Raw genomic sequence first — 914,128 nt, forward strand, 5'->3', positions numbered from 1 at the left:
ACCACCCACGAATATATCGACGGGCGGCGCGTGCAGAAAGTAGATACCTTTCGCGTTTATGAGTCTTTCGAGCACGCCTTTACCGACTATGCCGGCCTGATCGGTAACAATCCGCGCTACGCTGGCGTGGTTAACGCGCCCGATGCCCAGCGCGCCGCGCTGGCGCTACAGCAGGGCGGCTACGCCACTGATCCGCGTTATGCCGCCAAGCTGGTGGCCGTGATGGATACCATGGGGCCGCTGTCAGATAACAGCCTGCTGGCCCAAGCACGCTAAGGCCCGGGCTTGCCGACGAGGCGTTAATTTGGCATTCAAGTTTTGTCGCGCACTGCCGATACCATAGCCATCGGCTTAAAGGATGACACCATGAGCATGTTTTCTACCGGGCTAAGCGGCCTCAATGCGGCGCAGAATGCTCTGCAAACCACCAGCAATAACATCAGCAACATATTTACGCCGGGCTATAACCGCGAAATTACCCAGCTGGGCGAAGGCTCGGCGGGATCCGGCGGCGTGCAGGTCAACGACATTGAACGCCAGTTCAACCAGTACGTGGCGACCCAGCTCAACAGCGCCAAGACCGAGTCCAGCGCGCTGGAAACCTACGCCTCGCAGGTGTCACAAATTGACAACCTGCTGGCCGACCGCGATGCCGGCCTGGCGCCGCTGATGCAGGGCTTTTTCTCGTCCATGGAAGATCTGGCCAGCGCGCCGTCCGACCCGGCAGCGCGTCAGGGCGTATTGGGTAGCGCTGATACGCTAAGCGCCCAGTTCCGTTCCTTTGACGGCTACCTGCAGGATATGCAGGACAACCTCAACGGCCAGATCAAGGATGAAGTCACCCAGATCAACAACACCGCCACACAAATTGCGGACTTCAACCGCGAGATTTCGCTGGCACGCGCGCGCAACGGCGAGGCGCCCAACAGCCTGCTGAATCAGCGCGATGAGCTGGTTTCCCAGCTTAACGAACGCATGGATGTGCGCCTGAACATTCAGGACGGCAAGACCTACAACATCAGCCTGCCCAACGGCCAGCCACTGGTGACCGGTACCGATTCGTTCAAGCTCGAGGCGGTGAAGTCCGAGAGTGACCCGCAGCGTACCGTGGTGGGCTACCGCGACGGCGGCGGCAACCTGGTGGAGCTTGAAGAAGACACCATCAAGGGCGGCTCGCTTGGTGGGCTGATGTCATTCCGCTCAGAAACGCTGGATAAAACCCAGAACCAGATTGGTCAGCTGGCCGTATCGCTGTCGGTAGCGTTCAACGAGCAGCACAAGCTGGGTGCCGATCTTGACGGCGAGCAGGGCGAAGACTTTTTTAATATCCGTGAGCCGCAGGCCTATGGTAATGCAGGCAATAGCGCTAAGGACCTGCTGACCTCAGCGGAGTTTGATACCGAGAATATCGACGATCTAGAGGCTACCGATTACACGGTTAGTTTTGAGAATGATGGCACCGGCACCGCTGTTCCTGTGGTGACGCGTAACGATAATGGGGCTGCGGTAGCGGCCGATTGGGATAATGGTAGCAACACGCTGTCTTTCGGCGGTGTCGAAATGACGCTCTCTGGTGCACCCGCGGCCGACGATACGTTCGAAGTAAAGCCCGTGCGCCGCGCCGGCGCGGGCATGGAAACTGAGTTTAGCGATCTCGATAAGATTGCGGCGGGTAGTTTTGTCGTAGCCGAAGGCGAGCTGGATGTGAGCAGCCTGCACGCGGCAAACGATCCATTCTCTCCCAATGCGGAATATAAGTTGACCGTCGAGGAGAGCGGTAACATGACTACGCTAGAGCCAACGGGGGCTAGCGTAGAAGTGGATGGCCAGCCCTTTAACCCCGCTACCGATGTATTGAGTGCTGGTGACAAGATTAGCATTGATGGCTTTAGCTTTACGCTGGACACGCTGCCAAGCGCGGGGGAAGAGGCGACTTTGACCATTAGCCAGGGCGACGCCGGCTCGGGCGATAACCGCAATGCGCTGGCGCTGCAGGATCTGCAAAGCGAAAACCTGGTAGGCGGCAGTGCTTCGTTCAGCGGTGCCTACGGCGCCATGGTCAGCGATGTGGGTAATCGCACCAATATCACTCAGGTCAATCTGGATGCCCGTCAGGGGCTGACCGATCAGCTTGAGGCCGTGCAGCAGTCGGAATCCGGCGTTAACTTTGATGAGGAAGCCGCCAATCTGATCAAGTTCCAGCAGTTCTACCAGGCCAACGCCAAGGTCATCAATACGGCGTCCACGGTGCTGGATACCATTCTCAACCTGCGTTGATAACCGGGAGTTTCAGTCATGCGTATTAGTTCGGTCACCATGTATGAACAAAGCGCTGCGTCGATCAACCGGCAGCAGGGTGAGTTTCTCAAGATTAGCCAGCAGATGGCGAGCGGCCGCCGGGTGGTTAATCCGTCTGACGACCCTCAGGCTGCATCGCGTGCCGTGGGCGTGGATCAGTCCAGGGCGGTGACCCAGCAGTATGCCGATTCGCGTATTTCGGCGCGCAACTCGCTGTCGCAAACCGAAAGCATCCTCAACAGCGTCAGTGACGCGGTCACCAGCGCCAAAACGCTGCTGATACAGGCATCCAGCGATACGCTGAGCGACGTTGACCGCGAGTCCATTGCCAGCGAACTGCACGGCGTTTACGAAACCATGATTGGCCAGGCCAATGCCACTGACGGCAACGGCCGCTACCTGTTTGGCGGCTACGCCGATAACGCCCCGCCGTTTGTTAAAGAGGCTAATGCCGATCCTGATGCCGCTCCTAATGTGAAGTACAAGGGCGACAGCAACGCCCGCGAGCAGCGCATCGACGCCTCGCGCAAAATGCCGGTCACCAGCAACGGCGAAGATATTTTTATGAGCGTCCCCAGCGGCGCGGGCTACGTGGCCGATGCACCCTCAAGCAATGAGGGTAGCGTTACCTTTGGTGGCCCCCAGGTAGCCGATGTCAACGACGATAATTACGGCGATAACTTTGCCGTCAGCTTCGATGATAGTAGCGGCGCAATGGAAGTGATCGTCAATAATCTAGATGACACCACGAATAATCCGGTAGTAAAGCAGGCTTATACCGGCAATGGTGAAGACAGCCAAACGGTTTCTTTCGGCGGCCTGGATATTACGCTTGAGGGCGAGCCGAAGTCTGGTGACACCATCGCCGTTTCAAAAGCGGGTAGCGATCAGCATCCGCCGGATCTTTTCAAGACGATGGAAGAGGCGATCCGCGTGCTGGAAGCGCCCAATGAAGACCCGCAGGCAACGGCCGATTTTCGTAATACGGTGAACACCGCGATGCGTGACCTGGATAACGCGCTGGATAACGCGCTGACCGTGCGCGCCTCGGCCGGTGCGCGCCTCAATGAGCTGGACGTGGTCGACGGCGTAGGCGCCAACCGCATGCAGAATTACGACCAGACGCTATCGAATCTGGTGGATCTGGACTACGTTGACGCGATTTCCGAGTACAGCCTGCGCCAGGTTGGCATGCAGGCCTCGCAGCAGGCGTTCGTGAATATCAAGGGCAGCTCGCTGTTCGACTATCTCTAGTGGCCGCTAGCCGTTGACGATTCGCCCGCAAAAAGCCCCGACTTGATAAAGCCGGGGCTTTTTGCTGTGGAACGTTCTGGCGACGCGGTTAATTGACCTGTGCGAGCAGTTCGATCAGCTCCTGCATAAAGGCCAACCCCTGGCTGAACAGGCGTTCCAGGAAATGCCCCAGATCCGTCATCAGCACCATCATCAGGGTCAGCCCCACGGTGAGCGAGGTGGGGAAACCGATATTGAAGACGGTCAGCTGGGGAGCCGAACGATTCAGAATGCCCAGCGCCAGGTTGATAATCAACAGCGCCCCGACCAGCGGCAGGGCAAGCAGCATCCCCGAGGCAAAGATGGTGCCGCCATAGCGTGCCAATAGCTCAAAGGCGTTGGCGTTGAGCGTATCCAGGCCGATGGGCAGCGTTTGAAAGCTCATCACCAGCGTCTCAAGCACCATCAGGTGGCCGTTTACGGCGAGAAACATCAGCAGCGTCACCATATAAAGAATGCGCGACAGGATCATGATATTGGTGCCGCTTGATGCATCAAAAAAGCTGGCGAAGGCAAGGCCCATCTGCAGGCCGATAAACTCGCCGGAAGCCTGCACCACGGCAAAGACGATGTGCATGACCAGACCGATGGCCAGGCCGATGACAATCTGCTCAACCATGATGCCAAACCCGGCCCACGACATCACCGCTATGTTCGGCATGGGCGGGAGAATCGGGGCAATGGTGATGGTGATAAGTACGGCCAGCCCCACCTTGACCCGGTTAGGGACGCTTGAGTGCCCCCATAAGGGCGATGCAGCCATAAACGCGGTAATGCGTGCGAACGGCCATAAAAATGCGACCAGCCAGCCCTGCAGCTGGTCAAAGGTGACTTCGATCACGCGCTACATCACCATGCTGGGAATATTGGTGAACAGCCGGAAGGTAAAGTCGGTAATCAACCCGACCAGCCAGGGGCCGGCAATCACCAGTACCGCGAAGACGGCGAGAATCTTGGGAATGAACGTCAGGGTCATTTCGTTAATCTGGGTGGCGGCTTGAAACAGGCTGATCAACAGCCCGGTCAGCAGCGCGGCCAGCAGCATGGGGCCGGCAAGAAACAGCGTAACGCGCATCCCTTGATACGCCATGCTCATTACCATTTCCGGGGTCATGGCAAGCCCTCCTTGAACGATAAACGCGGCGGCGCGCTACACCATGTAGAAACTTTCCGCCATTGAGCCAATGATAAGCTGCCAGCCGTCGACCAGCACAAACAGCATGAGCTTGAACGGCAGGGAAATGGTGATGGGGGGAACCATCATCATGCCCAAGGCCATCAGCGTACTGGCGACCACCAGATCAATAATCAGAAACGGAATGAAAATCGTGAAGCCGATCTGAAACGCCGTTTGCAGTTCGCTGGTGACAAAAGAGGGCAGCAGAATGCGCATGGGCAGATCTTCAGGGCCCTGCAGCGGGCCAATATCGGCCAGCCGGGCGAACAGCGAAATATCGGCTTCGCGGGTTTGCGCTAGCATAAACTCGCGAAACGGCTCCTGCGCCAGACGTAAAAAGTCTTCGAGGTTGATGCTGCCGTCGGTGAGCGGCACCCAAGCGGTATTGTAGACTTGGTCCAGCACTGGCGACATGATGAAAAAGGTCAGAAACAGCGCAATGCCGAGCATCACCTGGTTAGGTGGGGTGGCCTGGGTGCCCATGGCGGTGCGCAATAGGCTGAGCACGATGATGATGCGCGTAAAGCTGGTCATCATCAGCAGCATCGCCGGAAGAAACGCCAGCGAGCTCAGCAGCAGTAGCGTCTGCAGCGATAGCGACCACTTCTGGCCGCCGTCATCCAGCGGCTGGCTGACCATGCCGGGAATGGTCTGCGCGATGGCGGCGGTTGAAACCGCAAGCCCGGCCAGCAGCAGCATGACAAGCCCGGTGCGTCGGAGTATCAGCCCGGCCGGCGTATTGACGTGAAAGATGCGCGACAAGCGCGCAGGCACCCGAGTATTCATAGTGAAGTGTGAGTCGTTGAGCGGGGTGAGCCCGGATCGGCAGGGCGGGAAGCATGGCCTGACTGGCGCAACGCCTGGGCGAAGCGCGCGGAAAAACCCGATGCCGGCGGCGGTGCGCTGTGCGGCGTCTGCGCGGGTGCGGGGCGCTCGTGCAGTTTGTTAACGCGCCCGTTACCCACGCCCAGCACCAGCCAAGTGCCGTCAAGCTCCACAATCACCACACGCTCGCGCGTGCCGACGGCGGTACTGCTGATGACTTCCAGATGAGCACCGTGTTTTGCTTGTCGCTTGTTAAAGCGCTTGAGCAATACCGTACACACGAGAATGAGGGCAATAACAAACGCGAGGGCCGCGGCCGTCTTGCCCAGTGCCGCCATGCCCAGCAGCGCATCGCTGCTGCCAACGGCATTCAGCGTGTCACTTGACGCGGTGTCGGCGCTCATCGATTCAGCTTGTGTATACGCTCTGAGGGCGTAATGATTTCGGTGATGCGGATGCCGTACTTGTCCTCGATCACGACCACTTCACCCTGGGCAATCAGATAGCCGTTGATCAGAATATCCATCGGTTCGCCGGCCAGGCCATCAAGCTCGATGACTGACCCCTGGGCAAGCTCCAGCAGCTGCTTGATGGTCAGCCGGGTACGCCCCAGCTCAACGGTCAGTTTGACCGGAATATCCATGATCATCTCAAGATCACGGGATACGCCGGAGGCGTGTTCGGCGTTCAGCGGCGGAAATACATCGCTGCTGGCTTCTCTGGCCTGGGGCGCTTCAGTCGTTGCCTCAGGGGCGTCATCGCTTGCGGACGGCTCATCGGCAGCCTCCTGCTCGGCCATGGCGGCCGCCCAGGGGTCATCTTCTTCGGCAGCGCCGGTATCCTCGTTGACATCCTGTTCGGACATGGCGGCCGCCCAGTCGTCATCAGACACGTTCTGCGGGTCTTGAGCGCTGGCGTCGTCAGCGGAGTTCTGGTCGTCAGAAGGTGTCTGATCGTCAGGCTTGTTGGGATCAGTCATGCTTTGGATTCCTTGGCTTTCTGTCGCACCGACTGGGTGAAAGAGTCGTTGGACGATACGTTGTTCATGGCGGCATGGTCGAGCATTCGCTGGACGCGCAGAGCGCGTTGCTGGTTCTGGCTGCCAAACTTGCATTCCATCACTGGCACACCGTCAACGTTGGCCGTGACGGTGTCGGGAATCTCGACCGGCAGTACGTCGCCTTTCTTGAGCCCCATGATCTGGCCAATACGGCTGGAAATATGAGCGAACTCAGCGACCAGATCCACCTCGGGATGGCGTAGCTCGCTGGCCATGCGCCGGGTCCATGAGCCATCCTGGTCCTGATTGCTGTCGTTGATCGGGTTGGCGAGCAGGTCGCGCAGCGGCTCGATCATGGCGTAGGGCATGCACACCTGAAAGCTGCTGGCCAGATTGCCGACTTCAAGATTGAACTTGGTATTCACCACGATTTCATTGGGCGAATTGGTAATGTTGGCAAATTTTGACTGGACTTCAGAGCGCAAAAAGCTGATATCCAGCGGGTACACCACCTGCCAGGCTTGCTGGTAGGCGTCAATGGCCAGGTTGAGCATACGCTGGATAATGCGCTGTTCGGTGTTGGTAAAATCGCGCCCGTCGGATTTCGTCACAAAGCGCCCGTCACCACCGAACAGGTTGTCCACCACCATGAACACGAGGTTCGGGGGAAATACCACCAGGGCCGAGCCGCGCAGCGGCTTCATGGCGACGAGGTTCAGGTTGGTGGGCACCGGCACGTTGCGCGAAAACTCGCTAAAGCTCTGGTAGCGCACGGATTCAACGGTAATATCGGCGCTGCGCCGGATAAGATTGAACAAACCGGTGCGAAAATAACGCGCGAAGCGTTCGTTGATGAAATCCAGCGCGTGCAGACGCTCGCGTATAACGCGATGCTGGGTCGACGGATCGTAGGGACGAATACGCGATTCGTCGCTCTGCTGGGTGGCTGATGCCGCGGGTTCATCGTCACCGCTGACCCCTTTCAGCAGAGCATCAATTTCTTCCTGGGACAGTAAATCGTCCTGCGACATGATGGCTCCGGATGCGCGGGGTTATTGCACGATAAATTCGGTGAACAGCACTTCACGGAGATCCAGGTCGGGCTGGTTTTCCGCAAACGGCTTGTTCAGTCGGGCGATGATCGACTGTGAGAGCTGTTCTTTGCCGTCGGGCGTCGCAAGCTCGCTGGCCTGCTTGTTCGAGAGCAGCAACAACAAGCGGCTGCGTACCTGGGGCATGTGTTCGGCGAGGATCTCTTTGCTCTGCTCGTCACCGACCCTCAGGGTAATGCCGGTATACAGCAGGCGTGAACCGGTGCGATCTCCCGCGAGATTAACGGTAAACGGTTCAACCTTGAGAAAAATAGGCGTCTGGCGCACGGCCACTTCCTGAGCGGCGGCGTTGCCGCCCGCATTTTTATCCTGGCTCATTACCATGTAAATAGCTGCGGCTGCCCCGATTGACGAGAGCAGCACAAGAACCACCATGATCCAAAGCAGTTTTTTTGATCCGCCGCTTGATTCTGCCATTTATGTATCCTGTGTTCTCCGTGCGCAGGTAGAAGCATTATGCCCAATGCGCCAACGCTTGATGAAATGAACAGGCTCGCTAAGCGAGCCCATCTTTTAGCTTAGTGCGATTCGTCAAAAAAACGTGTGATGGCCTTCATGCTGGCGCATCAGGCGTACAGATCAACGCGCCCGTCAATGGCCAGCGTTTGTGCGCTGACGGGGAGTTCGTCGCTGCCGCTTTCGCCGTCACCGCTGATGCCGGATCCTTGCCCGGGCTGGCCGCTTTCAGCAAACGCCGATTCATCCTGGGTCTGCTGCTCGCCCACTGATGTATCACCCAGCGAGATACCCTGTTCGGCCAGCGCTTCGCGCAGCTGAGGGATCGCCTGTTCAACCACCTGGCGCACCTGAGCGTGGGCCGACAGGAAATGTGCCTGGGTGCCGCCGTGCTCGCTGACCTTCAGCGAAATGGACAGCGGCCCCAGCTCGGCCGGATGTATCTGCAGCTTTACCTGCTGCTCGCCACTGCGCTGGGTAAACTGCGCCAGCTGTTGACCAAGCTGCTGCGGCCAGGCGGCGCTGGTCAGGGGCGCAGTAACGCTTGCCTGAACGGGGGCTGCACCGGGCGTGGCATTGACTGATGCGCCCGCCAGTGCCGGCGGCATTGCGCCGGCCAACGGTTGCTGCGACTGTTGGCTGGACTCCGCGTTGGCCGTGGTCAACGCGGCCATGAGTGCATCCCCACTCACGGGGGATGCCGACACGTTAATGCTGGAAGGTGCCGGCGCGGCGGTGTTTAACATGGCGGTGCCGTCGGACGTTCCTGCCTGCCTGGCATCAGGCTGTGCCGAGCTCGCCTGAGCTGAGGTCTGGGCGGAAAGTAGCGCGCCACGCAACGCACTCGCGGATAGCGCCTCGCTACCAGTACCGACGTTCGCGGGTGCCTGAACCATCGCGGCAAGCAGCCCGGCCAGCGGTTCGGCCGGTGAGTCCTCAGCCTGCAGCAGGTCGTTCAGTGCCTGGCGCCACTGCGTCGCGTCAGCGTCTGTATCAGTGGATTCGCCGAACGTGGCCAGCAGATCCATACGCCGGGCGATTTCATCCAGCGCGGAGGCATCGGCCGGTGCCGTTGATTCGGTGCTGTCTGTGAGCGGCGGCAGCGCCCCGGCATCTTGCTCAAGCGTCGCGACCAGCGTTTGCAACGATTGCGCCATGTCGGGCTGCTGGCGGATTTTCTCGATCAGCGCCTGCATGTCGGTGCCTTGCAGCTGGGCGTCGCTAAGCCCCAGCGCCTTGAGCTGCTCGGTGGTCTGTTGACGAGTCGCTTGAGTATCGGGCCTGCCCTCACCGGCCAGCGGCCGTGAGCGGCTTATGTGTCCTTCGCCCGATAGCGAAGCCTGTCCTAACGCTTGCAAAAAACCGCCCGCCTCCGTGTTGGCTGATGGACTACTCTGACCAGACGTCGACGACTGCCCCTGGGGTGGCTGGGTAGCGAGCAAAGCATGAATGTTCATAGACAAATCCCTGTCGCCGTTAGTGCGACGTTTCTGAAGACCGGCGTGCCGTACGGCTGTTGACGAAATCGTCGTTGCTTTTTTGTTCTTGACGGCTGCGGCGTTGCTGAGCCTCGCGCAAGCGGCGTGCCGTCAGGGTGTCGTAGGAAGATAGCTTGCGCTGCTGCTGCCGCCAGTGTTCCTGGCTTTGCTCAACGCGCTGGTGCTGCTCGCCCAGCGCCTGACGCGCGCGCGCCAGCGCGGTATCCAGCGAGGCGAGAAACTGTTGATAATTGTACATGCTGGCGGGGTCGATACCCTGGCGCATGGCGGCTTGAAAGCGCTCGCTGTATTCGGCGCGGTAGCGCGTCAGCGCCTCAAGCTGGGCGTTGGTCTGCTGCTCGGATTGGCGTTCCTGGGCCAGCGTTTGCCCAGCCTGATCGCGGGCCTGCTGGGCCAGGTCGGTTAGCATTTCCAGCTGCGAACTGCTCATCCTTGCCCTCCTGGTGCTGCCTGCGCCTGCTGGCCGGCCACGGCGGCAAGCGCGTGTTGCGCGTTTTCTATCGTCGCACATTCATCAATATTCTGCTGGAGGAAGTGCTCCAGTTCGGGGAAGCGGTTGACGGCCTCGTCAAGCTGGGGATCGTGCCCCGGCGTGTAGGCGCCGACGCTGATCAGGTCACGATTGCGCTGATAGCGTGAAAACAGCTGTTTGAAACGCCGTGCCTGACGCTGCTGCTGAGCGCCGGTAATGGCCGTCATCGCCCGGCTGATGGAGGCTTCGATATCAATCGCGGGATAGTGCCCGGCTTCGGCAAGGCTGCGCGAGAGGACGATATGGCCGTCGAGAATAGCCCGGGCCGAATCGGCAATCGGGTCCTGCTGGTCGTCGCCCTCGGTCAGCACGGTATAAAAGGCGGTGATCGAGCCGCCGCCACGCTCGGCGTTACCGGCACGCTCGACCAGACCGGGCAGCTTGGCAAAGACCGACGGCGGATAGCCCTTGGTGGCCGGCGGTTCGCCAATGGCCAGAGCAATTTCACGCTGAGCCATGGCGTAGCGGGTCAGCGAATCCATGATCAGCAGCACGTTGCGGCCTTCATCACGAAAGTTTTCCGCCAGGCGCGTGGCGTAAGCGGCGCCTTGCAGACGCTGTAGCGGCGAGGTATCCGCCGGGGCGGCGACCACCACGGCGCGCCGACGGCCTTCGGGGCCGAGAATGTTGTCGATGAAATCCTGCACCTCGCGCCCGCGCTCGCCGATCAGCCCCACGACGATAACATCGGCCCGGGTGTAGCGTGCCATCATGCCCAGCAGCACCGATTTGCCCACGCCGGAACCGGCAAACAGGCCCATACGCTGGCCGCGTCCCACGCTTAACAGCGCGTTGATGGCGCGAATGCCCACGTCGATCTGGGTGTCGATCGGGGCGCGCGAAAGCGGGTTGAGCGGTGCGACGTTGAGCGTGGCGCGGGGGGCATCTTCGAGGCTTTCATAGCCGTCCAGTGGCGCGCCGTTGCCGTCCAGCACACGGCCCAGCAGGCTGTCGCCCAGCGGAAAACGCCGGGCGCTATGGCCGCTGTTTTCCCCCAGCGGAGATACGCGTGCGCCGGGCATCAGGCCGGAAATTTCTTCCAGCGGCATCAGGTAAAGTTTGTCGCTGGCAAAGCCGACCACTTCCGCTTCGGCCTGCTGGCGGCGGTTGCCCAGGCGGCCATCCATGCTGGGCAGCTCAATGTGACAGGCGCTGCCGACCGCGACCTTCAGGCCGACCACTTCAATCACCATGCCGGTCGCACGCACCACGCGACCGCTGATGCGATTGCGCGGCAGGCGTTCGACCCGCTGCCGGGTGCGGCGCAGCGCGGTATGCCAGCGGTTTTGGTGAGGGCAAGTGGTGCTTGTCATGGCATTAAAAGGCTTAAAGGCTCGAGTGTGTGGGGGAGGCGTCGCGCTTGCGCTTGCGCGTATTGATCGCCTGCCAGCGGCTTTCAAAGGTGGCGTCAAGGTCGCCCTGCGCGCTGGTCACGCGGCAGCTGCCGCGCCCCAGCTGGGCATCGGGCTGTAGTTTCCAGCCGGCTGCGTTCAACTCATCGCCGAGATGCCGGGCGACAAGATCATGATCGTCGGCATTCAGCCAGAGCCGTTGCTGGCCGACCAGCGGCGGCTCGGTGTGCAGCAGGTCTCGCACCACCCGCAGGATATACTCGGGGGATGCATCAAGCGCGTCGCCGGCCAGGTGCTTGCCGGTTTCCAGCGCGAGTTCGACGAGGCTTTGTGCAATGCCGTCGTCAAGCTGTTCAAGCGCGTCGGTAAATTGACGTGCAAGCGGCTCAAGAGGGGCAACGGCTTGCTGTATCTGCTGTTCAAGTTCTTGCTGTGCCTGCTCGCGCCCGGCGTCAAGCCCCTGCGCCTGACCCTCCTGACGGCCGCGCTCAAACCCCGCCTGGTAGCCCTCTTCTTCGGCTTTCCGGCGGACTTCGTCGTACAGCGCCTGACGTTTTTCGGCGTCGCGCTTGCGCGCCTGCTCTGCGGCTTGCCGGGCGGCGGCAGCGCGCTGCTGATGCTGCGAGGTCTGACTGCTTTGCCGGGGCTGAGGCGGCTGTTGCAACTCATCCATCTGCCAGCGCTGCCAGCTGCCATCGCGGTCAAACTCGGCAGCGGGGCGGTCGGTCTTGTGTCGATTAAATGCGCCCGATTTAGACATAGGCATCGTCTCCGCCGGCCAGTACGACTTCGCCGGCGTCGGCGAGTCGGCGCACGACTTGCAGAATGGCTTTCTGCTCGGTTTCTACCTGAGACACGCGGATCGGGCCGCGGGCTTCCATGTCTTCGCGGATCAGGTCGGAGGCGCGCTGAGACATGTTGCGCAGGAACTTGTCGACCAGCACGTCTTCGGCACCCTTGAGTGCCACCACCAGCGAGTTGGTGTCGACTTCCTGGAGCACCATCTGGATCGCGCGGTTGTCGAGGTCGAGCAGGTTCTCGAACAGGAACATTTCGTCGATAATTTTCTGTGCCAGATCTTCGCTGTGCGAGCGCACGGTCTCGATGGCGACCTCTTCCTGAGACGTGTTCATCAGGTTGAGAATTTCGGCTGCGGTACGCACCCCGCCCATCTTGCTGCGCTTGAGGTTCTGGCCGTCCAGCATGCTGCTGAGCACTTCGGTCAGTTCCTGCAGCGCGGCGGGCTGGACGCCGCTGAAGGTGGCTACACGCAAGACGACGTCGTTGCGCAGCTTTTCGTCGAACAGCTCGAGAATGTCGGCCGCCTGATGGCGTTCCAGATGCACCAGAATGGTGGCAATGATCTGGGGGTGTTCGTCGCGGATCAGCTCGGCGACCATCGAGGCTTCCATCAGGTTGAGCGCATCAATGCCTGAGTTTTCCCCGGTGGTTTCGAGAATGTCCTCGATCAGGCTGGTGGCACGCTCGCTGCCCAGCGCCTTGGTCAGCACTGAACGGATGTGTTCGCTGGAGTTGAGATTCAGCGCGACGAAGTCTTCGGTTTCATGCTGGAAGGCTTCAAGCACGGCTTTCATGTCTTCGTGGGAAACCTGCTGGAGACGCGTCATCTCCAGGCTGATTTCCTGTACTTCGTTGGCGCCCAGATATTTGAAGACTTCAGCGGCGCTGTCTTCATCCAGGGCGAGTAACAGAATGGCGCTTCTACGTGCGCCGCTCATTGCTTCGACTGCGCTCATTGGGAATTCATCCAGCTGCGAATGATCATGGCGACCATGCGGGGGTCTTCCTGGGCCATTTCGCGAAGATCATTGAGGTTGTGCTCGTAAAGCGATGTTTTACGCTTGCGTTGCGGCTTCTCGTAGGTTTCCTCGTCGCTCTCGGCGTTGTCGTCGGCGTCCGCCGCGTCGTCGTCCCCTACGCTGGTGCTGAGTGTGCCACCGGGTGCGGCGGCAACCAGCGGCTGCTGCGTGTAGCGCTTGATTAGCGGGCGCAGAATCAGCAGGTAAAGCAGCAGGGCGGCAAGCCCGACCAGCAGGTAGCGGCCAAGACTGGCGGCCATGGCCAGAATCTCGCGCTGCTGCCACCACGGCGTCACCGTCTCGTCTTCGACGAGCTCGGCGAAGGGCGTATTGACCACTTCGATGGCGTCGCCGCGCACCGGCGTGAAGCCCATGGCCTGGCGTACGAGGCTTTCAATCTGGCGCACTTCGTCGTCGGTCAGCGCGGTTTGTTCCCACTCGCCTTCGTCGTTCATTTCATCGCGGTAGTCGACGACCACGGCGGCGGTCAGGCGCTCGACCTGGCCGCGGCGATATTTGACGTGCTCAACGTTGCGGTCAACCTCGTAGTTGATCACGTCATCCTGATTGAGACGGCGCACCGCGTTGTTATTGGCATTGTCGGTTGCCTGAGCGTTTTGCTGATTGCCCTGCGGGTCGTCCTGTTGATCATCTGTCTGAGCATCGGCGCCATTGATCGGCGATATGGCCGTGCCCGGCGGGGTGTTGCTTAGCGCACCGGGAACGCCGGACGCCAACGGGTCGTCGCCGTCGAGCGAAACGCTGAACTGACGGCTGCGCACCGCGGCCTCGTTGGGCGGCTGATTGGGGCCGTAGGTTTCCGAAGTTTGTTCACGATGGGAAAAGTCGATCTGTGCGGCAACCTGCGCACGCACGTTCTCCGCGCCCAGAATGGGGGTGAGGATATTTTCGATACGCCGCTGGTACGAACGTTCGACCTCAGTGATGTATTTCAGCTGAGAGCCGTCGAGGTCGTTGTTTTTGCCGGTGTCGGCGGAGAGCAGCAGCCCGTCCTGATTGACCACTGTAACGTCGGCCGCGGCAAGCTCGGGGACGCTGCTCGACACCATATGCACGACGGCGCTGACCTGCCCCTGGCCCAGCACGCGGCCGGGTAGCAGCGTCAGTACCACCGAGGCTTTGGCCGGCTCACGATCACGGATGAAGACCGAGGGCTTGGCCATGGACAGGTGCACGCGCACGTCTTCCACGGGGCCGAGCGATTCAATCGAGCGGGCAAGCTCGCCTTCCAGGCCGCGCTGGTAGTTTACCTGCTCGGCAAACTGGCTGATGCCGAAGGCCTGATCGTCCAGCAGCTCGAGTCCGACGTTGCCGCCGCGTGGCAGGCCCTGTTCAGCCAGCTGCAGCCGCAGCGCGTGGACGTTTTCGCCGGGCACCATCAGCGCCTGGCCGTTATTGCTGAAACGGTAAGGTATGCCGCGGGTGTCCAACTCGGTAATGATGCGGCCGCCGTCAGTCTCGTCCAGGTTGCTGTACAGCACGCGATATTCGGGGCTGCTTGCCCACATCAGCAGCGCTGCCACCACGGCAATGCTTGCCGCCCCGGCAATAAGCAGGGCAACAAGCGGATTGCGACGTAGCTGCTGCATGAAGCGGCCAGCGGGTGACGCAGCGCTTTCGTTGTTCGCTGCGTTGGCGCTGTTTGAAGATGCTGTTGTCGTGTTCTGACGGCCTGCCGTTGCACCGGTTTCGCTCATGCTACCCTCCGGGTAAGCAAACAAAACCGGTGATGGTCAAGGCGCATCACCAAAGAAAGCATAGGCTATATCCGTCAATCGCGATTGTCCGCAAGCGTGAGTATCCGTAAGCATGAATATCTGCACGCTTAGTGGGGCGGAATTATGATGAACGCCATTATCCGGCGGTGCGTCCACCCCGAAGTAAGGAAAAGCCCCGGTTTTTATACGCATTTGTTCGTATAAGACTCATCCTACCGGTGTTAAACTTCCCCTATTATTCCATCTTTCAGCGTTTAAGGCATGTTTATGACGTCGCCCGCGATTCAGTCAGCGCTACAGCAAATGCAAAGCCTCGCTTCCCAGGCCAGTCAGTCGCCGTTGCAGGGCGCTCAGGCAGCGGATGCCGTGGATACGAAGCAGGGGAGTTTTGGCAGTGAGCTGGCGGCTTCGCTGCATCGCATCAACGAGCTGAAGCAAACCGCGGCAAGTCAGGCGCAGGCGTTTCAGTCGGGGGATTCAAACCTCGAGCTCAACGATGTCATGATGGATATGCAGAAGGCCAGCGTCGCATCCGAGATGGGGCTTCAGGTGCGCAACCGGCTGGTTTCCGCCTATCGCGACGTGATGAACATGCAGGTCTGAGTAGGCTTGCTGCCTTTCGGCAACGCTGTAAAGCACAAAAGTTGTCAGGCGCTGCGTGATTCACGCGGCGCCTTTTTTGTGGCGTGAGTGGAAGATCAGGCCTGTGAGGACAGGAGGTTGCCTTGCATTTCTCCCAGGCGTTCGGCAATGCGCAGGACTTCTTCAGCGGGAATCTGGCGAATCACCTCGCCTGACTGGCTATCTACTACGCGGGTGACAACGCGGGTGCGCTCGTCGCTGAGATCAAACTCCAGACCGTGCTGGCGCATGACGTCATTGATGCGTTGAATGGGCTCAACCAGCTCGGCAGGATTGATCGGCCGGTCCTGTGCTTCCGGAGAGCGCTGAGTCCCCGGTGCCGGCAGTTTTTCCAGCACGCCTTCCAGGCGCTGTCGCGCTGTGACGTCTTGCCGGGCGGGGGTCGAGAGCGTACTCGACGCATCAATAAACGGTGGGTGCATGATTCCTTCCTCTTGGATTTCCGTCTCGACAGTCAGGTGATTGAGTAACGTATCGCCAGACTGTCGCAAATAGGCTGTTTTTTATCGCGCAGCCGCATGAAACATATCGGCAGCGCTATCAAAAAGCTTTAGTATAAAACGTTTTTTTTGACAAGCTCGGGTTTATTGCTTTAGGGCATATGAGAGGCGGGGCAAGGGATGGAAGCGCGGGATAAACAGTACGAAACAGTGGGTGGAACGACGGAAATCGCTACGCTATTGAATGCGTTGATTGAAAGTGGCGGCGTGCTGCTGTGTCTTGACGAGCCAGAGACGCGGCCAGAGCCGATCGTACTGATGGAGCAGCATCCCGACCACATGCTGGTGATGGACTTGTCATCGGTTGAGCACTTGGTCATACGCTTGCAGGAAGGCGAAGGGTTTTTCCTGCGCGGGCAGGTCAAGGGCAAGATGGTGCGCACGCCACGGCTTACACTGACGGAGGTGCGCCGCGTTGGCGGGCGCTATTTGTGCTGCAGCGACTATCCCGCCTCACTGGGAGTGCTGCAACAGCGCGAGTCGTTTCGCGCTGAGCTGCGCATGGGCATGAAAGTGACGGCCACGCTGCTGGGGCAAAGCCATGAGGCGGTGCAGGGCGAGCTGCGTGACCTGTCACAGGCCGGCTGTCAGCTTGAGCTGCCGCTGGCGGCGAGCGGTATACTGACCGAGGCGCAGAGCTACCCCCTCAGGCTGGAGCTGGGCTTTCCGGACGGTACCCGTTTTGCCGTGCAGGGAACGGTGCGGCATCAGAACACCGACCCGGAGCAGCAGCTTTTGCGCGCCGGCCTGCGCTTTGCCCAATGCAGCGCCGATCAAGAGCGCCAGATATGGTATTTCGTCTGTGAAATTGAGCGTGAAGCCTCGCGCTACCATAAGGAAGCCAAAGGCGAGCGTCAGCCTTCCCCGCTATTTGAAACGCCGCAGAAGCGCCTGGCCGGTGACCATGTCGGGCGCCGCGAGTTTGCGCACTATGCAACGCCCGTGGCGCGGCGTCTGGCCAAGGTGGCGGCGTTTCTGGATGCGCAGATGCTGCTGTTGCAAAGCGGCAGTAACGTCGATTCGCGCCAGCTTTCACACTATGCCGACCGGCTGCTGTTGCTCCATGAAGAAGATCGCGAAGCGTTGCTGTTTGCCACGCGCTGCATGACTCGCGAACCGCTGCTGGTGCGCCATAGCCTGGCGGTAGCGGTGCAGCTGCTGGATTTGACCGGCGCCAATATGCCACGAGACGTGCGCAAGGCCATTGCCGCCAGCGGCATGGTCCACGACCTGGGCAAGGCGCTGGTGCCGCAGGTGCTGTTTCAGGCGGCCGCGTTTGATGCGCCGCATCGCCAGACGTTGCAAGAGCACGTGCCGCTGCTGCTGGAACGCCTGCGCGGCTGTCACTGGTTATCAGCCAATATTGCCCAGGCCGTGATTGGCGGCATTAATGAACGGATGGACGGCAGCGGCTATCCTCAGGGGATAACCGGCGAGCAACTCAACGAGCTGGCGCGCGCCGGCGCCGTGGTAGACGTAGTGGAGGCCATGCGCCGTGATCGCGCGGACCGTCCGGCGCGTACGGTGCAGCAAATTTATCGTCATCTGCTGCGCCATCCGCACCAGTTTGATCCGCGCTGGATCAAGCGCTATGTCGCACATTTCAAAACGCTGCCGGTAGGATCGCTGGTACGTTTTTCAAGCGACCAGCTCGCCTGGGTGCTGCGCGTGAATCAGCAGGGCAATCCGGTTGAAGTGCAGATCACGGCACGGCCGGAGCCCCCGACATCGAAGAATCTGGGCGAGATGGTCCGCGCCAACGTCACCGAGCGGCTGGGTCAGCCGGTGGGTGAAGTGGCGGTATCCACCTGATCCGCGAAAACTCAGGCAGTGGCTAAAGTCATAACGTAATCTGCCGATATATTCTTGAAGCCGGCGCGGGAGCGTCTGCCGGCATCAGTATTTTCCGGTCCGCCATTGTGGCGGCGGGTCTGACCCTCAGGAGGCGATGTTTATGACTTATTCTCGCGGTGCCACCGCCTATGGGCAGGGAGCCAGCGCCTACGCGCGGGTTGGCGTGGAAAGCGGCGTCATGTCAGCAAACCCCCATCAGCTTATCGTCATGCTGTTTGACGGTGCCAATACCGCCATGCGTGCGGCGCGTATTCACATGCAGGCGGGTAATACGGTGGAGAAGGGCAAGTCCATCTCCAGGGCGCTGGATATCATCAACAACGGTTTGGTGGCGGCGCTTGATCAGGAAAAAGGCGGAGAAATCGCCGAGCGGCTGGGCGCGTTGTACGACTATATTGCCCGACTGTTGCTGACGGCCAATCTGCGTAACGATGAAGCAAGCCTGGACGACGCCGAGCGGCTGCTTGACGATATCGCATCCGCCTGGCGCGACATTGGCCAGCCGCAAAGTGCATGAGGCACCCATGAACCCGTCTACGTCCGCCGATGATGCAATGACTCAGCAAACGCTGCTTGATGCCTATGCCACGCTGCTGGATAGCGCCGCGCATATGCACGAGCTGGCCAGCGCCGAGCAGTGGGCCGAGCTTATCGAGCAGCGCACCCAATACGTCATGCTGGTCGACAAGCTGCGGCACCTGGATGCCGGCGTTGCCCTGGATGCCGACGGGCAACAGCGCAAGGCCGAACTTCTCGAACGTATTCTGGAGCACGATGCCACGGTGCGTCGCCAGCTCGTGGCCAGGCGCGACGAGCTCAGCAAGCTGATTGACGTGTCTGAGCGCGAGCGTCGGCTGCATCGTGCCTATGGTCCGCAACAGGGAGCTACTGACGCTTTTTATACGCATCATGAAGATGATGTGAAGAGGACGACGTGAGTACCATCACGCCGCTGATTGATACCCTCCTGCATCAGGTGCTGGGCAAGGGCGGCAACGTCGCGCCGAAAGAGCTCAATGTGCCGGTGAGGCCGATCGATCCGGGGGACGGGCCACGCGCGCTACGCAGCGACTCGCGTCTGGACGCGCGCGCGGATCCACGGCTTGGCGAGCTCAACCGGCTGCCCCCACAGCCTGATGCCTTGCGCACTGCCGGGCGCGGAGATGGCACCGCAGCATCGGCGCCGGGTTCCACGCAGACCCACTTCAGCCCGGCGGCGCGCAGCATTGCTGACCTTCTGGTGCGTTTTCCTGCGCCGCCTTCCGTTCTGCGCACTCCGGCACCGCTGATGTCCACGGCAGAGCCGCCTGCCCCGCAGGTGCTGGCGCAGCGTATTGAAGCCAGCGTGCGCGACAGCGGTCTGTTTTACGAAGCGCATCTCAAGCGCTGGTTTCAGGGCGACATGCCGCGTCAGCAGCTGCTGCGTGAGCCGCAAATGCAGCCCGGTGTGCGTCCACTGCCGATGGCCGATCCCGCCGCAGCTGGCGCAAGGGCTGTGGCCCCGGCCAGCAGTGCGAGTGCTGCGCCTGCGCTGATACAAAATCCTCTGGTGGCCAATGCGCCACCGCTGTTGCTGCCGACACCGGTGCCGTTTATCTTGCCCGGCCACTCCCTGCCTGCCGCCGCATTGCCGACGTCAGCAGCCGGTGCGCAGGGCGGTTCGGGGCCCGTGCTGCCCGGCAGCGTATTGTTGCCGACGGTGGCAACGGCCAGTGGCCACACCGCGACAACTACCGCAGCGGCGATGCCTCCCCCGCAGAGCGCAGTGCCTCCTATGGAAGGCGCGCGTGCTGAGGTTGCGGGCATGCGGGATATGCTGGAAATGGCCGCGGCGCATAAATCACGCGACGTGGTGCATGAAAGCCTGCAAAGCCTGGTGCGCCAGCAGCTGGAAATGCTGGTGGCGCCCACTATCCGCTGGGAGGGCGATGTATGGGCCGGCATTTTTATGGCGTTGGTGGTCAATTTGCCCAAGCGTCCTGACGAGCAGAACGCTGAACAGGAATCCGCGCGGGATGAGTCCCAGGAGGGCTGGCAGTCGGACATACGGCTGGAGGTGCCCAGTCTGGGTGCTTTCGAAGCCTCCCTGCGCCTGTATAAAAACACGTTAAGCGTGGACTTGACCACGTCCAGCGCGGAGGTCCACGAGTGCCTGGAGGAGGGGTTGTCTCGGCTGGAAAACCGGCTGTCTGCGCTTGACCTGCAGCGCGTTAGCGTAAGCGCGCACTATCTGAGCGAGGCTGATGATGAGTAACGGTGAGGGGCGTCGTCAGGCCGTTGCGCTGGCGTATCAGGATCATGAAAGCGCGCCGCGGGTGGTCGCCAAGGGCTATGGTGAGCTGGCCGAGCGCATTATGTCGGAGGCAACGCGTCAAGGCATTTATGTTCACGATGCGCCAGAGATTGTCGCTTTGCTGATGCAGCTCAATATTGACGAAGAAATACCCGCTAGCCTTTATCAGGTTGTCGCTGAGCTTCTGGTGTGGGTGTTTGAGCTTTCCGGGGAGGGCGTGGCGCCGTTACGTTGACACTTGGTGGTTAGCCCTTGCATTGTAGGCCGCGTTTAAGGACATAATGTGCACGAACGCGCAATGACAAGAGCAAAAATAGCGCCAACTCCCATAGGACATCATGAGTCATACGAGCTTTTTCGACGAAATACAGGAAATGAACCTGGCCTACCTGCTGCTGGCTCAGCGCCTGCTGGGTGAAGATCGCGAGGCGGGCATGTTCCGCCTGAAAGTCGATGCCGATATGGCTGACCTGCTGCTGTCACTCAATGCCCGGCAGCTCACCCAGCTGGCCCGCAGTAATCAGCTGCTGTGCCGGTTCGGCCCCGTCAGCGCCGAGCGTCTGCGTCAGGTCACGCACAACCCTCGCGATCAGGGGCTGACCGGGCTGCATGCCTCGCTGCTGCTGGCCGATGCGTCGTTTGAAACGTTGACGGAAAGAGGCAGCAAGTGAGTCAGAAAAGCCTGATGGATGAAATGAACCAGGTACAGCTGGCCATTGAGCTCATCGAATTGGGAGCGCGACTTCAGGTGCTGGAAACGGAAACCGAGCTGAGCCGTACGCGGCTGATCCGGCTTTACAAGGAAGTGCGCGGCATGTCGCCGCCCAAAGGCATGTTGCCCTTTTCCGCTGACTGGTTTGTGACCTGGCTGCCCAATATTCACTCATCGCTTTTCTATAATATATACGTCAGCTTTTTAACCCGGACCTGCTGTGAGCGCATTGACGCTTTCGTCAAGGCGTACCGGCTTTATGATGAGCAGATAGCGCTGGATGGCGTGGAGCCCGTGCTGGGATTGACCCGGGCATGGACGCTGGTGCGCTTTTTTGAAAGCGATATATTGCAGCTGGCAACGTGCACGCGCTGCGCCGGACACTTTGTCACCCATGCCCATACGCCCACGCAGGAATATGTCTGTGGTATTTGCCAGCCGCCATCGCGGGCCGGCAAGACGCGCAAAACAAAAAATACCGTCCGATGCGATAAATAATTCAAGAACGGCGGCGTGAGGCCGACTTTATAGAGTAGAGCGCTATAGCAGACGAGCAGGGCGCTGCTCGCTGCGGCGTCGTTTCATGACAAGGGCTAAAGGATACCGCCTGTGATTCTTCTTTTAGGTTATGTAGTGGTACTGCTGTCGGTATTCGGCGGTTATGTGCTGTCCGGCGGGAGTCTGGGTCCCATCTACCAGCCACTTGAACTTTTGATCATCGGTGGGGCAGGGGTAGGGGCCTTTATTGCCTCCAATAACGGCAAGGCCATCAAGGCCACGTTCAAGATATTCCCCAAGCTCAAGCGTACCAAAAAATACAACCGTGCCATGTACATGGAGCTGATGGCGCTGCAGTTCAAGCTGCTGTCCAAGATTCGTCGCGAGGGTATGCTGGGCATCGAACGCGATATTGATAACCCTCAGGACAGCGCGCTGTTTCAGGAACACCCGCTATTGCTGGCTGACCCGCATATTCTGAACTTTCTGACCGACTATCTGCGCCTGATGGTCAGCGGCGGCATGGAGCCGATGGAAATCGACGAGCTGATGCTGCACGAGATCGAAGTCTTTGAGCAGGAAGCACATATTCCCATTGATGCCATTCACAAGGTGGGCGACGCCATGCCGGCGTTTGGTATCGTGGCGGCGGTCATGGGGGTGGTCAAGGCGCTGACCTATGCCGATGCCAGTGCGGCAGAGATGGGCGAAATGATCGCCCACGCACTCGTGGGCACCTTTCTGGGCATTCTGCTGGGCTATGGCTTTGTGATGCCGGCGGCCAGCCACCTGGGCTGTCAGGCCAAGGAAGCCGAAAAAATGCTCCAGTGCATTCGCGTCACCCTGCTGGCAAGTCTGCACGGCTATGCGCCACAAATTGCCGTTGAGTTCGGGCGCAAGGCGTTGCATAACGCTGAGCGGCCTTCGTTCTCCGAGCTTGAAGATTACGTCCGCGAGGCCAAGAAGGCAGGCAGTGCATGAGTCAGGGAGGAGACCGGCGCCCGATTATTATTCGGCGTAAAAAGGTGGTTCACGCGCATCATGGCGGTGCCTGGAAAATCGCCCTGGCGGATTTCATGACGGCGTTGATGGCGCTCTTTCTGGTCATGTGGATCCTCAGTTCGGCAAGTGAAGAGCAGCGTATTGGAGTAGCGGAATACTTCAGCACGCCGTTGGTCACTGCCATTACGGGCGGCGATGGCTCGGGCAGCACCAGCGTCATACCCGGCGGTGGCCCCGACCCTTCGCACAGCGCCGGTGAGCGCGCACGCATCGACGCCTTGCAGCGCACGCGGCCAAGCCTTGAAGAGCGGCGTTTTGTCCGCAACCTTCAGGAGCGCATAGAGCGCGCCATTGCCGAGGATGAAGAGCTGCGCCAGCTGCGCGACCAAATGCGCTTTGATCTCACCCGGGAAGGGCTGCGAATACAGCTTTTTGATACCGAACGGCGGCCGATGTTCAAACTCGGCAGCGATCAGGTGGAGCCGTATATGCGTAACCTGCTGCGCACCATGGCGCCACTGCTCAATGAATTGCCCAATGATCTGAGCATCAGCGGCCATACCGACAGCGTGGCCTATGCCGGTGGCTATCGCGGTTACAGTAACTGGGGGTTGTCCAGTGATCGTGCCAACGCCTCGCGGCGTGAGTTGCTTGAAGGGGGGCTGGATCCTGATCAACTGCTGCGCGTTTCAGGTTTTGCCGATCGTGTCATTTTGCCGGACACCAAGCCAAATGATCCGGCCAACCGGCGCATCGAACTTTTGGTACTGCTGCCGGAAATTGCCGAGGCCATTCGTCATCCGAACGTTATGGCGGAAATGCCTTCGCCGCTGCTGCCGTCAGAGCAGGAAGGCGTCGACGAATCCGGCGCGGCACAACAGGACGCGCCTGAGCCGTAGCCGGGCTTTGTGAGCAACGCCTCTTTCAGCATAAGCCTCTTTTGGCATAAAAAGATGACCTAGCAAGGTGGAGCAGCATGGATATAACGGATTTTTATGACACCTTTTTTGAAGAAGCCGAAGAGCTGCTGGCCGATATGGAGCAGCACCTGCTGGATCTGGATGTTGACGATCCGGACAGCGAGCAGCTGAACGCCATTTTCCGCGCCGCCCACTCGATCAAGGGCGGCGCAGGTACTTTCGGTTTCAGCGTGCTGCAAAAAACCACGCATATTTTTGAAAACCTGCTTGATTACGCGCGTAAAGGTGAGCTTGCGCTGCGTACCGACCTCGTTGATACGTTTTTAGAGGCTAAAGACATCATGCACGAGCAGCTCAATGCCTACCGCAGTGAGGCAGAGCCCGACCACGACACCTTCGAGCGTATTTGCCGGACCCTGCAGCAAATTGCCGTTGACGAAATGGGCATGGAGCTGGACGCCGGCGGTGCGCCTGCCGCCAGTGCCCCGCCCCAGGCCGAGCCGGAACCCGCTGCCTCCGCTGACGATCACGGCAGCAGCGCAACGCTACAGGTGGTGCTGCTGGGCGTGGGTGACAAAGATCGCATGCCACTGGTTGAAGAGCTTGAGCAGCTGGGTGACGTGCTGGCGCAGTCGGGCGATGACACACGCTATGAGGTGACGCTTGGCACCACCGCCAGCGCGGACGATATTGAAGCCGTGATGTGCTTTATTATCGAACCCGAGCAGATAGAAATAACGTCCTCTGCTGCACCCGAAACGAGCGCGCAGGCACTGCGGGTGCTGCTGCTGGGCGTGGATGAACACGACCGCACGCTGCTGGTTGAAGAGCTGGAGCAGCTGGGCAGCGTGCTTGAACAATCGGGTGATGACGCACGTTACGAGATAGTGCTAAGCGGCTCGACCAGCGCTGACGATATCGAAGCCGTGATGTGTTTTATCATCGAGCCCGGGCAGATCGAGATTACGTCGGCGGCGTCATCGGCCGACGATACGCCGCCGCCCGCACCTGCGCCGCCCGAGCCAGAGCCGCAAAGTGCTCAGCCGGAACCAACAGCAGCCCCCAAAGAGGCGCCGACGAAAGAAGCGCCGGCGAAAAAAACCAAGCCGAAAAAGAAAGCCGCAGCCGAGTCGTCGATTCGCGTCTCGGTCGACAAGGTGGACCAGGTCATCAATCTGGTGGGCGAGCTGATCATTACCCAGTCGATGCTTGATCAAACGGTCAGCGATCTCGACGACCAGTCAGTCGGCAACAGCGCGCTGCAAAACGGCATGAGCCTGCTGCAGCGCAACGCCCGCGACCTGCAGGAATCGGTGATGTCGATCCGCATGATACCGATGGAATTCGTCTTCAGCCGTTTTCCCCGCGTGGTGCGCGACACCGCCAGCAAGCTCAACAAGGACATCGAGCTGGTTACCGAGGGCAAGTCCACCGAGCTGGATAAAAGCCTGGTTGAGCGCATTACCGATCCGCTCACTCACCTGGTGCGCAATAGCCTGGATCACGGCATTGAAATGCCGGATGTGCGCGAAGCCGTGGGCAAGCCGCGCACCGGCAAGCTAACGCTTGCAGCGCGTCATCAGGGCGGCAACATCCTGATCGAGGTGAAAGACGACGGCGCCGGGATGGACCGCGACGTGCTGCTGAAAAAGGCGCGTGAGAACGGCCTGAACGTCAGCGATACCATGGCGGATGAAGATGTCTGGCAGCTGATTTTTTCACCGGGCTTTTCTACCGCCAAGGAAGTCACCGACGTCTCGGGCCGCGGCGTCGGCATGGACGTGGTCAAGCGTAATATCCAGGGCATGGGCGGGCGCGTCGAAATCCAGTCGAAAAAGGGCGAGGGCACCAACACGCGTGTGGTGCTGCCGCTGACGCTGGCCATTCTTGACGGCATGTCCATCAAGGTGGGCGCGGAAACCTTTATTCTGCCGTTGACCGCCGTGCTGGAATCGCTGCAGCCGACCAAAGAAGACATGTACGCGATGGCCGGCGATGACGTGGTGCTCAAGGTGCGCGACGAATACCTGCCGGTCATCGCCATTCACGAAGTGCTCGACGTGCAGGGCGCCATTACCGACCCGACCAAAAGCATTGCGGTCATCGTGCAGGGCGAAGGCCATCGCTACGCCATGCTGGTCGATGAGTTGATCGGCCAGCAGCAGGTGGTGGTGAAAAACCTGGAAGACAACTACCGCAAGGTGCCCGGCGTTTCGGCCGCCACCATCCTTGGTGACGGTAGCGTGTCGCTGATTCTGGACATCACCGCCCTGCACCGCCTGAACCGTGATCAGAAAGAAGCCGGCAAAATTGCCAATCACCCCACCCCGGTCTTGTCAAAGGAGGCTGAGCCGTCATGAGCCAAGCGAATAACGATGCAGTGCTGGCCGCTGCAGAAGCGGACAACCGCGAATTTCTGGTGTTTTCCCTGGGCGAAGAAGAATACGCCATCGATATCCTCAAAGTGCAGGAAATCCGCGGCTATGAAAACGTCACGCGGATTGCCAACGCGCCGGACTTCATCAAGGGCGTGACCAATCTGCGCGGCGTGATCGTGCCGATTGTCGATTTGCGCATCAAGTTTCGCCTGGAGAATGTCGAATACGGCGGTCAGACCGTGGTGATCGTGGTCAACGTGGGAGATCGCATCGTGGGTATCGTGGTGGATGGCGTTTCCGATGTGATGACGCTGACGCCTGACCAGATCAAGCCGGCGCCGGAGTTCGGGGTGACGCTGTCGTCCGACTTCCTTAGCGGCCTGGGCAGCCTGGATGACCGCATGCTGGTGCTGGTGGATATCGACAAGCTGCTGACCAGTGAAGAAATGGCGCTGGTTGACAGCACCCGCGAGCACTAGCGTTACGGCCGTTGCCACAGCAGGTCAAGCAATGGAACTGACGGACAAGGCGGTACTTCAGTGCCGTCATGCAGGGGTAAAGGCGGGTGATAGAGTTGATACGCAGCATAATGTACAACATGACGGTGCGGCTCAGCTGGGTGCTGGTGCTGGTCGCTTTTTCGCTACTGATCCTGCTCGCCTGCGGAGTAGGGTTTTATGCCCTTGACCAGAGTACGGAACTGCTGGCGGATGCGAGTGCGGCACGCCAGGCGGCGTTTGCTGAGCTGGCCGGGCGGATGCGCTGGCTGCTGGCGGGCGTGCTGGTGCTGACGGCGTCAACGGCCGTGATTGTGCTCTGGGGTGTGGTCGCCAACGTGCTGCGCCCGCTGGATCGTTTAGTGGGCTATTTCGAAAAGATGGCGCAGGGCGATTTAAGCCAGCAAGTGGCGTCGCCGGGCAACAATGAAATCGGCCGCCTGTATACCGCCATGCAGCATATGCAGGCGTCGCTATCGCAAACGGTGGGCGTGGTGCGCGACAGCAGCGGCTCGATTTATGCCCGCGCGGAAACCATTGCCGGAGGTAATAACGACCTCTCCGCCCGCACCGAACAGCAGGCCTCATCCCTTGAGCAGACGGCGTCCAGCATGGAAGAGCTGGCTTCTACCGTTGAGCACAACGCCGGTAATGCACGCCAGGCCAGCCAGCTGGCCGGCGATGCGACCCTCACCGCGCGGCGCAGCGGGGAAGAGGTCGGCGAGATTATTGATACCATGCAGGACATTAGCCAAAGCTCGCATCAGGTCGCGGATATTATCACCCTGATTGACAGCATTGCTTTTCAGACCAACATTCTGGCGCTTAATGCGTCGGTAGAAGCCGCGCGTGCCGGCGAGCACGGCCGTGGCTTTGCCGTGGTAGCCCAGGAAGTGCGTAGCCTGGCCGGACGCAGTGCCGATGCCGCGCGTGAGATCCGTACGCTGATCGATACGTCGCTTGGCAAGGTGGATGCCGGTGCCGAGCGCGTCAACCGCGCGGGCGATACCATGCAGACGCTGTTGGCGGCGGTGCAGCAGGTGAGCGACATCATGGATGAAATCGCCGCGGCCTCTGAGGAACAGAGCAACGGCATTCGCCAGGTCAATCAGGCCGTTACGCAGATGGATCAGGCCGTACAGCAAAATGCCGAGCTGGTGCAGCAGGCCTCGCACAGCGCCAACGAGCTTGAGCGCGATGCCTCGCGCCTGCGGGAAACCGTGGAGCGCTTTCGTATTGAGACATGCGAGCAGGATGCCCGGGAGCCCCGGCAGCTGCCGGTGCCCGCTACGCTACAGGAGTCTTTTTGAGCGAATTTTCTGCCAAAGCGGATGCTGGCGCCTGGGGAAGCGGTAGCCATATCGAGCGCGACCTTATCCTCACCGATGCTGACTTCCGACGTATCCGCGAGCTGATTTATCAGCGTGCGGGCATCGTGCTTGCCGAACACAAGCGCGAGATGGTCTATAGCCGTCTGGCAAAGCGCCTGCGGCATCACGGCCTGACGCGCTTTAGCGATTACCTGTCGCGCCTGGAGCAGCATCCCGAATCCCGCGAGTGGGAAGCGTTTACCAACGCGCTGACGACCAACCTGACGGCGTTTTTCCGTGAGGCGCACCACTTTCCCCTGCTGGCCGACCACCTGAAGCAGGCCAGCGGCCCGGTGAAAATATGGTGCGCGGCGTCGTCTACCGGTGAAGAACCCTACTCGCTTGCCATGACGTTGCAGGAAGCGCTGGGTGCGCGTGCCAGTCAGTCGAAAGTCGTCGCCACCGATATCGACACCGATGCGCTGCAAAAGGCACGCACCGGCGTATACCCGCTTGAGCAGGTGCGCAAACTTGATGAAGCACGTATCAAGCAGTTTTTCCAGAAGGGCACGGGGCAGCGCGCCGGCTTTGCCCGGGTGCGTGCCGAAGTGGCCTCGCTGGTGGAGTTCATGCCGCTTAACCTGCTGGCGCCGGGCTGGCCGATAGAAGGGCCGTTTGACGCCATTTTCTGCCGCAACATAATGATTTATTTCGATAAAAAAACGCAGGCGGAGATTCTTCGACGCTTTGCCCCGCTGCTCAAGCCCAACGGGCTTTTATTTGCCGGGCATTCGGAGAATTTTTCCTACATCAGTCCCGAGTTCAAGCTGCGCGGGCAAACCGTTTATACCCTGGCCGCCCATTCGTCGGCAGCCAGGTAGGCCGTCTGACAGACAAGCCGGGATTATTTCAGGGCATTTTTACCTGAGGTGGTCGTGAGTCTTGTCAGGTGCCCAAGTGAAAGGAGGCGTGCATTGAGCGCAACGAAAATAAAAGTATTGTGCGTCGATGACTCGGCGTTGATCCGTGATCTGCTGACCGAAATCATCAACACCCAGCCGGATATGGAGGTTGTCGCCGTCGCGCCGGATCCGCTGGTGGCACGGGATCTGATCAAACAGCACAACCCCGACGTCATCACGCTGGATGTGGAAATGCCGCGCATGGATGGCCTGGATTTTCTCGAGCGGCTGATGCGCCTGCGCCCGATGCCGGTGCTGATGGTCTCATCGCTGACCCAGTCCGGCTCGGAAATCACGCTGAAAGCGCTGGAGCTGGGCGCGCTGGATTTTGTCGCCAAGCCCAGTCTGGGTATTCGCAACGGCATGATGGAGTACGCCAACGAAATTGCCGAGAAGCTGCGCGCCGCCGCCCGCTCGCGCCCGCGCCAGGCGCGGCACAAGAACACGCCGGCCAAACAAGAGCTCAAAGCGCCGCTGACCTCGAGTGAAAAGCTGCTGATCATCGGCGCCTCCACGGGCGGTACCGAAGCGATCCGCGCCGTGCTTGAGCCTCTGCCGGCCAACGCGCCGGCCATTTTGATTACCCAGCATATGCCCGGCGGCTTTACTCGCTCGTTTGCCGAGCGGCTGAACCGCCTGTGCCGGATTACGGTGAAAGAAGCCACGGACGGCGAGCGCGTACTGCCCGGCCACGCCTACATTGCCCCGGGCGACCAGCACCTCAAGCTTGCCCGCAGCGGCGCCAACTACGTCGCACGGCTCGACAACGGCCCGCCGGTCAACCGGCATCGCCCGTCGGTGGACGTGCTGTTTCAATCGGCGGCCCAGCAGGCGGGCAAAAACGCCATCGGCGTCATCCTGACCGGTATGGGCAAAGACGGTGCTCAGGGGCTTGTGGAAATGCGTCGGGCCGGTTCGGCGACGCTTGCCCAGAACGAAGAAACCTGCGTGGTGTTCGGCATGCCGCGTGAGGCGCTGGCCGTGGGTGGCGCCGCGGAAGCGGTGGCGCTTGACGACATTCCCGGACGGTTGATGTCGCTGGTGGCGGCATCCGGTCAAGCTCAGCGCGTTTAACCCCCCGGCCAAGGAGAGCCACCTTATGCTTACGTTGCTACGCAAATTTCGCATCAGTCAGGTCATTAACGGCGTCATGCTGTGCTTCCTCGTTTGTCTGGCGATTATCGCCAGCCTGGGCTGGCTGGCCAGTCAGTCAGCGAACGATAGCCTGACGGCGCTGAGAAGCATCAATGCCGAGCATGTGGTTGCGGTGAACGAGTCGGGTGCCCGCATCGGCCAGACACGTGATGCGCTGGCCGACATGCTCGCCCGCCCGGACGCAGCCAGCCGCACCGCTATCAATAACGCCCTGACGCAGCTGGATGCAGCCGAGCAACAGCTGACGGCGATAACCGGCGGCCGGGGGGCGCAGCTGGTGACCGGTTATCAGGCTTCCCGGATGAATTTCGGGTTCGTGGGGCTTGCCGTGCTGGTGATGGCTTTCGCACTCATCCTGATGTTCTATCGAGGTATCCGCAAGGTGTTGGTGGTGCCGTTGCGCCAGGCTGTTGCCCGCCTGGAAGCGATTGCCCAGGCTGATTTGAGCGAAGATATCAAGGTGCTGAGCAGTAACGAAATTGGTCAGCTGTTTGCCACCATGCAAAAGATGCAGGCCAGTCTTGCCGGTATCGTCGGCGACGTGCGTGAGGGCAGCGGCGCCATTTACGGACGTGCCCGGGAGATCGCCGGCGGCAATGCCGATCTGTCCTCGCGTACCGAGGAGCAGGCAGCGTCGCTGCAGCAAACCGCGGCGAGCATGGAGCAATTGACCGCCACCGTGCGCCAGAACGCCGACAACGCGCGTCAGGCCAACGGCCTGGCACAGGAAGCCACGCAAACGGCCGAGCGCGGGGGCGAAGTCGTCGGCCACGTGGTCAAGACCATGCACGGCATTTCCCGGAGTTCGCAGCAGGTTGCCGACATTACCGGACTGATCGATTCCATTGCCTTTCAGACCAACATTCTGGCGCTGAACGCCTCGGTTGAAGCGGCCCGCGCCGGTGAGCAGGGGCGCGGTTTTGCCGTGGTAGCGGGCGAGGTACGCAACCTGGCCAGCCGCAGCGCCGACGCCGCCCGGGAAATCAAAACGCTGATCGACACCTCGGTCACGCAAATCAACGAAGGCTCGACGCTGGTGGAGCAGGCCGGTACGACCATGGACGAAACGCTGAAGTCGGTGCGCCGGGTGACCGACATCATGGACGAGATATCGGCGGCCTCGCAGGAGCAGAGCGACGGCATCGAGCAGGTGAGTCAGGCCGTGGGGCAGATGGATCAGGTCACCCAGCAAAACGCCACGCTGGTGCAGCAGGCCTCCATTGCCGCCGCGGCGATGGAAGATCAGGCCGGCCGGCTGGAAGACGCCGTGGCGGTATTCCGCCTGGCCGGGCAGGGCGCCATGCTGGCGCCTCAGGCTGGCTCGCCGACGTCGTTGCCGGGCGCGGAAACGTCCCGCGGGACGTCCGGTAATGTGAGAAACAATGCTAAAGTGGCGCGCAATGAGAACGGCGCGTCAACGGATGACCTTGACGAGTGGGAAGCGTTTTAACGACGTGTATACAAGACAGCCCGCTTGATTGAACGATGGGCGCCGGACGCGATGCGGCGCCTTTTCATGTCATGAATGCCGAGCCACAAATACCGGGTCATAAAAACCAAGCCATAAATACCAAGAGGATGAACAATGGCAGACAAGAACATGAGCTTTTTGGTGATAGACGACTTTCCGACCATGCGCCGCATTGTGCGTAGCCTGCTCAAGGAGCTGGGGTTTACCAATGTTGAAGAGGCAGAGGACGGTCAGGACGCGTTGAACAAGCTGCGCGCCGGCAACTTTGAATTTGTCGTTTCCGATTGGAATATGCCCAATCTGGACGGCCTGGAGATGCTCAAGGAAATCCGTCAGGATGATGCGCTCAAGGAGCTGCCGGTACTGATGGTGACCGCCGAGGCCAAGAAAGAAAACATCATCGCTGCGGCACAGGCCGGTGCCAACGGCTATGTGGTCAAGCCGTTTACCGCCGCCACGCTTGAAGAAAAGCTGAATAAAATCTTCGACAAGATGGGCAAGTAACATCGCGATGATACGGCGCCGGAAGAACAGGGAGACAACACCATGAGTCCGAATGAGCAGACCGGGTCTGCCCCGCTGTCCGACGAGGCCTCCGATGAGCTGATTCACCGCATTGGCAAGCTGACGCGCATGCTGCGTGAGAACATGCGTGAGTTGGGTCTGGATAAAGAGATCGAAAAGGCCGCTGAAGCCATTCCCGATGCGCGCGACCGCTTGCACTACGTGGCGGCGATGACCGAGCAGGCCGCCGAGCGGGCGCTCAACGCCGTCGATCGCGCCCAGCCCATGCAGGATCAGCTCACCGAGCGTGCCGAGGCGTTGGATACCCGCTGGGCGGAGTGGTTTGCCGCGCCGCAGGAGCTCGACCACGCCAAGGCACTGGTGAAAGATACCCGCACCTATCTTGGCGAGGTGCCCGACATGACCGCGGCGACCAGCAAAGAGTTGCTCGAGATCATGATGGCCCAGGATTTTCAGGATCTGACCGGCCAGGTGATCAAGAAGATGATGGACGTCATCCGCGAGATCGAGCAGCAGCTGGTTCAGGTGCTGATTGACAGCATGCCCGAGGCCCAAGCACGGCAAAGCATGCAGCGCAAGGCCGAGGATCAGTGGAAAAGCGACAGCGCGCGGCGCAACGAAGAGCTTTTGAATGGGCCACAAATCAACGATGATGCACCGGATATCGTTTCCGGTCAGGATCAGGTAGACGACTTGCTCGACGACCTGGGTTTTTAGCATCAAAACGACGATTGCGTCTGCTGGATGACCACGTGCTCAGCCGCCTTTATGGCGGCTGAGCACGTGTTTAGCGGCCTTTTTCATGGTGCACGTCAAGGCAGATAGCGATGGCAGATAGCGATAGCGACGACGAAAAAACCGAAGATGCCACGCCCCGACGCGAGGAAAAAGCGCGTGAAGAAGGGCAGGTGCCGCGCTCCCGCGAGCTGACCACGTTTCTGATGCTGCTGGGCGGGGTGATTGGCCTTTGGACCATGGGGTCGACGCTTTACAATCAGCTGGCCATGGTCATGGAACATGCCTTCGTGTTTGATCGCCGCCAGGCGTTTGACACCGCATCGATGCTGGTGGCCGCGCTGGATGCCGGCGAGCGCATGCTGTATGCCATGATGCCGCTGTTTCTGCTGCTCGTGGTGATTGCGCTGGTGGCGCCGGCGCTGCTGGGCGGCTGGCTGGTGTCAGCCAAATCGATGCAGCCCAAGATATCCAAACTCAATCCGGTGAAGGGTATCAAGCGTATTTTTGCCCTGCAGGCATTGATCGAGCTGGCCAAGGCGCTGGCCAAGACGGTGCTGGTGGGCAGCGTTGGCGCGGCCTTTCTGTACTTCAACATCGGCAAGTTTCTCGCGCTGATGAACCTGCCGGTCCATCAGGCGCTGGCCACCGCCCTGATGATGGCCGCTCAGGCGGCCGGACTGATGGTACTCTCGCTGATCGTGGTGATCCTGATCGACGTGCCGTTTCAGCTTTACAGCCACGCCAAGAAGCTGCGCATGAGTAAAGATGAGGTCAAGCGCGAACACAAGGAATCCGAGGGTGATCCGCAGGTCAAGGGACGCATTCGACAGCAACAGCAGGCCATGGCGCGCGGACGCATGATGAGCCAGGTCCCCGAGGCCGACGTGATTATCACCAACCCGACCCACTACGCGGTGGCGCTGAAGTATCAGGAAGGCCAGATGGGCGCGCCCCGCCTGATTGCCAAGGGCGCCGACGCCGTGGCCGCGAAAATACGCGAAGTGGGGGAAGCGTCGCACATCCCCCGGCTGGAGGCCGCGCCGCTGGCGCGCGCGCTGTATCAGCATGTGGATCTGGACGCCGAAGTTCCCGCGCAGCTGTATACCGCCGTCGCTGAAGTCATGGCCTGGGCGTATCGCTTGAAGCACGTAGCAGACCAAGGAGGCGATGTGCCCCCCACACCCGATAATCTTCCGGTACCGCCGGAAATGGACAGCCGCCAGAGCGGCGGCGAGGCATCGCCATGAGAAGCTTGACCCAGCTGTTGAATCAGCGCGACTGGATGGGCGATGTGCAGATGAAGCTGCTCGCCGGGCCGCTGCTGATCCTGATGATCCTGGGCATGATGATTCTGCCCCTGCCGCCTTTCGTGCTCGACCTGCTGTTTACCTTCAATATTGCGCTGGCCATTCTCGTGCTGCTGGTCAGCATGTTTGCTGCCAAGCCGCTGGATTTCGCGGCTTTCCCGGCTGTCTTGCTGTTTACCACGCTGCTGCGGCTGTCGCTCAACGTGGCCTCGACCCGCGTGGTGCTGATGAAGGGCCACGAAGGCGGCGACGCCGCAGGCAAGGTGATCGAAGCGTTTGGTACCTTTCTGGTCGGCGGCAACTTTGCCGTAGGGCTGGTGGTGTTTTTGATTCTTGTGGTGATCAACTTCATGGTCATCACCAAGGGTGCCGGACGTATCGCCGAGGTGGGCGCGCGTTTCATGCTCGACGCCATGCCCGGCAAGCAGATGGCCATCGACGCCGACCTGAACGCCGGGCTGATCGGCGAAGAAGACGCCAAAAAGCGCCGTGAGGAAGTCGCCCAGGAAGCGGATTTTTACGGCTCCATGGACGGTGCCAGCAAGTTTGTCCGCGGTGACGCCATGGCCGGCCTGGTGATCATGGTGGTCAACGTGATCGGCGGGCTGTTGATCGGCATGCTGCAGCACGGCATGAGCTTTGCCGACGCCGGTGAGACCTATACGCTGCTGACCATTGGTGACGGTCTGGTCGCGCAGATTCCGGCGCTGGTGATTTCTACCGCCGCGGGCGTCACCGTGTCCCGGGTCAACACCGATCAGGACGTTGGCCAGCAGATGATCAGCCAGCTGTTCAACCCGCAGGTGATGATTCTGGCCGCCGTGGTCATGGGGCTGCTGGGCATTATTCCCGGCATGCCCAATCTGGTGTTTCTCATCTTTACCCTGCTGCTGGCAGGGCTCGCCTGGTTTTTGATCAAGAACAAGGATCAGCAGCTGGTCGAACAGGACATGGCGGCCGCTGAACCGCCGCCGGCTCAGGAAACCCCGGAAGCCAGCTGGGACGATGTGCAGCTGGTGGATACGCTGGGGCTTGAAGTCGGACACCGCCTGATCCCGCTGGTCGATTCGCGCCAGCAGGGCGAACTGCTGGGGCGGATCAAGAGCGTGCGCAAGAAATTTGCCCAGGACGTCGGCTTTCTGCCGCCGGTGGTGCACATTCGCGATAACCTTGAGCTTGACCCGAATATCTACGTATTGACGCTGAAAGGCGCCGAGATCGGCCGCGCCGAAGCGCAGCCGGGCAAGTGGCTGGCGATTGACCCGGGGCAGGTGTCCGGCGAGCTGCAGGGTACGCCCACGCAAGATCCGGCCTTTGGCCTGCCCGCGGTGTGGATCGACAGCGGCCAGCGCGAGCATGCGCAGGTTTACGGCTACACCGTGGTGGATGCGAGCACCGTTATCGCCACCCACCTGAACCACCTGCTGCACCGCCACTCCCCGGAGATGCTGGGGCGTCAGGAAGTGCAGAAGCTGCTCGACAAGCTGGGCGACGAACAGAAGTCGCTGGTCGAGGAAGTGGTGCCCAAGGCGATTTCGATTACCGTCCTGCAGCGCATTTTGCAGCATCTGCTGGATGAAGACGTCTCCATCCGCGACATGCGCACCATTCTGGATACGCTGGCGGAATACGCGCCGCAGCAGCAGGACGCCGCCGAGCTGACCTCGCTGGTGCGGGTGGCGCTGGGGCGTGCGATTACCCAGCAGTGGTTTGCCGGTCAGGAAGCGCTCAGCGTGATGGGGCTGGATACCCAGCTCGAGCAGATTCTGCTGCAGGCGATGAACGGCAACGGCGCCATGGAACCGGGACTTGCCGATACGCTGATGAGCCAGACCGAGCAGGCACTCGCGCGTCACGAAAGTGCCGGCGAGCCGCCGGTGCTGGTCGTGCAGCATTCGCTGCGCGCGGTGCTGGCACGCTTCTTGCGCCGTCGCCTGCGCCATCTGGTGGTCATGTCTCAGGCAGAAATCCCCGATGATCGCACGCTACGCGTGGCCACGGTCGTGGGCGGCCAGCAATAACGGCCACCCGCCGCTAACCGCGGGCCGATAAGAATACAGGTTCACCCAGGCAAAGGATAAAGCATGAGCGTAAGACGTTTCGTTGGAGCCAGCAGCCGCGAGGTTATGCGCCAGGTGCGCGATGCGCTCGGCGATGACGCGCTGATTGTCGCTAATCGCCGCACGGAAGGCGGCGTGGAAATTCTGGCCATGGCCGATGCGGCCGTCGCCGGGCTGGAGCCGGCTGCTGCCGCGCCCGAAAAGACCGCACCTGTCGCCGACCATTCCACCACGGATCATTTCAGCACGGAACATTCGACCAAGGACTATGCCCGGCTTCACCGCCAGGCCCGCGCCGCTCAGGAGGAAAAGTCCCCCGCGCCGGCCGATCCGATGGCCGCCATGAGCGAGCGGCTGCTCAAGGAAATGCAGGACATGCGCGAGCTGCTGGCCAGTGGCGTGGCAAGCGCCCCCGAGGGCTGGGCCGCGCGCCTGCGTCAGCTGCTGTTTGATATCGGCTTCAGCGGGGAAATCGCCAGCGAGCTGCTGGCCACGCTGCCGCCGGACATCGCCGCGCTGCCTGACGACAGCGATCAGCCGCTGGCCTGGCTGCGCGAGCAGCTGATCAATAAGCTTGCCGTGCTGAACGAGGAAAACGCCTTTTTTGATCAGACCGGCATTGTCGCGCTGGTCGGCCCCACCGGCGTGGGCAAAACCACCACCACGGCCAAGCTTGCCGCGCGGTTTGTCATGCGCCACGGCACCGAGCCGGTAGCGTTGGTGACCACGGACAGCTTTCGTATCGGCGCCCACGAGCAGCTGCGCATTTACGCCCGCCTGCTGGATATCCCCATGTTCGCGCTGGACGCCGAACAGTCCATTGACGAACTGCTGGCGCAGCTGGCCGACAAGCGCTGGGTGATTATCGACACCGTCGGCATGAGCCAGCGGGATCAGCGCGTTATCGAACAGATCGCGCACCTGCAGGGCGGCCGCTCGCAGGTGCGCATGGCGCTGTTGCTCAACGCCGCCAGCCAGCCCGAGACGCTGGAGGAAGTGGTGCTGCGCTATCGTCAGGCCGCCCGCGCCGCAGGAGCCGGGCTTGACGACTGCATCATCAGCAAGCAGGACGAAGCCGGCCGGCTGGCGCCGGTGCTGGATATCATCATGCGTCACGGTATGCGCGTGCTGTTTGGCTCCCACGGCCAGCGGGTGCCCGAAGATATGGCCCTGGCCAGCGCTCCGGCGCTGATAGCCCAGGCGCTGGACAGCGCCGCGCCCCGTGTTGTCGGAGGCGATTCGGCGCCGCCCGCCGCGATTCGGCTGCCGCGCTGGTCGCAGGACGTACTCGGGCAGGGGCGGCGGCTGTCCTCGCTGCTCGAACGTTTGCGCGCCCGGGTGGGTGGCTTTGACGCGCTGGAACGCTGCTGGGATCTGGCGGCGTTGCCCAAAGCGGTGCAAGAGCCGCGCCTTGAACAGCTGCTTGATGACTATCCACCGGCCGGTGCGGCGCTGGGCATGCGCTGGTCGGCGCGGCGCAACGAGCGCGGCTGCGACTGGGCGATGCCCGACGTCGGCCTTGATCCGGACGGCGCCACGCTGGCGCTGCCCTGGTTGCAGCATCGCCAACCCGCCGGCTGGCAGGCGCGGCTGGAAGCGCTGACCGAACACAACGGCATTGCCGTGCATCTGCTGCCGGCGCTGCCCGATGCGCCAGCGCGAGACTGGCTGGAAGAAGGGCGGCTGACCTGGGTCAGCCAGGTCAGCGGCGCTCAGCGGGTCCACGCTGATGATCAGCGCACGACCCTGCGCAAGCTGTTCATGGAAAGCACGCTGACCCATCAGGTGGGCGTGCGGTTTCGCGCCCAGGCCATGCAGCTGTGGAATGTTTACGCTGAAGTGACCGACGACAACGGCACCGCCATGCTGGCGTGGTACGGCGAAGTGCGCGACCCGGAAAGCGCCCGCACCGTGGTGCGCCGCTACTGGCTGACGCCGCGCCGGCTGGGCGTCGAGGCGCTGTCGCTGCTGCTCACCCAGCTTCAGGGCGAAGGCCTTGCACCGCTGACCAAGCGCGCGTTCCAGCAGATCAAGGAGGACGACGGCGGCGATGTCAGCGCCGAAGTGCGCCTGCTGATGGCCAGCGGCGCGGCGGCGGTGGTCGGCCATCTGGACGCCGGCGAAGACGACGAAGCGGCAATCTTGCGCCGCGAGCTGCTGGCACTGCTTGGGTCCCGTCGGCGGCGGCGCGATACCGCGCTGCTGGATGCGTTGCTGTATGCGCTGATGGCGCGCGATGCCATTCGCCAGCTGGGTAGCGTCAGCCGGGAGGGCGTGGCGTGAGCAGCAAAACGACGGATCAGGCCGCCGGGCTGCGCCAATGGGCCAGCTTGCAGCGTCAACAACAGGCTGAAGACGGCGGGCACGAGGCACTCATGCCAGCTACGCCGGCAGCCGAAGCGTCTTCAACTGCAGTGGCTCCAGCGGCGCCTCCGGTAGCGTCAACCCGGGCCAAAACCGTGCTGATGGTGGTCGGGCTGCCCGGCCGTGGCCCGCGCCAGGCAGAGCGCGTCAAGGCGCGCCTTGAGCAGTGGGCGGCGCTGGGCCGGCGCTGGGCGGGCACGCCGGACGCCTGGGATGTGCGTCTGGTGATGCCCGATGATCCGGCGCTGCCCCGTTTGGCGCGCGAGCATGCGCGCTGGGCGCTCTGGGTCGACAGCAGCGCCGATGCTTTTTCCGATACTTACCGCACGCTGTGCCAGCTGGCGCGCGGCGGCGGCCCACGGCGATTGCTGGCGCTGCACGAGCCGCACTTGCCACGCGCCGGTTTGCTGGATAATTTACATGATGCGGCTCATGCTTACGTGGGGATAGAACTGCTTATTCTGGCTCAGTAGGTGCAAGCCCAAGAGAGATGCAAGCATCGGGTCGGCGAGCAAGGAGAGCACTTCATGCACTTGAAGCTGGCACGAGCTTTAATCGGCATCTGGCTGCTGCTGGCAGGGTTGCCCGCAGCGTTTGCAGCCACTGGCAGCTGGGTCGCCTCGGTGCCGGGCACCATGGTGGCGATGAGCGATCGCCCGGGCGCGTCGCAAAACGCCGTACCGCCTTCGGGTAACGCCACCGGCCGCGCGATAGAGCGCGTGCAATGGCGCTTTTCGCCCCCCGCCGGCAAGGCCGTGGAGGCCTGGCTATGTCATCCGCAAGGCTGCCTGGCGCTGGCGCAGCAACGCGGCACGACCCGGGCGTTTGCCGGCTATCGTGCCGATGTGCCGCTGCACTTTCGCTTTCGCTTGCCGTCCGGGCAACGGCCTTTTCGCGTGACGGGGTTGCAGGTCATCGTTAACTATCAATGATGTGGACGGAATCCAGGCAATACGTATCAAGGGCTTTGAGGCGAGTCGATGTATACAGCACAGGGCAGATACAAACAGCAGGATCAGCTGGGTCAATACATGCCGCTGGTCAGACGTCAGGCGCTGAGCCTGCAGGTCAGGCTACCGGCAAGCATCGAGCTTGATGATCTGATACAGGCCGGCACTGTCGGCCTGTTGGAGGCGCTGGGTCGCTTTGACGCCACCCAAGGAGCAAGCTTTGCCACGTTCGCCAGCCAGCGGATTCGCGGTGCGATGATGGATGAGTTGCGCACTCGCGACTGGCTGCCGCGCAGCGTGCGCCGGGCGGCACGCTCGATGGATGACGCGGTGCGTCGGCTCGAACAGCGGTTGGGCCGCGCGCCCGACGAGGCCGAGATTGCCGCCGCGTTGGATATGCCGCTGGCCGACTATCAACAGCTGCTGCACGACACCAACAGCGGCTATCTGCTGCCCTACGAAGAACTGGCGGTGGATACCGGCGAGCCGGCCGGCGGTGGTGGGAGCATCGGCCTGCCGTTTGAGGAGCTGCTCAGCCATCAGCAGCGCGCCGGGCTGACGGCCGCCATCGAAGCACTGCCCGACCGTGAAAAGCTGCTGATGGCGCTGTATTACCAGGAAGAGCTGAACCTCAAGGAAGTCGGGGCGGTACTCGGCGTGACCGAGTCCCGCGTCTCCCAGCTGCACAGTCAGGCGGTCAGCCGCCTGCGCGCCAAACTGCACGACCCGGCTTAGCCCTGTCGAGGAATAGCCGGCCGTGCAATGTATGCCAGCGTGCCCCGCGCACGCGTTTTGATCTTCAAGTACCCGGCGAGGAGCCGTCGATGAATCCTTCAACGCTGATTGGCATAGCTGCCAGCATTGTACTGCTGGTAAGTGTGCTGTTTTTCACCGCAGAATCCCCCGAAAGTTTTATTAACCTGCCGGGGTTTGCCATCGTCATCACCGGCACGCTGGCGGCAACGTTTATCAGCTACCCGCTGCGCGAAGTGCTGCGCGTGGTGCGCCTGGTGGCGGTGGTGTTCCGGCGCGAAAACACCTACGTGCGCGATGACATCAAAGAGCTGGTGGATATGTCGCGGCTGTGGTTCAAGGGTGACGTGCGCGCGGTGGAGGAGCAGCTGCAGTACACCCGCAACCCGTTTTTGCGCTCGGGCATCCAGCTGGTGATTGCCAACACCAAGGAACAGGAAATTTTCGACATGCTGCGCTGGCGCATCGCCCGGCTGAAAGCCCGGGAACACGCCGAAGCGCAGATTTTCCGCACCATGGCGACCTATGCGCCGGCGTTCGGCATGATCGGGACGCTAGTGGGGCTGGTCAACATGCTGGAAGTCATGGACGCCGGTGATCTGGACGTCATCGGCCCGCGCATGGCCGTGGCACTGCTGACCACTTTCTACGGCATTTTGCTGTCCAACCTGATTTTCAAACCCATCGCGGTCAAGCTTGAACGGCGCACCGAAGAGCGGCTGATCACCATGAACATGGTGCTCGAAGGGATTTCGCTGATCACCAAGCGCCGCCTGCCGTCGTTTATCGAAGAAACGCTGAACTCCTTTGTAGCCGACTATCACGACGAAATCCGCGACCCCGGAATGAAAGCCCAGACCCAGAAGGAATAGCGACCATGCTGGATCGTGATACACAGCGCACACTCGAAGCGTCGCCCGTCAGCGGCGGCGATGAGGAAAGCTGGCTGACCAGCTATCTGGACGTGCTGACGCTGTTGATCACGCTGTTCGTGCTGCTGCTGGCGCTGACCCCGCCCGGCGGCGGTGAAGACCGGGATACCCAGCGTCGGCACACCGCAAGCGCTATGCCGACGCTGTCGCTGGCTTCGCTGGCCACCGGCATCAAGCCGCGTCATAGCGGCCTGAGCCCGGCTTTTGCCGGCCTGAGCATCCCCGGCGTTGACGTTAGCGAGGGCCGTGAAGGCGTGACTTTGCGGATCGACGACAGCCTGCTGTTTTCCAGCGGGCGGGCGCAGCTTACCGATCAGGGGCGCGGAGTGGTGGCAAGCCTGGGCGAGGTGCTGGGGTCCTTCGATGGCCAGATCTCGATTGAGGGCCATACCGATAACGTGCCCATTGCCACGGTGCGCTTTCCCTCGAACTGGGAGCTTTCCGCCGCACGCGCCATTGCCGTGCTGCGCTATCTGAAAACCCGGGGGCTGGCGGTCACGCACATGCGCGCCGTGGGCTACGCCGATACCCAACCCATGCAGAATAACGCCACGCCGGACGGCCGCGCCGCCAACCGGCGCGTTGAGCTGGTGCTGCGCAAGCCCTCAGGGCCGGGAAGCGCGACGGCAAGCCTGTAGCGTTTTGTCAATGGCGTCGTCCGCGCCGTCCAGGCTGAAGATCATGTACCAGGGCTCGTCTGCGCCCTGCTCAAAGCCGAGGAATATCTGCTCTCCGGCATGCATGTCGTCCAGCAGGCTGTCTGCATCGTTCAAGTAGAAATGTGCGTAAAAGCCGTTGTTTTCCGGCTCGGTAAAAAACTCGGCCACGGCGGTGTGCAGCGTTTTGTCATCCACCCGTAGCCGCGCCGGTACGGTAGCCACCGTTTGCTCTTCCCCCTCCAGCGTCACCCGCATCTCCAGCCAGGGCATATCGCACACGCCGGGCGTGGCGTTGACGCTTAGAGTGGCATCGGCATAGCTTGTGCTTTCCACGGCGCGGAAATGGCGCTCGCCGCTCTCGAACTCAGCCCCCTTCTCAGCCCCGTTCTCAACCCCTCGCGCAGCGCCCCGCGAAAGCGTGACCGACTGCCAGTCGTCGTGCTGCACGGCATCGCTTACGTCAAACGACGCTGCCTGCTCCGCCCCGGCGATTAACGTACCGACCATCAGCGCAGCGACGGTCAGCCCCCGTGTCTTGAGTGTTGCCTGCTTTCTGCGTTGCCCCATTGCCCTTGCTGCCTGTGTTGTCGTGTGAGTCTGGTTCAGGCGTCGGTTTCCGCGCCTGCGATGAGATAGCGGGACAAGCCTATAACGCGGCGCGTCAGGACAAAAGCCAAGCGATTGTTTTGTCGGGCGATATTTCCAAAATACCTATATGTGGTAGTAAGTAGGTAATAAAATAGCTTATATAGTTATCGGGGCGCGGCTATACTTCACCGCGCTACACCTTATATCGCCCGCCATTCGGACCCACCCTGACTCCCCACGGGGAAGGAGTATTGCGCCATGAGTACTGCTGCCAAGGCTGTTACAACATCCAACGATGTGCCGCTGCAGGTACCTTCGCGGGAAATCTGGGATGCCAAATACCGCCTCAAGGATCGTCACGGCGTGCCGGTAGACGCCGATGTAAATGCCACCTTCGAGCGGGTCGCGCGGACACTTTCCGCGGTAGAAGGCGACGCGGCCAGCCACTGGCTACCCAAGTTTCGCTGGGCGCTTGCCAACGGCGCGGTACCCGCCGGGCGGATTCTCTCCAACGCCGGCGCAGAGGCCTACAAGCCGGCGGTGAGTTTGATCAACTGCACCGTGTCGCGCACCATCCGCGACTCCATGCGCGATATTCTGGATTCCGTGGTCGACGCCGGCATGACGCTGAAATCCGGCGCCGGCATCGGCTATGACTTTTCCACGCTGCGCCACAAGGGCGCGTTCGTATTTGGCGCTGGTGCGGGCACCAACGGCCCGCTGGCGTTCATGGATATCTACGACAAGATGTGCTTCACCGTCGCCTCGGCCGGTGGGCGGCGCGGCGCGCAGATGGGTACCTTCGACGTCGGCCATCCCGACGTGCGCGAGTTTATTCAGGCCAAGCGCGAAGCCGGCCGCCTGCGCCAGTTCAACCTGAGCCTGTTGATCACCGACGAGTTCATGGAAGCGGTCAAGCAAGGCGCTGACTGGCCGCTGGCATTTCCGCTGCATCCCGGCGAAAAAGACGATGTTCAGGCCGAGGATCTCATCTACCGTGACTGGCCGGTTATCGAAGACGGCTACAGCGTGGACGGCGAAGGCCGCGTGGCTTGCCGTATCGTTGAGGTGGTTCGCGCCCGCGAGCTGTGGGACACCATCATGGCCTCCACCTACGACTACGCCGAGCCGGGCTTTATCCTGATCGATCAGGTCAACCGTATGAACAACAACTGGTTCTGCGAAGACATCCGCGCGACCAACCCCTGCGTCACGGCGGATACGCGGCTGCATACCCAGTTCGGTCAGGTGCCGATTGGCGAGCTGTATCAGCGGGGCGAAGCGCTGCGGGTCAGCGTCGATAAAAGGGCGTTGGACACGGGCGATAAGGGCACCGAAACGCGCCCGGCCGTCGCGGTGTTCAAGACCGCCGATCAGGCTGACGTCTATCGCGTGACGACCCGCGAGGGCTATGAAATAAAGGCGACGGAGTGGCACGACTTTTATACCCAGCGAGGAAAAATTCCGCTGAAGGAGGTAAAGGTCGGGGATCAGCTCTGGGTGCAGTCGGGTAAAGGCCAGTTTGGCCCCGAAGGTAACGCGAAGCTGGGCACCTTGCTCGGGCTTATTGCCGGCGATGGTCATTTCACAAATCGCGGGAAGGGCAATGAAGCCGTGAGCGTCAACTTCTGGGGCGCGGATCGGACACTTGCCGCCGCGACGGCCGAATACGTCAACGAGTTGATCGCCCACTCCGCTAAAAACGGCCGTCAATGCCAGGTGGCGCCGGTCGCCGTCGCCGAGCGTCAACATGTGTTTATCCGCTCGGTCATTCTGGCACGGCTGCTGGAGCATTACGGCTTTACCAAGAATACCAAGCTCAAGGTTCCCGAAGTGGTCTGGCGCGGCAGCGAGGCTTGCGTCAAGGGCTACCTGCGCGGCTTATTTCAGGCGGATGGTACGGTACAGCGCGATGACAAGAATGCTTATTGCACGATTCGCTTGGCATCAGGTGAGCCGCAACTGCTTAAAGATGTGCAGATGCTACTCAGTAACATGGGTATCTTCTGTCGAATTTTGAAGCGCCGTAATGCGGGTAAGAGATGGCTTCCGGATGGGCGCGGTGGCCAGAAGGCGTATCAGTGTAAAGCCGATCATGAACTACTGATTGGATCAGATTCGCGAGACCGTTTCATGCAGGAAATCGGTTTCCTGACTGATACCAAGAATCAGAAGTATCAGGAGTGGCATAGCATGCGTTCGAGCGCCGTCAAAACGTCTTATACGACGACGGTAAAATCGATTGAATATATAGGGCGCGAGGCCGTTTTTGACACGACGCAAAATGATAAAAATAATCTAATTTTCAATGGGTTAGTGACAGGTAATTGCGGTGAGCAGCCATTACCGCCGGAGGGCGCCTGCCTGCTGGGGTCGATCAATCTGACGCGCTTTGTGATCGAGCCGTTTGGTGAGGCGCCGCGGTTTGACTGGGAGCGCTACCGTGAAGTCGTGGCGATCTTCACCCGCATGCTGGATAACGTGGTGGAAATCGCCGGCCTGCCGCTGCCCGAGCAGCAGCGCGAGATTGAAGCCAAGCGCCGCCATGGCATGGGATTTTTGGGGCTGGGCTCGACGATGACCATGCTCAGGATTCCCTACGGCTCGCAAGCGTCGCTTGAGTTCACCGAGGAAGTCAGCCGTCACCTGGCCATCGAAGGCTGGAAGCAGGCGCTTGAGCTTTCCCGCGAAAAGGGCATGGCGCCGGTGCTCGAGGAAGAGCATACGCTGACACCCAAGATGCTGCGCGAACGCCCGCAGCTGAAAAAAGACGGCTATGAGGTCGGCGACAAGGTGCCCGGGCGCATTCTTCACGCGCGCTATAGCGCCTACATGAAAAAAGTTGCCGCGCTCGAGCCTGAGCTGGTCAGCGCGCTGGCCGAGCACGGCGCGCGCTTTACCCATCACAGCTCGATTGCGCCCACCGGCACGATCTCGCTGTCCATGGGCAATAACGCCTCCAACGGCATTGAGCCGTCGTTTTCGCACCGTTACTACCGCAACGTCATCCAGACCGGTAAAAAGACCAAGGAACAGGTGGAAGTGGTCTCGTTCGAGCTGGCCGCCTACCGCCACTTCATCACCGCCGACGCAGTGGAAAGCGATCTGCCGGATTATTTCATCACCGCCGACAGCGTCACACCCGAGCAGCACGTCGCCGTGCAGGCCGCCGCCCAGCAGTGGGTGGACTCGGCCATTTCGAAAACGGTCAACGTGCCCACTGAGTTCCCCTTCGAGCAGTTTCAAGACCTGTACCTCCAGGCTTACGAAAGCCGCCTGAAGGGCTGCACGACCTTCCGCTTCAACCCCGAAGCGTTTCAAGGCGTGCTGGTACGCGAAGACGACCTGAAAAATACCACCTACGAGTTCGAGCTGGAAAACGGCGAAACCGTTGCGCTCAAAGGCAATGAAACGGTGCTTTACGACGGCGAGGAACACAACGCTGCCAACCTGTTTGATGCGCTGAAAGAAGGCACCTATGGCAAGTGGTAAGCAGGGCGTTATGACTTTGTCCGTTAATCCAGATTTTGTGGGGGAGCATCATGGCCGTTGAAATTACTTCAAAAATTGTCGGTTATCGCATCAAGCCGGACGCCGCGCCAGAACCTGAGCCGGCCTTGCAGGACGAAAACCCGCTGACGCTACGGATTGCGTCGCGCCCCGAAGGCACGCTGGAAGCCGTCTCAGAGAAAATCTCCTATGTCGGCGCGGAAGGCCGCAAAAAAGTCTATTTGCTGGTGTCGTTCATGCCGGTGGAAGGCGTGGTGGGCGGCAAGCGCGTGGTGATCGAGCGCCCGGTAGAGTTTTTCTTCCCCTCGGGCCAGCTCTCAAGCGAACACCAGTGGATCACCGCGACCATGCGCAGCCTGTCGCTGGCCGCCCGGGGCGGCTACGCCACCCAGGCGGTGGCGGATTTGCGTAAGGTAGCGTGGGATAAAGGCCTGGTGCGTTGCGGCTGGAACCGCCACGGCAAGCCGGTGTTTCACGACTCCGAAGTGGCGGCGATCGCCTGGTCGATCCAGCAGATTCTCTATCGTCGCGGCTTTCTGGATCAGGACGGCCATCAGGTGCCGGTGGAAGCGCTGGTCGAGCGCTACGCTCACCGCATGACCCACGGCCATGCCTGGCAGCCGCCTGCTGAAGATGCCGAGGCGCCGGTGGCGGACCCATTAGAGCCGAGTGACGGCGCCGACAAAAAATCGGCGGGAGCAGGCCCCGCCGTGGTGGGCCACTGCCCCGAATGTCGCGGTGAGCTGATAATGATGGACGGCTGCCCCACCTGTTACGCCGGCTGCGGCTGGTCGAAGTGCGGCTAACGCGTTAATCTCTGCGTTCTTTTCCCCTCGCCCCGGCGGGGGGAAGCTTTTTTACCCCCTGAGTCCGCGCCGGCCCGAGCGATGAATGCAACGATTACCCCACCTGGCCCGAGTGTTTCTGCTTCCCTTTCTGCTGGTTTCCCCGTGGCTGGCGGCGGATACCCTGTGGCTTGAAAACGGCGATCGTGTGACCGGCACGATAGTGGACAAGACGTCGGCGCGCTGGCGTATAGACACCGACTACGCCGGCGAGATCGAGATCGACGCCCGGCGGGTCGAGCGCGTAGCGCTTGACGAGCCGCCGTCGCCCAGCGTCAAGGCGATGAACGCGCTGGGCTTTGCCGTCCAGCCCAAGCCGCCCAGACCCGAACCGGCCGGGGATGACGCCGCCGCGTCGCCGACCGAGCGCCCGTTCAACGCCACCGGCGGCGTAGACGTGGCCTTCGAGTACGAGCACAGCACCGCCGATACCCGAGAGCTGGAGCTTGATCTGCGCCAACGCTTAGAGGTGGGGGCTTGGCGGCATAAATGGCAGGCCAGCTATCACCGCGAATATCGCGATGGCAAGCGGCGTGAAAACGACTGGCATCTGGCGTACTCGCCCGAGCGATTTTTCTCTGAGCGGCATTTTTGGCAGGGGCGTGTCAGCACCAACCGAGATTGGAACGAAGCGCTTGAGCGGCGTTTTTCCGTTGGCGTGGGGCCGGGTTACCAGCTGTGGGATAACGAACGCGGGGCATTTTCGCTGTCGGCATTGCTCACGCGCAACCGCTATCAGTACGCCGATCAGCCCGATGACAACTTCCAGACCGGCGTGCTGCAGTGGCAGTTTAATCGCTACCTGTGGGCAGACCTGCTGGAGCTTTACGCCAACGGCCGCGCGGGCCGTGCGCTTTCCCAGGCCACCAGTTTTTTGCTCGACGCGGAAACCGGCATGCGCTACCCGCTGACCGACTGGGCCTCGCTGCAGATGTCGGTGGAAACCGACTGGGTCGAAAACAGCGCCGAAGACCTGAGCGACACCACCTATAACGTGGGTATCGGCCTAAACTGGTAGCCCCGGGCGCTGGCTGAGCGTGCGGTGGCGCGCTTTCAGGCCGTCAAACAGGGCGTGGCGCAGCCAGCGGTGGCCGGCATCGGCGTGGTGGCGCTCGTGCCACACCAGCCAGTAGGCAAAGGAGGGTACCGCAAGCGGCAGCCGGCGCAGGGCCAGTGGCCAGTGGTCGGCCACGCTGGCCGCCAGGCAGCCCGGTACGCAGAGCAGCAAATCGCTGTGCTGGGTGGCGGAAAAACCGGCGAGAAAATGCGGCTGGCGCAGGCTCACCCGGCGTTTCAACCCGCGTTTGGCCAGCGCCAGATCCACCGCCCCGCGATCATCCCCGCCCATACTGATCAGTTGATGGTCGGCGTGCAAAAACGCCTCCAGGGTAAAGTCTGCCTCCGGCTGCAGCGCCAGCGGATGATCCTCACGCATCACGCAAACAAAGTGATCATGGCCGACTTCACGGCCGTGCACGCTGGCCGGCACCCGCTCGCCGGGCACGCACAGCGCCAGCTCCGGCCCGCCTTCATCCAGCTGCTGCTCGACTTCCCCGCTGCCGGACTGCACGTCCAGGCGCATATGCGGCGCCTGATGCTTCACGGTTTGCCACTGCGGCGCGAGGAAGGCGTGCATGCCATAGTCGGTGGTGGCGATGTGAAAACGGCGCGTGGTGCTCGCCGGGTCAAACTCGGGCGGTGCCAGCAGCGCGCCGAGTTCTTCCAGCAGCCGGGAAAGCGGCGGCCCCAACGCCTGTGCCCGCGCCGTGGGACGCAGGCCGCGGTGGGTACGGACAAACAGCGGGTCGTCAAAGGCCTGACGCAGCCGTGAAAGCGTGCGCGATACCGCCGGCTGGCTCAGGTTTAACCGCTGGGCGGCGCGGGTCACACTGCGCGAATCCAGCAGGGCGTGCAGGGTCACCAGCGCGTTGAGATCGTGGCGAGCCAGGTCGGCAAGGTGCATAGCGGTATCGCCTTGAGGTAGTGGAAGAGCGTTTCAAGCCCTGTCTTATCAGCATAACGCATAGTGCTTTTAAGTGTCTTGCATTGGCGTGATATGACGCTGCGGGCATAAAGTGTTGGCATTCACGCAGCGCCGGCGCTTAGTCGCCGGTGCCTGTGTTCTTGTCAATGCAAGGAGTGACCCATGCAAAGCCGCTATTTCACCATTAATGAACATCCGCAAGGATTGCCGACACGCGAGCTGTTCCAGCTGGAAGCTCTCGAGTTGCCCGCACTGGCAGACGGCGAAGTGCTCATCCGCAATAGCTGGCTGTCCGTTGACCCCTATATGCGCGGCCGCATGGACGGCGTGACCACCTACATCGAGCCGTTCACTCTGGGCGAGCCGCTTGACGGTGCTGCCGTGGGCGAGGTGATCGAGTCCCGCAGCGCGCGTTTCAACGCGGGCGACAAGGTGCGCCACATGGGCGGCTGGCGCGATATCGCCCAGCTCCCCGCCGAGCAGGTCGAGCCGCTGCCCGAATTTGACGTCCCCGAGCAGGCGTATCTGGGCGTGCTGGGTATGCCCGGCACGACGGCCTGGGTGGGGCTTAACGTGATTGCCGACATGCAAGACGGCGACAACGTGCTGGTGAGCGCGGCAAGCGGCGCGGTGGGTTCGCTCGCAGTGCAGCTGGCCAAGGCCAAAGGCGGCACCGTGGTGGGCATTGCCGGCGACCAGCACAAGCTCGACTGGCTGGAATCCAAAGGCATCAAGGCCGTGAGCTACAAGGGCAAGAATGCCCGCGAGCTGAGCGCGGCGCTGAAGGAGGCCTGCCCCGAGGGCTTTGACGTCTACTACGAAAACGTCGGCGGCGACTGCCTCGAAGCGGCGCTGGATAACCTGCGCGTTGGCGCGCGCATCGCCGTGTGCGGCATGATCGCCCGCTACAACGACGACGCCCCGGCCGCCGGCCCCGGCAACCTGGCCATGCTGCTGATCCGCCGCGCGCGTATGCAGGGCTTTATCGTGTTTGACCACTGGGAGCACCACGTTGATTTCGTCAACGAGTTTGGCCCGCGGGTGGCCAGCGGCGAGATCGACTATCAGGAAACCGTGATGAACGGGCTGGAAAGCCTGCCGGACGCTTTCCTCGGGCTCTTTTCCGGCGGCAATCAGGGCAAAATGCTGGTCAAGCTCTAAATTCAGGGCGCCAACGCCCTGCGCTTGACCTTTTATGCAGCCCGCCTCTATCGGGGCGGGTTTGGTTTTTCCTGTTTTTCCTGTTTCTACTTCTCAAGGACGCCTTATGGCACACGAATCGCTACTGACGCCGGTGAATCTCGGCAGCCTGACGCTACCCAATCGGATTCTCATGGCACCGCTGACCCGCGCGCGCACCCCCGAGAGCATTCCCGGCACGCTGCAGCAGACCTACTACGGCCAGCGCGCCGGCGCGGGGCTGGTCATCAGCGAGGCCACCAATATCTCGCCCACCGCCAAGGGCTATGTGTATACCCCCGGCATCTGGACCGACGCCCAGGAAGCCGGCTGGAAAGGCGTGGTCGACGCGGTTCACGCCAAGGGCGGACGCATGGCGCTGCAGCTGTGGCACGTGGGTCGCGTCTCTCACGAGCTGGTGCAGCCCGACGGTCAGGCGCCGGTGGCGCCCAGCGCGCTGAAGGGCGAGGGCGCCCAGTGCTTCGTCGAGTTTGACGACGGCAGCGCCGGCCAGCACCCCACCAGCACGCCGCGCTCGCTCGAGACCGAGGAGATTGCCGAGGTGGTGGATGACTATCGCCAGGCGGCGGTACGCGCCAAACGCGCCGGTTTCGACATGATCGAAGTGCACTCGGCCAACGCCTATTTGCTCAACCAGTTTCTGGCCACCGGTAGCAACCAGCGCAGCGACCGCTACGGCGGCTCGCTGGAAAACCGTGCGCGCTTCCCGCTGGAGGTGATCGACGCGGTGGCTGAAGTGTTCGGCGCTGAGCGCACCGGCGTGCGTCTATCGCCGTTTATCGAAATCTTCGGCCTGACCGACGATGAACCCGAAGCGATGGCGTTTTATCTGGCCGAGGAATTTGCCAAGCGCGGGCTCGCCTACCTGCACATCAACGAGCCCAACTGGGCGGGCGGCGATATCACGCTGACCGATGAATTTCGCCGCGGCTTGCGCGAGCGCTTCACCGGCAGCCTGATCTTCTGCGGCCATTACGACGCCGAACGCGCCGAGCGGATTATCGACGCGGGCATTGCCGATGCCGTGGCCATCGGCCGCTCGTACATTGCCAACCCGGATCTGGTCGAGCGTTTCCGCGAAGATGCGCCGCTCAACGAACCCGATCACGCCACCTTCTACGGCGGCGGCGCGGAAGGCTACACCGACTATCCGTTTTTGACTGACTCGCCGCTCTTACCGGCGAAAGAGCCCGCTACCGCTGACTAACGCATAGCGCCCCGCGGGGCGCTATTTTTTTGTCGCCGTCTTTTTTGTCGTGCGGGCGGCTTGCCGCTCGAGCATCGGTGCGAGGAAGCGGCCGGTGTGGGAGGCCTCCACCTTGGCCACCTGCTCGGGCGTGCCTTCAGCGATGATTTGGCCGCCGCCGGCGCCGCCTTCGGGGCCGAGATCAATCAGCCAGTCGGCGGTCTTGATCACGTCAAGGTTGTGCTCGATCACCAGCACGGTGTTGCCGTGGTCGCGCAGGCGGTGGAGCACTACCAGCAGCTGGCGGATATCCTCGAAGTGCAGCCCGGTGGTGGGCTCGTCGAGGATGTACAAGGTTTGTCCAGTATCGCGCTTGGCCAGCTCACGGGCGAGCTTGACGCGCTGCGCCTCGCCGCCGGAAAGCGTGGTGGCGCTTTGCCCCAGCTTGACGTAGGAAAGCCCCACGTCGAGCAGCGTTTGCAGCCGCCGGGCAATCGCCGGCACGGGGCTGAAAAATTCCAGCGCCTCTTCCACCGTCATCGCCAGCACCTGGTGAATGGTCTTGCCCTTGTAGTGAATATCCAGGGTTTCGCGGTTGTAGCGCTTGCCCCGGCAGACGTCGCAGGGCACGTAGATATCCGGCAGAAAATGCATTTCCACCTTGATCATGCCCTCGCCCTGGCAGGCCTCGCAGCGCCCACCCTTGACGTTGAAGGAAAAACGCCCGGGCTTGTAGCCCCGGGAACGCGCCTCTTGCGTGCCGGCAAACAGCTCGCGGATCGGCGTGAAAATACCGGTATAGGTCGCCGGGTTGGAGCGCGGCGTGCGCCCGATAGGGCTCTGGTCAATGTCGATGACCTTGTCCAGCTGGTCGAGCCCGTGAAGCGCCGTGTACGCCGCGGGCTTGAGCGTGGTGGCGCGGTTGAGGTCGCGCGCGGCGATCGGCATCAGGGTGCCGTTGATCAGCGTCGACTTGCCCGAGCCGGACACCCCGGTGACGCAGGTCAGGCAGCCCAGCGGCAGCGTCAGGGTGACGTCTTTCAGGTTGTTGCCGGTCGCCCCTTCGAGCACCAGCTGCTTTTCCGGATTGCCGGGAATGCGGTACGGCGGCACGGCAATTTCGCGCTCGCCGCGCAGGTACTGGCCGGTGAGCGAGTCGGGGGTGTTCATCACCTCCTCGGGGGTGCCCTGGGCGACGATTTCGCCGCCGTGAACGCCGGCGCCGGGGCCGATATCCAGCACGTGGTCGGCCGAGCGGATGGCGTCTTCGTCGTGTTCGACAACGATCACGGTGTTGCCCAGATCGCGCAGGCGCTCCAGCGTTTTCAGCAATCGGCCGTTGTCACGCTGGTGCAGGCCGATGGACGGCTCGTCGAGAACGTACATCACTCCGACCAGCCCCGCGCCGATCTGGCTGGCCAACCGAATGCGCTGGGCTTCGCCGCCGGAGAGGGTGTCGGCGCTGCGCTCAAGGTTAAGGTAATCCAGCCCGACGTTGACCAGAAACTCCAGCCGCGAGTGAATCTCGGTGACAATCTTTGAGGCAATTTCGCCGCGCCGGCCGGAAAGCTTCAGCTGGGCAAAATAGTCCCAGGCGTCGCCAATCGGCAGGCGCACCATGTCGGCGATGGTGTGATCGTCAACGAAGACGTTGCGCGATTCCTGACGCAGCCGCGAGCCGTGGCAGCGGGTGCAGGGCCTGACAGCCACGTAGCGGGCCAGATCATCGCGCACCATGCTGGATTCGGTTTCGTGGTAGCGGCGCTTGAGGTTGGGCAGCACGCCTTCGAAGGGGTGCTCGCGGGTGACCTTGCGCCCGCGGTCGCTGACGTAGGCAAACGGCACGGCGTCATCGCCGGTGCCGTTGAGGATAATCTCGCGCTCGTTCGAGCCAAGCTCCTGCCACGGCGTTTCCAGGGCAAAGTTGTAATAGCCGGCCAGCGCCTGAAGCTGGGTGAAATAGTAGATATTGCGTCGGTCCCAGCCCTTGATCACGCCTTCGGCGAGTGACAGCTCGGGATGACTGATGAGCTTGTCGGGATCAAAATACTGCTGCATGCCCAGCCCGTCGCAGCCCGTGCAGGCGCCGGCAGGGTTGTTGAACGAGAACATCCGTGGCTCGAGCTCGGCCAGCGAATAGCCGCACACCGGGCAGGCAAAGCGCGAAGAAAACGCCAGATCTTCCTGCCCGCCGTCCATGTAGTGGATCATCGCCGTGCCGTCGGCCAGCGTCAGCGCGGTCTCGAACGATTCGGCCAGCCGCTGGGCAATGTCGTCGCGTACCTTGAAGCGGTCGACCACGACGCTGATGTCGTGCTTTTTGCGCTTGTCCAGCGGGGCAATGTCGTCAAGTTCCAGCACCTGGCCGTCGATCAGTACGCGCACAAAGCCCTGAGCGCGCAGCTCGGCGAGCAGCTGCAGATGCTCGCCCTTGCGGCCCTTGACCACCGGCGCGAGTAGCATCAGCTTGGTGCCGGCGTCGAGGTTCATCACCTGATCGACCATCTGCGAGACGGTCTGCGCTTCGAGGTCTTCGCCGTGCTCGGGGCAGCGTGGCGTACCCGCGCGGGCAAACAGCAGGCGCAAATAGTCGTAGATTTCGGTGATGGTGCCCACGGTGGAGCGCGGGTTGTGCGAGGTGGATTTTTGCTCGATGGAAATAGCCGGCGAGAGCCCTTCGATGTGATCCACGTCGGGCTTTTCCATCATCGACAGAAACTGGCGCGCGTAGGTCGACAGCGACTCCACGTAGCGCCGCTGGCCTTCGGCATAGAGCGTATCAAAGGCCAGCGACGATTTGCCCGAGCCGGAAAGCCCGGTGATCACGATCAGCTTGTTGCGGGGCAGCGTTACATCAATCTGCTTGAGGTTGTGGGTACGAGCGCCCCTGACCAGAATGCTTTCCATCAATACCTCATAACGCGCGGCAAAAGAGCGAGTATACGGTTTGCCAAGGCGTTGGGGCAAAGCACATTGGCCTGTGCGGCGTATCGGCGTTTTCAGCGGCGGCGAAGCGCGCTAGAATGGAACGCTTTTCCTCTTTTTGCGCGCGGCGCGGTGGTACTGCCACTGGCGCACGCGTCTGATTCATCAACGTCGAGGCACTATGGCCAAGGTTTCTGCACTGCTGCTGCCCTCTGAGCGCCGCGCGATCAGCGGTTTGGCGGGGCTTTATGCCTCGCGCATGCTCGGGCTTTTCATGGTGTTGCCGGTGCTGGCGCTGTATGCCGACGGGCTGGCCGGAGCGACGCCGCTGCTGGTGGGTCTGGCGCTAGGCATTTACGGGCTGACCCAGGCCTGCCTGCAGATCCCTTTCGGGCTGATGTCGGATCGCTTCGGGCGCAAACGCATCATTGCTATCGGCCTGGTGCTGTTTGCGCTGGGCAGCACGGTGGCGGCGCTGTCCGACTCGATTGTCGGGATTATTGCCGGGCGCGCGCTGCAGGGCAGCGGGGCGGTGGCAGCGGCCATCATGGCGCTGCTGGCCGACCAGACCCGCGAGCAGGTGCGCACCGCCGCGATGGCCACTATCGGGCTGTCCATCGGCGTGGCCTTTGCCGTGGCCATGGCGTTGGGGCCCTGGCTTGCCGCCGAGGCCGGGCTTTCCAGCGTGTTCTGGTTTACCACCGGCCTGACCGGTGTGGGGCTGATCGTGCTGTGGCGCTGGGTGCCGGCCGCGCCGCGCCGTGTGAAACACCAGGACGTGGGCATGGACCGCCGCCAGCTGCGCAGCGTGATTACCCGGCCTGATCTGTGGCGCATTGATATCTCGATCTTCGCGCTGCACCTGGTGCTGATGGCAAGCTTCGTCGCGGTACCGCTGCGGCTGGTGGATGCGGGCATCGAGGCATCCTGGCATGGGCTGGCATATCTGGCGATCATGGGCGGGGCCTTTGTGCTGATGGTGCCGCTGGTGATCGTGGCGGAAAAAAAGCACTGCATAAAGCCGATCTGCCTGCTGGCGATCGGTACGATCACGCTAAGTCTGGCGGGGCTGGGGCTGCCGCTGTCTCACGGGACGGGGCTGTTTGTGCTGCTGCTGGCGTTTTTCACCGGCTTTAACCTGCTGGAGGCCACGCTGCCGTCAATGCTCAGCAAGCTGGCGCCGGCGGGCGCGAAGGGTACCGCCATGGGCGTGTATTCTACCGGGCAGTTTCTGGGCGCGTTTCTGGGCGGTACCCTGGGCGGCTGGCTATCTCACGCGTTCGGGTTGGATGCGGTGTTTCTGGGCTGCGCGGCGCTGGCGCTGGTCTGGTGGGTTATCATGTGGTCGATGCCCAATCCGCCACCGCTATCCAGCGAAATCGTGTCGCTTGACGCGGCCCACGGTGATGCGCTGGATACGCTGCTTGAGCGACTGGCCGAGGTGGCCGGGGTGGAAGACGTGATGCTGGCCTCCGAAGAGCGTCTGGCCTATCTCAAGGTCAACCGCCAGCAGCTCGACGAAGCGGCGCTGTCACGCCTTTTGACGCCGCCGGAAAAACATTCGTGATGCGTCCCGGTAACGCCGGTGCGTCACCCTTACATGACTCGTCAAGGAGCACCTGATGGCTCGCGGTATTAACAAAGTTATTCTTATCGGCAATCTCGGCCAGGATCCCGAGGTGCGTTTTACGCCCTCGGGCACGGCCGTGGCCAACTTAAGCGTTGCCACCACCGATACGTGGATGGATCGCCAGAGCGGGCAGCGCCAGGAGCGCACCGAGTGGCACCGCATCGTGCTGTTCAACAAGACCGCGGAAATTGCCCAGCAGTACCTCAACAAGGGCTCCAAGGTCTACATCGAAGGGCGGCTGCAAACGCGTAAATGGCAGGACCAGAACGGCCAGGACCGCTACAGCACCGAAGTGGTGTGCAACGATATGCAGATGCTCGATTCGCGCGGCGGCGGTGGCGGCGGCCAACAGGGCGGCGGCTATCAAGGCGGCCAGCAGCAGGGTGGCTATCAGAGTGGTCAGCCCCAGCAGCCTGCGCCCCAGCAGCCTCCTCAGCAACAACAGCCGCCACAGCAACAGCCTCAGGGCTACCCCAATCAGCAGCCTCAGAACGCCCCGCAGCAGGCGCCTCAGAATGCGCCCCAGCAAGGGCAGCAGGGCGGCGGCTTCGGCGCGCCGGACCCGGGTAATTTTGACGATTTCGACGACGAAATCCCGTTCTAGCAAAGACTTGGGTATCGTGTTTTAGATCAAAAAAAGCCCCGCTTTGCGGGGCTTTTTGGTGGGTGCGAAAAATCATGTTGCGCGCGTTGATGGCGATTTGAGGTAGCGGATAAAAGCGTCAATATCCATCGGCTTGGCGTACAAATAGCCCTGCCCCAGCGTGGCCTCGTGCTGTTGCATCAGCGCTTCCTGCGCGGGGGTTTCAATGCCTTCAATCACGGTGCGGCAGCCAAGCTCGCGGGCCAGCGTCAACACGGCGCGGCAAACCCGCAGGCTGTTGGCGTCTTCCGGCAGGTCCTTGACGAACTGGCGGTCGATCTTGAGAAAGTCAAAGCCGATAAACAGCAGGTATTCGATAGAGGCGTAGCCGGTGCCAAAATCGTCCAGCGAGAAACTGATGCCGAGATCGCGTAGCCGGCGGTGATTGTCCTTGAAGGCGTGATTATTGATGAGCTGGGTGGCTTCGGTGATTTCCAGGTCCAACCTGCCGGCGGGAAAGTGATGGTGCTGCAACAGTTGTTCCAGCCGCTGGCTGAAGTCGGGCTCGACAAGCTGCTGCGGCGAGATATTGATGCCCAGCCGGAAATCATCGTCAAGGGCGGGCAGCAGCGGGGCAAAGTCGGTCAGCGCCCGGCAGATGATTTCCAACCCAAGGGGGATGATAAGCCCGGTCGCTTCGGCTTCCTGCAGCAACTCGTAAGGGGCGGAGAGCTCGCCCCGGTTCAGGCGGAACAACGCTTCGCAGCCTTTGAGCGAGCCATCCTTCAAGCACACCTTGGGCTGGTAGGCGAGAGCAAAATTGCCGTCGGCAAGGCGTTCTTTCAGCAACAGCAGCGCCGCAACCTTGCGTTTTTGCCGATCGCCGGCCTCGGGGGAATAGGTGCGCAGGCACTGTTGCCCGGCGTGCTTGGCATTGGCAAGGCCGATGTGGGCAGCATGCAGCAGGGATTCCGGCGTGGCGGCATGCTCAGGTGCCAGCGCCATGCCGGCGGATAGCGTCAGCTCGATGGACGAGCAGCTTTTTTCGGCCTCAAGCGTGGTTTCGACGCGCAGCGTACCCGACAGCCGCGCTGCCAGGTTCTCCATATCGCGGCTGCGAAAACACATGGCGAAGATGTCGGCCTGCAGGCGATACAGCGGCGCGCCGTCATTGAACGCATGGCGCAGGCGGGCGGAGACTTCTTTCAAGGCGGCATCGCCAATGTCCTGGCCGTAGCGGTCGTTGACGCGGGAAAAGCCGTCGATATCCCAGATGACCAACGCCAGCTGGCCGCTACTCGATTCCAGCCCGGCCAATGCCGTGGCGAGGCGCTGAACCAGTTCGCGGCGGTTGTAGTCCTGGGTCAGCGGATCGAGCCGGGTTTGCTCGTCCAGCACGCGGTTGGCCTCGGTCAGCTCGTTCAAATAGCGCTCGCCACGGCTGGCGTGCTCGTTGTAGTGACGCACGAGCTGCTGGAGCTCGAACCCGGAGACGTCGAGATCAAGGGTGGCGAACGGCTGCCCGCGCCGCGCGTGCCGGCGAATGGTCTGGGTAATGGCTTGCAATGGGCGCCCCACCGAGGCGTAAAACACTGCGGCGACGAGAATGCCCAGCACCAGCGCCTGAATGCAGGTTAGCCAGAAGGTATTGAATAGCGCCGCGGTGGCCTTGTTGATCATGTGATCGAGATCAAAGTCGGCCTGCAGGCGGCCGACGTAGACCCCTTTCCGGGTGTTAAACGGCGAGGTGTAAAACAGGCGCTCGTCGCGCTTGGCCGGCAGGGCGCTAAAAAAGGCGCGCCTGATCAACGGCGTCAGAAACGCCGGTTCGGCCGGCTCGTGCCTGACGTGGCCGAATTTTTGTCCCTGATCGCTGATCAGGTCAATACGGCGGTAGGCCGGATCCTGCTGAAAGCTTTGCAGCAGGGCACGAACCGTTTCCGTATCAAGGTGATACAGCGCGAAGCGGGCCGGCTCCTGAATGAAATCAAGACGCTGATTGGCGATCTGATACTGTTCGTGGACTTCGTCGCGCATGTTGCCAAAGCCCAGCAGGCCGCCAAACACCAGGCCGCTGACGACCGTGAGCATAACCACCAAAAAGGTGAAGCGCGCGGTAAGCGAGCGGGTCTCCCGCCGATGTTCAGCGCGCTTCATGAAGCGTCCCGTGGCGGCGTGGCCAGCCGTTCAATACCGTGGTTGATAAAGCGCAGCAGCTGTTTGGCATTGGGCATATTGCGCGACACCATGATGTAGTAGCGCTCAAGGCTGGCGTGAGGAATCGCGCGCAGTTCCAGCGCCGCCGGCGAGGGAATCCGACCGTGTTCCCGAAGCCCCTGAATAATCTCGGAACGGGAGAGGGCGATATCGCAGCGTCCGGCAATCAGTTTGTCAATCAGCTGTGAGAGATCTTTGGCGCCCCGGTCTATGCCTTTGCCGGAAAGGTTAAACCCGACGTAGTTGAAGCCGGCGACGCCGCACACGCGATAACGATAGAGGTCTGTGGGGCGCGTGATTTCAGGGGCTTTCTTGTCGGCGCTGGCCATATAGAGGTACGCCGGAGTGTGGGAATAGTAGCTGTTACTGAAGTAATAATGTTTGGCTCGGGCGACGCTGTAAGTTGCGCTTAACACGGCCTGATGTTGCTTGCCTGACTGGGTACTTTGCAGGCAGCGCCGCCAAGGGATGGCGTCGAGCCGATAGCGCCAGGGGCTATCGGCAAACAAGCGGTCAAGCACGTCAATATCACGGCCTTGCCACTCACCGTCGCGCACATAAAAACGTGGCGGCCGGTCTTCGTTATCATGACAAAAGGTGATCTGGGTCGTATTGCTGCCAAACGTCTGCGACGCGGTTAGTGCGAGCAGGGCGGCGATAAGCCAACGGCGCATCCTTGTCTCCTGCGGTGCAAACACGCACTGCGACTATAGCGCATCCTGCCCCTGTCACGCACGTTCTCTGCGCTGCTGATCCTTGGCCAAGGTCTTAGTCCAGCGTTTGCACGCCACCGCCGTTGACGAACAGCACCTGCCCGCTGACCCAGCGGGAAATGGGCGCGGCAAAGTAGAGCACCGCACCGGCGATATCGTCGGGTTCGCCCAGCCGCTCAAGCGGGGTATGCGTGAGCATGGCCTTTTCGATATCCGGCGTGAGAACCGAAGCCAGCGCATCGGTGCGCACCGCGCCGGGGCCCACCGCGTTGACGCGGATCTCGGGGCCGTAGTCGTGGGCGAGATTCGCCGTCATGTGGTTGATCGCCGCTTTGGACGAGGCGTAGGCGCTGATCGCCGGACTCTTGTTGACCGAGCTCATGGAGGACATGTTGACGATGGAGCCGTCGCCCGCGGCGCGCATGTGTGGCGCGCACAGTTGGCACAGCCGCCAGATGCTGAACACGTTGAGCTCAAACACGCTGGCAAAGCGCTCAACGTCGATATCGTCGGGGCTTTCTTTGCCCGCGCCGCCGCCGCCGGCGTTATTGACCAGAATATGGAGGCCGCCAAAGGCCTCGAGGGTCTTGTCGATCAGCGCGCGCCGGTCGTCATCGTCGGTGACGTTGCAGGTAACCGCCAGCGCGTGGCCGCCCCGGGCTTCAATTTCATCGGCCACGCGGCGGGCGTTTTCCATCTTCAGGTCGGCAATCACGACGCTGGCGCCGTGGTCGGCCAGCATCAAACTGCTGGCGCGGCCGATACCGTTGCCGCCGCCGGTGACGATGGCAACCTTGTGGTTCAAATTCAGCAGATTAGCAGCGCTCATGGGCGGCTCCCTGGGGCGAGTAGATAATAGGGGTGGAAAGAGCCGTAAAACGGCGGATGGCGTCTAGTGGCGAATGGCGACTAGTACAGGTGCACGGCCTCAAAGTGGGCAAGCGGCGCGTTGTTCTCACCGCTTAGCGTCAGCGTCTCGCCGTCGATGTCCCAGCCGCTGGCCTGATTGAGGGCATTGAGAAACGCGCGCTCCGACCCTTGGCTGTCCGGGCAGGCCATCATGGTGGTGGCGACTTGTTTAAAAGCGATCTGCTCGCCGTTCATGGTGTAGCTTCCCATCAGCTGGTTGCAGCCGGTGGCACCGGCCACGCGGTGTTCCTCTTCATGCAGGACAAAATGCGCTTCGCGCTCGTTGTCCTGTGTGGCGGCCACGGTGCCCTGTTCAAGCGTTGTGAGCTTCCAGTAGGTGTTGGCAAGCGTGACATCCGGCGTGGCGGTATCGTCGGCGGGTGATGAATTGCCGGTGGAAGCGGCGCAGCCGGCCAAGGTAAGGGCAAGCCCAAGGCCCAGGGTGTAGCCCAGCGGTTTGATCATTGATGTCATGGTGATCCTTATTGTCGTATAGGGTCGATTAGATTAAGTAAGTTGCCCTTTATTAGAGCTTTTTTGCGGCCCAAGTTCAAAATATGGCGATAAGAATAGCCAGAAAAGTTATTTTGCCTGCTTGTCCGCTGTTTACTTTTTTGTCACAGAAAGTTGCCAGCGCTGCTGGCTCTGGCTTAGAGTAGCGGCTCTCGCTTGACGGGGTGCCGGTGATTCCGGCTGAGATAGCGCAGATGCCCGCCGTGTTGCCACGGCCGCATCCCAAGCGCTGGTCCCGTTGAACCTGATCCGGCTAATTTCTTCATCGCGTTTCGCGCGGTTCGAGGAAGGGTACCGGCGTAGGGATCAAGCACTGGTGCACTTCTGGTTCGCTGTTTTTCCGCCCAGTCTCCCCTCGCCTCCCTGGCCATTACCATGGGAGCTTTCTGTATGTCTAAAACGTCGCATTTTCTGGCCGAAACGGCCCAGGTGGACGCCGCCGCGATTGAGCCGCTGCCCGGCTCGCGCAAAGTCTACGTTGAGGGTTCGCGCCCGGATATTCGCGTGCCGTTCCGCGAGATTTCGCTGTCGCCGACCACCACCTCGGGGATCAACGAGGAAAACCCGCCGCTGCTGGTCTATGACACATCGGGCCCTTACTCCGACCCGGACGCCACCAACGATCTGCGCCAGGGGCTTGTTGAACTGCGCCGAGCCTGGATCGATGAGCGCGCCGACACCGAGTTTCTCGACGGCCCCACCTCCGATTTCGGCCGCCGCCGGGCGAGCGACCCGATGCTGGCGCAGCTGCGCTTTGACCTGAGCCGCACCCCGCGCCGCGCCCGAGAGGGCAAGAACGTCACCCAGCTGCATTACGCGCGCCAGGGCATCATCACGCCCGAGATGGAGTTTATCGCCATCCGCGAAAACCAGCGTCGTCAGGCGCTTTCCGCCGAATACGCGGGCAGCGAAGAGGTCGAGCGCATTCTGGGCCATCAGCATCCGGGCGAAAGCTTCGGCGCCAACATGGCCGAGGACATCACGCCCGAGTTCGTGCGCGACGAAGTCGCCGCCGGGCGAGCGATCATCCCGTGCAACATCAACCACCCGGAAACCGAGCCGATGATTATCGGGCGTAATTTTCTGGTCAAGATCAACGGCAATCTGGGCAACTCGGCGGTGACCTCGTCCATCGAGGAAGAAGTCGACAAAATGACCTGGGGGATCCGCTGGGGTTCCGACACCGTGATGGACTTGTCCACCGGGCAGAACATCCACGAAACCCGCGAGTGGATCATTCGTAATGCGCCGGTGCCCATCGGTACGGTGCCGATTTATCAGGCGCTTGAGAAGGTCAAAGGCGTTGCCGAAGACCTGAGCTGGGAGGTGTTCCGCGATACGCTGATCGAGCAGGCCGAGCAGGGCGTTGACTACTTCACCATCCACGCCGGTGTGCGCTTGCGCTACGTGCCGCTGACGGCCAAACGTGTCACCGGGATTGTCTCGCGCGGCGGCTCAATCATGGCCAAGTGGTGCCTGTTCCACCATCAGGAAAGCTTCCTCTATACCCACTTCGAGGATATCTGCGAGATCTGCAAGCGCTACGACGTGGCCTTCTCGCTGGGCGACGGCCTGCGCCCGGGGTCGATCGCCGACGCCAACGACGAAGCCCAGTTTGCCGAGCTTGAAACCCTGGGCGAACTGACGCGCATCGCCTGGCAGCACGACGTTCAGGTGATGATCGAAGGCCCCGGCCACGTGCCCATGCACCTGATCAAGGAGAATATGGATAAGCAGCTTGAAGAGTGTGACGAAGCGCCGTTCTACACGCTGGGGCCGCTGACTACCGACATTGCCCCGGGCTACGACCACATTACCTCGGGGATTGGGGCGGCGATGATCGGCTGGTACGGCTGCGCGATGCTGTGCTACGTGACGCCCAAGGAGCACCTCGGGCTGCCCAACAAGGACGACGTCAAAACCGGCATTATCACCTACAAGATCGCCGCCCACGCCGCCGACCTGGCCAAGGGCCATCCGGCCGCCCAGCGTCGTGATAACGCGCTGTCCAAGGCGCGCTTCGAGTTCCGCTGGGAAGACCAGTTCAACCTGGGCTTTGATCCGGATACCGCGCGCGAATTTCACGATGAAACCCTGCCCAAGGACTCGGCCAAGGTGGCGCACTTCTGCTCCATGTGCGGGCCAAAGTTCTGCTCGATGAAAATCAGCCATGAAGTGCGTGAGTACGCCGCGGCCAACGGCCTGACCGGCGATCAAGAGGCGGTAATGGCAGGCATGGAAGAACAGGCGAAGAAGTTTCGTGAAGAGGGCGCCGAGCTGTATCAGGAAGTCTAGCGCGTGACGCGTTAGCGTTGATCAGCGCCGCCGAATATCCGACGGCGCTTTTTTTATGCTAGAACGCCGGCAGCGCAGGCGCGGGCTGAGTTGCGTGTGACGCTGGCAAAGACTCGCCGGCCTCGCGGGGCAGGGTAAAGCGTGCCACGACCTGGTTGAGGCGGTCGGCTTCGTCCTGCAGTTGCAGCGCCGCCGCGCTTGCCTGCTGCACCATGGCCGCGTTTTGCTGGGTGGTTTGCTCCATATCGTTGACGGCGGTGTTGATTTCCTGAATGCCGCTACGCTGCTCCCGGGTGGCCACGTCGATTTCGTCCATCAGCGTGGTGACGTGCCTGACCGAGGCGATGATCTCGGTCATGGTCTCGCCGGCCAGGTCGGCCTGCCGGGCGCCGGCTTCCACCTGCCCGACCGAGGTATCAATCAGCTTGCGGATATCGGTCGCGGCCGTCGCGCTGCGGGTAGCGAGCTGGCGGACTTCATTGGCGACAACGGCAAACCCGCGCCCCTGCTCGCCGGCGCGCGCCGCTTCAACCGAGGCATTGAGCGCGAGGATATTGGTTTGAAAGGCGATGGAATCAATCAGCGCGATGATATCGGTGATTTGCTGAGAACTTTGACGAATTTCCTGCATCCGCTCGACTACGCTGTGGACCACCTGGCTGCCCTGTTCGGCTTTGCCGGCGGCTTCTTCGGCCACGCGGTGGGCCTGGGAGGCGTTGTCGCTGCTGCGTTCCATGGTCGAGGTCATTTCCTCGATGCTTGACGCGGTCTGGGTCAGGGACGCCGACTGGCGCTCGGTGCGCGCCGAAAGCTCCTGATTGCCCCGGGCAATGTCGCTGGCGCTGGCATAGACTTCGCCGCCGCTGGTGCGCACCGTGGTAACGGTGTTTAACAGCGAGTCCTGCATGTGGTTGAGCGCCATGAGCAGCTGGCCAATTTCGTTGTTGCCGCGGTTGGCCATGTGCTGAGATAAATCACCTTTAGCCATGATTTCAAAGTGTTGAATAACGCGCTTTATCGGACGGATCAAGTTGGCGCCCACGCCCCAATAGACCAGCACTGAAAGAGCGATGGCGATAATAAAGACGGCAATGATAATGGCGGTGGCGTAATAGATGACCGTGTCAAAGTTTTCCAGGCGCGTATTGCCCTGCTCTTCGATGGTGTGAAAAAAGCCGATCGCATCCTGATAGAAGCCGTCGTAAGCACGCTGCGCGGCGTCACGTTCGCCTTGATAAACAGAGGTGTTGCCCTGATAAAGCGCTGTGGCCTGAGGCTGCACATGGGTGGTCAGCAGGGCCTCAAAGCTGGTTTTGATAGGCGCAATAAGCGAGGCATGTTCAGGGTTGGCTGGCAGGTCGAGAAAGCTCTGGAACGCGCTTTCGGCATCACCCAGCTGCGCGCTGAGTCCGCCTGCCTCTTGCTGCCTGTCGGCTGTGCTGAACGATGTATCCTGCTCAATCAGCTCTTCATACAGGTGCGCCATGTCCAGACGGGCGCTTTGCAGCGTCGAGTTGGTACGGTTAAGCGCGGCCTGCTGGTTGACGTTGACTTGGGTCAACTGCTCGATGCTTTGCCGGCTTTGATCCACGGCATAAAGGCCGGTGCCGCTGAGTACCAACAGCAGAGTAAGAAACGCGAGCAGAACCAGTGTCCAGCTCATACGCATGGTCAGGTTGTCCCAAAATTGCATCAGCGGTGCCCTCCGGCAGCAAAACAGGGGGTAGTAAACAGGGGGGGGTGACATAAAAAATGCCGCGAACGCGGTAGGCGGAATAGGTGAGCGGCGTGTCGCCGTCCTATTCCGCCGCGCATTCACGGCATCATTGTCACTCACTTGTGTCAGCGCTTACCTGCGCCGGCACAAGGTTTGGCGTATCAGCTTGCGCCGTTCGTCTGCTTGTTTTGCGCAGCGGCTGCCTTGTTGGCTTCTTCATCCGCTTTGGCAATCGCCTCACGCTCTTTGGCCTCATCGGAAAGCGACTTGTTGGGCAGCGCAATGTTAAGCACAAAGGCGACGATAGCGGCGATAACAATCGGCGCGCCGCCAATGATGTTCCGCACAACTTCGGGGAACTGCGCGATGGCTTCGGGTACAGCCGCAATGCCCAGGCTCAGCGCCAGTGCCAGACCTACGATGGTCATGTTGCGTGCGGACATCTCGTCCTTCACCAGCAGCTGAATACCGGTCATGGTGATCATGCCGAAGACGGTAATGGTGGCACCACCGAGCACGGGGAACGGGATGGTGGTCATGACGGCACCAAACTTCGGGCTCAGGCCGGCAAGGATCATGAAGGCACCTGCGATCACCAGCACGAAGCGGCTGATAACCTTGGTCAGGGCGACGATGCCCACGTTCTGGCTGAACGTAGAGGTCGGTAGTGCGCCGAAGAACGAACTGAGGGTCGTGGTCAAACCGTTACCCAGCAGGCCACCGGTCAACTCTTTGGTTTTCAGCTCGCGGTTCATGCCGCCCACACATGTGGCGGACAGGTCACCAATCGTTTGTACCGAGTTGATCACGCATATTACCACCATCGAGGCGATCGCTGCGGCGTGAAACTCCATCTGGAAAGGCATGGCTTTCGGTGCCGCGAACCAGGCGGCCTCGCCAATGCTGTCGAAGTTGACCATACCCAGTGCAAGTGCGATCACATAGCCGACCACAATGCCCACAATGATGGCCGAGAGCTTGATCACGCCTTTACCGAACTGTGCGGCGATCAATACCGTCAGCAGGGTAATGCCGCCTACCGCCCAGTTCATAAGATCGCCGAACCCGTCGGCGGTCGGGTTGCCGCTGCCGGCCATGTACTTAATCGCCACGTCGTAAAGCGACAAACCGATAACCAGTACCACGGTGCCGGCCACGACCGGTGGGAACAGGTGACGGATGTACTGAATGAAGTAGCCCACGACCATCATCGTGATACCGCCGATCAGCTGGGCGCCGAGGATACCCTCGATGCCGTACTGGCCGCCTACCGCGATCAGCGTCGGTACGTAAGCGAAGCCCACGCCGAAGATGGCCGGCAACCGGGCGCCAAACTTCCAGACGCCGTAAAGGTGGAAGATAGTACATATACCGGAAGCGAGTACTGCCATCTGGATCAGCAGCAGTTTATCTGCCGGCGAGGCGCCGACAACGCCTGCCACAATGATGGGCGGCGTGATGACGCCAGCAATCATGGCGAGCAGGTGCTGTAGCGACAGCGGCAGTGCTTTCAGAAATTTGGGCTGACTATAGAAGTCAAACAGGGAGGTGCTTTTCGTCCCCGCCTGCTTTCCCAGCTCTGGGGACGCGTTGGCTTCACTCATGTGGAAGTCTCTCCATTTGTTGTTGTATGCAATACAAAGAGCAGTTTGTTTCATTAGGGTCGAGACACTGTACACAAAACGGCCGAGGAAACTAAATAAGTTTACCGAATTTTTTTGTGTACCAATAATCAGCCTCTGACGGGCCAAGGTCGCTTGCCAGCCGCGGCATAGCGTCGCTGATACGATTTTCCAGAATAAATAACTTGTTAAAACAGCATTTTAATATTTTTTTATGGCGGCTCGGCGGCTATGCAGAAGGATTGTGCTAAGGGCTGTAAGGAGGCACGATAGGCGCCATTGACCCCTTTTTTCGGGTCTTATCCTTTAGTCTAGTAGTGGTTTTGTATACAAAAAAACTATGATTGCATGCTGTTTGGTGGGTGGTTTGTCAGCACTGCCAGGTTATGACACCCGCTCATTCAAGCGGGTTGGAAAAGCGCAGAATCAGGTAATAAGGACACGACTATGGAAAAGCCGCACGATCAGGAGGAAGCGCGACTCAGCGCCGGGCGCCCCAAGCGCGTGGGCAAGAATGGTGACGGCGCCGAGCGCCACGAAACCATCTATCAAATCATCAGCGATGCCATTATCGAGCACCAGCTGCGCCCGGGCGCGCGATTGCGCGAAGACGCGCTGACTGAAGTGTTCAATATCAGCCGCACCGGCGTACGCAAAATTTTGCAGCGTTTGGCGCTGGAGCAGTTGGTGACGCTTACGCCGCGGCGAGGGGCAAGCGTGACCCGGCCAACGGCGAACGAAGCTCGGGACGTGTTCGCCGCGCGCCAGCTGGTCGAATGCGGTCTTATGCCGAAGGTAGCCCAACGCATTACCGCTGATGACGTGCGTGAGCTTAAGCAGATGGCAAGCGAAGAGCGCGAGGCGCTGAGCGTAGGCGAGCGGAGCCGGGCGATCAAACTGTCCGCCGCGTTTCATGAGCGCCTGGCGGAGCTTTCCGGCAATGCGACCATTGCCGACTTTGTGCGCCAGTTGTGTTCGCGTTCGTCGCTGATACTGGCCGTTTACGGCAGTACCGGACATTTGGGCTGCGAAACCCACGACCACGATGATTTGGTGGATTGTCTGGAGCGTGGCGAGGGGACTAACGCCAAGGCTTTCATGCAACGCCATTTAAAGGAAATCGAAGCGTCGCTTTCAATTGTGGAAGAAGAGGCGAGCGCGCCTGATTTACACCAGATATTTGGCCTGGACGACTGATACAGCGGAGTGGCTGATGAAATACGTGACGCTGGTTAACGCCAACACTAATGCCGGCATGACCGAGCATATGGCGCAATTAGCCCGTGCCCGACTCGGCGATACAGCGCGGGTTTCTGCGCTGACGGCGGCGAGCGGTGCCGCCTATATCGGCTCGCCGCGCACCTGTGCGATCGCCGCCGAGGCCGCCGCCGGGTTGGTCGAGCAATGCCTGGCGCCGCAACAGGACGGAGCGCCACGCCAGATGCCGGATGCATTTTTGCTCGGGTGCTTTGGCGACCCGGGGCTGGCCGCGGTGCGTGATATCAGTCCGGTGCCGGTGGTGAGTATGCTCGAGGCCTCGCTGCTGACGGCGCTACAGCTGGGCGAGCGGTTTTCCATCATCACGCCAGGGCAGCGCTGGCCGCGAATGATAGACGACACGCTTACGCAGCTGGGAGTGGCGCGTCACTGCCTGGGGATCGACGCCATTATGCTTGATGGTTTGCATCTGCCCGATCAGCAGGCGCAAACCGTGCCCACGCTGCAGCGGCTGGTAGACGCCCAGGCAGCCCGCTATGCGCCGTCGGTGATTATTATTGGTGGTGCTGCGTTGGCCGGGCTTCACGATGCCGTGGTGGCGCCGCCCGGTGTGCGCCTGTTGAACGCGTTCGACGCTGCGCTAGGCCAGGTGGCAGGAATGCTGACCTTGCCTGGCGGTGGCCAGGGTTAATTGCCAGGTCTCTTGAGCCTATTGCTCAAGTGTCTTTAACTCCTTGATTCTGTAGCTCGATATAACGAAGGTGCGGAAGCTTCTGGCTGCTTTTCCAAAATAATGGAAAATATTTCCACAAATTATTGACAGTCTTGCGTCTGACGCATATTTTTGAGTACAAGTACTGGGTACCGTTGTAATTACAGTCCTGGATACATGCAGTCCTAGGCAAAACAGGTTCTAGCGACAACAGTATTAATTACAGGAATGTTCCTGACGGCGGGACGTTTTTTACCGAGGTTACCTGGCGCGCCTGCATCAAGCGGCCAACAGGAACCTGACTGAGGAGAGTTTATAATGGCTAAAATGACTGCTGCTGAAGCTGCCATTCACGTGCTTAAGAAAGAAGGCGTGGACGTTACGTTCGGCCTGCCCGGCGCGGCGATCAACCCGTTCTACGCGGCAATGCGTAAAATCGGTGGTGTTGATCACGTGCTCGCGCGTCACGTTGAAGGCGCGTCGCACATGGCCGAAGGCTATACCCGCACCGAAGCCGACAACATCGGCGTGTGCCTGGGTACCTCGGGCCCTGCCGGCACCGACATGATCACCGGTCTGTACTCGGCCAGCGCCGACTCCATTCCGATTCTGTGCGTTACCGGCCAGGCGCCGGCAGCCAAGCTGCACAAGGAAGACTTCCAGGCGGTCGACATCACCGCGATTGCCGGCCCGGTCACCAAGTGGGCGACTACCGTACTGGAAGCGGCCCAGGTGCCGCGCGCTTTTCAGAAAGCCTTCCAGCTGATGCGCAGCTCGCGCCCCGGCCCGGTGCTGATCGATCTGCCGATCGACGTACAGATGACCGAAATCGAATTTGATCCGGACACCTACGAGCCGCTGCCGGCGTACAAGCCGAGCGCGAGCCGCCCGCAGATCGAAAAAGCGTTGGGCATGCTCAACGAATCCGACAAGCCGCTGCTTGTGGCCGGCGGTGGCATCATCAACGCCGACGCCGCTGCTCAGCTGACCGAGTTTGCCGAGCTTACCGGCGTGCCGGTTATCCCGACGCTGATGGGCTGGGGCACCATTCCGGACGATCACGAGCTGATGGCCGGTATGGTGGGTCTACAGACCTCGCACCGTTACGGCAACGCCACCATGATCGAGTCCGATTTCGTCATGGGTATCGGTAACCGCTGGGCCAACCGCCACACCGGCGACGTCGCCAGCTACACCGAAGGCCGCAAGTTTGTTCACGTCGACATCGAGCCGACTCAGCTGGGTCGTATCTTTGGTCCGGACTACGGCATCGTGTCTGACGCCAAGGCCGCGCTTGAGCTGTTCATCGAAGTGGCCAAAGAGTGGAAAGCCGAAGGCAAGCTGAAAGATCGCAGTGCCTGGGCGGAAGAGTGCCAAGAGCGGAAGCGCAACCTCACCATGCTGCGCAAGACCGATTTCAAGGAAACGCCGGTCAAGCCCCAGCGCGTTTACCAGGAAATGAACAAGGCGTTCGGCAAGGACACCCGTTACGTCACGGCCATCGGCCTGTCGCAGATTGCCGGTGCCCAGTTCCTGCACGTCTACAAGCCGCGCCACTGGATCAACTGTGGCCAGGCCGGCCCGCTGGGCTGGACCATTCCGGCCGCACTGGGTGTGCGTCGCGCCGATCCGACAACCGAAATCGTCGGTCTGTCCGGCGACTACGACTTCCAGTTCATGATCGAAGAGCTGGCGGTTGGCGCGCAGTTCAACCTGCCGTACATTCACGTGGTAGTGAACAACTCCTACCTGGGTCTGATCCGTCAGTCGCAGCGCGGTTTCGACATGGACTACCAGGTTCAGCTGGCGTTTGAAAACATCAACTGCCCGGAAATCAACGGCTACGGCGTCGACCACGTCTCCGTTGTTGAAGGTCTGGGGTGTAAGGCTATCCGCGTTACCGATCCCGAAGAAATCGCCCCGGCATTGGAGAAAGCCAAGCAGCTCAAGGACGAGTTCAAGGTGCCGGTCGTGGTAGAGATTATCCTTGAGCGGATCACCAACATCTCCATGAGCGGTAAAGGCTTGAGCAACGTCAACGAATTCGAGGATCTGGCCGAGATCGAGACAGACGCGCCGAGCTCCATCGCTGCCCTGCGCTAAGAAACGGCTATCACCCGGCACCGGCTTTGCCCGGTGTCGGGTGCTTTGACATACACGAAAAGACATAAGGAGATTTACATGGCTAAATTTGCCGCTAATCTCAGCATGCTGTTCTCCGAGGTTGATTTCCTCGATCGCTTCAAGGAAGCCGGCGACGCGGGCTTCAAGGGCGTTGAATATCTCTTTCCGTACGATTTCGAAGCTGCCGAGATCAAAAAGCGTCTCGACGACAACGGCCTTGAGCAGGTGCTGTTCAACCTGCCGGCGGGTGACTGGGGTGCCGGTGAGCGCGGCATTGCCTGCCATCCGGATCGCGTTGAAGAGTTCCGCGCAGGCGTTGACAAGGCCATCGAGTACGCCAAGGTACTGGGCAATACTCAGGTCAACTGCCTCGCCGGTATCCAGCAGGAAGGCGTCAGCGAAGAAGAAGCACGCAAGACGCTGGTGGAAAACCTGCGCTTTGCCGCTGACAAGCTCAAGGCGGCTGATCTGCTGCTGATCGCCGAGCCGATCAACACCCGCGACATTCCGGGTTTCTTCCTCAACCGCACCGAGCAGGCGCTGGCGCTGTTTGATGAAGTGGGCAGCGATAACCTTCAGCTGCAGTACGACATCTATCACATGCAGATCATGGAAGGCGACATTGCGCCGACCATCGAGAAGCATCTGAAGCGTATTGCCCACGTGCAGCTGGCCGACAACCCCGGCCGCCACGAGCCGGGCACCGGCGAGATCAACTATCCCTTCCTGTTCGCCCACCTTGAGAGCCTGGGCTACAGTGGCTGGATTGGCTGTGAGTACAAGCCCAAAGCCGGCACCAAAGAAGGTCTGGGCTGGTTGGAAAGCGCACGCTAAGCGATTTTTGCAACGCTTTTGCATGGCACAGGCCATACGCAAGGCGTTACGCGCAAGATGATAGACACGCTTCACGTAATACGATCACTGTGACAGGAGAGCTACTATGAGCAAGATCGGTTTTATCGGACTAGGCATCATGGGTCGCCCGATGGCAGGTCACCTGCTGGACGCTGGCCACGAGATCAACACCGTTGAGTTCGGTTCGTCGCTGCCGGCCGACCTCAAGGAAAAAGGTGCCAACGTTTGCGCCAACCCGAAAGAGGTTGCCGCGAAGTCTGACGTTGTCATCACCATGGTGCCGGATACCCCCGACGTTGAACTGGTACTGTTTGGCGAAGAAGGTGTTATCCACGGCCTCAAGAAAGACACCCTGGTTATCGACATGAGCTCGATTGCGCCGATTCCCACCCAGGAATTTTCCAAGCGCATCCAGGAAGCCGGAGGCGAGTACGTTGACGCCCCGGTATCCGGCGGCGAAGGCGGCGCGATCAACGCTGCGCTGACCATCATGGTCGGTGGCACCGAGAAGGGCTTTGAGCGCGCCAAGCCGATCCTCGAAGTAATGGGCAAATCCATTACCCATATCGGTGAAAACGGTTCCGGCCAGACCTGTAAGGTTGCCAACCAGATCGTTGTAGCGCTGACCATCGAAGCCGTTTCTGAAGGCCTGCTGTTTGCTTCCAAAGCCGGTGCTGACGTGGCCAAAGTGCGCGAATCGCTGCTCGGCGGTCTGGCACAGTCGAAGATTCTCGACGTGCACGGCGGCCGCATGATCGACCGCACCTTCGACCCGGGCTTCAAGATCAAGCTGCACCAGAAAGACCTCAATCTGGCACTGGAAGGCGCACGTACGCTGAACCTGTCACTGCCGGGTACGGCCAACGCCCAGCAGCTGTTCCAGGCCTGCGCCGCCAACGGCGGTGCCGACTGGGATCACTCGGGTATCGTCCGCGCGCTGGAAAAGCTTGCTGACCACGAAATCGGTCAGTAAGACAGGCGAGCCGGGCAGGCGGTTTGACCGCCTGCCCGCTGCGTCGGCGTGCGCCTTGTGCGCACGCCACCCCGTGAACACAGGCCGTTTCCTGGGCAAAGAAGGGCGGCCTGCGTCACCACGGCAGACACGGGTTGCGTCTGCCGCTGCTATTTATTGTGACTTGTGACTTTTCACCGGTGTCAGGCACCTCCCCCGTTTTATGACTTTCCTGATGCCGGTTTTTTTTGACCCTCTTCTTTGCTTTGCCTCTTGCCCCTTGCCCGAGGAGTTTGCCGGTGGCTGCACTTTCCCCTCCCGCCCTGGAAAACCTTATCGTGACGGGTTCGACCCGCACCAACGTTAATGATTTTTGCGCCATTATGGTGCTGCCGAGGTCCGTATGAATAACCATACTTATGTTCCCATTCGCCGCACAAAGATTGTGGCAACTTTGGGCCCCGCAAGCGATCGCGAGGGCGAGCTTGAACGCATGCTGCGTGCCGGCGTCGACGTGGTACGCCTCAACTTTTCCCACGGCTCGGCGGATGACCATCGTCGCCGCCTGACGGAAGTACGTGAGATCGCCGATCGTATCGGCAAAAGCGTGGCTGCGCTTGCTGACCTGCAGGGCCCTAAAATCCGCATCGCCCGCTTCAAGGATGGCGCCGTCGAGCTTGAAGAAGGCAAGCCCTTTGTGCTCGACATGGCGCTGGATAGCGAAGCCGGTGACGTGAATCGCGTCGGCTGCGACTACGAAACACTCGCCGAGGATCTGAACGTTGGCGACCGCTTGTTGCTCGACGATGGCCGCCTGGTGCTGGACGTTGACGCAGTAAAAGGCGACGAAGTCCACACCCACGTGATCGTCGGCGGTCGGCTGTCCAATAATAAGGGCATCAACAAGCTTGGCGGCGGCCTGTCGGCGCCGGCGCTGACCGACAAGGACAAAGAAGACCTGAAGACCGCGCTGGAGATTGGTGTGGACTACATGGCCGTGTCGTTTCCGCGTACCGCAGCCGACATGCAGGAAGCGCGCAAGCTCATGGGCGAGAAAGGCAAAGACATTGGCCTCATCGCCAAAATCGAGCGCGCCGAAGCCGTAGCCGATGACGAAACGCTGGACGGCATCATCAACGCCTCCGAGGCGGTCATGGTGGCTCGTGGCGATCTGGGCGTGGAAATCGGCGATGCGCAGCTGATCGGCGTGCAAAAGCGCATTATCAAGCACGCGCGCAGCCTGAACCGTGCGGTGATCACCGCCACGCAAATGATGGAATCCATGATCGAGTCGCCGCTGCCCACGCGTGCTGAAGTGTTTGACGTGGCCAATGCCGTGCTCGACGGTACCGACGCGGTCATGCTGTCGGCCGAAACCGCCGCCGGCGACTATCCGGTAGAAACCATCGAAGCGATGGACCGCGTGTGTCTGGGCGCCGAGCGCGAGCGCAGCACCCAGGAGTCCGGCCACCGGATCCACCAGGGCTTTACCCGCAGCGACGAAACCGTCGCGCTGTCGGCCATGTATGCGGCCAACCACCTTGAAGGCGTGTCGGCCATTGCCTGCATGACCTCGAGCGGCTATACCGCGCTGATTGCCTCGCGTATTCACTCGGGTTTGCCGATCATCGGCCTGGCCCACAGCGCGGTTGCCCAGCGTCGCATGGCGCTGTACCGCGGCGTGGTATCGTTTGCGTTTGACACCAGCCGCATGGAAGCGTCAGAGCTTAATGACAACGCGCTGGCACTGCTCGTGAAAGAAGGCATTACCCAGGTGGACGACCACGTGATCCTGACCCGTGGTGATCACATGAACGCCCACGGCGGCACCAACACCATGAAGATCCTCAGCGTGACGGCTGATCACCAGCGCGGTTAACCGGCGCTAGCGCCAGCGTAGTGAAGCGACGCCAAGGCAGTACTTTTCCCGCAAGTGCTGTCCTTTTACCGCCGTTCGGGGCTAGAATGCGCTGTTTTGCGATGACCTATGTGGAGAGTGCAGGATGAACCCCGTCTGGCGTAAAACGCTTTCGCAGTCTGCGCAGGAGCGCGGGCGCGTCAGCGATCAGGATATCGTTGACCATATTCGTGCGGCGGTGCTGATGCAGCGTTTGCCGCCGGATACCAAGCTGCCCGAAGTGACGCTGGGTGAGGTTTTCGGCGTCAGCCGCTCGGTGGTGCGCAAAGCGCTCACCCGGCTGGCCTCGGAGCACGTGCTGGATCAGCGTCCCAATCAGGTGGCGCGAGTCAGGGCGCCGACTATCGAGGAAACCCGGGAGACGTTTTCGGCACGCCGGCTGGTGGAAGGCGAGGCCGTGGCGCTGCAGGCGGGCAAGCTTGATGCCGAGGCACTGGCCACGCTTGAGCGCCACGTGGCGCTTGAAAAAGAGGCCTACGCCAAAGGCGACGAGCCGGCGCGCATCGAGCACTCGCTGAGTTTTCACCACCTGCTGGCCGCGCATGCGCCCAACCGCATTCTGAGTTCCATGCTCACCGACTTGATCATGCGCACCTCCATCGTGATTGCGTTATACAAGCGCCCAAGCCTGGGGTCGTGCTATCTGGAAGGCGACCATGCGCGGCTTCTTGAGCGGCTGGCAAGCGGCGATGCCGAGGCTGCCAGGGAAGGCGTGCATCAGCACTTGAATAGCCTGGAAAACCTGTTGGATCTATGTCCGCGACAGTCAGAAACTGATTTGATGACCATTTTTGGCGCTAATGCCACGTTGGGCTAGCGGCTTGGCGCGGAAAATCTGATCATTCAACCGTAAAAACGGCGCCTGCGAGCGCCGTTTTTTTGTGGCCATACGATGGGGTCTTTTGCGGATGTATCCTGTTGTGCTACATAAGAGTGACATCGGACGGGTGAGATTGTTGCCGTAATGCCGCTTTTTGTGTAATTTGTCCTTGTATACAAAAAATAGCGGTGTAAGGTATTGCTAAAGAAACGGCGTACGAGAACAGCCGTTACCGAGGTCTGGCTCGTCCTTGCAGTGGGCAAGCCACGGTACACAACGTGTGCCAGAGGCACTGTTTGAGCACCGACAATAAACGCAACAATATGGTGTAGCAGGCAGGGCAAGGGAGGCAGTCAGCGCCTGCAGCGCTGACCTCTACTCTTACAATAAAACAAAAGGGTATTTGATTGATGTTTAAAACCAAACATTCCGTGGCCGCACTGGTCGGTGCCACTACGCTTGCCGCATGTGCTTTTACTCAGGCCCAGGCAGCCACCTGGAGCGATACGTTCATCGGCTATCGCTACGGCACCCAGTTTACCGAGCCAAAAAATGCGAACGACGTGGAAAAGCATATTCTGCAGTTCAACTACGTGGGCGGCCACTCGTTGGGCCAGCAGTTTCTCAACATTGACATGCTGCAGTCTGACAGCGCTGACCCCATCAGCGGCGGCGACACCGGCGCGACCGAAGCCTATCTGACGTACCGCAACCAGCTGCACTACGGCAAGCTGTTCGGCGATGCGCTGGCCTTTGGCCCGGTGAAAGAAGTCGCGCTGACCGGCGGTTTTGATCTGAATACCAAGAACACCGCGTTTGCGCCGCGCAAGCGCCAGCTGGTAGTCGGGCCGACGTTCAAGTTTGACGTGCCGAAAGGTTTCCTCGATCTGAGCGTGTTTTATTCCCACGAGTGGAATCACAACGGCTTCAAGGACGGCGGCACGACCGTCGAGTTTGATGATTACTACCAGATCAATCTCGCATGGAAGTTTCCGTTCGAGGCGGGCCCTGTACCGATGAAGTTCCAGGGCTTCTATAACTACAACGGCGAAAAAGGTCTGGGCACCAAAGACGAGCAGCTTTCGCGCCCGTCGCTGATGGCTGACGTGGGCAAGCTTGCCTGGGGTGAAGACAACCGTCTCTGGGCCGGCGTAGGCTACGAATACTGGCGCAACAAGTTTGGTAACCATGGTGCAGACGGCGTTGACACCGATGCGGTAACTTTCCAGCTGGAATGGCACCTGTAACAGGGTGGCGTCTTAGCATTGCCAGGCTCGCGCTAGCTTGCTGACCCCCCCCCCGTTGCCTTGCGGCAGCGGGGGGTTTTTGTGTCTAACGGTCGCTATGACGGTTACGTCTTGCCGGCCTTAGTTGCCGCGGTAGGTCGAGTAGCCGTAAGGGCTCAGCAGCAGCGGGATGTGGTAGTGCTCTAGCGAGCCGTTGATCTCGAAAATAACCGGCACTTCGGGGAAGAAGGTTTCGGTATCGTGGTTGTTGAACCACTCGCCGGTGTCAAACGTCACGCGGTAGGTGTCGTTTTCCAGCGCCATGTCGTCCGGGTAGAGTGCGTTGATGCGGCCGTTGTCGCCGGTCACGGCGGCGTTGAGCTCTTCCCAGCCGTCGTCCTGTTTTTGCTCGAGTGTAACGTTGACGTCGGGGGAAGGCAGGCCGTTTTCGATGTTGAGCACGTGGACGCTCAAGGGGTTATCGGCAGCCATCGCAGTGCCGCCCATGGCGGCCAGCAGGGCGCCGGTGGCAAGTGTGGTAGTCAGTTTCATGCTCATGAGCAGATTCCTTGAAAAGTTATTCAAACATTATGCAGGGTGAAAGTATTATATCACTTCGTCGATAGCGTCAAGCGCGCAGCCTTCGTCAATGGCAGAGCCGCCGGCGCCGGCAACGCCGATAGCGCCGATGACCGCGTCATCCACTTTGACCGGTACGCCGCCGCCCAGCAGCAGTAATTCGTCCACGGTGTTGAGATTTTGCGATTCGGGGTCGTTACGGGCAATTTTTGACAGCTCGCGCGAGGCCGTCCCGGTGGACAGCGAGGTGAACGCCTTACGCTGAGCGGCGATGGTGTTGTGCGGGCCGACGTTATCATCGCGCTGCAGCGCGACCAGACGGCCACCCCGGTCAACCACGGCCACCACCGCGGTGCGCTCATCGTCGTGGCAGCTTTCAAGCGTTTTATCGATCAGCTGATTGGCAAGCGTCAGCGACATGTCTTTATGCTCAAGGACCGAGTCCGGTGCGGCAAATGCGAGGCCGCTGAACAGCGCGGCGGCGCATAGCGGAAGCTGGCTTAAACGTAAACGCATGGCGTATCTCCTGTGGTTTGAATAGCCCCAGTGTGCAATACCCCCACCTACGTGTAGATTGCGCACGGATTACGAATTTGTAATGCCTGACCGGTGCGTTACCCGTTAGCCTAGAGGCGGTAAAGAAGAGGGCGATGGGAGAAGGCGATGCGTATTCTGGTGGTAGAGGACGAGGCCAAGGCGGCCGACTATTTACGCTGTGGTTCCCCCGCGCCGACGTATCAGCGGGCTAGCATGCGTGGCTGCGCCTGTGTCGAGGTTTTATATTAAATTTACGAAATTAAGTCATAAGAATTTCGTATTTAATTCTATTTGAACATAAGCTGGGCGTGAGGCTATGATGGATAGCGTATAGATTAGCCAATGTCAGGAGTCAACGATGTCGCTACGTATTAATGCAACCGTACCGGATTTTGAAGCGCAGACCAGCCAGGGCAACATCCACTTTCACGACTGGATCGGTGACAGCTGGGCCATCCTGTTTTCGCACCCCAAGGATTTTACCCCGGTATGCACCACCGAGTTTGGCGCGGTCGCCAAGCTTGATGCCGAGTGGAAAAAACGCGGCACCAAGGTGATCGGCGTGTCAGTTGACGGCGTGGAAGACCACAAGGGCTGGATCAATGATATCGAGTCCTATAGCGGCAGCGACGTCAGCTTCCCGATCATTGCCGATGAAAAGCTCAAGGTATCCAAGCTGTTCGACATGCTGCCGGCCGAAGCCTACCTGCCGGACGGCCGCACCCCGGCGGACAGCGCGACGGTGCGCTCGGTATTTATTATCGGCCCGGACAAGCAGCTCAAGCTTTCCATGACGTACCCGATGAATGTCGGGCGTAATTTTGGCGAGATTCTGCGCGCCCTCGACGCGCTGCAGACCGCCGGCCAACACAGCGTTGCCACGCCCGCTGACTGGACCGTCGGCGAAGACGTCATCATTCCGCCGAACGTCTCTGATGATGATGCCAAGACCAAATTCGGCACGTTCGATGCGCCGTTGCCCTACGTGCGCAAGGCGAAGCTGCCGCAGTAAGCACCAGTCAGTAATAGCTGATACGAAAACCGCCTCGCATTTGCGAGGCGGTTTTTTAATGCCTGATCAGTGGTAGCCGTCGCCGACTTTCACTTTGCCGCGAAACACCCAGTACGACCAGGTGGTGTAGGCCAGGATAATGGGGATGACAAACACCGTGCCGATCAGCAGAAACACCTGGGATTCCGGCGAGGAAGCGGCGTCCCAGATGGTGTAGTTGGGCGGTACAATGACCGGCCACTTGCTGGCGATCATCCCTAAGTAGGTGAAAATGAAAAGCCCCAGCGCCATGATGAAAGGCCGGCCTTCGGCGCGGCGCTTCACCGCACGATAAAGCGCTGCCGCGCAGGCCATGGCGAGAATCGGAAATATCCAGATCAGGTGTATCTGGTTGAGCCAGCGCTCGCGCACGTCAACGCTGATCAGCGGCGTCCACAGGCTGACCACGCCGAACACCACTAACACGCCGAGCAGCAGTTTGGGCGTAATGGAATAAGCCCAGTCCTGCACGTGACCTTCGGACTTGAGGATCAGCCAGGTCGCACCCAGCAGCGCGTAGCCGGCCATGAGGCCAATGCCGGTGAGCACGCTAAACGGCGTCAGCCAGTCAAAGGCGCCGCCGACGTAGACCCTGTCCTCCACAGGAAAGCCCTGGATATAGGCGCCAACGACAGCGCCCTGGGAAAAGGCGGCGACCATCGAACCCCAGCAGAAGGCACGGTTCCACCAGTGGCGGTTTTTGTGCGACTTGAAGCGGAACTCGAAGGAAATGCCGCGAAAGATCAGCCCTGCGAGCATCAGGAAAACGCCGATATAAAGCGCCGGTAAAAACACCGAGTACACTAGCGGGAAAGCGCCGAGCAGGCCGGCACCGCCCAGCACCAGCCAAGTTTCGTTGCCGTCCCACACGGGTGCGACCGAGTTCATCATGACATCGCGCGAGGCTTCGTCCGGGGCAAAGGGGAAGAGAATCCCCAGCCCCAGATCAAAGCCGTCCATCAGCACGTACATGATGACGCCAAAGCCGATAATGCCGGCCCATACCAGGGTAATATCAAGGTTCATGACTTATCTCCCTGCAGGTCGTTGTCGTCAAAGGGCGTGTGCGCCGCGGAGAGCGGACGTTTGGCACGCTCCACTTCGTCGTGGGTTTGATCCGGTTCGGGCAGCATGCCGTTATTGATCACCCGGGTCAGGTAGTAAATACCCACCACGAACACCACCGCGTACACCGCCATATAGCCAATCAGGGTGAATAGCGCCATGCCGCCGGTCAGCGAAGGCGTCAGCCCCTCGGCGTGGGTCATTATGCCGTACACCAGCCACGGCGACCGGCCGGATTCAGTTACCACCCAGCCGGCGAGTACGGCCACGAAAGGCGCACCGATCATGCCCACCAGCGTTTTCAGATAAATCGGGCTGCGATAAACGCGTCCGCCCCGGCGTAGTGCCAAGCCGGCCAACGCTACGGCAATCATCGCCAGCCCCAGCCCGACCATCACACGAAACGCCCAGAACACGATAAACACCGGCGGCTGTTCTTCAGGGGGCACTTCATTCAGCCCCGGCACCGTGCCGTCGATGCTGTGGGTGAGGATCAGGCTCGCCAGATGCGGAATCTTCACCTCGAGGTGGTTGGTCTGGGCGTCTTTGTCAGGCAGGGCGAACAGCAGTAGCGGTACGCCGGATTGCGTTTCCCAGTTGCCTTCCATGGCCGCCACCTTGGTCGGCTGATGTTCCAGCGTATTGAGTCCGTGAAAGTCGCCGACAACGGCCTGTGCCGGTGCCAGGAACAGCAGCAGCCACAGGCACATGGAAAGCGCCTTCTTGTTGGCCTCGACATCGCGCTGGCGTAGCAAGAACCAGGCGCTAACGCCGGCCACCACAAAGCCGCCGGCCAGGAAAGAGGCTATGACCATGTGGGCGAAGCGATAACGGAACGACGGGTTGAAAATGGCTTCCGACCAGGAGGTGATATGAAAGCGGCCGTCAATCAGTTCATAGCCCACCGGTGTTTGCATCCAGCTGTTGGCAGAAAGGATCCAGAACGAAGAAATAAAGGTCCCCAGCGCCACCATGAGAGCGGCAAACAGGTGTGCGCCTTCAGGGACTTTACCCCGGCCGAAAAGCAGCACGCCGAGAAAGCCGGCTTCGAGGAAAAACGCCGTGAGCACTTCATAGCTCAGCATCGGCCCCAAAAAGTTGGAGGTGGCTTGGGCAAAGTTGCTCCAGTTGGTGCCAAACTGGAACGACATGACGATGCCTGAGACTACGCCCATGCCAAATACCACGGCAAACACTTTGGTCCAGAACAGCGCCAGGCGATCCCAAGCAGCGTTGCCGGTTTTGTAAAACAGGCCGTGCAGCAGGGCAATGTACGACGCCAGACCGATGGTAAACACCGGAAAAATGGCGTGAAACAGCACCACAAAAGCAAATTGCAGCCTGGAGAGCAGCAGCGGGTCCAGCTCCATTATGACCTCCCAGAGCGTGTTGCAAAGGTTTAAAAAGACGGCAACCGTGCGCTAAACGCTCAGCGTGTCCGGCGCATTAACGCGATTGAATAGGCGTATCACGATAATCAGGGTTATGCCAAAGGCGTATATCCTATAACCGCAGCTGTGCGTTTGTGCCATGGTGTATTGTCGCAGCGCTTTTATTCAGAATGCGGCTGTCCGTCGCGCAAGGTGAGCGTATGAGTGATGCCCGGCGGCGCGGCGTCAGTGTCTGCCTTATGTACAAGATAGACGACAGTGCGGCCGGAAAGCCACCGATGTAACGCCTGGGATAGCGCCTGTGCCGTGGACATGTCGACGCCGGAAAACGGCTCGTCGAGCACCACCAGGTCGGGGTCGCACAGGTAAAGCCGCGCCAGCGCGACACGGCGTGCCTGCCCGCCGGAGAGCTGGCGGCCGCCTTCGCCGACCCGCGTATCCAGCCCTTGGGGAAGTTCGCGGGCCCACTCGGCAAGCGACACCTGCTCAAGCGCCTGCCATAGCGTGGTGTCATCTGCCTCGGCGTTGGCCAGCCGCAGGTTGGCGGCAAGGCTGTCGTCCAGCAGCTCGGTCTGCTGGGTGAGCACGACCACGCGGCGGCGCAGCTCGGCGTCCGACCATGCCTCAAGGGCCGTGTTGCCCAGCGTGATGATGCCCTGAGAAGGGGAGAGCTGGCGCCCGAGCAGCGCGGCGAGAGTGGATTTTCCCGAACCCGATGCGCCTTCCACGGCCAGCCGTTCCCCGGGGGCGAGGCTTAACGATAGCCCGTCAAGCGCCGGCTGAAAGGCGCCGGGGTAGCGCACGCCGACGCCTTCAAGGCGCAGCGTGCGGGCGTTTTCCGGCGGCGTGTCCGGGGTAACAGCGGTGGGTGCGGGGCTTTTCTCGGTACGTTGCTCAATACGCTGCTCGGTCAGGCCGTTCAGGCGCTCGGCGGCGCCACGGGTGGCGCCAAACCAGGTAAACGCTGCGGGCAGCGCGGCGAAGGCCTCATTCATGGCCATGACCGCCATGGGCAGCATTACCATCACCGCCCCGCTAATGCTGCCCGCCTCAAAGGCCCGGGCGGCCAGCCATAGCGTGCCAAGCGTCGCCGTGCCGACCAGCCAGGCCTGGAGGGCGTTGCCCAGCGCGACCCAGCGGCCCAAGCGGCGCTGACTGTGGTGTAGGTGCGCTTCCAGCCGGTCAAGGGATCGTTGCTGGTGGGCCAGCGCGCCGTAGGCGTCTAGCTCGGCCAGCCCCTGCAGGGTTTCCATGACGCTGCCGCGCAGGGCTTCCAGTTCGTCAACGTGGCGCCGGCTGGCCGCCATGCCGAGGCGTGCCTGGCCCAGCGTGAGCCACAGCCAGCCCAACAGCAGCACGCCGGCTAAAAAACCGCCGGCCAACGGCACAAACAGCGCCGTGACGCCGCTCAGGATCGCCCCGGCCAGCAGCGCCACAGCGGGCGGCGCCAGCAGGCGTAAATACAGGCTGTCCAGGGTGTCGATATCGGCCGTCAGGCGGTTGAGCCAGTCGCTGGCGCGGCGGCTGGCAAGCGCATGGCTATCCAGCCCCGCCAGCACGCTAAACAGCCGGGTGCGCAGATCGGCCAGCAGGCGCAGCACCGTATCGTGGTTGTACAGCCGCTCCAAATAGCGGCTTGCCGTGCGGGTGACGGCAAACAGGCGAATCGCGCCGCCGGGCACATAAACGTCCAGCGTCGCCGCGATGCCGGCGGCAAATAGCAGGCCGGTAAGCCCGGTGGCGGTAATAAACCAGCCGGACACGGCCAGCAGCCCTAGCGCGGAAAACAGCGTCAGCGCCATGAGTAACGCACCCAGCCACAGCCGCCGCTGGCGGCTGGCCAGCACGATAAGCCAGGGGCGCAGCGTCGTGACCAAACGTTCTGGCTTATCCATGCGCGATCTCCTTAAGCCGGCCGTGATCGATGTGCCAGCGGCGCGTAGCAAGTTGTATCAGCGCCGGGTGATGGGTGGCGATGACCAGCGTACGCCCGGCGCGCGGAAGCATCGTGAGTGCCGCCATGACCGCCTGCTCGCTGTGCGCGTCCAGGCTGGCGGTCGGCTCGTCCAGCAGCACCAGGGGTGCTTCGGATAGGAAGATTCGCGCCAGCGCCAGACGCTGGGCCTGGCCGCCCGAAAGCCCCGACCCGCGCTCGCCGATGAGCGTTTCAAGCCCGTCGGGCAGGTGTTCGAGCAGCTCGCTCAGGTGGGCGCTTGCAAGCGCTTGATAAAGGGCTGCATCGCTTGCCTCAGGGGCTGCCAGGCGCAGGTTGTTGGCAAGCGTGGCGTGAATCAGCAGCGGGCGCTGGTCCATCCAGGCAAAACGCAGGTCACGCTGGCTTTGGCGCACGCCGTCATCGGGGGCGACAAAGCCTGCCAGCAGCTGCAAAAGCGTTGACTTGCCGCTGCCGGATGCGCCGGTCACCACCACGGTTTCACCGCGGCCAAGGCGTTGCGACACCGGCCCGAGCACCACCCCGCGCCCGGGGTGGGAAACGCAGGCGTCTGTTAACACCAGCAAGGCATCGGCGTCGGGTGCAAGCGCTGGCGGCGGTGTGTCACCGCGCGTGGCAGGCGGCGTCTGGTTTAACAAGTCGGCCAGGCGTTCGGCGGCGCCGAGCGCGGCGGCGCGGTCGTGGTAGTGCTGGGCAAGGCTGCGCAGCGGCTGAAAAAACTCGGGCGCCAGCAGCAGGATGAAAAGGCCGCTGAAAAGCGTCAGCTCGTCGGCAGGGCCGTAGCTTATATAGCCCAATAGCCCGAAACCGACGTAAATAGCCACCACGGCGATGGCCGCCGAGGCAAAAAACTCGAGCACCGCCGAGGATAAAAACGCCAGTCGTAGCGTGCGCATGCTGCGTTGCCGATAGCCGTCGGCGGCAGCGTGAACGCTGTGGGTGGCGCGCTTTGTCTGGCCGAAAAGTTGCAGCGTGGTCAGGCCGCGAACGCGGTCGATAAAATGCCCCGAAAGCCGTGACACGGCGGCAAACTGTTCGCGATTCAGGCGCTCGGCACCCATGCCCACCAGCGCCATGAACAGCGGAATCAGCGGCGCTGCAAGCAGCAGAAATATCGCCGCCAGCCAGTCCAGATACGCGCTGATCACAAGCACCATTAGCGGTAGCAGCACGGCTAGCACAAGCTGTACACGAAAGCGTGAATAATAGCCGTCCAGCGCCTCGATCTGCTCGACTACCTGATAGGACAGCGACGCGCTGTGGTAACCGGCGAGCCGTACCGGCCCGAGGCGTACCAGGTGATCAACAAGTCGCCGCCGTAGCCGCTGGCGCACGGCCAGCGAGGCCTGCTGGGCAAGATTTTCCTGCGCGTAGCTGAACAGGCCGCGCAGCGGCAGCACCAGCAGCCATAACGCAAACAGCGGGACCGTACGCGCTAACGGCTGATGGTTGACCAGCAGCGCGCTGACGATCCAGGCGAACAGCGCCGCCTGCAACAGCGTCAGGCTGCCCGCCAGCAGGCCGCAGGCAACGGCCAGATTAAGGCGCCGGCGCTGGGTGGCGGCAAGCTCGGTGAGCAGGTGTCTGGCGGAGAGGGCAGGCATGGCGGCTCCTGAATGCGGTGAACGCCTAGCCTAAGGGGTCAAACGCCGTGCGCCAACGGCTAACGTGCGGGTGCGGGCTTACACCGCGGCGTCGGAGTCGGCCTCAAGCACTTTGTTGCGGCCGAGATCCTTGGCCTGATAGAGCGCATCGTCCAGACGCTGTAGGCAGCGGCGGGCATCGTCGTCGGCGTGCAGAGTGGTCACGCTCAGGCTGGCGGTAATGCTGCCCACGACGCTGAAGTCGTGGTCGGCAATCAGCTGGCGCAGGCGTTCGGCCAGCTGCAGCGCCTCCTGCTGGCCGGAATCGGGCAGTACCATGACGAATTCTTCCCCGCCCCAGCGCGTCAGCATGTCGGGAATCCGCAGGCTGGCATCCAGCAGCGCTGTGAGCTCCACCAGCACGTCGTCGCCCACGGCGTGGCCGTAGGTATCGTTGACCGGCTTGAAATGGTCGATATCCAGCAGGATCAGCGCGGTAGATACCTGATTGCGCCGCAGCCGGGCCAGTGCCCGGCGCATTTCCTCGTCAAACCGCTGGCGGTTGAACGCGCCGGTCAGGTGGTCGGTCATGGCGTTGCGTGAAAGCTCTTCTTCCAGGCGTTTCTGCCGGGAAATGTCGCGCACGGTAGCCTGCAGCAGCGTATCGCCGGGAATATCGATACGGCTGAGCATGATCTCGGCCGGAAATTCGTGCCCGTTCAGCGCCTGCAGGCGCCACTCGAAAAGCGCCTGACCGTGGCGCATGGCCTGTTTGACGTACACGCTACCGAGTGCGCGGCTTCTTTTACCATTGGGCTGGCGGCCGGGGGAAAAATGCATCAGGCCCAGTGTGGGAACCAGCGCCTCGCTGTCCACCCCGAGCAGCGCCAAGGCGGCGGGATTGTAGTCGATGATCTTGTCCTGCTGGACAAAGACGATGGCCTCGCGGGACTGCATAAACGCAGCGCGATAACGCCGTAACAGCGACATGTCAGCGGATTCCGTGCGTTGAGTGTCGTTGGCTGAGATCACGCTTATATGCCTTTCCTGAATACGGGCCATTACCGGCTCCCTTCACCGCGTCACAGGTCCTGGCGAGACGGTGATACATTATTGTTGCGCTCGCCTTGTTTAACGAGCGGAGCCAAAGTGGCAGGTTAACCCTGAAGTATGCGCCGTGCCTGGTGCTCCGGCAAATTATTATGGGCGCATCAAGATCAGGGGCGGTGCTTGAAAAAGCTCAATATAGTTTAGTCGTGGCGAGTTGCAAGGTGTCTTTTGGTGGGCGTGTTTTCGTAGAAAAGGCGGCCAATTTCGCAAAAGCGAAGCGCGAGGGTTGGTTATGCTGAGGCAACGTTGTTATTGCTCAGCAAGGAGTTCGTCATGAGTCAGTGGATCAGCCCCGACCGGATCCGTGCGCGTTTTTCTCACGCCATGTCCACCATGTACCGCAACGAGGTGCCCCAGTACGGTGCGCTGTTGGAACTGGTGGAGGTCGTCAACCGCGAGACGCTGGCCGCTGATACAGCGCTTGCCGAACGGCTTGACGCCGCAGGTGACGCTCAGCGGTTGAGCGTCGAGCGTCACGGTGCCATCCGCGTGGGCACGCCCGCCGAGCTCGCCATGCTGCGCCGCCTGTTCGCGGTGATGGGCATGTTGCCGGTGGGCTATTACGACCTTTCCCAAGCCGGGGTGCCGGTGCACTCCACGGCGTTTCGTCCGGTCGACGACGACGCCCTGCGCGCCAATCCGTTCCGCGTGTTTACCTCATTATTGCGCCCAGAGCTGATTGAGTCGGCCTCGCTGCGCGAGCGTGCGCTGGAGATATTGCACGCGCGGGATATTTTCACCCCCGGCGTGAAAGCGCTGATTGAACGCGGCGAAGCGCAGGGCGGGCTTGACGAGCGTGACGCCGATGCCTTTGTGGACGAGGCGCTGGAAACGTTCCGCTGGCACAGCGATGCCACCGTAGACCGTGCGACGTATGAATCGCTGAGCGCCGAGCACCGGCTGATTGCCGACGTGGTGTGCTTTCGCGGCCCGCACATTAATCACCTGACGCCGCGCACGCTGGATATTGACGAGGTTCAGCGGCGCATGCCCGATTACGGCATCGAGCCGAAAGCTACCATTGAAGGCCCGCCGCGCCGGCGCTGCCCGCTGCTGCTGCGCCAGACCAGCTTCAAGGCGCTGGAAGAGCCGGTACGCTTTGCGGGCAGCGAAGCGGGTTCCCACACGGCGCGCTTTGGCGAAATCGAGCAGCGCGGTGTGGCGCTAACAGCCAAAGGACGGGCGCTTTACGACCGGCTGCTGGCCGACGCGCGCGAAGGTGCACCGGCGGCGGACAATGCTGCGCATCAGGCGCGGCTGGAGGCGGCATTTGACGGGTTTCCCGATGATGAAGCGGCGCTGCGCCGCGAAGGACTGGCGTTTTTCCACTATTGGCCGGCGCGCGACCGGGCGGCGGGGCTGAGTGCCAACGAGATCAACGCGGCCGGCGTGGAGACGCTGCTTGAGCGCGGCGCGCTCTGGGCCACGCCGATGGTGTACGAGGATTTTCTGCCGGTGAGCGCGGCGGGGATTTTTCAGTCCAATCTTGGCCAGACCCGTGGGGACGACGCCACGCCCGACGCGGAGCGCCAAGGCGAGAGCCAGGGCGGCCCGAATCAGGCGCAGTTTGAGGCGGCGCTGGGTGCTGCGGTAGTGGATGAAATCGCGCTGTATGCCGAGCGCGAGCGCGCTTCGCTAAACGCCGCACTTGAAGCACTGAAAACCGCATAAGCCAGAGCGGAGCGTGTCAGCCAGAGGGGAGGCACGACTACGCCATGCCCGGTAAGTCGGGCATGGCGCTTGGCCTGTAACGTCCGGCGTTAGCGCGCCGTTGCCGGGGCGCCAAGCAGGGAAGACGCGCTGACTTCGTCAGCCAACAGTTCAGCGGTAATCGCCGAGAGTGTCCAGCCCAGGTGGCCGTGGCCGGTGTTGTAGAACACCGTCGGCAGGCGTCCGGCGCCGACTTTGGGCAGCATGTTGGGCAGCATCGGCCGCAGCCCCGCCCAGGGCACCACGCGGCGGGTGCTGACGCCGGGGAAGCACTCTTCCACCCAGCGGATCAGCGGGCGAATGCGGTCGTCGCGGATGTCCTTGTTAAAGCCGTTGAACTCGGCGGTACCGGCAATCCGGAAGCGGTCGGCGCCCAGGCGGCTGGTCACCAGTTTGGTTTCGTCGTCGAGCAGGCTGACCGTGGGCGCTGCCTGCTGCGAGGCCTCGTCGTCCAGCTGAACGGTGATGGAATAGCCTTTGACCGGATACACGTTGACGCGATCACCCAGCTTGGCGGCCAGTGCCCGGCTGGCGGTGCCGGCACAGACGACCACGCCGTCAAAGGTCTGGCGCACGGGTTCGTCCCCGGCGCTGGCCACCACCCAGGCACCGTCAGCGCTGGCGCCGAGGTCCTGCACGCGGTAGCCGTAGTTGAGCGTTGCGCCACGGCGCTCGGCCGCGCGAGCAAGCCCCTGGGTAAACTTGTGGATATCGCCGGTGGCATCGCTCTCGGTATAAAAACCGCCGTAATAGTTGCCCGCAAGCGTCGGCTCGAGTCCGCGCATTTCGTCGGGCGTGACGGCGCGCCGTTCAAGCCCGCCCCGGGCGAGCAGTTGCGATACTTTCGCGGCGTGGTCAAAGCCGGCCTTGTCGCGGTAAATATGCAGGATGCCTTCATGCTTGACGTCGAAGTCGATGTTTTCGTCGTCCGCCCACTGAAACAGGTGTTCGCGCGCGGCAATGGCCAGCCGCGCGGTTTCGGTGGTGTTGTCGCCGTACTGGGGAATGGCGCGCATGAACTCGGCAAACCAGCTGAGCTTGTGCCAGCTGGGGCGCGGATTGACCAGCAGCGGCGCATCCCGGCGCAGCATCCAGCGCAGCCCCTTGGTAATGGTGGGCCAGTGGTTCCAGACCTCGGCGTTGGACGCCGATAGCTGGCCGCCGTTGGCAAAGGACGTTTCCATTGCGGCGTAGCGGTTCTGTTCAAACACGGTCACGTCAAAGCCGCGCTTGAGCAGGCTATAGGCAGTGGTAATGCCGGTGACACCGCCACCGATGACAGCAATATGGCGCATGATGCTTCTCCCGAAGTTCAGTCAAGGGTCTTGTTAAAGACAGACGCGTAGATGACAGGCGCTTGTCGTTATCAAGCGCTTGCCCCTTCCGTCCTGAACCTGAGAGATTCACGCGCGCGGCGCTTGCTCCTTCGGTGGGCCGACGTATACCGGGTGCGGCCGCTCTTCGGAATATGTTGGCGCAAACGGTCCGGTTGCCTGAGAGTTTCCGGGGCTGTTGCTCCTTCGGCGCTGCCCTTCAAGAGCAGTCTCTCCCGCATGCGCTGGGTATGTGATACCCAAGTGCTGGCCGGATCACAATCCGCCAAACGTCTATGCGCGTTTTGTCGCACGCCGCCGATGCCCGGGCAAACAGGGTAATAAAGTTGCGGCGGGCGGGCCGTTAAAGGGATGATGGACGCCATTTTTTATTAGCAGGGAAGGTTGCCATGCAGACCAATGGATTTTTTGACAACGCCGGCGAGGCGATCGGTGACGCGATTCATGCCGTCGTCACGTTTTTGCGCGCGCTGTTTGGTAATGCGTTTGGCGCCCTGCACAACTTTGTTGATGGCCTGTCGCGCTCGCTGGGTATCAGCGGCTCGTTTCTCAGTATTGTGATACTGATCATCGGGCTCTGGCTGTTGTTCAGCGGGGTGCGCGCGTTGCTGCGTGGCTCGATACTCGGCGCGATTGTGCGCGTGGTTATCGGCCTGCTGGTGCTGGGTTGGGTGATGGTGTGATCAGCGCTGGCTGAGCCGCGCCTGAACGATGCCGCTGGCCACAATAATGCCGCAGCCCGCCAGCTGTAGCGGAGTGAGTGCCTCGCCAAACAGGCTCCAGCCGAACAGCACCACGGCCAGCGGTTCGCAGTAGGCCAGAGTGCCGTAAAGCGCGGTGGGCAGGCGATTGATAGCCAGCACCGCGCAGAGCAGCGCGAGAAAACCCGGCACCAGACCGGCGCCCAGCAGCCACGGCCATTGCCAGGCCTCTGCGCTGAGCCCTTCGGGCCTGAGCAGGGCGAACGGCAGAATGACCAGCGCGCCGAAAAAAAGCTGCCAGAAAGCCCCGGTGCGGTCATTCGTACGCGGGGGTAAGCCTCGGTTGGTGAGGATGAACGCGCTGTAGGCGAGCATGGCCAAAAGCCCGAACCCGAGGCCCACGGCGTCACGGCCGCCACCCAGCTGGAGGTGAAACTCCTGCATCATGGCAAAACCGAACAGCGCGGCGGCAATACACGCCACCTGCACGCGCCCCAGCCGTTCGTGAAACAAAAAATGCGCGACCACCGCAGAAAACACCGGCGCCAGATACACCATCAAAATCGCGTTGGCCATCTGGGTGTAGTTCATCGCCTGCACATAGCACAGAATAAAGACGGCTAAAAAGCCGCCGCTGATCACCACGCCCCAGCCCGGCGCGTGGCGTAAATGCTGGCCGCGCCGGGTGAGCATCAGGTACACCAACAGAAACAGGGCGCCCAGCCCCAGCCGATAAAACGTAATGCTTTCGGCGTTCAGCTGGGTGATGCGCGAGATAACGCCGATGGTGGCCATGCCCACGGCGCCGATAACGGCGAGCAGCAGGCTGGACAGCGGTACGGCGGATTTCTGGGGTATCCCGGTGGGCATGGCAACTCCTGACGGCACGGGGGTAACGGCACGCCAGTTTAACGCAATGGCATATTGATATGCTCCAACAGAGGGCCAATAAATGACAGATTCCACGCGGGCCATTTTTCTGGTCGATAACGGCTCACTACGCCCTGAGGCAACGCTTAATTTACGGCGCGTGGCGGCGAATTTAAGCGCCTGCTGCGGGGAAACGGTGCACGCCGCCTCGCTGTTGCACTCGCACAAGGTAGCGCCCGACGCGCTGGGCGGCGAGGCGGCATTAACCCTTGGCCCGGCGGCGGAGCGCGAAGCCGCACGGGGCGTGACGGAGATCATCGTGGTGCCGTTTTTCTTTGGCCCCAGCCGCGCGCTGAGCGAGTACCTGCCCAAGCGCATGGCGCAGCTTCAGGCGCGCTTTCCCGACGTGCGCGTCACGGTTGCGCCGCCGCTGGTTGACGAGCAGGCGCCGGTTGATCTGCGCCTTGCGCAGATACTCGCGGATAACGTGCGCGCAAGCGTCACGCCCGGTGAAGCGTTCAACGTGGTACTGGTGGATCACGGCAGCCCCGCGCCGGAGGTGACCGCGGTGCGCAATCGGCTGGCGGGGCAGCTGAGCGTGTTGCTGGCTGATGAGGCCGTGGGCGTGATGCCGGCGTCCATGGAGCGCCGCGAGGGTGACGTCTATCGGTTCAACGAGCCGCTGCTGGAAGAGGCGCTGGAGGGTAATGCGCTGGCGCATGGCGACGTGGTGCTGGCCATGTTGTTTTTATCGCCCGGACGCCACGCCGGCGAAGGCGGCGATATCGCCGATATTTGTGCAGCGGCAAGCCAGCGGCCGGGCAGGCGCATTACGCCCACGCGGCTGGTGGGCGAGCATCCCGGCATCGTCGCGATTCTTGAGTCACGCCTGCAGCAGGCGCTGGCAGAGGCATCAGCCTAGCCGTTGATGATCTCGGCGTAGGTCTCTTCCGTGGCGGGCGCCCGCTCGCTATCCAGCATGTCGCCATCGAACAGCTCGCGCATTTCCTTGGCCAGCTCGACGTACACGATCATTTGCTGATTGCGCCGGCGGCGCAGGGGCGGCTTGACCAACAGGCTGATGCCTTTGATCGGCGTGTGGCCTTCGCCGCGCATGAGATCGGGCATTTCCCCGGGTGGAAACGCGTTGGCCACGGTAATGGGGCTTGAAGGCTGCTCGCCGGCAATGTGAAACACGTGGCTCAGAGGATCATACGCCGCGCTTTTTTCCTGCAGCCAGCGGGTCAGGCGCTCATCGGTCTCGGCGCTTGGCTGGTCAAAAATCACAAACAGGGAATACTGCCTGGGTTTGGTTTTTCGCGTGGGTGAACCGCTGGCCGTGGGTGCAGACGGCGGCTGTGCCGCAGTGCCTGGCTTGACGGGTGCCGTGTCAGCCGCCGCTCGGGATGCGGCGTTTTTGCGCCGTCGGCTGAACGCGATGTAGAAAAACAGCGCCGCCGCCGCCAGGCCCAATAACAATGAGCCCAGCGCAAGCGTCGTTGCGAGTGGCGAGGTATCCATGCGTGTCTCCTGTAAAACCTCTGGCCTGTAAAGCTTCTGGCTATGCGTGGCGGTTAAGCCGCCAGACGCTGGCGTTTAGCGCCAGCGCGAGCATGACCCAAAGGATATAAGGCAGCATTAGCCAAGCGGCCAACTCGCTGGCACGGGCAAACAGTGCCGTGGTCGCCACAATCAGGCCCAGCAGCAGGGCGATATCCAGCAACGCGCTGAACATCTGCCGGCGGCCAAAAAACAACCACGACCAGGCGGCGTTCGCAGCCAGCTGCAGCGCGTAGCAGATTAATCCGGCGCTGCGTGCCGCCGATGGTTCGGCCAGGTACACGCGCCAGGCGGCAATCGCCATCAAGACATAAAGCACACCCCAGGCAATGGGGAACGCTAGGTCAGGCGGGGTCCAGCAGGGTTTGGCCAGCGAACGGTACCAGCCATCGGGGCGAAAACGCGCGCCGGTAGAGGCGACGGCACCCACCAGAGCGAGTGATATAAGCAGGCTTAACAATGACATCAAACGGTGTTTCTCCTGTTTGGCTACGTGACGTTTCCCTGCGTAATACGCACCAGTTCAAGATTACCAGCTTTTAATGCATCAGCGCGTAGAAAATACTCGCGAACAACGCGGCCTTCCTGACTCTAGCTTGATCGACGATGACGCGATTATCACAAGGTAGGGTTATAACCTAATTATTTATATTTATACTTTTTGATATATATCAATTAAGGCGCATAAGAGCTATGGTGATTTCTGGTGTATGGAAGCAGGCTGAAGAGGTGGCGTATCCTGTTGGTTGATCTCGCCAGATCACAACCAACAGAGGAATGATACGCCATGTCAAAGTCTACCCTGCACGCTCTTTCACAACCAGAGTTGGAACAGGATCTATTGCACGAAACGATCCGTAATGGGGCCCGCAAGCTAATTGCTGAGGCTGTGGATGCCGAGCTGGCAGCGCTGCTTGAGCAGTATGCGGATCGTAAGGCACCGGACGGTCGTCAGGCTGTGGTTCGCAATGGCCACCTGCCTCAGCGTCACGTCCAGACCGGTGTTGGCGATGTCGAAGTGCAAGTACCCAAGGTCCGGGACCGCAGCGGGACCGGCATCCGTTTCAATAGCACGTTATTGCCGCCGTACCTGAAGCGGGCCAAGAGTCTGGATGAGCTGATCCCCTGGCTCTACCTGCGAGGCGTCTCGTCCGGAGACTTTCAGGAAGCCCTGAGCGCCTTGGTGGGCGATCAGGCCAAAGGTTTATCCGCCAATACGGTCTCCCGCTTGAAGGCCCGGTGGCAGGACGAGCACAAGGCTTGGCAGCGCCGGGATCTGAGCCAGAAGCGCTATGTCTACTGGTGGGCCGACGGCGTTTACAGCAACGTGCGTATGGACAACAAGCTGTGCTTGCTGGTCATCGTCGGTGTCACCGAGCATGGCCACAAGGAACTGGTCGCTGTTGAGGACGGACACCGGGAGTCCGAGGCGAGTTGGCTGGAACTGCTTGAGAGCCTGAAGAGCCAGCATTTGGGGGTCGCCCCGAAGCTGGCTGTGGGCGACGGTGCCTTGGGCTTTTGGAAGGCCCTGACCAAGGCCTACCCAGAGACCCGGCACCAGCGGTGCTGGGTGCATAAGACGGCCAATGTGCTCGATAAGCTTCCCAAGGCCCTGCAACCCAAGGTCAAGTCGGCTTTGCATGAGATCTACCTGGCCGAGACCCGGGACGCCGCCCACACGGCGTTTGACAGCGCACTGAAGCGTTTCCAGGACAAGTACCCGAAGGCCATGGGGTGCCTTAAAAAAGATCGGGAGGAGTTACTGGCCTTTTACGATTTTCCGGCGGTGCATTGGATTCATCTGCGCACCACCAACCCGATTGAGTCGACCTTTGCCACGGTGCGGCTAAGGACGAAGAAAAGCCGGGGCTGTGGGTCCAGAGACACCACCTTAGCGATGGTATTCAAGTTGATGCAAACCGCCCAGAAACGGTGGAAACGCATTAAGGGATTTCAGCTCCTGGAACTGGTCGTTAACAACGTCGAGTTCCAGGACGGAGAAGCAGTGGAGGATCAATCAGACGGGAACGTTGCCTGATGCCCATACACCAGATTTGACAATAACTCGGCGCATAACTCCGCAGAATGATCCACGTACAATACCACGGTTCAGGCACCGCTCTACGTGCTACCCGCGCCGATAATAAGGAGACACAATGCGCTTAACCATCAAGGCTCGCCTCGTTGCCATGATCAGTCTGATGTTGTTGCTGATGTTGTTTATTGGCGCGCTAGGATTTGGCGGCATGGCATCGTCCAGCCGTGCCGTCGACACGCTCTATCAGGATAGCCTGCGCTCGACGCAGCGGATTACGTCGCTGAACGATTATGCCAAGGATATGGTGATGGAGCTGGCGCTGGCCGGGCAGCACGACCCGGTGCTGGCGGTCAGTCAGTTGCATGACCATACGGTGCAAATGCACATGGATAACATCATTTTTGACCTGTCAGCGCTGGATAAGGCCTGGCAGGCACTGACCGACAGCGGGCTGGATGCCAAAACGGAAACGATTGCCGAGCAGTTCCGCAAGGACTACCGGACGCTGCTTTCCGCTATCGCACCGACGATGCCGATGTACTCGGCCGGGCAGTATGAAAAAGCCAACGAAGCAGCCTTTACCCAGGCGCTGCCGGCCTATCGCAAGATGAGCACCACGCTTGAAGCGCTGATTGCGCTGGAAGAAGAACAGGCACTGAGCGCCTATCAACACGCCGAAAGCCGGGTGGCGTTCATGCGCAACCTGATGATCGCCGCGCTACTGATCGCCGCGGTGCTGGGTGTGGTGCTGGGCACCCTGCTGGTGCGCCGTATCCTGCAGCCGCTGGCGCGGGTAAAAAGCCACTTTGATGCCATGGCCGAAGGCGACTTGACCGGCACCATTGTGAGTCAATCCCGTGATGAAATCGGCGACATGATGCGCGGGCTTGATGCCATGCAGCGCAAGCTGAACGAGCTGATCGGCAGTATTCAATCGTCCGCGGACGCGATTTCGACGGCGTCCGGGCAAATTTCCACGGGCAACATCGACCTGTCCCAGCGTACCGAGCAGCAGGCCTCCAGCCTGCAGGAAACCGCCGCCAGCATGGAACAGGTCGCGGCCACGGTGAAAAACAACACGCGCCACACCGGCGAAGCCAACCGGCTGGCGCATACGGCCAGCGATTCGGCCAGCCACGGCGGTGATAAAGTTGGCGAGGCCGTGGGTAAAATGCACGAATTGACGGAAAGCTCGCAAAAAATCAGCGGAATTGTGTCGCTGATCGACGGGATTGCCTTTCAAACCAATATTCTGGCGTTGAACGCCTCGGTAGAGGCCGCGCGCGCCGGCGAGCAGGGGCGCGGCTTTGCCGTGGTCGCGCAGGAAGTGCGCAGCCTGGCCCAGCGCTCGGCCGATGCCGCCAAGGAAATCCAGCAGCTGATCGTGGAAAACGGCGACGTGGTCAAGCAGGGCAGCACGCTGGTGGAAGCGGTGGGCGAGTCCATGGAGCAGATTGTGGGCAACATCGGCAAGGTGTCAGAGCTGATGGAAGAGGTCAGTCAGGCGTCCGACGAGCAGACCTCCGCGATCGATCAGATGAGCACGGCCATCAACCAGATGGACGATGTGACCCAGCAAAACGCCGCGCTGGTCGAGCAAACGGCTAACGCTTCAGCCTCAATGGAGGCACAGGCGAGCGAGCTTGCCGGGGCGGTGGCCTTTTTCAAGCTTGATCACAGCATGTTGAACCAGAGCACTTTGAGCCAAGGCTCGTTTAGCCAGAGCGCTCGGCGTCCGGCGCTGGCGCAGTCTCAGGCACCTGCCGCCAGGGTGTCGGGTACGTCGCCGGCAGCACCTGTGCGGCGCGAGGCAGTCATGGCCGACGATAATGATGACTGGGAAACGTTCTAGGCGTTACGACGCGTGAGTCTCTCAGCGCCGCTGCCAGGGCCAGCGGCGCTTTTTTGTGGGCAGCGCAAGGCAGGCCGCGGCGGCGTTGAGCGGCAGCAGTATGGCGGCCAGCTGGCGGTAGCAGATCGTGCTGCTGAGCACGCCCGGGCACTGTTTCAACAGCAGCTCGCAGCGCGTGGCGGCCAGCCACAGCTGTTCGGCGGCATCGCGGGAGAGCAGCTGAGCCTGCTCATGGCAGCGATAAAGCTCGCGTGACAACATGCTGAGCAGGCTGGTATCCAGCCAGCACGGCAGCGGGTCGTCAAGGCGCCCGGCAATGGAGTGCTGAACCGCTTCAAAAGAGGTGCGTAAAAAAATAAGCGTTTGGCGCAGTTGGCGACTTTCACTGTTCATACCGGAACGCCCTTATAGACTGATTCTCATTTGCTTTTGGGTAAAGATAGCGTTATCTTGCCGCCCTGTCAACGCCCTATCAAATATGGCCCGCCTGTTTAGTCGGTGCGGCAAAACGGCCAGACCTGATAAAACCGGCGGCACTGAAACTCGGCCCGGCAGGCATTCAGCTGGGCCTGATAGCGCCCCGCCCGGCTGGCCACCCGAGACGCGGCGCGGCGCACCTGTGGCTTTCGGCGGTAGCTGCCGCGCTTATACCCACCGGCGCCTTCATGATAGGCCAGATACAGGTGCTCGGGATTGTGCAGTGAAATACCCGTTTGTGCCCGGGTACGGGCGTTATACCAGCCGATAAAATCGGTGGCGTAGCGCATATGCGTGCGGCGTGAAAAAAAGCTGCCGGTATCATCGCGATATTCGCCCCACACCGGGTCCTGCGCCTGAGCGTAGCCTTTGGCTGACGACGGCCGCGGGCCGGGAATAAACCCCAGAATGCGCGTGCGCGGTGGACGAACATGGCTTTTAAACGACGACTCCTGCTGAATAAACGCCATCTGTGTGGCAATCGGCGTGCCCCATTTGTCGGCGGAATCCCTGGCATAGTCGTACCACCCCGGCTGCTGGCGAAAAATCTCGCACAGGTTGCTCTGGCGTTCAGGCGGCGCCGGCGCAAACGCCGCGCAGCCGGAAAGCAGCAGCATTAAAAGCAGCGCTGCACCGGCGCGTAGCCAACAATAGCGGTAATCCTGTTGCATGATGTTATCTCCCTCGTGTGGTCAGGAGCGATTGACGTTGCGCCTGTCTTGCAGAAGCGCCCCATGGCTGACATAACTTTGATATATATCAGAAAACGTCATCCCGCCTTATTCATCAGGACGCCGAACGAGCGTTTTACGTCCCGTGGTGACCGGGACCGACCGGCTTTTATGTCATACGGTCGCTGAGTAGCCGATTAGCACATAGCTTTATCGTATCAATGCCGTGATATTTATAACTGAAGTTCATTGGTTTCGAGTGACGGCGCAGCCGTGGTCGTCGGCCTCCATAGTGGCCGTTTTGTCTGCTGGAAAAGGCTGAGTAATGCGACGTGTCAGGTCAATGCCGTCAGCCGCGGCAACCCCTTCAGTAAGGATGGCCACCATTTGTCGGCGGCATCGCCGAGGTGCACGGTGATACGCCGGGCGTGCACTGTCAGCGTGGCGGCCACCTTGAGCACCTGCTCGCGCATCCGCTTCAGGCTCCAGCCCTGCCGGGTCTGTCGTTCCAACAGGCAACGCAGCCCGTGTAGCACCTGATAAGCGCAGAGAGTCAGCAGCAGGTTTACCTCGTTGCGGGCCATGACGTCCTGGACGGTGGAGACACCGCGATCAGTCGAGGAGAGATGCATATCGAGCGACGACTTCACCTCGCCCATGTGGGCTTCGGCGCTGCCGCGCTTGCGATAAAGCGCCAGGACCTTTTCCGGCGGCCAGTCGAACTTGCCGAGATTGGTGACCAAAAAGAAGGCATGCAGCAGCAGATCATCGGGCCGCTCTTGTACCACCAGCACCACGCGCCGCGGCGCCGGCCAGGTACCGGCTTGGTACGCCAGGTCATGGCACCATTCCCGAGGTTGCTCGGGGGGCCGGCCGCGTGGCCGCTTCAGATGTGGCGCTGCCAGTGTCTGCAGGCCCGTATGACTGCGCAACCGGCCCAGATACTCGATGTCGCGATCTTCCAGCGCCTCAAGCGTGTCGTTGTCGGTGAAGCCGGCGTCGATGCGCACCTTGACCTTGGCCCCGGTGCTCTCGTTGAGTCGCCGCACCAGATGTGGGATCCAGGTATCGGCATTCTCGGCTGGGCCGGCGTTACCTTCACGCAGCAGGCCGCCCACCATGTCGCCGGTCTCTGCCAGCGAGGCCACCAAAGGCGAGTAGATTCTGGCCCCGTAAAGTCCATGAAACGCCGAACCGCCCTGGTGGCCGTGAACGTCGATCGGCAAGCCGTCGATGTCCAGCGTCAGATGCTCGGGGCGTTCGCCGCCGTTCAGCGAGGTCAGTCGCCAGACCGCCAGCCGCAGCAGGCCCTCATGCACGGTATCGATATTGTCGTCGCGGCCCAGGCACGTCAGCAGCCGCGACAGCGTCGCTTGAGATGGCCGGTCCTGAGCCAACGGCGTTGTCCCGCGGGCATCACTGCAGGCTAGCTGCCAGAGCGGGTCACGGCGAAGCGTATCGGTATCGCTGAGGTCGATCCAGCCCATCGAACGCTGCAGCACCAGGGTACGCAGCTGGCTGGCTAACGAGTGGCGGACGCGATCCGGGTCGCGGTGATCGACCAGATGGTCGTCCAGCGCATCGATCATGCCGCTGTTGTCGAGGGCTTCACGCAACAGCAAAGCACCGCTGTCGCTGGTGGTGCGATGGCCGCTGAGCTCGACGCGGATGGACCCGTTGCATGACGGGGTCCAGGGGGATAAGCTTTCACCCATGGCGAGTGGTCCTCTTGAATTGTGTTCGTTCAGGAACATCTTGATTCTACAAGAGAAACTGCTCGCCATCTTCTTTTCTGTCTCAGCCCGGTGAATTAGGCGGGGTCATGATTTATCCGCCAGGCCAGCGGAATATGACACACTCGAGCCAGCAAATCGTCAGCCACAGCCCAAGCGATAACCACAAAAACGAAAGGCGTCCTTTTCCATGACCGATGTCTCCTGCATCGCCGACACTACCTCCGAGCGTACCAGCCGGCGGTTACGCCTGACGGCCATTACCCTTTATGGGCTGGCGCTTATCGTGATGCTGGCCGTATTTGCCTGGTTGCTGGCTGATCAGTATCGCCGGGAATTGCAGGCCGCGGATGAGCATAACTCGACGCGTGCCGATCTTGTCGCGCAGTGGGTCAGCACGACGTTCACTCTGAGTGATCAGGCGCTGGTGGGCGTGGGCCAGCTGCTGGAACCACCGCTGGATGCTGCGCTTGCGGCGCCTTACCGGCTGGAAGATGCGCTAAAGGCGCGCCGCGACAAGCTGCCGCTGGTGGACGAACTGGCGGTGCTGGACACCCGAGGGCGCGTCAAAGCCAGCTCCAGCAGCTATCACCCGCCGGGCTTTGATTTAAGTCGAATGACGTACTTTCAGGCGTTCACCGCGTCGCCGGCACTTGAGCAGCACATAAGCCCGCTTTACTGGTCGGCCTTTACCCGCGATTACTATATCGCCTATACCCGCCGGCTACGCAACGCCAACGGCGATTTTGCCGGTCTGGTCACGGCGCGGCTGGCGCCCCGGGTGTTTGACGACAGCCTGGCGCAGCTGTCGATGCGCCCCGGAGAAACCATCGCGCTGGTCGATGAAGACCAGCAGCTGCTGGCCCGCCGGCCGGGCGTTGACGATGCAGACGCGCTGCAGACACTGTCCGACAGCGACCGCCTGGACGCTTTTTTTGCTGGCGCAGCACTGACGGCCTCTATGCGGCTGACGTCGCCGCTGGATGGCGTCGAACGCCTTTACTGGCTGCAAAAATTGCCCGGCCTGCCCTATACCGTGATCGTGGGCGACCGGATGGACACGGTGCTGGACGGCTGGCCGCAGCGGCTGTGGGCGCTTTTATTGATCGCTGCGGCAGGGGCGCTGCTGGGCGCCTGGGGGCTGCGCCACTACCTTAACCGGCTACGCCTCTCGCAGCAGCTGGTGGACCGCATCGATGAGCGTGAAACGGCGCGCTCCCAAGCGCAAATGCGTGAAGCGCGTCTGGAGGCGCTGGTGCGCTCGATTCAGGACATGATCTTTGTCTTCGACGAGAACGGCTGCTTCATCTACCTGCACGCGGTGAACAAACAGTGGCTGCTGCGCGACAAGGAGGCCGTGCTGGGCTGCCACTACGTGGACGTGTTGCCACCCCGCGTAAGCCATCAATTTGCGGAAGTGTTTGAACGCGTCAAACGCGAGGGCAGCGCCGAAGAGTTTTGCTATACGCTGTGGCTCGACCAGCACCAGCGCTTCTTTCACGCCATAGTGAGCCCGCTTGCCGCGCGTGACGGCCACTTCAGCGGCGTATTGGCCGCGGTCCGCGACGTGACCCAGTCCAGAATCAACGAGGCGGAGCTGCGCATTGCCGCCACGGCGTTTCACACCCATCTGGGCATGATGATTACGGACGCCAGAGGCTGCATCCTCAAGGTGAATGCCACGTTTTCACGCATCACCGGCTATACAGAGGATGAAGTGCTGGGGCAAAACCCACGGATGTTAAGCTCCGGCCGCCACGATGCGGCCTTTTACAAGACGCTCTGGGGCAGCGTGGCCCGCACCGGTTCCTGGGAAGGCGAGATCTGGAACCGGCGCAAATGTGGCGAGGTGTATCCCGAATGGCTGACGCTAAGCGCGGTGCGTGGTGACAGCGGCGAGCTGACCCACTACGTGGCGACACTAAGTGATATTACCGAGCGCAAGGCCGCCGAACGTGAAATACAGCAGCTGGCGTTTTATGACCCGCTGACGGGGCTGGCCAATCGGCGTTTGTTTCTGGATCGCGTCGGCGACGCGCTGAAAACCTATCGGCGTAGCGCGTCCCACGGTGCGCTGCTGTTTATTGACCTGGATAATTTCAAGCAGGTCAACGACACCCTGGGCCACTACGCCGGCGACCAGCTACTGCAGCGCATGGCCAGCGAGCTAAGCCGCGAGCTGCGCGATACTGATACGCTGGCGCGGCTGGGCGGCGACGAGTTCGCGGTGCTGGTTCACCAGTTGGACGACAACCTTGAACGCGCCGCCGAGCAGGCCGAGCAGGTCGCTCACAAGCTGCTGGCGGCCATCAGCCGCCCGATGGTGCTTGAAAGCGGGCCGGTGATGATAACCGGCAGCATCGGTATTGCCCTGCTCAGCAGCGCTGAAGAAAGCGTGGATGCCTGCCTGCAACAGGCCGATATGGCGCTGTTTCAGGCCAAGGCGGACGGACGCAATACGCTGGCTTTTTTCGACCCGCGAATGCAGGCCGAGCTGGTAGCTCGGGCGTGTCTGGAGACGGACTTGTACCGCGCGCTGCCCAACGGTGAGTGGCGGCTGTTTTATCAGCCCCAGGTGGATGGCAACGGCGCGCTGACCGGCGTTGAAGCTCTGCTGCGCTGGGCGCACGCCGAACGTGGCATGGTCTCGCCGGGCGAGTTTATTCCGCTGCTGGAAAGCACGCGGATGATCAACGACGTGGGCGCCTGGGTGCTGGAAACCGCCTGCGAGCAGCTGGTGGCATGGCAGGACAACCCACACACCGCCGCCTGGGACATCGCCGTCAACATTAGTCCCGTGCAGTTTTATGCAGACGACTTCGTGCCCCGGGTGAAAGCTATTTTGGCGCGTACCGGCGCGCCGATTGCGCGACTCAAGCTTGAGGTGACAGAAACCCTATTTGTCGGTGCTAAGGACGATGCTCGGCACAAGATGCAGCACCTGAAGCATCTGGGTATCCGCTTTTCGCTGGATGATTTTGGCACCGGTTATTCGTCGCTGGCGTATTTGGCCTATCTGCCGCTTGACCAGCTGAAAATCGACCAAAGTTTTGTGCGCGAGCTGCCTGAAAGCGCCGCCAACGGCGCGATTGTGGAAAGTACCATTGCGCTGGCGCAAAGCCTGGGGCTTGCGGTGATTGCCGAAGGCGTGGAAACCGACGCCCAGCGCCAATGGCTAGCGGCGCGTCACTGTCGCGCCTTTCAAGGCTACCTGTTTGGCCGCCCGCTGCCGGTGGCCGAGCTTGAGGCTCAGTGGGTCAAGGCAGTGGATTAACCCCCCGTCATGTTCATGAAGCGTACCACCTGAACATCGCCGTCGGTGGTGAAGTGGTGGCGTTCGGGTTTGAGCGGCATGGCGTTGATGATGGCGTCTTTCAGCGCATCCATGTCGCCGGGGTAGCGGCGCAGCACGGCGCGCAGGTCGACCGAGTGCTCGTTGCCCAGACACAGCAGCAGCCGCCCCTCGACCGTGACGCGCACGCGGTTGCAGGTGGAGCAGAAGTTATGGCTGTGCGGCGAAATAAAGCCCACGCGTGAATCGCTGTCGGCCATGCGGAAATAGCGCGACGGCCCCGGCGTGGCCTCGGTGGTGGGGATCAGTGGGTAGCGCGCCTCGATGCGCTCCTGCACCTCATCGCTTGAGCAGTAGGTTTCCGCCCGGGAGTGGTCGGACACATCGCCCAGCGGCATTTCCTCGATAAAGCTGATGTCCAGCCCTTCGTCGCGGGCAAACTCCACCAGATCCACCACTTCGTCTTCGTTGCGGCCCTTGAGCACCACCGCGTTGAGCTTGATGCGCTTGAACCCTGCCGCCTTGGCGGCGCGAATGCCGGCGATCACTTTGGTCAGGTCGCCGGTGCGGGTGAGGCGTTTGAAGCGCTCGGGGTCGAGCGAATCCAGGCTGATGTTAAGCCGGCTCATGCCACCGTCATACAGCGCCTGGGCGTGTTTGGGCAGGCTCGCGCCGTTGGTGGTCATGGTGAAGTCGTCGAGCCCCGGCAGCGCGCCGATCTCGTCCACCAGCTGGGTAATGCCGCCGCGCACCAGTGGCTCGCCGCCGGTCAGGCGGATTTTCTCCACGCCCATTTGAGTAAACGCGCGGGCGATCATGCCCATTTCTTCCAGCGTCAGCACCTGCGCCCGGGGTAAAAACGTCATCTCTTCGCTCATGCAGTACACGCAGCGAAAATCGCAGCGGTCGGTCACCGACATGCGCACGTAGTTGACCCGCCGGCCGAAGCTATCGATGAGTTGTTGTTGTGTCATGCCTCTCTCCTCAGCGGCTGAATGATGACCGTCTCGCCCGGCTGCACTGCGGTGCAGGTATCGGGCAGCTCAATCAGGCAGTTGGCGTTGACCATCGAAGTTAAAATACCTGAGCCCTGGGCGCCGGTACTGCGTACGCGCAGCTGCCCCCGGGCATCGCTTGTGTAAACGCCGCGGATAAAATCGCAGCGGTGGGCGCGGCTGGCAAGCGCCTCGTCGGCGATGGCGCAAAGCCTGTGCGGGGCATCGCCGGGCTGGCCTTCCAGCCGCGCCAGCAGCGGCGCGACAAACTGGAGGAATGCCACCATGGCGGCAACCGGATTACCCGGCAGCCCCACAAACGGCGTGCGCGACTCGCCCAGCGCGCCTGCGGCCAGCGGGCGGCCGGGGCGCATGGCCACGCGCCAGAACACCAGCTGGCCAAGTTCGGCCAGCGCCTCGCGCGTGTAATCGGCCTGCCCCACAGAGACGCCGCCGCTGGTCAGCACCAGATCGGCGCTGGTGGCGGCGCCCTCCAACGCGTGGCGCAGGGTGGCGGGGCAGTCGGGCAGAATGCCCAGATCGACCACCTCGGCGCCGTGTTCGCGCAACAGCCCGCTCAGGGTAAAACGGTTGGCATCAAAAATGCCCGCAGCGGGCAGCGCCTCACCCGGCGCGGTGACCTCGGTACCGGTGGAAAACACCGCCACTCGCGGGCGGCGGTACACCGCCACGTCGGCAATACCCAGCGAGGCCACAAAGCCCAGCCGTGCTGCGTCAAGCCGGTCGCCGGCGGCCAGCGCCATGCTGCCCTGGGTAATATCTTCGCCGGCCTGGCGCACGTTCTGCCCACTTGCCACGCGCTCGGGCGAGTGAACAATGACGTGGTCGGCGTGGGTTTCCAGCTGCTCGCCCATGATTACGGTGTCGGCGCCGTTGGGCAGCGGCGCGCCGGTGGTAATGGTAACGCACTGGCCGGGCGCCAGCGTACCGCTAAACGGCTGGCCGGCCAGCGCTTGCCCCGCGAGCGGCCAGCGGGTTTGGTCTGCCTGCCAGGCCAGCGCAATGCCGTCCATTGCCGCGTTGGTATTCTGTGGCACGTTGATCGGGGCGCTGAGGCTCTCGGCCAGCCGCCGGCCGTGGGCGTCCTGCAGCGCCACGCGCTCGTGGCAAAGCGGCGCTTCAATCAGCGTCAGCAACGTTTGCCGCGCCTCGGTGACGCTCAGCGTTTGGTCGTCCAGCTCAAAGCAGGACAGCGGCGTCGTTGATGAAGTCGTTGTAGCGATGGTCATGAGGCCTCCCTGGCCAGCGTCGCTTCAAGGCGTGCCTTGTCGTCCGGCGTGTTGACGTTGGTAAACCCGCTGGCGCAGTCGGCCATGTCCACCGTGCAGATGCGCTGGCCGGCATAAAAGCCGCCCACCGAGCGCTCACCGGCGGCAAGGGCCTGGCCCAGCGCATCGGCAAGATGGGTGCGCATCAACGCCACCACCGGGTGGGCGCGCTGGCCGTCGTGGGCCACGGCGATGTCGGCATTGTGGAGGCCGGCGATCATGCGCGTCGCCAGATCATGCGGCAGCGTCGGCGTATCGCAGGGGGCGACCAGCAGCCACGGCGTGCGCGCCGCGCACAGCCCGCGATACAGCCCCATCAGTGGGCCATGAAAATCGCTCTCGGCATCTTCCACCACGCGGTCGGCGTAGTGCTGATACGCCCCGATATGGCGGTTGGCGCTGATCAAAAGCTCGGCTACCTGGTCGGCAAAGCGTTCGCTTACGTGAGCCACCAGCGGCCGGCCGGCGAACGGCTCCAGCCCTTTATCACGCCCGCCCATGCGCCGCCCTTCGCCACCGGCAAGAATCAGCCCTGTCAGGTCGTGCGGCGTTATCATGGAGCCTCCTGGTACCTGAGTAAAAACGTCGAGTATGGTGATGATGGCGCCGGGGCTCCCCGTTTGTCCAGCCAATTTGTTGACCGATTGGTCAATATGCGCTGAGATGGCAACATGGCGGGAAGCGCTGGCCGCCGGCGCGCATTTTGTTAAGCTGGCAGTCGCACCCCGTTAACCGTTGTTCACGCCGCTGGTAAAGCGGCCCGGTAAAGAGATGACCCCCATGCAATCGCTGGATCACGCTACCCGTACCGAGCTTGAAGCCGCCGCGTTCAGGCGTCTGCTGCGCCATCTTGACGCACACAAGGAAGTCCAGAACATCGAGCTGATGAACCTGGCGGATTTCTGCCGCAACTGCCTGGCCAAGTGGCTGGTGGCCGAGGCCGAAGAACGCGGCGACGCGCTGGACTACGATGCCGCCCGTGAGTACGTCTACGGCATGCCCTACAGCGAGTGGAAGGCCCATTATCAGCAGAAGGCCACGCCCGAACAGCTGGCCGCCTTCGAGGCGCGTCAGGCGCAACAGCAGGGCTAATTCAACCACGGAGGGCAACACCATGAGCGAGCCGATGATTCCGCTGAATATCGCCGTGCTGACCGTATCCGATACCCGCACCGACGACACCGACCGCAGCGGCCAGACGCTGGTGGAACGGGCGCGCGACGCCGGCCATCAGGTGCTGGAAAAGCGTATCGTCATTGATGACGTTTACCGCATCCGCGCGATTGTCGCCGGGTGGATTGCCGACCCGCAGGTGCAGGTTATCCTCACCACCGGCGGCACCGGCTTTACCGGGCGCGATTCCACGCCGGAGGCCATTTCAGTGCTGCTGGATAAAGAGATTCAGGGCTTTGGCGAGCGCTTTCGCCAGCTCAGCGGCGACGAAATCGGCAGCTCTACGGTGCAGAGCCGCAGCCTTGGCGGGCTTGCCAACAACAGCGTGATTTTCTGCCTGCCCGGCTCCACCGGCGCTTGCCGCACGGGCTGGGACGGCATTCTTGCCGAGCAGCTGGACAGCCGCCACAAGCCGTGCAATTTCGCCAATCTGGTGATTCCGGAGCGGGGGCAACATGGCTGAAGCAGAAACAAAGGCGGAGCTGGGCACCGTTGAGCAGGCGCTTGAAGCACTGTTGACCGGGGTCGGCCCGCTTGAGAGCGAAACCCTGGCGTTGGAACAGTCCGGCGGGCGCGTACTGGCTCGCGACCAGATCGCTCGCCTTGACGTGCCCGCGTTTGATAACAGCGCCATGGACGGCTACGCCCTGAACGCCGTTGACGCCGGCCAGTGGCTTGCGGTCAGCCAGCGCGTGGCCGCAGGACGCGCACCCGAACCACTTATGCCGGGCACCTGCGCGCGCATTTTTACCGGCGCGCCTATGCCGCCGGGCGCTGACTGCGTAGTGATGCAGGAGCGTGTTGAGCGCGACGGCGAACAGGCGTTGATACCCGCGGAGATCGCCAGCGGCGACAGCGTGCGCGGGCGCGGGCGCGACGTGTGCCGCGACGCCGTGCTGCTGGACGCCGGAACGCGGCTGGACGCCGCCGCGCTGGGGCATTTGGCCGGGCAGGGCGTGGTCGAGGTGGAAGTGCGCCGCCGCCCACGGGTCGCGTTGCTTTCCACCGGCGATGAAGTCATCGACCCAGGTACGCCGCTTGCAGCCGGCCAGCTTTACAACACCAACCGGCCGATGCTGACCGAGCTGCTGCAACGCTTCGGCGCCGAGGTAATCAGCCGCGTTAGCGTACCGGACGATTTCGCCCATACTCAGGCGATCATTCAACAGGCCGCCGAAGACGCCGACGTGGTCATCAGCACCGGCGGGGTCAGCGTGGGCGAAGAAGACCACGTCAAGGCCGCGCTGGAAACCCTCGGGCAGCTGGACTTATGGCGCCTTGCCATTCGTCCGGGCAAGCCGTTGGCGTTGGGGCGTTTACCTAAAGAGGGGCGTTTGCCCAGCAGTCACGGTGACGTGCGCTTTATCGGACTACCGGGCAACCCGGTGTCGAGCTTTGTTGGCGCCTGGCTGTTTTTGCGCCCGCTGATGGGCGCGCTGCTGGGCTGCCCCGCGCTTGACGCGTTACCCGCGATAACGGCAAAAGCCGATTTTGCCACCCAGACAGGCCCGCGCAGCCACTACATGCGCGTCACTCTGCGCTTTACCCCCGACGGCGCGGTGGCCACGGCCTTTGCCGACCAGAACTCGGGGGTGCTCTCGTCCTGCGTGGGCGCCGATGCGCTGGCGGTCATACCTGCAAACACCCACGTTGCCAACGGCGATACGATCACTTGCCTGTGGATCAAAGGCAGCTAACCGGCTGCCTGCATTAACTGGCTGATAGCAACGGCCCTAGCTCAATCCTGAAAGGAGTCGGAGAAATGAAAAGAGCGGGCTTATTAGGGTTGTTGCTGGTATTAGTTATCGCCGGTATTGCGCAATATAGTCCGTCGCTGTTATCGCGACTATCTAACGATACAAGCACGCCGGCTCCCGCCGCTGACGAACAGCGAGCTGATGACTCCCACCCCACTTACCAACGGCGCCACCACGAACAGCAAATTACCAACAGCGGCCGAGTTGTCACCGTGTTGGCCGATGATAACGACGGCAGCCGCCATCAGCGGTTTATTTTACGCTTAGCGAGCGGACAAACCTTATTGGTCGCCCACAATATTGATGTGGCACCGCGTATTAGCAACCTCGAAGCAGGTGATACCGTATCGTTTTATGGGGAATATGTTTGGAATGATAAAGGTGGGATCTTGCATTGGACCCATCATGATCCCGGAGGCCGCCATCCAGGCGGTTGGTTGACGCATAAGGGCCGCCAATATCAATAAATCATATGGACGATGCGCCACAGCAAAGAGAAAACAAAGATGCCCGAGCAACAGCCCTGTATGACCGCGACCGAAAACTGGGTAAAGCAGGTGATCATGAGACATAACCTCTGCCCGTTTGCGCGCCGAGAGGTAAAGCGGGCCAGCATTCGCTACGTGGCGGTAGAGGAATCTAAACCTAAGGCGGTGCTAAAAGCCTTGCTGGCCGAATATGCATTGCTGGACCAGCAGCCCGGCGTAGAAACCACCTTGGTGATTATGCCCCGGGGTTTTGACGATTTTTATGCGTATCTGGACTTGGTTGCTCGGGCCGAGGATGCACTATGTGAGAAAGGGTATGAAGGCATATATCAGCTGGCAAGCTTCCATCCCGACTACTGCTTTGAGGGTGAGCCTCAAGACGACGCCGCCAATTATACCAATCGCTCGCCTTACCCTACGTTGCATATTCTTCGTGAAGCCAGTATGGAGAAAGCCTTGGAAAATTATGATGACCCTGAGGCTATTCCCGAACGTAATATCCAGTTTGCCCGCGGTAAAGGCAGCGATTTTTTTGTCACGTTACTGGCAGAGTGTCATAAGCCATTCTGAGCATTTCAGCCGGCTCTGGCCGCGACAGCGTGGCTGTGTTGCTCCACGCCCTGCCTGCTAAGCGTGCTAATCTAGACGGTCTTACACGGTGGCAAGGAGCATGCGGTGAACGATCCTATCATCCGTATCAACGGGCTGACCAAGACCTATGAAGGCGGCTTTCAGGCGCTCAAACGCGTGGATCTCGACATCGAACGCGGCGAGATATTTGCGCTGCTCGGCCCTAACGGTGCGGGTAAAACGACTCTGATCAGTGTTATCTGCGGCCTGGTATCACCCAGCGGCGGGGACATCAGCGTGGCCGGCCACGACATCATCACCGAGTATCGCGCCGCCCGCGGGCTTATCGGCCTGGTGCCCCAAGAGCTGACCAACGAAGCCTTTGAAACGGTGTGGAACACGGTCAGCTTCAGCCGCGGGCTATTTGGCAAGCCGCCCGATCCTGCGCATATCGAAAAGGTGCTCCGAGCGCTGACCCTGTGGGATAAGCGTAATAATCGCCTGATGACGCTCTCCGGCGGCATGAAGCGCCGTGTGCTGATTGCCAAGGCGCTCTCTCACGAACCCCGTGTGCTGTTTCTCGACGAGCCAACCGCCGGCGTAGATGTCTCGCTGCGCCGCGAGATGTGGGAGGTAGTGCGCCGCCTGCGCGAAGACGGCGTGACGATTATTCTCACCACCCACTACATCGAAGAAGCCGAGGAAATGGCCGACCGCATCGGCGTCATCAACCACGGCAAAGTGGTGCTGGTTGAAGAAAAAGCCGCGCTGATCCAAAAACTCGGACGCAAACAGCTCACCCTGCAGCTGCATACGCCGCTGGCGCAGGTGCCCGAGCTTCTCGCGCCCTTTAGCCTGGCGCTTGCCGATGAGGGTGCCACGCTTGTTTACACTTACGACAGCACCGCCCGCGAAGAAGGCGAGCACGGCATTGCGGCGCTTCTCAGCACGCTGAAAACCGCCAATATCCGCGTTAAGGATCTGTCGACGCGGCAGAGCTCGCTCGAAGATATTTTCGTCGACCTGATCAAGGAGGGCGCATGAACCTATACCCTGTACGCGCCATTTATATGGCCGAAATAGCGCGCGTGCGGCGCACGCTGTTGCAAAGTATCGTCTCGCCGGTCATCTCGACCTCGCTTTACTTCGTGGTGTTTGGCGCGGCCATCGGCTCGCGCATTTCCGAGGTGGACGGGGTGAGCTACGGCGCTTTTATCGTCCCTGGGCTGATCATGCTGATGCTGCTCACTCAAAGCGTGTCCAACGCTTCGTTCGGGATCTTTTTCCCCAAGTTTTCCGGCAGCATTTATGAGCTGCTCTCGGCGCCGATTTCGTATCTGGAAATCGTCATCGGCTACGTGGGGGCGGCGGCTTCCAAGTCCATACTGCTCGGGCTGATCATTCTGGCCACCGCCAACTTTTTTGTGCCGCTGCATATTGCTCATCCGTTCTGGATGCTGCTGTTTTTAGTGCTGACGGCGGTTACCTTCAGCATGCTGGGCTTTATTATTGGCATCTGGGCGGACGGCTTTGAAAAGCTGCAGCTGGTGCCGCTATTGATCATCACGCCGTTGACGTTTCTCGGCGGCAGCTTCTATTCAATCGATATGCTGCCGCCGTTCTGGCAGGGCGTGACGTTGTTCAACCCCGTGGTGTATCTGGTCAGCGGCTTTCGCTGGAGCTTTTACGGCATCAGCGATGTCAGTCTTGGCGCCAGCGTGACGGTTATCGCGCTGTTTCTTGCCGTGTGCCTGGGGACCATCGCGTGGATTTTCCACACCGGCTACCGTCTCAAACCCTGAGTCTCTGACAATACGTATCTGAAAGTAGGCAACTGAAAAAAGGCACCCGCTATGCCGCTACTGCAAAGCATTGTTCACCGTCTCGACCCGACGCTTGACGGCGAGTCGCTGACGCTTGACGCCACCAGCGCGGCGCACCCCGCTGATGCCCCAAACATGGAGGCGCTGGCCAGCGCGCTGAACGACACCTACAACACCAAGCCCAAAGGCTGGGGGCGCTTTGCGCCCGACGGCGAGCAGGCCACACTGGTTGCCGCCTGGCTTCAGGCCTACCTTGACGGCGAAGACGATTTTGTCGGCATGTCATGCGGGCTGGCGCAGCGTCTCGCCACCGAGCTTGCCGCCAAACTTTCCGTAGGCGGCTACCTGGTGCTTGCGCATCAGCAGCAGGGCGACACCCAGACGCTGTTGCTGGCGTTTGTGCATCAGCGCGAGGGTATCGGCATCAATGCTGACCATCACGCCGTGCCCGCAGCGCAGATCAATACGCGCCAGCTGACGTTTGGTGCACGGCTGAACATCACCCAGTGGCAGGGCGGCGACCCTCAGACGCAATACGTGTCTTTCGTCAAGGAACGCGGCGGCAATAAACTTGCCGAAGCGCTAGCGCGATGCCTGGGCGTGACCGAAGGTGCGGATGCACCGGCGGATACGCGCACGCTGCTCAAAGCGTTCAGCGACTACGTGGAAAAGGAGGATCTGGACGCCGAGGCCAGCCGCGAAAAAACCGACGCGCTGGTCGGCTATGCCAGCGAGCAGCTAAGCCGTGGTGAGCCGATGACGCTGACCGAGCTGTCGGGGCTGGTCGACGAGCAGCAGCCCAAGGCGTTTTATGAGCATATCCGCAACGCCGACTATGGCCTTGCTCCAGAGATTCCGCCGGACAAGCGTACACTCAACCAGTTTCGGCGTTTCACCGGGCGTGCCGGCGGGGTATCGGTCAGCTTTGATTCGCACCTGCTGGGTAGCAGCGTGGAGTACGACGAAACGACTGGCCGACTGATTATCAAGCAGATACCCAAGCAGCTAAAAGAGCAGCTACAGCGCCGCGATTAAGCGCAAAATTATTGATGAGAGAACACCATGATTGATGCTGTAACGCAGTTTTTTCAGCGCGCACTGGCCGAGCCCACACACCGCGATGATCCAGCGCTGACGCTTGAGCTGGCCTGCGCGGCGTTGCTGTGTGAAATCATGCGCGCTGACTTTGATAGCAGCGACGATGAGCGCGCCGCCCTGCGCGAGATGTTGGTGTCGCGCCTGAGCGTTAGCGCCGCTGAGGTAGACGAGCTGATGGCGATGGCCGAGGAGAAAGTCGAGGAGGCAATAGACCATTACCAATTCGTGCGCCTGATCAATGACCACTATGATAACGCCCAGCGCTGCGAACTGGTCAAACTGATGTGGCAAATGGCTTGGGCGGACGGCGAAGTCGATCCGCAGGAAGAGCATCGCATTCGCCGGCTGGCGGGGCTTTTATACGTTAGCCACAGCGATTTTATCCGCACCAAGCTGGCGGCTGAGCCGCGCGATTAACACGCTGCACCGGATGAACCAAGTGCGCGACATCACAAGAGTCCTCTGATTTATGAGCGAAGCACCACAGGCGTCCAACCTGACCCAGCTATTGCAGATGCTGGAGCGTATCGGGCGGCAAAATCCGAAGATCAGCGTGGAAGACGTGCTGACCGCTATCGGACGGCGCTCCTTTGGCCCCATGTTGCTGGTGGCTGGGCTGATAACGCTCGCCCCGCTGATCGGCGATATTCCCGGTATGCCCACGCTGATGGCGTTGCTGGTGCTGCTTACCGCCGGCCAACTGCTGGCCGGGCGCACGAGCTTCTGGCTGCCAGGCTGGCTATTGAAACGCAATATCTCGCGCCAAACCTTTGATAAAGCCCTGCCGTATATGAAAAAACCGGCAGGCTGGGTTGACCGGCTGCTGCGCGTGCGCTTGCCGTGGTTGACAGGTTACTGGGGCAGCCGCCTGACGGCGCTGACGGGCATCGCTATCGCCCTTGCCATGCCGCCGATGGAGTTCATTCCGTTTTCAGCTAACGGCGCTGGGCTTGCGCTCTCGCTGCTGGGCCTGGGCCTTGTCGCGCGTGACGGACTGATGCTGCTGATTGGCTTTGCGCTGACCTTTGCCACGTTCGCTATTGTGGGGGTTAGCCTTTTTTGACGCGAGGTTGAGCCAGACGCGGGGCGGGAGATCAGCTAGGCTGAAACATGTTGGCTTTAAAACGCTTGGGTTCAGGATCCCGCGCACGCTGCGAGTATTCCATGAAATATGCCATTGGTTTCACCTTGATAGCCGTCATCGGTCTGGCCGTAGCCACGGCATTGCTGATTGTCTTTGGTGGCCCCGCCGCGCCGCCGCCGGTCAAAAGCATCAACGCGCCGTTTAAGCAGGTGGACTATTCCAACTTGCCGCCGCTAACCCACTACGCCGCGCGCGACGACGCGGTGCTCGGGTTCCGTTTTTATCCGCCTGACGGCGCTACTAAAGGCAGCGTTGTGCTGCTGCACGGCTCGTCGGCGGATAGCCGTAGCATGCACCCCCTGGCCGAGGCCTATGCCACAGCCGGCTACGGCGCGTATGCGCTGGATGTACGCGGGCACGGGCAATCAGGCACCAAAGGCGATATTGGCTATATCGGCCAGCTGGAAGACGACCTCGAAGACTTTACCCGGGCGGCTGAGCCCGCGACGCCATCGACGCTGGCCGGCTTCTCCTCCGGCGGCGGGTTTGCCCTGCGCGTTGCCGGCGGCAAGCGCCAGCGGCTTTTCACCCACTACCTGCTGCTCTCGCCCTTTATCAGCCAAGATGCCCCGACCTATCGCGACAACAGCGGCGGTTGGACCCGCCTGGGGCTGCCTCGCTACATTGCGATCACACTATTGAACGGCGTGGGCATCAAGTATTTCAATCACTTGCCGGTTATGCGCTTCGCCCTTGATGATGCGGCCAGCAAAACCCTCACGCCCGAATACTCGTTCGCCCTGGCGCAGAATTACCGGCCCAAGCGCGATTATGAAAAAACGATCCGCTCGGTAAGTCGGCCTCTATGCATTGTGGCGGGTCGGGACGATGAGGCCTTCCATGCTGATCGTTTTGACGACGTATTTAACGCCGCGGGCAATGACGTACCCATCACGCTCGTGCCCGGCATCAACCATATCGGGCTGACGCTTGAACCGAAGGCCATATAGGCAGTCGTCAAAGCGGTAGAAAAGCTGACGAACATCAGCGAAGTGAGTGGCTGAAAGCTTGATGGCTCTGGACTTACAGCCACGAGTGGCCGAATAATAGTATTGGGCGGCATAACATCAAAAGTGTATGCGTAAAACGCCAAGATGAAGATAGCAGGCATGGGGGTACTAGATATGGCTGGTGGTTGGGCGCGAGACGGCGCTGTGCAAGATCAAATCGATGCTAGCGTTGAAGACGCTGTGGCGCGCGCCAGAAGCCGTTTGACGTCAGGCGACTCCGCAGAGTTTTGTGAGGAATGTGATGCCCCGATTCCAGAGGCGCGACGCGAGGCAATTCCTGGCGTAAAGCTATGCATCAACTGTCAATCTAAAGCAGAAGAAAAAAAAGCCGCTTCAGGAGGGGTTAATCGCCGCGGGAGTAAAGACAGCCAGCTTAGGTAAGCGTATTGAAGGCGGGTAGTGGAACCGGCGGATCGCAGTCTGGGGCTGGTCGGGACGATAAAAATCTTTCACGGAGACAAGAAAAAAAGCACCCGTAGGTGCTTAATTTTCTTGCTGTTTGGTGGAGGCGGCGGGAATTGAACCCGCGTCCGCCAACACTCGCCCATTGGCTCTACATGCTTAGATTTCGTCTTTTAGTTTAGCGCGACTGACTCCGACGATCAGGATTCAGCTACGCGAGTCTTCTTTAAGTTTAACAGTTGGCGAGAAGACGCCACCAACTGCGGTCCTATCATTTTTGGCTCGTATCTCCGCCGTCATGGACAGGCACATCACTTTGGAGCCGGACAAGAAGCTAACAGCTATTAAGCTGCCAGCGCGCCCTGAGCGTAGTTTTCGTCGTTTGCGACTATTTTTCGTGATGTTGGATTTACGAGATACATCACGCTCTCGGCATGCACCGCAGGGGTTGTTATCGGCGTCGATACCATGTCGCCCCCTTAGCGTACTCACATACTAACACGCTCACGGTTAATTGGCCAGCTATCCTTTGCTCTCTTCCCGCATAATGCGACCTTTTTGCCGCTGCCAGTCGCGATCTTTTTCAGTAGCGCGCTTGTCGTGTAGCTTCTTGCCCGTTACCAATGCCAGCTCGCATTTTACCAAGTTGTGCTTCCAATACAGTTTGAGCGGCACACAGGTGTGCCCTTTGTCCTGAGTCTTGGAGAAAAGCTTGGCAATTTCTTTGCGGTGCAACAGCAGCTTGCGCGTTCGCGTCGGGTCAGCAATCTCATGGGTGCTGGCTGTATTCAGCGGCATGATGTGGCTGCCCAGTAGCCAAGCTTCGCCCCGGCGCACCAGAATATAGGTGTCAGTGAGCTGTGCTTTGCCTGCGCGCAGGCTTTTGACTTCCCAGCCGGCAAGCGAAAGCCCTGCTTCGAAGGTCTCTTCAATGTGGTATTCAAAGCGCGCTTTTTTATTCTGGGCAATAACGCTGCTGCTGGGACCTTTTTTAGCTTTCCCTTTCTTTGTGGCCATGGAACCTCGTCATTGATCTATGGGTTGCCCCTTCGCTAATGGAGGAGGCGTGATACCATTCTGGTGAAATTACCCCAATGATACGCCTTGGACACTGTGAAGTCAGCGGAGAGGTCAATGCCAACCGTGAATCGATCCGCCTTGGTGCGGCATACCCCCCAGCGAATGTTTGAGCTGGTGAACGATTTTGAGCAATACCCGGAGTTTTTACCGGGCTGTCGTCGTGCACGCCTGCTGGAGCGCGACGAGGCTCACCTCGTGGGCGAAATGACGCTTGGGCGTGCCGGCGTTGAGCAAACCATCACGACGCGCAATGAACTCTATGCGCCCGAGCGGATTGAAATGTCGCTGGTAAAAGGTCCGTTTAAACGCCTCAATGGGCGCTGGCTGTTTATTCCCGTAGGGGAAGGCGAATGTCGGATCAGTCTGGAGATGGAATTCGAGTTTGCCAACCGCTTGCTGAGTATGGCGTTCGGCAAGATTTTTCAGCAGATTGCCGGCCAGCTGGTGGATTCTTTTACTCGCCGTGCCGACGACCTGTATGGCCGTTAATGCACATAGTGATGCCGCGTTAAGAGGAGGTGGCTCATTGAACGTCGAAGTGGCGTTTGCCGTACCGGGTAAGCAGCGTTTAGTCGCCCTGCAGGTGGCATCGGGCACGACCGCAGCTCAGGCCGTTGCCCAGGCTGGGCTGCCCGATCTTTTCCCCGAGCTTGCGCCCGAGACGTTTCACGAGGCCCCCACGGGGATTTTTGGCAAGGCACTGCGTGCCCCGCACGATCACCCGCTGGGCGATGGCGACCGCGTTGAAGTGTACCGGCCGCTCGTCATTGATCCTAAAGCCGCCAGGCTGGCGCGTGCTAAACGCCAGCAGGGCCGCTAGCGCAGCGGTGTGCTAGCCGGGCCGGCGTCGGGTGTGGGTACCTGCGTGCTTTCAGCCGGTAGCGCATTAAGCGGGTCGGCTCCTTCGCTCGCGCCGGGCGTGGTATTCACATCCAGCGGCAGGTCCTGTGCGATATCGCCTTCCTTTTCTATGTTGGCCAGCTGCCCGCGGGTATCAAAGGTTAGCGTAACGCGCCGCGTTTCAACGTCGCTGTAGGCCTTATCCAGCCGGAAAACGTAGTCCCACTCGCGTGCATCGAACGGGGCTTCTAGTAGCGGGCGCCCCATAACGCGGGTGACCTGCTGTTGCGTCATGCCGGGACGTAGCTGTTCGACCATGTTTTGGGTGATCAGATTGCCCTGGGGGATATCGCGTTTGTACACACCAAAGGTGCTGCAGCCGCTTACGGTGGCCAGGGTAACGGAGAGAGCGATGATTCTCGTCAGTTTTTGCATTTGCGCCTGTTCTTCACTATCGTGGTTTTGGTTGATCATACCCGACCTAACCTGTTCCTGCGAAGAGTAACCATGGCCGATAAGAACCATGAATTGCGTAAAGCCGGGCTGAAAGTGACCCTGCCGCGGGTGAAAATCCTGCAAATTCTCGAAACGGCCTCGGGTCAGCATCATTTAAGCGCCGAAGCAGTGTATAAAACGCTGATTGATGCGGGTGAAGATGTTGGCTTGGCAACCGTGTACCGCGTGCTGACTCAGTTTGAGTCGGCTGGTCTTGTCATCCGTCATAATTTTGACGGTGGACATGCGGTATTTGAGATGACCCAAGAAGAGCACCATGACCACATGGTGTGTCTGGACAGCGGGGAGATCATCGAGTTTGTGGATGATGTTATCGAGCGCCGTCAGCAAGAAATTGCCGAAGAGCACGGATTTGAGCTCGTTGACCATGCGCTGGTGCTATACGTGCGCCCACGCGGCTCGGAGGCGACTCGCCCGGAAGGCAGTTCAAGAGCAAAAGGCGCTGCGCACAAGAAATAACGCAGCGGCGATTTTATGCATCGCATACCGACGGCAGGCCCATGAGCCTGCCGTTTTTGTGTGCCCTAAAGCTGACGCTCGCTGACGGCCTCCCACAGGGCCTGGATACGCGGGCGCTTCAGGCGTCGATTCAATACGCAAAGCCCGACATCGTAGTAGGGAAGCTCGGGCTTGACGCTGAGTATCTGAACGCGGTTGGAAAGCGGGCTGTTATCCAGCACGATTTTAGGCACCACGCCAATACCAAACCCCAACCCCACCATGCTGACAATTGCCTCATGCCCTGCCACCTGCGCATAGATGTGCGGTGAAATGCCCAGCGCTTTGAACCAGGTGTCGGCATACTCCCGCGATAACCCGGCCTCGGATAAAATCATGGGAACGGCCTGCCATTGCTCGGCGGTAGAGCTTTCCGGCACTCTGGGCAGCCAGTCCAGCGGCGCGTTAGGCGCAATAAACACCAGCGGTGAGCGGGTCAGAGATTTAAACGCGAGCGCCGGCGGCGGAACGCGTGGCCTTGGGGTAATGGCCATATCGTCATCGCCTGACAGCACCCGCCCCATGGCGTCCGCCGGGTCTCCCGTGTGCAGCTTGAATTCGATGCCGGGGTGTTGGTCGCGAAAATCGCTTAATAGTGCGTAAAGAAAGCTATAGCTTGCGGTGACCGAGCAGTAAATGCTGATTGCTCCGGTCAGCTGTGCGGCGTCATCGGCTAACGTGCGCTTGATGGTTTCCCACTGTTCGAGCGTATCTCGGGCGTAGCGCTGAAAGTGCATGCCCTGCTGGGTCAGGGACACATGGCGATTGTCGCGTTCAAAAAGCGTTGTCGACAGCGCACCTTCCAGTTGCTGGATCGAGCGGCTGAGCGTCGACGCGCTAATGTAGCAAAGCTCGCTGGCTCGGCCGAAATGGAGCGTATCGGCAAGCGTGATAAAATAGTGCAGTAGGCGGAAGTCCATAGCGGCCCCATGTTTCGTCATATGCAACGTTGTATTGCAGATATATCGTTTTACGCAATAATTGGGGTGGCGTACAGTCAAGCTAATGCCGTATCCCAAGCCGTTTAACACGGTGTGGAAAGCCATCAACGCTGACTGTAAACATTGATTTTTCTCTTTTGGAGCTTTAGCTATGCGCGTTTTTTACGATAAAGATTGCGATTTGTCCCTGATCCAAGCCAAAAAAGTGGCTATCGTCGGTTACGGCTCGCAAGGTCACGCTCACGCCAATAACCTGAAAGAGTCGGGCGTTGACGTCACCGTGGCGCTGCGCGACGGATCTTCCTCTAAGGCCAAAGCCGAGGCGGCCGGCCTGAAAGTCGCGACCGTGCCGGAAGCGTGCAAGGCAGCAGACGTCGTCATGATGCTGGCGCCGGACGAAAATCAGAAAGCGATTTACGAAAATGAAATCGCCCCTAACCTGAAAGAGGGCGCAACGCTGGCGTTTGCTCACGGGTTCAACGTCCACTACAACCAGATCGAAGCGCGCAAAGACCTCGACGTCATCATGATCGCGCCCAAAGCGCCGGGGCACACCGTGCGCAGCGAATTCGTCAAAGGCGGCGGTATTCCGGATCTGATCGCTATCCACCAGGATGCATCGGGCAATGCCAAAGAGCTGTCGCTGTCTTACGCGGCAGGTATTGGCGGTGGCCGTAGCGGCATCATCGAAACTACGTTCAAAGACGAGACTGAAACTGACCTGTTCGGCGAGCAGGCGGTACTTTGCGGCGGCGCCGTTGAGCTGGTAAAAGCCGGTTTTGAAACGCTAACCGAAGCGGGCTATGCGCCGGAAATGGCATATTTCGAGTGCCTGCACGAGCTTAAACTGATCGTTGACCTGATGTACGAAGGCGGCATTGCCAACATGAACTACTCCATCTCCAACAACGCGGAGTATGGCGAGTACGTGACCGGCCCTGAGATCATCAACGAGCAGTCTCGCGAAGCCATGCGCAATGCGCTCAAGCGCATCCAGACCGGTGAATACGCCAAGATGTTCATCAGCGAAGGCGAAACCAACTACCCGTCGATGACCGCACGCCGTCGCCTGAATGCCGAGCACCCGGTCGAGAAGGTCGGTGCTCAGCTGCGCGGCATGATGCCGTGGATTGCCGCTAACCAGCTGGTCGACAAAACCAAGAACTAAAGCTTGCGAGAGCTAGGTTCACGAAAATCAGGTCAGGGATAGCCCTCCCCGACGCGAGGTGTAAGTAGTAGCCCCTCTCGCCCAGGCGCGCACGGTTCAGGCCGTGCGCGTTTTTTTATGCTGGCTCTCTCGACCTGCCCGGTGGTGGTCGTGGCGTCACCATGTAGAATGAAAGCCTTGATGCCACGGCTTTTCATTTCAAATGGATGTTACCTATGACTCAGGATACTCGTGACACCTCGCCGTCTTCGACGCCCCGCGATGAGAAGGCGCAAGCAGAGCGTAATGAAGACCTGACCGCGACCTTCTTGCGTGAAACGGAAGTCATCGAAGAATCCATGGAAGGTGGAGAGAAAGTGCGGCGCAAGGGGATCTATCTGTTGCCGAATCTGTTTACGACGTCGGCACTTTTTTCCGGTTTTTTTGCCGTTGTTGCCGGTATCAACGGCGATTTTTCGGCCGCTGCGGTCGCCATTTTTATTGCCATGGTGCTGGATGGGCTGGATGGACGCGTGGCGCGCATGACCAATACGCAGAGCGCGTTTGGTGCCGAGTACGATAGCCTTGCCGACATGATATCGTTTGGCATGGCGCCGGCGTTGGTCGCGTTCACCTGGATTTTGCAGGATATCGGCAAAACCGGGTGGGTTGTGGCCTTCCTTTACGTGGCCTGCGCCGCACTGCGCCTGGCGCGTTTTAACGTGCAAATTGGCAGCGTGGATAAAAAGTGGTTTATTGGCCTGCCCAGTCCGTCAGCTGCCGCGCTGGTTGCCGCGAGTGTGTGGACATTCAACAGCTTTGATGCCAATGCGCTGGGCTTCAAGCTCTTGATGCTGTGTGTGGTTGCGGCGACGGGCGTGTTGATGGTGAGCAACGTCCGCTACTACAGCTTTAAGGACATCGATTTTAAAAAGCCGGTGCCGTTTGTCGTGCTGCTGGCGGTCGTGCTGGGGTTTGTGATGATCTCTGTAGAACCGTCGGTCATGCTGCTGCTGCTGTTTGGCGCCTATGTTGTATCCGGGCCGCTGCAGGCCATCATGCGCAAGTTGAAGCCGGCAAAGTAATTTATTTTCACACATCTCTTGCCAACGCCCGGCTTGGGCCGTAGAGTACGCACTCGCTGCCGACGACGTCTCACGTCACCGGCGGTGGTAGAGCCTTAAAAGCTCTTGTTTGTCAGGCAGTTAGCGCTTCGGTTTACGTTTTGTTTTTCGCTAACCGGTTTTGAAAGCGCCCTTGACAAACGCCACGGAAAGCGTAGAATACGCCTTCTTCGCAGCAACGTTAGCCGCTGAGTCACTAGCGACAACGACACGTTGTTCAGGGTAAGTTTTTATGACTCACCCCGCGACACGCTCTTTAACAAGTTGATCAGGTAATTCATGTGGGCGCTTGCCTGAGTGGGTGACAAATCACCTATTATCAAGGCAAGCGACTCGTCAAAGATGAAACGGCTTCGGTCGTTGAGTTTTTTTGAGAACGTTTGAAACCTTGAGCCAAGTTTGATTCGCTTTCTCCCAACGCCTACGGGTGGCGGGGGAGCAAGAATCACAATGATTGTAAACTGAAGAGTTTGATCATGGCTCAGATTGAACGCTGGCGGCAGGCTTAACACATGCAAGTCGAGCGGAAACGATCCTAGCTTGCTAGGAGGCGTCGAGCGGCGGACGGGTGAGTAATGCATAGGAATCTACCCGGTCGTGGGGGATAACGTGGGGAAACCCACGCTAATACCGCATACGCCCTACGGGAGAAAGCGGGGTTTCGGCCTCGCGCGATCGGATGAGCCTATGTCGGATTAGCTGGTTGGTGAGGTAATGGCTCACCAAGGCAACGATCCGTAGCTGGTTTGAGAGGATGATCAGCCACATCGGGACTGAGACACGGCCCGAACTCCTACGGGAGGCAGCAGTGGGGAATATTGGACAATGGGCGCAAGCCTGATCCAGCCATGCCGCGTGTGTGAAGAAGGCCCTCGGGTTGTAAAGCACTTTCAGTGAGGAAGAACGCCGTCGGGTTAATACCCCGGCGGAAAGACATCACTCACAGAAGAAGCACCGGCTAACTCCGTGCCAGCAGCCGCGGTAATACGGAGGGTGCGAGCGTTAATCGGAATTACTGGGCGTAAAGCGCGCGTAGGCGGCTTGATCAGCCGGTTGTGAAAGCCCCGGGCTCAACCTGGGAACAGCATCCGGAACTGTCAGGCTAGAGTGCAGGAGAGGAAGGTAGAATTCCCGGTGTAGCGGTGAAATGCGTAGAGATCGGGAGGAATACCAGTGGCGAAGGCGGCCTTCTGGACTGACACTGACGCTGAGGTGCGAAAGCGTGGGTAGCAAACAGGATTAGATACCCTGGTAGTCCACGCCGTAAACGATGTCGACCAGCCGTTGGGATCCTTGAGATCCTTGTGGCGAAGTTAACGCGATAAGTCGACCGCCTGGGGAGTACGGCCGCAAGGTTAAAACTCAAATGAATTGACGGGGGCCCGCACAAGCGGTGGAGCATGTGGTTTAATTCGATGCAACGCGAAGAACCTTACCTACCCTTGACATCCTGCGAACTTGGTAGAGATACCTTGGTGCCTTCGGGAACGCAGAGACAGGTGCTGCATGGCTGTCGTCAGCTCGTGTTGTGAAATGTTGGGTTAAGTCCCGTAACGAGCGCAACCCTTGTCCTTATTTGCCAGCGCGTAATGGCGGGAACTCTAAGGAGACTGCCGGTGACAAACCGGAGGAAGGTGGGGACGACGTCAAGTCATCATGGCCCTTACGGGTAGGGCTACACACGTGCTACAATGGCCGGCACAAAGGGCTGCGAACTCGCGAGAGTCAGCGAATCCCATAAAGCCGGTCTCAGTCCGGATCGGAGTCTGCAACTCGACTCCGTGAAGTCGGAATCGCTAGTAATCGTGAATCAGAATGTCACGGTGAATACGTTCCCGGGCCTTGTACACACCGCCCGTCACACCATGGAAGTGGACTGCACCAGAAGTGGTTAGCCTAACTTCGGAAGGCGATCACCACGGTGTGGTTCATGACTGGGGTGAAGTCGTAACAAGGTAGCCGTAGGGGAACCTGCGGCTGGATCACCTCCTTAAACGATGCGTCATCCGCCAGGCAAGCGCTCACAATGAATTACCTGATCAATGATGTGTATGGGCAGCGGTAAGTCGAAAGACTTACCACTGCGTTTACGCAGTCGCTCTTTAACAATGTATATCATGCTGATAAAAACCGATTCTTTTGTGATGAAAGAATCATGTGATACGTCTCAAGCGTATCCGGCAATTGTTGTCATTGCGACCCAGACTCCTTCGGGTTATAGGGTCAAGCAATGAAGCGCACACGGTGGATGCCTAGGCAGCCAGAGGCGATGAAAGACGTTGTAGCCTGCGATAAGCGTCGGTAAGGTGGCAAACAACCTATGACCCGGCGATCTCTGAATGGGGAAACCCACTCACCCTAAGGTGAGTATCGTATCCTGAATACATAGGGATACGAGGCGAACCGGGGGAACTGAAACATCTCAGTACCCCGAGGAAAAGAAATCAACCGAGATTCCCCCAGTAGCGGCGAGCGACCGGGGACCAGCCCTTAAGCGTGTGACTGATTAGACAAAGGCATTGGGAAATGCCGCCATAGTGGGTGATAGCCCCGTAGTCGAAAATCTGATCACGTGAAATCGAGTAGGTCGGGGCACGAGAAACCTTGACTGAAGACGGGGGGACCATCCTCCAAGGCTAAATACTCCTGGCTGACCGATAGTGAACCAGTACCGTGAGGGAAAGGCGAAAAGAACCCCAGTGAGGGGAGTGAAATAGATCCTGAAACCGTGTGCGTACAAGCAGTAGGAGCAGACTTGTTCTGTGACTGCGTACCTTTTGTATAATGGGTCAGCGACTTATTTTCAGTAGCGAGCTTAACCGACTAGGGGAGGCGTAGAGAAATCGAGTCTTAATAGGGCGAATAGTTGCTGGGAATAGACCCGAAACCGGGCGATCTACCCATGGCCAGAGTGAAGGTTGAGTAACATCAACTGGAGGCTCGCACCCAAGTATGTTGAAAAATGCTGGGATGAGCTGTGGGTCGGAGTGAAAGGCTAATCAAGCCCGGAGATAGCTGGTTCTCCTCGAAAGCTATTTAGGTAGCGCCTCACGTATCACCACCGGGGGTAGAGCACTGTTTCGGCTAGGGGGTCATCCCGACTTACCAACCCGAGGCAAACTCCGAATACCGGTGAGTGCAAGCGTGGGAGACACACAGCGGGTGCTAACGTCCGTTGTGGAAAGGGAAACAACCCAGACCGTCAGCTAAGGTCCCGAAATTCTGGTTAAGTGGGAAACGATGTGGGAAGGCTTAGACAGCTAGGAGGTTGGCTTAGAAGCAGCCATCCTTTAAAGAAAGCGTAATAGCTCACTAGTCGAGTCGGCCTGCGCGGAAGATGTAACGGGGCTAAACCAGGTACCGAAGCTACGGGCATGTCTGCATCACTTAAGACTATTCGCTTGGCGTTGCTTGCAACGTCAAAGCGCCCTCCGAACAGTGAGTCGGACGGCGACAGTGACGAGTGGCTTTAAGGATGCAGGCATGCGGTAGAGGAGCGTCGTGTAAGCCGATGAAGGTGGATTGAGAAGTCTGCTGGAGGTATCACGAGTGCGAATGCTGACATGAGTAACGATAAAGGGCGTGAAAAACGCCCTCGCCGGAAGACCAAGGTTTTCTGTTCGACGCTAATCGAAGCAGAGTGAGTCGGCCCCTAAGGCGAGGCCGAAAGGCGTAGTCGATGGGAAACGGGTTAATATTCCCGTACCTCACAGTATTGCGAAGGGGGGACGAAGAAGGCTAGATGAGCCAGGCGATGGTCGTCCTGGTGAAAGTCCGTAGGCTGGGAATTTAGGTAAATCCGGATTCCTTCAAGGCCGAGAGACGAGACGAAGGCACCACGGTGTTGAAGTCATTGATGCCACGCTTCCAGGAAAAGCCTCTAAGCGTCAGATACTGCGAGACCGTACCCCAAACCAACACAGGTGGTCAGGGTGAGAATCCTAAGGCGCTTGAGAGAACTCGGGTGAAGGAACTAGGCAAAATGGTGCCGTAACTTCGGGAGAAGGCACGCCGGCGTAGGGTGAGAGCACTTGCTGCTTCAGCCCGAACCGGTCGAAGATACCAGGTGGCTGCAACTGTTTACTAAAAACACAGCACTCTGCTAACGCGCAAGCGGACGTATAGGGTGTGACGCCTGCCCGGTGCCGGAAGGTTAAATGATGGTGTTAGCCTCGGCGAAGCACTTGATTGAAGCCCCGGTAAACGGCGGCCGTAACTATAACGGTCCTAAGGTAGCGAAATTCCTTGTCGGGTAAGTTCCGACCTGCACGAATGGCGTAATGATGGCCACGCTGTCTCCACCCGAGACTCAGTGAAATTGAAATCGCCGTGAAGATGCGGTGTACCCGCGGCTAGACGGAAAGACCCCGTGAACCTTTACTATAGCTTCACACTGGACGCTGATGTTGCCTGTGTAGGATAGCTGGGAGGCTTTGAACTTCGGTCGCTAGATCGAGGGGAGCCACCCTTGAAATACCAGCCTGGCATCATTGGCGTTCTCACTCTGGTCCGTAATCCGGATCGAGGACCGTGTGTGGTGGGTAGTTTGACTGGGGCGGTCTCCTCCTAAAGTGTAACGGAGGAGCACGAAGGTACCCTCAGCACGGTCGGACATCGTGCAATGAGTGCAAGAGCATAAGGGTGCTTGACTGCGAGACAGACACGTCGAGCAGGTGCGAAAGCAGGTTCTAGTGATCCGGTGGTTCTGTATGGAAGGGCCATCGCTCAACGGATAAAAGGTACTCCGGGGATAACAGGCTGATACCGCCCAAGAGTTCACATCGACGGCGGTGTTTGGCACCTCGATGTCGGCTCATCACATCCTGGGGCTGAAGTCGGTCCCAAGGGTATGGCTGTTCGCCATTTAAAGTGGTACGCGAGCTGGGTTTAGAACGTCGTGAGACAGTTCGGTCCCTATCTGCCGTGGGCGTAGGATGTTTGAGAAGGGCTGCTCCTAGTACGAGAGGACCGGAGTGGACGCATCTCTGGTGTTCCGGTTGTCATGCCAATGGCATTGCCGGGTAGCTAAATGCGGACGGGATAACCGCTGAAAGCATCTAAGCGGGAAGCCCCCTTCAAGATGAGACATCCCCGAGGCCAAGAGCCTCCTGAAGGGCCCAGCAAGACGAGCTGGTTGATAGGCACGGTGTGGAAGCGCTGCAAGGCGTTGAGCTAACGTGTACTAATGGCCCGTGAGGCTTGACCCTATAACACCCAAGGGGTTGGCGTCGCAGGACAACGATAAGCTGTCATAAGGCAACGACCTTGATGACAGGCCGGATACGATGAGACGATCACATAGCGTTTTTAGCACAACGTGTTTAAAAAAGTCAGCATGATATACACCCGTTTCGCCTGACGACCATAGCGTGCGTGAACCACCTGACCCCTTGCCGAACTCAGTCGTGAAACCGCTCAGCGCCGATGGTAGTGTGGGGTCTCCCCATGCGAGAGTAGGTCATCGTCAGGCACTTATACCGCAATCAACCCAGCCACCAGGCTGGGTTTTTTGTGTGCATGGAAGAAAAGTCGGGCGCGAAAGAAAAGTATGGAAGGGAGGGCAGGCACCTTTTGCGGACTTTGTGTCACAATTCGTGCTTCCAGGAGAATGGCTCAAAGGAGAAGGACTTAATGACGATGATGTGCTGGGAACAGCTGCTTTCTCCACGACGTCTGCACGATGAGCGCCAGGATATTTCTCACGAAATTGGCCGCACGCCGTTTCATAAAGATCACGACAGAATTGTGTTTTCAGGCTCGTTTCGTCGCCTTGGACGCAAGACCCAAGTGCATCCGTTAACCGACAACGATCATATACACACCCGCCTGACACACTCACTGGAAGTGGGCTGCGTGGGGCGCTCATTGGGCATGATTGTCGGTGAATTACTGCGCGACCGCTTACCGGCGACTATCACGCCTGCGGATCTGGGCGTAATCATACAAACCGCCTGTCTGGGCCATGATATTGGTAATCCACCTTTCGGGCACGCCGGGGAATACGCGATCCGTGACTGGTTTCAGCGCGCGGATAATGCCGGTTTGCTGGAAGGACTAACGCCTGATGAGCGTGATGATCTGCTGACGTATGAAGGTAACGCTCAGGGCTTTCGAGTCATTACCCAGATTGAATATAACCAGTTTAACGGCGGCATGCGCATGACGGCCGCGACCCTGGGTACGCTACTGAAATATCCCTGGGCCGTGTCCCATAAAAGTGAAGGGGGAAAGTTCGGGGCCTATCAGTCGGAGCTCCCCCTGCTGCGCGACGTTGCGGAAAGTCTGGGATTACTGCCCCAGGGCGAAGACCGCTGGTGTCGGCACCCACTGGCCTGGCTGGTCGAGGCGGCTGACGACATCTGCTACGCCCTGCTTGATCTGGAAGACGGACTGGAAATGGGCATATTGCGCTACGAAGAAGTGGCCGGTATCTTGCAGCGCATTGCCGGTGAGTTGCCGCCCGAATACGCGGAAATGCAGGCGCGCGGTGCCTCGCAGCGTCGCTGTATTGCCCTGCTGCGGGGCGCTGCCATGGAGCGCGCCGTGAATGAGGTGGGTGCTGTGTTCGTAGAACACGAGAAGGCGCTACTGGGCGGCTATCTTGACGAGGACCTGCTGGCCCTGTGCCACGTGGACCTGGGTGGCGGCGTTCGCGCAGCCAAGGAGCTTGCCCGCGAGCGTATTTTCCAGAATGAGCGCAAGGCCAAGCTGGAGATCGGTGCCTATACGACGCTGGGTATTTTGCTGGAAGCCTTTATCGGTGCAGCGCACGAGCTGCACCACTGGGGCAAGCTGTCCTTCAAGCACCAGCGGGTGCTGGCCTTGATTGGCGAAAATACGCCGACGCAAGACTGGCCGCTGTATGCCAGCTATCGACGAATGCTCGATTTTATCGGCGGCATGACCGACCACTATGCGGTGGACCTGGCTCAGGAAATGGGCGGCAAGCTTAGAGGTGATTGATGTGCCTACGCTGAAGGTTGGCGCAAGCGCTTGAGGGTTTGCGGCTGTCGTGAGCGTTCAAGCAGCAGATAAATCACCTTGTCATGTATGGGCCGGCTGATCTCGCCCAGGGTGAAATCGGCCAGCTGGCTGGCTAGCGCATCGCCGCTGATGACGTTGATATCGTCGGCGGCATCCTGCATATCAATGTCCCAACCGGGCAGCACCAGCATGCCGCCCACTGCAACGGGCTCGCCGCACTGCTGCTCCAGCCACTCGCTCAGCCAGCTCACCGCCTGGCGCGTTTTATGCAGTGGTCGGCGCTCCTGCCAGTGAGGAAAACGCAGCCGCTCGCGTTCGACAAAGACCTGTTTCAGTTCGCCACCGTCCGGGCCCAGCGCGCGGGCGCGGGCGCGGGTTTCCACCACGCAGATACCGCGCGGCGTAACGACCACGTGATCGATGGTAAAGCTGTCGGTGGGTACATCGTGAAACACCGCGTAGGGATGCGCTTCGGGGTGCACCAGCCGCTCCAGCTCCTGACCCACGGCAAGCTCGCAAGCTAGCCCCAGCTTGAGGCGGCGAATACGCTGATAGTCGCGCACCAGCAGCAGGGAGAATACCAGTACCAGCCCGGTGCTTAGCAGGCCATAAAGTGCCCACTCTACCCAGAACTGACGTTCCACAAAGAGCATGCGGCCCATGCCGTATACCAGCGGTGCCAAGCTGACCAGCGGGCCTAGCGAGCCGTTCAAAAAGAGCGTGGAAAAGGCCTGATCTAGCCGCGTACGCAGGGCCTGACCCGGGGCACGCAGCGGGTTGGCATCAAACGGCGAGCGTACGCTGGCATCGTGCAGGCTGCGCAGGGCCAACACTACCGCGCCCAGGGCGGCCATGGGGAAGAGAAAAATGAGCGGTAGCAGGTATTCCAGCCAAACCATGGGTGTACCTTTGCCGTGATGAACGTGGTGGAGCGATGTGAGTCAGCCAGACGCGGCTTAGCCGCCGGCGTGCTTGACCGTATAGCCGAGCGTGGACAGCGCCTGATAAAGCGTATCACGGTGGTCGCCCTGTATTTCGATAATGCCGTCCTTGACGGCGCCGCCGGTGCCGCAGCGTTTTTTCAGCCGCTTGGCCAGCTGCTTAAGCTCCTCACTGGGCAGCGCGATTCCGGTTAATGTGGTGACGCCTTTGCCCTTGCGTCCGCTGGTTTCCCGGCGAATGCGCACGGTGCCGTCCAGCGCTGCAAGGCGCTGTTGCTCTTCGAGCACCTCGCAGCGGCAGTGATCCAGCGCTTCGCGGCAGTGCGGGCAGGTATCACCATGTTCGGTTGAGTAAACCAGCCCGCCCAGCTGGTCGCTTAGCGATGCCATGATGGCTCTCCTTTGGGTCCTGCAATGTTCGTGGTTAGGGCAAGGCGGGCGGGATATCCCGATGCGTCCGCGTCAGGCGCTCCACCACGCCGGCCAGCTCATCCATATGGCGTATCATAATGGCATTTTCCGGCGTCGTCTCGGCATCAGCAAAGCGATTCAGATGAATGACCGTCATACCGGCGGCAACGGCGGCGTGAACGCCAACCAGCGCGTCGTCAATGGCGATACAGTCGCGGGGGGCAAAGCCCATTGTGCGAGCGGCGTGAAGGTGCAGGCAGGGGTCGGGTTTCCAGCAGTTGACGGCATAGCCGCTGAACAGATGCTTGCCGAAATAACGGTCGAGGCGCGTGGCGTGAAGCGCCGCACGAATCTTGCTTTCCGCACCGTTGGAGACCACGGCACTCGGGTAGGCGGCCAACTGCTCAAGCGCCGCGGTGGCGCCGGCGATGGGCACAAGCTCGGTGGCAAGGCGACGTGCCAGATTGGCGCGCATGGTCTGTTCCATGGGCTTGAGCTGATGGTGAGGCACGCGACCGTAGCGCTCCTGCAGCTGTGCGACAATATGATGAAAGCGCACGCCGCGAAACTCAGTCAGGTAATCCGCGGCACAAAACGGCAGCCCTACCGCGTTTAGCCCCTTGGCCATTTCTTCTGCCAGCAACGGTTCGCTGTCGACCAGGGTACCGTCGCAATCAAACAGCAGAAGAGGCAGACACATGACGATTCCTTGCAGCGGATGGCCTTTTAAGTGTGTCATAAAGCCCGTGAGCCGGCTACATACAATTAAAAAGCGGCCGGTTGGCCGCTTTTTAAAACCGTTTTTAAAACTTCTTTAAAACAATCAGATGCAGGCTTATTTGACCTTGGGGGTCAGCTCGTCGCGCTCGTAGCGCATGGCCATCTCTTCCAGGTTGATCGGCTTGATCTTGCTGGCGTTGCCGGCAGTGCCGAACGCTTCGTAGCGGTCGATGCACAGGTCACGCATGGCGCCGATGGTTTCCTTGAGGAATTTGCGCGGGTCGAACTCCGAAGGGTTCTGCGCCAGAAAACGGCGTACCGCGCCGGTAGAGGCGAGACGCAGGTCGGTGTCGATATTGACCTTGCGTACGCCGTGCTTGATGCCTTCGACAATTTCGGACACCGGCACGCCGTAGGTTTCGGGGATATCGCCGCCGTACTGGTTGATGACGTCAAGCCACTCCTTGGGCACCGAGGAAGAGCCGTGCATCACCAGGTGGGTATCGGGAATGCGCGCATGGATTTCCTTGATGCGCTGAATGGACAGCGTGTCGCCGGTGGGCGGGCGGGTGAACTTGTAGGCGCCGTGGCTGGTGCCGATGGCGATGGCCAGCGCGTCCACGTGGGTGGCCTTGACGAAATCGGCGGCTTCTTCCGGCTGGGTCAAAAGCTGCTCCATATCGAGCTTGCCTTCGGCGCCAATGCCGTCTTCTTCGCCGGCCATACCGGTTTCCAGACTGCCCAGGCAGCCCAGCTCGCCTTCAACCGAAACGCCGCAGGCGTGGGCCATTTCCACGGTGCGGCGCGTCACGTCAACGTTATAGTCGTAGTCAGCCGGCGTTTTGCCGTCTTGACCCAACGAGCCGTCCATCATTACCGAAGAGAAGCCCAGCTGGATCGAGCGCTGGCATATGGCGGGGCTGGTGCCGTGGTCCTGGTGCATGGCCACCGGAATATGCGGAAACTCCTCGATCGCAGCCAGAATTAGGTGGCGTAGAAAAGGCGCACCGGCGTATTTGCGTGCGCCGGCGGATGCCTGAAGGATCACCGGCGAGTCGGTCTTATCGGCGGCCTCCATGATGGCGCGCATTTGCTCGAGGTTATTAACGTTGAATGCCGGAATGCCGTAGCCGTATTCAGCGGCGTGGTCCAGCATTTGGCGCATGCTGATCAAAGCCATGAAATCACCTTAATATCTGTATTTTAGTGTCTGAGTGTCTGTCGGGTGGAATGCAACAAAGTCTGACGCTTGCCCAGAAGCGTCGAACTGCAGTGTTCATTCAGTGGTTGAGAGCATGTCTCAACAATGCGCTTGATACAAGTGCTAGCGCGCTTTGCCGGCGGTTTCCAGCGCGGTGACGGCGGGCAGCGGTTTGCCTTCGACGTATTCCAGAAACGCGCCGCCGCCGGTCGAAATATACGACACCTTTTCGGCAATGGCGTATTTGTCGATGGCCGCCAAGGTATCACCGCCGCCGGCGATCGAGAAAGCGTCGCTTTCGGCAATCGCCCGGGCGATGCGCTCGGTACCGTGGCCAAACTGGTCGATTTCAAAGACGCCGACCGGGCCGTTCCAGAGCACGGTACCCGCCTCCTTGAGCATGCCGGCAAGCCGTTCGGCGGTGTCGGGGCCGATATCCAGAATCATCTCATTGTCGGCGACCTGATCCACCGGCTTGGTGGTCGCCGTGGCCGACTCGGAGAGCTCGGTGGCCACGACCACGTCGCTGGGCAGCGGAATGTTGACCTTGTTCATCAGCGCCTTGGCCTGATCCAGAAGCTCCGCTTCGTAAAGTGATTTGCCCACGTTATAGCCCGCCGCGGCGATAAAGGTGTTGGCAATGCCGCCGCCGACGATGAGCTGGTCGCACTTGTCGGCCAGCGCGTTGAGCACTGCAAGCTTGGTCGATACCTTTGAACCGCCGACAATCGCCGTCATCGGGCGCCTGGGTGCTGCCAGCGCGGTTTCCAACGCAGAAAGTTCGGCGGCGAGCAGCGGACCGGCGCAGGCGGCCGGGGCAAAGCGCGCCACGCCGTGGGTTGAGGCCTGGGCGCGGTGGGCGGTGCCGAAGGCGTCCATCACGAACACATCACACAGCGCCGCGTAGCGGCGGGCGAGCGCTTCGTCATCGCCTTTTTCGCCGACATTAAAGCGCACGTTTTCCAGCAGCACCACCTCGCCGTTTTCCAGCGCCGGCGCGCTATCCAGATAGTCGCGAACCAGCGTGACCGGGTGCTCCAGCAGCTCGCCCAAACGCGCGGCTACCGGCGCCAGGGAAAACTCGTCGGCGGGCTCGCCTTCGGTGGGGCGGCCCAGATGGCTCATCAGCAACACTTTGGCCCCGGCCGCCACGGCGGCCTTGATGGTGGGTAACACGGCGCGCAGGCGGGCGTCGCTGGTCACACGGCCGTGATTGATGGGTACGTTCAGGTCTTCGCGAATCAGCACGCGCTGCCCGTGAAGCGAAAGGTCGGTCATAGTTTTTACAGTCAGAGTTTGCACGTTCGGGGCTCTCACGGTCATGGCAAAACGTCCTCGTCGTCTTTATCCAGTCTTGGGGGCGGTATCAGGCGTCGTTGCGCAGGTAAGCCAATCGCTCGCTGATATCCAGCATGCGGTTGGCAAAGCCCCATTCGTTGTCGAACCAGCATAAAAGCTTGACCAGCCGTGCGCCGGCCACGCGGGTCTGGGTGGCGTCGATAATCCCCGAGCGCGGATCATGATTGAAATCTATCGATGCCATGGGCGCTTCGGTGTAGCCCAGTACCCCGTCGAGCCGGGTAGCGGCCGCCGTTTGCAGCAGCTGGTTGACCGCTGCGGTGTCGGTATCGCGGCTCACCGTCAACGCGACGTCCATCGCCGAGACGTTGATCGTGGGTACGCGCACGTGCAGGCACTCAAAGCGCCCGGCGAGCTTGGGCATTAGCCGGCTGATGCCACGGGCCAGGCCGGTATCCACCGGCACGATCGACTGCATGGCCGAGCGGGTCAGGCGCAGATCGGTCTGGTGGTAGGCATCGATCACCGGCTGGTCGTTCATTGCCGAGTGAATGGTCGTGGTCACGCCGTGCTCCACGCCCAGCGCCTCGTCGAGCACCGTCAGCAGCGGCACCAGGCAATTAGTAGTGCACGAGGCGGCGGAAATCACCGATTGGGAAAGCGAGAGTGAATCCTGATTGATGCCCCACACCACGGTGGCGTCGACGTCGCTTTCTGCCGGCTGCGAGAACAATAGCTGCTTGGCACCGGCGTTGATGTGCTGCAGGGCGGTCGCGCGGTCTTTAAAGCTGCCCGAGCACTCGAGCACCAGATCGACGTCAAGCTCCCGCCAGGGTAGCCGCGCAGGATCTGGCTCGCTGAGCAGGTGGATGCGCCGGCCATTGACGATCAGCTGCCCGTCGTCGTGTTCCACCGTGCCGGGAAAACGGCCATGGGTGGTGTCAAAACGGGTGAGGTAGGTGATCGTTGCGGCATCCGAAAGCTCATTGATGGCGACGACGTCGATAGGTGCTGGGTCGATCGTGTCCGCCTGACGCTCAACCAGCGCGCGCAGCACGCACTGGCCGATGCGGCCATAACCGTTGATGGCAATGCGGTAACGGTAAGCCCCGTCCGCCATGGTGTTTCCCCTCTGCGGTGCTGAATCGAGATGCAATGCGTCGTTTGAAACCTGCCTAGCCCACCAGCCGCCAAGCCAGCGGCAGCAACAGCGCGGTAAAAATCCCCGTCAGGCTCATGCCCAGCGAGGCAAAGGCGCCGGCGGTCGAGCCAATTTCAAAGGCGCGCACCGTGCCCAGCGCATGGCCGTTAACGCCTAGCGCAAAGCCAATCAGGCGCTCGTCGGTAATGCCCATGAGGCGCGCAACAAGGCTGACAAACATAATGGCGGCCACCCCGGTCACCAGCAGCGCGCCCAGCAGCAGCGACACGTTACCGCCCAGCTGGCGGGTAATGCCCATGGCAATGGGCGCGGTCACCGACTTGGCCGCAAGCGAGTTGATCACCTCGTGGGAGGCGCCCATCAGCCAGGCGATGCCCAGCGCGTAAACCACTGCCAGGCTTGCCGACACGGGCAGGCAGATGGCCAGCGGCCGCCACAGTTGCCGGATGCGGGGCAGCTGCTGGTAAAGCGGCATCCCCAGCGCCACGGTGGCCGGCCCCAGCAGAACGGTGAGCCACTTGGCGCCGTCCTGATAGGTTGTATAGTCAATTCCGCTTAGCGCCAGCGCGCCGGTCAGCGTGAGCGTGGCGAGCAAAATGGCCGGCAGCCACGGCGGGCTGCCTATACGCTTGAGTACCGCCATCGCAATCAGATAAGCGGCAAGCGTCAGCGCCACGGCAAACAGCGGCGTGACGGTCAGCCGTTGGATAATCGACTCACTCAGCATGGTCGTCCTGCATCAGGCGTTTGAGCAGCCAGAGCGTGGTGATGACGCTTAACAGCGTACCCACGATCAGCCCGGTCATGATCGCCGCCCACTGCCCGGCCAGCTGATCGATCATAAAGAACACGCCGGTGACGCCGGGCATGATCAGCATGGCCAGAAGCGCAATCAGCGGCTGCGCGGCGGCCGCCAGGCTATCGGGCACGCCGCCGCGCAGCGCCAGTGCGGCGCAAAGTAGCAGCATGCCGATAACCCCGGAAGAAATGGGTATGCCGGTAAAGTGTACGATCAGCTCACCGGCGAGCCAGCACACCAGCAGCCACAAAAAGCCGTTCAACGCAGGCATGGTGTTAACCCACAAGCGCCTTGGCGTGGCGCACGACGTTATCGACGGTAAAACCGAAGTGTTTGAACAGCTCGCTTGCCGGCGCGGACTCGCCGTAGGTAGTCATGCCGATCACCTGGCCGTCAAGGCCGACGTACTTGTACCAGTAGTCGGCGTGGGCGGCTTCAATGGCGATGCGTCGGGTCACGCTGCTGGGCAGTACGCTTTCGCGATACTCGGTGCTCTGGCCGTCAAAGCGCTGGGTGGACGGCATGGAAACCACGCGTACCGCCGTACCTTGCGCTTCAAGTTCAGCCGCGGCGTCCATCGCCAGCCCGACTTCCGAGCCGGTCGAGATCAGGATCAACTCGGGCGTACCATCGCTGTCTTTGAGAACGTACCCGCCGCGCTGGATGTTGGCCAGCTGCGCCTGGGTGCGCGGCTGGTGCGCCAGATTCTGGCGCGACAGCACCAGCGCTGAGGGGCCGGAGTGGCGCTTGAGCGCGCTGTCCCAAGCGGCGGCGGTTTCGACCGCGTCGCACGGGCGCCAGGTGCATAGGTTGGGCGTGGTGCGCAGGTTGGTCAGCTGCTCGATGGGCTGGTGAGTCGGGCCGTCTTCGCCCAGACCGATGGAGTCGTGGGTGAACACGTAAATCGCCTGCTGGTTCATGATCGCCGCCATGCGAATGGCGTTGCGCATGTATTCCATGAAGATCAAGAACGTCGCGCCGTAGGTGATAAAACCGCCGTGCAGCGCGATGCCGTTCATGATCGCACCCATGCCGAACTCGCGCACGCCGTAGTGCAGGTAGTTGCCGCTGGCGTCGTCGGCGGTGATGGTTTTCGCGCCGTCCCAGAACGTCAGATTGGACGGCGCCAGATCGGCGCTGCCGCCCAGCAGCTCGGGCAGCTGTGGGCCAAGCGCATTGAGCGTGGCCAGAGACGCCTTGCGCGACGCGGTAGTTTCGGCTTTTTCCTGCGCCTGCTCGATCAACGCTTCGCTTGAAAGCGTCGCGGGCAGCTGGCGTTTCAGACGGCGCTCAAACTCCGCGGCCTCGTCGGGGTAAGCCTCGGCGTAGCGGGCAAAGCGCGTGTTCCATTCTTGCTGGCGCGCCTGGCCGGCCTTGCGCGCATCCCAGCCCGAATACACCGGCTCGGGGACATGGAAGGGCGCGTGCGGCCAGTCAAGCTGTGCGCGCGCGGCGGCCACTTCGTCGTCGCCCAGTGCGGCACCGTGCGCCGCGGCCTTGCCCTGCTTGTTGGGCGCACCAAAGCCGATCACGGTCTTGCAGATGATCAGGCTGGGCTTGTCGCTCTGGGTCAGGGAAAGCTCGATCGCGGCCTTGATTTCGTCAGGTTTGTGGCCGTCGACGTTGGGAACCACGTGCCAGCCGTAGGCTTCAAAGCGCTTGGCGGTATCGTCGGTAAACCAGCCGTCGACTTCGCCGTCGATGGAAATGCCGTTATCGTCGTAAAACGTCACCAGCTTGCCGAGCTTCTGCGTGCCGGCAAACGATGCCACTTCGTGCGAGATGCCTTCCATCAGGCAGCCGTCGCCGAGAAAACACCAGGTGCGGTGGTCGACAATGGCGTTCCCCGGGCGGTTGAACTGGGCGGCCAGGGTTTTTTCCGCCAGTGCCATGCCCACGGCGTTGGCAAACCCCTGACCCAGCGGGCCGGTGGTGGTTTCAATGCCCGGGGCGTAACCGTATTCCGGATGGCCGGCGGTGGCGGCGTGCAGCTGGCGGAAGTTTTGCAGCTGCTCAAGGCTCAGCTCGTAGCCGCTCAGGTGCAAAAGCGAGTACAGCAGCATCGAGCCGTGGCCGTTAGAGAGCACAAAGCGGTCGCGATCGGCCCACTGGGGATCGTCGGGGCTGTGCTTGAGGTAGTCGTTCCACAGCACTTCGGCGATATCAGCCATGCCCATGGGCGCGCCGGGATGGCCGGAGTTGGCCTTCTGCACGGCATCCATGGAAAGGGCACGAATGGCATTGGCCAGCTCAAAACGGGTCGGCATGGGGTGGCTCCTCGCCTGGAAACGGAAATCAAAGCCGCTATTATCGCTGACTTCGCCCATGGCGGCAAATCCTAGGAAGCCGTGCGGTCAGGGTGTAAACTCCAACAAAAACGGCGACGGCATTGTCGCTGTGTGCATTCCTGCAGGCGGGTGTTTCCCGCCACCAGAACCCCGCTACTAGAACAGAGGGCCCAGAGCGCGATGAGCGAATATTCCCTGTTTACCTCCGAGTCGGTCTCCGAAGGCCATCCCGACAAGATCGCCGACCAGATTTCCGATGCGGTGCTGGATGCCATTATCGCCCGCGATAAACAGGCGCGCGTGGCGTGTGAAACCATGGTCAAAACCGGCGTGGCGATTATTGCCGGCGAAATCACCACGTCGGCGTGGATTGACCTGGAGGCGTTGGTGCGCGAGGTCATCACCGAGATCGGCTACACCTCCTCAGAGGTGGGCTTTGACGGTGGTACCTGCGGCATTATTAACCTGATCGGCAAGCAAAGCGTCGAGATTGCCCAGGGCGTTGACCGCGCCAAACCTGAAGATCAGGGCGCCGGCGACCAAGGACTAATGTTTGGCTATGCCACCAACGAGACCACGTCGTTCATGCCCGCGCCCATCTATTACGCCCACCGGCTGGTTGAGCGGCAGTCCAAGCTGCGCCGCGAAGGGCTGTTACCGTGGCTGCGCCCGGACGCCAAAAGCCAGCTGACGTTCCGCTACGATGCCCAGGGCAAGCCCTGCGGCGTAGACGCCGTGGTGCTCTCGACCCAGCACGATCCCGAGATTGATCAGGAAGAGCTGCGCAAGATGGTCAAGCGCGAGATCATCGAGCCGGTGATTCCCGCCGAATGGCTGGATGACACTACTCAGTACCACATCAATCCCACCGGCAAGTTCGTCATCGGCGGGCCGGTAGGCGACTGCGGCTTGACCGGGCGCAAGATCATCGTCGACACCTACGGCGGCATGGCGCGCCACGGCGGCGGGGCGTTTTCCGGCAAGGATCCGTCCAAGGTCGACCGCAGCGCAGCCTACGCCGGGCGCTACGTGGCCAAGAACGTGGTTGCCGCCGGGCTGGCGGACAAGTGCGAGATTCAGGTGTCCTACGCCATTGGCGTGGCCGAGCCGACCTCGGTATCGGTGGATACCTTCGGCACCGGCAAGATTGATGAAGCCAGCATTATTCGGCTGGTGCGCGAACACTTTGACCTGCGCCCCTTCGCGATTACCCGGATGCTTGACCTTGAGCACCCGATGTATCAGCTGACCGCCGCCTACGGTCACTTCGGTCGCGAGCCGTTTGAACACAGCTATCGCTGGACCGACACCAACGGGGAAGAAAAGGTGGAAACCTTCACCGCCTTTCCCTGGGAAAAAATTGACCGTGTTGAGGCGCTGCGCCAAGCGGCGGGCATTGCCTAGTTTGTTATAGCGGCCCGCTAGCACAGCTCTGAGTGATGTCGCTGTGTGATAATCCTGTGTAATCGCGCTTCGCGTTAAAAGCCCCGGTATACCGGGGCTTTTTTATGTTGCACAGTGGCTGGGTAAAGGTGGCTTGTCAGAAGCGTGAAGGCTAGATTAATACAGAGAAATACAGATTAATAAAAGACAGGAGATGCACGATGACCACGCGTATTTGGATGCAGGCGGCAGCGTTGGGACTTTCTGGCGTATTACTGGCGGGCTGTAGCGATGATGCCGACGATAAAGCGGCGCCCGCCGATGATATGGGCGTTCAGGAGCAGCCGGCCGATAACGCTGACGCCAAGACTGAAAAAGCCGAGTCGGATAGCGACATGGCGAAGGCAGAAGAGAGCGGCGATCAAGCCAACGATTCAGCCACAACCGCCGAGCCGGTCAGCCTGATTTTTGGCACCGGCGGCACCAGCGGCACGTATTATCCCATCGGCGGTGCGCTCAAGGGCGTGTTTGAAGCCAGCGATCTCATCGACAACGTGCAGGTGGTATCAACAGGCGCGTCCGTGCAGAACATCAATAACATCAGCGATGGCCTTAATCATATTGCCATTGTGATGAGCGACGTGGCCTATGACGCCGTGAACGGTGACAACCAGTTCGACGGCGAGCCGGTGGATATTCAGGCGCTGGCAGGGCTTTACCCTAACGTGGTGCAAATTGTGGCCACCGACGACAGCGGCATCGAGAGCATCGCTGATCTGGAAGGCAAGCGCGTAGGCGTGGGTAAAGTGGGCTCGGGCGTTGAGCAAAGCGCCACGAAAGTCATCGAGTCTGCGGGAATGAGCTATGACGACCTGGCGCAGGTCAGCCATACAGGCTATGCCGATAGCGTGACCAGCATGAGCAACGGCAACCTGGACGCGGCTTTCTTCACCTCCGGCGTGCCCAACTCCAGCATTACCGGGCTGATGCAGAGCACCGACATCACCTTCGTGCCGGTTGAAGGCGACGTCGCCGACAAGCTGCTTGAGCAATACCCGTATTACGAGAGCTATACCATGCCGGCCGGCGCTCCCGAGCGCTACGACCTCGCTGAAGAAGTGGATACCGTGGCGATTCGCAACATGCTGATCGTGGGTAGCGACATGCGCGACGACGTCGCTGCAGAGCTGACGCAGCGCTTCCATGACTACCTCAATTCCGACAAGATCTCGGTTGCCGCGCTTAAGCAGTTTGATGCCGACACCATGAACGAGAACCTGGTGGCACCCGTTCATCCTGGCGCCGAGTCGGTTTACTCGTCCGTTTCCGGCGATGACGCGGCGGATGATAGCCAGCAGGCAGAAGCTGATAGCAACGAGTATTGAGAGGCCGTGTGCGATGTTCGGCCCGTCCGGGCCGCATAAATGGCGTTGCGCCTACAGCGTAAGCCAGTCTGGATAGTCCTTGTCGTGGCGGCCTTGATGGCCGCCACGCTTGCGTATCCGCTGCCCTGGCTGATGGTGTGTGACAAGACCGGACTGCGTTACGCCTTTCCCGGCTGGGAAGGCACGCGCTTTACGCTGCGCTGGATGCACTCGGTCGAGCAGGAAGACTGGGAAGAGTGGTTCGAGGTGACGCAAAACGGCGCCATCGAACTCACGGGAACGCGCTTTAAGACGTTTGGCGCAGGCGTGCCGGCCGCGGCGGGCAAGGCGACGACCCTCGACGATGGCTGGGTGGTCATGACCGGCATTCAGCGCGTCGTGGATCCTCTGGCGGTGCAGGCCGCGGTTGCCGAACACTATCGCATGCGCTATCACATAGGTTATGCCGAGCATACCTTCGCGCTGTCGCGCGGCGACCCTCCTCCTATCTTGACGTTCAGCGTTCATCGGGCACCGCTATGGCAGGTATTACCTGCTGTGGTGCGCCCCTGGCTGCTGTCATATCCCGCAGCCTGGGAATCAGGGTAGGAACAAGAGTAACAACCAGAGCGGAAGTCAGCCCCTATGTCCGACCAGAAGCAGGTAAAAAACCAGCACGCACAAACCGCCGAGTCTGATGAGGAAGCGGTCAAGCAGGCGCTGGAAAAATTCGACCGCGAAAGTCTAGTGCGCGATAAGCTGCCGGGCGCGGTGGTCAAGTTCGTCATGACGTTGGCGGTGCTGCTGGCGCTGTTTCATTTGTATACGTCTTTCGCCGGGCCGCTGGTCGATGTAGAACAGCGCAGCATCCACCTGTACACCCTGCTGGGGGTGACGTTTATCCTCTACCCGCTGACCTCCAAAGGCGCGCGCGATCGCGTGCCCTGGGGAGACGCGGTGCTGGCGCTTGCCGCCTTTGGCGTGGGCCTTTACATGCTGGCGGTGTCCGACCGCGTGATTGCCTCGGCGGGGCGGATTAACGATATCGACATGCTGGTTGGCGGCCTCGCCATCCTGCTGGTGCTGGACGCCACGCGGCGGGCCACCGGATGGGGGCTGACGCTGCTGGCGACGTTTTTTCTGGGCTACGGATTTTACGCCAAGCTGTCGTTTTATCCCCAGCTGAATGAAACGATCATTCTGGCGACGTGCCGCCAGATCATGTCGCATCTGGTGTTTATCACCGAGGGGCTGTTGGGCACCGCCACCGGGGTATCGGCCAGCTATATTATCCTGTTCATTTTGTTTGGCGCGTTTCTCGGCAAGTCGGGGCTGGGGCAGCTGTTCAACGATCTGGCGCTGGCGGTGGCCGGCCATACCCGGGGCGGGCCAGCGAAGGTGGCCGTCATCGCCAGCGGCTTTCTCGGCTCGATCAACGGCTCGGCGATTGCCAACGTGGTGACCACGGGCGCGTTTACCATTCCGCTGATGAAACGCACCGGCTACAAGCCCAACTTCGCCGGCGCCGTGGAGGCCTCGGCCAGCGTCGGCGGGCAGATTTTGCCGCCGATCATGGGGGCGGCCGCCTTCATCATGGCCGAGGTGTTAGCGGTGCCCTATACCCAGGTGATACTCGCGGGCATCATCCCGGCGCTGCTGTTCTATCTGGGCGTGTTGTTTCAGGTGCACCTGCGCGCGTTGCGCAACGGGCTCGAAGGGATCGAGCGCTCAAAGCTCACGCCGCTCAAGGAGGTCATGCTCAAGCGCGGGCACTTGCTGGTGCCCATGGCGGTGCTGCTATGGCTGTTGTTTGAAGGGCGCGCGCCGTTCTTTGCGGCGTTCTGGTCGATTGCCGCCACCGTGCTGATCTGCGGCACGCGCCGCGTCACGCTGGGCGTTAGCGCGATACTCGCGCTGTTGATTTTCGAGCCGCAATGGTGGGCGCTGTTGGCCGATAACCCGATTCCCGGTCTGCCGGATAGCCGCCTGATGCTGTTTGTGGTCATCGCGATACCGGTGGCGATCAACGCCTTGCGCGCCAAACTTGATCTCGTCGCCGAGAAGATGGATATCGTCGACTGCCGCGATGCCATGTACGACGGCGTGCGCAATGCGATTCCCGTGGCCATCGCCTGTGGCGCGGTGGGTATCATTGTGGGCGTGGCCACGCTGACTGGCGTTGCGCTGGAAGTGGCCGATGCGGTGGTGACGCTGGGCCAGCAGATTCCCATCCCCATGATCCAGCTGCTGGTAACGCTGTTTCTCACCATGATCGCGTCGATCGTGCTGGGCATGGGCCTGCCGAGCATTCCCACGTATATCATCACCAGCACCATGGCCGCGCCGATCCTGCTGAGCCTGCCGCTGTTCCGCGAGATGGCGGGAAGTAATGAAACGGCCATTTTTATCGCGCACATGTTCGTGTTCTATTTCGGCATCTTTGCCAATCTGACGCCGCCGGTGGCGCTGGCGGCCTATGCCGGTGCCGGCATCAGCGGCGGTTCGCCCAACGCGACGGGGTTTCAGGCCATGAAGCTGGCCATCGCCGGGTTCGTGGTGCCGTATATGTTCGTGTTTGCGCATAGCATGCTGATGATCGACGCCACGGTTGCCAACATCCTGTGGGTGGTGGTGACCGGCGTGGTGGGCGTGCTGCTGCTGGCGGTCGCGGTGGAAGGGTATCTGCGCCGGCCGCTCAACGTGTTCTGGCGAGTGCTTGCAGCGGTAGGGGCGTTAACGCTGATTTTCCCCGGCCTGATCAGCGATGCAATTGGTGCGCTGATCACCGCGAGCTTGTTTATGCTGGCCGGTCAGGCCAGCCCTGCGGCCCGCGTGAACGAAGCGTAAGCGTTTGCCTGGCAATACGTAAGACAACGCCCCTTTGGCTTCCGGCCGGGGCGTTTTTTGTGGGTAATCAGCTACGCTTGAGAGCATGCAGACAGCAGGGAGCGAAACGATGCGGTTAGCCCAATGGATGGCGATGGGAGTCGTGCTGGCGGTATATGCCGGATCCGCAGCGGCCAGCGAGTGTCCGGGGTGGAGCGACGCGCGCCTGACTCAGGAGGTGACAGCGCTACAAGCGCGTATGGCCGAGTGGGACCGCGCCTACTATCAAGACGGAAACTCACCCATAGACGACGAGCTTTACGATCAGGCCGCGGCGCGGCTGGAAACATGGCGCGCCTGTGCGGACGCGCCGCAACGCCATACGCCAACCCTGCGTGTGACCACCAGCCGTTCGGCCGGTGACGCAAGCGTGCGCCGCCATCCGGTGGTGCAAACCGGGCTTGAAAAAACCGATAAAACCGGGGTGCAAACCTGGTCAAGCCGCCGCGATGACCTCTGGGTTCAGCCCAAGGTAGACGGCGTCGCGGTGACGCTGCGCTACGTGGATGGCGAGCTTGTCGAGGCGGTCAGCCGCGGCGACGGCGAACGCGGTCAGGACTGGACGGCGCGGGCACTCGGGCTTCCGGCCGTGCCCAACACGCTGCCAACATCCGTTTCAGCGGTGCTTCAGGGCGAGCTGTACTGGCGCCTTTCCGGCCACGTTCAGGCCAGCCCGCAGCGCCATCGGGCGCGTAATCAGGTCGCCGGCGTAATGCGTAAATCAGCGCCATCATTGGCCGAGCTTGAGCGCATCGGTCTGTTTGCCTGGGGCTGGCCCGACGGCCCCGCGACGATGCCCGAGCGCCTCTCCGGCCTGGCCGCGCTGGGCTTTGATACCGCCGACTATACCCACGCGCTGAGTGATCAGCGCGACGCCGCCTATTGGCGTGACTATTGGTATAACGCGCCGCTGCCGTTTGCCTCCGACGGCGTGGTGCTCAAGCAAGGCGCAAGACCGAACGGCACGCGCTGGCGCTCGCGCCCGCCAAGCTGGACGCGAGCATGGAAATACCCCAGCCAAAAGGCGCTGGCCTCCGTGCGCGGCATCGAGTTTCGTATCGGGCGCACCGGGCGGATAACACCGCTGATCTACCTTGACCCGGTGCGCATTGAAGGGCGGCGCATCAGCCGCGTGTCGCTGGGTTCGCTAGCGCGTTGGCAACGCCTGGATATTCGCGCCGGCGACCAGCTGGCCGTGGCTCTTGGCGGGCTAACCATTCCTGCGCTTGAGCAGGTGGTATGGCAGGCCCGCGAGCGCGAGCCGTTGCGGGTTCCGGCTGCGGGCGATTATCACCTGCTCAGCTGTTTTTCTCTTGCACCGGCAAGCGCCCAGCGCCCGCTTGGCTGCGAAAGCCAGCTGCTCGCGCGGCTGGACTGGCTGGGGAGTCAGTTAAACATGAACGGCGTGGGCGAAGGCACCTGGCAAGCGCTGATAGACGCCGGCGCGGTGCAGGGGCTTCTGGACTGGATGATGCTCGATCAGGCCGTGCTGGAACAGGTATCAGGTATTGGTGAGGTGCGGGCAGGCAAACTCAGGCAGCGTTTTGACGCCGCCCGAAAGCGGCCGTTTCACGCCTGGCTTGAGGCGCTTGGCGCACCGCCGGGCAGCGAACAGGCAAGCGGCGATTGGGCGGCGCTTGCCGGCTATACAAAAAACGACTGGCGGGCGTTGCCCAACGTGGGCCCCACCCGCGCCGCCGCGCTAACGGCGTTTTTCAGCGCGCCCGAGGTGCAGGCGCTGGCCAACCGGCTTGGCGCAGTCAGCGTTGACGGTTTTAATTAGCGGCTAGCATCAGATGCGCCCCGGCATTAGCCAGCGACGGCGCGTAGGCCGCATGCCCGGAAAACGGTGCTCGACCTGGCGCAGCACGAGGGTCAGCACCACCGTCATGGCCAGGTAGATACCGGCGATCAGCATCAGCGGTTCATAGACCAGGAACGTCTCGTCGCGAATGATATTGGCCGCCTGCAGCAGGTCCATCATGGCGATGGTCGAGACGAGCGGTACCGACTTGAGCAGCAGGATCATCTCACCGGTCAGGGTCGGCAGGCACAGCTGGATGGCTCTGGGCAGCCATAGGCGGAAGAAGACCTGGAAGGGTGAGAGGCCAAAGGCGCGACCGGCCTCGCGCTCGCCCGGCGGCACGCTGAGCAGAGCGCCGCGGATCACCTCGCCGGAATAGGCGCCAACGCTGAGGATGAAGGTCAACGCGCCGTAGAAGAAGGGATCGCGTAGCACCGGCCAGATCAGGCTGTCCTGAATGCCGGGGATGCCTTCGAGCAGGCGTCCGACGCCGTAATAGAAAAAGAACAGCTGCACCAGCAGCGGGGTGCCCCGCATCACGGTGGTAAAGCCGTGGATACACCAGGCCAGCGGCCGGGGGCCCTTGAGGCGTACCATGGCGATGGCCACGGCCAGTGCCAGACCACCCACCGCCGAGACGGCGACCAGCAGCAGCGTGTTGATGAATCCTTCGATTAGATAGGACTGATAAAAAGGATCGCTCAGCCAGGAAAAGTCCATCTCAGCCCTCCTCGGCAGTCGGCTGGCCGCGACGCACATAGCGCTCCAGGCGCGAAAAAAGCGCGGTGGAAGATAACGTCATGGCCAGATAGATGACGCCGGCGGCGGCGTAGAACAAAAACTGAGAGCGGGTGCTGGCAGCAGCCTGCTGGATGGTGAAGAACAGCTCGTTGAAGCCGATCACGCTGATCAGGGCGGTGTCTTTGATCAGGATCAGCCAGAGGTTCGACATCCCGGGGATGGCGTTGGGCAGCATGGCGGGGATGACGATACGCTGGAAGCGTGCCCAGGGCGAGAAGCCGAAGGCGCTGGCGGCTTCCAGCTGGCCTTGGGGGATGGCGAGGATAGCGCCACGCAGCACCTCGGTCATATAAGCACCCTGGACAAACGCGAGTACGCCCACGGCGGTGACAAAGCCGCTAATGGTGGCCTCGCCGGGCAGCCCCAGTGCCTGGGTCACGGCGGTAAGCAACCGGGGGCCGGCATAGTACAGCAAGATGATGAGCAGCAGCTCGGGAATGGCGCGCACCGCTGTGGAATAAACGGTGCCCAGACCGCGCAGCGGCGCCCAGGGGCTGAGCCTGGCGCTGGCGCCTATCAGGCCCAGCGCCAGGCCGATAGCGTAGGAGAGCACGGCGATTTCAAGCGTCGTCAGCGCACCCTCGGCGATGGGGCCGGCCCAGTCGAGCAGCCCCTCTTGGGAAACCTGGTTCATGGCAGGGTGTCCTTGTTGAAGCAAAAAGGGAGGCGCAGCGCTGGCGCCTCCCGGCGAGCGTCGTTAAGGACGGGGCTCAGGTACAGATATCGGTATCGAAATACTTGTTGGATAAACGGCTGCAAGTGCCGTCTTCAAAGACGTCTTCAATCGCGTCATTGAGGCTTTCTTGTAGTGCATCGTCATCCTGACGCAGGCCGACGCCGACCCCGTCGCCGTAGGCGGCGTGATGCGGTGCGACTCCCTTGATCTCGAAGTCGTCGGCCGCGTCGCGCTCCACGAGCTCGTTCATGGCGATCTCGTCGGCGAGTATCACATCCAGGCGGCCGGAGAGCAGATCGCGGTTAACCTGCTCGGCCTGGTCGTAAAGGCGCACGCTGGCGCCGCTGTCGCGCAGCGCGCGGCGGGTGTAGGTGGCGTTGGTAGTGGCGCTCTGCACGCCCAGCACCTTGCCGTCCAGGTCTTCCGGCGGGTTGAGCGTCATGTCCTTGGCGGCCACGTAGGCACCCGGCGTAAAGTAGTAGGGAGCGCTGAAGTCGATGACCCGCTGGCGCGCCTCGGTGATTGACATGGAGTTCATGATCATGTCGATGCGTCCGGCCTTGAGCGAAGGAATGATCCCGCTCCAGCCGGTGGGCTTGATCTCGCACTCCCGCTCCATGGCCTCGCAGAAGGCCAGACCCAGCTCAACCTCGAAGCCGGTCCATTCGCCGTCCGAAGAGGTATAGGTGAAAGGCGGATAAGGCTCGGCGGAGATGCCGATTTGCAGTGGTTCGTCGGCCTGGCTCGTGGTGGCAAACGTCAGCAGGGCGAGGGCAGAGGCGGCGATTAGATTGTTTTTCATGCGGTGCTCCGTAGCGTGTTCATGTCGAGGGGATAAGCAACGAGCGGCTTTACGCCGCCGGCGATACAAAACGACGGCAGCGTTCGTTGTGACTGCCCTCGAAGATATCCTGCGGGGTGCCGGCCATGCCGACGACGCCGCGGTCGAGGAATACAACCTGATCAGACACTTCCTGGGCGAAAGCCATCTCGTGGGTGACCATCACCATGGTGCGTCCTTCGTCGGCAAGGCTGCGAATTACGCTGAGCACCTCGCTGACCCGCTCGGGGTCGAGCGCCGAAGTGGGCTCGTCAAACAGCAGAACGCGGGGCTCCATGGCCAGCGCGCGGGCAATGGCCACGCGTTGCTGCTGGCCGCCGGAGAGAAAGGCGGGGTAGCTATCGCGCTTGTCGGCCATGCCGACCCGCTCCAGATAATGATCGGCGCGCTGAATGGCGCGCTTGCGCGATAGCTTCTGGACGCGCATGGGCGCTTCGGTGATGTTGCCCAGCACCGTGAGGTGCGGCCAGAGGTTAAACTGTTGGAACACCATGCTGACCCGGGCGCGCAGCCGCTGTAGCTGGCGCCGGTCCAGGCCGACAATGTCGCCCTGGCGATTGCGGTCGAAGCGAATCGTTTCATCCGCAATCGTCAGTTCGCCTTGAACGGGGCGTTCGAGCAGGTTGAGGCAGCGCAGCAGGGTACTCTTGCCCGAGCCGCTGGCGCCAATGATAGAGGTAACGCTGCCCTCGCCCACCTGCAGGGAAACGTCGCGGAGCACCTCAAGATCGCCGAAGCGCTTGACGAGGTGGCGGGCTTCCACCGGCATGGCGGTGGAGGAAGACAAAGCGGCGTGGGATGAATGGGTATCGGGTGATGAATTAGCGTTAGGCGATCTTGTCATAGGCGACTCATTGGACGGTGGAAAGGGAGGCGGCTTCGGCCCGGGCCGCCGTGGCTGTCTGTGCCAGTCGCTGACTGGCCGCGGTGAGGCGCGCCTCATCGACGGTCAGGCTAAGGCGCACGAAGCCGGCGGCGGAGGGGCCAAAGGCTTCGCCGGAGAGCACCGAGACGCCTTCGTCGTCGAGCAGCCGGTCGGCGAAAGCCTGGGAGGATAGCCCGGTGGCGCGCACGTCGACCATCAAAAACATGCCGGCCGCCGGGGTGATGACATCTACCGCTGGGCAATCGCCGAGGGCCGTGCAGACGGCGTCGCGGCGTGCACGGTAAGCGTTGCGCATGGCGTCGAGCTCGGGCGGCTCTTGCTCAAGGGCGCTGCAGGCGGCGTCCTGGATGAACTCCGGGCAGCCGTAGAGCATACACAGCGCCAGATGGCTCATGTGGCCGATCAGCGCCTCGGGGCCGAGTACCCAGCCCAGCCGCCAGCCGGTCATGGCGTGGGATTTGGACAGGCTGTTGATGACCACGGTGCGTTCGGCCATGCCGGGCAAACTGGCCGCGCAGGTATGTTCGCCCTCAAATATCAGCTCGGCGTAGACCTCGTCGGAAACCAGCCAGAGGTCGTGGCGGCGGCATAGCGCGGCCACGGCGTCCCACTGTTCGGCGCCGATCAGCTGGCCGGTGGGGTTGTGCGGGCTGTTGAGCATGATCGCCCGGGTGCGCGGGGTGATGGCCGCTGCGATATCGGCGGCATCCAGGCGAAAACCGCGGTCGCCGGACAGCGGAATGCGCACCATGGTTGCGCCGGTGGACTGCAGCACCGCCTCGTAGGTGACATAGCACGGTTCGGGGACAATGACTTCATCGCCGGGGTCGAGCAGGCACTGGGCGGTAGCGTAAAGCCCGCACTGGGCGCCGGCCATGACGATCAGGTTGTCCGGCGAGGCGTTGACGCCGTTGACCCGATAGCGGTGGGCGATGGCGTCGCGCAGAGATTTTTTACCCTGGACGTTGGGGTAATGGGTAGCGCCGCCCCGCAGGCTGGCCACCGCGCTCTCGATGATCGGCGCAGGCGTATCGAAGTCCGGATCGCCGACGGAGAGGACGGTGATCTCTTCGCCGGCGGCCTGGCGGGCCAGCGCGCGGTTGTGAATGTCCCAGGCCGCAGCACCTTCGCCGGCAATACGGTCGGTGAGTCGGGAATAGTGCATATCAGTCTCGCTGTGTATCAGGGATTGGCGTCGGTGTTGCTCGGCTTGTCTTACAGGCTCTCTTTGACCGCGGCCAGGGCGTCGTTCTCGCCGGTGCGGGTGGTCACGCCTTCAAGAAAGGTGGCAATGCGCTCGGGGTGGCTGGCCAGCCAGTCGTGGGCCACGGTTTCAAGGTCCCCTGCCTCCAGGCCGTAGGCGCGGATGAACTCGCTTTGTTCGTCGGCCGAGAGCACAAATTGGTCGAGCAGCTGGAGCAGGTTGGGGTTGGCTTCGGCGTAGTCCTTGACGACGATGGTCTTGACGTCGCTGCTGCCGTTATCGTCGCCGTAGACGCCCTCGGGATCGTCGAGGATTACGGTGTTGTACTCCGGCATCATCCAGTGGGGCGTCCAGCCGTAGAAGATAATCCAGCGCTCCTCCCTGGCGGCACCCTCCACTTCGCTGAGCATCCCGGGCGTTGAGGAGGGCTTGCCTTCCCAGTCGCCAAGCGAGTAGACATCGGCGTCGATGGCATCGTTGAGCATGTCGGTGACCGTGGAGCCGTTTTCGATGCTGTAGACACGGCGCTTGAAGCGCTCGGCCACCTTGGGGTCGGCCAGCTGCTCGGCACTGGTGATGCCGGCCTCGGCAACGTAGCCGGGCACCGCGAACCCCATGCGCGCGCCGTTGACGTTGTTGCCCAGGTCGACGACGGTGCCGCTCTCCATGGCGGCATCGTAACTCTCCTGTTGGGCAGGCACCCAGCCGGCCAGAAAGGCGTCGCTATCGCCGTTCTGCAGGGTGGAATAACCCACCGTTGAGCTGAGCTGCTGTTTTTCGGTGGTATAGCCCAGCGGTTCGACGAGCTGGGCGAGGATTTCGCTTTTGACGGTCACGCCCGGCCAGGGTGGGACGACCAGGCGCAGGCGGTCGTCGCGGTCGGCTGCCAGAGCGGAGCCGGCCAGAATCAGGCCGGTGATCAGGAACAGGGTCGTCGCGGTGCGTTGTGTTTTGGTATTCATGCGTCAGACGTCTCCTTATCACATGTGAAAGCCGATAGCGGCCGGAATCGGGGGCGATGTCGGGCGCGGGGTCAGAGTGACGTGGACCAGGCGGCGGCATCGATCTCGATGATCAGCGGCGAGTTGGCCTCGTCGAGCTGACCCAGGGCATCGGTCAGGCTTGCCGGTTCGGTGACGCTTATATGGCGACAGGCATACGCTGAGGCGAGCGCTGGAAAATCAGGGGCGGTCAGGTCGACACCCAGATGCGGTACTGCGCTGAGTGACATATAACGACGAATCTCATCGTAGCCGTCGTTGTTCCAAATCACTACCGCCACTGGCCGGCCCAGATCGCGGGCGGTGCCCAACTCGCCGAGCACGAACTGCAGTCCGCCGTCGCCGACCAGGGCGATTACCGGCAACTCCGGACGCGCCAGGGCGGCGCCCAAGGCAGCGGGTAGGCCGTAGCCGAGGGTGCCAAAGCCGGTAGCGGCGTTGAACCAGCGCCGTGGGGCCGGCATCGACGCCAGGAAGTTGCCGGCGTAAACCGGACCGGTGGAGTCGCCGACCACGATCGCCTCGGGTAGCGCGTTGCGCAAGGTGTCGAAGAGCGGTACGTAGGGCGCGAGTTCCGGATCTTCTGCTAGCGCCAGCGCACGGCGCACGGTTGTGGCGCGCTCGGCGCCATCGCGGGCGGCGGCTTTGGGCAGGCGCTCGGTCAGTCCGCGCATGGCCTGGCCGGCTTCGGCTAAAATGGCGAGGTCGGCTTCCTGATTGCGCCCCAGCTGCTCGGGGTCGATGTCGATCCGGATCAGCTTGCCGTCGAGGCGAAAGCCGTCATCGGCGTCCAGGTCGTAGTCGGTTTCGCCAATTTCGGTGCCCACGGCCAGCACCACGTCGGCCTCGACAGCCAGGCGGCGGGCGGCGGGCAGGCTCATGGTGGCGCCCAGATCCAGCGGGTAGTCCTGGCCCAGCACGCCCTTGGCGTTGATGGTGGTGAAGGCCGGGGCGTCGAGGCGTTCAACCAGCGCTCGGGCCGCCTCGGGGGCGTCAGCGGTGCCGCCGCCCAGCAGAACCAACGGGCGTTCGGCGCCGCTCAGCCAGTCGCCGGCCAGCGCCAGCGCCTCGGGAGTCGGCGCCGGGGGGAAGACCCGCGCCGGTGCGGCCTGACCTTCTGGCGCCGGGGCGACCATTATGTCGAGGGGGATCTCGATATGCACCGGGCCCGGGCGCGCGCTGGCGAATACTGCGAAGGCGCGGGCCAGCACCTCGGGCAGCGCCGCCGGGTCGTGCAGGCTATGGCTGAACAGGCTGACCCCGGCGAGCGTCTCGCTTTGGTGGGGCATCTCGTGCAGTCTGCCCTGGCCGCGGCCCAGAGTATGGCGAGGATTGACGCTGGAAATGACCAGCATGGGTACCGAGTCGGCCAGTGCCTGGCCCATAGCGGTGGCGATGTTGGTCATGCCGGGGCCGGTGACGATGAAGCAGGCGGCAGGCTTGCCGCTGGCCCGGGCATAGCCGTCGGCCATGAAACCGGCGCCCTGCTCGTGGCGCGGGGTAACGTGGGTCAGGTGGCTCTGGTCCAGGGCGCGGTACAGCTCGATAGTATGCACGCCGGGAATGCCGAGCGCCGTGTCGACCCCATAGGCTTCGAGCAGCTGGATGAGTTGCCGGGCGCAGTTCATGGGGCTTCCTTTTTCTCGCTGACCGCCGGCAGGCCGCCAAAGGGGTCGCGGCTCAGAACGCGCTCGACCATCGGCACGAAGTGTTCAAGGGGCAGAGTGTCGTAGTCGGGGTCGAAGCTGGCCTGATCCCAGTCGTCGCAGAAGCGCACCGTGCGCGCATAGGCGGGATGGTCGCGGAACTGCTCCCGGGCGTGGGGATCGAGGCCGAAAAAGTGGCGATAATGGTAGCCCTGGAAGAGCTCGTGATGGCGGATCATCCAGGCATTGAGCGGATCGATGAAGGGCTCGAGGATACCGGCGGCGATCTCGGCGTGATTGGCCGGGGCCAGGTCGTCGCCGATGTCGTGCAGCAGGGCGCAGACCACCATTTCCTCGTCGGCGCCGTCGCGCAGCGCGCGGGTGGCGGTCTGCAGGCTGTGCTCGTAGCGATCCACGGGGTAGCCGTGGGTGTCGCCGGAGAGGCGGTGCAGGTGCGCGAGCACCCGCTGCGGGGCATCGGCGACGTAGTCGCGAAAATGGTCGTCGATCAGTGCCCACTCGTCGTGGCTGGCTTCGCCAAAGTGGCGGAACCGTGCCTGATTCTGTGCCTGGTTCATGCAACCTCCTCGCTGTCGGAATGGGCTAGCTGGCGGCGCAGCACCAGACGGCGGCTGGCGGTGCTGTCGCGATCCACGTAGCCCTGGCGCATGTGGCGAACGCCGCCGGCCAGCTCGTAGGCGCGCCGGCCGTGGAACAAGCGGTAGTTGTCCATGATCAGCATCTGTCCGGGGTTGAGCTTGAGGTGCAGAGTCAGCTCATCGCCGGTGATCAGCTGGTAAAACTCTCGCCGCGCGGCGTAGTAGGCCTCGAGCTCGTCAGCGGGCAGGGCCGGCACCCGCTCGGTGCGGTTGGAGTAGCGCACCCGGACCGTTTCGCCCCGGCTGTTGAGCTCGATCAACGGGCCTTCGCTTTCCAGGTGGGTGGTGTCGTCCTGGTAGCGGAAGGTGGGCCAGACCCGGGTCAGGGCGTCAAAGGCGTCCGGGTTGCGTTCGCGCAGCACCTCGGCGGCGCGATAGCCGTCGACCAGGGTGTTGTCGCCGCCGTCGGCGGCGTTGGTCAGGCAGTGTAGCCAGATGTAGCCGGGTATCGGGTCGCGATAGGGGTTGTCGGTATGCGGCTCCAGGCCGCGCTGGGTCATGGTCAGGTCGTAGGCGTTGGCCACCGACTTGACGTCGGCAATGCCGCCCCAGTTGGTGCGGCGCAGCGGGCCGACGCGCTCGATCAGCGCCTGCATGCCGTCCTCGGTGGTGGGAACGTTGGAGACCAGCACGAAGCCGTAGCGGTGCAGCCCTTCGAGCATCTCGAGCAGCGCGCCGTCGTCCTCCAGGGCAGCATGGAAATCCGCCTGGGGCGTTTGCTCGAGGCTGGCATCCCAGAGCGGCTTTTCCGCTTTTTCCGATGACGTCTTGAGCAGCGCGTCGAGGTCGAACTCGGCCTGATGGCCGTCGCTGAAGTGTACCCACAATCGCTTGCCGTCGGCGTCGGCCTGCTCGATGCGCAGATCCAGCGGCAGGGCGGCGGCCTCGATCAGGCGCTGGCCGGTACGCGGGTCCAGGGTGTCGGGCGCGGGGCTGTGTTCGCGCAGCCAGAGAGCCGTGAGCTCCCGGGGCTGATCCTGATAGTCAACGACCAGGCGGTGGTTGTCGGCGGCGGTTTTGACGTGAGTCATGGCGGCATCTCCACAAGCGTGCTACGGGTGATGGGGATCTACCCTAGTCGCAGGTCGCGGAGGCGACTTGATAAAAATCGTCTTTTTGTTGATAATTTTGGCCATGAGCGACACATTCGACCCCACCTGGCCCTATCCGCGCCCCGATTCGCCGCCGCTTCTCGACCCCGAGCAGGCCGAGCACACCCTGGATGTTTGGGTGGTTCCCAGCTTCTCGATGCTAACGCTGTTCTGTCTGCTGGAGCCGCTGCGGGTGGCCAACCGTTTCGGCAGCGATCTCTTTGCCTGGCGCCTGCGCTCGCGGGACGGTGAAGGCGTGGTGGCCAGCAACGGCTTGCGCATCGAGGTGGACGGCGAGCTGAACGAGGTGCCCGACGACGCCAGCCTGATGGTGGTGTCGTCCTATCAGGCAGAGGCCGATGTCAGCGCCCAGGACCGTGCGGTGCTGCGCCGGGTTGCGGCCCACGGGGGCTGGCTTGGGGGCTTGGACACCGCGCCTTTTATTCTGGCGCGCAGCGGCGTGCTGGAAGGCTATCGGGTGGCGCTGCACTGGGAGAGCGTGCCGGCCTTTCGTCGGGAATTTCCGCAGCTGGAAGTCAGCTCGTCGTATTACGAGATCAATGCCAGGCGGCTGACCGGGGGCGGCGGCGTGGCGAGCCTTGACATGATGCTCGCCTGGATCAGGCTCGCCTACGGGCCGGCTTTGGCCGACGCCGTCGGCCGGCAGCTGATCTATCAGCGCCATGAGCGCTCGCCGGTGGACCTCGACGCGCGCTATGAGCACCTGCCGCGCAGCGTGATCAAGAGCCTGACGGTGATGGAAGCCAACATGGCCAGGACGCTGCCGATCCCCGAGATCTGCCGGCTGGTGGGTCAGTCCCAGCGCCAGTTGACGCGCCAGTTCAGGGCCCATTTCGGCGAGACCCCCAAGCAGTGCTACCTGGGGATGCGGCTGGACCGTGCCCAGCAGCTGCTTGCCGGCAGCGGCTGCCGGACCACCGAGGCGGCGCTGGCGACCGGCTTTCAGCATCTGGCGCACTTTTCGCGCGCCTACCGCGCCCGCTTTGCCGAGTCCCCCCGGGAAACTGCCGCCCGGGAGGTGGACTGACCAGGCTGCGGCCAACGTCAGGCGTTGGCGGTCAGACGGCGCTGGCGGCGGGTGCGCTGAATCATGCGGTAGCGCGAGCGCACTTCGTCGCGCTCCATGTAGCAGCCTTGCAGCCAACGGTGGCCGGTGCTGCCCTCGAAGGCATCGCGGGCGTGCAACAGGCGGCGGTTGTCGAAGATGACCACGTCGCCGGGATGATAGGTAAAGCGAATGGAAAACGCCGGGTCGCGCAGCAGCTGCTGTAGGATCATCAACGCCTCATAGGCCGGCTCGACGTCTTCAAAGGCGGTCTGCAGCGGGCCGCGCAGGAAGTCGGCGATGCGCACCTCGAGCAACTCGCCCCGGGCGTCGAGGCGAATCATCGGCTCAAACCAGACGTAGTCGGTCGTGCGCGCGGTGTTGGCGTAGCACCAGCGTACCCGGGTCAGTGTTTCCCAGGCGTCCGGGTGGCGATCGCGGAGGGCTTCGGCGATGGCGAAGCCGTCCATCATCACGGCCTGGCCGCCTTCGACGGTGTTCTCCATGCAGTAGAGCATCTGCAGGCCCGGATGATACTCGCGGGTGGGCAGGTCGACGTGGGGCGGCAAGGCAATGGACGTATAGGCGTTGGAATCCGGGTCGGGCTTGGCCTTGACGTCGAACAGCTGGCCGAAGTTGGTCGGCCGCACCGGGCCAATGCGCCGGGCTAGCGCTTCGATCGAGTCAGGCTGGGTAGGCAGGTTGCGCAGGCGAACCAGCCCCTTGCCGAGCACACTTTCCAGCGCCGGCGCAAGAATGACCTCTTCGTCATCGCTGTCTGGCCGGGTGTCGAGCAGGCCGCTGGCATCGAGGGTATCGGGGCTGGCATCGGCACCACCCAGCCAGGTCGTTACCGGCACCAGCGGCGCTTCGGGATCGGTGGCGTTATCGTAGTCGTGAGCCCGCAGCCAGCCGGGATGGAAGCGCAGACGGCGGTCCTCAGGGGCGAACGTCACACACAAGGCGCCGGCGGCGTCGATCTCGGCGGCGTCGATTTCCGGCCAGGCGGGAAGGGTGGAGAGGTCCAGGATGCGCTCCCGGGTCGCCGGGTTGACGGTGGTCTCGTCGGCAGCGTTCTCGCGCAGCCAGATGCTGTGGTAGCGGCTGACGCGGCCGTCGCTCCAGCGTACCGTCACCAGGCGCGGCGTGAAGGACACGTCGGCAAGATCGGCGTCTACCGGCCAGGCGTCGTAATCGGGGGTAAGAGGCAGTTCGTGGCGTGACATGGGAGCTCCTGAGTGTCCGCGGGAAGACGCTCAGGGTGCCAGCCGCAAGGGGCGGCTTCACCACAGAATTCGACGCTTACTGTGCACAGTTCGACAGCTAGGGCGGTACTTCAGGACCGCTGACGCCATTCGCTCGGGGTGAGCCCAAGCCGACGGCGGAAGGCGCGGGTGAAGCTTGACGCGGAGGCGAAGCCGCAGGCCAGGGCAATATCCATCACGCTGTGGCGGGTCTCGTGCAGCAGCCGGTGGGCGTGGTCTAGCCGCCTGTCCAGGTAGAAGCGCTGGGGCGGGATACCGGTGTGACGGGCGAAGAGTCTTTCGAGCCCGCGCCAGGAAAGGCCGAGCCGGGTGGCCAGCTCGCCGATACCCAGTGGCGTCTCCAGGTTGGCTTCCATCAGCTCGATGGCTTTTTGCAGGGTGGGGTCACCCGGGGTGTCGGGGTCACGCTGGCGGCTGGCGGGCCGGCGCCCCGGGTCATGAATCAGCTGGTCGCGGACGCGCTTGACCAGGGTATCGCCATGGCGGCGACGGATCAGGTCGAGACTCATGTCGATGGCGGCGCTGCCCCCGGCGCAGGAGAAGCCTTCGGGGGTGACTTCAAAGATCGATTCAACGGCGTCGACGCGGGGAAAACGGGAACGGAATTCGGGCAGCGACTCCCAGTGCAGGGTTACCGTCTGGTCGTCCAGCAGACCGGCCGCGGCCAGGGCGAAGCAGCCGGTATCCATGCCGCCGAGCACGCACCCCGAGGCGGCGCGCTCGCGCAGCCAGTCGAGCAGGGCGTCGTCAATGCCGGCGTCGGGGGCGAAGCTGGCGCACACCGCCAGGCTCGGCACCGCCGGCGCCCGGGCGCTCGCGCAGCTGGCATCGAGCGTCATGCCGTTGGAGGCGGTGACCGGGCCGCCGTCTGCGCTGATCAGATCCCATTCGAAAAGTGTACGCCCGCTGATGCGGTTGGCGATGCGCAGCGGTTCTACCGCTGAGAAGAAGGCCACCATGGCAAAGCGCGGCAGCATCAGGAAGCCGATTCGCTCCGGGACAGAGGTGGGGGGCTGGAGTCTCATGGGCTTCGGGTCGATAGCGGGGAGGGGCGCCGCGTCCGGGTTGGCGTCGCGGCTTCGTCGTACCGATTGTAGAGGCTGCGCGATCGGTTGCAACATTGAGCTGCACCGCAAGTGAGCGGGCCTTTCACCCGGCACCCGATACGTATCGACGCCGCACTGGCCGGCTGTGGTATTGTCAGCTGTTTTGACCGACACGACACCGATGCTTCAAGGAGGCCTCATGGCTGACTACGCTGTTACCAATCCGGCGACCAACGAAAAGGTCGCTGACTACCCCACGGCAACCGCTGCCGATATCCAGCAGGCGCTGGCCAGCGTCGGGGATGCGTACCGTCAATGGTCGCGATTCGGTGTCGCCCAGCGCGCGGCGCGCATCAGGCGGGTGGCAGAGCTTCATGCTGAACGCCGGGAAGAGCTGGCCGCAATCATCGTGCGAGAAATGGGTAAGCCCATTGACCAGGCGCGAGAGGAGATCGACATCTGTGTCGATATCTACCGCTACTATGCCGACAACGCCGAGGCCTTCCTCCAGGATGAGCCTATCGAGTCTCCTGCCGGGGGTTCCGCCTTTATCCGCCGCCAGCCGCTCGGCGTGCTGGTCGGCATCATGCCCTGGAATTTCCCCTTTTATCAGGTGGCGCGCTTTGTTGCCCCCAACCTGGTGCTGGGCAACACCATCCTGCTCAAGCACGCTCCCCAGTGCCCCGAGTCGGCCTTGGCGCTGGAAAGCCTGTTTCTGAAAGCCGGCCTGCCCGAAGGCGCTTACGTCAACGTTTTCGCCACCAACGAGCAGGTGGCCGAGGTCATCGCCGACCCCCGCGTGCAGGGCGTCTCGCTGACCGGCTCCGAGCGTGCTGGTGCCGCCGTGGCCGAACAGGCGGGGCGCCACCTGAAAAAGGTGGTGCTCGAGCTCGGCGGCTCGGACGTGTTTGTGGTGCTCGATACCGACGATATCGATAGTGTCGTCGAGATGGCGGTTGCCGGACGGCTGGGCAACAACGGCCAGGCGTGCAACGGCTCCAAGCGCATCGTGGTGATGGACAATATCTACGTCGAGTTCAGCAAGAAGTTTGCCGCCGCCATGGCCGCGCATGTGCCCGCCGATCCCAGCGTCGACGGCGCCACCCTGGGGCCGCTGTCATCGGTAAGCGCGACCCGCAACCTGCAACATCAGGTACAGAAGGCGATTGACCAGGGCGCAGTCGTTCGGGCCGGCGGCGCGAATCCCGAACACAACTTCTTCGCGCCCACGGTGCTCACCGACGTCACCCCGGAGATGGACGTCTACCACGAAGAGTTGTTTGGCCCCGTTGCCGTGGTGTACCGGGTCGCAAGCGAAGATGAAGCGGTGGAGCTGACCAACTCATCGCCGTTTGGCCTGGGTGCCATCGTCATTTCCCAGGACGAGCAAAAGGCGCTACGCGTCGCCGATGGCCTTGAGGTGGGCATGGTCTTCATCAACGAAGTCGGCGGAGAAGCGGCTGAGCTACCTTTCGGCGGCGTCAAGCGCAGCGGCTTTGGCCGCGAGCTTGGCCGACTGGGTATCGATGAGTTCGTTAACAAGAAGCTCATCCGCGTGAAGGCCTAGCTGCCGGGCGCTAACCCAGCCCGGTGAGCGTCAGCATGCCGGCCAGATACAGCGGAATCACCAGCGGGGCGAGAAGCGTGGTGACCAGCACCGCCAATGCGCCTTTTTGCGGCTGCATGCCGAGCTCCATGGCGACCACGACGACGTTGGCGGCCATGGGCACCACGCCGAGCAGCAGAATCGCCATGGCGAGATCCGCCGACAGCGCGAAAAAGGCCTGCAGGAGCAGCACCGTGCCCAGCGTCGCCAGCGGCCAGACGCCGTAGCGCAGCAGCGTGCAGGCGACAATCAGGCGGGTATCCCAGGCGGCGAGGGTGACGCGGCTCAGCGTCATGCCGATGATCATCATGCCCAGCAGCGTATAGGTGGCGGGAAACACATCGAGGGACGTCATCAGCGCATCGGGCAGCGCGATATCCAGCTGGGCCAGCAACAGCGCGGCGAGAAACGCGTAGATCAGCGGCAGCCGAACGATTTTGACCAGGCTCTGGCGGATGGAAAACTGCCCCCGGGCGCTCAAATAAAACCCCACGGTAAACTCGTAAAGCGTAATGCCCAGAATACAGAACAAATACTGGGTCACGCCTGCCGGCGGCAGCACGATCAGCGCTACCGGCAGGCCGAAGTAACCGGTGTTGCCGGTACCCGACGAAAACGCCAGCAGTGCACCTTCCTGCGCGCCGAAGCGATGGCGCGTCAGCCTGCGCACCGTCAACGCGATGGCGCTTGAAAGGCAGAATAAAATCAGCGTCAGCAGCACGTAGTCCGGCGTGGGGCCGCCGTTCATCAGCGCGCGGAAAAACGTGAACGGGGCGATCAGGTAAATCAGCAGGGTGGCAATGGGCCGTGGATCAACCGCCAGCCGGCGAGCGGCCACAAAGCCCAGCCCGACAAAGCTCAAGAGCATCAACAGCGGGCCCGAGAGAGCACCGAACGCGAGATTTTCCATCGTATTTCCTGAAGTCTGGCGGCAACATGAGCCGAATTGAAGCATTGGCGCGGAATCTTTCATTGGCCGAAGCGGCAACAAACGGACAGAATAGCGCAAAATATCCGACGTTTGCGCGCCGGTGAACACCGATTTTAGTATGAGGACAACGCATGAGTAGCCAGGAACATCCGCTGGGGATCAGCTTCGAGTTTTTTCCACCCGCAACGGACGTCGGCCGGGGAAAACTGCTGCAGGCGCGGGATGCTCTGGCAACCCGTCAGCCACGCTTTTTTTCGGTGACCTACGGCGCCGGCGGCTCGACTCAGGAGCGCACGCGGGCGGCGGTTCGTGCCGTGGGCGAGCGGGGCATTACCACCGCCCCGCATCTGTCTTGCATCGGCAGCGAAAAAGCCCAGCTGCGCGACCTGCTCGCCCAGTACCGTGAAGAAGGCATTGATAGCCTGGTCGCCCTGCGCGGCGACATGCCTTCGGGCATGGCGAGTCTCGGCGAGCTGCGTTACGGCAATGAACTGGTCGAGTTTATCCGCGACGAAACCGGCGATCATTTTGATATCGCCGTGGCCGCCTACCCCGAATCTCATCCACAGGCCCCCAACCTGGATCGGGATGTGGAAAACTTTGCGCGCAAGATGCACGCCGGCGCCAACATGGCGATCACGCAGTACTTCTTTACCGCCGATGCGTATTTCCGCTTTGTCGACAAGGCGCGCGCGCTGGGCGTCGAGAAACCGATCATTCCGGGCATCATGCCGATAATCAACTACACCAAGCTGGCGCGCTTTTCCGATGCCTGCGGCGCCGAGATTCCGCGCTGGATCCGCAAGCAGCTGGAAAGCTACGGCGATGACAGCGACGCCATCTCGCAGTTTGGCACCGAGGTGGTGACCAACCTGTGCCAGCGCCTGCTGGACGGCGGCGCACCGGGGCTGCATTTCTATACCCTGAACCAGTCAACGCCGGTGCTGAAAATCGTCGATAATCTGACCGACTAGCAGCGGCGGGCCCTGTTCTCCGCCATACGTAAAACCCCCGCTTTACTTTAAGTAAAGCGGGGGTTTTTGGCATCAGACCAGCCGGTTTGCGGTTATCCCAATGGCGGCTTAGCCGGTGGCAACGGCACCGCCGCCGGTATAGCGCCTGCGCTGCATCACAAAGAGCGCAATACCCAGCGCCAGCCCGGCGATATCGCTGTAGATGCCGCCGTAGATCATGAACATCGCACCGACCAGCATGGCCAAACGCTGCCACGACTTGACCGGGCCGAAGAACCACGCCTGCACCATGCCGGCCAGCAGCACAATGCCAAACGTGGCGGTGACGCCCACGCGCAGAATCTGCAGCGCCGAGCCTTCCATCAGCATGGCCGGGCTGTAATAGAACATGAACGGCACGATAAAGGCGGCCAGTCCTATCTTGAACGATGCCACCGAGGTGCCCATGGCGTTATCGCCGGAAATCCCCGCGGCGGCGTAGGAGGCCAGCGCGACTGGTGGCGTAATCGCCGAGACCACGGCAAAGTAGAACACGAAGAAGTGCGCTACCAGCGGGTCAATGCCGATGTTGATCAGCCCCGGCGCGACCACCGAAGCAGCGACGGCATAGGCGGCGGTGGTGGGCATGCCCATGCCCAGCAGAATGGAAATGCACATGGCAAACATCAGCGCCAGCAGCTGGCTGAAGCCGGCCACGCCCAACAGCAGCGACGAGAAGCGCGCGCCCACGCCGGTCAGCGAGATTACCCCGACAATAATCCCCGCGCAGGCGCACACGGCGATGATCTGAATTGCCATGGTGCCTGCCAGCTGAAGCGCTCTGAGAATCGCCAGGGGCCCCATCTTGTTGGGCGAAAACCAGCTCACCACGGCGGCTGACGCGGTCGCCAGCGTGCCCGCACGAATCACCGAATAGCCCATGAACAGCGCCGCAATCAGAATGATGATCGGGGCGAACAGGTACACCTGTTTGACCAGCCGACGAAACTGCGGGATTTCGTCCTTGTGCATGCCACGCATGCCTTTGCGCGCCGCCTCAAAGTCGACCATGCAGTACACCGAGAGGAAATACAGAATCGCCGGAATGATCGCGGCCACGGCGATCTCGGTGTAGGGAATGCCGGTAATTTCCGCCATGATGAAGGCGCCGGCGCCCATGATCGGCGGCATGATCTGCCCGCCGGTCGAGGCAGCGGCCTCGATGGCACCGGCACTACGGGCGGGGTAGCCGACCTTTTTCATCAGCGGAATGGTCAGCGAGCCGGTGGACACCACGTTGCCCGCAGAGGTGCCGTTGATCATGCCCATCAGGCCGGAGGCAAAAATGGATACCTTGGCCGGGCCACCACGCGCGCGCCCGGCAGCGGCGAAGGCAAAGTTGACGAAATAGTCACCGACTTTGGAGGCCTGCAAAAAGGCCGCAAAAATAATGAACAGGATGATATAGGTCGATGAGACCGCCGTGGTCGGGCCAAGGATGCCGGTATCGGTGTACACCTGGCTGAAAAAGCGCTGCAGCGACAGACCCGGATAGCCCAGAAAGCCGGGCAGGTAGGGGCCAACAAACACGTAGCCGAGAAAAATCGCGGAAATAACTACCAGTGCCAGGCCGGCCACGCGGCGGGTCAGCTCGAGAATCAGCAGGGAGCCGGCAATGGCCGCCCAGGAGATGCCCGGCGGGGCAAAAGACGTGCCCGTCGACATGCGGATATTGGTGTTGAAGACCAGTATCAGGTAGGCGGCACTGGCCAGCGCGCAAACCATCAGCACAAGATCGGCCGGGTTGAAGTGGTTGCGCGCCCGGCGATAAAACCAGCTCAGCACGATACCCGCAGCGCTGGTGGCCATCAATGGGTAGCCGAAGTGCAGGGTTTCAATGCTCGGGTCAATGCGCATGGCGCCGCCGCCAAGCGTCTGGCTCATGAAAAATACCTGCGCCAGGGCATAGCCGGCGGGCAGCAGTAGCGCCAGGCTTGCCCATTTCAGCCAGCCGGGCGAGGCGTCATGCTCGTTGTCGGCAAAGGATGCGCCGGCATAAAGGCCATAGCCCAGCACCAGCGCACCAGCGATATGAATAATGCGGTATGTCCAGGTTTCCAGCGGATAAATATTCAGCGAAATCAAATGAAACAGCGAGTAGGCGATGGCCAGACCGGCAAAGGTCCATAGCGGCCAGCCGGTGAACAGGCGGCGATTCGCTTCTACCGCGTCTTCATCGACGCCGTCGGCAATGGTTTCGGGGGCGGCGGTGGCGACGCGATTGTCGCTTTCGTGGTTGGCGTTGTGACTCATACGTCACCCTCACAGCAGTACGAACAGAAGGAGCAAACGCGCACGCTGCCCCGCCCGGCATGGCCGGCGCGGAGCAGCGTGCGCACGGCGTGGATCAGTGGATCAGTTCAGGATCGATCTCGTAGCCGTTTTCTTCGTACCAGCGCGCCGCACCCGGATGGAAGGGCAGCACGGTGTTGTGGCTGATGTTTTCGGGAATGGTGGTTTCCGCGCTGCGATGAATCGAGCGCATGCGGTCGTTGTTTTCCATGGTCCGTTTGGTGACTTCGTAGACGAAGTCTTCCGGCAGGTCACAGCCGGCGATGGAGAAGTTCCACATGGAAACCACGCGGGAGTCTTCGTCAAGGGTTGAATAAGTGCTTGCCGGGATCATGAATTCTGCCACCGGGAAGTTCTCGAGCACGGTTTTAATTTCGTCCTCGTTAAACTCGATGATGTTGACGTCGGTCTGCACTTCAAGCTGGCTGACCGCGGGGATTGGGATGCCGGCGGCAAAGGCGATGACATCCAAAAGGCCATCCTGTAGCTGGCTGCCCAGATCGGTCCAGCCGCCGTTACGGCGATCAAACTCTACGCCCAGCGTCTTGAGGATCTCGGGGAAGTAGGTGTCCGAGGTAGAGGCTGCGGGGCCAAAGCCGATGCGTGCGCCGTCAGGAATATCCGAGATCGACTCGATACCCGAATCGGCCAGCGTGGTGATCGAGAACGGCGTTTCGTACATGGGGAACATGGCGCAGACGTTGTCCATTTTCACCCCTGGCGCCAGCGGGCTTTTGCCGTTGATCGCGTCTGACGCCGGGCCCATGGTGGTCAGGCCGAAGGCCGCATTACCGTTGTGCACCAGCGCCAGGTTCTGGGTCGGGCCGCCGGTCACTTCGCCGCCGCCGGAAATATCCAGCTCGTCGGCAATGAAGTTGGCCCAGCCGGAGCCGTAAACGTAATAGGTGCCGCCCTGGCTGGCGGTGCCTACGGTAAAGTTTTCCGGCCAGTCGGACTTATCCGCCTGGGCGCTGGCAGCGGCTAAAAGAGCGCTACCGGCGAGAAGCAGCGCGGTTGTCTTCGTTGTCGTGCGCATAGTGATTCCCCATGTTCTGGTGTACGGCGTTGTATTGTTGTGTCGGATTGCATGCCGGGCCGTTATAGGCTGCGTCAGCCGGCATGCCCGTTATACCAAGCGATTTCTGTGCCATTGTTATATATAGTCAAATAAATCAATAATTTGATGAAACTCGGTGCGACCAAGGTAGCGTAGAGAAACGCGTTATTGTCGGGGAAAGCGCACACACAAAACCGGCGCATGTGCGGTTTATCGCACATGCGCCGGAGAAGAAGCTAGTTAAGAGCCGGTGTCAGGAAGAGGGCTTGCCGGGGTCAAGAATACGCACCGGCTGTACGTCCTGATTTTTTTGCTCGTCGCGTACCTGATTCACGCGGGTGGTGAGCTCGTCGGCGGATTCGTCGTCAATGGGCAGCTGCTCGAAAAAATCGCAGCTGACGCATTCGCGGTAGCGGATACCGTTCTGCTCCCAGGCGCGAATGCGGTCCATCTCCGCGCAGCGCGGGCAAACCACGCCGGCAATAAAGCGTTTGACCGATGACATGACTCATCTCCTGCGTTGTGGGGTTGGCCCGGTCTCAGGCGGCGTCGATGCCGCTGTGGCGCAACAGCGGCTTGACGCTTGGGGCGCGGCCGCGAAACGCTGCGAACAGTTCGGCGGCATCCCGGGAGCCGCCGGGCTCCAGAATTTCCGCGCGGAAGCGATGGCCGGTTTCGGCATCAAACACGCCGGCGTCTTCAAAGGCGCTCCAGGCATCGGCCGAGAGCACTTCCGCCCACTTGTAGCTGTAATAGCCCGCCGCGTAGCCGCCGGCAAAAATATGCCCGAAGCCGTTTTGAAAGCGGTTGAAGGCGGCCTGGGGCACGACCGAAACGCGCATGCGCACGTCGTCCAATAGCGCCTGGATGGCCTCGGCACTGGGCGCGTCATGCTCAGCGTGCAGGCGCAGATCAAACTGCGAGAACTCCAGCTGGCGCACCATACCCATGGCCGACTGGAAGTTTTTCGCCCCCTGCAGACGCCCGAAGAGTTCATCGGGGAGCGGCTCGCCGGTGTCGACGTGGCGGGCGATAAGGTCAAGCCCTTCGCGCTCCCAGCAGAAGTTTTCCATGAACTGGCTGGGCAGCTCCACCGCGTCCCAGGCCACGCCGTTGATGCCGGAAATCTCGGCAATGTTCTGCTTGGTCAGCATGTGATGCAGGCCGTGGCCAAACTCGTGGAACAGCGTGGTGACTTCGTCGTGGGTCAGAAGCGCAGGGTTCTCGCCCACCGGCGGGGTGAAGTTGCAGGTCAAAAACGCCACCGGTAGCTGCAGGCCGTTGTCGGTCTGGCGGCGTACGCGACAGTCCGCCATCCAGGCGCCGCCGCGCTTGCCTTCGCGAGCGTAGAGGTCAAGGTAGAAGCCGGCGATGGGGGCGTCGTTTTCGAGTATCTCGAAATAGCGAACGTCGTCGTGATAGCGCGGCACGTCGGTGTTTTCGCTAAAGCGCAGGCCGTAGAGCCGCTCGACTACCTTGAACAAACCGTCGATCACCTGGGGCGCGGGAAAGTAGGGCCGCAGCTGCTCTTCGGAAATGGCGTGGCGCGCTTCGCGCAGTTTTTCGCTGGCGTAGGCGATGTCCCAGGGCTTGAGGTTGGCCAGCCCCAGGGTGTTGGTGGCAAAGCCTTCAAGCTCGGAAAACTCGAGCTGTGCCTGAGGCACGGCGCGGTTTGCCAGATCATTCAGAAACGCCAGCACCTGCTCGGGGGAGTCGGCCATTTTGGTGGTCAGCGACAAGTCGGCGTAGGTGGAAAAGCCCAACAGCGTCGCCAGCTCGTGACGCAGCGCGAGGATTTCTTCCATGACCGGGGCGTTATCGAACTCGCCGGCATTGGGGCCCTGATCAGAGGCGCGGGTGACAAAGGCGGTATACACCTCTTCGCGCAGCTCGCGGCTGTCGGCGTAGCTCATCACCGGGAAAAAGCAGGGGAAGTCCAGCGTAATACGATAGCCGTCAACGCCCTTGGCCTCGGCGGTGGCCTTCAGCGTATCCAGCGCGCTTTGCGGCACGCCGGCCAGTTCGTCGGCGCTGACGATGTCCTTGTGCCACGCCTGGGTGGCGTCCAGCAGCTGGTTGGAATACTGGTTGGAAAGCTCGGAAAGCCGCGCCTGAATCTCGCCGTAGCGCACTTTTTGCGCTTCGGGCAGCGCCACGCCGGCCAGCCGGAAATCGCGCAGGGTGTTGTCCACGGTGCGGCGCTGTTCGGGGTCAAGCGTCGCCCAGGAGGAACCGTCTTTTAATGCCTGCCAGGCGTGAAACAGCCCGGCGTGCTGACCCATCCAGGTGCTGAACGCCGAGAGTTCGGCGATGCAGGCCTGATAGGCTTCGCGCAGCTCGGGCGTGTTCATGGTGCCGTTGAGGTGCGATACCGGCGACCAGACCTGCTCCAGTCGGTCATTGATGGCCTCAAGCGGCGCGGCAAAGTTGTCCCAGCCGGGTTCGGTGGTCTGTGCCTGCCGGGCCAGCTCTTCGATGGCGTCGCGGCTTTCAGCGAGCAGCCGGGTAACGGCCGGCTCGACGTGTTCGGCGCGAATCTCGCCGAACGGCGGCAGCGTGTGGGTTTCAAGCAGGGGATTAGCGGTCATACATACCTCGGTTGGCCGGCACGGCGGCATGGGGTAAAGCGATACCCTTCAAAATGCGGGCGGGGAGGCCCGGTTTCAATGCCCGGGTTTGGCCTTGGGGCAAGCGCCTGCTAGGCTTGCGGGCTTTCTGAGCGGCTTTTTTACCGCTGCGTCAGCCGCTATCTGTCTATTTGCTGATGGCTTATGGATCATTCACCGAACGGGATCATGCGATGAGCGAAACGCTGGAGCGCTGGGGGTCGAAGCGAGCCTTTATTCTGGCCGTCACGGGGGCTGCCGTGGGGCTGGGTAATATCTGGCGCTTTCCGTACATTGCCGGGGAAAACGGCGGCGCGGCGTTTTTGCTCGTGTATGTGGCCTTTGTGCTGCTGCTGGGGATTCCCGTGATGATGGCGGAAATTCTGATTGGTCGTGCCGGGCGGCGCGGACCCATGGGCTCGCTGGGCGCACTGGCCGCCGAGGCCGGAGCGTCGCGTCACTGGCGCTGGCTGGGGCTGTTTGGTGCGCTGACGGTGTTCTGTATTCTATCGTTTTATTCGGTGGTCTCGGGCTGGTCGATCGAGTTTCTGGTGGCCTCGGTGAACGGTCAGTTCAACGGGGCAACGGCCGCCGAGGTGGGCGCGGGGTTCGAGACGTTTCTCGCCAACCCCGGCCTGCAGGTGTTCAACCATACGCTGTTTCTGCTGATGACCATGTCGGTGGTCGCCGCCGGCGTGGCCAAGGGGCTTGAGCGGCTGAATAACCTGCTGATGCCGCTGTTGTATCTGCTGCTGATCCTGCTGGCGGTCTATGCCGCGACCACCGAAGGCTTTGGCACCGCGCTGAAATGGCTGTTCTGGCCGTCATTTTCGGCCATCACGCTGGATGTGGTGGTGCATGCCATGGGCCATGCGTTTTTCACCCTGGCGGTGGGCGCCTGCGCGCTGATGGCCTACGGCGCCTATATGCCGGATGACCAAAGCCTGCCCAGGGCGGCGGTAACGGTCGCGGTACTGGATATCAGCGTGGCGCTGCTGTCCGGTATCGCGATTTTCTCGGTGGTTTTTGCTCAGGGGATGGACCCGGCCGAAGGCCCGGGGCTGATGTTTGTCACGCTGCCCATCGCCTTTGCCGAGCTGCCCTGGGGCGCGTTCTGGCTGGGCGTGTTTTTCCTGCTGCTGCTGCTGGCGACCTGGACTTCGGCGATCAATCTGGCCGAGCCGATGGTGGCCACCCTGCAGGACATGGGGCTTGGCCGCGTGCGCGCGACCTCGCTGGTGGGCTTGGGGGTGTGGCTGCTGGGGCTGTTGTCGGCGTTTTCGTTCTCGACGCTCGAGGATTTTCGCCCGCTGCTGGGGCGCAACGTGTTTGAACTGGTCAGCAGCATTCCGCCGGATATTTTCCTGCCCCTGGGCGGCGTGCTGACGGCGATATTTGCCGCCTGGGTCATGCCCCGAGCAACGGCGCACAAGGCGCTGGGCGCCGGTGATCGCGGCTTTGCGCTGTGGCAAGGCGTGGTACGCTGGGTCGCCATACCGCTGACCTTTGTGGTGTTGCTGAGCGCCTTTATTTAAGCGCTTTCTGGCTGTTCAATTAAGTACGGGAGAGATTATGACCGCTGCCATCCGCTCGTTTCAGGGCATTACGCCGCGCCTTGGCGCGCGGGTTTACGTCGATTCGGCAAGTGTGGTGATCGGCGACGTTACCCTGGGCGACGACTGCTCGGTATGGCCGATGACGGTCATTCGCGGCGATATGCATCGCATTCGTCTGGGCGCGCGGGTCAGCGTGCAGGACGGCAGCGTGCTGCATATTACTCACGCCAGCGACTTCAACCCCGAGGGGTTTCCCTTGACCGTGGGCGACGACGTGACCATCGGCCACAAGGCGATTCTGCACGGCGCGACGCTGGGTCACCGCATTCTGGTGGGCATGGGAGCGATCGTAATGGACGGCGCCACGGTGGACGATGAGGTCATCATCGCCGCCGGTGCGGTGGTCACGCCGGGGAAGCATCTGCAAAGCGGTTACGTTTACGCCGGGAACCCCGCCAAACCGCTGCGCCCGCTGAAGGACAGCGAGCGGGCATTCTTTCCGTATACGGCGGGCAACTACGTCGCCCTGAAAGATACCTTTCTGGCTGAAACACCGGTCTAAGCGCTCCGGCGCCGGTTTTATTTCCCCTCCAGCGTGTTGTGGTACGTAAAAGTCTGGTAATTTATACAGCTTTTTTCAAGGTGCCGCCGCATGGCTAACTTCCGCACGCATATTACCGTTGCCGCCGCCGGCGGGGCGCTTTTGGCCTATGTTGGCTTCAAGGCACAATGGTGGCCGCCGCTGCAGGCGCTGGTGGTCTGCGCGCTCACCGCGTTTGGCGGCATTCTCCCCGATATCGACGCGGATCATTCGCGCTCCAACCGGCTGATTTTCACCCTGCTGACCGTACCCGCGTTGGTCATGGGCGCAGTGCTGCTGCAGCCGTGGCTTAGCCCCGCGGTGCTGCTGTTGGCGTGTGTCGGCATCTATATTGGCGTGCGCTATGTGGGCGGCGCGCTGTTCTCGCGGCTGACCGTTCATCGTGGGGGCTGGCATTCGCTGCTGGCCGCCGCGCTGTGCACGCTGACGGCGGCGGCACTGAGCTTTCACTGGTTGGCACAACCGGCGTGGCTGGCCTGGAGTCATGGCATGGCCGTGCTGCTGGGGTTTTTGATTCACCTGCTGCTGGATGAAATCTACAGCGTGGATCTGGCGGGCGGCCGGCTCAAGCGCTCGTTTGGCACCGCGCTCAAGCCGGCCGATCTGAGCCGGCCGGCGGCCAGCCTGCTGATGCTGATTGCCACCGTGACGCTGATTCCCTGGCTGCCGCCGTGGGACGCGCTGGGGTCGCTGCTGTCTCAGGGCGCCGGCTTGTGGCGGTAGTCGTCGGCTTTCAGGCCGTGCTTTTTAAGCTTGTCGTAAAGCGTCTTGCGCGGCATGACCAGCTGTTGGCAGACGGCAATGACGTGGCCCTGATGCCGGGCCAGCGCCTGGCTGATCAGGCTTTTCTCGAATAGCTCGACCTGATGGGCCAGGCCGGCGTCCGTCGCGTCATCGCTGGCGCCTTCCAGCAGGGCGCCCAGGCGGTAGTCGAAGGCGGCGCCGAGCAGCACGTAACGCTCCGCCAGATTACGCAGCTCGCGCACGTTGCCCGGCCAGTCGTGGGCCAGCAGCGTTGCCGTGTCGTGACTGGTAAGCGGCGGGGCTTCAAGGCCGCTGCGCGTCGCGGCGACAACGGCGAAGTGTTGAAATAACAGCGGAATATCTTCGCGTCGTTCGCGCAGCGCCGGTAGCGGCAGGGTGACGACGTCCAGCCGGTAGTAAAGATCCTCGCGAAACGTACCGCGCTCGGCGGCGGCTTTCAGGTCGGTTTTGGTGGCGGCAATCACGCGGATATTCAGCGTCACCGGCTGGTTGCCGCCCAAACGCTCCACCGCGCGTTCCTGAAGGACGCGCAGCAGCTTGACCTGTAGCGCCAGCGGCATGGATTCAATTTCGTCGAGAAACACCGTGCCGCCGTCGGCGTGTTCAAACTTGCCAATGCGCCGCGCAACCGCACCGGTAAACGCGCCTTTCTCGTGGCCAAACAGCTCCGATTCAATAATGCTTTCGGGCACCGCGCCGCAGTTGATGGCCACAAACGGGGCGTGGCGCCGCTGGCTGCGCTCATGAATGGCCCGGGCTACCAGGTCCTTGCCGGTGCCGGTTTCGCCAAACAGCAGCACGTCGGCTTCGACCTGGCTGATGCGCTGGATCATGGCAGCCAGCCGTGAAATCACCGCGGTACGCCCTACCAAACGCGGCCCCAGCGCGGCCTGCTGAGCTTCAAGCTCGGCTTTCAATCGGTGGTTTTCCAGACTCAGCTGGCGTTTTTCCACCCCGCGGCGCACCACGTCGAGCAGCCGGTCGCCGGCAAACGGTTTTTCCAGAAAATCCCAGGCGCCGGCGCGCATGGCTTCCACCGCCGTGGAAATATCGCCGTGGCCGGTAATCAGGATCACCGGCAGGGTGGGATCTTGCTGCTGCAGCGTGCGTAACAGCGTCATGCCGTCCATGTGAGGCATGCGAATATCGCTGACCACCACGCCGGGGAAGTCGGCCGGCAGCGCTTCCAGCGCCTGTTCGGCGGTCTCGAAACAGTGCGGCGTGTAGCCGGCAAGTTCGAGGGTTTGCGCGGCGGTAATGCGCAGGTGGCGCTCATCGTCGATCACGATAACCGGTAGGCTCGACGGCTCATGCATGAGGGGGTGTCTCCAGGGCAACGTCAGGCGGCGGTGAAAGGGGCAGCGCCAGAGTGAATTCGGCGCCGCCTTCCGGGCGGTTGGCCACGCTCAGCTTGCCGCCCAAGTCTTCCATAATACGCGCCGAGATCGAAAGTCCCAGCCCCAGGCCGGCGCCGGGCGCCTTGGTGGTGAAAAACGGCTCGAAGACGTGGGATAAATTCGCCTCGGCGATGCCCGGGCCGTTGTCGGCCACGCGCAGGCAAGCGTGTTCACGCGGGGTTTCCAGGGTAATGCTGAGGGTGGGCGCTGCGGTATTTTGCACGGCTTGCAGGGCGTTGCTGATCAAATTTACGATCACCTGTTCAAGGCGCACCAGATCACCGGTGATCCACACCGGCGTTTCCGGCAGCTGCTGGACAAGGCGTATCTGGCCGTCGTGCAGGCGGCTTTGAAACAGACGCAAGGCGTAGGCCACGCAGGACTGGACGGTAATGCGTTCGTGGCGCTCGCTGCTCTTGCGCGAAAATTGCCGCAGCTGGGCGCTGATGTCGGCCATGCGGTGGGTCAGCTCGATGATTTGTTCGAGGTTGGCATCGGCCTGTTCCAGACGCGACAGCTCGATAAAGCGTCGGGCATTTTCGCCGTAGGCGCGAATGGCGGCCAGCGGCTGGTTGAGTTCGTGGTTGATGCCGGCCGCCAACTGGCCGAGCACGGCGAGTTTGGCGGCCTGAATCAGTTCGTCCTGAGTTTGCCGCAGGCTGGTCTCGGCGCGGCGGCGCTCGTCCATTTCAGCCGACAGCTGCCGGTTGCTGGCGGTCAGGTCCCGGGTGCGGCGTTCAACGCTGTCTTCCAGCTCGTCGCGCACCCGGGCAAGCGTGCGGCGTTCACGCTCGGCAAAGGCTTCGCGTTCGCGCCGCAGCCGCAGGCGCTGCCAGCCGATGCCGCCGCCCAGTGCGACCACCCCGTAAAGCCCGCCGGCCAGCAGTGCGGCGAGCCACTGCGCCTGAATCACCGGGTCCAGCGGCTTGAGAATATGCATGTTCCAGCCGAACTCGGGTAGCGGGCGCGTCAGGTTCAGGTAGCGCCCCTGGGTGAGCGGGCCGCGGGCAAAGCTGACTACGCGGACGTTGTCGCGGTAGCTGTGTTCAACGCGAATGCCCGAGGCATCCAGCGGTTCCTGAGCGTAGCGGCGGGTGTCTTTCAGCATCCGCCGTTGGGCGTGAGTCAGCGGCTGCAGCGCATTCATGCGCAGCCTTTTGCGGCTGGCCATGAAAATAACGTTGTCGCGATCCGTGACCAGAAACTCGGCGTTTTGCGCCGACCAGCCTTGCTCTACTTCGCCGAGCAAAATCTTGACCACGACGACGCCTTCCGGGCGGGCGTCGGGGCCGGTGTGATCCAGCCATACCGGCGCAGAAAAATAGTAGCCGCGCGCCAACGACTGTGTACCCAGCCCGTAAAAACGCCCCTCGCCGCCGGCGATGGCATCTTTATAGTACGGGCGAAAGGCGTAACTCTGGCCGATGAAGGTGTTGCTGCGATGCCAGTTGCTAGCGGCCACGGTGGTGCCGTCGCGATCCAGCAGGTAAACGTCGGAGACGCCGGCGGTAAAGCGAAAGCGGTCGAGCTGCAGGTTCAGCGGCATGGGGTTTTGCGTGTCGGGCGCGGTAAGAAAGCGCTGGACGCTCTCGCGGGAGGCGAGCATCTGCGGCAGGTAATCGTAGCGCAGCAGGTAGCCTTTGAGGTTGGCCGCCGACAGGCGCAGTTCGTTGTGGGCGTCGTCGCGCAGGTTGGCTAGCGCCTGCTCGTGCGCCAGACGCGCTGCTTGCCAGATGCATAAAATAAGCCCCAGCAGTAGCAGCGCGATGGCCAAGCGCCGGCTGAGACGCCGCCGCCTCATATTGGCGCGCGAGTGCTTTGGGCGCGGCGCAGGGCACGCTGTGCGCGGGTTTCCGCCCGGGCCATTTCCAGCAAGCCGTCTTCGACGTAGGCCAGATGCTCATGCGCGTGACTCCGGGCATCTTCGGCGCGGCCTTCCACAATGGCGTCCAGCAGGGTGCGGTGCTGCTGCATTAACTGGCCGCGCGAGCCGGGTTTGGCGAACAGGTTGGCGAGGTTTTCGACAATGCTTTGTTCAAGCAGGTGAAAAATGCCGCGCATGGTGTGGAGCAGCAAAACATTGTGGGCGGCTTCGGCAATCGCCAGGTGAAAGGCGGCGTCGAGCTTGGCTTCCTTGACCGGGTCGTTGCCGTCAAAGCCGCCGTCGAGCGCTTCAAAGCATTCCAGCAGCGCGGCTTTATCCGCGGGCGTGGAACGTAGCGCCGCGTAATAGGCCGAAAGCCCTTCCATGGCGTCGCGAAACTCCAGCAGATCGAGGTCGAATTCCTGATGGCGCGAGAGCATCTCCAGCAGCGGGTCGGTGTAGCCGTTGTTGAGCGTGTCGTTGACAAAGGTGCCGCCACCCTGACGGCTGGAAAGCAGTCCCCGGGCGGCAAGCCGTTGAATCGCCTCGCGCAGGGAGGGGCGCGACACGCCGAATTGTTCCGCCAGTTCGCGCTCCGGCGGCAGGCGTTGACCGGGCTTCAGGCTACCTTCAATGATCATGGCTTCAAGGCGTTGGGTAATCACATCGGCGAGGCGTGGCTGGCGAAGCGAAGAATAGGGCATCACGGTTTCCTGACGTCATGGAGACAGATGACATTAATATTTAATTGGTAAGACCAATAATAAATCGCCGCGTAAGGCGCGACAAGGCGAATATGATGTGATTTCGTATCACTAAAACCAAAGTATAGTGCTTTAAGGCAACTTCAGAGAATGCTGCAATTGACAGTCATAGCGCGCCTTATTAATCTGGAATATCTTTATTGTTAATTGGTTTTACCAATTATGTTGCGCTTATCTTTTTATCCCGAGTTTGTTCATTCGCCGAGTAACTGTCTGTCGGCGAGGAGTGCATATGACGCCCATTAAGCACTATCCGCCCAAGCCGCAGAAAGTCTACTTTTATGGCACCTGCCTGATTGATGTCTTTTATCCCGGCGCCGGGCTCGATGCCATTCGCCTGCTTGAGCGGGAAGGTATCGAGGTGATTTTCCCCGATGATCAGACCTGCTGCGGGCAGCCGGCCTATACCTCGGGCTATCACGACGAGGCGCGTCGCGTTGCCCTGGCGCAGCTGGCGCTGTTCCCCGAGCCCTGGCCGGTTGTGGTGCCCTCGGGTTCCTGCGGCGGCATGCTGCGGGTGCATTACCCCACGCTACTGGCCGATACGCCCCAGGTTGATGCGGCGCAAGACGTCGCGGCGCGTACCTTCGAGCTGACCGAGTTTTTGCTCAACGTTTGCCACGTGAAACTGAGCGATCTGGGCGAGCCCGAGCAGGTCGCCATGCATACGTCGTGCAGTGCCCGGCGCGAAATGGGGCTGGGCGATACCGCTCCCGCGCTGCTCAATCAGCTGGGTCAGGTGGAGCTGGTTGAACAGGTGCGTACCACCGAGTGCTGCGGTTTCGGTGGCACTTTTGCCGTGCGGCATCCGGAGGTGTCCGGCGCCATGGTAGAAGACAAGGTCGACGCCATTGAAGCGACCGGTGCCCGACACTTTGTCACTTCTGACTGCGGTTGCTTAATGAACATCAACGGCAATGCCGAACACCGGCAGAAAGCCGTGCAGGGCGAACATATTGCCAGCTATCTATGGCGGAGAACGTCATGAGCGTACAAACCTATAGCCCGCGCGAGTTTCATCGTCAGGCGCACGATGCGTTGGGCAACCCGCAGATCCGTGCCAACTTTCGCCGGGCAATGGACGGGCTGATGGATAAACGCGGTGACGCGTTCAGCGACTGGGACGTGGAAACGCTGCGCGAGCTGGGGGCCAATATCCGCCTGCGCGCGTTGGCCAAGCTGCCCGATCTGCTTGAACAGCTCGAAGCCAACTGCGAGGCCAACGGCATCAAGGTGCACTGGGCCACAGACGGCGACGAGGCCTGTGAGATTGTCAGCGATATCTGCGCCCGTCACGAGGCCAAGTCGGTGATCAAGGGCAAGTCGATGGTGACCGAGGAAATGCACCTCAACGCGCACCTTGAGGCCGCCGGCATCGAGGCGCTGGAGTCGGATTTGGGCGAGTATCTGGTGCAGCTCAACGAGCAAACGCCGTCGCACATCATCATGCCGGCGATTCACCTGAATACTGATGAAATCTCCGACATTCTGCACGAGAAAACCGGCACCGAACGCACGCGCAACGTCGACACCATGACCGCCGCCGCCCGCGCCCAGCTGCGCGAACGCTTTATGGCGGCTGACGTGGGCATTTCGGGGGTCAACTTTGCCGTGGCGGAAACCGGTACGCTGTGTCTGGTCGAAAACGAAGGCAACGGGCGCATGACCACCACCGTGCCGCCGGTGCACGTGGCGGTAACGGGCATCGAGAAAGTGGTTGAGCACCTGCGCGACGTGCCGCCGCTTTACTCCCTCTTAACGCGCTCGGCAACCGGCCAGCACGTCACCACCTACTTCAATATGATCAACGCGCCGCGCCAGGCGGGCGAGTTTGATGGGCCCAAAGAAGTGCACCTGGTGCTGGTGGATAACGGCCGCTCGAACATTTATCAGGATGACGAGCTACTCGATACGCTGCGCTGCATCCGCTGCGGCGCCTGCATGAACCACTGCCCGGTCTATACCCGCGTTGGCGGGCATGCCTATGGCACGACCTATCCCGGCCCGATCGGCAGTATTTTGATGCCGCACCTGATAGGGCTGGAGGAAACGCAGGATCTGCCCAGCGCCTCGAGCCTGTGCGGCGCGTGCGGCGAGGTATGCCCGGTCAAGATTCCCATTCCTGATCTGCTGGTAAGGCTGCGCAAGGAAGCCGTTGGCGAGGGGCGCGGCAACGTGCCGGGCGCTGGCGTCAAACGCAACAAGAAAGAGCTGGCGGCGTGGAAAAGCTGGCAGTGGGCGGCTACGCACCCCGGCGTGTGGCGCAGCGGCCTGACGATGGCGAGCAAGCTGCGCGCGCTAATGCCGGCGAAACTCGCCCCGTGGACCGACTACCGCACGTTGCCGCAGCCGGCCAAAACGTCGCTACATACGTTGGTCAAGCGTCATCACGCTAAAAGGGGGCAGGAATGAGCGCACGCGATATCATCCTCAATCACCTGCGGACGCGCACCGACGGGGCGATCCCCGTACCCGAGAGCGATTTTTCGGTAATGACCGGGCGCGGCTGGGACCATGACGAGCGCCTGGCGCGCTTCGAGCAGCTGATTACCTCGGTGCATGCCGAGGTGGTGCACGCGCAGCGCTCAAGCTGGACGCAGGCGCTGGCCGCTATTCTCCATGACAAGGGTATCAAGCGGCTGGCGCTGGGGCATGAGCATCCGGTGGCCTGCGAGGCGCGTGCCGGTCTGGCGGAGGCCGGCGTTGAGCTGGTGGATCCGGCGCGCGAGATTGAACGCTGGCAGCGCGAGCAGTTTGAACGGGTCGATGCCGGCCTGACCTCTACGGGGGGCGCGATCGCGGAAACCGGCAGCCTGTGGCTCTGGCCCACCCCCGACGAGCCGCGGCGGCTCAGCCTGGTGCCTTCCATCCATATCGCCGTGTTGGATAGTGAAGCCATAGACGAGACGTTCTTTGACGTGATAGAAGCCCATGGCTGGGCCCGCGCCATGCCGACCAACGCGCTGCTGGTGTCAGGGCCGAGCAAAACTGCCGATATCGAACAGACGCTGGCGTACGGCGTGCACGGCCCTAAAGAGCTGGTGGTTATCGTGCGTCACGGGGCGGACTAAAACGATTTCCCGATTATTTGCCCTTATGTTGAAAAAGCCCTTGCCAATATCCAGCTTGAGCCGTAGAGTACGCACTCGCTGCCGACGACGTATCACGTCACCGGCGGTGGTAGAGCCTTAAAAGCTCTTGTTTGTCAGGCAGTTAGCGCTTCGGTTTACGTTTCATTTTTCGATAACCGGTTTTAAAAGCGCCCTTGACAAACACCACGGAAAGCGTAGGATACGCCTTCTTCGCAGCAACGTTAGCCGCTGAGTCACTGGCGACAACGACACGTTGTTCAGGGTAAGTTTTTATGACTCACCCCGCGACACGCTCTTTAACAAGTTGATCAGGTAATTCATGTGGGCGCTTGCCTGAGTGGGTGACAAATCACCTATTATCAAGGCAAGCGACTCGTCAAAGATGAAACGACTTCGGTCGTTGAGTTTTTTTGAGAACGTTTGAAACCTTGAGCCAAGTTTGATTCGCTTTTTCCCAACGCTTTCGAGCGGCGGGAGAGTAAGAATCACAATGATTGTAAACTGAAGAGTTTGATCATGGCTCAGATTGAACGCTGGCGGCAGGCTTAACACATGCAAGTCGAGCGGAAACGATCCTAGCTTGCTAGGAGGCGTCGAGCGGCGGACGGGTGAGTAATGCATAGGAATCTACCCAGTCGTGGGGGATAACGTGGGGAAACTCACGCTAATACCGCATACGCCCTACGGGGGAAAGAAGGGGCCTTCGGGCCTTTCGCGATTGGATGAGCCTATGTCGGATTAGCTGGTTGGTGAGGTAATGGCTCACCAAGGCAACGATCCGTAGCTGGTTTGAGAGGATGATCAGCCACATCGGGACTGAGACACGGCCCGAACTCCTACGGGAGGCAGCAGTGGGGAATATTGGACAATGGGCGCAAGCCTGATCCAGCCATGCCGCGTGTGTGAAGAAGGCCTTCGGGTTGTAAAGCACTTTCAGTGAGGAAGAACGCCGTCGGGTTAATACCCCGGCGGAAAGACATCACTCACAGAAGAAGCACCGGCTAACTCCGTGCCAGCAGCCGCGGTAATACGGAGGGTGCGAGCGTTAATCGGAATTACTGGGCGTAAAGCGCGCGTAGGCGGCTTGATCAGCCGGTTGTGAAAGCCCCGGGCTCAACCTGGGAACAGCATCCGGAACTGTCAGGCTAGAGTGCAGGAGAGGAAGGTAGAATTCCCGGTGTAGCGGTGAAATGCGTAGAGATCGGGAGGAATACCAGTGGCGAAGGCGGCCTTCTGGACTGACACTGACGCTGAGGTGCGAAAGCGTGGGTAGCAAACAGGATTAGATACCCTGGTAGTCCACGCCGTAAACGATGTCGACCAGCCGTTGGGATCCTTGAGATCCTTGTGGCGAAGTTAACGCGATAAGTCGACCGCCTGGGGAGTACGGCCGCAAGGTTAAAACTCAAATGAATTGACGGGGGCCCGCACAAGCGGTGGAGCATGTGGTTTAATTCGATGCAACGCGAAGAACCTTACCTACCCTTGACATCCTGCGAACTTGGTAGAGATACCTTGGTGCCTTCGGGAACGCAGAGACAGGTGCTGCATGGCTGTCGTCAGCTCGTGTTGTGAAATGTTGGGTTAAGTCCCGTAACGAGCGCAACCCTTGTCCTTATTTGCCAGCGCGTAATGGCGGGAACTCTAAGGAGACTGCCGGTGACAAACCGGAGGAAGGTGGGGACGACGTCAAGTCATCATGGCCCTTACGGGTAGGGCTACACACGTGCTACAATGGCCGGCACAAAGGGCTGCGAACTCGCGAGAGTAAGCGAATCCCATAAAGCCGGTCTCAGTCCGGATCGGAGTCTGCAACTCGACTCCGTGAAGTCGGAATCGCTAGTAATCGTGAATCAGAATGTCACGGTGAATACGTTCCCGGGCCTTGTACACACCGCCCGTCACACCATGGAAGTGGACTGCACCAGAAGTGGTTAGCCTAACTTCGGAAGGCGATCACCACGGTGTGGTTCATGACTGGGGTGAAGTCGTAACAAGGTAGCCGTAGGGGAACCTGCGGCTGGATCACCTCCTTAAACGATGCGTCATCCGCCCGGCAAGCGCTCACAATGAATTACCTGATCAAGCGAATAGAGCAAACGGTAGCTATTAAATAATAATGGCTATTTTAGCTGTCGCATAAAACGTTAAATCAGTTGGTAAGTATCGGCCGATTTAGCTTTGTTTGTGCCGGTTAAAAACCGGGTCTGTAGCTCAGTTGGTTAGAGCGCACCCCTGATAAGGGTGAGGTCGGCAGTTCGAGTCTGCCCAGACCCACCAAATTTGCGTGATGCGGCGTTAAAACACAGCTCGTATAGCAGGCTATACTTCGCTGAGTTTCTCCTGGCCTCACAAAAATTTTTGGTGAGCAGTGCGGTTTTAGTAAAACGATTTGGGGCCTTAGCTCAGCTGGGAGAGCGCCTGCCTTGCACGCAGGAGGTCAGCGGTTCGATCCCGCTAGGCTCCACCAATACGCCACACGTCACGTTATTTTCCGTTTGTTTGTGTTCCATGACCATTGATAAGTACATAACGCATGTTGTGCTTATCACTGTTCATTGAACAGTTGCTCTTTAACAATGTATATCATGCTGATAAAAACCGATGGTTTCGTTAAGAATTCTGTTTTAATGTTTTTAAAACAAGAACTTGATGAAAGCATCATGTGATACGTCTCAAGCGTATCCGGCAAATCGTTGTCATTGCGAACCCCGACTCCTTCGGGTTATAGGGTCAAGCAATGAAGCGCACACGGTGGATGCCTAGGCAGCCAGAGGCGATGAAAGACGTTGTAGCCTGCGATAAGCGTCGGTGAGGTGGCAAACAACCTGCGACCCGGCGATCTCTGAATGGGGAAACCCACTCACCACAAGGTGAGTATCGTATCCTGAATACATAGGGATACGAGGCGAACCGGGGGAACTGAAACATCTCAGTACCCCGAGGAAAAGAAATCAACCGAGATTCCCCCAGTAGCGGCGAGCGACCGGGGACCAGCCCTTAAGCGTGTGACTGATTAGACAAAGGCATTGGGAAATGCCGCCATAGTGGGTGATAGCCCCGTAGTCGAAAATCTGATCGCGTGAAATCGAGTAGGTCGGGGCACGAGAAACCTTGACTGAAGACGGGGGGACCATCCTCCAAGGCTAAATACTCCTGGCTGACCGATAGTGAACCAGTACCGTGAGGGAAAGGCGAAAAGAACCCCAGTGAGGGGAGTGAAATAGATCCTGAAACCGTGTGCGTACAAGCAGTAGGAGCAGACTTGTTCTGTGACTGCGTACCTTTTGTATAATGGGTCAGCGACTTATTTTCAGTAGCGAGCTTAACCGACTAGGGGAGGCGTAGGGAAACCGAGTCTTAACAGGGCGATTAGTTGCTGGGAATAGACCCGAAACCGGGCGATCTACCCATGGCCAGAGTGAAGGTTGAGTAACATCAACTGGAGGCTCGCACCCAAGTATGTTGAAAAATGCTGGGATGAGCTGTGGGTCGGAGTGAAAGGCTAATCAAGCCCGGAGATAGCTGGTTCTCCTCGAAAGCTATTTAGGTAGCGCCTCACGTATCACCACCGGGGGTAGAGCACTGTTTCGGCTAGGGGGTCATCCCGACTTACCAACCCGAGGCAAACTCCGAATACCGGTGAGTGCGAGCGTGGGAGACACACAGCGGGTGCTAACGTCCGTTGTGAAAAGGGAAACAACCCAGACCGTCAGCTAAGGTCCCGAAATCCTGGTTAAGTGGGAAACGATGTGGGAAGGCTCAGACAGCTAGGAGGTTGGCTTAGAAGCAGCCATCCTTTAAAGAAAGCGTAATAGCTCACTAGTCGAGTCGGCCTGCGCGGAAGATGTAACGGGGCTAAACCAGGTACCGAAGCTACGGGTTCATCCTATGGATGAGCGGTAGAGGAGCGTCGTGTAAGCCGATGAAGGTGGATTGAGAAGTCTGCTGGAGGTATCACGAGTGCGAATGCTGACATGAGTAACGATAAAGGGCGTGAAAAACGCCCTCGCCGGAAGACCAAGGGTTTCTGTTCGACGCTAATCGAAGCAGAGTGAGTCGGCTCCTAAGGCGAGGCCGAAAGGCGTAGTCGATGGAAAACGGGTCAATATTCCCGTACCTCACAGTATTGCGAAGGGGGGACGAAGAAGGCTAGGTGAGCCAGGCGTTGGTTGTCCTGGTGAAAGTCCGTAGGCTGGGAGTCCAGGTAAATCCGGATTCCTAAGGCCGAGAGACGAGACGAAGACACCACGGTGTTGAAGTCATTGATGCCACGCTTCCAGGAAAAGCCTCTAAGCCTCAGATACTGCGAGACCGTACCCCAAACCAACACAGGTGGTCAGGGTGAGAATCCTAAGGCGCTTGAGAGAACTCGGGTGAAGGAACTAGGCAAAATGGTGCCGTAACTTCGGGAGAAGGCACGCCGGCGTAGGGTGAAGAGACTTGCTCTCTCAGCCCGAACCGGTCGAAGATACCAGGTGGCTGCAACTGTTTACTAAAAACACAGCACTCTGCTAACGCGCAAGCGGACGTATAGGGTGTGACGCCTGCCCGGTGCCGGAAGGTTAAATGATGGTGTTAGCTTCGGCGAAGCACTTGATTGAAGCCCCGGTAAACGGCGGCCGTAACTATAACGGTCCTAAGGTAGCGAAATTCCTTGTCGGGTAAGTTCCGACCTGCACGAATGGCGTAATGATGGCCACGCTGTCTCCACCCGAGACTCAGTGAAATTGAAATCGCCGTGAAGATGCGGTGTACCCGCGGCTAGACGGAAAGACCCCGTGAACCTTTACTATAGCTTCACACTGAACGCTGATGTTGCCTGTGTAGGATAGCTGGGAGGCTTTGAACTCCGGTCGCCAGATCGGAGGGAGCCACCCTTGAAATACCAGCCTGGCATCATTGGCGTTCTCACTCTGGTCCGTAATCCGGATCGAGGACCGTGTGTGGTGGGTAGTTTGACTGGGGCGGTCTCCTCCTAAAGCGTAACGGAGGAGCACGAAGGTACCCTCAGCACGGTCGGACATCGTGCAATGAGTGCAAGAGCATAAGGGTGCTTGACTGCGAGACTGACACGTCGAGCAGGTGCGAAAGCAGGTTCTAGTGATCCGGTGGTTCTGTATGGAAGGGCCATCGCTCAACGGATAAAAGGTACTCCGGGGATAACAGGCTGATACCGCCCAAGAGTTCACATCGACGGCGGTGTTTGGCACCTCGATGTCGGCTCATCACATCCTGGGGCTGAAGTCGGTCCCAAGGGTATGGCTGTTCGCCATTTAAAGTGGTACGCGAGCTGGGTTTAGAACGTCGTGAGACAGTTCGGTCCCTATCTGCCGTGGGCGTAGGATGTTTGAGAAGGGCTGCTCCTAGTACGAGAGGACCGGAGTGGACGCATCTCTGGTGTTCCGGTTGTCATGCCAATGGCATTGCCGGGTAGCTAAATGCGGACGGGATAACCGCTGAAAGCATCTAAGCGGGAAGCCCCCTTCAAGATGAGACATCCCCGAGGCCAAGAGCCTCCTGAAGGGCCCAGCAAGACGAGCTGGTTGATAGGCACGGTGTGGAAGCGCTGCAAGGCGTTGAGCTAACGTGTACTAATGGCCCGTGAGGCTTGACCCTATAACACCCAAGGGGTTGGCGTCGCAGGACAACGATGAAAGACAGACCGGATACGCGAGACGATCACAGACGGTTTTTAGTCAACAGTCAGCATGATATATACCCGTTTCGCCTGACGACCATAGCGTGCGTGAACCACCTGATCCCTTGCCGAACTCAGTCGTGAAACCGCTCAGCGCCGATGGTAGTGTGGGGTCTCCCCATGCGAGAGTAGGTCATCGTCAGGCACTTATACCGCAATCAACCCAGCCACTAGGCTGGGTTTTTTGTGTGCGTGGAAGAAAAGTACGGAAGATCGGAGGAGTTGCGGCCTGTATCGCCCGGCGGAGCCGGCCTACTACAATCCCCTTGTGGTATCAGTCAGTTGTAGGAGGGCGGCTTTTGCCGCGCGATGGGCGCCGTGAGGCGCCCCGGGGTGGGTGATCAGCCGCAGAGCACTTCCAGAGCTTCGATCAGGCTGTCCATCTCATCGTCGGTGCCAATGGTGATGCGCAGGAAGTTGCTGAGTCCGGCCTTGTTGAAGTGCCGCACGATGATCCCGCGCTCGCGCAGGCCGACAAACAGCTGGTCGCCGGCGTATATCTTGTGCTGTACGAGTAAAAAGTTGGCCTGAGAGGGCAGTACTTCAAACCCCAGCGCTTCCAGCCGTGTGCGGGTACGCTCGCGAGTGGTGATGACGTAATCGCGGCAGGCGTTGAAATGGTCGGTATCTTCCAGAGCAGCGAGGCCCACTTGCTCGGCCAGGCGGTCAACGGGATACGAATTGAAGGAATCCTTGACTCGCTTGAGCCCTTCAATCAGCTCCGGTGAGCCAATGGCATAGCCAAGGCGAAGGCCGGCAAGGCTGCGTGATTTGGAAAAGGTGCCAGTAACCAGCAGGTTGGGGTAGCGCTCGGTCAGCGAGACGACGCTCTCTGCGCCGAAGTCGACGTAGGCTTCATCAACCAGTACCACGCGCTCAGTGACGCGCGTAAGCAACGCCTCAAGCGCCGCTAATGAGTGCGCGTGGCCGGTGGGCGCGTTGGGGTTGGCGAAAATGACGCCGCTGCTTTCTCCGGCGTCTGCCAGCGCTTCCAGGTCAACTTCCCAGCGGGCGTTCAGCGGATGCTGACGCAGCTCAACGCCGTAAAGTTTGGCGTAGACCGGATAAAAGCTGTAGGTAATGCTCGGTACATCAAGCGGTGCGCCGTGGCAAAAGAAGGCCTGAAACGCAAAGGCCAGCACTTCATCCGAGCCGTTGCCGACAAAGACCTGCCCGGCGGTGACGCCATATGTGCTGGCCAAGGCATTGCACAGCGCGGCCGACGTCGGATCCGGATACAGGCGCAGGTGATTGGTTGAATAGTGACGCAGTACCTCGCCAACGCCCGGTGCTGGCGGGTAAGGGTTTTCATTGGTATTCAACTTGATGACTTGCTCGGTGGGCTGCTCGCCGGGGACGTAAGGGGTTAACTCACGTACGGCGGGACTCCAGAATTGGCTCATGGAAACGACCTGAATAGGGTGGCACGATACTGGCCATGGTCGCTTGGGAGAAAAAAAAGCGCAAGTTAACCGAGGGGGTGGGCGTGATACCGCGAAGCAGTTATGCTGTTGGCAGCGTATATGACCTGTTTACCGCGATGAGGAGATAAACGATGCACTTAAGAAGCGTGTTGATCGGCTCGGCCATGCTGTCACTGCTGGCCGGTTGTGCCGGTGGCCCGACGGACTCGGCCAGCCAGGAATCGATCGAGCCGGCCGTAGCGACCTACCAGGGCTCTCTGCCTTGCCGCAACTGTGACGGCATTGGCCTGGACGTAGAGATGGTCGGTGAAGAAGCTGACGCCGCACAGGACCGTACCTTTACGCTCACCGCTTCCTACATCAACCACCCGCAGACCCCGCCGGACGAAAACTATGCCGGCAACTGGGAAGTGCTGACCGGCACGCCCTCGGATCCGGACGCCACCGTTTACGAATTGACGCCGGATAACGAAGGTCAGACGTACTACTTCCTGCGTATGGATCAAAGCACGCTCGAACTGATTGATCCCGAGCGTCGCCGCTTCGAAAATGGCGAAATGCTGCGCCTCAAGCGCCAGTAATCCCGACGTAAGCGGATCAGCAAAGGCGGCCACGAGCCGCCTTTGCTGTTTTTACCGCACGTGAAACCCTGAATTCAGGAAAAACAGCAATATAGCGTAAGGAGCGCGCCCTGTGGCCAAAGCCAAAAGCGCCTTTGTGTGCACCGAATGCGGCGTTGAATATCGTAAATGGCAGGGGCAATGCTCAAGCTGTAAAGAATGGAACACGCTGAGTGAAGTGCGCCTGGCACCGGCGCGCCCGGGAGCCGGCGCGCCGTCAGGCCGAGGCGGCTATACCGGTGCGCTAACCCGAGAGGTGGTCGATCTCGGTCAGGTGGACCTGAGCGAAGTGCCGCGCATGAGCTCAACCTTCGGCGAGTTTGACCGCGTGCTGGGTGGTGGCCTGGTGCCCGGCTCGGCGGTGCTTCTGGGCGGTAATCCCGGCGCGGGCAAGTCCACGCTCCTGCTGCAAACGGCCTGCAAACTGGCGCAGACACGCCGGATTATATACGTCACCGGCGAAGAATCACTGTCGCAGGTGGCGATGCGCGCCCACCGTTTACAGCTACCGAGCGAAGGACTCAAGATGCTGGCCGAAACCAGCGTTGAAACGATTCTGGCGGTGGCCGAACGCGAGAAGCCCGATGTTCTGGTGATTGATTCCATTCAGACCATGCATCTGGAGGATATTGCCTCGGCGCCCGGCGGCGTAGCGCAGGTGCGCGAGTCCGCCGCCGCGCTGACCCGTTTTGCCAAGCAAAGCAACACCGTGCTGCTGCTGGTCGGCCACGTCACCAAAGATGGCAGCCTGGCCGGCCCCAAAGTGCTGGAGCACATGATTGACGCCTCGTTACTGCTGGAAGGCGGGTCTGACTCACGCTTTCGCACTCTGCGCGGGCAGAAAAACCGCTTTGGCGCGGTCAACGAGCTGGGCGTTTTCGCCATGCTTGAGCAGGGGCTTAAAGAAGTCAAAAACCCCAGCGCGATTTTTCTCTCGCGCAACGAAGAGCAGGCGGCCGGCAGCCTGGTCATGGTGGTATGGGAAGGCACGCGCCCCATTCTGGTCGAAGTGCAGGCGCTGGTGGATGAGTCGGCGCTGGGCAACCCGCGCCGCGTCGCGGTGGGGCTCGATCCCAACCGGCTGGCGATGCTGCTGGCCGTGCTCAACCGCCACGGCGGGCTGTTTACCGGCGATCAGGACGTGTTTCTCAACGTTGTCGGCGGGGTCAAGGTGCTGGAAACCAGCGCCGACCTGGCCGTGCTGCTGGCCGTGGTCTCCAGCCTGCAAAACCGCGCGCTGCCAAGAGAACTTGTGGTGTTTGGTGAAGTCGGGCTGTCGGGCGAAATCCGCCCGGTGCCCAGCGGCCAGGAGCGCATTGCCGAGGCCGCCAAACACGGCTTTACGCGGGCCATTGTACCGCGCGCCAACGCGCCCAAAACCTCGCCCAGGGGGATGGAAGTCACCCCGGTCGACAAGCTCAGCGACGCGCTGGATGCGCTTTGAAATGTAGAAGACAACCGCCTGCGTTAAACTACCCACCCCATCGATTCGGCCAAGGAGACACGCCATGAGCGCCATTCGCTTAACCCAATACAGTCACGGTGCCGGCTGCGGCTGTAAAATCGCCCCCGACGTGCTGGATGGCATCCTGGCCAAAGCCGGGCCGCCGGCGGACAGCGAGCGCTTGATCGTGGGTAATCAGGGGCGCGAAGACGCCGCCGTCTACGATCTTGGCGACGGCCGCGGCATGATTGCGACCACCGATTTTTTCATGCCCATCGTTGATGACCCGTTCGATTTTGGCCGTATTGCCGCGACCAACGCCATCAGCGACGTCTACGCCATGGGCGGCGACCCGGTCATGGCGCTGGGCATTCTAGGCTGGCCGCTGGATAAACTGGGCGTCGACGTGGCCGGCGACGTCATGGCCGGCGCGCAGGCCGTCTGCCGCGAGCACGGCGTGGCGTTGGCCGGCGGACACTCGATTGATGCGCCCGAGCCGATCTTTGGTCTGGCGGTTAACGGTCTGGTGTCGCTTGATCGACTCAAGCTCAACAGCGCAGCCAGGCCCGGTGATCTGCTGTTTTTAACCAAGCCGCTGGGCGTGGGCATGCTGACCACGGCAGAAAAGCGCGAGCTGCTGACGGTGGAGCACCGCGGGCTGGCTCGGGAAACCATGCTGGTATCGAACCGCATCGGCGTCGCGCTGGCCGGCGTGTCGGGTGTGCATGCGATGACCGACGTGACCGGCTTTGGTCTGGCCGGTCATTTGAGCGAAGTCTGCAGCGCCAGCGGCGTGGCCGCAACGCTTGATTTCAAACGCCTGCCGCGTTTGATGGCGGCCGAAAGCTACCGCCGTCAGGGCGCTGTTCCCGGCGGCACCGTGCGCAACCGCGAGGCGCTGGGCGATGCGTTGCCGCCAATGGATGAAGCGCACTGGCAGTGGCTGTGCGACCCGCAGACCTCGGGCGGACTGCTACTGGCCGTAGACCCTGCCTGGGAAGACGACGTCCAGCGCATTGGCCGCGAGCACGGGCTTGAGCTCACGGCGTTTGGTACGTGCAAGGCGCAGGATGGTCATGCACTGATCGAGGTGACCGGATGAGTGGAGTCAGCGTGGCGCCTGAAGCCGCCCTGATTCGTCATGAGTATCCGCTGATCGACGTGCGCGCGCCCGTCGAGTTTGCTCAGGGAGCGCTGCCCGGTGCGGTCAATCTGCCGCTGATGAACGACGACGAGCGCCATCAGGTGGGTATTGCTTACAAGAAGCACGGCCAGGCGGCCGCTATTGCGCTGGGCGAACGGTTGGTTAGCGGTGAGGTCAAGGCCGCGCGAATTGCCGCCTGGCGCAGCTATCTGGCCAAGCATCCCGAAGCGCTGATTTATTGCTTCCGCGGCGGGTTGCGGTCACAAATTGTGCAGCAGTGGCTGGGCGATGCCGGCCAGATGCCGCCGCGCATTGAAGGCGGCTGGAAAGCGATGCGCCAGCTGCTCAACGCGCGCATTGACGCCGCCGCCGGCCAATCGATGCTGGTGATTGGCGGGCTGACCGGCTGTGCCAAGACGGTATTGGTCAATCGTCTGGAAAGCGGCGTGGACCTTGAAGGCTTTGCCAATCACAAGGGCTCGGCGTTTGGCCGCATGCCCACGCCGCCGCCGCCGCAGATTGATTTTGAACACGCGCTGGCCAAACGGCTGATGGCACTTTCAGGCCCGCTGACGCTGGAAGACGAGTCGCGTCAGGTAGGTAGCGTCAACGTCCCGCTAAGCTTCTGGCAGGCGATGGAAAAAGCCCCGCGCATTCGCGTGGAAATGCCCCTCGACTGGCGGCTGGAGCAGCTGAATCAAGACTACATTATTGACCTTGAGCGCGCCCACTGCGCCCGTTTTGGCGAGGATGAAGGCTGGCTGCGGATGCGCCAGCAGTTGAGCAACGCGCTATTGCGTCTGAAAAAGCGCTTGGGCAGCGCGCGTCTGGCGCGGCTGCAACGGCTTCAGGCGCTGGCCTTTGCCGCCCATGAAAGCGGCGATCGTCAGGCTCACGAAGCCTGGCTTGCGCCGCTTTTGACCGAATATTACGATCCGCTGTATCGCCACCATCTCAAACGCCATCAGGATGCCGGGCTGCGCGAGCTTCATGTGGGCGACTGGGATAGCTGCCTGGCTGCTGCCCGGCAGTGGCAGGCGGCGCATACGCCGGTCAGCAGCAACACCGCCTAAGAGGCTGGCCGCAGCCACTGGCTCAGCAGGCGATCCAGCAGCGGCGCAAGCTGGTCGAAGTGCCCGGGTGTGGCGAGCATCTCTTCCGCCGGCTGCAGATAGTCGTCGTGACCGGCGGGAGGCGCTTGGCTTTCCAGCAGCGTCGCGACGCTTTCACGGGTTGCCTCCAGGTGGCATAAAAGCCCTACGACACGGCCTGCGTCCCAGGCAAATCCTTGCAGCGGTGCCGCCACGCTGCCGCCCAACGGCGTGGCGCCGTCCGGCAGGCTGAACACCGTACGATGCCACATGAACGCCGCGAACTGCTCGGGCAAATCAAACGACGTGCTGTCGGCAAGCGTGATGGTATGAAAGCCGGTTTCGGGATAGGTGCCCGGCGCTACCGTGGCGTCCAGCGCCTCGGCAATCAGGTGGGCGCCAAGGCCAATGCCCAGCAGCGGCTTCTGACCGTCGAGGTAGCGTTCGATCAGCTTTTTTTCTGCTCGCTGCCACGCCGGTGGACGGGTCAGCAGCGCTTCGTCGCCGTCAAGGACGATCAGCGCGTCGCTGTCGCCCGAATGCGGTGCCAGCTCGCCGTCGTCGAGATAAAACACGGTGTAGCTGTGGCCCATGCTGGAAAGCCAGTCGGCAAGGCGCGCCGGGCCGTGATCGGGGCTGTGCTGTAGCAAATGAACGTGCATGATATTCTCCTCACCCGATAAACGCTTAACCGATAACTCTTTTACCGGCACACATGACCTTCACCCTCGAGAGGTGTGGGGAACACGCACAGGAACCCTAACATGGCGTTAAAACCTCTTGGCTTTTACCAGCGGCTGCAGCAACTTACGCTACCCGCGCAGCAGGCTTTCATGGCCGCGCTGTGCGAGCGCCAGCTGCCCAACTATGCGCTCTATGCGCAAACCACCGGCTGCGGTGATACGCATGCGTTGAAAGCCGTGCTGGATCTGGTGTGGGAGCAGCTGAGCGTGCGCGGCGCGAGCATTGATTTTGCCCGGCAAGCGGAAAAACTCGTCGAGTGCGAACCGCCCGCTGACGACGACAGCTTTGGCGCCCGCCGCGCGCTGGACGTCGTGGTGTCGCTGTTTTCCCTGCTGGATACGCTGCGCGGCGAAGCGCCCGAAGCGGTGCTCGACGTCAGCCGCACCTCGCGCGCCGGCGTGCGCGCCTTCATCGAACTGACCGAAGGCGAAGAAGACGCGCAGCGGCTGGCGCTGTTAATCCGCGATCATCCGCTGACCGACGATGAAAATGGCTTTCAGGACGCGGTACTGGATGCCGTCTCCCAGCCGCTCAACAAGGCACTGCTCAAGGACGTCCGCCGGCTGGGCAAAAACGACGGCGTGAGCAACCTCGGGCTGTCACTGGAGTAATCGGTTACAGCCGCATCTCGATGCCGCGGTCGGCCATGTAGCGCTTGGCTTCGGGGATGGTGTATTCGCCGAAGTGAAAGATACTCGCCGCGAGTACCGCATCGGCGCCGCCCTTGAGTACGCCATCGACCATGTGGTCAAGGTTGCCCACCCCGCCCGAGGCAATCACCGGCACGCTGACCGCCTCGGCAATGGCGTGGGTGACGCCCAGATCAAAGCCGGCCTTGGTGCCGTCCTGATCCATGCTGGTCAGCAGCAGCTCGCCCGCGCCGTACTCGACCATCTTTTTCGCCCACTCCACCGCGTCCAGGCCGGTGGGGCGCCGCCCGCCGTGGGTGAAGATTTCCCAGCGCGGCGTTTCGCCCTCCTTAGATACCTGCTTGGCGTCGATCGCAACGACGATGCACTGGCTGCCAAAGCGCTCGGCGGCTTCGCGCACAAACTCCGGATTGGTCACTGCGGCAGTATTGATGGCCACCTTGTCCGCGCCGACGTTGAGCATGGTGCGGATATCCTCGCAGCGGCGAATGCCGCCGCCGACGGTCAGCGGAATGAACACCTCACCGGCGATACGCTCGACCATGTCGATGGTGGTATTGCGGCCTTCGTGGCTGGCGGTGATGTCCAGAAAGGTGATCTCGTCGGCGCCCTGATGGTTATAGCGCTGGGCGATTTCCACCGGATCACCGGCGTCGCGAATGCCGATAAAATTGACGCCTTTGACGACGCGTCCGGCGTCGACGTCCAGGCAGGGGATGATGCGTTTGGCAAGACTCATGAGTCTCCTCCGGTTAGCCGGTCGCTCAGGCGTTGGGCCTCGGCCACGTCGAGGCTGCCCTCGTAAATCGCGCGGCCGGTAATCGCGCCCAGAATGCCGCTGTCGGCGACGTCGCACAGCGCGTGGATATCATCAAGGTTGGTCACCCCGCCCGAGGCAATCACTGGCAGGCCGCCGTCGCGGGCGAGCGCTGCGGTGGCCTCGACGTTGACGCCCTGCATCATGCCGTCCCGGGCGATGTCGGTATAGACGATGGATGAGACGCCGTCGTTGGCAAAGCGCTTGGCAAGCTCGGTGGCTTTGATGGTAGAGACTTCGGCCCAGCCGTCGGTGGCCACAAAGCCGTCGCGGGCATCGAGCCCGACGATGACGTGGCCGGGGAAGGCGCGGCACATCTCACCCACAAACGCCGGCTGTTTGACCGCCTGAGTGCCGATGATGACGTAGGACACGCCGGCATTTAAGTAGTGCTCAATGGTGTCGGCATTGCGAATGCCGCCGCCGATCTGGATGGGTAAATCCGGGTAGGCGCGGGCAATGGCCGTGACCGCCTCGCCGTTGACCGGCTGGCCGGCAAAGGCGCCGTTGAGGTCGACCAGATGCAGGCGCCGGGCGCCGGCCTCGACCCAGCGCGCGGCCATGGCGACGGGGTCGTCACCGTAGGACGTAGCGTCGTCCATGCGGCCCTGCTTCAGGCGCACGCACTGGCCGTCTTTAAGATCAATCGCGGGGATGACTAGCATGGTGTTGTTACCTTCTTGAGGCGCTCGGGCGCAAAACGTGGGTGACCAGACTCAGGGCGACCCGTTTCAGGGGGCCCAGGTCACAAAGTTTTCCAGCAGCCGCAGGCCGGCGCGAGAGCTTTTTTCCGGGTGAAACTGTACGGCAAAGGTCGATTCGTGACCAATCGCCACGTGGGCGTTGATGCGGCCGTATTGGGTGGTGCCCAACACATCACTCTCCCGCGTCGCTTCCACGTAGTAGCTGTGCACGAAATAGAAGTGCTCGTTGTTGTCGATACCTTCCCACAGCGGGTGCGGCTGGCGCTGATCGACGAGATTCCAGCCCATGTGCGGGACTTTCAGGCGCGCGCCGTGGCTATCGCGCATGGCATCGGGGAAGCGCTTGACCTCGCCCTTGAATGCGCCCAGACAGGTAACGCCGCCGCTTTCGTCGCTGTGCTCCAGCAGCATTTGCTGGCCGACGCAAATGCCCAGCAGTGGCTTGCCTTGGCGGGCGAGCACGTCGTCTACCAGCCCGCGCAGCTCGGTGCGTTCAAGCTCGCCCACGCAGTCCCGAATGGCACCCTGGCCGGGCAATACCAGCCGGGTGGCACCCAGAATACAGCGCGGGTCACGCGTAATGATCACGTTTTCATCGGTGACGTGCTCAAGCGCCTTGGCCACGGAATGCAGGTTGCCCATGCCATAATCGATGACGGCAATAGTCATGCTGTGCTCTCCTTATAAGCAGCCTTTGGTCGACGGCATCTGGCCCGCCATGCGCGGATCTTCCGCTATCGCCATGCGCAGTGCACGTCCGAACGCCTTGAAAATCGTTTCGGCCTGATGGTGGGCGTTGAAGCCCTTGAGATTGTCGATGTGCAGCGTGACGCCGGCGTGATTGACAAAGCCCTGGAAAAACTCCTGGAAGAGCTGGGTATCAAGCGTCCCGACCGCGCTGCGGGTGAACTCGACATCCATGAACAGGCCCGGGCGTCCGGAAAAATCCACCACCACGCGGGACAGCGCTTCATCCAGCGGGACGTAGGCGTGGCCGTAGCGATAAATGCCGCGCTTGTCGCCGATGGCCCGGGCAAATGCCTGGCCCAGGGTAATGCCGATGTCTTCTACCGTATGGTGATCGTCGATGTGAACGTCGCCGACGGCGTGAATATCCAGATCAATCAGGCCGTGACGCGCAATCTGGTCAAGCATATGGTCGAGAAACGGCACTCCGGTTGCGCACTTGAGCTGGCCCTTGCCGTCGAGATTAACGCTCACCTTGATCTGCGTTTCCTGGGTGTCACGGCTGACCGTGGCGATACGCGCTGACATGTTGCTTCTCCTGCGCTAACGCGCACTTGAGGGAATCGCCGGTGGAGCGCATGCGGTCCAGCGAATACGCCGACCACCGGATGGGCAGGGCAGAGCCTGCGACAAAACCACCATTATAGTGAACTGGCCCGCCTATCGGCTACAATGCGCGGATAATACAGGCCTGACAGGCCGGGCCAGGAGGACGACACACCATGCCGGTGACACTGAAACACGTTGACCAGACCCGCTGGGATCAAGACGCCCAGGTCCGGCGTGATCTGGTACGCATCTATCTCGACGCACCCGCCGAGCGCATGACGCCGCCGGCGGTAGAGCCGTTTATCGAGCAACACCTGCGCGCTGGGCACCGCTTTGCCTGTGCGTTGTTCAACGCCCGGCTACTGGGCGCGGTCGCGCTGAATCAAGCCAGCGATGGCACCTGGTGGCTGTCTGATCTTTGCGTGCGCACAACCACCCGCCGACGCGGCGTGGGCACGCGCCTGATGGCGCTGGTGGCCGAACAGGCCAAAGCCCAGGGGCGGGATTTGCGCGTGGCCACCGCGTCGCTGTCGCTCGCCGATCATATGTTATTAGCCAGACTCGGTTACCGTTCGGAAGATGAGGGTAGCGTCGTGCTGGCCGCCCAGCCTGTCTCGCAGAACGCCTCGCAGAAGAGAGATACACCATGAAGCAGATACTGCGCATTTTGCTGGCCGCCATAGGGATTTTGGGCGTCGTAGCCGTCGCGGCGGTGGTCTATGTCACTACGTTTCTTGACCCTGAAGACTTCAAGCCGCGCCTCACCGCCGTGGTCGAAGAGCATACCGGCCTGAATATCGAGCTTGACGGGGCGCTGTCGTGGTCGTTTTATCCGCGTATCGGGGTCAGCGTCGAGAAAACCCGTGCCTGGCTTGCCGAACAGGACGCCGAAGCGCCGGCGTTTGCCGCCGTTGACCGCGCCGAGGTCAGCGTGGCCTTTGCGCCGCTGCTGCGTGGCGAAATCGCCGTGGACGGCCTGACCCTTGATGGCATGCGCCTGAACCTGCGCCGCAATGAACAGGGCGAAGGCAACTGGGAGCCACTGCTCGAGCGTCTGGCCGAGCGCGATGAACAAGCCGAAACCGTGCTGGCACCGGCCAGTGCCGGCCCCAATGCCGATGCCGGCAGCCTGGACGTGGCGCTCAGCATTGCCAGCGTGCAGATCAAAAACGCCGACATCCGTTTCCGCGATGCCCAAAGCGATACCTTCTGGCACGCGGAAAAACTCAATGTTACCGGCAACAACGTCAACCCCGAGCGCTCTTTTCCGCTCAAGGCGATGTTTACGCTTAGCCGGCACGACAGTCTGGACGGCCAGGTGCTGGATCGCCCGCCGGCCATCAGCAGCGACATAAATCTGGATACGCGTATCAAGCTGGCGCTTGCCGAACATCGCTTCATGCTGGAAAACCCCAAACTGACCACGAGCAGCCGGCTTGATCCCGACACCAAGGCCCAGGCGTTGACTCTGGGCGCGACCCGCATTGATGCGCGTCTGGAAGACAAGCAGCTGTCCGTTACCGATGGCGTGCTGGAAACCACTCTGCATCACCCCGAGACCTGGGACGGTGGCCTGGCACTGGCGCTCAAGTTTGCGCTTGAAGGCAACTGGGGCGAACAGACCGCAAGCATTAATGAAATGCAGCTTACCGGCCCCGACGGCCTGCGCGCCAGCGGCCAGCTGCAGCTGGAAAACTGGCTGAGCGATTTACGCTACGCAGGCAACATTACGCTGGCGCCGCTGTCGCTGCGCCCGTGGCTTGGCCGCATGGGCGTGACGCTGGATACGCGCAACCCCGGCGCGTTCTCCGACGTGGCGCTGACCAGCCCGGTAGAGGGCAGCGCTGAAGAAATTCGTTTCCCGCAGCTCTCGCTGGTGCTGGATGACACCACGCTGACCGGCAATCTTGGCGCGGCGTTTGACGCCACCGCGCTCGATTTCGACCTGCAAGGCGATACGCTTAACGTTGATCGCTATCTGCCCGCGAAAGCCCCGAAGCAGGCGGGACTTGGCGTGTTGCGTCAAGCACTGGCGCAGGACAACGACCCGGAGCAGGCGCTGGTGCCGCAATCGCTGCTGGCGACGCTGGATCTGGACGGCGCGCTGGCGCTCGAAACGCTGACCCTTGGCGGGCTGACGTTCGACAAGCCGCAGCTGAGCCTGAAAGGGCGTGACGGCACCCAGCGGCTCAGCGCGTTTGAGGCCGGATTCTACGACGGCACGCTCAGCGCCACGGGCAGCGTCAACGCCCGGGAAACACCGCTGGAATGGGCGCTGGCGCCGCAAGTGGCCAGTGTAAAAATGGCGCCGCTGCTGGAAGCGCTGGGCGAACGAGACGCCCCGCTGAGTGGCCGGCTCAACGCCAGCGGTAAGCTGACAACCCAGGGCAACACCCGGGCAGACCTGCTGCGCCGGCTCAACGGTAGCGCCAAGGCCGGGCTTAACGACGGCGCCATCGCCGGCGTTAACGTATCGCGGCAAATGTGTGAAGCCGTGGCAACGCTTGAAGGCCGCAAAACGTCCCGCGAGTGGCACGAGGACACCCGCTTTGAACACGTTGACGCCACCTTTAGCGTGCGTGACGGCGTGGTGAGCAGCGACGACATGCTGGTAACGCTGCCCGGCATCGACGTGCGCGGTGAAGGTGAGTATGACCTTGGCCGTGGGCATATTGACGCGCTGGCCAACGCCCGGCTGGTCAACACCGCCGATGCCGCCTGCCGGGTTAATCCGCGGCTTGAGAAGCTGGCGCTGCCGGTGCGCTGCGAAGGCGATGCCAGCAAGGCTTCCAGCGAATGGTGTCACATTGACCGCGACGCGCTGAAAGACAATGTTGCCGGGCTGGTGGGCGACGAAGTCGGCAACCGCATTGAAGAAAAACTCAATGAGAAACTCGGTGAGGGCGCGACGAAAGAACTGCGTGATGGCCTGAAGCGCCTCTTCGACTAGAGTTTTGGATCGACTAGAGTTTTGGATATTCCTTATGTGTAAGCAAACGCCGGCGGCCATGCCTGCGCCAAGGCTTGAGCCGGCGCGCTTTCAGCAGCGCCTGCTTGACTGGTTTGAGCGTCATGGCCGCCACGACCTGCCCTGGCAAACGCCGCGCACGCCGTACCGCGTGTGGGTCTCGGAAATCATGCTGCAGCAAACTCAGGTGGCCACCGTGATCGGCTACTTCGAGCGCTTCATGGCGCGCTTCCCCACGCTTGCAGCACTGGCCGACGCCCAGCAGGACGAAGTGCTGCACCTGTGGACGGGGCTTGGCTACTACGCCCGGGCGCGCAACCTGCATAAAGCCGCCCAGGTGGTGGTGGCAGAGCACGGCGGCGAACTGCCGCTGGCAAGCGTGGACACCTTGACGACGCTGCCGGGTATTGGCCGCTCAACCGCCGGAGCGATTATCGCCCAGAGTCGCGGCCAGCGGGCGGTGATGCTGGACGGCAACGTCAAGCGCACGCTCACCCGTCTGCACGCGGTGGAAGGCTGGCCGGGAAGGCCGCAGGTGGAGCGCAGGCTATGGGCGCTTGCCGATTACTACACGCCCGACGAGTCGCTTGCTGATTACACCCAGGCGATGATGGATCTGGGCGCGACGCTGTGTAAGCGGGGCACGCCGGACTGTGCACTGTGCCCGTTCAACGATGTCTGCCTGGCCCACGCCCGGGGCGAAGAGCGGCGCTACCCCGAATCCAAACCCAAAAAGGCCTTGCCGACTCGCCATACGCTGATGCTGATGCTGCACGACGGCGACGGCCGCATTTGGCTCGAACAGCGCCCGCCCAGCGGGCTTTGGGGCGGGCTCTGGAGTCTGCCTCAGTTTGATACCCAGCAGCAGCTCAACGACTGGCTGGAAACGTATGCAAAAGCGCCCGAGCGCGAACCGGCGCGCCCTGAGTTTACCCACGTGTTCAGCCACTTCCGGCTGGAAATCGCCCCGCAGCCGGCGTGCTGCGATGGCCTGGGCGCGGTACGCGAAGGCGGCACCTGGTACGACGTTCAGCACCCGCCGGCGCTGGGGCTGGCCGCGCCGGTCAAGCGCCTGCTCGCCGAGTTCGCCGCAGAGCGCGCGCCGTTTCGTTTGACGGCGTCGCCTGCGTGTAGATAGTCCTCCCGGTGACGCGTAGCCTGTGGCCTGACCAACCGGCTTATTTGCCCTTTAAGGAGTGATCCATGAGCAACACGGTGTTCTGTCGTAAATATCAGCAAGACATGGAAGCGCTGCCGTTTCCGCCGTTGCCCGGCCAAAAAGGTCAGGACATTCAGGGCAACGTGTCCAAACAGGCGTGGGAAGAGTGGCAGGCGCTGCAAACACGCCTGATCAACGAAAAGCACCTGAACATGCTCGACCCCGATTCCCGCGCCTACCTTATGGAGCAGATGGAGCGCTTTCTGGATAATCAGGAAACCGACCGTGCAGAAGGCTACGTGCCGCCCGAAGCCTGAGCCGATGGCATGTGAGATAGCGCATAAAAGCGCGGCGTAGAACATAAGCCGAGGAAACGAAAGGCAGAAACGAAAGAAATTTTCACAAAGGTGTTGACGAAAAGCTGAAGTTTTAGTTTAATACGCACCGTTGGCAGCGGCCGGATAGCTCAGTTGGTAGAGCAGGGGATTGAAAATCCCCGTGTCGGCGGTTCGATTCCGTCTCCGGCCACCAATCGTTGGGGTATCGCCAAGTGGTAAGGCACCGGTTTTTGGTATCGGCATGCGCAGGTTCGAATCCTGCTACCCCAGCCAGTTGCCAACAATAATTTCTTGTTGAGCGTCGCGCTAAAGGCAACCGCCCGAAGCAAGCGTTCATTTCTCAAGAAACGCAGCGCCGACATAGCTCAGTTGGTAGAGCAACTGACTTGTAATCAGTAGGTCCCGGGTTCGACTCCTGGTGTCGGCACCATTGAAAAGTGGTTAAAAGAAACGCGTTAGAGAACAGTAAAAAGCCGCCCTCCGGGGCGGCTTTTTTTGTGTCTGGTCGTTGGCGGAAGTGGCAGCATCTACGCCTATAGTGCAAGACGGCAGGGGTTCCCTGTGCCGCGCATATCCTCTAGTTTGGCTCCTGTGACTATACAAAAACTATGCTTATGGCCGTTTAGCCGGTGGAAATTGCTTTTTCCTTTGGTTATTCCGCCAACCCCGACCTGACTTTATAACGCCAACAAACTCACCACAGACAAGGATGGATGGCATGGCAGAAACAACCGCAACGTCCGGGCAGGCACAGCCGCCGCCCGTGGCTTCCCTGTCGTTTCGTTTTGGCGCGTTCGGTGCCGCCGTTCCGCTGGTTTTCTTCGTTATCTGGGCGATCACCACCAGTGTTATGGGGCTGTCGTCGGAAATTGGCCTGGTGATGGGGGCGCTGTTCGGCATTACTCTGGGGCTGTTCTGCTGCGCCAGCAGCTGGTCGGACTACGCCAACGGGTTGTTTGAAGGGATGACCCAGCCGGTGGGCGTGGTGGCAATCGTCGCCTGGTTTTTTGCCGGCATGTTCGCCCAGGTGCTGCAGGTGGGTGGCCTGGTCGAGGGGCTGGTGTGGCTTGGCGGCGTTTCTGATGTGACCGGCGGGCTGTTTGTGGCCATGACGTTTGTCCTTGCCGGGGTCTTCTCGACCGCCGTGGGCACCGGCTACGGCACCACGGTGGCCTTTTGCACCCTGATGTATCCGGCCGGCGTGGCGGTGGGCAGCGACCCGACGATGCTGTTTGCAGCGATTTTGTCCGGGGCGATTTTCGGCGACAACCTCGCGCCGGTGTCGGACACCACCATCGTCTCGGCCACGACTCAAGGGGCAGACGTGCCCGGCGTGGTACGCAGCCGCTTTAAATATTCCATTGGCGCGGCGATCCCGACCGCGATTCTGTTTGCCGCATTCGGCGGCGGGGGCGATGTCAGTTTTGCCGACCCCGCGGCGGTGGAAGCGATGATGAGCTCCACCGAACCCATGGGACTGTTGATGCTGGCGCCCTTCGCGCTGGTGCTGGTGCTGGCGCTTTCCGGCCAGCATCTGCTGACCTCGTTAACCTGGGGCATCATTGCCTCGGTGCCAGTGATCCTGTTGTCTGGTACCGGCGCGCTGAGCGATCTCATCGCCTTTGACCCCAACGCCGACACGGTCATGACCGGCGCGCTGGTGCAGGGGGTGAAAGGCTACGTCAACATGGCGATTCTGATCCTGCTGATCGTCGCGGCGGCCTATCTGCTCAAACTGGGCGGCACCATGGAAGTGATCACCGGCAAGCTGGTGGGCTGGATCAAGGACTCCGTGCGCAAGGCCGAGCTTGCCATCTGGGGCATCGTGGCGCTGCTGAACACCGCGATCACCATCAATACCGCCGCTGAAATTGCCGCCGCGCCCTTCGTCCGGGAGCTGGGCGAGCGCTACCGCATTCACCGCTACCGCCGCGCCAACATGCTCGATGCCGTGACCTCGGCGCTGGGCTATATCTTCCCCTGGGGCGCGCCGGTGCTGCTCGGCTGGTCGACCATTCAGCTGATGCAGGACACCTACAGCTGGCTGCCAAGCGTGGCACCGACAGAAGTGTTTCCGTTCGTCTTTCAGGGCTGGTTGCTGGTGGTGATTATGCTGGTGTCGGCAATTACCGGCTGGGGACGCCGCTATGAAGGCCCCAACGGCGAAGAGCTCAAACAGCAGCCCAAACTTTCCACAGCGTCTCCCTATCAGGACGACAAGCGCGAGGCAGATCCGGTATGACCCAGGCATTCCAGACGCAGCTGAAACACCAGCTCGACACGCTCCACGAAGAGGGGCTTTACAAGCACGAGCGCGAGCTGATGTCGCCCCAGCGGGCACGCATCCGCGTCGCGCAGGGCGAGGTGATCAACTTTTGCGCCAACAACTATCTTGGCCTCGCCGACGATCCGGCACTGATCAAGGCCGCCGAACGCGGGCTGCACGAACAGGGGCTGGGCATGGCCTCGGTGCGCTTTATTTGCGGCACCCACGCCGAACATCGCCGGCTGGAAGAAAGGCTGGCGGGGTTTCTGGGCATGGACGACGCGATTCTGTATTCGTCCTGCTTTGACGCCAACGGCGGGCTGTTCGAAACGCTGCTTGGCCCCGAAGACGCGATCATTTCCGACGCGCTCAACCACGCCTCGATCATCGACGGCATTCGCCTGTGCAAGGCCGGCCGTTACCGCTATGCCAACAACGACATGGCCGAGCTGGAAACGCGCCTGCAGGAAGCCGACGCTGCTGGCGCCCGCTTCAAGCTGATCGCCACCGACGGCGTGTTCTCCATGGACGGCGTGGTCGCCAACCTCACCGGTATCTGCGATCTGGCCGAGCGCTACGGCGCCATGGTGATGATCGACGACTGCCACGCCACCGGCTTTATGGGCGAGGGCGGGCGCGGCACGCCCGAATACCACGACGTGATGCAGCGCGTGGATATCATCACCACGACGCTGGGCAAGGCGCTGGGTGGCGCATCCGGCGGTGTCACCGCCGCGCGCGGCGCCATTGTTGAATGGCTGCGCCAGCGCTCGCGTCCGTATCTGTTTTCCAACGCACTGGCGCCGCCCATCGTGGCGGCCAGCCTTGAGGTGCTCGATCTGGTTGAGCAGGGCGGCCAGCTGCGCCGTCAGCTGTGGGACAACGTCGCCCGCTTTCGTCAGGGGCTGGAACAGGCCGGCTTTACCCTGGCCGGCGCGGATCACCCGATCATTCCCGTGATGCTCGGTGATGCGCGGCTGGCCTCAACCTTTGCCGAACGCCTGCTGGCCGAGGGGATCTACGTCATCGGATTTTCCTTCCCGGTGGTGCCCCGCGGGCAGGCGCGCATTCGCACGCAGATGTCGGCGGCGCATACGCCGGCACAAATCGACACCGCGCTTGAAGCATTCACGCGCATTGGCCGCGAACTGGAGGTAATTGCATGAAAGCGCTCGCCAAGACGAAGGCAGAACCCGGCATCTGGATGATCGAAGCACCGGTGCCCGAGGTCAGCCACAACGACGTGCTGATCAAGATTCACCGCACCTCGATCTGCGGCACCGACCTGCACATTTATCAGTGGGACGAATGGGCGCAGAAAACCGTGCCGGTCCCGATGATTACCGGGCACGAATACAGCGGCGAGATCGTCGAGCTGGGCGAGGGAGTGGAAGGCTTTGCCGTGGGCGACCGTGTTTCCGGCGAAGGCCACGTGACCTGCGGCTATTGCCGTAACTGCCGTGCTGGCCTACGCCATTTATGCCGCAACAGCATCGGCGTGGGGGTTAATCGTCAGGGCGCGTTTGCCGAATACATGACGCTGCCGGCGTACAATCTGTTCAAACTGCCCGACGAAGTCTCCTACGATCTGGCGGCCATTTTCGATCCGTTCGGCAATGCCGTGCACACCGCGCTGGCGTTTGATCTGGTCGGCGAAGACGTGCTGATTACCGGCGCTGGCCCCATCGGCATCATGGCCGCCGCGGTAGCGCGCCACGTCGGCGCCCGCCACATCGTGATTACCGACATCAACGATGAGCGTCTGGACATTGCCCGGCGCATGGGCGTCACCCGCGGCGTCAACGTGGCGCGCGAGTCGCTTGTTGATGTCATGGCCGAGCTGGATATGTCCGAAGGCTTTGACGTGGCGCTTGAGATGTCCGGCGTGGCATCGGCGATCAACGAAATGCTGGAAGCGATCAATCACGGCGGCAAGGTCGCCATGCTGGGCATTCCCCCGGGCGAGATGCCCATCGACTGGAGCCGCGTGATCTTCAAGGGGCTGACCATTCGCGGCATCTACGGCCGTGAAATGTTCGAGACCTGGTACAAGATGGCCAGCCTGATCCAGTCGGGGCTGAACCTTGAGCCGATTATCACCCACCACTTCGCTGCCGACGATTTTGAAAAAGCCTTTGCGCTGATGCAAGAAGGCAGCACGGGCAAGGTCGTGCTCAACTGGGATTAGGTAAGAGTTGGGGCTAGGCAAGAGCTGCAAATAGGCAACACAGTCAGCGTTCGCCGCCGCGGGGCTTTTGCGCCGCGGCGGTTTATTCGTCATGCTGAAGGCCTGTTGCCATGTTGCCTTCAACCTGCAGGAAAACGCCCATGCTGACTCTTGTTCTCGCCGTTGCCACCGTTATCCTGCTGGCCGCCTCGACGCTGGGGCGCATTCCCGTCCACCAGTGGTGGGCGCGCATCTGCGAGTTTCCCCGATTACAAATCGCAAGCCTGGCGGCGGTTTGCCTAGTGCTCTCGCTGTTTGCCGCGCCGGACTGGCGACTGGGGCTTGTGCTGGTCAATGCGCTGGTGATTGCCGTACAGCTCCGGCGCATTCTGCCTTATACCCGCCTGATGCCGATCAAGGTCAAACGCACTGAAAAGGACGGCGATCCACAGCGCTGCGTGACGTTGCTTGTCGCCAACGTGCTGACCCCCAACCGCGACGCGCCCAAGCTGATCGAGCAGATAAAAGCGCATCAGCCGGACGTGGTGCTGACCCTTGAAAGCGACAACTGGTGGCAAAACCAGCTTGATCCGGTGCTCGATGAGGGCTGGCCGCACAGCGTCAAGGTGCCGCTGGATAACCTCTACGGCATGCATCTGTATTCGCGTCTGCCGCTGGAGGAGGCCGAAATCAGGTGGCTGATACAGGACGATATTCCTTCCATCCACGCCTGGCTGCGTCTGCCCAGCGGCGAGCGCGTGCGGTTTTACGCGCTGCACCCGCGCCCGCCGGCGCCCAGCGAAAGCGAAACTTCGCTCTGGCGCGACGGCGAGCTGCTGCTGGTGGGGCAGATGATTGATCAGCATCCGCAGCCGACGCTTGCCGCAGGGGATCTCAACGACGTGGCGTGGTCGCGCTCCACGCGCATGTTCTGCCGCGTCAGCCACATGATGGACCCGCGCCGTGGCCGTGGCATGTTCAGCACCTTTCACGCCAAGTATCCGTTCTTGCGTTGGCCGCTGGACCATATCTTTGTCAGCGAGCATTTCACCCTGACCCGCATGCAGCGGCTTGAGGAGATCGGCTCGGATCACTTCCCGTTTATGGCCACGCTGTGCCTGCAGCCGTCGCGCAAGGATGAACACGACGCCCCCGAGGCCGACGGCGAAGACCGCCAAGACGCCGCCGAGACTATCGATGAGGCCCAGCAGCAACGCCAGGGCTCATAAGCGGCGCTGATGCTAGGCGATAACTGCCGGCTTAATTCGCTACCGAGACCTCGGGCAGGGGCAGCGCGCCGTGCAGCTGGCGCGCCATGAAGATCGTGCGAAAGCGCGTGGGGTCGTGGGGCGTCAGGTCGTGCGCCGGCGGGTGCACGTAAACCACCAGCAGGCGCGAGAGCCAGTAGCGCAGCGCCGTCATGCTCAGCATGGTGGGCCACAGCGCCCGCTCGCCTGAGGTCAACGGGCGGCGTGCCTGATAGGCCTCCAGCAGGGCGTCATGGCGCGCCGGGTCAATACTGCCGTCCGCGTTGGTGGCCCAGTCGTTGATCACAATCGCCACGTCAAACAGCAAATCGCCGGTGCAGCCGTTGTAAAAATCGATGATGCCGCCGAGCCGGTCGCCCTCGAACAGAGTGTTATCGCGGAATAAATCGCCGTGCAGCGCGCCCTGAGGCAGCTCGCCGTAGGTGGCAAACTCACCTTCAAAATCATCCACGGCGTTTTTCATCAGCGTCTGGTCAGCATTGCTCAAAAAGCCCAGCACTTTATGATGCAGCGCCTGCAGCCAGCTCAGATCCCGCGGGTTGGGGCGCGAGCCGGAAAAGCGCCGGGAGACCGTATGCATACGGCCCAGCGCATCGCCCAGCACGCGGCACTGCTCAAGGCTTGGCGACTCGGGGTGACGGCCGGGCAAACGCGGAAACAGCAGCGCCGGCTTATCGGCCAGGCGCTGCAGCGCCACGCCGTTACGGTCGTGCACTGGGCCGGGAACGGGCAGTCTGTGATCGTCGAGGTAGTCGAGCAGATCGACAAAAAACGGCAGCTCTTCCTGCTCGCCCTGTTCAAACAGCGTGAGCACCAGCTCACAGCGATCAGTGGTAACAAAAAACGTCGAGTTTTCCGTGCCGCTGGCAACGCCTTGTAAAGACACAAAGCGGCCCACGTCAAAGGACTCTAAAAAGGTAGCGACCTGCGCGTCGCCAAGCGGAGTAAATACAGCCATGAGAATCTCGCTCAGGTTGCGAAGCCCCCTATTATAGCGGCTTGATGCATGACTTGGCAGCGTGGTGGTTCAATCGCGCCGTTATTTCACCCGACGGCGCCATAGCGGCTCGCCGGGCTGGCGGCACAACGCGTATTATAGCCGCCATCATCTTTTGGCAATGGATATTTGGTTATGGCCCGCGCTCCGATCGTTTTAGTTGATGGTTCTTCGTACCTGTACCGCGCGTTTCATGCGCTGCCGCCGCTGACCACCTCAAAGGGCCAGCCCACCGGCGCGGTAAAGGGCGTGCTCAACATGCTCAAGCGCCTGCTCAAGGACTACCCCGAAAGCCCCATGGCGGTGATTTTCGATGCCCCGGGCAAAACCTTTCGCGACGAGCTTTACAGCGAATACAAGGCCCAGCGCCCGCCGATGCCCGACGACCTGCGCAGCCAGATAAAACCCCTGCACGAATGCGTCAGGGCGCTGGGGCTGCCGTTGCTGTGCATTGACGGCGTTGAGGCCGACGACGTGATCGGCACGCTGGCTCATCAGGCGACACACACGGGGCGCGACGCGGTGATCTCCACCGGCGATAAAGACATGGCGCAGCTGGTCAATGCCCACATCACGCTGGTCAATACGATGAAAAACGAAACGCTGGACGAAGCCGGCGTTGAGAATAAGTTCGGCCTGCCGCCGGCGCTGATCATCGATTTCCTCGCGCTGATGGGCGACAAGGTCGACAACATTCCCGGTGTGCCCGGCGTGGGGGAAAAAACCGCGGTGGGATTGTTACAGGGCATGAACGGCGGGCTGGATATTATCTACGCCGACCTCGAACGCGTCACCACGCTGGGCTTTCGCGGCGCCAAAACGCTGCCCAAAAAGCTCGAAGAACACCGCGACAAGGCATTTTTGTCCTACGAGCTGGCGACGATCAAAATCGACTGCGAACTGCCCGCAGGGCTCGATGATCTGGAGATTGCCCACCCCGACCGCGATGCGCTGGTCGAGCTCTACCGCGAGCTTGAATTCAAGCGCGAACTGGGCGAGCTGCTGGAAGGGCGCGACGAAGGCGTTGACGACATCAAAGGTGGCACTCCGGCGCCGGCCAACGCCGCGCAAGACAGCGAAGACGAGGCCGGCTCACCGGCACCGAGCGAGCGCCGCGACTGCGTGATTACCACCCAGAGCGAACTGGACGACTGGCTAGCGCGGCTGCAAAAGGCCGAGCGCTTCTGCTTTGATCTGGAAACCACCAGCCTGAACTACATGGAAGCGGAAATCGTCGGCGTGGGGCTGTCGCTTGAGGCCGGCGAGGCCGCCTATATTCCGCTGGCCCACGACTACCTCGATGCCCCCGAGCAGCTCGACCGCCGCGCAGTGCTCGAGGCGCTGACGCCGCTGTGGCAGGACACCGGCAAGACCAAGATCGGCCAGAACCTCAAGTACGATATCTCGGTGCTGGCCAACTACGCCATTGCCGTCGCGCCGCCGCTGGCCGACACCATGCTGGCCTCCTACGTGCTCAACTCTACCGCCACGCGTCATGATATGGACTCGCTGGCGCTCAAGTACCTGGGCGAAACCACCACGTCGTTTCAAGAGGTCGCAGGCAAGGGCGCCAAGCAGCTGACCTTCAATCAGGTCGCGCTTGAGCAGGCCGTGCCCTACGCCTGCGAAGACGTCGATATTACCCTGCGCCTGCACGACACCTTGCAGCCCCAGGTCGAGCGCGAAGGCCGGCTTACCGAGGTGCTCGAAACCCTCGAACTGCCGCTGATTCCGGTGCTGTCGCGCATGGAGCGCGCCGGCGTATCGCTGGACGTTGAGCGCCTGCACCACCAGAACCGCGAGCTTGAAGGGCGCATCCACGAGCTTGAAGTACAGGCGTTTGAGCTGGCTGGACGCGAATTCAACCTGAGCTCGCCCAAGCAGCTGGGCGAGATCCTGTTCGACGAGCAGAAAATCCCCGTGCTCAAGAAAACTCCCAAGGGCGCGCCATCCACGGCAGAAGCCGTGCTCGAAGAGCTGGCGCTGGACTACCCGCTGCCCAAGGTCATCATCCAGCATCGCGGGCTTTCCAAGCTCAAGTCCACCTACACCGACAAGCTCCCGCGGCTGGTCAACAAGGCCACCGGGCGTGTGCATACCAGCTACCATCAGGCGGTCACGGCCACCGGGCGGCTGTCGTCGTCGGACCCCAACCTGCAAAATATCCCCATTCGCACCGAAGAAGGGCGCAAGATTCGTCAGGCGTTTACCGCGCGCCCCGGCTACTGCATCGTCGCCGCCGACTATTCGCAGATCGAGCTGCGCATCATGGCGCACCTGTCCGAAGACGCGGGCCTGCTCAAGGCCTTTGCCGAGGGTCAGGACATCCACGCCGCCACCGCCGCCGAGGTGTTCGGCACCGCGCTGGAAAAGGTCAGCCATGAACAGCGCCGCAGCGCCAAGGCGATCAACTTCGGGCTGATTTACGGCATGAGCGCCTGGGGGCTTTCGCGCCAGCTGCATATCGAACGCAATCAGGCGCAAACCTACATCGACCGCTACTTTGACCGCTACCCGGGAGTGGCGCGCTATATGGAGCGCATTCGCGTCCAGGCGGCAGAAGACGGCTTTGTCGAAACCGTGGCCGGCCGCCGGCTCTACCTGCCCGAAATCAACTCCAGGAACGGCAACCGCCGCCAGGGCGCCGAACGCACCGCGATCAACGCGCCGATGCAGGGCACCGCCGCCGACATCATCAAACAAGCGATGATCGACGTCGACGCCTGGCTGCAAGCAGGCGAGTTCGACGCGCTAATGGTGATGCAGGTACACGACGAACTGGTATTCGAAGTCGCCGAAAGCCAGGCGGAAGCGTTCAAGGAAGAAGTGAAAAAGCGCATGCAGAACGCCGCCAAACTCAGCGTCGCGCTAACCGTAGAAGCCGAAAGCGGTAGCCACTGGGACGAAGCGCACTGAGATGTACTTTTGTAGGAGGCCGGTTAACCGGGCGATGGCGCCGGCAGGCGCCTGATAGCGGAGAACCAACTGCTGTGCAGCCGGTAGTTAACGCCTGCCAAGCCAGTACTGCGGACGTCGCCGATCATGGGCAACAGCCAAAATCTGGATAGTGCCTGAATGTTCCCGATAGATGATGGATAGCGGAAACCGGTGAAGAGGAGCGCTGCGAATATTTGGCTCCAGCTTGATCTGCCAGCCTTTGGCCGACTTTCTGATCAAGCCGGCCAGAGCCTCGAACTCCTCTATCAAGGCGCCGCCCAAGCCGGTAGCCCTGGATTCGTAGTAACCCACGGATTCCAGAAATTCGGCTTCCGCTGCCGGGTGGAAAAAGTAGTTCAATTGATTAATGCTCGAGCTTTCCTCAAGACATCGTCACCGGGCACAGCCTGCACCGAACCATTATCAAGCTCCTCCGCTCTCTGGCGCGCTTCAAGCAACCAGTCAGACCTGAGCTCTCTTTCTGATGGCGCCTCCAGGCTCAGGACCAATCGTTGGACCAACCGGGTTCGCTCTTCTTTTGAGAGGTGGAGCGCCTCGTCTTCAATTTTCTGGAGATTCATGGGCGAAACCTCGCGTTCCTGTATGAATCCATTCTGGCACGGAAGGATAACGGCTGCCACGCCCCCTGTGTGAACTGCCTGCACAGCAGCCGTGCAGCCCTTGAGGCCATAGCTAGGCTGGCGGGCATTGGTCCGCATCAGTCAGTGTGCGCGGTCGATAAGTGAATTCGGCCGCTTCCCAGCGTTTCCATACGCTGGGGTCCACCGTTACGTTGATGGCCGGCTTGCCGTTTTGCCCTTTAGCGAAGCGCCTGAAGTACCGGCCATCACCCGAGCTTCTGACCTTACGAACCCAGGCATAAGCGCCTCGCAAAAAATCGCTGAAGGAATCCTTGGGCTCGGTTTGCCACGCATTGTCAGTGGCGGTGAATGCATCCAGCTTCAGCCCTGCAGCCGCAGCTTTTTGGATCATCCACTGCAGGGAGAGCTCGGCAAGGAAATCCTTGGCACCATAGCCGCCTCCAACATTGGCGTGTGCACCGATAAACCAGCGCTGCTCAACGTCCCGGTTTTTGGCTTTTTGCAGTCCATCTTCACTAACCCACAGGGGAACATCGTAGGCGGCACGATGTTCATCCAGCGCGACCGCGTGGTAAGCGTAATCCACCGCGCCGGAGAGCTCGGTGTCGTGCCACGAATACTTGCCGCGTTCCGTAAGCCGCGTTCCCGGCACGCCCAGTGCACCGACGGTATCCCATACGCCAATGAAGTGAACCTTCGGCGTCCGGCTGTAATAGCGTTTGAATGTTGCGCACGTCTCATCGTCCGGTTTCAGGTTCTTGTCCCTGTAGATGTGCTCAGCTTTCTCCAGCAAGCTGGGCGTTACGATATGGAGGAGCCCACATTTCCGGATGAGGCCGACAAGGCTCCTTGCCGTATAGGCACCACGGCTGAAGCCAAATATCCAGATTTCGTCGTCGGCGGTATAGCGTTTTGCAAGCCACTCGTAGCCCTGCAGTAAATTTTTACCAAATCGCCCGTAAAGCATCGCCCAATGCGGGCGGTGATATAAGGGCGCACCGCAACGGGGTGCTTGTCTTGATATGACCATCAATACCTGATAAATATACAGTATGACAAAGCGCGCCTACAAAGAACGATTTTATCCCACCCCCGAGCAGGCTTTGCTGCTAGCACAGTCGTTCGGGTGCGCGCGGTTTGTCTGGAATAATACCCTGAATTATCGCACCGAGGCTTATCAGCAGCGGGACGAATCCGTATCGCATTCGGTAGCGGAAAAACGGCTGGTCGCTCTAAAAGCCGAACACCCCTGGTTGAAAGACGTTTCCAGCGTGATCCTGCAACAAACGCTGCGCGATCAAAAAGCCGCGTTCGATAATTTCTTCAACCCCAAGCTCAAGGCACGCTATCCGCGCTTTAAGTGCAAGGATGGCCGCCAGTCGATCCGGTTGACGAAAGCAGCCTTTCGTTATCGGGACGGCGAGATCACCATTGCCAAGACAAAGGTGCCGCTGCCGATTCGCTGGAGCCGCCCGTTAGCCAGCGCGCCCTCCAGTATCACTATTTCACGAGATCGCGCCGGTCGCTATTTCATTAGCTGCCTGTGCGATTTCACGCCCAAGGCGCTACCGATCATACCCAACACCGTGGGTATTGATCTGGGGCTGACCGATCTGTTCATCACCCAGGACGGCCAGAAGTCCGGCAATCCTCGTCATCTAAAACGCTATGAAGCGAAGCTGGCGTACCTACAACGCCGCCTGGCCAAGAAGACAAAGGGCTCGAACAATCGCCATAAGCTGCGCCAAAAAGTGGCGCGGCTCCATGCCCGTATTGCCGACTGCCGCCGCGATGCCATCCATAAAGCGACTCGAACGCTCATTAACGAAAACCAAGTTATTTGCGTTGAGACGCTGAACATCACCGGCATGATAAAAAACAGGGCGCTGGCCAAGGCCATCAGCGATGCGGGCTGGGGCGAGTTTGTGCGCCAGCTCACCTACAAAGCCGAATGGGCAGGCCGGCAACTGGTGCAAGTGAGCCAGTGGCTGCCGAGCAGCAAGATGTGCCACGGCTGCGGGCACAAGGTTAAAAAGCTACCGCTATCGCAGCGCCACTGGCACTGCGAGGGCTGTGGCCAGGCCATCGACCGCGACATTAACGCAGCCAACAATATCCGAACCGCCGGGCTGGCGGGGTTAGCCTGTGGAGCGACTGGATCGGGGGCAGCGGCGTAGCCACTGTCTAGTGAAGGCGTGTTGAAGCAGGAAGGTTCTCGGGGCAACCCAAGAACCCTCGCCCAAAGCGCTTAGCGCGGCGGGCGGGGAGTGTCAGTCAGACCGTAGCCGAAGAGGCCGCCCGTGACACGATCAAACGTTCCATTTCCCACGCCCGGGTCGTAGAAAAATCGCTGCCGTACGTCGCCATCGTATGCATGGATGCGTTGCGCTATACGAAAGACATTTGTTTGATCTTCCGGGTCGTTCCAGGTGCCATCGAAGAGGAGAATCAAGCGCTGTTTTGTCATGGGCCACCTATTTTTAATAGTACGGCTTGCTACAGGTTCAACATATACGCATATCTATTATCTTGCCGGCATTAAACCCAGCCGTTAAGCCCCACCTGCCTGCTCGGGCGGTACTTGATTCGCATCGGTCAGGGTACGCGGTCGATAAGTGAATTCGGCCGCTTCCCAGCGCTGCCACACGCTTGGGTCCACCGTCACGTTGACGGCCGGCTTCCCGTTCAGCCCTCTGGCGAAGCGTCTAACGTATCGCCCCTTTCCCGGATGCGTTATTTGACGGAATAGCGCATAGGCACCGTACAAAAACTCGGCGTAGGAATCCCGAGGCTGGGTCTGCCACGCAGTGTCAGCGGCGTTGAATGCATCCAGCTTCAGCCCCGCAGCTGCAGCTTTCTTGATCATCCATTGCAGAGGAATATCGGCAAGTGCGTCCCCATCGCCATAGCCGCCCCCTACGTTGGCGTGCGCACCGATAAACCAGCGCTGTTCGATATCCCGGTTACTGGCTTGTGTCAGCCTGCCTTCATTTACCCACAGGGAGACATCGTAGGCCGCACGGTGCTCGTCCAGCGCAACCGCGTGGTAAGCGTAATTCACCGCGCTGGAGAGTTCGGTGTCGCGCCACGAGTACTTGCCATGCACCGAGAGGTTCGTTCCCGGCACGCCCAGCGCACCGACGGTATCCCATACGCCAATGAAATGAACCCGCGGCGTCCGGCTGTACTTGCGCCTGAATGTTTCGCACTCCTCATCGTCCGGCCTCAGGCTTTTGTCTCGGTAGAGGTGCTCAGCCTTATCCAGCAGGCTGGGCGTCACGATGCGGAGGAGCCCACATTTCTGGATGAGCCCGACAAGGCTCCTTGCCGTATAGGCACCGCGGCTGAAGCCAAAGATCCAGATCTCGTCTTCGTCGGAATAGCGTTTTGCGAGCCACTCGTAGCCTTCCAGCAAATTCTTGCTGAGGCCGTAGCCGAAGATGCCGCCCATGAAACGCTCAAATTTTCCGCTTCCCACACCGGGGTGGTAGAAAAATCGTTGTTCCACACGGCCATCGTATTCATGGATACGCTGCGCCATACGAAAGACGTTTGTCTGGTTTTCTGGATCGTCCCAGGTGCCGTCGAAGAGGAGAATTAAACGCTGCTTTGTCATGGGCCACCTGGGTTTAATAGTACGGCTTGCTACAGGTTCAACATATACGCATATCTATCATCTTGCCGGCAGTGCCTTCCTCACATCATCAATGGGCGCTTGTGCCAAGCCAAAATCCGTCTTCCATTTTATGCACCTTATCCGCAAGCGAGCAGCGGAAGGTCGACATTGGCGATCCTCGTCGCCGAGGTGGCGGATGTCTTTATGAGAATGAGGCGCACTAACCTTGACTAAAAATTAATTGCGCATGAGAATGAGTCGCCTTAATAACAACCTCTGACTCATTCATAAGGAACGGAATAGTGAATTCTGGTATTACCGCGACCCGCCGCTCGCCTTATCGCGCCTTTGCCACCGCGGCCAGCTTTGCCGTGGCTTCCACCAGCATGCCGGCCATGGCGCAGGCCACTGAGGCCACCGAGCTTGACGCCGTGACCGTGGTCGGCGAACAGAACACTGGCTACAAAGCCGAGTATTCGGCCTCGGACAAGTTCGTCAAACCACTGCTGGATACGCCGCAAACCGTGACCACGGTGCCGGAAAAAGTCATCGAAGAGCAGCAGGCGCTGAGCCTGCGACAGGTGCTGTCCAACGTCTCGGGCATTACCTTTGACGCGGGCGAGGGCGGCGGCGGTTCCGGTGACAAGATCAACATTCGCGGCTTTAGCGCCAACGCCAATCTCAAAGTGGACGGCCTGCGCGACAGTAGCCAGAACAACCGCACCGACCTGTTCAACGTCGAACGCGTTGAGGTGGTGAAAGGCCCCAGCTCGGTCTTCGGCGGCGCGGGCACCACCGGCGGGGTGATCAACATGATCAGCAAAACCCCGCAGCAGCGCGATTTTGTTGACGCCAGCACCGGCCTCGGCACCGACGACTATCACCGCGTGACGCTGGATGCCAACCAGACCCTTGAAGGGCTGGGCACCAACAGCGCCTTCCGCCTGAACCTGATGGGCCACGAGAACGATAAGCCCGGGCGCGACGAGATCAACGAAGAGCGCTTCGGGATCGCGCCGTCGCTGACCGTCGGCCTGTCTGATGCCACCCGCGCCACGCTGAGCTACGTTCATCAGAAAGACGACAACCTGCTGGATTACGGCCTGCCCGCCAAAGACGGCGAGGTGCTGCCGGGCGTTGACCATGAAGCGTTTTACGGCTGGAGCAATCTGGACGGCGAAGAAATACAGAGCGATATCGCTACCCTGCAGATCGAGCACAACTTTAGCGGTGCGACGCGGCTGGAGAACAAGACCCGCTATACCCAGCTTGACCGCGATACCACCATTTCAGCGCCGCACGCTGATATGGGCGGTCTGGCGCCCGGGCGCTACAAGCCCGCCGGCCCTCAGGCGTACCGTCGCGACGTGACCACCGAAATGTGGATCAACCAGACCCAGTTGAGCACTAGCTTCAACACCGGCAGCCTGGCGCACGAACTGCTGGTGGGTGCCGAGTTCTCACGGGAAACCTACGACCGCACGGCGTCCAATCTGGGGCTGGGGTCGGCGGAGCACCCGTATCCTGACGGCGGTTACGACATGGGCAACCCGCCCGGGCATTGGGACGGCGGCACCACCTATACCGCCCGCGGTGCTAACGAAGCGACGCTGGAGAATCAGGCGATCTACGCTTTTGACACCGTTAGCCTGAATCCGCAGTGGGATCTGAGCTTTGGCCTGCGCCACGACTGGATCGACGGCGAAGCGGTGGATAAGGACGACAACGAGCGCACGACTACCAGCGACAGCGAGTTCAGCGGCCGCACCGGCGTGGTTTACAAACCGGCGACCAACGGGCGGGTGTATCTGGCCTACGGCACCTCGTTCAGCCCCTCGGCAGAAAACCTCGCCACCTCCGGCAGCCTTGGCCGTGGCAACGGGGCCGACAAGCTCTCGCCGGAAAAGAGCAAGACCTGGGAGCTGGGCACCAAGTGGGAACTGATGGACGGCCAGCTGGGACTGACCGGCGCGCTGTTCCGCGTGGATAAAGACAACGTGCGCGAGCAGGACGGTAACGGCGACCTGCGTCTGGCCGGCGAACAGCGCGTGCAGGGCGTGGAGCTGGGCATGACCGGCGAGCTGACCGATGCCTGGCAGCTGTACGCCAACTACACCTATCTGGACAGCGAAACGCTCAAGTCCATCGCTTCAGCGCAGACCAACGGCCGCGACCCCGAAGGGCATGCGCTTGGCAACACGCCGGAACACAGCGTCAGCCTGTGGTCGACCTATGACATCAGCCAGACGCTGCAGGTGGGGTACGGTACCCAGTACGTGGGCGAGCGCCACGTCGCCTCGGATGTCGCCGCGAAAATAGACGACTACTGGCTGCACAACGCCATGCTCGCGTACCGCGTGACCGACAACCTGAGCGCCCAGCTCAACGTCAACAACCTGTTTGATGAAGAGTATGTCTCCGGAGTACGCCCGCGTCCGGGCACCGATTCGCGCGGTTCTGCAGTGGAAATCGGCGATGGCCGTTCGGGCGTGCTGACGCTGGATTATCGTTTCTAAAGGAGATCTCCGCCATGATGCTTCACGTTCCCGAGGTGCTCGACAAGGCCCAGGTGGCCGAGTGCCGCGAGCTTTTGCTCAAAGCCCAATGGCAGGACGGCAAGGCCACCGCGGGCTTTCAGTCGGCCATGGCCAAGGATAACCTGCAGCTGCCCGAAGACTCTGATGTGGCTCGGCATCTGGCGCAAGTCGTCAGCGCGGCGGTCAAACGCCACCCGCTGTTTATCGCCGGCGCGCTGCCGGCGCATGTGTTTCCGCCGCTGTTCAACTGTTATCAGGGCGGGCAGTCGTTCGGACTGCATGTGGATAACTCAATGCGCATGGATCACAGCCGCGGTGAATACCTGCGCACGGATTTATCCGCGACGCTGTTTTTCAACGAGCCGGAGACCTACGAAGGCGGCGAGCTGATTGTGGAAGACACCTACGGTGCGCACAGCGTCAAGCTGCCGGCGGGGGATTTGATTCTCTACCCGTCATCAAGCCTCCACCGCGTCACGCCGGTTACCCAGGGCGCGCGCCTCGGCGCGTTTTTCTGGATACAAAGCATGGTGCGCGACGAAGGCCAGCGCAGCCTGCTGTTTGATCTGGATACCTCGATCCAGCAGATCCACCAGCAGCTCGGCGCCGACCACGCTTCAAGCGTCCAGCTCACCGGCGTTTACCACAACCTGCTACGCCGCTGGGGGCTTTGAGCCGCCGTTATTCCATGAATTCAGGCTGAAAGAGGGCGCTCATACGCAGAACGGCCGCCCGTGGGCGGCCATTTTGTTAGCCGGATTTAGTCCAAGCGGGACAGCTCGTTCTCAAGCTGCCTAATTTCGATTTTTTCTTCTTCAATCTTTTGCTGGTACTTGCGACGGTCATCCATGTCACCGTCTTCTTCGGCTTCCCTGAGATCGGCCTTATACTCGGCCAAATCTTCTTTGGCGTCTTGTATGTCTTCGATCAGGTCCTCGCGAAGGCCTTCATCAGTACAGTGGCGCTTCGCCTCTTGCAGCGCCTTTTCTAACCCAGCCACCTGATATTTATTGCCGTTTTCCTGAGCAATATCAAGCTGCTGTTCTATCTCGCAGAATTTCCTGTCGCAGCCTTTGACGCCCTCACAGCTTGACGATGCCAAGGCTGGAGTGGTTGCCAGCATCAACAGGAGCCCAGCGACGGTGGTGGCTGATCGGGTAAATGATTGCGCGGGCATTTTGAGCATGACTTTTCCTTTGTGGATTTGAGTAGCTAACGCCGAAGCTCAGTTGTGGCGGCGCAGCCGACATCAACTGCAGCGATTTGTTATACATTTCTCATTATTTGGTGCAATTCATCCGCTAAATTTTCGAAGACTTCGTTGAAATTATCGCGGCTTTCTTTCATGTTATCTAGGATCACTCCACTTTGTTCTAGTTGTTCATCCGACAAAGCGAAAATTGGCACGTTAAATTTTTGCGATTGTGCAATTAACGAATTAAAATCAGCAACGTTAGCAAGGTTATATGGCTCATCAGTTCTTGAATACTGAGCGAATTCATCGTTAGTTATTGTCATACCAATAGAATCAAGAGCCGGAATCAGCTCTGTGGAAACAGTCTCCTTAATTACGTCGATCCAACGCTGAAAGGACTTTGCTGGAGCTCCGCTTCGTGGCCTATACCTTTGCGAAATAAAGCCGATAAATTTTGGTGGGATTTCGGGGATTTTATAGTCTATCTCAGAATCACGGAAAGGCGCTACGTCCGCGTTCCACTTGGGAATAACGTTGGATAGCGACTTAATTGCTTGAGCGCAGAAAAAATCGGGTGAAGTTGGCACAATAAAGTAATCGCTACTCATTAGAAGACATTCATTGAGAGCGCCGACACTTGGACTCATATCGATTAGTACATATTCAAATCCATGCGTTTCACCAGTTAAACGAAGCAACTCGCCAATGCTGCCCGGCAGGTTTTTAATTGCTGGGATAGCTGTACTGGTAGTTAGCGCGACACTCATCTGGGTTTCCATCTCGGAAAGAGCCAAGTTGCCACAGTATAAATAGAGGTTATCATTCCCTGTTTTTACCGGATTTCCTGGTTGAAGTCCGGTTAGCCTCCCTGACATAACTGGCCGGAGACCTGCTGAAAGATCGCTTCCGGGATTCTCTTTATAGAAGTCCTCGATATCCCTGACTGAATTATAGTCAAGAACTAAAGCCGTTAAATTACATTGGGGATCCGCATCGACGATTAACGTTTTGTGGCCTTTATCAGCTAGTTGCCATCCAAGATTAAAGGTTGTGGTTGTTTTGCTAACACCGCCCTTATGACTAAATAGGGAAAGTAACTTCATTTTTTTCTCCAGCTGTATAACGCCCGCAACAGCGGAAATTTAGGAGCGCTAGCGAGTAAATTTTCCGATTGCTTGCGCTTGTTAACATTTTACAGTGTGTGGTTAGCAACATCGCTCAACTTATGCTTGTTTATCATCGATCGAGCCATTTCACCAAACTCATTTTCGAGTTCCGAAAATATATGAGCAGTTCTTGGACTTATCAAAGGATTCATTTCAGAAGCAGGAATATTATACTTAATTGGTTCTTTTCTAAACTCGTAGCCCCAGTTTGCGATAGCAGCGAGATTTAATGCAATTTTTGTATTCTTGATTTTATTCCAGATCTCTCTTTGCTGCTCTACAGGCATCCTTTCGCCAAGAGTAATTGATTTTATCGCATCCATGGGAACATCCTTTACATAAACTGGAAAGCCGTTATAGTCACCAACCTTTTTACATTCAGATAGATTTCTAACGATTCTATATTCCTGCTCGTATTCCCAATCCTTGGGCTTTACACAAAGCTCCGCTATAGGAATCGGAGATTCACCACTTAAATAAGAACCAATATCCTTCTTAGGCCTATACTCTCGATACTCTATATCAAATAAACCCGTAAAAAATTCATGCTCTTCATCAAATTCAATAACAGCCCCTGAGTACTCACCGGCATAGTGTGACCACATTAGAAGAGATGATTCATTTTTGGATAAGCATAGAATACCAACGGACTGATTCAGCGAGCTTAAAATCTTTCTGGAGTTAATGTCATTGCAATGATCGGACTCAAAATCAATTGCCAATTCTCCAACACTTGGTTGCCTTCTGGGTGCACCGACGTCAAAGTTAATAGGGATATCTTTGGGTTCGAAATCATACGGAACATGTAATTCCGGAACCATTTCAAACGGATCATTGAATGCCCCAGGTTGAGTAAATCTAACACTTCCATCTAAAACTCTCATCGTATTCTCATGTGTCAAATACTTGTATAGAGGCACAATCTCTCCTTGAGTGTTAACGCCTTGCTAAGCGGACTAAAGCAGGGCAGTATTTTTGCGGTCTTTTTTGCAAAAATGATGAGCTGTTTTAGTTCCGTTTAAGCAACTTGTTAGGCTATGTGTGGATTATTTACCAACTCAATGAGCTTTTACTAGCCTTAAGATTTTCTTGATACATCATAAATATATTCGTATAACTACACATATCTAAACCACTATTACAGTAATCTTTAATTACACGATCCATTATTTTTCTGTTTTTTGCTTGAGAGGCATTTTTAAATGCAGTTAAATTTTCACCTTCCATCATTCTTAGTGTTGTTGATTGACACATATCCAAGCCACTATCACAATAGTCTTTTTTTACGCGCGCTTTAACAATTTTAATAACTCTATTTTTTTGAGCCTCAGAGCCATCAAAGTCCATTGGATGGATGAAATCAGCAAAGGCATTAAAAGAAAAGAATAAGCAAACTAAAAGTAATAATCCCGCCTTATTCACCGGGCTGAGACAGAAAAGAAGATGGCGAGCAGTTTCTCTTGTAGAATCAATATGTTCCTAACCGAACTTGACTCAAGAGGACCACTCGCCATGGGTGAAAGCCTATCCCCCTGGACCCCGTCATGCAACGGGTCCATCCGCGTCGAGCTCAGCGGCCATCGCACCACCAGCGACAGCGGTGCTTTGCTGTTGCGTGAAGCCCTCGACAACAGCGGCATGATCGATGCGCTGGACGACCATCTGGTCGATCATCGCGACCCGGATCGCGTCCGCCACTCGTTAGCCAGCCAGCTGCGTACCCTGGTGCTGCAGCGTTCGATGGGCTGGATCGACCTCAGCGATACCGATACGCTTCGCCGTGACCCGCTCTGGCAGCTAGCCTGCAGTGATGCCCGCGGGACAACGCCGTTGGCTCAGGACCGGCCATCTCAAGCGACGCTGTCGCGGCTGCTGACGTGCCTGGGCCGCGACGACAATATCGATACCGTGCATGAGGGCCTGCTGCGGCTGGCGGTCTGGCGACTGACCTCGCTGAACGGCGGCGAACGCCCCGAGCATCTGACGCTGGACATCGACGGCTTGCCGATCGACGTTCACGGCCACCAGGGCGGTTCGGCGTTTCATGGACTTTACGGGGCCAGAATCTACTCGCCTTTGGTGGCCTCGCTGGCAGAGACCGGCGACATGGTGGGCGGCCTGCTGCGTGAAGGTAACGCCGGCCCAGCCGAGAATGCCGATACCTGGATCCCACATCTGGTGCGGCGACTCAACGAGAGCACCGGGGCCAAGGTCAAGGTGCGCATCGACGCCGGCTTCACCGACAACGACACGCTTGAGGCGCTGGAAGATCGCGACATCGAGTATCTGGGCCGGTTGCGCAGTCATACGGGCCTGCAGACACTGGCAGCGCCACATCTGAAGCGGCCACGCGGCCGGCCCCCCGAGCAACCTCGGGAATGGTGCCATGACCTGGCGTACCAAGCCGGTACCTGGCCGGCGCCGCGGCGCGTGGTGCTGGTGGTACAAGAGCGGCCCGATGATCTGCTGCTGCATGCCTTCTTTTTGGTCACCAATCTCGGCAAGTTCGACTGGCCGCCGGAAAAGGTCCTGGCGCTTTATCGCAAGCGCGGCAGCGCCGAAGCCCACATGGGCGAGGTGAAGTCGTCGCTCGATATGCATCTCTCCTCGACTGATCGCGGTGTCTCCACCGTCCAGGACGTCATGGCCCGCAACGAGGTAAACCTGCTGCTGACTCTCTGCGCTTATCAGGTGCTACACGGGCTGCGTTGCCTGTTGGAACGACAGACCCGGCAGGGCTGGAGCCTGAAGCGGATGCGCGAGCAGGTGCTCAAGGTGGCCGCCACGCTGACAGTGCACGCCCGGCGTATCACCGTGCACCTCGGCGATGCCGCCGACAAATGGTGGCCATCCTTACTGAAGGGGTTGCCGCGGCTGACGGCATTGACCTGACACGTCGCATTACTCAGCCTTTTCCAGCAGACAAAACGGCCACTATGGAGGCCGACGACCACGGCTGCGCCGTCACTCGAAACCAATGAACTTCAGTTATAAATATCACGGCATTGATACGATAAAGCTATGTGCTAATCGGCTACTCAGCGACCGTATGACATAAAAGCCGGTCGGTCCCGGTCACCACGGGACGTAAAACGCTCGTTCGGCGTCCTGATGAATAAGGCGGGATAATTTTTTCATTGTAAACTCCATAATGTAAACACTCTAACCCGCCTAATTCACCGGGCTGAGACAGAAAAGAAGATGGCGAGCAGTTTCTCTTGTAGAATCAAGATGTTCCTGAACGAACACAATTCAAGAGGACCACTCGCCATGGGTGAAAGCTTATCCCCCTGGACCCCGTCATGCAACGGGTCCATCCGCGTCGAGCTCAGCGGCCATCGCACCACCAGCGACAGCGGTGCTTTGCTGTTGCGTGAAGCCCTCGACAACAGCGGCATGATCGATGCGCTGGACGACCATCTGGTCGATCACCGCGACCCGGATCGCGTCCGCCACTCGTTAGCCAGCCAGCTGCGTACCCTGGTGCTGCAGCGTTCGATGGGCTGGATCGACCTCAGCGATACCGATACGCTTCGCCGTGACCCGCTCTGGCAGCTAGCCTGCAGTGATGCCCGCGGGACAACGCCGTTGGCTCAGGACCGGCCATCTCAAGCGACGCTGTCGCGGCTGCTGACGTGCCTGGGCCGCGACGACAATATCGATACCGTGCATGAGGGCCTGCTGCGGCTGGCGGTCTGGCGACTGACCTCGCTGAACGGCGGCGAACGCCCCGAGCATCTGACGCTGGACATCGACGGCTTGCCGATCGACGTTCACGGCCACCAGGGCGGTTCGGCGTTTCATGGACTTTACGGGGCCAGAATCTACTCGCCTTTGGTGGCCTCGCTGGCAGAGACCGGCGACATGGTGGGCGGCCTGCTGCGTGAAGGTAACGCCGGCCCAGCCGAGAATGCCGATACCTGGATCCCACATCTGGTGCGGCGACTCAACGAGAGCACCGGGGCCAAGGTCAAGGTGCGCATCGACGCCGGCTTCACCGACAACGACACGCTTGAGGCGCTGGAAGATCGCGACATCGAGTATCTGGGCCGGTTGCGCAGTCATACGGGCCTGCAGACACTGGCAGCGCCACATCTGAAGCGGCCACGCGGCCGGCCCCCCGAGCAACCTCGGGAATGGTGCCATGACCTGGCGTACCAAGCCGGTACCTGGCCGGCGCCGCGGCGCGTGGTGCTGGTGGTACAAGAGCGGCCCGATGATCTGCTGCTGCATGCCTTCTTTTTGGTCACCAATCTCGGCAAGTTCGACTGGCCGCCGGAAAAGGTCCTGGCGCTTTATCGCAAGCGCGGCAGCGCCGAAGCCCACATGGGCGAGGTGAAGTCGTCGCTCGATATGCATCTCTCCTCGACTGATCGCGGTGTCTCCACCGTCCAGGACGTCATGGCCCGCAACGAGGTAAACCTGCTGCTGACTCTCTGCGCTTATCAGGTGCTACACGGGCTGCGTTGCCTGTTGGAACGACAGACCCGGCAGGGCTGGAGCCTGAAGCGGATGCGCGAGCAGGTGCTCAAGGTGGCCGCCACGCTGACAGTGCACGCCCGGCGTATCACCGTGCACCTCGGCGATGCCGCCGACAAATGGTGGCCATCCTTACTGAAGGGGTTGCCGCGGCTGACGGCATTGACCTGACACGTCGCATTACTCAGCCTTTTCCAGCAGACAAAACGGCCACTATGGAGGCCGACGACCACGGCTGCGCCGTCACTCGAAACCAATGAACTTCAGTTATAAATATCACGGCATTGATACGATAAAGCTATGTGCTAATCGGCTACTCAGCGACCGTATGACATAAAAGCCGGTCGGTCCCGGTCACCACGGGACGTAAAACGCTCGTTCGGCGTCCTGATGAATAAGGCGGGTCTAAAATAGCCTAACAGGTATTAGGCCGCGTGCTCGTATAATAACTTGAACGAGCGGGCTTCTTTAACAATGTTATGCTGCGCGTTGCTCATGGTATAACCGTTTGAAATTAATAAAAATAAAAAATATCACGGCAACATAACACCAATCACTGCAGCCTTCTGCCTAACCCAGATAAGCGCGCACGCTGCTTCTGCTGGCGACGTTTCGTTTACCTTAGCGTTTGCAGGGCAGGGTGTCACTGATTGTGATCAAGATTTTTCTGCTGAATGGCCGAGGCTAGGCGTGCCGGCACCCAATGCAAAACGGCTGCCCGTGGGCAGCCGTTTGATTATGCGTCTTGCGCTTGTTTCACCCGAATCGTATCAGGCGTCGGGCAGGTCGAGCGCTTTTTGCGCGGCGGGCCAGGCGGGGTCGCCGCTGCGGGTGGTGACGCCGTCAAGAAACGCTTTGACCTGTGCGGGGTTATCCCGCAGCCAGTCAAGTGCGACTTCTTCGGGCGGGCGTTCTTCATAGCTGAAGCCGCTGATCATCGCACTTTGCTGATCGGCGCTGAACACCAGCTGTTCGAGCAGGCGGGTCGCGTTGGGGTTTTCGTCGGCGAACGTCGGGGTAATCAGCGTGCGTACGTCGCTGCGGCCGCCGTCGGGGCCCCAGGCGTCTTTGGGGTCATCCAGAAACTTGATCGCGTATTCGATGCTCGCCCAGTGCGGTGTCCAGGCGTAGAAGACGATCCATTCGTCGCGTTTCATCATCGATTTGGCCTGGCTGAACATGCCCGAGGCCGAGGTTTCCGAGAGGTCCCACTCGTCCAGGCAGTAGGTGCCGTTATCCTGCATGTCGGCGAGCAAGTCGCTAGTCCCCGAGCCGATCTCGATGGAGTAGATCGTGCCGCCGGCCTTGTCCTGCAGGTCCTTGCTGCACAGGTCTTTTCCCGAGGTAATGCCTTTTTCATGCATGTAGTCGGGCACTACAAAGCCCAGGCGGGCGCCGTCAACGTTGTTGCCAAGGTCGATCAGCTTGTTTTTGCCCTGGGTCGCGGTGTCGTACATCCCCTGCTGGGCAGGTAGCCAAGCGGCCAGATAGACGTCGAGTTCGTCTTCGCTCATTGCCTGGTAGGCGATGGTAGCGCCGATTTCCTGCTGTTTTGGCGCGTAGCCAAGCGCTTCAAATAGCGTAGCGGCAAGCTGGCTTTTGACGGTAACACCGGGCCAGGGGGGCACGGCAAAACGCACGGCGGCGGGTTCTTCGGCGCCGTTTTCGGCGCTGAAAGCCAGCGGTGCGGCGAGCAGCGAGACGCCAAGGGCGCAGGCACTAAGGCCCGTGATACCGGCGTTTTTATGAAGGGCAGTGTGATGTGACGGGCGTAAGCATGATTTCATTCAGGTTCCTTTCAGTTGCTGCGGTACGCACGACCTTAGACTCACCCTGTAGAAAGCGCAACGTAAAACGGCCCGCCAAAAGGCGAGCCGTTGAGCTGACAAGGCGCGGATTAGCGCACCGGCTTAACGCCAGCCGACGCGGTCAAAGATGCGTACCGCTTCGGGGTTGTTTTCCCCGAGTACGCTGACGTTAACGTCGTCTTTCTTGAAGTTGCCCCAGGATTCCAGCACCGGATCCTTGCGGATACCTTCAACCACCGGGAACTCGTTGTTGCCGGAAGCGAAAATGTGCTGCGCGGTGTCGGAGGCCAGAAACTCGAGGAAACGCACCGCGTTATCGTGATGCGGAGCATTCTTGGCAACGCCGGCGCCGCCAACGTTGACGTGGGTGCCACGGCCGTCCTGATTGGGGAAGATGATGCCCACTTTGCGTGCTGCTTCGCGGTCGGCGTCGTCGTCAGACTTCAGCAGGCGCACGTAGTAGTAGTGGTTGGCTACGGCCAGGTCGCATTCGCCGGTAGCAACGCCGCGAATCTGGTCAGTGTCGCCGCCTTCGGGGTCGCGAGCCATGTTGTCGACCACGCCCTGCGCCCATTCTTCAGCGCCGTCAGCGCCCTTGTGTTCAACCATGGAGGCGAGCAGCGACTGGTTGTAGATGTTGTTGGACGAACGGATGCAGACCTCGCCCTTGAACTTGGGGTCAGCGAGATCTTCGTAGCTTGCAATCTGGCTCGGGTCGAAATTTTCGCGGTTGTAGAAAATCGCCCGGGCGCGTTGGCTGAAGCCGAACCACAGGCCCTCGGGCTGATGCATGGCGTCGGGGACGCGCTCGTCGAGCAGGTCAGACTCAACGCTTTGGAAAATGCCTTCTTCCTCGGCGCGCCACAGGCGGCCGGCGTCAACGGTCATCATCACGTCGGCGGGGCTGGCCACGCCTTCGCGCTGGATGCGTTCGATCAGCTGGTCGGAACCACCTTCAAGCACGTTGACGTCAATGCCGGTTTCTTTGGTGAAGGCCTCGTACAGGCGCTCATCGGAGTCGTAATGGCGCGCCGAATACAGATTGATTTCGTCGGCCAGTGCCGAGGTGGCGAAAGCGCTACCGGCCAGAACGGCGGCCATGGAGGCGGCAATGCGTGCTGTGTTCATCGTCGAACGTCCTTATCGGTTAATGATAATGCAAAACATTACTAATCGCATCCATTTAACCGGTTTGCTCCGGCGACGTCAAGCGTTGGTAGCGGCTGATTTACCCGGCAAATTCTCGTGCCAGCCAGTCGACGACGGGGGCGATCATGGCACTGTCGGGGTTGCGCACGCTTAGACGGTAACCGTGGCTCTTGCGCGTGACATGTGGCCCCAGCGCCACCAGCTGGCCGCTGGCCAGCATGTCCCGGGTGACGTGGCTCCAGCCCAGCGCCACGCCCTGATGGTGGGTCACGGCATTAAGCAGAAGAGGGAAATTGTGGTAGGGGAAGGCCCTTTCCAGTGGCGGGGGCGGCAGCTGTGACAGCCGGCACCAGCTGGCCCAGTTCAGCCAGCGTGGATCACGCATATCAAGGTGCAGCAGAGTGATGCGCTGCAGTGCGTCGGTATCCAGCTCGGCGCCGAGATTATGCTGGCGTGCGTATTCAGGGCTACAGACCGGGAACACCTTTTCCGGCACCACCAGCGTATCGGTCAGGTCATCCTGCTGATGGGGCCCGAAACGCAGGGCGATGTCGGCTTTTTGCATCTCCGGCGCTTCGTCTCGATCAATCGGGAGCAGTCGAAAGGAGCGGTCGGGGAACGCCTGTTCGAGGCGTTCCAGTCGCGGCCGTAACCACATGTGGGTAAAGCCGGCACCCGCGGCAATGCTGACGACGGGAGATGCTTTGCGCATCCGGCAACGGAGGTCTCCGATAGCACCGCAAAGGCGTGCTAGCCCGGGGGTCAGTTCTTCGTGGAACGCTTGACCTCTGGCATTGAGAGAGAGTCGTCCGCCCCTGCGGTCAAATAGCGGACACCCCAAGCTATCCTCTAACGCGCGGATACGCTGAGAGACGGCGGGCTGTGTCATGTGCATTTCGTTCGCCGCCGCTGTCATCGAGCCGAGCCTGACGGTGGCTTCGAAGGCGATCAGGCCGCGCAGTGACGGGAAAGCCCCCAGATCCGGGGGCAGCAGGGCGGGCATGTAGAATCTCGACGCTGATCCGGCCCGGCGGCTGAGGCTCGGGGACAGGTGAGCCGCCTCTATCAGAGGCATTTATACGTCACCCAATGGGCGGCATCAACTGTCCGGTTGGCTCCCCCGAGATCAGACGGGGCTATCGAAACCGCCGGCCGGTTCCGCGCCGATTACCTCGGGATCAAAGGGCTGGCGGGCGAATACCCGGCGCAACGCAGGCTCGAAATGTTCGAGCGGGGGCGTCGGGTAATCCGGATCAAAGGATGCCTGATCGTAGCGCTCGCAGAAATCGACGCACTTCTGGTACCAGGGATGGTCACGGTAGCGTTCGCGCTGGTTCGGGTCTTCGCCAAAGTGGTGCGCATAGTAGACTTGCTGAAATAATCCGTGATGGTGAATGATCCAGGTCACCTCGGCCTTCACGTAGGGGCGAATGATGCTGGCGGCCAGCTGTGAATGATTGTAGGGCGCAAGCTCGTCCCCCAGATCATGCAGCAGGGCGGCGATCACCAGATCATCGTCGCCGCCGTCGGCCTCGGCACGCGCCGCGGATTGCAGCGAATGCTCCAGTCGACTGACCCGGTAGCCGCTCAGGCCATGCGCCAGGTGTCTCAGGGCCTTCAGAAGGCGCTCGACCAGCTCCGCGTTAAACTGATCTTCGAGCCGCTCCAGAAACCGGTATTCCTCGGCGGTACCATCTTTCATCTGTGTGAATGCCACGTGATTCATACGTAACTTTCCTCCGTTAATGCAGGTTCGCCAGCCTCTTGGCGAGCCTTGATCAGCGTTGTGGCGAAGCGCTCGCGTGGCCCGTCGCTGTCCAGGTAGCACCCCTGAAGATGCCGCCGTCCCTCCTGGGTATCGAAGGCGGTCCGGCCATGCAGCACGCGGTTGTTATCAAACAGCATCAATTCGCCGGCGTTGAGCTGGAAGCGGATTTCAAAGGCAGGATCAGCGAACAGCTCCCCAAGACGCTGACGCGCCAGATGAAACAGGCGCGTCCTGGCGGGTGACAGGTAAGGCAGGCTGTCAAGGCGCGGGCTGTAGTGTACACCGACGGGCTGCCCGTCAGCGTCGGTGCGAATCATGCAGCGGCGGGCAGTCAGCTCGGTACCGGCATCGATGAAACGATACCCGACCGGGGTGGTACGCAATAGCTCGTAGCCCTCGGGTTGCTCGTGTCTCAGCACGTCAAGCACCTTGATACTGTCGACCAGCGTGGACAGGCCGCCGTGGGTTTCGTTGATCAGACAATGCAACAGCTGGATACCGGGCACCGGGCTGCGATAGGGATTGTCGGTATGCGGGCCCAACGCCACGCTGCGATAGGCCAGGTCATTGCCGGCAGGGCGCGAATATACTTCGAAGTAGCGACCGAAATTGGTTTCCTTCACGTAGCCAAAATGTCGCCCGACTTCCAGGATGCGCTCAGGATCGGTCGGCACCCCGGTAAGAATGATGTAGCCCCGCTGCAGATAAGCGCTCAGCGCCTGATGAAAGGCCTCGTTATCGCCCATTTTCTGCCAATCGAACCGCTGGGCAGTCTGATCGATGCGGCTGTCCCAGGCAATGGCGTCGGGAAAGGTGCTGTCGCCGTCGAGTTCAACCGCCAGGGCCTCAAGATCGTAGACCTCGACGTGGCCATCGCTGAAGGAAAGCTCGGTGTGTGTCGGGCTCAAGGGCTGCGCGCTGCTCAGCGTCAGATCCGGGTCGATCCGGTGTGAATCGAAAAGCCGCTGACAGGTCAAGGCATCCAGCTGCTGCGGATCCTGGGTGCGCTCGCGTAGCCATAATGGGCTGATGGGCTCAAGGCCCGAGGGCGTCACCCGGTTGAGGGTAATGGGCGAGTCGGTAAGGATCAGTGAGGTGACGGGCATGTCCGGGCTCTCTAGCAGGATAATGGCATTTGATTGGCCATTTTTAACGTACCCGCGACGTAAACAGTAGAGGGCGGATGTTATCATCGTCATGCCTTTTTCTTATGGGAGTCCGTTACTCCCTTCGGGAAAAGATTTGGCAGAAGGATGCATCCCGCGCGCAGAAAAAATAGAATGCGAATAGCTTTCAGTTATCCAAGCGACGCTTCTGACAAACGCCGCTTACCACCAACGGCGGGATACGCATATGGCAACGACAAAAACGCCAACGGCACCCACGCACACTCTCGAGGCGACCGCGCCGGTAACGGCGCTTTCGCTCAGCGGCGTGCGCCACCGCTTTGACCAGCATGTGGTGGTCAAGGGCGTGGAGCTTACCGTGGAACCCGGCGAGGTGGTGTGCCTGCTGGGCCCCTCGGGCTGTGGCAAAACCACGCTGCTGCGCATTGCCGCGGGGCTTGAGGTGCTGCAGGAAGGGCGCGTCAGCCTCAGGGGCGACACCGTGGCCGCACCGGGCCGGCGTCATGTTCCACCGGAGAAGCGCAGCGTCGGCCTGGCGTTTCAGGACTCGGCGCTGTTTCCACACCTGTCGGTGCTGGAAAACGTCATGTTCGGCCTGAAGCCGCTGCCCGCCGCCAAGCGCCGCGAACGCGCGCTTGCGCGCCTTGAGCAGCTGGGCATGGCAAACTACGCCGATACCTACCCGCACATGCTTTCCGGTGGCCAGCAGCAGCGCGTGGCGCTGGCCCGCGCGCTGGCACCGGAGCCTCGGCTGATGCTGCTCGACGAGCCGTTTTCCAGCCTCGATGCGCGCCTGCGCGACCAGATCCGCGATGACACCCTGCACGTGTTGAAAAAAGTCGGGGCGGCCACATTGCTGGTGACCCACGACCCCGAAGAAGCCATGTTCATGGCCGACCGCATTGCGCTGATGCGCGACGGCACTATCGTCCAGACCGGCACCCCGCGCGAGCTTTACTGCGCGCCCTGTGATCCGTTCGTGGTGACGTTTTTCGGCGAGGTCAACGAGCTGTCCGGCGTAGTGACAAACGGAAAGGTCACCACGCCGGTGGGGACGGTGGAAGCGGGCTGGCTGCCCGAAGGCAGCGACGCCACGGTGATGGTTCGCCCCGAGGCGCTGCGCATTACCGAGCGGCCGGATAGCGCCACTGCCCACGAACACAGCCACGTGGTCATGGCCAAACTGCTGGGGCGCTCAAGCCTGATTCACCTGTGCGCCCACAGCCAGAGCGGCGAAGAGGCGCACCTGCACGCCCGGGTGCCCGGCGTGTTTCTGCCCGCTGAAGGCCAGCCGGTCACTATTGATCTGGATTTATCCCAGGTGTTCGTCTTTGCCGCGGCCGGCGCGGCTGCCGGGGCGGGAACGGCGCATGGCGAGGCTGAGTAGAATCACCGGAATAATGCCCACCACCACAATCGCCAGCGAGGCCGTCGAGGCCTCGGCAAGGCGTTCGTCGGACGCCAGGTTGTGCGCCCGCACGGCCAGCGTATCGAAGTTGAACGGGCGCAGGATGATGGTGGCGGGCAGCTCCTTCATGGCATCCACAAACACCAGAATCCCCGCCGCCAGCAGGCTCGAGCGCATCATCGGCGTATGAATGCGCCGCAGGGTGCCGCCGGCGGTCTGGCCCAGCGTGCGCGCGGCGGCGTCCATGCTCGGCGTGACCTTGCCCAGGCTGGCCTCTATCGCGTTGAACGACACGGCCAGAAAGCGCGCCACGTAGGCGTAAATCAGAATGAACGCCGAGCCGCTGAAAATCAGCCCGACGATCTTGCCGTAATGGTCGTTCAGCCAGACGTTGATGGTGTTATCCAGCCACGCGAACGGAATCAGTATGCCCACGGCGACCACCGAACCGGGAATGGCGTAGCCCATTGAGGCCACCCGCGAGCTGACTCGGGCGAACGGCGTGTTGTGGATGCGCACCCCGTAGCTGAGCAGCAGCGCCATGCCCACCGCCAGAATCGCCGCGCCCACGGAGAGCCCCAGGCTGTTGGCGGCAAAGCCGATAAAGCGCGGGCCGAACAGCGAGTCGCCCTGTTCAATCGCCAGATTGAGCAATATTCCGCTGGGCAGCGCAAAGCCCACCAGTACGGGTATCGAGCAGGCCAGCAGGGCAATGCCGGCGCGCCAGCCGGCAAGCGGGTATTCGGGCAGCTGCTGGTAGCGGTTGGTGGTGTGAAAGTAGCGCCGCTTGCCCCGTGACCAGCGCTCAAGCAGCACAAACAGGATGACAAACGCCAGCAGGCAGGCCGCCAGCTGGGCGGCCGCCACCGGCTCGCCGAGGCCAAACCAGGTGCGGTAAATGCCGGTGGTGAAGGTATCCACACCGAAAAACTGCACCGCGCCGAACTCGTTGAGGGTTTCCATCAGCACCAGCGAAACGCCGCCCACCAGCGCCGGGCGCGACAGCGGCACGGCGACGCTGGCAAACAGGTGCCAGGGGCCGCGCCCCAGCGTGCGGCCGACGTCGAGCACGCACACCGACTGTTCCAGAAATGACGCCCGCGCCAACAAATACACGTAAGGGTAAAGCACCAGCGTAATCAGCGTGGCCGCGCCGCCCAGCGAGCGCACGTTGGGAAAATAGTAGTCGCCGTATTCCCAGCCGGTCATATCGCGCAGCATGCTTTGCAACGGCCCCGCCACCTGCAGAAAATCGGTATAGGCATAGGCGATAACGTAGGTCGGCACCGCCAGCGGCAGCAGCAGCGCCCACTCGAACACGCGCTTGCCGGGAAAACGGCACATCACCACCAGCCACGCCGTACCTGTGCCAATCACCAGCGTGCCCGTGCCCACCAGCAGCACCATCCACAGGGTGTTGGTCAGGTAGCGCGGCAGCACGGTAGAGGCCAGATGCTGCCAGACATCGCCGGCGGGCAGGAAAATATGGCTGAATATCACGATGACCGGCAGCGCCACGATCAGCGCAATCGCAAACAGAATGATCGACCATGCGCTGAAGCGCTGCGAGACGCGTGCGCGAAACCGATGGGCGAGGGCAGGCAGCCCGCGACGGGCGGAATGAGACAAGAGAAACCCTCCTTTGAGCCGCTCGGGCGAAACGTTGACAGGTGATAATGCGACAAACTCCCAGCGGCAAATAGTATCATCCGCGCCACCTGGCCTGCAGCAAAGTTGGCAGAGACGCCGCTAAAGCACAGACCGTTAAGAACAGACGGTTTAAGGAGACACCATGAGCGACCCACTGCCGCCGGCAGACGATGCGCGCGGGCTAAGCGCCTTGCTGTGCCACGCCGCCCGGCTCAAACGCCGCCGCGCCCGCCGGCTGGTGTGGCTCGCCAGCGGTGCGACAACCGGCCGCCGGCGCGCATTGGCGCTGTGGCAGTCACGCGACTGGCACGCGCCCCTGTGGGTGGGTGAAAAGAAGGTGAGTGATGAAACGCTAGCTGAGCCACCCGCGCTGCCCGCCGCCAAGGCGCGCACCCGGCTGGGCCAAGAGCACGGGCTGGTGGTGTTTGACGCCAGCGCGGGCTTTGACCCCGACGCCCTCGGCGCGCTGGGCGGCACGCTCACCGCCGGCGGGCTGCTGGTGCTGATAACGCCGGAAGAATGGGGCAGCACGCCGGATGCCGACTATCGCCGCATTGCCGATTATCCGCACGATCCTCAAGCGTTGAGCGCGCACTACCTCGCGCGGCTGGCGCGCCTTTTAGCCCATGACGCCGGCGTTGTGGCGTGGCCGGCGAGAGCCGCCGCACCGCGCCTGCCACGGCTTGCCGCCATGCCCGAAAAAGCCCCTGCGCCGGACGACCCCGACTGCGTGACGCCGGATCAGGCCCGGGCGGTGGCCAGGGTGACGCGGCTAAAACGCCGCCGGCCATTGGTGATTACCGCCGACCGCGGGCGGGGCAAAAGCGCGGCGCTGGGCATTGCCTGTGCGCGGCTGCTGGCCGCCGGCGTGGCGCATATCGTGGTTACCGCGCCGCGCCCGGACGCGGCGGCCGCGCTTTTCGCCCACGCCGAGGCGCTTATCGGCGGGCGCAGCCCGGCGCTGGAGTTTATCGCCCCCGACGCGCTGACCGCGAAGGTGGAAGCGGGCACCCTGGGCGGCGACGGCAGCTACCTGATGGTGGATGAAGCGGCGGCGATACCGCCAGCGCTGCTGGGCCGCTGGCTGGCGGCGTTTCCGCGCATTGCGTTTGCCACCACCGTTCACGGCTACGAAGGCTCAGGGCGCGGCTTTGCGCTTCGCTTTCGCGAACGCCTTGATCGACAAACGCCCGGCTGGCAGGCGCTCGAGCTTGAGACGCCGGTGCGCTTTGCCCCCAGTGACCCGCTGGAAGCCACGCTTGCTCGCCTGCTGCTGTTAAAAGCCGAGCCGCCAATGCCTGACGCGGGCTCTGAGCAGGGTGTTAGCTGGCTTGAGCGTAGCGCGCTGGCCATCGATGAGCCCACCCTTGAGGCGCTGTTTGGCCTGCTGGTGCAGTCGCACTACCGTACTACGCCCGGCGACGTACGCCAGCTGCTTGACGGCCCAGCTACGCGCATTGGCGTGCTGGGCGCGGCAAAGGCGCCTGCAGGCGTGGTGGTCATGCGCGAAGAAGGCGGCTTTGACGCTGACCTTGCCGAGCACGTGGCGCGTGGCGAGCGCCGCCCCCAGGGACATTTACTGGCCCAGTCGCTGGCCGCCCACGTCGGCTGCCGTCAAGCGCTGACCGCCTGCTGGCAGCGCATCACGCGGGTGGCCGTACACCCCGAAACCCGCCGGCAAGGTGCGGGCAGCGAGCTTTTGTGCCATGCCCGCGCTGCCGCGCAGGACAGCGGGGCCGATCTATTAGGCGCGACCTTTGGCGCCGAGGCGGGGCTAGTGGCGTTCTGGCGCGCCGCCGGTTTTACCCCGGTGCGGCTGGGTATCTCCCGGGATACCACCACCGGCGAATACGCGCTGATGGTCGCCCGGGCGCTGACCCCGCGCGGCGAGGAAGTGCTCGCGGAATTGACCCAGCGCTTTGTCGCCGAGCTGCCCGCATTGCTGGCCTTTGAGCTTGACGGTTTGCCGGTTGATGCCCTGGCGCTGCTGCTGGGCACGCTGCCGCCGCCCACGTTGAGCGCCGCGCTGCGCCGTGATTTGCACGACGTTGCCTACGCCCGCCGCGACCCGCGCCTTGCCCGCCCCGCGCTGCAGGCGCTCGCCGTTGCAGCTGCCCAGCGCCCGCTCAACGCTGATGCCCAGCGCGCCTGTGGGGCGCTTGCCGGCTTTGCGTATCAGGATCGGGCGTTTGCCGGCAGCCGCAAAGAGGCTACCTTGGCGCTGCGCCACGCCGTGGCCACGCTGCTGAGCGCGGCACAGATAGACTGAAGGAACCGGGATAGGCCGAAGAGGGGGTTCTACGCCATGGATGGCGTAGGTAGCGTCCAGGGATGGATTCACAGCGCCCCTTATCGGCCTGTCGACGGCTCCGCCGTGTAGATACGATCACCGGTGATAACTCAGACGTCGTCAGTCGGTACACTTTCGCCGGTTAGCGCGGGGGAGTAAGGTGTCAGGATTACCGACGAGACGAGCTTCCATGAACGAACACCTTGATACGCTAAGCCCCGCGCCGGTCTGGCGCCATTTCCGCACCCTGTGCAACACGCCCCGGCCGTCAGGCCACGAAGCGGCGCTGGTGGCCAAGCTTGAAGCCTGGGCAGACGGTTTGGGCCTTGCCCACGACCGCGACGCCTTTGGCAACCTGCGGATCAAAAAGCCCGCCGCTCAAGGCTGTGAAAACGCCCCCGGGGTTATTTTGCAGGGGCATTTGGACATGGTTGCCCAGGCCAACGCCGAGCGCCCCCATGATTTCACCCGCGACCCCATCAGCACCTATGTAGAAGACGGCTGGCTGCACGCCGACGGCACTACGCTGGGCGCGGATAACGGCCTTGGCGTGGCCGCTGCGCTGGCGCTGCTGGAAAGCACCGACGTTGCCCACGGGCCGCTCGAGGCGCTTTTCACCCTGGAAGAAGAAACCTCCATGGGCGGCGCACTGGAGCTGGCGGAAGACTGGCTGGAAGGCAAGCTGCTGCTCAATCTTGACAGCGAAGCGCGCGGTGAGGCCTACATCGGCTGTGCCGGCGGCAGCGACGTGGTGGTCGATGCGCGCCTGCCCGAAGCCCCGCTTGAGGCGCACGAGCGCTGCCTGGATATCGCCCTGACCGGTCTCAAAGGCGGCCATTCGGGCATGGATATTCACCTGCCGCTAGCCAATGCCAACCGCCTGCTGGTGCGCGTGCTGCGCACGCTGGAGTTTGCCGGCGCGCGGCTGGTGAGTTATCAGGGCGGCACGCTGCGCAACGCCATCCCCCGGGAGGCGTTTGTGCGGGTCGCGCTGCCGGCTGATGAGATCGACGCGGTGACGGCCAAGGTGGCCTCCCTTGAGGCCACGCTCAGGGCCGAACTGGGCCAGCCGGATAGCGGCTTTGCGCTAGGCGTTACGCCCACGCCGCCGGCAGACACCCCGGATGAAGCGCTGACCGTGGATGCCAGCGCCATGCTGGTAGCAGCGCTCAACGTTGCCCCCTGCGGCGTCGAACGCATGAGCGCCGAGGTCGAGGGCGTGGTCGAAACCTCCAATAACTTGGGTGTGCTGAACCTGGAAGGCGGGCGCTTTCATCTGTGCGCGCTGGTGCGTTCGCTGCACGACAGCGCCGTTGCGGCCATGATCGACCGCTTTCGTGCGCTGTTCGAGCTGATCGGCGCGCGGGTCAAGGCCGAGCACGGCTACCCGGGCTGGGTGCCCGACTCGGACAGCCCGCTGCTGGCGACGTTTATCGACTGCCATCAGCAGCGGCTTGGCCGCGAGCCGGCGGTGAAGGTGATCCACGCCGGTCTGGAATGCGGCATTCTGGGGAGCAAATATCCAGCGCTGGACATGATCTCGTTCGGGCCGACCATTCGCGGCGCGCACTCGCCCGATGAAAGAGTGGATATCGACTCGGTGGACGAGTTCTGGACGCTGCTCAAGGCGCTGACCGAAGCGTTGGGGCGTTGAAATTAGTAGGAGGCCGGTTTACCGGGCGAAGCAGGCCAACGGCCTGCCTGGGTTGCATCGAGTGCGGCGGGGCATGCGGTCGCGCGGCAGAGCCGCCCTCCTACGGCAGAGGGTGACAATCACCCAGTGTTGTAGAAGGCTGGCTCCGCCTTGGCGGGCATAAAAAACGGCACCCAATCGGGTAATGCCAGTCAGTTAAGCCTGACTGGCATTTTTCGTCTGGTCGGATACTTCTGCGGCCTTTGCTTGACCGATCTGGGATAAGATCTCTCACGTCGCGCCGGTAGGATAAAAGACGGTGCCATGTCCAGCATTGACTGAATTACCTCGGGAATACGGCCTGGCGAGACCCAAGGTAACACCGTTAACTCCTTGATAATCCAATGAGCCGCCTGATGAAAGCTGAGCTGATTCGGGTGGACGGCTTTTAAACTGTAAGCCATGCGAGCCATCTGAAACCGAATCAGATTGTAGGCGAGTAACGTGCCCCAAAGCTCTTGGCAGATCATCTCGGGCGTCCGACTGCGCAGCGTCATACGATTCCCCAGCAACGATTGCTTGATTTCCCGATAGCCCAGTTCGATTTCCCAGCGGTAGCTGTAAAGATCGACAATATCCGCCGCTGGAAAACGCATCGGGTCCGTCATTGATGTCAGTACTTGAACCTCTTTTCCATTCACTTTCCGCCGTAGCAAGCGCGCGGTGACCGTCGACGGTAAACCGGGCCACTTCTTTCGGGCTTGCGGAGAGGACGTTAATGTCACCAATCGATCCTGCCGACCCAGCGACCGCTCTTCCTGGTACTGTGTGCCCTTTTTTAACGGAATAAGCCAGTGACGCTGCTCGCCTGCACTTTGCCAGGCATGCAACAGCCCCAGCGAGTAGAAACCACGGTCAAACAACGTCAGGGAGTGATCCGGCGTGCTGGTGATGAGCTCTGGCGTCAAGTCCATCTCGCTCCTCGCCACACTATCGAACGCGGATCCCGTCAATAGATGACTGGTTAACTCCATCTGACACACCATACGGACCTGCGGATAACCGGCTTCATGGTGTGCGTTACGGGTCCGGGCAAATGTGGTGTGGTTCTCGGGAGAATCAGGCGTGCGCCATACGACACCATCAACGCCCAGCAAGGTCAGGCCGCACCAATGCGGGTGAGGCGTCTGTTGGTGCCAAAGCGCTTGTGTCTGCTCGAAGACACGCTTCACGGGATCGACTCCCAGCCGTTGACGTGCCTGAACCACGGCGCTGGGTGCCACAAAGGGCCGTTTTCCGGGCAGCATAATATCAAGATGGTTGACGATCTGGCCCATGGGAATATGCCGGAACAAGGCCATCCCGACCACGGCCCAAACGACCATGTCCAGCGGCAGTCGTCGTTTACGTAGTGTGGCGACGCCGGCCTCCTCGAGGCAGGTATCGATCAAGTCGGGAGACAGCACCTCGGAGAGGCTGGAGAAGTCGTCGGGTACTGCTTTGGCGATGGCACCAATAGCTTGACTGAAATGCATACAAAAATCCGGCATCAGTAAGTGGCTGATGCCGGAATATCGCATTACCTGCCAGGTGATGAAAGGCTTAACTGACTGGCATTACACCCAATCGGGTGCCGTTTTGCTGTGGGTGCCGTTCCGGGGGCTTAGCGACCGAGGTAGGCGTTGAGCATCCAGATGGTTTTTTCCTGCTCGCGGATGTACTGCCCGGCCTGATCGGCGGTGCCTTCATCGTCGGCGTCGGAGGCCAGCGCCAGCACATCACGCTGCAGCTCGATGATGGTCTGGTAGCCCTGGAGGATGCCTTTGACGCAGCTTTGTCCATCGCTTACGTCCTTGTCTTCGACGATGCGCGAGAGCTTGGCGTAGTCGCTGTAGGCATGCACCGGCGTGTAGCCCAGCGTCAGGATGCGCTCGGCTACCTCGTCCACCTTGGTCAGCAGGTCGGTGTAGAACTCTTCAAACTTGACGTGCAGCTGGAAGAACTCTTGGCCCTTCACGTTCCAGTGATAGCCGCGAACGTTCATGTAGAACGTCTGGTAGTTGGCGAGTAGCTGATTGAGTTTTTCGGCCAGCTGCGCGGCGCTACTTTCTGGTAGGCCAATGCTGTTGGTGTCGGTCATGCTGCCTCCTGGTAAAAGCCGCGTGGCGGCGTTGGAATCAGTCAAACCCGTATTGCGCAGGTTTTGGCTTACCCTGATTAATGCCGGCGAACCGGCATTAATTCAAGGGGGTGGGATGTTTAGCGCGTCGACTTAGCCGGCCGCGTGCCACAGGCGGGCGATGCTGTCGCAGCGGTCGGTTAAAAGCTCGGCGGTGCGTGCCATGGCGTCTTCCAGCGTAATCGGGCCGTCGGCCAGCGCGAACGCGGCGGTAACGCCTTCGTCGTGGCAGGCATGCCAGCCGTCGCCCAGCGCGCCGGCGAGCACCACTACCGGCTTGCCCGCGGCCTTGGCTGCCCGGGACACGCCGATGGGCGTCTTGCCCGACATGCTTTGGCCGTCGAGCTTGCCTTCGCCGGTGATCACCAGGTCGGCCTTGGCCAGGCGCTCGGCCATGCCGGCCTGCTCCATGATCATCTCGATGCCGGGCTTGAGTGTGGCGCCCATGAAGGCCCGGGCGGCAAAGCCCATGCCGCCGGCGGCACCGGCGCCGGCCATGTCGCGGTCGTCCTGGCCAAGCACCTTGGCGCTTACGTCGGCAAAGTGGCCAAGGGCGGCGTCGAGCTCTTTGACCACCTCGGGGTTTGCGCCTTTTTGCGGGCCGAATACGGCGGTCGCGCCGCGCTCGCCGAGCAGCGGGTTGTCCACGTCCACGGCGGCTTCTACCTGCAGTGCTGCCAGGCGCGGATCAAGGCCGGAGATATCCAGCGTCTTGAGCTCGGCGAGTGCCGCGCCGCCGGGCTTGAGCGCATTGCCGTCGGCGTCGAGCAGCTTGGCACCGAGGGCCGCCAGCATGCCGGCACCGGCGTCGTTGGTCGCACTGCCGCCCAGCAGCAGCAGGGCTTTTTCCGCGCCGGCGTCGAGGGCTTCAGCGAACAGCTCACCCACGCCGTAGGTGGTGGTGGTGCGCGCGTCGCGCTCGGCAGGCGTAAGCTGCTGCAGGCCGCTGGCCTCGGCCAGCTCGATGTACGCGGTGCGCTCGTCGGCAAGCCAGCCCCAGGTGGCGGTGGCCGGGCGGCCCAGCGCATCCTGCACCTTGGCCGTGCGGCGTTCGGCGCCGGTGGCCATGATCAGCGCTTCAAGGCTGCCTTCGCCGCCGTCGGCCATCGGGCAGGTTTGCGTGTGTGCCTCGGGCAGGGCGCGCTGTATGCCGCGGGCCATGGCATCGGCGGCGTCCTGAGCGCTCAGGGCATCCTTGAAACTGTCGGGGCAGAGCAAAACGTGCATCGTGCCAACTCCTTACTGGTGGTCTGTTGTTGGTGTTATGGGGTCATAAAACGGTCTACGGGCTAAAGCGACAGCCCTTCGATCTGGCCCAGCAGCTGGTCGCGCGCGCTGGCCTGCTGGTCCTGGGTATACGGCCGGGGCTCGCCCTGGCCCCATACCGGTGCTGGCCATGCCTCGTCGCGGCGGGTGCGCACTACCACGTGAACGTGCAGCTGGCTGACCACGTTGCCAAGCGTGGCAATGTTGATTTTGTCGCCGTGAAAACCGTCTTTCATCGCCGCCCCCAGCGCGCCGGCTTCGCGCCACAACTGCTGTTGGTCGGCGGCGGACAGGTCGAAAACTTCGCTGACGCCGGGCAAGCGCGGCACCAGTATTGCCCAGGGGAAGCGCGCGTCGTTCATCAGCAGAACGCGGCACAGCGGCAGCTCGGTGACGGGCAGGGTATCCGCTTCCAGGCGCTCATCAAGGGCAATATCATTCATCGGCCGGCCTCTCGGGGTTGGGCGAAGGGTGCGCAGAATGCGACGAAAGGCCAAGAGCATAGCAGGCCAGCGCTATCGACCAACATGGTCGGCGCGCACTTTGTTAAATGCCGCCAGATTAAACACTGGCAAACGCAACGCTGTTAGGCTAATTATACGTCAAGGACGCGTCCTTGTGCGTGAGCGATGTTGACCTCTACACCGGTCACGACATCATAAAACCTGTTGAAAGGAGCCAACGATGAAAGCGATTACCACCAAAAGTGCGGTGACAAAAGTGCTGCTGAGCGGTCTGGCCGCGTTGCTGATGGCCGGCATGCTGACCGGCTGCAACACCTTTGCCGGGATGGGGAAAGACGTGGAAAAAGGCGGTGAAGCCGTGCAGGACGCCGCCAACAGCTAAGTTTTTCCACTGCCGGGCAGATTGTCTCTGCCCGGCAGTGGGCTATTGATAGCGATCCTTCCACGCCTGCCGGCTGACCTGATCCTTGAGCATTTCCAGCGCGTCGATCAGCACCGCCTCGGTGACTTCGGCGCTGCCTTCGTCGACCTTCAGCCAGGCGTCAAAGCCGCTGTCGGCGGTATGCGCGACCAGCGTACGAAATTCCCGCGAATGAATCCCCTGCGCCAGCTCGTCCACCAGCCGTTGCGCCACGCCGGAAAGCGACGCTTCAAGGCTTTGCGACACCGCGCTGCCCATGGGCAGACGCTCCAGCCGCCGAATCTCGGGGCTTTCCCGCAGCGTGCGGCCGACCACGTCGCTGATATAGCCCATGACTGCGTCGCGATTGCCGCCGTAGGCCTGACCGGCGCTGGCCTCGATGCGCTGGGTGATCTCGTGAATCAGCTGCTGCTTGCGCGGCGCCACGACCCGGTTGATGACGCTGTCGGCCAGCGAGCTGTTGGCGCTGACCTGCTGCTGCACGTTGCTCAGCAGCCGCACGGCAATCCGGTCGGACAGCTCTTCAAGCAGGATGTCGTAGTACTTGGCCACGAAACGGTAGGCCGCCCAGCGTTTAATGTGGATCAGCCCCAGGCGGTTCAGGCGGTGCAGCAGCGAGATAAGCCGCAGCGCCCGCAGCAGGCGAAAGCCGGTGAGCGGAATGCAGCCGAGCACGTCGTACCAGTGCACAAAGGGGTAGAAAAACCAGCGGTGGTAGCGCCGCTCGACAACCGCTACCGTCCAGCCGAGCAGCACATCCACGAGAAACAGCGCGACAAACGCCAGGTCGATCCGGAAAAAACGCTGGTGGATGGTGCTGTCATACCACGCGTGCGCCGCCGGGGCGACGGCCTGAAACGCCTCGTTCAGCGGCTCGACCAGATACAGGGAATCCACCAGCAGCAGCGTCAGGTTGGCCACCACGGCGATGATGATCAGCACGTCCCAGCTTAAGTGGGCGATTTCGGCCGCGCGCGGTAATGGCCGTACGCGATGCTTGGCAAAAGGCGGTGTGGCAGACATTCAGCTTCCTCTCGGCGGCGTTAACGGGATGCCAGGTGCTCCTGCTGGGCGCGTTCCTGAGCCTTTTCGGCTTCCTTGCGCAGCTTCTTGCGCAGCGCCGCTTTTTCAAAGCGTAGCTTCTGCAGCGGCGTATTCAGCGACAGCGGCGGTACCTTGGCGGGTTTGCCGTTGTCGTCGACCGACACCATGGTCAGATAGCAGCTGTTGGTGTGGCGGACGATCTTGTGGCGAATGTCCTCGGCCAGCACCTTGATGCCGACTTCCATTGACGAGCTCCCCACGTGGTTGACGGACGCCAGAAACGTCACCAGCTCGCCGACGTGAATGGGCTGCTTGAACAGCACCTGATCCACCGACAGCGTGACCACATAGTGACCCGCATAGCGGCTGGCGCAGGCATAAGCCACTTCATCGAGTTTTTTGAGGATCGCGCCGCCGTGTACCTTGCCGCTGAAGTTGGCCATATCCGGCGTCATCAGCACGGTCATGGAAAGTTCCTGCTGGTCGGGCAGCGTTGCATAGTGCGTATCGGCACTTTGGGTCATGTGAAGCCTTCGGGGTCAGAGGTACGGTCGTCCGTAGCATAAAAAATCATGAGCAAGCACGATAGAGGAACGCCGCGATGGCGTACAGGCTTATACCCGACTTATAGCCGGGTTTATAACCACAGCAGCCCCGCGCTGATCAAAGCGCCGCTGACCAGCAGCTGAAGCAGGCCGATACCCAGAATATCCCGCGCCTTGAGCCCGGTAATGGCCAGCATGGGCAACAGCCAGAACGGCTGAATCAGGTTGCTCCAGGCATCGCCCCAAGCGACGGCCATGGCCGCGCGCGGTATGCCGACGCCCAGCGCCTCGGCGGTGGGAATCACGGCCGGCGCCTGCATCAGCCACTGTTCGCCGCCAAACGGCACCAGCAGGTTCAGCGCACCGGCGCTGATAAAGACCCAGAAGGACAGCGATGCGGCGGTGGCCGGGGCTATCAGCGCTTCGGTCAGCGACAGGGCCAGTCCCGACTGCGCCATGACGGCCATGATGCCGGCATAAAGCGGGAACTGGAGGATCAGGCTGGCGGTGTTTTCGATCCCCGCGCGCAGGCAGGCGTACAGCCGCTGTGGCGTGCGGTGCAGCAGCAGCGCGGCGGCAAACAGCGCCAAATTGAGCGTATCAAGCGTTAGCCCCTTTCTCAGCCATAGCGCGTCGTAGAGCACGAACGCGAGCCCCAGTCCGGCGACAAGCCGGGAAAGCCAGCGGCTGTGTTCCAACCGCTCGACGGGGCGGGAAAAGCGTGGGCCGCGCGGCGTCTGTGCGGCGTTATCGGGCGGCGGGGTGTTCGTGGCGTCGGCGGCGCCGCCCGAGCTTAGCAGCCGGTTGAACAGCGGCAGGGCAACGCAAAGGCTGGCGACAATGCCCAGGTTGAACGTCGTGAACAGTGTGTCATCAAGCCCCAGGGTGCCGATCCGGTCGGCGAAGGGGTGGCTCTGGCCGGCAATGATGTGCGGTATGCGGCCGCTCAGCCCGCCGTGCCACACCACCACGCCCGAATAGGCGCTGGCGACCAGCAGGCGGTAGTCCACCGGTACGTGGCGTGCCAGCGCCCGGGCACACAGCGCGCCCGCCACCAGCCCCAGCCCCCAGTGCAGCAGGCTGGCTGCCAGCGCTACCAGGCTGACCAGCACCAGTGCCCGGCCGGGCGTGTGAGCGACGCCGGCCAGCCGGGACCACCCGCGGTTGAGCGGCGCTGCGCCGGCCAGCGCAATGCCGGCCAGCACCATCAGCAATACCTGCATGGAAAGCGCCAGCAGGCTAAAGGCGCCGTTGCCCCACATATCCAGCACCGCCAGCGGCGATTGCCGCTCCACGGCCACCGCCGCGATAATCACGGCCAGGCTCAGCAGTAGGGCAATAATCAGCGAGTCGGGCAGGTGGCGCTCGACCAGCCGGCGAATCGCACCCGTGACAGTACGCGTGAACGTACGGGGGAGCGTGCGAGTGAATGTGCGGGTAGCAGATTTCAGCATGGCAATTCGTCTTGTGGAGTCAGGGAGGCGTGCCGGCCGTCAAGGATGTTCGCACCAGCGCGTTTTCCGATAGCGTTGATAGTAGCCGATCAGCACCGCTGAACGCACAAGGGTAAATAACATAAAGGCCAGCCACAGCCCGTGATTACCCAGCGGGCGGGTTAACCACCACGCGGGGAGATACACCGCCAGGCTGATGAAAATGCTGTTGCGCATTTCCTTCACCGCCGTGGTGCCGATAAACACGCCGTCGAAAAAGTAGCTCCACACCGCGATCAGCGGCATCACGACCATCCATGGCATGTAGACAGCCGCGGTGTCGCGCACCTCGGGCAGGTCGGTCAATAGCGCAATCAGGGCGTTGCCACCCAGCGCAAAGCACAGCGCGGCGGCAAGCGCGGTGTACAGCGAAAGGCGCGCGGTCGCGCCCACGGTGTGGGCAAAGTCGGCCCAGTCGCGGCGGCCAAAGGCGCGCCCAATCAGCGACTCCGCCGCATGGGCAAAGCCGTCCAGCGCGTAGCTGGTGAGCATGATGAACTGCAGCAGGACGGCGTTGGCGGCCAGCACCGTGTCGCCCTGGCGGGCACCCTGCGCGGTAAAAAACGCCATGGCAAACAACAGCCCCAGCGTGCGCACGAACAGGTTGGCGTTGACGCTGAACAAGGCCTTATAGGCTGCCAGTGCGAGCAGCTGCTGGCGTAAAAACTGCCCCGGCAAGCGGCCCAGCTGGCGCAGCACCAGATAACCGCCGAAGGCGAAGGCCGAGTAGTCGGCCAGTACGCTGGCCCAGGCTACGCCGTTGCTGCTCATGCCCAGCCCCACCACAAACCACAGGTCGAAGACGATATTGACGCTGTTGGTCAGGAGTAAAATCCACAGCGTCACCCGCGAGTTCTGCTGGCCGAGAAACCAGCCCAGAATCGCATAGTTGGCGAGCACCGCCGGGGCGGAAAGCAGGCGGATTTCGGCGTATGCGCGCGCCAGCGGCGTGGCGGTGGCGCTGGCATCGAGCAGCCCCAGCCCCAGAGTGATCAGCGGCGAGCCAAAGATGATAAGCAGGGCGCCGATGACCGCCGCCATGATCAGCGCCTGGCCCAGCAGGTTTTTTACCGCCGAGGCCTCATCACGCCCGGCGGCCTGAGCGGTCAGCCCCGTGGTGCCCATGCGCAGAAAGCCAAAGCCCCAGTACAAGAAGCTGAACAGCGTCGCCCCCAGCGTGACCGCGGCCAGATAGCGTGAGTCGGGCAGATGGCCGACCACGGCGGTATCCACCAGTCCCAGCAGCGGCACGGTAATATTGGAGAGGATAATCGGCCACGCCAGCGTCCAGATACGCCGGCGGGTGGGAGTAGAATGCGGGGCATGCGTTGCGGTCACGGAGGCTCCGGTGAAAAGCAGGGCCGTTTTTAGTGGCCGTAGCGTGTCTTCAGCGCCTCGGCGACTCGAGGGTGCACCAGCGGTGAGACGTCGCCGCCGAGCTTGGCAATTTCGCGCACGATGGTCGAGGAAATATACGAATTCTCGACCGCGGGGGTGAGAAACACGCTTTCAAGCTCGGGGTTTTGCGCGCGGTTCATGTTGGCCAGCTGCAGCTCGTACTCGAAGTCCGACACGGCGCGCAGCCCGCGCAGAATTACCGTGGCGCGCTGCTCGTGCATCATCTGCGTCAGCAGCGTGGAAAAGCCGATCACTGAAACGTTGGCAAGCGACGCGCAGGCCGCCTGCGCCAGCGCAATGCGCGCGTCGAGGTCAAACGCCGGGCGCTTGCCGGGGCTGTCGGCCACGGCCACCACCACGTGATCAAACAGGCGCGCGCCGCGTTCGATAATGTCGAAGTGGCCGTGGGTCACCGGGTCAAAGGTGCCGGGATACACCGCGGTGGTCATCACGTCTCCTCGTCGCCCTTGTCGTCGCTCGGGTCGTCGTTGAGACGGCCGAAGGGGTTGTCGGTGTGCAGCGAGACCGGTCGTGCATAGCCGGGAATGTGAATGCGGTCGGCGTGGATTTTGAGCTCGGGGCCTTCAAGCACCGCTTCGCCAAACTGGTAGCGCGGCTGGTAATGGCCAAGGTCTGCCTGTTGCAAATAGGCGGCGGAAGCTTCGCGCACGCGTTCGCGGCGCTCTTTCCAGGCGCTGATGGCCTCGGCGCCGTGGCGCTGGGTCAACAATCGTTCGGTCACACGGGGGGACAGAACCACGCCGGTGGCGTTGTTGCCGCCAAAGCCCTTGGCGTTGATAAAGCTGGCGTCGGCGTCAAACGCATAGGGCGTTTTCGAGAAGCGCAGCCGCTCGGCGTACACGTCGTCGGCGACGGCGTCGAGGGTGTGAATGCCGGGAATCATGCTGTGGGCAAAGCTGCCCAGGGCGCTTGCCAGCTGGTCGCCGGCGGCGGAGCCCTGAGAGTGGCCGACAAACGCCTTGATCGCGGTCACCGGCCAGTCGGTAATGCCGTGGGCCCGGGCGATTTCATCGAACACGTGGGATTCGGTGGTGCGGTTTTTCGGCGTGCTGGTGCCGTGGGCGTGGAGAAAGGTGCGCTCCCTGAGCGAGGTTTCGCCGAGCATGTCGCGAACCAGCGCTGCCGCTTTACCGAGGGTAATGTAGTTGCCGATGCCGGGGGCGGAAATCGAGCGCTTGAAGCCGTCGGCGTTGACGAACACCTCGGGTACTGAGCCCAGAATGTCTGCGCCCTGCTCAAGCGCCAGCGAGTCGTCCATCAGCATCACAAACTGGCTGGCTTCGGCCATGGTGAAGCCGCAGTTGCGCGCAAACGGACGGCAGGCGCGCTGGTAGTCGGCGTCGGTCAAAAGCTCAAGCGCGTCGAGCGACTGGAGGCCGGCGTCGTCGGCCAGCGCGCCCATGGCGCGAAAGCCCTCGATAATCTCGGGCGTGATCGGCGCATCGGCGGTGCCAACCATGACCACGCGGCGGCGCCCGGCGCGAATGTCGTCGATGCCGAGGCGCAAGTTGTACAAAAAGCTCGCGCAGGCGCCCAGCGCCGCGCCGGTGCCGCCGACGCTGCCCAGCACGTAGGCGTTGATAAAGTCGGCGGGCATCTGGCCGTAGCCCAGCGGCATTTGCTTGGAGGTGGCGCGCTGGCCGGTAACCAGACTTTTCAGCAGCCCGCCCCAGCCCTCGTCGTCCAGCTGGCCGATGGAGTTGCCGGCGTAGACCGCCACCTGATCGGGGTCGAGCCGGTCGCGCAGTCTTTCCCAGGCAAGGCCGCTGGCGTTGAGGCAGTCGCTGGCGCCAAATACCGCCATGGACAGCCCGCGCGGGTGGTGCACGCTGCGATACAGCGCCGCCGGCTCAAAGCCCCGGGGCAGCTGGGCGGCGGCTTTCACCTTGGGCGTGTGGGCGTCGGGCAGCAGCGCGTTGAAGTCGCCCTCGGGCACGCTGACCTCTACCGTGCGTCGGTCAAGCTCGCGCACTTCCCAGTGCTCGGGCAGGTGCTCGGGCAGCTGGCGGCGGCGCAGCACAAAGCGCAGCGGCGCTTCCAGTGCAAGCGTCGCCTGACGGTTGGCCGGCAGCCCGGGCGCGCTGAAGCGGGCATCTTCGTTGCGGCGCACGAGGGTATGCTTGAGCACCGCATTGCGCAGCTGCTCAACGTCCGCCGGGGTGTCAGAGGCGACAGTGCCGGGTTCGACAAGGCGCATCAGGGCGGCGAGGCCCTGTAGGGTCTGGCGTTGTTGGTCGGCGGGGAGAGCATCAAGCACAGTGCGGCGAAAGGCCTGGTGGCCTGAGGTTCTGCCGGCAGGGTTGATGCCGCCCATGCCGACAATCACCGGTAAATGTGACAAGCCGGGTTCCTCGTGGTGCGGTAATGTAAAAACGGGTAGCGGCCGTCGCCTGCGCGGGCGAGCGCCTGAGAAGTCAATGTCTGGGCGTGATCATAGCACCGGCTATGCAACGGCGTCATGCTGCGAGCACATTAGGCTGGTAGAATCATGCTTTTTTGTGCGAGAACCGCCATGCAGCCGCCGTCGTCATCGTCCACCAACGCGCCACCGCCGTCATCGCGGGTCGTGGTGTCTTCCCAGCCCGGGCCACACCATGATCTGGCGCGCCGCGTGTCGCGGGCGCTTGCCAGTCCGTTGCAAAAGCCGATTGCCGAGCACACTCAGGCCGCGTTTTATCAGGCAGAAGCCTGGCTGGTCGCGCAGAACGCGCCGTTGATCCTTGATGCCGGCTGCGGCGTGGGGTTATCCACCCGGCGGCTGGCGGCGACGTTTGCCGACCACGCGGTGATCGGCGTGGATCGCAGCGCCGATCGGCTGAGTCGCGATCACGGCGCCCTGCCCGACAACGCGTTGCTGGTGCGGGCGGATCTGGTGGACTTCTGGCGTTTGGCGCTGCGCGCCGGCTGGGCGCCTGCGCGCCACTATGTGCTGTACCCGAACCCGTACCCCAAGGCCGCGCAGCTGAAAATGCGCTGGCACGGCCACCCCGTACTGCCGTCGCTTTTAGCACTGGGCGGGCGGCTGGAGCTGCGCACCAACTGGCGGCTGTATGCTGAAGAGTTTGCCCTGGCGGTGGTGCAGGTCACCGGCCGCGAAGCGACGCTGGCACAATACAATCCGTCGGGTGACTACCTGACCCCGTTTGAGGCCAAGTACGAGCAAAGCGGTCAGCCGCTCTGGCAGCTGACGGCCAACCTGGAGAGAGCATGGCATTTGTCTACCTGATTCTGGCGGTTCTGGCCGAAGTGGTCGCCACCAGCGCGTTAAAGTCGTCGGCCGGCTTTACCCGGCTTGCGCCCAGCGCGGTGGTCGTGGTCGGCTACGGGCTGGCGTTTTATCTGTTAAGCCTGGTGCTGCGCACGCTGCCGGTGGGCGTGGCCTACGCCATCTGGGCGGGGCTGGGCATTGTGCTGGTTACTCTGGTGGGCGTGGTGGCGTTCGGCGAACGCCCGGATGTGCCCGCGGTGCTGGGTATTCTGTTGATTGTGGCGGGCGTGGTTGTGCTGCAGATGTTTTCGAAAATGAGCGTACATTAAGGACGATGACCATGATGGCTATTTTTGCGCGGCGCGCCGCCACAACCCTGGCAGCCGCCGCGCTGACGTTCTACACCGGCTCGGCGGCCTGGGCGGATTTTTCCCGTCTGAACCAGCTGCAAGACGAGGGCTTTGCGATTAGCGCCGAGGCGCGCCTGCTGGACGGCCCGCAGCAAACGCTGGGCAGCATTAGCCCTACGCGCGCGCTGTCGCCGGCCTCGGTGACCAAAACCTACATGGCGGCGGCCACGCTGAATCGCTTTGGCCCGCAGCACCGCTTTACCACGCGGCTGAAAAGCCTCGCCAGCGCCGATGATGACGGCGTGCTCAACGGCGACCTGTGGTTTGAGGGCGGCGGCGACCCGGGGCTGACCAGCGAAAACCTGTGGCGGCTGGTGCAGCGACTGCAGCAGGCCGGCGTGCGCCATATCAACGGCGGACTGGTGGTCAGCCAGTGGCGTTTCGGGCCGGTCAAGTGCATTACTACCGATCGCTGCGAAGCGCAGGAAAAGGTGGCCAACGCTTACAGCGCGCCGCTCTCGTCCGCCGGGGTGAACTTCGGTAGCTGGTGTCTTAACGTCGCGCCCGCCGACAGGCCCGGCGAGCCGGCGCGGATTACTCACTGCGACGGCCCCCAGGCGCTGACGGCGGTGGATAACCAGCTGACCACCAAGCCCGACGACAGCGGCACCCAAATCAGCGCCGTGCGTTTGACCGGCACGCACGGCGACGTGGTGCGCGTCAGCGGGCAGATGTCCACCAACGCCTGGCCGCGTGATATCTACCGCGGCGCCAGCAACGGCGCGGAACAAACCGCCGACACGTTGACGGCAATGCTGGGGCGCTTCGGCATTACCTTTGCTCAGCCGCCCAGAGTGACGACGGCAGAGGTGCCGCAGCCGGCCAGCACACTCGCCGCGGTTGACGGCAAGCCGCTGCAGGAGCTGTTGCTGCGCACGCTGAATTATTCCAACAACTACATGGCCGATGTGCTGGCGCTGGATCTGGTCGAAACGCCCCACGCCGAATTGGAGCAGGCCGGCAGGGCGCTGGAAAGCTACGTGGCCACGCTGCCCGGCCACGGCGAGGTGACGCTGAAAAGCGGCAGCGGCCTGACCACCGACAATCGCACCACGGCCCACGGCATCAACGTGATGCTGGAGTCGATGTATCACCAGAGCTCGCTGTTTCCGAGCTTTGTGGCCGCGCTGCAGTCGCCGGAAAACGGCGTGATGACGTTTACCCGCCGCGGTCCGGAGAGTTTTCAGCACAACGTGATGATGAAAACCGGCACGCTCAACGAGCCGTATGCCGTGCGCGCCGCTGCGGGGTATTTCCGCACGGCCACGGGGCGCTGGGGGGTCTTCAGCGTGCTGGTCAACGGCAGCTCGACCACGCCCTACCTCAACTGGACCAAGGTGCTTGAGCCGCTGGCTGTTGACCTCGACGCCATGATCACTGCGCATTGATCGTGACCGACTCCACCGTGACTGATGCATGACGACTGAACGAGGTAAAGGCATGAAGCCACGGCATACCGGATTAACGCACCTGCTGCACTCAACGCGCTACTCGCTCAAGGGGCTTACCGCGGCGTTTCGCCACGAAGCGGCGTTTCGTCAGGAAGTCTTTCTCTGTGCGCTGCTATTGCCGCTGGCCGTGTGGCTGGGACAGAGCGTGGCGGAGGTCTTGCTGCTGGTGGGCAGCTGCGTGCTGGTGCTGGTCGCAGAGCTGCTCAACAGCGCGATTGAAAACGTGGTGGACCGCATTGGCACCGAGCACCACGAGCTTTCCGGCCGCGCCAAGGACATCGGCTCGGCGGCGGTGATGCTGGCGCTGCTGTTCGCCGGACTGACCTGGGCGCTGCTACTCTGGCAGCGCTTCTGGGGCTGAGACGACAGGGCTGAGACGACAGGGCGGATAAACCGGGCTGACAAAGAGGACGGGCACAATGGCGCTAAACGACGATTTTTTACCGCTGGATACGCTGCCACAAGCGCTCCAGGCGCCGGCGTGCCAGGCGCTGCTGCGCCTCGATGAAGCGCTGGACAAAGCCGCTGATGACGCCGCGTGGCACGGTCTGCCGGCCACCCGGCGAGCGGCGCTGATGCGGGTGGTGACGGTCTCCCACTTCGCGCTGGACGTGCTGGTGCGCACGCCGGAATTGCTGGGCGAACTGAATGATGCCGGCGAGCTCGACGCTGCGCCCGAGCGCGCGACGCTTGAACGCTGGCTCGAAGAGGCGCTGGCGAATGCCGATGATGAAACCGCGATGCATCAGGCGGTACGGCGTTTTCGTCAGGCGCGCATGTTGGGGATTATCTGGCGCGACCTGAACCGGCCGGATGGCTACGACGTGTGGGATACCACGGCGGCGGTCACGGCGCTGGCCGAGGTCAGCCTTGAGGCGGCGATGAGCTGGCTGGAAACCTTTTACGCGCCGCGCTGGGGGCGCCCCGCCCCGCGTGAAGACGGCGCCGACCAGCGGCTGGTGGTGCTGGGCATGGGCAAGCTGGGCGCCGGCGAGCTGAACCTGTCGTCGGATATCGACCTGATTTTTGCCTACGCCGAAGACGGCGATACTCAGGGCGGGCGCAAATCGCTGGCCCATCAGGAGTATTTCACCAAGATCGGCCAGAAGCTGATTGCCGCGCTGGATAACGTCACCGCCGACGGCTTTGCCTTTCGCGTGGATATGCGGCTGCGCCCGCTGGGTGACGGTGGCCCGCTGGTGGGCAATTTTGCCGCGCTGCTGGCCTATTATCAGGATCAGGGGCGCGAGTGGGAGCGCTACGCGATGCTCAAGGCGCGCCCCGTGGCCGGCGACGTGTCCGGCGGCGCCGAGCTGCTGGACGGGCTGCGCCCGTTTGTCTACCGCAAGTATCTGGATTTTGGCGCCATTGAGTCGCTGCGCGACCTCAAGTCGATGATCCACCGCGAGGTCAAACGCCGGGGCATGGAAAGCAACGTCAAGCTGGGCCCCGGCGGTATCCGCGAAGTGGAGTTCGTGGTGCAGGCGTTTCAGCTGATCCGCGGCGGCCGCGATACCGAGCTGCAGCAAACGTCGCTACGCGTAGCACTGACGCGCCTGCCGGCGCTGGGGCTGTTGCCTCAGGAGGTGGTTGACGAACTGCTGCCCGACTACGCCTTTCTGCGCGACCTGGAGCACGCGCTGCAGGCGCTTGACGACCGCCAGACCCAGCGGCTGCCGGAAGATTCGCTGGCGCGCGCGCGGGTTGCGCTGGCGCTGGGGTTTGAAGGCGGCTGGCCGGCATTGATGACGCGGCTGGGCGAAGGCCGTGAGCGGGTGCAGCAGCATTTTGATGCGGTTATCGCCGATCCTGAAGACGACGTCGATGACGATGACAGCGATGCCCCGGGGCTGGATCAATGGCGGCTGCTGTGGCGCGGCGAGCTGGCAGACGAAGACGCCGAGCACCATCTTGGCGAAGCCGGTTTTAGCGAACCTGCCGCGGCGCGACAACGCCTGAAGCGGCTGTATCAGTCGCGCGCGGTGCAGGGCATGCAGCGCATCGGTTTTGAACGCCTTGACGCGCTGATGCCGCTGCTGCTCGACGCACTGGCGCAAAGCCCCACGCCCGACGCCGCGCTGCCCCGGGTGCAGCCGCTGATCGAGGCGGTGCTGCGGCGCACCGCGTATCTGGCGCTGCTGCGTGAAAACCCCCACGCCCTTGAGCACCTGATGCGCCTGTGCGCCGCCAGCCCGTGGATTGCCGATCAGCTGGCGCGCTACCCGATCCTGCTCGACGAACTGCTGACGCCGGAGTCGCTGTACACGCCGGCTGACAAGACGCGGCTGGCCGACGAGCTGCGCCAGACGCTCAACCGTCTGCCCGAAGACGACGAAGAAGCCCAGCTCGAAGCGTTGCGCGTGTTCAAGCATGCGCAGACGCTGCACGTGGCCGCGTCAGACATCGCCGGGACGCGGCACCTGATGAACGTCAGCGACTATCTGACCTACATCGCCGAGGTGATTCTGGACGCGGTGCTGGCCATGGCGTGGAAGCACCTGACCCGCAAGCACGGCGTACCGCCGGGCATGAGCCGTGCGACGCCGGAGTTTCTGATCGTCGGCTACGGCAAGCTGGGCGGCATTGAGCTGGGCTACGGCTCCGATCTGGATCTGGTGTTTCTGCACCGCAGCAGCAAGGGCGCTACCGACGGCCGTCGCCCGATCGACACCTCGGTGTTTTTTACCCGTCTGGGCCAGCGCATGATTCACTTGCTCACCGCCATAACGCCGGCGGGCAGCCTGTACGAAGTGGATATGCGCCTGCGCCCGTCGGGCAACGCGGGGCTGCTGGTCACCTCGCTGGATGCCTTTGACGAGTATCAGCGGCAAAATGCCTGGACCTGGGAACATCAGGCGCTGGTGCGCGCCCGGGTCGTGGCCGGTGATGCCGCGCTTGCCGAGACGTTCAACGCCGTGCGCGAAGCGGTGCTGGGCTGCCGGCGTGACAAGGCCGCCCTGCGCGATGACGTGGTGAAGATGCGTCACAAGATGCGTGCGCATCTGGCCAGCCGCAAGGCGGACACCTTCGACGTCAAGCAGGACGCGGGCGGCATGGTGGATATCGAGTTTCTCTGCCAGTACGCGGTGCTGGCGCTGGGCGTTGAAGCACCGGCGCTGCTGGCCTACAGCGATAACGTGCGCATTCTCGATACGCTGGCCGCCAGCGGCCACCTGCCCGACGACGAAGCCAACCGCCTGCGCGAGGCGTATCTGGCCTACCGCAGCACCACTCACCGCGCCGCACTGACCGGTGAGAAAGCCCGCGTGACGGCGGGCACGTTTGATGAGCACCGCCGCGCGGTCAGTGCGCTCTGGGAGCGCTTTCTGGAGCCGCCGGCTTCATCCCCCGAGCCTTGATTTACGCCGTCCTAGCGCGGCGTATCATCTTTTTTGACGTCATAGCTGCCTTCCAGCGCATCGTGGGGGCGCTGGGGTTCGCGGTAGGCGCTGCCACTGCCGATATCGGTGGCCTGCTGCGCGCGCATGGCGTCCATGCGTTTTTTCATCTTGTGGCGCACAAAGGGCATCATCGCCCAGCCGATCAGCAGCAAAAACAGCCCCAGCACCATGGCCACGATCATCATGGCGCCGAACAATAGCCAAGTGAAAAACAGCTTCACGGTACCCGCAAGGCTGTCGGGGCGTGTTTGCGTGGCCTTGGCGCGCCACTGATTGGCAGCCTGCCAGGCGGCGTTACGCGTATCGCGGTGTGACATGAAGCTCTCCTGTGAAGTGCGCCTGTGAAGGACGCCTGTAAAGCCTTTCTGAAGACGCTGGCCATTGGAACATCGCAGGGCGGTCAAGTTCACCACAATACGCTGCCGCCTGCGCCTTCTCGGGGTGAACCGGTCTTGTACGCCCAGGTGTGAGCTGTATAAAAAAGCGGGGTCATGCACCGGCAGCACTTAGCTGATAAAGTCTGCGCGGTGCCGGCCACAGCCGGGCACAAGACATGGACAGCAACGGCAAGGTGACTATATGGCAAACCACGGCGACAGAACGGTGTTTATCGCCTCGGCGCTGATCATTCTGGGTCTGGTGATTGTCGGGGCAGTGTTCCCCGAAGGTTTTGGCAATGCCGCCCAGGCGGCGCTTAATACCGTGACACGGCTGTTCGGCTGGTTTTATCTGTTTTCGATTTTTGGCTTCGTGGTGTTTTTGCTTGGGCTGGCGTTTTCCAAATACGGGAAAATACGACTAGCAGTCTGTCGGACTTGATGTTGATAAAGGCATTGAGACGTAGGTCTTTCAACCATCCCTTATGTTGGTGATGGTATATGACCCTTAACCTGCCCCTCGGCTTCTACTCTGCGAGGTGATTATCCGTCGTTACCGGCTGAGCGCTACGCGCCTCAGCCCGCTGCCAACCGGTGCATCCGTTTAATGTTCCATGCCATGGTGACCAGCCGCCACTCACCGCTGACATTCTCCAGCCCTCGCAGCGAGACCTGCCGGAACCCCATCACGTGTTTAATGATCCCGAAGACCGGTTCCACGGTATGTTTACGCAACGCGTAAAGCGCTCGCCCCGCCTGTGTCTTCAAGTGGTGTGCCATTTGCTCAACAGGCTCCTTGCTCGCTGGAGTAGGCGGGTCAGCGGCAAAGCGCTCAAGGACCGGGGGATGGTGGACATCGCGCTTCATTGCTATCAGAGGCTTGATACGGTGGTCGTGGCAGGCTTGAACATTGGCAGCACTGAAGTAGCCGGTATCGGCCAGTAAGTGGTCTGGTTTTGCTAACGGTGCGGGGAGTCTCGCCAACGCCGTCAGTAGCGGCATGACCTGCTGTTTGTCGTTGGTCGCTTGGGTGACATGGGTATGAGTCACCAGCATGCTGTCAGTATCGACTGCGGCCTGGGCGTTATAGCATTGATCGAAGCCCTTGCCTGTGACCGGCATGATGCGTGACTGCGGATCAGTAAGGTTAACCTGATCTTTGTCACGCGGGCCACCTGTTGGCGGTTCAGGGTCACGTCCGCGAGGTTTCTTTCCCGTCTTCCGCTGCGCATCACGCCGTGCCACCTTTTCCTGGTAGGCCGCTTTTTCAGCGGCCTCACGCTCCTTGGCCCGAGCCTCGATCTTGGTCTTCGCTACGGCGATCGCTTCCAAGCGTGCTTCACGCCGGGCTATCTCGGCAGGAATATCCATGCCGTCGGCCGCGTCATCCTTGTCCGCCGATGCAGCCCGCTGGGTCAGCGCCTTCACCTCAGCCTTGAACTGCGCCTCCAGTTTCTTGGCATGACCATATGACAATGCCTTGTGCTTGCTGGCATTGGCGTTGAGTTTGGTGCCGTCCAAGGCGATGGTGCCGAGCGTGAGTAGCTTCATTTCTCGGGCCAGCAGCAGAACTTGAACGAACAGCTGCTCCAGTTCCGGCAGAAAACGCCGACGAAAGGTAGCCAGGGTGTCGTGATCGGGGTGGGTGTTGGCGGCCAAATAGCGAAACGCCACCGAGTCATAGGTGGCACGCTCAATCTTGCGACTGGAGACCACGCCGGTAGCGTAGCCGTAGACCAACAGGTTCAGCAGTACCGCGGGATGATGGGCCTTGGAGCCCCGGCCCGCGTAACGCCGAGTCAGGGCTGAGAGGTCCAGTTGCTCGACGACATCGACGACGAACCGCGCCAAGTGGCCATCCGGCAACCACTCGTCTACCGAAGGCGGCAGTAAGTAATCGGTCTGACGGTCCACAGGGATAAAGCGGCTCATGGCGATGTTCTCAGTTCGGGGTGACAGCGGTTAGTATCTCACGGTGCGGCGGAAAGTCCGACAGACTGCTAGGCCCGCAGGATAGCACGCCCAACTACAGCTTTTTCTCCTGGATAAGCATGCTGCTGGCAGCAGGCTTTGGCGTAGGGCTGGTGTTCTACGGCATGGCCGAGCCGATGTCGCACTATATGACGCCACCCTACGACGATGTAGAGCCGGAAAGCGTCGAGGCGGCGCGCTATGCCATTCAGTACACCTACTTCAACTGGGGCATTCACCAGTGGGCGGCGTTTTCCGTCGTGGGGCTGATTATCGCCTACTTCCAGTTCCGCAAAGGGCAGGCGGGGCTGGTGTCCTCGGTGCTGTCTTCGGTCACCGCCAAGTATCCGCGCGTGCGCCCTTACGCCTCTTGGCTTGACGTGTTCGCCGTCGTGGCCACCGTCATGGGCGTGGCGACTTCGCTGGGGCTAGGCGTACTGCAGATGAACGGCGGGCTCAACGCGGTATTCGGCCTGCCGGAAAACGGCTGGTGGCAGTTCGTGATTCTGCTGGTGATGTTCTGCGCTTACATGGCCTCGACGTGGTCGGGGCTGGACAAGGGCATCAAGCGCTTGTCCAACCTGAACATGGTGCTGTGCATCGGGCTGATGCTTTATGTACTGATCTCCGGGCCGACCGTTGCCATTCTGGAAACGATCACGCTGGGCATCGGCGACTATTTGCAGAACTTCATCAGCATGAGCCTGCGCATCGCGCCGTATAGTGATAGCAACTGGGGCAACGACTGGACGATTTTCTACTGGGCATGGGTGATTGCCTGGTCGCCGTTTGTGGGCACTTTTGTGGCCCGGGTATCGCGCGGACGCACGATCAAGGAATATGTGTTCGGCGTGCTGCTGGTGCCGCCGCTGCTGGCCTGCCTGTGGATCGGCGTGTTCGGCGGTGCGGCGCTGCACATGGAGCTGGGCGGTGCCGATGTCGGCCTGGCCCAGGCGACCCAGGACAACATTACCGTGGCGCTGTTCGAGATGTTCGAGCTGATGCCGTTTTCCGGCGTGCTGTCGGTTATGGCGATGATGCTGATCTTTGTCTTTCTGGTGACCTCGGCGGACTCCGCCTCGTACATCGTGGCGCAAATGACCGACAACGGCTCGATCAATCCGCCGCTTTACAAGCGCGTGCTGTGGGGCGTGCTGATTGCCGCGATCTGCCTGACGCTGATTATCGCTGGGGGGCTGAGCGGCCTGCAGTCGGCGGCGGTGCTGTCGGCGTTGCCGTTTACCTTTATTCTTTACATGATGGTGGTGGTGCTCATCCGCGAGCTGCGCGCCGACCGCAAGGCCATGCTGACCCAGCTGTACCGTCGTCACGGCGAGACACCGGTGGGGGCAGACGCCTTCGAGGCCGATCAGCTCGGTGAAGAGGAGCGCCTGCGCCGGGCGCCCAACGTGGTCAACCGGCGTATCAACCGCTAAGGCCCGTTATCGCAGGGCAGGCATCGAGAGACCGATCATTGAAACAGCAGTCATCGAGAGACAAGGCATGGAGCACGAGGGCGATGGCAAAACGCAGCCGCCGTGGGGCAACGCGGCGCGGGCGCACAACGCGCCCTGTGCCCGCCGGCGGCCGGCTGGACCGCTGGCTGAACGTGGCGGTCACGGTGGCGGTTATCACTGCGCTGGTTGTCGGCGCGGCGGCGGTGCTGGCGCACTGGCTGCTGTAGCCGGCCAACTTCGAGCCTGTTAAATAAATGAGCTAAAGCTTATGTCCAAAGAGAGCCGCCATGCCGCCTGCCGTGCCTGAATCTGCCCCCTACGCCTCGCGCCGCGAGATTTTTGGCTGGGCGATGTTTGATTTCGCCAATCAGGCCTACACGCTGCTGATTATTACCGTGGTCTTTGGCGAGCTTTTTACCACCGTTATCGTGGGTGAACACGAAGGCAGCTACCGGCTGGCCAACTTTCTCTGGAGTCTGGCGCTGGCCATCAGCTACTTGATGGTCGTGGTGACGGCACCGCTGTGCGGAGCGGTCATGGATCACCGCGCGGAAAAAAAGCGCTTTCTGTTTTTGAGCTATGGGGCAACGGTGGCCTCCACCGCGATGCTCTATTTTGTCGCGCCGGGTTATGTGGTGCTCGGGCTTGTGCTGATTATCGTCTCCAACTACGCCTATTCCATGGGCGAGTCGTTTATCGCCGCGTTCTTGCCCGAGCTCGGCCCGCCGGCGGCGCTGGGCAAGATTTCCGGCTTCGGCTGGGCGCTGGGCTACATTGGTGGGCTGTTTGCCGCCGGCTTCACGCTGCTGGTGCTGGGCGAGGCCACGGCCGACAACTTTTCGCGCATCCGTTTTGTCGGGCCGTTTGCCGCGCTATTTTTCCTGGTGGCCGCCATCCCGACGTTTGTCTGGCTGAAAGAGCGCGGCACGCCGCAGCCGGTGACCGCCTCGTACGGGCGTATTGCCCGCCAGCGAATGCTGGCGACGTTGCGCGATTTGCGCCACTTTAAAGATCTGAGCCTGTTTCTGGTCTCGCTGTTGTTTTCCATGGCGGGGGTCTACATCATCATTGCCTTTGCGTTTATCTACGGCGGGCAGGTGATCGGCTGGGAGGCCGGCGTGCGCAATATCATGTTCATTATCGTGCAGATCACGGCGGCGGCGGGCGCCGTAGGATTTGGCGCCCTGCAGGACAGGCTGGGCGGCAAGCTCACCTATCAGCTGACGCTTGCGCTGTGGGTGGCGGCGATTATTGCCATCTGGGCCACGCCGGCCTTTACCGGATGGGTCAATGCCCGTTTTGGCTGGGATTGGCAGGCGCAGCACGTGTTTCTGGTGGTGGGATGCCTGGCCGGGGCCAGCCTTGGCTCCAGTCAGTCGGCCAGCCGCACGCTGGTGGGGCTTTTCTCGCCGCGGGATAAAGCGGCCGAGTTTTTCGGTTTCTGGGGGTTGGCCAACAAGCTGGCCGGCGTGTTGGGTATCGTGCTGCTGGGTGGGCTGCAGGTGCTGGTCGGCCTGAAAGCGTCCATTCTGCTCTGTGCGGCGCTGTTTATGGTTGCCATCCTGATCTGTACCCGGGTCAACGAGGCGCATGGGCGTGCGGCCGCTCAGCAGTGGCAGCAGCGTGTGGAACAGCGGGAGCAGGCGCAGCCGGGCCTGAAGTCGTAGCGCCCGGCGGGAGGTCACATGGGAGAACAACCGAAGGCGGGGAACCGCAGCGGCATCGTCATGATGCTGCTGTTCTGGGTGCTGCTGATGGCGGTGGGCACCTGGTGGCTGCAGGGCGGGCTTGAGTCGCTGAACAATCCCAACGCGCACATCGTCGAAACGGCCGAATCCCGGACGCCGCTGACGTTGAAGCGCGACCGTGCCGGTCACTTCAAGGCGCCGGGCGAGATCAACGGCGTGCCGGTGACGTTTCTGCTTGATACCGGTGCGACCTACGTGGCCGTACCCGCCGGGCTTGCCGATAGCATCGGCCTTGAGCGCGGTCGCCGTGTCTGGTTCAACACCGCCAACGGGCGGGTGCAGGGCGCGCTGACCGCGCTTGATGACGTGCGTCTGGGCGGCATTCACATGCGCGACGTGCGAGGTTCGATCAGCCCCAATATGGAAGATGATACGGTTCTTCTGGGGATGAGCTTTTTAAGCCATCTAGCCATCGAGATTCGTCAGGGGAGAATGGTGTTAACGCTGCCCGATCCGGGCCGTGTGGAGTAACAGAAGGGGCAAAAAAGCAGAATTTGTGCACATCTTGTACGTCAACGACGGCTATGCTTAGCTAAACGGCATAAACGTTAAGCATCAACGCTGATGAGCCAAGGAGTTGCTATGGGCATTGAAGTAGGTGGACTGTTAGGGCTGATCTGGCTGATTATTCTCATTTGGGCGATCGTCAAAGTGGCGAAAAGTCCGGCAGGGGGCATTTCCAAGCTGCTGTGGATTCTGGTGCTGCTGTTTTTCCCGCTGATTGGCCTGATAATCTGGTTGTTGCTGGGGCCCAAAGGCTAGCAGGGGCGTAATATAAAAGGCAGGCTTGCAAGCCTGCCTTTTTGCCATGTCTTGGTATTTAGTCTTGTTACTTGGCCATCCACAGGCGGTAACATGCTGAGCTGCGCGCCCGGGCTAGCTGTCAGCATCGTCAGCGGAGGGCACGCGAGGGTGGTCGGGAACGTAATGTCCGGGTACCGTCAGCCGTTCTCCGTTGGGTAAATCTTGCACCTGCGTGGGGACGTAAACGCGTTTGATGACGCTTCGGGGCTTGTGATGTGTCATGCCGTTTCCTTCTGTCCGTGTTCGACAGCGAGCGCCTCTCACCGGAATCAGTCAGGCGCCAGCGTTACTCTGCGGTATCCTGCCAGCGATGTCATCCCGCTGCGGCGATATCAACGCTGATAGTCAGCGCCGGTTAAGCCGGCAAGCAGCGCAGATGAAAAAAGCGTCAGTAAAAAAAGTATAGAGAAAACAGCGACGGTAAAAAAGTGTAGGTAACAACGGCGCAGGTCAAAAAGAGCCCGGATGAGAGTCAAAAAGGGTATTAACGAATAATGCGGGTAACGAGAGCCTTACCTGAGCGGAGTCAAGAATACACATGGTCGATCATTTAGAGAAACAGTTTCAAGCGCTTGGGTCACAGGAAAACACGGGAATGGATTACGCTGACCGTGAGCACGTGCTGATTGTCGAAGACGATCAGCGGCTGGCCGAGCTGACCCGCGACTACCTGGAAGCCAACGGTTTTAAAGTGACGCTTGAGGCAGACGGCGCCAAGGGCGTTGACCGCATCAGCAGCCTGCAGCCGGATCTGGTGATTCTGGATCTGATGCTGCCCGGCGAAGACGGCCTTTCCATCTGCCGCCGCGTACGGCCGCATTTTTCCGGCCCCATCATGATGCTGACCGCGCGCACCGATGATCTGGATCAGGTGCTGGGGCTGGAGATGGGCGCCGATGACTACATGCCCAAGCCGGTACAGCCGCGGGTACTGCTGGCGCGGATGCGCGCTCTGCTGCGCCGTACCGACGGCAGCTTGCCCAGCGGCGAAGAGCGCCTACGCTTTGAAAATCTGGAAGTGGATCACGCCACCCGCGAGGCATGGCTGTCCGGCGAGCGTATTGACCTGACCAGCGCCGAGTTCGACCTGCTGTGGCTGTTGGCCAGCAACGCCGGTCGCGTGCTGACCCGCGAAGAGATTTTCAGCGATCTACGAGGGATCAAGTACGACGGTCAGGATCGCTCCATCGACGTGCGCGTATCGCGTATTCGCCCCAAGATCGGCGATGATCCCAATCAGCCGCACCGGATTAAAACGGTACGCAGCAAAGGCTATCTGTTTGTAAAAGATAGCTGATGGGGGTGTGGGCACGATGCGCTGGGTGATTAATCGCGGCTCGTTTGTGCGCTTTTATCTGCTGCTGGGCACTTCGCTGCTGGCGGTGTTTCTTATTGCGCTTGGCGGCCGGGCGCTGATCGATCAGGTGCGCCGCGAAGATTACCGCGAACAGCTTGCCATGTTGCCCGTGTCGCTGGTGACGGCAGAGTTGGCCGGGCTTACGCCCGCCCAGCGCGAGACACGTCTGGCCGCGCTGGGCGAGCCGCTGGATATGCGCTTGCACCTGACGCCGATGGACGAGGCCAATCTGGGCTATTTTGAGCGTACCCGGCTGGAGCGGGGAAAATTGCTGGCGGAAGACTCCCCCTGGCGGTTGCGCAAGCGCCTGCCGGATGCGCCTTGGCTGCTGACCGCCCGGCTGGATGGCTGGAGCGAGCACCAGTGGCACGCCACCGCGCGCCTGCTGGGTGAATGGCTGGCGACGATGCCCCCCGCAACACGCCGCGAACGTCTGATGGCGCTGCCCGCCGGCAGTTGGCCGCTTACCCTGCACGAAAGCCTGCCTGAGGCGCTGTCCGCTGAACAGCGTACGCGTCTTGAACAGGGGCAGGTGGTGACGCGGTTGCTGCACGAGCGGCTGGCGGTCACGTTCTGGTACCGGCTGCCCGGCGAGCAGCGTTGGGTGCAGATGGGCCCCATCACCCGCGGCGGCTCGCTGTCGCTTAACCTTAACCTGCCGCTGCTGATGGGGCTGCTGCTGGCGCTGTCGCTGAGCATCTATCTGGTGATGCGCAGCATCGAGACGCGCATGGCGCGCCTTGAGCTGGCCGCCGCGCGGATTGCCAGCGGACGGCTGGAAACCCGGGTGAAAGTGGAAAGCGGCGACTTTCTGGGCCGGCTGGGCATGGCGTTCAACGGCATGGCAAGCCAGGTGCAAACGCTGCTGCGCGGCCAGCAGGAAATGATCCGCGCGGTTTCCCACGAGCTGCGCACCCCCGTGGCGCGCATCCGTTTTGCTGCGCAAATGGTCGAGGACATGACCGATGAGCCGGCCATTCGTCGTCAGCTGCAGGGAATCGACGCCGATATCGGTGAGCTTGACGAGCTGATCGACGAGATTCTCACCTACGCCCGGCTGGACGGTGAAACCATGGGCGGCGCGGAAATGGAAACCTCGCTGGTGGATTGCCGGGCGCTCGCCGGGCGCGTGATTGACACGCTATCGCCGCTGCACGAAGGGCTGACGTTTAGCCTGGCACCGGGCCCGGAAGTGACGCTTTACGCCGAGCCGCGCTATTTGCAGCGCGCGTTGCAGAATCTGGTCAGCAACGCCTGCCGCTACGGCCATTCGCAGGTGGCGGTGCGGCTTTCCGATGAGCCCAATCTGGTGCGCATCGACGTCGAAGACGACGGCCCCGGCGTGCCCGTCGAGGCGCGCGGCGAAATCTTCAAACCCTTTGCCCGGCTGGATACCAGCCGCACCCGCAGCTCGGGCGGCTACGGGCTGGGGCTTTCCATTGTGCAGAAAATCATGGCCGGCCACGGCGGCAGCGTTACCGTAGACCACAGCACGGCCTTTGGCGGCGCGCGCTTTACGCTGTTGATCCCTCGTCGCGAGTCGCCGGCCTGACCCCTGACAGCACCGCAAACGAGGTTTCCTGCGCGGTGCGTAAAAAATCCTGCATCCACGGCGCCTCGCGGGTTTCCTCGCGCATCGCCGCGTAAAGCGTTCCCCATACGCCGTTTTCTCCCAGCTGTACGGCGCTCACGTAGTCGCGTTCCAGATACTCGGTCAGCGCCCAGCTGGGCAGCGCACACACGCCGCGTCCGCTGGCTACCAGCTGCATCATCATGATGGTCAACTCTGCGGTGCGGATTTCCCTGGGCCGCACCCCCGCCGGGTCGAGAAAATGCGTGAACACGTCAAGGCGCGACTGCTCCACCGGATAGGTAATCAGCGTTTGTTCGGCCAGCGCCTCGGGGGTGACAAACCCCTGCCCCGCAAACTCATGCTGGCGTGCCACCGCCAACAACCCTTCATAGCGAAACAGCGGTACGTAATGCACGCCGTCGAGCGGCTGTGGGTCGGCGGTGATGACCAGATCCAGCTGCTCCCGGGCCAGCGCCGGCAGCGGGTCAAAATGGTGGCCGCTGGGAATGTCGATCTCGACTTCCGGCCAGTGGTCACGAAAATGATCGACCGTGGGCATCAGCCACTGAAAGCAGCTGTGGCACTCGATGGCCATGTGCAGCCGGCCCTGCTCGGTGCCGGCCAGCCGGGCGACGTCGCGCTCGGCCTCGCGCACCTGGGGCAGTACCTGTTCGGCCAGACTCAATAACCGCAGGCCGGCCCGGGTGAATTCCACCGGCCGTGTCTTGCGCGCGAACAGCGCGCTGTCGATGCGGCTTTCCAGATCCTTGAGCTGGTGCGACAGCGCCGACTGGGTTAAATGAACGCGCTCGGCGGCTTCCACCAGCGAGCCGGTGTCGCGCAGCGCGAGCAGAGTACGAAGGTGGCGAAGCTCAATCATTGTAAGTGCTGTTCATGGTAAGTGGCATAGTGAGAGTAATTCATCATCAACATTAAAAAGATTAGTTTGATTCACTTTTTGGCAAAGCTCAAACTGCGGGCAAGATGTTTTATCAACGTATTCACGTTAAAGGGCATATTGCATGACAGTTTCTCATATTCTGGGCTATCCGCGTATCGGCGCCCAGCGCGAGCTGAAAAAAGCCACCGAAGCCTACTGGAAAGGCGACCTCGACCGCGCCACCCTCGAACAAACCGCCAAAACGCTGCGCGCCGATCACTGGCAGGCGCAGCAGGACGCCGGGCTGGATCTGGTCAGCGTCGGCGATTTCGCCTTTTACGATCAGGTGCTCAACGTCTCCGTATTGCTGGGCGCCGTCCCCGAGCGCTTCAACGCCGCGGCGGAAGTCGACCAGGGCGACGTGGCGCTGGATACCGCGTTTCGCATGGCGCGAGGCCGGGCACCCAGCGGCGAGCCGGCGGCCGCCTGCGAGATGACCAAATACTTCGACACCAACTACCACTACCTCGTCCCCGAGCTTCACGCTGAGCAGACCTTTACGCTTGCCAGCACGCGGCTGTTTGACGAAGTGGCCGAAGCGCAGGCCGCGGGTTTCACCCCCAAGGTGGCGCTAACAGGGCCGGTGACCTGGCTGTGGCTGGGCAAGCAAAAGGGCGCAGCGTTCGAGCGTCTGGATCTGCTCGACCGCGTGTTGGACGTTTACGCCGACGTGCTCACCCGACTTGCCGAGCAGGGCGTTGAATGGGTTCAGCTCAACGAGCCGGCGCTGGTGCAAGACCTGCCCGCCGAATGGCAGCAGGCCTTTGAACGCGCTTATAACCGCCTGCAGTCCGCATCAATGAAGATTCTGCTGGCGACGTACTTTGGTGGGCTGGGCGACAACCTTTCGGTCGCCACACGTCTTCCGGTTGCCGGTCTCCACGTTGATGCCGTGCGCGCGCCGGAGCAGCTGGACAGCGTGGTCGACCGCATTGGCCCGCATCAGGTCCTGTCGCTTGGGGTTATCGACGGGCGCAACATCTGGCGCGCCGATCTGGCCGCGCTGCGCGAACGTCTGATGCCGCTGAAAGTGCGTCTGGGCAGTCGTCTGTGGCTCGCGCCTAGCTGCTCGCTGCTGCATGTGCCGGTCGACGTCAACGCCGAAGCCGACCTCGATGCCGAACTCAAAAGCTGGCTGGCGTTTGCCCGCCAGAAGCTCGACGAGACGGTCACCCTTGCGCGCCTGCTCGATCAGCGCGCCACGAACGCAGACGAACAGCGCCTGGCTGATGCCACCCGTGCACTGGACGGCCGCCGCGATTCCGCGCGCATCCACCAGCCGGCGGTGGCCACGCGTCTGGCAGCGACAACCGCCGTCGACAGCCAGCGCGCCACGCTCTACGCCAAGCGCGCCCAGGCCCAGCGCCAAGCGCTGGCGCTGCCGTTGTACCCGACCACGACCATTGGCTCTTTCCCGCAGACCGACGACATTCGCGTCGCGCGTCGCGCTCACAAGAGTGGCGAACTGGGTACCGAGCAGTACGAAATGCGGATGCGCGAAGAAATTGCCTACGCGGTGGAGCGCCAGGAAGCGCTCGACATCGACATGCTGGTCCACGGCGAAGCCGAGCGTAACGACATGGTCGAATACTTCGGCGAGCAGCTCGACGGCTTTGCCTTTACCCGCTTTGGCTGGGTACAGAGCTACGGCTCGCGCTGCGTCAAGCCGCCGGTCATCTTTGGCGACGTGACGCGTCCCGCGCCGATGACGGTACGCTGGAGCGAATACGCCCAGTCGCTGACGCAGAAGCCGATGAAAGGCATGCTCACCGGCCCGGTGACGATTCTGCAGTGGTCATTCGTGCGCGACGACCAGCCCCGCGAAACCACCTGCCGCCAGATTGCGTTGGCGCTGCGCGACGAAGTGGTCGATCTCGAAAGCGCGGGTATCAACGCCATCCAGATCGACGAGCCGGCGCTGCGCGAAGGGTTGCCGTTGCGTCAGGGCGAGTGGCAGGTGTATTTGAACTGGGCGGTGGAAAGCTTCCGCCTGAGCGCCTCGGGCGTTACCGATGCCACCCAGATCCACACCCACATGTGCTACTCGGAGTTCAACGACATCATCGGTTCGATTGCCGCCCTTGATGCCGACGTGATCACCATCGAAACCTCGCGTTCGGACATGGAACTGCTCAACGCGTTCAAGGACTTCGACTACCCCAACGAAATCGGCCCGGGCGTTTACGATATCCACACCCCCAACCTGCCGGACGTTGACTGGATGGTCTCGCTGATGGAAAAAGCCGCCGAGCGGATTCCCGCCGAGCGCCTGTGGGTCAACCCTGACTGCGGGCTGAAAACCCGGCGCTGGGAAGAGGTTGAGCCGGCACTGGCCAACATGGTCGAGGCCGCCAAAACGCTGCGCGCACGCCAAGCTGCGTCGCAGGCGGAAGACACCGCAAGCGTGTAACGATTTCCGCCCGGAGAGGAAGGAACCTCTCCGGGCAGGAAAGGCAATAACGGTGCCCAAGTCGTGAACACGGAGGTTGCACAGGGACGTACACGAGCAAGCACCCGCAAAAAGCAAAGCCGGCCTTGAGGGCCGGCTTTTCTATGCGCGTTGTCAATGGGCGTAATGTGAATGCGTGGGCGGGCTAAGCCGTTGCTCCCTTGGCGTAAGCGTAAATCAGCGTTTCCTGCGCGCTGATGGGCGCGCCGTCGCCCGGGTGTTGTAAACGATAGCTACCGTCCGGCTGTAACAGCCAACTCTGGCAATTATCGACCAGATAAGTCTCCAGGTCCTTGCGTACCCGGGTGGCGAGTTTTTTATCCAGCAGTGGAAAACAGGTTTCGACCCGATGAAACATATTGCGCGTCATGCAGTCGGCGCTGGAGCACCAGGTCTCTGGTTTGCCGGCGTTATGGAAATGAAACACCCGGGTGTGTTCCAGCAGGCGCCCGATGATCGAACGCACGCGGATATTGTCTGATACGCCTTTAATACCGGGCTTCAGGCAGCACATGCCCCGAATGATCAGGTCACACTCGACCCCCGCCTGAGAGGCGCGGTAGAGCGCCTTGATCAGCTTGGGTTCGGTGAGTGAGTTGCACTTGATGATCAGATGCCCGCGCTTGCCTTGGCGCGCGTTCAGGGCTTCGCGCTCAATCATCTCGATCAGGCGTTCGTGCAGGGTAAAAGGGGCGTGCAGCAGCGTATCAATCTGGCGGGCACGGCCCATGCCGGAAAGCTGCTGGAATACCCGGTGCACGTCGGCGCACAGCGCCTTGTTAGCGGTCAGCAGGCTGTAATCGGTATACAGTTTGGCCGTCTTGGTGTGGTAGTTGCCGGTGCCCAAGTGGGCGTAGTAGCGCAGCTTGCCGCTTTCCCGCCGTACGATATGCAGCATCTTGGCATGGGTCTTGTAGGCCATGATGCCGTAGATGACGATGGCGCCGGCCTCTTGCAGGCGCGAGGCCAGTGCCAGGTTATCGGCTTCATCAAAACGCGCGCGCAGCTCGATGACGACCGTCACTTCCTTGCTCTGGCCGGCGGCTTCCACCAGTGCGTTGACAATGGGCGAGCCGGCGCCGGTGCGATAAAGCGTCTGTTTGATGGCCAGCACGTCCGGGTCACGGGCGGCTTCGATCAGCAGTTCTTCGATCGGTGAAAACGACTGAAACGGGTGGTGCAGCAAGATATCACCCTGCCGAATGGCCTGAAATACGCTGCGCCCCTTGAGCACGCGCGGAATGCCGGGGGTAAAAGGCCGATACACCAGGTCAGGGCGATCGAGATCATCGAGTAGCGCCATCATGCGCGTCAGGTTGACCGGGCCTTTGACCCGATACAGGTCATCCGGCTCAAGGCTGAACTGACGCAGCAGGAAATCGCTGAGTGCGTCGGGGCAATTTTCCGCGACTTCCAGCCGGACACCGCTGCCATAGCGGCGTGCCAAAAGCTCACCGCGCAGCGCCGAGGCGAGATCCGAGACTTCTTCCGGGTCAACGCTCATGTCGGCATCGCGGGTCAGCCGGAATTGGTAACAGCCGCGTACCTGCATGCCGGGAAACAGCTCATCGGCGTGGGCGTGCACCATGGATGACAGGAAGATGTACTCGCGATAGCCCGTTTCGCAAAGGTGCTCGGGCAGGGCGACCAGCCGTGGCAGCGAGCGCGGCGCGGGCAGAATGGCCATGCCGCCGGTACGCCCGAAAGCATCCTTGCCCTCCAGCTCGACAATAAAGTTCAGGCTCTTGTTGACCAGCCGGGGAAACGGATGCGAAGGGTCAAGGCCGATAGGGCTGACGATCGGCATGATGTCGCTATCAAAAAACTCATGCACCCAGTCCTGTTGTGCCCGGGTCCACTGGTCGCGGCGACGAAAACGCAGCCCCTGTGCCTCAAGGGAGGGCAGCAGGATTTCATTCAAAATGTGGTACTGACGGCTGATTTCAGCATGGGCAATACGCGAGATATCGCTGAGCACGGCTTTGGGCGAGCGGCCATCGGCGCCGGTGGTCTCGTCACCCAGCGCAATCTGGTGTTTGAGGCTGGCGACGCGAATCTCGAAAAACTCATCCATGTTGGACGAAAAAATCAGCAAAAACATCAGCCGGTTAATCAGCGGGTGAGCCTCGTCCAAGGCTTGTTCCAGCACGCGGATATTGAACTGCAGGTGCGTCAATTCACGATTGAAATACAGCTGGGGGTCATCAAGGTCGGTGTGGCTATGCGCAGGATCAGCGTGTATGCCGCTGCGGGTGCGGTTGATGCGTAATGGAGGGGTGGCGCCGTCGTGTTCGGGTGAGCTTTCCGGCGCTGGGGGCGTGGGTGCGGGGGGAGCAAAAGTGTCCATCGCCGTTCCTTTCTGGGTCGGTAGCGCTAGTGGCTACATGGTCAACCTGCCCAGTGTGACGGCCGCGGATGACATTGCGATGACATGCGCGGCCGTCAGGTACGGTGATACGGAGGTGTTAGCTGGCGGCGTTGAGCAATCGCGCGGCGTCCAGCGCGAAGTAGGTCAGAATGCCGTCGGCCCCGGCGCGCTTGAAGCACAAAAGCGACTCAAGGATGACCTTGTCGGCGTCGAGCCAGCCGTTATCAAAGGCGGCGCGGTGCATGGCGTACTCGCCGCTGACCTGATAGGCAAACGTCGGCACGCCCAGCTCGTCCTTGACTCGGCGCACCACGTCCAGATACGGCATGCCGGGCTTGACCATCACCATGTCGGCGCCTTCGGTGATGTCCATGGCGACTTCGTGCAGCGCTTCATCGCTGTTGCCCGGGTCCATCTGGTAGGTACGCTTGTCGGCGCGGCCCAGGTTTCCCGCCGAGCCGATGGCGTCGCGGAAGGGGCCGTAATAGCTCGACGCGTACTTGGCGCTGTAGGCCATGATTTTGGTGTTAAGGAGCCGTTCTCTTTCCAGCACCTCGCGCACCGAGCCGATGCGGCCGTCCATCATGTCCGAAGGAGCGACGATATCCGCGCCGGCCACGGCGTGGGACAGCGCCTGCTTGATCAGCGTCTCGACGGTAGGATCGTTCTGCACGTAGCCGTGTTCGTCGAGAATGCCGTCCTGGCCGTGGCTGGTGTAGGGGTCAAGCGCCACGTCGGTGATGATGCCAAGCTCGGGCAGCGCTTCCTTGAGCGCGCGCACGCTGCGCTGAATCAGGCCGTTGGCGTTGTAGGCTTCTTCGGCCAACTCGGTTTTGTGTTCGGCGGCAATCACCGGAAACAGCGCCAGCGCGGGAATGCCAAGCGCCTGGGCTTCGCGCGCCTGCTCGATGAGCAGGTCAAGCGTCAGGCGTTCCACGCCGGGCATCGAGGGCACGGCGTCGCGCTGGTTTTCGCCTTCCATGACGAACACCGGCAGGATCAGATCGGCTGGCGTCAGCGCGTTTTCGCGCATCAGCCGACGGGAAAAATCGTCGCTGCGCATGCGCCGCATGCGCGTCGCAGGAAAATGGCGTGGGGTTGGGGTAGTCAATGGAACCTCCAGCAGTGAAACAGGGTGCCTTCTGAGCGCTATTATATCAGGCCGCGCTGTAGGCGACAGAACGAGTGTGGGTAAAAGCTTGTGGTTGAAAGAGGGTGGTCGAAAGCCGTCTTGTCGCGGCTGGCCAGACTGTCTAAAGTGAGCGCCTGTTCTGGCACTCTCAGCTTTATACGGTTTCTCTTCAGGCTGTTTCTCTTCAGGCTGTTTCTATTCAGACTTTCTCTTTCAGGCCTTCACTTTCATACTCTCATTTGCATACTGTCGCTTTCATACGCGCGCGGGTCTCTCGAGTTTTCGGGGTTTTCTGGAAAAAAGGACAACAACATGAGCAAACAGGTAGCGATCATTCTGACCGGCTGCGGTGCCCTTGACGGCGCCGATATCCACGAAACCACGCTGGTGCTGCTGCGTCTGGACCAGAAGGGCATCGGTTATCGCTTTTTTGCGCCGGATATTGCCCAGCATGACGTGATTAATCACCGTACCGGCGACGTGGCTGAAAGTGAGGCGCGCAACGTGCTCGACGAGTCGGCACGGCTTGCCCGGGGCGATATCAGCCCGCTGGCCAGCCTCGACGCCAACGACTTCGACGCGGTGATTTTGCCCGGTGGCGAGGGCGTGGTGAAAAATGTCTCGGACTTTCGTCAGGTCGGCGCCAGCATGCAGGTGATCGAGGCGCTGGGTGACGCGTTGGCCGGCTTCTGTCTGGCGGCCAAGCCCGTGGGGCTGACGGGGATTGCGCCGGTGCTGGCCGCGCGTCTGTTGGGCGACGGCATCTCGGTGACCGTGGGCCGGCACCACGGGGTATCAGGCGCGATCAGCTCGATGGGCGGGCTGCATCGCAGCGGCGAGGCGGACGATATCGTGGTGGATTTCGAGCACCGGGTGGTATCAACGCCGGCCCTGATGCAAACCGCGCGGCTCAGCGAAGCCGCTGCGGGTATTTTCAAGCTGGTCGACCGCGTCAGCGAGATGATCGATACGCAGGCGGCCTGATTTTTCAGGGCCTGGTCGTCAGGACTTAGTCTTCAGCGGCCTCGTCGGGCTGTTGTTTGGCCCGCCGGTTGCGCACCAGGCGGCCAAACAGCAGGCCCACCTCGTAAAGCAGGTACATGGGAATCGCCAGCAGGCTCTGGGACACCACGTCGGGCGGGGTGAGCAGCATGCCGACGACAAAACAGCCGAGAATGATATACGGGCGTTTGCGGCCCAGGCTTTCGACCGTGGTGGCGCCCGAGAGCACCAGCAAAAAGGTTGCAATGGGAATTTCAAAGGCCACGCCGAAGGCAAAAAACAGCTTCAACACGAAGTTGAGATACTGGTTGATGTCGGTCATTACCGTGATGTTGTCGGGCCCTGTCTGGGTAAAAAATGCAAACAGCAGCGGAAATACCGCGTAGTAGGCAAAGGCCGCGCCGGCGTAGAACAGCCCCACGCTTGAGACCAGCAGCGGCACCGCCAGCGCTTTTTCCTTGTCGTAAAGGCCGGGCGCAACAAAGGCCCAGGCCTGATGCAGCACCACGGGCACGGCAATAAACACCGCGACCACCAGCGTCAGCTTGAACGGCGCCAGAAACGGCGAAGCCACTTCGGTGGCGATCATCTGCGAGCCTTCGGGCAGCAGCGCCATCAGCGGTTCGGCGACAAAGGCGTAGATGTCGTTGGCGAAGGCGTAAAGCCCGAGAAAGATCACCAGAATGGCGATAACCGCACGCATCAGGCGCGAGCGCAGCTCGATCAGGTGCTCGATCAGCGACGTCTGAGCGGGTTCGCTCTGCCGGCTTGAGTCGTGTTTGTGCGAATCGCCGCGGGTCATTGGGGTGTTCCGTCCTTCTTCGATTCACTGTCCGGCGCGGAAGCGTCGGCCTTGGGCGATTCGCGGACGGTCTCGAGCGCGTCGTCGAGACGCGCCGAGGCATCCGCGGCGCGACGTTCCACCTGCCGGGCCTGTTGCGATGGCGTGTCGGCCAAGCTCTCCACGTCCTGTTTGGCTTTTTGCAGGCTGTCGTCGAGCTTTTTCTGCTGACTGTCGAGCTTTTGGCGCAGGTCGTCGGCCTCAAGCTGCGCGCTGATTTCACGCTGCATGCCGGACACCGTACGCTTGATCTTACCTACCCACATGCCGGTGGTTCGGGCGGCGCGCGGCAATCGCTCGGGGCCGAGTACTAAAAGCCCCACCACGGCGATGATCAAGAGTTCAAGAAAGCCGATATCCAGCATGGTTTATTTGCGCTCGTCGCTGTTTTCCGGTTTTTTTTCCCGCGCCTCGACGTCATAGGTGTTGCCCGCCTCGTCGGTCTCGTGGCGTACCTTGCCCTGGGGCTTGTCGGCGTCGTCGTTCTTGTCGGTCTTGTCGGTCTTATCTTCTTCTTCCTCGATGTGCATGGCCTTTTTAAAGCCTTTGATGGCGCCGCCCAGGTCGGTGCCCACGTTGCGCAGTTTCTTGGTGCCGAAAATCAGGATGATGATGCCCAGAACAATCAGCAGCTGCCAAATACTGATACCACCTAACATATGCGTTTCCTCGTTCGATTCTAACCATGCATGTGCTGAAGCGCGTGATGCCCGATTATGAGCGCGTGCGGTCGGCTTTTTCGGCGTGCCCCGATACGCCAAATCGGCGTGCCAGCTCGTCAAGCACCGGGCGATGATCGAGCTCCAAGTGTGAAAGCATCACGAGGCTATGAAACCACAGATCGGCGGTTTCAGCGATAAGCGCTTGGCGTTCGGCGTCGTTGCCGTGTTCGGCGTCTTTGGCCGCGAGCAACGTTTCGGTGGCTTCCTCGCCGACCTTCTCAAGTATCTTGTTCAAGCCCTTATGATGCAAGGCGGCAACGTAGGAATCGTCGGCGGCCGCGTGACGGCGCTGCTCAAGCACGGCGGCGAGGGCGTCGAGCACGGTATCGGTGGCCGGGTTGTGAGCAGGATTGGGTGTGGTTGTCATGGCGTCCTGTCGATAAATATAGTTTTATATCAATAAGTTGTTGGTCAATAGCGGCGGTCGGCGTAACCCCGTCCGTCACCACGCCAGCAGCAATAGGCCCATGGCCGCGGCGGCCAGCACCGGCCAGTCCTGCCCGGTCGCCCAGCTGGAAAGCGGCTGCCAGGCAAGCGCGACGGCCAGCACAATAAGTCCCAGGCGTAGCCGATGCTGGCGCTTGTTCTGGCGACTCATGTGGTGGCGCATGTCGCTAACGGCGTCAACTTGTCGCTGGCGCTGACGGTGGCCGTATTCCATACGGCTCAGCGCCTGATGGGCAAGCACCGGCAGCTCCGGCAGCTGGGTGGAAAGCTCCGGGGCCTGGCGTTTGATTGAATCCCACAGCCCGCGCGGGCCGGTGCGCTCTTTCATCCAGCGTTCCAGAAAGGGCTTGGCCGTGCTCCATAAGTCGAGATCGGGATAGAGCTGGCGGCCCAGGCCCTCGATGTTGAGCAGCGTTTTTTGCAGCAGCACCAGCTGGGGCTGCACTTCCATGTTGAAGCGCCGGGCGGTCTGGAACAGGCCGAGCAGCACCTGGCCAAAGGAAATATCCTTGAGTGGTTTTTCCAGAATTGGCTCGCACACGGTGCGGATCGCCGCGGCAAACTCGTTGGCGCGGGTGTTTTCGCCGACCCAGCCGGACTCGATGTGCAGCGCGGCGACTTCGTAATAGTCCTGACGGAAGAACGCCAGCAGGTTGCGCGCCAAATAGTCCTGGTCTTCCCGGGTCAGGCTGCCGACGATACCGCAGTCGATGGCCACGTACTGCGGGCTTTCACCATCGTTGCAGTTAACGAAGATGTTGCCCGGGTGCATGTCGGCGTGAAAGAAGTTGTCGCGAAAGACTTGAGTAAAAAAGATTTCCACGCCGCGTTCGGCAAGGATTTTCAGGTTGGTGCCGTGCGCCACTAGCGTATCGATATGGGCCACCGGCACGCCGTGAATGCGCTCCTGCACCATGACCCGCCGGCGGGTAAACGCCCAGTAAATGGCGGGCACGTACATTAACGGCGAATCCTTGAAGTTGCGCTTGAGCTGGGAGGTGTTGGCGGCTTCCTTGTACAGGTCGAGCTCGTCGAACAGCGTCGCCTCGTAGTCGCGGATGACCTCGACAGGGCGCAGGCGGCGCGCGTCGGGCACTTTCGCCAGCAGCTTGGCGACCTGATACATCAGCCCCATGTCTTGGCGCATCACGCGGCTGATGCCCGGACGAATGATCTTGACCACCACGTCTTCGCCGCTGTGCAGCCTTGCCGCATGCACTTGGGCGATGGAGGCCGAGGCCAGTGGTTCGCGCTCAAAGCTGGCGAACGCCTCGGCTAGCGTCATCTCCAGCTCCTTTTCGACCCGTGCAGCAGCGGCGTCGCCGGGGAAGGGCGGCACCTGATCCTGGAGGCGCTTGAGCTCGTCGGCGATATCGGCGGGGAGCAGATCGCGGCGCGTGGAGAGCATCTGGCCAAACTTGACGAAAATCGGCCCCAGCGCTTCAAGCGCGAGGCGCAATCGTTCCCCGCGGCTGCGCGAACCCAAGGGGAATAGCCGCAGCGGTGAAAACCACATCAGACCGCGCATCCACCAGGGCAGACGTTCAAGCGGCACCAGGGTATCCAGCCGATGACGTGCAATTACCCAACCAATGCGCACAAGCCTCAAGCTCATGGCTGTGTCTCACGCTGGGTAAGAAGCCGGTGCAGGCGGGCAAACCGCGCTTCGAGCCGGTCGGTGGCGACGTCAAGCTCGGTAAGATGATCGCGCAGCACGTCGCGCTGCTGCTGGCCGGGCAGCAGCCGGGCCTCTTCAAACACGTATTCGGACACGTCGGCGAACAGCTCGTCCTTGGCCCGCAGCCCAAAGCGCGCCATTCGGCGCAGCCCTTCGGCAAGCGAGTGGGCGGGCATGTCGCCAAGCAGCGCGGCGAGTTCGTTTTCCCAATCAATATCCAGGTCGGTGAACAGCTCGCGGGTGGCTTCCAGCAGGTAGGTGCGACCGCGTATTGATAGCTTGCCGGAGAACATCAGCCGTTCAAGGCTTTCACCGCTGGCCCACTGCGAGAGCGTTTCGGGAGTGAGCTCGACCACCGCGTCGGCGTCGCTTTCGGCGTCGTCCCCGGCGTGTAGCAAATCCACGCCGGCGTGATGAAAGTGCAGCATGATCGACAGATGGGGCTGCTCAAGGCAGACGAGCAGGCGGCTGCCGGCCAGCGCATCAAGGCGCGTGGGGGCGGCTGGGTCGCGCGCCAGCAGGGCATTGATCGCGCGTTCAAGGCCGGCGAGCAGCAGGGTGGGTGTTACCAGCATGCCAACCTCGCGGTGTAATGTGTGGTGTCCAGCGACGGCGTCATAGTTTGATCCCACGGTGCAGCGCGACGATGCCGCCGGTCAGGTTGGTATATTCCACCCGTTCAAGGCCGGCCGCTTCCATCATGCCCTTGAGCGTTGGTTGGTCAGGGTGCATGCGGATGGATTCGGCGAGATAGCGGTAGCTGTCGGCATCGCCGGCTACCAGCTGGCCTATACGGGGCAAAAAGCGAAAGGAGTATTCGTCGTAGGCTTTGGTTAACAGCGCGCTTTGGGGCTTGGAGAACTCCAGCACCAGCAGGCGGCCGCCGGGCTTCAACACCCGCTGCATGGAACGCAGGGCGGCGTCTTTGTCGGTGACGTTGCGCAGGCCAAAGGCAATGGTGATGCAGTCAAAGCTGTTGTTGGGAAACGGCAGGCATTCGGCGTTGGCCTGCACGTAGTCGACGTTACCGCCGACGCCGTTGTCGATCAGCTTGTCGCGGCCCACCCCCAGCATTGAGGCGTTGATATCAGCCAGCACCACCTGGCCGCGCGGGCCGACCATGCGTGAAAACTTGAGCGTTAGATCGCCAGTGCCGCCGGCGATATCCAGCACGCGGTGACCGGGGCGGACGCCCGAGCGTTCGATGGTCAGGCGTTTCCACAGCCGGTGAATGCCCATCGACATCAGGTCGTTCATAACGTCATAGCGGGCGGCAACCGAGTGGAAGACGTCCGCTACCTTGGAGGCTTTTTCATGGCGGGGGACGTCCTGATAGCCAAAATCCGTGGTTTGAGCGCCGTCGCTTGGGGCATGCCTAGCGTCGGCGGTGCGCTTTTCCGTGGGGCTCATGGGGCGTGGCTCCGGAAGTCGAGACGGTAACGGGCGGCCGGGTACGTAAGACGTGGCCGTCGCAAAAGAAACTGGCGACATTGTAGCCTTGTCCGCCCCGATTTGTCTGCGACTTGGTGGGGCAAGTGGCTGGTGCTGCGCATAAAAGGACTAGAGCGACTTGATTTCGATGCCGAGTGCTGACCGCGAGGCACCGGCTTCGTGCAGTCGGGTGAGGTAGTCGTCCCAGTAGGCATCTTGGCGGGTGGCCAGATCAAAGAGGTAGTCCCAGCTGTAAAGGCCGCTTTCGTGGCCGTCGTCAAAGTGCAGCTTGAGCGCGTAGTTGCCCGTCGGGGTGATGTCTTTCAGGCCGACGTCTTTCTTGCCGACTTGCAGCACGGCGTCATCACCGCCGTGGCCGCGCACCTCGGCGGAGAGCGAACAAACTCGCAGCAGCTCTACCGCCAAGCGATAGCTATCGCCATTTGGGTAGCCAAGCTCAAGCTGGCGCGCCTTTTTATGATAGTGAACGCGGGAAGGAATGGGGGCGCTCATGGTGGTGTCTCGCTTTCGTTAACGGAGGGTTATGCCTCGCTGCGGGCGGGGTTAAATAGCCCGCAGCGAGGGATGAAACCGCGGCGCTAGAGAATATAGCGCGACAGGTCTTCGTCCACGGCAAGCTCGCCGAGCTGGGCGTTGACGTAGTCGGCGTCGATCGTAAGCGGGCTTTTCATGTCGCCGCCCTTGAACGAGGCTTCTTCCAGCAGACGCTCAAGCACCGTGTGCAACCGGCGGGCGCCGATGTTTTCGGTGCCGTCGTTGACCTGCCACGAAATCTCGGCGATGCGCTCGATGCCATCCGGGGTGAAGTCGACCTCCAGCCCTTCGGTGGCCAGCAGCGCCTTGTACTGCGTGGTGAGTGAGGCCGCCGGTTCGGTCAGAATGCGCTTGAAATCCTCGGGCGTGAGGGCATCGAGTTCCACGCGGATCGGCAGGCGGCCCTGAAGTTCGGGGATCAGGTCCGACGGGCGCGACAGGTGGAACGCGCCGGAGGCGATGAACAGGATATGGTCGGTCTTGACCATACCGTGCTTGGTCGAAACGGTGGAACCTTCGATCAGCGGCAGCAGGTCGCGCTGCACGCCCTCGCGGGAGACGTCGCCGCCGCTGGACTGGCCGCTGCCCTTGGCGACCTTATCAATCTCGTCGAGAAACACGATACCGTGCTGCTCGACGGCCTCGATGGCGCGGGACTTGATGTCGTCTTCATTGACCAGCTTGCCGGCTTCTTCGTCGCGCAGCAGGCCAAAGGCGTCCTTGATCGTCACCCGGCGGGTTTCGCGCTTTTGCTGACCCATGTTGGAGAACATGCTCTGCAGCTGGCTGGTCATTTCTTCCATGCCCGGCGGGGTCATGAGATCGACGTTCTGCCCTTGGGCGCTGAGCTCGATGTCGATTTCCTTGTCGTCGAGCTGGCCTTCGCGCAGCTTCTTGCGGAACGTCTGGCGCGTGCCGCTATCTTCCTGGGGCTTGTCTTCCTGGCCCCGGGGCGGCGGCAGCAGCGCATCAAGAATGCGGTCTTCGGCGGCGTCTTCGGCGCGGTTGCCGACTTCTTCCTTGGCCTGCTCGCGGACCATCTTGATCGAGGATTCCATCAGATCGCGGATGATCGATTCCACGTCACGGCCGACGTAGCCCACCTCGGTGAACTTGGTCGCTTCAATCTTGATGAACGGCGCCCGAGCGAGCTTGGCCAGACGCCGGGCAATTTCGGTCTTGCCTACGCCGGTAGGGCCGATCATGAGGATGTTCTTGGGCGTGACTTCCGGACGCAGGTCGTCATCCAGCTGCATGCGGCGCCAGCGGTTGCGTAGCGCAATCGCTACGGAGCGCTTGGCGTCTTTCTGCCCGATGATGTATTGATCCAGCGCGTGGACGATCTCGCGGGGTGTCATCTGAGTCATGGCTTAAAGCTCTTCCATAGTGACGTGGTGGTTGGTGAACACGCAGATGTCACCGGCGATAGACAGCGACTTCTCGGTGATCTCACGCGCGGAGAGGTCGGTGTTTTCCAACAGCGCCCGGGCGCTGGCTTCGGCGAAGTTGCCGCCGGAGCCGATGGCAATGACGCCGTGCTCGGGCTCCACCACGTCGCCGTTGCCGGTAATGATTAGCGACGCAGTGTGGTCGGCCACGACCAGCAGCGCTTCAAGGCGGCGCAGAGCCCGGTCGGTGCGCCAGTCTTTGGCCAGCTCCACGGCGGCCTTGGTCAAATGCCCCTGGTACTTTTCCAGCTGGGATTCAAAGCGCTCGAACAGCGTGAAAGCATCGGCGGTGCCGCCGGCAAAGCCCGCCAGCACCTTGCCGCGATAAAGGCGGCGCACCTTGCTGGCGTTGCCTTTCATCACGGTGTTGCCAAGCGATACCTGGCCGTCGCCGGCCAGGGCAACCTGATCACCGCGACGCACGGATACGATAGTGGTCATGGAGGTAACTCCTTGTGGGAGGCAGGCTCCCGGTGACTGTCGATGCCGCCAGGCGACATCCGAAATAAAGCGCGTCACCTCAAAATGCGGGCGGGGGCGGAAAAATCAACCACCCGCCGGCGCGGCGTCTGCCCGGGGGCAAGCAAATGCTAGTCCTGCAGCTGGATCAACAGCGGCTCGATACCCTGGGTGTTCATCAGGTCCTGGGCGCGGTTGAGCTCACGGGTATCTTCGTAGGGGCCGACCTGTACGCGGTGCCAGGTGACGCCGCTGGCCTTGACCTCGCTGATCTTGGCCAGAAGGCTCAGGTTCTGCAGGCGGGAACTCAGCTTTTTAGCGTCAGCTATCTCGCGGAAAGACGCGGCCTGGAGCATGTAGCGGCCGGGCTCGGTGGTCGTGTGCGGGACGTTGGACTTTTCCTCATCGGAGCGGCTTTTAGCGGCGATAACTTGAGCGATGGGATCTTCGCTAGTGCCGCTGTCGTTGTCGTCGGAGGATGACGGGCTGGGGGGCGTCACGCTTGACGGCACTGCACCGCCGGGGGCGATGACCTCGGTTTCGGGCAGCAGCGTGTAGAACTCAAACGTTGGCATGCCGTTGTCGCTTTCATCTTCATCCCCGGTTCCGGCAGACGTGCCTGAGTCATCGCCGCTGTTGGCGTCGTCTCCGGGCGTGACATTGGCTTGGGGCGGTGCGGTGTTTTGCCAAGGCGCGGTGCCGTGTTGGTGCTGGGCGAGGAAAAAACCTGCCACCAGCCCCAAAAGCCCCCATAGCCAACCAGGCAGACGAAACCGGCCCTTCGCCTTCGCCGACTTTTTGCGCTGGCTGGTGGCGCCGCGGCTTGTAGGCTTTTTGCGCTGGGTGGCCATGGGTTACATCTCCTCCGGTGCGCTGACGCCCATCAGGTCGAGGCCGTTACGCAGGGTTTGGCGCGTGGCCAGTCCCAGCGCCAGCCGGGCGTTGCGCGTGGCGTCGTCGTCGACCATCACCTTGACGGCGTTGTAGCAGGTGTGGAAGTCCCCGGCGAGATCGAGCAAATATTGGGCGATTTGCTGGGGTTCGCGGTTTTTGGCGGCGTTTTCCACCGTCTCGGGGTAGCGTGCCAGGCGGTTGAGCACGGCTTTTTCCTGATCGCTGTCGAGCAGCGCCAGATTGGCCAGCGCCAGCGCGTGGTCGAACGGCTGATCGTTGGCTTCAACGCGGCGCAGCATGCTGCAGACCCGCGCGTGGGCGTACTGAATGTAGTACACCGGGTTGTCGTTAGACTGCGAGCGCGCCAGGTCGATATCAAAGGTCAGCTGGGAATCGGCGCGGCGCGCGGCGAGGAAAAATCGCGTGGCGTCGCGGCCGACTTCGTCGATCAGGTCGCGAATGGTGACGTAGCTGCCGGCGCGCTTGGAAAGCTTCACTTCAACGCCGGAGCGCGTGACCATCACCATCTGGTGCAGCACGTAGTCGGGGAAGCTCTGGGGAATGCCGGTTTCCAGCGCCTGCAGCCCGGCGCGCACGCGGGTGACGGTAGAGTGGTGGTCGGCGCCCTGTTCGTTGATCACGGTGGTAAAGCCGCGCTGCCACTTGTCCAAGTGGTAGGCCACGTCGGGCAGGAAGTAGGTATAGCCGCCGTCCTGCTTGCGCATGACGCGATCCTTGTCGTCGCCAAAATCCGTCGTGCGCAGCCATATGGCGCCGTCTTCTTCGTAGGTATGGCCGTTGTTGATCAGCGCCTCGACGGTGGCCTCGACCTTGCCGTCGTCGTACAGCGAGGATTCGAGGAAGTAGACGTCAAACGCTACGCCAAAGGCCTTGAGGTCGAGATCCTGCTCGCGGCGCAGCCACGCCACGGCGAAGTCCTGAATCGCGCTGAGGTCGTCGGGGTCGGCGCTGGCGGTCACTTCGCGGTCGTCGGCGACCACGGTGCGCCCGGCCAGATAATCATTGGCGACGTCGACGATGTAGCCGCCGCGGTAGCCGTTTTCGGGCCAGCTGGCGTCTTCGGGGCCAAGGTCTTTGGCGCGCGCCTGCACCGAGCGGGCGAGGTTTTGAATCTGCGCGCCGGCGTCGTTGTAGTAGAACTCGCGGGTGACGTCGAAGCCGGTGGCTTCCAGCAGCCGGCACAGGCAGTCGCCAATCGCCGCGCCACGGCCGTGGCCGACGTGCAGCGGGCCGGTGGGGTTGGCGGAGACAAACTCGACCTGCACCTTGGCGCCCTGGCCGATCAGGCTGCGGCCGAAGGTGTCGCCGGCGTCGAGTACCTGGGCGACAACCTGCGCGGCGGCGTCGGTGGCGGCAAAGAAGTTGATAAAGCCGGGGCCGGCGATCTCGGTGTTGTGCACCGCGTCGCTTGCGGGCAGCGCCTGGGTGATCGCTTCGGCCAGCTCGCGGGGCTTCATGCCGGCGGGCTTGGCCAGCATCAGCGCAAGGTTGGTGGCGTAGTCGCCGTGGGCCTTATCTTTGGTGGGGTCAACCTTGATCGTGGGCTGCAGGTCGTCGGGCAGCACGCCCTGGTGCTTGAGTGCGCTGATGGCGCTTTCGAGCAGAGAAATAATCGTGTCTTTCATGTGAGTATCCGGGTACGTCGGTGGCGGCGTGCGCGAGCGCCTGTACAGGGCGCGCAGCGTTACGCTGAGCGATTGAAGCAAAGGCGCTTATTATCAGCCTTTAGCGGTGAGTTTCAAAGTGGCATCTAGGATAGCGTTTGCGGGTCGATATCCAGCGACCAGCGCACGCGGCGCGCATCAGGGCTGGCTTCCAGCCACTGGGCCAGAAAGCTCGCGGCGGCGTGCAGGCGGCTGCGCTTGTCGGCGCTCAGCATCAGGTGCAGGTGGTAGCGGTTCTGGCGCCGCTCCATGGGTGCCGGCACCGGCCCTAAACATTGCGCGGGGGTGGCCGTCTGGGTCAGCCACTCGCGCAGCGCGCTGGCGGCACTCTGGGCAAGGGCGGTGGCGGCGTCAACGCGGGGGCTTTCCACGCGTAAAAGCGCCATAAAGCCAAACGGCGGCAATCGCGCGATGCGCCGCTCTTCCAGCAGGTCGCGTGCCAGCGCGGCGTAGCCGTGTTCAGCCAGCTGGCCCAGCTGGGGGTCGTCGGGGTGCAGGGTTTGTACCAGCACGCGGCCGGGGTCGGCGGCGCGTCCGGCGCGCCCGGCCACCTGTTCCAGCAGCTGGGCGTTGTGCTCCAGCGCGCGGAAATCCGCGGCGTAGAGCCCGCCGTCGGCGTTGACCACCACCACCAGCGTGACGTGGGGTAAATGGTGCCCCTTGGCGAGCATCTGGGTGCCCACCAGCAGGCAGGGCCCGCCGCGCTGAATTTCCTTGAGCGCCTGCTCGAAGCTGTCTTTTCTGCGCGTGCTGTCGCGGTCGATGCGGTGAATCCGGGTATCGGGGAACAGCGTTTGCAGGGTTTCTTCGCTGCGCTCGGTGCCGCTGCCCAGCGCGCGCAAGTCGCCGCTGTGGCACTCGGGGCAGGCATCGGGCAGGGCGCGACGGCTGTCGCAGTGGTGGCAGGCCAGCAGCGGCGGGGCGCGGTGCAGCGTCATGCGCGCGTCGCACTGGCCGCACTCGGCCATCCAGCCGCAGGCGTGGCAGGCAAGCGTGGGGGCAAAGCCGCGGCGGTTGATAAACACCAGCACCTGTTTGCCGGCCTCGAGCGTGGCCTTGACGGCGGTGAGCGCATCGGGCAACAGCCCGCCCTGACGGCGGCGGTGGCGTAGATCCAAAAGCTCCAGCTTGGCCGGCGGGTGGCGGCTGGCGCGCTGGGTCAGGCGCAGGTGGCGGTAGTGCCCGTTAAGCGCCTGATGCAGGCTTTCCAGCGACGGCGTGGCGCTGCCCAGCACCACCGGAATGCCGTGGTAGTGGGCGCGCGCAATTGCCAGATCACGGGCGTGATAGCGCAGCCCGTCCTGCTGTTTATAGGAGCCGTCGTGCTCCTCATCGACGATGATCGCGCCGGGCCTGGCCAGCGGGATGAACACCGCCGAGCGGGTGCCGATGATGACCCGCGCCCGCCCGCTGGCGGCGGCCTCCCAGACGTCGAGACGTTCGGCGTCGGTGAGCCCTGAATGCAGCGCCAGAACCGGGGCGTTAAAACGCTGGCGAAAGCGCGCCAGCGTCTGCGGAGTAAGGCCGATCTCGGGCACCAGCACCAGCGCCTGCTGGCCTTTGGCGACCACGGCTTCAATCAGCTGTAAATAGACCTCGGTTTTGCCGCTGCCGGTGACGCCTTCGAGCAGGCAGGGGTGAAAGTGCGTGAGCTTTTCGTGCAGCGCGGCCAGCGCTTCGGCCTGTTCGCGGTTGAGCGGCAGCGCCGGAGTGGCCAGCAGCGAGCCGCCCGTGGGCTCGGCGGCGATTTCTACCTCGCGGCGTTCAATCAACTGTTTGTGCAGCAAGCGGTTGAGCACGTCGTGGGTGAGGCCGTGGGCGGTGATCGCGCGGGTGGCCAAGCCGTGCGGGTGTTGGCCCAGCAGCGCCCACAGCTCGGCCTGGCGCTTGGCGCGGCCGAAATCCGGCGCTTCCGGCGCCTCGGGGTGGCGGCGCCACAGCGTGTGGGTGCGCCCGGCCATGGGGTGACCCTGACGCAGCCGCGCGGGCAGGGCGTTGTGCAGCGTATCGCCCAGGCTGTGCTGATAGTAGCGCGCGGTAAAGCGGCACAGCCACAGCCAGTCGGCCGGCAGCGGCGCGTCGTCAAGCGCTTTGCTCACCGCGCGCAGCTTGTGGCGGGGCAACTCGCTGTGTTCGCTAAGCTCGACCACCACGCCCACCACCTCGCGGTGGCCAAACGGCACGTGCACGCGCAGCCCCGGCTGCCAGCCACAGGCGGGCGCCTGGCGGGTGGGCAGGTAGTCAAACAGCCGGCGCAGCGGCGAGGGCAACGCCACGCGCAAGATGGATGCAGGCGAAAATTCGCGGGTGGGCAATTGGCCTCCGGTGTCAAGTTTGCTAGAATGCGCGACCGCTTTGCGCCACGCTCGGCCATGCTATATGGCTAGCGCGGGGCGTCAACGGCTAACCGGTTTAGCACGTTTTCCAACCCGTATGCGGTACCTGGCAGGTGATCAGGTGGCGGCATACAGCTTTGTGAGGTTCGAGATGAGACAAGGTATCCACCCGAAATACAACACGGTCACTGCCACCTGTTCCTGCGGCGAGAGCTTTGCCGTTGGCACCACGTCGGGCCATGACTTCTCGCTGGACGTTTGCTCCAACTGCCACCCGTTCTACACCGGCAAGCAGAAGCAAGCGACCACCGGCGGCCGCGTAGAGCGCTTCAACAAGCGTTTCGGCGCCGCAATGAAGCGCGGTTAATAGCCCGCTGGCTATGCCGGGCACGTTGCCCGGCGGCAGAAAATCCACGCCCAGGCGTGGGTTTTTTTATGCCTGAAACAACGTTCAGGCGCTGCGGTGGCTGCCGTTTTCTGTTGGTGGTTTGACTTTGTCACGTGACAGAATACACTTTCTGTATGATTAAATCCTTCGCTGATAAACGCACTCAAGCGCTTTACGCTGACGGGCACGCAAGGAAATTCCCTGCGGATGTGGTCTCCAGGGCAGCGAGAAAGCTTGAGTACGTGAATCTGGCCGAGCAGCTGGAGGACTTGAAGGTGCCGCCCGGCAATCGTCTTCATCCACTTTCTGGCAACAGGCAAGGGCAGCACGCTATTTCAATCAATGATCAGTGGCGTATCTGTTTTCGCTTTGAAGATGGCGACGCGCACGAGGTCGAGGTGTGTGACTACCACTGAGAGAGGTAATAACCATGGCCATTGCTAATACTGCCGGTATGCAGCGCAAGCCCACTCATCCTGGTGAAATGTTGAGAGAAGATTTTTTACCGGACTATGACCTGACGGTTGCAGGGCTGGCTAAGTCTCTGAGGGTCTCGCGTCAGTCGGTTAATGAACTGTTGCGTGAGCGCCGTGCCCTTAGCCCTGAAATGGCGCTTCGGCTGGGCCGTTTGTTTGGTAATTCGCCGGAGTTTTGGCTGAATACACAGCGTGCCGTTGACCTGTGGGCGGCAGCTCAGTCAATCAGCGGTGAAGTTCAGCGGATCAAGCCGTTACACGCTGCATAAGCCGCTTCTTATCGGGTGCCAGGCCCACGCCCCGGCGTGGGGTTTTTTATGCCCAATGAATACGCGGCCACGGCGTGATATAATTTGTGGAATTATTTTCCATAAAATAGCGCTGCGGGCGCCGCACTCGCTGCTTTTAATCGGTTTAAAGAGCTGGAATAAGGCGTTTTTGCCGCTAAAAGTCGTTAAAATCTACATAAAAAGACTGAAATGAGCTTTACGTCAAAGCGCGATCAAGGCGCTTGAGGCGTCTCGGGTTTTTCTATATTCTGGAAAGCCTTCCCATTTTTCAACGCTGAACTGGACTCTGACCATGACGGATGCATTTAAGCAGGCTGCTTTGGATTATCATGCCAAACCGATCCCCGGCAAGCTCTCGGTAGAACTCACCAAACCGACCGCTACCGCACGCGATCTGGCGCTGGCTTATAGCCCGGGCGTGGCAGAACCTGTGCGTGAAATCGCCAAAGATGTAGAAAACGCTTACCGCTATACCGGCAAGGGCAACCTGGTGGCGGTTATTTCCAACGGCACCGCGATTCTCGGCCTGGGTAATCTCGGCGCACTGGCGAGCAAGCCGGTCATGGAAGGCAAGGGCGTGCTGTTCAAGCGCTTTGCCGGCGTCAATTCGGTGGACATTGAGGTCGATACCGAAGACGCGCAGACGTTCATCGATACCGTGGCCAACATTGCTGATACCTGGGGCGGCATCAACCTGGAAGACATCAAGGCGCCGGAGTGCTTCGAGATCGAGCGCGAGCTGATCAAGCGCTGCAACATCCCGGTCTTCCACGATGACCAGCACGGCACCGCGATTGTGACGGCTGCCGGCATGCTCAACGCGCTGAACATTGCCAACAAGCCCATCGAAGATGCCCGCGTGGTTTGCCTGGGTGCCGGTTCCGCGGCGATTGCCTGCATGAACCTGCTGATTTCCTGCGGCGCACGCCGGGAAAACATCTTCATGCTCGACCGCAAGGGCGTTATCCACAGCGGCCGTGACGATCTCAACGAGTACAAGGCGCTGTTTGCCACCGAGACCGACAAGCGCACACTCGACGACGCTATCGACGGCGCCGACGTCTTTGTCGGCCTGTCGGGCCCCAACCTGCTGTCCAAAGAGCAGCTGAGCAAAATGGCTGATACCCCGGTGGTGTTTGCCTGCTCCAACCCGGATCCCGAGATTAATCCGCACGACGCGCGCGAAGCACGTCCGGATGTGATCATGGCAACGGGCCGCTCTGACTACCCCAACCAGGTCAACAACGTGCTGGGCTTCCCGTTCATCTTCCGCGGGGCGCTGGACGTGCGCGCCACGGCGATCAACGAGGAAATGAAGGTCGCGGCGGTTCACGCCATTGCCGATCTGGCCCGCGAGCCGGTGCCTCAGGAAGTGCTCGACGCCTACGAGCGTGACGAAATGAGCTTCGGCAGTGAGTACATCATCCCCACGCCGGTGGATATCCGCCTGCTGGATCGCGTGTCGGCGGCCGTTGCCCGTGCCGCGGTGGATTCCGGTGTAGCGCGCAAGCCGTACCCCGCGCACTACCCGCTGAAGTCCATTGGTGACGTTTACGGCGAGTAAACGCACGCCGTTCCGGCACGCAACTGCCTGACGCCAGCGCCCGCTTACTGCGGGCGCTGGCGTTTTTGTCTCGTACCTGCGGTGCCGTGGTTGAACGGATACGTGAGCCCGCCTTATTCATCAGGACGCCGAACGAGCGTTTTACGTCCCGTGGTGACCGGGACCGACCGGCTTTTATGTCATACGGTCGCTGAGTAGCCGATTAGCACATAGCTTTATCGTATCAATGCCGTGATATTTATAACTGAAGTTCATTGGTTTCGAGTGACGGCGCAGCCGTGGTCGTCGGCCTCCATAGTGGCCGTTTTGTCTGCTGGAAAAGGCTGAGTAATGCGACGTGTCAGGTCAATGCCGTCAGCCGCGGCAACCCTTTCAGTAAAGATGGCCACCATTTATCGGCGGCATCGCCGAGGTGCACGGTGATGCGCCGGGCGTGCACTGTCAGCGTGGCGGCCACCTTAAGCACCTGCTCGCGCATCCGCTTCAGGCTCCAGCCCTGCCGGGTCTGTCGTTCCAACAGGCAACGCAGCCCGTGTAGCACCTGATAAGCGCAGAGAGTCAGCAGCAGGTTTACCTCGTTGCGGGCCATGACGTCCTGGACGGTGGAGACACCGCGATCAGTCGAGGAGAGATGCAGGTCGAGCGCCGACTTCACCTCGCCCATGTGGGCTTCGGCGCTGCCGCGCTTGCGATAAAGCGCCAGGACCTTTTCCGGCGGCCAGTTGAACTTGCCGAGGTTGGTGACCAAAAAGAAGGCATGCAGCAGCAGATCATCGGGCCGCTCTTGTACCACCAGCACCACGCGCCGCGGCGCCGGCCAGGTACCGGCTTGGTACGCCAGGTCATGGCACCATTCCCGAGGTTGCTCGGGGGGCCGGCCGCGTGGCCGCTTCAGATGTGGCGCTGCCAGTGTCTGCAGGCCCGTATGACTGCGCAACCGGCCCAGATACTCGATGTCGCGATCTTCCAGCGCCTCAAGCGTGTCGTTGTCGGTGAAACCCGCGTCGATGCGTACCTTGACCTTGGCCCCGGTGCTCTCGTTGAGTCGCCGCACCAGATGTGGGATCCAGGTATCGGCATTCTCGGCTGGGCCGGCGTTACCTTCACGCAGCAGACCGCCCACCATGTCGCCGGTCTCTGCCAGCGAGGCCACCAAAGGCGAGTAGATTCTGGCCCCGTAAAGTCCATGAAACGCCGAACCGCCCTGGTGGCCGTGGACGTCGATCGGCAAGCCGTCGATGTCCAGCGTCAGATGCTCGGGGCGTTCGCCGCCGTCCAGCGAGGTCAGTCGCCAGACCGCCAGCCGCAGCAGGCCCTCATGCACGGTATCGATATTGTCGTCGCGGCCCAGGCACGTCAGCAGCCGCGACAGCGTCGCTTGAGATGGCCGGTCCTGAGCCAACGGCGTTGTCCCGCGGGCATCACTGCAGGCTAGCTGCCAGAGCGGGTCACGGCGGAGCGTGTCGGTATCGCTGAGGTCGATCCAGCCCATCGAACGCTGCAGCACCAGGGTACGCAGCTGGCTGGCTAACGAGTGGCGGACGCGATCCGGGTCGCGATGATCGACCAGATGGTCGTCCAGCGCATCGATCATGCCGCTGTTGTCGAGGGCTTCACGCAACAGCAAAGCACCGCTGTCGCTGGTGGTGCGATGGCCGCTGAGCTCGACGCGGATGGACCCGTTGCATGACGGGGTCCAGGGGGATAGGCTTTCACCCATGGCGAGTGGTCCTCTTGAGTCAAGTTCGGTTAGGAACATATTGATTCTACAAGAGAAACTGCTCGCCATCTTCTTTTCTGTCTCAGCCCGGTGAATAAGGCGGGGTTAACGCATGGCTTAGCGAACGGGCGCGCTGTGCAGGCGCGTGAGCCCTTCCTGCGCGGTAGAGGCCACCAGCCGGCCGTCGCGGCGGTAAATATGCCCCTGGGCCAGCCCGCGTGCGTTGCCCGCCCACGGTGATTCGATAACGTACAGCAGCCAGTCGTCCAGGCGGGCGTCATCGTGGAGCCAGAGGGCGTGATCGAGGCTGGCGATCTGCAGCCGGGGATCGGTGAAGGCAACGCCGTGGGGCACCAGCGCGGTGGTCAACAGATTGAAGTCCGAGGCATACGACAAAAGATGACGGTGCAGCGCCGGCGCGTCTGGCAGGGTGCCGTCAAAACGGAACCACAAACAGCGCCTGGCGGGCTGGTTGTCGTCCGCTTGCTGGGGCAGCAAAAGGAAGCGGCTGGGGTGACCTTTGGTGTGTGCATGCCGGGCCGCGCCGTTTTTTTCCAACAGCACTTCGGGGCTGGGCACATCGGGCATCGGCGCTTGATGATGCAGCGGGCTTTGTTCGGCTATCTGAAACGATGCGCTGCAGAAAAAAATCGGCCGGCCTTTTTGAATGGCGGTGACGCGGCGGGTGGTAAAGCTGCCGCCGTCGCGTACTTTGTCCACCTGATACACCACCGGTCGATGCGGGTCGCCCGGGCGCAAAAAATAGCCGTGCTGGGAATGCGGGCGGCGATCCTCGGGGACGGTGTTGGTGGCCGCGGCAAGTGCCTGGCCGAGTACCTGGCCGCCGTACAGTTGGGGCAGGCCCAGGTCCTGGCTCTGGCCGCGAAACAGCGTGTCTTCCAGCGGCTCAAGGTCAAGCAGCGCCACCAGCCGGCCGAGGGCATCGTTACCGGTCATGGGCTCATCGTTCATGCATCAACTCCTTGCGCTATCATACGGACGTTTGGTCATTTTAACGGAGTTTACGCGCCATGCGCAGCGATGAATATTATATGCACCGCGCTCTGGATCAGGCGCATTTGGCCTTTACCGCCGGCGAAGTGCCGGTGGGAGCGGTGGTGGTGGGTGCCGCGGGCGAGGTGATTGCCGCGGCGCATAACGCGCCGGTGGTCGAGCATGATCCCTGCGCTCACGCCGAGGTGCAGGCGCTGCGCGCAGCAGGGCGCGCATTGGGCAATTATCGGCTTGATGGCTGCACGCTGTATGTGACGCTTGAACCTTGCATGATGTGCTTGGGTGCTGCGGTAAACGCGCGCCTTGAGCGCGTGGTGTACGGTACCGCCGAGCCGCGCACCGGCATGCTGGAGTCCAAGGCCAACCTGCTGGCTCAGCCGTGGTTCAACCATCGGGTGGCGGTCACCTCCGGCGTGCTGGCGCCGGCCTCCAAGCGCCTGCTAAAGGCGTTTTTTGCCGCGCGACGTGACGCCTCAGACGTCTGAGACGCCGGCAATATCGGCATTCTCGATGCGGTTTCTGCCCTGCTGCTTGGCCCGGTAAAGGGCTTCGTCGGCCGCCTGCATCAGCCGTGGCAAGTCAAGAGGGCCGGTGGTGTGGGTGACCAGCCCGGCGCTCAAGCTGACGCTGTTGCCGTCGGCATGGCGCAGGGCGCGTTGATACACGCGCTGGCGCAGCGTTTCGGCCACGTGTCGTGCACGGGTCTGGCCTGCGCCGGGTATGCAGCCAATGAATTCCTCGCCGCCGTAACGGGCAAAAAAACCGTCGTGTTCTGCCATGACGGCCTGGCCAATGCCGGCAATGGCTTCCAGATAGTGATCGCCCACCAAATGCCCGAGCTGGTCGTTGACCCGCTTGAAATAATCAATGTCGCACAGGACCAGACTTAAAGGCCGCGTGTTGCGCTGAGCTTCCACCAGTTCCAGAAAGTAGCGCCGGTTGGCAATGCCGGTGAGTTCGTCGTGACGGGCCAGCCATTCAATTTCATGCTGCAGGCGGCGGCGTTCCTCAATTTCGGTTTTCAGCAGTGCGTTGCTGTTCCTGAACGCGAGATTTTGCTCGTCCAGGCGCTTGAAGGTGTAGAGCACCATATACAGCAGGTAAGCCAGCATCAGCCCGATGGTCAGGCTGATGGCGGGTAATCGGGAAAGCTTTGCCAGCAGGTAGTCGCGGCGCGGTCTTTGCACCACGTCGAGCATCTGGCCGGAAAGATCCAGCCGATAGTGGTGTGCCCAGGGGCCCTGGCGGCGGGTATTGCCGAAGCGGGCGAGTATGCGGCCGTTGGCGTGCCAGCTTAAGAGCGCGGTGTCGGGGTCGAGGGCGTCAAAGAGCGTATCGGCGAGCAGCGGCAGGCTAATGGCCATGGCGGCGGCGCCGACGGGCCTTTCAGCCGCGTTGTAGACGGGCAGGTAGTAGATGATGCCCGGTCCGCCCTGTAGCAGTTCGATGATGTCGGTGCTGGTTTGGCGTTTGCCGGCCAGCGCCTGTTCCAGAGCATGGGTGCTTTGCGTTTGCACCTCGTACAGGCGCTGGCCCAGTACGTCACGATTCAGCTGGTTGCGGGGGTATACATAGGCAATCAGGCTGTCTGGCCTGACAAAGGCGATATTGAGCAGGTAGCGGAAGTCGCCGTCGTGCAGGCGCGCTGCCTGGCTGCGCCACTGCTCATCAGTGGGCGGGGTGTTTAATAGCTGCCAGGAATGCGCAAACCGGCGCATGGCTTCAAGGTGGCCTTGAATATCATCAGACAGCCGGGCTGCAAGGCGTGCGCCGTCGTTCTGCGTGGCGTCATACAGCGTGGTTTCGCTGTGGCGGTGCTGATACTGCCACAGCGCCAGCGTGACCAGCATCAAGGCGCCGGCGGGCAACAACGAGCGATTAAGCCGAGTCTGGCCTTGCCACCAGGAGCGGGCCAGCAACAGCTGGGCAAGCACTAGCGCGGCAAGCGCGAGCAGGGCAAAGCCGTCGATGTGGGATACCAGTAGCAGCGGTATAGTCGGCGCAGGCAGTAATGCCGCCAGCAGCTGCGCGACGAGCAGCAGGGCCGCGCCGATGAGCAGCACCGGGGCGCCCAGATAGGCGCGTTGCCGCAGCAGCAGGATAAGCGCGAGCAGCATCAGCGTGAGCGTTGCCAGAAGCGGTGGTCGCCAGCTGGACAGCGACGCGCTGGGCGTCAGCGCCTGAGCACCCGCGAGCCACTGACGGGTGGTCACCAGCGTTTCAGGTGTGACGTAGCTTAAAAAGCCGGGGAGCAGTGCGGCAAGCGTCAGCCCCGCTAATGCCCGCGCCGTTTTTGTCGCCTCGCAACGCATGGCCCATTGGGCCAGCGCAATACCTGCCAGCGCCGCAGTGGTGAGGTCGGCACCCGGCGTCAGGCCAATAATGGCAACGCAGAGGGCTAGGCCAAGCGACCCGACAAGACCGGCAAGCGGTGGCGGCATGATGTTCCCTCATCAGTTAAGCGGCGGTACCAGATCAAACGGCAGCAGCGAATCGCCCGGTGGCTCGTTTGTGTCCAGCTGAAAAAACTGCTGACGACTGCGTTCGACGTATTTGAGCATCTCATAGTAGCGGCGGATGTTGCGCACATAGATCACCGGCTCGCCGCCGCGCGCGTAACCGTAGCGGGTTTTTTCGTGCCATTCGCTCTGCTGCAAAAGCGGCAGCGCGCGGCGCACGTCGCGCCAGCTGTCAGGGTCGCCGTCGCGCATCCGGACAATATCGCGGGCGTCGTAAAGGTGCCCAAGGCCCACGTTATAGGAAGCAAGCGCCATAAACAGGCGGTCGCTGCCGGTAATGCTCTCGGGCAGGCGCTCCTCAAGGTTGCGCAGGTAGCGGGAGCCGCCGTCGATGCTTTGCGCGGGGTTGCGGCGGTTGGTGACGCCCACTTCTTTGGCCGTGGGTAAGGTCAGCATCATCAGCCCGCGTACCCCGGTGGGCGACACGGCTGCGGGGTCCCAGTGCGATTCCTGATAGCCCACTGCGGCCAGCAGCTGCCAGTCAAAGCCGGTCTGGCGTGCGGCTTCCTGAAAAAGCGGCGTATAGCGTGGCAGCCGCGAATCCAGCTGCGTTAGAAACGTGCGCGTGCCGACGTATTCCAGATAATCATCGTGACCGAAATAGCGCTCCTCCAGCCGGGCCAGTTCGCCGCTTTCCTGCAGGCCGCGGAGAAAGCGGTTGGCCTGCTGTAAAAAGCCGAGGCTTTGTCGGGCGGGCACCGCCCAGGCCATCGAGCTGGGTTTGCCTAATAGAAACCCGCGCTCGACGTTTTTGAAAAACAGCCGGTTGACGCGAAATTGGTGCGCGAAGATGACCGCCGCATCCAGGCTGTCGTTTTCCACCTGTGCCAGCAGGTCAGCGACTTCGAGCTCGCCGGACTCTTTCCAGCCAAGCTCGGGGTAGGTTTTTTGCAGCTCGCGCAGGCTGGCCGCCGTGCCGGCATCTTCGGCACCGCGCAGGGTGCCTATCTCAAGCCCTGCCAGGTCCTCCGGGCCGTTGATGCCGTTGAGCCCGCGGCGATACACCAGCAGCGGCTGCATCTCAAGGATCGGGCGGGTAAAGCTGATGCCGGGGGTGTCCGGCGTGAGGACCAGCCCCGCCGCGCCCAGATCGCCGCGCTCACGCACGGCGGGCAGTACGCTGTCCAGATGATGGTCGGCCTCGAGGTTGAGGCTAACGCCGAGGTGGTCGGCAAAGCGGCGCAGCAGTTCGTATTCAAACCCGGTGGGGCCGCGCCGCCCCTGATAATAGATCGTGGGTGAAGAACGCGTATGCACGGTCAAAAAGCCGCGCTGCTGTATGGTGCTCAGCTGCGCGCCCGGGGGCACCAGAGAAAACGTCGGCAGCATCACCAGCAGCGCAACGGCCACGCAGGCGAAAAAGCCGCCGGCGCGGGCGGAAAAATGTGGGCGAACCAGCGTCAGCATGGGGCGTTGTGGGCATTAAGCATGGCCTAACGATACTCAGCTGCGGGCGAGCTGTCATCCGGCTGATTTCGTGTGGCCGGCGCTTTCCCGTATCATGGCGGAAATTGCCGCGTTGCGGCCTGCTCGAATTTCCCTGCTCTAGAGGCTTCTGGATATGCTCGAACTGCGAGGCGCTCCCGCCCTTTCTGCCTTCCGCCATGCGCGTCTGTTAGAGGTGCTGCGTGAGCATGTTGCCGAGGTCAAGACGCTGACCGCCGACTACGTTCACTTTGTCGACGTGCACGTTAATGACTCGCGCGAGGCGCTGACGCCCGCGGCTCACGAGCGCCTCGCGTCGCTGCTGGACTATGGCAATCAGGCCGCAGAGACAGCGGCCGCGCCGGAAGGTGCCCAGCGCTTTCTGGTGGTGCCGCGTCTGGGCACCCAGTCGCCGTGGTCGTCCAAGGCGACCGATATCGCCCACGGCTGCGGGCTGGCCGACGTGGCGCGCATTGAGCGCGGCGTCGACTACCGCGTGACGTTCAGCTCGCCGCCGGATGAAGACGCGTTCAATACGCTGACCGCGCTGCTGCACGACCGCATGGTGGAAACCGTGCTGTTTGATGCCTCGGACGCCGTCAAGCTGTTTACCCGTCGCGAGCCGGCATCGCTGGCCAGCGTAGACGTGCTCGGCGGCGGCCGCGAGGCGCTGGCAACGGCCAACCGCGAGCTGGGGCTGGCGCTTGCCGACGACGAAGTGGACTACCTGGTGGACGCGTTTGGCGAACTCGAGCGCAACCCCACCGACGTCGAGCTGATGATGTTTGCCCAGGCCAACTCCGAGCATTGCCGGCACAAGATCTTCAACGCCGACTGGACCATCGACGGCGTGGCGCAGCCGCACACGCTGTTCAAGATGATCAAGAACACCTTTGCCAGCTCGCCGGATAACGTCCTCTCGGCCTATAGCGACAACGCCGCGGTCATCAAGGGCTCCCAGGCAGGGCGCTTTTTCCCCACGCCGCTGACCGGTGCCGGCGATGAAACCGCGCGCTACGCCGCGCATCAGGAACCCATCCACATCCTGATGAAGGTGGAAACCCACAATCACCCCACGGCCATTGCGCCGTATCCCGGGGCGGCCACCGGCGCCGGCGGCGAGATTCGCGATGAAGGCGCCACCGGCATTGGCGGCAAGCCCAAGGCGGGGCTGTCGGGTTTCAGCGTCTCCAACCTGCGCATTCCCGAATTTGTTCAGCCGTGGGAAACCTTTGACTACGGCAAGCCCGAGCGCATGCAGTCGGCACTGCAGATCATGCTCGACGGCCCCATCGGCGGCGCGGCGTTCAACAACGAGTTTGGCCGGCCCAATCTGACCGGCTATTTCCGTACCTACGAGCAGGACGTGCTCAGCGACGACGGCATCGAGCGGCGCGGGTTCCACAAGCCGATCATGCTTGCCGGCGGCTACGGCAACATCCGCGCCCACCACGTGCAAAAGGGCGAAATCCCCGTCGGCGGCAAGCTCATCGTCATGGGCGGGCCGGCCATGCTGATCGGTTTGGGCGGCGGTGCGGCCTCGAGCATGGCGTCGGGTCTTTCCAGCGCCGATCTGGACTTTGCCTCGGTGCAGCGCGAAAACCCCGAAATTGAACGCCGCGCCCAGGAAGTGCTCGACCGCTGCTGGGCGCTGGGCGATCAAAACCCCCTGCGCTTTCTTCACGACGTGGGCGCCGGCGGGCTGTCCAACGCCTTGCCCGAGCTGGTGAAAGACGCCGGCCGCGGCGGGCGCTTTGCGCTGCGCGACGTGCCCAATGCCGAGCCGGGCATGAGCCCGCTGGAAATCTGGTGCAACGAGTCGCAGGAGCGCTACGTGCTTGCGGTCGCCGCCGAAGACCTGGACACCTTCGAGGCGCTGTGTCGGCGCGAACGCTGCCCCTACGCCGTGGTCGGCGAGGCGCTGGAAGAGCATCACCTTGAGGTCAGCGATGGCCACTTTGACAGCCGGCCGATCGACCTGCCGATGAGCGTGCTGTTTGGCAAGCCGCCGAAGATGCAGCGCGAATTCAACCGCCACACGCCGTCGCTGTCGGGCATGATGCTCGATAACCTCGACCTGCGCGAAGCGCTCGATCGCGTGCTGCGCCTGCCGGCGGTGGCCTCCAAAAGCTTTTTGATCACCATTGGCGACCGCTCGATCACCGGCCAGGTGGCCCGTGACCAGATGGTCGGCCCGTGGCAGGTGCCGGTGGCCGACGCCGCCGTGACCACGGCGAGCTTTGACACCCACGCCGGTGAAGCCATGGCCGTGGGCGAGCGCCCGCCGGTGGCGCTGATTGACCCCGCCGCCAGCGCACGACTGGCCGTGGCCGAAGCGATTACCAACCTGGCCTGCGCGCCGATTGCCCGGCTGTCTGACATCAAGCTGTCGGCCAACTGGATGAGCGCTGCCGACTACCCGGGCGAAAATCAGGCGCTTTACGATGCCGTTCATGCCGTGGGCCTGGAGCTGTGCCCGGCGCTGGGGATCGCCATTCCCGTGGGCAAGGACTCGATGTCCATGCGCACCGCCTGGCAGGAAACCGATGATAACGGCGAGACCCGCGACAAAAGCGTGACCTCGCCGCTGTCGCTGGCGATCACGGGCTTTGCGCCGGTGACCGACGCGCTGGCCACGCTGACCCCGCAGATCAACCTCGATCAGGACGAATCCGACCTGATCCTTATCGACCTGGGCGACGGGCAAAACCGCCTCGGCGGCTCGGCGCTGGCGCAGGTATACGGCCAGCTGGGCAACGACTGTCCCGACGTTGACGACGCCGAAGACATCAAGGCGTTTTTCGAGGTGATTCAGGGGCTCAACCGCGACGGCAAGCTGCTGGCCTACCACGACCGCAGCGACGGCGGGCTGATCGTCACGCTGCTGGAAATGGCCTTTGCCGCCCACGCCGGGCTCGAGATCAAACTCGACTGGCTGGTCGATCAGCCGGTCGACGCGGTCAACGCGCTGTTTACCGAAGAGCTCGGCGCGGTGATTCAGGTCAGCCGCGAGCACACCGCCGAAGTGCTGACCCAGTTCGCCATGGCCGGGATTGAAACCTGCGGCGTTATCGCCCGTCCGCGCTACGACGATCAGGTGCGGGTCACGCTGTTTGAAGAGCCGCTGCTGGAAACCACCCGCCAGCGCACCCAGCGCACCTGGGCCGAAACCAGCTACCGCCTGCAGGCGCTGCGCGATAACCCCGAGTGCGCCAAGAACGAGTTTGATAACCTGCTCGACGCCCGCGATCCGGGGCTGTCCGCCGCGCCGTCGTTCGACGTCGACGAAGACATTACCGCGCCGTTTATCAACCTCGCCAAGCCCGCCGTGGCGGTGCTGCGCGAGCAGGGCGTCAACGGTCAGGTAGAAATGGCCTGGGCCTTTGACAAGGCCGGCTTTGACGCCGTTGACGTGCATATGAGCGATATTCTTGAAGGCCGTGTGACACTTGATGAGTTCAAGGGGCTGGCGGCCTGCGGCGGCTTCTCTTACGGCGACGTGCTGGGCGCCGGCGGTGGCTGGGCGAAGTCGATTCTGTTCAATTCGCGCGCCCACGAGCAGTTTGCCGATTTCTTCCAGCGCGACGACACCTTTTCACTGGGGGTGTGCAACGGCTGCCAGATGCTCTCGCAGCTGAAAACGCTGATTCCCGGCGCGGAAAGCTGGCCGGGCTTTGTGCGCAATGAATCCGAGCAGTTTGAAGCTCGGGTGGCCATGGTGCGGGTCGAAGACACGTCATCCATACTGCTCAACGGCATGGAAGGTTCCATGCTTCCCATTGCCGTGGCTCACGGCGAAGGCCGCGCGCAGTTTGACGACAGCGCGCACCTGCGTCAGATGCAGTCCGGCGGGCAAATTGCGCTGCGCTACGTCGACCACTACGGGCAGGTCACCACGCGCTATCCGGCCAACCCCAACGGCTCGGCCTCGGGCGTGACGGGCCTGACCACGCCGGACGGGCGCGCCACCATCATGATGCCGCACCCCGAACGCGTGGCACGCGCCATCACCAACTCCTGGCGCCCGCCGGAATGGCGCGAAGACGGCGCCTGGCTGCGGATGTTCCGCAATGCTCGAGTGTGGTTGGGCTAAGCCTCTGGCCGCAAGCCAACGTTGAAGCGTAAAAAGCGCCCGCCTATATTGGCGGGCGCTTTTTTTTTGTGTCAGGGCTGCCCAGACTCTTTCTCTGTCATTACCCCAAACCCCGGCAGTCCTTCGGCCTGCTTTCGCCCGGCAGAGCCAGCCTCCTACACAACCTGAGTGTTGCCCGTGCCGTTGTAAGAGGGCGGCTCTGCCGCGCGATGGCATATTCCTAATTGATTGTAGATCGGCTATCGCTCATCCGGCCCGTAAATCATGTCGATAAGCTCGGCGCGGTCGACCTCGCCGAAGTAGGGGTAGAGGTCAAAGCCTTCCAGCGCGGCTTCAATATCGTCCTTGTCGTAGCGCACGCCGGTCAGGGCATCCTCGAGATCGCTGACCGGGTGCTGGCCAAAAAAGTCGCCGTAAATCTTGACGTTTTCGATGGCGCCGCCTTTTTCCACCTTGAGGCGAAAATCGATAATCCCCGCGGTAAAGTGCCGGGTGCGCTGGATATCAAACGCCGGCGAGCGGCCGTAGTTCCACTCCCAGCGGCCGTACTTCTCGTCCACCAGGGTATTGATACCTTGCCAGTCTTTTTCGCTCAGCCGGTAGGTTTTGCGCTCAGCGCCCTCGGGGTAAATGCCGGCGAGGATTTTTTCCTTGAACGCTTCGGTCGTTAGCGGCGCGTCGAGAAACTCGGCGATGTTGGCTACCCGCGCCCGGGCGGATTTATGCCCCTTGGACTTGATTTTGGTCATCTTCACGTCCAGCGCTTTATTCACCTGGCGCAAATCGCAGTCCAGCAGCAGGGTGCCGTGATTGAACATGCGCTTGGTCGAGGAAAACTGGGCGTTGCCGGAGATTTTTTTATCGCCCACCACGATGTCGTTGCGCCCCTTCATTTCTGCCGCTACGCCCATGGCGTTAAGCACCTTGATGATGGGGGTGGCGAACTGCTTGAAATTGTTCAGCTTGTCGGTGGAGAAGTCGGTCAGAAAGCTGAAGTTGAGGTTGCCGTGATCGTGATACACCGCGCCGCCGCCGGAAATCCGCCGCACCACATGAATGCCGTGCTCGTCGATATACGCCTGGTGGATTTCTTCCAGGGTGTTCTGGTTGCGGCCGATGATGATCGACGGCGCGTTGATGTAGAACAGCAGGTAGTCCTCGCCGGCGGGCAGGTGGCGAATGCAGTGCTCCTCAATCGCCAGATTGACGTGGGGATCGGTGACGCCTTCGTTGTCGATATAGATCATGGGGAGCCCTCAGCGGAATAAAAAACGTTTAGCGTAATGAGAAACCTGCAGCGTGCAATATCATGCCAGCCAATGGCGCCAGTTTAGCATTGCTGCAGGCTGAGGCCGGCGTTGGATGCCTGTCACACGGGCTTTTGCCTTAGGGTATGACGGTCTTGCGGCTTAATAGCCGGTAGCACTTTTTGCTGAGTAAAAAGGCATATAAAAACGCTTGCCCGGGGCAGTGAGCGGGCTTATAAGAAGGCCGCGGCGCCGGCATGTACGCGGGTGCCGGTGTCAGGAGCTTGTATCATGCATGAAGGACTCAGCCTGTTTTACGTCGGTGCGGTATTGATTTTGAACGGCCTGTGGATGGCCGGCCGCATTGAAGACCGTGAAATTCAGGTGATCAACTACTTTACCGGCGGTGTCAGCCTGGCGGTAGCCGCCTATGCGGCCTTTGGCCCAAAAGCCGACGCCATCAGCGTGCGCAACGCCGCGCTGACGCTGCTGTTTGCCTTTACCTACCTGTGGATCGCCTTTAACCGGCGAAACGGCTGCAACGGTCGTGGGCTGGGGTATTTCTGCCTGTTTGTGGCGCTCACCGCGCTGCCCACGGGCATCTTGCAGTGGACCCGCGCCGATACCCTGTGGGGCTGGTGGTCTACCGTGAACTGGCTGGCCTGGGCCGTCCTCTGGCTGGGCTTTTATCTGATGCTGTGCCACTGGCCGCGGATGCAGCCGTGGATGGCCAGGCTCTCTCTGGTGCTGGGCGTGTTCACCGGCTGGGTGCCGGGCTATCTGCTGCTCAACGGCCTGCTGCCGCTGGGCGCTTGACGGCCGGCTGGCACCGGCTGGCCGGGCAGCGGTATCCTATGCGACATGACTGCTGCCCGAACGCCCCCTGTCCCGCACGGTAATACCGCCGCTAACGCCGCCATCCTGCGCCCTTACCAGCGCGAAGCGGTGTCACGCGTGGTGACGCATTTTCGTACCACCAGCGAGCCCGCGGTGGTGGTGCTGCCCACCGGCAGCGGAAAATCCTTGGTGATTGCCGAACTGGCACGCCTCGCCCGCGGCCGCGTGCTGGTGCTGGCCCACGTGCGTGAGCTGGTGGAGCAAAACCACGCCAAGTATCAGGCCTACGGCCTCACCGCGGATATTTTCAGTGCCGGCCTCAAGCGCAAAGAGGCCGGCCGGCAGGTGGTGTTTGGCTCGGTGCAGTCGGTGGTGCGCAGCCCCGAGCGCTTTCGTGATGCCAACTTCACCCTGCTGGTGATCGACGAATGCCACCGCGTCTCGCCCGATGAAAACGCCAGCTATCGTCAGGTCATCGATCATTTGCGCGTGCAGAACCCGGCGCTCAAGATTCTCGGGCTGACCGCCACGCCGTATCGGCTGGGGCAGGGGTTTATTTATCACCGCCACTACCACGGCATGGTGCGCGGCGATGACGCCTGCTTTTTCTGCGACTGCGTGTTCGAGCAGCCGCTGCGGCTGATGGTCAAGCAGGGCTATCTGGCAGCACCCGAGCGGCGCGACATGGCGGTGGAACGCTACGACTTTGCCGCGCTGGCGCCCACCGACAGCGGCTATTTCAGCGACGATGCGCTCAACCGCGTGGTGGCGGCCAATCGGGCTACGCCGGGCATCGTTGCTGATATTATCGAGCAGGCGCAGACGCGGCAGGGCGTGATGGTTTTTGCCGCCACCGTGGCCCACGCCGAAGAGGTCCTCGGCTACCTGCCGGCCAACGAAGCGGCGCTGATTACCGGCGCTACCGAAGCCGATGAACGCGCCGAGCGAATCGGCGCGTTCAAGGCGCGTGAGATAAAATACCTGGTCAACGTCGCGGTGCTGACCACCGGCTTTGATGCGCCCCATGTGGACGTGATCGCGATTCTGCGTCCGACAGAATCCGCCAGCCTGTACCAGCAGATTATCGGCCGCGGGCTGCGCTTGTCGCCGGGCAAAGACGACTGTTTGATTCTCGACTACGCCGGCAACCCCTGGGACGTCTACGCGCCCGAAGTCGGCGAGCCGCGCCCGGCAAGCGATAGCGAGCCGGTGCAGGTCATCTGCCCCGAGTGCGAGCACGCCAACCTGTTTTGGGGCAAGTACGACGGCGAGCTGCTCATCGAGCACTACGGCCGGCGCTGCCACGGGCTGGTGGAAGACGCCGGTAAACAGCGACAGTGCAGCTTTCGTTTTCGCTTCAAGGTGTGCGACGGCTGCGGCGCAGAAAACGACATTGCCGCGCGCCACTGCAACGGCTGCAACACGCTGCTGGTCGACGCCGATGACAAGCTCAAGGACGCGCTCAAGCTCAAGGATGCCCGGGTGCTGCGCGTCAGCGGCATGCAGCTTGAGGCAACTCCCAACGGTCGTGGATTGCCGCGGCTGAAAGTGACCTACCACGATGAAGACGGCGCCACGCTCGCCGAATGGTTCGCGCTTGAAACTGCCGCCCAGCGGCGCGCCTTTGACGCCGTGTTTTTGCGCCGCCACCTGCGCGCGCCGGGCATCCCGTGGCAGCCGGCAACGCCCGCTGAGGTAGTCGCCGGGCGCGAGCGCCTGCGCTCCCCCGATTTTGTCGTGGGGCGTCAAATCGGGCGGCACTTCAAGGTCCATGAAAAGCTGTTTGATTACGCCGGGCGCTATCGCCGGGCCGCCGATGCCGGATAGCCGCCCGGAGGCGATTTGCTGGTAATATGCCGTTAAATATGGCTCTTCGTCGTTAGGTGTGGAATTCGCCCCCTAAATTAGGCCAAAATATGGCCTCCACAACGACAGGAAATATGACATGGATGGCACTAAGATTCTGACCCTCGGCCTGGGCCTTGAAGCGCCCTGGATTCTCAAGGAGCAGCACCTGGATACCGCCGTGTCACCTCACCGCTTGAACCTCACCGTCGAGGCAGAACGTGGCAGCCTTTACCCTTGCCCCGAGTGTGGTGACGCTTGCCCGGCGCATGATTTTGCCGACAAGACCTGGCGGCACCTGAACTTCTTTCAACATCACTGCTATCTGCATGCGCGAGTGCCGCGCACCAAGTGCCCCACGCACGGCATTAAGCGGATCGAGGTCCCCTGGGCCCGCCCCGGTAGCGATTTCACCCTGTTGTTTGAGCAGGCCGCCATGGCTCTGGTCAGGGAGATGCCGGTGCTCGCCGCCGCTCGCCTGATAGAGATCACCGACAAGCGGTTATGGCGTATCGTGCATCACTATGTCGGGTGCATGCTCGACCAACTTGACCTCTCTCAGGTTAAGGCCGTGGGGCTTGATGAAACCGCCGCCAAGCGCGGCCATCGCTACGTCACCGTATTTCTGGATATGCAGCGCAAGAGCGAGCCGGTTGTCTTCGCGATACCCGGCCGTGGCAAGGCCACCGTCAAGGCCTTCAGCGAGTTTTTGGCTGCACATCAGGGCGACCCTCAGGCCGTTCAGGAAGTGGTCTGCGATATGTCGCCAGCCTTCCTCAAAGGCGTGGAAGAGCACCTGCCCAAGGCCGAGGTCACCGTCGACTGGTTTCATATCGTGCAGATCTTCACGCGCGCCCTTGATGACGTCAGAAAGCGTGAGCGGCGCGAGCAGGAACCCCCCAAGCACTTACGCTGGGCTGTCTTGCGCAATGCCGACGCCGGCAACTTAACGGCTAATCAAATCGCTGCGCTGCAGGAACTGATGGCCGACCAGAGCGCCACGGCCGACGCTTGGATCATCAAAGAGAAACTGCGCTGGATTCAGCAGGCACCCACGCTTCGCGGGGCTCGCTGGCGAATCACGCGCTTCCTCAATTTTGCCCGAGAGGCGATCGCTGGCAAGGGCCTGCTGTCTCCGATGAATAAGGCGCTGAATACCCTGGAACGGCATACCGACCGCGTTATCCGCCGCTGGTTATCGGGCCTGACCAACGCACGGTTGGAAGGGATGAATAGCCTGTTTCAAGCGGCCCGATCACGCGCTCGCGGCTACCGAAACGAGAGCACTTTCATCACCATGATCTACCTGATTGGCAGCCCTGTGGGCAGCATGCTGGATCAGGCCAAATCCACATGAAACGTCGAAGAGCCTTAAATATTCAACCCCAAGGCCGCCACCAGGCAGCATGCGAAGACACGCGCAGTGGCCACTTGCCGAACAGCACGGGAGACATGATGTACAGGGCCATGCGCAAACGGCAGATAAAATGGACCGTAATCGTCTTTATCCTGCTGGCAGGAATCCTGTATCTCGGCAAAATCCCCTACGATGAAATTTTGCGCACCGAGGTGCATACGCGCCATATGCAGCTGATGAAAACGGCGAGTATGTTAAGGCAGGAAAAGCTGCTCGATGTGGTTCAGGATGCTCGCCGGTTGGCGCTGAACAGCGGAGTGAAAAGCTATATCGAGACGCCCACTGCCGACCACCGCAACAAGATGCAGCGTGCCTTGATCAATACCAGTAACGTTTATGGTCGCTACGACCAGATTCGCTATATCGACTTGCAGGGCATGGAGCAGGTGCGGGTTGACTATGCGGATGATGGCGCCTACGCCGTGGCTGATACGATATTGCAAAGCAAGGCTGACAGCACCTATGTAACAGAAGGGCTGGCACTTGACGAAGACCAGGTGTACTTCTCGCCGATTGATTTAAACAGGGAGAACGGCACCCTCGAGCGTCCGTTAAAGCCCGTGATTCGTCTGGTGCAAAAAGTCACCGATAGCGACGGCGAGCCACAGGGTTTACTGGTATTAAACTACGCCGCAGGGGAATTCCTTAACCAGTTTCGGGCGCTTTTTCCCGATCTGGATCAGCCGATGTTGCTTAATAATGAAGGTTATTGGTTGCTGAATGCACAGGCCGATAAAACGTGGGGGTGGTTGCTGGGCCAGCCGCAGCAAACGCTGGGTGCCGAGAGACCCGCGCTGTGGAAAAAGATGCAAACCACGCCCGGGCAGACCATGGAACTCGACGGCGATCTGTTCAGCTATCAGCGTTTTGATGCCGTTAACGTTGCCACCAATGGCCTCAGCTCCTACGCCGACGAGCGGAAGTTGATAAGGGGTATCAGCACTTCCGCTAAATGGTTCATGCTGGTGCAAACCCGAAGTCCGCAGTGGCATGTGGGAGCGGCGTACCTGCGGCCCTGGTTTCGGGTATTTGTCGTGGGGCTGTTTCTCATGGCGGCAATGCTGGTCTACTTCGTTATCGCCAGCCGCGAACAGCGGCGTGTGTCCCGGGCGGCACAGCGTGGCCAGCTGGCTGATTTCAAGGATCTCTACGAAAACGCTCCCATCGGCTATGTGACCGTGTCGGCGTCGGGCCTTATTACCAACGTCAACCACATGTTGCTCGCGTATCTGGGCTATCAGCGCGAGGAGCTGCTGAACGACTGCTACTTCATGGATCTGGTCGATGATGAATCACGCGCCGGGCTTGAAGGCCTGATGCACTCTTTGGGCGCGGGTGAGCACGAGCAGTATCGACTGGAAATGCGCTGCAAGCACGGTGAGCGGCTGACGGTGCTGTGCAGCGTGTCGTCACGGCTGTCTACCAGCAGTATGTTGACGGTCGGACGCTGCAGCGTGCAGGACATCAGCCAGCAGGTTAGCCTGGAGCGCTCGCTTGAGCGTCTGGCCTACAGCGACTCCCTGACCGGGCTGGCCAATCGCCGGCATTTTGACGAGCTTGCCAGCCGTGAACTAAAGCGGCTGCAGCGCGAAGGAGGGCCGTTGACGGCGCTGGCGCTGGACGTCGATCGCTTCAAGGCGGTGAACGACCGTTACGGCCACGCTGCCGGCGACAAAGTGCTGAAATCGCTCGCCCGGCATGGCGAGAAGCTGCTACGCGGCACCGATATTCTGGCGCGCTTTGGCGGTGAAGAGTTCACCGTGCTGCTACCCGGTGCCACCCAGGAGCAAGGGCGGAACAAGGCCGAGGCCTTGCGTCAAGCCCTGGCGGAGGCACCCGTCACCCTGCAGGCCGGCGAGGTGATTCACTACACGGTCTCTATCGGCGTGGCGACGCTTGCTCGGCCTGAAGAAACGCAGCTGCCGGCACTGCTCAAGCGCGCTGATGAAGCGCTGTACCAGGCCAAGCGCAGCGGACGTAACCGGGTCTGCGTGGCAGAGCCGGAGTGCTGAGACGCTGTTGCCAAGGGAGTGCCCTTGCTAGACTGAGCGGCTATTCCGCCTTCATCAACAGAGAGACGCCCGCGTGAGCGAGACGCCTGCCGCCGACACATCACCTAGTGCCGAAACGCCTGTCGAAACCGCCAGCGAGCCGGTGTCGCAGGCGCTCGCGTTACTCTTTGACGAGCCGATCACCGAGCTGCCGGAAGATCTGTACATTCCGCCGGAAGCGCTGCGGGTGTTTCTGGAGACCTTTGAAGGGCCGCTGGATCTGCTGCTGTATCTCATCCGCCGCCAGAATCTGGATATCCTCGGGATTAACGTCGCCGCCATTACCCACCAGTACATCGAATACGTGGAGCTGATGAAAGCGATGCAGATCGAGCTTGCCGGCGAATACCTGCTGATGGCCGCGATGCTCGCCGAGATCAAGTCGCGCACGCTGCTGCCGCGCCCGCCCAAAGCCGAAGGCGACGACGAAGAAGACCCCCGCGCCGAGCTGATCCGCCGGCTGCAGGAATACGAACGCCTGAAAGACGCCGCGGAAACCCTGGATACCCTCCCGCGCATGGGCCGCGACTGGTTCAGCGCCCGGGTTGAGGTGCCGTCGCTTGATGCCCGGGTGATTCACCCCGAGGTGGGGCTGTCCGATCTGCTCGGCGCGATGGGCGACATCTTGAAACGTGCCGAGTTGACCCAGCAGCACCAGATCAGCCGCGAAGTGCTGTCTACCCGCGAGCGCATGCTGCGCATCATGGAAGCGCTTAACCACGCGCGCTACACGCCGTTCGAGTCGCTGTTCACGCTGGAAGAAGGCCGCGCCGGCGTGGTGGTGACGTTTATGGCCATTCTGGAACTGGCCAAGGAAGCGATGATCGACATCGTCCAGAACGCGCCGCTCTCGCCGATCCACGTGCGCGCACGTGATACCGGAGCTGGCCGCGCCGACGACGACCCCGACGACGTGGAAGGCGGCGAATCTGCCTTTGCCGACGAGGAAATCCCATGAAGGAAGCGGCCACCGCCCTTGACGACCCTCTTACCCTTGACAACATCGTCGAAGCCGCGCTGCTCGCGGCTGGCGAGCCGCTTCCCGTGGAGCGGCTGGAAGCGCTGTTTGCCCATGCTGAACGGCCCACTCGCGCCGAGCTGCGTCAGGTGCTGGCGCGGCTGCACAAGCGCCACACCGACGGCGCGCTGGAGCTTCTGGAGAGTGTCTCGGGGCACCAGCTGCGTATTCGGCCAAGACTTTCGCCCTGGGTCTCGCGGCTGTGGGACGAACGCCCTCAGCGCTACTCACGCGCGCTGCTGGAGACGCTGGCGCTGATTGCCTATCGCCAGCCGGTGACCCGCGGCGACATCGAAGAAGTGCGCGGGGTCAGCGTTTCCAGCTCGATCATGCGCACCCTGAGCGAGCGCGGCTGGATACGCGTGGTAGGGCACCGCGACGTGCCTGGGCGCCCGGCCGTTTATGCCACCACACGCGGCTTTCTGGACGATTTCGGCCTGAAAACCCTGGACGCGCTGCCGCCCATGCACGCGCTGATCAATGATGAAGCCGGCGATCCCCCCGACGAGGTGCTCAAGCCCCTTGCCGAGGACGCCAAAACGGTGCAGGATGCGCCACCCGAGACGGCACCGCCCCTCGAAAGCGATGCCGAACACCACGCCGAGACGGCGTTAACCCAGCCGCTGAGCTTTGCCGATCTAGAGGCGCGGCTTGCGGCACGTGCCGAGCGCCCAGACGATGACGACGAGCGCACGGACGAAAACGATGTGAGGTCAGACGACCATGAGTCAGAATAACACTTCCCATACGCCGCCCAGCGGTGAAAAGCTGCAAAAAGTGCTCGCCCGCGCCGGTTTCGGCTCGCGCCGCGAAATGGAAACCGCGATTGCCGCCGGCCGCGTCAAGGTCAACGGCCGGGTGGCCACTCTGGGCGACCGCGTGGAGCCGCGCGACAGCGTCGCCTTTGACGAGCGCCCGATCACGCTGCGCGCCGAGGAAGAAGCCTCGCGCCGTGTGATCATGTACAACAAGCCCGAAGGCGAGCTGTGCACCCGTAAAGATCCCGAAGGGCGGCGCACCGTATTTGAACGCCTGCCGCGGCTCAAGGGCGAGCGCTGGATCGCGATCGGCCGGCTGGACATCAACACCAGCGGGCTGCTGCTGTTTACCACCGACGGCGAACTGGCCAACCGGCTGATGCACCCCTCGACCCAAATCGAGCGTGAATACGCGGTACGGGTCATGGGTGAGGTCAAAAAAGAGCATCTCGTGGCGATGGTCGAAGGTGTGATGCTTGAAGACGGCCCGGCGCGTTTTACCGATGTGCAGGAGTTTGGTGGCGAAGGCATCAACACCTGGTTCCACGTGGTGATTCTGGAAGGCCGCAACCGCGAAGTACGTCGCCTCTGGGAATCCCAGGAGCTGACCGTGAGCCGCCTGAAACGCGTGCGCTACGGCAACATCTTCCTGGATAAGCGCGCCAAGGCCGGCGAATGGGTCGAGTTGAGCCAGGGTGAGGTAGATGACCTGTCAGCGCTTGCCGACCTGCCTGCGCGCAAGGTGCCCGCGCTGACGCCGGATGAGCAAAACCGCTGGAGCCGCGACAAGAACAAGCGTCGCCCGGTACATGCCATGCGTAAACCCAAGACGCGCCGGTCGTGAATGTGCGTGGTGCATAGCGCGCTGAAGAATTTTATGACAATCAGGGCGAAAAGGGCTTGCGGTAACGGCGTTATATAAGTAGCATATGCAACCGTTCGAGGGGGTCGTTAGCTCAGTTGGTAGAGCAGTTGGCTTTTAACCAATTGGTCGTAGGTTCGAATCCTACACGACCCACCATTCGAACCCTGTAAGGGTCGTTAGCTCAGTTGGTAGAGCAGTTGGCTTTTAACCAATTGGTCGTAGGTTCGAATCCTACACGACCCACCAGATACAGGTTTCAGAGGTTTTTATCAGCTTTCTGAAACCCAGCAAAAAAGCGCCTCAGGGCGTTTTTTTGCTGTCTGGACTTCCTCGCTTACTTAACCGCCTTCAAGTGACGCAGTTCTAATGCCAGGGCTAATGGCAGAGCTTTAATAACGCCGTTATAGCGCCGGAGCGCTATTCTAAGAGACGTTGAGCCATAGGGGTGGTCAAGGGGCGCGTGTACCCGTGGCGGGCGCTGAGCCTGCATAAGCGGCTTGAGAGCGACGGGCGTTGCTGGACACGACTACTCGCTGATTAGGCATATGACAAGCCGGCTCGCAGTCGTATATAGGTCAAAAAGTTTCCGCAAAAGCGGAGGCGCCGGGGAAAGGCGGACTACCAGTCGGCAGGCCGACTCGGGCTTTCAGTAACTTGATGAAAAGTGGCAGGGGCCATGGCTATGTGGGTTTTAGGCGTATCCTGATATTCCTGGTTAAGCGAAGTGTATGGCTGGCTTTTAGTGATAGCATCACTTTGTCCTAACGTGTTGCTGTCTCGATATGACTCAATCTTTTTATTGCTGATGTTCCCGGCGTTATTGAATGCGCTTTTTGAAAAAACGGTGTCGTTTTCTAAAACGCTAGCCGTTTTCTTTTCTTTTGCTAAATGCGTTAATTGTGAAGATTGACCAAGAGTGTTCTCATAGGACATGCTGGCGAATGTTATCGATGCGTACGATACACTCATGGCTGAAATGCTGATTGCAGCAATTTTTTTGATTTTCGTCATGATAAGGTTCCTGTTGTTCAGTACGCCTTTAGTATGTGGGAGATTTATGAAACGACACTGAAAACCACTCATGGATTTAATAAAATATAAAAATAATTTGATGCTTATGCAGAAAAGTGTAGCTATATAGCGTGTAGCTATATAGGGCGTGACTATATAGAAAGTGCCGCTTATTGTTTTTTCGTGGCGAAAAAAATTTGCTGATTGACGACAGTTATAGGATTATTTTTGGCATTTTTTCATCTTTTTTGACGTTTTTTACAAGATAACTGTCCAGTTATCAATTTGCATGTCAAAGCACCACCACATGATAATGGGTGGTGCCTTTTATGCATCGTACGAGAAATGGATGCCACCTGGGCCGGGCAGTGTTTATCTATCGGGTTAAAACGATAGACTGACCCCCGCCACGACGCCAGTATTCTCTGTGCGGCTGCCTTCAGCGCGTGAAGAATCGGCGGTATCGCCGTATTCCTTTTCCCAGTAGGCCCCTACGTAGGGAGAAAATCGGCGGGTGACCTGATAGCCCAGACGCAGGCCTGCACGTACTGAGTTGAGCCCTTTTCCCACGCCAAATTCCTCAACTTCATCAGCGGCCACCGCGATTTCGGTGCGCGGTTGCACATAGAGCCGTTGGGTAAGGCTAATGTTGTACTCGCCTTCAAAGCTGGCGGACACGTCGCCTTCGTCACTGAGTTGTAGCGCGACGTCGGTTTCGATGCCGTAAGGCATGACGCCCTGCAGGTCAATAACACCATAAGTGCGCTCGGCATGGTCGTCAGAGAAAACGCCGCCCTGATAGCCAATACCGCCTTGCAGCTCCCAGAAGTCGGCAATGAGGCGGCTGTAAAGCAGTTCCAGGGACTCAAATTCGGCGTCTTCGCCGTCACCTTGAATGTTGTCCCCTTCCGACTTTATATACACGCGGTTTACATCGCCGCCGTACCAGCCTTGAAAGTCCCAGACCACGGCATCTGCTCCGTTATCCGGCATGCTGTACTCCAGTCGATCGAAGCGTGCCATGCTCATATTGTGCTCGACGACAGGAGAGGGCCAGCTACTGGGGGCATTGTAGCCATCTTTTGCCTGAGATGTGTTGGCTATCGCCAGCAGGCATATAGCGCTTGCACTAGTGACATAAAACCTGGTTTTCATGCTGACTCCTTAAGAAACCTGAACGACGCGGAACATGCCGGCATCCATGTGATAGAGAAGGTGGCAGTGGAACGCCCAGCTGCCTTCAGCATCTGCAGTGATGAGAGCTGACACGCGCTCACCAGGCTTGACGTTTAGCGTATGTTTGCGCGGAATGAGTTCGCCATGACCGTTTTCCAGTTCCATCCACATGCCGTGCAAATGAATGGGGTGTTCCATCATGGTGTCGTTGATCAGAATTAAACGTAGCCGCTCGTTTTTTTCAAAGTGAATGGGGCCGGTGACCTCGCTGAATTTCTTTCCATCAAATGACCACATGTAGCGTTCCATGTTGCCCGTCAGGTGTAGCTCCATTTCTCGCCCTGGCGGACGACGGTCGGGCCATGGTGAAAAGGCTTTAAGGTCGCGATACACAAGGGTACGCCGTGCGTCGGGATCAATCCCGATACCCGCTTGGTCGTAGCTAGAGCCAGGCTGGGCGGAGCCGGCCGCCAGCATGCCGTTGACACGATTCTGCTGCTTTTCGCCAGCCATGCCCTGCATGCCTGACATATCGCCATGATCCATGTTTTTCATGCCGGCCATGCTGCCTTGCATATCCGACATATCGCCATGATCCATGTCTTGCATGCCGGCCATGCCGCCCATGCCAGCTCCCATGGCCTGCATGCCACGGTCGGCAATTTGGCGGCGAGGAGGAATGTCAGCCTGCATGCCTTCTCGCGGCGCTAACGTGGCACGGGCATAGCCGCTACGATCCATGGATTCGGCAAAAATGGTATAGGCCTGGTCGTCCTCGGGTGATACCAGAACATCATAGGTTTCAGCGACGCCAATGCGAAACTCGTCAACGGGAACCGGCTGTACATGTTGGCCGTCAGCCGCCACGACGGTCATTTTCAGCCCGGGAATACGCACATCGAAATACGACATGGCGGAGCCGTTAATCACGCGTAAACGCACGCGCTCACCGGCCTTGAAGAGTGCATTCCAGTTTTCTGCCGGCGAATGGCCGTTTAACAAATAGGTGTAAGTGCTGCCGGTAACATCGGCTATATCACGCGAGCTCATGCGCATTTTTGCCCACATGCTGCGCATTTCAGCGGTAGCGGCAAAGCCTTTGTTGCGCACATCGGCAAAAAAGTCGGCCACGGTTCGCTCTTGATAGTTGTAGTACCCTTCCATCGTTTTCAGGTTGCGAAAGACCGCTGCAGGCTCTTCGTATGTCCAGTCGGTCAGCAGCAGCACGTGTTCACGATCATAGCGAAAGGGTTCGCGCTCAGCGGCATCGATGATGAGCGGGCCGGCATGCCCCAGCTGCTCCTGCAGACCTGAATGGCTGTGATACCAGTACGTACCATGCTGGCGCACGGGGAAGCGGTAGGTGAACGTTTCTCCGGGGTTGATACCGGCAAAACTGACGCCGGGTACGCCGTCCATTGCCATGGGCAGGATCATGCCATGCCAATGAATAGACGTGGGTTCGTCGAGCAGGTTGGTGACGCGTAACACGGCATCTTGCCCTTCCTGAAGACGGATCATCGGGCCGGGGCTGGTGCCATTGAGCGTGATCGGGCGAGCTTGTTGCCCTGCAATGGAGAAGGATTCACGGCGGATGGCCAGCGCGATTTCAGGCCCTTCTTCGCTACCGTAAGCATAGGTGTTGGTTTTCCCCCAGGGGGTGGCCCAGGCGGGGCTTAACCCCATGGCGGCGGCAGAGCCCAATCCCAGCGCAGCAGTGCCCTTGAGCATTTGCCGGCGAGACAGCGGGCAGGAAATGATACGTGAGTGTGCCATGTACAGCTCCCATCAATGGTGAATGGCGCTAGTTTGATGGCAGAAGCTGAATCAAAAATGAAAAATGGAGGGTGCCGTTGAGTCATCGGGAAGGGGCAAGGCAACCTCCACGCGCAGTCCGCCAAGAGGGCTATGGGTGAAGCGTGACTGTCCGGCATAGTGGGCCACCAGCTGGGTCAGAATGGAAAGGCCCAGGCCGTAGCCGGGGTGGCGTTCGTCTAACCGGGTGCCACGCTGGCCAAGCCGGGCGAGGTCGGTATCCGACACGCCCGGGCCGTCATCATCGAAGGTGAAAATCAGCATGTTGGCGGAAGTGGTGATTTCAAGAACAACGTCATTTTCGGCCCATTTGCCGGCGTTATCGAACACGATGCCCAGAATTTCGGAAAAATCGTAGGCCTCGATGGGTATCTGTTCCTGGTCATGTGCGGTGTGTATCAGGCGGAACTGTTTGCCGGGATACAGGCAGCGAAACATGTCGATAAGCCGTGTGCTGTCGTGCGTTATATTCGCCATGCGGCCGGCATTGGGGCCTGCAATGCGTGAGCGGCGTAGCTCGGAATCAAGCTGGGCGTTGATATCCTCGATACGCATGAGCAGCTTGTGGCGACGCTCGTCATCAATGGGCCTTCCGCCTCTGAGTACCTGTGTGACGGCTGCTAGCGGCGTTTTCATCGCGTGAGACAGGTTGGCGACGGAGTCTCGCGAGCGCTGCAGGCGCAAGTCGATATCGTCCATAAAGCGATTTAGCTGCGCCACCAGGGCATCAAGCTCGGCAGGTGCCGTAAGCGAAAGGCGCTGGCGCTCACCCTTTTGTAGCGCTTCAAGCTGTTTTCGCAGCTGCCATAATGGCGTAAGGCCACGGTTTACCGCGAGCATATTTAACGTGACCAGGAGTAAGAGCAAGCTTGCGGCAATGCCGCCGACCCACCAGTGCAGCGTTGCCAGTCCCGCCTCCACGCGGGAGAAATCCTCCCCGATAAGCAGCACGCCTGTAGTGTCTTGCCACTCAAAATGGCGCCGATACACTAACAGGTGATGCTCTCCCTTGGTCACTTCGAGCAGGGCATCGCTGCTATCATCCAGCAGCGGATCAAGGGTGCGTTGCCAGTGTGAATCAGAAGCACTTACGGTATCGTTGATGCGCAGGACATAAAGATGATGGAAGACTTGATAGCCCCGGCTGACGGAGTCGAGCGTGGTCGGGACGCCGACACGATCCTGTTTCAGCTGCAGAATGGCGTGCTCGGCTTCGCGCTGCAGACGTCCGCCCAAAAACTCCCGGGCAAGATTCTGGAGGAGAAAGCCGTGGAGTATCCACGTCACGCTGACTGCCACCAGCGCCACGCCGCCTAACCACGCTAACAAGCGAAAGCGTAAGCTGCGTCGATTAATGTGAAACAAACGTATACCCCTGACCGCGGCGCGTTTGAATCAAGGATTTGCCGACATAGCGGCGTAAACGTCCAATATAGACCTCCACGAGGTTGGATGCTGCAGCATCCTGATCCAGCGTATACAGCTGATCGAGCAAGTGTTCCTTGGAATGAACGCGATCAGGCTGATGCATCAGGTAACGCAGCAAGCGAAACTCCGTCGCGGTCAGGGACTGTTCTTCCCTGCCGGCGACGGTGACGGTCTGGCTGCCCTCATTCAGCTGCACGCCATTAAGCGATAGCTGCGTTGAAAACTGTCCCGAACGACGCCGTAGCAAGGCTTTTAAGCGCGCAAGTAATTCAGCCTCGTGGAAGGGTTTGGTCAAGTAGTCGTCCGCCCCCGTTTCCAACCCGACCACCTTGTCTTCCCATGTATCTCGTGCGGTTAACAACAGGATGGGCGTACTGCGTTGTTGTCCGCGCCAGTCGGCAAGAAGATCCAGGCCTGACCCGTCGGGCAAGCCGATGTCCAGAATCGCAAGCTCATAGTGTTCTGTGGCCATCAGTGACCTGGCCGCGCTCAGGGAGGCGGCCAGGTCAACAAGATAGCCGCTGTCTTTCAGACTCTCTGCCAGGCTTTCGGCCAGCAGGTCGTCATCTTCAAGTAGCAACAGTTTCATAAATTGATGTCATATTAGCCCGCCTTATTCATCAGGACGTTGAACGAGCGTTTTATGTCCAGTGGTGACCGGTACCGACCGACTTTTATGTCATGCGGTTGCTGAGTAGCCGGTCAGCATATAGCTTTTAAAGATTGATGACGGTCTATTCATAACTGTTGGGCATTGATTTCGAGCGTCGGCGCAGCCGCGCCCGTCAGCCTCCGTGATGGCTGCCGTGTCTGCTGGCAAAGGCGGGATAATGCGGTGTGTCAGGTCAGTGCCGTTAGCCGCGGCAACCCCTTCAGCAAGGACGGCCACCATTTGTCGGCGGCATCGCCAAGGTGCACGGTGATGCGCCGGGCGTGCACCGCCAGCGTGGCTGCAACCTTGAGCACCTGCTCGCGCATCCGCCTCAGGCTCCAGCCTTGCCGGGTTTGTTGCTCCAGCAAGCAGCGTAGCCCATGCAACACCTGATAGGCGTAGAGGCTCAGCAGCAGGCTCACTTCGTTGCGGGCCATCACGTCCTGAACGCTCGAAGCGCCGCGATCCGTCGAGGAGAGATGCACGTCGAGCGACGATTTCACCTCGCCCATGTGGGCCTCGGCGCTGCCACGTTTACGATACAACGCCAAGATCTTCTCCGGCGGCCAGTCGAACTGGCTGAGATTGGTGACCAGGAAGAAGGCATGCAGCAGCAGATCATCGGGGCGTTCCTGCACCACCAACACGACGCGTCGCGGTGACGGCCAGGCGTCGGCCTGATACTCGAGGTCATGGCACCATTCCCGCGGCTGCTCGGGCGGGCGGCCTCGTGGCCGCTTCAGATACGGCGCCGCCAACCTCTGAAGGCTCGTGTTACTGCGCAGTCGGCCCAGATACTCGATGTTGCGCTCCTCCAGAGCCTCCAGCGTGTCGTTGCCGGTGAAGCCGGCATCGATGCGCACCTTGACCTTGGCCCCGGTGCTCTCGTTGAGCCGCCGCACCAGGTGTGGGATCCAGGTGTCGGCGCTCTCGGCCGGGCCGGCATTGCCTTCGCGCAACAGGCCGCCGACCATGTCGCCGGTTTCAGCCACCGAGGCGACGAGCGGCGAGTAAATACGGGTACCGTAAAGGCCATGAAAGGCCGAGCCGCCTTGGTGACCGTGGACCTCGATCGGTAGGCCGTCGATGTCCAGCGTCAGGTGCTTGGGCCGTTCGCCGCCGTTCAGCGAAGTCAAACGCCAGATCGCCAGCCGCAGCAAGCCCTCATGCACGGTATCGATGTTGTCGTCGCGGCCCAGGCACGTGAGCAGCCGCGACAGCGTTGCTTGAGACGGCCGGTCCTGCGCCAATGGCGTCGTCCCGCGGGCATCGCTGCAGGCTAGCTGCCAGAGCGGGTCACGGCGGAGCGTGTCGGTATCGCTGAGGTCGATCCAGCCCATCGAACGCTGCAGCACCAGGGTGCGTAGCTGGCTGGCTAACGAGTGGCGGACGCGATCCGGATCGCGGTGATCGACCAGGTGGTCCTCAAGTGCGGCGATCACGCCGCTATTGTCGAGGGCTTCACGCAACAGCAAGGCACCGCTATCGCTAGTGGTGCGGTGGCCGCTGAGCTCGACGCGGATGGACCCGTTGCATGACGGGGTCCAGGGGGATAAGCTTTCACCCATGGCGAGTGGTCCTCTTGAATTGTGTTCGTTCAGGAACATCTTGATTCTACAAGAGAAACTGCTCGCCATCTTCTTTTCTGTCTCAGCCCGGTGAATTAGGCGGGATTAGGTTAATGTCACCCGACATGCCTGATTCATAGTGCCCGGGAATATTGCAGGCGTATTCCAGATGCTCGACGTTATCGGGGGCGGTCCACACTAACGTTGCGGTTTCGCCGGGTGCAATTGTCATGGTAGGCATTTGGCCGCCGTGTTCGCCTTCTGCCATATCATGTCCGCCATGACTGCCGTGCTCACCGTTGCCACTCATTTTCTGCATCATCTCGCGATGCGCTGTCTGAGCAGCAGGGTCACCAAGAACGAATTCATGTTCCAGGTTTCCCGTGTTGGTCACCTCGAATTTCAGTGTTTCGCCGGCCTTGATCTGCATATTGTCACGGTCAAACCACATATCACCTGCGTCCAACTGAATTGTACGGTCAATGTCGGCGCTGTCCATCGTGCCGTGCGAGCTATTGTGCTCGCCCGACGCCCACGTCGTGGTGGTCAAAAGGCCAAGCGATAGCGCCAGCAGACCGGATGTCAGGTAAGAGGTGCGCATAGGGTATATCTCCTGAGGGTGTTGGGCATTTTTTTATACAGCGCCAACCTGAAACTGACCTGAATGCTGCGGTTTGATATTGCCGGTAACAAAAAACCGCAAGACGTCGTGCTTGCCAGAACGCGTCTTTTCCCAGCAAAATAGGCTAGAATGTGAACGGGCAGGCCACCGCGAAAGACGCGCAGGCCGCCCGCCAAAGGCGCGGCGCGTGCGGAGCGCATACGTCGCGATCGGTGTTTAACAGGGGGATTCCCTGTTTGTCACAGTGGTAGACACGATGACGATAATGACTTCTCGGGCAAGCGTTGAGGCTCTGAGCCCCATCGCCTATTGCCCCACCCGTATTCCTGCCGAAGACCACGCGTACGTTGCCGAGATCAAACGGCTGCTGAAGGCTGAAAACGCCGTGCTGGTGGCACACTATTATACTGACGACGCGATTCAGCAGCTGGCCGAAGACACCGGCGGCTGCGTGGCGGATTCGCTCGAGATGGCGCGCTTCGGCGCTCGCCACGAGGCCACCACGCTGGTAGTCGCCGGCGTGCGCTTCATGGGCGAGACGGCCAAGATCCTCTCGCCGGAAAAACGCGTGCTGATGCCCACGCTTGAAGCCACCTGCTCGCTGGATATCGGCTGTCCGGCCGATGAGTTCAGCGCCTTCTGCGATGCGCACCCTGACCGCACCGTGGTGGTTTACGCCAACACCTCGGCGGCGGTCAAAGCGCGTGCCGACTGGGTAGTGACATCTTCCATTGCGGTAGACGTGATTGAACACCTGCAGGCCCGGGGCGAAAAAATCCTCTGGGCGCCGGACAAGCATCTGGGCGGCTACATCCAGAACAAGACCGGTGCCGACATGCTGATGTGGGACGGTGCCTGCATCGTTCACGAGGAGTTCAAGGCTCAGGGCGTGGAAGACCTGAAGCGCCTGTATCCCGATGCCGCGGTGCTGGTGCATCCGGAATCACCCGCGTCGGTGGTGGCGCTTGCCGACGTCGCCGGCTCGACCTCGCAGCTGATCAAGGCCGCGAAAGAGCTGCCCAACGACAAACTGGTGGTCGCCACCGACCGCGGCATTTTCTTCAAGATGCAGCAGGCGGTGCCGGATAAAACGCTGTATGAAGCGCCCACCGCCGGCAACGGCGCGACGTGCAAAAGCTGTGCCCACTGCCCGTGGATGGCGATGAACGCGCTGGACAACCTCGCCTCAGCGCTGCGTCAGGGCAGCGGTGAAATCGCCGTTGACGAAGCGCTGCGTCTGAAAGCGCTCAAGCCGCTGGAGCGGATGCTCAACTTCAACGCCTGATGCTGGGGCAGTGACTATATCGGTCGCGCGGCCAAGCCGCCCTCCTACGAGCCGGTAGTCAAACTTGCACCCAGCCGGTTTTGTAGGAGGCCGGCTACGCCGGGCGAAAGCAGGCCCGTGGCCTGCTGGAGTTCGTTGCTGATGCCAGCAAACCCAAGGCGCTTGGCAGCGCCGTCGCGCAATAAATTGCCCTCCTACAATAGGCCTATGGCAACGTCCTGGTTGCTGCAGAAGGCCGGCCGCTATGAATTACGAAAACTCTTCAAGCGCTTCGCGATATTCCAGAAATGCCTCGCGGCGGGCGTCAATGCGCGCTTCCAGCTGCGGATTATAGTCGCGTTCGGCGGCGTCCCGGGCGATGTCCAGCTGGCGGATGCTGCTGTCCACGCGCCCGGTCAGCTGCAGGTATTCGGCGCGGGCCAGATGCCCCTCGCCGGTATGCCCGCTGCGCCCGGCGGCTTCGGCCAGCAGGTCGAAGCCCAGCGGGTTTTCCGGATGCCGGGCCGTGACTTCGCGCAGCAGCCGATAGGCGGCCTGCGGGTCGCTGCCCAGCTGGGCTTCGGCCAGGATGAGCTGGGCGGGCAGGTAGCCGGGCATAAAGCGTAACAGCCGCTGGCTGCGGGCGATGGCGTCGTCGACGCGGCGTGCCTCCAGCGCAATGCTGGCCGCCGAGGCGGGCAGCAGGGCAAGGTCAGGGTGCTCGTCGGCAAGGCGGTCAAGGGTCTCCAGTGCGCTTTGAGTCTGGCCCTTGTCGGCGGCAATCAGCGCCTTCAAATAGGTGATGGCCGCGCTGGCAGCGTCGTCCTGACGCAGCGTGATCAGCGCCTGCGCCGGGGCGTTGGAATGCAGGCTCAAAAGCGCTCGGGCGCGCACCATGTCGTAAAGGGTGTCGTCCTGATGAGTATCGGTCACGCTCAGCTGGGCGGCGCGGGTCTGGGCATCGCTCAGGCGGCTCTCGCTGACCGGGTGGCTGAGCAAAAACTCCGGCGGCGTGCCGCCCTGCAGCCGCGCCATGCGCTGCATGGCCTTGAACATGCGTACCATGTCGTCGGGCGGGTAGCCGGCGTCGGCCAGGGTCTGCATGCCCACGCGGTCGGCCTCTTGCTCAAAGCGGCGTGAATAGCTGAGCTGATCCTGCAGCATGGCGGCCTGAGACCCCATGGCAGTGGCCAGCCCAGCGGCCCCGGCGCCGCTGGCGGCCAGCACCATGCCGGCCAGCATTGCGGCCATGGCCGGCAGCTGGGTTTGCCCGGCACGCTTGCTGCCGCGGGCAAAGTGGCGCTGGGCAAGGTGGCCAAGCTCGTGGGCCAGCACCGAGGCAAAGGCGCCTTCGTCCGGGGCAAAGGCATAAAGCCCCGCGTTAATGCCGATGACACCGCCGGGCACGGCAAAGGCGTTGAGCGAGCCGTTATCCACCATTACGCTGATGGGTACCTGGCCGCTGATGCCGCTGTACGGTGCCAGGCGGGCGATCAGCCGGTCAAGGTAGTAGTGGGAAAGCGGATCCTGCCACTGCGGCGCCTGAGCACGAAACTGACGCAGCCAGGCGCGCCCCAGGCGCTCTTCCTTGCTGCTGGCGGCATGGGATACGCTGCCCAACGCGGGCAGATGGTATTCATTGACGGCGGCGCTGACCGGAGCGCTGGTGGGCAAGCTGGCCGCGAGCGCAATCGCGCACAGCCAGCTGCAGGGAGCGTGGCGCAGGCGTAACATGGCGTCCTCATGGGTGGTGAAAAGCAATGGTGCCAGACAGCGGGCAAAAGGTTCTCGCCGTAGGACATTGAACCGCGGCGCAAAGTGCCTTTAAATCGCGCCTTTAAAATCGTGCGAGTATACAAACAGCCCGAGCATAACAGTGTATGCGACAATGCCGGGTTAATGCCGAGCACTTATGAGCTACACGTATAAACCGTACGTATGGACAGCACAGAGGGGATGGCGATGTCAGAACATACGCAGTCAGGGCCGGCGACGGATAATACGCCCGATGCGGTGCTGGATGCCTGCGGTCTTGCGTGCCCGCTGCCGCTGTTGAAAGCCAAGCAGTCGCTGTTTGGGCTTGAGGGCGGGCAGCTTCTGGAAGTGCGCGCCACCGATGCCGGCTCTTGGCGAGATATGGCCTCGTTTGCCGCGCAAAGCGACCACGTTCTGGAGGCGCGCGAGCAGGTGGATGACGTTTATTATTACTGGATTCGCAAGGCCGAAGGTGGTGGCCAATGACGTTGCGCACCATTTTCAAGGACTGGGTGGATCGCTACTTCTCCGATGAGGAGGCGGTTATCCTGCTGCTGGTGCTCATTGCGGGATTTGCCGCGGTGATCTGGTTTGGCCGGATGCTGGCGCCGTTTTTTACTGCCCTGATCATCGCTTTTCTGCTGCAGGGCGCCGTCAGCGCGCTGACGCGCCGTCGTGTGCCGCACCTGCTGGCGGTGACGCTGGTGTTCCTGGGCTTTATCAGCGCGCTGTTGACGCTGGCGCTGATTTTACTGCCGCTGATCTGGAACCAGCTGGTGGGGCTGGTGCAGGAAACGCCGCGCATGTTTGCCAGCGGCCAGAGCTGGCTGGATGAGCTGCAGGCGCGCTACCCCAACCTGATTACCCCCGACCAGATGCAGAGCTGGGTCGGTGCTGCCAGCCGCCAGATCAGCCAGCTGGGTCAGCGTGCGCTGACGCTGTCGCTGGCCTCATTGGGTAACGTGATGGCGCTGATCATCTATCTGGTGCTGGTGCCGATTCTGGTGTTTTTCATGCTCAAGGATCGCCAGACGCTGGTGGACTTTACGCTGTCCCTGCTGCCGCGCAAGCGCACGCTGCTATCGCGCATCTGGCAGGAAATGGACGTACAGATCGCCAACTATATTCGCGGCAAGTTTATTGAAATCATGATTGTGGGCACGGTCTCGTTTACGGTTTTTGCACTGCTGGGCGTGCCGTACTCGGCGCTGCTGGCGGTGCTGGTGGGGCTTTCAGTGCTGGTGCCGTATATCGGCGCGGCGCTGGCGGCCTTTCCGGTGGCGGCGGTCGCCGGGTTTCATTTCGGCCTGAGCGAAGAGCTGGTCTACGTGCTGGTGGCCTACGGCGTGATTCAGGCGCTGGACGGCAACGTACTGGTGCCGGTGATGTTTTCCGAGGCGGTCAACCTGCATCCGGTATCGATCATTGTCGCGGTGCTGTTCTTCGGCGGCATCTGGGGATTCTGGGGCGTGTTCTTTGCCATTCCATTGGCCACGCTGCTCAAGGCGCTGGTGTACGCCTGGCCGCGCGGTATGCGCCAGCGCGACGAGCGCCTCGCACTGGCCGATGAAGAGGGGGGCTGAGGCCGTAATACGGCACCGGGGGCTGTTCCTGCGCCCGGTGCCGCGTATAGAACGTTGTCGTTAAGCTTTTAGCCGTTGAGCGCCTTGGCGGCGGCGAGCACTTCGTCGACGTGGCCCGGCACTTTAACGCCGCGCCATTCCTGTGCCAGCTTGCCGTCGGCGTCGATCAAAAACGTGCTGCGATCGATGCCCAAATGTTCCTTGCCGTACATCTTTTTGAGTTTGATCACGTCAAACAGCTGGCATACCGTTTCGTCCGTGTCGGCAATCAATGCGAAGTTGAACTCCTCCTTGGCCTTGAAGTTTTCCTGGGCGCGCAGGCCGTCGCGGGAGACGCCGAGGATTACCGTGTTGGCGGCGTCAAACGCGGCCTTGTTATCGCGAAAGTCGCCGCCTTCGGTGGTGCAACCGGGGGTGCTGGCCTTGGGGTAGAAGTACACCACGACCTGCTTGCCGCGCAGTTCAGACAGCGTCACGGTGGCGTCGCCGGTTGCCGTAGCGGAAAAATCCGGTACGTTCTGGCCGATTTCAATGCTCATAAAAGCTCCTTGATCAGGGGGTGAGACAGGTTGATTACACGCAAGCGGCCGGCGACTGTCAAAAAAACGCGGCGTGGCATGCCTGGCGCAATGCCCGTTTCGATAACAAGTCGCAACGCTTTGCGCTGTACAGGCTTTCGTCGCCTGAGTACCATTTAGCGTCTGTGGAACCGCAGGGCGTTAACCAAGGCGCCGACGCGGCTCCTTGATCCCAATTACGCGCGAGCGTTTGCAAGCGCCGCGTGTCCCGATCTTTTTTGCGTGAGGTATAAGCGGATGATCACTGGCAGCCTTGTCGCCCTGGCGACGCCGATGAAAGTCAATGGCGATATCGACTGGGAGGCGCTCCGTCGCCTGGTGAACTTCCATCTCGACAACGGCACCGATGCCATCGTCGCGGCGGGTACCACCGGCGAGCCCACCACCATGTCCTTTGCCGAACACTTTGACGTGATTCGCACCGTGGTTGAGGAAGTTAATGGCCGCATTCCGGTGATTGCCGGTACCGGCGCCAACGCCACGTCCGAGGCGGTGGAGCTTGCCCGCTACGCCGGTGACGTCGGTGCGGACTATTGCCTGTCGGTGTGCCCGTACTACAACAAGCCGATGCAGGAAGGCCTGTACCAGCACTTCAAGGCGGTGGCCGAAGGCAGCACGATCCCGGTTATTCTGTATAACGTGCCGGGGCGCACCTGCTCTGACCTGTACAACGAGACCGTAATGCGGCTGGCCGAGGTGGATAATATCGTCGGGCTGAAAGACGCCACCGGCAACCTCGAACGCGCCGAAGACCTCATCGCCCGCCTGAAAGGCAGCGACTTCATGCTCTACTCCGGTGACGACGGCACCGCGTGCGATTTCATGCTGATGGGTGGCCACGGCGATATTTCCGTGACCGCTAACGTTGCTCCCAAGGCGATGCACGACCTGTGCGCCGCGGCGGTTGCCGGTGACGCCGAAACTGCGCACTCGATCAACACGCGCCTGATACCGCTGCACACCAACCTCGGCATCGAGTCCAACCCGATCCCGGTCAAGTGGGCGCTTAACCGCATGGGTTACGCCGATGCCGGGCTGCGTTTGCCGCTGACCTGGCTCTCGGACAAATACCACGCCACGATCAGCGAAGCGCTACAGCTGGCCGACGTAGTGGAAGACTAGTAGTGGAAGACTAACCATGTGGTGGAAGACTAAGCCACACACGTCCGGTTAGTGACAGACCAGGCCCGCAACAATCAAGTGGCGCCGGCGCGCAACGTGCCGGCGCCTGACTCGCTCAACGGAAAGGTGGCTGGATGAACGCTGCGCTCAAATGGATACCGCTGGCACTGGTAGGCGCTGTCGCGCTTGCCGGTTGCGCTCGGGATGGCTTTTACGACGACCGCAACCTCGACTACGTCGAGTCGGCGCCGGCTCCGCCGCTGGTACTCCCCGACACTCGCGATCAGGGCCGCTACCAAAGCGCGTTGCCCATGCCGCAGGGCGGTGCTCGCGCGCCCGGCCCCGATGAGCCGGTTGAAGCGCATGCGCCACGCCCCCTGACCGCTGCCAGGGGGCTTGAAGAAGACTACGTCACGTCGCGCCAGATCAACGACCAGCGCTGGCTGGTGGTGGCGGACGACGCGGCCAGCGTATGGCCGCAGCTGGAGCGCTTTGCCCGCACCCAGGGAGGCGGCATCGAACGTAGCCGGCCATCCCAGGGGGTGCTGGAGACGCAGGCCGGCACGCTGCGGCTGGACAACGCCGTGCGCGTCGGGGCCAGCGAGGTCCACTGCGAGCGCGCCGGCCAGCCGCTGCCGAGCTGCCTTGCAAGCCTTGCAGGCTACCTGAATGCCGGCGCCAGTTCCGACAACACGCTGTCGTCACTGAAGGCTCAGCGCGTTGATGATCGCCGTGCCGTGCAGCTCACGCGCGACGGCAGCGATGGCTTTCGCGTGCGCATTCCCTATTCGGCCGACCGTGCCTGGGCGGAAATCGCCCACTATCTGGCGCTGGATTTCACCCAGCCGGACAAGCGCGAACTGCTGAGCGCCGAGCCTGAGCGTCACGCCTTTGTGGTGGACTACCTGACGCTGGATAACCGCCGGCGCGGCGTGCTGGCACAGCTCAATCCGTTTGGTGACGCCAGCGCCCAAAAGGTGCGCCTGGAGATTGACGGCCAGAACGGGCAAAGCACGCTGCGTGCTCAAAGCGCCGGCGAACAAACGCTGAGCGCTGATGCCCAGCGCGAGCTGCTTGAGCGCGTTTCCGGCTATTTACGCTAACCTTTTATTTATCTGCTTGGGAGTCACCATGGAAAAGCGCCAGGAGCTTTACGCCGGCAAGGCAAAATCCGTTTACACCACCGATGCGCCGGACCTTCTGGTGCTCGAGTTCCGCGATGACACCAGCGCCTTTGATGGCAAAAGAAAAGAGGCGCTGGCGCGTAAGGGCATGGTCAACAACGTTTTCAACGCCTTCATCATGGAGCGTCTGGAAGACGCGGGTATCCCCACCCATTTTGAAAAGCGCCTGTCCAATACCGAAAGTCTGGTCAAGAAGATGCAGATGATTCCGGTGGAGTGCGTGGTGCGCAATATTGCCGCCGGCGGGCTGGTCAAGCGGCTGGGGGTGGAAGAGGGTGCCACGCTGACGCCGTCGACGTTCGAGCTGTTCCTCAAGGACGACGATCGCGGCGACCCGATGATCAACGAGTCGCTGGCCGAAACCTTTGGCTGGGCCACGCCCGAGCAGCTGGCGCGGATGAAAGAGTTGACGTTCAAGGTCAACCACGTGCTCAAGCAGCTGTTTGCCGGCGGTGATCTGCTGCTGGTGGATTACAAGCTGGAGTTTGGCCTTTACGACGGCAAGGTGATTCTGGGCGATGAGTTCTCGCCGGACGGCTGCCGGCTGTGGGACGCCCACACCCGGGAGAAACTGGATAAAGACCGTTTCCGCCAGGGGCTTGGCGGCGTGATCGAAGCCTACGAAGAAGTCGGCCGCCGCATTGGCGTGACCTTTCCCGAGGTCTGATAGCGCCTCGTTATCAGTCCAGTATTTCAATACCCACCACCGCAAGGATGGTGGGTGAGTCGCTGCCTGATTCTTGAGCGTCCAGCGCTTGAAACTTCACGTCGACATCGCGCAGGCGCACCCCGTGAACGCGTCCGCCACCGCGCCGGGTGTGCTGATACGCCGGCCGTGGATCCTGCCTTAGCACCTGTTCAATCAATGCCTTGAGCGAAGCGCCGTCGCCGCGCCGGTCAAGTAGTGCACACGCCTCGGGGTAAAACACCACGTTGACCTCGGGCGGCGGTGTGGGGGCAAAACCCGCCCGGGCATCGGGGCGCGCCTCGACCCACGGAATGTAGGGTTTGATGTCCACCACCGGCGTCTGGTCGATCAAGTCGCAGCCGCCAAGCACCAGCCTGACCCCGCCCTGTGTTTCCACCGCCTCAAGCCTGACCAGCGACAGCCCCAGCCGGTTGGGCCGGTTGGGGCTGCGGCTGGCAAAAACGCCGGTTTTTTGGTTGCCACCCAGCCGCGGCGGGCGCACCAGTGGCGTAAATTGCCCCCGGGCTTGCGGCGTCTGATGGAAAATGAAGGTCAGCCACAGGTGGCTGAACGCGAACAGGCCGCGTACCGCCAGTGGGTCGTTAAACGGCGGTGTCAGCACCAATGTGGCTCTGGCGGCCGGTGCCAGTCCCGGCTGGCGGGGTACACCGAACTTGTCCGGGTAATCGCTGTGAATCACGCCCAGCGGCGTCAGCGAGTAGGCAGCGGTTGATGTCCGAGGACGATGCATAAATAAACAGCCTTGGGCGTTCAAGATGAAGATTGGCGCAGTATAAGGTAAGTTGGCCGGTCGTTCCCGGGCTGAGGTCGGTTCTTGAGCGGAAGGCGTTTTACGTTGACAAGAGGGCAAACATGACGGAAATGGAAGCCGAAGCAACGGTCGAGGCGCCGCGTATTGTGTACCGAGAGGCGCTGGTGCGCGACGCGGCGGACCAGGCTGAAGTGTTTTATCACGCCGTAATGCAGGGCGCGGCCAACCACTATTCGCTGACCCAGCGCCGCGCCTGGGCGCAGGTGCTGCCCCGGGAAGCCAGTGCCTGGGCCGCCCGCCACCCGCTGTATACCACGCTGGTGGCCGTGTGCGACGGGCGCTGCGTGGGCTTTTTGGAGCTGGATATGGCCGCCGGGCGGATAGAAACGCTCTACGTGTGGCCGTCGCTTGGCGGGCAGGGCATGGGCACGACGCTGCTGGTTCACGCCGAACGCCTGCTGCTGGAGCAGGGGCACGGCGCGGTGGAAATTGAAGCCAGCCTGATGCTGGTGGAACGTCTCGAGCGCCGGGGCTGGGACAACCTCGGCGAGGAGTGGGTCGAGCGCAGCGGCGAAAAGCTCAAGCGCTATCGCCTGCGTAAAAGCCTCTACGCCGTTGAAACCTAGCGCGGTATGTCGTCGCTTTCGACCAGGCGCATGGACAGGTCGATGGCCTTGATGTCCTTGGTCAGCGCGCCGCTGGAAATGCAGTCAACGCCGGTGTCGGCAATCGCCTTGAGGGTGGACTCGTTGACGTTGCCCGAGGCTTCCAGTACCGCCCGGCCTTTGCCGCGAGCCACCGCTTCGCGAAGCTCATCAAGCGTAAAGTTGTCCAGCATGATGGTGTCAGCCCCGGCGGCCAGCGCCTGGTCCAGCTCGTCGAGGGTTTCGACTTCCACCTCAACGGTCAGGTCGCTTGCCAGCTTGCGCGCCTGGCCCACCGCCGCCTCGATACCGCCGCAGGCGGCGATGTGATTTTCCTTGATCAAAAACGCATCCCACAGGCCGATGCGGTGGTTATGCCCGCCGCCGCAGGTCACCGCGTATTTCTGCGCCAGGCGCAGATTGGGCAGGGTTTTGCGGGTGTCCAAAAGGCGTACGCCGGTGTCTTCCAGCAGATCGACATAGCGCCGGGTGGCGGTCGCCGTGGCCGAGAGCGTCTGCAGCACGTTAAGTGCGGCGCGCTCGCCGGTCAAAAGGCTGCGCGCCGGGCCTTCAAGCGTCAGAAAGCACTGCCCGGCGTCCAGGCGGTCGCCGTCGGCGGCCTGCCATGCAAGCGTCACGCGGGTGTCGAGCCGGCGAAAGATTTCATCCACCCAGGCGACGCCGCACAGCACCGCAGCATCTCGGGTGATAACCCGCGCGTGCGCCCATTGCTGCTCGGGGATCAGATTGGCGGTAATATCGCCGGGGCCGAGATCTTCGGTCAGCAGATGAGCGGCACCTGAGCGTATTTCTTCGGCAAGAGCGGTGTAATAATGCATAGCGGCGATCTTTCCCAAACGTAACGTGAAGCGGTTGGATAAAGCCGTCAGTATAGGGAAAGTGCGTGGTATCTGACAGGAGAACGCTGTGAATTCAGTCAATGGCGAACCGGGCCATAGCGAATCAGGCCGCTGGCCGCAGGCGCGTTGGGTCGCCTCCCCCAATGCCGACGTGCGCCCCGTGGGGGAGGTGTCGTTAATCGTGGTGCACGCCATCAGCCTGCCGCCGGGCGAATTTAGCGGCGACGCGATCGAGGCGCTGTTTACCAACCGGCTGGATTCGGCCGACCACCCGTTTTTTGCCGAGATCGCCGCGCTGCGCGTGTCGGCGCATTTTCTGATCCGCCGCGACGGCGAGTGCGTGCAGTTTGTGGATACCGCCCGCCGCGCCTGGCACGCCGGGCGCTCGCGCTGGTGGGACGCGCGCGAAGAACGCGATCGCCACGCGCTGAACGACTTTTCCGTGGGCATCGAGCTTGAGGGCGATGATCACACGCCGTTTACTCGCGCCCAGTACGTCACGCTCGCCGCGCTGGCCAGCTGGCTGACGGCGCGCTACGCCGCACTCGATGCCACGCGCATCACCAGCCACGCGAAAATTGCCCCGCTGCGCAAGACCGACCCCGGTCCCGCCTTTGACTGGCGGTATTTTTATCAATTGTGGTGCCCGAAAACAGCGCCGTCGGTGGCGCCGGAGGCACCGTAAAGTGCCATAACGGGTAGTTTAGCTACACTTTTGTTGATTTATAACGCATAGCTGTAACGCCTTGAAAATGTCCGATATTGACGTACAGGGTGCGCGTTTCAGCGGCATTTTATGCCGCGAGAAATTGGCAGGGATGCGACTTTACGGTATGATCCCCGGCAGCAAATAACGTTGTTTTTCAACTTTTATGTAGCTTTACTACATTTTGCCGAACGCCATGTCTTGAATGTAGAATGGATTTCCATTTTGCGCTGGCAAGGCGCGCCGGTGAACACAGGCCTGTGGTGGCACCATGACTACCGCGGCCGCCCAGGCCCCCGGTTCGCGGGGCCAATGTCATTTATCGTCATTCGGAGAGACTTTTATGAGTCTGGAGACACGAGAAGATCTCGACCCGGTCGAGTCCACGGAGTGGCTAGAAGCCCTGGAGTCGGTGCTGGATCGTGAGGGTGATGAGCGTGCCCGTTACCTGCTGACCCGCCTGGCGGATCGCATGCGTCAGGATTCGGGCGTCGCGCCGTTCTCGGTGACAACCCCGCACCGCAACACCATTCCGCCGGCGCGCGAAGCGCGCATGCCGGGCGATCTGGGCATGGAGCGTCGGATTCGCTCGTTGATCCGCTGGAACATGGCCGCGATGGTCACGCGGGCCAACAACAAGAACAAGGGCATCGGCGGCCACCTGGCAAGCTTCATGTCGGCAGCGACGCTGTATGACGTGGGCTTCAGCCACTTCTTCCGCGCGCCGGAAGGTGATCATCAGGGCGACCTGATTTATGTTCAGGGTCACAGCTCGCCGGGTATCTACGCTCGCTCCTTTTTGGAAGGCCGTCTGACTGAAGATCAGATGGACAAGTTCCGCGAAGAAGTCGACGGCGGCGGCCTGCCGTCCTACCCGCACCCCTGGCTGATGCCGGACTACTGGCAGATGCCCACGGTATCCATGGGTCTGGGCCCGATCATGTCGATCTACCAGGCGCGCTTCATCAAATATACGCACAACCGTGGCCTCCAGGACATGAAGGACCGCAAGGTCTGGGCGTTTTTGGGTGACGGCGAATGCGACGAGCCGGAAACCCTGGGTGCCCTGCACGTAGCGGTTCGCGAGAAGCTCGACAACCTCAACTTCGTGGTCAACTGTAACCTGCAGCGCCTTGACGGCCCGGTACGCGGTAACGCGAGCATCGTCACCGAGCTTGAAGGCGTGTTCCGCGGTGCCGGCTGGAACGTCATCAAGGTGATCTGGGGCCGCAAGTGGGATGAGCTGTTCGAGAAAGACAAGAGCGGCATGCTGCAAAAGCTGATGGACGAAACCGTCGACGGCGAGTACCAGAACTGCAAGTCCAAAGGCGGCGCTTATACCCGCGAAAACTTCTTTGGCAAGTACCCGGAAACCGCTGCGCTGGTCGCTGATATGACCGACGAAGAAGTCGGCCAGCTCGACCGCGGCGGCCACGACCCGGTCAAGGTCTACTCGGCCTACCATCAGGCGTTTCACAACGACACCGAGCGGCCGACCGTTATCCTGGCGCACACCGTCAAGGGCTACGGCCTGACCGCTGAGGGCGGCGAAGCCGACAACGAAGCGCACCAGATCAAGGCGATCGACGATCCCGAGGTCATGAAGGCGTTCCGCGACCGTTTCGAAATCCCGCTGACCGACGAGCAGCTGGAAAAAGAAATGCCGTACTACCATCCGGGGGACGATTCGCCGGAAATCAAGTACATGAAGATGCGTCGCGAAAACCTGGGCGGCCACCTGCCCAATCGCCGTGCGGACTTCGACGCGCTCGAGATCCCGGGGCTGGATGACAAGATCTTCGCCTCCCAGATGGGCGGTTCCAAAGGTCGTGAGTTCTCCAGCACCATGGCGTTCGTGCGTATCCTCAACGGCTTGATCAAGAACAAGCAGCTGGGTAAGCGTGTGGTGCCGATTGTGCCCGACGAATCGCGCACCTTTGGTATGGAAGGCATGTTCCGTCAGTTCGGTATTTATGCGCCGGAAGGCCAGAAGTACGAGCCGATGGATAAAGGCCAGCTGATGTACTACCACGAGTCCCAGAAGGGCCAGGTACTGCAGGAAGGCATTAACGAGGCGGGCGCCATGTCCTCGTGGATTGCTGCGGCGACGTCCTACAGCAACAGCGGCATGCCGATGCTGCCGTTCTACATCTACTACTCGATGTTCGGCTTCCAGCGCGTGGGCGATCTGGCCTGGGCGGCTGGCGACATGCAGGCACGCGGCTTTATGCTTGGCGGTACCGCCGGGCGAACCACGCTCAACGGCGAAGGTCTGCAGCACCAGGATGGCCACAGCATGATCCAGGCCTCGACCATCCCCAACTGCCGCAGCTACGATCCGACCTACGCTCACGAAGTCTCGGTCATCGTTCAGGATGGTCTGAAGCGGATGTATTCCGACAAGGAAAACGTCTTCTACTACCTGACCGTGATGAACGAGAACTACGAGCATCCGGCGCTGGACAACGTGCCCGCGGGTGACATCATCAAGGGCATGTACCTGCTGCGCGAGACCAAGGGCAAGAAAGGCAAGGGCCACGTCCAGCTGCTGGGCTCCGGCACCATTCTGCGCGAAGTCGAAGCCGCGGCGGAAATGCTCGCCGAAGAGTGGGGCGTGGGCAGTGATATCTGGAGTGCCACCAGCTTCAACGAGCTGCGTCGTGAAGCGCTCGAGATCGATCGTCAGGCGTTCCTCAAGCCCGACGACGAACCGGGCAAGCCGCACGTGACTGCCTGCCTGGAAGGCCGCGACGGCCCGGCTATCGCCGCGACCGATTACATGAAGCTTTACGCGGATCAGGTGCGTGCCTGGGTGCCGACCGACTATCATGTACTCGGCACCGACGGTTATGGTCGTTCCGATACGCGCGAGAAGCTGCGTCACTTCTTCGAGGTGAACCGCTACTTCGTGACCGTAGCTGCGCTGAAAGCGCTGGCTGACCGTGGCGATATCGACCGTAAGGTCGTGGGCGAGGCACTCAAGAAGTATGACATCGACCCGAACAAGTCCAACCCGCTGACCAGCTGATCCGCTGCCCGGCGGGGGTAACCCCGCCGGCTCGACCCGATTTGGAAGGAGCGCGACCTTGAGTAGCGAAAACATCAAAGTGCCCGACATCGGCGGCGACGATGTCGAAATCATCGAGATTGCAGTGTCGGAAGGCGACGTCATCGAAGCGGAAGACGCGCTGATTACCCTGGAATCTGACAAGGCCAGCATGGACGTGCCTTCGCCGAAAGGCGGCAAGGTGCTGAAAGTGCTGGTTAAAGAAGGCGATACCGTCTCTGAAGGCGACGACATTGTCGAGCTTGAAGTCGAAGGCGGCGAAGACGCCGGTGACGACAAGGCCGAAGCAGCCCCGGCGAAAGAAGAAGCCCCGGCCAAAGAAGAAGCGCCCAAGCAGGAAGAGGCGCCGAAAAAAGCCGCCAAATCGGCGGCCGGCGGCAAGAAGACCGTCGACATCAAAGTGCCTGACATCGGCGACAGCGCCGAAATCATCGAAATCGCGGTAAGCGAAGGCGATGAGGTCGACGCGGAAGACGCGCTGATTACCCTTGAGTCCGACAAGGCCTCAATGGACGTGCCGAGCCCCCACGCAGGCAAGATCGTTGCGCTTTCCGTCAAGGAAGGTGACAGCGTGTCCGAAGGCGACGTGATCGGCCAGATCGAAGTGGAAGGTGAAGGCGGCGACGCTGACGCCGAAGAAGCTGATGCTCCGGCAGAAGCCCCGGCAGCAAGCGCCGCGCCCGAGCAGGAAGAAGCGCCGGAAGACGACGCTGAAGCCGCCGATGACGGCGAGCCGCAGCGTCAGGAAGTCCGCGTGCCGGATATCGGCGACAGCGCTGAAATCATCGAAATCTCGGTCAGCGTAGGCGACGAGATCGACGCAGAAGACGCGCTGATCACGCTGGAATCCGACAAGGCCTCCATGGACGTGCCCAGCCCCTACAAGGGCAAGCTGGTCGAGCTTTCCGTGAAGGAAGGCGACAGCGTCTCCGAAGGCGACGTCATCGGCATCGTCGAAACGGCCGGGGCCAAGAAAGCGGCACCCAAGAAAGCAGCGCCCGAGAAATCGGCACCCAAGGCCGAGAAGTCTCAGAGTGCTCCGGCACCCAAGGCGGACAAGTCCAGCGCACCGGCTGCCGAGCCGAGCGCCGCACCGGCCAAAGACGGCAAGCGCGTACATGCCGGCCCGGCCGTGCGCATGCTCGCCCGCGAGTTCGGCGTGGATCTGGCTGAGGTGCCGCCCAGCGGTCCCAAAGGCCGCGTGCTCAAGGAAGACGTTCAGGCGTTTGTCAAAAAGGCACTGTCCGGTCAGGCTCCGGCAGCAGCCGGCCAGGCACCGGCCACCGGCGGCAGCGGCATTCCGCCGATTCCGGATCAGGACTTCAGCCAGTTCGGCGAAGTGGAAGAGAAGCCCATGGGCCGCCTACTCAAGATGGGCGCGACCAACCTGCATCGCAGCTGGGTGAATGTGCCCCACGTGACGCAGTTTGAAGACGCGGACATCACCGAGCTGGAAGCCTTCCGCAAGTCGATGAAGGCCGAAGCCGAGGCGCAGGGCGCGAAACTCACGCCGCTGCCGTTCCTCGTCAAGGCGTGCGCTTTTGCGCTCAAGCAGTTCCCGCAGTTCAACGTCAGCCTGAAGAGCGACGGTGAAACCATGGTATGGAAGAACTACGTCCATATCGGTATCGCCGTGGATACGCCCGAAGGTCTGATGGTGCCGGTACTGCGCAATGCCGACCAGAAGTCGCTGCTGGACATCGCCCGCGAAATGGCTGAGCTGGGCAAAAAAGCCCAGAGCAAGAAGCTCAAGCGCGAGGAAATGACCGGTGGCTGCATGACCATCTCGAGCCTTGGTTCGATTGGCGGCACCGCGTTCACGCCCATCGTCAACGCCCCGGAAGTCGCCATTCTGGGCGTTTCCAAGGCGCAGATGAAGCCGGTATGGGACGGCGCCGAGTTCCAGCCGCGCCTGATGATGCCGCTGTCGCTGTCCTACGACCACCGTGCGGTTAACGGTGCGGATGCGGCACGTTTCACGACATTCCTGTCGAGCGTGCTCAGCGACATTCGTCGCCTGCTGCTGTAAGCGGCAAACGGCGTATTGATACGCAAACGGCGCCTGCGGGCGCCGTTTGTGTTTTCAGACGGTGACGAGCGGCATCAGCTTTTTGGCCTGGCGTACGCCTAACAGACAGTTGTGCCAGCGCAGATGCGCCGTTATTGTCGAGGCCCGTTTTTCTCGAGCAGGCTTTTCGAGCGTGCTGCTTCGAACAGTGGTTTTATTCAAGGACTCCTATTATGCGATTAATTTTGTTGGGCGCCCCCGGCGCGGGTAAAGGGACCCAGGCGCAGTTTATTTGCGAGCAGTACAAGATCCCCCAGATTTCCACCGGCGACATGCTGCGTGCGGCAATCAAGGATGAAAGCGAGCTGGGACTCAAGGTTCAGGGCATCATGAACAGCGGCGGGCTGGTGTCCGACGAGATCATCATCGATCTGGTCAAGGAACGCATCGCCCAGCCTGACTGCGAACACGGCTTTCTGTTCGATGGCTTCCCGCGCACCATTCCCCAGGCTGACGCGATGAAAGACGCCGGCGTCAAACTCGATCACGTGCTGGAAATTGCCGTGGCCGATGACGAAATTGTCGGCCGTCTGGCCGGACGTCGCGTTCATCCCGCGTCGGGGCGCACCTACCATATTGAGCATAATCAGCCCCAGGAACCGGGCAAGGACGACGTGACCGGCGAGGCGCTGATTCAGCGCGAAGACGATCAGGAATCCACCGTGCGCAACCGCCTGGCCGTCTACCACGATCAGACCGCACCGCTGGTGGACTACTACCAGCAGTGGGCCAAGGACGACCCCGCCGCCGCGCCGCAGTATCACCGCGTTGAAGGCGTGGGCAGCGTGACGGATATCACCCGTCAGGTGACCGACGCGCTGGGTAAACAGGCCGCGTAATGGCGCTTAATCTGCTTGCTCTGGACGCCTCGTCGAGCGCCTGCTCGGCGGCGCTTTACCGTCGCGATGCCGAGGGCGAACGGTGCCTGGCACGCTTTGCCATGACCCCGCGGGAGCACACACGGCGCTTGTTGCCCATGGTCGATGAGGTGCTGGCCGATGCTCAGCTTGCGCCGAGCGCGCTTGACGCGGTGGCCTTTGGCCGCGGGCCCGGCTCGTTTACCGGCCTGCGGATTGCGGCCGGCGCCGCCCAGGGGCTGGCGTTTGGCCTCGATTGCCCGCTGCTGGGCGTATCTACGCTGAGAGCGCTGGCACTACAGGCACACCGCCAGTTGGGCGTTGACGCTATCGCCACGCTGATCGACGCGCGCATGGGCGAAGTCTATGCGGCGGCGTGGCGGGTGGAAGGCGGCGTCCCCACGCGGGTGGGAGACGAGGCGGTGATCGCCCCCGAGCGCTTTGTGCTGCCCGACGCGCCGGCTGACCGAGCGGAAGAAAGCTGGACGGGCGTAGGGTCGGGGCTTTCTCAAGGGCCATCTCAAGGGCCTTCCTTATGGGACGCCTTTGACGAAGCGGTGAAAGCGAGGCTGGCGCAGCGCGTGCCCGAGTTTGAGCCGCGCGCCGAGGAAATGGCCTGGCTGGCCGCGCATGATTTTGACGCCGGGCTGGGTCAACCGGCGCATTTGGTGCAGCCGGTGTATCTGCGTAACCAAGTGGCCTGGAAAAAGTAGGCTTGGAAAAAGTAGGCGTGGAAAAAGTCGGCATGAGCCCTGAGAGTATCCGCTGGGACAATATCGCGCTGCCCATCGGGCTGACGCTCGAGCAGCGCGCCGAAGGGCTGGTGCTGGCCGGCGATGAAAAACGCTACGGCAAGTCGCTGTACGTCGATTTTGTTGGCGGCAAGGCCGGCCACCGGCGGCGCTTTGGCGGCGGGCGCGGCCAGCTGATAGCCCGCGCCTGCGGGCTTTCCAAAGGCGTGACGCCAAGCGTGGTCGACGCCACGGCGGGACTTGGCCGCGACGCCTTTGTGCTGGCCGGTTTGGGCGCAACGGTGGTGCTGATTGAACGGGTGCCGGCGATTGCCGCACTGCTGGCCGATGGCCTGGCACGCGCGGCGCGCCACGCCGATACCGCCGAGATTGCTGCGCGCATGCGGCTGATGCCGGGCGACGCCACGGTCGAGCTGGCCGCGCTGGTTGCAGCGTCGGGGCAGGCCCCCGAGGTCGTCCATCTTGACCCGATGTTTCCCCACCGCGAGAAATCCGCGCTGGTGAAAAAAGACATGCGCATGTTTCGCGAGCTGGCCGGTGAGGATGCCGACGGCCCGCGTTTGCTCGAGGCCGCGCTCGACGTCGCCACCCATCGGGTGGTGGTCAAGCGGCCGCGCAAGGCGCCGCCCATCGAAGGGCCGGCGGTGGCGCATACGCTTGAAGGCAAAACCAGCCGCTACGATATTTACGTCCACCGCTCGCTGCGCCCTCGGCGCGGTCAGGAGGTTTAGATGCCGGTGTGGCGTGAGCACAATCATTTTACCCTGTTGCCCGAGTCGGCGAGCTTTCTGCCGGCGATGTTTGAGGCGTTCGCGCAGGCCGAGCGCTACATTCTGGTCGAGCTTTATCTGATGGAATCCGGCCGGCTGGCCGATCAGGTGATCGAAGCGCTGGTGAGTGCCGCCCGGCGCGGCGTGACGGTATGTCTGCTGCTGGATGGCTTTGGCAGCATGGGGCTTGCCACTCACGACCGTAAGCGGCTGCAGGACGGCGGCGTGGCGCTGCGGTTTTTCAACCCGCTGGGGTGGCATTCGCTGACCCGCAATCTGAGCCGTGATCACCGTAAAATCGTGGTGGTGGATGGCCGCGCGGCCTTTGTCGGCGGCTTTGGTGCGGTAGATGCGTTTCTTGACGCCTGGTATGAAATCGCCGTGCGCGCTGAAGGCCCGGTGGTGGCTGACTGGGAGACGCTGTTCAGGCGGCTGTGGGCCTCGCGGTTTACCCGCGGCGAGTGCACACGACCAGCACCGCGCCTGCCGCACGCCGCCGTCAGTGAGTCTGGCGGCAGCATGCGCGGGCGGGTGATGATGGGGCGAGGGTATCGTTATCAGGCCATTCGCCTGTCGCTGCAGTTCCGCGTGGACAACGCGCAGCGTCGGCTGTGGCTGTGCACGCCCTACTTTGTGCCGACGCTGTCGCTGCGTCGGCGGCTTAAGCGTGCCGCGCGCCGCGGCGTTGACGTGCGCCTGCTATTGCCCGGCGGGCACAACGACCACCTTAGCGTGCGCTACGCCAGCCAGCGCTTTTACGCTGCCATGCTCAAGGCCGGCGTGCGTATTTACGAGTTCCAGCCGAGCTTTATTCACGCCAAGTTCGTCCTTGCGGATGACTGGAGCAGCATCGGCTCGTGCAACTTCGATCACTGGAACCTGCACTGGAACATGGAAGCCAATCAGGAAGTGGACGATGCGCACTTTGCCGCCGAGGTGAATGCCCTGTTCGAGCGCAATTTCGCGGTCAGCGATGAAGTCGACGCCCGCGCTTGGGCGGCACGCCCCTGGTACCAGCGTGCCCGCGAGTGGCTGTTTGGCAGGCTCGACGGGCTGCTGACGCGGTTGAAATAATCGCCGCGTAGCGGCTTAACGGCGCTTTTTACCCTTGGCCGGCGTTTTCGGCCGCGGCTTGGGCTTGGCGCCGCGCCCACCGCTCGGCGCTTCCGGCGGCACGCGGTAGTGCAGGTACAAGTCCAGCACCAGTTCGGGCAGCTGTGTGGTCAACGCTTCCAGCCGCTGGGTATCGCCCGACAGCTCGGCAATGTCCGGCTCGTCGTCGAACAGCCCCGAGAGCAGCATGAACGGCAGCAGCAGGGTCGCGGCGGCCTCTTCGTCGTCGGCAAACCAGGCGCTTTCATCGCTGAACACGCCTTCCATGAAGCCTGCGCACCAGTCGCCGATGGGCGTTTCCTCGGGGGGCAGTCCGTCGAGGATCAGCTCAAACGGCAGTTCCACCAGCCCGCCCTGTTCCAGCAGCGCAATGGCGTTGTCGCGCAGCGCCGTCAGCAGGCCGGTAATCTCGGTGCGCTCGGCGTCATCCGCGTAGGCGGGCTCGCCCTGAAACAGCTCGACAAGCCACTGCTCGGCGGGCACCTCGCTCGGGGCGACGGCCAACGCGACCATGAAACCGTGGGTCGAGATCAGATCCAACGCGTCTTCATCGACCCGGTCTGAATCAAGAAAATCGTCCAGTTGCTCAAGCGCGTCATCGCTTAACAGCGGCTCGGGCGGCGCGGCCTCGGGGGTATTCTGGTGCGGGGGGGTCGGGCGCTGTGACATGCAAAGCCTCGCGAATTGTCGTTTGATAATAGCTGGCGTTGGAAAAGGATGAACAAGATGCCCAGTTTATCATCAAATGCGGCCGTACCACTGCTGGCCTGGCCCGATGAAAGGCTCGCCGGACTGGATAACGCCGCCCTTGAAGACGCCGCACGCACCCGCGTCACGGAGGCGCTTGAACGTGCCCGCGAGGTCTATCCGGGGCTGCCCGCGCCCGGCGTGTGGTTTGACCTGAAAGGCGCCTCGGCCGGGCAGGCGCACCTGGGGCGCGGCGGGCTGCGCTTTAACCCGGTGCTGCTGCGCGAAAATCGCGAGATCTTTTTTGCCGAGGTGATTCCCCACGAGCTGGCGCACTGGCTGGTGTTTCATCTGCAGGACGGGCCGCGCCTGAAGCCCCACGGGCGCGAATGGCAAGCGGTGATGCGCGAGCTGTTTGCGCTGGTGCCGCGCGTGACCCACCGGCTGGACGTGAGCCGCGCACGGCCGGCGCCGTACCGCTACCGCTGCCGATGCGGCGAGCATCATTTTACCCCTCAGCGCCACGCACAGCGGCAGAAAGGACGGCGTTACCGTTGTCGACAATGTGCTGATACCTTGGTCTATTGTGGCCGTGATGCCGCCCGAGAATAGTTTTAAATCATTGTTATTTAAGTAAAAAATATCAATACCAAGGTCTAGGAGAAAGACCGTGGGGAAGAGCGCTATGCTGGCGAAGCTAATACGCTGAGTGTCGCCGGCCGTGCAGCGGGTGGCAGATCACGAAAGCCACGCTGTTCCACGGAGGATCCCCATGAGCGAACAACAACAGTCCCCGCATGCGCCACAGCAGCCCCACGTTTATCCGGTGCGCGACGCTATCGCTGCCAATGCCTGGGCCGACCAGCAACACTACGCGGCCATGTACCAGCGCTCGATAGACGATCCGGAAGGCTTCTGGGCCGAGCAGGCCAGGCGGCTTGACTGGATCAAGGCGCCGACCACCATCAAGAACACCTCGTTTGATCGCGACAGCGTGGAGATTAGCTGGTTTGCCGACGGTGAGCTCAACGCCGCCGCCAACTGTCTGGATCGCCACCTGCAACACCGCGGTGACCAGACCGCGATTATCTGGGAAGGCGACGACCCCGCCGACTCGCGCCACATTACCTACGCCGAGCTTTACCAGCGCACCAATCAGTTGGCCAACGCGCTCAAAGCGCTGGGCATTGGCAAGGGCGACACCGTCACGCTGTACATGCCGATGATTCCCGAAGCGGCGGTGGCCATGCTGGCCTGCGCGCGTATCGGCGCGGTGCACTCGGTGATTTTTGGCGGCTTCTCGCCCGACGCCATTGCCCAGCGGGTGAAAGGCGCGCAGTCCAGGCTGGTGATTACCGCCGATGAATCCGTGCGCGGCGGCAAGCACGTGCCGCTCAAGGATAACGTCGATGCCGCCCTGACCCGCGAGGGCACCGAGGTGTGCGAAAACGTACTGGTGGTCCAGCGTACGGGCGGTGACATCGACTGGCACGCGGGCCGTGATGTCTGGTACCACGAGGTGGTCGAAAAACAGGGGCTTGAGTGCCCGGCGGAGGCGATGAACGCCGAAGATCCGCTGTTTATCCTGTATACCTCGGGCTCCACCGGCGCGCCCAAGGGCCTCAAGCACACCACCGGCGGTTATTTGACCTACGCCTCGCTGACCCACCACTACGTGTTTGATTACCACGCGGGCGAAGTGTTCTGGTGCACCGCCGATGTGGGCTGGGTGACCGGGCACAGTTACCTGATCTACGGCCCGTTGCTGAACGGGGCGACCACGCTGATGTTTGAAGGTGTGCCCACCTATCCGACTCACGGGCGCATGGGCGAAATCGTCGATAAGCATCAGGTCAACATCCTCTATACCGCGCCCACCGCGGTACGCGCGCTGATGGCCCACGGCGATCGGGTGATGGATTCGAGCTCGCGCGAAAGCCTGCGACTGCTGGGTTCCGCAGGCGAGCCGATCAACCCCGAGGCCTGGGAGTGGTTCTATCGCGTGATCGGCAACGAGCGCTGCCCGATTGTGGATACCTGGTGGCAGACCGAAACGGGCGGCATCATGATTGCCCCGCTGCCGGGCGCCACGCCGCTCAAGCCCGGCTCGGCGACAAGGCCGTTTTTCGGCATAAAGCCGGCGATCATGGACAGCGAAGGCCAGCAGCTTGAGGGCGAAGCCGAAGGCAATCTGGTGGTGCTGGATTCCTGGCCGGGGCAGGCGCGCTCGATCTGGGGTGACCACGAACGCTTTGTGAGCACCTATTTCTCGACCTACGACGGCGTGTACTTCACCGGCGACGGCTGCCGCCGCGACGCCGACGGTGACTACTGGATCACCGGCCGGGTGGACGATGTGCTCAACGTGTCCGGCCACCGCATGGGTACTGCCGAAATCGAGTCGGCGCTGGTGGCCCACGAGGCGGTGGCTGAAGCGGCGGTGGTGGGCTACCCCCACGCGATCAAGGGCCAGGGCATCTACATCTACGTCACCCTGGGCGACGACGCGGCACCGTCTGAGGCGCTCAAAAAGGAGCTGGCTCAGTGCATGCGCCGTGATCTGGGGTCTATCGCCGTGCCGGATATCATTCAGTGGGCGCCGTCGCTGCCCAAGACCCGCTCGGGCAAGATCATGCGGCGCATTCTGCGCAAGATTGCCGCCAACGAATGCGATAGTCTGGGTGATACCAGCACGCTGGCCGACCCGAGCGTGGTCGACGAGCTGATCGAACAGCGCGAAATCCACAGCAGTAGATGATAGTTAACTACCTGTTATTTCAATGAAAAATGTTACTACCAATGTCTAACATAAAGGGTCGTGAGCGGGGTTTATGCTAGGGTAAAAGAAGGCGGCCAACTATCGTCGCCTACGCCACTGGCGACATTTTATAAAGGCAGTGTACTTCCACGGAGAGGCAATCCATGAGCGAACAACACCACGACGTCTATCCGGTGCGCGACGATATCGCCGCCAATGCCTGGGCCGACAAAGCAGAGTACGCGGCCATGTATCAGCGCTCGATAGACGATCCGGAAGGCTTCTGGGCCGAGCAGGCCAAGCGGCTTGACTGGATCAAGGCGCCGACCAAAATCAAGAACACCTCGTTTGATCGCGATAACGTGGATATCCGCTGGTTTGAAGACGGCGAGCTCAACGTGGCGGCCAACTGCCTGGATCGTCATCTGGAAATCCGTGGCGGCGACACCGCGATTATCTGGGAAGGCGACGATCCGGCCGAGTCGTGCCACATTACCTACGCCGAACTTTACGACCGCACCAATCAGCTGGCCAACGCGCTCAAGGAAATGGGCATTGGCAAGGGCGACACCGTCACGCTGTACATGCCGATGATTCCCGAAGCGGCGGTGGCAATGCTTGCCTGCGCGCGCATTGGCGCGGTGCACTCGGTGATTTTTGGCGGCTTCTCGCCCGACGCCATTGCTCAGCGGGTGATCGGCGCGCAGTCGAAACTGGTGATTACCGCCGATGAGTCCGTGCGCGGCGGCAAGCACGTGCCGCTCAAGGATAACGTCGATGCCGCCCTGACCCGCGAGGGCACCGAGGTGTGCGAAGAGGTGCTGGTGGTCAAGCGCACCGGCGGCGATATCGATTGGCACGAGGGCCGCGACGTCTGGTACCACGAGATGGTCGACAAGCAGGCGATGGCCTGCCCGGCAGAGGCGATGAACGCCGAAGATCCGCTGTTTATCCTGTATACCTCGGGCTCCACCGGCGCGCCCAAAGGCCTCAAACACACTACCGGCGGCTATCTGACCTACGCCGCGATGACCCACCAGTACGTGTTCGATTACCACGAAGGCGACGTGTACTGGTGCACCGCCGATGTGGGCTGGGTGACCGGGCACAGCTATATCGTCTACGGGCCGCTGGCCAACGGCGCGACCACGCTGATGTTTGAAGGCGTGCCGACCTACCCGACCCACGGGCGCATGGGCGAGATCGTCGACAAGCACAAGGTCAACATCCTTTACACCGCACCCACTGCCATCCGTGCGTTCATGGCCCACGGCGACAGCGTCATGGACTCAAGCTCGCGGGACAGCCTGCGCCTGCTGGGCACGGTAGGCGAGCCGATCAACCCCGAAGCCTGGGAGTGGTTCTACCGCGTGATGGGCAAGAAACGCTGCCCGATCGTGGATACCTGGTGGCAGACCGAAAACGGCGGCATCATGATTGCCCCGCTGCCCGGGGCGACGCCGCTCAAGCCCGGCTCGGCCACCAAGCCGTTTTTCGGGGTGCAGCCGGCGATCATGGACAGCGAAGGCCAGCAGCTGGAAGGCGAGGCCGAAGGCAATCTGGTGATTCTGGATTCCTGGCCGGGGCAGGCGCGCTCGATCTGGGGCGACCACGCGCGTTTCGTGAGCACCTATTTCTCGACCTACGACGGCGTCTACTTCACCGGTGATGGCTGCCGCCGCGACGCCGACGGCGACTACTGGATCACCGGCCGGGTAGACGACGTGCTCAACATCTCGGGTCACCGCATGGGCACTGCCGAAATCGAGTCGGCGATGGTGGCCCACGCGGCGGTGGCCGAGGCCGCCGTGGTGGGTTACCCCCACGACATCAAGGGTCAGGGTATCTACATCTACGTCACCCTGGGCGACGACGTAGAGCCGACCGACGAACTCAAGAAAGAGCTGACCCAGCAGGTGCGTAAAGAAATTGGCCCGATTGCCTCGCCGGATATCATCCAGTGGGCGCCATCGCTGCCCAAAACTCGCTCGGGCAAGATCATGCGGCGCATTCTGCGCAAGATTGCCGCCAACGAGTGCGACGGCCTGGGTGATACCAGTACGCTGGCCGACCCGAGCGTGGTGGACGAGTTGATCGAGCACCGCGTCAACCGCTAAGCGCAGCCGTTCACCGACATCATTCACTCATAAGCCAAACAATGCCGGCCGGTGTGCCGGCATTGTTGCCTCAAGCGGTTGGAAAAGCCGGGCAGAAAATGACAAAACCGTGCAAACCATTCTTGGGCATGGTGAATCCCTTGAGGTACCATTCCTGACGTACGATTGCCCCAGGGCTATCGCAAAGCATTATCCCCAACCGACAGGGCCGGGCGTCGCGACGGCAGGCTCTTGACGGCTGCTCAAGGATTCGGAGGAGTACCCATGGCTATTGCCCATAAGTTCATCGTCGCCGATGACCACCCGCTGTTTCGCGCGGCGCTCACCCAGGCGCTGCGTCAGCTCGCACCGCAGGCGGATATCGTCGAGGCGGACACCATGGAAGCCACCAAGGACGTGGTGAATCGCCACCCCGATGCCGACCTGGTGCTGCTGGATTTACATATGCCGGGCGCCAACGGTTTCTCGGGGCTGATTCAGCTGCGCGGGCAGATGCCCGATATTCCGGTAGCGGTTATTTCCGGCAGCGACGAGCCCTACGTGGTGCGCCGGGCGCTCGACTACGGGGCGTCGGGATTCATTCCGAAATCGTCGTCGCTGACGCTGATCGCCGAGGCGGTGGGCGAAATCCTTGACGGCGAAGTCTGGCTGCCCGAAGCGCTTTCCGGCGTGCTCGACGACACCAACGAAGAAGAGGCGCGCTTTGCCGAGGCCATCGCCTCGCTCACGCCCCAGCAGTTTCGCGTGCTCAACATGCTCAACGAAGGCCTGTTGAACAAGCAGATCGCCTATGAACTGAGCGTGTCCGAGGCCACTATCAAGGCGCACGTGACCGCCATTTTGCGCAAGCTCGGCGTGCATTCGCGCACCCAGGCGGTCATCGCCGCGAAAAAGCTCGAGGTCGATCCGCCCAAGGTCGAATCCTAGGCGCCGTTACGCGCGCCGCGGCTGGCCTGCAGGGTACGGCTCAGCAGGGCGCGTAGCGCCGCCGGGCGCACCGGTTTGAGCAGCAGGTGATGGCCGGCGCGTTTGATCTGTTCGGCCACCTCTTCGCTGCGGTCGGCGGTAATCACAATGCTGGGCACGTCGCCCTGGAGGCGTTCGGCCAGCGCTTCCAGCGCCATCAGGCCGGTGACTTCGTTATCCAGATGGTAGTCGGCCAGAATGGCGTCGGGGTCGCCTTCCATGTTGCGCAAGATAGACTTGGCACCGCCGATGCTGGTGGCGGTAAAGACCTCGCACCCCCAGCCGCCGAGCATGGCGGCCATGCCCTCGAGAATCAGCGACTCGTTATCGATGCAGACGATGCGCGTGCCGGCCAGCTTGTTGCCGGCGCTGCGTTTGGGCTCTGCCGGCTGGTCGGCGATTACTTGTGCGGCTACCGTCGGCACGCTGACGCTAAAGACCGTGCCGTAGCCTTCCCAGGAGCGCACCTTCAGCGGGTGATCCAGCACTCGGCTCATGCGCTCGGCGATGGACAGGCCCAGCCCCAGACCTTTTTCACTCTCGCGGTGGCGCGAGGCCTGATCCAAGCGGCGAAACTCCTGAAAAATCTCCGTCTGTTTGGCCTCGGGAATCCCCGGGCCGGTATCCCACACTTCGATGCGCAGCCGGTCTCCCGAGCGCCGGCAGCCCAGCAGCACGCGACCCTCCTGGGTGTAGCGCAGCGCGTTGGAAAGGAAGTTCTGAATGATGCGGCGCAGCATTTGCGAATCCGAATCCACCCACTGCTCGGTAGGCACTACGACCAGATCCAATCCCCGGTCTTCGGCCATGACGTCGAATTCAGCGCGCAGCGGGCGCAAAATGTCGGCCAGCGCAAAGTGGCTGCGCCGAGGCGTCAGGGCGCCGGCGTCGAGCTTGGAGATATCCAGCAGCGTGCCCAGCAGCTCTTCGGCCGCCTGCAGCGAGTTATCAATATGGCCGATGGTGCGCTGGGCGTTGGGAGTGTTTTCGTCCTGCATCAGCGCCGAGGTAAACAGTCGCGCGGCATTGAGCGGCTGCAGCAGATCGTGGCTGGCCGCGGCCAGAAAGCGTGTTTTTGATGTGTTGGCGTCTTCGGCCAGCTGCTTGGCCTGACGCAGTGCCTGAGTTCGCTCGTGTACCCGCTCCTCAAGGGTTTCGTTGGTTTCCTTGAGGGCGACCTCGGCCTGGCGCCGCTCGGTAATGTCTTGATACAGCGCGAAAAAGCCCAGAATAGCGTGGGCATCGTCAAAGTGCGGCGTATAGGTGACGAGCATGTGGCGCAGCTCGCCGGCCTGCGGCATGGATACTTCAAAACTCACCCGCTCGCCGTTAAGGGTCTGCTCGATCCAGCCGGCGCGTTCATGCGCGCGGTCGGCCGGCATGACATCGGCAAAGCGCCGGCCGATGACCGCGTGGCGGTCGACCCCGAAGGCCTGTTCGTAGGCGCGGTTGGTAAACAGGTAGCGGCAGTCCTTGTCGAAATAGGCAATCAGCGCCGGCACGTTGTCGGTATAGATGCGGATGTTGTTTTCCGAGCGGATCAGCGCCTCTTCGATGCGCTTTTGCGGGCTGATATCCTGATAGGTATACACAAAGCCGCCGCCGGGCATGGGGTTGCCCTGAACCTCCAGCACGCTGCCGTCCTGGCGGTAGCGTACGTAGCGGTGGGGTTGGCCTTCGCGAATGTTATCCAGCAGCAGTTCGACGTGCTCCTCCGGGTCGCCGGGGCCGTACTCGCCGCTGTGGGCGTTATAGCGGAAGATGCGGTCAATCGGCGCGCCCACGCGGATCAGATGATCGGGGAAACGAAACAGCTCCAGATAGCGCTGGTTCCACACCACCAGCCGCAGGTGCTGGTCGACCACGCTGATACCCTGAGTGATATTTTCGATGGTGGCCTGCAGCAGCGCGCGGTTGAACTCGAGCACCTGGGAGGCTTCATCGACAATCGAAATGACGTCGGAAATGCCGATGCCGCGCCCCTGCAGCGCCGAGTTGACCACGATGCGCGCCGATGAAGCGCCCAGCACCGAGGCCAGAAAGCGCTCGGTAAACTGGATCACGTCGATGGAGGCGCGGGCGTCGTCGGCCAGCGGCGTACCGTTGCGCCGGGCGTAGTCGCCAAAGGCGCGCGCCACCTGGCCTTCGCCCAGAAAGCGCTCGCACAGCACTTTCAGGTCGCCCACCGTGGTGGCGCCCATCCACGGGCGATTGATCGAGGTCTGGCGGGTTTCGACGCTGTCGACAAACAGCGAGGCCTGAATGCGCTCGACGACCCGCTGGGAGCTCAGCTGCGAGATAAAAATATAGCAGAACAGGTTCACCCCGAGGGAGAGCATGACGCCGTGGGTAAAGGGGTCGCCAAGGTGCAGGCCAAACAGCGACGTGGGCGAGAGCCAGGCCACTCCCAGCGGGCCGTTCGTGACCCAGCCGCCGGGCAGCACGCCGGCATTGACCAGCGCCGGCCCCAGCAGGCTGTAGGCCCAGATGGCAAAGCCCGCGTTCAGCCCGACCGTCACGCCCAGCCAGTTGCCGCGTTTCCAGTAAAGCCCGCCGATCAGCGCCGGGGCAAACTGGGCGGCGGCGGCAAACGAGAGCATGCCGATGGAGGCCAGTGAGCTGAACTCGGCGAGCATACGGTAAAAGCCGTAGGCCAGCGCGAGCACGGCAATAATGGTAAAACGCCTGACGCGCAGCACCAGCCGCCCGTAGTCCCGCGCCTGGGTATCAAACCAGCGCAGGCGAAACAGCGCGGGGATGACGATTTCGTTGGAAATCATGATCGACACCGCCACGGCAGCCACAATCACCATGCTGGTCGAGGCGGAAAAGCCGCCGATAAACGTCAGCAGCGTTAGCCATTCGTGGCCCGAGGCCATGGAGAGCGCGAGGACATACGCATCCGGCTCAACGCCACTGTCGCCGAACAGCCACAGCCCCGCGGCGGCCAGCGGCATGACGAAAAAGCCCACGGCAAGCAGGTACAGCGGAAACAGCCAGCGTGCCCGCTGGGCATCGTCGGGGTGGATGTTTTCGACCACGGTGACGTGAAACTGGCGCGGCAGGCAGAAAATCGCCAGCATGGCGAGCAGCGTCTGCGCCCAGAAGCCGTGGGCGAAATCCTGCTCGGTCAGCTGACGTTCGAGATCGAGCTGGCTGTCGGCGTAATGCATCAGCTCGCCGAGGCCGTCGAACATGCCCCATGTCACCACGGCGCCGAGAATGATGAAGGCGGCGAGCTTGACCAGCGACTCGAAGGCCACGGCATGAATCAGGCCTTCATGGTGTTCGGTGGCATCGGTATGGCGGGTGCCGAATAAAATCGCGAACAGCGCCATGACGCAGGCGATGTAAAAGGCGGCGTCGCCAAACAGCGGCGCGCGCGGCCCGCCGGCTTCGCCGGTCAGAATGCTGAAGGAAGACGCCACGGCTTTCAGCTGCAGGGCGATATAGGGCAGCGTGCCGACCAGTGCGATCAGGCTGGCGAACACCGCCAGTGACTGCGCCTTGCCGTAGCGCGAGGCAATAAAATCGGCAATCGAGGTGACGTTCTGGTGCTTGGCCACGCGGATCATCTTGGCGAGTATCGGCCAGAACAGCAGGAAGGTCAGGATGGGGCCGACAAAAATACTGGCGAATGACCAGCCCGACGTCGCCGCCTGCCCCACGGCACCGTAAAACGTCCACGAGGTGCAGTAAATCGCCAGCGCCAGGCTGTAAATCAGCGGCCGGCGGCGGCTGGCGCCGTGAGTATGCGCCCGGCGGTCGCCGTACCAGGCAATGCCGAACAGTATCGCAATATACCCAAGCGATACCGCGATAAGTAGCCCCGCGTAAAACATCCAACGCTCCCGCCGTGGCGCAAAAACGCCCATTCTAGGCGAAATGGGCGTGGGCGTCAGGCCGGAGTGGCGGGTTGGAGGGCGGGTTTACACTTCGTGTGCCGGCTGGCACGCGGTGGTATAGAGTTTGGCGCCTTCGCGCAGGGTGCGCAGGGCGTTAAGCGCGGGCTTTCCAGTGGCATCATCCAGCGGCACCAGCTCGCGGTTGTCGCAGTTGAGCAGGTACGGCGTGGGCGTCACTACGTCGGCGTAGTGGCGCTCAAAATGGTAGACAATCAGCTCAACAACGGGTGTTTGGCCGCGCGCGTTATGCGTCATGCCGTCACGATCCACGGCGCTGAACTCGGTCACCATGGGAAAGGCCAGCGTCCAGGGACGCCAGATCATGCTGTCGGTCTGGCTGGAAATAACCACGGCGCTGGCAGGCAGCTGCTGGCTTTTAAGCTCAAACCAGCTGTATTCCGCATTGACCTGATAGCCCAACATGCCGAGGCCGGCGCATACCGGCACGATCCACTTGGGCAGACGTTTGCCGCTCAGCGTGCGCAATACAAGGCCGATACCCGCAGCGCCCAGGCCCGAAAAAACGGCGGCGATCAAATGCCAGATCATGGCGTATCCTCTGTGAAAGAAGGCGGGCTTCCGTATGGAAGCCCGCTTGGTCTGGGTCGAAACATTTCAAGGTCGAGTCATTATAAATCAGTGACTCATGTGTGTCGCACTGCCAGCCCCTTTCGGGTAGCGCACGCTTTCGACCAGGTCCTGAATGGCCTGCGGCGGTGCGGCGGTCACGTTGGACACCACGAAGGCAACCGCGAAGTTCATGATCGCCCCCAGCGCACCGAAGGACTGCGGCGAGATGCCCATGACCCAGTTATCCGGCGTGTTCGCCAGCATGTTGGTGCCGGGGATAAAGAACCAGCCAAGGTAGGTGAAGATATACAGCAGCGTGGTCAAAAGCCCGGTCAGCATGCCCGCGACGGCACCGTGGTTGTTGATGCGCTTGGAGAAGATACCCATCATCAACACCGGGAACAGCGACGCACCGGCAATACCGAAGGCCAGCGCCACGGTTTGTGCGGCAAACCCCGGCGGATTGAGCCCCAGATAGGTCGCGAGCAGAATCGCCCCGCCCATGGAGATCCGTGCGGCCAGCATTTCGCCTTTTTCGGAGATGCGCGGGTTGATCGTGTTCTTGATCAGGTCGTGGCTGATGGCCGAGGAAATCGCCAGCAGCAGCCCGGCCGCGGTAGACAGCGCTGCGGCAACCCCGCCGGCGGCAATCAGGCCGATGACCCAGGGCGGCAAGTTGGCAATCTCGGGGTTGGCGAGTACCAGGATGTCGTTGTTGACGGAAAGCTCGTTACCTTCCCAGCCACGCTCGGTGGCAGTGCCGGTAAAGGCTTCGTTAGTGTCGTTGTACAGCTGGATGCGGTCGTCGCCGTTCTTGTCCTCGAAGGTGATCAGGCCGGTGTGTTCCCAGGCGCGGATCCAGTTGGGGCGGTCTGCGTAAAGGATGGGGCTGCTGGCTGCGGCGTCGTAGTCTTCGACCTGCTCGCTCATGTCGGGGTAGATAGTGGTCATCAGGTTCAGGCGCGCCATGGAGCCGACGGCCGGTGCCGTGACGTACAGCAGCGCGATAAACACCAGTGCCCAGCCCGCCGACCAGCGTGCATCAGCCACCTTCGGCACGGTGAAAAAGCGGATGATGACGTGGGGCAGCCCGGCGGTACCCACCATCAGCGAGAGCGTGAACAGCACCATGTTGAGCTTGTTGTCCACGTCGCCGGTGTAGGCGTTGAAACCCAGCGCGGTCACCACCTGATCCAGCTTGTCGAGCAGCGGAATGCCGGACTCGACGTGTGTGCCGAACATGCCGAACATGGGGATCGGGTTACCGGTCAGCTGCATGGCGATGAACACGGCCGGAATGGTGTAGGCAATAATCAGCACGATGTACTGGGCGACCTGGGTATAGGTAATGCCCTTCATGCCGCCAAATACCGCGTACAGGAACACGATCAGCGCGGCAATCCAGATGCCCGCGGTATTGGACACTTCCAGAAAGCGCGAGAAAGCCACGCCGGCACCGGTCATCTGGCCGATGACGTACGTCACCGAGGCGGTGATCAAACAGACCACGGCGATCAGCCGCGCGGTGCTGCTGTAGAAGCGATCGCCGATAAAGGCCGGTACGGTAAACTTGCCGAACTTGCGCAGGTAGGGCGCGAGCAGCATGGCAAGCAGCACGTAGCCGCCGGTCCAGCCCATCAGGTAGGTCGAGTTGGCGTAGCCGCCGGCGGCCAGCAGACCCGCCATGGAGATGAACGAGGCCGCCGACATCCAGTCGGCGGCCGTCGCCATGCCGTTGGTAATGGGATGCACGCCGCCGCCGGCGACGTAGAAGTCCTTGGTGGAGCCGGCGCGCGCCCAGATGGCGATGCCGATGTAGAGCGCAAACGACGCGCCAACAAACAGTATGTTGATCGTAAACTGGTCCATGCTGGCTTACTCCCCGAGGTCGTATTTTTTGTCGAGCTGATTCATCTTCCAGGCGTAGAAGAAGGTCAGCGCGATAAACGTCAGGATTGAGCCTTGCTGGGCAAACCAGAAGCCAAGGTCAGTCCCGCCGACGGGAATACCCGCTAAAAGCGGGCGAAACAGGATGGCACAGCCGTACGACACGAAGGCCCAGACGATCAGGCAGCCGAAAATGGTGCGTACGTTGGCTTTCCAGTATGCAGCAGCGTTGGAAGTATCATCTGCCATGGCGTTGCTCTCCGTTTGTGATTGTTAAGGTTTGGAGATTGCGGTGAGTGAACAGTGCCAGGGTTGTGCGGCCGTGCCGTTCAGAAGCACAGTTTTTAACCGGGCGAAGACGGCGCGACAACCCTGCATTACGTGCTTTCATACTGGCCAAAAAACGTCAAAAAGAAATCCAGACTTTGGTCTTTAAACCAACGTCTTGACTGCTGATGGCGGGCTGGAACGGTCGCTGTGAGGATAGCCGTGGCGAATGGCTATGACGATAGTATAGGTGTCGGTACGGGCACAGACGTCGATACTCTGGGGACGCCGTTTCCCTTTTTGCCGAGGTATGCATGGTCGATGTCGAGCTTTCCCAACCTCCCTTTACGCTGCTCGACGCGGCGGGCCGTGAACATGCGCGCCGCGGCATGGATATTGCCTACTTCGACCGCGACGAAATCATTCTGGATACCGGGCAGGCCGGCGAGTCGCTGTTTTTGATCCATCAGGGTGAGGTCGCCGAAGTGGACCCGACGCTGCCGCAGGCCACCGCGCGTATCGGCCTTTACACGGCGGGTGACCTGTTCGGCGCCATCAGCATGATCAACGGCCAGAGCCGCTATCGCTTTATCGCCGAGCAGGACTGCCTGTGCTATCTGTTTCCCAAGGTGCTGTTCCAGCAGCTGTGTCGGGCGTATCCCGAGTTTGACGGTTTCTTCCGCCAGTCACTGGCGCACAAGGCGCGCCGGCTGATGGAAAAGCGTGCCGAAGGCGGCGTGACCATGGCCGGGTTCATGCTGGCGCAGGTTAGCGCCTGCATGCGCGCCCCCCAGCGCATCAAGGCCGATGCCGATATCGCCAGCGCGGTGACGCAGCTTAATGAAAGCCACGCCGATAGCCTGCTGGTCGAGCGGGAGGGCGCGTGGGGCATGCTGACCAAGACCGATCTGCTCAACGCGCTGGTGGTTGACGGATTGCCTCAGCAAAGCCCGGTCGGTGATATTGCCCGCTACCGTCTGATCACGGTAACGCCCGGCCAGTACCTGTTCGAGGCGCTGGTGATGATGACGCGGCATAAGGTCTCGCGGGTGGTGGTGCTTGACGGGCAGGCGCCGGTGGGCGTGGTCGAGCTGACCGACGTGCTGAGCTACTTTTCCAGCCGCAGCTATGTGGTGAGCCTGCAGATCGAGCAGGCGGACGACCTGCATTCGCTGGCCGCGGCCAGCCGGCGAACGCCGGAGCTGGTCAACGCGCTGATGGCGCAAGGCGTCAAACTGCGCTTTGCCATGGAGCTGTTGGCCGCGCTGAACGGCCGTATTATCCACAAGGCCTGGCAGCTGTGCGTCGCACCGCGCTACCACAATGACAGCTGCCTGATAGTGATGGGCAGCGAAGGGCGCGGCGAACAGATCCTGAAAACCGATCAGGACAACGGCCTGATTCTCGACGATGCGCTGGAATGGCCCGAGGTCGGCAGCGCCATGCGCCAACTGACCGATACGCTGGTCACGCTTGGCTACCCGCCGTGCCCCGGCAACATCATGGTCTCCAACCCCGAATGGACGGGGAGCGTCAGCCAGTGGCAGGCGCGTATTGCCAGTTGGGCCGCCGCCCGGGACGGCGACAGCCTGATGAAGCTGGCCATCATGCTGGATGCCCACGCGGTCGCGGGTAACCCGTCGCTCCTCGAGCGCGTGCGCCAGACGCTGTTCGAGCACTGCGCCAGCGATGACCTGCTGCTGTCCTACTTTGCCCGGGCAGCGCTGCGTTTTTCGACGCCGTTGACGCTGTTTGGCTCGCTGAAAAAACCCCAGCACGGCATTGATATCAAAAAAGGCGGCATTTTTCCCATTGTCCACGGCGTGCGCACCATGGCGCTTGAGCGCTGTATTACCGCCACGTCAACCTTTGAGCGGCTGGAGGCGCTGGTGGTAGACGGCCGCCTGAAGCGCCGCTTTGCCGATGACGTTGGCGAGGCGCTGGCGCTGTTTACCGAGCTGCGGCTCAAACGCCAGCTGGAAGTGCCCACGGCTGACGGCCAAAGCCGCGATCGCGTGGTGGTGCAGACGCTGTCGTCGCTGGAGCGCGACCTGCTGCGCGAGGCGCTGCATATCGTCAAGGATCTCAAGCAGCGCCTGTCGCACCGCTATCACCTGGAGTATTCCTGAAGCGAGATGAAGGGGGAGTTGGTGGGGTAGCGCCGGGTATTGTTACAATGGCCGCTATCAGAGCGGCGCTTTCCTGTTCTATCACAGCGCTGCTTTCCCCATTTTCTTCACTATCGACCGCGCAGACTTCCTATGCCGCATTCTGACCCCGTGCAATCCCTTGATCCCGCTGCGTACGCTTCCGCGCCCGAGGCCACCGCTGCCAATGATGCCGCGACCACTGAGGCGCAGCACAAACGCGACTTCAACAAGCTGCAAAAACGTCTGCGGCGCCAGACCGGCAACGCCGTGATTGACTACCGCATGATCGAGGAAGGCGACAAGATCATGGTGTGCCTGTCAGGCGGCAAGGACAGCTACACGATGCTGGACATGCTGCGCAGCCTGCAGCGCAACGCGCCGATCAGCTTTTCGCTAGTGGCGGTGAATCTTGACCAGAAACAGCCGGGCTTTCCCGAGCACGTGCTGCCCGAATATCTGGATAAACTGGGCGTTGATTACCATATCCTCGAGCGCGATACCTACTCGGTGGTCAAGGAGAAAACCCCTGAGGGTAAAACCACCTGCGCGCTGTGTTCGCGCCTGCGCCGCGGCTCGCTTTACGGCTTTGCCGAGGAGATCGGCGCGACCAAGGTAGCGCTTGGCCACCACCGCGAAGACATTCTGGAAACGCTTTTCCTGAACATGTTTTTCGGCGGCAGCTTAAAGGCGATGCCGCCCAAGCTCTTGTCCGACGACGCTAAAAATATCGTCATTCGCCCGCTGGCCTACTGCAAAGAGGCCGATATTGCCGAGTTTTCCCGTCAGATGGCGTATCCGATCATCCCCTGCAACCTGTGCGGCTCGCAGCCCAACATGCAGCGCCAGAACGTCAAGGCGATGCTCGACGATTGGGATAAAAACCATCCCGGCCGGCTGGAAAGCATGTTCAAGGCGGTGACCAACGTCGCCCCGTCCCAGCTTGCCGACCGCGAGCAGTTTGATTTTGAAAACCTTGAAGCCAAGCAGGAAGCGGCGCTCTCCGAGCGCATTCAGGCGTTCAACGTAGGCTGATGGCGTTCAGGAGGACGCGACCTCCTGGATGTCTTCCTCGGCCAGCGCCAAAAGCTGCGGCATGCCCAATATGTTGACTTCACGGCCGGAGACGGCCACGACGTTTTGGCTTTGGAAGCGGCTTAAAATCCGGCTGACGGTTTCCACCGCGAGGCCTAAATAGTTGCCGATATCCGCGCGCGCCATCGACAGCCGGAAGCTGTAGGGCGAATACCCGCGGCGGCGAAAACGATCGGACAGGGTGATCAAGAAGCTGGCCATGCGCTGGTCGGCGGTTTTGCGCGAAAGCAGGCGCATCATGCGGCGGTCTTCGCGCATCTCTTTGCTCATGCTGCGATACAGCTGGGCGCGAAGTTCGGGCAGTTCTTCAGATAACAAGTCCAGCCGGTCAAAGGGAATCTCGCATACGGTGGTGGTTTCCAGCGCCACCACGCTGCCGGGGTAGTGTTGTTCGTCGATACCGTCGAGGCCCACAAGCTCGCTGGGCAGATAGAAATTGGTCAGCTGATCGTTACCGTTACCTTCGATCGTCACCTGTTTGAGGCTTCCCGAGCGCACGGCGAAGACGCTGGTGAATGCCTCGCCCTGACGAAACAGCGGCTCGCCTTTTTTGAGCGGTGCGCGCCGTCGAATGATGGCGTCAAACTGGTCCATGTCCTCAAGCTCAAGAGCAAGCGGCAGGCACAACGAACTCAGGCTGCACGTCTGGCAGCGGGTTTCATGCAACAGGGGGCGCCGACGGCTGAGATATTCGGGCATGGATTCCTCCGTGAAGTGGGTCACGGCGCCATTATGCGAGTAAGCGCCGGCGGCCCACAAGCCACCAGCGCTGTTTTGCCGCTAAAGATAGGCATCAAACGCCGCGGCCAGCTGACGCAGCACCAGCCGCCCCGCCGGCGTGGCCGTAATGACTTCTCCGCTGTGTTCGGTCAGCCCATCGCGCGCCGCCTCGGCAAGCTTCTCAAGCGCCCGGGAAAAATAACGCGGCGCATCAATCTGAAAGCGCTGGCCGAGTGCGGCCAGATCCAGCCGGCCGTCGCACATCAGCCGCTCGATAGCATCCCGGCGAATGCGATCGTCACGGCTCAGGCGCAGGCCGCGCGCGGTGGCCAGTTGGCCTGAATCCAGCGCGTTTTCGTAGTGGCCAAGACGGGTAGGGTTTTGCGCATAGACGTCATCAACGCGCGATATGGCCGACACCCCCAACCCCAGCAGGTCGCAGTCGGCGTGGCTGGTATAGCCCTGAAGGTTGCGCTGCAGGGTGCCGTTGTGGCGGGCCGTGACCAGGCTGTCGTCGGGGCGGGCAAAGTGATCCATGCCGATGTGCACGTAGCCGGCCTGACCCAGGCGCTCAACGGTGGCGTGCAATATGGCCAGTTTTTCTGCCGCTGAAGGCAGGTCGGCGGCGTTGATCCTTCGCTGAGAGGCAAACTGCTGTGGCCGGTGCGCGTAGTCGGTCACCGCAATGCGCGCCGGATTCAGCTCGATGATCTGTTCCAGCGTGGCGGCGAAGCTGTGCGGGGTTTGCCGCGGCAGGCCGTATACCAGATCCAGGCTCAGCGAACGAAACCCCAGGCGGTGTGCCTCTTCCATGAGCGTTTCGGTCATGATCCGTGGCTGCACGCGGTTGATTGCCTGCTGGACGTCAGGGTTCAAATCCTGCACGCCAAGGCTGATGCGGTTGAAGCCGAGCAGCTGCAAATGGCGCAGGGTGAAGACATCAGCTTCGCGCGGGTCGACCTCGATGGCGTAGTCGCGTTCGGGCGCAGACGACAGCCCGAAGCGCGCATCCAGCCGGTCGAACAGGTCACTCATCTGGCCAAGGCTCAGAAACGTCGGCGTGCCGCCGCCCCAGTGCAGCTGTTCGACGGGGCGCGCGGTATCCAGATGGCGGGCGGTCAACACCATTTCGCGGTCCAGCCGCGATAGGTAAGCCTCGGGCAGCGTGGTGTCGTGGGTGGGAAACCGGTTGCAGGCGCAGTGAAAGCAGCTTTTGCGACAAAACGGGAGGTGCACGTAAAGTGACAGCCCGCGGCCGCTGGCGTTGCTGCGCTCCAGCGCCCGAGTCAAGTTCGCGGCGCCAAACTGATCGGTGAAGGCGCGTGATGAGGGATAGGACGTATAGCGTGGGCTGACGCTTGCGTAGCGTCGCAGTAGCGCCTCATCTCGGGCAGCAGGCAGCGCTGCGGTACCGACAGACAAGGGGGCAGCGCTGGCCATGGCAACAACTCCGGTTGGGAAGACGAAAGAACAACAGCGTTATCCTAGCGTCGGTCCGTGATGAAGGAGTTGAGCTATATCAATTAAGCGCCGGACATTCCTGACATGCCGGCCATGTGATAAAGCGACCACAGCTGCCACAGGGCGAAGGAAATGATGCACAGCGCGGCGATGCTGCGCGTGGCCGGATGGCGGATGAGCGCGCTGAGCTGGCGCGCAGCAAAACCGGTGGCTAAAAGCGCCGGCAGCGTGCCCAGCCCGAAAGCGCCCATGAGCAGCGCGCCACGCACGGGTTCGGCAATGGCCAGGCTCCAGGCCAGCATGGAGTAGACCAGCCCGCAGGGCAGCCAGCCCCAGACCGCGCCCAGCGCAAACGCCTGGGGCAGTTTGACCACCGGCATCAGCCGCCGGCCAAACGGCTCGATATGACGCCAGATGCGGCGCCCCACGGCTTCGACCTTGAGCAGCCCTTTCCACCAGTTGGCAATGTAAAGCGCCATCAGGATAAGCATGATGGCGGCAAAGACCTGCAGCGTCATGCGCGCCGCCGGGGCGATGGAAAACACCGTACCCAGCGTTGCCACCAGCGCGCCGGCGATCATATAGCTGGAAATGCGTCCAAAGTTATAGCTCAGCAGCAGGCCGGATAGCCGGGCGGGATGGCGCATGCTGGGCGGCACGGCAAAGGTCAGCGCGCTCATGATGCCGCCGCACATGCCGATGCAGTGGGCGCCGCCCATCAGGCCGAAGACGAAGGCCGCCAGCAGCGGCGGCAAACCCAGTCCGGTCGGGTTCATGTTGGTGGCTCGCTATTCTGCTGGCGCCGCTCGCGTGCGGCGCTGGCTGTTTGCCTGCGGCGTTCGCGCTCGGCGGGCGTCAGGTCGTTTTCATCTTCGTCAAACAGGATGCGGTACGCCGGGCCTTCGAGGTCGTCGAACTGGTTGTTCTTGACCGCCCAGAAGAAGGCCCAGACGGCGATGCCTAAAAACAGCAGGGAAATAGGGATCAGCAGGTACAAACTTGTCATGCGGTCACCGGAGACGGAGGAGAGACGTGGGGCGCGGGCCGGGTTTTCCAGCGCGTCAGGCGTAGCGCGTTGCCGACCACGATCAGCGAGCTCAGCGACATGCCGATGGCGGCAAGCCAAGGCGGCACGAGGCCAATGGCGGCCAGCGGCAGCGCGGCAACGTTATAGCACACCGACCACGCCATATTCTGTTTCATGATACGCCGCGTGGCCCGGGCAATTTCAACCGCTTCGTCAATGCGTGACAGCCGCGGGCTTAGCAGCACGGCGTCGGCGCGGGTGCGGGCGAGGTCGGTGGCGCCGTTCATGGCAATGGCGACGTCGGCACCGGCGAGTACCGGCACGTCGTTAATGCCGTCGCCTACCATGGCTACGCGTTCGCCCGTGGCCTGCAGCGCCTGAATGCGCTCAAGCTTGTTTTCGGGGCTTTGTCCGGCGTGCCAGGTGGCGATGCCCAGCGTAGCGGCGAGTTCGCCAACGGCGCCCGGGGTATCGCCGGACAGCAGCTCGACCTCAAGCCCGCGCGCCTTGAGCGCGGCGACGGTAGCGGCGGCGTCGTCGCGCAGCGCATCGTGCAGGCGAAACCAGGCGCGCGGTGCGGCGTCTTCCGTGAGCAATAGCCACTGGCCGTCATCGGGCGCCGTGGGCACATCGTCGGGCGAATGATCGCGGGAGGCGCTGGCAAATACGGGTTTGCCCAGCCGCCAGCGGGCCTTGTCGATCACGCCTTCCAGCCCCTGGCCGGTCACGCTGTGTATCTCGCGGGCGGTAAGCGTGGCGTCGCGATAGGGCTGAAAGGCCCGGGCGATGGGATGCTCCGAACGCGCTTCGAGTGCGGCGGCGAGCGTGCGGGCGCGCTCGCTTGAGAGGCCGTCGGAAAGCGGGCGGGTTTCGACCAGCTGCATTTCGCCCCGGGTCAGGGTGCCGGTTTTATCGAAAATCACCCGGGTGGCGTTGGAGAGCGTTTCCAGCGCGTCGGCGCGAGTGACTAGTACGCCGCGCCGCCTGAGCTGGCCGTGGCCGGCGGTCAGCGCGGCAGGTGTGGCCAACGCCAGTGCGCACGGGCAGGTAACGACCAGCACCGAGAGCATGATCCAGAGCATCCGTGACGGGTCGATAAACCACCAGGCGACAGCGACACACGCGGCCACGAGCAGCAGGCGCAGGACGAACAGATGCGCCATGCGCGCGGCCAGCTGGGCCAGACGCGGGCGGTTGGCAAAGGCGCGATCGGTGAGGTCGATAATCCCGGCAACCCGTGCCTGCGGGCCGGCGTGAGTAACGCGAATCACCAGCGGGTTTTCCATGTTCTGGCTGCCGCCGACCACGGGTTGCCCGACGCAGCGGGTGACGGGCAGGTATTCGCCGGTGAGCATCGACTCGTCGAGGCTGGATTCGCCCTGTTCGATGATGCCGTCGGCGGGCACGTCGTGACCGGGCTTGATCAGCACGCGGTCGCCGGCGGCGAGGCGGTTGGCGGGCACCACGCGCTCGCTGTCATCGTCTTCCAGACGCGTGGCCGAGGCCGGCAGCACGCCGCTCAGGGCATTGCCGCTCTGGCCGTTGCGCCGGCGTGCGCGGGCCTCGATGTAGCGGCTGAAAAGCAGGAAAAAGGTGAACATGGCGACGGAATCAAAGTACACCTCGCCGCTACCCGTGATCACCGCCCAGGCGCTGGCCAGATAGGCGCAGCCGATGGCAATCGAGACCGGGACGTCCATCCCCAGCACGCGGGTTTTGAGATCGCGCAGGGCATTATGGAAAAACGGCCGGGCGGAAAACAGCACCACCGGCGTGGCCAGCGCAAACGACAGCCAGTGAAACAGCGCGTAGAAGCCGTCGGAAATGTCGCCGGGAGACGAGACGTAGATGGGGATGGAAAACATCATTACCTGCGCCATGCCGGCGGCGGCAACGATCAGCCGACGAATGGTCATGCGCTCTTCGCGCTGCAGGCGTTTTTGCGCCTGATCCGGCTCGTAGGGCTGGGCGGTATAGCCGATGGCGGCCATTTCCGCGAGCAGCTGAGACAGCGCGATAATCTGCGGGTCCCAGCCAATGCGCACGCGGTGGTGGGTCAGGTTGACGGCGCTTGAGTCAACGCCGTCGAGCGCGTTGAGCCGGTGTTCGATCAGCCAGGCGCAGGCCGCGCAGGTGATGCCCTCGACTGCCAGCGTGGCGTGGACGCGGCCGTCCTCGTCGGGGTGCACAAACGTCGCCTGCAGGCCGGGATCGTCAAATACCACCCAGGTATCCGCCTTGGCGGCCTTACGCTCGTCGGGACGCTCGGGCAGCTCGGTGCGGTAGCGGTAGTAGCTTTCCAGCCCGCCTTCCACGATCGCGTGGGCCACGGCCTCGCAGCCGGGGCAGCAGAGCGGGTGTTGTTCGTCATCCAGCTGGATACACCACGGCGCCCCTGCGGGCATCGGATTGCCGCAGTGATAGCATGCGGCGGACGCAGATGTGGACATCAGCTCTCCGTACGACCGCCGGGGTGCAGCGTAATGCTGTCTTCCGTGGGAAAGCGGGCTTCGCCCACCAGACGCCATTCGGGGTCGTCAGCGACGGGCTGGAGGCGCAGATACCAGCGGTAGCGCAGGTTGTCCGGCCCCTGGGTGATGTAACGGCCTTCGCGCACGTGTTCCAGCGTAAACGTCTGGTCGCGATCGTTTTCCGTGGGGAAAATGAGCTTGAGCTCCAGCGTGTCGGGGCGTTTTTCACCGGTCAGGTCGAGTACGATGTCGCTGGTCACGGGGTCGACGCGCAAGTCGCCGGTCAGCCCCAGCTCGCGGGCACGATCCTGCTTGGCCAATACCATGTTAATGGCTTTGCCGTGCTCGTAATAATCCTGCTCCACGACGCCATCATAGTATTTGACCGAGAAAAACGCGTAGGTGCTGCCAAAGGCCACCGACGACATCAGAATGCTGATCAGAAACCACGGCCAGAACTGCTTGTACCAGGGTTTGATAAGCTCGGATTCCGGCTCGGGAGAGGGTGCCATTGTGATTACCTCAGGTTGCCGATAAAGCGCGTGTCGCGCTCAAGGTGAATGCTGCCGTCTTCTTCGGCTTCAAGCGTCAGGACGATGGAGTGGCTGGGCTTCTCAATCACGTCAGGATCTGCCTTGACCGTGATCACCGCCTGGCGTGATTCGCCGGCCGGTACGGCAATGCTGTGCTGATCGAACGACAGACCGGGCAGCCCCGAGACGTTGAGCCGATAGGTATGATCGAGAGAATCCAGATTGCGCACCGTCAGGCTGTAGACGTTGCTGATCTGGCCGTCGCTGGTCATTTGATAAAGCTGGGTACGATCGCGTTCGGCGTCAAAGTCGAGCGGCATGCGGTCGTTTACTGCCCAGGCAAAGGCGCCCACCATAATCGTCAGAGCGATAAAGTAGCCGATCAGGCGAGGCCGCAGGATATGGGTTTTCTGCCCTTCAAGCGAGCTTTCGGTGGTGTAGCGGATCAGCCCGCGCGGGTAGCCCATCTTGTCCATGACGCTATCGCAGGCGTCGATGCAGGCGGCACAGGAAATGCACTCGTACTGCAGCCCGTCGCGAATGTCGATGCCGGTGGGGCAGACCTGCACGCACAGATCGCAGTCGATGCAGTCGCCGTAGCCGGCACTTTGCACCTGTTCGTGCGTCAGGTTCTTTTGGCGACTGCCGCGCGGCTCGCCGCGGGCGGCGTCGTAGGACACGATCAGCGTGTCGCGGTCAAACATGACCCCCTGAAAGCGGGCGTAGGGGCACATGTAAATACACACCTGTTCGCGCAGCCAGCCGGCGTTCAGGTAGGTAAAGACCAGAAAGAAGCCGACCCAGAAGTACGCATGGCCGTTGGCATCCAGCGTGGCCAGGTCGGGCACCAGCTGGCGAATTGGCGCGAAGTAGCCCACGAAGGCAATGCCGGTGGCCAGCGAGACCACCAGCCAGGCGACGTGTTTGGCCGTTTTGCGCCGCAGTTTGTCGGCGCTGGCGGCTTGTTTGTCGAGCTTGATGCGGCGATTGCGATGCCCTTCGGTACGATGCTCGATCCAGATAAACAGGAAAGTCCAGACGCTTTGCGGGCAGGTGTAGCCACACCACACGCGCCCGGCAAACACGGTGATAAAAAACAGCCCGAACGCGCAAATGATCAACAGCCAGGACAGCAGGACAAATTCCTGCGGATAAAACGTGGCGGTGAAAATATGAAACTCGCGGTGGGGCAGGTCAAACCATACCGCCGGCCGGCCGCCGATGTTGATCCACGGGAGCAGGAAAAAAGTGAGCATCAGGGCCCAGTTGGAACTACGCCGGATTTTCTGGAACAGCCCTTTGATTTCACGTACGTAGATATGCCGGCGCTTGGCGTACATTGCCTGGGGAACAGGACTGTCAGGCGGGGTGTGGTGTCCTACCGGATCCGGTGTGACGTCTTTGCTCGGGATTTTATCCATGGCGGTATCGCAGCTCAGAAAGGCAGAGAGAAGGGCTGCACCAGGGGTGCAATAGCACGACGGGATGCGTGGGTCAGTGTACCGGATCACGCATAAAAAAAGGTGCGGCCGGAGGCCGCACCTTTAGTCTATACCAGCCGTTTATACGGGCTTTTTACACAAGTCGTCTATACGAACCGGCGCTTAATCCTTGTAGCGCAGGCTGTAGATGTAGGCCGCAACCAGATGAACGCGTTCTTCACCGATATACGCTGCCTGTGCCGGCATGTGGCCGTTACGGCCGTTGCGCAGCGTCTGGCGAATCGAGTCGGGAATGGCCTGCCCCGGCTTCTGGTACAGCCAGACCTGATCGGTCAGGTTGGGGGCGCCCAGCGCTGTGTTGCCGGTGCCATCCGGGCTGTGGCAGGCCGCACAGACCGACATGAACGTGCTCTGGCCTTTCTCGGCGCGCGCCGCGTCGTGATCTTCAGCGGACATCGACAGCACGAACTGGGTCAGGTTTTCGATGTTGTCTTCGCCCAGCTGCTGCCAGGACGGCATTAGTCCGTTGCGCCCGTTGGTGAGCGTGGTCACGATGTTTTCCGGCTCGCTGCCGTAAAGCCAATCGTCGTCGGTCAGGTTGGGGAAGCCGTAGCCGCCCTGGGCGTTGGAGCCGTGGCAGACCGCGCAGTTGTTGAGGAAGATTCGTTCGGCGACCTGCATGGCTTCCTGATCCTTGGCCAGCTCAGGAATGGGGATTTCCTGATACTGCTCAAAAATCGGCGCAAAACGTTCTTCCGCCTGTGCGACTTCCTGTTCCCACTGGCCTTCCTGGGACCAGCCGAGCAGCCCCTGAAAGTTGCCCAGCCCCGGATACAGCACCAGATAGCCCAACGCGAAGATAACGGTACCGATAAACAGCTGGAACCACCATTTGGGCAGCGCGTTGTCATATTCCTCGATGCCGTCGGCGGCGTGGCCGGTTGTCTCCACGTTGCCATCGGCATCGGGGGTTTTATCGGTATGCCGGTTGGACAGCAGGAACCAGGCGCTGAGCCCGATGGTGCCCAGCGTGATGACGATGATCCAGGCACTCCAGAAGCCGGAGAGGGAGTCACCCCATAAATTGCTCATGTATTTTTATCTCCCTTGTCTTGGCGGGATTCTGCAGTGTCTTGCGACGCGGCAGGCTTGTCATGGCCGGGTTGCTCGTCGTCCTCGTCGGCGAACGGCAGGTTGGCTGCTTCGTCGAATCCTGGCTTGCGGCGCTTGGAATAGGCCCACCAGATGATGCCGATAAAAGCGATGAGCAGCACCAGCGTGACGACACCCTGAAAATCTCCCGAAGTCATAATTTATCGAGTACCTTTTAGCACGGTGCCCAACTGCTGCAAGTAGGCGATCAGCGCGGTGATTTCCTGCACGCCGCGTACTTCAGCCGTGGAGTTTTCGATTTGCTCGTCGGTATACGGCACGCCCAGTGTCTGGAGCGAGCGCATCTTGGCCGGAGTACTCTTGCCGTCAACGGTGTTCTCGAACAGCCAGGGGTAAGCCGGCATGATGGATTCCGGTACGACGTCGCGCGGATTGTAGAGGTGAGCGCGGTGCCAGTCGTCGCTGTAACGCTCGCCTACGCGAGCCAGATCAGGGCCGGTCCGCTTGGATCCCCACAGGAAGTTGTATTCGTAAACGCCTTCGCCGGCCACGTTATAGTGGCCATAGCGCTCGGTTTCGGCCCGGAACGGACGAATCATCTGCGAATGACAGCCCACGCAGCCTTCGCGCCGGTAGATGCGGCGACCTTCAAGCTCGAGGGGGGAGAGGGGCTCAAGCCCCTCGACCGGTTCGTTGGTCTGTTCCTGGAAAAACAGCGGAACCACCTCGGCCAGGCCGCCGAAACTGATCACGACCAGGATCAAGACGACAAGCAGGCCAACGTTTTTTTCAACAATTTCGTGTTTCATTGGTCTCAACTTCTCTGGTTTAAGCGGCTTGCGGTACCGGGTGCTCGCTAATGGCTTCGCGGCGCTTGACCGTCATGTAGACGTTGTAGGCCATGATCAACATGCCGGTTACCCAGAACAGGCCGCCAATCAGGCGTACAAAGTAGCCCGGTGCACTGGCTTCAACCGATTCCACAAAGGTGTACATCAGCGTGCCGTCGGGGTTGATGGCGCGCCACATCAGGCCTTGCATGATGCCGTTGACCCACATGGAGGCGATGTACAGCACGGTGCCGATGGTGGCCAGCCAGAAGTGCACGGCAATCAGGTTGGTCGAGTGCATTTCGATGCGGCCGAACAGGCGCGGAATGAGGTGGTACATGGAGCCGATGGTGATCATCGCCACCCAGCCCAGCGCGCCGGCGTGGACGTGGCCGATGGTCCAGTCGGTGTAGTGCGACAGCGCGTTGACGGTCTTGACCGCCATCATCGGGCCTTCAAAGGTAGACATGCCGTAGAAGGACAGGGCGACCACCAGAAAGCGCAGCGTCGGATCGGTACGCAGCTTATGCCAGGCGCCGGACAGCGTCATCATGCCGTTGATCATGCCGCCCCAGGACGGTGCCAGCAGCATGATGGAAAGCACCATGCCCAGCGACTGTGTCCAGTTGGGCAGCGCGGTGTAGTGCAGGTGGTGCGGGCCGGCCCACATGTACACCATGATCAGCGCCCAGAAGTGGACGATGGACAGACGGTAAGAATACACCGGGCGCTCGGCCTGCTTGGGCACGAAGTAATACATCATGCCGAGGAAGCCGGCCGTCAGGAAAAAGCCCACGGCGTTATGGCCGTACCACCACTGCACCATGGCGTCCACGGAGCCCGCGTAAATCGAGGTGGAGTGCATCATGGTGACCGGCAGTGCGGCGTTGTTGACGATGTGCAGCACGGCAATGGTTAAAATGAAGGCAGCATAGAACCAGTTCGCCACGTAAATGTGCGAGGTCGTGCGCTTCTTGATGGTCATCAAGAACACCGCTGCGTACGAAATCCACACCACGGCAATCAGGATGTTGATCGGCCATTCCAGCTCGGCGTATTCCTTGGTCGTGGTGTAGCCCATCGGCAGTGATACGATCGCCGAGATGATGACGGCCTGCCAGCCCCAAAACGTAAAGGCGGCGAGCTTGTCGGAAAATAGCCGGACCTGGCAGGTACGCTGCACGACGTAATACGACGTCCCGATCAGCGCCGAGCCGCCAAAGGCAAAAATAACGGCGTTGGTATGTAGCGGGCGCAGGCGCCCAAAGCTGGTCCAGGGCAGGCCAAGGTTCAGTTGCGGCCAGACCAGCTGTGAGGCAATGATGACGCCAAGCGTCATACCGATAATGCCCCACACAACGGTCATAATCGCGAACTGCCGAACCACCTTGTAGTTGTAGGTCGGATGTTCAAATGCTGTGTTCATTTTATGTTCCCATCGAACGCGGTTAGGGGGTAACTCGCGCATTTTGCACGAGTGCGACCACCCGCTTGATGATGCAGGTCAAGATCCGCCGAGGATTCTAGCGCAGCTGGCTCAGAAGCTGAACATGCGAAACGCTTAAGTCGGCAATATTAAGGGGCACGAGAATGCCGGAATACGAACCCTTGGCCTCTTCTACGCTATCTGAAGGGCAGCTTCCAGCGGTGCTCGGAGAGTGCCGTAATGCGACGTTTAGCGTGGCCAGGCACGGCCGTTTGCGCGTCTGCGGCGAGCCGCGTCATGGGCGCCTGCTGTTTGCTCACGGTGCGGGGGCGGGCATGGATTCGCCCTTCATGCGGCAGTTTGTCACGGCGCTGGCGAGCTATGGCGTTCAGACGCTGAGTTTCGACTTCGCTTATATGCAGCAGATTCAGGAAACCGGAAAAAGGCGGCCGCCACCTAAAATGGATGTACTGGTCGATGAGCTGCGCCGCTGGCAGGCGCTGATCCAGTCGGCGGTAGCGGAGCCGCTGTGGCTGGGTGGCAAGTCGATGGGCGGTCGCGTGGCCAGTTTGCTCGCCGCGCAGCAGCCGGTAGACGGCCTGATGATTGCCGGCTACCCGTTTCACCCGCCGCGCCGGCCGGAAAAACTGCGCCTGGCGCACTGGCCGCAGGTGTCATGCCCGGCGTTGATTATCCAGGGCGAGCGCGACCCTTTCGGGACGCGCCATGAAGTGGAAACGTATACGCTGCCGCCAAACGCCCGGCTTGTTTGGCTTGCCGACGGAGATCACGACTTTGTGCCACGTCGCGCGTCAGGTATGAATCAGCAGATTTTAATTGACGAAGCGGCGCATTATGCGGCATCCTTCGTCCGCGTTGAAAGCAGGAATCCGTAGGCCGCACTGCGCTTTACGTCATTCACTTGCGAGAGAAAAGCCTCGAAAGTGAAGAAGTTAAGCCTCAGTGTTGACATGCTGAAGATGATCTGTATAATGCAGCGCCACGTGACCAGCGGGTGGTTAGCTCAGTTGGGAGAGCACCAGCCTTACAAGCTGGGGGTCACTGGTTCGAACCCAGTACCACCCACCATTCAAGATGTACGCATTACTGAATGGGTTGTCACGCAGCAATAAGGCTAGGCGTTATGCTTTTAGGCATCATGCTTTATTGTTTGAGAAAAGTAGCTACACCGCAGTGTTGTAATTGGACTGGTAGTTCAGTTGGTTAGAATGCCGGCCTGTCACGCCGGAGGTCGCGAGTTCGAGTCTCGTCCAGTCCGCCAACGCAGCAGTTGCAGTGCTTTTTTCAACCCCATTATCCGTGGACTGGTAGTTCAGTTGGTTAGAATGCCGGCCTGTCACGCCGGAGGTCGCGAGTTCGAGTCTCGTCCAGTCCGCCACGGTTAAAGGGTCAGTAAGAAAGAGCGGTAAGAAAAGACTAGCAAGATTGCTAACGAATGTGGGTGGTTAGCTCAGTTGGGAGAGCACCAGCCTTACAAGCTGGGGGTCACTGGTTCGAACCCAGTACCACCCACCACAAGTAGCATTGCTTTATAGTGGACTGGTAGTTCAGTTGGTTAGAATGCCGGCCTGTCACGCCGGAGGTCGCGAGTTCGAGTCTCGTCCAGTCCGCCACTTAAAGTAAGCCGTCATAAAAGTCTTGATAAGATCATACCAATGTCTTTAATCAAGCAAGCAAATTCCAAAACCCCAGATCAAAGATCTGGGGTTTTTTGTGTGCCTCGGCTTTATGTCAGCGCGCTGATGCCGACCTTGGCAATTTGCGCATCTTGGTCAGGCTTGACGCCGGAAACACCGACGGCGCCCACCACGTTGCCATCAATCACGATGGGTACGCCGCCGGACAACAGCCCCTTGAGCGGAACCGACAGAAACGCCGTGCGGCCGTTGTTGATCATTTCTTCAAAAACTTTAGTTTCCTTGCCGCCGACGGCAGCACTGCGCGCCTTGTGGGTAGCGGCTTCGGCGGTGAACGGCGCGGTGCCGTCAAGCCGGCGTAGCGCCAGCAGGTGGCCACCGTCATCGGTAATGGCGATGGTAACGCCCCAGTCTTGCTGGTCGGCTTCCCGCTGAGCCGCGTCCAGCACTTGGGTAACGTCAGTCTGCGTCAAGATGACTTTGGTTTGCATGGTAAGGTCCTTTGTCGTTGAAGGTGCATTTTTTGTTGAAAAATTGTAGGGATGCACGGGTAAGCGCGGCGCGGGACAGCCGGCGCTGAAAACAGTTTCCCAGAAACAAAAAGGCTGCACGGGAGCCGCGCAGCCATTGAAGCTCAATGGTATGCCTACCTTTATACCAAGGTATCATCCACCACTTCAATCCAGTGGCGTACCGGCGTGCGGTTGGCGCCGGCAAGATGGGTCTGACAGCCGATGTTGGCCGTCACGATCATCTCGGGGTTGCCCGCTTCCAGAGCATTGAGCTTGTTATCGCGCAGCTGGGTGGCAAGTTCGGGCTGGGTAATGGAATACGTGCCCGCCGAACCGCAGCACAGATGGGCATCTTGCACCGCCGTGAGCGAGAAGCCAAGGGTTGTCAGCACGTTTTCTACCGCGCCGCCAAGCCGTTGCGCGTGCTGCAGGGTACACGGGCATTGAAACGCCAGGCGCTTGCTTTCCTTGAGGTTTAGCGTCTCAAGCGGTGCCTCCCGCAGCATTTCGACGATATCCCGTGTCATCTCGCTGATGGTCTGCGCCCGGGCGGCGTAGGCCGGATCGTCCTTGAGCATCTCGCCGTAGTCCTTGACGAAGGCGCCGCAGCCGCTGGCGGTCTGTACGATCGCCTCGGCGCCTTGCTCCACGTAGGGCCACCAGGCATCGATATTGGCGCGGATGCGCTCCAGAGCCTGCTGCTGGGCGTTCAGGTGAAAATCAATGGCACCACAGCAGCCCGCTTCAGGCACCGGCGTTACGCTGATGCCCAGCCGGTCGAGCACGCGCGCGGTGGCGGCATTGGTGTTGGGCGAGAGCCCTGGCTGTACGCAGCCTTCGAGCATCAGCACGCGTCGCGGGTGACGATTTGCCGCGGGCCGAATACCGGCATTAACGGGTGCAGGCGGCATTTTGCTGCGCAGCGGCGCGGGCACCAGCGGTTTGAACGTTTGGCCAAGTTTGAGCAGCGTTTGGAACCGAGCCGGGTTGACCAGCATCTTGCGCAGCCCGTAGCGGGTGAGGCGTTCGGCTGCCGGGCGCGGGGCGCGGCGCTCTATTTCCGCGCGGCCGATGTTCAACAGCTTGTGATACTCCACGCCGGAAGGGCAGGTGGTTTCACAGTTCAGGCAGGTCAGGCAGCGATCCAGATGCAGGCGCGTCTCGGCGGTGACGTTAGTGTCATCGTCGGGGCTTTCGAGCAGCTCTTTCATCAGGTAGATGCGCCCGCGGGGGCCATCTCGCTCGTCGCCCAGCAGCTGGTAGGTGGGGCAGGTGGCGTTGCAAAAGCCGCAGTGCACGCAGGCGCGCAGCACCTGCTCGGCTTCCTGAATATGGGGTTTCTGGCGATCGGCATCGCTAAAGTGCGTTTGCATAGCGGCCCTCCGGGTTAAAACGCGGCATACAGGCGGCCGGGGTTGAAAATGCCTCGGGTATCCAGCTGGTCTTTCAGCCGGCGGTGGTACTTTTCGACCACCGGATTCAAGGGGGTAAAGGGCGTTTCGCTGCCGCCCTGGTCGGCCGGGGTATAGCAGGTAGCGTGGCCGCCTACGGCCTGACAGGCGCGGCGCAGCGTGGCGCCGTCGAGCGTGGTCTTGATAAAGCGCTGGCAGCCGGCCCAGTCGTAGAGCACCTGGCTGTGGCTGTCATCCAGCGCCAGCGCCAGCGGCGGGGTGTTGGGCGGCAGCGACAGCCGCCACAGCGCTTGACCGGAATTCAGCGCGAAGAAGTCGTGGCGCAGGTCGCGTAGCGCTCCCCAAAAGTCCGCGTCAAGGGGCTCGCCACCGATCTCTTGGCGCGTGGCCGCCACCGAGCTGTTGCCGCCTTCCAGACGCAGCAGCAGCTCACCGTCGTACCAAGCGGCGGCGGTGATGGGCAGCGGCCGGCGGCCGAGTTCGGCCAGCCGCGTGAGGGCTTCGTCCAGCGGCAGCGTCAGGCGCAGGCTATGGCACGCCGGCGGTTTGGGCAGCACTTTGAGCGACACGTCGGCGAGCACGCCGAGGGTGCCCTGCGCGCCGGTGATCAGCCGCGACATGTCGTAGCCGGCGACGTTTTTCATTACTTCGCCGCCAAACCGCAAGAGCTTGCCGTGCTGGGTGATAACGCGGGTGCCCAGCACGAAGTCGCGGGTGGCGCCGGCCCAGGGGCGGCGCGGGCCGGCAAGGCCGGTAGCCACGGCGCCGCCGATGGTGCTTTGCGGGCCAAAGCGCGGCGGTTCAAAGCCGAGCATCTGGTGGTTGTCGTCAAGTGCTGCTTCGAGGGCGTCGAGCGGAGTGCCCGCGCGCACGGTGACCACCAGCTCGACCGGGTCGTAGTGAACGATGCCGCGGTGTTCGGCAACGTTTAAGGGGGCGGCGTTCACCGGGCGGCCGTAAAACGCACGGGTATTGCCGCCGACGATGCGCAGCGGCGTTTGCTGGCTGAAGGCATCGCTGACCTGCTCGCACAGGCGGGCGGTGATGTCGCGGTCGGGCAGTGTCGTCAGGCGTTCTGTCATGGTCTATCCTGCGGCGATCAGAAACGGGGCAGCTCGGGGTGCGCAAGCTCGTTGTTGTGGACGTGCATGGCGCCGAATTCGGCGCAGCGGGCCAGGGTGGGGATGTTTTTCCCCGGGTTAAGTAGCCGCTGGGGGTCGAAGGCGGCCTTGAGCGCGTGAAACAGGGTGATTTCATCGGCATCAAACTGGCTGCACATCTGGTTGATTTTCTCGCGGCCGACGCCGTGCTCGCCGGTGATCGAGCCGCCGGCGGCGACGCACAGTTCAAGAATCCTGCCGCCGACGTCTTCGGCCAGCGCCAGCTCGCCCTCGCGGTTGGCATCGAACAAAATCAGCGGGTGCATATTGCCGTCGCCGGCGTGAAAGACGTTGGCCACGCGCAGCCCGCTTTCCCGGGAGAGTTCGGCGATACCGTTGAGCACGCGAGGCAGCTCACGGCGGGGAATGGTGCCGTCCATGCAGTAGTAGTCCGGCGAGATTCGGCCGACGGCGGGGAAGGCGTTTTTACGCCCCGACCAGAAAACCGCGCGCTCGGCCGCGTTGCGCGCCAGGCGAATATCGGTCGCGCCGGCGTTTTCCAGCACGCCGCGCACGGTGTCGCAGTCGTCGTCGACATCGGCCAGCACGCCGTCGAGTTCGCAGAGCAGAATCGCTTCGGCCTCCACCGGGTAGCCGGCGTGAACGAAGTCTTCGGCGGCCTGAATGGCGAGCTTGTCCATCATCTCGAGTCCGCCGGGGATGATGCCGGCGGCGATAATGTCGCCGACGGCCTTGCCGGCCTTTTCCACGTCGTCAAAACTTGCCATCAGTACCTTGGCCACTTCCGGTAACGGCAGCAGTTTGACGGTGATTTCGGTGATGACGCCGAGCATGCCTTCCGAGCCGTTGAACAGCGCCAGCAGGTCAAAACCCGGTGCGTCCAGCGCTTCAGCGCCGAGGGTCATGGCCTCGCCTTCGATGGTGAGCACGTCCACGCGCATGACGTTGTTGACCGTCAGGCCGTACTTCAAACAGTGCACGCCGCCGGCGTTTTCGGCGACATTGCCGCCAATCGAGCAGGCAATCTGCGAGGACGGGTCCGGCGCGTAGTAAAGCCCGTAGGGCGCGGCCGCCTCGGAAATCGCCAGGTTGCGAACCCCCGGCTGTAGCGTCGCCGTGCGCGCATCGGGGTCGATGTTGATGATCTGTTGAAAGCGCGACATGACCAGCAGCACGCCGCGCTCAAGGGGCAGCGCGCCGCCGGACAGGCCGGTACCGGCACCGCGCGTTACCACCGGCACGCCCAGCGCGTGGCAACGCTTGAGCAGGATTTCGACCTCGTCCAGGTTGTCGGGCATGGCCACCAGCATGGGCAGCACGCGGTAGGCGGCCAGCCCGTCGCACTCGAACGGGCGCAGATCTTCTTCACGGTGCAGCAGCCTGAGCGTGGGCGCGCTGTGCTGTAAATCACGCAGCACGTCGGCTTTTTCAAACGGCGCCAGCGCGCCGTCGATAGCCTCGTCGTACAAGATGTCCATGGTACCTCCTGCCAGAGTCGGCGGCGTGGTTTAGCCTGTCAGCGCAGCGATCAGCGGGTCGCTGAGGCTCAGCCCGTAAAGGCCGATCATGCCCAGTACGCCGGCGGCAATAATGTAGTAAAGCGTGGGCAGCAGGGTTTTGCGAATGGTCGTCCCTTCGCGCCCCAGCAGCCCGACGGTGGCCGACGCCGCCACGACGTTGTGGATGGCAATCATGTTGCCCGCCGCCGCGCCAACGGCCTGCAGCGCTACCATCAAGGCGGTGGAAACGCCCAGCTGGCTGGCCACGTTGAATTGGAAGTCCGACAGCATCAGATTGGAAACGGTGTTGGAGCCGGCAATAAAGGCGCCCAACGCACCCACGGCAGGCGCGAAGAGGGGGTAAACATCGCCCACGCTTGCCGCCACAAACTGCGCCATGGCGACCGGCATGGACACAAGGTCCGAGCCGTTGACGCCGGAGTTGATCAGGATGCGGACCATGGGAATGGTAAAGATCAGCACAAAGCCGGCGCCAAAAATCGTGCGCGAGGAATCACCAAACGCGGCTTTTAGCTCGCCGGGCTTCATGCGGTGCAATAGAGCTGTCACCAGCACCACCAGCAGCAGAATGCCGCCGGGCAGGTAAAGCGGCTGAATGCTGCCGCCAATGCCTTCGCCGAGAATGTCATTCCAACCGAATGCAAATGCCGTCAGCGCGTTTTTCAGCGGCTCAATGGTGCGTGACGCCACCAGAAAAACGGCCAGCAGCACATAGGGCACCCAGCCCATCCAGGTGGAAATGGGCGCTTTGCCGGCGATGTCGTCCATCTTGAGTTCAAGCTTACCGACCCAGCTATTCGGCCAGTCGCTTGCCGGCGGAAAGTCCCAGGTATCCTTGGGCAGCAAAAAGCCGCGCCGCGCTGCCGGTACCACAACGGCAAGGCCGACCATGGCGCCAATCATCGACGGGAACTCGGGCCCCAACAGCACGCCGGCCATCATGTACGGCACCACGAAGGCAGCGCCGGCAAACAGCGCAAAAGGCGTAATCGACAGGCCTTCTTTCCAGGAACGGTTGGCACCGAAGAAGCGCACCATGATCACTACCATGATCAGCGGCATTAAAATCCCGACGATGCCGTGAACAATCGCGACTTCGCTGGTGATCAGGCGGAAATACTCCAGCCAGGTCGCGTCGCCGGCCTGCAGCTGCTCGGTGATGCCGGCGCGATCAAGCCCGCCGGAAACGCCCACCACGATGGGCGTGCCCACCGCGCCGAATGACACCGGCGTTGACTGGATCATCATGCCCACCACCACCGCGGCAAGCGCCGGGAAGCCCAGTGCCACCAGCAGCGGGGCGGCCACGGCGGCCGGCGTCCCAAAGCCGGAGGCACCTTCAATAAAGCAGCCAAACAGCCAGGCCACGATAATCGCCTGCACGCGGCGGTCAGGACTGATGCCCGAAAATCCTTTGCGGATCGCGGTGATGCCGCCCGAGTGCTTGAGGGTGTTGAGCAGCAGGATGGCGCCAAAGATGATCCACAGAATCGAAACCGTGAGGATCAACCCCTGAAGCGTTGAGGCCGCAACGCGCGTTAGCGTCATGTCCCAGGCCATCAGCCCGATCAGTGCGGTAACGACGAAAACGATCGGCATGGCGGTTTTGGCCGCCAGGCGAAAGCCGATCAGGAGTACGCCGGCAAGCACCAGCGGCACAAAAGCCAAAAGCGCAAGTGTGGTGTCATTCATGTCAGGAACGCCCCTTGTTATTGTATGTGTTCCGGTGTGATGGCAGCCGCATGGCTCGCGTCTGTGTCAGGAAAGATACGAAGAGCGCCGGCGAATGGCTACTCCTGGAAATTGGTAAGACCAAAATTTTATCGTGTAAAAGGCCGTTTTATACGACGTTAAATATTGTTAGACGGTTGTTTTTAAAAGGAACTAATGATGATTTCGACGGCTGAGCCACGTTACAAAGTCTTAGACTAATAGACAGTGTCAGAGGGCTGGCGATAAAAAGTCACGCGGAAAAATGCGGCGCAAGGCGTCATGGAAGCGGGGGGTAAAGCGTGATGGCACACACTAGGCGGCAGTGGCCGCAGCGGCGGGGATGTAGCGGGCGTGGGTAAGCTGGCAGGCAACAGAGACCTGACGGGGTCGATAACTCGGGCTATCTTTATGCAGGCGTACGGCGCCGGTATTTGGCGTTAGCGTGGTAAAGCGCTTGGTATCATTGTTGTTAATTTATGAGTTTTTTGTATACAAAGCGTAGGGCTGCTGAGAACAGCGCGACGGCATGCCGCCGCCGCGCCGGTGCGTGCCGGACGTTATGCGTTGTCTTCGGCGCGCATCCGCAGACGGAAGCGCGCGATGTTGATGATCTGCTCGATCGCCGTGCGGCGTTCTTCGGCCTGGTCGTTTTCAAGGCGTGTCTCGAACGCCGCCAGGATGGCGTGACGGTCAAGACCTTTCACTGCAATCACGAAAGGAATGCCGAATTTTTCCTTGTAGGCGTTATTGAGCTTTTCAAAGCGTGCGTACTCTTCCTCGGTGCACTGGTCGAGACCGGCGCCGGCCTGTTCGCGAGTGGAGTCATCGGTCAGGGCGCCGGACTTGGCGGCCTTTCCAGCCAGATCCGGGTGAGCACGAATCACGGCAATCTGCTGTTCGGCCGATGCCTTTTGCAGCATTGCACCCATAAGATCGGCAAGCGCTTCCGGTATGTCGTGCTTTTCGCTGACACCGGTTTCAAAGGCATCTTCCGCCACCCAGGGCGAGTGCTCGTAAACGTCACCGTACTGGGCAACGAACGCTTCGCGGGAAAGCGTGCTGGGGCACGGCGTAAGGGTCAGGGTGCTTGCATTGGACGTCATAATGGCTCCATTATTGTCGTGAATTAACGTCAATACTGTATACAATAAAGATGGCTAGCGGTACTCTAAAGTGCCATGCGGCATTCGCGTGCTGCTGCGTATCCAACAATAATCTGTCGATGAAATGAGGAGCCACCATGGGCTATTTAACGACCCACGTGCTGGACACAGCACAAGGCCGTCCGGGTCAGGACATCAAGATCGAAGTGATTCGCATCAATGGTAGCGAGCGTCAGGTTATCAAGACCGTGACTACCAATGATGACGGCCGCTGTGATTCGCCGATTCTTGAAGGCGATGATTTTGTGACCGGTGAATACGAGCTGGTGTTCCACGCCGGCGATTACCTGCGTGCTCAGGGCTTCAAGGCTGACGAACCGCGTTTTCTTGACGTGATTCCGCTGCGCTTTGGCGTGTCTGACGCAAGCGAACACTACCATGTACCGCTGTTGGTTTCTCCCTACAGCTACTCTACCTATCGCGGTAGCTAATCAGCGGAGGCAACCATCATGCAAGCGTACCTTATCGATTTTGCTAACCTGCTGCTGCGCTGGCTGCACGTTATCGCCGCTATCTCATGGATTGGCGAATCCATTTATTTCGTGATGCTGGACAACGGTCTGCGTAAGCCCAAGGCTGAGGAAGACCGTGAGAAAGGCGTGTTCGGCGAAATGTGGGCGGTTCACGGCGGTGGTTTCTACCACAACCAGAAATACGCCACGGCACCGGAAAAGTTGCCGGCGGATCTGCACTGGTCGTTCTGGAAGGCCTATACCACCTGGCTGACCGGTTTTGGTCTGTTCGTCCTGCTTTATATGACCAACCCGAGTTTCTACCTGGTCAACCCGAATAGCGACTGGTCCTGGGCTGCCGATATGACCGGCTGGCAGGCCAACGTTGTGGCGCTGCTGTTCTTGCTGGGCGGCTGGGTCGTCTACAACGAGCTGTGCAAGCGTATCAGCCCCAACATGACCCGCGACGGCATCTTGAGTGTTGCGGTAGCGATCATGATGATCGTGGTATCGTACCTGAGCACGCACATCTTCTCCGGGCGTGCAGCATTTCTGCTCACCGGTGCGGTCATGGCCACGGCGATGTCGGCCAACGTTTTCTTCTGGATCATTCCCGGCCAGCGCCGCATGGTCAAGGCGATGAAAGCGGGCGAGACGCCCAATCCGCTTGACGGCAAGCGTGGCAAACAGCGTTCGGTGCACAACACCTACTTCACGCTGCCGGTTGTACTGCTGATGGTCAGCAACCACTATTCCTTCGTCTTCTCTCAGGAGTTGGCCTGGGTGATGATGGTGCTGTTCATCTTCGCCGGTGCAGTGATTCGTCAGTTCTTCGTGCTGATGCACGGCGGCAGCAAGCAGCCAGGCTATCTTGTAGCAGGTGCCGTGCTTATTCTGGCCGCTATCTGGCTGGGCGCGCCGAGTGCGAGCGTTGAAGAAGAAAGCGAAGCCGTGGCCAACATGGACGCCACGGGCAAAGCTGAAGTCACGGCGCTGGTGGAAACGCACTGTACTCAGTGCCACGCGCAGGAGCCGACGCATCCGGGCTTCTCCGCGCCGCCGGCCGGCTATGCCTTTGATGACTGGGACGTTGTGCTCAACCACAAGGACAAGATCCAGGAAGTCGTCAAAAGCGGCTACATGCCGCTGGGTAACACCACGGGTATGACTCAGGAACAGCGCGACGTGATCGCCGCCTGGGAAGAATAACCGGCGCTCTACCCCGGCAGTTTCTGCCATCCCCTGGCGCGCGGCCGTTCGGCCGCGCGCTTCCCTCCCTACCGAACAACGAGTGTGTGTTATGTCGCAACGTGACTATCCGCGTGACCTGATTGGCTATGGCAAAAATCCGCCCCAGGCCAACTGGCCGGGCAAAGCCAAAATCGCCGTACAGTTTGTGCTTAACTACGAAGAAGGCGCAGAAAACAACGTACTCCACGGCGATGAAGGGTCGGAGCAGTTCCTGTCTGAAATGGTCGGCGCGGCGTCGTTTCCCGACCGCCACCTGAGCATGGAATCCATCTACGAGTACGGCTCGCGGGCGGGCGTATGGCGTTTTCTGCGTGAGTTTGAAAAGCGCGGCCTGCCGCTGACCGTATTCGGCGTAGCGATGGCGCTTGAGCGTAACCCGGATGTAGCGCAGGCGTTCAAGGATCTGGGTCACGAAGTGGCGTGCCACGGCTACCGCTGGATCAACTATCAGGAAGTGCCCGAGGACGTTGAGCGCGAGCACATGAAGAAAGCCATGGAGATTTTCCAGCGGCTTTACGGCGAGAAGCCCGACGGCTTGTATATCGGCCGCGACAGCCCCAACACGCGTCGTCTGGCGCAGGACGAGGGCGGCTTTACATACGATAGCGACTACTACGGCGATGACCTGCCGTTCTGGGTCCGCGAAGCCGACAGCCAAGGTGAAGAGCATGACCAGCTGGTCTTGCCTTACACCATGGACACCAACGACATGCGCTTTGCTTCCCCCGGTGGTTTCAATACCGGCGAGCATTTTTTCACCTACCTGCGCGATGCGTTTGACGTGCTCTACGCCGAAGGCGAAGAAACGCCCAAGATGCTCACGATCGGCATGCACTGCCGGATGCTGGGTCGGCCGGGCCGTTTCCGCGCCCTGCAGCGCTTCCTCGACTACATCGAGTCGCACGATGACGTCTGGGTCGCGCGCCGCGTGGATATCGCGCGCCACTGGGCCAAGGAACACCCCGCGCCCGGCCGTTAATGGTCGTCACTAATACTAATAAAGGAGCCTGAGTATGAGCCATACCTATTACGCACCCCATGGCGGGCATCCGCCGCAGACGCAGCTGACGTCTGACCGTGCCGTTTTCACCGAAGCCTATGCGGTGATTCCCAAAGGCGTGATGCGCGACATCGTCACCAGCAACCTGCCGTTCTGGAATGACACGCGTCTGTGGGTACTGGCGCGTCCGCTGACCGGCTTCGCCGAGACGTTTTCCCAGTACATCATGGAAGTTCTGCCCGGCGGCGGCAGCGACAAGCCCGAGCTCGACCCCCAGGCCGAAGGCGTGCTGTTTGTCGTTGAAGGCGAAATGACGCTGACCCTGGAAGGTCAGACGCACGCCATGAAAACCGGCGGCTACGCGTTTATTCCGCCGGGCAGCAACTGGCAGCTGCACAACGAGTCCAGCGAACCAGTACGCTTCCACTGGGTGCGCAAGGCCTATGAGTTTGTCGAAGGCATCGACGTGCCCGAAGCGTTCGTCACCAACGACAACGACCTGGCGCCGACTGAAATGCCGGACACCGATGGCCGCTGGGCCACCACGCGCTTTGCCGATCCGTCCGATGTGCGTCACGACATGCACGTCAACATCGTGACCTTCCAGCCGGGCGCGTCGATTCCGTTTGACGAAACCCACATCATGGAACACGGCCTTTACGTGCTCGAAGGCAAGGCGGTTTACCACCTCAACCAGAACTGGGTTGAAGTGGAAGCCGGCGACTTCATGTGGCTGCGCTCCTTCTGCCCGCAGGCCTGCTATGCCGGCGGTCCGGGGCCGTTCCGCTACCTGCTGTACAAGGACGTCAACCGCCATCCCAAGCTCAAGATCAATGCCCTGTAAGGCGTAACGTCAAGGAGACACCATGTTGGAACTCAACGCAGAGCCGCTGACGGCTGAAGCCTTTGCGCCCTTTGGCGACGTGATTGATGCGCGCACCTCGGACTCGTTTCCGATCAACTCTGGCCGCACACAGCGCCATCATGATCTGGCGAAAGTAGACACGCTGGGTGAAAACGCGCATACGCTGGTGAGCATTTTTGTCAGCCAGCCGATCACAACGCCGCTTGAGCTGACGTTTCTCGAGCGTCACCCGCAGGGCAGTCAGGCGTTCATGCCGCTGCATGAAGAGCGCTTCATCGTGGTGGTAGCGCCGGCCGGTGAAACCATCGATTCGGGCGACGTACGTGCGTTTGTCACCGACGGTCGTCAGGGCGTGAACTACGGCGCCGGCGTTTGGCATGCGATTCAATCGGTGCTCGAGCGTGAAGGCGAGTTTCTGGTGGTTGATCGCGGCGGTGACGGCAACAACTGCGACGAACACCCGCTGGATCTGCGCATTACGCTGAAAGACTAACGTACTGCCAAAGACTCGCGTACGGTCAAAGACCGAGACGCTTGCAAGGCAGCGAGTCCTGATAGCGTATCGCATGATGGTTGCTTAATACGCTATCTCGTTACCTGGCCGCACTGACACCGACGCTTGTGGCACCGCGTCGATATCGTGCGGCTTCGTTGTGTCTGTCCACCCGTTTTTTATAAGGAAACCGCCATGACGCTGACCCGTCGCCGCCTGCTGTATGCTGCGCTTACGTTGCCGGCCGCCGCCCTTATGCCCACCTCATGGCTTTGGGCACAGACGCCACAAGCCAATGATCGCCGTACGGCGGTAATCCACACAGCCCAAGGGCCGCACCGGCTAAGCGTCGAGGTGGCGAAAACGCCGGCCCAGCGCGCGCAGGGGTTGATGGGGCGCCGGCAGCTCGGCGCCGAACATGGCATGCTGTTCGTCTACACTCGTCTCCAGCGAGCGCGCAGCGCCTTCTGGATGTATCGCACCCTGATACCGCTAGATATCGCCTTTATTGATGGCGACGGGCGCATTGTCAGCCTGCAAACCATGCCGCCTTGCGCGTCGGACGATTCAGCGCAGTGCCCCACCTACTCGCCGGGCAGCGCCTATCACGCCGCGCTTGAGGTTAACGCCGGCTACTTCGCTGAACGGGGTATTAGCGAGGGCGACTGCGTTTCGGCACCGATGCTTTCCGGGAAGTGCCCGACGGAATAACGCCGTTACGTCGTTATACATTAGCCTTGACTTAAGCGCTTAAACGCATCCTCAACGCCTGGATCGGCTATGCTGCGTGAGTGAGATCGCGGGTAAGGTGGCTCATAGACGCAAGTCATTGAGATAAAAGCCTAAGCGGAAAGTCTAAGAAAATAGCGATGTGTCGTATTAACGCTTGTAATAGACTGCCCGGCACCCTATTTTGCAGATAGCTGACTGCGACGAACTGACAGCACGACGATAATTTATAACACCAGAGAATCAAGGGGATTGTTCATGAAGCGTCATGTATTTTCTACTGTCGCCTTCTCCGGCGCGTTGCTGGCGGCGGCGACTTTTGCCTCGCCTGCCGTGGCCGAAGAAGTCAACTACGTCACCATCGGTACCGGTGGTCAGACCGGGGTTTACTATGTGGTAGGGCAGTCCGTCTGCCGTCTGGTCAACAAGAACAGCGAAGAGCAGAACATTCGCTGTAACGCGCCGTCTACCGGCGGCTCGGTGGCCAACATCAACGGTATCAAGTCCGGCGAGCTGGACATGGGCGTGGTGCAGTCCGACGTGCAGTACCAGGCCTACAACGGCACGGGTAATTTTGAAGACGACGCCTACGACGACCTGCGCGCGGTGTTCCGCATCCACGGCGAGCCGCTGACGCTGCTGGCGCGCGCGGATGCCGACATCGAAACGCTGGATGATCTGGAAGGCAAGCGCGTCAACATCGGTAACCCGGGCTCTGGCCAGCGCAACACCATGGAAGTGGTCATGGATGCCAAGGGCTGGGACAAGGACACTTTCTCGCTGGCTTCTCAGCTCGACGCCGCGGAAATGGCCTCGGCGCTGGCGGATAACAACATTGACGCCATGACCTACGTGGTCGGCCACCCCAATGGCGCGATTCAGGAAGCCACCACGACCGTTGATGCGAATCTGATCCCGCTCAACGACGAAGATATTCAGGGCATCGTCGCTGAATATCCCTACTACTCCAAGTCGGTTATCCCGGGCGGGCTGTACAAGAACAACCCTGATGACGTGGAAACCTTTGGCGTCGCCGCGACCTTCGTGACCACGGCAGATACCGACGATGAAGTCGTTTATCAGACCGTCAAAGCGGTATTTGACAACTTTGATCGCTTCAAGCGCCTGCACCCGGCGTTTGAAAACCTCGATCCCGAGGACATGGTCACCAGCGGTCTTTCCGCACCGCTGCACGACGGTGCTGCCCGCTACTACCGCGAGCAGGGCTGGATCGAGTAAGCCAGAAAGCGGAGCATATCATCGCTTTTTGTACGTGATGCGCGCGGCTCCTGAGGGGGCCGCGCGCTGCGTTCAGGCAGTGTATGGCAGACCCGAGTATCAGAGGCGGGTAGCGAAATTGTGCCATGCGCGTGCGAGCCGACTATGCTGATCGATGAAGGAAGGCTGATAAAGCAATGATTGCAGATGCGGCCAAGGGCGACGAAAATCGCCTTCCACGCGCTCAGGGGTGCCGCTTGCGTCCTTCTGGTATTGCGCTTTGTTATCCATTTTTGTGCAGGGCTTGCTTATGACAGAGCACAGCAAAAAAGCGCCGGAATCGAATGCCCCACCCGGCGGGGCCGACGCGCCTCACGCCGAGCTCGACGATATGGTCGCGTCGACCGATTCGGGGGCGCGCAAACCCAAGGGCATGCCAGGAAAACTGCTGGTCAGTATTGCTGCCGTCTGGTCGCTGTTTCAGCTGTGGATCGCCTCTCCCTTGCCGTTTATCTTTGGCGTTGGCGTGTTCAATGCCACCGAGGCTCGCTCGATCCACCTGGCGTTTGCTCTGTTTCTGGCCTACATGGCCTATCCGGCGCTGAAGCGCTCGCCGCGTGATCATATCCCCGTGCAGGACTGGATCCTGGCCGGGCTGGCGGCCTTCTGCGGCGCCTATATGTTTTTGTTCTACGAATCTCTTGCCCAACGCCCCGGCGCGCCGCTGTTACAAGACGTGGTGGTAGGGGTGATGGGTATTTTGTTGCTGCTGGAAGCCACACGCCGCGCGCTGGGGCCACCGTTGATGATTGTGGCCACGGTGTTTCTGGTGTATTCGCTCGCCGGCCCGTGGATGCCGGGTATTCTCGCCCACGGCGGCGTCAGCCCGTTTGGCCTGATTAATCACCAGTGGCTGACGACCCAGGGCGTATTTGGTATCGCGCTGGGCGTCTCGACCAGCTTTGTCTTCCTGTTTGTACTGTTTGGCGCACTGTTGGATAAGGCCGGCGCGGGCAACTATTTCATCAAGGTCGCTTTTTCCCTGCTGGGGCACTACAAGGGCGGCCCCGCCAAGGCGGCGGTAGTGGCGTCGGGCATGACCGGACTGATTTCCGGCTCGTCGATTGCCAATACCGTGACCACCGGTACCTTTACCATTCCGATGATGAAGCGGGTCGGTTTTCCTGCCGAAAAAGCCGGTGCGGTTGAGGTGGCCTCGTCGGTTAACGGGCAGATCATGCCGCCGGTGATGGGCGCGGCGGCGTTTTTGATGGTGGAATACGTGGGCATTTCCTACGTGGAAGTGATCAAGCACGCGTTTTTGCCGGCGCTTATTTCTTATATCGCGCTGATTTATATCGTTCACCTTGAAGCGCTTAAAGCCGGCATGGAGGGGCTTAAAAGCACCAATCCGCCCAAGCCGCTGGTGCGCAAGGTGATCGGGTTTCTGGGCGGACTGCTGTTAATGATGGCAACGGCGCTGGGCGTGTACTACGGCCTGGGCTGGCTGAAACCCGTGCTGGGGGCCTCCGCTCCCTGGGTGATTGCGGCGGGCCTGGTGGTGGTGTATCTGGCCCTGCTGAAAGTGGCGGCGAGCTACCCCGAGCTTGAGCTTGACGACCCGGACGAGCCGATTTTCGAGCTGCCGCAAACGCGCCCCACGGTGATGGTCGGGCTGCAGTATATTCTGCCGGTGATCGTGCTGATCTGGTGCCTGATGGTCGAACGCCTGTCGCCCGGACTATCGGCGTTCTGGGCGACGGTGTTCATGGTCTTCATCATGCTGAGCCAGCGTCCGATTCTTGCCGTCTTGCGCGGTAAAAGTGACCTTCGCGCCGATTTGCGTGAAGGCGCGCTGGACCTCTGGAGTGGCCTTGTCACCGGGGCGCGCAACATGATCGGTATCGGCATTGCCACGGCAACGGCGGGGATTATCGTCGGTGCGGTGTCACAAACCGGTGTCGGGCTGGTGCTGGCCGAGGTGGTGGAAACCATCGCCATGGGCAATCTGCTGCTGATCCTGTTCTTTACCGCCGTGCTCAGTCTGATACTGGGCATGGGCCTGCCGACAACGGCCAACTACATCGTGGTATCGGCGCTGCTGGCACCGGTGATTATTCAGCTGGGCCAGCAAAATGGCCTGCTGGTGCCGCTGATTGCCGTGCACCTGTTCGTGTTTTACTTCGGCATCATGGCCGACGTGACCCCGCCCGTGGGGCTGGCGTCGTTTGCCGCGGCGGCGATTTCCGGAGGCGACCCCATACGCACCGGTTTCCAGGCGTTTTACTACAGCCTGCGTACCGCCGCGCTGCCGTTTCTGTTCATCTTCAACACCGACCTGCTGTTGATCGACGTCAGTCCGCTGCAGGGGGTGCTGATCTTTATCGTGGCGACCGTCGCCATGCTGATCTTCGCCGCCGCGACCCAGGGCTACATGCTGACGCGCAGCCGCTGGTATGAGTCCGCACTGCTGCTGCTGGTGGCCTTTACCCTGTTTCGCCCCGGCTTCTGGATGGATCAGCTGCACGATCCTTACCGCGACATCCCCCCGACGCAGTTTGTCGAAGCGCTGGGCGATGTGGATGCCGATACCACGCTGCGCCTGCAGATCAGCGGGCTCGACGCCTACGGCGAACCGATGACCACCTACATGACGCTGCCGGTGCCCGACGGCGACAGCGGTCAGGAGCGGCTCGACAATCTGGGTATTGAGCTGTTGGTGGATGACGGTAAAGCCGTGGTGGACATGGTCACCTACGGCAGTCAGGCCGCCGAGATGGGCTTTGATTTTGATCAGGAAATCATTCAGGTGCAGGCGCCGGTAGACCGCTGGACCAAAGAGTGGATGTGGCTGCCCGCACTGGGCGTTTTCGGGCTTGTGGTGGCGCTGCAGCGCCGTCGTCGCCGTCGTGAAAAAGCGCCCGTGGCGGCGGCATAGAGGAGAGGCTCATGTACCGTAAAATTCTGCTGCCCGTGGATATCAACGAAGAAGCCTCGTGGAAAAAGGCACTGCCCACGGCAATCACGCTGTGCCAGACGTTTGACGCCTCGCTTCACGTGGTTACCGTGCTGCCGGATGTCAAGATGCCGCTGGTGGGTGCCTACTTTCCCAAAAACTTCTCCCAGGAAGCGCACGCCGCGGTGGCCGAGGCCCAGCGCGACTTCATCAGCGATAACATTCCCGATGAGATCCAGACCCAGAGCGTGATCGTTGACGGCTCGCCGTGGGAGGCGATTATCAACGTGGGCAAGCAGCTGGATATCGACCTGATCGTCATGGCCTCGCACACCAAGCGCAAGTTTGTCGATTATGTGCTCGGGCCAAACGCCGAGCACGTGGTGCATCACGCCAAAATGTCGGTGATGATTGTGCGCTAGGATGATCGTGGGCTAGCGAGTATCAGGGAGGTATGTGGAAGAGCCGGGCAGCATCGCCCGGCTCTTCGACGTTTGGATGATTTTACCCGGGCGCGGATTGGCCAACACTGGGCAGGCAGTGAACAATCCTCAGCAGCTAAGAACAACATGCAGGAGCCACGCCATGATCTATGCCAACCCCGGCGACGCCGATTCCCTGATCACGTTCGACAAGCGCTACGGCAACTACATTGGCGGCGAGTTTGTGCCGCCGGTTAACGGCGAGTATTTCGATAACGTCAGCCCGATTAACGGCGAGGTGTTCTGCGAAATCCCCCGCTCGACCGCCGAAGATATCGACAAGGCGCTGGACGCTGCCCACCACGCCGCTCCCGAGTGGGGTAAAGCCTCGCCGCAGGAGCGCGGCAACGTGCTGCTGAAAATCGCCGATCGTATCGAGCAGCACCTCGAAAAACTCGCCGTGGCGGAAACCTGGGATAACGGCAAGGCCGTGCGCGAGTGCCTCAACGCCGACCTGCCGCTGGCGGTGGATCACTTTCGCTACTTTGCCGGCTGCATTCGCGCGCAGGAGGGCGCCGCGGCAGATATCGATGCCAACACCGTGGCCTACCATTTCCACGAACCGCTGGGCGTGGTGGGTCAGATTATCCCGTGGAACTTCCCGCTGCTGATGGCGACGTGGAAGCTGGCGCCGGCGCTGGCGGCCGGCAACTGCGTAGTGCTCAAGCCCGCCGAACAAACGCCGGCCTCGATTCTGGAGCTGATGAAGCTGATCGGTGATTTACTGCCGCCGGGTGTGATCAATATCGTCAACGGTTTTGGCGAAGAGGCAGGCCAGGCGCTGGCGAGCAGCCCGCGGATTGCCAAGATCGCCTTTACCGGCTCCACGCCGGTGGGCTCGCATATCCTTGAATGCGCGGCGAAAAACATCATTCCTTCCACCGTAGAGCTGGGGGGTAAATCGCCCAACGTCTATTTTGCCGACATCATGAACGCCGAGCCGGAGTTTATTGATAAAGCCGTGGAAGGGCTGGTGCTGGCCTTTTTGAATCAGGGCGAGGTGTGTACCTGCCCGTCGCGCGCGCTGGTGCAGGAAAGCATGTACGACGACTTTATGGCCAAGGTGGTCGAGCGCACGCAAACCATCAATCGCGGCAACCCGCTGGATACTGACGTGCAGGTGGGCGCGCAGGTGTCTCGGGAGCAGTACGATAAAATCATGTCGTACATGGACGTCGCCCGGGATGAAGGCGCCGAGTTTCTGACCGGCGGTGACAAGGAAACCCTCGATGAAAGCCTCAATCAGGGCTACTACATTCAGGCCACGCTGCTGAAAGGCTCCAACAAAATGCGCGTCTTTCAGGAGGAAATTTTCGGCCCGGTGGTGGCGGTGACTACGTTCAAGGACGAAGCCGAGGCGCTCGCAATTGCCAACGACACCGCGTTCGGTCTGGGCGCCGGGGTATGGAGCCGCGATATCAACGTCGCGTTTCGCATGGGGCGCGGTATTCAGGCCGGGCGCGTATGGACCAACTGCTATCATCAGTATCCGGCACACGCCGCCTTTGGCGGCTATAAAAAATCCGGCGTGGGCCGCGAGACCCACAAAATGGCGCTTGAGCACTACCAGCAGACCAAAAACCTGCTGGTTAGCTACGACATCAACCCCATGGGCTTCTTTTAACCCGATTCCTGCCAGCGCCGCGCTATCTGCGCGGCGCGTTCAAGGCTTGAGGCCATTGCCAGTTTACCTACCTCGCGATAGATCCCCGCGCGTTTGAGCTTTAGCCGTAGCCGCGCGGGCAGACCGATGAAAATCACCCCGATATGCTGCTCGGCCAGTTCGTGGCGAAGCCCGTCGAGTGCCACCGTGGCGGTCGCGTCGAGGCTGGGCACGGCGTGCATGTCGAGCAGCACCGTTTTAACCTCGGGGTCCACCGTGCGCAGCGTAGCGATGGCCTTTTCTGCGGCGCCAAAGAATAAAGGGCCGCTGATCCGGTAAAGTGCCGTGCCGCTGGGCATCTCGACGCTGGAGGCCGGTGGGTCGGGTAGACGTTCGGTCGCGGTGAGCTGTGCCATGCGGCGAATAAATAGCGCAGCGGCCAGGCTAATGCCTACGGCGACGGCAATGACCATATCGAAGGCGACCGTTAGTACAAAGCAGATCACCAGCACCCCGACATCGCTTGCGGTGGCGCTCTTTAGCGTATGGACAAAGCTTTTTGCTTCGCTCATGTTCCACGCGATAATCAACAGCAAGGCGGCAAGCGCGGCCATGGGGACGCGGCCGAGAATGCCCGCCAGCGCCACCACGGCCAGCAGTACCAGTAGCGAGTGAACGACCGCCGAAATGGGCGAAAAGGCACCGCTTTTGATATTGGTCGCGGTACGCGCCAGCGCCGCGGTCGCAGTGATGCCGCCAAAAAACGGCACCACGATATTGCCGATGCCCTGGCCGATCAGCTCGGCATTGGGGTCATGGCGTGTGCGGGTGAGGCCGTCGGCAACCACCGCGCAAAGCAGTGATTCAATCGCCGCCAGCAGCGAAATCGCAAGCGCTGGCCCCAAAAGCGCCTGAATTAAGGCAAAGTTAAGCGTCAGCGGCTCGCCGTTAGCGCCGGGGAAATGCCACGGTGCGCTAAAGCTGGGCGCCAGCGGCGGTATGCCGCTGCCGCTCTGGCCGTCGATCGTCCAGTGAAAGCGCGAGGCAATGGTGTCGACCTCGACACCCAGCATGGCCATCAATATGGCTGCCAGCGTGCCCACGGCAAGCCCTGCAAGCGGTGCGGGAACGGGCGTTTTAAGGCGCGGCCAAAGCAGCAGCGTGGCAAGCGTAATAACGCCGATGGCGAGCTCTGCCGGGGCGAGGTCAGGCAGTGCCCGGGTAATGAGCCAAGCGTTTTCCACGGTGCTGTCGCCGAGCTCAAGGTCGGAAAGGCCAAAAAAATCGGGCAGCTGTAACAGCGCGATCACCGTGCCGATGCCCGCGGTAAAGCCGAGTACGACCGGGTAGGGTACGTACTGAATTAGGCTGCCCAGCCGTGCCAGCCCTAGCGCCAGAAGAATCATGCCGGCCATCAAGGTGGCAATTAGCAGCCCTCCGATCCCGTAGTTGGCCACAATGGGGAAGAGGATCACCACGAAAGCGGCCGTCGGCCCGGAAATGTTGAACCGCGAGCCGCCGGTCAGCGCGATAACGATGCCGGCCACAATGGCCGTATACAGCCCGTGCTGGGGCGCCACACCGGTCGCAATGGCCAGCGCCATGGAAAGTGGTACTGCGACGACACCGATGGTCAGGCCGGCCATAATGTCGCTTTTTAAGCGGGCCCGGGAATAGCCCGCTTGCCAAGTGCTAAGTAGGGCGCTGCCGGGGTAGGGAAAAGCGGTATGGGAGGAGCGCTGCTGACGCGACATGATGACTCCAGGAAAGGTAGGCTGAGCAAAAGGGCATGGCGCTAAATCATGCCGTGCCTTGACTCCTCAACGCATTATACCAGCTGCCGCCTTGTACCGAGTGTGATTTCCGGGAGCGAATCCTGTGTTAGCAAAACGCCCGGCTAAGCCGGGCGTGATATGTGCGGAGCGGAAGGGGAGACGCGCGTTTACTCGGCGGCCTTGCCTTTCCCGGGAGCACCTTGCTTGCCTTGATGTTGGCTTTGCAGGTCGCGCATGGCCTGATTGAGCGACTGCTGCTGCTCATCGGTCAGGATTTCCTGCATGCGCTCACGATGTTCCTGGCGCAGCTTGTGCATTGCTTCGTAGTGCTCTTGCTGCGTGGCATTGAGCTCTTTCTGGGTCGCCTCGTCAATGCCGGCCTCTTCATACACGGCTTGGCGGCGTTCTTCCATGCGTGCCTTGAGCGCCGCGGGCATTTCGCCTTGAGCGTGTTTGGCGCTTGGCTTCGCGTCTGGTGCAGCCTGAGCGGCGAAGGCCAGCGGTATCAGCATGGCGGCGAGAAGGGCGGGGGCAAAACTTTTGCGTAACGGCATCAGCGATTTCATCGTGAACTCCTGCTGGATTGTGACCTCAAGGATTGCGCACCCTAGTGCAAGCCTCTTGCAGTGAGTGTGTAACAAACGTGATCTTATCGCGGCGTTGCGCTTTATTCATCCGGCTGGTATTTGTAGCCGACGCCGTAAACCGAGCGAATGATCTCGCGGTCGGGCAGTGCTTCGTTGATTTTCTTGCGCAGTTTCTTGACGTGGCTGTCCACGGTGCGCTCCGACACAATGCGGTTGTCGCGGTACATGTGATCCATCAGCTGTTCGCGGCTGAAAATCCGCCCCGGCGCACGCATCATCACGCGCAGCAGCTGAAACTCAACGGCGGTAAGCCCCAGATCCTGGCCGTCGGCCATGGCCTGCCAGCCGTCTTCATTCAGATGCACCGGCGCGGCAGGATCGTCGGTCGGTGCGAGAGCGCCCTCGGCGGCCTGGCTGCGGCGTAGCACGGCCTTGACGCGGGCGACGACTTCGCGCGGGCTGAAGGGCTTGCAGATGTAGTCATCAGCGCCCAGCTCGAGCCCCAGCAGGCGGTCCACCTCTTCTACCTTGGCGGTTACCATGATGATGGCAATTTGCGGGTAGCGCTCGCGGATGCTGCGGCACAGTGTCAGGCCGTCCTGACCTGGCAGCATCAGGTCCAGCAGCATCAGTGCCGGCTGCTGCTCTTCAAGCCAGGGCATCACGGCGTTGCCGTCGTCAAGCGTGGTGACGTCAAACCCGTGGGTTTGTAAGTAGTCAGACATCAGACGGGCAATTTTGGGTTCGTCTTCAACAATCAGTAAAGAGGCATCAGTGGGCATAGGTCACTCACGGAGAAGTCAGGTGGGCGGCAACATCAGGTTGGCGATAACAAGGGAAAGCGCAGCGTCCAGCGCAGCCCGCCAAGCGGCGAAGCCGAGGCGTCTAAATGTCCGCCGTGGGCGTACACAAGGGCGCTGACAATAGAAAGCCCCAAGCCGCTGCCGCCGCTTGAGCGGTTGCGGGAGCCTTCCACGCGGTAAAGGCGTTCGGTCAGTCGGGCGAGCTCTTGCTCGGGCACGCCCGGCGCGCTGTCTTCCCAGATCAGCACGGCCTCGTCATGCTGGCGAGTGAGCGTCACGTGAAGCGTGCCCGGCTCGGTGGTGTAGGCGCAGCTGTTGTCCAGCAGATTGTGCCACAGCTGGCGCAGGCGTTGGGCATCGCCGTTTATGTAAAGCTCCGGCATCAGCGTGTCGGTCAGCGTGAACTGGGTGTCTTCAAGCCAGCGCCTGGCGTCGTTCAGGTGGTGTTGTAGACTGTCGCTCATATCAAGCGGCGCCAGCTGAATATCTAGCGCGCCGGCGTCGCTTTGCGACAGCAGGCGCAAATCTGTCACCAGGCGTTCAAGCTGGCTAACCTCTTGCGCCAGCGAGCCGAGGTTATCAACGTTGAGCGGGCGGATGCCGTCCTGCATGGCTTCGATCTCGCCGCGCAAAACGGCAAGCGGCGTGCGCAGTTCGTGCGCCGTATCCGAGACCCAGCGCGCGCGCGCGTCACGATTGGCTTCTAGCGTAGCGGCGAGGACGTTGAAGTCCCGCGCCAGTCCAGAGAGCTCGTCGCGACCACGCACGGGTAGACGAATGTGATAGTCGCCTTTTGTCAAGCGCAATGCCCCCGTGGCAAGCGTGCGGGCACGCCGGCCCAGCCACCACGACAGCCCGCCGGCCAGCAGCAGCGAGGCAATGCCCAGCGATATGATGATTAGCGAGAGATTGCTGCGCTGGCGGTCGAGAAAGCGGTTTTCCATGCGCTTGAGGATTTCCTGGGGCGGCCGGAAACCGAGCGAGCCGATTTCCTCCTCGCTGGCGATTAGCGGCATCCAGTGCCAGCTGGTGGGCGTATCCTCGGCGTGGCGGGGCGAGACAATAAAACGTCCGTCCGGCGCGCGCAGGGCAAAATCCTGAGCCTCGCCCAGCGGCGAGGGGCGTTCGTCGTCGCCGCGGCCAAGCTCGTGGTAGATGATGGTGGGCCAGCGCAGCGGGTCGTGTTCCAGCCAGTCCCAGTTCTGATGCTGCTGCCAGCGGGCGGTGAGACCCTCGGCCAGACGCATGGCGCGACGCTCTTGCGCCTGGTTCAGGTAATCCAGAAAACCACGATCAATGCTGTAAGAGACGGAAAGAAATACGGCGACGGAAATCGCCACGTTAATGCTCAGAATAATCGCGAAAAACTTAAAGCCTAGCCGTGACAGGCGGCGATAGCGCGCGCGGCGAAACGATATCCCCAAGGGAGACCCCAGTGTGGCAAAGAAAGCGGGCATAGGCAGTCAGCTAATGAATGCAAGGCGGCGGCGGTGAATAACAGTGGTGGAGTGGCAACGTAAACAGGCATAAAACATGAGCGCAACATGCTAGCATCCGGCGACGTTGCGCAGCGATTTAACGCTTGGGTGTAACGTTTGTGCAGTAAACACTGCTTGAGCAGTTACGCCGTATGAGAGCGTATCAAAAATAAGGACGTTTATTGTGGATAAAAAAATCATTGTTGTGGCCGGTGTGGTTGTCGTCGCCGGTGGCTTTATCGCTCACAGCATGGCGGGGAAATCCGTGGAAAAGCAGATTCAACAGAATCTGGCGGCGCTGGAGGCCGATCAGGATATTGCCGTCAGCAATGTGCAAACGCATAAAGGTTGGGGCAACACCTCGGTGACGGCAGATATAAAGGCGGTGGCAGAGCCCGGGCTTGGCGGCGAGTTGGCGATGGAAGTGGGGTATTTGTCCCGCGAGGCCGACGGCTTAATGACCTTCAACGGTGAAGTGCTGGAAGGCGTGGTGGATTTCACCACCGAGCTTGGCAACGGCAAGCGAAACTACACCTTTAGTGCCGATGAGCTCACCGCCGCAGAGTACGGCATGGTGTTTGAGCAAACAGAGGGCAACGGTTACGTTGACGCTGAACGAGAGCACTTCGCCCTTAATATGCTTACCCAGCGTATGGATCTTCAATATACCAGCAGCCACATGCAGATTAGCGGCCTGCAAACCGAGCTTGAGCACAATGTGGCGCCGCAAGACGGGGAGGGCCGCTCGCATGTCCGTTTTGCCGTAGAAGGTGCGGCGCTGACGGTGAACAGCCGCGGAGAGCCACTTGAGGCCGTACGCCTGGGTGAGTCCGAAATCCGCAATACGGCCACGCTTGACGGGGATACGCTGACCTCTCAGCTCTATTTTGCCGCTAGCGACGCCGTGTTCATGGGTAGCGAGCCGGGCCATGCTGAGCTTGATATCACCGCCGAAGGACTGAACTATGAGGCGTTTCAGGCCGTGTCTGAGGCGCTGGAGCAAAGCCTTGAGACCATCGATGATGAAGCAACGTTACCTGCACAGCGGCAACAAGCCCTGACCCACGATCTGCAGGAGACGCTGGTTGAGCAAGCCCACACGTTGCTTGCCCACTCCCCCTCGCTGCACCTCAATACGCTAACGATAGACGCAACGCTACCCATGATCGGCCGCGCGACGACCGATCTATCAGGCAGCCTGGCGTTTGACGGTGATGGGCTGCCGCAAGACGCGACCAATGCGCTGCTGGCAGATATCAATGCCGATATGCGCCGTACCGTTGTGGCAACACAGGGGCGCCCGGCGATGAGCGCCCGCGAGGCACAGGCTGAATTCGCGCCCCGCGTTAGCGCAGAGCTTACGGTGACCCAGCTGCCCGACACCATCGTGGGCGAGCTGCCGCCCGGGCTCCAGGCGCTGCTGGCCAACGGCGATGCGCCGCATACCTTTGCCTGGAAAAATAGCCAACCGCTTTACAACGGCGAGCCGCTGCAACAGGCGCTGCCACAGTAAGCGCGATAGGCTAGCGCAGGAGGAACAGATTTATGCCTGAGAGTATTCTAGTATTGCTGCTGGCATTAGGCGCCGGCGCGTCGATGCCGGTGGGGGCGCTGTTTGCCCGCTTTGACCAGCTACATCCGGCATGGCTGGGCAGCGAGTGGCGGCATTTTATCGTAGCCTTTGGCGGCGGCGCGCTGATCTCGGCGATTGCGCTGGTACTAGTGCCGGATGGCGTGGCCAAACTCTCGACGCCGGCGGCCGGGCTATGCTTTGCGGCCGGCGGGGTAACCTTTTTCCTGCTGGATATCGCCTTAAACCGGCTGCAAAGTGCCGCCGGACAGCTGGTCGCGATGCTTTCGGACTTTATTCCCGAGGCCATCGCACTCGGGGCTGCTTTTGCTGCAGGTGAAAACACCGGACTTTTGCTGGCATTTCTGATCACGCTGCAAAACCTGCCCGAGGGCTTTAACGCCTTTGAAGAGCTTGCCCGCTCGGGAAAGCTGGCGCAGGGCACTATTATTACGGCGTTTTGTGCTATGGCGCTGCTGGGGCCGGCGGCAGGTCTGGCCGGCTATTTTTGGCTGGGCCAGTATCCCACCGTTATGGGCGCGCTGATGCTGTTTGCCAGCGGCGGCATTTTGTACTTGGTGTTTGACGACATTGCCCCGCAGGCCAAGCTGGAGAATACGTGGATGCCTGCGCTAGGCGCAGTGGCGGGTTTTTTACTCGGGCTAATCGGCAGCATGCTCGCTGGCTAATGAGAAGGGGGTGGTAGTGCGAGAGGAGGGCCAGTGGATATCATAAGCGCAGGCTATGTGTGGCTGATGGTGGCGCTATTGCTGGCGCTTGCCGAGCTGGTGACGGGCAGTATGGTGCTGCTCGCGCTTGCCATTGCGGTATTGCTGACCGCCGGCGTGGCCGCTCTTGGCGCCCCGCTTGTGTGGCAGCTTGCCGCACTGGGTATGGCAAGCGCGGTGTGCGTGCCGCTGATGATTAAGGTGATTCGCCCGTGGTTTTCGCCGGCCGGCGTGAACTACGGCGTGGCCGGCACTGGGGCACAGCAAGGTCAGCGATTTTACATTGTGCACCGCGATTACGACGGCGCCAGCGGCATCAAAATAAAGGGCGACTTCTTTCGCGCCGAGTACGTGGATGCAGCGCCTGATGATGCGCCGGCCGAAGGAGAAAAAGTAGTGTTGGATCATTTTGACGGCACGCTGGCGCGGGTCATCAAACAGGGAAACTCGTCGTAGGCGAATCAACAAGGCAGGAGTAGAACAATGAACGATTCCGTGAGCGTGGGGCTTTTGATCAGCGTGATTGTTGTGGTTATCGGCGTGCTGATAATCGCCAAGGGACTGATGATTGTGCGTCAGTCAGAAGCCGTGGTGGTGGAGCGGCTAGGCTCGTTTAATCGGGTTCTGGAAAGCGGCATCAACATTATTATTCCGTTTATTGAAAAGCCGCGGTCGATCACCATGATCCGCTACCAGAAGCGCAACGACACCTATGTCGCCGTTACCCGCGAGGAGACGCGCATTGATCGGCGCGAGACGGTAATGGATTTTCCCGGCCAACCGGTCGTCACCACGGATAACGTCACCGTGCGCATTAACGGCGCGCTGTACTACAACGTGGTGATGCCCGAGCGCGCGGTGTACGAAGTCGAAAACATGAGTCAGGCCGTTGAGGTGCTGGCGAAAACCACGCTGCGCTCGGTGGTCGGCAAGATGGAACTGGACAAGCTGTTTGAATCTCGTGCCGAGGTCAACAACCAGATAAAGGCGACGATGGAAGAGCCGGCGTCCAAGTGGGGCATCAACATTACCCGGGTGGAAGTGCAGGATATTGAAATGCCTCAAGAGGTGGAGTCGGCGATGCGGCTGCAAATGGCCGCCGAGCGCAAGCGGCGCGCCACCGTGACCGAGGCCGAAGGCGAAAAGTCCGCGGCCATTGCCAAGGCGCAAGGGCAGCGCGAATCGTCGATTCTGAACGCCGAAGGCGACAGAGAGTCAGCCATTCTGCGCGCCCAAGGCGAGAAGGAATCCATTAGCCTGGTGCTCAGCGCGCTGGGCGATGACGACGAACACAAGCGCACCGTGGTGGGCTATCTGCTGGGGCAAAGCTATATCAAAAGCCTGCCGAACATGGCTAAAGACGGCGAGCGCGTGTTTGTGCCCTATGAATCCTCGGCGCTGCTGGGGTCGATGGGCATGTTCCGTGAAATGGCCGGCAGCCCGGAAGACGCCGTCAAGGCGTCGGGAGCGCTGCGCCAAGGCATGGTCGGCGGTGCGGCGAGCGCGCCCGATCCCGGCGCTCACACCTGAGACCTGCATGCATAGCGGTTTAAAGGAGCGCGCGTGTTGGATATAAGAGCCGTCGGCCTGTTTCTGATCACGGCGCTGGCAGAAATTATCGGCTGCTATCTGCCCTACCTGTGGCTGCGTGAACACAAGTCCGCGTGGCTGCTGGTACCGGGGGCGCTGAGCCTTATGCTGTTTGCGTGGCTGCTGACGCTGCACCCCGAGCCGGCAGGAAGGGTCTATGCGGCTTACGGCGGCGTGTATATTGCCACCGCGATTACCTGGCTGTGGCTGGTTGACGGCGTGCGCCCTACGCTTTGGGACCTCACCGGCTCGGCGGTGGCGCTATTGGGTATGGCGATTATTTTCTTCGCCCCGCGTGTGGGGTAGTGCGCGGCGTACCTGCTGGGCGCGTATGGCCTGGCGTTCAAGCGATAGCGCGAGGCGTTCGACTAGCCCGGCCAGCAGCGCCCGGCGGCGCGGGTCCAGCGAGCTTTCGTCGCGCGCGGCGGCAATCAGCGCCTCGCCCGCCGGGCGTACGCAGCGCGGCGTTTCGCTGCGGGCGCTGCCGGCGTAGTCGTCGGCCAGTGCGAGAATAAAGTCGCGTTTTGCGCGGGCGAGTGCGGCGTTATTCAGCCCGTCGAGCCGGCGGCGCAGCTGCAGGCAGGCGTAGCCGACGTCAAGGCCGGTCAGCCCCAGGCTGAATAGATGGCGTTGGTCCTCGGGCAGGGTGTCATCGTGTTTGGACAGGTGCAGCAGGCGGTCGGCCATACGGCCGATAAAGCGCGTTTCTGCATCGTCAACCGGCGCGCTTGCCAGCCGGCGCAGGTCTCCCGCAATCGCCCACACCAGCCGCTTGCGGCGCAGCGTGGCGCCGGGCCCGGGAATCAGACGAAATCCGGTCACCACGGCACTCAGCCCCACTAGTACCGCCAACGCGCGGTTAATAAAGCTATCAAAGGAAAAGTCCATGCCGTTGCCGGGCATGGTAAGCAGGATATTGCCGATGGTAAAGGCCAAACAATAGCCGATCAGCCGCGGGTTGGCCGAGCCCAGCAGCCCCAGAAACAGCGGCGTCAGAAAAATCATCGCCAGCATGGGAAAGCCGCTGGCCTGGGCGAGCAGCACATGGCCGAACAGAAACGCGCTGGGAATGGCGGCCAACATGCCTTTGGCAAAGGTCATGCACACCGTGACCGGGTTGTCGCGGCTGGCAAAAAACGCGGAAAAAAGCGTGCCTAAAAGCATCGCTACCTGGCCATTGGTCCAGCCGGTGGCCAGCCAGAACGTTGCCAGCGTGGCGAAAATGGCGCCGGCGCGCAGGGCGTTGACGCCGGCCACCAGATGGTCGCGGTGCCACGCCAGCGCCACGCCGCGCAGGGACTTACGTGACGGGTGGGCGATGGCGTCGCGGGCATCCAGCATGATCAGCGCGTGCCCCAGCGCCTCGCGCAGCCCCAATAAGCAGCGCTGCTCAAGCGGCGTCAGCGCCGCTTCGGGGTAGTCCAGCGCTCGGCGGCGCAGGGCGTGCAAAGGCTCGCGGGCGGGTTCGGTGCCGCTGTATTCAGCAGCGCTCGCGAAGCCGTCGGCGAGCTGCTGCGCGAGCTGCCTGATGTCGTCTTTAATCCCCTCGCCGTCGTTGTGCAACAGCTGTTGCAAGGCGTGGAGCGTGGCTAGAAGGCGCAGGGTGTGGCGGGTCAGCACGTGGCTGGCGCGAATGCGCCCCGCCCCCTCAGGACCTTCGTAGCGAGCCGCCTGGCTGTCGCCTTCAAGCTGGGTTAACGGCGCCAGGCTGTCGGTGAGCGTGGCTTCCAGCGCGGCGTGGTCGGCGGTGTCGCGCAGGCGGTAGGCGGCGTGGGTAAACGCCTGGTTGACCACGCTGTCGGCCTGACGCTCCAGATGCGCGCTGACCCGAGTAGGCCACAGTAGCGCGCTGACCAGCGTCGCGCAGGTGGCGCCCAGCGTCAGCTCGGAGAGCCTGGCCACGGCAATGGAAAAGATACGATCCGGCGCACTGGCGCCAATCACCACGATCAGCATGGCGGTTACTGCGCCCATGATGCAGCCGTAAGCGGCGTTGTTGCGCAGCAGCGCGCTGCCGTAGGTACACAGCATGATCCACAGCGTCAGGCCGGCAAGCGCGGGCACCGGTGCCTGGGCAAACAGCGCCATCAGAATGATGCCGGCCACTGCGCCGACCAGCGTGCCGCTGATTTGGCTAAGCCCTTTTTCCAATACCATGCCGCTCATCGGGCGGATCTGTAGAAACGCCGCCGAGATCAGCGCCCAGTAGGGGCGCTCCAGGTCGAGCCACAGGGCGATATACAGCGCCAACAACATGGCAAGCGTTGCCTTGAGCGCGAACTTGACGGACTGAGCGTCAGGCGTCAGGTAGGCCTGATACCAGGGCGAGGCGGTGATGGACATGCTTAGGGCGCCGGATCAATGTGCACGGAAGCGGTCATGCCGGCGCTTAGCGTAACGTCGTCGGGAATGTTGTCCAGCGCGATACGTACCGGAATGCGCTGCGCCAGGCGTACCCAGCTGAAGGTAGGTTGCACCTTGGGCAAAAGTTGTTCGTTGGGCGCGGTGTTGGGGTCGGCGATGGCGCGCCCGATGCTTTCGACGTGGCCGGAAAGCTCGTGTTCCGCCCCCATCAGGTTGACCCGCGCGCGGTCGCCCACGTTGACCCGCGGCATTTTGGTTTCTTCGAAATAGCCGGTGACGTAGTAGGACCCGGCCGCCACCAGCGCCAGCACCGGCTTGCCGGCGCTGGTGTAGTTGCCCTCGCCGAGCTGCAGGTTCAGCACGTGCCCGGCAACCGGCGCCGCAACGGTGGTCTGCGTCAGGTCAAGCTGGGCGCTGGCCAGCGCACTTTGTGCCTGAGCAAGGGTGGCGCTTGCCACGCGGCTGTTGATGCGCGAGGTTTCCTGGCCTTCGGCGCTGATGGCGGCGCGCCCCAGCCGGTTGCGCCGCGAGGCCTCGTGGCGGGCAAGTTCAAGCTCGGCCTCGCGCTGTTCCACGACCGCCTGGGCTTTATCCATCGCCGTCTGGTAGCGGCTGGGGTCAATCTGAAATAGCGTGTCGCCCTGGCTAACGCGCTGGTTGTCATCCACGTTGAGCGCCACTACGCGCCCGGATACGTCGGGGGCGACGGTAATGATCTCGGCGCGCACGCGCCCGTCGCGAGTCCAGGGCGTGTAAAGATAATAATGCCAGAGCCACCAGCCGGCGGCGGCGGCAAGTGCCACGATAACGAGGGTGACCAGCGTGCGCAGCAGGGTGGACATATCACAGGGCTCCCGTGGTGGAAAAAGGCGCGGAGAAAATATAGGCGGTAGCCGCTGTGCATAACACGAACAGCGCGGTGTCGAACCAGGCTTCGAACCACAGCCGCCGGCCTCCCTGTAAGCGGAACAGCAGGGCGCGCAGCGCAAAGGTAGCGCCCAGGCCGATCACCACGTAAGCGAACAACGGCGGTAGAAACAAACCGCCGATAGCAATTTCGTGTAAACCCATCGCGTTGTGTTCCTCTACAACGAGAGCAAAAACAGGATCAGAGGCGGTGACAACAGCGAAAGAATAAACCCGCTGACCACCGCCACCGGTACACAGGCCACGCCGCCGTGCTGCTGGATAACCGGCAGCGTGAAGTCCATTGACGTGGCACCCCCGTAGCCAATCGCCAACGCCGCATGGCGGTGAATCACCAGCGGAATCAGCACAAACGCTAGAAGCTCGCGGGCCAGGTCATTGAAAAACGCTACCCCGCCCATGAGCGGCCCGAGCTGGTCGCCGATCAAAATCGCCGAGAGCGAATACCAGCCAAAGCCTGCGGCCATGGCGAGCCCCTCGTTCCAGCTAAGCGATAGCAGAGGGGCGGCCAGAAGCCCGGCCAGCAGTGAGCTGGCGGCAAGGGTTAGCGCAATGGCAAGCCCGGTGCGGTTGAGCAGAATCTGCCTGAGTGGCATGCCCGAGTTACGCAGCTGGCAGCCAATCAGTGCGAGCAGCACATATAGCACCCACTCGGCGAGGGTTTCGGCATGGCTGAACAGCGCTTTGCCGAGCACCGGGCCGAGGAGCACGCCGGCGGTAACGCCAAGCGCCACCACGCCCACCAGCAACAGCGAGCCCTGCATGGCGGCAAACTTGCTGACCGGCGCGTTTTTGACCGAGGGCGAGGTGCCCGCGTGCAGCGCCAGCCGGCGCGAAAGCCACCATAGCGCTACGAGGTTGAAGGCGCTGGTTAGCGTAAACAGCAGCAGCGCGTTACCGCCCAGTCGCGACAGCTGGCTAGAGAGGTTTTCAATCCCCGCCAGGCTTATGCCCATCAGCAGCAGTATCGCGTACACCGAGCCATTCACCGCGTGGTTGATGGTGCCCTGCAGGCGCTTTGAGCGAACGCGGACGAGATAGCCCACCACGAGCGGCAATAAAACGATCAGTAATCCGGAAAACATGATGGCGTACGGCGTTCCTTATTGGCGGTTTAGCTGGGTCAGCGTGATGTGTGTTTCACGCTTGCCGTCTTTCCAGTAGCTGGCGTCGACAATCAGGCCGGGGTAATCGGGCTGGTAGCTGATGCGGGTTTCGCGGTCGGTTTTTTCGGCGTCCAGCAGCACCACGGTCAGCGCTTCAAAGGTGCCGGCGGGCACCTTTATCTGCCGCGTGCCGGCGGCGTAATACTCGAAGTTTTCATCGCGCCCGCGGTGGTCGACAAAATGTATGTCGCAGGGGGCGCTTTCCGTGCAGTTCTCGCGCCCGGCGCGGCGCGCCAGGTCGACTAGCGCGGTTTGCCGATCAAGGGTGTCGATGTCGGCATCGGCCAGCTCGTAGCTGTCGCCCACGCCAAACAGCGAATAGCCGCTGTAATAATGCAGCGAATGGGTGGCCTCATCGTCGGCGCTGAAGCGGCTGCGCTCCTGGCCGCTGGCCACGGCGATGGAAAAACGCATCTCGCTTAGCCAGTGGCGGCCTTCGTGGCTTATCCGGTGGGTTAGCGTGGCGCCGGGCCAGTCTTTAACTTTCAGGCGATACTCGGCGTCAAACGCCTTGAGCGGACGCAGCGCTGTCGCGGCGGCGTCCGTTGACGCCGCCAGCGCCGGCGTGGCGGCCAGGCTGCAAAGCACAGCAAGCGCCAGCGCGGCGGCGGGCAAAGCGCGTAAAATAATCGGCATTGCGCTTCTCCGGTAATGGGGTAAGGGCGAGTATAGCGCCCGGAGCGGTGAGCGTCAGTAGCCGGTAGCCGGGTTCACGGTGGCAGGCGTGTCGCCGGCTTCAAAGGCGCGCAGATAGCCGATGACCTGATCAATGGCGCCATCAAGCGGCGTGGGTGCCGACATGTGCGGGGTGATCACCACGCGCGGGTGGCGCCACAGCGGGCTGGTAGCAGGCAGTGGTTCAGTGTTGAAGACGTCCAGCAGGGCACCGCGCAGAGGTCCCGGCGCGCTGTCATCACCCAGTGCGTCAAGCAGGGCGCGCTCGTCGATCAGCCCGCCACGCCCCGGGTTGATCACGCTCGCGCCTGGAGGCAGCTGCGCTAAACGTGCGGCATCGAGCAGCCCGTGCGTATCAGCGGTATCCGGCAGCAGCGTGACCAGCGTTTTGGCGCGGCTGAGCACGGCGTCAAGGCCGGCCTCGCCGTGGCGGCAGTCAACGCCGTCGAGGTTTTTGGCGTGGCGGCTCCAGCCGAGCACCGGAAACCCGGCCTGGGCAAGCGCCTGCGCGACGCGGCGACCAATCGCGCCGAGCCCCAGCACGCTCACCGGCCAGTTGGTCTTGTCGGGCACCGCTTGGGGGCTCCAGTGATCCCGCTGTTGTTGGCGTGCGTAGTGGTCAAAGCCGCGATAAAAATGCAGCACGCCGTAAAGCACGTAGTCAGCCATAGGCTCGGCCATTCCCGCATCGCGCAGCTTGACGATGGGTACATTCTCGGGCAACCCGGGTGTGGCCAGCAGGGCATCGACCCCGGCACCCAGGTTGATGATGCCCTTGAGCCGCGTCTGTTCGGCAAAAAGCCACTCGGGCGGCTTCCATACGGCGAGGTAGTCGGCGTTCTGGCGCTGGTCGGCGGGCGCGTCAGTGGTGATAACCGTGGCGCCGGGAAAAGCGTGTGCCAGCGCCGTGCGCCAGCGGTTGGCGTCATCGGTGTGTACGACTATTTTCATGATTTCTCCTTGACTCGCTCATCGCCGTTATTCGGGCATTGCGGCCACGCTATCATGGCTGATTGCGGTTTTTATAATAAAGGTTTTGACCCCGTGCCGCGCAGGGGTGCTAGTATCGCGGGGACGACGATGGCAGGCCTAATGCGGCGGGCCAAATCGCTTACATGTCCCGGAAACGCTGTAATAACGTCCGGTTTTTCTGATTCTTAACGGCGAGTTGCCCGATGACTCAGGTGTCACTGCCTTTCACGCGTGAGGAATATGCCCAGCGGCTATGGAAAGTGCGCGCAGAAATGGCTAGTCGGGGCATTGACGTACTGATCGTCAGCGACCCCTCCAACATGGCGTGGCTTACCGGCTATGACGGCTGGTCGTTCTACGTGCATCAGTGCGTGTTGGTCAGCCTTGAAGGCGAGCCGGTCTGGTATGGTCGCCGCATGGACGCCAACGGTGCGCTTCTGACCTGCTGGATCGCCCCGGAAAACATTACCTATTATCCGGATTACTATGTCCAGAACCCTGACATGCACCCCATGGACTATCTGGCGCAGTCGATTTTACCCGACCGCGGCTGGGATCGCGGCGTGGTGGGTATGGAAATGGACAACTACTATTTCTCCGCCAAGGCTTACTTGTGCCTGCTGCGCGAGCTGCCCCACGCCCGTTTCATGGATGCCAACGCCCTGGTCAACTGGTGCCGGGCGATCAAATCGCCTCAGGAAATCGCTTATATGCGGATTGCCGGCAAGATTGTCGAAGGCATGCATACGCGTATTCTGGAGCTTATTGAGCCGGGGCTGCGCAAAAGTAAGCTGGTCTCCGAGATTTATCGCGTGGGCATTGAAGGCTATATCAACGAAGAAGGCGAGGTACACGGCGGTGACTACCCAGCCATTGTGCCGCTTTTACCCACTGGGAAAGATGCCGCTGCGCCGCACCTGACCTGGGATGACTCGCCGTTTCGTGAAGGTGAGGGCACGTTTTTCGAAATTGCCGGCGTGTATAAACGCTACCATGCGCCGACGTCGCGCACGGTCTTTTTGGGCCGCCCGCCGCGTGAGTTTTTGCGCGCCGAGTCGGCGCTTTTAGAAGGCATCGAAAGAGGCTTGGCGGTGGCCAAACCCGGCAACCGCACGGCGGATATCGCCATGGCGTTGGGCTCGGCGATGGATAAATACGGCTTTGACCGCGGCGGGGCGCGCTGCGGCTATCCCATCGGTATTTCCTACCCGCCGGACTGGGGCGAGCGCACCATGAGCCTGCGTCCCTCGGACGAATCGGTGCTCCAACCGGGCATGACGTTTCACTTTATGCCCGGCCTCTGGGCCGACGGCTGGGGGCTCGAGATTACCGAAAGTATCCTGATTACCGAAACCGGCTGCGAAACCTTTGCCAATTTCCCGCGCCAGCTGTTCGTCAAGTAAGCGCTTACCCTTCAAGGAGCATCCCATGAGCAAGCGTCCCAGCCCGATTTCCGCCACGGTTGATTTCGATGCCGACGGCGTCCAGCACGGCTTTCTCAATCTGCCCATTTCGGTGGATGACTCGGCGTGGGGCGCGGTGATGATCCCCGTGACCGTGGTCAAGAACGGCGAGGGCCCCACCGCGCTTTTGACTGCGGGCAACCACGGCGACGAATACGAAGGCATTACCGCGCTGCTGAAGCTGTCTTCCACGCTCAAGGCAACTGACGTGAGCGGGCGGGTGATTATCGTGCCGTGCTTCAACACGCCGGCGGTAACGGCCGGCAAGCGCACCTCGGGGCTGGACGGCGGCAACCTCAACCGCTGCTTCCCCGGCAACCCCGACGGCAACGCCACCGAGCAGATCGCCGACTATTTTACCCGCGAAATGGTGCCCATGGCCGACGTGGTGCTGGACATCCATTCCGGCGGGCGCACGCTGGATATCGTGCCCTATGCGGCGTCCCACGTGCTCGACAATAAAGACCAACAGCGTGCCGCGCTGGAAAGTGCCAAGACCTTTGGCGCGCCTTACGCCATGGTGATGTTCGAGCTCGACGCCGAAAGGCTCTTTGATACCGCCTGCGAGCGTCAGGGCAAGGTGTTTGTCACCACCGAGCTTGGCGGCGGCGGCACCTCGACCCCGCAAAGCGTGGCGATCACCGAGCGCGGCGTGCACAACTTTCTGATCCACCACGGCCTGATGCAGGGCGAACCTCAAACGCCGGCCGAGCCGCAGATTTACCTGACCATGCCCGATGCCAGCTGCTACGTACAAAGCGAGCACTCGGGGCTTTTGGAGCTTGTCGTGAGCCTGGGTGAGCGGGTCGCTGAAGGGCAGGCCATCGCCTACGTTTACGACCTGACCCGCACCGGCTCCGCGCCGGTGGCCTATCACGCCAAGCGCGACGGTATTCTCGTGGCGCGCCGCGCCCCGGCGCTGGCCCACATCGGCGACACGCTGGCGGTTATCGCCGACGTGGTGGAGCGCCTCGATGCGTAACCCTTCATGCTGAAACTCGACCGTTTTGACGTCAAAATCCTCTCGATACTCTCCCGCGACGGACGCATCACCAAATCCCGCCTGGCCGAGGCGATCAGCCTCTCGGTCAGCCCCTGCTGGGAGCGCGTCAAGCGCCTCGAGCAGGCGGGCATCATCGAAGGCTACAGCGCGCGCATCAATACCGGCGTGCTGGTGCCGAGCAACTCGGTGTGGGTGCAGATCGAGCTTAAGCAGCACAATGTCGAGAGCTTTTCGCGCTTCGAGGCGCTGGTCATGGACACCCCCGAGGTCACCGAGTGCGTGGCCGTCGGTGGCGGGGTGGACTACCTGGTGAAGTTTGAGGTGCGCAGCATCGACAGCTACCAGCGCACCATGGACCGCTGGCTGGTGTCCGACGCGGGGATCGAGCGCTACTTCACCTATATCGTCACCAAAACGGTCAAGCGCGCCACGCTGAACATCGAGGATGAACAGCTGGCCTAGGCGGAAACCGACGACCTGCCAAAAAAACCGCAAGTTTACGCCGGCCGCGCCAAAAAAAGCGCATCTTGTGCCGGCGCTTTCAAAAGCACTTCCCGCGCGATCTCCCTTATGCTTGAGCCATCGACAGGTAATGACCTGCCAATCGCCAAGACCCCAAGGGAGGGGTTCCTATGACCGCATTCTCCGCTACGCTCTCCGATCGTTCCACAGCACTCTCCGATCGTTTGCAGGATCCGCGCCTGTTCCGTCAGTACGCCTACATCAACGGCAAATGGACCCACGGCGAAGGCGGCCGCGAAGAAGCGGTCACCAACCCCGCTACCGGCGACGTGCTGGGCCATATTCCGGTGCTTGAAGACACCCAGATTACCGCCGCGGTAGACGCCGCCGAGGCTGCTTTTGCCGGCTGGCGGGCGCTGCGCGCCGACGAGCGTAGCGATATCCTGCAGGCATGGTACGACTTGATCCGCGCCAACAGCGAAGACCTGGCGACCATCATGACCCTTGAGCAGGGCAAGTCGATTGGCGATTCGCGCGGCGAGGTGCAGTACGGCGCAAGCTTTGTGCGCTGGTTTGCCGAAGAGGGCAAGCGTACCTACGGCAACACCATTCCCAGCCATATGCCCAACGCTGCGCTGGGCTCGATCAAAGAGCCGATTGGCATCGCCGCGATGATCACGCCGTGGAACTTCCCGCTGGCGATGATCACCCGCAAGGCCGCCGCCGCGCTGGCTGCCGGCTGCCCGATCATCATCAAGCCGTCCAACGAAACGCCGTTCTCGGCGCTGGCGTTGGCTGAGCTGGGCGAACGCGCGGGCATTCCCGCAGGTATTTTGAACGTGGTGCTGGGCGAGCCACCGGCGGTGTCCAAAGTGCTGTGCGCCGAGCCGCGTATCCGCGCGCTGTCATTCACCGGCTCTACCCGCGTGGGCGAGCTGTTGATGGCGCAAAGCGCGAGCACGGTCAAGCGTCTCTCCATGGAGCTGGGCGGCAACGCGCCGTTTATCGTCGGCCCCGATATGGACCCCACAGAAGCCGCCGAAGCTGCGGTCGCGGCGAAGTACCAGACCTCGGGGCAGGACTGCCTGGCGGCCAACCGCATTCTGGTGCACGAGTCGATCCACGACGCCTTTGTCGAGGCATTCAAAGTCAGCATGTCGGCGCTGACCGTAGGTAACGGCCTGCAAGAGGGCATTGACCTGGGCCCGTTGATTCACGCCAACGCCGTGGAAAAAGCCCAGAGCATTGTCGACGACGCGGTTGCAATGGGCGCAACGCTGCACCAGAGCAGCCAGCCGCCGGTGGCCGGTGAGAACTTCTTCATGCCGGTGGTGCTGACCAACATCACCCGCGAGATGAAGGTGTGGCGCGAAGAAAGCTTTTCGCCGGTGGCAGGCATCCTGCCTTACTCAACCGATGAGGAAGCCATTGAGCTGGCCAACGACACCGAGTACGGACTGGCGTCCTACCTTTTCACCCACGACCTGCGCCGCATCTGGAAAATCATGCGGGCGCTGGAGTTCGGGCTGGTGAGCGTCAACTCGGTGAAAATGACCGGCGCACCGGTGCCGTTTGGCGGGGTGAAAGAGTCCGGCCTGGGTCGCGAAGGTGGCTCCACCGGCATCGACGAATACATGGAGACCAAGTTCTTTTGCCTGGGCGGCATGGAGTCGGTCTCCGGTAGCTGAAATGCCCAGTAGCTGAAGATGAACGATCAACCGTGCGTTGCTACATGCTCCCCGCCAGGGCGGGGAGCTTTTTTATCGCGGCGTGGCACAGGGCCTGAGCCGCTGAAGAGTGAGTCGCTTAAGAGTGAACCGCTAAGAGAGAGTGTCATGAGCCAGCATCAGGATTTAGTCAACCGCGACCGTAACGTCACCTTTCACGCCTCGACCCACCTGCGCGACTTCGCCCACGGTGATTCACCGGGGCGCGTGATTACCGGCGGTCACGGTATCAATATCGTCGATAAGGACGGCCGTGAATTCATCGACGGCTTTGCCGGGCTTTACTGCGTCAACGTCGGTTACGGGCGCACCGAAATCGCCGAGGCGATTTACCAGCAGGCGCTGGAGCTTTCCTACTATCACACCTATGTGGGCCACTCCAACGAGCCGCAGATCGCGCTGTCCGAACGCATTCTGGAGCACGCCGGCATGGGCATGTCCAAGGTGTACTACGGCATGTCGGGCAGCGATGCCAACGAAACCCAGCTCAAGCTCGTGCGCTACTACAACAACGTGCTGGGCCGGCCACAGAAGAAAAAAGTCATCTCGCGGATGCGCGGCTACCACGGTTCGGGCATTGCGTCCGGCTCGCTGACCGGCCTCAAGGCGTTTCACGATCACTTTGATCTGCCGATCGACACGATTCGCCACACCGAGGCGCCGTACTACTACCACCGCGCCGCCGAGCAGCACGGCATGAGCGAGCAGGAGTTCTCCGCCTTCTGTGCCGACAAGCTTGAAGCGATGATTCTGGAAGAAGGCCCCGACACGGTTGCTGCGTTTATCGGTGAACCGGTGCTGGGCACCGGCGGCATCGTGCCGCCGCCGGAAGGCTACTGGGCGGCGATTCAAGCGGTACTTGAAAAGTACGACGTGCTGCTGATAGCCGACGAAGTGGTCTGCGGGTTTGGTCGCACCGGCTCGGCGTTTGGCAGCCACCACTACGGCATGCAGCCTGACCTGATCACCATCGCCAAGGGGCTGACCAGCGCCTATCAGCCGCTTTCCGGCGTGATTGTGGGCGACAGGGTATGGCAGGTACTAGAAGCCGGCACCGGCGAATACGGCCCCATCGGCCACGGCTGGACGTATTCCGGCCATGCGCTGGGCTGTGCGGCGGGGCTTGCCAACCTGGCGATCATCGAGCGAGAAAATCTGGTGGGTAACGCCGCTGATACCGGCGCCTACTTTCAGCAGCGGCTTAAAGAGCAGTTTGACGGCCACCCGCTGGTAGGCGATGTGCGCGGCGTGGGGCTGATGGCCGCGCTGGAGTTTTCGCCGGATGCGGCGCAGCGCCTGCATTTTGATCCCGCATTGAAGGTCGGCGCCCGGGTCTCGGCCGCCGCGCTTGACGACAACCTGATTGCCCGCGCCATGCCCCAGGGCGATATTCTCGGCTTTGCGCCGCCGCTGACCTTAAGCCGCGCCGAAGCCGATGAGATTATCCACCGCACCCGGCGCGCCGTGGATCGCGTTACCGACGAGCTCACGCGGTCGGGAGAGCTGGCCCAAGGCACACCCGAAACCGCATTCGCCACCTGATTGGTACGTATGTGATCAACAACGCCGCTGCCCGCGCAGCGGCGTTTTCGTGTGCCTGCTGCAGTGCTGAACATGGTTGGTAAGTCGCGGTAACGCATCGCATAATGGGCGGCGTTCACCTCGTTAAGGATGAAGTCATGTCACAAAAGATTTACTGCATTGCCAGCTTCAAGCCCAAACCCGGCAAGGAAGACGCCGTGTTCAAGGCGCTGCAGGCGCTTGAGCCCAACGCCCACCGCGAAGACGCCTGCCTGCGCTACACCGTCACGCGCCAGATCGAAAGCCCTTTTGCTCAGGGCGAAAGCTACCCCATCGTGTTTCATGAAGTCTGGGCCAACCGCAAGGCCTTTGAGGCGCACTGCCAGCGCGAAGAGATCAAACAGTTCTTCGCCGAGAACCTCGAAGCGCCGGACGGCGATATTGAAGACGCCAACGTCTGCGTCTACACCGACGAGCCGAACGACTTCGACGCGCCCGCTGTCTAGCGTCAGACACGCAACCGTTTTTGCACAGGAGGCAACATGGCCGAACAAAAGATGAACGTCGAAAGCTTCAACCTTGACCACACCAAGGTAAAAGCCCCGTATATCCGCTTGGCCGACATCAAGACCGGCGCCAACGGCGACAACATCCACAAATACGACCTGCGTATTTGCCAGCCCAACAAGGGCCACATGGAAATGCCCGCGCTGCACTCGCTCGAGCACATGATGGCCGAGCACTCGCGCAACCATACCCAGCAGGTTGTGGACATCAGCCCTATGGGCTGCCAAACCGGCTTCTACATCGCCATGATCAACCACGACGACTACGATGAAGTGCTCAACATCGTCGAAAAAACCCTCAACGACGTCATCAACGCCGACGAAGTCCCCGCCTGCAACGAAATGCAGTGCGGCTGGGCGGCAAGCCACAGCCTCGAAGGCGCTCAAGATCTCGCCCGTGACCTCCTCGCCAAGCGTAGCGAATGGACGCAAGTATTTGCCTGATAGAGCGTTCGCCCTGATGGAACAGCGCCTCTGCGGAGGCGCTTTTTTATGCTTTTAAAAAAATCAATGTACGAAATGTGGCAGGATTGTGGAAGCGTGATTATTGGAGTGCTAATGTAACGTAGTGCGTTTTATCCGAGAGGGCTACGGACTCCAGCAAAGCCCTTGCCCAGCACATGGGTATAGATTTGAGTCGTTTCCAAGCTCTTGTGACCGAGTAGTTCCTGCACTGTGCGAATATCCGTACCTTGGCTCAGCAGCTGAGTGGCGAAGCTGTGCCGCAGGGTATGGCAAGAACCGGGGCGTGGCAGCGCAGCGGCCCGCATAGCGTGTTTTACGGCTTTTTGTACCGCCGAAGGGTGGATATGGTGAAGAACGACCTTGCCGGTGTCGTCGAAGCAAGGACGAGAAGCAGGAAAGAGCCACTGCCAAGCCAGAGAAGTTCCTGCATTCGGATACTTGCGACCCAGTGCATAAGGTAGTGTCACAGGCTCGCGGCCATGAGCAAGCCGGCAGTCAAGTTGGCGTTGGGCCGTGGAAATCTGCTGCTGCAAGCATGGGATGCAAATGGCTGGGAGCAAGGTGGTGCGATCCTTAGCTCCTTTGCCGGCTCTCACCGTCACGATCTGTCGCTCGAAGTCGATATCCTGGACACGCAGACGGCAGGTTTCGAGAAGGCGTAGCCCTGAGCCGTACATTAGTGAGCCCATCAAACGCATGGGGCCTGATAGATGGCTCAGCACCTGTGTCACTTGTTCATGGGAAAGCACTACCGGTAGTCGGCGCGGGCGTTTGGCGCGAGAAAATTCACCGATATCACCCAGAGGCTGCTCAAGAATATGGCGATAAAGGAAGACAAGGGCGTTCAGCGCCTGGTTTTGTGTGGCCGCCGCCACATGGCGCTCCATTGCCAGATATTCCAGGAAAACCTTGACCTCGGGGGCTCCCATACTGAGGGGATGCCGCACGCCGTGGAATCGGATGAAGAAGCGTATCCAGTAACAGTAGGTCTTCTCGGTGCGTGGACTATAGCGTTTTACACGCATGGTGGCCTTTACCCGGTCCATCAGCTTCGGCGGCCTGCTGTGCATATCCATGTGGTGCTCCTCGTAAGCTGGTTATGCATACAGTATTATTGGTCCAGGCAAAACGCGCAAGCGTGCGAATCCTGCTTAGGCTGCCGAGTTTTTCTTAATACTTTTATATATCAATGGTTTAGGTGGAGCGTGGCACGCTGGATAACATTGTTGAACGAGCCTGCGCGTTTATTCAATATCTGAGCGTTCCGTCTAATACCTGTTAAGAGCTCAGGAGAGCATGTGAGCAAGATTGAAGAAATAAGATCGTTACTTGACGAGCTTGAGGCAGAAAATGCCTCCGAAGACGATCAGGCCTTCGCGGAGAACTTTGAGTTCTTAGAGCTGCCTGAAATTGTGTGCTCCGTTATTGATTATTTGCAGCCCTCGCTGTTTCCGTACGAAGCGGCTGTTTACTGGCATCTTTTCAGGAAATCTGTATTGGGCGAAGGAACCCAGTACACGAGAGCCAGTGTCCGTGGCATGACTTTAGGTGTTATCACTTCGTCCAGCGGACAATCTGATGGCTTGAGCTATGGCGCTGTGCAGAAGGCCCTGACCGGTCTTGAAGAAAAGGGGGCAGTTTCGAAGGCTGGCGATACCACCAGAGAAGGCACTTTGTACAAGGTGCATCTTCCTGAAGAAATTGAGCTCTGCCAAGAGGCGAAGAAAGCCGCTGCCAAAGAGGTTCCAAAATCAGAAAGGGATTTGAAGAAAGAACTCGACTTTTACAACGTCAGAGAAAATCGTCTGAAAGTATTTGAGCGCGATGACTACAAGTGCCGTTATTGCTCCAAGCGACTGACCAGGTTTACCGCGACACTAGATCACGTGGAGCCAGTATCAAAAGGTGGCGATAACTCGCTTGATAATCTTGTCACTGCGTGTCTGCACTGTAATTCCCAGCGCGGGAATAGGCCGGTAATGGACATCATCGATGAAAAGCGCTCTTAACAATCGGCTGCACGGCGACCGGTTTTCCGCTGCTTCGCAGCTCCAAACCGGCGCGTGAGCCGGGCGTTAGCGCTGCACCGATCAATCTTCGGTAATTTGGAATTCAAGAATTTAAAAGGTGGTAAGAGTATGCGATTTATAGCTGTAGTTGCTTTGCTGTTGAGTTTTTCCGGATGCGCCAGCGTAAGCATGCTTCCGAAGGACGTGTCTGAGGTCAACTTTGAAGCTCCAGAAGGTAAAACTGGTTGGTCTCAATACGAGCACGTAGAGACCTTTCACGGCTATAACGCAGAACAGGTTTATGAGGCAGCAAAAGTTGGATTGGGGAATGCTGGCTTCTCCCTGCGAGTTGCGGATATATCCAAAGGCATGGTCATCGGTGAACATGGCATGACAGCTCATGACTGGAATGTTATCGGCGGCGTTTACTTTCGGGAGCGCGATCAGGATACCCAAGTCAAAGTTATTGTTGAGGGGTCAAAGGATATTGGCTTTAGTGGCGACGTAACGTCCGATGGCTGGACGGGCAAAATCCTAAAAGGCTTACGTGATTATCTCAACGATACTTATCAGTCCATCCTTAAAATCGACAAGGCTGATCTGAAATAGTCGCTAACCAGTGCAGGCACGGCGACGCCAACTACATTGCGCCTCCGGCTCCATTCCGCTGGCGCGCATGCTGCAAGCGTTAGGTTTTGAAGTAACCCCTCCACATCCGCACAAGGTAAGCGCTGCCGCTGTGGGGGAATGGCATTTCATCAGGCCTGGTTCGGGCCGTTGTAGATCTCTTCGTCCAGTTCGCCTTCGCTTTTACCCACTAGCGCAGTCATCATCAAGTCACCGGCGGCGTTGACGCTGGTGCGCGCTATGTCGAGGATACGGTCGATGCCGGCAATTACGGCGATGGCCTCAAGGAGCCCGGCGGTTGGGACTACTTCGACGAGCTGCTGAAACGCATCCGCGACATCCGCGCCTCGGAGAAGCGCTTCTACCAAGAGGTGCGCGATCTTTTTGCGCTGTCCAGCGACTACCTCTCCGACGATCGCGATGCTCACTGGTTCTTTGCCGAGGTGCAGAACAAGCTACTGCTTTGCGGTGACCGGCCACACCGACGCCGAAGGTCACCGAGCCGAAGAGCGATCTGCCGCTGGCTCATGTTGATGCTCCTGAAGGCGTGAATCTGATATCGTTGCGCTTGGGTCAGCCGTCGGTATGCCATGCTCTGCTTCACGTTGGTCGGTAAAGCAGGGAGGGTAACGGCGCTGGCCCTCCTGCCTCTCCCCATTGGTCCAAAGTGCTGCGGTTATTCCATGAATTCAGACGATAAAGGTATGAATGTGTCCCAGGCAGAAAAACCGTATGTGCAGTGGCAGGATGAGCAGACACCTCGCAAGGCCCTTTGGCTTTCTGAGAGTAATTACGCTGCGCCGACGCACATCGTACCCGTGGATGACCAGACGACGGCCGATCAAGCTTACCGTTTAGCGTGCGAAGGCAACTCACTGTTGTGGCGCGGTGATTTTCATAATGCATTGCAATTAATGCAAGCCATGGCCCGGCGCATTAATCGAGCTGAGCAGCGTAAGCTCAGCAAAGCCGCTAAATCTGCCAAGCAGCTTCCTGCCGAAAACACAACACCCAGCGTCTTTCATCAGCAACGTCAAGCTCAAGCCCAAAGGGCTAGAACGTTAGGGCGACTGCTTTTGGAGCTGGATGCAGGTTATATCAGCGGCTTGCGCCGCGCGCCTGACCTTAGTGCTGCCTGCGAAGCCGCTTTTGGTGTGCTGGATGAGCCTTGCCTCATGTCGTTGCGTGACTTGCAAGGCGCTTTGGGGGCAGCCCAGTGGCGCCAGAAAGGCGTGCCCATTGCGGGGTTGGATCTACCGATCTTTCCGCATTACGGGGTGTTTGCGCCCACGCGGCATGAGTATGTGTCACTGATGCAGGACGCACCGCTACCGGCCAAGCATGACGTGGCCTTTGATATCGGCACCGGCACGGGGTTATTGGCGATCATCCTGGCGAAACGCGGCGTGGGGCAGGTCGTCGCCACAGACTCAAATCCACGGGCTTTAACATGCGCTGAAGACAACTTTGCGCGTGTAGGGCTATCAGAAATACAGCTGCAAGAGGCCGACGTGTTTCCTACGGAACAGCCTTTAGCCAATTTTATTGTTTGCAACCCGCCTTGGCTGCCTGCAAAGCCCAGCTCGTCTCTAGAGCTCGCCGTTTATGATCACAAAAGCCGGATGCTGCGCGGTTTTTTGCAGGGTGTTTGTGCGCACCTGGCACCGCAAGGGGAGGTGTGGCTGATCCTGTCCGACTTGGCCGAGCACTTGCAGTTACGTACCCGAGAACAGCTGCTAGCGTGGTTTGTCGAGGCGAAGCTGGAGGTGAAATACCGGCTCGACACCCAGCCCAAGCACGGCCGCAGCCAAGACAGCACAGACCCACTCTATGCCGCACGTAGCTCAGAAGTTACCTCGCTGTGGTGCTTAACACCGGCATAGGCTTGGATATCCACGGGCTGAAAAAGGACATAGCAACATGCTGAAAAGGATGACCCCATGAGCGCCGGTGAACTGATTTTCTACCGTAGTGACGACGGGCGGGCGGAGGTCCACCTGCGGGCCGAGGGCGATACCGTCTGGCTGTCTCAGGCCGAGATGGCGGAGCTGTTTGATACCACGCCCCAAGCCATGACCCAGCACATTCGTGCCATTTATGAAGAGGGCGAGCTGGGCGTGGAGGCAACGTGTAAGGAATCCTTACACGTTCGTCAGGAGGGGCAGCGTCGTGTGCAGCGCCGGCTCAAGACGTACAGCCTGCCCATGATTTTGGCCGTGGGCTACCGGGTGCGCTCCCCCCGTGGCACGCAGTTTCGCCAGTGGGCCACGGCGCATCTGGCAGAGTACCTGGTCAAGGGCTTTGTGATGGACGATGAGCGCCTCAAGGAGCCCGGAGGCTGGGACTACTTCGATGAACTGCTCGAACGTATCCGCGACATTCGCGCCTCGGAGAAGCGCTTCTATCAAAAGGTACGGGACCTGTTTGCGCTGTCCAGCGACTACCGTTCTGACGACCGCGATGCCCAGCTATTCTTTGCCGAGGTGCAGAACAAGCTGTTGTTTGCAGTAACTCGCCACACCGCCGCCGAGATCGTGGTTCATCGCGCCGATCCTGACGAGCCCAATATGGCGCTCACCAGCTGGAAGGGCGCGCGAGTGCGTAAGCAGGATGTCGCTATCGCCAAAAATTATCTTACCGCCGACGAGGTGGATACTCTGAACCGTCTGGTGGTGATCTTTCTGGAGCAGGCCGCGCTACGCGCCAAAGAGCGCAAAGATCTGACGCTGGACTACTGGCGGGGTAACGTGGACCGGCTGCTCGCGTTCAATGAGAAGCCCGTGCTCGAAGGTTTGGGGGCGATAAGCGCTGAACGTGCCCGGCAAGTAGCCTACGAGCGCTTTGAGCAGTTTGATGCCCACCGGCGGCATGATGAGGCGTTGGAGGCTGATGCTGAAGACTTGCGCGAGCTTGAAGCGCTGGAGCAGCAGGTGAAAAAGGGTGAGCCCTGATAGCCGCCATTGAGCGTTGCACCCCTGTACCTTGTACTCTGGAGACACCATGAAAAAAACCGTTCTGGCTCTTTCCCTGGCGGTTTTCGCGCCGCTGACGCTGGCGGCGGAGCCGTTCTGCGATACCGAGCATCCGCACCCCATCGACGTGCAGTTCGAGCGGGATATGGACGCGAGCGGTGGCGTTACGCTGGAAATGCGCAACGCTCAGGGCAAGGCGTATAAGCGCTGGGATACCGAGCTGAATATGGAGTATCGGGAGCTGATGGCCAACCTTGCGGCAGAGGAACAGGCCGCGCTGAAGAAAGCCCAGCGGGCGTGGCTCAAGTTTCGTGAGGCGGAATCCGAGTTCTGGTGGACGGAGAGCATATCCGGCGGCGGCACGCTGCAGCCGGTACTCGTCGCTGGCCACAGCATTGACCTGCTCAAGGCGCGTGTCTGCCGGCTCCGGCAGTATAAGCAGGCGGCAGAGCATGGGTTATCCTGATGGCTAGGCGCGGTACGCGTTCGCGACGTTCAGGCTGGCCCCGGGCCGCTGTCGGAGCCTTGAGTTTGGCCGCGGCTGGCGGCCTGTATGCCGCTGGGCTAGTTCCGCTCGCGCTAGCCGGTGCCTACGCCTTGATGAGCGTCCTGTCGTTTTTGCTCTATATGAAAGACAAACATGCGGCACGGCGTAACACTTGGCGGACGCCTGAAAGTACGCTGCACCTGCTGGATTTTCTTGGCGGCTGGCCAGGCGGCCTTATCGCTCAGCAGAGTTTTCGTCACAAAGTCAGCAAAACACCGTTTCAGGTCGTTTTTGGGCTTTCTATGGCGTGTAACGTGGGCGCTGCGTGGTGGCTGGTTGAGACAGGAAACGCCGCGCGTTTGTCGCATCAGGTGCTGGCCTCGCTGAGCTGGATGTAAGGTAGCTCGCGGAGCTAAATAGCGGCCGCTGAAAGGTGTTTGGCCGAGTAAGGCGTGCGCACTGATGGAAAAGCGCTTCTGCAGAGGCGTTTTTTGTGCACTACGAAAAAAGCATGAGAAATGTGGCAGGATTGTGGAAGGGTGGATGGGGAAATGCTAATTTCGCTTTAGAAGATTTTAGTACTCGCGAGTTGCCGCACACCATGGAATCGGATGAAGAAGCGCATCCAGTCGCAGTAGGTTTTCCCGGTGCGTGGGCTATAACGCCTTACGCGCATGGTTGCCTTCACCCGGTCCATCAGCTTCGGCGGCCTGGTATGCATGTCCATATGATGCTCCTTTTTAGCTGGCTATGCATACAGTGTTATTGGTTCGGGCAAAACGCGCAAGCGAGCGAATCTTGCTTAGGCTGCCGAGCTATTGTTAATAGCTTTTATATCAATGAGTTAGGCGAAGAAAGAAACGCTGGATAATATTATTGAACGAGCCGGCGCGTGCATTCAATATCAGAGTCTTCCGTCTAATAGCTGTTATATCCCCATATCAAAGGACGGAGCATGGCTGATTTAAAAATTGATCAACATCTTATCGAATGGAAGGAAGTGGCCGAGCGCACTTGGGATTCACTGCTGCTAGGTAATGGATTCAGCATGAATATATGGGAGCGATTCGGTTACCGAGATCTATTCGAGCTAGCTAAAGACCCTTTAGTGGGTAATCCTTTAGAGCCCCAGTCAACTGCGCTTTTTGACCACTTAGGAAGCTCAAATTTCGAAGATGTGCTTAGAATAATATATCATTCGAGGTTAGTAGATCAGCAGCTAGGAGACCCTCAAAAATTACCGATCACTGCGCTTTATAGAAATACAAAAAATGCATTGGCTTCTGCGGTTAACTACGCACACATTCATCATGAGCAGTTTGATGGTGAACCTATAAGAAAACAACTCCAAGAGTTCTCTCACATATTCACCACTAATTATGATTTGTTACCATACTGGTCAATAATGCATTCGGATACGTGGCGATTTAGAGATTTTTTTTGGAACCATGGAGGGTTATTCAACCCAGCAGATGTCGAGGCACCAGCGGATAGGAGTAAAATTTATTACATGCACGGTGCAATACACCTTGTTGAGAAATCTGATGGCTCAACTATGAAGCAGACAGCGAATGGCTTAGATAGCCTCACTGAATTATTTGACCTTGACCATCCTGAGCTCTTTCCGCTGTTCATATCAGAAGGGAGTTGGAAAGAGAAACTGTCCAGAATTAAGCGTAATAATTACCTACGGTTTTGTTTTGAGCGGTTCAGCAGTAGTGATGGCGGCTTGGTGATTATCGGGCACTCACTCCATAAAGACTACGATCAACACATAATAGATGCAATTCAAAGCAGTGGCATTGAAAGGATCGCTTTAGGCGTATGGCCGCACCAAGCAGGAGCAGCAATCATTGAATTGAAGTCGAGGCTAACCCAATCATTACCGGGAACAGAGCTCCACTTTTTTAATTCGGAAACGCACCCACTAGGGGATCCCAGTCTCCGCGTGGGAATATAACAATTGCATGCATCAGACCCACATTACGTTACGCCTTCGGCTCATTGCATGTGGTCGGCTGATGCAAGGCGTTATATTCCAAACAAGGCGTCGCCGTATCGGTAAGTTACCCAGAAAGCGTTCCTCCAACGTGAAAACGCCCCCTTCGCACAGCGCGAAGGGGACGTTTTTTCTTGCGAAGCCGTTAAGCTATCAGGCCTTATTCGGGCCGTTGTAGACGTCTTCGTCCAGCTCGCCTTCGCTTTTACCTACCAGTGTGGTGACCATCAGGTCGCCGGCGACGTTGACGCTGGTGCGCGCCATGTCGAGGATGCGGTCGATGCCGGCAATCACGGCGATGGCCTCAAGCGGCAAGCCCACCTGGGACATGACGATGGAGAGCATGATCAGCCCCGCGCCGGGAACCCCGGCGGTGCCGATGGAGGCCAGCGTACCGGTGAGGATAATCATGCCGTAGTCGGCCATGCTCAGGTCCACGCCCAGCATCTGGGCGATGAACAGCGTGACCACGCCCTGATACAGCGCGGTGCCGTCCATGTTGATGGTTGCGCCCACCGGTAGCACAAAGCCCGAAACACCTTCCGAGACGCCGAGGTTTTTCTGCGCGCAGCGCAGCGATACCGGCAGGGTGCCTGATGATGACGCCGACGAATAGGCCACCACCAGCGCGTCGATAATTCCGCTCAGGTAGCGCTTGGGGTTCAGCCGGCCCAGCAGCGCGAGCAGCCCGCTGTAGACCACCAGCACGTGAATCACGCTGGCCAGATAGGCCACGCCGATTACCTTGGCCAGCGGCAGCAGCACTTCAAGCCCGTAGCTGCCGGCCACATAGGCGATCAGCCCGAAGACGCCGAACGGCGCGAAAGACATGACGATTTCGGTGAGCTTGTACATGGCTTCGGCAAAGCTTTCGAACACGCGCACGACCGGCTCGCCTTTTTCCCCTACCAGCATCAGCGAGACGCCCAGCCCGATAGCAAACACGATGATTTGCATGATGTTGCCTTCGGCCAGCGCATCAATGGGGTTTTGCGGCACGAGGTTGACCAGAATCTCCACCAGCGACGGCGCGTCCTGAGCTTCCATCGGCTGGTCAAAGCTCAAATCCACGCCCGCACCGGGCTGAAAAATCGTCGAGGCCAAAAGCCCGATGGCGATGGCAAAGGCAGTGGTAATCAAATACAGCCCAATGGTGCGCGCACCGATACGGCCCATTTTCTGCGGGTCGCGCATGGCCGTGATGCCGACCACCAGCGTCGAAAATACCAGCGGGACGATCAGCATCTTGATGGCGCTGATGAAAATATCGCCCAGCGGCTTGAACACGCCAGCGTTTTCGCCCATCAGGCTGCCGACGATCACGCCCAGAAACAGGCCGGCAAGAATGCGTTGCCAGAGCGGGATGCGTCGCCAAAGGTTGGGGGTGGAACTGGCTGCCATGCTGTGTCTCCTTGGGAGGATTAGACTGTTGTTATCGCAATAAGGGCGGCGATTCTAACGGTAAAAGCGCCAATTAATAAACGTATTTTCTTTAACGGTGCGCGTGCATCGGCCCGGTGGGCAACGATATGGCGGGGCAGCACTACAAGAGGGGGTGAATCATAGAGATGTGGCTCTCGATACGAAACGTTTTGTCCTTATGCTTTAGTCGCCTATAGCAGGCAAGGCGAACAGTGGCCGCCGTGGCGATGATCGGGTCTTGACTGTCAACGCCTTGCCTGTCTATAACAGCGCGACTTGTGACTGTGTCGAGTGCTTATGCTGATACTTCTTCTTATCGCCGTGTTGTCTATCGGGTTTTCGTTTCTCTGCTCGATTCTGGAGGCCGTGCTGCTGTCGCTCACGCCGAGCTATATTGCCCGGCTGCGTGATGAGCAGCCCGCGCTGCATGCCTCTCTGGAACACATGAAAGCGAACATTGACCGCCCGCTGGCGGCGATTCTGACGCTTAACACCATCGCCCATACCGTGGGTGCCACGGCCGTGGGCGCTCAGGCGGCCACGGTGTTCGGCGAAGCGTCGATTGGCATCGTCTCGGCGGTGATGACGCTGGCGATTCTGGTGTTTTCCGAGATCATCCCCAAAACCATCGGGGCGACCCACTGGCGGCGTCTGGCGGTGATGCTGCCGCCGGTGCTGCGGCTGATGATAGCGGCGCTGCTGCCGTTTATCTGGCTCTCCGAGCAGATCACCCGGCGCCTTGGCAGTAGCCACGAAAACGACGTGGATCTGCGTGACGAGATCAAGGTGCTGGCCCGGGTGGGGCTGGAGAAAGAGGTGCTCGACGCCGATGAAACTCGCACCATTACCAACGTGCTCAACCTTCACGAGATATCCGTGGCTCATGTGATGACGCCGCGTATCGTGTGCCAGACGGTGTTGCCGCACATGACGGCGGGGGAGTTCGAAGCGGAATACGCCCAGACACCCTTTACCCGTTTTCCGGTAATGGACAACGGTGAACAAGCGTTTGGCTACGTGCACAAGGCCGACATGTACCAGGCCGCTGCTGATGCCACCATGAAGTCGATGATGTATCCCGTTGGCCGGCTGGACGTCTCGCAAAACGTCGAGCAGGCATTTTCCGCTATGCTCGACGACCGCCACCATATGCGCGCGATATACGATGCCCACGGCAGCTTTGTGGGCCTGATTACCCTGGAAGACGTGATTGAGACGTTGCTGGGTCAGGAGATCGTGGATGAGACCGACCGCGTGGACAATTTGCGCAGCTACGCCCGCCAGCGCTGGCTGCAACGCCTGCATCAATCAAGAAAATCGCCCTGAGGCCCACGCCGCGTTAAGGTAGGCGCCCATGCCGATACGGCAAACACGGGCAAACGGGCTGAGACATAATGCAGAGCACGCTGTTATTGGGATTTTTGGGCAGCCTGGTGGCCGGCATGATGACCGCCGTCGGCGCGCTGCCGGTGCTCGTAGGCAAAACGCCGGGGCGGGCGTTTCGTGATCTGGCGCTGGGCTTTGCCGCCGGGGTCATGCTGGCGGCATCGTTTTTTTCACTGATTATTCCCGCGCTGGACGCGGCCGGCGAGCACTATGCCAACGGCGCGGTGCCGGCTGCGATTGTGTGCCTGGCGATTCTGTTCGGCATGGGCGCCATTGCGCTGCTGAACGAGCGCTTGCCCCACGAGCATTTTACCCAGGGGCGTGAAGGGCCTGAGGCCGCCTCGCTGCGCCGGGTATGGCTGTTCGTGTTTGCCATTTCCATCCATAACCTGCCGGAAGGGCTGGCCGTGGGCGTGGGCTTTGGGGCCAACGGGCTGGAGGGCGGTATGCCGCTGGCCATCGGGATTGGCCTGCAAAATATGCCCGAAGGGCTGGCGGTAGCCATCGCGTTGATGGGCGAAGGGTATTCGCGCTGGCGCGCGTTTGGCATCGCCACGCTAACCGGGCTGATCGAGCCGGTGGGCGGGCTGTTCGGTGCCGGCGTGGTCACGCTTTCGCAGATGCTGTTGCCCTGGGGGCTGGCCTTTGCCGCCGGTGCCATGCTCTACGTCATCAGCCACGAGATCATCCCCGAAACCCACCGCAGCGGGCACCAGAACAAGGCCACGCTGGGCCTTGCGCTGGGGTTGGTGATCATGCTGTTTCTGGACGTATGGCTGGGCTAAATGGCTGGCGCGCTCATGACGCGCCATGCTTTGCCGGTACGCTCAGCAATCAAGTTTCAGGCGTGCGATAGCTTTCCACCAGAATCGCGGGGTCATGTTCGGCGTGGCCGCGGCTGGCGTGGGCACGCATCAGCTGGGCGGCAAGGCCGCTCATGGGGGTGGCGCTCTGGCTGCGTTGGCTTTGCGCCACGGCCATGTCGAGATCTTTCAGCAGCGTGCGCAAATGCCAGGGCGGGTTGGCAAACTCGCCGGCCGCCATGCGCGGGGTCAGAATCTGAAACGGTTTGGAGTCGGCAAAGCCGCCGGACAGCGCTTCGGTTAGCCGCGTGGCATCCACGCCGCTGGCTTCGGCCAGCGCCACCATTTCTGCCAGCACGGCGGCCTGGCAGCCCACTACCATCTGGTTACACACCTTGGTCACCTGACCGCTGCCCACTGCGCCCATGTGGGTGACCCGGGCGGCAAGCGGCGCGAGCAGCGGCTCAACGGCTGCCATGTCGTCCGCCTCGGCGCCGCACATGATGGCCAGGCTGCCGGCCTCGGCGCCGGCGACGCCGCCGGACACCGGACTGTCTACCCAGGCCATGCCGCAGCTTTCTTTAAGCCGCTGGGCGAAATCCCGGGTGGCGGCCGGGTCGCTGCTGGAAAAGTCCACCAGCCGCTGGCCGGCGCTGCCCGAGGCGGCCACGCCGCCTTCGCCGCTATTACCATCACCAAAGACGACCTCCTCGACCACGGCAGTATTGGCCAGGCAGAGCATGACCACGTCAACGCTTTGGGTTAGCTCAGTGATGCTCTCGGCCACCGTAGCGCCGTCGGCTTTTAATGCGGCGGATTTTTCTTCCGAGCGGTTCCATACCGTCACGTCAAAGCCCGCGCTGAGCAGGCGGCGCGTCATCGGCGCGCCCATCAGCCCAATGCCGATAAACCCGAGGCGAGGTGTGCTCATGGTGTGTCTCCCAGGGGTGTCAGCCGGTTATACCTGCGCGGTGGCGTATTCCACCAGCGCTTCGGCGAAGGTGTCGGTGGTGCCGTCGCCGCCCATGTCGGGGGTGACCATGTCGCGGCGTTTTTCCAGCACGTCGCGAATGCCCTCGCGAATGGCGGTGCCTTTGGCGTTCATGCCCAGATGGTCGAGCATTTGCGCGGCGGCGAGCAGCAGCGCGCAGGGGTTGGCAATCTTCTTGCCGGTAATGTCGGGCGCCGAGCCGTGAACGGCTTCGAAAATCGCGGTTTTCTCGCCGATGTTGGCCCCCGGTGCAAGACCCAGCCCGCCCACCAGGCCCGCGCACAGGTCTGAGGTGATGTCGCCAAACAGGTTGGTGGTGACCACCACGTCGAACTGGTGCGGGTCCATCACCAGCTGCATGCAGGCATTATCGACGATCATTTCCTGAAACTCGATATCCGGATATTCGCTGGCGACTTCCCGCGCCACGTCCAGAAACAGCCCCGAGGCGGTTTTGATGATGTTGGCCTTGTGCAGCGCGGTGACTTTTTTGCGGCCGTTGTTTTTCGCCAGCTCGAAGGCGTAGCGCACGATGCGTTCGGAGCCTTTGCGCGTGACCCTGATCTGCGAAATCCCGGTGTCGCCGTCGTCGAGCATTTCCTGGCCGTCGGACATGTAGGCGCCTTCGGTATTTTCGCGCACGGTAATCATGTCGATATTGTCGTAGCGCGAGCGAGTACCGGGAAAGCTGACCGCCGGGCGCACGTTGGCGTAGAGGTCGAAATGGCGGCGAAGCTGCACGTTGATCGACGAAAAGCCCTTGCCGATGGGCGTGGTCAGCGGGCCTTTGAGCGCCAGTCCGTGCTTTTCGATGGCGTCGAGCGACACCTGAGGGATCAGCGTGCCGTGTTCCTCCAGCGCGCCCAGTCCGGCGTCGACAAAGTCGTAGCTCAGGCCGCAGTCCAGCGCGTCGAGTACGCGCAGGGTGGCATCCATGATCTCGGGGCCAATGCCGTCGCCCTTGATGACTGCAATAGACTGGCTCATTTCTTGCTCCTTTATACGTACGGAAGAATTAAACGCTGAACGGCAGGCGCGCCGGATGACTGAGACAAGCGGGCACAGCGGCGCTTTGGCGCGCTATTCACCCTGTCTCCCTGCGGCGTAATGGTACGCCAAGCGGAGGGAAAACGTCACCCTGCGAAGGCCGCGAACGGGCGCGGCAGCGCCACTTTGCTGCTAGGCTGAAACCTATAGCGTTGAGGCGGGGGCCAGGGCATCTGCAGCTCCGCCGAACGGAGATGGATCGTGCTATACAGTTTCGATCTGTTGGGTATAGCGCTGCTGATACTCGGAGTGAGCATGCTGACGGACGCCGGCGTTCTGACAATAACCCTGCCCGTGCTGATCGGCGTGGGGCTCTTCACGGCCGCGCTTTTGCTCTGGGTGCTGATGCGCTTTATCCGTCAGCGCAAAATACGCGTACGCGGTGGCCAGGAGCAGCTGCTGGATTCCCGTGCAACGGCGCTTTATGCCTTTCACGGCCGCGGCCATGTGCGCCTTCAAGGCGAACGCTGGCGTGCCCGGAGCAAGGCGCCCGTCGCCTGCGGCGAGGTGGTTAGCGTGACGCGCGTCGAGGGGTTGACCCTGCACGTGTCGCCGGTCGCTCAGCCGCCCAAAGAAGGAGCCGAACCATGATGCTTTCGTATCTTGTGCCTGTGGTTGTGGTGATCATGCTGATCGCCGCCTCGTTTCGTATCCTGCCGGAGTACCGGCGCGGCGTGGTGTTTTTTCTGGGACGCTTTCAGGCGGTGAAAGGGCCGGGGATTGCCATCGTGATTCCGCTGATCCAGTCGATGCAGAAAGTGGATTTGCGCGTGATTACCATGGACGTGCCCGAGCAGGACGTGATCTCCCGGGATAACGTCACGGTGAAGGTCAACGCGGTGCTGTACTTTCGCGTGGTGGACCCGGAAAAAGCCATTATTCAGGTAGAAAACTACGTGATGGCCACCAGCCAGCTGGCGCAAACCACGCTGCGCTCGGTGCTGGGCAAGCACGATCTGGATGAGATGCTCACCGAGCGCGACAAGCTCAACGACGATATCCAGGAGATTATCGACATCCAGACCGAAGCCTGGGGCATCAAGGTGGCCAACGTGGAGATCAAGCACGTTGATCTGGATGAAAGCATGATTCGGGCGATTGCCCGTCAGGCCGAGGCCGAACGCGAACGTCGGGCCAAGGTGATTCACGCCGAGGGCGAGCTGCAGGCGTCAAGAAAGCTGGTGGACGCCGCCAACGTCATGCAGGAAAATTCGGCCGCGCTGCAGCTGCGTTACCTGCAAACCATGAGCGACATGAGCAACAAGAACGCCTCGACGATTGTCTTTCCCTTGCCGCTGGATATCATGGACGTGTTCAAGCAGATGAAAGCCCAAGGCACTGGTTCCAGTGCTGGTTCAAAGACTTCTCCCAAGGCGACGCCCGACGAATGATGCACTCCCTTTCCCGCCGCCAGCAGGGTCTGATCATGACCGCCGGCGGCGCGCTGATCATTTCCCCCGATGCGCTGTTGATTAAACTGATCGGCCTTCCCGACTACGATGTTCTGCTGTGGCGCGGGCTGCTTACCGCGCTGGGCTTTGCGCTGATTGTGTGGCTGCGCAAGGGGCGCGGCTTCTGGCAGGCCTACCGTCGCTGCGGCTGGACCGGCGTGGGCGTGGCGTGCTTCTTTGCCGTTTCCACCTTTGGCTTTGTGCTGGGCAATCAGTACACCAAGGGCGGCAACGTGCTGATGATTCTGGCCGGCGCGCCGCTGATCGCGGCGGTGCTGTCACGCATCTTTCTGCACGAACGCCTGCCGCGACGCACCTGGGCGGCGATTTTCGTGTGCATGGTCGGCATCGCCATGATCGTGCTCGACGATGCCGGCGGTGGCTCCTGGGTGGGCAACGCCTTTGCGCTGATGGCGGCCACGGCCATGGGCTGTAACTTTACTCTGGCGCGGACCAAATCCGGCGTCGACATGAGCCCGATGCTGGCGCTTGCCGGGCTGATCGTCGCCGCAGCGGCGTTTGTGGCCAGCGGCCTGGGTACCGGGCTGAGCGCACCGCCGACCATGAGCTGGGTGTGGCTGGTGCTGCTGTGTCTGGGCATTCTGCCGCTGGGCTTTACCTTTATTCAGCGCGGCCCGCTGTACCTTCCCGCCGCCGAGGTGGGGCTTTTAATGCTGGTTGAGGTGGTCGCCGGTACGGTCTGGGTGTGGCTGATTCTGGGCGAGGAGCCTGCTCCCACAGCTCTGTTGGGCGGTGCGCTGGTGATCGGCACGCTGGTGGGCAAGGGGCTTTTTGAACGTCATCTGGAAATGCGCCAACGGCGCAAACTTCACGCCGCCTAGGCATGCAGGACGCCTTCTATGCGGGTAGAATGCGCCGCCCTGCATTAACTTCCAACCGTGGGACTGATCAATGATCGAGTCGTTTAAGCAAACCTGGCTTTCCAACCTGAGAGCCGACGTGCTGTCGGGGATCGTGGTGGCGCTGGCGCTGATTCCCGAGGCCATCGCCTTTTCCATTATCGCCGGCGTTGACCCCAAGATCGGGCTGTACGCGTCTTTCGCCATCTGTGTAATTATCGCCTTTACCGGCGGCCGGCCGGGGATGATCTCGGCGGCGACCGGCGCCATGGCGCTATTGATGGTCACGCTGGTCAAGGAGCACGGGCTCGAGTATCTGCTCGCCGCCACGCTTTTGACCGGCGTGCTGCAAATTGTCGCCGGCTATTTGCGCCTGGCTGACCTGATGCGTTTTGTGTCGCGCTCGGTGGTCACGGGCTTTGTTAACGCGCTGGCCATCCTGATTTTCATGGCTCAGCTGCCCGAGCTGACCGACGTGACCTGGCACGTTTATGCCATGACCGCTGCGGGGCTGGGGATTATCTACGGCTTTCCCTACCTGCCGAAAGTGGGGAAATCGGTACCCTCGCCGCTGGTGTGCATTCTGGTGCTGACGGTGGTGTATCTGGCTACCGGCATGGAAATTCGCACCGTGGGCGATATGGGCGAGCTTCCCGACAGCCTGCCGATTTTTCTGTGGCCGGACGTGCCGCTGACGCTGGAAACGCTCAAGATCATCTTCCCGTACTCGCTGATGCTGGCCGTGGTGGGGCTGTTGGAGTCGATGATGACCGCCACCATCGTCGATGACCTGACCGACACCACCAGCAACAAGAATCGCGAGTGCAAAGGGCAGGGCGTGGCCAACATCGGCGCCGGGCTTCTGGGCGGCATGGCCGGCTGCGCGATGATCGGCCAGTCGGTGATCAACGTGAAATCCGGCGGGCGTCAGCGCACGTCAACGCTGGTGGCCGGCGTTGCCCTGCTGATCATGGTGGTCTTTCTGGCTGACTGGGTATCGCTGATTCCCATGGCCGCGCTGGTCGCCGTGATGATCATGGTGTCCATCGGCACGTTCAGCTGGGAGTCCATTCGCGATCTGAAAAAACTCCCCATGAGCACCAACATGGTGATGCTCGCTACCGTGGCCGTCACGGTCAGCACCCACAATCTGGCGCTGGGCGTGTTTGTCGGCGTGTTGCTGGCAGCGCTTAACTTTGCCAATAAGGTGGGTAACATCCTCTATATTGGGTCCCATGAGGTAGAGGCCGGCAAGGCGCGCGAGTATCAGGTGGTTGGTCAGGTGTTTTTTGCCTCCTGTAAGCGTTTTGGCGAAGCGTTTGACTTCAAGGAGAGCGTCGATGACGTCACCATTGACCTGTCCCGCGCGCATTTTTGGGATGTCAGCGCCGTCGAAGCTCTTGACCGCGTGGTGATCAAGTTCCGCCGTGAAGGCACCGAGGTGACGCTGGTGGGCCTGAACGAAGCCAGCGCGACCATTGTTGATCGCTATGCGATTCACAACGATGCCGAAGCTGTGGACAAACTCATGGGCTAGCAGCATTGATGTCCGTCAGGCGACTAAAACAGGAGAGTCAGGATGACAGAATACGTAACGGCCGCCATCGACGGCTCGTCGTTTTCCCAGAGCGTATGCGACTACGCCACCTGGGCCAGCCAGGCGCTGGGCGCGCCGCTGATGTTTTTGCACGCGGTGGATAATCATCCGCCGGTGGTCGAAGACGCCGATCTTTCCGGCAGCCTGCAGCTGGGCGCACGCGAAACGCTGATGGAAGAGCTGGCCGAGCTGGATGAAAAGCGTGCCAAGCTCAATCGCGAGCAGGGGCAGCTGATGCTGGAGGCCGCGCAGACCCGCGCGGCTGAACGCGGTACGCCAGAGGCAAAAACGCGCCAGCGCAACGGCACGCTGGTGGAAACCCTGGCTGACCACGAAGACGAAACGCGGCTGTTGGTGCTGGGCAAGCGCGGTGAAAGCGCGGATCAGGCCAGCGGCCATCTGGGCTCGAGCCTTGAGCGCGTGGTGCGCGAACTGCGCCGCCCGATTCTAATGGTGCCGCGCGGCGGGTTCAGTGCGCCCCGCAAAGTGATGATTGCCTTTGATGGTAGCAAAACGGCGCGCAAGGGCGTTGAGATGCTGGCCAAAAGCCCGCTGTTCAAGGGCCTGGCCTGCCACGTGGTGACCGTGAGCGCGGATACCGCCGAGCACCGCATGGCGCTGGCCTGGGCGGTTAATCTGCTGCAGGATGCCGGGCTGGGGGCCGAAGGAGCGATTCGTGCCGGTGATGCCGAAGCCACGCTGCACGCCTACGAATCAGAGCACGACATTGATATTACCGTGATGGGCGCCTACGGCCATTCGCGTATTCGTCAGCTGCTGGTCGGCAGTACCACCACCAGCATGCTGCGCAATGCGCATATTCCGGTACTGATCTTGCGCTAGCGGCCGGCGTGCTATGCCCCTGTGGGCATTGTTGTCTACGCTTAATGCATGTTAACCAAGCGAAATGCCTGCTTTGACCGGTCGCTTTCCACCCATCGCTACGCCGAAGCGCTGCTCGCCGAAGCCGGTATCCGCATCAACGGCGAGCGGCCCTGGGATATCCGGCTCAAGGCGCCGGGGGTGATTGAAAACGCCCTGTCCCGGGGCAACCTGGGGCTGGGCGAAAGCTACGTGCAGGGCGACTGGGATGCCGAGTCGCTGGACCAGTTTTTCTATCGCCTGATGCGCGCAAGGCTCAACCGGCGCGTCAAGCCGACCCAGCTGATGTACCACGCGCTGCGTGTGCGGCTGCTGAACCGCCAAAGCGGTAAACGGGCGTGGCAGGTCGGCAAGGCCCACTACGATCTGGGCAACGAATTTTACGCGGCCATGCTCGACCAGCGCATGACCTACACCTGCGGCTACTGGAAACGCGCCACGACGCTGGACGACGCCCAGGCCGCCAAGCTGGATCTGGTGTGCCGCAAGCTTGCGCTGCAGCCCGGCATGCGGCTGCTGGATATCGGCTGCGGCTGGGGCAGTTTCATGGCCTACGCCGCCGAACACTACGGCGTTGAATGCGTGGGGCTGACGATTTCCCGCGAGCAGGCCGATTTCGGCCAGCGGGTGATGAAGCGCGGGCTGCCGGTAACGTTTCGGCTGGCAGACTACCGGCGTGAAACCGACACCTTCGACCGCGTGGTCAGCATCGGCATGTTCGAGCACGTGGGGCGCAAGAATCATCGCGAGTTCATGCGGGTGGCCAACCGCTGCCTGAAAGACGACGGCCTGTTTTTACTCCATACCATCGGCAAAAACGTGGCCTCTACGCCGCCGGACCCGTGGATGGATAAATACATCTTCCCCAACGGCGATGTGCCTTCCTTTAACCGCATCGTCGCGGCGGCGGATTCCCTGTTCGTGATGGAAGACGTGCACAGCTTCGGCGCCGATTACGACCGTACGCTGATGGCGTGGCACGCCAACTTCTGCCAACACTGGCTGGAGTTCCGCGAGCAGTATGGCGATACCTTCTACCGCATGTGGCGCTATTACCTGCTCAGCTGCGCGGGCGCCTTTCGCGCCCGGGAGCTGCAGCTCTGGCAGCTGGTGCTGAGCAAAGCCGGTGTAGTGGGCGGCTATTCGCGGGTGAGCTGAGCCGACGGTCGGCGTTAATCGCCTTGCAGCGCCGCTTCCAGTACGGCCAGCCGGCCGGGCGTCAGCGCGTCTTCCACGGCGGTAATCCGCAGCAGGTTGCCAATGTCGGGGTGTGCCGGCCGGGTGATGAGCTTTCCTTCGCCCAGCAGCGTCTGGTGTACCCGAGCGGCCTGTTCGGCGCTTTCCAGCCGCAGCGCGACAAAGTTGGTCGCACTGGGCAGCACCTCGGCTCCCAACGCGCTAAAGTGCGCGGCGAGGCGCTCGCGCCGCACCTTGACCGCCTCGATATGCGCCCGGGTTTCCTCGGGGTAGTCGAGCACCGTTTCGGCAATGGCCTGGGTCAGCGTCGATACCGCGTAGTGAATCCTGACCTTCATCATCAGCGAAAGCACCCAGGGCTCGGCGATGGCATAGCCAATACGCAGGCCGGCCAGCCCGTGCGCCTTGGACAGCGTGCGCAAGCGGATAACCCCCGGCAGGGCTTGAGACAGGGCTGGAGACAGTCTTGAAGACCGGGCACCGCTGGCAGCGTTATCGCGGCTGTCCTCACGAAAGTCATCACGACTGTCATCACGAAAGTCGCCGTAGGCTTCGTCGAGCAGCAGCCAGCAGCCTTCCGGCAGGCGCTTTCGCAGCGCGGCAATATCGGCGTCCGTATGTAAATGCCCGCTGGGGTTATCGGGGTTGGCCAGATACACCAGCTGCGCGCGCTCGCGCTGGGCGGCATCAGCAAGGGCGTCGAGATCCGGCGCCAGCACGCCGGGCGCCTGCCGGTAGGCCGGCTCAACCAGCCGGCAGCCGTGGCCACGGGCAAAGTAGCCAAAGGTGGGGTAGGTGCCGGCGGTGGCGACCACCGTGGTGCCCGGCTCGGCCACGGCGCGCAGCGTCAGCGCAATCAGGCTGTCGGCACCGGCGTCTACCAGCAGGTTCTCCAGCGCAATGTGCTGCTGACGGCTGAGGCGCTCGCGCACCCCCAGCGCCTCGGCATCGCCATAGCCGTAAACGTGTTCGGCCACGGCGTCGCCAAAGCGTTCGCGCAGCGCACGGTGGGGCATGTCCAGCCCTTCGTTGGACCCCAGCCGGTGGGGAATGGCGTGGCCGAGTTTGCGTTCCAGCACCTTGATGCCGGGAAATGGATTGTGCGGGCCGTCGCCGTCAAAGCGATGGGGATAGCGGGGCATGGCGGCTCTCTCGTCGGTGAATGCTAGCGTTTGGCGAACGGATTCAGGCCGTTGGCCTGACGCGACATCATGCGCTTGGCAGCGGGCAGGTGTTCGGCCACGCTCAGGCCGCAATCGCCCAGCTGGCGAAGCGGTTTGGCACCGGTAAACAGATGATGAAAACCGTCAGTGGCGGCGATCATTGCCTGATTGGCCAAGCGGCGCTGTAGCTCGAAGCGCAGCAGGGCGGGGTGCTCGCCGGCGTCGCGCCGGGCAAGGATGGTGTCCGCCAGGGTGTCGGCGTCGTGCAGGCCAATGTTCAGCCCCTGGCCGGCCAGTGGGTGCACCACGTGGGCGGCGTCACCGATCAACGCCAGACGCTTGCCGATATAGCGTTTGGCGTGCTGGCGCTTGATGGGAAAACTGGCGCGGCCGGTGACGCGCAGAATGCGCCCCAGCCGTTGGGGAAACGCCGCCTCGATGGCGCGGGCTAGCGCCTCGTCGCTGAGCATTTCCCGCGCCCGGGTGGTGGTATCGCGGTCGTACCAGATCAATGATGCACGATGGCCGGGTAGCGGCAGCATGGCCTGCGGCCCCGTGGGCGTGAAACACTGCCAGCTGACATCCTGCTGGGGCAGTTCGGTTTCGACGTTGGTGATCAGCGCGCGCTGGCGGTAATCGTAGGTGCCGATCTCGATGCCGGCCAGTTCACGCAGGGTCGAGCGCGCGCCGTCGGCGCCGACAACCAGCGCGGCGTTGAGCGTCTTGCCGTTGTCCAGCTCGAGCATTCTTGAATGGCTGGAGGCAACCGTCGAAAGCGGCGCGCAGCGGGTGTAGCAGGTCACGCCCGGCAGGGTGTGTAAGCGCTGCCACAGCGCGTACTGTAGCGCGCGGTTTTCCACAAACACGCCAAAGCGATCAAGGCCGCTGTCGGCGGCGGAAAACACGCTATGGCCGCGCCCCTGCTGGTTCCACCCTTCGATGTGACGAAACGAACAGCTGCGCGACGCGGGGATCTGCGTACCGCTGGCCTCGATAAAATCAAGCGAGCGCGCATTCAGCGAAGATATTCGCAGATCAAAGTCGCCGCTGGGTTCAGTCGGCGTAGCGCCGCGCTCAACCAGCCCCACGTTAACGCCGGCGTACCCCAGCCGGGCCGCCAGTGCAGCGCCGACCATGCCGCCGCCCACAATAACGATTTCATGATCGCGCTGCATGTTGCGTCCTCCGTTGGGTAAACTGACCATGGCGTGTTGTATCTTGACGTCAGAATCACAGTATCGTCGAGACCCACACGCTTTGCCTAGAGCGCTTTGCTGACAGGAGACTATCTTGCTGACGCTTCAACACCGCTACGCCGAGCTGCCCGCGCTTTTATGGACGGCCTGCGAGCCTACCCCCGTCGCCGCGCCGCGGCTGATCGTGTTCAACACCGCGCTGGCCAAAACGCTCGGCATGGGCGAGCAGCCCGACGACGCCACGCTGGCGCACTACTTCAGCGGCAACGAGTGCCTGCCCGGCGCGCAACCCATGGCGCTGGCCTACGCCGGCCACCAGTTCGGCAATTTTGTCCCGCAGCTGGGCGATGGCCGCGCGCTGTGGCTGGGCGAGGCGCTGGATGCCAATGGCCAGCGCCGCGACCTTCAGCTCAAGGGTAGCGGGCGCACGCCGTATTCCCGTGGCGGCGACGGCCGCTCGCCGCTGGGACCGGTGCTGCGCGAGTACCTGCTCAGCGAAGCGATGGCGGCGATGGACATTCCCACCACCCGCGCGCTTGCCGCCGTGGCCACCGGCGAGCGCGTCATGCGCCAGCCGCCGGAGCCGGGCGCGGTGCTAACGCGGGTGGCAAAAAGCCACATCCGCGTGGGCACCTTCCAGTTTGCCGCCGCGCGGGGCGATGTGGACGCGCTCAAGGCGTTGGCCGAGCACGCCATTGAGCGCCATTACCCCGAATGTCAGGCGGAACACGGCGCCAACGCGCGCTATCTGGCGTTTTTCGAGGCGGTGGTGCGCCGTCAGGCATATCTTGTTGCCCGCTGGATGGGCGTGGGCTTTATCCACGGGGTGATGAATACCGATAACGCCAGCGTCGCCGGCGAGACCATCGACTACGGCCCCTGCGCCTTTATGGAGGCGTTTGACCCGCACAAGGTGTATAGCTCGATCGATCAGGGCGGGCGCTATGCCTTTGCCAACCAGCCGGGGATTGCCCAGTGGAACCTCGCTCGGCTGGCCGAATGCCTGCTGATGCTGATGGACGGTGACGAGCAAGCTCAGGTCGATGAAGCCACCGCCGTGCTGCGCCGCTTTGACGACTTTTTTGCCGTCGAGCGCGCCGCGGTAAACGCCGACAAGCTGGGGCTTGCCAGTGACAACGAGGCGGCCACGCCGCTGATGGAGGCGCTGGAAGACGCCATGCACAAGGGGCAGATGGACATGACCGCGATCTTTGATGCCTTGTATCGCCATATTGCCAAGCCCGGCGAAGCCGGCCGCAAAGCGCTGCTGGCGCTGACGTTAGCCCCCGACGCGCTGGCCGGCTGGATCGAGCAGTGGCAGTGCGAGGAAGTCGCCAGCCGCGACGCCGAACGCCTTGCCGCCATGCGCCGCGCTAATCCGGTTATCATCCCGCGCAATCACCGCGTACAGGAAGCGATCCGCGCCGCCGAAGACGGCGATTTCACCCCGTTTTACGCGCTGCTGAGCGTGGTTATCGCACCGTTTGACGACACGCCGGAAGCGCGCCGGCTAGGCGCGCCGGCCGCCTCGGACGAGAACGTGCTGCGGACTTTCTGCGGTACCTGACCGGCGATGCGCAAAATCATCCACTGCGACTGCGACTGCTTTTACGCCGCGGTCGAAATGCGCGATAACCCGGCGCTGGCGGACATTCCCATTGCGATTGGCGGCAGCGTCGAGCGTCGCGGCGTTGTCGCCACCTGCAACTATCCCGCGCGGGCTTACGGCATCCACTCGGCGATGCCCACCGCGCAGGCGCTCAAGCGCTGCCCGCACCTCACGCTGATTCGCGGCGATATGCCCAAATACAAGGCCGTAGCGCAGCAGGTGTTTGCCATTTATCGCGACGTCACCGAGCTGGTCGAGCCGCTGTCCCTCGACGAAGCCTACCTGGACGTCTCAGAGGTGAGCGCTCACCAGGGCAGCGCTACGCGCATGGCCGAGGCGATTCGCGCGCGGGTGGCGCGCGAGGTGGGTATTACCGTCTCGGCGGGGGTGGCGCCCAACAAATTTCTGGCCAAGATCGCCAGCGACTGGCACAAACCCGACGGGCTGTGCGTGATTACGCCCGACGCCATCGACGATTTTGTCCGTGCGCTGCCGGTCAAAAAGATTCACGGCGTCGGGCCGCGCACCGGTGAAAAGCTCAAGGCGCTGGGTATTACCACCTGCGACGACGTACGTAAGCGCTCGCTTACCGAGCTGGTCGAGCATTTCGGGCGCTTTGGTCAACGCCTTCACGAGCTCAGCTGGGGGCACGACGAGCGCCCGGTGAAAATCCACCGCGAGCGTAAATCGGTCAGCACCGAGCAGACCTACCCGCAGGATTTACCCGGGCTCGACGCCTGCCGCCGCGAACTGCCGGCGCTGATCGACGACCTGAAACGCCGCTACCAGCGCCTTGATCCGCCGCCCGGCGTGCGCGGGGCGATGGTCAAGATCAAGTTCAACGACTTCACCCAGACCACCGTGGAGCACGCCGGCGCGATCCCCGACGACGCACCGTTTGCCGCGCTGTTAAGCGCCGGCTGGCAGCGCGGTAAGCGCCCCGTGCGGCTGCTGGGGGTGGGCTACCGCTTGGCCGAACCTGCCCCCGACACCCAGCTGACGCTTTTCTGAGGTGCAGAACGGCCTGTTGGCATTCAGGCTTTCATTCGGAAATAAAACAGTCGTATGATTGTAGCGCCGCCGACCTGATACGCTGATCTGATAAGCCGACCTGATAAAGAGCCCTGCCATGAGCCAACCCACCGCTAAAGCCCGTCCCCGGCTGGTATTCGCCCACGCCAATGGTTTCCCCGGGCTGAGCTACAAAAGCCTGCTGGCGCCGCTGGCCGATACGTTCGATGTTCACCCGCTGGAGCGTTTGGGGCATCACCCGGATTATCCGGTCAATCATAACTGGGGAAATATGGTCGACGAGCTGTTGGCGAGCCTGCCGGCGTCCGGCGAGCGCGTATTGGGCGTCGGCCATTCGCTGGGCGGCCTGCTGATGGCCATGGCTGCGCGCCAGCGCCCCGAACGCTTTTACGGCGTGATAATGCTGGACCCGCCGATGCTGCTGGGCATTGACGCGCTGGCGATGAAGGCGGCCAAGCGGCTGGGCTTTATTGACCGTATTACGCCGGCGGGTAAGACGCTGAAGCGCCGCCGTGAATGGCCCAGCCGCGAAGCGATGGCCCACTCGCTACGCCGTCGCGGGCTGTTTCGCAGCTTTACCGCTGAGGCGCTCAACGACTACGTTCAGGCCGGCTCGCGGCCGCTGGATGATGGCCGCGTGACGCTGGCCTTCCAGCCCGAGATCGAAGTCGAGATTTTTCGTCACCTGCCGGATGACATCACGCGGCTGCCGCAAACGCTGGGCGTTCCGTCGGTGCTGGTGGCAGGCGAAACGTCAGACTTGATGACCGCTGCGCGCGTCAAGCGGCTCAAGCGTCGCGGCATGCGCGTGCTGAACGTACCCGGCTCGCACATGTTTCCCATGGAATACCCCGCGCCGACCCGCGAAGCGATACGCCAGGCGTGGGCGATGATCGAGGCGGCCAACGCCTCGGCATGATCGCCGTGCGAGATGTGATAGCGTGAAGGGACTCACTTACGTTATCAGGATCATGCTATCAGGAGGCGTTATGTACCTTTCCATGCAGCTGAGCTATTACCCGTTGAAAGACGACTTCAAACCGCCGGTCAAGGAGGTGATCAAGCGCCTTGAGGCCTCGGGGCTTGAGGTGTATTCCAACCGCATGAGCACCCAGGTGTTCGGCGACTTTGATGCGGTGATGGCCGCGCTTGCCGAGCTGATGAAGTGGTCGTTCGAGACCTACGGCAAGGCCGCGTTTACCGCCAACTTCCTCGAAGGCGACCGCCGACCGCGCGCTTAACCCGGGCTGGCCGCTTTGTCGTGTCGGGACGGCCAAAGACGTGCCGCGAGCGCCGTCGACACCAGTGCGATCGTCCCCAGCAGGGCAAAGGTTTCGATCAGGCCCACTTCTGCCCCGACCCAGCCCGCCAGCGGATAGGCCAGCAGCCAGCAACCGTGTGACAGTGAGAACTGCGCGGCGAACAGCGCCGGACGGTCCTGTGGCTGACACGACTGTTTGAGCAGCCGCCCGGTGGGCGTCATGATCAGCGAGGCGCCAGCACCCAGCAGGAACCACAGCCCCATCAGGCCCACGAAGCCCGGCGCGAGCAGACCCAGATACAGGCTCAGCGTCATCAATACCCCGCCCGCGAGCATGAGCGGGCGTTCGCGCACGCGCTCCAGCACCTTCGGCATCAGCAGGGCGACCATCATCGAGCCGCCGCCGACCGCCGCGAAGGCCATGGCCACCGCTTGCTCGCCCAGGCCCAGGAAGGTGCGAACGTAGACCACGGTGTTGACGATTTGCATGGCCCCGGCGGCCGATACCACCATGTTCAGGGCCAATAGCCCCCGCAATCGCGGTGTTTTCAAGTAAACCCTCATCCCATGAGAGACCCGCTGCCAAAGGCTCGACGCCTCATCGTCCATGGCCTGAGGCGATGGCAGGATCACTGAGACGACGAGGCCGGCAGAGACCAGAAAGGCCAGGCCGTTGAGCAGGAACAGCACGTTGAAGCTCATCAACATCAGTAACGCCGCGGCGGCCATGGGGCTGAGCAGGTTCTCGAGGTCATAGGCGAGCCGCGAAAGCGACAGCGCCCGAGTGTACTGCTCTTCGTCCTCGAGGAGATCCGGGATTGTCGCCTGAAAGACCGGAGTGAAGCCCGCCGAGGCGGCATTGAGCAAGAAGATCAGCACATAGATCTGCCAGACCTCGGTGACAAAGGGCAGCGCGCAGACCACGGACGCCCGTAGCAGGTCCAGGCCGACCAGCAGGGTGCGGCGCGGCAGGCGCGAGGCATAGGCACCCACCACCGGCGCAATGCCCACATAGGCCACCATCTTGATCGCCAGGGCCGTGCCCAGCACGATCCCCGCCTGTCCGGCGGCCAGATCGTGGGCCAGCAGCGCCAGCGCGATCGTTGTCAGTCCAGTGCCGGCGAGGGCGGTGACCTGGGCCAGGAAGAGATGTCGGTAAGTGCGGTGTTTCAGAATTGCCAGCATGGTTCACCGGTGATGGGAGCTATTCGATAATGACTGCCTTGATGCTTTGATCCCGATACGACGTTGTCGGCCGGATCGTTGTGGCTGTCGTCGATCTAGATTAGCATTATATCCCCCCTAGGGGGATATGCCAATCAGCCGGTCTGGCTCGATCAGACCTGTGAATTCCCCGTTTTTCCCATCAGGAACGCTGACAATGCCTCACCATCAACTCGACCAATGGCAACACGATCACGTCTTCGGACAGAACCACAAGCGATCCGGCGAAATGCGCGCCCTCATCGTGGTAGGGCTGACTGTTGCGATGATGTTCTGGGAAATTCTGGCGGGGGTAGTCTACGGCTCGATGGCGTTGCTGGCTGATGGGTTGCATATGGGCTCCCACGCGGTCGCTCTTGGCATTGCCGCCTTCGCGTACGTCTATGCACGTAAAAATGCAGGCAACGCGCGGTTTTCTTTTGGCACAGGGAAAGTTAATGCGCTGGGCGGATTTACTGGAGCCGTCCTGTTAGCCGGTTTCGCGGTTTATATTGCGATTGAAAGCATTGGACGCTTTATTGATCCGGTTATCATATCCTTCAATGCGGCAATCTTTGTCGCGGTGATTGGTCTGGTGGTCAATGGCGTTTCGGCCTGGTTACTCGGTGGAGGGGATCACGACCATGGACACAGCCATGATCACCATCATCACGGCCACCACGATCACAATCGTCGGGCCGCCTATTTTCACGTTCTTGCCGACGCCTTGACCTCCGTGTTGGCGATTGTGGCTCTGTTGGCAGGTAAATATGCTGGCTGGAACTGGTTGGACCCGTTCATGGGGCTCGTTGGCGCTGCATTGATCACGCGTTGGTCATGGTGTCTGCTCAAGGAGACTTCCACGGTACTCCTGGACCAGCAGCATCACGACATGGGGGAGTCCGTCAAACGAGCCGTTGAGAATGACGACGCGCGAGTCAGCGACCTGCATGTATGGGCCATCGGTCCCAGCATTTATGCAGCGATTGTCTCGATTGTATCCCATCAGCCAGAGTCGCCCACCGTCTATAAACAGCGCATCCAGGCTCGTTGCCCATCGTTGGTGCATGTCACTGTTGAACCGCTGCAGTGTGACTGATGCCTTTCGGGGCAGGGTCACAGGTACCTGGCGATTGCCTTGAATTCATCGACACGTTGCTGCTGGTCGGGCTCCAGTGGGCCCATCGCGTCGTCCAGACAATGTTCTATGTGATCTTGGACCAATACTCGCTTGGCCTGTTGGACGGCCTTCTCTACAGCGTGAAGTTGCTGGGCGATGTCCAGGCAGGGACGCCCATCCTCAATCATCTGGGTCACGCTCTGCAGGTGCCCTCGAGCTCGGCTCAGGCGCTTGATGATATCAGGATGCGACTGGTGGGTATGTGCTGTCATATTCAGTTCCTCGTCGGTATTCCTATCCCCCTGGGGAGGATGTTATGCTCTGATCCACTATCGTACCAATGCCCTACGGGGAGCAGGCTAGATAGTCCATAACTCTGATCTTCGTCCTCATGCTGGTCTGCTTGTATGCTTAACCGCCTGTGTTATCGCCTTGGTTATCTGACCTTACTGCTGCTGATTGTGCAGGGGCTGGTCATGTCTGACATTGGTGAAATACAGGCTCATGGTCCGATCGATTCGACGACGATCGAACACACGCTCAAGAGTGAACTCACGGAAGCGCATACGCACGGCCACGCACATGCTCCGACAGATCGCCATTCTCTGCCGCATGATAGCGGTAGTCACTTCCATGAGACAGCGGATCGGGTCGCCACGGGGATAGTCATTCCTCTCTTGATGCCCGGCTCCGCCAAGAGGCATCGGCCGGATGGTTTCCCGCTGCGTCGTGTTTTCCGGATAGTTCGCCCTCCACGGCCGGTCATCGTTGCATGACCGGGGTCGCCTGCCTGGCGACCGTTATTCCATATTAAACCGTGGAGATTCTCATGTTTTCCTCATTGACGGGGCGCGTGTTCGGTGTGCCTGACAAGGCCCGACACTACGTCCTTACCCTGATCGCGCTGCTGGTATTGCTTCTGGGAGCCAGCGGCGAAGCCTTTGCCCATGCCGTCGCGGAAGGCGACAAAGGCTATATCCAGGAGATCTATGGCATGCACCTGATCTCTTTTATCTACCTCGGTGCCAAGCACATGGTGACGGGGTACGACCATATTCTGTTTCTGCTCGGGGTGATCTTCTTCCTCTACCGGATGCAGCACATCGCCATCTACGTCAGCCTCTTCGCTTTGGGGCACTCCACGACGATGCTGCTCGGGGTGTTCTTCAACATTGGCATCAACAGCTATCTCATCGATGCCATTATCGGGCTGTCCATCGTTTACAAGGCGCTGGACAATCTTGGTGCCTACCAGCGCTGGTTCGGCTTCCAGCCCAATACCAAGGCGGCAACGCTGGTGTTTGGTTTCTTCCACGGCTTCGGCCTCTCGACCAAGATCATCGAGTACGAGATTTCTCCGGACGGCCTGATGCCCAACCTGCTGGCGTTCAACGTCGGCGTGGAGATCGGCCAGCTGCTGGCCCTGGGGGCGATTCTCATCGTGATGGGATTCTGGCGGCGCACTGCCGGCTTTCTACGTCATGCCTATACCGCCAATGTCGCCATGATGTCCGCCGGTTTTCTGTTGATTGGCTATCAGCTTACCGGCCTGTTCACCGCCTAATTCACGGAGCTCAAAATGTACAACACAGATATGCCTACCCGCGCCGAACTGCCCTCTACCGGGAAGCTGATTCGTTCGACCCTGCTGGCCGCAGTGGCGGCCTCCGTCCTGTTAGTGACCGTGGTACTGCCCGCAGAGTACGCGATTGACCCCACCGGAGCGGGGCGCCTCCTGGGGCTGACCGACATGGGGGAAATCAAGCAGCAACTGGCGGAAGAAGCCGCGCTCGACCGGGCGAATGCCGACGCTGCACTCAGATTAGACGCGTCGGTTGCGGTAACGCCGGAATCCGAGGCCCAGCAGGGCGCCGCCGAGACCACCGTTAGCCGGTCCGTTACTTCTTCAGTCGCGGTCCAGGAAGAGGCCTCAGCGCCCGAGCCGGCCATCACTTGGCGTGATGAAGTGAGCTTCACTTTATCGCCGGGCGAAGGAACCGAGTACAAGATGACGATGAACGAAGGCAACGTTGCGAGCTTCGCCTGGGAGTCCGCAGGAGGACCGGTCAACTTCGACACTCATGGAGACGGAGGTGGCAACGCCATCAGCTATGAGAAAGGACGCGGCGTTCCCCAGGATGAGGGTGCTCTGGAGGCGGCTTTTACCGGCAATCACGGCTGGTTTTTCCGGAACCGTAATGACAACGCCGTAACCGTCGTGCTGCGTATTGACGGTGATTACGGTGAGCTGGAACGTATTCTTTGATCGCCAAAGCAATCCTCAGCCCCTGGCCCTCATGGAGGGCCAGGGGCTCTATATTCGCGTAGCCCTTCAGTATCTTCTTTTCTCCCGAAAATCGATCAGCCCACCTGCTTTATGCTCAAGGTAGAACATTAAAAACATCAGGATGTTGGCGCAATGTTTTACGCTGGGCTGCTCGACCGCACTGGCATATCAGAAGCCTTTGACCAGAACGCTGGCCGTGAGCCACAAGCCTATACCTATAGCCCGATGCGGTGCGCCCGGTGGGTGAAAAATATCCCGCTGGGCGACTCGCTTTCCAGCCGGGCGATTTCCTCAAAGGTGTGGGTGTCGTAGACCGTGATACGGTCGCTGTCCCGGGCGGAGACCCACACTTGCTCGCCCCTGGGCGAAAACTCCATATGCAGCACGGCATCCCCGGGGGACAGCGTGGCGATGACCTCGCGGCGCTGGGTGTCGATCACCTGCACCACGTCGTTGTTCGGGTGGGCGAAGTTGACCCATATCTGCCGCTGATCGGGGCGGCTCATGACGAAAATGGGCTGGCCGTGTACCGCAATACGGTCGCTCAGCGTCCAGTCGGCGGTGTCGGCTACCAGCACTTCGTGGCGGCCCACCGCGGGGAAAAACGCCTGACGCCCGGCCATTGTCCAGCCTTCCAGATGCGGCATCTTGTAGACCGGCAGGCGCTCTTCACCGCGCCCGTAGTCGGGCAGAATCCGGCTGACGCCGTTTTCCGGGTGCCATAAATCCAGCAGCGCGAGGCCGTCTTCGCCGAACAGTCCGGCAATGTAGTAGCGCCCGCTGGGGTCAATCAGCGCGTCGTAAGGCTGTTGGCCAATGCCGCTAAAGCGCGTGACCTGCGGGTCGCCGCTCATATCCACGACGCGAATCTCGCCGGCATCGAACAGGCTGTACACGAAGCGGTTGCCCGGCGCATCCACCAGCCCGACCACTTTGGAACGCTGGGTCTCGCCGTTGGCATCGCGGTAGGTGGCGGGTAGATCGGCCACCGGTTCCAGGGTTTGGCTGTCGAATATGCGCACGCCGCCGGGTTCGTAGTTGGCCACCGCGACCCGCGTCCCGTCCTGGGAAATGGCCCCGCCGATACTGTTGCCCGACTGCATGACGCGGTGGGTGATCTCGCCGCGCAGCAGGTCCACCCGGCTAAGTCCGCCGTCGCGGCCAAAAATAAACGCGTAGCGTCCGTCCCGGGCGAACTTCACCGAGGCGTGGGATAAATCCCCCAGCCCTTCAACGCGTTCAAGCACCTGATGCGCGCTGGTATCCACCACGGCGACGCTGCCCGATGCGCGCTCGACGACAACCCCCAGGTCTCCCGTGCCGCGCAGCGTGGCGTTTGGCGCTGAGGCGCAGCCGGCGAGCAGCGCAAGCGCTGAAGCAGCAACCAGGGCCCGGGGGCGCAGGGCGCGGCGGTGTGGCAAAAGCGTCATGGGGTTACTCCTGCAGCGGGTTGTGATGTTGCAGCTGGTCGGCCAGCCAGCGGGCGTCGGCCTCGCTCAGCAGCCCTTGCCAGGCGGGCATGGCGGTGCCGGGGATGCCGTTCAGAATCAGCGCGGCCAGCGCCTTTTCGCCGTAGGCCTGCATGCGCGAGGCGTTCAGTGCCGGGCCCAGCCCACCGCGCAGGGTCATGCCGTGGCACGAACCGCAGTCCTGATACAGCAGGGTGCCAAGCTCCGCCTGGCGCGCGGAGGACGGGTCGGCCGCGGCGGTTAGCGCCAAGGTGGCAACGCCCAGCGCCAGCAGCGCCACGGCGACGCGCCGGCAGGCCAATAACGGGCGACGAACAACGGGTGGCGCCATGATCCCCTCCTGATAACAGCGTGGCTTTTTTGTCGCTTCTGACCGCAGTGTTGCCGGCCGGGCGTGAAAGCACCTTGATGCATATCAAGAAAGCCCCGGTTGCCGGGGTTTCACGCGTGCCCTCAGCGCGCATCAGAAAAGTGCCGTTCCGGCAATGTCTCTTTGGGGGTAGGGGCGAGAGGCGTTTGACGTGAATCAACAAGGCAGCCAATAAGCGGCGTTTTCGCGTTAAGACGCATGAGGACTGCATGTTTATACGCCACACTGGCGTCACCTAATAAAAAGCATCTCTACCTGACGAAAACCGTGCAGTCGCATGACATAGAAGAGGTGGAAAAATGACGATGAAAAAGGGATACCGGACGCCGCTGGCCGTGGCCATTGCCGCACTGGCGCTGGGCATGGGAGCCGCTCACGCCCAGCACAAGGACGTTGACGGGGCCAAGGCGGCGTATCAGGGGAGCGAATCGCCCATAGACGCCGAGTCAGCGAAGGTGGTGAGAACCCCCGGCGCGCCGGACTTGACCGAGGCCGAGTTCGAGAAGGCCAAGGAAATGTATTTCCAGCGCTGCGCCGGCTGCCACGGCGTGCTGCGCAACGGGGCGACGGGCAAGCCGCTGACCACGGACATTACTCAGGAGCGTGGTCTGGCGTATCTCAAAACGTTCATCAACTACGGCTCGCCCGCCGGCATGCCCAACTGGGGCACCTCGGGGGACTTCACCGAGGAAGAAGTCGAGCTGATGGCCAAGTACGTGATGCACGAGCCGCCGGTGCCGCCGGAGTTCGGCATGAGCGCCATGCGCGACACCTGGGAGGTGATCGTTGCGCCGGAAGACCGGCCCACCGAGAAACTCAACGACTGGGATATCGAAAATCTGTTCTCGGTCACCCTGCGCGATGCTGGCCAGATTGCGCTGATCGACGGCGACAGCAAGGAGATTCTCAAGATTCTGGAAACCGGCTACGCGGTGCATATCTCGCGCATGTCGGCGTCCGGGCGCTATATCTTCGTCATTGGCCGGGATGCCAAGGTCGATATGATCGACCTGTGGATGGAAGACCCGGGCATCGTCGCCACCATCAAGGTCGGCCTGGAAGCGCGTTCGGTCGAGACGTCCAAGTTCGAAGGCTACGAGGATGACCTGGCCATCGCCGGCGCCTACTGGCCGCCCCAGTACGTGATCATGGACGGCAAGACGCTGGAACCGAAGAAAATCGTCAGCACCCGGGGCATGACCGTGGGCACCCAGGAATATCACCCGGAACCCCGCGTGGCCGCGATTGTGGGCTCTCACCAGCACCCGGAGTTCATCGTCAACGTCAAGGAAACCGGCAAGGTGCGGCTGGTCAACTACGAGAACATGGACGCGCTCTCCACCGTTGAGCTGGACACCTCGCGTTTTCTGCACGACGGCGGCTGGGACAGCTCCGGGCGCTACTTCATGGCCGCGGCCAACGAGTCCAACCAGATTGTGGTGATCGACGCCAAGGACCGCGAGCTTGAGTCCATCGTTGACGTGGGCAAGACACCCCACCCGGGGCGCGGTGCCAACTTTGTTGACCCCGAGTTCGGGCCGGTATGGGCCACCAGCCACCTGGGCGATGCCAGCATTCAGCTGATCGGTACCGACCCCGAAGGCCATCCGGATAACGCCTGGAAGGTGGTGCGCAGCATCGACGGTCAGGGCGGCGGCTCGCTGTTTGTGAAGACTCACCCCGAGTCCGACAACCTCTACGTGGATACCACCCTGAACCCCGATACCGCACTGAGTCAGAGCGTAGCGGTGTTTGATATCAACGACCTGGAGGCCGGCTATGAAGTGCTGCCGATTGCCGAATGGGCCGACGTCGGCGAAGGCCCCAAGCGCGTGGTGCAGCCGGAGTACAACCAGGCCGGCGATGAAGTGTGGTTCTCGGTGTGGAACGCCATGGATCAGCAGTCCGCGCTGGTCATCGTGGATGATGCCACCCGCGAGCTCAAGAAGGTGATCGATGACGAGCGGATCGTGACCCCGACCGGCAAGTTCAACGTGATCAACACCCAGAAAGACATCTACTAGGATCGCCAACCAAAGACCGCAAAATCGTCCGGCGGGCGCCATGCTCGCCGGCTCTTCGGCACACTCACATGCGCCGGAGACAGACACCGGAGGGCCGCTCATGCCGAATCAAATGCACCATCAAACGCGCCATCTTGATCCGCTTGATCCGCGAGAGCTGGACGCCCTCGACCGCCGCCTGCTGGATACCTGCCAGCGCGGTATGCCCGTTGAACCGAAGCCTTTCCTGACATTGGCCCAGCGCCTAAACACGACGGAAAGCGATATTCTGGACCGCCTTGCGCGGCTGCACGCCGTGGGCGTGATCAGCCGTGCAGGGCCGGTGTTTGACCACGCCCGAGCCGGTGCCAGCCTGCTGGCCGCCGTCGCGGCGCAAAAGGCCGAATGCGACGCCGTGGCCGCCGAGATCAACCGCGCGCCGGGCATCAATCATAACTACCTGCGCGACGCCGCCTGCGGCTACAACCTCTGGTTTGTGATGACCGCCCCCGACGAGGCCGAGCTGGACGCACGCCTTGCGGCACTTGAAGTGCGCCTTGATCGGGCGGTGCTGCGACTGCCCATGCTTGAAAGCTTCCATATTGATCTGGCGTTTCCGCTGCCCTGGGACGAGCTGGATAAGACTGAGCTGGATAAGAATGAGCTGGATGCCGAGGCATGCCTATGAACCGCCGGGACGCCGAAAGCGAACGCCGCCTGAAGTGCCTGCTAGAACAGGGCCTGCCGCTGGTGTCGCGCCCCTGGCGTGAGCTTGCCGAGTCGGCCGGTATGAGCGAAGGCGAGGCCATCACCTGCGCCCGGGAATGGCAGGAAGACGGCCTGATCAAACGCATGGGGCTGGTGGTGCGCCACCGCCGGTTGGGCATGGCGGCCAACGCCATGGTGGTGTGGAACGTCGCCGATGAGCACGTCAGCGCCGTGGGCCGGGCGCTTGCCGCAGAGCCGGCGGTGACGCTGTGCTACCGCCGCCCGCGCCGGCTACCCGAGTGGCCGTATAGCCTGTTCTGCATGATCCACGGCGTGCGCCGCGAGCGTGTGCTGGCCGAGCTTGAAGCGATCATCGCCCGCCATGGGCTTGAAGAGGTGGCGCATCAGGTGCTGTTCAGCCACCACGCCTATCGCCAGCGCGGCGGGCGCTACGCGAGCGATCCGCGCTATACCGAGGAGACACGCCCATGACGGCCGCCGAGCTTGACGCCACCGACCGGACGATTATCAACCGCCTGCAGGACGGCCTGCCGCTGGTCGAGCGGCCGTTTGCTCGGGTCGCCGAGGAGCTGGGGCTGGGTGAAGGCCGGCTGTTATACCGGCTGGAGCAGCTGCGCGAGCGCGGCGTGCTGACCCGCTTTGGCCCCATGTACCACGCCGAGCGCCTCGGCGGCGGGTTGACCCTTGCCGCCCTGGCCGTGCCCGAAGACGACTTTGATCGGGTCGTGGAGCAGGTCAATGCCTTTGCCGAAGTCGCCCACAACTACCGCCGCGAGCACGCGCTCAACATGTGGTTTGTGCTGGCCACCGAAACGCCCGAGCGCATCGCCGAGGTCATCAACGAGATCGAGGCCGAAACGGGGTTTGCCGTCTACAACATGCCCAAGGAGGAGGAGTTTCATGTACGACTCCATCTGCCGGTCTGAGCCGGACAGCGTAGCGGCCATACCGGCCTTTGCCCCGGACGCCGTCGATCGCGCCATTGTATTGGCCACCCAGGCGGGGCTACCGCTTTATCCGGACCCCTGGGGGGCCGTGGGCGAGCAGGTCGGCATCGGCGGCGATGACGTGCTCGCGCGCATGCAGGCCATGCACAAGGCCGGGGTGATTCGTCGGGTGGCGGCGGTGCCCAACCATTACCGGCTGGGCTACGTGGCCAACGGCATGAGCGTGTGGGACGTAGACGACGCCGAGATTGACCGTCTGGGTCGTGACGTCGCCGGCGTGGCGGGCGTGAGCCACTGCTACCGCCGCCCGCGCCACCTGCCGCACTGGCCGTACAACCTGTTTGCCATGCTCCACGGCAAAAACCGCGATGAAGTGGAGCGCCAGGCCGAAGCCCTGCGCATCAGGCTGGGCAGCGCTTGCCGGGGCTATCGCATTTTGTACAGCTCGCGGATTTTGAAAAAGACCGGCCTGCGCCTGGCGGGCGCGGGCAAATCATAAGCGGGGGAAGACGCCATGTTTCGTGTCACACGCTATATGCAGTCGCTGTTGGCTCCGGAGATTGGGGTTAATAAAAAAGCACCCCCGGCGCGCAAGCCCAAGGGCCCGGTGGTGATCTGGAATCTGATCCGGCGCTGCAACCTGACCTGCAAGCACTGCTACACCACCTCGGCGGATATCGACTTTGCCGGCGAGCTATCCACCGCCGAGGCGCTCGACGTGCTCGACGACCTCAAGGCGTTTCACGTCCCGGCGCTGATTCTCTCCGGCGGCGAGCCGCTGATGCGCCCGGATATTTTCGAGCTGTCCCGCCGCGCTCGGGAGCTGGGCATTTACACCGGGCTTTCCACCAACGGCACGTTGATTAACGAAACCAACATCGACGCTATCGAAGCGGTGGGCTACGACTACGTGGGCATCAGCATCGACGGCCTGGAAGCCACTCACGACGTCATCCGCCAGCGCAAGGGCGCGTTTCGCGAGTCCATGCACGCGGTCAAGCTGTGCAAGGAACGCGGCATCAAGGTGGGGCTGCGCTTTACCCTCACCCGGGAAAACGCCGACCAGCTGGGCGATATTCTCGAGCTGATCGACTATCACGACGTCGACAAGTTCTACCTGTCGCACCTTAACTACGGCGGGCGCGGCCGTCGTCACAGCAAGAACGACGCCTGGCACGAGATGACCCGGGCAGCCATGACGCAGCTGTTTGATCACTGCCGCGACGAGCTTGAGCGGGGTGTCGTGCGCGAATACGTTACCGGCAACAACGACGCCGACGGCCCCTTTATGCTCCATTGGGCGCAAGAGCACTTCCCCGATCAGCTGCCGGCGCTGACCGAGCGGCTGACGAACTGGGGCGGCAACGCCTCCGGCGAGTGGATCGCCAATATCGACAACCTCGGCAACGTTCACCCGGATACCTTCTGGTGGGATCACCATTTGGGCAGCGTCCGCGAGACGCCGTTTTCCGAGATCTGGCGCGAGACTCAAGACCCGCTGATGCTGGGCTTTCGCCAACGCCCGCGGCCGCTCAAGGGCCGCTGCGGTGAATGCCGCTACCTGCCCATCTGCAACGGCAACACCCGGGTGCGGGCGTGGAAAGTCACCGGCGACCCTTGGGCGGAAGACCCCGGCTGCTACCTGACCAACGCCGAAATTGGCCTGGCGGATGCGCCGGTCCGGCAGCTTCACGCGCCGTTTACCCCGATTCAGGCCGTGGAAATCGTTTAGCGCCGGCCCTCTCTGCAGGACCGGCCTTCAAGGAGTGCTGTCATGGCGTTACATCGCGTGGTATACGACGTGACCGGAGCGACGCTTGCCCCCGGAGAAGTGGCAATAGTGGGGGCCGGCCCCGGCGATCCGGGGCTTTTGACCTTGCGCGCGCTGGCGCTGATCGAGCAGGCCGACTGCCTGGTATTTGACCGCCTGGTCTCGCCCGAGGTGCTGGCGCTGGCCCGGCCCGACGCCCAGCGGTTTTACGTGGGCAAGGCCGCGCGCTGCCATGCCCTGACTCAGGAACAAACCAACACGCTGCTGGTGCGCCTGGCTCGGGAAAATCAGCGCGTGGTGCGGCTGAAAGGCGGCGACCCTTACATTTTTGGCCGCGGCGGCGAAGAGGCCGAAGTGCTGGTGACCAACGGCATTGGCTTTCACGCGGTGCCGGGGATCACCTCGGCCCAGGGCTGCGCGGCCTACGCCGGCTTCCCGCTGACCCACCGCGACTACGCCCAAAGCGTGACCTTCGTCACCGGCCACTGCAAAAGTGACGGCGCGCTGGCGCTTGACTGGCAGGCGCTGGCCACGCCTCATCACACCACGGTGTTTTACATGGGGCTGGCCAACGCCGCGCTGATCAGCCGCGAGCTGCAGCGTCATGGGCTGCCGGCAAGCCACCCGGTCGCGCTGGTGGAGCGCGGCACTACGCCCGACCAGCGCCGGATCATCACCCGCCTTGGCGACATGACGGCGGCCATCGAGCGGGAAGGACTCACCCCGCCCACGCTTATGGTGGTGGGTGAGGTCGTGGCGCTTGCCGATACCTTGATGCCGGCTCAGGTCACGACGCCAGTGCCCGCCGCCGTGCCGGTGCTTGCCGACGCCGCCCGGGAGACAATCGCCTTATGAAACGACTTTGCCACGCCCTCGCCCCGCTGATGCTGATGGCCGCCACGCCGGCGCTTGCGGCAGACGCAGACGCCACCGCCGGGCTGTACCAGACCCACTGCGCCAGCTGCCACGGCGAGGCGCGGCTGGGCGGGGTTGGCCCGGCGCTGCTGCCGGGGAATCTGTCCCGGCTCAAGCCGGCCGCCGCGGTCGAAGTGATTACCCACAGCCGCGCGGCCAGCCAAATGCCGGCGTTTGATGACGTGCTTGATGCCGAGCAAATCAAGTCGCTGGCCGAATGGATTTATCGCCCGCCTGACACCGAGCCGCGCTTTGGCGAGGCCGAGATTTTGGCAAGCCATACCGTGATGCACCCCGACGGCAGCCTGCCGGATAAGCCGCGCTTTGACGCCGATCCGCTCAATCTGTTCATCGTGGTGGAAACCGGCGATCATCACGCCAGCGTGCTTGACGGCGATACCTTCGAGCGCATTCACCGCTTTGAAACCCGCTACGCGCTCCACGGCGGCCCCAAATATACCCCGGACGGGCGCTACGTGTTTTTTGGCTCCCGGGATGGCTGGATTACCAAGTTTGACCTCTACAATCTGGAGGTCGTGGCCGAAGTGCGTGCCGGCATCAACATGCGCAACATTGCCGTTTCCGCCGACGGCCGCTACGTGATGGCGGCCAACTACCTGCCCCACAGCCTGGTGCTGTTTGACGCCCACAATCTCGACATGATGAAAACCTATCCGGTGAAAAACGCCGCCGGCGAAAGCTCCCGGGTCAGCGCGGTGTACGCCGCGCCGCCAAGGGGCAGCTTTATTGCCGCACTCAAGGACATCAAGGAGGTCTGGGAAATCCCCTGGCCGCTGCCCACGGAATCGGTGGTTTCCACCGGGCATATGCAAACCCCGCTGGCGCCGAGCCGGGACCCGGCGTTGGAAAGCTTCAAAGTGCGTCGCATTGGCGTGCCGGACTATCTCGACGACTTCTTTTTCGACCCCGGCTACGAGCACGTCATCGGTGCCTCAAGAGGCGGGCAGGGCGGCATGGTGGTTAATCTCGACAGCGGCGAAAAAGTCGCCGATCTGCCGCTTGAAGGCATGCCGCACCTGGGCTCGGGGATTACCTGGGAGCACGAGGGCCGGCGGGTGATGGCGTTGCCGCATCTGGGCCGGGCCGAAGTGTCGATCATCGATATGCAAAGCTGGGAGTTGATCAAGACGCTTGAGACCGACGGCCCGGGCTTTTTCATGCGCAGCCACGCAAACTCGCCCTACGCCTGGGTCGATGTGTTCTTCGGCCCCCACCGCGACCGCGTCCACGTGATCGACAAGCAAAGCCTAGAGATCGTCAAAACCCTGACGCCCGAACCGGGCAAAACCGCCGCCCACGTGGAGTTTGACCGCGACGGCAAGAAGCTTCTGCTGAGTCTCTGGGAAGACGACGGCGCGGTGATCGTCTACGACGGCGATACCTTGGAGGAGCTTGAGCGCATTCCCATGAGCAAGCCCTCGGGCAAGTACAACGTATGGAACAAGACGCGCTACGAGGAAGGCACGAGTCACTAGAAAATACCCGTCATTAAGGCGCAGCCGAGCCGGTGGCGCTGGCCTTTGAGGCACGGCCGGCGGTACGCTGGTCAGCGGGTTTCACATTTGTCTATTCAGCTACAAAAGGGTGCCAACATGGCCATTTCCAGCTTTAACGATCTTCTCGGTGAGGCACGCAGCCAGCCACGCCCCCAGCGGCTTTTGCTGGTGTTTGCCAAGGCTGAACTGCCGGACTTCCCCGATGAGGAGCAGCGTCGGCAGTTCGAGCAGGGCGAGGGCGGCGTGTTGGCGCCCACGGTGTGTGCGGATAAAACCCCGGACGAGCTGGCGGATATGAACGCGCTGTTAAAAGAAGCGCAGCAGACCGGTGCCGAGTGGGATCTGTTTTTCGTCGCCGGCATGGACGATATTCAGGGCGACGAAGAGATTCAAAACCAGCTGACCAAAATGACCGAGTCGCTGCAAATGGGCAATGTTAGCTCGTTTATCGCCTTTGACAAGCAGGGTGAAGCACTCAACCTGGCTTAATGGGTCGGCTGTGCCAGCCGCTCAAGGGTAATCTCGTCAAAGGCAATCAGCTCGCCGCCGTGGTCTTCAATAAAGGCCTCGGCGGCGTTTTTGTCGGCGAAGGGCGCAAGCGTGTGGCCCATGCTGCCGCGCCGCTCGTGGCCGATGACGTAGACCGCCTCTGCCGCGCGGATAAAGGCGTCATCGTCGGGGCTGTCCCACTGGGTATTGCCCATGTCGTGGACGTAGGCGTGGGAGAGCTGTGCTTCGTTTTCCGGCTGCTTGAGAAAGGTAAACAGCTCGGCGGTGGAGCAGAACTTCAGCGCCCGGGCGTCGCCGCCCATAAAGGCCTCGCCCTTGGGGCCAGGGTGCGCGGTAATGGTCATGCCGCAGACGTGGCAGCTATCGCCGCTGGCGATGGGCTCGGGATCAGCCAGCGCCTCGGGCGTTGACTCCCCGCAGCCGCTAAGAAGCAGAGCCGCGGCCAGCAGCCCGGCGAGGATAAAATAGCGTGGCAAACGTTGCATGGGCATCTCCTCGAGAATATAAAGTTTAGGCGGCGCGGCGCTGAAAGCGCCACAGCGCCAGCCCCAGCGGCAGGGCGGCCCAGCCCAGCAGAAGCGCCGTTAGGGTGGCCGGATGGAACGCCCCGGGGGCGGCAATCGCGGTCACGCCGGCGTGTTCCCGGGCGGCGGCAAAGCCCGCCAGATTCAACAGCCGGAAACACTCGGTGGGGTTCAATAGCAGCAGCCAGGCCAGCCAGTCGCCGCCCTGTTTGACGCTGACCAGCAGCGCTAAAAGCGCCAAATCAAACACCAGCACGAAGAAAAACCACACCCCCAGCGCCAGACCCGCCGCGCGCTGCTTTTCTGTCGCTCCTACGCTGATCAAATAGGCAAAGGCGATAAAGATCCAGCCCAGCAGCACGGTGCTGGCAATCAATAGGCCCATGCCTTGGGCCAGCTCACCCAGTGCGACGCCGTCGGCCCCCAGCGCGATGGTCACCCCGGCGATGCCGAAACCCAGCGTGGTCGCCGCGCCCAGAATCAGCCCGTGGCCGCAGAACTTGCCCAGCAATAGCGCCGAGCGGCTGATGGGATAGGTCAATAGCAGCTGCAGCGTGCCCGCCTCGCGCTCGCCGACCACGGCGTCATAGGCCAGCAGCAGGGCAATCAGCGGAATCAGAAACACCGCCAGGGTGGTCAGGCTGACCAGCGTACTCGCCAGCGAGGTAAAGCCTAGCCCGCCGCTGGCTGCCGCGCCCGCCCAGGCGATGCCCACGGCCATGACAGCGAGTACCAGGGTGATCGACAGCACCCAGCGGTTGCGCAGGCCGTCGCGGAATTCCTTGCCGGCAATAATCAGTATGGCGTTCATGGGTGGGCCCCCCGGGAAAAGTGCTGGTAGAGGTGCTCAAGGGTCGGCGGCTCTACGGCGATATCAGTCACGTCGTGCATCACGGCGAGCTTTCGCAGGGTATCCAGCTTGGCGTATTCGGGCACGGCAAGCTCGGCTCCGCTCGCGTCCTGGGCCAGCAGCGCATGTTCAGGCTTTTGCGTCAGCGCTTGCCAGCCGTCGCCGGTCAGCCGGCCGCGCACGCGGATCATCACCGGCAGCGCGGCCTCGTGGCGCAGGGTTGCCATGCTGCCAAGGGCCAGCCGCTGCCCGCCGCCGAGCACCAGCGCGCGGTCAATATACGGTTCGATGCCCGGCAAAATATGCGACGACAGCACCACGGTGCCGCCGCGGCCGCGCAGCTCGTCAAGGGTGGTGTAGAAGTCTCGGGTGGCCGCCGGATCAAGCCCGGTAGTGGGCTCGTCCAGCAGCACCAGCGAAGGCTCACCGAGCAGCGCCTGAGCCAGCCCCAGGCGCTGGCGCATGCCTTTGGAGTAGGTTTTGACCCGCCGGCGGGCGGCGTGGCCGAGGCCTACTTTTTCCAGCAGCGTGGGCACCTGACGGCGGTCGGCGCGCTTGAGCCGGGCAAAGTAGTCGAGCACCTCCAGGCCGGTCAGCGCTTCATAGAAGCTGACGTTTTCCGGCAGGTAGCCAAGCCGCTGGCGCAGGCTTGCGGCGTGGCGGCTGTCCGGTGCGCCGCCCAGCACCTCAACGCTTCCGCTGTCTGGCGAGAGCAGGCCGAGTATCAGGTGCATGGTGGTGGTCTTGCCCGCGCCGTTGTGGCCTAAAAGGGCCAGCACTTCGCCTTGGCCGGCGCTGAAGCTCAGCGTCTCCAGCCGGGTGAGGTTGCCGTGGCGCAGGGTGACGTCGCTAAACTCAATAACGCTACGTGGCGTGTGGCTCATGGCGCGGTCTCCTCGGCGTTCAGCGGGGCGGGTTGGGTCATCAGCGGGTCGCTGTCGCGCACGCCCTGGGGGCGAAACACCGGGAACTGGCGCTGCACCCAGCGCAAAGCGAGCACCGCCGGGCTGTCCATCAGCACCTTGGCGGCGGGGTAGCGCCACAGCAGGCGGTCCATGGCGTCGTTGGGTTCAAAGGCGGTGTCGCCGACGCCGTCGTCGTCCATGTCCCAGCCCAAGTAGTTGCTCCAGTAGTTGCCGTCCCACGCTTGCGTCCGGGTGGCCACGTACTTGACCTGCTGGCGGTTGTGCAGAAAGGCGTTGCCGGTGACCACGTTGTCTTCGGAGCCGGCGGTGAGGTGAATACCGATATCGCTGCTTTCAAGGCGGTTGTCTTCAAGGCGGTTGAACTGGGCGTTATACACAAACAGCGCCTTGCCGTCGTTGCCGCTGACGGTACCGGCTCCCCCCTGCTGGCGAATATCGCTGATGCGATTGCCGCGAATCGTGGAGTGGGTGATGTTGTTCATCAACATGCCGTAGCGCAGGTCGTTCGTTGAACGGTTGTTGAGCACGGTCAAGCGTTTGGACTGCATCAGCGCGTAGCCGGTGCGGGTGTTGACGGTGACGTTGCCTTCCAGACGATTATCGTGGGCGTACATATAGTGCACGCCGTAGCGCAGATCCTGCATGCGGTTGCCCTGCAGCAGGGTCTCGCGGCTGGTATCAATGTAGATGCCGTCCCGGGTTTGGCGGATGTCGTTGCCGGCTACCCGGACGTTTTCCACGTTGAACAGGTGCACGCCGTTGCCGCGGTCTTGAGAACGCAGCTCGGCGTCGCCGCGGATGACGTTGTCTTGAATCACCGCGTTGTGCACGCCGTCGAGAAAAATGCCAAACCCCGGCCCCTGCAGGCGCGCATTTTGCACCACGCTGCCGGTGGCCTGGCGGGCGATGAAAATGCCCGCGTCCATGGCGGTAAGGTCAGCGCCCCAATTTTCCACGCCAACGCCGTCGATCACAGTATCGGGGGCTTCGATGATCACGGCGTGGCCGGTGCCGCCGCCGTCGATTACCGCGCCGTCTTCGCCGCGCAGCGTAAGCGCGCGGTCGATCACCAAAGGCCCGGGGTAGCGGCCTTTGGGCAATATAACAAGGTCGCCGCCGGCGGCATTGGCCACCAGCGGCTGTAAGGATTGGCCCGGGCTTGCCGTCCAGTCGGCGGCAAGCAGGGTGCCCGGCCAGAGGCTAAGGCTCAGCCCCAGACCTAAAGACAATAGAGGCAAACAGGCCGCCGTCAGGGCGGCCTTGAGTGGGGTCATCAATACGGCACCGATAACGGTGCCGCGGTTACGCTTGGGCATAGGCGTTAGGCCTTTTCCACCAGCATGCGGCCGGTCATTTCCATGTGCATGGCGTGGCAGAACCAGTTGCAGTAGTACCAGTGAACGCCGGGCTTATTGGCCATGAAGGTGACGCTTGAGGTCTGCTGGGGCGAGATTTCCATCTGCACGCCGTGGTTGACCATGCAGAAGCCGTGGGTCAAATCTTCGACCTTGTCCATATTGGTGAGCACCACCGTGACTTCGTCGCCCTGTTTGACCTTGAACTCGGTCATGCCGAACTGCGGCGCTACCGAGGTCATGTAAACGCGCACCTTGTTGCCGTCGCGGATGACCTTGTTGTCGGCTTCCAGATTGATACCATCGTCTTCGGCCATCTTGCGCGTGCTGGCAAAGAAGGGGTCATCGCGGGACCAGATGCGGCTAGGCGTGAGCTGGTCGGCGCGCAGCAGGATACAGTCGTGGGGCTCGGCGTAGGTCGGGCCGTCGTGGACGAGCTTCATCTGCTCGCCGGAGATATCGATCAGCTGGTCGTTTTCCGGGTGCAGCGGGCCTACCGGCAAGAAGCGGTCCTTGGAGAACTTGGACAGCACCACCAGCCACTTGCCATCGGCGTCCTTGGACTCGGTCAGGCTGGCGTGGTTGTGCCCCGGCTGGTAGTGAACGTCGAGCTTCTGGCGCAGGTAGTTGACGTCTTCGCCGTTGTACGCGCGAATGGCGTCGGCAATGTTCCACTTGGCGATCTGGCTGTCGATGAACAGCGTGGTGTAAGCGTTGCCGCGGCCGTCAAAGGTGGTGTGCAGTGGCCCCAGGCCCAGCTCGGGTTCGCCGACGACCGCGTCGCGCGGCTCGATAGCGTCGTCGAAAAGCTCCGACAGCTTGTCGATGGCGATGATCGAAACGGTGGGCGAGAGCTTGCCGGCGGCCATGAAGTACTTGCCGTCGGGTGAGGTGTTGAGGCCGTGGGGGTTTTTGGGCACCGGAATGTAGCGGGTGAACCGGGTGCCGTGGCGGCCGTTGAGTACCGGCACGTCGGAGTCGCCCAGGGTTTCGTAGTCGCCGGCTTTTACCGCGGCTTCAATGGCCTCAACGTCAAACACCACCACCCAGTCGCGCTCGGCGCGCATGGTCTCGGGCAGCGTCATGCCCATTTCCGAGTTGTAGCAGGTCGAGGCGACAAAGCGGCCGGTGTAGTCGGCGTCGGTGTTGTCGAGGTTGCCGTCGACGATCACCTGCCAGGCGACTTCCATGGACTCGGCGTCGATGCCGTTGAACATGGTGGCGTATTTCTCGGGACTTTCCAGATCGCGGCCATCGTTGATCTGCGGAATAGGCAGCTCGGCGTTAGCGAACACGTACTTGGTATACGGCACTTTTTGCAGGCGTAAACCGTGAATCGCCTGGACGTTGGGTACCGTAATGACTTTATCCGTCTTCATGATGTCGAGACGAATACGCGCCACGCGGGTGTTGGCCTTGTCGTTGATGAACAAGTACTTACCGTCGTAGCTGCCGTCTTTCATGGAAATGTGCGGGTGGTGGGAGTCGCCGTTGAGAAAGTGCGCGGAGTCGCCCAGCACTTCGCGGGATTCGTTGGTGATGCCCCAGCCGGTGGCGCTATCGACGTTGAACACCGGAATGCGCATCAGCTCGCGCATGGACGGCACGCCGAGTACGCGGACTTCGCCCGACTGGCCGCCGCTCCAGAAGCCGTAGTATTCGTCGAGATCCCCCGGGGCGACTTCAATCGCGCTCTTTTCTGCCGCTTGCGCCTGGCGGCTGGTCATCAGCGCGCCGGTGCCGAAACCACTGGCCAGGCCCGCGCCGGCCACGCCGGTGACCGCGCTGTTGCGCAGAAAGTGGCGGCGGCCAAGGTTTTTCACGTCGTTTTGCTTCTCGCTCATGTCTTACTCCTTTTGCAGGGCGGGAATACGCTCAAGTTTGCTGGTTCCGGCCTTGGGGTCGTGGATGGCAACGGCGGGCCGGTCATCGGCCATGCGCGTTGCCTTTTCCCGACGTTTGCGCCGCTTCACCATCGGCGGGCAGCGTTGTTCGTCGTGATAGGTAATCTGGCAGTCGAGGCAGTAATGACACTCGTTAGCGTTAATGCGGCCATCCGGATGGATCGCGCCGACTTCGCATTCGTGCTCACAGATCTGGCAGGGCGTGCCGCAGCTGCCGCGGTGGCGTTTGAGCCAGTCGAACAGGCGCAGCCGCGAGGGAATCGCCAGCCCCGCGCCCAGCGGGCACACGTAGCGGCAGTAAAACTTGTGGTTGAACGCCGAGATCACCACCAGCCCCAGGGCGTAGGCGACAAACGCCCAGTCGCGCTGGAAACGCAGGGTGATGGCGGTTTTAAACGGCTCGACTTCGGCGTAGCGCTCGGCGGTGCCCAGCGAATGCAGCGACAGCGCGAACAGCGCCAGCAAAATAATGTACTTGAGCGCCCAGAGGCGTTCGTGGAGGCCGAACGGCACTTCGATCTGCTTGACCTTGAGCTTGCGCGCGGCCTGGTTGACCAGATCCTGCAGCGCGCCAAACGGGCACAGCCAGCCGCAGAAAACGCCGCGTCCCCAGAGCAGTATCGAGACCGCCACGAACGACCAGAGAATGAACATCATCGGGTCGATGAGAAACGACCCCCAGCTGAAGTCGCTCATTAGCGCGTGGGTAAAGGTCAGAATGTTGACCACCGACAGCTGGGCCAGCGCGTACCAGCCGATGAACACCAGCGTGTAGAGTTTGAAGCCCAGCCGCAGCGGGTTGAGGATGCGCGGATGGCGCGCCAGCACGTCCTGAAACAGCATTATGCCGGTGAGCACGATAAGCCCCGCGCCGAGTACGCCGATCTGAAACGCCTTGTCGCGCCAGACCTGCACCCAAATGGCTTCTTCTACCGGCGGCTCCGGGCGTTCGATGTAGGCCTCGGGAATGGCGTAGTCGGCGTCAAAGCGGGCGAATTCGGTATCCAGCGGGCCGGAGGCGCGGCGCACCAGCAAAGACAGCTGCCAGGGCGCGCCCGGATCAAAGGCGGCGTCTTCGCGGATGATGAACACGTCGCGCTCGTCAAACGCCGGCGCGCCGTCGATGGCGAAGTCCCGCAGGCGGATGTGGTCGCTGTCGTGGAAGCTGATCGAGCTGCCGTGCTGGGCAAGTTCCACGCGGTCAAAAATGCCGCCGCGCACGTAGCCCGAGCCCTTGAACGAGTAGTCCCCGCGACCGGCCAGCGCCACGGCGTGCTCGCCGGGCTCAAGTTCTTCCATCAGCGCGTCATAGCCGTCGTCACCGAGCAGGTTGCGCCCGGCGGTGGGGGCATTGAGGTAGGTGTAAAACAGCTCGATAAAGGTCTTGTCCGCCGGCTGCGGGGTGTGCATGTAGTCTTCCGCCGGGGTGCCGGCAAAGGCGGCGTCCACTTCGCCGTGGGTGAGGTGTAGCCGGCGAATCGTGCCGTCGCCGGTAAGTGTCTGCCAGTCGGCCGGCGTATAAATACCTTCCAGCACTCTGGCCGGGGGCGTGGCTGAGGGGTCGGCAATCAGCCCCTGCTCGGCGGCGACTCGGCGAGACGCGCGCATGATGGTATCGCCGGCGACAATCACCGTCACCGTTGCGCCGGAAACGGCATCAAGCTCACTACCCACCTTAAGGTGATCGTTGACGTGAGCGCCGACGTGCTTGTCGGCAAAGTTTTCGAGCTTTTCTTCGGGAATGCCCACCAGCATGATCGGTTCGGAGTGGCCGAGCACGTCGGTCTGGGTAATTTTGCCGTCGGTATCAATGCCCAGCAGCAAATTGATGGGCTTGCCCGAATAGGCGGGAATCGGGGCTACGTCAACGCTTTTGAAGGCGTAGCCAAGCAGGGTGTCATCCTGCATCACGCGGCTGACAGGCCACTCGGAATCGGCCGGTTCCAGCCGGTTGGCCGAGGGAAAGCCCTCCCCGAGATCCGCCAGCTCCATGGCGTGAGTGGCGCTTGCCATGAGCACAAGGCTCAGGGTCAGCAGCCAAAAACAGACGGCATGCAGCCGGCGGGCGGGGTGGTGCATGGAGCGCTCCTCGGCGAGAGGGTCAAGCAGGGGTGATAGCCAGAGGTTATAGCCAGAGGTTATAGCCAGGGGTTATAGCCAGGGGTTATAAAGTCGGTTCGAGCATGTAGTCCACGGCGGCTTTTACTTCGTCATCGGAGAGGCCCGACTGGCCGCCTTTGGCCGGCATGGCCTGAAAACCGTTGATCGCGTGGTCGTACAGGGTGTCCATGCCCTTTTCCTGACGCTCTTCCCACTGGTCGGCTTTGCCGCGGATCGGCGCGCCGGCCGCCCCGGTCATGTGGCAGGCCATGCAGGCACTGTTGTAGGTGGCTTCGCCGTCGGCCTGGGCGGCGGTGGCGGTCATGGCGAGCGAGCTTAGCAGCAGAGTGGCGACAGTTAGCTTCATAACAAATATTCCTTATGCATCTTTTGGGGTGATGAAACCGTCACGGCAGCGATCGTGGGATTATCTGGTGAACTCAGTATCTGGTGAAGCAGACGGTAAGCCCAGCCTAGGCAACGCCGTGGAGTTATTGTCAAATCTGGTGTATGGGCATCAGGCAACGTTCCCGTCTGATTGATCCTCCACTGCTTCTCCGTCCTGGAACTCGACGTTGTTAACGACCAGTTCCAGGAGCTGAAATCCCTTAATGCGTTTCCACCGTTTCTGGGCGGTTTGCATCAACTTGAATACCATCGCTAAGGTGGTGTCTCTGGACCCACAGCCCCGGCTTTTCTTCGTCCTTAGCCGCACCGTGGCAAAGGTCGACTCAATCGGGTTGGTGGTGCGCAGATGAATCCAATGCACCGCCGGAAAATCGTAAAAGGCCAGTAACTCCTCCCGATCTTTTTTAAGGCACCCCATGGCCTTCGGGTACTTGTCCTGGAAACGCTTCAGTGCGCTGTCAAACGCCGTGTGGGCGGCGTCCCGGGTCTCGGCCAGGTAGATCTCATGCAAAGCCGACTTGACCTTGGGTTGCAGGGCCTTGGGAAGCTTATCGAGCACATTGGCCGTCTTATGCACCCAGCACCGCTGGTGCCGGGTCTCTGGGTAGGCCTTGGTCAGGGCCTTCCAAAAGCCCAAGGCACCGTCGCCCACAGCCAGCTTCGGGGCGACCCCCAAATGCTGGCTCTTCAGGCTCTCAAGCAGTTCCAGCCAACTCGCCTCGGACTCCCGGTGTCCGTCCTCAACAGCGACCAGTTCCTTGTGGCCATGCTCGGTGACACCGACGATGACCAGCAAGCACAGCTTGTTGTCCATACGCACGTTGCTGTAAACGCCGTCGGCCCACCAGTAGACATAGCGCTTCTGGCTCAGATCCCGGCGCTGCCAAGCCTTGTGCTCGTCCTGCCACCGGGCCTTCAAGCGGGAGACCGTATTGGCGGATAAACCTTTGGCCTGATCGCCCACCAAGGCGCTCAGGGCTTCCTGAAAGTCTCCGGACGAGACGCCTCGCAGGTAGAGCCAGGGGATCAGCTCATCCAGACTCTTGGCCCGCTTCAGGTACGGCGGCAATAACGTGCTATTGAAACGGATGCCGGTCCCGCTGCGGTCCCGGACCTTGGGTACTTGCACTTCGACATCGCCAACACCGGTCTGGACGTGACGCTGAGGCAGGTGGCCATTGCGAACCACAGCCTGACGACCGTCCGGTGCCTTACGATCCGCATACTGCTCAAGCAGCGCTGCCAGCTCGGCATCCACAGCCTCAGCAATTAGCTTGCGGGCCCCATTACGGATCGTTTCGTGCAATAGATCCTGTTCCAACTCTGGTTGTGAAAGAGCGTGCAGGGTAGACTTTGACATGGCGTATCATTCCTCTGTTGGTTGTGATCTGGCGAGATCAACCAACAGGATACGCCACCTCTTCAGCCTGCTTCCATACACCAGAAATCACCATAGCTCGCAACGCCGTCGGGGTAAACGTTGACGTGGATCACTTTTGCGGCTGATTACCCCTATAAGCTGGCGGGCTTACTCCCAAGGAGGTAGCCCGCAGGCTGCGTGGCATTCGGTCGCACAGGCTGCGCCGCTCACGGCTGATATATTTTGGGCAAAGGAGGCAGGCGCACGGCATGTGCTGACGCCGCGCAACGCAGAGACGAAAAGGGCCTTGATGCTATGCAGAACGAGCTGTTGTTTGATCGCGCGCTGGTCGAAAAGTACGACCGCCCGGGGCCGCGCTATACGTCGTACCCCACTGCGCCGCAGTTTCATGCGGTCTTTGCCGAAGACGACTACCGCGCGGCGGCGGCGCGCAGCAATAGCGCTGACACACCCAAGCCGCTGTCGGCCTACGTGCATATCCCGTTCTGCGAGAGCCTTTGCTACTACTGCGCGTGCAATAAAATCATCACCCACAACCGCGAGCGGGCGGCGGAGTATCTGGCCTGGCTCAAGCATGAGATCCAGCTGCAGGGAGAACTGTTTGACGACACCCGGCGCATGACCCAGCTGCATCTGGGCGGCGGTACGCCGACCTACCTGAGCAACGACCAGCTGGCCGAGCTGATGGAAGCGCTTGATAGCGCCTTCCACTTTGCCGCGCCGCACGAGCGCGAGTTCTCGCTGGAAGTCGACCCGCGCACGGTGACGCCCGAGCAGATTCACGAGTTGCGGGCGTTTGGCTTTAACCGCCTGAGCTTCGGCGTGCAGGATTTTGACCCCGACGTGCAGCAGGCGGTGAACCGGGTACAGAGCGAAGAGCAGGTAGTGGGGCTGATGCAGGCCGCGCGCGACGCCGAGTACGATTCCATCAGCGTGGATTTGATTTACGGCCTGCCGCTGCAGACCGTGGCCAGCTTTGATGCCACGCTGGACAAGATCATCGCGCTGAAGCCCGACCGCATCGCCACCTACAGCTATGCCCACCTGCCGTCGCTGTTCAAGTCGCAGCGGCTGATCCGCGACGAAGATATGCCGCCGCCGGAGCGCAAGCTCGAGCTGCTCGAGCTGATCATCCAGCGGCTGATGGCGGCGGGCTACGTCTACATCGGCATGGACCACTTCGCGCTGCCCGACGACGAGCTGGCGCTGGCGCGGGAGAACGGCACTCTGCAGCGCAACTTTCAGGGCTACTCGACCCACGCCGACTGCGATCTGATCGGCTTGGGGATTACCGCCATCGGCAAGGTGGGCGATACCTACGGCCAGAACGTCAAGGAAACCGCCCAGTATCAACATCGGCTGGAGAGCGGCCGGCTACCGGTGATGCGCGGCTATCGGCTCAGTGACGACGACCGCCTGCGCCGGGACGTGATCAGCACGCTGATGTGTCACGGTGAGGTGGATTTCGCCGTCATTGAGGCCGCGCATGGGATAACGTTCAGCGATTATTTCGCCGAGGCCCTGACCTCAATGGACGCCATGCAGGCCGACGGCCTGGTCAAGATCAGCGAGCGCCGGCTGGACGTGCTGCCCGCCGGGCGGCTGATGATGCGCAACCTGGCGATGGCCTTTGATGCCTACCTGACCCCCCGCGAAGAGCGCTATTCGCGCACGGTCTGAAGCGTTTTAACCGGAGTTTGTTTATGCCCGCACTGCCGTTTTCTCAAGTACCGTTTTCTCAAGTACCGTCCGAGGCGCTGCCGCGACTGCCGGCTCCGTCGCGTGTGATTGGCCTGCTGGATCCGCGCGTGCCGCTGGCGCTCAAACGCCGGGCGGTGGAGCCGCTGCTCAACCGCACCTTTGCCGAGCCGCTGGCGGAGGGCGAGTTTGATGCGCTGGACGGCCGGCGGGTCACGCTTGAGGTGGAAGATTTGGGCGTTCGGCTGACGCTGACGCTGGATAACGAGCGCTTTGCGCTGACGTCCGAGCCGGGGGAAGCCACGATACGCGGCGGCTGGCGGGAATTTTTGTGTTTGGCCACGCGGCGCGAAGACCCCGACGCGATGTTTTTCCAGCGCCGGCTGATGATCGAGGGCGACACCGAGCTGGGGCTGACGGTGAAAAACCTCCTCGACGGCCGCGAGGAGGGGTTGAGCGAAGGGCGCTTAGGCGCGGTATTGCGTCAGCTGGATGCGCTGACCGCGCGGCGTTAGGCCGTCTTCCCTCGGCTGTGATCCATCCCCGGGCGGCCGTGCCAGTAGCCGTCGCACACCTCGGCGTCCATCAGCGCCAGCGGGTCCGGGGCGGCAAGCTCGCCGCGCCGGGCGGCGTCAAACTCGGCTACCACCTCAGCCATGCCTTCGGCGCGCGGGCTCAGACGCGCGACGCCGGCGCCGGAAGCAGCAATCGAGGCCACGTCGTGACGCAGATCCTGACAGGCGCCGGACAGCGTCTGGATGCCGTTCAGGGTAAACACCTCCTTGGACTCCTGGGAGCGCAGCGCCAGGCCTTCCGGGTGCTTCTGGCAGACGAAGCGGCAGCGGTCCTTGGGTGTCTGGTAGCGCCTGGCGGTAAAGCAGCGCGACGACCACGCCAGCGGCAGGTGGCCGTAGGCAAACACCTCGCCGTCTGCCTTTACGCCTTGCTCGCGGCAGTCGCCGAGCAGCCGGGTCACATCCTTGCCGGACATTTCCACCGGGGCGTTGAAGCGCGTCATCCCCGCACGCTCAAGCACGCCGATGGCGGCGGTGTTGTACAGATTGAGCGCCGCCCCGCCGACGAACCCCAGCCCCGCGCTGGCGCAGCGCTGCACCGCGCTCTGGTCGTTGGCCTCCACGCTGAACTCACCGTTGTTGCACAGCTTGCGCAAATCGCGCAGGTCGGCGTCGGACTCGATCAGCGTCTGGCTTGAAAGCACCACCTCCTTGCCGCTCTGGGCAAGCTCGCGGCCGATCCCCAGCCAGTCGTCGAGCTTCATGTCGCGCCGGCGCGAGCACACCGATTCTCCCAGATAAACGATATCCACCGGCCAATCCGCGGCGTCGCGGTAAAACTGCGCGTAGTGTTCGCGCGTCCAGTAGAACAGCACCGGCCCCAGCGCCAGCTGCAGCGGTGAACAAGAACTCTCAGCCATGACGATCTCCTATTTCCAGCGGCGTTCGTAAGCGCCAAGGGTGGTAGTGGTGCCTTCGGAGACGTCGCCCAGCCCGGCCATCCACGAAGGATCGGTATGAAAGCGCCCGGGGGCGGCTTCCAGCCGGTCGATGGCCTCGCGCCAGATGCCGGCCACCTTCGACACATAGGCCGGGCTTCTTTGACGGCCTTCGATCTTGACCGCGCTGATTCCAAGCTCGGCAAGATCGGGCAGCAACTCCAACGTGTTGAGGCTCGTGGGTTCTTCAATGGCGTGGTAGGTCTCGCCGGCCACTTCAAAGCGGCCTTTGCACAGGGTGGGGTAGCCGGCGTTTTCACCCGCGGCGTAGCGGTCAATAAGTACGCCGTTCAAACGCGACTCAAGCCCCTCGGGCGTATCTTCCCAGCGCACGTGTGCCGCCGGCGAACACACGCCGCGGGTGTTGGGCGACTCGCCGGTCAGGTACGACGACAGATAGCAGCGTCCTTCGGCCATGATACAAAGGCTGCCAAAGGCAAACACTTCAAGCTCCACCGGCGACTGTTTGGCGAGATCGCGCACCTGGGTGATCGACAGCACCCGGGGCAGCACCGCGCGCTTGATGCCGAACTGCTCGTGATAAAAGCGCAGCGCTTCATGGCTGGTGGCCGAGCCCTGTACGGAAAGGTGGCGGGGAAGGTCGGGGTAGCGGCGGGCGGCGTAGTCTAAAAGCCCCATGTCGGCGAGAATCAGTGCATCCACGCCCAGCGCGGCGGCGTCATCCACCGCGCGGGTCCACAGCGCCCAGCCGTCGGGTTGGGGGTAGGTATTGATGGCGCAAAATACCCGTTTACCTCGGGTATGGGCGTAATCAATGCCCTCTCGGGCGCGCTTGTCGGTAAAGTTCAGCCCGGCAAACTGGCGTGCGTTGGTGGTATTTTGAAAACCGAAGTAAACGGCATCGGCACCTTCATCTACGGCGCGCTTGAGCGCGGGCAGATTGCCGGCCGGACAGACAAGTTCCATGATAAGCCTCCCGTTGTAGGTAAGTCAGCCATGGTAAGAGGCGCCCGCCCTGGGGCATTTGACGTGGATCATGGCCGACGGCAATGCAGGCCACAAAAGGAGAGCGAATGTACGATATTGTGATTATTGGCGGCGGTATTGTCGGGCTTTCCACCGCGCTGCAGCTCAAGCAGGCCTATCCGCACAAACGTATGGTGGTGCTGGAAAAAGAGCAGGGACCGGCGCGGCATCAGAGCGGCCATAACAGCGGCGTGATACATGCCGGGGTGTACTACGCGCCCGGCAGCCTCAAGGCGCGCTTTTGCCTTGAGGGCAATCGCGCCACCCGGGCCTTTTGCGAGCGCCACGACGTGGCCTATAAGCGCTGTGGCAAGCTGCTGGTGGCCACCAGCGCAGAAGAGGTTGCGCGGCTGCGTACGCTGGGTCAGCGCATTGCGGCCAACGGATTGGAAAATACCTGGCTGGCGCCGGGCGAGCTGGCCGAGCGTGAACCCCACATACGCGGAGAGGCGGGCATTTTTGTGCCGGCGAGCGGCATTGTGGATTATGCGGCGGTGGCGCGGGCCATGGCCGCCGAGTTTGCACGACTGGGCGGCGAAATACGCTACGGCGCTGCGGTGGTGGGGCTTGAAGAGCGTAGCGCCGAGGTTGTTGCGACAACCTCCGCAGGCAGCTTTTCCGCGCGTTATCTGGTGAGCTGCGCGGGGCTTTACGCCGACCGGATCATCCGCCTGCTGGGCAAGAATCCGGGCTTTACCGTGTGCCCGTTTCGCGGCGAGTATTTCGCCCTGGCCGAGCGCAAAAGCGAGATTGTCAGCCACCTGATTTATCCGGTGCCTGACCCCGCGATGCCGTTTCTGGGCGTGCACCTGACGCCGATGATCGACGGGCGCATTACCGTGGGCCCCAACGCCGTGCTGGCGCTCAGCCGCGAAGGCTACCGCCGGCGCGACGTGTCGCCGCGTGATACGGGCGAGATGCTGACCCATCCGGGCGTGCTGAAAATGCTGGCCCGCCATGTGAAGCCGGGGCTTTTCGAGCTGAAAAACTCGCTCTACAAGCGCGGTTATCTGGCGCGGGTGCAGGCGTACTGCCCAAGCCTGGAGCTTGAGGACCTGACGCCTTACCCTGCCGGGGTCCGTGCCCAGGCCGTTGCTGACGATGGCCGGCTGATGGGCGATTTCGTCTTTGTGAACACCGCACGTACGGTGAACGTGGGCAACGCGCCGTCACCGGCGGCGACTTCGGCGTTGCCCATTGGCGCGCATATTGTCGAACAGCTCAAGGCGCGCCTGGACGGGTAAGCGGGGCGTTAAAAAATCGACTCGGCGGTGCCGGACCCCTGAGAGCCGCTGACTTCTTCCAGCTCGCGGCTGATGCGGCGCGGTTGGTAGCCGGGCAGGTATTCAGCATCAAACAGCTCGCTGATGCCGCCGGGCTGGCCGCTGCGCAGGCGCAGGCCGGTATCCGGATCAACCCGCACGCTGATCACGCCTTCGGGCTGGTCCGGCCAGGCTTCGGGCGTGCCCTCCAGCGCGTTGCCGAGGAAATCCTTCCAGATGGGCAGTGCCGCCTGAGCGCCATATTCTGAAATAGTCTGGTTGCTGTCCTTGCCCACCCAGACGGCCGTGGCGATATCGTCGTTAAAGCCGGCAAACCAGGCATCGCGCCGGGCGTTGGTGGTGCCGGTTTTGCCCACGATGTCGCCACGCTCGAGGGTCAGCGCGGCGCGACCGGTGCCGCGCTCGATGACTTCACGCAGCATGTCGCGGATGATGTAGATAGCCTCGGGGTCGGCGATGCGCTGCGCGACGGTATAGGTTTCGCCGTCGATGTCGACGCTGTCCTGACCGTCAGCGCAGCCACGGCAGGCGACTTCAGGCTCGGCTTTATATACCTCGACATTGTCGGTTTCGTCACCGCGCACAATACGTTTGATATACCACGGCGAGACTTTAAAGCCGCCGTTGGCGAGTATTGCGTAGGCGTTGGTCATTTCCAGCGGGGTCAGGCTGGCGCTGCCCAGCGCCAGCGACAGCCCGTGGGGCAGGTGATCGGGGTTGAAGCCGAAGCGTTCGAGAAAGCCGATGGTGTAGCCCAGCCCCATGCTTTGCAGAATGCGGATGGTCACCAGGTTGCGCGAATGGGCGAGTGCCGGGCGCAGACGCATGGGGCCGTTGAAATCGTTGCTGGAGTTCACCGGGCGCCACAGCGTATCGCTGCCATCGTTGATGACCACGGGCGCGTCGTTGACCACGCTGGCCGCGTTCATCTCGCCATTGTTGATGGCCGCCAGATAAATAAACGGCTTGAAAATGGAGCCGGACTGGCGGCGCGCCTGAATCGCGCGGTTGAACTTGCTGGCGTTGAAGTTGAAGCCGCCCTGCAGCGCGATAATTGCGCCGGTGCGAGGCTCCTGGGCGACCAGTGCGCCTTCGGCCTCGGGGCGTTGGGAAAGGCGCAGCGTATCGTCGTCATCGATGACCACGCGGATCAGGTCGCCGCGGCTGGCAATCTGTCCGGCGTTGCCTTTGCGCGTCCACTTCATGCCTTCCCAGTTAAGGGTGTGGACTTTCTCGTCGCCGGTTAGCACGCGCATTTCGCGCTCGTTGCTGCCGACCACGATGGCCGGCGTCAGGACCCCGTAGCTCGGCGTGCGCTGGAGCACCTGTACCCAGTTGCTCACGTCGCCTTCAATGCCTTCTACCTCGGTCTGGCTGCGTTCGGCCGCCTCGCGGGCGGTCTTGCGGATCTCCGGCGATTCGGAAAGCTCTTCTTCAAGCCCCTTGGTAGCGGTTTTTTCCTGGGCTTCGACAAGGCTTGCGTCAATGTCGCTTTGCTCGGGGCCGCGCCAGCCGTGGCGGCGATCGTAGGCTAACAGCCCCTCGGCCAGCGCATCGCGGGCAAACGGCTGCAGCTTGCTGTCAAGGGTGGTGTAAATATGATAGCCGCCGGTATAGGCCTCGTCGCCAAACTGTTCGATCGCGTACTGGCGCGCCATTTCCGCAACGTAGGCGGCTTCCACGTCGTTCTGGGTTGCGTGACGCTTGGCGGTAATCGGCGCTTTGACCGCTTTTTGATAGGCGTCCGGGGCGATAAAGCCCAGCTCGCGCATGCGGAATAAAATCCAGTTACGCCGGATCAGCGAACGCTCGGGATTGGACAGCGGGTTGAATGCCGACGGCGCTTTGGGCAGCCCGGCAATCATGGCCGCCTCGGCCAGGGTCAGCGCGTCAAGCGGCTGGTCGTAGTAGGTCTTGGCGGCGGCGGCGATGCCATAGGAGCGGTGGCCGAGAAAGATCTTGTTGACGTAAAGCGAGAGGATTTCCTGCTTGTTCAGCACCTGTTCCATCTGCAGGGCCAGCAGAATCTCGCGGATTTTACGGGTAAACGTCTGATCAAGCGTCAGCAAATAGTTACGCGCCACCTGCATGGTAATGGTGGAGCCGCCGGACTGAATGGTGCCGCCGCTCTGGGCCAGCTCGATGGCCGCGCGGAGCAGCCCGCGCGGGTCAACGCCCGGATGCTCGAAATAGTGCTGATCCTCGGCGGCCACCAGCGCGTTGACCAGCGGCTCGGGAATGTCCTGAAAGTCGACCGGAATCCGCCGTTCTTCGCCGTATTCACCGATCAGCTGGCCGTCGCGAGTGTAAATGCGCAGCGGCGTGTGCAGATCGAAATTTTCCAGCTGGCGCACGTCGGGCAGGCCGGGCGAAAAATACAGCGCGGCGCCGATGGTGGCGAGAACCGTTGCACCCCCCAGGGCGACCAGCATGAAAACGAGCGAAAGTATGAGCGTTCTAAGAGACTTCATGAAAACAGGATACCCGTGGATGAAATGAACAGTGCGATATCGGCGTTACCGGCGGACGTCATTATAGAAACTCGAGACGGCTCTCACCAGTGTTGATCTGGCGCAGCGCCTGAAGTGTGCACCGTGGTAAAATCATGTAACATCGCTACGTTCTGATGCAGGCCGGAGTCACTTCGATACAATGCGCTTTCTTACCCCTAACCGTGGCTTGATTGGCATCGATATTACGTCGGCAACGGTCAAGCTGCTTGAGTTAAAACCGACCGAGCATAATTATCAAGTCGAAAGCTACGCCGTGCGTCCGCTTCCCGAAGGCACGGTCATTGAGCGGCGTATCCAGGATATCGACGCCGTGGCGAGCGTATTAAGCCGTGCAGTGGAGCATGCCAAGCCTTCAACGCGCAAGGTGGCGGTAGCGGTGCCGGCCAGCGCGGCCATCACCAAGATGCTGACGTTTCCCGCCGTGCTTGATGAGGACGCTATCGAAGAGCGCATTATTGCCGAATCAGAACGCCATATCCCGTTTCCGTTCAATGAAGTGGCGTTTGATTTTCAATGTCTGGGGCCATCGACGCTGGATCCCGACGAGCAACGCGTCCTGCTGGTGGCCTGCCGTCAGCAGGATGTGGTACAGCTTACCGAAACCCTGGAGCGAGCAGGGCTGGAGCCTGCCGCGGTAGGCGTGGAAACCTTTGCCATGGAACGCTCTTTTGCCATGCTGCAGCGCGAACTGCAGACCCCGGGCGCGCCGGAAAGCGGCGTGGCGCTGGTGGACATCGGTGCCAACATGAACGCTTTTCACGTGATTCGCGCGGGGCGCATCGTGTACAGCCGCGATACCGTGTTTGGCGGACGTCAGCTGACCGACGCCATTCAGGAGCGCTACGCGCTGACCATGAAGGAGGCGGGCTTTGCCAAAAAACGCGGCGGGCTGCCCGATGACTATTACGCCGAAGTGCTCACGCCGTTTCTGGAAACGCTGGTGCAGCAGGTCGGGCGCTCGCTGCAGCTTTACTATTCGGCCGGGCGACATCACGAGATCAAGGAAATCGTGCTGGCCGGCGGCTCAAGCGTGATCCCCGGCTTTGCTCAACGCCTGGCCGAGGACAGCGGCATGCGCGTCACTATTGCCAACCCGTTCCAGCGCATGGCGGTCAACAAGCGTATCAACCTTGAGGCGTTGACCAGCGACGCGCCGGCCATGCTCACCGCCTGTGGCCTGGCGATGCGAGGCGCGCCATGAGCCTGACGATTAATCTGCTGCCCTGGCGTGAAGCCCGCCGTGAGCGGCGTACCCAGCGGTTTCAGCTGCTGTTGCTGGCGATGTTGGTGGCGGGTAGCGCGCTGGGTTTTGGCGTGGCGCGCTACTATCAGGTCGAACTTGACGCCCAGACCCAGCGCAACGATTACATTCGCGAGCAGACCCGTGTGCTGGAGCAGGACATTGGCCAGGTGCACGAGTATGAAGCGCGCGTCAGCCAGCTCAACGAGCAGCTGGCGCTTTTCCAGTCGCTGCAACATGAGCGCTTGCAAACCGTGCAGCTGTTCAATGCGGTGGCGCAGAGCATGGTGCCGGGCATTGTGTATCAACATCTGGAGCGCAGCGGAGAAACGATCAGCATCACTGCCCGTGCGGGCACCGACCGTCAGGTGTCCGAGCAGCTGCGCCGTATTGCACTGGCGCCGGCGCTGGGCGTGCCGGCACTTTCCGAGGTGGAAAACGCCGCCGGTGAAGAGGCGGCGGGGCGCCAGTTCCGCTTTGTTGTCGAGCAGCGCGGGAGCGTCGTGAGCACGGAGAACAGCGCAGAAGGACAGGCCGATGACGTTTAACCGTGAAAGACTGGTGCAGGAATGGCGCCAGCTGCGCGAGGTGGACTGGCAGGCGCTGGAGCTGCGCGAGGCCGGCGGCTGGCCGCTGTTGCTCAAACTCTTGAGCTGTGTGCTGGTGCTGCTGTTGGCGCTGGCGGCCATGTACGGGCTGGTGGTGCGCGAGCATCGCGCAGCGCTGGCCGATGCTCGGCAGCAGGAAGTGCAGCTGTTGACGACGTTTGAGCAAAAATCCGTCGAGGCGTCGACTCTGCCGCGCGTACAGCAGCAGCTCGCCACGTTGGATGCCAAGATGCTCGGGCTGCGCGCCATGTTGCCCACCGGCGCTGAAATCCCCTCGTTGCTCGACAGCATCAACGATGCGGCGGTTGAAAACCGCCTGAGCATTGACACAATCCGGCTCAAGCCCACGGTGGCTCACGGCTATTATATTGAGCATCCCTTCGATATTCAGGTGCGTGGCGGCTATCACCAGATTGCGCGTTTCGTTGCCGATATGGCCGCGCTTTCCCGGATTGTGACCCAGCACGATTTTACCCTGACGCCGGTTGACGGTGTCGGCGATACGCTGCGCCTTTCCATGCTGGCACGCACTTACAGCTACCAGGAACCGGCCACTGGAGAGCAGCCATGATGCGTGCGCTGATCGCTGGCGGCCTGTTCGCGGTATTGCTGGCCGGCTGTTCTGACCCTCACCTGACCGCGCTGAATCAGACGCTGGAAAGCACCCGTGAACAGGCTGATGAACCTGACGCCTTGAACATTCCCGAGCTGCCGGCCTATCGTCCCGTCGGGTATCACTACGGCGCCGAACGCAGCCCGTTTCTGGCCGCCGCAGCGGTGGCACAGGCCCAGAGCACGGCACCCGGCGCGTCGCGCACCGGCAAGCTGGCACCCGATACGTCACGCGTGAAAGAACCGCTCGAGCGGTTTGCTCTGCAACAGCTTCAGCTGGTCGGTACGCTGAGCATGGGCAAACGCCACGTAGCGCTGATTCAAACGCCCGAGCACGAGGTGGTCACGGTACGCGAAGGCAACCATATGGGCAGTAATCATGGGCGGATCACGCGGATTACGTCGCAGGCCGTATCGGTGAGTGAACGGATTTTTACGCGTCAGGAAGGGTGGCAAAAACGCGAGGCAGCGCTTGAATTAAGCCCTGATACACCAACGCGATAACGCAAAAAACGGATGTTTGGATGAGTCGCTGGATGAAACGGTGGATGAAACATGGCCATGACTAGAGCATATCGCCGCAGTGGGCAGGCGCTGCTGGCAGCGGCAGGGCTATGGCTTGTGTCGCTGGCGACGGTAGTAGAAGCCGCCGACCGGCCGGGCGCGCCGTATGCCGCCGGCGCCACGTCCGGTGCGCTGACCACGGCGCAGGAGCAACAGGTAGACGATATCGACTTTCGCCGCGGCGCGGATGGCGCCGGCCGTCTGGAAATCACGTTCAACCGTGAAGGTGTGACGCCCCGGGTACGCAAGGGCGAGCGCGGCCGGGTGGTGGTGGATCTGGGGCAAAGCGCGCTGCCCGATGCGCTTAACCAGATTTATGATGTGACCGATTTTGCCACGCCGATCAGCCGCATCGTGCCCCGAGTTGATGCTCAGGGCGCGCGCCTGGAGCTGGTCACCGACGGCCCCTATGCGATGATGTCGTCTCCGAGCGGGCGTACGTTCAGCGTGGTGATAGAACCCGTGGCGAAAGCGGCGGGAAGTGAGCAACCAACGTCCGGCGAAGTGGCGGCCCGAACGTACACGGGCAAGCGCCTCAGTCTTAACTTTCAGGATATCGAGGTGCGTTCGGTACTGGCCACTCTGGCAGATTTTACCGGCCTGAATCTGGTCGCAAGCGACAGCGTCAACGGCCGGGTCACGCTTAATCTGAATGACGTGCCCTGGGATCAGGCGCTGGACCTGATCCTTCAGAGCCAGGGGCTGGCGAGCCGTCAGCAAGGCAATGTGGTGGTCGTGGCGCCGGCCGGTGAGCTGGCTGCGCTGGAGCGCCAGAAGCTTGAGGCACGCAGCCAGCAAGAAACGCTGGCACCGCTGGTGACGAAGTTTTTCGATGTGAAGTATGCCCGCGCTCAGGATCTGGCCCAGCTGTTGCGTGGCGAAGACGGTTTCGGGCTGCTGACCGAGCGCGGCCGGGTGAGTATTGATCAGCGCACCAACACGTTGCTGATTCAGGATACGGCCGATCAGGTGGCACAAATCATGGGCACGCTGGAACGCTTGGACGTTGCCGTGCGCCAGGTGCAGATCGAAGCGCGCATCGTGATCGCCCGGGACACCGCCTCCCGGGAGTTGGGTATCAACTGGGGTATTTCATCGGCGAGTGATGCCACCGGGATTTTCGGCGGTGATGATAGTCTGGATCTGGGTGGAGCCTCCGATGGTACCGCGCCTAACGGCGGCTTGTCCGTCGACATGGGATCCTCGGGCAGTGCCGGAACCAGCTTTGGCTTTGGCTATCTGTCCGGCGATATCCTGTTGGATCTGGAGCTGCGCGCGCTGGAAAGCGAAGGTAAAAGCCAGACCATTTCCCAGCCGCGCATCATTACCGCCAACCGGCGCACCGCGACCATCAGTCAGGGCGAGGAGCGCGCCTTTCAAAGCGTGGATGGCAACGACAACCCGGATACCGAGTTCAAGGAAGCGCTGCTGTCGCTGGAAGTGACGCCGCAAATCACCCCGGATGACCGCATCATCATGGATCTGGTGATTCGTAACGACAGCTTCCGCGAGTCCGAATTTGGCGGCGAACCACCGATTGATACCAACACCATTGAAACCCAGGTGCTGGTGGATAACGGCCAGACCGTGGTGCTCGGCGGTATCCTCACCACCGAAGAGCTGCGCCAGGTCGCCAAAACGCCGCTGCTGGGCGATATCCCGGTCATCGGTAATTTATTTCGCTATACCGAAGAGCGTAATGAAAAGGTAGAATTGCTGGTTTTCATTACTCCACGACTTCTCGATGAGGGCATGGCGGTTCGCTAATGCAGGATTTACCCAATGTTTTTCTGATCGGCCCCATGGGCGCCGGTAAAAGTACCATCGGCCGCCTGCTGGCGGCCGAGCTGTCGCGTGAGTTCTTTGACAGCGACCACGCCATTCGGGACCGCTGCGGCGCGGATATTCCGTGGATATTCGACGTCGAGGGCGAAAGCGGTTTTCGCCAGCGCGAAGTGCAGATGATTGATGAGTTGACCCGGCAGGAGGCGGTGGTCGTGGCCACCGGCGGCGGTGCGGTGCTGCGCGAAGAAAACCGCTGTGCGCTACGCGAACGCGGTACGGTGGTGTATCTGCTGACCACCGTTGAACAGCAGCTGCGGCGCACGGCCAGAGACCGCAACCGGCCGCTGCTGCAGTGTGCCAACCGCGAGCAGGTGCTCTACGATATGTTTGCCCAGCGCGACCCGCTGTATCGCGCCACTGCGGACATCATCGTGCGCACCGATCGGCGCAGCCCCCGCGCGGTGGTCAACGAGATACTCCGCCGTGTCCGCCGGCTGTTGGACCCGCTGCAAACTACCGGCACGGCCCACAAGCCGGTGTCGCCCTGACGTGTCGGCCCTCTTCCTAATCCCTCAGGTAACCCTATGAAGCCTATCGACGGCGTGCGGCGCACGCTCAATGTCGCCCTCGGCGAGCGCAGCTATCCCATTCATATCGGCACCGGTCTGGTCGGTAATGCCGACGCCATCACGCCCTATCTGGCCGGCCGGCAGGTCATGATCGTCACCAACGAGACCGTCGCGCCGCTGTATCTGGACGCGCTGCGCGACGCCTTGCCCGGGCATCTGGACGTACGTTGCGTGGTGCTGCCTGACGGGGAGCGCTACAAGACCGTGGAGCAGGTCGGGCGCATCTGGGATGCGCTGTTGGAGGCGGGCTTTAACCGCCGTTGCACGCTGATCGCGTTGGGCGGCGGAGTGATCGGCGATATGGTCGGTTTTGCCGCGGCCAGCTATCAGCGCGGCGTGGCGTTTATTCAGGTGCCAACGACGCTGCTGGCCCAGGTGGATTCCTCGGTCGGGGGTAAAACCGGCGTCAACCACCCGCTGGGCAAGAACATGATCGGTGCGTTCTGGCAGCCCACGGCGGTCATTGTCGACATCGCTACGCTATCCACGCTGCCCGCGCGCGAGCTTTCCGCCGGGCTTGCCGAGGTGATCAAGTACGGCTTGATCCGCGATGAGGCTTTCCTCGGCTGGCTGGAAGACAGCATGACGCCGCTGCGCGACGGCGACGCGGATACGCTGGCGCACGCCGTCGCGCTTAGCTGTCAGATCAAGGCCGATGTGGTGGCTGAAGATGAAACCGAGCAGGGCGTGCGCGCGCTGCTGAATCTGGGTCACACCTTTGGCCACGCCATTGAGGCTGAGCAGGGTTACGGCTGCTGGCTGCACGGCGAAGCCGTCGGGGCGGGCATGGCCATGGCCGCGACGCTCTCGCACCGGCTGGGGTGGATCGACGCCGCCGCGCTTGAGCGTTGCCAAACGGTGATCGAGCGTGCCGGCCTGCCGCTGAGCGCCCCCAGCGGCATGACGCGGGACGACTTTCTTGCCCACATGCGCCGCGACAAGAAAAATATCGACGACCAGCTGCGACTGATACTGCTGCGTGCCCCGGGCGATGCCTGCATCAGCGCTGATACGCCGCCGGAAACCCTGGACGCGCTGCTGGACAGCTACCCCCGCGGCTAGCCACCGCTGAGCATCGACAAAACGTTAGGGCATTGACCATCTGACCCGCTCCCCGTGAGCGGGTTTTTTGTGCCACGACGGAAAAACTCTGCGGGCTGAAAATCATAATAAGAATGACCCATGCGTAATCAGTATGGGATTTTGGCTAAATATTAGACTAAAGTTTAATTCTATTTTTCTATCGTTTAAAATCCGTTTTAACGCTTTATAAGTGTTTGAAAGAGTATGATTTTTTATTTATTAGATATTTATTATTTATATTATAGCTGAGTGTTTATAGGGGGTTAGCGGCACAAAAAGATTGCGCGATGCGAACCTTGCTGGCTATTGTGAGCAGCCGTTTCCTGAGTATGAAAGGCGCGAGACGGCCGTGTTCGCTGGCGGGAGGCATCAAGATAAAAAATAAGAAAAACCGTTAAATATACCATTAAATTTGCATTTATAAAACAAACTCTGACCGAGGCACGACTATGAAAAAAGGTCTTCATCAGCCCAGTGAGTTTCGTGACAACTGTGGCTTCGGCCTGATTGCCCACATGCAGGGGCATGCCAGTCACGATCTGCTCAAAACGGCCATCGAGTCCCTGACCTGCATGACCCACCGTGGCGGTATCGCCGCTGATGGTAAAACCGGCGACGGCTGCGGCCTGTTGCTGACCATGCCGGTCACCTTCATGCAGGCCGTCGCGCACGAGGCGCTGGGTGTAACGCTCGGCGAACACTTTGCCGTGGGTATGGTGTTTCTCCCCGATGACGATACCCGCGCCGTGCAGGCGCAGCGCGTGCTGGAAGAAGAGCTGGCCGCGCGAGGGCTGAGCGTTGCCGGCTGGCGTGAGGTGCCGGTGGACGCCAGCGTGTGTGGCCCCATGGCAGTGGCCTGCCTGCCGCGTATCCAGCAGATATTTGTGCTGCCGGAAAACAGCGAAAACTTTGACGTTGAGCTGTTCATGGCACGCCGCCGGGCGGAACAGCGCCTGAGCGGCGAGGAAGATTTTTACGTGGTTTCGCTATCGGCTGACGTGGTGGCCTACAAGGGGCTGGTCATGCCCCGGGATCTGCCGGCGTTTTACCGCGACTTGAATGATGAACGCCTGACGGCATCGATCTGCGTGTTTCACCAGCGTTTCTCGACCAATACCGCGCCGCGCTGGCCGCTTGCCCAGCCGTTTCGCCTGCTGGCGCATAACGGTGAGATCAACACCATCGAGGCCAACCGCAGCTGGGCGAATTCGCGCAAGCAGCAGTTTTCCAGCCCGCGTCTGAGCGGAATTGCCGAGCTCGACGAAATCGTCAATACCACGGGGTCTGATTCCTCCAGCATGGACAACATGCTGGAAGTGCTCCTGACCGGCGGCATGGAGCTACACCGTGCCGTGCGGATGATGGTGCCGCCTGCGTGGCAAAACGTGCAGACCATGGACGCCGGCCGGCGCGCCTTTTATGAATATAATTCCATGCACATGGAGCCGTGGGATGGCCCGGCCGGCGTGGTGATGACCGACGGCCGTCAGGCCGTGTGCATGCTCGACCGCAACGGCCTGCGCCCGGCGCGCTGGGTGATGACCAAAAACGGCTATATCACGCTGGCCTCCGAGATCGGCACCTACGCTTACCGCCCCGAAGACGTGGTGGCCAAGGGGCGAGTAGGGCCCGGCCAGATACTCGCCGTGGACACCGTGACCGGCGAAGTGCTGCACACCGACGAGATTGATCATCGCCTGGCATCGGTCTACCCCTACAAGCGCTGGCTCAAGGAGCAGGCTCACTATCTGGAATCCGCGCTGACCGAGCTGGCGCGTTTTCAGCCGATGGGTACCGACGCGCTGGCCACGCAGCAGAAAATGTTTCAGGTCAGCTTCGAGGAGCGCGATCAGGTGCTGCGCCCGCTGGCCGAGGGCGGTCAGGAGGGCGTTGGCTCAATGGGCGACGACACGCCCATGGCGGTGTTATCCAGCCGGCCGCGCCTGCTGACCGACTACTTCCGCCAGAAATTTGCCCAGGTGACCAACCCCGCCATCGACCCGCTACGTGAAGCGATCGTGATGTCGCTGGAAACCTGCATCGGCGCCGAGCGTAACGTGTTCGAGGTCACACCAGAGCACGCGCATCGTCTGATTTTGACCGCCCCGATCCTCTCGCCGCGCAAGTTCGCCGCGCTGGTGGATCAGCAGGATCCGGCCTTTGCCAGCCATACGCTGTCGTTGGGCTATGATCCCGTCACGCAAACGCTGCAAGCAGCGCTGGATGCGCTGTGCCGGTCTGCCGAGGCCTGCGTGCGTGACGGCAAGGTGCTGGTGGTGTTGTCGGATGCCCGCCTTGAAGCCGGCGAGATCCCCCTTCAGGCCGCGCTGGCGGTGGGGGCCGTGCATACGCATCTGGGCCGGCTGGCGCTGCGGCCCGACGCCAACATTATTGTGGAAACCGGCTTTGCCCGGGACGCCCATCAGATGGCGGTACTGTTCGGCGTCGGTGCCACGGCGGTTTACCCGTGGCTTGCCTACCATGTCATGGCGGACATGCACCGCACCGGAGAGCTTGAAGGCGAGCCGGCGGATACCCGGGAAAACTATCGCCGCGGGCTGCAAAAAGGCCTTTACAAGATTTTGTCCAAGATGGGCATTTCAACGCTGGCGTCCTACCGTGGCTCGATGCTGTTTGAGGCGGTCGGGCTGGATGACGAGGTGATGACCACCTGCTTTGCGGGGATGGCCTCGCGCATTCAGGGCGCGGGCTTTGCCGAGCTTGAGGCGCAGCAGGTCAGGCTGTCACGGGATGCGTGGAAGGCGCGCAAGCTGATTTCCCAGGGCGGGCTGATGAAATACGTGCACGGCCACGAGTATCACGCCTATAACCCTGACGTGGTGACCACGCTGCGGGCGGCGGTGCAGGAAGGCAGCTATGCCAAGTGGAAAGATTTTGCCCGGCTGGTGAACGAGCGGCCGATCGCCACGCTGCGCGATATGCTGGCGCTCAAGCCGGCCGCCACGCCGCTGTCTCTGGACGAAGTCGAACCCATCGAGGCGTTGATTCCGCGCTTTGACAGCGCCGGCATGTCGCTCGGGGCGCTCTCGCCGGAAGCTCACGAAGCGCTGGCGCAGGCCATGAACGAAACCGGCGGGCGCTCCAACTCCGGTGAAGGCGGTGAGGACAGCGCGCGTTACAACAGCGTGCGCAGCTCCAAAATCAAGCAGGTTGCCTCGGGGCGTTTCGGCGTCACGCCGCACTATCTGGTCAATGCCGAGGTGCTGCAGATCAAGGTGGCGCAAGGCGCAAAGCCCGGCGAGGGCGGCCAGCTGCCCGGCGACAAGGTCAATGCGCTCATCGCCCGGCTGCGCTACGCGGTGCCCGGTGTGACGCTGATTTCGCCGCCGCCGCACCACGACATCTATTCCATTGAGGATCTGGCGCAGCTGATTTTTGACCTCAAGCAGGTCAATCCCGAGGCGCAGGTCTCGGTCAAGCTGGTCTCCGAGCCGGGCATCGGCACCATTGCCACGGGCGTGGCCAAGGCCTATGCCGACCTGATTACCGTTTCGGGCTACGACGGCGGTACGGCGGCAAGCCCGCTGACCTCGATCAAGCACGCCGGCAGCCCCTGGGAGCTGGGCCTGCCGGAAGTCCATCAGGCGCTGCGCATCAACGGGCTGCGCGACAAGATTCGCCTGCAGACCGACGGCGGGCTGAAAACCGGACTGGATGTGGTCAAGGCCGCGATTCTGGGGGCGGAAAGCTTCGGTTTCGGCACCGCACCCATGGTCGCGCTGGGCTGCAAGTACCTGCGCATCTGCCATTTGAACAACTGCGCGACCGGCGTTGCCACCCAGAATAAGTACCTGCGCGACGAGCACTTTCGCGGCACCGTGGACATGGTCAAACACTACTTCCGCTTTATCGCCGAAGAAGTGCGCGAGCTGATGGCGCTGCTGGGCGTGCGTCAGCTGACCGAGCTGATCGGCCGGACCGATCTGCTGGACGTGCTGGAAGGCAACACGGCCTCCCAGCGCAAGCTGGACCTTTCGCCGCTGCTGGAAAACGATTTTGTGCCGGCGCAGGCACCGCAGTTCTGCCGCGTGACGCGCAACGTGCCGCATGATCCGGGGGCCAAAAATCAGCAGCTGCTGGCCACCGTGGGCGCGGCGATCGAAGCGCAGACCGGCGGCACCTTTGACTTTGCGATCACCAACTGTGATCGCAGCGTCGGCGCCTCTGTGTCAGGCGCGATCGCCAAGCGCCACGGCGAAGCCGGCCTTGAAGCCGCACCCATAACGGCGCGGTTTACCGGCGTGGCCGGCCAGAGCTTCGGCGTCTGGAACGCCCGCGGGCTTAACCTGCATCTGGAAGGCGACGCCAACGACTATGTGGGCAAGGGCATGAACGGCGGCAGCATCGTCATCGTGCCGCCGCGTGAAAGCCAGTTTGTCCGCCATGAAACGGCGATTATCGGCAACACCTGCCTGTATGGCGCCACCGGCGGCGTGCTCTATGCCGCAGGCTGCGCCGGCGAGCGCTTTGCGGTGCGCAACTCCGGCGCCAGCGCGGTGGTGGAGGGCACGGGCGATCACTGCTGTGAATACATGACCGGCGGGCTGATAACGGTGCTGGGCACTACCGGGCTTAATTTCGGGGCGGGCATGACCGGCGGGTTTGCCTACGTGCTGGACGAAGACCGCACCTTTGTCGACAAGGTCAACCACGAGCTGGTGGATATTCACCGCATCAATATTGAATCCATGGAAGCGCATCGCCGCCATCTGCGCGAAGTGATCGAAGCCTACGTGGACAGCACTCGCTCACCGCGCGGTCAGGCCATTCTGGAAGACATGAGCGACTACCTGCGTCACTTCTGGCTGGTCAAACCCAGGGCGGCAAGCCTTGGCGGCCTGCTTGCCCAGTCCCGGCACCAGCCGGAGTAAATCGCTACCGACCGTATTGCTGATGTCTGCCGCTGCCGAGGGTGGTGGCAGCAAGGAGAAAACCATGGCCAAGCGCTGGCGTAACGAGTTTCAGTTTATTGACGTGGGGCGCAAAGACCCCGATAAAAAACCGGCACAGACGCGTTCCGCGGAGTTTGCCGAGATTTATCAGCCGTTCAAGCCCAAGGAAGCCGCGTCTCAGGCGCACCGCTGCCTGCACTGTGGCAACCCTTACTGCGAGTGGAAGTGCCCGGTGCACAACTACATTCCCAACTGGCTGCAGCTGGTCAGCGAGGGCAACATCATTGAAGCCGCCGAGATGGCGCACAAGACCAACCCGCTGCCGGAAGTCTGCGGCCGGGTATGCCCGCAGGACCGATTGTGCGAAGGCGACTGCACGCTGAACGACGGGTTCGGCGCGGTGACCATCGGCTCGGTGGAGAAATACATCACCGATACCGCTTTTTCCATGGGCTGGCGCCCGGACATGTCCAAGGTGACGTGGAGCGGCAAACAAGTAGCCGTGGTCGGTGCCGGCCCCGCCGGGCTTGCCTGCGCCGACGTGCTGGCGCGCAACGGCGTGTCGCCGGTGGTGTTTGATAAGCACCCGGAAATTGGCGGGTTGCTCACCTTCGGGATTCCCGAGTTCAAGCTGGAAAAAAGCGTCATGGAGCGTCGGCGGGCGATCTTCGAGGAAATGGGCGTCGAATTTCGCTTGAATACCGATATCGGCCACGATATTGGCTTTGACACCCTGCAGGAAACCTACGACGCCGTTTTTCTGGGCATGGGCACCTATACGCCCATGGAGGGCGGGTTCCCCGGCGAATCCCTGCCCGGCGTGCACAAGGCGCTGGATTATCTGGTGGCCAATGTGAATTACCGTCTGGGATTTTCCCGGCATACGGACGACTACGTGTCTCTTGAAGGCAAGCGCGTGGTGGTGCTGGGCGGCGGTGATACGGCCATGGACTGTAACCGCACCGCGATCCGTCAGGGTGCTGCCAGCGTTGCCTGTGCCTACCGCCGCGACGAGGCCAATATGCCCGGCTCGCGCCGTGAAGTGACCAATGCCCGCGAAGAGGGCGTGGAGTTCCTGTTCAATCGCCAGCCGATTGCCGTGGTCGGCGAAGGGCGGGTGGAAGGCGTCAAGGTGGTGCGCACGCGGCTGGGCGAGCCGGATGAAAACGGCCGTCAGCGCCCGGAAGCGGTGCCCGGCTCGGAAGAAGTCATCCCCGCGGATGCCGTCGTGGTGGCCTTTGGTTTTCAGGCAAGCCCCGCGCCCTGGTTTGACGGTGCCAACGTGCAGGTTGACCAGCGCAACTTCGTCAAGGCGTGCGAGCACGGTGAATTTGCCTTTCAAACCAGCAATGACCGGATATTTGCCGGTGGCGACATGGTGCGCGGTTCGGATCTGGTGGTCACGGCCATTTACGAAGGCCGCGAGGCCGCGCACGGTATCATGGACTATCTCGATGTATAAGCTCGACGTATAGCGTGGATCACCGTTCTCTGCCCGAGGGCAGAGAACGGTTGAAATTGAGCCTTTTAAGCGAGTCTGCTATTCTGTCATCCCATCCTGGTGTGGCTTTCTGCCGTGCCTTTTGATCACGTTTCGACAGGTTTTCCATGACACGATATATCTTCGTGACCGGCGGCGTTGTGTCTTCCCTTGGCAAGGGCATCGCTTCCGCCTCGCTGGCGGCGATTCTTGAGGCGCGCGGCCTCAAAGTCACCATGCTCAAGCTCGACCCCTACATTAACGTCGACCCGGGCACCATGAGTCCTTTTCAGCACGGCGAGGTGTTCGTCACCGAGGATGGCGCCGAGACGGATCTGGATCTGGGCCATTACGAGCGCTTCATCCGCACCAAGATGACCCAGGGCAACAACTTCACCACCGGGCGCGTGTACGAACACGTGCTGCGCCGCGAGCGCCGTGGCGACTACCTGGGCGGCACCGTGCAGGTTATTCCCCACATTACCGACGAGATCAAACGCCGCGTCTACGCCGGCGGTGAAGGGTTCGACGTGGCGCTGGTGGAAATCGGCGGTACCGTGGGCGATATCGAGTCGCTGCCGTTTCTGGAAGCGATCCGCCAAATCAGAAGCGAGCTGGGCGCCAGCCGCGCGCTCTACATGCACCTGACGCTGGTGCCCTACATCAAGACGGCCGGCGAGACCAAGACCAAGCCGACCCAGCACAGCGTCAAGGAGCTGCGCTCCATTGGTATTCAGCCGGATATCCTGATTTGTCGTAGCGAGGTGGAGCTAGAAGAAGTCGAGCGGCGCAAGATCGCGCTGTTCACCAACGTCGAAGAGCGCGCCGTGGTGCCGTTGCAAGACGCCGACACCATCTACCGCATTCCGCTGATGCTTCACGAGCACGGTCTGGACGACATCGTTTGCGACAAGCTGCGGCTTGAAGCCGGCGAAGCCGATCTCACCGAGTGGGTTCACGTGCTGGATGCCAAGCTCAACCCGCTCAAGTCGGTCAGCGTTGCCATGGTGGGTAAATACATGGAGCTTCTGGACGCCTACAAGTCGCTTAATGAAGCACTGACCCACGCCGGTATTCAGGGGCGTATCAAGGTCAATGTCGACTACATCGACGCCGAAGATATCGAGCGCCACGGCACCGAGCGGCTGGCCGGCAAAGACGCGATTTTGGTGCCCGGCGGTTTTGGCGAGCGCGGCGTAGAAGGCAAGATCATGGCCGCACAGTTCGCCCGCGAAAATAAGGTGCCGTATCTGGGTATCTGCCTCGGGCTGCAGGTCGCGGTGATCGAGTTTGCGCGCAACGTTGCCGGCTGGGCGGACGCCAATTCGACCGAGTTTACCCACGATACGCAGCACCCGGTGGTGGGCCTGATTACCGAATGGCTCAACGCCGAGGGCAAGATCGAGCTGCGCGATGCGGCGTCGGATCTGGGTGGCACCATGCGTCTGGGTGGGCAAGTTTGCCACCTGGCCGCCGGCACCAAAGCGTATGAGGCCTACGGCGCCGATGAAATCATGGAGCGCCATCGTCACCGCTTTGAGGTCAACAACCAGTTCGTTGAGGCGCTGGAAAGCGCCGGACTGATTGTCTCCGGTCGCAGCGTTGATCAAACGCTGGTCGAGGTGGTCGAGCTTGCTGATCACCCGTGGTACGTTGCCTGCCAGTTTCACCCGGAGTTCACCTCGACGCCACGCGACGGCCACCCGCTGTTTAGCGGCTTTATCAACGCCGCCGTTGAGCACAAGGCGGCGCGCATCCGCGCCCAATCGGCTCATTTGACCACTCAGGAGTAACGCCGTATGAGCGAGGCGGCCAATACCGCGAGCCCCCAGCCTACCCCTGACGAGCGTCACATTAACGTTGCCGGCTTAACCGCCGGCAATTCTTTGCCGCTTATGTTGTTGGGTGGGATGAACGTGCTGGAATCTCCGGCGCTGGCTGACGAAGTGGCAAGCGCCTTTGTCGAGGCGACCGGGCCGCTTTCCATGCCCTACGTCTACAAGGCGAGCTTTGACAAGGCCAACCGCAGCTCGATCCATGCGTACCGTGGGCCGGGGCTTGAGAAAGGCCTGCAGATGCTCGCCGATATCAAGGCGCGCCATGGCGTACCGGTAATTACCGACGTCCACGAGCCGTGGCAGGCCGCGCCCGCCGCCGAGGTGGCGGACATCATCCAGCTGCCGGCGTTTCTCGCGCGCCAGACCGACCTGGTCGTCGCATTGGCCAAGACCGGTGCGGTGATTAATATTAAAAAACCGCAGTTTCTGGCCCCCCACGAAATGCGCCATATTCTGGCCAAATGCCGCGAAGCCGGTAATGATAACCTGATGCTGTGTGAGCGCGGCACCAGCTTTGGCTACAACAATCTGGTGGTCGATATGCTGGGCCTTGGCGACATGAAGCAAACCGGCTACCCGATATTTTTTGACGCGACCCACGCGCTGCAGCGCCCCGGCGGGCGTGCCGACAGCGCCGGTGGCCGCCGCGCCCAGGTGGCGGAACTTGCCCGCGCGGGCGTTGCCGTGGGGCTCGCCGGGCTGTTTCTGGAAGCGCACCCCGACCCCGACCGCGCCCGCTGCGACGGCCCCTGCGCGCTGCCGCTTGATCAACTCGCGCCGTTTTTACACCAGCTTGCCGCGCTGGACGGGCTGGTCAAGGGTTTTGCACCGCTGGCGATCCGCTAGCGCCGACCCTTTTGCCATAATGCTACACTCTTCGATCATTATAAAAAGGATACATTGATGACCAAAATTGTTGATATCCGTGCGTTAGAAGTGCTGGACTCCCGCGGTAATCCCACCGTCTTTGCCACGGTGCGCCTGGAAAGCGGTGCGCTGGGCGAAGCCTTTGCGCCGAGCGGCGCTTCAACCGGCTCGCGCGAAGCGCTTGAGCTGCGCGATGGTGATAAGGCGCGCTATTTGGGTAAAGGCGTGCTCAAGGCGGTTGAGGTGATTAACGGCAAGATCCGTAGTGCACTTTTGGGGATGGATGCCCGCGACCAGCGCGGCCTGGACGATGCCATGCTCGCGCTTGACGGTACCGACAACAAGGCCACGCTTGGCGCCAACGCTATTCTTGCGGTGTCGCTTGCCACCGCCAAGGCCGCCGCCAACGCCAAGGATGTTCCGCTTTACGCCCACATTGCCGAGCTTTACGGCACGCCGGGCGTTTATAGTATGCCGGTGCCGATGATGAATATCCTCAACGGCGGCGAACACGCCGATAACAACGTCGATATTCAAGAGTTTATGATTCAGCCGGTCAGCGCGAAAAGCTTCAGCGAAGCGCTGCGGGTCGGGGCAGAAATCTTCCACGCGCTGAAAAAAGTGCTTTCCGAGCGCGGACTTTCTACTTCGGTAGGCGATGAAGGCGGCTTTGCACCTAACCTTAAGTCCAACGCCGAGGCGCTTGCCGTCATCAAACAGGCCGTTGACGCTGCGGGCTATACGCTGGGCGAAGACGTGACGCTAGCGCTTGACTGTGCGTCGAGCGAGTTCTACGAAAACGGCCAGTACAACCTGGCCGGCGAAGGCAAAAGCTACGACGCCGAAGGCTTCACCAGCTACCTGGCCGGGCTGTGCGACGACTACCCGATCGTGTCCATCGAAGACGGCATGGACGAGTCGGACTGGGACGGCTGGAAAGCGCTGACCGACAAGCTGGGCGATAAAGTGCAGCTGGTCGGCGATGACCTCTTTGTCACCAACACCAAGATTCTCAAGCGCGGTATCGACGAGCAGATCGGCAACTCGATCCTGATCAAGTTCAACCAGATCGGCTCGTTATCAGAAACGCTGGATGCCATCCGCATGGCGCAGGACGCTGGCTTTACCGTGGTTATCTCGCATCGTTCCGGTGAAACCGAAGATACCACCATTGCCGATTTGGCAGTGGCCACTGCCGCCGGCCAGATCAAAACCGGTTCCCTCTGTCGCTCGGACCGGGTGGCCAAGTACAATCGCTTGTTGGTGATTGAAGACGAGCTTGACGGCGTTAGCTATCCCGGGCGCAAGGCTATCAAGGGACAGTAAGTGGGGATGCCGCTGGCGGAGAAGATGATTGCTTAAGGTTGTGTAAGAGATATCTTACAAGGCGCGGTGAGAATTGCTTTTTGCTGCGTATCAAAATGGTTAAACATGATGACAAATGGGATAACTGTTTGTTTCGTAAGCAGCCGTTCAAAAAGGGCGAGCCGATGTGGCTCGCCCTTTGCATTTGAGGGGGTCTTGAGCTGCCTATACAATATGGAGATACTGTGCACAGGATGAGAAGAGGCAAGGATGCTTTCAGGCAGGATGCAGGGAAGGCCAGGCAGGATGCCAGCGGTGCGCCGGGTGAGACAGTGACGTTAGCCCCGGCAGGGAAGGCGCCGTAAGGACAGTGCCAGCGAAGGCTCGTTAGGGCGTTTGCGGGAACGGGGGCACAGGGCGTGCCAGAGGAAAAGCTAGGAGCGAGCGGCCTGAGGGCCGCTTTTTTTGTGCCTACTTGCCTAACGTTCGAGCTTGTCGATCTTGCCGCTTTTGCCGTCCCACTCTTCGGCATCCGGCAACGGATCCTTCTTCTCCGTGATATTGGGCCATTCCACGGCCAGGTCGGCGTTAATCTCAATAAACTGCTCTTGCCCTTTGGGCAGCTCATCTTCGGAGTAGATAGCATCGACCGGGCATTCGGGCTCGCACAGCGCGCAGTCAATGCACTCGTCAGGGTCAATAACCAGAAAGTTGGGGCCTTCGTAGAAGCAATCGACCGGGCAAACTTCTACGCAGTCGGTGTGTTTGCACTGAATGCAGTTTTCAGTCACGACAAACGTCATCGCGGTATCCCTCTAGCAACACCGGGCGTTGCCCGATTTTTAGTCATCGATAAGTTTATAAAAAGCCGTTTTTATAAACTAAAATATATAAATGAAAGCAGGTTGGTGCATGCTAGCGTTAGGCCCTTTGGGCGAAACGCCAGCTCACTGGGCGATAAACGCCTTAAACGCCTTAAACGCCTTAAACGCCCGCGGCAGCCTGCACGCTGCGTAACTCGGCATTATATTACAGACGGCCCTGCCATTCATATAAAAGTGCCAGCGCCTGGCGCGGCGAAATGTCATCCATCTGCAGGTTACCTAGCGCTTCGATCACCGGATGGGGGCTTTGGGCAAACAAATCATCCTGCTGTGGTGACGTAACGCCTGGCGTTGCCTCGTCGGAAGCGCCCTGGCTATTCTCTTGATTGTCGCGCTGCTCCAGGGCGGTCAGTTTCTCTCGCGCATGGCGAATTACCTGCGGCGGCACGCCGGCAAGCTGAGCCACCTGTAGCCCGTAGCTCTGGCTTGCCGCCCCGGCCTCGATGCGGTGCATGAACACGATGCGCTCGCCGTGCTCAGTGGCTGTCAGGTGGATGTTGGCCACGCCCTCGCGGTGTTCAGGTAGCGCCGTCATCTCGAAGTAGTGGGTGGCAAATAGCGTCAGCGCTTTGACGTTGGCCAGATGTTCAGCGCTGGCCCAAGCCAGTGACAGGCCGTCGAAGGTGCTGGTGCCGCGGCCAATTTCATCCATCAGCACCAGACTTTGCCCAGTGGCATTGTGCAAAATGTTGGCGGTTTCGGTCATCTCGACCATAAACGTCGAGCGCCCGCCGGCCAGATCATCGGATGAGCCGATACGGGTGAAAATGCGATCGAGCGGGCCGATCTCGGCGGCGTCGGCAGGCACAAAACTGCCGCAATGGGCGAGTAGGGCAATCAGTGCCGTTTGGCGCATGTAGGTCGATTTACCCCCCATGTTAGGGCCGGTGATCACCAGCATATGCTGATCATGTCTGAGCGCGGTGTCGTTGGGCACAAACGGATTGGCGCTGACCTGCTCGACTACCGGGTGACGGCCGGCGTGAATGGCAAGTCCGGTAGACTCGACAAGGGTGGGGCGCACCCAGTCAAGTGCCTCGGCGCGCTCGGCAAAGGTGCACAGTACGTCGAGCTCGGCAAGCGCTTGCGAGGTGGCCTGCAGCGCGCCAAGCTCGGCGTTCAACGTTTCCAGCAGCTGCTCGTAAAGATGTTTTTCGCGCGCCAGCGCCCGGGATCTGGCCGACAACGCCTTGTCCTCGAATTCTTTGAGCTCGGGGATAATAAAGCGCTCGGCGTTTTTCAGCGTCTGGCGGCGAATGTAGTCGGCCGGAGCCTCTCGCGCCTGGGCCCGAGGTAGCTCAATAAAATAGCCGTGAACGCGATTGTAGCCGACTTTCAGGTTAGCAAGGCCGGTGCGCTCGCGCTCGCGAGTTTCGAGCCTGATCAGATATTCGCCGGCGTTTTCGGCCATACCGCGATGCTCGTCGAGATCACTATCAAAGCCGTCGCGGATGACGCCGCCGTCGCGCAGCACCACCGGTGGGTTATCGATAATCGCGCGCTCAAGCGTGTCAGCCATGTCGGGGTAGGGGCGTATGTGAACGCGCAGGGCATCCAGCGCGCTGCCGTGTTCCACGGCGTTAAGGTCGCGCTCAAGCGCGGGCAGCGTGGCGAGCGCGTCGCGTAGCCGAGCCAGATCGCGTGGGCGTGCGCTATAAAGTGCTACACGCGCCAGAATACGCTCCATGTCGCCCACGGCAGCAAGCGTTTCACGCAGCGGCATATAGGCGGCATCAAGGCCGAGCAGGGCAACGCCGGCATGGCGGCCGCTGACGATCTCGCGCTGACGCAGCGGGCGGTTCAGCCAGCGCTTCAACAGGCGCGAGCCCATCGCCGTGGTGCAGGTATCGACCACGCTTGCCAGGGTGTTGTCGGTGCTGCCAGACAGATTAGCGTCAATTTCCAGATTGCGCCGGCTGGCGGCGTCGATGACCACGGCGTCGTCGCGGTTTTCCACGCCGATGGCGCTGACGTGGGGCAGCGCGGTGCGCTGGGTGTCCCGAGCGTAGTCGATGAGTACGCCTGCCGCTGTCAGTGCCGCGTTCAGGTGCGCGCAGCCAAAGCCGCGCAAGTCGTTGACCTCAAACTGCTGGCACAGCGTGCGCGTGGCGCTTTCCAGATCAAACAGCCATTCGCCCTGACGCCGAAGGCCGCGATGCTGTGCCAGCTCGTGGGGTAGCGCCATGCTTTCGGGAATGATCAGCTCGGCCGGCGACAGGCGCGTCAGCTCGGCGAGCATTTCGGCCTCGCCTTCCACCTCCAGCACGCTGAAGCGCCCGCTGGAAAGCTCAAGCCAGGCGAGGCCCCAGGTCTGCTGATGGGGCGCAATGGCGGCCAGCAGATTGTCGCGGCGGGCGTCCAGCAGCGCCTCGTCGTGCAGCGTGCCGGGGGTCACAATGCGCACCACGCGGCGCTCCATCGGCCCCTTGCTGGCGCCCGGTTCGCCAATCTGCTCGCAGATGGCCACCGATTCGCCGGCGGCGACCAGCCGCGCCAGATAGCCTTCGGCGCTGTGATAGGGAATGCCGGCCATGGGGATGGTCTGACCGCCGGACTTGCCGCGCTGGGTCAGGGTGATGTCGAGCAGCATTGAGGCGCGTTTGGCATCGTCAAAAAACAGCTCGTAGAAATCCCCCATGCGGTAGAACAGCAGTACCTCGGGGTGGTCGCGCTTAATGTGCAAATATTGCGCGATCATCGGCGTGTGTGCCGGGGTCGTTGTGGTCATGGGTATTCTTTACAGACGTTTCTTTGGGCGAGCGAAAGTGGGTATTCTACGCTGAACGCATCCCTAACATGAAGGAGCGAGCATGGAGCCAAGCGTTGAAAGCCTGAAAAATCTTGATTTATCGCTGCTGGCCCAGCGGCTGGGGAAACTCTGCCGTCAGCACGGCGTCGAAGTTACCACTGCCGAGTCGTGCACCGGCGGCGGTATTGCCGAGGCCATCACCTCGGTGGCGGGAAGTTCCGCCTACTTTTCCAGCGGCTATGTGACCTATTCCAACGCGGCAAAATCCCGCATGCTTGGCGTGGAAGAGGGGGCGCTGGAGATGCACGGCGCGGTGAGCGAGGCGGTGGTGAAAGCGATGGTGGCAGGTGCCTGCCGGGAAAGCGGCGCGGATATCGGCGTGGCAGTCAGCGGCGTGGCCGGCCCCGACGGCGGCAGCGATGAAAAGCCGGTGGGCACGGTGTGGCTGGCCTGGGGCAGCGCCAGTGCCCCGCGGGCGGAATGCCTGCATTTTCCCGGCGACCGCCACGCGGTCCGTGAGCAGGCGGTGCGCCAGGCCGTCGCGCGGCTGGTGGCGGATCTGGATGGTCACGGCGAAACGGCGTAAAAATCGTGCCGGCATTTTGTTATGCGTGAATCTTTGGCATACTACTGGCTAATTATACAGCACCTACAGAGGATGCATTGAATGGCTCAGGATGAAAATCGTAGCAAGGCGCTTGAAGCGGCACTTGGCCAGATTGACCGCCAGTTTGGCAAGGGCACCGTCATGCGCCTGGGCGATGCGCCCCGCGTCGTCATGCCGTCGGTCTCGACCGGCTCACTGGGGCTGGATATTGCGCTGGGAATCGGCGGGTTGCCGTATGGCCGCGTCGTGGAAATTTTCGGCCCGGAGTCGTCGGGTAAAACCACGATGACGCTGTCGGTCATCGCCGAGGCACAAAAGCAGGGCAAGGTGTGCGCCTTCGTCGACGCCGAGCACGCGCTCGACCCGAGTTACGCCGAAAAACTGGGCGTCAACCTCAACGACCTGCTGATATCCCAGCCGGATACCGGCGAGCAGGCGCTTGAGATCACCGACATGCTGGTGCGCTCCGGCGGTGTTGACGTCATCATCATCGACTCGGTGGCCGCGCTGACCCCACGTGCCGAGATCGAAGGTGAAATGGGCGACACCCACGTGGGTCTGCAGGCGCGTCTAATGTCTCAGGCGCTGCGCAAAATCACCGGCAACATGAAGAATGCCAACTGCATGGTGGTGTTCGTCAACCAGATCCGCATGAAGATTGGCGTGATGTTCGGCAGCCCTGAAACTACCACCGGGGGTAACGCGCTGAAGTTCTACGCCAGCGTGCGGCTAGATATCCGCCGCACCGGCTCGGTGAAATCCGGCGACGAGGTGACCGGCAACGAGACCCGCGTGAAGGTCGTCAAGAACAAGGTGGCGCCGCCGTTCAGGCAGGCCGAGTTCCAGATCCTTTACGGCAAAGGGATTTATCACGCCGGCGAAGTGGTCGATCTGGGCGTGCAGTGCAGCCTGGTTGATAAAGCCGGCGCCTGGTACAGCTACAAGGGCAAGAAAATCGGCCAGGGCAAGGCCAACGCCGCCCAGTACCTGGAAGATAATCTCGAGATAATGCAAGAAATCGAGACGCAGATCCGCGCGCAGCTGCTAGCTCAGCCCGAACCCAAGCAGGAAAAAGAAGCCGAAAAAAGCGGCAAAGGCGGCAAAAAAGGCGCAGCCGATGAAGCAACAACGCCCGAAAGCGACGAGCTCCTCTAAGGATGACGTTCGGCCGTGATAAGCAGACGTCGCCGCGGGAAATGGCGATGGGCTTTCTGGCGCGGCGGGAATATTCCCGCGCCGAGCTGGAAAGCCGCCTGGCACGCAAAGACGTGGCGCCTGAAGAAATCGGGCCCTGTTTGGATAGGCTCGCCGAGCAGGGGTTGCAGTCGGACGCGCGCTTTGCCGAAAGCTTTGTGCGCACTCGCGTGCTGCGCGGCCAAGGTGTGCGGCGGATCCAAAGCGAGCTTTTTCAGCGCGGCGTTGAGCAAAGCGTTCAGCGTCAGGCGCTTGCCGAGGTTGTCGCGCAGGAAAACGTCGACTGGTTTGAACTGGCGCGTGACACCCTGGCGCGGCGCTTCCAAACCCCTGGCGATACCCCCAAAGAGCGCGCCCGCCGCGAGCGCTTTCTGGCCTCCCGAGGCTTTGAGTTCGAGCAGATTCGTTATGCGCTCAGCCACCTCTAGTCCCGCCTTTGCCGACCTTTCCGTTGAAGCGCGGCTTTAGTCAGCGCTCAATTTCGCTATAATGGCGTTTTTGCGACCCCGGCGGGTAGCGGCTAAAGCGCCCTGGGGCATCACGCTTTCTTGTTACGGATACCCTATGAAAAGCGCAGAAATCAGACAGGCCTTTTTAGAATTTTTTGAGCAAAACGGCCATACCGTTGTGCCCACCAGCTCACTTGTGCCGGGTAACGATCCGACGCTGTTGTTCACCAACGCCGGCATGGTGCCGTTCAAGGACGTGTTTCTCGGACGCGACCCGCGCCCTTACGTGCGCGCTACCTCGTCGCAGCGCTGCGTGCGCGCCGGCGGCAAGCACAACGATCTGGATAACGTCGGCTATACCGCGCGCCACCACACGTTCTTTGAAATGCTGGGCAATTTCAGCTTCGGCGACTATTTCAAGCGTGAGGCCATTGGTTTTGCCTGGACGTTTCTGACTGAAACGTTGGGGCTGCCCAAGGACAAGCTCTGGGTCACCGTTCACGTAAGCGATGATGAGGCCGAGCGCATCTGGAAAGACGAGATCGGCGTGGATCCTGCGCGCTTTTCCAAGCTCGATGAAGATAACTTCTGGCAGATGGGCGACACCGGCCCCTGCGGCCCCAGCTCGGAGATTTTCTTCGACCACGGCGCCGATGTATGGGGTGGGCCGCCCGGCAGCGCCGATGAAGACGGCGACCGCTACATCGAAATCTGGAACCTGGTGTTCATGCAGTACGACCGCGACGCCGAAGGCACGCTGCACGCGCTGCCCAAGCCGTCGATTGATACCGGCATGGGGCTTGAGCGGGTCGCCGCGGTGATGCAGGGCGTTCACTCCAACTACGAGATCGACCTGTTTCAGCGCCTGCTCCAGGCCGCCGCCGAGGCCACCGGTCACGCCGATACCCAGGCGCCGTCTTTGCGCGTGATCGCCGACCACATCCGCTCCTGCGCGTTTCTGATCGCTGACGGCGTAATGCCGTCCAACGAAGGCCGTGGCTATGTGCTGCGCCGGATTATTCGCCGCGCCGTGCGCCACGGGCACAAACTGGGCGCCACCGAGCCGTTCTTTCATACGCTGGTGGATGCGCTCGACGCCGAAATGGGCGATGCCTACCCCGAATTGCGCCAGGCGCGCGAACAGATCGCGCGGATTCTGCTGAAAGAAGAGCAGCAGTTCGCCCGCACCCTGGACCACGGCATGGGGCTTTTGGACGCCGCCCTGGCCGAGCTTGACGGCGAGGTGTTGCCCGGCGAAACCGTGTTCAAGCTTTACGACACCTACGGCTTTCCGTTTGACCTGACGGCTGACGTCTGCCGCGAACGCGGCGTCACGCCCGACGAAGCCGGCTTTCAGCGCGAGCTTGAGGCGCAGCGCGAGCGCGCCCGTGCGGCCAGCCAGTTTGGCGCTGACTATACCGCTACCGTTGAGCTTGACGGTAAAACCCTCTTTACCGGCTACGAGCAGCTGGAGGACGACGCCCGGGTGGTGGCTCTGGTCGACGCTGAAGGTAACGATCTGGCCGCGCTTGACGCCGGCCAAAAAGGCATCGTGGTGCTCGACCGCACGCCGTTTTACGGCGAATCCGGTGGTCAGGTCGGTGATAGCGGCTATCTTTACGTCGACGGCGGACGCTTTCAGGTGCTCGATACCCAAAAGCAGGGCGGCCACCATTTGCATCAGGGCGTTATGGTTGAGGGCAGCTTGGCGGTCGGCGCGGACGTGCGGCCTAACGTCGATGCCAGCCTGCGCACCGCCACCGTGCGTAACCACTCGGCCACCCACCTGCTGCACAAGGCGCTGCGGCTGGTGCTCGGCGAACATGTGCAGCAAAAGGGCTCGCTGGTCAATGCCGAACGGCTGCGCTTTGATTTCAGCCACTTTGAGCCAATGACGCAAAGCCAGCTGGCCGAAGTCGAGCGTCTGGTCAACGACCAGGTGCTGGCCAACGCACCGACCCTCACCGAGGAAATGAGCCTTGATCAGGCCAAAGACAAAGGTGCGGCGGCGCTGTTCGAAGCCAAATACACCGACAGCGTGCGCGTGCTAACCATTGGTGCAGACGACTTTTCCATTGAGCTTTGTGGCGGCACCCACGTAGCGCGCAGCGGCGATATTGGCTGCTGCCACATCGTTAGCGAAGCCGGCATCGCCTCCGGCGTGCGCCGTATCGAGGCGATTACCGGTGAAGGCGCGCTGGACTATTTTTATACTCAGGAAGCCTGCGTGAACCGCCTCGGCGAGCGCCTGAAGGCCAAGCCCGAGCAGGTTGAGGCGCGGATAGATTCCCTTATGGAGCGCAACCGCACGCTGGAAAAAGAGCTCGAGCAGGCCAAGGCCAAACTCGCCAGCGCCGCCAGCAGCGAGATGCTGAGCCAGGCGCGCGAGGTGGCGGGCGTGAAGCTTCTGGCCACCCAGCTTGACGGCGTTTCCGGTAAGGAGCTGCGCGGCATGCTCGATCAGCTGAAAAGCAAACTCGATTCCGGCGTGATTGTGCTGGGCGTTGCCGATAAAAGCGCCGGCAAGGTAAGCCTGATCGTCGGGGTGACAAAAGATTTGACCGATCGCGTCAAGGCCGGCGAGCTGGTCAACCATGTGGCCTCTCAGGTCGGCGGCAAAGGCGGTGGCCGCCCGGATATGGCCCAGGCCGGTGGTAGCCAACCCGATGCCCTGCCGGAGGCGCTGGCTAGCGTACCGGCCTGGTTGGAAAGCGCGCTTGGCTGATGTTTCAGGCCGGTGGCGTTAACGCCACCGGCCTTATTTTTGCTCTACGCTTCACTTCACTCTCCCTTCCCGAACGCATAGGAAACCAACGGCATATGGCACTATACGTACAGAAGTTCGGCGGCACCTCGGTGGGCTCTGTCGAGCGCATCAAGGCCGTCGCAGAAAAAGTCAAAGGCTTTCGCGATCAGGGGCATCAGGTCGTGGTAGTGGTATCCGCCATGAGCGGCGAAACCAACCGCCTGACCGATATGGCCTCAGCGCTTAACCCCGAACCCAACCCGCGCGAAATGGACATGCTGTTGTCTACCGGTGAGCAGGTGACGATTTCGTTGCTGGCCATGGCGCTGCAGCAGCAGGGCGTGCCGGCCACTTCGCACACCGGTGGCCAGGTGGGCATTCATACCGACAGCGCTCACACCAAGGCGCGCATTCAGCGCATTGAAACCGATGACCTGAAAGCCGATCTGGACGCCGGTCAGGTCGTTGTGGTCGCCGGTTTTCAGGGCGTTGATGAAGACGGCAACATCACCACGCTGGGTCGCGGCGGCTCGGACACCACCGGCGTCGCACTGGCCGCGGCACTGGGTGCCGACGAGTGCCAGATCTACACCGATGTTGACGGTGTTTACACCACCGACCCGCGCGTGTGCTCGAAAGCGCGCCGGCTGGAGACCATTACCGTTGAGGAAATGCTCGAGCTGGCAAGCCTGGGCTCCAAGATATTGCAGATTCGCGCGGTAGAATTTGCCGGCAAGTACAACGTTCCCCTCCGGGTGCTGTCGAGTTTCGAGGACGGCCCCGGCACGCTTATTGTTGCAGACTCTGATAAAGACGAGGATTCCATGGAAGAACCGCTGATCTCCGGTATCGCGTTCAACAAGAACGAAGCCAAGCTGACCCTGCTGAACACGCCTGATGTGCCGGGCGTGGCATCGCGCATTCTCGGCCCGATCGCCGCGGCCAATATTGAAATCGACATGATCGTGCAGAACGTGGCGCCGGCCGGCGACTACACCGACTTCACGTTTACCGTGGCCAAGGGCGACTACAAGACCACCAAGCGCATCATTGAAGAAAGCATCATTCCCGATCTGGGCGGCGGCGAGCTGCGCGGCGACAACAATATTGCCAAGGTGTCGCTGGTGGGCGTGGGCATGCGCTCACACGCCGGCGTCGCGTCAAAGATGTTCCGCGTCCTCGCAGAAGAGAACGTTAACATCCGTATGGTGTCTACTTCCGAGATCAAGATTTCGGTCGTGATCGACGAAAAGCACATGGAGCTTGCCGTCAAGGCGCTGCATAAGGCTTTTGGATTAGACAAAGCCGATATTGAAGAAGACTAATAGCCCCATCGTTATAACCTTCTACGCTTGAGAGGGAGGGTTTGCTACCGTATGTTGGCGAGCTTTCACTCAACGGGAAGAGTGACGTTATAACGTCAAAACCATTGGTGATGGTGGTGTCAGGGCGCATAATGTTCCGCCACCATCATTGACGGTGGGCTTCCCGTTGCAACAAAAACGTCTGAGAAGGAGATCAGCCATGCTCATCCTGACTCGCCGCGTTGGCGAAACCCTAATGATTGGCGATGACATTACCGTGACAGTTCTCGGTGTGAAGGGCAATCAGGTACGTATCGGCGTAAACGCGCCGAAAGACGTGGCTGTCCATCGTGAAGAGATCTATCAGCGCATTCAGCGCGAACGCGACAGCGAAGGTGGTCACGAAGATAGTCATGAAGGTAATGATGACAGCTGAAAAGACTGGTACTCGTCATTTGGCACCCGTCATTCAGTGCCGGTAGAGAAGGTAGAAACGCGGAGGCGTGAAAAAAATCGACACAGGGCTAGACAGGTCCCGGTTAAATCGGTAATATTCGCGCCGTGCCGTTAAGGAGAGGTGGCCGAGTGGCTGAAGGCGCTCCCCTGCTAAGGGAGTATAGGGTTTGTAGCCCTATCGAGGGTTCGAATCCCTCTCTCTCCGCCAATCGGCATTTGCAAGACGGTAAGCGCCCGTAGCTCAGCTGGATAGAGTACCTGACTACGAATCAGGTGGTCGGAGGTTCGAATCCTCCCGGGCGCACCATCTTCAGCAACATGGCAAGAACAGTCATGCTGTCAGCAGCAACACTGTAAAAAGCGCCCGTAGCTCAGCTGGATAGAGTACCTGACTACGAATCAGGTGGTCGGAGGTTCGAATCCTCCCGGGCGCACCAGATTCCAAACCCGTCCTCTCATGAGGGCGGGTTTTCTGTTTGTATCAACAAATTTGTATGAACGCATGGAATAACGCATAGGAATAATGGCCGGCGTACGTGCCGGCGGTTCTCGTTTCCTGGCCAGGTGAGCGGTGGCTCGCGCCGCTTTCCTGGTGATCGTGCTTTGGCGCCCTCCGCTTTCTGCGGTTGGGCGCTTTTTTTTATGCCGGCGCGTCGGCCGGCATCGGGTGTTCCGGCGTGTGTTGCACCAGCGCGCCCAGCAGGTCATCCAGCACGGTTAACCGCTTGATGCGCTGGAAATGGACGTCGGCTTCGTTATTGCCTTGACGCATCTGGGCCATCCACTGCTTGACCAGCGAGGTGACAATGCGCTCGGGGAGTCCCTGGCGCTGGCGCTGAGCGTAGTCTTTCAGCACGCCGGCGCGCATCGCCCAGGTGGTGTCAGCGAGGCGTTCGCCGGTTTGCTGCCAGTGGCGGATGCGCGCTGCCAGCCAGGGGTCGGCCAGTGCGCTGCGGCCAAGCATCACGTCCTCGCAGCCGGACAGCGTGCGTGCCTTCCAGTAGTCCTCAAGCGTCCAGATATCGCCATTGGCCACTACCGGGATGCCGACATGCTGGCGTATTTTACCGATCCACTCCCAGTGTGCCGGCGGGCGATAGCCTTCGTTGCGGGTGCGTGCATGTACTACCAGCCGGCTGGCGCCGCCGGCTTCTGCCGCCTGGCCACAGGCAACGGCCGGGCGGCGGTCAGCGAAACCCAGGCGAATTTTGGCGGTGACGGGGATGTGCTCGCCAACGGCATCAAAGACGGCTCGCGTGGCCTGAAACAAGCGCTCGGGGCGGCGCAGCAGCGACGCGCCGCCGTCGTGGCGGTTGACCAGCTTGGCCGGGCAGCCAAAGTTGAGATCGATACTTGTCGCGCCCAGTTCAAGCGCCTGACGGGCGTTGGCGGCAAGCGCTCGGGTATCCGAGCCCAAAAGCTGAATATGCACCGGCACGCCGGTCGGGGTGGTGACGGCGGGTTTCTGAAGCTCGGGGCAGTGCTTGTAAAACACCCGGGGCGGTAGCCGGGCGTCTACTACGCGGACAAACTCGGTGACGGTCCAGTCAAAGCCGGGGCGGGCGGTCAGCAGTTCGCGGGTTACGGCGTCGATCACGCCTTCCATGGGGGCCAGGCCGATGCTGCCGGTGTGTTTGTGGGGCGTCATTGTGCGGCGTCCTGAGCGTGCGGGGCAGCGGTGATGGCCACGGAGGCTTTCAGGCGGTTTTCCAGCGGGGCGGTGTCAACGGCTTCGCCGCGCGGCCAGCCGAGGGTCAGACAAACGCCCTGACCATCGTAGTCGGCTGCGGTCACGGGGATTTCGTGTTCCGCGCACCAGTCGCGTGCCGGGGCTTCCTGGGCGAAGTCGAGCCGCAGGGTATAGCTGTCGCGTTCGACCACTTCCCGGGTGGGTAGCGTTTCGATGGCCGTGCTGACTGCCTGGGCGTAGGCGCGTGCGAGTCCGCCGGTGCCCAGCTTGGTGCCGCCAAAATAACGAATCACCACGCAGCCGATCTCCCCCAGGCCGCTGCCGCTCAAGACCTGGTACATCGGCCGGCCGGCAGTGCCGCCGGGTTCGCCGTCGTCGGAAAAACCGATGGCCTGCTGTTCGCCGGGCGCGCCGGCAATAAAGGCGGTGCAGTGGTGGCTGGCGGCGGGGTGCGCGGCGCGGGCCGATGTCAGCAGTGTTTCAAAATCGCCAGGGGTGGGGGCGTGGCAGAGCCAGGCAATAAACTGGCTTTTTTCGACGTCGATGCTTGTGCTGTGGAAGCTCTCTGGCGCCAGCTGTGGAACGGGGTAGCGCATTAATGCTCCGTTGCGTGATGCTCAATGCCCATGACCAGGCTCAGCACCTCAATATCGCGGTTGTGTAAGAACACCGCTGGCCAGTCGGTATGGTCAAATATCAGCTGCAGGCCGTTACGGTTGATGGTTAGCCGCTTGAGCGCCACGGGCCGGCGGTTGATTTCTGCCGTGGCCGTTTCATGGGCGCCGTGTTGAAAGCGGCGGATAATAATGACATCGCCGTTGAACAGGTTGCAATCGCGCATGCCGTCGCCGCGTACTCTGACCGCGTAGGTATTGCGGCGCGTCATGCGCCGGGCGGGGTGGCGTAAGCGTGGGACAGAGGTGGCCGGTTGAGCAAAGGTGTGGGCAGCAAGCATCGGGTATCTCCAGCGTCTGGCAGAAAGCGCGTATGACAGCCTCGTGATAGCGCTTGTACTCAGGTGTGCGGCAGGCTATTTTTTTATACGCGCATTATGTTTTTTCATACAGTGTTTTAGAGTGTACCTGTTTTTAAATACAGTTAAAGGCTTTTTTCGACACGGCTAAAGGCTTTGCCGGTTTTCTTTTCGCCGGCGCGGTTTTCAGGCGGGTGCCAACGGTCGGTGAGGAGGTACGGCAGCTGCGGCCGTGAGTCGCAGACCGACTGGCGAGAGTGGGGCTTTACGTGTAGAGTTCGACGCGCAATTATTCTGTCTGGAGAGACCTTTGAGCCTGTGCCTTCAAGCCCGAAAGCTGGCCTGCGAGCGCGATGATCGCCGGCTCTTTGCGGATCTCGATGTGGACATCAACAGCGGCGAGATCGTGCGCGTGGAAGGGCCTAACGGCTGTGGCAAAACGACGCTGTTGAAGATTCTTTCCGGCCAGTTGAGCGACTATGAAGGAGCGCTTTACTGGAACGACCGTCCCCTGCGTGACGTGCGCGAATCGTTTTTGAGCAATTTACTTTATCTGGGGCATGCGCCGGGCGTGAAAGCGGGGCTGTCGCCGCTGGAAAATCTGGCCTGGTATCAGGCGCTGAGCGGCGAGCGTGGCAACGAGAAAGGGCGCCTTGAGGCGCTTGAGAACGTGGGGCTGGCAGGCTTTGAAGACGTGCCCGCGGGGCAGCTGTCGGCCGGCCAGCAACGTCGCGTTGCGCTGGCGCGCCTGGGGCTGACGCCGCGCGCCCTCTGGGTGCTCGACGAGCCGTTTACCGCGATTGATCGCGACGGCGTGGCGGCACTCGAAGCCACGCTTCTCGCGCACGCCCGCGCCGGCGGCTGCGTGATTGTGACCACTCACCACGAGCTGGCGGCGTCTCCCCAGCTGCGGCGTCTGCCGCTAGGGCAATAAAGGCCGAGGATCATCAAGGCGAGATAATGAAGGAGAGCAGGGTGCAAGAAGGGTCGGTGCTGCAGGGCGACACGCCACCGGTACGCTTTGACGTACAGGGCGCCCGGGGCGGCGTAAGCATTGCGCTGATTGCCACGCTCAGGCGTGATCTGACCCTGATGCTGCGCCATCGCGGCGAAGTACTTAACCCGCTGGTGTTTTTTGCGCTGGTCATCACGCTGTTTCCCATCGGTATTTCGCCCGATCCGGTGCTGTTGACGCGCATCGCGCCGGGGCTGTTGTGGGTGGCAGCACTGCTCGCCGCGTTGCTGTCGCTGGACAGTCTGTTTCGCAGCGACTTCGACGACGGTAGCCTCGAGCAGCTGCTGCTGGCCCCGCAGCCGCTGGCGGCGCTCTCGCTGGCCAAGGTCGCGGTACACTGGCTTTTGACTGGGCTGCCGCTTGCGCTGATGGCGCCGCTTCTGGGGATCATGCTGTCGCTGCCGGCCGGCAGCTACGCCATCCTGTCGCTATCGCTTGCCCTGGGCAGTGCCAGCCTGAGTTTGATCGGGGCGATTGGCGCGGCGTTAACGGTAGGGCTCGCTCGCGGCGGCGTACTGTTATCATTGCTGGTCTTGCCACTTTATATTCCGGTGCTTATCTTTGGCGCCGGCGCCGTCCAGGCCGCCATCATGGGTGACGGCGCCGGTGCGCATCTGGCCATACTCGGCGCGCTGCTGGCGGCTTCGCTGGCGCTTTCGCCCTGGGCGATTGCCGCGTCGCTGCGTATCAGTATCAACGGTTGAGGGAAACCACTATGTGGGCGTTTATTCACAAGCTAGGGTCGCCTAAATGGTTTTATGCCATCAGCGCTAAACTGCAGCCGTGGTGTTGGGCGGTGGCGGCGCTGCTGATTGTCGCGGGAACCGTTTGGGGGCTAGCGTTTGCGCCGGCGGATTACCAGCAGGGCAACAGTTTTCGAATCATTTACATCCACGTGCCGGCCGCGTTTCTGGCCCAGTCTGCGTTTATCAGCATGGCGTCGGCGGGGCTTGTGTTCATGGTCTGGAAGATCAAGGTGGCCGACATGGCTGCCACGGTGATGGCGCCGTTCGGCGCGGCGATGACCTTTGTGGCGCTGTTTTCCGGCGCGGTCTGGGGCGTGCCCACTTGGGGAACCTGGTGGATGTGGGACGCGCGACTGACCTCGATGTTAATTTTGCTATTTTTGTACCTGGGTGTGATCGCGCTACGCGGCGCCTTTTCTAGCCGCGACAGCGGTTCGCGCGCGGCCTCGGTGCTGGCCATGGTAGGCGTCATCAATATTCCGATCATCAAATACTCGGTGGATTGGTGGTACACGCTGCACCAGCCGGCGACCTTCAGCGTCACCTCAACCCCGTCTATGCCGATGACGATGTGGCTGCCGCTATTGGTTATGGTGCTGGGGTTTTACAGTTTTTTTATCGCCTTGACGCTGATGCGTACGCGCAGTGAGATTTTGCGCCGCGAGGGCAGCAAGCGCTGGGTCAGAGAGCTTTTCCAGGAGGCGCGATAGATGGCGTTTACCTCGTTTGCCGATTTTCTCGCCATGGGCGGTCACGCACCTTACGTGTGGTCCGCTTGGGGCGTTACGCTATTTCTTCTGCTGGCGTCGGTGTGGCATGCCCGCCTTGAGCGTCGCCAGCTTATCAAGGGCCTGAAGCGCCGCGAACGGCGAGATCAAGCGCATCGCGCGACGCAGCAGGACACCGCCGCACGTAATGCGGCTGCAGGTGGAGGTCACCATGACACCTAAACGCAAGCAGAAACTCTTTGTCATTCTCGGCTTGGTCAGCCTTGCGGCCATTGCCACGGGGCTGACGCTGTACGCGCTGCGCAGCAACATCAACCTGTTTTTCAGCCCGGTGCAGATCGCTGAGGGCAGTGCGCCGATCGAACGCCAGATGCGCGCCGGCGGCATGGTCAAAGAGGGCACCGTTTCGCGCGACCCCGAAAGCCTTAACGTTGAGTTCACCGTGACCGACTACGTTAGTGATCTCGATGTTTATTTCAGCGGGATTCTGCCGGATCTATTCCGCGAAGGGCAGGGGGTTGTCGTGGTGGGTGAGCTGCAGGAAAGCGGCCGCTTCCGTGCCGATCAGGTGCTCGCGCGTCACGACGAAAACTATATGCCACCGGAGGTGGCCGATGCACTGGAACAGGCGGGCTATCAACCGTCGGATTTCAAGACCCAGGGGAAAACGGCCGATTCACGCACCTCGGACGGCTAGCTCCCCTGACATCACCCTGACAGGCCCTGCTGATACTCCCGCGATTCCGGAGCGCACATGTTGACGAAAATGATTCCCGAAATTGGCCATTTTGCGCTAATTATCGCGCTACTGATGGCACTGGTGCAGGCCGTGGTGCCGCTTGCCGGCGCGGCCACCCGGCGCCCGCTATGGATGGCCTACGGCCGCCCCATGGCGGTCGGGCAGTTTGTCTTTATCGGCATTGCCTACGCCTGCCTGACGGCCAGCTACATGCTGGATGATTTCAGCGTGGCGAACGTGGCCAATAACTCCAACTCAATGCTGCCGTGGTATTACAAGTTCAGTGCGGTGTGGGGTAACCATGAAGGCTCGGTGCTGCTTTGGAGCTTAATGCTTGCGGGCTGGGGGCTGATGGCATCACTTTGTTCGCGCAACCTGCCGCGTGACATGGTGGCGCGGGTGATCGGCGTCCTGGGTGTCATTGGTTCCGGGTTTTTGCTGTTTGTGCTGATTACCTCCAACCCGTTTTCCCGCCTGCTGCCCAACGTGCCCCAGGACGGCGCCGACCTTAATCCGCTGCTGCAAGATTTTGGCCTGGTGGTGCATCCGCCGATGCTCTATATGGGCTATGTCGGTTTTTCCGTGGTGTTCGCCTTTGCCATTGCCGCGCTGCTGGGCGGCCGGCTGGACGCTGCCTGGACTCGCTGGGCGCGCCCCTGGACCAACATTGCCTGGGCCTTTTTAACCGTAGGCATCGCGCTGGGTAGCTGGTGGGCCTATTACGAACTTGGCTGGGGCGGCTGGTGGTTCTGGGATCCGGTGGAAAACGCTTCGCTGCTACCGTGGCTGGCCGGTACCGCGCTGATTCACTCGCTTGCCGTGACCGAGAAGCGCGGCTCGTTCAAAAGTTGGACGGTGCTCTTGGCCATTGCGACGTTCTCACTATCGCTGATGGGTACCTTCCTGGTGCGCTCGGGCGTGTTGACCTCGGTGCACGCCTTTGCCAACGACCCCGCGCGCGGGTTTTTCATTCTGATGCTGCTGGCGATTACCGTCACGCTGTCGCTTTTGTTGTTTGCCCTGCGCGCGCCCAAGGTCAGCCACAAGGTGGGCTTTAACTGGCTATCGCGGGATTCGCTGCTGCTGATCAATAACATTGTGCTGGTCATCATGACCGTGACTATCCTGCTGGGCACGCTGTATCCGCTGATTCTCGACGCGCTGGGGCTGGGTAAAATCAGCGTTGGCCCGCCGTATTTCAACACCTTGTTTGTGCCGCTGGCGATCGTTATGAGCCTGTTTATGGGGCTTGGCCCGATTGCCCGCTGGAAGCAGATGCCGGGCCGCGAGCTGTACTCCCGGGTGTGGCTGTCCGGTGTGGCCGCGCTGGTGCTGGGCGCGCTGATTCCGGTGTTTTATGGTCCCGAATGGAACGCCCAAGTCATGCTGGGCATGATGTTGGCGCTGTGGATTGTGCTGCCGCTGCTGCGTGATATCGTGGTCAAAGCGCGCAGTGCCAAGACCTTTGGCCGCGGCTTGAAAAAGTTCTCGTTGGCTCACTGGGGCATGGTGCTGGGGCATCTGGGGATCGCCGTGACCATGGTCGGTGTGGCAGTGGTCTCCAACGGCAACATTGAGCGCAGCGTGCGCATGGCGCCGGGTGATTCGGCCGAGATGGCCGGCTACACCTTCACCATGCAGGAATTTACCGAGCGGCGCGGCCCCAACTACCTGGCGGATACCGCGGTGATTCGCGTCGAGCGCGAGAACGGCAGTAGCTTTATGATGCGCCCGGAAAAACGCCTGTATCTGGCGACCGGCATGCCCCTGACCCAGGTGGCGCTGCGCGCTGGTTTTACCCGCGATCTGTACGTAGCGATGGGTGAAGACCTGGGCGACGGCAGCTGGGCCATACGCCTGCAGTACAAGCCGCTAGTGCGCTGGCTGTGGCTGGGTGGCCTGCTGATGGCCGCCGGCGGACTGCTTGCCGTGGCTGATAAGCGTTATCGCCGTGCGCCCAAGCGCCGCCGGGGCGTCGCGTCGGATACGGCGTCATCACAGGAGGCCTCCGGATGAAGCGTCGACTGTTGTTGTTTTTGCCGCTTATCGCCTTTCTGGGGCTGGCCGCGTTTTTTTATTATCGTCTGGGGCTGGATCCGTCGTACCGGGATTCAGCGTTGATCAAGCGGGACTTCCCTGCGTTCAGCGCCTCGACCCTGAAAGACCCCGAGCGCCGCGTTGATGAATCGCTGCTCAAGGGCGAGGTCACGCTGGTCAACGTCTGGGGCGAATGGTGTCCCGCCTGTAAGCAGGAGATGCCACAGCTGCTGGATCTGGCGGATCGCGGCATCCGCATGGTGGGCGTCGACTATCGCGACACCCGCGAGAAAGGCCAGCAATTTCTGGAAGAGTTCGGCGACCCGTTCGAGCTCAATATTTTTGATCCCGACGGCGATCTGGGCTTTGACCTGGGCGTTTACGGCGCACCGGAAACCTTTCTAGTTGATGCTGACGGCGTGATTCGCTATCACCATACGGGCTATATTGCCCCCGAAGACGTGCGCGACGTGATTGTGCCGGAGGTGGAAAAATGGCAATAACCCGCTGGCTGTTGGCCGCCCTGTTGATGACGACGGCAATGACGCTTGCCACTGGCGTGCTTGCCGGTGGCATCGAGGTGCGCGACTTTGACAGCCCCGTGCAGAAGACGCGCTACCTCGACCTGACGTCGTCGATGCGCTGCCCGCTGTGCGAAAACCAAGCCATTGGCGATTCCGACGCGCCCATCTCCGGCGATATGCGTGACCGCGTGTATACGCTGTTGCAGGACGACAAGTCGGATACTGAAATCGTCAACTACATGGTTCAGCGCTTCGGCGAGTACATTCTGTATAACCCGCGGCTGGACAATCGCACCTACCTGCTCTGGGGTATTCCCGTTGCGCTGTTGTTGGCCGGCGCGTTGTTGGTGGTGCTGCTCGTACGCGCCCGGCGCAACGCCTCAGTCGCCTCGCTCAGCGCCGATGAGCGTGCCCGCCTTGATGAATTAATTAACCGCAAGAGGTCTCCATGATACCGCTGTGGATTGGGTTTGCCGTACTGCTGGTGCTGGCACTCTGGTTTCTGGTGTTGCCGCTGCGCGAGTCGCGCCGCCTGCACGATACGCTGGCGGCTGACGAAGCCAACGACACCGCTGCCGAGCAAAACGTAGCGATTTTCCGGCGCCGGCTGGAGTCGCTTGACGCCGCCCGCGCGCGTGGCGATATCGATGAGACGCAATACGCGCAGGATCGCCTGGAGCTTGAGCGTAGCCTGCTTGGCGACACTGAACGCCTGTCGCGTCGCCCGCTCAAGGTCTCAAGTGCCGGCCGAATAGCCGTCCCGCTGCTTATGGTGGCGGTGGTGCTGGCAAGCGTCATCTGGTACCAGCAGCAGGGTGCTGAAGGCGATCTGGCGCTTTATGCCGTGCAACAGGAGGTGCAGAACGACCCTGACGGCTCGCTGGCCATGTATCTGGAGCGCATGGAGGCGCAGGCTGAACGCCAGCCGGACAATCCCAACGTCTGGGGCGAGCTGTTTCCGCTGTATCGCCAGACCGGCCAGCCGGAAAAAGCCGCCGCTGCGCTTGAGCGCCTGATCGCGCTGAAAGGTCGCCGTGCGCCGCTGCTCGCGCAGCTGGCACAAATTCGCTTTTTCATGGCCGAGCGCAAGCTCACCCCCGAGGTGCAGGCGCTGGTCGATGAAATCCGCGAAAAAGATCCCCGCGAGCCCACGATGCTGGGTGTAATGGGGATTCACGCCTTTGGCAACGGTGACTACGAGACGGCCATTGACCGCTGGCGTCGCGCGGTTGCCAACGTTCAGAATCCGGATACGGAAGCATCGCTCAAGCAGGGCATTCAGGTCGCCCAGCAGCGTTTGGGGATTGATCCGGATGACGCCGCCGATGCACAGGCGCCCAGCCACGGCGTAGCGGTGCAGGTCGCGCTGGACCCGTCACTGCGCGATCAGGTAGCCGACGACGCCACGGTGTTTATCACCGCGCGCGATCTCGCCGGTGAGCTGCCGCCGCTGGCGGTGGTGCGCACCACGATCGCCGAATTGCCGACCACCGTGACGCTGGGGGAAAACAACGCCATGTCGCCCCAGGCGACGCTTGCCCAGGTGGATAACGCCCGCCTGGTGGTGCGCGTATCGCCTTCGGGCCAGGCCATGCCCCAACCGGGAGACCTGTTCGGCGACGCCGATAACGTGCCCGTGGGGGCGGTGGCAGATAGCGACGCCGTTGAGGTGACCATTAACCGCGTCTTCAAGTAAGCGGACGCGATGCGTTTAACCTCCATCCGTCTGGCCGGCTTCAAGTCGTTCGTTGATCCGGTCAGCGTGCCGTTTGACGGCAACATGACCGCGATTGTCGGCCCTAACGGCTGCGGCAAGTCCAACATTATCGACGCCGTGCGTTGGGTGATGGGCGAGTCGTCGGCCAAGACCCTGCGCGGCGAATCCATGGCCGACGTCATCTTCAACGGCTCTACCGGGCGCAAGCCGGTGGGCCAAGCGACCATCGAGCTCAAGTTTGATAACCGCGACGGCACCATGGGCGGGATTTACGCCCAGTACGCCGAAATCGCGGTCAAACGTCAGGTGACCCGGGACGGCCAATCGGCCTATTTCTTCAACGGCCAGAAGTGCCGCCGGCGCGATATTGCTGACCTGTTCATGGGCACGGGGCTGGGGCCGCGTTCCTACGCGATTATCGGCCAGGGTATGATCTCGCGGCTGATCGAAGCCCGCCCGGACGATCTGCGCGCCACGCTTGAAGAAGCCGCCGGCATTTCCAAATACAAGGAGCGCCGGCGGGAAACCGAAAACCGCATGCGCCGCACTCAGGAAAACCTCGACCGTCTGGACGATATCCGCGAAGAGCTCGACAAGCAGCTCGAACGGCTAAAGCGCCAGGCCGAAGCCGCCAAACGTTATCAGGCGCTCAAGCAGCAGGAGCACCGCCTCAAGGGCGAGCTGGCGCTGCTGCGCGGCCGCACCCTGCGCGCCGAGCAAGGCCATCAAGAAAGCCGCGTACGCGAGCTGGAGATCGCCGTCGAGAAAGATGTTTTCGGCGTGCGCCAGTGCGAAACCCGGCTGGAACAGGCGCGCGAGCAGCACGATGCGCTGGCTGAGGTGCTCGACCGCCACCAGCAGGCGTTTTACGCCACCACTACCCGCATCGCCCGTCTGGAGCAGGATCAATCCCACCGCAAAAGCCGCCAGGCGCAGCTGGCAAGCGACGTTGACGCCGCCCAGCGCGAGCTCGCGGAACAGCGCCGCTTAAGCGAAGGCGACGCCGCGCGCCTTGAGGCTATCGATGCGCGCCTTGAGATGCTGTTACCTGACATGGAAGCGCTTGAAGAGCAGCTGGAAGCGCTGGAAACCGAGCTGGCTGACGCCGCCCCGCAGCTGGAGAGCGCTGAAGACGCTTGGGCAACGGCCGATGAAAACTGGCGCGATGCCAGCCGCGAGGCCGAACGCGGTCAGGACCAGCTGCGCGATCTGGAGCAGCGTATCGAGCGCCTGCGCCAAGAGCGCGAGCGCCGGCGCGCCCAACGCGGCGACGTTGACGACGTGGCCACGCTGCGCGGGGCGCACGCCGAGCAGCAGGCAGCACTGAGTGAGGCCGAAGCCGAGGCCGAGCGCCTTGCCGCCCAGCGTGAGCACGACCAGCAGCGCTTAAGCGCTGCCCGCCAGACGCTGCAGACGCAAAGCCAATACCGTGAGCAGGCACAGGCCGCGCTCAGTCGTATTGAAGGCGAACAAACCTCGCTGAAAACGCTGATTGACGCGGCTCTTGCTGACCACGACCCGGCGCTTGATCAAGCGCTTGCCGAGCGGGGGCTTTCGCAGGCGCCACGGCTCGGCGAAGCCATCGAGGTAACGCCCGGCTGGGAAGAAGCCGTGTCATGGCTTTTGGCTCCGTGGTTAAGCGCCCGGCTGGTGCCCATCGAGGCGCTTTCCGCGCTGCCTGAGGCGCTCGCCGCCGACTGGTGCCTGCTGGATGACGCCGCCGTCGATGCGCCGGCCGGCACGCTCGCCGCACAGGTATATAGTGCCGGCGCGCTAGGCACCTGGCTGGGTAGTATTCGCTGCGTGGCCACTGCGGAAGAAGCCCAGACGCTGGCGCCGAGCCTTGCGCCAGGCCAAAGCGTACTCAGCTTCGATGGCGTCTGGCAGGCTCCCGGGTTCGTGCGCCAGAAAGCCTCGGGCGAGGGCGTTGATGCGCTGCTGGTTACCCGCCGACGCTACGCCGAGCTTGCCGCTGAACATCGCGTTCAGGAAGAATCACTGGCGCTTGCCCAGGCGCAGCTTGATGAGGCGAGTGAGACGTTGGAAACGCTGGAAAGCGCCCGCGAGGCTCATACCCAGCGCGAGCGCGAACACGCCGCCGCGCTGCAGCAAACGGCGCTGGCCGAGCGCGGCCAGGCTCAGCGTATCGAGCACCTTGAAAGCCGTGCCGCCGAGCTTGACGAAGAGCTTGCACGGCTCGACGAAGACGCCGCCGAGCTGACGCTGACGCTGGAAGAGCAGCGCGCGCGTTGGGGTGGCGCCATGGCGCGGCTGGAGCAGGCATCACTCGGCCGCGAAGACGCCCAGGCCGCGCGCCAGCTGCAGCGCGAACGGCGCGAGCGGCTGGCGCAACAGCAAGCGCCGCTCAAGGCTCGCCAACAGGAGCTGGCCATCGAGCGCGAGCGGTTGAGCGCCGAGCGCGACAGCCTGAATGCCCAACAGGCGCGCAGCGACGAAAGCGAAGAGCGGCTGGCGCTGCGTATCGCCGAGCTTGAAGAAAGCTGTGAAGCGCTGTTCGAGCCCGACGAGATGGCCGTCGAGGAGCTTGAAGAGCTATTGCACCAGCGCGAACAGCAGGAAGGGCGCCTGACCGACACCCGCGATCAGGCGCGCGCGCTTGCCGAGCAGCTGCGCACCGACGAGCTGGCGCGGCAAAATCACGAGCGCACGCTTGAGCAAAGCCGCGAGCAACTGCAGCAGCGGCGTATGGAGGTGCAGGCGCTGTCGTTGAAAGCCGCCACCCAGGACGAGCAGCTTGAAGAGTTGGGGCATAACGCCGAGGAGCTGGGCGAAACGCTGCCCGGCGAGGCCGAAGAAACCCGCTGGCAAACCACGCTTGAGGCCACCACGGATAAAATCCGCCGGCTTGGCGCGATCAACTTGGCCGCTATCGAAGAATACGACCAACAGGCCGAGCGGCGTAACTATCTGGAAGCCCAGCACGCCGAGCTTACCGAGGCGCTAGAAACGCTTGAACGAGCGATCCGGCGGATCGACCAAGAAACTCGGGTGCGCTTCAAAGCGACCTTTGAGGAAGTCGATGCGGGGCTACAGACGCTGTTTCCACGGGTGTTTGGCGGCGGCACGGCTTGGCTTACGCTCACCGGTGACGACCTGCTAGAAACCGGCGTGGCGATCATGGCGCGTCCGCCGGGCAAGAAGAACAGCACCATCCACCTGCTCTCCGGCGGCGAAAAAGCGTTGACGGCGCTGTCGCTGGTGTTCGCCATTTTTCAGCTCAATCCGGCGCCGTTTTGCATGCTCGACGAGGTTGATGCACCGCTGGACGACGCCAACGTAGGGCGCTACGCCAAGCTGGTGAAGGAAATGTCGGAAAGCGTGCAGTTTATCTACATCACCCACAACAAGATTGCCATGGAAGCCGCTGAACGGCTGATGGGGGTCACAATGCAGGAGCCCGGCGTGTCACGGCTGGTGGCCGTGGGCGTAAACGAAGCCGCTGCGTTGGCAGATGCCTAGCCGTGTCGATACGTCTGTTATGATAATACTTTCGTATGGAAGTCGTGGTCACACAGTGATGAGGCTCACCTCTACGTAACGTAATGCGATGGTTAACAGTGGCGCTAAAATGAGGTAAAAATAGTACTAAAAGGTGAAAGTTCGCAAAATCTGGCCCTTTTTATGGCAATCACGCTATGCTTAGAGTAGAAGTTCAGGCGAGATCAATATTTACGCTGGGTTAAAGCCCATCCAAGGCTTATATGAGTTATTGTCAAATCTGGTGTATGGGCATCAGGCAACGTTCCCGTCTGATTGATCCTCCACTGCTTCTCCGTCCTGGAACTCGACGTTGTTAACGACCAGTTCCAGGAGCTGAAATCCCTTAATGCGTTTCCACCGTTTCTGGGCGGTTTGCATCAACTTGAATACCATCGCTAAGGTGGTGTCTCTGGACCCACAGCCCCGGCTTTTCTTCGTCCTTAGCCGCACCGTGGCAAAGGTCGACTCAATCGGGTTGGTGGTGCGCAGATGAATCCAATGCACCGCCGGAAAATCGTAAAAGGCCAGTAACTCCTCCCGATCTTTTTTAAGGCACCCCATGGCCTTCGGGTACTTGTCCTGGAAACGCTTCAGTGCGCTGTCAAACGCCGTGTGGGCGGCGTCCCGGGTCTCGGCCAGGTAGATCTCATGCAAAGCCGACTTGACCTTGGGTTGCAGGGCCTTGGGAAGCTTATCGAGCACATTGGCCGTCTTATGCACCCAGCACCGCTGGTGCCGGGTCTCTGGGTAGGCCTTGGTCAGGGCCTTCCAAAAGCCCAAGGCACCGTCGCCCACAGCCAGCTTCGGGGCGACCCCCAAATGCTGGCTCTTCAGGCTCTCAAGCAGTTCCAGCCAACTCGCCTCGGACTCCCGGTGTCCGTCCTCAACAGCGACCAGTTCCTTGTGGCCATGCTCGGTGACACCGACGATGACCAGCAAGCACAGCTTGTTGTCCATACGCACGTTGCTGTAAACGCCGTCGGCCCACCAGTAGACATAGCGCTTCTGGCTCAGATCCCGGCGCTGCCAAGCCTTGTGCTCGTCCTGCCACCGGGCCTTCAAGCGGGAGACCGTATTGGCGGATAAACCTTTGGCCTGATCGCCCACCAAGGCGCTCAGGGCTTCCTGAAAGTCTCCGGACGAGACGCCTCGCAGGTAGAGCCAGGGGATCAGCTCATCCAGACTCTTGGCCCGCTTCAGGTACGGCGGCAATAACGTGCTATTGAAACGGATGCCGGTCCCGCTGCGGTCCCGGACCTTGGGTACTTGCACTTCGACATCGCCAACACCGGTCTGGACGTGACGCTGAGGCAGGTGGCCATTGCGAACCACAGCCTGACGACCGTCCGGTGCCTTACGATCCGCATACTGCTCAAGCAGCGCTGCCAGCTCGGCATCCACAGCCTCAGCAATTAGCTTGCGGGCCCCATTACGGATCGTTTCGTGCAATAGATCCTGTTCCAACTCTGGTTGTGAAAGAGCGTGCAGGGTAGACTTTGACATGGCGTATCATTCCTCTGTTGGTTGTGATCTGGCGAGATCAACCAACAGGATACGCCACCTCTTCAGCCTGCTTCCATACACCAGAAATCACCATAGCTCGGCTTATATCAAGATCAGGCGAAAACAAGGCAGTTATTACGTCACGCGCATGGCATCCATAGCGCAACCGAATCACCAAACTGCTGCAATCATTTACGGCTGTAAATATACACAGCTTATCACTATAGCGGCGCTTTATTACCGGTTAAAACAATCGGTAAAAGCCACCGGACCAAGCAACCGGCAAACGACCCATGGAAAGTGCGACATGGAACTAAGAGAGTGGCTAATCATATTAGGGCTGGCGTTGGTTTCACTCATCGTCATTGATGGTGTACGCCGGCTCCAGCGTCAGCGCCGCGTCCCGCGTCTGGATCAGGCTGCTCATGCGGCCGGCAGCAGCGATCCCGATGAAGCAGCGCGGGAAGCCGAGCTTGACTGGGAGCTGCCCAACGGCGGCGCCCGGGTAGTCAAGCCTGCCGATTACAGCGCCATGACGGAAAAGCCCAAATTGAAGCGTCGGGAGCCCGAACAGGCCGCCTCATCTCGGGTGCTGTCCGAGTTCCGCCGTTCGGCTTCTTCTCCGGCGCCGCAGACCGCACCCGACGTTACTATGCCGGTATCATCGCCGGTGCCACCATCGGCGCCGCCCTCTGCCGAGACGGCTGCGCATGACGATGTGGAGGAGGAGACGCCAACTCCCGCGTTTGCGATTCGTGCCGATGCAGAAGATGCCCGGGCGCACCAGGTACATTACCGTGCCGAGGCCGAGCCCCGTGAAGCACCGCGCCGCCAGTTGAGCGCCGATATCGTCGGTGAGTACGACGAGGACGAAGACGAGTACCGCCTTGTCGACTTTGAGGGCATGGGGCGTTCGATGAAGAAGCGTCTGGCCAAGCGGCAGAAGGACAAGCAGCACGCCAAACAGCTCAAGCAGCAAGAAAAGGCGCGCCGTGCCGAAGCGCAGGCCAAAGAACAGGCCGAGCGTCAGGCACGTAAACAGCAGGACCAGGAAGACAAGCAGCGCCGCGTGGAAGCACAGCAGGCCGCCGACGCCGAACAGGCGCGCCTGGCCGCAGAACCGCAGCGTCAGGTTGATGCGGAACGCGCGGCTGCCGATGCTGCCGCAGCGGAGGCCTCAGCAGCAGAGGATGCTTTTCAGCCGGACGACTATCAGCCGGAAGAGTGGGAAGACGATGCTCTTCCCGCAGGAGATCCGGTGCTGGAACAAGCGCTGCGCAACGACGTGCCGGGTGGCCCCGCCCGCGATACCCTGACCGATGCCGATGAAATGATCGTGATCAGCGTCCTGTCGCGCGACGAAGAGGGCTTTGACGGCGTCAAGCTATTGCAGCTGTTGATGGCCTGCGGGCTGCGCTATAGCCGCGGTCTGGGTGTTTTCCATCGCTTTGAAACCGAAAGCGAAGACAGCGCGCTACAGTTTTCCATGGTCAACGTGGTCAAGCCCGGCTCTTTCCCGGTGGAAGAAGGCGAGCCCTTTACCAGCCCTGGTATTACGTTTTTGATGCCGCTACCCGGCGGTGAAGACAGCGCCGCGGCCTTTGAAGCCATGGTCGAAACAGCCATGGTGGTGGTTCGCCACATGGGCGGTGAGCTAAAGGATGAAAACCACAGCGTGATGACTGCGCAAACCATCGAATTTGCTCGCCAGCGGGTGCACGAGTTTGAGCGTCGCCACCGCCTGCATCGCCAGCTACAGGCGCAGTAACCCTTGTGCCGCGTTAGCGGCTGACATACAAACACCCGCCCAATGATTGGCGGGTGTTTTTGTTTTATCCTACGGGTTTCACTGAGCGTTTTACCTTCACTGTTTTAACGGACGCATCTTTGCGCTGTTTTGTCGTCTTTTTACCGTCTGAGAACTTGCTGCTATGTGCCAGTCCGATTCATCGTCGCCTTCCACACGCCCGTTGCCCGCCGCCGTGCACGGTGAGGCCCACGCGCTACGTACGGCGCTGGATGAGGCCAACTACCGCTATTACGTGCGCGACGAGCCGACGCTGACCGACGCCGACTACGACCGTCAGCTGCGCCGGCTGCAAACGCTTGAGGAAGAATACCCGGCGCTGGTGACGCCCGACTCGCCAACCCAGCGCGTAGGTGCTCCGCCGTCCGGTGGCTTTCCCGAGCTTGAGCACGCCGTACCCATGCTTTCGCTGGATAACGCGTTCAGCCGCGAGGAAATCGTTGCCTTTGTCGAGCGCGTGGCCGAGCGCCTGGAGTGCAGTGCAGAGGGAATCGCCTTTAGCGGCGAGCCCAAGCTTGACGGCGCGGCGGTGTCGCTGGTGTATGAGCGTGGCGCGTTGGTCAGCGGTGCCACTCGGGGAGACGGGCGCACCGGCGAGGATATTACCTCTAACCTGCGCACGCTGCGCTCGGTGCCGCTTACCCTGCGCGGTGATAACCCGCCTGAGCTTTTGGAAGTGCGCGGCGAAGTCATTATGCGCCACGCCGGATTCGAAAAGCTCAACCTTGATGCCCGTGAGCGTGACACCAAAGTGTTTGCCAGCCCGCGTAACGCCGCCGCCGGCAGCCTGCGCCAGCTTGACCCGCGGGTGACGGCCACCCGCCCGCTGGAGTTTCACGCCTATCAGGCCGCGCGTATCGCGCCCAACCCGGGTGATCTCACCCATAGCGAGCTGATGGCGCGCCTGGCCGGGTTAGGGTTTCGCGTTAGCCGCGAGCTTGAAGTGCTTAAAGGCCCCGACGCGGTCGCCCGCTACTGCGAAGCCTTGGGTGAAACCCGTGACGCGCTGGGCTTTGATATCGACGGCGCGGTAATCAAGGTGGACAACCTGCGCCAGCAGCGCGAATTGGGCTTTGTGGCGCGGGCGCCGCGCTGGGCAACGGCGTATAAATTCCCCGCGCAGGAAGAAATCACCCGCCTTAACGAGGTCGAGTTTCAGGTGGGCCGCACCGGCGCGATTACCCCGGTTGCGCGGCTGGAGCCGGTGACGGTGGCCGGCGTTATCGTCTCCAACGCCACGCTGCACAACGCCGATGAAATTGCGCGTCTGGACGTGCGCATCGGCGACACCGTGACGATTCGGCGTGCCGGCGACGTGATTCCGAAAGTCGTGCGGGTCGATGCTGACAAGCGCCCGGCAAGCGCCCGCGAAATAGTATTTCCCACGCGCTGCCCGGCGTGCGACTCCGAGATCGAACGGCTCGAGGGTGAGGTGGTGGCGCGCTGCTCGGGCGGGCTTTACTGCCCTGCCCAGCGCAAGGAGGCGCTCAAGCATTTTGCCAGCCGCCGCGCGCTGGATATCGACGGGCTGGGCGAAAAACTCATCGAACAGCTGGTGGATAACGGCTGGATCGAGACGCCGGCGGGCCTGTTCGGGCTGGAAGCCGAGCGCTTGCAGACGCTGCCGCGTATGGGCGAGAAATCCGCGCACAATCTGATAGAAGCGCTGGAGAAAGCCAAGGCCACGACGCTTGCGCGGTTTATCTATGCGCTGGGTATTCGCGAGGTGGGCGAGGCGACCGCCGCCAGTCTGGCCGCGCATTTCGGTACGCTAAAGGCGGTTCAGGCGGCCGAACGGGAAGCGCTTGAGGCGGTGAATGACGTTGGGCCGATTGTGGCGGCGCACGTGCACACGTTTTTTCGCCAGCCGCACAATCAGCAGACGCTTGCTGCGCTGCGCGACGCCGGCGTGCACTGGGATGAGCGCGAAGTGATCGCCGGTCCCACGCCGCTTGAAGGGCAAACCTGGGTGCTGACCGGCACGCTCGAAAGCATGACCCGTGATGAAGGCAAGGCGCGGCTGCAGGCGTTGGGCGCCAAGGTAGCCGGCAGCGTGTCGAAGAAAACCGCCTGCGTGGTGGCCGGCGACGCGGCGGGCAGCAAACTGGAAAAAGCCCGGGCGCTGGGCGTCAAGGTGCTGGATGAAGCCGGCTTTATCGCGCAGCTCGCCGAGTGGGAAAACGCAACCGCCGAGGCGCCTAATGATGTGTCGACTGACGAACAATCTAACCACTAGGGAGGCACTGATGAGCCGCTTTATCGAGGTGCCGGCGCGCATGCTGCCGGCGGATACGCTGGACGCGTTGCTGGAAACCTTTGTCACCCGCCAAGGTTACGATACCACCGATACCGGCGCGGGCATGGCCGGCTGGATCAGCGAATTAAAGCAGCAGCTTGAGCGCGGCGAGCTGCTTATCGCCCACGACATTGAGCTTGAGATGACCGAAGTGATGACGCTGGAGCAGTGGCGAAAGTTTGGCCGTGACATCGCCGATGATGAAGAAGAGGGCGATATCTAGGCGTCTTTAGTTGGCGCTGCGTGACAGCGCGCGGATCAGCCGCCGGCCGGGGTGCAGGTGGTCGGCGAGCGGCGCTTCAAGGGGCAGCGGCTCGTCGCAGAGGTGCGAGGCAATCACCTCGGCGCACAGCGGGGCGCTTGAAAACCCGCGCGAGCCGTGGGCGGCGCTGACCCAGAGGCCGGCGTGGTGTTTTCCCGCGGTGGTGAACGTCTGCGAGGCATCCTTGCCCAGCGCAGCGTAGTCCTCGCGCCAGGCCGCGGCGTTGGGTACAGGGCCGGCGTAGGGCGTTTTATCCGGGCTGGCCGCGCGGATCGCCGCTCGGCCGTGCATCTGCTCGGGGCGCAGCTCGGCGCCGGCCTCAACAAGTGCACGGGAAAGCGCGGGCAGCATGTGCTCAAGCTCGGCTAGGTTGTGTGTGTGATCGCGCGGGCATAGGTCGTCCTCGGCGCAGTCGGGCACAAAGCTCGCGCCCACGGTCAGCACGCCGTCAAGCGCCGGCGGCGCGTAGCCGCCGGCGCACACCACGCGCTCGGGGCCGGTCACGCCGTCGGGCAGGGGTATTTCACTGACCTGCCCGCGCACCGGCTGCAGCGGCAGCGCTTGGGTTTGGGCGAAGCGGTTGGCCAGCTGCGCACTGGCAATCACCACCTGGTCAGCGCTGATCGCGGTGCCGTCGGCAAGCGCTACCCGCCAGCCATCTCCATCTTCGTCGCGTTCCAGCGTGCTGACCTCGCCCAGCGTCAACGTAATGCCGGGCTGCGCGAGTAAGTGTTCACACAGCGCGGCGGGGCGCACCCAGCCCGCCTGTGGATAAAACAGCCCCTGCGCGGCGGCTATCTCAACGCCTGCCTCTCTGTTCAGCGCGGTGTGATCCAGCCCGCGAACCAACTCATCCGGCAGCGGGTGATGCTCGCCAAAGCGCCGCTGGCGGGCGGCTTCTTTTTCGCTCAGGGCGAGCTGCACCACGCCGCTGGGCTGCCACAGCCGGTGTTCGGGGTCGAGGGCGTCCAGCAGGCGGCGGCTGTACATCAGCCCGGCCAGATAAAAGCGGCTTTGATTGTTGGTATCGGCGGCGAGCTTGACGTAAAGCGCGCCCTGCCGATTGCCCGAGCCGCCCGCCGCCGGCGCGGTTTTTTCCACCACGGTCACCGTCACGCCGCGCCGCGCCAAGGCGGCGGCCACGCTTGCCCCTGCAATACCGGCGCCAATCACGACGACGTGGCGCGCGGGCTTTGCCGCCGGTGGCGTAAACCACGGCGTGCTCTGGCGGCGGGTATCGTCGGGCGGCGTGTCGATATGGCCGGCGAGCATTTCGCGCTTGCGTCCGAATCCCGGCACTTTTTGCCAGCTAAACCCCGCGGCTTTCAGCCCGCGCTTGACCACGCCGGCGCAGGTAAAGGTGGCAAAGGTGGCGCCGGGGCGTGAGCGCGTGGCCATGGCCGAAAACAGATCGGGCTGCCACATCTGTGGATTCTTTGACGGCGCAAAGCCGTCGAGAAACCAGGCGTCTACCTTGCCGTCCAGCAGTGACAATCGCTCGGTGGTATCGCCAAAGTGCAAGTCCAGCGTTACACGCGGGCCAAGCAATAGCCGGTGAACGCCGGCCACGGCGTCGGGCCACTGCTGGCACAGCGTGCGCGCATAGTCGGCGAGCGCCGGCCAGGCGCTTAGCGCCCGGGCAAGGCTTTCGCGCGCCAGCGGATACTTTTCGGTAGAGACCAGATGCAGCCGGGCGCCGGGCGGGGCGTGGCGTTCAAAGCACGCCCAGGCGCAGAGCATGTTCAAGCCAGTGCCAAAGCCGGTTTCGCCGATCACGAAGGCGCGCGGCGCTTGCCAGGCGGCGAAGCGCTCGGGCAGTCGGTTGGCGTCGAGAAACACGTGCTCGGTTTCCGCGCGCCCGTCCTGACGAGAAAAGTACACGTCTTCAAAGGCTTGGGAATGCGGCGCGCCGTTTTCCCAACTTAGCGCCGGGCGCGTTAGTTCGGCCAGTGCGGGCAGGGGAGGAAAGCGCGATTCGCCGTTTGCGTGGGTCACGAGAGCGTCCGCCGTGGTTAAAAAATGATCAATGTGCCGAGCCGTGCGGCACTTCTGGCTTAGCGCAATGCGTCCGCCGGGTTTTCACAGAGTTTTCCACAGGCTTTGTGAGGAACTTTTATGACCGCATGCCGTGAAAACCCTTGGCGAGAAACGCGGGCTGTTCAGGGCAGCACTTTTTTGAACGGCTTGACCACCACCTGGGCGTAGACGCCGGCAATGACGTAAGGGTCGGCGTCGGCCCAGGCTTGAGCGGCATCGAGGCTTTGAAACTCGGCGACCACGAGGCTGCCGCTAAAGCCCGCCTCGCCGGGGTTGTCGGCGTCGATGGCCGGATGCGGGCCGGCAAGGATCAACCGGCCGTCGTCGCGCAGGGCTTCCAGGCGAGCAAGGTGGTCGGGGCGAGCGGCCAGACGGCGTTCAAGGCTGTCGGCAACGTCTTCGCTGATAATGGCATAAAGCATGGGGTAACTCCGCGGGGTGAAAGGGCTGGCGGTGGATAAGTGTGTAATTGACCACGCTGGTGCAAGCACGCACTATGGCTAAACATTCGCCATGAGGGCGATATATTTTGACAAATTCCCCACGCGGCGTCATGTCCATGTTTTCAAGAACGTCTTCACAAGCGTCTTCAAGAACGGCTTCACGAACCCTGTTTCCACCGCGCGGTACGTTGGATGCCGACCAGCACTATTCGCTGGATTTTCATATGCATTCCACAGCGTCGGACGGCGCGCTCTCACCCACCGAGTTGGTGGCGCTGTGCGCCGAGCGCGGGCTGAGCCATATGGCCCTGACCGATCACGACACTATGGACGGCGTTTCCGAGGCGGCGGCGGCGGCGCGCGAGGCGGGCATTGAGCTGATGCCGGGCTGCGAAATTTCGACCCGCTGGCGGGGCATCGGCATTCACGTGGTGGCGCTGATGCCCGATGGCGCCACCGGCCCGCTGGCCGAAGGGTTGGTGCGCCAGCGCCAGGCGCGCATTGAACGCGCCGAGGTCATCGCCGAGCGGCTGGAAAAAGTCGGCCTGAATGACGCCTTGGCCAAGGCGCGGGCGCAGGCGGGCAGTGAGCGCCCGCTGGGGCGGCCGGACTTTGCCCGGGCGCTGGTCGCCGACGGCGTGGTGAAAGACTTTGCTGATGCGTTCAAGCGCTATCTGGGCAGCGGCAAAAAGGGCGATGTCAAAGCCCAGTGGCCGGAAATTGGCGAAGCGGTCGGCTGGATCGTGGACGCCGGCGGCGTGGCGGTGGTGGCGCATCCGTTGCGCTACGCCCTGACGCGGCGCAAGCGCGGCCAGCTGCTGGATACGTTTGTCGAGGCCGGCGGCCAGGCGGTGGAACTGGTTAACGGTCAGCAAAACGCCGATACCACCCGCGATCTGGCGCGCCAGCTGGTCGAGCGCGGCCTTTATGCTTCCCTCGGCAGCGATTTTCATTTTCCCGGCAGCCATGCCGCGCCGGGCAGCATGAGCGTCGTGCCGCGCACCGGTGCGCCGCCTATCTGGCAGCACCCGCGCCTGCGTCTGCTTACTTCCTGATTCCACGAGCCCTTACAGAAAATCACGTCCCAAGGAGATGCGACGATGAGCCAGTTCTTTCAGATTCATCCGGAAAATCCGCAGAAGCGCCTGATCGATCAGGCCGTAGACATTGTCCGCAAAGGCGGTGTGATCGCGTATCCGACGGATTCGGGCTACGCCCTGGGTTGCCATCTGGGTGAGAAGAAAGCCGTTGAAAAAATTAAATGGCTGCGTTCGCTGGATAACAAGCATAACTTTACCCTGGTGTGCTCGGATCTCTCTGAAATTGGCACCTACGCCAAGGTAGATAACGCCGAATTCCGGCTGCTCAAGGCGCATACGCCGGGACCCTATACTTACATCCTGACGGCAACCAACGAAGTGCCGCGCCTGCTTTTGCACCCCAAGCGCCGCTCCATTGGCGTGCGCGTGCCTGACCACCGGATCACCCACGCACTGCTGAGCGCACTGGGTCAGCCGCTGATGAGCGTGACGCTGATTCCCGTGGGGGAAACGCTGCCGATGACCGACGCCGAAGAAATTCGTGAGCGCTTTAGCGCGCATTTGGATCTCATCATCGACGGCGGCGCCTGCCATCTGGAACCGACCAGCGTGATCGATCTGCGCGAGATGCCGCCGGTCATCGTGCGTGAAGGGCGCGGCGATATTACGCCGTTTGTAGAGGCGTGATGGCCGCCGTCTCTGCGACGGCGGATGACGATACGCCCCGGGATTAGTCTTGGGGCGTATTTTTATGGCTGCTATCTGCCTGAGCCAGGCGCGGGTCTTCGCTGTTTTCATCAAGCCAAGTGCCGCATAGCAAGCAGTAGAGGGCGCGTTTTTCGTGGCGGTCGTGGCCGCAGCCGGGGCAGGCTTCGTCCGAGTAGCGGTCGGCGCGAATCGAGCGGATCACCTGGGCGGAGAACACCCCGGTAGGCACGGCGATGATCGAATAGCCCAGCAGCATCAGCAGCATGGTAATGGCCTGGCCCAGCGGCGTGATAGGCACGATATCACCGTAGCCCACCGTGGTCATGCTGACAATCGCCCAGTAAATCGAACGGGGAATGCTGGTAAAGCCCGCCGACGCCGGCTCGATGGTGTACATCAGCGCGGCAAACAGCGTGACGATCATCAGGATGCTCAAGAAAAACAGGAGTATCTGACGCATGCTGCGATTTACGGCGTCGAGCAGCAGCCGCGCTTCGCCGACAAACTCCATCAGCCGCAGAATACGGAAAATCCGCAGTACTCGCAGCAGGCGGATAATCACCAGCCCCTGAGTGCCGGGGATAAACAGCACCAGCCACGCGGGCAGTATCGCCAGCACATCGACGACGCCGTAAAAGCTTTTGAGATACAGCGAAGGGCGCTCAAGGCAGTAAATGCGCGCGGCAAGTTCTAAGGTGAAAAGGACGGTAAAGACCCATTCAAGATAGTTGAATACGTCACCAAAACGCTGGTGATAGGCAGCAACGCTGTCGAGCAGAATGGTTGCCGTACCGAGCAGGATCGCCGCGATCAGGGCGATATCAAAGCCTTTGGCGACGGGCGTGTCGGATTCAAAAATAATATGAAAGATGCGCGCACGCAGGCCTTCCGAACCGGGCGTTAAGCTCATAGTGCTTCCCTGGCAGGCAATAAGCGAAGTAAGGCGGTGTTCTTGATCCGCTAGCCTAGCGCAGCGGCACGCGCTGGGCTAGGTGCCGGGCAAGCGTCAGCGCGGCCTGACCAAAGGCCGTGTTTGGCTGGACGTCGCTGCCAAGCTCGTTGACCAGCGCGAGGGCCAGGCTCTGTTCGCGTGCCGGCAGATCGGGGTGCTCTGCCAAGCATGCCAACGCGCTCTGCGCGGCGTACAGAAAAACGGCCTGGCCGCTGTCGTGAAAGGCGTCTAGCGCGAGGGTGGCGCGGTGGAACCATTCGCCGGGCGTTTGCGCGTCGGGTAGCGGCCAGTGGCCGTTGCTCAGCGCATTGCCCCGGGCGGCTTTACTGCTGCCAGACGGGCGCAGCGCCACGCTTTCGGCAAGCAAGTCGGCCAGCTCCCAGAGCGCATCGGGCGCGCCGGCTTTGAGTTCAAGCTCCAGCTCGCGGATGGGCGCGCGCGCCTGCCCACAAATGACCTCACCTTCATCCAGCGCCACTTCAATCACGCTTTGGCGGTAGGTTATTTCAAAGCGCCGACGGGTGAAGTCGGTGCGTAACTGCACGGCAAGCCGCGTTAGTGTTTCACGGCCCAGCGCTCGCATCGGAGGGAGGTCGGCAAGCCCCGCTAGATCAAGCCCTGAGGCGTCGAGCTTTGCTGATGCCACTTCCCATTCCCACTCGTTGCGCGTGGAAATCCCGCCGCCGCCGTGCCCGGCGGTTTTCAGAGTTTGCAGCGTAAGGCCATCCACCTGGCGCAGCCGCAGGGCAATGCGCGCGGCGGCAAGCGTGCCCTCGGGGGTGTCAAAGTAGGCGTTGGCAAGGGTTTGCTTTGCCGATGCGTGGGCGGCCAAGCGGGGATGGGCAATGAGCTGGGCAGGGCTTTCGGGGGCGAGCGCGAGCTTGAGCTCGATTTCCTGCGGCGCCGGCTCGGCCGCTTTGGCGTTAGGGCGTGAAACAGAGCTTGGCATGGCGCGTGCTACCTCTTGGTATGTCGATGATCCCATATGACAATGGGGTGAAACTTTTATGACTTTATGAACTTTTTGTGACGGCGGCCAGGCCAGTCTCTATACTGGCGCCGCCAATTCCGGGCTTTCCGACAACAGGCTTAAAGGCTTTATGGTTACCTCGAATCCTTTCTCTTCAATGTTTGGCCGCTCGCCATTCCAGCCGCTGCTGGCACATATCGTCAAGGCTAATGAATGTGCCGACCAGCTACTGCCGTTCTTTGAGGCGTCCCTTGAGAATGACTGGGAAAGCGCGGCCAAACTGCGCGAGAACGTCACGCGCCTTGAGCACGAAGCCGACGAGCTCAAGACCGAGCTGCGCCTCAATCTACCTAACACCATGTTTTTGCCCGTGTCGCGTTCGGATCTGCTGGATCTGATCAGCGTGCAAGACAAGATTGCCAACAAGGTGCGCGACATTACCGGCATCATGGTCGGACGTAAAATGCAGGTGCCGGCCTCCCTTGCCGGCCCCATGCGTGACTATATCCGCACCAGCGTGAAGTGCGTGGCGCAGGCGCGCCAGGCGCTTGAGGAGCTGCAGGACCTGCTGGACTCCGCCTTTGGCCGCAACGTCGCTGACGTGATGCAGAACATGATTCGTGAACTGCATGTGCTGGAGCACCAGACCGACAGCCAGCAGGTGGCGATTCGCCGTCAGCTGTTTGCGCTGGAAGAAGAGCTTCCGCCGGTGGATGTGATCTTTTTGTACAAGATCATCGACGGTATTGGCGAGCTGTCTGACCGCGCCGAGCGCGTGGGTAGCCGTCTGCAGATTCTCACCGCGCACTAAGGGGGCAGTATGCAGGTTATTGCACAGCACGGCGACGTTCTCATCTTTCTGGCCTGCGCGTTCGGTTTTTTCATGGCCTGGGGCGTGGGCGCCAACGACGTGGCCAATGCCATGGGCACCTCGGTGGGCTCCCGGGCGATTACCATCAAGCAGGCCATCATCATTGCGGTGGTGTTCGAGTTTCTGGGCGCCTGGCTTGCCGGGGGCGAGGTCACCGATACGATCCGCAAGGGCATTATTGACCCTGAGCTTCTGCAGGATGACCCGCAACTACTGGTGTACGGCATGCTTGCCGCCTTGCTGGCGGCGGGCACTTGGCTGCTTCTCGCTTCGCTCAAGGGCTGGCCGGTATCGACCACCCACTCGATCGTCGGCGCGATTGTCGGCTTTGCCGTGGCCGGGCTGGGCGCATCAACGGTGGACTGGGGCGTGGTGGGCACTATCGCGGCAAGCTGGATTGTCTCGCCGCTGCTGGCCGGTACGGTGGGCTTTGTGCTGTTCAAGTCGGTCCATCTGCTGATTTTTGAAGACCGCGACCCGCTCGCCGCGGCTAAGCGCTATGTGCCGTTTTACATGTTTATGGTCGGCTTTATCGTGTCGATGGTCACCATGACCAAAGGGCTCAAGCACGTGGGGCTACACATCAGCTTTGTGCAAAGCCTGGGGCTTTCGGTGCTGGTGGGGCTTGTTATCACCGGTATCGGGATCATGCTTGAACGGCGCGTCAAGTACGTGCATTCACACGAAGACCAGTTTGGCTATGCCAACGTCGAGCGCGTGTTTGGCGTGCTGATGTTGTTCACCGCCTGCGCCATGGCCTTTGCCCACGGCTCCAACGACGTGGCTAACGCAGTGGGCCCGCTGGCCGCGGTGATCAGCGTGGTGCAAAACGGCGGCGAGATCGGCGGTGCTGCGCTGGTGCCCTGGTGGGTGCTGGTGCTGGGTGGCGCCGGTATCGTGGTGGGGCTGGTGACCTACGGCCATAAGGTGATTGCCACCGTGGGCACGCGCATCACCGAGCTGACGCCGAGCCGCGGCTTTGCTGCTACGCTGGCAGCGGCTACTACCGTGGTGCTGGCCTCGGGCACGGGGCTGCCGATTTCGACCACGCAGACGCTGGTCGGCGCGGTGTTGGGCGTGGGGCTTGCTCGTGGGATGACCGCGCTCAACCTGCGCGTGATTGGCACCATTGCAGTGTCGTGGCTGATTACCTTGCCCGCTGGCGCCGGGCTTTCCATTCTGTTCTTCTTTATGTTGAAAGGGATGTTTGGCGCCTAAGCCGACCCCCTGATGTAATGACTGCTGCTGGAGAGCTACCCGTGGAGACGCGCTTCCCCTTTGTTGACTGGTTTCGTAACGCGGCGCCGTATATCAATGCGCACCGCGGGCGCACCTTTGTCATTCTGGTTGAGGGCGAGGCGATGGCCTCGGAGCGCGGCGAACAGTTGATCCAGGACTTGGCGCTGTTGCATACGCTCGGCGTACGCCTGACGCTAGTGTTCGGCATTCGCCCGCAGGTGCAGGCGGCACTGGAAGAGGCTAGCGTGACGCCGCGGCGGGTGAACGGGCGCTGGGTGGCGGATGGCGCGGTGATGCGCCAAGTCGAGCGGGTAGCCGCCCAGCAGCGCCTGTGGCTCGAAGCGCGGCTTTCGTTGGGGCTGCCGAGCACGCCGTTGCACGGCGTGGAGCTGAGCGTGGTCTCGGGCAATTTGGTCACGGCCAAGCCGCTGGGCGTGCGCGAAGGCATCGATTTCGACCACAGCGGTGAGGTGCGCCGGGTACGCGCTGGCGCTGTCGAAGGGCTTTTGGATCAGGGCTCGCTGGTACTGCTGCCGCCGCTGGGGTTTTCCAGCACCGGCGAAGTGTTTGATCTGGACGCCGCTGACGTCGCTCGGCATGCCGCCGTGGCGCTCAAGGCCGACAAGCTCATCTTGCTGGGCGAGTCTGACGGGCTGACCGACGAGCACGGTGCGCTGCTGCGCCAGCTGGCCCCGATTGATGCGGCCCCGCGGTTAAACGCCGCCACGCCGGGCAGCGAGCTTGCCCGCCATCTTCAGGCCGCTTGCGCGGCCGCGCGCGAAGGCGTGGCGCGTACCCACCTGCTGTCGTGGCGCAATCACGATGCGCTATTGGGCGAGCTTTTTACCCGCGACGGCGTGGGCACCATGATCACCCAGCACCGCTACGAGCAGCTGCGTCCGGCAACGCTTGGCGACGTGGCCGGCTTGCTAGAGCTTTTAGAGCCGCTCGAGCAGCGCGGCATGCTGGTGGCGCGCTCCCGTGAGCGCCTTGAGCACGAAATCGACGACTATCTGGTGATCGAGCGCGACGGCATGGTGATCGGCTGCGGTGCGCTGCAGCTCTTTGACCACGCCGACGTAGCCGAGCTTGCCTGCGTGGCGGTGCATACCGATTATCGCGGCGGCGCGCGCGGCGAGCGGCTGGTTGAAGCGCTTGAACAACGTGCGCGAACCCGCGGCGTAGGCGCGCTTTTTGTACTCACCACCCACACCGTTCACTGGTTTGCCGAGCACGGCTTTCGTCCGTCAAGCCTGGACGAACTGCCGCCGCTCAAGCGCGACGCCTATAATCACGCGCGTAAATCCAAGGTGCTGTTCAAGACGCTTGGTTGAGCGTTTCCCTTCTGATGTGCTTATTGAAAGCGCCGTTTGTCCCTGTGGCGATGCCCGCTACAGGGTGATGAGAATTCCGCCACTGGCCAAGATGATCACCACTGCCCAGGCGGGCAGTTTCCAGACGTTGAGCAGAAGAAAACCGGTCAGCGCCAGGGCGAACTCACGAGGGCCGAGAATGGCGCTGGTCCAGACTGGTTGATAAAGAGCCGTACCCAGAATGCCGACGACTGCCGCATTGGCGCCGTGCATCAGCGCTTGAGCGCTATCCCGGCGGCGAAACCGATTCCAGTGGGGCAGCACCGCTACCAACAGCAGTATCCCGGGCAGGAATATCATGACTAGCGCAAGGGCAGCACCGAGCAGGCTGCTGCCGTGCGGCGCTATCATCGCGCCCAAATAGGCGGCAAAGGTGAACAGTGGCCCAGGTACGGCCTGGGCGGCGCCATAGCCTGTCAGGAACGCGTCCGCACTGACCCAGCCGGATTGCACTACCTCGGCTTCGAGCAGTGGCAGCACGACATGCCCACCGCCGAACACCAGGGCGCCGGCGTGATAGAAGGCCTCCATAATCGCCAGAGTGGCGGAGGGGCTGGCCCAGACCAGTAGCGGCAGGCCGGCCAGCAAGATGACGAAGGCGAGCCCCGCCCAGCGTCCGGCGCGGACGGAGACGAGCAGCGGCAGCTCGGGCGCGCTGGCCTTGGTGTGGGCCCGACACAGCGCCATACCAGCCAGGGCACCGACCACGATGGCCGCCACTTGGCCCGATGGGCCGCTGACCAGCACCACGGTGAACACCGCGGCCAGAGCGATGCCGGCGCGTCGAGGATCGGGGCAAAGGCTGCGGGCCATGCCCCACACGGCGTGGGCAACAATGGCTACCGCCATGATCTTGAGGCCGTGGATGATGCCCTGGCTGATAGGGCCATCAAGCACGGCAGCGCCCAGGGCGAACAGTACCAGCGCGATAGCCGAGGGCAGGGTGAAGGCCGTCCAGGCCGCCGCTGCGCCCCAGGGGCCGGCGCGCATCAGCCCCAGGGCGAAGCCCATCTGACTACTGGCTGGGCCGGGCATGAATTGGCACAGCGCCACCAGATCGGCATAGGCAGCTTCGGAGAGCCAGCGGCGCCGCTCCACAAACTCGGTGCGAAAGTAGCCGAGGTGGGCAATGGGGCCGCCGAAGGAGGTCAGGCCCAGCAGCAGAAAGGCGCTGAACACGTCTCTGACGCGCCCCGAAGGATGTGGCGTATGGCGCATTGCCCGGACTCCTTGTCATCGTGCTTCAGCTGCGTGGTGCAGCACGTATCATCTTACTAAATCGGCGAGTCATGATGCTCCATGGTATTGACACCTGCATGACAAGCCGGCGTTCGTCGCTCATGCGTGAGGCGCAAGTGTCACTGGCATTTCGATCTGCTCCTTACGTGCAGGGCGCCGGCGCGCTTATTGATAACGCCGCTTCACGTCCACGCTTAGCCAACCCTCCCCTAAGCGCAGCTTGAGCCGCTGGCCGGGGGTGGTATCTGCGGCGCGGCGAACCACTTGGCCCTGCGCGTCCTGGGCAATGGCGTAGCCGCGCCCCAGCACCGCCAGAGGACTGACCGCGTTAAGCTCCCGGGCGGCTGACGTCAGGCGCGCCTGACGCGTCTGCAGCTGCTGGCGCATGGCGTTTTCCAGCCGGCCGGTAAGCGCGGTCACACGCTCGCTTTCCTGTCGGTGGCGGCGGTCAAGGTGATGGTTCTGCAGGCGTTTTTCCAGCTGCGAAAGGGCGCTTTGCCGCGCGGCGAGGCTTTTGTGCGCGGCGCGCTCAAGCCGCACGTTCAGGGCGTTTAGCTGCTGGCGCTTTTGATTAAGCGCTTCGCCGGGGTGGCGCAGCCGTGCCCGCAGCGCGTCCAGGCGTTGGCCGTCGCGCTCAAGGCGCGCCCGCATGGCGTGTTTCAGCCGCCGCTGCTGCTCGGCAATATCGTTGCGCAGGGTGGGTTGGTCGGGCACCAGCTGTTCGGCGGCAGCAGACGGCGTCGGCGCGCGGCGGTCGGCGGCAAAATCGGCCAGGGTAAAATCGACTTCGTGACCCACGGCCGACATCACCGGCAGCCGCGAGTGATATACCGCCCGGGCCAGATGTTCATTATTGAACGCCCACAAATCTTCCAGACTGCCGCCGCCCCGCGTCATCAGGATCACGTCTTTATCCGCCTCAAGGCGCGACTGGCGATTCAACAGCCCGAGCGCGGCAATCATCGCCGGCGCGGCTTTTTCGCCCTGTACCGCCACCGGAATCACCGTCACCTCCACCAGCGGCCAGCGCTTTTCCAGCACCGCGAGCACGTCACGCACCGCCGCGCCGCTGGTTGAGGTAATGACCAACAGCCGCCGCGGCGGATAGGAAAGCGGGCGCGCGTTGGCGAATATACCTTCGCCGTCGAGGCGCTTTTTCAACCGCTCGAAAGTGGCCAGCAGCTCGCCCAGCCCCGCGGCCTGCACCGCTTCCACGATCAGCTGGTAGTCGCCGCGGGGTTCAAACAGCGAGACCCGCGCGCGCACCCTGACCTGGTTGCCGTCCTGCAGCGGGGCGGCAACAAAGCGTGCCTGGGTACGAAACAGCGCGCAGCGAACCTGAGCGCTGTCATCCTTGAGGCTGAAATAGACGTGCCCCGACGCGGGCCGGGCGACGTTGGAAAGCTCGCCTTCTACCCAGACCTCGCCCACGCCGCGCTCAAGGGAGCGGCGCGCCTGCTGGTTGAGCTGGCTGACGGAAAGGGGCGATTTATTGTCAGTGGGCATAGGCGTTGGCTGCGTCAGTCGTGGGTAGATTGGGTGCCGGGCTGTTGCTGGAACAGGCCATGTGCACAGCATAAAAGCTGCCTGAACGGACAGAAAATGCGGCGGTGGAAAAGGCCGTCGAGCTTAGCCCAAATGCGCTGGCAACAGTAGTGGCGGCACGGTGACGTATGCGCATTTGCATTGCTGAAAAGCCGTGCAAAACGTTACAATAGGGGACTAACCTTTCACGCCCCCTCTTCCCACTTCAACCTGGGTGTTGCCGCTATGCTACGTATGGCCCAAGAAGCGCTTACGTTTGACGACGTACTCCTCGTTCCCGGTTTTTCTGACGTGCTGCCCAATGACGTTATCCTGAAGACCCGCCTGACGCGTGACCTCGCACTCAATATCCCGCTCGTGTCGGCGGCGATGGATACCGTGACGGAAGGGCGTCTGGCGATTGCCATGGCGCAGGAAGGCGGCATCGGCATTATCCACAAGAACATGACGGTGGCGCAGCAGGCGCTGGAAGTGCGCAAGGTTAAAAAGCACGAAAGCGTTATCGTCAAGGATCCGGTCACGGTGGGGCCGCAGGCCAAGCAGGCCGACTTGCTGGCCATGGCGCGGGAAAACGGTTTTTCCGGCTTTCCGGTGATCGAAGGGCAGACGCTGGTGGGCATGGTAACCGAGCGCGATATGCGCTTTCAGCCCAACCACGGCGACAGCGTGGCCGATATCATGACCCCGCGCGAGCGGCTGATTACCGTGCCGGAAGGGACCGGGCTCGACGTGATCAAAGCGCAGATGCAGGAACATCGCATCGAGAAAATGCTGGTCGTCGATGACGACTTCCGGCTGCGTGGCCTGGTGACGTTTAAAGACATCGAAAAGGCCCGCACCTACCCGATGGCCGCCAAAGATGGCGACGGCCGCCTGCTGGTAGGCGCTGCCGTGGGCACCGGCCCGGAAACGCCGGACCGCGTGGCCGCGTTGGCCGAAGCCGGCGTTGACGCGATAATTGTGGATACCGCCCACGGCCATTCGCAGGGCGTGATCGAACGCGTGCGCTGGGTCAAGCAAACCTTCCCGCAGATTCAGGTGATCGGCGGTAACATTGCGACCGGCGATGCCGCCCGAGCGCTGGCCGAAGCCGGCGCCGACGGCGTGAAGGTCGGCATCGGCCCCGGCTCCATCTGCACCACGCGTATTGTGGCCGGCGTGGGCGTACCGCAGATTACCGCCGTGTCCAACGTTGCGGCAGCGCTTGAACCCTACGATATTCCGCTGATTGCCGACGGCGGCGTGCGTTTCTCCGGCGATTTGGCCAAGGCGATCGCGGCCGGCGCCAGCACGGTGATGGTCGGCGGGCTTTTGGCCGGCACCGAAGAGGCGCCCGGCGAGGTCGAGCTGTATCAGGGGCGTACCTACAAGGCGTACCGTGGCATGGGCTCCATGGGCGCTATGTCGCAGAGCCAGGGCAGCGCCGACCGCTACTTCCAGGATGCCAGCGCCAGCGCCGAGAAGCTCGTGCCCGAGGGCATCGAAGGCCGCGTGCCTTACAAAGGCATGATGGGTGCGATCGTCCACCAAATGATGGGCGGGCTGCGTGCCTCCATGGGCTACACCGGCTGTCGCGACGTGCAGCAGATGCGCACCCTGCCCGAATTTGTCAAAATTACCGGCGCCGGTTTCAACGAATCTCACGTCCACGACGTGCAGATTACCAAGGAAGCACCCAACTACCGCGCCGGCTAGACGGCAAACGCGACACACGGCGGCGAGGGCAAACCTCGCCGCTCGCTTTCAAGAGACACCGCGATGACTGATATTCACGCCCATAAAATCCTGATTCTTGATTTTGGCTCCCAGTACACCCAGCTGATTGCCCGCCGCGTGCGCGAGCTCGGCGTGTATTCGGCAGTGCGCGCCTTCGATATGACCGAAGCTGAAATCCGCGACTATCAACCCAACGGCATTATTCTTGCCGGCGGGCCGGAATCGGTCGCCGAGCTTGGCTCGCCCCGCGCGCCGGAGTGCGTGTTTAGCATGGGGCTGCCGGTATTTGGCATCTGCTACGGCATGCAGACCATGGCCGAACAGCTGGGCGGCAAGGTAGAAGGCTCCAACAAGCGCGAATTTGGCTACGCGCAGGTCGGCGTTGATGCCGACACCGCGCTGTTCGAGGGCATCGCCGACCACTTGGATAAAGATTCCGGCAAGCGCCTGCTCGACGTGTGGATGAGCCACGGCGATAAGGTCGCTGAAGTGCCGGCAGAGTTTACCGTGACCGCCTCCACGCCCAGCTGTGCGAACGCGGCCATGAGCTGGGAAGAAAAGCAGTTTTACGGCGTGCAGTTCCACCCTGAAGTGACGCACACCCTGCAGGGGCAGCGCATTCTTGAGAATTTTGTGGTGAACATCTGCCGGGCCGAAAAACTCTGGACGCCGGCGCAGATCATCGAGGATCAGGTCGCCCGCGTGCGCGAGCAGGTAGGCGATAGCCACGTGCTGCTGGGGCTTTCCGGCGGTGTGGACTCGTCCGTGGTGGCCGCGCTTCTGCACCGTGCGATTGGCGACCAGCTGACCTGCGTATTCGTCGACAACGGCCTGCTGCGCAAGAACGAAGGCGATCAGGTGATGGAGACGTTTGCCAGCCATATGGGCGTCAAGGTGATCCGCGTGGAGGCCGAAGAGCGCTTTCTGGGCAAGCTTGCAGGCGAGGCCGACCCGGAAACCAAGCGTAAGATCATCGGCAACACCTTTATCGAGGTGTTTGACGAAGAAGCCGGCAAGATCGACGGCGTGGACTTCCTCGCGCAGGGCACCATCTACCCCGACGTCATCGAGTCCGCCGCCGAGAAGACCGGCAAGGCGCAGGTGATCAAATCGCACCACAACGTCGGCGGGCTGCCCGAGACCATGAAGCTCAAGCTGGTCGAGCCGCTGCGCGAGCTGTTCAAGGACGAAGTGCGCAAGCTTGGCGTCGAGCTCGGCCTGCCGGCCGATATGGTGTATCGCCACCCGTTCCCCGGCCCCGGCCTTGGCGTGCGTATTCTCGGCGAAGTGAAAAAAGAATACGCCGATATCCTGCGCGACGCCGATGCCGTGTTCATCGAAGAGCTGCGTAAAGCCGGCTGGTACGACAAGACCAGCCAGGCGTTTGCGGTGTTTTTGCCGGTGAAATCGGTCGGCGTGGTCGGTGATAACCGCCGCTACGAGTGGGTGATTGCGCTGCGCGCGGTAGAAACGGTCGATTTCATGACCGCACGCTGGGCGCATCTGCCCTACGAGCTTTTGGAAACCGTCTCCAACCGCATCATCAACGAGATGGCAGGCGTCTCCCGCGTTACCTACGACGTCTCATCCAAGCCGCCTGCAACCATTGAGTGGGAGTAGTTAGGCGTGTCTAACTAACTGAAAAATAACTAAAATAAAGTTACACAAAAGTTTCTCATAAAAAATTTAGCCATTGTTTTAATTGCGTTTTCCGCTTACAGTTACACGTAAAGCTACACAAAATTGCGACTACTGCGAGCAGTAGTTACGTGAGGCGGGAACGTGGTATTGAAAAAACAGCAGTTTGCAGAAGAAGAAATTGCCATATTTGATGAAGCCGTCATCTACAAACGCGGTGAATACTGGCAGTTTCGAATGTGGCTTGGGAAAGAAAAAAAGTATGCCCGAAAAAGTTTACGCACGCGGAACCAGAATACTGCTGTAGAACGCGGCAAAGCTGCTTATTTAGAAATCTACTCTAACTTACAGCAAGGCAAAGCCTACTTCAGTATTACAACGAAGGAGGGCGTTGAACTTTATCTGAACTTTCGGAAATGTGACGTTGAGTTAGGGCATATTGTTAGTGGACGTTTGGCAACAATAGCTACGCACTTGCAGCACTTTTTAGGATTTATTGGTAAGGATACTAAGCTTAAAGAGTTGGAGCGTACTGATTGCGAAAGCTATTATTACCATCGCCACAAATCATCTAATGGCAACGTCAAACAAGTCACTGTGCAAAACGAACAAAGCACAATCAATGCGTGTATAAAGTGGCTGAATAAAAATGGCGAAACGCATATAGATGGCTTTGAGTTTAAGAAATTACCGCGCTTGGACAGAGGTAATGAAGCGATACGCAGGGCAACACTGACTAACAACGAGTACGAAAAATTATACCGTGCGATGCGCACTTACTGTGCAAAGCAGAGCAAGTTAGATAGTGATGAACTTAGAACGCGAAAAATCGTGCAGCACTATGTGTTGATAGCTGCGAACAGTGGTTTGCGTGTTGGTGAGCAACGACAACTGCGTTGGAGTGATGTGCAAATAGAGCGTCACAAAGTGAGTGGCACTGAACAAAAATTGGCACGAATAGGCGTACGAGCAGAGACTAGTAAAGTGCGCACAAGCCGAACATTCCTATGCCGAAACGGACAATATTTTGAACGGTTACGGAAAATAACGCAGCCAGGTAGTGAAGATGAGCTTGTGTTTACAGTAGATGGAGAGAACGGGTTAAGCAAACGCACTCTGCTGTATCACTTTCACAAGATGATTGACTTGGCTGATATAGCAGACAGAGCAACACGCGACTTAGTGCCCTACAGTTTGCGTCACTTTATGATTACGCAGCGTATTATGAGTGGACTTAATTTTCGGCAGATAGCTGATATGTGTGGAACGAGCGTAGCGCAGATTGAACGGACATATTATCATTTGAACGATGAAATCCGGCTAACAAACGCAATTGCAGACTATCGTCGTAATGCAGATGGCACAATTGAGCCTATCTAAAGCGCGTTAACACTCTTAGATTAGTTCTACAGCGTTACGGAGCATATGTGGCTGGATGTCGATGTAGCGCTGCGTTGTAGCAATGCTCTGGTGTCCGGCAAGCTCTGCCAACACACGCACGCTAGTGCCTTTCGCTGCTAGTTCCGTAATAAACGTTCTACGTCCGCTGTGACTAGTTGCTCCAGTAATCCCCGCTCGTGCGTACAAGCGCTGTAGAAGCTGTGTAGCAGTGTTAGAGCTGAAGCGCTGGCTCTTTTGCGTCGTAAACAAAAATCCGCTGCATACGCCGTCTAGCGCTTGCTGTGTGTAGCGTTGCAGCTCCCTCTGCATACGAGCCGGAACGTATACAGTGCGCGCTTTTTTGTTTTTTGTTCGTTTTGCCTCCAACGTAAACTCTGCTCTTGCAGCGCCATTACTCTCAAGTACGTCTTCAACGCGCAGCGCTGCCACTTCACCAACCCTCATTCCGCACCAGTGTGTGAGCAGCAGCATCGCGCAATCGCGCTCAGCATATTTACTGCACGATTTTGTGACGTCTAACACGCGCTTCAGTTCTGCTTTGTTTAATCCCGCCTTATTCACCGGGCTGAGACAGAAAAGAAGATGGCGAGCAGTTTCTCTTGTAGAATCAATATGTTCCTAACCGAACTTGACTCAAGAGGACCACTCGCCATGGGTGAAAGCCTATCCCCCTGGACCCCGTCATGCAACGGGTCCATCCGCGTCGAGCTCAGCGGCCATCGCACCACCAGCGACAGCGGTGCTTTGCTGTTGCGTGAAGCCCTCGACAACAGCGGCATGATCGATGCGCTGGACGACCATCTGGTCGATCATCGCGACCCGGATCGCGTCCGCCACTCGTTAGCCAGCCAGCTGCGTACCCTGGTGCTGCAGCGTTCGATGGGCTGGATCGACCTCAGCGATACCGACACGCTCCGCCGTGACCCGCTCTGGCAGCTAGCCTGCAGTGATGCCCGCGGGACAACGCCGTTGGCTCAGGACCGGCCATCTCAAGCGACGCTGTCGCGGCTGCTGACGTGCCTGGGCCGCGACGACAATATCGATACCGTGCATGAGGGCCTGCTGCGGCTGGCGGTCTGGCGACTGACCTCGCTGGACGGCGGCGAACGCCCCGAGCATCTGACGCTGGACATCGACGGCTTGCCGATCGACGTCCACGGCCACCAGGGCGGTTCGGCGTTTCATGGACTTTACGGGGCCAGAATCTACTCGCCTTTGGTGGCCTCGCTGGCAGAGACCGGCGACATGGTGGGCGGTCTGCTGCGTGAAGGTAACGCCGGCCCAGCCGAGAATGCCGATACCTGGATCCCACATCTGGTGCGGCGACTCAACGAGAGCACCGGGGCCAAGGTCAAGGTACGCATCGACGCGGGTTTCACCGACAACGACACGCTTGAGGCGCTGGAAGATCGCGACATCGAGTATCTGGGCCGGTTGCGCAGTCATACGGGCCTGCAGACACTGGCAGCGCCACATCTGAAGCGGCCACGCGGCCGGCCCCCCGAGCAACCTCGGGAATGGTGCCATGACCTGGCGTACCAAGCCGGTACCTGGCCGGCGCCGCGGCGCGTGGTGCTGGTGGTACAAGAGCGGCCCGATGATCTGCTGCTGCATGCCTTCTTTTTGGTCACCAACCTCGGCAAGTTCAACTGGCCGCCGGAAAAGGTCCTGGCGCTTTATCGCAAGCGCGGCAGCGCCGAAGCCCACATGGGCGAGGTGAAGTCGGCGCTCGACCTGCATCTCTCCTCGACTGATCGCGGTGTCTCCACCGTCCAGGACGTCATGGCCCGCAACGAGGTAAACCTGCTGCTGACTCTCTGCGCTTATCAGGTGCTACACGGGCTGCGTTGCCTGTTGGAACGACAGACCCGGCAGGGCTGGAGCCTGAAGCGGATGCGCGAGCAGGTGCTTAAGGTGGCCGCCACGCTGACAGTGCACGCCCGGCGCATCACCGTGCACCTCGGCGATGCCGCCGATAAATGGTGGCCATCTTTACTGAAAGGGTTGCCGCGGCTGACGGCATTGACCTGACACGTCGCATTACTCAGCCTTTTCCAGCAGACAAAACGGCCACTATGGAGGCCGACGACCACGGCTGCGCCGTCACTCGAAACCAATGAACTTCAGTTATAAATATCACGGCATTGATACGATAAAGCTATGTGCTAATCGGCTACTCAGCGACCGTATGACATAAAAGCCGGTCGGTCCCGGTCACCACGGGACGTAAAACGCTCGTTCGGCGTCCTGATGAATAAGGCGGGTTAATGTCTTTGCCTGCGCCATTATCTGCTCCAAATATAATGTTTTCGTGCTTACAGTATATTTTCTGATGTTTGTTTTGAGCAATCGAAGCAGTAATGGAAAAGTGACTAACTAAATCATACAGTTATGTCTGAATGTAAGAGTTTAACTATTTTATTATATATTCCTTGTGTATTGCGTAAGTGCTTTGCACTTCCTCAAACGCTTTCTGTGTCTCACTCCGCTGTCGCTTCAATCGAGCACATCAGCGTAGCTTTTGTCAGTTGCTTTTGGTGATTTATGTAGATTCTGAAGTCAAAGTGAGGCTTTACGCCTCAAATTAACAGTTCTACATTTTATGTGAGTTCCTCTGTCAGTGTTTGCGCACAACCAGGCAGGTGCTGGTGTAAGCGGGGTTACGCTGTTGCTTTTACGTGCGTTGAGTTAATCGTAACGCAATGCTGGAGCAGCCAAACACTGCCGCTACAACACATACAAGGTACTGATTTTATCAGCCTCAAGTCTTGTTCCTCTTCTACTAAAATTGCCTCTGCTAGAGCAACTGCGCGGACGAATTTCTGTTGGCATCAACTTGCGTTGGCAAACTCGACGTCATTTTTTAGGCGCTGTAAACAGATAAATACGTGCAGTGGTTAATTGCAGTATACCTACAGTTATTTATCAACAGAGAGCAAACTTATGCAGAAAACGGTTCTAAACGATGTATTTTTACTTTTACAGCAGATAGGTGCTGTTGGCAGTGAAGTCGAATTTAGCAGAGATTGGTTGTGCAGAAGCGAGTGCTATATGCGCACGCTGCGCTTTAAGTGCGCACAGCCCAGTGTTGGTACGTTGGCTATATGTGCTAGCAAGCTACAGCACTACGGGCGCTGTATGACGGCGACAGATAAGCATAAAAAAATGGGTGCGCAGTTTATTGAGTTGAGCGAGCTATGCCATCAGCAGATAAATTCCAACGCGGAATCGACGTGGATGGATGAGATAAATATTTAGAGATTTTTAAACGACACCGCCAGGCTCGTTACTAAAAAAAGCTATTGCGTAAATTCAAAAATTACCGCGCAATTTCAAGCGGTGGAGTACTTACAGATTTGAGGTGGTGATTTTGCACTCACTCACTAAACTTTGGGAGCTAAAAGGAAATGAGCAATACAGCACTACAGGACATACAGCGAGCACTAAAAATCATTCGCGCTAACATCGACAAATCGAACTATGACACGAAGCTAGCTGCACTTGAGCTAATTATAGACAGCAGTAAGGACGTAGTGAATCAAGCTCGAAAAGCTCGTGCGCCGGATGTGAAAAAGAAAACGGTAGTGGTGCCGAAAGAGAAAAAGGTAAAACGTATCGTACCCCAGTTTCAGAAAACGCCTCAGCCATCAAAGTCAGAGCCCAAATCAAAATCGACGCAGCCCGTCCGTCCGCGTTCGCCGTTATCCAATCAACGCGACAGCTAACCGATAGTGCAAAAACAGTATCAAATTGCACGGTTTTCTGCTATCTCCATTATCAATTTCTCAAGCGCTAGACTGGCATAGCGAGGCGTGATTCAAATAGTATGAGCCGAATCCCTCTGTCCGAATTTGTAGACAGCAGAAAAACGTGCTGGACGTTTGCTTGGCTGTACTTTAGTGTGCACTCTGAGAATTCAATTAGGTACAAGGAGTCGATGTAATGAAGGCATATTTAGAGTTGAAGGCAGAGAAAGAAGCTATTGAAAAGCAGATGGAAGATGCGAGGAAAAATGAGCGTAAGGCTGTCATCAAACAAGTACGTGAACTTTGCAAAGAATTTAAGATTACTGCAGGACATCTGAAAGGAACACTAGCCGAAGGGCGCAAGCCTAAAGCCAAATAAACACTGCTCAATTACCTTTCTTTATTTTTAGGGGTTCTATTTTTGAAATATCGTGCCGAAATTGACGGCTTGCGAGCGCTTGCTGTTGTCCCAGTAATTTTATTTCACGCTGGGTTTGAGTCTTTTAGTGGCGGGTTTGTCGGTGTTGATATATTTTTTGTGATTAGTGGTTATTTGATTACAACAATACTTATTGAAGATATTGAAAAAAAACGATTCAGTCTCGTTAATTTTTATGAGCGACGGGCTAGGAGAATATTACCCGCTTTAGCTGTTGTCTCTCTGTTTTCTATTATTTGTGCTTGGGTGCTACTAAATCCAATAGAGTTGAATAAATTTGGATTCTCGTTGCTTGGTGTAGCAACATTTACTTCTAATATTGTCTTTTGGCGAAGTGAAGGCTATTTTACAGACTCAGCCGAATTAAATCCGTTACTACACACGTGGAGCTTGGCTGTAGAAGAGCAGTATTACGTTCTGTTCCCAATCTTTATGTTTTTTGCTTGGCGATTCGGAAAGAGTAAAGTTTTTTGGATGATAGTCCTTTTCTCGCTATTAAGTTTAGCCTTGAGTGAGTGGGGATGGAGAAATAAACCGACGGCTAATTTTTACTTGGCACCAACACGTGCTTGGGAATTGTTTGCTGGCTCAATCGCAGCATTTTCTGTTCAGAAGCGTGGGGTAAAAGCTAATAATTATTTTTCGATACTTGGCTTAATTGCCATTATATTTTCTATCTTCGCTTATGATGAAAGCACACCCTTTCCAAGTGTTTATGCATTGGTTCCAGTCTTAGGCGTTGTATTACTCATTTTGTATGGCGCCAAAGAAACATATGCTGCGCAAATATTAGGCTCGAGAGCTTTTGTTAGCATTGGATTAATAAGCTACTCGGCATACTTGTGGCATCAACCAGTATTAGTTTATACGCGCATTACAATAGGCAATATCGAGCTAGGGCTTGGTTTGGCGCTATTATTAATTTTGGTAACTTTTATTTTGGCATACCTTAGTTGGCGTTATGTTGAAAACCCGTTTCGTAAAAGAGAAATTTTTTCACCTAAATCAGTTTTTTCGTTAAGTGCTGTGTCTCTGATTTTTCTATTGAGCTTTGGGTTATTATCAAGCGAAGTGTCAAAGAACGTCGAAGAGCAGTTGGCGCTTGATTTATCGACTTCTGAATTTGTCTATTTCTCTAACATTGATGAACGAAGCTTTGTCTCATCGCGACTAAATCTGCCATTAAACAATGTTGAAACCTTAGTTATGGGTTCGAGCCGAATGATGCAAGTAGGTACGGCTACATTAAATGAGTCAGTGCTCAATCTTTCTGTTAGCTCAGCATCTATTGAAGATAATGTTGCGTTTGTTGGAGAGGCGGTAATGCAAGTCTCCCCAAATAGAGTTTTAATTGGAGCTGACCCCTGGTTACTAAATCGCTTTAACGCAAAAGATAGATGGAAATCTGTAGCTTCATTATACGAACATTGGGCGAAATTAATTGCAAAAAAAGAGTCTAATACACTGAATAGTAAAGCTTTCTTTAGTCCATCAGAAAGAGACTTGCCCGGTAAGCGTTCTGATTTCAGTTTTTTCAAAAAAGCCTATAATGCAATAAATTTTAACTCCGGCTCTCTTGTGGCAAGAGGCGGTGATGTTGAAGGTATTGCAAAGAAAGCTTACGACGGTTTTCACATCTATAACGACGAATATCAATCTACTACTCAAAACGAAATGAAGAAAGGGTTTGATAATTTGTTGAAGTATAATATGCAAGATTTTGAAATTGATGTTAAGGCAAAAACTAATCTTACTAATTTGGTTTCGTGGCTTAAAAGGAGTGGTGTCGAGGTTTACTTTGTGTTCTCGCCTTATCATCCAAACTTGTATTCAAAAATGTTGTCCAACAACTCGGTTCATATTGAAATCGAAAGATATCTTAAAGATATAGCGTCGGATTTGGGTGTGAACATCGTTGGCTCATATAATCCGAAAGTTAATGGATGTATGTCAGCCGATTTTTACGATGGAATGCATCCGCAAGAGTTGTGTATGAAAAAAGTCTTAAATGGAATTAGTCGATGATGAGTGAGCGCTGCTAAAATCAATAAAAAACTTTAGTCAAGTGAATAGCATATACTCTGCTGAGTTGGATGGAAGTTAGATGTGTTCTAAATTAGAAACATATGAGAAACGAATACTTAAAAAACTTGAAGGAATAGTAGGCACACTCAAGCGCGGAGAAAACGTGCAAAATCGCCAGCTACAGCATTGGCTTACAGAAGAACAGTATGCACAAATTGAGCTTGAATGGAATGAACAGAAGGACTTGAGGATAGAGTTAAGAGATAAGCCAGACGAGTTGAAGCGTTACGAAGTTAAGCTGAAGGAAGCGATTATGATGGATAATCGTGCAAGCGCTTATCATCGCAAGGGCAAGAAATCTGCTGCATATAAATGCGATTCGAAACGAGAAAGCTTGTGTGAAGACGCGTTAGAAATACTGCAAGAAACCGTTTTTGAGGATGCAACCTTGCAGATGTGGTTCGATAGAACTTTGGACTTCGGACACGGTAGCTTGATTGATTCTTCGCTTGGTAACTTACCGCGTTTAGTGACATCGCGCAGCATTGATAAACAACGTGATGATAGCCGCATATTGAAGAAAATTGATGTAAAAATAAGTGTTGTTGAGCGTGCTATTGATGAGTTAAAAAATTGCGATACTGTTGTAGATAACGATAAAGAAGAAGCGACGTGGAAGAAACTTGAGGGATTTCTCAAGCTGGACGACTAAATTTCGAATGACAGTAAGTTTGCTCTGAAAGCACAATGCAGTTGTGCTTAAAAGGAGACTGTTATGAAAGTACTAGATAGTTTGAACTTCGTTGCTTATACGCCATTTTCGGATAAAAATCCTGTTGCTGTTCGCCGTCGCAAGCTAATAGCTAAAATCGAGGAACAGTCACTGCTCGCAGCTGACACTGACTATACACCTACAAAAACGAAGTGGGTTACAGATAGCGAAGGCAATCAGAAAAAGGTTGAAGTTCCCAAGCGAGTTAAGCGGTGGTGGGCAAAAACTGCGGACGGCAAAGTGAATCTAGTAGTGCGCTATGGCAGCAAGTCTTTAGAATTTGCGAAGGGAAAAAATGCTATCGAGCTGAACAGTGAAGCCGAGGTAGAAAGCACGCTGACTAAATTGAAAGAAGCTGTCGAGACTGGCGAGTTAGATACGCTGATAGAGCAACAGGCGCAGTTTGGCAGACGTGTGACACAAAAGAACAAGTGAGCAGAAGGAATAGAAGAACGCACTTGCGTTTTAGTGTGTTCTTCGTCGTACAATGTGCAAGTGGTTAGCGCGTAGGTTATTGAAATCGAATATAAACTTACGCGTATAAAAAGCGTGCAGGGTGATGCGGGAGTTACACAATACTTGCACACGCACTATGAGATAGAAATAAAATACTGATAATAAATAAGAAAAAAACTACGTCACTATTGAATGGGAGTAAGCGCTCGCTGCTGGTCATGAGCCACGACGGTGAACTGCAGGATGGATGCGGTTCATCGTCTGCTCGTAGGTGAGGATTGATAATGAAGAATCGCTTCGCGAAATCGACTCCCCTGACCCATTTTGCGCGCAATGCGACGGCGGAGCAGAAGCAAGCGTTGCGCAACAAGGTGATCAGCAACGCTATCGCCCGCCAGAAACGCGTGCTTGAACAGGCCAATGAGCAACACTGACGAGCGGCCGCGGTGTGTAACCGCTGGTTTGCTGCTGGTCGTTGCCCCCGGTACCCGCCAAACGGCGGGTTTTTGTTGTTATGTGTTTAGTCGATCACGAATTCGACTGACCAGGCGCCAGTGAGCGAATCGGTGTCGATAATGGTCGCCGTACAGTTCGAAGCCGGCGTTGCGTCTACGTTCCAATTCGGAAACGTCGAGCTGCCCGGCCCTGGCAACGCGACGTAGGACGTGAAGAAATTGCACGTTGTGCCATTAGCCGAGTAGTACACGCGCGCGTAATTGACATCCGGGCTGAGCGGGCTTTGTACGCCATAGTTATCTTCATCGAAGGATTCGATGACGTCATCGGGTTTTGGTGAGGCATTCTGATATGTTTCTTCGGCCTGATCGCCAATTCGGTAATATTCCGCAGCATCAGGTGACTGGTTTTTGACGGTAATAGCGACTGGTGGGCCGGCGAGGGCGGCACTAGCGAACCCCATCATGGCGACAAACGCTGAAATTCCGATTACTCTGGCTTTCATCTCCATTCCCCCTTTCTTGGTATTGTCACCGTCGTTAATTCGACGATTTTGATTAACCCCACGATGCAATTAGCGGTCGATAGCGTTAATCGTTGGTGCCCCAGAATAAGGCTTATTGTTCTCGATCCAGTGTTGCCGGCGTTCGACGTAATCGACTGGATACTGCGCCTGCTCAATCGGCGGCAATCCTTCGTAGTAATCAATACAATTCTGGAAGAATTTGTCGTTCTGGCCGGTCGCTTTATATTCCGCCATGCCCGCTGCCACGACACTTTTTTTCCAGTCTTGACGGCGGTCGGTTTGTTCTAAATACGCGGCACGCCGCTCGTTCGTGGTGTAGCTGCCGCTGTCGTCATACATCACGAGCGTAAGTTGATCGTCCGATAGATTCGCAAACGGGTTCGTGCCACGCTGGCCGTGGCTTTGCGTGAAATCCGTGGCCTGTTTGGCGCGCTCCAAAAGCGCCGGGTCGTCGGTATCCGGCACCTCGCGAACGGCGGCGGCCTCGTTGTATGTGTTCCCGCTAAATTGATCGCGCAGCCGCGATGCTTCGTCGGCTAGCTGTGATCGCGTCAGCGATGCATCGCGTTGTTCGGCTTGAATGGCGCTCTGGGCGAGTTGGCGACTGGTGGTGCTCAGTGATACGCCGTCTTGAACGATGGTGCCGGATGAAGTTGACGCTGCAGCACGGGCGTCGCTCGTGGCGGCTGCGCGCTCGGCAGGCCTGGTTCCCGTCGCGCTGGGAGAAAAAGCGTTGGGGTTGATGTTAATGGCCACGGGGGCTCCTATCTTGAGCAGGTCTACCTAGCACTATCGGCGGCTGGATCAAGAACTTGAATGGTTTGTTCGGTGCCCCCCCCCGCATGCTCGAAAGCTACAGAGGATTTGCTTGATTTAGTGTACGATTTATTCCGTTTCGTGAGCTGGCCCCATGACACTCTCGGGACTAGACACCTACTGCCAAAAACATCAATTCTGCCTCTCGGTATACGGTAAAACACCATACAGGAAGCACAATGATCATCATCTACGGCATCAAGGAACACCTCAACCCGCTCAAGGCGCGGCTTTCCGAGGTCATTCACGGCTGCATGCAATCGGTTTTGGGCATGCCGGAAGACAAGCGGGCGCATCGTTTTATCCCGCTGGACGCCGAGGATTTTTACTACCCGGGCGGGCGTTCGCCGGCCTACACGGTGATCGAGATCAACATGATGCAGGGCCGCACGGCGGCCACGCAAAAGGCGTTGATAAAGGAGTTGTTCAGCCGAATCGAATCGGAAGTGGGCATTGCCCCGGTAGACGTGGAAATTACGCTCAAGGAGCAGCCGGCTCACTGCTGGGGATTTCGTGGCATGACCGGCGATGAAGCACGTGATCTGAAGTATGCGGTCAAGGTGTGAGGGGCACTGACATGAACCCCGTCATTCAGCAAGAACCCACCGGCTGCGGCATTGCCGCCAGTGCCGCGCTTGCGGGTATCAGCTACGCCGAGGCGAAGCGCTGCGCCAATGCGATGGGCATTTACGCCGGGGATACCGCGCTGTGGTCCGAGACGGCGCACGTTCGCCGCCTTTTGCGCGAGCTGGGCGTTGCGGTTGCCGCTGATGAAACGCCTTTTACGTCCTGGGAGTGCCTGCCGGATAAAGCGCTGCTGGCGATCAAGTGGCGTGTTGAGCAGGGCAGGCCATTCTGGCACTGGGTGGTGTTTGCCCGAGAACATGGTGAAGCCCGAGTGCTGGATTCCAAAAAGGCGCTGCGCTCGAACCTGCGCCGGGATTTCGGGCGCATCAAGCCCCGATGATACATCGAAATATCCAATTAACAAGTTGCTGTGGTGCGCGACCGATGGACGGCGGACGTCTTTTTCATTGCGGCTTCGTCTTCATTACAAGGTCGCCGCTAAACTAAGCATTATACGTCATATCATATGGAGAAAAGCATGAGGTTTTTATCAATTATATCTGTGGGTGTCGCTCTTTTAGTCGGCGGTTGTACTTCTATCCAAGTTCAGCCATTGGATGCCTCAACGACTCTTGAGAATGTCTGTATCGAGAAGAACGAGAAGGTAATCGTCCCTAATTTTCTTAATGTTGTGAGGCAAGGCTTCACTAGGCATGGGATTATAACGAAGGTGTATGAGAGTGACCTGCCTGCCAACTGTGAATTTATGCTCACCTATACTGCCCTACGTTCTTGGGATTTCGCAACGTACTTGTCTCACGCTGAGCTTTGGTTACACACTAAAAATAGTAGGCAAGTTGCTTATGCGGAATATCACCTGAATGGAGGCGGCGGTTTAGCTCTCAATAAATGGGCGAGTACCGAGAGCAAAATGAATCCAGTCCTTGATAAACTCTTGGTTAATTACAAGTGACATATAAAGAATTGCTCACATCCGCTGCGGCTCTTTCGGGCCTCCGCTGGACGTGCGAAAAGACTGCACGCCGCTTATTTCGGCATTAGACCGACTAGCATGGAGTCTCGGGCTTGAAGTGCCGCTGTCTCCCCAGCCGCACAATGCCTGTCGCAGCTATAAGCTCGAATGCTTACCCACCCCAGAAAGAACTCTCCACTACACAAAGCCCGTTAATCAGCGGGCTATCGTCTCCATGCGTAATACAAAGCCCTGAATTACGCACACAAATCGACAGCGTCCAGCCGTCCATTTGCCATTGCCAGGCGTGAATGGGGCCGTGGGGAGCAAGACTTGCCAGCCGTGTATCCAGCGCTGCGGCGGGCGGGGTGCCTTCGATGCAGGCGAGTTTGTAAAGCGCTTCGTGCAGGGTCCAGGCGCGGTAGAACGCGGCTAGCGGGTCATCGCTTTCAAGAATCGCCTGCCTCACGCGGGGTTCGGGCAGCCATTCCAGCAGTTCGCCAAGGCGCTCTCTGTGGCGGGGGCGGGCGTGTTCCAGGTCGATCCCTACCGGGCAGTTGGCGAGCCCGGCGACGACCTTGTCATCGCGGTGGCTCAGGCAGGCGATGTCGCTGCTTGCCAACGCCGGATGCACGGGCGGGCCTTTTCTCCCCCGCGGGGTCCAGCCTTCCACGGCGCACTCAACGCCTTGGTCCGCGGCGAGCCGCGAGAGTAGCTCGCGGCCTCGGTGAGACTGCTGATGGCCGCTGTTGCCGCAATGGGCCATCAACAGTGACAGGCGATATGTCATTCCAGTGCCGCCCTTAGCGCAGGGTCACGACATCACCGCGCAGTGCGACGCCCGCCATCAGCATGCCGGCATGGCACTCGTATTCATCGTTGGATGACATCGGCTCGCGGTCGTAAAAGCTCTCGATGTTGATCACCGCATTGCCGCCTTCTGTCCGCACGCGGTCTTGCAGGCTGAGCAGGGCTGAGAGCATGACCCAGCGGCAGGCTTCTTCATCGCTTTTGTTGAAGGCGTTGGTCTTTTTATTGGTGACGAAATTGCCGTGCTGTTCGGCAACGTCTGCGTGAGGTGTGTTGCCAAAGACAAAGCGGATGTTGGAATCCAGCTGGGTCTTTGCCTCGGGAAGGTTCATGGCTTGTTCAACGGGCAGCATCAGTACGGTGTCCCGGGCTTCTGCCGTGGAGGTCAGGGCGAGCCCGCCCAGTAGTGTAGCGGCCAGCACCAGCAGGCCTTTTTTGCCCAGCAGTCCTTTTGTTCCCTGTGTTGTTTTCATCATCTTCCATGTTCCTTATTGGTTTTTTGGGGTGGTGTGTGGACGCTGGCAGCGCGGGACGGCCAGCCATCCGTGGGGTTGGTGCCTCAATGCCTTTGGCAAAAACTTAACGCCAGCGGCGAAATATCAACGACGTATTGATGCCGCCGAAGGCAAAGTTGTTGCTCATGATGTAGTCGCAGTCGAGGCGGCGCCCGTCGCCGGTGAGGTAGTCCAGCTGGGCGCACTCGGGGTCGACGTTTTCAAGATTGGCCGTGGCGTGAAACCAGCCTTCGCGCATCATTTCGATAGCGGTCCAGGCTTCCAGCGCGCCGCAGGCGCCAAGCGTATGGCCGGTGAAGCTCTTGAACGCACTGATCGGGATGTCTTCGCCAAACACCGCTCGGGTAGCCAGGCTTTCGGCGATGTCGCCGCGGCTGGTGGCCGTGCCGTGGGCGCTGACGTAGCCGATATCCTCGGGCGTGATGTTGGCATCGTCGAGCGCGAGACGGATGGCTTGCTCCATCATCGCGGCGTCGGGCTGGGTGACGTGGCGGCCGTCGCTGTTGGTGCCAAAACCGACCAATTCGGCGTAAATCGGTGCGCCGCGCGCCTCGGCATGGGCCATATCTTCCAGAATCAGGCTGCCCGCGCCTTCGCCGATGACCAGCCCGTCGCGGTCGGCATCGAAGGGGCGGGGCGTGGCTTCCGGGGTGTCGTTGAGCGTACTGGTGGCGAACAGGGTGTCGAACACCGCGGCTTCCGAGGCCGAAAGTTCTTCGCAACCGCCGGCAATCATCGCCGTCTGGCGCGCAAAGCGGATGGCTTCGTAGGCGTAGCCGATACCCTGACTGCCCGAGGTGCAGGCGCTGGAAGTGGTGTGAATGCGCCCGCGTACGCCGAGAAAAACGCCGATGTTGACCGGGGCGGTGTGCGACATCATGCGGATATAGGAGTTGGCGTTGAGGCCGTCGGTGGACTTGTTGATCAGCATGTTGCCGAAATCGGCCACCGCGTCGGGTTCGCCCGCCGAGGCGCCGTAGGCGATGCCCATGCGCCCGCTCGAGACCAGCGGGTCGTCGAGCAGGCCGGCATCGATCAGCGCCAGTTCGCTGGCACGGGTGGCCATGCGCGCGCCGCGCCCCATGCTGCGTATCGCCCGGCGGTGGTAATGCTTGGGTAGGGAGAAGTCTTCCACCGGCGCGCCAAGGCGGGTATTGAGGCCGTCGTAGACGTCCCAGGCTTCCATGTGGCGCACGCCGTTGTCATGCGCGGCCAGGCGCGCGCGAATGCTCGGCCAGTCATTGCCGATGGGCGAAAAGCCGGCAACGCCGGTGACGACCACGCGGCGGCCAAGGCCGTCTTCGCGGTTGGCGCGGTGAGTTTTTGTTTCAGCTTTCATCAGCACATGCCTCCGTTGACGGCGATAACCTGACGGGTAATGTAGGCGGCATCCGTTGAGCACAAGAAGCTCACCGTGGCGGCGACTTCGTCGGTGGTGCCGGTGCGCTGCATGGGAATGGCCTTGAGCGCGTCGGTCTGGCTCAGCTCGGCGGTCATGTCCGTCTCGATCAGCCCAGGGGCTACGCTGTTGACGGTAATCCGGCGCTTGGCCAGTTCTACCGCCAGCGCCTTGGTAGCACCGATCAGCCCGGCCTTGGCGGCGCTGTAATTGACCTGGCCGCGGTTGCCCATCAGCCCCGATACCGACGACATGACGACGATGCGCCCGGGGGCGCGGCGCCGGATCATCGGCATGGTCAAGGGCTTAAGCACGTTGTAAAAGCCGTCCAGCCCGGTGTGCACGACGCTGTCCCAATCGCTGTCGGAAAGCGCCGGAAAAGCGCCATCGGCGGTGATGCCGGCATTGCAGACCACCCCGTAATAGGCGCCGTGGGTTTCCACGTCGTCTTCGAGGGCCTGGCGGGCGGCGTCACGATCGGCGACGTCAAAACACAAGATGCGTACGTTCCGGCCCAGCGCGCGGATTTCTTTGGCCACCGCTTCGGCGGCGTCGCGGCGCGTGCGGCAGTGCAGCACGATATCAAAGCCATCCCGCGCCAGGCGCAGGGCGATGGCGCGGCCGATGCCGCGGCTGGAACCCGTGACGAGCAGAGTATCGGTCATGAAGGGTCATCCTGTTGCGGGCCGGCAAGCGCCTGCAGATCATCCGGCTCAAAGACGTTGAGGATGGCGCTGGCACATTCGGTGCCGGTGTCATCCAGCAGTCGGCCGGTGAAAGCGCCAAGCCCGTTGCCGGCCTGGTAATCGAGGGTAATCTCCACGCGTATCGGGCGGGAGAAAGCGAAATGCTCTACCTGACAGCGGTAGCGCCGTGTGCCGAGCAAAAAGCCGAGGCGCGGAGAGCCGCCCGCGCTGATGGCGCGCTGGCCGGACCATGCAGCGATGGCCTGCGCCAGCCATTCGATGCCCACCCAGCCGGGAATGCCCTCGGCAGCGGCGAAAAGGTCATCGTCGCGCGGGGTGACTTCGGCCACCAGATGCTCGGCGTCGGCCTCGAGCACGTCGTCGAGCAGGCACATGGCGCCCTTGTGGGGAACCAGCCCGGCGGCCGGGCGGCGTGAGTTGATACGCCAAGGGGTAGGTGTCATGGGGTGCGCTCCAGCAGCAGGGCAATATTGTTGCCACCAAAGGCGAAGGCATTGCTGAGCGCGTAGCGCAGCCGGGCCTTGCCGCCAGCGGTGAGCGCCAGCGCCGGCAGCGCGGGGTCGGTTGCCCCGTCATTCACCTGTGGTGGCAGGCGGCCGGCCTCCAGTGCCATCCAGCAGAATGCCGCTTCAAGCGCGCCGCAGGCGCCAAGGGTATGGCCGGTCAGCGCCTTGGTTGAGCTACAGGGAATGCCGGTGCCGCCGGGCAGCGCGGCCACGCCCCGAGCCTCCATGCTGTCGTTCAAGGCAGTGGCGGTGCCGTGCAGATTGAGATAATCCACCTCGGCCGGTGATACGCCGGCCATGGCCAGCGCGCCCTGCATGGCTTGGCGCGCGCCTTCGCCGTCGGGGCGTGGCGCGGAAACATGATGGGCGTCGCTGGTTTCTGCATAGCCGCTGAGCTGAATCCCGCCGGGCTCGGCGGTGACCAGAAATAGCGCCGCGGCCTCGCCTAAATTGAGGCCGCGACGGTTGGCGGAAAAGGGCACACAAGGCGTGTCGCTGATCGCTTCCAGCGCGGAGAACCCGTTGACGGTAAGGCCGCAAAGGCTGTCGGCGCCGCCGGCAATCACCGCGTCGCAGGTGCCGTTCGCCAGCAGCCGGCGGGCACTGGTCAGCGCTTTGGCGCTGGAGGTGCAGGCGGTCGACAGGGTGTACGCGGGCCCTTCCAGCGCCAGCCGTTCGGCAATAAAACGCGCCGACGCGCCGATCTCGTGGCGTTGGTAGCGGAAATCCGCCGGCAGCTCGCCGGTGTCCTGCTGCGTGGCGATAGCCGCTTCGCTTTCACCGATGCCCGATGTGCTGGTGCCCAGCACCACGCCGATACGTGCCTGCGGGCAGCGCTGCCGGAAGGCCTCAATGGTTGGTGCGAGGTGCTCCAGCGCGGCGGCCAGCAGGCGGTTATTGCGCGAACGGTGCTCTGCCGGCCAGTCGGCATCATCCGGCAGCCGCGTTGTGACCTGGCCGAGGGGCAGCGGCCGGCCGGGCGTGAACGCGTCACTCGTGGTCAGGCCGCGCCGCCCCGCAAACAGGTTGGCGCCGATGCCGGCCAGCTCATCGCCCAGCGGGCAGACCAGCGCCGGCGGGTGCAAACGGCAGGAAGAGGGCGTTACGGGGTTGGGCATGTGTCAGTCGCTCGCGCGTTGTCGTCGAGAGTGGCGATATACAGGCGATAGTCGCTTTCCAGATCATGGATGATACGGCAATCACGGTCACCTGACAGGCGTGCGACCAGCACCGGCCCCCGATATATCCGCCTTTCGGCGCTGCTGTCGGCCAGCCGCCAGTCCGAACCGGCAAAGGCTTGTCGCAGCGCTTGGGCCGGCCACAGGCTCCAGCTGAGCCGGCTGGCCAGCCAGTCGGCGCTGAAAGGCGGCTCGATGTTGGCATCGGGTAGAAAACGAGTCCCCTGGTCGTCCTGCACCAGCGTCAGCAGGCGCTGGCCTTGAGGGCTTAAAAGCGCCAGCCGCAGGGTCTGATCCTGATGACGCAAAACGCCAAGCAGCACCTGCTGGCGCTCGCCGGTGACGAACGTCAGCCGTTGCACTTGGGAGTCGATATCGGGCAGCTGCGCCAGCGCCGGCTGCGGCGCACCGGGCGGCGTCAAGGCGCAGCCGGCCAACAGCACCGTCGTTAACGCTGCCATCAAAACAGGTCTCAGCAAGACGGCCGCGTACCGCGTGAGGGCAAGGCGTGGGGTCATGGGCTTACTGCGGCCTCCTGGGTGCAGGCTTCGGCCAGGCTATCAAGGCGGCGCTGGCTGGCGGTGACGAAAGGGTTGTTCTTGTCCCAGGCGTAGCCGGCGAGTATGGCGCTGAGCATGTCGCGTATGCGGGGCGTCTGATGCTCATGGAAGATGATGCGCGGCAGGCGGCCATCGTACCAGGCGTCGATAAAGGCGCGGAACGTGGCGATGCCTTCGCGTAGCGGAATCTCGAAATCGCCGTCCCAGTCCACGTCCTCGCCGTCGAGTTGACGCGTAACCAGCGGTGCGGCGCGGACGGCCGAATCCAGCGCAATGGTGATCCCCGACGAGAACACCGGGTCGAGGAACTCGCCGGCGTTGCCGAGCACGGCAAATCCCGGCCCGTGCAGGCGTTTGATGTTGGCGGAATACCCCGCCAGCCGGGTCACATCGCGGACCGGCGTTACGCCGGTGAGCAGCTCGTTGAAGCGCGGCTCGGCGTTGATCAAGGCCCAGTAGCGCGCGGTATCGTTATCGCCGGCGGCATCGAGGGTGTCGATATCGGCGACCACGCCCACCGAGGCGCGGCCATCCGGGAAGGGGATCAGCCAGTACCAGATGTCTTTCTGTTCGGGGTGGACGCCGATCAGGATCTTGTTGCGGTCATGGTCGGCATCGCCAAAGAGCCCCTCGACGTGGGTGAACAGGGCGCCCCGCGTGGCCAGCGATGACGGGCAGTCAAGCCCCGTCAGCCGTGCCAGTACGCGGCCATAGCCGCTGGCATCGAGCACGAAGCGGGCTTCTAGCTGGCGGGTTTTGCCGGCGTCGTCGCGCATGGTCAGCTGCGGCCGGTGCGGGTCAGGGGTGAAGCCGATAACGCTCACTCCGTGCTCAACGTCAGCGCCGGCGTCCCGGGCGCCGTCGAGCAGGCGCTGGTCGAAATCAGCCCGCTCGATCTGCCAGGTAGTGCCCGGGCCGGGGGTGAGCTTTTCGCGGAAATCGATGGCAGCATACTGGCCTTTCCAGCAGAAGGCGGCGCCGTTTTTGGGCTGAAAATGGCCGGCCTGGGCCGCCTCGAGCAGGCCGCAGGTTTCAAGGTGCGCCATGCACTGGGGCAGCAGGCTCTCGCCGATCGAGAAACGCGGGAAGTGCTGGCGCTCGAGAACGCGTACCGCGAGCCCGTGACGCGCCAGCCAAGCTGCCGCCGCGGCGCCGGAAGGGCCACCGCCAATAATGGCGACATCGGTATACTCAAGGGTGTCGGAGTGCTCAGGCGTGTCCATGTAAAACGTGCTCCTTGTGGGCGAGTTGGGGGCGGCCGGGCCCGCGGGAAAAGGGCACCAGCAGCCAGCTGGCGGTCAGGCCGATCAGGCAGGTGGTGCCGAGGAAATGCAGCGCCGGCGTGGCGCTGAACGCGAGCAGCCCGAAGGCCAGCAGGCTGGAGGCGCAGGACAGGCTGATGGCCAGCCAGGCCGCCGGGTCGTCGGGGTGTTCGGTGCTGAAAATGCCGGCATCCAGACCGATGCCCAGCACCAGCAGCAGCCCCAGCAGGTGAAAGAGCGTCAGGCTGATGCCAACGGCCGCGAAGACGCCGAGGGTAATGAGAAAGGCACCGACCGGCGGCAACAGCACGCGCCAGGCGCGTTGCCGATAGCGCCAGACGAAAATGCCCAGCAGGCCGAGCAGAGCCAGCCCCAGCCACAGGCTGATTTGCTCGCGCAGGTGGGTGAGCTGGGCCGAGATGGCTGCGACCCGGTCATGGTAATGCAGGCCTTGTGCGTCGGCGGCAAGCGCTTTGAGCGCCTGCACGGCCTGAGGCTGAGCGTCGCCCAGCAGCACAAGGGCTGCTGGCGGGGCGTTATCATTCAGCCATAGGGCGGCATCGGCGGCGCCGGTGGACGAGGCCAGCCATGCGTCGGGTGTCAGGTAGGGCACGCTATCCAGCGGGGCTGCAATCTTCTGATTCAGCCCGGCGGGCAGGCCGGCCGTGTCGAGCAACCCGGGCAGCGCCTGACGATACGCTGTGCGCACGCGCGCAAGGTTGGCGTCCTGAGTGGCGCGGGATGGCACGCTCTGGGCGATATGCTGATACGTGCTCAGTTGGCCCTGATTGACGAGCGCCGTCAGGTGTTGATCGAGTGTTTCGAGCCGCTCAAGCACGGCGGCCGGCGTTTTGGCAGTGGCAATCAGGTAGCGCTGGCTGCCGGGACGCTCAAGCAGCGCCTGCACCTGACGCTGCTGGTCGATCAGCGCCGCCGGTGACGGGTTGAAAGAGCGCAGGTCGTCGCTGGTTGTCAGCCGCGTGGCAATTAATAGTACCGCGACGGCACCGACCAGCCCCAGCACGGCCCAGTAAGGGCGCGAACGGCGGGGCAGGCGGCAGCGGTCAAGGCGCGCGGCGATGCGCGCCGTGGCGGGGTGCGGGCGCTGGGGCAACAGCGGAAGCCACAGGCGGGTGGTCAGCCAGGCGCCGAGCAGCCCCAGCGCGGCGAAGGTCGCCATTTGGTGCAGGCCGGGCAGCGGCGTGGCCAGCTGCATCAGGTAAGCGAGCAGGCTGGAGATCAGCCCCAGCCGCAGGCCGGGCCAGAGGCGCGCCAGCGAGCGCTTGGGGTGCAGCTGGCGGGCGCATTGCAGGTGCAGGGCGTAGTCGATGGCAATGCCGATCAGGCTGGCGCCGAAGGCCAGCGTCAACAGGCTGAGGGTGCCGAACAGCCACCAGGTCAGCGGCAGCGCAAACAGCGTGCCGGCGCTGATGGTCAGCAGCAGGCTTGCCAGAATGCCCGGGCGACGAAACACCCAGCCGAGTAATAGCAGAATGCCGATGAGCGACCCGAGCCCAATGGTGGTGATTTCACGCTTGCCCTGCTGGGCGCCGGCAGCGGCGTGGAAGACCAGCCCGGCGCGCAGCACCTGTAACTCGGGGTGCGCGGTTTCAAACGTGCTCAGGGTGTCGGTCAGCGTTTGCTGTAACGCCATATCGTAGGGGCTGCCGGCAAGCTCGGCGCTGAGCAGCTGCCAGCGTGTACCGCCAGCGCTCACGCCGGGGGCGCCATCCTGCCACGTCAGGGGGCCGCTGAGGCGCGCAGCAAGCCAGCCGTCGAGCAGACCAAAAGGATCATCGCGCAGGTCGGCATCAATGCCGGGAGAGAACAGCCGCGAGAGGCCGCGCTGGCGCCAGGCGGAGGCGTCCAGATCTGCCAGCGAGTCAGGCAGCAGGCGGTAACGATAAGGCGCCAGCGTCTGATCGGGGCGCGGCGGCTGGTCGGTGGCAAAGGCTTCGATGCTGCCGGAGGCGCGCAGGGTTTGCTTTAACTCTGCAAGCCGGTGCGCGGCATCCGGCCCCGCGATCAGCACCAGCAGCTGCGACTCGAAAGCCGTGCTCAGGCGCCGGTCGGCGCGCTCGATCAACGGCGTGGCCGGGGTGTCGGGAAGTAGCGTGGTAATGCGGGTGTCCAGCGGCGCCTGGCCTAGCCATTGGCTGGCCAGCAAAATGACGCAGCCGCACAGCGCCAGCCCCCAGATCAGGGCCGCCAGCCGCTCGCCAGACGACACTTTCATTGGGCGGATGACGCGTCGAGTGCGGCGCAGTCGGCGGGCGTCAGCTGGATGTCGACGCGGTCGTCGTTGACGAACGCCAGCTCAAGGCGCTCGATCTGTTCGCCGCCGCTTACGCGGATACTTTCCAGCCGCGTCGCCACGGCGTCGTCCAGCGGCGTCATTCTCGCCTGCCAGGCGTCCGGCTCGCCGCTTTGGTCAATGGCGAAATGCTGGCGCAGGGCCTGCCAATCGCCGGCCAGCAGGCCGGTCAACACCGGCAGCATGACTTCAAGGCTCATGGGCAGGTCGGGATCGCCGGGCGTCAGCTGTACCCGATCCGCGACCGGTGATGTGGTCTGCCAGATCAGCCCGTCACCCTGACGCAGGAAATAGCCGGTGCTGGTCAGCTGGGTGTCGAGGTCGGCCATCCAGCGGCGCTGCTCAAAGTTGGCGCAGCTGGCCAGACTATTAGCCACGTTATCGGCAAGATTGTTGGCAACGTTATCGGTCACGCTGTCGGCGGCCTGAGCGGACGTCGAGGCGGCCAGCACCAGCAGTAATCCGGCCAGTCGGATGAGGCGTGTCAGTCGCTGCGTTACGCACAGAGACGTTATCAATAGTGAGTTCATGCGTTGGCCTCCTGCCAGGCGAGCAGCCGTTCGACGAGCGCGGGCGGTGAGGCCAGACGCATATCCTGATCATCGATTCCCACCGCGACCTGTACGCTCGAGGCGCGGGTGAGGCGCTGGCCGGTGGCGGCGTCGCGGATGGTGTACGCCACCTTGAGGCGGTGTTCCCACTCGGTGAGCCGGGCTTCAATACGGATGCGTTGGGCAAAAAGCGCCGGTGCGGCGTAGCGCAGGCGCAGGTCGATCACCGGCCAGGCGAAGCCGGAGTCGCGCATCTGCGGGTAGTTGTAGTCGATGGCGTCGAGCAGCTTGCAGCGCGCGATCTCGAGATAGCGCACGTAGTGGCCATGCCAGGCGACCTGCATCATGTCGACGTCGTGGAAGGGGATCTCGATCTCGACGTCTGCCCGGGGCAGCGGGCGGTCATCAGGCGTCATAGAGGCTCCAGCGGCGTTGGCGGATCAGGGTGCAAAGGCGACGCAGGTCGGCCTCCATGGCGCGGTCTTCACCGAGCGGGGCAATCTCCTGGCGAAACTCGTCAACAAAGGCCGTCAGGCGTGCCGGAGTGGGCTCGGCGTCACTTTGCTGCTGGCGCAGCTCCACGCCCTGGCAAGCCGCGTGCAGCGTGGCGGCGGCGACCTGCTCAACCAGCGTCAGCACGCGCAGCGCATCGCGGGCGGCAATGGTGCCCATGCTGACCTTGTCCTGATTGTGGCATTCGGTGGAACGCGAAAACACGCTGGCGGGCATGGTCAGCTTGAGGGCTTCGGCGGTCCAGGCCGAGGCGCCGATCTGCACGGCCTTGTAGCCGTGGTTGAGCGGCAGACGTTCGGCGCTGGCGCCGCTCAGGTTGCTGGGCAGCCCGTGGTTGAAGCGGGTATCCACCAGCAGTGCCAGCTGGCGATCGAGCAGGTCGGCGAGGTTGGCCGTGGCCTGCTTGAGGCTGTCCATGGCGAAGGCGACGTGGCCACCGTAGAAATGCCCGCCGTGCATCACCTTGCCGTGCTCGGCGTCAATCAGCGGATTGTCGTTGGCGCTGTTGAGTTCGTTTTCCAGAAACTGGCGCCACCAGGGCAGCGAATCCTCGACGACGCCGATGACGTGCGGCGCGCAGCGGGTCGAGTAGCGATCCTGCAGGCGCGGCGAGTTGCGCGGCGTGGTCGGCGCGTGGAGGTCTTCGCGCAGGCGGGCGGCGACGTCGACCTGGCCGGGGTGCGGCTTGGCGGCAAACAGGTCGGCGTCAAAGTGGTAGGGGTTGCCGGCCAGCGCGTTCACGGAAAGCGCGGTGATACGCGTGGCAAGCTGCGTGAGATAGGCGCAGCGGGCGTAGGCGAGCGCGCCGAGGGCGGTCATGACGGCGGTGCCGTTCATCAGCGCGAGGCCTTCCTTGGGCTTCAGCCGGTAGGGCGTCAGGCCGCGTTCGGCCAGCGCTTCACTGGCGGGGCGCCGGTGGCCGTTGTCGATCACCTCGCGCTCGCCGCAGAGCACCGCCGCGAGGTACGACAGCGGCGTCAGGTCGCCGCTGGCGCCTACCGAGCCTTCTTCGGGAATCACCGGCAGCACGTCGTGTTCAAGCAGCCATACCAGCCGTTCGAGCAGCTCGACGCTGACGCCGGACACCCCACGACACAGCGACACCAGCCGCACCAGCACCACCGCCCGGGTGGCGTCTACCGGCAAGGTCGCGCCCATGCCGCAGCCGTGAAAGGTGTAGAGGTGCTGGGGTAGGCTGTCGATATCCTCGGGCGGCACGGCGCGGGTGCAGGCATCGCCATAGCCGGTGGTAACGCCGTAAACCACGCCGTCTTCTTCCAGCAGCTGACTCAGAAAAGCGCTGCCCCGGGCGATGCGCGCGCGAAAGGTCGTGTCGGCAGAGAGCTCGACGGCGCGGCGGCCTTCGGCGACGTCGACGACATTTTCGAGGGTAATGAGGCTGCCATCCAGCGTCAGCGGAGCAGGTGTTTCAGCGGGTGGGGTCATGGTGTGAATCCGTGTCGTCGTGCCAGAACGAAAAAAAGTTGAACCACTGCAGCGGATGACGGCGTACACGCGCCGCCAGATGGTCGGCATGGCGCTGCATGGCGTCGGTTATCCAGTCTTCCCGCGCCCGGCGTGGCAGATTGGTGGTGTCGTCGAACGGCTCAAAATCGACCTGAAAGGCATCGTCATCGCGCACGCAGGAGAGCGTATACAGCGGGCAACGCAGCAGCGTCGCCAGGCGAAAAGGGCCTTCGGGGAAGGGCGCCGGTGCGCCGAGAAACTCGAGCGTGCGGGTGCGGCCCACGCCCAGCGGTACGCGGTCGGCGGCAATGACCACGAACCCGCCGTCGCGTATGCGGGCATCAAGGTGCTGAGCGGTCGCGGGGGTGATGTCGGTGACTTCGAGCACTTCGGGACGCGGCCGGCCGGTGGCGCGCTCGAGCAGCTGGTTGAACTTTTGGGCATTGTGCAGGTGCATCAGCACGGTGAGCTGGAAGCCGGCGTGCTGGCTGCCCAGCGCGTTGACGATATCCAGATTGCCGTGGTGGGCGACCAGAATCAGGCCGCCGCGGCGCTGGCGCACGGCGTGCTCCATGTTGGCCATGCCCTGGCCGCGCAGCGGTTCGCGCCGTGGCTCGCCGCTCCAGGCGGTGACCTTGTCCATCAGCGTCTGGCCGAAGGACATGAAATGTTGGTAGCTGCGGCGCCATTCGGTCAGCGCGTGCCGGGGCCGTGTCGGGTCAAGGCGGCGGAGGTAGTCGCGTGAGGCGCGCCGGGCGACGCCGTGGCTGAGAAAATACCAGACGATCACCGGGCGCAGCACCAGCCGGAATGGCCAGTGGCCGAGCAGGCGGCGAATGCGCACCATGGCCAGCATGCCGATCAGGGTGCCGCGCTCACCGATACTTGCCCAGTGCAGCCGCCTCATGAGGTGCGCTTCCGGCCCAGCAGGCGTGGCAAGCGCCAGAGCATGCCGAAGAACAGGCGCGTGTGCATGGAGCTGATCTGCAGGTTGTCGCGCCAGGGCGCAAAATGGCTGACGCCGTCGTCGGGGTAATGCACCCGTACCGGCAGGTTGCGCAGCGGCTGGCCGGCCCAGTGCCAGCGGACCAGTACTTCGGTATCGAAGGTCATGCGGTCGCCGCAGGCATGGCGGGTAAGCAAGGCGTTAAGCGGCGCCAGCGGGTAGAGGCGCACGCCGCACATGGTGTCGCGGATGGTCAGCGACAGGGTGTTGATCCACACCCAGACATGGTTGGCGTAACGGCCGTAAAGCCGCACTCGAGGCACGCTTTGATCGTAGCGTGGGTAGCCGACCAGCAGGGTACCTGGTGCATCAACCATGGCGTCAAGAAAGGCGGGCAGGTCATCTGGGTGGTGCTGGCCGTCGGCATCGACCTGCAGGGCGTGCGTGTAGCCGAGGCGCTGGGCCTCGCGCAGCCCGGCGCGTACCGCCGCGCCCTTGCCCTGATTTTCGCTCAGGCGCAGCAGGTGATGCCCCTCAGCGGCGAGGCGGTCGAGCTCGCGCCGGCAGTCGACGTCGCTGCCGTCATCGACCAGCAGCACCGGCAGGCTCAGCGCGCTGAGCGAGGCGCACACGTCGGCAATGGTCGTCGGGTGGTTGTAAACGGGCACCAAAGCGCAGAGGCGAGGCTCACTCATTGGCGTTCTCCGTCTCCAGACCCACGGGGCTGGCGAAACGCAGGCGCCCGGCGGCATGCTGGGCCTGTCGGGATTCAAGGCGGAACATGATCGTGCCGTGTTTATATTCGAGCTGCAGGGTGCAGCGCGTGCCGGGCCACAGGGGGCGCTGGAACTTCAGCCGCTCGACGCCGCGAAAGCCGTGACAAGGGCCGAAGCAGGCACGGGCCTGCTCGATGGCCCACTGCACCATCACCACGCCGGGCACGAGGGGGAAATCGTCAAAATGGCCTTCAAGAAAGACCAGCCGTTCGGGGACTTCCAAACTGATATGGCGCTTGTGTGGCCCGTCGTGGCGTTCGCCCAGCCAGCGCGGCAGGCGGTTATCGTTGAGGTCGGCGAACAGCCGGTCGAGCCGGGTGCGGTCGAGCTTGCCCTGAGCATTGGTCGGCAGCTCGGCGACAAAGCGCCAGTAGCGCGGCAGGGCAATGGATTCCTGTGAGGCAGCAAGGTGCTGGCGCAAGCGCTCGATCAGCGCACGGCGTTCGGCGTGGGTCTGGGGCAGCGCGTCTTCGGCCAGCACCACCACGGCGCCCAGCCGCTCGGCGTGTTGCTGAGCGACGCGGGTGCAGTGCGCCTGCTTGACGTCGGGCAGGGCCGCCAGGTCGCGTTCGATCGCGGTCAGGGAGACGCGCTTGCCGGCGAGCTTGATCAGCCGGTCGGCGCGCCCCAGCAGGCGAAAGCCTTGGGCCGTGGCTTCGGCCCGGTCAGCTTGTTGCCACCACTGCCGGGGGGCTTGTAGAAACGCCGAGCGAACCTGCAGCTGTGCATCTTCCAGCCGAATCTCGACCCCGGGCAGGGGCTGCCAGTCGTCGGCACGGGTTTGGCGCCGGTGCGCAATGCCGCCGGTTTCGGTGCTGCCGTAGATTTCAATTACCGGTGCCGCGAGCAGGGTTTCGGCGTGTTGAGCATGCTCTGCGGCCAGCGGCGCGCCGGACGAGAATATCCGCTGGGGCGCACCCGCCTGTTCCCAGTTCAGGTGATCGGGCAGCCGCGAGAGCTGGGCCGGCGAGCTGATCAGCGTCGCTTTAAGGCCGGCGTGGCGAACCTCGGCGAGGCGCCGTGCCATCACTTCGGGGTAGTGACAGTTGCCGCCGCACAGGGGAATGCCGTGGCAGAGCGGGCGCAGTACGCCGGTCAGCAGGCCGTAAATGTGCTGATGGCTGACCTGCGAAATAACTGCGCCGCCGTCCAGCGGCCAGAGCTCGGCCTGAACCGCCAGCTCCGCTTCAAGCTGGCCGAAGCGTTTGACCTGCATGAGCGGCTCGCCGGTGGAGCCCGAGGTATAAAGCACCAGCGCTTCGGCGTCGGCGGCCAGCGGCTCGGGCGGCGGCAGGTCGGAAGCGTTCGGCGCGGGCGCCGCTGCCGGGATCACACCGTCGAGCTGTTTACTGAGCCGCGTTAGCGTCGCGGTGCGGTCATCGCCGGGGAGTACGGCGCTGCGCCCGCTTTCCCACAGCGCCAGTAGGGCGGCGCAGAAAGACGCAGGGTCGCGCTCAAACAGCAGCCAGCGCCCGCCGGGCTTATCCGCCAGCCAGTGTCGCCAGGCGTTGATGGCCGCTACCAGCGCATCGGGCCGGCACCAGTCCTTGGGCAACGTGGCCGCGGGCGCCAGCGTTCTGCGCCAGGGGAGTCGGGAAAGGGCAACATGCGTCACGGGGAAGTTCTCCGCAGCCGGTAACGGCAGCACCATTCACCGGTGAACATCAGGGCGATCAGGCCATAGCTGATGACGCCGTTATATAGCGTCCAGAGCGACAGGCTGGCATAGCAGGCCGTCCACGCGGCCACGCTGCCGTTGATCAGGAAAAACAGGCACCAGACTTGCGTCACGCGGCGGGTATAGCGAACCCCTGACGCGGGCAAATCCGGCTCGCGAAGCCGGGCCAGCCGTTCAATGACCGGCGGCCCCTGCCACAGGCTGAAGGCAAATAGCGCCAGCATCACGGCATTGATGGCCACCGGGTAGGCACGCACGCCCCATTCCGCTTCGCCGAGCAGGCCCAGCAGAATCAGCCCGCCACCGGCGGTTATGGCCAGCCAGCGCGCCTCGGGGAAGCGCCAGGCCAGCAGCAGAGCGCCGGTCACCAGCAGCGGCCAGCTGCCCACATGGTCATGCAGCGACCCTATCAGCAGTGGCCAGGCCATCATCAGCGGAGCCAGGCTCCACTTGAGGGCACGCATTGGGCTCAACGCTGCATCAGGCGTTCGACGGCCGTGACCACATCGTTGATGCTGCGCACGGACTTGAAGTCTTCCGGATTGACCCGACGCCCGGTGAACTGCTTCAGTTCGACGACCAGATCCACGGCATCGATGCTGTCGATGTCGAGGTCTTCGTACAGGCGGGCTTCCGGGTGGATGTCGCCGGCGTCGATCTCGAACAGTTCCACCAGAATCTTGCGTACCTGGGCAAAGATGGCCTCACGGCTGACGGGCGTGTCGGTCGACGTACCTGTTGAAGTGCTTGCAGACATGGCGGTATCAGTTGACACGGCGAGTCTCCACGAGCGCGCGCAGCGCTTCCAGACTAGCGAAATGTTTGCGCGTTTCTTCGGCTTCGGCATCCAGCTTGATGCCGTAACGTTTTTGCAGTTCCAGCCCCAGTTCCAGCGCGTCGATGGAGTCCAGCCCCAGCCCCTCGCCGAACAGCGGCGCCTGCTCGTCAATATCGCTGGGCGTCACGTCCTCGAGCTCCAGCGCTTCGATAATCATGCGCTTGAGATCAAGCGTCAGTTGTTGTGTTTCAGGCATGTTGGATTCGGTCTAGTTCGTGGTTGAAATGGTCGCTTAGCTGGCGCGTGAGATGCCGGGCGCGCAGGCTTGTCGGCTGCTGCGTCTCCCGGGGCACGGACAGGTCGTCCAGCACGTGCAGGTCGAGCTGCACCTTGCGCGGCGGAATGCGATACCAGGGCGTGCCTTTGGTCAGCGTAGTAGGCTGGCAACGGATCAGCACGGGGGTGATGTTGGCGCCGGTGCGCAGCGCGATATTGGCGCCCCCGCGGCGAAACTTGACCGGCCTGTCAGGGCGGGTGCGGGTGCCCTCGGGAAAGAGGATCAGCGAGTTGCCCGCGGCCAGACTCTGGCGTGCCGCTTCAAGCACGGCCTCCGGGTCGCGGTTGGTGATGTAGCCGGCCGCGCGGATCGGGCCACGGGTGAACGGGTTGCTGGCCAGCTTGCCCTTGACGATGCAGTCGGCCTGGGGCACGTGGCCCAGCAGAAACACGACATCAATCAGGGAAGGGTGGTTGGCAAGAATCAGCAGCCCCGGGCGCTGCAGGCGTGACAATCCCTCAAAGCGGTAGTCGAGCACGCCCAGCGTGCGCATCAGGCCGCCAAAGGCGCGGAAGGCGTATTGGATCAACACCCGTGCATGAGTGCGGCGCCGAGAGGCATCGCGGATGGTGAGCTTCAGCACAGGCGCAATGAGCAGGCCGATCAGCAAGCCGCCGATCCCGAAAAGGGCAAAGGATAGCGCCGTGCCCAGGCCGCGCCGGCATTGATCGAGGGTCATTCGGCCACCTGCGTAAAGCGCTGCAGCCCGTCAAGCCAGGGCGCATCCCCGGTAAGCCAGGCGATGATGTCTTGTGGCGTGGGTTCACCCGGTGTTGCCGTGCGTGTGGCGGTCAGCCGTGGCCCGGCATCGGGCCGGCGGGACAGGCGCAGGCCAACGGCGCAGGCATGGCCCGGGTGCGGCGTATGCCCCTGATAGGTAGCGGGTAGTTCGCCTTCCGAGAACACCACGACGACGCTTTCATAGCCGGCGTCAAGATAGCCGCCGGCTTCGGTTAACAGGGCGTCAAACTCATGGCCACAAGCGCCCAGTGCCTGAAGGGGCAAGCGGTGGTTATGGGCGATGGAGTACACGCCCAGTACGGCGTTGTGCACCGACATGGAAAAGCGGGTGGGCGACAGCGGCGCTTGCTGTGCCAGCGCTTCCAGCATGGAAAGGGTATGAACGACATCGCCATGACGCGACGCGTGAATCAGCGGGCATCCTTCGGCAGGCGTCAGGCCGTGCAGAATGTCGCAGGTGGCCCGGCCCGTAGCATCAAGCCGACGACGAAGCATCCCCGGCAGGGAGCTGCCGACAGGAGAGGGAATACTATGCTGCGGGTCCGCCAAGCGCTGGGTCCCGCTGGCGCACCATGCGCGCCAGTCGCTAATGTGGAGTCGATCCATGACGAAGTGTACTTTGAAGAGACAGGGTTTGAAAAAGTATTTGAGATAGCGTTTGAGACAGTATTTGAGCTAGCGTTTAAGGCGGCGAACTATAACGTAAAGCTGAGCTTAGCCCAAGTTTCAGTTCCTTGACGTTTGCGAACACAGTTAACACGCTATTTGCGTAATCAAGGACAGCTTCAACCTGTTCTTTACCCTTACGTGCCGATTAACCGCTAGCGTGTCGTTAATTATCACGCTAACAGACGTTGATCGGTAACATGGTAACGGCAGTGCTTTATCCGCCAGGCGGCCAAGTATGCTTGCAGAGCTTTAATGTATTCTTAAAAAGAATAAGAAAGCAAAAGATTAGCCTGCTTGGCTATAACAGGGGTTGTATTATATGCTGCCGCCCTCAAATAGCCGCCACGCTCGCTTACCCACGGTGATTGATATGCACTGGATCTGGAAAAAATACGCTGATACCTCGCTTATTCTGCGCGTCACGATTGCGCTGGTCGCGGGCGTTGCCGTGGGGCTTGTGGGCAGCGAGGCCGTGGTCGGCTGGCTGTCACCATTGGGCGATCTGCTGTTGCGGCTGCTGACATTTCTGATCGTGCCTATCGTGTTGTTTACGCTGATGGTGGGCATCAACCAGTCGCGGGAGGGCAGCGTTGGCCGCGTAGGGCGCAAGGTGTTTGTTTATTATCTGGCAAGCTCGGCGCTGGCGATTATGGTCGGCCTGGCGGTGGCCACGCTGTTCAACCCCGGCAGCGGCATGACGCTGGACGACAGCGCGAGCTTCTCGGTGCCGGAAAACCCGGGGTTGGTGGATGTGCTGCTTAACATTGTGCCGGGCAATATTCTGCAGGCGTTTGTCGATCTCAACATGCTGGGCATCATCTTCACCGCGCTGGTGTTCGGCGTTGCGCTGCTGAAGCTGCGCGAGTCCGGCAGCGAGCGTCAGGCCGCGATCGGCGAGCGGCTGTACGAGGTGCTTGAAGCGCTCAATGAAGTAACGCTCAAGGTTATGGCCGGGGTGCTGCACTATGTGCCCATCGGCGTGTTTGCCATTGTCGCGAGTACCGTCAGCCGTCAGGGCATGGGCACGCTGTTATCGCTGGGCGATATGGTGCTGGTGCTGTATGTCGCGCTGGGTATGCAGCTGCTGCTTTACTGCGGCGCCATGCGGCTGTTTGGCGTCAGGCTTGGCGCGTTCTTCCGCGAGGCGCGCACGCCCATGGCGACGGCGTTTGCCACTCAAAGCAGTTCCGGCACGCTGCCGCTGACCATCAACGCTGCGCACCGGTTGGGCATTCCCAAGACGATTTACGGCTTCAGCCTGCCGCTGGGCGCGACGCTCAATATGGACGGCGCGGCCATCCGTATCGCCATTTCTGCGGTGTTTGCCGCCAACGTCATCGGCGCGCCGCTGGACTTCATGAGCATGGTGCAGATCGTGCTGATCGGTACGCTGGTCTCGGTGGGTACCGCCGGGGTGCCCGGCGCGGGTATTATCATGATCGCCACGGTGTTTGCCCAGGTGGGGTTGCCGATTGAAACCGTGGCGCTGCTCACCGCGATTGATGCGCTGGTGGGCATGGGCTGCACCGCGCTGAACGTCACCGGTGATCTGGTCGGTACCTCGATCATTGCCCGCAGCGAAGGCCGCAAGCTGGCCGAGCAGCCTGCGCAGGAAACGACCTGCGGGGCAGAAAGCTGATAACGGCTGTGAGCCGGTTTTATCCACGCAAGGAGAGACACCCATGATTGCGGATCACGAGCGGACGTATCTTGAACGTAGCGTGGCGCTTGCCAGAGAGGCATTGGCGGCCGGCGATGAGCCGTTTGGCAGCGTGCTGGTCAGTGCGGATGGAAAAGTGCTGATGGAAGATCGCAATCGCATTGCCGGGGGAAACGCCACGCGCCATCCGGAAATTGCGCTGGCCTACTGGGCGGTGGAGAACCTGACGCCCGAAGAGCGGGCTGCTGCCACCGTTTATACCTCCGGCGAGCACTGCCCGATGTGCGCGGCGGCTCACGGCTGGGTGGGGCTCGGGCGTATTGTTTACGTCAGTTCATCCCGTCAGCTGGGCGAGTGGCTAAGCGCCATGAATGTGTCGCCCGCGCCGGTAGCGACGCTGCCCATCGAGCAGATTGTACCCGGCCTTGCAGTAGACGGCCCCGTGCCTGACATGGCCGCTACCATGCAGGCCTTGCACCGTGAGTACCATCACAAGGCTTGAAAGCAGGGCGGCGTTAGCGCCGTCCTGCCGCCTACTCGATCACCGTTACCATTACCGAGGCGACGCCGCGTTTGATAATACCCAGCTTGCGCGCGGCGCGTTTGGACAGGTCGATAATGCGCCCGCGTATGTAAGGGCCGCGGTCGTTAATCACTACCTTGACGGTTTGTCCGGTCGCCGGGCGCGTAACCAGCACTTCGGTGCCCATCGGCAGGCTGGGGTGCGCGGCGGTCAGCGCCTGCTGGTCAAAGGGCGTGCCGCTGGCCGTTAGCGCGCCCTGAAAGCGGTCGCTGTAATAAGACGCCTCGCCTTGTTGCCCCTGAGGCGTGGCGTCGGCCAGTGCAGGGCCTGGTGCTAGCACGCTGGCAGCGACTACCGCGCAGGCCAGCAGGCCGGCGTAAAGCAGTGCGGCGAAACGCGGGCGATAATCAAGTCGCGACGCGGCGGGGCGTGGCAACGTAAAAGAGCAAGCGGCCATCGGCATACCTCCTGGTTATCACCTTGTTGGCTTTTGGGGTGCGCAGGCGCTCAAGGATAAATGGCCCTCCAGATTATCGCCTCGCGTGCGGGCAGGCAACCTCAGGCGCGGCCGGGTTGCCGGTCAAAACCACGAGGTTTGGCGGCATACATCCCCCCGTCGGCTTCTTTCAGCAGGTCTTCCAGGTCGACGTTGTCATGGTCTGATACGCGATAAACGCTGGTGCCAATGCTGGCGCCAACGCTGACTTGCTGGCCATTCGGCAGTTTGATGGGCTGGCGGACGGCCTGGCCGATCCGCGTGCGCATCTCGTTGAGTGATGCCGGTGGCTCGCCCATGTTTTCCAGCAGCATGATGAATTCATCGCCGCCAAAGCGGGCGCAATGGTCGCCCGGCCGGGTTAGGTGCTGCAGCCGGTTGGCAATTTGTCTGAGTACAAAATCTCCCGCCGCGTGGCCGTGTTCATCGTTGATCGGTTTGAAGCGATCCAGATCCAGCATAAACAGCGCCAGCGGGCGATGTGTCTTGGCACTGCGTGCCAGGGCTTCACGCGCACACTTTTCCAGCCCGTTGCGGTTCAAAAGCCTCGTCAGCATATCGTGATGAGCCATGCGCTCAAGCGCGGCAGTGCGCACGGCGACCTGACGCTCAAGCACCGCCTCCTGAGTTTTCAGCGTGGTCATGACGTCGGCCTGGGCCTTTTCGGTTTGCCGCTTGAGCTGGTAAAAGCGCGACGCCAGTGCCAGCGCAAACAGCAGCATCTCAAGCGCCGAGCCGATCTGAATGCCGTGCAGCGTGACAAAGTTGGCAGGCAGCACCCCCTGATTGCGCAGTGCGAAGACGCAGGCACCTATCAGCAGCAGGGACCAGCCCAGCATGAAAACGCGTGCGCCGGGAAAGCACCGCAGGCTGCCGTAAGCCGCGCAGGCCAGCAGCAGCAGGCAGGTGGTCAGCCCGGTGGCCTCCATCAGCCGCAGCGCGGGTTGAGTCGGCAGCACAAGGGTCGCGACGAGGGCCACCCAGCAAACGCTGCGCCAACGTGCCAGCATTCGGTGCCAGCGCGGGGAGTAAAGGCAGGTATTAAGAAAGCTCTGGGCAAAGCGTGTGGCCATGGCGGAGGCCAGCACAAAGCCGGCGGCCACCAGCCGGGCGGCCTCGTCGGCAAGGGCATTCCAGAAGATCAGCGTGCCCATGCCGTTAAAGGCCAGAATGGCCAGGGTAAAACTGAACAAAAACAGCGAGTAGTGTAAAAAAACCTGTTCTTTCAGGCCGATAAACAGCATCAAATGATAGATGCCCAGCGCTATCAGTACGCCGAAGTAGGACGCAAGCCAGAAGGTAGCGCGATCGTTACGGGTATAAAATGCCTCGGGCGTCATCAGCCGGTAGCTGAGCACCTTGCTGCCCGCAGTCTCTACGCGGGTATACAGCGTCACCTGTTCCTGCGCGGCAAGCGTCAAGGGAAACGCCGCCTGACGGCGCCCCAGCGCACGGTTTTCAACCGGCATGGTGCTGCCGCTTTCAAACCGCTGACTGGCCGTTTTGCCCACGCGATACAGCGTGACGTGATCCAGAAACGGAAACTCGAACATCACCATCCATTGCTGGGTGCGGCCCGTGGTGTTGGTCAGTTCGGTACGCAGCCACGTTGGTGCAGTCGTGTAGCCGAAGTTGAGATCGTCAGACCGGCGAACGGCGGTGAACGCCGAGCCATTCTGGCGGATGTCGGCGAGTGTCAGCTCCCCGCTGGTGTCGTGGTAATAAGCGGTATACGTATCCAGCACGTAGTCCGGCGTGGCAACGCTTGGCTGCAGTGCCTCGGCGTGGGCTGAAAGCACCAGAAAGCACTGGCACAAGGCAATCAGGCAAAGTGCCAGATGCCTGACCCGTTTAAATGCCATGGCCTGGAGGAATCAGTAGCAAGCGGGAAATGACACACGAGCGCAGCATGGGAGTGCTCCCTTATTGTTATTATAACCGGGAGCTTTTACGCCCCCTTAGTTGTTGTGAATCTGTTGTTGTGAAGCTGTTGTTGTGAAGCTGTTGTTGTGAAGCTGTTGTTGTGAAGCTGTTGTTGTGATCCCTTTTCGTACTTTCTGCCTTTTGGGCTAACGGCAATGCCCTGATCCCCAGCATAGCGGCGATATCAGGGTTGTACCCATTAGCTTTGACTATAGTACGGCGCTTTTCGTGCAGGGCGAGCGGCCGCGCTAAGCCTTATACACTAGCCGTGGCGGTTTTAGTCGTGATGATTAAAGTACGCCTGCATCACGGCAATCACCTTGTCGATATCCGCATCGCGAATGTCGCGGTGGGTGACCAGCCGGGCGCTGTGGAGTAAATCAATCAGGATGTCGTGCTCGCCAAGCCAGGCGGCCAGCGGCGCTGCGTGGCGCTGTGGGAAGTCGGCAAAGACCATGTTGGTGGCTTGCGATGTCACCGTGACGCCGGGCAGGTTGGCAAGGCCGCGAGCCAGCGTCTTGGCGCGGCGGTGGTCGTCGGCCAGGCTGGGCAGGTGGTGTTCCAACGCGTGCCAGCAGGCGGCCGCAATAATGCCTGACTGGCGCATGCCGCCGCCGGTTACCTTGCGCCAGCGGCGCGCGCGCTCGATCAGTTCCCGTGACCCCACCAGCACCGAGCCGATGGGCGCGCCGAGGCCCTTGGAGAAGCACAGCGACACGCTGTCAAAAGGCTGGCACAGCGCGCGCAGCGGCGTGTCGGTGGCGGCCGCGGCGTTGAACAGCCGCGCACCGTCAAGGTGGGTGGCAAGGCCGTATTCACGGGCCAGCGCGGTGGCTTCCTGGGTATAAGCGTGAGGCAGCACCTTGCCGCCGATGGTGTTTTCCAGCGCGAGTAGCCGGGTGCGGGCAAAGTGGAAATCATCGGCCTTGACCGCCGCGCGGATCTTCTCCAGCGGCAAACTGCCATCGGCGGCGTTTTCCACCGGCTGGGGCTGAATGCTGCCCAGCACTGCGGCGCCGCCGCCCTCATAGCAGTAGGTATGCGCCTGCTGACCCACGATATATTCGTCGCCGCGCTGGCAGTGCGCCATCAGCGCCACCAGATTGCTCTGGGTGCCGCTGGGAAACAGCAGTGCAGCCTGCTTGCCGGTTTGTTCGGCGACTGCCTGTTCAAAGGCATTGACCGTCGGGTCATCCCCCCAGACGTCGTCGCCCACCGGGGCTGCGCACATGGCTTCATACATGGCCGGCGTGGGGCGGGTAACGGTGTCGCTGCGCAGATCAATCATGGTGGTGCTCCGGGATGAGGGATGGCGTGCCGCATAGGGGTAAAACAAACGCGGAGAAAAAACAGTCGGGGTAAGGCGGCAGGCTTCCATGGTGTTCGTCTGTGATGGCGGGATCAACAAGAATAATTGTGAAAGAAAGTGCTAACGATTATCATCTCGTTTTGCCAGGCGGTCATCCCGCCCGAATGGCCCATTGTTGCCTGCCAGCCGCTCTTCCCATTCCGAGATTTGCCCATGTTTTATCTGTCTTCAATCATTTTTCCCTGTGTGCCACAGGCGTCTGCCTTGCGCACCACGTTTGGATGGCCGCTGGGTGCTGTCTTGCTGAGCATGCCGCTGACCGCGCTTGCCCAGAACGACGCGACCGGCACCGATACGCTGGTGGTAGTCGGCACGGCACTGAAAGTTGCCACGCCGCTGGTGGAAACCCCGCGTCCGGTCTCCATTGTGGCGCATGAAGAACTGGAAGAGCGCAATGTCCAGCGCCTGGACGAGACGTTCCGCTACCGTGCCGGCGTGCTCTCGGGCCATTATGGCGCCGACAACGATACCGACTGGTTCAAGGTGCGCGGCTTTGATCAGTCGACCTATCAGGATGGTCTGCGGCTGTATCGCGCCGGCTACTATCAGTGGCTGCCTGAACCGTACGGGCTGGACCGCGTTGAGGTGTTCAAGGGGCCGGCGTCGATTCTCTATGGAGAGGCGCCGTCGGGCGGATTGATCAACGCCGTGAGCAAGCGGCCGACGGCAGAGCCGCGGGGCGAGGTGACCCTTCAGGCCGGCAACCGGCAGCATCGCCAACTCGGCGTTGATACCTCCGGGCCGCTGACCGAGAGCGGTGACGTGCGTTACCGCATGGTGGGCATGGCCAAGGAGCGCGACGGCGATCTCGATAACACCAAAAACGAGCGTTACTACTTCGCCCCCAGTCTGGCGGTAGACGTCAGCGATGACACCAGCGTCACGTTTCTGGCCAGCATCCAGAAGGATGACGGCGTGCCGACCAATCCCTTCAAGCTGACGTACGGCACGGTGGAAGATACGCCGTTTGGCAAGGTCGACCCGCAGACCAGCTATGGGGAGCCGGGCTACGACACCAACGAACGCACCCAGGCGTCGATCGGTTATGAACTCGGCCACCAGATCAATGACACCTGGCGCTTTGAGCAGAGCCTGCGCTATAGCCATCTGGATCTTGAGCTGCGTAGCACCTATGTGCTGGCGCAGCTGGATGAGCGCACGGCCGGCCGGGGGCTGGTGTATCGCGATGGTGAGATCGATAGCTGGACAATGGATAATCGCCTGATCGGCAAGTGGTACACCGAGCGCACCGAGAACACCCTGTTGCTCGGCGTTGGCTATCAGGATCTCGGTCTCGAAGGCCAGGAGGCCGACCCCTATCCTTTTGGCGCGCCGATCGACATCTTTGATCCCGAATACGGCCACTACACGCCGGTGACGGCGGAACGTAAGCGCGCCATGAACCCCACCTGTCCCGTCCCGAATCAGGCTGGTAGGGTTTCTTCCCAGCACCAGGGTAGTAGCGCGTCGACATCGTCATCTTCGCCAAGCGTCGGCAACGTCTCGAACACGAATTGCAGGTAGTCGTAGGGCGATAAGCCGTTGGCCTTGGCCGTCTCGATCAGGCTGTAGATCGCCGCACTGGCCTGGGCACCGCTGGGTGTATGACTGAACAGCCAGTTTTTGCGGCCCACCACGAAGGGGCGGATGGCATTTTCAGCCGGGTTATTGTCCAGCGGGATCAGGCCGTCATCGAGGAAGCGCGTCAGGCGATTCCACTGGCCAGCCAGGTAGTGCAAGGCTTTGCCCAGCGCACTCTTGGGCAGGACCTGGGTCAGCGACTTGTCGAGCCAGGTGCGTAACTGGGCGATCAGCGGTCGGCTCTTCTGGTCGCGCAGCGTTTGGCGCGCATCAGGTTCCAGCGTCCTGGCCTGTGTTTCCACCGCGTAGAGCTTGCGGATCTGGTTGAGCGCCCAGCCGGCCTTGCCGGTCTTGCCTTTGGGCTGCACCTTTTGGGCGTCGACGAACTTGCGTCGCGCATGCGCCCAGCAGCCGGCGTGGGTGAGGCCATTGCGGCGCACCACTTCGGCGTAGCCTTCGTAGCCATCGGTGACCAGGCGACCGGCGTAGTCACCCAGCAGGCGCACGGGCACCCGACCCGCGCGGCTGGCGTCATAGTCGAACAGCACCACCTGCTGGCCCGGTGGTCCACCACGTTGGAGCCACATGTAAGACGTGGCGCTCGCCGGCCGGTCAGCCTCAACGTTGACCTGCAGCGTGGTCTCGTCCATGTGGATCAGCGGCGCCTGCAACAGCTGCCGGCGCAGCGCTTCGATCAGAGGCGTCAGCCGCTCACCGGCCTGAACCATCCAACGCGCCAGAGTGTTGCGCGGAATCTCGGCACCGTGGCGGGCAAAGATCTGGCTCTGCCGATAAAGCGGTAAGGCATCCTGGTACTTGGCGGTGGCCACATAGGCGAGCAACGTGGCGCTGGCATTGCTCTTGGGCAGGAGTTTGGCCGGCAGCCGGGCCACCTGTACCCCGTTTTCGCAGCGCGGGCAGGCGTACTTGTGCCGCACATGGCGGATGACCTCGACCCGTGCCGGGACCACGTGCAGCTCTTCGCTGACGTCTTCGCCGATGACCTTGAGCGCGTTACCATCGTCGGCGCAGTGACGCTCTGCCGCGTCCAGCTCATGAACGACCTCGACACGCGGAAGCGTTGACGGCAAGGCCACGCGACCACCACGGGTGCGGCGCCTGGCTGGCGGGAGAGCCTCGGGAGCCGACTCGTCAGCGGCCAGCTCGTCGGTAGCAACGGCATTGTCTTCATCCACGGCCGCTTCGGCTTCGTTGATGAGGAGATCGCCTTGCTCGACACGATACTTTTCGGTGGAGGGACCAAACTGGCGCTCGATAGCCAGCCGGAATTTCTCGAATAACGTGGCCTTGGTGGCCTCCCACGCCGCTTCCTTCTTGGCCATCAAGGCCAACAGGCGCTCATTTTCTGCCTCAGAAGTGGCCAGCTTGCGCTGCAGCTGGCCGACCGTATTAGCGGTGTGGGAAGCGGTAGACATCATGCGGATATTTTATCAAATCCCGCCTCGCAATGGGAGCGAAATCACTACCCAACTGATTGAAAATCAAGTGCCTTATGCGGCTGCATGGCGCTGAGGTCGTAGCCATCGAGAAGCCAGTTGAGTTCCTGGCCCGAGAGCGTGACAGTATCGCCCTTCAGTCGGTCGGGCCACTTGAAGCGCTCGCGCTCCAGGCGCTTGTACCAGACCACGAACCCGTTGCACTCCCAGAACAGCAGCTTCACCTTGTCGCGCTTGCGGTTGCCGAACACGAACACTGCCTTGTCGAAGGGGTTGAGCTCCATGGCCTCCTGGACGAGCAAGGCCAGGCCATCGATCTGCTTGCGCATGTCGACCGGCTCGCGGCACAGATAGACTCGCAGTCCAGTATCCGGCCGGATCATTGCATCACCTTCACGGCGACAAAGCGCGCTGGCCGATGGCGCGGTGGCACCGATATCCCCTGCACAATGATCCGCTTCTCCCAGGCGAGTAGTGAGGCCAGGTCAAGTTGTTGCTGGGTGGCGTATTCACTTAGCGGCTGCTGCCGGGATGACGCATGAAACAGATGGCCCAGCCAGTAGGCCTGTGTCGATGTCAGCTCATTCATGGTGTCCTCCTTGCTATTGGATGGCACCAGTCTGATCGACGTTATTCAACAGCAAAAGATGGAGTTCGTGGATCGCTTACGGCGGAACAGCTCACCGACCGCAAGATCGACAAGCGCCAGACCGGCCTGTATGTGCAGGATCAGCTGCGTCTCGATGATCGCTGGGTGCTGTTGGGTGGCGTGCGTTACGACCAGGCCAGCACCGATAATCACAACCGCACCGCCGGTACCACGCAACGTGCGGACGATAATCAGCTTTCCTGGTCGGGTGGGGTGATGTACCTCGGCCGGCAGGGCATCAACCCTTACCTCAGCTATACCCAATCCTTTGAACCCCAGACCAGCGTGAATGATGACGGACGGCTTTACGACCCGCTTGAAGGCGAGCAGTGGGAAGCCGGCGTCAAGTTTGCACCGCCCGGCTGGGATGGCTACGTCACGGCGGCGGCGTTTGACCTTGAGCAGCGCAACAGCCTTGTGACCTCGCCCGATGGCGGGCGGCAAGAGCAAAGCGGCAAGCAGACGTCACGCGGGGTGGAGCTTGAGGGCGTGGGTTATCTGACCGATGAGCTCCAGCTAACAGCAGCCTATACGTATACCGACGCGACCAACGAGCAGGGTCAGCGCAAGAGCCTGATTCCCCGGCATCAGGCATCGGTCTGGATGGACTACGGCTTTCATGAGGGGGCACTGCAAGGGCTCAAGCTTGGCGGCGGGGTGCGTCATGTCGGCGAGAGCGTGTATGGCGACATGACGGTGCCGGACTACACGCTGTTCGATGCCATGGCCCGCTATGCGTTTGCCGACCACTGGCGCGTACAGCTCAACGTCAACAATCTGACGGACAAAGAATACGTGGCCAGCTGCGATTACTGGTGCTATTACGGCGAATCGCGCAGCGTGATCGGCAGCGTGCGCTATCAGTGGTAGGCAAACAAATGGTAGGCACACGGCCATGCCGTGGCGTGTCGGCGCAGATCAGCACGCCACGGCAATGCGGTGCTCGCTTTGAGGGTGAGGAATCACCTGCATGGGCAGCCCGTAGATGGCCTCCAGCGTGGCGCCGGTCATGATCTCGCCGGGGCTTCCGTGAGCCAGCTTTTTGCCGCTGTGCAGTGCCAGCAGTTCATCGCAGAAGCGGGCGGCCATGTTGATATCGTGCAGCACGATGATGACGCACAGGTTGAGCTCGTCGCACAGCCGGCGGACAAGCGAGAGCACCTCAACCTGATGGGCAATATCCAGCGCGGCCAACGGTTCGTCCAGCAGCAGAAAGCGGCTTTGCTGGGCGAGCAGCATGGCGAGCCACACCCGCTGGCGCTCGCCGCCCGAGAGGGTATCTACCAAACGGTCGGCAAAGGCGCCGGTGTGACTCAGCGCGATGGCGCGGTCCACGGCGGCCTTGTCGCTTTGGCCATGGCGCCCCAGCAGGCCGTGCCAGGGGTAGCGGCCAAAGCCGATGAGCTCGCGGCAGGTCAGGTTTTCGGCGCTGGGCAAATGCTGGGGCAGGTAGGCCACACGGCGGGCGAACTCGCGTTTTCCCCAGCTGTGCAACGGCCGCCCGTCGAGGCGGATGTCGCCGCGGCTGACCGGCTGCTGCTGGGCGAGCAGCTTGATCAACGTCGATTTCCCCGACCCGTTATGCCCGATCAGGCCGTACATCCTGCCTTCTTCAAAGGTGTGGGTAACCGGCTGCAAAAGCGTTTTTCCGGCAACGTCAAAGGCGGCCTGGTTGACCTCGAACATGGCGGTTTCCTTGGGTTGGCTGTCAGAGTGTTATCGTAAACGAGAATTGTTTGCTTTATCTACCCCGGCGTTGCCAATGACTCTGACGTCGAATCCTTCCTGCGCTGGAATAATGATTTTGTTGAGAATGGTTTTTAGTTAGAATCGTATCCGGCTGGCCGGACCCGGCGCGGCAGCGTTTATTTTCCAAGGATTTAGTGCATGACAAGCCGAGCCGAGGAGCAAAAGTCCCGTTTGCCGAAAGGTAGCGCATGAGTGCCTCAACGCTGCGCCGTGGTTCCCCCGCATGGGCAGGCGGGTCGGCTGTGCTGTTGCTGGCGGCACTGTTCTGGCTCTCTCTTGAGTATCAGGGCGGCGTGGTGCTGGGCATCAAGGCGCTGGTGGCGCCCTCGTTTGAGCAAACCTCAGAGCTGCTGCTGTATTACACCTGGTGGCCACGGCTCGCCGTGGCCCTGTTGGCTGGTGCCGGCTTGTCTCTTGCCGGGGTGCTGATGCAGCAGGTGCTGCGCAATCCGCTGGCTTCACCAACTACGCTGGGCGTGGCGTCGGGTGCCAATCTGGCGCTAATGGCAGCCACGCTGCTGGCGCCGGGGCTTTTGACCCTGGGGCGCGAATGGGTCGCGCTGGCCGGCGGCGGGCTGGCCGTGGGGCTGGTGTTGGCGCTGGCCTGGCGGCGCGGGCTGGCACCGATTGTCGTGGTGCTGGCGGGGCTGGTGGTCAATTTGTATCTGGGGGCGCTGGCGACCGTACTGCTGCTGTTCAATCACGAGGCGCTATCGGGGCTTTTGGTCTGGGGGGCGGGCTCGCTGGCCCAGAACGGCTGGGAAGGCGCGGCGAGCCTGGCGCCGCGTATCGCGCTGGGCGGCGCGGCGGCGTGGCTATTACTGCGCCCCTTGAACGTGCTGGAGCTGGACGATGCCAGCGCCAAAAGCCTTGGCGTATCACTTGCCTATTTGCGTCTGGCCGGTCTGGCACTGGCGGTGTTCATCACCGGCAGCATTGTCAGCGTGGTGGGCATTATCGGCTTTATCGGCCTGGCCGCGCCCAATATCGTGCGGCTGGCCGGGGCGCGTCGGCTGGGTGAACGTCTGTTATGGGGCAGCCTGTTGGGCGCGGTATTGCTGGCCAGCACCGATCTGGTGTTGCAGTGGGCGAGCGATGCGCTGGCGTTGCCGATACTGCTGCCGACCGGTGCGATAACCGGCGCGCTTGGCGCACCGCTGCTGCTGTGGCTGATTCCGCGGCTGAACCTGCGTGCCAGCCAGGCGCCGCAGCCGGCGATGGGTGTAACCGCACGCCATCATGCGCCTGGGCGGTTACTGCGCCGGCTGGGCTGGGCGCTACTCGCGGCGGCGGTGGTCGGGTTGCTGTGGGGGCAGGGCGTTGACGGCTGGTACGGAATTTGGCCGAACGACTGGGACGTGATGCAGTGGCGGCTGCCCCGGGTAGCCGCTGCGGCGGCCAGCGGACTGATGCTGGCGGTGGCGGGCACGCTGCTGCAGCGGCTCTCGGCCAACCCCATGGCCAGCCCCGAGGTGCTGGGCATCAGCGGCGGCTGCGCCATTGCCCTGATGCTGGGGATTCTGCTGCTGCCTGACCCCAGCCGCAGCCTGCTGGTCGGCGTGGGCACGGCGGGTGCGCTGGTGACCCTTGGGGTGCTGGTGGGGCTTAACCGTCGCTCGGGGTTTGTGCCGGAGCGGTTGCTGTTGACCGGCGTGGCCGTGACCGCGCTGTTTGAAGCGGTACGCAGCGTGATTCTGGCCGGCGGCGACCCGCGCGGTCAGCAGATCATTGCCTGGCTGGCCGGCTCCACCTACTACGTTGACGTCCAAAGCGCGGTCATGGTGGGCGTGCTAGCGGCTTTTCTGGCGCTGGCCACGCTGCCGTTTACCCGCTGGCTTGATGTGCTTCCGCTGGGAGAGGCGGCCGCGCGGGCGCTGGGTATCCGGCTTAATCTGGCACGGCTGGTGTTGCTGGTACTGGTCGCGCTGCTGACCGCCTGCGCCACGCTGGTCGTGGGGCCGCTATCGTTTGTGGGGCTTCTGGCGCCGCATATGGCGCGGCTGCTGGGACTTTCTCGGGCGCGCCAGCATCTGTGGGGCGCCGCTCTGCTGGGCATGTTGCTGATGGTGCTGGCCGACTGGCTGGGGCGTCAGCTGATCTTTCCCTACGAAATTCCGGCGGGGCTGGTGGCCTCGCTGCTGGGCGGCGCCTACTTCATGTGGGGGCTGCGCCGGCTGTGAGACAGGTGAGACAGGCAACAGGAGATGAGTCATGAGCCATGCCGCCGCGCTGGATAGCTGCCCGGCAGACCCGCAGCAGGCGCTGTTGGCGCTGTACCGTGCGCCGCCGCTGGACGCGCTCAAGACCCCAGCGTTTGGCCGCCCGCCGGTGCCCACCGTCAGCGCTGCGGCGCTGGCTGACCGCGAGGTGCTGGCCGGCTACCTTCAGCGCTTTGCCGCCGGCTTTGGCGATTCTGTCGACGACAAGGCGGCGGTGTCGATCTGGTCGAAATTTTATCTCGCGGCGGTATCTCTGCCGGCGCTGGTGGCCAATCTGCTGCTGGATGTGTCGCTGCCCGTCAGGCCGGAAGATGCGTGTCTTGAGTTTGACGAGCGCGGGAAAACAGCGCGCCTCTGGCTGGTAGACGGCGGCCGTCCGCTGGATTCGTTGGCGCCGGAAACACGTTTTTCGGCGCTGTTTGACCAGCACTGCGCGCCGCTGATCGAGGCGCTGGCGTCGCTATCCGGCCTGTCGCCCAGAGTGTTCTGGAGCAACCTTGGCCACTATGTGGAATATGCCGCACGTCTCTGTTCGCGCCATCCGGCGTTCACCGGCACCGGCGATGCGCTGCTGGCGTATCTGGATACGCGAGTGCTGCCGGACGGGCAGCGTAATCCGCTCTACCAGCCGGTGCGCTATCTAGAGGTGGGGGCTGATCAGCCGGCCCGGGTGCGCCGGGTCTGCTGCGTCAAATATCGCCAAACCGGCGAGGCATTGTGTGGCAATTGCCCGCTGAAACCCGACAACCGCGCGCTCAGGCATCGCGCCTGAAGTGATGACCGGGCGGCCCTGCCTGTGTTTGTTTTTTGCCCGCTGGGAGGCAAGGTGAAAGAACTGTTTCGTATTATCTGGCGCGATTATCGCGCTGCGTTTATTGGCGTGATAGCGCTCAGTCTGGCCAGCGCTGCGCTGGGCATCGGGGTGATCGCCTTTATCAACCAACGCCTGCTGACACCGCTGGCCGACCCGTGGCAAGTGCTGCCGAAGTTTCTGGCACTGATTGCGCTGCTGCTGGGCATTACCCTGGCCTCACAGTTGGCGCTGACTACGCTGGGCCACCGGTTTGTGTATCAGCTGCGTGGCCGGCTGATCAAACGCATTCTGGATACCGACATCGACCATCTGGAGCAGCTGGGCGGACCGCGGCTGCTGGCGAGTCTGGCGACCGATGTGCGCTACATCACCGTGGCCTTTGTGCGTTTGCCCGAGCTGGTTCAGGGCGGCGTGCTGACCGTGGGGGCCTCGGCGTATCTGGCCTGGCTTTCGCCGCCCCTGCTGGGCGTGATGGTGCTGTGGGTGGCGTTTACCATCGCCGTGGGACTGCGTCTGGTCGCGCAGGTTTACCACCAGATCAGCCGGGTGCGCGATATTGAAGACCGGCTCTACGAGAGCTATCAGGCCGTGATTGACGGGAGCAAGGAGCTGGCGCTCAACCGCGACCGTGCCGAGTGGCTGTACCGTGAGCAGTACTCACCCAACGCGAAAGCGTACCGCCACCACATCACGTTAAGCGATACCTTCCACTTAAGCGCGATCAACTGGTTCAACATCATGATGCTCGGCGCTATCGGGGTGGTGTTTTTTCTGGCCAACGGCATGGGCTGGGCGTCAATTCAGGTGGCCACGACGTTTTCGCTGACGCTGCTGTTTCTGCGTGCACCCTTGATTCAGGCCGTGGGGGCTTTTCCTACCCTGCTCAACGCCCGGGTTGCGTTTGAAAAACTGGAAGCGCTGGCGCTGGCCGACCACACGCCGAAGTTTTCCCCCGTTCAGGCGGCTGACCGGCGCGAGGCGATGGCAGGCTGGCAAACGCTGGCCCTGCAGGCGGTGAGCTACCGTTATCCGGCACAGGAGTCCGGAGCCGGATTTGCCATCGGCCCGTTGAACGTGACCCTTGAGCGCGGCGAAGTAGTGTTCGTGATCGGCGGCAACGGCAGCGGCAAATCTACGCTGGCCAGGCTGTTGACCGGGCTTTATTACCCCGATGCCGGCGTGCTGGCGCTGGATGGCAAGCCGTTGACCGGCGATGACTGGGCGGCCTACCGCCGGCAGGTGTCGGCGGTGTATACCGACTTTTATCTGTTTGATCAGCTGATGGGGCCACAAGGTGAAGCGCCGGACACGCCGCTGGTGCGCGAGTGGCTGTGTTCGCTGGGCATGGAGGAAAAGCTGGCGTTTGACGGCGACCGCGTGACCAGCGTGCGGCTCTCCCAAGGGCAGCGCAAACGTCTGGCGTTGCTGCTGGCGGTGGCCGAGCAGCGCGATGTGCTGCTGCTTGATGAGTGGGCAGCTGATCAGGATCCGCTGTTTCGGCGCGTGTTTTATCACGAACTGTTGCCGCGCCTGCGCGCGCTGGGCAAGACCGTGGTGGTGATCAGCCACGACGATCACTACTTCGGTGCGGCTGACCGCCTGCTGGAAATGCGCCATGGTAAACTTTACGAGCTTGAAGGGCAGGCGCGCGAGGCCGCCAGCCGTGACGCCGTGGCACGCCTTGATGCCGCAGCCCGTGAAACCGATAACGCCTGATTCGGGAGGCGTCAAAGGCCGGTGCCGCTACTGGTAGCCTTTGGCCTGCAGGCGGAACAGGAAGGCGTAGCGGCCATTCTGCTCAAGCAATTCCGCGTGGGTGCCGCGCTCGATAATACGCCCGCGATCGACCACGAAAATTTGCTCGGCGCTTCTCACCGTCGAGAAGCGATGCGAGATAAGAATCGTCATCTTGTCGCGGCTGTGCTCGCGAAAGCGCGCAAACACATCGGCCTCGGCGGCGGGATCCATCGCCGCGGTGGGTTCGTCGAGCACCAGAATATCGGCGTTCTGGCGCATATACGCCCGGGATAGCGCAATTTTCTGCCACTGCCCGCCGGAAAGCTCCTGACCGTTTTTGAACCAGCGCCCCAGCTGGGTGTGATAGCCCTCGGGCATCTGTTGAATAAAGTCGTCGGCCATGCCGTGGCGCGCGGCGTCTTGCCAGCGTGTTTCATCGTTGAACGCGTGGGTATCGCCGACGCCCAGGTTTTCGCCCACCGGCAGCTGGTAACGCACGAAATCTTGAAAAATAACCCCGATACGCTCGCGCAGCGCGATGGCGTCCCAGTCGCGAAGATCGGTGCCGTCGAGCAGAATGCGCCCGCGCGTGGGCGCATAAAGCCGCGTGAGAAGTTTGATCAGCGTGGTCTTTCCCGAGCCGTTTTCACCCACCAGCGCCAGGCTCTGGCCCGGCGCGATATGCAGCGAAATCTCGTGCAGGACTTCTTTGCCGCCGGGGTAGGCGAAGCTGACGTCTTCAAAGCGCAGGCCGTCGCCGGGCGCCATACCCTGGGTTTGTGTGCCGGATTCCGCCTCGACGGGATGCTCCAGATATTCGTACAGATTGGACAGGTAAAGGTTGTCTTCGTACATCCCGCTGATCGCCGTGAGACTCGCCGACAGCGCGCCTTGCCCCTGCTTGAACACCATCAGGTACATGGTCATCTGGCCCAAAGACAGCGTGCCCATGATGGTTTCGACCACCACCCAGCCGTAGGCGGCGTAAAACGTCAGCGTGCCCAAAAGCCCCAGCGCAAAGCCCCAGCTCTCGCGGCGCAGCGTCAGCCGGCGCTCTTCGGTGAACAGGCGGGTGAAAATCGCGCGGTAGCGCTGGAGAAACAGCCCCTCAAGGCCAAACAGTTTCACTTCCTTGATGCTGTCTTCCCGGGCGAGCACGGTTTCCAGATACATCTGCATGCGCGACTGGGGCGAGCGCCAGCGGAACAGGCGGAAGGCATCGCCGGAGAACTTGGCCTCGGAGATAAACACCGGCAGCGCACCGATTATCAGCACCAGCAGCGCCCAGGGCGAAAACTGCACCAGCAGCACGCCAAAGCTGGCCAGCGAGATCGCGTTTTGCAGCAGCGCAAACGTCTTGTTGACCAGCCCCAGCGGGCGGGTTGAGGCTTCGCGGCGGGCGCGGGTGAGCTTGTCGTAAAGCTCGGAATCTTCGAACTGGCCAAGCGACAGGGTACCGGCTTTCTCCAGTATCATCACGTTGACGCGGTGCCCCAACCGCGCGCGCAAAAGCGACTGCTGGGCGGCAAGCCCGCGCTGGGCAAGCGCAATCAGCGCGATAATCGCGCCCTCAAACGCCACCAGCCACAGCACCGGAGTCAGGCTCTGGTGAAGCGGCACAGGTGCGTCGGCCTGCTGTGCCTCCATCGCCGCGACCACGCCGTCAACAATCAGCTGGCCCACCCAGGCCGCTACCGCCGGCAGCACGCCGGCTACCAGCGTGCACAGCGCTAAGCCCAACATCATGGCGCGCGAGGTTTGCCAGACCAGCAAAAGCGCCCGGCGGCTGTAACGAAACACGCCGAGAAAGCCGCTTACGGGAGCGGCAGCAGTGGGGCGATGGCGTGAAGCATGAGAAGAAGACATTCGTCGGTACCCGCCGGATTAACGCTGAGCCAGCTGCTGGCCCGCCGCGCCGTTGCAGCTTAGCTGCGCCGAGCTTGCCAGCCATTCCGCATCGGGATAGTAGGCAAACACGTACTGCTCGTCTTTCAGGCTGTCGATCAGCGGGTAGGTGACCTCCGTGCGTACTGCCGGGCAGCCGTGGCTGCGCCCCAGCCGGCCGGTCTTGTCGATAAACGCCTCGCTCACGTAGTCGGCGCCGTGAATCACGATGGCGCGTTCAAACGCCTGATCGTTGACGTCGGGCTCAAGGCCGTCCAGACGCAGGGAATAGCCATTGCGTCCATAATAACTGTTCATGGTACGAAATAGCCCCAGGCTTGATTGGTGGCTGTCCGGCGTGTTGGAAAACGCCGTGGCCAGCGCGTTGCCCGAGCCCTGCCCGTGGGAGACCAGCTCCTTGAACAGCAGCTGGTGGTGCTCGAGATCGAACACCCACAGGCGCGGCTTGGACGACGGGCGCGAAAAATCGATCAGTGCCAGCCGCTCGGCGTCAGGGTCGGCACAGCCCAGCGCCTGAGCGGCCATACGTAGCGCCTGAGGCGTTGCCTCGGGGGCGAGCTGCTTGAGCTGATGGTGGAGCGGCGTGGTGCCGGCGGACGGCAGCGCCGTAACGCTTGAAAAGAAATTGGCGGCTTGCAGTGGTAACGTAACAACACAAAGGGGCAAGCTCAGCAACAGTGCCGAGGCTTTTAAACGTAACGCCATGGACATCATCCTGATGGTGATCAATAAACGGTAAAAGCAGATTAAAAAATACGCGGCGCGCCTGCCATGATCCGCATCATGACAACGGCAGGACGTCATCGTAACGCAAGGGGAAGGCGATGAATAAGACTCGGCCAGGAAAAAGGCAGACGCCGTGGGTGAAAACCGGGGGCCTTGCCGCGTTGGCGCTCAGCGCAGCGCTTGCCGCCTTGCCGGTGGCCGCGCAGACGCTGCCGGAAAATGCGCTGGAACACTACATCGCCACGGCCGAGGCACGGAGTGACGCGCTGCCGGTCGCGGCGTTTTACCAGCGTTTGCAACAACGGCCGGCGTGGCAGACGCCCGAGCGGGTAGAGGCGCTGGTGAGTGCGCTGGAAACGCTAAACGAGGATGGTCTGGATCCCGCCGACTATCTGGAGGAAGCAGGTTCCGGGGCAACGCTGATGCAGGCGTTTGAACGCAGCCAGTCGGGCGATGCGGTGGCCCAAGCCGCGTTCGACGTGCGCGCCACCCGGGCGCTGCTGTTGGCGCTTGAGCACCTTCAGCGCGGCCGGTTAACGCCCAATGAGGTGGAGCCGGGCTGGGAGACACCACCGCCGAGGCGGTCGTATTCGATGGCCCGCGTGGCCAATGCAGTGACCGACGGCAAGGTGAAGGAAGCGCTGGCGTTGGCCCGCCCGGATACCGCCGCTTACCGGCAGCTGCGCGAAGCGTTGGCGGACTATCGCGCGCTGGCGAGCCTGGCGCGCCAGAGTAATGTGCCGCTGGTGCCTGCGACTGACGACGGCCTACGCCGCGGCGACGAGCAGGCTGACGTGGCAACGTTGCGCCGCCGCCTGGCGTATTGGGGGATGCGCGACGTGCTGTTCGGCGACCCTGAAGCCTACGCCCGCATTGACGTCGAAGCGCCGCCGCTACAGCGCTTTGACGCCGCGCTCGAGGCCGCGGTCAAGCGCTTTCAGCGCCGTCACCTGCTCAGCGCTGACGGCGTGGTAGGGGGCAAGACGCGCCGTGCGCTCAATGCCACATTGTCTTCTCATGTGGATGCGCTGCGCGCCAACCTGGAGCGCGCCCGCTGGATGCAGCCCATCATGGCGCGTCGTCCGGGCGTGTGGGTAGATATCGCCGGCTACCGCATGCACTACACGCGGCCCGACGGCGAGCGCTGGTCGTCGAAAGTGATCGTGGGTTCCGCGCGGCGCAAAACGCCGGTGATCCATTCGGCCATTACGCATATCACCGTGAACCCGACCTGGACGGTGCCGCCCACCATATGGCGCGAAGACGTGCTGCCTAAGCTCAAACGCGACACGGGTTATCTGGCCCGGCGCAACATGCAGGTGCTGAGCCTCGACGGCGCGCGGCTCGATCCCGACGCGATTGACTGGCAGGCGCCGGGCAGCGTGATGCTGCGCCAGTCGTCGGGGCCGCGTAATCCGCTGGGGCGTGTGGTGGTGCGTTTTCCCAATAACCAGCTGATTTATTTACACGATACCCCCGCCCGTGGGCTTTTTTCCCGTGACCGGCGAGCCCTGAGCTCCGGCTGCGTGCGTGTCGAGGGCGTGCACGAGCTGGTACGTATGCTGCTGGCAGACACCCATAGCCGCTACCGGCTTGATGAGTTGTTACGGCGCGGCAAGAGTGATTTAAACGTGCGCCTACCCGAGCGCGTCCCCGTAGCGCTGGTGTATCTAACCGCTTGGCCCGATGCGACGGGCGAGGTGACGTTCCGTCCGGATATCTATCGGCGCGACGGTGCGCTACTCAACGCGCTTTAGCCACCGCGCTTGACGCCCTTCTTACGTCCACGCAATAAAAAGCGCCGCTCCTTGACGGAGGCGGCGCTTTGCTAGCAGGAAAGAACTAGTAGCCGAAAGGTCGCACCGAAACACGTGTTAGCCGTCGTCGCTGCCGTTATCTGAATGGCGGGAGGTGGCGACGCTGACCGTGCCGGTATCGCCGCTTTCAAGCGCTGCAATCATCGGTTTGGCATGCTGCTGGAAAGCCACCAACGAATCGCCGTGCAGGCGCGTGTTCTCCGGCAGTTTGACCTTCATGGCGTTGGTTGGGGCGTTGTTGACGTGAACTTCGTAGTGCAGGTGCGGCCCGGTACTGCGCCCGGTGTTGCCGGAAAGAGCGATACGGTCGCCCATTTCTACCCGATCGCCCTTTTTTACCAGCGCTTTGGAAAGATGCAGATAGCGGGTGCGGTAGCCGTTATCGTGGCGGATGACCACGTAGCGGCCGGCGGCGTAGTGCTTGACCGAGCGTTCCACCCGGCCACCGGCAGGAGCGGTGACCGGCGTGCCGATAGGCATGGCAAAGTCAGTGCCGTTATGCGGGCTGGTACGACCGGTGATGGGATGCTTGCGGTTGGGGTTGAAGTTGGAGCTTAGCCGATAGCTGCCGTCGAACGGGTAGCGCGAAAAAGCGGGATCGAGGCTGTGGCCATCCGGCGTGTAGAAGGTGTCGTTCATGGCACTGCGCACCAGCGTCAGATCCAGGCGCTGGCCGCGGTATTTCACCGCTAACACCCGGGAGTCCAACGTCTCGTCGTCGATCATGTCGGACTCGACAAGCACCTGAAAGTCATCGCCGCGGCGGCTGTCGCGACGAAAATCAAACTTCTTTTTCAGCAGGTGGGTCAGCTCGGTGACGGCACCGCTGCTCAGGCCGGTGGCCTCGGCCGAACGGGCAAAGCTACCGCTAACGCTACCGGCATAAAGGCGCTGAACGGGCTCACCTTTGCGTTCGATGGCCTTGACCTCAAGATCGCCCCCTTCCTGGCGATTGATGAGCACGCCGGCACGGATGTTTTTCATCATCTTCAGCGTCAGTAACTTGCCGTTTTTGTCGACCTGGTAGTCAAAGCTCTGGCCGGCTCGCCAGCGGGTGAACATATGCGGGTCAGGCAGTTCGTCAAGCAGGCCCAGCACTTCGCTGTAGCCCATGCCCAGCTCGTTCTTCGCCATGATCGCGAAGGTTTCGCCGGTGTTGACGATGTGCGTTTTCCACTGGGGCACATAGGTTTTTTGCGCGGCAATCTCCAGGGGTAAAAAGGACACCTCATCAAAATTGTCGATGCCGTAATCTTCATAGGAAGTGGCATCGGCGACGGGCGCTTGTGCGTCAGTGGCGCTGACGCTGTCGGCCGCGAGCATACCGCTGCCAAGCGTGCCGATGACGATGGCGATATGACGCGCACCGTCATCCAGGCGTGCCCCTGTGTTGGCGGCCAGGCGGTCGGCCGGTAGCGGCCGAGGAGCCTCAAAGGTGCTGGCCGTGGCGCTGTCGATAACGTCCAGATCAATGATTTCGGAGGCCTGAAGCTCGCTCAGGGGGATTTTGTCGCGGGTGGCGTCAAGCAGGCGTGAGGCGTGGTCGATCGCCGTGGCGACAGGCGTTTTTGCCTGGGCCAGTGACGGCACGCCTGGAGCAGCGTCGTCTGCCAGCGGCACGAACACGCTTTCTACCGACGCTCCTGATTGACTGTGATCGTGATAGGTCGTGAGTAACTTTTGTGCGCCCAGCACGGTGACCATCGTGGCCACCGGTAACAGTAAAAATTTATGCGTGCGGGGCAGCGAATGAAGGATTCGCAACATGAGTAAAAGGGCCGCCAAGTCTTGTAAAAAAAGAAAACATATACGAAATAAGCCTCAGAACCTTACCCCATGCGGGAAGGGGTGCATAGACTGTACGTTCATACACAAAGGCGGCATTTGATACAAGAGTAGAACTGGCGTTGGATATAGCTATTTTGGAACACTGTTTGTTAACGCTGAAAATGAAAGATAGCGCGATGTATGGCGTTTTATTGACCGGCACCAACGCGGCGCATTGACTTTTTTGGCATGCTGGTCGCGGTTTTGTCAGTCAGTCTTTTTTGAAAGAAGGCTTTTTTGTGTAAAAACGCAGCGTCGCGCTTTGGCGCCAAGGAAAGTGAAATGTCGCGTGTCACTCTTGCTCAGTGGCAAATGCTTGCCGCGGTGGTGGACCACGGCGGGTTTGCCCGGGCAGCTGAAGCCGTACACAAAAGCCCCTCTACGCTTAATCACGCGGTGCACAAGCTGGAAGAGCAGCTTGGCGTGCAGGTGCTGGAGCCGGCCGGCCGGCAGGTGCGCCTGACCGACGCTGGCGAACTGCTGTTGCGGCGCGCACGCCAGCTGGTAGAAGGCGCCGCCGCGCTGGAAGACGTTGCCTCGCGTCTGGCATCGGGGCTGGAGGCTGAAGTGGTCGTTTCCATCGACCAGATTTTCCCCGAAGCGGCTCAGGCCAGCGCTCTGGAGCAGTTTTCCCGGCTTTATCCGCAGGTGCGCGTCCAGCTCCATGAAAACGTGCTGAACGGCGGCATCGAAATGCTTCAGGCGGGGCGCGCTGATCTGGTCGTGACCGGCCTGCAGGCGCAGGGGTTTCTGGGCGAGCCGCTGGGCAGCGTGCGCTTTGTGGCTGTGGCGCATCCCCGGCACTCGCTGCACCGTCTGGGGCGGCGGCTGGACCTGCGCGATCTGGCCCAGTATCGCCAGCTGGTGGTGCGCGATTCGGCCTTGAGTCAGCCGGCCAGTGCGGGTTGGCTCAAGGCCGAGCAGCGCTGGACGGTCGGGCACCTGAGCACCTCGCTGGATATGGTCAAGCGCGGGCTGGGGTTTGCCTGGCTGCCCGAAACGCGTATTACCGGAGCGCTTGAAAGCGGCGCGTTAAAGGCGCTACCGCTGACCGCCGGCGGCGTGCGCCACGTGCCGGTGCAGCTTTTTTACAGTGATCGTGACCGTGCCGGCCCCGCTACTCAGGCCGTGGCGCAGGCGCTGCGTCAGGCGGTAGGAAAGCCCGTCGGCGCGCGCTCGAAGCGGTCTCACGCGAGCGGCTGACAACGGCGAATTTTGTGAAGGAGGCAGCATGGGATTATTGATCAACGGCGAGTGGCACGATCAGGGTTACGAGACCCACAAGCACGGCGGCGAATTTGTACGCGAGTCGGCCAAACTGCGTGATTGGATCGGCCACGACGCGCCCCCGGGGAGCCAGGCGCTTGAGCCCGAGGCCGGGCGCTATCATCTGTATGTGTCGCTGGCCTGCCCGTGGGCGCACCGCGTTTTGATTATGCGCCAATTGAAGGGGCTGGCGCCGCTGATCGGCGTATCGCATACCAGCCCGCTGATGGGGGAGAAAGGCTGGACCTACCGTGAAGACGAAGGCTCAAGCGGCGATGCGGTTAACGGCGCGGCGTATCACCACGCGCTGTATACGCTGCACGACGGCCATTACACTGGCCGCGTCACCGTGCCCATGCTCTGGGATAAAAAGCGCGGCGCCATCGTCAATAACGAATCCGCCGATCTGGTGCGGATGCTGAATACCGCCTTTGACGACCTGACCGGCGATACCCGTGATTTCTATCCGGCAGCGCTGCGCGAGACGATTGACGCGGTCAATGCCGACGTCTACGAGCACATCAATAACGGCGTCTATAAAGCCGGTTTTGCCACTCAGCAGCAGGTGTATGAAAAGCACGTTCAGGCGCTTTTCGCGGCGCTGGAACGGATGGACGCGCGGCTGGGCGAGCAGCGCTATCTGGCCGGGGAATGGCTGACCGAGGCGGACATCCGCCTGTTTACCACGCTGATACGCTTTGACGCCGTGTATCACGGCCACTTCAAATGCAATCTCAAGCGTATTGAAGATTACCCCAACCTGTCGCACTACCTGCGCGAGCTTTATCAGTGGCCAGGCGTTAGCGAGACGATCAACATGGCGCACATACAGCGGCACTATTATTTAAGCCATGTTTCGATTAACCCCAACGGCATTGTGCCGGCGGGACCGCTGCTGGGGCTTGAGCGCGCCCACGACCGCGCGCGCCTGCCCGGGCGGGGTGTTTTCCAGCGCGCCTGACGGCCATCAAGACAGCAAAAAGGGCACCCCTCGGGGTGCCCTCCATTTTACTGCTGTCTAACGAGAGTCTTAGCCATTAATAGATGCTGGCTCTCAGGCCTTACTCGGTTGCGTCAGACGCAGCGTCCTGGGTTTCTTCGCTCATGTCAGACGCAGCGTTCTGGGTTTTCTGCCAGGCGTTTTTGGCGCCTTCACGGGTAGACTGCCAAGCGCTTTCAGCGCCGGCCTGGGTGGTCTGCCAGGCATCCTGTGCGTTGGATTGTGCCTGTTCCCACCAGTCGTGGTTATACGCCGGGAACTGTGCGACTTCGTCGGAGGTGGCGTCGATCATCACGCGATGCTCGGTATCGCGATCACCGTCGTCATCTTTCTCGGTGTAAGTTTCAAGAGCGAAATAGTCGGTGCCGACTACCATCTCGCGGCCGCCAAGGCCGAGCACTTGACCACTTTCCACCACGAGGGCAGAGACTTTCATCTGCTCGTCGAACAGGATGTCTTCGACTTCGCCGATCGGCTCGCCTGAACCGTTAACAATGTAGGCGTTGGCATCAAGAATGTCGTCAGCGGCATACATGCCCTGCGGCCCGGTTTGCGCGTTTTGCTGCTCGGTTTGCGCCTGTGCGCCCAGCGAGAAGCTCAATACGGAAACGCCCAGTGCTGTCATCAGTGTATTCTTGCGCATAGCTCAACTCCTTTTTACGTGATCTGTCAGAAACGTGTTACGTGATCTGTCAGAACCGTTTATCAGAACGGTTTATCAGAACCGTTAAAAACGCTACAGCACCCAAGCTAGCAGTCTGTCGGACTTGATGTTGATAAAGGCATTGAGACGTAGGTCTTTCAACCATCCCTTATGTTGGTGATGGTATATGACCCTTAACCTGCCCCTCGGCTTCTACTCTGCGAGGTGATTATCCGTCGTTACCGGCTGAGCGCTACGCGCCTCAGCCCGCTGCCAACCGGTGCATCCGTTTAATGTTCCATGCCATGGTGACCAGCCGCCACTCACCGCTGACATTCTCCAGCCCTCGCAGCGAGACCTGCCGGAACCCCATCACGTGTTTAATGATCCCGAAGACCGGTTCCACGGTATGTTTACGCAACGCGTAAAGCGCTCGCCCCGCCTGTGTCTTCAAGTGGTGTGCCATTTGCTCAACAGGCTCCTTGCTCGCTGGAGTAGGCGGGTCAGCGGCAAAGCGCTCAAGGACCGGGGGATGGTGGACATCGCGCTTCATTGCTATCAGAGGCTTGATACGGTGGTCGTGGCAGGCTTGAACATTGGCAGCACTGAAGTAGCCGGTATCGGCCAGTAAGTGGTCTGGTTTTGCTAACGGTGCGGGGAGTCTCGCCAACGCCGTCAGTAGCGGCATGACCTGCTGTTTGTCGTTGGTCGCTTGGGTGACATGGGTATGAGTCACCAGCATGCTGTCAGTATCGACTGCGGCCTGGGCGTTATAGCATTGATCGAAGCCCTTGCCTGTGACCGGCATGATGCGTGACTGCGGATCAGTAAGGTTAACCTGATCTTTGTCACGCGGGCCACCTGTTGGCGGTTCAGGGTCACGTCCGCGAGGTTTCTTTCCCGTCTTCCGCTGCGCATCACGCCGTGCCACCTTTTCCTGGTAGGCCGCTTTTTCAGCGGCCTCACGCTCCTTGGCCCGAGCCTCGATCTTGGTCTTCGCTACGGCGATCGCTTCCAAGCGTGCTTCACGCCGGGCTATCTCGGCAGGAATATCCATGCCGTCGGCCGCGTCATCCTTGTCCGCCGATGCAGCCCGCTGGGTCAGCGCCTTCACCTCAGCCTTGAACTGCGCCTCCAGTTTCTTGGCATGACCATATGACAATGCCTTGTGCTTGCTGGCATTGGCGTTGAGTTTGGTGCCGTCCAAGGCGATGGTGCCGAGCGTGAGTAGCTTCATTTCTCGGGCCAGCAGCAGAACTTGAACGAACAGCTGCTCCAGTTCCGGCAGAAAACGCCGACGAAAGGTAGCCAGGGTGTCGTGATCGGGGTGGGTGTTGGCGGCCAAATAGCGAAACGCCACCGAGTCATAGGTGGCACGCTCAATCTTGCGACTGGAGACCACGCCGGTAGCGTAGCCGTAGACCAACAGGTTCAGCAGTACCGCGGGATGATGGGCCTTGGAGCCCCGGCCCGCGTAACGCCGAGTCAGGGCTGAGAGGTCCAGTTGCTCGACGACATCGACGACGAACCGCGCCAAGTGGCCATCCGGCAACCACTCGTCTACCGAAGGCGGCAGTAAGTAATCGGTCTGACGGTCCACAGGGATAAAGCGGCTCATGGCGATGTTCTCAGTTCGGGGTGACAGCGGTTAGTATCTCACGGTGCGGCGGAAAGTCCGACAGACTGCTAGACTAACCTTGGGCTGATGCAAACCCTTGAATACGCAAAAAAGATGAAAGCGTCGCGCGCCCGACAGGGGAATGCTCACAAGAAAGCAGATGAAAAAAGCTGGCGCACCGGCCGCGGCGGTGATAGGATGCGCGTTCCTCGCATGTGTTGACCCCTCCATCACGACGTAGCGCCGGCTTGTTTATGCCAGGCGTGTGAAGAACATCGGCCAATAGCGGATGTTTACTGATGTGAAGATGGCGCGCTTTTTAAATTTCACCACACGGGTGAAATTAGCGCAGAAGGTCGCCACAGCGGTTGGTTTGTTTTAGTGATGCCAACCGTATGCCTGGTGCGACCGGCGTCCCCGACTCCTTGTTTTCGACTCTTATTGATCTGTTGACTGCCTGCGCCCTATGCCGCGGCAGCGCTTGAACGCTTTGTCTGGCCCTTTTGGGTCGGCGTTCAAGGCCAGAGTCAGGGACGCTTTTGATGATTTTTTGCCGGTATTGCCGGCCTACCAAGGTGTGATTAATGACCTCGACTTCCGTCGCTTCGCCGAGTTTTGGCGATCTTGCTCTGTTGCCTGCCGTTTTGTCTGCCGTTGAAAGCCAGGGCTACAAAGAGCCTTCGCCGATTCAGGCGAAAACCATTCCCGCGCTGCTTGAAGGCCGGGACATGCTGGGTCAGGCCCAGACCGGCACGGGTAAAACCGCTGCGTTTGCGCTGCCGCTGCTGACACGTCTGGATATGACGCGTCGCGAACCGCAGGTGCTGGTGCTTGCCCCAACCCGCGAGCTGGCTCAGCAGGTTGCCGTTTCCTTCAGCAAGTACGGCCAGAACATCAAGGGACTGGAAGTTGCCACGCTGTGCGGCGGTCAGGAATACCGCGAACAGCTGGGCGCCCTCAAGCGCGGCGCACAGGTCATTGTGGGTACGCCGGGCCGGGTGATTGATCACCTTAACCGTGGCAGCCTGAAGCTTACCGGCCTGTCTGCGCTGGTTCTGGATGAAGCCGACGAAATGCTGCGCATGGGCTTTATCGACGACGTCAAGCGCGTTGTCGCCGATACGCCGAAAGACGCACAGCGCGTATTCTTCTCGGCAACGCTGCCCAGCGAAATCGAGCGTATCGTCAACCGTTACCTGGTTGATCCGGTTAAAGTGGTGATCGAATCGCGCACCACTACCGGCGAGAACATCGAGCAGCGCGTCGTCCGTGTGGACGGCGGCGCCAAGCTGGAAGCGCTGTCGCGGATTCTGGAAGTCGAGCCGGTTGATGCCGCTATCGTGTTTGTGCGCACCCGTGCGGCCTGTACCACGCTGGTTGAGCAGCTGACCGCGCGTGGCGTCAACGCCGCCGGCCTGTCCGGCGATCTCGACCAGAGCCTGCGTGAGCGCACCATCACGCGCCTCAAGCGCAGCAAGGTTGATGTATTGATCGCCACTGATGTGGCCGCACGTGGCCTTGACGTGCCGCGTATTACCCACATCATCAACTATGACCTGCCTCAGGACAGCGAAGCCTACACCCACCGCATTGGCCGTACCGGCCGTGCCGGACGTAGCGGCATCGCGATCACCTTTGCGGGCTTCCGCGAAGGCCGCAAGATCGGCTGGCTGGAGCAGGGCACCGGTCAGAAAATGACCGACATGCCGCTGCCCGACGAAGCCGTGATTCGCGCTCACCGCGATAACGTTTTCCATCAGCGCGTAGTGGCCTCGCTGACCCAGGGTGCCGACGAGCAGCGCGCCCTGATTGAGCGGCTGGTCGAGGAAGGTCACGATCCCATCGCACTGGCCTGTGCCTTTGCCCAGATGGCCCGAGCCGACGAAGCACCGATTGGTCGTCTGCAGGCGCCGCGCAAAGAGCGCAACCCGCGTGAAAGCCGTAACAGCAGCGGCCCGCGCCGCGACAGCACCCCGAGCGAAGGCATGATCCGCTATCGTGTTTCGGTCGGCCACAAGGACGGCGTGAAACCCGGCCAGCTGGTTGGTGCACTGGCCAACGAAGGCGGTATCGAGGGCGCACGCATTGGCCGTATCGATATCCGCAACGCTTTCTCCGTGGTTGAACTGCCCAAGGGCCTGCCGGCGTCGATTCTGTCCAAGATGTCGCGCGCCAAGGTATCGGGCCGTCCGCTTGAGATCAGCGAAGACAGCGGTTCGGATCGTGCTCCGCGTCGCCGTAACGACGGTGATGCTCCGGTTCGCCGCCGCGAACGCGCCTGAGGCACTCGTTGCCCGATGACACACCCGGCGTAAACGCCGGCGTGTGACAGGCTATCGCCAACACCCCCGCGCCGTTTCGGCGCGGGGGTGTTTGTTTTTGCAGGCCCTGTTGTCAGGGGACGCTGCTGCCAGGAGACGTTATGCCCGTGCTGCCCCCCAAAATGCTGCATGACTGGAACCTTTCGCCCAAAGACGCCATTGCCCTGCAAAAGCAGCTCGCGCCGCGGGTAGAGCCTGGCGACCGCATTGCGCCGGTGCGCCATATTGCCGGCGTGGATATCGGCTTTGAAGACGGCGGTGCCACCACGCGGGCGGCGGTGGTGGTGCTCAGGTGGGAGCCGACCAGCGCTCCGGTGCTTGAGGTCGTTGAGCAGGTGGTCTACCGCGAGCCAACGCGCATGCCCTACGTGCCGGGGCTGCTGTCGTTTCGTGAAACGCCGGCGGCGCTGGGCGCGTTCGCAAGGCTTGCCACCGTGCCCGAGCTGGTGATGGTCGACGGGCAGGGGATTGCCCACCCGCGCCGGTTGGGCGTGGCCTCGCTGCTGGGGCTGTGGCTGGATGTGCCGACCATCGGCGTGGCCAAGTCGCGTCTGTGCGGCCGCCACGCCGATGTGGGCGAGGCGCGCGGCGACTCGACGCCGCTTGAGGATAAAGGCGAGACCATCGGTACGGTGCTGCGCTCGCGCACCCGGGTGAAACCGCTCTACGTCTCTACGGGGCATCGTGTCAGTCAGGCCACGGCGCTTGAGTGGGTGGTGCGTTGCCTGCACCGCACCAAGCTACCCGAGCCCACGCGGCTTGCCGACCGGCTGGCTAGCCGGCGCGATGCGCCCGGGCGGCGTTGACCAGCGCGCGCACCAGACGCTGCTGAGGGCGGTTGAAGATCAGCCACTCTGGGTGCCACTGCACGCCGAGTAAAAAGTCATGGTGGCGGGATTCAATGCCCTGTACCAGGCCGTTGCGGTCGCGAGCGACGATGTCCACACCGTCACCCGCGCGGTTGACGGCCTGATGGTGCAGGCTGTTGACGCGGCACCAGCGTGCGCCGAGAAGCTCATGCAGGCGGCTGTTTTCGGCGATATCCACGGTTTTGCGCGGCAGTACGGTACGCCGGCGCTTCAAGCCCTCGTGCGTGGTGTAAATATCCGGGTCCAGCGTGCCGCCCAGGTGTACGTTGATCAGCTGGGCGCCGCGGCAAATGCCCAGTACCGGCGTGCCCCGGGGAATAAAATGCTTGAGCAGCGCCAGCTCGAGTTCGTCGCGCTGGGGATCAACGCGCACGTCGAGCTGTAGCTCGGCGTCGTAAAGGTTGGCCTGAATATCATCGCCGCCGCCGATGATCAGCCCGTCGAGCGCGGCGGGGCGCGGGCGTTCGGGCGACAAACGTAGCGGCCGACCGCCGTGACGCCAGACGGCAAACCAGTCAAACCACCAGGCAAGGCGGCTTTTGCGGTCGGACGTGGTGATGCCGATGAGCGGTCGTGACATGCGAGTGGGTTTTCCTGATCAGGTGGCAAGGTAAAGCGTGGCCGGTGCGGGTTATCGCGAGCAAAAAGGTCGCAGGAGCTTGTCCGCCCAGCGGCGATAAAACGGTCGGCCGTGGTCGGCAATGTACGCCGCACAGCGTTCGGCCAGCGCGTCGCGGTCGGCGGCGAGCTTTTCTACCTCGACCCAGCGATTCCATTCGGTCACAGCGCCCCAGCCGGGCTGGGACAGCTGGGCGTTGGGTAGCCGATAATGAAAGGTGGGGCGCGCTTGGGTCAGCCGGCTGCGCAGCAGCGCGTGCGGGTGTTCCGGGCACAGGTGGGCAAACAGCGGCAGCATATCCAGCTCGCGATTGCGCGTCGGGTTGTCGCGAAGGTAGTCGTCGATGAGCGTGGGCAGGTCGGGTCGATAGCGCGCGTCGAGCACTTTCAGCGCATACTCCCGGGGAAACGGGTTGGCGTGGGGCAGCACCTCACGGGTGATGTCCACCTTGATCTCGTCGCGCAGCCAGGGCGCCAGCAGTAGGTAAGCCTGAAGCATGGCGCGAATGTCAGCGCTATCCGCCGAGGCGATTTCGGGATTCAAGTGCAGGCCAAAACCGTAGAGCAAGCTGGCATCGGTGCCTTTGGCGCCGTGTTCGCGCAGGGCATCGAACAGGCGATCCAGCGAGTCGAGCTCGTTCCAGGGCACCGGCGGGCAGACGATTTCGGTGGGCACCAGCCCGGTGACCATGTCGCCGATCAACTCGCGGGTTTTCTGGTGAAACTCCACGTGCAGCTGGTGCTGGTGGCGCGCCCATTCGCTGTCTAGCGCAACGTGGTCGTCAAGTACCTTGTGGTCAGGGTGGGCATACTGGGTGTCCAGCTCGATCACGAATTCGCCCCAGCGGGTGCCTTCTACCAGTAGCCGATGAGGGCTGACCACGTTAAGCTCTCCGCCAAACAGCTTGCGCACGATCAGCGCGGTATCCTTGGGCGGCAGGCCGGCAAACTCGATTTCCACGCCGACGCGGCGCGGTTTGCCGTTGGCATTGTGGGGGGCTGGGGGCGCTTGCAGCGTCATCTCGCTTCCTGTGAGGTGAACAAACGGGACGGTCAGATTATCACACTCATGATGACGTGCGGCATGAGCCGGTCCAACACCACTACGTCCAACAACGACGCTCAACAACTACGTCCAGCATCATTATCTTCAGGAGAGGCATGTGCGACAGCACACCACTGCGCTTAGCGCGCTGATTTTCGCGCTATTCATCAGCATTTTAACGGCAACTCTGATGGCCGCTCCGGCGCACGCGCAGGGGGTATCGCTGCCGGGGCTAAGCGGCGATACCGCCAAGGCGGAAAAAGCCGATAACGCGTCGTTTCAACAATCGCTCGACGATGTGATCGCCACGCTGGAAGACGGTCAGCAGCGCGAGCAGCTGCTGGAGTCGCTACGCGAGCTGAAAACGGCCGCCGACGCGTCGTCAGAAGGCGGCAGTCGCCAGGGGCTGCTGGGCGCGCTGGCCGATACCCTGACCGACATCAACGAGCAGGCCCAGGCCGGCGACTCCCCCGCCGAACAGTGGTCGCAGCAGCTGCATCAGGGCTTTGACGAGCTGCGTGAGCTGGTCAACCGGCCCGGCCGCGCCGGCATTATCCGCACCACCGCCGACGGCGCCGTGTTGGGGATTATCTGGACGGTACTGCTGGTGGTGATGATTGCCGCGGGCCGATTGCTGGCCACGCGCGAAGGCTGGCCGCACGACTTGCCCCGCGATCCGCGCGGCGGATTGATGGCCATCCACTTTTTCCGTCGCATGCTGCCCTGGGCGTTGGCCTTTGCCGTGGTGCTGGGGCTGGGTCAGGTCATGTCGGCAAGCGCCGGGCGTACGATGGTGCTGGTGCTGGCCTATGTGTGCTTATGTGGCCGGGCGCTGTCGGTGGTGTTTGAAACCGTGATTGCCTTTTTCAGCCGCGGGCACCGCTTTATTGCCGTGCGTCTGTTGCAGCAGCGTGCGCTGCGCGGGCTGTTCGTGATTGGCGCGCTGATCGCGCTGGGCGATGCGGTGAATTCCAGCCGGCTAGTGGGCATGCTGGGTGAAGACTTTTCCGGCCTGGTGTCAGTACTCGCCAATATGCTTGCGGCGTTGCTGTCGGCGCGCTTTATCATCAAGTTCAAGCGCCCGATACGCCATTTGATCTGCAACCGGCCTTATCGCCAGCGGCGTGATTCGGGCACCGCCATCGAGCTTAGCCGCGCCCTCGGCGGGCTTTGGCACATTCCCGCGCTGCTGCTGGTGGGCGGCTCGCTGCTGGCGATTTTCATTACCGTGGGCGATGTCGGTACCGCTCTGGCACGCTCGATTGTGTCGGCCAGCCTGCTGGTGTTGACGCTGGTGATTACCGGCCTGCTGCGCCGCCACGCCGAGCGGCGCAGGAAGCGCCGCCGTCCGCCGCGCTACCGTGAGTACCGTCGCCGGCTGGAGCGCTTTGGCTTTGTGCTGGCGCATATCTGCTCGTGGGTGGTGTTTGCCGAACTGTTCATGCAGGTCTGGGGCAACTCGCTGTTTGGCCTGGGCCAGCAGGGCGTGGCCAGTGCGCGCATCGGTGAAGCGCTGCTAAGCCTGGGTGCCACCGTACTGCTGGCATGGCTGGTGTGGATTTTTGCCGATACTGCGATTCAGCGGGGGCTGGTGTCGTCGACGCGCTCCCGCGGGCGGCGGGTGAATCAGGCCCGCGCGCAGACCATCACGCCGATGATCCGCAACGTGATCTTCGTCACTATCCTGATCATTGCCGGGATCGCCGGGCTGGCCAACCTGGGGGTGAACGTGACGCCGCTGCTGGCCGGTGCCGGGGTGATCGGTCTGGCGATCGGTTTTGGCGCCCAGACGCTGGTGCAGGATCTGATCACCGGTATCTTCATTCTGATCGAAGATTCGCTGGCGGTGGATGACTTTGTCCAGATCAACAGCCACATGGGCACCGTCGAGGGGCTGACGCTGCGCACCGTGCGTCTGCGCGATCTGGACGGCATCGTGCATATCATTACCTTCAGCCGGATCGATTCGATCCATAACATGTCGCGCCAGTTCGGCATTGCGCTGCTGAAAATCCGCATTCCCTACGCGATGCGGATCGACGACGCCATTACGCTGATGCAGGAAACCGCTCAGGAGCTGCGCAACGACCCGATGATGCGCCACTACATCTGGTCGCCGCTGGAAATGCAGGGGATCCACGCCTTTGAAGACGGCTGCCCGATTTTACGGATGCGCTTTCGTACCGCGCCGGAAATGCAGTGGGATGTTTCCCGGGCGTTTAACCTGATGCTCAAGCAGCGTATGGAAAATCAGGAAATCGACCTTGGCGTGCCGCGTATCAGCCTGAGCATGGAGGCCCGCTCGGAGCGTCAGCAGAATGATGACGACATCACCACGCTGGAAGAAGCACCGGCGCAGGGCGAAGCCGCCGACGCTGATGCCGGGGGCGGCGATGACGACCCCGAGGTAACGCACCGGCCGACGCCGCCCAAGCCAGCGCCGATGCCGACCAAACAAGAGAAATCCAGGGAGCAGGCGTTAACTCGCACCAAGCCGCAGGCACAGGGCAAGCCCAGCGGCGAAACCCGCACAGACGGCAGCAATGATGGCGACGGTGACTAACCAGGGGCCGCGCAGACGCTGCCAGCGGTTGTAATGCGCGGCGGCGTGGCCGACCCGGCCAATCAGCGCCTCGTGCTGGCCAACGGCGCTATCCGGCGGATAGGCAAAATCGTTGGCCACGCTGCCTTGCCAGTGGGCGCCGTGGCTAAGCCCCAGCCGCGCGCGCAGCTGGCCGATGTCGCTGACCGTGGCGTGCAGGGTGTCATAGTCATCGCGGTGCTCGGTTACGCTGAGTACCGCATCGGCATCCTGCTTTAACGCGCGGTTGGGGCAGGCCTCGACCGCGCGCTGAATATCCTCCGACGATGCGTCGGGGGGAAGCGATAAACGCTGGTATAAATCTCGCATGGCGATGCTCTATCCGTGTCTGGCAAGCGATATCTAGAGAATGTCAGTGCCGCTGCATCAGATAATCATAGGCTTTTTTGATGCGTTGGAAACGCTGTGATGCCAGCGCGACCTGCCGCTCGCTTTGCGAAAACACACGGTCGGGGTGGTGCAGCTGCGCCATGCGCCGGTAGGCCAGGCGAATGTCGCTGCGGCTCGCCCCCCGGGAGAGCCCGAGTACCGCCAGCGCCCGCAGGGTACGATCCGGCGGCGGCGTTGATGCCTGGGGGCGGTGCCGATGGTGCTGACGCTGCCTTTCCTGCTGCTGTTGGCGGTGCTCGCGTTCGCGCTGCTGGCGCTCGCGGTGAGCCCGCGCCTGTTCGCGCTCGTGTTCCTGCTGGCGCCGCTGCTGTTCGGCGGCGCGCCGGGCCTCGGCCTGCTGTGCCTCGGCTCGCGCGCGGGCCTGCTCGGCTTCCTGTTCGGCCTGGCGGCGATAGTGCGCCGGGTTGTGCTCGCGCCAGTAGGCGTCCCGGCTAAGGTCTTGTGGCGGCGCCAGGGGCGTGCCGGCCAATTCCTGAAACAGCGTATCCAGCGTGGCCGGGGCGATGCCCAGCAGATCGGCCAGAAAACGCAGAATATAATGATTGGCCAGCGACAGGCTGCCGTCGTCGGTGGCCACCGCAATGGCCTTGTGCATGACGGCAAGCCCCTGGCCGGCGGTGCATTCGCGGCGCAGCACTTCGGCGGCCAATTGAATAGCCTGCATGTCGCGCTGCCCGGCGATGCGCATGAGCGGCCCAAGGTCGTGCCCGTGGCCGAAGCTCGCCGCTTCCTGCGCCAGCCGGCGGTAGCGCTGGCTTTCGCTGACGTTGTCGCGGTGGGTCAGTAGCCAGGCCTGCAGCAAAAGCGTTGCCGTATCCACTTGGCTGTGGCTTTGTAACAGCACCAGCTCAAAAGGTGAAAAGCGGGCAATCGGCATTTCCATGCTCCCGGCGGTAAGGTTAATAGCCGGCAATGGTGGCGTGACCGGCCGCGGATGGCAAGCCCGGGCGGGTGGATTCATGGCGCCACCGTCAGCCGGCCTCAACAGCAACAACCGATAACGGCAAGGAGCGAAGTTCAAGTGGTTCACGTGGAGCGTAAAAACAGCTTTCAGCTGCGCCTCTCAAGGCAGCTGAAAGAGGAAACGTCGCATACTCTCGACGTGTATTTGTTCGTGCCCGGCGAGCTGGGGCTCAGCACCCGGCTGATTGCCGAAGACGTGTTCTACCACAGCTCGATACAGGTCGCGCGCACCTACTACAGCGACGAATACCACCTGCCGCTGGTGCACAGCCGGCTGGCCAGCCGTAACCGGATGGGCAGCGAATCCTACCGTTTAAGCCTGAGCCTTTACGCTTATCAGTACGTGGAGGCCATGGAGCGCACTACCCGTTCGCTGCTGGAAAGCGCGCGCAAGCTGCGTCGGAAGTCGGCGGCGTCAGGCGACGATGAAAGCCCCGAAAGCGACGCGGCCCTTGAGGATTCGCTACGCGAAATGATGGCGCTGAGCGACGGCATCCTGAAACGGCTGCGGCGCCACAAGCCAAGCGACGAGCGGCTGTATAAATACTTTGCCAACATCGACAACTATCTGTCGTGGTTTACCGAACAGCAGCTGCTGGCGCTGGTGGCGCACATGCCCCGGGGCAGCGGGATGACGCCGCTAAAGCGCCGGCTGATAGATGTCTGCGAGCGCGAAAGCGACTATCGCCGCGACAAGCAGTACAACGCCGAGCGGGTGATGCAGGACCCCACGCGGATGTCGAACAAGATGCGCCTGCTGCGCCGGCTGATCGAATATCCGATTACCCTCCAGCAGCGCTCCCAGGAGCTGGGCGAGGGCGAGCAAAAGGCGGTCAAGGCGTTGGCGACGGCGGTGGTGATGGCGTTTGTGTCGTTTGGCGTGCTGCGCGCGCGCGCCCAGCTGGGCGATATTACTGCGCTGTTTATTCTCGCGATGGCGGTGATGTACGCCGTGCGCGAGGTGTTCAAGGACGATTTGCGCAATACGCTGTGGCACTGGCTGCGCAAGGGGCGGCCCAAATGGCGCCGCCAGTATCGCGATGCCACGCGCAACGTGCCGGTCGGGCGCCAGCTTGAGTGGTTTGATTACAAGCGCTACGCGGCGCTGGATGAATCCGTCCGCGAGATGCGCAAGCGCAAGATGGCCCAGCGCGAAGAGGTGGTGCTGCACTACCGTTCCAGTTCGCGGATGTCACCCACGCGCTTTCTGAGCGGCTATCAGCATACCCGGGAAACCCTGACGCTGGATCTGTCCATGCTGACTCGGCTGATGAGCCGCAGCACCCACCATATTTATCGGCTGAAAGACGGTCAGGCGGTGCGCGAAAGCGTCGAACGCCGCCACCTGTTCAACCTCGTGGTGCGCGATACCGAAAATCAGACGGGGGAGCATCTGGCACGCTGGAAAGTGGTGGTCAGCCGCTCAGGCATCGTCGCCGTGGAGAAAGTCGACGACAGCGACGATGCCTGAGGAAAAGTCTGATGCCTGGCGTTAGTCTTTCAGCGAATCGAGGGCGCGCTCAAGGTTGTCCACGCTGCGCTGGGGGTAGTGCAGCTTGTCGAGGCCGAAAAGGCCGATGCGGAAGGTCTGGAAGTTATCGCCTTCGTCGCACTTGAGCGCCACGCCGCCGGCCACCTGAACGCCGGCCTCGGCGAGCTTGGCGGGCAGTTTGGGGTCGGCGGTGTAGCACACCACCACGCCCGGTGCCTCAAAGCCTTCGGCGGCCACGCTGATAAAGCCGTGGCGCTTGAGCATGTCGCGCACGGCCTGGCCTACCGCCAGCTGCTCGTTTTTGACCTGATCAAAGCCGTAATCCCGGGTTTCCTGCATGATGTCGCGCAGGGTTTGCAGCGCATCGGTGGGCAGGGTGGCGTAGTAGGCATGGCCGCCGTTTTCGTAGGCCTGCATGACGCCGTGCCATTTGCCCAGATCGCAGGCGAAGCTGTTGCTCTGGGTTTGCTCAAGGCGTTGAGTCGCGCGCTCGGAGAACATCACCATGGCGCAGCAGGGCGAGCCGCTCCAGCCTTTCTGCGGCGCGGTCACCACTACGTCAACGCCCAGATCCTGCATATCGACCCACAGCGTACCGGCGGCGATGGCATCGAGCACTAGAATGCCGCCGGCGTCGTGAGTCGCCTCGGCAATGGTGCGCAGGTAGTCATCGGGCAGCAGCATGCCGGCGGCCGTTTCAACCTGAGGGGCAAACACCACGGCGGGCTTTTCGGCGCGAATGCGCTCGGCCGCATCTTCGGCCGGCACCGGGATGAACGGCGACTGGGCGTCGTCAGGATTCAGGCGACGCGCCTTGAGCACGGTATGCTGCTCGGTCAGCCGACCCTGTTCGATGATCTGGGTCCAGCGGTAGCTGAACCAGCCGTTGCGAATCACCATCACCTGCTGATCGGTGGCGAACTGGCGCGCCACGGCTTCCATGCCGAAGGTGCCGCTGCCGGGAATGATCGCCGTCGAGTGGGCGTTGTAGACGTCCTTGAGCGTGGCGGAAATGTCGCGCATCACGCCCTGAAAACGCTGGGACATATGGTTGAGCGCGCGATCGGTATAGACCACGGAGTATTCCAAAAGCCCTTCAGGGTCGATGTTGGGCAGCAGGCCAGCCATGGTGTTCTCCTAATGAGTGACGCGCCGGCGCACCGGGCGGCGGCCACGTCAGGATTGTGCTTGAGGGTGTTGCTCAGAGGCGCACAGCGCCTCAAGAATACGAGCAATGATACGTCAAGAAAAGCGCCATTGCCCCCGCCGCTAGGACGCGGGCAGGTTTTCCGGGCCGAACGCGTCGGGTAGCAGCGCTTCCATACGGTAGCTTTTCAACACCGCGCCTTGCCGGCTGAGCACGTGAATACGCGTGTCGGGCGTGGCAAATTCGCGGATTCGCTGGCGGCAGTCGCCGCAGGGCGTGCACAGATGCTCGCCCGGCCCCATGACGTAAACCGCGGTCAGATGGCGCTGGCCGGCGGTGACCATGGCGGCAAGCGCCGAGGCCTCGGCGCACAAGCCCTTGTAATGCGCGACCTCCACATTGGCGCCGGCAAAGCGCGCGCCGTCTTCGCTTTCGGCCACCGCGGCGACCGGGTGGCGGGAGTAGGGCGCGTAGGCATTCTCGCTGGCGCTGGCTAACTGGGCGACAAGCTGTGCATTAGGCGCGGTCATGCGTTTTCCCCACGGGCGCTTTCGTCACCGGCCTGGTCGGCGTCATCGCGCAGTACGGTATCCAGGGCGATGGTCATCATCTCGTGGAAGGTGGTCTGGCGCGCTTCGCTGGAGAGCGATTCGCCCCTGAGGATGTGGTCCGACACCGTGCAGACGGTCAGCGCGCGGGCGTTAAACTCCGCGGCCACGCCGTAAATGCCAGCGGCTTCCATCTCTACGCCCAGAATACCGTAGCGCGTGAGCCGCTCGGCCATGTCGGTCTGCGGGTTGTAGAACAGATCGGCCGAAAACAGGTTGCCCACCTTGACCGGCACGTTCTGGTTGCCCGCGGCCGCCACGGCGTGGCGCGTCAGGTCGAAGTCGGCGATGGCGGCAAAGTCGTGGTCGTTGAAGCGCATGCGGTTGACCTTGGAATCGGTGCACGCGCCCATGCCGATGACCACGTCGCGCAGCTTGACGTCGTCGCGCACCGCGCCGCAGGAACCCACGCGAATCAGCGTCTTGACGCCGTAATCGGTGATCAGCTCCTTGGCGTAGATCGACACCGACGGAATCCCCATGCCGTGCCCCATGACCGAGATTTTGCGCCCCTGATAGAAGCCGGTATAGCCGAGCATGTTGCGCACGGTGTTCACTTCGCGGACGTCGTCCAGATAGGTCTCGGCGATGTAGCGGGCGCGCAGCGGATCGCCGGGCATCAGCACGGTATCGGCGAAATCATCCGGGGCGGCGTTAATGTGCGGCGTGGCCATAAAATTTCCTCATACAAACGGCTGGTAAAGGCGCCTGACTGGCGGTGGATTCAGCGCGATGCGCGGGGCAAAAAGCTTTCGCCGTCGTCGAAGGCGGCAAGCTCGAAAAAGCCGGCAAGGGACTGGCCGATGTCGGCAAAGGTGGCGCGCTCGCCCAGATTGACTGGCGCTACGCCCGCGCCACGCACCAGCACGGGCACGTATTCGCGGGTGTGTTCGGTGCCGTGCCAACTGGGGTCGCAGCCGTGATCGGCGGTGAGCAGCAGCAGATCGTCGTCGCCGAGGGCGGCGACAAGCTCGGGCAGGCGGGCATCAAAGTGCTCAAGCGCGGCGGCGTAGCCGGCAATGTCCCGACGGTGGCCATAGACCGAATCGAAATCGACGAAATTGGTCATGATCAGCGTCGGCGTGGCCTGATGGCTGGCCGCGGTACGCGCGACTTCTTCAAGGGTGGCGTCCATCAGCGCATCGTGGCCGTTGGCCTTGCGCTTGTGGGTAATGCCGCAATGGGCGTAGATGTCGGCAATTTTACCGATCGACACCACCTCGCCGCCGGCATCAGCCAGCTTTTGCAGCACGGTCGGCGCGGGCGGCTCGATGCTGTAGTCGCGCCGGTTGCCGGTGCGGGCAAAGTCATCGGCGGAGTCGCCGGCGAAGGGGCGGGCAATCACTCGGCCGATGTTGTAGGGCGCCAGCAGCTCGCGCACGGTTTCGCACAGCGCGTAAAGCCGCTCAAGGCCAAAGTGCGTCTCGTGGGCGGCGATCTGAAACACGGAATCCGCCGAGGTGTAGACGATGGGTTTGCCGCTGGCAACGTGCTCGTCGCCCAGCCGCGCAATGATCTCGGTGCCGGAGGCGTGGCAGTTGCCGAGCACGCCGGGCAGCCCGGCGTCGCGGATGATCGCCTCAAGCAGCGCCGGGGGGAAGCTTTCCGCCTTGGGGGTAAAGTAGCCCCAGTCAAAACGCACCGGCACGCCGGCGATTTCCCAGTGGCCGGACGGCGTATCCTTGCCCGACGAAATTTCCTGAGCGTGAGCATGGGCGCCGTTGAGTGTCTCGGGCAGGGTGACGCCGGCGGCCACGCTGCCGGTGCTGTTGCGGTGGGCGTGAAACAGCCCCAGCCGCGCCATGTTGGGCAGCGTCAGTGGCCCCGAACGCTTGGCCGTGTCGGCGTTGCCGGCGGCGCAGGCCTCGGCGATGTGGCCCAGAGTGTCGGCGCCGGTATCGCCGAAGGCGTCGGCATCCGGCGCGCTGCCGATGCCGAACGAGTCGAGTACCAGTACGATAGCGCGGGTCATAGGGCGTCTCCCCGGAAGGTTTCCTGAATCAGCGTGTCGGCGTGAGCGGCGTCATCGCCCAGCGTGACGGCGGCGCGTAGCTGCCCGGCGGCGCGCTCGGCGGCGGCGGTATCCCGGGCGTGCACAAAGGCCAGCGGGCGGCTGTTATCAAGTGAATCGCCCACGGCGGCAATCTGGCTGAAGCCCACGCGGTGGTCGACGGCGGCGTCGTTGCGCAGCCGGCCACCGCCCAGCTCGACCGTGCTCATGCCCACGGCGCGGGTGTCGATGCGTGCCACGATTCCCGCGCGCTCGGCATACACAGGGACGATCACCGGGGCTTTTTCCAGATAGTCGTCCGGGCGTTCGATAAAGTCTGACGGCCCGCCCAGGGCGTGCACCATGCGCGAAAACACCTCGGCCGCCGCGCCGGAATCAAGCGCCCGGTCGAGCTTTTCAATGGCCGCCGTGCGGCTGTCGGCAAGCTTGCCGGCGATAAGCATTTCGACCGCCAGCTCGCGGGTCACGCCCATCACGCGGCCGTCCTGACGCTCGCCGCGCAGCAGCGCCAGCGTTTCGGTGATTTCCACGGCGTTGCCCGCGCAGGGCGCCAGCGGCTGGCTCATGTCGGTCAGCAGCGCGGTGGTCGGCGTGCCGGCCTGAGTAGCCACGCGGGCAATGCTTTGGGCAAGCTCACGGGAGGCTTCGGGCGTGGGCATGAACGCGCCGCTGCCCACCTTGACGTCCATCACCAGCGCATCGAGGCCCGAGGCGAGTTTCTTGCCCAGAATCGAGGCGGTGATCAGCGGGATGGATTCCACCGTGGCGGTAACGTCGCGCACGCCGTAGATGCGCTTGTCCGCCGGGGCGAGCTGGCCGGTCTGGCCGATGATCGCCACGCCTTCCTGCTTGACGATCTGGCGAAAGCGCTCGGGCGCGGGGTAGGGATCATAGCCGGGGATGGACTCCAGCTTGTCCAGCGTGCCGCCGGTATGGCCCAGCCCGCGCCCCGAAATCATGGGTACAAAGGCGCCGCAGGCCGCGACCCAGGGGCCCAGCACCAGCGAGACCAGATCACCTACGCCGCCGGTGGAGTGCTTGTCGACCACGGGGCCGGGCAGGTTCAAGTCGTCCCAGCGCATGACGTGGCCGGAATCCCGCGTGGCGCGGGTCAGCGCGACTACCTCGGCGGGGCTCATGCCGTTCAGGTAGGTGGCCATGGTGAACGCGCCGATCTGGGCGTCGCTGATGCGTTCATCGGCGATACCCTGAATAAAGGCGGCCAGCTCGTGGTCCGGCAGCGGCTGGCCGTCGCGCTTTAACCGAATCAGCTCCTGGGGCAGCAGCGACGCGGACGCTTGCGCGGCCATCAGTAGTCTCCTTGTGCGGTGCCAACGTTGCCGGTCAGCGTGGCAGCAAGGTTGGCCAGCAGGCCGGAAGCGCCAAAGCGGAAGTGTTTGGGGCTAATCCACGCCGGGCCCATGATGTCGGCCGCGAGCGCGAGGTATTCGGCAGCGTCTTCGGTGGTGCGCACGCCGCCGGACGCCTTGAAGCCCACGTCCTGACCGCTGTCCTTGATCGCGTTGAGCATGATCTCGGCGGCTTCAAGAGTGGCGCTGACCTCGACTTTGCCGGTCGAGGTCTTGATGAAGTCGGCGCCGCCTTCGATGGCGATTTCGCTGGCGCGCTTGATCAGCGCCGGCTCCTTGAGCTCGCCGGTTTCGAGGATGATTTTCAACAGCGCCTGGCCGCCGCAGGCCGCCTGACACATTTCGACAAACTCCAGGCAGGTGTCTTCATCGCCGTCGATCAGCGTGCGGTAGGGCAGCACCACGTCGACTTCATCGGCGCCGGAGGCCACGGCTTCGCGGGTTTCACGCGCGGCCGCCATCACATCGGCGCCGCCATCGGGAAAGTTGGTCACCGAGGCGATCTTGACCTGGCCGTTGAGCGTGTGGGCGGTGAGTGCGCGCCGCGCAGTAACGATGAACTGGGGGTACACGCACACTGCGGCCGGGTGGCCGAAAGGAGTTTTCGCCTGCTGGCACAGCGACTCGATGTCGGCGTCGGTATCCGTGGCGTTGAGGCTGGTCAAGTCCACCAGCGGTAGCGCCTGGCGAGCGGCTTGGGTCAGGTTGATCGAAGCAGGCATAACACTCTCACAGGTTAATCAAAACGGGATAAAGCGGCGCGTTCAGGCGCCGACGGTGCGCAAGGTAATGAAGAGGCCGGCAATGGTGGCCGACATCCGATGGAACAGTGTACCGGCCAGCACCGCCTTGACGCCAAGGCGGGCGGTGGGCCGAGGAGCCGACGCCATTATGGGGTGCGCTCAATCGGCGCGATCAAGCCCCATCTGCCAGAAGTCGATTTCCAGCCGCGTGGCGTCGTTAAAGATTTTCTTGAGCTCGGCAAAGCGCGCGGGCGACACCTCGGCCAGACGCGCGTCGAGCCACGCGATTTCGGCCTGCATGGCCTGCTGGAACTCCTCGCCTTCGTACATCGCAATCCAGGCGTCGAAAGGGTTGTCGGCGCCGCGCCGGGTGAAGGGCTGGGCGTTCAGCCAGCGGGCAATTTCACCGTAGCCGACGAGGCAGGGCGACAGCGCCACGTGGAGGTCGAGCAGGTCGCCGCGGCTGCCGGTGTCGAGCACGTAACGGGTGTAGGCCAGCGTTGCCCGGGCTTCGGGCAGCGCCGCCAGGTCGTCCTCGCTGATGCCCCACTGGCGGCAGAATTCGATATGCAGGTCGAGTTCGATATCGATAATCGCCTTCATGCCCTCAAGCGCCTGACGCAGGTCGGCAAGGCTGGCGCTTTTATACGCCGCCAGCGCGTAGGCGCGGCCAAAGTGGATCAGAAACAGGTAGTCCTGCTTCAGGTAGTGGCGAAACGCGCCGTCTTCCAACGTGCCGGCGCCCAGCTGACGGACAAAATCGTGCTTGATGTAGGCGTGCCAATCTTGCTCGCAGGCGCTGGTCAGATCGCTGAACTGATAACCCATAAAACCGATATCTCCCTATGTCGGTGAGAACGTGTGTCAGTGAGAACGTATGTCGATGAAAACGTATGTCGATGTACGTTATATGCGGGTAAAGCGTGCGTTTTACCAGAGCCAGCTGCCGGGGCGGGCCGGCGGCTGGTCGCGGCGCACGGCGATAAAGCCCAGCACGCAGCGCACGCCGAGCCAGACGGCCAGCAGCGGCCACAGGATGGCACCCAGCACGAATACGCTCAAGGCGAAAACGGCGCAAAAATACAGCGCACCGATCCAGAACGTACGGATCAGGTAGCGGTAGTGTTGCTGTAGCCAGGGGGCGGCGTCCTTGCGGTAGACGTAGGCGATGATCACGCCGATCAGCAGCGTGATGTTGGCGGTCACGATGCCGCCCAGAAACAGCGCGTAAACGATTTGGGGCGTGCGCGTATCAGCGCGGGAAACGTCAGAGTCAGTCATGGCAGTCATGTCGGATATCCGCTCGGGTCAGTCAGTAGAGACGCGTCAGTAGAGACGAAAATCGCGGTAGTTGGGCAGCCCCTGCTGCTCTTCCACCACCTTGCGATAGCGTTTGTATTCCCACTGATATTGCGCGGGATCAAGGGCAATGGCCGCCTCGACGCAGGCGTTCACGCCGGTGGCCGAGGTGACGTCGTCGGCGCTGTAGACGCGCTCGTCGGCGTCAAGGAAGTGGATCTCGAACCCTCGACCGGGCACGCGCAGGGCAACGCCGGTCACCACCCGGGCCTGAGTACGGGCCACCAGTTTGGGCAGCAGCGTGGCGGTGTAGGCGTCGCGATTGAAAAACGGTGCAAACACGCCGCTGCCCCAGCTGGGCTCCTGATCGGGCAGAATGCCGATGGCTTCGTGGCGCTTGAGCGCCTTCAGCAGCGCCGCTACGCCCCGGGCGTTGGTCGGCACCAGAGCAGCCCCCTGACGCTCGCGGCCGTGGCGGATGACCGGATCCAGCCCGGCCATTTTTGGGGGCTCGTACATGGCGGTAAACGGGAAGTGGCTGGAGAGCCAGAAGTTGAGCACTTCCCAGTTGCCAAAGTGCGGCGCCAGCACGATCACACCGCGCCCGTCGCGCCGTGCGTCGTCGAGCTTGTCGCGGCCGTGGACGGCCAGAATGCCGGCGTTAACGCGCTCGGGTGGCGCCATCCAGGCGTGGCCCAGCTCGAGCATGGTAGCGGCGGAGTGGCGCAGGCTCTGGCGCGTCAGGGTCTGGCGCTCGGCGGTGCTGTCTGCGGGGTAGACATCCGCCAGATTGCGCCGGGTAATGTCGCGCTCGCGCGCGCTCAGCCGGTACACCAGCGTGCCGGCCACCCGGGCAAAGCGCCACAGGCGAGCCAGCGGCCAGCGTGCCAGCCGGCGCCAGAGCCAGGCAATGGCGCCGGCTCTGGCGTTGTGGCGGGAGGGAGGCGTGGGAGCCATGGGGTTAAATCAACCAGCTATCAACATTGTGGGGTGCACGTTTTTCCTGCAGCCCTTTAAAGCCTTTGACGCAGCGCACGATAAACCAGACGGCGAGTACCAGCATCAGCGGTAAGCCGATGAGCACGAAGGCCAAAAAGATCGTTACGGTGGCGTAAAGCAGGCCGATCCAGAACGTACGAATCTGGTAACGATAGTGCTCATCCAGCCAGGCCGGGCCGTTGCCGCGGTACATGTAGGCAATAACAACGCCGATAATCGACGTGAAACCGACGACAAAACTCGCCAGATAGAGCGCGTAGACCACGATTGCCATGGTGGTGTCCGGCGCCTGGGACGTGTCGTTGACGACGTCGCCGGCCAGTGGGGATGGCTGATTGTTGTCCTCGTTCATGCGCGTTACTGCTCCTTGTGCCAGTCGATGGTGGTCCTTCCAGAGGCCGGCATTATACCCGGGTGTGTCGCGTGGTTCATCCAGTGCCGTGTTTTCAGGCGCTGTGTTTTCAAATGCCAGGTTGGTTACTCGGTGGCGGGTTGGCGTACCGGGCGGGCGATTTCCAGCAGGTTGCCGTCGGGGTCGCGCAGGTAGATCGACTCGATCGCGCCGCTGGCGCCCTGGCGGGGCACCGGCCCCAGCTCGATCTCGATGGACAGCGCGTCCAGGTGCTGCTTGAATTCGTCGAGCGGCAGCTGGCAGCGCATGCACAGGTCAAGGCTGCCCGGCGTCGGCGTGGCCGAGATGGGCGCGATGTCGGTGTCGGTCTGGTGCAGGCGCAGGGCGGTATCGCCAAGCATCAGGTCAACCCGCTGGGCGTCGCGGTAGCGCACATCAAGCCCCAGCACGCGGGAATAGAAGTCTACGGCGCGAGTCATGTCCGTTACCGTCACCACCAGATGATCCAGTCCTGAGAGCATGGCACTTTCCTTACGTCAAAAGTCTTAAAGATAAACGGGTGGGTTCCAGAATACGCTGATGGGGCATTTCGACGCAAAGCCGGCACGCTGAATCCACGCTTGCGGCCGGGCGTTATTGCACGGCAGGGACGTGTGCGTTAACTATTATGCTTACGTTCGTGTAGGTATATATTCAAGCATACGTTTGTTTTTTCGCTAGACCGTTTTTACATTTGTCCGTTAACACCAGCGTCGCCTTGCGCGCGATAGGTGTCTGACTCCTGAGGATCGCTATGAATCACTACGCCGCACCGCTGCGCGACATGCGCTTTGTACTGGAAGAGCAGCAGCGCCATCGCGCGCTGGAACTGCCTGGCTTTGAAGATGTTTCCGGTGAGCTGGTCGAGGCGGTGCTGGAAGAAGCCGCCCGGCTTGCCGGCGACGTCTGGGCACCGCTCAACGCCGTGGGAGATCGAGAGGGCGCCACCCGCCATGCCGACGGCAGCGTGACCACGGCAGACGGCTTTGCCAGCGCCTATCAGGCCTATGTCGACGGCGGCTGGAATGGCATCGGCGTGGAGGAAGCGCTGGGCGGACAAAATCTGCCGGAAGTCGTGGCCAGTGCGGCACAGGAAATGTTCCAGAGCGCCAATATGGCGCTGGGGCTTTGCCCGATGCTCACCGCCGGGGCGATCGAGGCGCTGTCGCAGCACGGCAGCGAGGCGCTGAAAACCGCCTACCTGCCGGGGCTGGTGGAAGGACGCTTTACCGGCACCATGAACCTGACCGAGCCCCAGGCCGGCTCGGATTTATCCCAGGTGCGCACCCGCGCCGTGCCGGACGGCGAGCATTACCGTCTGAGCGGGCAGAAGATCTACATTACCTGGGGCGAACACGACGTCGCGGAAAATATCGTCCATCTGGTGCTGGCGCGCACGCCCGATGCGCCCGAGGGTAACCGGGGGATTTCGCTGTTTGTGGTACCCAAGTTTCTGCTCAACGACGACGGCACGCCGGGGGAGCGCAACGACGTAATCTGCGCCTCGCTTGAGCACAAGGTCGGTATTCATGGCTCGCCGACCTGTACGCTGAGTTTCGGGGAAAACGGCGGCGCCGTGGGCTATTTGGTGGGTGAACCGGGGCGCGGGCTTAATCACATGTTCACCATGATGAACGCCGCACGGCACAAGGTGGGCGTGCAGGGCATCGGCGTGGCCGAACGCGCCTGCCAGCATGCTTTGGCCTATGCCCGCGAGCGCACACAAGGGCGGCGAACGTCAGCGCAGGGCAGCGGCGAGTGCGCGATTAGCGAGCACTTTGACGTGCGCCGCATGCTGCTGTCGATGCGCGCGCGTACCGATGCCCTGCGCGCGCTGGCGCTTTACTGCGCGGCGGAGATGGATCACGCCCGCCACGCAGCTTCGACCAGCGAGCGGGAGGCGGCACAGGCCCGGGTGGACGTGCTGATTCCCGTCGTCAAGGCGTTTGCCACCGATCAGGCGGTGGCCATCGCCTCGACGGGGATTCAGGTGCACGGCGGCATGGGCTATATCGAGGAAACCGGCGCGGCGCAGCTGTGGCGCGACGCACGCATCGCACCCATCTACGAAGGCACCAACGGCATTCAGGCGCTGGATCTGGCCGGGCGCAAACTGCAGCGTGACGGCGGCCATGCGCTGGCAACGCTACTGGACGAGCTGGATGACACTGCCCGCGCGCTTGATGCCCACCCGCAGCTTGCCGGTTGGGGCGCCGCCCTTGCCGCCGGCGGTGAGGATGCCCGGGCGGCCATGCACCGCGTGCTGGAACAAGGGCAGGACGCCACCCGGGGCGCGGATGCCGTGCAGGCTTTTGCCACGCCGTTTCTGTCCCTGCTTGGCCATGTGCTGTGCGCCTGGCAGATGGGCGACGCGGCGCTTGCGGCGCAGGCGGCCATTGACGCCGGAGACAGCGATCCGTTCTACGTGCAAAAGCGCACTAGCGCTGATTTTGTGATCAACCAGTGGCTGCCCGAAGGCCTTGCCCAGCGCGCCGTGATTGACGCCGGCATGCAGTGCCTTGACGACTTTGACCCGCATCTGGGATAAACGTTATTCAATAAAAGAAGGAAGTGCCATGAGTGAAAACGTGATTGATCTGCAGGAAAGCAACGGTATCGCACGGCTGACCGTTAATCGCCCCAAGGCGCTTAACGCGCTGAACGACGAGGTGATAACGGCGCTGGGCAAGGCGCTGGATAGCCTTGAAGCCAATGCCCGGCTGCGCGCGGTACTGCTGACCGGCGCCGGTGAGAAGGCCTTTATTGCCGGTGCCGACATTACCCGGATGCGCGAGCAGACGCCGCGCGAGGCGCAGGCCTTTGCCCGCCGCGCGCTTGAGACTATCAAGCGGCTGGAGCGCCTGCCGGTGCCGGTAGTGGCGCTAGTCAACGGGTTTTGTCTGGGCGGCGGCTGCGAGCTGGCGCTGGCCTGCGACTGGGCGGTGGCCAGCGACAACGCGGTCTTCGGCCAGCCCGAAGTGCAGCTGGGCATTATTCCCGGCTTTGGCGGTACCCAGCGCCTGCCGCGCCGCGTGGGGCCGGCCATGGCGCTGGACCTGATTACCACCGGGCGCAAGATTGACGCCGCTGAAGCGCTGCGTATCGGGCTGGTCAATCGCGTGATGCCCCAGGCAGCGCTTGACGATTATGCCGATGAGCTGGCCGGTCAGCTTGCGGGTAACGGCCCGCAGGCCGTGGGGGCGGCCAAGCGCGCGGTGTACGACGGCATGGAGCAGGACGTTGACAGCGCGCTGGCGCTGGAAACCAACCTTTTTGCGCTGTGTTTTGCCGGTGACGAACAGGCCGAAGGCATGGCGGCTTTTGTCGAGAAGCGTCCGGCTATTTTTTAAGCAGGCTAACGACTTTTTCGCCCGCTCATGGTCTACTGGAGCGTTTTCACCTTCAAGGAATAAGGCATGCCCCGACTCAGCCCTCGACCCTGTCGCCGCCCCTATGGTGTGTGGCGCGTTTTCCCTTTGGTGATGGCGGCGGGGCTGGTGCCGTTCGCCGCGCATGCCGCTGACGAAGCGCTCAGTCTGGACGTGGCTAACGACGGCATGATCAGCAATGACGATGGCCACTACACCAGCGGCGTCACCTTCGAGCTGGCCTTTACGCCCGGGCAAACCCACTGGACGCAGCGGCTGGCCCGGGCGCTGCCTGACGCGCTGATCGAGCACGCCGACGGTGCGCAATACCGGCTGGTGCATCAGATTTATACGCCTAAAAACATTGAGGCGACCGAGCTGATCGAAGATGACCGCCCCTATGCGGGGCTGGTGTACGGCGGGGTGTCGCTGTACGGCGCAAAGTCGAATGCAAAAGGACATACCACCACCGATTTGCACCTGGACGTGGGCATGGTCGGGACGTCGTCGCTGGCCGACAGCATTCAGCAGGAAGTCCACCGCGTTACCCATAGCGAAAGTCCTCAGGGCTGGGATAACCAGCTCCATGACGAAGCCATCGTCAATCTGGGCGTGCGCCGCCAGTGGTGGCACGATATTTCGCTTTCCGGCAAGCAGCTGGCGTTTGGCCCCAGCGCCAGCGCGGCACTGGGCAACCTTTACACCTATGCCAGCACCGGCTATAGCGTGCGTTTTGGCGACGCGGCCAGAAGCGTACCCAGCCTGACGCCAGGTGCTGCCAGCAGCGCAGGCTTTACCGCCGAGGATGGCTTTCGCTGGTACGTGTTTGCCAGCGTCGAAGGGTATTACATGGCGCAAAACCTGCTGCTGGACGGCAATACCTTTAATAGCAGCCATTCGGTTGATCGGCGCGAGTGGGTCGGCGATGTATCCGCCGGCTTTGCACTGGCGTGGGAAGACTGGCAAGTGCGCTTTGCCGCTCTGCAGCGCAGCGACGAGTTTCGTGGCCAGCAGGATCCCGACAAGTTTGCCGCGCTCAAGCTGACCAAAAGGCTCTAGCCGATCTTGTCCTGGGTCTTGAACTCGAAGTCGCTGGCGTCGTGGCGCTCCAGCAGCTGCTCGTGGGGTTCGCCGTTGGGTTTATTGACCATGCAGCCCCGCTTGACCGCAGGACGCTCGGCAATCTCGCGGGCCCAGCGCATGACGTGCTGGTATTCGTGCGTCTGTAAAAACTCGGCCGCGTTATAAGTGCGCCCTAGTGCGAGCTGGCCGAACCACGCCCAGTTGGCGATATCGGCGATGCTGTAATCGTCGCCGTTGAGGTAGCGCGTTTCGGCCAGGCGCCGGTTGAGCACGTCCAGCAGGCGCTTGGTTTCCATGGCGTAGCGGTCGATGGGATACTTGAACGCTTCCGGCGCGTAGGCGTAAAAATGCCCGAAGCCGCCGCCGACAAAAGGCGCGCTGCCCATCTGCCAGAACAGCCAGTTCAGCGTTTCGGTGCGTGCTACGTGCGCTTTGGGCAGCAGTGCATCAAACCGTTCGGCTAAATAGAGCAAAATCGCGCCGGACTCAAACACGCGCACCGGCGGGGTCTGGCCGTGGTCAAACAGGGCGGGGATCTTGGAGTTGGGGTTGGCCTCGACAAAGCCGCTGCCAAACTGCTCGCCCTCGCCAATATCCACCAGCCAGGCGTCGTATTCGGCGTCGTGACCCAGCGCCAGCAGCTCTTCAAACATGATGCCGGCCTTGACCCCGTTGGGTGTGGCCAGCGAATAAAGCTGAAAACGATGCTTGCCCACCGGCAGCGCCTTGTCGTGGGTGGCGCCGGCGACCGGGCGGTTGGTGCCGGCAAACTTGCCGCCGTTGCCGGCTTCCCATTGCCATACGCGGGGCAGCGTGTAGGACGTATCGCTCATCGTCTTCTCCTGTTGAAGGTGTCGGGGCAGCGTTAAAGACATATCATACGCCGGCAACAGCCACAAAAAAGGGTAAAGCGATGCGTATTGACCAGCTGTACTGTTATCCGGTGAAGTCGCTTCAGGGCATTGCCTTGAACGAGGCGCGCGTGACTCGCCGTGGCCTGGCAATGGATCGGCGCTGGATGCTGGTGGATACACAGCAGCGCTTTGTCACCCAGCGTCAACGGCCGGCGCTGGCGACGGTGGGCGTAGCGCTGACGGCGGAATCGCTGGTGCTTTCCCACGCCGGCATGGCGCCGCTTCACGTGCCGCTTGATCCGTCCGCGGGCAAACTGCGCATGGTCAGCGTCTGGCAGGATTACTGCAAGGCGTATCCGGAAAGCGCTGATGCCTCGCGCTGGTTTGAGGCGGCGCTTGGCGAGCAGGGCAGAGGGCTGACACTGGTGCGCTTTGCGCAGGAGTTTCCCCGCGCGGTAGAGCCGGATTTTCTCGACGGCGAGGCGGCGTACACGCAGTTTGCCGACGGCTATCCGTTTCTGCTGGCGACCACCGGTTCGCTTGAAACGCTCAACGTAGCGCTCGAGGAGAGCGGGCAGTCGCCGGTGCCGATGAACCGCTTTCGCCCCAATATCGTCGTCAGCACGGAGTCTGCCTGGGCCGAAGACGGCTGGCGCACGCTGACAACGGCAGATAACACTCTGGCCTGGACGCTGCGCAAACCCAGCCAGCGCTGCAAAATCACCACGATCGACCAGCGTACCGCCGCCATCGCCGCGCCGGGCGAGCCGCTGAAAACGCTGCTGGCGCTCAATTCCCAGCCGCAGCTGAAAGGCGCGCACTTTGGTCAGAATGCCACGCTTACCCGCGGCGATGGCGAATGGCTGCGCGTGGGCGAGCCCCTGCACGCGGTGGCCGCAGAAAAGTGAGCGGCATTTCAAACGGCTATCTCGAGCGGTCTATCTTGATAAAGCCGCGGCTTGGCTTCAGGATGGCTATCCTTGACGACGTTCGTTCAAGAGCGTCATCGCTTTAATAAGGCTAACAGGAGTATTCGGTATGGATCGCAACGCAAGCGCACATTGGGAAGGCGGCATCAAGGACGGCCAGGGCACCGTATCAAGCGAGAGCGGTGTACTTGACGCCCGCCCGTACAACTTCAGCCAGCGTTTTGAAGATGCCAAGGGTACCAACCCGGAAGAGCTAATCGGCGCGGCCCACGCCAGCTGTTTCTCCATGGCGCTGTCGCTGGTACTCGGCGAAGCGGGCTTCACGGCTGATGCCATTGATACCCAAGCGAAAGTCACCATTCAGGAATGCGACGGCGGCTTTGAAATTCCGTCCATTCATCTGGACGTAACGGCCAGCGTACCGGGTGCCGACGACGCGGCGTTCCAGCAAGCCGCGGAAGGCGCCAAAGAAGGCTGCCCCGTTTCCAAACTGTTTAACGCCAAGATCACCCTGAGCGCGACGCTGAAAAACGCGTAAGCGCTGCGTGATGCCGCACATGAGCGGCGTTGACAGAGAAAAGCCCTGATCGTTATCAGGGCTTTTTTGTGTGTCAAAACTCACTCTTTTGGATGATGCCGGTTTTCAGCATAATGTTGTATGCATGATCTGTGCTAAGGTTTTACACATTTCGTCATGCCAGTGTGGCGCAGACACGCTGAAGCCATGATGACATCGCCTTGTTGTCTGCCCAGGCAGATGTTTTAAACGCTTACAATCCGGGAGTGGCCGTGGATCTCGCAACGCTAATTGGACTGGTAGGGGCAGCCGTGCTGGTCGGCGCGTCGGTGATTATGGGTACCTCTTCCGAGGTCTTTCTCAACCCGACAGGGCTGTTGCTGGTGGTCGGCGGCAGCCTGTTTGTGGTGCTGGCCAAGTTCAGTATTACCCAGTTCAAGTTTGCGTTTAAAGCCGCCGCCCGGGCGTTCAAGTTTCAGCTGCCGAGCACCCAAGCCAGCATCGACGAGCTGATCGAGTTGTCCAAGCTCTCGCGCAAGCAGGGGCTGCTGGTGCTTGAAAGTCAGGAGGTCAACTCGCCGTTTTTGTCGAAGGGGCTGCAGATGCTGGCGGACGGCTTCAGCGCCGAGATGATTCAGGAGATGATGGCCAAGGAGCGCCTGTTGACCCTTGAGCGCAACGAAGCCGGCGGGCGCGTGTTTTCGGCACTGGCCGAGGTGGCGCCCGCCATGGGGATGATCGGCACGCTGGTGGGGCTGGTACAGATGCTGGCCAACATGGATGACCCGGCCAAAATCGGCCCGGCCATGGCGGTCGCCCTGTTGACGACACTTTACGGCGCGATGATCGCCAACATGTTTGCCAGCCCGATTGCCGACAAGCTGTGGCTGCGCATGAATCAGGAAGCCAAGATGCAGCAGCTGTGGATCGACGCGGTGCTGGCGATCAAAGGCGATAAAAATCCTCGCGTGCTGGAGCAGATGCTGACGCTTTACCTGCCGCCGGAAAGTCGCGGCCGCGGTGATGACGCCGAGGCGGAATCCAAGCCGGCCGGCGAGCAGGCCTAGGGGGCGTTAACAATTAGGCCAGCCATATAACCGCTGACACGAGACAGAGTAGTGACTGGTAGTTTCTTGCCAGTCGCTCATAGCGTGTAGCCAATCGCCTGAACTGCTTGATTTTCTGAAAGAACCTCTCTACCAGATTGCGATCTTTGTAGCAGTGCCAGTCTACTTCGATGTGCGCCAAGCGATTCTTTTTCGGAGGAATCACCGGCTCTGCACCCACGGCCTGAATAAGGTCCCGCAAAGCAGTGGAATCGTATCCCTTGTCGCCCAGCACCGCTTGCGGGGAAAAACCGTCTAGTAACGCGGGAGCGGCACCATACTCCGATGCCTGGCCCGGTGTAAGAACCAACCGTACCGGGTTACCCAGCGCATCGACCGCGGCATGGATCTTGGTGCTCAAGCCCCCTCGAGACGTGCCCATGGCTTCCGCGTTCTGAGCGGTTTTTTTGCCGCTCCCTGTTGATGGACCCTGACAATACTGCCATCGATCATCAGCTGTTCCAGGTCGGGATCATCGGCTAGCGTGTCGAAAATCTGCTGCCATACCCCCTTCTTACACCAGCGGTTATAGCGCATATAGGCAGTATGCCAACGACCAAAGGCGTCGGGTAGATCGCGCCAAGGAGCGCCTGTCCGGGCAATCCAGAGAATGGCTTCTACGAATAGCCGATTGTCCTTGGCTGTCACCCCGCGGTCCGAGGCCTTGCCGTGAAGGAGGGGCTCAATTCGACGCCATTGATCATCACGCAGGAGTAGCCGAGCCATAGTCTATCCTCAAATCTTTCCATGCTAAATCAGTTCAACGCTCATCATCAATTGTTAACGCCCCCTAGGCCATGAGCAATAAACCTTCTACGGTGATTCCGCAGTGGATGATTACCTATGCGGATCTCATGTCGCTGTTGCTGTGCTTTTTTGTGCTGCTGCTGTCGTTTGCCGAAATTGACGCAGACAAGTTCCGCCGCATCGCCGGCGAGCTTTCCAAGGCGTTTGGTGTACAGCGCGACATCGAAGCCATGCAGATTCCCAAGGGCACCAGCGCGGCGCTGGACAAGTTCTCCCCGGCGGTGCCGGATCACACGCTGCTGGAGGAAATCCGCCAGCGCTCCATGGAAGAGCGGCCCCAGCTTGAAGCGATGCGCCAGATGCTGGACGCCCGGCGGCGTCAGCAAACCATGGACGTAGCCAGTCAGGTTGAGGCACTGCTGGAAGAGTCGGGTAATAACGATGTCACCCAGGTGGAAGTCGACGGTTTTCGCGTGGTGATCCGGATTGAAGAGAAGGGCACATTCATGTCCGGCTCCGACCGGGTGACGGGGTCTTTCGAAGCCCTGCTTGCGGATATGTCCGACGTGTTCGCTGGCCTGCCCGGCACGGTCTCTATCGATGGCCACACCGATAACGTGCCCATCCATACCTCGCGCTTTCACAGCAACTGGGATTTATCCGCGCTGCGCGCTGCCTCGGTGGCCAATATTCTTCAAGAAAACCAAGAGCTTGAGCCTGAGCGACTGGTTGTTCAGGGCTTTGCCGATACCAACCCGCGTGCCACCAACGACACTACCGCCGGCCGGGCGAAAAACCGCCGGGTGGAAATCACCATTGATTTAAGCGAAGCCACCGAAGAGCGCGGCAGCCGCAACCTGGAAACCCTGCGCCCGCCGCCGGCGTCTGAGGCAACGCTGGTTGAAGACACTCCGCTTGAAGACACGGCCGGCGGCTAACGTGAGAGGCTGCGCGCGGGGTGTTGGCGCAGCACGCCACCGGGGCGGCGGGAAAGGTCAATGTCCATGCCGAATCCTTCGGCGAGCAGCTCGACCAGCATCATGGCCGATAGCCCCCAGATAACGTAATCATCCACACGATAGCTGGGCACGTACCAGGTGCGGCCGTCGGCGTTAATCACGTCGGTGTGGGTGCGCCGGTCGTCGAGAAAATACGCCAGCGGTACCTCAAAAATGGCGTCGAGTTCGTCGGGTGCGGCTCTGAGCGGCAAATCCGGTGGAATCACGCCTACCCAGGGCGTGACCTGCAGGCCGTGCAGCGACAGCACATCAGACAGTCGCCCCAGTGGCTGCACCTGAGCGGGTGACAGCGCAATCTCTTCCTCGGCCTCGCGCAGCGCAGTGGCGTACAGATCATGATCACCGGGATCGCGCTTACCGCCGGGAAAGGCCACCTGGCCGCGGTGGGTCGTCAGGTGGCGTGCCCGGCGCGTAAACAGCAGCGTCGGCGTTGCGCGGTCGACGATGGGCAAAAGCACGGCCGCCTGAGGCAGCGCCAGATGAGCCAGGGTGTGCGGGCGGAGTGTTTGCAGCCGTTGGTGCAGCGTGTCCAGCATGGGTGACGGGGTGCCTCGCATGGTGCTTATATCTCGGCCAGCTGCCAGACATCGTAGGCCGGCTCTTCATACGGGTGGGCGAGCTTTAACGCGGCAACGGCGGCGTGAATCAGGTCGTCGTGGCAGATAAGCTCCACTTTCAGTTCATCCACAGAGGCCAGCGCATCGACGCGGCCAATATGCGGCTCGGCGCCTGCCAACGGGCGAAACTGCCCGGTGCCACGGGTTTGAAAACAACACGCCTCGTAGTTGCCCTGGCGCCCGGCGCCGGTGGCAAACAGGGCTTCCTTGACGCTTTCTGCGGCATCAAATGGAACAAAAAATGCAAGCTTGTACATAAAATCTCCAACGCATAATGATGATTCACGCTATCTTGCCAAATGATACAGGCTAAAGGCGCAATGCTCGGCCAGCACTCGGCGCCATGCGCAAAGAAGGCGTAAAACGCTGTGCTTCAGGCCATAACATGCGACAATGTATGTAAAATGCCGCCCTGTAAATCATAGCTATATGCACGATAGTGGCATGTATAGTCTTTTATGACCGATTTGTAACGAGGAACACGCCATGCTGCGACAGCCCCTTTCTTCTGCCCTGATCTCGGCGCGCCGTGCGCTTTTGCCATCGCTGGTGGCGGCGGCGTGGGCGATGCCCGCGTGGTCGGCAGATCTGTTGACGATTACCCAGGACGCGCTGGAAAACAACGCCGCGCTGGGATCCGCGCAGGCGGTGACGCGCAGTACCAAGGCCGCGCGCGACGCCGAGCAGGGTAACCTGCTGCCCCAGATTAACGCCAAGGGCAACGTGGCGCATAGCGAGCAGTTCGAGCGTCAGACCCGTCAGGGGCCGGTGGGTGCTGCGGCCGGTACGCAGGATGACAGCGTCAACGGCGTAAGCTTCACCCTTGAAGCAACTCAGGCGCTGTTTGATGCCATCAACAGCCGTCAGGTGACCAAAGCCGAGCGTCAGATTGACCAGCAGCTGTATCAGCTGGCGGCGACCGAGCAGGATGTGCTGATCAACGTGGCCTCGGCCTACTTTGAAATACTGCGCGCCCACGAGATCTTAGAAGCGCGCCGCGCGCAAGAACGCGCCATTGGCCGCCAGCTGGAACAAGCCCAAGAACAGTTTGACGTGGGGCTAATCGCGATTACCGAGGTAGAAGAAGCCCAAGCGCGGTTTGACCAGTCGCGGGCAGAACGCATTGCCGCACAAAGCGACCTTCAGGTCAGCTTTGAGGCCCTTGAGCGCTTGACCGGCACGCGCTACTTAAGCATCGATGCGCTAGGCGAGGACGTGCCCGTTGAGCCGCCGATGCCTAACGATCGCCATCGCTGGGTAGAGCTGGCGGTAGAAAAAAACCCCACGGTGCTGGCAAGCCAGGCCGGCGTTGACGTCAGCCAGAGCAACGTCGATATTGCCCGCGCTAACCGATTGCCGACGGTCAACGCCTTCGCCAATTACAACTACGATGACAACGACGCCGACGGCGTGGATGACTATAACTCTGATGGCCAAGTAGGCGTTCAGGTGAGCCTGCCCCTTTATACCGGCGGCACGACGACGGCAGTGATTCGTCAGAACACCTATCTGCTGGAATCCAGCCAGTACGACTTTGAAGATCAGCGCCGTGAAACCGTACAACAAGTGCGTTCGCGCTATACCCAGGTCAGCAACAACGTGTCCACCGTTGAAGCTCGCCGCCAGGCGATTGTGTCCAACCAAAGCGCGTTGGACGCTACCCGCGCCGGCTATGAGGTGGGCACGCGTAATATCGTTGACGTGCTGGATGCCGAGCAGAATCTCTACAATGCCATGGCCGACTATGCCAGCGCTCGCTACGACTACGTGATCAACCTGCTTGCGTTGCGCCAGCAGGCGGGCGTGCTCGACGTGGCCGCGTTGGAAAAGGTCAACGGCTGGCTGGGACAAGACAGCGTCAGCTTCACCCTGCCCGAAGAAGACGCCGACAGCGTCACCCGGATTGGCAAACGCCCCACGCGGGAACAGTAAATCGGGTAATAGCCGCCGTCTGGCGTAAGCAGCGGCAGGTTCGGTATGAAAACGCCTCCATGTTTACATTCATGCGTGTATGGTTGTAGGCTGCGCACATTCTGCCAGGGCGTTAACGGATAAAGGACACCATGAAAACGATGTTAAGTAGAGTCAGCCGATTGGCGCTGGCCATGGGGGTCAGCGTGATGCTGGTAGCCTGTGGTGACGACCAGCCGGCGCAGAGCGAGAAGACCGCCGGTGAACAGAAAAGCAAGCCTCGCCCCGTTGAGGTCACCACCATTGAGCGCCAAGACATCGCGTTGGATAAATCCTATCCGGCGTTTCTGCGCAGCGACGATGAAGTGACCCTGGTGGCGCGGGTTACCGGCCTGTTAGAGAAAAGACTGTTTGAGCCGGGTGAAACGGTCGAGAAGGGCGATACGCTTTATAACATCGAGCCCGATCGCTATCAGACCGCAGTGAATCAACGTAAGGCAGACCTGCAAAGCGCGCAAGCCCAACTGTCGCGTGCCCAGCGCGATTCCCAGCGCTTTGAGCGTTTGCTGAGCCAGAACTCGGTAAGCCGTCAGCAGTATGATCAGGCATTGGCCGACCGGCGCGTGGCCCAGGCAAGCGTTGCCCAGGCATCAGCCGCGCTTGAAAGTGCCAACATTGATCTGAACTACGCCGAGGTAACGGCGCCGGTGTCGGGCATGATCAGCCTGAGCATGGTCAACGTGGGTAATCTGGTGAATTCGGGCACCGAACTGGCCACTATCACGCCGATCGACCCGCTGGAAGTACGCTTTCAGTTGCCCCAGCGCGATGCCTTTGAGCTGCGCCGCCAGCTAAGCGACGGCACCAAGATTGAGAGTATTCGTACCTCGCTTGAACTGCCCGACGGCGCTGCTGATCTGACGGGCCATCTGGACTTTCTCGGCGCCAGAGTAGACGAGACCACCAGCACCGTGCAGGCCAACGCCAGCTTTAAAAATCCCGATGGCAGCGTGCTGCCCGGCCAGTACGTGCGCGTGCACATTGAAGGGCTGAAGCGCTATGACGTGCTTGCCGTGCCGGAGATTGCCCTGACCCAAGGGCTGATGGGGCCGCAGGTATTCGTGCTTGACGACGATAACGCCGCCCGGGCGCGCACTGTGGAGCTGGGCGAGCTGGCCGGCCCCTGGCAGGTGCTGCGCGACGGCATACAGGACGGTGATCGGGTGGTGGTAGGTGACCCTTCTGACCTCAAACCGGGTACGTCGGTCAAGCCGCAGCCGTTTGACGGCGATGCCGAAGCCTTGATGCAAGAGAAGCAAGAAGAACAGCAAGAGACAAAGAAAGAAGCACAGGAAGAGCAGCAACAGGCGCAGGGCGAAGGAGCCAATAAGGCATCCGGCACTGATGATGAGCCCTCAGCCGCGTCGGATGAAGAGGACGCGTCGTAATGAATTTTTCTAACTTCTTTATCAAAAGGCCGATTTTTGCCACGGTTATCGCGATTATTTTAACGATAATCGGGGTCATGAGCATGCGCGTGCTGCCGATCGAGCAGTACCCAAGCATTGTGCCGCCGACCGTCTCGGTTAGCGCGCAGTTCCCCGGTGCCGACGCTGAAACGGTAGCGCAAACGGTGGCCGCACCGCTTGCCGAGTCGATCAACGGCGTCGAGAACATGCTCTATATGACCTCGACCAGTGCCGATAACGGCTCAATGAGCTTAAGCATTGCGTTTGATATCGGTAGCGATGGTGATATCAATACCATCAACGTCAATAACCGGGTGCAAGGCGCGTTGTCGAGCCTGCCTGAGGCGGTGCAGTCTCAAGGTGTCAAGGTCGAGCTTAAGTCCAGCTCGATTCTGCTGCTGGTCTCGCTGATTTCGCCCGAAGACGACTACGATCGCGTCTACCTACAGAACTACGCCACGCTCAACATTCTTGGTGAGCTGCGCCAGGTGACGGGTGTGGGCGATGCCGAAGTGCTTGGCGGCGGCGAGTTTGCCATGCGCATCTGGATGGACCCGAACAAACTGTCGCAGTACGACCTGACGCCGGCCGAAGTGGCGTCGGCTATTCGCGCCCAGAATACCGAGGTGCCGGCGGGTAGTCTGGCGGCGACCCCGCAGAGCGAGCCGCGGGCGTTTACCTATACCATTACCGCGGGCGGTCGCCTCAACAACGTTGACGATTTCCGCGATATTGCCTTGCGCACCAACCCCGACGGCTCGTCGCTGAACCTGGATGATGTGGCGCGTATCGAGCTGGGTGCCTCGTTCTATGGCGTTGAGGCGCGGCTGAATGGCGGCACGATGGCGCCGATCATCATCAACCAGCAGCCGGGGGCCAATGCCCTTGAAACCGCAGCGGCGGTCAAGGAGACGATGAAGGAGTTGGAAGGCCGTTTTCCTGAAGGGATGGACTACGTGGTGCCCTACGACACCACGCTGTTTATCGATGCCTCGGTAGAAACGGTGCTGCACACTTTCATCGAAGCGTTTCTGATCGTCGGCGTGATTCTGTTTATCTTCCTGCAGAATTGGCGCTTTACGGTCATTGCCATGTCGGTGGTGCCGGTGTCGGTACTCGCGACCTTTGCCGGTTTTTACCTGTTCGGCTTTTCGATCAACCTGTTAACGCTGTTTGCGCTGGTGCTCTCCATAGGCATCGTGGTGGATGATGCCATTCTGGTGGTGGAAAACGTCGAACGGGTGTTAAGCGAAGAAGATCTCAGCGTCACGCAGGCGACCATTCGCGCTATGCAGGAAGTCGGCGGGCCGATTATGGCCACCTCGCTGATTATGGCGGCTATTTTTATCCCCGTGGCCTTTTTGGGTGGTTTTACCGGCCAGATTTATCAGCAGTTCGCCTTGACGGTAGCCCTTTCGGTGGGCTTCTCGGCGCTGATGGCGCTGACTTTTACCCCGGCGATGTCGGCGATTTTCATCAAGAACCAAAAAGACACCGAAGAAACCAAGCTGATGCGCGCGCTGCATACGCCATTTCGCCTGTTTGACCGCCTGTTTGCGGGCATTACCGCGGCGTATATGGCCGCCGTTAAAGTGTTGGTGCGCTTTTGGGGGCTTGCGCTGCTGCTTACGGTACTGGTTTGCGGGGCGACCTGGTGGCTGTATGAAACGACGCCGACCACGCTGGTGCCGGAAACCGACCAGGGCCTCGTGCTGGCCAGCATCTCGCTGCCCGATTCCGCGTCGCTGGCCCGTACACGGGACTATATGTCGCGACTTTCCGAGCGCATCGAGAATATTCCCGGCGTGTCGTACTCCTCAGCGATCGCCGGCTACGATATTCTGTCAGGCGCGGTTAATACCGCTCGCGGCATCATGTTTATCAGCATGGAGCTCTGGGCCGATCGCGACCTGACCGCCAGTGAGTTGGTCGGGCGTATTATGCAAATAGGCGGTGAGGTAGATGGTGGCTCGGCGATGGCGTTTAACGTCCCGCCGATTATCGGACTTTCCACCACCGGCGGCTTTACGGGCTATCTGCAGTCCTTTGACGGGGCGTCTTCCCAGGAGCTTTATCAGGCCTCGTTGAAGGTCATGCAGGCCGCTAATGAGGACCCCGGGTTAAATCAGGTCTTTACCACCTTTAACGTCAACGTGCCGGGGTATCGCGCGGAGATCGACAAGCAAAAGGCGCTTAGCTACGGCGTTTCGCTCCAATCGCTGTACTCGACGCTTTCCAACACCTTTGGTAACGGCTTTGTTAACTACTTCAGCTATCAAAACCGTAACTTCCAGGTGTATCTGCAAAACGAGGATGAATTCCGCAAAACGCCTGACGACGTCAGCAACGTTTACGTGCGCGGCGGCGACGGCAAGCGGATTCCGCTGTCGGAGTTCGTGACGCTTGAGCGCCAGACCAAACCCTCGGTCGTGTCGCGTTTCGGTGTTTATCTGGGTGCACAGTTCCAAGGCGGGCCGGCTGAAGGCTACAGTTCGACCCAGGCTATCGAAACCATGGAACAGATCGTTCAGGAAACGCTGGGCGATGAGTGGGGCATGGGCTGGACCGGCACGGCGTATCAGGAGTCCACCCAGGGCAGCGCGGCGACGCTTGCGATCGTCTTCGGCATGCTGATGGTGTTTTTGATTCTGGCGGCACAGTACGAAAGTTGGTCGCTGCCACTGGCCGTGTTAACAGCGACACCCTTTGCGCTGTTCGGCGGTATTGGCGGCGTGGCGCTACGTGGGCTGGAGATGAGTGCTTACGTAGAGATCGGCATGCTGGTGGTCGTGGGGCTAGCGGCGAAGAACGCGATTTTGATTGTCGAGTTCGCCGAGCTGCAGCGCAAGGAGTATGGCAAGAGTATTCACGAGGCGGCGATTATCGCCGCAGAGCTGCGGTTCCGGCCTATCGTGATGACGTCTCTCGCCTTTATCCTGGGTACGCTGCCGTTGGCGCTGGCTACCGGGGCGAGTGATACCAGTAGCCACCACATTGGCACCACCGTCTCGGTGGGCATGGCAACGGTGGCTCTGGTGTCCAGCTGCTTTGTGCCGAGCTTCTACTCCATGATTGCACGGTCGGCCGACTGGCTTAATCATAAGCGCGGCGCTAAGCAAAGCGAGCAGCCGGCTATTGATAACGATTCAGCATAACCTGCGCTTTTAGTCTGAGCTATGTCAGACACCTTCAAGCACCGGCCCTTTGGGTCGGTGCTTTTTTGTGCGCGCGTGCTCGATGCTAAAGCATTAGTGGCAGTATGACGTTGCCTTCTGGTCTACACTAAGAGGTGCCAAGTTGATTTGGCGAATGACGGAGAGGGGGCAATATGGAGCGCGTTTATACGCTGTTAATCAGCTTTCCTTTAGTGGTATTTAGCCTGTTGGTGCCGCTGGTGGTGCTTTATTGGTTACTGGTGACGCTACGTCTGGTGCCGCTAGAGCTTTTCGAGCGCGATAGTCTCAAGCACGACCATACGGCGAGCACGCTGGTGTCGCTGGGCTTTGTCGGCGTACCGGCGTCATTTGCGTTGAGCGTGCTGATTGTTTTCGCCGGCGTCATCACGCTTGCCGTCGAGCTTCTGGTGCTGCGTTGGCTGCCGCTGGGGCTTTTCCGCGTGCCGCTGGGCGTGGCCGTGCTGTGGGGAGCCTTTGCGCTGGCCTCGCCGGTAGCAAGCGGCGTGTGCCATGCAACCCACCGCTGGTTTTACGGCCAGCGCCGTACGCTGCTGGGGGAGGCCGTTGAGGTGATCGGCACGCCGGATGCCGACGGCTGGGCTGATGCCGTGCTGTTAAATGACCGTAACTGCCGCGTGCGCCTGCACGGCAAGCCGCAAAGCGGCAGCATGCCGAACGTGGGCGAACATCGCGTATTGGTCAAATTTATTGCCCGGGAAAACGCTTATCGCAGCGTGGAAAAAAATGCCTACTGCGATGCGCGGGCACACGCCAAGCGCTTAACACTCCAGCGCGGTGCATCATCCCATCGGGTGTAAAAGCATTGCTCTAGAGAGGAAAAGAAAGGCGTTGGGTTCTTTTCAAGTGATCGTTAAGGGGCATGCTGCATGAGGGCGAGCTGAGTCTCGACCAGGCGTGCTCCTTCACGGTAGATGGAATAATGCTCGTGATTGCGTAGCCAATCGTGGAACAGCCCGCCGAGCATGGCCTGCATGATTTGTGCGGCAATGTCCGGTGCCAGGCAAGGACGCAGCTGGTCGAGTTTGGCAGCCATGTTGAAATACTTCAGCAGTGCGCTGCAGGTATCTTCTGCCATCTCATTTTGCATACTGAGCGGATCAATATCGCCAAAGGTTTCGCAGTGGTGGAGGAGTATTGAGTGAACCCGGCGATAGCGCGGCTGCTCCAGGCGCAAAAATCCGCTCATGCAAGCCAGCCGTATCGCCTCAAGCGGCTTTTGGTCAAGCGTCGGGTCGTCGAGCTCTTCCACCAGATCTTCGAACGGCAGGCGTACGCGCTGCAGCATGGCATGGAACAGATCTGCCTTGTTTTTGAAGTGCCAGTAAACGGCGCCGCGCGTCATCCCGGCGTGGCGAGCAATTTGGTCAAGTGAGGTACGGGCGACACCGTGTTCGATGAACATGTTTTCTGCCGCGTCCAGCAGCGCTTCTCGCGTGGCGGCAGCTTCGGCTTTCGTTTTTCTGGCCATCATCAAGCAACCTAAGCAATAAAACAGCTTGGGTATTTTACCTCACCGCGGTTTTTTTTACATTCAAAAGTGTATGGATAACGTCAGGCGATGACAAAAAAAGTTTCCGCGGCGCGCGCGCCGTTCGTGTTGGCACAGGAAAGCGTGGCGCCCGGCTCGCGCCTGCAGATCGATGTACCGGTCGCGCGGCTCTATACTCACACGCCGCTGCATATTCCGGTGGAGGTCGTTCATGGGCGCAAGGAGGGCCCGGTGCTGCTGGTATGCGGTGGCATTCACGGGGATGAAATCAACGGCGTGGATATTGTGCGCCGGCTGCTACGTGCCAAGTCGATTGTGGGTCTGCGCGGTACGCTGATTGCGGTGCCGGTGGTCAACGTGTTCGGTTTTTTGCAGCAAACACGTTACTTACCTGACCGGCGTGATCTTAATCGCTGCTTTCCCGGTAGCGAGGTAGGGTCGCTTGGCGGTCGTATCGCCGCGCTATTCCGCGAGCAGATTGTGGATCACGCCACGCATATTATTGACCTGCACACCGGCGCCCTTCATCGCACCAATTTGCCGCAAATTCGTGCTCAGCTAACACCGGGCAGTGAAACCGAGCGCATGGCTGATGCCTTTGGCGCGCCGGTGGTGCTTAACGCCGAGCTGCGTGAAGGCAGCCTGCGCCACTATGCCCAAAATCGCGGTATTCCGGTGCTGACCTACGAAGCGGGAGAAGCGTTGCGCTTTGATGAATGGGCCATTGCGCCGGGCGTTAGCGGCGTTTTGCGGGTGATGCGCCGGCTGGGCATGCTCACCGGCGAGCACCGCCGCCGCCGCCCTGCGCCGGCGGAGCTTGCCAACGGCTCAGGCTGGGCCCGTGCGCCGATTGACGGCATTCTGCGTCCGCTGGTTAGCCTTGGGGCGCGGGTAGCCAAAGGCGAGCTGCTGGGCAAAGTGGCCGACCCGTTCGGCAATAATGAAGGCGAAGTGCGCGCGGTGGCGGACGGCATCGTGATTGGCATGAGCCGCCTGCCCCTGGCCAATGAAGGCGAGGCGCTGTTTCACATTGCCCGCTTTGACGCGATTGAAGAGGCCGAAACGGCGGTGGAGTCGTTTCAGTCGATGCTTACGCCGCCGTCGGTGTTTTAACGCGCCCCAGGGCGTCGTCGAATATGCTCAGCCCGGCGCCTTCTCGGTGGCTGTTTTCAGACAGGTGGCGGCGGAACTGACGCCCGCCCGGGCAGCCCTGAAAAAGCCCCAGGGTGTGCCGCGTAACGTGGTTAAGCCTGGCGCCCTCGGCTAGGCGCTGCTCAATATACGGGCGCAATGCCAGCGCCGCCTGCATGCGCTCGGCTACCGGATTGGCCACGCCGTAAAGCCGGCGGTCCACGTCGGCCAGTAGCCAGGGGTTCTGGTAGGCTTCGCGCCCGACCATCACGCTGTCGACCCGTTCAAGCTCGGCGGCGCAGTCGTCGAGGGTTTTCAGCCCGCCGTTGATGCCGATATGCAGCGCCGGATGGCGCGCTTTTAGCCGCTGCACCCGGGCGTAGTTGAGCGGCGGCACGTCACGGTTCTGTTTTGGCGAAAGCCCGGCCAGCCAGGCTTTGCGCGCGTGTACCGTGAATATCTCGCAGCCGGCGTCGGCCACGGTGGTAATAAAACGCTCTAGATCGGCGTCTTCGTCCTGATCGTCAATGCCGATACGACACTTCACCGTGACGGGGATCGACACCGCCGCCTGCATTGCTTTTACCGCCTCGGCCACCTTCTGCGGGTAGGCCATCAGGCAGGCGCCAATCAGGTTGTTCTGCACCCGGTCGCTGGGGCAGCCCACGTTCAGGTTGACCTCGTCATAGCCCCACGCCTCGGCAATCGCCGCGCACTCGGCCAGCTCACCGGCGTCGCTCCCCCCCAGCTGTAGCGCCAGCGGATGCTCCACCGCGTCGTAGCCCAGAAAACGCTCCCGGGGCGAGCCGTACAAAATCGCTCCCGTAGTCACCATCTCGGTATATAACAGCGCCCGTTTGGTTAGCGTCCGTGCGAACGCGCGGTAATCGCGTGTCGTCCAATCCATCATCGGCGCGACGGAGAAGGTTCTGTCCAACACCGGGCGTGCGGGGCTAGATGTCATGCGGATTGGCTGAGTTGCGTTATCATTCATGGCTGTTCGTATTTACAGTGGTTGAGCGGCGTTTTACATGAGTCGTTGGTACCTATGGGGTACGTGAGCCGCTCTTGATGGGGTGCATCTGAGGGGCAATGCTGGCAACGATTCGCAGGCGCCGAAAAGGGCGGTAGTTTCTCATATCTGGGGAAAATCCGCATCGCCCAGGCCTTGGGTAGGCCTGAATAGTTGGCCAGCGACGTAAGGGCGGCGGCTTTATGGCAAATATGCCGTGCCGGGTGTAGCAGCCAAAAACACTTGACCCCGCGCGGTAAGCGCTACGGCCCGAGAATGGTGTTAAGGCGTCTTTCTCGCACTCAAGCGTCGCTTGCTCCATCGTTTTGCCAGCCATTCGAACTCCTGGAAGGCGGTGGGGCTGTTCGTCTTCTCCCTGACGCCCTCCATGAATGGCTTTGCCCACTCATAAGTTCTTGTGATAATTGTAAATTGTGACTTTTTTAGCATGCCTTCGTGGTATATGCCCGCCTGAAGCCCCACGCTGAGCCTTTCGTAATGGTTCAGGATGTACCGAATATTCTGTATTTGTGCTTCCTGATTGTGGATTTTGCAATCATGCTCGGGATCCGCCCATAGACGGATGTTGTTATCCGAGTGATGGAGCTCCTTCAGTGCCCTTGACGCTTCGATGAGGCGGTCGTCGGATCGGACAGCAAACAACAGATCGGCTGTTTGTTTCTTTTTAGCGGTGTTTCTCGCGCTAACCACGGAAACCACGGCAACAAGAACAGCTAGGGCCATCACCGCGGTGCGAACGAGTTCTGGCATTGTCCAAACCACCTGCGCAGGCTCTGTCATTGGCGTGAACCTTTTGTCTGAATGCAGAAAAGGCGCCGGAAGCGCCTTTTCTGTGTTTGAGGGGGTTGGTCAATCGTGGGCATAATCGTTACCAGTTTTTAGTAACCATCGTTCTCATCCATGACTCGCTTGGTTGCATAATAAGTTATATTTGCAATCATTTTTTTCCCTCTCTCTGTGGGGCGTGTCGCTGATCGTCGTTGATGAGGCAAAAAATGGCGCCCCATCCGAGCTGACTGCACGTTGTACGGCTAACACTACATCAAATTGCGCCATATCGCCATATGCAAAAGGGGCTGGCGCCATGCCAAAAGCTTTTTTTGTACTTGCTTAGTCGAGAGCTTCGAAGCAGGTGGAGAGAAGAAATCCTCAGTCTTCCAGCGCAAATACCCAGCACTTGAGCGAGCGTCCGAGCAGGCGGCTGTGTACGGCGGTATAGGTCAAAAGCGCGGGTGTCTCGTTCATCCTGAAGCCCCGGCGAAGTGCGATGCGGGCGGCAGCTGAATGCCGTGCTGGCTGGCCAGCCGCTGAATCTCCGGCACGTTAACCGCCAGCTTGGCCGGGTCAGCAATGTGGTTGTAGGTCTCGTCGTTGGCCTGAAAGGCATCCTGACACTAGCCGCCACGTTACTCATCGGGTACCCGGCACATCATCGGGCCGGCGAGGATCAGCGCGATAAGGTCGGCTTGGCGGTTCGTGCCGGTTTTCTGAAACAAATTGCGCATGTGGAAGGAGATAGTCGTTTGCGACACGCCGAGCTCGGCGGCGACATCGGTGGCGCGGGCACTGCTGGCCAGCGCACCTGCGACTTTCGCTTCAGTTGGCGTCAGGCCGAAGAGCTCCATTAATAGCGCTTCGGGAACGCGTTTCAGGCGCCCCGACGCTGAGAGAAACAAGGCAACACAGGGGTGGCTGGAAGAGGGCGGGTCAGCGCGTGGAATCGCGCAGGCGAGTATCGAGGTGCCGCTCGTCTCATGGGCGTGCTGCAGCATGACGCCGGCGACCTTTTCTACACCGGCCCTTGCCGAGTCCAGGGTTTCGGCAATCGCGTGCTGCAAGGCTCGGTTCGAGAGTGGATCCACCGCCCAAACACCCTTCGTGCTGACATGAATAAAATCGGCATCGGCGGCCATCTCTTGGGCCGCACGGTTGATATGTACCTGCTTTCCCTGTTCATCCAACAGCACGATGCCTAGCGAAATCAGGTCTAGCGCATGCTCGGCACCGCCACCCGATAAGCCACTGATCGCACCCCGCAGCGTCGTCATTTCGTCGTCATGCCGGCGGCATATGCGCTTTACTTGGCGCAAATGGGCTTCAATCGTGGCCAGCATCAGGTCGTAGTCAACGGGCTTGATCAAGTAGTCATCGGCACCCGACAGCTTGCCGTCGATAACCTCGCGCGGCTCGGACAGGGCCGTCAAAAAGACGAAGGGAGTTGCTGCCAGCTCGGGGCGCTGCTGACGCAGGATGTTGAGCAGTTCATAGCCATCGAGACCAGGCATTGTAATGTCGCAGAGCAGCAGGTCGGGCGTGCTATCTGCCAGCAGATCAAGCGCCTGCTGACCATCGGCCGCCGCCAATACGTGGTATCCGGCTTCCTGCAGTTCTTCGACGATATCGTTGCGTAGCGCCTGTTCGTCCTCGACCACAAAAATCAATACGCTATCGGCTCCCTTCATGTCTTACTCTCTCCCAAAACGAGGCAGCGTCATGCGAAAGGTTACCCCTTCACTGAAGGGCTGCAAGGTCACCTCGCCACCCTGCATCCGCGCCAGCGTGCGCGCCATGAATAGCCCAATGCCGGTGCCGGCGATGCCGACGCTGCTCGCGCCGCGATAGTTGCGTTCGAATAGATGCTCGCGGTCTTCCTCGGCAATGGGGGCACCCGCATTGTGCACGTCGCAAGACGCATGCTGAGCGTTGCCGTGCAGGATCACTGATACCGGCGTATCGGGGGGTGCGTATTTGACGGCGTTGGACAGCAGGTTTTCCAGCACCTGTTCAGCATGGGTTGGGTCGCAGAGCACGGAATAGTGCTCTGTTATTGCGTATTGAATCATGATTTTGCGTTCCGGCGTGGCCTCACGCTGGCGCGCGCTAACTACCTCGGCGATGTCGCCTAAATCACACTTTACGCGGCGCGCCCCCAGCTGGCCGGCATCCAGTCTTGCCGCATCTAGCGTGCTTTCTACCAGCCGCGTTAGTCCAGCAATGGCGCTTCGCGCACGGCCTGCGCGTTCGGCGACTTCGTCCGGTGCGGCGCGCGTTCCTCGTCGAATGAGTCGCTGCAGGGCTGAGTCGGCGACGGCCAACGGCGTGCGGAACTGGTGCGAGACCATGGCCGCAAAGTTACGGTAGAGATCAGCCGCCGACTTTTCCCGCTGCAGGGCGCTGTCCAAATCACGCGTGCGCTCCACCACCAACTCTTCCAGGCGATCGCGGTCGGCGGCATCTTGCTGTTGTGCGGTATGTCGGTCAGAGGCATCGTAAATAAACACAATAGCGCCCAGGATGACGCCATCATCGCGCAGCGGAAAAAACCGCAGGTCTACGTGCAGAGGGGCGTCGCGACCTTGCTGAAACAGTGGCTGCAAGGTTTGCTGCGAGGTTTCGCCGTCAAGCGCCTGCGCCACGCCCCGGCGCACTGTGGAGATGTCGAAAAAGCCCGCTACTTCGGTAAGCGCACGGCCTACCGCTTGTTTGGCCGGTTTGCCCACCATCTCGGCCATGGCGCCATTCCAGAGTGTGCAGCGCCCCGCATGGTCTACCGCCAGGATGCCTTCACCGCTCGATGAAATCAGCAGCGCCGAAAAGTCCCGTTCGCGCCGCAGCATGTGATTGCGCTGGCGCGTCTGGCGCAGTGCCAGCACGAGCGTAAGCGCCAGAATGCCGCCTGCGACCATAATGCCGATCAAGAAGGCAATAATCTGGCGCAGCTGTGCGCGGTAGGTTTCCAGTCGTCCGCCTAGGTCATCCCACTCGGCGATCATGGCCGCATTGGCCGCCCGTCCGAAAAAACGCGAGAACGGGGCCAACGCAGCACGTAGGCGCGGGGCATCGCCGGGCGAGAAGTGGGCAGCCGTCGGCGCCATTTCGACCATCGCATCGCTTAGCCGATCGAGATCGTCGTCAAAGCCGATTTTTTCGATAAAGCGGCGCTGTGGTCCGTCGTTGAGCAGCGCAACTCGGCTGGCGAGAATGTCAAAACGCAGGGAAACATCGTCTGCTCCCGCCTTACCTAGCTCGGCCAGCATTGCCGTTGCAGACAACCTCAGCGCCGCCACCTCGCTTTGGTGCAGCACCCAGAGCATGTTCTTTTCCGCCTCGACGCGCATGGCGCTTTCGACCTCGAACATGCGCATCAGCGAAAACGTCAGCAGCACTGCAAAAACGAGCACGGCGACCAGCGGAAGGATGACGCCGAAGATCGTATTGCCAACCCGTCTCATTGCACGTCGAGCTGGTAAAGCTGCCAAACCCAGCGGTAGTCATAGCGAATGTCTTGCAGCGCTTCATGATCATCGCGGGGGTAGACGATCCACAGCGGGCCTTTATCATCACGACTCAAGGTTTGGTCATCCATGCGGTAGGCAACGATCACATCAAAATCGTAAAAATCCGCCATGGGAATATCTACCGCGTAGTCGTTTAACGCAACGGCGGTAACATGGTCGCCCTCCGCCGCCAGCTGCTCCAGCAGGTCGCGCATTAAAAAGCCGGTAAAGGTGTGCTGGCCGTCGGTTACGACCGTTGATGTCACAAGCGTAGTGGGTGGCAGCGCGTAAAGAGCCTCACGATCCAGATTAACCGTGCTGCCGGCGATCTGGCCTGTGATCTGCAGTAGCGTACTCTTGTCTATCGGCTCCTTTGGCGTTGTCCGGCCGTGTTTTACGTCTGCATGCCCTGGCAGAGCCGCTATGCTTATCAGCATCAGCCCTGTGAGTAAAACGCCTGCTTTTATCAGCATAGATCACTCCTTTTAGCGTTCTTGGGCAATTAATCAAGCCGCCCCGTCTGAACGAAGGGGGCGCGATCGACCTTAGTCCTGCCATCATCATGGCCAACGCCTGCAAAACAAGCGAACACAGCCATACATCGGAGTCAGCGTATGTCGGGCATCCCGAACACTGTCCTGTGCCTTTGCACGGTTGGGGTTATCGCCCTGACCGGCTGTGGAACGCCCCAGTACCGGGCCGAAAAGCAGCATTGTGAAGCGGAATGGATGCTCAAAATTCCACCGGTATACCGGCAGGAAATGGTCACCCAATATAAAAATGAAGAGCGTCCGACAGGTGAGTCGATATGTAAAACGAGCGGCTCGGTCACCCGCTGCAAGAAAATCAAGGAAACTGTTTCTGTCCCCTATCTTACGGTGGAGAGGGTGGATATCAAAAAGGCGCAGCGTAATCCGCAAATTGTCTCCTGTGCCGCGCGCGTGTGTACGAAAAAATATGGTAACCGGGACTGCAAACCATGATGTTTTTGGCCACCTATTTCTCGAGCCTGGACATTATCGGAATAAACGATAGCCCGTCGCGAAATACAACAATAATTTACTAAACGGGAGATAACCATGTGGGATTTCAGCATTGGAAGTGCGTTGGGAATGATGGTTCGCACACTGCCTTTCCTTCTTTTGCGCTTGGCTGTCTATTTCGGGATCACGCTGGGCTACATCCTGATTACCGGGGCTGGTGCTGGGATCGGCTATGGCATTGGCGGATTTGGCGACGAAGAGTTTCGGGCTGCTACCACGACGTGGGGCGGAGTCGCAGGGTTCGTTCTGTTCGGTGCCATCATGTACTGGGTGCGTGAGTACATCCTGTACCTCGTCAAAGCCGGCCACATCGCCGTGTTAATTGAGCTTATTGACGGCAACCCGATGCCGCAGGGTCGCAGCCAGGTTGCGCATGCAACGGCCGTGATAAAACAGCGCTTTCCCCAGGCCAGCGTGCTGTTCGGCGTGGATCAATTGATCAAAGGGGTGGTGCGTACAATCACTGGCATGATGCGCGGTATCCTGACCGTTTTGCCTATCCCCGGGGTACAGCAGTTGGCCGGAATTCTGTCGGCTTTTCTGCGTGTCGCGGTGGGTTTTGTCGACGAAGTGATTCTTGCCTATGCGATTCGCACTCAGTCTGACAACGCATGGATGTCGGCAAAAGAGGCGCTGGTGCTTTATGGGCAGAACTACAAGGTGATGCTGAAAAACGCGGCCTGGCTGGCAGTCATCATCTACGTCCTCAGCTTTTTGGTGTTTTTGATCATGCTTGCCCCGGCGGCGCTGGTGGTCTACCTGATACCCGGTGCATGGTCGGCGGGGGGCGTTGTTTTTGCCTTGCTGTTTGCCTGGAGCGTCAAGGCAGCGCTGCTGGAGCCTTTTGCCATCACCTGCATGATGCAGGTTTATTTCAAGACCATCGAAGGTCAAGAGCCTAATCCCGAATGGGAGGCTAAGCTGGAGCAGATGTCAGGCAAATTCCGCAAACTGAAAGACCGTGCCTTTGGGGACGCCGAAGATGCGCCGACAGACTCGCGTCCGGCATAACGTGCGGTAACTTACTTGAGTCGCGTGGAGGAGTGGGATATGAAGCGGATCGTACCGACACTGGCAGCAATGATGATCGCAGGCGGTATCGCCTTGGCCGCGCCGGCTAACGCCGCGGATGACGTGGTGATTGTCTACGATGCGTCCGGCTCAATGTGGGGGCAGATCGACGGCACCAGCAAGATGGAAATTGCCCAGGACGTGATGGCCGATCTGGTGAACGAGTGGGACGAGGCGACCAATTTGGGCCTCGTTGCCTATGGCCACCGTCGTCAGGGCGACTGCGGCGATATCGCAACGCTGATCGAGCCTGGCCCACTGGACAAGGCAAGCTTTATCAACACCGTCAATGCGATAAAGCCAAAGGGCAAGACGCCGATATCCGCTTCGGTGCAGCATGCCGCCGACCTGTTGTCCTATCGCGATCGCCAGGCAACCATCGTGTTGATTTCGGACGGTTTGGAAACCTGTAATGCCGACCCCTGCGCGCTCTCACAACAGCTTGCCCAAGAGGGCGTGAAATTCACCGCTCACGTGGTGGGGTTTGATCTTGAGGATGATGCTCACGCCAGCTTGGCCTGCATCGCCGATAACACCGGCGGCATCTTTGTTCCCGCCAACAGCGCCGCCGAACTGCACGATGCGCTGGATCAGGTGCAAAGCGCCATGGATCAGCCGCCGGCCCCGTCCGAGCCAGAACCGGCGCCTGAAGAATTCGCACCGCCTGAGGTGGAAATTTCTGGCCCCGCGCAGGCAACCACCGGCGCCCCGTTCACTGTCAGCTGGAGCGATATCGTCGCCACCAACGACTACTTCACCATCGTTCCAGCGGGTGCCGACGAGGGCAAAACCGGCAACCGGGGGCTGGTGCGGGACAAGAGCGAAGGCTCACTCACAGCGCCCGCCGAGCCGGGCCTGTACGAAGTGCGCTACGTACTGCGTGAAGGCATGAAAACCCTGGCCAGTGCTCCGGTGGAAGTGGTTGAGGCTGAGGTGGGCATCAGCGCACCCGAACAGGTCACCACCGGCGCCACGTTCAAGGTCAGCTGGAGCGATATCGTCGCCACCAACGACTACTTTACTATCGTTCCGGCGGGTACCGACGAGGGCAAGACCGGCAACCGGGGGCTGGTGCGGGACAAGAGCGAAGGCTCACTCACAGCGCCAGCCGAGCCGGGCCTGTATGAAGTGCGCTACGTACTGCGTGAAGGCATGAAAACCCTGGCCAGTGCACCGCTGGAAGTGGTTGAGGCCGAGGTGGGCATCAGCGCACCCGAACAGGTCACCACCGGCGCCCCGTTCACTGTCAGCTGGAGCGATACCGTCGCCACCAACGACTACTTCACCATCGTTCCGGCGGGTACCGACGAGGGCAAGACCGGCAACCGGGGGCTGGTACGAGACAAGAGCGAAGGCTCCCTCAAAGCGCCAGCCGAACCGGGCCTGTACGAAGTGCGCTACGTACTGCGCGAGGGTATGAAAACCCTAGCCAGTGCACCGCTTGAAGTGGTTGAGGCCGAGGTCAACATCAGCGCGCCTGACATAGTGCGTGCCGGCACACCGATCAAAATCAGCTGGAGCGATACCGTCGCCACCAACGACTACTACACCATCGTTCCGGCGGGTGCCGACGAGGGCAAGACGGGCGACCGGGACTTGGTACAAGACAAGGGCGAAGGCTCGCTCACAGCGCCAGCCGAACCGGGCCTGTACGAAGTGCGCTACGTACTGCGTGAAGGCATGAAAACCCTGGCCAGTGCACCGCTGGAAGTAGTAGGTGCCGACGCCCCGCTGGACGATGGCGCCGGGCTGTCTGTCCCGAAAACTGCCGCCCCGGGCGAGACCATCAGCATCTCCTGGAGTGGGGAAAGCGACAGCGCCGATCAGCGCATTTCGCTTGCCCGCAAGGACCAGCCGGATTTCAGCTGGATTGACGCCCAGCCTGTCGGCGAGGAAAAAACCATGGACCTGACAATGCCGGATGAAGCCGGCTTCTATGAAGTCAGGTTTCTGGATGTGACTGAACGCGAGCTGCTGGGCCGCTCGGTGGTAGAGGTGAAATAATGTGATTATGCGCCCAAGCAGCTGGAGCCTCTATTATTCCCGCTTGCATGGCTATCGCTGCAATAACGCCGCCCATTGGGCGGCGTTATTGCATTGCCGATCAGGTGATCAGCTATCCCAAGGCTAGGCGGCGGGATGATCAGATAATGCAGGGCTAATTCGAGCTTAATCGTCTGGCACTACTATAGCGTGCCTCGGCGCATTGCGTGCTTGGGTATAATGATTTTGTCTAAAGGAGCTTGGAGTGCTGTCATTGACGTTGGGGCCGCTGGCGATTTCCGTGGGGCAGGCGTTAATCGCGTTGGCCTTTCTCGTTGCCCTGGTGGTGGGCAAGCTAACGGCACGACGCCGTGAGGTAGCGATTGGCGATGCCCTCATCAACCTCGCGTTGGTGGGGGTCGTTACGGCGCGTATTGCCTTTGTCGGGCACTACTTTTCAAGCTATGGACTGGATCCACTGGCGTGGCTGGATATTCGTGACGGCGGGTTTGAGATCATCGCCGGCCTGCTGGCCATGGGCGTGTACGGTGGCTACCTCGCTTGGCGGAGTGCGGCACTGCGCCGGCCACTTTTTGTGGCAACGTTTGCAGGCCTTCTCACCTGGGGGCTTTCCGGCGGCGCCTTGAGTCTGATCGAAAATCAGGCAAGCCGGCCGCCACAGGCGACACTTTATACGCTAAACGACGAGGCCACCGATCTGGCTCGCCTGCAGCAAGAGACCGGCAATCGGCCGATGGTGGTCAATCTCTGGGCCACATGGTGCCCGCCGTGCCGTAAGGAAATGCCGCTATTGGAGGAGATGCAGAAAAAGCATACCGATGTGCTTTTTGTGCTGGTCAACCAGGGTGAAACCCGCCCCACGATTCATGATTTTCTTAACCACATGCAGTTGGATCTTGAGCACGTGCTGCTGGATCGTCAGGGGGAAATTGGCCAGCAGGCGGGCTCTGCCGCGCTGCCCACCACGCTGTTTTACGACGCCAGCGGCAAGCTGGTGGACAGCCACCTCGGTGAGCTCTCTCGGGCCACGTTACGCCGTGCGCTCAAACGCTTTGACCTGCCGGCCGAGTGATAAAAAAGCCGCGACGCTGATACACTGGTCTGCTTAGGCGGTGGCGCTGCGCTTTTATCGGCCGGCGCCTTGCCACACAACCGGGCCTTAACGACCTGTCCGCCATGTTCCAACATCACGGCAAGATCATGAAAACTATGCTTTCGATTTCTTTTTTCGCTGTTATCCGGCGTCATCGCGTGCTGGTGCTGTGCGGGGCGCTATGGAGTCTTCCCGCGCTTGCCGCAGAGGACCTGCCCGTGGGCCACTACGCGCTGCCGGAAACCGGCAATATAGTGGGCGAGGTCTATAGCGTCCGGATAGAAGAGGGCGAGACGCTGCTGGATCTTGCCGCAGCGCACGGCGTGGGCTATGAAGAAATCCGCCATGCTAACCCTGAAGTCAGCATCTGGGCGCCTGACGCCGGTACCGAAGTGACGATTCCGGCGCGCTATGTGCTGCCACCGGAACGCCGTGACGGCCTGGTGATCAACATGGCCGAGCTGCGTCTTTACTATTATCCGAAAACGGCGGAGGGAGAAACGCCGACGGTGGAAACGTACCCCATCGGTATTGGTCGGGACGGTTACGACACGCCGCTGGGCGTGACGAAAACCACCATGAAGCTGAAAAATCCGGCCTGGTATCCCCCCGATTCGATTCGTCAGGAGGCGGCTGAAAAGGGTGAGCCGCTGCCTTCGGTAGTGCCGGCCGGCCCGGAGAATCCGCTGGGAGACCGCGCCATTCTGCTCGATCTTCCGGGGTACCTGATTCATGGTACCAATCGGCCTGACGGTGTGGGCATGCGCGTCAGCCACGGATGTATCCGCATGCGGCCGGAAACGATCAGGGCGCTGTATACCCGCATTGGCGTGGGCGAGCGGGTGAACATCATTGATATGCCGGTGAAGATTGGCGGTGATGGCGAACGGCTGTATGTCCAGTCGTTTCCGCTGGACGGGCAGGAAGTCGGCATGAATGATCTGCTGAGTGCGCTGCAGAAAACGCCGGAAGCCGGCGGCATACCGCTGGATTACACGCGGCTGGGCGAAACGCTCAAGGCCAGTGGCTGGCAGCCTATAGCGCTTGCGCCGCTGCCGGAAGCGGTGATCACGATTGAACCGGAGCCGCTTCGCTGGTACGACGCGTTTCGTAGCTGGCAGCAGTCACTGGAAACGTCACGCGTGACGCCAGAACGCGAAGGCTCTTGAACGGAGGCCGACTATGTACAAGCTGCAAACGCGAAGACAGGGCTGGTTTTTGCCGCTGATGCTGATATCAGCCGGATTGGTGTCAGGCTGTAGTGGCAACGAGGAAGATGCGCGTACGCCGCCGTCCGGTGCTGCGGCTGAAGCGCGGGCCGAGCAGCCGGTGGCTCCGGTGCAAGATGTGGAACCGCTGGTGGTTTCCATTAGCGCCGGCGCTGCCATGCGCGATGACCGGCGGTTGAACATCACAGGGCGCACCAACCTGCCGGATAGCGCTCAGCTTTTAGTGGTAGTCGAGCGTGAAACTAGCGGTGCGCGCTGGCACGCGCGTACTCAGGTGAAAAGCGGACAATTCCAGGCGGGACCCATGGGGTTTGGCAGCGGCGTGCCCGAGGGCGACTACCGCATACGCGTGCAGCTTGCAGAGGCAAGCGTGCAGCCATCTGCAGTGCGTAAGCGCATTGGCGCTAAAGGCGAAGGGCTTGAAGGCGAGCTGGTGGCCCAAGCGCCGCACGGCTTGGGGCGTATCGCGGTGTATACCCGCGAGTTCTCGGTGGGTAGCGAAGCCAGACGCATGAATGAACAAGGTAACGAGATTCATTATCCGCAAGGTTAGTGATAACGTCAGCCAAGTTGCTAGCCACTAGAGCCAGTCAAAAAAGCGAGTAATAAAGCCAAACTACTGCTTTCGCCAGTGCGCCAGCAGCACCCCACAGAGCGGCGTTGTCGTTGATGGCGCCTGTAGCAAGTGGGTGATTTCGGTCATTTCATCACGCTGTATCAGGTAGTGGCCGGCGTGATGGAACCTGGTGGTGGGGCCCAACAGGGCTAAATCACCGGTCTTCAGCGGAGCAAAGCGAGTATTAGGTGCCGGCGTGGCCAGAAACGCTTCACCTTCCCAAGGCACGTCGAGCGGTAGCTTGCCGGGGTCCGTAGGCATAGCCTGACGTTGCTCCCAAGGCAGCGAGCCGGTATGTAATAGCACGGCCAGCGGGGTGCTGCCTTCACCTTCAAGCAGGGCGTTTAGCGGGCAGCTTAGCGCGTCGGCCAGCGCCACCAGGCGTTCGTGGCCGACCTGTTTGATCGCGCCGGATTCCCAGTAAGAAACCGTTACGTCCGAGACGCCAACGTGGCGGGCGAGGGCGGCTTTGCTGAGCCCGGCCTTGAGCCTGAAGTGCTTGATGCGTGCGCCTAGCGATTCCATACGTTGTCCTGTTGGTGAGCCTGGCGGCAGACTCCTTGTTGAGTGTCGGCGCTCTGCTGTGAGGTTAGCCAGGAAACGCTATGGTAGGTGATTGTGCCATAACGCGCATCCTGATAAAGCTCATCTTACGTTACCTTTTATGTCAATTTTTTGTACCAGGTGACACCGTCGCTCGTTGGTTGCAACAAGGGTGCGTATAATGACGCGACGTTTTTCTTTATGACGCTCATATTTTTGTGACGCCTATCTCTTGGTTACAGTAAGGATTTCACCATGACTGTACGTACTCGTATTGCCCCGTCTCCTACGGGCGATCCCCACGTTGGCACCGCCTATATTGCGCTGTTTAACCTTTGCTTTGCGCGTCAGCACGGCGGTGAGTTCGTGCTGCGCATCGAGGATACCGACCGCGCGCGTTCAACGCCGGAGTCGGAGCAGATGATTCTCGACTCGCTGCGCTGGCTGGGGATCGAATGGGACGAGGGGCCGGACGTGGGCGGGCCACACGGTCCTTATCGGCAAAGCGAGCGTGGCGACATCTATGCCAACTACGCGCAACAGCTGGTGGACGCCGGGCATGCCTTCAAGTGCTACCGCACGGCAGAAGAACTCGATGAGCTGCGCGAAGCGCGCAAGGCGGCGGGCATGCAGCTGGCCCTGAAGCCCGCTGATCTGGCGCTGGATGCCGATGAGCAGGCCCGCCGTGAAAGCGAGAGCTGGCCGTATGTGGTGCGCATGGACGTGCCCACAGAAGGCGTGTGCGTGCTGGAGGATATGCTGCGCGGGCGCATCGACGTCGACTGGGCTCAGGTTGATGCGCAGATTCTGCTGAAATCCGACGGTATGCCGACCTATCATCTGGCCAACGTGGTGGATGACCACCTGATGGGCATTACCCACGTGCTGCGCGGCGAAGAGTGGATCAACTCGGCGCCCAAGCACCAGCTGCTGTACGCGTATCTGGGTTGGGAAATGCCCACGCTTTGCCATATGCCGCTGCTGCGCAATCCCGACAAGTCCAAGCTCTCCAAGCGCAAAAACCCCACGTCGATCAACTATTATCGTCGCATGGGCTTTTTGCCCCAGGCGGTGACCAACTATCTGGGGCGCATGGGCTGGTCAATGCCCGACGAGCGTGAGAAGTTCAGTCTGGCGGAAATGACCGACGCGTTTGATATTCAACGGGTATCGCTGGGCGGGCCGGTCTTCGATCTGGAAAAGCTGACCTGGCTCAACGGCGTATATATCCGTGAAGATCTGGACGATGCGGCATTTTTACAAGCGCTGCGCGAATGGGCGTTCAATGAAGACTATGTGAAGCAGATATTGCCGCAGGTGCGCCCGCGGGTAGAAACGCTCTCTCAGGTGGCACCGCTGGCCGGGCATTTCTTCTCCGGACTGCCCGCGATTGACGAAGCCTCGTTTGAGACGGTCAAGCTGGAAAAGGACACGCTGGTCAAACTGCTGCAGTTTCTAGTATGGCGGCTTGAAGCAGTGCCCGCTTGGCATAAGGAAGCGCTACTTGAAGAAGTGAAAGCGCTTGCCGCTTATTTCGAGCTGAAAATGAAAGCGTTTCTGGCACCGGTCTTTATCGCAGTGACTGGCTCCAGCGCCAGCACGTCGGTGATGGACGCGATGGCGATCCTCGGCTCGGATGTAACGCGCGCTCGCCTTCGCCATGCTATCAGTGTGCTCGGTGGTGTATCCAAAAAGCAGGCCAAGCGTCTTGAAAAGGAGTTCCGCGAGCTTTCTTAAGAGACTGAATCAGCGTATTGATGAGCGCCGCAAAAAGCGGTGCTTTCTTCTTGACGCCGGCTACGTGGCTAGGTAACATACGCTCCGTCTTAACGACACGTGGGGCCTTAGCTCAGCTGGGAGAGCGCAACACTGGCAGTGTTGAGGTCAGCGGTTCGATCCCGCTAGGCTCCACCATTTTTCTGCTTTATCTTGCTTGCCGTCGTCATTTCTGACGCCGTATACGTCCCATTCGTCTAGTGGTCCAGGACACCGCCCTTTCACGGCGGTAACAGGGGTTCGAACCCCCTATGGGACGCCAATCTTGTGCTGCTGTGTCTGTGTAATGCGTCTTGGTAAGACGTACCTGCATACGGTTTTTCGTGCCGTACTGATGACTCTTTGCCTGCCTCTGACGGTCATTCCGTCGCCTTTGTGTGCCCGCTTTTTGCCCGCTTGACGGGGGCTGTGCCGTGGCCGTGAAAACAGCCTGTCTCGCGTCAAAAAAGCGCGCTTTCGGGCCATTTCACCCTTGACTTGTCCACTTCTCCGGTTCTCCGCAATGCTGCTGTGCACAACTGTCTGTTATTGCCCAAAAAAACGCTTGATATCTTTATTTTGTTTTAAAACAATATCTTACAGTAGATCAAAAATTGAACAATTTAAGGAGAGGCCGCTGTGCATGCCGACTGCGGAACGTTTTCTAACGGTTGTAAACAGGGTTATCCACAGTAAGTGTGGAAAACCCTTTTCATGGCCGTTTCAAGCAAAAGTCAAGGGCTATTCGGTGCTCTGCAGACGCTTTAAAAGCGCCGATGTGTCAAAGCGTCCACCGCCTTGGCGTTGCACCTCGGCATAAAACTGATCCACCAGCGCGGTGACCGGAAGCGCCGCATTTAATTGGCGTGCCTGGCTCAGGCAGATGTCGAGATCCTTGCGCATCCAGTCCACGGCAAAGCCGTGGTCATAATCGCCGGCGAGCATGGTCTGATGACGGTTTTCCATTTGCCAGGAGCCGGCTGCGCCCTTGGACAGCACGTCGATCACCCGGTGGGCGTCAAGCCCGGCCTGCTCGGCAAAGTGCAGCCCTTCGGACAAGCTTTGTACCAGCCCGGCCACGCAGATCTGGTTGACCATTTTGGTTAGCTGACCGCTGCCCACCGGGCCCATCAGCGTAAGCGCTTTGGCATAGTGGTTGAGTACCGGCTCAAGGTGAGCAAAGAGGGCGTCATTCCCACCGCACATAATCGTCAGCGCGCCGTTGATAGCGCCTTGTTGCCCGCCGGAGACAGGAGCGTCGAGAAAGCCGATGCCGTGTAGTTTGCAGGCTCCGGCGAGCTCTTGCGCCAAATCTGCCGAGGCGGTGGTGTGATCCACCAGAAAGGTGCCTTGGGACATGCCGGACAGAGCGCCGTGCTCGCCTGTGATGACGTCGCGCACGTCGTTATCATTGCCCACACAGCTAAGCACCAGATCGGCGCCTGCGGCGGCGTCCTTGGGGCTTGCGTGGGCGCTGCCACCATATTCGTTGACCCAGGCATCAGCCTTGGCGCGGGTGCGGTTGTAGACCCGCAGGGTAAGTCCCTGGCGTGCGAGGTGGCCGGCCATGGGGCCACCCATGACGCCGAGACCGATAAAAGCGACGGTTGAAACGGTGCGCATATTCCTCTCCCTTCTGTTGGTGCTGCTTTTAGGTTGATGTCGGTTTGAATGAATAGCGCCTAAGCGTAATGCGGCGTTCACGCAAAAGGCCACCCGTGGGTGGCCTTTTTGGCAGAGAAGACGCTGAGCCGCTATTTTAAGGACTCTTTTTTTGTCTACAGGTTATTTTTGCGGATACTCACGCTGGTCGTGGCCGGTGTAGAGTTGGCGCGGACGGCTGATCTTGTAGCTGTCGCTCAACATTTCGTGCCAGTGGGAAATCCAGCCGCTGGTGCGCGAAACAGCAAAGATCACGGTAAACATGTTGGTCGGAATGCCCATCGCCTTGAGGATGATGCCCGAGTAGAAATCCACGTTGGGGTAGAGCTTGCGCTCGATGAAGTAATCGTCTTCCAGCGCGATCTGTTCCAGCCGCTTGGCGATCTTGAGCTGTGCGTCGTCAGCCAGGCCCAGTTCTTCAAGTACTTCGTCGCAGGTTTCTTTCATCACCTTGGCGCGCGGGTCAAAGTTGCGGTACACCCGGTGACCAAAGCCCATCAGCTTGAACGGATCGTTCTTGTCTTTGGCCTTGTCGATAAAGCGCTGGATGTTTTCCTCGGAGTCGTCACCGATCTCGTCGAGCATCTTGAGCACTGCTTCGTTGGCACCACCGTGTGCCGGACCCCACAGGGCGGCAATGCCGGCGCTGATGCAGGCAAATGGATTGGCGCCGGTGGAGCCTGCCATGCGCACGGTTGAGGTCGAGGCGTTTTGCTCGTGATCGGCATGGAGCATGAAAATGCGGTCCATCGCATTGGCGTATACTGGGTTGACGGTATATTTCTCGCTGGGCGTGGCGAACATCATGTAGAGAAAGTTTTCGGCGTAGCTCAGGTCGTTGCGCGGTGTGTTGAACGGCTGGCCGACGCTGTACTTGTACGCCATGGCGGCAATGGTCGGTATCTTGGCGATCAGCCGCACGGCGCTGATGACGCGGTCTTCTTCTTTTTTGATGTTCATGTGGTCGTGATAGAAGGCCGCCAGCCCGCCGGTCACGCTGCACAGCATCGACATCGGGTGCGCGTCGCGGCGAAAGCCCTTGAAGAAGTTGTTGATCTGATCGTGAACCATGGTGTGGTTACGAATGCGCGCCTGAAAATCGGCGTATTCTTCATCGTTGGGCAAGTCGCCAAACAGCAGGGTGTAGCAGACTTCAACGAAATTGGAGTGCTTGGCCAGCTGATCGATGGGATAGCCACGGTGCAGCAGTACGCCCTGACCGCCATCAATATAGGTGATGGCCGACTGGCAGGAAGAGGTCGCCATGAAACCGGGGTCATAGGTAAACAGGCCGTCGCCACCCAGACCGCGAACGTCAAGAACGTCAGGCCCCAGGGTGCCGGAATACACAGGCAGATCAATCGCCTTGTCCAGACCGTCTACCGTCAATGTTGCTTTCCTGTCAGCCATGCTGGCCTCCTTTCGAATTCGGGTTGGGACGTACATGATTGTTTTGCATGCCGCGCCGGCGAAAAGGCTCGCCCACTATAAAAGGGCGCGGAAAATTGTCAATTAGCCGAACTGCTAGGCCTTGCTGTACATAAATTGTGATGTTGAATAATTATTGTCTATGCTTGTGGTTATGCTATCAGCGTTGCGCACCGCGCGCGAGCGCCGCGCCACGAGGCATCAGCGGCCGCCTGCAGCTGGCGGCTGGCAGCCCGGTACCTTGAGTTCCGGTATCTTCCACCGCGGTATCTTTCATCTCGGTACCTTCAACCTCGGTATCTTCAACCATAGTAGCGTAGGGCAGAGTTTGGTTTGTCAGCCAAGGCCAAGGTTCATATAATTTACCTTGTACGCTGTTGGTCACAAGACGGCGTGCCTGACTTGGCAACGGCCGAGCCTTCCAGCAACCACCGCCCGCTCGGGCTATGCCCGAACGCCGCAGAGCGGGCCAAGAGAGTGTGTATAGAGCCGTGAATAGCAAACGACCCGTAAATCTCAATCTTTCGACAATACACTTCCCTTTGCCGGCAATAACGTCGATCGTGCATCGCATCACCGGCGTTATCCTGTTTGTCGGCCTGATTTTCGCCTTCTGGGCGCTGAGTGAATCATTGGCATCGCCTGCCGGCTTTGATGCTGTCAGCGACGCGCTGGCAAACAATTTCCTCGCCAAGCTGATCGCTTGGGGGCTGGTATCGGCCCTGGCGTTTCACTTTGTGGCGGGCATCAAACACCTTTTCATGGATGCCGATTTCGGCGTTACCCTTGAGGGCGGCGTGCAAAAGGCGCAAATCACCGTGATCATAAGCGCTGTACTGATCATTCTGGCAGGAGTGTGGATATGGTAACCAGCATCACCAGTTTTAGCCGCAACGGCGTATCCGACTGGCTCCTGCAGCGGGTGTCCGCTGTTATTCTCGCCGTGTACACGGTGTTTATGGTGGCCTATCTGTTGTTCCATCCCGATTTGGATTACTACACGTGGAGCGGGCTTTTCGAGCAAACGTGGATGCGAATTTTCTCGCTTCTGGCGTTTATTTCCCTGGCGGCTCACGCTTGGGTCGGCCTGTGGACCGTAACCACCGATTACCTCAAGTCTACTTATCAGCGCGTAGGTGCCCAGATGTTGATTATTCTGGTCATCTTTGTCTACCTGGTATGGGGCATTCAACTTCTGTGGGGAGCCTGATTCATGTCTAACCTGCGTAGCCTGACATTTGACGCCATTATCATTGGCGGTGGTGGCTCCGGCCTGCGAGCGGCGCTGGAGCTTGCCAAGTCCGGCAAGCAAACCGCCGTGCTGTCCAAGGTGTTTCCCACGCGCTCGCATACGGTGTCTGCTCAGGGCGGAATTACCTGCGCGATTGGCGCGGCGGATCCCGACGACGACTGGCGCTGGCACATGTATGACACGGTCAAGGGCAGCGATTACATCGCCGACCAGGACGCGGCGGAGTACCTGTGCTCCGAAGGCCCGAAAGCGGTGTTCGAGCTCGAGCACATGGGACTGCCGTTTTCGCGCTTTGACAACGGCCGTATCTATCAGCGCCCGTTCGGTGGCCAATCGAAAAACTTTGGCGAAGGCGGCCAGGCGGCGCGCACCTGTGCGGCGGCCGACCGTACCGGGCACGCGCTGCTGCACACGCTCTATCAGAACAACCTCAAGAACAACACGACGTTTCTCAACGAGTGGTACGCGGTTGATCTGGTGAAGAACGCAAGCGGCGACGTGGTGGGCTGCATTGCCATGTGCATCGAAACCGGCGAAGTGGTGCACGTGAAATCCAAGGCCACGGTGCTGGCCACGGGCGGTGCCGGGCGTATCTATGCCTCGACCACCAACGCGTTGATTAATACCGGCGACGGTGTCGGCATGGCGCTGCGCGCCGGTTTCCCGATGCAGGATATGGAAATGTGGCAGTTCCATCCCACCGGTATTTATGGCGCCGGCACGCTGGTGACGGAAGGTTGCCGCGGGGAAGGTGGCTATCTGATCAACAAGGATGGCGAGCGCTTCATGGAGCGCTACGCGCCCAACGCCAAAGACCTTGCCAGCCGCGATGTTGTTTCACGCTCGATTGTGATGGAGCTACTCGACGGCCGTGGTGCCGGCGAGAACGGCGATCACGTCTTCCTCAAGCTCGATCACCTCGGCGAAGAGGTGCTCAACAAGCGCCTACCGGGAATCTGCGAGCTGGCCAAAACGTTTGCCCACGTCGACCCGATCACTGAGCCGATTCCGGTCGTGCCGACCTGCCACTACATGATGGGGGGGATTCCCACCAACATTCACGGCCAGGCGATCATGCAGGACGACAAGGGAAAAGATCAGATCGTCAACGGGCTGTTTGCCTGCGGCGAAGCGGCCTGCGTCTCGGTTCACGGGGCTAACCGCTTGGGCGGCAATTCGCTACTGGATCTGGTGGTCTTTGGCCGCTCGGCGGGCCAGTTCATTGAAAGCGCGCTGAACGAAGGCATCGACTATCTGGACGCCACCGACGCGGATATCCAGTCGGCAATGACGCGTCTGGAGCGCTGGAACGGCTCTGAAGACGGCGAGTCCGTGCCCGAGCTTAAGCGTGCGCTGCAGGACATCATGCAAAACGATTTCGGCGTATTCCGCGAAGAGCAAAAGATGCAGGAAGGCGTCAAGCGCCTGGCCGAACTTCGCGAGCGCATCAATAACGCCTATCTGCCGGATAAATCCAACGCCTTCAACACCGCCCGCGTAGAGGCGCTGGAACTTGATAACCTGATGGAAGTGGCCGAAGCCACGGCGATTTCCGCGCTTGAGCGCAAGGAAAGCCGCGGCGCCCATTCGCGCTACGACTACCCCGATCGTGATGACGTCAACTGGCTGAAACACTCGATTTACTTCCCCATCGAAAAGCGGTTGGGCAAGCGTGATGTGAACTTCAAGCCCAAGACCGTTGACACATTCGAACCCAAGATTCGCACCTACTGATACGCCGCAGACGAGAGGGAGTCACGATGTCTAATCTTCAGGTATCGATATATCGCTACAACCCTGAAACTGACGCTGCGCCGTACATGCAGGAGTTTCAGGTTGATACAAAAGGCCGCGACGTCATGGTGCTGGATGTTTTGCACTTGATGAAAGAGCAGGACTCAAGCCTGGCGTTCCGCCGTAGCTGCCGCGAAGGCGTGTGCGGCTCTGACGGCATGAACATGAACGGTCGCAACGGCTTGGGCTGTATCACCCCGCTTTCTGACGTGGTGAAAAACGGTAAGCTGGTCCTGCGACCGCTGCCGGGGCTGCCGGTGATCCGCGATCTGGTCGTGGATATGGCCATGTTCTACAAGCAGTACGAGCACATTCAGCCGTATCTGCAAAACGACGAACCCGCGCCCGCTATCGAGCGTCTGCAGTCGCCGGAAGACCGGGAAAAGCTTGACGGTCTTTACGAATGCATTCTGTGTGCCTGCTGTTCCACGGCGTGCCCGTCGTTCTGGTGGAATCCGGATAAGTTTGTCGGCCCGGCGGGGCTCTTGCAATCTTACCGATTTTTGGCCGACTCGCGGGACACGGCGACCCGCGAGCGCCTCTCGGATCTGCAGGATCCGTTCTCGGTGTTTCGTTGCCGCGGCATCATGAACTGCGTCGCGTTTTGCCCCAAAGGGCTCAATCCGACGCGCGCTATCGGCAAGATTCGTGAAATGCTGCTGGCGGATGCAACCTGAATCTATGCGACTTAAGTTGCGTGGTTTGCCGCGATAAGTTGCATGTTTGCCACTTAAACAGTGGCGCCTGGCTTGTTATCATGGCGCTCATAACGGTGCGACGCGAAGTCGCACCGTTATGAGCAAAAGCGATGTCGTCGCGCTTGTCGCAGCGATACCGATACCACCCCATCAGTGTAGGGTGACCGAGAGATGCAACAAGGCATAATGGAGTTGATGTGGCGTTCCTCTCACGTTAGTGGTGCCAATGCCCACTACGTAGAAGCGCTGTTTGAGCAGTACCTCGACGATCCCGGCGCCGTCCCCGACGAGTGGCGCAGTTACTTCGACGAGCTGCCGCGTCCTGAGGGCGGGGCCTCGGAAGATGTGCCGTTAAGTCCCGTCCGTGATCAGTTTTACCAGCTCGGCCAGGAAACGCGCCCCGGCGGTGCGGTGCCTGACAGCGACGCGGGTAAAAAACAGGTCAAGGTGCTGCAGCTGATCAACGCGTACCGCTTTCGTGGGCACCAGAAGGCCAATATTGATCCACTGGGGCTGCGCGACCCCACCCCGGTGCCCGACCTGGATCTGTCCTTTCATCAGCTATCCAAAGATGACCTGGACACGGAGTTTCAGACCGGCTCGTTTTTTCTGGGCATGGATAAAGCCCCCCTGCGCGATATCGTCGACGCGCTGGAGCGCACCTACTGCCGCTCCATCGGCTGCGAGGTCATGCATATTGTCGATACCGAAGAAAAACGCTGGCTACAGCGGCGTTTTGAATCGGTACGCAGCGCGCCCAAGTTCAGCGATGACGCGCGCCGGCATGTGCTGGAGCGTTTGTCCGCCGCCGAAGGGCTGGAAAACTACCTGGCCGCCAAGTATCCCGGCACCAAACGTTTTGGTCTGGAAGGCGGCGAGACGTTTATTCCCATGATGGATGAGCTCATCCAGCGAGCGGGTGGGTACGGTGCCAAAGAAATCGTTATTGGCATGGCGCACCGCGGGCGACTCAACCTGCTGATCAATATTCTGGGCAAGAATCCGACCGATCTGATCGACGAATTTGACGGTAAAAAAGTCTTTGATCGTGGCTCTGGCGACGTCAAGTATCACCAGGGTTTTAGCTCCAACGTCATGTCGCCGGGCGGTGAAGTACATCTGGCACTCTCGTTCAACCCGTCACACCTTGAAATTGTTGCGCCGGTCGTTGTGGGCTCGGTGCGCGCGCGCCAGGATCGTCGACAGGATCCGGGCGGCGAAAAAGTATTGCCGATCAACATACATGGCGATGCCTCTTTTGCCGGACAGGGCGTAGTGATGGAGACATTTCAGATGTCTCAGACCCGCGCTTACCGCACCGGCGGCACCGTGCATGTGGTGATCAATAACCAGATCGGGTTCACCATGTCACACCCGCTGGACGCGCGTTCAACCGAATACTGCACTGATATTGCCAAAATGGTGCAGGCACCGATTTTCCACGTCAACGGCGACGACCCCGACGCGGTCATTCACGCCACTCAAGTTGCGCTCGACTACCGCCAGCAGTTCAAGAAAGACGTGGTCATTGATCTGGTCTGCTACCGCCGTCGTGGCCACAACGAGGCCGACGAGCCGTCCGGCACTCAGCCGATGATGTATGCCAAGATCAAGGATCATCCATCGGCGCGAGCGCTGTACGTTGAGCGGCTGGTCAAGCAGGGCGTGGTTGACGAAGACGACATTAGCGCGATGGTGGAAAAATATCGTGAAGACCTGATGGCGGGTAATCATGTGGCTAACGCCCTGGTGCAAAAGCCCAACGAATCCCTGTTCGTCAACTGGCAGCCCTATATTGGCCACGAGTGGACGGGCTATGCCGACACCACGTTTGACATGCAGCGCTTACAGCTGCTGGCCGAGCGCATGTGCACCATCCCTGAGGGGCTCGTGGTGCAGCGTCAGGTAGAAAAAGTCTACGCTGACCGGCGCAAAATGCAGGCCGGCGAGCTGGCTATCAACTGGGGCTTCGGTGAAACGCTGGCCTATGCCACTTTGCTGGATCAGGGACATCCGGTACGTATTACCGGCCAGGATTCAGGCCGCGGCACCTTCTCGCACCGCCATGCCGTGGTGCATAACCAGGAAGACGGCAGCACCTGTGTGCCGCTGCAGAATATCAGCGATGGCCAGCCGAGCTTCACCATCCATGACTCCTTTTTGTCCGAAGAAGCCGTGCTCGCGTTTGAATACGGCTACGCCACCACCGCGCCCAACGATCTGGTGATCTGGGAAGCGCAGTTTGGCGATTTCTCCAACGGTGCCCAAGTGATGATCGATCAGTTCATCTCGTCGGGCGAAACCAAGTGGGGACGGCTGTGCGGCTTGACCATGCTACTGCCTCACGGTTACGAAGGTCAGGGCCCTGAGCACTCCTCGGCACGTCTTGAGCGGTTTTTGCAGCTGTGTGCGGAAAACAACATGCAGGTCTGCGTGCCCACCACGCCGGCACAGATTTTCCATTTGCTGCGCCGTCAGGTTATTCGCCCATTGCGCAAGCCGTTGGTGGTGATGACGCCCAAGTCGTTGCTGCGCCACAAAGAGGCCATTTCAAACCTTGACGACCTGGCCAATGGCGAATTCCACATGGTAATGCCCGACCAGGCAGAGCTCACGCCTAACGCAGTCACCCGCGTTGTGCTGTGTGCCGGCAAGGTGTACTACGACTTGGCGGCATGGCGCGTCGAAAACGAGCGCTACGACACGGCGATCATTCGCATAGAACAGCTTTATCCCTTCGCCAGGGAAGCGCTTCGCGACGTGTTGAACGTCTATCCGAACATCGAAGATATCGTTTGGTGTCAGGAGGAGCCGTTGAATCAAGGGGCCTGGTATTCGAGCCAGCACCACATGCGTGCCGTTGCCGACATGCTGCGAGACGGCCTGGGAGGCAAGCTGAAGTTTGCCGGTCGTCTCGCGTCTGCCGCGCCGGCAGCGGGCTATATGTCCGTTCATACTGAACAGCAGCGCCGGCTGGTGGAAGACGCCTTCAACCTGTAAGCGTCCGCCCGGTTTAGCGAACACACCGGTTTAGCGAACACATAAGGGAAACGACATGGCTACCGAAATCAAAGCGCCAACCTTTCCAGAATCCGTGGCTGAGGGCACGGTTGCCGCCTGGCACAAGAAGCCGGGCGACAGCGTCGAGCGTGACGAGCTGGTGGTTGAAATCGAAACCGACAAAGTGGTGCTTGAGGTCGTGGCACCGGAAGCGGGCACGTTAAACGACGTGCTGGCTGACGAGGGTGACACCGTCGAGTCCGACCAGGTGTTGGGCAATATTGGTGAGGCCAGCGCCAAGGCGTCTGACACGAGCGAGAAAAAACCGTCATCCAAGAAAGCCGCGTCAGACGACAAAGATTCAGACGATTCGGCTTCCGATAAGGCACCGAAGCAGAAAAAGGCAGCCGCCGGCGGCAAGCAGCACGAGGTCAAGGCACCCTCGTTCCCTGAATCCGTGCAGGAAGGCACTGTCGCGAGTTGGCACAAGAAAGTCGGTGAGGCGGTCAAGCGTGATGAGGTGTTGGCCGATATCGAAACCGATAAAGTGGTGCTTGAAGTGGTTGCGCCGGCTGACGGCGCGCTTGCCGAGATCAAGGTTGACGCTGATAGCCAGGTCGAGTCCGAAGAAGTGCTGGCCCTGTTTGCTGAAGGGGCAGGCGAGTCGGAGCAGGACTATGACGCATCGTCCGACGCCGATAGCGATAGCGATACCGATACGGACGGCGCAAGCGATGACAGCGCCGATGAAGACCATAACGGCAAGATTCTCGCACCCGCCGCGCGCAAGATGGTGGCCGAAAACGACCTTGACGCGGCGCGCATTGAAGGCACCGGAAAGGGCGGTCGCATTCTCAAGGAAGACGTGCAAAAAGCGCTAAAAGACGGCAGTGCCAAGAAAGCTAAAGACAAGACAGGTGATAAGGCGGAAAGCCCCAAAGCGAAACAGCCGCCAGCCTCTGCTTCGTCTGCGCCCACTGCCGTTGACGGCCAGCGTCCGGAAAAACGCGTACCCATGAGTCGGCTGCGCCAGACCATCGCCAAGCGCCTGGTTCAGGCACAGCAGACGGCCGCCATGCTCACGACGTATAACGAAGTGGACATGAGCGCGATCATGGCATTGCGCGCCGAGTACAAGGAAACCTTCCTCAAAGCCCACGATACCAAGCTGGGTTTCATGAGCTTTTTCGTCAAAGCGGCCTCCGAGGCGCTCAAGCGTTTCCCCGACGTGAACGCCTCCATCGACGGTACCGACATCGTCTACCACGGCTATCAGGATATTAGCGTGGCCGTTTCCACCGACCGCGGCCTGGTGGTGCCGGTGCTGCGCGATACGGACAGCATGAAATTTGCCGATGTGGAAAAAACCATCGTCGATTTTGGTAAACGCGCGCGTGACGGTAAACTGGGTATCGAAGAAATGCAGGGCGGTACCTTTACCATCACCAACGGCGGTATTTTTGGCTCGCTGCTGTCGACGCCGATCATCAACCCGCCGCAAACTGCGATTCTGGGCATGCATAAGATCCAAGAGCGCCCGATGGCGGTGAACGGCCAGGTAGAAATACGCCCCATGATGTATCTTGCGGTATCCTATGATCACCGCATGATCGACGGTAAAGACGCCGTGCAGTTTCTGGTCGTGCTCAAGGAGCTGCTGGAGGATCCTGCACGCCTGTTGCTCAACGTATAGCTCTGATGGCTGGGTCTTGATGACCTGGACTTTGTCACATGGCCGGGGCATGCGCGCAAGGGTCGTCCTTATGCGTCAAGAGAATTCCATTATATTGTCTCGCCCCCGCAGCGGTGAGGCAGCATGAACATAGGAGCCAAAATGGCTGACAAGTTTGATGTGATCGTTATTGGTGCCGGCCCCGGTGGTTACGTAGCTGCTATTCATGCCGCACAGTTGGGCCTGAAAACGGCCTGTGTAGAAAAGTGGCAGGACACGAAAGGCAACGTGGCACACGGCGGTACTTGTCTGAACGTGGGTTGCATTCCCTCCAAGGCACTGCTGGAAACCTCGCACAAATTCGTTGAAGCCCGTGACGACTTTGACGGCCTTGGCATTGGTACCGGCGACGTCACCATGGACGTCAAGAAAATGATGGCGCGCAAGGACAAGATCGTCAAAAACCTGACCGGCGGCATCTCCGGGCTGTTCAAGGCCAACGGCGTGACCGCGATTGACGGCACCGGCCAGGTGATCGGCGACAAACAGGTTGAAGTCACCGACTTTGACGGCAAGAAAGCCACCTACGAAGCCGACAGCATTGTCGTTGCCGCAGGTTCCGTGCCGGTGGAAATTCCGCCGACGCCGCTGACCGAAGGCCTGATCGTCGATTCCACCGGCGCGCTTGAATTTCAGGAAACGCCCAAGCGCCTGGGCGTTATCGGTGCCGGTGTTATCGGCCTTGAGCTGGGCAGCGTCTGGAACCGTCTGGGTTCCGAGGTTACCGTGCTGGAGGCGATGGACAGCTTTTTGCCGATGGTTGATGGCGATATTGCCAAAGAAACCCAGAAGCAGCTCAAAAAGCAGGGCATGGACATCAAACTTGGCGCCAAGGTCACGGGCTCTGAGGTGAAAGGCAAAGAAGTTGTGGTCACGTACGAAGACGCCGACGGCAAGCAAGAGATCACCTTCGACAAGCTGATTGTCTGTGTTGGCCGTCGCCCGTACACCAAAGGCGTGATTGCCGATGGCGTTGACGTGGAACTTGATCAGCGCGGCTTCATCACCGTGGACGACCAGTGCCGCACCAACGTGTCGGGCGTTTACGCCATTGGCGACTGCGTGCGCGGCCCGATGCTGGCGCACAAGGCGTCTGAAGAAGGCGTCATGGTGGCTGACATCATCGCCGGCCAGAAAGCCGAGATGAACTACGATGCCATTCCCAGCGTCATCTACACGGCGCCCGAAGTGGCGTTTGTCGGCATGACCGAGCAGGAAGCCAAGGAAAAAGGCATTGAGGTCAAGACCGGTTCCTTCCCGTTCGCGGCGAGCGGCCGTGCCATGGCCAATAACGCCACCGAAGGTAGCGCCAAGGTGATTGCCGATGCTGAAACCGATCGTATTCTCGGCATGCACATTGTCGGTCAGCACGCCGGCGAGATGATTGCCCAGGGTGTGATCGCCATGGAGTTTGGCTCCAGTGCGGAAGATCTGGCGCTGACCTGCTATGCCCACCCGACCATGTCCGAGGCGGTTCACGAAGCGGCACTCGCCGTTGACGGCCACGCCATCCACATAGCGAATCGTAAAAAGCGTAAGTGATCCAACCCATATCAATAAGCGCCACCTTCGGGTGGCGTGACGCTTTCGGCAGCGTATCGAAAGCGCGGGGATGGGGGGCGAGCGTCGCCCATCGTTCGAGTCACATGCAACCAATGGCATGAAGCGATGAACCTTCACGAGTATCAAGGCAAACAGCTGTTTGCCGACTATGGCCTGCCGGTGTCCAAGAACTTTGCCGTGGATACCCCGGAAGACACCGTAGACGCTTGCAAGAAAATCGGCGGCGACATGTGGGTCGTCAAGGCCCAGGTGCACGCCGGTGGCCGGGGTAAGGCCGGCGGCGTCAAGCTGGTGAAAAGCACGGACGAGGCCAAAGCCTTTGCCGAGCAGTGGCTGGGCAAAAACCTGGTGACCTTCCAGACCGATGCCGACGGCCAGCCGGTGTCCCGGATTCTGGTGGAAAGCTGCACCGATATCGCCTCCGAGCTGTATCTGGGCGCGGTAGTGGATCGCACCACGCGCCGAGTGGTATTCATGGCCTCGACCGAAGGCGGCGTAGAGATCGAGAAGGTCGCGGAAGAAACGCCGGAAAAGATCCTCAAGGCCGAGATTGATCCGCTGGTCGGCGCGCAGCCGTATCAGGCGCGCGAGCTGGCTTTCGGGCTGGGGCTTGAAGGGGCGCAGATCAAGCAGTTCACCAAGATTTTCCTGGGGCTGGCGAAACTGTTTCACGACAAGGATCTGGCGCTTTTAGAGATCAACCCGCTGGTGGTTACCGGTGAGGGCAATCTTCACTGCCTGGATGCCAAGATCAATCTGGATGGCAATGCCCTGTACCGCCATCCGGATCTGCAGGCCATGCGCGACCCGTCTCAGGAAGACGAGCGCGAAGCCGATGCGGCCAAGTGGGAGCTGAACTACGTCGCGCTTGACGGCAATATCGGCTGCATGGTCAACGGTGCTGGCCTCGCCATGGGTACCATGGATATCGTCAACCTGAACGGCGGCAAGCCGGCCAACTTCCTTGACGTCGGCGGCGGTGCCACCAAGGAGCGCGTGGCCGAGGCGTTCAAGATCATACTGTCTGACGATAACGTCAAGGCGGTACTGGTCAACATCTTTGGCGGTATCGTGCGCTGCGACATGATCGCCGAAGGCATTATCGGTGCGGTTGAGCAGGTCGGTGTCAACGTGCCGGTGGTGGTGCGTCTGGAAGGCAACAACGCCGAACTGGGCACCGAGAAGCTGGCGGCAAGCGGGCTGAACATTATCGCGGCTACCAGCCTGACCGACGCGGCAGAGCAGGTCGTCAACGCGGCGGAGGGCAAATAATGAGTATCCTGATCGACAAGAACACCAAGGTCATCTGCCAGGGGTTTACCGGCGGCCAGGGCACGTTTCATTCCGAGCAGGCGATTGCCTACGGCACGCAAATGGTCGGCGGCGTAACGCCGGGCAAAGGCGGCCAGGAGCACCTGGGACTGCCGGTGTTCAACACGGTGAAAGAAGCGGTACAAAAAACCGGCGCTGAAGCCAGCGTGATTTATGTGCCCGCACCGTTCTGCAAGGATTCGATCATTGAAGCGGCCAACGCCGGCCTCAAGCTGATCGTATGCATTACCGAAGGCATTCCGACGCTGGATATGCTCGACGCCAAGGTGGCGTGCGATACCTTGGGCGTGCGCCTGATTGGCCCCAACTGCCCGGGGGTGATTACCCCGGGTGAATGCAAGATCGGCATCATGCCGGGCCACATTCACCAGCCGGGCAAGGTCGGAATCATCTCGCGTTCGGGCACGCTGACCTACGAGGCGGTCAAACAGACCACCGACCACGGTTTCGGCCAGTCGACCTGCGTGGGTATTGGCGGCGATCCGATTCCGGGCTCCAGCTTTATCGATATGCTTGAGCTGTTTGAAAATGACCCGAAAACCGAAGCCATCGTCATGATCGGTGAAATCGGCGGCACGGCGGAAGAAGAAGCGGCGGCCTACATCAAGGCCAACGTCTCCAAGCCGGTGGTCTCGTATATTGCCGGCGTGACTGCTCCTCCGGGCAAGCGCATGGGCCATGCCGGGGCGATTATCGCCGGCGGCAAGGGCACCGCGGATGAAAAATTCGCGGCGCTGGAAGATGCCGGTGTCAAAACCGTGCGTTCGCTTGCCGAAATCGGCGACGCGCTGAAGGCCGTTACCGGCTGGTAAGCTCGACGACATCCGATTAGCTGCCGTACGCGGCGCATAAAAAAACGCCCAGGCCATTTCATGGTCTGGGCGTTTTCGTTGCGAATGAAGCCGTTAAGCGGTGGGGCGTGCCACCAGCGAGCGAGTTTCTTCGCGGGCTTCGACCAGATCAACGCGCACGGCATCGCCGAGCTTGAAGCGTTCTTCGCCTTCAATCTGGATACGGCCTTCCTTGTCGTCGATCACTACCTTGCTGCGGTCGCTGTGCATCAGCGGCGCGGGTACAAAGGCGGTGGCGCCGTTTTCGCTCAGGCGTACACGCATGCCGCCGCGGTTGACGGCGATGACGTCGGCGTCAAAGGCCTTCTGGCTTTCGGCCGCCGGGGTCAGGTAGCGCACGTAGAGCCAGTCCTTGACGTCGCGCTCGGCCATGCGGTTCAGGCGCCGGCGTTCGGTCAGCTGGTCGGTCAGCGCTTCGCTGGCCTCGGGCGGCGTCTGCTCGCCCTTGAGCACGTGCTTGATCAGGCGGTGGTTGACCATGTCGCCGTATTTACGGATGGGCGACGTCCAGGTGGCGTAAGCGGCAAGCCCCAGGCCAAAGTGCGGGCCGGGCAGCGCGGACATCCGGGTAAAGCCCTGGAAGCGGCGCAGGCGCACGTCAAGCCAGGCGTCGTCGCGGTCTTCAAGCTCGCGCTTGAGTTCCTTGTAGCGCGGCAGCTCGAGCAGCGCTTCGGCATCGACGTTGATGTCCTGAGTGGCCAGAAATTCCTGGGCGTCTTCGATTTTTTCCGGCTCAAAGGCGCGGTGCACGTTGAAGATGCCGTGGCCAACGTTCGCGGCCAGAAAATCCGCACAGCAGGCGTTGGAGGCAATCATCGACTCTTCGATCATGCGGTTGGCAATGCGCCGTTCCTCGACCTCGATAGCCAGCACGTTGCCGGCCGGGTCGAGCTTGAAGACGAAGTCGGGGCTGCCTTTGAACACCAGCGCATGGGCTTCGCGCCAGGCCGTGCGGGCCTCGGTCAGGTCGCGCAGAGCGGTCAGCTGCGGGGCGATGTCATCGGCCGGTGCCCAGTCGCCCTGATTCTCGATCCAGTCGGAAACCTTGTCGTAGGAAAGCCGCGCGTGGGAGACCGCCTCGGCGGCAAAGAAGCGGTAGTCGCCCAGGCTGCCGTCGGCGTTAACGTCCAGCGTGCACGCCAGCACCGGGCGGTTCTGGCCTTCAAGCAGCGAGCACAGGTCGTCAGCCAGCTGCTCGGGCAGCATGGTCACGTTCTGTCCCGGCAGATACACCGTAAAGGCGCGCACCCGCGCTTCCATGTCGGCGGCGTGGCTTTCATCGACATAGGCGGTGGGGTCGGCAATGGCGACGCTCATGCGCCAGCCGCCGTCTTCCCGCGCGGTGACGTGCAGGGCATCGTCCATGTCGCGGGTGGATTCGCCGTCGATGGTGAAGAAGGGCGTCGCGGTCAGGTCTTCGCGCTCAAGGCCTTCTTCGTGCAGCGGCCAGTCGCTGCCGGCGTCCGGGCATTCCTGCTCCAGCGCGTGACGCGCAAGCGTGACGCGCCACGGCACGGCCGGGTTATCGCTCTTGGCTACCAGCTCTTCGATCTGGGCGTAAAAGCTGCGATCGTCTTTTTTCAGCGGGTGGCGCACCAGCCGCGCGACGATCCAGTCGCCGTCGGCGATGCTGTCTTCGTCGATGCTGCGCTTGATGCGCGCCTTGATCACGTTACGGATCGAGGGGTGATCGGGCACCACGGCCAGACGACCTTCGCGCTTTTGTACGCGGGCGACAAAGCGGTCAAGCCCCTGCTCAATGAGCGTTTCCGGCTCGACGGACTGCTTGTCGCCGTTTTGGTGAATCACGGCCTCTACGCGATCGCCGTGAATCACCTGCTTCATCGCGGGCGGCGGAATGAAATAAGACTCGCCGTCGTCGGTTTCCAGAAAGCCGAAGCCGCGGTCGGTGCCTTTGACCAGTCCTTCGGCGCGCGGCGTGGTGTCATGCATATTCTGCTTGAGCTGGGCAAGCATGGAGTTGTTCTGCAACATGAGGCTCAATCGGTTGAAAGGTAGGCTGCCACTATACGGGTTCGGGGCAGTGGCGCCAATTGCGCCGCCAAAGATTGCTCAAACGGCGCCTGAATGGCGCGTCGGCTATTCGTCGCGATCCCGGGGTTTGGCGTCGAGCCGGCGCAACTGCTGCCATAAATCGCGGCGCAGGTCGCCCAGGGTGGGCTGCTCGTTGGGGGCAAAGGCCAACGGGCGGCACAGGCGCAGCGCGCGCAGCCCGAGTCTGGCGCTTAACAGGCCTACGGCGAGCCCCTGGCCGGCGCGGGCAGACATCCGGCCGGTCATGTCCAGCGAGAGCATGTCCATGCCGGCATCGGTGGCCAGCTCGCTGGCGCCGGCAAAGGCCATATTGTGCAGCACGGTTTTAAACAGGCGCAGGCGGCTGGCATAGCCCAGTTCCAGCCCGTAAAGCCGGCACAGGCGGTCAACCATGGCGATGTTGCGCCAGGCGACCAGCGCCATATCCACCAGCGTTAGCGGGCTGACGGCGACCATCACTGCGGTTTCACCGCACATGCGCGAGATCAGCCGCTGGGCCTCGCGGTCGCGGGGGCCAAGCAGATGGTGGTTTAGCAGCGTCAGCGTATCCTGCCCGCTGTGATGCGGCTCGCGGGCATGCTGAAAGGCCACCCAGTGCGGGTCGTCGTCGCTGAGTTTGAGCTGGGTTTGCAGCCGGTCGGCTAGCGTGCGCGCCTGTTTGGGTGAGCGGTGGGGCAGGTCCGCCAGCGCTTCGCGCAGCTTGTCGTGGCGTTTCAGCCGCTTTAACCGCGCCAGCTCACGGAGCATGGCGGCGCCGCCAAGGCCGATCAGGGTAAGACCAAATACCTGCCAGGCGGCGTCCAGCCAGCGGGCGCTGGCAAAGGCGTCGGGCAGGCCGGTGACAAACTCGGCGGTGCCCAGGGCAGCACTGCCGGCCAGCACAAACAAAAGTCCCCAGCGGCGCTTGCGCGGTGCGCCGAGGCTTTGCTCGGGTAGTGCCTGGCGGCTGGCGGCGTCGTCCACGGGCGTTTCTTCCCGCGCCGTGGCGTCAAAGCGGTGTGCGCGGCGCAGCGGTGTATCGTCGCCGATGAGCGGTTCTGCTACGGCATCGCCATTGAGATGAAAGTGCCGGCGCGGCTTGGGCGAGGTCATGTCAGTTTATCTCCGATCAGCCAGTCGATGGCGGCGTCCATGCGGATGTGCGGCAGCGCGCCTGACGCCGCAGGCATCGGGCGAAAGCCGGGAAAATCAAACCCCTGGCGCTGCCAGAAGGCATTGTCGGGCAGCGTGGCGGGCACGTCGCCGGGATACACCAGCACGTCTTCGCCTTCGAGCGTGGTGCCGCGCAGCGCAGGCAGACGCTCTTTGCCCTGGCTAACTTCGCGCGACTGGGTGGCGCGAATGGAAGCCAGCGACAGCGCTTTCACCGGCACGTTGGCAAAGCGCAGCTCCTTGAGCGGCTCCTTTAATAGCGCGTTCAGCAGCGCCACGACGTTGTCGTGCTGGTCGGGGGTGACGTGATCGGCCTTGGTGGCGGCAATCGCCAGCCGGTCGATGCGCGGGGCAAACAGGCGGTTGAGCAGGTTGCGGCTGCCGTAGCTAAAGCTTTGCATCAGCTCGCCCAGCGCCAGCGATAAATCCTCGAAGCGTTCGGGGCCGGCGTTCAGCGCGCCGAGCACGTCGACCAGCACAATCTGGCGGTCAAAACGGCGGAAGTGCTCGCGATAAAACGGCTGTACCACCTGCTTTTGATAGTAGCGAAAGCGCGCCACCAGGGTGGCGTAAACGCTGGTGTCGGGCAGCGCGTCGAGTTCTGCTTGCGTCTGGCTGAGATTGGGCAAGGGGAAAAACTGCAGCACCGGCGCGCCGTCAAGCTCGCCGGGCAGCAAAAAACGCCCCGGCTGCAGGTGCGAGAACCCCAGCTGTTTGGCGCGCCTAAGCCCCTTGGCGTAGGCCTCGGCAAGCTCGGCCAACACCGCCTCGTTGGCGTCTGCGGCCGGGTCCAGCCGCTCGGCGGCGGTCAACCACTCGGCAAATATTTCCTGACGCTTGGCGCCCTGAGCGTAGGGGCGGGTCTGGCACCAGCTGTAGTAATCGTGGCCGAGCAGGGGTAAATCCAGCAGCCACTCGCCGGGGTAGTCAAACAGATCCAGCGTCAGGTGCGAGGTGGGCGCGCGAAACCAGCCACTGCGCGCCGGCCGATAGCGCAGCTCAAGGCGCAGCTCGCTGATGCCGCGGGTGGGCGCGGGCCAGCGCGGCGGCGACTCGCCCAGCGCCTGCATGGCCGGGTCATAGGGAAAGCGCGGCACGCCCAGATCCGGCTGATTCAGGCGTTTGGCACCGAGCAGGCGGCCATCGCGGGCGGCGGGCAGCAGGTCGAGCCGGGCTTCTACGCCGGCATGGCGCAGCTGGTTGACCAGCGAGGTCAGAAACGCCGTTTTACCCGCCTGGGAAAGGCCGGTAACGGCGAGGCGCAGCTGGCGGTCGCGGCCGCGCTCGAGCAGGTTGCCAAGCTCGCGGCCAAGGGTTTCGTGAACGGGGGGCGTTGGCATGGGCAGGGTCTCTTAGCCGCTCTTGAGCAGCGTGGCAAACAGCTGATACGACACCGGCAACGTGGCAATCACAAAGCCCAGCGCGGTGATGCCGTAGCCCGGCCAGCGGCGGCCCGTACGCTGAGCCAGCAACAGCCCACCAATGCCCAGCACCATGCCGACGAGATTAAAAACCATGGAAAACGCTTCAATCACAAGCGAAAAATTCATGCAGTGTTCCTGACCGGTGAACCGTATGTTGGCAGGCAGCGCAATACGCTGCCGTGTACCGTTGTGAATGTAACAGGCGGCGCGTGTAGAAGCCTAGGCGCGGCTCAGCGTGGTGCCGAGCAGATGCTGGGCGCCGGGCACCAGCCACACCGGGTCAAGCCGGGTATTGGCCGCTTCCACGCAGAGAAAGCCGCGCGTAGCGGCCGCGCTGGTATCGCTCAGCGCCTCGCCCGGATGCCAGACCACGGTGGAATCGCTCTGATGCTTGGCCACACGCAGCTGGTGCTCCCCGTCGGTCAGGGTGACGGCGGCGTTGCTGTGGTAGATACGGTCGATCGGGCCGCGCACGGCAAGCGTGCCCTGCTGCTCGCCTTCGGCAAAGTCGCGGCGCTTATCCAGATAGCGTGCGCCGGTCAGGCCTTCAAGTCGGCATTGAAAGGCGTCGCCAACGGCCAGATAGCTGTGCAGGGCAGCGCTGGTCTTGACCGGTGCCTCGCCGGTGTTTTCGCTGATCAGCTCCACGTGCAGGCGCCGGGCGTTGGCCTGAATGACCACGCGGGCGTTCAGCTGGCTGTGTAGTGGCTCCTCCGGTGAGAGGTGCACCTCAATGCCTTCTTCGTGTTCGTCCACGCCGTCAAGCCGCCAGAGCGCCAGCCGTGCCGGGCCGTGAAAGGGGCCCTGGCGGTTGGGGCTTTCATCGGCGTAGCGCTCGTCGGCAAACCACGGCCAGCACAGCGGTATGCCGCCACGTAGTGCTGCCGGCGCGCTGGCCGGCGTGGGCGTCAACCATAGCCAGTCCTGATCGTCTGCCGGTTGGAAGTGCACCACCTGGGCGCCAGTGAGCGCGATGGCGAGCTGCCCCCAGGGCTGATTGAACAGCACCAGTTCGCGCCCCTCCCAGGTGACGGTCTGCTGGTCGTCGGTGGCGTCAAGCTGCTGGCGGAGCGAGTCGGGAATCATCAAGGCGTCCTGGTCTGTAAAGATTGTGGACGGCACCTTAATGCGGTCTGCTATGGTAAAACAAGCACGCTACGTGTTCATCTTGACCTTGATCCTTTCGACAATAGTAAAAGAGGTGCGCCCATGGGATTTATTGCGTGGTTGATTATTGGTGGTCTTGCCGGCTGGATTGCGGGCAACATCATGCGCGGCGGCGGTTTTGGCATCCTGGCCAACATCGGTATCGGGATCGTCGGTGCCGTTATCGGTGGCTTTTTGTTTGGCTTGCTCGGGCTTCATGCAGGTGGTTTTATCGGCTCGCTGGTCACCGCGGTGGTGGGGGCTGTCGCCTTGCTCTGGGTGGTCAGTAAAGTGCGATAACACAAAACGTTAGCCACAAGGCACTGATGAATGCGCCATACGCCTGAAGAAACCATCGCCCGGCCAATGGCCGGGCGATGGCGTTCAGATATAGGCCTCAATCGTGCTTTCCGTTATACCCTGCGCCCCGTTACACTATGTGCCTTTCGTGCCGGCCGCTCTGGCGGGCTCTTGGGTGTATTCGTGGGTGCAGTAAGGGGAATCTTTTGGTCGACGCGTTACATGCCTGGTGGGAACAGCAGCTTGAACTTTGTGGCGGAGGTATCGGCTCTCATTTGCTATCAGCCGGGGCGAACGAACGCCTGGCACGGCTGGGTATTGCCAGCCCGCGCGAGGGCTGCTGGCCTGACGCCGGGCAGTGGCTCGCTCAGGCATGGCAGATTGAGTCCCGCGACACGCTGATTGACGCCATGCTGTGGCTTGCCGCGCAGGGCGAGCGCCAGCGCTGGGATATCGATGCCGCCGAGCTCAAGGCCATGACCGTGGCCCGGCGGCGCCAGTGGGAGCAGGAAACCCCAGTGGATGACGCCCCCTTCGCTGCACTGCTGCCCGGCTGGGTGGCCACCGGCGAGCCGCTTGAATGGGCGGCGTGGGACTGGCTACGGCTGGCGGAACTTGCCTGGGCGGGGGCGTGCGGTGGCTATCTCAGCGATACCGAAGCCGACCACTTCGCGGCTCACGCGGCCGAGCTGCTGCAAATCCGTTATGCCGGCTGGAGCGAGATGCTAAGCGCCTATCTGCGCGGATTCAGCCTGTTTAACGGCGTTGATTGCCGTGCTGAGTGTCCCGGTGAGGCGACCGAAAATCCGTGGCGGGACGCGAATACGTGGCAAGAACGGCTGGTGGCGCTATCTGAGCCGGCTATTCGCGAGGCGTCCCGGACCGCGCTACGGGCGTATCGCAGTACGCCGCAGCACTGGCTACAGGCGATTGCCGGTATCCGCGAGCCCGAGCTGATGCTGCGACAGCGCGAGCCGCTGGCGCCAGTGCCGGAAGCGCGTCGTATGGAAGCGGCACGTTATCTCGAAGACGTGCTGGACATGCACGCCGATGAAGGCGCCGAGGTGCTGGCCCGCTATTGGCTGCCGGCCGAAGCACACCATCTTAACCAGATGGCAGCTGACGCGGCGCACGGTATTCATGTTCCCTCGCAGACTGTCTTTGGCCGGCCCTCGCGGGAGGCGCTGGTGCAGCGCGGGTGGCTCAAGCAGGCCGGTCGTCACGCGGCCACCATTCATATGGCCGAAAAATTTGCCTTTTATTGGCAAACGGCCATGGACAGCCGGCTGTTCGATGAAGGTTCACTGCTAACCCAGGGCGAAGCGCTGAAAAGCTGCCTGTGCCATTTTTATGCCACTCCCACGCGGCTGCTGGAGGCCTGGCTGGCGTGGGAGCGCTGCCTGCCCGAGCCTGAGCAGGCCTCGCTCACGTCCGATATTGCCTGGCACCTGAAGGATCCCGGCAGCGTGTTTCACTGGCTTGACTGGCACCCCGGTGAGTGGCGCGAACCGGCCGAGCGGCCGTCGTTGCGTCACTTTACCGCCATGGCGCTGGTGGGCCCGCTGAACAGTGCCGCCTGGAGCCAACCACAGCCGGAAAGCGCGCGCGAACGCGAGGCCATCAGAGGGTGGGTGGAAGGCCATTACCAGCTGTTGGGCGCTGACGAATTGCGTAGTTTTATCGACTACATGCTGGAGGCCGGGGATCGGCAGGAATATCAGATCAACTACGCGCCCTATACGCTGAACCGCGAGCGCCTCGACGCTGAAATCGCCATTTTGCAAACCGGCGAAAGCGAGGCCGAGGAGCGTAACCATCTGCTGCGCCTTGAGCGGGTACGCGATAACGAAGACGACTGTAACGAGCTCGATATGGCCGCCTGGGACATTGCCCAGACGGTAGATCTCGCCATTGCCGGGCGCGAGCTGGGCTGGCTGGAACCGGCGCAGCTCGCGCGTATTCTGGAACGTGCCTATGCGCTGGCCGAAAAACACTACGCCGGTTGGCAGGCCTATGCGGAAGGCATGTACGCCGGGTTTTCGTTTTTCATGGGCGAAACCGACGAGCGCGAGAGCTTTCTCGCCGGGTTGCGCCACGCGCTGGTGGCCTGGCGCTGCGGCGCGCCGGTGCTGGCCGGCGCCTGGGCCAGCCTGGATTTTCCCGGCAGTAAGCCGCGCCACTTTGCACCGTTGCACATTGATACGCTCCCGGGAGATAGGCGAACTCTGCATTGAGCCTCGCAAGCCCCCGTGACTATCGCTTATAGTAAGAATGATCACAGCTGCCCTGGTTATATTGTCGGAGAAGTCTGCTACCGCTGCGGGGCGTTTTTTACTGTTTTACGAGGTCTATCGTATGGCTGCCGTGCCACCCAGTATTATCCAGGGCACCCGTGGAATCTGCGCGCTGGCGCTTATCATCCTGCTGGCCGGCTGCGCGGGTAACGCGCCGCGTGACAAGGCAGATCCGCCCGACGACTACTTCGCCATGACGCTGCCGGGCATGTCCAACAGCGGCGGTAGCATGATGTCGCCAGCGAATAATCCGGTCAACGATCTGTCACGGCTGAAAAATCCGGCGCCGCTGGTCATTCGTCGCGCGCTGCTTGAGCAGCATGAACGCTGGTCGGGCACGCCGTACCGGCTGGGCGGCACCACCCAGCGCGGCGTTGACTGTTCGGCGCTGGTGCAAAATGTCTATCTGGATACGTTTGACATTACCCTGCCGCGCACTACACGCGGGCTGGTCACCAAAGGCCATGCGATTGACCGCCAGGATCTGCGCGCCGGCGATCTGGTGTTCTTCCGCCCGCCGGGCAATCGGCATGTCGGCATTTACGTGGGGGAAGGCTATTTTCTGCATGCTTCTTCCTCAAAAGGGGTGACTATTTCGCAGCTGGATAATACCTACTGGCAGCGCTATTACTGGCAGTCGCGTCGTACCCTTGAAAGCCCGCAAATGGCGCAGCTAAGCCGTGTGCTCTAGCGCGCTCGCTAGCCGCCAAGCGGCATGATTACGCTCAAGACCCGCGCCTGGTGGCGCGCGACGCTGGCACTGTGCCTGGGCTCTTTTCTCGTCTTCATCAACCTTTACGTGCCCCAGCCGCTGCTGCCTGATCTGCAGCAGGCTTACGGCATATCGACCCTGGCGGTCAGTTTCGTGATGTCGGCCGCGACGCTTTCGCTGGCCGGATCACTGCTGGTGTTCGGGCCGCTGTCTGATGCTATCGGGCGCGAAAGCATCATGCGTTATAGCCTGCTGTTGGCCGGCAGCGTCTCTCTTGCACTGGCCTTTGCCCCCAACTTCGCCACCCTGTTGACGCTACGGCTGCTGCAGGGCTTTTTGCTGGGCGGGCTGCCCGCGGTGGCCATCGCCTGGATGGGCGACGAGTTTGATAAGACGGCGCTGCTGGGGGCGGTCGGGCTGTATATTGGCGCCAATTCGCTAGGCGGCATCAGCGGTCGGGTGGTCGGCGGCATCGCGGCTGACATTGGCGGCGCGCCGGCAGCGTTTTTAACCGTGGGCGCGATTACGCTGGCCGGTGTCGCCGTCTTCTGGCGCCTGCTGCCCCGCAGCCGATCTTTCACGCCCAAGCCGTTTCACGTATCGACCGCCGCGGCTGATTTGTACCGACACCTGTGTACGCCAGCGCTGCTGGGCGCCTATGTGCTGGGTGGCATCAACTTCATGGTGTTTATCAATCAGTACAGCTACATCACGTTTCGTTTGGCGAACGCGCCGTATAGCCTGGCGGCCAGTAGCCTGGGGCTGATTTTTCTGACCTATCTGAGCGGCACGCTGGGCTCGATGATGTCCGGGCGGCTGGCCGCGCGGTTTTCCGCAGCGCGCTGCATGATGCTGGGCGTGGTTATCCTGATGGTGGGCACAGCGATTACCCGTGCAGAATCGCTAGCGCTGATTATTCTGGGGTTGACCGTTAACGCCTTCGGCTTTTTTCTGGCGCATTCGCTGGCCTCGAGCTGGGTGGGGCGTAACGCCCAGCGGGCCCGGGGCAGCGCGTCGGCGCTTTATCTGGTGTTTTATTATACCGGCGCTAGCCTTGGCGGGTTCTGGCTGGAGCCGTTTTGGCTGTGGGACGGCTGGGCGGGCGTGACCTGTGGCTCGTGGCTGCTGTTTGGCATGACGCTGTGTATTGCGGTCTGGCTGCGCCGCGTGGAGCGCCGTCAGGAATAGTCCGTTGCCGCTAACAGGCCGGGGCTCAGGAAAAGTGCAGGCATAAAAAAAGCGACCCGCAGGCGGGTCGCTTCATGAGCCGGGCGTTTCGAGCTTAGTGCTCGACGCCGTCTTCGTGCTCAACACCACCTTCGCCGTGAACGTGGCCGTGCTCGATTTCGTCTTCGCTGGCTTCGCGTACGGTAGCGATTTCAACGTCAAACGCCAGCTGCTGACCGGCCAGCGGGTGGTTGCCGTCAACCACGACCGTGTCGGCTTCGACTTTCTTGACGGTAACCATCAGCGGGCCGCCTTCAGTCTGCGCCTGGAACTGCATGCCCGGCTCAACGCTTTCCACGCCCTGGAAAGATTCACGCGGCACTTCCTGCATCAGCTGTTCCTGAACTTCACCGTAGCCTTCTTCCGGCGATACGTTGACGTTGAGTTTTTCGCCAGCCGTGCGGCCTTCGAGTTCTTTTTCCAGGCCCGGGATAATGTTGCCGCCGCCGTGCAGATACGTGAGCGGCTCGCGGCCTTCGGAGCTGTCAAGCACTTCACCTGCATCGTTGGTCAGGGTGTAGTGAAACGCGACGACCGAGTTTTGCGCAATTTGCATGTAAAAAACCTTACGGTGAGTGCATGTACTTCAATGGTAACGTGGAAAAGGGGCGCTTGTCAGTGGCCGAGGAGCTTTTTCCTTGCCGCGATACCCCGGCGCTATTGCGCCGCCGCGGGACCGAGGATACCCTAACGCCACTCTATTTTTGACGTTCGGCTTTTGACGTCCGACTTACTACACTCTGGAGCCTTTCTATGACAATTTTTGTCATTTGGGTCATTGCGTTCGCTGTGATCTTCTACCTTGCCAATAAACGCTGGAATGATGGCGTCAGCCAGGGCGTGGATAAAATGCTCACCGCCATGCTGAAAAGCCACGGCAAAAACCGCTATATCTGGGTCGCGGCGATTGCCGTGCTGGGCGCGACAGCGCTGGTTCGCCCGGTAGACGTGCTGCTCGTGGTGATTCTGCTGGCGATTATTGCGCTGGTAGTGGCCAAGGTGGCAAGCGTCGTGACCAACAAGGTGTCGTAAGGTTTCCCCAGCGTATACCGGTACGACAATGCGCAGACAATAAAAAAACACCGATCCGTAAGGGTCGGTGTTTTTTTATGCTCTTCTTACACCGCTTATAGACAGCAGCGTATCAGTACGAGGCGATCAGTAGGGCGCAACGCTGACGTTGGAGCCGCTGCCAATCAGACGGACTTTCTGGCCGGGCTGGAACTGGCGATCGGCTTTTTGTACCACGACCACATCGCGGCCGGCATCGGTGCGGATCTCGAGCTCTACGGCGTTGATGCGGTTGGCGCGATCTTCAACTGACGTTCCCGCCATCGCACCGCCGATAGCGCCTGCAGCCGTGGCGATCTTGCGACCGCTACCGCCGCCGATCTGGTTGCCCAGCAGGCCGCCGATCAGCGCGCCGGAACCGCCGCCAAGCAAGCCGCCGGTGCGGCTGTCGGCCTGGATTTGCACCGGGCGTATGGCAACCACGGTGCCGTAGGTGACGTTCTGGCTGGCCTTGGCTTGATTGGCGCTGTACACATCGCCCGAGTAAGGGGCGGTATTGACGCAGCCGGCAAGCGTAAACAAGCTGATGGCGGCAACGGGAAGCAGCAGCAGACGTTTCATGGCACATCCTCCAAACAGTATTTATGTGCAGCGTAATCGGTTAAAGCCCGTCGCTCAAGACGGCTTCATTGACTAAAGCATATGACGAAACGCTGTTCATTAATACCCCCGATGGCAGCATGCCTGCGGGTAACTGCCTGACCTGCGAAAAACTCCGCCCTGAAAAGGGCGGAGAGGCGTGAGGAAAGGCATCAGCCAAACTGATTCATGGTGTTGTCTTTGCCGCCGGCCTTGAGCGCGGCATCGCCGTGGAAGAACTCCTTGTGATCGTCGCCGATGTTGGAGCCGGCCATGTCCTGGTGCCTGACCGTGGCGATACCTTGGCGGATTTCTTCGCGCTGTACGCCCGCCACGTAGGCCAACATGCCGTCTTTGCCGAAGTAGCCCTTGGCCAGGTTGTCGGTGGAAAGGGCGGCGGTGTGGTAGGTCGGCAGCGTGATCAGGTGGTGGAAGACGCCGGCGTCGCGCGCGGCATCGCGCTGGAAGTTGGCCGTCCATTCGTCGGCGAGTTGGCCAAGTTCGGTGGCGTCGTATTTTTCGTCCATCAGCGCGGAGCGCTCGTAGGCTGACATGTCCTTGCCGTCTTCCTGCCAGACGTCAAACACCTGCTGGCGGAAACTCAGCGTCCAGTTGAACGACGGCGAGTTGTTGTACACCAGCTTGGCGTCCGGGCATACCTCGCGGATGCGGTTGACCATGCCAGCAATCTGGCCGACGTGGGGTTTTTCGGTCTCGATCCACAGCAGGTCGGCGCCATTTTGCAGGCTGGTAATACAGTCGAGCACCACGCGGTCTTCACCGGTGCCGGGCTTGAACTGGTACAGGCCGGAGGCCAGACGTTTGGGCTTGATCAGCTCGCCGTTTTGCTTGATCACCACGTCGCCGTTGCTGATATCGGCAGCGTTGGTCACGGTATCGCCGTCGAGGTAGCTATTGTATTGATCGCCCAGATCGCCCGCTTCCTGGGTGACGGCGATTTTTTGCGTCAGGCCGGCGCCGAGCGAGTCGGTGCGCGCCACGATGACGCCGTCGTCAACGCCAAGTTCCAGAAAAGCGTAGCGCACGGCGTTGATTTTGGCGATAAAATCTTCGTGGGGCACGGTGACCTTGCCGTCCTGGTGGCCGCACTGCTTCTCGTCGGATACCTGGTTTTCCAGCTGAATGCAGCAGGCGCCGGCTTCAATAAACTTCTTGGCCAGCAGGTAAGTGGCCTCGGCGTTGCCAAAGCCGGCGTCGATATCGGCAATGATCGGTACCACGTGGGTCTCGAATTCGTCGACCTGGCGAATCAGCGTCTTTTCCTGCACGTCATTGCCCGCCTCGCGCGCGGCGTCAAGGTCGCGGAACAGGTGATTGAGCTCCCAGGCGTCGGCCTGTTTCAAAAAGGTGTAGAGCTCTTCGATCAGGTCGGCGACCGAGGTTTTTTCGTGCATCGACTGATCCGGCAGCGGGCCAAACTCGCTGCGCAGGGCGGCGACCATCCAGCCGGATAGATAGAGGTAGCTGCGTTGGGTGGTGTTGAAGTGCTTCTTGATCGAAATCATCTTCTGCTGGCCGATAAAGCCGTGCCAGCAGCCCAGCGACTGGGTGTATTTGGCGCTGTCGGCATCGTAGGCGGCCATGTCGTCACGCATGATGGCGGCAGTGTAGCGGGCAATATCCAGGCCGGTCTGGAAGCGGTTTTGCCGGCGCATGCGCGCGGCGTGTTCCGGGTTGATGTTGTCCCACTTGCCGTTCTGGGCATCGCGCTTGTGTTTCAGTGCCTGGATTTCTTCGAGCAGTCCCGTCATGAGCTGATTCCTTCTTGAGGTGAGCGTAATCCGGTGGTCAGCAAGCTGCGCTGACTGGCTGGCTTTACTATCGGTCAAGGCGGGGCGGGCGGCAATTGGCACTTGGGGGTAGGCCAGGTTGTAGCTTGACGACATGGGACGAGAAAACGCCGTTAAAGCGTAGCGGGGTTTCGTCGGTGGGCATAAAAAAAGCCGGGCACGAAAGAGGGTGCCCGGCGGAGAAAATATCAGTCGGCGTCGTCCAGCGGGAAGTTCAGGCTGCCGACATTAACCAGCTGGGTGAGTAGTGCTGCAGCATCGGGGAAATCCTGCAGCACGTCCGCGTAGATCAGCGTGCCTTGGCACAACCGCTTGGCAAGTTCGGGCGTGCACGGATAGCCGTCGCCGTCGGCAAACAGCGTGATGGCGTCACCGTCGCGGCGCCAGGCAAAGCGCGACCCGGGAGCCGAGTGCAGCGGGGTGTGCTCAAGCTGTGTGGTGAGTGCGGCTTCATCGAGCGGCGGATCATAGGGCAGCAGCTGGTCGACGTACTTGGGCTGGGTCATTACGCGGCCAAACCACTGGCTCATCTGCTGGGGGTTATCCAGCGTCTCCAGCATCAGCCGGCGCATGCGCTCAAGTGCGGCGTCATCGATCTCGCCGGGCACGTCTGCTGGCGCCATATCGGCGTCGCTGTAGCGCAGCGAGGCCGGCAGCTGTTCGCCGAGATAGTCGGCATACGAGGTGACGGCTTCATCGGCGGAGGGCGCGCGAAAGCCGACCGACACGGTCATGCATTCGTCGGTTTCACTCACGCCGTGGTGCGCCCAGCCCGGCGGCAGGTAGAGCATGTCGCCGGGTTCCAGCACCCAGTCGGAATCCGCTTCAACCTCGAAGGTCTCAAGGATGCGCAGGTCAACGCCGTCGATGATGGGCGCGCCGTCGGCAATTTTGCCGCCCAGCTGCCAGCGGCGGCGCCCGGCAGCCTGCAGCAGGAAGACATCGTACTGGTCCACATGCGGGCCGACGCTGCCGCCGGGCGGCGCATAGCTGAGCATGATGTCGTCCAGCCGCCAGCGCGGCAGAAAGTCAAACTCGTCGAGCAGCGCCGCAACGGAGGGCACGTAGTGATCCACGGCCTGCACCAGCAGCGACCAGTTGCGCTCGGGCAGGCGCTCGAAGGTGGCCTCGTCAAAGGGGCCGTGGGACACCTGCCAGGGGCCGTCGGGGCCGTTTTCTTCGACCAGACGCGCTTCAACGCCTTCTTCGCAGGCGAGGCCGGCAAGCTCGTCGGCCTCGATCGGGGATAAAAACTCCGGCATGGCGCCGCGAATCAACAGGGGCTTTTGCTGCCAGTATTCGGCCATAAACTCGGCCGGGGTCAGATCGCCCAGCAGGGTTAGCGGCGTGTCACGATGGCTCATGGCGGTATCCTTTGGCGATGTCGCCGGTTTTATAGCGTGTTCAGCTGATCGAGAAGCGCGTTGGCCTGAGCCTCGGCGTTGCCGGTGTAGTGCGCCGGGGTCAGCGCTTTTAGCTGCTGTTTAACATCGTCGGGCAGCGCCAGAGTGTCAATAAAGGCGGCAAAACCGGCCTGATCGATGCGCTTGCCTCGGGTCAGCTCCTTGAGTTTTTCGTAGGGCTTTTCAATGCCGTAGCGGCGCATGACGGTCTGGATCGGCTCGGCGAGCACTTCCCAGCTAGCGTCAAGGTCGCCGTTCAGCCGCTCGGGATTGGCTTCGAGCTTGCTGATGCCCTTGAGCGAGGCCTGGTAGGCAATCATGGCGTAACCCAGCCCTACGCCCAGGTTTCTGAGCACGGTGGAGTCGGTCAGGTCGCGCTGCCAGCGCGACAGCGGCAGCTTCTGTGCCAGGTGGCCGAGCACGGCGTTGGCCAGCCCCAGATTGCCTTCGGAGTTCTCGAAGTCAATCGGGTTGACCTTGTGCGGCATGGTCGACGAGCCGATTTCACCGGCCACGGTGCTCTGCTTGAAGTAGCCCAGCGAGATATACCCCCAGACGTCGCGGTCAAAGTCGAGCAGCACGGTGTTGAAACGGCAGATCGCGTCGAACAGCTCAGCGATGTAGTCGTGGGGCTCGATCTGAGTGGTATAGGGATTGAACGTCAGCCCCAGCCCTTCGACAAAGGTCTGCGCGTTGGCCTGCCAGTCGATGTCCGGATAGGTGGTGAAGTGCGCGTTGTAGTTGCCTACGGCACCGTTGATCTTGCCCAGAATGTTAACGCGCTCAATTTGTTTGAGCTGGCGCCTCAGGCGGTAGGCCACGTTGGCCATTTCCTTGCCCAGCGTGGTGGGGCTGGCGGTTTGGCCGTGGGTGCGCGCCAGCATCGGCTGGCCGGCGTGCTCGGCGGCCAGCTGGGCGACGTTGTCGACCACTTCGTGCAGGGTGGGCAGCAGCGCCTTGAGGCCGTCGGCCAGCATCACGCCGTAGGCGAGGTTGTTGATGTCTTCGGAGGTGCAGGCAAAGTGGATAAATTCGCTGACCGCGTTGAGCTCGGGCTGGTCGGCGATTTTTTCCTTGAGGAAGTATTCCACCGCTTTGACGTCGTGGTTGGTCGTGCGCTCGATGGTCTTGACACGATCGGCATCGTCGATTGAGAAATCGCGAATCAGCGCTTCGAGAAAGGCGACGGCGTCGGCCGACAGCGGCGGCACTTCAACGATCTGCCCCTGGCCTGCCAGACGCTGCAGCCAGCGGACCTCGACGATGACGCGGGCGCGAATCAGGCCAAACTCGCTAAAGTGCTCGCGCAGCGCGGCGGTCTTGGCGCCGTAGCGGCCATCAACGGGAGAAAGGGCAGTCAGAGCAGAAAGTTGCATGGTCTCATTCCAGGTCGGTCGTCATGACAGGCGCAAGCACGGGGCTTGCGGGCTAACGCAAATCGTCCAGAGCGCGGCGCAGGGCGTTGCGTTGAAAAATCAGCTTCCAGCGGCGCCCGCCTTGCTGGTGCCACAGCAGCGCGAAACGCACGCCGGCAAGCAGGCAGGCGCGTACGCGCTCGGGCATCATGGGGCTTTGCAGCATGGTGGGGTCGCCCTGCACCACAATGCGGTGTTTGAACGTGGAGAGGGTTTGCTGGTAGGTGTCACCCAAGCCACCCACGACGTTTTCGTGGGTGGCGCCGAAGTGCCCGGCCTGGCGCTGTATGCGCTCCAGTGATTGGCCCAGCGAGTCGAGCATGGCGGTGTCGCGGCGCAGCTTGCTCATCAGCAGTACCAGCGAAAACCCGTAGCGCATCACCACCGGATTGGCTTGCTTGCGCCCCACTAGCGCCTCAAGCATGTCGAGCCCTTGGCGCAGGTTGTTGGGGTGGCCGCCGTAAATGGCTTCAAAGCTTTCCGGATTAGTGTTGACGGTGGCTTGAATCAGCGTTTCCCAGGCGCGCGGGTCGGTCTGGCCGTTGCGCGCCAGCTCGTCGACCAGGCTTGCCGCCTGAAAGACGCCGGCAAGCGCCAGCGCTTGGCGGCAGGCCGGATCATCCGGGGCGCGGTGAATCGGCGTGGCGTTATTCATGCGGCCACCTCTTGGGCATTCCAGGTATCGCGAATGACACCGCCGCCCAGGCAAATGTCGCCATCGTAGATCACCAACGATTGGCCAGGGGTGACGGAGCGCTGGGGTTGATCAAACTGCACTACAACGCTGCCGTCGGCCTGGGTGGCCAGCGTGCACGGGCGGTCGTCCTGGCGGTAGCGGGTCTTGGCGCGAAAGCGCCCCTGATGCGTGGGCGCGTGACCGGAGACCCATTCCATCGGCTCGGTGGCCAGCGCGTCGCTATACAACAGCGAGTGATGCTTGCCCTGAACGGCCACCAGTACGTTGCGCTCAAGATCTTTGTGCGCCACGTACCAAGGGTCTTCCGGGTAATTGACCAGCCCGCCGATGCCCAACCCCTGACGTTGGCCCAGGGTGTAATACATTAGCCCCATGTGCTCGCCGATAACGTCGCCGTCGGGCGTTTCGATGGTGCCGGGCTGGGCGGGTAGGTACTGTTGTAAAAAATCGCTGAAGCGTCGCTCGCCGATAAAGCAGATGCCGGTGGAATCCTTTTTGCGCGCGGTGACCAGTCCGTGTTTTTCGGCCAGCTCGCGTACCGCGGGCTTTTCCAGCTCGCCCACGGGAAACAGCGTGCGGGCAATCGCCGCCTCGGGCACGGCGTGCAGAAAGTAGCTTTGATCCTTGTTGGCATCCAAGCCCTTCAACAGCCGCGGGCGGGAGACGTCTTCGCCCTGGGCCTGAGTGGCCTGGCGTACATAGTGCCCGGTGGCGATCTTGTCGGCGCCGAGCATCTCGGCGTAGTCGATAAAGACTTTGAACTTGATTTCGCGGTTACACAGGATGTCCGGATTCGGCGTGCGTCCGGCCTTGTATTCGGCGAGGAAATGCTCGAAAACGTTGTCCCAGTATTCCGCGGCAAAGTTGGCCGTATGCAGCTTGATGCCGATTTTCTGACACACGGCTTCGGCATCCGCCAGGTCGTCTTTGGCGGTGCAGTATTCGGTACCGTCGTCTTCGTCCCAGTTCTTCATGAACAGGCCCTCGACGTCGTACCCCTGTTCGAGCAGGAGCACAGCCGAGACGGAAGAATCGACGCCGCCGGACATGCCGACGATCACTTTGCCTTGGGTGGATGTCATGGGCATCCTCAATTGAAATAGCGACAGATAGGCCGCGAGTATACACCAAGCGCTGGCGGTGCTTCGAGTCAAACCTGAACGCTGCCGCGCGGGCTAGCGTTCGTGAATTACGTCCAGCGAAAACACGCGCCCGGCGCGGGCATCATCAATGCGTGGCAGTACCAGTGGGCTGCGCATCCGCCCGGCGGCGTCAAGCGCTTTGATCTCGTCAAGCGTCAGCCAGTGGGCAGCCTGGATGTCGTCATCCAGTGGCGTGTCAAGAAAGTGCGCCGGTGCGGCGATAAAGCCGTGGCTGTGAAAGGTCAGCCCGTTGAGCTTGAAAACGTAAAGCCCCAAGTAGCCGTCAAGGGACACCTCCCAGGCGGTTTCTTCGGCGACTTCGCGCCGGATGGCAGCGATAGGGCCTTCGCCGGCCTCGATGTGGCCGGCCGGCTGGTTAAACAGCGTTCTCGGGCCGCCGCGGTCTTCTTCGACCATCAGGTAGCGGCCACCCCGCTGGATAACGCAGGCCACGGTAGCCCGTATGTGCGGTTGTTGAGACGGTTGAGCGCGCGAGGTCATCGGGGTTTTCTCCGGCGGCCGCGCCCGGGCGATTTTGCGGGCCGGCTTGGCGGGCGCGGGGCGTGCAGGGTTTCGCTGCGCCATTCGCCGGGGGCTAACGGATCAAGCCACCAGGGGCCCACGGCAGCGCGAATCAAGCGCAGGGTAGGAAGGCCGACATGGGCGGTCATGCGCCGTACCTGGCGGTTGCGGCCTTCGCTGATAATAAGCTCAAGCCAGCTGGTACGTGGATGGCGTTTGGGGTCAATCGGCGGTGTGCGCTGGGCAATAGCGGGCGGCGCTATGCGCTGGGCCTTGGCCGGCCGCGTGGGACCGTCGGTTAACGTAATGCCTTGGCGCAGCGCCTGAAGAGCGGCGTCGTTGATGTGGCCTTCCACCTGTGCCCAGTAGGTTTTGGGCTGCTTGTGGCGCGGGTGCGCAATGCGATGAATCAGTGCGCCGTCGTCGGTCAGCAGCAGCAGGCCTTCGGAGTCGTAGTCCAGCCGGCCTGCGGGGTAAATATCCTTGACGTGCAGGTAGTCGCCCAGCGTCGCGCGCCCCTGGTCGTCCCGAAACTGGCTGAGCACGCGGTAAGGTTTGTGTAACAGGTAGAGTCGGCTCATGGCAGCGTTAGCATCACTTGCGGTGGGTGATAGGTAAAACGTCGCGGTCATAAAAGTAAAATAACAGCATACTCGACTTTAGGCCGGTTCGCGCCGTCAAGGCTACTCGGCTGGAGAACGACGGTGCTACACTCGGCGTCTCATCGAACAGACCTGTTCGCTCCATCGAGCAGACCAGACAAGGGAGTTCTTCATGGGTTCTACCAACGCGGATTTTCAGCATATCGTTATCCCAGAAGGCGGCAGCCAAATCACCGTTAACGCCGACGACACGCTGAACGTTCCCAACGAGCCGATTATTCCGTTCATCGAAGGCGACGGCATCGGCGCAGATGTGACCCCGGCGATGAAAATTGCCATTGATGCGGCGGTGGCCAAAGCTTACGGCGGCAAGCGCAAGATCCACTGGATGGAAGTGTACGCCGGCGAAAAAGCCACGCACGTTTACGATGCCGATACCTGGCTGCCCGAGGAAACCCTCAGGGCGGTCACAGATTACGTGGTCTCGATCAAAGGCCCGCTAACTACGCCGGTGGGCGGCGGCATTCGTTCGCTCAACGTGGCGCTGCGCCAGAAGCTTGACCTGTACGTGTGCCAGCGCCCGGTGCGCTGGTTTGAAGGCGTACCCAGCCCGGTGAAACAGCCCGCCGACGTGGACATGGTCATTTTCCGTGAGAACTCCGAAGACATTTATGCCGGCATCGAGTGGCAGGCCGGCTCGCCAGATGCCGATAAAGTCATCAAGTTTCTGCGCGAGGAAATGGGCGTCACCAATATCCGCTTCCCGGAAAACTGCGGTATCGGCGTCAAGCCGGTATCCATCGAGGGTACCAAACGGCTGGTGCGCCAGGCGTTGCAGTACACTATCGACAACGATCGCGAGTCGCTGACGCTGGTGCATAAGGGCAACATCATGAAGTTCACCGAAGGCGCCTTTAAAGACTGGGGCTATGAGCTTGCCCGCGATGAGTTTGGCGCTGAGCTGCTCGACGGCGGCCCGTGGATGACCATGAAAAACCCCAACACCGGCAAAGACATCGTCATCAAGGACGTGATTGCCGACGCTATGCTGCAGCAGATTCTGCTGCGTCCGGCGGAGTACGACGTCATCGCCACGCTCAACCTCAACGGTGACTATATCTCCGATGCGCTGGCGGCTGAGGTTGGCGGTATCGGCATTGCGCCGGGGGCCAACATTTCCGATGCGGTTGCCATGTTCGAAGCCACCCACGGCACAGCACCCAAGTACGCCGGACAGGATAAGGTCAACCCGGGCTCGCTGATTCTTTCCGCCGAGATGATGCTGCGTTATATGGGCTGGGTTGAGGCCGCTGATCTGGTGCTCAAAGGCATGGAAAAAGCCATTGCCAAAGGCGAGGTGACGTACGACTTCCATCGCCAGATGGAAAACGCGGTGCTGCTCAAGTGCTCTGAGTTTGGACAGGCCGTTGCTGACAACATGTAAGTGTCGTGCCTGAAAAGCCCCGTCCGCGCCGCCGCGGGCGGGGCTTTTTTATGCCGGCATGCCCGCCCGGCGCGGGCGCTGTGCTATTTTAGAGGTGTTTTTAAACGCCGAGCCTCAAGGCTCTGAACCCTTGCGGAACCAGGGCGTCCAATGTTTGGCATAACACGTCAGGCATGACACCTTGGTCTAGCGTAAATGATTCCACTTGTTGCCTATGCTGAAACAACACACGGTCAGCCCGCCGCAAGCGGGGATGACACACCCGGCATCGCCGGACACCGATGAAGATCTGGCGGTCGCACCCGCCGACCCTGAGCTTGCCAAGCCACCCATGTACAAGGTGGTCTTACATAACGACGACTACACGCCGATGGATTTTGTCGTGGAAGTGCTGCAGGAGTTTTTCCATCTGGAGAGTGAAGCCGCCGTACAGGTGATGCTAGCCGTTCACACCCAGGGCAAAGCGACCTGCGGCGTGTTTACTCGGGATATCGCCGAAACCAAGAGCTATCAGGTCAGCGAATATGCCCGGGAATGCGAGCATCCGTTGTTGTGCGATATCGAAGCGGCCGATTAGACGACACGAGCCGGCAGTAAACATTGAGAAGAAACTTGGCAGCAAGGCTTGCAAGTGCGTGTTTTGTGCCCGATGTTGAGAGTGCCGGTTGATGAAATTGATCTGACGCCAGCCCTAAGTGGCGATACGCCCTGGGTGGGAGTAGCGAAGAAGGGGACTGCCATGCTGAGCAAAGAACTTGAAATGACCCTGAACACGGCTTTTACCGTGGCACGTTCCAAGCGCCACGAGTTCATGACCGTTGAGCACCTGCTGTTGGCGCTTCTGGATAACGCCGCCGCAGTCGACGTGCTCAAAGCGTGTGGGGCTAACCTGGACAAGCTGCGGGCTGACCTGCAGGATTTCATCAACTCGACTACGCCGCTGATCCCTGAAGGGCAAGGCGAGCGTGAAACCCAGCCGACGCTGGGCTTTCAGCGCGTATTGCAGCGTGCCGTATTCCACGTGCAGTCGTCGGGCAAGAATGAAGTCACCGGGGCTAACGTGCTGGTGGCCATTTTTTCCGAGCAGGAGAGCCAGGCGGTCTACTTCCTCAAGCAGCAGAATGTCGCCCGGGTCGATGCGGTCAACTACATCGCCCACGGCATTTCCAAGGTGGCGGGGCACGGCACATCGCCGTCACCGTCGACCCATGAAGCGGAAGACGCCGAAGAAAGTCCCGGCGATGGCGCAGCGCACCCGCTGACCGGCTACGCCACCAACCTCAACGAGCAGGCGCGGCTGGGTAAAATTGATCCGCTGATCGGGCGTGACCACGAGCTTGAACGAGTGGTGCAGATTCTGGCACGCCGGCGCAAGAACAACCCGCTGCTGGTGGGTGAAGCCGGCGTAGGTAAAACGGCGGTTGCCGAGGGGCTGGCCAAGCGCATCGTGGAAGAAGACGTGCCCGACGTGATTGCCGATGCGGTGGTTTATTCGCTGGATATGGGCGCACTGCTGGCCGGTACCAAGTACCGCGGCGACTTTGAAAAGCGGCTCAAGGGGCTGTTGGCCGAGCTTAAAAAGCAGCCCAAAGCAATTTTGTTCATCGACGAAATTCATACCGTCATCGGCGCCGGTGCGGCGTCGGGCGGGGTGATGGACGCCTCCAACCTGCTCAAGCCGCTGTTGTCCTCGGGTGAGCTGCGCTGTATTGGCTCGACGACGTTTCAGGAGTTTCGCGGTATTTTCGAAAAAGACCGCGCGCTGGCCCGGCGCTTTCAAAAAGTCGACGTGCTGGCCCCCTCGGTGGACGACACCATCAAGATTCTCAAGGGGCTGCGTTCGCGCTTTGAAGAGCACCACGAGCTGACCTACACCGACGCCGCCATGGAAACCGCAGCAAGGCTGGCAGATCGCTACATCAATGACCGCTATCTGCCGGACAAGGCGATTGACGTGATCGACGAAGCCGGCGCGCACCAGCGCTTGCTGCCGCCGGAAGTGCGCCTGGATACCATCGACGTGGAACAAGTCGAGGCCGTGGTGGCCTCTATCGCGCGGATTCCGCCGAAGAGCGTTTCAAGCTCCGACCGCAAGCTGTTGGCCAATCTGGACCGCGACCTGAAAATGCTGGTCTTCGGCCAGGATGACGCCATTGATAGCCTGTCGGCGGCCATCAAACTTTCCCGTGCGGGGCTGAAGTCGCCGGATAAGCCCGTGGGCAGCTTTCTGTTTGCCGGCCCCACCGGGGTAGGTAAAACCGAAGTGGCGCGCCAACTCTCGCATGTCATGGGTATCGAGCTGGTGCGCTTTGACATGTCCGAGTACATGGAGCGCCACACGGTGTCGCGGCTGATCGGTGCGCCTCCGGGCTACGTCGGCTACGAGCAGGGTGGGCTTATGACCGAAGCCATCACCAAGCAGCCGCACTGCGTGCTGCTGCTCGATGAAATCGAAAAGGCGCACCCGGAAGTCTTCAACCTGCTGCTGCAGGTGATGGATCACGGCCGGCTGACCGACAACAACGGCCGCGAAGCGGATTTCCGCCACGTCATCGTGATCATGACCTCCAACGCCGGTGCCGAGCTTGCCTCGCGCCGCTCGATCGGTTTTCAGTCCCAGGATCACACGACCGACGCCATGGAAGTAATTCGCCGCACGTTCTCGCCGGAGTTTCGTAACCGTCTGGACGGCATCATTCAGTTCAGCTCGCTGCCCACTGAAGTGGTACGCAACGTGGTGGACAAGTTCCTCATCGAACTTCAGGCACAGCTGGATGAAAAGCGGGTGCAGCTGGATGTGGAAGACGACGCACGCAACTGGCTGGCCGAAGAGGGCTACGACCCGGACATGGGCGCCCGCCCGATGGCGCGCCTGATTCAGGAAAAACTCAAAAAGCCGCTGGCCGAGATGATTCTTTTCGGCGAGCTGGCCGAGCAGGGCGGCACGGTTCACGTGAGCCTGGAAAACGGAGAGCTGAACCTGGCGATGGAGGCAGAGATGGCGGATGCGCCCTGACGGGGCGCGATGCCGGCTTTTACCTTAACCCACGCAGCATGCAAAGCGCCCTGTCATCGACGGGGCGTTGCTGTATCTGATGCCTGCTGGTTTAGCGCGAGCGATACACGATACGGCCTTTGGACAGGTCGTACGGGGTCAGCTCAACCTTGACCTTGTCGCCGGTCAGGATGCGGATGTAGTTCTTGCGCATTTTGCCCGAGATGTGGGCGGTGACCACGTGGCCGTTTTCGAGCTCCACACGGAACATGGTGTTGGGAAGGGTGTCAACAATGACGCCTTCCATTTCAATATGATCTTCACGTGCCATATAGGCCGTTCCTCACTGAGTCATGATAATGGGTGTCACGCATAATCCCCATGATAGGGGATAACCCGCCCGAGTGTTGCGTCGCCCGGGCGATGAAATCGCGCTATATTGTGCCGCAAGGCTGGCGTCAAGGCAAAAAAGCCGGCGTCAGGGCGAGATAAGCCGCCGCCAGCGCCGTCCATCCAGCACCTCAAGTGGCGAAAACGCCTTTTTGTAGCGCATTTTTCGACACTGCTCAATCCAATAACCTAAATAAACATGGGGCAGGCCTCGCTGTTGCGCCAACTCCACGAGCTTCAAGATAGCAAAAGTACCCAGCGAGCGCCTGTCCAGCTGCGGATCAACGTCAAAAAAGGTATAAATGGCCGACAGCCCGTGGTCCAGCTGGTCGAAGACCGCCACGCCGACCAGCCGCTCGTCCAGCGTCATTTCCAGCAGCTGTGCGTAGGGCTGGTCAAGGGTGAGAAACGTCTGGTATTGCTCGCGACTGGGCGGGTACATTTCGCCGTCGGCGTGGCGAGCGCGGATATACGCCGCATATAGCGCGTAGTGTTGCGGCACCCAACGGGCGGACAGCAGGCGCGTTTGAATATCAGCATTACGCCGGAGAATTTTGCGTTGGGTGCGGCCGGGATGAAAATCTTCCACCGGAATACGCGCCGAGCGGCAGGCGCTGCAGTTTTCGCAGTGCGGGCGATACAGGTGACGACCGCTGCGCCGGAACCCCTGTAACGTCAGCGCATCGTAAACGCCTGCAGCCGGCGTTTCTTCAGGATCAAGAAACAGCGTCGTGGCTTCACGGCCGGGCAGATAACTGCAGGCGTGGGGCACCGTCAGAAAAAAACGTAAATCCTTTGCCGGGTGATGGGACGCATTGCTGCTCACGGCTGGCCTCCTTGGATGCATCTCCGGGCACGGACAAGCGGGGCACGGCGCATGGCGTTAACGCACAAGACGGGCGTTATCGTCATCGGCCAGGGCGTCAAGCCACTCGGCCTTTGGCACATGCGGCGTAGCTGTGTTGTCGTCAGGAGCGCTAAAACCGACGTCGGGTAGCCATGTTTCAAGATAGTCGAGGAACGTTGAGCGGGCTATGGTCGTTGCACCGAGGTTTTCCAGGTGCGGCGTGTGCATTTGACAGTCGATGAGCTTGCCGCCGTGGGTACGCATGGCGGCGGTCAGGTAGGCAAGCGCGACCTTGGAGCCGTCGGGTCTGAGCGAGAACATGGACTCGCCAAAAAAGACCGGCCCCATGGCCACGCCGTAAAGCCCGCCGACAAGCGCATCGTCCTGATATACCGCCAGGCTGTGGGCAATGCCCAGCCGGTGTAGCCGACAATACGCGGCGTGCATTTCAGCAGTGATCCAGGTGCCGTCTTCAGCGTCACGCGGCGCGGCGCAGGCACGCATGATGCCGGGGAAATCCTGATTGAGCGTGACGCGAAAACCGCCGTGGCGCAGCCGCTTGGTCAGGCTGCGGCGCTGTTTAAAGGCCTCAGGCTTGAGCACCATGCGTGGGCTGGGACTCCACCACAGAATCGGGTCGCCGTTGCTGTACCACGGAAAAATGCCGTGGCGGTAAGCGCTGACCAGCCAGTGGGGCGTCAGCTCGCCCCCGGCGGCCAGCAGGCCGTTGGGCGCATCAAGCGCCGAATCCGGCGGTGGAAAGACGGGCGTTGGCGACGATAGCCAAGGTAGCATGGTGCGCTCCGGTGACGGGCAGGTGGCGTGAAGCCCTGTGACGGCAGAAGGATGCTCGGTATGATGCCATCTCGACGGCCGTTCGAGAATGCTGCAGGGCAGCGCCGGCCGTGTCAGGTAACGTTGTGGTTATATATGGTTTAGGTGTAAAGGGAGAGTCGCTTGACAGTAAATAAAGCGGGAGACAAGCGAAAGTCGCACGCGTCCAGAACGACGCCGCAGGGGCGCGTCAAGGCCGCCACGAATAAAGCGCGGCGGATGGGCGTGCGCCTGCAGGGAGCCGCGCGTGAAGGCGTGGTGGTTGCGCTGCTGGCGCTGTGCGTTTTCTTGCTACTGGCGCTTCTAAGCTACCAGCCGGGCGATCCGGGGTGGTCGTATCGCGGCCCGGAAAACGGCGTCGCCAACTGGATGGGCGCGGTGGGCGCGTGGCTTGCCGATGTGCTGTATTCCCTGCTGGGTGCCAGCGCGCTGTGGTGGCCGGGAATATGCGGCTTTGCCGCCTGGTGGCTGATGCGTTCGCGTCAGGTGCGCTTCGTACTGGATCCGGTATCGCTTGCGGTACACGCCGGCGGGTTTTTGCTGATGCTGCTGGGCACCACCATGCTGGGGTCGCTGCATTTTTACCACCCGGAAAGCGTGCTGCCGTATGGTTCCGGCGGCATCCTGGGGGAAGGGTTGGTCGGCGCACTGCGGTTGCTGGTCGGCAGCGCCGGCGTGGGGCTGATCGCCGCTGCGCTGATGCTTAGCGGCTTCCCGCTGTTTAGCGGCGTTTCCTGGCTACAGGTGGCTGATGAGGCGGGACGCCGCGCGTGTCGCCTGAGCGGTTGGTTCAAGACGCGCAAAGCGGCGCGCGCCAAGGCCAGGCCACCCAAGCGGGATAACCGGAAGAGCGAGCCCCGCCCCGAGCCGGCGGTAGCCCGCCCATCACCGGCGCCGAAGGCGGCCGACACCGCCCAGGCAGCGCAGCCCACGGGTAAGCGCGAGCCAAGCTTTTCCACTGCCGCGATGGCGCCCGCCACCGCTGAGGCCTCCGTGGAGGCTGACGATACCGATATTCCCTGGAACGCCGCGGCGCACTTTACCGGCAAAGCCGCCGAGCAGGCTGAGGATCAGCCGGTCACCGAAGCAGCGACTCCATCTGAAGCCCATGCGCCTGAACCGCCTTTACCCGAGCCGTATGCGCATGACGCTGAGGCCGAAGGCGCCGCAGCCGAAGAAGACGCTGCGACAGCACCTGAGCCAGAAAAAGTCCCGGAGCGCCCGGACGTTGCAGACACGGCCGATAACGGCAGCGTGCTGTACGGGCGCCGTGAGCCCACTCTTGCTGCGCAGCCGGCTTCGGCACCCGAGCCTGAGACTGAGCCTGAATTTTGGCGCGACCCCGAACCTGAACCCGCACCCGAGCCCGAGTTTCAGCGCGAACCGGCGGTATACGCCTCGGCTCCGGAACCGGAAGAGGCGCCTGAGCCGGTAGCACCGTTTAAGCCGGCAACGTCGTTCGAGCCGGAAGAGCGAGGAGCAGAAACGCCAGAACCGCAAACGCTAGCGGCATATGCTTATGTCGAGCCCGAGCCCGAGCCCGAGCCCGAGCCCGAGCCCGAGCCCGAGCCCGAGCCCGAGCCCGAGCCCGAGCCCGAGCCCGAGCCCGAGCCCGAGCCTGTTCTGGCGTCGCCGCGCAGCCCCGAGGTGGTGCCCGAGCCCGTATGGGACGACGACGATGTACCCCTGCCGGCTGTGCCCGACCCCGAACCCCAGCCAGGCACCGCCGCGCCGGCACTATGGACGGTGGAGCACCTGCAAAGCCAGCGTCCGGTGCTTGATGATATGCCCGAACCCGAAGGCGATCTGCCCAGCCTGCGCCTGCTCACGCCGCCCGAGCCGCACCAGCCCAACTACACCGACCAAGAGCTTACCGATATGGCCGAGCTGCTGGAAGTGCGCCTGAGCGAATACGGCGTCAAGGCCGAGGTGGTGGAAACCTGGCCGGGGCCGGTCATTACGCGCTTTGAAATCAGACCGGCGGCAGGCGTCAAAGCCTCCAAAATCACCAACCTGTCGAAGGATCTGGCGCGCTCACTGATGGTCAAGAGCGTGCGTGTGGTGGAGGTGATTCCCGGCCGGCCGACGGTGGGTATCGAAATTCCCAACCCGCGCCGCGCGATGATCCGCCTGCGCGAGGTGATCGATTCCGACCGCTATCAGCAGGAAACGTCACCGCTCACCATGGCGCTGGGTCAGGATATCGGCGGCGGCGCGGTGGTCGCCAACCTCGGCAAGATGCCTCATCTGCTGGTGGCCGGTACCACCGGCTCGGGGAAGTCGGTTGGCGTCAATGCGATGCTGATTTCCATGCTGTTAAAAGCCAAACCCGATGAACTCAAGATGATCATGGTTGACCCCAAGATGCTTGAGCTTTCGGTGTACGACGGCATTCCGCACCTGCTGGCGCCGGTGGTCACCGACATGAAGGAAGCGGCTAACAGCCTGCGTTGGTGCGTCGCCGAAATGGAGCGGCGCTACAAGCTGATGGCGGCCATGGGCGTGCGCAACATTGCCGGCTTTAATGCCCGGCTGGACGAGGCCGAACGCGCCGGTGCCCAGGTGGCTGATCCGCTGTGGGAACCCCAGCCGTGGGAAATGCACCAGACGCCGCCGGTGTTGAAAAAGCTGCCGTATATCGTGGTGGTGATCGACGAATTTGCCGACATGTTCATGATCGTGGGCAAAAAGGTCGAAGAGCTGATCGCCCGGCTGGCGCAAAAGGCACGCGCCGCGGGTATCCACCTGATTCTTGCGACCCAGCGTCCCTCGGTCGATGTGGTCACCGGCTTGATCAAGGCCAATATCCCCTCGCGGATGGCGTTTCAGGTGTCGTCGCGTATTGACTCGCGCACCATTCTTGATCAGGGCGGCGCCGAAAGTCTGCTCGGCCACGGCGACATGCTCTATCTGCCCGCCGGTTCAGGCCCACCTAACCGCGTACACGGCGCTTTTGTCGACGATGATGAAGTCCACCGCGTGGTGGACGACCTGAGACGCCGCGGTGAGCCTGAATATATCGAGGAGATTCTCTCCGGCGGCGTATCGGCCGACGCACTAGCCGGCCTTGAAGCAGAAGGGGCCGACGATGACGCCGAGAAAGATGCGCTCTACGATGAAGTGGTGCAGTTTGTAACCCAGACGCAAAAGGCCTCAATTTCGTCGGTACAGCGGCGCTTCAAGATCGGTTATAACCGCGCAGCGCGTCTAGTAGATGCCATGGAGAGCGCCGGCGTGGTTAGCCGGATGGGCAACAACGGCGCCCGTGAGGTGCTGGCGCCGCCGCCGATTGGCGACTAAGACGTACCAGAAGGTGCAAAGCTCAAGGAGAAACGCCGGCGGGGGAAACCCGGCGGCGCTTTTTGCGTCTTATTTGTCAGATGATGTATTCATACGAAGCCGCTATATCATGCTAGTGTCGTCCGAATTCCGAATACGCCGCTAACCGACAGGGTTTTAAGGAGAAACATATGCGCCACACCAAGACACAGCGATCGTTTTCATTCGCGCTTGCGGCCAGTGCGCTGGGCTTTATAGCCGCCCCTCAGGCGTGGGCGAACGAAGCCGCCGAGCGGTTGACTGAACGGCTCGACCCGCTGGAAACCTATGAGGCTGAGTTCGATCAGCAGATTCTGGGCAGCGGCGGCGAGCGCTTACAGCAAGTGCAGGGCGAAATGTGGCTGTCGCGCCCGGGCATGCTGCGCTGGGAAGTTGACGCTCCCTATAGCCAGACCGTGGTGTCCAACGGCGAAGAGGTTTATCTGTTTGATCCGGATCTGGAGCAGGTCACGGTGCAGGGCCTGGATAACCGCGTGACTTATACGCCGGCGCTGTTACTTTCGGGTAGCGCCGGTGAGTTGACCGACAGCTTTGATGTGTTCTACGAGCAGGAAGAAGGCGATGACATCTTCACTCTGATTCCCGTCTCGCCGGATACGCTGTTTGAAGAGCTGAGCATGACGTTTAACGGTGAAACGCTCACCGAGCTGTGGATGACCGATAGCACCGGCCAGCGTACCGCGATCCGGTTTTCTGCGATTAGCCAAAACACACCGATTGATGACGAGCGCTTCCGCTTTGATATTCCCGATGGCGTTGACGTGATCCGCGAACAGGCGCCCTAAGCGCCTGTTTCATCTTTAGCGCTGCCCGTCGGCTTCGGCGTCGCGGGCGGCGCGCCAGGCCATAATCGCGGCAAAACGCTGTTCATGTCCCAGCTCGCTGGGCTGGTAAAACGCGGCGTGGGGAAGCGCTTCGGGCCAGCAGTCGTGCGCGCTGCCGGCGGGATAGCCGTCGGGTTCGCTGTGGGCGTAGCGGTAGCCGTCACCGTGCCCCAGGCTTTCCATCAACTTGGTCGGCGCATTGCGCAGGTAGGTGGGTACGTCGAGCTGCGGCTGTTCCCGCGCGAACGCCTGAGCGGCTTTCCACGCGCGGTCAATGCGGTTGCTTTTGGGTGCCACGGCCAGGTGGATGGCCGCATGGGCCATGGCCCGCTGCCCTTCATAATCGCCCAGCCGCAGGTAGGCATCCCAGGCGGCAACGGCCAGCGGCAGGGCGCGCGGGTCGGCGTTGCCCACGTCTTCCGAGGCAATCGCGGTGAGCCGGCGGATCACGTCCAGCGGGTCGCCGCCGCCCTGAATGAACCGGGCAATGTAGAGCAGCGCGGCGTCCGGCCGCGATGAGCGGATCGACTTGTGAATCGCCGAGAGCAGGTCGTAATAGCCGTCCCCCTGCTTATCAAACGCGCTGGCCTGATGCCCGATGACGTCGTCCAGCACAGCAAGCGCCAGCGTTTCGCCGCCGTGAGTTGTGGTGGTGAAGTCGCAGGCGGTTTCGAGTAGCCCCAGCGCGCGTCGCGCATCGCCGGCACTAGCGTGGGCCAGCGCATCCAGCACACCGTCTTCTGTGTGGATGCGTCGCTCCCCGAGGCCGTTGTGGGTATCGGCCAGCGCCTGATGCATCACCTGAACGAGCTCTGCGTGAGTGAGCGGCTTCAAGACATACACCCGGGCGCGGGATAACAGCGCCGAATTCACTTCAAACGAGGGATTCTCGGTGGTCGCGCCGATTAGTGTGAACAGCCCCGACTCAACGTGAGGCAGCAGGGCATCCTGCTGGCTCTTGTTCAGGCGGTGAATCTCATCCAGAAACAGCACCACCGGCGTGGGAGCAAACGCGTGGGCACGTTCGACCACGGTGCGGATGTCCTTGACGCCGGCCATGACCGCGCTGAGGGATTCCAGCCGTGCGCCCGAGGCGTTGGCGAGTATTTCTGCCAGGGTGGTCTTGCCCACGCCCGGCGGCCCCCATAAAATCATCGAGCGCACGGTAGCCGTGTCGGCCATGTGCCTGAGCGGCTTGCCTTCGCCGACCAGCGCTTGCTGGCCGATATAATCGGCCAGCTGACGCGGGCGCATGCGGTAAGCCAGCGGGGCCTGATCGGGTGAAGAAGAAAAAAGATCCATGCAAACTCCGTTGAACAACGCCGTGCCATGAGCTGTCGTTAATAACAGGTACCGTGGTTCTACGGTGGTAATCAAGTCGGCGCCAAGCTACTGTTAGCCATAATTGTTTCAGCCGGCGCGAAAAGAGTCGAGCTTAAAAGCCGAGAACAAAAAACACGCACACACGTCAAGCGCAAGACACCCGCCGTGCACCGGCTTCAGGCTTATTTATCAGGCACGTATCGCGCACCGTGGTACGTGCAAAGCCTTTGGGCATGCGCGGAACAAAGGAGGCGGCATCATGATTAATCAACTGAGCCTGGATCATGCCAACATGGAGCGAATGCTTCATGTGCTGGATTTGAAGTACAAGATTCTGCAGCAGGGAGAACGTCCCAACTTTCACCTGATGCGTGAGGTGGTGGACTATATCCTGTCGTATATGGAAGAGTTTGCCGTCTCGCTTGAGCAAGGTTTTGTCGAGCGGCTGAAGGCACACGTGCCCGAGCATGCCGACATGGCCGAGCAGCTGCTGGCCGACTACCGCAAGCTCAAGCCCCGCCTTGAGCACCTGTCAGACGATATCGACATGGTGCTAATGGATAACGTGCTGCCGATGGACCGCTTTGCCGAGGACCTGAAGCAGTATCTGGACGCGCACCGCGAATATCTGCGCCAAGAGCGTGAGGAGTTGTTTCCGCTGCTGGATAAACGCTTTGATGCCGAAGACACCGAGGCCTTTGTCAAAGCGATGCCGGTGAAGGCCGACCAGATAATCGAGCGTTTGCAGGAATCCTACCCCGAGCTTTACGCCGAGCTGCAGGAGGCCGACGTGCCACCGCTCGACTCGCAGGGCTCTTGATAGCAGCCCTGCCACTCACCGCGTTCAGGAGATAGCGTTCAAGCCATGGCCGGCTCCGTGCTGATTTTTGATTCCGGCGTTGGCGGACTCTCCGTGGCGGCCGCCCTGCGCCAGCACTATCCCGGCGCGGCGCTGAGCTATGCCTGCGATAACGCCTGGCTGCCTTACGGCCTGCGCCCCGACGAGGTGCTGACGCAGCGCATCGTCGCCGTGTGCCGTGCTGCGGTGGAAGCCTGCCGGCCGGCCGTGCTGGTGGTGGCGTGCAATACGGCCAGCACGCTGGCGCTGGAGCCGCTTCGCCGGGCGCTGGCGATTCCCGTGGTGGGCACCGTGCCCGCCATCAAGCCGGCAGCGGCGCTCAGCCAGACACGCCATCTCGGGCTTTTGGCCACCACGGCCACGGTCAGGCGGCCTTATACCCAGCGGCTGATCGAACACTTTGCCGCCGACTGCCGGGTGACCTTCGTCGCGGCGGATGCGCTGGTGACCGAGGCCGAAGCCTGGCTGGGCGGTGCTTCCCCCAATCCTGCACGCCTGAACGCGGCGTTAACCCCGTTGTGGAAAGCGGCCAGCGCCAGCTCGCCGCTGGATACGGTGGTGTTGGGTTGTACCCATTTTCCGCTGCTTACCCCCTGGCTTGCCGCGCTTTCACCGCTGCCGCTTGCCTGGGTGGATTCCGGTGACGCCATCGCTCGGCGCGTGGGCCAGCTGGTCGCGCCGCTGCTGAACGCCAGCGACGAAAGCGGTCAGGCGTTTGCCACAGCGCCCCGACCAGCGCTTGCGCACGCGCTGGCCGCCTACGGTTTTCAACGGCCCGAATATTTGCCGGTCGCCGCATGTTAGGCTCGCCGGCTTTTCAGGCAATATCCCCCTAAAACGTACCCAGACGAGGAGACGCCCTTGGCCATTCCCCAGGTGGAGCCGCAGCACTACGACGCCCAGCTTGCGGCCAAACGCGATGCCGTCACCCACCTTTTTGCCGCGTTTGACACGCCCGCGCTGGAGGTGCACGACTCGCCACCGAGCCACTACCGCCAGCGCTGCGAGTTTCGTCTGTGGCACGAAGGCGACGACGTGTTCTATGCCATGTTTGAAGTCGAGGCAGGCGAGGGCGACAACGGGCGTAAAAACAAGCGGACGGTGCGCCTTGACCAGTACGCCGTTGCCAGTGAAGCGATCAACGCGCTGATGCCCCCGCTGCGCGAGGCGTTTCTGGCCAGCGAGACGCTGCGCCGCAAGCTGTTTCAAATCGAGTTTCTGACCACGCTGTCCGGCGAGGCGCTGGTGACGCTGGTGTATCACCGCCCGCTGGATGACGTCTGGGAAGCCGAAGCGCGGGCGCTCGAACAATCACTGGGCATCATGATTATCGGCCGTTCGCGTAAGCAGCGTCTGGTGCTGACCCGTGATCACGTCTGGGAGCATTTGCACGTGGACGGTAAAGCGTTTGCCTACCAGCAGGTAGAAAACAGCTTCACCCAGCCCAACGCGCAGGTATGTCAAAAAATGCTGGCATGGGCGCGGGACGTAACGGCCGGCAGTCAAGCGCAGGATCTGGTCGAGCTGTACTGCGGCAACGGCAACTTCACTATCGCGCTGGCCGAGAATTTTCGCCGCGTGCTGGCGACCGAGATTTCGCGCACGTCGGTGGCCAGCGCCCAGGTCAACCTGCAGGCCAATAACGTGGACAACGTCCATGTCGCGCGGATGTCGGCCGAAGACTTTGCGCTGGCGCTAAAAGGGGAGAAGCACGGCCGCCGCGTGGCAGAGATGGCGCTGGACGGCTATGATTTTTCTACCGTACTGGTGGACCCGCCGCGGGCAGGGCTGGACGACGCCAGCTGTGCGCAGATCAGCGGCTATGAGCGCATCGTGTACATTTCCTGCAACCCCGAAACGCTGGCGCAAAACCTTGGCCTGTTGACGCGCACCCACCGCATTGAACGCTTTGCCCTGTTTGACCAGTTTCCGTTTACCGACCACTGCGAATGCGGGGTAATGCTGACGCGGCGTGAAAACGTATAGCCCGTGTGCCGAACGCAAACGCTCAGTGGCGTAAAATAAAGGCAGAAACAAACGCTTGGCTCTCGGCGTCATGCGCAAGCGGTATGCACCATGAGCAAGTGATTAAGGGCTTGGGTCACTTGCTCAGCTGGCGTAAGCTAGCCCAAAGACAGGCTTAAAAGCCTCTCTTCCTTCATTTTTTTGGCCGGATGCGGTCTTGGCAGTCGAGGTGATGGATGCATTACGTTGCGATTGAGGAAAGCCGGCAGGATCTGCTGAAACAGCTACAGGAGCGGCTGGAAGCGCGTCTGGAGCCTAAGCGTGCAGAGGCTATTGATGCCTTTGCGCAGCAGTTCTACGCCACGGTGCCCGTGGAAGATCTGGTTAACCGGCGTCTGGATGACTTTTATGGCGCCACGCTCTCGATCTGGCAGTTTTTGCAGCATCATGACCTTGCCAGTCCCAAGGTGCAGGTATTCAACCCCGATTTTGAAGAGCACGGCTGGCAGTCCACCCATACCTTTGTGGCCGTATTGCACAAGGACATGCCGTTTCTGGTGGACTCGGTACGCATTGCGCTTAATCGCCGTGGCCTCACCGTTCACGCCATCCAGAACGCCGTGCTTGCCGTAGAGCGTAGTGCCGGTCACGAGCTGGAAAACGTCGTGCCGGCCCAGGGCGATAACGCGCCTGAGATGCGCGAATCGCTGATCGTCATCGAAGTCGACCGCCACAGCGACCCCGATTCGCTGGCCGCCATCGAGCAGGAGCTGCACGACGTGCTGCGCGACGTGCGTACGGCGGTTAACGACTACGACAGCATGTGCACGCGCATTCGCGACGCGATTCAGGAGCTTGAAAAAGTCTGCCCGCCGCAGATTGATCCCGACGACCACGAAGAAGCCATCGCGTTTCTCGAATGGCTGCTCAATGACAACTTTACCTTTCTGGGCTACGACGAATACGTGCTCGAAAACGGCGCGCTCAAGCGCGACCCGGAAAGCGTACAGGGCGTGTTCCGCCTGGATCAGCCGCGCTACGGCGAGCGCATCCGCACGCAGGAAGGCATCGACGAAAAGAATGGCTACCTGCTGGTGCCGCAGCTGTTGTCGTTTGCCAAAAGCGCCCACCATTCGCGCGTGCACCGCCCGACCTACCCGGACTACATCACCGTTGACCGTTACGACGACGATGGCAACGTTATCGGTGAGCGACGCTTTTTCGGTCTGCTGGCCGCGACCGTGTATAACGAATCGCCGCGCCATATTCCGCTACTGCGGCGCAAGCTCAAGGCGGTAATGGACGTTGCCGGCTTCAGCTCCCAGGGGCATAACGGCAAGCAGCTGTTGCAGGTGCTGGAAGTGTACCCGCGCGATGACCTCTTCCACATCGATACCGATGCGCTGGCGAGCACGGCGCTGGGCATCCTTAACATCCGCGAGCGTCGTCAGGTGCGGTTGTTCGTGCGTGAAGATATCAGCGGCAAGTTTTACTCCTGCCTGATTTTTGTGCCGCGTGACGTGTTCTCGACCCAGCTGCGCCAGAATATCCAGCGGCTGTTGTGCGAAGAAATGGACGCCCACTTTGGCGACTTCAATACGTACCTGTCCGAGTCGGTGCTGGCGCGCATCCAGCTGATTCTGCGTTTCAACGGCGATAGCCCCGGCCAGTTTGACCTTGCGCGGCTGGAGAAGAAAATCGCGCAGCTGGCGCGCAGCTGGCGCGACGAGCTGCAGGCAGCAATGGTCGAAGGCTTTGGCGAAGAACGCGCCAATCACCTGATGGATGACTTTCACGAAGCGTTTTCCGCCAGCTACCGGGAAGATTTCAGCGCCCGCACCGCCGTGTACGACGTACAGCATCTGCTGGACCTGGATAACGAAGACGATCTGGCGCTGTCTCACTATCGCCCGCTGGAAGAGCAGAACGGCGGTGTCAAGCTCAAGCTATACCATCGCCACACCCAGATTCCGCTGTCTGACGTGCTACCGATGATGGAAAGCCTGGGGCTGCGCGTGGTCGGCGAGCGGCCTTATGAAATCAACGCGCCAGAGCAATACTACTGGATTCACGATTTCAACCTGGAGCACAGCGGCGCCGAGATCAGCCTGAGCGACATGCGTGAAGATTTCACTCAGGCGTTCAAGCGCATCTGGTCAGGCGAGGCCGACAACGACGCCTACAACCGGCTGATCATCAGCGCCGGGCTTGACTGGCGCGAAGTGGCGATGCTGCGCGGCTATGCCCGCTACCTCAAGCAGATCCGCTTTGGCATGTCGCAAGACTATATCGCCACGACGCTGAACAACTACGCGGATATTACCCGCGAGCTGGTGGAGCTGTTCAAGCAGCGGTTTGATCCTGACATTGAGTCACACGACGGCGAAGCCTGTTTGGCGCGCATCAACGACCATCTGGAAAACGTCGACAGCCTGAATGACGACCAGCTGCTGCGTCGCTTCATGGAGCTGATCCAGGCCACGCTGCGCACCAACTATTACCAGCGCGACGAAGACGGCGGGTACAAGGATTATATTGCCTACAAGCTTGCGCCCTCGAAAGTGACGGGTATGCCCAAGCCGCGCCCGGCCTACGAGATTTTTGTCTGCTCGCCCCGGGTGGAAGGCGTACATCTGCGCGGCGGCAAAGTGGCGCGCGGTGGGTTGCGCTGGTCTGACCGGTTGGAAGATTTCCGCACCGAAGTACTGGGGCTGGTCAAGGCGCAGCAGGTCAAGAACGCGGTCATCGTGCCGGTAGGCGCCAAAGGCGGCTTTGTGTGCAAACGCATGCCCGAAAACGCCGACCGTGAAACCCGGCAAAATGAAGGCATTGCCTGCTACCAGACCTTTATCCGCGCGCTGCTGGACGTCACCGACAACTTCGACGGCGGCGACGTCGTGCCGCCCGATAACGTAGTGCGCCACGATGATAACGATGCCTATATGGTGGTGGCAGCTGACAAGGGCACGGCAACGTTCTCCGATATTGCCAACGAAATTTCGCTGGAATACGGCCACTGGCTGGGCGACGCGTTCGCCTCCGGCGGTGCCAATGGCTATGACCACAAGAAAATGGGGATTACCGCCCGGGGTGCCTGGGAATCGGTCCAGCGCCACTTCCGCGGGCTTGGCGTCAATACCCAGAGCGACACTTTCAGCGTGGTCGGCGTCGGGGATATGGGCGGCGACGTGTTCGGCAACGGCATGCTGCTGTCTGATCAGATCGAGTTGGTCGGGGCGTTTAACCATCTGCATATTTTCGTTGACCCGACACCGGATGCCGGGCCCACCTTTACCGAGCGTCAGCGGCTGTTCGATATGCCGCGCTCCAGCTGGGAAGACTTCGACAAGTCTTTGATTTCCGAGGGTGGCGGCATCTTCAGCCGCAGCGCCAAATCAATCGCCATCACCCCGCAGATGCAGCAGACATTCGGCATCAGCGAGGAGCGGCTGGCGCCCAACGAGCTGATCCACGCCATGCTCACCGCCAAGGTGGATCTGGTATGGAACGGCGGCATTGGCACCTACGTGAAAGGCGCTGACGAAACCGACGCCGACGTGGGCGACAAGGCCAACGACGCGCTGCGCGTCAACGGCGCCGAGCTTAACTGCCGCGTGATCGGCGAAGGCGGCAACCTGGGCTGCACCCAGCGTGGCCGGATGGAAGCGGCGGCCAACGGTATTCGCGTGTACGCCGATTTCATCGACAACGCCGGCGGGGTCAACTGCTCTGACCATGAAGTCAACATCAAGATCCTGATCGACGAAGTGGTCAAGCGCGGCGACATGACCGACAAACAGCGCAATCAGCTGCTGGCGGAGATGACCGAAGAAGTGGCCGAGCTGGTGATCAAGGACAACTATCGCCAGACCCAGGCGCTGGACCTTTCCGAACTGTTGTCTCAGCAGAGCATCGCGCCCTATCGTCGGTTTATCAGCGAGCTTGAAGAGGCCGGTGAAATCGACCGCGAACTTGAGTTCCTACCCGAAGATGACGTGCTCAAAGAGCGCGCGGCCAATGCTCAGGGAATGCTCCTGCCCGAGCTTTCGGTGCTGATTTCGTACGCCAAGAGCACGCTCAAGGGTGACCTGATCGAATCCGATGTGCCGGACGACAGCTACGTGCATCAGCATATTGAGCGCCTCTTCCCGAAGGTGCTGGTCGAGCGCTATACCGAGGAAATGAACGATCACCGCCTGAATCGCGAAATCGTTGCCACTCAGGTGGCAAACGATCTGGTGGATCACATGGGCATGGTCTTTGTACGCCGCCTGATGGACTCCACCGGGCTGGGCCGTGCGGAGATCGCCCGCGCTTACATCGTCGCCCGGGAAAGCTTCAACCTGCCGGCGCTGTGGGCCGATATCGAAGCACTGGACAACAAGGTTCCCGGTCACGTGCAGTATTCGATGATGCTGGGGCTGATGCGCATGATCCGCCGCGCCACGCGCTGGTTCCTGCGTCAGCACACGGGGCTTTCCGTCGAAGACACCATTGAATACTTCGGCCCACGTCTGGCCACGCTGCAGGACAACATTGGCGAGCTGCTGAGCGGCGAAGAACGCGAGGCCTGGCAAGCGCGCCGCGATGAGCTGGTTGACGCGGGCGTGCCCGAGACGCTGGCCGACAACGTGGCCGCTGCGCCGAGCCTGTACGCCGGGCTGGGCATTATTCAGGCTGCGCGCCATACCGATGAAGCGCCGCAGCGCGTTGCCGAAGTGTTCTACGAGATCGGCAGCCGCCTGGAACTGCCGTGGATGATCCAGCAGGTGTCTCAGTTGGACGCGCGGGATGCCTGGCAGGCTCAGGCGCGGGAAACGTTCCGCGACGATATCGACCGCCAGCAGCTGGCGCTGACCACCAGCGTGCTCATGCTTGAAGCGGGCAGCGGCAGTGCCGGAGAACAGGTCGCTCAGTGGCTGGAGCAGAACCATGAGCTACACAGCCGCTGGTGTCGTTTGATTGACGAGGTGCGTAGCGGTAGCGAAAGCGGCTTTGCGCTGTTTGCCGTGGCCGTGCGTGCGCTGGTTGGTCTGGCGGAAAGCGGCAGCGAATGACGCCCGTAATGGGTATTGTGAACTAAGCGCAACCCTGCGCTGATACGCCGGATCCTGCCGGCACAAGCGCCCCGAGTGACGTGAACAACGCCGCTCGGGGCGCTTTTTTTGCGGTGCCTGCGCTTTGCGCTATACTCGCCGCCGCCCGTGCCCGCCAATCGCCTGGAGAGACGATGTACCATTTTGCCCGCCCGCTGTTTTTTCGCCTTGATCCCGAAGCCGCGCATACCGCGGCGCTCAAGTCCCTTGACTGGTTGCATCGCGTGGGCGGCGTGCGTCGGCTGGCGGGCACCGCAGTAGACGACCCGGTGGAGCTTTTGGGGCTGACCTTCCGCAATCGCGTGGGACTGGCCGCGGGGCTGGATAAAAATGCCGACCATCTGGATGCGCTGGGCGCGCTGGGCTTTGGCTTTGTTGAAGTGGGCACGGTAACGCCCAGGGCGCAGCCGGGTAATCCCAAACCCCGGCTGTTTCGTCTGGCCGGGCACGACGCCATCATCAACCGCTTCGGCTTTAATAACCACGGCGTGGCGCATCTGGTCGAGCAGGTCAAAAAGCGCCATTTTGGCGGCGTGGTCGGGATTAATATCGGCAAGAACCTGACCACGGCGGTGGAAAACGCCGTGGACGACTACCTGCTGTGCCTGGACGCGGTGCACCCCCATGCCGACTACGTTACCGTGAATATCTCGTCGCCCAATACGCCCGGGCTGCGTACCCTGCAGTTTGGGGAGCAGCTGGATGCGCTGCTGGCGCCGATCCGCACCCGAGGCAACGAGCTGAACACGACGCACGGCCGACGCGTGCCGCTGCTGGTAAAGATTGCCCCGGATATGCAGGACGATGAAGTCGAGCTGGTGGCGCAAAGTATCGCGCGCAACGGGTTTGACGGTGTGATTGCCACCAATACGACCATCTCACGCGAGGCGGTGCAGGGCGATCCTCAGGCGGAAGAAGCCGGCGGCCTTTCCGGCAAGCCCGTATTCGAGGCCTCCAACCGCGTGATCCGCCAGCTGCGCAAGCACCTGCCCGAGATCGTGATTATCGGCGTGGGGGGAATCGACAGCGGCGCTGCCGCGCGGGAAAAAATCGCTGCGGGAGCGGATTTGGTGCAGCTTTATTCAGGGCTGATATATCAAGGGCCGGCGCTGGTCGGTGAGTGTGCCAAGGCGCTTGCAGAACTCGCGCGCACAAAAAAGCCCGCCGAATAAGCGGGCTTCTCGTGCCTGAACGCTGCTTTGTCAACAATGACGGCCTTGGGTCAAAAATGACGGTCTCAAAAGAGACAGGGCCGGAAAAGGAGCATTCAGGCGGTAACCGTGGGGTTTCGGTGAATGCCGGAAACGCCGGTCATTCCATCCCACTGATCGCCGCGGCCTTCTCGCCAGCCGCTCATCCAGTATTCGCGTACGTTAACGTTGTCGCTGGGGCACTCATCGCGAGAGCGGCCGGTAACGCCGGCCTTGTAGCCGCGGACGTAGGCTCGCTGAAAGGGATCACGCTTTTGTCGTTTCATTGGCTAACCTCTTTTATGAAAGCCTTTGAGAAAAGCGGCGCGCTGTTGAAAAAAGGAGTCGAGTCAGGCACTGGTGATGCATCAATGCCTGCTTGTTATGCACTTGACGTTAACAGCGCGACCGCTTCGAAGATTCCGCCAGCGAATGCAGCCGCACGGAAGCTGATTTCAAACAAAGAGCGGTGGGAACCGGCCCGGCAAACAGTGCTGCGCACTCACGTGCGGAACATACCGCCGGTTGCCCTGTACAGATCACGCGCGCCAAATAATCCGGAAGGGCGGCGCATGATACTTAACGCATGCGTTATTGCGTAGCTACACTCTTATGATTAGCCCATGATGGGGACATTGTCGACCCTTGAATTGTCATCAGACGTAAATTTATTTGTCATCTACTCTTTCACCGACCAGGAATACCGCGCCGCCGGCGCCTGATTATCATGACCGAGCCGAGCCATAACGAACCGTTAGACAGCAGCGAACCTTTAGACCTGCTGGTTACCTGCCCCAAAGGCATCGAAGGCCTGCTGGCGGATGAGCTTACCCAGCTGGGTGCTGCGCCGGGGAAAACCACGGTGGCGGGCGTGTATGCCACGGCAAGCCACTCCACCGCCTACCGGCTGTGCCTGTGGTCGCGGCTGGCCAACCGCGTCATCGTACGGCTGTCCCATGACACCCTGATTGATACGCCCGAACAGCTGCGCGAGGCGACTTCTGGTGTGCGCTGGGCGCAGCATATCAACGAAGATGTCACTCTGGCGGTGGATTTTCACGGCCGAAGCGAGCATATCCGCCATACCCGCTTTGGCGCGCAAACCGTAAAAGACGGGATCGTCGAAGCGCTGAGTCGCGCCGGGCGCCTGCGTCCGGAAGTGGACACCAAAACGCCGGACGTGCGGATTTATGCCCACTTGCACCGCCAGGTGCTGACGCTGGGTATTGATCTGGCCGGTGAAAGCCTGCACCGCCGTGGCTATCGCCGGGATGTGGGCCACGCGCCGCTCAAGGAAAATCTGGCCGCCGCGCTTCTGGTGCGCGCCGGCTGGCCCGCACGCGCCAAGGCCGGCGAGCCGCTGGTCGACCCGCTGTGCGGCGCAGGTACGCTGTTGATCGAAGGCGCGTTAATGGCCGCCGATCAGGCGCCCAACCTGAATCGCAAACGCTTTGGCTTTCACGGCTGGGCCCGGTTTGAGGCCGCACAGTGGCAAGAGCTTAAGCGCGAGGCCGCGGCGCGCGCCTCGATTGGCCGCAAGCGGTGTAAAAACGCGTTTTACGGGTTTGACCAAAGCCCCGCTGCGCTAGCCGCGGCCAAGTCCAACGCCATGCGTGCAGGCATTCCCGCGTTGCTGACGCTGCAGGGCCAAGGGCTGGCCGCGCTGTCACGCGAAAGCCTGGGCGATGAGGCCGGCCCCGGCCTGGTGATTTCCAACCCGCCCTACGGCGAACGGCTGGGCGAGCTGCCCGAACTGGTCAGCCTTTACGGCACGTTGGGCGAAAAGGCCAAGGCGCTGTTTCCCGGCTGGACGCTGGCGGTGTTTACCGGTAACCCCGACCTTGGCCATCGGCTGGGGATGCGCGCGCACAAGCAGTACGCGCTGAAAAATGGCCCGCTGGACGCCAAGCTGCTGTTGATGGCGATAGATGCGCCCGCCGATCAGGCGGCGCCAGCTGTTGATAAAGTGGGTAAAAATGCCGACGTGCGTCACGACGAGCCGTCTCCCGCGCCGCACGTATCAGAAAACGCGCAGATGTTTGCCAACCGGCTGCTAAAGAATCGCAAGCGGCTGAAAAAATGGCTCAAACAGAGCGGCGAAAGTTGCTACCGGCTGTACGATGCGGACATGCCCGAATACGCGCTAGCGGTGGATGTTTACGGTGACCGCGTCCACGTTCAGGAGTATGCGCCGCCGCGCACAGTGAATCCGGCGCAGGCACAAAAGCGCCTGTTTGACGCGCTGGAAGTGCTGCCCCGAGCGCTGGACGTGGATCCGGGCCGGGTCTTCGTCAAACGTCGAGAACGCCAGACGGGCAAGACGCAGTACCAGAAACGCGCGGCCAGCGGCGAGCGCTTTGAGGTAACGGAAGGGCAGGCGCGGGTGTGGGTCAACCTGCGCGACTACCTCGATACCGGATTGTTTCTGGATCATCGTCCGGTGCGCCGGATGCTGGGCGAAATGGCGGCGGGCAAACGCTTTTTGAACCTGTTTTGCTACACCGCCACGGCCACGGTGCAGGCCGCACTGGGCGGCGCCAGCGATAGTGTGAGTGTGGATATGTCCAACACCTACCTGGAATGGGCGCGGGATAACTTTGCGTTGAACCAGCTCGACTCGTCGCGCCATCGCGTCATACGCGATGACTGCTTCGCGTGGCTGGAAACCGCGGGTACCGAGTTCGATTTGATCTTCATGGACCCGCCGACGTTTTCCAACTCCAAGAAAATGCGCGCCACGCTGGATGTTCAGCGCGATCACGCGCGTCTTATCGACCTGGCCATGGCGCGTTTGGCACCCGGCGGCACGCTGGTGTTTTCCAATAACCAGCGCCGCTTCACGCTGGATGACGCGGTGGGCGAACGCTACGCGGTCGAGGATATATCAGAGCGCAGCTTTGACCCGGATTTCCAGCGCCGCACTAATCTGCACCATGTGTTTTTGCTGCAGGCGCGGGCATGATCCGGCTAACGCTTTACACCACGCTGGGTTGCCACCTGTGTACCCAGCTTGAGGGGCTTTTGCATACGCTGGCCAACGAGCCGGTCGCGCTTGAGCACGTCGAGATCAGTGAGGATGAGGCGCTGGTGGCACGCTACGGCGTGCGCATTCCGGTGCTGGCGGATGCCAATGGCGCCGAGCTTGATCGCGGCCTTGACCCCGAGCGGCTGGGCGAGTGGCTGCGCCAGCGCGGCTGGCTGGATGAAGCGGCTTTGGCGGCATGGTTCGCCCCGCCGCCGGAGCCCACGCCAACGCCGGCGTATCAGCGCCATGGAAGGCGCTATTTAGGCTAGGTAGCGGTGTGGGTAGTTGGCTTAAAATGCATCGAGCAGCGACATCTGGCGCATGGCCTGCTGCCCTTCAGGGCTTTCGTCGTCCACGTCGAGCACCTTGCGAAAGCCGCGCGAGCGTTGGATGGTGGCTTCGTCATCCAGCCACATCTGCGCCTGCTCGCGGCTATCCGCCAGGCGGTGCTCCAGCCCGCCGAACTGCGTGCCGATCTGGCCCCAGGCGCGGCTGAAAATCCAGTCGCCAAACATATCCTGGTGGATATGAATCAGCACATAGTCATGGTCGGTTTCCCAGCGTACGATCACACAAAGTCCTCTTTAAATATCCACTGCCCGCTAAATCCGTATTCCCGCTAAACGTCGTGCATCGGCGCATTGGCCGTCGGTGCCAACGGCGGGGCTTATTGTAAAGAACGAGATGAAAAACGCTATGCACCTGATCGTGGATGCCAACATTCCTGCTGCTGAAGCCTGTTTTTCGGCTTTTGGTCGGGTCACCCGTCTGCCCGGGCGCGAGATCACTCAGGCGCACCTGCGTGAGGCGGATGCCCTGATTGTGCGTTCGGTCACGCCAGTGAATGAGGCGCTGCTGGCCGGTACGCCGGTACGCTTTGTGGGCACTTGCACCATCGGCACCGATCATATTGACCGCGACTACCTTGCCGCCCACGGCATCGGCTTCGCCAGCGCGCCGGGCTGTAACGCCGAGGCGGTGGCCGACTACGTGCTCTCAACGCTGCTGACCCTTGCCGAACGCGACGGTAAGCCGCTGCTTGAGCGCCGGGTCGGGGTGGTGGGGGCCGGCAACGTTGGCGCGCGGGTGCAGGCACGCCTGCAAGGGTTGGGGCTGGAGGTGTGGGTCTGCGACCCGCCCCGCGCCGAACGTGAAGGTGGCGCCGGCTTTGCCGGGCTGGATACGCTAATCGAGCGCTGCGATGTGCTGTGCCTGCATACGCCGCTGGTGAAAGAGGGTAGGCACGCGACCCGCCATTTGCTGAATGCCCGCCGTATTGCCGCCCTGGCGCCGCATAGCGTGGTGTTAAACGCAGGGCGCGGCGACTGCATTGACGGCCAGGCGCTGTATCAGCGTTTGGCGGAGCAGGGCGATATCACCGCGGCGTTGGACGTGTGGGAGAGCGAGCCTGGGATTGATGCCGCGCTGCACCAGCAGGCCGCCATTGCCACGCCGCATATTGCCGGCTACAGCCTGGATGGCAAACTGCGCGGGAGCTTAATGATTCATCAGGCGCTTGCCGGGCATCTGGGCGCCCCCAGCGCACTGACGCTTGACGCTATCTGCCCGCCGCCGGTACTCGCTGCATTAACGCTGGCCGAAGCTCTGCCGGTCGAGGAAGCGCTGAGGCTGTGCGCTCGCGCGGTTTACGATACCCGCCGCGATCATGATGCGCTGTGCCGCCGCGCCGCGTGTGAGGGCATGACAGCAGGCTTTGACGCCTGCCGTGCAGCGTATCCGCTGCGTCGCGAGTTCGCCACGCTCAGCGTGCAGCTGCAGGGTGACGCCCGCGTGCTTGTCGCGCCGCTGCGCGCGGCGGGCTTTCAGGTGCGCTGACGACGGTTGCCTGGCGGCTGGCGGCATATCGAGTGGCCGAGCTACTGGCGGTACGCCGCTTCCTTGAGGGCGCGAATGCGCTCATCCAGCGGCGGGTGGCTGGCAAGGAGTTTTTCCATCAGCGATCGGGTCTGGCCCTGGGTTATCGCCATGGCGCGCAGGGTATCCGGCATTTGGTCGGGGGCCTGGGTTTCGGCTTGCAGCCGCGCGAGTGCGTTGATCATCGCGTCGCTTCCGGCCAGACGCGCGCCGGCTTCATCGGCGCGGTATTCACGCAAGCGCGAAAACCAGGCAACAATCGTCGAGGCTGCGATGCCAAAGACAATTTCGGCCACTATCACCACGGCAAAATAGCCGAAAAAACCCAGGCCGCCGTTGCCGTTGCTGCGGCTACGCAGGAACTGGTCGACCAGATGGGCGACGATGCGGGCAAAAAACATCACGAAGGTATTCACCACGCCCTGAATCAGCGCCAGCGTCACCATGTCGCCATTGGCCACGTGGCCGATTTCATGCGCCAGTACGGCGCGGACTTCTTCCGGGCGCATGCGGTTCAACAATCCCGCAGACACCGCCACCAGCGCATCATCCTTGTTCCAGCCGGTGGCAAAGGCGTTGGACTGCTCAGCGGGAAAAATTCCCACTTCCGGCGTCTTGATGCCAGCCTTGCCGGCAAGCTCGGCCACGGTATCGACAAGCCACTGTTCGGTAGCGTTGGAGGGCGTTTCGATAACCACCGTGCCGGTAGAGCGCTTGGCCATCCATTTGGAAATAAACAGCGAAATGATGGAACCGGCCATGCCAAAGACAAAGCAGAAAAGCAGCAGGCTCGAGAAATCAAGCCCCTGACGGGTGAGATAGCTCTCGACGCCGAGCAGGCGCAGGGTGATGCTGGCCACCAGCAGCACGGCCAGGTTAGTGGCAAGAAACAGCACGATTCGCATCATTGCAAAGGGCCTCCGTAAAGCCTGGCTGAAAGATGGTGATTACTGTCGGTAGCGGGATAAGAAATTGGCGAAACGGTCAAGCGCATCGCCCAGCTGGTCGGCCCAGGGCAGGGTGACGATGCGCACATGGTCGGGCTCGGGCCAGTTGAACGCGGTGCCCTGTACCAGCAGAATTTTTTCCTGCAGCAGCAAATCCTGCACCAGCTGCTGGTCATTTTTAATGTTGAACACTTTCGGGTCGAGCCGGGGGAACGCGTACAGCGCGCCCTTGGGCTTGACGCAGCTTACCCCGGGAATGGCGTTGAGCTTTTCATGGGTAATATCGCGCTGGGCCAGTAACCGGCCGCCGGGCAGCACCAGATCATTGATCGACTGGTAGCCGCCGAGTGCGGTTTGAATAGCGTGCTGGGCGGGCACGTTGGCGCACAGGCGCATGGAGGCCAGCATTGTCAGCCCCTGGATGAAGTCGCCGGCGCGCTGTTTGGCCCGCGTTCCCGACAGCGTCATCCAGCCCGAACGAAAGCCCGCGCAGCGGTAGCTTTTGGACAAGCCGTTGAGCGTAATCACCAACTGGTCGTCATCGGCCAGTGCCCCGGTGGCCGTATGGGTAACGTCGTCGTAGAGGATCTTGTCGTAAATCTCATCGGAAAACACCACCAGATCGTGCGCCTTGGCGATGGCGAGCAGCTCGCGAACGACTTCGGGCGGATACACCGCGCCGGTAGGGTTGTTGGGATTGATCAGCACGATCGCGCGGGTATGTGCGGTGATCTTGCGCCGAATGTCGTCCATGTCCGGCGCCCAGTCGGCCTGCTCGTCGCACAGGTAATGCACCGCGTGGCCGCCCGAAAGGTTGGCAGCGGCGGTCCAGAGCGGGTAGTCCGGCGCGGGAATCAGCACCTCGTCGCCGTCGTTCAGCAGCGCCTGTAGCGCCATGACGATCAGCTCGGAGACGCCGTTGCCCACGTAGATATCTTCAATGCCAACGCCGGGAATTTCCTTGCGTTGGCACTCTTGCATGATGGCCTTGCGCGCTGAATAAAGCCCTTTGGAATCACAGTAGCCCTGCGCGGTAGGCAGGTTGCGCATCACGTCCTGAAGGATTTCTTCCGGCGCTTCGAAACCAAACGGCGCGGGGTTGCCGATGTTGAGCTTGAGGATGCGCTGGCCTTCGTCTTCCAGGCGCTTGGCGTGCTCAAGGACCGGCCCGCGAATGTCGTAACAGACGTTGTCGAGCTTGTGAGATTTTTTGAGCGTAGCCGGTTCAGGGGGCTGCAGGGTTGCCATGGTACGTTTCCAAAATAGACGGGAGTCGGTGAAGCTACAAGCCGCGTGGCTGTTCAGGCGTCAGAGGTCGGCGTGTCGGGCGGTGCGTTGGCGTCTGTGTCGCTGACGGCGAGGTCCGGTGGGGGAGGAATATCCGCCGGCGTTTCCAGCGTCAGCCGTCCCAGCTTGCCATCACGCAGTTCGTGAAGCAGCACTTCGGCACCGCGGTGCAAGTCGACGACGCCACCGGCGCGCAGGCCGCCGCGCTTGCGGGCAATATCTTGTAAAATCGCCTGGCCGTCGAAGCCCGCTAGCGCGAGAAAATCCGGGCGCTCGGGGCCGTCGCTGTCAACGCCGGCGGTGGCCGGCAGCTGAGATTCACTGCTCCCATAGGCGGGCAGCGTTTTCAGCTTGAAGCGCGCGCAAAGTGCCTCGGGGTAGCGCTTGGCAAGTTCGGCGCTGGTGACAATGCCAATATCGATGTACTCGATGGCGGTATCACGAATGGCGCCGCTGGCGGCTAGCCGGTAGGCACTGGCCTGATCTTCGATTTTCGGCCATAGCACGCCCGGCGTGTCGATCAGCGAGACGCGCCCGCCAATGGGAACCTTTTGCTGACGCTTGGTGACGGCGGGTTCGTTGCCGGTCTTGGCGATCTTGCGCCCGGCAAGGCCGTTGATCAGCGTCGACTTTCCCACGTTGGGTATCCCCATTACCATCACCCGAACGTCGCGGTCAGCGCGTACGTGGCCGGCAAGCGTATGGCACAGCGCCGGGATCTGCTTGAGCTCGCGGGCGTTGGTGGTGGTAATGGCCAGCGCGCGGGTGTTGGCCTGGGCATCAAAAAACGCGACCCATTCGGCCGTGCGTTCGGGGTCGGCGAGATCCGCGCGGGAGAGCAGTTTGAGCACCGGCTTGTGGCGCGTCAGTTGGGCCAGCATCGGGTTGGCGCTGGAGTAGGGCAGGCGCGCGTCGAGTACTTCAATGACTACGTCGATTTCGGGCAGCGCTTCCTTGATCTGGCGGCGCGCCTTGTTCATGTGACCGGGAAACCAGCCGAGCATCGCTCTCTCCTGATAGGTGGGGTGGCAGCCTTGGCGGCGCATGCAAAACGGGCGCCTATTTTAACAGAAGGCGCCCGGACGTGGTGTATGGAAGCTTATTCGTCGGCGTGAAAATCCAGCGCAACGCCGTTGATGCAGTAGCGCTGACCGGTGGTGTCCGGCGGGCCGTCGGGGAATACGTGCCCCAGATGAGCATCGCAGTGCGAGCAAACCACTTCCGTGCGCGTCATGCCGTGGCTGGCATCGCTGTGTTTGTCTACGCTTTGCGCACCAAGCGGGCGGTCAAAGCTTGGCCAGCCGCAGCCGGCGTCAAACTTGTGCTCGTTTTCAAACAGCGGTGCGTTGCAGCAAACGCAGTGGTAGATGCCTTGGCCATCCTGTACGTCGCAGTTGCTGGTGAAGGGGCGTTCGGTGCCTTTTTCCCGGGTGACCCGGTACTGCTCGTCGGTCAGCTGTTCGCGCCACTGTTCGGGCGTTTTTTCCAGTTTAGCCATCAGAGCCTCCTGACTGTTGTCATGACTTTGCTTACGTCTGTTTGCACGACGATTGTGTCAGTGCCGTGCTTGCACGCCTGAATGGTGGACATTGGCCGCAGGCATTGGTTGCAGCTGTGGAACGCTGCAGCTGAGTGCCGTATGGTGCACTCACGATGGGGTGAGCGTATCAGCCCGCCTGCGTTAACGTTAGTCGTTGTGCTGCCTGAGGTTAAAGCGTATCGCCGGCAGTAAAAAGTTGACAGGTTTTTACCCCGAGGGTAATATACGCGCCACCTCGACGAGGAAATACAGTGTCCCATTCGTCTAGTGGTCCAGGACACCGCCCTTTCACGGCGGTAACAGGGGTTCAAACCCCCTATGGGACGCCACTTTTCACGTCAGGTAAACGGTTTGCGGGAATAGCTCAGCGGTAGAGCATCGCCTTGCCAAGGCGAGGGTCGGGAGTTCGAATCTCCTTTCCCGCTCCAGTGTCCCATTCGTCTAGTGGTCCAGGACACCGCCCTTTCACGGCGGTAACAGGGGTTCGAACCCCCTATGGGACGCCACCGAACAGCAAGATACATGCAGTACGAAAGATTGATTGCGGGAATAGCTCAGCGGTAGAGCATCGCCTTGCCAAGGCGAGGGTCGGGAGTTCGAATCTCCTTTCCCGCTCCAGTTTGCATGTCTTCAAGCACTGGCCTTTCAAATGACTTCGTGTCTTTTTTACAGGTTACTCGTGCCGTGTGTCCCATTCGTCTAGTGGCCCAGGACACCGCCCTTTCACGGCGGTAACAGGGGTTCGAACCCCCTATGGGACGCCATATCGCTTGATTGTGCGTTGCGGGAATAGCTCAGCGGTAGAGCATCGCCTTGCCAAGGCGAGGGTCGGGAGTTCGAATCTCCTTTCCCGCTCCAAGCGCATCAACCGGTCATACGCCGGCCGCCAGTTTCAGATAGTCCATTTGTTCACTGTTATCACGACATTAGCCTCGCTAAGCGTCGTTTTTTGCGTGTCTGCTCGCTGAGCAACCCTGGCCTTGATGCGCTCGCTTTGACGCACCTGCCCTGACGCATTGGCGCCGCCGCGAAAGGCCGGCTCCTTGAAAGACGCGCTAATGCCCTAATGTTTACCCGTTATTATACGCTTTCAAGAGCGTACCATTCTTGCTGACAGGACATTTTCATGGCCGAACCGGCACTGTCGATCCGTGGCCTCACCAAGGTCTACGGTAACGGCTTTAACGCGTTGAAAGGTATTGATCTGGACGTTGAACAGGGCGATTTTTTTGCGCTGCTTGGCCCCAATGGCGCGGGCAAATCGACCACGCTGGGCGTGGTGTGCTCGCTGGTGCAGAAGACTGCCGGGCGCGTGTCGTTGTTCGGTATTGATATCGACAAGGACTTTTCCCGCGCCAAGTATCAGCTGGGCGTGGTGCCCCAGGAATTCAACTTCAACCAGTTCGAGCGGGTGATCGATATCGTCATCGCGCAGGCGGGCTACTACGGGATGTCGCGCCGCGAAGCGCTGCCGCGTGCCCAGCAGCTGCTCACCGACCTGGGATTGTGGGATAAGCGCAACGGCAGCGCGCGGATGCTCTCGGGCGGCATGAAGCGCCGGCTGATGATTGCCCGTGCGTTGATGCACCGCCCGAAACTGTTGATTCTTGACGAACCCACGGCGGGGGTCGATATCGAGCTGCGCCGCAGCATGTGGGAATACATGCGCCGGATCAACCGCGATGAAGGCACCACGATCATTCTCACCACGCACTATCTGGAAGAAGCCGAGAGCCTGTGCCGCAATATCGCCATCATCAATAACGGCGACATCATCCGTAATACCAGCGTGCGTGACCTGCTGGCGGAATTGAATACCGAAACCTTCCTGTTTGATCTGGCGCATTCGCTTGATCGCGCGCCGCCTATCGAAGGCTTTGAGGCCTACCTGACCGAGCCCTCGCAGCTGGCAGTGGTAATACATCGCGGCCAGCGGATAAACGACGTGTTTGACGCCTTGAACGCCGAGGGTATTCAGGTGGTTTCCATGCGTAACCGCACCAACCGGCTGGAAGAGATGTTTCTCACCATGGTGCATGGCAGCGAGGCCCAGGGTAGCGAGCACGAGGCGGCCTCGGCAACGACCCGCGAACAGGAGAAAAAGGCATGAACGCCACGCAAACGCTGGTCGCGCTATGGACGCTGGTGATCAAGGAAATCAAGCGTTTTACTCGCATTTGGCCGCAAACGTTGCTGCCACCGTCGATCACCATGGCCATGTACTTCATCATTTTTGGCAACCTGATCGGCTCGCGCATCGGTACCATGGACAACTTCAGCTACATGGACTTTATCGTGCCCGGCCTGATCATGATGGCGGTGATTACCAACAGCTATTCCAACGTGGCGTCGAGCTTTTTCTCCAACAAGTTTCAGCGCAGCGTGGAAGAAATGATGGTTTCGCCGATGCCCAGCTGGGTCATCCTTTCAGGCTTTATACTGGGTGGTATGGCGCGGGGGCTCGGCGTTGGCGCGATTGTCACGGTGGTATCGCTGTTCTTTACCCAGCTGACGGTGGAGCACCCGCTGTTAACCGTGCTGGTGGTGGTGCTGACCTCGGCGCTGTTTTCCATCGGTGGTTTTATCAACGCGTTGCTGGCCAAAAAGTTTGATGATGTGTCCATCGTGCCGACGTTTATTCTGACGCCGTTGACGTACCTGGGCGGGGTGTTTTATTCCATCTCGATGCTGCCGGACTTCTGGCAGGGCGTGTCGATGCTTAACCCGATCCTGTATATGGTCAACGTCTTTCGCTACGGCATTTTGGGCGTGTCGGACATTCCTGCCGGCTGGGCGCTAGCGGCCGTCTTTGGTTTTATCATCGTGCTGTACACGCTGGCGCTGATGATGCTCGAACGCGGCTACGGCATCCGCAGCTAAGTTTTACGCAAGGAGACAACCCCATGGAAGAGTCACACACAGGCCTTGAACACTCCCCGCTGGGGCGCGTTGCAACGTACCCCGAACACTACGACGCGACGCTTTTGTTTCCCTTGCTGCGCGCCGAAAACCGCGTCGAACTCGGCCTTGAAGCCGACGATGCGCTGCCGTTTGTGGGAGAAGACGAATGGCACGGCTTCGAGCTTTCGTGGCTCAACGCAAGGGGCAAGCCGGTGGTCGCGGTAGGGCGCTTTCGCTTGCCCGCTGACGCGCCGAACCTGATCGAATCCAAGTCGTTCAAGTTGTACCTCAACAGCTTCAATCAGAGCCGCTTTGCCAGCGCTGACGACGTCGCCGCCACGCTTGAGCGCGATTTAACCCAGACGACGGGCGGGCGCGTGGGCGTCGACCTGCTCGACGTTGACGACCCGGCGCTGACGCCGCGCACGCTGCCCGGCGAATGTATCGACGCGCTGGATATCGATGTGAACGATTACTCTCCCAGCGCCGACTACCTGCGCGCCGCTGTAGAGAATGCAGAGATCGTCGAAGAAACGCTGCATTCGCACCTGCTGAAATCCAACTGCCCGATCACCGGCCAGCCCGACTGGGGCAGCGTTATGGTGCGCTACAAAGGCCCCCGGCTCGACCGCGAAGGGCTGTTGCGCTACCTGATTGGCTTTCGTCTGCAGCAGGGGTTTCACGAGCACTGCGTCGAGCAGATATTCACCGACCTGATGCGCCAGACAGCGCCCAGCGAGCTTTTGGTGCTGGCCCGTTACGTGCGCCGTGGCGGGTTGGACATCAGCCCGTGGCGCGCTACGCCGGGGCTTTTGCCGCCCAGCCCGCTACGGCTGGCAAGGCAATAAACCGCGCGCTAGAGTAGCGCCTCCACTGACTGTGAAACGGAGCCACCGATGGACGCACTGACGCTTCTGCACGAACGCAGCTCGATGGGCAAGCTCGGCGCGCCCGCCCCCAGCGCCGGCCAGCTTGAAGCCATTTACCAGGCCGCACTGCGCGCCCCGGATCACAAGGAGCTGCGCCCATGGCGGTTTATCGAGTTCAGCGGTGAAGGGCGCGAACGGCTGGGCGAGCTCTACGCCGAAGCCGAGTTTCAGGCCGACCCCGACGCCACTGACAGCGTGCTGAACGGTGCGCGTAAAAAGCCTCTGCGCGCGCCGATGATCATCGCCGTTATCGCCAAGGTGACGCCCGACGTGCCGGGCGTGCCTAAATTTGAACAGGTGCTGTCTGCAGGCTGCGCCGCCCACGGCATTTTGCTCGCCGCCCACGCGCAGGGCTTTGGCGCCATGTGGCGCACCGGCAAATACGCCTTTGACCCGGTCGTACACAAAGGGCTTGGTCTGGCTGAAGACGACGAGCTGGTCGGCTTTCTGTATTTAGGCACCTTGGGCGGGCGGCACAAGCCGGTGGCCGCGCACGCCACCGCCGATTTTGTCGAGCGCTGGAACTGATTTTATTAGACCAAGTTGATGAACGCACGCCGGTTGGCTAGGGCCTGTTGACGTTTCACATTGGGAGCCACAACAAACAGCACGCCAAGGCCACCATGCTTTCGTAGTTTCGCTTGAGCTTATCGTAGCGCGTCGCAATGGCGCGATACGGTTTCAGTCGAGCAAAGGCATTCTCAACCAGATGCCGGTAGCGATATAACCCCCTGTCCAGATTGGCATTTCCTTTTTTCGAGTTACGCCTGCGTGGAATCACCGCCGCCATGCCTTTGGCCTCGATCTGCTCACGGATACGTTCACTGTCATAGCCCTTGTCAGCCACCAGCGCATCACCTGCTGGCAAGTCGTCAATCAATGCCTGGGCTTCCGTGCTGTCGTGCACCTCACCCCCGGTTATCCTGAAGGCAATCGGTAACCCATAAGCATCCACGGTCAAGTGGATCTTGCTGGTATTGCCTGCACGACTTTTGCCGATGGCTTCTGCGTCTTCCGTGGCAGCCCCTGTGCTGTCCTGATGAGCCTTGACGTAGGAGCCATCAATGAACAACCACTCGACATCAGGATCTTCCACCAGCGTGTTGAAAATCCTCATCAGCTTTCCACTCGCTGACCAGGCGTTAAAACGCTTGTAGACCGTATTCCAGGGGCCAAACGTCTCCGGTAGATCCCGCCACGGGCAGCCGGTGCGCATCCGATACAGGATGCCTTCCACCGTGGTACGCAAGTCAGCCTTGTCATAAATACCTTGTTGAAGCAGGATAGGTTTCAGCTTCGACCAGTGTTCATCCGTGAGCATTTGTCGGGGCATGGCAGGCTTGCAGTTTGTTGGCGTAGGAACCTTTATTCTGCGAGCTTGCCCCTATCCTGCCAATACCCCTGCCATGAAACGTCAACACGCCCTAGCATCCCATAAGGCAATACGCCGAAAAGGCTTGCTATTGCACGCATCAATCGTTAACATACGCGCCGTTCTAACGCATAAAAGCGCACGCGCTAAATGCTTGGAACACAATTTGCGGAGGAGTGTCCGAGTGGTCGAAGGAGCTCGCCTGGAAAGTGAGTAAGCCGCAAGGCTTCGAGAGTTCGAATCTCTCCTCCTCCGCCAAGAATTGCAAAAAGCCGCTGGTTTATACCAGCGGCTTTTTTTGTGCCTGAATGGTGGTGCGCCTGCTAGCAAAATTGATCCGTCGATATGGGCTTGCTGCTCTACAAGCCTCCGACTAGACTCAGTCTATAGGTTGATAATAGATGAGACGCACGCGTGTCGTGTGTAGTCTCCCATTTAACCGTGGGAATCGTGGGTCGGCTTCAGTTTTTGAGTGAGCTGGCTGTTCCTCTAAAGATTAACGTTGATCACATGTTGAAGGTGACAAGGAAGCAAGAATTTGACAAAGTTATACTAAATTATACTTTGGCATAACTGCCCGAAGACGATATTTTCGGCTCTTCGTCGTTAGGTGTGGAATTCGCCCCCTAAATTAGGCCAAAATATGGCCTCCACAACGACAGGAAATATGACATGGATGGCACTAAGATTCTGACCCTCGGCCTGGGCCTTGAAGCGCCCTGGATTCTCAAGGAGCAGCACCTGGATACCGCCGTGTCACCTCACCGCTTGAACCTCACCGTCGAGGCAGAACGTGGCAGCCTTTACCCTTGCCCCGAGTGTGGTGACGCTTGCCCGGCGCATGATTTTGCCGACAAGACCTGGCGGCACCTGAACTTCTTTCAACATCACTGCTATCTGCATGCGCGAGTGCCGCGCACCAAGTGCCCCACGCACGGCATTAAGCGGATCGAGGTCCCCTGGGCCCGCCCCGGTAGCGATTTCACCCTGTTGTTTGAGCAGGCCGCCATGGCTCTGGTCAGGGAGATGCCGGTGCTCGCCGCCGCTCGCCTGATAGAGATCACCGACAAGCGGTTATGGCGTATCGTGCATCACTATGTCGGGTGCATGCTCGACCAACTTGACCTCTCTCAGGTTAAGGCCGTGGGGCTTGATGAAACCGCCGCCAAGCGCGGCCATCGCTACGTCACCGTATTTCTGGATATGCAGCGCAAGAGCGAGCCGGTTGTCTTCGCGATACCCGGCCGTGGCAAGGCCACCGTCAAGGCCTTCAGCGAGTTTTTGGCTGCACATCAGGGCGACCCTCAGGCCGTTCAGGAAGTGGTCTGCGATATGTCGCCAGCCTTCCTCAAAGGCGTGGAAGAGCACCTGCCCAAGGCCGAGGTCACCGTCGACTGGTTTCATATCGTGCAGATCTTCACGCGCGCCCTTGATGACGTCAGAAAGCGTGAGCGGCGCGAGCAGGAACCCCCCAAGCACTTACGCTGGGCTGTCTTGCGCAATGCCGACGCCGGCAACTTAACGGCTAATCAAATCGCTGCGCTGCAGGAACTGATGGCCGACCAGAGCGCCACGGCCGACGCTTGGATCATCAAAGAGAAACTGCGCTGGATTCAGCAGGCACCCACGCTTCGCGGGGCTCGCTGGCGAATCACGCGCTTCCTCAATTTTGCCCGAGAGGCGATCGCTGGCAAGGGCCTGCTGTCTCCGATGAATAAGGCGCTGAATACCCTGGAACGGCATACCGACCGCGTTATCCGCCGCTGGTTATCGGGCCTGACCAACGCACGGTTGGAAGGGATGAATAGCCTGTTTCAAGCGGCCCGATCACGCGCTCGCGGCTACCGAAACGAGAGCACTTTCATCACCATGATCTACCTGATTGGCAGCCCTGTGGGCAGCATGCTGGATCAGGCCAAATCCACATGAAACGTCGAAGAGCCATATTTTCTGATCCGTGCGGCATAGTGTTTTTCCCCAAAAGGGCAAATATGCTGGTCGCTACGGTTCTGGAGATGAGGGCTTGAGTCCCTGCATCTCATCTTATAGAGCCAATAGGAAGGGTTCGTATGGAAGAAAAGATTCTCGTAACGGGCGGAGCGGGCTTTATTGGGTCTCATTCCACAGAAGCCCTTTTGTCTTGCGGATATAAAGTCAGAATTATTGATAATTTCTCCAGCGGAGATCGCGATAACTTGCCCGCGCACGCTAATCTCGAGATTATTGAGGGAGATATACGCGAACCGCAAAGCTTGCGACGCGCAATGTCGGGAGTCACGAAGTGCCTTCATCTGGCGGCACAGGTGTCCGTGGCGCACTCTGTCGAGGAGCCCTGTGACTCGGCAGAAAACAACATTATGGGAACGCTGAGGGTTCTGGAAGCCGCGCGGGATCACGGCGTTGCGCGCGTGGTTTATGCATCTTCTGCGGCCGTGTACGGCGAGCCTGAAAACCTGCCCTTGACGGAGGCCGCCCGCTTATCTCCGCTGTCGCCTTACGGTTTGGAAAAATGGGTGAATGAACGCTATGCAAGCCTGTTTAAAGAGCTGCATGGGCTTTCTTCCCTAGGACTTCGCTATTTCAATGTCTATGGCCCGAGGCAGTCGCCTACTTCCCCTTACGCAGGTGTTATTACCCGCTTTGTGGACCGTTTGAGAGTGGGTCAGGCCCCCACGATCTATGGAGACGGCAAGCAAACCCGCGATTTTATCTATGTGGCAGACGTTGCTCGGTTCAACGTTTTGGCGTTGTTTGCGGATCAAAACGGTGTCTGTAATGTGGCCTCTCAATGTTCTACATCCCTGCTACAGCTTGTTGAGGCTCTTCAGTTTGGGCTCGGCAGCCATGTGTCTCCACACTTGAACGAACCGCGCGGCGAAGATATTCGCCACTCACTCGGTAGTGCCGAAAGACTTGTCGACTGGCTCGGCGAAGCGCCGCTTTACACGCTGGATGAAGGCCTGGAAGCCTATCTGGCCGACATGAAGCTTGCCCGCTGAATATTCAAGGACGCCGCTAGTGCATACTCATATCCTGACGAGACTCGGAACGTTGTTGCGAGCCCTGGTAACGCTCGTGCCGTCTGTTCTGATTGGCAGCCCTCTGCTGGCCAGTGACGCAGCAGCGGATGAGTTGCCGAGCGTGGCTTTCTATTATGCGGCAAAGCCTCCAGTAGAATTGTTAAATCAGTTCGACTGGGTGGTTATCGATGCTGATTCAGCCACTGATGGAGAGCGACGTGATATCGAGGCTCAAGGCGCAAAGACCTTCGCCTATGTCAGCATTGGGGAGTGGGAGCCTGAACGGGCATCGACCCGGGGAAAGCCTGATGATGCCCTCGTAGCCGAGAATCCTGACTGGAACAGCCAGGTGGCAGATCTCTCCCGTGCCGACTGGCGAGACTTCCTGCACCGTAGAATCGATGAGCTCTGGCAACAGGGGTACCGTGCGTTCTTTTTCGATACCCTGGATAGTTATTACCGGTTTGCCGAATCTGAAAAAGATATCAAGGCGCAGCAGGCAGGACTGGTGACCTTTGTCGACGAAGTTCATCGCCGTCATCCGGGCATTGATGTGATGCTGAATCGTGGTTTCGAGGTGCTTGATCAGGTTCACAATAAAATCGTGGGAGTCGCTGCAGAGTCGCTTTATCAGCGCTGGACACCCAGTACAAAAATCTATGGGCCGATGGCCAGTAATGACACCCAGTGGCTGACAGGACAGCTTGAACGCGTTAACCCGCCTTATTCACCGGGCTGAGACAGAAAAGAAGATGGCGAGCAGTTTCTCTTGTAGAATCAATATGTTCCTAACCGAACTTGACTCAAGAGGACCACTCGCCATGGGTGAAAGCCTATCCCCCTGGACCCCGTCATGCAACGGGTCCATCCGCGTCGAGCTCAGCGGCCATCGCACCACCAGCGACAGCGGTGCTTTGCTGTTGCGTGAAGCCCTCGACAACAGCGGCATGATCGATGCGCTGGACGACCATCTGGTCGATCATCGCGACCCGGATCGCGTCCGCCACTCGTTAGCCAGCCAGCTGCGTACCCTGGTGCTGCAGCGTTCGATGGGCTGGATCGACCTCAGCGATACCGACACGCTCCGCCGTGACCCGCTCTGGCAGCTAGCCTGCAGTGATGCCCGCGGGACAACGCCGTTGGCTCAGGACCGGCCATCTCAAGCGACGCTGTCGCGGCTGCTGACGTGCCTGGGCCGCGACGACAATATCGATACCGTGCATGAGGGCCTGCTGCGGCTGGCGGTCTGGCGACTGACCTCGCTGGACGGCGGCGAACGCCCCGAGCATCTGACGCTGGACATCGACGGCTTGCCGATCGACGTCCACGGCCACCAGGGCGGTTCGGCGTTTCATGGACTTTACGGGGCCAGAATCTACTCGCCTTTGGTGGCCTCGCTGGCAGAGACCGGCGACATGGTGGGCGGTCTGCTGCGTGAAGGTAACGCCGGCCCAGCCGAGAATGCCGATACCTGGATCCCACATCTGGTGCGGCGACTCAACGAGAGCACCGGGGCCAAGGTCAAGGTACGCATCGACGCGGGTTTCACCGACAACGACACGCTTGAGGCGCTGGAAGATCGCGACATCGAGTATCTGGGCCGGTTGCGCAGTCATACGGGCCTGCAGACACTGGCAGCGCCACATCTGAAGCGGCCACGCGGCCGGCCCCCCGAGCAACCTCGGGAATGGTGCCATGACCTGGCGTACCAAGCCGGTACCTGGCCGGCGCCGCGGCGCGTGGTGCTGGTGGTACAAGAGCGGCCCGATGATCTGCTGCTGCATGCCTTCTTTTTGGTCACCAACCTCGGCAAGTTCAACTGGCCGCCGGAAAAGGTCCTGGCGCTTTATCGCAAGCGCGGCAGCGCCGAAGCCCACATGGGCGAGGTGAAGTCGGCGCTCGACCTGCATCTCTCCTCGACTGATCGCGGTGTCTCCACCGTCCAGGACGTCATGGCCCGCAACGAGGTAAACCTGCTGCTGACTCTCTGCGCTTATCAGGTGCTACACGGGCTGCGTTGCCTGTTGGAACGACAGACCCGGCAGGGCTGGAGCCTGAAGCGGATGCGCGAGCAGGTGCTTAAGGTGGCCGCCACGCTGACAGTGCACGCCCGGCGCATCACCGTGCACCTCGGCGATGCCGCCGATAAATGGTGGCCATCTTTACTGAAAGGGTTGCCGCGGCTGACGGCATTGACCTGACACGTCGCATTACTCAGCCTTTTCCAGCAGACAAAACGGCCACTATGGAGGCCGACGACCACGGCTGCGCCGTCACTCGAAACCAATGAACTTCAGTTATAAATATCACGGCATTGATACGATAAAGCTATGTGCTAATCGGCTACTCAGCGACCGTATGACATAAAAGCCGGTCGGTCCCGGTCACCACGGGACGTAAAACGCTCGTTCGGCGTCCTGATGAATAAGGCGGGGTTAAAGCCTACGGCTTGCCAGCCATCGCGATTGACTATGTGCAGCCACATGACCGTGAGCTTGCACGGCGTACCGCACGGCGAATCCACGATGCGGGCTTCGTTCCCTGGGTAACGACGCCCGGACTGGATCAAATAGGGGTAGGGTTGATTGAGCCAATTCCGCGTCGTGTTCTGTTGATCTACGACAAGGAAGCGACCGAAGACCAGGATATAGCAAATCACGATGCCTTTCGCTATCTGGCCGTGGTGCTGGAGTACCTGGGCCTGGCCGTGGAATATCAGGACGTTCAGGGGCCGTATCCTCCCGGGCTGGCAAACGGACGATATGCCGGCATCGTTACCTGGTTCCAGGGCCCGACAGACCATGCTGAAAAACTGACTTCCTGGCTGGTTGAGCAGGCCGAGGCGGGTAGCAAATTGATGGTAATGGGGTATGCCGCCACCAACTTCGCCGGCCCGCTCGGGGATCTGGCCGGCTTGGCGAGCGCAAATGCCCTGGAACCCGGTCAGATACGTATTGACGATCATGATGACATGCTCGGGTTTGAAGGGCCGCTACCTGGACCGGGATCCAGTGCCGAAGGGTTTCGTTCCCTTCGTCAGGACAACATTGAACATCTGAGGCTGACCGATAGCCAAGGCAACACGCTGTCCCCGGTGATAACGGGGCCGTGGGGAGGGGTTGCTCTGTATCCCTGGCTCATCCAGAGCGTCGGAGATGAGCAGCAGCGCTGGATTCTTGATCCCTTTGCCTTTGTTGCCGAAAGCCTGGATTTACCGCCGTTTCCCGTGCCGGATGCAACGACGGAGAACGGCGCACGTTTCTGGCTTAATCATATTGACGGTGATGCCTTCATCAGCCGTGGTGAGTGGCCGGGAGCCCCCTTTACCGGGCAGGTGATGATGGATGAAATCCTGACGCGTTATCAGGTACCGACGACGGTCTCCGTGGTGGAAGGGGAGTTCGGTAACGGCGGCCTCAGGGAAGACTTGCGGGGTCAGCTGGAGCCGATTGCTCGGGAGATTTTCGCGCTGCCCTGGGTCGAGATTGCGACCCATACCTATAGCCATCCCTTTGCCTGGTTGAAGCTTGAGGAAGGCGACCCGGCCGGGCAGGGAGGAAACGCTGCCGGCTTTCCGTTCAACATGGAGCTTGATGGTTACACGTACTCTCTGGAGCGCGAGGTGGCAGGCTCGACTCGTTATATCAACAGTGAGCTGTCACCGCCGGGCAAACAGGTGAAGACGGTTCTCTGGAGCGGAGATGCCATTGCCCCCGAGCAGGCGTTGGCCATCGCCGATCGTCTGGGGTTGTCGAACCTGAACGGCGGCAAGACGCATATCACGCGTGACAATCCTTCACTGACTCAGGTATCACCCATGTTAAGGCCGGCAGGACCCTACCTGCAGGTACTGGCGCCGCAGATCAACGAAAACGTCTATACCGATCACATGCTGGCACCGAAGTGGGGGTACCGCCGTGTACTGGAAACTTACGCGCTGACGGATCGTCCGCGTCGCCTCAAGCCCATCAGTATCTATTACCATTTTTACAGTGCCGCCTATCCCGCCTCCCTCAATGCGTTGAAAGAGGTGTACGAGGGAGTTCTGGCCCAGGAGACATTGCCTGTTCATGTCAGCACCTGGAGCAATATTGCCAAACAGTGGTATGAACTGGGCATAGCGCGTCATCTGGATGGCGGGTGGCAGATTACGGCTGCGACCGAGGCGCGTACGCTACGACTTTCTGATGCGCTTGGCTGGCCGGATATGTCGGCATCCCCGGATGTGGCCAGCTTGCGGGAGATACCGTCGGGTCGCTACGTATCCCTGCGTGGCGCTCCCAGACAAAGGTTACACCTGCAGCAAAACAGGTCGCAGCTTCCGTCTCTGTCTTACAGTAATGGCCGTCTGGTGTCATGGGCGCGAAAAGCCGCAGGCGGATTTTCAGCGACGCTGGCGGCAGAGCAGGTCGATCTGAAAGTCGACCTTGCCAATGTGGCGGGATGTCGCGTGGATTCCCCAGGTGGAATCCGGGTGATGACAAGTGATGGGATGGAGCTGCGGTTCAGCGGCCCGGGGCCCTTCGATCTGGAGGTGCGCTGTGAGCCTTGATCGCGATACCCTTCTTTCTCCCTGGGTACTGGCGCTGCTGGTCACGGTGCTGGTCGCGATCCTGATAGGGTTTCAGCCGGCAAAGCGCTTTCTGGACATGGATGAGCCGCAAACCGCGGGCGACAGGCATGCGGCACTGCTCGTTGCTCAAGCGCATGTCAAGGCGAATCCCGAGCGTCAGGATATGCGCCTTGAATTGGCAAGGTTGCAGCTTGAGCTGCAGGAGCCTGAGGCCGCCGGCCGTACGCTGGCACCCCTGCAAGACGTCAGGGATGCCGAGGTGCAGTGGTGGTTGCTGGAACAGAAATGGCAGGCAATGAATGCGCTGTCAGGTACCGGCGAGACAAGCCAAAGACGACGTCGTGATTTTCATAAGCAGCTTCAGGACATCCATGAATCGTCGGGAATCGGAGACGTTACGCCAAATGTTGCGGCGTGGTCCCTGAGCCTTTCGCGCCTGGAGACGCTGGCAGGGCGATGGTTGGCAGTGGAGCGACCGGAGCGGTCGGCGGAATGCTTTGAAGCATTGGCCAACCGTGATGACGATCGCCGGCCATACTGGCTGAGCCAGGCTGGTCATGCCTGGCTGCAGGCGGGTTTCCCCGAGCGCGCCGCCGCCGCATGGCATCGCGCCTGGCTTGCCAGTGACAACACCAAGCGCGATGTCACCATGCACGTTGTTCAGTGGTTTATGGCAGCAGCTTATGCAGGGGATGATGAGCGTCGCGAACTGGCTCGGCAATCGCTAACGGCGGCTATTCAGAGTGAAGGAGAGAGTGAGGGGGAAAGAAGTCTCGCGTATGCCCGAGAATATCTGGCGGTGTATCAGGATGACCCGGTGCTGTTGGATCTTGGCATTCGCATCGCGCTTGCCAACGATGCGCTGGATCAGGCCTTGAGGTGGAGCGAGCGCCTTCTGGCCCTGGACGGTCAAAATCCGCAAAGCCTGGAGCGCTTCACGGCTATCGCGCTGGCCGTGGGCCAGCCCGGGTTGGCGATCGGGAGCCTGCAGACGCTGAGCCGCCTGCAGCCGCAGCAGACCCGTTATCTGGAACAGTTGGCCAACGTGCAGCGCTGGACCGGTAACAGCGCACAGGCGCTGGCGGCGCTGGAGAAGCTCGCCCGGCAAACGGGTGACGCTGCCGTGGATCGCCAGGTGGTGGAGCTGGCTCTGCTCAGCTATGACCGCCAGGCGGCACTGTCGGCACTGCAGCGTCTGGATGCCGGAGGTGCGTTGACCGCTGCTGGACGTGGCCAGCTGATTGATGTGCTTAACGACCTGGGCAAGCCTGGCGCGGCAATCGACAAGCTGCGTTCCTGGCAGACCCGTAGCGGACTTTCAGTACCGCTAAGGGTGCGTTTGGCGACACTGCTGGAGTGGGTTGGTGAGTTGAAAGCCTCCGGGCAGGTCTGGGCGAGACTGACCGCCACGCCCGGCGCGCGACAGATCAAGGCGAGTGAAGAGCAGAGCCGGCTGTTGCGTCGGCAATGGCGCTTGACTGAGGCGATTGCGGCGCTGCCCGAGCACGACGCCGGAGCTCTTGCGCGTCGCGGCGAACTCGGCTGGGTAATCGGGCAAACGGATGAGGTGGTCGAAGCCTATCGAGAACTGTCCCGTCGTCGCCCGCTGACTGATACCGAGACGCAGCGATTGCTTCAGGCAGCCCGTGCTGACCAGGATATTGCGCTGGTGGCCAGAATGGCGGAAAACCTGTGGCGAGAGGACCGGGATCAGGAGGCCATCATTTTTGCCTTTCAGGCTGCGCAGGATCAGGGGCGCCCCGATATTGCCCACCGGCTGCTTGCCCTGGCACAGCAGGCGCCGGAGCGCTTTGCCGACTCGCCCACCTACTGGGGCTTTCTTGGCTCTACCAAACTGCAGCAAGCCAGGCCGATTGAAGCGCTGAACGCGTATCGTCAGGGCCTTGAGGTAGCGCCTGACAGCGTCAACCTGCGTTCCGGTGAGCTATATGCGATGGCTCAGCTCGGCAGGCCAGAGCTGCGTGAGCGATTGAACGATGCCCGTACTCTTGCCGCCCACAGTCAGCAGCTGACGCTTGCCATGGCCAGCGGTTGGGAATCTTTGGGCGAGATAGACAAGGCATCGTTATTATTCCGGCGTTCACTGTCTGGCCCCCGGCCGGCGCCGACGACGCTTGTCTCAAGTGCCGAAAACTTTGCGCGGACGGGAAGGGAAGGCGTTGCGCGTAAACTAAGGCGCCATGTTCTGCGTACCGAGGCGCCCACTCTTGCGCGTCAGCTGGAGCCTGACCACAACTTGACCGAAGGGGAGCTGTCGGCACAGCTGAATGCGCTTATCTGGTCATTGGGCGAAACAGGGGCGGTGGCCTCTGCCAGCTGGTATCAGCGCCTGGTCACTGGAACGCCGGCGCTGGCAGCTGAACCGGTCGAGCCGGGATTGCAGCTGCTCAACGTCCTTTCAGGCATGGGGCAAGACGCTCGATATCGCTATCTGGTGCGATATCGTGATGAAGCGGGCCTGCCGATGCCGGATTTTCATGCCTTGAACCTGGCCATCCGTCAGAATGATCACGAGGCTATTGCTCGCCTTCTTGATGAACCGTCCGCCGCGTTTACCCCGGCGGATCGACTGACAGCCCTGCAGCAACTTGGCCGGCGCAAGCAGGCATACGACGTTGCTGCCGGCCTGCAGGCATCGGGGATGGATATGCGCAGTGACATGGCATCGCTGAGAAAGCGCATGCCCAACCGTGCAGGAGTCTCCGCCAGATCCGGCGAGCTGGGAGATTTGTCCATGAATGAGTTCAAGGCCTCGATCAGCCGGACAGGAGGACGCTGGGGCACTGAGTTGGAGCTGGGTGAGCGTCAACTTGACGGTGATGACCTGGATCTTACGGTGATCGACGAAGGGGTCGATAACGAGCGTTTTGCACAGGTTGGTGCGGCGTATTACGGCGCGCGCAGCAAGGCGCAGGCCAATATCGGCGCAGTGAATAGCGATACGGGAAGCCATCCACAGGCCGGCGTCAGCTATGAGCGGGATATCACCTCCCGCTTTAGCGTCAATGCCGGTATCGATTGGCAGAAGCCTGCGATGACCAACGACTACTTACGTCTGTTTGCCATGCAGGATTCGCTCAGCTTCGGCTTTTCCTGGCAGCCGACCCGGCGTGACCGGTTTATCCTGGAGACCCGCAAGAGCCGCTTCAAAGATCGTTTTGACGGTGATGACATTGGCGATGGGCAGCGGGTGGCGTCCGTGTGGGAGCACGCTCTGGTACAGGGTGCCACACGACGAGTGGGGCTGAGCCTGTTCGCCAGTCACGACGCTCAGCAGGCAGACGACAACATGCCCAGGGCGCTGCAACCCTTGTTACCCACAGATGCTACGCCGGAAGATTTGATAAGCGATGACACCACGTTTCTGGGGGCAGGCATCAGCGTGTCGCGCGGCGTGCCCGGGGAGGCTTATCCGGATGTGGCATCACCCCGCTGGCGGCTTGAGTTCGGCGCGGGACATCAATGGCCCAGCGGTGATTTTGCCGGCAGCGCATCGGTTGCCGTGGGTTCGCGAGTCTTCGGCGGAGACGAGATATCTATTGACGCGTCAATTGACCAAGGCACCGGAGCCGACGCGACGACCCGCGTGAGCGCCGGCATCCAGTATCAGATTTTTCTTGAACCCTGATAGATGACTTTTCCAAAGGATTTTTATATGAAATTTGCTGCTTGGCGTATCGTTTTCCCTCTGTTACTGACGTTGCTGCTTGGTGCCTGCAGTTCCATTCACCAACTTGAGTCAAGCGAGCCGATCGCCCGCGATGCCGGCTGGGCCATGGCGTCTTTATCCAATCATTCCGAGACACCCTTGGCAGGTGAGCGAGCGGCGGGAACGCTATTGACGTTGCTACAACAGCGTGGCTTGTCTCCTTTGCATGAAATCCCGCGCTCCGGGCCGGTGAACCCCTTGGCGTTGGATAACGATGCCGACCTACAGGCTGCCTTGTCCCGGGCTCAGAAGCAGGGTGCTGTGTATGTGGTAACCGGTGCTATCGACGAGTGGCACTACAAAGCCGGGCTTGATGGTGAGCCTGCAGTGGCCGTTAGCCTGCAGGTTCGCAATGCCAATACGGGCATAGTGCTTTGGAGCGCCAGTGGCGCGCGCAGCGGGTGGGGTTTCTCAACGTTGAACGGCGTTGGGGCGGAATTGTTAAGCGATCTGGTTGATGACCTTCCCTTGACGCCTTGAGGTAGACATGAAATCTGTCGATTACCGCATTGGCGAGGCCAATCATCCCATTGCCGTGGATGGTAGTGCTGTTCGCCGCCCCGATGATATTTCGCTCGGCATGCCAGGTCTTTTGCGACGCCTGCTTGAAACATTGTTGCTGGCCCTGCTGTTTCCTGGCCTCGGGCTTTTGCTGAGCCCAGAGGATCCCCTTTTCATGGAGCAGGGAATCCCCTGGCTCCTCATGGTGGCACCGTTATTGATAGGCGTGCGTTACGGAACGTCGCTGGCGCTCTTGGCTGTTGCCATTGAAGCTCTGTTGCTTGGGGCTTCAACCTATGATGTGGAGACGGCAAGGTGGGATGCGGATATTCTGCTTGCCGGGCATGTGATTGCGCTGTGTGTGGTCGCGGTCTTGTGTGGTGAACTGTCGGCTCAGCAGCGGCGAAAGCTGCGCCAGATGCACGTCCTGAATAAAGCGATGGCGCATCGTCAGGAGAGTTTTCTGCGTCATTATCATGTGCTGCGTGTGTCCCATGATCAGCTGGTCGAGCATCTGGCCGCGGCACCCTTTGCGCTGCGGGATACGTTGACTCACCTCGAGCGTCAGTTCTGCGAGAGGTTGGGGGCCCGCCGGGGAAGCTTGGCTGATGTCGGTAATGAAGTGCTGTTATTCATTGCCCAGCATAGCCGTATTCAGCGTGCTGCGCTGATCATGGTCGATGACCAAATGCGACCGCAGCCGCCTGTTGCCTGGCTGGGCGCACAGTGTGAGCTGTCGCTCCAGGATGCCATGTTGCTGGAAAGCATAAGCAGCAAAAAGCTGATTTCACTTCGCGATATGCTGAGTGCAGATGCCAACAGCCCCGTGGCTGTGATTCCTCTGGTAGACGTGGATAGCCGGCTTCATGGTGTCATCGTGGTAATCGACATGCCGTTTATTGATTTCAGTGACAGCCAGATGCACATGTTGACCGTCATCGGAGCACGCTTGGGTGACTTGACGGGCATGGCGCATCAGAACCGCCCGGATTTGAAGACTTCTGTCCGTCAGTGGGTCAAGCACGCGCAGCATGAGCGTCTTTCGTCCTTGTTGGCCAGCGTCACTTTTCAACCTGAGTTGAACGACAAAATACCTGAAGTATTCTGGCTGATTGACTCTCATCGGCGCGGTCTCGACCAGGCCTGGTGTCTGACCGCAAGCGACGGCACTACAACGATCGTTCTCCTGATGCCTCTGTCGCCGGCGAAAGATATTCAGGCCTACAAGGAGCGAATGGCGCCGCTTATCGAACAAACGCTTGAGAGCCATGCTGAAGCCACGAGTATCGACTGGCTTTATCGTGCGGTGGATGGCACGGCGACAGCCGATGAGTTACTCCGTGCCTTGGTCGATGGGGAAGAAATGCATGCGAGCCTTTGAGCTGTTGATCCGTATTTTTCTTTATCTCACTGGTAGCGCCTTGCAATGCCTGGCGTTCTGGCAGTGGCTTTTCCCGGCATCTCTTCCACAGGCTGTGCCGTATTGGCCATTGTATGCCGGCAACGATCCGGAGCCGCTTGTCCTTGTTTATGTGGCAGGTGCTTTCTTGCAGGCCATAAGTGTTTGCGGATGGGGGCGTCTCCGTGAAAAAGCACTGTATGGCCGGTTTCTGTGCGTTGTATTGGTAATGCTCGCTTTGCCGATAGTTGGCAGTGCCGGCGTTGCCCTTATTATCCTGTCTACGGCCTTTATGCCTCGCGATGACAGCGCGGCACGTTACACGTCTTATTCACTCCCGGGCCTGATGAATCAGGAAGTTGAACCGCCGGCTCTGTCTAGCCAGGCGCTACGCGAGGGGCTGGCCAGTGTCTTGACGTCAGCAAGCGACCCCCGGCGGCGGCAGAAAGCACTGCTGCAAGCCCAGCATTTGCCTCTTCGTCGCGCTGTGGCATTGATGCGCATCGGGGTGGGGGATGATGCTGATGAAGTTCGCTTGCTGGGGTATTCGATGTTGGATCGGCTGGAGCGAAGGCTGGAAACCGAGCTTGGCCATCTGAGAAAACGTCTCGAAAAAGAAGGTGACCCGCTGGGCAATATCCACGTTGCCTTGGCCAGCCTGTGTGGGGAATACGCTTACCTGGAGCTGACCCAGGGAAAGGTGAGAGAGGCGATGCTGGATGAGGCGATTAGCTACCAGGAGAAAGCGATTGCCGTCTATCCCTGTGCGGAAAGATGGAAATATTACGCGCGGCTGTCCCTTGAACGAGGTTATCTGGAAAATGCCGATTACGGGCTTGCCAAGGCACGCGAGTTTGGCCTCGCCTCCGCTCGCCTGCATGTCTTCGAGGCAGAAATTGCTTATAAGTGCAGGGATATCAAACGCTTGAAAAAAGTCTTGGCGCACCTTACAGCATCACAAAGCCTTCCCCCCGTTCTTCGTCGGCCCCTGGAGTATTGGCAATGCACTACCCCCGGTTAACTAAAAATGATCCTCCAGCGGACGTTGTCCTGTTGCTTGAGGGGACTTACCCCATGGTTCAGGGGGGCGTTGCTGGCTGGGTGGAGCAGTTGATAAAAGGCCTCCCCGATTGGCGATTTGCCGTGGTGTTTATCGGTAGCCGCAAGGAAAACTATGCGGAAATAAAATACGATATCCCTGATAACCTGGTGCATCTTGAGCTTCACTATTTGATGGATGGATCCGATCATGATGTGTTGGCAGGCTCCAGGCGACGCGGATGTCCCGCCGCTTTTGCTCGTTCTCGCGAGCTTCATGAGCAGTTGCGTAATGAAGATGTGCACGCTGGCGATGTCCTTGGTGATGTTGTCCGTTTGGTGAGTAACGGTGGCGCGCTGAACAGGGACAATTTCCTTCATGAAAAGCTTTCATGGAATGAAATCGTCAGAAACTACGAAGCGAATTGTAGTAAAACGTCATTTCTGGATTATTTCTGGACGATCAGAAACATGCATCTGCCCGTCTTTACGCTGGCTGAGATAGCCGGCCAGTTACCCAGGGGGCGGTGTTTTCATGCGGCCTCGACGGGATACGCTGGTTTTCTCGGGGCGATGGCGCATCATTTGACCGGGACGCCGTTGCTTGTCAGTGAACATGGTATCTATACCAAAGAGCGCCATATCGACCTGCTTGAAGCAGACTGGATTCATACGCCCAAAGACCCGTTAAGCCATGGTTTTAGTGCCGATACCGGCTATCTTCGTGATTTGTGGATTCGCTTTTTTCAAAGCCTCGGGCGAATGACCTATAGCGCCGCTGAGTCAGTGACTACGCTTTACGAAGGCAATCAGCAGCGTCAGATAAAAGATGGCGCGGACCCTGGCAAAACCTGCCTTATTCCCAACGGTATCCGTCTCGAGCGTTTCCGTCCATTGCGCGAAATGACGGCGGCTAATATGCGTCCTGTGGTTGTGTTGCTGGGACGAGTAACACCGATCAAGGATATCAAAACCTTCTTGCGAGCCGTAAAACACCTGCTTTATCGCATACCGGAAGCAGAAGCCTGGGTTGTCGGGCCTGACGGAGAAGATCCGGGTTACTCGCGGGAATGCCATGATCTGGCCGACCAGCTGATGCTGGGTGACCGGCTGCGCTTTCTGGGCTACCAGCGGATTGACGATATTCTGCCACAAGCCCGACTAGTGGTGCTGACATCAATCAGCGAGGCGCAGCCGCTCGTGATTCTGGAGTCCCTGGCCTCGGGAGTGCCCGTTGTAACCACGGACGTAGGGGCATGCCGAGAGATGGTGCTGGGTAACGGTAGCGCTGAACAGGCAGCCGGCAGGGTTGTGCCAATTGCGAACCCTGAAGCTACCGCCGGTGCCATGGCAGAGCTTTTGCTCTCTGAAAGCCGTTGGCAAAAGGCGCGCGATGTAGGCATTGAGCGTGTTGAGGCTCAGTATTCTGAAGCTCTGATGCTCAGCCGCTATGAGGCCTTGTATCGTGATGGTGCCAGGCAGGATGAAGCAGCGACGGATTTCGCTCAGGAAAGGACGCAATAATAGGCTCTTCGTCGTTAGGTGTGGAATTCGCCCCCTAAATTAGGCCAAAATATGGCCTCCACAACGACAGGAAATATGACATGGATGGCACTAAGATTCTGACCCTCGGCCTGGGCCTTGAAGCGCCCTGGATTCTCAAGGAGCAGCACCTGGATACCGCCGTGTCACCTCACCGCTTGAACCTCACCGTCGAGGCAGAACGTGGCAGCCTTTACCCTTGCCCCGAGTGTGGTGACGCTTGCCCGGCGCATGATTTTGCCGACAAGACCTGGCGGCACCTGAACTTCTTTCAACATCACTGCTATCTGCATGCGCGAGTGCCGCGCACCAAGTGCCCCACGCACGGCATTAAGCGGATCGAGGTCCCCTGGGCCCGCCCCGGTAGCGATTTCACCCTGTTGTTTGAGCAGGCCGCCATGGCTCTGGTCAGGGAGATGCCGGTGCTCGCCGCCGCTCGCCTGATAGAGATCACCGACAAGCGGTTATGGCGTATCGTGCATCACTATGTCGGGTGCATGCTCGACCAACTTGACCTCTCTCAGGTTAAGGCCGTGGGGCTTGATGAAACCGCCGCCAAGCGCGGCCATCGCTACGTCACCGTATTTCTGGATATGCAGCGCAAGAGCGAGCCGGTTGTCTTCGCGATACCCGGCCGTGGCAAGGCCACCGTCAAGGCCTTCAGCGAGTTTTTGGCTGCACATCAGGGCGACCCTCAGGCCGTTCAGGAAGTGGTCTGCGATATGTCGCCAGCCTTCCTCAAAGGCGTGGAAGAGCACCTGCCCAAGGCCGAGGTCACCGTCGACTGGTTTCATATCGTGCAGATCTTCACGCGCGCCCTTGATGACGTCAGAAAGCGTGAGCGGCGCGAGCAGGAACCCCCCAAGCACTTACGCTGGGCTGTCTTGCGCAATGCCGACGCCGGCAACTTAACGGCTAATCAAATCGCTGCGCTGCAGGAACTGATGGCCGACCAGAGCGCCACGGCCGACGCTTGGATCATCAAAGAGAAACTGCGCTGGATTCAGCAGGCACCCACGCTTCGCGGGGCTCGCTGGCGAATCACGCGCTTCCTCAATTTTGCCCGAGAGGCGATCGCTGGCAAGGGCCTGCTGTCTCCGATGAATAAGGCGCTGAATACCCTGGAACGGCATACCGACCGCGTTATCCGCCGCTGGTTATCGGGCCTGACCAACGCACGGTTGGAAGGGATGAATAGCCTGTTTCAAGCGGCCCGATCACGCGCTCGCGGCTACCGAAACGAGAGCACTTTCATCACCATGATCTACCTGATTGGCAGCCCTGTGGGCAGCATGCTGGATCAGGCCAAATCCACATGAAACGTCGAAGAGCCCAATAATATGGCCGGTATAGGTTTTGGACTACGTCATCTGCTGAAACAAAACAGCTACCTGGCACTTTTACGCGCCTATGGCTACGCCGCGTTGATTGGCTCCGGCCCCTGGGTGATGTCCATTGTGGCCATCATGGTGCTGGGTCTTCTGGTATCAGCTGGCCAGCAACAGTCTGCCCTGTTTGTTTCTGATTTTCTCGTCTCCGTGACATGGTTGGTCGCGTCTTCGTTGATTGTGACCGGGCCGCTGCAGATGATTTTCACCCGATTTATTGCCGATCAGCTGTACATTGACAGGCCGGATCGGGTGCTACCCAACCTTATCGGTCTTATTACGCTGACGACCGGCCTGGCCCTGACCATTTCGCTCGCGGTCGCTTTTATATGGGCGAATGAAGCTCCGCTTGTCTATAAAATATTGATGATTATGGCCTTCGTTATTCTCTGTAATCTTTGGAATGTGGCGGTATTTGTTGCCGGAGTGAAGAATTATCACCACGTTATTTTTGCTTTTGCGATGGGGTATGGCGCAACGCTGGCGCTTGGATTGTGGTGGCAGGATATCGGGATTACCGGGCTGCTGAGTGCCTTTGTGGTAGGGCAGATGCTTTTGGTCTCCTTGCTTATGATAATGGTTATCCGCACGTATCCGGGCGATAAGTCATGGGCCCTGGCATTTTTCTCCCGAGATAGCACGCGGTTGCAACTGCTGGGCATAGGGCTGTTTTATAACCTGGGAATATGGGCGGATAAATTGATGTTCTGGTTCAATCCGACGACTTCAATCAGTGTGATTCCGCCGCTTCGCGCTGCACCGCTTTACGATTTGCCGCTTTTTCTGGCGTATTTGTCAATCATACCGGGAATGGCTGTTTTTCTGATGCGTATAGAAACGGATTTTGCCGAGAACTGCAGCGAATTTGACCGTGCCATCCGTAACGGACATTCGCTGGAAGACATCGATTCCTGGCGAAAAGCCATGAGAATCAGCGTCAGACGCGGCATTTACGATATTCTGAAAATTCAGGGGCTGACGGTGCTCGTGCTGCTTTTGGCAGGGGCGCAAGTGTTGGCGTTCATGGGCTTTTCAAGCTGGTATTTGCCGATGTTCAGCGTCCTGGTGGTTGCTGTGGGCATTCAGGTGCCCGCCTTATTCATCAGGACGCCGAACGAGCGTTTTACGTCCCGTGGTGACCGGGACCGACCGGCTTTTATGTCATACGGTCGCTGAGTAGCCGATTAGCACATAGCTTTATCGTATCAATGCCGTGATATTTATAACTGAAGTTCATTGGTTTCGAGTGACGGCGCAGCCGTGGTCGTCGGCCTCCATAGTGGCCGTTTTGTCTGCTGGAAAAGGCTGAGTAATGCGACGTGTCAGGTCAATGCCGTCAGCCGCGGCAACCCCTTCAGTAAGGATGGCCACCATTTGTCGGCGGCATCGCCGAGGTGCACGGTGATACGCCGGGCGTGCACTGTCAGCGTGGCGGCCACCTTGAGCACCTGCTCGCGCATCCGCTTCAGGCTCCAGCCCTGCCGGGTCTGTCGTTCCAACAGGCAACGCAGCCCGTGTAGCACCTGATAAGCGCAGAGAGTCAGCAGCAGGTTTACCTCGTTGCGGGCCATGACGTCCTGGACGGTGGAGACACCGCGATCAGTCGAGGAGAGATGCATATCGAGCGACGACTTCACCTCGCCCATGTGGGCTTCGGCGCTGCCGCGCTTGCGATAAAGCGCCAGGACCTTTTCCGGCGGCCAGTCGAACTTGCCGAGATTGGTGACCAAAAAGAAGGCATGCAGCAGCAGATCATCGGGCCGCTCTTGTACCACCAGCACCACGCGCCGCGGCGCCGGCCAGGTACCGGCTTGGTACGCCAGGTCATGGCACCATTCCCGAGGTTGCTCGGGGGGCCGGCCGCGTGGCCGCTTCAGATGTGGCGCTGCCAGTGTCTGCAGGCCCGTATGACTGCGCAACCGGCCCAGATACTCGATGTCGCGATCTTCCAGCGCCTCAAGCGTGTCGTTGTCGGTGAAGCCGGCGTCGATGCGCACCTTGACCTTGGCCCCGGTGCTCTCGTTGAGTCGCCGCACCAGATGTGGGATCCAGGTATCGGCATTCTCGGCTGGGCCGGCGTTACCTTCACGCAGCAGGCCGCCCACCATGTCGCCGGTCTCTGCCAGCGAGGCCACCAAAGGCGAGTAGATTCTGGCCCCGTAAAGTCCATGAAACGCCGAACCGCCCTGGTGGCCGTGAACGTCGATCGGCAAGCCGTCGATGTCCAGCGTCAGATGCTCGGGGCGTTCGCCGCCGTCCAGCGAGGTCAGTCGCCAGACCGCCAGCCGCAGCAGGCCCTCATGCACGGTATCGATATTGTCGTCGCGGCCCAGGCACGTCAGCAGCCGCGACAGCGTCGCTTGAGATGGCCGGTCCTGAGCCAACGGCGTTGTCCCGCGGGCATCACTGCAGGCTAGCTGCCAGAGCGGGTCACGGCGGAGCGTGTCGGTATCGCTGAGGTCGATCCAGCCCATCGAACGCTGCAGCACCAGGGTACGCAGCTGGCTGGCTAACGAGTGGCGGACGCGATCCGGGTCGCGATGATCGACCAGATGGTCGTCCAGCGCATCGATCATGCCGCTGTTGTCGAGGGCTTCACGCAACAGCAAAGCACCGCTGTCGCTGGTGGTGCGATGGCCGCTGAGCTCGACGCGGATGGACCCGTTGCATGACGGGGTCCAGGGGGATAGGCTTTCACCCATGGCGAGTGGTCCTCTTGAGTCAAGTTCGGTTAGGAACATATTGATTCTACAAGAGAAACTGCTCGCCATCTTCTTTTCTGTCTCAGCCCGGTGAATTAGGCGGGGTGCTCTTTATGGCAGTGCTGAACGTGCTCTTTTATCTTGACAGGCTAGGGCCTGCCCTCTGGCTTTGTGTGCTTTTTTGCACGACCAACTTTGCGTTGACGTTTGTCAGTCAGCTCATGGGACCCGAGTATTACGGGTACGGTTACGCTCTATCCCTGCTGCTGGTAACGGTGCTCGGTGTGTTTCAACTTGACCGCGAATTTCGAGATTTAACGTTTCATACTTTTATGAGACAGGGGTAAATAGGCGGTCTCAATGCACAAGTGCAACATCCGGCCCACCTGAACTGCATCTCGACAGCTGAGACGTTCATCCAGCATTTTTGCCTGTGAACTGGATCGCCATATCATGAAGCAGAATAAGCCATATGACGCGCGTCTTGCCGGATGTCGGGCGCGGCTGACACACCAACAACCATGTCTAGGTTCTGTCTGAAAAGTCATTGCTGTTATGCTGTCCCTGTTAATTGAGCAGGAGACCGCTATGGCAGGCCGTTACGAACTTTCCGATCAGCGCTGGCAAGTGATCGAAGATATTGTTTCTCCGCCGCAGGCTATGGGACGCCCACGCCGGGATGATCGCCAGATGCTCAACGGCATTCTGTGGATTCTCTGCGCCGGGGCACAGTGGCGCGACCTGCCGGAGCGTTATGGTCCGTGGAAAACCGTCTATCAGCGCTTCCGACAGTGGCGTGATGACGGCACGTTCGACCACATTCTGTCCCGCCTACATCTGCGTCTGCGTGAAGATGGCTATATGGACCTCAATACTTGGATGGTGGATTCGACGTCCATCAGAGCAACCCGGTCGGCCAGCGGTGCCGGCAAAAAGGGGGGTCAATAGAACCGCTGGATCATGCACTCGGCCGCAGTCGTGGCGGGTTGACCACGAAGATCCACCTGCTGTGTGACAGCCAGGGCGTTCCCATCACATTTTCTTTGTCTGCAGGCCAGCGCGCGGATTCGACCTACTTAACGGAGCTACTGGAGAAGGTTCGATTGCCGGGGCGTGCGGGGCGTCCTCGCAAGCGCAGCCGCTATCTTGTGGCGGACAAGGGCTACGACAGCGATGCATTACGACATTACTGCACACGTTACGGTATGCGCCCGATCATCCCCAGACGGCGCATGCATCGACGCCCGAGGCCATGCCTGCCGCATCAGTTCGATAGACCCAAATACCGTCAGCGCAACGTGGTAGAGCGTCTGTTTGGCTGGCTCAAGGAAAAGCGTCGGCTGAATACTCGCTACGACAAGCTTGCCAGCAGTTACAGAGCGATGGTCACGCTGGCCTGCATCGAACGATGTATGAGGGTCGACTTTTCAGACAGAACCTAGTCTGCGCCCCGATGGAAAGTTGCTTGGGATGGTTGCCTGTTGGAGCGCTGAAAGTACCGATCTCTCGCTCTACAGCCAGGAGCTGGGTACCACCTAAAACACAGGGTATCGCAAGACACTGGACGGGCAAATGCCGCTGGAAGTCTATACCGGGGCGCTCAAGGAATTGGTCGCGGGCTTTTCTACACTGCAATAGTGGTGCACTTGAAACTTGAGAGCACCGTGTTACTTTATTGATACACTTTTCTATTCCAAACTGATGCTAGGCCAATGCCGTAGTAGAGTTTTACTCCACATTTATGATATGGCAATCTCATAAGATAAAGGGAGAGTATAAATTATAATATAGGCTACGCTTTTTGAGTGAAGGTTTGGTGTGCTATCGACAGTGGCTAGCGTTTTTCGCTACTGAAATGGCGGCTTATTCCTTTACAGTCTATAAAAACCTTAATGGAGGTGAGGGAGATGAGGAAATATCAGGCGTGTTTATTAGGCGGCCTACTCATGTCAGGCATGGCGTTTGCCCAGGATGAGGGTGCCAAGACACAAACCAAGAGCGACAGCATGGATCAAAAGCAGACGGAAGCCAAAAAGAACAGTGCTGGCGCTGATGTAGAAGCCATGGAAAAGCAGAAAAAGGGACAAATTCTTTCCAAGCAGCTTATTGACAGCAATATCGTCAATGATTCCGATGAGGAAATTGGCTCTATTACCGATATTGTGATGGACAAGAATGGCAAGGTCGCGGGGATTATCGTGACGGTCGGTGGTTTTTTAGGCATGGGAGAAAAGCACGTGGCACTTCCGTGGGACTCTGTCGACATCACAATGGGTGACGATAACGAAAATTATGCAGTAACCACTTCCCTTGGAGAAAAAGAGCTAAAGAACAAGCCGGACTATAAAACAAAGAGAGATCAGGAAAATGAAAAAAGAATGAAAGACACCGATAAAAAAATGAATGATATGAAGAAGGAGAAGAAAGAGAAAGATATGGAGTAATGTGGCGTAATAGTGACGTTGCTTTTTTTTTGTGGCATGACGCCGGTCGTATCGGGCGAAGCTGCTCGTAACACCATGCGAAAACGACGCCAAGGCGAGTCCACGGCTGCTGCGCTCTGCCAACAGCTTATGTTTTTTGTTTTGCTAATCATGAAGTTGCTTAAAATAAGAAGCTTACTTGAATGCCTCTTTATGGAAGGCAATCAGCTCTTGAACGTCGTGCATGCCGGGTTCTTCGCTTTCCTGCGCGGAGCCACCGGCGAGAACTTCAAGCACCGTGCGTACGCCTCGTGATAGAGATTCCAGTTGGTAGCCACCTTCCAGCACCATGACAAGGCGCCCGCCGCAGTGCTGGTCAGCCAGCTCCTGGACGATACGGGTCAGCATGCCAAAGCCGTTGAAGCTGAGATTCATACACAAGTCGAGGCGGTGCATGTCGAACCCCGCCGAAACCAGGATCACATCCGGTTGGAACCACGCCACGGCGGGTACCAGTATTTCACGGTAGGCCTGCACCAGAGCGAGGTCGCCACAGCCGGCGGGTAGCGGGATGTTAACCGTTAGCCCTTCACCCAGTCCTTCGCCGATTTCTTCCTTGTTGCCGGTGCCCGGATAAAAAGGGGCGGCGCGATGGGTATCAAAGAACAGCACATGCGGTGACGTCCAGAATATATCCTGCGTCCCGTTGCCGTGGTGAACGTCCCAATCAATGATCAGAACGCGCTCGCAGCCCAGCACGGTATGCGCATGTGCCGCCGCCACGGCGACGTTGTTGAACAGGCAAAATCCCCGCGCCCTGACCGAGCCGGCATGATGGCCCGGTGGCCGGCACAGGGCGAAAGCGCTACCGGCACGCCCGGTGACAACGGCGTCAACGGCGGCAATTGCCGCCCCCGCCGCGACTTCGGCGGCGTCGACGCTGCCAGAAGACACCGCCGTTGTATCAACGTCTAACCAGGTTTGTTTGCCGCGCAGCGCATAGATATTCTCCAGGTACGACGTGGCATGCACTCGGCCCAACTGCTCCTGCGTGGCAGCGCTTGCGGTCTCGTAGCGAACCCCCGGCACGGGCTCAAGCGTCAATAAATCGGTAATAGCCAAGAGCCTTCCCGGATGTTCCGGATAGCTCCATTTGGTGGTGGCTCCATCAAAAAGCCCGCCGAGCATGGTTTGTATCCGGCTGTCTAGCTTGCCGGGTTGAAAGGGTGCCTGAGCATCCGGCTGGTGCGCCAGCATGCGTTCATCATGGATGACAAGAACATCACGTTCGCCGATCAAGGGATAATCCTCCGTGGGGCGATTTATGTGTACGCGCATTGCGTCCCTATACGGTGTAGCACATCGGCGGTAATGCTGCTGCCGCGATATGGTGGCCAGGTATTCGCACCAAACCAACGGCGTTGCAGCCAACACCCCTCAAGGTTAGGCTTTTGAACGGTACGGAGAGGCGCCGCGAATGCCGGTGTGCTCTCCGTTTTTTGCTGTTGGGCACACGATCCGGTGAATCTGCCGGGATAAACGGGGATGGTGATCCGTGCAGAGGCAGACTGATTCAAACAGGGCGGACGATGACGTTACGGGAGATCCGGTGCGCTGGCGCATTTTAGTGGTGCTGTTGGCGGCGATTTCCATGTCGTTAATCAGCGTGAGCATTGTCAACGTGGCGCTGCCGGCGATACAGGAAGGCTTGGGCGCGTCGCAGTCAGATCTGCAGTGGGTGCTTTCCGGCTATGCGCTGACCTTTGGCGTGGTGCTGGTCGCGGCCGGTCGTGCCGGCGATATCATGGGACGTGGGGGCATTTTTATCATCGGCGTGGCGGTGTTTACGGTGGCGTCGGTGGCTTCCGGGTTTGCACCCAATGCCACTTCGCTCAACGTCGCCCGATTTATTCAGGGGGTCGGCTCGGGGCTTTTGAACCCGCAGGGCGTGGGCATGATCCAGCAGTACTTTCGCGGCGGCGAGCGCGGGCGGGCATTCGGCTATTTTGGCAGCGCCGTGGGCGTATCGGTAGGGATTGGCCCCGTGCTTGGTGGGCTGTTGATCCAGTTTGGCGGTATCGAACTTGGCTGGCGGCTGACGTTTCTGGTCAACGTGCCGATCGGTATTGCTACCCTCATTATGGCGTTTGCCTGGTTCCCCAGGCCACTGTTCCACCGCGAATCGAAAGGCGCCACCAGCGTTTCGCATTGCGTGTTACATATGCTGCGCGCGCTGGACCCAGTGGGCTCGGTGCTGCTGGGGCTGGCGGTGTTTGCCATCCTGTTTCCGTTTATGGAATTCCAGGCTTCGGCGCTCAACTGGCTATGGCTGCCGGCGGGCATCGCGCTGGTGGTTGCCTGGGTGTGGTGGGAACGGCGCTACGCGCGGCTGGGGCGCAGTCCGATGGTGGACCTGAATATCTTCTCGACCCAAAGCTTCAGCTACGGCACGCTGATCATGACGCTGTATTTCATGGGCATGACCAGCATCTGGGTGCTGGTGGCGCTGTATATGCAGCAGGGCGTGGGTAAATCTGCGCTGGAAGCCGGGATGGTGGGCATTCCATCGGCGTTTGTCTCGGCGCTGGCGGCCAACTGGGCCGGTCGACGGGTCGCAATATATGGCCGCAAAGTCGTGATTGGCGGACTGTGCTGCGCCGTGGCTGGGCTTGGGCTGTGTATTACGGTTATTCTGCTGCAAGCGAACGGCTATCTCAGCGTATGGTGGCTGATGCCGTCTCTGGTGCTTATCGGGTTGGCGCAAGGGGCCGTTATTAGTCCCAATCAGACGCTCACTCTGGCTGAGGTGCCGCTGGCCTATGCGGGCAGTTCGGGCGCCATTATGCAGACCGGCCAGCGGATTGGCACCTCGGTGGGCATTGCCATCGTCACGGCAGCCGTCTTTGCCTTGTTGAGCGTGACGTCGTGGCCGATCGCCGTGGCCAGCGGGTTCGGGTTAATCGGTTTGGTGATAGGCGCGGCACTGGTGGTCGCGGTCAAGGATCAGAGTAGCCGGAAGCACTTGCAGCAATAGCCGGAACGTTTATAGCAGCATTCAAGGAGGTGGCTATGGCCTGTCGTTTTCAGCATCGTATTACGCTTGCGCCGGGCGTGCGGTTAAACCGGAGCCAACGCGGTGTCAGTGTTGCTGTCCCGGGCCCTGAGGCGCATCCGCGTGCGGGTGAAACCCTTGATCTTGAGCTGACCATCGATGAGCAGGGCTACGTCAGCTACTTTTACGCTGATGGTAGGCCGGTGGGCGATGCTGATGCCCGCGCCGTTCGCCGCCACGGCGAAGACGCCATACATCAGCAGCTGCAAGCGCTGTGTGAGTGGCGCAATGCGGAGTTGGCGTGCCTGGGCGAGCTGCACCACGATACGCCCGTGCCGGCGGTTGCCGGCTATACGCCGCAGCCGTTTACCGATCCGCCGCCTGCTGCTCCAGCGCCACGTTCACCGGCGCTGTGGCACTGGCTCTGGCCGCCGGCCAAACGGCGTTTAGAGCAGGCAAACGTCCGGCGCCGCGCCGCGTTTGATGAAGGCTATCGCCAGTGGGAGTGGCGCAAGGCCAAGTTTGATGCTGACGAATTTTCCCGGGAGCAGCGCGAAGCGCAGGGCGTCTGGGATGATTTGGAGGCCATGGCGCAAACCCTGCACGAACGTCTGGCTGAAATAGCATGGCCGCGTGAAACGGTGATGGATTTTGACCTCGGCGCGGACGAGCGCACCATCGCGGTGGATATCGACCTGCCCGACGAAGACGAAATGCCCGACCGCGAATGGACGATGCCCGCCAAACGGCTGAAACTCACGCCCAAAAAAATCAGCGTAACGCGCCAACGCAAGCTGTATCGCGATCACGTTCACGGCCTTGCCTTTCGCGTGCTGGGGGCGGTATTCGCCCGTCTGCCGGCGGTGCAGGAGGCGCGTATTTCCGGCTATCGCCAAGTGGTGGATGCGGCGACCGGCGACGTGCGCGATCAGTATCTGTACAGCATCAAGGTGACCCGCGAGCGCTGGGAGCGTATTCACTTTGATGCGCTGGATCAGGTGGATCCGGTCGCAGCGTCCGAGGCGTTTACCCTGCGCCGCGACATGACCAAAACCGGCATTTTCCGCGATATCGAGCCGTTCAAGCTGGTGTGAAGATGCTTACTGCAGGATTTTTTCGAGATCCGAAATAAGCGCGGCGTCGGAATCCGTGTCGCGGGTGAGAAAGCCCGGCTCGCCCTCGCGGTCAAAGGCGAGCACGGCGCTTGAGTGGGTCACGGCGTAGTTGCCGCTGGCATCCTTGTCGCCGTAGCTATAGTTCACGCGGTAGCGATTGGTCACGGCGTCAACCTCCGCTTTGCTGCCCGTCAGCCCGATGAACTGGGGACCAAAGGCGTCGGTGTATTCCTTGAGCACGCGGGGGCTGTCTCGGCCTGGATCAACCGAAATAAACAGCACCTGCAGGTCATTGCGCACGCTTTCATCGAGCTGGCGGGTGACGGAGGCCAAGTGTGCAAGGATCGTCGGGCAGATATCCGGGCAGTGGGTGTAGCCAAAGAAAACCAGCGCCGGCTTGCCGAGATAGTCGCTTTCATCCACGGCCTGGCCGTTTTCATCGGTCAGCGCAATATCCAGCGGCGGTACCCGCTCGGCAATATCGGTGGTGCGCCAGCGCTCATCGCTGCAGCCGGCAAGCCAGAGTGAAACGGCGAGCACGGCGAGTAACGGAAAAAGCCGCTTGAGCATAGTTACGTTGAACATGGTCAGATGGAACATAGCCAAATCCCCCGATGCGGCTTACTGGGCGGCCGGTGAGACGACATCAAACGTCACGGGTAGCGGGTCGTGCGCTTTGAACGTAAACGTAACGTCCACGCTGTCACCCACCGCCAGCGCTTTCGTGCGCTGCATGAACATCAAATGATGCCCTTTGGGCGCGAAGGTAAAATCCTCCCCCGGGTCGATATCGACTCTTTCCACCCTGTGCATCTTCGCCATGCCGTCTTCTTCGGTGCTGACGTGCATCATGACCTTACTGAACGCCTCGCTGCCGGCGCCCGTCAGGGTCACGGCAGAATCGCCCCTGTTGTGCAGGGTGAAATAGCCGGCGCCCGGAAGATCACCGGGTAACAGCCGCAGCCTTGCGTCGGTCACCTCCAGGTCAGCAGCGACGGCGCTACCGGTGGAAAGTAGCAGGGTGGAGAGGCTCCAGAAGAGCGTGCGTTTTAGCGTCAGCATATGTCGTGTACCTGAGGGGTGGGCGTCCGTACGTGGCGGCAGCGTTTACTGGGTATCTCGGCAGATAGCCGACAGGCTGCAGTTCGAGGTAAAGGCCTGGGCGTTCACGTCACGCACAATCTTGTGGTTGATCGTATCGTAGAAAAACGACGCATAGCCGTCATCCGCACCTATCGCACGGTAAGAGCCGCAAATGCCGTAACCGTACTGTACTTCTTGCAGGTTTCTCAGCTCGAACAGGCGGGAGGCGGGTATTTGATCGGCCAGCGCCCGTTGAATATCAGCGTCAACGCCGCTATCCGACATGGCATCACTACCAAAGATCAGTGCGCCAAGTGCGGCACTTGCCATCACGGGGATAACCAGCAAGAACATGAAGGGACGAGATAGTTTCATAGGGTAATTTTACGACCAGCCTGCTGCAGGAACAATGGCGTGCGGCATTTTAGCGCCGGACATTTATCTGATGCGTACATTCGACGCCCGACGGATTGGGTTCTAGGCTGGTCTACATAGGCAGGAACCGCCGCTTGTGTTGGCCGTGGTGCCAGCGTTTGGCAGCGTGATGGTGCGTTCGTTCTCTCTACGATAAGGAAAATAATGATGGAGAAACTTGCACGCAAGCTGGGATTGAAGACTGACCCTACGATTTTTTTTGTATCAGCCGGCATCATGGTGGTCTTTCTCATCACCTTGCTGTTAATTCCCGAAGCCATTGAGAAGGCTTTTGGGGCCGGGCGTCTCTGGATCGTGACCAACCTTGGCTGGTTTTTCATCTTCGGCGTGACCAGCTGGGTGGTGTTCCTGCTGTGGGTGGCAATGAGCCGTTACGGCGCCATCCGGCTGGGCGGCAACGACGCCAAACCGGATTACGGTAATATTTCGTGGTTTACCATGCTGTTTGCCGGGGGTATCGGTACCGTACTGATGTTCTGGGGCGTGGCGGAACCCGTGTCGCATTTTTCCAACCCGCCGCGTCCGGACGTAGACGCCTTTACCGTGGCGGCCGCCGATGACGCCATCGGCTTTGCTATCTATCATCTGGGTTTACACACCTGGGCGATCTTTACGTTGCCCGGGCTCGCGTTTGCCTATTTTATTTACCGCTATAAGCTGCCGATGCGCTACAGCTCGGTGTTTTATCCCCTGATTGGCGACCGTATCTACGGCCCGCTGGGCAAGACGCTGGATGTTTTTGCCGTGCTCGGCACGCTGTTCGGGGTGGCCGTTTCCATCGGCCTGGGTACCCAGCAGATCAACGCTGGGCTGAACGAGCTGTTCGATATTCCTGATGCGGTAATGCCCAAGGTCGTCATCATTGCGCTTCTGACTACGGTGGCGGTGGGGTCGATTGTTGCCGGGCTGGACGCCGGCATTAAGCTGTTGTCCAACGTCAACATTGCCATGGCCGTCGGGCTCATGCTGTTCGTGTTGTTCACCGGCTCCACGGTGTTCTTGCTGCGTGCCACCATCGAGACCTTCGGGCTGTATATCTCCAACATTGTGCCGATGGCGTTCTGGAACGATACGCTGGCGCAGTATCAGCAGGAAAGCGGCAGTTGGGGCTGGCAGGGCGACTGGACCGTGTTCTATTGGGCCTGGACCGTCACCTGGTCGCCGTTCATCGGGATTTTCGTGGCGCGTATTTCTCGTGGTCGCACCATTCGTGAGTTTGTGCTGGGCGTGCTGTTTGCACCATCAATCTTTACGCTGGTCTGGTTTTCCATTTTTGGCTGGTCGGCGATGGAGATTGACGGTATCGGTGCGGATGCCCGTGCCGCTCTGGGCGAGCAGGCCGGTGCGCTTTCTGCCGCCGTGGCGGACAGTGTTCCGCTGGCCATGTTTGCCTTCTTTGATCACTTCCCCTTCGCCACCATCATCCAGGGTCTGGCGGTGCTGATCGTCGCCATCTTCTTTGCCACGTCGTCGGACTCGGCCTCGCTGGTGGTCGATATGCTTTGTACCGGCACACCGGATCCCGGCCCGGTTCGTCAGCGTCTGTTCTGGGGCATCTCGGAAGGGGTGCTGGCCGCCATGCTGATCGTACTGGCGGGCGACACCGGCCTGTTGGCGCTGCAGCAGGTGATTACCGTGATTGGCCTGCCCATCTTTATCCTGGCGTTTATCATGATGATCGGCCTTTACCGCGGGCTGAGACAGGAAGACGTTCAGAAGGCCGCTGTGGGTGAGCTGCCTCGTACGGAAGACTTATAACGATTTATATTGGTAGCCAGGCGCCTGTGTTCAAAGCAGGCGCCTATATGCCCTCACCGCAAACGTATTCGTACCTACCAAGCCGATAATCTAAGCTGGGCCAGCCGGAATGATGATGCTTGACCTGCGGGTAGCCCGCAGGTTGTAAGCTCCATCAGGACAGTCATCTCGGCGCCGCTCGCCACAGAGTCAACGGCGCTGGGCCGATAAAAGCATTATTAGGGAGATACGCCATGCGACGCGCATTCACACCGCTGCTTCTGGCCGGACTAACCACGCTGGGCGCTACCGCGGCTCAAGCCGCGCTGCCGGAAACGGCGACGCTGTACAAGAATCCTCAATGCATGTGCTGCGACGGCTACGCCCGCCATCTGGAAGAGCAGGGCGTTGACGTGACCGTGGTCAGCGACGTCGAGATGGGCCGCGTCAAGCGCCAGGCCGGCGTCCCCTACGGCATGGGATCCTGCCATACGGTAAAAGTCGGTGATTACTGGATTGAAGGCCACGTGCCGCTGGCCGCCCTTGAGGCCTTTTTCGCGGACACGCCGGACGCGGCGGGTATCGGCCTTGCCGGTATGCCCATCGGCACGCCGGGGATGCCGGGGGCCAAGCAGGAGCCCTACAGCGTATATACCTTCAGCGACCATGAGGCGACGCCTTACATGACCCTTTAACGGGCTTTTCGCCTGCGGGGTCGCTGTACTTTTATCAGCGTTGCATTTGGAACTTGAGACCGCCCTCGTTTACCGTACCTGTTGTACGGCGTCAGTAAGCTGGCTAATAAGTCCGTGGTTACACATAAGCTAAACGAGGTGCACGTATCATGTCGAAAACGACTATCGCCATGCTGGTGGGAAGTTTGCGCGAAGGCTCGCTTAATGCGCGGCTGGCGCGAGCGGTCGAGAAACTCTCGCCGGAAACGATCGCTTTCGAGTGGGTGGATATAGGCAGCATGCCGTTTTATAACGGTGACCTGGAAGGTCAGCGCCCTGAGTCGGTGACGGCCTTTACGGCGGCCATCAAGCGCGCTGATGGCGTGTGCATGGTAACGCCCGAGTACAACCGCTCGATTTCAGCGGTGTTGAAAAACGCCATCGACTGGGGCTCCAAGCCAGTGGACGACAACGTCTGGCGTGATAAGCCGATCGGCATGGCGGGTACTTCACCCGGTGCGCTGGGAACCGCACTGGCACAGCAGCATCTGCGCCAGATCCTGGCCATTCAGGGCGCGTACGTGATGCCGGGAGAAGTCTACTTAAGCTTCAAGCCCAATACGCTGATTACCCCCACCGGCGAGATCACCGAAGACAGCGTGGAAGAGTTTGTCGGTGATTTTGCCCAACGCCTTGCCGCCTACGTTGAAAACCACGCGACCTCTTTAGCCAGCCGCCCGGAACGGGTGTAGGCGAACGTTCAGAAGCGTATTTAGACGTGTATTCAGAAGCGTATTCAGGCAACTGCGCAGGAGAACATGATGAGTCAACGTATTTTAATCGTGCTGACGTCTCACGATCAGCTGGGTGACACGGGCAAGAAAACCGGTTTCTGGCTGGAAGAGCTGGCGGCACCTTACTATGTGTTTCAACACGCCGGGGCCGAGATAACGCTGGCTTCGCCGGCCGGCGGCCAGCCGCCGCTCGACCCGGCCAGTGACGCTGAAGATGGCCAGACGGATGCCACGCGACGCTTCAAGCAGGATAAGCAGGCGCAGGCAGCGCTTGGCGCAACGCACCGTTTGGCCGACATGCAGGCGGACGATTTTGACGGGGTGTTTTACCCCGGCGGCCACGGCCCGCTGTGGGACCTGGCTAATGACGTCGATTCCCGCCGTCTGATTGAAGCCTTTATGGCCCAGGGAAAACCGGTCGCAAGCGTATGCCATGCGCCGATCGTGCTGGTTCATGCGCGGGACGCTGACGGCGAGCCGCTGGTGAAAAACCGCGAGGTCACCGGCTTTACCAACGGCGAAGAAGACGCCGTGGGCCTGACCGACGTGGTGCCGCAGCTGGTGGAAGACGCGCTGGTGCAGCAGGGTGCCCACTACAGCAAAGCCGAGGATTTTGCGTCTTACGTGCGCGTTGATGGCCAGCTGATTACCGGGCAGAACCCGCCGTCTTCCGCGGCCACCGCCGAGGCGCTGATGGCCTGGTTCTAAACCGGCGCCACGACGAGCCCTGCAGCGTTGCTGCAGGGCTTTTTTTCAGGTTTTTTTCAGGTTTTTTTTCGGGGCTTCTTTCTCAGGGCTTCTTTCTCAGGGCTATGACTTTTCGCCTTCCGGCTTGTCGCTGCCCTGATGGGCAAGCGGCGTGGCGTTATCGAGCCGCGGGTGGTTGTCCAGAAACTCACGCTCAAGGTTGGGGATTTTGTCTAGCGCCTGAATGGTGTAGGTCAGCGCGTGAATCGCGGCGAGCACGTCCTGGGTATTGCCGGTTTCCGAGATGGTGTGCATGTTGCGGATGGGAAAGCCGATAGAGGTGGCCGCACAGTCAACGCTGGCGAGTACACCAGCCATGCCATCGGTGCCGGTATCCACGCCGACAATGTCGCGCTGCAAGGGAATGTCATGCTCGCCTGCCGCCTGTGCAATCACGCGGTTGAGCTGCTCGCTGGCGATCGAGCCGACCGACATGGTGAAGCCCTTGCCCATTTCCAGCGGCTGCATGCGCTTGTCGCCAATGCCGGGGGCGGCCACGTAGTCGTGATTGACGTCGACGCCAATCAGCGCGTCGGGCTTTAGTTCGCCGGCGAGTACCCGGCTGCCAAAGCGACCGATTTCTTCGTAGCTGGCGATGGCAAACATCACCCGGACCTGCTCGGTGCCGCCGGCCTCGGCGATCAGCCGGGCTATCTCGGCGGTGACAAAGCAGCCCAGGCCGTTATCCAGATAGGCCCCGTAAAACGTATCCGGGCTAAAGCCTGCGCGGATGGGTCGGTCGAAAATAATCGAGTCGCCGGGGCGCACGCCCAGGTTTTCCACCTGCTGTTTTTTGTTCTCGCCGTGGATCTGCAGATCCAGATAGATCTGCTCTTTCTTGAGGCCTTTATCGCCGGTGCGCATGGCTGGGTCGGAGAAGTGGATCGCCCCCAGCGCTTCCACCGTGCCGCCCTCAAGGCAGCGGTACTGGCCGTGCTGCTTGGGGTCTTCGCTGAACAGTTTGACTTCGTGGCCAATCAGCACCGTGGGCAAAAAGGAGTCGGTGTTGATCCAGATCTTGCCGTCGTCGCCGATGGAGCGCACCTGCATGCGGATCTTGTCAGCATGGCCGATCAGCATCAGCTTGAACATGTCGTCGCGGCCCGGGTGGGTGTCGAGCACGACGCCGGCGTTGCCCTTGAACTGGTGCAGGTGCCAGCCGTCGGGGGCGAAGCGTTCAAACTGCGGCTTGAGCACGCCATAAGTCATGGCGGCTTCCAGACCCACGGGGCTGGGTGCGGCAAGAATGTCGCGCATCAGGGAAAACTGCGCGGTGGGCATGGTCTGCTTCCAGGGAACCTGTGTCTCGCTCATTGGTAATACCTTCGTTTATAAGAACGGTCGTTTATAAGAACGGTTTTGTCATTCGCCGGTTGGTGTCGCTATCTTGGGCGTATGTCGCTTTATGGCTAATAGGTTGCTTGATGGCGAGTGGTCTGACACCAGTTTGCCAGAGATGATGCCATGATGCGCAGGACGTGTGGGGATGCGGCAGCGATACGCGTCGCGTAAAATTGCTTACAATAGCGAGTTAACGGGCTAAATGGGATTGAGGTGACAATGACAACTTCACAACAACCTCGCGCGCAGTGGCTGGGCCGCTGGGGCTTTTTGCTGGCGGCGACCGGCTCGGCGGTCGGGCTGGGTAATATCTGGAAGTTCCCCTACATCACCGGTGAGTTTGGCGGCGGCGCCTTCGTGCTGGTGTATCTGGCGTGTATTTTTGCTGTGGGGGTGCCGGTGATGATGACCGAAATCGCCCTGGGGCGACGCGGGCGGGGGAGTCCCGTGGACGCCATTCGCCGCGTGGTGAAGGAGTCCGGCCGCGGGTCGGCATGGTCGCTGGTGGGCTGGATGGCTATGCTCTGCGGCTTTATGGTGCTGTCATTTTACGTGGTGGTGGCCGGCTGGTCGTTTTCCTACGTGTGGAAAATGCTCACCGGCGGGCTGGGCGGCTCAAGCGTGGACGACATGGTGGCGGTGTTCTCGGCCAATAACCAGAGCCCGCTGAATCTGGGCTTTTGGAGCACGCTGGTCACCGTGGCGACGATGTGTATTGTCGGCAAGGGCGTACAAAAAGGCATCGAGAAAAGCGTCGGCTGGATGATGCCGGGGCTGGTGCTGATGCTGCTGCTGTTGATTATCTACGGGGCTTTTTCCGGCGGCTTTGGCGATGCGGTGACCTTTCTGTTTGCTTTTGATGCCAGCAGCCTGTCCAGTGCGGGGATGCTGGCGGCGCTGGGGCACGCGTTTTTCACGCTGTCGCTGGCCTCCGGCGCGATTCTTACCTATGGCAGCTACTTGCCTAAAAGTGCGTCTATCGGACGTACGGCCATTGGCGTGGCCATTGCCGACACCGTCGTCGCGCTGATGGCGGGGCTGGCGATTTTTCCGGCCATTTTTGCCAACGGTATGGATCCGGGTGAAGGGCCGGGCCTGATTTTCATGAGCCTGCCGCTGGCGTTTCAGTCGATGCCCATGGGTACGCTGTTCGGCGTGCTGTTTTTCGTCATGCTGTCCATGGCGGCGCTGACCTCGTCGATTTCGATGGTCGAGGCGACGCTTTCGTGGCTGTGTGATAACAAGGGGCTATCGCGCCCGCAGGCGGCATGGAGTGCGGGGATCGTGCTGTGGCTGGTGAGCACGCTGGCGATGCTGTCGTTCAACGTCGGCGCCGACTGGACGATTGGCGGCAAAAACTTCTTTGACTGGTTGGACTACCTGACCTCGCGCTTTCTGATGCCGCTGGGCGGGCTGGGCATGGTGGTGCTGGCCGGCTTTGTGCTCAAAAGCGAGACTTTTCGCGAAGAGCTGGCGCTATCGCCGACGCTCTACGCCGTGTGGCTGTTCATGGTGCGCTACGTAAGCCCCTTGGGCATCGTGGTGATCTTTGTCGACGCGCTGGGGCTTTATCAGGTGTCATTTGCCGCCCACTGGCCGTGGCTGCTGGCCATTCTGGTGGCGATGGTTGCCGCCGGCGAACTGCTCAGCCCGCGGCTTTCCCGCGCGGCGGCAGTACGTTAACGCGCAAGCCACAGGCCCACGGCCAGCGCGGCGATCACGGCAATGAAAAAGACCCGGTTGCGCGCGGCGGTATCACGGCGTGGTTTCATGGCAGCTTCCTTGATGATGTGAGTAAGGGGTGATAGCACGATGCAGCAACATGATGCCGGCATGGTAGCCGCTGATGCGCTGGAGGTCACGCCGCTGACGCTGGTTGAGGGTCGCTTGGCGGCACTTTGCTGGGGGCGCGCGGACGCACCGGTGTGGATCGCACTGCACGGCTGGCTGGATAACGCCGCGAGCTTCTCACGCCTTGCCCCGCAGCTGGCCGAAAGGCTGGATATCCGCTTGGTGGCGCTGGATTTTCGTGGCCACGGACATTCCGCGCCGAATGCCGAGGCGGGAAGCGACTATGCGCTGTGGGATTATGCTTTGTGGGACTATTGCCACGACGTGCTCGATGCCATGGACGCGCTGGCGCTGGATCAAGTGGTGCTCATGGGTCACTCCATGGGCGCGGCAGTGGCCTGCCTGTTGGCCGCTGCGTTTCCCGAACGCTTCAGTCAGCTCACGCTGATCGACGGGCTGGGCATGCTGACCACGCCCGCCGAAAGCACCGCCGATCAGCTGCGTCGTGGGCTGCTGGCCCACCGCATGCGGCCGTCGCGTATGCCCAGCTATCCGGATGTGGCGACGGCCGTTGCCGCCCGGGTCGTTGGCGGCGTCACGCCCATTGATGCCGACACCGCCACGCCGCTGGTCGAACGTAACAGTCGTGAACTTGCGAGCGGGCGAGTGACGCTGCGCACCGATAGCCGGTTGCTCAAGGCCTCGCCGGTGCGTTTTACCGCGCCGCAGGTACTCGCGCTGCTGGCCAGCATCCGCTGCCCGGTGCAGCTGATTGAAGGCGAGCAGGGCATACTGGGCGAACGGGCGTGGGCGGTAAAAGCGCGCGCCGCAGTGCCGTATTTAAACCGCTGTGTGCTTCCCGGCGGGCATCATTTGCACCTGGAGCGCGACCACGTCAACGGCGTGTTTGAGGCAGTGGTCAGCGGTCAGGAGGGCGTATGAACCTGAAAGTGAGCAGTGGCGGGTGCAAAGTCGCACTGGTGCTGGGCAGCGGCGGGGCGCGGGGCTATGCACATATCGGCGTGATCGACGCGCTGGAAGCCCGCGGTTTTGAGATCATCTCGATCTCGGGCTGCTCCATGGGCGCCGTGGTTGGCGGCATTTACGCGGCGGGAAAGCTGCCCGAGTACCGTGACTGGGTGTGCGAGCTCGACTACCTTGATGTGCTCAGGCTGGTCGATGTGACCTGGAGCCCCATGGGCGCAATGCGCGCCAACAAGGTGATGGAAAAACTCGATTCCCTGATCCACGGTATTCAGCTGGAAGATCTGTCGATTCCGGTGACCACGGTGGCCACCGACATGATTCGCCAGCGTGAGGTGTGGTTTCAGCACGGCTCGCTGCTGCGCGCCATTCGCGCCTCCATCGCCGTGCCCGGGGTGATTACGCCGTTCACGCTGGGTGAGCAGGTGCTGGTGGATGGCGGGCTCTTGAACCCGCTACCGATGATGCCGGCACTGGCCGCGCACAAGGCGGATATCGTGATCGCCGTCAACGCGACAGCCCACAGTCCCCAGCCGGTCACGCTGGAAGAAATGCTGCCCGCCGAGGAAATGCCGGCCCAGCGGATTGCCAACACAGATGCAAGTGATGAAACCGGAGGCCGCTGGATGCGCGACGCAAGAGCCGCCACGCAGCGTTTGTGGGAGGGGCTGGGTAGCCTGGCGGGAGATAAAAACGACGCCGATGCGCCCGGTCCCGAAGAGCGCGGCAAGCACGAGTGGGGCAAGCTGGACATGATTTTGCAGTCGTTTGATATCACCCAGGCCGCGCTTGCCAAATACAAGATTGCCGGCTACCCGCCGGATGTGCTCATCGAAGTGCCCAAAACCGTATGCAGCGCCTACGAATTTCACCGTGCCAACGAGCTGATCCGACTGGGACGCCACCTCGCTGACGAGGCGCTTGAACGCTACCTGGGCGCCGCGGCCCGCCGTATTTCACCCTGTGCCGACGCCCCGGATGCCGACTCGGCCAGCGAAGATGCGGAGGATGATACGGTTCGCTAACCCCGCCCGGGCTTGCGCAGCAGGATATATACCGCGCCGGTGCCGCCGTCCACGTCCGTGGCCGAGCAAAACGCCAGCACGCCCGGCCATTCGCGTAGCCAGGTGTTGGTATGGCTTTTGAGGATGGGGAAATCTGCCGTGGCGCCCCAGGCCTTGCCGTGCACCACAATAACGCAGCGCAGCTGCTGGGCCGCGGCGTCACGCAGGAAGCTTTCCAGCTCGATGCGGGCTTCTTCCAGCGTATAGCCGTGTAAATCCAGCCCCGCCTGCCACGTGGTCTGGCCGCGTTTTAGCTGGTTGAGCGTGCGCCACGGCAAGTCCGGTACGGAAAACTCAAGATATTCGGACGGGCGCACGGCCTCCACGCGGCCGTCCGAGGTGCGCCCGGTGGTGTTGAGCGTCTGATTTTCTACCGCCGCCTTGCGTCGCGCCGCCTTGTCGGTTATCTGCGGCCTGGGTTTGCCGGTATTCGCGCGGTTGGTGGTAATACGCCGCACGCCGGCAGCCTCAAGCGCCTGGCGAAAGGTGCTGATGTCTTCGTCGTCGGGTAAATGGCGGCGGCGGTTCATGGCAGGCTCGGCGTCCAGGAAAGAAAAAAATAAGAAAGCATACGGCGAAGCGCACAGTATAGCGATCCTGGCGCCGCTGTGAACCTGACGGCGCGAAAGGTACAATCAACGTTTTCCGCGCTGCGGCGCCTTTTCTGTTATTTATCGCTCGAGGAGCCACCGTGACCCCTTTGTCACCCGCTGCCTGCCCTACGCTTCATTCCGACTCGACGCTGGCGCTTGCTGACGCCGAGCTTGCCGCCGAGCTGCCTCGCCTGCGCGACTGCATTCGCTGGGTGACCAGCGAGTTTCACCTGGCCGGCCTGCACTACGGTCACGGCACCGCGTCGGCGTGGGACGAAGCCGTGGCACTGACGCTCGGCGCGGTGCACCTGCCCTGGGACATTGACCCGGCGGTGCTCGATGCCCGTCTACTGCCCATGGAGCGTGCGCGTGTTGTGGCCTTTGCTCGGGCGCGGATTACCCAGCGTCAGCCATTGGCCTACCTGCTGGGCGAGGCGTTTTTTGCCGGTGTGGCATTTAACGTCGATGAGCGTGTGCTGATTCCGCGCTCGCCCATTGCGGAGCTGATCGAAGACGGCTTTGGCGCCTGGTTTGCCGACGAGCCGCCGGCGCGGGTGCTTGATTTATGCACCGGCTCGGGCTGCATCGGCATCGCCACTGCGCTGCATTTGCCCACCTGCGAAGTCACCCTTGCCGACCTCAGCCAGGAGGCGCTGGCCGTCGCCCGGGAAAACATAACCCGCCACGACGTGGGCGAGCGGGTGCGGGCGATAGAATCCGACGTGTTTGATGGCCTGAGCGGGCAGCGCTTCGAGCTTATCGTCTCCAACCCGCCTTACGTCGATGAGCGCGACCTTGCCACCATGCCGGCAGAGTTTCGCCACGAGCCGGCGCTGGCGCTGGGGGCGGGCAGCGACGGCCTGGATATCGTGCGGCGCATGCTGCGCGAAGCGCGCGAGTATCTGACCGATGATGGCTGGCTGATTGTGGAAGTCGGCAACTCTGATCGTCACCTGGAAGCGGCCTTTCCCGAGGTAGCCTTCATGTGGCTGGAATTCGAGCGCGGCGGGCAGGGCGTGTTTGCGCTTTCCGCCGCTGAACTCGACGCCCATGCGGCGTCTTTCGAGTGAGGAAATAACGCCCATGTCTGGCAATACGTTTGGCAAACTGTTTACCGTGACCACCTTTGGCGAAAGCCACGGGGAAGCGCTCGGCGCGATTGTGGACGGCTGCCCGCCGGGGCTTGAGCTGTGCGAAGAGGATTTGCAGTGCGATCTTGACCGCCGCCGTCCGGGCAGCTCGCGCCATACCACCCAGCGCAAGGAAGCCGACCGCGTACGGATTCTTTCCGGCGTGTTTGAGGGTAAAACCACCGGCACGCCGATTGGCCTGTTGATCGAGAATACCGACCAGCGCTCCAAGGATTACTCCAAGATCAAGGACCAGTTTCGTCCGGCCCACGCCGATTACACCTACCATCACAAATACGGCCATCGCGACTACCGCGGCGGCGGGCGCTCCAGCGCGCGGGAAACCGCCATGCGCGTGGCCGCCGGCGCTATTGCCAAGCAGTATCTGGCGGCGCAGGGGGTCACGGTGCGGGGTTACATGAGCCAGCTGGGGCCGCTTGAAATGACCTTCAAGAGCTGGGACGCCGTCGAGCAGAACGCGTTTTTCTGCCCCGATGCCGATAAAGTGCCCGAGCTTGAAGCGTACATGGATCAGCTGCGCCGGGATCAGGATTCGGTCGGGGCGGAAGTCACGGTGATTGCCGAAGGTGTACCGGTGGGGCTGGGTGAGCCGGTGTTTGATCGCCTTGACGCCGAGCTGGCTCACGGTCTGATGAGCATTAATGCGGTGAAGGGCGTCGAGATTGGCGCGGGCTTTGCTTCCATTGCCCAGCGCGGCAGCGAGCACCGCGATGAGATGAGCCCCGAGGGGTTTTTATCCAACAACGCCGGCGGCGTGCTGGGCGGGATTTCCAGCGGCCAGCCCATTGTGGCACGGCTGGCGCTCAAGCCTACGTCCAGCATTACCACGTCGGGGCAGTCGGTGGATGTTCACGGCGAACCGGTTGAGGTGGTCACCAAGGGTCGCCACGACCCCTGCGTGGGCATTCGTGCCACGCCCATTGCCGAGGCCATGATGGCGCTCACGCTGGTTGATCACTGGCTGCGCCAGCGCGGCCAGAACGGCGCAGTCAGCGTGACCACGCCGCAGCTGGGCCAGCGTTAAGCGGTTTTTTTGCGGGCGCGTACAAGCCCCGGCAGCACAAGCACGCCGGCCAGCAGCCAGGCCGGCCAGCTGCCCAGCCGAGTGAACGGTGTCAGACCTTCCATGGCGTAAAACTCGCCGGTGAGCGTCGCGGTTTCAAACTGCGGCGCCTGCTGCTCGATACCACCCTGTGGGTTGATAATGGCGGTAATGCCGTTGCTGGTGGCGCGCAGCACGTAGCGGCCGTTTTCCAGCGCGCGCAGTCGAGCCATCTGCAAGTGCTGATGCGGGCCGATCGACTTACCAAACCAGGTGTCGTTGGATACGGTAATCAGCGCACCGCTATGCCGCGCGCGCTCAGCAACCAGCTGTGGATAAATAATTTCGTAGCAAATGGCGTTACCCAGCGCGATACCCGCTGCCTGCATCGGCGCCTGATCGGCCTCGCCCGAGGCAAAGGTCGACATCGGCAGGTCAAAAAAGCTGATGGCACCGCGCAGCACGCTTTCCAGCGGCAAATATTCGCCAAACGGCACCAGATGTTCTTTCTGGTAGCGGCCTTCGACGTTACCTGCCCCCACAACGCTGTTGAAATACTGCCCGGCCTTGTTGCGCTGCACGATGCCGGTCATGAGTGCCGTGCCGGGCGCGAGGTTGGACTGCACCCGGCCAAGCACCGCGCGGGCATCGCGTTCGGCCATGGGCAGCGCCGTTTCCGGCCAGATGATCAGATCCACATTGTCTGCGACGCGCCGCGTGAGGCCGGCATAGGTATTGGCCGCCTGGCGCTGGCCTTCGGGTGTCCACTTGGTCAGCTGGGAAAGATTGCCCTGCAGCAGTGCCACGCGGGTAGGCGTGTCGCTTTTGGGCTGGGTCCACTGCGCGGGTAGCGCGAGCGGGGCGAGCCAGATAGCGGCAAGCGGGGCCAGCGTCCAGACGCGGCGGCACAGCAACAGCTCGGCCAGTAGCGCACCGCTTAATGCGACCAACAGCGAGAGCAGGTACACGCCGCCCACCGGCGCCCAGCCGGCCAGCGGCGAGTCTACGTGGCTTGAGCCCAGCAACAGCCAGGGAAAGCCGGTAAACAGGTAGGTGCGCAGCACTTCGCCCAGTACCCAGACGCCGGCGAAGGATAAAAACGCCAGCCGTGGCGTGGTAAAACGCCGGTAGACCCACAGCGTGGCGGCGAAAAACAGCGCCAGAATGGTCACGAACAGCGTGGTTAAAAACACCGCCAGCGGCACGCCGGTGTAGCCGAAATCGTGGATGGCCACGTACACCCAGGAGGTGCCGCTGGCAAATAGCCCAACGCCGTAGCACCAGCCTTTAAGCGCGGCCTGAGCGGGCGTGAGCGTATGCACGCCGGCGTACACCAGCCCCGCCGCGACGGGCCCGAGCCACCAGAGTTCAAACGGGGAAGCAGTCAGCGTGGTGAATACGCCAGCGATAAGCGCGGCCAATAGCTGACCGAAAAACGGCAGGCGCTGCCGTGAAAAAAGTGAGCCCAGCATCAAACGGTATCCTGTGAAAATGTCAGTCCGATACGGTGGCTTTATACCAGAATGCCGGGGTTAGTGCGTTAGGTTTCGCTTAAGCGTCAGCGGGATAGGCGGTGCTACTGTTCGCGTCGGAGACGACTTCCAGCAGGCGAATGCGGCGGTTGTCGGCGTTGAGCACGGTGAAGCGGAAGCCGCCAAGGCAGGTTTGTTCGCCGCGCCGGGGCAGGTGGCCGAACTGTTGCATGACCAGCCCGCCGAGGGTATCAAAGTCGTCATCGGCAAAGCGGGTATGAAAACGCGCGTTGAAATCGTCAATTGGCGTGAGCGCGCGCACGGCAAAGCGACCGTCTTCCAGCGTGCGGATATCGTCTTCTTCATCGGTATCGTGCTCGTCTTCGATGTCGCCCACGATCTGTTCAAGAATATCTTCGATGGTAATGATGCCGGCGGTGCCGCCGTATTCATCCACCACGATGGCCATGTGATTGTGAGTATCGCGAAACTCTTTCAGCAGGCTGTTCAAGCGCTTGGATTCAGGAATGAACATGGCCGGGCGCAGCACGTCTTCCAGCTTGAAGGCATCGCGCTGCTCTTGAGAGCGCGACAGCAGCGGCAGCAGATCCTTGGCCAGCAGCAGTCCTTTGACGTCGTCCAGGTTTTCGCTAATGACGGGGTAGCGCGAGTGGCCGGTTTCTTCGATCAGCGGCAGGTAGCCGTCGGCCGGCTGATCCAGGGTGATGGCCACGACCTGAGAGCGGGGAATCAGGATTTCGCGCACCTGCTGATCGCTGATATGCAGCGCGCCTTCGATAATCGTCAGGGCGTCTTGGTCGAGCTTTAGCCGCCCGGCGGCATCGCGCAAGAAGGCCATCAGCTCATCGCGTGAATGGGGTTCTTCGCTGTCGCCTGACAGGGCACCAAAGAGCTTTTCCATCCAGTTTTTGGAAGAAGGCGTGCTCGATCGATCTTCGCTCATGCGCTGGGTCTCTTGTTTTTTAACGTAAGCTTTTTCACGTAACGTCAGCCGCCGGGGCAATAGGGGTCGTCAATGCCGAAGCCGGCAAGTATCTCGCGCTCCAGCTGCTCCATGATATCCGCTTCGTCATCCTCGATGTGATCAAGGCCGAGCAGATGCAGCGTGCCATGAACCACCATGTGGGCGTAATGGTCGACGAGCAATTTTTGCTGCTGATGCGCCTCACTGGCCACAACATCGTGGCAGATGACCAGGTCGCCCAATAGTTCAAGTGGCACGCCGGGCGGCGCTTCGAAGGGGAACGACAGCACGTTGGTGGGCTTGTCACGGCCGCGATAGTCGCGGTTGAGCGCCTGGCTTTCTTCAGGCGTGACAAAGCGTACGGTCAGCTCGAAAGCGGCTTTCTCCGGATAGTGCGCGAGTACGCCACCCACCCAGGCGCCCAGCAGGGCTTCACCGGGAAGGTCGGCCGCCTCGACGGCGACCTGCCGGTCGACATTGGCGGCCTGAGGCCGGTCGATATCGTGATCTGGCGTGTTCATTGCTGGCTGTCGCGCGCCCTGAGGCGTGCTTCGCGCTCCTGTTTGCGTTCTTCGTGGCGCTTGCGCTCTTCGGCTTCCTGCTCGGATTCAAAGGCGTCGTAGGCTTCGATGATGCGCTGCACGAGCGGGTGACGCACTACGTCTTTGGCCGCAAAGTGGGTCACGCCAATGCCCGGGGTGCCCTTGAGCACGTCTAGCACCTGAATCAATCCCGAGCGCTGACCGCGGGGCAGGTCGACCTGGGTCACATCGCCGGTGATGACGGCGGTGGAGCCAAAGCCGATGCGGGTCAGAAACATCTTCATTTGCTCGGGCGTGGTGTTCTGGCTTTCATCCAGAATGATGTAGGCGTTATTCAGCGTACGGCCGCGCATGTAGGCCAGCGGGGCAATTTCGATGATTTGCCGCTCGATGAGCTTGGCGACCTGCTCAAAGCCGATCATTTCATACAGCGCGTCGTACAGCGGGCGCAGGTAAGGGTCGATTTTCTGCGCCAGATCGCCGGGCAAAAAGCCGAGTTTCTCGCCGGCCTCGACCGCCGGGCGAACGAGCAGAATACGCCGTACTTCCTGCTGGTTGAGCGCTTCGACGGCGGCAGCGACGGCAAGGTAGGTCTTGCCGGTGCCGGCCGGGCCAATGCCGAAGTTGATGTCGTGCTCGCGCACGCTGCTCACGTAGAGCTGCTGGTTGACGCCGCGCGGCTTGATCATGGTGCGGGGAGTGCGCAGCGTCACCTCGCCATCGGAGGCGCTGGTATCTTCGTCGTCCAGCGCCTCAAGGCCGGATTCCTGCAGGAACAGGTGCACCGTTTTCGCTTCCAGTTCGTGGGAGGCGGTTTCGCGGTACAGGTGCTCGAGCACATTGGCCGCGGCCTTGATGCGGTTGGCCGCGCCGGCCAGCTGAAAGACGTTGCCGCGGTTGCGCAGGGTCACGTCCAGGCGGCTTTCGATCAGCTTCAGGTGTTCATCCTGCTGACCGCTAAGGCTCGCGAGCCGCTTGGGGTCGTTGGGTTCGAGGCTTAAGGTAATGATGCGGTTGGCCTGAGATGATGGCTGGCTCAAGAGAAGAAGACCCGTCGGTTAATGGATGTAAACCCCAGCTTACTGCCCCGAGCGGTGTCGGGGCAATCGTGCCGGAGCGGGTGATGAGGCGGCGGCGCTAGAAGCGCTCGGTTGAAGCGAGCTCACCGCGCAGCGAGTTGGGCAGCGCAGAAACGATGTCCACGTCGACAAAGTGGCCGATCATCTCGGTGGGGTTTTCCGCACGGAAGTTGACCACGCGGTTGTTCTCGGTGCGCCCCGAAAGCTCGCCGGGATCCTTGGGCGAAAACCCGGTGACCAGAATGCGCTGGTTCGAGCCCACCATGCGCCGGCTGATCTGGCCGGCCTGCTGCAAGACGCGCTGCTGAAGAATGGACAGGCGTTCTTTCTTGAGGCTTTCCGGCGTTTCGTCGTCAAGCGAGGCGGCCGGCGTACCGGGACGGGCGGAGTAGACAAAGCTGAACGAGTGATCAAAGCCGATGCGATGGATCAGGTCCATGGTGTCTTCAAAATCCTGCTCGGTTTCGCCGGGAAAACCGATGATGAAGTCCGAGGAAAAGCTGATGTCCGGCCGGTTGGCGCGGATACGCTCCATCTTGGCAACGTACTCTTCCGCCGTGTGGCCACGTTTCATGGCGGCCAGAATGTTGTCAGACCCCGACTGCACGGGCAGGTGCAGGTGGCTGACAAGCTCCGGGATTTCGGCGTAGGCCTCAATCAGGCTGTCGGTGAACTCGACCGGGTGCGAGGTGGTAAAGCGGATGCGATCAATGCCGTCTATGGTTGCTACGCTTGCGATCAGCTCGGCCAGGTCGATTTCATCGCCCAGATCGTCTTCGCCGCGGAAGGCGTTGACGTTCTGCCCGAGCAGGTTGACCTCGCGCACGCCCTGACCGGCCAGATGAACGACCTCGTCGATGACGTCGTCAAACGGCCGCGAGATTTCTTCGCCGCGGGTGTAGGGCACCACGCAGAAGGTGCAGTATTTCGAGCAGCCTTCCATGATCGAGACGAACGCCGTGGCGCCGTCAGCGTGGGGCTTGGGCAGGTGGTCAAACTTCTCGACTTCGGGAAAGGTCACGTCGACCGCGGCAATCTGGTTGTCGCGGTACTTGTCGAGCATCGACGGCACGCGGTGCAGGGTTTGCGGGCCAAACACCATGTCGACGTAGGGCGCGCGCTTGCGCAGCGCCTCGCCTTCCTGACTGGCCACGCAGCCACCGACGCCAATCACCAGATCGGGGTTGGCATCCTTGAGCTTTTTCCAGCGCCCCAGCTGATGAAACACCTTTTCCTGGGCTTTTTCGCGGATCGAGCAGGTGTTGAGCAGAATAACGTCGGCGTCCTGCTCGCTGTCAGTGAGTTCGAGCTGGTGCGATTCACCGAGCATATCGGCCATGCGCGACGAATCGTACTCGTTCATTTGGCAGCCGTGCGTTTTAATGAAAAGTTTCTTCGCCATCGGTACCTGTGGTCTATGGTTCGTCAAAGACTATATATCGTCATATCGTCAAGGAACGAGGATGAATGGTGGCGCGGCGTGGCCGCGTTTTGCTTGTGCACATTATTATACGGATACAGCACGGACACGGCCAACCCTCGGTTAGCCTGCGGGGCAAAACGATACTTGACCCGCACGGCGTTATCCGTATACTACGCAGCGTGTTTAAGCGGATCCCCGATAGCTCAGTTGGTAGAGCAAATGACTGTTAATCATTGGGTCACAGGTTCGAGTCCTGTTCGGGGAGCCAATTCGCCAACACACATGCTGTTCCTCGATAGCTCAGTTGGTAGAGCAAATGACTGTTAATCATTGGGTCACAGGTTCGAGTCCTGTTCGAGGAGCCAACAGCACAGCATCACGCATTATTCCCCGATAGCTCAGTTGGTAGAGCAAATGACTGTTAATCATTGGGTCACAGGTTCGAGTCCTGTTCGGGGAGCCAGTTATCGCGTGATTCAGTCGACCCCCTCCGGCTGTGAATTATTGTAGATTCTCCTGTTTTTATTTTAACGCTCCCGCTTCTTCGCAAGCGCCTTTTGCATGTCTGTTTTTTGTCACGCCTGTTTTTTCTCACGTCTGTTTTTCTCACGTTCAGCCAGCCCCTTGGCCGAGCGGCGGCGGGGTGCGCTATTCTGGATGCATGCGAACACCCAGCACGCTGAGGAAACTGCCATGCAAGCCAAGACCAATCGCCAGGTACTTCTCGCCAAGCGCCCGCAAGGCACGCCGCAGCCAAGCGACTTCGAGGTGGTGGACGCCGAGATGCCGAGCCCTGATGAGGGCGAGATGCTGATTCAGACGCTCTACCTGTCGGTAGATCCGGGTATGCGTAGCATGATGGAGGAGGGCAAGTCTCACACCGCCGCGTTTGAGCTGGGCAAGCCCTTGACCGGCCGCTCGGTCGGGCGCGTTGTGGCGTCGAAACTGAACGGCTTTGCCGAGGGTGATTACGTTTACGAGCGCCTCGGCTGGCAGCACTACTCGCTATCCGACGGCAGTCAAGCTCAGAAGGTCGACCCCGACGTGGCGCCCTTGTCGACCTATCTGGGTATTGTCGGCGTACCCGGGTTCTGCGGCTATTTCGGCATACTGGATATCGCCAGGCCTCAGGCGGGAGAAACCGTGGTGGTCTCCGGCGCCGCGGGTGCCGTGGGGATGGCCGCCGGGCAAATCGCCAAGCGGCAGGGGTGTCGCGTGGTGGGCACTGCCGGGTCGCCGGAGAAGGTCGATTATTTGCGCGATGAGCTGAGCTTCGATGCGGTCATCAACTACAAGACCGCGCAAAATCTGGCAGCGGCGCTCAGCGACGCCTGTCCGGACGGTATCGACGTTTACTTTGATAACGTCGGCGGTGAGATAACCCAGGCCGCGCTGTCACTGATCAATTATCACGCGCGTATCGTGGTGTGCGGGCAGACCTCGCAGTACAACGCCGCGTCCACCGCAAGCGGCAATATCGCGCCCCAGCTGCTGATAAAGCGCAGCGCCATGATGAAAGGCTTCGTGGTCTACGACTACGCCGACAGAAATGGCGAGGCCATTGAGCATCTGGGCCAATGGATTAAAGACGGGACCTTGCACTACCGGGAAAATATCGTCGACGGGCTGGAGAACGCCCCTCAGGCGTTTATTGATCTGTTTGCGGGTAAAAGCTTTGGCAAGCAGCTGGTCAGGCTTTCCTCTGGCTAGCAGGATTTAAGCGACCACACTGATAATAAAGCACCCCCACACCGTCTCTGCGCGCTGTGGGGTGTTCGTTTTAGCCCTTGACCAGACGCGTCCGCACGTTGAGATCGGCGTAGTCGAGCAGGATTTCCACGGCTTCGATAACCTGCGCGCGCTCGGCGGGCATGTCGTCTTTGCTGTCTGTGTCGTCACTGCCCTCGCTCTTGTCACTATCGCCGTCTTCGCTGCTGGCGATGGCGTCTGCGCGGGCGTCGATCCACTCGTCAAGCTCGTCCATGCCCAGCGCGCGCCGGCGCTGGTTTTCCAGCGAGAGCTGCTCGGCTTCCTGGGCGTCCATTTCCCTTTGCCGCTGTTCGCGGTTGAGGCTGACGCTGGTGTGCTGCTCGCGCAGCTTGCGGGCCAGCGCTGACTGGCGTTCCAGGTAGCGGAAGTTGGGGTTGCTCTGGGCACGCTCGTCGTGGTGCTGCTGCAGCGTGGCCAGATACTGCTCCGGCTCGCCGTAGCGGCGGTATTGCACGTCGCGCACGGTATCCCAGATCAGCGCGTTGTCCAGGCTGCTCTCGCCGATGCGCTCGGGGTCGATCAGGCTGGGGAAGGTGATGTCCGGCTCGACGCCGCGATTTTGCGTGCTCTCGCCGGAAATGCGGTAGAACTTCGCCCGGGTGAGTTTGAGCTCGCCGTGGTTGAGCTGGTCAAGCGTCTGCACCGTGCCCTTGCCGAACGTGCCCGAGCCGATGATCAGGCCGCGGCCGTAGTCCTGAATGGCGCCGGCGAAGATTTCCGACGCCGAGGCCGACAGGCGGTTGACCAGCACGCCCAGCGGGCCGTCGTAGAGGGTGCCGGCTTCGCTGTCGCCGTAGAGCTGAATGCGGCTCTGGGCGTCGCGCACCTGAACCGTGGGGCCACGGTCGATGAACAGGCCGATCAGCGAGTTGGCTTCTTGCAGCGCGCCGCCGCCGTTGTTGCGCAGGTCCAGCACGATGCCTTCAACGTCCTGTTGCTTGAGCTTGTTGATTTCCTTGGCGACATCGCGAGTGGTGCTGCGGTAGTCGTCTTCGCCGGCCTGCCAGGCGTCAAAGTCAACGTAGAAGGTCGGCACCGTGATCACGCCGAGCGAGTGAGCTTCGCCGTCGCGCTCAACCTCGATGACTTCGCTGCTGGCGGCCTGGTCTTCCAGGTCGACCGTGTCGCGGGTGATCTTGACCGTGTGCGAGCGGGTCATGTCCACTGCCTGAGCGGGAATTACGTCAAGGCGTACCACCGAGCCCTTGGGGCCGCGAATCAGGTCCACCACGTTATCCAGCCGCATGCCGATGACGTTGACCATGTCGTCTTCATCTTCCTGACCCACGGCCACGATGCGATCAGCAGGCTTGAGCACGCCGGCGCGCTCGGCAGGACCGCCGGCTACCAGGCTTGCCACTTTGACGTATTCGCCGTCGGCCTGCAGCAGCGCACCGATGCCTTCAAGAGAGAGGCTCATTTGAATGTCGAACGACTCGCCCTGACGCGGAGAAAGGTACGAGGTGTGCGGCTCGATGCTGCCGGTGACGGCGGCCATGAACAGGCCGAAAACGTCTTCGGGTTCGGTTTGCTCAAGGCGTGAAAGCTGGCCTTCGTAACGCTGGCGCAGGTTCTTCTCGACCTGCTCGCGGTCCTGGTCGGTCAGGGCCAGCGTTAGCGCATCGTTTTTCAGCCGCTTTTGCCACAGCGCATCCAGCTGGCGTTCGCGGGTTGCAAACGGCGCATCTTCGCGGTCGATTTCCAGACGCTCGTTGCCGTCAAAGGCGAAATCAAGCCCCTTATCCAGCTGATCCAGCAGCCACGCCAGACGCTCTTCACGCCGTTCGTTGGCGCGTTCGTGCAGCGCGAAGACCTCGTTGAGATCGCCGTTGAGCAGCGTTTGATCAAGCTCGGTGCGCAGCTGGTTGAATGGCTTGATGTCGCGCTGTAGCAGATAGGAGCGCTGACCGTCTAAAATGTCCAGATAGCGATCAAAGGCGTCTCGGGACCAGGTCTCATCGAATTCAACGTCCGCGTAATGGCCGTAACGCAGCGAATCCGCGATTTCCACGGCGGCTTGACGTTGTTCGTCGGTCGGCTCAAGTGCCATGACCGTCGGGCTGGCCATGACCAGCACGGTGGTCATGGCGACCAGGCGCGAAAGGGTAGCAAACCAGCTCATCAATCAAGCTCTCCCGGGGTTAGGTACACTGATGCTCTTGCTCGGCAAGCGGCAAACATGTTGCGTGGGCCGAAAAAACGCATTGTAGCAGGTCGTCTGCGTCGCTGAGACTCAAACATTGACACTTACCAGAGGGAATTTCATGCCCAAGGCTCCTAACGCCGACTGTATCACTCGCCTGCGGCATTTTCTGCGCGCCTCGCCCACGCCGTGGCACGCCACGCACAATATGGCCGAGCGCCTTGAAAAGTCAGGGTTCCAACGGCTGGACGAGACCGATCGTTGGGCCTTGACGCCGGGTGAGCGCTACTACGTGACCCGCAACGATTCGTCGATTATCGCCTTTCAGCTGCCCCAGTCCACATTGGCCTCGCTGCGGATGATCGGCGCGCATACCGACAGCCCCGGGCTGCGCCTGAAGCCCAACGCCACCCAGCATGCGGCCGGTTGGCTGCAGCTGGGCATCGAAGTATACGGCGGCGCACTGCTGGCGCCGTGGTTTGACCGCGACCTGGGGCTTGCCGGGCGGGTTCACGTGCGCCACGGCGACGGCCGGCTGGAAGGCGTGCTGCTGAACGTCGAGCAGCCGATAGCAACGATACCCAACCTCGCCATTCATCTGGACCGCGAGGCCAACAACGGCCGGGCGATCAACCCGCAAACCCAGATGGCGCCGGTGCTGATGCAAAGCGATAGCGCCACGTTGACGCCGCTGCTGAACGCCTGGCTGAGTCAGCAGCACGGGCTGGATAAGGTGGAAGTAGTGGATTTCGAGCTGGCGTTTTATGACGTCCAGCCGCCGGCGCTGGTGGGCGTTGAGCAAGAACTGTTGGCCAGCGCCCGGCTGGATAATCTGCTGTCGTGCTTTATGGGCATTGAGGCATTACTCGAAAGCGACGGCGAGCAGGGCGCGCTGCTGGTGGCCAACGACCACGAAGAAGTGGGCAGCGCCAGCGCCTGTGGTGCTCAGGGGCCGTTTCTGGGCGATGTGCTCAAGCGCCTCAACGCTCAGGTGGGCGGTGGCAGCGAGGAGTCGTTGATTCAGCTGATCCAGTCGTCGTGCATGATCTCGTGCGATAACGCTCACGCGCTGCACCCCAACTTTGGCGACAAGCACGACGAGCGCCACGGCCCGGCGATCAATCAGGGGCCGGTGATCAAGATTAACGCCAACCAGCGCTACGCGACCAACAGCGCCACCGGTGCCTTGTTTCGCGATATCTGCCGGGAAGCCGAGGTGCCGGTGCAGGCGTTTGTGACCCGAGCAGACATGGGCTGTGGCAGCACCATCGGGCCGATTACCGCCACCGAAATTGGCGTGCCGACGCTGGACGTGGGCGTGCCCCAGTGGGCCATGCATTCGATTCGTGAAACCGCGGGCACCCGCGACGTTGGCTACCTGACCAAAGCGCTGACGGCCTTTCTCAACCGGCCTGCGTTGGGCTGAAGAAAAAGTAGGGCTGAAAAAAACACAGCTGAGCAGCGGCCGGGTGAATGTCTGATAAGCGTAACGACAGGCACAAAAAAGCCCGCTGAAAAGCGGGCTTTTTGCTTGAATCGGCTGGGTCTTGAATAGACCTGGTGGCTACGCCCTGATTCGAACAGGGGACCCCATCATTATGAGTGATGTGCTCTAACCAGCTGAGCTACGTAGCCATTCAACGCGGGCGAATACTACCGAGCGCTTAACGTATCGTCAAGCGCTTTCCCTTTTTCGCGCCCGCGATCAGTCGTTAAAACGGCTGTTATACATTGAAACGAAAGTGCACCACGTCGCCGTCCTTGACGATGTAGTCCTTGCCTTCCAGGCGCCATTTGCCGGCATCCTTGGCGCCTTGCTCGCCTTTCAGGCTGACGAAGTCGTCGTAAGCCACGACTTCGGCGCGAATAAAGCCTTTCTGGAAGTCGGTGTGAATCACGCCGGCGGATTCCGGTGCGGTGGCGCCTTCCGGAATCGTCCAGGCGCGCACTTCCTTGACGCCGGCGGTGAAGTAGGTGTGCAGGCCCAGCAGGGAGTAACCGGCGCGAATCACGCGGTCAAGCCCCGGCTCGGCCATGCCCAGCTCGTCGAGGAACATTGCACGCTCTTCGTCGTCGAGCTCGGCAATTTCAGCTTCGATCTGGTTGCACACCGGCACTACGATCGCGCCTTCTTCGGCGGCAATCTCGTTGACCACGTCCAGGTAGGGATTATTGTCAAAGCCGTCTTCGCTGACGTTGGCAATATACATGGTCGGCTTCAGCGTCAGAAAACCGAAGCTTTTGACCTGATTCTGTTCGTCTTCATCAAGGCCGGCGCTGCGCAGCGGCTGGCCTTCGGCAAGGTGCGGTTGAACCTTGTCCAGCACGGCCTTGGTGGCCGCGGCGTCCTTGTCACCACCCTTGACCGAGCGTACCAGCCGTTGAGCGGCTTTTTCCACGGTGTCGAGATCCGCCAGCGCCAGCTCCAGATTGATGATTTCAATATCGGCGCGGGGGTCGACTTCGTTGGCGACGTGAATCACGTTGTCGTCATCAAAGCAGCGCACAACGTGGGCAATGGCCTGGGTTTCGCGGATGTTGGCCAAAAATTTGTTACCCAGCCCTTCGCCCTTGGACGCGCCGGCGACGAGCCCGGCGATATCGACAAACTCCATGGTGGTGGGCAGGACTTTTTCCGGGTTGACGATGGCGGAGAGGGCATCCAGCCGCGGATCGGGCATGGGCACGATGCCGACGTTGGGCTCGATGGTGCAGAACGGAAAGTTTTCGGCGTCGATACCCGATTTGGTCAGCGCGTTGAAGAGCGTGGACTTGCCGACGTTAGGCAGGCCGACGATGCCGCAGTTGAAACCCATAACGTTGATTCCTAGCTGGTGTGAAAAGCGACGCGGGAAAGCGCGTTATTTGAAGCTGTGCAGACGATTCATGGCAGGGGCCCAGTCGCCGGCAAGCGCCAGCGGCAGGGTGGCCTGACATTCGTCAAGGACGTCATCAATGGCGGTTTGCTCGGCTTTGCCCGGCCGGTTGAGCACGTAGTTGACCACCTGATGCGCGTCTCCTGGGTGGCCAATGCCGATCCGCAGGCGATGAAACTGCTTTTGATTGCCAAGGGCGCTGATGGTATCGCGCAGGCCGTTGTGGCCGCCGTGACCGCCACCGGTTTTGTAGCGCGCCTGACCGGCGGGCAGATCAAGTTCGTCGTGGGCAATCAAAAGCTGTTCGGGGGCCAGTTTGAAAAACTGGCAAAGGGCGGCTACTGCACCGCCGCTGCGGTTCATGAAGGTGGTGGGGTTGAGCAGATGCAGCTCGGTATCGCCAACGCGTACTTTGGCGTAGAGGCCGAAAAACTTTTTGTCCGGCCGCAGTTCCGTGTGCGCGCTCCGGGCGACGGCGTCGACTAACCAGGCACCGGCATTGTGCCGCGTGGCGGCATATTGCGCGCCGGGATTGCCAAGGCCGATAAGCGCCAGGACCTGACTCATTTTCTCACCTCCAAAAAAAATCAAGCGCCGAAGCGCTTGATTATAACAGTTTGCGGGCCGTGCCGGGCACGGCCCAGCGCCTGAGCATACTCGGTCAGGAGTTACTCGGCGCTTTCGCCTGTTTCGGCGTCATCTTCGTCAACGTCATTGCCGCGGTCTTTCATTTTGACGATGCTGAGGATCGCAGTGTCGTGGTCCTCACCGTGGGCGAGGTCGACCGAGCGAACGCCTGCCGGCATCTTGATGTCGGACAGGTGCAGCGTAGTACCCACTTCAACCGCAGAAATGTCGGCTTCCAGGTAATCCGGCAGATCTTTCGGCAGGCTGTAAATGGCAACTTCTACGGCCAGCGTATGCAGTTCGCCGTCCTGATCCTTGATGCCGACGCACTGCTCTTCGCCCACGACGTGCAGCGGTACGTTGATGGTGATTTCCTGCTTGGCATCAACGCGCATGAAGTCGGCGTGGATCAGCAGCGGCTTGAACGGGTGACGCTGCAGGTCACGGATAACAACCTGCTCTTCGCTGCCTTCGATGTTGAGGCGCAGGAGCGAGGAGAAGAACGCTTCGTCTTCGATCGCCTTGTAGAACGACGTTTTTTCGACGGAGATGGATTGCGGTGCCTTGTCGCCGCCGTAAATAACGGCAGGAACTTGTTCGTTTGCACGACGCAGGCGGCGGCTCGCACCTTTCCCCAGGTCGGAACGAACGCTGGCGTTAAGGGTAAAATCGGACATGGAATGTGCCTCATTGGTTAAAGTCAGAAAACGCCGCCGCCCGCGACCAGGCGACGACGCTTTCAAAAGCGGCGGATAGGCGTGGTACGCCCTCTGCCGCTGCGGTGTCAGGCAATCAGTGGAACATTGCGCTGACGGATTCTTCATTGCTGACGCGGCGAATGGCCTCGGCGATCAGGCCGGCCACGCTCAGCTGACGGATACGGCCGCTGCGGCGCGCGCTTTCCGACAGCGGAATCGTATCGGCAACCACGACTTCGTCAAGTACGGAGTTGGTGATGTTATCCACGGCCGGGCCGGAGAGGATTGCGTGGGTGGCGTAGGCCACGACGCGTTTGGCGCCGCGTTCCATCAACGCTTCCCCGGCCTTGCACAGCGTGCCGGCGGTATCGATCATGTCGTCGACCACCACGCAGGTACGGCCTTCGATTTCACCGATGATATGCATGACCTGCGCCTGATTGGCCTGAGGACGACGCTTGTCGATGATGGCGAGATCCACGTTGAGCTGCTTGGCAATTGCCCGGGCGCGCACCACGCCGCCCACATCGGGGGAGACCACGATCAGATCGCTGTAGTTCTGGCGCTCGATATCGTCGAGCAGGATCGGCGAGCCGTAAACGTTGTCGACCGGGACATCGAAAAAGCCCTGAATCTGATCGGCGTGCAGGTCCATCGTCATTACGCGGTCAACGCCGGCCTTGACCATCATGTCAGCCACGACCTTGGCGGAAATCGGCACGCGCGAAGAGCGCACGCGGCGATCCTGGCGAGCATAGCCGAAGTAGGGTAGCACCGCGGTAATACGTGCCGCCGAGGCGCGACGTAGCGCGTCAACCATCAGGATCATTTCCATCAGGTTGTCGTTGGTCGGTGCACAGGTGGACTGCAGGATAAAGACATCCTTGCCGCGCACGTTCTCGTTGATTTCGACTGCAATCTCACCGTCGCTAAACTGGCCAACCGTGGCGTTACCCATTCGGCTATCCAGACTTTCGGCAATCTTGTGAGCGAGCTCGGGATTAGCGTTCCCGGCGAAAACCATCAATTTTGACACGCGCAGCCACCTTTGCAGTGTTTGAAATCTTGGGAGTTTTTGCTAAGGAGCTCTTGTTAAAGAACTCTTGCTAAAGAGCCCTTGCTAAAGAGCTCGGCGCCGCTCGTTGCCGAATTGGCTGGGGTAGCAGGATTCGAACCTGCGCATGCCGATACCAAAAACCGGTGCCTTACCACTTGGCGATACCCCAACAGCGATCCAACAGAAGCGGGGGCGTTTTAGCCACCCAGAGCATCATGGAGAGGAGAGACGTTACACCCTTTGGCGACCCACGCAGTGCCATACTGACTTGCGGCCTGGGCTACATGCTTGGCGTCCTTGGCATTATCAAAGGCGGCAAACACGCAGGCACCCGTGCCGGTCAGCCGGCTGGGCGCAAAGCGAGCCAGAAAATCCAGCGCTTGCGCCACCGGCGGATAGTGCGTCTTGACCACGACTTCGCAGTCGTTTTGCCACGTGGACGCTCCCCCCTGCAGTGCGCGCGCCATACTAATCGGCGGCGTATGGCGTGTCAATTGCGGATCGCTGAAGACCGCAGGCGTGGACACGCTGACGCCGGGGTGAATGATCACGAACCACGGCGTATCCAGCGTTACGGCAGTGAGCTTTTCACCGATGCCCTCGGCCCAGGCGCTGTGGCCTTTGACGAACACCGGCACGTCAGCGCCCAGCTCAAGCCCCAGAGCGGCGAGGGCGTCCAGCGACAGGCCGAGTTGCCAAAGCGCGTTAAGCCCCACCAGCACCGTGGCCGCGTTGGAACTGCCGCCGCCCAGCCCGCCGCCCATGGGCAGGCGTTTGTCGATGGCTAGCGTAGCGCCGCAGCGGGGTGCGATGCCGGCGGGCGCCTGACGTTTGAGCAGGCGCGCGGCGCGCAGGGCCAGGTTGTCGTCAGCGGCCACGCCGTCAAGCATGTTCGCCAGCACCAGCTGGCCGTCGTCGCGAGCTGTCAACGTGACGCTATCGCTAAGGTCCAGAAACTGAAACAGCGTTTGCAGCTCATGGTAGCCGTCGGGTCGACGGCCGGTAATGTGCAGCAGGCGATTGAGCTTGGCCGGTGCGGGCAGGCGCAGCGTGGTTGATATGATTGCGTCGTGGCGAGCCTTGTCAGTCATCGGACGGCGTGTCGGCCTCGGCGTCGGGCTCGGTCTGCCAGCGATTGATCACCAGCGTCACGCGCATGTCGCCGTAGGCCAGCGCCAGCTTGCGCGGCAGCCACAGGTCGCCCGCCTCGGACCAGTCGCGATAGTCGATCTCCCAGCCGCTTTGTTCCAGATGGCTGGGAAAGCCGAAGGCGTCGGTTTCCAGCTGGTAGGTGTCGCGCGTGCCGGGCAGGCCGCGAACCCAGTAGGGCAGGTCGCGCACCGGCAGCGCCCAGCCGAGCTGGTCTTCCATCAGCGCTTCGGGGGTTTGGGCCTCGAAGCGGCCGTCGCCGTTGGTCAGCGAAAAACGCCCTTCGCGACCTTCAAGCACCGTGCGTCCGCCGCCAAACGGGCCGCTGATCAGCATGCGGAAATAGTGCGGGTACTGGTTCCAGTCCAGGTTGGCACTGTGGCTTTCTTCAGGCGTGCGCAGCCCGGCCTTGCCGATCAGCGTCCAGCGGTCGAGATCCTCGATGGCCGTTTGCTGGGCTTTCCAGTCGCCGCGTTCGCGGCCGCTGTCGTCAACCGGTGCCTGGCTGGCACAGCCCGCCAGCAGCGCCAGGGCTGCCAGCGTGGGGATGAAAGGTGTCCGCATGAAAAATCTCTGCATGAGTGGTATCCGAAGCAAGGGTGTGTAGAAAGAGCGTTAGTCGCGGCTGATCGGCGAAAGTTCGGGATGGCGCCTGAGAAGGTCGTCAATCGCCGGGTGGCGGTCGGTGTTGTCCAGAACGTCGCTCAGCAGTCGGCGGGCGCGCTTGCGTTGACCCAGCGCGTTCAGTACCTCGGCCAGATGTGCGGTGACTTCCTGGTCCGGCATGCCGTTGTAGGCGCGCTCGAGCGGTTCCTGTGCGTCCTGTGTGCGTCCCAGTCGGAAATACACCCAGCCCAGGCTGTCGAGTACGGCGGGATTATCCGGCGCCAGCGCATGAGCGCGCTCGATCAGCTCGCGAGCGTCTTCAAGGCGGCCGGGTACCTTCTCGTCGGCCAGGGTATAGCCCAGCGCGTTAAGCGCCATGACGTTATCGGGGGCGTGTTTCAGCACCCGCTGAAGGTCCTGCTCCATGCCCGGGATGTTGCCGGCCTGCCAGGCGCGCATGGCGCGCATATAAAGGAGGGTCGTGTCGTCCGGCGTGCGGGCCAGTTCGCGCTGGATCAGGGCGCTGGCGTCAGCGTTTTGCCCGCGCTCGTCAAGCAGCTCTACTTCGAGCATGACGAGTTCATTGAAGTGGTCTTCAAAGCGCATGCGTTCGGCCTGCAAAAACGCGCGGGCGTCGGTGAGGCGTTCCGCATCGATCAGCATGCCGGCTGCCGCCGCGCGGGCGGCGATGAACTCGTCGCCCTCGACCTGACGATAGTATAAAAGGGCGCTATCGACGTCGCCGGTGCCCCGGTCGGCTTCGCCCAGCAGGTAATAGCCCATGGCGGAAACGTTTTCGCGGCTGGCGAGTGGGTGGAGCAGGCGCTTGGCCGCGCCGGGCTGGCCTTCTTCCAGATACAGGCGGGCCAGCGCCAGACGCAGCTCGGGGCCGCCGGTATGGCGTTCAAGCAGCGCGTTGGTTTGTGCTTCGGCGGCAGCGATGTTGTCCAGCCGGATTTCCGCCTGCGTCAGCAGCAGGGCAAAGCGGGCGTCATCGGGGTCGCGCTTGAGCCCTTCGCGGGCGGCCTGGCGGGCATCACGGTAATCGCCGTTTTCCAGCGCCAGGTGTGCTTGGGTGCGCCACAGGGCGGATGAGTCCGGCGTCAGCGTTTGTGCCTTGGCAAGGTGCGCCTGCGCCGCGTCGGTATTGCCCCGGGCTTTTTCCAGCAGCGCGGCGGCAAGGTGCGCATCTCCGCGGTTGGCTGCGGGCATGGCGTTATCCGCGGCCAGCGCGGTTTCCAGCTGCTGGATTAACGCTGCCGGCGCAGCGCCCTCGATAATGGCTTGCTCGGCGAGTGCGGCAAGCCCGGCGTTGTCGCCCTGCGCGGCAATGGTCAGGCGCTGGGCAAGACTTGTCTGCCAGTCGCCCCGTTCCTGAGCGATGGCCGAGAGCAGCCGGCCGGGCGTGGCGTTGGCCGGGTCTAGCACCTGCCAGCGTGCCGCTGCGGTTTGCAACAGCGTGGCAGACTCGCCAAAGCGGGCGGCGAACGTGGCGCGCTCGGCAAGGGCGGGGTCGGGGTAACGCTCGGCGGCGTCAAGATAGCCCTGGCTGGCGTAGCGGTACAGGCCGCGTTGGCCGGCCAGTTCGGCGGCCAGCAGCGTGCTCAGCCCGTCGGCGTCAAGCCCCTGGGTGATGGGCGGAGCGGACTGCAGAATGTCGTCATTCGGCGCGCCAAAGGCATCGGCCGATGGCGGCACGGACTGACAGCCGCTCAAAAATGCCGCAACAGCAATGGCGGGCAGCGTCAGGTACCGTGGCGTACGTGTTAATAACGTAGCGCGTATAAAGGTGGCGCGAAGTGGCATGCGTCTCTCAATCCGTTGGCCGGGTGTTCAGCATAGCGGCTTGCCGGGCTGCGGCAAAGTGGTGTGGGTCAGATGCGGCGCGGCTGTGGTAGAATGACTGATCCAATCGACTTGCTCTGGCAAGCACAAGGCACGTAATAACCGACACACTAGCGAAGACGCATAACGCATGACGCTCCTTGCCCTGGGAATAAATCATCGTACCGCCACGGTCGCCGTGCGCGAGCAGGTAGCCTTTACGCCGGCGCAGCTGTCGCAGGCGCTTGAGGAGTTGCGTGGGCTACCGAAAATTATTGAAGCGGCGGTGCTTTCAACCTGCAACCGTACCGAGCTTTACTGTGTGACTGATGCCGCCGGTGAACAAACCGTGCTTGACTGGCTGGGGCGTTTTCACGGCTTGAGCGTGGAGGATCTGACGCGTTGCGCCTACCACTACCTGGACAACGACGCCGCCCGCCACCTGATGCGCGTGGCAGTGGGCCTGGATTCCATGGTGCTGGGCGAGCCGCAGATCCTCGGGCAGCTGAAAGATGCTTACCAGCAAGCGCGGGAATCGCGCGGGTTGGGGGGCGAGCTTGAGCGCCTGTTTCAGCACACCTTTGCCGTGGCCAAGCAGGTACGCACGCAAACCGGCATCGGCAAAAATCCGGTGTCGGTGGCCTATGCGGCGGTAAGCATGGCCAGCCGCATCTTTGACGACTTCGGCCGCGCCCGCGCGCTGCTGGTGGGCGCTGGCGAAACCATCGAGCTGGTGGCGCGCCACCTGCACGAAGCCGGCGTGCGCCAGCTGACCGTGGCCAACCGCACCCGCGAGCGGGCGGAAAATATTTCGGCCGCCCTCGGCGGCGAGGCCATTACCCTGAGCGAAATCCCCGAGGCGCTGGAAAAAGCCGATATCGTGATTTCGTCCACGGCCTCACCGTTGCCGATTGTGGGCAAGGGCATGATGGAGCGGGCGCTGAAGAACCGCCGCCATCGCCCTGTGTTCATGGTCGATATCGCCGTGCCGCGGGATATCGAGCCCGAAGTCGGCGAGCTGGCCGACGTGTTTCTGTACACCGTGGACGATCTCGAAGTCGTCATTCAGGAAAACCGCCGCCATCGTCAGGTGGCCGCTGATCAGGCCGAGTCGCTGATTGAGCACGGCGTCGGCAGCTGGCTGCACGAACGCCGCATCCGTGGCGGTGGCCAGCTGATTCAGGCCTACCGCCAACACGGCGAGGCGCTGCGCGACTTGTCCCAAGAGCAGGCGCTTGAACGCCTGGCGCGGGGGGGAGATCCGGCGGCGATCATCGAGCGGCTGGCCTACCAGCTGACCAACCGGCTGATGCACCAGCCCACTCAGGCCATTCGCGATGCCGCCTCCCGCGAGGAGTATCGTCTGCTCGACGCGGTGCCGCGTCTGTTGATGCCGCCCAAACCCGCGTTTGAAACCCACGACACGGCGGCGGCGCCCCGCTCAGCGGAAGCGCCTCGCCAGAAGGATGAAAAGCTCGTATGAAAGAGACGCTGCGCCAACGCCTGGATGGCTTTGTAGAACGCTTTGAAGAACTGGCCATGCTGCTCGCCGACCCTGACGTGATCAGCGACCAAAAGCGCTTTCGCGGTTATTCCAAGGAGTACGCTGAGCTTGAAGAGTTGGTGGCGGCCTGGCAGCGTTACCGCGGCATCGAGGGCGACATGCAGGCCGCCGAGGACATGCGCCAGGACAGCGATCCGGAAATGCGCGAGCTGGCCGAAATGGAGCTGGACGACGGCCGCGAACGCCTGACCGTGCTGGAAGACGAGCTCAAGCGCCTGCTGGTGCCCAAGGACCCCGACGACGGCCGCAGCGTTTTTCTGGAAGTGCGCGCCGGTACCGGCGGCGACGAGGCGGCGCTGTTTGCCGGCGACCTGTTCCGCATGTACTCGCGCTATGCCGAGCAGCACGGCTGGCGGGTTGAAGTGGTCAGCGCCAACCACGGCGAAATGGGCGGCTATAAAGAAATCATCTCGCGGGTCAAGGGCAGCGACGTTTACGCCCGGCTCAAGTTTGAATCCGGCGCGCACCGCGTGCAGCGCGTGCCGGCCACCGAGTCGCAGGGGCGCATTCACACCTCGGCGTGTACCGTGGCGGTGATGCCCGAAGTCGAAGACGTCGGCGATGTTGACATCAAGCCCTCCGACCTGCGCGTGGATACCTACCGCTCCAGCGGCGCCGGCGGCCAGCACGTCAACACCACCGACTCGGCAATTCGTCTGACTCACCTGCCGACCGGCGTGGTGGTCGAGTGTCAGGAAGAGCGCAGTCAGCACAAAAACCGCGCCAAGGCGATGTCGTTGCTGGCCTCGCGGATCAAACAGAACGCCGAAAATGAGCAGCGCCAGAGCCAGGCCGACGCGCGCCGTTCGCTGGTGGGTTCGGGCGATCGCAGCGAGCGCATTCGCACCTATAACTTCCCCCAGGGGCGGATTACCGATCACCGCATCAACCTGACGCTGTATAAACTCAGCGAAGTGGTCAGCGGCGAGCAGCTGGACGACGTGATCGACCCGCTGATTCACGAATATCAGGCCGAACAGCTGGCCGCGCTGCAGGGCGGCGCATGACGCTGGATGCGCTGCTTCGCCGCGCGTCCGAGCGGCTGTTGAAGGCCGGTTCGCCCAGCCCCAGGCTGGACGCCGAAGTGCTGTGGATGCACGCAAGCGGCCGCGACCGTACCTGGCTGTATACGTGGGGAGATCGCCGCTGGGGGGGGCGTACCTGGGAAGATCGTGCTGGGGATGAAACGCCCTGCGAACGCTTTCAGCTGGCGCGCTTTGACGCGCTGATCGCCGCGCGGGTTCAGGGCATGCCGGTGGCGTATTTGACCGGCGAGCGCGAGTTCTGGGGGCTGCGCCTCGCCACCTCGCGCGAGACGCTGATCCCGCGGCCGGATACCGAAACGCTGGTGGAAGCCGCGCTTGAACGCGCCGGCGCGCCGGCTGGGCAGCTGTTAGACATGGGCACCGGCACCGGCGCGGTGGCGCTGGCGTTTGCCAGCGAGCGGCCCGGCTGGCGCGTGGACGGGGTCGATGTGCGCCCCGAAGCCGTGGCGCTGGCCCGGCAGAATGCCGCGGCGCTTGAGATACACAATGCCCGTTTTACACAAAGCGATTGGTTTGGCGCGCTTGAAAGTGAGGCGCCGCCGCATTTTGAGCTGATCGTCGCCAATCCGCCCTATATTGCCGAGAGCGACCCGCACCTGGCGCTGGGCGACGTACGCTTTGAGCCGCGCTCGGCGCTGGTAGCCGCTGACGACGGGCGCGCCGACCTGCGCTATTTGATCGATCACGCCGGGCCGTTTCTGGCCGACGACGGCTGGCTGTTGCTGGAACACGGCCACACTCAGGCCGCCGGCGTTCGCGCACTGCTTGACCGCGCCGGCTATACGCAGGTGGCAAGCGTGTGTGATCTGGGCGGCCACGAGCGCGTAAGCCTTGGCCGGTGGCTCGCTGGCTGACCGTTATTTCCCCTATTGTTGACGCTATGGAATCCCGCTATGAAAGCCAAAAACAAGACGCTGGACCGTATCGACCTGAAAATCCTGCGCTGCCTGCAGGAAAATGCCCGTATCTCCTACGTTGATTTAGCCGCAGAAGTGGGGCTGTCGACCACGCCGTGTTTGGAGCGCGTCAAGCGTCTGGAACGCGCCGAAGTGATTCGCGGCTATCAGGCGATTCTTGACCCGCGTGCGCTCAGGGCCGATCTGCTGGTGTTTGTCGAAATCAGTCTGGAAACCCAGACGCCCGCGGTGTTCGACGAGTTTCGCCGCGCGGTTGAAGAGCTGCCGCAGATTCAGGAATGCCACCTGGTCTCCGGCCATTTTGACTACATTCTGAAATGCCGTATTCCCGAAATGTCGGCCTACCGCCAGCTGCTGGGCGACGTGGTGCTAACACTGCCGGGCGTGAAAGAGTCCAAAAGTTACGTGGTGATGGAAGAGGTGAAAGAAAATTTCAGCCTGCATCTTCCCGACATCGACGACCTGGAAGGAAGCTAAGCCATGATGGACGATCAGGCGCTACTGCGCTACAGCCGCCAGATTATGCTGCCCGAGGTGGAAATAGGCGGGCAGGAGCGCCTGCTTGACGCCCACGCGGTGATCATCGGCGCCGGCGGGCTGGGCTCGCCGGCGGCGCTGTATCTCGCTGCAGCGGGGGTGGGGCGCATTACGCTGGTCGACGCCGACGCGGTAGAGCTTTCCAACCTGCAGCGCCAGATTGCCCACGGCCAGGCGGATATCGGCCGCAACAAGGCCGCGTCGGCGCAGGCCAGCCTGAATGCGATTAACCCCGGCTGTGAAGTGAACGCGATCGGCGAGCACCTGCTCGGTGAAGCGCTGGAAAGCCTGGTGGCCACGGCCGACGTGGTGCTCGACTGCACCGACCGCTTCTCCAGCCGCTACGCGATCAACGCCGCCAGCCAGGCCACCGGCGTGCCGCTGGTCTCGGGTGCGGCCATCCGCTTTTCCGGCCAGCTGGCTGTGTTTGACCCCCGCGATCCCGAATGCCCGTGCTACGCCTGCCTGTATCCGCCCGATGACAGCGGCGACGAAGCCATGAGCTGCGCCGAAAACGGCGTAATGGCGCCGCTGGTCGGGCTGATCGGCACCTTTCAGGCGGTAGAGGTGTTCAAGCTGTTAAGCGGCGCAGGCAGCGCCCATCGCGGCCTTGCCACCTTTGAAGCATTAAGCGGCCAGTGGCGGCACTTCAAACTCCCCCGCGATCCCGAATGTCCGGTGTGTTGCAGCCGCTGAGAAATACCTGCGCTCACTCAGGCGGAAGCAAAAAAAAGCCCGCCGGAGAAGGCGGGCAAACACGTCAGTGGCTTAGGACAGGGCCATGACGTCAGGGGAAGCGCCGCTGGCTGTTCGCCGGCGGCGCAGTTCATTCAGTTACGAATAATAAAGTCGAACGCACCCAGTGCGGCGTTGGCGCCTTCGCCCATGGCGATAATGATCTGCTTGAAGGGCACGGTGGTGACGTCGCCGGCGGCGAAAATGCCGGGGCTTGAGGTCATGCCCTTGGCGTCGGTGATGATTTCGCCGTGGGGGCTCAGCTCCAGCGGTGAATCCTTGAGCCACTCGGTGTTGGGCACCAGGCCAATTTGTACAAAGATGCCGTCCAGCGCGACGTGGTGGTTCTCGTCGTTGGTGCGGTCCTTGTAGTTCAGGCCATTGACGCGGCTGCCGTCGCCGGTCACTTCGGTGGTCTGGGCGTTGAGCACGATATCCACGTTGGTCAGGCTCTTGAGCTTGTTCTGCAGCACGGCGTCGGCGCGCATTTCTCCCATGAACTCGAACAGCGTGACGTGGCCGACAATGCCGGCCAGGTCGATGGCCGCTTCAACGCCGGAGTTGCCGCCGCCGATCACCGCCACGTGCTTGCCTTTAAACAGCGGGCCGTCGCAATGCGGGCAGTAGGCTACGCCCTTGTTGCGGTATTCGGCTTCGCCGGGCACATTCATTTCGCGCCAGCGGGCGCCGGTGGCCAGCACCAGCGTTTTGCTTTGCAGCGTCGCGCCGGATTCAAAGGTGACTTCGTGCAGGCCGCCCTCAGCCTCCGCCGGGGTGAGTTTTACCGCGCGCTGCAGGTTCATGACGTCAACGTCGTAGTCCTTGACGTGCTCTTCCAGCGCGGTGACCAGCTTGGGGCCTTCGGTCTTGCTCACCGAAATAAAGTTCTCGATGCCCAGCGTATCGACCACCTGGCCGCCAAAGCGCTCGGACGCAATGCCGGTGCTGATGCCTTTGCGCGCGGCGTAGATGGCGGCCGACGCACCTGCAGGGCCGCCGCCGATCATCAGCGTATCAAAGGCGGCTTTTTCGCTGAGCTTGTGCGCTTCGCGTTCAACGGCGCCGGTATCCACCTTGGCGAGAATCTGCTCAAGGCTCATGCGACCCTGATCGAACGGCTCGCCGTTGAGGTAGACGCTGGGCACCGACATGATCTCGCGCTCGTCGACTTCGGGCTTGAACAGCGCGCCGTCGATGGCCACGTGGCGGATATTCGGGTTGTAAATGGCCAGCAGGTTGAGCGCCTGCACCACGTCGGGGCAGTTCTGGCAGGACAGCGAGAAGTAGGTTTCAAACACCATCTCGCGGTCGAGGGATTTGATCTGCTCGAGCGTCTCGTCGGAGGCCTTGGGTGGGTGACCGCCGACTTGCAACAGCGCCAGCACCAGCGAGGTAAACTCGTGGCCCATGGGAATGCCGGCAAACACGACGCCGGTATCTTCGCCCGGGCGGTTGATGGCAAACGATGGCGTGCGCGGGTCATTGCCGTCGGTGGACAGGGTAATCTTGTCGCTCAAGCCGTTGATTTCTTCCAGCAGCTCGGCCAGTTCGCGAGACTTCGCCCCGTCATCGAGGGACGCTTTTAGCTCAAACGGCTGAGTGACTTTTTCCAGGTAGGCTTTCAACTGGCTTTTTAAATTGGCGTCCAGCATGACGGTAGCTTCCTCGCAGTAACTGACGGTGCTTAATAAAAGGGGTGACACTGATACGGTGCTGTCAGGCAATGCCTGATGATGCGGGCTAGCGTTTGTGCCCGTTTGGCCGACGTGATGGCCGGAGAGGGCATAAACGCTAAGCCGCTGTGGTGTTCGGAGTTGAAGGGGCGGAGCACCCGGGTTTTACCCGGGTGCAGGGGCGCTAGTCGGTTTAGATCTTGCCAACCAGGTCCAGCGACGGAGACAGGGTCTCTTCGCCTTCTTCCCACTTCGCCGGGCAAACCTCGTTGGGGTTGGCGCGAACGTACTGGGCCGCTTTGACCTTGCGCAGCAGCTCATCGGCGTTACGGCCGATGTTGCCGGCGTTGAGTTCGACAATCTGGATCATGCCGTCGGGATCGATCACGAAGGTGCCGCGCTCGGCAATGCCGGCGTCTTCGATGAGCACTTCGAAGTTGCGCGATACGGCATGCGTCGGATCGGCGAGCATCGGGTACTGCAGCTTGCCGATGGTCTCGGAGCTGTCGTGCCATGCCTTGTGAGTGAAGTGGGTGTCGGTTGAAACGCTGTAGATTTCAACGCCCAGCTTCTTGAATTCTTCGTAGTTGTCGGCCAGATCGCCAAGCTCGGTCGGGCAGACAAAGGTGAAGTCAGCCGGATAGAAGAAGAAGATAGACCACTGGCCTTTGAGGTTGTCCTCAGAGACATCGACAAATTCGCCGTTGAAGTAGGCAGTCGCGTTAAACGGTTTGACTTCAGTGTTAATCAAAGACATGCGGTACATCTCCTGTTTGATGATGGTTCGCTCAAGTGCGTGGTAGGTACTCTATCCCCTGGTGGCTCATTAATAAAATGGAGAAAAGTCATCAATAGCGATAGAGAATAGCTATCTTGGGTGTTGCTGTGTGACAGCGGCGCGGTGGCTTGACGGCAGCGCGTTGGCCGCCTGTTTTTGCGTGCCGGTTCAACCGCTTTGATCAACCGGCTTTTCCCTTACGCCACAACCTTGGGGCGAGTCGCGCAAATGCAAGATTTTTGCCGTTGCGTGCTTGCGGAGATCGGCGCTTGACCGCAAAATCCGCTACCCTGCCGGTCGGGTCTATCAAACTGGAAAGAGCAAACGAAGGAGTCGTGTTCCATGGGGCAATTACACAAACTTCCGCTGGCCGTTGTGGCCTGTTCGCTAGCCGCAGCGGCGACTGCTACCCACGCTGATGAAGTGCGGGTGTATAACTGGTCGGACTACATCGCGCCGGATACGCTGGAGAAATTTACCCAGCAGACGGGCATTGACGTGACCTATGACGTGTTTGACAGCAACGAAGTGCTGGACGCCGCGCTGCTCGCCGGTCGTTCCGGCTACGACGTGGTGGTGCCGTCCAACCACTACCTGAGCCGCCAGCTAAGTGCCGGTGTGTATCAGGCGCTTGACCGCGAACTGATCCCCAACCTCGACAACCTCAATACCCGTTTGCTTGAAGAGCTGGAAGAGGTGGACCCCGGCAGCCGCTATTCGGTGCCGTACATGTGGGGAACCAACGGTATCGGCTACAACGTGGATCGCGTCACCGAGATTCTGGGTGACGACGCACCGCTGAACAGCTGGGCGCTGCTGTTTGACCCCGAGGTTACCTCAGCGCTGAAACAGGGCGGCTGCGGTATTTCCATGCTGGATTCCGCCGATGAGATGATTTCGCCGGCCATGGCCTATATCGGGCTCGACCCGCGCAGCAACGACGTTGACGACCTCAAGGCCGGCGGCGAGGTGATTGCCGAGGTGCGCGATGACGTCACCTATTTCCATTCCTCGCGCTACATCGGTGACCTGGCCAACGGCGATATCTGCGTGGCCGCCGGCTATTCCGGCGACGTGTTTCAGGCCGCCGCGCGTGCCGACGAAGCCGGACGCGACTTCAGCATTGCCTATACCGTGCCGAAAGAGGGCGCCGCGCTGTGGTTCGACATGATGGCCATTCCGGCTGATGCCCCCAACCCGGAAAGTGCCCACGCGTTCATCAACTTCATCCTCCAGCCGGAAATCGCGGCGGACATCACCGAATACGTGCGCTATGCCAATCCCAATGCCGGCGCCGATGCGTTCCTGTCTGACGAGATCCTCAACGACCCGTCGATTTACCCGAATGACGAGGTGATGGACAAACTGTACGTGGCCAACGAAAAGCCGCGCGACGTTCAGCGCGCCCGCACGCGCATCTGGAATCGGGTCAAGTCGGGCCGCTGATTCAACGCGCGCCGGCCGTTGCAGAACTTTCAGGGGAGAGGGCATGGCCACAACGCCTTTGCCGAATGGGTCCGGCGGGCCGGTTGACGCCCGCCGGGCCGGCAGCAAGACGCCGCGCTTTGCCGAAGATGCGGTGCTGGAAATCAACCGCCTGACCAAGCGCTTTGACGACGTGGTGGCGGTGGATGACGTGAACCTGCGAGTCAAGCGCGGCGAGATTTTTGCCCTGCTGGGCGGCTCGGGGTCGGGCAAGTCGACGCTGCTGCGCATGCTGGCGGGCTTTGAAGCGCCCAGTGAGGGGCATATTCTGCTGGACGGTGAAAACATCACGGCGATGCCGCCGCATCGTCGGCCGATCAACATGATGTTTCAGTCCTACGCGCTGTTTCCACACATGAACGTGGCGCAAAACATCGCCTTTGGCCTCAAGCAGGACAAGCTGCCCAAAGACGAAATCAACGCCCGCGTTGACCACATGCTCAAGCTGGTACACATGCAGCGCTTTGCCCGGCGTAGGCCCCAGCAGCTTTCCGGCGGCCAGCGCCAGCGGTTGGCACTGGCGCGTTCGCTGGCCAAGCGGCCCAAGCTGTTGCTGCTCGACGAGCCCATGGGCGCGCTGGATAAAAAGCTGCGCACCGAGATGCAGCTGGAAGTGGTGGAGATTATCGAGCAGGTCGGGGTGACCTGCATCATGGTGACCCACGATCAGGAAGAAGCCATGACCATGGCCGACCGCGTGGCGATCATGGCAGACGGCTGGATCGAGCAGGTCGGCTCGCCGGTGGATGTCTACGAAAGCCCGGTCAGCCGCACGGTGGCCGAGTTTGTCGGCACGCTCAATCTGTTTGAAGGCGAGATCCGCGTGGATGCCGCTGACCACTGCCTGATTGAAAGCCCCGCGCTGGAACGGCCGCTCTACATTGATCACGGCGTAACCACCCAGGCCGACGAGCGCCGGGTGTGGGCAGGGCTGCGTCCGGAAAAAATCTGGCTGACCCGCCACCGCCCCACGGCCGACTATAACTGGGAACAGGGCACGGTAGAGGACATCGCCTATCTGGGCGGCTTCTCGCTGTATTACGTGCGTACCGGGCAGGGCACGCTGATCAAGGTGGGCATGGCCAATACCGAACGCCGCGGCGACCGACCCACCTGGGACGATGCGGTATACGTGTATTGGGAAGATCACAGCGCCATTGTGCTCAACCGTTAGCCTGCATTTCTGACAGGCCCGACTCGTGCCTGCACTCGCCCCTACGCGGCTTATCCGACACCAGCCGCGCAACCTGGAGTGACGCCCGTCATGTCATTTCGATTCCGCCCCACCTCTGTGACGCTGTGGCTGAAACGCCTGCAGCTGGGACGCCGTGCGGTCATTGCCGTGCCGCTGGTGTGGCTGTCGCTGTTTTTCCTGCTGCCGTTTGCGCTGGTGCTGAAAATCAGCCTGTCGGAAGCGGCGATCAGCGTGCCGCCCTATGCGCCGCTGGTCGAGTATGCCGAAGGTACGCTGCAGGTTTTCCTGAACCTCGGCAACTATCTGTTTTTATTAACGGATTCGTTTTACGCGGCGGCCTATTGGGGATCGATTAAAATCGCCTTTGTCGCCACGCTGGTGTGTTTGCTGATCGGCTACCCCATGGCTTACGCCATGGCACGGATGACGCCGCGCTGGCAGCTGGTGTTGCTGCTGCTGGTCATGCTGCCGTCGTGGACGTCGTTTTTGATTCGCGTGTACGCCTGGATGGGGATTTTGAGCAACAGCGGGCTGCTTAACCAGCTGCTGCTGGGGCTGGGCATCGTGGATGCGCCGCTGCGCATGCTCAACACCCGGTTTGCGGTGATTGTGGGCATCGTTTATGCCTATCTGCCGTTTATGGTGTTGCCGCTTTACGCGCATTTAACGCGCATGGATATGTCCCTGCTTGAGGCCGCCTCGGACCTGGGGTCACGGCGTTTCAACACCTTTGTGAAAGTGACGCTGCCGCTGTCTGCCGGCGGTATTGTGGCCGGCTCCATGCTGGTGTTTATTCCTGCCGTGGGCGAATTTGTCATTCCCGAACTGCTGGGCGGGCCGGATACCCTGATGATCGGCAAGGTGCTGTGGGAGGAGTTCTTTCTCAACCGCGACTGGCCGGTGGCGGCAGCGCTTGCCATGGTCATGCTTGGCCTGCTGTTGATTCCCATCGTGCTGTTTCACCGCTATCAGTCACGGGAGCTGGATACATGAAGCAGATGCCGTCTTTCAGCACCGTGATGCTGGCGCTGGGGCTGGTATTTCTCTACCTGCCGATGGCCGTGCTGGTGGTGTATTCGTTCAACGCGTCCAGCCTTGTCACCGTCTGGGCCGGCTTTTCGACCAAATGGTACGGCGAGCTGCTGCGTGATGAGCAGATCCTCGCGGCGGTCTGGACCAGCCTTGAGATCGCCTTTTTTGCCGCGAGCATGGCGGTATGCCTGGGCACCGTGGCCGCCCTGGTGATGACCCGCTACGGGCGCTTTCGCGGCAAAACGGCGCTGGCCAGCATGGTCACGGCACCGCTGGTGATGCCCGAAGTGATTACCGGGCTGTCGCTGTTGCTGCTGTTCGTGCAGATGGCGGCGCTGACCGGCTGGCCGGCAGACCGCGGCATGATGACGATCTGGATCGCCCACACCACTTTTTGCAGCGCCTACGTGGCCGTGGTGGTGGCCGCGCGGCTGCGCGAGGTTGACCGCTCCATTGAAGAAGCGGCGATGGATTTGGGCTCGCCGCCGGCCAGAACGTTTTTCGCTATTACGCTGCCGATTATCTCACCGGCGCTGGCCGCCGGCTGGCTGCTGGCGTTTACGCTCTCGCTGGATGATCTGGTGATTGCCAGCTTTGTTTCGGGGCCGGGGGCCAATACGCTGCCGATGGTGGTGTTTTCCTCGGTGCGCCTTGGGGTATCGCCCAAGATCAACGCCCTTGCCACGCTGATTATTCTCGTGGTGTCGCTGGCCACTTTCGCGGCCTGGTACCTGATGCGCCGGGGCGAGAAAAAGCGCCGCGCGGCGGTCAGGGCGCAGGCCGGTGATTGAATTATCTACAGCACGTCACGAATGTTCTAAAGCACGTCGTCGTCTCTGCCGGTACGCACGCTTTCCAGCTCGCCGCTAAACGGTGACATGGTCACCTCAACCAGAATCGGCGCGCAGCACTGGTGGCAGTCTTCCCAGGTTGTGTGGCTGCCCTGTGAGGTGTCGATCTCGAAGGTCAGCGGGCTATCGCAGTAGGGGCAGTGAAAGTCGTGTTCCACAATGGCATCGTCTTGCATGATCGGCTCCGTTAGCACTGGGTTGTGTGTAAAAAAAGACTAACCTGCGCAAAAGTATAGCAGCGCGCCGCCGCGATGCGGACAGCGTCGACCGTGTTCGGGTAGGATGAACCGAGTGGCTTTTCAAGCCGGTACCCGACACGCTTTATTTTTCAGAATCTGACGTTGGAGCAAGATGACCATGACGATGAACATGAAAATGCTGACCGCCGCGGTAGCCCTCGCGCTGCCTCTCGCCGCTCAGGCCGAGACGCCCGACATCAAGCCCGGCGAATGGGAGTTTGTCAGCGTGACCAGCATCAAGGGCGACATGCAAATGCCCGACCAGACCAATACCGAGCGTCAGTGCATCACCGAGGATGACCTCGAAAGCGCGGACTTCGGCTTCATCGAAGAAGAAGAAGGCTGCGAGCTGCTGAGCCAGGACATGAGCGCTGACGGCCTTGAGTATCACATGAGCTGTACCGCCGACGGCGGCGATGCCGACATCAAGGGCAGCATGAGCTTCATGGGCGAGCAGGTAGAAGGCGACGTCAACATCGACACCAACTCGCCCATGGGCAAGATGACCATGAGCACCCAAATTGACGGCACCTACCAGGGGGCGTGCCCGGCCGACAGCTAAGGGCTGCTGGGCAAACCTAAATGTCCTCCGGCGGCTCGTGGCGACCCAGCTCAAAATCGAGCTTACGTTTGACCGCGCCCGGCGAGCCGCTTTTGCCCGCCAGCATGGCGTAGGCCACGGGAACCACAAACAGCGTGAACACCGTGGCCGCACCCACCCCCGCGATAATCACCGTACCGATGACCAGCCTTGAGTTGGCGCCCGGCCCGCTGGACAACACCAGCGGCACGGCGCCGGCCATGGTGGTGATCGCCGTCATCAGGATCGGCCGTAGGCGAGTGATGGACGCCTCTACCAACGCCTCGTTAAACGCCATGCCCTGATCGCGCAGCTGATTGACAAATTCGACGATCAGGATGCCGTTTTTGGTCGCCAGCCCCACCAGCATGACCAGCCCCACCTGGCTGTAGATGTTCAGCGTCTGGCCGCTTAAGTAAAGCGCCAGCAGAGCGCCGATGATTGCCAGCGGTACGGTGAACATGATGATCAGCGGGTGAATGAAGCTTTCAAACTGTGCGGCCAGCACCAGAAATACCACCAGCACGCCGACGCCGAGCAAGAATGCCGTGGCACCGCTGGCTTCCTGATAATCCCGCGAGGCGCCTTTGACGTCGGTCTGCGCCGCGTCGGGCAATACCTCGGCCACGGTGCGGTCCAGGTAGTCGAGCGCTTCGCCCAGCGAATAGCCCTCGGCAAGGTTGGCTTCCAGCGTGATGGCACGCAGCCGGTTATAGCGGCTGAGGGTGCTGGGGCCGGCGGTATCGGTGAGGCTGACAAGGCTTGCCAGCGAAATCAGCTCATCGCTGCGCGCCGAGCGGATATACAGGCTCTCAAGGCTGCGCGGGCTGGGTCGGGCGCCTTGTTCGCCCTCGAGAATCACGTCGTACTCTTCGCCGTTTTCCACGTAGCGGGTCACGCTACGTCCGCCCAGCAACGTTTCCAGCGTACGGCCGATCTCGTTGACCGTGACGCCCAGCGCAGCGGCGCGGGGATAGTCGATATTGACGCGCAGCTGGGGCTGGTTTTCCTCGAAATCGCTTTTCAGCCCCAGAAGCCGCGGGTTGTCGTCGCGGATATAGGCCATCAGCGTGTCGCGCCACTCGGCCAGTTCCTCGTAGCTGCTGCCGCCCAGCACGTATTGCACCGGCTTGCCGGCGCTGCCGCCAAAGCCCTGGCTCATGACCGGGAAGGCGCGCACGCCGGGCAGGCCGTGCAGCGTCTCGCGGACGTCCTGCATGATTGGCCAGACGCTGCGGCGCTCGCCCCAGTCGGTGAGGTTGACGATGACGAAGCCGCTGTTGAAGTTTTCAATGTTGCCCCAGCCCATCGGTGCGCGCACCAGCAGGCGTTCAACCTCGCCCTTGTCGACCAGCGGCAGCAGCCGCGCTTCGATTTCATCCATGTAGTCGAGCATGTAGTCGTAGGTGGCGCCGGGCGGGCCGCTGACAATAATGTAAAAGCTACCGCGATCTTCCTGCGGGGTGTATTCCGTGGGCAACGTCTGGGCCAGCCAGGCAATGCCGCCGATGATCACCACAAACAGCGCCACGACGACCAGCCGCATCCGCAGCGTGTGCTGCAACAGCCGCCGGTAAACGTGCTGGCTTTTGCCCAGCGTACGGTGTACGCCGCGTGCCAGGCGGCCATCGTGCATGTCGGTCTTGAGGATTTTGGAGGCCATCATCGGCGTCAGCGTGAGCGCCAGCACGCTGGACACCGCGACGGCGGCGGCCAGGGTCAGGGCAAACTCGGAGAACAGCCGGCCGATATCGCCCTGCAAAAAGCCCAGCGGCACAAATACGGCAATCAGCACCAGCGTGGTGGCGATGACCGCAAAGGCGATCTGGCGAGCACCGCGCCAGGCCGCCACCAGCGGCGTTTCGCCGTAGTCCTGCATGCGCCGGTGAATGTTCTCGAGCACCACGATGGCGTCATCCACGATCAGGCCAATGGCCAGCACCAGCGCGAGCAGCGTGAGCAGGTTAACGGTGAAACTCATCAGCGCCAGTGCGCCGAAGGCGCCAATTAGCGCAATGGGCACGGTCACCGCGGGTATCAGCGTGGTGCGCAGGTTGCCCAGAAAGAGGAAAATTACCGCCACTACCAGCCCGATCGAGATAAATAGCGTGATTGCCACTTCGCGAATGGCGCCGGCCACAAACGTCGAGGCGTCAAAGTTGAGCGCCAGCGTCATGCCTTGGGGCAGCGTTTCCTGCAGCGGCGCCAGCGTGCTCCGCGCGGCTTTCGAAATTTCCAGCACGTTGGCGGTGGACTGTTTCATCAGCCCCAGCCCGACCATTGATTCGCCGTTGCTGCGGAAAATCGTGCGTTCTTCCACCGCGCCTATTTCCACCCGTGCGACGTCGCCCAGGCGGATCAAATAGCCGTTATCGGCTTCGCCCAGCGCGAGTGCGCGAAAGTCGTCCGCTGAGGTAAAGCTGCGCGGCAGCCGCACGATAAACTGGCGCTCGCGGGACTCGATGGCACCGCCGGGCAGCTCGACGTTTTCATTGCGCAGCGACTGCTCCACGTCGTTAACGGTGAGCCGGCGGGCGGCGAGGGCGTTGGCGTCAAGCCATACGCGCATGGCGTATTCGCGCCCGCCGCCGACCCGCACCTGGGCCACGCCGGGCAGCACCGAGAGTTGATCGACCAGATAGCGGTCGGCGTAGTCGGTCAGCTCGGCGGTGGTGTAGTCGTCGCCGGTCAGGCTCAGCCACAGCACCACGTCGGAATTGGCGTCGGCCTTTTGTACCTCGGGCGGGTCGGCCTCTTCGGGCAGGTTGTCCAGCGAGCCGGAAATGCGGTCGCGGATATCGTTGGCTGCGGCGTCGATGTCCATGGCGAGGCTGAACTCGACGCTGATGCTTGAGCGGCCGTCGCTGCTGGATGACGAAATGACCTCGATGCCGGCCACCCCGGCGATGCGGTCTTCCAGCACCTCGGTAATGCGCGATTCGACAATGCTGGCCGAGGCGCCGGGGTAGCGGGTGTCGATGCTGACCACCGGCGGATCGATGGACGGGTATTCCTGCAGCGGCAAACGTTCAAGGGCGAGCAGGCCAAAGGCGACGATCAGCGCGGCGAGGACGGTGGCCAGGACCGGCCGCTCGACGGAAATATCGGATAAGCGCATTAATCGTCTCGCCCCTGACGCAGCAGCGCCTTGATGCTGGTGTCGTCATCGACGATGCCCAGAAGCTCGGGCGTCTGGCCTTCGCGCACCTGCTCGGTGCCATGGGCCACGAGCAAGTCGCCGCGCTCCAACCCGTCGAGAATCTCGACCTCACCTTTGCGCCGGGCGCCAATATCTACCTGGCGGCGCTGGACGCGGTTGGCGTCGTTTTCATCCAGCCGCCAGACGTAATGGCTACGGCCTTCGGAGACAATCGCGGACTCGGGCACTACCAGCGTTTCGCGCGTGGCGGCGTCGAGCTCGACCTGCATCAGCATCCCCGGGCGCAGGCGCTTCTCGGGGTTTTCCAGCCGCGCGCGCACGGTAACGCTGCGTGAGACCGGATCAACTCGGGTGCCGATGATGGCCACTTCACCTTGAAAAATACGCTCGGGAAAGGCGCTGGTTTCCGCGCGCAGCATGGCGCCCTTGCTCAACCGTGCCAGGTAGACCGCTGATACGCTGAAGTCCAGCCGCATGACGTCAAGCTTGTCCAGGGTGGCAAGCTCGGTGCCCGGCGTGACCAGCGTGCCGATGCTGATGTCGCGTAGCCCCATGCGGCCGCTGAACGGGGCGCTGATGCGATAGTTGGCAAGCCGAGCCTTGAGCGCGTCGGCGTCGGCCCTGGCCTGATTGAGGCGTGCCTGGCTGTCTTCCACATCGGCGCGGGCCGAAAGGTTGCGTGCTTGCAGCTGGGTGAAGCGGCGCAGGGCATTGCGCTGCTCGTCGGCCCGGGCATTGGCGGCGCGCAGCTGCGCCTGTTCTTCGCGGTCATCCAGCTGCAAAAGGCGCTGGCCGGCCGCCACATTGTCGCCGTCGTCAAAGTCGATGGCGGTCACCACGTCGGTCACGGTGGCCGAGAGCGTCACGCTTTCATCGGCCTTGAGGGTGCCCAGCGCCTTGATCGGGTCAGACCAGCGCTCGAGCGTCACACGGCTGGCGATCACCGGCGTATCGGGGGCGGCGCTTTGCGCCAGCGCCGTGGCGAACGGCCACAGCGTGGCAAGCAGCAGCAGCGTAAAACGCCGCCACGCCTGACTAGCGGTGATAACGGGTAAGGCTGTTAAACTAGCCGCTTTGTGCATACCGGAGCTGCCTTGTGATGACCTACGATGTGGTGGTGATCGGCGCGGGCGCGGCCGGCCTGATGTGCGCGGCCCAGGCGGGCTATGCCGGCCGGCGCGTGCTGCTGCTTGATCATGCCAGTAAAGCCGGGAAAAAGATTCTGATGTCGGGCGGCGGCCGCTGCAACTTTACCAATCTGGCCACCACCCCTCAGCATTTTTCCTCGCAGAACCCGTATTTTTGCATTTCCGCGCTGAAACGCTACCGCCCCGAGCACTTTGTCGAGCTGGTTGAACGCCACGGCGTTGATTACGTGGAAAAAGCGCCGGGGCAGCTGTTTTGCGCCACCTCGGCCAAGGATATTGTGCGGGTGCTGCTCACCGAATGCGAGTGGGCGGGCGTTGACGTGCGCCTGGGCACCCGGGTGGAGCGCGTGGAGCGCCGTGGCGACGGCATGCGGCTGGCCACCTCGCTGGGCAAGGTGGATGCCGGCACGCTGGTGGTGGCGACCGGCGGGCTGTCGATTCCCACCATGGGCGCGACGGGCTTTGGCTATGAGCTGGCGCGCCAGTTCGGGCTTGAGGTACTGCCGACTCGCGCAGGGCTGGTGCCGTTTACCCTGAGCGAGCCGTGGAAAGCCCGCGCCGCGGCGCTTTCCGGCGTGAGTCTGGACGTGGATGTCGCCTGCAACGGGCGCCACTTCGCCGAGCCGATGCTGTTTACCCATCGCGGGCTTTCCGGGCCGTCGATGCTGCAGATTTCCAGTGAGTGGGCGCCGGGCGATGCGCTGCGTGTGAACCTGCTGCCCGATGAAGACGCCGAGGCGGCGCTGCGCCATGCGCGTAATGCCACGCCCAAACGGCAGCTTTCCACCTGGATGGGCGAGCGCTTTCCCAAGCGTGTGGCGCAGGCGTTAAGCGAGTGGTACGCCGAGGGCAGCAGCACCGCGCCGCTGGCGGAATACAGCAACGCCGCGATTGCGGCCTGGGCCGAGCGCCTGAATGCGTGGACGTTCAAGCCCGCCGGGACGGAAGGTTGGCGCACTGCAGAGGTGACCTTGGGCGGGATCAACACGGATGCGGTGTCATCCAAAACCTTTGCGGTGAACGGCCTGCCCCAGTTGCGCTTTATCGGCGAGGTTCTCGACGTGACCGGCGAGCTCGGCGGATTCAACTTTCAATGGGCGTGGGCATCAGGGGTGGCCTGCGGGCAGGCCTGTTGAACGCGATATGAGGGTCAGAGTCATCGACAAGCGCGGCCAATATCCTGTGCGGGTTGATAGACCGTCGTTGTCACATCCATCAGCCCGAGTACCGTATGGAACAGGTTGGCCTGGCTGCGGGGTTGATCAGCCTGTTGGCGCAGGCAAGTGGCGTCGAGGCCTGTGCGTTGTCGCATGGCATCCGATAGCCACCAGATCATGGGGACCTGAGTTTGCTCGTCCGGGGCGATGGCATAGGGCAGGCCATGAAGGTATAAGCCCTTTTCGCCAAGTGACTCGCCGTGATCGGACAGGTAAATCATGGAGGCAGCGAAGTCCTTCTGGCGGCCGAGAAAATCGGTAATATTGCTGAGTACTCGGTCGTTATAGAGAATGGCATTATCGTAACTGTTGATAATCTCCTGCTGCGCGCACTGACCCAGGTCGGCACTTTCGCAGGTCGGTGTGAACCGGCGGAATTGCGCCGGATAGCGTTGATAGTAGCTGGGGCCGTGATTGCCCAGTTCGTGGAGTACGACGACGGTATCGCCACGGCCTGGTTTGACGCGTTTTTTCAGTTCCTCGGCCAGCGCCTGATCGAAACAGCGGCCATCCTCACACAATGCGGGATAGTCGTCGGGTGAAATCGAGTCACTGGCGACGCCATCACAGACACCTTTACAGCCTGACTGGTTATCCAGCCACAGCACGTTAATGCCCGCATGGGTCAATACGTCGAGTAATGATTCGTGCTGCTGGATATAGGCTTCATCGTAATCGTCACGTCCCAGCGGAGAAAACATGCATGGCACAGAGACGGCGGTGCTGGTGCCACAAGATGACACGTCAGAATAATTGATGACATTACGCTTGGCCAATTCAGGCGTGGTAGGGCGTGAATAACCGTTGAGCCCCCAGTTCGCCGCACGCACGGTTTCCCCGACGACAAGCACCAGTAGTGCGGGTTTTTGATCCTCGCGGGTGAGGGTCGAAGCATCTTCCCCCAGCGGCAGACGTTCCTGTGGTGATATTTTTTCGCGGAAGGTGAACACACGTTCCAGCGAGACAATCGCATTGCCCGGAGTCACCAGGTAGCGTAGCTCAGGCTGGGTGCGCATCAATGGCGATAAACTTTGATAGGTCAAAAACAACGAGGCAAATAGAAGAAGGACGCTGAATGACAAGTGGCCCGCGCGGCGTAGAATCGCGCGCCGACAGGAGGAGGCCGGAACACGAACCCAGAAAAGCAGTAATATCGGCAGGAGAGCAAAAATGGCCATATGCAGAAGAAAGCTATTCGTGAATAATTCTCGGGCTTCCTGAGTATCTGTCTGCAGTACATTGGTGATCATCGTCGTGTCGAAATAGGTACCATAGTGGCCGGTAAAATAACTGACGGCGGCAGCCAGCACAATCAGAAGCGCCAATAATGGTTTAACGGTCCACTGGCTGACAAAAAATAAAAAGACCACATATTGCACACTTGTCAGCACTGTCGCGTAGCCCGCTATCAGTGCCCAGGTGTCGGGACTATCCAACCGCTGGCCAACGAGGGCACCATGCCAGAAGGGCTGATTATAAAATAGCGTAAAAGCAAGCGTCACGATTAACGTCAGGTGCTCCGGAAGCAACCGGGGCCGATATTGACGTACGAAACCAGGCACTTGGCGACATTGCGAGAAGAAAAACATCATGGGAAAAGTCTCGGGAGGGCGGTTGACTTCACGTCAGGTGCTTTCAACAGGCGTAGGGTCGTGGTGGAATGGCGCAATAGCAGCTGAGCCAGCAGCAGGCTGATGGTCCAGCAAATCATCAGTGTCCACAGGTCGTGAGACAGGAAATGCGCACCGCGCAGCTGCTGGGCAAAGCCGAATGCAAACCCCATGAGCAGCCCGGTTGCCAACCCCGGCCAGCGTCCTCGGGGCCAGATTGCCTGAAAGAAGAAATACAGTGCTATCCAGGCATAACCGGCGCTGGCATGGCCGGCGGGAAAACAGGCGGTATCCGGCAGCCCGGCAGGGCGAGCCTCAAACAGGCCGATGAACGGCAGATCGCCGCCATAGCGAGCAAGATCCCAGGGGCAGTCCATGCTGATCGAGTGCTTGATAACAGAAACGCTAACCGTCGAGAGCAATACGCTGAGTACCAGATAGCCCGTGGCACAACGCCAATGACGCAGGCGGGGATGTAACAGGCACAAGATGAACCCGGAAATGGCAATGACACCCATTGTTTCGCTTAATAAGCGTCCGCCATCGTGCAGTACCGTCTCGGTTAACAGGTGATGTTTCAGTGTCCAGTTTTCCCCTTCCAGAGAAAATAATTGGTCGGCCAGCAGGAAATCAATGTTGTAGTGATAGATGGACGCAATCAGTGCTATGAAGCCTGTCCATATGATTAATAAAAGTAAAAATAATTTTTTAGCGGTTAAATGATAATGCACAGCCATACCCCCAGCATAAGAATGAGGCTGAGAGTTACAGCCGCTGATCCCATGTCTTTGGCACAGCCGCTGAGAGGATGGTGTTCTTGACTGATTCTATCGACAGTGGCTTCTATGGATGAGTTTAACAGCTCAATAATAAGTACGAGCAATGCTGATGCCCATAAAAGTGATTTCTCAACCGGTGTCACATCAAGCTGTGTCACCAGCAAAAGGGCAGGTACAATAAAAATGACTTCTTGCCGAAAGGCCGCTTCTTTTATCCAGGCGCTGCGAAATCCGGATAGCGAATATCGGCCGGCAAGAATGATACGTGTAAAACCTTTGTGACCGGGTTTTCCACGCTTGCTGAATAAAGGTTGCATGATATTTGAACGCCTTTTCCAAAGAGCCAATATGACATTGATGATTCATGCTTATTGAAATTGCATGGGTGACTTGGGATGTTCAAGGCTTATGATGGGGGGTAATGATTAAAAAAGACTTAAGCGTAGGGGCTCGGGTAATTGGCTGCTCGGGTGATAAATAACGCTGGCCGCTTTACTTGCAGCTTCCTGAATGTCGACGTCGACACGGCATCCCATGCCGGGCGGCTCAGGGGATGATGTCGTCGAGTATGTGACGACCCAGGTCGAGCTGTGGTGTCGATGAGGCGGGTCATTGGGCGATGGGCAGCAGGCGCTGCCCATCGTGAGCGGGGGAGGAAAGGCTTATCCGAGAACGCCCTGACTGCGCAGGTAATCATCATAGCTACCGCTGAAATCGACGATGCCATCGTCTTTCATCTCGATGATGCGCGTGGCCAGCGAGCCGACGAACTCGCGGTCGTGGCTGACAAAAATTAGCGTGCCGGCATAGTTATCCAGTGCCAGGTTGAGCGCTTCGATGGATTCCATGTCCAGGTGGTTCGTGGGCTCATCCATGACCAGCACATTGGGGTTTTGCAGCGCGAGTTTGCCAAACAGCATGCGCCCTTGCTCGCCACCGGAAATGACTTTCACGGACTTGCCGATGTCGTCATTGGAGAACAGCATCCGCCCCAGAGCGCCGCGTACGGTCTGTTCGCCTTCCGTCGTCCACTGCTGCATCCATTCGAACAGGGTCTCGCCACCGTCAAAGTCCGTCGCGTGTTCCTGGGCGAAATAGCCGACGTCGGCGGCATCGGTCCACTGCACTTTGCCATCGTCAAGCGGTATCGCGCCTACCAGACAGTTGAGCAGGGTGGTCTTGCCGATGCCGTTGGGGCCGATGATGGCCACGCGCTCTCCCGCTTCGATGCGCAGGCCAATGCGCTCAAACAGCACATTGTCGCCCCAGGCCTTGGTGAGGTCTTCCACTGCCACGGCCTGGCGATGAACCTTCTTTTTCTGCTCGAAGCGAATGAAGGGGCTGATCCGCGAAGAGGGCTTGACCTCATCGAGCTGGATCCTGTCAATCTTGCGCTGGCGCGACGTCGCCTGCTTGGCCTTGGAGGCATTGGCCGAGAAGCGGCTGACGAATTGCTTGAGCTCGGCAATTTCGGCCTTTTTCTTGGCATTCTCGCTATGCAGGCGCTCTCGCGCCTGTGTGGCGGCGGTCATGTACTCATCATAATTACCGGGAAACAGCTGCAGCTCGCCGTAGTCCAGGTCCGCCATGTGGGTACAGACGCTGTTCAGGAAGTGGCGGTCGTGGGAGATGATGATCATTGTCGACGAGCGTGCCTTGATGATGTCTTCCAGCCAGCGAATCGTATTGATATCAAGGTGGTTGGTCGGCTCATCGAGCAGCAGCACGTCGGGATCGCTGAACAGGGCCTGGGCGAGTAGCACGCGGAGTTTCCAGCCCGGCGCGACAACGCTCATTGGCTGGTCGTGCTGCTCGAGGGGAATACCCAGGCCCATCAGCAATTCACCGGCACGGGCCTCGGCGGTATAGCCATCGAGTTCGGCAAAGCGCACTTCGAGGTCGGCGACCGCCATGCCGTCTGCTTCACTCATCTCGGCCAGCGAGTAGATGCGTTCGCGCTCTGCCGCGACGGCCCAGAGTTCTTCGTTGCCCATGATCACTGTGTCGATGACACGCTCGTTCTCGAAGGCAAACTGATCCTGGCGTAATTTGCCCAGCCGCGTGGTGGCGTCTTTCATCACCTGGCCGCTGGTGGGCTCAAGGTCCCCCCCGAGAATCTTGATCAGGGTCGATTTGCCACAGCCATTGGCCCCGATCAGGCCGTAGCGATGGCCTTGGCCGAATTTGGCAGAAACGTTTTCAAACAGCGGCTTGGAGCCAAACTGCATAGTGATGTTGGCGGTAGAGAGCACGGCAGAGAATCTCGCGGGAGTCGTATGAATGGGAGGAGTATGAATGAGAGACTTGGGCCGGCACTGCAAGCGGCTTCGACCAAAGTGAAGGGCGTATTGTACGCGCCAGACCATGGGCTATCTACTCAATCAGGAAGGTGGCCTGCGGGTAGCTCTGTTGAAGGTGCTCGCAGGCTTTTTGCTTACAAAAACTTAGGGGGCGAGTCGTCTGAGGTTGCGCACCATCATATAGGCGGCAAGGGCGCGCCGGCCGATACGTATAATGGGGCCCTGTTTTTTTACCAGGCGGTAGGCCACGCCACCGCCAGCAATCAGCAGCGGCGTCTTGTAGCGGGAAATTTGTTGCCAGCCGCGATCCAGAGGTGCGGCGGCGCGCTCAAGGCGGATGCCCTCGACCATGATGTCGATGCGCTGCTGCTCAAGTGCGTCAAGCAGCTCGCGTTTGCGTGCAGCGCGCGAGGGTCGCTGGGTGGTGTTATCCGGATCAGCGTTCCTGGCGGGCATCGTTGTTCTGCTCCAATAGCGCGCGGTCGGTAGCAAGCTGGCTGAGCGTGTCTTTCAGCAGGGTGTGGCGTCTGGCCTGACGCACCGCCACCACGGCCAGCACAAGGCTTGCCAGCAGCAGCACGGCCGCACTGGCGCCGATGGCCAACAGCCGGTGGCTCTCCCAGAATATGGCGATGACCAGCGTCGTCAGGGTTGCCGTGCCGAGCATAAACAAAAGCAGGCTTGCGCCTGCCAGTAGTATCAGCGTTAACAGGCGCGCCCGCTCTTCTTCGAGCTCCAGCACCGCCAGACGCAGACGCGTTTCACCATTGGCGATAAGCGTTTTAAGCACCTGTCTGGCGGCGTGGATTGCACGTTGGCCGGGGCCCAGCGCCATTAGCGCCGCCCGAGCAGCAGGCCGACCACAACGCCAGCAGCGGCGCCGATGCCAATGCTTGCCCAGGGGTTTTCATGGACGTAGCGATCGCAGCAGTCGGCCTGGTTGGTCAGGGAGTCGCGGGTATCGGCGTACAAGCGCTCACCGCGTGCTTCAACGCGTGAGCGAGTGTCTTTCAAGCGTTTCTCGGCGCGCTCGCGAAGATCTTTCATCTCTGAGCTCGCGTCTTTGGCCGTCGCGTTGACCAGCTCTTCCACGGTGTCGCTCAGGTGACGTAAATCGTCCTGCAGCTGGTCGGTCTGAGTATTATGGTCTGATTGTTTCTTAGCCATGTTGTCTTCCTCTTCAATGAATGACAGCGCAGTAAGTAAGTGCTTTCAGCATAGCAGATATGACGGTGGTACATCAGCCACCATAGCCGGCGCTCAGCGTGAGCGATGCCGTGCTTCTGGGCGTCAGGCGTGAGGCGTGAGGCCTAAAGGGCGGCAACGACCGTGACTTCAACGAGGATGACATCACGCGCCATGGTCGACTGCACGCAAGAACGCGCCGGGGCGCAGCCTTCCGGAAGCCATTCATTCCACAGTTCATTGAAAGTTGCAACGTCCTTGTTGTCTTTCAGGTGAATCAAGGCCGACAGGATCTTGCTGTTATCGGTGCCGGCTTCTTGCAGGTGGTCATCGATACGCGCGAGTACGGACTTGGTCTGACCGATGATATCGTCATTCACATCCAGCGCGACCTGGCCGCACAGGTAAACGGTGTCGTTGTGGATGACGATGCGGCTGACTTTCTCGTTGGTACGCTGGCGGGTAATGCTCATGGTATTTCCTTGCCGTAGGTTGTGTGGTGTAGAAAAAGCAGTGGATAGAAGCGCATTGAGCGCGACTTAGCGCAGCAAACCGCTGGGTGTGAACAGCGGGTTCAGGCTGAAGCCAAGGCTCAGCCGGTGCACCCGGTGGTCGTAGTCGATCAGGCTTTCGCCGTAGCCATAGTAGTATTGCACGTGGCCGCGTACGCCGTTGAAAGCCGGCCAGCTGTAGTCGAGCTGGGTGCCGTAGTTGCCGGCGGACGGATTGCCGCGTAACTGGGCAGAGATTTCCTGATCATGGTTGAAGCGCTTTGCCAGACGGATGTCGCCGTAGCCCATGTAGCGCTCGATATCGGGATTGTCGTCTTCGCTATCGGTTTCCGGAATACGCCAGTGCGGGGCGAGCGTCACGGCCCAGTCGCCGCGCTGCAGCGTGCTTTCAAGGTAAACACGGTTCCAGCTGCGCGATAGCGGCGATGAGCGGCCGTTGGACTGGTGGTTGAGCGAGACCCGATTGCGAGTGTTGACCCAGCCAAAGATATTCCAGGCATTGGCAAAGTCGATAAAGATTTCCGGCTCGTAGTTGGTTTCACGGAAGGGTGACGAGGAATCGGTGTTATACGCCTGCCACCAGCTGCGCTGGGTGTAACCAAAGTAAAGGTCGCCGTTATCGCCAAACAGCCCTTCGGCCAGTGAAAACTTGGCGCTGAACTGAAACTTCACCTCGGTGCTGTCTACGCGGCCGTCGGCGTCAATGTCGCGAAAACTGGCGCTATCCTTGTTGCCGTTGTAGCTCACCGGGAACAGGTAATTAACGCGGTGCGCGGTGATGGAGAACGGGTTCTGGCTCGACTCCTCCTCCAGCTGACGGCGTTCGCGAGTTTCCTCGATGGCCTTCTCTTCAGGCGGCGTGGGGATTAACGCCGCCTGATATGCGGACGCTTCAAAACGCGGCTCTTTCTGCCCTTCAAGACGAGTAAGCTCTTGATTGAGCTTGGCCATCTCGCGGTTTAAGGCGTCAATGCGCGCCTCTATTGCGGCCTGGTCAGCCGGCTGGGCGTAAGCGCTGCCGGCATAGGCCGCCAGCAGAAGGCTCAGGCAGGCAAATGATGAATGTCGGGCGATCATGGTCAGGGCTCGTCAATGGATGAGTAGGCAAAACGCCTGCGCTTTTTCTAACACGCGGTCAGAAGAAGTCAACTGACGCTCAAGCATGGCGCTTGAGCGCGTGGAGTAAAAATTCACGATTGCCGTCACCGCCGGTAATCGGGCTTGGCTGCCAGTGAACGATGTGCAGGCCACTTTGCTCGCAAGCGTTTTCCAGCCGCGTTTTTACCTCGGCATAGCGGCGCGGATCGCGCACTACGCCGCGCTTGTCCAGTGCCGCCGGGTCGAGCTCGAACTGCGGTTTGACCAGTGATATCAGCTCGCCGCCGGCCGGTAGCGCCGCGGCAATTTCGGGCAGAATCAGCGTTTGTGAAATAAATGAGACATCCATCACCGCCGCGCTGGGTGCGTGCTGGGCCAGCAGCTCGGCAAAGGCGCTGGACTGGCCAAGCGCACGGGCGTTGATGCCTTCCAGGCAGCTGACGCGGGCATCGTCGCGCAGTGCCTCGGCCAGCTGCCCGTGGCCAACTTCAATGCCGATGACGTGCCGCGCGCCAAAGCGCAGCGCGCAGTCGCTGAAGCCGCCGGTGGACTGCCCTACATCGAGCACGGCCTGGCCGTCAAAGCGCTTTCCAAGGGCATTCAGCACTGCTTCCAGCTTGAGTCCTGCCCGCGATACGTAGCGCTCCTCAGGGTCGTCATCGACGGCCAGCGGCGTTGCGTCGGCCAGTTTTTCGCTGGCTTTGGCGAGCCGCGCCCGGGTGTCGGTGCGCCATACGCGGCCGTTCTTGATCAGCCGCTGAGCGCGGGTGCGCGAGGCGGCGAGCTGCTGTTGGACTAAAAGCTGATCAAGACGCGGCATCGGGCTACTCTGCATCGGGCTACTCTGCATCGGGCTACCTTGGGGCATGGGGGTGGGCACCGATGCCGGGGTCGGCTTGCAGGCCGCCTGCGGGCAGGCGTTCGGCGCCCCAGCTGCGCGAGATGTAGCCCTTGACCCGCGACAGCTCGTCGCCGCTGACGGTGGCCAGTTCGCCGTGCTCAAGCGTATCGTAATGGTAGATATACAGCCGTGAGGCAAACTGCTCGAACGGCAGTGAGGCTTCGCCAAAGCGCTCGCCGCTGCCTGCGGTGCTGACCACAACGCCATCGCCCCAGTCCTGGCCGCTGTCGTTGTTGGGGTTGTAGAAATACACCCGCATCTGGTCATCGGGATCCAGCGAGGCGCGCAGCATGCTGATGGCGTGCCAGCCGATAAAGTGGCCAGCGCTGTTGGTGACGGCGATCCCCGCCGGCTGAGGATGGATCAGCGGCTGGTTGCCGTTATAGTACGGATGATAGCTGGCGTAAAAATGCCGCAGAAAAGCATCAACGTCGATGAGTTTGCCGGTGGCAACGTCGACGTTAATGCAAAACCCGCGCCCTGACCACCAGCCGTGAAACTCGGGGTTAACCCAGCGGTGCGGGTCGCCTTCGCGGCCGATACAGCGCCGGCCCATTTCGGCATAGATGCGGTCAAGATGGGGCACAACGATCAACGAGACGGGATCCAGATCGATGGGCAGCTCGGTGGCGACGCCGGAAAGGCTGGCCATTGAGGAAATCGGCTGACCTTCGAAGTGCATGATGATTTCATCGTCGCGCGCCGCCCAGACCACCATCTGCAGAAGGTAGTCGGGGTCGTTGTAGGACCACATGGAGAGCGCTCGTGCCGACTGGCAAGTCGGGTTATTGCCCTGGCCGACGCCAAGCGGCAGCCCCAGCATGCACAGCACGCCTTCCAATAGCCTGGCGCGGGGCGATACGGCATCGCCGTAAGACAGCGTCAAGCGTGCCTGGGACCATTCCGAGAGCGTAAGCCCGATCTGGCGCCACATGGCCGGCGCCACCGGCGGCTGATAGAGAATGCCGCGCTCAAGCGTGAGCGCCAGACCGTAAACGGCCTGTGCGGTGGCGGGATAAACGCCGGTTCGCACTAGCGCAAGTACCAGTTCGCGGTAGCACAGCAGGCAGTCGCGGCCGGTGGAAGACAGCCCCAGCGCCTCGACGATAAGCTGATCGCTTTCCTCGACAAGATGGCGCAGAAACACGGCATGATAGGGCGATACCAGCCCGGTATCGTGCATGGCGCGGGCAAACCCGGTGGCTTCTTCCTGCAGCGCGGTATGATCCATGCGCTCCAGGCGCTGACGATAAACATCAATGCCGGGATCTTCCTGGCAGGCCAGCGTAGGGCCGAACAGCGAGCTGACCAGCCGCGCCGCGCCCTGGCCGCTGGCGCCTAAATCAATCGTCGGGTCGGCCTGGCACAGCGCAATCTGAGTGACCATCTGCTTGATGGCCTCTACCTGTAACGGGCGCTGTCGGAGAATGCGCCAGATTTCCTCGATCAGCGTGTCGATGATGTGTTCGTAGCCAATGCGCGTGGCCAGATGCTGAAACAGGGAGCGGGGTATCTGCGCCAAACGCCCCTGGGTTGCACGCTCGGCTTCAGTGGGTGGGGTAAATAGCAGCCACAGGTTAAGCGCCATGGCCTGGGTTAAATAGCGGTGAGCATGCTCGGCAGACGCCTCGGCGTGAGCGAAGGTGTGCTTGGACACGGCGAGCAGACGCAGCTCGCTTAGCGCCTCGATGACCACGACGTTGGCGTCGGCGTTTTTCAGCGCATGGGTGGTCAGCGACGGCAGCAGGTGCTGGGGGGTTGCCCAGTCGGAGCCGTCAAACACGCCGGCGTTCTCCAATGCCTCGGCTCGCGCTTCGATCGCCGCACAGCCGCCGTCTTTCAGCAGCACCCGCCGCGCTGTATCGAGTACGCGGGGTAGTCTGGCGACCTTGTTGAAGGCTGGCGCCTGCTCAAGCAGGCGCAGCGCTTCGTCGAGTTTTTCCACCAGTCCGTCAAGCTTGACCGCCTCTGGGGAAGAGGCATTAGTGGAAGATGTATTGTTTGTCGTCGTCACGGTGACTCCTTATCCCTGCCTGTAAGGGGGATTATACATAGAAGTCGAGGTCTTCCTGATGTTTCAGTAAATCGCGCAGGGTATGGGCATCGTCGCCCTTGAAGTAGACCAGCCCCCAGTGCGTGCCAAAGGCCGTGCGTTTGGTCACGGTTTCCTCCATCGGCGTGGTGAGCTCGTGGGACTCGAAGTAGGGGTGATCTTCCACTTCCTCAGGCAGTTCGAGCCGGCTGACCACGCGCCAGCGCGGGTAAACCCCGAAGCAACCGGCAAAGCCGTCGGCATCGACCACTTCCTTGGGGAAGAAGGCAGCGACTTCTTCTGCGGTGGTGTGCGGGTCGAACACCAGCATGGACGCCTGATAGGCGTTGAAGCCGTAGACGCGCTCCAGCAGCTCGAACACCTTGAACCCCGGCGGGCGGTAGGCCACTTCACCGAAGTACATTTCGCCGTCGCTGGTGACAAAGTATTCGGGGTGGATCAGGCCAAACTCGATATCGAAGGTTTTGATCAGCTTTTCGATTTGCGCGGTAATCTGCGCGCGGTATTTTTCCAGCTCCGGCGAGGCGGGCACAAACACCGAATAGCCGAGCGTGACGTACTCGGAAATGTTCAGAAAGGCGATTTTGCCATTGTGAATCCACGCCTCGACGGCAAACTCCCAGCCGTCCAGGTGCGATTCCATCAACACCGGAAATTCTTCCTCGGGGATGGTGTCGACTTCGTCCGGCGTGCGGATTATCCGGTGGCCGAGGCAGCCGGCCTTGTCGAACGCTTTCAGGTGGATGGGGTCGTTGGGATCGCCGTCGAGCTTGAGCAGTGTCTGGTTGACGCGCTTCAGGAAGCGCACCACGTCTTCCTTGTCGTGGGCTTCTTCGAAGATGCCCACGCGAATGCCGCCAAGCTGGGCGCGGCGTTTCATCAGGGCCTTGTCACGCAGCAGCAGCGACTGGCCGTACAGGCGCGGATTATCCAGCAGGACGGAGTTGATCGCGCCGGCCCATTCCACGGTTTCTTCAAACAGCGGAACGGCGACGTTAACGCCTTTTTCCTTGAGGGTGGTGGCGATTTCCAGCGAGCGGTCGTTCAAGCGCTCGAAATCCCACGATACATAGGGAATATCGTGTTGTTGGCAGTAATCTTCTGCCCAGTCAGGTGCTACCACAATGTAGCGACGATCGAATTTTTCGGCGGCTTCAATGGCGCTCAAGCTCCAGCCGAGAAGGGCGATGTAGCCTTTGTTGGTATCCTTTTGCATTGTTCAGCTCCTGTTGCTGCAGACCTGTTGTTGTGACTCGGTGTGGGTGGATCGGTCGTGGCAAAACGTTGAGTGACGCAAGAGTCGGCAAGCGCCTTTAGCGACTCTGATATCACTCTAGCAGTCTGTCGGACTTGATGTTGATAAAGGCATTGAGACGTAGGTCTTTCAACCATCCCTTATGTTGGTGATGGTATATGACCCTTAACCTGCCCCTCGGCTTCTACTCTGCGAGGTGATTATCCGTCGTTACCGGCTGAGCGCTACGCGCCTCAGCCCGCTGCCAACCGGTGCATCCGTTTAATGTTCCATGCCATGGTGACCAGCCGCCACTCACCGCTGACATTCTCCAGCCCTCGCAGCGAGACCTGCCGGAACCCCATCACGTGTTTAATGATCCCGAAGACCGGTTCCACGGTATGTTTACGCAACGCGTAAAGCGCTCGCCCCGCCTGTGTCTTCAAGTGGTGTGCCATTTGCTCAACAGGCTCCTTGCTCGCTGGAGTAGGCGGGTCAGCGGCAAAGCGCTCAAGGACCGGGGGATGGTGGACATCGCGCTTCATTGCTATCAGAGGCTTGATACGGTGGTCGTGGCAGGCTTGAACATTGGCAGCACTGAAGTAGCCGGTATCGGCCAGTAAGTGGTCTGGTTTTGCTAACGGTGCGGGGAGTCTCGCCAACGCCGTCAGTAGCGGCATGACCTGCTGTTTGTCGTTGGTCGCTTGGGTGACATGGGTATGAGTCACCAGCATGCTGTCAGTATCGACTGCGGCCTGGGCGTTATAGCATTGATCGAAGCCCTTGCCTGTGACCGGCATGATGCGTGACTGCGGATCAGTAAGGTTAACCTGATCTTTGTCACGCGGGCCACCTGTTGGCGGTTCAGGGTCACGTCCGCGAGGTTTCTTTCCCGTCTTCCGCTGCGCATCACGCCGTGCCACCTTTTCCTGGTAGGCCGCTTTTTCAGCGGCCTCACGCTCCTTGGCCCGAGCCTCGATCTTGGTCTTCGCTACGGCGATCGCTTCCAAGCGTGCTTCACGCCGGGCTATCTCGGCAGGAATATCCATGCCGTCGGCCGCGTCATCCTTGTCCGCCGATGCAGCCCGCTGGGTCAGCGCCTTCACCTCAGCCTTGAACTGCGCCTCCAGTTTCTTGGCATGACCATATGACAATGCCTTGTGCTTGCTGGCATTGGCGTTGAGTTTGGTGCCGTCCAAGGCGATGGTGCCGAGCGTGAGTAGCTTCATTTCTCGGGCCAGCAGCAGAACTTGAACGAACAGCTGCTCCAGTTCCGGCAGAAAACGCCGACGAAAGGTAGCCAGGGTGTCGTGATCGGGGTGGGTGTTGGCGGCCAAATAGCGAAACGCCACCGAGTCATAGGTGGCACGCTCAATCTTGCGACTGGAGACCACGCCGGTAGCGTAGCCGTAGACCAACAGGTTCAGCAGTACCGCGGGATGATGGGCCTTGGAGCCCCGGCCCGCGTAACGCCGAGTCAGGGCTGAGAGGTCCAGTTGCTCGACGACATCGACGACGAACCGCGCCAAGTGGCCATCCGGCAACCACTCGTCTACCGAAGGCGGCAGTAAGTAATCGGTCTGACGGTCCACAGGGATAAAGCGGCTCATGGCGATGTTCTCAGTTCGGGGTGACAGCGGTTAGTATCTCACGGTGCGGCGGAAAGTCCGACAGACTGCTAGGCGTAACCGGGGCGCGGGGCGAATGCTGTGGTGTCCGGTCTCTCAATGCCCGGCGGTAGGGTAAATGCCAGTTATGTTAGGCTAGCAGGCTTTTTACGAGGCTGTTTTTCGTGGCTGCCCGTGTGTTCGTTGCTGAGTTTTTCGCGACTGGCCTTTTCGCTACTGGCCTTTTTATGACTGACAGCGTTTGCGCGGCTGCGTCAGGGCGGCTAATTCGGTAATGTGTGCGGTCAGCGTTTCCATCAGGACTTTTTACATGCAAGCAAAGACGTTTCGTTTTCCATACAGGGCCGCGCTGGTCGGCCTGTTAATCGGGCTTGGCAGCGGGCATGCCGTGGCGCAGTCAAATCAATCCTGGGTGTCTGAAGAGCTGACGACCTATGTGCGCAGCGGGCCTACCGACGGCTATCGCATTGTGGGTACGCTGAGCGCCGGCGAGCAGGTGCGTGTGCTTGACACAAGCGGCAAATATACCCGGGTCAAAAGCCAGTCCGGTGATACCGTCTGGATCCTCAGCGATGAGCTCAAGAGCACCCCCAGTGCTCGCGAAAAGCTACCCAAGCTCGAGACCCAGGTCACCGAACTGAGCCACGAACTGGACAACATCAACGAGACCTGGGAAGAGCGGGTGTCGTCGATGAAGCAGGGTATTGAAACGCGCACCGAGCGCATCAGCGAGCTTGAAGCACGCAATGAGTCGCTGGACGGTGACTCCGAGGCGCAGCGCGAAAAAGTGCGCGCCCTGAATGCACGGCTGGATACTCAGGAAGAAGACCTGCTGATGCGCTACTTCATGTACGGCGGCGGTGTTGCCGGGGCCGGCCTGCTGGTGGGGCTGATTGTGCCGCACCTGCCGCGCCGGCGGAAAAAGCGCGATCGCTGGTTCCAATAGGACTGATGTTAATAAGGACAGTTGATGACAGAGCAGTGGCTTAAGCGCTGGCGCGAAGGGCGAATCGGTTTTCATCGCGCAACGGCGCATCCCGCGCTTGAGCGCTACTGGCCGACGCTGAATGTGCCGCGGGCCGCGAAGGTGCTGGTGCCGCTATGCGGTAAAAGCGTGGATATGCGCTGGCTGGCTGATGCCGGGCACCCGGTGCTGGGCGTGGAGTTTGCGCCACAAGCCATTGAGCAGTTTGTGGCTGAGCGCCGCCACGAAGTCCTGCGCTACCATCAGGCAGGGTTTGATATTGTCCGTCAGGGTAGCATTGAGCTGTGGCAGGGCGATTTTTTTCACCTGCACATTCGCCAGGTGGCAGAAATCGAGGCATTTTATGACCGCGCTTCGCTCATTGCGCTGCCCAAGCCCACACGCCAGCGTTACGCCTTTCATCTGGCGCAGCTTGTGCCGCCCGGCGCCCGCGGCCTGCTGGTCAGCCTGACCCGAGGGGATGAAAAGGCCGGCCCGCCGTATAGCGTGTCGAATAACGAAGTCGAACAGCTGTTCTCGCCCAATTTTCGCCTGACGTTTCTGGAACAAAGCCCGCCCGACGAGCGGGGCTTTATCGAAAGCGTATGGGCGCTTGAGCGCCGCGGCCCGCTTAGCTAGCGAGCCAAAGAGTTAACGAGCCACCATATTTGGCGCGCCACACTATTATCGAGCCAGCAGAGCGCCGAGTTCGCCGTCGTTGAACGCCCGGTCAAGTGCCTTGCTCAGCAGCTGGTTGAGCATTTCGGTGTTGTCGCCGGCGCTGGGTTTAAGCGCGTAGCTTTGGGTGCGCCGCGAGGTATAGGTACCGGTGTAGGTAGTGCCGCCCTGTGTGGCGATGGCGCGTAGCACGCCTTCCAGGCGGGCTTCATCGAGACCCGGCTGAGCCGCATCGGCCTGAGCGTAGTTGAGCCGCGAGAGTTCCAGAACCAGCGTCGGGCGGCCTTCGGCTTCCTCGTTGACCGGGGTAAAGCCCATGTCGCTTACGGCGCGCTCGGCTTCGCGCTGCAGCTGCGGAATCAGCACGTGGCTGCTGACGGTAATCTGCGACGTTGACATGCCGCCGCCGCTGCGATGGCCAATGACGTCGCTATCGCGCCCGTCCTGGGCAAACACCGCGACTTTCTGGCCGTTGCCAAACTGGGCGACCGGCGCGCTGCGCTCGGGCGTGACGGACAGGTACTGGGGGCTGGCGCAGCCGGCAAGCAACAGGCTGGCCAGCAATAGGCCCAGGCCGCTCAGGAAAAAACGTCGCTGCATAAGAATCTCCGCGGTAATGAGTTAAGTGACAAGCGCAGTTTAGACGCTAACCGGCAAAGGGGGATAGCGTCGCCAAGGCTCCGGCGGCGCAATGGCTATGCCGCGTGGGGCTTGAGAAGGTCGGCGGCTTCATCGGCAAAGCGGTGCCATTGGCGCGGGTGGGCGAACAGGCGTTTACCGCGCTGCAGGCTCAGCCGCTCGAAATCGGCGTGGCGCACGGTGGCAAGCCAGGGTTTGGCGAGCCAGTCGGCCTCCAGCTCCACGCGCACTTCCGCGCCGATCGGCGAGACCGCGGTGACGGTGACCGGCAGGTGGCAGTCGGCGTTGGGTTGCTCGGCCAGCCGCACCTCGTGGGGGCGCAGCAGCAGATCTTCCGCGCCGTCGGGCAGGTCCACTGCCAGCCGCGCATCGCCGCAGGTCAACACGCCGCCGTGCACCTGGCCTTCTAAGTGATTGACGTCGCCCAGAAACTCGAACACGAAACGATTTTGCGGGGCGCGGTAGAGCGTTTCCGGCGTATCGATCTGCTCGATCTTGCCGTCGCTCATCACCACCACGCGATCGGAAAGCTCGAGCGCTTCCTCCTGATCGTGGGTGACGAATACGCTGGTAAAGTTGAGTTCTTCGTGCAGGTGGCGCAGCCAGCGGCGTAGCTCCTGGCGCACCTTGGCATCCAGCGCGCCGAACGGTTCATCGAGCAGCAGTACGTCGGGTTCGACGGCCAGCGCCCGCGCCAGCGAAACACGCTGCTGCTGCCCGCCGGACAGCTGCGCCGGGTAGCGGTTGGCCAGATGCTCAAGCTTGACCATTTCCAGCAGGCGGAATACCCGGGCGCGGATTTCACCGCGCGACGGGCGGCTGCGCCGGGGCATCACGGTCAGGCCGAAGGCGACGTTGTCGAACACGCTCATGTGACGAAACAGCGCGTAGTGCTGAAAGACAAAGCCGATGCGCCGGTCGCGGACGTGGACGTGGGTTACATCGCGCTGGCCAAAGAGAATGCGCGCCGGCGTTCGTGTGCCAGCGCGATCGGGGTTTTCCAGCCCGGCAATAATCCGTAGCAGCGTGGTTTTTCCCGAGCCGGAGGGGCCCAGAAGCCCCACCAGCTCGCCTTCGTGAATATCCAGGTTCACCGGCTCAAGTGCGCGGGTGGCGCCAAAGTGTTTGCCGATATTCTCCAGACGAATGCTCATGCGATTGCCTCCCGGCGCGCTGCGCGCCATTCCAGGCCGGCCTTGGCCGCCAGGGTGAAAAGGGCGATCAGTGCCAGAAGCGCTGCGCTGGAGAAGGCGCCGACCGTGTTGTAGTCCTGATAAAGCTGCTGCACGTTCAGCGGCAGCGTATTGGTTTGCCCGCGGATCGAGCCGGCTACCACCGAGACCGCGCCAAATTCGCCCACCGCGCGGGCGTTGGTGAGAATCACGCCGTAGAGCAGCGCCCAGCGAATGTTGGGCAGGGTAATGCGGCGAAATGTGGTAAAGCCGCCGGCCCCCAGCGTGACCGCAGCTTCTTCTTCGCGGCTGCCCTGGGCCTGCATCAGCGGGATCAGCTCGCGAGCCACAAACGGGCAGGTGACAAACACCGTCACCATCAAGATTCCCGGCCAGGCAAACATCAGCTGAATGTCGTTGGCGTCGAGCCAACTACCGATCCAGCCGTTGCGCCCGTAGAGCAGCAGGTAAATCAACCCGGCAACCACCGGCGAGACGGCAAAGGGAATGTCGATCATCGTTTGCAACAGCCGCCGGCCGGGGAACGCAAAGCGCGTCACCAGCCAGGCCAACGCCACGCCAAACACCAGACAGATGGGGATCGTCATCAGCGCTATGCCCAGCGTCAGAAAAATCGCGTGCAGCGTATAGGCATCGCTGACGTTGGTCCAGAACACGCCGACGCCCTCGGCCAGTGCCTGGGCAAAAATCGCCGCCAGCGGCAGCAGCAGAAACACGGCCGACAGCACCAGTGCCGTGCCGATCAACAGGCGGCGAACGCCCGGTGCATCACCGATACGTTGCATTAGCCTTTTCCTCCGTGCAGGCGGCGGACAAAGCGGCCCTGCCAGATATTGATGGCCAGCAGCAGCGCGAGCGAGACAAACAGCACCACCGAGGCAATCGCCGAAGCGCCGGCAAAGTCGTATTCCTGCAGCTTGACGAAAATCATCAGCGCGGTGATTTCGGTTTCGTAAGGTGCGTTGCCGGCGATGAAAATCACCGCGCCGAATTCGCCCAGCGAACGCACGAACGCAAGGCCGGTGCCGGTCACCAGCGCCGGCCACAGATGCGGCAGGATGACTCGGCGAAAGGCCACGCCGTCGCTGGCGCCCAGAGAAACCGCCGCCTCGTCGATCTCGGCGGGCATGTCCTCAAGCACCGGCTGCACGGTACGCACCACGAACGGAATGCTGGTAAACGCCATGGCCAGGGCAATGCCTACCCAGGTGTAGGCGACCTTGAAGCCCAGCGGTTCCAGCAGGCCGCCCGCCCAGCCGCTTTTGGCATACAGCGTGGCCAGCGTAATGCCGGCAACGGCGGTGGGCAGTGCGAACGGCAGATCCATCAGCGCATCGAGCAGGCGCTTGCCGGGGAATTCGTAGCGTACCAGCACCCAGGCCAGCAGCAGGCCGAAAATCGCGTTAACCAGCGCCGCCACGCCGGCAGCGCCAATGGTAACGGTGTAGCTGGCTACCACGCGCGGATCGCTGATGATCGCCCAGTATTCGACCAGTGAAAGGTCGGACAGCTGGCCAAAAAGGCCGATCATGGGCAGCAGCAGTACCAGCGAAATAAACAGCACGCTGATACCCATGGAAAGGCCAAAGCCCGGCAGCACGCGTGTGCTGCCGGAAAAGCGCCGGGGGAGCCTGAGTGCTTGAAAACTCATAAGGCGTAATTACCGGCGCTGAAGCTGATCGAGCAGGGCACCGCTTTCGAAGTGTGTCTCCATGGCCTCGTCCCAGCCGCCGAACACGTCTTCCACTTTCAACAGCTCGGTTTCCGGGAACTGGTCGGCAAACTCTTCTACTACGACGTCGTTGTTGACGCGATAGTTGAAGTTGGCGAGCAGGCGCTGGGTATCTTCGCGGTACAGGTAGTCGAGGTAGCCGTGAGCCAGATCGACGTTGTCATTACGCTCGGCGTTGGTGTCCACAACGGCCACGGGGAACTCGGCCAGAATGCTGACCGGCGGTACCACGACGTCGTAGTCGTCGCTGCCGTATTCGCCGCGGATGTTGTTGACCTCGGATTCAAAGCTGATCAGCACGTCGCCGATCTCGCGCTCGATAAAGCTGGTGGTCGCGCCACGGCCGCCGGTGTCGAACACTTCCACGTTGCCGAGGAAGGTTTTCATGTAGTCGCGGATCTTGTCTTCGTCGCCGTCAAAGCGCTTGTCCGCAGCGCCCCAGGCGGCCAGATAGGTGTAGCGGCCGTTGCCTGACGTCTTGGGATTGGGGAAGACAATTTGCACATCTTCACCGGCCAGGTCGTCCCAGCTTTCGATGTTTTTCGGGTTACCTTCGCGCACCAGAAAAGCGGTGGTGGAGTAGTAGGGCGAGGCGTTGTTATCAAACGCCTCTTTCCAGTCTTCGGCGACCAGGCCGGCATCGGCCAGCACCTGAACGTCGGTGACCTGGTTGAACGTCACCACGTCAGCGCGCAGGCCCTGAAGGATGGCGCGCGCCTGAGCGGAGGAGCCGTCGTGGGACTGGCTGACTTCTACCGTTTCATCGTGCTCTTCTTCCCACCAGGCCTGAAACTTGGGGTTGATCTCGGCGAACAGCTCGCGGGCAATATCGTAAGAGGAGTTGAGCAGCTCGCGGTCTGCGGCGCTGGCGGTGCCCGAGGCACTGGCGGTAACGGCGAGAGCGAGAACACTGTACTGAAAAGCGCGGGACAAACGGGGAAGTGCCATGAGAAGGCTCCTGTTACGTTAAAAACGACGACTAATGGCGATAAAGATTAAACCTGCAATTGTGGAATTACAATCGTGTTTTATATTCTTTTTATGAATATATGTGTGTTCGCAGCGCCGCTGCCACGTCGTATTCCCGTCATCTGTTATCATGATGTCGCCGGTCGCCAGTGCTGCGCCGGTGTTTCTGTTCGCCTCTTTTTTGTTTCTTCCAGCCCCAAAAGCCGATGACCATGACTGCATCCCATACCGCTGCATCTCGCCCTTTCCGTATTGCCCCCTCGATCCTGTCCGCCGACTTTGCCCGTCTGGGCGAAGAGGTGGACAACGTGCTCGCCGCCGGCGCCGACATCGTGCACTTCGACGTGATGGATAATCACTACGTGCCCAACCTCACCATCGGGCCGATGGTGTGCAAGGCGCTGCGTAACCACGGCGTCACCGCACCGATCGACGTGCACCTGATGGTCAAGCCGGTGGACCAGCTGATCGTTGACTTTATCGACGCTGGCGCCAGCATCATCACCTTCCACCCTGAAGCCTCCGACCATATTGACCGCTCGCTGCAGCTGATCCGCGACGGCGGCTGCCAGGCAGGGCTGGTGTTCAATCCGGCGACGCCGCTCAGCTATCTGGACTACGTGATGGACAAGCTTGATATGGTGCTGCTGATGAGCGTCAATCCGGGCTTTGGCGGGCAGGCGTTTATCCCGCAAACGCTGGATAAACTGCGTGACACCCGGGCACGCCTTGACGCCTCCGGATACGATATCCGGCTGGAAGTGGACGGCGGGGTAAAGGTGGAGAACATCGCCGAGGTGGCGGCTGCCGGGGCGGATACGTTCGTGGCCGGTTCAGCGATTTTCAAAGCGAAAAATGCCAATGACCCCCACGCCTACGACTCGGTCATCAAACAGATGCGCGAGGCGCTGGCGCAGGGGTCATAACACGCTGTTGGCGCTGTTTCAGAGCGCTTCAGGCGGGAGTTCCAGCCTTAGGTTCTGTCTGAAAAGTCGACCCTCATACATCGTTCGATGCAGGCCAGCGTGACCATCGCTCTGTAACTGCTGGCAAGCTTGTCGTAGCGAGTATTCAGCCGACGCTTTTCCTTGAGCCAGCCAAACAGACGCTCTACCACGTTGCGCTGACGGTATTTGGGTCTATCAAACTGATGCGGCAGGCCTGGCCTCGGGCGTCGATGCATGCGCCGTCTGGGGATGATCGGGCGCATACCGTAACGTGTGCAGTAATGTCGTAATGCATCGCTGTCGTAGCCCTTGTCCGCCACAAGATAGCGGCTGCGCTTGCGAGGACGCCCCGCACGCCCCGGCAATCGAACCTTCTCCAGTAGCTCCGTTAAGTAGGTCGAATCCGCGCGCTGGCCTGCAGACAAAGAAAATGTGATGGGAACGCCCTGGCTGTCACACAGCAGGTGGATCTTCGTGGTCAACCCGCCACGACTGCGGCCGAGTGCATGATCCAGCGGTTCTATTGACCCCCCTTTTTGCCGGCACCGCTGGCCGACCGGGTTGCTCTGATGGACGTCGAATCCACCATCCAAGTATTGAGGTCCATATAGCCATCTTCACGCAGACGCAGATGTAGGCGGGACAGAATGTGGTCGAACGTGCCGTCGTCACGCCACTGTCGGAAGCGCTGATAGACGGTTTTCCACGGACCATAACGCTCCGGCAGGTCGCGCCACTGTGCCCCGGCGCAGAGAATCCACAGAATGCCGTTGAGCATCTGGCGATCATCCCGGCGTGGGCGTCCCATAGCCTGCGGCGGAGAAACAATATCTTCGATCACTTGCCAGCGCTGATCGGACAGTTCGTAACGGCCTGCCATAGCGGTCTCCTGCTCAATCAACAGGGACAGCATAACAGCCATGACTTTTCAGACAGAACCTAGGGCGTGTTGACGTTTCATGGCAGGGGTATTGGCAGGATAGGGGCAAGCTCGCAGAATAAAGGTTCCTACGCCAACAAACTGCAAGCCTGCCATGCCCCGACAAATGCTCACGGATGAACACTGGTCGAAGCTGAAACCTATCCTGCTTCAACAAGGTATTTATGACAAGGCTGACTTGCGTACCACGGTGGAAGGCATCCTGTATCGGATGCGCACCGGCTGCCCGTGGCGGGATCTACCGGAGACGTTTGGCCCCTGGAATACGGTCTACAAGCGTTTTAACGCCTGGTCAGCGAGTGGAAAGCTGATGAGGATTTTCAACACGCTGGTGGAAGATCCTGATGTCGAGTGGTTGTTCATTGATGGCTCCTACGTCAAGGCTCATCAGGACAGCACAGGGGCTGCCACGGAAGACGCAGAAGCCATCGGCAAAAGTCGTGCAGGCAATACCAGCAAGATCCACTTGACCGTGGATGCTTATGGGTTACCGATTGCCTTCAGGATAACCGGGGGTGAGGTGCACGACAGCACGGAAGCCCAGGCATTGATTGACGACTTGCCAGCAGGTGATGCGCTGGTGGCTGACAAGGGCTATGACAGTGAACGTATCCGTGAGCAGATCGAGGCCAAAGGCATGGCGGCGGTGATTCCACGCAGGCGTAACTCGAAAAAAGGAAATGCCAATCTGGACAGGGGGTTATATCGCTACCGGCATCTGGTTGAGAATGCCTTTGCTCGACTGAAACCGTATCGCGCCATTGCGACGCGCTACGATAAGCTCAAGCGAAACTACGAAAGCATGGTGGCCTTGGCGTGCTGTTTGTTGTGGCTCCCAATGTGAAACGTCAACAGGCCCTAGTGCAGCTTCATGCGTGGCTTCAGATAGCGGTTGAGCTTGTCGACCAGCCAGCCAAGCGAAGTGCGGGTCGCGCCGTGAATCGAAAGCTGGTGCATGCGGTAGAGTGAGGCGTAGCACTTGCGCGCCAGCCAGCCTTCCAGAAACATGCCCTTGGAGGCCGAGCTGCGCATCAGGTTGCCCACCGCGTCGTAGCGCGCAAGCGATACCAGCGAGCCGTAGTCGCGGTAGTTGAACTCGGCCATCGGCTTGTCGGCCAGCGTGCGAATGAGGTTCTTGGCCAGCAGCGTCGCCTGCTGATGGGCGGCCTGGGCGCGGGGCGGAATGGTGCCGTCTTCGCCCCGGGGGCAGCTGGCGCAGTCGCCCAGGGCAAAAATGGACGGGTCATCCACGCTTTGCAGGGTGGTGTTGACGTGGATCTGGTTGCGCCGGTTGGTGGTAAGCCCCAGTTCGCCCAGGAAATCCGCCGCCTTGATGCCCGCTGCCCAGACGTTCAGGTCGGTATTGATTACGTCGTCATTGCTGGTGAGCAGCCGGTGTGGCTGGGCTTCCTTGACGGCGGTATTCACATGCACGGTAATGCCCAAGTGCTCGAGCTGTTCGCGTACGGTCTCGCTGATGCGCTCGGAAAGTCCGGGCAGCAGGCGTGGCGCGGCTTCCAGCAAATGCACGTTGATTTTCTGGTTGCCGTTGGGCGTCACGCCGTAGGCGCGCAGCATGCGCGAGGCGTCCAGCAGCTCGGCGGCAAGTTCAACGCCGGTAGCACCGCCGCCCACAATGCCGATGGAAAGCTCGGGGTGCTGGCGCTGGGACGGGTCGGTATAGCGCAAAAAGCTATTGATCATATCGTGCTGGAACATTTTGGCCTGTTCCGGCGAGTCGATAAAGTGGCAGTTCTCAGCCACCCCTGTCGTGCCAAAATCGTTGGATACGCTGCCCAGCGCCAGCACCAGATAGTCGTAGCCCAGCTCCCGGGCGGGCAGAATCTCGTGTCCGTTATCGTCGTTGATCGGCGCCAGGTTCAGCACCTTCTTCTCGCGGTCCAGCCCGCACAGCGAGCCGCGCTGATAGCGGTAGTGATGGGTGAACGAGTGGCCATGAAAATCCACTTCGTCCATGCTGGAGTTCAGCACCCCGGTGGCCAACTCGTGCAGCAGCGGTTTCCACACGTGGGTGGCGTGACTGTCGAGCAGTACGATTTCAGCGCGCTGGCGCTTGCCCAGTTTGTGCCCCAACCGGGTGGCGAGGGCCAGGCCGCCGGCGCCCCCTCCAACAACAACAATGCGTGGTGTAGACATAAGCGTCTCCAATAAAAAGGATAGTTAGCATAGAGACTTATTGACGCCTTGACTAATGCGCAAAAGATGACATAGCAGGTAAGATGGTTTGGCAATGGCTTGATAAAGACTCGCAAAAGGACAACAACGGTGCATTCCCTACTCGATAAAAAGCGGCTGGTGGCGTTTGATCTGGACGGCACCCTGATTGACTCGGTGCCCGATCTGGCGGCGGCGCTTGCGCGTGCGTTCAATGAAGAAGGCCTTACGCCGCCCTCGGTTGAAGCGGTCAGCGGCTGGGTGGGCAACGGCGCGCAGGTGCTGGTAGAGCGCGCCCTTGGCTGGGCGTTCGACGTGCCGGAAGCTACGTTGGACGAGGCGCTAAGCACCCGGGTCTACGCCGCATTTTTGCGCCATTACGGCGACGCCCCGCACCGGCTGACGCAGCTTTACCCGGGCGTGGCCGATACCTTGAAGGCCCTCGACCAGGCGGGATTTGTACTGATTTTGATCACCAACAAGCCCGAGCGTTTTATTGCGCCGCTGCTGAGCCACTTTGCGATTGACGCCTGTTTTTCTCTGCGCCTTGGCGGCGATTCGCTGGCGCGTAAAAAGCCCGACCCGCTGCCGCTGGTGCATGCCGCCGCGCACTTTGGCGTACCCGCCAACGCCTGCGTGATGGTGGGCGATTCTCGCCACGATATCGCCGCCGGCAAGGCCGCGGGCTTTGCCACCGTCGCGCTGACTTACGGCTATAACCACGGCGAGCCGATCAGCCAGAGCGCGCCGGATGCGCTGTTGGACTCGCTTACCGAACTGCTTTCGACCTCTGCTACCCCGACCGTTTCTTCGACAAGGACCGCCCGATGATGACTCCCAACCATTTCGCCGAGCTGGCGAAAGCCGGCTATAACCGCATTCCCGTGTCTCACGACGTGCTGGCCGACCTGGACACGCCGCTGTCCACATATCTCAAGCTGGCCAACGTGCCGTGGACGTTTTTGCTGGAGTCGGTGCAGGGCGGCGAGAAGTGGGGGCGTTATTCGATCATCGGGCTGCCGTGCCACGAGCGCATCGAAGTGCGCGGCAATACCGTCAGCCACATCAATGACGGCGAAACCTTGGGCGTCACTGAAGTCGACGATCCACTTGAGTGGATCGAAGCGTTTCAGGCGCGCTTCAAGGTGCCAAAGCTCGACGAGCACCCGCGCTTTGACGGCGGGCTGGTGGGGTATTTTGGCTATGAAACCATTCGCTACATCGAGCCGCGCCTGCGCGGAGAAGCAGGCGCCGGTGACAAGCCCGACCCGCTCGGCGTGCCGGATATTCTGCTGATGGTGTGCAACGATCTGGTGGTGTTCGACAACCTCTCCGGCCGGTTGACCCTGCTGACCCACGCGGACCCCGAAACACCCGACGCGCTGGAACAGGCCAAGCGCCACCTGGGGCATCTGGAAAGCCGCCTGCGTGACGCCTATACCCGCCCCGACGGGCAGCCGCATCAGAAGAAAGACGTGCAGGAAAGCGACTTTACCTCGGGCTTTACCCAGGAAGGTTTCAAGGCGGCGGTCACCAAAATCAAGGAATACGTGAAAGCCGGCGACATCATGCAGTGCGTGCCGTCCCAGCGCATGTCGGCGCCGTACAGCGCCGCGCCGCTGGATCTCTACCGCGCGTTGCGCAGCCTCAACCCCTCGCCGTACATGTTTTATCTGAACCTTGATGACCATCAGGTAGTGGGCTCTTCGCCGGAAATTCTCACCCGCACCGAAGAGGGCGAAGTGACCGTGCGGCCCATCGCCGGTACCCGCAAGCGCGGCAAAAACGAAGCGGAAGACAACGCGCTTGAAGCTGAGCTATTGGCCGATCCCAAAGAGCTTGCCGAGCACTCGATGCTGATTGATCTGGGACGCAACGATGTCGGCCGCATCAGCGAAACCGGCAGCGTCAAGGTCACCGACAAGATGGTGGTGGAGCGCTATTCTCACGTGATGCACATCGTCTCCAACGTCACCGGCCGGCTCAAGCCGGGGCTTTCGGCGATGGATGCCCTGCGCGCGACGTTCCCCGCGGGCACTGTTTCCGGCGCCTCCAAAGTGCGTGCGATGGAAATCATCGACGAAGTCGAGCCGGTCAAGCGCGGCATTTATTCGGGTGCGGTGGGCTACCTTTCCTGGCACGGCAACATGGACACCGCGATTGCCATTCGCACCGCGGTAATCAAGGACGGCCAGGTACACGTGCAGGCCGGCGCCGGCATCGTCGCCGACTCGGTGCCCGAAATGGAATGGCAGGAAACCCTCAACAAGGGTCGCGCTCTGATCCGCGCGGTGGCCATGGCCGAGCGCGGACTGGACGATATCTGACTCTGCCGGCCGGCGTTGTGCGCCGGCCATTGGTTATCAAGGCTGACGTGATTCAGGGCGCAATCATGCCGCCCGCGGCGTTCGCCAGCGCGATCATCGGCGCGGGGTAGAGGCCCAGCAGAATCACCAGTACTGCCGCGCCCAGCACCACCAGGCCACCGGCGCGGACGGCCCAGTCGGCGCTGGCGTCGCGGCGCTGCATGCCCGGCTCGGCCAGAAACAGCGTCACGATCACCCGCAGGTAGTAGTAAAGCCCGATGGCGCTGCCGGCAATGATGCCGCCCACCAGCCACCAGCGTTCGGCTTCAACGCCCAGCGCGATCAGATAGAACTTGCCGATAAAGCCCACGGTGGCGGGAATCCCGGCCAGCGAGAGCATGGCCACGGTCATTACCGCGGTGAGGATGGGGCGGCGCCAGAACAGTCCGCGGTAATAATGCAGGCTGCCGGCGTCTTCACCGTCGGTGGCGCTTGAGACCAGAATCACCACGCCAAAGGCGGCAAGCGTGGCCAGCACGTAAGTGATCAGATAAACCCCGCCGGCCTCCGCAGCGAGCCCGTCGGCCACTATCAGCACCAGCAGCATATAGCCGAAGTGAGCAATGGAGGAATACCCCAGCAGGCGCTTGAGGTTGGACTGCGTCAGCGCCAGCAGGTTACCCACCAGCATGCTGGCAAGCGCGAGGACCCACAGCAGCGTGTGCAGCCATTCGCCCTGAAACGCCGGCGCGGTCATCACCAGACGCAGCAGCAGCATGAACACCGCCACCTTGCTGGCGGTGGCCAGAAACGTCGCTGCCGGCCCGGGGCCGCCTTCGTAGACGTCGGGCGTCCACAGGTGGAAGGGCACCACGGAAAGCTTGAACCCCAGCCCCACCAGCATCATTCCGGCACCGGCCAGCCCCCAGGCGCCTGCGCCGTCGCTGAGCGATACCACCAAAGCATTTAGCTCAAGTTCGCCAGTCTGGGCGTAAACCAGCGCCATACCAAAGAGTAAAAAAGCGCTCGCCGCGGCGGAAAGAATCAGATACTTGATGCCGGCTTCCAGCGAGCGGCGTTCGTGAAAGGCGTAGGCGAGCATGCCGTACAGCGGCATCGACAGAAGCTCAAGCCCCAGAAACAGGCTGGCCAGGTGGCGGCTTGCGGCCAGCACCAGCCCGCCCGCCGCCGCACACAGCAGCAGCAGGTAAAACTCTTCGCGAGGGCCTTGAAAGGTCTCGAAATAGGCGTGCGCGAGCACCGCACAGGCCAGCGTGGACGCTAGAATAAGCACCCCGCCAAGCACCGCGAGGCCGTCAAACGCGAGCAGCGGCGTGGTCAGCGGGAGTACATTCCAGGCCATGATCTGCGCGATAAGCGCAAGCGTAAGCCCCAGCACGCTGACGGCCACCGTAACGCGGTGATCGCGCCGCCAGGCGATGCCCAGCATCACGGTAATCGCCGTGGCGGCCACGAGAATCAACGGAAGATAGGCAAGAGCAAGCGTGGGCATCTGCATTAGCGCACCTCCGGCAGCAGCTGGCTTGGGGTATCAAACAGCCGGTGGATTTCTCCCATCGCAGCGCTGGTGGTATCCAGTAGCGGCTGGGGATAAAGGCCGAGCAGCAGGAGCAATACCACGATACTTATCAGCATGCTGAACTCCCGCGTATCCAGGCCTCTCAGGGGCGTGTCGTCTTGGGTCGGGCCGTAGAGCACGCGCTGCATGAGCATTAGCGAATACACCGCGGCAAGCACCAGCCCGACGCTTGCGCCGGCCACCACCCAGGGGGCGACGGCAAAGGTGCCGAACAGCACCATAAACTCACCGACGAAGTTGGCGGTGGTAGGAATGCCCAATGAGGCGGCAATAAAGAATAGCCAGAAGCCCGGCAGGCTGCCCAGCCGCCCCCAGAGGCCGCCCATTTCGCTAATGTTGCGGGTGTGCAGGCGTTCGTAGATCTGGCCGCTGAGAATAAACAGCCCCGAGGCGGAAAACGCGTGGGCCACCATCAGCACAATGACGCCCTGCAGCGCGAGCTCGGTGCCGGCGTAGATGCCGATGAGCACAAAGCCCATGTGGGCAATACTGGTGTAGGCGATAAAACGTTTGACGTCCTGTTGGCCGCAGGCGAGCACCGCGCCGTAGAAAATCCCCAGCAGGCCAAGCCCCATCGCTATCGGGGCAAAGGTTTGCGAGGCCTCGGGAAACAGCGGCAGGGCAAAGCGCATCATGCCGTAGGCGGCGGTTTTGAGCAGAATGCCGGCCAGGTCGACGCTGCCCGCCGTGGGCGCCTGGGCGTGGGCATTGGGCAGCCAGCCGTGCAGCGGGATCACCGGCAGTTTGACCGCAAAGGCGATAAAGAACCCCAGCATCAGCGTGAACGCCATCGTCGGCGACAGCGAGGTTTCCTTGAGCACGGCGTAACTGAACGAGTAGTCGCCGGTGTTGGCGTGGTGGGCAAACACCAGCCCCAGAATCGCCACCAGCATCAATAGCCCGCTGGCCTGGGTATAAATGAAAAACTTGGTGGCCGCGCCGATGCGGGTACTGCCCTGCGAGCCGCTGTGGCCCCACAGCGCAATCAAAAAATACATCGGCACCAGCATCAGTTCCCAGAAGAAGAAGAACAGGAACAGGTCGATGGCGAGAAACACCCCGACCACGCCGCCGAGAATCCACAGCAGGTTGAGATGGAAAAAGCCGATACGACGGACGATTTCGTTCCACGAGCAAAGCACCGCCAGCGCGCCGAGAAAGCCGGTCAGGGCAATCAGCACCAGCGATAAGCCGTCAAGCGCCAGGTGGATGTCGATGCCGAAGCGGGTGATCCAGGGTAGGCGGTATTCCAGCGCCCACTGGGTGTCAGAGCCGTCGAGCGCCGGCAGCTGAAAGTCCAGCTGCCCCCATAGCCACAGCGCGATCAACAGTTCGCAGAGCATGGTGGCAAGCGCGATCAGCCGCGTGGCCTTGTCGCCCAGCCGCTCTGCCTGCCAGCAAAAAAGCCCCCCGGCAAAAGGGATGACGATGAGCCATACCAGTATCATAAGCGTTTTATCCTTTTCAGGTTCCCTGGATGACTAGCGCCAGACTCAGCAGAATCAGCGTGGCGCCGACCACCATGGTGACGGCATAGCCGCGCAGTTTGCCGGTTTGGGTGCGCGAAAGCCCCAGATGCACAAGCCGTACAAGCTTCGCGAGCAGGCGGAAAACGCCCTCCACCACATCGCTTTTCAACAGCGCGACCAGACCGCGATAGGGGCGTACCAGCGTCCAGTCGTAAAGCATGTCGAAGCCCCAGGCGTGGTGCCACAGCTGCCAAAGCCCGGCGCCCATGCCGTGGTCGGCCAAGCGTAGCCAGCCGCGCTTGAGGCCGAACAGCCAGATGGCAAGCGCCATGCCGGAAAGGGCGACGGCGGCGGCTATCAATTCAAGCGCACCGTGGCCGGCGGTCACGCCTTCGCCCGGGCCTGTGGGCAACACGCCGGAGAGCGGCGGGGTGATCCAGGCGCCCAGGAACGTGGAGAGCACCGCCAGGACCACCAGCGGCAGCCCGTGGGCGAGGCCACGACCCGCCTCGGCGTGGCGCGCGTTATCGCTTTTGGCCGAGCCGTGGAAGGTGCCAATAATCAGCCGCAGCGTATACAGCGAAGTCAGCAGCGCACCGATCAATCCGGCGATCAGCAGCCCCTGCTGGTTGGCGGCGAGCGCCTGCCAGAGGATTTCGTCCTTGCTGTAGAAGCCGGCAGAGACCAGCGGCAGCGCCGCGAGTGCCGCACCGCCGACGACAAAGCCCATGTAGGCCAGCGGCAGCTTGCGCCACAGCCCGCCCAAATTACGCATGTCCTGTTCGTGGTGGCAGCTGACAATCACCGCGCCGGCGGAGAGGAACAGCAGCGCTTTGAAAAAGGCGTGGGTCATCAGGTGGAAAATCGCCGTATCAAACGCGCCCACCCCCAGCGCCAGAAACATATAGCCGATCTGGCTCATGGTCGAGTAGGCCAGCACCCGCTTGATGTCGGTTTGCGCGAGCGCGGCAAAGCCCGCCATCAGCAGCGTCAGCGCGCCGATAACGCCGGTGACATAAAGCGCGGTGGGCGCCAGCTCGAAAATGCCGTGCATCCGCGCAATCAGGTATACCCCGGCGGTGACCATGGTCGCGGCGTGAATCAGCGCGGACACCGGCGTGGGGCCGGCCATGGCGTCGGCCAGCCAGGTATGCAGCGGCAGCTGCGCTGATTTACCCAGCGCCCCGCCGAGCAGCAAAAAGGCCGCCAGCTCGACGGTGGTATCACCCGCCTGCCAGGCCTTGGGCGCCAGCGTCAGGATTTCGTTGATATCGAGCGTGCCCAGCCGGCTGAACAGCAAAAACATGCCGATGGCCAGAAATACGTCGCCAATGCGCGTGATGATGAACGCCTTGAACCCGGCCCAGCCGTTGGCGCTGTCGTGGTAGTAGTAGCTGATCAGCAAATAGCTGCACAGGCCGACGCCTTCCCAGCCCAAAAACAGCAGCAGCAGGTTATCGCCCAGCACCAGCAGAATCATGCTGAACACAAACAGGTTCATGTAAGTGTAAAAGCGCGTGATGCCTTCTTCGCCGCGCATGTACCAGGCGGCAAACAGATGGATGAAAAAGCCCACGCCGGTGATTACACTCAGCATCGTGAGCGACAGGCCGTCCAGCGCCAGGCCGATGCTGGGGGCGAACTCGCCCACGGCAATCCACGTCCACAGGGTGATGGACTGCGGTGTGGCATCAGTGGCAAAGCCCAGCGCGAGAAGCACGGTGGCAAGGGCGGCAAGCCCCACGCTGCCCACGCCCACCAAGGCGCTCAGGCGGTAGCTCAGGGTGCCGCGCGAGAACGCCAGAATCAGCGTCCCTGCGAGCGGCAACAAGAACGTCAGCGGCAACAGCAGCGCCGTTGAGAACGTTGTCGAGAGCGTTGCCGAGAGCGTTGTCAAGAAAGTCGTCAAGAGTTCCATCATCCACGCATCCTGCTGGCCACATCGATATTGAGAGTCTTGAAGCGGTGATACAGCTGAATCAGCAGAGCCAGCCCGACGCTTGCTTCAGCGGCCGCCAACGTAATCACCAACAAGAACATGACCTGGCCTTGCGGCTGCTGCCAGCCGGTGCCGGCGACGATAAACGCAAGCCCCGCGGCGTTGAGCATGATCTCAAGGCTCATCAGCACAAAGATCATGTTGCGGCGAAACATCAGCCCGCAAAGGCCCAGGGCAAAGAGGATCGCGGCCAAAATCAGGCCGTGCTCCATGGGAACGCCGTTCATAAGACCTCCTTGCCGTCGGGAGTGGATGGTTTATCGGCGGCGCCGGTGGGCATATCCCGCGCGGCAGGCTTGGGCGCGGCAACGGGCTTGATACGCCCGACGTGGGAGGCCGTAACGAGTGCCGCCAGCAGCAGCAGCGCGCTCAGCTCCACCAGCAAAAGCCAGGGGCCGTAAAGCAGCGTGCCGGCGCCCTTGGCGGTGAGCTCGCCGCCCTCGATCACGCGCTGAATATCGCCGCGCCACAGCAGGCCGATCAGCGTCAGCAATAGCACGGCAGCCAGCAGCGACGGCCCGATCCAGGTGCGCAGCTGCAGCCATTGGCGCTCTTGCTCCGCCGCGGCCTGGCCGAGGTTGAGCATCATCACCACAAACACGAACAACACCATGATGGCGCCGGCGTAAACGATGATTTCCAGCGCGCCGGCAAAGGGCGCGCCGAGGGTGAAAAACACCATGGCCACCGCCAAAAGCGACACCACCAGGTACAGCACCCCGTGTACCGGATTGGGGTTGGCAATCACCCCAAGGGTTGCCAGTACCGCGGCCAGGCCGCTGAGATAGAAGGCCAGCTCCATGATTCCTCCCGTTGCAAAAAAGCGCCCTCAGGGCAGCAGCGTGGTCACTTTAATCGGCTTGGCCTCATTCTGCGCCTGGCCTTTATCTTTACCGCCAATCGACATCCCGGCGACCTTATAGAAATTGTGGTTGTGGTCCTTGCCGGGGCCGTTGATCAACAGGTCTTCTTTCTCGTATACCAGCTCCTTACGCTGGTATTCGGCCATCTCGAAATCCGGCGTAAGCTGGATGGCCGAGGTGGGGCAGGCCTCTTCGCACATGCCGCAAAAGATGCAGCGTGAGAAGTTGATGCGGAAAAACTCCGGGTACCAGCGGCCGTCGTCCTGCTCGCCTTTTTGCAGCGAGATGCAGTCGACCGGGCAGGCGACGGCGCACAGGTTGCAGGCCACGCAGCGCTCTTCACCGTCGGGGTCGCGGGTCAGCACGATGCGCCCGCGGTAGCGCGGCGACAAGTAGACTTCTTCTTCGGGGTAATTCAGCGTTTCGCGCTTGCGAAACGCGTGCATAAAGATAATGCCCAGCGTGCGCAGCTGCGACCCGGTATCTTGCAACAATCTTTTATACATGGCGTTCTCCTCCATTGACGCTTGGCAGCCAGCTGGGCGCCTACGCCGACTAACTAGGTGGTGAGCAGGATCACTGCGCCGGTCACCAGTAGATTAAGCAGCGTAAGCGGCAAGCAGACGATCCAGCCGAAGGTCATCACGCGGTCGTAGCGCGGACGCGGCAGCGCTGCCCGAACCAAAATGAATAGCATCAAAAATACGCTGGTTTTGAGCACAAACCAGACGATGGGCGGCAGCAGCGGGCCGTGCCAGCCGCCGAAAAAAAGCGTCACGATCAGCGACGATACCAGCAGCATGCCCACGTATTCGCCGATGAAGAACATGCCGAATTTCATGCTGGAGTATTCGATATGGTAGCCGTCGGCCAGCTCCTGCTCGGCTTCCGGCTGATCAAACGGGTGGCGGTGGGTGACCGCAAAGCCGGCGATCAGGAAGTTACAAAAACCCAGAAACTGCGGAATAAAAAACCACAGCCCTTCCTGGGCGCTGACGATCTCGCGCATGTTGAACGAGCCGGCCATGGCGACCACGCCCATCAGCGAAAGTCCCATAAACACTTCGTAGGAAATTGTCTGCGCCGAAGAGCGCATCGCGCCGATCAGCGCGTACTTGTTGCCGCTCGACCAGCCGCCGAGCAGCACCGAATACACGTTGATACCGCCCATGGCGAGAAAAAACAGCAGGCCGATATTCCAGTCGGCCACGCCCAGCGTGGGGGTAAACGGAATAATGATAAACGACAGCAGCAATGAGGCCATGGCGATCGCCGGTGCCAGCATGAACAGCGTGCGGTCGGCGAAAGGCGGTATCCAGTCTTCCTTGAAAAAGATCTTGATCATGTCGGCGATCAGCTGCAGCGAGCCAAACGGCCCCACGCGATTGGGCCCGTAGCGGTCTTGCCACAGCCCCAGCAGGCGGCGCTCCACCACGGTCAGAAAAGCGCTGATCAGCACCGCCCCCAGAAGGATCGCCACGGCCTGCAGCATCGCCACCACCGCGTCGATGACCGTGGGCGAGAAGAGTCCCCAGTCCATCATCAGTCGTCCTCCCTGCGTAACTGCACCCAGCGGCCGCTGGCCGCGTCGGGAAACACGCCCGCGGGCAGGGTGACAATGCCGTCGGGCAGGCTTTTATCCACGCGCAGTGAAAGCGTAAAGGGCTCGCCGCCGAGGTCGAACGCAAGCGTGGCGCCGTCTGCGGCCTTGAGCGTTTGCGCGTCGCTCTCGCTCAGACCAAGGTAAGGCGCTTCGGCGCGCTCAGCGATGGCGTCGGCGCGGGCGGAGGTCGCCTCGCCGCCGAACAGGCGTGGCAGCACCCACAGCTGCCAGCGGTCGTCGCGGGGGGCAAAGGCCGCCGGAATCGCATCAGCGGCGGGGTAAGCACCGTCCGCAGGGCGAGGTACGCCGGCGACGCGAGCGCCCGGGTCGCCGCCCTGCAAGTGGCCGCCGACGACGTCGGTAAACTTGTTCCACGCCTGCGGTGAGTTCCAGCCCGGCGCCCAGGCAAAGGGCACGTTTTGGCGCGGACGGTCAAAGCCGCTGTAGCCTTCCATCGAAAACGCCAGTGGCGTATCGGGGTCCTGGGGCACACGCGGCTCGCTGACCGCGATATTGGCGCGCAGCGAGGTGCGCCCGCTGTAGCGGTGCGGCATGCGCGCAAGCTTGATGCCGTCGGGCAGCTCAGCGGTGTCGACGGCGTTGAGCATACCGGCAAGCGCGGGATGCGCTTGGGCGCAGTCGTCCATGGCTTGCGCAAACGTCAGCGCGTCTTTCGGCCTGCGCTCAAGGCTTGCGCGCAGGGTATCAAGCCAGCGCCAGCTGGGGTGAATGCGGCACTCGGGGCGCATATAGCGCGGGTCGTAAACCTGATAGAAGCGCTGGGCGCGGCCTTCCAGGTTCACTAGCGTGCCGTCGGTTTCGGCAAAGCTCGCTGCCGGCAGGCCCAGTTCGGCGCGCTTCCAGGTGCGCGTGCGCTGATGATCGAGCACCACTAAGGCGGTCGCGGCATCGAGCGCGGCGTCGACCCGGGCTTCGGGCATGCGCTCGTATAGATCGTTTTCCAGCACGACGAGGGCATCGGCGTGGCCGTCGGTGACCGCGTCAAGCGCCCAGTCCAGCGGCTGGCCGCCCATCAGCGCAAGGCCGGTGCTGTTGGCTTCGCGGCGAACCAGCAACAAGCCGGCGCGCCTCTCGCGACGTGCGAGCGCGCGGACGATGCTGTGGGTGGCGTCGAGAATGGCCGGCGACTCAAGCGAGCCGCCGCTGATGACCAGCGGGCGTTCGGCGGCGAGCAATGCTTCGGCCACGGCGCTGGCGTGCGCGCGGGTGGCGTCGTCCAGTTCGCTGACGGCCGGCGCCTCGGCGTCGATCTCGTGGGCGATGGCAAAGCCCAGCCGGGCGATGTCGTCGGGTGCCAGGCGCAGGCTTTCAGCGCTGATGCCGTCAAGCTCGGTGGCCGTGGGGTAGGCGATATACAGCGGGTGGTGGCTACCCTGGGCCAGCGTATTAACGGCGTAGGTGTTCCATTCGGGAATGCCGCGCTCTGCGGCCAGCGCGACGCGCCGGCTAAGTACGGCTTGGCGCACGTTAAGCGCGAGCCTGGCCGCGCTGTGCATCAGGTCTTCGCCCAGCACTAGCACGGCGTCGTGGCGCTCCACGTCGCGCGGGGTCGGCGTTGCCAGCGCGCCGGCGGCCTCAATGGCGGCCATGCGCTCAAGGCAGTCCTGCTCGCCGGCGGCAATGCCGCTAGAGAAGTTGTCCTTACCCACCAGCGCCATCAGCTGGTGGTTGCTTTCCAGGCTGGCGCGCGGCGAGCCGATGCCGATAATGCGCCGGGCGCTGCGCAGCAGGTCAGCGCCGCGATCGAGCGCGGGGTCAACGTCGAGGTGCATGACGTCCGAGTCCCGGTCGCTGTGCCCCGCATTTTTCCCCTCGCTTTTCCCCTCGCTTTTCCATTCCGGCTGGCGCGGGCGATCGTCGCGGTTGACGTAGTCGTGGCCGTAGCGGCCGCGGTCGCAGAGAAAATAGCCGTTGAGCTCGCCGTTGTAGCGGTTTTCAATGCGCCGCACGCTGCCGTAGCGCTCGCCGGGGCTGGTATTGCAGCCTACCGAACACTGGTGGCAGACGCTCGGCGCGTACTGCAAATCCCACTTGCGCGTGTAATGCTTGGTGTGGGTTTTATCGGTAAATACGCCGGTTGGGCACACCTCACTGAGGTTGCCGGCAAAGGGGCTTTCCAGCACGCCTTCCTGGTGGCGGCCGAAGTACAGGTTGTTGTTCATGCCGTAGACGCCGAAATCTTCGCCGCCGGCGTAGTCGTTGTAAAAATGCACGCAGCGGTAGCAGTTGATGCAGCGGTTCATCTCGTGGGCAACGAGCGGCCCCAGGTACTGATTGTGGTGGGTGCGCTTGGTAAAGCGGTAGCGCCGGCGGCTATGGCCGGTCATGACCGTCATGTCCTGGAGGTGGCAGTGGCCGCCTTCGGCGCACACCGGGCAGTCATGCGGATGGTAGGTCATAAACCATTCGGTAATGCGGGCACGAAACGCGTGAGCCTCTTCATCGTCGATGGAAATCCAGCTGTTGTCGGAGGCAGGCGTCATGCACGACATCACGATTTTGCCCTGGGTATCGTCCTCATCCTTGTACTGCTTGACCGCGCACTGGCGGCAAGCGCCCACGCTGCCCGTGGCGGGGTGCCAGCAGAAGTAAGGAATATCCAGCCCCAGCGACAGGCAGGCGTGCAGCAGGTTATCGCTGCCGTCTACGTCGTAGGCGCTGCCGTCCACATGAATCGTTGCCATCAGCTCACCTCTTTATTACCTACGGTGTTATTACCTACGACGTTATGACTTGCAGCGATGCCCGCTTCAAAATCGGCGCGAAAATGACGAATCGCCGATTCCAAAGGCATCGCCGCCCCCGGCGCGTGGGCGCAAAACGTCAGCCCCGGCCCGATGTTGGTGGCGTGCTCCTGCAGCAGCTCGATATCGCCGGGCTGGCCTTCGCCGTGCTCGATGGCCTGCAGCAACTTGGCCGCCCAGGGCAGGCCGTCGCGGCAGGGCGTACACCAGCCGCACGACTCGCGGGCAAAAAACTGTTCCAGATTACGCAGCAGCGCAACCAGATTTTGCTGCTGGCTGACCACCGCGATCAGTCCCGTTCCCAGGCGGCTACCGTACTTACCGATGGTGTCAAAATCCATCGCTAGCTCAAGGTGCTCGGGGAGCAAAAAGCCCGTACTGCCGCCGCCGGGCAGCCAGGTTTTCAGCGTATGGCCTTCGCGCATGCCGCCGGCGCGCTGCATAATCTCCCAGCCGCTGGTGCCAATCGGCAATTCCCACAGCCCGGGGCGTTCCACCAGCCCCGAAACGCCGTAAAGCTTGGTGCCGCCGTCGTTGCTGAGCGTGCCGGAAAGCGCCTGATACCAGTCGGCGCCGTGCTGCATGACCGCCGGCGCGTTGCACAGGGTTTCGACGTTGTTGACCACGGTGGGCTTGCCCCAGGCGCCTGCCTGGCCGGGAAACGGCGGCTTGGCGCGGGGGTTGGCGCGCTTGCCTTCCAGCGAGTTGATCAGCGCGGTTTCTTCGCCGCAGATGTAGCGTCCGGCGCCGGTGTGCAGGGCGATATCAAAATCAAAGCCGCTGCCGGCCACATTATCGCCCAGCAGGCCGGCCTCGCGCGCTTCTTCAATGGCCAGCGCTACCGCGCGCGCCGCGTCGACGTATTCGCCGCGCAGAAAAATATAGCCGTATTTCGAGCGGTTGGCGTAGCCGGCGATGATCATGCCTTCGATCAACAGGTGCGGCTGCTGTTCGAGCAGCAGGCGGTCCTTGAAGGTGCCCGGCTCCATTTCATCGGCGTTGCAGACTAAATAGCCGCGCGGCAGGTTGTCGCCCACCTGAGTCAGGCTCCATTTGACCCCGGCCGAGAAACCGCCGCCGCCGCGGCCGCGCACGTTGGCCGTTTTCATGGCGTCGATCACGTCGCCGGGAGTAAGCTCAAGGGCTTTGCGCACGCCTTCATAGCCGTTTTTCTGGCGGTATTCATCGAGCCCGATGCGCACGCCGTCGTCGCGCAGCCGCCACGTCAGCGGGTGGGTTTGCTCAAGGCGCTCGTCGGCGCTTTGGCGCAGCTGGCTGTGATAGCGCAGGCGTGAATTAGCGGGAATAGCCGTCATGAATACGCCTCCAGAAGCTCATCGAGATCATCCGGCGCGATGGGGCCAAAAGTATCGTCGTTAATCATTAGCGCCGGCCCACGGTCGCACGCGCCCAAACAGCAGGTGGGCAGCAGGGTAAAGCGGTCATCGGCGGTGGTTTCGCCAAAGCCGATGCCCAGGTGCTCGCTGAGCGCGTCGCGTAGTTCTTCAAAGCCGGTGAGAAAACACGAACTGCTGTCGCACAGCAGAATAATGTTGCGGCCCACCGGCTGGCGGAAAATCAGGTTGTAGAACGTCGCCACGCCTTCCACGGCGCCCACGCCCACGCCGAGGGTGTCGGCGATGGCGGCAATCGCGCCGTCGGGCACCCAGCCGTGGCGCTTTTGCACGATTTTCAGCGCTTCGATACAGGCGGCCTGGGGCTGCTCGTAGTGCGCGCGTTCGGCAAGCATGGCGCGGTGGTCGTCTGCGTGCAGCGTAAAGCCGTCGCCGTCGGTGGCGATGGACGTAGCGGGGGCGCTGTACTGGATAGCGTCGTAAGAGCGAGTGTCAGACATAGTGCGTGTATCCCATGCCGTATTAACGGTCGACGTCGGCCATAACAAAATCAATACTGCCCAGATGCGCGATCAAATCGGGCACAAAGCCACCGCGCATGAGCGCCGGTATCTGCTGCAAATGCGGAAAGCTCGGCGTGCGAATACGCGTACGGTAGCTCATGGCGCTGTGGTCGCTGGTCAGGTAGTAGCTATTGATGCCCTTGGTGGCTTCCACCATCTGCAGCGATTCGTTGGCGGGCAGTACCGGCCCCCACGACACCTGCAAAAAGTGGGTAATAAGCGTTTCGATATGCTGCAGCATCTTGTCCCGGGGCGGCGGGGTGGTCAGCGGGTGGTCGGCCTTGTAGTCGCCCTCGGGCATGCGGTCGATGCACTGCTGAATGATGCGCAGGCTCTGGCGCATTTCTTCGATCCGTAGCTGGCCACGGTCAAAGGCGTCGCCGTGGGTGCCCAGCGGCACGTCAAACTCGAAGTTTTCATAGCCCGAGTAGGGACGCTTTTTGCGCAGATCAAAATCGCAGCCGGTGGCGCGCAGGTTGGGGCCGGTGACGCCCCAGGCCAGAGCATTGGCGGTATCAAACGCGGCCACGTGGCGGGTCCGATCGCGCACCAGCGAGTTTTCCATCATGGTGCGTTCGTATTCCCGCAGGCGAGCCGGCATCCAGTCGACAAATTCCTGCATCAGCCGGTCCCAGCCCTCGGGCAGATCCTGCATCAGCCCGCCGATGCGAAACCACGCCGGGTGCATGCGAAAGCCGGTAATGCCTTCGATGACGGTGTAGGCCTTTTGCCGGTCGGTAAAGGTGAAAAATACCGGCGACATGGCGCCCAAATCCTGCAGGTAGGTGCCCAGAAACAATAGGTGGCTGGTGATGCGGAAAAGCTCCGACATCATCACCCGTACCGTGGCGATGCGCTCGTTCACCTGAATGCCGGCGAGCTTTTCCACCGCCAAGACGTAGGGCAGGTTGTTCATCACGCCACCAACGTAGTCGATACGGTCGGTGTAGGGGATGAAGCTATGCCACGACTGGCGCTCGGCCATTTTTTCCGCGCCGCGGTGGTGATAGCCGATATCGGGTACGCAGTCGAGAACCTCTTCGCCGTCCAGCTGTAACACCAGACGAAACGCGCCGTGGGCGGAAGGGTGGTTGGGGCCCAGATTGAGAAACATGAAGTCGGTGTCGTCATTCTGGCGCTTCATACCCCAGTCTTCGGGCACGAACTGGAGCGCCTGCTGCTCTTTATCCTGGCCTTCAACGGTCAGCGTGTAGGGGTCGAACTCGGTGGCGCGGGCGTGGTGATCCTTGCGCAGCGGGTGGCCGTTCCAGGTGGGCGGCATCAAAATACGCCGCAGGTTGGGATGACCGGCAAAACGGATGCCGAACATGTCCCAGACTTCGCGCTCGTACCAGTCGGCGTTGGGGTACACGGGAATCGCCGTGGGCAGCGTCAGGTCGTGCTCGCTGAGCGCCACCTTGAGCATGAAATCGCGGTTGCCGGACACGGAGAGCAGCTGGTAGACCACGGTGAAGTCCGCCGCGGGGAGCCCGTCGCGATGGCTACGCATCCGCTCATCAATGGCGGTCAGGTCGTAGAGCATCTCGAAGGGCTCGGGCAGGCGACGCAGCGCCTCGAGGATATCGACAAGCGCTTCGCGGCTGACCCACAGCACCGGCATGCCGGTAAGCGTGGGCTGCTCATAGCGGATCTGATCGCCAAAACGGGCAGTCAGCGACTCGACAATGGCGGCGGATTGATCGGTGCTCATGGTGATAGAAGCTCTCCCTTTGCTGGATACTGCTCCGTTGGTGCGGCACTAAACGCTGTCGGGGGTGCGCAGCTCCGTGGCCTGGATTCGTCGGTCGCGGTGTTTTTCTCGCTGCGAGGGCATGTCTGCGCGATAAACGCCCTGGTCGCCCACCACCCACGAAAGCGGGCGGCGCTCTTCCTGAATTGAGTCCTGTAGCAGCTGAAGCCCCTGTAAAAAGGCTTCGGGGCGCGGCGGGCAGCCGGGCACGTAGACGTCCACCGGCAAGAATTTATCCACACCCTGTACTACCGAATAGATGTCATACATGCCGCCGGAGTTGGCGCAGGAGCCCATGGAAATCACCCATTTGGGCTCAAGCATCTGGTCGTAAAGCTGCTGGATGACCGGCGCCATTTTCACAAAGCAGGTGCCGGCGATTACCATGAAATCGGCCTGACGCGGGGAGGCGCGGATGACCTCGGCGCCGAAGCGGGCAACGTCATGAGGGGCGGTAAACGCCGTGGTCATTTCCACATAGCAGCAGGACAGCCCGAAGTTATACGGCCACAGGGAGTTTTTGCGCCCCCAGTTCACCGTCGAGTTGAGCACGTCTTCAAGCTTGCCGGTAAACACGCTGCGGTGTACCTGCTGCTTCATCGGATCTTCGACGCGCTGGCGCTCGCCCAGCGGGTAGCTGGCGTTTTGCTGTGCTACCGCATCGTTTGCCCGCGTCAGGGTATAAGCCATATCGTGCCTCCCGTCTGAAACATCAAAGGGTGCATCGGGCACGGCGCCGGGGGCTGATTATACCCAAGGGCCGTGCACGTTGTTTAGCCGCGCCGTACGCTGCCGCGGTGCATCTTCTCGCTACCGGTAGGCGCCCAGTTAAGCGCGCCAGAGCGCCAGTCGTAGACCAGCCCGGCGAGCAAAATGCCGATAAAGACGGCGGCGCCCCAAAAGCCGGCCCAGCCCACTTCGCGTACCGAAATGGCCCAGGCAAACAGAAACACGGCTTCAATATCGAAAATCACGAAGAGCATCGCGACAAGGTAAAACTGGATGGAGAAGCGCTGGCGTGCGCTGCCGGCGCCGATAATGCCGCCTTCGAAGGGTAGCGGCTTGCTGCGCCCCTGGCTGCGGCCGCCGAGCAGGGCAGAGGCGCCGAGCATGAAAGCACAGAGCAAAACCACCGCCAGAATAAAAAGTCCGGTGGCCCAATATTCGGCGATCAACGCGTTGGCGCTGTCTAGCATAGGCGTTGGCATAGGCGCTTCCCTTACGGTTCCCGAGTTCAGGATGTACAGGCATGCATTATTGTTCTTGGTCACGCTCTGTTGCTGTGGCCCGTCGTGATTTTCCCGCGTGGCTATCACGGTAGGGCGACTGCGCTGTATGAATCCGTTGTATGAGTCAGCTAATCATTAACTTAGCAGGTACTTCAAGACTTACTTAAAAAACTACCCGCCGCTGCGTCATTTCTCAGGCTATCCGCAACGCCTGCGTCGTGCACGTTGCAGGCCGCTTGCGTTACACTCGGGAAAACTGCCCAACCGGCATCCAGGCGGGGTAATATGTTGGGTAACAACATCCGCGCAGCCAAACGCACACCAAACAAACAGCAGGTTTTTCAGATGGCTAAAGCGGCAAGAGTCGTGATGATCGATAATTACGACAGCTTCACTTACAACATCGTCCAGTATCTGGGCGAGCTCGGCGCCGAGGTGCTGACCTACCGCAACGACGAGATCAGCCTTGCCGAGATCGAAGCGCTGTCGCCGAGCCATCTGGTGGTTTCTCCCGGCCCTTGCACGCCCAACGAGGCGGGACTTTCGCTGGACACCATTCGCCATTTTGCCGGCAAGCGGCCGATTCTTGGCGTGTGCCTGGGGCATCAGGCGATTGGCCAGGTATACGGCGGCCGCGTGGTGCGCGCCCCGGAAGTCATGCACGGCAAAACCTCGGCGATTGAGCACCTGGGTCAAGGCGTATTTGCCGGCTTGGATAACCCGCTGGAAGTGACCCGCTATCACTCGCTGGTGGTGGACAAAGACAGCTTGCCCGAGTGCCTTGAAATCACCGCTTGGACACCCGATGACGACGTCACGCCGGGGCTGGTCATGGGGCTGCGTCACCGCGAACTCGACATTGAAGGCGTGCAGTTTCACCCGGAATCGATTCTCACGCACCAGGGCCACGAACTGCTGGCCAACTTCTTGAAACGCGCTTGAAACGGCGCATTACCAGCACGAGGCCCACGTTTTCATGCAGATGCGAGACGCGATTAATGCGGTGATGCGCCGCGACGACCTGTCCTTTGACCAGATGCACGCGCTGATGCGCCAGATCATGACCGGGGATGCCAGCGACGCTCAGGTCGGCGCGCTGTTGATGGGCCTTGCCATGAAGGGCGAAACTGCCACCGAGATCGGCGCGGCGGCGCAGGTCATGCGCGAGTTGATGAAACGCGTCACGCCCAACGTCGAGGGCAGCGTGGTGGATATCGTCGGCACCGGCGGCGACGGCGCCAACCTGTTCAACGTCTCGACCGCCTCAAGCTTTGTGGCTTCGGCCGCCGGGGCGCACGTAGCCAAACACGGCGGGCGCAGCGTGTCGTCGTCGTCGGGCAGCGCTGACCTGTTCGACGTGGCGGGGATTTTTCTGGATTTGTCCGCGGATCAGGTGGCGCGCTGCATCGAAGAGGTCGGGGTGGGCTTCATGTTCGCGCCCAACCACCACCCGGCGATGCGCCATGCCGTTGGCCCGCGCCGCGAAATGGGCGTGCGCACGCTGTTCAATATTCTCGGGCCGCTGACCAACCCCGCCGGCGCGCCCAACCAGCTGCTGGGGGTTTATGCCCCCGAGCTGGTGCCGCTGTTGGCCGAGGTGCTGCACAAGCTGGGCAGCCAGCACGTGATGGTGGTGCACTCGGAAGACGGGCTGGACGAGATTTCGCTGGCGGCGCCCACGCTGGTGGCCGAGCTCAAAGACGGCAAGATTACCCAGTACCGCATTACGCCGGAAGAGCTGGGCATTGAGCGCCAAAGCCTGAATGCCCTCAAGGCCGATAGCGTTAACGACAGCCTGCGACTGGTGACGGCGGCGCTAAGCGGCGAAGGCGCCCCGGCGGATATTGTCTCGCTCAACGCCGGCGCCGCGCTGTACTGCGCCGGCGTGGCAGACTCGTTGAAAGAAGGCGTGCGGCTGGCGCGCAATGCCCAGCAGAACAAGCTGCCGCTGGAAAAAATGCACGAGCTATCCCGCTTCACCGGTCAGTTCAAACCCTAACGTAACCCAGTGAGATGATGCTATGAGCGAGCAGGCAACGCCGACGATTTTAACCCGTATTCTGGCGCGCAAGGATCAGGAAGTCGCCGAACGTAGCCAGGCGGTCTCGCAGGCCGACTTGCTGGCGCTGGCTGAAAAGCAGAGCGCACCGCGAGGCTTTGTCAGCGCCCTGAACGCGCGCATGGCGGCAGGGGATGCCGCCGTAATTGCCGAGATCAAAAAGGCCTCACCGTCCAAAGGCGTTATTCGCGAGGTGTTTGAACCGGCCGAGATTGCGAAAAGCTACGCCGACGGCGGCGCAGCCTGCCTGTCGGTGTTGACCGACGCCGACTTCTTTCAGGGCCACGAAGACTATTTGATCGCCGCCCGGGATGCCTGCACGCTGCCGGTCATCCGCAAAGACTTCATCACTCACGGCTATCAGGTTATTGAGGCCCGCGCCATTGGCGCCGACTGTATCCTGCTGATTGTCGCCGCCCTCGACGACGCCCAGCTGGCCGAGCTGAATCGTCAGGCCCATGAATTGGGCATGGACGTGCTGGTCGAAGTCCACAATGCCGAGGAGCTGGAGCGCGCCCTCAAGCTGAACCTTGAGCTGGTCGGCATCAACAACCGCAACCTGCACACCTTCGATACCTCGCTGGATACCACCCTCGACCTGCTCAGCCGGGTTCCGCCGGGCGTCACGGTGATTACCGAGTCGGGCATTCACACCCGCGACGACGTAGAACGCATGCGCGAACGTGGCGTCAACGGCTTTCTCGTCGGCGAAGCCTTCATGCGCGAAGACAATCCGGGAGAGGCGCTGAAGGAATTGTTTTTTTAAGGGCGTGCGGGTAGCTGAAATACCTGAATCCCGAGCAAAAAAAGGCCCGAACCGTCATCCGGTTCGGGCCTTGGCGCTAGCGCGCGGCGTTACCCGAGCGCGTTAGTCGAGCAGCGGCAGCAGTGAGTCCACGCTACTCTTGGCATCGCCGTAGAACATCCGCGTGTTGTCCTTGAAGAACAGCGGATTCTCGATGCCTGAATAGCCGGTGCCCTGGCCACGCTTGCTGACGAATACCTGCTTGGCTTCCCACACCTTGAGTACCGGCATGCCGGCGATGGGGCTGTTGGGGTCTTCTTCAGCCGCCGGGTTGACGATATCGTTGGAGCCGATAACGATCACCACATCGGTCGAGGCGAAGTCGGCGTTGATCTCGTCCATCTCCAGCACGATGTCATAGGGCACCTTGGCCTCGGCCAGCAGCACGTTCATGTGGCCGGGCAGGCGTCCTGCTACCGGGTGGATGCCGAAGCGCACTTCTTTATCGGCGTCGCGCAGCTTGCGCACCAGCTCGCTGACCGAATTCTGCGCCTGAGCGACCGCCATGCCGTAGCCCGGCACGATGATCACGCTTTCAGCGTCGTTGAGCGCACTGGCTACGCCGCCGGCATCGATGGCCACCTGCTCGCCCTCGATCTCGGCGGCCGGCCCTTGGCTGCCACCAAAGCCGCCCAGAATCACGTGGATGAAGTTGCGGTTCATCGCCTTGCACATGATGTAGGACAGGATGGCGCCCGAGGAGCCGACCAGCGCGCCGGTGACGATCAGCAGGTCGTTGGACAGCGTGAAGCCAATGGCCGCCGCCGCCCAGCCGGAGTAGCTGTTGAGCATCGACACCACCACCGGCATATCGGCACCGCCGATCCCCATGATCAAGTGGTAGCCAATAAACAGCGCCAATAGCGCGAGCAGCAGCACGGTCCAGATGCCGGCCCCGTTCACGTAGAGAATGGCCAGCAGCAGCGCCAGAATGGCCGCCCCCGCGTTGAGCAGATGCCCACCCGGCAGCTGCCTGGGTTTGCCGTCGATTTTGCCGGCGAGCTTGCCGAAGGCGATTACCGAACCGGTGAAGGTCACCGCGCCGATAAACACGCCCAGCACGACCTCAACCTGCAGAAAGGTCAGCTCGGCCGGGGTTTTGGTTGCGACCAGCGCGGCGAAGGCCGAAAAGCGCTCGCCGGTGTCGCCGATCAGCTGGACGGCCATCACTCGCCGGCGCTCCAGGTCGGCATTGAGGCCGACGAATACCGCCGCCAGGCCGACGAAGCTATGCAGCGCCGCGACCAGCTGCGGCATTTCGGTCATCTTGACCTTTTTAGCCACAGACACGCCGATTACCGCGCCGATGAGGACCATCGGAAGCATCCAGCCGTAGCCGCCGATGCCCGACGCAAACGCGGTGAAACCTACCGCGATCGCCATGCCGACGATGCCATACCACACCGCCCGCTTGGCCTTTTCCTGATTGCTCAGCCCGCCCAGGGACAGGATGAACAACACGCTTGCCGCGATTGATGCGGCAGATACGAATCCTTGACTCAACATTTCGTCTCTCCGCCGCTCAGGATTTCTGGAACATGGCGAGCATCCGGTGCGTTACCAGAAAGCCCCCCACGATATTGATGGTCGCGATCAGCACCGAGATGCTCGCCAGTAGCGCTACCAGCCCGCTGCCCGAGCCAATTTGCAGTATCGCCCCCAGCACGACGATGCCGCTAATGGCATTGGTCACCGCCATCAGCGGCGTGTGCAGCGCGTGGCTGACGTTCCAGATCACCTGAAAGCCGATAAAGCAGGCCAGCACAAAGACAATGAAGTGCTGCATGAAAGACGCCGGCGCAATTTGCCCCAGCAGCAGCATCAACAGGCCGCCCACGGCCAGCAGGGTCAGCTGACGCTTGCTCTGAGCCTTGAAGGCGGCAAGCTCGGCGGCTTTCTTCTCTTCGCGGGTCGGCGCCTTTTCCTTGGGTTTGGGCTTGGCCGCAGCGATGGCCTTCACCTTGGGCGGCGGCGGGGGGAAGGTAATTTCGCCCTGATGGGTCACCGTGGCACCGCGGATCACATCGTCTTCCATGTCGTGCACGATCTGACCGTCTTTCTCGGGGGTCAGGTCGGTGAGCATGTGACGCACGTTGTTGGCGTAGAGCAGCGAGGCCTGGGTGGCCATGCGCGAGGGGAAATCGGTGAAGCCGGTGACGATCACGCCGTTATCGCTGACGATACGCTGATCGGGCACGGTAAGGTCGCAGTTGCCGCCACGTTCGGCGGCGAGGTCAATCACCACCGAGCCCGGCTTCATGACCGCGACCATATCCTCAAGCCACAGCTTGGGCGCCGGGCGTCCGGGGATCAGCGCTGTGGTAATTACTATATCAATCTCGGGGGCCTGCTCGCGGAACAGCGCCAGCTGCTTTTCGCGAAACTCGGGGCTTGAAGGCTCGGCATAGCCACCGCTCTCCGAGCCGTCCTTGCCGTCGTCGAAATCGAGGAACAGGAACTCGGCGCCCATGGATTCGATCTGTTCGGCGACTTCGGGGCGCACGTCGAAGGCGCGCACTACCGCGCCCAGGCTGGTGGCGGTACCAATCGCTGCCAGCCCCGCGACGCCGGCGCCGACCACCAGCACCTTGGCCGGTGGCACCTTGCCCGCGGCGGTTACCTGGCCAGTAAAGAAGCGGCCAAACTGGTTGCCCGCCTCAATGACCGCGCGGTAGCCGACAATATTGGCGGTGGACGACAGGGCATCCATCTTCTGCGCGCGCGAAATACGCGGCACCATATCCATGGCGACCACGGTGGCGCCGGCGGCCTTGCAGCGTTCCAGCAGCGCTTCATTCTGGGCCGGCCAGAAAAACGCGATCAGCGTCTGGTCCTGGCGCAGGTAGCCCGCCTCGGTGTCGTCGGGCTCGCGAACCTTGATGACGGTATCAACCGCTTGCCACAGCGCCTCGGCGCCGTCGATAACGGTCACGCCAGCTTCGCGATACGCCTCATCGGAAAAGCCCGCCGCGCCGCCGGCGCCGGCTTGTACAAAGCACTCGTGGCCAAGCTTGTGTATCTGGAGCGCGCTATCCGGCGTTAACGCAACGCGTGCTTCGCCGGCCGCACTTTCTTTGGGTGCACCAATTTTCACCTTGGACGTCCCCCCTGTCATTATAGATTGTCAGTATGGATCGTCAGTTAGATCGTTATCGATGAACGTAACTGACTAAACGCAACTGGCTAGGAGTACCTTACCGGGAGGTCGTGCACAATCCACCAAAGAGCGTAGAGCCGTGCATGCCTTATCCAAGCTCCGCTGTAACGACGGCCCTGAAACGCCGAACCCCGCTGATTGGCGGGGTTCGTGAGGCCTTCTTAACCACTCTTCTTAACTACTTTTATGAACCACTTTTTTAACCACTGCGCTTTATGGCTTTCAGCAGCGCCTGAAGCGGATGGGGCAGGGTGGTGTCGGAGAAGCGGCTGACCTGGCTGCGGCACGAGTAGCCGGTGGCCAGCAGGCGGCCCTGGTTGTCTTCATCTTCTACCTGGGGCTGCCAGGACTGGGCGTAAATGGTTTTGGAGGTGGCGGCGTTGCGGGTTTCGTGCCCGTAGGTACCGGACATGCCGCAGCAGCCGCTGGCGAGCGTTTCAAGCCCGAGCCCGAAGGCATTGAAAACTGTCTGCCACGCCTTGGGACTTTCGGGTTCGCTGGTTTTTTCGGTGCAGTGGGAAAGCAGTTTGTAGCCGCTCTGGGGGCCGTCAAGCGGCGCGACCGGGAGCGTATCCAGCCGTTGGCTGAGCCATTCCTGCAGCAGCTGTACCGGCGGCACCGCGTCGTCGCCCAGCGCCTTGACGTATTCCTGCCGGTAGCACAGCGTCATCGCCGGGTCGATGCCGACCAGCGGTATGTCAAAGCCGGCCAGCGTGCGCAGGCGACGCGCCTGCTTTTCGGCGGTGCGCGCAAAGGCGCCAAGAAATCCCTGCACGTTGAGCGGCTTGCCGTTGGCCGCGTAGGGCATGACGAACACGCGCAAATTGAGCCGCGACAACAGCTCGACGACGTCAATCACCAGCTTGGCTTCAAAGTGAGAGGTGAACGCGTCCTGCACGATAATCACGCTGTTGGCGCGCTGCTGCCTGGTGAGTAGCGCAAGCGATGTCGGCGTGGCGGCGCTGACGCCCCAGGCTTCGAGCTGCTTTTTCAGGCTAGCTCGGGAAATCGTCGGCGAGTCGCTCATGCCCAGCCCCCGGCGCATCAGGCCGTCCACCGCGCGACTGGTGATCAGCGCGTTATACAGCGGCGCGACGCGGGAAAGCGCGGGCAGCATAAACTCGGTGGTGCCGATCAGGTAGTCGCGCAGCGGGCGCAGGTAGCGGCCGTGATACACCTCTAAAAATTGCGAGCGAAACTGCGGCACGTTGACCTTGACCGGGCACTGGCTGGCGCAGGCTTTGCACGCCAGGCAGCCGGCCATGGCTTCATAAACTTCGTGGGAATAGTCGTCGCGGCCTTTGTGGCTCAGGGTGTTATAGGCGCGCAGCGGCAGGTGGGCGATAAAGCCCCCCACGCCTTCGACTTTTTTCTTGTGCGACTCGTTCACCACGTCAACGCCCGCGGCGTTTTGCAGGCGCAGCCATTCGCGGATCAGGCTGGCGCGCCCCTTGGGCGAATGGATGCGCTGGCGTGTGGCTTTCCACGACGGGCACATGGGGTCGTCCACGTCGTAGTTGTAGCAGGCGCCGTTGCCGTTGCAGTACACCGCGGCGTCATAGGACTGCCAGGCGCGCTCGTCGATGGTGCGGTCAAGCTCGCCGCGAGTAGTCACGGCGTCGATGGCCAGCAGCGCAGGGTCATTTTCCCGGGCGATCAGCCCGCCTGCGTGGCGGGGCGAGGCAATCTTGCCCGGGTTGAGCTGATTGTGAGGGTCAAACGCGGCTTTGACGCGCTGCAGGCTGGGATAAAGCTCGCCAAAAAACTTGGGCGCGTATTCCGAGCGGATGCCCTTGCCGTGTTCGCCCCAGAGCAGGCCGTGGTACTTATGGGTCAGATCGGCGACTTCGTCCGAGATGATGCGAATCAACCGCGCTTGTTCCGGGTCTTTCATGTCGATGGCGGGGCGAACGTGGAGCACGCCGGCATCGACGTGGCCGAACATGCCGTAGGACAGCTGGTGGGCGTCCAATACGGCGCGAAATTCGGTGATGTACTCGGCCAGATGCTCGGGCGGCACGGCGGTGTCTTCGACAAACGGAATCGGGCGCTTTTCGCCTTCGGCATTGCCCAAAAGCCCCACCGCGCGCTTGCGCATGGCGTAGACTTTTTGTATCGCCTCCCGGCCTTCGGCCAACGTGAAGCCCAGCCGCGACACGCTGTCATCGTCGGTCAGGTGTTGGGTAAACGTCTCGACGCGCTCGGCCAGGCGCGCGGGGTCGTCGTCGTTGAACTCGACCAGATTGATGCCGTAAATCGGCGTGTCGCCGGCGGGGAAGAACTCGGCCACGGCGTTCCAGATGAAATCTTCCATCGCCAGCAGTAGCACGCTGTCGTCGATGGTTTCAATTGAGGTCGCAGCGGCGTCGCTGGCCATCAGCGCCTGGGCGTCATTCAGCGCGTCCATAAAGCCCGCGTAGCGCACGTTGACCAGCGTCGAGTGCTTAGGCGTGGGCAGCACGTTGAGCACGGCCTCGTTCAACAGGCCCAGCGAGCCTTCCGACCCGCACAGCAGGCTGTTGAGGTTGAGGCGCTCGTCGTCATCGCGCAGATGCGCCAGGTCATAGCCGGTCAGGCAGCGGTTGAGCGGCGGAAATTTCTCCGTGATCAGCGCGCGCTCGTGGTCGAAAATATCGGCAGCGGTGCGGTGAACATCGCCGATAATGCCGCCTTTCTTCGACAGATCCAGCTCTTCGTCGCGGCTTAATGCCTGGCTTTCAAGGCGCTTGCCGCCGAGCAGGACGGTGTCCAGCGCGAGCACGTGGTCGCGGGTTTTGCCGTATTCGCAGCTGCCCTGGCCGCTGGCGTCGGTGGCGATCATCCCGCCAATGGTGGCGCGGTTGGAGGTGGACAAATCCGGGGCGAAAAACAGCCCGTAAGGCTTGAGCGCGACATTGAGCTGATCTTTGACCACGCCGGCCTGCACCCGCACGCGGCGGTTGTCCACATCGATATCAAGAATGCGGTTCATGTGCCGCGAAACGTCGACCACCAGCCCGTCGGTCAGCGACTGGCCGTTGGTGCCGGTGCCGCCGCCGCGCGCGGCCAGCACGATGTCGCGGTTGGGCACTTCGCCGGCGAGTTTGGCAATGCGCTCAAGGTCCTCGGCGTGCCTGGGGTAGAGCACCGCCTGAGGCAGGCGCTGGTAGATCGAGTTATCCGTGGCCGCCACGGTGCGGCTGGCGTAATCGGGAGCGATGTCGCCTTCAAAACCGCTGGCCTTGAGGGCTTCGAGAAAGCGCACGTAGTCGCCACTCAAACGTTCAAGAGAAATAGTATGCCGAGTCAAAGATGCAATCATGGTGATCAACGCCGCCGCCGGACAAGCCGGAGAATAAAATGGGAGAACAAAACCAGACAATAAAAGAGGAAGCAGCCATTTTAGCGCAGCCGCTTTCTGCCTGCATCACCGGGGATGCAGCGCCTCGTGAACCAGCGCCGTTGACGCGTCGGACATCGGCAGGGTAAGCGCCAGTTCGTGGGCGGCGGGTGACATCTTGCGCCAGGTTTTCTGCACGATGCGAATCAGGTGGTCGCGTTCAATCGTGCGGGAAAAATCGGCAAAGTAGTTTTCCAGAAATACCAGGCAGGCGCAGTCTTCCAGCGTCTGAACGTCATCGTCACGCCCCAGCCCCTGCTTGCGGATGATGTTGGCGGTGCGCTCGGCGTCGCTCTCGCCGTATCCGGCCTTGTGCATCAGCGCAGCGGTGGTGCCGCCGGCCTGGTGGCTCTGGTCGCGCCGCCAGGTTAAATAGCCGACGCGGCCTTCGGGGTATTCGGCGCGGGGCACCAGCCAGCGTTGCAGATGCTGGGCGCGCACCGCCAGACGCAGCGTCTCGGTCGCTTCGGGGTGGATATGCGCGAGCCAGGCGCTCATCCGCCGGGCATAGATCAGTTCTTTGGGCTCGTCGGCGCCGTTGATCTCGACCGTTTTCGGGTCGTCGCGGTGCAGGTCATCAAGGGCATCAAAAACGTGAGAAAACGCGGAAGTATCAGAAGCGCGGGTCATGGTGGCTCGCTGGCAAATGAATAAAGAGGACAATACCCCCGAGTGTAAATGAATCACCGGGCAAATGAATCAGTACGCAGCGGTGCGTAACCATAGCTCCAGGGCGGGCTTTTGCCTACAATATCGGTCTTTGTCACGGGCGTTTGGCGCTGCGTGTTTACTGATTTCAGCCCAGAGGATGACTCATGCTCGACCCGAAACTGCTGCGCGGTGATCTCGATACGGTAGCGCAAAAGCTGGCTCGCCGCGGCTTTACGCTGGATACCACGGCGCTTGCTGCGCTGGAGTCGCGCCGCCGCGAGTTGCAAACTCAGACCGAGCAGCTGCAAAACGAGCGCAACACGCGCTCCAAGGCGATTGGCAAGGCCAAGGCCAGCGGCCAGGATATTCAGCCGCTGTTGGATGAAGTCAGCGATTTGGGCGAGCGTCTGGATGCGGCAAAGCAGGCGTTGGCCGAGGTACAGGCGGAGTGGGACGACGCGGTCAGCGGAATTCCCAACCTGCCCCACGAAAGCGTACCGCAAGGCGCGAGCGAAGCCGACAACGTCGAGCTGCATCGCTTTGGCACGCCGCGGACCTTTGATTTCGAGGTGCTTGACCACGTGGATCTGGGCAAGAAATCGGGCTATCTCGATTTTGAGCTGGCCACCAAGCTAACCGGCGCACGCTTTGCCGTGATGCGCGGGCCTATTGCCCGGCTGCACCGGGCGCTGGCGCAGTTTATGCTGGACACGCAAACGCTGAACCACGGCTACGAAGAGTGCTACGTGCCGTATATGGTCAACCGCGAGTCGTTGATGGGCACCGGCCAGCTGCCGAAATTCGGCGAGGACCTGTTCAAGCTCAACGACGAGCGCGAATATCACCTGATCCCGACCTCGGAAGTGCCGCTGACCAACTTCGTTCGCGACGAAATCGTTGACGCCGCCGCGCTGCCGATGAAGCTGACCGCGCACACGCCGTGCTTTCGCAGCGAAGCGGGTTCCCACGGTAAGGATACCCGGGGCATGATCCGCCAGCATCAGTTCGACAAGGTGGAAATGGTGCAGATCGTCGAGCCCGAACACAGCTATGAAGCACTCGAGAATATGCGCGGTCACGCCGAGGCGATCTTACAGGCGCTGGAGCTTCCGTACCGCGTGGTAACGCTGTGCACCGGTGATATGGGCGCTACCGCGGCTAAGACCTACGATCTGGAAGTGTGGCTGCCAAGCCAGGAGACCTACCGCGAGATTTCGTCGATCTCCAACTGCGAGGACTTTCAGGCGCGGCGGATGCAGGCACGCTACCGCCATCCCGAGGCGAAAAAGCCGCTGCTCGTGCATACGCTCAACGGCTCGGGTCTGGCGGTAGGGCGCTGCCTGCTGGCGATGATGGAAAACCACCAGCAGGCGGATGGCTCGGTGACTATTCCCGAGCCGCTGCGTCCGTATCTTGGCGGGGCTGAGTCGCTGTCTCTTTAGCGTCGTGATCAGAAGCGGCGTCGTGATCAGAGGCGGCGTCGTTTTCAAGCGCCCATTCAACGCTAACGCCGGCATCGATATCAATGGTGCCGGGGCGGTATTCCGGCTGCGTGGCGGAGGATTCTGCCTTGCCTCGGGCGTCAGCGCTGACGCTCATCATGCGCGGGGCGAAGCTCGGCGCACGGGTTTCCTGAACGTGAATCACGCGGCCCAGGTCGGCGTCCAGGGTGTCGGCCATTAGTGCGGCCTTGTGGCGCGCTTTTTCCAGCGCTTTCACCAGCGCTTTATCGGTGGCGCTGTCGCGGTCCTGAAGGTCAAAGGTGACGCCGTCGAGGCGGTTAACGCCGCTTTCCATTAGCGCATTCAGCACGTCTTCGGTCTTGTCCAGATCATCAAGCTGGATGCTGATGGGGCGCTCAAGCCGCGTGCGCGTCAGCATTTTTGACTCGTCGCCCTGCGCTTCGGGGTTGTTCGACCGCTGCGGATAAACAGAGAGTGAGCCGGCGCTGATGGCGTCGCGCTTGATACCGGTATTCTCTTCCAGCGTATCAATCAGGCGGGCAGCGCGTTTTTCCAGCGTCTCACGCGCGTTCTCGCGTGCCTTTGCATGCTGTTCACGCTGCTTTGTTTCGCTGAGATCGACGGCGGGCGTGTCTTCCCAGAGCCTCGCGCTAACGGTGGCCTTGTCGGGGGTGACCTCGATGCTGGACTGCGCCTGTACCTGCAGGCTGGAGGTTTCGCTGGCGCCGGCAAAGGACGGGGTGGCAAGTGATGCCACAGCAAGTGTGCCGAGAATCAGCGTTGAAAGTAGCGAAATCCGCCCGGTCATGCTGTCGGGGCGGCGGCGTTCAAGCGGTGAAAGTGCCATAGGGTTGCCTGCGGTGTTGTGAGCGTTACGTTTAGTATGGCAGCAGTTAGCGGCATAAAGTTCTGTTTGCACGATGGTTTCATGTTTTCCGCGTACGCTGTCTGGATTCACGCTTACGGTTTGTTTACCTTTCGGGCTGTCGTCGCGAGGCGGTGCATCGGGGCAGGCGTTTGTGCAAAATGCGGGATCACGCCACGCTGTCATCACGGCACGCTATTATCAGACCACGCTAGAGAAGCCACTCACCCAAGACACTGCCATCAAGGACACGAACCATGTCGAGCACAAACGATGTCGAATGAATCAGCCGAAAGCTATCGCAGCATGCCGCTTCACGCGACGCTGGCGATTGCCGCGTTGGTGATTATTATCACCGGCATGAAGCTGGGTGCCGGCCTTCTGGTGCCGCTGCTGCTGGCGTTTTTTATCGCGGTGGTGTGTACCGAGCCGGTCCAGTGGCTGAATCGTCGCGGCCTGCCAATGCGCGGCGCCGTGGTGCTGACGCTGCTGGTGCTGGCGGGCATGGTGACGCTATTGGGCTTCCTGGTGGTCAATAGCTTCAGCACCTTTGTGGATGCGCTGCCGGATATTGAATCACGGCTTTATCAGGCGTACTGGGAGCTGTTGAACCGGCTTTCATCGCTGGGGCTGGCCATTGATCCCGACGAAATCGAGGCGTTGTTTGCCGGCGCAGGAGATACCAGCTGGGTGACCGGGTTGTTAGGCGAGCTGGGCAATTTCTTCATGCAAAGCATGGTAGTTGCGCTGATGGTGGTGTTCATGATGTTCGAAACGCTGAACTTTCGTGACAAGGTCTCGCTGGCGCTTGAAAACCCGGCGCCCAGCCTTAAGCGGTTTGGCGAATTCAGCATAACGCTCAAACGCTATCTGGCGGTTAAAACGACCATCAGCCTGGTGACGGGGATTCTGATCTGGCTTTCCTGCTTTCTGATCGGCGTCAAGTTTGCGTTGTTGTGGGCCGTGCTGGCGTTTGCGCTGAACTTTATTCCCAACATTGGCTCGGCCATTGCCGCAGTGCCGCCGGTGCTATTGCTGTTGGTCAGCCAGAACGGCGGGGTAGGAGATGCCTTTGTGCTCGCGTTGGCGTATCTGGGGGTCAACTTTGTGCTGGGCAACCTGTTGGAGCCGCGCCTGATGGGGCGGGCACTGGGGCTTTCTACGCTGGTGGCGTTTTTATCGCTGGTGGTGTGGGGCTGGATTTTTGGCGTGGTGGGGCTGTTGCTGTCGGTGCTTTTGACAATGACGCTCAAAATTGCGCTGGATAGCCATCCGCAAACGCGCTGGATGGCGCACCTGCTGGGGCCCGGTTCGCCTATGCGCGCCGAAAAGAGTCAGGCAAAACGCCCGCCTTCAAAGCGTCAGGGGTAAGTCACAAGCTAAAGACGGGCATCTGCGCACGGCCGCGGAAGCGGCCGTGCGGTTCTGGCCAAAAAGTCGGCGTTAAGCGTTCTGGCCAAAAAGTCGGCGTTAAGCGTTCTGGTCGATAAACTGGCTGAGCTGCGATTTGGACTGCGCACCCACCAGCGAAGCAACCTTGGTGCCGGACTTGAACAGCATGACCGTCGGCACGCCGCGAACGCCCTGTTCGGCGGCAATTTCCGGCGCGTCATCGACGTTCACGCTGACGACCTTGATGTTGCCGTCGCGCTCGTCGGCGACTTCATCAACGACCGGCGCCATGACTTTGCAGGGGCCGCACCAGGGGGCCCAGAACTTCAGCAGTACCGGCTGCTCGGCGTTAAGGACTTCCTGTTCGAAATTGGCGTTGGTGACATCAACATTGGACATTTTCTTCTCCCGTTTGCGTTGCTCTTGCTATGACGTTGCCTTAAAAGGAGCAACGGTCGTTAGGCGTATATAAAGCGCACTTTTCACCGCGCCAAGCCGGCAAATGTTAGCGGGCATGGCGAAGGCTGGCAAATCCGCGTGTTTTAGCAAAGACGCATGTTACGCTATTGCTGAATTTCGCTAATGGCTGCACGCTGGCATTGTCTATGCTATAAAAGTATTATAAAAATGTTTTTTATTCTATTTTTTATTTTTGTCAGCCGCCTGACCGGGCTGCCACCAAGGAAAAGGCCAAGGAATGAAGCTACAGCAGCTACGCTATATTTGGGAAGTGAGCCGGCACAACCTCAACGTATCCGCGACGGCACAGAGCCTGTTTACCTCTCAGCCCGGCATTTCCAAGCAAATCCGCCTGCTTGAAGACGAGCTGGGCGTGGAGATTTTTGCCCGTAGCGGCAAACATCTGACTCGCGTCACCCCGGCGGGCGAACCGATTGTTGAACTGGCAGGCCAGGTGCTGCGCCTGACGGAAAACATCAAGGGCGTGGCCCAGGAACACAGCGATGAACGCCGCGGTAGCCTGGCCATAGCGACCACCCATACCCAGGCGCGCTACGCGCTGCCGCCGATCATTACCGAGTTTACCCAGAAATATCCCGACGTGGCGTTGCATATGCAGCAGGGCACGCCCAAGCAGATTGCGCAGATGGTCAGCGAAGGCCAGGCCGATTTCGCCATTGCCACCGAGTCGCTGGAGCTGTTCACCGATCTGGTGCTCTTGCCGTGCTACCGCTGGAACCGTTGCGTGCTGGTGCCCAAGGGCCACCCGCTGGCGCAGCGCGACGGTGCCCTGACGCTTGAAGCGCTGGCCGACTACGCGCTGGTGACCTACGTCTTCGGCTTTACCGGCCGTTCGCAGCTGGATGACGCCTTCAGGGCCAAGGGGCTGACCCCCAACGTGGTGCTCACCGCAGCCGATGCCGATGTCATCAAGACCTACGTGCGTTTGGGCATGGGCGTGGGCATCGTTGCCGATATGGCCGTTGACCAGACGCTTGACGAGGATCTGGTGGCGCTGAACGCCGATCACCTGTTCGCCAGCTCGACCACCAAGATCGGCATTCGTCGTGGGACGTTCATGCGCGGCTATATGTATGACTTTTTGGCCCGCTTTGCGCCGCACCTGACTCGTGATCTGGTCGATGCGGCGCTGAGCGCCGGGCCGCGCCATGAGCGAGCGCTTTTCGATAACATCCAGCTGCCCGAATACTAGACGTGGTCTGACCCGGGCTCAGTGTTGAAGGTGCAGCCCGCATTCGCGCTTTTCTTCCACCTTGGTGGGGTCGAAGTAGTCAAAGTTGTTGGGCAGGTCGTGTTCGACGAGGTATTCGTGCATCTGTTTGGCGCTCCAGTGCAGCACCGGAGCGACTTTTAACAGGTCGCCGTTGCCGAGGCTCACCGGCTGCATTTTGGCGCGTTCGGCGGTGTCTTCGGCGCGCAGGGCGGTGAACCAGACGTCGGGGCGCATTTCCCCCAGCGCGCGCTCGAACGGCTCGATTTTGACTTCCTGAGTAAACGCCGCGTGGTGCGGGTCGTCAATGCCGGGAAAGTCGCCTTCCAGCGCTTCACGATGGGCGCGGGTGCGCTGCGGCACAAAGCTTACGACGTTGAGATTCAGGCGTTTGATCAGGGCATCGGCAAACGCGTAGGTCGCCTGGGTATTATAGCCGCTGTCCATCCATACGATGGGGATGTCGGGCTGTGCCTGGGTCACCATGTGCAGTATCACCGCTTCAAACGGACGAAAGTTGGTGGTGCAAATCGGCCGCTTGCCCTGAGCAATGGCCCATTCCACCAGTGCTTGCGGATTTTGCGCAAGATCGCGATTAATCGTTTCCAGATTCGGGGACGCCATGTTATCTCCTGTCGCCGTGGCGGGTATGCGGCAAGGCTAACAAAAAGGCCGGCGGGCGCCCCAATACCGTTTTGTTTTGCTTTTATATTCTTTTTCGTTTGCTTTGTTTGGGCTTTTATTCCAAAGCGCGCACCAGATGGCGGATTTTATCCAGCGTCTCGGCGTATTCGTCGGCGGGGGATGAGTCGGCTACCAGTCCGCCACCGCCCCAGACGTGCAGCGAATCGCCGTCGGCCAGCACCGTGCGAATGGTGATCGAGGTATCCATGTGCCCGCGCACGTCAACGTAGCCGAGGCTGCCGCAGTAAAGGCTGCGCTGGCAGGGTTCGAGCTCGTCGATGATTTGCATGGCGCGGATTTTGGGTGCGCCGGTAATCGAGCCGCCGGGAAACGCCGCTTCCAGCAGGGCTAGCGGCGAGTGCGACGCTTTAAGCTCGCCCTGCACGACGCTGACCAAATGGTGCACGTTGGGATAGCTTTCGAGCCCGCACAGAGTCGGCACGCGCACGCTGCCCGGCCGGCATACGCGGCCCAGGTCGTTGCGCAGCAGGTCGACGATCATCACGTTTTCAGCGCGATCCTTGGCGCTGTGCAGAAGCGCCTGTGCCTGAGCGCGGTCTTCTGCGGCGGTGTCGCCGCGCCGGCGCGTGCCTTTGATCGGCCGGGTTTCTACCTGACCGTCGCGCACGCGAAGAAAACGCTCGGGCGAAAGCGACATGATGGCCTTGTCGTCCCAGGCCATAAAACCCGAAAACGGCGTTGGCGTGGCGTGGCGTAGCCGGCAATAGGCATCCCACTCATCGCCTTTGTAGCGTGCGGTGAGGCGCTGGGCGAGATTGATCTGGTAGCAGTCGCCGGCGCGAATGTAGCGCTGCACCCGGGCAAAACGCTCGGCGTATTCCGCCTGACGCATCTCGGCGCGAAACGGCGCGACGAGCTGGAAAGGCTCGCCGGTTGGCAGCGCCTGTTCCAGCCACTGCGCGACCTGCTCGGCGCGCGGCGGCGTGGCGGCAAGCCAGGCCTCCTGACGCTCGTGATCAATGATGATGACCCAGTCATAAAGCCCCAGCCGCGCAGCGGGAAAATGCGTGGCTGCGGGCTTGTGGCTTAAAACGCCCTGACGCTGGCGGCCAAAATCATAGCCCCAGTAGCCCATCAGCCCGCCGAGAAAAGGCAGCTCGCTGGGCGTGCTGGGTACGGGCAGCTGCTCAAGCAGCCACGCCTGGGCGGCAAAGGCATCGTCCAGGCCGGCAGGCGGCGCGGCAAGCGCGTCACCGTGGCGCTCAATGTGCGCGCGACCCTGGTCGTCTACGTCAAGCGTGGCCAGCGGGTCACTGGTCATAATGTCGTAGCGGCCGTTGGCTACGGGGCGGCCGCTGTCGAGCAGCACGGCGTCGTGGCGGTGTCGCAGCCGCGCGAATAGCGTGAGCGGATCGCGGGCGTAGGGCAGAGCGGTGAGCGTCAACGGCGGGGACATATACAGGTTTAGCCTTGCCAGTTCAGAAGCGCGTCATTCTATCAGAAGTGCGCTATGCCAGACGTGCGGGGCGACACCGGGTAAGTTTGTCGACAACGCCTGCCACCAAAGGGGGATAAAACGCCGGTTTATGGCGCTTGACGGCCAAAAATCCGAGCGCTAAAGTGGCTTCACTGTTTAATTGTTGACAATCCTCATGACGCTACCCGATGCCGAACCAAGCGCCACCTCGTCGATACGCCCTCCGTCAATACGTACGTTGGCCGAGCGCGTATTTCATCAGCTGCAGGACGCCATTGTGCGCGGCGAGCTGGTGCCGGGCAGCAAAATTACCGAGCCGGGACTGGCCGCTACCTACGGGATTTCACGCGGGCCGCTGCGCGAAGCCATGCGGCGGCTGGAAGCGCACCGGCTGATCGAGCGCGTGCCCCACGTCGGCGCCCGGGTGGTCAAGCTGACCATGCCCGAGCTGCTGGAGCTGTTTGACGTGCGCGAGGCGCTGGAAAGCATGGCCGCCAGGCTTGCCGCCATACATATGACGCCCGAGGAAGTCGCCGGGCTTCGCGACGTGCTGGCGGTGCACGAAAGCCAGCACGATTTGCAGCGCGGCGAGGCCTACTACCAGCGCGAAGGCGATCTCGACTTTCACTATCGCATCGTCCAGGGCAGCCATAACCGAATGCTGGTAAACCTGTTGTGCGATGACCTCTACTACCTGGTGCGCCTTTACCGCACCCAGTTCAGCGCCAGCGGCGCGCGCCCGCACAAAGCCTTTGTCGAGCACCACCGTATTGTTGATGCCATCGAAGCCGGCGACGCCGAGCTTGCCGAACTGTTGATGCGCCGCCACGTCGCGGCGTCGCGCGCCAACGTCGCCGAGCGCTACGCGGAGACGCTTTAGCCCCTTTTACGTAATGGCTTTGACCCACCCACCGAGGATAAATCCCATGACAGCACTGACACCCGGCGCGCGTTTTCGCGCAGCGCTCAAGGCCAACCGCCCGCTGCCGATTCTTGGCACCGTCAACGCCTACACCGCGCTGATGGCCGAGCGTGTGGGCCATCAGGCGATTTATCTTTCCGGCGGCGGAGTGGCCAACGCCTCCTTCGGCCTGCCGGATCTGGGCATGACCACCATGAACGACGTGGTCGAAGATGCTCACCGTATCTGTGGCGCGACCGATCTGCCGCTGCTGGTGGACATCGATACCGGCTGGGGCGGGGCGTTCAACATTGCCCGCAGCGTCAAGGAAATGCAGCGCGCCGGTGTGGCCGCCGTGCACCTGGAAGATCAGGTCGCGCAGAAGCGCTGCGGCCACCGTCCCAACAAGGCGATTGTGTCGCAGGCGGAAATGGCCGACCGCATCAAGGCCGCCGCGGATGCGCGGATTGACCCGGATTTTTACCTGATTGCCCGCACCGATGCGTTCCAGAAAGACGGCTTGGATGCCGCCATCGAGCGCGCTCAGGCCTGCATCGAGGCGGGCGCCGACGCGATCTTCGCCGAAGCGGTGCACACGCTCGAAGACTACCGCGCCTTTTGCCAACGCGTTGACGCGCCGATTCTGGCCAACATCACCGAGTTTGGCGCCACGCCGCTGTTCACCCAGGCCGAGCTTGGCGAGGCGGGCTGCGGCATGGTGCTTTATCCGCTGTCGGCGTTTCGCGCGATGAACGCCGCCGCGCTTAACGTCTACCAGAGCATCATGGACAACGGCCACCAGCAAGACGTGGTGGAAACCATGCAAACCCGCGAAGAGCTTTACGACTTTCTCAACTACCACGACTTTGAACAGAAGCTGGATACGCTGTTTGCCGAACAGGGCGAGAAGGTCTGACGCCGCTAACAGCGGCTATCGCAACGGCGCATGGCACGGCTTGCGCGCCTGCGTCACACATCGTTTCAGGAGCAACAACAATGGCGGATAAAAAACTCAGCGGCGCAGGCCTGCGCGGCCAGAGCGCCGGCGAAACCGCACTCTGTACCGTGGGCGAAACCGGCTCGGGGCTGACTTTCCGCGGCTTTGACATCCAGACGCTCGCCGACAACGCCACCTTTGAAGAAGTGGCTTATTTGCTGCTCAAAGGCAAGCTGCCCAATCGGGCCGAGCTCGATGCCTATATCACCCGGCTGAAAAGTCTGCGTGGGCTGCCCGAGGCGCTGAAAACCGTGCTCGAGCAGATTCCCGCTGACGCCCACCCGATGGACGTGATGCGCACCGGCGCTTCGATGCTGGGCAATCTGGAAACCGAACAAAGCTTCGATGCCCAGCAGGACGTCGCCGACCGCTTTGTCGCTGCGCTGCCGTCGATTATCGGCTACTGGTACCGCTTCAGCCACGACGGCGTGCGCATCGAGCCGCACACCGACGACGACTCCACCGGCGCGCATTTTCTCCACCTGCTGCACGGCAAAGCGCCGAGCCAGCTGCACGCCGATGCCATGAACGTCTCGCTGATCCTTTACGCCGAGCACGAGTTCAATGCTTCGACGTTTACCGCGCGGGTGTGCGCCTCGACGCTTTCCGACCTGCATTCGTGCGTCACCGGCGCGATTGGCACGCTGCGTGGCCCGCTGCACGGTGGTGCCAACGAGGCCGCCATGGAAATGATCTCGGGCTTTGACTCGCCGGACGATGCCGAGCGCGGCATGCTGGGCAAGCTCGAGCGCAAGGAAAAGATCATGGGCTTTGGCCACGCCATTTATCGCGAGTCCGACCCGCGCAACGCGATCATCAAGAAGTGGGCGGAAAAGCTCGCCGCCGACGTCGGCGACAGCGTGCTTTACCCGGTCTCGGTGCGCTGCGAAGAGGTGATGTGGCGCGAGAAAAAGCTGTTCTGCAACGCTGACTTCTTCCACGCCAGCGCCTACCACTTCATGGATATTCCGACCCAGCTGTTTACCCCGATCTTTGTCATGTCGCGGGTCACCGGCTGGTGCGCGCACGTATTCGAGCAGCGCGCCAACAATCGCATTATTCGCCCCAGCGCCGACTACACCGGCCCGGAAAAGAGCGAATGGGTGCCGATCGAGCAGCGCGACTGATACGCCACCCGCCTTCTGACCTCCTGCCGTGTGAGCCTTGCCATGACGACCCGATACCGCCACTCGCTGCCCGGCAGCGAGTTTGCCTACTTTGATGCCCGTGAAGCCGTCGAGGCGATCACGCCGGGCGCCTACAAAAAGCTGCCCTATACCTCGCGCATTCTGGCCGAGCAGCTGGTGCGCCGCTGCGCGCCGGAGGCGCTGACCGACTCGCTCATCCAGCTGATCGAGCGGCGCAGCGATCTGGATTTCCCCTGGTACCCGGCCCGGGTGGTGTGCCACGACATCCTTGGTCAGACGGCGCTGGTGGATCTGGCCGGCCTGCGCGACACCATCGCCGAGCAGGGCGGTGATCCGGCGAGCGTCAATCCGGTGGTGCCGACCCAGCTGATCGTTGACCATTCGCTGGCGGTCGAGCACGCGGGGGATGAAAAAGACGCCTTTGCCAAAAACCGCGCGGTGGAAGACCGGCGCAACGACGACCGATTTCACTTTATCGACTGGACCAAGGTGGCGTTTGAGAACGTCGACGTGATTCCGCCGGGCAACGGCATCATGCACCAGATCAATCTGGAGAAGATGTCGCCGGTAGTGCAGCAGCAACACGGCGTGGTCTTCCCCGATACCTGCGTGGGCACCGACAGCCACACGCCGATGGTCGACGCGCTGGGGGTGATTTCCGTCGGCGTGGGTGGTTTGGAGGCCGAAAGCGTGATGCTCGGGCGGCCGTCGATGATGCGCCTGCCGGATATCGTCGGCGTCAAACTGAGCGGTAAGCTGATGCCGGGGATTACCAGTACCGATATGGTGCTGGCGATCACCGAGTTTCTGCGCGGCGCCAAGGTAGTCGGCGCGTACCTGGAGTTTTTCGGCGAGGGCGCGGACAGCCTGACCGTGGGTGACCGGGCAACGATCTCCAACATGACGCCGGAATACGGCGCCACCGCGGCGATGTTTTTTATCGATGAGCAAACCATCGATTACCTCACGCTGACTGGCCGCGACGACGATCAGGTAGCGCTGGTCGAGCGCTACGCCAAGCATGCCGGCCTGTGGGCAAGCGACTTGGCGACTGCCGAGTACGAGCGAGTGCTCGAATTTGATCTTTCGAGCGTCTCGCGCACTCTGGCGGGACCGTCCAAGCCTCACGCCCAGCTGCCTACCGCCGAGCTTGCCCAGCGCGGCATCGCCGTGGGGCTTGAGCAGGCGCGCGAAGAAGAAAAAGCGGGAAAAATGCCCGACGGCGCGGTGATTATCGCCGCGATTACCAGCTGCACCAACACCTCCAACCCGCGCAACATGGTGGCGGCGGGGCTGATTGCGCGCAACGCCAACCGCCTGGGGCTGACGCGCAAGCCGTGGGTCAAGTCGTCGCTGGCGCCGGGGTCAAAAACGGTCAAGATGTACCTGCAGGACGCCGGGCTGATGGACGAGCTCGAGGATCTGGGCTTTGGCGTGGTGGGCTATGCCTGCACCACCTGCAACGGCATGTCCGGCGCGCTCGATCCGCAGATTGAGCAGGAAATCATCGACCGCGACCTGTATTCCACCGCGGTGCTGTCGGGCAACCGCAACTTTGACGGGCGCATCCATCCCCACGCCAAGCAGGCGTTTCTGGCCTCGCCGCCGCTGGTGGTGGCCTACGCCATTGCCGGGACCATTCGCTTTGATATCGAAAAAGACGCGCTGGGCATGGACGCTGACGGCACGCCGGTAACGCTCAAGGATATCTGGCCGGACGACGCGGAAATCGATGCGCTGGTCAAAACCTCGGTCAAACCCGAGCAGTTTCGCGCGACCTACATCCCCATGTTCAACGTGGATAAAGGTGCTCGTGCGCAGGTCAGCCCGCTGTACGACTGGCGCGAAAACAGCACCTATATTCGTCGCCCGCCGTACTGGGAAGGCAAGATGTCGGCGGTGCGCGAACTCAAAAACATGCGCCCGCTGGCGCTGTTGCCGGATAACATCACCACCGATCACCTGTCGCCGTCGAACGCGATTTTGCTCGATAGCGCCGCCGGCGAATATCTGGACAAAATGGGCCTGCCCGAAGCCGACTTCAACTCCTACGCGACCCACCGCGGCGATCATTTGACCGCCCAGCGCGCCACCCTTGCCAACCCCAAGCTGTTCAACGAAATGGTGCGTGATGACGCCGGCGAGGTGCGGCAAGGCTCGCTTGCGCGCCTTGAACCCGAGGGCAAAGTAACGCGGATGTGGGAGGCGATTGAAACCTACATGGCGCGCAAGCAGCCGCTGATCATCATTGCCGGTGCCGACTACGGCCAGGGCAGCTCGCGCGACTGGGCGGCCAAGGGCGTCGCGCTGGCCGGCGTTGAGACGATTGTGGCCGAAGGGTTTGAGCGCATTCACCGCACCAACCTGATCGGCATGGGCGTAATGCCGTTGCAGTTTGAAGTCGGCACCACGCGCCATACGCTTCAACTGGACGGCACCGAAGTGTTTGACGTGGAAGGCACCCCGGAGGCCGGCGGCGCGTTGACGCTGGTGATTCACCGAGCGAACAGCAACGCTGAGGAAAAAGCCGAGCGCGTGCCGGTCATCTGCCGGCTGGATACCGCCGACGAGCTGACCACCTACACCGCCGGCGGCGTGCTGCAGCGCTTCGCCCAGGACTTTATGGCCGAAACGGTTGGCCGCCAGGGAGCGCAGGCGCTATGACCCAGCAAAAAATCTCCGCGACCTATATGCGCGGTGGCACCAGCAAGGGCGTGTTTTTCAACCTGGCCGACCTGCCCGAGGCCGCGCAGACGCCGGGGGCGGCGCGCGACGCGCTGCTGCTGCGCGTGATCGGCAGCCCCGACCCCTACCAAAAGCACACCGACGGCATGGGCGGCGCGACCTCGAGCACCAGCAAGGTGGTGATTATCGCCCCCAGCACCTCGCCGGAACACGACGTGGATTACCTGTTCGGCCAGGTGTCGATCGACCAGCCGTTTATCGACTGGAGCGGCAACTGCGGCAACCTGTCGGCCGCGGTGGGCCCGTTTGCCGTGGCCAACGGGCTGCTTGATGCGGCGCGAGTGCCTGAAAATGGTACGGCCGAGGTGCGTATCTGGCAGGCCAATATCCACAAAACCATCGTCGCACAGGTGCCGATGGCAGACGGTGAGGTGCAGGAAAGCGGCGACTTTATGCTCGACGGCGTGGCCTTTCCCGCCGCCGAGATTCCCGTGGCGTTTATCGATCCGGCCGCGGGCGACGGGGCGATTTTCCCCACCGGCAACCGCGTGGATACGCTCGACGTGGCAGGCGTTGGCTCGCTTGAGGCCACCCTGATCAACGCCGGTATTCCCACCGTGTTTATCAACGCAGCGGCACTGGGCTATACCGGCACCGAGCTGCAGGATGACATCAACCCAAGCGCTGAGGCGCTGACCACGCTTGAGTGCATTCGTGCCCAGGGCGCGCTGGCGATGGGGCTGATTGCCACGCTCGACGAGGCCGCCCAGCGCCAGCACACGCCCAAAGTGGCCTTTGTCGCACCGCCGGCGAGCTACACGGCGTCCAGCGGCAAGGCCATTAGCGCAGACGACGTTGATTTATTGGTGCGCGCGGTGTCGATGGGCAAGCTTCACCACGCCATGATGGGCACCGCTGCGGTAGCGATTGGCGCCGCGGCGGCCATTGTGGGTACGCTGGTCAATCAGGCCGCCGGCGGCGGCGAGCGCGAGGCAGTGACCTTTGGTCATCCGTCGGGCACGCTGCAGGTGGGTGCCACGGCGCGCCAAGTCAACGACCGCTGGCAGATAGAGCAGGCGGTGATGAGCCGCAGCGCCCGCGTGTTGATGGAAGGCGTCGTCCGCGTGCCTACGCTTTAGAGCTAACCGAGGAGGTCTGTATGTCCGCTACGTCCAACGTGAATCAGCGCCCCGACTATGACGCCGAGCTGCAGCGCATTGCCGACTATGTGCTGAACTTTTCTGCGCCGTCCGAGGAGGCGCTGGAAACCGCCCGCTACTGCCTGATGGACACGCTGGGCTGCGGGCTTCTGGCGCTGCGCTTTCCCGAGTGCACCAAGCACCTGGGGCCGATGGTGGCGGGTACTACCGTGCCTTGTGGCGCGCGGGTGCCGGGCACGTCGTTCTGCCTGGACCCCGTTAAAGCAGCGTTTGATATCGGCGCGACGATTCGCTGGCTGGACTACAACGACACCTGGCTTGCCGCCGAGTGGGGGCATCCGTCCGACAATCTGGGGGCTATTCTGGCCGTGGCCGATCACCTGTCGCAACAACGCGCCGCCCGCGGCGAATCACCGCTGATGATGGGCGACGTGCTAAACGCGATGATCATGGCCCACGAGATTCAGGGCGTGCTGGCGCTGGACAACAGCTTCAACCGCGTGGGGCTCGATCACGTGGTGCTGGTCAAGGTGGCCTCGACGGCGGTGTCGGCGTGGCTGATGGGGGCGAACCGCGAGCAGCTGCTGTCAGCGCTTTCGCACGCCTTTGTCGACGGCCAAAGCCTGCGTACCTACCGCCACGCGCCCAATGCCGGGTCACGCAAAAGCTGGGCGGCGGGGGATGCCACGGCGCGGGCGGTGCGCCTGGCCGATATCGCCATGCGCGGCGAGATGGGTATTCCCGGCGCGCTGAGCGCACCGCAGTGGGGTTTTTACGACGTGCTGTTCAGCCATGGCAATAACGACCTGGCGATCAAACCGGAAGGCGAGCGCCGGCTGCGCTTTCAGCGCGAACTGGGCTGCTACGTGATGGAAAACGTGCTGTTCAAGATTGCCTTTCCCGCCGAGTTTCACGCCCAGACCGCCTGCGAAGCGGCGATGGCGCTGCATCCGCAGGTAGCCGGCCGGCTGGACGAGATCGAGCGCATCGAGCTGACTACCCACGAATCGGCCATCCGCATCATTGCCAAGACCGGGCCGCTGGCCAACCCCGCCGATCGCGACCACTGCCTGCAGTATATGGTGGCCGTGCCGCTGATGTTTGGCGCGCTGACCGCCGAGCACTATGAAGACGCCTTTCACGCGGCGTACCCGCAGATCGACCGGCTGCGCGAGACAATGCACGTCGTTGAAGAGCCGCGCTATACCGAGGACTATCTTGACCCCGACAAGCGCTCGATCGCTAACGCCGTGCAGGTGTTTTTCAGCGACGGGAGCCACACCGACAAAGTCGCGGTGGAATATCCCATTGGCCACCGGCGCCGGCGTGATGAAGGACTGCCGCAGCTGGTTGAGAAGTTTTCCCGCCACCTGGCCACGCGCTTTCCGCCCCAGCAGGCGGCGGCCATTTTTGCCCAATGCGAAAGCACCGGCGTGCTCGAACACATGCCGGTGCATCGGTTTATGGATGAGTGGCGGATTTAAGCGGCGGGTTAAACGCGTGAGGTTAAAACTCGATTTCGTCGCGAATCGTGTCGACCGTTGCTTCGCCGATACCGCTGATGCGTGTCAGGTCATCGGCGTCTGCAAACGCGCCGTTGGTGTCGCGCTCCTTGATCAGCGCCTCGGCGCGGCTGGGGCCAATACCCGGCAGCTCTTTCAGCAGTTCGGCATCGGCGGTATTGACGTTGATGGGGGCAACCTGCTGTGCCATGGCGCCGCTTGTCAGGCCAAGGCTCAGGCTGATCAGTAGTGCGGCGGCGAATCCTTTAACTGTCATGAATGTCCTCCATGGACGTCGTTTTATGCACATCGTGCTCGGTCTGGGAATGGGGCTGCGCTTTCCACTTCAACATAGGCGTTTGGGTAACAATCGGCAGTAAGCCGAATGGAACAAAGGCTGTAGGAAAATGACGCCTTCTTGCTGAGACAACGCTTACAGTGCTCAGGGAACGGTTCGGGCTGGTATACTTTTCGCTCGATCGACATAACCCTTGGGAGCCGCAACGTGACCACGCAATCTCCGCTGATTATCGCTCTGGACTATCCGTCGCTGGACGCCGCGCTGTGCATGGCTGATCAGCTCGACCCCGCGCGCTGCCGGCTGAAAGTCGGCAAAGAGCTTTTCACCCGTAGCGGCCCGGCCGTGCTGGAAGCGCTTCACGGGCGCGGCTTTGAGGTGTTTCTGGATCTGAAGTTTCACGACATTCCCAACACCGTGGCCAGCGCCGTGCAGGCGGCGGCAGAGCAGGGCGTGTGGATGGTCAACGTGCATGCCGGCGGCGGACGCAAGATGATGGAAGCGGCCGCCGAGCGCCTGCAGGCGAACGCGTTGAAAACGCACCTCATTGCAGTGACGGTGTTGACCAGCATGGAAGCCGCCGGCCTGAACGAGGTGGGCGTCGGTGGGACTCTTGAGGAGCAGGTCAAGCGGCTGGCCATGCTGGCAAAAGACAGCGGCATGAGCGGCGTGGTGTGTTCAGCGCAGGAGGCTGAAGCGCTGAAATCTTGCTGCGGCGCCGATTTTTTGAAGGTTACGCCGGGTATTCGCCCGAGCTTTGCCGCCGCCAACGACCAGCAGCGCATCATGACGCCGAGCGCCGCCATGCAGGCGGGCAGCACACATCTGGTGGTGGGGAGGCCGGTGACCCAGGCCGAGAATCCCATGGCGGCCCTGGAGGCGATTGAAACCGAGCTGGCCGGCGGCTGACGCTATTCCTTCGGCTATGCACCTCTGTCTATTAATCTCTGTCTATTCACCCTCGACCCCGGTAATCGGTTTGACGCTGCCCCAGTGACGACATCTGGGGCACTGCCAGCTGAGCGTGTCGCCGCTCAGCCCGCAGCGTTGGCAGCGGTAGCGGGGGCGATTTTCCAGCAGGGCGCGGGTGTGGTGCTTGAGCAGGAAAAGCCGCGTATCGGGGGACTCGAGCCCGCGCAAGCGCTGGCTTTCAATGTACAGGTCAATCAAATAATCCAGCCCGCCCAGGCTGGGCGATACGCTTAGGCGTTCGCCGGTTAGCGCGATGGCGGTATCCACGCCGTCGCGCTGATGTGTTAGCTCGCCAAGGCTTATAATCACGCTGGTGTAAGGGGCGGTTTCCAGCAAGGTCAGCAGGTGGCGTTCGAAACTTGCTTCGTCGTCGGCGCGCCAATAGGCATGCCGGAGCGCTGGCAGCATGGCGGGGATGTAGGCTTTCTCCTGCTCGGCGATCTGGCCAAGCCGGGCAATGGCTTCCGGGTAGCGGCCGTTATCCAGCGCGAGTTCGGCCAGCAGGAGGTTGGCGCGTACGCACAGGGGGTCGAGCTGCAGGGCTTTTTTCAAGCGGCGTTTAGCCAGCGGACGGCTGGCCTGAACGATATCCTGCTCGGCAAGCTCGCACTGCCAGTGGGCCGCGGGCCGCTGCATGCCCGGCTGCTGCGCCAACAGCGGCTGCATAACGTCGAGGGCACTTTGCCAGTCTTTCTCGCGCTCGAATAAATCGACCAGCAACCGGGTAGCCGTGAGGCGATGATCATCATGCTGGCTGTGTTCGTCTACCTGACGCAACAGCCGCTGGGCACGGTCGTGAACGCCCAGCGCCATGAAGTCGCGGGCCAGCTCAAGCTGTACCTGTTCGTTTTGTTGTGCCGTCAGCGCCGGACGGGCCAGCAGATTCTGATGAATATTGACGGCTTTATCGGCCTCACCGCGGGTGCGAAACAGTTTGCCTAGGGCGATGTGGGTATCCACCGTGTCGCTGTTGACGTCAAGCGCATGGATAAAGGTGTTGATGGCTTCGTCGGGCTGCTCGTTGAGCAGGTAGTTAAGCCCGACGAAATAGTTCCGGGAAAGCGTCGGGGAGGAGGTCGGCGACGCTTTATCATCTCGGCGCAGCGCCTGGCGATACCCCAACCCAAAGCCTATGGCAATGGCGGCCACCAGCACGCCCAGCAGCACGGCATCAAGCATTTAAGCGAGTTCCTTGAACTCCTGGGTGCGCAGGCGATCGAGCTCCTTGCGCTGCTGCTTGTTGCTGCGCCGGGCGCTGGCAAGGCGAGCCTTGAGGCGCACGTAAACGCCCAGCATGGCCAACATGCCGATAATCACGCCGCAGGTGAGCGTCGCCAGCAGCCATACCGAGAGCGATACGGGCGGCAGCTCCAGCCAGATGAGGTTGAGCGCAATGGTCTGTTGATTGTTGACGGCGAAAAGAATGCCGATCAGCAATACCACCAGCAGAATGGCGGCAAGTAATAGCCCTTTGATCCAACGCATGTGAGTTCCCTGATTGATAGCGTATCAAGCGCTATATTGTGTATGACTCTTGGCTTGGCGTCATCCCGCAGAAGGTCGCAGGTGAATAAAATGCCTAGGTTCAGATAAAATCTAGTAGCCTTCAACGCGGCTGTCGTCGACCTGCTCACGTAATTCCTTGCCGGGTTTGAAATGCGGCACGTATTTTCCGTCCAGCTCTACCGGGTCGCCGGTTTTGGGGTTACGCCCGGTGCGGGGCTCACGGTAATGGAGCGAGAAGCTGCCAAAACCGCGTATTTCCACGCGGCTGCCGTCGGCCAGGGTATCGGTAATGTCGTCGAGAATCAGGCGCACGGCCGTTTCCACCTCTTTGACGGATAACTCTGGTTTGCGCATTGCAATTTGTTCGATCAGCTCTGACTTGGTCATCGTTTGGCTCCATGCGAACGGTAGAGGGGAACGCCGGTGGTAAACGCGGGAATCCAGCGCCGCTGGCCGCCGCCGCGTGGTTGCGCCTGAAAGGCATGGCGTTCAGCATACTGCGCCATTGTTGATAAAACAATTTAGATAAAACAAGGCCATAGGCCAGTATCGAGTACAGTCATAGCATAGGCCAGACGTGGCGCTGGCGCGACTCGATGACTGCGCTATACTGGCGATTCCCTTCATCAACGCAAAGAGGCCGACGTTGAGCGACGACACTTCCTTTGAGGCTATCCAGCGTAAACGGCTTTACTGGCACTCCCGCCGCGGCATGTGGGAGCTGGATCTGCTGCTGATCCCGTTTCTGGAGCAACGCTACGACAGCTTGAATGCTGATGATCAGGCCGCCTTTCGGCAGCTGATTACCGAAGAAGACCAGGATCTTTTTGGCTGGCTGATGCGCCGCGAGTGGCCGGCGGATGAAGCCCTTCGACGCATCGTCAAGATGATTGTGACCCATGCAGAGACCGTCGATAGCGCTGTCTATCGCGCCCTCTGACTGGCAGCGGGCCAGTCACGGAGTGCTGTGGGGCGCGGGCATTGTGATCACCGGCGCCTGTCTGGGCGCGGTAGCGGCGGGGCTCGGGTGTTTGATCGGGGGCGTCTGGCTGTGGCGTGAACGGGCCAATGCGCCCTGCGGTACGCTGGATATCAGCGTCATGCAGGCCGGCATTCAGGGGCGGTTTCGCCTGCCGCACGACCCAGTCACGAACGAGCCAATGCCGGCGACGTGGGTTCCGCTGCGCTGTGACTATCTGGGGCCGTGGTTGATCGGCCTGCGGTTGGGGAGCCGGCGGCTGTGGCTGTGGCCGGATAGCGCGCCCGTGGATGCGCGCCGTCGCGTGCGCCGCTTATTCCATCATCCCGGTCGGGGCTAGGTTAATCAGCCAGATAGAGCGCGGAAGGCACCGCGCTTGCTGACTGTTCGGGCCAGTTGGTGCTGAAGTGCAGGCCACGTGACTCGTGACGCTGCCCGGCGGCTTTTACCGTGAGCTGTGCCAAGCGCAGCGCATGCCAGAGCCGCCGGCTTTCCGGATGGCTGAGAGCGGGATCCAGAGCTAGCAGTGCTGCCATTATGGCGTCGAGAGCAGCGGATGCTCGGTCAAGCCCCGCGTGGTTGCGCACGATCGATACGTCGCGGCTCATGGCCGCGCGCATGGCATGACGCAGCCGAGCCAGCTCGTTCAGGTCAACCGGCGCGTCAGGATCAAGCGGTGACGATGCCGTTGAATGGGCGGCGGGTAGTGTTGCTTGCGCATCAAAAATCCGCTGCGCGCAGCTGCGGGCAAACACCAGACATTCCAGCAGCGAGTTGCTGGCCATGCGGTTGGCACCGTGAAGCCCGGTGCAGGCGGTTTCCCCCACGGCGTAAAGGCCGGCAACGCCGGTGGCGCCGTCAAGATCCGTAGCCACGCCGCCGCAGCTGTAATGCGCGGCGGGCACCACGGGAATCGATTGGCGGGTAATGTCCATGCCGCGTGTGGCGCAGTGGGCAACGATCGTCGGGAAATGATGACGAATGGCGTCGGCGCCGAGATGGCGAATATCCAGCCAGACGTGGCCGCTGGTGCCGCGTTTGATCTCGGCATCAATGGCGCGGGCGACCACATCGCGGGGCGCCAGCTCGGCGCGTTCATCAATCGCCGGCATGAAGCGTTCGCCGGCGTCGTTGAGCAGGTGTCCGCCCTCGCCGCGTACCGCTTCGCTGATCAAAAAGGCGGGGCCGTCAGGGTCATACAGGCAGGTCGGATGAAACTGCTGAAACTCGAGATTGGCCAGCCTGGCACCCAGCGTAGCGGCCATCATCATGCCTTCGCCACTGGCGGGCGCGGGCGTGGTGGTGTGCGCATAAAGCCCGCTGGCGCCGCCGGTGGCGAGCACGGTATGCCCTGCCACAATACGCTGAATTTGGCCCGTATCGTCAACGCCGTAAGCGCCGTGGCAAGCGCCGTTGTTATCGCCTGCCAGGTCGGTGACGGTTAGATTGCTCAGTATCTGAATGTTGGCATGGCGCGCCACGCGCTGGCCCAGCGCCTCCACTACGGCGTGGCCGGTAGCGTCGTCGGCGTGGATGATACGCCGGGCGCTGTGACCGCCTTCGCGGGTGAGGTGGTAAGGGTAGGGAGCGTCGGGCGTGGTGTCCGGGGTAAAAGCAACCCCGCAGGCAAGCAGCCACTCGATGGCCGCGGGGCCGTTTTCCACGGTGAAGCGGACGGCGGCTTCATCGCACAGGCCGTCGCCGGCAATCAGGGTGTCCTGCACGTGGGCGTCAAGGTCATCATCGGGCGCCAGCACCGCAGCTATGCCGCCCTGGGCCCAGCGGCTGGCGCCGCTGCGGTCATCACCGGCCGGGCGTATCAGCGTAACGCGCCGGTGCTCGGCCAGGTGCAATGCCAGCGTCAAACCGGCAACGCCGCCGCCAACAATCAGGACGTCGGTGTGCGCTGTACTGACATGAGTCGTGCTGTGAGTCGTGTTCATGGGCCGCTCCTTTCAGCCAAGAATAACCATGGCCGTGACACGCTGCACAAAGGTACAGAAAAGCCAAAAGGCGACTACTATAGCGTAAAAAGCACGATTATCGCGATAAGCGATTCAGTGGAACATAACGAGGGCAGGCGATACTAAAGGATGTGGTGTTGATCAGGTGGCGCGTTGAATAAGAAGGAAGTGCTACTGATGGTGCCCGGAGCCGGACTTGAACCGGCACGCCATAAGGCAAGCGATTTTAAGTCGCTAGTGTCTACCAATTCCACCATCCGGGCGAGAAAACCATAATAGGGGGTGTTGCACAAGGAAATGGAGGCTGGAGTCGGAATCGAACCGGCGTTAACGGAGTTGCAGTCCGCTGCATCACCACTCTGCCATCCAGCCTCAAGTCGTTGGAGCGGGAAAGGAGATTCGAACTCCCGACCCTCGCCTTGGCAAGGCGATGCTCTACCGCTGAGCTATTCCCGCTCGACTCGAAGGCGAATTATACGCGTTGCCTCCGCGTTGTCAACGATTTGATGCCAGACGATTTTTTCCTTGCGATGGCATGTGCCCAAAGCATTGGCATCAAGCGGCTTACATCGAACGGCTGAGATGTGGCCAGGCAGCCTTGAGGTACTGAATCATTGACCAGAGCGTCAGCGCGGCGGCGCCGTAAAGCGTAATGATGCCAACGTCGGCAATCATGTGGCCGGGTGGGAAGGCGAGGAGCACGAGAATCGCCACCATCTGCAGCGTGGTTTTCAGCTTGCCGATCCAGGATACCGCCACCGCACCGCGTTTGCCCATTTCAGCCATCCACTCGCGCAGGGCCGAAATCACGATTTCACGCCCGATAATCACCAGTGCGGGCAGCGTCAATACCCAGGTATCAAAGCGTTCGATCAGCAGCGCGAGTGCCACGGCGACCATGAGCTTGTCGGCCACCGGGTCGAGAAAAGCGCCAAACGGGGTGGATTGGTTCCAGCGGCGAGCAAGGTAGCCATCCAGCCAGTCCGTCACGGCGGCGAGCGCAAAAAATGCGGCGGCCACGGGCATGCTCCACTCGAACGGCAGATAAAACAGCACCACCAACAGGGGTATGAAGGCGATTCTAGCGAGCGTCAGGATATTGGGTATATTCATCGCGGAGTGCGAACCTTGCCGGAAAACGAGAGAGAAAACGTCGGGAAGCCGTTAAGTGCTCGCTCATTCTATCCCTCTTGCGAGATGGCATCCATGCTCGTGGGGCGTTTATCCGTGCAGCGACTGATAAATAATCTCGGCCAGTGCTTCGCTGATGCCGGGCACGCGTGCCAGTTCGCTGCGGCCGGCCTTTTTTACGCCCTGCAGGCCGCCAAAAAAACGCAGCAGCTCGCGGCGCCGCTTGGCGCCAATGCCGGGGATCTCCTGCAGCGTTGAGGTGCGGCGCGTTTTATCGCGAGCCGCGCGATGGCCGGCGATGGCAAAACGGTGGGATTCATCGCGAATGTGCTGCACCAGATGCAGCGCCGGCGAGGTGGCGTCAAGGGCGAGAGGGTGCTCAGGGGTGTCGAGAAAAAGCGTTTCCAATCCCGCTTTGCGGGTGGTGCCCTTGGCCACACCCAGCAGCGTAATCGACCCGATGCCCAGCGTTTCAAGCACGTTGCGCGCCATGTTGAGCTGGCCTTTGCCGCCGTCGACGACCAGTACGTCCGGCGCTGTGCCCGCATCGGTGGTAATGCGCTTTAACCGCCGAGTGAGCGCCTGCTGCATGGCGGCATAGTCATCGCCGGCGGCAACGCCGGTAATATTGAAGCGGCGGTAGTCGCTTTTGCGCGGGCCGTCGGGGTCAAACACCACGCAGGAGGCCACGGTGGCTTCGCCGTGGCTGTGGCTGATGTCAAAGCATTCAAGCCGCTTGGGGGTGTGCTCAAGCCCCAGGGCTTTTTGCAGCGCGGCGAAGCGTGTGCTCATTTGCTGGCGGCTGGCGAGCGTTGAGGTCAGGTGCTGTTCGGCGTTGGTGACGGCCAGATCCTGCCACTGGGCGCGGTGGCCACGTACCTGATGGGTCAGGCGAATATGCTTGCCAGCCTGTTGCGAGAGGGCGTTTTGCAGCAGCTGATCGTCGGTCAGTGCGTGAGACGTAATGACTTCGGCAGGAATGTCGTGGGGCTGGGCGAGATAATACTGCCCCACCACGTTGGCCAGCAGCGTGGCTGGCGCCAGATCCAGATCGTTCGGCGGCGTGTGGTGGCGGGCGCCAAGCAGGCGGCCATCGCGCACGCTGAGTATGGCCACGCTGAGCCCGCCGGGGCGCTGTGCCAGCGCAAAAATGTCCGCATCGCCGCCCTCGGTATCCACAAACTGGCGCTGCTGCAGCGTTCGCAGCTGTTGGATCTGGTCGCGAAGGCGCGCGGCTTCCTCGAAGTCCAGCGCCTGGCTTGCCTGCTCCATGGCGTCGGTCAATGCCTGAGTAACGTGCTCACTTTTGCCTTCAAGGCACATTACGGCGTGCTCAAGATCGCGGCGGTAGTCAGCTTCGCTGATGTAGTCAACGCAGGGTGCGCTGCAGCGCCCGATCTGATATTGAAGGCAGGGGCGTGAGCGGTGGGCGAAGACGCTGTCTTCGCAGCTGCGAATGCGGAATATTTTCTGCATCAGCGCCAGGCTTTCACGCACCGCGCCGCTGCTGGGGTAGGGGCCAAGGTAGCGGCCGTCGCTTTTGCGCTGGCGGGCGCGCTTGTATTCCAGTGCGGGAAACGCATGGCGGTCGGTGACGAAGACAAACGGGTAGGATTTATCGTCGCGCAGCAGAATATTATAGGGCGGGCGCAGCGATTTGATCAGCGTCTGTTCAAGCAGCAGCGCTTCGATTTCGCTGCGCGTGACGGTGATGTTGATATCGGCAATGCGTCCGACCATGGCCTGGGTCTTGGCGTTCAGGCGGCCGCGGAAATAGCTGGCAAGGCGGGCATTCAGCCGTTTGGCCTTGCCCACGTAAAGCGTATTGCCCTGAGCATCCAGCATGCGATAAACGCCCGGTGAGGCGCCGACGGTGCTCAGGAATTGTTTGGCATCAAAGGTCATAGCGTCGTGGTCTGACAGTCGCATGGGTAATGTGGGCAGTCTATCAGACTCGGCGTTTCAACCGTCTATCGTTCATCCGTTCACTGTTTCAAACCCGTCAACCAGACCGTGATGCAGGGCAAGGTGCGTAAGTTCGACGTCGGTTTTTACCTTGAGCTTGTCAAATAACCGATAGCGGTAGGTGTTGACGGTTTTCGCGCTGAGATGCAAGCGGTCGGATATTTCCTGCACGCGCTGGCAGTTGACGATCATCAGGGCGATTTGCAGCTCGCGCCGCGAGAGCTGGTCGAACAGGCCGGTTTGACCTGACAGATTGGCAAGCGCAAGACGCTGGGCAATGTTTTTGCTGACATAGCGTCGGCCGTGAAAGACATGGCGAAGCGCATCGATCATTTCCTGGTGGTCGGCGCCCTTGCTTAAAAAGCCGGCCGCCCCGGCATCGAGAATATGTCGGGCAACGCTGTCCTCAATATGTGCCGTTAATACCAGCACCTTGATGTCGGCCATGCCGCGCTGAATGCGCCGTGTTGCCTCCAGGCCGCCAATGCCGGGCATGCGAATATCCATGAGGACAATGTCGGGGCGCTTTTGCCGGCACAGGGCCACCGCGCTTTCGCCATCGACGGCTTCACCGACAATGGCAATATCGCATTCCTGGCTGAGCAGATACGCAATGCTGGTTCTGACCAGGTGGTGATCATCGGCAATCAGTACGTTGATCAAAGGGCGGCTCCCGGGTGGCTGAGGCAGGAATGGCAATAACCGGATGGTGTAAAATGATTGTTACAAAATAGTGCCATAAGCCTGACCTAAGAAACATGAGGTTCTTGCCTGTTTCGTCATGACTTGACTCGGCTCAATTTTCCCCCTATCATTCGCTCCGCTGCAGCAGAAAGCGCAGCATCTGGGGCCTTAGCTCAGCTGGGAGAGCGCAACACTGGCAGTGTTGAGGTCAGCGGTTCGATCCCGCTAGGCTCCACCAGATATTATCAACCGCCCGATGACATTTTTGTTATCGGGCGGTTTTTTGTTGGGTATTTGTTGGGTCTCTGCCGCTGGCACTTGGCGTGCCGGCGGCAGATGTCGGTCAGGCATAGGCAGGCGTGAAGAGGGTTAGCTGATCTTGCCCAGCAGCAAAAACTCTATGAGGGCTTTCTGGGCGTGCAGGCGGTTACCGGCTTCCTGCCAGACCACGGCACGCGGGTCATCCAGTAGCGTGGTGCTGATTTCCTCGCCGCGGTGGGCGGGCAGGCAGTGTAAGAACAGCGCGTCTTCCTTGGTGAGGTCAAGCAGCGCTTCGGTGACCTGAAAGCCGGCAAAGTCGGCTTCGCGCTTGGTCTGTTCTTCTTCTTGCCCCATTGACGCCCAGACGTCGGTAGTCACCAGATCGGCATCGGTAACGGCCTGCTGCGGGTCGTGCAGAATGCTGACCTGATCTCCCGCGGCGGCGACGATATCGGCGCGCGGCTCGTAGCCTTTTGGGCAGCAAACGCGCAGCTTGAAGCCGAACTGGCGGGCGGCGTTGATCCATGAATGACACATGTTGTTGCCATCGCCAATCCATACCGCGGTGCGATCTTGCACGCGGCCGCGCAGCTCGATCCAGGTCATGACGTCGGCGAGTAGCTGGCAGGGGTGGTAGTCGTCGGTGAGCGCGTTAATGACCGGCACCTGACTCGCCGCGGCATACTCTTCCAGTCCTGCGTGAGAGAACGTGCGGATCATCACCGCATCGACCATTTCAGCAAGGACCCGTGCGGTATCGCCGATGGGTTCGCCACGACCCAGCTGGGTGTCGCGCGGCGAGAGGAACAGCGCGTGTCCGCCAAACTGCGCCATGGCCGTTTCAAACGACACCCGGGTGCGCGTGGAGGATTTCTCGAAAATCATCGCCAGCGTACGGTTGGGAAGCGGCGTATAGTTTGGCCCCTGGGCTTTCAGGTTGCTCTTGATGGTGATGGCGCGCTGAATCAGGTAGTGCAGCTCGTCTTGAGTCAAGTCCAGAAGGGTCAGAAAATGGCGCGTCGCCATAGCAGCTCTCCGTGTAAAACGACCATCCTAGCGATGCCACAGGGGATGCGCAACGCGAACGGCATGCGTAGAATGGCACCAACGCACAAGGCCGAGTAGCATGGTCGGGTATTATCGAGGTCACACTCTATTGTTGATGCCAGCGGCGGGGCCTGAGCCCCTCGCTGGCAAGCGTAAGGAGGCTTTATGAGCACCACTGTGGAAAACATTCAGCAGCAAATTAGCGAAAATCAGATCCTGATTTACATGAAAGGCACACCGCAGCTGCCCCAGTGCGGTTTTTCGGCGCAAACCGTACAGGCGCTGATGAGCTGCGGCGAGCGCTTTGCGTTCGTTAACGTGCTGGATAACCCGGATATTCGTGCCGAGCTGCCGAAAGTCGCCAGCTGGCCGACCTTCCCACAGCTGTGGGTAGAAGGCGAACTGGTCGGCGGCTGCGACATCGTGGTGGAAATGCACGAGAGCGGTGAGCTGGAAAAACTGGTCAAGGCCGCCGGCGAGCGTGCCAACGCCGCGCAAGAAGGCGACAACGCCTAGGAAACCCGCTGTGCTGTCAGCAGCGGCTGGCGGGCAGGATGTTGGTTGACGGTGTGTTGGCTGACAGGGTGGCAGCCGCTAGAATGGTGCCACTCTCTATTTTTTTGCCCGCCAAAGGATATTCTGCCCCATGAGCTATCAGGTTCTGGCCCGTAAATGGCGGCCACGTACATTCCACGAACTCGTGGGGCAAACGCACGTGCAGCGCGCCTTGGTCAACGCGCTTGATCAGGGGCGCTTGCACCATGCCTACCTGTTTACCGGTACCCGCGGCGTGGGCAAGACCACGCTGGCGCGGATTCTGGCCAAATGCCTCAACTGCACGGCCAACGGCCAGGGCGACGAAGGCGTTACCTCAACGCCCTGCGGGCAGTGCGGCAGCTGCCGGGCGATCGACGAAGGGCGCTTTGTTGACCTGATCGAAGTCGATGCCGCCTCGCGCACCAAGGTGGAAGACACCCGCGAGCTGCTGGATAACGTCCAGTACGCGCCGACCCAGGGGCGTTACAAGGTGTATCTCATTGACGAGGTGCACATGCTCTCGACCAGCAGTTTCAACGCGTTGTTGAAAACGCTGGAAGAGCCGCCGCCCCACGTCAAATTCCTGCTGGCGACTACCGACCCGCACAAGCTGCCGCCAACGGTGCTGTCGCGCTGCCTGCAATTTACCCTCAAGCATATGCCGCCGGAACGCGTGGTTGAACATTTGACCCATGTGCTGGGCGAAGAGGGCGTGGCGTTTGAAGAGAGCGCGCTGTGGCTATTGGGCAAGGCGGCCGACGGCTCCATGCGTGACGCCATGAGCCTCACCGATCAGGCCATTGCCTTTGGCCAGGGCGCGATACACCACGCCGACGTCGCCGCCATGCTGGGCACGCTGGATCATCGCCACGTGCTGGCGCTCATCGAGGCGCTGGCCGACGTTGACGTGGCGCGCCTGCTGAGCGAAGTCTCGCAGCTGGCCGAGCAGGGGCCCGATTTCGCTGCGGTGCTGGACGACGTGACGGCGATTTTGCATCGTCTCGCGGTGGCGCAGATGGTGCCCGACGCGGTGGATAACGGCCACGGCGACCGCGATACGGTGCTGGCGCTGGCCGCGCGCTTTACCGCCGAAGACGTGCAGCTTTATTACCAGATCGGCATTCAGGGGCGCGGCGACATGGCCCACGCGCCGGATTTGCGCAGCGCGCTGGAAATGACCCTGCTGCGCATGCTGGCGTTTCGCCCCCAGGGTGTGCCCCGGCCGCCGGCAACACCGCTGCCGCTGCAGCCGGAACGCCCGCCCGCCGACGAGGCGCCTACCGCTGCTAACGCCGCGACTGAACCCGCGCCGCCGAGTCAGCCCGCTGAGCCCGTGCCACCCGCCGAGCCGCCGCCGTGGGCGACCGACGAAGCGCCGCCGGTGGTTGAGCCGGAACCTGAGCCAGCGATCCCGCCTGAACCGGTAAACGAGCCTGAACCTAAATCTGAGCCCGCGCCACCGCCCGCCGCCGAGGCGCCACCACAGGGCGATCCGGTACCGCCGGGAAGGCTCGATCATGCCGGCTGGGTTGACGGTTTTGACGCGCTGGGGCTGGGCGGGCTGACGCGCAATCTGGCCGCACACTGTCAGCTGGAAAGCGACGACGGTGAAACCCTGGTGCTGCGCCTTGATCCCAGCCAGGCGGCCATGCAGGCCGACGTACACGACACCCGGATTGCCAAAGCGCTGGCGGCAAACGGCATTGAACGCCGCGTGACGATGAGCGCAGAAGTGCTTGACGCCACGCTTGAAACGCCCAAAGCGCGGGACGCTCGGGTAGGGCAGGAGCGCCAGGAAAAAGCGCTTGATACGCTCAACCGTGATCCCCATATACAAGAGCTTAAGCAGGCATTCGGCGCGACGTTCATGGAAAACGGCGTGATGCCTGCGAAGCACGCCGACTGACACACCCTTTACTTTGACTCGGGAGACATCGCCATGATGAAAGGCGGAATGGGCAACATGATGAAGCAGGCTCAGGAAATGCAGGAAAAAATGCAGCGTGCTCAGGAAGAAGTCGCCAAGGCGGAAGTGCAGGGCGAAGCCGGCGCCGGCATGGTTAAAATCACCATGAACGGCCGCCATGACGTGAGCAAGGTCGATATCGACCCGAGCGTGATGGAAGAAGACAAAGAGCTGCTGGAAGACCTGCTTGCGGCAGCGGTCAACGACGCCGTGCGCAAGATTGAAGCAAGCTCCAAAGAACTGATGGAAGGCGCCACTTCCGGGCTGGATCTGCCGCCCGGCTTTAAAATGCCGTTCTGATTGGATGCGCTTCTCACCGCTTGTTGAACAGCTGATGGACGCCTTTCGGGTGCTGCCGGGGGTCGGGCCGAAAACCGCCCAGCGCATGGCCATGCACGTGCTGGAGCGCGAACGCGAAGGCGGTCAACGCCTGTCAGCAACGCTTGCCGAAGCCATTGAGGCCGTGGGCTATTGCCAGCGCTGCCGTACGCTGACCGAAGCCGAGCTGTGCGCGCTGTGCCAAAGCCCGCGGCGCGATGAAACGCTGCTGTGCGTGGTGGAGTCGCCGGCCGACCAGCTTGCCATCGAAGAGGCCGGCGGCTTTCGCGGGCGCTATTTCGTGCTCCACGGCCATCTGTCGCCGATTGACGGCATTGGCCCGGAGGCCATCGGTCTTGAGCAGCTGGAGAGCCTGGTGGCTCAGGCGCACGTGCATGAAATCGTGCTGGCGACCAACCCCACGGTAGAAGGCGAAGCCACTGCGCACTATATTGCCACCCAGCTGGCCGCCTACGGCGTGACGTTTTCCCGCCTGGCCTACGGCGTGCCCATGGGCGGCGAACTTGAATACGTTGACGGCGGTACGCTAAGCCGCGCCTTCAATGGCCGCCTGCCTTTTGCCAGCGAATAAACGCTGCCGCGCACGACGGCGTGCGCGCACTTTAGGGAAAACCTGCTTTTGTCCTTGATTGACTCCCCCTCGTACCAGTGGATTGACACGCCCGAAGCGCTGGATGACGCCTGCGCCCATCTGGCGGATGCTGACGTTATCGCGCTGGATACCGAGTTTTTTCGTGAAAAAACCTTTTACCCGGTGACCGCGCTGGTCCAGTTTGCCGGCAACGGCGTGACCTATCTGGTGGACCCGCTGGCGGTTGACTGCACGCCGGCGTGCCAGGCGCTGCTGCAGAATGCCGCGCTGAAACTGATTCACGCCTGCAGCGAAGACCTTGAGGTGTTTCAGTGCTGGGCCGGTGTGTTACCCACGCCGCTGATGGATACTCAGGTGGCGCAGGGGTTTCTGAGCGAAACGCCCGGCATGGGCTATCAAAAACTGGTGGCTTACTGGCTGGATGAAGACCTGCCCAAGGAAGAAACCCGTTCGAACTGGCTGAATCGCCCGCTGACGCCGTCGCAGTGTGATTACGCCGCGCTGGACGTTATCTGCCTGCTCGAAGTGTGGCAGAAGCAGGCCGACGCGCTGGAAAAAAACGGGCGAATGGCCTGGGCCAGAGCGCAGTGCCAAACGCTGATCGAGCAGGCCGGGCGCAGCGCCGAGCAGGATGCCCAGTGGTTTACCCGTCAGCGCCAACTATGGCGGCTAACGCCGCGTCAGATCGAGGCCTACCGGCTGATGACAACCTGGCGCGAAGGCGAAACCCGCCAGCGCAACCTGCCGCGTAACTGGCTGGTCAGCGATAAAGTGCTGTTTGCCGTCGCCACCGCCATGCCTAAAAACCGCTTTGAGCTGGCCGCGGTGGAAGACATCAAACCGTCGTTTATCAAAAAAGACGGCGATACCCTGCTGGCGCAGGTGAAAGCGGCGCGGGAGTGTGAGGCCGAGGCGCTGCCGCACGCCTGGCCAGACCCGGCTCGTCCGCCGTTCAAGCCGCTGTTCAAAACGCTGAAAAAAGCCGTCAGTGAGCGCGGCGAAGCGCTGGGGATGGCGCCCGAAATGCTCCTGCGTCGGCGCGATATTGAAGCGATTGCGATGCAGGTGCTGGCCGGTGACACGCCGGTATTGCCCGACGGCTGGCGCGGCGAGTGCCTGAACGACGCGCTGACCCAAGCGCTCAAGGAGACGTCATGACCGCAACGACTGCCGGCTTATCCGGCCGCCTTATTTGCGAAGTGTTCAAAAGCCCGCGTAAAGAAGAAACGTACCTGTACGTGGACAAGCGCCAGGGGCTGGTGGATGTGCCCGAGGCGCTGCTGGAGCATTTCGGCAAGCCGGTAGCGGTGTTCACCATGCTGTTGACCGCCGACAAGCCGCTGGCGCGTGCCAACGCGGCGGACGTGATGGCGGCGATTCACGCTCAGGGATTTTACTTTCAGATGCCGCCGGCGAAAGAGGACTACCTGCTCGACCTTTACCGGACACCGACCCAGGCGGTTTACTAGGCTGACTACAAGCCGTGGAGGAGGGCGTATGACAACGAAGCTGCGCGAACGCTTTTGGGAACGCTTTACCCTGGAAGAGCTCAACGATGCCGAATGGGAAGCGCTGTGCGACGGCTGCGGGCAGTGCTGCCTGCTCAAGCTTCACGATGACGACACCGAAGAAGTGGCGGTGCTCAACGTGGCCTGCCGGCTGCTGGATACCCACAGCTGCCAGTGCAGCGACTACCCCAACCGCTTTGACAGCGTGCCCGACTGCACTCAGTTGACGCCTGCGCTGGTCAGGGAGTTTACTTGGCTGCCGCACACCTGCGGCTACCGGCGCGTGGCCGAAGGCCGCAAGCTTGCCGGCTGGCATCCGCTACTCAGCAACGACGCCGAGCGCGTACACCGCAAGGGCATCAGCGTGCGCGGCTTCGCCGTGTCCCAGGATGACGTCCCCGAAGACCGCCTTGAAGAGCACATTATTGCCGTGCTGCCGATGTAGGTTCGCGCCATCAAGATGCTATCGATTGTCGACTGACGACTAAGTTTTCAACGATAGGAGATAGGAATGACCGCTTCTGTTTTATCTGACTGGACACCAGGCGCTGCTGACAAAGACATCCCGCCAATCGGCGCCTTGTTACTGACGGGGGTCAGCCTGCCGGCGGCAGCGATCTTTGAGTCGCCGCTAGCGCAAAATATCGCGTGGATGCAGCGTTTTGCCGAATCCCACGGCGCGCGGCTCTCGCCGCACGGCAAGACCACCATGGCGCCGGCCTTATTTCGTCGTCAGCTCGAGGCCGGCGCCTGGGGCATTACGCTGGCTACCGCACCGCAGTGTCGTGCAGCTTTCGCCGGTGGCGTGACGCGCCTGCTGATGGCCAACCAGCTTGTTGGCGAGCCCAACATGGCGATCGTCGCCGAACTCATCGGGGCGGGTGCCGAGTTCTACTGCGTGGTTGATTCCGCGACGAACGTCACCGCGCTGGGCCGCTACTTCGCCGCGCGCGGCCAAACTCTCAATGTGTTGATCGAGCTGGGGGTTGCCGAGGGGCGCTGCGGCTGCCGTGATAGCGCCCAGGTCGAGGCACTGGTGGGCGTAATCGCCGAGCAGTCAGCATTAGCGCTGGTCGGGATCGAAGGCTATGAGGGGATGATCGCGGGGGGCGACGAGGTCGCCGCAGTAAGCGCCTACGGTGAGCGGCTGGTGGAGACCGTCAGGACGCTGCGTGCGAGCGATACGCTCCGACGTGAGGCGCCGATCGTTACCGCCTCAGGTTCTAAGTGGTTCGACCTGATCGCCGAGGCATTCGATAAGGCGGAGCTGCGCGAGTATTACACGCCCGTGCTGCGTCCGGGCTGCTATGTGGTCCATGACCACCGGCTCTATGCCGGCGCCATGGCGGATATAAAGGCTCGTAATCCGGGGCTGATCGGCGACCTGCAGCCGGCGCTCGAGGTGTTCGCTCACGTTCAGTCGTTGCCCGAGCCCGGCCTGGCGATCGTGGCCCTGGGCAAGCGCGACATTGGCCACGAGCCGGACCTGCCGCTGCCGCTGAGGCTCTATCCGCTGGTCTCACACCCGGCGTCAGCCGCGACAGCGGTGGACATTAGCCGCTGGAAGGCCACGCATATCATGGATCAGCATACTTTTTTGGAAATTCCCCGCGATACCGAGTTGGCGGTTGGCGATGTGCTCGCCTTCGGCACGTCGCACCCGTGCCTGACCTTCGATAAGTGGCGACAGATGTGTCTAGTAGATCGCGAGCTGAAGGTGCTTGACGCGCTGGAAACGCGTTTCTGATGGCCATGAACCTCGAGCACTACCTGAGCGTGATTTTTCGCTAACCATGCTGATTAGCAGTGGGAACCCCCGGAGAGGTGGCTAATCCCAGCGCCCAGAGGATGAAGGCATCCTGTCGGGCGGCGTCGCGCCAGGCTTTGAACCGGCCCGAGGCGCCGCCGTGGCCGCTGCTCATATCGGTATACAGCAGCACCGGCGCTTTGCCCTGCTGGCACTGTGCCACTCGCGCATAGTATTTGGCCGGCTCCCAGTAGGCCACGCGGGTATCAAACCAGCTGCCTTCGATCCACAGCGCGGGGTAGGTCTGCGGTGTGACGTTATCCACCGGCGAGTAGCCGCGAATGCGTGCGGCAACCTCGGGCGCTTCGGGGTTGCCCCATTCGCTGTATTCGGCGGTAGTCAGCGGCAGGTCGGGGTTTTGCATGGTGCGCAGCACGTCGACAAAGGGTACGTCGAGCACCGCCGCGCAGAAGGCCTGGGGCGCACGGTTGACGCAGGTACCCACCAGCAGGCCGCCGGCGCTGGCACCATAGGCGACGATACGCTCGGGCAGGCTGACGCCTTCGGCCACCAGTGCGTCCCGGGCGGCCAGGAAATCGTTGAAGCTGTTTTCCTTGTGTTCCATTTTGCCGTTGAGATACCAGGGCTCGCCGCGTTCGCCGCCGCCACGCACGTGCGCGACGGCAAAGGCTACTCCGCGATTGAGCAGCTCCAGCCGGGCGATCGAAAACCACGGGTCCTGCGGGTCGCCGTAGGCGCCGTAGCCGTAAAGCAGCGTGGGCAGCGGCTGGCCGGCAAGATCCGCCCGCATGACGATGGAGACGGGCACGGCTTCGCCGTCGGCGCTTTTGGCCCACAGCCGCCGGCTGGTCAGCCTATCCGGCGTCAAGTCGCCGTAAAGCGGCAGCGTTTTGATCACGCGGCGCTCGCCGCTTTCAAGGTCGAGCTCGATCCAGCGCGGCGGCTGGGTGAAGGATTCTTCGCGTAGTCGCAGCGTTTGGGTGGCAAAGTGCGGCGCGTCTTCAAGCATCTGCGAACAGGGCGTTTCCGGCAGCGCTAGTACGCTGTCGCCAATAGGGCGGTGAGCCGCGTCGAATACCAGCCGACGCAACGTGACCTGCGCTTGGGCGTGGTCGCGCTCGGCTAGCACCAGCCCCCAAGAAAAGACGTCGATGCCTTCAATCGTTACGCTTTCGCGGTGCGCCACCAGCGGTTTCCAGTCGGCCTGATCGGGGCTTTTTAGCGCGGCGTCTTCGGGCGTGACGTCCAGCTGAAAGTGCGCCCCTGCGCGGTTGTGAAGGCGGTAGAAAAAGCCCGGCCGGTGATCAATGCTGGCTTCAACGCCGGCCTCGCGCGGGTGCAGGCAGCGTGGTGCGGCGCCGGGCTCATCTGCCGGGATCAGATGGGTTTCGCTGGTGTCCTTGGAGGCGCTTTCCAGCATGATCCAGCGCCGCGAGCGGGTTTTGTCCATACCCACCCAGAACTCGGGGTCGTCTTCGCGCCATATTAGCTGAGGCGTGTCGGTGCCGATTTGATCCTCAAGCGTTAGCGACAAGCGCCACAGGCTATCGGGGCGTTGGGTGGCATCAAAGTGGGTGAACAGCAGCGTTGCCCGGGCATCGTGTTGGTCTTCAGCCCAGCACAGTGCGGGGCCAATATCATCCAGCACGCGCTGGGCGTCGCCGTTGGGCAGCGCCTTGATCCACAGCGTAAAACGCTCGTCGCCCTGGGTGTCTTCGGTCCACGCCAGCCACTGCTCGTCGGGTGTCAGCGCCATGTCGCCGATATCGTAAAAATCATGGCCGGTAGCGCGCGCTGGAACGTCAAAAAAGCATTCGCGCGCCTCGGGATTGTCGTTCGGGTAGCGCCACCAGCGCGAGTAGTCGGCATCGGCGGCGGTTTCACTATAGAACGTATAGTGGTCAAGCGCGGTCTCAAGGCTTGAGAGAGCAAGCTCGCGCCGCGCAAGGTGGCCGTGATAAAGCGCGTCGGCCAGCGGTTTTAGAGGTTTAAACCACGCCGCGTGCTGTGCGTTGGCGGCGTCAAGAAAGGCCTCGACCTCGGGCGCGTCGCTGTGTTCAAGCCAGTGCCACTCGGGGTCATTAGGGCGAAAGTCGCGTTCCACTGGCGAAAGCTCGGCATTGTCTGGCTGTGCTTTTCTCAATTGACGGGTACCATAACGGAAAATGTAGCGTGGATGCTGACATCCACAAGAGGAGTATTATGCTGTTTGCAGATTCAATGTCACTGCTTTGGTTGACCTATTACGGGATCTCGATTTTGGTGCTGGGCGCCGTGTATCTGGCCTTTGCCTTCTTGCCGCGCCTGCCGCGGCTATTATTGACCTGGGCGATTGGCGGCGCGATGTGGATGCCGGCGAGTTTTGTATTGCCGCTGGTGGAAGAAGGCGAGTTCTATACCGGCTGGGCGCCGTCGGCGATGGTCGCGGCGGTGGGCGTTCTGGAAAAAGACTCATCGGCGGTTGGCGGCCTGTTGTGGTTGCTCGCGGGTGTGGTGCTGGGCTCGCTCATAGGCATCGCCCTTTGGTGGTGGCGCCGCCCGTATCGTCAGGGAGACGATCATACGCCGTCAACGGCCGCTGACCCCAAGTCCGCCGAGCACAGCCCTCGTCGTCGCGAGCCGGTGGTCGGTTAAGCGTCAGCGCCATTCAATGAGCGTGAGTCAATGAAAGGAGTCAGCGATGTGTGAGCTTTTGGGCATGAGCGCCAACGTGCCGACGGATATTTGCTTTAGTTTTGCCGGCTTTTTGCACCGCGGCGGCGGCACCGGCCCGCACCGTGACGGCTGGGGCATCGCGTTTTACGAGCAGGGTGGCTACCGCGATTTTCGGGATCCGCACCCGTCGGTTGATTCACCCATCGCGCGGCTGATCTGCGACTATCCGATTAAGTCCCATGTCGTAATCAGTCATATCCGCCAGGCCAACGTGGGCGAGGTGACGCTTGCCAATACCCACCCGTTCACCCGGGAAATGTGGGGGCGGCCATGGTGCTATGCACACAACGGCCAGCTGGAAGGCTGGCAAGACCTGCCGCTGGGCAGCTATACCCCGGTGGGTAAAACCGACAGCGAACACGCCTGCTGCTTTTTGCTCGGCGAGCTACGCCGCGAGTTTCCTACGCCGCCGGACGAGCCGCAACGGCTCTGGCAGCATTTGCACGCGCTATGCGAGCGTCTGCGGGCGCTGGGCGTTTTCAACCTGCTACTGTCCGACGGCGACTACCTGTATACGTTTTGCTCGACTAAGCTTGCTCATATTACCCGGCGTGCGCCGTTCGGCGAGGCCGAGCTTTCCGACGCCGAGATGACGGTCAACTTTGTCGAGCACACCACGCCCGACGATATTGTCTCGGTGATTGCCACCGAACCGCTGACGCATAACGAAAAGTGGCAGCGCATGGCGCCGGGCGAGCTTCTGGTGTGGCAAGACGGCGAGATTCAGGCGCGCTACACGGCCGCTGCCATGTCATCGGCGCGGGGCTGAAAAGGGCTTGGTAAGCGTCAGCCATTGACGCAAAGCGACCAGACGACGGGGCGGATTAGACAAAGGATGTAAATGAAACAAAAGTTTCAAGCGGTCGTTTTACAGCGTATGGCGGGTTGTATATGGTGAATCGTATATGGTGAATCGATAGCCGTAATGCTTGAAACAACAACAAAGTCGGTTACTAGATCGACATGGATAGCGGAGACTGCCGATGAGCGAACATATCTCTTCCTCAGCGCCTGAGGGCGAAGATACCAATGGTTCGGTGCCCGTCGAATCGGTGCTCTACGGGCCCGCGCTTGAAGGGCTTGAGCGGTATAGCTCGATTACCGACGTGTTGTATAAAGCCGTCGAACGCTTTGGTGCTAAGCCCGCCTTTACCTGTATGGGGAAAACGCTAAGCTTCAACGAGCTGGAACGCCTGTCGGCGAGCTTTGCTGCTTGGCTGACCCATGAAACCGATCTTGAACCCGGCGACCGTGTCGCTATTCAGTTGCCCAACGTGCTGCAGTTTCCCGTGGCGGTCTTCGGCGCGCTGCGTGCGGGGATGGTGGTGGTCAATACCAACCCGCTTTACACCGAGCGTGAAATGGCGCACCAGTTCAAGGATGCCGGCGCCAAGGCAATCGTGATTCTGGCCAACATGGCTGCCAAGCTCGAAAAGGTGCTGGAGAAAACCGACATCCGCCACGTGCTGGTGACCGAACTGGCCGATTTGCACGATGCCCCCAAGCGCTGGGTCATCAACGCCGCCGTCAAATACGTGAAAAAAATGGTGCCGACGTATTCGTTGCCGAGTTCGACGCCGTTTCGTCAGGCGCTGCGCAAGGGCAGTACGCTGAGCCAGCAGGATGCTCCCCGCGGGCTTGATGACCTGGCAGCGCTGCAATATACCGGCGGCACCACCGGCAAACCCAAGGGCGCGATGCTGACCCACCGCAATCTGGTGGCCAACATGGTGCAGGCGCGTACGGCCATTGGCGGCAATATCAAGGAAGGGGAAGAGCTGGTGATTGCGCCGCTGCCGGTGTATCACATCTATACGTTTACCGTGAACTGCCTGTTTCTGGTGGATACCGGCAACCATTCGCTGCTGATTCCCAACCCCCGTGATCTGGACGGCTTTGTCAAAGCGCTCAAGGGCTTGTCCTTTAGCGGATTTATCGGCCTGAACACGCTGTTCAACGCGCTGTGCAATCGAGATGATTTCAAACAGCTGGATTTTTCCTCCCTGCACCTGACCATTTCCGGCGGCATGGCGTTGACCAGTGCGGCCGCCAAGCGCTGGCACGACGTGACCGGCTGCCCCGTGGCCGAGGGCTACGGGCTGACCGAAACCTCGCCGATTGTGACGTTCAACCCCAGCGAGGCGATACAGCTGGGCAGCATCGGCAAGCCGGTGGCGGGCACGTCGGTCAAGGTGGTCGACCCGGAAGGCAACGACGCGGCGCTGGGCGAGCCGGGCGAGCTTTGCGTCAAAGGCCCTCAGGTGATGAAAGGCTACTGGCAGCGTGACGACGAAACGCGTCAGGCCGTCAAGGACGGCTGGTTTGCCACCGGCGATATTGCCGTGCTGCAGGATGACGGCTACGTACGCATCGTGGATCGCAAAAAAGACATGATTCTGGTGTCCGGTTTCAACGTTTACCCCAACGAAATCGAAGACGTTGTGGCGGCTCACCCCGATGTGCTTGAGTCCGCCGCCGTGGGGATCCCCGATGACGATAGCGGCGAGGCCATCAAGCTGTACGTCGTGGCCAAAGGCGACGGGCTTGATGCCGAGACGCTGCGGCGCTGGTGCAAAAAAGAGCTGGCAGGCTACAAGGTGCCGAAGCACGTGGTGTTTCGCGACGAGCTGCCCAAGACCAACGTGGGCAAGGTGCTGCGCCGCCAGCTGCGCGATGAAGACGACAAGGCGGCGGACGCGACCGGGAACCGCGACGCATAGCCCGGCCTTTACAGCGTGGCGTGAAGCTGGAATCATCGCGGCGTCAGTATTTTCAAAAATCATTTCCACAAACGGAGATCGTCATGCCGATCGTCAATATCCAGCTCATTGAAGGCCGTACTGCCGAGCAGAAAGAAACGCTGATCAAAAACGTCACCGACGCCTGCGTTGAATCCGTTGACTGCACGCCGGAAAGCGTACGCATCCTGCTCTCCGATGTTGAAGTGCAGGACTTTGGCGTTGCCGGTGAATCCGTCGCCAAGCGCCGCGCGGATAAATCGTCTTGAGTTCGCGTTAGCGCACCGGGGTAGGTGCCGCTTGCCCGAAAGCGTTACAATGGTCAGCCCGCTCAAACGAGCGGGCTGACTGTTTATGAATACGTCTTTATGAATATGTCGTTATAAATACGTTGCTATGAAAAACCGTGCCTGCACCTGCTGATGGAATTGATCCGACCGTGACTGCCGATACCTCAGATTCTTCTACCGTGACGCCGGCTGTGCCTTTGGCTGATGCCAGGGCCGCCCATGCCGAGCGCCTGAGTGCTTTGCGCAAGGCCGCCTCTACGCTGATGCTGAGCGATGCCCAGCGCATTGAGCGGCGCTTTGCCGGGATTGAGCGCCGCCTGCGCGACGGTAAACCGGTGGATCGCGGCCTTGACGAGATAACTCGCGAAGTAGAGCGCGCCGGACGTTTGGTGCAGGCGCGCCGAGACCAGCGTGTGGCGCTGAACTACCCCCCGGAACTGCCGGTAGTCGAGCGCCGCGAGGATATTCTCAAGGCGCTCGATGAGCATCAGGTGGTGATTGTGGCCGGTGAAACGGGTTCGGGGAAAACCACCCAGCTGCCCAAGCTCTGCCTTGAACTGGGGCGCGGCCGGCGAGGGCTGATCGGGCACACCCAGCCGCGCCGGCTGGCGGCACGCAGCGTTGCCACACGGCTGGCCGAAGAGCTTTCCACGCCGCTGGGTGATCAGGTGGGCTATCAAGTGCGCTTTACCGATCAGAGCCGTGATACCACTCTGGTCAAACTGATGACCGACGGGATTCTGCTGGCCGAAACCCGCCACGACCCGCTGCTGTGGCGCTACGACACGATCATTATCGACGAGGCCCACGAGCGCAGCCTGAACATCGATTTTCTGCTCGGCTATCTCAAGCGATTATTGCCCAAACGGCCCGATCTCAAAGTGGTTATCACCTCGGCGACCATCGACGTAGAGCGCTTTTCCGCACACTTCGGCACGCCCGGCCGCCCCGCGCCGGTGGTCGAGGTGACCGGGCGCACCTATCCGGTCGGGGTGCGCTATCGCCCGCTTACGCGCGAGGCTGACGACGAAGACGACAGCACTCTGCAGGAGGGTATCGTGCAGGCGGTGGCGGAAATCGAGCAGATCGAGCGTGAAAACCACTGGCTGCACGGCCCGCGCGATGTGCTGGTGTTCCTGCCCGGCGAGCGTGAAATCCGCGAAACTGCCGACACCCTGCGCCGCGCCGACTTCAAGGGCACCGAGATTCTGCCGCTTTATGCGCGGCTGTCCAACGCCGAGCAGAACCGCGTGTTTGCCCCGCACCGCGGGCGGCGTATTGTGCTCGCCACCAACGTGGCGGAAACCTCGCTGACCGTCCCCGGGATTCGCTATGTGATTGACCCGGGGCTGGTGCGCATCAGCCGCTACAGTTACCGTGCCAAGATTCAGCGCCTGCCGGTCGAGCCGGTCAGTCAGGCCAGCGCTAACCAGCGCAAGGGCCGCTGCGGGCGGATCGCCGAAGGCGTCTGTATCCGCCTGTATGACGAAGACGATTTTCTCGCTCGCCCCGAGTTCACCGATCCGGAAATCCAGCGGACGAACCTGGCTTCGGTGATTCTGTCCATGCTGGCGCTTAAGCTGGGCAGCATCGAGGCGTTTCCGTTTGTCGATCCGCCTGACAGCCGCTTTGTCAAAGACGGCTTCCGACTGCTGTTCGAGCTGGGCGCGGTGAGTGAAAAAAATGCGCTGACCCCGCTTGGCCGCCAGATTGCGCGCCTGCCGGTCGACCCGCGGCTGGCGCGGATGGTGCTGGCCGGTGCCGAGCGCGGCAGCCTGCGCGATGTGCTGGTGGTGGTCTCGGCGCTGTCGATTCAGGACCCGCGCGATCGCCCGGCGGATAAACGTCAGGCGGCGGATCAGGCGCACAATCGCTGGCACTCGCCGGAGTCGGATTTTGTCGCGCTGGTCAATCTCTGGCACGGCGTGGAAAACGCTCGTGAGGCGCTCTCCGGCAACCAGCTCAGGCGCTGGTGCCGCGAGCATTACATCAACTACCTGCGCGTGCGCGAATGGCACGATACCTTCCGTCAGCTGCGTCAGCTGCTGCGCGATATGGACATCGAAGTGCCGCCGCCGGCGCCCAAAGACCCCGAACAAAGCGAAGAAGAGGCGCGCAAGCTCCGGCGCACAACCTCCGGCAAGCTGCACCAGGCGTTGCTTTCGGGGCTTTTATCCAACCTGGGTTTGCTGACCGAAAATCGCGAATACCTGGGCGCGCGCAACCGCAAGTTCGTGATTCATCCGGGCTCGGGGCTGGCGAAAAAATCGCCCAAATGGCTGATGACCTTTGAGCTGATCGAAACCTCGCGGCTGTTTGCCCGCATGGTGGCGAAAATTGATCCGGCGTGGATCGAGCCGCAGGCCGAGCATTTGGTCAAGCGCAGCCATAGCGACCCACACTGGGAAATGAAGCGCGCTCAGGTGGTGGCGAAAGAACAGGTTACGCTGTTTGGCCTGCCGATTGTCAGCGGGCGCAGCGTGCACTTTGGCGCTATCGCACCGCAGGAATCTCGTGAGCTGTTTATCCGCCGCGCGCTGGTAGAAGGCGAATTCCACACCAGGGGCGAGTTTTTTGCCCATAACCGCGCGCTGGTGGAAGAGGTCGAAGCGCTTGAAGATCGCGCTCGGCGTCGGGATATTCTGGTCGACGAAGACACGCTGTTCGATTTCTACGACGCGCGTATTCCGGCGGATATCGTCAACGGCAAGGGCTTTGAGCACTGGCGCAAAAAGGCCGAAGAGCAGGATCCGACGCTGCTCAGGTTTGATCTGGATGCGCTCAAGGCGCGCGATGCCGAGGACGTGACGCGGTCGCAATACCCGGATCACCTGACGCTCGCCGGGGTGAGCTATCCGGTCAACTATCATTTTGCTCCCGGCGCCGAGGATGACGGCGTCACGCTGACCGTGCCGGCGGCGATGCTCTCGCAGCTGCCGGTACACGCGCTGGAATGGCTGGTGCCGGGGCTGCTGCGCGACAAATGCATTGCGCTGTTGAAGTCGCTGCCTAAAAGTCTGCGCCGCCAGGTCGTGCCGATTCCTGACTGGGTGGATGCCGCACTTGAAGCGCTTACCCCCGACGAACGCCCGCTGACCGAAGCGCTGGGCGAGTTCCTTCGCCGGCGTACCGGCACGCGGTTAAGCCCTGACGACTGGCGGCTTGAGCAGCTGGAGCCGCACTTGGTGATGAACCTGCGCGTGGTCGGCCATGATGGCCAGACGCTGGGTCAGGGGCGCGATGCGCGCGCGCTGGAAAAACGCTTTGAAGACGCCGCCAGCCGTGGCGCACAGGCGTTGGCGGCGCAGGTCAGTCAAGAGCCGAAACTCGAAGGGCTGCCTGACAAGGCGCTGCCGGAATCCCGTGTGACCGAGCAGGCAGGGATTCGTGTGGAAGCCTACCCGGCGCTGGTCAAGGACGGCGATGCCTTTAGCGTGGCGCTGCTGGATCATCCGGCCAAGGCGGAAGCCGCTCACCGTGAAGGCGTCGCCCGCATGGCCATGGCGCAGCGCCCGGGCTGGGTCAAGGCGATCAAGCAGCTTTCCGGCGTCACCCGCTGCGCGCTGCTGTTTGCCAAGGTGGGCGGCAAGCAGGCGTTTGTCGATGATCTGGTACTGGCGGTATTTACTCAGGTGGTGGCGGTAGACCCGCTGCCGCGTTCGGCGGCGGCACTTGAACAGCGCTTGGCCGATACTGAAGAGGCGATTATCCCCCACGCGGAAACGCTGCTCGATCAGGCGCACGCTGCGCTCAAAGAGCATCTGGAAGTGACCAAAGTGTTGAAAGGCCGGCTCAACTTCGCGCTGGCGCTGGTCTACAGTGATATCAAGGCGCAGATGAAGAGGCTGGTGTACCCCGGTTTCCTGTGCGATGCCGGCGAATGGCTGGCGCATTATCCGCGCTATATGCAGGCCGCGCTGTTGCGGCTGGAAAAAGCCCCGCGTGAACGCGGGCGCGACCAGATGCTGATGGGTGAAGTCCAGGCACTGGAAACCCGCTTTGATACGCGGCGGGACAGCGAGCGCCGCGGCCGCGTTGAGGCGCCCGAGCTGGTGGCCTTTGGCTGGTGGCTTCAGGAGCTGCGTGTTTCACTGTTCGCCCAGCAGTTGGGGACAAGCATGCCGGTATCGGTCAAGCGGCTGGAAAAACATTGGCAGGAGATTACTCGGGTGTAGCCGCGCCGCGTAGAATCACATAGAGCAGGGCGGCGTGCCGCCGAAAGGAGAGTTGCATGACACAGGTGGTAATTACCGGAACGGGGCTTTATACGCCCGAGCACGCCGTTGACAACGATGCGCTGGTCGCGACGTTCAATACCTGGGCCGAGGGTGAAAACGCGCGCCATGCCGACGCGAGTGCTGCGGGCGAGCGCGAGCCGCTGGCGTATTCCAGCAGTGCGTTTATTGAAAAGGCCTCCGGCATCAAAAGCCGCTATGTGCTGGACGCTGACGGCATTCTGGATCCCGAACGAATGCGCCCGCATCTGCCCGATCGCGGCAACGACGAACCGTCGATCCAGTGCGAAATGGCGCTCTCGGCCGCGCAGCAGGCGCTTACCAGCGCGGGTATCAACGCGGAAGATATCGAGCTGGTGATCGTGGCCTGCTCCAATCTTGAACGCGCCTATCCGGCCATTGCGGTAGAGCTGCAGCAGGCGCTGGGCACGCGTGGCTATGGGTTCGACATGAACGTGGCGTGCAGCTCGGCCACCTTCGCGCTGGAAACCGCGGCCAATGCCATTGCCTCGGGCAGCGTCAAGCGGGCACTTATCGTCAATCCGGAAATCTGCTCGGCGCACCTGAATTTTCGCGACCGCGACAGCCACTTTATTTTTGGCGATGCGTGCACGGCCATGGTGCTGGAAAATGACGTTGTCGCTCAGGCGCAAGAGCGCTATGCGATTCTCGGTACCAAGCTGGTCACGCAATTCTCCAATGCCATACGCAACAACGCCGGCTTTTTGAATCGCGTTACCGACAGCGATCCCGCTGCCCTCGATAAGCTGTTTGTGCAGGAAGGGCGGCGCGTCTTCAAAGAAGTCTGCCCGCTGGTGGCCAGACTGATCGGCAATCATCTGGCGTCGCTGGAACTGGGCGGCGGCGATGTGCGCCGGCTATGGCTGCATCAGGCCAACCTGCATATGAACGACTTGATTGCACGCAAGGTGCTGGGGGCGTCGCCGACGCTTGAGCAGGCACCGGTGATTCTTGACCGCTATGCCAATACCAGCTCGGCGGGCTCCATTATTGCCTTCCACCTGCATCGCGAGGCATTGAACAGCGGTGATATTGGCGTTATCTGTTCGTTTGGCGCCGGCTATAGCGCGGGCAGTGTTGTTGTGCAAAAAGTATAGCTGTGCAAAAAGTATAGCGTCGCCGCCTTGAGTACGACGCCCTGAATACACTGTTATGTTGAGAAAGAGACCGTCATGTTAAACGATTTTCGACTACGCGTTACGCCGAGCCTGAAGCGTGCCACCTCACTGCCGCTGGCGCTGACGTTTGCCGCCGCGCTTGGCGGGTGTGCGAGTACGGCGGTGACGACCGAGCCGCAGCCCGAAGACCCGTGGGAAGGCTTTAACCGTAAGGTTTTTGCGTTTAACGACGTGCTTGACCGCTATGCGCTGCGCCCGGTGGCTCAGGGGTACCACACGATTACGCCTGACCCGGTAGAAGACAGCGTTGGTAATTTTTTCTCCAACCTGGGTGAAGTGCGTACGGTGCTTAATAGCCTGCTGCAGGGCAAGGGCGAAAACGCCAGCCGGGCGACGTCGCGTTTGCTGATCAACACCACCGCGGGCGTGGGCGGGCTGTTTGACGTGGCCACAAGGATGGATATTCAGCAGCAGGAAGAAGATTTTGGTCAGACGCTGGCAGCCTGGGGCTGGACCGATTCGCGCTATCTGGTGCTGCCGCTCTTGGGCCCCAGTACGCTGCGCGATACGACCGGCCTGCCGGCTAACATGGCCGCGTACCCGTTGACCTACGTTGACGATGACGCAACCCGAATTCCCCTGCGTGTGTTGCAGCTGATTGATGGTCGGGCAGGGTTTCTTGACCAGGAAGATCTCATTCAGGGCGATCGCTATCGCTTCCTGCGTGACGCCTATTTGCAAAGCCGTGCCTTTAAAATCAATGACGGTGAGCTAGGCGACGACCCGTTCGCCAGTGATAATTTCGAGTTTGATGACGCGGACTTCAGCGACGAAAACGCCGCCGATTGAGGCTTTTTAATGAGGCACGATAAAACGCGGGATGACAAGGCGCTTGCCCGGCTTCAGGCTTGCCGGCAGCGCTACACGCGGCTGGCCGAGCAGAACGAGAGCTTGGAAACCCAGCTGGCGCTGCTGCGCATGGACCAGCAAAGCGGTGGGCATATTCAGCGTCGGCTGCTGCCGGTTCATCCGCGCACGTTCAACGGCGTCCGGTTTGACTACTGGCTGGAGCCTTCGCTGTATTTATCCGGCGATTTTCTGGGGTATCAGCGTTACAGCGCGCGCTACAGCGCGTTTTATTTTGCCGATGTCTCCGGCCACGGGGCTTCATCCGCGTTCGTCACGGTACTCTTGAAGTATCTGTTCTCGCGCTGGCTGCAGATCTGGGATGGCGAGCATCCCGAACGTTTGCCGGCAGACTGGCTTGAATCACTGAATCGCGAGCTCCAGGGTACCGATATTGGCAAGCATGCGACGCTGTTCGTGGGGGTTATTGACCATGACACGCGAACGCTGCACTATTCGCTTGGCGCGCAGCTGCCGATGCCGATACTCAAGACCGGCGCGACGCTGGCGCGACTGAAAGGGGAGGGCATGCCGGTGGGGTTGTTTCCGGATGCGTCTTATCCTGTTCTGAGCTGTACGCTGCCGCCTGACTTCGTCTTATGGCTTTGTTCGGACGGCGTGTTGGAATGCCTGCCGGGCGAAACCCTCGACACGCGGCTCAACGAGCTTGAGCAACTATTGCGTGAAAGTACCACACTTGAGCAGCTGCGCGATCGGCTCGCCTGCGTCAGTACGTCCGTTGACCTGGTTCAGGTGCTACGGCCGGATGAGGCGAGTGACGATCGACAAGCGCTGCCCGACGATTTAACCATCATGATGGTGAGCGGATTTGGCCATGCTGATTGAAGAAGGTCGCATCAAGGCGGCGTTCGATTCCGGGGTGTTTGTCCTCAAGCTGATTGGCGATGTCCGCCTGACGCTGTGTGCAACGCTTGATATTCAGGCGCAACGGCTGGCACAGACGCCGGGGCTTTTCGCGGTCATGATCGACCTGCGCGAAGCCACCAACGTTGATTCCACTGCGCTCGGGTTTCTGGCCAAAGTGGCCATGGCGGTGAACAACCGCCTGGAACAACCGCCCACCATTATCGTGGATAACCCCGACGTGCGTCAGATGCTTGACGTCATGGGCTTCGCCCGCTTTTTTACGCTGCTTGGCGCGCCGCTGCGCCCCGGGCTCGCCGATGCGGTTGAAGACCTTCCCGAGGTGTTGGCGGACGAAAACGGCCTGCGCGAGCGTGTTCTTGAAGCCCACCGCATTTTAATGCACATGAACGAGCACAACCGCGAGCAGTTCCAGCCGCTGGTGGAAATGCTCGAAGCCCAGGACCATACGCCCCGGCACTAGTTGTGCGCGTAGCCCGGCGCTTAGCGGCGCTGGGCCAGCTCGTCCAGCAGCGTTTCCAGCTTTCGCTGATCCGCCATGAACTTACGAATCCCTTCCCCGAGTTTTTCGCCTGCCATCGCATCTTCGTTCATCTGCCAGCGAAACGCCGCCTGATTCAGCGGTGCTTCGGCATTGGCGTCGGCAGCCGCAAGCGCGCCGTCAAGCTGGCGGGCAAGCGTACCCTGTTCATTGTCCAGCTCGTTGAGCAGCTTGGGCGAAATGGTCAATCTATCGCAGCCGGCTAGCGCCTTGATTTCGCCGACGTTGCGAAAGCTGGCGCCCATCACGATCGTCGGGTAGCCGTGGGCCTTGAAGTAGTTATAAATACCCTTGACCGAGATCACACCGGGGTCGTTATGGCCGCTGAAATCAGCCTGTGGGTTTTGCGCTTTGTGCCAGTCAAGAATGCGGCCTACAAACGGTGAAACCAGCGTCGCGCCGGCATCGGCACAGGCCTTGGCCTGGGTAAAGCCGAACAGCAGCGTCAGGTTGGTATGAATACCTTCGCGCTCCAGCTGCGAGGCGGCCTGAATGCCTTCCCACGTCGCGGCAATCTTGATCAGGATGCGCTCGGCGCTTACGCCGGCCTGCTGGTAGCGCTCGATCAGCGAGTGGGCGCGAGCTATGGTGGCGTCGCGGTCAAATGACAGGCGCGCGCTGACCTCTGTGGAAACGTAGCCCGGTACCAGCGCGCTGATTTCGCTACCGATATCCACGGCTACGCGATCAACGGCGGCGTCAATGTCATGGCTGTCACGGGCGATAAGCGCCAGGCGCTCACGCCGGTCTTCTTGCTGTGCGGCCTGCAGGATCAGCGATGGGTTGGTAGTCGCGTCCTGAGGCCGGAAGCGGCGAATCGCATCAAGGTCGCCTGTGTCAGCCACGACGGTGGTCATTTGTTTGAGTTGAGATAGCAGACTTGTGGCCATGTGGCGCTCCTTTGGTGTCGTTGCGCTACTCTAGCAAGGGAGACTCGCGGCGAACAGCGCACCTATCCGGCACTGAATCGTCTATCATTAGCACCCTTACTAGCATATTTTTATATTCAGCCATCTTATGAGTCGTTAGCGCATACGCAATGCGTAAGGAACTGCATGGAACTTAATTCACGCCGCGTGGCACTGCTGGTGGCCGCCAATACGGCGTTGGCACCCTTTGCCATTGATGCTTATTTACCGGCGATGGCGGCACTTGCCGATACGATTCAAGAAAGTATTCATCGCACCGAGCTCTCAATCAGTATTTTTCTCCTCGGTTTTGCGTTGGGACAGCTGTTTTTCGGGCCGCTTTCCGACCGGCTGGGTCGCAAACCCGTGCTGACCGGCGGCCTGAGCGTGTTTGCCGTGGCCAGCTTGGGGCTCACCCAGGTGGAAAGTCTCGACACGTTGTTGCTGCTGCGCTTTATACAGGCGCTGGGGGGCGGTGCCTGCGTGGTGAATTCAGCCGCGATTGTGCGCGACTGCTTCCAGGGCCGCGAGGCGGCCAAGGTCATGTCCACGATGGCGATGATCATGATGCTGGCGCCTCTTGTCGCGCCAAGCGTGGGCAGTGCCTTGCTGCACGCGGTGGATTGGTGGCTTATTTTTGTGTTTTTAGCCGTCTATGCGCTATTTTTACTTTGGCTGTTGGGCACCAAGCTCCCCGAAACCCGGGATATGTCGCTGCCGGTGGCGTCTCCCCGCCAGGTGTTGCGCAACTATGCCAGCATTCTGAAGCACCGTGAGGGCATGGGCTATATCTGTGCAGTGGCGTCATCGTTTGCCGGGCTGTTTGCCTTTATCACCGCCTCGCCGTTTTTGTATCTGGAGTATTTCTCGCTGTCGCCGGCGCTATACCCGTTTGTGTTTGGCGCCAACGTGGTGGTGATTGCGCTGTCCAACCGCGTCAATATTTATCTGCTTAAAACCCGCACGCCACAGCAAAATCTGCGCTTGGGGTTGTTTATTCAGCTGCTCGCGGCTTGTGCATTGGTGTTGGCAACCATGCTGGGGCTGCATAGTTTGCCGGTGGTAGTGATACTGGTGATGTGCTTTACCGGCATGATCGGCTTGATTACCCCCAATTCGATTTCTTCGCTGCTGGATCATTTCGGTCATATCAGCGCGACCGCGACGGCGCTGCTGGGCGGCATTCAGTTTAGCTGCGGTGCGCTTGCCGGCATGATGGTCGGATACTTTGAAGTCGAAAATATGTGGCCGATGGTGCTGACGATGCTGGTGGCATCACTTGGCGGCAACCTTGGCGTGCGCTGGCTGACGCCAGCGCCTGAGTCTGAGCCGGAACCCCGTACCGATCCGCATGCATAGCATACTGATGTGGCTGGATATGGCGCCTGGTACCTGGCTGAGCGCTGCTAGCGTGTTGGTGGTGGGCGCGTTTGTGCAGCGCGCCACAGGATTCGGCCTGGCGGTGGTCAGCGCGCCGCTGCTGCTGATGCTTGAGCCACGACTGGTGCCGGTCATTCTGGTGCTGTTCGGGCTAACGGTGTCGCTGATGATGGTGCGTCATTACCGGCATGAGGTGAGTCTGGGGCCGATCAGCATGGCACTTGTCGGGCGGGTGCCCGGCAATGTGCTGGGCGTGTGGCTGCTGCTTGCCGCGCCCATGGCCGTGATGGAAAAGTTGATTGCCGCCATTGTGCTGTTTGCCGTGCTGGTCACGTTGTTTCGCTTCCGGCTACCGGTGAATCGTGCAACGCTCTTCAGCGCGGGTGTGCTGTCGGGGGTTTTTGGCACCGTGGCCTCTATTGGCGGCCCGCCGATCGTGCTGTTGATGCACGGCCTGCCGCCGGATCGAATGCGCGGTAATCTTGCTGCATTTTTCATTCTGACATCCACTCTTACGCTTCTAACGCTGGCACTGGCCGGGCAGATAAGTGCCTGGCACTTTGGCGTTGCCGCCACACTTTTACCTGCCGTCCTGTTGGGCAATGCGTTGGCTAATCGCATTGCATCAAGGCTGGACAGGCGCTGGCTTCAAGGCGTATCGCTTTCGCTCTGTGCGCTTTCTGCGCTGGGGCTTCTCCTCTAGTAGGCGCCGATTGACGACTTCTCGGGTCAAGCATTTTGGCCTGCTAGCGGCTAAATCCTTTCTGACGTGTTTCTGTCATCAGGTTGTCACCTGATAGCGGCACAGTGTCTCTCGCAACGGTCAGACACTTTGTCGAACAGGAGACACACCCATGAAACGCATCCTCACTACCAGCCTTATTGCTGCGGCGGTCATGAGCGCTGCCGGCGCGGCGCAGGCGCGTGATCAAATCCGCATTGTGGGTTCAAGCACCGTTTACCCTTTTGCCAGCTACGTGACCGAAGAGTTCGGTGCCCTTACCAATTATCCGACGCCGGTTATTGAATCAACCGGTTCAGGCGGCGGGCTGCGACTTTTCTGTAACGGCATTGGAGAGGGCACCCCCGACATCACCAATGCTTCGCGGCGCATGAAAATTTCTGAGTTTGAGCGCTGTGAGAAAAATGGCGTGACCGATATTACTGAAGCCAAAATCGGCTCCGATGGCATTGTGCTAGGTCAGTCGGCCGACAATGAAGCCATTGACCTGAGCCTCAGTCAGCTGTTTCTTGCGGTAGCCGCCAAAGTGCCGGCAGACGGCGAGCTGGTCGATAATCCCAACAAAAAGTGGAGTGATATCGATGCGACACTGCCGGATCGTGAAATCTCCATCTACGGGCCGCCTACTACATCCGGCACGCGCGATGCCTTTGAAGAACTGGTGATGGAGGCTGCCTCGGAAGAAATGGAGGCCTACGGCGGTGAAGGCTATGCCGATATCCGTTCCGACGGCGTTTATATTGATGCAGGCGAGAACGACAACCTGATCGTCAAGCGTCTTGCTAAAGATACCGATGCGTTCGGCATCTTTGGCTATTCTTTCCTGGTGGAAAACCCCGGCATCATTCAGGGGGCCAGCATTGAAGGTGTTAAGCCTGAATCCGAAGCGATCAGTTCGGGAGACTATCCGGTGGCGCGTTCGCTGTGGTTCTACGTGAAAAACCAGCACGCCGATGACGTTGCACCGCTTTATGAGTACGCCAACATGTTCATGGAAGAGCAGATGATTGGCAAAGCTGGCTACCTGATGGATCTGGGGCTGATTCCGCTCCCCGATGCCGAGCGTACCCAAGCACGCAAGCAGGTAGCCGGGCATGAAGCACTGACGCTTGCTGACCTGAAGTAAACCTTGTGGCACGTCACATCAAGCGGCCGGGAGCCGATGCTGCCGGCCCGTTGCCATTGTCTGAGCAATGGCAACGACGGTTTCACGGGTAACGCGAGAAACAGACGATGCAAAGCCAATCGGGTTTTCTTATTTTTTGCGCGGCGCTTGTACTGCTGGGGCTGTTGGCCTTCTTTGCCGGCCGCTATAAGGCAGTGCGTGTGCGCCGTGCCGGAGCATCAATGTATGCGCAGCCGGATCAATATGCCTGGTTCGCGGTACTGTCTACGGCGGGGCCAGCGATACTTGTCGGGGCGCTAGGCGCTTTTTTCCTGTTGCTGCTGAACGTATCTGTTCCCACGTTTTACTGGCTGGCAGTAAGCTTGGCCGTAGCCGGCGCCGGGCTTGCACTGGGGATCGCCCAGGTACGGCCCGCTTTTCATGCGCGTAAAGCCATTGAGCGAGTGATACGTGGAATTCTGGCACTGGCAGCGCTGATCTCGATTGCGGCCACCTTCGGTATTTTATTCTCGATTATTTCAGAAGCGCTGCGCTTCTTTCAGCTGCATAGCCTCTGGGCGTTTTTAACCGGTACCACATGGAGTCCCGGAGCCAGCTTTCTGGCGTCGGCCGGGCGTGGCGATGGTGGCGGTGCCGAGTTCGGTTCAGTGCCGCTGTTTGCCGGCACCTTCATGATCACGTTAATCGCCATGCTGGTTGCGGTACCCATTGGCTTGCTCTCGGCCATCTATATGTCGGAGTACGCGCCGGGACGTGTGCGTACGTTTGCCAAGCCGATGCTTGAGGTGCTGGCCGGTATTCCTACCGTGGTGTACGGTTTTTTTGCCGCGATTACGGTGGCTCCCGTTATCGTGGCCATGGCCGGCTGGGTGGGGCTGGACGCCTCCTACAACAACGCCGTCGCGCCGGGGGTAGTCATGGGCATCATGATTATTCCGTTTATTTCTTCGCTTTCCGACGATGTGATCAATGCGGTTCCCGACAGCATGCGTCAGGGGGCGCTGGCGCTGGGTATGACGCGTGGTGAAACCATTCGTGACGTTGTTGTCCCTGCCGCGTTGCCGGGTATTATTTCCGCCTCGCTTCTGGGCATGTCACGCGCGCTGGGCGAAACCATGATCGTGGTCATGGCGGCGGGCATGCGGCCTAACCTGACGGCTAACCCGTTTGAAGACATGACGACTGTCACAGTGCGTATTGTGGCCGCGCTAACGGGAGATCAGGCGTTTGCTAGTGCTGAAACGCTGTCAGCGTTTGCGCTGGGACTGGTTCTTTTTGTCGTGACGCTGTCGCTGAATCTGGTGTCGGTACTGATGATCCGACGCTTCCGTGAAAAATACCGGGTTAATAATCTGTAACGTCCGAGGCATACGCTAATGAGTCAAACATTTGATGACATAAGCCGGCAGCTGGGTCGTCGCCATCGCCGCTCGGCACGATTAAAATGGATTTCCATGTCGGCATTGGGGTTGGCTGGTCTGTTTTTGCTGTGGTTTTTCAGCGATATGTTGGGTAAAGGCTTGCCCGCGTTTCAGCAGGCCTACATCAAAACAACTATCCAGTATTCACAGCAGGCCTCCCAAGACGGTCGGAAAGCGATTGATCAGGCGCTTGTGCCGCTTGTCAGCCGTACTGAAGTGCGAGGAATACCCCTGTTATTACGCAATCACCCTGCCAGGGTGGGAACTCAAGAGTCTCGTTGGCTGTTGACGAAAAGTGAGGTGGATCAATACCTCAAAGGACACCGGCATACGCTCAACGCACAGGAGCAGGCAGATATTCAGCGCCGAGTGGGTTCAGGGCAGATAGCCTTGCGATTCAATACTGCATTTTTTACTCAAGGGGACTCAAGGATTGCCGAAAGTGCGGGCCTGCTATCAGCTGTTGTCGGCACTGTCATGACCATGATTGTGACTCTATCAATCGCTTTTCCGATTGGTGTCATGACGGCGATATATCTTGAAGAATTTGCGCCTGATAACTGGTTCACTCGAATTATTGAAATAAATATCAATAATCTAGCCGCTATCCCATCCATTCTATTTGGTCTGCTGGGGCTGGCCATTTTTATTAATTTCTTCGGTGTGCCACGTTCCTCGCCTCTGGCCGGTGGGATGACTCTGGCGCTGATGACGCTGCCTATTATTATCATTTCCACCCGTACGGCCTTACGCAGCGTGCCGGATTCGATTCGTCATGCGGCCTTCGGCGTTGGTTGTTCTCAGTGGCAGGTGGTCCGCGATCATGTCCTGCCGCTGGCAATGCCGGGCATCATGACGGGTTCCATCATCGGCCTTGCCCAGGCAATGGGTGAAACCGCGCCGTTGATTATCGTGGGGATGGTGGCATTTATCCCTGACGTAGGCGCTTCGTTTACCAATGCTGCGACCGTTATGCCGGCGCAAATATTCACCTGGGCCGGGGAGCCGGAAAAAGCCTTTGTGGAAAAAACCGCCGGCGGCATTCTGGTGCTTCTTTCAGTGCTTATTTCGTTGAATGCGTTTGCCGTGGTACTGCGCAAAAAATTTGAATGCCGCTGGTAAGCAGCCGCAACCAAGGAATCCGCTATGAATCATCCTGTTATGAGCGACCCCGTGATGAACAACCAGATGCGGGGAATACCTTCGCCGGGCACGCCAGCCATTGGCCAGCCTCTGACCACTAATGAGCAGGCGTGTCATGAATTAAGCATTCGCGTGCGTGATCTGGACCTGTGGTATGGCACTACTCAAGCACTGAAGGGGCTCAACATTGACCTTTTCCAGAATAATATTACCGCGCTTATAGGGCCTTCCGGGTGCGGTAAATCGACGTTTTTGCGCTGTTTGAATCGTATGAATGACCTGATTCCCAGCGTAAGCCTGAGTGGGCTGGTGGAAATGGACGGGCGAGATGTCAATTCATCCAAGATGGATGAAATAGCGCTACGTCGGCGTGTGGGCATGGTGTTTCAAAAGCCCAATCCGTTTCCCAAGTCGATTTATGAAAATATCGCGTATGCGCCTCGCATGCACGATCTGGTTAGCCGGAAACCCGATCAGGATGAACTGGTAGAACGAGCGCTACGCGATGCGGGGCTGTGGGAAGAAGTCAAAGATAAACTCCAGGCGCCGGGTACCTCGCTGTCTGGTGGTCAGCAGCAGCGTCTGTGTATTGCTCGTGCCATTGCCGTACAGCCTGATGTCATCTTGATGGATGAGCCGACCTCGGCGCTTGATCCGATTTCGACGGCAACGATTGAAGATCTCATGGATCGCCTGAAAGAAAAGTTCACTATCATTACTGTCACGCATAACATGCAACAGGCCGCGCGTGTTGCTGACTACACGGCCTTTTTTCATCTAGGTGAAATTATCGAATACAACGATACGCGAGTCATGTTTTCGACGCCGGCGAATAAAAAGACCGAAGACTATATCTCCGGGCGCTATGGCTAAGAGGCGTTATTTCGCTATTATTTTCATAGACCCCTTGCCAACGCAGTCATCAGGCCGTAGAGTAAGCACTCGCTGCCGACGACGTCTCACGTCACCGGCGGTGGTAGAGCCTTAAAAGCTCTTGTTTGTCAGGCAGTTAGCGCTTCGGTTTACGTTTTGTTTTTCGATAACCGGTTTTGAAAGCGCCCTTGACAAACACCATGGAATGCGTAGAATACGCCTTCTTCGCAGCAACGTTAGCCGCTGAGTCACTAGCGACAACGACACGTTGTTCAGGGTAAGTTTTTATGACTCACCCCGCGACACGCTCTTTAACAAGTTGATCAGGTAATTCATGTGGGCGCTTGCCTGAGTGGGTGACAAATCACCTATTATCAAGGCAAGCGACTCGTCAAAGATGAAACGGCTTCGGCCGTTGAGTTTTTTTGAGAACGTTTGAAACCTTGAGCCAAGTTTGATTCGCTTTTTCCCAACGCCTACGGGTGGCGGGAGAGTAAGAATCACAATGATTGTAAACTGAAGAGTTTGATCATGGCTCAGATTGAACGCTGGCGGCAGGCTTAACACATGCAAGTCGAGCGGAAACGATCCTAGCTTGCTAGGAGGCGTCGAGCGGCGGACGGGTGAGTAATGCATAGGAATCTACCCAGTCGTGGGGGATAACGTGGGGAAACCCACGCTAATACCGCATACGCCCTACGGGGGAAAGAAGGGGCCTTCGGGCCTTTCGCGATTGGATGAGCCTATGTCGGATTAGCTGGTTGGTGGGGTAATGGCTCACCAAGGCAACGATCCGTAGCTGGTTTGAGAGGATGATCAGCCACATCGGGACTGAGACACGGCCCGAACTCCTACGGGAGGCAGCAGTGGGGAATATTGGACAATGGGCGCAAGCCTGATCCAGCCATGCCGCGTGTGCGAAGAAGGCCCTCGGGTTGTAAAGCACTTTCAGTGAGGAAGAACGCCGTCGGGTTAATACCCCGGCGGAAAGACATCACTCACAGAAGAAGCACCGGCTAACTCCGTGCCAGCAGCCGCGGTAATACGGAGGGTGCGAGCGTTAATCGGAATTACTGGGCGTAAAGCGCGCGTAGGCGGCTTGATCAGCCGGTTGTGAAAGCCCCGGGCTCAACCTGGGAACAGCATCCGGAACTGTCAGGCTAGAGTGCAGGAGAGGAAGGTAGAATTCCCGGTGTAGCGGTGAAATGCGTAGAGATCGGGAGGAATACCAGTGGCGAAGGCGGCCTTCTGGACTGACACTGACGCTGAGGTGCGAAAGCGTGGGTAGCAAACAGGATTAGATACCCTGGTAGTCCACGCCGTAAACGATGTCGACCAGCCGTTGGGATCCTTGAGATCCTTGTGGCGAAGTTAACGCGATAAGTCGACCGCCTGGGGAGTACGGCCGCAAGGTTAAAACTCAAATGAATTGACGGGGGCCCGCACAAGCGGTGGAGCATGTGGTTTAATTCGATGCAACGCGAAGAACCTTACCTACCCTTGACATCTACAGAAGCCGAGAGAGATCTTGGTGTGCCTTCGGGAACTGTAAGACAGGTGCTGCATGGCTGTCGTCAGCTCGTGTTGTGAAATGTTGGGTTAAGTCCCGTAACGAGCGCAACCCTTGTCCTTATTTGCCAGCGCGTAATGGCGGGAACTCTAAGGAGACTGCCGGTGACAAACCGGAGGAAGGTGGGGACGACGTCAAGTCATCATGGCCCTTACGGGTAGGGCTACACACGTGCTACAATGGCCGGCACAAAGGGCTGCAAACTCGCGAGAGTAAGCGAATCCCATAAAGCCGGTCTCAGTCCGGATCGGAGTCTGCAACTCGACTCCGTGAAGTCGGAATCGCTAGTAATCGTGAATCAGAATGTCACGGTGAATACGTTCCCGGGCCTTGTACACACCGCCCGTCACACCATGGAAGTGGACTGCACCAGAAGTGGTTAGCCTAACTTCGGAAGGCGATCACCACGGTGTGGTTCATGACTGGGGTGAAGTCGTAACAAGGTAGCCGTAGGGGAACCTGCGGCTGGATCACCTCCTTAAACGATGCGTCATCCGCCAGGCAAGCGTTCACAATGAATTACCTGATCGATATTGTGTATGGGCAGCGGTAAGTCGACAGACTTACCACTGCGTTTACGCAGTTGCTCTTTAACAATGTATATCATGCTGATAAAAACCGATGGTTTCGTTAAGAATTCTGTTTTAATGTTTTTAAAACAAGAGCTTGATGAAAGCATCATGTGATACGTCTCAAGCGTATCCGGCAATAATCGTTGTCATTGCGACCCCGACTCCTTCGGGTTATAGGGTCAAGCAATGAAGCGCACACGGTGGATGCCTAGGCAGCCAGAGGCGATGAAAGACGTTGTAGCCTGCGATAAGCGTCGGTGAGGTGGCAAACAACCTGCGACCCGGCGATCTCTGAATGGGGAAACCCACTCACCATAAGGTGAGTATCGCATCCTGAATACATAGGGATGCGAGGCGAACCGGGGGAACTGAAACATCTCAGTACCCCGAGGAAAAGAAATCAACCGAGATTCCCCCAGTAGCGGCGAGCGACCGGGGACCAGCCCTTAAGCGTGTGACTGATTAGACAAAGGCATTGGGAAATGCCGCCATAGTGGGTGATAGCCCCGTAGTCGAAAATCTGATCGCGTGAAATCGAGTAGGTCGGGGCACGAGAAACCTTGACTGAAGACGGGGGGACCATCCTCCAAGGCTAAATACTCCTGGCTGACCGATAGTGAACCAGTACCGTGAGGGAAAGGCGAAAAGAACCCCAGTGAGGGGAGTGAAATAGATCCTGAAACCGTGTGCGTACAAGCAGTAGGAGCAGACTTGTTCTGTGACTGCGTACCTTTTGTATAATGGGTCAGCGACTTATTTTCAGTAGCGAGCTTAACCGATTAGGGGAGGCGTAGGGAAACCGAGTCTTAACAGGGCGAACAGTTGCTGGGAATAGACCCGAAACCGGGCGATCTACCCATGGCCAGAGTGAAGGTTGAGTAACATCAACTGGAGGCTCGCACCCAAGTATGTTGAAAAATGCTGGGATGAGCTGTGGGTCGGAGTGAAAGGCTAATCAAGCCCGGAGATAGCTGGTTCTCCTCGAAAGCTATTTAGGTAGCGCCTCACGTATCACCGCCGGGGGTAGAGCACTGTTTCGGCTAGGGGGTCATCCCGACTTACCAACCCGAGGCAAACTCCGAATACCGGTGAGTGCGAGCGTGGGAGACACACAGCGGGTGCTAACGTCCGTTGTGAAAAGGGAAACAACCCAGACCGTCAGCTAAGGTCCCGAAATCCTGGTTAAGTGGGAAACGATGTGGGAAGGCTCAGACAGCTAGGAGGTTGGCTTAGAAGCAGCCATCCTTTAAAGAAAGCGTAATAGCTCACTAGTCGAGTCGGCCTGCGCGGAAGATGTAACGGGGCTAAACCAGGTACCGAAGCTACGGGTTCATCCTATGGATGAGCGGTAGAGGAGCGTCGTGTAAGCCGATGAAGGTGGATTGAGAAGTCTGCTGGAGGTATCACGAGTGCGAATGCTGACATGAGTAACGATAAAGGGCGTGAAAAACGCCCTCGCCGGAAGACCAAGGGTTTCTGTTCGACGCTAATCGAAGCAGAGTGAGTCGGCTCCTAAGGCGAGGCCGAAAGGCGTAGTCGATGGAAAACGGGTCAATATTCCCGTACCTCACAGTATTGCGAAGGGGGGACGAAGAAGGCTAGGTGAGCCAGGCGTTGGTTGTCCTGGTGAAAGTCCGTAGGCTGGGAGTCCAGGTAAATCCGGATTCCTAAGGCCGAGAGACGAGACGAAGACACCACGGTGTTGAAGTCATTGATGCCACGCTTCCAGGAAAAGCCTCTAAGCCTCAGATACTGCGAGACCGTACCCCAAACCAACACAGGTGGTCAGGGTGAGAATCCTAAGGCGCTTGAGAGAACTCGGGTGAAGGAACTAGGCAAAATGGTGCCGTAACTTCGGGAGAAGGCACGCCGGCGTAGGGTGACGAGACTTGCTCTCAGAGCCCGAACCGGTCGAAGATACCAGGTGGCTGCAACTGTTTACTAAAAACACAGCACTCTGCTAACGCGCAAGCGGACGTATAGGGTGTGACGCCTGCCCGGTGCCGGAAGGTTAAATGATGGTGTTAGCTTCGGCGAAGCACTTGATTGAAGCCCCGGTAAACGGCGGCCGTAACTATAACGGTCCTAAGGTAGCGAAATTCCTTGTCGGGTAAGTTCCGACCTGCACGAATGGCGTAATGATGGCCACGCTGTCTCCACCCGAGACTCAGTGAAATTGAAATCGCCGTGAAGATGCGGTGTACCCGCGGCTAGACGGAAAGACCCCGTGAACCTTTACTATAGCTTCACACTGAACGCTGATGTTGCCTGTGTAGGATAGCTGGGAGGCTTTGAACTCCGGTCGCCAGATCGGAGGGAGCCACCCTTGAAATACCAGCCTGGCATCATTGGCGTTCTCACTCGGGTCCGTAATCCGGATCGAGGACCGTGTGTGGTGGGTAGTTTGACTGGGGCGGTCTCCTCCTAAAGCGTAACGGAGGAGCACGAAGGTACCCTCAGCACGGTCGGACATCGTGCAATGAGTGCAAGAGCATAAGGGTGCTTGACTGCGAGACTGACACGTCGAGCAGGTGCGAAAGCAGGTTCTAGTGATCCGGTGGTTCTGTATGGAAGGGCCATCGCTCAACGGATAAAAGGTACTCCGGGGATAACAGGCTGATACCGCCCAAGAGTTCACATCGACGGCGGTGTTTGGCACCTCGATGTCGGCTCATCACATCCTGGGGCTGAAGTCGGTCCCAAGGGTATGGCTGTTCGCCATTTAAAGTGGTACGCGAGCTGGGTTTAGAACGTCGTGAGACAGTTCGGTCCCTATCTGCCGTGGGCGTAGGATGTTTGAGAAGGGCTGCTCCTAGTACGAGAGGACCGGAGTGGACGCATCTCTGGTGTTCCGGTTGTCACGCCAGTGGCATTGCCGGGTAGCTAAATGCGGACGGGATAACCGCTGAAAGCATCTAAGCGGGAAGCCCCCTTCAAGATGAGACATCCCCGAGGCCAAGAGCCTCCTGAAGGGCCCAGCAAGACGAGCTGGTTGATAGGCACGGTGTGGAAGCGCTGCAAGGCGTTGAGCTAACGTGTACTAATGGCCCGTGAGGCTTGACCCTATAACACCCAAGGGGTTGGCGTCGCAGGACAACGATAAGCAAGAACGTCGGATACGCGAGACGATCACAGATTTTTATCCTCGGCTGAGCCAAACTCGGCAGCATGATATACAACCCGTTTCGCCTGACGACCATAGCGTGCGTGAACCACCTGATCCCTTGCCGAACTCAGTCGTGAAACCGCTCAGCGCCGATGGTAGTGTGGGGTCTCCCCATGCGAGAGTAGGTCATCGTCAGGCACTTATACCGCAATCAACCCAGCCACCAGGCTGGGTTTTTTGTGTGCATGGAAGAAAAGTGGCAAGAGAAGGAAAGTTTGCCTGGCACAGCAGCCATGAGATGGAGAAAGCGAGATACAAAAGCACAGAGTGTTTAAAGAGGGGGGAAAGCTGAGGAGGAAAGGTTACGTGTGGCAGGTAAGGTACACTCCGGAGGAAAAGACAGCCGTGGCGCCCGGAGTGCAGGTTGGATTAGCTGATTGGTTGAAGCGTGGGCAGGCGGCTTAGCGGTGGTACTGTTTTTCGCGTTCGGGCTGCCAAAAGATGGCATCAATACGCAGGCGTGCCTTGCCGTTGTTGGGTAGCGGCCAGTCAGCGACATCGCCAATCTTGAGCCCAATAAGTCCTGCTCCAATCGGAGCCATTACTGAAATGGCATCTTCTACGCTATCCATGGCGTGCGGGTAGACAAGGGTACGAATCATCTGGCGATTGCGTTCCATGTCGGTAAACTGAATCTGGCTGTTCATGCTGACAACATTATCGGGAACATCTGCGGGATCGACGACCTCGCCACGAGTTAACTCCGCCTCAAGCAATTCGGCAACGGCCATGTCCTTTTCGGAGGCATCGTCAATCAGACGCTGCAGGCGCTCGGCATCGAGTCGATTAATCAGGATAGGCGGACGATATCCCATGTTGCTCTCCTTGGAATAGAAAATGCAAACGCGTAATAACCAATAAAAACAGTCCTTCCCCATAAAATGGAGAAGGACTGCTACCGCTTACTAGTCTACGCTATTTACACACTTAAAACGATCAGACAACACCCTGATCGATCATGGCGTCAGCGACCCGGCGGAAGCCGGCAATGTTGGCGCCGAGTACCAGGTTAGTCGGTTCGTCAAACTCTGCCGCGGTATCGGCACACTGCTGGTGGATGTTGGCCATGATAGCCTTGAGTTTCTCATCCACTTTTTCCAGCGGCCATTGTTCCATGCTGCTGTTTTGCGCCATTTCCAGCTGGCTGGTAGCGACCCCGCCGGCGTTGGCTGCCTTGCCCGGGCCATACGCAATGCCGGCCTCGAGAAAGCGATCAACGGCGTCCGCGGTAGACGGCATGTTGGCACCTTCACTAATGCAGGTGACGCCGTTTTTCAGTAGTGCCTCGGCGTCGGTTGCAGTGAGTTCGTTCTGGGTGGCGCAGGGAAACGCGATATCCGCTTTGATATGCCATACGGCATGGCCATTTTCCGGATAGTCGTCAGCGGTAATGTACTGGGCGCCCGGGCGCTGTTCCCGATACGCCTCGAGAGACGTGCGCTTGACTTCCTTGAGCTCCTCCAGGTCGATACCGTCGGCATCATGTAACGTGCCGCCCGAATCAGAGCAGGTAATCGGTTTAGCGCCGAGTTCGAGCAGTTTTTCAATGGTATAGATGGCCACGTTGCCCGCGCCTGACACCAGGCAGGTTTGTCCTTCAATGCTTTCACTGCGCGCTTTGAGCATGTTTTGCGCAAAGTAAACGGCGCCATAACCAGTGGCTTCTTTGCGGCCAATAGAGCCGCCCCAGTTCAGCCCTTTACCGGTCAGAATACCTTCGTAGCGACCGGTCATGCGCTTGTACTGTCCGTAAAGATAACCAACTTCTCGTGCGCCAACGCCGATATCGCCGGCGGGAACGTCAGTAGTGGGGCCGATATGACGATACAGCTCGGTCATGAATGACTGGCAGAAGCGCATGATCTCGGCATTGGATTTGCCTTTGGGATCAAAGTTGGAGCCGCCTTTGCCGCCGCCGATGGGGAGGCCGGTGAGCGCATTTTTGAAAATCTGCTCAAAGCCCAGGAACTTGATGGTGCCGGACGTAACGCTGGGGTGAAAACGCAGGCCACCTTTGTACGGACCCAGCGCTGAATTGAACTGTACTCGATATCCCTTATTGACCTGTGCATAGCCGTTGTCATCTACCCAGCAGATACGAAACATGATCTGGCGTTCGGGTTCTACAATACGCTCGATGATGTTGTGCTCAAGGTAGTGCGGGCAGCGCTTGAACAGCGGGCGCAGGCATTCAAGCACCTCTTCGGCCGCCTGATAAAATTCGGTTTGCGCCGGGCTGCTTTGCTTCAAGCTTGTCAGGGTGTCATGTACATAGGTTTCAAGATGGCTGCTGGTGTCCTGTGCCTCGATCATGGTTTTTGTACCTTGTGCGTTAATGAGTGTGCAGATGAAGAAAGCACTCTATTAGATCATAATATGCGATTAATGCATACCCTATGCGTGATTGTCCGATGTTACGTGCGCACCTTTAAAATAAAAGTGGCGCAGCAGTAGGACGCTCTCGATGTCATGGATGCCAGTAGGGGCTTTTTAAGAACAACGCGTGTGCTGGGCAGGTGCCATTAGCATGCTAGAATGCCGCACTATTTTGCTATGACACGTGAGGTGTCCAGGTGAGTCAGATGCTTCCGGCAACGTGGCTGGTTTACTGCCGACAAGGTTTTGAGCGCGATGCGCTGGCGGAGCTTGAGTATTATGCTGCGCAGTGCGATGCCTGTGTACAGGGTCACGCGGGTGAAGGCTGGGCGAGTGTCGCGCGTACAGACGGCGAGACAATTAATGCCCTACAGCGCGCGGTGCCTTTTGCCCGGCTGGTTTTTGCACGGCAGAGCCTTGTGGCTCTGCCGACGCTTACGCTTTCCCGGGAGGATCGACTTGGTGCTATTGCCAGACAGGTGGTGGAAGCCGGCTGGAGCTTTGAGAGTATCTGGCATGAAACGCCGGATACCAATGAGGGAAAGGCGCTGGGTCGGCTGGCAAAAGCGCTGACGCGTCCTCTGCAAAGCACGTTGAAAAAAAACGGTGCACTGCGGCGCAAAGCCGGTGGAAGGCGTTTGCACCTGTTGTGGCTGTCAGGCGATCAGGTGCAACTGGGGATGAGCTTTCCCGGCAACCGCAGCGAGCTTGTTGGCGGTATTCGGCGGCTGCGTTCTCCTTCGCGCGCGCCGAGCCGCTCAACGCTGAAGCTGGAGGAGGCCTGGCACGAGTTTGTGCCGCGTGATGAATGGGACGTTCGGCTGGCGGAGGGAATGCAGGCGGCGGATCTTGGCGCAGCCCCCGGAGGCTGGACATGGCAGCTTGTGCAGCGCGGCATGCATGTGTATGCCATTGATAATGGCCCCATGAATAAAGCGTTAATGGCGACGGGGCAGGTCGACCATCTGGCTGAAGACGGCTTTATTTGGGAACCGCCCCAGCGCCTTGACTGGCTGGTATGCGACATTGTGGATAAGCCGGCGCGTGTGCTTGCCATGATGGAGCGCTGGCTGGTGCGCCGCTGGTGCCGCGAGGCGGTGTTTAACCTGAAGCTGCCGATGAAAAAACGCTGGGAGGAGGTGCAGCGTGGTCTAAGCGAACTGGAGCATGCGTTGGATCAGGCGGGCGTCAAGGCAACCGTTGCGTGTCGTCACCTGTATCACGACCGCGAAGAAGTGACGGTGCATGTGCGGCTAACGGATCGCTTTTAAGCCGTTGGCACAACCGGGCATGACATGCCCGCCCAGTGATAACCTTGATCATGCCTTTTCCTTGAGCGAGACCCCAAATGGCGAACCCGATAGACACGTTACCCGCCCATGATGCTCTGCTGGACACCAGCGGGCTTTATTGCCCGGAACCCATCATGCTGATGCACAATAAAGTACGCGATATGGCGCCGGGTGAAGTGCTGCAAGTGGTAGCGACCGACCCTGCCACCACTCGGGATGTACCGAAATTTTGCCAGTTCCTCGGCCATGAGCTGATGGAGCAGCACACGGCCGGTGAGTCTTACCGATATTTTATTCGGCTGGCATCCTGAGTGAGCCTGTATCACCGCTTATGACGGCGGCACGGCGATCAGAGCCAGCGCTTCGAGCGTAGCCGGGTCTTCTTCCAGAATGCGACCGGCAATGTGCCGCTGAAAGAAATACAGCCGTGGGTGGCGCGCTCGGGCGCTGTACAGGCAGTCGTCGCCGAGCAGTACCGGCGTCATCGTGACCTGTTCTTCGTCGGCGAGCAGGGCATCAATGCTGCCATCGCTGTACAGTGACCAGCCGTGCACGGGCTTCATTTGCCAGGGCGCGTCGGGGGTGTCCATACACAGCGCGTGGGTCCCCTGAGTATCGGGCAACTGCTGAATCAGCGTGATGCCGTTTGACGCTTCGTATTCAAAATACGTGGCGGCAGCAAGCAGTTCGTCGTGTTTGTGCTCAGGGGGAGTAGTAAATATTTCTTCGGTTTCCGGATCACGGTAGCCGATAAAGCATCCGTTTTCCTGGCTGTTGATACGCTGGCAGGGAGTGAGCGTGGCCATCCAGGGCACCAGCCCGACGATGCTGCCGTCCTGATTGAGCCCCCAGGCCAGAATGGGGATGGCGTAACAGGTCTCCGTGTTGGCCTCGAGCTGATAGAGCATTTCCAGCCCATCAAGCTCAGGCGCCAAGCGCACCAGCTGCTGTTGTGCCTGGTGGCGCTTACGTACCGTTTCCAGATCGATGACCTGGGCAGAGCGGGGTGACAAGGATGCGCCCATGATGTCCCTCCTGATGCTGCATGGTCTCGATAGCGGCAGGGTTTTTTTGCGTTGCCGCCCCTTCACCAATAGCACAGCTTGTCGAGAAGGTTAAGCCTTGCCCGCTTTTTGTGACAGGTTGTTTATCTGCGGCACGCAGGAAAGCGAAAACGCGCGGAATGGTGCTCAACAAGCGCCGTCTTAAAAGCGGACCAGGGCGCGCGCTGATTATCGAGCGATAACCAACGCTGGCGATAGGTGTGCATGGCGTTAGGAGGCGTAACCGGAACGCTGTCGAATAAAGCGTTGACCGCGGTCAGCCAGCGCCTGGCGCTGTGGCGTGTTGCAGCGATGTAGCCCATATCCCAGGCCGGCAGGCAGCGCGTTGGCGTTGTGGTGTTCAGCGTTGCGGTTGCTTCACGTAGCCGCTGGGTGGCAAGCATCAGCGTGCGCAGTGTCTGTGCGGTTAACGGGCGTTTGCGCAGTATTTTGAGCTGATGTTCAAGCGTGCCTGAATCCTGCTCCCAACTGCGGCTGAACTGATGACGCACCATCCGCTGTAAATAGTTGACGGCCCCTAGCGCCGGGCGGATATCCACGCGGGTAAAGTCGACCGGATGGCTCGCCCGGGCAAAGCTTTTTTCCCATTCACTGGAATCAAACAGCGCATTCCAGCTGGCGTAGGGCAGCTGCTGCGTTTTGGTGAGCGTCAGCCGGTGCAGGCGCTGGCGGTCAACGGTTGCCAGCCCGTCGGGCACTGGCGTATTCCAGCAGCCGCTCAGGCGTTGCCATAGCGCACGTTGGTAAAGCCATTGCTGACTGGGCGGGGCGACGCGCCCAAGCTGATTGTTGTGCGCCGCGACGAGGGCCGTAATCCGGCATTCGCGCAGCGCGTAGATGCCGATGAGCCCTTCGCGAACTTCGGGAAGGTCAAACAGGCGCGCACGGCGTTCGGGAAAGGCGCCGATATTGTCGGGAGCGCGGCGTGGTATGGCATCAAGCGCCAGAGCGCTTTCGAGCGTGCGGTGATAATCCTGCCAGTAGCGTTCGGCGTCGGAATCGCCGCAGCCTGACAGCAGCAAGCCGCCCGTCAGGCAGGCGGTGAACGCGAGTATTTTCCGGCCGGAGCGCCAAGTGCTGCTCATGTTGCAGCGGCAGCCTGCCGCTGTGTTAGCGCGCTAATGTGGCGCAGTCGCCATGCCAGCAACGCAGCGGCGGTGCTTAGCCCCGCAACCAGGCCCAGCCAGTAGCCGTGTACGCCAAGCGGGCCGGTCAGCGAGCCGACGCCGCGGGTGCCCAGCCAGTGCCCGCCGCCAAGCCCTACGCACCAGTAGGACAGCACGGTAATCAGCATCACGATGCGGGTGTCCTTGTACCCGCGCAACGCGCCGGCGATATTGGCCTGAAGCGCGTCGGACACCTGATAAAAGACCGCAAGAGCGATCAGCGAAGCGGCCAGACGTTGCACCTCCGGGTTGCTGGTATACAGTGAAATGACCCATTCGCCGGTGACCCACAGGAGCGTGCTGTTGATGGCGGCGATCACCAGGCTGATCGCGATGCCGTTCCACGCCACAAGCCGCGCCCTATCGGGGCGTGCCTGCCCCAGGGTATTACCCACGCGCACCGTCAGCGCCATGCTGAGCGATAGGGGTAGCATGAATAGAATGCCGGTATAGCTGAACGCGACCTGATGCGCGGCCACGGTGATTTCGCCAAGGCTGGCGATAAACAGGGCAATGAGCGTAAACAGCGTCACCTCGACAAAGATGGCGATACCGATCGGCAAACCAACAACCGTCAGCTCCCGCAGGCCGCTCCACTCTGGCCAGGTAATCCGCTGCCACAGGTTAACTTGCCCATAGGTGCGGCCACGCCGGGTATACAGCGCCATCGACAGGGCCATGGTCCACATCGAAAGCGCCGTGGCAATGCCACAGCCAAAGGCGCCAAGCGCGGGCAGGTTCTGTAGAAAGCCGGGAATCCAGGTGCCAAACAAATCGACCAGGCCGTCGCCGCCATAAATCAGCAGGTAATTGCTGGGAATATTCACGCCCAGCCCGATAAGGCTGATCCACAGCGCCGGGCGCGTATGATTCATGCCGTCGGAAAACGCCCGCAGCGCTTGAAACAACGCCACGCCCGGCATGCCAAAGGCCAAGGCGGCAAGGTAGGCGGACGACGCCAGCGCGACGTCCGGCGGGACGCTCATCAGCTCGAACACCGGCATCACCGCAAACCACAGCAGGCCGGCGGAGATAACGCCCAGCAGCAACGCCACCCACAGCGCCTGATGCACCGCCGGGCGAATCTCGTCGTGGCGCTGGCCACCCAGCAGCTGTGCGACGATCGGGGTGACGCCCATCAGCGTGCCGGTCATGAACAGCATCAGCGGCATCCACAGGCTGGAGCCGACCGAGACGGCGGCCAGCGCGGTAGCGCTTTGGCGGCCGGTCATCATCACGTCCACCACGCTCATGCCGGCCTGAGCGACCTGGGCGCCGCAAATGGGTAGGGCCAGGCGCATCAGCAGGCGGGTTTCGGGCCAATGCAGCGTTTTCAGCCGGTGAGTGATGCGACTCAAAGCGGCCTCCTGTATATCATGGGGACGATAGAAAAAGCGTGCCGTAAAAGCAGGCGCCACGGCACGCCATATTAGCAGTATGATGCGCGCCGAGCGTCGTTTGTCGGCGCCGCTTAGCGCGGCCGGCCATCAGCGTTATACTCATGGCATTACCGTTAAAGGAGTTGACGTGGAGTCAGCAGCAAAGGTAGCGCATGAGTCGCGCTTTACACTCGGGGATATTATCGCGTTGTTCGACGGCGTGTTTGATCGCGCGTACAACACCCGCCTGATTCGCGGCGGCGATGAGCCGCTGTACAGGCCGGCGGACGACGATACATCGTATCATCAGGTGATTTTTGCCCGCGGTTTTTACGCCAGCGCGCTGCATGAAATCAGCCACTGGTGTATTGCCGGCGACGCTCGCCGGCAGCATGAAGACTACGGCTACTGGTATCTGCCCGACGGGCGCAACGCCGAGCAGCAGCGCGCGTTTGAACAGGCTGAAATCGCACCGCAGGCGCTTGAATCCCTGTTTACCGCAGCCTGTAGGCGTGAGTTTAACGTCAGCGTGGATAATTTGGGTGGCGATGCCGAGGTTGATCGGTACGCCTTTGCCGAGACAGTGCGTATGCGGGCCGAACGCTACGTACAAGAGGGGCTTCCGCTACGTGCTGCGGCGTTTCGCAACGCGCTGTATCGCTATTACCAGACCCCGGCAACGCTTGAGCAGGCCTGCACTGCCGGGCGCGAGGTGTTGGCAGGCTAAGCCGACTGAATGCGCTGATGAACGTTCAGCATGACCTCGACTTCATGCTCGGGGCGCATGGGTTCAAGCCCTAATTCGCTGAACATTTCGCTGCGACTGAGCTGCCATTCGCTGGGGCTCAAGTGGTCGTAGAGCACCTCGGCCGGCGCCAGCTCGACGAACGGGTCGAGCCCATAGGTGTCAAAGAGGCGCGTCAAGGCGCGTTCATCTTCGCCGCTGTCGTTGGTGTAGAGCGTCGCGCTGAAGTGGTCGTTCTCCAGCTCGCGGATAACGTCGAGCGGGCTGACGCCGAGGCTTTCAAGTTCCTCGATGCTGTATTCGCCCATGACGTTGGATTCGTCGTTGATCCAGCTATCATCGGGTTGGATCAGGGTGTGCTTGATGCTTCCGTCGGGGCGGGACCAGGCAATGGCCAGCGGCAGGCCCTCGTCGTCGCCGGTTTCAATTGCGATAAATCCCGGAATGTCACTCATGGATGTCTCCAGTAGCCTGCTGGCGGGTTGTTACGGCCGGCAAGCGGAAAAAATCAACGGCGGTCTGAGTGGTAGCAGCGGCCAGTTCGGCATCGCTGATGCCGCGCCAGTGGGCAATCTCACGCACAATCCACGGCAGCAGCGCCGGCTCATGGCGCCGCCCCTTGAGCTTGGCCGGCAGGTTGCGCGGGAGCAAATAGGGGCAATCGGTTTCCACCATCAGCCGGTTCAACGGAATGTCGCTGACCAGCGGGCGCAAGTGGTGGCCACGACGTTCGTCGCACAGCCAGCCGGTCAGGCCGATGTGCAGGTCCAGGTCGAGATAGCCGTAAAGCGTGTCTTTATCGGCCGTAAAACAGTGCACAACGGCCTGACTGATATCGTCGCGCCAACTCTTGAGTATATCGCGCATGCGTGGGCCAGCGTCACGTTCGTGCAGAAAAAGCGGCAGGCCGCTTTGTGCGGCAAGCGCTAGCTGTGCTTCAAAGGCGTGCTCTTGTTCGGCGGGAGTGGAGAAATTGCGATTAAAATCCAGCCCGCACTCGCCCACGGCCACCACCTTGGGGTGGTCGTAAAGCGCGGCCATTTGCCGGGCAAGCGTCGGGTTCCAGCCGCTGGCATCGTGGGGATGCACGCCGGCAGTGGCATAAAGCCCCGGGTGGCGCTCGGCTAGCGCAGCCGCCTGTTCGGCGTGGGCCAGATCCGTGCCGGTCAGAATAAGCGTGGTGACGTTCGCGGCGCGTGCGCGCTCAAGCACCGTATCCAGATCGCGGTGAAAGCTTTGGTGGGTCAGGTTGGCACCAATATCCACCAGCGGCGACGGCGCACGAAACGTAAGCGCATCGGGTAACGCGTCATCAAAAGGGGCGTTTGCCACACAAGGCTCCTGTGCAAGCATGAGTGAGAAAAATAGAGCGGTAAAAATGAATATTACAAACGCATGGTAATAACCATGCCGTGCGAGAAGCCGCGTAGTGTAACCCCTGACATCCGCCTCGGCGAGTGGCACCACCTGAGTGGCCGCATGGGTTACACTACGCGCCCCGCATTGGAGGAGGAAATCGCGTGACCTTGTTACGACTTGAACAGCTACAGCTGGCTTACGGCACCCATGTCCTGTTGGATAACGCCGATCTGACGATAGAAAAAGGCGAGCGGTTGGCGCTGGTCGGGCGTAACGGCACGGGAAAGTCGACGCTTTTAAAGCTGGTCGACGGCGAGATTCAGCCTGACGACGGCCTTATCTGGCGTGCGCCGGGGCTGAAAATTGGCGTGCTGGCTCAGGAGCTTCCGGAATCGTCGGGCATGACGATTTTTGACATGGTGGCCCAAGGCTTGCCGGAAGCCGGCGAGCTATTGTCGGAATATCATCACCTGATTACTGACGCCGACCCCGACATGGATCGCATGGCCACGCTGCAAACGCGGATCGAGGCGATTGACGGCTGGTTATTTCACCAGCGTATCGACATCATACTCACGCGTCTGGGCCTGCCGCCCGATGCCGAGATGAACGCGTTGTCCGGCGGCTGGCGTCGGCGCGTGGCGCTGGCGCGCGCGTTGGTCGCCGAGCCCGATTTGCTGCTGCTTGACGAGCCCACCAACCACCTGGATCTGGATACCATCGCCTGGCTCGAAGAGCAGTTGCTGGCCTTTCGCGGCGCGGTGCTGCTGATCACGCACGACCGGGCGTTTTTATCCAAGCTTGCCACCCATGTGCTGGAGCTTGATCGCGGCAAGCTGGGACGCTATCCCGGCAGCTATGCCGTTTATCAGGAGCGCAAGCAGCACGAGCTGGAAGTGGAAGCGCGAGAAAACGCCGAGTTTGATAAAAAGCTGGCCCAGGAAGAAGCCTGGATACGCCAGGGGGTCAAGGCGCGCCGCACCCGCAACGAAGGCCGGGTACGCGCGCTTGAGCAGATGCGCGCCGATCGCGGGCAGCGTCGTGAACGCCAGGGCACGGCCAATCTGAACGTGGATCGCGGCGAGCGCACGGGCAAGCGAGTCGTTGAGCTCAAGCACCTGACCCATCGCTTTGGTGATGAAGCGATCATTGATGACTTCAACATTGAAATACAGCGTGGCGATCGCATCGGCTTTTTGGGACGTAACGGCGCGGGCAAAACCACGCTGCTGAAAATCTTGCTGGGCGAACTTGAGCCCACCGAGGGCAGCGTCAAATTGGGCACCAACCTCAACGTGGCCTATTTTGACCAGCTGCGCGCCGGCCTGGAGCTTGAAAAAACCGTTTACGACAACGTAGCGCAGGGCAGTGACCACGTTTCTGTGGGGGGCAAAGACCGCCATGTGATGAGCTACTTGCAAGACTTTCTGTTTACCCCGGAGCGGGTGCGTCAGCCGGTGAGGGCGCTGTCGGGCGGTGAATCCAATCGTCTGCTGCTGGCCAAGCTGTTTACCCAGCCCGCCAACGTGCTGGTGCTGGATGAGCCGACCAACGACCTGGACATGGAAACGCTGGAGCTTTTGGAAGAGCTGCTGCTGGATTTCGACGGCACGCTGCTGCTGGTATCTCACGACCGGACGTTCATGGATAACGTGGTGACCAGTGTACTGGCGTTTGAAGGCGAAGGGCAGGTACGCGAGTACGTGGGCGGCTATACCGACTGGGTGCGTCAGGGTGGCACGCTGCCGCCGGCACCCTGGGAAGGCGCGGCCCGCCAACAGACCGAGCCCACCCGGGAAGCCGCGCCCACCCCGGCGGAAGCACCCGCTGCTCCGGTGAAAAAAAGCGTCAAGCTTTCCTACAAGCTGCAGCGCGAACTGAATAGCCTGCCGGCAGATATTGAGCGGCTGGAGCAACAGGTAGAAACGCTTGAAGCAACGACCGGCGATCCGGCGTTTTACCAGCAGCCGGCCGACACGGTAACGGCCAGGCTAAAAGAGCTGGACGACGCGCAGCAGGCTCTTGAAGCCGTCATGGAGCGCTGGATGGAACTGGAAGCGATGACGGAAGGGCAATAGCGTTGGGAAGAATGGCGCCGTTGGCTATCATGCCGGCCGGTGATTGTTACCGTTAAGATAAAAAAGGCGCCTCAAGGGCGCCTTGTGACACGGGGCGTGCCGCGCTATTCGTCGCTTTCTTTACCTACGCGAACGGCGAGTACGTCGCACTGCGCACCGTGGAGGACGCCGGTGGAGGTGGAGCCCAGCAGCAGGGCAAAGCCGTGACGGCCGTGGGAACCCACCACGATTAAATCCACGCCGTTATCGGCAGAAAAGCGGTGGATTTCCGTATCCGGCATGCCTACCACTACGTGCTGGTTGTCCTCGACCACATGCGGCGCTGCAATTTCGCCCAGGCGTTTTTTCGCATGATCATCCAGCTGGTCCTGAATGCTGGTCAAATCCATGGGGATATCGCCGCCGTAGGCGAAACCCAGCGGCTCCAGGGTATGCATGATCGAAATCTTGGCATGGTCATTACGTTCGGCAATGGCCATGGCGCGTTCGAGCACCTTGTGCGAGTCCTTGGTCAAATCAACCGCCACCAGAATATGGTGATAGCTCATGTTATCCCTCCGCCGTGGTGAAATAGTGATGCGTAAAAGGCAGCTTACCTGTCTTTACTTTAGGCTGAGTCGCGCGGTTTAACAACGGCTTGCGCTCGGATTTTACGCCTTGAACGCCGGAATCCGTACGTAACAACGCAGAGGCGAGAGCATGGAATGGTTAATTATCGGGTTTATCGTGATGATGGTGATATCACCGGTCATGTGGCTCAAACCCAGCCCGCGCCAGCACCGGCATACGCAGCTGCGCGCGATGGCACGCGACAACGGCGTTGAAGTGGCAAGGCAGGATGCGCCGCTGCATCTGGTCAGGGGGAAAATGCCCGCCTACCGGCTGCGCTACCCCGGCGAGCATCCGGGGCCTGATTTTGTGCTGGTGCGCGACGCCGTCGCCAGCGCTGCGCTGGCCCGCTATGTCGACGGCTGGCGCTTTCGTATTGCACCGTTGCGCCCGCTGCCGGAGACGGCACAGGCAAGGCTGAAGGCACTGATGGCGCTGTTGCCCGATGACGTATTGATGGTGCAGTCAAGCGAAGTAGCGCTCACGCTGTGGTGGTGGGAGTCGGGCACCGCCGAAAGCTTTGCGCCCTGCGTTGACGCGGCCGCGGTGCTTCGCGATAGCCTGGGCGGCTATGCCGATCGCCCCGGCGTCAGGCCGTTGGCCGTACCGAGCGTGGCTCCTGAAATTCGTTAGTCGCACGTATCCGCGGTCTGATCGCGCTCCTGTAGCGTCAGGCCGTTGTCTTCGATAATAGCTAGCCAGCGATCCAGCTGTTCGATATCGTCTTCGCTTAAACCGGCGAGCATTTCCTGGCGGGCGTCATCAGCGACGCGGCCGATTTTTTCCAGTAGCGGCATGGCCTCGGCGGTCAGATACAGACGCTTGGTACGCCGGTCGCTTTCGCAGGCGCGGCGTTCAATCAGGCCCTGATCCTCCAGCTGGCCAAGCGTACGCACCAGCGACGGCGCCTCGACGCCGATGGCGCGAGCCAGATCACACTGTGGCTGACCGTCGCCCATGCGCCAGAGATGATACAGCGTGACCCAGCGCGTCTGGGTCAGCCCCAGAGGCGCCAGACGCCGGTCCAGAATGGAGCGCCAGAGATGGGGAAGACGGGCAATGCGAAAACCAAGTGACGTAGCCATGGGTGACAAACTACCTGCAGAGAAACGATCGTGAGAATTGTCATCGTGAGGCGGGTGGAATGCAAGGTAAAGCTCAGCCTGACCCCTAAACCTACGGTGCGCTTTTGCCTTGCCCGGGAATAAACCCGCGCAAGTGTAACCGGCTGATGCCGGTCGGACGAATATGGCTATCCGCCTGAGTGGCGCGCGCAGGCTCATCATCGACGTGAAAGCGCAGCAACCCGAGCCGCTGGCCGCCTTCGGTCATGATATCTACCCGCCAGTCGCCACGCGGATCATCGGGAAAGTTCGTCTTGTGGCTCCAGGCGCGGTACCCCTGTTCGCGCCCGCCAGCGATATCCAGCGCAATGCTGTCAAGGCGCTCGCCATTCTGATGCCAGACGTGGGTGATGGTTTCGCTCAGGCCGCGTGGCGCACGAATGGCGGTGTACACGTAAAGCCCCTGGGCCTGCAGGGCGTCGGGGGTCAGGGCGATGCTCCCCTGGGGCGTTCGCCGTTGAATATCCAACGCCGGTGACAGGGCGCTGCCGGTCATCCACAGACTTACCGGCGGCACCCAGATGCGTCCCATGAACCCGCCCAGCGTAAGCAGCAGGGCAATGGCAAAAAAGGCCAGCCAGCGCCCCGGAGAGCGCCGTTTCAGCAGGTGAAGAAAGCTGGGAATAGCCGCCAGGAGCGTCGCCCCAAGCGCCAACAGCAGGCTTTCATCGGTGGTCAGGTGGAGCATGATGGGCAGCGTAACCAGCACCACGAGAAACACGCAGTGGGCGTGAAAAATAAAATACAGGCTGCGAAAACGTCCGGCGATGCCGTAATACAGCGGGTCGGCAATCGACAGCACTGCCATGCCCATGACCAGCAGGGCATACATGCTCTGCCCGCTATTCCAGACGGTGGTGGCGAGCACAAACGGCAGCGTGAAAAACAACGTTTCCTGGTGGATCATCTGGGCGATGAAGGTGCTGATGCCACGGGGCAACGTGGGGTAGCCGCGGCGCGCAAGCCAACTGCCAATCAGACTTTCCGAGAGCAAGAGCAACCAGGCGAACATAAGGCCCAGCGCCAGTGCTGCCCCCAGCCACTGCTGGCGATCCACCAGAAAAAAACTGCCGAGCCCGGCGCCAAACGCGATGGGTGGCCACAGCCAGCTCCAGGGTTTCAGGCGGGCCACGAGCGATTCGGCGAAGGTTTGCAGTCTGGCGATACGTTGCGGCGTAAGAATAGCGTGCATGATCGGGCTGCCCGGCGATGGCAAAAAAAGCATACTATTCATAACCGACCACAAATAACAGACGCGTTCTATCTATAGATGGTCGGCACAGAGGCCATTTCGCGGTTAGCCTAAGGTCGAGGCTTGACGTCACTTGGCATCTCACCCAAGCTTACCCGATCAAACGATCGTATGAATATGACTTTGTGGAGCAGCGCGGATGATCTATCAAGGTAATGCCATTACGGTGGCGCGCGGCGATGGCGACATCGCAACCCTCACTTTTGATGCGCAGGGCGAGTCCGTCAATACGCTTTCAAGCAAGACGGTGGCCGAGCTGGGCGAGGCGGTGGCCGCGCTGCAAGCCGAAAGCGGCCTGCAGGGGCTGATTCTCGCCAGCGGCAAAGAGGCCTTTATTGTCGGGGCGGATATCACCGAGTTTCACGGCCTCTTTGATAAAGGCGAAGACTACCTGGTCGAGATGAACCTCAAGGTTCACGACATTTTCAACGCGATCGAAGACTTGCCGTTTCCCACGGTCGCGGCCATTAACGGGCTGGCGCTGGGCGGCGGCTGTGAAGTTCTGTTGACTGCTGACTTTCGCGTGATGGCCGATAGCGCCAAAATCGGCCTGCCCGAAACCCAGCTGGGTATTGTCCCCGGCTGGGGCGGCTGCGTGCGCCTGCCGCGCCTGATCGGTGCCGATAACGCCATTGAGTGGATTGCCGGCGGCACGCAAAACCGCGCTGATGTCGCACTGAAAATGGGCGCGGTTGACGCCGTAGTGTCCAATGAAGAGCTGCTGGCCGCGGCGCGCACGCTGCTGGACCGCGCCAACGCCGGTGATCTCGATATAGCCCCGCGTCGCGCCGAGAAAAAAGGCCCGCTCAAGCTCAACGCCATCGAGCAGATGATGGCGTTTGAAACCGCCAAGGGCTTTGTCGCCGGCAAGGCCGGACCGAACTACCCGGCGCCGGTCGAGGCGATTCGCGTTATCCAGAAAGGCGCCGGTGAAGAGCGCGCCCGCGCCCAGCGCATCGAAGCGCAGAGCTTTGCCAAGCTGGCGCTCAGCGACGTGGCCTTTAACCTGATTGGTCTGTTCATGAACGACCAGGTGGTGAAGAAAAAGGCCGCTAGCTACGCCAAGCAGGCGGACAATGTTGAGCAAACGGCGGTGCTGGGCGCCGGTATCATGGGTGGCGGTATCGCCTATCAGAGTGCCTCCAAGGGCACGCCGATTATCATGAAGGACATTCAGGGCGACGCCATCGAGCTTGGCCTGAAAGAAGCGCGCAAGCTGTTTGCTAAGCAAATCGAACGCAAAAAGCTGACGGTTGAGCAGATGGCGGAAAAGCTCAGCAATATCCGCCCGACGCTGTCCTACGGCGACTTCGGCAACGTCGATCTGGTCGTCGAAGCCGTGGTGGAAAACCCCAAGGTGAAAGGCGCTGTGCTTGCCGAAGTGGAAGAGCAGGTGGGCGAAAGCACCATTTTAACCTCCAACACCTCGACCATTTCGATCAGCCGTCTGGCGCAGAACCTCAAGCGTCCGGAAAACTTCTGCGGCATGCACTTTTTCAACCCCGTGCACCGTATGCCGTTGGTGGAAGTCATCCGCGGTGAAAAAACCTCCGACGCCGCCGTGGCCGCCACCGTCGCTTATGCCCGCGCCATGGGCAAAACGCCGATTGTGGTCAACGACTGCCCCGGTTTTCTGGTCAACCGCGTGCTGTTCCCGTATTTCGGCGGCTTCAGTTTCCTCGTGGAACAAGGCGCCGACTTCCAGCGCGTCGACAAGGTGATGGAAAAATTCGGCTGGCCGATGGGGCCGGCGTACCTGCTCGACGTTGTCGGCATGGACACCGCCGTGCACGCCAACGAGGTGATGGCCGAAGGCTTCCCCGAGCGTATGGCGCGGGATAGCAAAACCGCCATTCAGGTCATGTTTGACGACGACCGTCTCGGGCAGAAAAACGCCAAGGGTTTTTACGCCTACGAGGAAGACAAGAAAGGCAAGCCGAAAAAGGTCAGCGACGAGACGGTCTATACGCTGCTGCAAGACGTAGTTGGCGAGAAGCAGGAGTTCTCCGACGACAACATCATCGCCCGCATGATGGTGCCGCTGTGCCTGGAAACCGTGCGCTGCCTGGAAGACGGCATCGTCGACTCGCCGGCAGAGGCCGACATGGCGCTGATTTACGGCATCGGCTTTCCGCCGTTCCGCGGCGGGGCGTTGCGCTACATCGACGCGCTGGGCGTGGCCGAGTTCGTCAAGCTGGCCGATACCCTGGCCGACGAGCTGGGGCCGCTTTACGCGCCGACCGAACAGCTGCGCCAAATGGCGCAAACCAACGCCCGCTTTTACGCCGCCGAGTAAGCCACCGCGCAAAGGAGAGAATGATGAGTTTGAATCCGAGAGACATCGTGGTGGTCGACGCCGTACGCACCCCCATGGCCAAGGCCAAAAACGGCGCGTTTCGTCACGTGCGTGCAGAAAACCTGTCAGCCGCTACCATGCAGGCGCTGTTTGATCGCAATCCCAACCTCAATCCGGCCGAAGTCGACGACGTGATCTGGGGCTGCGTTAACCAGACCCTCGAGCAGGCGATGAACATCGCCCGCAACGCGGCCATCATGACCGGGATTCCGCGCAGCGTGCCGGCACAAACGGTCAACCGTCTGTGCGGCTCGTCGATGACCGCGCTGCACATCGCCAGCGCCAACATCAAGGCCGGCATGGGCGACTTTTACCTGATCGGCGGGGTCGAGCACATGGAGCACGTGCCCATGGCTCACGGCGTGGACGTTAACCCGGGCGCGAGCAAGTACGCCGCCAAAGCGGCGATGATGATGGGGCTGACCGCCGAGCTGCTGGGCAAGATGCACGGCATCTCGCGCGAAGATCAGGACAAGTTCGGCGTGCGCTCCCATCAGCGTGCGCAGGCGGCCATGGAGCAGGGGCTTTTCGATAACGAAATTATCGGCATTGAAGGCCACGACGCCGGCGGCGTTAAAGCCCTGATCAAAAACGACGAAGTGATCCGCGCCGGCGCCAACCTTGCCGACATGGCCAAGCTCAAGCCCGCGTTCGACCCGCGCAGCGGCACCGTGACGGCAGGTACCTCATCGGCGCTGTCGGTAGGGGCATCGGCCATGGCGGTGATGAGCTACGAGCGCGCCCAGGCGCTCGGGCTTGAGCCGATGGCCAAAGTGGTATCCACCGGTGTCGCCGGCTGCGATGCTTCCATTATGGGCTATGGCCCGGTGCCTGCGAGCCAGAAAGCGCTGAAAGCGGCGGGGCTGACTGCCAACGACATTCAAACCGTTGAGCTCAACGAAGCCTTTGCGGCCCAGGGGCTGCCGGTGTTGAAAGATCTGGGTTTCCTCGACGCGATGGACGACAAGGTCAACCTGAATGGCGGCGCGATTGCGCTGGGCCACCCGCTGGGCTGCTCCGGCGCGCGGATTGCCACCACGCTGTTGAACGTGATGCAAAACCGCGATACCACGTTTGGGCTTGCGACCATGTGTATCGGCATGGGGCAGGGCGTCGCCACGGTGTTCGAGCGGCTGAAGTAACGCTGCAACGCGTTAATCGCTAAAGTGGAAGTGTATAAGCCCCGCTGGCGCATCTTGCCGCCAGCGGGGCTTGTCGTTACGGTAAGGGTCACCGTCACCCGCGCTTTTGCCGGCGTTGGTGACACCACGCGACAGCAAGGAGATGGATATGGCATTTGCCCCGTCAGAGCTTAAGGTGACAAGCCCCGCGTTTGAGCATCACCGCACGATTCCTGAAAAGCACTCCGGCGAAGGTGACGACGTGTCGCCGGCGCTTGCCTGGGAGAATCCGCCGGAAGGCACCCAAGGCTTTGCCGTTATTTGCCACGATCCGGATGCGCCGCTGATCCAGCACGGTACTTACGGTTTTGTGCACTGGTCGCTTTACAACCTGTCGGCCGACACGCTGGCGCTTGAAGAAAACACGGCAGTGGGTACTTCAGGGAAAAATGATGGCGGCGATATAGGCTACAAAGGCCCCCTGCCGCCGGAAGGCCATGGCAAACACCATTATTATTTCTGGGTGCTGGCGCTCGACTGCCACACCTCATTGCCCAGCGGGTTGACGCTTGTCGAATTGCTGAAAGAAGTGGAGCCGCACCTGCTGGGGATGAGCCGCTTGATTGGCACCTACCAACGCGCTTAGATATCGCCTGAAACGTGTCTGTGTTCGTCCAGGCAGCGCATCACGTCAAACCCGCCCGCACATCGTGCTGGCGGGTTTTTTTATGGCGGCAGCCGGAGGGGGATGACGCATAAAATAGAAACGATTGTCGTTTGCGTTGATAAATGCGTCGAACATGCCGCCAAGTCAGCATGACGGCAGCGTATTTTGTGCCAAGGCTTTACAACCCGGTCATACAGGACTAAAATGGTCTCCAATTAGATGTCAGCGGTGGCAACGCCATCGCTGGCGCACGGGGAGACACTATGCTCAAGCTTTCGCGGTTGACCGACTACGCCGCCGTGGTCATGGCACAGATTGCTCGCCATCCGGATACGCCGCATGCGGCCGCTGAGCTGGCCGAGGTGGTCAAACTGCCCACGCCGACGGTGAAGAAAACGCTCAAGATGCTGGTGCGTGCCGGGCTGTTGACTTCGCTACGCGGCGCCCAGGGCGGCTACCAGCTGGCGCGTCCGGCATCCAGAATCACCGCCGCCGAGATTATCTCGGCGATTGAAGGCCCCGTGGCGATGACGGAGTGCAGCCAGGCGGAAGGTGATTGCGAGCTGGTAGATACCTGCGGCGTTGCCGACAACTGGCAGCGGGTGTCGCTGGCCATACGCACGCTGCTGGAAGGCGTTACGCTAGCGCACCTGGCCGATACCGCACCGCTGAAAATGCCGGTACGCCTACCTATTCAAAGTATCAGTTTATCGGCGGCCACGGCTTAAGCCGCCTTCATTTATGTTATAGGCGAGCAGGCCTCGCCACCCAACTGCCCGGAGGGTATGACCAATGGCAACTGAAGAAATGGAACAGTTGGTGCGTCGCGAGTACAAGGACGGTTTTGTTACCGATATTGAAAGTGACACGCTTCCACCGGGATTGGATGAGAATACCATCGCCTTTATTTCCCAGAAAAAAGGCGAGCCCGAGTGGATGCTGGAATGGCGTCTTGATGCGTACCGCCAGTGGCTGACAATGAAGACGCCGTCCTGGGCGCACCTTGATTACCCGCCAATCGACTATCAGAGCATTTCTTACTTCAGCGCACCCAAGCGCCCCGAAGACCGCCCCCAGAGCCTGGACGAAGTCGACCCCAAACTGCTGGAAACCTATGAAAAACTGGGTATTCCCCTGCACGAGCGCGCCGCCCTTGCCGGCGTTGCCGTGGACGCGGTGTTCGACTCAGAGTCGGTGATCACCACGTTCAAGGAAGAGCTGGGCGAAGCCGGGGTGATTTTTTGCTCCATTTCCGAGGCCATCCAAAAGTACCCCGAGCTGATCAAACAGTATCTGGGCACGGTGGTGCCCAAAAACGATAACTACTTTGCCACGCTTAACTCGGCGGTGTTTACCGACGGCTCTTTCGTATTTGTGCCCAAGGGCGTGAAGTGCCCCATGGAGCTTTCCACCTATTTCCGTATCAACGCGGAAAACACCGGGCAGTTCGAGCGCACGCTGATCATCTGCGAAAGCGGTGCCGAAGTGTCGTACCTGGAAGGCTGCACCGCGCCCATGCGCGATGAAAACCAGCTTCACGCGGCAGTGGTCGAGCTGGTGGCGCTGGACGACGCCTACATCAAGTATTCCACCGTACAGAACTGGTACCCGGGCGACGAAAACGGCGTTGGCGGCATTTACAACTTTGTCACCAAGCGCGGCGACTGCCGCGGCGAGCGTTCGCGCATCAGCTGGACTCAGGTCGAGACCGGCTCGGCGATTACCTGGAAATATCCGTCGTGCATGCTGCGCGGGAAAGACAGCATCGGCGAGTTTTACTCCGTCGCGGTCACCGGCGGCCGCCAGCAGGCCGACACCGGCACCAAGATGGTACACATCGGCGAAGGCACCCGCTCCTACATCGTGGCGAAGGGGATTTCCGCCGGCCGCAGCGATCAGTCCTACCGTGGCCTGGTCAAGATCGGTCCGCGGGCCAAGGGCGCGCGTAACTTTACCCAGTGTGATTCGCTGCTGATTGGCGATACCTGCGGCGCGCATACGTTCCCGTATCAGGAAATCACCAACAGCACGGCCACCGTCGAGCACGAGGCCACGACCTCGAAAATCGGCGAAGACCAGCTGTTTTACTGCCAGAGCCGGGGTATCTCCGAAGAAGACGCCGTCAGCATGATCGTCAACGGCTTCTGTAAGGACGTTTTCCAGGAGCTGCCGATGGAGTTCGCCGTCGAGGCCGAAGCATTGCTTAACGTCACGCTGGAAGGCGCGGTCGGCTAACCGGCTACGCATTGAAAACGCTTTACGTCATCGTATTGGAATAAGGGTATCAACATGCTTGAAGTTAACGATCTGCACGTTTCGGTTGAAGGCAACGAAATTCTCAAAGGGCTGACGCTGACCATCAACGCCGGCGAAGTCCACGCCATCATGGGTCCCAACGGCGCGGGTAAGTCCACGCTTTCCGCCGTTATTGCGGGTAAAGATGGTTATGAAGTCACCCAGGGCACGATCCTTTACGACGGCCGCGACGTGCTCGAAATGGAAATCGAAGAGCGCGCCCGCGCCGGTCTGCTGCTGGGCTTTCAATACCCGGTAGAGATTCCCGGGGTCAAGAATATCTATCTGCTCAAGGCGGCGCTGAACGCCCAGCGCACCGCGCGTGGCGAAGGCGAAATTCCCGCGCCCGAATTCATGAAGCTGATCAAGGAAAAGATCGCCTACATGAAGATGGATGCGAGTTTTCTGCAGCGTGCAGTGAACGAAGGCTTCTCCGGCGGCGAAAAAAAGCGTAACGAAATTCTGCAGATGCTGGTGCTTCAGCCGCGGTTGGCAATGCTTGACGAGATCGACTCGGGTCTGGATATCGACGCCATGCGCGTCGTCGCCGACGGCGTCAACAGCTTGCGCAATGAAGAGCGCGCGATTCTGCTGGTGACCCACTACCAGCGCCTGCTGGACTATGTGGTGCCCGACTTCGTGCACGTGCTGGTGGATGGCCGCATCGTCAAAAGCGGTAATGCCGAGCTTGCCCGCGAACTTGAGGCAAACGGCTATGAAGGTATCGAGGAGTCAGCGGCATGAGCGAGACGTTAACTTTTCTGGACACGCTGAAAGCGCGCGACAGCCAGCGCGAGCCGGAGCCCACCTGGATTGCCGCCCGCCGTCAGGCCGGGGCCGCGCGCTTCGAGGCGATGGGTTTTCCCACTCGTCGCGATGAAGAGTGGAAATACACCAACGTGCGCGATATTGCCCGGGGCAACTTTGCGCTGGCCGCCGGCAGTGATTTTTCACCGGCCAGTGCAGCCGCGCTCACGCTGCCGCTCGAGGCCTATCGCCTGACGTTCGTTGACGGCGTGTATGCACCGGCGCTTTCCGACGTGCAAGATCTGCCTCAGGGCGTGCAGGTGCTGCCGCTGTCTCAGGCACTGGAAGACAACCACGAAGCCGTGGGCGGCCCGCTGGGCCGGCTGACTGGCGTGGAGTTTTCGGCCTTTTCCGCGCTCAACACGGCCTTTATGGAAGAGGGCGCGGTGATTCGCCTGAGCGCCGGTTGCGCACTGGAAAAGCCCATCCTGCTGCAGTTTTTATCGCGCGACAACGATGCGCCGACCATGTGTCATCCGCGCGTACTGGTAGAAGCCGCAGGCCGCAGCGAAGCGACCATTATCGAGCACTACACCGGCGAGGCCAACGCGAAGAACTTCACCAACACGGTGGCTGAGCTGATGCTCGACCGCGGGGCGATTCTTACGCATTATAAGCTTCAGGAAGCGCCGCTGGGAGACTATCACGTAGCCAGCATTCACGTTGAGCAGGGCCGCGACAGCCGCTACGTGTCGCATAACCTGAACCTGGGCGGCGCGCTGGTGCGCAACGACCTGATCAGTGACCTTAACGGCAAGGGCGCCGAAGCTACCTTTAACGGGCTGTTTTTCGGCCAGGGTCGCCAGCACGTGGATAACCACACCAAGGTGAACCACAACGCGCCGCTGACGTTTTCCCGCGAGAACTATAAAGGTATTCTCGACGACCGTGCTCACGGCGTGTTCAACGGCCGGGTATACGTCAAGCGCGACAGCCAGCAGATCGAAGGCTTCCAGAGCAATCAGAACCTGCTGTTGTCCGATCGGGCACACATCGACACCAAGCCCGAGCTCGAGATCTACGCCGACGACGTCAAATGTTCCCACGGCACGACCACCGGCCAGCTCGATGAGGAAGCCATCTATGCGCTGCGCACCCGTGGGCTGGACGAGCAAAGCGCTCGTGGGCTGTTGACGCTGGCGTTCGCCGGCGAAGTGCTGGAGGCCGTGGCGCTGGACGTGATCGCCGAGCGCGTCGAGCTGGCCGTGGCCGGGAAACTGCCCGAGCGTTTCAATCTTGCCGGTCTTGTGGAAACGGCGGCGGCGCTGAACGAGTAACCAAGTGCGCCGCCGGCGCGCTATCCGAAGCCATGGATCGAACGTCATGGGCCGAACGTTATAAAGGAGTGTCGCATGTCCCACATCGCCGCCGAGCCGTTGTTAGCGGGCGCCGCATCGCAGGACGCTTCCCCGTTAGGCGAAGCACCGCTGGATGTTGCGCGGTTGCGCGAGGAGTTTCCCGTGCTGCAACGCAAGGTCCACGGCAAGGCGCTGGTGTATCTGGATAACGCGGCGACCAGCCAGACCCCGCAGCCGGTGATTGACGTGTTCAGCGACTACTACGGCCGCTATAACGCCAACATTCATCGTGGCCTGCATACGCTGGCCGACGAGGCGACCGCCGCGTTTGAAGGCACGCGAAAAACGGTGCGGGGCTTTTTGAACGCACCGGATGCGCGCCAGATTATTTTCACCCGTGGCACCACCGAAGCCATCAATCTGGTGGCCAACAGCTGGGGGCGCGCGAACCTTGCTCCCGGTGACGAAGTGCTGGTGTCGATGCTGGAGCACCATTCCAATATTGTCCCCTGGCAGCTGCTGGCCCGTGAAATTGGCTTTACCCTCAAGGTGGTTCCGGTGGATGCCGACGGCGCGTTGGATCAGGTGGCGTACCTTGAACTATTGAATGAGCGTACGCGGCTGGTAGCGGTTAACCACGTCTCCAACGCCTTTGGTACGGTGAATCCGGTCGCTGACATGGCCGTTGCGGCTCATCGGGCGGGCGCGCTGATTCTGGTGGATGGCGCTCAGGCCGTGCCGCACCAGGCGGTGGATGTTCAAGCCATTGATGCCGATTTCTATGCGTTTTCCGGTCATAAAGTCTACGGCCCCACGGGCGTCGGCGTGCTTTACGGCAAGCGCGAGCTGCTCGAGGCCATGCCGCCGTGGCAGGGTGGCGGTGAGATGATCCGGACCGTCTCGTTTGACGGCTCCACCTTTGCCGAGATTCCCCACAAGTTCGAGGCCGGCACGCCGGCGATTGCCGAAGTTATCGCGCTGGGACGCGCGCTTGAATGGGTGCAAAGCATCGGTCTTGGCGCCATTGGCCAGTGGGAGCAAGAGCTACTGCGTCAGGCGACCCGGGACATCAGCAAAATCGACGGGCTGCGTATTCTGGGCACGGCGCCGCATAAGGCCGGCGTGCTGTCGTTTGTGGTAGACGGCGCACATTCCCAGGATATCGGCCTGTTGATTGACCAGCTTGGCGTTGCCATCCGCACTGGCCACCACTGTGCCCAGCCGCTGCTTAACCATTTTGGCGTCGATGCTACCTGTCGGGCATCGTTTGCGGCGTATAATACCCGTGAAGAAGTGGACATCTTTATTGCCGCGCTCAACCGCGTGATTGGCATGCTACGTTAAGGAACGTTATGGATATCGAGCAGATCGCCGCGCTGGAAAAAGGCCAGATGCTACCGTTGCAGCGCGACGTGGACGGCATCGCGATCCCCTTTGGCAATACGGTGAACCTGAACGAGGACAGCGTGGTCAGCGTGATGCAGGCCAAAGGCAGTTCGGTCAGCGTCGGGTTTGAAGGGCGGTTATACCTGATTGAAGGCAGTAACCTCGACGCGCTGGGGCTGGAATCGTTGCCGCGCCCGACGCTGCCTGAAGATGCCGACGATGACGCCATCGAGCAGTTTGTCTGGGATCAGATGCGTACCTGCTTTGACCCCGAAATTCCGGTCAATATCGTTGATCTGGGCCTGGTGTACGGCTGTCGCATCGAGCACTTGATTACCGGCGAACGTATGGTCACTATTCGTATGACCCTCACCGCACCGGGGTGCGGCATGGGCGATGTGATTGCCGCCGATGCGCGCAACAAGATTCTCGGCGCAACGCAAATCCATAAGGTGCATACGGAAATCGTATTCAGCCCGCCGTGGAGTCGGGAAATGATGAGTGACGAGGCCAAGCTTGAACTGGGCATGTTTTAAAGATATCAGCTTTAAGGCTATCAGCGGATGATGCAGCGGCTGCTTGGCGGAATGAAGCAGCTATTAATGTTGCTGGGCGCCCTGTTGCTGCTGGCGGTACTGCTGTGGGTGGCCGGCAACCTCTGGGTGCTGTCTCACAGCGCGCCGTATATTCAGTCCAACGTGGCACACTGCCAGTCGCAGCGTATCGGCGTGGTGTTCGGCACGTCGAGCTGGACGCGTACCGGCGTGCGCAATCCGCACTTCAACGCACGGATGGATACTGCGGCACGGCTTATCCATAGCGGGCGGGTCAGGCATTTACTGCTTTCAGGGGATAACCGCACGCGGGCGTATAACGAGCCGCGCGCAATGTGGCACGATTTGAACAAGCGCGGCGTTGCACCTGAGCAGCTGACAATGGACTTTGCCGGTTTCAGCACCTTCGATACGCTGGCCCGCGCGCAGGATGTGTTTCAGGTCGATAAAGCGGTACTGATTACCCAGCGCTGGCATTTGCCGCGAGCCATTTACATTGCCCGTGCGCGGGGTATGGAGGTAACCGGCTGCGTGGCAAGTGCCGGTGCTGTGGCCGGAGAATGGCGGCTAAGGCTACGTGAAAGTCTCGCCCGGGTGGCGGCGCTGGGGGATCTGTATCTGTGGGGTCGCGAGCCGTATTTTCTCGGCCCGCCCGAACCCATTCTGATGCCCGATGAAGCGGTGAGGCCACCGCTCCTCGAGACCGTTGTCGAAGTCAGTGCTGACGACGAGTCACGTTAGCGCCGCGCCTTGCGCTTTTGCAGTCCGTAAAGCTCACGAATCAGCTGGCGGCAGCCTTTCATGCATTCTTCCACCACCGGCTCGATCGGATCCGGCAGCGGGTGGGTGAACAGCGTCGATAGCGCCTGCATCAGCACGCGCTCCTGCTCGAGTAGCTCGCTAATCAGCACCTGGCTGTCGTTGCCGACAAAGCTTTTCAGGCGGCTCCACAGCCACAGGAAATCATCACGCTCGACGTCGGCATCCCGGGGCAGCATTTTAAGGTGCTTGCGTGCCAGCCGCTGCAGCTTGTGCATTTGTTTAAGACGCTCTTCGTATAGCGGCTTCAGGCATTCGCGCAGCGAGGGTCGCAGGCGTTCGATATTATCCTGAAAATAGTCGATGCTGTCGGCCAGCGCTTCCAATACGCTGTCCATCGCCACTTGGCGATTATCGAGAAACATGAGCGTCTACCTCCTTCGGTGACGCAGATTGTGGCGGCGGTGGCACGGTTTTGCCACCCCTTGACCAATTATTTTTACTCGCCGCGCTAGCCCTTGGGTTTATGCGGTGTTTTGCGCTTTATTACGGCATTTTTTTCGATATGTTCAATGATCAGCCCGGCGATATCCTTGCCGGTAGCGCTCTCGATACCCCGCAGCCCGGGAGACGAGTTGACCTCCATGATGACCGGTCCGTGGTTGGCGCGTAAAAGGTCAACGCCGGCAACGCGAAGCCCCATCGCCTTGGCCGCTCGGATGGCCGTGGAGCGCTCTTCCGGCGTGATACGAATGACGCTGGCACTGCCCCCACGGTGAAGATTGGAGCGAAACTCGCCGTCGGCGGCCTGGCGTTTCATGCTCGCGACGACCTTGTCGCCAATGACGAAGCAGCGAATGTCGGCGCCTTTGGCTTCCTTGATGTACTCCTGCACCATGATGTTGGCTTTCATGCCCATGAATGCCTGAATCACCGACTCGGCAGCCTGATTGGTTTCCGCCAGCACCACGCCAATGCCCTGGGTACCTTCCAGCAACTTGATGACCAGCGGTGCGCCCTTGACCATGGTAATCAAATCAGGAATATCGTCGGGGGAGTGGGCAAAGCCGGTGATCGGTAGCCCCAGCCCCTTGCGCGACAAGAGCTGCAGCGAGCGCAGCTTGTCCCGGGAGCGGGAAATCGACACCGAGTCGTTGACCACATAGGTGCCCATCATTTCAAACTGGCGCAGTACCGCGCAGCCGTAGAACGTGACCGACGAGCCAATGCGTGGAATAACCGCGTCAAACGGCTCGATGTTGTGCCCTTTGTAGTGAATCGACGGATGGTGCGAGGCGATACTCATGTAACAACGCAAGGTATCGACCACCCGTGCGCTGTGGCCGCGGGCTTCGGCCGCTTCAACCAGGCGCCGGGTGGAGTACAGGTTACGGTTACGGGATAGCAGGGCAATGTGCATGCAGTGCTCCAGGCCGGTTAAGCGGGCGGTTGCGTCAATGGAGTGAGTCGCAATGGGCTACGGCTCACCGTGTAAAAAAGAGGCGCCGGGTGCCACCAGGAAGCGGCGCATGGCGCGACGTCCCAGCAGCATCGGATGACGCATGTCACGTCGGTCCGTCAACGTCAGCTCCACCGGGAAAGACAGCTCGCCCATGTTGAGCATAGTGCGAATCACGTGGCGATATTCGGCGTGCCCGTTTGAGCTGGTGATGCGACGACGATCGTGCAGCGGCTGGGTGATCCGGTGTGCCGGCGTGTCGGCTCCGCCACTGCGCGTGATAAAACGCACCCACGGCTGGCCGGACGGGTCGTCAAAGGTTTCAACCTCTTCGGCATGCAGCACCGAGGTGCGCGCGCCGGTGTCCGTCTTACAGCATAAGTGTAGATTCAGTTCAGGCAGCGTGACCATTTCACGACGGCCAATAACGGCCTTTGCCTGATAGGGGAGTTCTTTCACAGTGCTGTCTCCTTCACCATCATTTCCTTGTTCTGGCACGCCGGTGCTATGACGTTCCGGTCAGCCCAAGCAGCCGCGCGTGCAGGCGAGAGCCTTCGGGGGCATCGCGTAGCAGCGCGATGACGGGCAGCCGCAGACGCGGAATCAAGGCCAGGTCGCGCACCACGGTGCCAAAACCGGTGCGCGGGTCTTGTGCCAGGCGAGTTAAGAACAAGGGCAGGCGCTCGCCGTCTTCCAGCAGTGGCCAGCCGCGCCCGGCAATGGCGGCCAGTGTGTCCGGGCCGCAGGCGGCTTCATCGGCCAGCAGCGTGGCATACCAGATGCCTGCACGGGCGTCATCGCTGCTGCCCACAGCGCGTATGCAGGCACAAAATGTTTCCACGTCGCCAT

The 914,128-nt window shown here is 61.1% G+C and carries 806 protein-coding genes, 33 tRNA genes, 9 rRNA genes, 1 other RNA gene, 5 pseudogenes and 2 riboswitches (2 of these 856 running past the window's edge); of the genes and pseudogenes, 462 read left to right on the plus strand and 392 right to left on the minus strand.

Going from position 1 to position 914,128, the window contains the following annotated elements; translation table 11 throughout:
• From flgJ to flgL, 3 genes are all read left to right on the plus strand, one after another.
• Window positions 1-276 carry the 3' portion of a flagellar assembly peptidoglycan hydrolase FlgJ gene (flgJ, locus tag B5495_RS10155; protein ID WP_079553437.1) on the plus strand. Its footprint begins 750 nt before the window's first position, so 276 of the gene's 1,026 nt are visible here — the last part of the coding sequence; its start codon lies beyond the left edge, outside the window; its stop codon occupies window positions 274-276.
• Window positions 277-366: 90 nt separating this feature from the next.
• Window positions 367-2,277, plus strand: a complete 1,911-nt coding sequence (gene flgK, locus B5495_RS10160) for a flagellar hook-associated protein FlgK (protein WP_079553439.1) — start codon at window positions 367-369, stop codon at window positions 2,275-2,277.
• Window positions 2,278-2,295: 18 nt separating this feature from the next.
• Window positions 2,296-3,552, plus strand: a complete 1,257-nt coding sequence (gene flgL, locus B5495_RS10165; protein ID WP_079553441.1) for a flagellar hook-associated protein FlgL — start codon at window positions 2,296-2,298, stop codon at window positions 3,550-3,552.
• An 88-nt stretch (window positions 3,553-3,640) separates the two neighbouring features.
• On the opposite strand, the gene fliR is transcribed toward flgL, so the two are convergent.
• The 13 genes from fliR to fliF all read right to left on the minus strand — a co-directional run bounded on the left by fliR (window position 3,641) and on the right by fliF (window position 15,082).
• Entirely contained in the window at window positions 3,641-4,432 is a 792-nt protein-coding gene (gene fliR, locus B5495_RS10170) for a flagellar biosynthetic protein FliR (protein ID WP_079553443.1), read from the minus strand.
• 3 nt (window positions 4,433-4,435) lie between these two features.
• Window positions 4,436-4,705 carry a flagellar biosynthesis protein FliQ gene (gene fliQ, locus B5495_RS10175; RefSeq protein ID WP_079553445.1) on the minus strand — a complete coding sequence of 90 codons (270 nt, stop codon included), beginning with the start codon at window positions 4,703-4,705 and terminating at the stop codon, window positions 4,436-4,438.
• A 36-nt stretch (window positions 4,706-4,741) separates the two neighbouring features.
• The gene (fliP, locus tag B5495_RS10180) at window positions 4,742-5,467 is read right to left on the minus strand and encodes a flagellar type III secretion system pore protein FliP (RefSeq protein ID WP_231897281.1); all 726 of its coding nucleotides are present in this window, start codon (window positions 5,465-5,467) and stop codon (window positions 4,742-4,744) included.
• Between the two features lie 83 nt (window positions 5,468-5,550).
• Window positions 5,551-5,997 carry a flagellar biosynthetic protein FliO gene (gene fliO, locus B5495_RS10185; RefSeq protein ID WP_079553448.1) on the minus strand — a complete coding sequence of 149 codons (447 nt, stop codon included), beginning with the start codon at window positions 5,995-5,997 and terminating at the stop codon, window positions 5,551-5,553.
• Entirely contained in the window at window positions 5,994-6,572 is a 579-nt protein-coding gene (fliN, locus tag B5495_RS10190) for a flagellar motor switch protein FliN (protein ID WP_079553450.1), read from the minus strand. The genes fliO and fliN overlap by 4 nt, the downstream gene beginning before the upstream one ends.
• Window positions 6,569-7,624, minus strand: a complete 1,056-nt coding sequence (gene fliM, locus B5495_RS10195) for a flagellar motor switch protein FliM (protein WP_079553452.1) — start codon at window positions 7,622-7,624, stop codon at window positions 6,569-6,571. The genes fliN and fliM overlap by 4 nt, the downstream gene beginning before the upstream one ends.
• 21 nt (window positions 7,625-7,645) lie before the next feature.
• Entirely contained in the window at window positions 7,646-8,122 is a 477-nt protein-coding gene (gene fliL / locus B5495_RS10200) for a flagellar basal body-associated protein FliL (RefSeq protein ID WP_079553454.1), read from the minus strand.
• 149 nt (window positions 8,123-8,271) lie between these two features.
• On the minus strand, window positions 8,272-9,519 hold the full coding sequence (locus B5495_RS10205) for a flagellar hook-length control protein FliK (RefSeq protein WP_172824558.1): 1,248 nt from the start codon (window positions 9,517-9,519) through the stop codon (window positions 8,272-8,274).
• A 118-nt stretch (window positions 9,520-9,637) separates the two neighbouring features.
• Complete coding sequence (fliJ, locus tag B5495_RS10210; RefSeq protein ID WP_079553457.1) at window positions 9,638-10,090, minus strand: flagellar export protein FliJ; 453 nt, start codon at window positions 10,088-10,090, stop codon at window positions 9,638-9,640.
• Window positions 10,087-11,505, minus strand: a complete 1,419-nt coding sequence (gene fliI / locus B5495_RS10215; RefSeq protein WP_079553459.1) for a flagellar protein export ATPase FliI — start codon at window positions 11,503-11,505, stop codon at window positions 10,087-10,089. Before fliI ends, fliJ begins: the two co-directional genes overlap by 4 nt.
• Window positions 11,506-11,518: 13 nt before the next feature.
• Window positions 11,519-12,304: a flagellar assembly protein FliH gene (locus tag B5495_RS10220; protein WP_079553461.1), complete on the minus strand. Its 786-nt coding sequence runs from the start codon at window positions 12,302-12,304 to the stop codon at window positions 11,519-11,521.
• On the minus strand, window positions 12,297-13,301 hold the full coding sequence (gene fliG / locus B5495_RS10225; protein WP_079553463.1) for a flagellar motor switch protein FliG: 1,005 nt from the start codon (window positions 13,299-13,301) through the stop codon (window positions 12,297-12,299). Before fliG ends, B5495_RS10220 begins: the two co-directional genes overlap by 8 nt.
• Window positions 13,298-15,082, minus strand: coding sequence for a flagellar basal-body MS-ring/collar protein FliF (gene fliF / locus B5495_RS10230; protein WP_079553465.1), 1,785 nt, complete (start codon window positions 15,080-15,082; stop codon window positions 13,298-13,300). Before fliF ends, fliG begins: the two co-directional genes overlap by 4 nt.
• Before the next feature lie 288 nt (window positions 15,083-15,370).
• On the opposite strand from fliF, the gene fliE reads away from it, so the two are divergent.
• Window positions 15,371-15,706 (plus strand): flagellar hook-basal body complex protein FliE, encoded by a 336-nt coding sequence (fliE, locus tag B5495_RS10235; RefSeq protein WP_079553467.1) that lies wholly within the window; start codon window positions 15,371-15,373, stop codon window positions 15,704-15,706.
• Window positions 15,707-15,801: 95 nt separating this feature from the next.
• Here the strand turns inward: fliE and B5495_RS10240 are convergent, their stop codons facing one another.
• Window positions 15,802-16,167 (minus strand): flagellar protein FlaG, encoded by a 366-nt coding sequence (locus B5495_RS10240; RefSeq protein ID WP_079553469.1) that lies wholly within the window; start codon window positions 16,165-16,167, stop codon window positions 15,802-15,804.
• A gap of 198 nt (window positions 16,168-16,365) precedes the next feature.
• Here B5495_RS10240 and B5495_RS10245 point away from each other — a divergent pair, with 198 nt between their 5' ends.
• From B5495_RS10245 to B5495_RS10365, 25 genes are all read left to right on the plus strand, one after another.
• The gene (locus tag B5495_RS10245; protein ID WP_079553471.1) at window positions 16,366-18,057 is read left to right on the plus strand and encodes an HD domain-containing phosphohydrolase; all 1,692 of its coding nucleotides are present in this window, start codon (window positions 16,366-16,368) and stop codon (window positions 18,055-18,057) included.
• Window positions 18,058-18,199: 142 nt separating this feature from the next.
• Complete coding sequence (fliS, locus tag B5495_RS10250) at window positions 18,200-18,616, plus strand: flagellar export chaperone FliS (RefSeq protein ID WP_079555043.1); 417 nt, start codon at window positions 18,200-18,202, stop codon at window positions 18,614-18,616.
• A 7-nt stretch (window positions 18,617-18,623) separates the two neighbouring features.
• Window positions 18,624-19,037, plus strand: coding sequence for a flagellar protein FliT (fliT, locus tag B5495_RS10255; protein ID WP_079553473.1), 414 nt, complete (start codon window positions 18,624-18,626; stop codon window positions 19,035-19,037).
• Window positions 19,034-20,353, plus strand: coding sequence for a flagellar hook-length control protein FliK (gene fliK, locus B5495_RS10260; RefSeq protein ID WP_079553475.1), 1,320 nt, complete (start codon window positions 19,034-19,036; stop codon window positions 20,351-20,353). Before fliT ends, fliK begins: the two co-directional genes overlap by 4 nt.
• Window positions 20,343-20,627 (plus strand): EscU/YscU/HrcU family type III secretion system export apparatus switch protein, encoded by a 285-nt coding sequence (locus tag B5495_RS10265; protein WP_172824559.1) that lies wholly within the window; start codon window positions 20,343-20,345, stop codon window positions 20,625-20,627. Before fliK ends, B5495_RS10265 begins: the two co-directional genes overlap by 11 nt.
• 103 nt (window positions 20,628-20,730) lie before the next feature.
• Window positions 20,731-21,063, plus strand: a complete 333-nt coding sequence (flhD, locus tag B5495_RS10270; protein WP_079553478.1) for a flagellar transcriptional regulator FlhD — start codon at window positions 20,731-20,733, stop codon at window positions 21,061-21,063.
• Window positions 21,060-21,602 carry a flagellar transcriptional regulator FlhC gene (flhC, locus tag B5495_RS10275; RefSeq protein ID WP_079553480.1) on the plus strand — a complete coding sequence of 181 codons (543 nt, stop codon included), beginning with the start codon at window positions 21,060-21,062 and terminating at the stop codon, window positions 21,600-21,602. The genes flhD and flhC overlap by 4 nt, the downstream gene beginning before the upstream one ends.
• Before the next feature lie 111 nt (window positions 21,603-21,713).
• Window positions 21,714-22,583: a flagellar motor stator protein MotA gene (motA, locus tag B5495_RS10280; RefSeq protein WP_079553482.1), complete on the plus strand. Its 870-nt coding sequence runs from the start codon at window positions 21,714-21,716 to the stop codon at window positions 22,581-22,583.
• A complete protein-coding gene (motB, locus tag B5495_RS10285) occupies window positions 22,580-23,503 on the plus strand; it encodes a flagellar motor protein MotB (RefSeq protein ID WP_079553483.1) in 924 nt (307 codons plus the stop codon). Before motA ends, motB begins: the two co-directional genes overlap by 4 nt.
• Window positions 23,504-23,580: 77 nt before the next feature.
• The gene (locus B5495_RS10290) at window positions 23,581-25,884 is read left to right on the plus strand and encodes a chemotaxis protein CheW (protein WP_079553485.1); all 2,304 of its coding nucleotides are present in this window, start codon (window positions 23,581-23,583) and stop codon (window positions 25,882-25,884) included.
• Window positions 25,881-26,381 (plus strand): chemotaxis protein CheW, encoded by a 501-nt coding sequence (gene cheW, locus B5495_RS10295; RefSeq protein ID WP_079553487.1) that lies wholly within the window; start codon window positions 25,881-25,883, stop codon window positions 26,379-26,381. Before B5495_RS10290 ends, cheW begins: the two co-directional genes overlap by 4 nt.
• 110 nt (window positions 26,382-26,491) lie before the next feature.
• Window positions 26,492-27,709 (plus strand): methyl-accepting chemotaxis protein, encoded by a 1,218-nt coding sequence (locus B5495_RS10300; RefSeq protein WP_079553488.1) that lies wholly within the window; start codon window positions 26,492-26,494, stop codon window positions 27,707-27,709.
• Window positions 27,706-28,590, plus strand: coding sequence for a CheR family methyltransferase (locus tag B5495_RS10305; RefSeq protein ID WP_231897166.1), 885 nt, complete (start codon window positions 27,706-27,708; stop codon window positions 28,588-28,590). The genes B5495_RS10300 and B5495_RS10305 overlap by 4 nt, the downstream gene beginning before the upstream one ends.
• A gap of 93 nt (window positions 28,591-28,683) precedes the next feature.
• Window positions 28,684-29,745, plus strand: a complete 1,062-nt coding sequence (locus B5495_RS10310) for a protein-glutamate methylesterase/protein-glutamine glutaminase (protein ID WP_079553491.1) — start codon at window positions 28,684-28,686, stop codon at window positions 29,743-29,745.
• Between the two features lie 25 nt (window positions 29,746-29,770).
• Entirely contained in the window at window positions 29,771-31,276 is a 1,506-nt protein-coding gene (locus B5495_RS10315; RefSeq protein WP_079553493.1) for a methyl-accepting chemotaxis protein, read from the plus strand.
• 135 nt (window positions 31,277-31,411) lie between these two features.
• Window positions 31,412-31,801, plus strand: a complete 390-nt coding sequence (gene cheY / locus B5495_RS10320; protein ID WP_079553495.1) for a chemotaxis response regulator CheY — start codon at window positions 31,412-31,414, stop codon at window positions 31,799-31,801.
• 42 nt (window positions 31,802-31,843) lie between these two features.
• Entirely contained in the window at window positions 31,844-32,539 is a 696-nt protein-coding gene (gene cheZ / locus B5495_RS10325) for a protein phosphatase CheZ (protein WP_079553497.1), read from the plus strand.
• Between the two features lie 110 nt (window positions 32,540-32,649).
• Window positions 32,650-33,807, plus strand: coding sequence for a flagellar biosynthesis protein FlhB (flhB, locus tag B5495_RS10330; protein WP_079553499.1), 1,158 nt, complete (start codon window positions 32,650-32,652; stop codon window positions 33,805-33,807).
• Window positions 33,804-35,888: a flagellar biosynthesis protein FlhA gene (gene flhA / locus B5495_RS10335; RefSeq protein ID WP_079553501.1), complete on the plus strand. Its 2,085-nt coding sequence runs from the start codon at window positions 33,804-33,806 to the stop codon at window positions 35,886-35,888. Before flhB ends, flhA begins: the two co-directional genes overlap by 4 nt.
• A gap of 63 nt (window positions 35,889-35,951) precedes the next feature.
• A complete protein-coding gene (gene flhF, locus B5495_RS10340) occupies window positions 35,952-38,210 on the plus strand; it encodes a flagellar biosynthesis GTPase FlhF (RefSeq protein WP_079553502.1) in 2,259 nt (752 codons plus the stop codon).
• Window positions 38,207-38,764: a hypothetical protein gene (locus B5495_RS10345; protein ID WP_079553504.1), complete on the plus strand. Its 558-nt coding sequence runs from the start codon at window positions 38,207-38,209 to the stop codon at window positions 38,762-38,764. Before flhF ends, B5495_RS10345 begins: the two co-directional genes overlap by 4 nt.
• Before the next feature lie 54 nt (window positions 38,765-38,818).
• Window positions 38,819-39,223: a flagellar protein FlhE gene (locus B5495_RS10350; RefSeq protein ID WP_079553506.1), complete on the plus strand. Its 405-nt coding sequence runs from the start codon at window positions 38,819-38,821 to the stop codon at window positions 39,221-39,223.
• A gap of 48 nt (window positions 39,224-39,271) precedes the next feature.
• On the plus strand, window positions 39,272-39,976 hold the full coding sequence (locus B5495_RS10355) for an RNA polymerase sigma factor FliA (protein WP_079553508.1): 705 nt from the start codon (window positions 39,272-39,274) through the stop codon (window positions 39,974-39,976).
• Between the two features lie 89 nt (window positions 39,977-40,065).
• On the plus strand, window positions 40,066-40,866 hold the full coding sequence (locus B5495_RS10360; RefSeq protein ID WP_079553510.1) for a motility protein A: 801 nt from the start codon (window positions 40,066-40,068) through the stop codon (window positions 40,864-40,866).
• A 5-nt stretch (window positions 40,867-40,871) separates the two neighbouring features.
• Window positions 40,872-41,564: an OmpA/MotB family protein gene (locus B5495_RS10365; RefSeq protein WP_079553512.1), complete on the plus strand. Its 693-nt coding sequence runs from the start codon at window positions 40,872-40,874 to the stop codon at window positions 41,562-41,564.
• On the opposite strand, the gene B5495_RS10370 is transcribed toward B5495_RS10365, so the two are convergent.
• Entirely contained in the window at window positions 41,532-42,152 is a 621-nt protein-coding gene (locus B5495_RS10370) for a hypothetical protein (protein WP_079553514.1), read from the minus strand. The two genes, B5495_RS10365 and B5495_RS10370, sit on opposite strands and share 33 nt — an antisense overlap.
• A 279-nt stretch (window positions 42,153-42,431) precedes the next feature.
• Between B5495_RS10370 and B5495_RS10375 the strand changes: the two genes are divergently transcribed.
• The 3 genes from B5495_RS10375 to B5495_RS10385 all read left to right on the plus strand — a co-directional run bounded on the left by B5495_RS10375 (window position 42,432) and on the right by B5495_RS10385 (window position 47,546).
• On the plus strand, window positions 42,432-45,665 hold the full coding sequence (locus tag B5495_RS10375; RefSeq protein ID WP_079553515.1) for an LAGLIDADG family homing endonuclease: 3,234 nt from the start codon (window positions 42,432-42,434) through the stop codon (window positions 45,663-45,665).
• 50 nt (window positions 45,666-45,715) lie between these two features.
• The gene (locus B5495_RS10380) at window positions 45,716-46,489 is read left to right on the plus strand and encodes a ribonucleoside-diphosphate reductase (protein WP_079553517.1); all 774 of its coding nucleotides are present in this window, start codon (window positions 45,716-45,718) and stop codon (window positions 46,487-46,489) included.
• 85 nt (window positions 46,490-46,574) lie between these two features.
• Entirely contained in the window at window positions 46,575-47,546 is a 972-nt protein-coding gene (locus tag B5495_RS10385) for a DUF481 domain-containing protein (protein ID WP_079553518.1), read from the plus strand.
• Here B5495_RS10385 and B5495_RS10390 read toward each other — a convergent pair.
• On the minus strand, window positions 47,535-48,491 hold the full coding sequence (locus B5495_RS10390; protein WP_079553520.1) for a LysR family transcriptional regulator: 957 nt from the start codon (window positions 48,489-48,491) through the stop codon (window positions 47,535-47,537). The genes B5495_RS10385 and B5495_RS10390 overlap by 12 nt on opposite strands.
• A 183-nt stretch (window positions 48,492-48,674) precedes the next feature.
• Between B5495_RS10390 and B5495_RS10395 the strand changes: the two genes are divergently transcribed.
• Window positions 48,675-49,673: an NADP-dependent oxidoreductase gene (locus B5495_RS10395; RefSeq protein ID WP_079553522.1), complete on the plus strand. Its 999-nt coding sequence runs from the start codon at window positions 48,675-48,677 to the stop codon at window positions 49,671-49,673.
• A gap of 106 nt (window positions 49,674-49,779) precedes the next feature.
• Window positions 49,780-50,919, plus strand: a complete 1,140-nt coding sequence (locus B5495_RS10400) for an alkene reductase (RefSeq protein ID WP_079553524.1) — start codon at window positions 49,780-49,782, stop codon at window positions 50,917-50,919.
• 21 nt (window positions 50,920-50,940) lie between these two features.
• Here the strand turns inward: B5495_RS10400 and uvrA are convergent, their stop codons facing one another.
• The gene (gene uvrA / locus B5495_RS10405; protein ID WP_079553526.1) at window positions 50,941-53,805 is read right to left on the minus strand and encodes an excinuclease ABC subunit UvrA; all 2,865 of its coding nucleotides are present in this window, start codon (window positions 53,803-53,805) and stop codon (window positions 50,941-50,943) included.
• Between the two features lie 199 nt (window positions 53,806-54,004).
• On the opposite strand from uvrA, the gene B5495_RS10410 reads away from it, so the two are divergent.
• Window positions 54,005-55,390 (plus strand): MFS transporter, encoded by a 1,386-nt coding sequence (locus B5495_RS10410; RefSeq protein ID WP_079553528.1) that lies wholly within the window; start codon window positions 54,005-54,007, stop codon window positions 55,388-55,390.
• A 55-nt stretch (window positions 55,391-55,445) separates the two neighbouring features.
• On the plus strand, window positions 55,446-56,057 hold the full coding sequence (ssb, locus tag B5495_RS10415) for a single-stranded DNA-binding protein (RefSeq protein WP_079553530.1): 612 nt from the start codon (window positions 55,446-55,448) through the stop codon (window positions 56,055-56,057).
• Between the two features lie 72 nt (window positions 56,058-56,129).
• Here ssb and B5495_RS10420 read toward each other — a convergent pair whose 3' ends face one another.
• The 4 genes from B5495_RS10420 to B5495_RS10435 all read right to left on the minus strand — a co-directional run bounded on the left by B5495_RS10420 (window position 56,130) and on the right by B5495_RS10435 (window position 60,349).
• Window positions 56,130-58,193 carry a putative bifunctional diguanylate cyclase/phosphodiesterase gene (locus B5495_RS10420; RefSeq protein ID WP_079553532.1) on the minus strand — a complete coding sequence of 688 codons (2,064 nt, stop codon included), beginning with the start codon at window positions 58,191-58,193 and terminating at the stop codon, window positions 56,130-56,132.
• Window positions 58,190-58,927, minus strand: coding sequence for a substrate-binding periplasmic protein (locus tag B5495_RS10425; RefSeq protein WP_079553534.1), 738 nt, complete (start codon window positions 58,925-58,927; stop codon window positions 58,190-58,192). Before B5495_RS10425 ends, B5495_RS10420 begins: the two co-directional genes overlap by 4 nt.
• 94 nt (window positions 58,928-59,021) lie before the next feature.
• A complete protein-coding gene (locus B5495_RS10430) occupies window positions 59,022-59,795 on the minus strand; it encodes a glucose 1-dehydrogenase (RefSeq protein WP_079553536.1) in 774 nt (257 codons plus the stop codon).
• Window positions 59,796-59,875: 80 nt separating this feature from the next.
• Entirely contained in the window at window positions 59,876-60,349 is a 474-nt protein-coding gene (locus tag B5495_RS10435) for an META domain-containing protein (RefSeq protein ID WP_231897167.1), read from the minus strand.
• Window positions 60,350-60,538: 189 nt separating this feature from the next.
• Window positions 60,539-60,711, plus strand: a riboswitch (TPP riboswitch).
• Window positions 60,712-60,778: 67 nt separating this feature from the next.
• On the opposite strand from B5495_RS10435, the gene thiC reads away from it, so the two are divergent.
• A complete protein-coding gene (thiC, locus tag B5495_RS10440) occupies window positions 60,779-62,683 on the plus strand; it encodes a phosphomethylpyrimidine synthase ThiC (protein WP_154045263.1) in 1,905 nt (634 codons plus the stop codon).
• A 58-nt stretch (window positions 62,684-62,741) separates the two neighbouring features.
• Here the strand turns inward: thiC and B5495_RS10445 are convergent, their stop codons facing one another.
• On the minus strand, window positions 62,742-64,376 hold the full coding sequence (locus tag B5495_RS10445) for a methyl-accepting chemotaxis protein (protein ID WP_079553542.1): 1,635 nt from the start codon (window positions 64,374-64,376) through the stop codon (window positions 62,742-62,744).
• 185 nt (window positions 64,377-64,561) lie between these two features.
• On the minus strand, window positions 64,562-66,004 hold the full coding sequence (locus tag B5495_RS10450; RefSeq protein ID WP_079553544.1) for a uracil-xanthine permease family protein: 1,443 nt from the start codon (window positions 66,002-66,004) through the stop codon (window positions 64,562-64,564).
• Window positions 66,005-66,469: 465 nt separating this feature from the next.
• Between B5495_RS10450 and B5495_RS10455 the strand changes: the two genes are divergently transcribed.
• The 8 genes from B5495_RS10455 to B5495_RS10490 all read left to right on the plus strand — a co-directional run bounded on the left by B5495_RS10455 (window position 66,470) and on the right by B5495_RS10490 (window position 75,868).
• Window positions 66,470-67,219 (plus strand): GntR family transcriptional regulator, encoded by a 750-nt coding sequence (locus tag B5495_RS10455; RefSeq protein WP_079553546.1) that lies wholly within the window; start codon window positions 66,470-66,472, stop codon window positions 67,217-67,219.
• 16 nt (window positions 67,220-67,235) lie between these two features.
• The gene (locus B5495_RS10460; RefSeq protein WP_079553548.1) at window positions 67,236-67,931 is read left to right on the plus strand and encodes an aspartate/glutamate racemase family protein; all 696 of its coding nucleotides are present in this window, start codon (window positions 67,236-67,238) and stop codon (window positions 67,929-67,931) included.
• A gap of 339 nt (window positions 67,932-68,270) precedes the next feature.
• Complete coding sequence (gene gcl, locus B5495_RS10465) at window positions 68,271-70,055, plus strand: glyoxylate carboligase (RefSeq protein ID WP_079553550.1); 1,785 nt, start codon at window positions 68,271-68,273, stop codon at window positions 70,053-70,055.
• Window positions 70,056-70,133: 78 nt separating this feature from the next.
• Window positions 70,134-70,910, plus strand: coding sequence for a hydroxypyruvate isomerase (gene hyi / locus B5495_RS10470; protein ID WP_079553552.1), 777 nt, complete (start codon window positions 70,134-70,136; stop codon window positions 70,908-70,910).
• A gap of 106 nt (window positions 70,911-71,016) precedes the next feature.
• Entirely contained in the window at window positions 71,017-71,904 is an 888-nt protein-coding gene (locus tag B5495_RS10475) for a 2-hydroxy-3-oxopropionate reductase (protein WP_079553554.1), read from the plus strand.
• A gap of 382 nt (window positions 71,905-72,286) precedes the next feature.
• A complete protein-coding gene (pyk, locus tag B5495_RS10480; protein ID WP_079553556.1) occupies window positions 72,287-73,762 on the plus strand; it encodes a pyruvate kinase in 1,476 nt (491 codons plus the stop codon).
• A gap of 124 nt (window positions 73,763-73,886) precedes the next feature.
• Window positions 73,887-74,618, plus strand: a complete 732-nt coding sequence (locus B5495_RS10485; RefSeq protein WP_079553558.1) for a GntR family transcriptional regulator — start codon at window positions 73,887-73,889, stop codon at window positions 74,616-74,618.
• Between the two features lie 413 nt (window positions 74,619-75,031).
• Window positions 75,032-75,868, plus strand: coding sequence for a hypothetical protein (locus B5495_RS10490; RefSeq protein ID WP_079553560.1), 837 nt, complete (start codon window positions 75,032-75,034; stop codon window positions 75,866-75,868).
• Window positions 75,869-75,988: 120 nt separating this feature from the next.
• Here the strand turns inward: B5495_RS10490 and uraH (B5495_RS10495) are convergent, their stop codons facing one another.
• Together uraH (B5495_RS10495) and B5495_RS10500 are read right to left on the minus strand one after the other, a co-directional pair.
• The gene (uraH, locus tag B5495_RS10495; protein ID WP_197685617.1) at window positions 75,989-76,405 is read right to left on the minus strand and encodes a hydroxyisourate hydrolase; all 417 of its coding nucleotides are present in this window, start codon (window positions 76,403-76,405) and stop codon (window positions 75,989-75,991) included.
• 48 nt (window positions 76,406-76,453) lie between these two features.
• Window positions 76,454-76,942, minus strand: coding sequence for a GlcG/HbpS family heme-binding protein (locus B5495_RS10500; protein ID WP_079553562.1), 489 nt, complete (start codon window positions 76,940-76,942; stop codon window positions 76,454-76,456).
• Between the two features lie 379 nt (window positions 76,943-77,321).
• On the opposite strand from B5495_RS10500, the gene B5495_RS10505 reads away from it, so the two are divergent.
• On the plus strand, window positions 77,322-77,975 hold the full coding sequence (locus tag B5495_RS10505) for a peroxiredoxin (RefSeq protein WP_079553564.1): 654 nt from the start codon (window positions 77,322-77,324) through the stop codon (window positions 77,973-77,975).
• A gap of 66 nt (window positions 77,976-78,041) precedes the next feature.
• On the opposite strand, the gene cydB is transcribed toward B5495_RS10505, so the two are convergent.
• From cydB to B5495_RS10530, 5 genes are all read right to left on the minus strand, one after another.
• Window positions 78,042-79,040 (minus strand): cytochrome d ubiquinol oxidase subunit II, encoded by a 999-nt coding sequence (gene cydB / locus B5495_RS10510; protein ID WP_079553566.1) that lies wholly within the window; start codon window positions 79,038-79,040, stop codon window positions 78,042-78,044.
• Window positions 79,037-80,449 (minus strand): cytochrome ubiquinol oxidase subunit I, encoded by a 1,413-nt coding sequence (locus tag B5495_RS10515; protein WP_079553568.1) that lies wholly within the window; start codon window positions 80,447-80,449, stop codon window positions 79,037-79,039. The genes cydB and B5495_RS10515 overlap by 4 nt, the downstream gene beginning before the upstream one ends.
• A gap of 182 nt (window positions 80,450-80,631) precedes the next feature.
• The gene (cydC, locus tag B5495_RS10520) at window positions 80,632-82,365 is read right to left on the minus strand and encodes a thiol reductant ABC exporter subunit CydC (protein ID WP_231897169.1); all 1,734 of its coding nucleotides are present in this window, start codon (window positions 82,363-82,365) and stop codon (window positions 80,632-80,634) included.
• Window positions 82,358-84,028, minus strand: coding sequence for a thiol reductant ABC exporter subunit CydD (gene cydD, locus B5495_RS10525; RefSeq protein WP_079553570.1), 1,671 nt, complete (start codon window positions 84,026-84,028; stop codon window positions 82,358-82,360). Before cydD ends, cydC begins: the two co-directional genes overlap by 8 nt.
• A gap of 78 nt (window positions 84,029-84,106) precedes the next feature.
• Window positions 84,107-84,997: a GGDEF domain-containing protein gene (locus tag B5495_RS10530; protein WP_172824560.1), complete on the minus strand. Its 891-nt coding sequence runs from the start codon at window positions 84,995-84,997 to the stop codon at window positions 84,107-84,109.
• Window positions 84,998-85,390: 393 nt separating this feature from the next.
• Between B5495_RS10530 and hglS the strand changes: the two genes are divergently transcribed.
• Window positions 85,391-86,788 carry a 2-oxoadipate dioxygenase/decarboxylase HglS gene (hglS, locus tag B5495_RS10535; RefSeq protein ID WP_079553574.1) on the plus strand — a complete coding sequence of 466 codons (1,398 nt, stop codon included), beginning with the start codon at window positions 85,391-85,393 and terminating at the stop codon, window positions 86,786-86,788.
• A gap of 89 nt (window positions 86,789-86,877) precedes the next feature.
• On the opposite strand, the gene B5495_RS10540 is transcribed toward hglS, so the two are convergent.
• Window positions 86,878-88,122, minus strand: coding sequence for a D-amino acid dehydrogenase (locus tag B5495_RS10540; RefSeq protein ID WP_079553576.1), 1,245 nt, complete (start codon window positions 88,120-88,122; stop codon window positions 86,878-86,880).
• A gap of 176 nt (window positions 88,123-88,298) precedes the next feature.
• Window positions 88,299-88,389, minus strand: a riboswitch (glycine riboswitch).
• Between the two features lie 161 nt (window positions 88,390-88,550).
• Between B5495_RS10540 and B5495_RS10545 the strand changes: the two genes are divergently transcribed.
• A complete protein-coding gene (locus B5495_RS10545) occupies window positions 88,551-88,844 on the plus strand; it encodes a hypothetical protein (protein ID WP_079553578.1) in 294 nt (97 codons plus the stop codon).
• Here the strand turns inward: B5495_RS10545 and B5495_RS10550 are convergent, their stop codons facing one another.
• Window positions 88,845-89,732, minus strand: a complete 888-nt coding sequence (locus B5495_RS10550) for a DMT family transporter (RefSeq protein WP_079553579.1) — start codon at window positions 89,730-89,732, stop codon at window positions 88,845-88,847.
• A gap of 82 nt (window positions 89,733-89,814) precedes the next feature.
• Here B5495_RS10550 and B5495_RS10555 point away from each other — a divergent pair, with 82 nt between their 5' ends.
• Window positions 89,815-90,654, plus strand: a complete 840-nt coding sequence (locus B5495_RS10555) for a sirohydrochlorin chelatase (protein WP_079553581.1) — start codon at window positions 89,815-89,817, stop codon at window positions 90,652-90,654.
• On the opposite strand, the gene B5495_RS10560 is transcribed toward B5495_RS10555, so the two are convergent.
• Both B5495_RS10560 and B5495_RS10565 read right to left on the minus strand, forming a co-directional pair.
• Complete coding sequence (locus B5495_RS10560; protein WP_079553582.1) at window positions 90,651-91,253, minus strand: cell division protein ZipA C-terminal FtsZ-binding domain-containing protein; 603 nt, start codon at window positions 91,251-91,253, stop codon at window positions 90,651-90,653. The genes B5495_RS10555 and B5495_RS10560 overlap by 4 nt on opposite strands.
• A gap of 40 nt (window positions 91,254-91,293) precedes the next feature.
• Window positions 91,294-91,758: a TspO/MBR family protein gene (locus B5495_RS10565; protein ID WP_079553584.1), complete on the minus strand. Its 465-nt coding sequence runs from the start codon at window positions 91,756-91,758 to the stop codon at window positions 91,294-91,296.
• Between the two features lie 321 nt (window positions 91,759-92,079).
• On the opposite strand from B5495_RS10565, the gene B5495_RS10570 reads away from it, so the two are divergent.
• Entirely contained in the window at window positions 92,080-93,330 is a 1,251-nt protein-coding gene (locus B5495_RS10570; protein ID WP_079551404.1) for an IS256 family transposase, read from the plus strand.
• Window positions 93,331-93,448: 118 nt separating this feature from the next.
• Window positions 93,449-95,182: a methyl-accepting chemotaxis protein gene (locus B5495_RS10575; RefSeq protein ID WP_079553585.1), complete on the plus strand. Its 1,734-nt coding sequence runs from the start codon at window positions 93,449-93,451 to the stop codon at window positions 95,180-95,182.
• Window positions 95,183-95,203: 21 nt separating this feature from the next.
• Here B5495_RS10575 and B5495_RS10580 read toward each other — a convergent pair whose 3' ends face one another.
• From B5495_RS10580 to B5495_RS10590, 3 genes are all read right to left on the minus strand, one after another.
• Window positions 95,204-95,575, minus strand: coding sequence for a hypothetical protein (locus B5495_RS10580; RefSeq protein ID WP_079553587.1), 372 nt, complete (start codon window positions 95,573-95,575; stop codon window positions 95,204-95,206).
• Window positions 95,576-95,673: 98 nt separating this feature from the next.
• Window positions 95,674-96,330, minus strand: coding sequence for a transglycosylase SLT domain-containing protein (locus B5495_RS10585; RefSeq protein WP_079553588.1), 657 nt, complete (start codon window positions 96,328-96,330; stop codon window positions 95,674-95,676).
• 335 nt (window positions 96,331-96,665) lie between these two features.
• Entirely contained in the window at window positions 96,666-98,084 is a 1,419-nt protein-coding gene (locus tag B5495_RS10590; RefSeq protein ID WP_079550256.1) for an IS1380 family transposase, read from the minus strand.
• 169 nt (window positions 98,085-98,253) lie between these two features.
• Here B5495_RS10590 and B5495_RS10595 point away from each other — a divergent pair, with 169 nt between their 5' ends.
• Window positions 98,254-101,337: a bifunctional diguanylate cyclase/phosphodiesterase gene (locus B5495_RS10595; protein ID WP_079553590.1), complete on the plus strand. Its 3,084-nt coding sequence runs from the start codon at window positions 98,254-98,256 to the stop codon at window positions 101,335-101,337.
• Here B5495_RS10595 and moaA read toward each other — a convergent pair.
• From moaA to mobA, 3 genes are read right to left on the minus strand one after another with little or no spacing between them, the layout of a single operon-like run.
• Window positions 101,334-102,329: a GTP 3',8-cyclase MoaA gene (gene moaA, locus B5495_RS10600; RefSeq protein WP_079553591.1), complete on the minus strand. Its 996-nt coding sequence runs from the start codon at window positions 102,327-102,329 to the stop codon at window positions 101,334-101,336. The genes B5495_RS10595 and moaA overlap by 4 nt on opposite strands.
• Window positions 102,326-103,600 (minus strand): molybdopterin molybdotransferase MoeA, encoded by a 1,275-nt coding sequence (moeA, locus tag B5495_RS10605; protein ID WP_079553593.1) that lies wholly within the window; start codon window positions 103,598-103,600, stop codon window positions 102,326-102,328. The genes moaA and moeA overlap by 4 nt, the downstream gene beginning before the upstream one ends.
• Complete coding sequence (gene mobA, locus B5495_RS10610) at window positions 103,597-104,196, minus strand: molybdenum cofactor guanylyltransferase MobA (protein WP_079553595.1); 600 nt, start codon at window positions 104,194-104,196, stop codon at window positions 103,597-103,599. The genes moeA and mobA overlap by 4 nt, the downstream gene beginning before the upstream one ends.
• A 223-nt stretch (window positions 104,197-104,419) precedes the next feature.
• Here mobA and B5495_RS10615 point away from each other — a divergent pair, with 223 nt between their 5' ends.
• From B5495_RS10615 to B5495_RS10670, 12 genes are all read left to right on the plus strand, one after another.
• Window positions 104,420-104,731: a DUF1244 domain-containing protein gene (locus B5495_RS10615; protein WP_079553596.1), complete on the plus strand. Its 312-nt coding sequence runs from the start codon at window positions 104,420-104,422 to the stop codon at window positions 104,729-104,731.
• Window positions 104,732-104,753: 22 nt separating this feature from the next.
• Window positions 104,754-105,275: a molybdenum cofactor biosynthesis protein B gene (gene moaB, locus B5495_RS10620; RefSeq protein ID WP_079553598.1), complete on the plus strand. Its 522-nt coding sequence runs from the start codon at window positions 104,754-104,756 to the stop codon at window positions 105,273-105,275.
• The gene (locus B5495_RS10625; RefSeq protein WP_079553599.1) at window positions 105,268-106,509 is read left to right on the plus strand and encodes a molybdopterin molybdotransferase MoeA; all 1,242 of its coding nucleotides are present in this window, start codon (window positions 105,268-105,270) and stop codon (window positions 106,507-106,509) included. Before moaB ends, B5495_RS10625 begins: the two co-directional genes overlap by 8 nt.
• Window positions 106,510-106,574: 65 nt before the next feature.
• Window positions 106,575-107,036: a DUF3465 domain-containing protein gene (locus tag B5495_RS10630; RefSeq protein WP_079553601.1), complete on the plus strand. Its 462-nt coding sequence runs from the start codon at window positions 106,575-106,577 to the stop codon at window positions 107,034-107,036.
• A gap of 39 nt (window positions 107,037-107,075) precedes the next feature.
• Entirely contained in the window at window positions 107,076-107,627 is a 552-nt protein-coding gene (locus B5495_RS10635) for a DUF1415 domain-containing protein (RefSeq protein ID WP_079553603.1), read from the plus strand.
• Between the two features lie 105 nt (window positions 107,628-107,732).
• A complete protein-coding gene (locus B5495_RS10640) occupies window positions 107,733-108,671 on the plus strand; it encodes an ABC transporter ATP-binding protein (RefSeq protein WP_079553604.1) in 939 nt (312 codons plus the stop codon).
• A complete protein-coding gene (locus tag B5495_RS10645) occupies window positions 108,668-109,429 on the plus strand; it encodes an ABC transporter permease (RefSeq protein ID WP_079553606.1) in 762 nt (253 codons plus the stop codon). The genes B5495_RS10640 and B5495_RS10645 overlap by 4 nt, the downstream gene beginning before the upstream one ends.
• 51 nt (window positions 109,430-109,480) lie before the next feature.
• Window positions 109,481-110,485 (plus strand): nucleoid-associated protein, encoded by a 1,005-nt coding sequence (locus B5495_RS10650; RefSeq protein WP_079553608.1) that lies wholly within the window; start codon window positions 109,481-109,483, stop codon window positions 110,483-110,485.
• A 27-nt stretch (window positions 110,486-110,512) separates the two neighbouring features.
• Window positions 110,513-110,965, plus strand: coding sequence for a tellurite resistance TerB family protein (locus B5495_RS10655; protein ID WP_079553609.1), 453 nt, complete (start codon window positions 110,513-110,515; stop codon window positions 110,963-110,965).
• A 52-nt stretch (window positions 110,966-111,017) separates the two neighbouring features.
• Complete coding sequence (locus tag B5495_RS10660) at window positions 111,018-111,611, plus strand: exopolysaccharide biosynthesis protein (protein WP_079553611.1); 594 nt, start codon at window positions 111,018-111,020, stop codon at window positions 111,609-111,611.
• A gap of 101 nt (window positions 111,612-111,712) precedes the next feature.
• Window positions 111,713-112,642 carry an alpha/beta hydrolase gene (locus tag B5495_RS10665; protein WP_079553613.1) on the plus strand — a complete coding sequence of 310 codons (930 nt, stop codon included), beginning with the start codon at window positions 111,713-111,715 and terminating at the stop codon, window positions 112,640-112,642.
• A 174-nt stretch (window positions 112,643-112,816) separates the two neighbouring features.
• The gene (locus B5495_RS10670) at window positions 112,817-113,083 is read left to right on the plus strand and encodes a DksA/TraR family C4-type zinc finger protein (protein WP_079555048.1); all 267 of its coding nucleotides are present in this window, start codon (window positions 112,817-112,819) and stop codon (window positions 113,081-113,083) included.
• 119 nt (window positions 113,084-113,202) lie between these two features.
• Here B5495_RS10670 and ssrA read toward each other — a convergent pair.
• Both ssrA and smpB read right to left on the minus strand, forming a co-directional pair.
• Window positions 113,203-113,583, minus strand: a transfer-messenger RNA (tmRNA) gene (gene ssrA / locus B5495_RS10675).
• Between the two features lie 43 nt (window positions 113,584-113,626).
• Window positions 113,627-114,121 carry an SsrA-binding protein SmpB gene (gene smpB / locus B5495_RS10680; protein WP_079553615.1) on the minus strand — a complete coding sequence of 165 codons (495 nt, stop codon included), beginning with the start codon at window positions 114,119-114,121 and terminating at the stop codon, window positions 113,627-113,629.
• 117 nt (window positions 114,122-114,238) lie between these two features.
• On the opposite strand from smpB, the gene B5495_RS10685 reads away from it, so the two are divergent.
• Together B5495_RS10685 and B5495_RS10690 are read left to right on the plus strand one after the other, a co-directional pair.
• Entirely contained in the window at window positions 114,239-114,673 is a 435-nt protein-coding gene (locus B5495_RS10685; RefSeq protein ID WP_079553616.1) for a type II toxin-antitoxin system RatA family toxin, read from the plus strand.
• On the plus strand, window positions 114,663-115,004 hold the full coding sequence (locus B5495_RS10690; protein ID WP_079553618.1) for an RnfH family protein: 342 nt from the start codon (window positions 114,663-114,665) through the stop codon (window positions 115,002-115,004). Before B5495_RS10685 ends, B5495_RS10690 begins: the two co-directional genes overlap by 11 nt.
• Here B5495_RS10690 and B5495_RS10695 read toward each other — a convergent pair.
• Entirely contained in the window at window positions 115,001-115,498 is a 498-nt protein-coding gene (locus tag B5495_RS10695; RefSeq protein ID WP_079553620.1) for an outer membrane protein assembly factor BamE, read from the minus strand. The genes B5495_RS10690 and B5495_RS10695 overlap by 4 nt on opposite strands.
• Before the next feature lie 33 nt (window positions 115,499-115,531).
• Between B5495_RS10695 and fur the strand changes: the two genes are divergently transcribed.
• Window positions 115,532-115,999, plus strand: coding sequence for a ferric iron uptake transcriptional regulator (gene fur / locus B5495_RS10700; protein ID WP_079553621.1), 468 nt, complete (start codon window positions 115,532-115,534; stop codon window positions 115,997-115,999).
• 65 nt (window positions 116,000-116,064) lie between these two features.
• Here fur and ilvY read toward each other — a convergent pair whose 3' ends face one another.
• A complete protein-coding gene (gene ilvY / locus B5495_RS10705) occupies window positions 116,065-116,958 on the minus strand; it encodes an HTH-type transcriptional activator IlvY (protein ID WP_079553623.1) in 894 nt (297 codons plus the stop codon).
• 172 nt (window positions 116,959-117,130) lie between these two features.
• Here ilvY and ilvC point away from each other — a divergent pair, with 172 nt between their 5' ends.
• From ilvC to B5495_RS10735, 6 genes are all read left to right on the plus strand, one after another.
• Window positions 117,131-118,147, plus strand: a complete 1,017-nt coding sequence (gene ilvC / locus B5495_RS10710) for a ketol-acid reductoisomerase (RefSeq protein WP_079553625.1) — start codon at window positions 117,131-117,133, stop codon at window positions 118,145-118,147.
• Between the two features lie 215 nt (window positions 118,148-118,362).
• Window positions 118,363-119,211: a CDP-diacylglycerol--serine O-phosphatidyltransferase gene (pssA, locus tag B5495_RS10715; protein ID WP_079553627.1), complete on the plus strand. Its 849-nt coding sequence runs from the start codon at window positions 118,363-118,365 to the stop codon at window positions 119,209-119,211.
• Window positions 119,212-119,708: 497 nt separating this feature from the next.
• Window positions 119,709-121,243 (plus strand): 16S ribosomal RNA (locus B5495_RS10720).
• A gap of 228 nt (window positions 121,244-121,471) precedes the next feature.
• Window positions 121,472-124,457 (plus strand): 23S ribosomal RNA (locus B5495_RS10725).
• Between the two features lie 147 nt (window positions 124,458-124,604).
• Window positions 124,605-124,720, plus strand: a 5S ribosomal RNA gene (gene rrf / locus B5495_RS10730).
• Together the 16S, 23S and 5S rRNA genes form the textbook arrangement of a ribosomal RNA operon.
• A 161-nt stretch (window positions 124,721-124,881) precedes the next feature.
• Entirely contained in the window at window positions 124,882-126,213 is a 1,332-nt protein-coding gene (locus B5495_RS10735; RefSeq protein WP_079553629.1) for a deoxyguanosinetriphosphate triphosphohydrolase, read from the plus strand.
• A 5-nt stretch (window positions 126,214-126,218) separates the two neighbouring features.
• Here the strand turns inward: B5495_RS10735 and B5495_RS10740 are convergent, their stop codons facing one another.
• The 9 genes from B5495_RS10740 to tkt form a co-directional block, all read right to left on the minus strand.
• Entirely contained in the window at window positions 126,219-127,133 is a 915-nt protein-coding gene (locus B5495_RS10740; protein ID WP_079553631.1) for a nuclease-related domain-containing protein, read from the minus strand.
• Window positions 127,134-127,190: 57 nt separating this feature from the next.
• On the minus strand, window positions 127,191-127,565 hold the full coding sequence (locus B5495_RS10745) for a translation initiation factor Sui1 (protein WP_079553633.1): 375 nt from the start codon (window positions 127,563-127,565) through the stop codon (window positions 127,191-127,193).
• A 34-nt stretch (window positions 127,566-127,599) separates the two neighbouring features.
• Complete coding sequence (locus B5495_RS10750) at window positions 127,600-128,286, minus strand: HAD-IA family hydrolase (protein WP_079553635.1); 687 nt, start codon at window positions 128,284-128,286, stop codon at window positions 127,600-127,602.
• Window positions 128,287-128,421: 135 nt separating this feature from the next.
• A complete protein-coding gene (gene fba / locus B5495_RS10755) occupies window positions 128,422-129,486 on the minus strand; it encodes a class II fructose-bisphosphate aldolase (protein WP_079553637.1) in 1,065 nt (354 codons plus the stop codon).
• Between the two features lie 144 nt (window positions 129,487-129,630).
• Window positions 129,631-130,800 carry a phosphoglycerate kinase gene (locus B5495_RS10760; protein ID WP_079555050.1) on the minus strand — a complete coding sequence of 390 codons (1,170 nt, stop codon included), beginning with the start codon at window positions 130,798-130,800 and terminating at the stop codon, window positions 129,631-129,633.
• Window positions 130,801-130,873: 73 nt separating this feature from the next.
• Window positions 130,874-131,926 (minus strand): type I glyceraldehyde-3-phosphate dehydrogenase, encoded by a 1,053-nt coding sequence (locus B5495_RS10765; protein WP_079553639.1) that lies wholly within the window; start codon window positions 131,924-131,926, stop codon window positions 130,874-130,876.
• Between the two features lie 55 nt (window positions 131,927-131,981).
• The gene (locus B5495_RS10770) at window positions 131,982-132,695 is read right to left on the minus strand and encodes an LrgB family protein (RefSeq protein WP_079553641.1); all 714 of its coding nucleotides are present in this window, start codon (window positions 132,693-132,695) and stop codon (window positions 131,982-131,984) included.
• Window positions 132,685-133,038 carry a CidA/LrgA family protein gene (locus tag B5495_RS10775; RefSeq protein ID WP_079553643.1) on the minus strand — a complete coding sequence of 118 codons (354 nt, stop codon included), beginning with the start codon at window positions 133,036-133,038 and terminating at the stop codon, window positions 132,685-132,687. The genes B5495_RS10770 and B5495_RS10775 overlap by 11 nt, the downstream gene beginning before the upstream one ends.
• Window positions 133,039-133,042: 4 nt before the next feature.
• Entirely contained in the window at window positions 133,043-135,034 is a 1,992-nt protein-coding gene (gene tkt, locus B5495_RS10780; protein WP_079553645.1) for a transketolase, read from the minus strand.
• A gap of 201 nt (window positions 135,035-135,235) precedes the next feature.
• Here tkt and metK point away from each other — a divergent pair, with 201 nt between their 5' ends.
• The 5 genes from metK to ligB all read left to right on the plus strand — a co-directional run bounded on the left by metK (window position 135,236) and on the right by ligB (window position 142,471).
• Complete coding sequence (gene metK, locus B5495_RS10785) at window positions 135,236-136,459, plus strand: methionine adenosyltransferase (RefSeq protein ID WP_079553647.1); 1,224 nt, start codon at window positions 135,236-135,238, stop codon at window positions 136,457-136,459.
• 200 nt (window positions 136,460-136,659) lie between these two features.
• A complete protein-coding gene (locus tag B5495_RS10790; protein ID WP_079553649.1) occupies window positions 136,660-137,823 on the plus strand; it encodes a TAXI family TRAP transporter solute-binding subunit in 1,164 nt (387 codons plus the stop codon).
• A 96-nt stretch (window positions 137,824-137,919) separates the two neighbouring features.
• The gene (locus B5495_RS10795) at window positions 137,920-138,411 is read left to right on the plus strand and encodes a DUF1850 domain-containing protein (RefSeq protein WP_231897172.1); all 492 of its coding nucleotides are present in this window, start codon (window positions 137,920-137,922) and stop codon (window positions 138,409-138,411) included.
• A 36-nt stretch (window positions 138,412-138,447) separates the two neighbouring features.
• Window positions 138,448-140,649 (plus strand): TRAP transporter permease, encoded by a 2,202-nt coding sequence (locus tag B5495_RS10800; protein ID WP_079553653.1) that lies wholly within the window; start codon window positions 138,448-138,450, stop codon window positions 140,647-140,649.
• Between the two features lie 109 nt (window positions 140,650-140,758).
• Window positions 140,759-142,471: an NAD-dependent DNA ligase LigB gene (ligB, locus tag B5495_RS10805; protein ID WP_231897174.1), complete on the plus strand. Its 1,713-nt coding sequence runs from the start codon at window positions 140,759-140,761 to the stop codon at window positions 142,469-142,471.
• Between the two features lie 9 nt (window positions 142,472-142,480).
• On the opposite strand, the gene B5495_RS10810 is transcribed toward ligB, so the two are convergent.
• From B5495_RS10810 to tmpA, 9 genes are all read right to left on the minus strand, one after another.
• A complete protein-coding gene (locus B5495_RS10810) occupies window positions 142,481-143,212 on the minus strand; it encodes an ABC transporter permease (protein ID WP_079553657.1) in 732 nt (243 codons plus the stop codon).
• 1 nt (window position 143,213) lies between these two features.
• Entirely contained in the window at window positions 143,214-143,927 is a 714-nt protein-coding gene (locus B5495_RS10815) for an ABC transporter permease (protein WP_079553658.1), read from the minus strand.
• Window positions 143,928-144,003: 76 nt separating this feature from the next.
• A complete protein-coding gene (locus tag B5495_RS10820) occupies window positions 144,004-144,771 on the minus strand; it encodes a transporter substrate-binding domain-containing protein (RefSeq protein ID WP_079553660.1) in 768 nt (255 codons plus the stop codon).
• A 49-nt stretch (window positions 144,772-144,820) separates the two neighbouring features.
• A complete protein-coding gene (locus tag B5495_RS10825) occupies window positions 144,821-145,654 on the minus strand; it encodes an amino acid ABC transporter ATP-binding protein (RefSeq protein ID WP_079553662.1) in 834 nt (277 codons plus the stop codon).
• A 7-nt stretch (window positions 145,655-145,661) separates the two neighbouring features.
• Window positions 145,662-146,861 carry a pyridoxal phosphate-dependent aminotransferase gene (locus B5495_RS10830; protein WP_079553663.1) on the minus strand — a complete coding sequence of 400 codons (1,200 nt, stop codon included), beginning with the start codon at window positions 146,859-146,861 and terminating at the stop codon, window positions 145,662-145,664.
• A gap of 50 nt (window positions 146,862-146,911) precedes the next feature.
• Window positions 146,912-147,862, minus strand: coding sequence for a glycine betaine ABC transporter substrate-binding protein (locus B5495_RS10835; protein ID WP_079553665.1), 951 nt, complete (start codon window positions 147,860-147,862; stop codon window positions 146,912-146,914).
• 71 nt (window positions 147,863-147,933) lie between these two features.
• Entirely contained in the window at window positions 147,934-149,529 is a 1,596-nt protein-coding gene (locus B5495_RS10840; protein ID WP_079553667.1) for a 5-guanidino-2-oxopentanoate decarboxylase, read from the minus strand.
• On the minus strand, window positions 149,526-150,125 hold the full coding sequence (locus B5495_RS10845) for an HD domain-containing protein (RefSeq protein ID WP_079553668.1): 600 nt from the start codon (window positions 150,123-150,125) through the stop codon (window positions 149,526-149,528). The genes B5495_RS10840 and B5495_RS10845 overlap by 4 nt, the downstream gene beginning before the upstream one ends.
• Window positions 150,122-151,237: a 2-trimethylaminoethylphosphonate dioxygenase gene (gene tmpA, locus B5495_RS10850; RefSeq protein WP_079553670.1), complete on the minus strand. Its 1,116-nt coding sequence runs from the start codon at window positions 151,235-151,237 to the stop codon at window positions 150,122-150,124. Before tmpA ends, B5495_RS10845 begins: the two co-directional genes overlap by 4 nt.
• 103 nt (window positions 151,238-151,340) lie before the next feature.
• On the opposite strand from tmpA, the gene B5495_RS10855 reads away from it, so the two are divergent.
• The gene (locus tag B5495_RS10855; protein ID WP_079555051.1) at window positions 151,341-152,345 is read left to right on the plus strand and encodes a GlxA family transcriptional regulator; all 1,005 of its coding nucleotides are present in this window, start codon (window positions 151,341-151,343) and stop codon (window positions 152,343-152,345) included.
• Window positions 152,346-152,362: 17 nt separating this feature from the next.
• On the opposite strand, the gene B5495_RS10860 is transcribed toward B5495_RS10855, so the two are convergent.
• Window positions 152,363-153,589, minus strand: coding sequence for a TauD/TfdA family dioxygenase (locus B5495_RS10860; RefSeq protein WP_079553672.1), 1,227 nt, complete (start codon window positions 153,587-153,589; stop codon window positions 152,363-152,365).
• Between the two features lie 110 nt (window positions 153,590-153,699).
• Entirely contained in the window at window positions 153,700-154,653 is a 954-nt protein-coding gene (locus B5495_RS10865) for a GlxA family transcriptional regulator (RefSeq protein WP_079553673.1), read from the minus strand.
• 220 nt (window positions 154,654-154,873) lie between these two features.
• Between B5495_RS10865 and B5495_RS10870 the strand changes: the two genes are divergently transcribed.
• The gene (locus B5495_RS10870) at window positions 154,874-156,241 is read left to right on the plus strand and encodes an NAD-dependent succinate-semialdehyde dehydrogenase (RefSeq protein WP_079553675.1); all 1,368 of its coding nucleotides are present in this window, start codon (window positions 154,874-154,876) and stop codon (window positions 156,239-156,241) included.
• A 10-nt stretch (window positions 156,242-156,251) separates the two neighbouring features.
• On the opposite strand, the gene B5495_RS10875 is transcribed toward B5495_RS10870, so the two are convergent.
• Entirely contained in the window at window positions 156,252-157,190 is a 939-nt protein-coding gene (locus B5495_RS10875; RefSeq protein WP_079553676.1) for an AEC family transporter, read from the minus strand.
• A gap of 152 nt (window positions 157,191-157,342) precedes the next feature.
• Here B5495_RS10875 and metF point away from each other — a divergent pair, with 152 nt between their 5' ends.
• On the plus strand, window positions 157,343-158,185 hold the full coding sequence (gene metF, locus B5495_RS10880; protein ID WP_079553678.1) for a methylenetetrahydrofolate reductase [NAD(P)H]: 843 nt from the start codon (window positions 157,343-157,345) through the stop codon (window positions 158,183-158,185).
• 108 nt (window positions 158,186-158,293) lie between these two features.
• Here the strand turns inward: metF and B5495_RS10885 are convergent, their stop codons facing one another.
• The 4 genes from B5495_RS10885 to prlC all read right to left on the minus strand — a co-directional run bounded on the left by B5495_RS10885 (window position 158,294) and on the right by prlC (window position 164,161).
• A complete protein-coding gene (locus B5495_RS10885; protein WP_079553680.1) occupies window positions 158,294-160,477 on the minus strand; it encodes a TRAP transporter permease in 2,184 nt (727 codons plus the stop codon).
• 94 nt (window positions 160,478-160,571) lie between these two features.
• Window positions 160,572-161,552, minus strand: coding sequence for a TAXI family TRAP transporter solute-binding subunit (locus tag B5495_RS10890; protein ID WP_079553681.1), 981 nt, complete (start codon window positions 161,550-161,552; stop codon window positions 160,572-160,574).
• A 274-nt stretch (window positions 161,553-161,826) separates the two neighbouring features.
• Entirely contained in the window at window positions 161,827-162,078 is a 252-nt protein-coding gene (locus B5495_RS10895; RefSeq protein WP_079553683.1) for a YheV family putative zinc ribbon protein, read from the minus strand.
• 34 nt (window positions 162,079-162,112) lie between these two features.
• The gene (gene prlC, locus B5495_RS10900; RefSeq protein WP_079553685.1) at window positions 162,113-164,161 is read right to left on the minus strand and encodes an oligopeptidase A; all 2,049 of its coding nucleotides are present in this window, start codon (window positions 164,159-164,161) and stop codon (window positions 162,113-162,115) included.
• 212 nt (window positions 164,162-164,373) lie between these two features.
• Between prlC and B5495_RS10905 the strand changes: the two genes are divergently transcribed.
• The 3 genes from B5495_RS10905 (at window position 164,374) to B5495_RS10915 (ending at window position 167,059) form a co-directional block, all read left to right on the plus strand.
• Window positions 164,374-165,714, plus strand: coding sequence for a sodium-dependent transporter (locus B5495_RS10905; protein WP_079553687.1), 1,341 nt, complete (start codon window positions 164,374-164,376; stop codon window positions 165,712-165,714).
• A 37-nt stretch (window positions 165,715-165,751) separates the two neighbouring features.
• Entirely contained in the window at window positions 165,752-166,297 is a 546-nt protein-coding gene (locus B5495_RS10910; protein ID WP_079553689.1) for a gamma carbonic anhydrase family protein, read from the plus strand.
• Window positions 166,298-166,387: 90 nt separating this feature from the next.
• Entirely contained in the window at window positions 166,388-167,059 is a 672-nt protein-coding gene (locus tag B5495_RS10915; RefSeq protein ID WP_079553690.1) for a metal-dependent hydrolase, read from the plus strand.
• Here B5495_RS10915 and B5495_RS10920 read toward each other — a convergent pair.
• Genes B5495_RS10920 through B5495_RS10930 form a run of 3 tightly spaced genes read right to left on the minus strand, consistent with a single transcriptional unit; the run spans window position 167,035 to window position 171,066 of the window.
• The gene (locus tag B5495_RS10920; RefSeq protein WP_079553692.1) at window positions 167,035-168,417 is read right to left on the minus strand and encodes a sigma-54-dependent transcriptional regulator; all 1,383 of its coding nucleotides are present in this window, start codon (window positions 168,415-168,417) and stop codon (window positions 167,035-167,037) included. The two genes, B5495_RS10915 and B5495_RS10920, sit on opposite strands and share 25 nt — an antisense overlap.
• Window positions 168,410-170,299, minus strand: coding sequence for a sensor histidine kinase (locus B5495_RS10925; protein WP_079553694.1), 1,890 nt, complete (start codon window positions 170,297-170,299; stop codon window positions 168,410-168,412). The genes B5495_RS10920 and B5495_RS10925 overlap by 8 nt, the downstream gene beginning before the upstream one ends.
• A complete protein-coding gene (locus tag B5495_RS10930) occupies window positions 170,296-171,066 on the minus strand; it encodes a GntR family transcriptional regulator (protein ID WP_079553696.1) in 771 nt (256 codons plus the stop codon). Before B5495_RS10930 ends, B5495_RS10925 begins: the two co-directional genes overlap by 4 nt.
• 292 nt (window positions 171,067-171,358) lie before the next feature.
• Here B5495_RS10930 and B5495_RS10935 point away from each other — a divergent pair, with 292 nt between their 5' ends.
• From B5495_RS10935 to rrf (B5495_RS10970), 8 genes are all read left to right on the plus strand, one after another.
• Window positions 171,359-172,114, plus strand: coding sequence for a (Fe-S)-binding protein (locus B5495_RS10935; protein WP_079553698.1), 756 nt, complete (start codon window positions 171,359-171,361; stop codon window positions 172,112-172,114).
• Complete coding sequence (locus B5495_RS10940) at window positions 172,111-173,538, plus strand: LutB/LldF family L-lactate oxidation iron-sulfur protein (RefSeq protein ID WP_154045264.1); 1,428 nt, start codon at window positions 172,111-172,113, stop codon at window positions 173,536-173,538. The genes B5495_RS10935 and B5495_RS10940 overlap by 4 nt, the downstream gene beginning before the upstream one ends.
• Window positions 173,535-174,197 (plus strand): LutC/YkgG family protein, encoded by a 663-nt coding sequence (locus B5495_RS10945; protein WP_079553702.1) that lies wholly within the window; start codon window positions 173,535-173,537, stop codon window positions 174,195-174,197. The genes B5495_RS10940 and B5495_RS10945 overlap by 4 nt, the downstream gene beginning before the upstream one ends.
• A gap of 519 nt (window positions 174,198-174,716) precedes the next feature.
• Window positions 174,717-176,254, plus strand: a 16S ribosomal RNA gene (locus B5495_RS10950).
• Between the two features lie 167 nt (window positions 176,255-176,421).
• Window positions 176,422-176,498, plus strand: a tRNA-Ile gene (locus B5495_RS10955).
• Window positions 176,499-176,612: 114 nt separating this feature from the next.
• Window positions 176,613-176,688: transfer RNA gene (locus B5495_RS10960), tRNA-Ala, on the plus strand.
• Window positions 176,689-176,949: 261 nt separating this feature from the next.
• Window positions 176,950-179,837, plus strand: a 23S ribosomal RNA gene (locus tag B5495_RS10965).
• Between the two features lie 111 nt (window positions 179,838-179,948).
• Window positions 179,949-180,064: ribosomal RNA gene (rrf, locus tag B5495_RS10970) — 5S ribosomal RNA — on the plus strand.
• Window positions 180,065-180,260: 196 nt separating this feature from the next.
• On the opposite strand, the gene hisC is transcribed toward rrf (B5495_RS10970), so the two are convergent.
• The gene (gene hisC, locus B5495_RS10975) at window positions 180,261-181,322 is read right to left on the minus strand and encodes a histidinol-phosphate transaminase (protein WP_079553704.1); all 1,062 of its coding nucleotides are present in this window, start codon (window positions 181,320-181,322) and stop codon (window positions 180,261-180,263) included.
• 152 nt (window positions 181,323-181,474) lie between these two features.
• On the opposite strand from hisC, the gene B5495_RS10980 reads away from it, so the two are divergent.
• From B5495_RS10980 to mnmH, 4 genes are all read left to right on the plus strand, one after another.
• Window positions 181,475-181,924 carry a copper resistance protein NlpE N-terminal domain-containing protein gene (locus B5495_RS10980; protein ID WP_079553706.1) on the plus strand — a complete coding sequence of 150 codons (450 nt, stop codon included), beginning with the start codon at window positions 181,475-181,477 and terminating at the stop codon, window positions 181,922-181,924.
• A 112-nt stretch (window positions 181,925-182,036) separates the two neighbouring features.
• Window positions 182,037-183,407: a DNA repair protein RadA gene (radA, locus tag B5495_RS10985; RefSeq protein WP_079553708.1), complete on the plus strand. Its 1,371-nt coding sequence runs from the start codon at window positions 182,037-182,039 to the stop codon at window positions 183,405-183,407.
• Window positions 183,408-183,471: 64 nt separating this feature from the next.
• Entirely contained in the window at window positions 183,472-184,509 is a 1,038-nt protein-coding gene (gene selD / locus B5495_RS10990) for a selenide, water dikinase SelD (RefSeq protein ID WP_079553710.1), read from the plus strand.
• Window positions 184,506-185,624, plus strand: coding sequence for a tRNA 2-selenouridine(34) synthase MnmH (mnmH, locus tag B5495_RS10995; protein WP_079553712.1), 1,119 nt, complete (start codon window positions 184,506-184,508; stop codon window positions 185,622-185,624). Before selD ends, mnmH begins: the two co-directional genes overlap by 4 nt.
• Here mnmH and B5495_RS11000 read toward each other — a convergent pair.
• Window positions 185,621-186,304 carry a type 1 glutamine amidotransferase gene (locus tag B5495_RS11000; RefSeq protein ID WP_079553714.1) on the minus strand — a complete coding sequence of 228 codons (684 nt, stop codon included), beginning with the start codon at window positions 186,302-186,304 and terminating at the stop codon, window positions 185,621-185,623. The two genes, mnmH and B5495_RS11000, sit on opposite strands and share 4 nt — an antisense overlap.
• Window positions 186,305-186,406: 102 nt before the next feature.
• On the opposite strand from B5495_RS11000, the gene B5495_RS11005 reads away from it, so the two are divergent.
• Window positions 186,407-186,997, plus strand: a complete 591-nt coding sequence (locus B5495_RS11005; protein WP_079553716.1) for a YjaG family protein — start codon at window positions 186,407-186,409, stop codon at window positions 186,995-186,997.
• A 4-nt stretch (window positions 186,998-187,001) separates the two neighbouring features.
• Here B5495_RS11005 and hisF read toward each other — a convergent pair whose 3' ends face one another.
• The 4 genes from hisF to hisB all read right to left on the minus strand — a co-directional run bounded on the left by hisF (window position 187,002) and on the right by hisB (window position 189,832).
• Window positions 187,002-187,775: an imidazole glycerol phosphate synthase subunit HisF gene (gene hisF / locus B5495_RS11010; protein WP_079553718.1), complete on the minus strand. Its 774-nt coding sequence runs from the start codon at window positions 187,773-187,775 to the stop codon at window positions 187,002-187,004.
• A complete protein-coding gene (gene hisA / locus B5495_RS11015) occupies window positions 187,772-188,518 on the minus strand; it encodes a 1-(5-phosphoribosyl)-5-[(5-phosphoribosylamino)methylideneamino]imidazole-4-carboxamide isomerase (protein ID WP_079553720.1) in 747 nt (248 codons plus the stop codon). The genes hisF and hisA overlap by 4 nt, the downstream gene beginning before the upstream one ends.
• 66 nt (window positions 188,519-188,584) lie before the next feature.
• Complete coding sequence (gene hisH, locus B5495_RS11020; protein WP_079553722.1) at window positions 188,585-189,226, minus strand: imidazole glycerol phosphate synthase subunit HisH; 642 nt, start codon at window positions 189,224-189,226, stop codon at window positions 188,585-188,587.
• A gap of 12 nt (window positions 189,227-189,238) precedes the next feature.
• Entirely contained in the window at window positions 189,239-189,832 is a 594-nt protein-coding gene (gene hisB / locus B5495_RS11025; protein WP_079553724.1) for an imidazoleglycerol-phosphate dehydratase HisB, read from the minus strand.
• Between the two features lie 194 nt (window positions 189,833-190,026).
• Between hisB and B5495_RS11030 the strand changes: the two genes are divergently transcribed.
• The 11 genes from B5495_RS11030 (at window position 190,027) to B5495_RS11080 (ending at window position 199,980) form a co-directional block, all read left to right on the plus strand.
• Window positions 190,027-190,503, plus strand: coding sequence for an acetyl-CoA sensor PanZ family protein (locus tag B5495_RS11030; RefSeq protein ID WP_079553726.1), 477 nt, complete (start codon window positions 190,027-190,029; stop codon window positions 190,501-190,503).
• The gene (locus B5495_RS11035) at window positions 190,500-192,803 is read left to right on the plus strand and encodes an AsmA family protein (protein WP_079553728.1); all 2,304 of its coding nucleotides are present in this window, start codon (window positions 190,500-190,502) and stop codon (window positions 192,801-192,803) included. The genes B5495_RS11030 and B5495_RS11035 overlap by 4 nt, the downstream gene beginning before the upstream one ends.
• Window positions 192,804-192,837: 34 nt before the next feature.
• The gene (gene mutY / locus B5495_RS11040) at window positions 192,838-193,959 is read left to right on the plus strand and encodes an A/G-specific adenine glycosylase (RefSeq protein ID WP_079553730.1); all 1,122 of its coding nucleotides are present in this window, start codon (window positions 192,838-192,840) and stop codon (window positions 193,957-193,959) included.
• A 65-nt stretch (window positions 193,960-194,024) separates the two neighbouring features.
• Entirely contained in the window at window positions 194,025-194,297 is a 273-nt protein-coding gene (locus B5495_RS11045) for an oxidative damage protection protein (protein WP_079553731.1), read from the plus strand.
• A 138-nt stretch (window positions 194,298-194,435) separates the two neighbouring features.
• Window positions 194,436-194,511: transfer RNA gene (locus tag B5495_RS11050), tRNA-Phe, on the plus strand.
• Window positions 194,512-194,516: 5 nt separating this feature from the next.
• Window positions 194,517-194,591: transfer RNA gene (locus B5495_RS11055), tRNA-Gln, on the plus strand.
• Between the two features lie 81 nt (window positions 194,592-194,672).
• Window positions 194,673-194,748, plus strand: a tRNA-Thr gene (locus B5495_RS11060).
• Between the two features lie 288 nt (window positions 194,749-195,036).
• Window positions 195,037-196,560 carry a Na+/H+ antiporter NhaC family protein gene (locus B5495_RS11065; protein WP_079553733.1) on the plus strand — a complete coding sequence of 508 codons (1,524 nt, stop codon included), beginning with the start codon at window positions 195,037-195,039 and terminating at the stop codon, window positions 196,558-196,560.
• Window positions 196,557-197,750, plus strand: coding sequence for a glycine C-acetyltransferase (locus tag B5495_RS11070; protein WP_079553735.1), 1,194 nt, complete (start codon window positions 196,557-196,559; stop codon window positions 197,748-197,750). Before B5495_RS11065 ends, B5495_RS11070 begins: the two co-directional genes overlap by 4 nt.
• A complete protein-coding gene (gene tdh, locus B5495_RS11075) occupies window positions 197,747-198,772 on the plus strand; it encodes an L-threonine 3-dehydrogenase (protein ID WP_079553737.1) in 1,026 nt (341 codons plus the stop codon). The genes B5495_RS11070 and tdh overlap by 4 nt, the downstream gene beginning before the upstream one ends.
• A 140-nt stretch (window positions 198,773-198,912) precedes the next feature.
• Window positions 198,913-199,980, plus strand: coding sequence for an endonuclease/exonuclease/phosphatase family protein (locus B5495_RS11080; RefSeq protein ID WP_079553738.1), 1,068 nt, complete (start codon window positions 198,913-198,915; stop codon window positions 199,978-199,980).
• Between the two features lie 31 nt (window positions 199,981-200,011).
• On the opposite strand, the gene B5495_RS11085 is transcribed toward B5495_RS11080, so the two are convergent.
• A complete protein-coding gene (locus B5495_RS11085; RefSeq protein WP_079553740.1) occupies window positions 200,012-200,977 on the minus strand; it encodes a homoserine kinase in 966 nt (321 codons plus the stop codon).
• 174 nt (window positions 200,978-201,151) lie between these two features.
• Here B5495_RS11085 and polA point away from each other — a divergent pair, with 174 nt between their 5' ends.
• The gene (gene polA / locus B5495_RS11090; protein WP_079553742.1) at window positions 201,152-203,932 is read left to right on the plus strand and encodes a DNA polymerase I; all 2,781 of its coding nucleotides are present in this window, start codon (window positions 201,152-201,154) and stop codon (window positions 203,930-203,932) included.
• An 87-nt stretch (window positions 203,933-204,019) separates the two neighbouring features.
• Here the strand turns inward: polA and B5495_RS11095 are convergent, their stop codons facing one another.
• From B5495_RS11095 to B5495_RS11105, 3 genes are all read right to left on the minus strand, one after another.
• Window positions 204,020-204,313: a hypothetical protein gene (locus B5495_RS11095; protein ID WP_079553744.1), complete on the minus strand. Its 294-nt coding sequence runs from the start codon at window positions 204,311-204,313 to the stop codon at window positions 204,020-204,022.
• Complete coding sequence (locus tag B5495_RS11100) at window positions 204,310-204,534, minus strand: addiction module protein (protein ID WP_079553746.1); 225 nt, start codon at window positions 204,532-204,534, stop codon at window positions 204,310-204,312. Before B5495_RS11100 ends, B5495_RS11095 begins: the two co-directional genes overlap by 4 nt.
• A 112-nt stretch (window positions 204,535-204,646) precedes the next feature.
• Complete coding sequence (locus tag B5495_RS11105) at window positions 204,647-205,522, minus strand: phospholipase effector Tle1 domain-containing protein (RefSeq protein ID WP_197685618.1); 876 nt, start codon at window positions 205,520-205,522, stop codon at window positions 204,647-204,649.
• A gap of 85 nt (window positions 205,523-205,607) precedes the next feature.
• Between B5495_RS11105 and B5495_RS11110 the strand changes: the two genes are divergently transcribed.
• Window positions 205,608-206,732 (plus strand): RNA-guided endonuclease InsQ/TnpB family protein, encoded by a 1,125-nt coding sequence (locus B5495_RS11110; RefSeq protein WP_079553750.1) that lies wholly within the window; start codon window positions 205,608-205,610, stop codon window positions 206,730-206,732.
• 71 nt (window positions 206,733-206,803) lie between these two features.
• Here B5495_RS11110 and B5495_RS11115 read toward each other — a convergent pair whose 3' ends face one another.
• Together B5495_RS11115 and B5495_RS11120 are read right to left on the minus strand one after the other, a co-directional pair.
• Complete coding sequence (locus B5495_RS11115; RefSeq protein WP_079553752.1) at window positions 206,804-207,022, minus strand: phospholipase effector Tle1 domain-containing protein; 219 nt, start codon at window positions 207,020-207,022, stop codon at window positions 206,804-206,806.
• An 84-nt stretch (window positions 207,023-207,106) separates the two neighbouring features.
• Window positions 207,107-208,171 (minus strand): DUF2235 domain-containing protein, encoded by a 1,065-nt coding sequence (locus tag B5495_RS11120; protein WP_079553754.1) that lies wholly within the window; start codon window positions 208,169-208,171, stop codon window positions 207,107-207,109.
• A 302-nt stretch (window positions 208,172-208,473) separates the two neighbouring features.
• Between B5495_RS11120 and B5495_RS11125 the strand changes: the two genes are divergently transcribed.
• Both B5495_RS11125 and B5495_RS11130 read left to right on the plus strand, forming a co-directional pair.
• Window positions 208,474-210,687 carry a TonB-dependent receptor gene (locus B5495_RS11125; protein WP_197685619.1) on the plus strand — a complete coding sequence of 738 codons (2,214 nt, stop codon included), beginning with the start codon at window positions 208,474-208,476 and terminating at the stop codon, window positions 210,685-210,687.
• 14 nt (window positions 210,688-210,701) lie between these two features.
• Window positions 210,702-211,382 (plus strand): Fe2+-dependent dioxygenase, encoded by a 681-nt coding sequence (locus tag B5495_RS11130; RefSeq protein WP_079553756.1) that lies wholly within the window; start codon window positions 210,702-210,704, stop codon window positions 211,380-211,382.
• An 86-nt stretch (window positions 211,383-211,468) separates the two neighbouring features.
• On the opposite strand, the gene B5495_RS11135 is transcribed toward B5495_RS11130, so the two are convergent.
• The 4 genes from B5495_RS11135 to B5495_RS11150 all read right to left on the minus strand — a co-directional run bounded on the left by B5495_RS11135 (window position 211,469) and on the right by B5495_RS11150 (window position 214,491).
• Window positions 211,469-211,894 (minus strand): DUF1090 domain-containing protein, encoded by a 426-nt coding sequence (locus B5495_RS11135; RefSeq protein WP_079553758.1) that lies wholly within the window; start codon window positions 211,892-211,894, stop codon window positions 211,469-211,471.
• Window positions 211,895-211,974: 80 nt separating this feature from the next.
• Window positions 211,975-213,006: a ParA family protein gene (locus B5495_RS11140; protein ID WP_079553760.1), complete on the minus strand. Its 1,032-nt coding sequence runs from the start codon at window positions 213,004-213,006 to the stop codon at window positions 211,975-211,977.
• An 89-nt stretch (window positions 213,007-213,095) separates the two neighbouring features.
• Window positions 213,096-213,953, minus strand: coding sequence for a DUF2971 domain-containing protein (locus tag B5495_RS11145; protein WP_197685620.1), 858 nt, complete (start codon window positions 213,951-213,953; stop codon window positions 213,096-213,098).
• Between the two features lie 166 nt (window positions 213,954-214,119).
• Window positions 214,120-214,491: a hypothetical protein gene (locus B5495_RS11150; RefSeq protein WP_079553764.1), complete on the minus strand. Its 372-nt coding sequence runs from the start codon at window positions 214,489-214,491 to the stop codon at window positions 214,120-214,122.
• Window positions 214,492-214,542: 51 nt separating this feature from the next.
• On the opposite strand from B5495_RS11150, the gene B5495_RS11155 reads away from it, so the two are divergent.
• Window positions 214,543-215,961 (plus strand): IS1380 family transposase, encoded by a 1,419-nt coding sequence (locus B5495_RS11155; RefSeq protein WP_079550466.1) that lies wholly within the window; start codon window positions 214,543-214,545, stop codon window positions 215,959-215,961.
• A gap of 339 nt (window positions 215,962-216,300) precedes the next feature.
• Window positions 216,301-217,719 carry an IS1380 family transposase gene (locus B5495_RS11160; protein WP_079550256.1) on the plus strand — a complete coding sequence of 473 codons (1,419 nt, stop codon included), beginning with the start codon at window positions 216,301-216,303 and terminating at the stop codon, window positions 217,717-217,719.
• 599 nt (window positions 217,720-218,318) lie between these two features.
• On the opposite strand, the gene B5495_RS11165 is transcribed toward B5495_RS11160, so the two are convergent.
• From B5495_RS11165 to B5495_RS11185, 6 genes and pseudogenes are all read right to left on the minus strand, one after another.
• Window positions 218,319-219,335: a glycine betaine ABC transporter substrate-binding protein gene (locus B5495_RS11165; protein ID WP_079553766.1), complete on the minus strand. Its 1,017-nt coding sequence runs from the start codon at window positions 219,333-219,335 to the stop codon at window positions 218,319-218,321.
• 123 nt (window positions 219,336-219,458) lie between these two features.
• The gene (locus B5495_RS11170; RefSeq protein WP_079553768.1) at window positions 219,459-220,484 is read right to left on the minus strand and encodes a Fe(3+) ABC transporter substrate-binding protein; all 1,026 of its coding nucleotides are present in this window, start codon (window positions 220,482-220,484) and stop codon (window positions 219,459-219,461) included.
• A gap of 100 nt (window positions 220,485-220,584) precedes the next feature.
• Window positions 220,585-221,217: a LysR substrate-binding domain-containing protein gene (locus B5495_RS11175; RefSeq protein WP_231897177.1), complete on the minus strand. Its 633-nt coding sequence runs from the start codon at window positions 221,215-221,217 to the stop codon at window positions 220,585-220,587.
• 81 nt (window positions 221,218-221,298) lie between these two features.
• Window positions 221,299-221,580 (minus strand): annotated as a pseudogene (locus tag B5495_RS15135) (helix-turn-helix domain-containing protein); the annotation flags it as partial.
• 51 nt (window positions 221,581-221,631) lie between these two features.
• Window positions 221,632-222,231, minus strand: coding sequence for an HD domain-containing protein (locus B5495_RS11180; RefSeq protein ID WP_079553772.1), 600 nt, complete (start codon window positions 222,229-222,231; stop codon window positions 221,632-221,634).
• Complete coding sequence (locus B5495_RS11185; protein WP_079553774.1) at window positions 222,228-223,379, minus strand: TauD/TfdA family dioxygenase; 1,152 nt, start codon at window positions 223,377-223,379, stop codon at window positions 222,228-222,230. The genes B5495_RS11180 and B5495_RS11185 overlap by 4 nt, the downstream gene beginning before the upstream one ends.
• 247 nt (window positions 223,380-223,626) lie before the next feature.
• On the opposite strand from B5495_RS11185, the gene B5495_RS11190 reads away from it, so the two are divergent.
• A complete protein-coding gene (locus B5495_RS11190; RefSeq protein ID WP_079553776.1) occupies window positions 223,627-224,787 on the plus strand; it encodes an ABC transporter ATP-binding protein in 1,161 nt (386 codons plus the stop codon).
• On the opposite strand, the gene B5495_RS11195 is transcribed toward B5495_RS11190, so the two are convergent.
• Entirely contained in the window at window positions 224,713-226,437 is a 1,725-nt protein-coding gene (locus B5495_RS11195) for an ABC transporter permease (RefSeq protein ID WP_079553778.1), read from the minus strand. The genes B5495_RS11190 and B5495_RS11195 overlap by 75 nt on opposite strands.
• 163 nt (window positions 226,438-226,600) lie before the next feature.
• Here B5495_RS11195 and B5495_RS11200 point away from each other — a divergent pair, with 163 nt between their 5' ends.
• A complete protein-coding gene (locus B5495_RS11200) occupies window positions 226,601-228,727 on the plus strand; it encodes a tRNA(Met) cytidine acetyltransferase TmcA (RefSeq protein ID WP_079553780.1) in 2,127 nt (708 codons plus the stop codon).
• Window positions 228,728-228,938: 211 nt separating this feature from the next.
• Window positions 228,939-230,402 carry an aminoacyl-histidine dipeptidase gene (locus B5495_RS11205; protein ID WP_079553782.1) on the plus strand — a complete coding sequence of 488 codons (1,464 nt, stop codon included), beginning with the start codon at window positions 228,939-228,941 and terminating at the stop codon, window positions 230,400-230,402.
• A gap of 191 nt (window positions 230,403-230,593) precedes the next feature.
• On the opposite strand, the gene B5495_RS11210 is transcribed toward B5495_RS11205, so the two are convergent.
• From B5495_RS11210 to B5495_RS11225, 4 genes are all read right to left on the minus strand, one after another.
• Window positions 230,594-231,916 carry an IS4 family transposase gene (locus tag B5495_RS11210; protein ID WP_079550486.1) on the minus strand — a complete coding sequence of 441 codons (1,323 nt, stop codon included), beginning with the start codon at window positions 231,914-231,916 and terminating at the stop codon, window positions 230,594-230,596.
• Between the two features lie 128 nt (window positions 231,917-232,044).
• Window positions 232,045-232,521 carry a Dps family protein gene (locus tag B5495_RS11215; protein ID WP_079553783.1) on the minus strand — a complete coding sequence of 159 codons (477 nt, stop codon included), beginning with the start codon at window positions 232,519-232,521 and terminating at the stop codon, window positions 232,045-232,047.
• A 132-nt stretch (window positions 232,522-232,653) separates the two neighbouring features.
• Window positions 232,654-233,787, minus strand: coding sequence for a glycerate kinase (locus B5495_RS11220; RefSeq protein WP_079553785.1), 1,134 nt, complete (start codon window positions 233,785-233,787; stop codon window positions 232,654-232,656).
• A 62-nt stretch (window positions 233,788-233,849) separates the two neighbouring features.
• Window positions 233,850-234,269 carry an HIT domain-containing protein gene (locus B5495_RS11225; RefSeq protein WP_079553787.1) on the minus strand — a complete coding sequence of 140 codons (420 nt, stop codon included), beginning with the start codon at window positions 234,267-234,269 and terminating at the stop codon, window positions 233,850-233,852.
• A 241-nt stretch (window positions 234,270-234,510) separates the two neighbouring features.
• On the opposite strand from B5495_RS11225, the gene B5495_RS11230 reads away from it, so the two are divergent.
• Complete coding sequence (locus B5495_RS11230; protein WP_079553788.1) at window positions 234,511-234,672, plus strand: entericidin A/B family lipoprotein; 162 nt, start codon at window positions 234,511-234,513, stop codon at window positions 234,670-234,672.
• 42 nt (window positions 234,673-234,714) lie between these two features.
• Here the strand turns inward: B5495_RS11230 and B5495_RS11235 are convergent, their stop codons facing one another.
• The 6 genes from B5495_RS11235 to B5495_RS11260 all read right to left on the minus strand — a co-directional run bounded on the left by B5495_RS11235 (window position 234,715) and on the right by B5495_RS11260 (window position 241,526).
• Window positions 234,715-235,734, minus strand: a complete 1,020-nt coding sequence (locus tag B5495_RS11235; RefSeq protein WP_079553790.1) for an ion transporter — start codon at window positions 235,732-235,734, stop codon at window positions 234,715-234,717.
• Window positions 235,735-235,754: 20 nt separating this feature from the next.
• The gene (locus B5495_RS11240; RefSeq protein ID WP_079553792.1) at window positions 235,755-236,279 is read right to left on the minus strand and encodes an acyl-CoA thioesterase; all 525 of its coding nucleotides are present in this window, start codon (window positions 236,277-236,279) and stop codon (window positions 235,755-235,757) included.
• Between the two features lie 113 nt (window positions 236,280-236,392).
• Window positions 236,393-237,754 (minus strand): TIGR00366 family protein, encoded by a 1,362-nt coding sequence (locus B5495_RS11245; protein WP_079553794.1) that lies wholly within the window; start codon window positions 237,752-237,754, stop codon window positions 236,393-236,395.
• Window positions 237,755-237,793: 39 nt separating this feature from the next.
• Window positions 237,794-239,131 carry an MATE family efflux transporter gene (locus B5495_RS11250; RefSeq protein WP_079553796.1) on the minus strand — a complete coding sequence of 446 codons (1,338 nt, stop codon included), beginning with the start codon at window positions 239,129-239,131 and terminating at the stop codon, window positions 237,794-237,796.
• 29 nt (window positions 239,132-239,160) lie between these two features.
• The gene (gene coaD / locus B5495_RS11255; protein WP_079553798.1) at window positions 239,161-239,640 is read right to left on the minus strand and encodes a pantetheine-phosphate adenylyltransferase; all 480 of its coding nucleotides are present in this window, start codon (window positions 239,638-239,640) and stop codon (window positions 239,161-239,163) included.
• Window positions 239,640-241,526, minus strand: coding sequence for a beta-ketoacyl synthase (locus B5495_RS11260; protein WP_079555054.1), 1,887 nt, complete (start codon window positions 241,524-241,526; stop codon window positions 239,640-239,642). The genes coaD and B5495_RS11260 overlap by 1 nt, the downstream gene beginning before the upstream one ends.
• A gap of 198 nt (window positions 241,527-241,724) precedes the next feature.
• Here B5495_RS11260 and trmB point away from each other — a divergent pair, with 198 nt between their 5' ends.
• The 5 genes from trmB to glnE are packed head-to-tail and all read left to right on the plus strand — an operon-like array spanning window position 241,725 to window position 247,640.
• Window positions 241,725-242,438, plus strand: coding sequence for a tRNA (guanine(46)-N(7))-methyltransferase TrmB (trmB, locus tag B5495_RS11265; protein WP_079553800.1), 714 nt, complete (start codon window positions 241,725-241,727; stop codon window positions 242,436-242,438).
• Window positions 242,420-242,749 (plus strand): DMT family transporter, encoded by a 330-nt coding sequence (locus B5495_RS11270; protein WP_079553802.1) that lies wholly within the window; start codon window positions 242,420-242,422, stop codon window positions 242,747-242,749. The genes trmB and B5495_RS11270 overlap by 19 nt, the downstream gene beginning before the upstream one ends.
• Before the next feature lie 11 nt (window positions 242,750-242,760).
• Window positions 242,761-244,218, plus strand: a complete 1,458-nt coding sequence (gene dacB / locus B5495_RS11275) for a D-alanyl-D-alanine carboxypeptidase/D-alanyl-D-alanine endopeptidase (protein ID WP_231897179.1) — start codon at window positions 242,761-242,763, stop codon at window positions 244,216-244,218.
• A gap of 52 nt (window positions 244,219-244,270) precedes the next feature.
• Window positions 244,271-244,642, plus strand: coding sequence for a diacylglycerol kinase (locus tag B5495_RS11280; RefSeq protein ID WP_079553806.1), 372 nt, complete (start codon window positions 244,271-244,273; stop codon window positions 244,640-244,642).
• Between the two features lie 58 nt (window positions 244,643-244,700).
• On the plus strand, window positions 244,701-247,640 hold the full coding sequence (gene glnE, locus B5495_RS11285) for a bifunctional [glutamate--ammonia ligase]-adenylyl-L-tyrosine phosphorylase/[glutamate--ammonia-ligase] adenylyltransferase (RefSeq protein WP_079553808.1): 2,940 nt from the start codon (window positions 244,701-244,703) through the stop codon (window positions 247,638-247,640).
• Between the two features lie 11 nt (window positions 247,641-247,651).
• Here glnE and B5495_RS11290 read toward each other — a convergent pair whose 3' ends face one another.
• Window positions 247,652-247,999 (minus strand): hypothetical protein, encoded by a 348-nt coding sequence (locus B5495_RS11290; RefSeq protein ID WP_079553810.1) that lies wholly within the window; start codon window positions 247,997-247,999, stop codon window positions 247,652-247,654.
• 262 nt (window positions 248,000-248,261) lie between these two features.
• Between B5495_RS11290 and B5495_RS11295 the strand changes: the two are divergent.
• Window positions 248,262-248,483 (plus strand): annotated as a pseudogene (locus tag B5495_RS11295) (BCCT family transporter); the annotation flags it as partial.
• A gap of 152 nt (window positions 248,484-248,635) precedes the next feature.
• Here the strand turns inward: B5495_RS11295 and B5495_RS11300 are convergent.
• Window positions 248,636-249,991 carry an IS1182 family transposase gene (locus B5495_RS11300; RefSeq protein WP_079551616.1) on the minus strand — a complete coding sequence of 452 codons (1,356 nt, stop codon included), beginning with the start codon at window positions 249,989-249,991 and terminating at the stop codon, window positions 248,636-248,638.
• 20 nt (window positions 249,992-250,011) lie between these two features.
• Between B5495_RS11300 and B5495_RS11305 the strand changes: the two genes are divergently transcribed.
• The 5 genes from B5495_RS11305 to B5495_RS11320 all read left to right on the plus strand — a co-directional run bounded on the left by B5495_RS11305 (window position 250,012) and on the right by B5495_RS11320 (window position 253,997).
• On the plus strand, window positions 250,012-251,466 hold the full coding sequence (locus B5495_RS11305; RefSeq protein WP_269457133.1) for a BCCT family transporter: 1,455 nt from the start codon (window positions 250,012-250,014) through the stop codon (window positions 251,464-251,466).
• Between the two features lie 83 nt (window positions 251,467-251,549).
• Window positions 251,550-251,714, plus strand: coding sequence for a hypothetical protein (locus B5495_RS14760; RefSeq protein ID WP_172824562.1), 165 nt, complete (start codon window positions 251,550-251,552; stop codon window positions 251,712-251,714).
• 60 nt (window positions 251,715-251,774) lie between these two features.
• Window positions 251,775-253,154, plus strand: coding sequence for an MFS transporter (locus B5495_RS11310; protein ID WP_079553813.1), 1,380 nt, complete (start codon window positions 251,775-251,777; stop codon window positions 253,152-253,154).
• An 18-nt stretch (window positions 253,155-253,172) separates the two neighbouring features.
• Window positions 253,173-253,706, plus strand: coding sequence for a retropepsin-like aspartic protease family protein (locus B5495_RS11315; protein ID WP_231897180.1), 534 nt, complete (start codon window positions 253,173-253,175; stop codon window positions 253,704-253,706).
• Window positions 253,707-253,817: 111 nt separating this feature from the next.
• Window positions 253,818-253,997 carry a PLDc N-terminal domain-containing protein gene (locus B5495_RS11320; RefSeq protein WP_079553815.1) on the plus strand — a complete coding sequence of 60 codons (180 nt, stop codon included), beginning with the start codon at window positions 253,818-253,820 and terminating at the stop codon, window positions 253,995-253,997.
• Window positions 253,998-254,111: 114 nt separating this feature from the next.
• Here the strand turns inward: B5495_RS11320 and B5495_RS14765 are convergent, their stop codons facing one another.
• Entirely contained in the window at window positions 254,112-254,261 is a 150-nt protein-coding gene (locus B5495_RS14765) for a hypothetical protein (RefSeq protein WP_172824563.1), read from the minus strand.
• A gap of 316 nt (window positions 254,262-254,577) precedes the next feature.
• Between B5495_RS14765 and B5495_RS11325 the strand changes: the two genes are divergently transcribed.
• Both B5495_RS11325 and B5495_RS11330 read left to right on the plus strand, forming a co-directional pair.
• Window positions 254,578-255,336, plus strand: a complete 759-nt coding sequence (locus B5495_RS11325; RefSeq protein WP_079553817.1) for a winged helix-turn-helix domain-containing protein — start codon at window positions 254,578-254,580, stop codon at window positions 255,334-255,336.
• Between the two features lie 16 nt (window positions 255,337-255,352).
• The gene (locus tag B5495_RS11330; protein WP_079553819.1) at window positions 255,353-256,948 is read left to right on the plus strand and encodes an ATP-binding protein; all 1,596 of its coding nucleotides are present in this window, start codon (window positions 255,353-255,355) and stop codon (window positions 256,946-256,948) included.
• On the opposite strand, the gene B5495_RS11335 is transcribed toward B5495_RS11330, so the two are convergent.
• Complete coding sequence (locus B5495_RS11335; RefSeq protein ID WP_079553821.1) at window positions 256,911-257,849, minus strand: LysR family transcriptional regulator; 939 nt, start codon at window positions 257,847-257,849, stop codon at window positions 256,911-256,913. The two genes, B5495_RS11330 and B5495_RS11335, sit on opposite strands and share 38 nt — an antisense overlap.
• Before the next feature lie 142 nt (window positions 257,850-257,991).
• On the opposite strand from B5495_RS11335, the gene metE reads away from it, so the two are divergent.
• On the plus strand, window positions 257,992-260,319 hold the full coding sequence (gene metE, locus B5495_RS11340) for a 5-methyltetrahydropteroyltriglutamate--homocysteine S-methyltransferase (RefSeq protein ID WP_079553823.1): 2,328 nt from the start codon (window positions 257,992-257,994) through the stop codon (window positions 260,317-260,319).
• A 184-nt stretch (window positions 260,320-260,503) separates the two neighbouring features.
• Here the strand turns inward: metE and ppk1 are convergent, their stop codons facing one another.
• Window positions 260,504-262,705 (minus strand): polyphosphate kinase 1, encoded by a 2,202-nt coding sequence (ppk1, locus tag B5495_RS11345; RefSeq protein ID WP_079553825.1) that lies wholly within the window; start codon window positions 262,703-262,705, stop codon window positions 260,504-260,506.
• A gap of 118 nt (window positions 262,706-262,823) precedes the next feature.
• Complete coding sequence (gene hemB / locus B5495_RS11350; protein ID WP_079553827.1) at window positions 262,824-263,837, minus strand: porphobilinogen synthase; 1,014 nt, start codon at window positions 263,835-263,837, stop codon at window positions 262,824-262,826.
• A gap of 333 nt (window positions 263,838-264,170) precedes the next feature.
• Here hemB and elbB point away from each other — a divergent pair, with 333 nt between their 5' ends.
• Window positions 264,171-264,842, plus strand: coding sequence for an isoprenoid biosynthesis glyoxalase ElbB (gene elbB / locus B5495_RS11355; protein WP_079553828.1), 672 nt, complete (start codon window positions 264,171-264,173; stop codon window positions 264,840-264,842).
• A 25-nt stretch (window positions 264,843-264,867) separates the two neighbouring features.
• Here elbB and tatC read toward each other — a convergent pair whose 3' ends face one another.
• From tatC to B5495_RS11420, 13 genes are all read right to left on the minus strand, one after another.
• Window positions 264,868-265,662, minus strand: a complete 795-nt coding sequence (tatC, locus tag B5495_RS11360) for a twin-arginine translocase subunit TatC (RefSeq protein WP_079553830.1) — start codon at window positions 265,660-265,662, stop codon at window positions 264,868-264,870.
• Window positions 265,659-266,066 (minus strand): Sec-independent protein translocase protein TatB, encoded by a 408-nt coding sequence (tatB, locus tag B5495_RS11365; protein ID WP_079553832.1) that lies wholly within the window; start codon window positions 266,064-266,066, stop codon window positions 265,659-265,661. The genes tatC and tatB overlap by 4 nt, the downstream gene beginning before the upstream one ends.
• A 3-nt stretch (window positions 266,067-266,069) precedes the next feature.
• Window positions 266,070-266,360 carry a Sec-independent protein translocase subunit TatA gene (tatA, locus tag B5495_RS11370; RefSeq protein WP_079553834.1) on the minus strand — a complete coding sequence of 97 codons (291 nt, stop codon included), beginning with the start codon at window positions 266,358-266,360 and terminating at the stop codon, window positions 266,070-266,072.
• A 55-nt stretch (window positions 266,361-266,415) separates the two neighbouring features.
• Complete coding sequence (locus B5495_RS11375; RefSeq protein ID WP_079553836.1) at window positions 266,416-266,790, minus strand: phosphoribosyl-ATP diphosphatase; 375 nt, start codon at window positions 266,788-266,790, stop codon at window positions 266,416-266,418.
• A 75-nt stretch (window positions 266,791-266,865) separates the two neighbouring features.
• Window positions 266,866-268,485, minus strand: coding sequence for a ubiquinone biosynthesis regulatory protein kinase UbiB (gene ubiB, locus B5495_RS11380; protein ID WP_079553838.1), 1,620 nt, complete (start codon window positions 268,483-268,485; stop codon window positions 266,866-266,868).
• Entirely contained in the window at window positions 268,482-269,123 is a 642-nt protein-coding gene (locus B5495_RS11385; RefSeq protein ID WP_079553840.1) for a ubiquinone biosynthesis accessory factor UbiJ, read from the minus strand. Before B5495_RS11385 ends, ubiB begins: the two co-directional genes overlap by 4 nt.
• A 40-nt stretch (window positions 269,124-269,163) precedes the next feature.
• Entirely contained in the window at window positions 269,164-269,958 is a 795-nt protein-coding gene (gene ubiE, locus B5495_RS11390; protein WP_079553841.1) for a bifunctional demethylmenaquinone methyltransferase/2-methoxy-6-polyprenyl-1,4-benzoquinol methylase UbiE, read from the minus strand.
• A gap of 150 nt (window positions 269,959-270,108) precedes the next feature.
• On the minus strand, window positions 270,109-270,492 hold the full coding sequence (locus B5495_RS11395) for a gamma-butyrobetaine hydroxylase family protein (RefSeq protein WP_079553843.1): 384 nt from the start codon (window positions 270,490-270,492) through the stop codon (window positions 270,109-270,111).
• Between the two features lie 86 nt (window positions 270,493-270,578).
• Window positions 270,579-271,901, minus strand: coding sequence for an ATP-dependent protease ATPase subunit HslU (gene hslU / locus B5495_RS11400; protein WP_079553845.1), 1,323 nt, complete (start codon window positions 271,899-271,901; stop codon window positions 270,579-270,581).
• A gap of 3 nt (window positions 271,902-271,904) precedes the next feature.
• Window positions 271,905-272,423 carry an ATP-dependent protease subunit HslV gene (gene hslV / locus B5495_RS11405; protein ID WP_079553847.1) on the minus strand — a complete coding sequence of 173 codons (519 nt, stop codon included), beginning with the start codon at window positions 272,421-272,423 and terminating at the stop codon, window positions 271,905-271,907.
• Window positions 272,424-272,572: 149 nt separating this feature from the next.
• On the minus strand, window positions 272,573-273,292 hold the full coding sequence (locus B5495_RS11410) for an SPOR domain-containing protein (protein ID WP_079553848.1): 720 nt from the start codon (window positions 273,290-273,292) through the stop codon (window positions 272,573-272,575).
• Between the two features lie 3 nt (window positions 273,293-273,295).
• On the minus strand, window positions 273,296-274,981 hold the full coding sequence (gene argS / locus B5495_RS11415) for an arginine--tRNA ligase (protein WP_079553850.1): 1,686 nt from the start codon (window positions 274,979-274,981) through the stop codon (window positions 273,296-273,298).
• Window positions 274,982-275,106: 125 nt separating this feature from the next.
• On the minus strand, window positions 275,107-277,335 hold the full coding sequence (locus B5495_RS11420; protein ID WP_079553852.1) for a primosomal protein N': 2,229 nt from the start codon (window positions 277,333-277,335) through the stop codon (window positions 275,107-275,109).
• Between the two features lie 172 nt (window positions 277,336-277,507).
• Here B5495_RS11420 and rpmE point away from each other — a divergent pair, with 172 nt between their 5' ends.
• The 4 genes from rpmE to B5495_RS11440 all read left to right on the plus strand — a co-directional run bounded on the left by rpmE (window position 277,508) and on the right by B5495_RS11440 (window position 280,074).
• Window positions 277,508-277,723: a 50S ribosomal protein L31 gene (rpmE, locus tag B5495_RS11425; protein WP_079555058.1), complete on the plus strand. Its 216-nt coding sequence runs from the start codon at window positions 277,508-277,510 to the stop codon at window positions 277,721-277,723.
• A 155-nt stretch (window positions 277,724-277,878) separates the two neighbouring features.
• Complete coding sequence (locus B5495_RS11430) at window positions 277,879-278,160, plus strand: type II toxin-antitoxin system RelE/ParE family toxin (RefSeq protein WP_079553854.1); 282 nt, start codon at window positions 277,879-277,881, stop codon at window positions 278,158-278,160.
• A gap of 14 nt (window positions 278,161-278,174) precedes the next feature.
• Entirely contained in the window at window positions 278,175-278,489 is a 315-nt protein-coding gene (locus B5495_RS11435) for a HigA family addiction module antitoxin (RefSeq protein ID WP_079553856.1), read from the plus strand.
• Window positions 278,490-278,802: 313 nt separating this feature from the next.
• Window positions 278,803-280,074, plus strand: a complete 1,272-nt coding sequence (locus B5495_RS11440; protein ID WP_079553857.1) for a malic enzyme-like NAD(P)-binding protein — start codon at window positions 278,803-278,805, stop codon at window positions 280,072-280,074.
• Between the two features lie 340 nt (window positions 280,075-280,414).
• On the opposite strand, the gene B5495_RS11445 is transcribed toward B5495_RS11440, so the two are convergent.
• Together B5495_RS11445 and B5495_RS11450 are read right to left on the minus strand one after the other, a co-directional pair.
• Window positions 280,415-281,833 carry an IS1380 family transposase gene (locus B5495_RS11445; RefSeq protein WP_079550240.1) on the minus strand — a complete coding sequence of 473 codons (1,419 nt, stop codon included), beginning with the start codon at window positions 281,831-281,833 and terminating at the stop codon, window positions 280,415-280,417.
• A gap of 78 nt (window positions 281,834-281,911) precedes the next feature.
• Window positions 281,912-282,766 (minus strand): acyl-CoA thioesterase, encoded by an 855-nt coding sequence (locus B5495_RS11450; protein WP_231897181.1) that lies wholly within the window; start codon window positions 282,764-282,766, stop codon window positions 281,912-281,914.
• Between the two features lie 59 nt (window positions 282,767-282,825).
• Between B5495_RS11450 and tadA the strand changes: the two genes are divergently transcribed.
• Entirely contained in the window at window positions 282,826-283,293 is a 468-nt protein-coding gene (gene tadA, locus B5495_RS11455; RefSeq protein ID WP_079553859.1) for a tRNA adenosine(34) deaminase TadA, read from the plus strand.
• On the opposite strand, the gene B5495_RS11460 is transcribed toward tadA, so the two are convergent.
• Window positions 283,282-285,249, minus strand: a complete 1,968-nt coding sequence (locus B5495_RS11460) for a sensor domain-containing diguanylate cyclase (RefSeq protein ID WP_079553861.1) — start codon at window positions 285,247-285,249, stop codon at window positions 283,282-283,284. The two genes, tadA and B5495_RS11460, sit on opposite strands and share 12 nt — an antisense overlap.
• Before the next feature lie 12 nt (window positions 285,250-285,261).
• Complete coding sequence (gene mltF / locus B5495_RS11465; protein WP_079553862.1) at window positions 285,262-286,734, minus strand: membrane-bound lytic murein transglycosylase MltF; 1,473 nt, start codon at window positions 286,732-286,734, stop codon at window positions 285,262-285,264.
• Window positions 286,735-286,888: 154 nt separating this feature from the next.
• Between mltF and purL the strand changes: the two genes are divergently transcribed.
• A complete protein-coding gene (gene purL / locus B5495_RS11470) occupies window positions 286,889-290,845 on the plus strand; it encodes a phosphoribosylformylglycinamidine synthase (RefSeq protein ID WP_079553864.1) in 3,957 nt (1,318 codons plus the stop codon).
• Between the two features lie 239 nt (window positions 290,846-291,084).
• On the opposite strand, the gene B5495_RS11475 is transcribed toward purL, so the two are convergent.
• On the minus strand, window positions 291,085-292,092 hold the full coding sequence (locus tag B5495_RS11475; protein WP_079553866.1) for a lipoate--protein ligase: 1,008 nt from the start codon (window positions 292,090-292,092) through the stop codon (window positions 291,085-291,087).
• A gap of 291 nt (window positions 292,093-292,383) precedes the next feature.
• Here B5495_RS11475 and B5495_RS11480 point away from each other — a divergent pair, with 291 nt between their 5' ends.
• From B5495_RS11480 to B5495_RS11520, 9 genes are all read left to right on the plus strand, one after another.
• Entirely contained in the window at window positions 292,384-292,908 is a 525-nt protein-coding gene (locus tag B5495_RS11480) for an AmiS/UreI family transporter (protein WP_079553868.1), read from the plus strand.
• A 45-nt stretch (window positions 292,909-292,953) separates the two neighbouring features.
• The gene (gene radD, locus B5495_RS11485; RefSeq protein ID WP_079553870.1) at window positions 292,954-294,756 is read left to right on the plus strand and encodes a DNA repair helicase RadD; all 1,803 of its coding nucleotides are present in this window, start codon (window positions 292,954-292,956) and stop codon (window positions 294,754-294,756) included.
• 118 nt (window positions 294,757-294,874) lie between these two features.
• A complete protein-coding gene (locus B5495_RS11490) occupies window positions 294,875-296,131 on the plus strand; it encodes an ISL3 family transposase (RefSeq protein ID WP_079553872.1) in 1,257 nt (418 codons plus the stop codon).
• A gap of 110 nt (window positions 296,132-296,241) precedes the next feature.
• On the plus strand, window positions 296,242-298,203 hold the full coding sequence (locus B5495_RS11495) for a sensor domain-containing diguanylate cyclase (RefSeq protein ID WP_172824564.1): 1,962 nt from the start codon (window positions 296,242-296,244) through the stop codon (window positions 298,201-298,203).
• 73 nt (window positions 298,204-298,276) lie between these two features.
• Window positions 298,277-299,200 (plus strand): segregation and condensation protein A, encoded by a 924-nt coding sequence (locus tag B5495_RS11500; RefSeq protein WP_079553876.1) that lies wholly within the window; start codon window positions 298,277-298,279, stop codon window positions 299,198-299,200.
• The gene (gene scpB / locus B5495_RS11505) at window positions 299,197-299,997 is read left to right on the plus strand and encodes an SMC-Scp complex subunit ScpB (protein WP_079553877.1); all 801 of its coding nucleotides are present in this window, start codon (window positions 299,197-299,199) and stop codon (window positions 299,995-299,997) included. The genes B5495_RS11500 and scpB overlap by 4 nt, the downstream gene beginning before the upstream one ends.
• Entirely contained in the window at window positions 299,984-300,862 is an 879-nt protein-coding gene (gene rluB, locus B5495_RS11510; protein WP_079553879.1) for a 23S rRNA pseudouridine(2605) synthase RluB, read from the plus strand. The genes scpB and rluB overlap by 14 nt, the downstream gene beginning before the upstream one ends.
• 101 nt (window positions 300,863-300,963) lie before the next feature.
• Window positions 300,964-301,039: transfer RNA gene (locus B5495_RS11515), tRNA-Lys, on the plus strand.
• 14 nt (window positions 301,040-301,053) lie between these two features.
• Window positions 301,054-301,129 (plus strand) — tRNA-Lys (locus B5495_RS11520).
• A gap of 372 nt (window positions 301,130-301,501) precedes the next feature.
• Here the strand turns inward: B5495_RS11520 and B5495_RS14710 are convergent.
• From B5495_RS14710 to B5495_RS11550, 7 genes are all read right to left on the minus strand, one after another.
• Complete coding sequence (locus tag B5495_RS14710; RefSeq protein ID WP_154045265.1) at window positions 301,502-301,894, minus strand: hypothetical protein; 393 nt, start codon at window positions 301,892-301,894, stop codon at window positions 301,502-301,504.
• 384 nt (window positions 301,895-302,278) lie between these two features.
• Window positions 302,279-303,049: a copper resistance protein B gene (locus B5495_RS11525; RefSeq protein WP_079553881.1), complete on the minus strand. Its 771-nt coding sequence runs from the start codon at window positions 303,047-303,049 to the stop codon at window positions 302,279-302,281.
• 9 nt (window positions 303,050-303,058) lie between these two features.
• A complete protein-coding gene (locus B5495_RS11530) occupies window positions 303,059-304,846 on the minus strand; it encodes a copper resistance system multicopper oxidase (RefSeq protein WP_079553883.1) in 1,788 nt (595 codons plus the stop codon).
• 51 nt (window positions 304,847-304,897) lie between these two features.
• Window positions 304,898-306,214 (minus strand): sensor histidine kinase, encoded by a 1,317-nt coding sequence (locus B5495_RS11535; protein WP_231897182.1) that lies wholly within the window; start codon window positions 306,212-306,214, stop codon window positions 304,898-304,900.
• Between the two features lie 22 nt (window positions 306,215-306,236).
• Entirely contained in the window at window positions 306,237-306,902 is a 666-nt protein-coding gene (locus B5495_RS11540) for a response regulator transcription factor (protein ID WP_079553887.1), read from the minus strand.
• A gap of 251 nt (window positions 306,903-307,153) precedes the next feature.
• Window positions 307,154-308,572 (minus strand): IS1380 family transposase, encoded by a 1,419-nt coding sequence (locus B5495_RS11545; protein ID WP_079553889.1) that lies wholly within the window; start codon window positions 308,570-308,572, stop codon window positions 307,154-307,156.
• Window positions 308,573-308,615: 43 nt separating this feature from the next.
• The gene (locus tag B5495_RS11550) at window positions 308,616-309,134 is read right to left on the minus strand and encodes a cupredoxin domain-containing protein (protein WP_079553891.1); all 519 of its coding nucleotides are present in this window, start codon (window positions 309,132-309,134) and stop codon (window positions 308,616-308,618) included.
• Window positions 309,135-309,411: 277 nt separating this feature from the next.
• Here B5495_RS11550 and nadA point away from each other — a divergent pair, with 277 nt between their 5' ends.
• On the plus strand, window positions 309,412-310,440 hold the full coding sequence (gene nadA, locus B5495_RS11555; RefSeq protein ID WP_079553893.1) for a quinolinate synthase NadA: 1,029 nt from the start codon (window positions 309,412-309,414) through the stop codon (window positions 310,438-310,440).
• Between the two features lie 249 nt (window positions 310,441-310,689).
• Here the strand turns inward: nadA and B5495_RS11560 are convergent, their stop codons facing one another.
• The gene (locus tag B5495_RS11560) at window positions 310,690-312,153 is read right to left on the minus strand and encodes a M48 family metalloprotease (RefSeq protein WP_079553895.1); all 1,464 of its coding nucleotides are present in this window, start codon (window positions 312,151-312,153) and stop codon (window positions 310,690-310,692) included.
• 228 nt (window positions 312,154-312,381) lie between these two features.
• Between B5495_RS11560 and B5495_RS11565 the strand changes: the two genes are divergently transcribed.
• Window positions 312,382-312,660, plus strand: a complete 279-nt coding sequence (locus tag B5495_RS11565; protein WP_079553897.1) for a sulfurtransferase TusA family protein — start codon at window positions 312,382-312,384, stop codon at window positions 312,658-312,660.
• A complete protein-coding gene (locus B5495_RS11570) occupies window positions 312,657-313,757 on the plus strand; it encodes an AI-2E family transporter (protein WP_079553898.1) in 1,101 nt (366 codons plus the stop codon). The genes B5495_RS11565 and B5495_RS11570 overlap by 4 nt, the downstream gene beginning before the upstream one ends.
• A gap of 68 nt (window positions 313,758-313,825) precedes the next feature.
• Here B5495_RS11570 and B5495_RS11575 read toward each other — a convergent pair whose 3' ends face one another.
• Complete coding sequence (locus B5495_RS11575) at window positions 313,826-314,296, minus strand: peroxiredoxin (RefSeq protein WP_079553900.1); 471 nt, start codon at window positions 314,294-314,296, stop codon at window positions 313,826-313,828.
• A gap of 276 nt (window positions 314,297-314,572) precedes the next feature.
• On the opposite strand from B5495_RS11575, the gene dapA reads away from it, so the two are divergent.
• The 3 genes from dapA to purC all read left to right on the plus strand — a co-directional run bounded on the left by dapA (window position 314,573) and on the right by purC (window position 317,308).
• On the plus strand, window positions 314,573-315,457 hold the full coding sequence (gene dapA / locus B5495_RS11580) for a 4-hydroxy-tetrahydrodipicolinate synthase (RefSeq protein ID WP_079553901.1): 885 nt from the start codon (window positions 314,573-314,575) through the stop codon (window positions 315,455-315,457).
• 134 nt (window positions 315,458-315,591) lie between these two features.
• Window positions 315,592-316,560, plus strand: coding sequence for a hypothetical protein (locus B5495_RS11585; protein ID WP_079553903.1), 969 nt, complete (start codon window positions 315,592-315,594; stop codon window positions 316,558-316,560).
• Between the two features lie 28 nt (window positions 316,561-316,588).
• Complete coding sequence (purC, locus tag B5495_RS11590) at window positions 316,589-317,308, plus strand: phosphoribosylaminoimidazolesuccinocarboxamide synthase (RefSeq protein WP_079553904.1); 720 nt, start codon at window positions 316,589-316,591, stop codon at window positions 317,306-317,308.
• Window positions 317,309-317,321: 13 nt separating this feature from the next.
• On the opposite strand, the gene tsaA is transcribed toward purC, so the two are convergent.
• On the minus strand, window positions 317,322-318,080 hold the full coding sequence (gene tsaA, locus B5495_RS11595) for a tRNA (N6-threonylcarbamoyladenosine(37)-N6)-methyltransferase TrmO (protein ID WP_079553906.1): 759 nt from the start codon (window positions 318,078-318,080) through the stop codon (window positions 317,322-317,324).
• Between the two features lie 122 nt (window positions 318,081-318,202).
• On the opposite strand from tsaA, the gene B5495_RS11600 reads away from it, so the two are divergent.
• Entirely contained in the window at window positions 318,203-318,727 is a 525-nt protein-coding gene (locus B5495_RS11600) for a GNAT family N-acetyltransferase (protein ID WP_079553908.1), read from the plus strand.
• Here B5495_RS11600 and nadC read toward each other — a convergent pair.
• Complete coding sequence (gene nadC, locus B5495_RS11605; RefSeq protein ID WP_079553909.1) at window positions 318,724-319,584, minus strand: carboxylating nicotinate-nucleotide diphosphorylase; 861 nt, start codon at window positions 319,582-319,584, stop codon at window positions 318,724-318,726. The genes B5495_RS11600 and nadC overlap by 4 nt on opposite strands.
• An 88-nt stretch (window positions 319,585-319,672) precedes the next feature.
• Here nadC and ampD point away from each other — a divergent pair, with 88 nt between their 5' ends.
• From ampD to B5495_RS11640, 7 genes are all read left to right on the plus strand, one after another.
• A complete protein-coding gene (gene ampD, locus B5495_RS11610) occupies window positions 319,673-320,290 on the plus strand; it encodes a 1,6-anhydro-N-acetylmuramyl-L-alanine amidase AmpD (RefSeq protein ID WP_079553911.1) in 618 nt (205 codons plus the stop codon).
• 364 nt (window positions 320,291-320,654) lie between these two features.
• Entirely contained in the window at window positions 320,655-323,339 is a 2,685-nt protein-coding gene (aceE, locus tag B5495_RS11615) for a pyruvate dehydrogenase (acetyl-transferring), homodimeric type (RefSeq protein ID WP_079553913.1), read from the plus strand.
• A 58-nt stretch (window positions 323,340-323,397) separates the two neighbouring features.
• Window positions 323,398-325,407: a pyruvate dehydrogenase complex dihydrolipoyllysine-residue acetyltransferase gene (gene aceF, locus B5495_RS11620; RefSeq protein ID WP_079553914.1), complete on the plus strand. Its 2,010-nt coding sequence runs from the start codon at window positions 323,398-323,400 to the stop codon at window positions 325,405-325,407.
• A 212-nt stretch (window positions 325,408-325,619) separates the two neighbouring features.
• On the plus strand, window positions 325,620-326,285 hold the full coding sequence (gene adk / locus B5495_RS11625; RefSeq protein WP_079553916.1) for an adenylate kinase: 666 nt from the start codon (window positions 325,620-325,622) through the stop codon (window positions 326,283-326,285).
• On the plus strand, window positions 326,285-327,016 hold the full coding sequence (gene tsaB, locus B5495_RS11630; RefSeq protein ID WP_079553918.1) for a tRNA (adenosine(37)-N6)-threonylcarbamoyltransferase complex dimerization subunit type 1 TsaB: 732 nt from the start codon (window positions 326,285-326,287) through the stop codon (window positions 327,014-327,016). The genes adk and tsaB overlap by 1 nt, the downstream gene beginning before the upstream one ends.
• Window positions 327,017-327,048: 32 nt before the next feature.
• Window positions 327,049-327,786 (plus strand): class I SAM-dependent methyltransferase, encoded by a 738-nt coding sequence (locus B5495_RS11635; RefSeq protein ID WP_079555062.1) that lies wholly within the window; start codon window positions 327,049-327,051, stop codon window positions 327,784-327,786.
• Window positions 327,787-328,899: a phospholipase D-like domain-containing protein gene (locus B5495_RS11640; protein ID WP_079553920.1), complete on the plus strand. Its 1,113-nt coding sequence runs from the start codon at window positions 327,787-327,789 to the stop codon at window positions 328,897-328,899. It abuts the gene before it with no gap.
• A 15-nt stretch (window positions 328,900-328,914) separates the two neighbouring features.
• On the opposite strand, the gene B5495_RS11645 is transcribed toward B5495_RS11640, so the two are convergent.
• Window positions 328,915-329,607: a YecA/YgfB family protein gene (locus B5495_RS11645; protein ID WP_079553922.1), complete on the minus strand. Its 693-nt coding sequence runs from the start codon at window positions 329,605-329,607 to the stop codon at window positions 328,915-328,917.
• A 57-nt stretch (window positions 329,608-329,664) separates the two neighbouring features.
• Between B5495_RS11645 and B5495_RS11650 the strand changes: the two genes are divergently transcribed.
• The 4 genes from B5495_RS11650 (at window position 329,665) to B5495_RS11665 (ending at window position 335,427) form a co-directional block, all read left to right on the plus strand.
• Window positions 329,665-330,237 carry a SprT family zinc-dependent metalloprotease gene (locus B5495_RS11650; protein ID WP_079553923.1) on the plus strand — a complete coding sequence of 191 codons (573 nt, stop codon included), beginning with the start codon at window positions 329,665-329,667 and terminating at the stop codon, window positions 330,235-330,237.
• 160 nt (window positions 330,238-330,397) lie between these two features.
• A complete protein-coding gene (acs, locus tag B5495_RS11655; protein WP_079553925.1) occupies window positions 330,398-332,383 on the plus strand; it encodes an acetate--CoA ligase in 1,986 nt (661 codons plus the stop codon).
• A gap of 164 nt (window positions 332,384-332,547) precedes the next feature.
• Window positions 332,548-334,500: an acetate--CoA ligase gene (acs, locus tag B5495_RS11660; protein ID WP_079553927.1), complete on the plus strand. Its 1,953-nt coding sequence runs from the start codon at window positions 332,548-332,550 to the stop codon at window positions 334,498-334,500.
• Between the two features lie 264 nt (window positions 334,501-334,764).
• Window positions 334,765-335,427, plus strand: a complete 663-nt coding sequence (locus B5495_RS11665; RefSeq protein ID WP_079553929.1) for a response regulator — start codon at window positions 334,765-334,767, stop codon at window positions 335,425-335,427.
• Here B5495_RS11665 and B5495_RS11670 read toward each other — a convergent pair.
• From B5495_RS11670 to B5495_RS11685, 4 genes are all read right to left on the minus strand, one after another.
• Window positions 335,424-339,308, minus strand: a complete 3,885-nt coding sequence (locus tag B5495_RS11670; protein ID WP_079553930.1) for a hybrid sensor histidine kinase/response regulator — start codon at window positions 339,306-339,308, stop codon at window positions 335,424-335,426. The two genes, B5495_RS11665 and B5495_RS11670, sit on opposite strands and share 4 nt — an antisense overlap.
• A gap of 87 nt (window positions 339,309-339,395) precedes the next feature.
• Window positions 339,396-339,920, minus strand: a complete 525-nt coding sequence (locus B5495_RS11675) for a hypothetical protein (RefSeq protein WP_079553932.1) — start codon at window positions 339,918-339,920, stop codon at window positions 339,396-339,398.
• An 87-nt stretch (window positions 339,921-340,007) separates the two neighbouring features.
• The gene (locus B5495_RS11680; RefSeq protein ID WP_079553934.1) at window positions 340,008-341,810 is read right to left on the minus strand and encodes a sodium:solute symporter family protein; all 1,803 of its coding nucleotides are present in this window, start codon (window positions 341,808-341,810) and stop codon (window positions 340,008-340,010) included.
• Between the two features lie 6 nt (window positions 341,811-341,816).
• The gene (locus B5495_RS11685; protein ID WP_079553936.1) at window positions 341,817-342,077 is read right to left on the minus strand and encodes a DUF4212 domain-containing protein; all 261 of its coding nucleotides are present in this window, start codon (window positions 342,075-342,077) and stop codon (window positions 341,817-341,819) included.
• Window positions 342,078-342,409: 332 nt separating this feature from the next.
• Between B5495_RS11685 and B5495_RS11690 the strand changes: the two genes are divergently transcribed.
• Together B5495_RS11690 and ttcA are read left to right on the plus strand one after the other, a co-directional pair.
• Window positions 342,410-344,224 carry a DUF294 nucleotidyltransferase-like domain-containing protein gene (locus tag B5495_RS11690; protein ID WP_079553938.1) on the plus strand — a complete coding sequence of 605 codons (1,815 nt, stop codon included), beginning with the start codon at window positions 342,410-342,412 and terminating at the stop codon, window positions 344,222-344,224.
• A 132-nt stretch (window positions 344,225-344,356) separates the two neighbouring features.
• On the plus strand, window positions 344,357-345,277 hold the full coding sequence (gene ttcA, locus B5495_RS11695) for a tRNA 2-thiocytidine(32) synthetase TtcA (RefSeq protein ID WP_079553940.1): 921 nt from the start codon (window positions 344,357-344,359) through the stop codon (window positions 345,275-345,277).
• 6 nt (window positions 345,278-345,283) lie between these two features.
• Here ttcA and fnr read toward each other — a convergent pair whose 3' ends face one another.
• The 11 genes from fnr to ccoN form a co-directional block, all read right to left on the minus strand.
• Complete coding sequence (fnr, locus tag B5495_RS11700; RefSeq protein WP_079553942.1) at window positions 345,284-346,036, minus strand: fumarate/nitrate reduction transcriptional regulator Fnr; 753 nt, start codon at window positions 346,034-346,036, stop codon at window positions 345,284-345,286.
• Window positions 346,037-346,117: 81 nt separating this feature from the next.
• Entirely contained in the window at window positions 346,118-347,497 is a 1,380-nt protein-coding gene (gene hemN, locus B5495_RS11705) for an oxygen-independent coproporphyrinogen III oxidase (RefSeq protein ID WP_079553944.1), read from the minus strand.
• An 83-nt stretch (window positions 347,498-347,580) separates the two neighbouring features.
• Window positions 347,581-348,294: a sulfite exporter TauE/SafE family protein gene (locus tag B5495_RS11710; RefSeq protein ID WP_079553946.1), complete on the minus strand. Its 714-nt coding sequence runs from the start codon at window positions 348,292-348,294 to the stop codon at window positions 347,581-347,583.
• Window positions 348,291-348,524, minus strand: a complete 234-nt coding sequence (gene ccoS, locus B5495_RS11715; protein WP_079553948.1) for a cbb3-type cytochrome oxidase assembly protein CcoS — start codon at window positions 348,522-348,524, stop codon at window positions 348,291-348,293. The genes B5495_RS11710 and ccoS overlap by 4 nt, the downstream gene beginning before the upstream one ends.
• Complete coding sequence (locus B5495_RS11720; protein WP_079553950.1) at window positions 348,521-350,995, minus strand: heavy metal translocating P-type ATPase; 2,475 nt, start codon at window positions 350,993-350,995, stop codon at window positions 348,521-348,523. Before B5495_RS11720 ends, ccoS begins: the two co-directional genes overlap by 4 nt.
• Entirely contained in the window at window positions 350,995-351,528 is a 534-nt protein-coding gene (locus B5495_RS11725) for a FixH family protein (protein ID WP_079553952.1), read from the minus strand. The genes B5495_RS11720 and B5495_RS11725 overlap by 1 nt, the downstream gene beginning before the upstream one ends.
• A gap of 5 nt (window positions 351,529-351,533) precedes the next feature.
• Window positions 351,534-352,970: a cytochrome c oxidase accessory protein CcoG gene (ccoG, locus tag B5495_RS11730; RefSeq protein WP_079553954.1), complete on the minus strand. Its 1,437-nt coding sequence runs from the start codon at window positions 352,968-352,970 to the stop codon at window positions 351,534-351,536.
• A gap of 183 nt (window positions 352,971-353,153) precedes the next feature.
• Window positions 353,154-354,083, minus strand: a complete 930-nt coding sequence (ccoP, locus tag B5495_RS11735) for a cytochrome-c oxidase, cbb3-type subunit III (protein WP_079553956.1) — start codon at window positions 354,081-354,083, stop codon at window positions 353,154-353,156.
• Window positions 354,080-354,301, minus strand: coding sequence for a cbb3-type cytochrome oxidase subunit 3 (locus B5495_RS11740; RefSeq protein WP_079553957.1), 222 nt, complete (start codon window positions 354,299-354,301; stop codon window positions 354,080-354,082). Before B5495_RS11740 ends, ccoP begins: the two co-directional genes overlap by 4 nt.
• Before the next feature lie 3 nt (window positions 354,302-354,304).
• Window positions 354,305-354,913: a cytochrome-c oxidase, cbb3-type subunit II gene (ccoO, locus tag B5495_RS11745; protein WP_079553959.1), complete on the minus strand. Its 609-nt coding sequence runs from the start codon at window positions 354,911-354,913 to the stop codon at window positions 354,305-354,307.
• 19 nt (window positions 354,914-354,932) lie between these two features.
• A complete protein-coding gene (ccoN, locus tag B5495_RS11750) occupies window positions 354,933-356,360 on the minus strand; it encodes a cytochrome-c oxidase, cbb3-type subunit I (RefSeq protein ID WP_079553961.1) in 1,428 nt (475 codons plus the stop codon).
• A 164-nt stretch (window positions 356,361-356,524) separates the two neighbouring features.
• Here ccoN and B5495_RS11755 point away from each other — a divergent pair, with 164 nt between their 5' ends.
• The 6 genes from B5495_RS11755 (at window position 356,525) to B5495_RS11780 (ending at window position 357,994) form a co-directional block, all read left to right on the plus strand.
• Window positions 356,525-357,256: an alpha/beta fold hydrolase gene (locus tag B5495_RS11755; RefSeq protein WP_079553963.1), complete on the plus strand. Its 732-nt coding sequence runs from the start codon at window positions 356,525-356,527 to the stop codon at window positions 357,254-357,256.
• A 117-nt stretch (window positions 357,257-357,373) separates the two neighbouring features.
• Window positions 357,374-357,449, plus strand: a tRNA-Val gene (locus B5495_RS11760).
• Window positions 357,450-357,565: 116 nt separating this feature from the next.
• Window positions 357,566-357,642 (plus strand) — tRNA-Asp (locus tag B5495_RS11765).
• Between the two features lie 40 nt (window positions 357,643-357,682).
• Window positions 357,683-357,759: transfer RNA gene (locus B5495_RS11770), tRNA-Asp, on the plus strand.
• Between the two features lie 61 nt (window positions 357,760-357,820).
• Window positions 357,821-357,896: transfer RNA gene (locus B5495_RS11775), tRNA-Val, on the plus strand.
• Window positions 357,897-357,917: 21 nt separating this feature from the next.
• Window positions 357,918-357,994, plus strand: a tRNA-Asp gene (locus B5495_RS11780).
• 113 nt (window positions 357,995-358,107) lie between these two features.
• Here the strand turns inward: B5495_RS11780 and B5495_RS11785 are convergent.
• The 6 genes from B5495_RS11785 to uraD form a co-directional block, all read right to left on the minus strand.
• Window positions 358,108-358,509 carry a heme-binding protein gene (locus B5495_RS11785; RefSeq protein ID WP_079553965.1) on the minus strand — a complete coding sequence of 134 codons (402 nt, stop codon included), beginning with the start codon at window positions 358,507-358,509 and terminating at the stop codon, window positions 358,108-358,110.
• Window positions 358,510-358,670: 161 nt separating this feature from the next.
• Window positions 358,671-359,903 carry a glycolate oxidase subunit GlcF gene (glcF, locus tag B5495_RS11790; RefSeq protein WP_079553967.1) on the minus strand — a complete coding sequence of 411 codons (1,233 nt, stop codon included), beginning with the start codon at window positions 359,901-359,903 and terminating at the stop codon, window positions 358,671-358,673.
• Window positions 359,904-359,917: 14 nt separating this feature from the next.
• The gene (glcE, locus tag B5495_RS11795; protein ID WP_079553969.1) at window positions 359,918-361,024 is read right to left on the minus strand and encodes a glycolate oxidase subunit GlcE; all 1,107 of its coding nucleotides are present in this window, start codon (window positions 361,022-361,024) and stop codon (window positions 359,918-359,920) included.
• Window positions 361,025-361,041: 17 nt separating this feature from the next.
• Window positions 361,042-362,541, minus strand: coding sequence for a glycolate oxidase subunit GlcD (glcD, locus tag B5495_RS11800; RefSeq protein WP_079553971.1), 1,500 nt, complete (start codon window positions 362,539-362,541; stop codon window positions 361,042-361,044).
• A gap of 30 nt (window positions 362,542-362,571) precedes the next feature.
• A complete protein-coding gene (locus tag B5495_RS11805) occupies window positions 362,572-364,275 on the minus strand; it encodes an L-lactate permease (protein WP_079553973.1) in 1,704 nt (567 codons plus the stop codon).
• A gap of 578 nt (window positions 364,276-364,853) precedes the next feature.
• Window positions 364,854-365,399 carry a 2-oxo-4-hydroxy-4-carboxy-5-ureidoimidazoline decarboxylase gene (uraD, locus tag B5495_RS11810; protein ID WP_079553975.1) on the minus strand — a complete coding sequence of 182 codons (546 nt, stop codon included), beginning with the start codon at window positions 365,397-365,399 and terminating at the stop codon, window positions 364,854-364,856.
• A gap of 137 nt (window positions 365,400-365,536) precedes the next feature.
• On the opposite strand from uraD, the gene uraH (B5495_RS11815) reads away from it, so the two are divergent.
• The 10 genes from uraH (B5495_RS11815) (at window position 365,537) to exaC (ending at window position 376,529) form a co-directional block, all read left to right on the plus strand.
• Window positions 365,537-365,890, plus strand: a complete 354-nt coding sequence (gene uraH / locus B5495_RS11815; protein WP_079553977.1) for a hydroxyisourate hydrolase — start codon at window positions 365,537-365,539, stop codon at window positions 365,888-365,890.
• An 18-nt stretch (window positions 365,891-365,908) separates the two neighbouring features.
• Window positions 365,909-367,120 (plus strand): urate hydroxylase PuuD, encoded by a 1,212-nt coding sequence (locus B5495_RS11820; protein WP_079553979.1) that lies wholly within the window; start codon window positions 365,909-365,911, stop codon window positions 367,118-367,120.
• A gap of 91 nt (window positions 367,121-367,211) precedes the next feature.
• Complete coding sequence (gene puuE, locus B5495_RS11825; protein WP_079553981.1) at window positions 367,212-368,141, plus strand: allantoinase PuuE; 930 nt, start codon at window positions 367,212-367,214, stop codon at window positions 368,139-368,141.
• Window positions 368,142-368,175: 34 nt separating this feature from the next.
• Window positions 368,176-369,006 (plus strand): bifunctional allantoicase/(S)-ureidoglycine aminohydrolase, encoded by an 831-nt coding sequence (locus B5495_RS11830; RefSeq protein WP_079553983.1) that lies wholly within the window; start codon window positions 368,176-368,178, stop codon window positions 369,004-369,006.
• Between the two features lie 22 nt (window positions 369,007-369,028).
• Window positions 369,029-369,520, plus strand: a complete 492-nt coding sequence (locus B5495_RS11835; protein WP_079553985.1) for an ureidoglycolate lyase — start codon at window positions 369,029-369,031, stop codon at window positions 369,518-369,520.
• 195 nt (window positions 369,521-369,715) lie between these two features.
• Window positions 369,716-370,231 carry a DUF192 domain-containing protein gene (locus tag B5495_RS11840; RefSeq protein WP_079553987.1) on the plus strand — a complete coding sequence of 172 codons (516 nt, stop codon included), beginning with the start codon at window positions 369,716-369,718 and terminating at the stop codon, window positions 370,229-370,231.
• 276 nt (window positions 370,232-370,507) lie between these two features.
• Window positions 370,508-371,488, plus strand: coding sequence for a TAXI family TRAP transporter solute-binding subunit (locus B5495_RS11845; protein ID WP_079553989.1), 981 nt, complete (start codon window positions 370,508-370,510; stop codon window positions 371,486-371,488).
• 289 nt (window positions 371,489-371,777) lie between these two features.
• Window positions 371,778-374,405 carry a TRAP transporter permease gene (locus B5495_RS11850; protein ID WP_079555064.1) on the plus strand — a complete coding sequence of 876 codons (2,628 nt, stop codon included), beginning with the start codon at window positions 371,778-371,780 and terminating at the stop codon, window positions 374,403-374,405.
• 11 nt (window positions 374,406-374,416) lie between these two features.
• Complete coding sequence (locus tag B5495_RS11855) at window positions 374,417-374,845, plus strand: universal stress protein (RefSeq protein ID WP_079553991.1); 429 nt, start codon at window positions 374,417-374,419, stop codon at window positions 374,843-374,845.
• A gap of 163 nt (window positions 374,846-375,008) precedes the next feature.
• Entirely contained in the window at window positions 375,009-376,529 is a 1,521-nt protein-coding gene (exaC, locus tag B5495_RS11860; protein ID WP_079553993.1) for an acetaldehyde dehydrogenase ExaC, read from the plus strand.
• Here exaC and dauA read toward each other — a convergent pair.
• The 4 genes from dauA to B5495_RS11880 form a co-directional block, all read right to left on the minus strand.
• Window positions 376,526-378,262: a C4-dicarboxylic acid transporter DauA gene (gene dauA, locus B5495_RS11865; protein WP_079553994.1), complete on the minus strand. Its 1,737-nt coding sequence runs from the start codon at window positions 378,260-378,262 to the stop codon at window positions 376,526-376,528. The genes exaC and dauA overlap by 4 nt on opposite strands.
• A 188-nt stretch (window positions 378,263-378,450) precedes the next feature.
• Entirely contained in the window at window positions 378,451-378,849 is a 399-nt protein-coding gene (locus B5495_RS11870; RefSeq protein WP_079553996.1) for a hypothetical protein, read from the minus strand.
• A 101-nt stretch (window positions 378,850-378,950) separates the two neighbouring features.
• Window positions 378,951-379,652, minus strand: a complete 702-nt coding sequence (locus tag B5495_RS11875; RefSeq protein WP_079553997.1) for a response regulator — start codon at window positions 379,650-379,652, stop codon at window positions 378,951-378,953.
• Between the two features lie 35 nt (window positions 379,653-379,687).
• The gene (locus tag B5495_RS11880) at window positions 379,688-381,130 is read right to left on the minus strand and encodes an ATP-binding protein (protein ID WP_154045266.1); all 1,443 of its coding nucleotides are present in this window, start codon (window positions 381,128-381,130) and stop codon (window positions 379,688-379,690) included.
• A gap of 205 nt (window positions 381,131-381,335) precedes the next feature.
• Here B5495_RS11880 and B5495_RS11885 point away from each other — a divergent pair, with 205 nt between their 5' ends.
• From B5495_RS11885 to B5495_RS11905, 5 genes are read left to right on the plus strand one after another with little or no spacing between them, the layout of a single operon-like run.
• Window positions 381,336-382,664, plus strand: a complete 1,329-nt coding sequence (locus B5495_RS11885; RefSeq protein WP_079553999.1) for a DUF945 family protein — start codon at window positions 381,336-381,338, stop codon at window positions 382,662-382,664.
• A gap of 32 nt (window positions 382,665-382,696) precedes the next feature.
• Window positions 382,697-383,410: a ZIP family metal transporter gene (locus tag B5495_RS11890; RefSeq protein ID WP_079554001.1), complete on the plus strand. Its 714-nt coding sequence runs from the start codon at window positions 382,697-382,699 to the stop codon at window positions 383,408-383,410.
• A 33-nt stretch (window positions 383,411-383,443) separates the two neighbouring features.
• Window positions 383,444-383,905: a nodulation efficiency, NfeD-like protein gene (locus B5495_RS11895; RefSeq protein WP_231897183.1), complete on the plus strand. Its 462-nt coding sequence runs from the start codon at window positions 383,444-383,446 to the stop codon at window positions 383,903-383,905.
• A gap of 27 nt (window positions 383,906-383,932) precedes the next feature.
• Window positions 383,933-384,979: an SPFH domain-containing protein gene (locus B5495_RS11900; RefSeq protein ID WP_079554003.1), complete on the plus strand. Its 1,047-nt coding sequence runs from the start codon at window positions 383,933-383,935 to the stop codon at window positions 384,977-384,979.
• A 33-nt stretch (window positions 384,980-385,012) separates the two neighbouring features.
• A complete protein-coding gene (locus B5495_RS11905) occupies window positions 385,013-385,345 on the plus strand; it encodes a YnfA family protein (RefSeq protein WP_079554005.1) in 333 nt (110 codons plus the stop codon).
• Here the strand turns inward: B5495_RS11905 and B5495_RS11910 are convergent.
• Genes B5495_RS11910 through B5495_RS11935 form a run of 6 tightly spaced genes read right to left on the minus strand, consistent with a single transcriptional unit; the run spans window position 385,301 to window position 391,122 of the window.
• Entirely contained in the window at window positions 385,301-387,382 is a 2,082-nt protein-coding gene (locus B5495_RS11910) for an FUSC family protein (RefSeq protein ID WP_079554007.1), read from the minus strand. The genes B5495_RS11905 and B5495_RS11910 overlap by 45 nt on opposite strands.
• Before the next feature lie 2 nt (window positions 387,383-387,384).
• Complete coding sequence (locus tag B5495_RS11915; protein ID WP_079554009.1) at window positions 387,385-388,245, minus strand: efflux RND transporter periplasmic adaptor subunit; 861 nt, start codon at window positions 388,243-388,245, stop codon at window positions 387,385-387,387.
• Between the two features lies 1 nt (window position 388,246).
• Window positions 388,247-388,474, minus strand: coding sequence for a DUF1656 domain-containing protein (locus B5495_RS11920; protein ID WP_079554011.1), 228 nt, complete (start codon window positions 388,472-388,474; stop codon window positions 388,247-388,249).
• A 14-nt stretch (window positions 388,475-388,488) separates the two neighbouring features.
• On the minus strand, window positions 388,489-389,415 hold the full coding sequence (locus tag B5495_RS11925; protein WP_079554013.1) for a LysO family transporter: 927 nt from the start codon (window positions 389,413-389,415) through the stop codon (window positions 388,489-388,491).
• A gap of 18 nt (window positions 389,416-389,433) precedes the next feature.
• A complete protein-coding gene (locus B5495_RS11930; RefSeq protein ID WP_079554014.1) occupies window positions 389,434-390,132 on the minus strand; it encodes a hypothetical protein in 699 nt (232 codons plus the stop codon).
• A 54-nt stretch (window positions 390,133-390,186) separates the two neighbouring features.
• Window positions 390,187-391,122 (minus strand): 2-hydroxyacid dehydrogenase, encoded by a 936-nt coding sequence (locus B5495_RS11935; protein WP_079554016.1) that lies wholly within the window; start codon window positions 391,120-391,122, stop codon window positions 390,187-390,189.
• 224 nt (window positions 391,123-391,346) lie between these two features.
• On the opposite strand from B5495_RS11935, the gene doeA reads away from it, so the two are divergent.
• The 7 genes from doeA to B5495_RS11970 all read left to right on the plus strand — a co-directional run bounded on the left by doeA (window position 391,347) and on the right by B5495_RS11970 (window position 398,329).
• The gene (doeA, locus tag B5495_RS11940; protein ID WP_079554018.1) at window positions 391,347-392,546 is read left to right on the plus strand and encodes an ectoine hydrolase DoeA; all 1,200 of its coding nucleotides are present in this window, start codon (window positions 391,347-391,349) and stop codon (window positions 392,544-392,546) included.
• Window positions 392,547-392,571: 25 nt separating this feature from the next.
• Window positions 392,572-393,588, plus strand: coding sequence for a N(2)-acetyl-L-2,4-diaminobutanoate deacetylase DoeB (doeB, locus tag B5495_RS11945; protein ID WP_079554020.1), 1,017 nt, complete (start codon window positions 392,572-392,574; stop codon window positions 393,586-393,588).
• Window positions 393,589-393,594: 6 nt separating this feature from the next.
• On the plus strand, window positions 393,595-394,071 hold the full coding sequence (locus B5495_RS11950; RefSeq protein WP_079554021.1) for an Lrp/AsnC family transcriptional regulator: 477 nt from the start codon (window positions 393,595-393,597) through the stop codon (window positions 394,069-394,071).
• Window positions 394,072-394,241: 170 nt separating this feature from the next.
• A complete protein-coding gene (locus B5495_RS11955) occupies window positions 394,242-395,759 on the plus strand; it encodes an NAD-dependent succinate-semialdehyde dehydrogenase (RefSeq protein WP_079554023.1) in 1,518 nt (505 codons plus the stop codon).
• A 147-nt stretch (window positions 395,760-395,906) separates the two neighbouring features.
• Window positions 395,907-397,340: an aspartate aminotransferase family protein gene (locus tag B5495_RS11960; RefSeq protein WP_079554025.1), complete on the plus strand. Its 1,434-nt coding sequence runs from the start codon at window positions 395,907-395,909 to the stop codon at window positions 397,338-397,340.
• A 137-nt stretch (window positions 397,341-397,477) separates the two neighbouring features.
• Window positions 397,478-397,825, plus strand: a complete 348-nt coding sequence (locus B5495_RS11965) for a putative quinol monooxygenase (RefSeq protein WP_079554026.1) — start codon at window positions 397,478-397,480, stop codon at window positions 397,823-397,825.
• 36 nt (window positions 397,826-397,861) lie between these two features.
• Window positions 397,862-398,329 (plus strand): S-ribosylhomocysteine lyase, encoded by a 468-nt coding sequence (locus B5495_RS11970; protein WP_079554028.1) that lies wholly within the window; start codon window positions 397,862-397,864, stop codon window positions 398,327-398,329.
• A gap of 131 nt (window positions 398,330-398,460) precedes the next feature.
• Here the strand turns inward: B5495_RS11970 and B5495_RS11975 are convergent, their stop codons facing one another.
• The gene (locus B5495_RS11975) at window positions 398,461-399,426 is read right to left on the minus strand and encodes an integron integrase (protein WP_269457134.1); all 966 of its coding nucleotides are present in this window, start codon (window positions 399,424-399,426) and stop codon (window positions 398,461-398,463) included.
• 222 nt (window positions 399,427-399,648) lie between these two features.
• Here B5495_RS11975 and B5495_RS11980 point away from each other — a divergent pair, with 222 nt between their 5' ends.
• Together B5495_RS11980 and B5495_RS11985 are read left to right on the plus strand one after the other, a co-directional pair.
• The gene (locus tag B5495_RS11980; protein ID WP_197685621.1) at window positions 399,649-400,359 is read left to right on the plus strand and encodes an HNH endonuclease; all 711 of its coding nucleotides are present in this window, start codon (window positions 399,649-399,651) and stop codon (window positions 400,357-400,359) included.
• Window positions 400,360-400,488: 129 nt separating this feature from the next.
• Window positions 400,489-400,968, plus strand: a complete 480-nt coding sequence (locus tag B5495_RS11985) for a hypothetical protein (RefSeq protein WP_079554030.1) — start codon at window positions 400,489-400,491, stop codon at window positions 400,966-400,968.
• 149 nt (window positions 400,969-401,117) lie between these two features.
• Here the strand turns inward: B5495_RS11985 and B5495_RS11990 are convergent.
• Window positions 401,118-401,279, minus strand: a pseudogene (locus B5495_RS11990) (cation:dicarboxylate symporter family transporter); the annotation flags it as partial.
• A 45-nt stretch (window positions 401,280-401,324) separates the two neighbouring features.
• Between B5495_RS11990 and B5495_RS15140 the strand changes: the two are divergent.
• From B5495_RS15140 to B5495_RS12015, 5 genes and pseudogenes are all read left to right on the plus strand, one after another.
• Window positions 401,325-401,387, plus strand: a pseudogene (locus B5495_RS15140) (hypothetical protein); the annotation flags it as partial.
• Between the two features lie 282 nt (window positions 401,388-401,669).
• Window positions 401,670-402,869 carry a methyltransferase gene (locus tag B5495_RS12000; protein ID WP_231897184.1) on the plus strand — a complete coding sequence of 400 codons (1,200 nt, stop codon included), beginning with the start codon at window positions 401,670-401,672 and terminating at the stop codon, window positions 402,867-402,869.
• 57 nt (window positions 402,870-402,926) lie between these two features.
• Window positions 402,927-403,937 (plus strand): virulence RhuM family protein, encoded by a 1,011-nt coding sequence (locus B5495_RS12005; protein ID WP_079554034.1) that lies wholly within the window; start codon window positions 402,927-402,929, stop codon window positions 403,935-403,937.
• 49 nt (window positions 403,938-403,986) lie between these two features.
• Complete coding sequence (locus B5495_RS12010) at window positions 403,987-404,424, plus strand: lysozyme inhibitor LprI family protein (RefSeq protein WP_079554036.1); 438 nt, start codon at window positions 403,987-403,989, stop codon at window positions 404,422-404,424.
• Between the two features lie 134 nt (window positions 404,425-404,558).
• A complete protein-coding gene (locus tag B5495_RS12015; RefSeq protein ID WP_172824565.1) occupies window positions 404,559-404,843 on the plus strand; it encodes a DUF1294 domain-containing protein in 285 nt (94 codons plus the stop codon).
• A 167-nt stretch (window positions 404,844-405,010) separates the two neighbouring features.
• Here B5495_RS12015 and B5495_RS15045 read toward each other — a convergent pair whose 3' ends face one another.
• Window positions 405,011-405,172 (minus strand): phage integrase N-terminal SAM-like domain-containing protein, encoded by a 162-nt coding sequence (locus B5495_RS15045; RefSeq protein ID WP_079554040.1) that lies wholly within the window; start codon window positions 405,170-405,172, stop codon window positions 405,011-405,013.
• 228 nt (window positions 405,173-405,400) lie between these two features.
• Between B5495_RS15045 and B5495_RS12025 the strand changes: the two genes are divergently transcribed.
• Entirely contained in the window at window positions 405,401-406,405 is a 1,005-nt protein-coding gene (locus B5495_RS12025) for a DUF4917 family protein (RefSeq protein ID WP_079554042.1), read from the plus strand.
• A gap of 192 nt (window positions 406,406-406,597) precedes the next feature.
• Here the strand turns inward: B5495_RS12025 and B5495_RS12030 are convergent, their stop codons facing one another.
• Entirely contained in the window at window positions 406,598-407,845 is a 1,248-nt protein-coding gene (locus tag B5495_RS12030) for a dicarboxylate/amino acid:cation symporter (RefSeq protein WP_079554044.1), read from the minus strand.
• 318 nt (window positions 407,846-408,163) lie between these two features.
• On the opposite strand from B5495_RS12030, the gene B5495_RS12035 reads away from it, so the two are divergent.
• Window positions 408,164-409,192 carry a CNNM domain-containing protein gene (locus tag B5495_RS12035; RefSeq protein ID WP_079554047.1) on the plus strand — a complete coding sequence of 343 codons (1,029 nt, stop codon included), beginning with the start codon at window positions 408,164-408,166 and terminating at the stop codon, window positions 409,190-409,192.
• A gap of 68 nt (window positions 409,193-409,260) precedes the next feature.
• Window positions 409,261-410,037, plus strand: a complete 777-nt coding sequence (locus B5495_RS12040) for a ZIP family metal transporter (protein ID WP_079554049.1) — start codon at window positions 409,261-409,263, stop codon at window positions 410,035-410,037.
• A gap of 49 nt (window positions 410,038-410,086) precedes the next feature.
• Here B5495_RS12040 and B5495_RS12045 read toward each other — a convergent pair whose 3' ends face one another.
• On the minus strand, window positions 410,087-410,986 hold the full coding sequence (locus B5495_RS12045) for an NAD(P)-dependent oxidoreductase (RefSeq protein WP_079554051.1): 900 nt from the start codon (window positions 410,984-410,986) through the stop codon (window positions 410,087-410,089).
• A 27-nt stretch (window positions 410,987-411,013) separates the two neighbouring features.
• The gene (locus B5495_RS12050) at window positions 411,014-412,033 is read right to left on the minus strand and encodes an isocitrate dehydrogenase (protein ID WP_079554053.1); all 1,020 of its coding nucleotides are present in this window, start codon (window positions 412,031-412,033) and stop codon (window positions 411,014-411,016) included.
• Window positions 412,034-412,294: 261 nt separating this feature from the next.
• Here B5495_RS12050 and B5495_RS12055 point away from each other — a divergent pair, with 261 nt between their 5' ends.
• The 6 genes from B5495_RS12055 to cfa all read left to right on the plus strand — a co-directional run bounded on the left by B5495_RS12055 (window position 412,295) and on the right by cfa (window position 418,041).
• Window positions 412,295-412,684 (plus strand): NfeD family protein, encoded by a 390-nt coding sequence (locus B5495_RS12055; protein ID WP_079554055.1) that lies wholly within the window; start codon window positions 412,295-412,297, stop codon window positions 412,682-412,684.
• Window positions 412,681-413,484 (plus strand): slipin family protein, encoded by an 804-nt coding sequence (locus B5495_RS12060; RefSeq protein WP_079554057.1) that lies wholly within the window; start codon window positions 412,681-412,683, stop codon window positions 413,482-413,484. The genes B5495_RS12055 and B5495_RS12060 overlap by 4 nt, the downstream gene beginning before the upstream one ends.
• Entirely contained in the window at window positions 413,481-414,386 is a 906-nt protein-coding gene (locus tag B5495_RS12065; protein WP_079554059.1) for a DMT family transporter, read from the plus strand. The genes B5495_RS12060 and B5495_RS12065 overlap by 4 nt, the downstream gene beginning before the upstream one ends.
• A gap of 70 nt (window positions 414,387-414,456) precedes the next feature.
• Window positions 414,457-415,941, plus strand: a complete 1,485-nt coding sequence (locus B5495_RS12070; RefSeq protein WP_079554061.1) for a SulP family inorganic anion transporter — start codon at window positions 414,457-414,459, stop codon at window positions 415,939-415,941.
• A 42-nt stretch (window positions 415,942-415,983) separates the two neighbouring features.
• On the plus strand, window positions 415,984-416,844 hold the full coding sequence (locus tag B5495_RS12075; protein ID WP_079554062.1) for a universal stress protein: 861 nt from the start codon (window positions 415,984-415,986) through the stop codon (window positions 416,842-416,844).
• Window positions 416,845-416,892: 48 nt separating this feature from the next.
• Window positions 416,893-418,041 (plus strand): cyclopropane fatty acyl phospholipid synthase, encoded by a 1,149-nt coding sequence (cfa, locus tag B5495_RS12080; protein WP_079554064.1) that lies wholly within the window; start codon window positions 416,893-416,895, stop codon window positions 418,039-418,041.
• A 14-nt stretch (window positions 418,042-418,055) separates the two neighbouring features.
• On the opposite strand, the gene B5495_RS12085 is transcribed toward cfa, so the two are convergent.
• Window positions 418,056-419,222 (minus strand): aminotransferase class I/II-fold pyridoxal phosphate-dependent enzyme, encoded by a 1,167-nt coding sequence (locus B5495_RS12085; RefSeq protein ID WP_079554066.1) that lies wholly within the window; start codon window positions 419,220-419,222, stop codon window positions 418,056-418,058.
• A gap of 23 nt (window positions 419,223-419,245) precedes the next feature.
• Window positions 419,246-420,418 (minus strand): UbiH/UbiF/VisC/COQ6 family ubiquinone biosynthesis hydroxylase, encoded by a 1,173-nt coding sequence (locus B5495_RS12090; RefSeq protein WP_079554067.1) that lies wholly within the window; start codon window positions 420,416-420,418, stop codon window positions 419,246-419,248.
• 115 nt (window positions 420,419-420,533) lie between these two features.
• Between B5495_RS12090 and B5495_RS12095 the strand changes: the two genes are divergently transcribed.
• From B5495_RS12095 to B5495_RS12110, 4 genes are all read left to right on the plus strand, one after another.
• On the plus strand, window positions 420,534-422,006 hold the full coding sequence (locus B5495_RS12095) for a protein adenylyltransferase SelO (protein WP_079554069.1): 1,473 nt from the start codon (window positions 420,534-420,536) through the stop codon (window positions 422,004-422,006).
• 6 nt (window positions 422,007-422,012) lie between these two features.
• A complete protein-coding gene (gene dinB, locus B5495_RS12100) occupies window positions 422,013-423,059 on the plus strand; it encodes a DNA polymerase IV (RefSeq protein ID WP_079554071.1) in 1,047 nt (348 codons plus the stop codon).
• Window positions 423,060-423,177: 118 nt separating this feature from the next.
• Window positions 423,178-423,999 (plus strand): alpha/beta fold hydrolase, encoded by an 822-nt coding sequence (locus tag B5495_RS12105; protein ID WP_079554073.1) that lies wholly within the window; start codon window positions 423,178-423,180, stop codon window positions 423,997-423,999.
• Window positions 424,000-424,069: 70 nt separating this feature from the next.
• Window positions 424,070-424,321, plus strand: a complete 252-nt coding sequence (locus B5495_RS12110; protein ID WP_079554075.1) for a YkoF family thiamine/hydroxymethylpyrimidine-binding protein — start codon at window positions 424,070-424,072, stop codon at window positions 424,319-424,321.
• Here the strand turns inward: B5495_RS12110 and B5495_RS12115 are convergent.
• Window positions 424,318-425,526: an MFS transporter gene (locus B5495_RS12115; RefSeq protein ID WP_079554077.1), complete on the minus strand. Its 1,209-nt coding sequence runs from the start codon at window positions 425,524-425,526 to the stop codon at window positions 424,318-424,320. The genes B5495_RS12110 and B5495_RS12115 overlap by 4 nt on opposite strands.
• A 196-nt stretch (window positions 425,527-425,722) precedes the next feature.
• Here B5495_RS12115 and dmeF point away from each other — a divergent pair, with 196 nt between their 5' ends.
• The gene (dmeF, locus tag B5495_RS12120) at window positions 425,723-426,643 is read left to right on the plus strand and encodes a CDF family Co(II)/Ni(II) efflux transporter DmeF (RefSeq protein WP_079554079.1); all 921 of its coding nucleotides are present in this window, start codon (window positions 425,723-425,725) and stop codon (window positions 426,641-426,643) included.
• 17 nt (window positions 426,644-426,660) lie between these two features.
• On the opposite strand, the gene B5495_RS12125 is transcribed toward dmeF, so the two are convergent.
• Entirely contained in the window at window positions 426,661-426,936 is a 276-nt protein-coding gene (locus B5495_RS12125; protein ID WP_079554080.1) for a metal-sensing transcriptional repressor, read from the minus strand.
• Window positions 426,937-427,493: 557 nt separating this feature from the next.
• On the opposite strand from B5495_RS12125, the gene B5495_RS12135 reads away from it, so the two are divergent.
• A complete protein-coding gene (locus B5495_RS12135) occupies window positions 427,494-428,228 on the plus strand; it encodes a HupE/UreJ family protein (protein ID WP_079554084.1) in 735 nt (244 codons plus the stop codon).
• 15 nt (window positions 428,229-428,243) lie between these two features.
• Entirely contained in the window at window positions 428,244-428,930 is a 687-nt protein-coding gene (locus B5495_RS12140) for a hypothetical protein (protein ID WP_079554086.1), read from the plus strand.
• Between the two features lie 236 nt (window positions 428,931-429,166).
• Here B5495_RS12140 and B5495_RS12145 read toward each other — a convergent pair whose 3' ends face one another.
• On the minus strand, window positions 429,167-430,381 hold the full coding sequence (locus tag B5495_RS12145; protein WP_079554088.1) for a cytochrome D1 domain-containing protein: 1,215 nt from the start codon (window positions 430,379-430,381) through the stop codon (window positions 429,167-429,169).
• A 4-nt stretch (window positions 430,382-430,385) separates the two neighbouring features.
• Window positions 430,386-430,751, minus strand: coding sequence for a c-type cytochrome (locus tag B5495_RS12150; RefSeq protein ID WP_079554090.1), 366 nt, complete (start codon window positions 430,749-430,751; stop codon window positions 430,386-430,388).
• A 344-nt stretch (window positions 430,752-431,095) separates the two neighbouring features.
• Between B5495_RS12150 and B5495_RS12155 the strand changes: the two genes are divergently transcribed.
• The 9 genes from B5495_RS12155 (at window position 431,096) to B5495_RS12195 (ending at window position 439,161) form a co-directional block, all read left to right on the plus strand.
• Entirely contained in the window at window positions 431,096-432,814 is a 1,719-nt protein-coding gene (locus tag B5495_RS12155) for a nitrite reductase (RefSeq protein ID WP_172824566.1), read from the plus strand.
• A 100-nt stretch (window positions 432,815-432,914) separates the two neighbouring features.
• On the plus strand, window positions 432,915-433,481 hold the full coding sequence (locus tag B5495_RS12160; RefSeq protein WP_231897185.1) for an Lrp/AsnC family transcriptional regulator: 567 nt from the start codon (window positions 432,915-432,917) through the stop codon (window positions 433,479-433,481).
• Window positions 433,472-433,993 carry a siroheme decarboxylase subunit beta gene (gene ahbB, locus B5495_RS12165; RefSeq protein WP_079554094.1) on the plus strand — a complete coding sequence of 174 codons (522 nt, stop codon included), beginning with the start codon at window positions 433,472-433,474 and terminating at the stop codon, window positions 433,991-433,993. Before B5495_RS12160 ends, ahbB (B5495_RS12165) begins: the two co-directional genes overlap by 10 nt.
• Window positions 433,990-434,448 (plus strand): Lrp/AsnC family transcriptional regulator, encoded by a 459-nt coding sequence (locus B5495_RS12170; RefSeq protein WP_079554096.1) that lies wholly within the window; start codon window positions 433,990-433,992, stop codon window positions 434,446-434,448. The genes ahbB (B5495_RS12165) and B5495_RS12170 overlap by 4 nt, the downstream gene beginning before the upstream one ends.
• Window positions 434,423-434,968: a siroheme decarboxylase subunit beta gene (ahbB, locus tag B5495_RS12175; RefSeq protein WP_079554098.1), complete on the plus strand. Its 546-nt coding sequence runs from the start codon at window positions 434,423-434,425 to the stop codon at window positions 434,966-434,968. The genes B5495_RS12170 and ahbB (B5495_RS12175) overlap by 26 nt, the downstream gene beginning before the upstream one ends.
• Before the next feature lie 15 nt (window positions 434,969-434,983).
• Window positions 434,984-436,201 (plus strand): heme d1 biosynthesis radical SAM protein NirJ, encoded by a 1,218-nt coding sequence (nirJ, locus tag B5495_RS12180; RefSeq protein ID WP_079554100.1) that lies wholly within the window; start codon window positions 434,984-434,986, stop codon window positions 436,199-436,201.
• Between the two features lie 42 nt (window positions 436,202-436,243).
• Entirely contained in the window at window positions 436,244-437,095 is an 852-nt protein-coding gene (gene cobA / locus B5495_RS12185; RefSeq protein ID WP_079554102.1) for a uroporphyrinogen-III C-methyltransferase, read from the plus strand.
• Window positions 437,092-438,651, plus strand: coding sequence for a nitrite reductase (locus B5495_RS12190; RefSeq protein WP_079554104.1), 1,560 nt, complete (start codon window positions 437,092-437,094; stop codon window positions 438,649-438,651). The genes cobA and B5495_RS12190 overlap by 4 nt, the downstream gene beginning before the upstream one ends.
• Window positions 438,652-438,768: 117 nt before the next feature.
• Window positions 438,769-439,161 carry a ribonucleotide reductase subunit alpha gene (locus tag B5495_RS12195; protein WP_079554106.1) on the plus strand — a complete coding sequence of 131 codons (393 nt, stop codon included), beginning with the start codon at window positions 438,769-438,771 and terminating at the stop codon, window positions 439,159-439,161.
• On the opposite strand, the gene B5495_RS12200 is transcribed toward B5495_RS12195, so the two are convergent.
• From B5495_RS12200 to B5495_RS12230, 8 genes are all read right to left on the minus strand, one after another.
• Window positions 439,158-439,667: a nitrous oxide reductase accessory protein NosL gene (locus tag B5495_RS12200; RefSeq protein ID WP_079554108.1), complete on the minus strand. Its 510-nt coding sequence runs from the start codon at window positions 439,665-439,667 to the stop codon at window positions 439,158-439,160. The two genes, B5495_RS12195 and B5495_RS12200, sit on opposite strands and share 4 nt — an antisense overlap.
• 25 nt (window positions 439,668-439,692) lie before the next feature.
• On the minus strand, window positions 439,693-440,517 hold the full coding sequence (locus B5495_RS12205; RefSeq protein ID WP_079554110.1) for an ABC transporter permease subunit: 825 nt from the start codon (window positions 440,515-440,517) through the stop codon (window positions 439,693-439,695).
• On the minus strand, window positions 440,514-441,440 hold the full coding sequence (locus B5495_RS12210; RefSeq protein ID WP_079554112.1) for an ABC transporter ATP-binding protein: 927 nt from the start codon (window positions 441,438-441,440) through the stop codon (window positions 440,514-440,516). Before B5495_RS12210 ends, B5495_RS12205 begins: the two co-directional genes overlap by 4 nt.
• Window positions 441,437-442,798: a nitrous oxide reductase family maturation protein NosD gene (locus tag B5495_RS12215; protein ID WP_197685622.1), complete on the minus strand. Its 1,362-nt coding sequence runs from the start codon at window positions 442,796-442,798 to the stop codon at window positions 441,437-441,439. The genes B5495_RS12210 and B5495_RS12215 overlap by 4 nt, the downstream gene beginning before the upstream one ends.
• A gap of 5 nt (window positions 442,799-442,803) precedes the next feature.
• On the minus strand, window positions 442,804-444,681 hold the full coding sequence (nosZ, locus tag B5495_RS14770; protein WP_172824567.1) for a TAT-dependent nitrous-oxide reductase: 1,878 nt from the start codon (window positions 444,679-444,681) through the stop codon (window positions 442,804-442,806).
• A 3-nt stretch (window positions 444,682-444,684) separates the two neighbouring features.
• Complete coding sequence (gene nosR, locus B5495_RS14775) at window positions 444,685-446,820, minus strand: transcriptional regulator NosR (RefSeq protein ID WP_172824568.1); 2,136 nt, start codon at window positions 446,818-446,820, stop codon at window positions 444,685-444,687.
• 85 nt (window positions 446,821-446,905) lie between these two features.
• Window positions 446,906-447,208, minus strand: coding sequence for a c-type cytochrome (locus B5495_RS12225; RefSeq protein ID WP_079554114.1), 303 nt, complete (start codon window positions 447,206-447,208; stop codon window positions 446,906-446,908).
• A 150-nt stretch (window positions 447,209-447,358) separates the two neighbouring features.
• A complete protein-coding gene (locus tag B5495_RS12230; RefSeq protein WP_079551404.1) occupies window positions 447,359-448,609 on the minus strand; it encodes an IS256 family transposase in 1,251 nt (416 codons plus the stop codon).
• A gap of 315 nt (window positions 448,610-448,924) precedes the next feature.
• Between B5495_RS12230 and hemN (B5495_RS12235) the strand changes: the two genes are divergently transcribed.
• Together hemN (B5495_RS12235) and ubiT are read left to right on the plus strand one after the other, a co-directional pair.
• Window positions 448,925-450,310: an oxygen-independent coproporphyrinogen III oxidase gene (hemN, locus tag B5495_RS12235; RefSeq protein ID WP_079554116.1), complete on the plus strand. Its 1,386-nt coding sequence runs from the start codon at window positions 448,925-448,927 to the stop codon at window positions 450,308-450,310.
• A 23-nt stretch (window positions 450,311-450,333) separates the two neighbouring features.
• Window positions 450,334-450,843, plus strand: coding sequence for a ubiquinone anaerobic biosynthesis accessory factor UbiT (gene ubiT, locus B5495_RS12240; protein WP_079554118.1), 510 nt, complete (start codon window positions 450,334-450,336; stop codon window positions 450,841-450,843).
• Here the strand turns inward: ubiT and B5495_RS12245 are convergent.
• Window positions 450,840-451,763, minus strand: coding sequence for a U32 family peptidase (locus B5495_RS12245; protein ID WP_079554120.1), 924 nt, complete (start codon window positions 451,761-451,763; stop codon window positions 450,840-450,842). The two genes, ubiT and B5495_RS12245, sit on opposite strands and share 4 nt — an antisense overlap.
• 9 nt (window positions 451,764-451,772) lie before the next feature.
• Complete coding sequence (ubiU, locus tag B5495_RS12250) at window positions 451,773-452,768, minus strand: ubiquinone anaerobic biosynthesis protein UbiU (RefSeq protein ID WP_079554122.1); 996 nt, start codon at window positions 452,766-452,768, stop codon at window positions 451,773-451,775.
• A 107-nt stretch (window positions 452,769-452,875) separates the two neighbouring features.
• Here ubiU and lhgO point away from each other — a divergent pair, with 107 nt between their 5' ends.
• On the plus strand, window positions 452,876-454,072 hold the full coding sequence (gene lhgO, locus B5495_RS12255) for an L-2-hydroxyglutarate oxidase (RefSeq protein WP_079554124.1): 1,197 nt from the start codon (window positions 452,876-452,878) through the stop codon (window positions 454,070-454,072).
• 8 nt (window positions 454,073-454,080) lie between these two features.
• Here the strand turns inward: lhgO and B5495_RS12260 are convergent, their stop codons facing one another.
• A complete protein-coding gene (locus B5495_RS12260; protein WP_079554125.1) occupies window positions 454,081-456,582 on the minus strand; it encodes a penicillin-binding protein 1A in 2,502 nt (833 codons plus the stop codon).
• A 181-nt stretch (window positions 456,583-456,763) separates the two neighbouring features.
• On the opposite strand from B5495_RS12260, the gene pilM reads away from it, so the two are divergent.
• The 12 genes from pilM to eno all read left to right on the plus strand — a co-directional run bounded on the left by pilM (window position 456,764) and on the right by eno (window position 473,569).
• Window positions 456,764-457,825 carry a type IV pilus assembly protein PilM gene (gene pilM, locus B5495_RS12265; RefSeq protein WP_079554127.1) on the plus strand — a complete coding sequence of 354 codons (1,062 nt, stop codon included), beginning with the start codon at window positions 456,764-456,766 and terminating at the stop codon, window positions 457,823-457,825.
• On the plus strand, window positions 457,822-458,412 hold the full coding sequence (locus tag B5495_RS12270) for a PilN domain-containing protein (RefSeq protein WP_079554129.1): 591 nt from the start codon (window positions 457,822-457,824) through the stop codon (window positions 458,410-458,412). The genes pilM and B5495_RS12270 overlap by 4 nt, the downstream gene beginning before the upstream one ends.
• Entirely contained in the window at window positions 458,402-459,043 is a 642-nt protein-coding gene (locus B5495_RS12275) for a type IV pilus inner membrane component PilO (protein ID WP_079554131.1), read from the plus strand. The genes B5495_RS12270 and B5495_RS12275 overlap by 11 nt, the downstream gene beginning before the upstream one ends.
• Window positions 459,040-459,588: a pilus assembly protein PilP gene (locus tag B5495_RS12280; RefSeq protein WP_079554133.1), complete on the plus strand. Its 549-nt coding sequence runs from the start codon at window positions 459,040-459,042 to the stop codon at window positions 459,586-459,588. The genes B5495_RS12275 and B5495_RS12280 overlap by 4 nt, the downstream gene beginning before the upstream one ends.
• A 57-nt stretch (window positions 459,589-459,645) precedes the next feature.
• The gene (locus tag B5495_RS12285) at window positions 459,646-461,415 is read left to right on the plus strand and encodes a type IV pilus secretin PilQ (protein ID WP_231897186.1); all 1,770 of its coding nucleotides are present in this window, start codon (window positions 459,646-459,648) and stop codon (window positions 461,413-461,415) included.
• On the plus strand, window positions 461,415-461,981 hold the full coding sequence (gene aroK, locus B5495_RS12290) for a shikimate kinase AroK (protein WP_079554135.1): 567 nt from the start codon (window positions 461,415-461,417) through the stop codon (window positions 461,979-461,981). Before B5495_RS12285 ends, aroK begins: the two co-directional genes overlap by 1 nt.
• 36 nt (window positions 461,982-462,017) lie before the next feature.
• Window positions 462,018-463,124, plus strand: a complete 1,107-nt coding sequence (gene aroB, locus B5495_RS12295) for a 3-dehydroquinate synthase (RefSeq protein ID WP_079554137.1) — start codon at window positions 462,018-462,020, stop codon at window positions 463,122-463,124.
• A gap of 470 nt (window positions 463,125-463,594) precedes the next feature.
• A complete protein-coding gene (gene gltB, locus B5495_RS12300) occupies window positions 463,595-468,037 on the plus strand; it encodes a glutamate synthase large subunit (RefSeq protein ID WP_079554139.1) in 4,443 nt (1,480 codons plus the stop codon).
• Window positions 468,038-468,101: 64 nt separating this feature from the next.
• Window positions 468,102-469,520, plus strand: a complete 1,419-nt coding sequence (locus B5495_RS12305) for an FAD-dependent oxidoreductase (protein ID WP_079554141.1) — start codon at window positions 468,102-468,104, stop codon at window positions 469,518-469,520.
• A 146-nt stretch (window positions 469,521-469,666) separates the two neighbouring features.
• A complete protein-coding gene (locus B5495_RS12310; protein ID WP_079554143.1) occupies window positions 469,667-471,331 on the plus strand; it encodes a CTP synthase in 1,665 nt (554 codons plus the stop codon).
• A 6-nt stretch (window positions 471,332-471,337) separates the two neighbouring features.
• Complete coding sequence (gene kdsA / locus B5495_RS12315; RefSeq protein WP_079554145.1) at window positions 471,338-472,222, plus strand: 3-deoxy-8-phosphooctulonate synthase; 885 nt, start codon at window positions 471,338-471,340, stop codon at window positions 472,220-472,222.
• 57 nt (window positions 472,223-472,279) lie between these two features.
• Complete coding sequence (gene eno / locus B5495_RS12320; protein WP_079554147.1) at window positions 472,280-473,569, plus strand: phosphopyruvate hydratase; 1,290 nt, start codon at window positions 472,280-472,282, stop codon at window positions 473,567-473,569.
• Window positions 473,570-474,027: 458 nt separating this feature from the next.
• On the opposite strand, the gene fdxA is transcribed toward eno, so the two are convergent.
• Both fdxA and mutS read right to left on the minus strand, forming a co-directional pair.
• Window positions 474,028-474,351 carry a ferredoxin FdxA gene (gene fdxA, locus B5495_RS12325; protein WP_079554149.1) on the minus strand — a complete coding sequence of 108 codons (324 nt, stop codon included), beginning with the start codon at window positions 474,349-474,351 and terminating at the stop codon, window positions 474,028-474,030.
• A 226-nt stretch (window positions 474,352-474,577) separates the two neighbouring features.
• Entirely contained in the window at window positions 474,578-477,160 is a 2,583-nt protein-coding gene (gene mutS, locus B5495_RS12330) for a DNA mismatch repair protein MutS (RefSeq protein ID WP_079554151.1), read from the minus strand.
• An 82-nt stretch (window positions 477,161-477,242) separates the two neighbouring features.
• Between mutS and B5495_RS12335 the strand changes: the two genes are divergently transcribed.
• The 9 genes from B5495_RS12335 to B5495_RS12375 all read left to right on the plus strand — a co-directional run bounded on the left by B5495_RS12335 (window position 477,243) and on the right by B5495_RS12375 (window position 484,374).
• Entirely contained in the window at window positions 477,243-477,767 is a 525-nt protein-coding gene (locus tag B5495_RS12335) for a CinA family protein (RefSeq protein ID WP_079554153.1), read from the plus strand.
• Window positions 477,768-477,848: 81 nt separating this feature from the next.
• Window positions 477,849-478,943, plus strand: coding sequence for a recombinase RecA (gene recA / locus B5495_RS12340; protein WP_079554155.1), 1,095 nt, complete (start codon window positions 477,849-477,851; stop codon window positions 478,941-478,943).
• Between the two features lie 2 nt (window positions 478,944-478,945).
• Complete coding sequence (locus tag B5495_RS12345) at window positions 478,946-479,410, plus strand: regulatory protein RecX (protein WP_079554157.1); 465 nt, start codon at window positions 478,946-478,948, stop codon at window positions 479,408-479,410.
• 136 nt (window positions 479,411-479,546) lie between these two features.
• Entirely contained in the window at window positions 479,547-482,156 is a 2,610-nt protein-coding gene (alaS, locus tag B5495_RS12350; RefSeq protein WP_079554159.1) for an alanine--tRNA ligase, read from the plus strand.
• Between the two features lie 95 nt (window positions 482,157-482,251).
• Window positions 482,252-483,502 (plus strand): aspartate kinase, encoded by a 1,251-nt coding sequence (locus tag B5495_RS12355; RefSeq protein WP_079555078.1) that lies wholly within the window; start codon window positions 482,252-482,254, stop codon window positions 483,500-483,502.
• Window positions 483,503-483,701: 199 nt separating this feature from the next.
• The gene (gene csrA, locus B5495_RS12360; RefSeq protein WP_079554161.1) at window positions 483,702-483,917 is read left to right on the plus strand and encodes a carbon storage regulator CsrA; all 216 of its coding nucleotides are present in this window, start codon (window positions 483,702-483,704) and stop codon (window positions 483,915-483,917) included.
• Window positions 483,918-484,052: 135 nt separating this feature from the next.
• Window positions 484,053-484,145 (plus strand) — tRNA-Ser (locus tag B5495_RS12365).
• Between the two features lie 22 nt (window positions 484,146-484,167).
• A tRNA-Arg gene (locus B5495_RS12370) sits at window positions 484,168-484,244 on the plus strand.
• 53 nt (window positions 484,245-484,297) lie between these two features.
• A tRNA-Arg gene (locus B5495_RS12375) sits at window positions 484,298-484,374 on the plus strand.
• 203 nt (window positions 484,375-484,577) lie between these two features.
• On the opposite strand, the gene B5495_RS12380 is transcribed toward B5495_RS12375, so the two are convergent.
• The 3 genes from B5495_RS12380 to B5495_RS12390 are packed head-to-tail and all read right to left on the minus strand — an operon-like array spanning window position 484,578 to window position 486,582.
• Window positions 484,578-485,543 (minus strand): tRNA dihydrouridine synthase, encoded by a 966-nt coding sequence (locus tag B5495_RS12380; RefSeq protein ID WP_079555080.1) that lies wholly within the window; start codon window positions 485,541-485,543, stop codon window positions 484,578-484,580.
• A 38-nt stretch (window positions 485,544-485,581) separates the two neighbouring features.
• On the minus strand, window positions 485,582-486,223 hold the full coding sequence (locus tag B5495_RS12385; protein WP_079554163.1) for an IMPACT family protein: 642 nt from the start codon (window positions 486,221-486,223) through the stop codon (window positions 485,582-485,584).
• Window positions 486,223-486,582 (minus strand): LexA family protein, encoded by a 360-nt coding sequence (locus B5495_RS12390; RefSeq protein ID WP_079554165.1) that lies wholly within the window; start codon window positions 486,580-486,582, stop codon window positions 486,223-486,225. The genes B5495_RS12385 and B5495_RS12390 overlap by 1 nt, the downstream gene beginning before the upstream one ends.
• A gap of 328 nt (window positions 486,583-486,910) precedes the next feature.
• On the opposite strand from B5495_RS12390, the gene ccmA reads away from it, so the two are divergent.
• The 10 genes from ccmA (at window position 486,911) to smc (ending at window position 497,586) form a co-directional block, all read left to right on the plus strand.
• Window positions 486,911-487,534 carry a cytochrome c biogenesis heme-transporting ATPase CcmA gene (gene ccmA / locus B5495_RS12395; protein WP_079554167.1) on the plus strand — a complete coding sequence of 208 codons (624 nt, stop codon included), beginning with the start codon at window positions 486,911-486,913 and terminating at the stop codon, window positions 487,532-487,534.
• A gap of 119 nt (window positions 487,535-487,653) precedes the next feature.
• A complete protein-coding gene (gene ccmB, locus B5495_RS12400; protein ID WP_422822034.1) occupies window positions 487,654-488,319 on the plus strand; it encodes a heme exporter protein CcmB in 666 nt (221 codons plus the stop codon).
• A gap of 11 nt (window positions 488,320-488,330) precedes the next feature.
• Entirely contained in the window at window positions 488,331-489,071 is a 741-nt protein-coding gene (locus tag B5495_RS12405; protein ID WP_079554169.1) for a heme ABC transporter permease, read from the plus strand.
• Window positions 489,072-489,311, plus strand: a complete 240-nt coding sequence (gene ccmD, locus B5495_RS12410) for a heme exporter protein CcmD (protein ID WP_079554171.1) — start codon at window positions 489,072-489,074, stop codon at window positions 489,309-489,311.
• On the plus strand, window positions 489,301-489,786 hold the full coding sequence (gene ccmE / locus B5495_RS12415; protein ID WP_079554173.1) for a cytochrome c maturation protein CcmE: 486 nt from the start codon (window positions 489,301-489,303) through the stop codon (window positions 489,784-489,786). The genes ccmD and ccmE overlap by 11 nt, the downstream gene beginning before the upstream one ends.
• A gap of 57 nt (window positions 489,787-489,843) precedes the next feature.
• Entirely contained in the window at window positions 489,844-491,844 is a 2,001-nt protein-coding gene (locus tag B5495_RS12420) for a heme lyase CcmF/NrfE family subunit (protein ID WP_079554175.1), read from the plus strand.
• A complete protein-coding gene (locus tag B5495_RS12425; protein WP_079554177.1) occupies window positions 491,841-492,368 on the plus strand; it encodes a DsbE family thiol:disulfide interchange protein in 528 nt (175 codons plus the stop codon). The genes B5495_RS12420 and B5495_RS12425 overlap by 4 nt, the downstream gene beginning before the upstream one ends.
• Window positions 492,359-492,841, plus strand: a complete 483-nt coding sequence (locus B5495_RS12430; RefSeq protein ID WP_079554178.1) for a cytochrome c-type biogenesis protein — start codon at window positions 492,359-492,361, stop codon at window positions 492,839-492,841. Before B5495_RS12425 ends, B5495_RS12430 begins: the two co-directional genes overlap by 10 nt.
• Window positions 492,838-494,085 (plus strand): c-type cytochrome biogenesis protein CcmI, encoded by a 1,248-nt coding sequence (ccmI, locus tag B5495_RS12435; RefSeq protein ID WP_079554180.1) that lies wholly within the window; start codon window positions 492,838-492,840, stop codon window positions 494,083-494,085. The genes B5495_RS12430 and ccmI overlap by 4 nt, the downstream gene beginning before the upstream one ends.
• 9 nt (window positions 494,086-494,094) lie before the next feature.
• On the plus strand, window positions 494,095-497,586 hold the full coding sequence (gene smc, locus B5495_RS12440) for a chromosome segregation protein SMC (RefSeq protein ID WP_079554182.1): 3,492 nt from the start codon (window positions 494,095-494,097) through the stop codon (window positions 497,584-497,586).
• 273 nt (window positions 497,587-497,859) lie between these two features.
• On the opposite strand, the gene B5495_RS12445 is transcribed toward smc, so the two are convergent.
• Window positions 497,860-499,110: an IS256 family transposase gene (locus B5495_RS12445; RefSeq protein WP_079551404.1), complete on the minus strand. Its 1,251-nt coding sequence runs from the start codon at window positions 499,108-499,110 to the stop codon at window positions 497,860-497,862.
• A gap of 307 nt (window positions 499,111-499,417) precedes the next feature.
• On the opposite strand from B5495_RS12445, the gene B5495_RS12450 reads away from it, so the two are divergent.
• The 3 genes from B5495_RS12450 to B5495_RS12460 all read left to right on the plus strand — a co-directional run bounded on the left by B5495_RS12450 (window position 499,418) and on the right by B5495_RS12460 (window position 503,436).
• On the plus strand, window positions 499,418-500,878 hold the full coding sequence (locus B5495_RS12450; protein ID WP_079554183.1) for a cell division protein ZipA: 1,461 nt from the start codon (window positions 499,418-499,420) through the stop codon (window positions 500,876-500,878).
• A gap of 163 nt (window positions 500,879-501,041) precedes the next feature.
• Entirely contained in the window at window positions 501,042-503,153 is a 2,112-nt protein-coding gene (gene ligA / locus B5495_RS12455; protein WP_079554185.1) for an NAD-dependent DNA ligase LigA, read from the plus strand.
• Between the two features lie 10 nt (window positions 503,154-503,163).
• Window positions 503,164-503,436, plus strand: a complete 273-nt coding sequence (locus B5495_RS12460; RefSeq protein ID WP_079554187.1) for a YheU family protein — start codon at window positions 503,164-503,166, stop codon at window positions 503,434-503,436.
• A gap of 6 nt (window positions 503,437-503,442) precedes the next feature.
• Here the strand turns inward: B5495_RS12460 and mnmC are convergent, their stop codons facing one another.
• The gene (gene mnmC, locus B5495_RS12465; protein WP_079554189.1) at window positions 503,443-505,470 is read right to left on the minus strand and encodes a bifunctional tRNA (5-methylaminomethyl-2-thiouridine)(34)-methyltransferase MnmC2/FAD-dependent 5-carboxymethylaminomethyl-2-thiouridine(34) oxidoreductase MnmC1; all 2,028 of its coding nucleotides are present in this window, start codon (window positions 505,468-505,470) and stop codon (window positions 503,443-503,445) included.
• A gap of 164 nt (window positions 505,471-505,634) precedes the next feature.
• Window positions 505,635-505,934: a YciI family protein gene (locus B5495_RS12470; protein WP_079554191.1), complete on the minus strand. Its 300-nt coding sequence runs from the start codon at window positions 505,932-505,934 to the stop codon at window positions 505,635-505,637.
• Window positions 505,935-506,179: 245 nt separating this feature from the next.
• On the opposite strand from B5495_RS12470, the gene B5495_RS12475 reads away from it, so the two are divergent.
• Entirely contained in the window at window positions 506,180-507,010 is an 831-nt protein-coding gene (locus tag B5495_RS12475) for a PHP domain-containing protein (protein ID WP_231897187.1), read from the plus strand.
• 45 nt (window positions 507,011-507,055) lie between these two features.
• Window positions 507,056-507,682, plus strand: coding sequence for an L-threonylcarbamoyladenylate synthase (locus tag B5495_RS12480; protein ID WP_079554193.1), 627 nt, complete (start codon window positions 507,056-507,058; stop codon window positions 507,680-507,682).
• A 43-nt stretch (window positions 507,683-507,725) separates the two neighbouring features.
• Here B5495_RS12480 and B5495_RS12485 read toward each other — a convergent pair whose 3' ends face one another.
• A complete protein-coding gene (locus B5495_RS12485; RefSeq protein WP_079554195.1) occupies window positions 507,726-508,613 on the minus strand; it encodes an ion transporter in 888 nt (295 codons plus the stop codon).
• Between the two features lie 55 nt (window positions 508,614-508,668).
• Window positions 508,669-509,604 (minus strand): CYTH domain-containing protein, encoded by a 936-nt coding sequence (locus B5495_RS12490; protein ID WP_079554197.1) that lies wholly within the window; start codon window positions 509,602-509,604, stop codon window positions 508,669-508,671.
• 151 nt (window positions 509,605-509,755) lie between these two features.
• Between B5495_RS12490 and B5495_RS12495 the strand changes: the two genes are divergently transcribed.
• Genes B5495_RS12495 through argA form a run of 3 tightly spaced genes read left to right on the plus strand, consistent with a single transcriptional unit; the run spans window position 509,756 to window position 513,069 of the window.
• The gene (locus B5495_RS12495; RefSeq protein WP_079554199.1) at window positions 509,756-510,436 is read left to right on the plus strand and encodes a TIGR00153 family protein; all 681 of its coding nucleotides are present in this window, start codon (window positions 509,756-509,758) and stop codon (window positions 510,434-510,436) included.
• A gap of 9 nt (window positions 510,437-510,445) precedes the next feature.
• Window positions 510,446-511,714: an inorganic phosphate transporter gene (locus B5495_RS12500; protein WP_079554201.1), complete on the plus strand. Its 1,269-nt coding sequence runs from the start codon at window positions 510,446-510,448 to the stop codon at window positions 511,712-511,714.
• Window positions 511,715-511,755: 41 nt separating this feature from the next.
• Complete coding sequence (gene argA / locus B5495_RS12505) at window positions 511,756-513,069, plus strand: amino-acid N-acetyltransferase (RefSeq protein ID WP_079554203.1); 1,314 nt, start codon at window positions 511,756-511,758, stop codon at window positions 513,067-513,069.
• Between the two features lie 57 nt (window positions 513,070-513,126).
• On the opposite strand, the gene chrA is transcribed toward argA, so the two are convergent.
• Complete coding sequence (chrA, locus tag B5495_RS12510) at window positions 513,127-514,326, minus strand: chromate efflux transporter (protein ID WP_079554205.1); 1,200 nt, start codon at window positions 514,324-514,326, stop codon at window positions 513,127-513,129.
• A gap of 186 nt (window positions 514,327-514,512) precedes the next feature.
• The gene (gene xseA, locus B5495_RS12515; protein WP_079554207.1) at window positions 514,513-515,853 is read right to left on the minus strand and encodes an exodeoxyribonuclease VII large subunit; all 1,341 of its coding nucleotides are present in this window, start codon (window positions 515,851-515,853) and stop codon (window positions 514,513-514,515) included.
• Between the two features lie 264 nt (window positions 515,854-516,117).
• On the opposite strand from xseA, the gene guaB reads away from it, so the two are divergent.
• The 3 genes from guaB (at window position 516,118) to B5495_RS12530 (ending at window position 520,626) form a co-directional block, all read left to right on the plus strand.
• Window positions 516,118-517,587 (plus strand): IMP dehydrogenase, encoded by a 1,470-nt coding sequence (guaB, locus tag B5495_RS12520; RefSeq protein WP_079554209.1) that lies wholly within the window; start codon window positions 516,118-516,120, stop codon window positions 517,585-517,587.
• 63 nt (window positions 517,588-517,650) lie between these two features.
• On the plus strand, window positions 517,651-519,228 hold the full coding sequence (gene guaA / locus B5495_RS12525) for a glutamine-hydrolyzing GMP synthase (RefSeq protein ID WP_079554211.1): 1,578 nt from the start codon (window positions 517,651-517,653) through the stop codon (window positions 519,226-519,228).
• 162 nt (window positions 519,229-519,390) lie between these two features.
• Entirely contained in the window at window positions 519,391-520,626 is a 1,236-nt protein-coding gene (locus B5495_RS12530; protein WP_079554213.1) for a tyrosine-type recombinase/integrase, read from the plus strand.
• A 15-nt stretch (window positions 520,627-520,641) separates the two neighbouring features.
• Here the strand turns inward: B5495_RS12530 and B5495_RS12535 are convergent, their stop codons facing one another.
• Window positions 520,642-521,208 (minus strand): tyrosine-type recombinase/integrase, encoded by a 567-nt coding sequence (locus B5495_RS12535; protein ID WP_079554215.1) that lies wholly within the window; start codon window positions 521,206-521,208, stop codon window positions 520,642-520,644.
• A 51-nt stretch (window positions 521,209-521,259) separates the two neighbouring features.
• Between B5495_RS12535 and B5495_RS12540 the strand changes: the two genes are divergently transcribed.
• The 8 genes from B5495_RS12540 (at window position 521,260) to B5495_RS14780 (ending at window position 528,519) form a co-directional block, all read left to right on the plus strand.
• On the plus strand, window positions 521,260-522,678 hold the full coding sequence (locus B5495_RS12540) for an IS1380 family transposase (RefSeq protein ID WP_079550240.1): 1,419 nt from the start codon (window positions 521,260-521,262) through the stop codon (window positions 522,676-522,678).
• A gap of 912 nt (window positions 522,679-523,590) precedes the next feature.
• Window positions 523,591-523,905: a DUF6626 family protein gene (locus B5495_RS15145; protein WP_079554217.1), complete on the plus strand. Its 315-nt coding sequence runs from the start codon at window positions 523,591-523,593 to the stop codon at window positions 523,903-523,905.
• A 149-nt stretch (window positions 523,906-524,054) separates the two neighbouring features.
• Window positions 524,055-524,372: a hypothetical protein gene (locus tag B5495_RS14715; RefSeq protein ID WP_154045267.1), complete on the plus strand. Its 318-nt coding sequence runs from the start codon at window positions 524,055-524,057 to the stop codon at window positions 524,370-524,372.
• 217 nt (window positions 524,373-524,589) lie between these two features.
• Window positions 524,590-524,772, plus strand: coding sequence for an H-NS family nucleoid-associated regulatory protein (locus B5495_RS12550; RefSeq protein ID WP_079554219.1), 183 nt, complete (start codon window positions 524,590-524,592; stop codon window positions 524,770-524,772).
• 42 nt (window positions 524,773-524,814) lie between these two features.
• The gene (locus B5495_RS12555; RefSeq protein WP_079554221.1) at window positions 524,815-526,857 is read left to right on the plus strand and encodes an acyltransferase family protein; all 2,043 of its coding nucleotides are present in this window, start codon (window positions 524,815-524,817) and stop codon (window positions 526,855-526,857) included.
• A 79-nt stretch (window positions 526,858-526,936) separates the two neighbouring features.
• Entirely contained in the window at window positions 526,937-527,569 is a 633-nt protein-coding gene (locus B5495_RS12560; RefSeq protein ID WP_197685623.1) for a hypothetical protein, read from the plus strand.
• 63 nt (window positions 527,570-527,632) lie between these two features.
• A complete protein-coding gene (locus tag B5495_RS12565) occupies window positions 527,633-528,064 on the plus strand; it encodes a DUF6641 family protein (RefSeq protein ID WP_079554223.1) in 432 nt (143 codons plus the stop codon).
• Between the two features lie 305 nt (window positions 528,065-528,369).
• Window positions 528,370-528,519: a hypothetical protein gene (locus B5495_RS14780; RefSeq protein WP_172824570.1), complete on the plus strand. Its 150-nt coding sequence runs from the start codon at window positions 528,370-528,372 to the stop codon at window positions 528,517-528,519.
• A gap of 86 nt (window positions 528,520-528,605) precedes the next feature.
• Here the strand turns inward: B5495_RS14780 and B5495_RS12570 are convergent, their stop codons facing one another.
• Both B5495_RS12570 and B5495_RS12575 read right to left on the minus strand, forming a co-directional pair.
• Window positions 528,606-529,052: a hypothetical protein gene (locus tag B5495_RS12570; RefSeq protein WP_079554225.1), complete on the minus strand. Its 447-nt coding sequence runs from the start codon at window positions 529,050-529,052 to the stop codon at window positions 528,606-528,608.
• 63 nt (window positions 529,053-529,115) lie between these two features.
• Entirely contained in the window at window positions 529,116-529,823 is a 708-nt protein-coding gene (locus tag B5495_RS12575; protein WP_079554227.1) for a hypothetical protein, read from the minus strand.
• A gap of 239 nt (window positions 529,824-530,062) precedes the next feature.
• Between B5495_RS12575 and B5495_RS12580 the strand changes: the two genes are divergently transcribed.
• From B5495_RS12580 to B5495_RS12590, 3 genes are all read left to right on the plus strand, one after another.
• Complete coding sequence (locus B5495_RS12580) at window positions 530,063-530,449, plus strand: tautomerase family protein (protein WP_079554229.1); 387 nt, start codon at window positions 530,063-530,065, stop codon at window positions 530,447-530,449.
• An 11-nt stretch (window positions 530,450-530,460) separates the two neighbouring features.
• Window positions 530,461-530,850, plus strand: coding sequence for a hypothetical protein (locus B5495_RS12585; protein ID WP_079554231.1), 390 nt, complete (start codon window positions 530,461-530,463; stop codon window positions 530,848-530,850).
• Between the two features lie 138 nt (window positions 530,851-530,988).
• A complete protein-coding gene (locus tag B5495_RS12590) occupies window positions 530,989-531,423 on the plus strand; it encodes an Sbal_3080 family lipoprotein (protein WP_197685624.1) in 435 nt (144 codons plus the stop codon).
• 172 nt (window positions 531,424-531,595) lie between these two features.
• On the opposite strand, the gene B5495_RS12595 is transcribed toward B5495_RS12590, so the two are convergent.
• The 20 genes from B5495_RS12595 to B5495_RS12690 form a co-directional block, all read right to left on the minus strand.
• The gene (locus tag B5495_RS12595; protein WP_079554235.1) at window positions 531,596-532,213 is read right to left on the minus strand and encodes a 4'-phosphopantetheinyl transferase family protein; all 618 of its coding nucleotides are present in this window, start codon (window positions 532,211-532,213) and stop codon (window positions 531,596-531,598) included.
• 13 nt (window positions 532,214-532,226) lie between these two features.
• Window positions 532,227-532,709 carry an excinuclease ATPase subunit gene (locus tag B5495_RS12600; RefSeq protein ID WP_231897189.1) on the minus strand — a complete coding sequence of 161 codons (483 nt, stop codon included), beginning with the start codon at window positions 532,707-532,709 and terminating at the stop codon, window positions 532,227-532,229.
• Between the two features lie 103 nt (window positions 532,710-532,812).
• Window positions 532,813-534,087, minus strand: coding sequence for a beta-ketoacyl-ACP synthase (locus B5495_RS12605; RefSeq protein WP_079554237.1), 1,275 nt, complete (start codon window positions 534,085-534,087; stop codon window positions 532,813-532,815).
• Window positions 534,087-534,812 (minus strand): 3-oxoacyl-ACP reductase FabG, encoded by a 726-nt coding sequence (gene fabG / locus B5495_RS12610; RefSeq protein ID WP_079554239.1) that lies wholly within the window; start codon window positions 534,810-534,812, stop codon window positions 534,087-534,089. The genes B5495_RS12605 and fabG overlap by 1 nt, the downstream gene beginning before the upstream one ends.
• Window positions 534,809-535,297 (minus strand): hotdog family protein, encoded by a 489-nt coding sequence (locus B5495_RS12615; RefSeq protein ID WP_079554241.1) that lies wholly within the window; start codon window positions 535,295-535,297, stop codon window positions 534,809-534,811. Before B5495_RS12615 ends, fabG begins: the two co-directional genes overlap by 4 nt.
• Window positions 535,294-536,478, minus strand: coding sequence for a beta-ketoacyl-ACP synthase (locus B5495_RS12620; protein WP_079554243.1), 1,185 nt, complete (start codon window positions 536,476-536,478; stop codon window positions 535,294-535,296). Before B5495_RS12620 ends, B5495_RS12615 begins: the two co-directional genes overlap by 4 nt.
• The gene (locus B5495_RS12625; RefSeq protein ID WP_231897190.1) at window positions 536,463-536,999 is read right to left on the minus strand and encodes a DUF3261 domain-containing protein; all 537 of its coding nucleotides are present in this window, start codon (window positions 536,997-536,999) and stop codon (window positions 536,463-536,465) included. Before B5495_RS12625 ends, B5495_RS12620 begins: the two co-directional genes overlap by 16 nt.
• A gap of 53 nt (window positions 537,000-537,052) precedes the next feature.
• Window positions 537,053-538,321: an NAD(P)/FAD-dependent oxidoreductase gene (locus tag B5495_RS12630; RefSeq protein ID WP_079554246.1), complete on the minus strand. Its 1,269-nt coding sequence runs from the start codon at window positions 538,319-538,321 to the stop codon at window positions 537,053-537,055.
• Entirely contained in the window at window positions 538,308-540,596 is a 2,289-nt protein-coding gene (locus tag B5495_RS12635) for an MMPL family transporter (RefSeq protein WP_079554248.1), read from the minus strand. The genes B5495_RS12630 and B5495_RS12635 overlap by 14 nt, the downstream gene beginning before the upstream one ends.
• On the minus strand, window positions 540,593-541,204 hold the full coding sequence (locus B5495_RS12640) for a LolA family protein (RefSeq protein WP_231897191.1): 612 nt from the start codon (window positions 541,202-541,204) through the stop codon (window positions 540,593-540,595). Before B5495_RS12640 ends, B5495_RS12635 begins: the two co-directional genes overlap by 4 nt.
• On the minus strand, window positions 541,201-541,641 hold the full coding sequence (locus B5495_RS12645) for an acyl-CoA thioesterase (protein WP_079554250.1): 441 nt from the start codon (window positions 541,639-541,641) through the stop codon (window positions 541,201-541,203). The genes B5495_RS12640 and B5495_RS12645 overlap by 4 nt, the downstream gene beginning before the upstream one ends.
• A complete protein-coding gene (locus B5495_RS12650) occupies window positions 541,631-543,184 on the minus strand; it encodes an HAL/PAL/TAL family ammonia-lyase (RefSeq protein WP_079554252.1) in 1,554 nt (517 codons plus the stop codon). The genes B5495_RS12645 and B5495_RS12650 overlap by 11 nt, the downstream gene beginning before the upstream one ends.
• Complete coding sequence (locus B5495_RS12655; protein WP_079554254.1) at window positions 543,168-544,112, minus strand: LpxL/LpxP family acyltransferase; 945 nt, start codon at window positions 544,110-544,112, stop codon at window positions 543,168-543,170. Before B5495_RS12655 ends, B5495_RS12650 begins: the two co-directional genes overlap by 17 nt.
• Window positions 544,109-544,846, minus strand: a complete 738-nt coding sequence (locus B5495_RS12660; RefSeq protein WP_079554256.1) for a glycosyltransferase family 2 protein — start codon at window positions 544,844-544,846, stop codon at window positions 544,109-544,111. The genes B5495_RS12655 and B5495_RS12660 overlap by 4 nt, the downstream gene beginning before the upstream one ends.
• Entirely contained in the window at window positions 544,839-546,542 is a 1,704-nt protein-coding gene (locus B5495_RS12665) for an ApeI family dehydratase (RefSeq protein ID WP_231897192.1), read from the minus strand. The genes B5495_RS12660 and B5495_RS12665 overlap by 8 nt, the downstream gene beginning before the upstream one ends.
• The gene (locus B5495_RS12670; RefSeq protein ID WP_079554260.1) at window positions 546,539-547,069 is read right to left on the minus strand and encodes a COG4648 family protein; all 531 of its coding nucleotides are present in this window, start codon (window positions 547,067-547,069) and stop codon (window positions 546,539-546,541) included. The genes B5495_RS12665 and B5495_RS12670 overlap by 4 nt, the downstream gene beginning before the upstream one ends.
• A gap of 5 nt (window positions 547,070-547,074) precedes the next feature.
• The gene (locus tag B5495_RS12675; RefSeq protein ID WP_479714998.1) at window positions 547,075-547,380 is read right to left on the minus strand and encodes an acyl carrier protein; all 306 of its coding nucleotides are present in this window, start codon (window positions 547,378-547,380) and stop codon (window positions 547,075-547,077) included.
• Entirely contained in the window at window positions 547,370-547,639 is a 270-nt protein-coding gene (locus B5495_RS12680) for a phosphopantetheine-binding protein (protein ID WP_079554264.1), read from the minus strand. Before B5495_RS12680 ends, B5495_RS12675 begins: the two co-directional genes overlap by 11 nt.
• Window positions 547,632-548,399, minus strand: coding sequence for a lysophospholipid acyltransferase family protein (locus B5495_RS12685; protein WP_079554265.1), 768 nt, complete (start codon window positions 548,397-548,399; stop codon window positions 547,632-547,634). Before B5495_RS12685 ends, B5495_RS12680 begins: the two co-directional genes overlap by 8 nt.
• The gene (locus tag B5495_RS12690; RefSeq protein WP_079554267.1) at window positions 548,396-549,067 is read right to left on the minus strand and encodes a beta-ketoacyl synthase chain length factor; all 672 of its coding nucleotides are present in this window, start codon (window positions 549,065-549,067) and stop codon (window positions 548,396-548,398) included. Before B5495_RS12690 ends, B5495_RS12685 begins: the two co-directional genes overlap by 4 nt.
• 433 nt (window positions 549,068-549,500) lie before the next feature.
• Here B5495_RS12690 and B5495_RS12695 point away from each other — a divergent pair, with 433 nt between their 5' ends.
• The gene (locus tag B5495_RS12695) at window positions 549,501-550,769 is read left to right on the plus strand and encodes a dicarboxylate/amino acid:cation symporter (protein ID WP_079555088.1); all 1,269 of its coding nucleotides are present in this window, start codon (window positions 549,501-549,503) and stop codon (window positions 550,767-550,769) included.
• A 43-nt stretch (window positions 550,770-550,812) separates the two neighbouring features.
• On the plus strand, window positions 550,813-551,292 hold the full coding sequence (locus B5495_RS12700) for a nucleoside deaminase (protein WP_079554269.1): 480 nt from the start codon (window positions 550,813-550,815) through the stop codon (window positions 551,290-551,292).
• A 31-nt stretch (window positions 551,293-551,323) separates the two neighbouring features.
• Here the strand turns inward: B5495_RS12700 and B5495_RS12705 are convergent, their stop codons facing one another.
• The 3 genes from B5495_RS12705 to ltaE all read right to left on the minus strand — a co-directional run bounded on the left by B5495_RS12705 (window position 551,324) and on the right by ltaE (window position 555,020).
• Entirely contained in the window at window positions 551,324-551,770 is a 447-nt protein-coding gene (locus B5495_RS12705) for a septal ring lytic transglycosylase RlpA family protein (RefSeq protein WP_079554271.1), read from the minus strand.
• 101 nt (window positions 551,771-551,871) lie between these two features.
• Entirely contained in the window at window positions 551,872-553,671 is a 1,800-nt protein-coding gene (locus B5495_RS12710) for a diguanylate cyclase (protein ID WP_079554273.1), read from the minus strand.
• A 338-nt stretch (window positions 553,672-554,009) separates the two neighbouring features.
• Entirely contained in the window at window positions 554,010-555,020 is a 1,011-nt protein-coding gene (ltaE, locus tag B5495_RS12715; RefSeq protein ID WP_079554275.1) for a low-specificity L-threonine aldolase, read from the minus strand.
• Window positions 555,021-555,305: 285 nt separating this feature from the next.
• On the opposite strand from ltaE, the gene B5495_RS12720 reads away from it, so the two are divergent.
• Window positions 555,306-556,625, plus strand: a complete 1,320-nt coding sequence (locus B5495_RS12720) for a TonB-dependent siderophore receptor (RefSeq protein WP_331712882.1) — start codon at window positions 555,306-555,308, stop codon at window positions 556,623-556,625.
• Here B5495_RS12720 and tnpC read toward each other — a convergent pair.
• The 3 genes from tnpC to B5495_RS12735 are packed head-to-tail and all read right to left on the minus strand — an operon-like array spanning window position 556,526 to window position 558,728.
• Window positions 556,526-558,121: an IS66 family transposase gene (tnpC, locus tag B5495_RS12725; RefSeq protein WP_079554279.1), complete on the minus strand. Its 1,596-nt coding sequence runs from the start codon at window positions 558,119-558,121 to the stop codon at window positions 556,526-556,528. The genes B5495_RS12720 and tnpC overlap by 100 nt on opposite strands.
• Before the next feature lie 44 nt (window positions 558,122-558,165).
• Window positions 558,166-558,522 carry an IS66 family insertion sequence element accessory protein TnpB gene (tnpB, locus tag B5495_RS12730; protein WP_079550639.1) on the minus strand — a complete coding sequence of 119 codons (357 nt, stop codon included), beginning with the start codon at window positions 558,520-558,522 and terminating at the stop codon, window positions 558,166-558,168.
• Complete coding sequence (locus tag B5495_RS12735) at window positions 558,519-558,728, minus strand: hypothetical protein (RefSeq protein WP_079555090.1); 210 nt, start codon at window positions 558,726-558,728, stop codon at window positions 558,519-558,521. The genes tnpB and B5495_RS12735 overlap by 4 nt, the downstream gene beginning before the upstream one ends.
• Here B5495_RS12735 and B5495_RS12740 point away from each other — a divergent pair.
• Complete coding sequence (locus B5495_RS12740; RefSeq protein ID WP_269457137.1) at window positions 558,687-559,658, plus strand: TonB-dependent siderophore receptor; 972 nt, start codon at window positions 558,687-558,689, stop codon at window positions 559,656-559,658. The genes B5495_RS12735 and B5495_RS12740 overlap by 42 nt on opposite strands.
• 48 nt (window positions 559,659-559,706) lie before the next feature.
• Here B5495_RS12740 and B5495_RS12745 read toward each other — a convergent pair whose 3' ends face one another.
• Window positions 559,707-560,474 carry an ATP-binding cassette domain-containing protein gene (locus B5495_RS12745; RefSeq protein ID WP_079554283.1) on the minus strand — a complete coding sequence of 256 codons (768 nt, stop codon included), beginning with the start codon at window positions 560,472-560,474 and terminating at the stop codon, window positions 559,707-559,709.
• Between the two features lie 251 nt (window positions 560,475-560,725).
• On the opposite strand from B5495_RS12745, the gene fhuB reads away from it, so the two are divergent.
• The 3 genes from fhuB to B5495_RS12760 are packed head-to-tail and all read left to right on the plus strand — an operon-like array spanning window position 560,726 to window position 565,286.
• A complete protein-coding gene (gene fhuB / locus B5495_RS12750; protein WP_079554285.1) occupies window positions 560,726-562,717 on the plus strand; it encodes a Fe(3+)-hydroxamate ABC transporter permease FhuB in 1,992 nt (663 codons plus the stop codon).
• A 31-nt stretch (window positions 562,718-562,748) separates the two neighbouring features.
• A complete protein-coding gene (gene fhuF, locus B5495_RS12755) occupies window positions 562,749-563,528 on the plus strand; it encodes a siderophore-iron reductase FhuF (protein ID WP_079554287.1) in 780 nt (259 codons plus the stop codon).
• Between the two features lie 54 nt (window positions 563,529-563,582).
• The gene (locus tag B5495_RS12760) at window positions 563,583-565,286 is read left to right on the plus strand and encodes a multidrug ABC transporter permease/ATP-binding protein (protein WP_079555092.1); all 1,704 of its coding nucleotides are present in this window, start codon (window positions 563,583-563,585) and stop codon (window positions 565,284-565,286) included.
• Between the two features lie 27 nt (window positions 565,287-565,313).
• Here B5495_RS12760 and B5495_RS12765 read toward each other — a convergent pair whose 3' ends face one another.
• Entirely contained in the window at window positions 565,314-567,173 is a 1,860-nt protein-coding gene (locus B5495_RS12765) for an ABC transporter ATP-binding protein (RefSeq protein WP_079554289.1), read from the minus strand.
• Window positions 567,174-567,191: 18 nt separating this feature from the next.
• Complete coding sequence (locus tag B5495_RS12770) at window positions 567,192-567,917, minus strand: murein L,D-transpeptidase catalytic domain family protein (RefSeq protein WP_079554291.1); 726 nt, start codon at window positions 567,915-567,917, stop codon at window positions 567,192-567,194.
• Window positions 567,918-568,036: 119 nt separating this feature from the next.
• Here B5495_RS12770 and B5495_RS12775 point away from each other — a divergent pair, with 119 nt between their 5' ends.
• Window positions 568,037-569,695, plus strand: coding sequence for a L,D-transpeptidase family protein (locus B5495_RS12775; RefSeq protein WP_079554293.1), 1,659 nt, complete (start codon window positions 568,037-568,039; stop codon window positions 569,693-569,695).
• Between the two features lie 117 nt (window positions 569,696-569,812).
• On the opposite strand, the gene B5495_RS12780 is transcribed toward B5495_RS12775, so the two are convergent.
• Entirely contained in the window at window positions 569,813-571,522 is a 1,710-nt protein-coding gene (locus B5495_RS12780; RefSeq protein WP_079554295.1) for a peptidoglycan DD-metalloendopeptidase family protein, read from the minus strand.
• Between the two features lie 342 nt (window positions 571,523-571,864).
• Between B5495_RS12780 and B5495_RS12785 the strand changes: the two genes are divergently transcribed.
• Window positions 571,865-572,785, plus strand: a complete 921-nt coding sequence (locus B5495_RS12785) for a LysR family transcriptional regulator (protein WP_079554297.1) — start codon at window positions 571,865-571,867, stop codon at window positions 572,783-572,785.
• Between the two features lie 28 nt (window positions 572,786-572,813).
• Window positions 572,814-573,809 (plus strand): glutathione S-transferase family protein, encoded by a 996-nt coding sequence (locus tag B5495_RS12790; RefSeq protein WP_079554299.1) that lies wholly within the window; start codon window positions 572,814-572,816, stop codon window positions 573,807-573,809.
• A gap of 100 nt (window positions 573,810-573,909) precedes the next feature.
• Here B5495_RS12790 and B5495_RS12795 read toward each other — a convergent pair whose 3' ends face one another.
• Both B5495_RS12795 and B5495_RS12800 read right to left on the minus strand, forming a co-directional pair.
• Complete coding sequence (locus tag B5495_RS12795; protein WP_079554301.1) at window positions 573,910-574,491, minus strand: PRC-barrel domain-containing protein; 582 nt, start codon at window positions 574,489-574,491, stop codon at window positions 573,910-573,912.
• A gap of 262 nt (window positions 574,492-574,753) precedes the next feature.
• On the minus strand, window positions 574,754-576,109 hold the full coding sequence (locus B5495_RS12800) for an IS1182 family transposase (protein ID WP_079551616.1): 1,356 nt from the start codon (window positions 576,107-576,109) through the stop codon (window positions 574,754-574,756).
• Between the two features lie 584 nt (window positions 576,110-576,693).
• On the opposite strand from B5495_RS12800, the gene B5495_RS12810 reads away from it, so the two are divergent.
• Both B5495_RS12810 and nfi read left to right on the plus strand, forming a co-directional pair.
• Window positions 576,694-578,391 (plus strand): DEAD/DEAH box helicase, encoded by a 1,698-nt coding sequence (locus B5495_RS12810; protein WP_079554303.1) that lies wholly within the window; start codon window positions 576,694-576,696, stop codon window positions 578,389-578,391.
• A gap of 140 nt (window positions 578,392-578,531) precedes the next feature.
• Window positions 578,532-579,236, plus strand: a complete 705-nt coding sequence (gene nfi, locus B5495_RS12815) for a deoxyribonuclease V (protein ID WP_079554305.1) — start codon at window positions 578,532-578,534, stop codon at window positions 579,234-579,236.
• On the opposite strand, the gene B5495_RS12820 is transcribed toward nfi, so the two are convergent.
• The gene (locus B5495_RS12820) at window positions 579,205-579,879 is read right to left on the minus strand and encodes a gamma-glutamyl-gamma-aminobutyrate hydrolase family protein (protein ID WP_079554307.1); all 675 of its coding nucleotides are present in this window, start codon (window positions 579,877-579,879) and stop codon (window positions 579,205-579,207) included. The two genes, nfi and B5495_RS12820, sit on opposite strands and share 32 nt — an antisense overlap.
• A gap of 51 nt (window positions 579,880-579,930) precedes the next feature.
• Window positions 579,931-580,938 carry an amidoligase family protein gene (locus B5495_RS12825; RefSeq protein ID WP_079554309.1) on the minus strand — a complete coding sequence of 336 codons (1,008 nt, stop codon included), beginning with the start codon at window positions 580,936-580,938 and terminating at the stop codon, window positions 579,931-579,933.
• A 142-nt stretch (window positions 580,939-581,080) separates the two neighbouring features.
• Between B5495_RS12825 and B5495_RS12830 the strand changes: the two genes are divergently transcribed.
• Window positions 581,081-583,525, plus strand: a complete 2,445-nt coding sequence (locus tag B5495_RS12830; RefSeq protein WP_079554311.1) for a mechanosensitive ion channel family protein — start codon at window positions 581,081-581,083, stop codon at window positions 583,523-583,525.
• Here B5495_RS12830 and B5495_RS12835 read toward each other — a convergent pair.
• Complete coding sequence (locus tag B5495_RS12835; protein WP_231897193.1) at window positions 583,442-583,873, minus strand: hypothetical protein; 432 nt, start codon at window positions 583,871-583,873, stop codon at window positions 583,442-583,444. The two genes, B5495_RS12830 and B5495_RS12835, sit on opposite strands and share 84 nt — an antisense overlap.
• A gap of 43 nt (window positions 583,874-583,916) precedes the next feature.
• Window positions 583,917-584,915: a J domain-containing protein gene (locus B5495_RS12840; protein ID WP_331712883.1), complete on the minus strand. Its 999-nt coding sequence runs from the start codon at window positions 584,913-584,915 to the stop codon at window positions 583,917-583,919.
• A gap of 60 nt (window positions 584,916-584,975) precedes the next feature.
• On the opposite strand from B5495_RS12840, the gene B5495_RS12845 reads away from it, so the two are divergent.
• Window positions 584,976-586,388, plus strand: a complete 1,413-nt coding sequence (locus tag B5495_RS12845; RefSeq protein WP_079554314.1) for a hypothetical protein — start codon at window positions 584,976-584,978, stop codon at window positions 586,386-586,388.
• A 21-nt stretch (window positions 586,389-586,409) separates the two neighbouring features.
• On the opposite strand, the gene B5495_RS12850 is transcribed toward B5495_RS12845, so the two are convergent.
• From B5495_RS12850 to B5495_RS12900, 12 genes are all read right to left on the minus strand, one after another.
• A complete protein-coding gene (locus tag B5495_RS12850; protein ID WP_079554316.1) occupies window positions 586,410-587,537 on the minus strand; it encodes an aminotransferase class V-fold PLP-dependent enzyme in 1,128 nt (375 codons plus the stop codon).
• A gap of 141 nt (window positions 587,538-587,678) precedes the next feature.
• A complete protein-coding gene (cdd, locus tag B5495_RS12855; RefSeq protein WP_079554318.1) occupies window positions 587,679-588,086 on the minus strand; it encodes a cytidine deaminase in 408 nt (135 codons plus the stop codon).
• Window positions 588,083-588,838: a purine-nucleoside phosphorylase gene (deoD, locus tag B5495_RS12860; RefSeq protein ID WP_079554320.1), complete on the minus strand. Its 756-nt coding sequence runs from the start codon at window positions 588,836-588,838 to the stop codon at window positions 588,083-588,085. The genes cdd and deoD overlap by 4 nt, the downstream gene beginning before the upstream one ends.
• A 50-nt stretch (window positions 588,839-588,888) precedes the next feature.
• Entirely contained in the window at window positions 588,889-590,136 is a 1,248-nt protein-coding gene (locus B5495_RS12865; protein ID WP_079554322.1) for a phosphopentomutase, read from the minus strand.
• On the minus strand, window positions 590,133-591,485 hold the full coding sequence (gene deoA / locus B5495_RS12870; protein WP_079554324.1) for a thymidine phosphorylase: 1,353 nt from the start codon (window positions 591,483-591,485) through the stop codon (window positions 590,133-590,135). The genes B5495_RS12865 and deoA overlap by 4 nt, the downstream gene beginning before the upstream one ends.
• Window positions 591,485-592,267, minus strand: a complete 783-nt coding sequence (deoC, locus tag B5495_RS12875) for a deoxyribose-phosphate aldolase (RefSeq protein WP_079554326.1) — start codon at window positions 592,265-592,267, stop codon at window positions 591,485-591,487. The genes deoA and deoC overlap by 1 nt, the downstream gene beginning before the upstream one ends.
• Window positions 592,268-592,309: 42 nt before the next feature.
• The gene (locus B5495_RS15050) at window positions 592,310-592,435 is read right to left on the minus strand and encodes a hypothetical protein (RefSeq protein WP_269457138.1); all 126 of its coding nucleotides are present in this window, start codon (window positions 592,433-592,435) and stop codon (window positions 592,310-592,312) included.
• Window positions 592,436-592,447: 12 nt separating this feature from the next.
• Window positions 592,448-593,116, minus strand: coding sequence for a thiaminase II (gene tenA / locus B5495_RS12880; RefSeq protein WP_079554328.1), 669 nt, complete (start codon window positions 593,114-593,116; stop codon window positions 592,448-592,450).
• A gap of 102 nt (window positions 593,117-593,218) precedes the next feature.
• Window positions 593,219-593,569 (minus strand): DUF4870 family protein, encoded by a 351-nt coding sequence (locus B5495_RS12885; protein WP_079555095.1) that lies wholly within the window; start codon window positions 593,567-593,569, stop codon window positions 593,219-593,221.
• A 45-nt stretch (window positions 593,570-593,614) separates the two neighbouring features.
• Window positions 593,615-594,544, minus strand: a complete 930-nt coding sequence (locus B5495_RS12890) for a lysophospholipid acyltransferase family protein (protein ID WP_079554330.1) — start codon at window positions 594,542-594,544, stop codon at window positions 593,615-593,617.
• A 4-nt stretch (window positions 594,545-594,548) separates the two neighbouring features.
• Window positions 594,549-594,938 carry a DUF4870 family protein gene (locus B5495_RS12895; protein WP_079554332.1) on the minus strand — a complete coding sequence of 130 codons (390 nt, stop codon included), beginning with the start codon at window positions 594,936-594,938 and terminating at the stop codon, window positions 594,549-594,551.
• Window positions 594,939-595,063: 125 nt separating this feature from the next.
• Window positions 595,064-595,459, minus strand: a complete 396-nt coding sequence (locus B5495_RS12900) for a VOC family protein (RefSeq protein WP_079554334.1) — start codon at window positions 595,457-595,459, stop codon at window positions 595,064-595,066.
• Window positions 595,460-595,731: 272 nt separating this feature from the next.
• On the opposite strand from B5495_RS12900, the gene B5495_RS12905 reads away from it, so the two are divergent.
• The 3 genes from B5495_RS12905 to B5495_RS12915 all read left to right on the plus strand — a co-directional run bounded on the left by B5495_RS12905 (window position 595,732) and on the right by B5495_RS12915 (window position 599,404).
• Window positions 595,732-597,525 carry an acyl-CoA dehydrogenase gene (locus B5495_RS12905; protein ID WP_079554336.1) on the plus strand — a complete coding sequence of 598 codons (1,794 nt, stop codon included), beginning with the start codon at window positions 595,732-595,734 and terminating at the stop codon, window positions 597,523-597,525.
• Between the two features lie 28 nt (window positions 597,526-597,553).
• The gene (locus B5495_RS12910) at window positions 597,554-598,327 is read left to right on the plus strand and encodes an enoyl-CoA hydratase/isomerase family protein (protein ID WP_079554338.1); all 774 of its coding nucleotides are present in this window, start codon (window positions 597,554-597,556) and stop codon (window positions 598,325-598,327) included.
• A gap of 66 nt (window positions 598,328-598,393) precedes the next feature.
• Window positions 598,394-599,404, plus strand: a complete 1,011-nt coding sequence (locus tag B5495_RS12915; RefSeq protein WP_079554340.1) for a lipid A deacylase LpxR family protein — start codon at window positions 598,394-598,396, stop codon at window positions 599,402-599,404.
• On the opposite strand, the gene yghU is transcribed toward B5495_RS12915, so the two are convergent.
• On the minus strand, window positions 599,401-600,261 hold the full coding sequence (yghU, locus tag B5495_RS12920) for a glutathione-dependent disulfide-bond oxidoreductase (protein ID WP_079554342.1): 861 nt from the start codon (window positions 600,259-600,261) through the stop codon (window positions 599,401-599,403). The two genes, B5495_RS12915 and yghU, sit on opposite strands and share 4 nt — an antisense overlap.
• A gap of 80 nt (window positions 600,262-600,341) precedes the next feature.
• On the opposite strand from yghU, the gene B5495_RS12925 reads away from it, so the two are divergent.
• The 3 genes from B5495_RS12925 (at window position 600,342) to B5495_RS12935 (ending at window position 602,795) form a co-directional block, all read left to right on the plus strand.
• Window positions 600,342-601,190: an MOSC domain-containing protein gene (locus B5495_RS12925; protein WP_079554343.1), complete on the plus strand. Its 849-nt coding sequence runs from the start codon at window positions 600,342-600,344 to the stop codon at window positions 601,188-601,190.
• Between the two features lie 130 nt (window positions 601,191-601,320).
• Window positions 601,321-601,749 (plus strand): OsmC family protein, encoded by a 429-nt coding sequence (locus tag B5495_RS12930; protein ID WP_079554345.1) that lies wholly within the window; start codon window positions 601,321-601,323, stop codon window positions 601,747-601,749.
• Window positions 601,750-602,000: 251 nt separating this feature from the next.
• On the plus strand, window positions 602,001-602,795 hold the full coding sequence (locus tag B5495_RS12935; protein WP_079554347.1) for a MotA/TolQ/ExbB proton channel family protein: 795 nt from the start codon (window positions 602,001-602,003) through the stop codon (window positions 602,793-602,795).
• A 13-nt stretch (window positions 602,796-602,808) separates the two neighbouring features.
• On the opposite strand, the gene B5495_RS12940 is transcribed toward B5495_RS12935, so the two are convergent.
• Window positions 602,809-603,560, minus strand: a protein-coding gene (locus B5495_RS12940; RefSeq protein ID WP_422821999.1) for an IS5 family transposase whose coding sequence is annotated in 2 segments (ribosomal slippage) — window positions 602,809-603,234 and window positions 603,237-603,560 — 750 coding nt in all. Because the reading frame shifts where the segments join, the coding sequence is not laid out codon by codon here.
• A 71-nt stretch (window positions 603,561-603,631) separates the two neighbouring features.
• On the opposite strand from B5495_RS12940, the gene B5495_RS12945 reads away from it, so the two are divergent.
• On the plus strand, window positions 603,632-604,519 hold the full coding sequence (locus B5495_RS12945) for a flagellar motor protein MotB (RefSeq protein ID WP_079554349.1): 888 nt from the start codon (window positions 603,632-603,634) through the stop codon (window positions 604,517-604,519).
• Here B5495_RS12945 and B5495_RS12950 read toward each other — a convergent pair.
• The gene (locus B5495_RS12950; RefSeq protein WP_079554351.1) at window positions 604,516-605,136 is read right to left on the minus strand and encodes a CoA pyrophosphatase; all 621 of its coding nucleotides are present in this window, start codon (window positions 605,134-605,136) and stop codon (window positions 604,516-604,518) included. The genes B5495_RS12945 and B5495_RS12950 overlap by 4 nt on opposite strands.
• Before the next feature lie 26 nt (window positions 605,137-605,162).
• Window positions 605,163-605,474 carry a YqfO family protein gene (locus B5495_RS12955; protein ID WP_079554353.1) on the minus strand — a complete coding sequence of 104 codons (312 nt, stop codon included), beginning with the start codon at window positions 605,472-605,474 and terminating at the stop codon, window positions 605,163-605,165.
• A gap of 229 nt (window positions 605,475-605,703) precedes the next feature.
• Here B5495_RS12955 and B5495_RS12960 point away from each other — a divergent pair, with 229 nt between their 5' ends.
• From B5495_RS12960 to B5495_RS12975, 4 genes are all read left to right on the plus strand, one after another.
• Window positions 605,704-607,149 carry a TolC family outer membrane protein gene (locus B5495_RS12960; RefSeq protein WP_079554355.1) on the plus strand — a complete coding sequence of 482 codons (1,446 nt, stop codon included), beginning with the start codon at window positions 605,704-605,706 and terminating at the stop codon, window positions 607,147-607,149.
• A 131-nt stretch (window positions 607,150-607,280) separates the two neighbouring features.
• A complete protein-coding gene (locus tag B5495_RS12965) occupies window positions 607,281-608,576 on the plus strand; it encodes an efflux RND transporter periplasmic adaptor subunit (protein ID WP_079554357.1) in 1,296 nt (431 codons plus the stop codon).
• The gene (locus B5495_RS12970) at window positions 608,576-611,752 is read left to right on the plus strand and encodes an efflux RND transporter permease subunit (RefSeq protein WP_079554359.1); all 3,177 of its coding nucleotides are present in this window, start codon (window positions 608,576-608,578) and stop codon (window positions 611,750-611,752) included. The genes B5495_RS12965 and B5495_RS12970 overlap by 1 nt, the downstream gene beginning before the upstream one ends.
• A gap of 173 nt (window positions 611,753-611,925) precedes the next feature.
• The gene (locus tag B5495_RS12975; protein WP_079554361.1) at window positions 611,926-612,591 is read left to right on the plus strand and encodes a hypothetical protein; all 666 of its coding nucleotides are present in this window, start codon (window positions 611,926-611,928) and stop codon (window positions 612,589-612,591) included.
• Window positions 612,592-612,644: 53 nt separating this feature from the next.
• Here the strand turns inward: B5495_RS12975 and B5495_RS12980 are convergent, their stop codons facing one another.
• The gene (locus B5495_RS12980) at window positions 612,645-613,262 is read right to left on the minus strand and encodes a TetR family transcriptional regulator (RefSeq protein ID WP_079555097.1); all 618 of its coding nucleotides are present in this window, start codon (window positions 613,260-613,262) and stop codon (window positions 612,645-612,647) included.
• A gap of 90 nt (window positions 613,263-613,352) precedes the next feature.
• On the opposite strand from B5495_RS12980, the gene B5495_RS12985 reads away from it, so the two are divergent.
• Window positions 613,353-614,396: a succinylglutamate desuccinylase/aspartoacylase family protein gene (locus B5495_RS12985; protein WP_079554363.1), complete on the plus strand. Its 1,044-nt coding sequence runs from the start codon at window positions 613,353-613,355 to the stop codon at window positions 614,394-614,396.
• On the opposite strand, the gene dusA is transcribed toward B5495_RS12985, so the two are convergent.
• From dusA to B5495_RS13010, 5 genes are all read right to left on the minus strand, one after another.
• Complete coding sequence (dusA, locus tag B5495_RS12990; RefSeq protein WP_154045269.1) at window positions 614,374-615,378, minus strand: tRNA dihydrouridine(20/20a) synthase DusA; 1,005 nt, start codon at window positions 615,376-615,378, stop codon at window positions 614,374-614,376. The two genes, B5495_RS12985 and dusA, sit on opposite strands and share 23 nt — an antisense overlap.
• Window positions 615,379-615,708: 330 nt before the next feature.
• Window positions 615,709-616,197: a DUF4760 domain-containing protein gene (locus B5495_RS12995; protein ID WP_172824571.1), complete on the minus strand. Its 489-nt coding sequence runs from the start codon at window positions 616,195-616,197 to the stop codon at window positions 615,709-615,711.
• A 656-nt stretch (window positions 616,198-616,853) separates the two neighbouring features.
• On the minus strand, window positions 616,854-617,909 hold the full coding sequence (locus tag B5495_RS13000) for a response regulator (protein ID WP_079554368.1): 1,056 nt from the start codon (window positions 617,907-617,909) through the stop codon (window positions 616,854-616,856).
• A 3-nt stretch (window positions 617,910-617,912) separates the two neighbouring features.
• Window positions 617,913-619,628: a sensor histidine kinase gene (locus B5495_RS13005; RefSeq protein ID WP_172824572.1), complete on the minus strand. Its 1,716-nt coding sequence runs from the start codon at window positions 619,626-619,628 to the stop codon at window positions 617,913-617,915.
• A gap of 47 nt (window positions 619,629-619,675) precedes the next feature.
• Window positions 619,676-620,197: a putative pterin-binding protein gene (locus tag B5495_RS13010; RefSeq protein WP_197685625.1), complete on the minus strand. Its 522-nt coding sequence runs from the start codon at window positions 620,195-620,197 to the stop codon at window positions 619,676-619,678.
• 141 nt (window positions 620,198-620,338) lie between these two features.
• Here B5495_RS13010 and B5495_RS14720 point away from each other — a divergent pair, with 141 nt between their 5' ends.
• The 6 genes from B5495_RS14720 (at window position 620,339) to B5495_RS13035 (ending at window position 626,717) form a co-directional block, all read left to right on the plus strand.
• The gene (locus tag B5495_RS14720) at window positions 620,339-620,707 is read left to right on the plus strand and encodes a hypothetical protein (RefSeq protein ID WP_154045270.1); all 369 of its coding nucleotides are present in this window, start codon (window positions 620,339-620,341) and stop codon (window positions 620,705-620,707) included.
• Between the two features lie 96 nt (window positions 620,708-620,803).
• Entirely contained in the window at window positions 620,804-621,778 is a 975-nt protein-coding gene (locus tag B5495_RS13015) for a hypothetical protein (RefSeq protein WP_079554372.1), read from the plus strand.
• 39 nt (window positions 621,779-621,817) lie between these two features.
• Entirely contained in the window at window positions 621,818-623,842 is a 2,025-nt protein-coding gene (locus tag B5495_RS13020; protein WP_079554374.1) for a vWA domain-containing protein, read from the plus strand.
• A gap of 244 nt (window positions 623,843-624,086) precedes the next feature.
• Complete coding sequence (locus tag B5495_RS13025; RefSeq protein WP_079554376.1) at window positions 624,087-624,914, plus strand: TlpA disulfide reductase family protein; 828 nt, start codon at window positions 624,087-624,089, stop codon at window positions 624,912-624,914.
• A gap of 128 nt (window positions 624,915-625,042) precedes the next feature.
• A complete protein-coding gene (locus B5495_RS13030) occupies window positions 625,043-626,104 on the plus strand; it encodes a L,D-transpeptidase family protein (RefSeq protein WP_422822000.1) in 1,062 nt (353 codons plus the stop codon).
• 13 nt (window positions 626,105-626,117) lie between these two features.
• Window positions 626,118-626,717, plus strand: a complete 600-nt coding sequence (locus B5495_RS13035; protein ID WP_079554378.1) for a hypothetical protein — start codon at window positions 626,118-626,120, stop codon at window positions 626,715-626,717.
• A 63-nt stretch (window positions 626,718-626,780) separates the two neighbouring features.
• On the opposite strand, the gene B5495_RS13040 is transcribed toward B5495_RS13035, so the two are convergent.
• A complete protein-coding gene (locus tag B5495_RS13040; RefSeq protein WP_079554380.1) occupies window positions 626,781-627,305 on the minus strand; it encodes a helix-turn-helix domain-containing protein in 525 nt (174 codons plus the stop codon).
• A gap of 273 nt (window positions 627,306-627,578) precedes the next feature.
• Between B5495_RS13040 and gltX the strand changes: the two genes are divergently transcribed.
• From gltX to B5495_RS13055, 3 genes are all read left to right on the plus strand, one after another.
• Window positions 627,579-629,060, plus strand: coding sequence for a glutamate--tRNA ligase (gene gltX, locus B5495_RS13045; RefSeq protein WP_079554382.1), 1,482 nt, complete (start codon window positions 627,579-627,581; stop codon window positions 629,058-629,060).
• 101 nt (window positions 629,061-629,161) lie between these two features.
• Window positions 629,162-629,237 (plus strand) — tRNA-Ala (locus tag B5495_RS13050).
• 48 nt (window positions 629,238-629,285) lie between these two features.
• Window positions 629,286-629,361: transfer RNA gene (locus B5495_RS13055), tRNA-Glu, on the plus strand.
• A gap of 458 nt (window positions 629,362-629,819) precedes the next feature.
• Here B5495_RS13055 and B5495_RS13060 read toward each other — a convergent pair.
• Both B5495_RS13060 and gltA read right to left on the minus strand, forming a co-directional pair.
• Window positions 629,820-630,701, minus strand: a complete 882-nt coding sequence (locus tag B5495_RS13060) for an NAD(P)-dependent oxidoreductase (RefSeq protein ID WP_079554384.1) — start codon at window positions 630,699-630,701, stop codon at window positions 629,820-629,822.
• Window positions 630,702-630,863: 162 nt separating this feature from the next.
• The gene (gene gltA, locus B5495_RS13065; RefSeq protein WP_079554386.1) at window positions 630,864-632,150 is read right to left on the minus strand and encodes a citrate synthase; all 1,287 of its coding nucleotides are present in this window, start codon (window positions 632,148-632,150) and stop codon (window positions 630,864-630,866) included.
• Between the two features lie 509 nt (window positions 632,151-632,659).
• On the opposite strand from gltA, the gene sdhC reads away from it, so the two are divergent.
• The 9 genes from sdhC to sucD all read left to right on the plus strand — a co-directional run bounded on the left by sdhC (window position 632,660) and on the right by sucD (window position 644,351).
• The gene (gene sdhC / locus B5495_RS13075; RefSeq protein WP_197685658.1) at window positions 632,660-633,037 is read left to right on the plus strand and encodes a succinate dehydrogenase, cytochrome b556 subunit; all 378 of its coding nucleotides are present in this window, start codon (window positions 632,660-632,662) and stop codon (window positions 633,035-633,037) included.
• Window positions 633,031-633,378 carry a succinate dehydrogenase, hydrophobic membrane anchor protein gene (gene sdhD / locus B5495_RS13080; RefSeq protein ID WP_079554392.1) on the plus strand — a complete coding sequence of 116 codons (348 nt, stop codon included), beginning with the start codon at window positions 633,031-633,033 and terminating at the stop codon, window positions 633,376-633,378. The genes sdhC and sdhD overlap by 7 nt, the downstream gene beginning before the upstream one ends.
• 3 nt (window positions 633,379-633,381) lie before the next feature.
• The gene (gene sdhA, locus B5495_RS13085; RefSeq protein ID WP_079554394.1) at window positions 633,382-635,154 is read left to right on the plus strand and encodes a succinate dehydrogenase flavoprotein subunit; all 1,773 of its coding nucleotides are present in this window, start codon (window positions 633,382-633,384) and stop codon (window positions 635,152-635,154) included.
• A gap of 26 nt (window positions 635,155-635,180) precedes the next feature.
• Window positions 635,181-635,891: a succinate dehydrogenase iron-sulfur subunit gene (locus tag B5495_RS13090; protein ID WP_079554396.1), complete on the plus strand. Its 711-nt coding sequence runs from the start codon at window positions 635,181-635,183 to the stop codon at window positions 635,889-635,891.
• A 192-nt stretch (window positions 635,892-636,083) separates the two neighbouring features.
• Window positions 636,084-638,912 carry a 2-oxoglutarate dehydrogenase E1 component gene (locus tag B5495_RS13095; RefSeq protein ID WP_079554398.1) on the plus strand — a complete coding sequence of 943 codons (2,829 nt, stop codon included), beginning with the start codon at window positions 636,084-636,086 and terminating at the stop codon, window positions 638,910-638,912.
• Window positions 638,913-638,967: 55 nt separating this feature from the next.
• Window positions 638,968-640,605, plus strand: coding sequence for a 2-oxoglutarate dehydrogenase complex dihydrolipoyllysine-residue succinyltransferase (odhB, locus tag B5495_RS13100; RefSeq protein WP_079554400.1), 1,638 nt, complete (start codon window positions 638,968-638,970; stop codon window positions 640,603-640,605).
• Window positions 640,606-640,746: 141 nt separating this feature from the next.
• Window positions 640,747-642,186: a dihydrolipoyl dehydrogenase gene (gene lpdA / locus B5495_RS13105; protein WP_079554402.1), complete on the plus strand. Its 1,440-nt coding sequence runs from the start codon at window positions 640,747-640,749 to the stop codon at window positions 642,184-642,186.
• A 126-nt stretch (window positions 642,187-642,312) separates the two neighbouring features.
• A complete protein-coding gene (gene sucC, locus B5495_RS13110) occupies window positions 642,313-643,479 on the plus strand; it encodes an ADP-forming succinate--CoA ligase subunit beta (protein ID WP_079554403.1) in 1,167 nt (388 codons plus the stop codon).
• A complete protein-coding gene (gene sucD / locus B5495_RS13115) occupies window positions 643,479-644,351 on the plus strand; it encodes a succinate--CoA ligase subunit alpha (RefSeq protein WP_079554405.1) in 873 nt (290 codons plus the stop codon). Before sucC ends, sucD begins: the two co-directional genes overlap by 1 nt.
• 93 nt (window positions 644,352-644,444) lie before the next feature.
• Here sucD and B5495_RS13120 read toward each other — a convergent pair whose 3' ends face one another.
• The 5 genes from B5495_RS13120 to B5495_RS13140 form a co-directional block, all read right to left on the minus strand.
• Complete coding sequence (locus B5495_RS13120) at window positions 644,445-646,385, minus strand: exoribonuclease II (RefSeq protein ID WP_079554407.1); 1,941 nt, start codon at window positions 646,383-646,385, stop codon at window positions 644,445-644,447.
• Between the two features lie 105 nt (window positions 646,386-646,490).
• A complete protein-coding gene (locus tag B5495_RS13125) occupies window positions 646,491-647,537 on the minus strand; it encodes a YcjF family protein (RefSeq protein WP_079554409.1) in 1,047 nt (348 codons plus the stop codon).
• Window positions 647,534-648,937, minus strand: a complete 1,404-nt coding sequence (locus tag B5495_RS13130) for a YcjX family GTP-binding protein (RefSeq protein WP_079554411.1) — start codon at window positions 648,935-648,937, stop codon at window positions 647,534-647,536. Before B5495_RS13130 ends, B5495_RS13125 begins: the two co-directional genes overlap by 4 nt.
• A gap of 12 nt (window positions 648,938-648,949) precedes the next feature.
• Complete coding sequence (locus B5495_RS13135; protein ID WP_079554413.1) at window positions 648,950-649,147, minus strand: hypothetical protein; 198 nt, start codon at window positions 649,145-649,147, stop codon at window positions 648,950-648,952.
• Between the two features lie 93 nt (window positions 649,148-649,240).
• A complete protein-coding gene (locus B5495_RS13140; protein WP_079554415.1) occupies window positions 649,241-650,107 on the minus strand; it encodes a D-hexose-6-phosphate mutarotase in 867 nt (288 codons plus the stop codon).
• Window positions 650,108-650,230: 123 nt separating this feature from the next.
• Here B5495_RS13140 and B5495_RS13145 point away from each other — a divergent pair, with 123 nt between their 5' ends.
• The 4 genes from B5495_RS13145 to B5495_RS13160 all read left to right on the plus strand — a co-directional run bounded on the left by B5495_RS13145 (window position 650,231) and on the right by B5495_RS13160 (window position 654,661).
• Window positions 650,231-650,467, plus strand: a complete 237-nt coding sequence (locus B5495_RS13145) for a GlsB/YeaQ/YmgE family stress response membrane protein (protein ID WP_079554417.1) — start codon at window positions 650,231-650,233, stop codon at window positions 650,465-650,467.
• A gap of 206 nt (window positions 650,468-650,673) precedes the next feature.
• Window positions 650,674-652,701 (plus strand): DUF1266 domain-containing protein, encoded by a 2,028-nt coding sequence (locus tag B5495_RS13150; protein WP_231897196.1) that lies wholly within the window; start codon window positions 650,674-650,676, stop codon window positions 652,699-652,701.
• A gap of 121 nt (window positions 652,702-652,822) precedes the next feature.
• Window positions 652,823-653,452, plus strand: coding sequence for a C40 family peptidase (locus tag B5495_RS13155; RefSeq protein WP_079554421.1), 630 nt, complete (start codon window positions 652,823-652,825; stop codon window positions 653,450-653,452).
• Window positions 653,453-653,476: 24 nt separating this feature from the next.
• The gene (locus tag B5495_RS13160; protein WP_079554423.1) at window positions 653,477-654,661 is read left to right on the plus strand and encodes an MFS transporter; all 1,185 of its coding nucleotides are present in this window, start codon (window positions 653,477-653,479) and stop codon (window positions 654,659-654,661) included.
• 94 nt (window positions 654,662-654,755) lie between these two features.
• Here the strand turns inward: B5495_RS13160 and B5495_RS13165 are convergent, their stop codons facing one another.
• On the minus strand, window positions 654,756-655,256 hold the full coding sequence (locus B5495_RS13165; RefSeq protein WP_079554425.1) for an FKBP-type peptidyl-prolyl cis-trans isomerase: 501 nt from the start codon (window positions 655,254-655,256) through the stop codon (window positions 654,756-654,758).
• A 197-nt stretch (window positions 655,257-655,453) separates the two neighbouring features.
• Here B5495_RS13165 and B5495_RS13170 point away from each other — a divergent pair, with 197 nt between their 5' ends.
• Complete coding sequence (locus B5495_RS13170) at window positions 655,454-655,732, plus strand: hypothetical protein (protein ID WP_079554427.1); 279 nt, start codon at window positions 655,454-655,456, stop codon at window positions 655,730-655,732.
• A gap of 126 nt (window positions 655,733-655,858) precedes the next feature.
• Here the strand turns inward: B5495_RS13170 and B5495_RS13175 are convergent, their stop codons facing one another.
• From B5495_RS13175 to B5495_RS13210, 8 genes are all read right to left on the minus strand, one after another.
• The gene (locus B5495_RS13175; protein ID WP_079554429.1) at window positions 655,859-656,332 is read right to left on the minus strand and encodes an outer membrane lipoprotein; all 474 of its coding nucleotides are present in this window, start codon (window positions 656,330-656,332) and stop codon (window positions 655,859-655,861) included.
• 191 nt (window positions 656,333-656,523) lie between these two features.
• Entirely contained in the window at window positions 656,524-658,122 is a 1,599-nt protein-coding gene (locus B5495_RS13180; RefSeq protein ID WP_079554431.1) for an isocitrate lyase, read from the minus strand.
• 227 nt (window positions 658,123-658,349) lie between these two features.
• On the minus strand, window positions 658,350-659,525 hold the full coding sequence (locus B5495_RS13185) for a cupin domain-containing protein (protein ID WP_079554432.1): 1,176 nt from the start codon (window positions 659,523-659,525) through the stop codon (window positions 658,350-658,352).
• Between the two features lie 29 nt (window positions 659,526-659,554).
• Entirely contained in the window at window positions 659,555-660,940 is a 1,386-nt protein-coding gene (gene purB, locus B5495_RS13190; RefSeq protein ID WP_079554434.1) for an adenylosuccinate lyase, read from the minus strand.
• Between the two features lie 52 nt (window positions 660,941-660,992).
• On the minus strand, window positions 660,993-661,634 hold the full coding sequence (hflD, locus tag B5495_RS13195; RefSeq protein WP_079554436.1) for a high frequency lysogenization protein HflD: 642 nt from the start codon (window positions 661,632-661,634) through the stop codon (window positions 660,993-660,995).
• On the minus strand, window positions 661,631-662,758 hold the full coding sequence (mnmA, locus tag B5495_RS13200) for a tRNA 2-thiouridine(34) synthase MnmA (RefSeq protein ID WP_079554438.1): 1,128 nt from the start codon (window positions 662,756-662,758) through the stop codon (window positions 661,631-661,633). The genes hflD and mnmA overlap by 4 nt, the downstream gene beginning before the upstream one ends.
• Window positions 662,759-662,851: 93 nt before the next feature.
• Window positions 662,852-663,319 carry an NUDIX domain-containing protein gene (locus B5495_RS13205; RefSeq protein WP_079554440.1) on the minus strand — a complete coding sequence of 156 codons (468 nt, stop codon included), beginning with the start codon at window positions 663,317-663,319 and terminating at the stop codon, window positions 662,852-662,854.
• The gene (locus B5495_RS13210) at window positions 663,316-663,921 is read right to left on the minus strand and encodes a pseudouridine synthase (RefSeq protein WP_079554442.1); all 606 of its coding nucleotides are present in this window, start codon (window positions 663,919-663,921) and stop codon (window positions 663,316-663,318) included. The genes B5495_RS13205 and B5495_RS13210 overlap by 4 nt, the downstream gene beginning before the upstream one ends.
• 193 nt (window positions 663,922-664,114) lie before the next feature.
• Between B5495_RS13210 and icd the strand changes: the two genes are divergently transcribed.
• The 3 genes from icd to clpA all read left to right on the plus strand — a co-directional run bounded on the left by icd (window position 664,115) and on the right by clpA (window position 668,402).
• The gene (gene icd / locus B5495_RS13215) at window positions 664,115-665,386 is read left to right on the plus strand and encodes an NADP-dependent isocitrate dehydrogenase (protein WP_079554444.1); all 1,272 of its coding nucleotides are present in this window, start codon (window positions 664,115-664,117) and stop codon (window positions 665,384-665,386) included.
• 253 nt (window positions 665,387-665,639) lie between these two features.
• Window positions 665,640-665,963, plus strand: coding sequence for an ATP-dependent Clp protease adapter ClpS (gene clpS, locus B5495_RS13220; RefSeq protein ID WP_079555102.1), 324 nt, complete (start codon window positions 665,640-665,642; stop codon window positions 665,961-665,963).
• Between the two features lie 162 nt (window positions 665,964-666,125).
• Window positions 666,126-668,402, plus strand: coding sequence for an ATP-dependent Clp protease ATP-binding subunit ClpA (gene clpA / locus B5495_RS13225; RefSeq protein ID WP_079554446.1), 2,277 nt, complete (start codon window positions 666,126-666,128; stop codon window positions 668,400-668,402).
• Window positions 668,403-668,493: 91 nt separating this feature from the next.
• Here clpA and infA read toward each other — a convergent pair whose 3' ends face one another.
• The 3 genes from infA to aat all read right to left on the minus strand — a co-directional run bounded on the left by infA (window position 668,494) and on the right by aat (window position 670,413).
• Window positions 668,494-668,712 (minus strand): translation initiation factor IF-1, encoded by a 219-nt coding sequence (gene infA / locus B5495_RS13230; RefSeq protein ID WP_007111068.1) that lies wholly within the window; start codon window positions 668,710-668,712, stop codon window positions 668,494-668,496.
• A gap of 147 nt (window positions 668,713-668,859) precedes the next feature.
• Window positions 668,860-669,597, minus strand: a complete 738-nt coding sequence (locus B5495_RS13235) for an arginyltransferase (protein ID WP_079554448.1) — start codon at window positions 669,595-669,597, stop codon at window positions 668,860-668,862.
• 57 nt (window positions 669,598-669,654) lie between these two features.
• Window positions 669,655-670,413 (minus strand): leucyl/phenylalanyl-tRNA--protein transferase, encoded by a 759-nt coding sequence (gene aat, locus B5495_RS13240; RefSeq protein ID WP_079554450.1) that lies wholly within the window; start codon window positions 670,411-670,413, stop codon window positions 669,655-669,657.
• Window positions 670,414-670,575: 162 nt separating this feature from the next.
• Here aat and B5495_RS13245 point away from each other — a divergent pair, with 162 nt between their 5' ends.
• Both B5495_RS13245 and lolA read left to right on the plus strand, forming a co-directional pair.
• Window positions 670,576-673,752: a DNA translocase FtsK gene (locus B5495_RS13245; protein WP_079554452.1), complete on the plus strand. Its 3,177-nt coding sequence runs from the start codon at window positions 670,576-670,578 to the stop codon at window positions 673,750-673,752.
• A 170-nt stretch (window positions 673,753-673,922) separates the two neighbouring features.
• Window positions 673,923-674,576 carry an outer membrane lipoprotein periplasmic chaperone LolA gene (gene lolA, locus B5495_RS13250; protein ID WP_079554454.1) on the plus strand — a complete coding sequence of 218 codons (654 nt, stop codon included), beginning with the start codon at window positions 673,923-673,925 and terminating at the stop codon, window positions 674,574-674,576.
• 15 nt (window positions 674,577-674,591) lie between these two features.
• Here lolA and B5495_RS13255 read toward each other — a convergent pair whose 3' ends face one another.
• Entirely contained in the window at window positions 674,592-675,917 is a 1,326-nt protein-coding gene (locus tag B5495_RS13255) for a replication-associated recombination protein A (protein ID WP_079554455.1), read from the minus strand.
• Between the two features lie 280 nt (window positions 675,918-676,197).
• On the opposite strand from B5495_RS13255, the gene B5495_RS13260 reads away from it, so the two are divergent.
• From B5495_RS13260 to B5495_RS13280, 5 genes are all read left to right on the plus strand, one after another.
• A complete protein-coding gene (locus tag B5495_RS13260) occupies window positions 676,198-676,758 on the plus strand; it encodes a hemerythrin domain-containing protein (protein WP_079554457.1) in 561 nt (186 codons plus the stop codon).
• 45 nt (window positions 676,759-676,803) lie between these two features.
• Entirely contained in the window at window positions 676,804-677,601 is a 798-nt protein-coding gene (gene murI, locus B5495_RS13265) for a glutamate racemase (RefSeq protein WP_079554459.1), read from the plus strand.
• 57 nt (window positions 677,602-677,658) lie between these two features.
• Window positions 677,659-678,783, plus strand: a complete 1,125-nt coding sequence (trmA, locus tag B5495_RS13270) for a tRNA (uridine(54)-C5)-methyltransferase TrmA (protein ID WP_079554461.1) — start codon at window positions 677,659-677,661, stop codon at window positions 678,781-678,783.
• Window positions 678,784-678,998: 215 nt separating this feature from the next.
• On the plus strand, window positions 678,999-683,819 hold the full coding sequence (locus B5495_RS13275; protein WP_079554463.1) for an NAD-glutamate dehydrogenase: 4,821 nt from the start codon (window positions 678,999-679,001) through the stop codon (window positions 683,817-683,819).
• A gap of 173 nt (window positions 683,820-683,992) precedes the next feature.
• The gene (locus tag B5495_RS13280; RefSeq protein WP_079554465.1) at window positions 683,993-685,030 is read left to right on the plus strand and encodes a quinone-dependent dihydroorotate dehydrogenase; all 1,038 of its coding nucleotides are present in this window, start codon (window positions 683,993-683,995) and stop codon (window positions 685,028-685,030) included.
• Between the two features lie 95 nt (window positions 685,031-685,125).
• Here the strand turns inward: B5495_RS13280 and rmf are convergent, their stop codons facing one another.
• A complete protein-coding gene (rmf, locus tag B5495_RS13285) occupies window positions 685,126-685,335 on the minus strand; it encodes a ribosome modulation factor (protein ID WP_079554467.1) in 210 nt (69 codons plus the stop codon).
• Between the two features lie 440 nt (window positions 685,336-685,775).
• Here rmf and rlmKL point away from each other — a divergent pair, with 440 nt between their 5' ends.
• On the plus strand, window positions 685,776-688,010 hold the full coding sequence (rlmKL, locus tag B5495_RS13290; protein ID WP_079554469.1) for a bifunctional 23S rRNA (guanine(2069)-N(7))-methyltransferase RlmK/23S rRNA (guanine(2445)-N(2))-methyltransferase RlmL: 2,235 nt from the start codon (window positions 685,776-685,778) through the stop codon (window positions 688,008-688,010).
• Window positions 688,007-688,342: a glutaredoxin family protein gene (locus tag B5495_RS13295; RefSeq protein ID WP_079554471.1), complete on the plus strand. Its 336-nt coding sequence runs from the start codon at window positions 688,007-688,009 to the stop codon at window positions 688,340-688,342. The genes rlmKL and B5495_RS13295 overlap by 4 nt, the downstream gene beginning before the upstream one ends.
• A gap of 21 nt (window positions 688,343-688,363) precedes the next feature.
• Here the strand turns inward: B5495_RS13295 and B5495_RS13300 are convergent, their stop codons facing one another.
• Window positions 688,364-688,645 carry a hypothetical protein gene (locus B5495_RS13300; RefSeq protein ID WP_079554473.1) on the minus strand — a complete coding sequence of 94 codons (282 nt, stop codon included), beginning with the start codon at window positions 688,643-688,645 and terminating at the stop codon, window positions 688,364-688,366.
• A gap of 124 nt (window positions 688,646-688,769) precedes the next feature.
• On the opposite strand from B5495_RS13300, the gene pdxB reads away from it, so the two are divergent.
• Window positions 688,770-689,909: a 4-phosphoerythronate dehydrogenase PdxB gene (gene pdxB, locus B5495_RS13305; RefSeq protein WP_079555104.1), complete on the plus strand. Its 1,140-nt coding sequence runs from the start codon at window positions 688,770-688,772 to the stop codon at window positions 689,907-689,909.
• A gap of 41 nt (window positions 689,910-689,950) precedes the next feature.
• Here pdxB and htpX read toward each other — a convergent pair whose 3' ends face one another.
• The 4 genes from htpX to msrB all read right to left on the minus strand — a co-directional run bounded on the left by htpX (window position 689,951) and on the right by msrB (window position 693,680).
• Window positions 689,951-690,856: a protease HtpX gene (htpX, locus tag B5495_RS13310; protein WP_079554475.1), complete on the minus strand. Its 906-nt coding sequence runs from the start codon at window positions 690,854-690,856 to the stop codon at window positions 689,951-689,953.
• A gap of 39 nt (window positions 690,857-690,895) precedes the next feature.
• Window positions 690,896-692,143, minus strand: coding sequence for a pyridoxal phosphate-dependent aminotransferase (locus B5495_RS13315; protein WP_079554477.1), 1,248 nt, complete (start codon window positions 692,141-692,143; stop codon window positions 690,896-690,898).
• 53 nt (window positions 692,144-692,196) lie between these two features.
• Entirely contained in the window at window positions 692,197-693,186 is a 990-nt protein-coding gene (ylqF, locus tag B5495_RS13320; protein WP_079554479.1) for a ribosome biogenesis GTPase YlqF, read from the minus strand.
• Between the two features lie 95 nt (window positions 693,187-693,281).
• Window positions 693,282-693,680 (minus strand): peptide-methionine (R)-S-oxide reductase MsrB, encoded by a 399-nt coding sequence (gene msrB, locus B5495_RS13325; RefSeq protein ID WP_079554481.1) that lies wholly within the window; start codon window positions 693,678-693,680, stop codon window positions 693,282-693,284.
• Between the two features lie 295 nt (window positions 693,681-693,975).
• Here msrB and B5495_RS13330 point away from each other — a divergent pair.
• The 10 genes from B5495_RS13330 to B5495_RS13375 all read left to right on the plus strand — a co-directional run bounded on the left by B5495_RS13330 (window position 693,976) and on the right by B5495_RS13375 (window position 698,080).
• Window positions 693,976-694,051, plus strand: a tRNA-Glu gene (locus tag B5495_RS13330).
• A 24-nt stretch (window positions 694,052-694,075) separates the two neighbouring features.
• Window positions 694,076-694,150: transfer RNA gene (locus tag B5495_RS13335), tRNA-Gly, on the plus strand.
• A 2-nt stretch (window positions 694,151-694,152) separates the two neighbouring features.
• Window positions 694,153-694,228: transfer RNA gene (locus tag B5495_RS13340), tRNA-Glu, on the plus strand.
• A gap of 37 nt (window positions 694,229-694,265) precedes the next feature.
• Window positions 694,266-694,340: transfer RNA gene (locus B5495_RS13345), tRNA-Gly, on the plus strand.
• Between the two features lie 70 nt (window positions 694,341-694,410).
• Window positions 694,411-694,486 (plus strand) — tRNA-Glu (locus B5495_RS13350).
• Window positions 694,487-694,505: 19 nt separating this feature from the next.
• Window positions 694,506-694,580: transfer RNA gene (locus B5495_RS13355), tRNA-Gly, on the plus strand.
• A gap of 268 nt (window positions 694,581-694,848) precedes the next feature.
• Complete coding sequence (locus B5495_RS13360; RefSeq protein ID WP_079554483.1) at window positions 694,849-695,832, plus strand: ABC transporter ATP-binding protein; 984 nt, start codon at window positions 694,849-694,851, stop codon at window positions 695,830-695,832.
• Entirely contained in the window at window positions 695,829-696,602 is a 774-nt protein-coding gene (locus B5495_RS13365; RefSeq protein ID WP_079554484.1) for an ABC transporter permease, read from the plus strand. The genes B5495_RS13360 and B5495_RS13365 overlap by 4 nt, the downstream gene beginning before the upstream one ends.
• 23 nt (window positions 696,603-696,625) lie before the next feature.
• Window positions 696,626-697,471, plus strand: coding sequence for an NADPH-dependent 7-cyano-7-deazaguanine reductase QueF (gene queF / locus B5495_RS13370; protein ID WP_079554486.1), 846 nt, complete (start codon window positions 696,626-696,628; stop codon window positions 697,469-697,471).
• A gap of 48 nt (window positions 697,472-697,519) precedes the next feature.
• Complete coding sequence (locus B5495_RS13375; RefSeq protein WP_079554488.1) at window positions 697,520-698,080, plus strand: nitroreductase family protein; 561 nt, start codon at window positions 697,520-697,522, stop codon at window positions 698,078-698,080.
• A gap of 55 nt (window positions 698,081-698,135) precedes the next feature.
• On the opposite strand, the gene B5495_RS13380 is transcribed toward B5495_RS13375, so the two are convergent.
• Window positions 698,136-698,885 (minus strand): IS5 family transposase, encoded by a 750-nt coding sequence (locus B5495_RS13380; protein WP_079550575.1) that lies wholly within the window; start codon window positions 698,883-698,885, stop codon window positions 698,136-698,138.
• A gap of 209 nt (window positions 698,886-699,094) precedes the next feature.
• Here B5495_RS13380 and B5495_RS13385 point away from each other — a divergent pair.
• The 13 genes from B5495_RS13385 (at window position 699,095) to pelG (B5495_RS13445) (ending at window position 717,291) form a co-directional block, all read left to right on the plus strand.
• A tRNA-Ser gene (locus B5495_RS13385) sits at window positions 699,095-699,182 on the plus strand.
• Window positions 699,183-699,596: 414 nt separating this feature from the next.
• A complete protein-coding gene (locus B5495_RS13390) occupies window positions 699,597-700,853 on the plus strand; it encodes an ISL3 family transposase (RefSeq protein WP_079553872.1) in 1,257 nt (418 codons plus the stop codon).
• A gap of 140 nt (window positions 700,854-700,993) precedes the next feature.
• Complete coding sequence (locus tag B5495_RS13395) at window positions 700,994-701,923, plus strand: NAD-dependent epimerase/dehydratase family protein (RefSeq protein ID WP_079554490.1); 930 nt, start codon at window positions 700,994-700,996, stop codon at window positions 701,921-701,923.
• 19 nt (window positions 701,924-701,942) lie between these two features.
• Window positions 701,943-702,683: an endo alpha-1,4 polygalactosaminidase gene (locus tag B5495_RS13400; RefSeq protein ID WP_172824575.1), complete on the plus strand. Its 741-nt coding sequence runs from the start codon at window positions 701,943-701,945 to the stop codon at window positions 702,681-702,683.
• Between the two features lie 43 nt (window positions 702,684-702,726).
• Window positions 702,727-704,145: an IS1380 family transposase gene (locus B5495_RS13405; RefSeq protein ID WP_079550240.1), complete on the plus strand. Its 1,419-nt coding sequence runs from the start codon at window positions 702,727-702,729 to the stop codon at window positions 704,143-704,145.
• A gap of 380 nt (window positions 704,146-704,525) precedes the next feature.
• A complete protein-coding gene (locus B5495_RS13410) occupies window positions 704,526-706,496 on the plus strand; it encodes a polysaccharide deacetylase family protein (protein ID WP_079554494.1) in 1,971 nt (656 codons plus the stop codon).
• Entirely contained in the window at window positions 706,486-710,166 is a 3,681-nt protein-coding gene (locus tag B5495_RS13415) for a tetratricopeptide repeat protein (protein WP_172824577.1), read from the plus strand. Before B5495_RS13410 ends, B5495_RS13415 begins: the two co-directional genes overlap by 11 nt.
• Before the next feature lie 27 nt (window positions 710,167-710,193).
• Window positions 710,194-710,727, plus strand: a complete 534-nt coding sequence (locus tag B5495_RS13420) for a hypothetical protein (protein WP_079554498.1) — start codon at window positions 710,194-710,196, stop codon at window positions 710,725-710,727.
• Window positions 710,728-710,734: 7 nt separating this feature from the next.
• Window positions 710,735-712,129 carry a PelD GGDEF domain-containing protein gene (locus tag B5495_RS13425; protein WP_079554500.1) on the plus strand — a complete coding sequence of 465 codons (1,395 nt, stop codon included), beginning with the start codon at window positions 710,735-710,737 and terminating at the stop codon, window positions 712,127-712,129.
• The gene (locus tag B5495_RS13430) at window positions 712,116-713,168 is read left to right on the plus strand and encodes a hypothetical protein (protein WP_079554501.1); all 1,053 of its coding nucleotides are present in this window, start codon (window positions 712,116-712,118) and stop codon (window positions 713,166-713,168) included. Before B5495_RS13425 ends, B5495_RS13430 begins: the two co-directional genes overlap by 14 nt.
• On the plus strand, window positions 713,150-714,709 hold the full coding sequence (pelF, locus tag B5495_RS13435) for a GT4 family glycosyltransferase PelF (RefSeq protein ID WP_079554503.1): 1,560 nt from the start codon (window positions 713,150-713,152) through the stop codon (window positions 714,707-714,709). Before B5495_RS13430 ends, pelF begins: the two co-directional genes overlap by 19 nt.
• Window positions 714,710-714,789: 80 nt before the next feature.
• Window positions 714,790-716,046 carry an ISL3 family transposase gene (locus tag B5495_RS13440; protein WP_079553872.1) on the plus strand — a complete coding sequence of 419 codons (1,257 nt, stop codon included), beginning with the start codon at window positions 714,790-714,792 and terminating at the stop codon, window positions 716,044-716,046.
• Between the two features lie 21 nt (window positions 716,047-716,067).
• Window positions 716,068-717,291: an exopolysaccharide Pel transporter PelG gene (pelG, locus tag B5495_RS13445; protein ID WP_079554505.1), complete on the plus strand. Its 1,224-nt coding sequence runs from the start codon at window positions 716,068-716,070 to the stop codon at window positions 717,289-717,291.
• Window positions 717,292-717,437: 146 nt separating this feature from the next.
• Here the strand turns inward: pelG (B5495_RS13445) and B5495_RS13450 are convergent, their stop codons facing one another.
• Window positions 717,438-718,856 (minus strand): IS1380 family transposase, encoded by a 1,419-nt coding sequence (locus tag B5495_RS13450; protein ID WP_079554506.1) that lies wholly within the window; start codon window positions 718,854-718,856, stop codon window positions 717,438-717,440.
• Window positions 718,857-718,930: 74 nt separating this feature from the next.
• On the opposite strand from B5495_RS13450, the gene pelG (B5495_RS15150) reads away from it, so the two are divergent.
• The 3 genes from pelG (B5495_RS15150) to B5495_RS13465 all read left to right on the plus strand — a co-directional run bounded on the left by pelG (B5495_RS15150) (window position 718,931) and on the right by B5495_RS13465 (window position 721,261).
• The gene (pelG, locus tag B5495_RS15150) at window positions 718,931-719,164 is read left to right on the plus strand and encodes an exopolysaccharide Pel transporter PelG (protein ID WP_079554508.1); all 234 of its coding nucleotides are present in this window, start codon (window positions 718,931-718,933) and stop codon (window positions 719,162-719,164) included.
• A gap of 241 nt (window positions 719,165-719,405) precedes the next feature.
• A protein-coding gene (locus B5495_RS13460) for an IS5 family transposase (RefSeq protein WP_154045273.1) occupies window positions 719,406-720,259 on the plus strand; the annotation gives its coding sequence in 2 pieces (ribosomal slippage) (window positions 719,406-719,763 and window positions 719,763-720,259; 855 coding nt in all).
• 504 nt (window positions 720,260-720,763) lie between these two features.
• On the plus strand, window positions 720,764-721,261 hold the full coding sequence (locus B5495_RS13465) for a PRC-barrel domain-containing protein (RefSeq protein WP_172824579.1): 498 nt from the start codon (window positions 720,764-720,766) through the stop codon (window positions 721,259-721,261).
• Window positions 721,262-721,435: 174 nt separating this feature from the next.
• Here the strand turns inward: B5495_RS13465 and B5495_RS13470 are convergent, their stop codons facing one another.
• Window positions 721,436-722,539 carry a histone deacetylase family protein gene (locus B5495_RS13470; RefSeq protein WP_231897197.1) on the minus strand — a complete coding sequence of 368 codons (1,104 nt, stop codon included), beginning with the start codon at window positions 722,537-722,539 and terminating at the stop codon, window positions 721,436-721,438.
• 310 nt (window positions 722,540-722,849) lie between these two features.
• Between B5495_RS13470 and B5495_RS13475 the strand changes: the two genes are divergently transcribed.
• Together B5495_RS13475 and B5495_RS13480 are read left to right on the plus strand one after the other, a co-directional pair.
• On the plus strand, window positions 722,850-724,274 hold the full coding sequence (locus B5495_RS13475) for an MFS transporter (RefSeq protein ID WP_231897198.1): 1,425 nt from the start codon (window positions 722,850-722,852) through the stop codon (window positions 724,272-724,274).
• 35 nt (window positions 724,275-724,309) lie between these two features.
• Window positions 724,310-725,386, plus strand: coding sequence for a DUF4236 domain-containing protein (locus B5495_RS13480; RefSeq protein ID WP_079554516.1), 1,077 nt, complete (start codon window positions 724,310-724,312; stop codon window positions 725,384-725,386).
• Window positions 725,387-725,392: 6 nt separating this feature from the next.
• Here the strand turns inward: B5495_RS13480 and B5495_RS13485 are convergent, their stop codons facing one another.
• Genes B5495_RS13485 through B5495_RS13495 form a run of 3 tightly spaced genes read right to left on the minus strand, consistent with a single transcriptional unit; the run spans window position 725,393 to window position 726,865 of the window.
• The gene (locus B5495_RS13485; RefSeq protein ID WP_231897199.1) at window positions 725,393-726,007 is read right to left on the minus strand and encodes an SCO family protein; all 615 of its coding nucleotides are present in this window, start codon (window positions 726,005-726,007) and stop codon (window positions 725,393-725,395) included.
• A 21-nt stretch (window positions 726,008-726,028) separates the two neighbouring features.
• On the minus strand, window positions 726,029-726,469 hold the full coding sequence (locus B5495_RS13490) for a copper chaperone PCu(A)C (protein WP_079554518.1): 441 nt from the start codon (window positions 726,467-726,469) through the stop codon (window positions 726,029-726,031).
• Window positions 726,470-726,514: 45 nt separating this feature from the next.
• A complete protein-coding gene (locus tag B5495_RS13495; RefSeq protein WP_079554520.1) occupies window positions 726,515-726,865 on the minus strand; it encodes a hypothetical protein in 351 nt (116 codons plus the stop codon).
• A 207-nt stretch (window positions 726,866-727,072) separates the two neighbouring features.
• Between B5495_RS13495 and B5495_RS13500 the strand changes: the two genes are divergently transcribed.
• The 4 genes from B5495_RS13500 (at window position 727,073) to B5495_RS13515 (ending at window position 730,838) form a co-directional block, all read left to right on the plus strand.
• Complete coding sequence (locus B5495_RS13500; RefSeq protein ID WP_079554522.1) at window positions 727,073-728,683, plus strand: BCCT family transporter; 1,611 nt, start codon at window positions 727,073-727,075, stop codon at window positions 728,681-728,683.
• Window positions 728,684-728,916: 233 nt separating this feature from the next.
• Window positions 728,917-729,357, plus strand: coding sequence for a DUF411 domain-containing protein (locus B5495_RS13505; RefSeq protein ID WP_079554524.1), 441 nt, complete (start codon window positions 728,917-728,919; stop codon window positions 729,355-729,357).
• A 149-nt stretch (window positions 729,358-729,506) separates the two neighbouring features.
• Window positions 729,507-730,088 (plus strand): NADPH-dependent FMN reductase, encoded by a 582-nt coding sequence (locus tag B5495_RS13510; RefSeq protein ID WP_079554526.1) that lies wholly within the window; start codon window positions 729,507-729,509, stop codon window positions 730,086-730,088.
• 69 nt (window positions 730,089-730,157) lie between these two features.
• Window positions 730,158-730,838 carry a type 1 glutamine amidotransferase domain-containing protein gene (locus B5495_RS13515; RefSeq protein ID WP_079554527.1) on the plus strand — a complete coding sequence of 227 codons (681 nt, stop codon included), beginning with the start codon at window positions 730,158-730,160 and terminating at the stop codon, window positions 730,836-730,838.
• Between the two features lie 102 nt (window positions 730,839-730,940).
• Here the strand turns inward: B5495_RS13515 and B5495_RS13520 are convergent, their stop codons facing one another.
• Window positions 730,941-732,191: a M20/M25/M40 family metallo-hydrolase gene (locus B5495_RS13520; RefSeq protein ID WP_079554529.1), complete on the minus strand. Its 1,251-nt coding sequence runs from the start codon at window positions 732,189-732,191 to the stop codon at window positions 730,941-730,943.
• A gap of 246 nt (window positions 732,192-732,437) precedes the next feature.
• On the opposite strand from B5495_RS13520, the gene B5495_RS13525 reads away from it, so the two are divergent.
• The 3 genes from B5495_RS13525 to B5495_RS13535 all read left to right on the plus strand — a co-directional run bounded on the left by B5495_RS13525 (window position 732,438) and on the right by B5495_RS13535 (window position 736,018).
• Window positions 732,438-733,901, plus strand: a complete 1,464-nt coding sequence (locus tag B5495_RS13525) for a sodium-dependent transporter (RefSeq protein ID WP_079554531.1) — start codon at window positions 732,438-732,440, stop codon at window positions 733,899-733,901.
• 129 nt (window positions 733,902-734,030) lie between these two features.
• A complete protein-coding gene (locus tag B5495_RS13530) occupies window positions 734,031-734,951 on the plus strand; it encodes an alpha/beta fold hydrolase (protein ID WP_079554533.1) in 921 nt (306 codons plus the stop codon).
• Window positions 734,948-736,018, plus strand: a complete 1,071-nt coding sequence (locus B5495_RS13535; RefSeq protein WP_079554534.1) for a patatin-like phospholipase family protein — start codon at window positions 734,948-734,950, stop codon at window positions 736,016-736,018. Before B5495_RS13530 ends, B5495_RS13535 begins: the two co-directional genes overlap by 4 nt.
• On the opposite strand, the gene B5495_RS13540 is transcribed toward B5495_RS13535, so the two are convergent.
• Window positions 736,015-736,587: a Smr/MutS family protein gene (locus tag B5495_RS13540; protein WP_079555107.1), complete on the minus strand. Its 573-nt coding sequence runs from the start codon at window positions 736,585-736,587 to the stop codon at window positions 736,015-736,017. The two genes, B5495_RS13535 and B5495_RS13540, sit on opposite strands and share 4 nt — an antisense overlap.
• Window positions 736,588-736,757: 170 nt before the next feature.
• Here B5495_RS13540 and prmB point away from each other — a divergent pair, with 170 nt between their 5' ends.
• Both prmB and aroC read left to right on the plus strand, forming a co-directional pair.
• Complete coding sequence (gene prmB, locus B5495_RS13545; RefSeq protein WP_079555109.1) at window positions 736,758-737,720, plus strand: 50S ribosomal protein L3 N(5)-glutamine methyltransferase; 963 nt, start codon at window positions 736,758-736,760, stop codon at window positions 737,718-737,720.
• A 13-nt stretch (window positions 737,721-737,733) separates the two neighbouring features.
• On the plus strand, window positions 737,734-738,825 hold the full coding sequence (aroC, locus tag B5495_RS13550) for a chorismate synthase (RefSeq protein WP_079554536.1): 1,092 nt from the start codon (window positions 737,734-737,736) through the stop codon (window positions 738,823-738,825).
• Here the strand turns inward: aroC and lnt are convergent.
• The 5 genes from lnt to miaB form a co-directional block, all read right to left on the minus strand.
• Window positions 738,822-740,315, minus strand: a complete 1,494-nt coding sequence (gene lnt / locus B5495_RS13555) for an apolipoprotein N-acyltransferase (protein WP_079554538.1) — start codon at window positions 740,313-740,315, stop codon at window positions 738,822-738,824. The genes aroC and lnt overlap by 4 nt on opposite strands.
• A gap of 79 nt (window positions 740,316-740,394) precedes the next feature.
• The gene (locus tag B5495_RS13560) at window positions 740,395-741,279 is read right to left on the minus strand and encodes an HlyC/CorC family transporter (RefSeq protein ID WP_079554540.1); all 885 of its coding nucleotides are present in this window, start codon (window positions 741,277-741,279) and stop codon (window positions 740,395-740,397) included.
• A 44-nt stretch (window positions 741,280-741,323) separates the two neighbouring features.
• Window positions 741,324-741,821, minus strand: a complete 498-nt coding sequence (ybeY, locus tag B5495_RS13565; RefSeq protein ID WP_079554542.1) for an rRNA maturation RNase YbeY — start codon at window positions 741,819-741,821, stop codon at window positions 741,324-741,326.
• On the minus strand, window positions 741,818-742,882 hold the full coding sequence (locus B5495_RS13570) for a PhoH family protein (RefSeq protein ID WP_079554544.1): 1,065 nt from the start codon (window positions 742,880-742,882) through the stop codon (window positions 741,818-741,820). The genes ybeY and B5495_RS13570 overlap by 4 nt, the downstream gene beginning before the upstream one ends.
• Before the next feature lie 97 nt (window positions 742,883-742,979).
• Window positions 742,980-744,323, minus strand: coding sequence for a tRNA (N6-isopentenyl adenosine(37)-C2)-methylthiotransferase MiaB (miaB, locus tag B5495_RS13575; protein ID WP_079554546.1), 1,344 nt, complete (start codon window positions 744,321-744,323; stop codon window positions 742,980-742,982).
• A 213-nt stretch (window positions 744,324-744,536) separates the two neighbouring features.
• Between miaB and B5495_RS13580 the strand changes: the two genes are divergently transcribed.
• From B5495_RS13580 to B5495_RS13595, 4 genes are all read left to right on the plus strand, one after another.
• Window positions 744,537-744,612 (plus strand) — tRNA-Asn (locus B5495_RS13580).
• A gap of 21 nt (window positions 744,613-744,633) precedes the next feature.
• Window positions 744,634-744,709, plus strand: a tRNA-Asn gene (locus tag B5495_RS13585).
• Between the two features lie 22 nt (window positions 744,710-744,731).
• A tRNA-Asn gene (locus B5495_RS13590) sits at window positions 744,732-744,807 on the plus strand.
• A 230-nt stretch (window positions 744,808-745,037) separates the two neighbouring features.
• Complete coding sequence (locus tag B5495_RS13595) at window positions 745,038-746,054, plus strand: NADP-dependent oxidoreductase (protein ID WP_079554548.1); 1,017 nt, start codon at window positions 745,038-745,040, stop codon at window positions 746,052-746,054.
• Between the two features lie 70 nt (window positions 746,055-746,124).
• On the opposite strand, the gene B5495_RS13600 is transcribed toward B5495_RS13595, so the two are convergent.
• A complete protein-coding gene (locus tag B5495_RS13600; RefSeq protein ID WP_079554550.1) occupies window positions 746,125-748,236 on the minus strand; it encodes a carboxy terminal-processing peptidase in 2,112 nt (703 codons plus the stop codon).
• A 142-nt stretch (window positions 748,237-748,378) separates the two neighbouring features.
• Here B5495_RS13600 and B5495_RS13605 point away from each other — a divergent pair, with 142 nt between their 5' ends.
• Entirely contained in the window at window positions 748,379-749,683 is a 1,305-nt protein-coding gene (locus B5495_RS13605) for a M18 family aminopeptidase (protein ID WP_079554552.1), read from the plus strand.
• Window positions 749,684-749,815: 132 nt separating this feature from the next.
• Here the strand turns inward: B5495_RS13605 and B5495_RS13610 are convergent.
• From B5495_RS13610 to B5495_RS13650, 9 genes are all read right to left on the minus strand, one after another.
• Window positions 749,816-749,892, minus strand: a tRNA-Met gene (locus tag B5495_RS13610).
• 89 nt (window positions 749,893-749,981) lie between these two features.
• Window positions 749,982-751,073, minus strand: coding sequence for a redox-regulated ATPase YchF (gene ychF, locus B5495_RS13615; RefSeq protein ID WP_079554554.1), 1,092 nt, complete (start codon window positions 751,071-751,073; stop codon window positions 749,982-749,984).
• Window positions 751,074-751,118: 45 nt separating this feature from the next.
• Complete coding sequence (gene pth / locus B5495_RS13620) at window positions 751,119-751,700, minus strand: aminoacyl-tRNA hydrolase (RefSeq protein ID WP_079554555.1); 582 nt, start codon at window positions 751,698-751,700, stop codon at window positions 751,119-751,121.
• A 101-nt stretch (window positions 751,701-751,801) separates the two neighbouring features.
• Window positions 751,802-752,437, minus strand: coding sequence for a 50S ribosomal protein L25/general stress protein Ctc (locus B5495_RS13625; RefSeq protein ID WP_079554557.1), 636 nt, complete (start codon window positions 752,435-752,437; stop codon window positions 751,802-751,804).
• A 115-nt stretch (window positions 752,438-752,552) separates the two neighbouring features.
• On the minus strand, window positions 752,553-753,494 hold the full coding sequence (locus B5495_RS13630) for a ribose-phosphate pyrophosphokinase (protein ID WP_172824580.1): 942 nt from the start codon (window positions 753,492-753,494) through the stop codon (window positions 752,553-752,555).
• Window positions 753,495-753,609: 115 nt separating this feature from the next.
• Window positions 753,610-753,684: transfer RNA gene (locus B5495_RS13635), tRNA-Gln, on the minus strand.
• A gap of 28 nt (window positions 753,685-753,712) precedes the next feature.
• Window positions 753,713-754,606 carry a 4-(cytidine 5'-diphospho)-2-C-methyl-D-erythritol kinase gene (gene ispE, locus B5495_RS13640; protein ID WP_079554561.1) on the minus strand — a complete coding sequence of 298 codons (894 nt, stop codon included), beginning with the start codon at window positions 754,604-754,606 and terminating at the stop codon, window positions 753,713-753,715.
• Window positions 754,599-755,228, minus strand: a complete 630-nt coding sequence (lolB, locus tag B5495_RS13645) for a lipoprotein insertase outer membrane protein LolB (protein WP_079554563.1) — start codon at window positions 755,226-755,228, stop codon at window positions 754,599-754,601. Before lolB ends, ispE begins: the two co-directional genes overlap by 8 nt.
• Window positions 755,229-755,279: 51 nt before the next feature.
• A complete protein-coding gene (locus B5495_RS13650; protein ID WP_079554565.1) occupies window positions 755,280-757,076 on the minus strand; it encodes a tetratricopeptide repeat protein in 1,797 nt (598 codons plus the stop codon).
• A gap of 169 nt (window positions 757,077-757,245) precedes the next feature.
• On the opposite strand from B5495_RS13650, the gene hemA reads away from it, so the two are divergent.
• Genes hemA through B5495_RS13675 form a run of 5 tightly spaced genes read left to right on the plus strand, consistent with a single transcriptional unit; the run spans window position 757,246 to window position 761,854 of the window.
• Window positions 757,246-758,577: a glutamyl-tRNA reductase gene (gene hemA, locus B5495_RS13655; protein WP_079554567.1), complete on the plus strand. Its 1,332-nt coding sequence runs from the start codon at window positions 757,246-757,248 to the stop codon at window positions 758,575-758,577.
• Window positions 758,574-759,665, plus strand: a complete 1,092-nt coding sequence (gene prfA, locus B5495_RS13660; RefSeq protein WP_079554569.1) for a peptide chain release factor 1 — start codon at window positions 758,574-758,576, stop codon at window positions 759,663-759,665. The genes hemA and prfA overlap by 4 nt, the downstream gene beginning before the upstream one ends.
• A complete protein-coding gene (gene prmC / locus B5495_RS13665) occupies window positions 759,662-760,558 on the plus strand; it encodes a peptide chain release factor N(5)-glutamine methyltransferase (protein WP_079554571.1) in 897 nt (298 codons plus the stop codon). The genes prfA and prmC overlap by 4 nt, the downstream gene beginning before the upstream one ends.
• A 39-nt stretch (window positions 760,559-760,597) precedes the next feature.
• Window positions 760,598-761,098, plus strand: coding sequence for an Lrp/AsnC ligand binding domain-containing protein (locus tag B5495_RS13670; RefSeq protein WP_079554573.1), 501 nt, complete (start codon window positions 760,598-760,600; stop codon window positions 761,096-761,098).
• Between the two features lie 3 nt (window positions 761,099-761,101).
• Complete coding sequence (locus tag B5495_RS13675; protein WP_079554575.1) at window positions 761,102-761,854, plus strand: HesA/MoeB/ThiF family protein; 753 nt, start codon at window positions 761,102-761,104, stop codon at window positions 761,852-761,854.
• Between the two features lie 134 nt (window positions 761,855-761,988).
• On the opposite strand, the gene ahpF is transcribed toward B5495_RS13675, so the two are convergent.
• Both ahpF and ahpC read right to left on the minus strand, forming a co-directional pair.
• Window positions 761,989-763,545, minus strand: coding sequence for an alkyl hydroperoxide reductase subunit F (gene ahpF / locus B5495_RS13680; RefSeq protein WP_079554577.1), 1,557 nt, complete (start codon window positions 763,543-763,545; stop codon window positions 761,989-761,991).
• 214 nt (window positions 763,546-763,759) lie between these two features.
• Window positions 763,760-764,323, minus strand: a complete 564-nt coding sequence (gene ahpC / locus B5495_RS13685) for an alkyl hydroperoxide reductase subunit C (RefSeq protein WP_079554579.1) — start codon at window positions 764,321-764,323, stop codon at window positions 763,760-763,762.
• Between the two features lie 363 nt (window positions 764,324-764,686).
• Here ahpC and B5495_RS13690 point away from each other — a divergent pair, with 363 nt between their 5' ends.
• The 4 genes from B5495_RS13690 (at window position 764,687) to B5495_RS13705 (ending at window position 768,847) form a co-directional block, all read left to right on the plus strand.
• Window positions 764,687-765,790: a polyamine ABC transporter substrate-binding protein gene (locus tag B5495_RS13690; RefSeq protein WP_079554581.1), complete on the plus strand. Its 1,104-nt coding sequence runs from the start codon at window positions 764,687-764,689 to the stop codon at window positions 765,788-765,790.
• 43 nt (window positions 765,791-765,833) lie between these two features.
• Window positions 765,834-767,003, plus strand: a complete 1,170-nt coding sequence (gene potA / locus B5495_RS13695) for a polyamine ABC transporter ATP-binding protein (RefSeq protein ID WP_079554583.1) — start codon at window positions 765,834-765,836, stop codon at window positions 767,001-767,003.
• 90 nt (window positions 767,004-767,093) lie between these two features.
• Entirely contained in the window at window positions 767,094-768,017 is a 924-nt protein-coding gene (locus B5495_RS13700; protein ID WP_079554585.1) for an ABC transporter permease subunit, read from the plus strand.
• Complete coding sequence (locus B5495_RS13705) at window positions 768,014-768,847, plus strand: ABC transporter permease subunit (RefSeq protein WP_079554587.1); 834 nt, start codon at window positions 768,014-768,016, stop codon at window positions 768,845-768,847. The genes B5495_RS13700 and B5495_RS13705 overlap by 4 nt, the downstream gene beginning before the upstream one ends.
• Window positions 768,848-768,873: 26 nt before the next feature.
• On the opposite strand, the gene B5495_RS13710 is transcribed toward B5495_RS13705, so the two are convergent.
• Window positions 768,874-769,083 carry a zinc ribbon domain-containing protein gene (locus tag B5495_RS13710; RefSeq protein WP_079554589.1) on the minus strand — a complete coding sequence of 70 codons (210 nt, stop codon included), beginning with the start codon at window positions 769,081-769,083 and terminating at the stop codon, window positions 768,874-768,876.
• A gap of 181 nt (window positions 769,084-769,264) precedes the next feature.
• On the opposite strand from B5495_RS13710, the gene B5495_RS13715 reads away from it, so the two are divergent.
• Complete coding sequence (locus tag B5495_RS13715) at window positions 769,265-769,708, plus strand: DUF3617 domain-containing protein (RefSeq protein ID WP_422822002.1); 444 nt, start codon at window positions 769,265-769,267, stop codon at window positions 769,706-769,708.
• A 16-nt stretch (window positions 769,709-769,724) separates the two neighbouring features.
• Here B5495_RS13715 and B5495_RS13720 read toward each other — a convergent pair whose 3' ends face one another.
• Together B5495_RS13720 and B5495_RS13725 are read right to left on the minus strand one after the other, a co-directional pair.
• Window positions 769,725-772,844, minus strand: coding sequence for an efflux RND transporter permease subunit (locus B5495_RS13720; RefSeq protein ID WP_079554593.1), 3,120 nt, complete (start codon window positions 772,842-772,844; stop codon window positions 769,725-769,727).
• Window positions 772,844-773,968 carry an efflux RND transporter periplasmic adaptor subunit gene (locus tag B5495_RS13725; protein ID WP_079554595.1) on the minus strand — a complete coding sequence of 375 codons (1,125 nt, stop codon included), beginning with the start codon at window positions 773,966-773,968 and terminating at the stop codon, window positions 772,844-772,846. The genes B5495_RS13720 and B5495_RS13725 overlap by 1 nt, the downstream gene beginning before the upstream one ends.
• A 17-nt stretch (window positions 773,969-773,985) precedes the next feature.
• Between B5495_RS13725 and B5495_RS13730 the strand changes: the two genes are divergently transcribed.
• Window positions 773,986-775,170, plus strand: a complete 1,185-nt coding sequence (locus B5495_RS13730) for a BaiN/RdsA family NAD(P)/FAD-dependent oxidoreductase (protein ID WP_079554597.1) — start codon at window positions 773,986-773,988, stop codon at window positions 775,168-775,170.
• A 20-nt stretch (window positions 775,171-775,190) separates the two neighbouring features.
• Here the strand turns inward: B5495_RS13730 and B5495_RS13735 are convergent, their stop codons facing one another.
• The 13 genes from B5495_RS13735 to B5495_RS13795 all read right to left on the minus strand — a co-directional run bounded on the left by B5495_RS13735 (window position 775,191) and on the right by B5495_RS13795 (window position 788,533).
• Window positions 775,191-776,843, minus strand: a complete 1,653-nt coding sequence (locus B5495_RS13735; RefSeq protein WP_079554599.1) for a phosphoethanolamine transferase — start codon at window positions 776,841-776,843, stop codon at window positions 775,191-775,193.
• A complete protein-coding gene (locus B5495_RS13740) occupies window positions 776,840-777,592 on the minus strand; it encodes a phosphatase PAP2 family protein (RefSeq protein ID WP_422822003.1) in 753 nt (250 codons plus the stop codon). The genes B5495_RS13735 and B5495_RS13740 overlap by 4 nt, the downstream gene beginning before the upstream one ends.
• On the minus strand, window positions 777,577-777,957 hold the full coding sequence (locus B5495_RS13745; RefSeq protein WP_079554603.1) for a diacylglycerol kinase: 381 nt from the start codon (window positions 777,955-777,957) through the stop codon (window positions 777,577-777,579). The genes B5495_RS13740 and B5495_RS13745 overlap by 16 nt, the downstream gene beginning before the upstream one ends.
• A gap of 345 nt (window positions 777,958-778,302) precedes the next feature.
• The gene (locus B5495_RS13750; protein WP_079554605.1) at window positions 778,303-779,892 is read right to left on the minus strand and encodes an ABC-F family ATPase; all 1,590 of its coding nucleotides are present in this window, start codon (window positions 779,890-779,892) and stop codon (window positions 778,303-778,305) included.
• Between the two features lie 192 nt (window positions 779,893-780,084).
• Window positions 780,085-780,396: a YqjK family protein gene (locus B5495_RS13755; RefSeq protein WP_079554606.1), complete on the minus strand. Its 312-nt coding sequence runs from the start codon at window positions 780,394-780,396 to the stop codon at window positions 780,085-780,087.
• Entirely contained in the window at window positions 780,377-780,775 is a 399-nt protein-coding gene (locus B5495_RS13760) for a phage holin family protein (protein ID WP_079554608.1), read from the minus strand. Before B5495_RS13760 ends, B5495_RS13755 begins: the two co-directional genes overlap by 20 nt.
• Complete coding sequence (locus tag B5495_RS13765; RefSeq protein ID WP_079554610.1) at window positions 780,775-781,107, minus strand: ElaB/YgaM/YqjD family protein; 333 nt, start codon at window positions 781,105-781,107, stop codon at window positions 780,775-780,777. Before B5495_RS13765 ends, B5495_RS13760 begins: the two co-directional genes overlap by 1 nt.
• 143 nt (window positions 781,108-781,250) lie before the next feature.
• On the minus strand, window positions 781,251-781,598 hold the full coding sequence (locus B5495_RS13770; protein ID WP_079554612.1) for a RidA family protein: 348 nt from the start codon (window positions 781,596-781,598) through the stop codon (window positions 781,251-781,253).
• A 66-nt stretch (window positions 781,599-781,664) separates the two neighbouring features.
• Window positions 781,665-782,714, minus strand: coding sequence for a phospholipase A (locus B5495_RS13775; RefSeq protein ID WP_079554614.1), 1,050 nt, complete (start codon window positions 782,712-782,714; stop codon window positions 781,665-781,667).
• Window positions 782,715-782,793: 79 nt separating this feature from the next.
• Window positions 782,794-783,555, minus strand: coding sequence for a TlyA family RNA methyltransferase (locus tag B5495_RS13780; RefSeq protein ID WP_079554616.1), 762 nt, complete (start codon window positions 783,553-783,555; stop codon window positions 782,794-782,796).
• Between the two features lie 34 nt (window positions 783,556-783,589).
• Entirely contained in the window at window positions 783,590-785,650 is a 2,061-nt protein-coding gene (locus B5495_RS13785; RefSeq protein ID WP_079554618.1) for a hypothetical protein, read from the minus strand.
• A gap of 31 nt (window positions 785,651-785,681) precedes the next feature.
• Window positions 785,682-786,905, minus strand: coding sequence for an ATP-grasp domain-containing protein (locus B5495_RS13790; protein WP_079554620.1), 1,224 nt, complete (start codon window positions 786,903-786,905; stop codon window positions 785,682-785,684).
• 272 nt (window positions 786,906-787,177) lie between these two features.
• Complete coding sequence (locus B5495_RS13795; RefSeq protein ID WP_079551616.1) at window positions 787,178-788,533, minus strand: IS1182 family transposase; 1,356 nt, start codon at window positions 788,531-788,533, stop codon at window positions 787,178-787,180.
• A 328-nt stretch (window positions 788,534-788,861) separates the two neighbouring features.
• On the opposite strand from B5495_RS13795, the gene B5495_RS13800 reads away from it, so the two are divergent.
• Both B5495_RS13800 and B5495_RS13805 read left to right on the plus strand, forming a co-directional pair.
• Window positions 788,862-789,497: a TIGR04211 family SH3 domain-containing protein gene (locus B5495_RS13800; protein ID WP_079554622.1), complete on the plus strand. Its 636-nt coding sequence runs from the start codon at window positions 788,862-788,864 to the stop codon at window positions 789,495-789,497.
• A 24-nt stretch (window positions 789,498-789,521) separates the two neighbouring features.
• Window positions 789,522-790,154 carry a thiopurine S-methyltransferase gene (locus B5495_RS13805; protein ID WP_079554624.1) on the plus strand — a complete coding sequence of 211 codons (633 nt, stop codon included), beginning with the start codon at window positions 789,522-789,524 and terminating at the stop codon, window positions 790,152-790,154.
• A gap of 45 nt (window positions 790,155-790,199) precedes the next feature.
• Here B5495_RS13805 and B5495_RS13810 read toward each other — a convergent pair whose 3' ends face one another.
• The 5 genes from B5495_RS13810 to cysP all read right to left on the minus strand — a co-directional run bounded on the left by B5495_RS13810 (window position 790,200) and on the right by cysP (window position 794,705).
• Window positions 790,200-790,793 carry a YajG family lipoprotein gene (locus tag B5495_RS13810; protein ID WP_079554626.1) on the minus strand — a complete coding sequence of 198 codons (594 nt, stop codon included), beginning with the start codon at window positions 790,791-790,793 and terminating at the stop codon, window positions 790,200-790,202.
• A 95-nt stretch (window positions 790,794-790,888) separates the two neighbouring features.
• Entirely contained in the window at window positions 790,889-791,986 is a 1,098-nt protein-coding gene (locus B5495_RS13815; protein WP_079554628.1) for a sulfate/molybdate ABC transporter ATP-binding protein, read from the minus strand.
• Window positions 791,983-792,810: a sulfate ABC transporter permease subunit CysW gene (gene cysW / locus B5495_RS13820; protein ID WP_079554630.1), complete on the minus strand. Its 828-nt coding sequence runs from the start codon at window positions 792,808-792,810 to the stop codon at window positions 791,983-791,985. The genes B5495_RS13815 and cysW overlap by 4 nt, the downstream gene beginning before the upstream one ends.
• A complete protein-coding gene (cysT, locus tag B5495_RS13825) occupies window positions 792,810-793,676 on the minus strand; it encodes a sulfate ABC transporter permease subunit CysT (RefSeq protein ID WP_079554632.1) in 867 nt (288 codons plus the stop codon). The genes cysW and cysT overlap by 1 nt, the downstream gene beginning before the upstream one ends.
• A gap of 9 nt (window positions 793,677-793,685) precedes the next feature.
• Window positions 793,686-794,705 (minus strand): thiosulfate ABC transporter substrate-binding protein CysP, encoded by a 1,020-nt coding sequence (gene cysP, locus B5495_RS13830; RefSeq protein WP_079554634.1) that lies wholly within the window; start codon window positions 794,703-794,705, stop codon window positions 793,686-793,688.
• A 233-nt stretch (window positions 794,706-794,938) separates the two neighbouring features.
• Between cysP and rpe the strand changes: the two genes are divergently transcribed.
• Window positions 794,939-795,652, plus strand: a complete 714-nt coding sequence (rpe, locus tag B5495_RS13835; protein ID WP_079554636.1) for a ribulose-phosphate 3-epimerase — start codon at window positions 794,939-794,941, stop codon at window positions 795,650-795,652.
• A 47-nt stretch (window positions 795,653-795,699) separates the two neighbouring features.
• Here rpe and B5495_RS13840 read toward each other — a convergent pair.
• Window positions 795,700-796,553, minus strand: a protein-coding gene (locus B5495_RS13840) for an IS5 family transposase (RefSeq protein ID WP_154045165.1) whose coding sequence is annotated in 2 segments (ribosomal slippage) — window positions 795,700-796,196 and window positions 796,196-796,553 — 855 coding nt in all. Because the reading frame shifts where the segments join, the coding sequence is not laid out codon by codon here.
• Between the two features lie 154 nt (window positions 796,554-796,707).
• Between B5495_RS13840 and B5495_RS13845 the strand changes: the two genes are divergently transcribed.
• Window positions 796,708-797,457 carry an IS5 family transposase gene (locus B5495_RS13845; protein ID WP_079550575.1) on the plus strand — a complete coding sequence of 250 codons (750 nt, stop codon included), beginning with the start codon at window positions 796,708-796,710 and terminating at the stop codon, window positions 797,455-797,457.
• Between the two features lie 14 nt (window positions 797,458-797,471).
• Here the strand turns inward: B5495_RS13845 and B5495_RS13850 are convergent, their stop codons facing one another.
• Complete coding sequence (locus B5495_RS13850) at window positions 797,472-798,770, minus strand: NAD(P)/FAD-dependent oxidoreductase (protein ID WP_079554637.1); 1,299 nt, start codon at window positions 798,768-798,770, stop codon at window positions 797,472-797,474.
• Between the two features lie 129 nt (window positions 798,771-798,899).
• On the opposite strand from B5495_RS13850, the gene B5495_RS13855 reads away from it, so the two are divergent.
• Together B5495_RS13855 and trpE are read left to right on the plus strand one after the other, a co-directional pair.
• Complete coding sequence (locus B5495_RS13855; RefSeq protein ID WP_079554639.1) at window positions 798,900-799,619, plus strand: phosphoglycolate phosphatase; 720 nt, start codon at window positions 798,900-798,902, stop codon at window positions 799,617-799,619.
• Window positions 799,619-801,115 carry an anthranilate synthase component I gene (trpE, locus tag B5495_RS13860; RefSeq protein ID WP_079555110.1) on the plus strand — a complete coding sequence of 499 codons (1,497 nt, stop codon included), beginning with the start codon at window positions 799,619-799,621 and terminating at the stop codon, window positions 801,113-801,115. The genes B5495_RS13855 and trpE overlap by 1 nt, the downstream gene beginning before the upstream one ends.
• Window positions 801,116-801,167: 52 nt before the next feature.
• Here trpE and nuoN read toward each other — a convergent pair whose 3' ends face one another.
• The 13 genes from nuoN to ndhC all read right to left on the minus strand — a co-directional run bounded on the left by nuoN (window position 801,168) and on the right by ndhC (window position 816,269).
• Complete coding sequence (nuoN, locus tag B5495_RS13865; protein ID WP_079554641.1) at window positions 801,168-802,613, minus strand: NADH-quinone oxidoreductase subunit NuoN; 1,446 nt, start codon at window positions 802,611-802,613, stop codon at window positions 801,168-801,170.
• Window positions 802,613-804,142: an NADH-quinone oxidoreductase subunit M gene (gene nuoM, locus B5495_RS13870; protein ID WP_079554643.1), complete on the minus strand. Its 1,530-nt coding sequence runs from the start codon at window positions 804,140-804,142 to the stop codon at window positions 802,613-802,615. The genes nuoN and nuoM overlap by 1 nt, the downstream gene beginning before the upstream one ends.
• Before the next feature lie 16 nt (window positions 804,143-804,158).
• Window positions 804,159-806,084 carry an NADH-quinone oxidoreductase subunit L gene (nuoL, locus tag B5495_RS13875; protein ID WP_079554645.1) on the minus strand — a complete coding sequence of 642 codons (1,926 nt, stop codon included), beginning with the start codon at window positions 806,082-806,084 and terminating at the stop codon, window positions 804,159-804,161.
• Window positions 806,081-806,389 carry an NADH-quinone oxidoreductase subunit NuoK gene (gene nuoK, locus B5495_RS13880; RefSeq protein ID WP_079554647.1) on the minus strand — a complete coding sequence of 103 codons (309 nt, stop codon included), beginning with the start codon at window positions 806,387-806,389 and terminating at the stop codon, window positions 806,081-806,083. The genes nuoL and nuoK overlap by 4 nt, the downstream gene beginning before the upstream one ends.
• The gene (gene nuoJ / locus B5495_RS13885; protein ID WP_079554649.1) at window positions 806,386-806,964 is read right to left on the minus strand and encodes an NADH-quinone oxidoreductase subunit J; all 579 of its coding nucleotides are present in this window, start codon (window positions 806,962-806,964) and stop codon (window positions 806,386-806,388) included. The genes nuoK and nuoJ overlap by 4 nt, the downstream gene beginning before the upstream one ends.
• 27 nt (window positions 806,965-806,991) lie before the next feature.
• A complete protein-coding gene (gene nuoI / locus B5495_RS13890) occupies window positions 806,992-807,531 on the minus strand; it encodes an NADH-quinone oxidoreductase subunit NuoI (RefSeq protein WP_079554651.1) in 540 nt (179 codons plus the stop codon).
• Window positions 807,532-807,584: 53 nt separating this feature from the next.
• Window positions 807,585-808,565: an NADH-quinone oxidoreductase subunit NuoH gene (nuoH, locus tag B5495_RS13895; protein WP_079555112.1), complete on the minus strand. Its 981-nt coding sequence runs from the start codon at window positions 808,563-808,565 to the stop codon at window positions 807,585-807,587.
• A 2-nt stretch (window positions 808,566-808,567) separates the two neighbouring features.
• Entirely contained in the window at window positions 808,568-811,333 is a 2,766-nt protein-coding gene (gene nuoG / locus B5495_RS13900) for an NADH-quinone oxidoreductase subunit NuoG (RefSeq protein WP_079554653.1), read from the minus strand.
• A complete protein-coding gene (gene nuoF / locus B5495_RS13905) occupies window positions 811,333-812,709 on the minus strand; it encodes an NADH-quinone oxidoreductase subunit NuoF (RefSeq protein WP_079554655.1) in 1,377 nt (458 codons plus the stop codon). The genes nuoG and nuoF overlap by 1 nt, the downstream gene beginning before the upstream one ends.
• Window positions 812,706-813,248, minus strand: coding sequence for an NADH-quinone oxidoreductase subunit NuoE (gene nuoE, locus B5495_RS13910; protein WP_079554657.1), 543 nt, complete (start codon window positions 813,246-813,248; stop codon window positions 812,706-812,708). Before nuoE ends, nuoF begins: the two co-directional genes overlap by 4 nt.
• 22 nt (window positions 813,249-813,270) lie before the next feature.
• A complete protein-coding gene (gene nuoC / locus B5495_RS13915) occupies window positions 813,271-815,022 on the minus strand; it encodes an NADH-quinone oxidoreductase subunit C/D (RefSeq protein ID WP_079554659.1) in 1,752 nt (583 codons plus the stop codon).
• Window positions 815,023-815,070: 48 nt separating this feature from the next.
• Window positions 815,071-815,751 carry a NuoB/complex I 20 kDa subunit family protein gene (locus tag B5495_RS13920; protein ID WP_079554661.1) on the minus strand — a complete coding sequence of 227 codons (681 nt, stop codon included), beginning with the start codon at window positions 815,749-815,751 and terminating at the stop codon, window positions 815,071-815,073.
• An 83-nt stretch (window positions 815,752-815,834) separates the two neighbouring features.
• A complete protein-coding gene (gene ndhC, locus B5495_RS13925; protein ID WP_479714999.1) occupies window positions 815,835-816,269 on the minus strand; it encodes an NADH-quinone oxidoreductase subunit A in 435 nt (144 codons plus the stop codon).
• Between the two features lie 366 nt (window positions 816,270-816,635).
• Between ndhC and B5495_RS13930 the strand changes: the two genes are divergently transcribed.
• Genes B5495_RS13930 through trpC form a run of 3 tightly spaced genes read left to right on the plus strand, consistent with a single transcriptional unit; the run spans window position 816,636 to window position 819,115 of the window.
• On the plus strand, window positions 816,636-817,232 hold the full coding sequence (locus B5495_RS13930) for an aminodeoxychorismate/anthranilate synthase component II (RefSeq protein ID WP_079555116.1): 597 nt from the start codon (window positions 816,636-816,638) through the stop codon (window positions 817,230-817,232).
• 34 nt (window positions 817,233-817,266) lie between these two features.
• Entirely contained in the window at window positions 817,267-818,289 is a 1,023-nt protein-coding gene (gene trpD / locus B5495_RS13935) for an anthranilate phosphoribosyltransferase (RefSeq protein WP_079554662.1), read from the plus strand.
• A 22-nt stretch (window positions 818,290-818,311) separates the two neighbouring features.
• The gene (trpC, locus tag B5495_RS13940) at window positions 818,312-819,115 is read left to right on the plus strand and encodes an indole-3-glycerol phosphate synthase TrpC (RefSeq protein ID WP_079554664.1); all 804 of its coding nucleotides are present in this window, start codon (window positions 818,312-818,314) and stop codon (window positions 819,113-819,115) included.
• Window positions 819,116-819,217: 102 nt separating this feature from the next.
• On the opposite strand, the gene B5495_RS13945 is transcribed toward trpC, so the two are convergent.
• The 4 genes from B5495_RS13945 to B5495_RS13960 form a co-directional block, all read right to left on the minus strand.
• Window positions 819,218-820,660: an NAD(P)(+) transhydrogenase (Re/Si-specific) subunit beta gene (locus B5495_RS13945; RefSeq protein ID WP_079554666.1), complete on the minus strand. Its 1,443-nt coding sequence runs from the start codon at window positions 820,658-820,660 to the stop codon at window positions 819,218-819,220.
• Between the two features lie 16 nt (window positions 820,661-820,676).
• Complete coding sequence (locus B5495_RS13950; RefSeq protein ID WP_079554668.1) at window positions 820,677-822,248, minus strand: Re/Si-specific NAD(P)(+) transhydrogenase subunit alpha; 1,572 nt, start codon at window positions 822,246-822,248, stop codon at window positions 820,677-820,679.
• Between the two features lie 262 nt (window positions 822,249-822,510).
• Window positions 822,511-825,612 (minus strand): D-2-hydroxyglutarate dehydrogenase YdiJ, encoded by a 3,102-nt coding sequence (ydiJ, locus tag B5495_RS13955; protein ID WP_079555118.1) that lies wholly within the window; start codon window positions 825,610-825,612, stop codon window positions 822,511-822,513.
• Window positions 825,613-825,717: 105 nt separating this feature from the next.
• Window positions 825,718-826,320, minus strand: coding sequence for a DUF4202 domain-containing protein (locus B5495_RS13960; protein WP_079554670.1), 603 nt, complete (start codon window positions 826,318-826,320; stop codon window positions 825,718-825,720).
• A gap of 185 nt (window positions 826,321-826,505) precedes the next feature.
• On the opposite strand from B5495_RS13960, the gene serS reads away from it, so the two are divergent.
• On the plus strand, window positions 826,506-827,783 hold the full coding sequence (gene serS / locus B5495_RS13965; RefSeq protein ID WP_079554672.1) for a serine--tRNA ligase: 1,278 nt from the start codon (window positions 826,506-826,508) through the stop codon (window positions 827,781-827,783).
• Here serS and B5495_RS13970 read toward each other — a convergent pair.
• Window positions 827,728-828,651, minus strand: a complete 924-nt coding sequence (locus B5495_RS13970) for an SIMPL domain-containing protein (protein WP_079554674.1) — start codon at window positions 828,649-828,651, stop codon at window positions 827,728-827,730. The two genes, serS and B5495_RS13970, sit on opposite strands and share 56 nt — an antisense overlap.
• A gap of 291 nt (window positions 828,652-828,942) precedes the next feature.
• On the opposite strand from B5495_RS13970, the gene B5495_RS13975 reads away from it, so the two are divergent.
• Window positions 828,943-830,040, plus strand: a complete 1,098-nt coding sequence (locus B5495_RS13975) for an AI-2E family transporter (protein WP_079554676.1) — start codon at window positions 828,943-828,945, stop codon at window positions 830,038-830,040.
• A gap of 99 nt (window positions 830,041-830,139) precedes the next feature.
• Here B5495_RS13975 and trxA read toward each other — a convergent pair whose 3' ends face one another.
• Complete coding sequence (trxA, locus tag B5495_RS13980) at window positions 830,140-830,460, minus strand: thioredoxin (RefSeq protein ID WP_079554678.1); 321 nt, start codon at window positions 830,458-830,460, stop codon at window positions 830,140-830,142.
• 298 nt (window positions 830,461-830,758) lie between these two features.
• Here trxA and cysB point away from each other — a divergent pair, with 298 nt between their 5' ends.
• Window positions 830,759-831,733, plus strand: coding sequence for an HTH-type transcriptional regulator CysB (gene cysB / locus B5495_RS13985; RefSeq protein WP_079554680.1), 975 nt, complete (start codon window positions 830,759-830,761; stop codon window positions 831,731-831,733).
• An 18-nt stretch (window positions 831,734-831,751) separates the two neighbouring features.
• Here the strand turns inward: cysB and B5495_RS13990 are convergent, their stop codons facing one another.
• Complete coding sequence (locus B5495_RS13990; RefSeq protein WP_079554682.1) at window positions 831,752-832,375, minus strand: phosphoadenosine phosphosulfate reductase domain-containing protein; 624 nt, start codon at window positions 832,373-832,375, stop codon at window positions 831,752-831,754.
• Between the two features lie 115 nt (window positions 832,376-832,490).
• The gene (gene pabB / locus B5495_RS13995) at window positions 832,491-833,852 is read right to left on the minus strand and encodes an aminodeoxychorismate synthase component I (RefSeq protein ID WP_079554684.1); all 1,362 of its coding nucleotides are present in this window, start codon (window positions 833,850-833,852) and stop codon (window positions 832,491-832,493) included.
• A 196-nt stretch (window positions 833,853-834,048) separates the two neighbouring features.
• On the opposite strand from pabB, the gene B5495_RS14000 reads away from it, so the two are divergent.
• The 6 genes from B5495_RS14000 to B5495_RS14025 all read left to right on the plus strand — a co-directional run bounded on the left by B5495_RS14000 (window position 834,049) and on the right by B5495_RS14025 (window position 842,248).
• Entirely contained in the window at window positions 834,049-834,753 is a 705-nt protein-coding gene (locus tag B5495_RS14000) for a GntR family transcriptional regulator (RefSeq protein WP_079554686.1), read from the plus strand.
• A 46-nt stretch (window positions 834,754-834,799) separates the two neighbouring features.
• On the plus strand, window positions 834,800-835,690 hold the full coding sequence (prpB, locus tag B5495_RS14005; RefSeq protein WP_079554688.1) for a methylisocitrate lyase: 891 nt from the start codon (window positions 834,800-834,802) through the stop codon (window positions 835,688-835,690).
• A gap of 80 nt (window positions 835,691-835,770) precedes the next feature.
• Window positions 835,771-836,898, plus strand: a complete 1,128-nt coding sequence (prpC, locus tag B5495_RS14010; RefSeq protein ID WP_079554690.1) for a bifunctional 2-methylcitrate synthase/citrate synthase — start codon at window positions 835,771-835,773, stop codon at window positions 836,896-836,898.
• A gap of 42 nt (window positions 836,899-836,940) precedes the next feature.
• Window positions 836,941-839,583, plus strand: coding sequence for a Fe/S-dependent 2-methylisocitrate dehydratase AcnD (gene acnD / locus B5495_RS14015; RefSeq protein WP_079554692.1), 2,643 nt, complete (start codon window positions 836,941-836,943; stop codon window positions 839,581-839,583).
• A complete protein-coding gene (gene prpF / locus B5495_RS14020) occupies window positions 839,580-840,743 on the plus strand; it encodes a 2-methylaconitate cis-trans isomerase PrpF (protein WP_079554694.1) in 1,164 nt (387 codons plus the stop codon). Before acnD ends, prpF begins: the two co-directional genes overlap by 4 nt.
• Before the next feature lie 20 nt (window positions 840,744-840,763).
• A complete protein-coding gene (locus B5495_RS14025) occupies window positions 840,764-842,248 on the plus strand; it encodes a bifunctional 2-methylcitrate dehydratase/aconitate hydratase (protein WP_079554695.1) in 1,485 nt (494 codons plus the stop codon).
• 22 nt (window positions 842,249-842,270) lie between these two features.
• Here the strand turns inward: B5495_RS14025 and B5495_RS14030 are convergent, their stop codons facing one another.
• Window positions 842,271-842,543 (minus strand): ComEA family DNA-binding protein, encoded by a 273-nt coding sequence (locus B5495_RS14030; protein ID WP_079554697.1) that lies wholly within the window; start codon window positions 842,541-842,543, stop codon window positions 842,271-842,273.
• 228 nt (window positions 842,544-842,771) lie between these two features.
• Between B5495_RS14030 and pyrF the strand changes: the two genes are divergently transcribed.
• Window positions 842,772-843,473, plus strand: a complete 702-nt coding sequence (gene pyrF / locus B5495_RS14035; RefSeq protein WP_079554699.1) for an orotidine-5'-phosphate decarboxylase — start codon at window positions 842,772-842,774, stop codon at window positions 843,471-843,473.
• Window positions 843,474-843,515: 42 nt separating this feature from the next.
• Here the strand turns inward: pyrF and lapB are convergent, their stop codons facing one another.
• From lapB to B5495_RS14050, 3 genes are all read right to left on the minus strand, one after another.
• A complete protein-coding gene (gene lapB, locus B5495_RS14040; RefSeq protein ID WP_079554701.1) occupies window positions 843,516-844,715 on the minus strand; it encodes a lipopolysaccharide assembly protein LapB in 1,200 nt (399 codons plus the stop codon).
• Window positions 844,716-845,021 (minus strand): lipopolysaccharide assembly protein LapA domain-containing protein, encoded by a 306-nt coding sequence (locus tag B5495_RS14045; protein WP_079554702.1) that lies wholly within the window; start codon window positions 845,019-845,021, stop codon window positions 844,716-844,718.
• A gap of 111 nt (window positions 845,022-845,132) precedes the next feature.
• Window positions 845,133-845,429 carry an integration host factor subunit beta gene (locus B5495_RS14050; RefSeq protein WP_079554703.1) on the minus strand — a complete coding sequence of 99 codons (297 nt, stop codon included), beginning with the start codon at window positions 845,427-845,429 and terminating at the stop codon, window positions 845,133-845,135.
• Between the two features lie 259 nt (window positions 845,430-845,688).
• On the opposite strand from B5495_RS14050, the gene B5495_RS14055 reads away from it, so the two are divergent.
• A complete protein-coding gene (locus B5495_RS14055; protein ID WP_079554704.1) occupies window positions 845,689-845,982 on the plus strand; it encodes an FAD assembly factor SdhE in 294 nt (97 codons plus the stop codon).
• A complete protein-coding gene (locus tag B5495_RS14060; RefSeq protein WP_154045274.1) occupies window positions 845,942-846,361 on the plus strand; it encodes a hypothetical protein in 420 nt (139 codons plus the stop codon). Before B5495_RS14055 ends, B5495_RS14060 begins: the two co-directional genes overlap by 41 nt.
• Window position 846,362: 1 nt before the next feature.
• Here B5495_RS14060 and nadB read toward each other — a convergent pair whose 3' ends face one another.
• From nadB to B5495_RS14095, 7 genes are all read right to left on the minus strand, one after another.
• Window positions 846,363-847,964 (minus strand): L-aspartate oxidase, encoded by a 1,602-nt coding sequence (nadB, locus tag B5495_RS14065; protein ID WP_079554708.1) that lies wholly within the window; start codon window positions 847,962-847,964, stop codon window positions 846,363-846,365.
• Between the two features lie 199 nt (window positions 847,965-848,163).
• Window positions 848,164-848,248, minus strand: a tRNA-Leu gene (locus B5495_RS14070).
• Between the two features lie 35 nt (window positions 848,249-848,283).
• Window positions 848,284-848,357, minus strand: a tRNA-Cys gene (locus tag B5495_RS14075).
• Window positions 848,358-848,366: 9 nt separating this feature from the next.
• Window positions 848,367-848,441: transfer RNA gene (locus tag B5495_RS14080), tRNA-Gly, on the minus strand.
• 108 nt (window positions 848,442-848,549) lie between these two features.
• The gene (pgsA, locus tag B5495_RS14085; protein WP_079554710.1) at window positions 848,550-849,098 is read right to left on the minus strand and encodes a CDP-diacylglycerol--glycerol-3-phosphate 3-phosphatidyltransferase; all 549 of its coding nucleotides are present in this window, start codon (window positions 849,096-849,098) and stop codon (window positions 848,550-848,552) included.
• A gap of 108 nt (window positions 849,099-849,206) precedes the next feature.
• Complete coding sequence (uvrC, locus tag B5495_RS14090) at window positions 849,207-851,021, minus strand: excinuclease ABC subunit UvrC (RefSeq protein WP_079554712.1); 1,815 nt, start codon at window positions 851,019-851,021, stop codon at window positions 849,207-849,209.
• Window positions 851,022-851,093: 72 nt separating this feature from the next.
• The gene (locus B5495_RS14095; protein WP_079554714.1) at window positions 851,094-851,744 is read right to left on the minus strand and encodes a response regulator; all 651 of its coding nucleotides are present in this window, start codon (window positions 851,742-851,744) and stop codon (window positions 851,094-851,096) included.
• Between the two features lie 183 nt (window positions 851,745-851,927).
• On the opposite strand from B5495_RS14095, the gene B5495_RS14100 reads away from it, so the two are divergent.
• Window positions 851,928-852,003: transfer RNA gene (locus B5495_RS14100), tRNA-Ala, on the plus strand.
• 131 nt (window positions 852,004-852,134) lie between these two features.
• Here the strand turns inward: B5495_RS14100 and argF are convergent.
• On the minus strand, window positions 852,135-853,052 hold the full coding sequence (gene argF / locus B5495_RS14105; protein ID WP_079554716.1) for an ornithine carbamoyltransferase: 918 nt from the start codon (window positions 853,050-853,052) through the stop codon (window positions 852,135-852,137).
• Between the two features lie 186 nt (window positions 853,053-853,238).
• Between argF and grxD the strand changes: the two genes are divergently transcribed.
• From grxD to B5495_RS14145, 8 genes are all read left to right on the plus strand, one after another.
• Window positions 853,239-853,589: a Grx4 family monothiol glutaredoxin gene (gene grxD / locus B5495_RS14110; protein WP_079554718.1), complete on the plus strand. Its 351-nt coding sequence runs from the start codon at window positions 853,239-853,241 to the stop codon at window positions 853,587-853,589.
• Window positions 853,590-853,719: 130 nt separating this feature from the next.
• Window positions 853,720-855,516 (plus strand): DNA polymerase III subunit gamma/tau, encoded by a 1,797-nt coding sequence (gene dnaX, locus B5495_RS14115; protein ID WP_079554720.1) that lies wholly within the window; start codon window positions 853,720-853,722, stop codon window positions 855,514-855,516.
• Window positions 855,517-855,549: 33 nt separating this feature from the next.
• Window positions 855,550-855,876: a YbaB/EbfC family nucleoid-associated protein gene (locus B5495_RS14120; RefSeq protein ID WP_079554722.1), complete on the plus strand. Its 327-nt coding sequence runs from the start codon at window positions 855,550-855,552 to the stop codon at window positions 855,874-855,876.
• A gap of 4 nt (window positions 855,877-855,880) precedes the next feature.
• A complete protein-coding gene (gene recR, locus B5495_RS14125; RefSeq protein WP_079554724.1) occupies window positions 855,881-856,486 on the plus strand; it encodes a recombination mediator RecR in 606 nt (201 codons plus the stop codon).
• A gap of 48 nt (window positions 856,487-856,534) precedes the next feature.
• Complete coding sequence (gene rnd / locus B5495_RS14130) at window positions 856,535-857,665, plus strand: ribonuclease D (protein ID WP_079554726.1); 1,131 nt, start codon at window positions 856,535-856,537, stop codon at window positions 857,663-857,665.
• Window positions 857,662-857,976, plus strand: coding sequence for a YcgL domain-containing protein (locus B5495_RS14135; protein WP_079554728.1), 315 nt, complete (start codon window positions 857,662-857,664; stop codon window positions 857,974-857,976). The genes rnd and B5495_RS14135 overlap by 4 nt, the downstream gene beginning before the upstream one ends.
• Before the next feature lie 28 nt (window positions 857,977-858,004).
• A complete protein-coding gene (locus tag B5495_RS14140) occupies window positions 858,005-858,460 on the plus strand; it encodes a YcgN family cysteine cluster protein (protein ID WP_079554730.1) in 456 nt (151 codons plus the stop codon).
• Window positions 858,461-858,526: 66 nt separating this feature from the next.
• The gene (locus tag B5495_RS14145) at window positions 858,527-859,762 is read left to right on the plus strand and encodes an amino acid deaminase (protein WP_079554732.1); all 1,236 of its coding nucleotides are present in this window, start codon (window positions 858,527-858,529) and stop codon (window positions 859,760-859,762) included.
• A gap of 40 nt (window positions 859,763-859,802) precedes the next feature.
• Here the strand turns inward: B5495_RS14145 and B5495_RS14150 are convergent, their stop codons facing one another.
• Entirely contained in the window at window positions 859,803-861,926 is a 2,124-nt protein-coding gene (locus B5495_RS14150; protein WP_154045275.1) for a S9 family peptidase, read from the minus strand.
• A 59-nt stretch (window positions 861,927-861,985) separates the two neighbouring features.
• Here B5495_RS14150 and B5495_RS14155 point away from each other — a divergent pair, with 59 nt between their 5' ends.
• The 9 genes and pseudogenes from B5495_RS14155 to B5495_RS14195 all read left to right on the plus strand — a co-directional run bounded on the left by B5495_RS14155 (window position 861,986) and on the right by B5495_RS14195 (window position 873,154).
• Window positions 861,986-862,417 (plus strand): hypothetical protein, encoded by a 432-nt coding sequence (locus B5495_RS14155; RefSeq protein WP_079554736.1) that lies wholly within the window; start codon window positions 861,986-861,988, stop codon window positions 862,415-862,417.
• A 46-nt stretch (window positions 862,418-862,463) separates the two neighbouring features.
• Window positions 862,464-863,267 carry a class II glutamine amidotransferase gene (locus B5495_RS14160; RefSeq protein WP_079554738.1) on the plus strand — a complete coding sequence of 268 codons (804 nt, stop codon included), beginning with the start codon at window positions 862,464-862,466 and terminating at the stop codon, window positions 863,265-863,267.
• A 214-nt stretch (window positions 863,268-863,481) separates the two neighbouring features.
• Window positions 863,482-865,218, plus strand: coding sequence for an AMP-binding protein (locus B5495_RS14165; RefSeq protein WP_079554740.1), 1,737 nt, complete (start codon window positions 863,482-863,484; stop codon window positions 865,216-865,218).
• 83 nt (window positions 865,219-865,301) lie between these two features.
• Window positions 865,302-865,505, plus strand: a complete 204-nt coding sequence (locus tag B5495_RS14170; RefSeq protein ID WP_079554742.1) for a 2-hydroxymuconate tautomerase — start codon at window positions 865,302-865,304, stop codon at window positions 865,503-865,505.
• Between the two features lie 284 nt (window positions 865,506-865,789).
• On the plus strand, window positions 865,790-869,701 hold the full coding sequence (gene hrpA, locus B5495_RS14175; RefSeq protein ID WP_154045328.1) for an ATP-dependent RNA helicase HrpA: 3,912 nt from the start codon (window positions 865,790-865,792) through the stop codon (window positions 869,699-869,701).
• Between the two features lie 56 nt (window positions 869,702-869,757).
• Window positions 869,758-870,879, plus strand: a complete 1,122-nt coding sequence (locus B5495_RS14180) for a beta-ketoacyl-ACP synthase III (RefSeq protein WP_079554744.1) — start codon at window positions 869,758-869,760, stop codon at window positions 870,877-870,879.
• 75 nt (window positions 870,880-870,954) lie between these two features.
• Entirely contained in the window at window positions 870,955-871,749 is a 795-nt protein-coding gene (locus tag B5495_RS14185; protein WP_079554745.1) for an MlaA family lipoprotein, read from the plus strand.
• A 78-nt stretch (window positions 871,750-871,827) separates the two neighbouring features.
• Window positions 871,828-872,652 (plus strand): annotated as a pseudogene (locus B5495_RS14190) (PP2C family protein-serine/threonine phosphatase); the annotation flags it as partial.
• Window positions 872,642-873,154 (plus strand): STAS domain-containing protein, encoded by a 513-nt coding sequence (locus B5495_RS14195; RefSeq protein ID WP_079554749.1) that lies wholly within the window; start codon window positions 872,642-872,644, stop codon window positions 873,152-873,154. The pseudogene B5495_RS14190 and the gene B5495_RS14195, both read left to right, overlap by 11 nt.
• A gap of 20 nt (window positions 873,155-873,174) precedes the next feature.
• Here B5495_RS14195 and tal read toward each other — a convergent pair whose 3' ends face one another.
• Window positions 873,175-874,122 (minus strand): transaldolase, encoded by a 948-nt coding sequence (gene tal, locus B5495_RS14200; protein WP_079554751.1) that lies wholly within the window; start codon window positions 874,120-874,122, stop codon window positions 873,175-873,177.
• A 165-nt stretch (window positions 874,123-874,287) separates the two neighbouring features.
• Between tal and B5495_RS14205 the strand changes: the two genes are divergently transcribed.
• The 9 genes from B5495_RS14205 (at window position 874,288) to rrf (B5495_RS14245) (ending at window position 886,271) form a co-directional block, all read left to right on the plus strand.
• Window positions 874,288-875,499 carry a Bcr/CflA family multidrug efflux MFS transporter gene (locus tag B5495_RS14205; RefSeq protein WP_079554753.1) on the plus strand — a complete coding sequence of 404 codons (1,212 nt, stop codon included), beginning with the start codon at window positions 874,288-874,290 and terminating at the stop codon, window positions 875,497-875,499.
• Window positions 875,492-876,223 (plus strand): sulfite exporter TauE/SafE family protein, encoded by a 732-nt coding sequence (locus tag B5495_RS14210; RefSeq protein ID WP_079554755.1) that lies wholly within the window; start codon window positions 875,492-875,494, stop codon window positions 876,221-876,223. Before B5495_RS14205 ends, B5495_RS14210 begins: the two co-directional genes overlap by 8 nt.
• A gap of 151 nt (window positions 876,224-876,374) precedes the next feature.
• Window positions 876,375-877,388 carry a substrate-binding domain-containing protein gene (locus B5495_RS14215; protein ID WP_079554756.1) on the plus strand — a complete coding sequence of 338 codons (1,014 nt, stop codon included), beginning with the start codon at window positions 876,375-876,377 and terminating at the stop codon, window positions 877,386-877,388.
• A 107-nt stretch (window positions 877,389-877,495) separates the two neighbouring features.
• The gene (gene pstC / locus B5495_RS14220; RefSeq protein ID WP_079554758.1) at window positions 877,496-878,746 is read left to right on the plus strand and encodes a phosphate ABC transporter permease subunit PstC; all 1,251 of its coding nucleotides are present in this window, start codon (window positions 877,496-877,498) and stop codon (window positions 878,744-878,746) included.
• 18 nt (window positions 878,747-878,764) lie between these two features.
• Entirely contained in the window at window positions 878,765-879,931 is a 1,167-nt protein-coding gene (gene pstA / locus B5495_RS14225) for a phosphate ABC transporter permease PstA (RefSeq protein WP_079554760.1), read from the plus strand.
• A 54-nt stretch (window positions 879,932-879,985) separates the two neighbouring features.
• Window positions 879,986-880,825 carry a phosphate ABC transporter ATP-binding protein PstB gene (gene pstB, locus B5495_RS14230; RefSeq protein ID WP_079555121.1) on the plus strand — a complete coding sequence of 280 codons (840 nt, stop codon included), beginning with the start codon at window positions 879,986-879,988 and terminating at the stop codon, window positions 880,823-880,825.
• 513 nt (window positions 880,826-881,338) lie between these two features.
• Window positions 881,339-882,876, plus strand: a 16S ribosomal RNA gene (locus B5495_RS14235).
• 268 nt (window positions 882,877-883,144) lie between these two features.
• A 23S ribosomal RNA gene (locus tag B5495_RS14240) occupies window positions 883,145-886,032 on the plus strand.
• 123 nt (window positions 886,033-886,155) lie between these two features.
• Window positions 886,156-886,271: ribosomal RNA gene (rrf, locus tag B5495_RS14245) — 5S ribosomal RNA — on the plus strand.
• Window positions 886,272-886,534: 263 nt separating this feature from the next.
• Here rrf (B5495_RS14245) and rnk read toward each other — a convergent pair.
• Window positions 886,535-886,948 (minus strand): nucleoside diphosphate kinase regulator, encoded by a 414-nt coding sequence (rnk, locus tag B5495_RS14250; protein ID WP_079554762.1) that lies wholly within the window; start codon window positions 886,946-886,948, stop codon window positions 886,535-886,537.
• A gap of 121 nt (window positions 886,949-887,069) precedes the next feature.
• Window positions 887,070-888,446, minus strand: coding sequence for an NADP-specific glutamate dehydrogenase (gene gdhA, locus B5495_RS14255; protein ID WP_079554764.1), 1,377 nt, complete (start codon window positions 888,444-888,446; stop codon window positions 887,070-887,072).
• A 269-nt stretch (window positions 888,447-888,715) separates the two neighbouring features.
• Between gdhA and rlmM the strand changes: the two genes are divergently transcribed.
• Both rlmM and tusA read left to right on the plus strand, forming a co-directional pair.
• Complete coding sequence (gene rlmM / locus B5495_RS14260) at window positions 888,716-889,780, plus strand: 23S rRNA (cytidine(2498)-2'-O)-methyltransferase RlmM (RefSeq protein ID WP_079554766.1); 1,065 nt, start codon at window positions 888,716-888,718, stop codon at window positions 889,778-889,780.
• Between the two features lie 77 nt (window positions 889,781-889,857).
• Window positions 889,858-890,112, plus strand: a complete 255-nt coding sequence (gene tusA / locus B5495_RS14265) for a sulfurtransferase TusA (RefSeq protein ID WP_079554768.1) — start codon at window positions 889,858-889,860, stop codon at window positions 890,110-890,112.
• Between the two features lie 18 nt (window positions 890,113-890,130).
• Here the strand turns inward: tusA and B5495_RS14270 are convergent, their stop codons facing one another.
• The 3 genes from B5495_RS14270 to B5495_RS14280 all read right to left on the minus strand — a co-directional run bounded on the left by B5495_RS14270 (window position 890,131) and on the right by B5495_RS14280 (window position 893,332).
• Window positions 890,131-890,826, minus strand: a complete 696-nt coding sequence (locus tag B5495_RS14270) for a hypothetical protein (protein ID WP_079554769.1) — start codon at window positions 890,824-890,826, stop codon at window positions 890,131-890,133.
• 122 nt (window positions 890,827-890,948) lie between these two features.
• Window positions 890,949-891,950, minus strand: coding sequence for a DUF3080 family protein (locus B5495_RS14275; protein ID WP_079554771.1), 1,002 nt, complete (start codon window positions 891,948-891,950; stop codon window positions 890,949-890,951).
• Window positions 891,947-893,332 carry an MATE family efflux transporter gene (locus B5495_RS14280; RefSeq protein ID WP_079555123.1) on the minus strand — a complete coding sequence of 462 codons (1,386 nt, stop codon included), beginning with the start codon at window positions 893,330-893,332 and terminating at the stop codon, window positions 891,947-891,949. Before B5495_RS14280 ends, B5495_RS14275 begins: the two co-directional genes overlap by 4 nt.
• 226 nt (window positions 893,333-893,558) lie before the next feature.
• Here B5495_RS14280 and B5495_RS14285 point away from each other — a divergent pair, with 226 nt between their 5' ends.
• Complete coding sequence (locus B5495_RS14285) at window positions 893,559-894,137, plus strand: elongation factor P hydroxylase (protein WP_231897201.1); 579 nt, start codon at window positions 893,559-893,561, stop codon at window positions 894,135-894,137.
• Here the strand turns inward: B5495_RS14285 and B5495_RS14290 are convergent.
• Window positions 894,134-894,610, minus strand: a complete 477-nt coding sequence (locus tag B5495_RS14290) for a hypothetical protein (protein WP_079554773.1) — start codon at window positions 894,608-894,610, stop codon at window positions 894,134-894,136. The two genes, B5495_RS14285 and B5495_RS14290, sit on opposite strands and share 4 nt — an antisense overlap.
• Entirely contained in the window at window positions 894,603-895,487 is an 885-nt protein-coding gene (locus tag B5495_RS14295) for a TatD family hydrolase (RefSeq protein ID WP_079554775.1), read from the minus strand. Before B5495_RS14295 ends, B5495_RS14290 begins: the two co-directional genes overlap by 8 nt.
• A 188-nt stretch (window positions 895,488-895,675) precedes the next feature.
• On the opposite strand from B5495_RS14295, the gene B5495_RS14300 reads away from it, so the two are divergent.
• On the plus strand, window positions 895,676-897,592 hold the full coding sequence (locus B5495_RS14300; RefSeq protein ID WP_079554777.1) for an ATP-binding cassette domain-containing protein: 1,917 nt from the start codon (window positions 895,676-895,678) through the stop codon (window positions 897,590-897,592).
• Window positions 897,593-897,696: 104 nt separating this feature from the next.
• On the opposite strand, the gene B5495_RS14305 is transcribed toward B5495_RS14300, so the two are convergent.
• Complete coding sequence (locus B5495_RS14305; protein WP_079554779.1) at window positions 897,697-898,140, minus strand: universal stress protein; 444 nt, start codon at window positions 898,138-898,140, stop codon at window positions 897,697-897,699.
• Window positions 898,141-898,291: 151 nt separating this feature from the next.
• On the opposite strand from B5495_RS14305, the gene B5495_RS14310 reads away from it, so the two are divergent.
• Window positions 898,292-898,834, plus strand: a complete 543-nt coding sequence (locus tag B5495_RS14310; protein WP_079554781.1) for a preprotein translocase subunit YajC — start codon at window positions 898,292-898,294, stop codon at window positions 898,832-898,834.
• Here the strand turns inward: B5495_RS14310 and slyA are convergent.
• Window positions 898,831-899,286, minus strand: coding sequence for a transcriptional regulator SlyA (gene slyA / locus B5495_RS14315; RefSeq protein ID WP_079554783.1), 456 nt, complete (start codon window positions 899,284-899,286; stop codon window positions 898,831-898,833). The two genes, B5495_RS14310 and slyA, sit on opposite strands and share 4 nt — an antisense overlap.
• Window positions 899,287-899,377: 91 nt before the next feature.
• Entirely contained in the window at window positions 899,378-900,517 is a 1,140-nt protein-coding gene (locus tag B5495_RS14320) for a DUF5924 family protein (protein WP_079555127.1), read from the minus strand.
• A gap of 199 nt (window positions 900,518-900,716) precedes the next feature.
• Here B5495_RS14320 and fadB point away from each other — a divergent pair, with 199 nt between their 5' ends.
• The 10 genes from fadB (at window position 900,717) to B5495_RS14370 (ending at window position 911,802) form a co-directional block, all read left to right on the plus strand.
• Window positions 900,717-902,873 carry a fatty acid oxidation complex subunit alpha FadB gene (gene fadB / locus B5495_RS14325; RefSeq protein ID WP_079554785.1) on the plus strand — a complete coding sequence of 719 codons (2,157 nt, stop codon included), beginning with the start codon at window positions 900,717-900,719 and terminating at the stop codon, window positions 902,871-902,873.
• Window positions 902,874-902,896: 23 nt separating this feature from the next.
• Entirely contained in the window at window positions 902,897-904,075 is a 1,179-nt protein-coding gene (gene fadA / locus B5495_RS14330; RefSeq protein ID WP_079554787.1) for an acetyl-CoA C-acyltransferase FadA, read from the plus strand.
• Between the two features lie 148 nt (window positions 904,076-904,223).
• Window positions 904,224-904,700, plus strand: coding sequence for a YbhB/YbcL family Raf kinase inhibitor-like protein (locus B5495_RS14335; protein ID WP_079554789.1), 477 nt, complete (start codon window positions 904,224-904,226; stop codon window positions 904,698-904,700).
• Window positions 904,701-904,984: 284 nt separating this feature from the next.
• On the plus strand, window positions 904,985-905,449 hold the full coding sequence (locus B5495_RS14340; protein ID WP_079554791.1) for an SUF system Fe-S cluster assembly regulator: 465 nt from the start codon (window positions 904,985-904,987) through the stop codon (window positions 905,447-905,449).
• Between the two features lie 64 nt (window positions 905,450-905,513).
• Window positions 905,514-906,956, plus strand: coding sequence for a Fe-S cluster assembly protein SufB (gene sufB, locus B5495_RS14345; RefSeq protein WP_079554793.1), 1,443 nt, complete (start codon window positions 905,514-905,516; stop codon window positions 906,954-906,956).
• A gap of 54 nt (window positions 906,957-907,010) precedes the next feature.
• Window positions 907,011-907,760, plus strand: coding sequence for a Fe-S cluster assembly ATPase SufC (sufC, locus tag B5495_RS14350; RefSeq protein WP_079554795.1), 750 nt, complete (start codon window positions 907,011-907,013; stop codon window positions 907,758-907,760).
• Window positions 907,757-909,100 (plus strand): Fe-S cluster assembly protein SufD, encoded by a 1,344-nt coding sequence (gene sufD, locus B5495_RS14355; RefSeq protein WP_079554797.1) that lies wholly within the window; start codon window positions 907,757-907,759, stop codon window positions 909,098-909,100. The genes sufC and sufD overlap by 4 nt, the downstream gene beginning before the upstream one ends.
• A 75-nt stretch (window positions 909,101-909,175) precedes the next feature.
• Window positions 909,176-910,465: a cysteine desulfurase gene (locus B5495_RS14360; RefSeq protein WP_079554799.1), complete on the plus strand. Its 1,290-nt coding sequence runs from the start codon at window positions 909,176-909,178 to the stop codon at window positions 910,463-910,465.
• Between the two features lie 8 nt (window positions 910,466-910,473).
• Window positions 910,474-911,043 carry a putative Fe-S cluster assembly protein SufT gene (gene sufT / locus B5495_RS14365; protein ID WP_079554801.1) on the plus strand — a complete coding sequence of 190 codons (570 nt, stop codon included), beginning with the start codon at window positions 910,474-910,476 and terminating at the stop codon, window positions 911,041-911,043.
• A 27-nt stretch (window positions 911,044-911,070) separates the two neighbouring features.
• Window positions 911,071-911,802: a SanA/YdcF family protein gene (locus B5495_RS14370; RefSeq protein WP_079554803.1), complete on the plus strand. Its 732-nt coding sequence runs from the start codon at window positions 911,071-911,073 to the stop codon at window positions 911,800-911,802.
• On the opposite strand, the gene B5495_RS14375 is transcribed toward B5495_RS14370, so the two are convergent.
• From B5495_RS14375 to B5495_RS14390, 4 genes are all read right to left on the minus strand, one after another.
• Window positions 911,799-912,245, minus strand: coding sequence for a hypothetical protein (locus B5495_RS14375; protein WP_079554804.1), 447 nt, complete (start codon window positions 912,243-912,245; stop codon window positions 911,799-911,801). The two genes, B5495_RS14370 and B5495_RS14375, sit on opposite strands and share 4 nt — an antisense overlap.
• A gap of 86 nt (window positions 912,246-912,331) precedes the next feature.
• Complete coding sequence (gene rimK, locus B5495_RS14380; RefSeq protein ID WP_079554806.1) at window positions 912,332-913,240, minus strand: 30S ribosomal protein S6--L-glutamate ligase; 909 nt, start codon at window positions 913,238-913,240, stop codon at window positions 912,332-912,334.
• A 57-nt stretch (window positions 913,241-913,297) separates the two neighbouring features.
• Window positions 913,298-913,738, minus strand: a complete 441-nt coding sequence (locus B5495_RS14385; RefSeq protein ID WP_079554808.1) for an ATP-dependent zinc protease family protein — start codon at window positions 913,736-913,738, stop codon at window positions 913,298-913,300.
• Between the two features lie 46 nt (window positions 913,739-913,784).
• A protein-coding gene (locus tag B5495_RS14390; protein WP_079554810.1) for a DUF3549 family protein crosses the window boundary here: on the minus strand, window positions 913,785-914,128 show its 3' end. Its footprint extends 691 nt past the window's final position; only the last 344 of its 1,035 coding nucleotides appear in the window; its start codon lies off the right edge, out of view — the gene reads right to left on this strand; it ends in the stop codon at window positions 913,785-913,787.

Origin of the sequence: Vreelandella subglaciescola, from assembly GCF_900142895.1 — a bacterium.
GTDB lineage: Bacteria > Pseudomonadota > Gammaproteobacteria > Pseudomonadales > Halomonadaceae > Vreelandella > Vreelandella subglaciescola.

What these genes read in the sequence shown, in the direction of transcription:
- hflD (WP_079554436.1), bottom strand. Translation starts at nt 661,634, where the DNA reads ATGAATAACGCCACGCCGATTCACCGCGCCCCGGATGATCCGGCCTGC.
- B5495_RS11205 (WP_079553782.1), top strand. Translation starts at nt 228,939, where the DNA reads ATGAACGAACACCTTGATACGCTAAGCCCCGCGCCGGTCTGGCGCCAT.
- recA (WP_079554155.1), top strand. Translation starts at nt 477,849, where the DNA reads ATGGCTCAGGATGAAAATCGTAGCAAGGCGCTTGAAGCGGCACTTGGC.
- B5495_RS11530 (WP_079553883.1), bottom strand. Translation starts at nt 304,846, where the DNA reads ATGGCACACTCACGTATCATTTCCTGCCCGCTGTCTCGCCGGCAAATG.
- tadA (WP_079553859.1), top strand. Translation starts at nt 282,826, where the DNA reads ATGCGCAGCGATGAATATTATATGCACCGCGCTCTGGATCAGGCGCAT.
- kdsA (WP_079554145.1), top strand. Translation starts at nt 471,338, where the DNA reads ATGAGCGAGGCGGCCAATACCGCGAGCCCCCAGCCTACCCCTGACGAG.
- B5495_RS13625 (WP_079554557.1), bottom strand. Translation starts at nt 752,437, where the DNA reads ATGTCCGATTTTACCCTTAACGCCAGCGTTCGTTCCGACCTGGGGAAA.
- B5495_RS12640 (WP_231897191.1), bottom strand. Translation starts at nt 541,204, where the DNA reads ATGAACTCACTATTGATAACGTCTCTGTGCGTAACGCAGCGACTGACA.
- infA (WP_007111068.1), bottom strand. Translation starts at nt 668,712, where the DNA reads ATGGCACGTGAAGATCATATTGAAATGGAAGGCGTCATTGTTGACACC.
- B5495_RS11435 (WP_079553856.1), top strand. Translation starts at nt 278,175, where the DNA reads ATGGCCATTGCTAATACTGCCGGTATGCAGCGCAAGCCCACTCATCCT.
- B5495_RS11645 (WP_079553922.1), bottom strand. Translation starts at nt 329,607, where the DNA reads ATGTCACAGCGCCCGACCCCCCCGCACCAGAATACCCCCGAGGCCGCG.
- ubiB (WP_079553838.1), bottom strand. Translation starts at nt 268,485, where the DNA reads ATGAGCTTGAGGCTTGTGCGCATTGGTTGGGTAATTGCACGTCATCGG.
- B5495_RS12380 (WP_079555080.1), bottom strand. Translation starts at nt 485,543, where the DNA reads ATGGAAGGCGTGATCGACGCCGTAACCCGCGAACTGCTGACCGCCCGC.
- B5495_RS11065 (WP_079553733.1), top strand. Translation starts at nt 195,037, where the DNA reads ATGGCAGAAACAACCGCAACGTCCGGGCAGGCACAGCCGCCGCCCGTG.
- B5495_RS12635 (WP_079554248.1), bottom strand. Translation starts at nt 540,596, where the DNA reads ATGAAAGTGTCGTCTGGCGAGCGGCTGGCGGCCCTGATCTGGGGGCTG.
- deoA (WP_079554324.1), bottom strand. Translation starts at nt 591,485, where the DNA reads ATGGCCGCGCAAGCGTCCGCGTCGCTGCTGCCCCAGGAGCTGATTCGG.
- glcD (WP_079553971.1), bottom strand. Translation starts at nt 362,541, where the DNA reads ATGGACATCTTGTACGACGAGGCTATCGACGGCGCGCTGGCGCCGTTT.
- tsaA (WP_079553906.1), bottom strand. Translation starts at nt 318,080, where the DNA reads ATGCATCGTCCTCGGACATCAACCGCTGCCTACTCGCTGACGCCGCTG.
- B5495_RS13170 (WP_079554427.1), top strand. Translation starts at nt 655,454, where the DNA reads ATGACAATTTTTGTCATTTGGGTCATTGCGTTCGCTGTGATCTTCTAC.
- B5495_RS12005 (WP_079554034.1), top strand. Translation starts at nt 402,927, where the DNA reads ATGAGCGCCGGTGAACTGATTTTCTACCGTAGTGACGACGGGCGGGCG.
- B5495_RS11525 (WP_079553881.1), bottom strand. Translation starts at nt 303,049, where the DNA reads ATGAAAACCAGGTTTTATGTCACTAGTGCAAGCGCTATATGCCTGCTG.
- B5495_RS11005 (WP_079553716.1), top strand. Translation starts at nt 186,407, where the DNA reads ATGGCGTTAAAACCTCTTGGCTTTTACCAGCGGCTGCAGCAACTTACG.
- B5495_RS10795 (WP_231897172.1), top strand. Translation starts at nt 137,920, where the DNA reads ATGGCCGCCACGCTTGCGTATCCGCTGCCCTGGCTGATGGTGTGTGAC.
- B5495_RS14715 (WP_154045267.1), top strand. Translation starts at nt 524,055, where the DNA reads ATGAGCAATACAGCACTACAGGACATACAGCGAGCACTAAAAATCATT.
- B5495_RS12345 (WP_079554157.1), top strand. Translation starts at nt 478,946, where the DNA reads ATGACGTTCGGCCGTGATAAGCAGACGTCGCCGCGGGAAATGGCGATG.
- queF (WP_079554486.1), top strand. Translation starts at nt 696,626, where the DNA reads ATGGAAGAGTCACACACAGGCCTTGAACACTCCCCGCTGGGGCGCGTT.
- dauA (WP_079553994.1), bottom strand. Translation starts at nt 378,262, where the DNA reads ATGTCGCGTCAGCAGCGCTCCTCCCATACCGCTTTTCCCTACCCCGGC.
- chrA (WP_079554205.1), bottom strand. Translation starts at nt 514,326, where the DNA reads ATGCGCCATACGCCACATCCTTCGGGGCGCGTCAGAGACGTGTTCAGC.
- B5495_RS11235 (WP_079553790.1), bottom strand. Translation starts at nt 235,734, where the DNA reads ATGTCTGCCACACCGCCTTTTGCCAAGCATCGCGTACGGCCATTACCG.
- fliM (WP_079553452.1), bottom strand. Translation starts at nt 7,624, where the DNA reads ATGTCGCAGGACGATTTACTGTCCCAGGAAGAAATTGATGCTCTGCTG.
- hisF (WP_079553718.1), bottom strand. Translation starts at nt 187,775, where the DNA reads ATGAGTCTTGCCAAACGCATCATCCCCTGCCTGGACGTCGACGCCGGA.
- moaB (WP_079553598.1), top strand. Translation starts at nt 104,754, where the DNA reads ATGAGCGAGCCGATGATTCCGCTGAATATCGCCGTGCTGACCGTATCC.
- B5495_RS13135 (WP_079554413.1), bottom strand. Translation starts at nt 649,147, where the DNA reads ATGAATTTTTCGCTTGTGATTGAAGCGTTTTCCATGGTTTTTAATCTC.
- B5495_RS12550 (WP_079554219.1), top strand. Translation starts at nt 524,590, where the DNA reads ATGAAGGCATATTTAGAGTTGAAGGCAGAGAAAGAAGCTATTGAAAAG.
- B5495_RS12735 (WP_079555090.1), bottom strand. Translation starts at nt 558,728, where the DNA reads ATGAATGAGCTGACATCGACACAGGCCTACTGGCTGGGCCATCTGTTT.
- B5495_RS11920 (WP_079554011.1), bottom strand. Translation starts at nt 388,474, where the DNA reads ATGGGTTTACACGAAATTGCTATCGGCGGTTTGTTTCTACCGCCGTTG.
- rlmM (WP_079554766.1), top strand. Translation starts at nt 888,716, where the DNA reads ATGCTTCCGGCAACGTGGCTGGTTTACTGCCGACAAGGTTTTGAGCGC.
- B5495_RS13165 (WP_079554425.1), bottom strand. Translation starts at nt 655,256, where the DNA reads ATGCAAATTGCGCAAAACTCGGTCGTCGCGTTTCACTACACCCTGACC.
- B5495_RS12630 (WP_079554246.1), bottom strand. Translation starts at nt 538,321, where the DNA reads ATGGACACGCCTGAGCACTCCGACACCCTTGAGTATACCGATGTCGCC.
- lpdA (WP_079554402.1), top strand. Translation starts at nt 640,747, where the DNA reads ATGGCTGACAAGTTTGATGTGATCGTTATTGGTGCCGGCCCCGGTGGT.
- B5495_RS10925 (WP_079553694.1), bottom strand. Translation starts at nt 170,299, where the DNA reads ATGAGGCGGCGGCGTCTCAGCCGGCGCTTGGCCATCGCGCTGCTACTG.
- hrpA (WP_154045328.1), top strand. Translation starts at nt 865,790, where the DNA reads ATGCTGAGCGATGCCCAGCGCATTGAGCGGCGCTTTGCCGGGATTGAG.
- ilvC (WP_079553625.1), top strand. Translation starts at nt 117,131, where the DNA reads ATGCGCGTTTTTTACGATAAAGATTGCGATTTGTCCCTGATCCAAGCC.
- B5495_RS10830 (WP_079553663.1), bottom strand. Translation starts at nt 146,861, where the DNA reads ATGCACTATTCCCGACTCACCGACCGTATTGCCGGCGAAGGTGCTGCG.
- B5495_RS11805 (WP_079553973.1), bottom strand. Translation starts at nt 364,275, where the DNA reads ATGAATGACACCACACTTGCGCTTTTGGCTTTTGTGCCGCTGGTGCTT.
- B5495_RS12225 (WP_079554114.1), bottom strand. Translation starts at nt 447,208, where the DNA reads ATGAAGCTAACTGTCGCCACTCTGCTGCTAAGCTCGCTCGCCATGACC.
- B5495_RS12335 (WP_079554153.1), top strand. Translation starts at nt 477,243, where the DNA reads ATGGAGCCAAGCGTTGAAAGCCTGAAAAATCTTGATTTATCGCTGCTG.
- flhB (WP_079553499.1), top strand. Translation starts at nt 32,650, where the DNA reads ATGGCAGATAGCGATAGCGACGACGAAAAAACCGAAGATGCCACGCCC.
- B5495_RS12045 (WP_079554051.1), bottom strand. Translation starts at nt 410,986, where the DNA reads ATGAGCACACCTCGCCTCGGGTTTATCGGCATTGGGCTGATGGGCGCG.
- B5495_RS10290 (WP_079553485.1), top strand. Translation starts at nt 23,581, where the DNA reads ATGGATATAACGGATTTTTATGACACCTTTTTTGAAGAAGCCGAAGAG.
- B5495_RS12500 (WP_079554201.1), top strand. Translation starts at nt 510,446, where the DNA reads ATGCAGGTTATTGCACAGCACGGCGACGTTCTCATCTTTCTGGCCTGC.
- B5495_RS13140 (WP_079554415.1), bottom strand. Translation starts at nt 650,107, where the DNA reads ATGATTCCCGACTCGCTCCGCCAGCAGCTTGACGCCACCGACGACCAG.
- B5495_RS13510 (WP_079554526.1), top strand. Translation starts at nt 729,507, where the DNA reads ATGTCGAAAACGACTATCGCCATGCTGGTGGGAAGTTTGCGCGAAGGC.
- prfA (WP_079554569.1), top strand. Translation starts at nt 758,574, where the DNA reads ATGAAAGAGACGCTGCGCCAACGCCTGGATGGCTTTGTAGAACGCTTT.
- tmpA (WP_079553670.1), bottom strand. Translation starts at nt 151,237, where the DNA reads ATGACTCACGTCAAAACCGCCGCCGACAACCACCGCCTGGTCGTTGAC.
- B5495_RS12285 (WP_231897186.1), top strand. Translation starts at nt 459,646, where the DNA reads ATGACTAGAGCATATCGCCGCAGTGGGCAGGCGCTGCTGGCAGCGGCA.
- B5495_RS13600 (WP_079554550.1), bottom strand. Translation starts at nt 748,236, where the DNA reads ATGAGCTGGTTTGCTACCCTTTCGCGCCTGGTCGCCATGACCACCGTG.
- B5495_RS11565 (WP_079553897.1), top strand. Translation starts at nt 312,382, where the DNA reads ATGTCAGAACATACGCAGTCAGGGCCGGCGACGGATAATACGCCCGAT.
- B5495_RS13260 (WP_079554457.1), top strand. Translation starts at nt 676,198, where the DNA reads ATGATTAATCAACTGAGCCTGGATCATGCCAACATGGAGCGAATGCTT.
- B5495_RS12560 (WP_197685623.1), top strand. Translation starts at nt 526,937, where the DNA reads ATGTGTTCTAAATTAGAAACATATGAGAAACGAATACTTAAAAAACTT.
- B5495_RS11120 (WP_079553754.1), bottom strand. Translation starts at nt 208,171, where the DNA reads ATGACAAAGCAGCGTTTAATTCTCCTCTTCGACGGCACCTGGGACGAT.
- rimK (WP_079554806.1), bottom strand. Translation starts at nt 913,240, where the DNA reads ATGCACATTGCCCTGCTATCCCGTAACCGTAACCTGTACTCCACCCGG.
- B5495_RS13155 (WP_079554421.1), top strand. Translation starts at nt 652,823, where the DNA reads ATGGCTGCCGTGCCACCCAGTATTATCCAGGGCACCCGTGGAATCTGC.
- ccoP (WP_079553956.1), bottom strand. Translation starts at nt 354,083, where the DNA reads ATGAGCAATTTATGGGGTGACTCCCTCTCCGGCTTCTGGAGTGCCTGG.
- fliS (WP_079555043.1), top strand. Translation starts at nt 18,200, where the DNA reads ATGACTTATTCTCGCGGTGCCACCGCCTATGGGCAGGGAGCCAGCGCC.
- fliJ (WP_079553457.1), bottom strand. Translation starts at nt 10,090, where the DNA reads ATGAGCAGTTCGCAGCTGGAAATGCTAACCGACCTGGCCCAGCAGGCC.
- B5495_RS10615 (WP_079553596.1), top strand. Translation starts at nt 104,420, where the DNA reads ATGCAATCGCTGGATCACGCTACCCGTACCGAGCTTGAAGCCGCCGCG.
- B5495_RS10505 (WP_079553564.1), top strand. Translation starts at nt 77,322, where the DNA reads ATGTCGCTACGTATTAATGCAACCGTACCGGATTTTGAAGCGCAGACC.
- hslV (WP_079553847.1), bottom strand. Translation starts at nt 272,423, where the DNA reads ATGACCACTATCGTATCCGTGCGTCGCGGTGATCAGGTTGCCCTGGCC.
- B5495_RS12965 (WP_079554357.1), top strand. Translation starts at nt 607,281, where the DNA reads ATGAAAACGATGTTAAGTAGAGTCAGCCGATTGGCGCTGGCCATGGGG.
- ahbB (WP_079554094.1), top strand. Translation starts at nt 433,472, where the DNA reads ATGCCTATGAACCGCCGGGACGCCGAAAGCGAACGCCGCCTGAAGTGC.
- B5495_RS12540 (WP_079550240.1), top strand. Translation starts at nt 521,260, where the DNA reads ATGTTCCTAACCGAACTTGACTCAAGAGGACCACTCGCCATGGGTGAA.
- B5495_RS13520 (WP_079554529.1), bottom strand. Translation starts at nt 732,191, where the DNA reads ATGAGCGAGACACAGGTTCCCTGGAAGCAGACCATGCCCACCGCGCAG.
- B5495_RS12790 (WP_079554299.1), top strand. Translation starts at nt 572,814, where the DNA reads ATGGGATTATTGATCAACGGCGAGTGGCACGATCAGGGTTACGAGACC.
- ssb (WP_079553530.1), top strand. Translation starts at nt 55,446, where the DNA reads ATGGCTCGCGGTATTAACAAAGTTATTCTTATCGGCAATCTCGGCCAG.
- B5495_RS13790 (WP_079554620.1), bottom strand. Translation starts at nt 786,905, where the DNA reads ATGCAAAAGGATACCAACAAAGGCTACATCGCCCTTCTCGGCTGGAGC.
- B5495_RS10365 (WP_079553512.1), top strand. Translation starts at nt 40,872, where the DNA reads ATGCTGGATCGTGATACACAGCGCACACTCGAAGCGTCGCCCGTCAGC.
- B5495_RS14305 (WP_079554779.1), bottom strand. Translation starts at nt 898,140, where the DNA reads ATGAGCTATCACCATATTCTGGTGGCGGTTGATTTGACCAAGGACTCG.
- B5495_RS11290 (WP_079553810.1), bottom strand. Translation starts at nt 247,999, where the DNA reads ATGTCACACCGCGATACGCGTAACGCCGCCTGGCAGGCTGCCAATCAG.
- B5495_RS13120 (WP_079554407.1), bottom strand. Translation starts at nt 646,385, where the DNA reads ATGTTGCAGAACAACTCCATGCTTGCCCAGCTCAAGCAGAATATGCAT.
- B5495_RS12825 (WP_079554309.1), bottom strand. Translation starts at nt 580,938, where the DNA reads ATGACGCTGCAAGCGCCCCCAGCCCCCCACAATGCCAACGGCAAACCG.
- B5495_RS11230 (WP_079553788.1), top strand. Translation starts at nt 234,511, where the DNA reads ATGAAAGCGATTACCACCAAAAGTGCGGTGACAAAAGTGCTGCTGAGC.
- B5495_RS12840 (WP_331712883.1), bottom strand. Translation starts at nt 584,915, where the DNA reads ATGAATCCACCCGCCCGGGCTTGCCATCCGCGGCCGGTCACGCCACCA.
- lnt (WP_079554538.1), bottom strand. Translation starts at nt 740,315, where the DNA reads ATGCTGGGCTCACTTTTTTCACGGCAGCGCCTGCCGTTTTTCGGTCAG.
- glcF (WP_079553967.1), bottom strand. Translation starts at nt 359,903, where the DNA reads ATGCAAACGCACTTTAGCGATGCCGATCGCCAGAAACCCCATATTCAG.
- tal (WP_079554751.1), bottom strand. Translation starts at nt 874,122, where the DNA reads ATGGCCACAAGTCTGCTATCTCAACTCAAACAAATGACCACCGTCGTG.
- dapA (WP_079553901.1), top strand. Translation starts at nt 314,573, where the DNA reads ATGATCACTGGCAGCCTTGTCGCCCTGGCGACGCCGATGAAAGTCAAT.
- hglS (WP_079553574.1), top strand. Translation starts at nt 85,391, where the DNA reads ATGAGTCAGTGGATCAGCCCCGACCGGATCCGTGCGCGTTTTTCTCAC.
- B5495_RS12160 (WP_231897185.1), top strand. Translation starts at nt 432,915, where the DNA reads ATGCCGAATCAAATGCACCATCAAACGCGCCATCTTGATCCGCTTGAT.
- B5495_RS12895 (WP_079554332.1), bottom strand. Translation starts at nt 594,938, where the DNA reads ATGAACGAGGACAACAATCAGCCATCCCCACTGGCCGGCGACGTCGTC.
- B5495_RS11640 (WP_079553920.1), top strand. Translation starts at nt 327,787, where the DNA reads ATGCCGGTGTGGCGTGAGCACAATCATTTTACCCTGTTGCCCGAGTCG.
- B5495_RS12450 (WP_079554183.1), top strand. Translation starts at nt 499,418, where the DNA reads ATGGAACTAAGAGAGTGGCTAATCATATTAGGGCTGGCGTTGGTTTCA.
- B5495_RS12115 (WP_079554077.1), bottom strand. Translation starts at nt 425,526, where the DNA reads ATGCTGGCAATTCTGAAACACCGCACTTACCGACATCTCTTCCTGGCC.
- B5495_RS10740 (WP_079553631.1), bottom strand. Translation starts at nt 127,133, where the DNA reads ATGGTTTGGCTGGAATACCTGCTACCGCTCATTTTTCTCTTCCCCATG.
- B5495_RS10540 (WP_079553576.1), bottom strand. Translation starts at nt 88,122, where the DNA reads ATGCGCCATATTGCTGTCATCGGTGGCGGTGTCACCGGCATTACCACT.
- B5495_RS11870 (WP_079553996.1), bottom strand. Translation starts at nt 378,849, where the DNA reads ATGAAATCGCTGATGCCGTTACGCAAAAGTTTTGCCCCCGCCCTTCTC.
- B5495_RS13255 (WP_079554455.1), bottom strand. Translation starts at nt 675,917, where the DNA reads ATGGATCTTTTTTCTTCTTCACCCGATCAGGCCCCGCTGGCTTACCGC.
- puuE (WP_079553981.1), top strand. Translation starts at nt 367,212, where the DNA reads ATGTCGCAACGTGACTATCCGCGTGACCTGATTGGCTATGGCAAAAAT.
- B5495_RS13710 (WP_079554589.1), bottom strand. Translation starts at nt 769,083, where the DNA reads ATGCAAGACGATGCCATTGTGGAACACGACTTTCACTGCCCCTACTGC.
- B5495_RS11225 (WP_079553787.1), bottom strand. Translation starts at nt 234,269, where the DNA reads ATGAATGATATTGCCCTTGATGAGCGCCTGGAAGCGGATACCCTGCCC.
- B5495_RS10580 (WP_079553587.1), bottom strand. Translation starts at nt 95,575, where the DNA reads ATGAACAGTGAAAGTCGCCAACTGCGCCAAACGCTTATTTTTTTACGC.
- B5495_RS12785 (WP_079554297.1), top strand. Translation starts at nt 571,865, where the DNA reads ATGTCGCGTGTCACTCTTGCTCAGTGGCAAATGCTTGCCGCGGTGGTG.
- mutY (WP_079553730.1), top strand. Translation starts at nt 192,838, where the DNA reads ATGTGTAAGCAAACGCCGGCGGCCATGCCTGCGCCAAGGCTTGAGCCG.
- B5495_RS15050 (WP_269457138.1), bottom strand. Translation starts at nt 592,435, where the DNA reads ATGGCGTCGGCTCCTCGGCCCACCGCCCGCCTTGGCGTCAAGGCGGTG.
- slyA (WP_079554783.1), bottom strand. Translation starts at nt 899,286, where the DNA reads ATGGCTACGTCACTTGGTTTTCGCATTGCCCGTCTTCCCCATCTCTGG.
- B5495_RS10430 (WP_079553536.1), bottom strand. Translation starts at nt 59,795, where the DNA reads ATGAGCGCTGCTAATCTGCTGAATTTGAACCACAAGGTTGCCATCGTC.
- tsaB (WP_079553918.1), top strand. Translation starts at nt 326,285, where the DNA reads ATGGCGCTTAATCTGCTTGCTCTGGACGCCTCGTCGAGCGCCTGCTCG.
- flhD (WP_079553478.1), top strand. Translation starts at nt 20,731, where the DNA reads ATGAGTCATACGAGCTTTTTCGACGAAATACAGGAAATGAACCTGGCC.
- gltB (WP_079554139.1), top strand. Translation starts at nt 463,595, where the DNA reads ATGAAAAAAGGTCTTCATCAGCCCAGTGAGTTTCGTGACAACTGTGGC.
- B5495_RS10930 (WP_079553696.1), bottom strand. Translation starts at nt 171,066, where the DNA reads ATGCCCTATTCTTCGCTTCGCCAGCCACGCCTCGCCGATGTGATTACC.
- B5495_RS13730 (WP_079554597.1), top strand. Translation starts at nt 773,986, where the DNA reads ATGACCTACGATGTGGTGGTGATCGGCGCGGGCGCGGCCGGCCTGATG.
- B5495_RS11300 (WP_079551616.1), bottom strand. Translation starts at nt 249,991, where the DNA reads ATGAGCCGCTTTATCCCTGTGGACCGTCAGACCGATTACTTACTGCCG.
- fba (WP_079553637.1), bottom strand. Translation starts at nt 129,486, where the DNA reads ATGGCTTTGATCAGCATGCGCCAAATGCTGGACCACGCCGCTGAATAC.
- B5495_RS10870 (WP_079553675.1), top strand. Translation starts at nt 154,874, where the DNA reads ATGGCTGACTACGCTGTTACCAATCCGGCGACCAACGAAAAGGTCGCT.
- B5495_RS12685 (WP_079554265.1), bottom strand. Translation starts at nt 548,399, where the DNA reads ATGACCCTCGATCAATGCCGGCGCGGCCTGGGCACGGCGCTATCCTTT.
- B5495_RS12015 (WP_172824565.1), top strand. Translation starts at nt 404,559, where the DNA reads ATGAGCGTCCTGTCGTTTTTGCTCTATATGAAAGACAAACATGCGGCA.
- B5495_RS11900 (WP_079554003.1), top strand. Translation starts at nt 383,933, where the DNA reads ATGAACGATTCCGTGAGCGTGGGGCTTTTGATCAGCGTGATTGTTGTG.
- uraH (WP_079553977.1), top strand. Translation starts at nt 365,537, where the DNA reads ATGGGCTATTTAACGACCCACGTGCTGGACACAGCACAAGGCCGTCCG.
- B5495_RS12125 (WP_079554080.1), bottom strand. Translation starts at nt 426,936, where the DNA reads ATGACAGCACATACCCACCAGTCGCATCCTGATATCATCAAGCGCCTG.
- B5495_RS11170 (WP_079553768.1), bottom strand. Translation starts at nt 220,484, where the DNA reads ATGAACACAGCACGCATTGCCGCCTCCATGGCCGCCGTTCTGGCCGGT.
- B5495_RS12270 (WP_079554129.1), top strand. Translation starts at nt 457,822, where the DNA reads ATGAGCCTGACGATTAATCTGCTGCCCTGGCGTGAAGCCCGCCGTGAG.
- B5495_RS12625 (WP_231897190.1), bottom strand. Translation starts at nt 536,999, where the DNA reads ATGGCAGCGTTAACGACGGTGCTGTTGGCCGGCTGCGCCTTGACGCCG.
- B5495_RS12425 (WP_079554177.1), top strand. Translation starts at nt 491,841, where the DNA reads ATGAAGCGTCGACTGTTGTTGTTTTTGCCGCTTATCGCCTTTCTGGGG.
- nuoL (WP_079554645.1), bottom strand. Translation starts at nt 806,084, where the DNA reads ATGATGGAACTCTTGACGACTTTCTTGACAACGCTCTCGGCAACGCTC.
- ychF (WP_079554554.1), bottom strand. Translation starts at nt 751,073, where the DNA reads ATGGGTTTCAACTGCGGCATCGTCGGCCTGCCTAACGTCGGCAAGTCC.
- B5495_RS12035 (WP_079554047.1), top strand. Translation starts at nt 408,164, where the DNA reads ATGCTGATACTTCTTCTTATCGCCGTGTTGTCTATCGGGTTTTCGTTT.
- mutS (WP_079554151.1), bottom strand. Translation starts at nt 477,160, where the DNA reads ATGACCACAACGACCCCGGCACACACGCCGATGATCGCGCAATATTTG.
- B5495_RS10770 (WP_079553641.1), bottom strand. Translation starts at nt 132,695, where the DNA reads ATGCTGAGTGAGTCGATTATCCAACGGCTGACCGTCACGCCGCTGTTT.
- B5495_RS11160 (WP_079550256.1), top strand. Translation starts at nt 216,301, where the DNA reads ATGTTCCTGAACGAACACAATTCAAGAGGACCACTCGCCATGGGTGAA.
- B5495_RS13760 (WP_079554608.1), bottom strand. Translation starts at nt 780,775, where the DNA reads ATGGCGCTGGGCCCCGGCCAACGTGCAATCCACGCCGCCAGACAGGTG.
- aceE (WP_079553913.1), top strand. Translation starts at nt 320,655, where the DNA reads ATGAGTCTGGAGACACGAGAAGATCTCGACCCGGTCGAGTCCACGGAG.
- B5495_RS12605 (WP_079554237.1), bottom strand. Translation starts at nt 534,087, where the DNA reads ATGAAAGCTGAAACAAAAACTCACCGCGCCAACCGCGAAGACGGCCTT.
- pssA (WP_079553627.1), top strand. Translation starts at nt 118,363, where the DNA reads ATGACTCAGGATACTCGTGACACCTCGCCGTCTTCGACGCCCCGCGAT.
- B5495_RS12495 (WP_079554199.1), top strand. Translation starts at nt 509,756, where the DNA reads ATGGTTACCTCGAATCCTTTCTCTTCAATGTTTGGCCGCTCGCCATTC.
- aat (WP_079554450.1), bottom strand. Translation starts at nt 670,413, where the DNA reads ATGCTACCTTGGCTATCGTCGCCAACGCCCGTCTTTCCACCGCCGGAT.
- clpS (WP_079555102.1), top strand. Translation starts at nt 665,640, where the DNA reads ATGACACACCCGGCATCGCCGGACACCGATGAAGATCTGGCGGTCGCA.
- B5495_RS12145 (WP_079554088.1), bottom strand. Translation starts at nt 430,381, where the DNA reads ATGACGCTTTTGCCACACCGCCGCGCCCTGCGCCCCCGGGCCCTGGTT.
- pilM (WP_079554127.1), top strand. Translation starts at nt 456,764, where the DNA reads ATGCGCTTTCTTACCCCTAACCGTGGCTTGATTGGCATCGATATTACG.
- B5495_RS10745 (WP_079553633.1), bottom strand. Translation starts at nt 127,565, where the DNA reads ATGGCATCGCTAAGCGACCAGCTGGGCGGGCTGGTTTACTCAACCGAA.
- B5495_RS12565 (WP_079554223.1), top strand. Translation starts at nt 527,633, where the DNA reads ATGAAAGTACTAGATAGTTTGAACTTCGTTGCTTATACGCCATTTTCG.
- pdxB (WP_079555104.1), top strand. Translation starts at nt 688,770, where the DNA reads ATGCACCTGATCGTGGATGCCAACATTCCTGCTGCTGAAGCCTGTTTT.
- hisB (WP_079553724.1), bottom strand. Translation starts at nt 189,832, where the DNA reads ATGTCAGCGCGTATCGCCACGGTCAGCCGTGACACCCAGGAAACGCAG.
- B5495_RS11855 (WP_079553991.1), top strand. Translation starts at nt 374,417, where the DNA reads ATGTACCGTAAAATTCTGCTGCCCGTGGATATCAACGAAGAAGCCTCG.
- B5495_RS13375 (WP_079554488.1), top strand. Translation starts at nt 697,520, where the DNA reads ATGGACGCACTGACGCTTCTGCACGAACGCAGCTCGATGGGCAAGCTC.
- B5495_RS10855 (WP_079555051.1), top strand. Translation starts at nt 151,341, where the DNA reads ATGAGCGACACATTCGACCCCACCTGGCCCTATCCGCGCCCCGATTCG.
- lapB (WP_079554701.1), bottom strand. Translation starts at nt 844,715, where the DNA reads ATGCTTGATGCCGTGCTGCTGGGCGTGCTGGTGGCCGCCATTGCCATA.
- B5495_RS10475 (WP_079553554.1), top strand. Translation starts at nt 71,017, where the DNA reads ATGAGCAAGATCGGTTTTATCGGACTAGGCATCATGGGTCGCCCGATG.
- B5495_RS13030 (WP_422822000.1), top strand. Translation starts at nt 625,043, where the DNA reads ATGAAAACTATGCTTTCGATTTCTTTTTTCGCTGTTATCCGGCGTCAT.
- nuoN (WP_079554641.1), bottom strand. Translation starts at nt 802,613, where the DNA reads ATGCAGATGCCCACGCTTGCTCTTGCCTATCTTCCGTTGATTCTCGTG.
- sucD (WP_079554405.1), top strand. Translation starts at nt 643,479, where the DNA reads ATGAGTATCCTGATCGACAAGAACACCAAGGTCATCTGCCAGGGGTTT.
- B5495_RS14280 (WP_079555123.1), bottom strand. Translation starts at nt 893,332, where the DNA reads ATGCGCCTGGCCCTACCCATTTGCGGCGCCCAGGTCGCTCAGGCCGGC.
- B5495_RS11395 (WP_079553843.1), bottom strand. Translation starts at nt 270,492, where the DNA reads ATGAGCGCCCCCATTCCTTCCCGCGTTCACTATCATAAAAAGGCGCGC.
- tdh (WP_079553737.1), top strand. Translation starts at nt 197,747, where the DNA reads ATGAAAGCGCTCGCCAAGACGAAGGCAGAACCCGGCATCTGGATGATC.
- B5495_RS10220 (WP_079553461.1), bottom strand. Translation starts at nt 12,304, where the DNA reads ATGTCTAAATCGGGCGCATTTAATCGACACAAGACCGACCGCCCCGCT.
- hslU (WP_079553845.1), bottom strand. Translation starts at nt 271,901, where the DNA reads ATGACTCAGATGACACCCCGCGAGATCGTCCACGCGCTGGATCAATAC.
- B5495_RS10445 (WP_079553542.1), bottom strand. Translation starts at nt 64,376, where the DNA reads ATGCAATTTTGGGACAACCTGACCATGCGTATGAGCTGGACACTGGTT.
- B5495_RS14780 (WP_172824570.1), top strand. Translation starts at nt 528,370, where the DNA reads ATGAAGAATCGCTTCGCGAAATCGACTCCCCTGACCCATTTTGCGCGC.
- B5495_RS14145 (WP_079554732.1), top strand. Translation starts at nt 858,527, where the DNA reads ATGACCGCTTCTGTTTTATCTGACTGGACACCAGGCGCTGCTGACAAA.
- B5495_RS14180 (WP_079554744.1), top strand. Translation starts at nt 869,758, where the DNA reads ATGACACAGGTGGTAATTACCGGAACGGGGCTTTATACGCCCGAGCAC.
- pstB (WP_079555121.1), top strand. Translation starts at nt 879,986, where the DNA reads ATGAACAACCAGATGCGGGGAATACCTTCGCCGGGCACGCCAGCCATT.
- B5495_RS12620 (WP_079554243.1), bottom strand. Translation starts at nt 536,478, where the DNA reads ATGCCCAACCCCGTAACGCCCTCTTCCTGCCGTTTGCACCCGCCGGCG.
- B5495_RS11315 (WP_231897180.1), top strand. Translation starts at nt 253,173, where the DNA reads ATGGGAGAACAACCGAAGGCGGGGAACCGCAGCGGCATCGTCATGATG.
- B5495_RS12430 (WP_079554178.1), top strand. Translation starts at nt 492,359, where the DNA reads ATGGCAATAACCCGCTGGCTGTTGGCCGCCCTGTTGATGACGACGGCA.
- B5495_RS10665 (WP_079553613.1), top strand. Translation starts at nt 111,713, where the DNA reads ATGAAATATGCCATTGGTTTCACCTTGATAGCCGTCATCGGTCTGGCC.
- B5495_RS11970 (WP_079554028.1), top strand. Translation starts at nt 397,862, where the DNA reads ATGGCCGAACAAAAGATGAACGTCGAAAGCTTCAACCTTGACCACACC.
- B5495_RS13020 (WP_079554374.1), top strand. Translation starts at nt 621,818, where the DNA reads ATGAAGCGGATCGTACCGACACTGGCAGCAATGATGATCGCAGGCGGT.
- htpX (WP_079554475.1), bottom strand. Translation starts at nt 690,856, where the DNA reads ATGATGCGAATCGTGCTGTTTCTTGCCACTAACCTGGCCGTGCTGCTG.
- B5495_RS12205 (WP_079554110.1), bottom strand. Translation starts at nt 440,517, where the DNA reads ATGAACGCCATACTGATTATTGCCGGCAAGGAATTCCGCGACGGCCTG.
- B5495_RS13780 (WP_079554616.1), bottom strand. Translation starts at nt 783,555, where the DNA reads ATGCCGCGTCTTGATCAGCTTTTAGTCCAACAGCAGCTCGCCGCCTCG.
- uraH (WP_197685617.1), bottom strand. Translation starts at nt 76,405, where the DNA reads ATGAGCATGAAACTGACTACCACACTTGCCACCGGCGCCCTGCTGGCC.
- B5495_RS11030 (WP_079553726.1), top strand. Translation starts at nt 190,027, where the DNA reads ATGCCGGTGACACTGAAACACGTTGACCAGACCCGCTGGGATCAAGAC.
- nadC (WP_079553909.1), bottom strand. Translation starts at nt 319,584, where the DNA reads ATGCATTATTACACCGCTCTTGCCGAAGAAATACGCTCAGGTGCCGCT.
- B5495_RS11330 (WP_079553819.1), top strand. Translation starts at nt 255,353, where the DNA reads ATGCGCTGGGTGATTAATCGCGGCTCGTTTGTGCGCTTTTATCTGCTG.
- B5495_RS11850 (WP_079555064.1), top strand. Translation starts at nt 371,778, where the DNA reads ATGACAGAGCACAGCAAAAAAGCGCCGGAATCGAATGCCCCACCCGGC.
- B5495_RS11240 (WP_079553792.1), bottom strand. Translation starts at nt 236,279, where the DNA reads ATGACCCAAAGTGCCGATACGCACTATGCAACGCTGCCCGACCAGCAG.
- B5495_RS15145 (WP_079554217.1), top strand. Translation starts at nt 523,591, where the DNA reads ATGCAGAAAACGGTTCTAAACGATGTATTTTTACTTTTACAGCAGATA.
- sufT (WP_079554801.1), top strand. Translation starts at nt 910,474, where the DNA reads ATGGATATCGAGCAGATCGCCGCGCTGGAAAAAGGCCAGATGCTACCG.
- nuoH (WP_079555112.1), bottom strand. Translation starts at nt 808,565, where the DNA reads ATGGACTGGGGACTCTTCTCGCCCACGGTCATCGACGCGGTGGTGGCG.
- B5495_RS12975 (WP_079554361.1), top strand. Translation starts at nt 611,926, where the DNA reads ATGGAGCGCGTTTATACGCTGTTAATCAGCTTTCCTTTAGTGGTATTT.
- uraD (WP_079553975.1), bottom strand. Translation starts at nt 365,399, where the DNA reads ATGACGTCCAATGCAAGCACCCTGACCCTTACGCCGTGCCCCAGCACG.
- B5495_RS10300 (WP_079553488.1), top strand. Translation starts at nt 26,492, where the DNA reads ATGTACAACATGACGGTGCGGCTCAGCTGGGTGCTGGTGCTGGTCGCT.
- B5495_RS14720 (WP_154045270.1), top strand. Translation starts at nt 620,339, where the DNA reads ATGTCGGGCATCCCGAACACTGTCCTGTGCCTTTGCACGGTTGGGGTT.
- B5495_RS12985 (WP_079554363.1), top strand. Translation starts at nt 613,353, where the DNA reads ATGACAAAAAAAGTTTCCGCGGCGCGCGCGCCGTTCGTGTTGGCACAG.
- B5495_RS13745 (WP_079554603.1), bottom strand. Translation starts at nt 777,957, where the DNA reads ATGCAACCTTTATTCAGCAAGCGTGGAAAACCCGGTCACAAAGGTTTT.
- B5495_RS11910 (WP_079554007.1), bottom strand. Translation starts at nt 387,382, where the DNA reads ATGTCCATCACCGCCTCGCCCTGGTATCAGGCCTACCTGACGCCTGAC.
- B5495_RS11635 (WP_079555062.1), top strand. Translation starts at nt 327,049, where the DNA reads ATGAGCCCTGAGAGTATCCGCTGGGACAATATCGCGCTGCCCATCGGG.
- B5495_RS11070 (WP_079553735.1), top strand. Translation starts at nt 196,557, where the DNA reads ATGACCCAGGCATTCCAGACGCAGCTGAAACACCAGCTCGACACGCTC.
- B5495_RS11175 (WP_231897177.1), bottom strand. Translation starts at nt 221,217, where the DNA reads ATGCGCAAAGCATCTCCCGTCGTCAGCATTGCCGCGGGTGCCGGCTTT.
- ahpC (WP_079554579.1), bottom strand. Translation starts at nt 764,323, where the DNA reads ATGTCTTTGATTAACACTGAAGTCAAACCGTTTAACGCGACTGCCTAC.
- B5495_RS13440 (WP_079553872.1), top strand. Translation starts at nt 714,790, where the DNA reads ATGGATGGCACTAAGATTCTGACCCTCGGCCTGGGCCTTGAAGCGCCC.
- B5495_RS10635 (WP_079553603.1), top strand. Translation starts at nt 107,076, where the DNA reads ATGCCCGAGCAACAGCCCTGTATGACCGCGACCGAAAACTGGGTAAAG.
- B5495_RS11875 (WP_079553997.1), bottom strand. Translation starts at nt 379,652, where the DNA reads ATGCCCACTGATGCCTCTTTACTGATTGTTGAAGACGAACCCAAAATT.
- pstA (WP_079554760.1), top strand. Translation starts at nt 878,765, where the DNA reads ATGAGTCAAACATTTGATGACATAAGCCGGCAGCTGGGTCGTCGCCAT.
- B5495_RS10775 (WP_079553643.1), bottom strand. Translation starts at nt 133,038, where the DNA reads ATGCCTGCGTTGAACGGCTTTTTGTGGCTGCTGGTGTGCTGGCTCGCC.
- adk (WP_079553916.1), top strand. Translation starts at nt 325,620, where the DNA reads ATGCGATTAATTTTGTTGGGCGCCCCCGGCGCGGGTAAAGGGACCCAG.
- B5495_RS12810 (WP_079554303.1), top strand. Translation starts at nt 576,694, where the DNA reads ATGACCTCGACTTCCGTCGCTTCGCCGAGTTTTGGCGATCTTGCTCTG.
- B5495_RS14710 (WP_154045265.1), bottom strand. Translation starts at nt 301,894, where the DNA reads ATGACGAAAATCAAAAAAATTGCTGCAATCAGCATTTCAGCCATGAGT.
- B5495_RS12230 (WP_079551404.1), bottom strand. Translation starts at nt 448,609, where the DNA reads ATGTCAAAGTCTACCCTGCACGCTCTTTCACAACCAGAGTTGGAACAG.
- cysB (WP_079554680.1), top strand. Translation starts at nt 830,759, where the DNA reads ATGAAGCTACAGCAGCTACGCTATATTTGGGAAGTGAGCCGGCACAAC.
- B5495_RS10560 (WP_079553582.1), bottom strand. Translation starts at nt 91,253, where the DNA reads ATGGATACCTCGCCACTCGCAACGACGCTTGCGCTGGGCTCATTGTTA.
- B5495_RS10765 (WP_079553639.1), bottom strand. Translation starts at nt 131,926, where the DNA reads ATGGCGGACGGGGCTTACCGTTACCGCATTGCCATCAACGGTTATGGC.
- B5495_RS11570 (WP_079553898.1), top strand. Translation starts at nt 312,657, where the DNA reads ATGACGTTGCGCACCATTTTCAAGGACTGGGTGGATCGCTACTTCTCC.
- B5495_RS10875 (WP_079553676.1), bottom strand. Translation starts at nt 157,190, where the DNA reads ATGGAAAATCTCGCGTTCGGTGCTCTCTCGGGCCCGCTGTTGATGCTC.
- B5495_RS10825 (WP_079553662.1), bottom strand. Translation starts at nt 145,654, where the DNA reads ATGACAAGATCGCCTAACGCTAATTCATCACCCGATACCCATTCATCC.
- B5495_RS11740 (WP_079553957.1), bottom strand. Translation starts at nt 354,301, where the DNA reads ATGACTTCGGGAGATTTTCAGGGTGTCGTCACGCTGGTGCTGCTCATC.
- B5495_RS12480 (WP_079554193.1), top strand. Translation starts at nt 507,056, where the DNA reads ATGAGCCAGTTCTTTCAGATTCATCCGGAAAATCCGCAGAAGCGCCTG.
- B5495_RS12645 (WP_079554250.1), bottom strand. Translation starts at nt 541,641, where the DNA reads ATGACGCCTGATGACCGCCCGCTGCCCCGGGCAGACGTCGAGATCGAG.
- B5495_RS13485 (WP_231897199.1), bottom strand. Translation starts at nt 726,007, where the DNA reads ATGTTCCATCTGACCATGTTCAACGTAACTATGCTCAAGCGGCTTTTT.
- B5495_RS11335 (WP_079553821.1), bottom strand. Translation starts at nt 257,849, where the DNA reads ATGATTGAGCTTCGCCACCTTCGTACTCTGCTCGCGCTGCGCGACACC.
- ubiT (WP_079554118.1), top strand. Translation starts at nt 450,334, where the DNA reads ATGCCCGCACTGCCGTTTTCTCAAGTACCGTTTTCTCAAGTACCGTCC.
- potA (WP_079554583.1), top strand. Translation starts at nt 765,834, where the DNA reads ATGGCCACAACGCCTTTGCCGAATGGGTCCGGCGGGCCGGTTGACGCC.
- B5495_RS12485 (WP_079554195.1), bottom strand. Translation starts at nt 508,613, where the DNA reads ATGAGCTTAACGCCCGGTTCGGAAGGCCTGCGTGCGCGCATCTTTCAT.
- B5495_RS14135 (WP_079554728.1), top strand. Translation starts at nt 857,662, where the DNA reads ATGACCGCAACGACTGCCGGCTTATCCGGCCGCCTTATTTGCGAAGTG.
- ahpF (WP_079554577.1), bottom strand. Translation starts at nt 763,545, where the DNA reads ATGCTGGACGCCAATTTAAAAAGCCAGTTGAAAGCCTACCTGGAAAAA.
- fhuB (WP_079554285.1), top strand. Translation starts at nt 560,726, where the DNA reads ATGAGTGCCTCAACGCTGCGCCGTGGTTCCCCCGCATGGGCAGGCGGG.
- B5495_RS10490 (WP_079553560.1), top strand. Translation starts at nt 75,032, where the DNA reads ATGTTTAAAACCAAACATTCCGTGGCCGCACTGGTCGGTGCCACTACG.
- B5495_RS12075 (WP_079554062.1), top strand. Translation starts at nt 415,984, where the DNA reads ATGACAGAATACGTAACGGCCGCCATCGACGGCTCGTCGTTTTCCCAG.
- B5495_RS14765 (WP_172824563.1), bottom strand. Translation starts at nt 254,261, where the DNA reads ATGACACATCACAAGCCCCGAAGCGTCATCAAACGCGTTTACGTCCCC.
- B5495_RS13725 (WP_079554595.1), bottom strand. Translation starts at nt 773,968, where the DNA reads ATGCACAAAGCGGCTAGTTTAACAGCCTTACCCGTTATCACCGCTAGT.
- B5495_RS13670 (WP_079554573.1), top strand. Translation starts at nt 760,598, where the DNA reads ATGAAAGCCAAAAACAAGACGCTGGACCGTATCGACCTGAAAATCCTG.
- B5495_RS11135 (WP_079553758.1), bottom strand. Translation starts at nt 211,894, where the DNA reads ATGCTCAAAATGCCCGCGCAATCATTTACCCGATCAGCCACCACCGTC.
- B5495_RS10500 (WP_079553562.1), bottom strand. Translation starts at nt 76,942, where the DNA reads ATGCGTTTACGTTTAAGCCAGCTTCCGCTATGCGCCGCCGCGCTGTTC.
- B5495_RS11675 (WP_079553932.1), bottom strand. Translation starts at nt 339,920, where the DNA reads ATGATCTGGCATTTGATCGCCGCCGTTTTTTCGGGCCTGGGCGCTGCG.
- ispE (WP_079554561.1), bottom strand. Translation starts at nt 754,606, where the DNA reads ATGACTGACAAGGCTCGCCACGACGCAATCATATCAACCACGCTGCGC.
- B5495_RS11890 (WP_079554001.1), top strand. Translation starts at nt 382,697, where the DNA reads ATGCCTGAGAGTATTCTAGTATTGCTGCTGGCATTAGGCGCCGGCGCG.
- B5495_RS13130 (WP_079554411.1), bottom strand. Translation starts at nt 648,937, where the DNA reads ATGCCAACGCCCCCCGTTCACGAAACCCTTGGCCGCGAGCTTGGCAAC.
- B5495_RS15045 (WP_079554040.1), bottom strand. Translation starts at nt 405,172, where the DNA reads ATGGACATGCATACCAGGCCGCCGAAGCTGATGGACCGGGTGAAGGCA.
- B5495_RS11210 (WP_079550486.1), bottom strand. Translation starts at nt 231,916, where the DNA reads ATGCATTTCAGTCAAGCTATTGGTGCCATCGCCAAAGCAGTACCCGAC.
- nuoG (WP_079554653.1), bottom strand. Translation starts at nt 811,333, where the DNA reads ATGGCAACGATTCATGTGGACGGCAGCGCCTACGACGTAGACGGCAGC.
- metE (WP_079553823.1), top strand. Translation starts at nt 257,992, where the DNA reads ATGACAGTTTCTCATATTCTGGGCTATCCGCGTATCGGCGCCCAGCGC.
- B5495_RS10375 (WP_079553515.1), top strand. Translation starts at nt 42,432, where the DNA reads ATGAGTACTGCTGCCAAGGCTGTTACAACATCCAACGATGTGCCGCTG.
- cydC (WP_231897169.1), bottom strand. Translation starts at nt 82,365, where the DNA reads ATGGATAAGCCAGAACGTTTGGTCACGACGCTGCGCCCCTGGCTTATC.
- B5495_RS12865 (WP_079554322.1), bottom strand. Translation starts at nt 590,136, where the DNA reads ATGACCCGCGCTATCGTACTGGTACTCGACTCGTTCGGCATCGGCAGC.
- lhgO (WP_079554124.1), top strand. Translation starts at nt 452,876, where the DNA reads ATGTACGATATTGTGATTATTGGCGGCGGTATTGTCGGGCTTTCCACC.
- B5495_RS11965 (WP_079554026.1), top strand. Translation starts at nt 397,478, where the DNA reads ATGTCACAAAAGATTTACTGCATTGCCAGCTTCAAGCCCAAACCCGGC.
- ubiE (WP_079553841.1), bottom strand. Translation starts at nt 269,958, where the DNA reads ATGAGCCCCACGGAAAAGCGCACCGCCGACGCTAGGCATGCCCCAAGC.
- B5495_RS13175 (WP_079554429.1), bottom strand. Translation starts at nt 656,332, where the DNA reads ATGAAACGTCTGCTGCTGCTTCCCGTTGCCGCCATCAGCTTGTTTACG.
- selD (WP_079553710.1), top strand. Translation starts at nt 183,472, where the DNA reads ATGAGCGCCATTCGCTTAACCCAATACAGTCACGGTGCCGGCTGCGGC.
- B5495_RS12190 (WP_079554104.1), top strand. Translation starts at nt 437,092, where the DNA reads ATGAAACGACTTTGCCACGCCCTCGCCCCGCTGATGCTGATGGCCGCC.
- nuoF (WP_079554655.1), bottom strand. Translation starts at nt 812,709, where the DNA reads ATGACGGCTATTCCCGCTAATTCACGCCTGCGCTATCACAGCCAGCTG.
- B5495_RS11200 (WP_079553780.1), top strand. Translation starts at nt 226,601, where the DNA reads ATGAGCGACCCACTGCCGCCGGCAGACGATGCGCGCGGGCTAAGCGCC.
- B5495_RS11915 (WP_079554009.1), bottom strand. Translation starts at nt 388,245, where the DNA reads ATGTCCACCCTGCTGCGCACGCTGGTCACCCTCGTTATCGTGGCACTT.
- B5495_RS11935 (WP_079554016.1), bottom strand. Translation starts at nt 391,122, where the DNA reads ATGAAAATAGTCGTACACACCGATGACGCCAACCGCTGGCGCACGGCG.
- B5495_RS10395 (WP_079553522.1), top strand. Translation starts at nt 48,675, where the DNA reads ATGCAAAGCCGCTATTTCACCATTAATGAACATCCGCAAGGATTGCCG.
- B5495_RS11960 (WP_079554025.1), top strand. Translation starts at nt 395,907, where the DNA reads ATGAGCCAGCATCAGGATTTAGTCAACCGCGACCGTAACGTCACCTTT.
- B5495_RS10355 (WP_079553508.1), top strand. Translation starts at nt 39,272, where the DNA reads ATGTATACAGCACAGGGCAGATACAAACAGCAGGATCAGCTGGGTCAA.
- B5495_RS10570 (WP_079551404.1), top strand. Translation starts at nt 92,080, where the DNA reads ATGTCAAAGTCTACCCTGCACGCTCTTTCACAACCAGAGTTGGAACAG.
- B5495_RS13365 (WP_079554484.1), top strand. Translation starts at nt 695,829, where the DNA reads ATGAACGCCACGCAAACGCTGGTCGCGCTATGGACGCTGGTGATCAAG.
- B5495_RS12950 (WP_079554351.1), bottom strand. Translation starts at nt 605,136, where the DNA reads ATGCTGGACACGCTGCACCAACGGCTGCAAACACTCCGCCCGCACACC.
- B5495_RS10935 (WP_079553698.1), top strand. Translation starts at nt 171,359, where the DNA reads ATGACGCCCATTAAGCACTATCCGCCCAAGCCGCAGAAAGTCTACTTT.
- B5495_RS13275 (WP_079554463.1), top strand. Translation starts at nt 678,999, where the DNA reads ATGCATTACGTTGCGATTGAGGAAAGCCGGCAGGATCTGCTGAAACAG.
- B5495_RS13795 (WP_079551616.1), bottom strand. Translation starts at nt 788,533, where the DNA reads ATGAGCCGCTTTATCCCTGTGGACCGTCAGACCGATTACTTACTGCCG.
- B5495_RS11840 (WP_079553987.1), top strand. Translation starts at nt 369,716, where the DNA reads ATGACGCTGACCCGTCGCCGCCTGCTGTATGCTGCGCTTACGTTGCCG.
- B5495_RS11585 (WP_079553903.1), top strand. Translation starts at nt 315,592, where the DNA reads ATGAACGCTGCGCTCAAATGGATACCGCTGGCACTGGTAGGCGCTGTC.
- B5495_RS12955 (WP_079554353.1), bottom strand. Translation starts at nt 605,474, where the DNA reads ATGTACAAGCTTGCATTTTTTGTTCCATTTGATGCCGCAGAAAGCGTC.
- hisC (WP_079553704.1), bottom strand. Translation starts at nt 181,322, where the DNA reads ATGAGCCAATTCTGGAGTCCCGCCGTACGTGAGTTAACCCCTTACGTC.
- B5495_RS13945 (WP_079554666.1), bottom strand. Translation starts at nt 820,660, where the DNA reads ATGTTGAGTCAAGGATTCGTATCTGCCGCATCAATCGCGGCAAGCGTG.
- fliF (WP_079553465.1), bottom strand. Translation starts at nt 15,082, where the DNA reads ATGAGCGAAACCGGTGCAACGGCAGGCCGTCAGAACACGACAACAGCA.
- B5495_RS13920 (WP_079554661.1), bottom strand. Translation starts at nt 815,751, where the DNA reads ATGGCTTATACCCTGACGCGGGCAAACGATGCGGTAGCACAGCAAAAC.
- B5495_RS12970 (WP_079554359.1), top strand. Translation starts at nt 608,576, where the DNA reads ATGAATTTTTCTAACTTCTTTATCAAAAGGCCGATTTTTGCCACGGTT.
- B5495_RS13770 (WP_079554612.1), bottom strand. Translation starts at nt 781,598, where the DNA reads ATGAGCATTACCCGCCAGCGTACCAACGAGAAAGTCAGCCGCATCGTC.
- B5495_RS11245 (WP_079553794.1), bottom strand. Translation starts at nt 237,754, where the DNA reads ATGCTGAAATCTGCTACCCGCACATTCACTCGCACGCTCCCCCGTACG.
- yghU (WP_079554342.1), bottom strand. Translation starts at nt 600,261, where the DNA reads ATGAGCGATACGTCCTACACGCTGCCCCGCGTATGGCAATGGGAAGCC.
- B5495_RS12615 (WP_079554241.1), bottom strand. Translation starts at nt 535,297, where the DNA reads ATGACACCTACCCCTTGGCGTATCAACTCACGCCGCCCGGCCGCCGGG.
- flhA (WP_079553501.1), top strand. Translation starts at nt 33,804, where the DNA reads ATGAGAAGCTTGACCCAGCTGTTGAATCAGCGCGACTGGATGGGCGAT.
- dinB (WP_079554071.1), top strand. Translation starts at nt 422,013, where the DNA reads ATGCGCAAAATCATCCACTGCGACTGCGACTGCTTTTACGCCGCGGTC.
- B5495_RS11680 (WP_079553934.1), bottom strand. Translation starts at nt 341,810, where the DNA reads ATGGACCAGTTTACGATCAACATACTGTTTGTTGGCGCGTCGTTTGCG.
- polA (WP_079553742.1), top strand. Translation starts at nt 201,152, where the DNA reads ATGGCCCGCGCTCCGATCGTTTTAGTTGATGGTTCTTCGTACCTGTAC.
- B5495_RS13010 (WP_197685625.1), bottom strand. Translation starts at nt 620,197, where the DNA reads ATGCTGATAAAAGCAGGCGTTTTACTCACAGGGCTGATGCTGATAAGC.
- B5495_RS12355 (WP_079555078.1), top strand. Translation starts at nt 482,252, where the DNA reads ATGGCACTATACGTACAGAAGTTCGGCGGCACCTCGGTGGGCTCTGTC.
- B5495_RS12885 (WP_079555095.1), bottom strand. Translation starts at nt 593,569, where the DNA reads ATGACTGACTCTGACGTTTCCCGCGCTGATACGCGCACGCCCCAAATC.
- B5495_RS11155 (WP_079550466.1), top strand. Translation starts at nt 214,543, where the DNA reads ATGTTCCTAACCGAACTTGACTCAAGAGGACCACTCGCCATGGGTGAA.
- pgsA (WP_079554710.1), bottom strand. Translation starts at nt 849,098, where the DNA reads ATGAATATACCCAATATCCTGACGCTCGCTAGAATCGCCTTCATACCC.
- B5495_RS10380 (WP_079553517.1), top strand. Translation starts at nt 45,716, where the DNA reads ATGGCCGTTGAAATTACTTCAAAAATTGTCGGTTATCGCATCAAGCCG.
- B5495_RS12930 (WP_079554345.1), top strand. Translation starts at nt 601,321, where the DNA reads ATGGATCGCAACGCAAGCGCACATTGGGAAGGCGGCATCAAGGACGGC.
- B5495_RS13450 (WP_079554506.1), bottom strand. Translation starts at nt 718,856, where the DNA reads ATGTTCCTAACCGAACTTGACTCAAGAGGACCACTCGCCATGGGTGAA.
- B5495_RS13420 (WP_079554498.1), top strand. Translation starts at nt 710,194, where the DNA reads ATGAAATTTGCTGCTTGGCGTATCGTTTTCCCTCTGTTACTGACGTTG.
- metF (WP_079553678.1), top strand. Translation starts at nt 157,343, where the DNA reads ATGAGTAGCCAGGAACATCCGCTGGGGATCAGCTTCGAGTTTTTTCCA.
- cheY (WP_079553495.1), top strand. Translation starts at nt 31,412, where the DNA reads ATGGCAGACAAGAACATGAGCTTTTTGGTGATAGACGACTTTCCGACC.
- B5495_RS14375 (WP_079554804.1), bottom strand. Translation starts at nt 912,245, where the DNA reads ATGTTTCTCGATAATCGCCAAGTGGCGATGGACAGCGTATTGGAAGCG.
- B5495_RS12960 (WP_079554355.1), top strand. Translation starts at nt 605,704, where the DNA reads ATGCTGCGACAGCCCCTTTCTTCTGCCCTGATCTCGGCGCGCCGTGCG.
- B5495_RS11550 (WP_079553891.1), bottom strand. Translation starts at nt 309,134, where the DNA reads ATGCGCACCTCTTACCTGACATCCGGTCTGCTGGCGCTATCGCTTGGC.
- sdhA (WP_079554394.1), top strand. Translation starts at nt 633,382, where the DNA reads ATGTCTAACCTGCGTAGCCTGACATTTGACGCCATTATCATTGGCGGT.
- B5495_RS13425 (WP_079554500.1), top strand. Translation starts at nt 710,735, where the DNA reads ATGAAATCTGTCGATTACCGCATTGGCGAGGCCAATCATCCCATTGCC.
- B5495_RS11785 (WP_079553965.1), bottom strand. Translation starts at nt 358,509, where the DNA reads ATGCAAACCAAAGTCATCTTGACGCAGACTGACGTTACCCAAGTGCTG.
- B5495_RS13975 (WP_079554676.1), top strand. Translation starts at nt 828,943, where the DNA reads ATGTCGAATGAATCAGCCGAAAGCTATCGCAGCATGCCGCTTCACGCG.
- icd (WP_079554444.1), top strand. Translation starts at nt 664,115, where the DNA reads ATGGGTTCTACCAACGCGGATTTTCAGCATATCGTTATCCCAGAAGGC.
- fliQ (WP_079553445.1), bottom strand. Translation starts at nt 4,705, where the DNA reads ATGACCCCGGAAATGGTAATGAGCATGGCGTATCAAGGGATGCGCGTT.
- dusA (WP_154045269.1), bottom strand. Translation starts at nt 615,378, where the DNA reads ATGACATCTAGCCCCGCACGCCCGGTGTTGGACAGAACCTTCTCCGTC.
- B5495_RS14185 (WP_079554745.1), top strand. Translation starts at nt 870,955, where the DNA reads ATGTTAAACGATTTTCGACTACGCGTTACGCCGAGCCTGAAGCGTGCC.
- B5495_RS11215 (WP_079553783.1), bottom strand. Translation starts at nt 232,521, where the DNA reads ATGACCGACACCAACAGCATTGGCCTACCAGAAAGTAGCGCCGCGCAG.
- B5495_RS11685 (WP_079553936.1), bottom strand. Translation starts at nt 342,077, where the DNA reads ATGGCAGATGATACTTCCAACGCTGCTGCATACTGGAAAGCCAACGTA.
- B5495_RS11130 (WP_079553756.1), top strand. Translation starts at nt 210,702, where the DNA reads ATGATGCTTCACGTTCCCGAGGTGCTCGACAAGGCCCAGGTGGCCGAG.
- B5495_RS10920 (WP_079553692.1), bottom strand. Translation starts at nt 168,417, where the DNA reads ATGCATGAGCCGTCGAGCCTACCGGTTATCGTGATCGACGATGAGCGC.
- B5495_RS11845 (WP_079553989.1), top strand. Translation starts at nt 370,508, where the DNA reads ATGAAGCGTCATGTATTTTCTACTGTCGCCTTCTCCGGCGCGTTGCTG.
- B5495_RS10905 (WP_079553687.1), top strand. Translation starts at nt 164,374, where the DNA reads ATGAGCGAAACGCTGGAGCGCTGGGGGTCGAAGCGAGCCTTTATTCTG.
- gltX (WP_079554382.1), top strand. Translation starts at nt 627,579, where the DNA reads ATGACTGTACGTACTCGTATTGCCCCGTCTCCTACGGGCGATCCCCAC.
- B5495_RS12580 (WP_079554229.1), top strand. Translation starts at nt 530,063, where the DNA reads ATGATCATCATCTACGGCATCAAGGAACACCTCAACCCGCTCAAGGCG.
- acs (WP_079553927.1), top strand. Translation starts at nt 332,548, where the DNA reads ATGAGCGAACAACACCACGACGTCTATCCGGTGCGCGACGATATCGCC.
- B5495_RS12900 (WP_079554334.1), bottom strand. Translation starts at nt 595,459, where the DNA reads ATGCTCTCAGGACTGGATCATCTGGTGGTGACGGTAACGGACATGACT.
- B5495_RS11105 (WP_197685618.1), bottom strand. Translation starts at nt 205,522, where the DNA reads ATGCTTTACGGGCGATTTGGTAAAAATTTACTGCAGGGCTACGAGTGG.
- B5495_RS13800 (WP_079554622.1), top strand. Translation starts at nt 788,862, where the DNA reads ATGCAAGCAAAGACGTTTCGTTTTCCATACAGGGCCGCGCTGGTCGGC.
- B5495_RS12745 (WP_079554283.1), bottom strand. Translation starts at nt 560,474, where the DNA reads ATGTTCGAGGTCAACCAGGCCGCCTTTGACGTTGCCGGAAAAACGCTT.
- B5495_RS11440 (WP_079553857.1), top strand. Translation starts at nt 278,803, where the DNA reads ATGACGGATGCATTTAAGCAGGCTGCTTTGGATTATCATGCCAAACCG.
- B5495_RS12065 (WP_079554059.1), top strand. Translation starts at nt 413,481, where the DNA reads ATGATGCACTCCCTTTCCCGCCGCCAGCAGGGTCTGATCATGACCGCC.
- clpA (WP_079554446.1), top strand. Translation starts at nt 666,126, where the DNA reads ATGCTGAGCAAAGAACTTGAAATGACCCTGAACACGGCTTTTACCGTG.
- tnpC (WP_079554279.1), bottom strand. Translation starts at nt 558,121, where the DNA reads ATGATGTCTACCGCTTCCCACACCGCTAATACGGTCGGCCAGCTGCAG.
- rmf (WP_079554467.1), bottom strand. Translation starts at nt 685,335, where the DNA reads ATGAAACGACAAAAGCGTGATCCCTTTCAGCGAGCCTACGTCCGCGGC.
- B5495_RS13700 (WP_079554585.1), top strand. Translation starts at nt 767,094, where the DNA reads ATGTCATTTCGATTCCGCCCCACCTCTGTGACGCTGTGGCTGAAACGC.
- B5495_RS12780 (WP_079554295.1), bottom strand. Translation starts at nt 571,522, where the DNA reads ATGTTGCGAATCCTTCATTCGCTGCCCCGCACGCATAAATTTTTACTG.
- B5495_RS14000 (WP_079554686.1), top strand. Translation starts at nt 834,049, where the DNA reads ATGACGCTACCCGATGCCGAACCAAGCGCCACCTCGTCGATACGCCCT.
- B5495_RS13540 (WP_079555107.1), bottom strand. Translation starts at nt 736,587, where the DNA reads ATGAACCGCCGCCGCCATTTACCCGACGACGAAGACATCAGCACCTTT.
- flgK (WP_079553439.1), top strand. Translation starts at nt 367, where the DNA reads ATGAGCATGTTTTCTACCGGGCTAAGCGGCCTCAATGCGGCGCAGAAT.
- sucC (WP_079554403.1), top strand. Translation starts at nt 642,313, where the DNA reads ATGAACCTTCACGAGTATCAAGGCAAACAGCTGTTTGCCGACTATGGC.
- B5495_RS12110 (WP_079554075.1), top strand. Translation starts at nt 424,070, where the DNA reads ATGTACCTTTCCATGCAGCTGAGCTATTACCCGTTGAAAGACGACTTC.
- hemN (WP_079554116.1), top strand. Translation starts at nt 448,925, where the DNA reads ATGCAGAACGAGCTGTTGTTTGATCGCGCGCTGGTCGAAAAGTACGAC.
- B5495_RS13605 (WP_079554552.1), top strand. Translation starts at nt 748,379, where the DNA reads ATGCCCAAGGCTCCTAACGCCGACTGTATCACTCGCCTGCGGCATTTT.
- B5495_RS13595 (WP_079554548.1), top strand. Translation starts at nt 745,038, where the DNA reads ATGCAAGCCAAGACCAATCGCCAGGTACTTCTCGCCAAGCGCCCGCAA.
- B5495_RS13160 (WP_079554423.1), top strand. Translation starts at nt 653,477, where the DNA reads ATGATTACGCTCAAGACCCGCGCCTGGTGGCGCGCGACGCTGGCACTG.
- ligB (WP_231897174.1), top strand. Translation starts at nt 140,759, where the DNA reads ATGCGGTTAGCCCAATGGATGGCGATGGGAGTCGTGCTGGCGGTATAT.
- B5495_RS13810 (WP_079554626.1), bottom strand. Translation starts at nt 790,793, where the DNA reads ATGCAGCGACGTTTTTTCCTGAGCGGCCTGGGCCTATTGCTGGCCAGC.
- B5495_RS10860 (WP_079553672.1), bottom strand. Translation starts at nt 153,589, where the DNA reads ATGTCACGCCACGAACTGCCTCTTACCCCCGATTACGACGCCTGGCCG.
- doeB (WP_079554020.1), top strand. Translation starts at nt 392,572, where the DNA reads ATGAGCAAGCGTCCCAGCCCGATTTCCGCCACGGTTGATTTCGATGCC.
- B5495_RS11650 (WP_079553923.1), top strand. Translation starts at nt 329,665, where the DNA reads ATGCCCAGTTTATCATCAAATGCGGCCGTACCACTGCTGGCCTGGCCC.
- exaC (WP_079553993.1), top strand. Translation starts at nt 375,009, where the DNA reads ATGATCTATGCCAACCCCGGCGACGCCGATTCCCTGATCACGTTCGAC.
- B5495_RS11270 (WP_079553802.1), top strand. Translation starts at nt 242,420, where the DNA reads ATGGCATTTGTCTACCTGATTCTGGCGGTTCTGGCCGAAGTGGTCGCC.
- B5495_RS10670 (WP_079555048.1), top strand. Translation starts at nt 112,817, where the DNA reads ATGGCTGGTGGTTGGGCGCGAGACGGCGCTGTGCAAGATCAAATCGAT.
- fliI (WP_079553459.1), bottom strand. Translation starts at nt 11,505, where the DNA reads ATGACAAGCACCACTTGCCCTCACCAAAACCGCTGGCATACCGCGCTG.
- dmeF (WP_079554079.1), top strand. Translation starts at nt 425,723, where the DNA reads ATGCCTCACCATCAACTCGACCAATGGCAACACGATCACGTCTTCGGA.
- tnpB (WP_079550639.1), bottom strand. Translation starts at nt 558,522, where the DNA reads ATGATCCGGCCGGATACTGGACTGCGAGTCTATCTGTGCCGCGAGCCG.
- B5495_RS11880 (WP_154045266.1), bottom strand. Translation starts at nt 381,130, where the DNA reads ATGCCCGCTTTCTTTGCCACACTGGGGTCTCCCTTGGGGATATCGTTT.
- B5495_RS10895 (WP_079553683.1), bottom strand. Translation starts at nt 162,078, where the DNA reads ATGTCATCGGTCAAACGCTTTATTGCCGGCGTGGTTTGCCCGCGCTGC.
- B5495_RS13970 (WP_079554674.1), bottom strand. Translation starts at nt 828,651, where the DNA reads ATGGCACTTTCACCGCTTGAACGCCGCCGCCCCGACAGCATGACCGGG.
- B5495_RS13715 (WP_422822002.1), top strand. Translation starts at nt 769,265, where the DNA reads ATGACGATGAACATGAAAATGCTGACCGCCGCGGTAGCCCTCGCGCTG.
- B5495_RS12490 (WP_079554197.1), bottom strand. Translation starts at nt 509,604, where the DNA reads ATGCCAAGCTCTGTTTCACGCCCTAACGCCAAAGCGGCCGAGCCGGCG.
- sufB (WP_079554793.1), top strand. Translation starts at nt 905,514, where the DNA reads ATGGCAACTGAAGAAATGGAACAGTTGGTGCGTCGCGAGTACAAGGAC.
- B5495_RS14195 (WP_079554749.1), top strand. Translation starts at nt 872,642, where the DNA reads ATGCTGATTGAAGAAGGTCGCATCAAGGCGGCGTTCGATTCCGGGGTG.
- rpe (WP_079554636.1), top strand. Translation starts at nt 794,939, where the DNA reads ATGACTGCATCCCATACCGCTGCATCTCGCCCTTTCCGTATTGCCCCC.
- smpB (WP_079553615.1), bottom strand. Translation starts at nt 114,121, where the DNA reads ATGGCCACAAAGAAAGGGAAAGCTAAAAAAGGTCCCAGCAGCAGCGTT.
- nuoM (WP_079554643.1), bottom strand. Translation starts at nt 804,142, where the DNA reads ATGATACTGGTATGGCTCATCGTCATCCCTTTTGCCGGGGGGCTTTTT.
- cysP (WP_079554634.1), bottom strand. Translation starts at nt 794,705, where the DNA reads ATGGCACTTCCCCGTTTGTCCCGCGCTTTTCAGTACAGTGTTCTCGCT.
- ahbB (WP_079554098.1), top strand. Translation starts at nt 434,423, where the DNA reads ATGTACGACTCCATCTGCCGGTCTGAGCCGGACAGCGTAGCGGCCATA.
- B5495_RS10550 (WP_079553579.1), bottom strand. Translation starts at nt 89,732, where the DNA reads ATGCCCACCGGGATACCCCAGAAATCCGCCGTACCGCTGTCCAGCCTG.
- B5495_RS14050 (WP_079554703.1), bottom strand. Translation starts at nt 845,429, where the DNA reads ATGACCAAGTCAGAGCTGATCGAACAAATTGCAATGCGCAAACCAGAG.
- B5495_RS11480 (WP_079553868.1), top strand. Translation starts at nt 292,384, where the DNA reads ATGCATGAAGGACTCAGCCTGTTTTACGTCGGTGCGGTATTGATTTTG.
- B5495_RS10590 (WP_079550256.1), bottom strand. Translation starts at nt 98,084, where the DNA reads ATGTTCCTGAACGAACACAATTCAAGAGGACCACTCGCCATGGGTGAA.
- trxA (WP_079554678.1), bottom strand. Translation starts at nt 830,460, where the DNA reads ATGTCCAATGTTGATGTCACCAACGCCAATTTCGAACAGGAAGTCCTT.
- B5495_RS10685 (WP_079553616.1), top strand. Translation starts at nt 114,239, where the DNA reads ATGCCAACCGTGAATCGATCCGCCTTGGTGCGGCATACCCCCCAGCGA.
- B5495_RS13295 (WP_079554471.1), top strand. Translation starts at nt 688,007, where the DNA reads ATGATCCGGCTAACGCTTTACACCACGCTGGGTTGCCACCTGTGTACC.
- fliL (WP_079553454.1), bottom strand. Translation starts at nt 8,122, where the DNA reads ATGGCAGAATCAAGCGGCGGATCAAAAAAACTGCTTTGGATCATGGTG.
- B5495_RS12305 (WP_079554141.1), top strand. Translation starts at nt 468,102, where the DNA reads ATGGCCAAGCGCTGGCGTAACGAGTTTCAGTTTATTGACGTGGGGCGC.
- B5495_RS12420 (WP_079554175.1), top strand. Translation starts at nt 489,844, where the DNA reads ATGTTGACGAAAATGATTCCCGAAATTGGCCATTTTGCGCTAATTATC.
- B5495_RS13000 (WP_079554368.1), bottom strand. Translation starts at nt 617,909, where the DNA reads ATGAAGGGAGCCGATAGCGTATTGATTTTTGTGGTCGAGGACGAACAG.
- B5495_RS13500 (WP_079554522.1), top strand. Translation starts at nt 727,073, where the DNA reads ATGGAGAAACTTGCACGCAAGCTGGGATTGAAGACTGACCCTACGATT.
- B5495_RS14270 (WP_079554769.1), bottom strand. Translation starts at nt 890,826, where the DNA reads ATGGGCGCATCCTTGTCACCCCGCTCTGCCCAGGTCATCGATCTGGAA.
- B5495_RS12655 (WP_079554254.1), bottom strand. Translation starts at nt 544,112, where the DNA reads ATGAGGCGGCTGCACTGGGCAAGTATCGGTGAGCGCGGCACCCTGATC.
- prmC (WP_079554571.1), top strand. Translation starts at nt 759,662, where the DNA reads ATGACGCTGGATGCGCTGCTTCGCCGCGCGTCCGAGCGGCTGTTGAAG.
- B5495_RS10940 (WP_154045264.1), top strand. Translation starts at nt 172,111, where the DNA reads ATGAGCGTACAAACCTATAGCCCGCGCGAGTTTCATCGTCAGGCGCAC.
- B5495_RS10790 (WP_079553649.1), top strand. Translation starts at nt 136,660, where the DNA reads ATGACCACGCGTATTTGGATGCAGGCGGCAGCGTTGGGACTTTCTGGC.
- B5495_RS13430 (WP_079554501.1), top strand. Translation starts at nt 712,116, where the DNA reads ATGCGAGCCTTTGAGCTGTTGATCCGTATTTTTCTTTATCTCACTGGT.
- B5495_RS11600 (WP_079553908.1), top strand. Translation starts at nt 318,203, where the DNA reads ATGACGGAAATGGAAGCCGAAGCAACGGTCGAGGCGCCGCGTATTGTG.
- dnaX (WP_079554720.1), top strand. Translation starts at nt 853,720, where the DNA reads ATGAGCTATCAGGTTCTGGCCCGTAAATGGCGGCCACGTACATTCCAC.
- B5495_RS11430 (WP_079553854.1), top strand. Translation starts at nt 277,879, where the DNA reads ATGATTAAATCCTTCGCTGATAAACGCACTCAAGCGCTTTACGCTGAC.
- B5495_RS12600 (WP_231897189.1), bottom strand. Translation starts at nt 532,709, where the DNA reads ATGATGAAAACAACACAGGGAACAAAAGGACTGCTGGGCAAAAAAGGC.
- B5495_RS13405 (WP_079550240.1), top strand. Translation starts at nt 702,727, where the DNA reads ATGTTCCTAACCGAACTTGACTCAAGAGGACCACTCGCCATGGGTGAA.
- ligA (WP_079554185.1), top strand. Translation starts at nt 501,042, where the DNA reads ATGTGCCAGTCCGATTCATCGTCGCCTTCCACACGCCCGTTGCCCGCC.
- B5495_RS13675 (WP_079554575.1), top strand. Translation starts at nt 761,102, where the DNA reads ATGATGGACGATCAGGCGCTACTGCGCTACAGCCGCCAGATTATGCTG.
- B5495_RS12150 (WP_079554090.1), bottom strand. Translation starts at nt 430,751, where the DNA reads ATGGCGCCACCCGTTGTTCGTCGCCCGTTATTGGCCTGCCGGCGCGTC.
- B5495_RS13960 (WP_079554670.1), bottom strand. Translation starts at nt 826,320, where the DNA reads ATGACCCGCGCTTCTGATACTTCCGCGTTTTCTCACGTTTTTGATGCC.
- nosZ (WP_172824567.1), bottom strand. Translation starts at nt 444,681, where the DNA reads ATGAGCGAGAAGCAAAACGACGTGAAAAACCTTGGCCGCCGCCACTTT.
- B5495_RS12140 (WP_079554086.1), top strand. Translation starts at nt 428,244, where the DNA reads ATGTACAACACAGATATGCCTACCCGCGCCGAACTGCCCTCTACCGGG.
- B5495_RS14030 (WP_079554697.1), bottom strand. Translation starts at nt 842,543, where the DNA reads ATGACAGTTAAAGGATTCGCCGCCGCACTACTGATCAGCCTGAGCCTT.
- B5495_RS10820 (WP_079553660.1), bottom strand. Translation starts at nt 144,771, where the DNA reads ATGAAAAACAATCTAATCGCCGCCTCTGCCCTCGCCCTGCTGACGTTT.
- B5495_RS14290 (WP_079554773.1), bottom strand. Translation starts at nt 894,610, where the DNA reads ATGAGTGACATTCCGGGATTTATCGCAATTGAAACCGGCGACGACGAG.
- motB (WP_079553483.1), top strand. Translation starts at nt 22,580, where the DNA reads ATGAGTCAGGGAGGAGACCGGCGCCCGATTATTATTCGGCGTAAAAAG.
- B5495_RS10575 (WP_079553585.1), top strand. Translation starts at nt 93,449, where the DNA reads ATGCGCTTAACCATCAAGGCTCGCCTCGTTGCCATGATCAGTCTGATG.
- ylqF (WP_079554479.1), bottom strand. Translation starts at nt 693,186, where the DNA reads ATGCTCGGCTGGTTTCCCGGTCACATGAACAAGGCGCGCCGCCAGATC.
- cdd (WP_079554318.1), bottom strand. Translation starts at nt 588,086, where the DNA reads ATGACCGCGCCTAATGCACAGCTTGTCGCCCAGTTAGCCAGCGCCAGC.
- B5495_RS11185 (WP_079553774.1), bottom strand. Translation starts at nt 223,379, where the DNA reads ATGCCCGTCACCTCACTGATCCTTACCGACTCGCCCATTACCCTCAAC.
- odhB (WP_079554400.1), top strand. Translation starts at nt 638,968, where the DNA reads ATGGCTACCGAAATCAAAGCGCCAACCTTTCCAGAATCCGTGGCTGAG.
- B5495_RS10810 (WP_079553657.1), bottom strand. Translation starts at nt 143,212, where the DNA reads ATGGACTTTTCCTGGCTGAGCGATCCTTTTTATCAGTCCTATCTAATC.
- deoD (WP_079554320.1), bottom strand. Translation starts at nt 588,838, where the DNA reads ATGGCCACGCCGCACATTAACGCCGCCCCGGATGATTTCGCCGATACC.
- ybeY (WP_079554542.1), bottom strand. Translation starts at nt 741,821, where the DNA reads ATGAACACGCCAGATCACGATATCGACCGGCCTCAGGCCGCCAATGTC.
- B5495_RS12905 (WP_079554336.1), top strand. Translation starts at nt 595,732, where the DNA reads ATGAATCACTACGCCGCACCGCTGCGCGACATGCGCTTTGTACTGGAA.
- B5495_RS14165 (WP_079554740.1), top strand. Translation starts at nt 863,482, where the DNA reads ATGAGCGAACATATCTCTTCCTCAGCGCCTGAGGGCGAAGATACCAAT.
- B5495_RS11755 (WP_079553963.1), top strand. Translation starts at nt 356,525, where the DNA reads ATGCCGGAATACGAACCCTTGGCCTCTTCTACGCTATCTGAAGGGCAG.
- B5495_RS11475 (WP_079553866.1), bottom strand. Translation starts at nt 292,092, where the DNA reads ATGATCTATATCGACAACGAAGGCGTCACCGATCCCCACGTCAATCTG.
- nuoJ (WP_079554649.1), bottom strand. Translation starts at nt 806,964, where the DNA reads ATGGAGCTGGCCTTCTATCTCAGCGGCCTGGCCGCGGTACTGGCAACC.
- B5495_RS12460 (WP_079554187.1), top strand. Translation starts at nt 503,164, where the DNA reads ATGAGCCGCTTTATCGAGGTGCCGGCGCGCATGCTGCCGGCGGATACG.
- B5495_RS13805 (WP_079554624.1), top strand. Translation starts at nt 789,522, where the DNA reads ATGACAGAGCAGTGGCTTAAGCGCTGGCGCGAAGGGCGAATCGGTTTT.
- B5495_RS13145 (WP_079554417.1), top strand. Translation starts at nt 650,231, where the DNA reads ATGGGATTTATTGCGTGGTTGATTATTGGTGGTCTTGCCGGCTGGATT.
- B5495_RS11320 (WP_079553815.1), top strand. Translation starts at nt 253,818, where the DNA reads ATGGGCATTGAAGTAGGTGGACTGTTAGGGCTGATCTGGCTGATTATT.
- B5495_RS10845 (WP_079553668.1), bottom strand. Translation starts at nt 150,125, where the DNA reads ATGAACCAGGCACAGAATCAGGCACGGTTCCGCCACTTTGGCGAAGCC.
- B5495_RS14370 (WP_079554803.1), top strand. Translation starts at nt 911,071, where the DNA reads ATGATGCAGCGGCTGCTTGGCGGAATGAAGCAGCTATTAATGTTGCTG.
- B5495_RS12590 (WP_197685624.1), top strand. Translation starts at nt 530,989, where the DNA reads ATGAGGTTTTTATCAATTATATCTGTGGGTGTCGCTCTTTTAGTCGGC.
- rnk (WP_079554762.1), bottom strand. Translation starts at nt 886,948, where the DNA reads ATGGGATATCGTCCGCCTATCCTGATTAATCGACTCGATGCCGAGCGC.
- B5495_RS10360 (WP_079553510.1), top strand. Translation starts at nt 40,066, where the DNA reads ATGAATCCTTCAACGCTGATTGGCATAGCTGCCAGCATTGTACTGCTG.
- B5495_RS10690 (WP_079553618.1), top strand. Translation starts at nt 114,663, where the DNA reads ATGGCCGTTAATGCACATAGTGATGCCGCGTTAAGAGGAGGTGGCTCA.
- B5495_RS11495 (WP_172824564.1), top strand. Translation starts at nt 296,242, where the DNA reads ATGCGCAAACGGCAGATAAAATGGACCGTAATCGTCTTTATCCTGCTG.
- lolA (WP_079554454.1), top strand. Translation starts at nt 673,923, where the DNA reads ATGCGCCACACCAAGACACAGCGATCGTTTTCATTCGCGCTTGCGGCC.
- fliN (WP_079553450.1), bottom strand. Translation starts at nt 6,572, where the DNA reads ATGACTGATCCCAACAAGCCTGACGATCAGACACCTTCTGACGACCAG.
- B5495_RS12210 (WP_079554112.1), bottom strand. Translation starts at nt 441,440, where the DNA reads ATGAGCCACACGCCACGTAGCGTTATTGAGTTTAGCGACGTCACCCTG.
- B5495_RS14320 (WP_079555127.1), bottom strand. Translation starts at nt 900,517, where the DNA reads ATGCACGCTATTCTTACGCCGCAACGTATCGCCAGACTGCAAACCTTC.
- B5495_RS11975 (WP_269457134.1), bottom strand. Translation starts at nt 399,426, where the DNA reads ATGGATATGCACAGCAGGCCGCCGAAGCTGATGGACCGGGTAAAGGCC.
- B5495_RS12770 (WP_079554291.1), bottom strand. Translation starts at nt 567,917, where the DNA reads ATGGCGTTACGTTTAAAAGCCTCGGCACTGTTGCTGAGCTTGCCCCTT.
- fdxA (WP_079554149.1), bottom strand. Translation starts at nt 474,351, where the DNA reads ATGACGTTTGTCGTGACTGAAAACTGCATTCAGTGCAAACACACCGAC.
- B5495_RS11280 (WP_079553806.1), top strand. Translation starts at nt 244,271, where the DNA reads ATGAAGCCACGGCATACCGGATTAACGCACCTGCTGCACTCAACGCGC.
- B5495_RS12275 (WP_079554131.1), top strand. Translation starts at nt 458,402, where the DNA reads ATGACGTTTAACCGTGAAAGACTGGTGCAGGAATGGCGCCAGCTGCGC.
- B5495_RS11540 (WP_079553887.1), bottom strand. Translation starts at nt 306,902, where the DNA reads ATGAAACTGTTGCTACTTGAAGATGACGACCTGCTGGCCGAAAGCCTG.
- sdhD (WP_079554392.1), top strand. Translation starts at nt 633,031, where the DNA reads ATGGTAACCAGCATCACCAGTTTTAGCCGCAACGGCGTATCCGACTGG.
- B5495_RS12670 (WP_079554260.1), bottom strand. Translation starts at nt 547,069, where the DNA reads ATGCGTGCCCTCAAGTGGAGCCTGGCTCCGCTGATGATGGCCTGGCCA.
- B5495_RS12925 (WP_079554343.1), top strand. Translation starts at nt 600,342, where the DNA reads ATGCGTATTGACCAGCTGTACTGTTATCCGGTGAAGTCGCTTCAGGGC.
- B5495_RS11710 (WP_079553946.1), bottom strand. Translation starts at nt 348,294, where the DNA reads ATGAACCCGACCGGACTGGGTTTGCCGCCGCTGCTGGCGGCCTTCGTC.
- B5495_RS13390 (WP_079553872.1), top strand. Translation starts at nt 699,597, where the DNA reads ATGGATGGCACTAAGATTCTGACCCTCGGCCTGGGCCTTGAAGCGCCC.
- ppk1 (WP_079553825.1), bottom strand. Translation starts at nt 262,705, where the DNA reads ATGGACACTTTTGCTCCCCCCGCACCCACGCCCCCAGCGCCGGAAAGC.
- B5495_RS12070 (WP_079554061.1), top strand. Translation starts at nt 414,457, where the DNA reads ATGATCGAGTCGTTTAAGCAAACCTGGCTTTCCAACCTGAGAGCCGAC.
- msrB (WP_079554481.1), bottom strand. Translation starts at nt 693,680, where the DNA reads ATGGCTAAACTGGAAAAAACGCCCGAACAGTGGCGCGAACAGCTGACC.
- B5495_RS10655 (WP_079553609.1), top strand. Translation starts at nt 110,513, where the DNA reads ATGATTGATGCTGTAACGCAGTTTTTTCAGCGCGCACTGGCCGAGCCC.
- mltF (WP_079553862.1), bottom strand. Translation starts at nt 286,734, where the DNA reads ATGCTGACGCTGGTTCGCCCACATTTTTCCGCCCGCGCCGGCGGCTTT.
- B5495_RS10240 (WP_079553469.1), bottom strand. Translation starts at nt 16,167, where the DNA reads ATGCACCCACCGTTTATTGATGCGTCGAGTACGCTCTCGACCCCCGCC.
- nadA (WP_079553893.1), top strand. Translation starts at nt 309,412, where the DNA reads ATGACGATAATGACTTCTCGGGCAAGCGTTGAGGCTCTGAGCCCCATC.
- pelG (WP_079554508.1), top strand. Translation starts at nt 718,931, where the DNA reads ATGGCAGTGCTGAACGTGCTCTTTTATCTTGACAGGCTAGGGCCTGCC.
- B5495_RS10370 (WP_079553514.1), bottom strand. Translation starts at nt 42,152, where the DNA reads ATGGGGCAACGCAGAAAGCAGGCAACACTCAAGACACGGGGGCTGACC.
- B5495_RS13395 (WP_079554490.1), top strand. Translation starts at nt 700,994, where the DNA reads ATGGAAGAAAAGATTCTCGTAACGGGCGGAGCGGGCTTTATTGGGTCT.
- nfi (WP_079554305.1), top strand. Translation starts at nt 578,532, where the DNA reads ATGCCCGTGCTGCCCCCCAAAATGCTGCATGACTGGAACCTTTCGCCC.
- B5495_RS12775 (WP_079554293.1), top strand. Translation starts at nt 568,037, where the DNA reads ATGAATAAGACTCGGCCAGGAAAAAGGCAGACGCCGTGGGTGAAAACC.
- B5495_RS11385 (WP_079553840.1), bottom strand. Translation starts at nt 269,123, where the DNA reads ATGCTGGTAACACCCACCCTGCTGCTCGCCGGCCTTGAACGCGCGATC.
- B5495_RS10815 (WP_079553658.1), bottom strand. Translation starts at nt 143,927, where the DNA reads ATGAACCAGGTTTCCCAAGAGGGGCTGCTCGACTGGGCCGGCCCCATC.
- B5495_RS10425 (WP_079553534.1), bottom strand. Translation starts at nt 58,927, where the DNA reads ATGCGCCGTTGGCTTATCGCCGCCCTGCTCGCACTAACCGCGTCGCAG.
- B5495_RS11035 (WP_079553728.1), top strand. Translation starts at nt 190,500, where the DNA reads ATGAAGCAGATACTGCGCATTTTGCTGGCCGCCATAGGGATTTTGGGC.
- cfa (WP_079554064.1), top strand. Translation starts at nt 416,893, where the DNA reads ATGTTAACCAAGCGAAATGCCTGCTTTGACCGGTCGCTTTCCACCCAT.
- B5495_RS10410 (WP_079553528.1), top strand. Translation starts at nt 54,005, where the DNA reads ATGGCCAAGGTTTCTGCACTGCTGCTGCCCTCTGAGCGCCGCGCGATC.
- B5495_RS13775 (WP_079554614.1), bottom strand. Translation starts at nt 782,714, where the DNA reads ATGATCGCCCGACATTCATCATTTGCCTGCCTGAGCCTTCTGCTGGCG.
- B5495_RS13690 (WP_079554581.1), top strand. Translation starts at nt 764,687, where the DNA reads ATGGGGCAATTACACAAACTTCCGCTGGCCGTTGTGGCCTGTTCGCTA.
- B5495_RS11670 (WP_079553930.1), bottom strand. Translation starts at nt 339,308, where the DNA reads ATGTTTTACGCGGGGCTACTTATCGCGGTATCGCTTGGGTATATTGCG.
- trpD (WP_079554662.1), top strand. Translation starts at nt 817,267, where the DNA reads ATGCAGATGCGAGACGCGATTAATGCGGTGATGCGCCGCGACGACCTG.
- B5495_RS13815 (WP_079554628.1), bottom strand. Translation starts at nt 791,986, where the DNA reads ATGAGCATTCGTCTGGAGAATATCGGCAAACACTTTGGCGCCACCCGC.
- B5495_RS10450 (WP_079553544.1), bottom strand. Translation starts at nt 66,004, where the DNA reads ATGAGTGAAGCCAACGCGTCCCCAGAGCTGGGAAAGCAGGCGGGGACG.
- B5495_RS13650 (WP_079554565.1), bottom strand. Translation starts at nt 757,076, where the DNA reads ATGCCACTTCGCGCCACCTTTATACGCGCTACGTTATTAACACGTACG.
- argF (WP_079554716.1), bottom strand. Translation starts at nt 853,052, where the DNA reads ATGGCGACGCGCCATTTTCTGACCCTTCTGGACTTGACTCAAGACGAG.
- moaA (WP_079553591.1), bottom strand. Translation starts at nt 102,329, where the DNA reads ATGACACAACAACAACTCATCGATAGCTTCGGCCGGCGGGTCAACTAC.
- fliG (WP_079553463.1), bottom strand. Translation starts at nt 13,301, where the DNA reads ATGAGCGCAGTCGAAGCAATGAGCGGCGCACGTAGAAGCGCCATTCTG.
- nuoI (WP_079554651.1), bottom strand. Translation starts at nt 807,531, where the DNA reads ATGTATAAAAGATTGTTGCAAGATACCGGGTCGCAGCTGCGCACGCTG.
- B5495_RS12915 (WP_079554340.1), top strand. Translation starts at nt 598,394, where the DNA reads ATGCCCCGACTCAGCCCTCGACCCTGTCGCCGCCCCTATGGTGTGTGG.
- ccmI (WP_079554180.1), top strand. Translation starts at nt 492,838, where the DNA reads ATGATACCGCTGTGGATTGGGTTTGCCGTACTGCTGGTGCTGGCACTC.
- trpE (WP_079555110.1), top strand. Translation starts at nt 799,619, where the DNA reads ATGACTCCCAACCATTTCGCCGAGCTGGCGAAAGCCGGCTATAACCGC.
- hyi (WP_079553552.1), top strand. Translation starts at nt 70,134, where the DNA reads ATGGCTAAATTTGCCGCTAATCTCAGCATGCTGTTCTCCGAGGTTGAT.
- fadA (WP_079554787.1), top strand. Translation starts at nt 902,897, where the DNA reads ATGAGTTTGAATCCGAGAGACATCGTGGTGGTCGACGCCGTACGCACC.
- B5495_RS12445 (WP_079551404.1), bottom strand. Translation starts at nt 499,110, where the DNA reads ATGTCAAAGTCTACCCTGCACGCTCTTTCACAACCAGAGTTGGAACAG.
- B5495_RS14205 (WP_079554753.1), top strand. Translation starts at nt 874,288, where the DNA reads ATGGAACTTAATTCACGCCGCGTGGCACTGCTGGTGGCCGCCAATACG.
- cheW (WP_079553487.1), top strand. Translation starts at nt 25,881, where the DNA reads ATGAGCCAAGCGAATAACGATGCAGTGCTGGCCGCTGCAGAAGCGGAC.
- B5495_RS13185 (WP_079554432.1), bottom strand. Translation starts at nt 659,525, where the DNA reads ATGAGCCATCGTGACACGCCGCTAACCCTGCTGGGCGATCTGACCCCG.
- fnr (WP_079553942.1), bottom strand. Translation starts at nt 346,036, where the DNA reads ATGCCCGAATATCTCAGCCGTCGGCGCCCCCTGTTGCATGAAACCCGC.
- tatC (WP_079553830.1), bottom strand. Translation starts at nt 265,662, where the DNA reads ATGACCCGCGGCGATTCGCACAAACACGACTCAAGCCGGCAGAGCGAA.
- B5495_RS10630 (WP_079553601.1), top strand. Translation starts at nt 106,575, where the DNA reads ATGAAAAGAGCGGGCTTATTAGGGTTGTTGCTGGTATTAGTTATCGCC.
- mnmH (WP_079553712.1), top strand. Translation starts at nt 184,506, where the DNA reads ATGAGTGGAGTCAGCGTGGCGCCTGAAGCCGCCCTGATTCGTCATGAG.
- B5495_RS11180 (WP_079553772.1), bottom strand. Translation starts at nt 222,231, where the DNA reads ATGAATCACGTGGCATTCACACAGATGAAAGATGGTACCGCCGAGGAA.
- B5495_RS13380 (WP_079550575.1), bottom strand. Translation starts at nt 698,885, where the DNA reads ATGCCCCGACAAATGCTCACGGATGAACACTGGTCGAAGCTGAAACCT.
- hemA (WP_079554567.1), top strand. Translation starts at nt 757,246, where the DNA reads ATGACGCTCCTTGCCCTGGGAATAAATCATCGTACCGCCACGGTCGCC.
- B5495_RS13480 (WP_079554516.1), top strand. Translation starts at nt 724,310, where the DNA reads ATGGCCTGTCGTTTTCAGCATCGTATTACGCTTGCGCCGGGCGTGCGG.
- B5495_RS11085 (WP_079553740.1), bottom strand. Translation starts at nt 200,977, where the DNA reads ATGGCTGTATTTACTCCGCTTGGCGACGCGCAGGTCGCTACCTTTTTA.
- cheZ (WP_079553497.1), top strand. Translation starts at nt 31,844, where the DNA reads ATGAGTCCGAATGAGCAGACCGGGTCTGCCCCGCTGTCCGACGAGGCC.
- B5495_RS12820 (WP_079554307.1), bottom strand. Translation starts at nt 579,879, where the DNA reads ATGTCACGACCGCTCATCGGCATCACCACGTCCGACCGCAAAAGCCGC.
- B5495_RS10800 (WP_079553653.1), top strand. Translation starts at nt 138,448, where the DNA reads ATGTCCGACCAGAAGCAGGTAAAAAACCAGCACGCACAAACCGCCGAG.
- cysT (WP_079554632.1), bottom strand. Translation starts at nt 793,676, where the DNA reads ATGAGTTTTCAAGCACTCAGGCTCCCCCGGCGCTTTTCCGGCAGCACA.
- purC (WP_079553904.1), top strand. Translation starts at nt 316,589, where the DNA reads ATGGAAAAGCGCCAGGAGCTTTACGCCGGCAAGGCAAAATCCGTTTAC.
- ydiJ (WP_079555118.1), bottom strand. Translation starts at nt 825,612, where the DNA reads ATGATTGCATCTTTGACTCGGCATACTATTTCTCTTGAACGTTTGAGT.
- B5495_RS11165 (WP_079553766.1), bottom strand. Translation starts at nt 219,335, where the DNA reads ATGAAATCATGCTTACGCCCGTCACATCACACTGCCCTTCATAAAAAC.
- B5495_RS10350 (WP_079553506.1), top strand. Translation starts at nt 38,819, where the DNA reads ATGCACTTGAAGCTGGCACGAGCTTTAATCGGCATCTGGCTGCTGCTG.
- B5495_RS12280 (WP_079554133.1), top strand. Translation starts at nt 459,040, where the DNA reads ATGATGCGTGCGCTGATCGCTGGCGGCCTGTTCGCGGTATTGCTGGCC.
- B5495_RS12890 (WP_079554330.1), bottom strand. Translation starts at nt 594,544, where the DNA reads ATGGCTCCCACGCCTCCCTCCCGCCACAACGCCAGAGCCGGCGCCATT.
- eno (WP_079554147.1), top strand. Translation starts at nt 472,280, where the DNA reads ATGACCAAAATTGTTGATATCCGTGCGTTAGAAGTGCTGGACTCCCGC.
- lolB (WP_079554563.1), bottom strand. Translation starts at nt 755,228, where the DNA reads ATGCGGACACCTTTCATCCCCACGCTGGCAGCCCTGGCGCTGCTGGCG.
- prpC (WP_079554690.1), top strand. Translation starts at nt 835,771, where the DNA reads ATGGCGGATAAAAAACTCAGCGGCGCAGGCCTGCGCGGCCAGAGCGCC.
- B5495_RS13850 (WP_079554637.1), bottom strand. Translation starts at nt 798,770, where the DNA reads ATGTCTACACCACGCATTGTTGTTGTTGGAGGGGGCGCCGGCGGCCTG.
- B5495_RS12470 (WP_079554191.1), bottom strand. Translation starts at nt 505,934, where the DNA reads ATGCTTTATGCCATTATCAGCGAAGACGTTGCCGACAGCCTTGAACGC.
- B5495_RS11310 (WP_079553813.1), top strand. Translation starts at nt 251,775, where the DNA reads ATGCCGCCTGCCGTGCCTGAATCTGCCCCCTACGCCTCGCGCCGCGAG.
- B5495_RS11930 (WP_079554014.1), bottom strand. Translation starts at nt 390,132, where the DNA reads ATGCCGATTATTTTACGCGCTTTGCCCGCCGCCGCGCTGGCGCTTGCT.
- B5495_RS13210 (WP_079554442.1), bottom strand. Translation starts at nt 663,921, where the DNA reads ATGAGCCGACTCTACCTGTTACACAAACCTTACCGCGTGCTCAGCCAG.
- B5495_RS13280 (WP_079554465.1), top strand. Translation starts at nt 683,993, where the DNA reads ATGTACCATTTTGCCCGCCCGCTGTTTTTTCGCCTTGATCCCGAAGCC.
- rluB (WP_079553879.1), top strand. Translation starts at nt 299,984, where the DNA reads ATGAGTCAGAATAACACTTCCCATACGCCGCCCAGCGGTGAAAAGCTG.
- purL (WP_079553864.1), top strand. Translation starts at nt 286,889, where the DNA reads ATGCTCGAACTGCGAGGCGCTCCCGCCCTTTCTGCCTTCCGCCATGCG.
- B5495_RS11190 (WP_079553776.1), top strand. Translation starts at nt 223,627, where the DNA reads ATGGCAACGACAAAAACGCCAACGGCACCCACGCACACTCTCGAGGCG.
- B5495_RS14025 (WP_079554695.1), top strand. Translation starts at nt 840,764, where the DNA reads ATGTCCGCTACGTCCAACGTGAATCAGCGCCCCGACTATGACGCCGAG.
- ccoG (WP_079553954.1), bottom strand. Translation starts at nt 352,970, where the DNA reads ATGGATAAAATCCCGAGCAAAGACGTCACACCGGATCCGGTAGGACAC.
- tenA (WP_079554328.1), bottom strand. Translation starts at nt 593,116, where the DNA reads ATGGGTTATCAGTTCAGCGATCTGACCAGCGCCTGCGAGCAAGATTGG.
- B5495_RS14160 (WP_079554738.1), top strand. Translation starts at nt 862,464, where the DNA reads ATGTGTGAGCTTTTGGGCATGAGCGCCAACGTGCCGACGGATATTTGC.
- B5495_RS14170 (WP_079554742.1), top strand. Translation starts at nt 865,302, where the DNA reads ATGCCGATCGTCAATATCCAGCTCATTGAAGGCCGTACTGCCGAGCAG.
- B5495_RS14155 (WP_079554736.1), top strand. Translation starts at nt 861,986, where the DNA reads ATGCTGTTTGCAGATTCAATGTCACTGCTTTGGTTGACCTATTACGGG.
- uvrA (WP_079553526.1), bottom strand. Translation starts at nt 53,805, where the DNA reads ATGGAAAGCATTCTGGTCAGGGGCGCTCGTACCCACAACCTCAAGCAG.
- B5495_RS13040 (WP_079554380.1), bottom strand. Translation starts at nt 627,305, where the DNA reads ATGGAATCGCTAGGCGCACGCATCAAGCACTTCAGGCTCAAGGCCGGG.
- murI (WP_079554459.1), top strand. Translation starts at nt 676,804, where the DNA reads ATGGCCGGCTCCGTGCTGATTTTTGATTCCGGCGTTGGCGGACTCTCC.
- B5495_RS10910 (WP_079553689.1), top strand. Translation starts at nt 165,752, where the DNA reads ATGACCGCTGCCATCCGCTCGTTTCAGGGCATTACGCCGCGCCTTGGC.
- B5495_RS13495 (WP_079554520.1), bottom strand. Translation starts at nt 726,865, where the DNA reads ATGAAACTATCTCGTCCCTTCATGTTCTTGCTGGTTATCCCCGTGATG.
- B5495_RS10980 (WP_079553706.1), top strand. Translation starts at nt 181,475, where the DNA reads ATGCACTTAAGAAGCGTGTTGATCGGCTCGGCCATGCTGTCACTGCTG.
- uvrC (WP_079554712.1), bottom strand. Translation starts at nt 851,021, where the DNA reads ATGACCTTTGATGCCAAACAATTCCTGAGCACCGTCGGCGCCTCACCG.
- B5495_RS11375 (WP_079553836.1), bottom strand. Translation starts at nt 266,790, where the DNA reads ATGACAACCACACCCAATCCTGCTCACAACCCGGCCACCGATACCGTG.
- ccoN (WP_079553961.1), bottom strand. Translation starts at nt 356,360, where the DNA reads ATGAACACAGCATTTGAACATCCGACCTACAACTACAAGGTGGTTCGG.
- sufD (WP_079554797.1), top strand. Translation starts at nt 907,757, where the DNA reads ATGAGCGAGACGTTAACTTTTCTGGACACGCTGAAAGCGCGCGACAGC.
- acnD (WP_079554692.1), top strand. Translation starts at nt 836,941, where the DNA reads ATGACGACCCGATACCGCCACTCGCTGCCCGGCAGCGAGTTTGCCTAC.
- B5495_RS11045 (WP_079553731.1), top strand. Translation starts at nt 194,025, where the DNA reads ATGAGCAACACGGTGTTCTGTCGTAAATATCAGCAAGACATGGAAGCG.
- B5495_RS12155 (WP_172824566.1), top strand. Translation starts at nt 431,096, where the DNA reads ATGAAAAAGGGATACCGGACGCCGCTGGCCGTGGCCATTGCCGCACTG.
- smc (WP_079554182.1), top strand. Translation starts at nt 494,095, where the DNA reads ATGCGTTTAACCTCCATCCGTCTGGCCGGCTTCAAGTCGTTCGTTGAT.
- deoC (WP_079554326.1), bottom strand. Translation starts at nt 592,267, where the DNA reads ATGCCTGCTTCGATCAACCTGACCCAAGCCGCTCGCCAGGCGCTACCG.
- B5495_RS12695 (WP_079555088.1), top strand. Translation starts at nt 549,501, where the DNA reads ATGCACTGGATCTGGAAAAAATACGCTGATACCTCGCTTATTCTGCGC.
- B5495_RS13315 (WP_079554477.1), bottom strand. Translation starts at nt 692,143, where the DNA reads ATGGCAACCCTGCAGCCCCCTGAACCGGCTACGCTCAAAAAATCTCAC.
- prlC (WP_079553685.1), bottom strand. Translation starts at nt 164,161, where the DNA reads ATGACCGCTAATCCCCTGCTTGAAACCCACACGCTGCCGCCGTTCGGC.
- tkt (WP_079553645.1), bottom strand. Translation starts at nt 135,034, where the DNA reads ATGCCGACCCGTTTTGAGCTGGCCAATGCCATTCGTGCCCTTTCCATG.
- B5495_RS13530 (WP_079554533.1), top strand. Translation starts at nt 734,031, where the DNA reads ATGCAGCAACATGATGCCGGCATGGTAGCCGCTGATGCGCTGGAGGTC.
- miaB (WP_079554546.1), bottom strand. Translation starts at nt 744,323, where the DNA reads ATGGCGAAGAAACTTTTCATTAAAACGCACGGCTGCCAAATGAACGAG.
- B5495_RS10515 (WP_079553568.1), bottom strand. Translation starts at nt 80,449, where the DNA reads ATGGAGCTGGACCCGCTGCTGCTCTCCAGGCTGCAATTTGCTTTTGTG.
- B5495_RS12390 (WP_079554165.1), bottom strand. Translation starts at nt 486,582, where the DNA reads ATGCTTGCTGCCCACACCTTTGCTCAACCGGCCACCTCTGTCCCACGC.
- grxD (WP_079554718.1), top strand. Translation starts at nt 853,239, where the DNA reads ATGAGCACCACTGTGGAAAACATTCAGCAGCAAATTAGCGAAAATCAG.
- B5495_RS10460 (WP_079553548.1), top strand. Translation starts at nt 67,236, where the DNA reads ATGAAATACGTGACGCTGGTTAACGCCAACACTAATGCCGGCATGACC.
- elbB (WP_079553828.1), top strand. Translation starts at nt 264,171, where the DNA reads ATGAGCAAACAGGTAGCGATCATTCTGACCGGCTGCGGTGCCCTTGAC.
- B5495_RS12710 (WP_079554273.1), bottom strand. Translation starts at nt 553,671, where the DNA reads ATGGCATTTAAACGGGTCAGGCATCTGGCACTTTGCCTGATTGCCTTG.
- B5495_RS13765 (WP_079554610.1), bottom strand. Translation starts at nt 781,107, where the DNA reads ATGGCTAAGAAACAATCAGACCATAATACTCAGACCGACCAGCTGCAG.
- B5495_RS13505 (WP_079554524.1), top strand. Translation starts at nt 728,917, where the DNA reads ATGCGACGCGCATTCACACCGCTGCTTCTGGCCGGACTAACCACGCTG.
- argS (WP_079553850.1), bottom strand. Translation starts at nt 274,981, where the DNA reads ATGAAAGACACGATTATTTCTCTGCTCGAAAGCGCCATCAGCGCACTC.
- B5495_RS13525 (WP_079554531.1), top strand. Translation starts at nt 732,438, where the DNA reads ATGACAACTTCACAACAACCTCGCGCGCAGTGGCTGGGCCGCTGGGGC.
- B5495_RS12170 (WP_079554096.1), top strand. Translation starts at nt 433,990, where the DNA reads ATGACGGCCGCCGAGCTTGACGCCACCGACCGGACGATTATCAACCGC.
- cobA (WP_079554102.1), top strand. Translation starts at nt 436,244, where the DNA reads ATGGCGTTACATCGCGTGGTATACGACGTGACCGGAGCGACGCTTGCC.
- B5495_RS12945 (WP_079554349.1), top strand. Translation starts at nt 603,632, where the DNA reads ATGAGCAATAAACCTTCTACGGTGATTCCGCAGTGGATGATTACCTAT.
- B5495_RS11145 (WP_197685620.1), bottom strand. Translation starts at nt 213,953, where the DNA reads ATGAGAGTTTTAGATGGAAGTGTTAGATTTACTCAACCTGGGGCATTC.
- B5495_RS12060 (WP_079554057.1), top strand. Translation starts at nt 412,681, where the DNA reads ATGATGCTTTCGTATCTTGTGCCTGTGGTTGTGGTGATCATGCTGATC.
- B5495_RS12000 (WP_231897184.1), top strand. Translation starts at nt 401,670, where the DNA reads ATGAATTCAGACGATAAAGGTATGAATGTGTCCCAGGCAGAAAAACCG.
- trpC (WP_079554664.1), top strand. Translation starts at nt 818,312, where the DNA reads ATGAGCGAGCAGGCAACGCCGACGATTTTAACCCGTATTCTGGCGCGC.
- B5495_RS11985 (WP_079554030.1), top strand. Translation starts at nt 400,489, where the DNA reads ATGCGATTTATAGCTGTAGTTGCTTTGCTGTTGAGTTTTTCCGGATGC.
- moeA (WP_079553593.1), bottom strand. Translation starts at nt 103,600, where the DNA reads ATGACCATCGCTACAACGACTTCATCAACGACGCCGCTGTCCTGCTTT.
- hisA (WP_079553720.1), bottom strand. Translation starts at nt 188,518, where the DNA reads ATGCTAGTCATCCCCGCGATTGATCTTAAAGACGGCCAGTGCGTGCGC.
- B5495_RS12010 (WP_079554036.1), top strand. Translation starts at nt 403,987, where the DNA reads ATGAAAAAAACCGTTCTGGCTCTTTCCCTGGCGGTTTTCGCGCCGCTG.
- B5495_RS12215 (WP_197685622.1), bottom strand. Translation starts at nt 442,798, where the DNA reads ATGCCCAAGCGTAACCGCGGCACCGTTATCGGTGCCGTATTGATGACC.
- scpB (WP_079553877.1), top strand. Translation starts at nt 299,197, where the DNA reads ATGAAGGAAGCGGCCACCGCCCTTGACGACCCTCTTACCCTTGACAAC.
- fur (WP_079553621.1), top strand. Translation starts at nt 115,532, where the DNA reads ATGGCCGATAAGAACCATGAATTGCGTAAAGCCGGGCTGAAAGTGACC.
- B5495_RS12660 (WP_079554256.1), bottom strand. Translation starts at nt 544,846, where the DNA reads ATGAGTGAGCCTCGCCTCTGCGCTTTGGTGCCCGTTTACAACCACCCG.
- B5495_RS10660 (WP_079553611.1), top strand. Translation starts at nt 111,018, where the DNA reads ATGAGCGAAGCACCACAGGCGTCCAACCTGACCCAGCTATTGCAGATG.
- thiC (WP_154045263.1), top strand. Translation starts at nt 60,779, where the DNA reads ATGTCTAAAACGTCGCATTTTCTGGCCGAAACGGCCCAGGTGGACGCC.
- trmB (WP_079553800.1), top strand. Translation starts at nt 241,725, where the DNA reads ATGCAGCCGCCGTCGTCATCGTCCACCAACGCGCCACCGCCGTCATCG.
- B5495_RS12105 (WP_079554073.1), top strand. Translation starts at nt 423,178, where the DNA reads ATGAGCCAACCCACCGCTAAAGCCCGTCCCCGGCTGGTATTCGCCCAC.
- B5495_RS10435 (WP_231897167.1), bottom strand. Translation starts at nt 60,349, where the DNA reads ATGACATCAATGATCAAACCGCTGGGCTACACCCTGGGCCTTGGGCTT.
- ilvY (WP_079553623.1), bottom strand. Translation starts at nt 116,958, where the DNA reads ATGGACTTCCGCCTACTGCACTATTTTATCACGCTTGCCGATACGCTC.
- B5495_RS12980 (WP_079555097.1), bottom strand. Translation starts at nt 613,262, where the DNA reads ATGGCCAGAAAAACGAAAGCCGAAGCTGCCGCCACGCGAGAAGCGCTG.
- B5495_RS14215 (WP_079554756.1), top strand. Translation starts at nt 876,375, where the DNA reads ATGAAACGCATCCTCACTACCAGCCTTATTGCTGCGGCGGTCATGAGC.
- ccoS (WP_079553948.1), bottom strand. Translation starts at nt 348,524, where the DNA reads ATGACAAGTTTGTACCTGCTGATCCCTATTTCCCTGCTGTTTTTAGGC.
- B5495_RS11445 (WP_079550240.1), bottom strand. Translation starts at nt 281,833, where the DNA reads ATGTTCCTAACCGAACTTGACTCAAGAGGACCACTCGCCATGGGTGAA.
- B5495_RS10595 (WP_079553590.1), top strand. Translation starts at nt 98,254, where the DNA reads ATGACCGATGTCTCCTGCATCGCCGACACTACCTCCGAGCGTACCAGC.
- B5495_RS11690 (WP_079553938.1), top strand. Translation starts at nt 342,410, where the DNA reads ATGGTCGATGTCGAGCTTTCCCAACCTCCCTTTACGCTGCTCGACGCG.
- B5495_RS11490 (WP_079553872.1), top strand. Translation starts at nt 294,875, where the DNA reads ATGGATGGCACTAAGATTCTGACCCTCGGCCTGGGCCTTGAAGCGCCC.
- B5495_RS11100 (WP_079553746.1), bottom strand. Translation starts at nt 204,534, where the DNA reads ATGAATCTCCAGAAAATTGAAGACGAGGCGCTCCACCTCTCAAAAGAA.
- B5495_RS10945 (WP_079553702.1), top strand. Translation starts at nt 173,535, where the DNA reads ATGAGCGCACGCGATATCATCCTCAATCACCTGCGGACGCGCACCGAC.
- B5495_RS12260 (WP_079554125.1), bottom strand. Translation starts at nt 456,582, where the DNA reads ATGAAGTCTCTTAGAACGCTCATACTTTCGCTCGTTTTCATGCTGGTC.
- B5495_RS12800 (WP_079551616.1), bottom strand. Translation starts at nt 576,109, where the DNA reads ATGAGCCGCTTTATCCCTGTGGACCGTCAGACCGATTACTTACTGCCG.
- B5495_RS13180 (WP_079554431.1), bottom strand. Translation starts at nt 658,122, where the DNA reads ATGACGGGACTGCTCGAAGAAATCCAGGCACTGAAACACAAGCGCGAT.
- B5495_RS10545 (WP_079553578.1), top strand. Translation starts at nt 88,551, where the DNA reads ATGCAGACCAATGGATTTTTTGACAACGCCGGCGAGGCGATCGGTGAC.
- guaB (WP_079554209.1), top strand. Translation starts at nt 516,118, where the DNA reads ATGCTACGTATGGCCCAAGAAGCGCTTACGTTTGACGACGTACTCCTC.
- B5495_RS12995 (WP_172824571.1), bottom strand. Translation starts at nt 616,197, where the DNA reads ATGCCAGAACTCGTTCGCACCGCGGTGATGGCCCTAGCTGTTCTTGTT.
- flhF (WP_079553502.1), top strand. Translation starts at nt 35,952, where the DNA reads ATGAGCGTAAGACGTTTCGTTGGAGCCAGCAGCCGCGAGGTTATGCGC.
- B5495_RS12475 (WP_231897187.1), top strand. Translation starts at nt 506,180, where the DNA reads ATGCATTCCACAGCGTCGGACGGCGCGCTCTCACCCACCGAGTTGGTG.
- nosR (WP_172824568.1), bottom strand. Translation starts at nt 446,820, where the DNA reads ATGCACCACCCCGCCCGCCGGCTGCATGCCGTCTGTTTTTGGCTGCTG.
- B5495_RS12740 (WP_269457137.1), top strand. Translation starts at nt 558,687, where the DNA reads ATGGCCCAGCCAGTAGGCCTGTGTCGATGTCAGCTCATTCATGGTGTC.
- B5495_RS13090 (WP_079554396.1), top strand. Translation starts at nt 635,181, where the DNA reads ATGTCTAATCTTCAGGTATCGATATATCGCTACAACCCTGAAACTGAC.
- B5495_RS10385 (WP_079553518.1), top strand. Translation starts at nt 46,575, where the DNA reads ATGCAACGATTACCCCACCTGGCCCGAGTGTTTCTGCTTCCCTTTCTG.
- ltaE (WP_079554275.1), bottom strand. Translation starts at nt 555,020, where the DNA reads ATGATTGATCTGCGCAGCGACACCGTTACCCGCCCCACGCCGGCCATG.
- B5495_RS12090 (WP_079554067.1), bottom strand. Translation starts at nt 420,418, where the DNA reads ATGCAGCGCGATCATGAAATCGTTATTGTGGGCGGCGGCATGGTCGGC.
- radD (WP_079553870.1), top strand. Translation starts at nt 292,954, where the DNA reads ATGACTGCTGCCCGAACGCCCCCTGTCCCGCACGGTAATACCGCCGCT.
- gcl (WP_079553550.1), top strand. Translation starts at nt 68,271, where the DNA reads ATGGCTAAAATGACTGCTGCTGAAGCTGCCATTCACGTGCTTAAGAAA.
- B5495_RS11450 (WP_231897181.1), bottom strand. Translation starts at nt 282,766, where the DNA reads ATGAACGATGAGCCCATGACCGGTAACGATGCCCTCGGCCGGCTGGTG.
- acs (WP_079553925.1), top strand. Translation starts at nt 330,398, where the DNA reads ATGAGCGAACAACAACAGTCCCCGCATGCGCCACAGCAGCCCCACGTT.
- B5495_RS12245 (WP_079554120.1), bottom strand. Translation starts at nt 451,763, where the DNA reads ATGGCTGAGAGTTCTTGTTCACCGCTGCAGCTGGCGCTGGGGCCGGTG.
- gdhA (WP_079554764.1), bottom strand. Translation starts at nt 888,446, where the DNA reads ATGATCGAGGCACAGGACACCAGCAGCCATCTTGAAACCTATGTACAT.
- fliO (WP_079553448.1), bottom strand. Translation starts at nt 5,997, where the DNA reads ATGAGCGCCGACACCGCGTCAAGTGACACGCTGAATGCCGTTGGCAGC.
- B5495_RS10885 (WP_079553680.1), bottom strand. Translation starts at nt 160,477, where the DNA reads ATGAGTCACAACGCCAACCACGAAAGCGACAATCGCGTCGCCACCGCC.
- guaA (WP_079554211.1), top strand. Translation starts at nt 517,651, where the DNA reads ATGACTGATATTCACGCCCATAAAATCCTGATTCTTGATTTTGGCTCC.
- B5495_RS12795 (WP_079554301.1), bottom strand. Translation starts at nt 574,491, where the DNA reads ATGCGCAAGAATACACTGATGACAGCACTGGGCGTTTCCGTATTGAGC.
- nuoC (WP_079554659.1), bottom strand. Translation starts at nt 815,022, where the DNA reads ATGAGCACCGATCAATCCGCCGCCATTGTCGAGTCGCTGACTGCCCGT.
- B5495_RS11720 (WP_079553950.1), bottom strand. Translation starts at nt 350,995, where the DNA reads ATGTCCACATCTGCGTCCGCCGCATGCTATCACTGCGGCAATCCGATG.
- B5495_RS12835 (WP_231897193.1), bottom strand. Translation starts at nt 583,873, where the DNA reads ATGCGAGATTTATACCAGCGTTTATCGCTTCCCCCCGACGCATCGTCG.
- B5495_RS11115 (WP_079553752.1), bottom strand. Translation starts at nt 207,022, where the DNA reads ATGACAAAACAGCGCTTGATTCTCCTCTTCGATGGCACCTGGAACGAC.
- B5495_RS10455 (WP_079553546.1), top strand. Translation starts at nt 66,470, where the DNA reads ATGGAAAAGCCGCACGATCAGGAGGAAGCGCGACTCAGCGCCGGGCGC.
- B5495_RS13535 (WP_079554534.1), top strand. Translation starts at nt 734,948, where the DNA reads ATGAACCTGAAAGTGAGCAGTGGCGGGTGCAAAGTCGCACTGGTGCTG.
- B5495_RS12680 (WP_079554264.1), bottom strand. Translation starts at nt 547,639, where the DNA reads ATGCCTGAAACACAACAACTGACGCTTGATCTCAAGCGCATGATTATC.
- B5495_RS10400 (WP_079553524.1), top strand. Translation starts at nt 49,780, where the DNA reads ATGGCACACGAATCGCTACTGACGCCGGTGAATCTCGGCAGCCTGACG.
- hemN (WP_079553944.1), bottom strand. Translation starts at nt 347,497, where the DNA reads ATGGCCAGCGCTGCCCCCTTGTCTGTCGGTACCGCAGCGCTGCCTGCT.
- B5495_RS11950 (WP_079554021.1), top strand. Translation starts at nt 393,595, where the DNA reads ATGCTGAAACTCGACCGTTTTGACGTCAAAATCCTCTCGATACTCTCC.
- glcE (WP_079553969.1), bottom strand. Translation starts at nt 361,024, where the DNA reads ATGACAGAACGCCTGACGACACTGCCCGACCGCGACATCACCGCCCGC.
- B5495_RS13755 (WP_079554606.1), bottom strand. Translation starts at nt 780,396, where the DNA reads ATGCCCGCCAGGAACGCTGATCCGGATAACACCACCCAGCGACCCTCG.
- B5495_RS10485 (WP_079553558.1), top strand. Translation starts at nt 73,887, where the DNA reads ATGAACCCCGTCTGGCGTAAAACGCTTTCGCAGTCTGCGCAGGAGCGC.
- dacB (WP_231897179.1), top strand. Translation starts at nt 242,761, where the DNA reads ATGATGGCTATTTTTGCGCGGCGCGCCGCCACAACCCTGGCAGCCGCC.
- aroB (WP_079554137.1), top strand. Translation starts at nt 462,018, where the DNA reads ATGAAGCCTATCGACGGCGTGCGGCGCACGCTCAATGTCGCCCTCGGC.
- B5495_RS14275 (WP_079554771.1), bottom strand. Translation starts at nt 891,950, where the DNA reads ATGAGCAGCACTTGGCGCTCCGGCCGGAAAATACTCGCGTTCACCGCC.
- B5495_RS11725 (WP_079553952.1), bottom strand. Translation starts at nt 351,528, where the DNA reads ATGGCACCCTCTCCCGAGCCGGAATCCGAGCTTATCAAACCCTGGTAC.
- rlmKL (WP_079554469.1), top strand. Translation starts at nt 685,776, where the DNA reads ATGACCGAGCCGAGCCATAACGAACCGTTAGACAGCAGCGAACCTTTA.
- fliT (WP_079553473.1), top strand. Translation starts at nt 18,624, where the DNA reads ATGAACCCGTCTACGTCCGCCGATGATGCAATGACTCAGCAAACGCTG.
- B5495_RS12595 (WP_079554235.1), bottom strand. Translation starts at nt 532,213, where the DNA reads ATGACATATCGCCTGTCACTGTTGATGGCCCATTGCGGCAACAGCGGC.
- B5495_RS11460 (WP_079553861.1), bottom strand. Translation starts at nt 285,249, where the DNA reads ATGCCGCCACCGCTTGCCGGTCTTGTCGGGTCGCTTGGCCTAGCCCTC.
- B5495_RS12085 (WP_079554066.1), bottom strand. Translation starts at nt 419,222, where the DNA reads ATGCCCCGCTATCCCCATCGCTTTGACGGCGACGGCCCGCACAATCCA.
- B5495_RS13205 (WP_079554440.1), bottom strand. Translation starts at nt 663,319, where the DNA reads ATGACCTCGCGCGCTCAACCGTCTCAACAACCGCACATACGGGCTACC.
- B5495_RS10565 (WP_079553584.1), bottom strand. Translation starts at nt 91,758, where the DNA reads ATGTCATTGTTAAGCCTGCTTATATCACTCGCTCTGGTGGGTGCCGTC.
- B5495_RS12700 (WP_079554269.1), top strand. Translation starts at nt 550,813, where the DNA reads ATGATTGCGGATCACGAGCGGACGTATCTTGAACGTAGCGTGGCGCTT.
- fhuF (WP_079554287.1), top strand. Translation starts at nt 562,749, where the DNA reads ATGAGCCATGCCGCCGCGCTGGATAGCTGCCCGGCAGACCCGCAGCAG.
- pelF (WP_079554503.1), top strand. Translation starts at nt 713,150, where the DNA reads ATGCACTACCCCCGGTTAACTAAAAATGATCCTCCAGCGGACGTTGTC.
- ttcA (WP_079553940.1), top strand. Translation starts at nt 344,357, where the DNA reads ATGCCGCATTCTGACCCCGTGCAATCCCTTGATCCCGCTGCGTACGCT.
- xseA (WP_079554207.1), bottom strand. Translation starts at nt 515,853, where the DNA reads ATGCCCACTGACAATAAATCGCCCCTTTCCGTCAGCCAGCTCAACCAG.
- B5495_RS11665 (WP_079553929.1), top strand. Translation starts at nt 334,765, where the DNA reads ATGGCTATTGCCCATAAGTTCATCGTCGCCGATGACCACCCGCTGTTT.
- coaD (WP_079553798.1), bottom strand. Translation starts at nt 239,640, where the DNA reads ATGACCACCGCGGTGTATCCCGGCACCTTTGACCCGGTGACCCACGGC.
- B5495_RS11110 (WP_079553750.1), top strand. Translation starts at nt 205,608, where the DNA reads ATGACAAAGCGCGCCTACAAAGAACGATTTTATCCCACCCCCGAGCAG.
- B5495_RS14120 (WP_079554722.1), top strand. Translation starts at nt 855,550, where the DNA reads ATGATGAAAGGCGGAATGGGCAACATGATGAAGCAGGCTCAGGAAATG.
- B5495_RS10585 (WP_079553588.1), bottom strand. Translation starts at nt 96,330, where the DNA reads ATGCAACAGGATTACCGCTATTGTTGGCTACGCGCCGGTGCAGCGCTG.
- B5495_RS13465 (WP_172824579.1), top strand. Translation starts at nt 720,764, where the DNA reads ATGTCAGGCATGGCGTTTGCCCAGGATGAGGGTGCCAAGACACAAACC.
- B5495_RS11925 (WP_079554013.1), bottom strand. Translation starts at nt 389,415, where the DNA reads ATGTTTTCCGGATTACTGATCGTTTTATTGCCGCTCGTGGTGGGCTAT.
- B5495_RS10840 (WP_079553667.1), bottom strand. Translation starts at nt 149,529, where the DNA reads ATGAACTGCGCCCGGCAACTCATCCAGCTGCTCGAAGCCTATGGGGTC.
- B5495_RS13735 (WP_079554599.1), bottom strand. Translation starts at nt 776,843, where the DNA reads ATGATGTTTTTCTTCTCGCAATGTCGCCAAGTGCCTGGTTTCGTACGT.
- B5495_RS12705 (WP_079554271.1), bottom strand. Translation starts at nt 551,770, where the DNA reads ATGGCCGCTTGCTCTTTTACGTTGCCACGCCCCGCCGCGTCGCGACTT.
- sufC (WP_079554795.1), top strand. Translation starts at nt 907,011, where the DNA reads ATGCTTGAAGTTAACGATCTGCACGTTTCGGTTGAAGGCAACGAAATT.
- B5495_RS14140 (WP_079554730.1), top strand. Translation starts at nt 858,005, where the DNA reads ATGACAACGAAGCTGCGCGAACGCTTTTGGGAACGCTTTACCCTGGAA.
- B5495_RS12050 (WP_079554053.1), bottom strand. Translation starts at nt 412,033, where the DNA reads ATGAGCCAGTCTATTGCAGTCATCAAGGGCGACGGCATTGGCCCCGAG.
- B5495_RS13095 (WP_079554398.1), top strand. Translation starts at nt 636,084, where the DNA reads ATGCAACAAGGCATAATGGAGTTGATGTGGCGTTCCTCTCACGTTAGT.
- B5495_RS11000 (WP_079553714.1), bottom strand. Translation starts at nt 186,304, where the DNA reads ATGCACGTTCATTTGCTACAGCACAGCCCCGATCACGGCCCGGCGCGC.
- recR (WP_079554724.1), top strand. Translation starts at nt 855,881, where the DNA reads ATGCGCTTCTCACCGCTTGTTGAACAGCTGATGGACGCCTTTCGGGTG.
- B5495_RS10650 (WP_079553608.1), top strand. Translation starts at nt 109,481, where the DNA reads ATGCCGCTACTGCAAAGCATTGTTCACCGTCTCGACCCGACGCTTGAC.
- B5495_RS11545 (WP_079553889.1), bottom strand. Translation starts at nt 308,572, where the DNA reads ATGTTCCTGAACGAACACAATTCAAGAGGACCACTCGCCATGGGTGAA.
- B5495_RS10890 (WP_079553681.1), bottom strand. Translation starts at nt 161,552, where the DNA reads ATGCGCACGACAACGAAGACAACCGCGCTGCTTCTCGCCGGTAGCGCT.
- B5495_RS12570 (WP_079554225.1), bottom strand. Translation starts at nt 529,052, where the DNA reads ATGGAGATGAAAGCCAGAGTAATCGGAATTTCAGCGTTTGTCGCCATG.
- B5495_RS13720 (WP_079554593.1), bottom strand. Translation starts at nt 772,844, where the DNA reads ATGCGCTTATCCGATATTTCCGTCGAGCGGCCGGTCCTGGCCACCGTC.
- pabB (WP_079554684.1), bottom strand. Translation starts at nt 833,852, where the DNA reads ATGTCCCCGCCGTTGACGCTCACCGCTCTGCCCTACGCCCGCGATCCG.
- B5495_RS14360 (WP_079554799.1), top strand. Translation starts at nt 909,176, where the DNA reads ATGTCCCACATCGCCGCCGAGCCGTTGTTAGCGGGCGCCGCATCGCAG.
- nadB (WP_079554708.1), bottom strand. Translation starts at nt 847,964, where the DNA reads ATGAACACGACTCACAGCACGACTCATGTCAGTACAGCGCACACCGAC.
- prpF (WP_079554694.1), top strand. Translation starts at nt 839,580, where the DNA reads ATGACCCAGCAAAAAATCTCCGCGACCTATATGCGCGGTGGCACCAGC.
- B5495_RS10265 (WP_172824559.1), top strand. Translation starts at nt 20,343, where the DNA reads ATGATGAGTAACGGTGAGGGGCGTCGTCAGGCCGTTGCGCTGGCGTAT.
- B5495_RS10555 (WP_079553581.1), top strand. Translation starts at nt 89,815, where the DNA reads ATGACAGATTCCACGCGGGCCATTTTTCTGGTCGATAACGGCTCACTA.
- B5495_RS10915 (WP_079553690.1), top strand. Translation starts at nt 166,388, where the DNA reads ATGGCTAACTTCCGCACGCATATTACCGTTGCCGCCGCCGGCGGGGCG.
- B5495_RS12025 (WP_079554042.1), top strand. Translation starts at nt 405,401, where the DNA reads ATGGCTGATTTAAAAATTGATCAACATCTTATCGAATGGAAGGAAGTG.
- B5495_RS11560 (WP_079553895.1), bottom strand. Translation starts at nt 312,153, where the DNA reads ATGTTACGCCTGCGCCACGCTCCCTGCAGCTGGCTGTGCGCGATTGCG.
- B5495_RS12030 (WP_079554044.1), bottom strand. Translation starts at nt 407,845, where the DNA reads ATGGCAGCCAGTTCCACCCCCAACCTTTGGCGACGCATCCCGCTCTGG.
- tatB (WP_079553832.1), bottom strand. Translation starts at nt 266,066, where the DNA reads ATGCTGGATATCGGCTTTCTTGAACTCTTGATCATCGCCGTGGTGGGG.
- B5495_RS14340 (WP_079554791.1), top strand. Translation starts at nt 904,985, where the DNA reads ATGCTCAAGCTTTCGCGGTTGACCGACTACGCCGCCGTGGTCATGGCA.
- pyk (WP_079553556.1), top strand. Translation starts at nt 72,287, where the DNA reads ATGAATAACCATACTTATGTTCCCATTCGCCGCACAAAGATTGTGGCA.
- tusA (WP_079554768.1), top strand. Translation starts at nt 889,858, where the DNA reads ATGGCGAACCCGATAGACACGTTACCCGCCCATGATGCTCTGCTGGAC.
- mobA (WP_079553595.1), bottom strand. Translation starts at nt 104,196, where the DNA reads ATGATAACGCCGCACGACCTGACAGGGCTGATTCTTGCCGGTGGCGAA.
- B5495_RS10865 (WP_079553673.1), bottom strand. Translation starts at nt 154,653, where the DNA reads ATGAGACTCCAGCCCCCCACCTCTGTCCCGGAGCGAATCGGCTTCCTG.
- B5495_RS13930 (WP_079555116.1), top strand. Translation starts at nt 816,636, where the DNA reads ATGGCTAAAGCGGCAAGAGTCGTGATGATCGATAATTACGACAGCTTC.
- B5495_RS10750 (WP_079553635.1), bottom strand. Translation starts at nt 128,286, where the DNA reads ATGTGTCTGCCTCTTCTGCTGTTTGATTGCGACGGTACCCTGGTCGAC.
- glnE (WP_079553808.1), top strand. Translation starts at nt 244,701, where the DNA reads ATGGCGCTAAACGACGATTTTTTACCGCTGGATACGCTGCCACAAGCG.
- B5495_RS11575 (WP_079553900.1), bottom strand. Translation starts at nt 314,296, where the DNA reads ATGAGCATTGAAATCGGCCAGAACGTACCGGATTTTTCCGCTACGGCA.
- B5495_RS10315 (WP_079553493.1), top strand. Translation starts at nt 29,771, where the DNA reads ATGCTTACGTTGCTACGCAAATTTCGCATCAGTCAGGTCATTAACGGC.
- B5495_RS10625 (WP_079553599.1), top strand. Translation starts at nt 105,268, where the DNA reads ATGGCTGAAGCAGAAACAAAGGCGGAGCTGGGCACCGTTGAGCAGGCG.
- prpB (WP_079554688.1), top strand. Translation starts at nt 834,800, where the DNA reads ATGACAGCACTGACACCCGGCGCGCGTTTTCGCGCAGCGCTCAAGGCC.
- B5495_RS12585 (WP_079554231.1), top strand. Translation starts at nt 530,461, where the DNA reads ATGAACCCCGTCATTCAGCAAGAACCCACCGGCTGCGGCATTGCCGCC.
- B5495_RS12385 (WP_079554163.1), bottom strand. Translation starts at nt 486,223, where the DNA reads ATGCGCTACCCCGTTCCACAGCTGGCGCCAGAGAGCTTCCACAGCACA.
- B5495_RS11835 (WP_079553985.1), top strand. Translation starts at nt 369,029, where the DNA reads ATGTTGGAACTCAACGCAGAGCCGCTGACGGCTGAAGCCTTTGCGCCC.
- B5495_RS13845 (WP_079550575.1), top strand. Translation starts at nt 796,708, where the DNA reads ATGCCCCGACAAATGCTCACGGATGAACACTGGTCGAAGCTGAAACCT.
- B5495_RS13015 (WP_079554372.1), top strand. Translation starts at nt 620,804, where the DNA reads ATGTGGGATTTCAGCATTGGAAGTGCGTTGGGAATGATGGTTCGCACA.
- B5495_RS11080 (WP_079553738.1), top strand. Translation starts at nt 198,913, where the DNA reads ATGCTGACTCTTGTTCTCGCCGTTGCCACCGTTATCCTGCTGGCCGCC.
- cydD (WP_079553570.1), bottom strand. Translation starts at nt 84,028, where the DNA reads ATGCCTGCCCTCTCCGCCAGACACCTGCTCACCGAGCTTGCCGCCACC.
- fliP (WP_231897281.1), bottom strand. Translation starts at nt 5,467, where the DNA reads ATGCTGCTGCTGGCCGGGCTTGCGGTTTCAACCGCCGCCATCGCGCAG.
- B5495_RS12765 (WP_079554289.1), bottom strand. Translation starts at nt 567,173, where the DNA reads ATGTCTTCTTCTCATGCTTCACGCCATCGCCCCACTGCTGCCGCTCCC.
- B5495_RS10835 (WP_079553665.1), bottom strand. Translation starts at nt 147,862, where the DNA reads ATGAATACCAAAACACAACGCACCGCGACGACCCTGTTCCTGATCACC.
- cysW (WP_079554630.1), bottom strand. Translation starts at nt 792,810, where the DNA reads ATGCAACGTATCGGTGATGCACCGGGCGTTCGCCGCCTGTTGATCGGC.
- ubiU (WP_079554122.1), bottom strand. Translation starts at nt 452,768, where the DNA reads ATGGAACTTGTCTGTCCGGCCGGCAATCTGCCCGCGCTCAAGCGCGCC.
- fabG (WP_079554239.1), bottom strand. Translation starts at nt 534,812, where the DNA reads ATGACCGATACTCTGCTCGTCACGGGTTCCAGCCGCGGCATCGGCCGC.
- B5495_RS11220 (WP_079553785.1), bottom strand. Translation starts at nt 233,787, where the DNA reads ATGCACGTTTTGCTCTGCCCCGACAGTTTCAAGGATGCCCTGAGCGCT.
- B5495_RS13060 (WP_079554384.1), bottom strand. Translation starts at nt 630,701, where the DNA reads ATGCGCACCGTTTCAACCGTCGCTTTTATCGGTCTCGGCGTCATGGGT.
- ndhC (WP_479714999.1), bottom strand. Translation starts at nt 816,269, where the DNA reads ATGCCAACGCCTATGCTAGACAGCGCCAACGCGTTGATCGCCGAATAT.
- B5495_RS11410 (WP_079553848.1), bottom strand. Translation starts at nt 273,292, where the DNA reads ATGGCCACCCAGCGCAAAAAGCCTACAAGCCGCGGCGCCACCAGCCAG.
- B5495_RS14310 (WP_079554781.1), top strand. Translation starts at nt 898,292, where the DNA reads ATGGAATGGTTAATTATCGGGTTTATCGTGATGATGGTGATATCACCG.
- B5495_RS11955 (WP_079554023.1), top strand. Translation starts at nt 394,242, where the DNA reads ATGACCGCATTCTCCGCTACGCTCTCCGATCGTTCCACAGCACTCTCC.
- B5495_RS11820 (WP_079553979.1), top strand. Translation starts at nt 365,909, where the DNA reads ATGCAAGCGTACCTTATCGATTTTGCTAACCTGCTGCTGCGCTGGCTG.
- B5495_RS14335 (WP_079554789.1), top strand. Translation starts at nt 904,224, where the DNA reads ATGGCATTTGCCCCGTCAGAGCTTAAGGTGACAAGCCCCGCGTTTGAG.
- B5495_RS14210 (WP_079554755.1), top strand. Translation starts at nt 875,492, where the DNA reads ATGCATAGCATACTGATGTGGCTGGATATGGCGCCTGGTACCTGGCTG.
- B5495_RS12910 (WP_079554338.1), top strand. Translation starts at nt 597,554, where the DNA reads ATGAGTGAAAACGTGATTGATCTGCAGGAAAGCAACGGTATCGCACGG.
- pth (WP_079554555.1), bottom strand. Translation starts at nt 751,700, where the DNA reads ATGAGTCAGGTCCTGGCGCTTATCGGCCTTGGCAATCCCGGCGCGCAA.
- cydB (WP_079553566.1), bottom strand. Translation starts at nt 79,040, where the DNA reads ATGAACCTTGATATTACCCTGGTATGGGCCGGCATTATCGGCTTTGGC.
- B5495_RS12405 (WP_079554169.1), top strand. Translation starts at nt 488,331, where the DNA reads ATGTGGGCGTTTATTCACAAGCTAGGGTCGCCTAAATGGTTTTATGCC.
- B5495_RS13990 (WP_079554682.1), bottom strand. Translation starts at nt 832,375, where the DNA reads ATGGCGTCCCCGAATCTGGAAACGATTAATCGCGATCTTGCGCAAAAT.
- B5495_RS14760 (WP_172824562.1), top strand. Translation starts at nt 251,550, where the DNA reads ATGGCAAAACGCAGCCGCCGTGGGGCAACGCGGCGCGGGCGCACAACG.
- B5495_RS14060 (WP_154045274.1), top strand. Translation starts at nt 845,942, where the DNA reads ATGCAGAGACCGTCGATAGCGCTGTCTATCGCGCCCTCTGACTGGCAG.
- B5495_RS12135 (WP_079554084.1), top strand. Translation starts at nt 427,494, where the DNA reads ATGTTTTCCTCATTGACGGGGCGCGTGTTCGGTGTGCCTGACAAGGCC.
- rpmE (WP_079555058.1), top strand. Translation starts at nt 277,508, where the DNA reads ATGAGACAAGGTATCCACCCGAAATACAACACGGTCACTGCCACCTGT.
- alaS (WP_079554159.1), top strand. Translation starts at nt 479,547, where the DNA reads ATGAAAAGCGCAGAAATCAGACAGGCCTTTTTAGAATTTTTTGAGCAA.
- B5495_RS13705 (WP_079554587.1), top strand. Translation starts at nt 768,014, where the DNA reads ATGAAGCAGATGCCGTCTTTCAGCACCGTGATGCTGGCGCTGGGGCTG.
- csrA (WP_079554161.1), top strand. Translation starts at nt 483,702, where the DNA reads ATGCTCATCCTGACTCGCCGCGTTGGCGAAACCCTAATGATTGGCGAT.
- B5495_RS13125 (WP_079554409.1), bottom strand. Translation starts at nt 647,537, where the DNA reads ATGACCTCGCCCAAGCCGCGCCGGCACTTTCATCTCAATGGCGATGCC.
- B5495_RS10245 (WP_079553471.1), top strand. Translation starts at nt 16,366, where the DNA reads ATGGAAGCGCGGGATAAACAGTACGAAACAGTGGGTGGAACGACGGAA.
- B5495_RS12690 (WP_079554267.1), bottom strand. Translation starts at nt 549,067, where the DNA reads ATGGATCGACTCCACATTAGCGACTGGCGCGCATGGTGCGCCAGCGGG.
- B5495_RS10735 (WP_079553629.1), top strand. Translation starts at nt 124,882, where the DNA reads ATGACGATGATGTGCTGGGAACAGCTGCTTTCTCCACGACGTCTGCAC.
- nuoK (WP_079554647.1), bottom strand. Translation starts at nt 806,389, where the DNA reads ATGAACGGCGTTCCCATGGAGCACGGCCTGATTTTGGCCGCGATCCTC.
- B5495_RS10390 (WP_079553520.1), bottom strand. Translation starts at nt 48,491, where the DNA reads ATGCACCTTGCCGACCTGGCTCGCCACGATCTCAACGCGCTGGTGACC.
- metK (WP_079553647.1), top strand. Translation starts at nt 135,236, where the DNA reads ATGAGCGAATATTCCCTGTTTACCTCCGAGTCGGTCTCCGAAGGCCAT.
- ccoO (WP_079553959.1), bottom strand. Translation starts at nt 354,913, where the DNA reads ATGAAACACGAAATTGTTGAAAAAAACGTTGGCCTGCTTGTCGTCTTG.
- doeA (WP_079554018.1), top strand. Translation starts at nt 391,347, where the DNA reads ATGACTCAGGTGTCACTGCCTTTCACGCGTGAGGAATATGCCCAGCGG.
- tatA (WP_079553834.1), bottom strand. Translation starts at nt 266,360, where the DNA reads ATGTTAGGTGGTATCAGTATTTGGCAGCTGCTGATTGTTCTGGGCATC.
- B5495_RS12195 (WP_079554106.1), top strand. Translation starts at nt 438,769, where the DNA reads ATGGCCATTTCCAGCTTTAACGATCTTCTCGGTGAGGCACGCAGCCAG.
- ccmE (WP_079554173.1), top strand. Translation starts at nt 489,301, where the DNA reads ATGACACCTAAACGCAAGCAGAAACTCTTTGTCATTCTCGGCTTGGTC.
- B5495_RS10530 (WP_172824560.1), bottom strand. Translation starts at nt 84,997, where the DNA reads ATGTCGCTGTTACGGCGTTATCGCGCTGCGTTTATGCAGTCCCGCGAG.
- B5495_RS12310 (WP_079554143.1), top strand. Translation starts at nt 469,667, where the DNA reads ATGACACGATATATCTTCGTGACCGGCGGCGTTGTGTCTTCCCTTGGC.
- B5495_RS10695 (WP_079553620.1), bottom strand. Translation starts at nt 115,498, where the DNA reads ATGATCAACCAAAACCACGATAGTGAAGAACAGGCGCAAATGCAAAAA.
- B5495_RS12040 (WP_079554049.1), top strand. Translation starts at nt 409,261, where the DNA reads ATGCAGAGCACGCTGTTATTGGGATTTTTGGGCAGCCTGGTGGCCGGC.
- pstC (WP_079554758.1), top strand. Translation starts at nt 877,496, where the DNA reads ATGCAAAGCCAATCGGGTTTTCTTATTTTTTGCGCGGCGCTTGTACTG.
- fadB (WP_079554785.1), top strand. Translation starts at nt 900,717, where the DNA reads ATGATCTATCAAGGTAATGCCATTACGGTGGCGCGCGGCGATGGCGAC.
- purB (WP_079554434.1), bottom strand. Translation starts at nt 660,940, where the DNA reads ATGCAACTTTCTGCTCTGACTGCCCTTTCTCCCGTTGATGGCCGCTAC.
- aroK (WP_079554135.1), top strand. Translation starts at nt 461,415, where the DNA reads ATGCAGGATTTACCCAATGTTTTTCTGATCGGCCCCATGGGCGCCGGT.
- hisH (WP_079553722.1), bottom strand. Translation starts at nt 189,226, where the DNA reads ATGACTATTGCCGTCATCGATTATGGCATGGGCAACCTGCATTCCGTG.
- B5495_RS13035 (WP_079554378.1), top strand. Translation starts at nt 626,118, where the DNA reads ATGTACAAGCTGCAAACGCGAAGACAGGGCTGGTTTTTGCCGCTGATG.
- flgL (WP_079553441.1), top strand. Translation starts at nt 2,296, where the DNA reads ATGCGTATTAGTTCGGTCACCATGTATGAACAAAGCGCTGCGTCGATC.
- B5495_RS11140 (WP_079553760.1), bottom strand. Translation starts at nt 213,006, where the DNA reads ATGAAGTTACTTTCCCTATTTAGTCATAAGGGCGGTGTTAGCAAAACA.
- B5495_RS11830 (WP_079553983.1), top strand. Translation starts at nt 368,176, where the DNA reads ATGAGCCATACCTATTACGCACCCCATGGCGGGCATCCGCCGCAGACG.
- nuoE (WP_079554657.1), bottom strand. Translation starts at nt 813,248, where the DNA reads ATGTCTGACACTCGCTCTTACGACGCTATCCAGTACAGCGCCCCCGCT.
- gltA (WP_079554386.1), bottom strand. Translation starts at nt 632,150, where the DNA reads ATGGCTGACAGGAAAGCAACATTGACGGTAGACGGTCTGGACAAGGCG.
- B5495_RS10645 (WP_079553606.1), top strand. Translation starts at nt 108,668, where the DNA reads ATGAACCTATACCCTGTACGCGCCATTTATATGGCCGAAATAGCGCGC.
- B5495_RS12200 (WP_079554108.1), bottom strand. Translation starts at nt 439,667, where the DNA reads ATGCAACGTTTGCCACGCTATTTTATCCTCGCCGGGCTGCTGGCCGCG.
- B5495_RS13560 (WP_079554540.1), bottom strand. Translation starts at nt 741,279, where the DNA reads ATGAGCGAAGATCGATCGAGCACGCCTTCTTCCAAAAACTGGATGGAA.
- B5495_RS12650 (WP_079554252.1), bottom strand. Translation starts at nt 543,184, where the DNA reads ATGACCCCACCCGCTGAAACACCTGCTCCGCTGACGCTGGATGGCAGC.
- ccmD (WP_079554171.1), top strand. Translation starts at nt 489,072, where the DNA reads ATGGCGTTTACCTCGTTTGCCGATTTTCTCGCCATGGGCGGTCACGCA.
- B5495_RS13515 (WP_079554527.1), top strand. Translation starts at nt 730,158, where the DNA reads ATGAGTCAACGTATTTTAATCGTGCTGACGTCTCACGATCAGCTGGGT.
- nirJ (WP_079554100.1), top strand. Translation starts at nt 434,984, where the DNA reads ATGTTTCGTGTCACACGCTATATGCAGTCGCTGTTGGCTCCGGAGATT.
- B5495_RS11260 (WP_079555054.1), bottom strand. Translation starts at nt 241,526, where the DNA reads ATGGGCGGCATCAACCCTGCCGGCAGAACCTCAGGCCACCAGGCCTTT.
- B5495_RS13490 (WP_079554518.1), bottom strand. Translation starts at nt 726,469, where the DNA reads ATGCTGACGCTAAAACGCACGCTCTTCTGGAGCCTCTCCACCCTGCTA.
- B5495_RS13360 (WP_079554483.1), top strand. Translation starts at nt 694,849, where the DNA reads ATGGCCGAACCGGCACTGTCGATCCGTGGCCTCACCAAGGTCTACGGT.
- pelG (WP_079554505.1), top strand. Translation starts at nt 716,068, where the DNA reads ATGGCCGGTATAGGTTTTGGACTACGTCATCTGCTGAAACAAAACAGC.
- aroC (WP_079554536.1), top strand. Translation starts at nt 737,734, where the DNA reads ATGTCTGGCAATACGTTTGGCAAACTGTTTACCGTGACCACCTTTGGC.
- serS (WP_079554672.1), top strand. Translation starts at nt 826,506, where the DNA reads ATGCTCGACCCGAAACTGCTGCGCGGTGATCTCGATACGGTAGCGCAA.
- B5495_RS14045 (WP_079554702.1), bottom strand. Translation starts at nt 845,021, where the DNA reads ATGCGTTGGATCAAAGGGCTATTACTTGCCGCCATTCTGCTGGTGGTA.
- B5495_RS12850 (WP_079554316.1), bottom strand. Translation starts at nt 587,537, where the DNA reads ATGGCTGGCCTGCTGCCCAACATCGACCCTGAAGGGCTTTTGGAATAC.
- B5495_RS10420 (WP_079553532.1), bottom strand. Translation starts at nt 58,193, where the DNA reads ATGAAGCGCGCTGAACATCGGCGGGAGACCCGCTCGCTTACCGCGCGC.
- fliE (WP_079553467.1), top strand. Translation starts at nt 15,371, where the DNA reads ATGACGTCGCCCGCGATTCAGTCAGCGCTACAGCAAATGCAAAGCCTC.
- B5495_RS11325 (WP_079553817.1), top strand. Translation starts at nt 254,578, where the DNA reads ATGGTCGATCATTTAGAGAAACAGTTTCAAGCGCTTGGGTCACAGGAA.
- mnmA (WP_079554438.1), bottom strand. Translation starts at nt 662,758, where the DNA reads ATGACATCCACCCAAGGCAAAGTGATCGTCGGCATGTCCGGCGGCGTC.